Here is a 922,746-nt window from a genome sequence, read left to right as displayed (position 1 = left end):
TGAAGCTCGGGTAGCCTTGCGCGAGATCGACGTCGTCGAGCGAGCGGGCCAATTGCGAGGCTTCGAGCTGAACGATCTTCAGGTGCTTCGGGTTGTCGATGATGTCGAGCGTCGTGGCGCGATAGTCGATGCCCGGCGTCAGCTTGATGAGACCGGCGCGTTGCAGCAACAAAAGACCACGACCGCCGTTGACCGGATCGTTAGCGATGGCGACGGTGGCGCCGTCTTTCAATTCATCGAAGCGTTTGATCTTTTTCGAATACAGGCCGATCTTCATGATCGTGCCCGGGGCGATTGCGACGAAGTTATAACCGCCTTGCTTCTTTGCGTTCTCGAGAAACGGGATGTGCTGGAAATAGTTGACGTCGATATCCTTGTTGGCGAGCGCCGCGTTCGGCGTATTCCAGTCGGTGAACTCGATAATCTTCACGTCCAGCCCTTGCTCCTTCGCTTCGCGCGCGGCGACTTTGAGCGCCTCGATTTGCGGGCTGGTGGCGGTGCCGATTTTCAGCGTGGGCGTGTCTGCCGCGAACGCGGGCGTAGCCGACAACGCCAGCGCGAGGCCAAACGTGCCGAAGAGCGTCAGCGTCCGCGCCTTAAAAAAACGCCGTGCAGCGGTCAGAGAAATGCGCATGGTGAACTCGTTAGGATGGGGGCGTGGTGTGTTTCGAGGCGAGCCGAGCCCACGGCATGCGGCCAGGCGTGCCGGATCGGTCGGACAACGGAAATCTGCAGCGCGGGGTTTAACCGGCGCGCGGCAGCGATAGAACGCGCGAGCGGGTCAGCGCGGACAGTGGCAGGTCGGACAGGTCATCGCCTCTCTCCAGATGAGGTGCGAATCATCATAGACGGCGGGAAACCGGCGGTCTACGAACGGATTTTTGGAAGGAAAGCGGGAAAAACGATTTGGGTTGCCCCATCGAGCTAACGCAACATGTCACCAAAGAAAAAACGCCGGGTCGCGCTTTAGCGCAACCCGGCGTTCTTCATCAGCCAACAAACTAAAAGCAACCCTTAGCGCTTCGCCACCTGATCCGCCGACGCAGAAGCAGAAACGGAGCTAGATGCAGCAACCGGACCCGAAGCCGGCGCAACCGCCCCAACCGCCTCGTCGCCCGCAGGCTTCACATCGCCCCAGCCGCCACCCAGCGCGCGAATCAGATTAACCGTCGCCACCGCCTGCGTGCCCGACAGATGGCTTGCCTGCAGTTGCGATGTCAGCACCTGCCGCTCGCCGTCGATCACATCCAGATAGCTGACCGCGCCTTCTGTGTACTGCGTGCGCGACAGATGCGCCGCCCGTTGCGAGGCCACGACCGCATCGTTCTGCTCGCGCATCTGATCGTCGAGCAAACGCAGATCGGCCAGGTTGTCCTCGACCTCACGGAACGCCACTAGCACCTGTTGACGATACTGCGCCACATCTTCGTCATACTTCGAGCGAGCTTGCGCGAGGTTGGCCTTGCGGCGTCCACCATCGAACAGAGGCACTGTCAGCGCGGTGCCGGCCAATGGCCCAAGGAGGAACGCGCGGCTCGACCACATGAACAGATCGCCGAGCGTCGCCGACTCATACCCAAACGCGCCCGTGATATCGAGCTTCGGGAAAAACGCCGACTTCGCCAGACCGACTCGTGCATTGGCCGCCATCATCGCCCGCTCCGCCGCCGAAATGTCCGGCCGACGTTCGAGCAGCGCCGAAGGCAAACCTGGCGGCACACGCGCCGTCACCGGCGCGAGCGGCGCTTCCGCGAACGAGAAATCCGCCGGCGGCTTGCCAAGCAGAATCGCCAGGCTGTGCTCGGAGGCCGCGCGCTGGCGCGCGACGCCCACTGCATCCGCACGCGCACTCGCCAGTTCGTTACGGGAGCGCGAAACATCCAGCTCGCCGATATCGCCTTCCTTGAAGCGGCGCTCGACCAGCTTCAGCGTGTCCTCGCGCAACGCCACGGTACGGCGGTACAGATCCTGATCCGTGTCGAGCTCGCGCAACTGGAAGTAGTTCTGTGCGACGTCAGCTTGCAAGGACAACTGTACCGACCGGAACAGCGCTTCACTTTGCTGCTCGTCCGCACGCGTCGCATTCACATTCGACCCGACCCGTCCGAAGAGATCGGTCTCGTACGACGCACCCACCTGTGCGCGCCAGATCGTGCCCGTCGTACCACCCACGCTATCCGGCTGCAATTGCGAGGCCGCCGACGCCCGTTCACGCGTCGGGCCGAAGCCCGCGTCGAACTTCGGGAACCAGTCCGACTTTGCCGCCTGCGTCACCGCACGCGCCTGCTGCACGCGCGCCGCGGCCGCCTTCAGGTCCTGATTCGCGGCAGCCGCCTGCTCTTCCAGCGCGTTCAACTGCGGGTCGCCGAAAATCGTCCACCATTCGCCGCGATGCGCGTCGTCGGCGGGCTGAGCCTGTTTCCAAATACCCGCGTCCTGCGGCGATGCGGCGGACGTAGCCGATGCAGCGGATGCACCCGTAGCAGCAGCGGGCGTTTCCTTGAACGCAGCCGGCGCATCCACCTCCGGTCGCTTATACGTGGGCTCCACGGAGCAAGCCGCGAGCAACGCCAGCAGCAAACCGCTGGCAGTCGCTCTGCCCCACCCGCTTAAAGATTCAAAACGCTTCATTATTATTTTCTCCTCAGGCGTCCGTCACCGGCGCCCCAAGGTGCGGCGCGTCTTTCTGCGCGACGTGAATCGTCCCGCCCGCCAACGTACGCAGCACCACATAGAACACAGGGGTCAGCATCAGGCCGAACAGCGTCACGCCGAGCATGCCGAAGAACACCGCAATACCCATCGCATGACGCATCTCCGAACCGGCTCCGCTCGAGAGCACCAGCGGCACCACACCCATGATGAAAGCGATCGACGTCATCAGAATCGGACGCAGACGCAAGCGGCTCGCCTCGATTGCCGCGGCCAGCGGCGTACGCCCGTCGTGTTCGAGTTCGCGAGCGAACTCGACGATCAGAATCGCGTTCTTCGCCGACAGCCCCACCAGCACCATCAAACCGATCTGCGTGAAGATGTTGTTGTCGCCACCCGTGAGCCACACACCGGTCAGCGCGGACAGCACGCTCATCGGTACGATCAGGATCACTGCGAGCGGCAGCGTCAGGCTTTCATACAACGCGGCCAGCACGAGGAACACGAGCAGCACGCTGATCGGGAACACCCACAAGCCCGCATTGCCGGCGATGATCTGCTGATACGTCAGGTCGGTCCATTCGAGCTTCACGCCATGCGGCAACGTTTCCGCGGCCACGCGTTCGGCCGCGGCTTGCGCCTGGCCCGACGAGAAGCCCGGCGCCGGACCACCGTTGATGTCGGCAGCCGTATAGCCGTTGTACCGCACCACCATTTCCGGACCGTACGTAGGCGTCACCGTCACCAGCGACGACAACGGCACCATGTCGCCCGTGGCATTACGCGTCTTCAGTTGCAGGATGTCGTCGGCACGTTGACGGAACGGCGCGTCAGCCTGCACCCGCACCTGATACACGCGGCCGAAGCGGTTGAAGTCGTTCACATACAGCGAACCCAGATAGATCTGCATCGTGTTGAACACGTCCGTGACCGGCACGCCGAGTTGTTTGGCTTTCACGCGATCCAGGTCGACGTTCAATTGCGGCACGTTGATCTGATAGCTCGAGAACGTCGGTCCGAGTTCAGGCGTTTGCGCTGCCTTCTTCACGAAGGCTTCCGCAGCCTTGTTCAACTCCGCATAGCCCACGGCACCGTGATCTTCCAACTGCATCTTGAAGCCGCCCAGCGTACCCAGGCCAAGCACAGGGGGTGGCGGGAAAACCGCAACGAACGAATCTTTGATCGCGCCGTACTGCTGGTTCAACGCACCGGCAATCGCACCGGCGGAGAGCTTCTTGTTGCCACGCTCCTTGAAAGGCTTCAACGTGACGAACACGATGCCCGCGCTGGAACTATTGGTGAAACCGTTCACCGACAAGCCAGGGAACGCCACCGCGCTTTCTACGCCCGGCTGCTTCAAGGCAATCGCGCTCATGTCGCGGATCACCTTTTCCGTGCGATCCAGCGAGGCACCGTTCGGCAATTGCGCAAACGCGATCAGGTATTCCTTGTCCTGCGCCGGCACGAAACCGCCCGGCACGACGCGCGAGATCAGCACCGTTGCACCCAGCAGGATCGCGTAGACCGCGAGCATCGCACCTTTACGGCGCAGCACGCCCTTCACGCCACGACCGTATTCCGTCGAGCCGCGATGGAACACCTTGTTGAAGCCCTTGAAGAAGCGACCCAGCACGCGATTCATCACGCGCGTCAGGAAGTCTTCCTTGGCGCCATGGCCACGCAACAGCATCGCGGACAAAGCCGGCGACAATGTCAGCGAGTTGAACGCCGAGATCACCGTCGAGATCGCGATAGTCATCGCGAACTGCTTGTAGAACTGGCCCGTCAGGCCGGTCATGAAAGCGAGCGGCACGAACACCGCAACCAGCGTCAGTGCGATGGCGATAATCGGCCCGCTCACTTCCTGCATGGCCTTATAAGTCGCATCGCGCGCACTGAGCCCGCTTTCGATGTTCCGTTCGACGTTCTCCACCACCACAATCGCATCGTCCACCACAATCCCGATGGCCAGCACCATCCCGAACAACGACAACGCGTTGATCGAAAAGCCGAACGCCAGCAGTAGCGAGAACGTACCGACAATCGACACCGGCACCGCAATCAACGGAATAATCGACGCACGCCACGTCTGCAGGAACACGATCACCACGATCACCACCAGCGCAATCGCTTCGAGCAGCGTGTGAATCACCGCCTCGATACTCGAACGCACGAACTGCGTCGGGTCATAGACGATCTTGTATTCGACGCCTGCCGGCATGTCTTCCGCCAGCTCCTTCATCGCGGAACGAACCTGGTCGGAAATCGCGAGCGAGTTCGCGCCCGGCGCCTGATTGATAGCAAGCGCCACAGCAGGTTTGTTGTCGAGCAGCGAACGCAGGCCGTATTCCGACGCCGCCAGTTCGACACGTGCGATATCACGCAGGTACGTCACGCCGCCATCCGGCGCCGTTTTGACGATGATGTCGCCGAATTCGCCCTCAGTCTTCAAACGGCCACGCGCATTCACCGACAACTGCAGTTGCGTGCCCGGCACCGAAGGCGATGCGCCGATCACACCGGCTGCCACCTGAATGTTCTGCTCGCGGATTGCGTTGACCACTTCCGTCGCCGTCAAACCGCGCTGTGCGACTTTCTGCGGATCGAGCCAGACGCGCATCGCGTAGTCGCCGGAACCCCACAACTGCACTTCGCCGACGCCCTGAATCCGCGCCAACCGGTCCTTGACGTTGAGCAACGCGTAGTTGCGCAGGTACGTCATGTCGTAGCGATTGTTCGGAGAGATCAGGTGGACCACCATCGTCAGCGTCGGCGAACTCTTGATGGTCGTGATGCCAAGTCGTTGCACGTCTTCCGGCAGGCGCGGCAGCGCCTGGTTGACGCGGTTCTGCACCAGCTGCGTCGCCAGGTCCGGATTGGTGCCGAGCTTGAAGGTCACCGTCAGCGTGAGATTGCCGTCGCTATTGGCTTGCGACTGCATGTACAGCATGTTCTCGACGCCGTTGATCTGCTCTTCAAGCGGTGCCGCAACGGCCTCCGCGATCACTTTCGGATTGGCGCCCGGATATTGCGCATGCACCACCACCGAAGGCGGCACGACTTCCGGGTACTCCGAAATCGGCAGCTTGAAGAGCGAAATAATGCCCCCCAGCAGGATCAATACCGATAGCACACCGGCAAAGATCGGTCGATCGATGAAGAATTTGGATATGTTCATGGGAAGCTCTTAACGTTGGAGCATGCGCCCGCTACGGCCCGTCAACATGACTGGCCGAGCGCGGCGCACGAGGCTCACGAATTCTTGTCCGCTGCTTTTGCTCGCGTCTGCGCAAGCGGCGCGCTGTTCGGATCCTGGTCGGTGGTCATCGGCACCATGTGAGCGCGCACTGCATCGCCCGGACGCACGCGCTGGATACCGTTCACGACGATGCGGTCGGTTGCCTGCAAACCGCCCTTGACCACGCGCAGGTTTCCCTGCATGCCGCCCACTGCGATTTCCCGGTACACGACGTGGTTGCTCTGATCGACCACCAGCACGAACTTCTTGTCCTGATCGGTGCCCACCGCGGCGTCGTCGATTAGCAGTGCCGGATGCGGCTCGCTGCCGCCGACCTTCACGCGCGCATAGAGACCAGGGATCAATGCACCATCCTGGTTATCAAAGCGCGCTCGCACCCGAATCGTGCCGGACGACGTATCCAGCCGGTTGTCGACGGATTCGATCGTGCCGCTGCGCGAGTAGCCGCTTTCATCCGCCAGCCCAAGATCCACCGGCACCTTGCTGCCATCTTTCGCACGGCTCAGGTATTGCAGGTAGGTTTGTTCGTCAACATCAAACGATGCATAGATCGGCGAAACCGACACCAGCGTGGTCAGCGGCGCCGCGCTTGCGCCCGCCGACACGACGTTGCCCACCGTGATTTCCGCACGCGAGACGCGGCCCGACACCGGCGCGACGATCTTCGTGTAGCCGAGATTGATGCGCGCGGTTTCGACGGCGGCTTGCGCGGCCTTCAGGTTGGCGCTCGCTTCGCGCGCGGCGTTCTGCTTCTCGTCGTAGTCGCGCTTGGCGATCGCGTTGTCGGCGATCAGGCGTTGCGCGCGCTCCCAATCGCTTTGCGTATAGCCCGTACGTGCTTGCGCCGCCGCGACCTGTGCTTCGGTGCGATCGACTTCAGCCGCGTACGGACGCGGATCGATCACGAACAGCGTGTCGCCCTTCTTCACGAGGGCGCCGTCCTTGAAATTGACGGAGACGATCGTGCCCGGCACTTGCGAACGGACGTCCACTTTTTCGACCGCTTCGAGGCGGCCCGAATAGCTTTGCCAGTCGGTGATGGTCTTTTGCACCACGGTGGCCACATCGACTTCCGGCACGATGGTCGGCGCAGCAGGCGAGCTCGCGTCGACGCGGATTGCGCCGAACGTGCCCAGCCCGGCCACCACGATGACGGCTAGCACGGCAATCGCCACACGGCGACGGGAAAGAGGAAGGATAGTCATGAGAAGCTCCCGGTATCGTTGATTAAAGTTTTGCTTATTGGTGTCTCAGCGATGGGCGCGTGCATCGAAGCGCCACTGAAAAAATCGCACCGCTTCCTGCAAGGCGGGCGGATGGTCGGCCAACGCGGCGTGCGAGACGCTGGGATAACGGACCACCTGGGTCAGCACACCCGCGTCGATCAGGCCGCTCGCGTATTTCTCCGCTTCCACATGCAGCACGTCGTTTTGCGCCGTCACGATCAGCGTGGCCGGCAGGCCCGCCAGGCGCGACGATTCGAGCGGTGCGGCATACGGATGCATACGTTGCGACGCTTGCGGCAGATACGCGCGATAACACGCTGCGCATTCCTTCGCGGTAATGTCCGAGCCCAGGCGCTTTTCGTCGCCGAGGCGCGTCAGACTCGGATCGAGCATCGGTCCGAACAGTGCTTGCGCCGCAATGCGCACGTCGCCGCGATCCCGCGCGATGAAAGCGAGGCAGTTGGCCAACTGCCCACCGGCATCGTGGCCCGCCACGCCGACCTTCTTGCTGTTCCCGCCGAACGCGCGTGCCCGTGTCTGCACCCACAGCGCCGCGCGATGTGCGTCTTCGGGCGCCGCCGGAAACGGAAACTGCGGCGCCAGCGAATAACCGACCGAGACGACCAGAGCCGGTAAGTGTTCTGCGAAATACCGGGCGGCGAAGTCCGCCTGATCGATCGAGCCCTTGGTAAAACCGCCACCGTGAAAGTAAAGCAATACCGGCAGTGCGGTTTTCTGTGCCTGGCGGTACAAACGCAACGTAATGTCCTGTGTGTGCCCTTCGATCTGCACGTCAGTGACGTCGAGTGCCGTGCTGTCAGCCTGTGCCGGGCCGCTGCCGGCGGGCACAAACGAGTACGGCGGTTTAAATGCATCCATGTCGAGCCGCGCAATGCGCATAGAACTTCAATGGTGCGAATTGTGGGTTCGGCAGAGTCGTAAATAAATGCCTATAATCCGGCAACACAATTCGGCGCCCCTGAACAATCGAACGCGATTGCTCTGCGGATTCGATTCCTGCTCAGTGCGCCCGCCCCTTTCTGGAGGTTTGCAATGGACCGGCTTCAGGCCATGCAAGTGTTCACGCGCGTCGTCGACACCAACAGCTTTACCCGCGCGGCGGAAACGCTCGATCTGCCACGCGCATCAGTTACCACCATCATTCAGAACCTCGAAGCGTTCCTCGGCACGCGTTTGATGCACCGGACCACGCGGCGTTTGTCGCTGACGCCGGACGGCGCGGCGTATTACGAACGCTGCGTGCGCATCCTCGCGGACGTCGAAGAGACCGAGGCAAGCTTCCAGAGCGGCAATAAAAAGCCGCACGGCAAGCTGCGCATCGACATGCCGGGATCGATCGGGCGTTTGCTCGTGATCCCTTCGCTGTGTGAATTCCACACGCGTTACCCGGACATCGACCTGCAGCTCGGATTGACGGACCGGCCCGTCGATCTGTTGCAGGAAGGCGTGGATTGCGTGGTGCGGGTGGGCGCGCTACAGGATTCCTCGCTGGTGGCGCGCCGTATCGGTTTGTTCGAGGGCGTGACATGCGCGGCCCCCAGCTACATCGAGCGAGCGGGCATGCCGACTTCGCTCGAAGACCTCGAGAATCACAAAGCAGTCAATTATTTTTCGAGCCGCACGGGGCGCACGATCGATTGGGCCTTCATGGTTGATGGCAAAGAAGTCGAAGTGAAGATGAAGAGCATTGTGTCGGTGAACGATGCCGATGCTTACGTAACGTGCGGTCTGGAAGGCTTCGGCCTGTTTCAGCCGGCGCTCTTCATGGTGCTGCCGCATCTGCGTTCGGGTCAGCTGGTTGAAGTGCTGCCGGAGCTGAAACCTTTGCCGATGCCGATTTCCGCAGTCTATCCGCACAGTCGGCATCTGTCGCCTAAAGTCCGTGTTTTCGTAGACTGGATTGCCGAGCTATTCGACCGCTGCCCGTTGCTGAGCGGACGCGGCAGTCTCGACGCGATGTGCACGAAGCGTACTTTCGAAGAACGCGAATCTGCTCCGATACTCGACACGCCGGTGATAACGGAGTGGGTTGCCTGATTCGCGTGAGTTGAAGTACAGATTATGGAAAAGTGAATTTCAACCGCGGCTCTAATGCCGCGGTTGCCCCGCAGTAACCGGCTAGCACGCACGTCGTCGCGATTGTTCTAGATTCGCGACAATTCATTTCGCGAAAGTGCGATTTATCCGCATCACCTCGAAGTCTACATTTCACCCTGTCGCAGCGCTGCTCGTGCTGCAAACGAATCGACAGGAGTGAATCATGAAGCGCAATCTCTTAGCAGGTCTGGCTCTTTCGCTGCTTGCCAGCGCACCGGTGTTTGCTCAAAGCAACGGCGGCGGCATTGGCCATGCCGGCACATACCAAACGCTACCGACGCCGACCACCGTCGGCAAAACCCGTGCTGAAGTTAACGCCGAACTGGTCGCGGCGTATCGGGATGGTTCGCTGCCTGCATTGAATCGTACGTCGTATCCGAATAAAGGTCTGATTGGTCAGACGCAGGCCGCGCGCCTTGCTTTGCAGGAAGGGACTAGTGGCGACGTTACGCGCGTCGCCAACGGGCAGTAATGCGAATTCGCCGCGATGATTCGGTTTCCAAAAGAAATTTTCATCGCGGTGGATTGTTTGCACTCTTTACGAAGGAGCATGTTATGACACCGTCTGAACTTGATGATTGGGATATGGATGTGGGGGTTTGGGTGCCTTATCGGGCACCGCAGCGGTGAAGGTTTGGTTTTTTGCCTGTTCGGCGCTTGTTTGTTTGTGTTCTTAGGGCTTTGGCCTTTCCTTGCTTTGTTAGTGGTCTATTAGCGTTGCCCCTGTGCGGGGCGGCACCTACTTTTCTTTGCCGGCTGCAAAGAAAAGTAGGCAAAAGAAAGCAGCTCAAACCGCTACTGCTAAGTGGGCACCGTGGTCTGTTGCGGGTAGTGGTCCATCTGGAATCCGTGTTCTCGCACATTCCGCGCTAGTGACAAAGGATTCATCAGCTCCCACTCCGCACTGCGTGCGTCGCGGACGGGTCTGCATGGGAAACCACCGGCTTCGGTTGAGGTAGCGGGGGCCATCGGCGTCGCCTCGGCGACGCCGATGGCCCCCGCGCGGGAACACCCACTTCAAATGATATGTCGGTGTGCTGAAACACCGCCCCGATCACGATCACAGCCGCGGTTGCAGTCGCGACTGCAGTTGCCGTTCCAATCGCGATTGTGATGGTGCAATGACAAGCCACGATCCGCTGGCGAGACGCGAGCGTCAAAACGTAGCGGGTGGTTTTGTGAAGTACTCTTCGGCGCGCGCAGCGCCGCCGGAAGAATGACTCCCTTGTCACCATCGCATGCAGGGGCACGAACCCAGATTCCAGATGCACCACTACCCCAAGCAAACCACGGTTCCCGCTTAGCATTAGCGGTTTGAGCTGCTTTCTTTTGCCTACTTTTCTTTGCAGCCGGCAAAGAAAAGTAGGTGCCGCCCCGCACAGGGGCAACGCTAATAGACCACTAACAAAGCAAGGAAAGGCCAAAGCCACAAGAACACTGACAATGCCGCCGCAAAAGGCAAAAAAACTACCTCTTAGGCACCCCCTCCCGCCACTCCCCCCAATGAGTAGCAATATCCTGCACAAGCGGATTCCCAGACCTGTACAGGTTCTCAATAGCAATCGTAAAGCCCCCCTGCGCAGCATAGTTAAGCAAATTATCCGCACTAGTTTGCCCATCATATGGCCGATCAAAATCAGACCCAGCCCGCAGCACCGCAACGCGACTCAAATCAACCTTATGCACCGAGGCCGCGCGCTTAAGCGCCTCATACGTCGCGTTATCCTCCTGCTGCGTCGTGCAATACACACCATTGCCATCCGTCAGAATCTTGGTCCAATCCCGCGCCCGCTGCCCAAGCAGCGTCCCCGACCACCAGGTGTCGCCCGCGAGTGTGTCGCATTGAATGACAGCAGGCGGCCGATTCGCTGGCGCATACGAATACTTGGCCCGCGCAGCCTGCGCCTGAGCGTTATCGGACAGCACAACGCTACGCGACAAAGCAAACGCCGTATCGGCTAGCCGGGTATTCAACTGAAACACCTCCGTCCGATAGTCGAGCGGTGGCTTAGCCGTCGGACTCGTGGTGTTGATCCCCAGGTATCCGGTATTCCAGCCTGGCGGAATCTCCCGCCCGTCGATCTCCCACTGAATCCCGAAGTCGACCAGGTACTTCGCCCACGCAGCGGATCCGACCGTGCCCTGCTGCGGATCGATCCCGGCAATCCCCGCCACCATAAAGTACGTATGCCGCAAATCGAAACGCGACGAAAAGGTCAACGCCATGATCGACGCGGCAGCGTTGCTATGCCCCATGCCCGTCGTCATGACACACACGTCCTGCTTATTGCAATGAACCGTCGGGTAGTCGGGCGATAAGCCATCGACCGTAATCTCGCGCCATGGACCAAGCCGATCGAGCCATACCTGCCCTTCCGGCCCGAACATCGAAATGATCATCACCTTGACCGGCCGCCCGTGCGAGCCGCCGTCGCCTTGCGAGAAACCGTCGTTGTCGTCAGCGCTGGCAGGGCCGGATGTGAAGGCGGCGCATGCCGCGAGTGCAATTACGGAGATTGCGCCAAGTGTGCGAGTCAGCATCGTGATCCTTCCTTTTTGCTTGTGATGCAGATTGGGAGAAAGGCCGCTTTCAAGCCGAAAGAAGTATAGATGCGAAGAAATTATTTTCCACTACGTATTGCAGCAATTCGCCCACCGCGACCGAACTCCGCCGACCCGCGCGTCCAGTTGGCCCGTCAGCCCTTCAGCACGTCAACGCGTCCGTTCCTATAATGGGGGGTCGTCAGCACGCACCGCGTTTGTGCACTTCAACACAGGAGCACCTCGATGGACTATGTGAAACTGGGCCGCACCGGCCTCGATGTATCGCGTCTTTGTCTCGGCTGCATGAGTTATGGCGTGCCCGCTCGCGGCACCCACCCCTGGTCGCTCGACGATGAAGCGGCTCGCCCCTTTATCAAGCAGGCGCTCGACCACGGCATCAATTTCTTCGATACCGCCAACGTTTACTCGGACGGCACCAGCGAGGAAATCGTCGGCCGCGCATTGAAGGATTTTGCGAAGCGCGACGAGATCGTGTTGGCCACCAAGGTGAATAGCCGCATGCATCCGGGCCCGAATGGTGCCGGTCTGTCGCGCAAGGCGATCATGGCGGAAATCGACAACAGCCTGCGGCGCCTCGGTACGGATTACGTCGATCTGTATCAGATCCACCGCTGGGACTACGACACGCCGATCGAAGAAACCATGGAGGCGCTGCACGATGTGGTGAAGGCCGGCAAGGCACGCTATATCGGTGCGTCGTCGATGTATGCGTGGCAGTTCGCCAAGGCATTGCATGTGGCCGAACGCCATGGCTGGACGCGCTTCGTGACGATGCAGAACTACGTGAATCTGCTCTATCGCGAGGAAGAGCGGGAAATGCTGCCGCTGTGCGAAAGCGAAGGCATCGGCGTCATTCCATGGAGCCCGCTGGCACGCGGACGCCTGACGCGCGACTGGAACACTGAAAGCGCACGCTCCGAGACCGACGAGTTCGGCCGCACACTGTACGCACATACCGAAGACGCGGACCGCCGGATCGTGGAGCGCGTCAGCCAGATTGCGAAGGACCGCGGTGTGCCGCGTGCGCAAGTCGCGCTAGCCTGGGTGTTGCAGAAGAAGCCGATCACCGCGCCTATCGTCGGCGCGACCAAGCTGCATCATCTCGACGATGCGGTCGCCGCACTGTCATTGAATCTGAGCGCGGAAGAAATCCGTCAATTGGAAGAGCTGTACGTGCCGCATGCGGTGACCGGTTTCAAATAAGCGGCCAATGCACCGGCCAACGGACGCGAAAGTAAGGGCTTTCCTAAGCGGAGACCCTAGCGCGATCCGCTGGCCACCGACGGACCGGATGTACCTGGAGAGCGGGACAAAACATCAAACCCGCGGCACGTCCGGTTCGAAAAACACCCAGCGCACTTGCGGAAACGCCGCCTGCAAGTCCGCTTCGATCACGTTGATCGCATCGACCATCGCGCGGCCGCTCGCGTAGTCGATCATTTCCGCCTGCACCGCCACCACCACGTGGCGGCCCCATTGCAGCGTAATCATGTTGATGATGCTGCGAATCTCGGAGCGGCCGCGCAGATGCGTCTCGATCGCGCGGCGCACTTCAGGACTCGCCGATTCGCCGACAATCATCGACTTCACTTCGCGCGCCACCAGCCACGCAATCACCATCAGCAACACACCAACGCCAATGGAACCCAGTGCGTCGTAGACGGGATTGCCGGTCACCATCGTCAGCAACACGGCGACAAAGGCGATCGCAAGACCCGCCAACGCGGCAATGTCCTCGCCGGCCACCACCAGCAGTTCGGACTCGCGCGTTTCGCGAAACCAGCGCCACAGGTGTTTGTCGGGATGCGACTTGCGGATCTCCTTAACGGCGCCCCACAACGAAAGCGTTTCGAGCACCACCGAAACGCCCAGTACGACGAGCGCCACATAGGCATATTGCAAAGGCTCGCGCGCGAATAGACGATGCACGCCTTCGTACACCGAAAACGCGCCGCCGACAAAAAACAGCAGCAACGCCACCAGCAGCGAATAGAAATTGATCTCGCGGCCACCGCCCATAGGATGCAACGGGCTCGCCGGCTTGCGCGCTTCACGCAAGCCGAATAGCAGCAGCAGCTGGTTACCGCAGTCGGCGGTCGAGTGAATGGCTTCGGCGAACATCGAGCCGGAACCGGTGAATGCGGCAGCAGCGAACTTGCAGATGGCAATGCCGAGGTTGGCGGCGAGCGCATAGAAAATGGCTTTCGGCGATTCTTCTTTCATCGTCGTGGAGAGGGTCCGTGAGTTTGCAGAGCGCTTTCGGTTGGCAATAGTTCGTATTATGGACATGCCAGGTGGCATGCGTCCAACCCCGGCGCTGTTCTGCGCCGGGGTCTGTGACGTATGCAGCACATCTGCCCGCTCTCGCGCTTCGTCGTGCTATGCCCTTTCGAGCGCGGCCATCTCACGCACAATCACCAGCAGCATCGACAAGCTCGCACCGCCCGTGGCCCGCAAGTCGGCAAGCAGGCGCGCATAACGCTCGAGTTGCGCGGTGCGCTTCTCGCGCCATGCCTGAACCAATGCCTCCGGCGTGGATGCCTCGTCGGCGTCGGCCAGTGCGCTCGTGGTCAGCGCGCGTTTCAGGCGTGCGAGTTCCGCTAGCGCCGTGGCGCGCGCCAGCATGTCCCAGTGCGTGGGCGCCGGCAGCGCGGCCGCACGCTCGCTGATCCAGCCGTAGTTCAGCAGCGTGCCGAGCGCGAAGTAGACACCCGCCACGAGTTCGAGACTGCGCCCGCAGGTCGACGCCACCTCGGCGATGTCGAGCAAAGCCGCCGATATCTCCCCGCTGGCGATCCGCACGGCCAGTTCACCATCGACACCCGCGTCCACAAGCACGCGTTGCCGCTCAGACAGCGCTTCGAGATCGGCGCTTGGCAACAGCGCCGGCCATTGCGGCGCGAGGCGTTGCGCCGCGTCGCGGCAGCGTGCGAGCAGGCCGGCGACATCGCCGTCGCTAACCGCCCCCGATTGCAATTGCCGCAGGAACCACAGTGCCGAGCGTTCGACGAGCCGCGCCACTTCGACGAACATGCGCGCCTGCACATCGTCGGCGACACGGTTATCCAGCGCATCGATACTGCGCCATACGTCGTCGAGATCGAACACGTCACGCGCCATGATGCAGGCCCGCACAATGTCGCCAGGCTTCGCGTCGGTCTCTTCCATCAGCCGATGCACGAATTCGCAGCCCACGCGATTCACCAACGCATTGGTCAAATGCGTCGCAAGGATTTCGCGCCGCAACGGGTGACGTTGCATCGGTTCACTAAAGCGCTGCCGCAACGGCTTCGGAAAGTATTCGATCAGCATGTCGCTGACGAGCGCGTCTTCCGGCATCGACGATTCGAGCAGCGCGTCGTACAGCCACATCTTGCTATAGGCAAGCAGCACCGCGCGTTCGGGCGTGGTCAACCCTTGTTTCGCGGCCTGGCGTTCGGCGACTTCTTCATCGGTCGGCAAGAACTCGATCACGCGGTTCAGGCGGCCCGCGCGTTCGAGATAACGCATCAGGCGCGCTTCGGCATCGAGCAATTCGACGCTATAGCGGCCCGCAATCGAAAGCGCCTGGGTCTGGTAATAGTTGTCCTGCAAGACCAGCAAGCCGACTTCATCGGTCATTTCCGCGAGCAATGCATTGCGCTGCTTCTCGGTCATTTCGCCGTCGGAGACGACCAGACCCAGCAGAATCTTGATGTTGACCTCGTGGTCCGAACAGTCGACTCCGGCAGAGTTGTCGATCGCATCCGTATTGATGCGGCCGCCGCGCTGCGCGAATTCAATACGCCCGAGTTGCGTGAGGCCGAGATTGCCGCCTTCCGCGACGACCTTGCAGTGTAGATCGGCGCCATTGACACGGATCGCATCGTTGGCGCGGTCGCCAACCTGCAGATGCGTTTCGCGGCTCGCCTTCACGTAGGTGCCAATGCCGCCGTTGTAGAGCAGGTCGACGGGCGCCTGCAGAATTGCGCGCATCAACTCAGCGGGTGCGAGCGCCGGTGCGCTGATGCCAAGCACCGACTGCACGGCCGGCGACAACGGAATCGTCTTGGCGGCACGCGGAAACACGCCGCCCCCTGCCGAGATCAGCGACGGGTCGTAATCGGCCCAACTCGACCGATCCAGCACGAACAGGCGCCCACGCTCGGCAAGGCTTACCGCCGGATCGGGATTCGGATCGAGAAAGATATGCCGATGATCGAACGCGGCCACCAGCTTGATATGGGGTGACAGCAGCATGCCATTGCCAAATACATCGCCCGACATATCGCCGACGCCCACCACCGTGAAGTCGGTCGCTTGCGTATCGACGCCCATTTCGCGGAAGTGCCGTTTGACCGACTCCCATGCGCCGCGCGCCGTGATCGCCATTTTCTTGTGGTCATAGCCGACCGAACCGCCCGACGCAAAGGCGTCGTCGAGCCAGAAACCGTATTCCTGTGAGATCGCGTTCGCGTAGTCGGAGAAGGTGGCGGTGCCTTTATCAGCGGCGACGACCAGATAGGGATCGTCGGGGTCATGCCGCACCACATCGGGGGGCGGCACCACCGTCGTACCCGTGAGGTTGTCGGTCAAATCGAGCAGGCCGCGCAGGAACGTCTGATAGCAGGCGATGCCTTCCCGCATCCAGGCGTCGCGTTCGGTCTGCGGCGGCGGATTCTTCACGACGAAACCGCCTTTGGAGCCAACCGGCACGATCACCACGTTCTTGACCATCTGCGCCTTCATCAAGCCGAGTACTTCCGTGCGGAAGTCCTCACGCCGATCCGACCAGCGCAGACCACCGCGCGCAACCCGGCCGCCACGCAAATGCACACCTTCCACACGCGGCGAGTACACCCAGATTTCGAACATCGGTTTCGGTTCGGGCAAACCGGGCACCTGAGCGGGATTGAATTTGAACGACAGATACGGTTTCGGATGGCCGTCGGCGTCGAAGCGATAGTAGTTCGTGCGCTGCGTGGCCTTGATGACGCCGAGGAATTGCCGGAGTATCCGGTCCTCGTCGAGATTCGGTACCTGATCGAGCGCGCTGTCGATCGTTTTCAACAAGCTATCGACGCGAGCCTCGCGCGTGTCGCCGAGCACCGGATCGAAACGTGCAATGAACAACTCGACCAGCATGCGGGCAATCGCCGGATTGCCGGTGACCGCGCGTTCGATATAGGCATCGCTGAAGGTCGAACCGACTTGCCTCAGGTACTTGGCGTAAGCACGCAGAATCGTCACCTCACGTGCACTCAATTGTGCGCGCAACACCAGACGATTGAAATCATCGCTTTCGATTCCGCCGGTCCACACCTGTTCAAACGCATCTTCGAAAAGATCTTTTACGCGTTCAATATCGAACTCCGCATCGTCCGCGAGTTCAAGGCCGAAATCGTGAATCCAGGCAGGCGTGGCGTCGAGTGCTTCGATCAGATAAGGCCGCTCTTCATCGACACGCACGCCGAGATGTTCGAGCATCGGCAAGCTACGCGACAACGCAATAGGCAACCCCGCACGATAAACCTTGAAACGGAACGCGCGCGGCCCTGCTTCGATCGGGCGGTACAGGTTCATGGCGAGCCGCTCGCTGCCCTGCACGCGTTCAATCAGCTCGATATCGCGCACTGCGGTACGGGCCGGATAATCGTCGCGATAGCCAGGAGGAAACGAATCCGCATAGTGTTGCAGGAGACGATTACCCTGCTCTTCGCCGAATGCATCGAGCAACGCGTCGGCGAGATCGTCCTGCCAGCGGCGCGTGACATGCACGAGCCGCGCTTCGAGCTCACGTGTGTCGACGCGGGGCATGCCCCCGGGCTTCGCATGCACGACGAAGTGAATGCGCGCGAGTGTCGACTCCGACAACAATGGCGTGAATTCGACACTTTCCCCGTTGAACGCATCGGTCAGCAGATTGGCGATGCGTTGCCGCAGATCGGTGTTGTACTTGTCACGCGGCACGAACACGAGACACGACACGAAGCGGTCGAAGCGGTCGCGCCGGACGAACATACGCGTGCGCTGATGCTCCTGCAAACGCAGCACACCCAGCGCGATATCGTAGAGCTGGTCTTCGTCGGCCTGAAACAGTTCGTCACGTGGATAGGTTTCGAGTACCGTCACCAGTGATTTGGCCAAGTGACCCTTGGGCAGGAAACCAGCCCGCCGTACGATGTTCGCGCATTTGCGCCGTACGATCGGAATCTCCGCGGCCGACACCAGGTACGCGGTGGACGTATACAGGCCGATAAAGCGCCGCTCGCCGGTCACCTTGCCGTCCGCACCGGTCAGCTTGATGCCGACGTAATCCAGATAGCCCGGCCGATGCACCGTCGCACGCGAGTTGGCCTTGGTCAGGAAAATGGGCGACGAGCCGGAGATGATATCGGCGGCCGCCGGTGGCAATGGCGTGACTTCCGCTGCGCCCGCCGGACGCAACTCATCGCGCAGAATGCCGAGACCGGAGCCGGGTATCGCACGCAGGCCAAAGCCGATATCGTGCTGCACCAATTCATAATCGCGCTGGCCGAGAAACGTGAAATGATCGGCCACCATCCATTCGAGGAACGCGCGGGCCTCGACACCTTCCGGCCCCGCCTCGCCGGCCTTCATGCCCTTGACGGTGACGCGCGCGAGTTCGACGATCTTCGGCCAGTCTTCCACCGCGGCGCGCACGTCGCGCAGCACTCTCGCGATCTCGTCACGCAATGCGTCGAGTTTCGCTGCATCGCCGCAACGGTCGACTTCGAAGTGAATGAACGAGGCAAGCTGCGAGCGCGTATCGGCGGCATCTTCAGCGCCCTGACCCACGCGCACAATGCTGCCGTCCGGTCCGCGCCAGATGCGGAACACCGGATGCACGACTGAATGCAGCGCGAGCCCGAGGCGATTGACCGCCATCGATACCGAATCGACCAGAAACGGCATGTCGTCGTTGACGATCTCGATCACCGTGTGATCGGAATGCCATCCATGCTGTTCGAGTATCGGGTTGTAGACGCGCAGCCGTTCGCTGCCTGGCACAAAGCGCTGCGCGGTTTGCCAGTGGGCAAGCGCTGCGCCGTAAAGATCAGCGATGGAGCGGCTTTGAAGGTCGTCGGCGTCGACGAAATCGTAGTAGTGCCGCAGGAAAGGCTCGACGACTTTGTAGGTTGGCTCCGGCAATCGCCCACGCGCAAATTCAAAGACATCGTTCAGCAGGTGCGTGACGGCTTCTTCATTCTTTGCTTGCATGATCAACTCCCCCGGCGGGCGGCAATAGCGAGTATCGCTTGATTCGCATGCATCGTCTGAACGGGGATTATGCGCCTGCCACCCGGAAATCGATGCGCGAGCTCACTTAGGTTATACCCGCTGCCGGTGAACGTGCCGCCTCTGTTTAAAGCGAGGCCTTCAATTCGCCAGCCTCCTGCTTCAGCCATGCCTGAACCTGTTCGCTGGTCCAGGCCGGGTCGTCGTGCGGCAGGTCGTGACCGGCCCATTGATGCTCGCGTTGCGTTGCGCCCCACGCTGCCGCGAGTTTGGCCGAACACACCGGATTGACCAGCTTATCGGCGCGTGAAGAGAGAATCAGCAACGGGCAATGCGGTTTCACCGCAGCCGCACTAAAGCGCGCGGCAGCCCAAAGCTGCCTTAACGCATTGCCGCGGCTCACCGGCGCGCTGCGGCGAATTTCGCTCCATGCATCGAGATCGGCGCCCAGCGTTTCAACGTTGTTGCACGTCAGCCGATGAATGCCGCTTTCCGCGCGCGGCGCATCGCGCCAGTGTGCTGCGACGCCCAGCAGGCCCGGCCATGCCGATGGACGCAAGCGCTCGTGCATGCGGCTGAACGGCCGCATGCTGGTATTGATCAACACGAGCCGCTCGATCTCCCCGGGATGCCGTTGCGACCAGTCGGTCGCCACCATGCCGCCGAGCGACATCGCCAGCACGCGATAGGGAGCTGGCGCACCCGTTTGCAATGCAGCAATCCGCACGAAGCCCACCATATCCTCGACCGTGGCCGGCGCGCGCAAGTGCACGAACTCGCCATTACCGGGCAGATCGAGCAGCAACAGGCGATCCGCGCCGGTCGCCTCGCGCAGCAAGCCGGGCAGACGACCCCAGTGGCGTGTTTCGCGCGTCAGTCCACGCAAAAGAATCCACGTGCTCATGGCGCTTCCGGCGTGGTCCAATGGTCGATCGCGCTTTGCAGGAGTTCCTCGCGACGATTGCCTTGCGGCAGCCAGCGTTGCGACGAGAACGCTGCGCGCGCGAGAAAATCGAGCAGATTCGCGTGACGCCGCAGCACGCGCGCGGTGCGATGCGCCTTCACCGGATTGAACATGCCCTGGCGCGAAAACAGTTGACGCGGATTCTTCTTGATCCACAGCCACGAACCGAGTTCGAGCGTCATCGGCAGGAAGACGTTGGGCGGCGGCGTACGGTCATAAGCGAAGTCCCACAGATCGCCGTGCAACAGATACTGGTGGCTCTGCGGTTCGAACGCGTAGCCATGATGCGGATGCGCGCGCTCGAACATGGTTTTCAGCACATACATTTCCGGCAGATGCGGCATCAGCTTGCGCGTGCGCGCGTAGGGAAACCAGATGCTGTCTCGCCAGCCGTACCCCGAGTGGCAGTCGAGTGCGATGCTCAGGGGCCGCGCGGCCATGTCGGTTTCGACCACCCGCAGGAGTGCCGCGGCCTCAGGCTCCATCGGCTCGCCTTGCCGGCCGCGATACCACGGCAGCCACGCGCCCACCCGCTGGCCGCCGGCGAGCAGCGGCACACGTTCGTCAGCATTCTGCGGCGCATTGCGCATCAGATCGACCCCATTGGGATTGGCTCGCGTGGCGGCCCACATGCCGCCCGGATTGACGATCGGCATAAAAATCAGACGAATCGACTGCAACTGCCGCACCAGCAGTTCGTCCCATTCCAGCCGGGCGAGCAGCGCGCGCATGTAGTCGAGCACGAGTTGCGAGCCGATCCGTTCGAGTCCGTGAATGCCGCCAAAAAAACCGATTGCCGGCGCAAGCGGATCGGTCGAACCGATGCTCGCGGTGTGCACGGCGAATTGCCGGCCCCGCACCGTCGTCTCGCAGACGGTGCGGATCTCAAAGCTGGCGCTGCCCTGGTCGAGGATCGTCTTGAGATCTTCGTACTCCGCAAAACTGTCGGGCAGAAAGCTCAAAGGCTGCATGACGACGTCGAAAGGAACTGCAAGGTTATTGGGGACGGCACACCGAATGACGCAATATAGCCTGGCCGCGAGTGATCATGCGCAGCCGGGCCCGCCCAATGCAAATCATGTCATGCGAGTGTCATTTTCTGTTCGAACGAATGACTTCTGTCTGCCTTCCTGGCGACGCAAAAAAGACACATAGAGATATAGTCGTCTAGACGTTGCGATGCCTTCACTCAACCGTCACAGACGCTTCCTAGAATGAGCCCCACACATGCCGGCAATGGCCGGATGCATGAAAGGGTACTTATGGAAGCAATTCGGGAAGCAATTCGAATCGAACGGTTGAGCAAGACGTTCGGTAACGGCCGAAAGGCGCTGGACGAAATCGATCTGCGCGTCGAGCCGGGCGAAATGGTGGCGTTGATTGGCGCCTCGGGCTCGGGCAAGTCGACACTGCTACGACATATCGCAGGCTTCACGGCCTCGGATGCGCAACCGTCGCAGATCGCGATTCTTGGCCGGCCGATCCAGCAGAACGGCCGCATTGTGCGCGAAGTGCGCAGCATTCGCCGCGATATCGGTTTCGTGTTCCAGCAATTCAATCTGGTGAACCGGCTTTCCGTTGAGAGCAACGTGCTGATCGGCGCGCTCGCGCGGCTGCCTTTGTGGCGCCGCTTGAGCGGGCGCTTTCCGGCTGCGGAACGGGCGTTATCGATGGCCGCGCTCAATGAGGTCGGCATCGGCGACCATGCGCGCGAACGCGCCGCCAACCTCTCCGGCGGCCAGCAGCAACGCGCGGCATTGGCGCGTGCGCTGGTGCAACGCGCGCGCATCGTGCTCGCCGACGAACCGATCGCCTCACTCGATCCCGAATCGTCGCGCCGTGTGATGGAGATGCTGCGCACGCTCAACATCGAACATCAACTGACGGTGCTGGTGTCGCTGCATCAGGTCGACATTGCGATGCAGTACTGCCCACGCACCGTTGCGCTGCGTCGTGGCAAGGTGGTCTACGACGGCCCCTCGGCCGCGCTGAGCCCTGCCCTCCTCAAGAAACTCTACGGCGACGACGCCCGTGAACTGCTCGAAGAGGCAACTGCGGGCGCGGTCAATCATGCGGACAGCAACGCTAACGGCGGCGACACCGCTGCACCGGCGCAAGACACCGAATCCACCTCGACGCGTTACGCGTTCGCCCTCAATCCGGCGCACTCGAACTGAGCGCGCCCACTCATTCTGTTCACTCAACCGGACCTCAAAGCGATGAAATTCCTGCGTTCATTGATTACGCTGACCGTCGGCGCGGCCGCATTCGCCTGCGTCGCCACCGCACAAGCCGAGGACATCAATCTCGGCATCATCTCGACCGATTCGTCCTCCGTGCTGAAACAGCGCTGGGAGCCGCTGATCGCCGACATGAACAAGCAAACCGGCCTGAACGTCAAAGCGTTCTTTGCGACCGACTACGCCGGCATCATCGAAGGCATGCGCTTTAGCAAGGTACAGGTCGGCTATTTCGGCAATGCCTCGGCGATCGAAGCGGTGGATCGCTCGCAAGGCGAAGTGTTCGCGAAGGTCCTGTATGTGAATGGCGACGCGGGTTACAAGTCGGTGCTGATCACCAATGTGAACAGCCGTTTCAAGACGCTCGACGACGTGTTTAAAAACACGAAGGACGTCACACTCGGTTTCGGCGATCCGAACTCCACCTCGGGCACGCTGATCCCCGGCTATTACCTGTTCGCCCAGCACAACACGCCGGTCAACACTTCGTTTAAGGCCGTGCTGCCGTCGAGCCACGAAGCGAATCTGCTGGCTGTGGTGAACAACAAGATCGACATCGCGACCAATAACACCGAGATGCTCGACACGCTGAAGAAGCAGCATCCGGACAAGTTTGCACAAGTACGCGTGTTGTGGACGTCGCCGCTGATTCCTTCGGACCCGCTGGTATGGCGCAAGAATCTGCCGCAAGCCACCAAGGACAAGATCCGCAACTTCTTCGTGAACTATGGCAAGACCGATCCGCATGAAAAAGCGGTGATGGCTGCAATCACGGGTTACGCCGGCTTCGCGCCATCGTCGGATGAACAGTTGCTGCCGATTCGCCAGGTCGCGCTGTTCCAGCAGAAGCAGAAGATCGAGAGCGACACGCATCTTTCCGACGACGACCGCAAGACCCAACTGGCCGCGCTCGACGCCAGGCTGAGCGCACTCAACACCGCCGTAGCCAAGCAATGAACACCGTTGATCTGATCACGTCGCCCACGCGTGCGAGCGAAGCGCTCGCCGCGCAGGCGGCGCGCGCCGCCCCCGCTGCGGGCAAGCGCAGCTGGCTGTCGCTCATCGGCTGGATCGCCGTGCTCGCCGTGTTGGGTGGCGCCTGGCACGGCGCCGATATGCGACCGCTCGACCTGCTCTCCGACTCCGGCAACATGGGCCAGTTCGCCAAGGACTTCTTCCCGCCGGACTTCACCGAATGGCGCAGCTATCTGCACGAGATGGTTGTGACGCTGTCGGTGGCGGTGTGGGGCACGGCCCTCTCGCTGGTGTGCGCGGTGCCGTGCGGGCTGATGTCCGCGCACAACATGGCGCCGATGTGGGTCGTGCAGCCGATGCGCCGCATGATGGACGCGTGCCGCGCGATCAATGAAATGGTCTTCGCGATGCTGTTCATCGTCGCGGTGGGACTCGGTCCGTTCGCCGGCGTGCTGGCGTTGTGGGTGCACACCACCGGCGTGCTCGCCAAGCTCTTCGCCGAAGCGGTCGAGGCAATCGATCCACGTCCGGCCGAAGGCGTACGCGCCACCGGCGCGACCAGTCTCGACGAAATCATTTACGGCGTGCTGCCGCAAGTGTTGCCGTTGTGGATCTCGTACGCGCTATATCGCTTCGAATCGAACGTGCGCTCGGCGATGGTGGTCGGCATGGTCGGCGCGGGCGGAATCGGCGTGGTGCTGTACGAGGCGATCCGCTCGTTCAATTATGCGCAGACGGCCGCGGTCATGATCATGGTGATCGTGGTCGTGACGGTGATCGATCTGGCGTCCGCGTGGCTGCGCGAACGCGTGACGTGACACGGCCGGAGCCGGCCTGACGCGTTCGGAAGCCGTCTATCGGGTTCAAGGTTGGCGAGGCGCCAATGCGCCATTGAGCGCCGCGCGCAGACGCTGCGCCATAGCGGGCAGAGCCGCAGCCTGGGATAACTGTGGGTCACGCATAGTGCGGTGACGCAACAGATTCGCGCGCTCGAAGACTATCTCGGGCAGAAGCTGTTCGAGCGCAACGGGCGCACCCTGCAGATGACGCCGCACGCCAGACACTACCTGGTCGATGTCGCCAGTTGTCTGATCCGTTTGGCCGAAGCTACCGCGCAAATGGGCGGGACCACCGCGCGGCGAACGATCCGTGTGAATACATCGGCGTCATTTGCGCACGGCCGGCTGATTCCACGACTGGCGCGCTTTCACGCGCCGCACCCCGAAATCGACGAATCGCACGACGCGATCATCCGCCGCTACGAACCAAACCTGCGACGCTACGGCTTCGACTCCCGGCCACTGATCGCCAACGTGGCCGTGCCTGTGTGCTCTCCCAATCTGCGCGAACTGGATTCGCTGCGTGCGCCGGCAGATTTGAGGCAAGTGCGGCTGCTGCACTATGCGGGTTTGCCGGAGGCCTGGCAGTACTGGTTCCACTGTGCGGAGGTGCCGGTCGGCGAAACGCTCGGCGGCCCGTTCTATGAGCAGTTCTTTTTACTCGTACAGGCGGCCGCGAGCGGACTCGGCGTGGCGCTCGCGCCTCAGGCGATCGTCGAAGAAGACGTGCAGCGCGGGCGGCTGGTTGCACTCTTTCCCGAAGTCAAACTCGAAGGTCCGCCGTTCCATGCCTGTATCGCGTGGCGCCCCAGGACCGCGAACTCAGCATCTTTCTCGACTGGCTGTTCAGCGATGCAGTTCAGGTGCCGGCGGCCGCGTCCAGAGCTTCCCCAAAGTCCCTGTAGCTAAAGCGTGATTCGTCTATTCTCGCGTTCTGCTGGAATAATCACGTGCTTGCAGCCGGCCCCCTGGCCTTCTTTCTCCTCTCCCTGATCTTCGATGGACACCTTTGTCGTCTTGCTGGTGCTGCTCTCCGCGCTGCTTCACGCTACCTGGAACGCGTTTCTGCATCTATCCGAAGACCGCGTATGGCTGCTCGGCATGATGGCGATTCCGTATGTCGCTGTCAGCGCGATCGGCGTGATCGTGCTGCCTTTGCCTGCACCGGCGGCTTGGCCTTATATCTTCGCGTCGGTAGTACTCGAATTCGGCTACCTGCTGGCACTGATCCGCGCTTACAAGAGTGGCGAGTTTGGGCAAATCTATCCGATTGCACGCGGTCTTTCGCCGATGCTCGTGTTCGCCGGTGCACTGGTATTCGCGCACGAATCGCTTAAGCCGTTGGCGGCCATCGGCGTCGCGCTGGTGTCGCTCGGCATCGTCTCGCTGGCGTTCCGCCGCGGCATGCGATTTTCCGGCGAAAGCGTGCCGTTCGCGTTGCTGACCGGCTTCTTCATCGCGACGTATTCGGTCGTCGACGGAATCGGCGCGCGCGTGGCGGGCAATGGCCTGAGCTACATCATGTGGGTTTACCTGATCTGGAATATCCCGCAGTTTCTGCTCGCCTGGCATTGGCGCGGCGGCGCGAAGGGGTTGTTCATCGGCCGCACGGTGGTGCTCAAGGGTATCGCGTCCGGCGTGCTCGCACTGACCGCCTATTGCCTGATCATCGAGGCCTACCGTTATATGCCGATTGCGATGGTCTCCGCGCTGCGTGAGCTCAGTTCGATCTTCGCGGTGTTGATCGGCTGGCTGTTGATGCAGGAGAAGCTGACCACGCGGCGGATCGTGGCATGCGCACTGGTTACGCTGGGGGCTGTGTTGATTCGGATTTGAGGCGTTGAAGCACGCTCACGCCCGTTTCGTTTATTGCGATTTCGAATATTTCGATTTACGATGCCGAATTCGAAAGGAACCGTGCCATGAACACTTCGATCCACCCTACGCCGCTCCCGTCAGCGCAAGAGGCTGGCTCGCCCGTGTCTCCGGCCGGAATCTGTCGGTCGTGCTTTCAAGCCGCGCCGAAACGCAACAGTTCGACTTCAAGGACAGCAAGGGCGAAACACGCAGCGTGGAGTTGCCGACATCGGTCGTCCGCCTGATCATCGACGTCCTCGCGGAAATCGGCCAAGGTAATGCCGTTTCGATCATCCCTATTCATGCCGAGCTGACCACACAGGAAGCAGCCGACCTGCTTAATGTGTCGCGGCCGTACTTCGTGCAAGTGCTGGAGAAGAAGGATATCCCCTTCAGGAAGGTGAACACGCATCGGCGTGTGCGTTATGAAGACGTGATGGCTTACAAGAATCGAATCGATTCGGAACGCCGCAAGGCGCTGGACGAACTCGCAGCGTTGTCGCAGGAAATGGGTCTGGAATAATCGATGTCGTCACATTTCACAGCGATTTACGACGCTTGCGTTCTGTACTCCCAACCATTACGAAACCTGTTGATGCGTCTGGCGCTAACCGACCTCTATCGTGCGCGCTGGACGCCGGCTATTCATGACGAGTGGACCCGCAATCTGATTGCAAACCGCCCTGACCTCGACCCCGTCAAGATCTATCGCGTCCGAGACCTGATGGGCGTGCACGTGCGGAATGCCTTGGTCGACAACTATGAGCATCTGATGGCGGCTATCGATTTGCCGGACCCTGGTGATGCACATGTGGTCGCCGCCGTGCATTGTGGCGCGGAACTTATCGTCACGTTTAACCTGAAGGATTTTCCAGTTGACGCATTGAGCACATTCAATGTGGCCGCTCAGCATCCTGATGACTTCATCGCTGATCTCTTCGACCTGAACCAGGCCAAAGTTCTCGAAGCGATGGCTGAACACAGGAAATCATTGAAAAATCCGCCCAAGTCAGTCGATGAATACCTCGACACGCTTGCCGGCCTGGGTCTCACGCAAACCGTTTCAATGGTCCGTCCCTACAGCGTCGCTATCTGATAAGCACCCTCGCCCCCGCTCACGCGAACTGCACAAGCGTCGCGTCAATCGCCTCAGCCAACGTATTGAACGCCGGCGCGATCTCCTCGTCCGGCACACACGCATAGCCGATCAGCAAACCCGACGGCGCCAGCGACGGTTGCGCGTAATACCCTGACAACGGCCGTACGACGATATTGCGCTCCAGCGCCTCCGCCGCCACCGCGCGGTCATCGCTGCCTTCAGGCAATTGCATGACCAGATGCAAACCGGCATCGCCGCCCACGGCCGGCAGCGCATCGCCATAACGGTGCGCGGCGGCGTCCAGCAGGGTCTGGCGACGCTGCCCGTAGAGCGTGCGCATTTTGCGGATATGCGACGTGAAATGCCCTTCCGCGATGAACTCCGCGAGCATCGCCTGCTGCAACAACTGCCCTTCCCGATACAACTCCGCGCTCGCGGTCGCAAAGCTCTCGGCCAGCGCTTCCGGCACGACCAGGTAGCCGATGCGCAAACCCGGAAACAGCGTCTTGCCGAAGCTGCCCACGTAAATCACCTGCCCGGACCTGTCCAGACCCTGCAGCGATGCCAGCGGTCGGCTGCCATAGCGATATTCGCTGTCGTAGTCGTCCTCGATGATCCAGCACTGATTCTGCCGCGCGTACTCGAGCAGCATGCGGCGCCGCGCGAGGCTCATCACCATGCCGAGAGGATATTGATGCGACGGCGTGACGAGCATCAGCTTCGGCGGCTGCGCGAGATCGTCGGCGGAGGGATTGATGCCTTCTTCGTCGACGGCGATCGGCCGCGATTGCAGACCGGACACGTGCAGCACGCTGCGCACGCCCCAATAGCAAGGGTCTTCGGTCCAGATCACGTCGCCAGGATCGGATAGCAGGCGTACCGCCAGATCGACCGACTGGTGGATCCCGGTCGTGACGATGATCTGTTCGGGCGTACAACGCACCGAGCGCGACGTGCGCAGATAGTCCGCCAACGCGTGCCGCAACGAGGCCAGCCCGCCGCCCGGCGCGTAGGTCAGCAAATCCGGACGCGGCCGACGCCAATACTTGTTGTGCAGTCGGCTCCACACGCGGGCCGGAAACTTCGTGACATCCGGCACGCCGGGCATGAACGCGCCCCATTGCCGCTTCGACACGCCCGCCCCCGAAATGAGCCTCGTGCCACGCGTCGACAACGCGCGGCTGCCCTGCAAAGGCAGCGGCAGGGGCAATGACTCGAGCGGCGCGGCCAGCGCCTCGGCGTCGGGTACGCCGACGATCTCGTCCGGTGCGCTTTCGGCGACGAACGTGCCGCGGCCGGTTGCCGAGTTCACATAACCTTCGAGCACCAACTGCTCGTACACCTGCGTGACCGTATTGCGCCCGATGCCCAATTCCTGCGCCAGCAGACGCGACGACGGCACCCTGCTGCCCGCCGGCAATTCGCGCGACAGGATTGCCTGCTGCAACAGCCGATGCAGCTGACGATAGATCGGCTGGCCGTTGCCACGGTCGAGGCGCTGCGCCAGCCAGTCGGACAAAACGCTCGCGCGCATGATTGGCTCCTACATTTTTATTGAAATGGCTCTGAAGTTAAGAGCCAAATCTCATTATAGTCGCTGCATGTGCTGCGCTGAGCGTGCGGCGTCCGCAAAAACCGAGGAGCGAAGGAGATAACCATGAAGAATGCTGACCTGAAGAGCCGCAAAGACGCCGCCACGCCGCGTGGCGTCGGAGTGATGTGCGATTTCTACGCCGAGCGCGCGGAAAACGCCGAGTTGTGGGACGTCGAAGGCCGCCGTTTCATCGATTTCGCTGCGGGCATTGCGGTGTGCAACACCGGCCACCGTCACCCGAAGATTCTGGCCGCGATCCGCGACCAGCTCGATCATTTCACGCACACCGCGTATCAGATCGTGCCGTACGCGTCGTACGTCGAGCTGGCTGAGAAGATCAACGCGCGTGCGCCGGGCGACTATCCGAAGAAGACCGCTTTCTTCACGACCGGCGCCGAAGCCGTTGAAAACGCGATCAAGATTGCGCGTGCCGCGACTGGCCGTCCGGGCGTGATCGCGTTCACCGGCGGTTTCCATGGCCGCACGATGATGGGCATGGCGCTCACCGGCAAGGTTGCGCCGTACAAGATCGGCTTTGGTCCGTTCCCGGCGGACGTGTTCCACGCCCCGTTCCCGAATCCGCTGCACGGCGTGACGACGGCTGATTCGCTGAAGGCAATCGAGTTTCTGTTCAAGGCCGACATCGATCCGAAGCGCGTCGCGGCGATTATTTTCGAACCCGTTCAGGGCGAAGGCGGTTTCTACCCCGCGCCGGCCGAGTTCGTTCGCGCACTGCGCAAGCTGTGCAATGAGCATGGCATTTTGCTGATTGCCGACGAAGTGCAGACGGGTTTTGCCCGTACCGGCAAGTTGTTTGCAATGCATCACTATGACGTGGTGCCTGATCTGATGACGATGGCCAAGAGCCTGGCGGGCGGCATGCCGTTGTCGGGTGTGGTTGGACGTGCTGATTTGATGGACGCGGCGGCGCCTGGCGGTTTGGGTGGCACGTATGCGGGTAACCCGCTGGCGGTTGCTTCCGCGCATGCTGTGCTCGATATCATCGATGAAGAGAAGCTCTGCGAGCGGGCTACGGTTCTGGGTGATCGAGTCAAGGCGAAGCTGATCGCGCTGCAGAGCGAAGTTCCGCAGATCGCCGATGTGCGTGGGCCGGGCGGGATGGTTGCTGTTGAGTTCTGCAAGGCAGGTGGCACGGAGCCGGATGCGGAGTTCACCAAGCGGGTGCAGGCTCGGGCGCTGGAGCGCGGGTTGTTGTTACTGGTTTGTGGTGTTTATTCGAACGTTGTTCGGTTCCTGTTCCCGCTCACTATTCAAGACTCCGTCTTTGATGAGGCTATGGGGATTCTTGAAGCGGTGCTTAAGGAGAGTGTTGCTGTAGCTGTTTGATGGTTTTTTTTGCCTGCGCGGCGCTTTTTTGGCTGGATGCGTGCCGCGTTGGGCTTTGCTTTTTTCTTTGCCTGCGCGGCGCTTTTGTCTGTGCTCTTACGGTGTTGGCCTTTCCTTGTTTTGTTAGTGGTCTATTAGCGTTCCCCCTGTGCGGGGGGGCACCTACTTTTCTTTGCATGCCGCAAAGAAAAGTAGGCAAAAGAAAGCGGCTCAAACCGCTAATGCTAAGCGGGGCCCGTGGTTTGCAACGGATAGTGGTGCATCTGGAATCCGTGTTCTCGCACATTCGGCGTTAGTGACAAAGGACTCATCAGCTCCCACTCCGCACTGCGTGCGTCGCGGACGGGTCTGCATGGGAAACCAGGGGCGTCGCTTTTGCGCAGCGGGGGCCGTCGGCTTCGCCTCGGTGAGGTGCTCCTGCACTCACCCCGGAACCCCGGTGGCGAGACGCGAGCATCAAAACGTAGCGGGTGGTTTTGTGAAGTACTCTTCGGCGCGCGCAGCGCCGCCGGAAGTATGATGCCCTTGTCACTGACACATGCAGGGGCACAAACACAGATTCCAGATGCACCACTACCCCTAGCAAACTACGGTGCCCGCTTAGCATTGGCGGTTTGAGCTGCTTTCTTTTGCCTACTTTTCTTTGCAGCCGGCAAAGAAAAGTAGGTGCCGCCCCGCACAGGGGCAACGCCAATAGACCACTAACAAAACAAGGAAAGGCCAACGCCCTAAGAGCACGGACAAAAGTGCCACGAAGGCAAAAAACCTACATTCGAAACCCCTGGAGCAAACCAAAAATGCCGACGCTAGTCCTAAAAGACCCCTCTCTCCTAAAAACAAAAGCCTACATAGCAGGCGAATGGCAACCCGCCGACGACGCCGCAACATTCGAAGTAAAAAACCCCGCCACAGGCGAAACAATCGCCACAGTGCCCCGCATGGGCACACCCGAAACCCGCCGTGCAATCGACACGGCCAACGCCGCATGGCCAGCATGGCGAGCCACCACCGCCAAACAACGCGCCACGATCCTGCGCAAATGGCATGACCTCATGCTGGAAAACGCCGACGATCTGGCAAAGATCCTGACCACCGAACAAGGCAAACCCCTCGCCGAAGCCAAAGGCGAAATCCTTTACGCCGCCTCATTCCTGGAGTGGTTCGCGGAAGAAGGCAAACGCGTCAACGGCGACACCATCCCCACACCGGCAAACGACAAACGCATCGTCGTGACGAAAGAACCGATCGGTGTCTGCGCAGCCATCACGCCGTGGAATTTCCCGGCCGCCATGATCACTCGCAAGGTCGGCCCGGCACTCGCCGCCGGCTGCCCGATCATCGTCAAACCGGCCGAAGCCACGCCGCTCTCCGCACTCGCCCTCGCCGTGCTGGCCGAACGCGCCGGTGTGCCGCGCGGTGTGTTCAACGTCGTCACCGGTGAGCCGAAAGCCATCGGCGCGGAAATGACCGGCAATCCGATCGTGCGCAAACTGTCCTTCACCGGTTCGACGCCGGTAGGCCGTCTTCTGATGGCGCAGTGCGCGCCGACGGTCAAGAAAGTGTCGCTCGAACTCGGTGGCAACGCACCGTTCATCGTCTTCGAAGACGCGGACCTGGATGCGGCCGTTGCCGGCGCCATCGCATCGAAATATCGCAATAGCGGCCAGACCTGCGTTTGCACCAATCGCTTCTACGTGCACGATAAAGTCTATGACGCATTCGCCGAAAAACTGCGCGTCGCCGTCGAACAACTCAAGGTCGGCCGCGGCACCGAAGACGGCGTCACGCAAGGTCCGCTGATCAATGAAGCGGCTGTGCTCAAGGTCGAATCGCATATCGAAGACGCCCTCGCCAAAGGCGCACGCATCGTCACCGGCGGCAAGCGCCATGCGCTCGGTCATGGCTTCTTCGAGCCGACCGTGCTCGCGGATGTCACGCCGGCCATGAAGGTCGCGCGCGACGAAACCTTTGGCCCGCTCGCACCGCTGTTCCGCTTCTCGTCGGATGAAGAAGTGATCCGCCTCGCCAACGATACGGAATTCGGCCTCGCGTCGTACTTCTATAGTCGCGATATCGGCCGTGTGTGGCGTGTCGCGGAAGCGCTCGAATACGGCATGGTGGGTATCAACACCGGTCTGATTTCGAACGAAGTCGCGCCGTTCGGTGGTGTCAAGCAATCCGGTCTCGGCCGCGAAGGCTCGCATTACGGTATCGACGACTACGTCGTCATCAAGTACATGTGCGTCGGCGGGATCTGAGCCTTTACTGCAAAGGCTCGAATACCTCTCTGTTTTGCGCTACCGCCGAGCCGTCTGGCGGTAGCCTATTCAATCTGAAAACTGGTCGCGGACAGTGAGTTACGTCGTAACCCGCGAGCCCCCGCTTGCGCATCATGACATCGCGACACAACTCGTCCCTTAACGTCCAGCGCCGTCAGTCGGTTTGGCGATGGCGTCCAGTTGATAGAGTTCCAGCTTGCGATATAGCGTGCTACGCGAGACACCCAATGCGCGGGCCGCCTGAGCGAGATTGCCGTGAGCATCCTGCACTGCGCGGGCGATGGCCAAACGCTCCGTTTCCTCCAGACTGCCCGATTGTTTGTGCACAGGCAGTACAACGCCGGCGGAGCCGGTTTCGTCGAGCAACTCAGCAGGCAGCTCGTCGAGCGTCACCACCTCTTCGCTGGACGTCAGGAGCAGATTTTCGATGACGTTGCGCATCTCCCTGACATTGCCGGGCCAGGAATAAGCGCGTAGCACGGCCATGATTTCGACGCTTAGTCGTCGCTCGGGAACCGCGTGGCGTTGGGCGAGCCGCCGGTTGAAGAACGCGACGAGGAGATCGATGTCGATGTCCCGTTCGCGGAGCGGCGGAATGCGTATGCGCGTAACGCTAATGCGATAATAAAGATCGCGGCGGAAGTGGCCCGAGTCGACCTCTTCGCGCAGATTGCGATTGGTCATCGCCAGCAGGCGCACGTCGACGCGTCGCGGCTGAGTGTCCCCTAACCGGTAAATAACGCCCTCCTCAAGTGCACGCAGCAGGACCGGTTGAAGTTCGAGCGGCATCTCGCCGATTTCGTCGAGACATAGCGTGCCTCCGTGAGCCAGTTCGAATCGGCCCGCCCGGCCCTCGGTAGTCGCCCCCGTAAATGCACCACGCACGTGGCCGAATAACTCGCTGGCGATCAGTTCTTTGGACGCGGCTCCGCAGTTGTACGCGACGAAAGGCCCGCCTCCCCCTTCTTCGCCATGTATGGCGCGCGCGAACAGTTCTTTGCCGACCCCGGTTTCACCTTCGATCAGAACCGGCACACGCCTGCGGGCAAGCTGACGACCCCGATTGAGGGCGGCCAGCATTGCTGCACTTTGACCCTGGATCTGCGCAAAGCAGTTGCGCTGCGGATCGTCCTCGCCGCTGCGCTCTGCAATCCGGGCATTGATGGGTCGCGATCGCACGGGAACAACGAGCATGGCACCAATCGTGTTGCCTTCGACCACAACCGGGTTGAACCAGTCGGCATGCAAGCCTTTCGGCAGATGTTGCGCCCAGTCTTCGACAGCGGAGCTCTCGTCCATACCGGGGAAGCGTTCTCCGATGTTGACCGGCAATGGCACCCTGCCGGTCGTATGCACAAGCCGCCCAGCCCGATCAATCGCGATCATCCCGGTTGCGTCGGATGACGACAGGCGCTGCAGGCAGAAGGCGAGCAGTCGCATATGCTCGCGAGCCGCCAGCTCGGCCAGCACCATTTCAATCTGACGCGCGGCCGTTACCGCTAACGTAAGGTTATTGATCTGATAGGTGGAAGGCGGCCCGGAAATGTCGAGCACGCCGAGAATCTTGCCGGTGCCGGGTTCGCAAATCGGCGCCGCTGCGCAACTCCACGACTTGATTCCTTCGCAGAAGTGCTCGGAACCGTGGATATAGGTGGGCTGGCCGGTAGCGAGCGTGGTGCCGATGCCGTTGGTGCCGGCCTGGCCTTCACGCCAGTCGCCGCCCATCGTCAAATGGATTTTTTCGCCTGCCGCCAAAGTACGCAAGTCGCCTGCCGCCTTGAGAATCACGCCGTCCTGGTTGGTCAGCAGCAAGATCGAATGCGAATCCGCGAAGAGATCCGCGGTCACGGTGAAAAGACGATCAGATGCCGCCAGCAACTCCCGGTGCCGCCAGCACAACGTCGCAACTGCATCGCCATGGACCGCGAACGGTGCCGATCCAGCAGTGGGACTGACTCCCGATTGCAGACTGCGTTGCCAGGAGTCGATCAGGGCAGAAGGCGCAGACGTCGACGGCTCGCCCGCGAGAAAACGCTCCCATGCGAGCATCGTGACCCTGTCCGAGTGACGGTCGTTCGCACGCTGCGCGTTAACCACTACCCGGCGCATAGCGGCCTGATTGCCAAGACCCGACATGGTACTGAGCTGCTGTCTCGTCACAACTCTCCTCCTATGCGATGGCTCAGCTCGGAACCGGCTCTGCGGCTGGATTCGGCGTGACTCGCAAGTATGTCGCGGCTTGGCTTTTTGCTCGACTGTCAGTCAAACCCAGCGACGCGATCGCTGATTAGTATATGCCTGCATCGCAATCAATTCAGCCTGGCAAGCCAGGAATCTCAACGCCGACCGTCTGCAGTATCAGCACGACATTGAACGATAAGACGACGAATGCCGCCAGCGTGGCGATTACGGCAATGAACGCGCGATTTTTGTATGGGCCCATCACGTCCTCGCGACAGGTGAACCATAGCAACGCTGCCATCGGCAGCGGTAACGCGAGGCTCAATACAACCTGACTGAGGACGAGCGCCTGAGTCGCATTGACCCCAAGCGCCACCACGACAAAACTCGGCACCATCGTGACGGCCCGGCGCAACCATAGTGGAATGCGAAAGCCCACGAACCCTTGCATGATCATCTGACCCGCCATCGTGCCGACCACGGAACTCGATATGCCCGAAGCGATCAGCGACAACAGAAAAATCCCCGCCGCCCCAATGCCCAACAGCGGCGCCAGCGTGTGGTAGGCCGTTTCTATCTCCGCCACCTCAGGATGCCCGTGATGAAATGCCCCCGCGGCCATGATCACCATCGCCATATTGATGAGACCGGCGATGGTCAGTGCGATGACGACCTCGATATTCGAGAATTTCAGCAACTTTGCCCGCTCGCGCTCCGTTCTCGCGGGTGCTCGCCGCTGCGTTAGCCCCGAGTGCAGGAAGAGCGCGTGCGGCATCACCGTCGCACCCACAATACCGACGGCAATCGTAAGCGCATTCGCGTCGGGCAATTGGGCGGAAAACGTATGGACGAAGACACTCGGCCATGCGATCGGCATAATGAACAGTTCGGCAAGGTAGGACAAACCAATGATGCCGACGAGTGCCCCGATCGCCAGTTCAAGGGGACGAAAACCGGCGCTCTCGAACAACAGCAGGCCGTATGTCACCACCGCGGTGACCATCATGCCGCCGAGCAATGGCATGTGAAACAGTAACGACAGTCCGATCGCGCCGCCGAGAAATTCGGCCAGATCGGTTGCCATCGCGGCAATTTCGCTTACCCCCCACATGATCAGCAAGACAGGTTTCGGAAACCATTCGCGACATAGCTCCGCGAGGTTTCGCCCCGTGACGATGCCGAGCTTCGCCGAGAGCGCCTGAAACAGCATCGCCACAAGGTTTGCCAACAGCACCACCCAGAGCAACGCGTAACCGTATCTGGCGCCTGCCTGAATATTCGTCGCGAAGTTGCCCGGATCCATATAGGCAACAGAAACCACCACTGCCGGTCCTGCGAACGGCAGAAGCATCAGCGCGCCGCGGCGGCGGCCTTCCAATACTTCTCTTGCCGCAAGCGTTGTGCGCTCGGTTCTCGTCGCCGGTCTGGCTGCCTTACGAACGCGATCGTCCAAGCTCTGGCTCCTTGCTCATGAAAATGACAGGAGTGCCCGATCTACCGGGCAGGCATGGCATTCACGGCATCGCACTGCTGATTGCACCGAAAATGCCTCGCAACAGCGGAGCGGCCGCCGTGCCCATATCGGACATAATAATCAATGTACCGCAGAGTGTGATTGTCCACCCCGATGCGAGCCTGAGCAGGCGAATCAAGGACATTGCGCCGAGGTACCGAGCCGTCGTCGCGACGGCATTGAATCGGGCAGCCGCGCCAATACCCATCGTTGTCTCCGTCTATTGATGGCCGCCCGAAACACGCCGGCAGCGGCCGTTTTTTAGCTGGTCCTCGAACCGACGACCGGTTGTAGCGTCACTATTTCCGGCCGAGCAATTCGGCGCCGGCGCCAAGCGCCGGGCCAGCGGTCGGATCGATCGTGTCCGGCTTTTTGGCAATCAGTGTCTGGGTAGTCAGGATCAAGCCGGCGACCGAAGCAGCGTTGCGTACCGCGCTATACGTGACCTTTACCGGATCAATGATGCCGGCCTCCATCAGGTTGACGAACTTGCCCGTGCGGGCGTCGAGACCCACGCCCGGTTTCGCACGCACGGCCTCGGACACAATCGCCGCGCCGTCGAGGCCGCAATTGGTCGCGATGTGATAGAGCGGTTTCGCCAGCACGCGCTGCAGCAATCTCGCACCCTGCTGCACACTGCCGTGGGTCCGCGCAATCACGCCTTCGAGTTCCGTGGACACGCGCAGCAGCGCCATTCCGCCGCCTGGCACGATGCCCTCGGCAATCGCCGCGCGTGCCGCATTGATTGCATCCTCGATCAGGTGAAGCCGGCGCTTCTGTTCGACCGGCGTGGCGCCGCCAGCGAGGATCATCGCGGTACCGCCGGACAGCTTGGCGAGACGCACCTGAAATTTGTCGCGTTCGACATTCTCCGGGGCCATCTCATACTGACGCGCGACCTGCTGACGGCGCGCGGCAACGGCAGCCGGATCGCCGCCGCCAGCGGTAATGATGGTCTGGTTCGACGAGATGCGTACCTGCCGCGCGCTGCCAAGATCGCGCAGTTCCGTCGCCTCGAGCTTGCCGCCAAGATCACGGGCAATCACCCGCCCGCCTGTGACGATAGCGATATCCTCGAGCATGGCTTTGCGCCAATGCCCGTACTCCGGCGGATGAATCGCCGCCACCGGCACCCCGCCGTTGTCCCGCCACGCCAGCAGGGTCATGACACAGGCGGGGGCAACCTCCTCCGCAATGATCAGCAGCGGACGTTTGCTGTGAGCCGCGAGCGCCTGTAGCGCCGCCACTTCCTCTGCCGACTGCAGCCGCTGATCGGTCATCAGAATAAGCGGATTGTCGAGCACTACCTGCATTCTTTCGATGTCCGTGACCATATGGTGAGAGAGGTAGCCGCGATCGAACGCCATCCCATCGACCACTTCGAGACGGGTCTCGACCGTCGTGCCGTACTCGACGTCGACGATGCCATCGGGACCCACTCGCTCGAGCGCTTCGGCCACCATCGCGCCAGTGACCTCGTCATTGGCGGCGACCACGGCCACGGCGTGCACCTCTTCGCTCCCGCGCAGCGGTGTCGCTGCGCGCCTGAGCGCCGCGATCACCTCGTCTACCGCGATCTCCAGCCCCTGCACCAGCTCAACGGGGTTGGCGCCGTCCGCGAGACTGGCGAGGCCGTCCTGGACCAATGCATCGGCCAGCACAGTGGCCGTGGTGGTGCCGTCGCCGGCGACTTCATTGGTCTGCTTCGAGACTTCGCGCACCACCTGCGCACCGATGTTTTCGAACGGATCTTCCAGCTCGATCTCATTGGCGATGCTCACACCATCGCGCGAGATGATCGGCGTACCAATCGGCCGGTCGATGATCGCGTTCATCCCGCGAGGGCCGAGCGTGCCTCGTACCGCTTTGGCCAGTTTGGCGACACCGCGGCCGAGGGCCATGCGGGCCTCGTCGTCATGCAGCATGATATTCGGCATGATTCATCTCCTCCTGTTTGAATATTCTGGATTGCTACCTTTCAAACTGATTCCGCCGTGCTGCCCGATTGCGCGAGCCCAATGCCCCTCTTCCAGTCGCTGACCGGCACGAAGTGCACGGGCTTGATCTCGACTTGCGGCGCAGCCGCGTCCGCGTCCGCGTCGCCGTAGCGTGCCGCCAGCAAGCCGCGGCACAACGCGCCGTTGAATTCCGCATTGACGCCGACCCGCCGCAAGGCACGCAGGTAGACGCCAAGCCCGTCCGCATCGAGCAAGGCGCCTTTACTGTCGACGAAAGCTGCTTCGTTGGCCCGCGCCGTACCATCGGCACGGCTTCCGACGACGAAGCGCCGCTCCAGGTAGCGTTCTACGAATCGCCGGTTTGCGGAATCGTCCGGCAAACCGGCGAGTTCCGCCACACTCATACGCACCAGCAGCTCAGGTTCAAGGCCGTGTTCGAGCAGAGACGTCAGGAGCGCTTCCTGTCGCCGCTGAAAAGCCTTGACCATGAAGGTCTGGCGGATGTCCTCGAGTTCGCCGCTGGCCTCAGCGCCAAAGGTGTCCTGGAACGACCGCCCGGCCGCGACGCCGCAGTTGATTTCGTCGGCATACATATGTTCGCCGAGTCCGATCGTTACCTTCGTCACCCACGGTAGGCCGGCGACAGCAACGCGCATGTCGTCGGCCATCAGGAAGGCGAAGTTGGCGGCACACCAGTAAGTCGGCAAGCGGAAGCCGATCTGAACGCGCCCTTCTGCATCCACTTCCACGTGCGTGATGAAACCCAGCTCGGTTACCGATTCGTCGAGTTCGGGATCGGTGACCGACGCGAGCTGAACCCGCACCTCGGCGGTCTGGCGGTCGATGGCGCTCGTTGCGGCCATGGTATTCATGCCCCGGCCGCAGCCGGCTGCCGGACATCCATCAGCAACTTTTTCTGCGCCTCGACGTCGATGCCGTACAACCGCGCCGCGTTGAGCCCGAGAATCTTCTTCTTCGCCGTCAGCGACAGTTGCACACCGGTTTCCTTACTGACTGACTCCGGCAATTCGAAGGCCATGAACTTCTCGATCAGCCACTTGGGCGACCAGATGCCGTAGTCGCTGCCGTACAGGATCTTGTCTTCGCCGATCCAGAACAGCAGCTCCGAGATCACATGCGCGAAGTACTCCGGACGCGAGTGAATGAACGGCAGCACCACCGCAAGACCGCCGTAGACATTCGTCTCCTGGGTCGCGATCCAGCAGAAATCGTCCAGACGCGGCAGGCCGCAGTGCTCGACGATGAAGTTCAGGTTCTGGAAGCTGGTCGCCACGTCGTCGATATCGGCAACGTCAAAAGCGTCGCGATTCAGCGGCAGGATCGTCGGGCCCTTGTGAACGTGGATGTTTTTGATGCCCAGCTTCTCGCATCGCTCCAGGTACTTCTGCACGCTCGGGTCCGACAGCTTGTAGCCCTTGCTGTCACCACGCCATTCCGCCGTGTAGAGCTTGACGCCCTTGATCCCATACGTCTCGGACAGCTCGTCCAGGTAGTCGAGTCCGGCCTCGCCATCGCGCGGATCGAATGCGCCATTGACGATAAAGCGGTTCGGATGCTTTTTCTTTAGCTCGTAATTTTTCTCAGTCGTGTTAAATCCGTTCTTGTAAAAGTCCGTCAGGTAAGTCGGCTGGCAGATCGCCATGTCATCGTAGCCTTTGACAAACAGGTCGTCGTACATGACTTCCGGGCCGTAGTTGTCGAACTTCTCCTTCGGCCACAAATACTCCTTGGGACTCAGGTTCGAGTGATAGGCGTAAAAGCAATCGATGAACTGCTGGCCATGCACGTTCTTCAAGTTGGCCTTGCTGCCGTCCCATAGATGGACGTGTCCGTCGATGATGAAGATGTCTTCACCGTTCGTGGTTCGATACATGACATTGTCTCCGTGGTTGTACGAGCGGCCCGCCGCCCGTCAGGGCAGCCGATCGCCTGATTGGATAGCGGGATGCACGCTCACTCGTAGGCCATCGCGTCGTCCATATTGCCGAACAGCACGACGGTCTCGTCATCGACCATCACCATCCGCCCGTAATGGGTCGATGTGGATATCTCGAACAGATGCGGTGTCATCTCCCGGCCCAGCGCTTCACTGATCTCGCCCATTTTGAATTCGATCTTGCCTTGCCCATCGATTCGGATCATGGCTGGCAGATAGGTCACCGTGATGCCGGGTTTGTGGGTCATCAGTTCGGCGATCGCGCGGGCCTCGACGCTGTCGTTCATCGTGACGCCGCACTGGTGGGAAATGGTCTGCTCGAAGCGAACATCTTTCATCGACTTGAAGATATTGTCGTTATGCACTGACATTGCGTACTCCTCTTCGCGGTTGGGTTGTGCGGTTAGCTTGCGCAGTCAGTTCAACTGGGCAAGGAACCCGTCAGGCCTGGAGTGCCAGCGGAAAGTGGACGCCAATCTCTCTGGCAATCATCTCCGCCCGCTCTATCGAACTGTTCAGGCAGTCATTGAACTGCGCCGTCTTGACATGCGGGATCGACCAGATCGGCTGCAGGTGCTTCGCGGCGGTTGCGGCAAGCGCACCGTGCTTCTCCAGCCACTCGCCGAACAGCTTCCGATTGGCCTCGCCGTGCTTCGGATCGTTGGCCAGCATGTGAAACAGTTCAACTGCATTGGCCAGATTTCGTTCGTAGTCCCCCTCCGCTGCGGAAACGACCGTGGGCGTCAGAAAGTCGTTCTGCGAAGCGGCGACCTGCATGATGAAACCGCTGCGGAACAGATCCGCCACCATCGGCTCGAACACGACATTCACCGCAAAGTACTTTTCGAGGAAGTCGGTTGCGCCGCCGATAGCTTCGACCGCCCGGCGTGTTTCCTGCCAGATGGGATCGTTCAGCCAATGCTCCTTGCCGGCGTCAAGATCCATATTCGACAGGTCCAACGCGATCTCACCCAGGTAGAGCGTCAGGTCCTGAGCGAAGCGCAGCTTGTAGGAGGCGTTGGTCAGGATCGCGCTATTGATCATCTGCGTGTAGCCATAGCGCTGCGCGTGCATGGTGGCGGTGCCGAGACCGAACTCCGCATGCTTGTACGCGCCGAGATGCTGCTCCAGCACCTTGATCCAGGTCTTATCGAAGCGCTTCACCGCGCCCGAGCGCCGCGCGTTGTTGACGGCGCCGGTGATCATGCCGACGATCGTCGACTGACGCTGGTAGTGCGTGCGCTCCCACTCCTCGTCGACTGCGCGAAATTTATGCCAGTCGGTGCTTTTGGCCGCCGTCCACGTTTCCGAATAGGTCGGCGTACCGTCTGCGAACGCGAGGATCCAGTCCTGAAGCAGATAACGCTTCGGGTCCGGCTGGACATCGACGGTCATGTCCTCGTAGTGGGTCGCCTTGCGTCCCTTGGGCTCGAAGTAGTTGTACTTGCGACTCTCCGAGCCCGCGAACTGGGCCGCGCCCGCCGCACCTGACTTCAGCGGTGCGACTTCCTGTAGCGTCGTGCTCATGTTGCTCCTCCTTCCTCTTTCGGTTATCGGACTTTCGATCTGGCGCGATGCCTTGGCTTCCGTCAGCGAATAGCCTGGGTAAATTTGTCGAAATAGAGCCGCTCGGGCGCGACACCCGCCATCTGCAGGACCGGCATCACCGCGTCGATCATCGGCGTCGGACCGCATGTGTACGCATCGATCTCACCGTCCAGCGATTCCTCACGCAATGTGCGGCCAAGCACCTCGTGAATGAAGCCGGTCTCGCCGGTCCAATCATCACCCGGCTCGGCGTTTGAAAGCGCCGGAATGAAGCGAAAATCAGGCAGCCGGTCCTCCAGTTCCGCGAAATCGTCGAGATAGAACAGATCGCGACGGCTGCGAGCACCGTAGAAGAAACGGATTGGCCGTTGTTCGCCGCTTTGCACGTGATCGTTGAGGATCGACCACAGCGGAGACATCCCCGAACCGCCACCCACCAGCACCAGCGGCCCCGGCTCGTCCTCGCGCCGGAAACACGTGCCGTAAGGGCCCTTCGCCACCAGCCTGTCGCCACGCTTCAGACCGCCGTCCAGTTGCGACGAGAACCCGCCGTTGGGATACTTCTTGATGATGAATTCGAGCTTTCTCTGACCGTTTGGCGTGCTCGCCATCGAGAACGATCGCGTAATGCCAAGGCCCGGAATCGTCAGGTCCACATACTGACCCGCCCAGAAGCGCAGCGGCCGGGACAACTCCACTTCCAGCAGCCTGATGTCATGCGTCAGCGCGGTGATCTTCGTCAGCGTTGCGTCGTATTCACTCACGGCTATCGAACGGCGCATGAGGTCTTCGTCGTAGTTCAGCAGTTCGATCGTCAGATCGCTGAAGGCGAGCGCCCGGCACAACAGGATGTGATTGGTCTCGCGCTCGTAGTCAGGCAAAGCGAAGGTCGAGTACTTCTTCATTTCGACATCGCCCTCGACCAGCAAAGACTTGCAACTGCTGCACTGCCCCTCCTTGCACCCGTGCATCACCGAGATACCTTGGCGAAAAGCGGCATCGAGCACGGTCTCGCCTTCCTCAACCGTCATCTCCACGCCGACCGGTTCGAATCGCACGGTATGAAGTACCTTGTCCTCTTCTGCATCCGGCATGTCGGCCCTCTTCTCTTGCGTGTCACTCATGTCGTCCACCTCGCGCTCCTCGTTCGTCCGGGGCAGCCGCACCGCTGCCGCCGGACGACATGGTCACGTCAGTTCACCGGATTGATCTTGAAGCCAGCGCGATACTCAGCGATGTGTTTCTCGCGCTGTTCCGGTGTCATGTTGCGCAGCAGAACGATCGGGCTCTGGATCGTGTGCCCGCGAACATGATCGAGCGTCCACATGTTCCTGTCGTCGAACCGTAGATGCGGTTGCGGCACCAGGGTCTTGCCGTCACTGCGCACAAAACCGAGATCCTTGATGCAATCGGCCAGATCCCAGCCGTGGTAGCACTCTTCCCATTCGCGGCGTCCGCTGAAGCGTCCCATTGCCGGAGTCGGCCGCCCTTCGTATTCCGAGGCGAACGCCACCTTGTGAGTCCAGCGGCACAATTCCGAGCAGTAGGTGTAGAGCTGGCCGTCGACCTCGTCGACCACGAAATCTTCACGGATCAGGCACGGCACCAGACAGCTCCAGCAGCGGTGCGGGTACACATAGCCGTTCTCCTGATCGAACAGCATGTTGGTCTCGCCAGGCACACTCTTCTTCGCATACCACTTCCAGAAGTCGCCGAATTCGGCGTACCAGCCCGGGTACTTGTGCTCGAACCACTCGAAGTCCTTTTCGGTCTGCGCTTCGATACGCCAGAAGTTGACGGGCCAGCCTACGGAAAAGAATTGGGCTACCTTGTGGACATAGTTCTTCTTGACGATGCGATCCCAGGCGGCGGCAACATCGTCGTGATGGATCTTGATGCCGTACTTTTCAAGCGGCAGCATGTAGGTACGGTAGTAATCCTCGTAGATCCACCGGTGCCACAGCTCGGCGTACGATTCCTTGTTCTTGTCGCGATCCGCGGTGCCGTATTCGATGAACGTGCCGATTGCCGCATCGACGATCGCGTGGTTTTGCCAGAAGGCGTAGCGCAGGTCGCGCTCGAGCAGCAGGTGGTTGTCCGGGTCGTTGATGATCGACATCACCAGAGAATGGCCATTGCCGATGTGCCGGCTTTCGTCCGACTGCACCGATAGAAAGACCGTCGGCAACGCATAGTCGCCGTTGCGTGCCGCTTCCGACGGCATGGCGACAAACAGCGTATTGGTGAATGCCGTTTCGGCCACCACCTGCAGAAACACGTTGGCTGCGGTAACTGCATCGCCGGTGAGGAACCCTTCGGCAAACTGGCGGCCGATGGTGGTTGCATAGCACTTACCGAATGCCGCCTCGGTAATATCGAACCCGGCGGGATCGATATAGTTCTCCATGTACCACTTCTTCAGATTCATCTGGATCGTCGAGTGCCGGAACTCGTCGACCATCTGCATCGTGAAGCCGGTTCGCAGCTCTTCACCGGGCGCCAGCCGTCCGAGCATCGCCATCGAACGTGCCGCCGAAATTTCGGGGAACGGGATGATCGCGAGGAATAGCTTCATCCACTCGACCCAGCGCGGCTGGACATTGCGGAACATGTCGCCGCGCAACGCCGCATCGAGCGCGCCATAGACGCGGTTATCCTTTTCCTCCTGCATCGGAAAATACGAGCGCAGCACCTGCTTCATCGGGTCACGCGGTGCCTTGCTGATCTTGTAGTCGGTCGGGAAGGTCATGGCCTCCTGGACGTAACTGGGTGTCCAGCCAAGATCAGCGACGCGGCGAGCCGCCTCACCAATACTGATCCCTCGCTGGGAGGTGATCTTGTTTAGCGTTAATCCATCAGACATTGGGCTCTCCTTGTTCCATTTCGCGATAGCCGCCGTTCGGCGACGCTTCGGGGCAGGGCTGGCCAGTGCCGCGGCCAGAGTCAACAACGCGGGCGTAGTCGCATTCGCTAGCGAAAAGTGGCGGGAGAAATGCTGAAGGACGTATGTCCAGATTCGTTCTTCATGAATGTGTCTCCTGCCATTTTTGTTTTGCGCTTCGGGACTTCAACGCTTTCCTTGTGACGTGAACCAATAGAGCGATAAGCGTGCCAGGCAACTCTGGTTCCGGATTGACAAGGCTGAGGCGTGCAAACAGGTCTGTGTGAAGTCACCAGCGCGAGTTTTCTGTTGTGTTATGCGACATTCGTGTTCGATGGACCTGTCCGATATTGGGACGCACTTTCTTGCCGGATAAATAATCTGGTGTACTGATCGGCTCTAGTAAATGACGGCCGAAGGAGCAAAAAAAAGTTCAGGTACGAACCGCTACTACAGGCCGATCCCCCCATGACTCTCGCCCCTGTAGATCACACTGGGGGCGTTGTCGCCAGGCGGCTTGCCCTCGGCGACAAAGCGCGCGGCGAGGATCATGGCGCCCATGGCGAAATCTTTGCCATAAGCCGCAATCATCGCGTCTGCGAGCGAGCCCAACCGCTCGAAGAACTGGTCCTTGGACGGGTGTTGGTCGTTCATCGTTGTCTCCTTCCTCGCATGTGATGAATCTCGTTGCACTCTCATCGCGGACTTCTGAAGCGGAACAGCAGGTCCGGCAAGAACACCAGCGCAAGCTCGCCAGCCTCTGTACCCAACGCTAACCGTGCGCCATCAGGGGACCATGCAATGGTGCTGACCGGACTGCTACCGGAATGTTTGATGACCAAAACATCGCCGCTGCCTGGCTGGCAAAGCAGCACCGCGCCGCTGTGGTAACCCACCGCAATCAACGGATGAGTGGGATGGCAGGCCACCTGGCTGACCGGTGTCTTGCTGGCCACGCCGCATTCGTGCGGCTGGTCATCGCCGCCGGGCGGATCGAACCGCCAGCAGACGGGGCGCAGACCACCGCTCGTCGCAAGAAACCGACCGTCCGCAGAAAAAGATAGCGATCGAGGTTGGCCGGGGTACCCCCCCATTTCGATGTCGCCACCGTCGGAAAGCCGCCAGCCGTGCAGCGCGTTTTCTTCCATGCCACTCACCAGATAGCGGCCGTCAGGGCTCCACACGACGGTGCGATGATAGCCGGGCCACGCCAGATGGCGTTGTTCATGGGTGTCAGTGGACCATAGCGTGACCCCGCCTTGATGCGAGACCGCCAACTGTGTGCCGGCAGGGTCGAAAGCAAGGGCAGTCGCCGAACCGGGCAGCGTCAGACTGCCGGGCTTCGCCCCCAGCAAGTGGACCCGGCGGCCGGTTGCATAGGCGCGCCCGCCTGCCGGACTCGCGGCGACCAGGTCGATCCACTCGCCGGCCAGGTCCACGAGGACTTCGCTGGCGCCATCGACGTTCAGGTGGACGAGGCGGCCGTCGTCTCCGCCGCTGAGAAATCCTCCTGCGGGGTCGGCTGCAAGTCCAAGGCAGGTGCTCTCGTGGACGCTAAAGCGCGCCAGTGGCGTGGGCGGCGCTTGCGCCTGCACGAACTCGACACCGCCGCTCTCGCGCGGCGTGAGCCTTGGCCCGCCTTCCCATGTGCCGGTCGCGAGCGCCAGCGTGCCGTCACCCAGCGCGAAGCCGGCGTATAGCCCGGAAGCGTCCCAAACGGCCGCAACGACGGGCGCCTCCGCCACCCAACGCGCGCCGAGCAATTCGATCAGAGGCGGGGGCGCATTCATGAGTCGATCTCACAGTGTCTGATGCCCTCGCGCAAGCCGCGTCGATCGAGATTGCGCCCGATGAACACCAGTCGGCTATCGCGATGTTCGTCCACTCGCCAGGGCCGGTCGAAGTCCGTGTCCATCGTCATGTGCACGCCCTGAAAGACGAAGCGGCGCTCCGATCCGGCCAGGTCGACGATGCCTTTCGCCCGCAGCAGATCCTGGCCTTGCTCAACCACAAGTTGCTGCAGCCACGAGAGGAAGCGAGTGCGCTCGAGGGGTTTGTCGACGCGCAGCGACACGCTGTCGATGTCGTGACTGTGCCGTCCACGATGGATGGAAGCGCGAGAATCAATACGTGAATCGACGGGAACATAGCGATAGCTGCGCTCGCCACGCGGCAACGCGCCACCCTCGTCTTGCGACGAGGCGAGATGCAACCGCTTGAGATCGAACGCACCGCGATCGAGCAGCGTTGCGAGTGGCACCGCACATCTGACACTGGGCAGCAGTTCCGCGGTCGGATTGATGCGCCGGATTTCATCCTGTACCGCCGCGAGCCCAGCCATGTCGACCAGGTCAGTCTTGTTGAGCAGCACGATGTCCGCTTGCGCGAGTTGCTCCGCCGCTTCGCGACTGTCGGAGAGGCGCGCTTGCAGGTGGCAGGCATCGGCGACGCAGATCACGCTGTCGAGGCGCGTGTGCTGCCGGATGAGATCGTCGATAAAGAATGTTTGCACCACGGGCGCGGGGTCCGCCAAACCGGATGTTTCGATCAGGATTCCATCGAAACCGCTCTTGCGTCTAACGAGCCCCGACACCACGCGAATCAGGTCGCCCCGCACCTTGCAGCAGACACAGCCGTTATTCAGTTCGATGACTTCGTCTTCAGCGCCCACGACAAGATCGCCGTCGATACCGATTGCGCCGAATTCATTGACGATCACCGCATAGCGCCGCCCGTGCTGCTCACGTAGAATGCGATTGAGCAGCGTGGTCTTACCTGCGCCGAGAAAGCCGGTGAGAACAGTGACCGGAATTCGATTCATTGCCAGCCTCCCTGCTTCTCTCCTGGAAGCATCGCGTCGAGATTGACCAACTCGTCTTCGAGCCGGACGCGCTCGGATTCGATCTCCTGCAACGTGCGTTCAACGTCGCTCAGCCGTTCGCGCAATTGCGCGATGTTGCGCGTCCCATCCGGCGAGATGCCGTCGCGCTTCTCACTTGCCAGCGCGCACGCCAACTCGATCTCCGCACCCGCGCGCCGGCTCTCGCCACGCAAGTGGTGGGAGTTGACCTCGGTCAGTGCAATGACCAGTCGCATGCGCTCGAAGAGCGCCATTGCGTCTTGCTGCGCCACGATGTTCTCCCGCCGGGCCGACCGGCTACGGAATCAGCACCGCACGGCCCTTGATCTTGCCGTGGTGCAGGTCCTTGAGCGCCTGGTTCGCCTCGCTCAAGCGGTATTCCCGGGTCGCCAGATGAACCAGTCCACGGTCGGCCAGGGCCATTAATTCAACCAGCTCGGGATAGGTACCCACCAGATTGCCGACAATCGTTTTCTCACTCGTGATCATATCGATGGTCGGCAACTCGATCTTCCCGCCATAGCCGACGATGTAATAGAACCCGGCGTTGCGCGTCATGGCGAGTCCCTTGGCGATCGCGTCGCCTTCGCCGACAAAATCGATGACTGCCTCCGCGCCGTTGCCACCAGTCAACTCAAGCACGCTCTCGACTTCGTTTCCATCGCCCTTGACGGTGTGGTGCGCGCCGCACTCCTTCGCAAGCTGCAGCGCGGTCTCGGACCGGTCGACCACGATGATTTCCGCCGCGCACAGCGCGTTCAATACCTGGATGCCGATGTGACCCAAGCCGCCGGCGCCGATCACGACCGCAAACTGACCCGGAAGCAGGTGGCGCGACGCTTTTTTTGCAGCGCGATAAGCCGTGAGTCCGGCGTCCGTATAAGGTGCGACGTCCTTGGGCGCGAGCGACTTCGGCAATTGAATCAGCGAGCGTTCGCCGGTCAGCAGGTACTGGGCATAGCCGCCATTCGCATTGATCCCGGGAAACCGGCTGTCTGTCGCATGCATATCATCGCCGCGACGGCATGCAAGACAATGGCCGCTCGTCACCAGCGGATGGCAGATCACCGGATCGCCAACCTTCACGCTTTCAACGCCGCGTCCGACGGCCTCGACCCAACCGGCATTCTCGTGGCCCATGATGTAGGGCAAAGCCACGTCGACCTTGCTGCGCCATATGCCTTCAACGACGTGAAGATCGGTGCGGCAGACACCGGCGCCTCCGATACGGACGATCACGTCGGTGGGGCGTTCGATTTTCGGATCCGCGATCTCCTCGTAGCGCACGAACTCGTCGCGGGTCAATGATTCGTCGTACTGGTGCAGCACTGCGGCTTTCACGTTTCGTCTCCGTCAATCACGTTGTGTTTCGGGTTCGAGCGTGTGGTCGGCCACTGCAAGACCCGTCTGACACGCTTGCGACTTTTTCTAACGCTTTCTGCGCAAGCTCCGTGCCAATAATCCTGAAATCGCCAGGCATGGACGCGGTCTACGTGATGGACAAGGGGAGACTGACTGATACGCACAGAACATAACGCTGGTCGAGCGCGGCCCGTGCTGTCGCAAAATCGGACGTATGATTAAAAGCAGGCCGTCTGACCTGTTTCAAAATGGGACATCCCGCTTTTGCTGACGTGTGGCTGGTCATCGGCGGCACGCCGCCCACTTCGGCCACGCCGCCCGAGGTGTGTCGAATGACCAAAAACTCGAATCTCATCCCGGATCAGCCGACCAGCAGTCGAGCGGCATCGCCGTCGGCGCATGAACGTAAGGGACGCTACCTTATGAGAACCTGAAGGACTTGCTATCAGAGCGGGAAACCGCGTAGGAATGTTTGGCGTCGGACTGTGGATAGACAAAGGGGCCCGCGCTATGAGAGGCTTCGCATCACGACGACCGGCGGCGGGGAGATCCGCGCCCGGCGACATTGACCGCATCGCTCGGCCTCTACTGAAAGTGGCTTGGGAAGACGTCGTTCCAGTACGGCAATCCTTTAAGAAAACGAGAGCTAGAACGTGAGTGAATGGGAAGCCGGCAGCATTGATGGTATTGCGTACACGTACGGCTATTGCGACGAACTCGATCCGCTGCGCCTTAAACTTCCGTTGCTACAGTCGGGACTCGCGCTTCCCGCCCTGCGTACCGCCTGCGAACTGGGATTCGGCCACGGCGTCAGCGTGAATGTCCACGCAGCCGGGTCCGCTACAAGATGGTTCGGTACTGACTTCAACCCGTCTCATGCGAGCTTTGCACGGCAACTGACACAGTGCGCCCGATCGCAGGCAAGCTTGTTCGCTGAAAGCTTCGCAGAATTCTGTAGGCGAGATGATTTGCCGAATTTTGATTTCATCGGCATGCATGGCATCTGGAGCTGGATTTCCGACGAAAACCGTGTGCTCATTGCCGATTTCATACGACGCAAACTCAATGACGGCGGCGTCGTGTATATGAGCTATAACACCCAGCCAGGGTGGGCCACGATGTTGCCGGTGCGCGAATTGATGAACTGTCATTTCCAGGCGAGCGCGCGGTTGAATGCACACGGCGGCGTGTCCGCCGAAACGCAAGTCCAGACGCACATTGCAGCGGCGTTGGACTTCTTGAAGACCGTGGTTGCGACGCAACCCGGCTACGCGGCGGTCAACCCGCTGCTGGCTGAACGTGTCGACGCATTGTGCAAGCAGAACACGCACTACCTCGCACATGAATACTTCAACCGTGACTGGCAGCCCATGACTTTTTCACAGGTCACATCATCACTTGCCGCGAGCGGTCTGACTTATGGCTGCTCTGCAGACTATCGCGATCACGTTGACGAGATCAATCTCAACCCAGCTCAACGCACCTTGTTGACGGGCATTCCAGACACCGCTTTACGTGAGACCGTACGGGACTTTTGCATCAACCGGTCGATGCGGCGAGATTACTGGGTCAAAGGGCGTCGGGCGCTCGGTGAAGAGGCGCAGCAGACGGCGCTGCGTGCGCATCGCGTCATGCTGGCGCTGCCGAGGGTTTCGGTGTTGCTGAAGGTGCGCGGAGCGCTGGGAGAAGCGACGCTACCGGAAAGCTCATATGGTCCGATTCTCGACGCGCTTGCCGACCATCACCCTGCACGCCTCGCCGATATCGAAAACAGCGTCCGCGGACGTGGGATTACGCTCCCCCTCATCGTCAAGGCCGTGACATTGTTAGTGGGGGCCGGCGTGTTGCTGAATGTACAGGACGAGGCGCACATTGACCTCGCTCGTCCGTCATCGGACAGGCTGAACGCCGCCATTTGCGAGCAGGCGCTCCAGCATGGGGACGTACAATTCCTGGTCAGTCCAGTGTCCGGATCGGGTATTTTGATTCCCCGTGTGCCGCAGCTCTTCCTGTTGGCGAGGCAACGTCACTTGATGGAACCGCTACAGTGGGCCCAATTCGCCGAGGCTGCTTTGCGCACGAGTCCCGCACCAGTTCACGTCACGGAGGGCGTTGCCGTGAGCCCGCTCAACACCAGTGGCGATCTGATTGCGAAAGCGACTCGCTTTGCTGAAATACATCTGCCGATATTGCAGGCACTGGGAATCGCTTGAGGAGGCGACACGGTCGGCAAAAGGATGGCGCTACTACCTCCGTGACCGCGTCCTCTCCAGGGGACAACCGCGTGTTCGGCCAACGCAATCGCCGCGGAATTGCTTACGACGATCACGTCATCCGGCAATCAGCGCGCGGGCCGTTACTGCTGGTCGTCTGCCGGCACAAAGGCCATCCCGTGCGGACTGGCCAAATTGGTCACCAAAGGAAGGAGCGCTCCGCTACGCAAATCAAGTTGGCCGACATAAGCCGGCACCGCCGGCGTGCTACTCGTCGCGGCCACGCCCGTTGATGCGGAGAACGCCGCGTCGCGCTGCCAGACATTGGCACTAATCTTGTACACCATGTTCGCCTTCGTATCGGACACGAGCAGGTAGCCCCGTCGCGCAGTGGCGAATACCGTGTCGTCAACCTGCACGTTGCCGAGAAGCGGCAGATATTGCACTCGCGGTTCATCGCCCGACGAGCGCAACAGTACAAGCTGACCGTCTCCCTGATCATCGAGCAGCACATCACCCGACGGCGTCAGCGTCATCGAATCCGGATCGGTCAGGTTGAGGGTTGCCACCGTGCCAAACGGAATGTTGCTGGCGTCCAATGTGCCGCGCATTACCGGAGTGATGTCGATCGTGTAGGTGTTTGCATCAAGGTGCACAACGCGGACAATCGCGGGCCCCGTATTCTTGCCACTAGAATTAAGAGTGGGGTTGGACGCACTGAAATAGGCCTGGCCGTCCTTGAATACGATGTCATCGTAACCGCCGCCGTGCAGTGTCTTGCCGAATGAATACGGTTTGGATGCCTGGCCGGTCGCGGGATTTATGATGACCAGGTTTGGATTCGCATCCTCATTCTGCATCGCCCAGATCTCACGCGTGTACGGATTGACCTTCAGGCCATCGTTGTGTCCCGCGACCTGGTAAGTCTTCATGACACTGCCGTCTGACGAGTATTCAACAATCGCACTCATCGCGCCATTCGAGCCATCCGGGGCGCCGTTGTTTGCATAGCCGACCCAAACGTGACCATCAAGCACAGCCAGTGAGTCCGGTGCGCTGATCACCCCCCCGGAACCCGCCGCGAACACAGCCAGGCTAAAGCCCGGGGTGACTATCGGCTTCGCCGAGGTTTGCGCGTCGGCACTGCCGGCCGAGAAACAGAGGGCGGTGAACGCTAGCGCGGTGCGACTGAAAATGCGGCTTACTGCGTAAACGGATCGAATGCTGGGCATGTTCGTCTCCTGAAACAGGTATGCGGGGTGGGAAGGCAGGGGAACCGAAATTTGCGAGGTAGCCGGCAATGAAACGTAATAGATAGAAACATGCGCGCGTGACTGAATGGTGACGGCTCTCATTGCGATGAGAAACCTTATGCCAGCCTTAAGAAAAGGACGCCTCCATGGCAAGCGGATTTGTCCTGTCAACACGCTTCGTTGGCCTTTTCTTAACTCTCCTTAAGAGATCCTTAAGATGACGGAGATTTAAAAAAAATATACTGCTCAAGCACTCCGAATCGAGGCCGATAGACAGAACGCAGTACACACGTTTTTTCTCTATCGGGAGATTGGGATGTCCATTCAGGCAATCGGTCAAAGCACCGCGCAAGCATCAGCTTCACCCACTGCGGCGACCTCGAGTTCAGCGGCGAGCGCGCCGGCATCGAGCACGAGCGCTTCTTCGGCTACGGGGTCGAGCACCAGCACGTCCGCTTCGTCCGGGTCGTCGTATACGGTCAACATCAGCAGCGCTGCACGTGCCTTGTTGGCCGAAGCAAGCGAGACGTCGGTTCAAACCGCACAGGAAGCAGGAAAGGGCGATCAGCAGGCGCAACGCCTGCTCGCCAAGGAGGCCGCAGCCAAAGTGCATTAACGCACTCAGGACGTTCGGGTGGAAGATATCGACCGCCGCGCCGGATCGGCGGCGGTCCAACAGAATTGGAATGCGTGCCGGGATAACACGCTGGGCATGGTGAGCGCGCCAGCAGTCTAGCACCGGCAGCTACGCTGCCGACCGCGCTCAACCTACCGATTCACGCTCGAACATACCGCCTTTCGCACTCCGTTTCTCCAGCCAATGCGACAGACGGTCGAACCACAGGTGCACCACCGGCGTCGTGAAGAGCGTCAGCATTTGCGACATGATCAGTCCGCCGACAATCGCGATGCCGAGCGGAACACGCAATTCCGCGCCCGTTCCGTGACCGAGCGCGAGCGGCAACGCGCCAAACAGCGCGGCCAGCGTCGTCATCATGATCGGGCGGAAGCGCAGCACGCATGCCTGACGGATCGCTTCACGCGGCGATAAGCCTTGTTCACGCTCGGCCACGAGTGCAAAATCGATCATCATGATCGCGTTTTTCTTCACGATACCGATCAGCAGGATGATGCCGATCATCCCCATGATGGAGAGATCCTGGCCGCACAGCATCAACGCGAGCAATGCCCCCACCCCCGCCGAGGGCAACGTCGAAATGATGGTGAGCGGATGAATTGCGCTTTCGTACAGGATGCCGAGAATCAGATACACCACGACGAGCGCCGCCGCGATCAGATACGGTTCGCTGGCAAGCGAAGCCTGGAACGCCTGCGCCGTGCCCTGGAACGACCCCGTCAAACTGTCGGGTTTGCCTGCCGCGACTTCGGCCTGGTGAATCGCCGTCACGGCATTGCCGAGCGATTGCCCCGGCGCCAGATTGAACGAGATCGTCACAGCCGGGAACAACCCCTGGTGATTCACCGAAATCGGCGACACGTTGTTGTCGATCTTCGCCAGCGTGTTGAGCGGCACCAGTTCATTCGTCAACGGTGAACGCACGTAGAGGTGCGCGAGCGCGTCGGTGGTCAACTGGAAGCCCGGATCGACTTCCTCTACGACGTGGTACTGATTCAGCTGCGTAAACAGCGTGGCGATCTGCCGTTGTCCGAACGCGTCGTAGAGCGTGTCGTCGATGGCTTGCGCGGTAATGCCGAAGCGCGAGGCCGTACTGCGGTCGATCACGAGCGTCGCGCTGGTAGCGGCAGCCTGCTGGTCGGAGGTGACGTCGGCGAGTTGCGGCAGCTTCGACAGCTTGTCGGTCAGCACGCCGGCCCAATGATTCAGTTCGTTGATATCCGGGTCTTGCAGCGTGTACTGATACTGAGCGGCGCTGATGCGGCCACCTACCTGAATATCCTGGCGGACCTGCATCGACAGCGAAATGCCCATCACCTTCGCCAACTGGGGCTTCAGGCGATTGAGCACCTGCGCGGCGCTGTCCTTGCGCTGACCGAACGCCTTCAGGTTGATCATTACGCGACCCTGACTCACGGTCGGATTCGCACCCATCCAGTAGTAGACGTTATCGACAGCGGGATCGGCTTCGATGATATTGCCCAGTTGCTGCATTTTCAAAGACATCGCGCGCGGGGAAATATCCGGCGCGGCCTGCGCGACACCCATGATCAACCCGGAGTCCTCCTGCGGGAAGAAGCCCTTCGGGATCACGACGAACAGCGCGATCGTCGCGACGATCGTTGCAATCGTCACGCCAAGCATCAATTTCGGCCAATTCAACACCCAATCGAGACCACGTTCGTAACGCCGTTCCACCGCGACAAAGCCTCGTTCGAGCCAGGCTTCGAGCTTGCGCATCCGTCCTGCATCATCCGGTTCAGGCAAGCGGATCAGCCAGCCGCATAGCATCGGCGTGACGGTCAGCGAGACCAGCGCCGACATCAGGATCGCAGCGCTCACCGTCACCGCGAATTCGCGGAACAGGCGTCCGACAATGCCGCCCATCAGCAAAATCGGAATGAACACTGCGATCAGCGAGATCGTCATCGAGATAATGGTAAAACGCACTTCCATCACGCCGAGCAACGCGGCTTTCATGCGCGGCACGCCTTCTTCGACATGCCGCATCACGTTTTCGATCACGACAATCGCATCGTCCACCACAAAGCCCACTGCGATGGTCAGCCCCATCAGCGACAGATTGTCGAGGCTATAGCCGAGCAAATACATCACGCCGAACGTAGCGACGAGCGACAAAGGAATCGTCAGGCTCGGAATGATCGTCGCCCACACGTTGCGCAGAAACGAGAAGATAACCATCACGACGAGCGCGACCGTCAGCATCAGCGTGAACTGCACGTCGTGCACCGATGCATTGATGGTCTGCGTGCGATCACCCACTACATTCAGATGCGCGGCGGCGGGCAGCGTCGCTTCGAGTGCGGGCAGCTTCGCCTTGATGTTGGCAATCGTCTGCACGACGTTGTAGCCAGGCTGCTTGTGAATATCGAGGATGATCGCGCGTTCGTGCTGAAGCCATGCGGCCTGCTGATTGTCTTCGGCGGCGTTCAGAACGGTGCCGAGATCGGATAGGCGAATCGGCGCGCCGTTCTTGTACGCGACCACCAGATCGCGATACGCCGAGGCGGTCGTGATCTGGTCGGTCGCGTTGAAAATCACCGAGCGATCCGGGCCGTTCAAGCTGCCCTTCGGCGCATTCACGGTCTGCAAGCCGACGATCGAGCGCACGTCTTCCAGCGTGAGGCCGCGTGCGGTGAGCTTGTCGGGATCGAGTTGAATCCGCACGGCAGGCCGCTGCTGGCCATGGAAATCGACGAGACCTACGCCGGGCAACTGCGAGATCTGCTGCGCCAGATAGTCCTCGGCGTAGCTGTCGAGTTGCGTGAGCGTGAGCGATGGCGACGTCAGCGCGAGTGACAGCAAAGTGAAGTCGGCCGGGTTGACCTTTTCATAGGTCGGCGGATTCGGCAGATTCTTCGGCAGGGTACCGCCGGCCGCGTTGATCGCCGTTTGTACGTCCTGCGCCGCGCCGTTGATATCGCGCGACAGATCGAACTGCACGGCGATGTTGGTGGTGCCCAGCGAGCTCGACGACGTCATCTGCGTGATGCCCGCAATCAACGAGAGTTGCCGCTCGAGTGGCGTCGCTACCGACGTCGCCATGGTCTCCGCACTCGCACCTGGCAACTTCGCCACGACCTGAATGGTCGGGAAATCGACTTGTGGCAAGGGCGCGACCGGCAGCAGAAAATACGCCACTGCGCCCACCAGCAGCACCGCAATGGCAAGAAAACTGGTCGCAATGCGCCGCTTGATGAACAGTTCCATCAGGCTCATGACGGATTGTCCTGGTTAGCCTGACTGTCCGCCGAGTTTGCGTTGGCCGGTGCCTGGGCTACTGTCGGCACCGTGGTGACCGCCACACGCACGCCTGGGTTCAAGCGGCTTTGTCCATCGAATACAACGATATCCGCGGGCGCAACGCCGCTGCGAATTTCCGTCATTCCATCGACCGTCACGCCTGTTTGCACTGGGCGCATCTGCGCCGTGCCATTCGCATTGATCACATACAGCTGTGTGCCGTTCTGCGTGTTCACGACCGCACGGCTCGGCACCGCGATCCGCTGCGTATCGGTGCGCAACAGCACGAGTGCATTCACCAGCTCGCCTGGCCACAGCTTGCGGTCCTTGTTGGTGAAGGAGGCCTTGAGTTTGATCTGACCGGTGGTGGGATCGACCGTACTGTCGATGAACACGAGCGTGCCGTCGGCGAGCGCTGTGCTGCCGGAACGCGTGGTGACGTTCACCGCCAAAGGCGCGGCCGCCTGATTCGCGAGCAGGTCGGGCAGCACGTCTTGCGGCACGGAGAACAATACGGTGATCGGCTCCATCTGCGTGACGGTGACGATGCCGATGGTGTCAGTGGGATGCACGATCGCGCCGATGTCGGCCTCGCGCGCGCCCACACGGCCGGTGAAGGGCGCGAAGAGCGTAGTGAAGCTCAGTTGCAGGCGATCGCTCTGCACCAGTGCTGCATCTGCTGCGACGGTGGCGGCGAGCGCTTCGACTTGCGCCTTCGCGGTATCCACGGCCTGGGTGGTCGCCGCACCGATACCGACCAGCTTCGAGTAACGCGCGAGATCCAGCCTCGCGTTATCGAGCGATGCCTGGTCCTTGCGTTGCGCCGCTTCCGCCTGATGCAATTGCGCGGTAAGCGGGCCCTGGTCGAGTTGCGCGAGCAACTGGCCTGCCTTCACGTCCTGCCCTTCATTGAAGGCGACGCGCTGCAACTGGCCGTCCACACGTACTTTGACGTCCACGGTATTGAGCGCCAGGACCGTACCCACTGCGGCCACGCGAATCGGAAAGTCGCTTTTCACCGGATGGCCGGCGTTGACCGGCACCGCAGCCGCAGGCCTCACGGCCGGATGCCTCGGCCATAACCACGCGACAAGAATCACAGCAAGGACAACGCACGCCACTGCAAGCGGCGCGCGACGGCGTGCGCGAGGCGCCTCGTGGTTCGGAAAATCAGCAGATTTCATGAGCGGGAAGGCATAGGAGTGGAAGCAGTGCTGCTATCGGTCACGCCGAAGCCGCCGCCGAACGCGCGAAACAGGCTCACCGACGCCTGCAGGCGCGCGAGCCGTGCCTGCACCAGCGTGTCTTCTGCCTGATAAAGCGTGCGTTGGGCGTCGAGTACGGTCAGGAAGTCGACGGTGCCGAGCTTGTACTGCGCTTGCGCGAGCGTGGCGGCTTTGCGAGCGGCATCGGCGGCGTTCTGGTCGGCGGTTTCCGCGAGCTGCTGCTGTTGCGCCGCCGACAGCGAGTCCTCCACATCCTGCAGCGCGGTGACCACGGCCTGCCGGTAATCGGCGACGCCCTTCGCTTCGGCTGCCTGGCTTGCGTGCAACTGGCCATGCAGTGCGCCGCCGTCGAACAGCGGCGCCGCCAGCGAAGTGGCAAGGCTGGCAAACGGACTCGACAGGAAATGCGAGAGCGACTTGCTGCTGAGGCCGCCGTCGGCGGTCAGCACGATATTCGGCAGAAAAGCCGCGCGCGCCGCGCCGACGCTTTGATTCGCCGACTGCAACTGCGCTTCTTTCGAACGGATGTCGGGGCGCGTTTCCAGCAGGCTCGCGGGCAGATTCGGGCGCGGTTGCGGAATCACAATGTCTCCGAGCGCGGCTTCGCTCACTGCGAACTGTTCGGGCGCGGTGCCCACCAGCACGGCCAGCGCATGGAGGTTGGTGTCGAGCTGCTGTTGCAGCGCCGGCACCGCAGCCTGGAAAGTGGCGAGCGCGTTGCGCTGCTGCTGCACCTGCAACTCAGTCGCGACACCCGCCTGCTGTTGCGCGAGCAACAATTGCAGAATGTGCCCGGCATCGTCGGAGATGGAGCGCGCGATCGCCAGGCGGTGGCGCAGGCTCTGCACCTGGAAATACGTATCCGCCACCGATGCGGTCAGCGTCAACGCCACCGTATCGCGATCGAACTCGGACGCGCGCGCAAGCAGGTCCGCCGCGCTGGCGTTGGCGGCGTTGAAGCCCCAGAAATCGATCTCGTAACTCGCTTCGGCGAACAGGCTTTGGGTTTTGGTGGTCGAGCCACGCCCCTGGTGACTGCGGGCCAACGTAGCGCCGAGCGTCAGCGACGGATACTGTGGCGCGCCGGCTTTTTCGGCGTTGCCGCGCGCCTGTTCGACGCTCGCAATCGCGGACGCCAGCGTGAAGTTGTTGCGCAGACTGCGATCGACCAGCGCATCGAGCACGGGGTCGTGATATTCGCGCCACCAGCCGCTCTTTACAGGAACGGTATCGGCGAGCGAAGCATTCGACGCGCCGTCGAAACGCTGCGCGAGCGGCGCACTCGGCTGCTGATAGGCCGGCACGAGCGAGCACCCGGCAAGACCCGTGACACCCAGCGCGCAGACTGCGGCAAACACCGCGCATGCAGCAGTGCGCACCGCCAGACGAGGCGCACGAGGACTGACGACGCGCGAGAACGGCGCCGAACGGGACTGCCCTGACATGGGAGAACGCTCCGGCAACATGGGAATGTCGCCAGATTAGTCAGCGGGTCCTGTCGGCGCCTTCGCCCAATGATGAAAAAAATTTAATGCGCCGCAACACGCCGCCGCAGCGGGCATACAGGAGGACATCCACGTCGCCCCCGAAAGTGTCTTCTAAGGTGCCGGGTTCAGCACATAACCCGCACCCACCACGGTATGAATCAGCGCCACCGGAAAATCGCGATCCACCTTCGCCCGCAGCCGATGCATGTGCATATCAATGATATTGCCGCGCGGCTCGAAATCGTAATTCCACGCGGCCTCGAGCAGCATGCTGCGCGTCACGACCTGGCCCGCGCGACGCGCCAGGCATTCGAGCAACAAAAACTCGCGATGCTGCAGGCGCAGATCACGGCCGCCACGCGTCGCGGTTCGCGCCCGGGTGTCGAGCACCAGATCCGCGCATTCGAGGCGCTCGCTCATTCTGCTGCGATCCGCGCGCCGTGCGAGCGCCTCGATCCTCGCCAACACTTCGACGAAGGCATACGGCTTCATGAGGTAATCGTCGCAACCGGCGCGGATGGCCTCCACCCGCTCGTTCAGCCCGCCGACCGCGGACAGCATCAGAACCGGTGTGGTATCCCCGCCAGCGCGCAATTGCTGCACGAGAGCGATGCCGTCGAGCGCCGGCAGGAGCCGATCGGTCACAATCACGTCGTAAATGCCCTCGCGCGCGTAGGCGAGCCCGGTCGCGCCGTCGGCCACCGTGTCCACAATGAGACCGCTCTCGCTCAAGCCGCGCGCCAGAAAGTGGCTGGCGCGCGTATCGTCTTCAACCAGCAGGATTCGCATGCGCTAAACAGGTTGATGGGGACTTACATTAAAATTTTTTAATGTTGGCGCGAAACGCCTGTGCAGCTTCGCGCGGCATACTTCGCGACATCATAGGTACGAGCGTAGTGTATATGGCCGGCTCGCACAGATTCGCCGCGCGCTCACTTCTGGAAAAACGCATGTCAAACGTACTGGTCGTCGAAGACGACGAGCAAACCCTCGCGGAGATCGTTGAGGCGCTCACCGATCACGGCTGCAACGTACAGACCGCGAGCACGGGACGCGACGGTCTGATGCTTGCGGTCGCCAACAGTTATGACGCCATCGTGCTCGATCGCATGTTGCCTGGCGGACTCGAAGGGCTCGGCATGCTGGCGGCCTTGCGCAGCGCCGGCGTGCTCACGCCGGTGTTGATTCTGAGCGCACTCTCCGCGGTCGACGAACGTGTGCGCGGTCTGCGTGCCGGCGGCGACGATTACCTGACCAAACCGTTCGAGTTCATCGAACTGACCGCCCGGCTCGATGCGCTGATGCGCCGGCGCGAAGCGGCGCCCGGTGTACAGGAATATCAGGTCGGCCCGTTGCGTCTCGACCCGCTCAAACGCGAAGTGAGCTGCGCCGGCCGTCCGGTGCCGCTCCTGCCACGCGAATACCGGCTGCTCGAATACCTGATGCAGCATGAAGGCCAGGTGGTGAGCCGCACCATGCTGTTCGAGGCGGTATGGGATTACCGGCTCGACGAGCGGACCAATGTGATCGACGTGCACATCAGCCGCCTGAGAAAGAAGCTCGACCCGGACGGGACGGCTCCGATGATCGATACCGTGCGCGGTTCGGGGTACATGCTCCATGCGCCTGACTGACCTGCACCGCACCACCGGTTTTCGCCTCGCCACGCTGTTCCTGATGCTGTTCGGCGTGATCGCGATACTGTTGTTCGGCTACCTGTATCGAGAGATCACCGGCTTCGAACAGGAGCGCGTCGACGACTGGCTGATTCGTGAACACGCACAGTTGCAACGCGAAGAGCCGGACGAACTGGTCGCGCGATTCGAACATCAAAACCAGTTCGATCCGCGCCGTCAGCGCCCGTTCGGTCTGTTCGACGCGACCGGCAAACATCTTGCCGGCGGCTACGCAGGCGATCAACCCGCTATTCCGGTCTTCGACAAACCGTTCTCCATACGGCTGGCGAATCTGCCCGGTCATCCGCCCGGCCGATGCATCGCCGCGCGCGTGCCGGACAACCGCATCGCGTTGCAATGCCAGAATACCCGCGAGCTCGACCATTTCGACGAAGAACTGCTGCACGCTCTGCTTTCCACCGCCATGATCACGCTCGTGATCGGCCTGGTCGGGGCGAGCCTGATCGGCATTTCCGCAATGCGTCGGCTCGACGCGGTAACCGCCTCGATCGAGGAAATCGTCGCCGGCAATCTCAGCAGGCGTCTGCCGGTGCATTCGAAACGCGACGACGTGGATCGCCTCGTCGGCGTCGTGAACGGCATGCTCGACGAAATCGAACGACTCATGAACGAGGTCAAAGGCGTGTGCGATGCGATTGCACACGATCTGCGTACGCCGCTCACACGGATGCTCGGCGGACTCGAACGTGCGCAGCGCCGCGCCAAAACCGAATCGGAGTATCGCGCGGCAATCGATGAAACCATCGTCGAGACTAGTGGGCTACTGCGCACCTTCAATGCGCTGCTGCGCATTTCGGAAATCGAAAGCGGCGTGCGCCGCGCGGGATTCGCAACGGTCGATCTGGCTGCCGTCGCCGACGACGTATTCGAGTTCTACGATCCGACTGCCGAAGACAAGCAGATCGCCTTCGAACTTCAGCGAACGGTAGCCGGGCCGCTCGAGATCCAGGGTGATCCGAATCTGCTATTCGAGGCACTGGCAAATCTGGTGGAAAACGCCATCAAGTTCGCACCGCACGGCGGCCATGTGCGGATCGCGGTGTTCCGCGACAAGACTGGCGCAGGCATCACCGTTTCGGACGACGGGCCAGGCATCGCGCCCGCCGAACAGCAAGCGGTGCTACGGCGCTTTTATCGCGGCGAGGCAAGCCGTCACACGCCCGGCAGCGGGCTCGGGCTGAGCCTTGTACTCGCGGTGGCCGGCATGCACGGCATGTCGATCGTTTTCAAGGACACGACACCCGGATGTGAAGTCCTGTTGTACAAACCGACAGAGTAGTGTCGCGTGCAGAGTGCGTGCGCCCGGCGTCAAGACCAACTGATCCGGAAGCCGTCTGCTTCGATCAGAACGATTCATGCAGTGCTAGCGGTAAGGAACCGCAATGTACTCGCCAAGTGTCCCGTAAGTGGCCGGTAAGTGTTCCGGTCGCACCATCCATCGACAGTCCTTCGCCACGGCCGCCGCGCTGCATGGCTAGTACCTCTTTTGTCATTCTTGTACCGGGAGTCCCCCGATGAAAAGGCGCGATCTGAATTCACTGGCGCTCGCCACCACGGTGCTTCTTTCATCGGGATGCGCGACGGGGCCCGGGCGCACCGCAGGCGACCCGCTTGAACCGATGAACCGGACCATCTACTCGTTCAACGACAAGATCGACAGATACGCGGTCAAACCAGTAGCAACCGCCTACCAGAAGGTGACGCCGACACCCGTTCAGACGGCAGTCCGGAATTTCTTTTCCAATCTCGGCGATATCGGCAACTTTGCCAATGACCTGCTGCAACTGAAAGCGACAGACGCGAGCGAGGATGTAGTGCGCTTTGCGTTCAACTCCACCTTGGGGATTGGCGGCCTGATCGACTGGGCGACGCCTGCGGGCTTGCCCAGGCACCATCAGGATTTCGGCCTGACGCTTGCGCACTATGGCGTACCGATTGGGCCATATCTGGTGATGCCGTTGTTTGGCCCGAGCAGCGTGCGGGATGTCAGCGACGTCGCGGCAGGCGTTCTGCTCAACCCGTTCGGGGCCGCACCAGTTGCCGTTCAGGTGTCGGTGAGCGGCACTCGTATTGTCAGCAAACGCGCCGATCTTCTAAGCGCCTCGGACCTGCTTTCACAGGCCGCGATCGATCCCTATTCGTTCACTCGCGACCTCTACCTGCAGAGGCGCCGTATTCTTTCGACGAAATCCGGCGACGCCGACAAGTTGCCGGACTACCCGGATCCCTCACCTCAATAGCTGCCGGATCAGTACTGTCGTGTAGATCCACCCATGGAGCGTTACATGGATGCACTATTTCCCGACACCGCCCCACCTCGCTCGATTCTCTTATCTAGATCATCATGAAGCAGAAATAGAAGCGCCCCTATGACAGGTCAGCAATAGCTGACATCCGTGCATCGCTCAAAACGAATGGCGAATGCCGGCCATCACGCCGAGTTGCCCGATGCCCGGCGCCGGCGTTGTTCCTCCACCGCCCTGGCTCACCGTATAAGCGGCATGTGGGCTATTGAAAAGATACGCACCCTGCAGGTAAACCGCGGAACGCTTCGACAACAGATACGTGGTGCGTAGCGCCGCGATTGTGCCGCGAGTATCGTCGGCGCGATTGATGATGCGGTACACGCCGCCGTCCAGGATGAAGGCAGGCGTCACGTTATACGCTGCCGTGACGTAATACAGATTCGAGCGCACGTCCGGCAATGCCGGAGACACAGTCTCGACGTGACGGCCAAGCCAACCCGCCCCGAGTTTTACCGGGCCGATGTGTCCGTAGCCGTTCAATTGCATTCGCACGTCCTTGTCGCCGGATTGTGTCAGCGCAAAAGGTGCCGTGCCGTCATACAGGTTCGCGGCCGCGCCCGGGCCACCGCGTTGTTCGTCGTAGGCGCCCGCCACGCCGTAGCCGTTCATGTCATAACGCAGCATCGTCGACCATTCGCGGCAACTCTGCGAACTGCCCGGAATCGACCCCACACAAGTGCCCTGTCCCGGCGAATTTCCAGTACCTGCTGAATCGCGGCCGAACGAATAGGTCGCACCAAACGTAAAGCCCGAGAACGTGCCTTTATACGCAATCGTGTTGTCACTGCGCGCGCTCGGCATGTACTGATCGAACGATCCCGTGCCGCCATAAATGTCCGGGCCGAGCAGATCGGAATCGAGTATCGCCCAATAGGTCATCGTGTACTGGCGGCCGAAAGTCAACGTACCGTAGGGACTCTCGATACCCACAAAGGCCTGGCGGCCAAACATCCGGCCACCCTGATTGAGCGTGCCGGCTTTGGTGTTAAAGCCGCTTTCCAGTACGAAGACCGCGGACAACCCACCGCCCAATCCCTCCTTGCCGCGAATCCCCCAGCGCGACGGAAATTCGCCGGTAATGCCCGGCATCCGCACGACGCTATCGCCCGCCGCGTTTGCATGCGTGACCAGTTCGATGCCGGTATCGATGATCCCGTACAACGTCACGCTGCTCTGCGCGAACGACGAAGCGCCGATACCGAGCAACATACTGCCCAAAGCGAGTTTGTATTTCATTATCTCCGAGTCTCCTGGACTAGTGCTTTGTGTAAGCGCACACCAAGCCGTATGCGGCCCGCACGCAGCGTTTTTATGTAGCGATACTAATGATAGACGTGACGATACCGACCGCTATTCAAGCCGCCCGATACGCTAAAGATTGACTGCGTCAGATAGCGGCGATCCGCGTGTCACACCCGATCACCGCAATTCAGGATCTTGCGTCCCTCAACCGCCCGGCTTCGGAATATGGCGTTTGACCACCATCAGAGCGACCATCACGATCACCATCGCGATACCGAGCATCCACAGGTATGACGAAGCACCGCCGGCCGTAATCACCACCGCACCCGCGAACGCGCTGGCAATCGCGCCGAGCCGGCCGAACGCCAGCGCCGATGCCGTACCGGTTGCACGCACACGGGTTGGATAGACATAAGCGCACAACGCAAACATCGTCGACTGGACCGCGTTGACAAACAGGCCGTGCACGCCAAGACCGAAGATCAGCAAACCGGTGTGGTCGGAGATATTCACACCGAGCAGCACCAACGCGCTCGCCGCACCACCCGCGCTGCAGAGAATCAACGGCCAGCGCGAACCGGTACGAGCGATCACCACCGCGCACAGCAACGCGCCGACCACACCGCCGAGGTTGTACGCGGTAAGCCCCGCCCCCGCCACCGACACGGACAAACCCTGCGTGCTCAGCATCGTCGGCAGCCAGCTGAAGGCGCTATAGACGGCCAGCAGGCACATGCAGAACGCGCACCAGATCGCCACCGTATCGAGCGCCAGGCCCTCGCGGAACAACGCGGTAAAGCCCGTGTGTTTTTCAACAGCCTGTTCGCGCGAGTCGGTAAACACGCAGCCGCTGGCCACCGGCCGCGACATCCGGCCAAGCAGGCGTTTAAGCTCCGGCCAGCGCTGCGGGTGCCGGGTGAGAAAGCGCGGCGACTCGGGCAACGTGAAGAGCAGCAACACGCCGAGCGCGAGAGGCAGCACGCCGCCGATCATGAACAAGCCGCGCCATCCGTACGTCGGCAGAATTTCATGCGCGAACAATCCCGCCACCATGCCGCCGAGCGGCACGCAGACGATTGTCGCGGTGACCGCCAAGGTGCGACGGCGAGCCGGCGTGAACTCCGCGGTCATGGTCGTCGAACTCGGCAACGCGCCGCCGATGCCGAGGCCGGCGATAAAGCGCAGCAAGGCAATCGTCACAATGTCGGGTGCGAAGCTGATGCCGCAGGTGGCAGCGCCGAACACCAGCACGCTGCCGATCACCGCCCAGCGGCGACCAAAGCGATCGGCCAGCAGCCCGGCACACGCGCTGCCGATACCCATCCCGATCAAACCGGCCGCGACCACCGGCGCAAAAGCCGCGCGTGTGACGCCCCATTCCTTGATCAGCACCGGAATCGCAAAGCCAATCAACTGGCTATCGAAGCCGTCCAGAACGATCGACAAGGCCGCGAGAAACACCACGATCTTCTGCATCGTGGTGTAAGGGCCTTCGTCGAGCGTGCGGCCGATATCGATGGCATAGCGCCCCTCCTCGGCTCCCGCCTGATGGCCGGCAAGTGGCGCATTGGCCTCGCCGGTTGCCGCACTGGCCGAGCCGGCCGGCGGTACATAACTGGTCATGAAGCTGTCTCCTGGTTTGTGTGCGCGATCTGAGCGCCGCGCTTTTGAAGTCACGTTTTTTAGTCAGTATGTGAGCGAGCGAACGGCTTCTGACATTGCCGTTTCGCGCAAAAGCCATGACATGTATGCATGGCTTTCACGGCACTCCGCCCTTCAGAACGGGTAATGACGCGGCGTGGTCTGCACCGTAATCCAGCGCAAATCCGTAAACTCAGCGATCCCCGCCTGCCCACCGAAGCGTCCAAAGCCGCTGCCTTTGACGCCGCCAAACGGCATTTGCGCTTCGTCGTGAACGGTCGGCCCGTTGACGTGGCAGATACCCGATTCGATGCGCCGCGCGACATTCATCGCGCGCGCGATATCGCGGCTGAACACCGCCGACGAAAGCCCATACTCGTTATCGTTCGCACAGGCCACAGCTTCGTCTTCGCCGTTGACACGCACGATGCCCTTCACAGGCCCGAAAGATTCGTCGCCATAGATGCGCATGGCAGGTGTGACGTGGTCGAGCAGCGTGGCGGGCATCAAGGTGCTGTCCGCCTTGCCGCCGCAGACGAGCGCGGCGCCTTTGGCCAGGGCGTCGTCTATCAGCGCATTGCAGCGTTCCACCGTGCTCATGTCGACGACCGATCCCAACACGACCGGCCCTTTACGTGGGTCGCCGAGCGGCAGGCCGCGTGCTTTCTGCGCGAGCTTTGCAACGAACTGATCGGCGATCCTTTCGTCGACGAGGATCCGTTCCGTCGACATGCAGATCTGCCCCGAGTTGGCGAACGCGCCGAATGCAGCGGCGTTGACGGCTGCATCGAGATCCGCGTCGTCGAGCACGATCAATGGCGCTTTTCCGCCGAGTTCCAGCACCGACGGTTTCAGATAGCGCGCACACGTGGCCGCGATAATCTTGCCCACATGCGTGGAGCCGGTGAAATTGACACGCCGGACTTTCGGATGCGCGATCAATGCCTCGACGACCGCCCCTGCATCGGCCGGCGCATTGGTGACGAAGTTCACCACGCCCCTCGGCAAGCCCGCTTCCTGCAGCACTTCGATAATCAGTCCGTGTGTGCCGGGGCAGACTTCCGACCCCTTCAGCACGACCGTATTGCCACATGCGAGCGGCAACGCAATCGCACGCACGGCGAGGATCACCGGGGCGTTCCACGGCGCGATGCCCAGCACGACGCCGGCCGGTTGGCGCACGCCCATCGCAAGACTGCCGGGCACGTCGGACGGGATCAGCTCGCCACCGATCTGCGTAGTGAGCGCCGCCGCTTCCATCAATCCGCCGGCGGCGAGATGCACATTGAACCCCGCCCACATTGCCGACGCGCCCGTCTCCGCTGCCATCACCGCGGCGAACGCCTCGCTGCGCGCTTCCAGCGCATGCGCGGCCTTCATCAGCAGCGCGCGGCGCTCGCTCGGCCCTAGCGCGGACCATGCCGGAAACGCCGCTGCTGCGGCATCGGCAGCGGCTACCGCGTCGGCACCCGTCGCCGCGGGAGCACGCGTCGCGACTTTGCCGTCGAGCGGATTGCGGCGTTCGAAAGTGGCGCCGTTACTCGCTTGCACGGCTGCGCCGTTGATCAGCATCGAAATACTCTGCATCGTCCTGTCTCCTGCGGAAAGTTTTATGAATGCGGGCGCGACGCTCGCCTGAGCTCAAGCCACGATGACTTCGACCAGCATCGGTCCGGATGACGCCAACGCGTCGCGCAGCACGTCATGCAGGCGTTCGGCGTCGGTCACGCGCGTGCCCTGGCAACCCATGCCTGCAGCAAGCACTACGAAATCGAGTCCGGGCAGATCAGTGCCTTGTACGGGATCGCTCGCACCAAAGCCGAATTCCGGGGCAAAATCCTGCAACGCGGCATAGCGTGAATTGTTCAGGATCACGAATGTGATCGGCAATTTCATCTGCACGGCGGTATAGATGGCCTGGATCGAATACATGCTGGAGCCGTCGCCGATCAGGCCAATCACGCGCGTGCCGGGCTTCGCCAACGCCACGCCGACAGCGGCCGGCATGCCATAACCGAGGCCGCCGCTATCCATCGTGTAGAAGGTGCCGCTGCGCGTGAACGGCAAATAGTTCTGCATGACCGGCCGCGAACTCGGCGCCTCCTCGACCACGATATCGTCAGCATGGCGCACCTCGGCGAGGGTCTGCAACGCGAACGCCACCGACATCAATGGAGACGGCTCTGCGCGCGGCGATGCTGCGCGCGGCGCGGGCAAGGGGCGCGTCTGCGGCGCGGGCCGCGTCAGCAGATCGGCCACGCCGAGGCGAATATTGCCGACCACCGCGGTGCCTGTCGGCGCCCACGCCGCAATAGCCGGATCGTCGATCAACTGACACAGCGTTGCGCCGGCAGGCAGATGCGGACCGTGTCCTTCGACGTGATACGTGAAGGCCGGTGCGCCGATCGCGAAGATCAGGTCATGGCCGCCGAGCAGTTCGACGATCTTCTCGCGCATGGCCGGCAAGAAACCGGCGAACAGGCGGTGGTCTTCGGGGAACGCGCAGCGACCTGTCATCGGCGCGACGAACACGCGGGCGTGGTGGCGTTCGGCGAGACGCACGACTTCGTCCCAACCGCCGGCGCGGTCGACAGCGCCGCCCACCACGAAAGCCGGACGGTCGCAGCCATCGAGCGCCGCGCCGATCTGCTCCAGCACGAACGGCTCCGGCCTCGTCTCGGTACTCACTACGCGCGCCGGCACCGGCTCGGCTGCACGGTCCCAATCGTCGACGGGAATCGACACCAGCACCGGCCCGCGCGGCTCCTGCATCGCCACGTGATAGGCTCGCGCGATCGCCAGTGGCACGTCTTCGGCGCGTGCCGGTTCGATGCTCCATTTGACGTACGGCTTCGGCAATTCGGTGGCTTGCGTCGACGCGAGGAACGGGTCGAACGGCAGAATCGAGCGGGCCTGCTGCCCGGCGGTAATCACGATCGGCGTGCGATTGCGGAACGCGGTGAAGATGTTGCCCATCGCATTGCCCACGCCCGCCGCCGAGTGCAGATTGACGAACGACGCGTTGCGGGTGGCCTGCGCATAACCGTCGGCCATGCCAACCACGACTGCTTCCTGCAAACCCAGCACGTAACGGAAATCTTGCGGGAAATCGCGGAACAACGGCAATTCCGTCGACCCCGGATTGGCGAACACCGATGTCATGCCAAGGCGCCGCATGAGATCGATGACGGCGTGGCGCACGGTGAAAGGTACGTGTTGAGAAGATCCCGATGCGTCTGAACGGGGCGCGTTGCTGGTCATCCGTGTCTCCTGTTGATGAGCGCCGTTTCTTGAAGGCTCATTATCGGAAGCTCAAGGTTGATTGAAAATTGCCTTTTTTGAGAAAAGGCATTACTTTTGCGCATGACTTTCAATCTTCAGCAATTGCACGCGTTTGCAACCATCGTCGCGAGCGGCAGCCTGGGCCGTGCCGCGGAAGTGCTGCACGTCACGCAACCCGCGCTGAGCCGCACCATCAAGCGGCTCGAGGATCAGGTTGGCGCACCGCTGTTCGAACGGCACTCGAAGGGTATGCAGCTTACTGCGATCGGCAGCGCGCTGCTGCCGCACGCCACGCTGCTGCAACGCGAAGCCGATCACGCGCGCGAGGAGATCGACGCGATGCGCGGCCTCGCGAAAGGGACGATTCGCGTCGGCGCGGTGGCGAGCATCGCGACGCTCGTCCTGCCGCTCGCAGTGAGCGGCGTGCTCGCGCGCTGGCCGAATCTGCGTGTGGAGATCATGGAGGGGGTATGGGACCGGCTTGCGGACAGTCTGATGAAACACGAGATCGACCTCGCGCTCAGCATGGCGGTGCCCGACACGGATGAGATTGCGGCGATTGCGGATTGCAGATGGGAAGACACGAGCTATGTGGTCGCAGCGCTCGATCACCCGCTGCGAAACAAGACGGACTTATCGCTTGCCGACACGCTCGATCAGCAATGGTGTGTGCCGCCGCGTGGGACGGGTCCGTTCGAGCATATGCAGCACGTGTTCGCCGAGCATGGGCTCGGCATGCCGCAAATAGCCGTCGAGACACGCTCGATCACGGTGCTGAAAAGCCTGGTCACGCGCGCGGGATTTCTGAGCTGGATGGCGACGCCAATGTACGACACCGAAAGCGCGGCCGGCGTGTTCGATACGCTGCCGATTCCTGGTCTCGTCGCACGCCGTACGTTGACGGCGTTTCGACGCCGTCAGGGGATTTTGCCGAGTCCGGCGGTGAAGCTGCTGGAGCAACTCAGGCAGTTGACTGCCGTTCAGGGCTAAATGCCCGCATGAAGCTAAGCGCGCCGACCGCCTCGTTCAACACTCAATAGCACAGCGGCCCCCTTTCACATTGAAGTGAAAGCGGGGCCGCTGTATATCGCTATCAATCAAGCGGGCGCGAGACTACCGCTCGAGCCACCGCCTATTAATGACCGAAGTTGGCAACCGGAGCCGAATACGAGCTCGGCGTCGTTTCGGTATGGCTGCCTGCTTGCGACGAGCCGTTCGTAGCTGAACCATAACCGCTGGTTTGAGCGACGCCGTTTTGTGCCGCAACGCGGGCCTCGGCAGCCTGAATGTTTGCCGGGTAATCATCCGCATTCGACAAAGCCGGGTTGTAGCCGGCTTTTTCCAGCTGCACCAGCTCCGCACGCACCTGGGCGCGGGTCACCGGCTGATTGGATTGAGCAAAAGCAGCGAGCGGCGCAGTAATGAGAGCGGCGATAACAACAGCTTCGATCAGGGATTTCATGACGACTACCTCCAGAGATTGTTTTTTGCCGGGCTGCAAACCTGTTTGTTTGCAGCCAGTGACGACAGTCTAGGAGGTAGCATATATAGGGTAAACCCCTAATAAACGAATTCACTGTTGCTAGAAACGGCACAATTGCCGTGAACGCTTGCTGAAATAGGGGTCGTCAAGCCGGCAATTCAGGCTCCCAATGTTTGAGGTCTCGCGCGCAACGAAGTCAGTTTTCCAACAATACGGGAGCCGATGCCTGGGTTGCCTCGCTCGAAGACAATATCGCGCTGCCATTTCTGCCGCCCATCACCTGCCTGTCACTTCTCGGACTCACGCCGAACCGCGCGCGATACGTCCGCGAAAAATGCGAGGGCGACTCGAAGCCGCAGGCGACGCAAATCGAGGTGATCGACATGTCGGTCTGCTGCAGCAACTCGCGCGCACGGGTAAGCCGCAGTTGCAGATAGAAATGCGTCGGCGTGTCCTTCAGCAACGCGCAGAACAACCGCTCCAGTTGCCGCCGCGTCACGCTGATTTCCTCTGCGAGTTGGTCAGGCGTAAGCGGCTCTTCCATATGCTGCTCCATAGCGCCGATCACCTGAATAAGCTTGCGGTTGTGCACACCGTAACGCGCCGCAATTTCCATCCGCTGATGATCCGAACGCTGCCGGATCCGGCTCACGACGAACTGTTCCGACACCGCCGAGGCCAACGCTGCGCCGTGCTTGCGGCCGATCAGGTCCAGCATCATGTCGATCGACGCCGTGCCGCCCGCACAGGTGATGCGCCGAGCGCCGATCTCGAACAGTTCCTGGCTTGCGTTCAGCGTGGGATAGCGCTCGCTGAACGCCGACAACGCTTCCCAATGCACGGTCACGCTGTCCGTGCTGCTCAGGAGTCCGGCTTCCGCAAGGATAAAGCTGCCCGTGTCGATGCCACCGAGCGTCGCGCCGGCGCGCTCGAGCCGCTTCAGGCAATCGCCGAGCACGCGCGTATAGCAGGCGAGCGGCTCGAAGCCCGCGACGACGAATACCGTTTGCGCCTCATGGACATCGGCGATTGCCGCTTCTGCATTGATCGATATACCGTTACTGGCCGCGACCGGCGCGCCGTCGAGACTCAGAATGCGCCAGCGGTAGAGATCGCCGCGAAAGCGGTTCGCCACGCGCAAAGGCTCGACCGCCGACATGAAGCCGATCGCCGAAAAGCCAGGCAGCAGCAGGAACGACATATCTTCGGGCATCGTGCAGATGACTCGATCAGGGACACAGGGGGACACAAGCCGCAAGCGAACGCGGGGTTCCGGGCGAGCGTAGCAAGCAGCGCGCAAGCCGGCAAGGCACATCAAAATTCGCCGCTGCAAATCGATGCTGCATCGCAATGACGACCGATGCTGGTTTTCCCTCGTTGTCGCGTGGGAGCAAGAACGGGTCGCTGGCGGTCGCTTTGGCGAGAATATGGGGCATTAACGTTACGTCACTCGTGCAGCTCAAGCTCTGCTCAAACATGACGCGAGCCGTATCGCGCAGATCCGGGGGCCGCTCGGTTTTTTTCGCCGCGGCTATTTCGTAACACGCTGTTTAACGTGTCCGAAGGGGGAACATCATGAAGTTACGCGTCAAAGCCCTGCTTGCCCATCTTGCCTGTCTGGCAGCCGTCGTCGCAACGTCGCCGGCACTCGCACAGGATCCCTCCACCTGCCGTGCGGTGCATTTTGCCGACATCGGCTGGACCGACATCACGTCGACCACGGCGCTCGCTTCGACCGTATTCGAGGGACTCGGCTATCAGCCTGTGACGACCGTCGCGTCGGTGCCGATTTCGTTCGCGGGCCTGAAGAGCAAACAGCTCGACGTATCGCTCGGCTACTGGTGGCCCGTGCAGGAGAAAGCGATTACACCGTTCATCGATTCGAAATCGATTCAGGTGTTACAACCGCCTAACCTGACTGGCGCTAAAGCGACCTTCGCCGTACCGGGCTACGAATACGACGCCGGCCTGAAGACGTTCGCCGACATCGCCAAACATCGCGATCAGCTCGACGGCAAAATCTATGGCATCGAACCCGGCAGCAGCGCGAACGCGGCGATTCAGAAAATGATCGCCAGCAATCAGTTCGGCCTCGGCGATTTCAAGCTGATCGAATCGAGTGAAGCGGGCATGCTGGTTTCGGTGGATCGCGCCATTCGCGCGAAGAAATGGGTGGTATTCCTCGGCTGGGAACCGCATCCGATGAATATCCAGATCGACATGAAATACCTCACCGGCAGCGAGGGCGTATTCGGTCCGAACGATGGCGAAGCGCGCGTTTATACGCTGACGTCCCCTGACTTTCTGACGCGTTGCCCAAACGCGGGCAAGCTCGTGAGCAATCTGCGCTTTTCGACGCAACTGGAGAACGTGGTGATGCAATCGGTGATGAACAAGGAGAAGCCCACCGATGCCGCCAAAGCGTATCTGAAGAAGAACCCGCAAGTACTGGATGCGTGGCTCGCAGGCGTGAAGACGTATGACGGTAAAGACGGCTTGCCGGCGGTGAAGGCCTATCTCGGGCTTTGACGGGGCCGCCCAGGCGCTGTCCGGCTTGCATCCATCCAGTCGCGTATTTCAATCCACAGGAACTAGCACGCATGAATCATGAAGTCATCGTGACCTGCGCGGTCACCGGCGCGGGCGATACCGTCGGCAGGCATCCCGCCATCCCCGTGACGCCGAAACAGATCGCCGAAGCTGCTATCGAAGCTGCGAAGGCCGGCGCCACAGTCGCACACTGCCACGTGCGCGATCCGAAAACCGGCCGCGGCAGCCGCGATCTGCAGTTGTATCGCGAGGTTGTCGACCGGATCCGCTCGTCGGGCACCGACGTGATCATCAATCTGACAGCGGGCATGGGCGGCGATCTCGAGATCGGTCCCGGCGAAGACCCGATGCGCTTCGGCGCGGGAACCGACCTCGTCGGCGGATTGACGCGGCTCGCGCACGTCGAGGAACTGCTGCCGGAAATCTGCACGCTCGATTGCGGCACGCTCAATTTCGGCGACGGCGACTACATCTATGTGTCGACGCCCGCCCAATTGCGAGCCGGCGCGCGGCGTATCCAGGAACTCGGCGTGAAGCCGGAGCTGGAGATCTTCGATACCGGGCATCTTTGGTTCGCAAAGCAATTGCTCAAGGAAGGCTTGCTCGATGCGCCGCCGCTGTTTCAGATCTGCCTGGGCATTCCATGGGGCGCGCCCGCCGATACCACGACGATGAAAGCGATGGCGGACAGCCTTCCGCCTGGCGCGCAATGGGCCGGCTTCGGCATCGGCCGCATGCAGATGCCGATGGTCGCGCAGGCGATGCTCCTCGGCGGCCACGTGCGTGTTGGCCTTGAAGACAACATCTGGCTCGACAAAGGCGTGCATGCAACGAACGGTACGCTGGTGCAACGCGCGGTCGAGATCATCGAACGGCTCGGCGGCCGCGCGCTGACACCCGCGGAAGGACGCCGCAAACTCGGCTTGCCCGCGCGTGGCGAGCGGCAGTTGGAGCGGCGTGCGGCTGGACAGTATGCGTGAGTATGTCGCGTGCTTCATATAGCGCGCTGCGAAACCTGAGAACTCATAGGCAAAGGAAACATCAGCAATGGCTGTGATCGTCGATATCAAAACATTTGCGGCAATCGGCGCGGGCGTGATCGGCAGCGGCTGGGTCGCGCGCGCACTCGCGCACGGGCTCGACGTCGTCGCGTGGGACCCCGCTCCTGGCGCGGAGAAACAGTTGCGCGAGAACATCGCGAATGCCTGGCCGGCCTTGGAGCGCGTCGGCCTCGCCGAGGGCGCCACGCCCGACAGATTGCGTTTCGTCGATACGATTGAAGCCTGTGTCGAACGGGCGGACTTCATTCAGGAAAGCGCGCCCGAACGCGAAGAATTGAAGCTCGCGTTGCACGAGCAGATCAGTCGTGCGGCGAAGCCGGATGCGATCATCGCTTCATCCACTTCCGGCCTGCTGCCGAGCGATTTCTACGCGCGGGCGGTGAATCCGCAGCGCTGCATCGTCGGGCATCCGTTCAACCCGGTGTATCTACTGCCGCTCGTCGAAGTGCTCGGCGGCGAACGTACCGCACCGGCAACCATCGACGCCGCGATGCAGATTTATCGCTCACTGTCGATGCGACCGCTTCTCGTACGCAAGGAAGTACCCGGCTTTATCGCCGACCGTTTGCTCGAAGCGCTGTGGCGCGAGGCGTTGCATCTGGTCAACGAAGGCGTGGCAACCACGGGCGAAATCGACGATGCGATCCGCTTCGGCGCGGGCATCCGCTGGTCGTTCATGGGCACGTTCCTGACCTACACCCTGGCGGGCGGCGATGCGGGTATGCGCCACTTCATGCAGCAGTTTGGACCGGCTTTGGAGCTGCCGTGGACTAAACTGGTGGCGCCGCAGCTCACTGACGAATTGATCGACCGGGTGGTGGACGGAACGTCTGAACAAGTCGGGCAGCGCTCGATCAAGCAGCTTGAACGCTATCGGGACGATTGCATTACGAGCGTGCTGGCGGCGATTGGAGCAGCCAAGGCGCGGCACGGCATACTTCCCGCAGAGTGAGACGGTGTGCCGGAAGACGCCGCGCCCCGCTCCGCCAGGATGCGTCGGCGGCACAAGATAGCTGCGGCCAGCACCGTCCATAGGGATAAAGGAAACGATTGCATATGTCTACGCCGCACCACGCGTCACTGCCCTGCTATCGCGACGTCGTGCGCGCCGAGTGGGTCGACTACAACGGCCATTTGCGCGACGCGTTTTACATGCTGATTTTCAGCTTCGCGACGGACGCGTTGATTGATGTGATCGGACTGCCTGATTCGGTGCGCAAGCAACGTGGCCGCTCGATCTATACGCTCGAAGCGCATATCAACTACCTGCATGAAATCAAGGAGGGCGTGCAGGTTCGCGTCGATATACGCCTGCTTGGGCACGATGCGAAGCGGCTGCATCTGTACCTCGAAATGTTCGCTGGCGATGGCGTTGAGCCCGTGGCCGCGGGCGAACAGATGCTGCTGCACGTCGATACCAGCGGGCCGCGCGCTGTTGCCTTCGACCCGGATGTCGAGGCGCACGTGCGGGCGTTGGCAGAAGCGCATACTGTGTTGCCGGCGGCCAGGTTTGCAGGCCGCGTGATCGGCTTGCCTGTCAAGGCGCCGCGTATTGGTAGCGAGGGGAATGAGCGTGCTTGAGCCCGAGATCGCTGCGTTCATCGAACGGACCGCTGCCATCTATGCGGGGCATTCGACTTCATTGCCGCCGAGCGAACAGCGCGCGATTTACGATCGCTATGCCGCGGCACTCACGCCGCCTTTGCCAGCCGATGTGATAACCGAAGACGCTGTGTTTCGCGCGAGCGCCGGGCATCTGATCAGGCTGCGACTTTATCGGAATCGTAGAAAGGCGAGCGGGACACCTGTCGGCACCGTGTTGTACTTTCACGGCGGCGGCTTCGTGCTCGGCTCGTTGGATAGTCATGAGATCGTAACCGCACGAATTGCCGCGGATACCGGACTCGATGTGATTGCGGTCGATTACCGGCTGGCTCCCGAACACCGCGCTCCGGCAGCGCATGAGGATTGTCTGGAGATTACGCTCGCCGCACTGGCCGGCCAGTTGCCGTTCGATTCGCTCTCACATGGCGCACTGCAGTTAGCGGGTGACAGTGCCGGCGCCACGCTCGCTGCCAGCGTCGCGATGCGGTTGCGCGATGACGGTGTTCAAGGCGTGCGCGGACTTGCGCTGGTCTATCCAATGCTTGGCACCGAGCCGCAAATGCCCGCGCGCGAACGCGAAGCGCATGCGCCGATGCTCACGCTTGCCAATGTCCGTGCGTTTCGCGATCTGTATTGGGGCGAACGGCCGCCCTATCCTGCGTGGACGATACCGCTCGATGCGGCACGCTTCGACCGACTCCCGCCGACACTTGCCGTAGGTGTTGAACACGATCCGTTACGGGACGACGCGAGGGTATTTGTCGAACGCGTTAATGCGGCCGACGGACAGGCCCGGTTATGGATTGGGACCGGACTCGTACATGGGTGCTGGCGTGCGCTCGAATCGAGTCCCGGCGTACAGGCAATGCATCACACTGTCTGCCAGTTTCTAGGTGAGCATTCAGGCATGCAGTGATGGCTCCAGCCATGCACGCTTCACGTCTGTGCCGCTGCGCCACTCCGCTTGAATGAACTGGCAAAGAACAGCACCTGGTATTGCACCGCATTCGACCAATACTTCCACGTATGGCCGCCAGGCCGCTCCGCGTAATCATGCGGCACGCCCAACTCGACAAGCCGCGCATGCAGCATCCGGTTCGACTGAACAAGCGAATCGTTCACCCCGCAATCGATCGTCAGCGCAATATGCGCATTTCCGAAATTGCGCGCGTTCTCAACAATCGCTTCGTTGTTCCAGAAGTCGGCGTGACGAGTCGGATCCCCAAATACCTGATCGATCCCGGGTTCATCCTCGCACCCGCGCGGATCGACCGCTCCGCTAATACTTCCTGCGGCGCCGAATTCGTCCGGCCGGTCTAGCGCGATATGCAGCGCCCCGAAGCCGCCCATACTCAATCCCGTAATCGCGCGCGCCTGGCGTGTCGCAATCGTGCGGAAATGCGTGTCGATATATCCGACGACTTCTGTACCTACATAAGTTTCGTAACGGCTGCGCGGATCGACAGGGCTGTCGATATACCAGCTCTCGTGACCGCCGTCCGGCATGACAAGGATCACGTGATAGCGGTCGGCCAGTTTGCCGATGTGCGAATTCGTGGTCCAGTCGGTGTAGTCGCCGCCTGAGCCATGCAGCAAATAGACGACGGGAAAGCGATCGGCCGCTTTGCCATGCGTGTATTGGTCAGGCAGCACCACCGTCGCCTCGAACGACTTGTGCATGGCTGCGCTGGGAATGGTGACGACCCGGGACTGGAACGCCCAGACCGGGTTCGTGAAAAGCAGCGTCAGAATGAGCCAGAACGCACGATTCATTTTCATGGTTTGTCGCTCTCCCCCTTTCTATGTGTCCAAAGAACACTGTCTGGCATCTAGCGGCAAAATTCTGTCAACGACTCTAACAACGGCGACTTACAACCAAATTTCAACGAAGCATACGGTCCCGTCAGCTTGGCGCCATTCCAGGGGGAGCTGGAGCGGCCCAAACCAAACGTCTATTTAACGGTTACGCCCTGCGCACGCATGTGGGGAACGCAACGCATCTATTCAATATGTGCTGAAAAGCCAACCTGATCCGTAGCAACATCAGGTCGCAATGTAAGCGCCGGGATGTCATATGCACCGGCGTTCTGCGGGCGAAACGGTATCGGCGCAGTCTTCCAGAGGTGATCGAGACGTTGACCGAGCGCATCACGCACTTCTGCAAATCGCGCTGCGTCGATGCGGCTTGTCCGATGGATCACGAACGGTGGCAAAACGTCGAAACCGGGGTAATACAGAACGCCGTGCTGGATGGGGAACAGGACATCGTCGATCGGACCGTTGATACCACGCGGGCTGTAATGTGACTCCCAGCCACCTGTTGTCACGACCAGCATCGCCCGCTTGCCCGCCATGCTGCCTTCCCCGTAACGGTCGCCCCAGCGCGCGTCGGAATGTTCCCCGACGCCATACGCGAAGCCATATGCATAGACGCGCTCCACCCAGCCTTTCAGGATCGCAGGCATCGAGAACCACCACAGCGGAAACTGCAGAATCACTGCATCCGCCCACTTCAGCTTCTCCTGTTCGAGTGCGATGTCCTGGCTTTGCCGTCCGTCCTTGAAAGCACGCTTCGAGTCGAGAGAAGGATCGAAACGCGCGCCCGGTTGCCTGTCCAGGCTGTCGTTGGCATCGAGCGATGCTTTCCAGTTCATCGCATACAGATCGGATACCTGGACAACGTGTCCGGCATCCTCGAGACGCTTGACTGAAAAGTCCTTAAGGGACCCGTTCAACGACCGGGGTTCCGGATGTGCATAGACGAGAAGAATATTCATGACCTGACCTCCATTGCAAGAAAGCACCACGATAGGTCTCCTGCCGGTATATTGGAAATGAATAACCAACATGTCAGGTATTGCCATGAATAATCTCAGAAGACTGGATCTCAACCTGCTGGTGACACTCGTGTTCACCCACAAAAAAGTTGGAAAAGAAAAACAATAAAAACCGAAAAGGTAGCCGGTTAAAAGCCCAATAAAAATCGAAATTGGAAAGGCAACTGAAAGACTTGAGGATACGCCCGCCAAAATTCTCACCCAAAGCGGCAACCAAGCTGTGGCGAGGGTCGTTGTGTAGTGGTCAAGCAAGCTCCATCGGCGTGTGCGGTCGGTGACGCCTTCACCGATGAATGACCGCTTCTTTGAATGTCGCTTCATCGGCCATAGCCGACATTGGGACGGACTGGGTGCTACGTGAGCAATGTGGATAACTGCAGTCGGCGGGCCGGTTAGGCTGCCGAATGATCGTTTGCCGAATTGTTGCCCCGAATTGCTCCGACCCATTCAGGGCGTTTTCGCCCGAAATTGTGCGGCGCGTCATACCGTTGAATCTGGTTAAACGCGCGCCCTGCGCTTATTTCCATACCGGCGCCGGATTAGCCCGTAGTATTGCGAACACGAATGTAAAAGCCGTTCCGAAAAGGGCAAGTACTCCTGCGAGAAGTGCCGTTTTGACAGCCGTGTCCAAGCGCTCCCATCTGGTGCGATTAAGCCGGTTTTTCCCGCGATACGCCGCCGTCGCTTGTCCGGTGACGTGGAGTTGACCTACTTCGTCAAAGGAGGCCTGCAAATCAGCTTCAGGAATGTTCAACGCTTCGAGCGGTGCTAACTGCTGTTTAGCATCGTTCACCAACATGCTTTTCACGCCGCTACGTACAATCAAACCGCTGATCCTTCCGCTGTCTGACATATCCAACATGTCGCGAGCCGGCACATTCTCAAGGCGGATGTCACCATGCACGTTGCTGATAATCAGCGGCGCTTTACCGTCACCGTAGTAGACCGTCGACTCTGCTTCGGGTTTCAGCTCAAGGATGATCCCGGACAAGATGCTATCTGCATTCACGCTGACCTTGGTTTCTTCTACGCCTCTGGTCAAAGTTGCAGCCCGACACAATGAATTTTTTCCTTCGCTCATCTTCACAGCCGGCGCAAGTGCGATTGAGAATTTACGGTTATCTGCTGTGAAATTGATATTTCGAACAGATTTATTTATATTTCCATTTTTACCGATATTCAACAAGTAGATATTGATAAATGCATTGAATTTGTTGTGGGCGCTAAAAATTCGAAGAGTCGAATCATCCCCGGCCAGTACGTCCAAGGATTTTTTCCCTTTCTCCTCTGTTAGCCAAAACTGGGTACCATTATTGTTTATAAATTGTGATTGCAAACCATCGTTTTTTTTAATTCAATTGAACTTGCCCCTGCATCGGTAACCAGATCGATTTTTCTGACATCCATTAAATCAAAACGGTTTCCAGCATCACTAATCTTGCTCGCTTGATCGGAGCTGACGCAGCCGGAAAAAAATTTCAAGGAAATATCAAATTTTTCAGGTCTTTCATCTTTACTCCAAGTCAGAGTCTGTGGGGCGTCAATGATCGTTGCCGTGAGATTAGAGTTAAGATTCGCACGATGAGAAAGTACACCAAAAGGTTTGTCCTCTGATTTCTCTGTCGAACCCCGAACGTCATGTGGTTTCGTGTTTTTAATGTAGAAGGTACTCACGTCCTTCGATAGAACTAAGTCAAGGTCACTTGGTGTTAGTTTGAAAAACAATGTGACCACATTGAACAGCACAAAAACAGCAAGCAAGCCGATACCGGGCGGCATTGCGAAGGATAGCAGTTGGGTCGCCCAGCGCGCGCTTTGGCTAAATGTCAGAATCCACTCGTTGAATTTGAGCAGAATGAGTACGATGCCTCCTATGAGCGCTCCACCTACGAGATTAGCAGTAGCGCATTGCCATAAATCTGCTCTTTCTGCATTCGGCGCGGTAAAGAAATATCCCCATACATCAAGCGCGGTCAATGCAATAAAGAAATACCCGAAAGAAAGAAGAAAAATATCTCTTGTTGTTTTTAAGCGATAAGCAATTGCAACAAACACCAGCGCGACAACGCTTAACTCAAGATTTTGAAGATTAAATAACCAATCTTGAAATTTTTGAACTTCAACTAAGTTGTCGCCATAAATAGATGAGTAAACGGAAGGTTCTCCGCTATTCAGAATGGCGAACGAATACATTTGCAATGCTGGACCTAAGCTTAGAATTAGGCCGAGCCCCAGCGAGAAAGAAAGAAGATGTGCTAGCAGAGCCTTACGGTTGTATAGTCCGGTTAATGAAAATGCCGGCTTGAACATAAAAATTTCCCTTACTTATTTTGATATTTACTTCCTCGCACGTCATTCTAATTGAATGCGTTAGGGAAGTCGGTCGCTTAAGCGAAGACGCCCGAATATTTTCGTTGGTTTGATGCAGATCGCATGGATTCACCCGGTCTGTTTCCTCAGGGACGTCACGACCGCATTCGCTTATGGGGGCTATCTTACTTTAATCCGGCTTTCGAACCCTGCCACAACGACTCCGGACGTGCTGATAGATTCTAGCGGATGTCTTCGCGGAGCATCGTCTCTAACGAACGGTGCGCAAACACGGTGTCGGCACGCCGGCGAAGACTGCAGCAGCCCTTATTGCGAAGACCGAAGCGGAAGGTGACATAGAACCCAGTCCACCCGAATGACGGCAATGGCCGAACAAAGGTCACTCATCACATTACTTTCGAACGCGCCTAGATTGCCCATCCCCGCTTGCCACTGCAGTCCACCCGCACGTCGATTGGCGAACACGAGCGGCGCAACCCATATCAAAATAGAAGCGCCACATCCGCACCCATTCCCCCTCAATCACCAACCGCCCCAAGCAGCGCCGGTGCTCCAAACTCCTCAATCGACGCATTCGATCTCTGGAAATAAAGCGTCCAGAACTGCTTCAAAGCACTCATCGTCTGCGGATCACGATAAACATTCTTAACCTTCGCATCCCCAGCCAACAAACCCGCGCCAATCACATAAACCCGCGCCCCGCCGAAATCACCAATCAAACCCGCAGCCGACGCCTTCTTCATCTCCACCTGCGGATCAATCCGTCGAACCGCATTGTGTGAATAGAAACTCGATACCGAACTGTTCTCAAGCATATCCGACGCAAGCAGCACAACCTTATCGGACGCAGGCGAAGCCCGAACCTTGCCGCTGATATCCTTCAACGCCCCCAGAATGTCCGACTTCGCGAGATCATTCGTGGCCACCGACTCGACACGCACGATCGACGTAAGCAACGCCTTTTTCGCATACGCGGACTGCCCCGTCATACACGCATCGAAGCTACGCAACGCGCGTTCACTGATATCGTCCCGCAACTTCTCAGGTATCGGCGACTCGATGACGCCGCGCGTCACGACTTCCGTGTAGTGTCCTTGCGAAAAAGCCGAAAAATCGAACAGCGTATAAGCGCCTGCGGGCCTGATGGCCTTCCCGGCCATCTCCGCAATCTGGGCTTGCAACTTCTCGTCAAAAACCGTCGTCTGGTCAATGGCGATGAAAAGCTCGTGATCGGCGCCGCCTGCTGCCGGCTTGATGTGATTGGCGACGTAGCAGCTCGGAATATCGTTCGTGACGCCGGCTTGTGCCGACACGGCAATCGCGGCCAGACACGCTGCCGCGACTACGTGGGTGAGATGTTTGATCATTTGCGTCGCATCAGGCTTTGAAAAGATCATCGAGTTCGGACTCAAGCACGAGCTTTGCTTTCTCTGCACGCTCTTTACGAAGCTTGATCGCATTAACCACATCAGCTCGCACGGACTCATCGAGGCCGTATATCATTTCCTTCTTGCATGCCACGTCAGACTCGGCCTCGATCTTCGCGACTAGCGCGTCGATGGTCGCGGTCGTCGATACTTCGTCAGACGCTGCTGCCGGTGCCGCGACAACCTTCGCGGGCGTATCGGTCGCGACGCGTGCAGATATGGCTTGCTGTGCCGTCACCTGCGGCTCCGGCGTATCGACAGCCGTCGCCGCGGTTGTCGCGCGAACCAGACCGCTTTCCAGATCCGTGAAATTGCGATGCTCGAGCACGTAGTCCCTGAAGGTCTTCGAGAACGTCTTGCCCGAGATATCTGCGTTCTCAGCCATCCGCTTCTGAAGGTTCTCGAGCTGCGACTGCGCAATGGCCCGGAACGGCGCATAGTAATTGTTGTAGTCCTCGAATGTCTTGAAGCCTTTGGTCGTCTTCCATGCGTCGAGACTTTCACGGCCGCCGAAGCCCCACGCGAATCCACCAAAAATGCCCACGATCTGCGTGACCACAAAAATCACGGCCAGCGTGATGAAGGCCGCAGCACCTTCGCTTCGGGTCGACGACGATTCTTCTGCTTTCGCGCGGTCGTCCGCGGCTTTCTGGCTGGCGACGAGTTCGGCCGGCATCGAGTTGGCCGTCGCAAACGGATTGCCGGCGTCAGCGCCCTGGCTCACGCCCATCGCTTCACGCGTCTGTTCCGCGTTGAGGTTGCTCCAGCGCATCCACGTCGACGTTCCCGCGATCACGATAATGACCGCGACCGTCAATCCCACCATGAAATAGCTGTGACTCGTGCCGACGCGATTTGCAACCTGCGTGTAGTCGGGTTCGCCATCATCGACGGACTGGTCATCGTCGAGTTTGACCTTGCGGCTCGAAAAGCGCTCTTGCGATTTGTCCTGTTTCCATTGCTTCCGGCATCGCGCAACGAGACTCGAACGATAAAGCTGATGCCCCGCCACGTGCGTCAGAAATACCATGATCACGCACAGCACGAACACGATAGCCACCATCAACAAGGTATGCGTATTCGCGCTGCCATCGCGGGCCATCCAGCTACCGAGCAGATACGAAAAACCAAGACCCTCTGCTATCACCAGCACGGTCAGCAGCGTCAGAAGCCATAGTGGCGTCGGCGAGCGTCCGCTGTCGTCGGACTTCGCGAGATATTCGTTGCGTTTGCTGAACTCGGCTTTCGACAGGTAGGAGATGAACTTGTTGTAGTCGCCGCACAGCGTACGCTCGGAATCAGTCCATCCGTCCTTACCGTGAATGCCGTGGCGCGACAGACGCGCAGTCTTTCCGAGAACGGGGAACGTGTACTTCCACTGATTCAGCCAGAACTCGAGCGTCGAGCGAAAAGAAAATGCGCCGACTGCAAGCAGTACCACGACGACGCACCAGATAGCCGGGCCCAGGTTGGCCTGAATAAAATCCATCATGATCGTTATTACCCTCTTGTTAGGTGCGTGCGATGACCGGCACGTAATTCACCGTGAAATACTGACTGCTCTTGCGGCGAACGAGCTCACCGGATGTCGCCTTGCCGTCGGAGAAGATGATGTCGGCGCAGTCGAACACTCCGCTGTTGTTCACGAAGACCCGATACAAAACGCCGCCTTTCACCGCGTAGGCATTCACGTCGGGAGACAACGTCACTTGCGGCGAGCCGTTCGGGCCAGCGTTACGGTCGTAGTCTTTCCATACGAGCAGCGTCGGCTTTGCACCCGCAGTGGCGCCGCTGCGAAGGACAGAGACATCCTTAAGCGCGAGATACTGTCCGTTCAGCGCGGCGCCCCAACTGCTCCCATACAGATTCGGCAAGTGATCGCGCACGGGCACTCCCCGGTCATCGGCAACGGACTTCATCGCTCGCGAAACGCGCGGCCGGTCGTTCACGCAGCTCTTCGCCACCGGCGCCTCGTCGGCTACCGCAGAAGAGAGAAACGAGAGCGTCGAGGACGATGTAGGCGCAGCAGCAAACTGGAGGCCAAGCGTCGCGGGAAGCGCCTCATGCCAGCCGAAATCGATGCCGTCGGACGACGTGGAACGAACGGACGCCCCGGGCGTCGCAGGCGCGGAGTTCGATGCGGCGGCCGCGTTCGCCGAACCGGAGGCTGACGCCGCGGGAGCGGGCAAAGCTCCTGCCACAGCGCTCTCTGTCGCCGGGCGCTTCTTGGAAGCCGTTCGACGCGCCGCTTTGGCGGTCGCGCTGCCAGATGTTGCGGGCACCGTACCCGCCGCTACCTGATCGGACTGAGCGGTCACCGCCCGGTAGTACTGGTATTTCGGTACGCGGCTGCTTGCGTAGCTTTGCAGAATGTCGGGCCTGGCACCGCTGAGATCGACGATCTCGACTCGACGGTTGGCCGAGCGCCCCTGCTCCGTATGATTATCAGCAATCGGCAGCGTCTCCCCTGCGCCCTGGTAGAACACATTCTCCGGCGCAATGCCGTGGTCCGCGAACAGGCGCGCTACGGCTCGAGCACGGCGCTCTGACAGGTCTGCGTTCAGTTCTGAGCTGCCTGTGTCGTCTGTGTGGCCGATGAGCAGGATTTTGGTTTGAGCCGCGGCTGCTTTATCGACCGCGCTCGACGCCTCCGCCACGCGACTGGACGTGCGATATTGTTCGGCAATCTCAGCAAAGTAGATCGCCGCGTCTGGCGTCAATTCGGCCGATGCCGTTTCAAACTGGGTGTGTCGCGCGGTGTCGACGATCGCGAAGGAACTGCCGACCTGCTCGGTCTTGCCTGTATCCGGAGCACGCGCCTCGAGCGCGGTTGCCGTGTAGGTGAGGTTGTGCTTTGCGGCGATTTTGGACAATGCACAGCGTCGACTATCGACCGCATGTCCAATGAGGCCGCCAGCCAAGCCGCCTGCGGCGCCGGCGATGGCCGCGGCTGCAACCTTGTTTTTGTTGGCGATCACTGCACCTAGAACTGCACCAAGCCCCACCCCGACCGCGATACCAATGTTCCGGTTGCTGTTCGCGCATGGGTCAGGGTTTGCAAATGTGCTCTCGAACACATTCAAGTCCCCGGCTTTCTCCGGATCCGCGGGCGCTCCACTAGTCTGCTGGGACCCGCCAGGATTGGCACACCCGGACAATGCGAAAACGGTGATCGTGGCGAGCCAAAGCGGCCTCGCTTTTCCTATTCCTCTCACTGAGAAACCCCTCGGTCAAGTTATTTTTAATTGTGCTAACGCGTGCATCGGCCAAAGAAGCCCCGTGCCGCCGTCGAGACAAGCGCTCACATATCGATAACGGCAGAGGTTTGGTTAACTTTAGAGATATTTCTGGCTAGTTGACCTAGGGCAATTGCCATAGAGTTAGAGTGGTGGAGCCTCCTCCCGCTTCAAGCGTCCGTGGCCGATCCGCTTCCGCTGTTCGGTGTGATACGACCAGCAGTGGGCGGATATATCCGCGTCGATAGACCAATGTCTGCAAAGGCCGACCTGCGGACCTACCAAATCCCATTGGCTATGTCCCGCACGCTGCAAAATCGCACCAACGCAGCTTGGAGTGCCCTGCTCCACAATGCCTTGCCGAAGTTTGCGGCGATAACCGATGTTATCGCGGCTGGCACAGGACATTTGTAAATAGCTGCCGCTACGACATCTTGAAATGGCTATGACACTTCGCGCGAGTGGCAAATTATGTTATGTCAAGTCACAATTGCCAAACATGCGTCCGGCGATCTCCATTCGTTGGTTTGCAGAAAACTGTTCCCGGTTTTTGCAAAATCCAGTTCTGCACTATTACGGTTTCAAGGCCCGAGGGCGAGCTGGTGCACCATCAATATTGCAAAGCCAATTGCAAGCGACCAACGCATCCATTTAAACCCGTTGGCTTCGATTCTTTCACGAATCGCGAAGGCTCGAGCGTCTCGTGCCCCAAGCTGCTTTATTTCAAGAGCTGCCATGCCTATGATCACCCCAAGCCATGCAACCATGCGAAATTCATCAGCGGCTGCATACCAGAGAAAAATGCAGCCTCCCACGATCTGAATTGCATGAAGACCGTACATGAACACTTCTTGTTTTGATTGACGAGTCACTTCTAGGTCTTCTTTTGCGATTTAGTGGAAGTTGCGGTGGCAACTCTATAGCACGGCCGTTTTATCCGGTTGCCAAAGTTTTTATGAGTTTTTTCGATTAAAAGTAACACATTTTTGCATGTCACGCGACAAAGATAGCGGTCTGTAGTGGTCAAGCAATCCTGGACACCGGCAAAGGGTATTTTTAAAAAGTCGAAGCTTCGTACCGCATCGGCGGCATCCTGTCTGTTGCCGAATGGATCCGACGGCAGTTGTAAAAGTCGTCAATATAGGCCTCGATGTCGCGCTCGGCATCGGCGTGATCGAGGTACCCCTTTGGATTGAGCCATTCGCTTTTCAGGCTTCTAAAGAAGCGCTCCACGACCGCGTTATCCCAGCAGTTTCCCTTTCTGCTCATGCTCTGCACCATGCCGTTGGCCTTCAGGTCTTCAACAAAGTACGCACTGGTGTACTGACAGCCCTGGTCGGAATGGAACATCACACCGTGCGATGCCCGCCGTCTGGCCCGAGCCTGCCGGATGGCCCGGATCACCAGCTCCGTGTCGGCCTGCAGCGCAAACGCCCAGCCGATAATGCGGCGCGAATGCAGGTCCATCACGATGGCCAGATACGACCAGCCCTGACGCGTGCTCACGTACGTAATGTCTCCAGCCCAGACCTGATTGGGTCTGTCCTGCTCAAAGTTGCGATCCAGCAGATTCGGTGCAACCAGCGCCTCACCATTGGCCTTGCTGTAACGATGCGTACGCTGCCGCGTTACTTTCAACTGCGCTTCGCGCATCAGCGAACGTGTGCAGTGACGGCCTATGTCGTGGCCGCGCTGGCGCAACGCCTGCGACATCCTGCGGCTGCCGTAGCTGCCGCGGGTTTCCCGATGAATCTCGCGCGCAGCCGTCAGTAGCGCTGTTGGCGAACGACGCGCCACTGGGCGCCGCGCGAGCGCGTAGTAGCTGCTACGGGCAACGCCTGCCACCCTGCACATCACGCTTACCGGCCAGGCCTTCTTCAGCGAATGGATTACTTCGGGAAGCGATCCATTTCCTTGACGAAGAAGGCCGTAGACTTTTTTAGAATGTCGCGTTCCCTCTCAAGATCGGCCACCCGCGCTTCCAGTTCGCGGATGCGACGCGCGTCTCCTTCGAGCTGCAAGGGCGTACGCGCTGGCTTTGCCTGCTCGGCACGCCATTGCGCTACCCAGCGGCGCAGCGCCGTATCGCCCACGCCCATTGCTTCACAGGCCTGGGAAAACGAATAGCCCTTGCTGACCACCAGTTGTACCGCTTCTGCCTTGAATTCTTCGGGTATGTTCCGTCTGCTCATTTCTCACCTCGTTTGGAGAATTATCCCCTTTAGAGGTGTCCATAGTCATTGGACCACTACAGTCGGCATAGTCCGACACCAGAGTGTGTGGAAAGAATACTTAGCGCAATAGCGCCGTTTTTGACCATTGCGGTACTGACGATCGACGACTGTTTGGAGAAACAGTGACTGCCGCAGCAGTGGCCCCCTTCGGACTACGGGCCGAGCGGGAACGGATTTGCCCAAATCAATGTTGCGTAATATTGTTTCTCCGTGCTGCGACGGACCGACAGATTCCGCGACTAGGGTGCCGGCGACCACGGTGCGCCAGTTCACAGGCTTCGGCCTGAAATTGGCGCGGAGGATGGTGCTTGAGGCTGACTCTGTGATGATCGCCCTTTTTCGATCCACCCGCTCCTTTGCATTCACCGATGAGAAAGTAGAATTCGGGAGCCAGTGCATGCCAGTCAGGGTGGCCATAGAGGCACGTTGATCATTCTCGGCGCAACTTCGTAATTTACGCCCTGCCACATGAAAGAGCGAAACCCAACCACGATACAAACTAGGAATACGACTAGAGCAGTTGCAAGAAGAATCTTGGTTGCGCGTCCCATGTTGGTTTTCTCTCATTCGCGTTGCATTTTCGAACTTTGGCATGCAAGTTTCAATTCATCTATATCGGCAGGACTGATTGCCTGCGGCTTTATCGGCGCTGTCGAATGACACAAACTGCGCCAACAGTACGCGCGTAACTTCACCTCGTAAAGCGACCGAGCAAACTCCAACTAGTGACCGTGACCTGCGGCCGACCCCTTGCACCGATCCGCCTAGGGCGGTACATGAACCACTGTTCGGCATCCTGATTTGACGTTGATTGCCAGTACATTTCACATACAGTTAAAATTCTTCCATCTCATCCAATCAGCTTTGGCGTCCAATGAATAAGAAAATCCGCCTACGAGTTGCGTTGATTATTTCGGCCGTTGCGATTTACCGGGCATTCACGTACGTTCAGCACATTCAGACTGGCTGCGTCCCGCTCGGCGATCACCAACGCTGCAGCTTTGAAAACACGGCGAATTTCGAGGGGCTGCTGAACCTCGATCTGCTTTTCACGTGTGGCTGGGTCGCGGCCGCAGCGTTGTGTTGGATCGCCTTCGCAAAACGCGACAAGAAACTTCGCTAGTCCGTCGATACACCACTGCGGTGCACATCGCTCATTACGCCTGCGTCGCGAGTGCCGTCTTGCGACGATACCCGCCGGGCCATCGCCACCCGTGTTACGAATGCCAACTGCTGCTCACGGCCGCCAACACGGTTGGATCCGTGATTGCCGGATTGCCTGTTAGAGTCGGATCGAAGCCCGGATTCGCGCTACTGAAAGTCGCCATCGCCTGCACGAGCTGGCCGATCTGCGCGTTGTCGAGCGTCAGCGCGCCGGCCGATCCTTCGTTGACCGTCAACGCGCTCAACTGGTTGTACGAATTGCTGAACCAGCCCTGGATGGTCGCCTCGGTCATTGAGCCCATGATGTCGACTCGCAGATCGTTGCCGACTTGCTGCAGCCAGATGTTGTCCGGATTCGTGTCGCCTATCGACAGATCGCCGGCCGGCGTGGTGCTGTAACCCTGCAAGCCGTTGACAACCGTAAGCGCGCCGTATCCCGGATCGAGCACGTATGTGTCGGACCCAGCATCGCCGTAGACCGTGTCGGTGCCGCCCTTGGCGTCGATCAGGTCGTTGCCGGTCGATCCATATAGCGTATCCGCCCCGGAAGTGCCGGTCATCGCCATCTGCAGCAACTGCGCGCCGGTCCACGTGGTGCCGTCTGCGAACTGCACCTGCTGAACGCCGTACGCAGGCGACGCCACAGCGTAATCCAGTGTGATCTGATCGCCGGTCACGCCGTCGGTCAGCACCATGCCGTAAGAGGGATTCTCGCTGACCTTGACGTCGGACTCGCTGATGGCCGCCCCCAGTCGCAGCACGTTGGTCGAGGTGCCTGGCTCGGCTTCGATGATCTCCAGATGTCCATACCCCGGGTTGAACACGAAGGTGTCACCGCCGCCACCGCCGGTGACGACGTCGTTGCCGCCGAGTCCGTCGATCAGATCCGCGCCCGAGCCGCGCGTGAGCGTATCATCGCCTGTAGTCGCCGGCGTATTCAGCGTCATCTGCTGCAACTGCGCAGCCGACAGCGTCGTGCCGTCGGCGAACTGCACCTGCTGTACACCGTAGTAGCTGCCGTAGCTCTGATAGTCGAGCAGGATCCGGTCACCTGCAATGCCGTCGGTCAGCGTGTAGCCTCCGCTGCTGTTGAGCGCCACACGCAACGAGGATTCGTCGATCCCCGCGCCGAGCCGCAGCACATCCGTCGCGCCGTAAAACTCGAACTCGGATATCTCCAGTTGCCCGTAACCGGCGTTGAAGATGAACGTGTCACCGCCACCTCCGCCGCTAATGGTGTCGTTGCCGCCCGCGCCGTCGAACAGTTCAGGCGCGGACGTGCCGGTCATCGAGTCGTTGCCGGATGTGCCGAGAAAGCCCGTGGCCTTACTTGCCAGCGTCTGTGCGGACCAGCTTGTGCCGTCCGCGAACTGCACCGTCTGCACGCCATAGTTGGCGCCATTGCGCTGATTGTCGAGCGTAATCCGGTCGCCGCTGATGCCATCGGTCAACACGTACCCGCTGCTGGTCAACGATACGACCAGCGACGACGCACTGATTCCCGCGCCGAGTTGCAGCATCGCCTTCGATCCGGTGTAGTCGTATTCGGAGATCTCCAGCTGGCCGTAACCGGCAGCGAACACAAAGGTATCCGCACCGCCATCGCCGTATTCATAGTCGTTGCCGCCTTTACCGTCGAAGGTGTCCGCGCCGGTCGTGCCGAACAGTGCATCGTCGCCGGCCGACGGCGGCACGGACTCGGCCATCTGCACCAGTTGCGCACCGGTCCACGTCGTGCCGTCGGCGAATTGTACGGAGCCCACGCCGTAAAGGGTGTTCTCCAGCTGCAAATCCACCTGGATCTGGTCGCCCGTCACACCGTCTGTCAGCAGGATATCGCCGGCCCGGTCGGCAGTCACGGTGACCGACAACGCGCTGATCCCGGCGCCGAGTCGAAGGACGTCCTCCCCGAAACCCTCGTTCACTTCGTTGATCTCCAGATGCCCGTAGCCCGTATTGAAGACGAACGTGTCCTGCGGACCCTGCGAGGAGATCGAGTCGTTGCCGCCCTTGCCGTCGAACACCACCGCTTGGGAGCCGCCATAGATCGTATCGTTGCCGGTCGTACCTATGGCGGCGAATTGCAGCAGTTGCTGACGGGTCCACGTCGTGCCGTCAGCGAACGTTACCTCGCCGACACCTTTTTCCCCGAGGTTCACGTTCTGCAGCATCGAATCGAGCTGGATGCGGTCGCCCGTGATGCCGTCGGTCAGCATCAGGTCGCCGTAGATGTCGGTGCTCGCCTTCAGCGAGGCCGCCGTGATGCCGGCACCCAGCTGCAACGTGGCCGCGCCGGTCGAGAAGATCGATTCATTGATTTCGAGGCTGCCGTAGCCGGCATCGAACACGAAGGTATCCGCGCCGCCGTTGCCCAGCTCGAAATCGTCGCCGCCCTTCCCGTCGAACAGTTCCGCGCCCGGGCCGCCGTACAGCGAATCGCTGCCGGTGGTCGAGACGAGCGACGCATTGATCATTTGCTGCAACGACAGTGTCGCGCCGTCGTCGAACTGCACCTGCTGCACGCCGTAGTACCCCGACGGTGACAGTACGTTGTCGAGCGTAATCTGATCACCGCTGATGCCATCCGTCAGAATCAGATTGCCGCCGTCCGGCGCGGCCCGAACCGTCAAAGCGGATGACGTGATGCCGTCGAGCAGCAACACGTTGTCGCGAGCCGGATTCGTGTCCTCTTCCAGGATCTCAAGGTGCCCGTATCCTGCGTCGAACACGAAAGTGTCGTTGCCCCCGCCGCCGGAAATGTAGTCGTTGCCGCCCTTGCCGTCCAACATGTCCGCGCCGCTCGACCCGTACAGCGAGTCGTTGCCGGGAGTACCGGCCACCGTCGCAAGCGCGATCATGTCGGCGCGTGTCCATACCGTACCGTCGGCGAACTGCACCTGCTGGACACCATCGGTGGCGTTGCCAAGTTCGCTCGCTAGCGTGATCTGATCTCCCGTCGCGCCGTCGGCCAGCACCAGGTCATCGCCGTTGCCTCGCACCGTCACCGACGCGGTGCTGATTCCTGCACCCAGCTGCAACACGGTGGTGTCGGTCGCCGCGCCGAACTCGATGATATCCAGCTTCCCGTAGCCGGTGTGATAGATGAACGTGTCGTTTCCGCCCGAGCCAAATACGGTGTCGTTGCCGCCTTTGCCATCAAACAGGTCTGCACCACTGGTGCCCCACAGCATGTCGTTGCCTGCTGTGCCGGTGGTTGCGAGGTGCAGGAGCTGCTGGCGCGTCAGAGTGGTGCCATCGGTGAACTGCACCGTCTGCACGCCGTCATAGGTACTGCCCAGCATGCCGTCGATCTGGATCTGATCACCGTTCACGCCGTCGGTCAGTAGGAGGTTATTACCCGACTCCTGAACCGACATCGAGGCCGCAGTGATGCCGGCGCCGAATTCGAGCAAGTTGGCTGGCGTGCCGGCCTGGGAGTATTCGTGGATTTCCAGATGGCCATAACCGGCGTTAAACACGAACGTATCGTTGTCGCCCGTGCCGGACTCATAGTCGTTACCGCCCTTGCCGTCGAACAGGTTCGCGTCGGAGCTGCCGCCGTACAATGAATCGGCACCCGTGGTCCCGATGGTTTCCATCCGGATCAGTTGCGCACCCGTCCACGTCGTGGCATCGGCGAATTTCACGAGCTGCACGCCGTCGTTCGGCCAGGTCAGGCCCCAGTCCACCGTGATCTCGTCGCCGGCAATGCCGTCGGTGATCTTGAGATTGAAGCCGTCGGACTGCACGCGAATTGCCGATTCGTTGATGCCCGCGCCGAGTTGCAGTACGTCCTGCGGATTGCCGGGGAAGTCGCTTTCTTCGATTTCGAGTGCGCCGTAACCGGCGTTGAATACGAACGTATCGGGGCCGCCAATGCTGATCTCGACATCGTTGCCACCCTTGCCGTCGAACAGGTCCGGGCCGGTAGTACCGTACAGCGTATCCGAGCCGGTGGTGCCGGTGGTTTCCGCCTGGATCAGCTGTGCGCGCGTCCAGACAGTGCCGTCGGCGAATTCGACCGCTTGCACGCCGAAGCTCGGATCATCCAGCGCGCGGTCGATCGTGATCTGATCGCCGCCGACGCCGTCGGTCAGCACTAGGCTGTGCCCTTGCGAGCGCACGACGAGCGATGCTGCGCTGATCCCGGCGCCGAGTTTCAGCACGCTGTCGGCATTGACGTGGAAATACGACTGGTTGATCTCCAGCTCGCCGTAGCCGGCATTGAAGACGAAGGTATCGTTGCCGCCGTTGCCGATCTCGAGGTCGTTGCCGCCCTTGCCGTCGAACACGTCGGCTCCGGTCGAGCCGGTCAGCGTATCCGCCCCCATCGTGCCGGTGGTTTCCGCCCGGATCAGTTGCTGGCTCGTCAACGTCGTGCCGTCGGCGAACTGCACGGATTGCACGCCGAAGTACGAACCGCTCAGCGCCGAATCAACCGTGACCTGGTCGCCAGAGAAGCCATCGGTCAGCACCAGATTATTCCCCTGCGCTTGCACGACAAGCGTCGCTTCGGTGATGCCGGCCCCGAATTCGAGCACACTGCCCGGGCCGGAGCTGAAGTTCGTTTCGGCGATTTCAAGCTTGCCGTAGCCGGCATTGAAAACGAAGGTGTCGCCTCCACCATTGCCGACTTCGAGATCGTTGCCACCCTTGCCGTCGAACAAATCCGCGCCAGGCGTACCGTACAGCGTATCGGCGCCGCTCGTGCCCGTCGTTTCCTGAAGGATCAGTTGCTGGCGTGTCAGGATGGTTCCGTCGGCGAACTGGACAGCTTGCACGCCGTAGCCGGCCCCCTCCATTGTGTTATCGAGCGTAATTTGGTCGCCGCTGACGCCGTCGGTCAGGACGAGTGCATTGCCGGACGTCCGAACCACGAGCGAAGCTGCGTCGATCCCGGCGCCGAGCTGCAGCAGGTTTGCCGCGCTAAAGACAAAGTCCTCTTCTTCGATTTCCAATGCGCCGTAGCCGGCGTTGAAAACGAATGTATCGTTGCCGCCGCCGCCCGACTCGTAATCGCGACCACCCTTTCCGTCGAACAGGTTCGCGGCGGCGGTGCCGTATAGTGAATCCGCCCCGGTTGTCCCCGTTGTCTCGATCTGCATCAACTGGTTGCGTGTCAGGACCGTACCGTCGGCGAACTGGATCTGCTGCACGCCCTGGCTGCCGTTCGTGAACATGCCATCGAGCTGGATGCGGTCGCCAGTGGTGCCGTCGATCAGCACGAGGTCGCCGAGGCTATCGATCTGGACCTTTAACGATGACGCCGTGATACCCGCACCCAGGCTGAGCACGTTCGTCGCGCTGCCCGCTTCGACTTCGTTGATTTCGAGCGCGCCGTAGCCCTGATTGAATACGAACGTGTCGCCCGCGCCGCCGCCCAGCTCGATATCGTTGCCGCCCTTGCCATCGAAATGCTCGGCCGCAGTCGAGCCGTACAGCACATCGGCCCCCGTACTGGCATGCTGCAGTTCCAGAGCGATCAGGTCGTTGACTGTCCACGTCGTCCCGTCAGCGAACACGATCTCCTGCACGCTCTGCGCGGCGCTTGCCAGCATGCCATCCAGCTTAACGTGATCGCCGGATGAACCGATCGTCAGGATTGCGTCGCCAGTTACGTTCGAGGTGACCTCAATCTGGTCGGGCTTTATGCCCGCGCCGAGTTGCAACACGTTGTGAGGATTCGTCGATGTATCGGTTTCGTCGATCTCCAGCGTACCGTAGCCGGCGTCGAACACGAAGGTGTCGTTGCCGCCCAGACCGACCTCATAGACGTTGCCTGCTCCTCCGTTAATCAGGTCGGCACCGGTGGTACCGGCCAGTTGCGTGGCACCCTGCGCAGCCGCCGACAGTGCAATAATTTCGCTACGTGACCATTGCGTACCATCTGCGAACGTGATGATTTCGACACCGCATATGGCGGTGCCCTGCATACCGTCGAGCCTGATCGTCGAACCGTCTGCGAGCGTCAGCACGACGTCGCCGTTTTGCGCGGAGACTTGGACATTGGCTGCGGTAATGCCCGCGTCAAATTGCAGCGTGTTGGTTGCCAAGCGAGCGAACCCGTCGGCTTCGTTGATTTCCAACGACCCGTCGCCGAGCCGGTACACGAACGTATCGTGCTGCGCGGAAGGATCGTTGTAGGTTTCTCCGCCGCCGTTTCCGACCATCAGAGAGACGCCCTGCCCGGCGTAGAACGTGTCATTGATCGTCGTGCCGGTCTCGATTAGGTGGCCATTGGCGTCAACGCTCACGGCCAGGTTGGACGCGATCACATTAGCGAGCGACGCGATCGTATTGCTGCTCTGTTCCGCCACGACCACTTCAAAGTCTGCGATCGACATACCAGTCTCTAGCCGGTACGCGTCAGCGACCCGTAATTCCGTTTCCCACAACGCCGCATTTGCCGCGGTGAGATCGCCGAGCCTTGCAAACGCGGACTGGATCGCATCGAAGCCCTGTGCCGAAACCACGGTGCCTTCCTGATACGAGAACTCCGGCACAAGCGTCGCCAGCGACGGGGATTGGAGCACCAGTTGCGCAAAGACGGACGAATACAGTTCGTTCCATGCAGCTTTGACGTCGGGCCCGGCGTGGTAAATCGGATTCGCGCCGGACGTCGGGTTACTGTATTTCTCGCCGAGATAAGTCTCGACGAATTCGAGTTGCCGCGCGTCGACATTGGGGCCGCGCGCGCTCGACAAGACGTTTTCGTCGCCTGCCCATTCATACATGATCGATTGCACGTCCGCGGTCAGCATTGCCGCGGCGGTCGTCGCGGGCAGCGCGGCGAAACTCTGCACCAGCGCAGCGAGCACCGGATCGCCCATCATCGCGGTCTGCAGAGCTTGCAACGTGCCACTGCCTGCGATCTCCGGCAGTGCGACGATGGCCGGCGAGATGGCGATGCTGGTGTCCGACACAGTGTTCATCGGGTTCTGCGCAAGCGTCACCGACGCGACCTCGCGCGTCGAGCCGTCCGCCAGTGTGTAGCTAGCGGTCGCCGTCACGGTGTCGTCGCCGATCGTCTGGCTGGTTGCGAGCGCGGCCAGGCTGATCGACGTGATGCCGAGCTGGGCCAGTGTCATCAACTGGCCGCTGCCGGCTGCGTTGCCGGTAGCGCCGTCCGCCACCCAGACGCGCAGTTCGCGGTAGAGCGGATTCGACGCGTCGATGGTCTGCACGTTGCCGGCCAACGCCTGCAGTTGTGCGAACGACTCGATCATTTGCGTGCCGTTGGTGATCGCACTGCCGTCTGGGTCGAAACACAGGATGCCGGTGCCCGCACCGACCCACGAAGTTTGCTGCGCGAAGCCGTCGTTGCTGAAATCGAAGTAAGTCGACGAGCCTGACAATGCCGTCAGGTTCAGGCCGTTGCCGCTCAGGTCCAGCAAGACCGGATCGACTTCCCGCCGGGCCAGACCGAGGTCCCGCTCGGCGGTAGCGCCCGCGCTGCCGCCCGGCGGGTCATCATCATCGTCGTTGTGGTGCTTGACCCACTTGTAGATGCTGTTCACAACTCCGGCTAGATTCGGCCAGTCTGGCGATGCGGCGTACGTCATCATCGCGCCGATCGCCGACAAAGGCAGACCGATTTCAGGCGCCCCCGAGAAGGTCAGCACGGCACCCACGAGCGAAATGAGCCGCCCCTCTGACGCGACCATACCGTTGATGTCCGCGGCCGTCGGCGAAGCTGGCGCACCACCCGGGTCTAGCCCGCCATTGGACTCCGTGCTAGTTGTCGTGTAGGCGCTGAAGACGCGAGTCAAAGCCTGGTTTGTCGACCCACTATCGTTCTGATAGTCGTTGTATGCCTGATTCGCCGCCTGAACGTAGACATCGGTGGTGCCAGCGAGACTCGCGGCGGTCGAGCCCGCGTCGAGCGGGACGCTGCCTAAGTCCGACGCAAGCTGCTCGACGTCCTGCAGTTCGGCGCCTAGATCCTGCGGCACGCTGCCTGCAGCCGCGCTCGGGTCAGTCTCGTCCGTCACCATCTTGCCCACGTCTTCGATCAGGGCGCTGACGTCGTTAACCAAAATCTCTTGCATCGCTTCACTGACAGCCATACCACCCCCTCAAGTGATGTTCTGTTCGTGGCACCGATCAAAGAGGGTCCGTGCAACCCTTCAAGCTGCCACGCGCCTGCGGAGCCCAAGCACTTCGATCTGCCGCGGCAGGCACAGATCGCGCAAACTGAACCGCTCACGCACAGTCGCAATCCCTCCGGTGCGCAAACTTGCCGCCCGCAGCGCGTCGTCGCACACGTTCGCGAGCGCATCGACCAGTTCGTCCTGGGAAAAAAAATCGACCAGCAACCCGTTGCGGCCGTGCTCTATCACTTCTTCGACCGGGGCGGTCCGCGAACCGACCACCACTGCGCCCGCAGCCATCGCCTCAAGCATCGACCACGACAACACGAACGGATAGGTCAGGTAAACATGTGCGGTCGACAGTTGGAGTACGCGTAAGTAGTCAACATACGGCAGCCGGCCCAGAAAATGGACACGCGACGCATCCAGTCGCGGGGCGACTTCGGTGAGGTATTGTTCTCGCCACGTCCCCTTCGCGGGTGGCTTACCGTACGACACGCCGTCGGCGCCAACGATCACCACGTGAGCGCGTGGCAGGCGTCGCTGCAGTGTCGGCAATGCGCGCATGAAGCGATGAAAACCACGGTACGGTTCGAGGTTACGCGCCACGTAGGTAATCACCTGATCGTCGCGCGTCAACGTGACGCCGCGTTGCGGCAGGTGCATGCGCACAACAGGATTCGGCTTCACCAGATCGAGGTCGACGCCGTCGTGCACAACCTCGATGCTTGGCTGAAACAGCGTCGGGTAACGCGAGCGCTGCCATTGCGTCGGGCTGATGCCCGCGTCCGCCGCGACCAAGCTGACGAGCTGCGGCATGTTCTCAGTGCGGATGCGCAGGCCTTCAGGATCGACATCGGGAAACTCAGGGTCGAACTGGTAATCCTGCTCGTCGCGATTGAAATAGAACTCGCAGTAATTGACCACGCGGGCATGCGGAAACACGTCCTTCACGTGTAGCATCTCGCCCCAGCCAGGATGGCCGTAGACAAGGTCGGGGCGGAAACCGTCGGCGGCGAGCTGCTTCATGCATGCCGCGACGGTACGGCCACGGCGCAAAGCGTTGTCGGCGGTCCACAGATCGCGTGGTACACGATCGCGCGGCGTCGGCGTGAAGTCGTAGCCGAGGAAACGCACGCCGTCCACCGGCCGCCGGATGTTCTCGCGGACGCGTTTGCGTTCGCCGATCGCGACGACCTCGACGCGCGGATCTTGCGCGCAATGAAACATCAGATGGCGAAATTGCGCCGGCAGGTTCTGATGAATCAGCAGGATCTTCACGATTCGATGTCCGCTCGCGGGCGCGGCGCGGTGTGGGTCCGACAGACCCACGTCAAGCGCCCTCTGTCACCCGGCCCGATGCGTCGGCCGACCGCCGCAATCCAACTTGCTGTCGCTTCGCGTGTGCGCCGCGCAGTCGCAGGCAGGCCCATCCGGATGCGATCCGTCAGTCGATATTCCATCGTCAGTAACTCACTTCTTTGCATACGGGAGCGCGATGCGCAATTGGCAATGTGGCAAACCAGTAACCATCACGATTGAATGTGGCGATTACCGTTAATAAAAAACGAATTGATTAACCGTCCATACGTCGTTATATGCCGAATGGATCGTTATCTAGTCGGCATTACTCGCGCGAATGGTGCACAGTGCCAGCCCTGACGGGTACGCGCGACGTGCTGACACCCGCGCTGACAGGCGTGACCAGTTCGAAGGCGTGCTACAGACGATGCGATGAACGCCACGATGGTGGCGAGTATTGATGAGAAAAAGACTATATCCCCGGATATTTTTTTCATGCGCCCCTCGGTATTTTTCTCTCAATATGCCTGCCTTTCGCAGATTCTTACTTATGGGATATACACTATGCCGCACGTAATCCAATGTCAATCAATTCGTCAGAATAATTTCAATGAAATGATTTTGAAATATAGAGTAATTATTTTGAAATTTTATAATGCCGGTGGGCCGTCGAACGTCCACGCAATCCAAGGTCGGTATGGGCGACAAGTATGAAAGGCATGGCCGGAGCGAGCCCGAGCAGCTTGCCAGGATTCTTGTCTGAGTGCGTGGAGCGCGTTCTTTAACGCTCACCCAAGTGCAGATCCTGTAAATCCAGCCGCCCAAGCTTCGCGGCCAGTTGTAGCCGCGCAGCACGCCAGTCCGTGAGCGCCTGGATCCGTTGCTGATGCGCGTCTGCCAGTTGCGATTGGGCATGCAGCAACTCCAGAATGTTGCCAACCCCCGCCGTATACCGGTGCTTCGCTGCGTCGAAACTGCGCTGCGCGATGTTGAGCAACGCAGCCGTATTCCCGGTGTTCTGCAGATCCGTCTGCAGCGACTGGTAGGTCTTCCACACGTCGAGGCCGACCTGCTGCGTCGCTTCGTCAAGCGTGTATTGCTGCACCTCGACCTGCGCATGCGCCTGACGCGCCTGATAGGTCCGTCCGAACCCTTCAAAGAGCGGAATCTGTACCTGCACACCGAAGTACCAGTCGTGACCGGTCGCCGGAAATTGCGGCTCACCCAGGCCAAGGCTCGCGGGCTGGTTGTTCTGGCTGTACTTCGCCACGAAGTTGAGGGTCGGCCACCCTTGTGCACGCGTCTGCTGCTCCTTCGCGACCGCTGCTTCGAGTTGTGCACGCGCAGCTGCCACGCTTGGATGCTGCTGCTCGGCCTGCTGGATCAGCTCGGTCACCGACTCCGAGAAGTCGAGGTCTGGCGCGACGCCGTCGTTAACCGGAGGCACCGCGATCGGTTCGGACGGGTTCAGGTCCATGTCCGACGCGAGCGTGCCCAGTGCCGTCTTCAGGTCGCCGTCAGCTTTCGCGCGAGCGAAGGTCGCCTGCGCGTACGAGGTCTGCGCTTCGAGCTGGTCGGTGATCGCCGCCACACCGTGAGCGACACGCGCCGACGCCGCAACAAAGCTGTCGTGTGCGGTTTGCTCGGTTTCCTGCGCCGCCGCTAGCTTGCCGGCCGCCGCCTGCGCGGCATAGTAGTCTGTGGCGACCGTAGAGAAGGCGGAGCGTAACGTCGCGTCCTGATTTGCGCGCGCGGCGGCCAGCAGTTGGTCAGCGTTTCGCAGCGCCGCCTCACGCCCACCGAAGTCGTACAACACCCAATTCAGTGATACCGACGCAGTGTGGATCGATGCGCGATCGGCCGAACTCAAAGCCGGGTGACCGGTGATGTCGGTCACCGAGTCGTCGCGCACGTCTTGCCAGTTCGCCGTTACGGTCGGCAGATAGGCCGCACGCGCAACACCGACGTTGGCCGCCTGCACTTTCACATTGGCCCACGCTTCACGTGTCTTCGGATTCTCGCAAAGCGATCGGTCGACTGCCTCCTCAAGGCGCAGCGGAACACCAGGCGCGCCGAACTGGCACGGCCGAATATTGCCGTCGAGGCCCGTCGCAACAAGCGATGCCGCAGCAGTCGGCGGTATCGCACCCTCGGTGCGCAGAACGTCGAAGGCCAGCACCGGCTGCGATACGAAAACCAGCAACGACAGATATAACGTGTACTGTGAACGCCCCCGCATTCTCGACGGACTACCGCTCATGCAGACTCTCCTGCGCAGTCTGCACCAGAGGATCAAGGAAATATCCTGCAACGCTGCGCCGACCTGTCTTGATCTCGGCAGTCACTTCCATTCCCGGCGTCAGATTGATCCACTTGTCGTGGATGAACATCTGCCCGCGCGGCAACCGGATGCGCGCGGTAAAGCTCAAGCCCTGCTTCTTGTCCTTATCCTGCACCGCGTCGTTAGACAATGCCGTCACCGTGCCAGTCAGATAGCCGTATCGGGTGTACGGAAATGCTTCGATTTTCACCACCGCCTGCTGCCCCACGTTGACGAAACCCACGTCCTTGTTCTCGATGGTCGCTTCAACTTCGACCGCGTCGTCGGGGACCACCTCCATCAGGGCCTGCGCGGTCGTCACCACGCCGCCCAGCGTATGCACGTTCAGTTGCTGCACCGTACCTGTAACCGGCGCATGCAGCGTCAGCAGTTGCTGACGCGTGACGGCCTTGGTCTCATCACCGCTGTTTTGCGCAAACTGCTGGTTAGCCTTGTCGAGTGTTTCGAGTTGCTCGCGGTTGAACTGCGACGTCGTCTGTTCGATCGTTGCGCGTTGTTCGGCGATGCCGGCCACGAGCTCCTGCGCGTGGCTCTGCTGCGCGGCAAGTTCGTGTTCCTGCTCAAGTGCGGTCTGCTGCTTCTGCAGATAATCGTGTTCAGCCACGTAGTGATCCACCGCCAGTGACTTATAGTCATTCGCCTGGCTGCGTGCGAGCGGCGCAGTGGCGCGCAGCTTCGCGACTTCCTGCCGGGTCGAGTCGAGTTCGGCTTCACGCTTGAGCAGTTCAGCCTGCGCCGCATTCAACTTGTCAACATACTCACGATAGAGCCCTTGCGCGAAACGTTGCGCTTCGGCCTGCTGGTCGGGCGACGCGCCGTCAACCGGCGCCAACACCGGAGGCTGGCTCTTTGCACGCGCATCAAGCAACGCTCGCGAACGCGCCGCGGACAAGGCGGCCTCCACCCGCGCCGAGCGGGCCTTGTCCGCATCGGCAGCGGCCTGCGTCGCGTCGAGCACGATGATCGGCTGCCCTTCGGTCACGCGCTGGCCGTCGTGCACCAGAATCTGCCGCACTACGCCCGTAATCGCCGGCTGTACGATCTTCACGCGTGCACTAGGAATAAGTTTGCCTTTCGCGACCGCGACGATATCGAGCCGCCCACACACGGCGATCAGCAGCGCGATGACCGCCAGCAGCACGACAATGCGCATCGACCACTTCGGCGCCGGATGCACCGGTGTCTCGGTCAGTTCGAGGTTGGCCGGCAGGAATGCCAGCTCGCTCGCAGTGCGATGTGGCGTATCGAGTTGGGCGCGGATCGACCATGCGGTCCGGAAAATTGTGCTGTAGCGGCGCAACAGGTCGCCCAACGCCTGAAAGCGGATCGGAGTCAGATTCATCGCCGTTACCCGTTTTGCAGCGACACAAGGTGCGCGTAGTAGCCGCCCTTCTCAACGAGTTGTGCATGATTGCCCCGCTCGACGATCCGGCCTCTATCCATTGCAATGATGTGATCGGCGTGACGCACCGCTGTCAGCCGGTGCGCGATGATGATCACGGTGCGCCCCTGGCACATCGAACGCATGTTGTTCTGGATAACCCGCTCGGTTTCGAAGTCGAGCGCGCTGGTCGCTTCGTCGAAGATCAGGATACGTGGGTTCGTAACCAGTGCCCGCGCAATCGCAATACGCTGGCGCTGTCCGCCGGATAGCGTCGAGCCGTGCTCTCCGACCATCGTGTCGTACGCTTGGGGTAGCTCGGTGATAAAGTCGTGCGCGCCCGCCAGTTTCGCGGCGTGCATCACCGTCTCCAGCGTCGCGCCCGGATCGGTGACGGCAATGTTGTCGCGAATCGACCGGTTGAACAGCAGATTCTCCTGCAACACGACGCCGATCTGGCGTCGGAGCCATGCAGGGTCGGCGAGCGCCAGGTCGATACCGTCGATGCGCACGCGGCCGTGTTCGGGAACATACAGACGCTGCAGCAGTTTGGTCAGCGTGCTCTTACCTGAGCCCGAGCGACCGACAACGCCAATCACCTCACCCGCGCGAATCGTCAGGTCGACGCCATCAAGCACCGGCGCACCGTCCGCGCGATAGCGGAAGCGCACCTGTTCGAAGCTAACGTCGCCCTTCAAAGCCGGCAATGCCTGCCGGCTTTGAGGCACTTCGGTGCGCGAGTTAAGGATGTCGCCCAGGCGCATCATCGAAATGCCGACCTGCTGGAAGTCCTGCCACAGCTGCGCGAGGCGAATTACAGGCGCGGCGACCCGCTGTGACATCATGTTGAAGGCGACCAGCTGCCCGACTGTCAGGCGACCGTCAATCACCAGCTTTGCCCCGAAGAACAATGTTGCGAGCGTGACGAACTTCCCGATCACCTGGATGATCTGCTGGCCGACGTTGCTAAGCGCGTTCACCCGAAAGCTCGCCGTCACATAGGCGGCGAGCTGGTTGTCCCAGCGCCGCGTGAACTGCGGCTCGATTGCCATCGACTTGACCGTCTGCACGCCCGATACCGCTTCGACCAGAAACGACTGGTTGTCCGCGCCGCGCGCGAACTTGTTGTTAAGCCGTTCACGCAAGATCGGGTTTAGCGTGATCGACGTGATCGCGTAGAGCGGCAACGACACGGCAACGATCAACGTCAACCACACGCTGTACACACACATCACGCCGAGAAAGATCACGGAGAAGATCATGTCTATCACTGCGGTCAGTGCCTGGCCAGTGAGGAAGCTGCGGATGTTCTCCAGTTCACGCACGCGCGCAACCGTGTCGCCAACGCGGCGCGCTTCAAAGTATGCAAGCGGCAACGTCAGCAGATGGCGGAACAACCGCGCACCGAGTTCGACATCTATCCTGTTGGTCGTGTGCGAGAACACGTAGTTGCGCAAGCCGGTGAGCAGCACCTCGAAGACCGAACTGACCAGTAACGCGACGCAGACCACGTTCAGCGTGCTGTATGCACGGTTGACCAGCACCTTATCCATCACTACCTGGAACATCAGTGGCGAGACGAGTCCGAAGACCTGCAGGATCAGCGAAACCAGTAGCACTTCGAGCAGCAGGCGTCGGTATTTGACGACCGCCGGGATGAACCAGGAAAAATCGAAACGCGCGAGTTCGCCCGCGAGTGACGCACGCGACGCAAAAAATAGCATCTCGCCGCCGGAGCGACTCAGCACGTCAGGCGGCGGAATTACGGTCGGGCTGCCCGCATTCGCTTCCATCACCAACGCCTTCTGTGCATCGCATCCGGCAAGGATGAAGTGTTCGCCCGCTTGGTCTAGCACCAGCGCCGGAAACGAAGCGCGCGCAAGGCGCTCAGCCGTGACCTTGACGCGGCGAGCCTTCAGCCCTATCGAACGGGCAGCCAGCAACAGATCCGAAGCGGTGAAGCTGTTCGACGCAATGCCCGCCGTGTGACGCAACTGCTCCGCATCTGCAGCGATGCCGTGGAAGCGCGCAATGCGCACGAGCGCTGTCAGACCGGCGTCCGCAGCAGGAATGTCTGCATTGCCGGGCGCGGATTGACCGCGGACCGGCGTCTCGATGTCGTCTTGTGTCATTTCTTGTATTGCTGCAGCCTCTCAACTGCACATTGCATTCTGCTGGACTGGGTATCGACGATTGGATAGAAGGTCGATCGGAATAAATTGGTCCATCGCAAGCCGTTTTGCTCCCCCGCATCTCTGGGTAACGACACAAAATACTGCCGACTTGAGCGTTTTTTTGCCACCGACCGACCCGCCGTTGCGGATGACATTCTGCAAGCCATACGAACAACCCGCGGGTCGTGCCAGAGTCATCAGTGACATCAATGCCAGTTCGCCGCAATGACCGGTTGAAGTTGGTTCTGGTAGCTTTCAGGCAGTGTGATCGAGCCAGCCGCAGGAGGACTAAACGCGGCCATCGCGCTGACAAGTGCGTTTACGTCATTGCTTGTCAGTACTTTGCCATCCGCCGCGTCAAATGACTGGACAGCCTGCGAACTTCCGTTGTACCAGCCGGTAATGTCGATTTGCGACGACGTTCCGATGACACTAACGAGAAGGTCGTTGCCTGAACGGGAGAACCAGAGTTGGTCACTACTCGCCGCGCTAAAGGCCAACTCATTCGTCTGGGGCTGCGAGCTGCCACTTTCAGTGATGACCGTACTTGCGACGTTCATGCTATCTCCAGCCAAGGCATTGTCAGTGAGGACGTCGTTGTCCTCGAGGAAAATAGTATCGTTACCACTTCCAAGCGTGACATGGCCAACGCCGTTCCCCAGAGTAACCGTATCTGTTCCGCTGCCAAGGGCCACGTCGGTCGACCCGGTCGTTTGTATGACGGCAGCCATGCCGCTGACTGTAATGGTGCTTTGATCGCCGCTAATGGATACTGTGTCGCCATTGCCGTCGATGTTCACAGTCGAATTGTTGCCGGAAATGGTCAAAGCTTCGCCATTTCCGATCAAGCTAACGTTCGTGTTATCACCGGTTATGGCAAGCCCGTCGTTGGCTCCAGTGGCAGATACGGTATCGCTGTCGCCAGCAATCATCGCCGTTGTGCCTGCCCCTGACAAATCAATGGTTGTGGATCCACTGGTCTGGATGACGTTATTGCCGCCAGTTACCTGCACCTGATTGCCCGAACCCGAGACGCTGACCCCTGCGCTGGTTCCCAGCGTGATCTGATTGTCGCTGCCGGTCAAGTCGAGCGCATCGCCAGCGCCCACCGTGATGGTATTTGAATCGCCCGTGAGCGTATTCGGCGTGGAGCTGCCTGACTGCGCGCCGCTCTTGAGTCCATACCAGTAGTCGACGATGTTCAGGCCGGCCTTTCCTTGAACACTGAAGTCTCCAGCTTCTACCCCAGCAGGATTGGCCTCCCAGTTCCACAAATATGCCCCCTCAAACCAGTTTCCACCGTTCTGACTGAACGTCGAAAAGAACGCCTGGAGCGCGTTGCTTTGTTGCTGGAAGTCCACCCAGTTTGATGTGCCAAAAGCTCCCTCAAGTTCGTTGGTGTCGTTGACGCTTTGATAGCCGATTTCCGTGAACAGAACAGGTTTGTCGTATTCCGTAGAGAGGCTCTTGTAAAAGTCGACGGGAGCCATGTTGTCCATAACCGACGCGTCGTAGCTATTACTCGACATCGTAGTCCATCCGGTTTCGAGTTGCTGAACCGTGGGATCCGTAATGTCGGTCACGGGGATATATGCGTCCGCGCCAATAATATCGAGCTTGTTCCAGAAACTGACATTGGCAGTTTCATTCCATCCGGATGCGTAGGTCAGTTGCCCAGAATAGACCTGGCGCACAGCTGCAATCAGCGTATCCCAATACGGTTCGTAAGCGGTCCCGCTTAAGGATTCCATCTCCGTCCCGATCACTAGCGTCCCGACACCGGTAGCCTGTGCTATCTCGGCATAGTGAACAATCATTGCCTGATAGTTGCTGAAGAACTGAGCGACATTCGACGGGTCGAGGTACGCACGCCATGTCCCGTCCGAAACATCCAGATGGGGCTTCAGTGTGACGCCCAGCCCATCCGCTTGAGCTTCGCTGATCGCCAACTCCAGGCTTGCATCCGACTCGGTGGCGCTGGTCGATTCGATATTCGTGTCCGTGACGTTCTGAACATACTGGGTTACCACCAGCGAGACCGAGTTGGCTCCGGTGTCTGCCAGCGATTGCAACGATTGTGCCCCCGCAGCCGATGAAAACTGCCCTGCGTTATAGGACGTAAAATCGAATCCATTAACGGCGAAACCGCTTGCGCTGCTGCCAGCTTCGGGATCGCTTCCAGTGACCGCGGCGCTATCGGTCAAATTCAATGTAGCACCTGTCATCTGCAGGGAGTTGCCGTTGCCGGTCAGGTCAAGCGTCCCGCCCGCTCCAACGCCTACGGCATTGTTGCTGCCAGTGACGCTGGCTTGAATCCCTGCTCCAACTGTAATCGCGTCGTTGCTAAGGATCGCATACTGCCCATTGCCTTCGAGAACGGCCGTCACGCCTGTTGCGTCGCCGCCAATCCCGTTTCCGGCACCCATCAACGTAACGGAATCGTTCGACGCGGCATTTACCCAGTTGTTGGAACCGTTTACCGTGAACGTGTCGGATGCATCAAGGGTCACCATGTTGCCGTTGCCTGTCAAACCGGCCTGACTTCCGGCGCCAATGCCGATGTTTCCCTGATTGACCGCGAGCGCCTGCTGTACGCCACTCACGGCTAGCGTCGAATCCTGACCAGACACGGTTACGGTATTGAGTGACCCACTGAGATCCACCTGCCCACTGTTTCCGTTAAGTGTCACGGTATTGTGGTTACCACCTACCGTTGCGACGTTGTAGTCACCGTTGGCTACGACACTGCTATTGGTCGCGGTTTCCGTGATCGAAAACCCACTTCCGTTTGCAGTAACGGTATCCCCGTTATAAACGGTGACGCTATCCCCGCCACCTTCGAAGTCGGCAGTACTGTTATCGAGAACAAACGCCGAGGCGCCGCCCGCGTGCAAGGTGTTATTTGTGCCAGCGAACGTTATCTGATTGTTCTGGCCATTGACCGCGAGTACGTTGTCGGTCCCATTGATATATGTGGTCTCATTGTTGCCGTTCAGCGTGACATCGTTGTAGTTACCGTTGGACGAAAACGAATCATTACTGCCATTTCCGGTGATAAGGTTGCTGGAGCCCTCTTCACTAAAGTTGTTTGCATTGCCGTTTGCCGTGATGGTGTTCTGATTGCCATTCACCGCTAACGACATACTCCCGCCGTTAACAGTAAGCTGCGACGTATTGCGCACGTTCACCTGATCCGACACACCATTCACCGTACCACCCGCGTTATCTGATAGCGAGACAATGCCATTACCGATCGATATCGTATTGCCAGCGCCAGACAGCGACGCGGTAATCTGCTGGCCGTTCGCGTTCAGGTTGTTGTTGTTCCCGGTGACTGTCAGATATTCGTTGGTGCCGTTCTCGGTCAGGAGGTTATTGTTGCCAGTCGCCGTGATTGCACCGCCCGTCCCATTGATTGTCACAGTCGTACTGTCTAACTGGCCCTGGACCGCATCGTAGCTGCCGTTGACGGTGACCCGCTCGTCAACGCCGTTTTCGGTCACGTTATTGCTGTCACCGTTGACAAGCACGCTCTCATTGCCGCCATTGTCCGTAATCGCGTTGTTCGATCCTTGTACGCTGACACTTTCGCCATCACCGTTCAGGGTGACCGTGTTTTCTCCCCCGTTTGCGGAGAAATTCATGCTTCCGCCGTTTACCGTCAATTGCGTCGTGTTGTAGACGTTGATCACGTCAGAAACGCCGTTGATTGTCGCGGTGGAACTGTTTTGCAAAATGGCCGTGCCATTTGCAATGCTCACGTTCTCCGAGCTGCCCGAAACGGTCGCCGTAGACTGCTGTCCGTTAGAGACCAACTGGTTGTTACTTCCGGAAACGGTCAGGTAGTTGCCGTTTCCATTAGCTGTCAGCACGTTGTTGCTGCCAGATAGCGAAATTGAATCGCCCGATCCGTTCAACGTGAACTTCCCAGCGTTAGCGGTACCCGTCACTCCCAGCGATGTGCCGTTCAGTACCACCGTATCGCCATTGCCATCTACGTTAACGCCGGAATATTGGCCGTTAAGAGTCAGATTATCCTGGTTGCCGATGGTGACCCCCAGACTCTCGCCATTGACAGACGCTGTGACTTCGTCTGCAAGGGACACTGAACCCGAGCCCAACGTGACATTTTCGTTCGTACCGATGAGGCTGAATTCGTCACCCTGACCATTCCCTGTTACCGTATTTGAGTCGCCGGCCAATTTGAACTGCTCATCATTGCCATTCGCGACAACGGTATTGCTGTCGCCGCCGACATTGACGATCATATTGCCGCCGTTAACCCTCACGGACCCGAGGTTCGAAAGGCTTATGTTTTCAGCGACGCCGTTGATCGTCGCACTGCTACTGTCGCCGACTGTCACAGATCCGTTGGCATTAGTTACAGTGTTGCCCAAGCCTGAAACAACGATACTGGTATACCTACCGTTGACGGTGACGGAATTGCCATTCCCATACATCGAGACGCTATCGGAGTCACCATTGACCGTTGCAGTGCTGCCGTTTCCGTTAGCGACAAAGACATTATTGCTTCCGTTGAAAACGAAAGTCTCAGTGTTTCCAGTGATGCCGATGCGGTTATCGTTGCCGTTGACTGTCATCGGCAACGAGTCGCGAGCCAGCGTGAGGGCAAGATCGGAACCGGAAAGTTCTGCAATATCGTTAGAAAACGCGGAAGTAAGAACCGGGTCCTCAAGTACCTGTTCAAGGTCGTCTGGATACCGATCCTTGGCGGTCACAGTACCCCACTTGAGCGTGTTTGGTGGCCAGGGTTGCTGATTGCTCGCAGCCAGGTCGTTGAGGCCGAGACTAGCTGCCTCTTCCAACTCGATAATCCATCCGGCCGCGAAATTACTTGTCGGATTCTGTGCGATCAATCCATTGATTGCACTGTCGTTCGCAAGATACTTCTCATAGTCCTTGGCAATCTGAATATTTCCGACCAAAGTGTTGACGGAGACATCCGGCTGTCCGTTCTGCGTGCCACTTCCCTCGGCCGCCGATGCAATTGACTGAACCTCCGATGATACCCAGTTGTAAACTGTTTCGTTAATTGCCTTCTCGACATAGACATCGCCACCGACAAATGACAGGTCTGAAAGCTGCTCGAACACCACGGCACTAATATAGCTCGAAGCTTTTGAATCACTGTACGCGCCTACTTTGTAAACGGCATTCGTTATCTGGGAGCCAACAGAAGAATCCGTGCCGATGTTGTTTTCATAATAATCACCATAACCTAGTTGTCCCGATACAGCGTCAACAACCAGGTGCATTTGGCCGCTTGCTTGCTGAGCGTTAGAAATTGTGCCACCGACTTGCGCCAGAATCTCATTCAGCTCCGTTGAAATAACGGTGCCAAGGCTATTGAGGTACGAGACCGGACCGTTGTCTTTAACGCCAGTTAGCTGGTATGAGTATGGACTACTGGAGTTCTGGTTAATTACGAGCGTTCCATAAACGCTGGGGTCCTTAGGGTAGGTGCCACCAAACGCGCTTCCAACAATTCCACCAAGAATATCTCCGATTAGCCCCCCCGCAAAGCTGCCCCAGGGACCCCAGATGGACCCTACTGCGGCGCCGAGAGTTGCGCCGATTTCTGCAGCTTCCTCTTCTTGTGGACTGTCCCACTTGATCGTCAAGGTCGCGAGTTCAACGCCGGCGAATCCTGCGAATGCACCTGTGAAACTGGTCAGGCTGAGACCAGAATCCCATGCCACATTCGTAGCCCCCAAAGCTTCTCTTGTGAGATTCGTAGCGATTGTCGAGACGACAAAACCAGCACCTGTATCTACGACTTCAGCAGGCAGGCCAGTAATTCCCAAGTCCTTAACCAGATCTCCGGTCAGGTACGCTCCGACAGCTCCTACCCCGGCTGTTAAGACATCAGGAAGTGCCGAATCTGCGAGATTCTGAATTGTTCCGCTCATGTCGCCCGCGGTACCGCCGTCGGCGTTTTGCAAGTCGATCGCCTCGCCGAGGTCTTTGCCGATTACACCGAGCACGGACGAAAACCCGATGCTCTCAACGACGTTATTACCGCCGAGAATCTTTCCTATGGCCGATCCGAGAACACTACCGACTTGACCATCCGAAATAGTTCCTTCGGTTGCGGTTGAATAAACCGTACTCTGAACGGAGCCCGTCCCGTCCCATCCCGAATAGGTCGTAGTCACGGCTGTTATACCGTCGGACGACAGGCCACCTTCGTCAGACGTATCAGCCGATGCATACGTCGTCACGATCGACGTGCCGTCCGTAAAGTTGGTTGTGGTGCTTAAAACCTCGCCAGTTCCGTCGAGATCGGAGTAGAGAGTTTTGGTAACCAAAGCCCCCGCTGCAGTGTTATAACTATCGACTTCCGACAATCCATTTATAAAGTCGGTCGTTTTGTTGACAAGCGTTCCCGTGCCATTGATCCCGGAGAAGTTCTCTGTCTGAGTGATGTACCCTGCGGATGGGTCTTCAGGATTGAACGCCTGAATCTGCGACGTTCCGTTTGCGTAGTTGGTCAACAACTGCGTCGTATTGCCATCAGAATCGTACGATTCAACAGTAATGGGCGACGTCTGCGCGCTTGAGTCATCAAACGTGGCGAGGGACGAAACGGAGCCATCCGACGCAAACGAGTACTGTTGTGTGGTACCGCTGCCGGGCGCACTGACATCGATGGTACCTGAGCCAATCGTTACCGATGAACCTTCTTCAACCGTTGCGTCACCCAAGTTGGCTGAACCAAGGGTGGCGGACCCGCCCCATACAGGAACTGTGAAGGTGCCACCCGCCAACGTCTGTATGGAAATGCTTTGGCCCAAATTGATGCTCGCTAGTGAGTTGGTATCCAGCGTCACATTCAGCGTGCCACTTGAATTGCCGAGCACGTAGTTTGATGAACCACTTAGCGGTTGCAACGAATAGGCATTCCCTGATTGGTCAACGATCGAGTAGCTGCCGTCGAGATTCAACGTCATCGATTCGATGCCGGAAACGTCGACGGGGCTGCCGCTTGCTTCGCCGTTCTGCAGTGCAATTTGCGCGGTACCGCTCGGACCTACCGAAATGGTTAGCGCGTCGCTCGATATCAAAGAGGATTGCTGGGCCGACGGACCCAGCAATACCGATCCGCCCGCAAACTCAACGTTGGTTACGTCACCACTACTATCTTCACCCAATGTAATTGCCAGAGGATTGCCATCTGCATCGATCGAGTTGAGCGAGAATGTGGATCCGTCTAGAACTGCCGCTGAATTGTAAGCATCCGTGCTTTGGCTGGTGGTTGCCCCTTCAGAATTAAATGCAGTCACCTGAAGCTGCTGTCCACTGGAATTGTAGGTTGTAACCGAAGAGACAATGCCGCCTGTCGTCCGTGTAAAGGTGGCTGTTCCGTCCAGGTTTACCGTAACCGTCCCGTTCGATCCTGTGACGCTTACGCTCTGGTTAGATCCATCGACCGACACAGAAGTCGCGCCGGAAATATTCCCGAGGAGTGCAGTCCATTGATTTAGTACCGACTGCCGATTCGCAGCGTTCAGGGCCGCGGTCGCTTCGGGGTCTGTGTCGCTATCATCTTGCCCACCAGATGCCGTTTGAGTGCTCGACAACGGTATCTCCAGTTCCGTCAGTACGTTCGACGCACTTGCTATTCCTACCGAATTAGTAAGGTCAAATGTTTCGGATATGGTCGCCACGCCAGGCGCGGGGGACGACGTTGATACTCCGTACTGACTCGCAAGATAGTTCCGAGCGTCCTCGGCGCTTAGGCCTTGGCTAGTCTCTACCTGCTTCAACTGCTGTTGGTAATACGCGTTGGCATCTGAGTAGGCGAGTTGTCCGCTTTGCTGGATTTGCGTGGTTATTGCATCATCTACGAGCTGATCGTGAACATTAGTCCCTCCGATCGCGCTGGGAACAGCGGCGAGGGTTCCGTTGAACGTCGTACTTACGTTAGTGGTGAACGTTGAGCTGCCAAGGAATCCTTGTACACTTGTTGACGATGCATATAAGCCTTGGTGCCATATACCGTACGCGACATCTGCGGTGGGTTGAGAGGCTAGGCCCGAATTTTGTGCCTGCAACGCGACAGCCCGGTTCCACACCGTCTGGAGAGACCCGCCTATGATATCAATCTGGGCCTCCGCACTCGACTGATAGTCTGCCGCTGTAAAATCACCGTCATACGTCTTGTTATAAAGAGTTAGCGCGTCTTGAAGCGAGCCGGTCAAAAACTGACCGAGACCATATCCCGTCGAACCAGGGGCCTGAGCTGAAACGTTGTACCCGGACTCAGTGTTCATCATCGCTATGCCGAAGGCGATGACATTCCCAGGAATCCCCATCGCCTGCCAAGTGCTCACGGCCTTTGCGATGATATTTCCAGCCACGTAGGCCGGCACCGTCGATTGCCCCGGAATTGCCGCGACGGTAATTCCATTCCAGTTCGATCCGCTCATTTCTTCCCCGATTCGTGTTTTTAAATGATGTGTCTAATACTTGTGATTCTTAAAGTTTCGGCACAGGATTCGTGCCACGCTGCAAAATATACTTGCCATTGTCTAGTACGTATTCGGCGACATAGTTTGCTTCGCGAAGCCTCCTTAGATCGGGCTCTGCAAACCGCGCGCGGAAGTGGATACGGAGTGTGGTGCCCCCCCTTGTGAATCGAGGCTCGCCCACAATTCGAAAGCAGCCGTTCGTTTCGCCCGAAAAAGGGGCCGCGCCGGAGTGAGTACTATCCAGACTGCTCGCAAAGTCGTTAAGAGGAGTAACTACCCTCCTTCCTGAGTTGATAGCAGCCTCGCAACCTTGCACGGCAGCGATGTTATTGCCCGCTAAGGGTATCCGGTCGCCGAGCAACATCCCGTCACTCGGAGTTAGCCGAATGACCGAGAGCCATCTCTCACATATACCCTGCGAGCAACTCTGGCTAACAAGCGCTACGCCGACTTCTCCAGACGCGATCCAGCTCAGTGATAATTTTCCTGGCACCCCTCCAAATCCGCTTTCACCAATAATGAGGGGAGGCCTTCTGACCGTCCAGTTTCGGCCGACTCGCGTTAAAAACGCCACGGAAATTTGCGCGTCGGCCGCATAAGTGGAGGGTGCTTGATCTGCCGAAGGCGCAGTAGCAGTACCAATCATCACCGCATCAGATTCGGAGAATTCGACAAGCAACGACGGATGGAAATTGGTGGCTGCGGGCCTTCTTTCGAGTGGCATGCCCAGGTTCGCCGCAGGGCGGCCGGATACCGCGTGATTCCAGAACCTTGCTATGTCTCCCGACGCTTGGGAGAATTTGGGGTACTTGGGCTCGGCGCGACTATCGAGACCGTAAACAGCCAACTGGCCGATGATCAGATAGCCGACGCATAGCCGTGCCAGACCTTTTATCCGCCCCTTATTTCCCATCGATTCTGAACCTTGGCAATTGCGCGCGATATGCGAGGAAGCTGCGCTTACGTTATGAAACAATATTTACCAAAGGTTGCAAGATTACTGCAAATTAATTTGAATGGGTGAACGGTCGGCAAAAGCTTAGGTATTTCGTACCGCGCTTTGTTTTTCCAAAGTTTCTCCTTCTGAGAGACAACTCTGGCGGGCAAGCCCACGTCGTATGCGCAGTGAGTTTTATTACGAATGCCTATCTAAACCTTTCCATTTCCCAATTTACAAATAAGTCGCGTATCGGATGAGGTGGTTATCACCGTGCGCGCCGTTCACCAGGTCTTTGACGGAGGCCGCGTCTGTGATAGAGGATGTGCAGGCAAGGCGATACTACGGCCCGACACGTGCCTGACTATCTGCAGAAATCCCCGTCGCCTTGAAGGCGGCGGGGACGTGATGGCAAAGTTACTGATGCCACGCGGTATTGACAGCTGCGAGGACGATCGGGTCAGTTACGACCGGATTAGCGGCGGACGTCGGATCAAATCCGGGGTTGTTGGCAGAAAAAGTTGCCATCGCCTGCACCAGCTGGCTGACCTGTGAATCGAGCGCATAGGAGCCACCGGGCGTTCCATCAGAAACGTCGATCGCGGCCAGCTGGCTGTAGTTATCGCCGTACCAGTCCGCTATGGTGGCCGAAGTCGACGAGCCCATCAGATCGACCTGCAAAGCATTGCCGACCCGCTGCAGCCAGAGATCCTGCGGCGCAGCTTCCTGGATCGAAAGCTCACCACCGGTCCCCGAGGACCACCAGTGTGCGGAATTGCCGTTCTCGATCGATAACGCACCGTACCCGGGCTTCAGCACATATGTATCATTTCCGCCCCGGCCGATTTCAAGGTCGGTGCCGCCCTGGCCATCGAATGTATCGTCTCCTGTCGACCCGTACAGCGTATCGTTGCCGGCCGTACCGGTAGTCTCCATCTGGACCAGTTCCTGGCGCGACCACGTGGTGCCATCGGCGAACTGCACAGACTGGATGCCGGACGCAGCGTCGGACAACATACTATCGATCGTAATCTGGTCCCCGGCCGTGCCGTCATGCAGGACTAATCCCTGGCCGTTGGCAGTGGCGCTCACTATGACCGCGGACGTAGTGATGCCAGGTCCCAGCTTCAACACGTTGGCGGGATGCGCGCTGTAATCGGCTTCGTCGATCTCGAGCGAACCGTAGCCCTGATTGAAAATGAACGTGTCTCCGCCACCGCCGCCTTCTTCGTAGTCGTTACCTCCATTTCCATCAAGCACATCCGCGCCCATCGAACCGTAGAGGCTATCGTTGCCCGTCGTGCCCGTCGTTGCCATCTGCATGACCTGGTCTCGCGACCAGATCGTGCCGTCGGCAAATTCGAAGCTCTGTACACCGTGCGAGCCGTCCTCGATCATGTAATCGAGCGTGATCTGATCACCGGGCGTGCCGTCCGATATTTGAATGTCGACGGGCGAACTTTCGCTAACCGTAATCGACGATTCGGTGATGCCCGCGCCCAGCTTCAGGACGTTTTGAAGGTTTGGTCCGAAATCCTGTTCGGCAATATCGAGCTGACCGTATCCCTGGTTGAATATGAAGGTGTCGTTCCCGCCGTTACCCTCCTCGAGGTCATTACCCCCCTTCCCATCGAGCAGGTCCGGGCCCGTTGTACCGTACAACGAGTCATTGCCACTCGTGCCGGTCATTTCGAGCTGAAGAAGCTGGGCGGCAGACAACGTCGCACCATCAGCAAACTGTACGACCTGCACTCCATATTCACTTCCAAGAAGCATGCGGTCCAGGGTGATCTGGTCTCCGGATGTGCCGTCCGTCAAGACAAGGTTAGTGCCATAGTCGCCCGCACTGACGGTCAGGTCAGATTCGTTAATTCCCGAACCTAGTTGCAGGACGTTATCGGGATTTATGTCCTGGTCGTCTTCATTGATCTCCAGTTGCCCATAGCCTTGATCAAAGATAAACGTGTCTCCGCCGCCGTTTCCGATTTCGAGATCATCTCCGCCCTTGCCATCGAAGAAATCCGCGCCGTTGCTACCTGCAAGCGTATCGCTGCCCGTTGTTGCACCCGCGAGTTCCACCTGGATTAGCTGACCACGAGACCAGGTCGTTCCGTCCGAAAACTGTACCTCCTGTACTCCACTTCCGCCCGCAAGCATCTGGTCCAGGGTAACCTGGTCGCCGACTGTGCCATCAGTCAAAACTATGCCCGTTCCATCCGAGGTCGCACTGACGGTTGTGGCCGACGCGCTGATGCCGGGACCAAAGACCAACACATTCGCCGGATTCGGCGCTGTATCCGATTCGACGATGTCCAGCTGTCCATATCCCTGATTAAAAATGAACGTATCGCCGCCGCCATTGCCTTGCTCGTAATCATTGCCACCCCTGCCGTCGATCAGGTCCGGTCCGTAGGAGCCGTACAGAGTGTCGTCCCCTGTCGTACCGGTTGTTTCCATCTGGACGAGCTGACTGCGGGACCACGTCGTGCCATCGGCAAACTGCACCTGCTGTACCCCATAGCCATTTGAGTACAACATGTTGTCAAGGGTGATTTTGTCTCCGGCAACACCATCTGTCAGAACCAGGTTGACACCGTCGAAGCTCGTTACCGTTACCGAAGACGCACTAATGCCAGAGCCAAGTTGAAGGACGTTCTCCGGGGTTGCGGAATAGTCCGTCTCATCAACTTCAAGCTGACCATACCCCTGATTAAATACAAATGTGTCCTCGCCACCACCGCCGTGCTCATAGTCCGAACCACCCTTGCCGTCGAATAACTCGGCTCCATCGGTTCCGTATAAAGAATCGTAACCAGTCGTTCCTGTTGCAGCCATCTGCACAAGCTGGCTGCGGGACAAGGCTGTCCCGTCCGCAAATTGCACCTTCTGTACGCCGTACGAAGCACCGGCAAGCATGTCGTCGAGGGTGATCTGGTCGCCATCGACGCCGTCCGCCAGGAAAATGTTTACGCCATCGGACGTGACAATGAGTGACGCGAGGTTAATGCCGGCACCGAGTTGCAACACGTTGTTCGGAGTATCGCTGTCGTCGACCTCGTTGACTTCAAGCTGGCCATACCCCTGATTGAAAATGAATGTATCGCCTCCACCGTTGCCTACTTCAACGTCGTTCCCACCCTGGCCATCCAATAGCTCCGCCCCAGGCGATCCACACAATGTGTCGTCTCCCGACGTCCCGGTCGTTTCCAACTGAATTATCTGGCTGCGTGACCACACAGTCCCGTCGTCAAATTCGAACTGCCCGACTCCTCGGTCCGATCCAGCAAGCATATCGTCGAGGATGATCTGGTCGCCGTCGACCCCATCCGAAACAACGAGCCCGGTGCCATCCGGCGTTGCCGAAATATGAATTGATGCTTCGTTGATGCCTCTCAGTTTGAGCGTGCTAAGGTCGGTCGGGCTCGAAGAGTTTTCCTCGACTTCCAGTTGGCCATAACCTGCCGCGAACACAAAAGTGTCATCGCCACCGCGGCCGATGGCGATATCGTTGCCGCCCTTACCATCCAGCAGATCGGCGCCGCTTGTTCCGACGAGTGTGTCGTTGCCCGTCGTCCCTGTCTGCTCCATCTGCAGCAGGTCTGCCCTCGAAATCACCGAGCCATCGGAAAACTGAACCGACTGAACACCATTGAAGGAACTGGTGAGCATGTTGTCGATAGTAATTGCATCGCCCACGACACCGTCGGTTAAGACGAGGCCCGTACCATCGGCAGTGCGTCCGACCACAAGCGATGCTTCCGTGATTCCGGTACCGAGCAGGAGGACGTTATTTGAATCATCATTCCAGTCAAATTCGGAAATTTCCAGGTTGCCGTACCCGGCTTGATAGGAAAATGTGTCGTTGCCGCCGTTGCCAATCTCGAGATCATTACCCCCTTTACCGTCAAACAGATCCGCGCGATTACTACCGTAGAGCGTGTCCGCTCCGGAAGTTCCGGTGGTCTCCATGCCGATAAGCTGTGCGGCGGTCAGCGATGATCCGTCTGAAAACTGAATCTGCTGCACGCCGTTCGACGCACTTGTAAGCGCGCCGTCGAGCACAACGCTGTCCCCAGAAGTGCCATCCAGGATTACCAACCCAGTTCCGTCCGCCGTTGCTGATACAGTCAGTGATGACTGCGAGATGCCGCCCCCCATCTCCAGTACGTTGCCAGCCGATGCATTCGGGTCTGTTTCCCGGATCTCAAGATGACTATATCCTGCCTGGAAAACAAAGGTGTCGTTTCCTCCCCCGCCTCGAACCAGATCATTGCCCCCGTGCCCATCCAGCACATTGGCACCGGAATTTCCGACCAGGAAGTCGTCGCCGGACGTACCTGTCATTTCCATCTGCCACAGTTGACTTGCCGACAGTGACGTTCCGTCCGACAACGTGAGCGACTGAACACCGCTAGTCGGGTCGATCAGCATTCGATCAAGCACGATTTCATCACCAGCTACCCCATCCTTCAGGACAAGGTCCCGGCCGTCCAACGATGCACTCACAGAAAGCGCCGTAAGCGATACGCCCGTTAGGTGCAATACGATGTCAGGATTTTGGCTACTATCCTGTTCGTCAATCTCAACCGCACCACTTCCTGCGGCAACGGTAAAGATATCGTTGCCTCCGGCGCCCACCAGTTGGCTTGGTCCCGTGGGTGCGACAAGCGTATCCGCGCCTGAGGTACCGACGATTTGCGTTACACCCTGATTTTGATCGGCGGCCATCTGGAGCATATCCGTGATTGACCAAGTAGTGCCGTCCCCGAATGTAACCCCCGTTACCGCAGCTGTATTAGCGGTGCCTAGCTGGATGGTGATGCTGTCATTGGCTCGTCCGTCAGTAAGCTCGAGAGCTCCCCCTCCTGCAATTAAGCGCAAATTGACGCTGGCCTCAGTAATGGTCGGATCCAACAACAGCGCAGCGCTCGCGTTTGTGCCTGTGACATTCGGTGCTAACAAGGTCACAGTGCCATCACCAGCTTTGTACGTCTGGCTATCCAATCCGGCCACGTTCCCTCCTGTCAGATCCGGTGCGATCGCGGGTATCGGAGGTGCAAATGTGGTCGGCAAACCGGGTGGATTGTAAAAATACCAACGTTGGTCGTCATATTTTTGGCGTGAGCCATCTGGCGATACGCCCGGAAAGATCGCAGGATCGTCTGAATAATATCGACGAGAATCAGCGCCGGGCTTAAGATAGAAGCGCTCTCCAAACTCGTCGATGAATCGTGCATCGATTACTTGGCCATCGACAGAAAAATGCTCCACAAATTTATTCGGAGAACCTGCCCACGTCTCGGTCAAGGTGATTCCGCTCTCCGTTTTTTGAATGACCACGAGACCTTTATCACCGCCGGTTGCCATTGCGTCAGTGTTAGGTCCCCATTCCAACGGATTCTCGTCTGGAGGTCCTTGCCCGACAGTATCGGAGTAGACGTTGGATACCAACGTCGCCCAGGCTGGCAGTTTAAAATTCGCCGATGCCTTGGCGAGGTTAGCTCCATTAATCGTTACTGTGTAATCGCCATTTAGGTTTACATGAGCTGATGCAATAATTGCCTTCGATACAGGATCAATTTCGGTCAAATCGTAAGAGCCGTCCTGATTGACTGTAGTGCGCTCACTGTTACTTAGCATTCCATCTCGGTAAATCTGGCTTGGAAATGGGTTCCCACCGCCAACAGACCACCCTCCATTCCAACTGGACCATGTGCTAGCGTTCGGATCTGCAAGCTGTTCCGTTCCGTTACCGGAGGAAAACGAGGTCAGCGCAGCATCAACCGCAATGATATTGGCCCACGGAACTGTCCCTGGTCCGCTCAGTTGCAAATAGGTGGGCTCCACTATTCCAATTTTGGATAACGCGGCCCATACAAATGTTACGCAATTATTATTGATTACATCGTACGTTGACGCATCAAAGCCGTCACCTGCAGGATAACTCCCAAAATCTTGCAGAGCCGCAAGTTGAGCTTGGGAAATTTGAACGGACCTCGTATAATTTACACTTTTGTATGTGCCGCTGTCGTTGTATTCAATGGTGCCTTGACCGTGCGGGGTAAATTCCGATAGAGGAGCGAATCCGTATTGACTGGGAACGCCGGCATCATCTGTAACCACATACCATATATGGCCGCTAACAGAAGTGCCGCCGTTATTAAGTGGAGTGAACGGAGCTGCAATGTTGATTGTTAGTGTTGGCATTTTCGTCCTTTTCTATCAGTGAGCGCTGTGGAATATTTTTATCTGGCGGTCAAATTTCTGAAGATTATTCGGAATTCGGCTTGACTTTACCTCGACCCAGTAGTCGCCCGCCTGCAACTCAGTAGACAAGACCAAAACGGAAACGTACCCGTAGTCTCGTCCTATCGGAGTGGATGAAATCACCTTATTCGCGATGAAATTTGCATCCAAATAGTAAGAATATTTCGCGTTGTGGATTGATATCGATAATATTATCGGGTCCAAAGCAGCAAGATTTTCTATCCCTTGATGAACACGTTGATTCTTTGCCCATTCGAGCAAATTTTTTAACTCGGTGACATTTTTGTAGCTAAAATCCACCGTGAAATCATAGGATTGCTCCTTCTCGTTCTTGAGGTGTGTGCTTCGTTCACCGATCGCCGTTGGCACGCTCATCGGAATGATGGCCGCAACCGGTGGAGATTCCGGGCGCTGTGGGAGACTCTCGGCGCGAATCCCGATAAGAAAGAAGAAAAAAACGGCGCCTATCAAATAAACGCTGGCGGCTTTTAATTTGTTATTTGTCGTTTTCATTTTTTGGCCTCATCGCGCCAGAACGGAATCAAAAAAACTAGCATTAGCCAAAAAACAAATGCGATGCACTGTTCCTTTCATTGACTTCGGGATGCTCGATTTCAAGCACACATCATTCGCATTGAGATCGCCCAATGGCAATTGTCAGCTACTGCGCAAAACTGGTTGAAGTCGCACTGATCGCTGCCCCGGAACGGCGATCAAGCCCGCATACCTACAATCCGCTATCCATTGATTTCGTGGCGGAAGCTCTCAAACTTCTGCAACTAGCATCAGTTATCCGCGGCTTGTAACTGTTAGTTACCTAACGTTACATTGCGTTACGCGTCCGTCTCAGTTAATAGCAACAAATTGAAAATTTCAAGTACTGGTAAACACGTGGTTCCGGCGCGCCCCACAGAATCTATACAAGTTCGCGATTTGACGGCGCTATCATCGATGAATCAATTGTGAGCAGTATGTGTGGGTCCCCACATGTCGAAACGGAACGGCAGCGCCGCTCCGCTGCTATGCCCCCTTTCGCGGCCGTCGTCTCTTCTGCAACAACTGGGTTCATGCCGCTAGCGGCATGAACCCAGTTGTTGTCTATGGGCACGTGTCCGTCGTCGAGATAGCGCGTAAGCGCCTCCCAGCGTTTGAGGCTGCCGGCGCCACTGCCGACTGCACAGTCACATCGTCACGCGAGACGAGAAAGCGCTCGTTCCCTTCGGCCTGTTCTACCCAACGTCGGAGCAGATTTGCGTTCAGCTTGTGGTGCAACGCGATGGCCGCGAGCGATACCCCAGGCCCCTGGCAGGCTGCCACCACCTGGACTTTGAACTCGACGCTATAGCGCCGGCGTCGGCGACGGCCAACTGCCGCTTCTTCTTCGATAGTTTTCACGTGTCCACCTATTTAAGTGGATACGATGCTCCCAAGACCTTCCATGCAACTCAAGATGGGATCGCTAGGCGCTTACGGATGACCGGGCGCTTACCGCGGAGGTGCGGCAGTGACGCGACAATCGATGCCTCCCGCCCGAGACCGCCTCCCGCCGCGCCTCCAAGCCAACCAAAGCTTCCGGCGACTACAGGTATGTGTACAGGTGTGAAAAATATACAGGTCGTCGATGGTGCGGTTAATCGCGTGTGGGACTTGGCCGAAGTGGAAGCGTGGATCGAGGCACTCAAACCGGCCCCTCGCAGCAGGTATCTCGAAGCCGGATGTCCCTGCGAAGAACCCGCCTTGCTCGAACGGGTTCGTCTGAGGAGTGAACCCGGCCACTGTTCTATTCGGGCTCTTGACGCTCAATGAGTACTCGGTAACTATGAGTAGCTGCTATTCATCAATCGTGGGCTCGAGCCGGATGTCGCAACATAGCGGCTCACCACGATCGGTGCAGAGATTGGACGATTAAGCTTTGTAGATGATCGTTACGTTGCCTCGAAGCGAGTCATTTAGCGTCGGCATATCGGCGGATAGAACGTCCCACGTGCCGCGTTCGGACTCGGTTGCTATCTTCCTGATTTTGGGCAGCGGAACAATGACGCGCACAATCGCAACGGCATCGAGTTGCGACGCAATCAGGCACGCGTAGCCATCGCTACTCTGCTCAATATCGCTATAGAGCGTAAAAGTGTCGCGCGTCGCCCATGGCAGGGCACGGAATCCGCAGCATTCGATGACCGACAGTTCCTGGGAAGTAACTGAAAGGAAATATCGCATGCCGGACGGAAACACGTCATCGCGCACACACCTTTCAATCCACCAGTTGTTTGCTTCGGTGGAATATCCCATGAGGTCGCCGAGCATCCTTTCGAATGTCTCGCTCCACCCCCCGACCTTTCCTGCTTCCTTATGCAGAAAATCGTAAGCATCGACCCGCCAGGCGTCGGATGGGGGAGTGTAGTAAACAGCGCCCAGCCGTCCTCCGCCCTCCGGTACAGTGTTGTCCCTCTTGTACAGCAGCCCCTTTTCGACATACGTTTCGAGACAGGAAAGCCGGAATTCATCGAGAGGACTTAGGTTTGGATGAACGTCAATCCAACCCAGTCTTTTTCGCCCGCTCAATAAAAGCGGCAGTTCGTAGCCGGTATGGACGAGATACGGTGCCTTTGATGGCTCTCTTTTTTCTGTCCTAACTATGAGAAATGATGTTTCGGGGTTCACTCCGTCACGAACAAGGTCCTCCCAAATCTCGAGATCGCTAGGAGTTGCGTTCACTCGCCCGAACCGCCGGAAGCGTGCCGAGGCATCGCTCGAATCGCGAAAAATCTGCCCCGCCATATTCAGCGGGTACAAGAACGAAGCGACGGGGAAACATAGGTCCTCGTCTATCGGTTCAACGACAATGACTTCCATCCGACGCAATCTCCGATGCTTCGATCAAGAATCCTGGCGACTCATTCGCCTGATCCGTAGTAAGTGAAGGGGCGCAATATTTCCGCTTGTTCAGCAGCAGGAAGGTCTTCGGCGCCTGTTTTATACAAAGCGCATTTTTGGCACAAAATGCCGCTGCTGAATTGATAATACCCGCTCGTCCCATAATCGCCACCGCTTTGACACCGTCCTCCGCTGCACTGCAAGTCTCCCGGATGGTTGTTCGCACCAGTGACGAAGCTGTCCCCAGTAAAGACACTTGCGAGACCTGTTGGATCGACCGCATTTATCGGATTGTTGCCAACGTAGGCGTACAAATTTTCGTCATCCCGATAGCCGACAGGATCAGTTTGAAGGAACCTGCCGAGCGCCGACGAGTAAAATCGCGCTTTGTAATAGTACAGCCCGGGCGTCGAAAGGAACTGTTGTCCTGTGAATCGAAAACGCACGCCGGTCGTAGCGTTTGGCTCGCCGAATGGGCCGTAAGTAAAGACCGCCGTTCGTGCGCCCGACGCATTCGCAGTTGCAACCACACTTCCCAATTGGTCGGTGTAAAGCCAGCTTTTGCTCGTGGTGCCGCTGCCTTCGTACCAGACCAGGGGATTGTCAACGGCTGGTCCCTGCACATACCGTCTAAGGACAGTATTGCCCGTCGAGTCATACTCAGCGACCAATTTTCCGCCGTCGTTGAGCAAGTTGGTCGTCGTGCTGTTGAACAATCCGACCGTGTCGACAGTCTGCCGCATGCGACCATCGGCATCGTACGAAAAACTGATGTTCGGGATGCCAAGAAGTCCTGTTGATGCCGACTTCAGACGATTGTCGACGTCGTAGCTATATGACCATCCAGCGTAACCCGACATGTTGCCGCTGCTGTCGTAGGAAGGAGTGTTTCCCTGTGCGCTCGTGTAGCGGTTGAGGCCATCCGCTACATAGCTTTGTGTGCCAACTGAGGCGCCGCTCCACTGATAGGCGGCGTTACTCGAAGTGACACTGTTCACATCGAGCAGCTGATTCCGGGCATAAGTGTATTGGACCTGATCGCCAGTCGCTGTAAGTGCGTTCGTCAACGTCGCCAGCCCGCTCTGGTTGTCGTATGTGCGCTGAACCGATGTGCCATTGCCCAGCGTAATTGTCGTGATCCGGCTGAGATCATCGTAGGCGTAGCTGGCCAGGCTGGTGCTGCCGTTCTCCTTGATTACGCCCGTGCGGTTTAGTGCATCATAGCTGGTGGTGGTGTAGAACCCGTCGGGCCATGTCATCTGAATCCGGTTGCCAGCGCCATCGTACTGGAAAGCCAGGTTCTTGCCGCCAGATGACGTGCCGATCAATCGACCGGGGTTGTCCCACGTATATGTGACGGCGTAACTGCCATTCGCATACTGCGCGGAGGTCCGGAGGCCACGGAGATCATAAGAAAACTGAACGTTGTCGCTGCTGCTCGGGTAGGTCCTTGCTGTTAATCGATTGAGCGCGTCCCAGGTCTGGGTGATCGTGCTCCCGCTGCGCCGGCGTATGGATGTGATGTTTCCTTTAGCGTCATAACCATTTTCTTCATAGTCGTTGGTGTTCGCCGAACCAGGCGTGCCCGGCAGGGGGTAGTAAGTGCGCGTGCGGCGATCAAAGCCGTCGTAGGCATAGGCGGTCAGATTATTCTTCGCGTCCGCACTGGAGTTCAGATTTCCATTTGCCGTGTAAGTGAACTGAACGTAGGTTTGCTCCTGCGCTGTCCCGACAGCCTTTTTCACTGCCGCAATGCTGTCATCGTTGTTATAAATGGTCGTGCTAACGCGATTGCCACCATCAGACGTCGCAAGATATTGCGTTGTCTGGTACGCGCGATCCAGATCGTCGTATGCGGTGTCGGTGATCGGTACCGGAGCAGCTTCTGCCGGACAGCTTGTTGCTGATGCCGTCAGGGAAGGACCCCAAGCCCGGACTGGTTTGCCAGTCTCACTGTAGCGCGTGCAACTGGTCAGCCATTGCGACGCCGTTTGTCGGGCGACGGCAATCGGTCGGCCATCGGCGTCGTAAGTGGTCTGCGTTTGTTTCCCGAGCGCATCCGTCACCGCGGTCGGGCGACGCTCACTGTCAAAGCTCGTCGTGACCGTATCGATCACGTCGGTGCGCGGGCCGTCTACCACGGTCAGATCCCCAGTTCCGTCGTAGGTATAGGTGGTCGTAAGATTGAGCGTTCCCGTGCCGGCGTCTACCGTCGTGGTAGCGGGCACCTCATTGTGCGCCCAGTCATAGGTCTTCGTCGTTGCGGTGAGGTTTGATGCGCTTGTCTTTACAGTCGTCTTCGCAAGAAGGTACATCGTGGGAAAGCCGGTCGGCGTCCACGAATAGTAATCATAGGCCGTCCACGGTGCCACCCCGCCAGCATCGACCGGCGATGTCACTGTCGCAATGTCACCCCATGGCGCATAGGTGTATGTGGTGACATTGCCGCGCGCATCAGTTGCCGTTGCGACTTTGTTGTAGGCGCTCTCGTAAGTGAAGCTCTGTACGAGCGGCGACACACCGGAACCTGAGGGTGCAAACTGGCTGGTCGACTTGACGTTCTGGGTGCAACGCTTCTCGGCGCTCGCGCAGGTGGCATCGTCGTAGGTATACGACGTCCCATTGCCCTGCGGCAACGTCTTCGTTACAAGCCGGCCTTGCCCGTCGTAGCTGAAGATCGTCGTGTTGAACAGTGGCGTTGTGTCCTCAAGAACGTTTCCCAGAGCATCGAAATACGTAACCCGTGCCACGCTGCCCGGTCCCACCTCCATTGATCGCGAGCCCGCGAAGAAGTAGTAGTAAGTCTTTCCTCTCGCGTTGGACTGGATCGCCACCCGATTCATATAGTCATAGGTGTTTGTAACCGCGGCAATTGAAGGAAAACTCGGAAGGAACATCTGGGTCAGTTGACCCGGCAGGCCGTACGCATAGGTCGTGCTGGCGTTAAGCGTGTTTGTAAAGCTCGACAGATTGGCGCTTGTATCGTAGCCGTACTTGACTACTCGGGTACCGTCACTGACTTGGGTTATTAGCCCGTTTGTGTAGGTGAACGTCAGTGTCCGTCCGAAGCTGTTCGAAACACCGATCAGTGTGGATCCGGAATAGGCGTACTTCACCTGAACGCCGCTTGTATCGGTGTACGTGTCCGGTTGGCCTGCGGAATTGAACTTGAGCGTTGCATGATGAACGGAGTCGAGGGAATACGTACCGTCGGCGTTCAGCACTAGCTTCTCAGAGCGGCCTGGAGGCGGGTTGTAGGTCCCATCTGGCAGTTTAACGAAGGCCTCGCCATTAAGTCCCTGCGTCACGATGACAGTGTTATTGATGAGCTGGTCGCCAAACCAGCGCTGCCCAAGCGTTGCCGTCACCATTTTTTCGATGGGCGTCGAGCTATCGAGCACAAGGTCGAGTGACGCCTTCATTTCAACCAGAGTGCCCACCGCGTCAAGCGCTGAGTCTTCCCCCATTCCCTGATAGCCATCGGAGTTCACCAACGCTGTTGTATTGAAATTATGTGTCCAGCCTTTCCCTAACGGACCACTCTGGTTCTTTCGGCCTGAACTGTACAGGCGCTGAAAATTCAGGCTCTGCGGGAAGGCGCCAGTGCCTACAACGACGTCGTTGTGGTCATAGTTGAAGTTTCCAGAAGCTCTGTCGATGGGGTCGTTGTAGGTAAAAGCAGACGCGTTGGTCAGGGAGCCATTGCTTGGTTGGGAAATTAGCGCCAACGCTTCATAGAAGGTGAGGGCTTGAGGCTGGCTGCCAAAGCCACCGCCGAGTCCGCCGTTTATCATCGAGCCCACAGTCGATGAACCAATGACAAAATACCCAGCGCCCGTCCATTGGTTTTCAGTGAGGTCGCAGTGCTGCGGCAGAATGAGCCGGTTTCCCGCTCCAAGATAAGCGGCAAAAGTTGAAGCATACGCGCCGCAATTAACCAGATTCGGCTGAACGGCGGTCGAGTAGTTAGAAGAGTTTGCGTTATAGATGGGCTGACCGGCTGCGGCCGCAATGTCGACAAGATTGACGGTCGACGTCGCCGGCACACTGCTTGTTTGCTGTACAGCTGTTGATTCGAGCGAACTGAAATGCATCGCCACGTTAAACAGCGCCGCCTGTTCCTTGGTCGGGTTAGCATCGAGCGTCGCGATTGAGATCGCGCTCCCTTGAAGGTCAACGTACGAGCTGGACGCATACCCAGCGATACCTATGTGGTGCTGATGCAGAATTGTCGTATTAGAAAGAAGCTGCTCCGTCAGATACACGGCCTGGGCACCCTGTCCCAGCCATTGGGCTGCTAGCAACTCGAGGGCAGACCCTGTGACGGGTTCCGTTCCACTGGTCGCACCACTCGCGCGCAGATCGCCTAGCGTTTTCTGATACGAATCGGCGAGGCCGCGAGACGTTGGGCCCCAACCATTAGCGACAACGTAGGTGTTGCCGGGTCCTGCTTTGAGCGTCTGGTTGTAGGTCTGATTGGCAAAGGGCAGTGCGTACGCATTGTGTGTGACGGTGAAAGTGATCGGCGTCGACGTGCCCGGAGTCGCCGCTGTGCCAGGCACTCCGACCATGGACCCGTCCAGTTGGAGGACGGGTTGGTTTGAGCCGTTGTAAGTGATGGTCAAACGATGACCGTAAATCGCGTCCGACGTAAAGGTCTGGTCGATGCCTTGATACTGAACCCGAAGTGTCGGTTTCAGCGAGTTCGGAATATCCGCCAGATCCTGGAGTGGAAAGGCTGTGTCCTGGAGAGGCGGCGATGTATAGTGCGGAATCGCACCGTACACCTGATCGAGAGATTTTCCACCGACAACGTCATCCAGCGTAGCCGCGGGGAGGTTTGAGCGCAAATAGCCGGCCAGGTTACTTGCATAGGTAGTCAGGTTGTTCCGGATGTTGGTCCGGTTAATGTTTTGAACGTAGTTGCCAGTAATCGTTGCTCCGCTCTCCGCCGAGCTAAGATACGTGGCTGCGCTGTATCCAGTGATGCTGGCGTTGCCCAGATCGATGCCTGTTTTGAAAGTGTGGGTTTTGAAACTCGGGTCGAAATAGTAGGTAGTACCATTCAGGACGGTTTTTACCCAGACATGGCCAATCGAGACATCAACGAGAGCCCCTACGTTACCAGGGCAGCTTCCGCCAACAGTCGAATGAACCGTGTAGATGGGGATCTGCCCTTTGCCGAGCAAAGCGACGACGCCACAAGCGTTTGACGTGTCAACGCCGTACCATGCATTAAGCTGGGCGGCGGTAACCTTGATCACGCCTGTAGTGAACGACGCGGTATAGCCGGAAGCGCGAAGCAGATCAACCATCAGCATCGCCTGATCGTACGCGGTGCCCTGATTGTCAAGAATTGCGCCGACCGAACCTTTCTGGGCTCCGAAAATCGGATAAAACTCGACGTTATTCCGAACCCACTGAAAGATCACATCTGGATCGAAGTCGAGCGCCCGCGCGAGGACCGCAATCGACGGCGGCCCCTCGGGGTTTGTATCTCCCGCAATCCGGTTTGCCCGAAGTTGCTTTGTCACATTCGCTTTGCCAATTCCCTGATTGATATTCAGCGGTAGCTGCGCCGACGCGTGCAGTTTGTCCCAGGCTTCGCCTGAGACTGGCGGAAAATTGGCGAAAACGGTACCGGGCGCCGGGGATTTCCCACCGGCTGCCGCTTGCGGGAAGTTACTCATAACAGCAGGCTGGCCACTAACGAATGTGACTGCCTTGCGGGCTACTGTATTCGATGGCGGAACGCCGATATAAGGGCTACCTTGAGATTTTGATGGAATCGGTGTTCCGAGGTATGAGGCTGCGCGGGTGCCTGCAAGCGATACGAGTGCCTTAGTATTCAAAGGATCGGGACTGGCAAATCCTGATGACGCCGCGAAACCGAAAATCCCCAAAATGAATATCTTTATATACTTATTTACACGCAAACGCGCAGGGCTGGACATCGAGTCCTCCATGAGAAGCGCATTAGTATTGAGTACCCGCCCTGCTCGGCATCATCACGATGCGTGCAGTTGACTAGGGTGATGTAGTCGACACTGACGAACGGTTGCCTGCAGCGTCGTAGGAATAGGAGATAGTGGTAGTGCCGGAGCCGTTGTCGTAGATCGCTTGGGCAAGCCGCCCGAGAGAATCGTATGTATATCGGACAGAGACGGCCTCTGCTGAAGTACTTACAAGCAGCAATGCGAGGATAGCTGCGCCAGTAGCGACCCGGGACGCAACGCGTATCCCGAATCGATCCAGCCCGGCGTTCTGATAATCCATACTGCCCCCGAGAGTCTTTGGTATTGAATTTGCGGCGAACGTAAGAAACACATTTCTGCCGAACGCTGACTATCCGTTTAATTTCAGGCAAGCTATTTTTATATGAGGATTACAGCCTGCGCAAGAAATTTCGTAAGAAATTTATGCATCTCGCGATTTTCGGCCGAAAAATTTTTAAACAGGCGTTTGTCCTATGCATTCCGGATAAAACCAACTTCACCCATTTCTCTCATATCAAAGAAACGAGATAATCGATCCCGAATAATTCGTAAATCGTGCGTATTGATCGTCTTCGTAATTCGAAAGTCGGGGTCACGGTAAGACGGAGTGTCGTGCCGCCCGCACGGGCCATGTTCCGCGTCGGCTTCAAAGTGCCGACGCTTGCCGATGCCGTCGGTTAGCCTAAAACTGTTCCCGCTTCTTGCAGAAATGCGTCTCTTGGACGGCGACAATCATGTTGGCTGGTGTAGCGGCGAAGGTTTTGGCCGGTGGTGAGGAGTCGAAGGCGGCGTAGCCGCCGAAGACGACGCATCACCGGCGGCGCCGAGTCGGCCGGGTTCTACGATGTCTGATCGAATAAGAAAGCGATCAGCTACATGTCTGGAACCCGCATTACCGACCAACAGGTTCGCCTCTACATGTCCAAACGCAAACATCACTCGCAGGAGATCGCCGCCGCCAAGGCCGGCATCAGCGTACGCAGCGCCCGCCGCATCGAACGGGACGCCACAATGCCTTCCCAGAAGCCTCGCGGCTACTGGCGCTCACGCCCCGACCCATTCGCCGACGTATGGGACACTGAGGTCGTCCCGATGCTCGCAAACGCGCCACAGCTTCAGGCGATCACGATCCTGCGCAAACTGCAGGACGATCATGCCGGACAGTATCCCGACAGCACACGCCGCACACTCGAACGACGCGTGCGGCAATGGAGGGCCACGTCTGGTCCGCCGAAGGAAGTCTTCTTCCCACAGTTGCATGAGCCCGGCGCTCGCGGTCTGTCCGACTTTACCGACATGGCCGAACTGCGCGTAACGATCGCCGATGTTCAGTTCGATCACCGCCTGTTCCACTTCGTGCTGGCGTTCTCACGCTGGGAATACGTCAATGTCGTCGAAGGAGGCGAGAGTTTCGAGGCCCTGTCGCTGGGATTGCAGAACGCCCTGTGGCAGGCCGGTGGCTGTCCGCGCGAACATCGTACCGACAGCCTGTCAGCGGCGTTCAGAAACCTCGCGGACGAAGACGACTTCACGGTGCGCTATGCGGCGTTGCTTGAGCACTACGGCATGCTCGGCACACGCAACAATCGTGGCCTGGGTCACGAGAATGGCAGCGTTGAGTCGTCGCACCGCTATCTGAAGGAAGCCGTCGATCAGGCGTTGATGTTACGCGGTCATCGGGACTTCGCCGATCGTGCGGCCTACGACGAGTTTCTGCGCGAGATCGTCATGCGTCGTAACCGGCGTAACGGGGCGGCGTTCCGCCTTGAGCGCGAGCAGCTCATGGATCTGCCAGTGAGGCGCACGACCGACTTCGTCGAGGAAGAAGCGCGCGTCACCCGCTGCAGCACATTCACCGTGCGCGGGATTCTGTACAGCGCGCCATCGCGCCTGATTGGTCACCGCCTCAAGGTTCGCGTTTATGGTAGCCGGCTTGACTGCTATCTGTCCGGCGCACTGGTGCATAGCACCCCGCGAAGCTCGCGTGCCGGCGACAACCGTCGTTCACTGGATTACCGACACTTCATTGATAGCCTCAAACGCAAGCCACAGGCCTTCAAGGGCCTTGCGTTTCGCGACGAACTGTTCCCGCGTGAGGCCTATCGCCGGACGTGGGAGCAGCTCGAACTACGACTGACGCAGCGCGAGGCGTGCAAGACGATGGTCGGATTGCTTGAACTCGCCGCTATGGATGGCGTCGAGGCTGTGCTGGCCGCGCGCCTGAACGCGTTGCTGGTTGACGGCAATCTGCCTGATCTGAAGGCGTTGCGCGAGGAATTTGCGCCGCGTCATGCCGCTTGCCCCGTCGTCAATGTCGAGATACCCCCTGCAAGCACCTATGATGATCTGCTGCACAAGGAGGTCGCATGAGCACGCCCGCTTACGATGCCGGCCGTCTGGCGCTGATGCTCAATGAACTGCGCCTGCCGACGATAGCCCGCCTGTGGCCCGAATTTGCGCAACGCTCCGACAAGGAAGGCTGGCAGGCTACGCGGCTGCTCGGCGCACTGCTCGAACACGAGCTAGCCGAACGAGCGAAACGACGCATTGAACGACACCGCGCCGAGTCGCATCTGGACCCGACCAAGACGCTTGCCACCTTCGACTTCAGCATGGTGCCGATGGTCTCGAAGGCGCACGTCATGGCGCTCGCGACCGGCGACTCATGGCTTGAGAAAGGCGCCACGGCACTTCTGTTCGGGCCGCCCGGGGCTGGAAAAAGTCATCTGGGTTCGGCCATCGGTAAGCGCTAAATTGAGCACACATCCGTGCTTAGGCGGCGTAGACGTCGGCGTGGGGCTGCACGAATCGGAATGGCAATAGATCGTTGACGTCGGCGTCCGGTGCACGTTGAGGCAGTTGCGTAAGAACGTGACGCAGGTACGCGTATGGCTCGACGTTGCACGCGCGGCACGTAAGCACGAGACTGTAGATGACGGCGCTGGCTTTCGCTCCCGCGACGGTGTCGCTGAAGAGCCAAACTTTCCTGCTTGTGGCAAACGGGCGGATGTCGCGTTCCGCGATGTTGTTGTCAACCGGGGCTAGTCCGTCGGCAACGTAACGGCTGAGATACTCCCACTGGTTAAGCGTGTAGCTGATGGCGCTGCCCAGCGAGCTTTCGGGCGGCACTTGCGGTGCCTGCTCGTCCAGCCAGGCTTTAAATGCGTCAAGCAGCGGAACGCTGTGCTGTCGTCGCAATCGCAATGTATACGTAGCACGGGTTTCGCCGCCCGGCGGTTTCTCTCGTGCGAGTGCTTCGACGCGATAGAGTCGCTGGAAGAATTCGAGAGCCTGCTGTGCCCGCTTGCCTGGTTTTTTCTGCGTCTTCAGGGCCTCTACGAATCCGCGTCTCGCATGAGCAAGGCAACCGAAGTGAGTCACGTCCTTGATTGTTCGCCACGCGCTGTAGCCGTCGGACATCACCATGCCTTTGTAGTCCGCGAGAAACGTCTGGGGATATTGCTTGCCACGTCCGGGTTGATAGTCGAACAACACCACCGGCTCGGCGCTATCCTGCCCGCTTCGATACAGCCACATATAAGACTGGCTTTGCGCGGTTTTGCCCGGCTCCTTCAGCACCTGAACGGTGGTCTCGTCGCCATGAATCAGTGGCTGCGACAGCAAGGTCTTGCGTAACGACTGATAGAGGCGGTCCAGATGCAATTGCGTTGGCTTGATGACCCAGTGTCCTAATGTACCTCGGCCCACCGGAATGTTCGCGCGCCCGAGCGCGTCCTCCATCCGGTATAGCGGCGTGCCGTCGACATACTTGCCCGTCATTACGGTGGCGATCATCGCGGGGCTGGCCTGACTGCCCGGTAATGGTTGCGCCGGCATCGGCGCGACCAGGATCGGCGTACGCTCGGCGAGACGCTCGCAATGACGGCATGCATATTTAAAGCGAACATGCTGCAAGACTGAGGCCTTCACCTCGATATGCAGTTGCTCGCTGATTTCCTCCCCCATACGATGCATCGCGTTGCTGCAACAGGGACAGTTCTTCTGTTCTTCGGGCAGGTCGTACTCGATGCGCTGGCGGGGAAGAGCCGCTGGCAGAGGCTTGCGACCTCGCTTGCGGCGAGCAGGCTCTGACGCTTCCGGCAAACCCGTGTCAGGCAAGTCGAGTTCGCCCACGTCATCCTCCGGATCTTCGGCTGCGGCCTGCTCGGCTTCGTTGAAGATACGATCCCGAAGCTTCTCGCTGCTCGGTGCGAAGCGCTTGTGTTGCGCAAGCCGGAACTGTTCCTCGAGATGGCGAACTCGCTCACCCAACTGGCGGTTGCGGGCCTCGAGCTCACGGATGTAAGCCTGCGCGGCTGGAGGCAATCGGGAGAATTCGCGTTCGTCCATGCTACCCACAGTAGCGAATCAGAACGCACAATGGGTTTACGGAAATTTGTAACGGCTGTCGACGACGTTGCCTGGCAATGCCCGCAGCATCAGCTTGTATGATGGTACTGTCGTGCGGGATGACGACGCATCGCATCGACGTCAATACCGTCAAGCAACCAGTGCAGCTGCTCGGTCGTCAGCTCGATCACGGCCTGCTTGCGGCGCGGCCACATGAAATGGTCCTTCTCGAGACGTTTTAACATTAGCCAGAAACCTGAGCGCTCATACAGCAACAGCTTGACGCGGTTGCGTTTGCGGTTATGAAACGCGAATACGGCGCGGGCGAAAGGATCGAGCTGCATCGACTGTTCGACCAACGCCGTGAGGCTATTGATGCCAGCCCTGAAGTCGACAGGCTCGCGGTGCAGGTAGACGCGGAGGTCGGAGTCAAGGCGGAACATCAATGCGCTCCCAGTGCGGCGATCAATGCCGTGACAAGTGTCGCATCGTGCCGTGAGCACTCAAGTTCGACTCTTACCCCGTTTGGCAGTTGCGCCGACAGGCGCGCCATGGGTCGCGACACTGTCGCCGATTGCCTGTGACTCGAAGGCACTGGCAGCGCTGACGACTTGGGATCGGAATCCGGATAGCTGTGTTCGACAGAAACCATAGGGATGAACGCCGTCGTTACCGGGTCCACCGTGTCTTCGGCTGCACGAGCAGACTTTGCCCTCTCATGCAGGCGAATCCACTTGTGCAGCTGGTTTGCGTTTACTTGAGCCTTGAGTGCGAGGCCGGCGATTGACGCACCCGGCAGCAAGCACGCCTCGATCAGTCGGCGCTTACCCTCAGGGTCGTACCTTCGCTTGCCGTTGGAGCATTCTCGAATGACTCGCAGTGGCAGAAAGTCAAACTCATCATCGCTCATGGTTTGCGTCCGCAATGTAGGTTGCGGACGCAATCGTCTCTCTCAAATGCCGACAATGATAGGTGCGCCTTTTTTAGCGCTTACGGCCATCGGACACGCGCTGATCGACGCCGGTTACCGGGTGATGTTCACGCGCACCAGCGAACTCGTCCAGAAGTTGCAGGCCGCGCGGCAGAGCCTGCAGTTGCCGTCCGCCCTTGCCAAACTCGATCGGTTCGACCTGATCATCCTGGACGACCTGTCGTACGCCCGGAAGGATCAGGCCGAAACGAGCGTGCTGTTCGAACTGATCGCCGAAAGGTACGAACGCCGTAGCCTTCTGATCACAGCCAACCAGCCGTTCTCGGGCTGGAACGATGTGTTCCCGGACCCCGGCATGACCGTCGCAGCGATTGACCGGCTCGTTCATCATTCGACGATCTTCGAGATGAATGTCGAAAGCTACCGCCGTCGCACCGCCAGCGACAAGCAGAACAGCCGGCGCCGACAATCATCCACCGACAACCACAGTGAAGGAGCGACAAACATGGCCGAATAACCACCGACAATCAACCCGGTCGACCGGCCAAGATGGTTGTCGGTAAACCGGCCGTGCTGCTTGACGCTATCCAGCGTCTCTAGCCTGTAGACGTGAAACGAGCGCCGCGTGATACCGCGGGCCCAGTCTCCTTTGCGCCGCAGGGAGTAGTCTCCAGCGGGAGCACTTTCGTCGGAATTCAAATCGGCCACGTCCGGGAGGCGTCGGCAAACTTACAAAATTGCCTCAAACGTCCGCCGAAAGAACAATTTTCTGCAATGCTTCTTGACGCAAACCTGTTCCCAATGCATCTACAAGCCCCGATTCGACTGGCCATGCGCAGGAACAAAATCACACAAACCAACGGCTAGCGTCGGTTTGCGGAAAACTGTTCTCGTATTCTGCAGAATTTTGTTCCCAATCTCTGTTACGCACCGCGCAGCGTTGTATGGGAATCTCTACACCGCATCGCCGCCCGTTGCGTTGATCGCGAGCCCTGCCCGACAGACGGTCGCGTTTAGGCACTGGGGTCAATCGCGTGCACCGTGCCGCGCGGGAACAATCTCTTGCAAAACGTCTTGCAGCAATTGCGTTCCCCACCGGCCGTTGAGACCTGTCAGACGGACAGATCGGCGGGAACAAACTGGTGCAAACTAACGACATCCACGTTGGTTTGCATAACCTTGTCCCCGTCGAGCATGATGCGACGGACCTTCTCGCGCAGGAACAATTTTGTGCAACGCCGTCTTGCATAAATCTGTTCCTGCCTGCCCGGCGGATCCCAGCCAGTCGTAGGCTGGCAGGAACAAAATTGTGCGAACCGACGAAAACCGTTGGTTTGCAAAAAACTGTTCCTGTCATTGGCTGAAAATTGTTCTTTGCATGTCGGCCAACGGCCAGTCCTACCCGCGGTTCGGCCATAATTGCGGCTTCGTCGGCCGGGGATACACTTTTATGCAACTGCATCTTGCATGAAAATGTTCCCGGCTGACTCACAGCGCCCGGCTGGCCGCTGGTGCGCGCGAACACTTTGCGCAAACCAACGAAAACCGTCGGTTCGTGCGCCGGCGAATGCGGTCATCGCAGACGACTTCGGTTCGATATTGTGACCTTCCGAAGACGACCGACCTGGCTCCTGAAAAACAGCCATTCATAACAGTCTTCAATATCCGGAAGCGTCCATACGAAAACCTCGCTGACACGGCGTGGCCGATCATTCACCGGCAGCGGTGGTGCTCCTCGATCGACTTTCTGCCCAGCTGTTGCTCACGCTTATGGCCGTTCGGCATCCTTGAGCCAGTTGTAAAAGATGTCCCCGCCGGATTGAAGCAAAGTGTCATGAACCGCAACGACGCGTCGGAGGAATTCCCCGCTATCGGATTCTTCCCGCTCTTCCGCTTCTTGAAACAGTGCGCTGAAGATGGACGGTTGAAAGAAGAATGTTCCTTCTTCTGACCAAGTAAAATCATCGAGCATCGTCTCGATGGCCGCAAGCGTTTCGTCGGGAGCATCGACAGCATTTGCTGCCAGCCACTCAAAGAAGGACGTGGCTACGGTCTGTTGCGCCGGGTTGATTCTGCTTCTATACACAAATATAGCTTGTAGCAGCGTCTGGGGCACGTAGCGCGGAGTCGATTCCGCATTGAACAGCCGGTGGTCCACTTCGTTTGCGATAATCGGTGATGATGGCGCATGTTGCAACACCCACTCAATCATCTCAAAACACGCGGCCCGGTGTTCGGCAAGTCCAGCGTTGGTGGCAAATACGCGGGCAGCACCGACCCACGCCGACTCATCTTCGATGCCCTCAAGGGACGTCTTTATATCAGTTGTAGAGACGTGTCCCGAGAGGTGCGCCAAGCATACAATATGCGCCCAGGACTCGTAAGCGCCCGCTTCACACATTACCGCGAGGTATGGATCCACTTTGTCAAAACCATGATGATAAGCATGGTAAAGGCACGATTCGGCCTCAACCCAGATTGACGGGTTGGCACCTTGGGTTGCGAGAGCGAAAAGAAGCCAACCCAAATCTGGATCCGCCTGCTGCAGTTGTGGTAGGTAACGAATGATGGCAAATCGAACACCGGCGCTTGCGTCAGCGGCAAAGCGCTGAAGCGTCGATACAAGCTCAACGGGAACGTGTTGGCCTTCTGCTGCCCATCGAGCCACGGCTTTCGCCGCTGCTTGAGCGGCGATCCCTCTTGTACTGTTTAGCGCCGTCATTGCCAAATCGCTCCCCTCCTCTTCCGGATCCTTAGACAGGGATATGCCCACAAGATGAAAGGCAAACCGGGAGAGATCAAATTCATCTTCGATGACGGCTGCCGACGCCTCAAGAGCCTCGGCAGCAGCCCGAGTACCGCGCCATGAAGCGGGATGGCGGTCGAGCTCATCCAATATCAGCTTCGCGATGACGGAGCCAGAAGGTTCTTCCGCCGGCGTCCATCCGCTGGTATTCCCGTAGTTGCCGAAGCGGTAACCCAGGTGCCGACTCACACCTGCGAGGATGGCAGCGCCGAAGCGATCGTCAATCTGTGGCCAATACCCAGCAAGCAGCGACAGGAATCGCAACGGATTCCTTGACGCGGCCTCTGACAATTGCGTCGCGATAGAATCAGGCCCTCCCATGCTAAGAAAATCGTCTCGGAAGTAACCACAACTGTATTGACGCAAGAGAAGGATGACAGCGGAGGCCGAAAGCTCAACGAAGCGTTTGTACTCAAACGGGGGGGCGACCCATCCGCTCCTGCGTTCTATCCTCGGCTTGCGATCGAAATCGCCAAACCGATCGCGCAACTGGTTTAGGTAGGCGTTAGCCCCGGAAGACCTGAGACAGGCCGGAGTCCAGTCCAGAAGATCGCGTCGCTTTCGTTGAATCCATTCGAGTGCGCTCCCTTCTTCCCCGGAACGGTCCTCGTGAAGCGTCATAATCTGAGCAAGAACCTTGTCTCCGACTTCCGGTGTAAGAAGATGAAATGACGCATTGAGCATCCGCCCGATTTCGTAGTCGGCTCCATATTCAAGCATGGATCTGTCGAAGAGAACGCTCTGGATGCTGGGAATATTCGTTTCCGGTGTTTTCCCAATGGAAAGGATCGCAATGTAGCGCAGGCCGTCGTCCGAACTCTGGAGGAGCGTATTCACATTCGCGCGCCACCATGCAGTGTCAGCCGCTGCGTGATTTAGGCAAGCGTACTCGATCGCGCCCAAAAGTACGGTCCCACCGTCCACGCGTCTCATGTCATCGTGAGCATGCGACAGTGAGTATGACGTCTCGTCTATGAAGCCGCTCCGCCATCGCGACCCACCGAAGTTTTCTGACGCGCGTGCGGTCCAGTCGTCGACGCTCTTAATCGAGAGGTTCAGCAACGTCTCTGACGAGGCCATGCGCCTCTTTAGAAACTCCCGGTCAGGACCAAGGCGATCGGGCCCGCAGCGAAGTTTCGCCCCGATTGCGCGATAGCGTACGTCCTCTGAAGTGATGTCTTGGATGATAAACCGCCAAAGGAACTCGTCGCCGTCCCCCGTTGCCTCGACCCACTTTGCGAGTTGCCGACCAAGCTGCAAACTGATTGCTGAAGGAGAGTCAATCAGCGCGCCGAGGACTTCGCCCAAGCGGGGTGCCGTCCAGTCAGTCCAATGATACATTGAACGGGCGATGATCCCGATTGCATGGTTGCGCGGCAGCCAGTTCAGCCTTAGCAGTTCCAAAAAAACTTCCACGACCTCCCGAGACGATGTCGAAACCCAAGCGCCAAGGTGGTTTCCGTATAAATCAACGCCTTCGACTGCTCTCTTCGCAATGAGATTTGGCCACCAGTTCCGCCTGAAAAAATCGAACCAATCGGCCGAGCGAGTTGAGAAATAGAAAAACTGAAAGAGCTTCGGGTGTCGGGAAATAAGGTAAGAGGCGAGGCGCCAGTCATCGTCGACTGGCGTTGTCTCAGCAAGTGACTCTGCCACGAGTCGCTTCAAATGAAAAGCGATGTCATCGGCATCAATGACAGCTCGAACCTGCGAGCGAAAGGTGCCTACATCTGTTGAGCGTAAATGAAACAGAAAGCTACGGATCGTGGGGCGCAGAAATGGTGTAGCCGCATGGACACGCACAAAGCTTATCAATGAAATGTTCGACCTGATTGCCGCGCGCACCGCGAGCACGTCGAGCAAAGTTTGATGCCCAAACTCGATAGATCTGGCTGCGTTTTCAACGATGACCCCACTACTGAGCAACGACGCTTTCATTTGTTGAGGAACGTTGGCGCTCATGGCCGAAATAGATAATCGGCGCCGCGTGAGCATCTGTTGCCCCAACGCCTCGAGAACTATCAATGCCTGCTCCCCAAGCGCAACATCTTTCGAGACAATGGTCTCGAGATACCGCTCTGTCAGCTCTTGTGACGTGGTTGCCACAGGAATTTGTCCGCCACGAACGACGTCGCTGAAGATAGCGAGCATACGTGGGTTGGTCAGAATGTCACGAAGCCGGTCATCGAGTTCTGACGAGTCGACATTCCATTCCTGCAGAAATGGCACGACATCAGTCTGCAAATCAAGCGCGCCAAGGGTCACCGTTACGTCCCACTCACGACGCTCGAGCCGACGGTCATATTTCAGATCGAAGCTTCGACACGCAACGACTACAGAAACCTTTTCGATTGTTGGCAGCCGATCGACAATTGTAAGAAAGTAATTAAGAGAGGAGTGGTCTCGGGCCAATGACAATACGTCCATTGAGTCCAGCACGACCACAACAGGCCTGTACTCGGCCATACGGGCGACAGAGTCAAGAATGCTGGAGGGCAGTCCCAAAGCGCGACGCTCTGCGTCGCTCGCCGCGTCGGCGAACTCTCGACCCTGGACAAAGATAACAGCGCGGGAGTTGTGAGTCTCGAGCTCATCGACCAGACTAAGCAGCAAACAGGTCTTTCCCGCACCTGGGCCGTCTGATACCAGGACGCGCTTTGCGCCATTGTCGATGTGTCGCAAAAGCTGCTGCAGTGATGCACGCGGTATGCGTCGGGAGCCGATTTCTCTACGCCATGCTCGGCCCACGGCAGACACCTGTTTGAACTCCTGTAGCAGGTCCGCTTCTGCACGCGGTGGCGTATGTACCGCGCCCGCCTTACTAATAAGCTGCGAAAGCGCCTCTTTTGTGAGAGCCGACGCCGCATTGACTGTGGCGGGATCCCCACTCGTCCGACTTTTGAGCCGGCCCAGATGCGCGCACAATGCGTTGTAAACGTGCTCGGCCTGAGTAACACTCATTCCCAGATCACGCCTAATCTGATTGGCAAGAGATAATTGCGAAGGCGTAACCTCGAAGGAAGTACGTCGGAGAAGATTGAAAAGAGTGTTGCTGCCAGTGTCAATCCAATCCGACCATAGCGCGGTAAGTTTGCTGACAATTGGTGCCAGGGATTTGTTACTGGTGAGGCTCTTCTGAAACGCGCTGTTGTCCGAAAAAGAGTTCGAGTGCTCTTTTAGCTTTTGAAGCTGGCCGAACGGCACGGCGGAGAAGAAAACTACCCGTCCTTGATTGTCACGGATAAGCTGCTTCGCCGTTTTCTTCAGGTCGTCAGCAAGGTCTCCGATACCCCATGAATCGAAATCTATTTGATTCTTCTTGCACTGACAGTACGTTTTAGTCCCGTCCTTGTGTGTAATCACAACATCGTCAACAGTGACAAACTCGCCCGACGCATCTAGCTCCGTCGAGTCAATGCCCACGCTCTCAATATCGACGCCAGTCAGCATCTTCAATACCCATTGAGCGGCAATCAGAATCTCATAGCTATCGCCACGGCTTGAGCGAACGCTTGCCAAGCTCATAGAACACCTCGGATATCTCTCGTTATTGGGTGCGGTGCGCACTGGCGCCGCCGTATCTTCATTGCGCGTGAGAGTATGTTATCGCGAGTTACAGGTTCGAAGGTATTCGGCGCTAGATCCGATTGGTAATACTGTGACTGAACCGTCGGCGGGCGCCGCCACGCAACCCTACATGCGCGAAACGTGTGCGTCGAATTGTCCGGTCTCGTTGACCTAATCATGTGTTCGAAGAGCGCGTCGCGCAACGCTGTGGACCTCGGATCGTGCGTCATGCGAACCTTTTCCTACCCGAGATTGCGCAACGCACGCGTCAACTTTTGGTGTGCTGCTTGCAATTGGATAAAGGCGTAAGGCAGGTTTCTGTCAATGATTCTGCGGTCTCGCCCATCTGACGGTCGAGGTCTGGGATGCGAGATGCCATTTCTTCCAGCGCGGCCCTGCGCTCGATCGCAACCTGCAACTCTGACGAAGTTTGTTCAACCTTCCGCTCCGCGTCAGTCAGGTCCTTCTCCAGTTGCACGACTTGCTCAGTTAGAGATCTAACGAGCTGCTGCTTCTGGGCTTCACTAGCCGCGACAACTCTCAGTTCATCCGCACTGCTCCGCACCTGTTCACTCAGCGTCCGAATCTCTGCCTCAAGAACTGGGACTCGTGAAGACCGCTCAGCCAACCTCGCCTGCTCATCGCGAACAGCAAAAAGTTCCTCGCGCAAGGTGTTGGCTTGATGTTCCACCTCATCCCTCGACCCGCGGGCTAACCTCAAGTCGTCCCCCGACGCCCGGAGTCTCTCTTCTAACTGAGCAATTTGAATCTGCGACTCCGATTGGCTACGGACAACCGCTGCCTGCACGTGCATGGCCTCACCGCTCCGTAATAGCACCCATGCCGCCACCGCACCGAGAATCAAACTTACTACCGAAATCGCAAACCCAGCAGCTGTCTCCATCACGCCCCCAGAATCTGTTTTTTGCGAGGAAATTTACCCTGCTACCCATAGCCACGCGCAAGTAAAGGCGGATTGTCATCTGGGTGCGATGCGCGTTTTCACGTCACGCAACGCTGTTCGGGCTCGGCAATCACCTTACCTGCAGAACTGATTCCCTGCTTCCAGAGTATTTCGCGGCAATCGGACACCTCGTCACGTCGCGACGTTCGACGCCAAGACATACAGGTCTAGCCGTCTTTTCGGTACCGAGAGTGAAGATTAGCTATCCGTGCATCAAACGCCTCGGTCAGGCACGTCATGTCCGAACAGCTTTTGGTGACTTGATCGACCCAGTTCTGCTGTTCAATACGCACTCCGATGTCTTTCCCGCCAATGCGGCCCTGCGCCGCCTCGTACTCTTTCAGTTCACGGTCGTAGGCCGCCGCGAGGGTTGCGCTTTTGCATATGTTGGCACCGAAAAACGTCCCATCGTCGGTGCAACTGACGCTCTCCTGACCGGACTGCAGTGAAGCATCTGGTACCTGTGCAATCGAGACCGACTCCGAAGCGAGAGCTGGGGCGACACTTTCGGGAGCGACCACTCGCTCGTTCGAACCGAGCGCAACTCCGCTGTCAGACTTTTTCTCCGCTTGTTGAGGGTCAAGAGCGACAACGGGATTCGACACTTCTGCCTGTGAGGCAGCGACCACCTCAGGCTGCGAGGCAACATTGTCAACCTGAGTAGTGGACAATGTACGCTCAGAAGGCGAACTTAAGCTGACAATGGCTGAAGCTACAATACAAATCCCTATGCCGTACAGAATACGCTTGCCTGCACGACCAAAGTTCCTGTTATCTGGCTCGTTATTTTTATAGCCTGTCTTGAAGCGCCGGTCGACTTTTCGAGTATCGAAAAAGCCTCCAACACCTATCAATCCGGTGAGCACGCCAACAAGAAACAGCCCGACCCCGAAGTTGCTCATTTTTTGTTTGCTTTAGAGAACTGTGACCAAAAAGTCAGAAGTTCCAAAGGTTGTGAATGGCAGATTCAACCGCTCGCTTACCGCCTGACGGGCCGCTTTGGAACGAGCGACTCCTAAAATTCTGCAGCCTCATGGCTCGTCTATCCCGCCATTCGGTTCAGCACCTGGCGATTCGTTGCAACGCCTTCATCCACCCGCGAAAAGGTCCATATTTGCGATATCGCGTGCAGCGTATATTCCGAACAAGTCGGCTCGAAAACGCAAGCGTCTCGAAGTGCAACCGGAGCAAACCTCCGATAGACACCGATTACCGCCTCGCTCGCGCTAATCAGGCTGCCGGAAGGTAACGACATAGTCTGTTGGAGACTGCGCCTTGCGACCAGACAATGCATCAAAGCATCCAGGCTGGACGTCCACTCCAATGCTATCGACGCGATAAAATTCCCATCCATCTCGCGCGTACTCGTTGACAACCCCCTCCGGGTAGGCGGCGGCCTCATTACCTCTATGCTCGCGTGTACGGACCGCAATGTTTGGAGGAACCTGAACCATCTTGTATTCGAACGCCATACATCCTCACAGGACTTAATGCCTGCTTGACGACAGTTGCGTCAAGAACTTTAGGTCTTCGACACAACATTTCTATCGGTGCGAGACAAGCACATCACAGCATCGGTAGGCGATTGGCTGCAAATCCCTCGTAGCACTGGTATCGCTCTTGCGATATAACTGGGTACTTTTCACACTCTGCTGCCGTCGACTGCTCATACGCCTGCTCGGAAGACAGAAGTTCCGGCGCGCCGCCGGGCCCCCCTGCTGCTTTCAGGCGCTTCAGATACAGGTTGTGCTCGACGCCTTGCACACTTCCACGCTTGTATTCAGCAGATGTGTTGAATTTCAGCAAGGAAGAAACAATCTTCTGGGTACCAACCAGCGCATCCTCGTTATTCGCAGTACAGTACAGAACCGTCGTTGGCCTGTTCGCTGCGAGCAGAAACGCGTAGACACACGATTGCGGTTTAGCAGCGGCGAATGCTGAAGGCGCTGCAGCGGAGCCACGGATAGCTACGGCTCCCGACAAGTCGCCGGGCGCGAGAAGCGCAGCGCTGGTAAACCCTGCCTTGGTCACCAGATTGGCTTCATTTCCCAGTTTGCGTGTCAAAACATCGACCGGCATCCCACGCAGTGATTGGATCACACTGTCGAACCAGGTCAAAGGCACGAAGCGGTCGCGTTGGCTGACAATCCGAATTTGCCAGATGGACGTATCAGAGGTTCCCACAACTGGTTGGCACATGCTGACTTCGTCGTCAGCAGGGCTCGGCAACATGCAAGTCGCATTAATCCCGTAAGACGGCAGATTTGCCTTTAGCCGCAAGGGGCCAATTTTTAACGTTTGCAACTTCCATACGGCAGCGGGAACAGACTCAGGCTCGGCCGGTTGCGGCACCGCTGTCGCCGGCGCACTTGCGATATCGAGCGGCGCAGCGACGTCAGATGACGTGTGTTTGTTAGCCCCGGATACGAGCACGCCCGTTGCAACAGCGAAGACCAAACCTAAATAAGCTGGAGCTTTACTTGTGGACATGATTCTTGGATTATTATCTCAGGCTTAAATACTAACGCGCGGTTCCGAGCTTAGCCAGCGCCGCATAGCGAGAAGACCATGACTGAGAACAATGACTTTGCTACGCAGGTAGCATTCGGCACAGACAATTTCGCCGAGAATCCTGAGCAACGCTGTCCCTGCGTGCTTGTCCTCGACCGTTCAGGCTCCATGGGTGGAGAGCCAATCGCTCAACTCAATGCTGGCCTGACGATTTTCAAAGATGAGCTGGCCGCAGACTCTCTCGCGATGAAGCGGGTTGATACGGCAATTGTCACATTCGGCCCAGCCACACTCGAAATGCCGTTCCACACTGCACCGAATTTCTTCCCTCCCACTCTGACGGCCCATAACGATACGCCAATGGGCTCTGCTATCAACCTCGCGCTGGACACGCTCGAGGCGCGAAAAGCTGAATACAAAGCAAACGGTATCTCCTACTACCGCCCATGGGTGTTCCTTATCACCGACGGCGGTCCGACGGATGCCTGGCAATCAGCTGCGGCCCGCGTTCGAGAAGGTGAAGCCTCAAAGAAATTCGCCTTCTTCGCGGTGGGAGTACAGGGCGCGAATATGGATATACTCGCCCAGATTTCGACTCGTCAGCCATTGACGCTTCAAGGATTGAAATTCCGCGAACTTTTTCAGTGGCTGTCCGCATCGATGGCAGCCGTGTCCCGCTCAACGCCGGGCACTGAAGTACCACTCGCAGCTCCCACGGGTTGGGCCTCAGTGTGAGCTGGCGAGTCATTGGCGCTTCCGTTGTCGGCAGTTCGCATGTCCAAACGTCAGCACCGTGCCAGGACAGTTGTTTCTACCATGTTGTGAATGATGCAAGCGGCGCCATTTTTCTGGTCGCTCTCGCGTCTGACGGGGCTGGAAGCGCACAGTTCGGAGAGGTAGGAGCTGAGATTGCTTGCGAAACCAGCGGAAGACTTCTTATAAAAGCGGTCGAGGCTGCAGGCGAAGCGGGTCTGAAGACAGATTTGGTTGCCGAGTTACTTGAGAGTGTACGAGCAGATATCGCCAATGCTGCGACCGCTCGAAACGTAACCACGCGCGCGCTAGCGTGCACGTTGCTCGGCGCAGTCATTGGACCAACACGGGCACTCTATTTTCAGGTCGGTGACGGAGCAATCGTCGTGCGGCATGAAGGTACACTTGCGCCGGTTTTTTGGCCCGAGTCTGGCGAGTACGCAAACATGACCTATTTCGTCACGGATGCCGATGTGCACGACCATTTGCGCGCCGAAGTCAGGTGCACGACCGACGAGGCCGCTCTGTTCAGTGACGGCTTGCAGCGCCTTGCTCTGGTGTTCTCCAGCGAAACAGCGCATGCGCCGTTCTTTGAACCTATGTTCAAGTCTCTACGGACGTCGACAGACGAACAGACCGACTCGCTGTGTGCGGCACTCGAACGTTTTCTGGGTAGCGATGCGATAAACGAAAGAACCGACGACGATAAGACGCTGATTCTTGCCACACGTGCGCTGGGGGCAACCGATGTCCGTGGCGTTTGACGAACAGGGGAACCAGCTCAAGCTCGGCAAGAAGCTGGGGCAAGGCGGTGAAGGTGCTGTCTTCGATGCGATACATAACGGCGAGAACGTGGCCGCCAAGATGTATTCCCACGCTCTCGATGCGGACCGGCAGGCAAAGCTACGCGCGATGGCGCAGGTGGGCGACACCTATCTGAAGCAGATCGCAGCGTGGCCGATTAACGTTCTCCTAGCACATAAGCCAGGGCCGGTAGCCGGGTTCACTATGCCAAAGTTTTCAGGCTACGAACCCGTGCACCAACTGTACGGCGTTGCGAGTAGACGGCAGACATTCCCAAAAGTCGATTTCTCGTTTCTAGTCGGGACAGCGAGGAACATCGCCGCAGCGTTCGATGCAATACACGCGCATGGACACGCGATTGGGGACGTCAATGAAAACAATATCATTGTCAGCCACCAAGGGACCGTCAAGCTACTCGACTGCGACTCGTTTCATGTCAACACGGCTTCAGCCAGCTTCCCATGCACAGTGGGGGTTCCTCACTACACTCCGCCGGAGTTACAGGGGCTGGGCTCATTTCACGGCGTAACCCGTACTGCGAATCACGACAACTTCGGGCTGGCCGTCCTGATTTTCCAGTTGCTATTTATGGCGCGGCATCCCTTCTCCGGGATTCCCAAAATATCCGGCGACCTCCCGTTGGAACGGTCGATTAAGGAGTTCCGCTTCGCGTATGGCGCTGACAGGCTCGCTCGATTGAACGATATGCCGCCGAGAGCGCTAGGGTTGGAATATCTGCCACCAACCATGGGCGACCTCTTCTGGCGCGCCTTTACTGAAGTAGGTGCGAAATACGGCCGCCCCAAGGCGAAAGAATGGGTTGCCGCTCTGGACGGGCTATTGCACTCGTTGCGTTCATGCAGCACAGAGCCTCGTCACAAGTACCCTGGACACCTAAACACCTGCGTCTGGTGTGAGCGGGATAGACTCGGAACACCCTACTTCACACCGGCATCGGCCACCGGTGCAACCATAAACTTTCAGGTTGCGGGCGCGAACATTGCCGCTCTCTGGTCGCAAATTCAGGCCCTAAGTGCGCTACCTTCGCTATCGGCCTACAACCCACCGCCCTTCAACCTGACGGGGCGGCCCCCGCCGACATCCGTAAGCAAAGGCGTTACGAAGACGCGACTGACCTACGCCGCTATCTGTCTCCTCGCGTTTTTGATGTCGCTGGTTGTCCCTAAACTGTGGCCGCTCTGGTTTGTATTGGGGGCATTTGCCATCCATGGTGTAAAACCGGCCACACCAATCGAGCTCATCACGCGAAGGAGCGTTGTCGAGAGTACAAAGCGCGCATACGAGCAGGCACTTTCCGACTACGAAAGCTTGCGCTCTGACCGGCGACTTTCGGATAGGGCGCGGTCAGCAAGCCAAATCAAGGCTCAACTGGATGACCTGCCGCAAGTGCTCGCGCGCGAGATGAAACAACTGCAGGCATCGATAGTCGCCCGGCAGTTGCACGATTTCCTCGATCGTCATCTCATTCATTCTGCAAAGATTGCGGGCGTGGGTGAGCAGCGCAAGCAAACCCTCGTCTCGTTCGGCATCGAATCTGCGGCAGATATTTCAGCAGCCGCTGTCGCTGGCATTCCTGGCTTTGGCACCGGACTTACGGCAAATCTGCTGGCATGGAAGCGCAGTATCGAACAGCGATTTGTTCCCACTGCCGGTGCAGCTCCGACGCAGCAGGACATTAACGCGGTGAATTCCAAAGTCGCGTCGATGCGCAACAACCTCGAACAACAACTCAGAGATGGGGCACGGCAACTGCAGGACCTTCGCAACGAAATAATTGGGCGACAGAACAACGCCAAGGGAGCACTGGAAGCAGCTTCGCATGCACTCGCCCAAGCAGAGGCGGATCTCGCCGTCATGCAGGCGCGCTGATGAAAAGCATACTTAGGCCGAAGTTGTACGCCTCTTTTAGCCTGTCATTGGCCGGCCTGCTGGTTTTAAGTGCAACTTATGGCCAAGCGCAAGAGGCACCCATTCAGATCGACCAGTTTCTAAATGCCTTTCGCGGGAAGCCGGTTGGACCTGTTGCGCCCCCTCCGGCGAATGCATCGCCGATGACGTCGCTGCCACAATCTCCAAGCCAAGCACAATCGTTGCCGACTGCCGCTGGGCAAAACACATCTGCAAGCAGCCAGTCCTTATGCCCACCAGGTGTCGACCGCATTGGGTGCACGAATTCCGTCAATCAACGCGCACGACCGGACTGCCCTGCAGGAATGGCTGCCGGGCCATCGGGATGCGTCCCGATGGCAATGCCCGCCAACGCCCATCGAGTCTCGACAGACGAGCAATGGCAATGCGACGACGGATTTCTGCGATTCGGGGCAGTATGTATGTCGATGCAGAACACGCCGTCCAACGCGCATTTGACCGGTGTTGGCTCGAACTGGGACTGCAATACAGGTTTCAGACGCATGGGTAACACATGTGCTGCCATCAGCTTGCCACCTAACGCCCACCTAGCCAACACATGGAACGGATGGGAGTGTGACTCAGGCTTCAGAATGATTGGCAACTGGTGCGTCGCTCAATAAAAAGGTATCGGGGCGAATTCAATGGGACCGAGCTACAGGAAATCGCTATCCGCTGGACCATTCCGCTTTAATCTATCTGGCGCCGGCATCGGCGTGTCCGTCGGGTCCCGGGCTTTTGCATCGGAACAGGTCCGCGGGGGCAATTACGTGTCGATATCGAAGGGCGGTTTCACCTACCGAGCTAAGGTCGCACAGGATTTGTGCGCTGATCATCGAGATCGGTGGCGAAAAGTTCATACTCGAAACGCCATTCCTCGGCGCGATCAGAACCAGTGAGCTAGGTCCTGCGACCGGAACGCTCAAGCCCGAACAGAGTCGGGTTCTGGCCGCACTCGATCGTCTGTTCGGCGCTTACTGGTCAACCTCGGCCGGAAATTACACCGCTCATGTCAAACGCACATATCAACGGCCGGAATCGAGCTGACGATCACCTGTCGCGTTCGGCTCGTACTCGAGCCTGAACTGCCGTTCGGACGCTTGCTACCGCAACGACTGCTTCCGAAATACAACGGCCGTTCCTTCTTCTGTTTCGTGCGGCGTGTCATCAGCGATTGCCCTCATTCAAGTATCGGCGTTGGTCAGGCGGTTATGGATTGCTTTCCTGACATTCGAAGGTCGACGGTCGTGAATGACCGGCCTGACCGAAACCGGATGCGTACTCTCGACCCGATGCCATCAAGTTCACCGTGGCGCCGATGACCGCCGCTCTCAAAGTTTAGTTGTCGTTTTCATGCACAAGAGCGCTTGCCGCTGGTCGGTGCGAAACGTTTCATTCGCGACTACAGACCCCGGGAGGCACGGCGGAGGATCGTCATGTAAGGCCTTACTGGGAGGGTGAGTGACGGGGCCGCTAGGTAAGGTACGCCCCTCCCCCAAAACCTACGTTTCAGGGAAGACGGCAGGCTATTTCCTCTCTTGGGCCGTCAGAAAGTCGGAACGAGATTCCTATTTTAAAAAATAGACGATTCTAAGTTGTTGATTACATTGATTTTTAAAATCAAAGAATACGATCGGTCAATGCGTCGAAAGATACATAACTCTTTGATTTTAATCAATAAAAAAATACATTGCCGCATCAAATAGATAAGCTATAATAGGCTGAACATTCACCAGCCCCTTGGGAGCAACTATGTCTTTTGATGAACTGCGCGCAGCGACCTCGGCAGAGGCTTCGACTCATGCCGCTTTTGAAGTCGATGTGACGAGACTTTCGAGCGCAGTGCTGGCTCGGCTTGTGAATGAAGTGAAGAACGACGACGTTATGGCGACCCGGTCATACGACCGGGTTCACAATCGTCACAACCGTTAATTCGACTACACGTGCAGATCGACACCGTACTAGTAAAAGTAGCCAGCCGCTGCAATATCAATTGCAGCTACTGTTACGTTTACAATATGGGGGACGACGGCTGGAAGGATATGCCGAGCCTGATGTCCCGCAATACGGTCGGCGCGCTGTCTAAGGCGCTCGGTCAGTTGTCGCAAGATCAGGAGCGGCCGTTTGCCACAGTGTTCCATGGCGGTGAACCGTTAATGCTTGGTCCACGGCGGCTGGAATTTCTCCTCCAGTCGCTTCGGTCGGCTTTGCCGACCAGCTATCCGCTTTGCATGCAAACAAACGGCATGCTCATCACTCGCGAGATACTGGATCTTTGCGCAAAACATGGCGTCTCGATCTCAGTGAGCCTTGATGGACCGAAAGCAATTAACGACCGCTTTCGCCTCGACAAGCGGGGACAAAGCACGCACGCGCGCGTAGTGGCGGGCATTGAGCTTCTAAGAACACATCCTTCTTCGAGCCTGTTATACGCGGGTCTGCTTTGCGTGATAGACCCTGCTTCCAGCGCACGATTGACGTACGACTACTTCAAGAGCTTGAGAGCGCCTTCGGTAGATTTTCTATATCGGGACGGCAATCACTCGGACCTGCCTTTCGGGAAGTCTTCGTTTGAGTCTACCGAATATGCAGACTGGCTTTCCGAGCTCCTCGATGTATATCTGAGCGACGCTAACCCTCCGAAGATCCGATTTCTTGACGACATTATCAAACTTTGCCTCGGCGGTCGGGGCATCAAGGAAGGACTTGGGCAGCAGGAGTACGGAATTGCCATTATTGAAACGGACGGAACAATTACCAAGAACGACACACTCAAGAGCAGCTTCAATGGCGCAGACCGCTTCATCCAAAATTGGTCTGTTCACAATGATCGACTTTCAGAAGTGTTCGAGTCGGCCGAATTCAAAGGCTATCATGCGATTCAGAATCCGACGTCAAGCTCTTGCCAAGCTTGTGAGTATCTGAAAATTTGCGGGGGAGGCATGCCGTTGCACCGCTGGAAGGAAGGAGCGGGCTTCGATAACCCCTCGGTCTACTGCTCCGATCAGAAAGTAATTATCGGAAAAGTTATTGGCCGCCTCAAGGCTGAAGGTTTAGTGCATTGATGCTGAACTCGTTTGCGCAACCGTTACAAACAAAGCCCTTTCCATACTTCGCGTTGGCGGAAGCGCTTTCCCATCAAGCCAGCCTCGATGTGTTGCGTTGGCTGGAAGAAGACGCTCCTTGGCGACTTCGCATCGCTGACTTCTACGAGCAGTATGAGTTCAGTTTTCTGGACGCAGATCTGCCGCCTGATATCAGCAAAGTGTTTGGCCGGTCGGCATTGGAAACATTGAAAGCCGAACTGGAGCAGACGTTCACCGTCAGGCTCGCCGATAAAATCGACATAACCGCACACAAGCTGGTCTCGGGACAGAAGATCAAGGTTCACAATGACTTCATTGCTGGTCAGGAATCACACCGGGTACTGATTCAGCTTAATCGGGGGTGGAGTGAAGAGAACGGTGGTGTACTGATGTTTTTCAACAGTGACGATGCACGCGACATCCACGGTGCATTTCTCCCGGCCCATAACACGTCGGTTACCTTCGAGATCTCCCCACGATCGTTCCATGCAGTATCAGCAATCTCTTCCGGGCATCGTTACACTTTAGTGCTGTCGTTCTACAGAGCGGATCATGACGGTTGACGGTTCGTTCGTCGTTTGCGCTCGCCTTCTAGATAGTCGTGGCGATCTTTGGTGGCCGAGTCTGACGGATTTTTTGGTCAAAACTCGTCTGGATCGACCTGTTTGCGAGCGGTCTCCGTCGTGCACCCAGTACACTACGTCCCGATTCCTAACTGGGGATGCCGACGCGGATTCTGACACGCTCTGGGTCACCCCTGCAGTGCCTTTCCCTGGGCCACGCCTGCGAATCGAATGTCTTTCGAGCAACGCGGCGCTGCACCCCCTAGTTACTGGTCGCGATCTTGCGCGCAGCGACGAAATCAGGCAACCAACCGTACTCGGTGCAGTTTCCAGGGCATCTGCGCTGATCGGGTCGATCCCATCATTGGCCGCAAGCATTGAACGTCTGGCGCTTAGCATTCATATCGTTCGGCAGGATGACCCGGCGTATGACGTGAGCTTCAGCGAGCCTTACATTCCGTTTTCCATATTTGTATCGATACCAGGCGACTCATGGAAGGCGGCCGCGCGCGTCGCTGAAGCAATTATTCATGAGGCTATGCATCTTCAGTTGTCGCTGGTAGAACAGTTGGTCCCGCTTGCCCAAGAGTCAGCCGAGCAGCAGTATTCACCATGGAAACGGGAAGCTCGTCCAGTCTCCGGATTGATCCACGCGTTGTACGTGTTCGCGGTCATCGATGGCTGGCTTGCACTTCTCTCCCCTTCGTGGTCAATTGCCGATTACGTTCGAAGCAGGCGAGAACAGATTGTCCGCGAAGTCGCCGAAATCGACTTTTCGGCGTGCGAAGCCGGAGCGACGCAAGAAGGACAAGCGCTCATCAACACGATTGCGAGGCGCTTCAATCACCGATAAGCCACCGTAGAGGCACCGACAGTACAGGCACTCCAATTGTGACTTGCAAGTCTGTGACGAATGTCGATCATTGCTACTAGGGAGTTTTCGACTTTCGGGCCAACAATGATTTTCGATCCCTGCTCGTGAAACAAAAACGCAGGCGTTTCTACGAAAAGCTTCGAAAATCCGCCATCTACAGCCTGTCGCTGAAGTTTCGGATCGCCTAACGCTCTCGCCTCGATGGCACGAACTTCACATTCGTTGGCGTAATTCCTGTCTTTGTACAGGTAAAGCAGTTCGCTCACAATGAGGGCTGCGATTCTTCGAATCTCGTCCTTCAGGCCAATCCTGTGCTTTTCCAACTTATCCATTTGCTGCCGAAGCCGCTTTAGCGGTTCTCTCAACGTATCTAATGCAGCAGTCGCATCGCGATCCTCGTACAGTACCCTGTACAAGGTAAGCCTTGACGCGACCGCCGCCTCCTTCGTCCAAGGACCCCGTATCATCCCTGCCGCCGAGCTGTCTCCGAATGCAGAGAAGGGAGTTACCACGCCAAACCCCCTGCCGTCCCGGCCATAGAAGCGCCAAAGATCAAGGTTATCGCACTGTCGCGAGAAACAACCTATGAAGACGTGAAACTCCTTTGCTTCCCAACTTATTGGCAAGTACGTTCCGCTCTCTGTTGGAAGAAAGTCTTGCAACGGATCGTCGAGAGTCGATCTAGAAAACGTCTGTAGACGTGTTCCTTCTTTCGGATCATTCACATACGCAGTGCTATACAGTCGAATAAAATTCTTTTTCTCGTTCCGGTCACCAGCCAACATACTTGTCAACGCGACCGCGTCGGTGTAATGGGCAAGACCGTCACGGCAATCATCCTGGTTTAGAACATGCCTCGTTTTTCGTATCGTATCGACGGTCTGCCAGAGTGACTGCAACAAGGTGAGCGTAGACGCGAAGAGTCGCTTCGGAAGATCACAGTTCCCGAGGGCACGCGCTATTAAGCCTTTCATGCTGTTTGCCGCAACTGCCATCTCCAACGATTGAGAGAATCCAAACTGATCCCCGGCGTGGTAACACAGGACCGCGTACTCATAAGCGGCCTCACCGTGTCCTGCTGCGGCAGATTTCTTCAAGTAGTATCGATATTTCGAACGATTTTTCGGAGTGCCGATACCTTCTTTGTACGCAAGTGCGATGCTGTACAACGCGTCGGCGAGCACCTCCGGAACATCATCGTCTGCCAGAAACGCTTCATCAACGGCCGCGTCAATTTTCAACAGCCACTCAAGGTACTGGACCCGTCGATTCGACTTCACATCTCCGCGCTTGTTCTTAAGATTCGGAAGCTTCTCTAGCATGATTTCGGGAAGCTTTTGGCCGCATTCCATTCCGTACTCCCTCGCGAGGTCAATCGCTTCCGCCGCGGCGGCTGCGGCGTCCCTGCTGAATTTAGACGCCTCTCTATGTTGTCCGCGCATACGATATGCTTCTGCAAGCATCGCGAGCGCTTCGGGACGGTCCTCAATCGTCAATTCCTGACTGTAATCGCCCTTCGAACTCACGCGCGCAGCCAGCCACTGTTTCGAAGCAGCGCCTACGGCACGCTGGGACCATTCCAGAACCTTATCGAGGTCTTTTTCAATACCGTTACCGTCGCGATACTGGCGAGCAAGTCGGACCATCGCGGCGGCGGCTCCGGCGTCTGCCATTTTCCGCGTCCATTCGACCGATTTTTCAACCGAGAATTGCCCAAATTCCGGCTTGAGATGCGCCTCGGCTAACTGAAACATTGCTTCAGTTCGCGACGTGGAGTCAGATGTCGAAGCGGCCTTCACCATCCAGTCCCAAAATCCCGCAACGTCACGCTCCGTTCCCGCGCCGTCGCGATATGCCATTGCGAGATCGAAATAAAATTCCGCGTCGTCGCCCTTTGCTGCCTTACGAATCCATTCAAATGCTGCGGACTCGCTGGGCTCAACGCCTTCTCCTTTTTGATAGGCATCGACTACACTATGGACCGCATCCCGAACGCCAAGTAGCGCCGCATTTCTTGCCCACTCGAACCTGTCGACTTCGGTAGCCAATTGATCGATGACGAGGTTGTAAAGATCCGCACGTTCAGTAGCCGCCGCCGCCGCTAGCTCATTCATCCAGTTTTCCATATTCTTGCCGGCCGTCATGTGCACTAACTCGCTCGATTTGCCGCGCGCCAAGCGCCTATACGTGCGCAGATAATAGCGGGTTTTCGATAAGCACCAACTATCTACCTGCGAGATTACCTTTCCTATTCATCTGTTCCCAAACGCCCCCGCAATCTGCTGCGCCCGCTTGACGTCATCGCTATGCAGGTAGATCGAGGTCGTCGAGATCGAGGCGTGGCGCAGGTTGTCGCGCACGACAGTCAGTTCGGCACCGCTTGCGAGTGCATGGGTGGCGTGCGTGTGGCGCATCCAGTGCGGACTTGCCTGCCGCAGTTTTTGTGAAACCGCCGGGCTGTCGCCCTCGACGAGGTCAGCGGTCCTGGCAAAGAACCGCCGCAGCACGGTCCAGAGCCGCACACTCGTGATGCGCGCCGCACCGTCCTCGGCGAGACTCGCGATCAACGGCGTATCCGGGCGCCAGCGGCGGGGCGTCACGGGTAGCCGGCGCTCGACCAGGTGACGATCGAGCGCCGTGCGGGCGAGCGGCGGCAAGGCAACCCTGGCCACCTTGCGTCCTTTCCCGACGACCCTGATCCAATGGTCGCCGCGCGCGTCGGTCTCGATATCGCCGAGCGTCGCGCCAACCAGTTCGCTCGCGCGCAGGCCCGTCGCATACCCGAAGTCGAGGACGAAGCGCAGTCGCTGTGCCGCCTCCGGCGCCCAGCCGTATGGCCACTCGAGACCGTCGGCGATGGCCCGGACCAGGAGCCATTCCCCTTCAGTAAAGACATGCGACGTGTCGAGCACGCCCGTGCGGGCGCTGCCCCGTACCTTCACCCCGGCAAACGGATTCGCGAGCAGGTACCGCTGCTCGATGAGCCACCGGAACAGCGCGCCCAGCACGGACAGGGCATACGCGGCCGAGCGGGCGGACAGGCCGCCCGAGAACGGGCGCCAGTCGGGTGCACTGCGCGGCCGGACCAGTCCCACCCACCGTTCCCGCGGGATCGGTCGGCGCAGGAAGGCGCGATAGGCGACGGCGTCCTCGGTCGTGAGCGACGACAGCGGCCGCCCCCGCTCGACGATCGCCCACAGGATCAGCCGCTCGGCCTCCTTGCGGTACGCGCGCTGCGTCGCAGCAGAGTCGTGCAGCGACAGCCACGCCTGAACGGCCTGGTAATCGTTGTCTGCATCAAGTGTGCAGGTGGCGCGCGGCACGCGATAGGCGCCGGCCGAACCGTCGACCTCGTGCGGTAGCCGCAGTTGCTCCCACGGCACGATGCCGCTGGCTGGCGAGACGACGATGAGCGCCCTCGCCCGCTCCGTCAGTGCCGGATGCGCGGCGAAGAACGCCTCGATACGCCGCGCACTGGCAACGCCGAGCCCGGGAATAAATCTCCACCACTGGCGCCGGCGCGGAATCCGTACCGTCAGGTCTGCCAGCGTCGAGATAGCGTGTGCGCGCAGGGCGGCGACCGCTCGAGCCGGCAGCCAGATGCCGATGTCGTCACTGATCTGCGGAACCGGCATGCGCGCGTGCCGCAGGACCTCGATTGCGTCTGTGACCCCCCTCGCTTCCCGTAAACGCTCACCGTCAGCGTGCTCAAGAACCGTGGCGAGGTCCGACCGGCCGACATGGTGCGCGACCCTCACCAGCCGCCGGCGAATGCCGCCCAGGATGCCACGCGCCGACTGTCCTGCCTCGATGCGGTTCGGCAGGTAGCGTTCCACAGCTTTGCGGACCGGCATGCCGGCGTACCAGGCGCGCAGCATGGCCAGCTCGTCGGCATCGGGAAAACCCACGGGACGAGATTCGGGCGAAGGTGTCGGCGTCAGGCGCGTTTTCATAGGCGCCAGTTTGACATACGAACAGTGCTATTGTGATAAGAATACTTATCTTAATAGAACTGTTGAAATGTGCGTTTGTAGCGGAGATCTCGACGCTGACAAACTCATCGCTCGGTTCGTGAAAGATCTAGTTTCGACAGGCAATCTTCGGCGAACAAGGCCATTAATAAGGTGACAAACAATACGGTCTGCATGCAGGTCGTCTACGATTTGTGCATGGACCTCACCTCCCCTTGCATCGACACCTACTTTGGTCGGTATAGCCCAAACAGAAAAGCGTCCTCTAACGTCCTGGATCCGGGTTACGCTTCTGGACGCCCATCCCGCCGGATCGTGCGTGACCATCTGCCGAAGCGGTCCCAAAGCAAGCCGCGTCAACGCCCCGCGCAGCATGTAACATGCAATGCAGTAAACTGCATCGTCACACTAGCTAGTCCAAGGCTCGCTAGAGATAAACGATGTCCGCGAGGCGAGTTCCGACGAGACGTGTCGGAGGTTTGGAAAACGCGTCGACCATTCAACTTCCGGAAATCTGAAATCCAGCCACGCCAAAGTAACGCAAGTGGAAATGTCGGCGATCGTTGGCGCGCTGCCACAATAGTAGCGATTGCGACCGAGCGCTTGCGATAGCGCCTCGACGCCCGAGTGGATCTTCTTCATCTGCCGCCCGATCCAGACAGGATCTCGCAGCTCATCAGCGCGTTCAACGAGTTCGGAGCGGGCAAGAATGCCTGCATCCAGTACTCCATCGGCCAACGCCTCGATGCGCCGCGCCCTCACTCGCTCTAGCGATCCGGATGGGTACATGCAGGGAGCCGGAGAAAGGAGATCCAGATACTCAACGATTACGCTTGAATCGTAAAACGATTCGCCGCTATCGATATCTCCCGCGATAAGGCATGGAATTTTGCCGAGCGGGTTATATGCGAAGACCGGCGAATCGGAGTTTGAGATCTCCAGCTCCAACAATTCGTATTCCAGATTCTTCTCGGCCAGAACAACGCGAATTTTCCTCACAAACGGACTACGGTGGGAACCCAATAAGACTACACGCATATCGATTTCAGTCTCCTCTATGACCGAACAAAATCACGCACCGTTCACACGCGATCAGTGCGGGCACAGTGTAGGCGCAGCCCTCCGCAATTCCTCTGCGAGCACGTTGACCATTTGCGCAGCCGGCATGTCGCGCGACAGCGCCAATCCCTGCCCCGCCCAATGCACCGAAAATTGCGAGTTGCCGATCGCGGCGGCCGCCGCATGCAATGCTCTGCCCGCGTCATATGCAACCGGATAGTCGGGAATCGCCACTCCGCCGAGCTGCCGTCCGGCCTCCGTAAAACGGTTGGCGATGCACCGCGCGGGACGCCCCGAGATGGCGGCTGTTAGCTCGGTGCGAGCTGATGGGTCGATCAGCGCAGCGCGATACGTAGAATCAGCGGCTGATTCTGGAGTACGAAGGAACGCTGTGCCGAGCTGTGCGGCTTGCGCGCCGGCCGCCAGCGTCGCAGCGATACTGGCGCCATCCATGATGCCACCAGCAGCGACGACTGGCAGCGACGTCCGCCGCACGAGCCGTGATACGAGCGCGAGCGTACTCAATGCTTCGTCTGAATGGGCCGTCGGGTCGAATACGCCGCGATGACCGCCGGCTTCGATACCCTGAGCTACAATCACATCGACGCCCGCGCCTTCGATTGCCTGTGCCTCTTCAACAGACGTGGCGGTGGCAAACAGAATAATGCCAGCCTCCCGTAGTACGGTAATGCGCTCCCTCGAAGGCAGGCCCAAATGGAAGCTGACGACTCGGGGGCGTTCTTCCAGAAGAACTTCCAGCATCGCGTCGTCTGCAACGAAGCTCCTGTAAATTTCCGTCAAGCGGGCGGGCGGTGTGCTGCCTAGTTCCTCGAAAAACGACGCCAGAAACTTGATCCAGCGGGTCTCCCGATCCAGATCGGGCATGGGCGATACGTGAGCGAACACGTTCACGTTGAACGGTTTGCTAGTCAATTCTCGCAACTCACGGATTGCCCGGCGCGCGGCCTCGGGATCCATCGCACCGACCGCGAGCGAACCCAATCCGCCGGCGTTGGACACTGCTGCGGCTAGAGCCGTCGTCCCGGTTCCTGCCATCGGCGCCAGAATGATTGGGATTGCAATTCCCAACCGATGCAACAGACGTTCGGTTCCAGCAAAGGTTGTCACTCTGTTTTCTCCGTACGGCTCTGATTCGAAAATCGTCTCCCGAAAGACGACTTTGTTCGTAGACTTGTGTTCAAGTGCTGATCCGCACATTTCTAGATCCGCCCGTGCTGCAGATTGGACGAAGCTCCCATTGTCCAATGGGTCGGGTGAGATATTGGCGTAGGCTTGCGCTTTCTCAAACATCACAGAACGCCCACGCTTTCCTCACCCGAATGCCTTTTTGACCGTGAATTGCGCCAACTTGTTCAGGCACCTTGCTCCTGCCTTTACACCGACAAGATCTCGCCCTCCTTGAACTCCGTCGGGACACAAAGCGTTCCGTCGCTCACCAAGCCGGCGAAGAACAACGTTAGCCATTCACGACTCAATGGATCGAACCTGTGGTTAAGTCGCTCGAGTTGCGACAGCGTTCGGTCGTGCTTCAGCGTAATCGCACGTTTCTCCCGATTGGCCCAGAAATAGCCAAGGGATATATCCCGGTCGCGTGTCTGGCTGTGTGGCCGGAAGACGTCGGCGAACGTTTCGAACTGGGTCGGCGTGAACCTGGCACCGATTGCTTCGAGCGCGGCCAGAATGTCGACGATTGGGATTTGCCACGGACTGTCAACATGAAACGTGTGTCCCGTCAGCGAAGCATCGACAGACAACCTGACAATGCCTCCGACCACCGTATCGACCGGACTCAGTGCGATGTTCTCGCCTAGATTGAGTGGCCGTTCACCGATTTTCAGAGCCGCGCGCAGAAATTGAACAAAGCGGTTGTCGCCGCCGTTGCGTTGAAAGCGTCCGCTCTGCGAGTGTCCGGATACATTGCCGGTGCGGTAGATGTAACCGTTTCCGCCGTGTGCGATGAACGCGTTGACCAGCTGTTCCGCTTTGAATTTTGAGCGCTCGTAGTCGTTGAGGAAGTCCTGACCTACATCGAGCGATTCTTCATCGAATGTAACCGGATCGTCGCCCGGATTGAATCCGCACACGGCAAGGGTCGACATGTAGTGCAAGTCCTTTTGTCGGCCATTGCGCGCGAGCTCGATCATCCGGCGCGTGCCGTCCACGTTCTGCCGTTTCAAGGTCGATTCGTCGGCGAACAGACGGGTGTCGGCGGCGAAGTGGTAGATCGCTTCGATCTCGCGTTCGAGCTTCGCATAGTCCGATTCCGCGAGTCCCAGATTGTCGCTTTCAAGGTCGCCGGACAGCACCGTATAGCGAGTCGAGAACGCGTTTAGTTCGGCTTGCGGGAAATACCATTTGAACGTTTCCTGCAAGCGCTGCAACGCGCCGACTCCGGCCGTTTCGCGGACCAGGCAGAACACGTGTGCTTGCGTCGTGGTCAGCAGTTCGTGTAACGCGTAGATGCCGAGGTAGCCGGTTGCGCCGGTCAGTAACACACTCGCATAGTCGCGAGTCGTCTTCGGCGCAGACGCAATCCAGCCGAGTGAGGCCGGTGCATAGGCGAGCAGGCCTGAACTGCTGCCTCGTTCGACGACGACCTTTGCTTCGCTACCGGAAAGCCCCGCCGCCTTCAGCAATGCGTCGTGGAGTCGAGCAAGGATATTCTCGATCACATCGCGGCGGCGGGTCGCGCTGTTGAACGACAGATCGACGAGCAACTGGCCGTCCAGAATTCGCGCAGTGAGTTTCAGGTCGTGCGTACGTTCGTTTTCCGGTCCGCGCGCGATGCCGGTCGAGTAGCGCGACGGTTTGAGCGGCAATCCCGGATCGCGCGCGAAATTGAATTCCCCTAGGTAGTTGTAGCAGACCGCCGGCACCGGTTCGCCGCCCCATTCGCCGACCAGTTCGTCACGCAACAAGCCATAAGCAACGCCGAGATTGGGTACAGCCGACAATGCATCGTGGACCTGCACAACGCTTCGCCTGAAATCGGCGTGGGCGCTGTCGAGCACCAGCGGATAGCTGGACGTGAACCAACCGGCCGTGCGTGATACGTCGATGTCGTCGTCGAAGCTGATGCGTCCGTGGCTTTCCACTTCGACAAGCGTTTTACGCGGCAAGCCGTCTTGTGCATCATGCAAAACGTGCAGAAACGCGGCGATCAGCACGTGATGCAATGGCGCGCTGAAAATCGCCGGCAGTTCGAGCGACAACGCTTGCGTCTCTTCACCAGAAAACCGCAGCCAACCGGTTTCAGCTAACTCTTCCGTACCGAGCGCCGACGTCTCCGACACCTGCACGTCGGCCAGTTTGTCGGGCAAACCGCGCCAGAAGCCCGCATCGGCTTCCCACGTCGCGCGGTGCTGCGACAGATGATCGACCCACGCGGGGAACGGCGTATTCGCAGGCTTTGCCGGTATGGCTTGAGCCATCTCGATGACGCGATACAGGCGCGTGAGATCGGCGACGATCACGCGCCACGAAATCACGTCGATAGACAGATGGTGTGCGACCAGCAATAGCTGATGCGAACCGTTGACGCGCGTGAACAGATGCACCGCGAACACGCGTCCGCCATCGAGACTCAGCGTGCTTTGATATACCTGCGCTGCGGTGCGGATCAGCGTGTCAATCGCTTCGTCTTCGTCCAGCGCGTCCACCGACGACGTACCAACTACTGGACGCGTATCCGATGCCTGCATCGCCCATTTGCCGTCGGCCTGCCAGTAACGCGCGCGCAACAACGGATGCCACTCGCGCAACACGCCTACTGCTTTTCGCAAGATATCGATTGAAAGCGGACGACTCGACTCGAGCAGAATCGACTGGTTGTAGTGATCCGGTTGCGCGAAACGCTTCGAGAAAAATGCTTGTTGTGCGGTGGAGAACTGCTCTGCCACGGCGCCGGAAGTCCATACGTGTTTCGCGGCCGCCGGTTTCTTTTCTTCGGCGCCGACCAGCGCGACCAGCGCGTCGACTGTCGGTTTTCGCAGGAATGCATTGGCCGACACGCGATAGCCTTTGCCCTGCAATTCGGCAATCACCTGAATCGCATCCAGCGAATCGCCGCCCAATTCGAAGAAATCGTCCTGGTCGCTGAAATCGCCGTGCCCTAACGTTCCCTGCCAGACCGCACGAATCATGTCGGTGACGGAATCGGATTGCGCGGGCGGCGATTGCGGCATGGATTTCACGGTTGAACCCATCAGACGCTGTTCGATGGTTTTTTTCAATTCGGCGAGATTTGTCTTGCCGTTTGCGTTGCGCGGAAACACGTCGAATGCTTCCAGCCACTTCGGAACCATGTAATGCGGCACGATCTCGCGCAAACGGTCCTTCAGCGTCGGTGTCAGCGCGTCATACGGCGCAATCGCCGCGGCGATACCTGTCTTCCCATAGATGTCGACGAGGAATGCCGATGCGCCTTCGACGCCCGACAGCGAGCGCAGTGCGCTCTCCACGTGCTCCAGTTCCACGCGATAACCATTTACCTTGACCTGCCGGTCGATCCGGCCGAGAAACTCGACTACTCCGTTCTCGTCGATATTGACCAGGTCTCCGGTTTTGTAGAAGCGGTGCGGTCCGTCCACATTCGTGACGAAGCTGTCTTTCGTCGCCGTCGGATTGCGGAGATATCCCGGCGATACCGAAGGTCCACCTACATAGAGCTCACCCGTTGCGCCGGTTTGGTGGAATGCGCCGTCTTCGGAGCGAACCAGCACGCGTGTCTGTCCCAACGGCAGTCCGACAGGAACCGTCTTCGAGGTCAACGCCTGCACGGCGTCGGCATCGCGCATACGGTTCGCCATAACGCCGACCGTAGTTTCGGTCGGCCCGTAATGATTTACCAGATTCTTTACCACGCCGGACCTGAGCGTATCGGCGGCAAGTCCCGGATTGAGTGCCTCGCCTCCCAACACGAGATGTTCGAGCTTCCACGCGCCGCGTGCGCGAGTCGAGAATGCGTTGAAAACTGCACGCCAGTGAGACGGCGTGATCTTCAGAAATCGGATGTCGTGATGCGCGAGATAATCGGCCAATTCGCCCGGATCCTTGCGCATATGATTGCCGATCAGATGCAGCGTGCCGCCCGTATATAACGACAACATTAATGACGTATTGCCTAGATCGGCCGCGAGTGTGCTCACGTGTGCGTATGATAGCGGCGTGTCGATCGTCAAACGCTCGCGAATCGCGGTGACATAATGCTCGACGTTCCGATGAGTAATCATCACGCCTTTCGGTACACCGGTCGATCCGGACGTGAATAGTACGTAAGCGAGGTCGTCGAGTTTGACTTCGGGCAATGGCGACTTTGCATCGACAGCCGACTGCGACGAGGGCAGCCCGGCAATGTTGAAGCCGTGTCCGGCCAGTAGCTGCTCCCCAGCGTCGTCAGTCAGCACGAGTGCCGGAGCAATGGCTTTCAACCGATGAGCGTGTTCTTCGGCGTTGCCTTCGTTTTCGACGACCGTGTATGCCATCCCCGCGTACATTGCGCCGAGTATCGACGCAAGCGCGTCGACGGTTCGCCCCAGAAAAACTGCAACCAGTTGCCCTTGCTCCAATCCGGCATCGATAACCACGGACGCAATCCCGGCACTACGCTCCTTCAGTTCCGAATAACTCAACACTTCAGCGCCTGCTACGACGGCCGCACGATCAGGACTGACGGCAGCATGCAGCAGAATTTGATTGAGTAGCATGTCTCACCTCGGTGAAATCTGGATGGCCCGTTGCGGCCGGCAGCAAGTGCCTCGCTTGATTCGCTTCGAGCGTACGAGCGCGTCCTACGCCTGGCGGAGCACCGCCAGGCAAGGCGCGTCTTTTGAAATGCGTGAACGGGTGATGCAGACTGGCTGTTATGCGGCGAGCAGCCCTTCCTGAACAAAGGCGGCACGGGTCTCGGGATGGGCCAGAATGCCGTTGCGATCGAGCAACTTCACCAGATTGGCGATCGTCACGTCGATATAGCTTTTCGCGCCGGCCGAATAGCGCTCATCCGTGTCCTGCAATACAGTGTCGATCTCGTCGACAGTGAGATCCAGTTGCGACAGCACGTCGCGATCGAATTCGCGTTCGAAATCGGCGGCGAGATAGTCGCGGAGGTAGTTCGGCAGGAAACGGCCGATGAGTTTCTGGTCGTCCGTGCCGACGGTTTTCCAGTAATCCTTCAGCACCCTCGCGAAGTAATTCGCGTGCCGGCCTTCGTCCGAAACGTGATCCGTCATCACTTTCGTGAACGTGATCGTCGCTTCCTTTTCCTTGCCGATACTGAGCAGGTCTTTCGTCAGCGTATGCTCAGCCAGGCACGTCGCCAGCAACTGGAAAGTGCCGTGCAACGACCTCGGCAATGTTTCGTAACCGCGATGGACAGCGTCGAGATTGCCGTTCGTCTGCGGAACGGAAAGCGGTTCGATACCAGTATTCGCCTTCAGCTGGATGATGAAATCGAGCGCGACGTATGCGTGATATCCCTCGTCGATCACGATGGTGATCGCTTCACGCTTATCCTCTTCGGGAATGTCGGTGCCGATTTCGCCGTTGATGATCTTCAGCGAGCAATCGATGACGAAGCGCGTTTCCAGCAGACCGATCTCATACATGTACTTGTACGTGGATTGCGCAAGCACATAAGAGATCGCTTCTTGCCCCAGTTTTTTGACCAGCGGATGAGTCGCGAGCAATTGTCGCGACGGCGGAAAGATATTCTCTTCCGCGATATTTTGCGGAACGTAGATTCGCGGTGCGTTGCGCACGGTGGCGCCGGCATACCAGCGCGAGACGGGATCAACGACGGACCTATCGGTTACCTCGGCGACTGCATTCATGTTTTATCTCGAGCTATGGGTTAGCGATACGGGTTGTTGGTTTCAGGCGGGTACGGACTCGCAGCGCAGCGCATGCAAGGTCTGAACCGCTTCGCGAGCGAACCGCTCAAGATCCTCGTGCGTGTGCGCCGCTGACAAAAAGATCGGCTCTTCGAGCGAAGGCGGCAGAAGGAAGCCCTTCTCGCGCATCTGGATGTGGAACCGCTCGAACAACTTGTAGTCCTGCGTCTTGACGTCCCGATAGCTGAGCAGCGGCTCGGCACTGCCGCGGAACGCGAGGCCCAGCAACGCGCCGTGCCGGCTGACCACAAACGGAATGCCGTGCTCGGCGAAGCCCGCTCGCAGCAGACCCTCGACGAAAGCGCCCTTCTCTTCAAGCGTTTCGTAGAAGCCAGGCTTGCCCAGCAGATCCAGCGCCGCGTTACCGGCTGCGACGGTCAACGGATTCGCGGCAAAGGTGCCGGACTGGAACACGTTCCTACCCAACGCGACGTGATCGAGAAACTCGGCTTTGCCAGCGAACGCGCCAACCGGCGTGCCGCCGCCGATGATCTTGCCGAACGTTACGAGATCCGGCTTCACGCCGAATGCCGTACAGACAGCACCGAACCGGAAGCGGAATCCCGTCACCACTTCGTCGAAAATCAGCAGCGCGCCGTGCCGGTCGCACAGTTCGCGCAGAAGCCGGTGGAATTGCGGTTTCGATTTGACGAAGCCCATATTCGTTGCGTGCGGCTCGACCAGCACGGCGGCAATCGACGCGCCATGCATTTCGAACGCCGCAGCGACTTCCTGCTCGTCGTTGTATTCGACGATCAAAACGTCGCGATTCAGGTGATCGCTGATGCCCTTCGACACCCCTTTGGCATTGCCGGACCCGCTCACCAGGTTGGCCGGATTCGCCAGCAATGCATCCGAATGGCCGTGATACGATCCGCGAAACTTCAGAAGCAGATTGCGGCCCGTATGGCTGCGGGCAATTCGCGCCGCGGTCATGACGGCTTCCGTGCCGCTGCACACGAAACGGATTCGCTCGATCTCAGGCGTGCTCGCGACAATCCGCTCGGCTAGGCGGTATTCGCCCTCGGTGGACAGGCCGTAGACGGGACCGCGTGCAGCCTGTTCCGAGATTGCGCTGACGATCTCGTCGGGCGCGTGTCCGAGCAGCAGCGCACCGAACGCGTTGAGAAAATCAACGTACGAGCGCCCGTCCGCATCGACGATCCGGGATCCTTTGGCCGACACAGCGCAAATCGGATTGCGCCCGACCTGAGCAAATGCTCGCATCGGTGAACTCACGCCATCGGGAATGACCTTGCGTCCACGCTCGAACAGCGCGGCAGAGCGATTCTGACTATCCATTAGACCCTCGGAAAATTTGAGTTGGGATAACGCCCCCACCGTACCTGCCATCAAGAAAACGTCAGTCATATTTGTATTTTCAGGTAGACGGGTCTGTACATAATATTCGTCAATCTTCGGTTGTCAATCCCCCGTGATGGAATTTATTTAGCTGTAAAAAAACTTAGACAGTTTTGTGAAACCTCGTAATTTATGAGTGTTTTCTATTTTTACGAAGTTTATAAGTAGTCACTAAAGAATGTTCCTGTAAGAAAAATAATCTTGCGGACAGGTAGTACGGTCTGTATATTTTGCGACGAAAAGAACGGCCGGTTTGACGATTAAGGATTGCGACGCGGAATGAGACAAACGCACAGCAATAGTGCGGGAGAAGCGTTGATGAAAGTGTTCCACCGCTATGGGAAGTTCAGCATAACGATTCAAATGTGCCGCCCTGAAAGAGCGCGGCGTATTGCGCGGATGCTCGACGCGCCACCATAACCAGGAGTGAAAGCCTTGACGCAGACTGTTCTTACTATTATCGGCATGGGCCCGCGGGGAATCAGCGTACTGGAGCGAATCGCTCATCACGTTCGTTCCGAATCGCTGAATCAGAAGCTCGTTGTGAACCTCGTCGATCCTGGCGAATGCGGACAAGGCACACACTCGGCCCGGCAACCGCATCATCTGCTGACCAATACGCTGGCCAATCAGGTTACGATTTTCCCGCCGGACACCGCGGCCACACACGCCGACGGGCTTTCGTTCGGTGAATGGGCGCGGATGGCCGGCTACCGGAAGTTTGGTAGCGCCTGCTATCCAACCGGCGAAACCGCCGGCGAGGAAATCAGTGACCAGCACTACTTGCCCCGCCATCTCCTTGGGCAATATTTCACATGGGCATTCGACCGGATCGCTGAATCATTGCCCCGCAACGTCGAGCTTGTTCATCTACGTCATCGCGCAGTGGGTATCGAAAGAAGCGCGGACAACCGTCAAGTCGTTCATCTGGACGGTGGCTTAAAGGTGGAATCCGATTTCGTTATTCTGACCACCGGTCACGGAAAACGGAGCAAGGACAAAGACGATCTGCGATTCGAGGATTTTGTCCAGTCTTCGTCATTCAAGAACAGCAATCTTGCGTTTTTCCCACACGCTTACCCAATAGATCAACTGGAACGCGTGTCTCCCGACGCCACCGTTGCAATTCAAGGCTTTGGGTTGACCGCCCACGATGTTTTATCCCATCTGACAACGGGGCGCGGCGGCGCTTTCGTCGAAAATCAGGCGGGACTCGAATACCGCAAGTCAGGCCGCGAACCCAGGATACTGATGTACTCGCGCAAAAGCCTGCCGTTTTCAGGACGCGCGATAAATCAGAAGAGCGTCGACGGTCGATATCAGGCTCGCTTTTTCACGGTGGAGGCGGTTGCAGAACTTCGTAATCGCTCGCTGATGACGCGCGGAACGCCCCAAATAGATTTCGTTGGCGAAATACTGCCGCTCGTCAAGAAGGACATGGCGCGCGCACGCAGAACTGCGTTGGATGGGCAAAGTCCTGGCGACGCCGAATGGAGTCCGGACGCCGCCGACCTCACCGCGATCGACAAGATTCTCGATCCTCTACACGACGCGAGCTTCGACGGCTTCCAGGCGTTCGAGACGTTCTTCCGCGATTTTCTGCTGGACGATCTCGCTGAAATTGACAAGGGCAACGTACACGGCCCGGTGAAGGCCGCGACGGACGTACTTCGCGATCTGCGGGAGACTTTCCGGCTGGCGGCCGAGTACACGGGATTCACCGCCGAATCGCACAAGGTTTTCGCAGGCGAGTTCGTGCAGACATTGAACCGCATCGTGTTCGGTCCTCCGCGGCATCGGAACGCGGAACTCGTCGCGCTGCTGAATGCAGGCGTCGTTGAGCTCGCGGGCGGCCCCTGCGCCACCACCGACGTCGATCCATCCAGCGCGAAGTTCGTGATCGAAACACGCTTTGGCGAAACGATAGAACGCCGGTTAGCCGATGTCCTCGTGCTATCGCGAATTGACGTGTTTAGCCCGCTTACTGACGGATCGGCACTGATGCAAAACCTGCTTCAAAGCGGTTCGATCCGGCCCTACTATAACGGCGAATACCATCCCGGCGGAATCGACATCGACCAGAACAACAACGTACTGGACAGGGGAGGCCACAGCCAGCTGGATTTCTGGGCAATCGGCTATCTTGTCGAGGGGCCGCACTACTACACGCAGGAATTGCCGAGGCCGGGACGCTATTCTCGTCTCACCAAGGACGCCGATGTATGCATCAGCAGGTTGTTCGAATTGCTGTCTTCGCGCGCGGCGTCAAACAACAACGCGTCGACGCAAACGGCCGAAGACGAACAACTCCTTGATGCTGCGTATAAATGAAAGCAGGAAACGTATTTCTGACCTTAGTTCAACGGAGAAGAAAACCGTGAAACTGTATTCGTTTCATCGCTCCACAGCATCTTTCCGGGTGCGCATCGCGTTGCACTTCAAGGGCATTCCATTCGATACGAATGCCGTCCACCTGCTTCGTGGCGACGGGGAACAACACGCGGAGGCGTACCGGCGTCTGAATCCGCAACGGCTGCTTCCGACCCTGGTGGACGGAAAAAACGTGCTAACGCAGTCGCTTGCGATCTGTGAGTACTTGGAGGAGACGCATCCGTCGCCGGCGCTGCTGCCGGCAGGCGCTGCGCCGAGGGCGCGAGTTCGCGGGTTAGCGACCGCGTTAGCGGCAGATATTCATCCTCTGCACACTATTCGCGTGACGCGTCATCTGGCGAACGCGTTCGATATCGGCGAAAACGAAAGACTCGCGTGGACCCGGCACTGGATCCACGACGGATTAAGCGCGATCGAAGAGCAGTTGTCGAGTTCGCCGGCCACCGGTATTTATTCGCACGGCGACTCGATTACACTCGCGGACGTCTTTCTGGTGCCACAAGTCCTGTCGGCCAAAGCCTATGGCGTCGATATCGAGCAGCTCGCCCATATCACGCGAATCACCACGCGTTGCCTCCGACATCCCGCATTCGACGCAGCGCTACCGGTGAATCAACCAGACGCGGCCTAACTCCGGGCACCACAATTTCGCCCAGAGTGGGACGACAGGCTAGTAGGAGCCGAATGCTTCGCCGCTATGCGCGAGCCGCAGCCGGTTTCGGCACCCGGCGTGGGGCGGTTTTCCCGGTGGCTTCGTCGCCCTTCGGCAGCAGCTTGGAGAAAATCTCCCATGCGGTCATTGCACTGTCCGAGCGGCCAGAAACCTGCGTCGCCACCGTTGCGCCGTCGATCAGCATCATCAATTGGCGAGACAGCGGTTCAGCCTCCGTGCTGACGGACTCGCTCAGTATCGCGGTGAAATAGGCTTGCATGCTCGACTTATGCTCGGACGCGGCGCGAAGTATCTCGCCACTGTCCTGACCATACTCGGACACCGCATTAACAAACATACAGCCGTTGAATTCCGCGCATTTTAGTCGGCGGTCAAGCCATTGAAAGATCGCCTGCACGCGATTTCGGGCGCCCTTGCTGCGCGTCACAAACGCTGCGAGAGACTCCCTCGTCCGGCGATCGCGCTCTCTCAGCACTTCAACAACCAGATCGTCTTTAGAGCGGAAATGCTTGTACATTGTCATTTTCGCGACGCCCGACTCAGCAATGATCCGGTCGATGCCGACAGCGCGATATCCATGAAGCTCAAATAGACGCAATGCCGTCTCTATGATGTCCTGCCTTTTCTGTAGCATAAAGCAACCTCCGGCGATGCTGCTCAGTACGTCGAAACCGCGTGCGTACGTGACCGCGACAACAGATGTATCCTATTTCGCATAATATATACGGACCTGTACGTATAAGCAATTCAAAAAAATACCATGCAGGTGCCCGTAGCACCCACAGTGTTCCCGTGAATCGCGACATTCAATTCTTGACTGCCTGTTTGCGCGCACGCGCTCGCAGGTACGCGTTGTTGAAAATCAGCGCCGCACCCGTCAAGCACGCGCCGACAATCTGCATATTCGTCGGAATGACACCTTCGATTGACGACACGATGAACGTCGTAATCGGCACCACGTCCATGAAGAGCACGCCATTCAACGGCGTGAGAATCTTGTTGCCGAGATTCCAGCACAGGATGCCGCCGAAGCCGGCGATGATGCCCATATAGAGAAGGTGCGGAGCAATGGCGACGAGATCCGCGCTTCGCGGAACCGGAATCGTATGTAGCGCGAACAGGACCAGGTTGACCGCGACAATCGTGGTCAGCCCCAGCCACGTCGTTACAGTGGTGTACTTGAACGCCGACCACTTTGGGAAAAACATTGCGCTGAATGTGTAGATCACCCAGCACAGCGCGCCGAGCACGATGAGTGCATTTGCCGAATAGCTTTGCGGTTCGCTTAACAGGCCGCCGATGTCGCCCTTCGTGACGACTAGCGCGACGCCGCAGAACGACATCAGAATGAAAAGAAACGAGTACAGGGGCGGCAAAATGCGGCGCACGATCGAATTGACAAGCAGGCCGAGCATCGGCTGAGTCGCCATCATGATCGATGCGGTAAGCGCGCCGTCACGTCCGGCGAGCTGCTGCCCCAGAAAGACGAAGAAACCAAAACCGGCGAAGCCGATAGAACCGAGAAACCACGCGAACCATACGCGTTCACCCTTCAGATTTAGCGCCTGACGCCCTTCTCTCACGATTAGCAGCACGAGAAAGGCGGTGCCGGCGACGAGATAGCGCAACGAAGTGAATGTGAAAGGATCGATGCGGGTTAGCGCACTCGTCATGACCGGAAACATGATCCCGAAAGACAGTGTCGCAAGCAGGCAGAAGATAACGCCCCGAGAATATGAGGACCAGGCACTGGATTTCACAACAGCGGCCGAGGCGGCTGTCGCGTGATTCGTAGTTGACACGGCGGTGCTCCCATTCAGTTGTGAGATGTTCCTTTCCGCCGCGGCGTGCAGGAACGGATAATGGCCGCTAGTCGATCAGCAGGCCGGACTGTTGCGGTTGCGTGAGGCCAAACTGCGCGAAGACTTCTTCCGTGTGCTGCCCCAACGTCGGCGGATTACGGACAGGCATGCGCGACGACACATCGCGCCATGGCATGCCCGGCACAGCGACGCGATTGCCGCTGCCCGGCGGATACTCGAGGTCGATTAGCGTCTGCCGCTGCGTTAGGTGCGGATCGGCAAGGATTTCGGGAACGGAATTGACCGGCGCCGCGGGCAAGCCAAGCGCAAGAAAGCGCTCGATCCAGTATTCAGCCGGCTGCAAAACGAGAATCCGTTGAAGATCGTCACCCAACAGGGCGCGGTGTTCGTTACGCGACTCCTGGGTTTGATAACGCGTATCCGTACCAAGCGCCGAGAATTCATCGATCGAACACAACTGGCGCCATCGCTTCTGATTGGCGAGCGACACCACGATATCGCGTGTTTGCGTACGGAACGACGTGTACGGCGACATCAACTCATGCGCATTTCCATGCCGCTTCGGCTCAACACCGGACATCTGATAGGCGACGATCGGTTGCGCAAGCATCGTTATCAATACATCCAGCATGCTGATGTCAAGCATCCGGTCGCATTTGATTCCGCGCGCGCGCCCGAGCAAAGCACCCAGTACGCTGAATGCTGCGGTAAACCCCCCCAGCAGGTCCGCAACCGGAACGGCTGCCTTCACCGGGCGACCGTCGGGATCGCCATTGAGCGACATCAGTCCGCTCATCGCCTGGATGATCAGATCCATCGCACCGTGTTTCGCGAGCGGACCGTGCTGCCCGTAACCAGAGATCGCGCAATAGATCAATTCCGGATTGATAGCCTTCAGCACCGACTCGTCGATACCGAAGCGCTTCATCGTCCCGGGCCGGAAGTTTTCGACGACGACGTCGGCGTGAGCCGCGAGTTCGAGTATCTGTTGACGTCCTTCGTCTGCATGCAGATCGATGGCAACGCTGCGTTTATTCCGGTTGAACCCAACGTATGCGGCACCGCACTCCTCGACGAACGGCGGCCCCCAGCGACGCGTTTCGTCGCCGGTTTCCGGCAGTTCGATTTTGATCACATCCGCGCCGAGGTCGCCAAGCACCATCGTACAAAACGGACCGGCTATCGCACGGGACAAGTCGAGTACAACTACTCCTTTGAGCGGTCCATGTTCCATCGCTTCCTTCCCCTGTAAATGATGCGTCCGTTCGTTCGACCGCGCACATCCAGATCGGCGAAATCGATATGCCAATACGCATGAACCAGCCATTGAACGCATCCTAGAATAGACAAGTCTGTCTGTCTAGTTTAATCTTCGGATTTAACGAAGCACCATGCTTTTACGCTGGATCGACGCATTGGCATCACCCGAAGAAGAGGAATGAATGACGGTATCCGTGTTGACTGTTCCAGGTCTGTACAACTCCGGCCCGGATCATTGGCAGTCCAGATGGGAAGTGGAATTCGAAGGTGTCAGACGTGTAAGCCAGAAAAACTGGCACACCCCTGACGTTGCTGAATGGATCGCCGCATTGGATGCGGAGATCGAGCGCACCGGAGACGACATCGTTCTCGCCGCGCATAGCCTTGCGTGTTGCATGACGGTGAAATGGGCTGCTCAGGCAAATCGCTGCATTCGTGGCGCCTTGCTCGTCGCACCGACCGATACAGAAGGACCGGCATTCCCATCAGGCACGCATGGTTTCACACCGATGCCGACCACAAAGCTCCCATTTCCGTCGATCGTCGTGATGGGTTCGGCCGATCGCTTCATTTCCGTCGAGCGAGGCACATTTCTCGCGAAAATGTGGGGTAGCGAATTTGTCGTTTTGCCCGGTGCCGGACATCTGGGGTCGGACAACGATCTCGGCACATGGCCGTACGGAATACAGCTGCTTTCGAAGCTCACCGGTAGTGGCCGCCTGGTTCGAAAGCCGATGCATTCTCGGGAATGAAAAAGACCATTCCGATGACAGGTTTTGGGAGAACACGTTAAGGAAATATCCATACCATCTGCAGATCGCGGGCCCGCATCGGCTTTGTCAACTTACCGAGAGCGGGCTGCACGAGGCCTGTGTGACGACTGGTCGGAAAATGAACGACGGATTTTGGGTGATGTCAGCGAATTGTCGCCAAGCGACGAAGCGGACAGCGAGCTATTTCCGATAAAGTGAAGCGCTCGGCAGATGCCACTTGGGCGCGGAGTGTTGCCGGATGGCCCGAAGCATGAGAGAAATTTCTGTGGGCGTCTCAGATCGCGAAGGCCGCGTATCCAACGCTCGCGTTCGAATGTAGGTTGCCGGCTGTTTTCGCCGGATATTGGGCTGCGCGGTCGCTTTGACGAACGCGTGTTTCCCGTTCGCAAGCTCCGGAAGCAGGCGGACAAGGTTTTCGTTATCCTGACTGGTTGAACCGGTGTTTGTCGCTGCCGAACTGACGAGCCGCGTGTACGATACAACCGGTTGACCTTGAATTTCAGGAGGCGACATGAACGCGGTGTGCCCACTGCACGGGCCAACGACCGTCATCCGCACGAATGCGTACGGGTTTCCGGTCTATGCGTGCTGCTGCGACGACGTGACCTATGTAACGCCCCCAGATGCGTGTACTAGAGCACCGACGCAACGCGGACGTGACCCGCAGCCCGAACAACCGAAGACGAGGAAAGAAGGACACTAACGAGCGCGATGTCGGTCAGGTTCTTCAGATTGCCGTAGTCGGACGCCGCCTGCGTGAGCTACTTTATCGCGTTGATTCTTTCTGTACCGCACCAATCGGCGGAATGCTCTGGGACGATCTGCCGATCACTGACGCGAAGTGACATACTGTTGCGCGGCCTTATGCGAAGCTTTCCATAAGGCCGACCAGTTGTCCTCTGAAATCCTATTAGCCATGCCTTGCACATTGCAAAGTCGCGCCAACGGGCCTTAGGACGCCCTGCTCAACAGCACCTTGCCGAGCTTTGCAGCGATAACGGGTGTTATCGCCGCTGCGTATAGATCCAGCCCAACCTATTAGCCGCGTCTAAACCCATACTTTTTGGTGCGCACACCTCATGGAAAAACGTGGCTTCCCTCCCACTCACGGTCTTTGCATAAAAGAAATTAGCAACAATTGACATGAGCGATCGTGCTTTTATCCGCAATTGCTGACGATGAATCCCGTTCGTAGTCGCGTGGTAAGGATTCAAGTTGCCTGTGTTTCGAGACTGCGCCTGCCTAGCGCCCGGTGACAAAATCACCGCTGGTGAGTCGCACCGAATGGCCGGGTCAAGCCCGCATTTTTCTTTCTGCGAACGCAATAATGCGTTCGCGACCATCTGCAAACGTGTTTAGCATGCGGACTTCGTCGGCGCCTGACCGCCTTGAACTTGCTACCGTCGATTGCGACCAGTGCATCAGAAAACAGGTCAAGGCGCTGGCAGAGCTTGACGAACTGACGGCAGACGCTGCGAATCGCGTTGCCATTGTCCTTGCGGAAGCGGGCGATGGTCTTGAAATCAGGCGCCGGACGGCCGGTGAGCTACATCAATTTAATGTTTCGCCGCGCTTCACGTTCGAATCGGCGGCTGGATTGAATCCGGTTCAGGTAACCGCAGATATAGATATTGAGCATCACTTCGCGATGGTACGAAGGGCGGCCGGTGAGCGCAGGTTCGACACACGCGAACCTCGCCGTAGATCAAGTTCATCTACAACAACATTGACGACTCGCACGGGATTCATATCCATTACGTAGTCGTCGAGTGCCTCAGGAAGGAGAAAACTTTGCGTACGGCTGTCGCCCTGAACGAACCACTTCATCTCTCGCCTCCGATACCGGATACGGAAATCATAGTGGTTCAAAAAGGAGTTTTGACGCAATCTAGGCCAACTCTGGACGTTGACCCGTCTCTGTCAGATCATCGACAATCCAGACCCTGCATACGCTGGGCCGATGGAAAATTGCGGGTGCCATTCAGTGAAGCCGCGCGATCCGCACCGATGCTGTCGATTTGATCGCCGCGAAGTCAGAAAGTCAGGATTGCCACTTGCCACTACAATTCCTCTTCTGTCCCATCGGCGCACGATACCCAATGAAGATCCCGCTCAAAGATAACGATTTCTGCATCGACCTTCGCGACGATTGGCTTTCAGTCGAGACAAGGATTTACAGAACCCATGGCAACTTGGTTGGCACGTCCCCCATCGAAAAGTACTCCGAACTCGAACCGGTTGACGTGTACAAGGTTGCCGACGTGGACAATCTCGTTCCTAGACCTTACTCCGTCAGTTATCAACGGATCTATCCACGCAATGTGGTTCCTAGCAAGCGTGTTCAGGATCTTGCCAGCAATCTGCTGCGCGCGAGTGGAGAAATCGAGATCGGCGCTCTGCTCGGCAGACTCACGGCTGAGCCGCGGTTCAGTAGGCTGCCCGCCGATTTCATTGAGCTGTGCATAAAGGGCAGCCTTGCCATGGGGGCGTTCATCGCGGAGGAAAAGGGCAAGGGCAAGAAGAAGGTCCTGATTTCGCTGAGCAGCGAGCAAGCCGAGCGAGAGAAGGCGAGGCTGTTTGCGGGCAGCCTCGCTGAAGAGCTTTCGAGTTTGAGCGACCGGATCAGGATGCTCATCGGACACACCTCGACAGTCGGAACCTATCGAGAAAATATCCTTCAGAGCCTGTTGCGAAAACACCTTCCGAAGCGATATCACGTAGCCACAGGCTTCATTTATGGCTGTCCACGGCAAATTGACGTAGTGATCTATGACGGACAGGACTACGCGCCAATCTTCAGGGAGGGCGATCTGGTTGTCGTCCCCGCGGAGTCGGTTCGCGCGGCCATCGAGGTTAAGACAAAGCTAACCCACGCCGAACTTAGAAAAAGCCTCGCCTTGCTCGCCGATGTTAGCCAAATGGATGACAACAAGCCGCCGTTCTTTAAGGGATTATTCGCCTTTGAGTCAGCGATGAGCAGCGAAACGCTGGCAAAGAGAGTCATTGACTTTTACAGGAAAACGCCAGGCGAGGTCGAGGAACTCGAAATCGACGACAAGCCGCTATCCGAAGCAGGTTCGGGTTCGGGACAGACTAACGGCGATGACGAAGAATCGGTGTCGGAGGTTCACAAAGGGCCATATCCCATCGTTTCTGCGTTTGGCCATCTTACAAGCATGTGCATCCTGAAACATTCATACCTTGAAGTCGACTACACCAGGGACGACGCGACATCCCCGTTGAATCCCACACTCTTTTCGTACACAAGCGAAACGGCGCTGAATATCCAGCCGACCCTATTCCTGGATCTCCTTCTTAACTATCTGCGCGTGGACACGCTAAAACCCGCGCGGCTCTACGAAATGACGCATCGGTTAGGCACCGACGTCAAATGTTCGAACGTCGGCGATCTTTCTGACGGAGATTGGGGACCGTATTTCGCACTGGCTGACGGGATAGGTGGCGCAGAGGAGCTCATAAAAGCCACGGAAGCGAAGATCGACAAAGCATGGGAGTGGTTAGCCGGACGACATCGCTTTAACTAATGGCTCGGGGCCGCGCCGTGTGCGACGTCACCGGCGAAGCCTCACCTTCATTGCGGCCTCGTGAAAGATACTAAAACCAGCGATCCGGCGTCGTCGTTGGAGCGGCATGCGAGCCGCTCCTCCGTGCCGGCATGGCGGAACGATCACGACATGGCGCTCCTCGTGGTCCTGTGGCACAAAGATGAGTCGCCCCCGGCTAGAGACCTGGCATGCGGCATTACATGCCGCATGCAGAGAGACTCCGGCCAGCCCGCGTCAACTAGCGACTTGCTCTACGCCGTTTCGCCGCAACGCGGCCCCTGGCCAATGAACTGCGCCACCGCGTTCATACTGTCCCGGATACTTTATCTCTTCAAGATCTCCAAGCGCTTCAAGATCTCCAAGCGCTTCGGCGGCATGCCACGGCCAACGCGGGTCGTCGATGAATGCACGTGCCAAGGCCACAAGGTCTGCCTGACCGCTGGTCAGCACGGACTCGGCTTGGTGCGAGTCTGCGATCATGCCCACAGTTCGCGTCACGATTCCGGTGCGCTCCTTTACTTCGGCAGCCAAGTGCACCTGATAGCCCGCTTGCACCGGGATAGACGCTGGAGCAACGCCGCCCGACGCTACGCACACGTAGTCAACACCAACCGACTTGAGCGCATCTGCGAGCACAACCGCTTCGTCGATCGTGATTCCGTCCGGGCGCCAATCCGTCCCGGTAATCCGAAAACCGAATGCAACGTTCGGCGGAAGCGCCTCTCGAACCGCCCGCGCCACCTCCAACGGAAAGCGAGCACGATTCTCCAGGCTGCCGCCATACTCATCTACGCGGTGATTTGCAAGCGGTGAAAGAAACTGATGCAGGAGGTAACCATGCGCTGCGTGAATCTCCACAACATCGAAGCCGGCCCTGGCCGCCCTCAACGCCGCCTCGACAAACGCGTTACGCACACGATCGATATCCTGCTTCGTCATCTCGCGCGGCGTGTGCCAGCCGTCAGCGAAAGAGATTTCCGACGGTGCCTCTGTCTCCCAAGGAGACTCCCGTGCACCGAGTGCACCCCGACCTTCCCAAGACCGTTGCGCTGAAGCCTTCCTGCCAGCATGACCCAGTTGAATACCCCAACGCGTTCCCGCAGGGGAAACGGCACGAGCCGAAGACATCACGCGAACCAGCGCTGCCTCGTTCACGTCGTTATAAAGACCGAGACAGCCGTGAGTGATTCGCGCGTGCCGCTCAACTGCCGTCGCCTCAAGCACAATCAAACCCGCACCGGAAACGGCCAGTTGCATGAGATGCATCAGGTGCCAGTCGTTTGCGCAACCGTCGTTCGCGCTGTACTGACACATCGGCGCCACCACTATCCGGTTTGGCAACTTGACCTGTCCAACCTGAAACGGCGAGAAAAGAAGACTGTTCATAAATACCCATTAAACGAAGTTGGTACATGCCGGGATCGAAGCCCTCCTTCCCTCTCCTGGAAGGCAGCCAGACACCAGACGGACTGAAACGAGAAGTGCGCATGGTCTGCAAGCACGATTGGCTCCGCCCAGATCAACGCGCGTCCGACATCACCCATTCAGCTCGATCATCCGCCTTCACCTCGGGCGGATGAGTACCCCTGCAAGCACCAGGCCCAAAAAGCTTCAGCAGCATGGAACGCGGGGCGTAGTCCAATGGTTCGGGCGATTGGCGTTCAATGTACGTCAAGGAGAGATGCGCGTTAACCCGTAAAAATGTGATCGCCACGTTGCGCGTGGCGCAACGTCTTTGTGTTGACATCTGCACACAAATTTGACTCGCTCCGCGACACCTGCGAAGCGTGACTAATCGACTGGCTGATCGGATGGAGCAGCCAGCGTTGCAAACAATGCAAAGCTGCGTTCGCATGCGTCGGACTGTGTGAAATTTTTTTTTACCAATATGCTGATTCCACTGCACGATTTCCGGTACGAGGCCGCGTCCCGAGAATCCGTGTAGTAAGCGCCGTCCTGGCGGCGAACAATGACGGCCCAATAGTAATCATATGATAAATAAAGTTTTCAGCACGGGAGTTGTATGCGCAAGCTTGAAGAATTTCGACGAGGCTGGGTGCAGCTGGCGGCATGCACAATTGGCTTGGGGGTAGGCGTAATTGGACTTGGTTCATATAACCTCGGTCTTTTTGCCAAGGACCTGGAACAGTCGTTCGGCATGACCAAGACACAGTACGGCGCCGGATACCTCGCCTTCACATTGGGGTTGGCGCTAGGCCTGCAATTCTGGGGGCGCATGCTGTTGCGGTTCGGCGCCAGCCGGACTGTTGCCGCGAGCGCCGTTGCCCTCGCGTTATGTTTCGGCGCGATGGCGACGTTCGTGAGATCGCCGTCGACCTACATCTGCCTCGTCGGTGCCGTCGGTTTCATCGGCGGCGGTACTAGCGGATTGCCGTACACGCGCGTGGTCAGCAACTGGTTCGATAGCGGGCGCGGCTTCGCTTTAGGACTCACACAGGTCGGACTGGGTCTTTGCGGCGCGACTTTCCCGCTGGTGGTCGCCGCCGTTATCCGTCATCAAGGCTGGCCGCTCGGATATGCGGCGTTGGCGGCGATGGCGCTCATCGGGGTACCCGTTGCTCTTTTCGTGCTTCGCGACGGTGCCGACGGCGCTCGACAGACTCCAGAGAATCTCCCTGCTGGCGAGAAGGACGCTCTTCTGGAGCTTGAGTTCGCGCGGGTGAAGCGTAGCCGCACTTTCTGGCTGATGTTCGTGGCCTTCACGCTATCCACGCTAGTGGTCTCCAGCAATGCGCAGCACATGGCACCGATGCTCATGGAGTTCGGCGCCTCCCCTCGAGGCGCAGCAAAGTACATCAGCCTTGTCGGCATTGGGACGATTTGCGTCCGCCTGATTTGTGGATGGCTCTCCGATCAGGTTCAGGCATCGAGCCTGATGGCCGTTTCTTGCGTTGTCGGCGCCTCCGGTCTGCTCCTGCTCCACGTGGGAGGCTTGAAGTACGCAGCACTCTACGCGTTTTCCGTTGGCTGGACGTTCGGAGGCGAAATCGATCTGGTTTCCTATATGTCTACACGTTACTTCGGACTTCGTATGTTCCCTCGCGTTTACGCGTGGCAGTACGGATCGCTTTGCCTCGTCGCGGGACTGGGCCCCTTCGCCTTCGGATGGCTCGCGGACAGGTTCGGCAGCTACCAGCCGGGCATTCTTTTGAGCACCATTCTGGCGGTCGCTGCTGCAGGCGTCTTCACCATGATGCCCAGGTACGGGCAGTCGAACGACTCTATATCCCGTGACACTGAACAGACCCCGACAGTCATCCGTCACGACGTTTAACTCTGCAACTATCAGGAAAGACAAGGAAGATGATTCATTTCGACCATATTTGCCTCGCTGCTCAAAACGTCTATGAAGCAACATTCAGACTCAGTCGCGAGACGGGGATCGGCAATTACGACGGCGGATTCTTTCCGCTTTACGGGATTGGCCACAAGGTCGTCCCATTAGCCGAGGACATCTATATTGAAGTCGAAAGCATCGTGGATCACACGGTTCTGAAGCGTGGCCAACCCTTGGCTCAGTTCTTCGAACAGCAAACACTCTCTGGCGACTGCTTCATCGGATGGTGCCTGCGCGCCGACACGTTGGACGAGTTGGAGGCGTTCGCGCGTCACCATAAGACCGTTGTTGACCCCAACACAACCGGCAAGGAGGCAGGCCGGCAGATGATGAACGGCAACCGTAGCGCTGCGCTGCAAACCCCGAGCGCACTGACGGCCTGGCCGCAAGGAAAGCCTAACCTCTACTTCAAGATGAGCAACGGACCCCATCCGGCAGCTCTGCCCGTCGTACCAGGCACCGGTGCGAATCGCGGCAACGGCCTCAACTGGATCGAGATCGGCGAGGACGAGAATGCACTCTCCGTGTGGCTCGGCGACGTTGCCCGGCCGAAGGATTTCCCGTTTGAGATTCGATACAACAACATGAGTTCGGGCCTCTACGCGATCGGCGTGGAAACAGACGCGGGCGAGAAGCAGGTTCGCCGCCCTCCGGTTCGAATTCAGTCTCTCTAAATAGCCAACACCCCTGTCGATGATCGACGCCGCCGCGCTTTCAGGCGAGGCGGCACGGGCCGACTCGCCCATCGAAGGCATCCACACGCAGGATCGCAGCCGGATTTCTCATGAAACTTAAAACTATCGCTCTTGCAAGCTCGTGCATCATTGGCTTTCATGCCCAGCAATCTTTTGCGCAGAGCTCGGTGACGTTGTACGGGTTGATTTCCGTGGGGTTCGCCTACTCGCCGAACCAGTCAGGTCACCATACGTATCAAGCACTCAGCGGGCAGAACCAGAGCCCTCGCTGGGGATTGCGCGGGACAGAGGACTTGGGCGACGGGAATTCCGCCGTGTTCACGCTCGAGAACGGTTTCAACCCGTACACGGGTGCGGCGAGTCAAAATGGGCGAATATTCGGGCGACAGGCCTACGTAGGACTTTCGAATAACCGATTGGGTACGTTGACTGCGGGTCGTCAGTACGATGCCGTTGTCGACTATCTCGGTCTGAACACCGCATACAGTTGGTTAGGCAGTGTGGGCGACAGCGACAACACGTTCAACAACATTCGCATCCAGAATTCGATCAAGTACGTAACGCCGGATGTGAAAGGGTTTTCGGCAACGGTGCTATATGGCTTTAGTAACGCGGCCGGCCAATTTGCAAACAATAGGGCCATCAGTGTAGGCGCTCGCTACGTCCAAGGAGGATTTAGCTGGAATGTCGCATACGCTGAGTACGACTCGCCCTACAGCGCGACGAATCAGCCTGGCGCAGTCGATAATGACTACTCGGCGAGTTACCTGCTGTTCACACACAGTGCGCTCAATCCAACTGTCTACGCAAGCCGGCAGAAGATTTTTGGCACGGGCGGGTTCTACGTTGCTGGCCCAATGCGGTACGGGGCAATGTTCACCAATGTCAACTATTCGTATCTTGACTCAACGCACCTCACGTTGAACAACTTCAACGTGAGCGTCAACTACAATCTTCGCCCCGACCTGCTGCTAGGCGCAGCCTACATCTTTACTCGCGGAAATTATGACCGTCCAAATGAGATTCCAATGTGGCATGAATTGAATCTTGCGGTTGTGTACTCACTGTCCAAGCTGACGGATATTTCGATGCTGACGTTTGCGCAGCAGGCCGCCGGAGCTGAAGCCCACGCGACAATTCTCGGCTACGTCCCAGCAAGCGGGCGGCGACAACTTGTAGTGACCGTGGGCATCAAGCATCGGTTCTAAGGTGGCGCGGCGCTCGCGTCGTCCTCGGTAACTAACGGCAGGCAATGTCGGCGGGGTGCCCGATTGACGTAAAATCGGGCTGCTCACGAGGGAGTCGAAATGGACAAGCTGTTAGCCCTTCGAACGTTGTTGAAAGTTGCTGACTGCGGAGGGTTTACGGCCGCTGCCCATGAACTTGGCAAAACAACTTCGTCGATCGCAAGAATAATGGATGGGCTCGAGGCATCGCTTGGAACGTCGCTGCTTACGAGAACCACTCGCAACGTGACCCTTACGGATGCCGGTCAGGCCTATGTCGAGCAGGTTCGTCAAGTGCTTTCGGACCTTAACAACGCGGACAATGACGTCATTGACCGAGGGACGGAGTTGACCGGCCATCTGCGGGTCTGCGTTTCCGCAACGTATGGCCGCCTTCATTTGGCACCTCATATCCCCACTTTTCTTCGAGATTACCCGAAGGTCACCATGGACCTCGTGGTATCCGACACACATCTCGATCTCGTCAGCGAACGGCTTGACGTCGCGGTGCGCGTCGGCGTGCCGGATGTGGATGAAAAACTCGTCGTGAAATCGCTGTCGAAAAGCGAGCGGCTTCTTGTGGCCAGTCCAGATTATCTGCAACGCAGCGGGGAACCCACGACCCCTGCAGACCTTGCGAAGCATCAATGCGTACAATTCGCGTATAGACCGGGACGCCGGCAAAGGTGGAAGTTTAGAACCGGCGACGCTACGGAATCAGTCATCGTGACGGGCCAGCTCATCACGAATAATCTGGACATGATCGCTAGCGCTGCAATAGGAGGTCAGGGCGTCGCGCTTCTGCCCAGGTGGCTTGTCGCTCAACCTGTTCGCGATGGCCGGCTCGTTCGCCTGTTCGAAGACGCAGAGATTACCGCCGACGCAGGCGAAGCATTCATCTATGCGACTTATCTGCCCAATCGAAGGCACTCGCGCAAAGTGCGCGCGTTCGTCTCATTCGTTGAAGCGCTTTCGTAAGACCACACATCACAACTGGTACTTCAGATGGCGGCTACAAACAGCACCTTGGCAGTCAACTGCCCCAAACCTCGCGCGCATAGCGGATAAAGTTCTGACCGAATATCTTCTCGATCCGGCCCGCGAGATCCCTGAACCGGCCCGGTCCGGTCAGGTCGACAGCAAATGGCAAAAATCCGCACTTTCCCCTCGCGCGGAACCCCCTTCTGGCGTCGCTCCTCAACTCGTTTCCATATGCCCGCCTTGAACGCGCCCAAATTGTCGATCGTCGTCGACACCCGTCCGTACCGATGCCCACGCCATCCCATGTCAGAGTTCTGAAATCCGTAGATCAATCCGTTCTTGTTCGCCTTCTTCGCACAAAGAATGTCGCCGCTGGAGAATACCTTGACGATATCCGCATCATTCGCCTTGACGATAGCGTCCCATTGCTCCACCTCCCTGAGCGTCATCACGTAAGGACCGAGGTCGCCGAAAACGTAGCCCAAGGTCGTGTGGACAGCAGTCAGACCGGAGGCGCGAGCGTGGTCGATGGCCCGCTTCGGAACCGACGGAAATGTTCTTCCGTCGCCTGAATTGACGCCTGCCCCATTGGGGTCGGCAAGGAAACCGAGGGTATCGAAGACAAACATGTCCCCGAGCGGGTCGTGCGCTGCATCCTCTGAAGCGGAAAACCGAAAGAAGGCTATTGATTGGCGCCTTGACCCAGGCCGGCCTTTTTCTCAGCATTCTGCAAATCGGTCGGATAGTTGGGGTCGTTGCTACCCGGTTTATAACCGGCATCTTCAAGTTTCTTCAGTTCCACATTCTTCTTTGCACGGGCCTTTTTCCGAGCTGCTTTGCGCTCAGCCTTTGATGGTTTTGCGCTCGACGCAGCGTCGGGTTTAACCACAGCGGTCGCATTGACTGCTGCAGTTCCGCCTGCGTCTTGAGCCATGGCAGGCACAAGCGACCCGGCAGTCATGGCGGTGATCGCAAGCCCGACGATGCTCTTTCGTGCAGCAAATAGCTTCATTTCTGAAATTTCCTCTGGATAGTTGGCGACGTCCTTGCCGCCTGCAATGAAATATTCACGGACGCACCGCGGTTCTGCGCCGACTACCGTATCGCGACAACGGATGATGAAGAAAGATTTCGCGCCACCAAATACCGGTCTGTATGCTGGCCCGATGCAATCAGCGCGACAGATTCAATCAACCACCGCTAGCGGCTAGCCACGGGATGCATCAATTGCAGGCCCACACTAAACAATGTTCAGCCCCATCCGTAGCGCGTCAAAAAATCTCGCAGAGCGGGATTGACCGCGTCAGGATGCGTCAGGTTCGGTGTGTGTCCCGCACCGTCGACACAGGTGAAATCCCGACACGCCGGAAGCCCTTGGGCAAGCGCCTTGCCGAAAGCCGGGTCGATCGCGATATCCGCTCCGCCATGGAACACGATCGCGTCGAGCGTGATCTCCGGCAGCCGGGACGTGATGTCGTCGCGATGGACTAGCGCATCCACCGGGTGCTCGAAATGCGGGATACCGATCCTGTGCCACTTGGCCACCCAGTCCGCCGCGTCATAGCCTTCGCCCAGCAACAGACGGGATAACGGCCCAGCAACGTTCGCCGCGCCGCCCGATGCCCATTCCTCTTTGAGTCCTTCGAACGACGCCTTAACCTGCTCGTCATCGGGCGCGCTACGCGTCGAGATAAGCGCAATCGCCCGAAATCGCTCGGGCGCGAGCAGGGCTGCGCGCATCGAGATGAAGCCGCCCTGCGACATACCGACGAGCGACGCCGACGTCACCTCCAGATGATTCAGCAACGCAATCAGATCCCGCGCGGAATCCCAGTAGCTGAACGCGTTAGCAACCGCGCCGGTTTCGCCGAAACCTCGCTGATCCCACGTAATGCACCGGAATGTGTCGCGCAGCGCCGCCACGTTCGGAGAAAACATCTCGTGATCCATCAGGAAACCATGACTGAACACTACCGCGGGCCCATCAGGGACGCCCTCTTCGTGATAAGCGATACGGATGCCATCATGCGTGAAGCTTTTCATGCGTCTCTCCCCGTTTCTTGTACTCCGCACCCGCTCTGCATCGTCAGGCATCGGCCATCACCGGATGTCCCGCCCACATCCCAGCCGATATCCCTGTCAACGCGGGGCCAGCGCCTGGGAAGACTGCCTGCGGGCAAACGTACGTCCTGCTAACCCCAGTGCGCCCAGCGTCACGATGGCAGCCGCCGCCGGCAAGGTAGCCGTCAGCACAATGTCCCGCGCCGGCCAGCCCATCGAGAGCAGCGCACCGCTGATCGACGGGCCGACAAAAGACCCGATCCGCCCGATGGCATGCCCCCAGCCCACGCCGGTGGCACGCATGTCGGTGGGATAGAACGCGACGGCCAGCGCGGTCAGGCCCATGATGCAATTGATCAGGCCTGCACCGATCACACCGATCATCAGCAACACGGCCGGCCCGCTCAACTGCACCCGACCGAGCACGAGAACGCCGACCATGACCAGGACGATACCGATCGTCAGCGCCGACTTCAAGCGTACCCGGCCGGCCAACACCATCGCGGTGACGGCAACGGTCATGATCACATTGCCGCTCAGGCCACCCAGGCTGAATGCAGCAATACCCGAGGATGCCTTGGCGGCCGAAAAGCCAAAGGACGGCAGCAGCGTTGGGATCCAGAACAGCAGCCCGTAGATATCCATGAAGACCAGGAAGGCAAACAGCCACAGCAGCAGCGTGTACCCCGCACGCGCCTCGCAAAACAGCGACCGCAGCTTGCCGCCGGCGCGACTCGCCTGATCCCGCCCGCCAGCCAGTTCCGCGCACAAAGCCGGTGACAACACCCGGAAGAACGGCACCGTCAACACGAACGGCAACAGGCCGCCCACGATGAAGATCGATTGCCAGCCCAGATGCTGCATGAGCGGTCCGCCTGTGATCCCGCCCGTAACCGAACCGACCGACATGCCGGTCGTCACCAGCAGCGAGGCGGCAATCTTGTGCTTTGGACCCATGATGCTGGTCGAAGCCGTAATGGCGATCGGCAGCACGGAACCGAGCCCGATTGATGCGATCAGGCGCAGCACCGAGAGCATCGCAATATTGGTCGAAAACACGCCAAGGAACGTGAAACCGCCAAACAGAACGACACTCGCGACACCGGCCGCGCGATATCCGATCCGCTGGGCAAGCGGGCCGATCACGACATAGCCGATCAATGCCCCTACATTGGTCGCCACGAATACCGGCGTAAAACGCGCCGGAACCAGCCCCCACTCATGCGCGAGACGAGGCACGACGAACGACACCGACGTCGTGTTGAACCCATCCAGCAGAATGACAAGAAAGCATGTCAACAGCGCAAGCGTACGCTGCACGTTGCCGGTCAGATAGACCGTCTCATCAGTCTCCCCGCCCGTATCCATCAGTTTCGCCATCATCCGATCTCCTCCTTCCTGTGCATTCAACGGGCGCAAGCGCCGTCATCCAGCGCTTCCGCCCCGTGCCGAGAGCGTCGCAGGCCTAGTCCTGGTTCTTCCCGGCATGCCCGGCATGCGCGACGGCCTGCTCCTGTTGTACAGGTTCCCCCTGGCGGGCAAACCACTCCTCAGCGCTGTCGATGTTCATCGTGAAAAGATCCGGCCGCCGCGCGTAGGTCATGCCGCCCATACGCGCGACCGGGCGATAGGCCTGTGCGTTGACGTACATCCGCTCCGGGTCAACCAGACCTTCCCGCGCATGAAACCGCACGATTTCCCCGATGACGAGCTCGCCCTTCGAACCCAGGACGAGCGACGCGATGCGCCGGCACTCAAGCGAAAACGGAGCTTCCGCGATACGCGGCACCGGCACATCCACCCCATCGATCAGTGTCAACCCCGCCGCATCGATTTCGCAGTAATCGGGCGGAAAGTCGATCGCTGCGACATTGGCGGCCGCAACCAGATCCTCGTCGACGAGATTGACGACGAAGACCCCGTTGGCGGCGATATTCCGGGCCGTGTCCTTGACCGTTCCGTCGAACCGCTTCTGAACGCCGAGCACAACCACGGGCGGATCAGGCGAGAACACGTTGAAGAAACTGAACGGCGCGGCATTGACCACACCGTCCTCGCTCACGCTCGTCACGAATGCAATCGGGCGAGGCACCACACTAGCGCTCAGGAGCTTGTACCTGTCGCGCGGGTGCAGCGATCCCATGGCGGCCTCGAAGCTCATCGAACGCTCTCCGGAAGCGCCAGCTTCGCGACGAACCAGTCCGCGATCCTGCTCAGCGCCGGCTCGGGGCGGTCCAGCTGGACGTGCGCTGCACCACCTTCCTCACGCGTATAGACACGCAGTTCCTTCGACTTCGATCCGATCGCCGCGTACAGCTTTTCCGCCTCGGGCAGCGGCGTCTGCTTGTCGTCTTCGCCCTGAACTAGCAGGATGTCGCAGCTGATCTGCTTCGCCACGCCTTCCAGCGTGAACTTCTCGAGTTTGGTAAGCGCTTCGTCATAGCTCGACACGCCGAGAATGCGCAGCAGATGGGTGCCCGTTGTGCCGAGCGCGGCGTCCGCGTTGACGCTGACCGGCTCACCCGGACGCACGTTCAGACGGCGGGCCCAGATACCGTGATAGTCGTAGATCGCGCCCCAGGCCACGCAGGCCTTGAGCCGCTTCTCGAACGCGGCCGCGCGCGGCGCGTAATAGCCGCCCATGCTCGCGGCGCAGATGCCGACGCGCTCGGCGTCCACGTTGAAATGGCTGACCAGGTAATCGTAGGCCACGCCTGCGGCCACCTCGGAATCGTAGCGCGCAGTCAGCTTCCCCAGACGCAGCGTCGCCCCTTGCCCCGGGTGGTCGATCGCGAGGCAACTGATGCCCCGGGCAGCAAACGCACGGGCCACGTAGAACATCTCTTCCTTGGTCCCATCGAGACCGTCCGAGAGAATGACTGCAGGCGCCAGCCCTTCCACGCCCTGGGCGGGCACGAAGTACGCGGAAATGAAGCTGCCATCGAACGGGATATCGAACGTGTCGACACGCGGATGCATCAACGCGGCGGCACGCGCGAAGGTGTCCATGTGGCTGGCGAACGTGGCCGGCGCCCGATCGTCGTCCGGCGGCAAAAACGCCTCTGCCCACTGGTAGTACTGGGCAGCCCGGTAGTACGCCTCGCTGGCCGTCACCGTCGTTCCGCCTTCGATCGCTTCGTCCCCGACAGCCTCTACCTGCTCGGCCAGCTTCTTCCAGGCATGATGCCAGGCCAGCCCATCCCCCCACGGGCCGGACTTCGATGCGTCCAGGAGATCCTTGCAGACCCAATGGATTTCGCCAAAGATCCCGCCGCTTGCCAAACAACGGTTCACGGCCAGCGACCACATGTAGTTACCAGGGAAATATTCAAACATCTCAATGCTCCTCATTTTTTATGGCGCGGCCTGCTCCACCGCACCCCTATCGAAATCTGTCTCACCACCTTGATGGGCCACTGGTGACCGGCCGCCGGCCTAGTCCGTCGCGCTCCGGCGGTAACCTGTTTCGCCGCCGAAAAGCGTTGCGCGCTGCGACCAGTCGTGCGTCTTCTCCCAGAGTTCCAGCACGCTCATGGCTTCCGTCCTGAACTGCGCGTCCTGCGCGGCTGTCGACGTGTGCGCGGTGAGTTCGAGACGGTGTCCGGACGGATCGAAGAAGTAAATCGAATACAGGAAGTCGTCGTGGTTAGTGGGTCCCACTACTGGGATGCCGGCCGCCTGGAGTCTCGCCTTCGCCTCGTCCACGGTCGCCTTGTCGGCGACCCGGAACGCGAAGTGCTGCACCCAGTCGGGCGTCTCCGGATCGCGTCCCGATGCCTGCCCCCGATCGCGCGGCAGTTCGAAGAACGCGATACAGCTGCCGTCGTCCATCTCGAAGAAGATATGGATATGCGGGCTGTACGCGCCCGTCGACGGCACATGGTCCTCGCCCATCGCATGGATGAACTTCAGTCCGAGGACGCCCGTGTAGAAGTCCGCCGTCTCGCGCGCATCCCGGCAGCGAAACGCCGCGTGATGCAGTCCCTTGCAAAGCATGATGTCGCTCCTCGAAAATCTCGCCGACGCGCGGGTCAATGCCCGCTCGACACGAATCGCTGATCGATGGCGCCGAAGACGCTATGCCCCGTGCGATCGAAGTGCTCGATCCGGACCCGTTCGCCGAATTTCAGGAACGACGTCGCGGGACTTCCGTTCCGCAGGGTCTGCAGGGCCCGGATTTCACCGATGCAGCCGCAACCGGCCGATTCATTCTCATTCGACACCGTGCCGAGGCCGATCACGGTACCCGGCTCGAAATTCCGGGTCTGCGCAGCATGCGCAATCAGATGGCCGTAATGAAACGGCGTATCAATTCCCGTCTCGATGTTGCCGACCTGTTCGCCCCGCACCCAGCAACGCATCTCGCCGCTCACCAGTCGGCCGTCCCACAACTCGCCGAGCTCGTCCGGCGTCACCGCGATCGGCCCCATGCTCGACGCAGGCTTGCCGGTCAGGAACCCGAACGTCCGCTTCAACTCGGCGGGAATCAGCGCCCGCAGCGAGACGTCGTTGAGCAGCACGAACAGATGAATGTGTTTGCAGGCGTCATCGGCCGACACCCCCATCGGAACGTCGCCGGTGAGCGCCGCGATCTCCGCCTCGAAGTCGATGCCGAGGTCCTCGGACGGCAACCGCACATCCTCGTTCCAGCCCAGAAAACCGTGAGAGACGCCCTGATAAACGAGCGGCCGATCGTACAGATCGTCAGGCAGCGGCTCGCCCCGAGCCGCGCGATTGCGGCGGATGTGACTCAGATAGGCCGCACCATCCAGATACTGGAACGCGCGCGGCAACGGTGCCGCGAGCGCCTCCGGAACCAGATCGAAAGCCCCGGTGGCGATGCCCTCATTGAGCGCGCCGTACAGCCTCCGCAGCCCCGGCGCCCGCTCCGCCCAGTTGTCCAGCGCCTCCTGTAAGGTCGCCGCAACGGAACTTGCACTCACTGCCCGGCTCAGGTCGCGACTTACGACAATCAGTTTGCCGTCGCGCCCGGACTTCAACGATGCCAGTTTCATTCAACCCACTCCTCTCGATTAGCCTGCGCCTTCAATCAATTGCACCTGTCATGTGCCATCGATGGTAGGCTGAATATTCAGGAAGATGCCCCTGTTTCCATTCCGTGGACACAGATGCGCGATGTGTCATTTTCCGTATTTGCCTCGAAATACTGGGATACTCCGCATCGCTAGCACCTCGTCCCGTCGTTGCCGGATTGATCCGATTTCCAATTGATGGAATCAGCAGGCGACAGACGCTGCGGGACCCATGAAGGTCGCGTCAGAACGTGTGACGCACGCCAATGTTGACCGCGATCGTGCTGCCTGGCACCTCGTGAGGCAGGGACGGCCCTGCGATGAAGCCCGTGTTCATCCTGCCGTGGTTGTCCACGAAGCCGAACTGGGTATACAGGGTCGTCTCCCTGGAAACGAAATAGGCCACGCCGGTCGCTACGAGGATGGAGTGATCTCTCGAGTTGTTGCCGTTACGCGTGTACCAGGTTCCCGCGTTGAGATTCCAGGACGGCGTCATCTGGTAATTAAAGCCGGTGCCATACACCTGGCTCGAGAAGCCACCCTTGACCTTGTACAACGCATAGTCCGCGCCGAAATCCAGTTGGCCGAAGTGGAACTTGACGCCCGCCGTTCTGCCCGCAAAAGAGGCCGTGCTGGGTGCAGGCGTGCTGGCCGCTGTCCCGCCACTGTCCCCGTTGTACATGGCGGCGTCTACGTGCACGAACGGCGTGTCGTAGGCCAATCGGAAAGCATATTGGCGACCCGCGGCAAAATCCCCCGGTTCCCCGCCGAGCGCGATCATCGCGCTGCCCTGCAACCCGGCGATCTTCGGACTGTCATAAGTGATCGCATTGGCGTTGAACATTCCGGTCACGAAGACATTGTCAACGTACAGCGTCTCGGCGGAGCCGAAGAAGAACGAGGCGCCTCTCGGGTCGGTCGCGACGACCGAGCGAAAGAACGGGGAAAACTGCACCCCGGCCGTGAGCTTGCCGTAATCGTCGTTGTCCATTGACAGATAGGTCTGGCGACCGAATGCATTCTTGTTCGAATTGCTGAAGGCACCCGTCCCCAAACTGACACCGCTCTCAATCCGGAATTCCATCCGGGTGCCGCCGCCGAGATCCTCCACGCCGCGCAACCCGAATGAACTGGCCCATGTCCCACTGTCGTTGAACGCATAGATATGACCGGCATTGCTTCCGTTTGCCGCGGGATAGTGCGAAGCATAGAGAAGGCCAGCGTCCAGCACACCATAGAGCGTGACACTGGATTGCGCATGAGCGACCCCGCCACAAAGTAATGCGCCCCCCGCCAGCGCGCAAAGATACGGCATCTTCTGGATAGAAAAAGAGCACGGCACGATATTTGTCTCCATTGGTATCTATTTTCGATTGCGAAAAACCGTATCGATTAGTATATCTAACCTCTTACGTGCCAATGATAGGTCTTTCGATCGACTGGACAGGGCATCTTCCAGCCAGTGGACACGAACACTGTCGGGTGCCGCTCCGGGAGAGCCCGTCAGTATTGCCGGGAAAAACTGTGCAGCGCGCTCTGAATCGCGGATGCCGTCGACTGCAGTCTGCGCGATAGCGATTCGATCCGTGCTTCCGTCATTCGGCTATCGACGGCCGCAACGCTGACCGCGGCGATCGGGTTGTCCAGCGTATCGCGGATCGCCACCCCGACAGCCGTCGTGCCGAGCGTCACCTGGCTGCGGATCAGCGAATAGCCGTGCTTGCGACAGGCATCGATGGCCGAGCAAAGCGCCCGGGAGCGCAGCGATTTGTTTTCGCCGTGGCGCTGCACGAGATGCTCGATCGTGACGCGGCGCTCCTCCTCCGGAATCGCGGCGAGAATTGCGAGCCCGCCCGCGCCGAGCCCCAGCGGGCGTCGGCTGCCCACTTCCAGCGTGACGACCCGAATCGTCGACGGCCCCTCATAGCGGTCCGCGCAGACTGATTCATTGCCGCTGCGGACGGTGAGATAGACGGTATCGCCGATGTCCTCTGCCAGCCGACCGAGAATCAGACGACAGGGTTCGCGGATGTCATAGATCTGCGATGCCGCCAGACCCAGTTCCATGCTCAGCGGACCCAGTACGTAGCGTTTGTCCGATTCCCGCTGCACGGCCATGCGTTCGGCAATCAGCCGATGCAGCAAGCGGTGTACGGTCGAATGCGGCAGCCCGGTCGTGCCGGACAGTTGCGTGAGCGCCAATCCATAGCGGCCCGCGGTGGCCAGCAGACGCAGCAATTCCAGCGCACGTTCGATCGTGCCCAGGTCGGTACACCCCATACTGCGGGACTTGACTCGCGCATTCATCGGAAAAGGGCTTGTGTCAGCAAATGATGTCCAAGCCTAAACAGAAATGAAGGCGTGTGTAACTGGTGTTTCTATCAAGATTTCCACCAGATGAACATGCCTGCTACTAACGCCATACGTCGACCGGCCTGCTGCACTCAACAGCGTGCTTCCGCTCGAACCGCAGATCATCGCGTGGTCGCAAGTGTTTCCGTCATCATATTCGCCTCCGCGTGTCGCGCTTCTTTGTCGACGCCTTGAATGCCCGGATTGTCAATCCATCCAAACGTGCCTGTCGAATGTCCATTGATGGCTGATTGTGATTTGAAAAAGTCGCTACGTTTTTTCAGTTCCCTCGCGAGAAAATCGGCCTCTCAGATCACCCTATAAACGTTTCGCGTACACCGGTCAAGGTGCAGGAAGACCCATGAAAACTTCGTCAGATAGTCCGTCACCGACTTTTTCAAATGTGAGAGACTTCCCCGTCCCGGTGTGACGCTGAAGTCGCAGGCATCAAGTGCCATGATTGAGGTGCCATCCATCAATCGGAACAGGAGGGGGAAGTCATGGACCAGCTTACTACCGTCGGCATCGACCTGGCAAAGGACATCTTCGCAGTCTGCGTGCTTGATGCTACCGGTGTCGTGTTGCAGCGACGCTGCTGCGACGTGAAGCACTCATGCGGTGGGTTGAGCAACTGCCTCGCTGCCGCGTCGCAATGGAGGCCTGCGGCTCCTCCCACCACTGGGGACGCTGGTTTTCCGCCCGCAGTCATATCGCACGCCTCATTCCACCCGAATTCGTCAAACCGTTCCGCCCCGACGGCAAGAACGACGCAGCCGATGCTGAAGCAATCGCTGTTGCCGCACGGCAGCCGACCATGCGCTTTGTAGCAATCAAGTCTGTCGACCAGCAGGCCATTCTCGCCTGGCACAGCGTACGTCAGGGCCGGCAGGAGGAACGTACCTCACTGCTTAATCGCACGCGCGGATTGCTGCCTGAATTTGGCGTGGTGATTGCACGTTCAGCCGACCGCTTTCTTGGCGCGTCGCCCACGCTGATCGAAGACGCCAGACTGCCTGACCCGGTGCGTGCCATGTTGCTTGAGGTTCGCGAACAACTGGTCGCGCTGAACCTGAGGCTTGCTCGCTGCGACCAGCAGATCGCCACTCACGCCAGAAACAGCGATGTCGCCAAACGCGCCGGCGAACTACTCGGCGTCGGTCCGGTAACATCGAGTGCACTGGCCGCCACAGTGCCCGATGCGGGGGTCTTCAGAAACGGGCGCCAGTTCGGCGCCTGGCTCGGCCTGACACCACGGCAGCACAGCTCAGGCGGCAAGACCAGGCTGGGACATATCAGCCTGCGCGGCAACGTCTATCTGCGCACGCTGCTTGTTCAGGGCGCCCGAAGTACGTTGCAGTCGGCGTTGCGTGCGGACCCCGCGCACGCAAGCCGGCCACAACGGTGGATCAGACAGCTCCACGAACGCAAGGGCTCCCACAAGACGCTGATTGCGATTGTCAACAAGCATGCCCGGATGTTGTGGGCGATGCTCGCAAAAAATGAACGTTACGATGCCGACGCGTGGCAACGTCATCCGGTACATCCGCCGTTACCACCCGCTACAGCATGACCCGGTTAGCCTGAGACTCAACTACTGCTCGACGCGATAGCAAGACGAGGTCGGACCGAACGGGAGAAGAACCCGACGATTCTGTTGGCGAGTCATCATCGCACGCGGCGTATCACAACGCGCCTGTTCGCCGGTTTTCAAATAGGGTTCTCCTGTGCGGCTCATATCGTGGCCCGCCCGATACGTCTCGGGCAACAAGGCCGTTTGCAAAGACGCAGTCTGTTCCTGGTATTGCTTCGACACGACTTTTATCAGCTGGCGGATAGCCTTTCCGGCAATTAAACAGCAGTCTTGATGTTCGACGACAAGCGTGTGCATACCCACCGCCCTCGTTCTCGAAAAAATTGAAGAAATTCGTGACGAAATCAACCTACGAGTCGCCAACGTAGGCGCACAAACTGCAAGCAGGATTGGGAACAAAGCATCGAGTTTATGTTCGATTTCTCAAACGTAGATGACCAGACGGCTCTGGAGGCGGCAATCATGAAATCGCTCATCAAAGCTATTGCTATTGCACTTTGAAGAGCCGCCCGCATTTACCGCGAGTTCTTACGCTTACCTGCACTACAAACTTAGCCTGTGTGTCCTTGCCGAGATGATGGCTGAGCGGGGTGGGTCACTCCCGCACACGACGATTCTGCCTTGCGCGCAGCGTTATACGCCCGAGTTCGCCAAACGCTGGAACCGGTTTTGCACACCCCGGACAGTCGTGGCGTATCGACGAAACGTACCTCAAGATCCGCGGTAAGTTTGTGTACCTCTATCGCGCGCAGGATCGGACCGGCCACACGGTAGACTTCACGCTACGCGGCCTCGCACCGGGCCGTGCGCGAGATGAAGGCTGACGGCCTGCTTCCGGCCAGGACCGCGGTCAGATCTTCGAAATATCTGCCTTGTGTTTCCGTTGTCTTCATCATACGGCTCGCTCTTTTTGTCGGCAGGTGATCCTATCCTGCGGCTCTATCGCGATAAAACTGAGAGCGGCACATCTTCCTATCCTCAGTGGCTATCGGCGCGATTCTCGAAACGCCAAATATCGACTGTCTTCCAGATTCCCGCCGTGTTGAACGGATCGTCGAGAACGAAGCGCCGGACCGTTTCAATATCGTCCGACTCATAGTGAAAAAAACTCCCGCTAACCGTACCGTCGAGCTCGATCAGTGGCCCCGCGATCAGGGCACGCAGCGTCGAGGCCTGCAATCGTGCCTTATGTTCCTCAAAGTGGGCACGACGACGCTCCGCCATCTGGCTATGATCAAGGCAGTAAACGATGAATTGCATTTGGGATCCTCAGTGAACAGAAAAGACCGGTGGCTGAGCCGCCCGGACCGACCTGATGCAAGACGGCGGACAACCGCCGCTGCCGCGCCATCAAGCTATAAAAAACTCCGATATCCAATCAACCTTGCGTCGAGCGACAGATAGCGCGCCAGCCCTTCATGGACCAGCGCGTTGCCACGCATGCCTACTTTCTCTTAGACGGCACTGTAAGGCTTGCACTGCTCGAATCACTGACCGGAAAATACCTCCTGCTTATCAGATCGTCCGCATTTTGCGATTCGACTTCCTTACTTGAGCGAGGCGACATACGCCTAGACCTATGCGATCTCATCGTCGCGGAGTAAAGGCACGACCTAGCTCATCAGCTTGCCGTTGCCGCCGCCCTGCCCTCTCCTCCATGCGTGCAACTACTCGCTCACATAGGTCTCGCGCTACCCGGTGATTACCTTAGATACTGCCCCGCAAGCCATGGATGAATTGCGGCTGCAATATTGGCGTCAACGCCATGAACAGTGCAGCGAGTCGCGCCAATTGCGCTCACGTATGCCGCGATCTCCTCAGCGTTCCGTTCGCCCCAGCCATACGGCAAACGCCGCGCCGAAGAATGCCCGAGCGACTTTGACGCACCACAACGCGCGTCTCCTCATTGACGTGCGGCCTGCACTTTTGCTAAGTACAGCTTACGACAACGGAAGCAAGCATGGATAAGCTTTCGGCTTGGCTTCAGCTTGGCCAGCGCCGGCTTTGCCTTTCTGATTGTCATCGTGCTGCTGTCCCTCCTCGAAAGCTTTGTTTCCTCCGTCATCTTTTCCGTCTTCTCCGCCGCCTGCCTCAACTATTACTTTACCGAGCCGATTTTCAGTTTTAGCGTAGCGTCCCCTCAGGATCTGATGGGACTGGCTACGTTCGCGATCACCTCGCTCATCATTACGGCACTGGTCAGGCACACGCGCCACTTGGGCGACGCGCGCCGCGAGCAAGCCAGGCTCCTCGATCTCACGCATGACCCCGTTTTTGTTCGCGACATGAACGACGTGATCAGCTACTGGAATCGCGGCGCCGAAGAACTCTACGGATGGAAAAAGACAGAGGCGATTGGCAAGATCAGCCCCCAACTCCTGCAAACGCGCTTTCCGGTCCCGCTCAATGAGATCACAGATACCTTGTTGAGAACCGGACGCTGGGAGGGAGAACTGGTCCGCACCAGGCGGGACGGTCAGCAAGTCGTGGTGGCAAGCCGTCTCTCGCTGCAGAAGAGCGAAAATGGACGGTCACTTGCGAAGCTCGAAACCAACAACGATATTACCGAGCGCAGGCGGGCCGAAGATGCACTACGCCGCAGTCAGGCGGAGTACCTCGCGGAGGCGCAGAGACTAAGCCTCACAGGCAGCTTTGGCTGGAATGTGATCAGCGGAGAAGTCTTCTGGTCCGACCAAAGCTTCAGGATCTTCGAATACGATCCGGCTATTCCACCCACGATCAAGGGAGTGCTCAAGCGTACGCATCCGGACGATGTCGCGCTCGTTCAGAGGGTGGTCAAGCAGTCAATTGACGCCAGGCAGGACTTCGATTTCAAGAATCGACTGCTGATGCCTGACGGTTCGATCAAGCATCTCCATGTGGTCGCACATGCCGTGAAAGAAGACGCCAGCAAACTGCAGTATTACGGTGCGATCAAGGACATCACCGCGACCCGGCTTGCCGAGGAGCAGTTGCATGAGAGCCAGGTGGAGCTCGCACATGTGGCTCGCGTTACCGCCCTCGGAGAACTGAGCGCGTCCATTGCCCACGAAGTCAGCCAGCCGCTTGCGGCAATCGTCACCAACGGCGATGCCTGTTTGAGATGGCTCGACCACGCTACGCCGCAACCGGAGGAGATGCAGGCCTGCGTGCAGCGCATGATCGCCGATGGTAGGCGCGCCAGCGAAATCGTCCGACGCATCCGCGCGCTCACCAAAAGGGATACTCCAGAGAAGACTTGCCTCGATCTCAACGACGTAGTCAACGACGTGGCGTTGCTCGTCCAGCACGAGATTTTCACTCATCGGGTCTCGATGCGCCTTGAACTCGCCCCCGCGTTGCCGCCACTGCTCGCCGGCCGGGTCGAACTTCAACAGGTGATTCTCATCCTGGTGCTCAACGGCATACAGGCGATGGACGGAATCAGCGACGGACCACGCGAACTGTTAATCAGGACACGACAGGACGAAGTAGGTGATTTGGTCCTGACGGCGCAGGACTCCGGTACCGGCATCAAGCCGGAGAGATTCGGTCAGCTATTCGATCCGTTCTTCACCACCAAACCCGATGGCATGGGCATGGGTCTATCGATCTGTCGCTCGATTATCGAGGCCCACGGCGGTCGGGTATGTGCGTTTAATCACATTCGACGCGGCGCGGTCGTTCAATTCAGCGTGCCCCCATCTGCGTGAGCGAAGAGTCACGAGTGGGCGACGGATAGGCTTTTGCGTGCTTTATGAACTCCGCTTCTCTCACGCATTGCAGCTCTGAGCACCGACCTCTCCGAACGCCCCCATCGCCGTCCTTGGCATCATCAAGCAGGCTGCCGCACCGAGGAATCTGGAAACCCACATCACTGGGGAAAGTTTGTTCAATAACGGTGTGAATGCCGTGATCTTCCTGACGATCCTCGACGTTGCTGTTGGGCGGATTGATCAAATCGTTGGTGGCGTATCGCCGTATATTGTCCGGGAAACGCGTGGAGGCATCCCAGTCGCACCTCATCAGCACTGTTAGAAAAATCGCCACGAATGTTGAAGTTGCGCCGATGTAAATGAGACCATCGCTCAACCTAGGGGAAATTTTTAAGATAATTTAAGATATCCTTGAAGAAATTTAACTCCATTCGACTATAGACTGCAATCTTCCCTGATACAGAACGGCGTTCTGCGTCGAGAAAAGACGGATGTTGGTGTAGGACGATCAGTTGCATCCACTGCGCTTTCTGAGTCATTCGGATGTTGCTGGTCTGATCGCAGTTGGCCAGCCTACAGATCGGTAATCGGTGGCGTGAACTCTTTCTTCGTCAACCATCCTCACGGCACGGTAGCGGGTACAGAACCTCAGTGCGTCAGTGAATATTTCATTGCAGGCGGCAAGGTCGTCGCCAATTATTCAGAGGTAAATTCAGAAATGAATCTATTTACCGCAAGAAAGATCATCGTCGCGTTTGCGGTCACCGCCATGGGTGCTGGGTCGTACGCACCAGCCATGGCTAAAAATGCAGGGGGAAGTGCAACGGTCAATGCGACCGCCGACGTTAAACCCGACGCCGCATCGAGCGTAAAGCCATCAAAGGCTGAGCGCAAAGCGACACGGAAAACGGCCCGTGCGAAGAAGAATGCGGAACTGAAAAAGCTTGAGAATGCCGGTTACAAGCCCGGTGCGGACGACCCCAACTATCCGACCGATTTGCAAAACGCCGAGAAAAAGGCCGGCCTTGGCCAAGGCGCCAGTCAATAGCCCCTCCTTCGGCCTTTCGCTTCAGCGAACACGCGGACTAATCACACGGCGACCGCAGGTGAGCTTCTGACGGGGCGCGAAAGATCACAGCATTGCGCCCTGATTGCCGTGCTGTGCTTATTCACATCAGATTATCTTCGATTGGTTGCACACGACTCTGGCGCCACAGCACTAGAAATAGAGAAAGCAGCCTAGCTACCGAGACACAACGTACAGAACAGCGTTTTCTTTTGTATGAGTGAGTGCAAGAAAATTCAATGCATTCTTCGGATGACTCGGAGAACGACGCGTGGAGTTTAGGAGGCGATTTCAAGACTGCTTCGTACGCTGAGCTAGTTCAGCTTCTTGCCCTGCGGCCGGCAGGCCGTGCGCCGCTCAAAGCATGTCGCAGTGCGCATTAATTGCGCTCACAAGATTTAGTTGCCCATAGTGGATGCGAGCGCCGATACTTCAACTCATCGACTCGGCCAGATACCGGTGAACAAACGTGACCGCCATGGCCCCTTCGCCAACCGCCGAGGCGACTCGCTTGACTGACCCGTAGCGGACATCGCCAGCCGCGAAGGAGCCGGGGACACTCGTTTCCAGAAAATAAGGGCGCCGCTCGAGCGGCCAGCAAGTTTCGAACTGGGGAAAGTCGCTCAGGTCGGCGCCTGTCACAAGGTACCCATTCCTGTCCCGGACGATCGTGGTGTCTTTTGCCCACTCGGTGTTCGGTGCGCCACCAATACACACGAATAGGCGATCTGCCGAAACAACCTGGGTTCCGCCCGCCTTGTTCGTGATCTGCAGCGCTTCAAGCTGGGCATCGCCGTAAATTGCTGAGACAGACGACTCAAAGACAACCCGCACGTTGCTCGTGTGGGCAATACGATCCAATAGGTAATGCGAAAGCGTTGCGGCAAGGGACTCGCCGCGAACGATCAATGTGACACTCTTCGCGGTTCGCGCGAAATTCATCGCGGCCTGCCCTGCGGAGTTTCCGCCGCCTACGATGAAAATCTTTTTTCCGGTGCACATTGGCGCTTCGCTCGCGCCCGCGCCGTAGTACAACCCTGCGTTCAACAGCCTTTGCTCATCGGGAATGCCCAGGCTACGGTACTCGATACCCGTCGCGCAAATATTGGCGCGTGCCCTCAGCAGCGTGCCGTCCGCCAGATTAACTTCAATTTTTCCATCCACAAACGTGGCGTGAACACCCTCGCGCATCATAAGCAGTTCGACGCCAAACTTCACTGCCTGCTGACGGGCGCGCTCAGCCAATTCCGCACCGGCGATGCCCTGCGGGAAACCCATATAGTTTTCAATGAGCGAACTCGTTCCCGCTTGCCCGCCCACCGCAGCCCGTTCAATGACGACAGCCCGCAGGCCCTCCGATGCCGCGTAGACCGCGGCGGATAATCCTGCGGGTCCCGCGCCGTATATCGACAGGTCATACTCCTGATAACGTGGACGCGAGACCCACCCAAGCTTGGCTGCGATCTCCGCTAAACTCGGCGCGTCTAACCTGGAGCCATCTGGAAAGACGACAACAGGCCACTTGATATCGCCAAAACCGGAAACGCCTAGTTCCCGGACGCACGCTTCGTTTGATGCGATTTCGCACCATTCATATTCGACCACACCTCGGGCGAGGAAGTCCCGGATCTCGTACGCTTCCTTGCTGTGTGCCGCCCCAAGAACCCTGACCACTCTTGCGCCGTCCATCGAACCTCCACGACTAACCTGCCACGCCCGTCGAGATTGCCTCTTATGGGCGCCACCGCTGCAGTTTCTTAACTGCGCATGCTGGCCCAATGCAGTCTCACAGTCGAGTTAACGTTTCTGAATGTGTAGCGCGAGTAGGGCTGCCGCCCAGCCTTCGAGGTGAAGCAGCCCATAGCCACTGCGGCCCTGCTTACTCAGCGGTGGCGTGGGGTTTCAGGGCACCCTCCAGCGTTGCCCGAAACAGAGCGACAGACTGTGCGCCGCTGATAATTTCATCGCCGATCTTCACCGACGGTACCGAGTTGACGCCATGCCCGATCGCCTGAGCTTCAAGCGCACGCACTTCGTCTACGCCACTGTCCGATGCGAAAAACGCTTCGACCTTGTCTTTCTTGAAGCCCGCAGCGACCGCGATCTCCGTCAACACGGCGACGTCTCCAATATCGCGGCCAGCGGAAAAATACGCATGGAAGATCGCCTCAACCAACGCCGCTACGTCATGTCTTTGTTGCAACACCCATACAAGCCGATGCGCGGCGAGCGTGTTCGGCGTGCGCTTCGCCAGTGCATAGTTGAACTCCAGACCGACCTGACGTCCGGCCTCCGTGACTTGAGCATCCATGACTTGCGAGCGCGCCCAGCTCCCGAACTTCGCCGACCGGTATTCTTTACGGTCAAGACCTTCGGCGGGCATACCCGGATTCAATTCATAAGGTACGAATACGAGTTTCGTTTGCTCCGTGGCGTTCGCTTCGCTAATCGCTTTCTTGAGTTTTTCCTCGCCAATCCAGCACCAGGGGCAAATGAAATCGTATGTGACCTCGATATTGAGCTTGTTCATCGAACATCTCCAAAAGGGATTGTTTGCATAGCAAACGATAGCGTGGCTATCAGCCGATCGGAATGGCAATGCGAAGCAATGTACCTTTGCGTGGCCCGCAACAAGGCGCGGCGAACGGCGAAGTCAGCCTGGAGTCTCTCGCCTCATGCACGAAGCCACTCTTTCCCATGCAGCCCACCGCGCTATTTCTGAAAGACTATTTTTGCCGTTCACGCAAAGGTGGATTGCGTCGCGTCTCGATTCTCTGCTGCTTCCGCAACGGCTAATCTTCCGCTATCGGGCAATAGCAGGAGAACGCGGTGAACGCCATAGCTCAGCAGAAAGATCAGACGCAGAATCATCAGGAACGCCTCATGGGGAATGTCAATCGACCCTCTGCAATCGTTATCGGCGGTTCGCTCAGCGGCCTTTTCACGGCGACCGCGCTACGCGCAGTCGGATGGAACGTCAAACTCTTCGAGCAGTCGCCCAATGAACTCGACAGCCGGGGTGGAGGGATCGTGCTACAGCCCGACGTTCTGGAAGCTTTCCGTTTCGGCGGCGTGAAACTGCCGGCATATCCAGGCGTGGACTCCGGCGATCGCATCTATCTCGACCAGAACGACCGCATCATCGACCAGTTCTACATGCCTCAGACGCAAACTTCATGGAGCCTGATTTACAGCGCCATGAGACGTGCGTTGCCGGTTGAAGTCATTCATCCCGGCGAACGTTTCACTCATCTCGAGCAAACCGGGGAAACAGTCAAGGCTCATTTTGAAAGTGGCCGCGTCGAAGAGGCGGATCTTCTGATCGGCGCCGATGGTGCGCGCTCTACGGTTCGGGCTCAGCTGCTGCCTGATTCGCAGCCCAGCTATGCGGGCTATGTCGCGTGGCGCGGTCTCGTCGAAGAAAATGATCTGCCGGCCGATGCTGCCAATGTTCTACGGGATCGCTTTACTTTCCAGCAAGGTGAAGCACATCTGATTCTGGTCTATCTCGTACCTGGGGAAGACGGTGCAACCGAGGTCGGCAAGCGGCGCTGGAACTGGGTCTGGTACCGCCCGATGTCCGGCGACAGCCTCAGGGCATTGATGCTGGACAGAAACGGGACGCAACGCAGCACGTCGCTGCCCCCGGGAACGACAAAAGACAACGATATCGCCGAACTGCGTTCCGCTGCAGGCCGCTTGCTCGCGCCTACGCTGCAGATCCTCGTTCAGGCGACGGCCGAGCCGTTCGTTCAGGCAATCCAGGACCTCCGGGTTGAAAAAATGGTCTTCGGCCGGACGATTCTGCTTGGCGATTCCGCGTACGTACCACGTCCGCATACCGCAGGCAGCACCGCAAAGGCCGCCGCGAACGCCGTCGCGCTAGCTCACGCGCTCTCGAAGGGCGGTGAGCACCTGCAGTCTGCGCTGTCCGGCTGGGAGTTACAGCAAAGGCAGCTCGGCATCAGCATGTCGGAACTTGGGATTTCTCTGGGTGACCGCATTATGAAGCTTCGCCGCTAATGCCTGACCGGAACCGTGAAGTTCCCCGGCAATGAATCCAGCGGCAGCGCTGCTGGAGGTCGGGGCCTAGAAACGGTGGGCCAATCCTATCGTATCCACAACCTGCTGGTTTCTCGATGACGGTGTCATCCCCGCGATCGACGCAACCGCGCTTTGCCCTAGCGAGTTCGTTCCAGAGGCACGCTGATAGGCGGCGACCATATACACGTCTGTGCGTTTGGAGAAAAAGTAGTGGACGCCGGCAGTCACCTGCTGATAACGAGCACTCTGATCATTGGGACCATCGTCTTTGGTGAACGAATACGCTAGTCCTAATGATACGGGTACCGTGACCTGATATTGCAGGTTCGCTTCAACCGTATTGAAGGTGGAACTACCTGAGTACGACAGCGGATTCGGTCCCGAAGACGAACCCAAGCCGGCGAACCGCGTGTTGGTGTAAACGAGGCCCAGCGTCGCCGGACCAGCGGTGTATGAGCCGCCCATGCCGAAGATCTGCTCCCGGTGCGCCGACGCATAACCCGCGATGATTGGGTTTCGTTGTGCGCTTGTCGCCGAACCGAACGATCCAAAATTGTTCGTGGCGGCACTACCCGCTGTTGGCGTCGATCCATATATCGAGGTATTGGGATCAAACGCGTCCACAAACGCGATGCCCAGACGCACAGGACCTCCGGTATAACCCATCCCCACGGACCAGATCTGATTCTCCGAGAAACTACCGGCGACCCCACCGGCAGAATACAGCGCGTTGGCGGTAATGCCGTTCCACGTGGGGGAGGTGTATTTGAGCGAGTTGTTCTGCCGATTCGTACCGCCGATGTTGTCGAGATCGTCTGGATGGGACCCGAGATAGCCGGCCCACTGGGTGATCACCGCGAGGGGGGACACGAAATCCCAGAGCGACGAATACTGGCGGCCGAGCGTGATACGCCCCGCGGCAGATGACAAGCCGACAAACGCCTGCCTGCCAAACAACAGCCCCCCTTGGCCCAACGCGCCATTCGCCGCATTAAAGCCGTTCTCAAGCGTAAACAGCGCGGTCATACCCCCACCCAGATCCTCGACACCCTTCAGGCCGAAGCGGCTGCCAAAGTACGACGATGTCGTTGCGTCCATCATGGAGTATTGCTGCTTCCCCGTTAATTGGCCGCCCGAACGGCCTGTCTGTGCATTGTTCACAAAAACAATGTCCGGATCGACAACCCCGTACAGCGTAATGCTGCTTTGCGCGTGGGCCGCGGAAACAGACATCATCAACAACACAAATGAAGCCCCTATCTTTTTCACTGAAAGATCCTCTCTCGATGTAGTCGAACTAGATTGAATAAATCCCGATACCCCGCCTGTTTCCATGCATCACCAGGTGGGGCAATTTCTACGTCTCCGCATAGGACTCCGACATAAAAATAATCCAACCTGGACGCGCGGAGGCCGTCCGCGAACGTTGCTTGCGGGTCCGCAAGAGAACGACGCCGTGATCAATGAGTCAGAATATAAATGTTCGAGTGATAAGTTACAATGCATGACGCATCGGGGTTTGCCCGAGGTGCTCCCGAGGTCTTCTCGAGGCGTCGATTAGACTTTAATTATTCAATAGATAATTAAAAGATGACCGATCACGGCCAATGCGACACGCGCGACGCAAATGCAGCCGCTTAACAACCAGGGCAGAATAGCGACCGTACTGTGCGATGCGAAGCGAATCCGCGGTTGGATATCGGAGCAGCCGGCAGTAGGCCTTAGAGGTTAATGAGCCCGCCGCAAACCACTAAACTGTATGGGCCAAGAGTATGGACAAGCTATTGTCGCTTCGAGCGTTCGTGGAAGTCGCTGAGGCAGGCGGTTTTTCGAGTGCGGCACGGCGCCTCGATCTGGCCACATCCTCGGTCATGCGCTCGGTCGATTCGCTTGAGAAGGAGCTGGGCGCGGTACTCCTGCATCGGACCACCCGCCAGGTGACCTTATCCGAAGCGGGAACCTCCTACTACGCCAAAGCGAAAAAGCTGCTCGAAGATCTGGCCGATGCCGACGCATCGGTGTCGGACAGAAGCGGCGAACCGTCGGGCCCACTACGCGTGTCCGTGCCCGTCGCATTCGGATCCCGACGGATCGCACCTGCCCTCGCCGTGTTCCTGAAAAAATATCCCAAGCTGGAGTTGGACGTCAAACTTAGCGATGCCTTTGTCGATCTGGTCAGCGAGCGAATAGACGTCGCTATTCGCCTTGGCGAGGTCGCTGCCATGGCCGACGTCGTCAGCAAGCGCGTCGGCATCTTCGCCCGTTATCTGGTTGCGAGTAGCGAATATCTCGATCGGGCAGGCTATCCCGCATCTCCTGACGAATTGATACGCCATGAATGCCTTCGGTTCACCTATACGACAGAACCTCAAGTCTGGACGTTTTCGCGTGACAAGGAAGAAAGCCGCGTGCCGGTGACGGGCAGACTCAAGGCGAACAATTCCGAAGTATTGCGCGAAGCAGCATTGGACGGCATGGGCATCGCGTTGCTTCCCGACTGGCTGGTGGGGTCGGACGTTCAGTCAGGTGCCCTCACCCGGCTGTTCGCCGAGTTCGAGACGGGACCGAACGACGCACGGGCTGTCGTGAGCGCTCTGTATCTGCCGAATCAGCGAGGATCGCGAAGAGTCAATGCGTTTATCGATTTCGTGTCCGAACTGACGGGCGGCCCTCAGTAACCGCTCTCGCGGCGTGCTGATCGCTGGACCCGCTCTCACGTCAATCATTGGCAACGGGTGTTCGGTCAATACCGGCAAACGCCGGCTACACCCGCTACACCCGCTACACCCGCTACACCTTCCTCGATCTTTGCTCACCACGCAATGCTGTGTAGCGCGCCGTTGGGATTCCGCCCAGGCCCCGTCTCGCCTAACCTTACACACATCAACCAGCCGCACAGACATGCAGCACCGCTGCATGACCGTCAACGACGAACACCACGTCTGATAGGCGCGTTGCGGAAGGATCAGGTAAGGCGTGCTGCACCTGGCCATGCCTTGAAATGCACATGGCGGCGCTGCAAGGCGCGCCTCACATCTTTGACGGAGATACACCATGACAAAGCACCTGTTTAACCCTATCAAGCTGGGCCGCCTCTCCCTCGATCACCGCGTTGCGATGGCCCCGCTTACGCGCTCGCGCGCCGGCCAACCGGGAAACGTGCCGACAGACCTGAACGTCGAATACTATCGGCAACGCGCCGGCGCGGCATTGATCGTGAGCGAAGCGACACAGATCTCACAGCAAGGCCAGGGTTATGCATGGACGCCGGGTATTCACACGGAACAGCAGATTGAAGGCTGGCGTGCTGTTAGCAAGGCTGTTCACGAAGAAGGCGGCCACATGTTTCTCCAGTTGTGGCACGTCGGCCGCGTCTCGCATCCCGTGTTCCAGCCGAATGGCAGCCTGCCTGTTGCCCCTACCGCCATGCCGGTGCCCGGCAAGACGTTCATTCTCGACGAGGCGGGCAACGGCGTGTGGGGTGACGTACCGGTACCGCAGGAACTGAGCGTTGAAGGCATTCGAGAAATCGTCGCCGACTACCGGCGTGCCGCAGGCAATGCGATCGCGGCCGGCATGGACGGCGTTGAAATTCATGCCGGGAACGGCTATCTGCTGGACCAGTTCATCAACAGCAACAGCAACCACCGCCTCGATAGCTATGGCGGCAGCATCGAAAATCGCGCGCGGTTGCTGCTTGAAGTCGTCGCCGCCGTCAGCGACGAAGTGGGTCCGCAAAACGTCGGTGTTCGCCTCACCCCGATGGGACGTTTCATGGGAATGGGCGACCAAACACCTGAGGCGACGTTCGGCTATATCGTCAAAAAACTCAACGACTACGGTCTCGCTTATTTGCATCTCGTCGAACCGGCGATGGTGGGTACGGTGAAGGACGAGAACTTCGACCCGCGGTGGGACGCCATCATCAAACTGCTGCGACACGAATTCAAAGGCGTACTGATGATCGCCGGCGGCTATGACCGTGATACGGCCGAAAAGGCGATCGCCAACGGCCGGGCCGACATCATTGCATTTGGACGGCCCTTCATCGCGAATCCGGACCTGCCGGCCCGTCTGCGCGACGGACACCCGTTGAATGCCGCCGACAGCGCCAGTTTCTTCGGCGGGGATGTGACGGGCTATACCGACTATCCGACCATGAACTAAGCGTCGGCTTTCCCGCTAGCCAGCTTTAAAAGGTTGTATGCGGGGCGGACGATTCCGCCCTGCTGATTTCGCGCAGCGTTGCACCGCTCAGCCCACTGCGTGATTTAAGGACAATTAATTTACGCTCAGGACATCCCGTGCACAATGGGGGGCTGAGCCTCCATACGTCCATGACCTTACCCCGGGAACCTGCAGATCGTGAAATTCGAAAGCAACATCGTCCCGCCGGTCTCGCCGCACGATCAGACATGATGATCGACCGGCTCGCCCGGCCGCGCTATCTCATGGTGCTTTGGCTCTCAGGCTGCATTGCCCTGAGCGGCGCGACCTGGCTGTGCTTCCGGCTTGGGCTTGACTTGAGCGCAACAGGGTTTGTCTTCCTGATTGTGATCGTGTTGCTGTCTCTCATGGACAGCTTGATTTCCTCTATCGTCTTCTCCATTTTCGCCTTAAGTTATCTTAACTATTTCTTTGCAGAACCACTCTTTAGCTTTCAAATTACCTACGCACGGGATCTTCTTGCGCTGGCGGCTTTTCTGATCACGTCGCTAGCGATCACTACACTGGTCAGGCATATACGCCGGCTCGGGAATGCGCAGCGCGAGCAAGCCCGGCTTCTCGACCTTGCTCACGACACAGTTTTTGTTCGCGATATGAGCGACGTGATCACCTACTGGAATCGAGGCGCCGAGGAACTCTATGGGTGGAAAAAGCGCGAGGCGCTTGGCAAAACTTCTCACGATCTCCTGCAAACCCGTTTCCCCACTCCCCTTGATGAGATTAACGAGACGTTATTGCGCACCGGGTCGTGGGAGGGCGAACTCGTCCACACGAAGCGGGACGGCGTGAACGTCATTGTGGGAAGCCGCTGGTCGTTGCAGCAGAGCGAAAGCGGGCGGCCGCTCGCGATACTCGAAACCAATATCGACATGACGGAGCACAAACGTGCCGAAGAGGCGCTACGCCGAAACCAGGCACAGTACCTGGCGGAAGCACATACACTGAGCCTCTCCGGCAGTTTTGGCTGGAACGTCTCTCGTGGAGAAATCTTCTGGTCCGATCAAAGCTTCAGGATCTTCGAGTACGACGGCGAAACCACGCCTACGATCGAAATGGCACTCGCGCGCACGCATCCAGACGACGTTGCGTTCGTCAGGCAGATGATCGATCAGGCAGCACAGACCGGGCAAGATTTCGACTACGAACATCGATTGTTGATGCCTGGCGGCTCGATCAAGCACCTTCACGTCGTGGCACATGCGGTACGGGATGATCACGCCATACGGCGGTTTGTCGGCGCGATCATGGACGTTACCGCGGCCAGGCTCGCGGAGCGGCAATTGCGTGAAGTGCAGGCGGAACTCGCTCATGTGACGCGTTTAACTGCCCTTGGGGAACTCAGCGCATCGATTGCCCACGAAGTCACCCAGCCGCTCGCGGCTATCGTGACGAAGGAGAGGCCTGTCTGCGATGGCTTGGCCACCCGATCCCGTCTCCGGAGGAAGTACAAGCCTGCGTGGAACGTATGATCGTCGACGGCAAGCGCGCGGCCGAAATCGTCCGGCGCGTCCGCCAGCTCACCCGAAAGGGTGTCTCACAGAAGGTGCATCTGGATCTCAACGACGTGATCAGCGACGCTGTGTCCCTGGTCCAGCACGAGCTCCTGAGCCACCGGGTTTCGCTGCGCCTCAAACTCAGCCCCGAGTTGCCGCCCCTATTCGCCGATCGGATCGAGCTTCAGCAAGTGATTCTCAATCTGGTGATAAACGGCATTCAGGCAATGGACGCCCTGAGTGGCAGGCCACGTGAATTACTGATCGAGACGCTGCGGGACGAGCAAGGTTACGCCGTGGTCGCGGTGCATGACGCCGGCAGCGGGATCAAGCCCGAAACCGCCAATCGGCTATTCAAACCGTTTTTCACCACGAAGCCAAACGGCATGGGAATGGGACTGTCGATCTGCCGGTCAATCATTGAAGCCCACGGGGGGCGAGTTTGGGCATCCAACCATGCGAGCCAGGGTGCGGTCTTCCAATTCAGCCTTCCGCCGACCAACGTGAACGAGTCGTGCTGAGTGGGCCGTTGTGGCCTTCGCTGAGACATCCACGGCGCAATCATGACTCAATCATGCTCAGGGCGATCCCAACGCCAAATTGAGCCAATGCGCCATGGCGGCAGCGTCCACGGGTTTGGGGAGAAACGCCATCACACCGTCCTTCTGGATTTTCGCGTGAAGCGCGACCGGAGGGAATGCCGAGATAAACAGGGTTGGCGGCGCGTACCCGAGCTTCAGCAGTTGTTCGTGCATCTCGATCCCCGAGATGCCGGGCATTCGCACGTCAGAGATCAGACACGACGTTTTACCGAGGTCACCGGATTGCAGAAACGCTTCCGCCGAGGCGAATATGCGCGTTTGCCATCCGAACGACCGAACCAGGCTCGCCGTGGCCATCCGGACGGACTCGTCGTCGTCGACGATACAAACAATCTGAGTGGCGTCCACGCAGCAACCCCGGTTTTCAAAAAATGATCTACAAACACGCGGATTTCTAATCGGGCGCATTGAATCATACAAGGATAGTTCACAAGACTCCGACAGGAAACCATACGAATGTATAACAGTCTGGCTAGCCTTGCGCGCGGCGGATCCTCAGCCCCGGCTAAGCACCGATGTCACGCGATTTGCACCAATTCGGATCAGTCGCGAGGCAAGCAGCGCACAAAGCGCCATGGCGCCCGTGTCGGTATCAAAGCGGCAGCAATAGTGCACGAGCGACCAGAACCAGAACGTGAGCGATGAAATAGAACTCAGTTTCATGACGATGGACTCCCCAGTCACGCTGCCATCAGCGAGTCTCGTGCATCCGCCCCGCTGTGCCTGAACTGAGCGAATGACGAAAGACTGTGCGCCGCCAACGATTCCACTTGGGGTATGGCGCTCTCGCTAAAGCCGCTAACGAGGCGATCAACCAGTTTGCGTACACGCAACGGCTGATTACGTCGCACTCGATACAGCAACTGCGTATCGAACGAGGGTGCTCGCCAGTCACTCAGGATGCGCACGAGTTCGCCTCGCGATTCAGGGATGCTTCCAATATGCTCGGGCAAAATCGCCACCCCCGCACCATCAACCGCGGCGGAAACCAGTGCGCTGGGGCAATTGGTGCGAAATGGGCTCTGAGCACTGATTGCCGACTGTTCGCCTGTGGCGCAATGGATAAGCTGCCAGGATGCGTCACGCGGCCCCACCACAACCGCCATGCAATGCGTCGAGTGCACCTCGGACGGATGTTTCGGCATGCCGACACTGCTAATAAAATCGGGGCTCGCGTAGATGCCAAATCGCGTCGCCCCGAGCGGCCGCGCGACCCACGAGGAAGGCACCGACCTGCCGACGACAATGGAAAGATCGGCGAGATCTCCCAAAGTTTCACCGGAGTTGTCGACAAAGCGTGTGTCGACCCGCACCTTGGGATATTCACGCATGAAGTTCGCCAGAATGGGCGCGAGACGACCCATGCCGAACAGGACCGGTACCTCAAAACGAATATCGCCTGACACTTCGAGTGCAATATCCTGGCTGACTCGCGCGAGGCCGTCGTAGCAATCCAGCACTCCTGCTGCGTGTTCAAGCACCGTATGTCCGACCGGGGTCAGCGTGACCTTGCGGGTGGTACGGTGAAACAGTTGAATCCCAAGCAGCGCTTCGAGGTCCTGCACCGCCCGGCTAACGGCGGGAACGCCCACGTTGGTCACGTCGGCCGCCTTCGTGAAGCTTCCGTGATCCGCGACGGCCTTGAATATCTCCAGCGCTTTCAGACGTTCCATGATTTTCTCCGCGTCAAAAGACAGAATGCATGGACTGAATGTTGGGCTGACGGCGCGTGCAAAGCCAGTTACGTGGTGTTAAGAGTTGCTATGCGCAGAACCGGGAGGAGTGTGTCCTGATTCGCTTTCAGATCTTTTAAGTGGGCGCCAGAACGAGGCCAGGCGAACATACGATATTTTTCCCAATATCGAGCGCCATGGAAGCTTTGCGATCCACCGCACCCGCCGTGAGTGACGATACAAGTAAAGGTGGTTTGATGGTCACCCCATACGCCATGACGTTTGGCCCCTTCACCTTGCATTTCCCGCAGCGCAATCTGACAAAAGACGGTGAAGCTATCCGGCTCGGCAGCCGAGCCCTGGATATTCTCGTCGTGCTGGTCGAAAACGCCGGCGTGCTGGTATCGACCAGGGAACTGTGCGAGCGCGTGTGGGCGGACAACGTCGTCGACGAAGGCGCCCTCCGGGTACACCTGTCAGCGGTTCGCAAAGCACTGGGCGACGGTCATGAGGGCATTCGCTACATCGTCAACGAGACAGGCCGGGGATACCGGTTTGCGGTGCCGGTTAGCAGGTCCGTTGCCCACTCCCCTGCGCCGCCGCTCCACAACAGCGGTGCACGCGCATTGCCGGTCACGCTGGCGCGCGTCATTGGTCGCGAGGACGTCATAGCTGGGCTCACCGATCAGTTGCCCGAGCGCCGCTTTCTGACCATCACCGGGCCGGGCGGCATGGGCAAGACTACGGTCGCATTAGCCATCGCCCACCGATTTTCCGGGCAGACGGGCACACGCGCCCTCTTCGTCAACTTCGCCCCGGTATCGGAGACGTCCAGCGCGGCAAGTACGGTGGCTTCCGCCGTTGGCGTCGCGGTTTCCTCCGGCGACCCCATTCCGGATTTGATCGGGATGCTTGGCGACACGCCAGTCCTTCTGGTACTGGATAACTGTGAACACCTGATCGAGGCGGTCGCCGAACTTGCTGAAAAGCTGCTCCAGGCTGTGCCTGGTATACACCTGCTCGTGACAAGCAGAGAGCCGCTGCGAGCAGACGGCGAGTCGGTGCACCGGCTCGCCGCGCTACCGTCTCCGGCATCGGGCACGACCCTCGGAACGAACGAGGCACGTGAATATGCTGCTGTCGCACTCTTCGCCGACCGGGCCAAAGCCGCGAACGATTCATTTGCCTTGACTGAATCCAACGTCACTGCGGTTTGCGATATCTGCCGCAGACTGGACGGCATTCCACTGGCGATCGAATTCGCCGCGGCGCGTGTCGGCTTGATGGACGTGCATGCTATTTCCGCGCGTCTGGACGACCGCTTTGCACTGCTGACACAGGGCCGCCGCACCGCCCTGCCGCGACAGCAAACGCTACGCGCAACATTGGACTGGAGCTACGAGCTGCTCCAGCCGAAGGAACAGCAAGTCCTGCGGCGCCTTTCCGTGATGCGTGGCCCCTTCGACATGAGCGACGCCGCCGCGGTCGCAAGCTGCAGGGAGCTCGACGAACTTGCCGTATTCGACGCCACAACAGGTCTGATCTCCAAATCGCTCATTTCATGTGACATCAGCGGTTCGCCGTTACCCTACCGGCTGCTGGACACGACCCGCCACTATGCCCATTTGCGCCTCGCGGAGGCGAACGAGATCAACGACGTGCGGCGGCGTCATGCGATGCATTGCTGCGAGATATTTGCAGATCCGGCGGCGGCCTGGGAAGGTAAAGCCCCTCGCGAATGGCTCGCCATCCATAGCCGGCGAATCGACGATATCCGGGCCGCGTTCGACTGGGCATCCCGCGAGGAAGGCGACCCGACCATCGCCATCACGCTGGTGATCGTCACTGCGCCGCTATGGTTTCACCTATCGTTGCCCCATGAGTTTCTCGGGCTCGCCGAGCACGCGATCGCCACTGTGGAGAGCTCGGATCTCGCCGGCACCCCCCAGCATATCGAACTGCTTGCGGCATACGGCCATGCCCTGTGGCACACCCGTGGACCGACGCCGGACATGGCGCGAGCTTTCGAACAGGCTTACGACGCGGCCGGGCGCCTCAACAACGAAGGCATGGCGTTACGAACGCTGTGGGGAATCTGGGCGCAGCGCATCCTCGCAGGAAGCTATTCGGAAAGCTTGCAGTTGGCCCGAAACTTCAGCGACCTTGCATCCCGAACCGCAGATTTGTCTGCCATACAGACTGCCGATCACATGAAGGCGCTGTCGCAGCATTTTCTGGGAAATCAGGCTGAAGCACGGTCTCTGATCGAGGACGTCATCGCTCGCGATGAAGATCCGATTCGCGCGAATCACGCGAACCATGCGCAGGTCGACGGTCAGATCGCCTCGATGTCGCTCCTGATGCGCATACTCTGGCTTCAGGGATCGACCGATCGCGCCATGGCGCTCGCCCACGAGTGCGCCGCGCAGGCATTGGCAATCGACCACGATCTATCGATTTGTTATGGCCTCGCCATCGGATCGATCCCAGTCGCAATATGGGAAAACGATTGGGCCACGGTGCGCGAGCTTACCGGCAAATTGCGCGAGCGGACCCGCCAGCGCGGGCTGTCGTACTGGGATAAATGGGCAGAAGGCTTCGAGGCCCTGATTGAAGGACGGCCAGTCATGCCCCGGGGCGCCACCATCATGCAACTGGAGCTTTTCGCCAGCGCCGGGTCCCAGGCTTGCATCGAGGCGCTGATTGCGCACGGCCGTCTCGACGAGCCGGCGTGGTGCCGTGACCGCCTGCTTGAACATCGGGCAAGCCTTGCTGGCGCGGACGCTAACGGTTCTTAGCAAAGCTTAACTGACGCGCCGAGGCCCGTCTCGATGAGAATCAGTGCTGAAGGATGTTCGCATTTCAGGATCGGCCGCCCTGTTCGCGCAGGGCACGGCGCCGATCGCGAGCGATCCATAACGGCCTCTCTCATCGGAACCTGCTCTCATGAATCAACCCATCTCCACTGGCGAATCCCGGCGCTCCCAGTTGAGTCTGGTGACGCCGTCATCGGCACACCCGGTCCTGGACATCGAGACACAACAGTTTCTCGACCTGGTCGCAGAAGCGGGCATGCATCCCGACGATCTTCTATTGCATTGTCAGTCTGCTTCAGGCGGGTCCGCCCAGGAGACGACGCGGCCTGATCGCCTGCCTGTCCAGACAGAAGATCTGACGCTGCCCACGGGGCCAACCGGCTCGATCGAGATTCGAATTGTGCGCCCGCTCGGCGCCCGGACTCCGCTGCCCGTCGTCATGTATTTTCACGGCGGCGGATGGAGCATGGGCGATCGCAACACCCACGACCACCTGATACGCAGGCTTGCGGCAGAAGCCGGCGCTGCAGTCGTCTTCGTCGACTACACGCGGGCACCCGAGGCGCGCTACCCGATGCAGAACGAAGAGGCCTACGCGGCGTTGACGTACGTCGTCGAGCACGCTCATGCTCTTGGGATAGACGGCCGTTCAATCGCGGTTGCCGGTGACGGCGCGGGCGGCAATATGGCGGCCGCGATGACACTCCTGGCCAAATTTCGGCGCGGCCCGCGGATTGCCCTTCAGGTACTGTTCTATCCGATTCTGTCGGCCAACCGGACTTCCCCGTCCTACTTCCGTTACGCCGATGGCCCCGGATTGACCGCCCACGCGGTGGAATCGTTCATTCACACGCAGTTTCCAGACGAGTGCCTGACCGAAACCACGGCGATGCCGCTCAACGCTTCCACCGCCGATCTTGAAGGCCTCCCTCCCGCATTGCTAATCACGGCTGAGAACGATGTAGTACGGGACGACGGTGAGGCCTATGCACGCAAGCTCATGCAAGCAGGGGTTGAGGTCAGTGCAACCCGCTATCTCGGCACGATCCATGATTTTGTCGCGCTCGAGGGTCTTGCCGACACACTGCCCACCAGCACCGCGCTCATGCAAGCGTGCAGCGCGGTGAAGGCTGCGTTCCTCAAAGCCGACAGCTCAGGTTCAGCGTAGCGATAAGTCCCGGTCTATTGTCGGCAAAGTCGAGCGAGCCGCGATGGAGTGTCGCCACCGCTTTCACGAGCGCGAGCCCGAGGCCTACACCCGGCGTTCCGCGACTCGCGTCGCCACGATAGAACCGCTCAGTCACTTTGGACTTTTCCGCGTCCGGAATACCTGGGCCGTCGTCGGCAACCGAGATCGCAATCATGTCATCGTGACGTGTCGCGACGACACTGATTTCACCTCCGTCGCGCGCGAACTTCAATGCGTTGTCGATCAGATTGCCGATCGCCTGGGCAAGTAGAAGCGGATCGGAATTTGCCATGAGGTCACCCGAAACCTGCAGCGAGAGCGTAACGCGGCGCAACTCCGCCACGGGCTGATAAAACTCGACCGCATCCGACACGATCGTTTCCAGGTCGTTTGGCATGAACCCCGAGCGGCGCACGCCTGCGTCAATTTCGGCGAGACGCAGCAGCGCATTGAAGATGCTGATTACGCGATCGACATCGGTCAACGCGACCTCCAGATCCGGCAAGCACTGGTCATTGCGTTGCCGTCTCAACGTGATCGTCAGCACCTCAAGCCGGGAGCGCAATTCGGTGAGCGGTGTGCGCAAATCGTGAGCGATCGCATTCGACACATTGCGCACGCCATTGATGACTTCAATCAGCGCCTCCTCGGCCTGTTTGCGCGTCTTCACTTCCTTTTGCAACTGGATGTTTTGCTCTTCCTGCAGTTTTTGCAGCGCACGTAGTTTCAGGTGCGTATTGACGCGAGCGGCGACTTCCTCCATCTGCAGCGGCTTGGTGATGTAATCCACCGCACCGGCGCGAAAACCCGTGATCTTGTCTTCTGTTCGCGTCAACGAAGTCATGAAGATGACCGGAATATCCCGGGTCTTCTCCATCGCCTTCAATGTCCGGCACGTTTCAAAACCGTCGAGTCCGGGCATCATGACATCGAGCAGGATCAGGTCAGGTTGCACAAGCTCCGCCCGGCGCAACGCCTCCGCCCCGTCACGCGCAACCGCCACCCGCAAATGATTGCCTTCGAGGCATTCGACCACCAGCCCAAGATTGGCTGGCGTGTCGTCGACAACCAGAACAATGGGCGCGCCCGTGTCGAATGGTTCCATTGTGCTCACGAGTCTCGACCCAAATGTTGTTCGATCAGGGATAGCAGGGCCTGCGATTCAAAAGCCGCCGCGAGACGGCGCAATTGCGTTGCGAAGGCCTCGTAACGGACGTCGAGCCCGATAAGATAGTCGGCGTGATGGACGATGGCGCGCATCGAGCCAAGCAGCGCAAACCGATGCAGCGTGGCCATTTCATTGCGCGGTGGGACGATGGATTCGTCAATCACAAGCACGTGACGCGCTTCGCCTTCCTCACCCGCGAGCTGAAGGGTTGGGCCAAAATCCGCCACCTCCGCATAGGACACAGGTGCATCGAGCTCGAACCAGAACGTGCTCCCATGACCGACGCGGCTCGTAACATGGATTTCGCCCCCCATCATGCACACCAACTGACGGCTGATCGCGAGTCCGAGGCCAACGCCGCCTGTGCGCCGTGTGAGATCGCCGGCCTGCTCGAAAGGCTGAAAGATGGTTTCGAGCCTGTCTGGACTCACGCCGACGCCTGTATCCCGCACTTCGAAGCGCAGCCTTCCATCCGAAATCATTCGAACGACAAGCGTGACTTCACCCTGGTCCGTGAACTTGACCGCGTTGGCGAGAAGATTTAACAGCACCTGCCGAAGGCGTTTTTCGTCAACACGAATGACCGTCGACAAATTCGCCGGCGCCTCGTGGTTCAGGACAAGCTTCTTCTGATCGGCGCGCACGCTCACCATCTCGGCGATGACACGTAAGAATGGGCCAAGTGGTACGTCTGTCACGCTCAGTTCGAGCTTGCCCGCTTCGATTCGAGCAAAGTCAAGAATGTCGTTGATCAGCATGAGCAGATGCTCGCCGCTCTGTTCGATCACCCCCAGACTCGACAGTTGCCGCTCGGTCATGGCCGCGTCGCGCCGCAAAATCTGGGCATAACCCAGGATGCCGTTCAACGGCGTGCGCAATTCGTGGCTGATGTTGGCGAGAAACTGGTCTTTGGCGCGATTCGCCGATTCGGCGGCGTCCTTTGCGACACGCACTGTGTCCTCGAGCGCCTTGCGTGCCGAAATATCCTGGAGGATGGCAATGGTGTGAAGCGCCCGGCCATTCGTATCGCACTGAAGCGCCACAGACACACTCACCCAGACACGGGATCCGTCGAGTTTGACCAGAGGCGTCTCCTCCGAGTAGTGCGAGAGCTTACCCTCGGTCAGCAGGCGATACTTTTCCTCGCTCGCGGCCAGAAAATCCGGATCGATGATGTCCTGAAAGCGCATGAGCAACAGACTCTCACGCTGATAGCCCACGATATCGCACGAACGTTGATTCAAGCGCAGAAACTGTCCATCGAGATCGCAGTGCGCGATGCCGACTGCTGCATTTTCAAAGGTGCCTCGAAAGCGTGCCTCACTCGACCGAAGCGCCTGCTCCGTGAGTTTCAGCTCCGTGATGTCCACCAGACTGCCGACGAAGCGAATCGGTTTTCCGCCGGCATCCCACCGCGCCATACCGCGCACGAGGACCCAGCGGACGCCGCCGTCGCGATGGCACAGGCGGTTCTCCACTTCGAACACATCGACGTCCCGTTTGAGGTACCTGACCATCGCCGCCTCGGTCCGCGCACGGTCGTCGGGATGCAGCACCATCATATAGGCATCGTAGTCGAGTAAGGTCGGCGGGCGCGTGTAGCCAAGCCATTCCCAGATGTTCGAGAAACGCGCGTGGCCGTGACGGTAGTCGCCGTCCGGCATATCGATTTCCCACACGCCGACGTTGGATCCGTGCATCGCCATTTCAAGGCGGGCATTCGTCTCGCGCAGTATTTCGGCCTCTTCGGCGCGACGCCGTTGTGTGACGTCGCGAAACACCAGCACCACGCCAAGGATTTCACCACGGTCGTCGACGATCGGCGACCCGCTGTCGTCGATCGCGATCTCCCACCCGTCGCGCGCGAGCAGTATTGTGTGATTTGCAAGTCCGACAAGCGTGCCGGCGCTCAGCACGGCCGTCACAGGATCTTCCGCGGGCGCGCGAGTCGTTTCGTTGATCACGCGAAACACATCCGCCAGCGGGCGCCCCATCGCCTCGTCGCGTGCCCAGCCCGTCAGCATTTCCGCGACCGGGTTGATAAAGTTGATGCGCGAGTCGCGGCCGGTCGCAATCACGGCGTCGCCAATACTCGACAGCGTCACCGCATACCGTTGTTCGCTTTCGCGCAGACGGCGTTCCGCGCCGTGCTTATAGAGCGCCATTTCGACGACCGTGCGCAACTGCATATCGTCAAACGGCTTGAGAACATAGCCGAACGGTTCGGTAACGGTTGCGCGCCGGACGGTTTCCTCGTCGGCATAAGCGGTCAGGAAAACGACCGGCAGGTTGAAATTCTCACGCAGCAGCCGTGCGGTATCGATGCCGTCGAGTTCACCTTCCAGCCGCACGTCCATCAGAATCAGATCCGGCGCGGTGTCGGCCGCGAGCGGCAGCGCGTCTTCGCCGCGAGCGGTGATGCCGACCACCGTGTGGCCCGCGCGGCTCATCTGTTGCGCGATATCTCTGGCGACCACCCGATCGTCTTCGACTACAAGAATGCGTGCGGGCGTCTTCATTTGCGCTTATCCACGTCCGTTTGCGTTGAAAAGAATGCTGCATGTCGTGCCGCCCATGCGGCTCAGTTCCAGCGTTCCGTGCAGTTGATGCGTGAGATCGTGAACCAGCTGCAACCCAAGCGAGTCGGCTTCGTCCAGCGAGAATTCCGGCGCGATGCCAACGCCGTCATCGGCAACAGCCAGCCTGCACCGCCCTTCGCCGACCAAGCCGAGTTCAACGCGCACGCAGCCGCTACGCCCATCCGGAAACGCATGTTTCAAGGCGTTGGAAACCAGTTCGTTGATAATCAGGCCGCAGGATACCGCCCGGTTCATGTCCAGTTGCACATCGTCAACCTCGATCTGCAATTCCACTGCCATCTGACGCATATCGTAGGCGCGCGCAAGATGGCCGCACAGGTTCTTCACGTGCGTCGCCATCACAATGCGCGCGAAGTTGCCCGCTCGATACAGGTTCTCGTGCACCAGCGCCATCGACCGCACGCGGTTGCGGCTATCGGCGAAGAGTTCGGCGACCGACCTGTCGGTTACGCGCGACGCCTGCAGATTGAGCAGGCTGCTGATCAGTTGCAAATTGTTCTTCACTCGATGGTGGACTTCCTGCAGCAACGCCTCCTTCTCTTCGAGCAGCGCTTCTTTCTCTTCCAGCGACGCGTTTTCGAGAGAAATCGCGGCCTGCGACGCCAGAAGGTCGAGCACGGCAATGCGTGGCGGTGTGAACACGCCCGGTGCGAGATCGTTCTCCAGATACAGCACACCGATCAGTTTCGCCTGCTTCATGAGCGGAAGACACAGAACGGCGCGAGAACGGCTTGAGCGCAGGTATTCGTCCGCCGAAAACGGATTGGGCAGCGATGCGTCGTCGAGCAGCACCCGTTCCTGGGTGCGAATGCTGTGATGCAGAATCGATGCAGGCAAATGGCGCGGTGTCACGACTTCGCTTTGAAGATGCACATCCACGCCGTCGCGACCCGCCAGCGCTTCCGCTTCGATCCACAATGTCTCCGCACGCGGCAAAACGAGCAGCGCCCGTCCCGCGCCGGCGTGCTCCAGCACGATGGTCATCAGCGTATGAATCAGCTTTTCGAACGCAATCTCACCCGAAATGGCCTGCGACGCCTTGACGACCGTCTCGACATCAAGTTGTTGCGCGACAAAGCTCCGCGTTGGTGCGTCGTTCACCAGTTCACGGACCAGATTCGGATAACGCCGGTCAAGCGACTGAACCTTGGCCAGCGCACCCCACCGAAGGTAGGAAAGCCGCGCATTGCCGAGATAGACGAACGCGATAGTCGTGAATCCACGCGCCACATAGAACGTTCCGGCAATTTCGTGCGCAAGCGCTTCGATCAGCGAGGACTCGTGCTCACGCGCGAGACGGATTGCGCTTTCGTATTCACGCATCGCCTCGAATTCGCTCCCCTTGATGCGCGCAATCTCGCCGGCGACCAATGCTGCGCGGCTGGCGAAATTACTCGGACAGTGTTCGGCCCAGGTCGCGAGTCTGGCGTGATGCTCGACGAGTTCGCGGAATTGCTCCGCCTGCTCCTCGGGCGTTACATCGTCGTGCCGGCGCGCTCGTGCGAGTGCGGCGTAGAAATGGTACTCGGCAAGCTCGAAGTGCCCGGATGAAGTCCACAACAAGGGGGCCGCCTTCGTCGCGGCCGCCAGCGCCTGCGCTATGTCCCCGGCGAAATAGCGCCCTTGCAGTTTGCGAATCCAGTACCAGCATGTGGCAATCGCCAGGCACGGATCGGCTTCGAGATGTTGCTCAAATGCCGCTTCGTCGAACGCTTCGTCATTGAAGGACCCAAACGTGGTGGTCAGGCCGCGCAAGGTTCGAATCAGTTGCAACTGCGCGCCGATGATATCGACAATCAGCCCAAATTTCGCGGCTTGCACCACACCCAGGCGCTGCTGGGCTTCGCGCTCGACGTCGGGGAGCGGATCGCCCGCAGCCAGTAGGCTGGTCACCAGGCAGCAACTGCTGAAGCCGGTGTACGTGAGGTCCCCGCTCTCACTCGCGGCATCGAACGCACGCCGCAATAGCGGAAGTCCCGCGCGAATATGCCTGGTCCACGGCATCACGTGATAGGCAAAGCACATATACACGCGGGGCTTGAAGCGTTGCAGACCGCGTTCGTCGACAAGGCCCAAGCCAAGCTGGCCAAAGCGGAACCCTGCCTCGTAATCACCGAACACCGGACCGGCCACCATGCCGAGGTAGGCATAGCCGATCGACGATGCATCGCAGTTGCCATGCTCGAGACTCAGATTCGCCATACGGGACAACACGAGACAGACCAGGTTTTCATCGCTGAAGAACGCCGGCGGCAAGACCGCTGTGAGCACGTCCAGGGTCGCGCGCCGGTCGGTATCGGTGAGCAGCGGCAGATCGATCAGCGATTCGATCGGCGACTCGCCGATTTGCAGCAGAAGCCGGTCGTATTCGCTGCGCGCCTGCTCGCGGGTGGGGTGCGGGTCCCAGTCAATCCCGACATCGCGCAGATAGTCCAGGCAGATTTCCACTGCCCGGTCGCTTTGATCGAGCGCGGTGAACAGGGTCACTCGCAGCCACGTCACGGCAGCGCGGTCAGCCAGCGTAACGGCACGCCTCGACAGGTTCGATAGCCGCTCTTTGGCCGAGTCCGTGTCGCCGGTCAGAAACTCGCACTCCGCAAGGCTGCTTTCCAGTGCGAACTTGAGTGAATAGCGGGTAACCCAAGCCTCGGCGCCGAGCATCGCGCTACCCGCCGACAGGTAAGCCGCCGCCGACGCGTAGGCAGACGATGTCTTCGCACGCCGCCCGGCAATCAGATTGAATTCCACGACCCGTTCGCGCTCCGCCGGGTCGTCGATGAGTTCGGCCGCGCGGTTGTACTGGTTGACGATCTCGAAGATATTCTGTTCGAGATCCGCCGCCGTCGCGCTAGTCGCGAACATGCGACCGATGCCCAGATGGGCGGCCGCGCGCTCACCGGCGGGAATCAGCGCGTAGGCCGCTTCCTGCACGCGGTCGTGAAGAAATGCGTAGCCGTACTCACGCCGAAACACGAGGCCGGCTTCCACCGCCTCGGCGAGTGCGCGGTGCACGGCTGTGTCGGATGTACCCCCGACACGCGTGAGCATCGCGGTCGTCGCACTGTTGCCGAAACACGCAAATTGTTTGAGCGCGGCCTGCGTAATATCCGGCACACGTCCGATCTTGCCGACCATCAGGTCGACGACGCTATCCGGGAAGCGCGCCTCGCGAAGGCGCGCGACGTCCCATCCCCATCTGCGCCGCACCGGATCGAACACCAGGTGATGCTCGTCGGCAAGCGTCTTGAGAAACTGCACCGTGAAAAAGGGGTTGCCGCCCGTCTTCTCCAACATGAATTGCGCAAGGCCAAGCACTTCAGCCGTCCCGGCGTGCAGTGCTTCGCCGATCAGGCGCGCCACATCGCCTACTTGCAGCGGCGTCAGCACGATATCGTGAACCGGCACGCCCAACTTGCGGATCGCAGCCAGTGCACGGCTGAGTGGGTGCGCGGGGCCCACTTCGTTGTCGCGATAGGCGCCGACGAGCAGGAGACTCTGCGGCTTCGGCGTAGCAAGAAGACTCTCGAGCAGGCAGATCGTGCCAGCGTCGAGCCATTGGAGATCGTCCAGAAAGAGCACGAGCGGATGATCGGCGTGCGTCAAGGCGCCGATAAAACGTCCGAATACCCCGTGAAATCGAATCTGTGCATCCTGCGCCGGGAGTTCCGGCACTGCCGGCTGCGGACCGATGATTTTTTCCACTTCCGGAATCAGGTTGACGATCAATTGTCCGTTCGAACCGACTGCTTCGCTTAGCCGCTCGCGCCAATACGCGACTTCTGCCTGCCCCCTGTCGAGTATTTGCCGCGCCAGGCTTTGAAACGCCTGCCCGAGCGTCGTATAGGGAATGTCGAGCTTGTACTGCTCGAATTTGCCGGCGGCGAAGTGCCCATGAGAGGGCCCGAGCTTTTTTTTCAGTTCATGCACTAGCGACGATTTGCCGATACCGGAATAGCCCGATACCAGCACGAGTTCGGCCTTGCCTTGCTGCACCACACGGTCAAACGCAGCATTCAATGCGGATGTCTGCGCTTCGCGTCCATACAACCGCTCCGGAATGAGCAAGCGCTCAGGGGCATCCTGTGCGCCGAGCGGAAATGCGTCGATACGTCCCGTTTGCTCCCACGCATCGAGACAGCGGCGCAGATCGCTTTCAAGGCCTTCTGCGGTTTGATACCGGTCCTCGGCGGTTTTCGCGAGCAGGCGCATGACAATCGCGGCGAGCGGGGACGGCACATCGCTCGCGCGTTCGTTTACTGGAATCGGCGGTCTGGCGATATGGCAGTGAATCCATTCGCTGGGCGAGTTCGCGCGATAGGGAAACTCACCAGTCAGCATTTCGTAGAACGTGATACCCAGCGAATAGAGGTCTGCGCGCGAATCGACCGGACGATTCATGCGACCGGTCTGCTCAGGCGCGAGGTAGGCGAGCGCCCTCGCTGTGACGTCAGACAGCGCGCTCGCCGGCGCCTCGCCGGAAGCGCGTGAGGCGACGCCGAAGCCGGTCAGCGCCACGCTCCCCGTTTCAGCGTTGACGAGAATGTTTGCGGGCCTGATGTCCTTGTGGACAAGACCGCGAGCATGCAGCGCGCCGAGCGCCGCCGCGAGACTTCCGGCCATCACGAGGAAGCGGTCGAGTGCTAACGAACCCATCGGTATCGCGGAAAGCGGGACACCCCCCGGGTCTTCGAGTACCAGCGCGGCACTCCCACGGTACTCGATCAGCGCATGCGGCTGGGTGAGGAAGCGGCCGTCGAGCTGGCTGCGCAACTCATAAGCATGTTCAAGACGCGCCTGGCTGTTGGCCGCGGGCTGCAGGGCCGCCAAGGTGACCGTTAGCCATGTCTGGGCGCCGTCGCGCCTGTTGATCCGGGATAGCACGAACTCGCCATCGTCACAGAGCGTCTCGAATCTGAAATCTGACAACTCAATCATGCCATCCCCACCCGCCACTGTCGGACTAATCGTTCGCCGTCAACACATAGCCCGCGTTGCGAACCGTCCTCAGCAAGGACCGCTCGAACCCCGCATCGATCTTGTGACGCAACTTGCTCACATGCACATCGATCACGTTCGTTTGCGGATCAAAGTGATAGTCCCAGATATTTTCGAGCAGCATGGTACGCGTGACGACCTGATCGGCGTGCCGCATCAGGTATTCCAGCAACTTGAATTCGCGCGGCTTCAGCGCGATCGGCTTGCCGGCGCGCGCCGCTTTGCGCGAGAGCAGATCGATCGAGAGATCGCCCACCTTCAGCGCGGTTTCCGCGTAGCTCTCGTCCGAGCGGCGCACCAAGGCTTCGAGTCTCGCCAGCACCTCGCCAAACGCAAACGGCTTGACGACGTAGTCGTCGCCGCCCGCCTTCAACCCGCGAATCCGCTCGTCAACCTCGTCTAGCGCACTCACGATCAGAATGGGTACGCGATTTCCCGCTGCGCGCAAGCTTGCGATGATTCCCAGACCGTCGATACCGCCGGGAAGCATGCGATCCATGATGATGGCGTCATAGGTCTCGCTTTCAGCGAGGAGCATGCCGTCACGGCCGTTGTCCGCGTAATCGGCCACATGCCCCGCGTCCATCAGGCCTTTTTTCAGAAACCCGGCGACCTGTTCGTTATCTTCGACGAGCAAGATTTTCATTTTAATTCGAGAACTCCAAAACCCTCCCCAATCGCCCCGGCGTCCAGGCCCACCCGGGTTCAGTGCGCCCCGCTCTTGCGCCCGATAGCAAGCTCGATCGAATCGAGCAATACCTCTTCCGCAAAGGGTTTGCGCAGGAAACTGACCGCGCCGTGTTCCATCGCCCGCTGCACCGACTCGTCGTCGCCATGTGCGGACATGAACACGACCGGGATACGCCGTTGTTCCGCGTTCAGTTGCCGTTGCACTTCGAGACCCTGCATGCCCTGCATTCTAAGGTCGAGTAAAACACACAGCGCATCGTCGACCATCGGGGAGGCGAGGAATTCCTCTCCCGACGAAAAAGTCATACTCGTATAACCCACTGCCTTAAGCAGGTTTCCGACGCCACTTCGTACCGAGGCGTCATCGTCGACGATGCAAACAAAGCTCATAGCTGCTAATACTCCAATTGCGCCGACGTAGTAACAGAGACAAATATCCGGCGCGACATTTACTGCATCAGGATGCTCACCGCGTCCGACGTATCAATTCCCACATTTTTGCCAGATCAATGAGGGTCTTTGCCCGCATCTTGGTCATCACGCGCCGTTTATGCACCTTCACCGTCACCTCCTGCGTGCCCAGTTCATGCGCGATCTGCTTGATCATCCTGCCTTCCACCGCAAGTTCGAAGACATCCATTTCACGGGGCGTCAGCGACGCGGCACGCTGCAGCACCTCCGCGTTGAATGCGCGCTCCGCGAGATTGGCCTCGTCCTGTGCAAGCGCCCGCCTGACCGCGTCGAGCAGTTCTTCGTCGTCGATCGGTTTGGTGAGGAATTCATGCGCGCCCGCCTTGATCGCACGCACCGACATCGGAATGGACCCGTACCCGGTCAGAAAAATAATCGGCACCTGCACGCCCTTCTGCGCGAGCTGGCTCTGGACGTCGAAGCCAGTTGTGGACTGCAGGTTCATATCCAGCAGGATGCACATCGGCACGCTGGGCAAATCTTTTGACAGTATCTCTGCGGGCGACGCAAAACCCTGCGCATTGAAACCCGCTGAGCGCAGCAGGCGCCATAGCGCGTCGCGCACCATTTCTTCGTCGTCGATCACATACACCATCGACTCGTGCTGCGAAGGACCCGGCATTTCAGATTCCAGAAAGATTGGGATTTGAGTGCCGTCATGGTACATGAGGCCAGGCTCCGAAAGGCCCTCTCCAGGCCTCATTGCCGCCCACTTCACCGCGCTGCGGCGGATTTCGCCGCAAGGCTGCTGCTAAGCGTCGCCGGCCTGAACCCGCGCTCGTAAGGCTGCTGGTAAGACCGAGCCAGATAGGCCGCGTTTCTTGTCAGCACGTCATCTGCCTCGTCCGATTCGTACAGTTTGCGCAGGGCATATTCACGTGTCGATTCGAGCAGGAAATATGCTTTGGCCCTGCTGTCGAAGGTAGTCATGACGACGCACTTGGAGGCAAGGCCGACGATCGCCTCTGTCACTTCGGCGGGCGACAGGCGCTGACAGGCAGCAACGGCACAGGCCGCATCGAGGGAAAACCTTGCCGGCAAAATACCGAGCCGGTGCAGCACGATCCGCTCCGTTGCGCTGAGAAGCTGATAGCTCCAGTCGAGCGTAGCCTCCAGCGTCTGCTGCCGTGGCGGCGCAGTACGACGGCCACCCGTCAGAAACTGGAACCGGTCGTCGAGCTCGGAAACCGTCTTGCGGATGCCGAACACTGCCGCACGGGCCGCTGCCAGTTCGAGAGCAAGCGGCAAGCCGTCGAGCCGGCGGCAGATTGTCGCGACCATCTCGAGGCTGCCAGGGTCGGTGTCAACGCCGGCATTGAGTGCGCGCATCTGCGCCAGAAACATCCGTACCGAACTGCAGTCTGAAATTGCCTCCGAGCCCGCCTCGGCACCCGGCGTGTCAAGCGGCGCGACCCAATAGAATTTCTCGTCCCGAGTTCGCAACGGCTCGCGGCTCGTCGCCAGAATGCGCAGGTCCGCGCTCGCCTGGACGAGCAACTCACACACAATTGCCGCCGATTCGATCACATGCTCGCAATTGTCCAGCACGACCAGCAATTTGCGCCCCTGGACCGCGGCGACGAGCGACTGCAGCGGAACATCGCCATCGGCACGGCCGACGCCCAGCGCTTCGGCGATCATGCTGACAACGCACTGGGCATTCTCCACCGCGGCCAGTGTGATGAAGCACACTTCCCTGTCTGACGCAGCCGCGATCGACCTCGCCACCGCGATGCCGAGTTGCGTCTTGCCGATGCCCCCCGGCCCAAGCAAGGTGACAATCGGCGTCCCATTCAAGGCCCGCGTGATTTCAGCCATTGCGCCGCCGCGCCCAATCAATGGCGCATGGCAAACCGGCAGACCACTCACGCGCGCCGCGCCGGCCTGTCCGCCCTGAACGGCTCCGGCGAGAGCAGCCGGCTCATTGCCTTCGGTTGGAATGGCGAGCCGGTAGCCCCGCCCCGAGATCGTGCGAATCGCCTGTTTGTCAGCACCCAGGATCCTCCTGAGCGCCGACAGTTGCACATGGATATTATTTTCTTCCACCACCGAATTCGGCCACACGCGTCGAAGAATCTCGTCTTTCGTGACAGTCTTGCCCCTCGCCAGGATCAGCAGTTCGAGGATATCGAATGCCCTTGACCCGACCTGGACCAGCCGATCATCCAGGTAGACCTCGCGCATGTCCAGCGACACTGTTACTCGACCGATTTTTATCATGCTGCACTCACGCCTGGTTGATTAGCGGGACGGGCACGTTCGAAGTCTGCACCCTTGGCACTTACGCGGCCGGTGCGGGGCTTGCGTCGTTAGAACCATACTAATCGGGAAAATCATCCGGATCTATTACCCATAGGGATACGTACCCACGGTTGTGGCGGGCCACGGCTCAAACCCGCCAGCAGCGATCCGCGGCACATTAACCACACCAGGCCGCGTCCTCACATCACACCTTGGTATGACTTTCTCATGCGTTCGCAGGATCACGCCTCCTCGGGATAGATGCCTGCGGACACAAGGCAAACGAATGCTGTTGCCTTTAATACGCACTCCACCGAAGACAGCACGAATCCCAGTGGGAACACCCGGTACTCGGCAGGCAGGCCGAATGCGACGGCCATCAATCCAATCGTGCAAAGAAACGCGTAGGCGATGCGCGCCGAACGGCTTCCGGCCAGAACGAAAGACACGAGTGCTAGCCATAGCGCCTTTGCGGCGACGCAGCAGACTGCCTCCTGTGTGGTGCGACTGAACCAGACCTCAAATGGAAGCTCGCAGGCCGACCAGACGGCCGTAGCGATGACCACCCGTCGTGTCCATCCCCCGAGCGCCGGCGCATCAGACGCTGGCAGATCGGACGCAGGCCATTCCTTCATATCGGCCAGATCGGCGTCCGGCAAAAACGCCAGATCGCTCCGATTCACGTCGTCTTGTGTATTGTCCAGATAGCGCATGATGGTTCTCCAGGTTTCTTCTCGGACTCTGACGCGAAGACCGCGGGGACGCTGCCGCCAACGGTCATGCAGCCTCTGCGTGTTGAGAACATTATTCGGCCACCTGATCCGCCGATCTTTCCAGATCGCCTGCGCGGTTTCGAAAATGCACGGCACACAAGGCGCCGCATTCGGCGTGCGTGGCGCGCGTACCGATCGGCGTGCGAATATGAAACGAGCGGGCGTTTGAACAAGCGCCGCGCTCGACAGCGAGCCATGATTTGCACTTCATGTTCCTCAACGAACGTCAAGTCACGCTTCGCACCGCGGGAGTTCATCATGCATCTCACTGGCGTACTCGATCTGTCGCGCGCCCAGTTCGCAATGACAGCCATTTTTCACATCACGTGGCCGATCCTGACCATCAGTCTTTCGGCCTTCCTCGTACTGATCGAAGTATTGTGGCTGCGCACCGATAACATCCATTACTACCGGCAAGCGCGCTTCTGGAGCAAGCTGCTGGTGCTGAACTTTGCGGTGGGCGTGGTCAGCGGCATCCCGATGGAGTTCCAGTTCGGCACCAACTGGGCCGGCTTTTCCCGTTACAGCGGACAGTTCTTCGGCAACATCCTCGGCTTCGAAGGTGCGATGGCCTTCATGCTCGAGGCAGGGTTCATCGGCATAATGCTGCGCGGCTGGGGACGCGTGCCTCCCGGCGTGCACCTCTTCGCCACCTCGATGGTCGCGCTGGGCTCCAGCATCTCCGCGTTCTGGATCATGGTCGCCAATTCGTGGATGCAAACGCCGGCGGGCATTACGGTCCAGAACGGCAAGATCGTCGTGACCGACTACGCTGCCGCGATCTTCAATCCGGATATGGTCTGGGGCGTCACGCACATGTGGGTCGCGGCGATCGAAACCGGCATGTTCGTGATCGCCGGCATTTCTGCATGGAACCTGTTCAAACGCCGCAATCCGGATTTCTTCGCACGCTCATTCAAGATCGCGCTGCTGGTGCTCGTATTCGCCGCGCCGATCCAGATCTGGCTCGGCGATTCGAGCGGCGGCAGCGTATTCAAAACGCAACCGGCAAAGGGCGCGGCGATTGAAGGCAACTGGATGACGAACAAGCCCGGCACCGGTGCGTCATGGTCGTTGCTCGCGTGGCCGAACCAGAAGGCGCAGCGCAACGACTGGTCGGTTGAAGTGCCGGGCATGCTGAGCATTCTCAGCACCCATACGCTGCACGGCCAGGTCAAGGGTCTCACCGACTTCCCGCCCGCCGACCAGCCGCCAATGATTCCGCTGCTGTATTACGCGTTTCGTGTGATGGCCGGCATCGGCTTCGCTTTCATGGCGCTGGCGTTCTGGACTGCATACGTGCTGCGCAAGACGCACGGCGACCTCGAACGCCTGCTCGCTCAACGCAAGCTGCTGCTCGCATGGGTCCTGTGCATTCCCCTGCCCTATGCGGCGGTCGAGGCCGGCTGGATCGTACGCGAGGTAGGCCGCCAACCTTGGGTCGTGTACGGGCTGTTACGCACGAAAGACGCTGTCTCGGGTGTGGCGCCGACGTCGGTGACCCTGAGCATGGCGATGTTCTTCGCCTTCTATGTGGTGCTGCTACTCACCTTCTTCGTGCTCGCGCGCAACTGGCTGCGCACCGGTCCCGATCTCACGTTGATCCCGCCCGCGCCAGTCAAAGCCGAAGCAGCGGCGGCCGTTACCGGGTACTAACCCCTTCCCGTTACGAGGACATCTCATGGACAATTCGATTCACACGACGCTCGCCTTCACCTGGTTCGGCCTGATCGGCCTGATGCTGGCGTTCTACGTGGTCACCGACGGCTTCGACCTCGGCATCGGCATACTCAGCCTGCTACGCAAGCGCCGCGAAGATCGCGACGTGATGGTGCAGACGATCGGCCACGTCTGGGACGCCAACGAAACGTGGCTCGTCGTGCTCGGCGGTGCGCTTTTCGGGGCATTCCCCGAGGCGTATGCGCAGCTTTTGCAGGATCTGTATCTGCCGGTCATGGCGCTCATCGCAGGTCTGATCATGCGCGGCTCCGCGATCGAATTCCGCCATAGCGCAACGCACGGTCCACTGTGGGACAAGGTGTTCGGCATCGGCAGTCTCCTCGCCGCGATCGCTCAGGGCGTGGTGCTCGGCAAGGTCATCACGGGACTCCTGCCGGGCGAACTGAGCAGCGTGTTCGTCACCGTTTCGGCGGTCGGTGTGGTGGCCGGTTATTCATTGCTCGGCTCGACCTACCTCATCAACAAGACGGTGGGGGAACTCGAACAATGGGCGCGCCGTCTCGCGCTGCTGAGCGCGTTCATCACGGTCGCGGCGGCCGCGCTGCTGACCGCCGCGACCTGGTTCATCAGCACGGTCGGCCATGACCGCTGGACCCAGCGCGGCGTGTTTCATCTGCTGATCGGGCTCGGCGCGGCCGCGGCCTTTGCATTCGCCTACGTCGTGGGCTCGCTCTCGATGGGAAGATCGCGCGCGCCATTCCGCGCGTCGGTCGCCCTGTTCGGTGTGTCGTTCATTGGCCTCGCGGTCAGCCTCTTTCCCGACTTCATTCCGGGCAGGCTCGGCATCGTCGAAGCGGCATCCGACTCCTCAACTCTCGTGTTCATGCTGATCGGGATCGGACTCATCTTCCCGGTGATGATCGGCTACAACCTCTACCAGTACTACATCTTCCGCGGCAAGGTAATGGCCGGTTCACACGCGGCTGAGCGACCGTCGCATTAAGCGCCTGAAGTCCAACCCGGGCCCGATGTGCGGCCAGCTGGACGACCGCATGGCAATGCTGGCGGTGGGTAGCAAAGCGCGCCGCCGCAGCCGCAAGCGCCCGCCTGGCGGGGCCGCTAACGGTTCTTAGCAAAGGTTAACTGACGCACCAAGGGGCACGTCCATGAGAATAGATGGTGACGGATCAGGACACCATTAACTTTTCTACATTGGGGCACTCCATCATGAAACTGGGACGTTTCGACATTGATCTGGGAATGCGTCGCTTGCAACTGGATGGCCAGCTCATTCGTCTCGGTTCTCGCGCCTTCGACATTCTTGCGGTGCTCGTAACCGCAGGTGGGCGTCTGGTGACGCGAGACGAGTTGATGAATGCAGTATGGCCAGGCATCATCGTCGAAGAAGGCAATATCGATGTGCACATGTCCGCGCTTCGCAAAGTACTCGGCGCGAATCGGGACCTCATCGTCACGGTGCCCGGCCGCGGATACCAACTTGCACGGCCTCAGATTCAGTCGGCGCCGGAACAGCCCCGGTCGCCGGCAACGGTGAAACCGTCCTTGCCGGCCCGTCGCGCGGCGCTTGTAGGACGGGATGCTGCGACCCGCCAATTGCGCGAAGCATTGGATCGAGCGCCGGTCGTCACGCTGACCGGCACGGGTGGTGTCGGCAAGACCAGTCTCGCGATTGAAGTGGCACACCAGGTGGCTTTCCAGTTCGACGAAATCGTCTCGTTCGTCGAGTTGACTCCGCTGAACACAAAAGAAGCGGTGCTGCGCGCGATCATGGAAAGCTGTGGTCTGCCGGTAGAAAGCGGCAGCGTTACCGTCCCGTCTCTCGCGGCGGCGCTGTCTGAAACGCCACGACTGCTGTTGCTCGACGGCGCGGAGCATATTGTCAGCAGCGTGGCGGAAATCGTCGAGCCGTTGCTCTCGCAAAACGATGCGCTGCGGGTGCTGGTCACGAGTCGGGAACCATTGCGCATCCGCTCGGAGATGCTCTTCAAAGTCGACCCGCTGGACGTGCCGAAAGCCGATTCCAGCGATACAGATATTCTGCGAAGTCCCGCCGTCGACCTGTTCATTCAGCGTGCGAATTCGCTGCAGGCAAACGTCTGCGCCGATAAAGGCGAAGTTCGGCTGATCGGCGAGATTTGCCGCAGACTGGACGGCATCCCGCTTGCGATCGAGCTGGCCGCGGGCCGTGCTGAGGCGCTGGGCGTCGAAGGTGTACGTCGGCGCCTGGATGACCGTTTGGCGATTCTGACCGGCGGCTATCGCACCGCCATGCCACGCCACCGAACGTTGCGCGCAACGTTTGATGCAAGCTTTGCGCTACTGAGCGAAACCGCTCAGTGCCTGTTCCAGCGCCTGTCCCTATTCAACAGTCCATTCACCTTCGACTCGATGCGCGCCGTCGTGTGCGATACGGAACTGCCCGAAGAGGATGTGATCGATGGAATCGGAGAACTGGTGGCGAAATCGCTTGTGAACGTCATTCTCGACGAATCGGAAGCGAAGTATCGGCTGTTCGAATCCACGCGCGCCTATGCCGCCGACAAGCTGCGGGATAAAGCCGACATGCGGCTGGTTGCGTCGCGCTATGCGCAATTTGTTTCGATGAACTTCGCGGCGGGCGCCAACCGTCATCTCGCGGCTGCTGTCACTCCGGCGGATTCGCTGGTCATCGCATAGAGATACGTGCGGCTGCAAGCATGACCAGCGAGTCGTCAATCATCAAGGACGCAACGTTCGACCGCCAGATCGACTAAAGCGTCCCGCTCAGAGTGAGACGGCATTGTCGAGCACGGTGCGCAGAATCATTGCACCGGAGTTGAGCGGCACGGGACGGCAGGGCCGGGGCTTGTAGATCGCGTCGCCCGGCTGGATCCCGCGTCCACTCATGGCGCAAACGCCGGTCACGCGCGCGCGGCTTGCGTGCCAGACCTGATCGCCATAGGAACAGCGGGTCGGGTCGCGCCATATGACCGTCGCGGTCGACTTCGACGGCCGGTCGATCACATGCACCTGGACTTCGAAGCGTTTTCCCATCACCGGCAGGTCGCAATTCTTGCGACCGTTCCGGGAGACCGCCGCGGCCAATTCGTTGACGCCGGCGTCGGTGCCGCCGGACAGGACAGACAGCAAACCGAGGGTTTGCATCCAGGGATCGGTGAAATTCGCATTCGCCAGCATGATTGCACTCCTGTTTCGGATAATCCAGTTGATCATCGAGGCGGCTCCAGAGAGGCTGCCCATCCCGCAGCTCTGGCACGTCCGGTTGCGCTGCTCAGGCACCATCCGCGAGGCGTGCCGGGACGGCGCCGCCGCCGTTACCGCCATTGGCTGAGGTCTTGCGGTTGAGCAGTACGCAGGCCATCAAGGTCCGGGCATCGCAAGCACCTCCCACGCCTTCCAGCGACGACAATCCGTCATTGAATGGCCCATTTCCGGACTGCCGCAGGAATACTTCGCTGACTTCCAGAAACGCGTGAATCTGTTTAGCGATCGGCATTCGCATTCCTCCTCCAGCAAAATGGGGTCTCCCCTACCAGGCGTTTGAATACCGTCGTAAAGTGAGCCTGCGATCGGAAGCCGCAGCTCAACGCAACGTCGAGCACGTTGTGTCTCGACTGGGCTAAAAGATGTTGTGCGTGTTCGATCCGGCGTCGCAACAGGTATTCGTGCGGACGCATGCCAGTCGCGCGACGAAACTGCGAAGCGAAATGCATGCGGGTCAACCCCGCACTGCTGGCAATGTCCGCGAGACCGATCGACTCGGACAAATGCGCGTCGACATAATCAATCGCGCGGCTGAGCCGCCACGGCGGCAATGCACTCGCTTCGCGGGTCTGCCGTTCGGCAACCGTGAAGTGACGTGCAATTACGCGCGATACGATTGCGAGACTGACGCTGTCCGTGAAAACCCGGCCGAGCGCGGCGTCGTCAGACTGCGACACGGCAAGCGCCTGACCGAGACGTTCGAGCGCCGGATCGCGCACGAGCTTCGGATCGTCGATACGAATATCGCCCGCATGCGGGTGGCCGAACATGTCTTCGAAGCATTCGCCAAGCATCAGTTGGGAGACGAATAGATGCAGGACGTCACCCGGCGACTCGAACACGGCGCTGCATGGCACCTCCGGTGCGGTGATCTGCACCGCGCCCGCGGTCACCCATCCACGCACGAGCGTCCTGTCGGCGTGAACGAACGTCAGCGACGTGCACTTCAGATTCATGGCGACACAATGGAGAGCGGCGCTGCCCGGATTGACAACCTCCAGTGGCTGGGCATCGTTCCGGGTCCAGCGCGACACGAGAATATTCCTTCGCTGCCGCGCGCTGGCATCGGCGTCGCCGGGCGTGCGCCATTGATCCTCCACGGCGATCGGGCTACCCCGACTCCGCTGGACGACGTGCGCAGCGGGCGAAGTCAACGAGCTGATCATGATCTGGTCATCCGATTAGTGGTGAGACAGTGCCCAATTGATCAGGCCCTGTGATGGCTCCAAGGTATCGCACCGCAAATACTCCAACTAGCCCTACATACGGTTGCCCGCAATGACCAATGGTAGGGTCGACTCATATCCAGGTTTAGTCGTGTCTCAAAGGATGTGGACAGCACGCCCCCCGTCTGGCCGCCGCGAGCGCCAGAACATGGGGATCAAGACGGGATAGAGGCGCTTTTCTTGCCAGAAACGGTGAGCGGCCTATACACAGGTATGAGATCGATGCCGGTGATGAGCACGTGAACCACGCGCCAACAACGGACCGTCCCGCACGATGCGCTCAGGTACGCGAGTTGCGCGCCGCCGTCATGCCTTGCGGCGCCTTGATGCCGAGCGCCTCCGCCTTCAGCACGAAGTCGGCGAGCGAACGTGCGCCCATCTTGCGCATCGCCTGACCGCGATGAATCTTGACGGTGATTTCGCTCAGATTCAATTCGCCCGCGATCTGCTTATTCATCAGCCCGGCCGCGACGAAGGCCATGACTTCGCGCTCGCGCGCGGTCAACGATTCGTAACAACGCCGCAGATCCGCGACGGACCGGCTGGCCTCGCGCCGCTCCTCGTCGCTCGCCAGCGCATGGGCGACCGCGTCCAGCATGTCTTGGTCACGAAACGGCTTGGCCAGAAAATCCTGCGCGCCGGCCTTCATGGCTTTGACTGTCATCGCGATATCGCCGTGCGCGGTCATGAAGACGATCGGCAAGCCGAGTTGACTGGCCGCGATCTGCTCCTGCACCGCGAGTCCGCTTTGACCTTTGAGGCGAACGTCGAGGATCAGACAACTCGGCACGTCCGGCATGTCGTAGGCGAGGAATTCCTGCGCGGAGCCGAAGGTTTCAACGCCGAGCCCGACCGAACGCAGCAACATGCTGACGGCCTCGCGCATCGACTCGTCGTCGTCCACGACATAGACCATGGTGCGACCCGCGTTACCGCCGGCATTGCTATGCACATCACTGCTCATGACATCTCCCTTCATCAACGGGCAGGATGAACTGCAGCACGGCGCCGCCTGCTGCCGGCGATTCGGCCCAGATACGGCCGCCGTGTGCCTCAACGATCGAACGGCAGATCGACAACCCCATACCCATGCCCTCGGCTTTAGTCGTAAAAAACGCATTGAACAAATGGCCGCTGTTTTCCTCACTGATCCCCGTGCCCGAATCCTGCACGATCACCTGCACATGCTCGCGGTCGAACCAGCGCGTGGCGATCCGGAGCCTGCGCGGCCCGGTCAAATCGGCCATGGCCTGGACGCTGTTCATGATCAGGTTGATGAGCACCTGCTGCAGTTGCACACGATCGCAGCACGCCGTGGGCGGGGGCGCCGCGAGGTCGCTTTTCAGCTCGACACGATGGCGCTCGAGTTCGAGCCGCACCAGTTCGATCGATTCGCCGACGATCCCGTTCAGATCGACCGTAGCCGGAAGACGGTCGCGCTTTTTGGCCATTGAACGGATCCGCTGGATGACCTCGTCCGCGCGCTTCGCATCGCGGATCATCTGCCCGACGGATTGCGCCGCTTCGTCGATCTCCGGTGCGGGACGGTTCAGCCAGCGCAACGCGGCACCGCCGCACGTCACGATAGCCGCGATCGGCTGCGTAACCTCGTGCGCAACCGAAGCAGCCATCTCGCCGAGCATGGTGATGCGCGTGACGTGAGCGAGTTCCGCAGTGGAGCGCGCGAGCGCTTCCTGAGCGAGATTGAGCATTTCTACCTGTTCGTGCAACATCGCCGTCGCGGCCATATTTCTCAATGCCAGTATCGATATGGTGGCGATCGCCAGCAGGCTCACCGCGCACCGCGCAATCGCGCCGCCAGAATAAGCGCCATTGTGCGAGATCATGAAGCCGAGCAACATCAGCGCCACACAGCCCCACGCGGCCGCGATCGTGGCCGGGCGGTTGCCGGCCGAGGCGACCAGCAGCACCACAACCCCATAGAACACGGCTGCCGCGATATCAAGGGAAGTCAGCGCGGCGATCCCGAACACGGCGAGCGCGATCACGGCGGCGAGCGTCGACACGACACGGACGTCGGGACGCACCGTGGGGGAAGCGCCTCGGCAATTTTTCATGGCGGGCGGATCAACAGGCCGCCGGCCGGCAATTGGCCGGAACGGAACAGACAGGCGTGGACATAGGCGTTCGAAACGGCGTTCATTGACGAATACCGGAAGCCTGTCCATCTGGATGACGGCCAGGATGGCTGTCAGGGCGCATGACACTCAGACCTACCGGTGACCGATAGCTTTTAAGCTGAATGTGATCATGCGGGGGCGCACGTCAAGAGCGGTACTTATTTTTCCTTAATCGTTCCAAAATCACGGCTGCGCGGCTACCGCCCCCGGCCGCCGCGCAAGCGCGTCCGTCAGTGCTGACCGTAGTTCTTGCGCGCCACGGGAATGACGCGGACCTTCGCATACTGGAAAGCCGGAATCGACTTGACCGCGTCGCGCGTGGCGCCCGCCCACACGAGCTTGCCGTTCACATAGTCCAGTTGCGACATCGGAATCGCTACGTCGTGCTGCGACACGCCGAGAAACTGATGAGCCGCCACGATCGCGAACGACGCCGCGTTATCAGGCGCGATGATGATGTCGTGGAGTACTCCGACTTTCTCGCCACTGTCGTTATAGATGCTCTTGCCCAGCAGGCTCTTCTTGGTACTCCAGCCTTCGACGATGAGCTGCGACTCTTCCACGCTGACGCCGATGGTCTGCGTGCCCGCGACCTGTGCGCTTGCCGACTGGCACACCGCACCAAACGCCGACGCGGCCAGAAATACAAGTGCCCACTTTGCCTTCATGATAATTTTCTCCAGGAATTGCGTTGGTTTCAAAACGATAAATTGCACCAGGATGGGGGTGCCTGTGGTGTGGCGTGCCCATGTCGCGCTGACCACTACTTTGAACCGGTTGCGCTCGCGGTGTTTTCGAATTCGCACGGTTTCGGTATTCATGCGCTCAAATTGTGGTGCCTTGTGCGCCGCCGTCAGAGCAATGATCAATGGCTGCGCTGCGGCCTCAGCGTCACCGTGCAGGTCATGCCCATCGCTAGCTTGACCCCGGCGGGAATCTGATCCAGATGAATCCGCACCGGCACACGCTGCGCGAGCCGCACCCACGTGAAGATCGGGTTGACGTCCGCCAGCAGGTCCCCGTTGCTGGTCGGGTTGTCCCGATCGGCGATACCGCTCGCCAGGCTGTCGACATGTCCCTGGATGTCCTTGCCGCCTGACATCAGCCGCACAACCGCCTGATCGCCGACATGCACGTGCGGCAGCTTCGTCTCTTCGAAATAGCCGTAGACCCAGAACGAATGAGAGTCGATCAACGCCATACGCGCGACTCCGGCGGTAGCGAAATCGCCGGGATACAGGTTCAGGTTGGTGATGTAGCCATCCGACGGCGCGTGCACTTCGCTGCGCGTCAGGTTGAGCAACGCGGTCTGCCGCTCAACCACGGCTGCTTTGTACAGGGCTTCCGCCGCGCTATAGGCAGCGACGTCGGCGGAATAGGACGAAGCGGACTGCCTCGCGAGCGACGCCGAATCTTGCCGGCTCTCGTCTGAGATCACATCGCCCGCGAGATTGGCGCGGCGCGCCGCCTGAGCGCGCTTCATCGCGAAGCTGGTTTCGCTGGCGGTCATCTGCGCCTTGGCCTGGGCCATCTGTGCCTGGGCCCGCTGCAGATCCGCGTCGGCTTGCGCGACGGCATAGTGGAAGCGAGCCGGATCGAGCACGAACAATACGTCGCCCTGGCGTACCAACTGGTTGTCCTTCACGCGCACTTCGCTGACCAGCCCCGACACATCGGTTGCAACCTGCACGACCTTGGCGCGGACCCGGCCGTCGCGGGTCCACGGCGAAAACATATAGTCCAGCCACAGCATGCGAACCAGCACGATCGCCACCACGAGAAAGGTCAGCGTGAAACCTGCGCGCAGGATGGATTGCGTTTTCATCTTCGTTACCGGGCGTGATCTGTCAGCGAATTCATGGGAACCTGGGGTGTTCAATGTTCAATATTCATTGCAACAGCAGCAGCGAAGCGCCGCTGAACATCGCGGCAAACAGCGCGACCCGGAACAGGCCGGGATGCCACGTATAGTCATAGAAACCGAGTCTGGCCAGCACCAGATCGAGGACGATAAACAGCAGCACACACCCCGCGAGAACCGGCAGCAGACCGGGTACGAGCAAGGAAAACAGATCAATTTCGCCCGGCATCGTCCGCTCCTTGCAACACTTGGCCGGGCGGCACCGACGCGAAACCGCCACCCAGCTCCTTCATCAGGAGCGCCCACGAATCGAGGCGTTTGGCCTGGATCTGCGCGAGGCTTTCCTCCTGCTGCAATTGTTCGTTCTGCGCCGCCAGCACATTCAGGAATTCGGTGATGCCGCTGCGGTAGCCCGTATCGGCGAGCCGGAAGGATGCGCGCGCCGAATCGAGCGTGTTTTCAACCGACGCCTGCTGCTGCTCGAGCGAGCGCAGCGACACGACTTGCATCGCAACCGCCTGCATCGCATTCACCACACTCTGGTTGTACGCATCGACGGCGGCGTCGCGGGACGAGACGGCCACACCGTAAGTGCCGCGCCGGCGCCCACCGTCGAAGATCGGCAGCGAAATCGCAGCGCCCACGCCGTGACCCATGCCGTCGCTGTTCACGAAGTTGAAGAAGCCGCCGAACGTCGCCGCGGAGCCCAGCGACGCGGTCGCCAGCAGGTTGATGTCCGGATAAAAATCCGCGTGCGCGGCATCGATACTCTTATCCGCTGCGAGCACGCGCCAGCGCTCGGCCACCACATCAGGGCGGTGCCCGATCAGTTCGGCCGGCAGCGACGCCGGCAACGCCACCGGCACGTTCAGCGCGAGGCTCGGACGGCGCAGCGAGTCGCCGTAGCCCGGCCCCTTTCCGGCCAGACCGGCGATGCTCATCCGCGTCAACGCAAGTTGCTGCTCCGCCTGCTGCACCCTCGTTGTGCTCATCGCGAACTGGGTTGACGCCTGACTGACTTCGAGTCGGCTGCCGACACCCGCGCGCCAGCGGCGCGTTGCGATATCCAGCGTGCGCTGCTGTTCGTTCTGCACAGCATGGTAGACATCGAGCAACGCGTATTGCAGTTCCAGTTGCACGTAACTGCGCACCACTGCGGTCTGCAATTCGATTTCCGCGAAGCGCGCGTCCGCGGCGACCGCGTGCACGTTGTCGAGCGCGCCTTCGCGGATCGCGCGCGACTTGCCCCACAGATCCAGGTCATAGGACAGGTCGGCCGCGATGTTGTTGCTCCACACCGTCGTGCCGCCGGGCGGCGCCGGCGTCGTGTAACGGGCGTAACGTCTGCGCTCGAACGTGCCACCCGCATTGAGTTGCGGCAACTCGTTGGCGCCGGCGATCTGCGCCTGGAATCTCGCCTCGTCAATGCGCGTATCCACGGCGCGCAGGCCGGGGTTGCCGGCGGTGGCGTCCTGAACCAGCGTGTCCAGTTGCGGGTCGTTCCACTGGCGCCACCAGCCATCGGCCGGCCATTTCGCATCGTGTTGGGTAGCACGCAATGCAGCGCCCGGGTCGAGCGTTGCCGGGTCGATCATCGCCGCTTGCGTGTGGATGCCGCCGCTGTTGATACATCCGCCCAACAGCCACGCACATGCGAGAGCGACGGCCGCCGCTCGACTCGTTGTGGACACACCGAGACAACGCACTTTCATGCCCGCTGCCCTGCTGGTTGCCATAGGGATAACGTGTCGTCCAGCAGTGCGAGCTCGGTGAAATGCAGCAGCGCCCGCATCCGGCAGTGCGTGAGCATCGTCGCATCGACCGCACTATTCTGCGCGAACGGCAGCGTATCCAGCGCCCTTCGCGTCGCGACCAGCGCGGCGTCGGCGGCCTGCGGCGTGACAGCGGCGAACACGTCGGCGAGCGCCGCCAGCCAGGCGGTCTGCGCGTCGAGCCATCCAGCCGGCAGTCTCTCTCCGAGCTGTTCGGTGTCCAGCCGCATCTGGATCATCGCGCGGCCGATCTCCAGCGCCGCGAACGCCCAGCCAATCAGGTGATTGCGGTCCACTCGCGCATCGGCCGGTGCCGACGCGATCTGGATAATGAAATCACGCAGACTCAATTCGAACGTGTGCAGCAGGTCGTCGAGCTCGTCGTCCCGCGCACTATCCGACACCAGTGTGCGAATCTGTTTCAGGTATTGAGCCGAGATCCAGTCGCCCGCGCGCGGCACGATGATCGAAAACGCGGCGGCCGCCGCCGCGATGCCGGCCAGCAAGGCAAAGCCGGTATCGAGGTAAGCGCTTGGGTTGTAGACGGTCGGATTCGATATGCCGACGATGAAGCAGAAATAGATGTTGAAACCGAGCCCGAGGATCGACGTTTTCGCAAACGTATTCACATAGCTGCCGATCATCACGAAAATCGCAATCGATGCGGCCAGCAAGGTGAAACCATCGACGCGCGGCAGCAGAAAAAAGTTGAACGCGAAACCGGCGAGCCAGCCGGCGAGGCAACCACAGAATATCTGCCAGCTAGCAGCAGCAGGGTTGGGCACGAGCGCAAACAGCGCGCTCGTAATCGCCACCGCGACGATCGCGCTCGATCCGCCCACCCATCCCGACGCGAGCCATGCCGAGCCGACCAGCATCACCGCCACGGCCGCACGCGTGCCGGCGATGAGCGCAGCCGTACGGTTGGCCGTGGCACGGGTTCTACCGATGCGGCCGATGGCATGGATCACCGACTGCGACCACGGCAGCCGATCGACCGCGCGTGCATCGACATAGTTTCTGCAATACAGGCGAAGATCGGCAATCGAGAAGAACAGCGCGGAGCCGGTGGTCGCAACGAACTGTCGTTGATGCGGCGACAGATCCGCGAGTGAATGGATCAGCCGGCCCAGTTGCGCGGGCAGTGCCTGCTCGAAAGCATCGAGACGGCTCAACAGTGTCTCGACCTGGTCGAGCGTGATCAGTTCGAGTTGCGCCTCGGCCGGCACGATCGCGAGCAGCGCGTCGATCAGTTCATCGACAGCCGCGATCGCACGCGGATCGGCCTCCACGGCGACGCGCGCCTTCAATTGATGCAAGGCATGAATCCACGCGACCGTGTCGAGAAAACTCCTGTCGAGATCGAGAAAGACATGGTTGAAGAGACGTATCGACGGATCCTCGAATACCGCCCCGCTACGCAAATTTTCTATCCCGGCGCGCTCGCGGATCAGGTCGAGAAACGTGTCGAAACCGACAACAGTCGTCGCGCGCCCAAGCATCTCATGCACTGCGTTCAACAGGTTCGTGAGGTTTCTGCGACTCGACGCGTAGAGCGCCGGTGTGACAGGCTGCGGAAACACCACCGCGCTAACAAGACTTGCACACACTACGCCGATCACCACTTCACTCACGGTAAACACGACGTTATCGAAAACGCCATAGGGATTGGACCAGGCCGGCATCGCCGTGATGGCCGTACCGTAACCCGTCAGGACGAAGCCGTAGGATTGAAAATTGCGGTAGTACGATGCGCCGAATACGCACGCACCGATCCACGCAGCCAGCGCGATAAAGAACAGCAACGGCTGTTGCGGAAACAACGCGATGATCAACAGGCCGGCAATACTGCCGCACACCATGCCGAGGCCGCGATAGAAACCGCGCGCGATCACCATGCCGCTTTGCTGGTGCATCATGACGATCACGACCGAAACCATGGCCGTGGCCGGCGTGCGGAGTTCCAGCCGCATGCACAGTCCCATCGCGAGGCTCACCGCGGCAGCCACCTTCACGATATGCACGAACCGCGGGCCGTCGTCCTTCCAGTACGTCTTCAACTCGTCCAGCCATCGCGGCAAGGCTGGGCTGTCCGTCAGCAAAGTCATAAGCTACTCGTCAGTTCTGCGTGCTGCTGCCGCAAGTGGGTCCGAGCCAGTTCGACGATCTCATCGCCGCTTCCGTGACGATCGCCCGCATCCAATCCGCTCAAGCTATTGGATTGCTGCGAAAATGTCCTGAAATGGATCTGAAAACATCTGAAGGACACGCATTGACGGGCACGGGGAGAGCCGCGCCGCGGGGATCAAACGAGCACGGGTGAATGCCGCCTAGCCGCGCTCTCTGAATTTTGCGCTCGGCGGCGCATCGAAAGCGCCTCCCACTGCAGGCGCGGCGACCGGACCGTTGGTGCCAGCAGCGGCCTGCTCGCTGGCCGCTGCCGCGATCCGTAGCAAATCGACAGCGGCTGTGAAATCGTCCCAGTCGAGGCCCTCGGTAATGATCGAGCAGGCCGACTTCAGGAGCTGCGCGGCCTCCGCGCTTCGGCCTTGCGCGTGCCAAAGCCGGCCGAGGCTGGTCGCGGTCCGCAATTGCAGCGAGCGGCAGCCTTGTATCAGCGATTCCTCCAGAGCCGCGACCAGGCACGCTTCCGCATCCCTTGCCACCACGTTGGACGGGGACGCGCCCGTCTGCTCCATCAGCAGCAGTTCACCGTGGATGCGCCTGAGTTCGCTGGCATACCAATGGTCACCCGTTTCGTCACACTGACGCAGCGCGTGCACTACGGCGGCAATGCCCTCGTCCCGCTGACCGGAGCGTCCGAGCGCGTAGCTGTACTGTCCGGTGAGCATGGCGCGCGGCGCACCGAACTCGAGCGACTCCAGATCGTCCAGCGCCGTGCGGAAAGCCTGCAAACGCTCGGGTGACACGTCGTCCATCGAGCGCAGGTACTCATCGAAACAGCGGCAGCACGCTTGCACCACGCTCAAACCCGCGCGCGCCGACACCTCCTTCAGCAACCCGATCGCGTAGGCTGCCCGGTCCCGCTTGCCCGACAACAGCGCCAGCGGGACGAGCGCCTCGAGCAGCACATAACTCGTGACCATCGCCTGCTGCTGATCGCAAGCAGCGACCACGCTCTCCTCTGCAAGCCGCAGCGCCTGATCGCGGAAACCTTGCAACCACAGAACGCGCGCGAGCGTCGCGCAGCCGACGATCCGTTGATCGACGGACTGGCCCAGCGGCAGGCGCTGATACGGGCCATCGCTTTGCCGCAGGAATTGTTCGAGCGACGCCCGAGCCTGCCGTTGATCGCCTGCGTAATGCGACGCGATGCCGAGCAACCTGCTGCCGAGCACCGCACAGCCCGTGTGGCCCACCTCGGAAGCGAGCAACGCGAAGCGCCCGGCGAACGCCAGCGCATTGCGCGCCGCACCGGACGATTGACTCGCGTTCCACATGCCCCACAATGCGCGGGCTTCAAACGCAGGGTCCCCAAGCGCAATCGCCGAGGCGAGTACCTCGGACCAGATGCCGAAGGTTTCCTGGTTCGGTCCGTTGACGTAGACGAGGGCCGCCCCAAGCGCCGCCTTCAGTTGCATGCGCACACGGAGGTGGCGGGTCGAGCGCGAGCCATAGTGCGTCGCAGCGACGCTATCGAGGGCTCGCCGGGCCCATGCGCAGCACTCGTCGACCAGCGAAAGTTCATAGAGCAGGAACACAACTTTCACGGCCAGCGCTTCGCCCAGCGCTTCGTCGCCCTTCGGCGACAGGGCCCACCCCAGCGCCACGCGCAAGTCGTCGAGCAGCGCGCGCATTTGATGATGCCAACCGTCGGCGAAGGCGCGCGCGGAGTCCGCTCGGCTCAGCGCTTCGCGCTCCAGCAGCGCAACGAAGTAACGCGCGTGATGGAGCGCGACGACGCGTTGCTCGCCGTTATCCTCGAGCTTCTGCATCGCGTACGCACGCGTGGTTTCCAGCAGGCGATAACTCGCCCCGCCGCATGCCGTGCACCTCACCACCAACGATTTTTCAACCAGCCCCGACACCGCCTCGATCACTTCGAGTTCCCGCAATGCGCCGTCGCTCACGACGGCGATCGCCGCGTCCATCGTGAAGCTGCTCGCGAAGATGCCCAGCCGGCGCAACGTCGTGCGCTCGGCATCGTCGAGCAATGCGTGGCTCCAGTCGAGCGTCGCCTTCAAGGTCTGGTGGCGCGGCAACGCGGTGCGATTGCCGCCGGTCAGCATGTTGAAACGGTCGTCGAGATGGCTGGCCAGTGTCGCGATACCGAGTATCGCCGCGCGCGCCGCTGCCAGTTCGATGGCCAATGGTATGCCGTCGAGCCGGCGGCATACCATGCCGGTCAGCTGAATGCTCCTTTCGTCCGATGAGAAGCGCGCATCGATCGCGCGGGCGCGTGACAGGAATAACTCGACCGCGCTGCATTCCAGGACATGCTGACTTTGCTCGTCCTGGGCGGGCACCTCCAGCGAAGCGACCCAATACAGGTGTTCGTCCACGACGCGCAGCGCCTCCCGGCTGGTTGCGAGCACGCGCAACGCGGGACCGGCGCTCAGGAGCGTCTCGGCAAGCTCGGCGGCGTGGCTGAGCACATGCTCGCAGTTGTCGAGCACGAACAGCGCGCTACGCTCGCGGAACTCCTTGCTGATGCGCGCGAGCGTAAGCGGCCCGCTCGCCGGATTCACGCCGATGCTGGTCGCGAACGCCGCGAGGACGCTGCCCGCATCGGAAGCCGAGGCGAGCGCGACCAGATAGACGCCGTCTGGAAAGCGCCCTAGCGAACCGCGCGCGACTTCCACGGCGAGGCGGGTCTTGCCGATGCCGCCCGAGCCGATGAGCGTCACGTGGCGGGCCGAGGCGAGCGCCAGCGAAACATCGTCCAGCGCTCGGTCCCGTCCGATCAGCGCCGACAAATTGACAGGCAGATTGTGGGGGACGCGCGCGCCTTGCATGACGTCGTCGAGCGGGTCGTCATCTTCAGCGTTGCCGGAGACAGCCGTCGAAGAAACCCTCGGAACCAGCCGGTAGCCTCGTCCGGATACGGTCTGTATCAGTCCGCGGCTTTCGCCCAGCATCTTGCGCAGCGCGGACATATGAACCTGAAGATTGTTCTCTTCAACGATCGCGTTCGGCCAGACCTGTTTGAGCATCTCGTTCTTCGGCACCAGCCCGCCGTTCGCGGCGATCAACACGGCCAGCATGTCGAATGCGCGGCTGCCGAGGCGCACAGGCTGCCCGTCGAGAAACACTTCCCGACGCTCAACGTCTACCTGAAGCGGGCCAATGTGAATCATTACCTGAGCATCCCAAACACAGCGGATAAAGGAACAACCGGGGGAAGACCGAGGGGAGAACACTCAGCGGCGGATCCCCCGGAGTCTAGAGCAGCGACGAATTCGCATGCGCGGAAAAATCTGAACGTACCGTTCAAAAAATTTGTACTAAGCGCATCCGACCCGAGCGCGCGCGACATCGCAATCGGCCGTTGCGCGCGCGCCCGACCTGCCCGCGGCACGCTCAGCAGGCGCGGCCGCCGGGCGCCGTCGCCTAGCCAGACCAGGGTAATCTTTGTATGATGCGTTCGAACATCCTGGGTACCGAACACACCATGCCGAGAAAAGTACCAACGGTCGACACTGCATCGAAGAGCGAAGTGCATGAGAACGAGAAGGGCATCACGCGCCGCCTTGCCCCCGAAGTGCGCGAGCGCCAGATCGTGCTGAAGGCCGTCGACCACTTCGCCACACACGGATTCTCCGGCAGCACCCGCGAACTCGCGCGCCAACTCGGCGTGACACAACCGCTTCTCTACCGCTACTTTCCGAGCAAGGAAGCATTGATCGACCGCGTGTACGAAGAGGTCTATCAATGGGACACGAGTTGGGAATGCCTGATCAAGGACCGCTCCGTGCCGATCCAGGAACGGATGGTCAGGTTCTACTCGGCGTACGCCGGCGTGATCCTGCGGCGCGAATGGATCCGGATTTTCATCTTCGCCGGCTTGACGCGCGAAGGCATCAACTCCAAGTATCTGTCGCGGCTGCGCGAACGCGTGTTCCTGCCCGTCATGGCGGAAATCCGCTCGGCTTATGAGCTCCCGGCATCGACCAGCACGAAGCAGCGCGACATCGACCTGGAGCTGATCTGGAGCCTGCACGCCAGCATCTTCTATCTCGGCGTGCGGAAATGGATCTACGGGCTGCCGGTCAGCGACAACGTTGAAGACCACATCGCGCGCCAGGTCGACGCCTTCCTCAATGGCGTGCCTGAAGCGCTCAAGCACGCGCCGAAAGCTCCCAGTAAAACCAAAGCCTGACGCTGGCCGGCACCACAGCCGGCCACTTGCTTCATCGCTCATTGCGCAACGCTCCTTTGCGTTTTCCAGCGAATTTTCCAGGGTAAACACCGTCGTTACGCCGCTTTCTCCTACCGATACATTCGCCTACAATTTATCCATCGATCACTAATCGATCGATAAATAGCATAGTAGGAGTTCCTTATGCCCGTGTCAAAACTTGCGCACTACTCGATCCGCACGATGGATCTCGAGAAATCCTGTCGTTTCTACGAGCGGATTCTCGGCTTCAAGCGGGGCCACCGCCCGCCCTTCGATTTTCCGGGCGCGTGGCTTTACAAGGGCGGTGATGAGGCCGACTTCGGCACCGTCCACATCATTGGCGTCGATCCAGACAATCCCGCCGGGCTCACCGCTTATCTCGGCGACAAGGCACTGCCCGCCAGCGGAACCGGCACGGTCGACCACATCGCGTTTCTCGCGACGGGTGTCGAAGACATGTGGAAAACCTTGCAAGCGGAAGGCGTCGCCTGGCGCGATCGCACGGTGCCGAGCCTCGGTCTGCATCAGGTGTTTATCGAGGACCCGTCCGGCGTGACCATCGAACTGAATTTCCCCGCCGAAGAACTCACCGGTCTGGCCGAAGCCCATCCGGCCATCGATCAGGCACCCATCATCGTAGGAGAGTAAGCATGGCCAATCCTTCCGCACGTTTAAAGGCGATCATCGTCGGTGGCTCGCTGGGCGGCCTGTTTGCGGCCAATCTGCTGGTACGCAACGGCTGGGATGTCGACATCTTCGAGCGCGTTCCTGAAGAACTGGCCGGCCGCGGCGCCGGCATCGTCACCCATCCCGAGTTATTCGACGCCATGACTGCAGCCGGGATCGCAATCGACGACTCGATCGGCGTCAAAGTGCAGTCGCGCGTGACCTTCGCGCAGAGCGGCGCGGTGCTGTCCGAGCGCGAACTGCCGCAGACCCTGACCGCGTGGGGCAAGATGTATCACGTGCTGCGCGCCGCGCTCCCCGATGTCCACTACCATGCCGGCGGAACGGTCGTATCCGTGGAAGACGGAGCCGATCAGGCAAGCGTGTCGCTCAGTGACGGCACCGTGTGGCACGCGGACCTTGTCATTGCGGCGGACGGTTTCAAGTCGGCGATTCGCGAGCGGTTCCTGCCCGACGTGAAGCTTCAGTATGCCGGTTATGTCGCGTGGCGCGGCCTGGTCGACGAAACGTCGCTGTCGCGAGCAACGCGCGAGGCGCTGTTCGACAAGTTCGCCTTCTGCCTGCCACCGCGCGAACAGATTCTCGGTTATCCGGTTGCCGGCCAGGGTAACAGCACGACCCCGGGTGAACGCCGCTACAACTTCGTCTGGTATCGCGCGACGAGCGAAGACGTCCAGTTGCCCAACCTGCTGACCGATGAATCCGGCAAGCGCTGGGTGGGCGGCATTCCGCCAACGCTGATTCGCCGCGAGGTGCTCGCCGACATGGAAGAAGCGGCGCTCACGCTGCTCGCGCCGCAATTCGGCGAGGTGGTGACTAAATCGACGCAACCACTCTTTCAGCCCATCTTCGACCTCGAAGTGCCGCACATGGCGTTCGGCCGGGTGGCCTTGCTGGGTGACGCGGCGTTCGTCGCGCGGCCGCACTGCGGCATGGGCGTCACCAAGGCAGCGAGCGACGCGATGGCGCTCGTCAGCGCGCTGAAGAGCCACGCAGACGTTCAGGAAGCACTTGCGGAGTACAGCCGCGTGCGCACGCAAGTCGGCGCGGCCATCGTCCAGCACGCACGCCATCTCGGCGCTTACATGCAGGCGCAATTGAAAAACGAGGTCGACCGTGAAATGGCCGAGCGCTATCGCACGCCCGATGCGGTGATGCGCGAGACCGCGGTACCCGCACGCTTTTAAATGTTCGTTGTGCCTGCGGCGGGTTCGATCAACTGCGGCGGCACCGATAAGAAGTCGTTTCGAAAGGAGACAAAGTGGAACATGGCGCCCCAACCTATCCGATGAGCGCGCAGCCCGTCGCCAGCGACCCACCGCCCCCCGCAAATCCGCAGCTCGACGATCCGCGTTTTCGCGCACTCGTGCGAACGCGACGCACCTTCTCGTGGACGCTCACGATCCTGATGCTGGCTGTGTATTTTGCCTTCATTCTCACGCTTGCGTTCGCACCGGCGCTGCTCGGCCGGCCAATCGTCGGCGGCTATCCGGCAACGTGGGGGATTCCGGTCGGCTTCGGCATGTTCGTCTTTACGTTCGTACTGGTCGCGGTGTATGTCGCGCGCGCCAATACCACCCAGGACCGCGCCGTGAATGAAATCCGGCAAGGAGCACGAAAATGAAACGCAATCCTCTATGGCATGGCCGGTTGTTGAGCGCGGCACTGATCGGTGCCCTCACCGCCCTGCCCGCCGTCGCCGCCGAAACCGCAGCGCCGGCGCGCTCGCACAATCCGATCGCGATCGGCATGTTCCTGCTGTTCGTCGCCTCGACGCTCTTCATCACCCGCTGGGCGGCAAAAAAGAACCATAGCGTGTCCGACCACTATGCGGCCGGCGGCAAGATCACGGCCCTCCAGAACGGCTGGGCGATCGCCGGCGACTATATGTCCGCCGCTTCGCTGCTCGGCATTTCCGCGCTGGTTTTCACGAGCGGCTATGACGGTCTGATCTATTCGATCGGCTTTCTCGCCAGCTGGCCCATCATTCTCTTCCTGATTGCCGAGCCGCTGCGCAATCTTGGGCGCTATACGCTGGCCGACGTGGTGTCCTATCGACTGCAACAGCGGCCGATCCGCGCCTTCGCCGCCTCGAGCTCGATCGTCATCGTGCTGCTCTATCTCGTCTCCCAGATGGTCGGCGCCGGCAAGCTCGTCGAATTGCTGTTCGGTTTCAACTATACGATCGCGGTCGTCATGGTCGGCGTACTGATGGTGGTGTACGTGTTTTTCGGCGGCATGCTCGCCACGACATGGATTCAGATCATCAAGGCAGCCTTGCTGCTGGCGGGCGCCGCCTTCATGGCGCTCATGGTGCTCAGCCACTTCGGTTTCAGTCTGAATGCCCTCTTCGCGCAGGCGATTCTCGCCCATCCAAAGCATGCCGCGATCATGCGGCCGGGCGGCCTCGTGTCGGACCCGGTTTCCGCCGTCTCGCTCGGCCTGGCGTTGATCTTCGGCACGGCCGGATTGCCGCACATTCTGATGCGCTTTTTCACGGTCGGCGACGCGAAGGCCGCCAGAAAAAGCATTCTGTACGCGACGGGCATTGTCGGCATCGGCTACGCGCTGATCATCATCATCGGCTTCGGCACGATTGCGCTGGTCGCGACCGATCCGCAATACCACACGGCCTCCGGCGCGGTGATTGGCGGCGTGAATATGGTGGCCATCCATCTTGCGCATGCAGTAGGCGGCAACGTGTTTCTCGGCTTCATCTGCGCGGTCGCCTTCTCGACGATTCTCGCCGTCGTCGCGGGTCTGACGCTCGCCGGTTCCTCGGCGGTCTCGCATGATCTGTACGCGAATGTGATTCGCCGCGGCACCGCCACGGACCGCGAAGAACTGCACGTGTCGCGCATCACCACGCTCGTGCTTGGTGTGCTCGCCATTCTGCTGGGCATTGCCTTCGAGAAGCAGAACATCGCGTTCATCGTCAGTCTGACTTTCTCGATTGCGGCCAGCTCGAACTTTCCGGTCCTGCTTCTTTCGATTTACTGGCGCGACCTGACCACGCGCGGCGCGGTGCTCGGCGGCTCGCTCGGGCTGATCACGGCGGTGACCTTGACGGTTCTCAGCCCGACCGTCTGGGTGCAGGTGCTTGGACATGCACATGCGATCTACCCGTACGAATACCCGGCGCTCTTCTCGATGATCGTTGCCTTCGCCGGTGTGTTCTTTTTCTCGATCACCGACCGCTCGCCGCGTGCCGCACGCGAACGTGCGTTGTATGGCAACCAGCTCGTCGACTGCGAGCTCGGCATGGTGAAACAAGGGTAATGCTAAAAGCAGACAAAGGAGACCGATTCATGGATTGTATGTGTTGTGTTTCGCCGAAACGCCGCAAGCTGCTCGGGACGATGGCCGCGCTTGCCGGAGGCCTCGCATCGGCACTGCCGGCGTCAGCCACGGCCACCGGGCCCGCCGCCGGCAGCGTGGTGACCGCAGGCGCAGCGGGCACCGTCAGATCGATCGACATTCACGCTCACTACTATCCGGAGAGCTACTGCGACCTGGTAGGCGGCGAGGGACAGAAATTCGGCGGCAAGTTCATCCGCGACGCCAGCAGCTTCAGCTTCCAGACGCCTGCCGGCGGACTGGGACCGCTGCCGCTCAAGTTCATCAAGATCGACGAGCGGCTCGCGGACATGGATGCATCCGGGGTCGACATGCAGGCGCTGTCTTTAAGCGTACCGATGGCCTACTGGGCAGACCGCGCCTTCAATGCCAGGCTTGCGGCAACGTGGAACACGGCGGCATCCGGCGTGCACCTGCAGTATCCGACTCGCTTCGTGGTGTTGGCGACCCTGCCGATGCTCAACCCGCACGACGCGATCGACGAACTCGAACGCGCGGCGGAGTTGCCGGGTGTCCGCGGTGTCTACATGGGGACCAACATCAACAACCGGGATCTTGACGATCCCTTGTTTGAACCGGTCTTCGCACGCATCGAGCAACTGGATCTGCCGGTGTTTCTGCATCCGCAGCAGACAGTCGGCGGCTCGCGGCTGGGCGACTTCTATCTGAGCAACCTGCTGGGCAATCCGTTCGACACCGCCATCGCCGGTTCGCACCTGATACTCGGCGGCGTGATGGACCGTCATCCGAAGTTGCGCATTACCTTGCCGCACGCCGGTGGCGCGTTGCCGATCCTGATGGGGCGCATCGACGCGGGTTGGACGGTACGTCCGGAAACACGACGGTTGGCGCAAAAGCCGAGCAGCTATCTGCGCCGTTTCAGCTATGACACGGTCTCGCATTCCGGACCGGTGCTGGACTTTCTGATTCAGAACATCGGCATCGACAGACTGGTACTCGGCAGCGACTATTGCTTCGATATGGGTTATGAGCAGCCGGTCAGGTTCCTGGATCGTCTTGAATTGCCGCCGGAGCAAAAGAATCTGATTCTTGGCGGCAATGCGGCGCAACTGCTGAAGATCTGACGCGCATCGCCTTCCACTTCCATGGAGGGCGCTCGCCCGATCCGGCGATCCGGCGGTCCGGCGCTTCCGTAGACATCCTCCCAACCCCTGCTCCACCCTATACATGCGGATGAACGGCGTGAATGCATTGATGAGTGCGACACCCATATGTAGGGATGGCGCGATCTCGTTGCTGATCGTATTGTCTTCACATCAGGCAAGACGTGTTGCCCAGTTCAACCGGATCCAGGCGTCAAGGAGTCAGTGGCTATGGACAGGATTTTCAGCATGCGCGTGTTCTCGCGGGTCGCGGAGACCGGCAACTTCAGCGTGGTTGCCAAACATATGGAATGCAGTGCCGGCAATATTTCTCGCGCGGTGGGGTCGCTCGAGGAGCATCTTCATACACGGTTGCTGCAACGAACGACTCGCCACGTCTCGCTTACCGAATGCGGCGAGCGGTACTACCAGCGCTGCAAGAAGATCCTGGCCGATCTCGACGACGCGGAAGCCGAGGCCAGCGATGCTCACACGCTGCCGCGCGGCAGATTGAGAGTTCACGCCGTGCCCGACATTGGTCTGACGCAGTTGACGTCCACCATCGTCGAATACCGGCAGGCCTTCCCGGCTGTCTCCGTCGATCTGAAACTGCTGCCACGCATGGCGAATCTGGTCGAGGACGAGTTCGATGTGTCGATCGTGTCGGTGTCGGCCTCGGCCCTGCCGGACTCTCGCAATGTGAGCAAGCTCATAGGACGCTGCGAGCGCGCACTGGTCGCGGCTCCGGACTATCTCGCACGGCATCCAATTGCCACGGTGAACGACTTGCCTCAGCACACGCTCATGCACACGAGCTCGAGCTTCGATCCGCCCTCCGGATGGCTCACTGAGATCGCCGGGCATGCCACCGCCGGCGCGGAGCTAGCCGGTCAATTCGTGGTCAACAACATGCAGGCGCTCAGAGTCGCGCTGCTCGCGGGCGCCGGGGTCGGCGCGGTACCCACTTATTCGGTCGTGGACGATATTAAAGAGGGGAAACTCGTTCAGCTATTTCCTGAGTATCCGCTTCAAACAACCAACGTTTTTGTCATGTATCCGTCCCGTCGATTCGTCGACGCGAAGATAAAGACATTCGTTGAATTCCTGACCGTGTCGTTAAAGGAAAAACTCGATCTGCGGATTGAGAATCTGGCGGCCGTCGATGCATCTGATCACTCATCCGAGCAACCCCAAGCAGAGCTGCAAGCCTGATCCTCGCCGCCATCGAAAGCAAGTTGAAGGAAATGAATCATCTGATAGCCGACCCGCCGAACCTGAACGAAAATTAATAAATGACGCCGACATTTCCGAGATAATCGCGCTGCAATGCTGATTATCACCCTCTCCAGCTTTTGGCAAAGCGAACTGGCGCGACTGTAGCGCGACGAACGGAGGTGACGGATCATGTTTAACGGTGCGGAAACGGCCACCGCCACGGTAGCGCGGCAGAAGGACTCGCTCGGTTGTCTTTCGAATCAGTTGCACAAGGACCTGGAACTCAACACGGGTGAATTCACGTTTTATCGCAAATGCAGACGCCAGGAGAAAACCAGTGAAGTGGCAACCCCGGCTTCGGATCGCGGTTTCCTGATCGGCGTTTCGCTGGCGGCGGGCCATCGCAGGCGGATTTTTTCAGGGAACCGGTCTACATCGCACAACTTCGAAAAAGATTCGGTCTACATACGTAATTTTGAAGAAGACTACCGGGCCGACTTGCATGGCGTTTTCGATTTCGTGCTGGTGGAGCTGTCGCGCGCCTTTATCGCCAACGCCTGCCATGAGCGAAACGGCGCGGCCATCGAGGGCTTCTCGTCGCCCGCGGGCCGCAAAGACCCGATCTTCGGCCACCTCGCGCAAGTATTGGCGCTGACACTGGATAGCCAGATTGAGGCAAGCCCACTCTTTGTCGAGCAACTGGGCGTGACGATCGGAACACATCTGCTCGACCAGTATGGCAATGCGCCGGCACCGTCAAACAGGAAAAGCCCGCGGCTCTCGAACCTGCACGAAGCGCGCGCCAAAGACATGCTGCTCGCGAAGACGCAGGGCAACGTTTCGCTGGGTGAGATCGCGAGCGCTTGCAACCTGTCTCGTAGCTACTTCATCCGGGCGTTTCGTGAAACCACGCATCGCACACCGCATCAATGGCTGCTGGAGCGGCGCGTCGATCGCGCGCGCGAGTTGCTCAGGCATTCCGACTCGTCCCTGTCGGACATCGCCATCGCATGCGGTTTCTCCGATCAAAGCCACTTCACGCGAACCTTCTCGCAACTGGTCGGCACACCGCCGGGCACGTGGCGTAGACAGATCGGAATCTGAACCCGCCACCGGCTCTTCGCGGCTCGATCGGAAGGTAGCTCGACCGGGCGAGGGTCACCCCGGCTGCGCCCATAGACTTTCCTACAAAGCATCGCACTAACATGCAAGACACATAAGTCATGGCGCGGTACTTTCGAGCGTGCCAAGCTCCGGCGCCCGCGACTGCCTCCCCCGCGCCGCCAGCACGCAAGATCTTTTCCGTGACTCGCTCACTGCTCCTGAACCTGAAAAAGTCATGATCGAATTAGGCCGCTTTCAGATCGATCTCGAGATGCGCACGCTTCAGCGGGACGGCGAAACCGTTCCGCTCGGGTCCCGCGCTTTCGACATCCTTGCCGCCGTGGCTTCCGCCGATGGTCGTCTCGTCACGAAAGACGAGTTGATGAATATCGTCTGGCCGGACACCATCGTCGAAGAAAACAACATTCAGGTCCATCTGTCCGCACTGCGCAAAGTACTCGGTCAGGACCGGGATCTGATTCTCACCGTGCCCGGGCGCGGGTATCAGCTTCGCCAGCGCCGGAGAAACGTCCTGTCCGACGGAGCCGGCGTACGGGCAGCCGGCATACGGGCAGCCGGCATACGGGCATCCGGCTCGCAGGCGTTGGGTGCTCGCCGTCTGCCGCCACCTAAATCCGGCCTGCTGGGGCGCGACCTCGCGGTCAGGCAAATCCGCGCGCTGCTGGAACAGACACATGTGTTGACGCTGGTGGGCGCCGGCGGCATTGGCAAAACGAGCGTTGCTGTCGAAGCGGCACACCATAGCTCGGCGGACTTTGAGGAGCCCGTCTGTTTTGTCGAACTGGCCCAGTTGACCACCGAGGAGGCCGTACTCCGCGCCATCGTGGAGCGCTGCGGGCTGTCCGTGCCCGATCCGCAAGTCGATGTCGAGCAGGTGGCGGCGGCTCTGGCCCGGCAGCGCAGACTGCTTGTACTCGATAACGCGGAGCATGTGATCGGCATCATGGCGCATATCGTCGAAGCACTGGTTGCCGGCAACGATGCGCTCCGGGTGCTTGTCACAAGCAGAGAACCGCTCCGCATCATGCCCGAGACGGTGTTTCGGATTGAACCGCTGGAAGTGCCGCCGCCTCGCTCCACCGATGCGGACATTCTGCGGTGTTCGGCAGTAGATCTGTTTCTGCGGCGCGCCAATTCATTGCAAGGAAAAGTGGGCAGCGACAGCACGGAACTCCAGCTCGTCGGCGAGATTTGCCGGCGGCTTGACGGCATTCCGCTGGCGATCGAGCTCGCGGCGGCGCGCGTCGTCGCGCTCGGCGTGGAAGGTGTGCATCGCCGGCTGGACGATCGCATGGCGATTCTGGCGGGCGGTTACCGGACCGCGCTGCCGCGCCATCAGACCTTGCGCGCGACGTTCGACTGGAGCTTCGCGATGCTCGATCAGAACGCCCGTTCGCTGTTCCGGCGTCTCGCGGTATTCGGCGACGCCTTTACGTTCGAGGCAATGTGCGCGGTCGTGTGTGATGAGGCGTACACGGTGGCGAACGCGATCGGCAGCATTGGCGAGCTGGTCGCAAAATCACTTGTCGGCGTTGAATTCGAGGGTCCAGTAGCGAAGTACCGCCTGTCCGAATCGACCCGTGCGTATGCGATGGCGAAGCTCCAGGCGGAAGGCGAGCAGGACGACGTCACCGCGCGACATGCGCGCTATCTTCCTGCTACGCGGCAGTCGGCAGCGTGAAAACAAAGATCGTCCCGCGGGGGTAGCCGGGACCGGCGGTCAGCGTCCCGCCGTGCGCTTCAATGATGGATTTGCAAATGGCAAGTCCCATGCCCATGCCGGATTTCTTTGTCGTAAAGAAGGCGTCGAAAATACGCGGCCCGATCTCCTCGCTGATCCCGCCGCCATTGTCCTTCACGGACACGACCACCGATCCCCGATCGTCGACGCGGGATGTGACGCTCAGCAAGCGCTGCTTCGCGTCGAGATGACTCATCGCATCTGCGGCGTTCATGACAAGGTTGAACAGAACCTGCTGCAATTGCACCCGGTCGGCCATCACGGAGCGGCCGGCGGCCAGATCGAGTCGCACGGCAAGACTCCGCTGCTCGACTTCAGCGGCCGCGAGATCGAACACTTCTCGAACCACACCGTCGACCAGGGTAGGAACGAAGCTCGGCTTCGCTTCCTTCGCCAGAGACTGCAGAGCCCTGATGATGTCGCCGGCCCGTTTGCCGTCTTTCACGATATCGCGCAAGCCTCCTAGCGCTTCCGGAATGTCCGGCACGGGACGGTTGAGCCAGCGTACCCCCGCGCTCGCATTCGACACGATCGACGCCAGCGGCTGATTGATTTCGTGTGCGATGGAAGCAGCCAGCTCGCCCATCGTGGTCGCCCGCGACGCTTTCGCCAGCTCGATCTTGGCGTTCTGCAACGCCAGTTCGGTCGTGTGCCGATCCGTGAAATCCGTGACGACGCCAACAAAGTTGCTGACACCCGACGGCTCGCCAAGCACCTCGAGATATTTGACCGCGCCGTCCGGCGTCACGATCCGATACTTCTGCCGGAACGGCGTGCGGTTGTGCGCGGCCCGTGTGACAGCCTCCTGGTAGAGGCCAACGTCTTCCGGATGAATCCGTTCGAGGACCGCCTGGGTGCTCGGGCTCCCCGCCTCGATCGGCAGGCCGAACACGTTATAAAGCTCTTTCGACCAGTAGCGCTCGCCCGTCAATGTGTTCCAGATATAGCTTCCCGAACGACTGATCCGTTGCCCAAGAGAGAGCGCCTCCTCACTCATGCGCAATGCCATTTCCGTTTCCTGGCGCCGCTTGTTTTCCGCCACGAGTTCGGCGTACAGACGGGCTGTTTCAAGTGAAATAGCGGCTTGCGAGGCCAGCATTTCCAGCACCGACGTGCGGCTCGCCGTGAACACGCCCGCGGTCAGGTTATTTTCCAGATAGAGCACGCCAACGACGTTACCCTGTTTGACCAGTGGCAAACAGCACGCGGAACGAACGGAACGGTTCGAAAAGGAAACGTCGAATGAGAACCGCGGATCGCCTTGCGCGTCTTCCACCACGACCGGCTTGCGGGTGCGCAATGCCGTGTGCAACACCGAAGCCGGCACCTCCTCACGCGTCACCTTGTCTTCACCCAGCGTCACCTGAACGCCACCTGGCTCGTCCCGCCCAATCGCCTCGACGACCGGCACATTACCCTTCAACAGGATCAGCATCCCGATTTGCGCACCGGCGTGAACGATGGCGAGCGTGACGAGTGTGTGGATGAGCTTGTCGAGCACGATCTCCTCGGACAGCGCCTGCGACGACTTCAACGCGGACACGAGGTCGAACTGCTGCTGCGCGTCGGGGATTTCGACCGAAGGCCGCGATGTCACAAGCCGTTCGAGCGAAAGCTGGGCAGGACGCTGGGCGCGTTCGAGCTGCCTGACTTTGGCCAGCGCGCCCCAACGCGTGTAACTGTCGATCGCGCGACCGCTGTGATGGCGTGCCGCACTGAACAGACCGTTCGCCTCGGAGCATTCCGACGCGAGTTCGTGAGCCAGCGCGTTGCCGTGGTTGAAGCCGTTTTCCGAGGCCGCCTCGGCAGCCTGCTCGTACAACGACAGCGCCACGAGCGGCGAGCCGCCGAGCCGCGCTTCTTCGGCCTCGACTAACAGGAGCTTGTCCCTGAACGTGGCCGGATTGAGCTGCGCCCAATTGCGCAGTTTCGCCAGATGCGGCTCGATCGCAGCCACCGCGGCGCCTGCATCCTCGCCACCGGACAGCTTCGCCAGAGTCAGCGCCGTGTAGAAGTGATAGTCCAGCAGATGAATATGCGCGGGGGTCGCCCACTTCAGCTCGCCGGCTTCGGCGAGGCAATGCCGTGCGTTCTGATAGTCGCCGTGAAAATAACAGGAGACGCCCTTCAGCAGCCAGATCCAGAAGCGCAGCGTCGCCATCTGGGTATCGAGCACGCCGGCATCGAAGCTCATTCTGCCGTCCGCCACGACGCCGAAATTGCCCGGCAGCCCGGGACCGCCCGTCAAACTATGGACGAAGCGCTTCTGCAGTTCGAGGATCCCTTCTACGTCCTTGAAACGCACACGTCTTGCGAATGACAGCCCAAGGTCGATTTCCTTGTCGACCTGCTCAAGCGGCACCCCAAGAATTAGCAGGTCCGACACGACGTGATTGCACGCGTAGCAGCTCATCGTCAGATCGCCGCTCGGGCCAGCCGACTCGAATGCGGCGCGTGCGCATTCCAGCACATACGAAAGGGGTTGGGTCCAGACCGCAACCTGATCGAGCGCAACCAGCGTGCTGGTGGCCATCGCGTGATAGCCGCGCTCTTCAACCAGCGTTCTTGCCAGGCGGGAGAATTCGAACCCTTGCGCGTACTCGCCGAAAAATTCCGCGACGTACACGCCGAACCACGCGAGGCAATGCGCCGAGGCCGCTGTGATACCGTGGTCAATGGTCAGCTGCACCATATGGCACAGGTTGAGAAAACCAAGCCTTTCGTTCACGAACGATGCGGGCGCGTAGATACTCACCAGCAAATTCAATTCTGATTCGATTGCCGCGTTGCGCAAAGGCGGCAGATCGGCGATCGAGGCGAGGGTTCGCCCTCCAAGCGATTGATTGAGCCGGCGGTAAGCCGCCTCGACATCCGCGGCTTCCGGATAACGCGGCAGATACGTACCGAACAGCTTGATCCCTTCGAGGGCGGTATCGACAGCCGCTTCATAGTCCGACAGATGCTGCTGCATGTCGGCTTTCAGCTTGTAGACCGACGCGCGCGCAATGACCGACAGGTTCTGGTCCAGCAGTTTTTCGATCTGGGTGCCGGCGGCCTCGAAATTCGCATCCAGAATGCGGCATTGCACCCGCAGAATACCGATGTCGTAGCCGAGCGATTGCGAATAGTCTTGTCCACTCGCGTCGAGAAGCTTCCGCCCGACGTCCAGATAGTTCAGCGCGGACTGGATAGCAATCGCTTCTTTGGCGTGACGGGCAGCCTGCAGACAGATTCTGCTGAAGACCGTCGTCTCGTGCGCGTTCAGTTCGCGCAATGCCCCGGCTGCCTGAGCGCGTTCGATATGGTGAGCAATGTCGAACGCCGGCCTCTGCAAGTCGCCGATGTCGAAATCTTCCAGCAGGATGCGCGCGATCCGGGCATGTTCGGCACCGCGCTCCTCCTCGGCAATCAGTGCGTACGCTGCCTCCTGGACCCGGTCGTGCGCAAAGGCGAAGCCCGTGCGGTCCGACACCGTCAGACCCGCCTCCACCGCGGGAAGCAGACGGCGCTCCAATTCCTCGCCGCCGTCAGGATCGATCCGCGCCAGGGTCGCCCTGTCGAGGCGCCGCCCCATTAACGCCAGCAGCCTGAGGACGGCCTGCGCCTCCCCGGGCAGCCTCGTCAAACGCGCAACCATCAGGTCAACGACGTTATCGGAGGACTCGTATTCGCTAATCCGATCGATATCCCATGTCCAGCGGCCGGCCATGCCGTCGTAACAGATCAACTGGTTGTCGGCCAGCGCGAGCAGCAGTTGTTTGATGAAAAAAGGATTGCCGCCCGTCTTCTCGTGAACGACTGCCGCCAACGGATAGACATGCGCGGAGCCGCAATGCAGCGCGTCGGCCAGCAAGGCCGTGACATTCGAGGTATCGAGCGGCGTCACGTCGATCGTGGAGATGCGTGCGCTTGCACTCGGCAACGAATTCAGGAAAGCCTTGAACCTGGGCGACCGGTCGACTTCATTGACGCGATATGCACAGATCAGCAGCACATGCCGGTCCTCGACCGTCGTCAGGAAACAGGCGATGAAATTCAAGGTTGCATCGTCGAACCAGTGAACGTCGTCGAAAAAAAGGATCAGCGGGTGCGCCTCGGTCGCGAAGACGGACAGCAGCCGAGTGATCAGCGCCTGGAAACGGAGCTGCGCTTCCACGGGCGGCAAGTCCGGCACCTCCGGCTGCACGCCGAGCACCAGTTCCAGTTCGGGGATGTAACTGACGAGGAGTTTGCCTTGCGTGCCAACGGCTTCGCGCAGCACGTCCCGCCAGCTGTCCAGCTCGCCATCGCTCTCGCCCAGAATACGCTGGAACAGCGAGCGTATCGCCTGCATCAGCGGCGCGTACGGGGCGTTCTGGCCGTACTGCTCGAACTTTCCCGAGGCGAACAGCGTGGCTGTCTGCGCGGTCGCGCGGTGCACGCTGCGCACGAGTTCGGATTTGCCCGCACCGGAGTATCCGGACACGAAAATCAGTTCCGCCATGGCCTGCCGCGCGTTGCGCCCGAACGCGTCGAGCAGCAGGCTGTATTCATGCGCGCGGCCAAACAGACGATGCGTGACGGCGAGGTTTCTGACGTTGTCCTCCGCGGCCGGTTCGAATGGAACGATATGCTGCATCTCGTTCCAGTCAGCCAGACAACGGCGCAAATCGGCCTCGAGACTCGACGCGCTTTGATAACGTTCCGCGGGGTTTTTGGCCAGCAGTTTCAGGATGATCGAGCCCAGCACAGCGGGAAAGGATCGACGGTGTTGCCGGGGGTTGGCGGGCTGACGCGCTACGTGGTTATAGACCCATTCGACCGCATCCGCCGCCTCGAACGGCAATTGCCCGGTGAGCAGCTCATATAACGTCACACCGAGCGAGTACAGATCGCTTCGCTCGTCGGCATGCCCTTCCGCCCGCCGGGCCTGCTCCGGCGACATATAGGCCAGCGTGCCGTACAAGGTGTCTGGTGATTCGGTCAGCGGATCGCCGACAGGGCTGAAAGCGTCGCGAAAACCCAATAACCGGATCGTGCCGTCACTGCATTCCAGCAGATTGGACGGCTTGAGGTCGCGATGCAGGACACCGCGTGCGTGCGCGAGACGCAGCGCGTGCGCGGCGCCGACCGCAATGCGCAGGAAACGGCCGACCGCAATCATCCCGTTGGCGGGTGGCAGAACCAGCGTGCCGCCGTTGTCTTCGTACACAAGCACCGGCCCCCGCGACAGCCGCACGAGTGCGACCGGCCGCACGGCCCATGTCGACTCGAGCCTGTCGGCCGGTGCGAATTCCTGCTGCAAGCGGCGCAACACCGCGTCCGAGGGCAGATCGGTCGGTACCGCGATCAGCCACGAACGCGCGCCTTCCTGCCACCTCGCGCGATAACGCACGATGTTTCCGTCGACCAGTAGTGCCTCGAGCGCAAGCCGGTCAAACCACGCCTGGTCAAAATGCACGCTTACACCAGAGTCCGGCGACGATCCGCGAACGCCCTCGATGATTGCCGCTGTACTCAATTCTTCTCTCCCGTCCATCCGATCGCCAGCAGTATCTCATCGAGCAGCGCCTTCCGGCGAGAAGGACGTGCCTAAGCGGTTGCCGCCGTCAACTGGCTCAGGTACGCATGGATCTGACCGACCACGGCCGCGCCGTCGCCCACCGCCGCGGCCACCCGTTTCGCGGACTCCGAACGCACATCGCCGACTGCAAACATGCCCGGCATGCTGGTTTCGAGCGGATACCGCTCGCCTGCTTCAGACAGCCCATGTTCACTGCGGGCAAAACCCGTGACGACAAACCCTCTATTGTCGAGCTCCACGCCGCTCGATTCGAGCCAATCGGTTTTCGGGTCCGCACCGACAAAGAGAAACAGATGACGCGTCTCGATCACTTCGTCTACGTCCTCGTCTTCACGCCGGATATGAAGGTGAGTGAGTCCGGCTTCGTCGCCATCGAGCGAACGCAGCGTGCAGCGCGTGCACAGCGTGACGTTAGGCAAGGAGCCAATCCGGTCGATCAGGTATTTCGACATGCTGGCCTCGAGGTCCTTGCCACGAATCAGCACGCGGATGCTGCGCGCGAAATTGGCAAGAAACACCACCGCCTGGCCGGCGGAGTTGCCCCCGCCTATCAACACGATGTCCTGCCCTTTCACCAGCTTGGCTTCGATCGTCGACGCCCAGTAGTACGTGCCACGTCCGTCGAAGCGATCGAAGCCGTCCACCGTCGGCTTCCGATAAGCGGCGCCGCTCGCGACCACGACCGTGCGGGCGCTGATGCGCTGCCCATCGAGCAGCGACAGCAGAAAGATGTCTCCACCACGCCTCACATCCGTGACCTTGCCGGGAATCGCCAGATGCGCGCCGAACTTCAGCGCCTGCTGGAACGCCCGTGCGGCGAGTGCCTGGCCCGAAATGCCGGTGGGAAAGCCCAGATAGTTCTCGATCCGCGAGCTGGCGCCGGCCTGGCCACCCGGCGCGCGCTGATCGAATACGGCAACCGACAAACCTTCCGTGGCGGCGTACACGGAAGCCGCCAGCCCGGCAGGCCCGGCGCCGACGATTGCGACGTCATAGACGTGCGACGGCTCGAAGGTCGGCACGAGTCCAAGGTACGATGCGAGCTGGACCTCGTCCGGCGCGCGCAGCACGTTGCCGTTCGGGCAGAAAACGAGCGGAAAGTCGTCGGGGCCGGTGGTCATGCCGCCCAGCAGCGTGATCGCCTCGGGATCGCTACGCGCGTCGATCACCATCGCCGGGTAGGCATTGCGGCGCAGAAAACCCTGCAACCCGATCAGCCGCGAGCAGTCGCCATCACCCACGATGATCGGCCCGAGTCCCTGCTCGATCAGTCCGAGCCGCCGCAGGATCAGGGCGCGCATGATGTGTTCGCCAAGTTGTGCATCGGCCACGATCAACGCCCGCAGCCTCTCCGGCTCGATCACGAGCGTCTCGACATCGGTCAGTGCGACGCCGTCGATCAATGCCGGTTTGCCGGAGAGCTGCGCCATCTCGGCCATGAAGTGTCCGTCTTCATGTTCCGTGACGAGCGTCGAGCGGCCGAAACTGTCACGCGAATAGATTCTCACGCGCCCACGCAGCAACACGAACAGGCCGAGTGCAACGTGCCCCGTTTCGAAGATCAGTTCGCCGGCCTTGAACGACATCGGCCGGGCAAAACGCCGCAAACTTTGAATCTCCGCGGCTGACAGGCGGGGAAACATCTGGTGCCGACGATACTCCAGCGAGGAGTTCGGTGTATCGAGTTCCGACAGTGTCGTCGCGTCGGCGGATAAATCTGGAGTGCTCATAACATGGCCTCATCTGGCACGGTTGGCAAATAGCGCTTCTACCAGCCGAATTTGAGTTCCGCGCCGACGTAGTCGGAATTGCGGGCGCCCAGGTCGCGCAGCGACGGTCCGACCTGAAAATGCACGGCTTCGAGCGCCGCGGCGAGATTCGCGGCGACGGCCCAGTCAGCGCGAACCTGCGTATAGAACCCCGTCCAGCTACTGCCGTGTCCCGCCGTGCCCGGCACGACTGCCGAGCCTTGCTGGTAGACGGCGTCAGCGGTGGTCTCGCGCCATTGCAACCCCACGCCGGCCAGCAGAGTCAGCTTGCTGTTCGGTTTAAGGACGAGCGATGGCTTGACGTGAACCAGGTTCGAGTAGCCGGTATAGCCGGCCAGCGAGAAGTAGTAACCGTTCGGGAACAGCGGATTGAACGTACCGACGCGGCCGTCGCCCGGATGGCTATCACCCGACGCGGCGTCGACCTGGATGCCGAGCCTGGGTGTCCATGGCACGGATGTCAGCGTGTAGCCGGCGAGCGAGCCCACCGCCCACGCGCCGATCGTCTTGCTGCCAACGTGCCCTGACTGAACCATCCCCTCGACGTCCCAGTCGATATGGTTGACGTTGCCGGAATAACGCGCATCGAATACGTCGCGATGTTCGTCGCCCACCGCGTCGAGAAAGTGCGCGTTGCTGCGGTTGTAGCGCGAGTAGTACGCGGACAGGTCGCCGGGCCCGACGCCCTTGCGCTCCACGCGCACGCCGCTGAATGTCAGATCGCGATTCGAGACGTCGTCGAAATCCGAATTGTCGCGATACTGAACCGGCTGCGTCGCATAGGCGATCCAGCGCCACGGACCGGTCTCATAGTCGGCCCAGAGCGCGTCGAATGCCTGACGCACGTTCGGGCCGTCGCGAACCGAGACGAAGCGCTGCAAGTCGAACGCCATTTCCTGCCGGCCGACGCGGAACTTGAAGGTGCCGGGCCCAAGCGGTTCGGTAATCGCGACAAACGCCTGGCGCAAATCCAGCGGATTCTTGTCGACCGGCGTGACGTTGTCCTTGCCGTAGGGGCGCGCGTCTTCGAATTGCGTGAAGATCTGCACGTGGGGGCCGAGGTGGACATCCGCATGAACGTCCAGACGTTGCAGCAGATACGTGTCGTCATGCCCCGAGCCTAGACCGAACAGCGGCGCGTCGTTCATCTCCAGGCGCTCGCGAAGCACCACGCCGAGTGAGATGTACGCGTCGGGATTGCCGAATAGCGGAATGTATTTCAGCGAATCGAACGGCCGTTTCGGCACGCAAGGATTGGCCAATACTCCCCAGTTTTCCTGCCAGCGGTTGAACATGATTGCAGGCCGCGCACACGACGCGGCCGCGGCGGCGTTGGCCTTGGCGGTATCGTCAGCCCCGCCGAGCGCGGTATCCGCCGCTGAAGCCGGCAGCGCGGCCGCGAGACCCGTGCTGATCAGCAAGGCACGGGCCGCGCGTAGTGCGAAAACACGCGGCGCGCGCTTGCGCGCCTTCGGTGATCTCAACGGCTTCATGACGTTTGCGTCACTTGCCATCGTGCACTTCAGCAATGTACCGGCCCGGGAATTCGAGCATGGCGGTCGTACCTGTTGCGCTGTGGTACTGCGGGTAGAGCACCTTCGCGCCGGCCGCTTGTGCGCGCTCGACCGTCTGGGCGACATCTTCCACCTCATAGCCGGTCGTTTCGGTGCCGAACGGGACCGGCAGCTTGCCGTCCGTGACGAATACGACCATACGGCCGAAGCCCGAGTTGATGCGAATCACACGGATCGTCTCACCCGGCCGGCCGATCACGCCGGCATCAGCACGCGGATTGTCCGACACCACCTTGCCGTGCGAGAAGCGCACCCACCGGCGAACGAAGTTGTCCGCTTCGTAGCGCGACACGTACACGCGGTTGTCCGGCACGAGCTTCAACGGGGCATAGTTCGGCGCCTTGGTATGCCAATAGAGCTGCATCGTCACGCCGCCCGGCCATTGAATGATCGCGTCCTTGCCGATCGGATCGTCGAACGGATCGACAACGATGTCGGCACCGGCCGCACGCGCGGCTTTCACCGCCTTATCGATATCGGTGACCAGATACCCGGTTCGCTCGTTGCCGAACGGATACGGAATCGCCGTTTCGAAGCCGAACACCGAGAGCATGCCGACCGGCGTTTGCACATACTGCGACGCGGTCTTGCTCGGCGTGGGCGTTACCGTAAAAACCGCACGTGGAGATGCCTTGCCGCCGAAGGTCGCGAGAAAGCTGTTGACGAACGCGTCGAGATCGGCCGAAGCCACATAAACGTGAGTCGTGTCGTACTGCGCGCCGACCGATACGTCGGGATATTTGCCGGCGAAGGCGGCTTTTCCGTTGGACACCTCCGGCGGCCCGGCATCGGCGAATGCGGATATGGATGCAACCGATGTCAATCCAATCAGTATCGCCGCGCAGAGAGACGCGAGTGAACGGGGCTGATGAAGCGACTTGAACATAGTGTTATCCAAAGGTGTTAGCAATGTCTGAATGGTCTGCCTCTGGTCGAGGCGGTGTGTGTTGTCTGCCGAGCATTGGCGCAGCCCGCAATCGGCGCTGGGACGGTGTCCTCGTCGATTCACGAACGATCTTCAACCAGCCGGAAGACATACGCCTGTCGCGTCAGCCGCCCTGCTTCGTCGCGCCCGGCGCGGCCGTCTTTTTCGCTTCGGGGCCGGTCGCCGGCCCAGCAACCTGAACCGCCGTCGTCTGCGCAAAAAACTGCGCTTTGACAACCGGGATGGCGTGCTCGCCCAACACCATGCCGAGCAGCCCAGCCAGCGCAATCAGCGGCGGCGCCGGCGACTGCACCTTGAGTAACCAATAGAGAAGTCCGATACCGAAGCCGACTCCCAGAGAAATGATGTAGCCCATGTTATTCGTCCTTTCCAGAAACACGCTTCAATTCGACCATTCGGACCCGAGCACCAGTCCGCAAAAATTCAAGCGGCGATAGTTCGGATCCCACCGGTCCAGTACATCGGCATTCACCGTTCCGAACGTCGTCTCCGGACGATGCTCCATGCCACGCGCATAGGCTTCGATGATCTTCTTCTTGAAACCTGATTCGCGTGGAAAAGCCTGCACGATTTCGTCACACTGCTGGACGGTGAATTCATCGTGGCGGGCGCCCCGAACATCCATCTGCACGCCGGCGCTGACCAGCGCGACCAGTGGCGACATATGCTCGGGAATGCCCGGTGTCGTATGCAACGCGATCGCTGCCCATACTTCGTCGATCAAACGATCGACGACGACGTGCTGCCGCAGAAAATCGCGCGCGGCATTCGCCCCGTCCACCTCGAACCGGTACGGCGAGCGCTGATACTTTACGTTCAGCCCGACGTTGTGAAACATTGCAGCGACATAAAGCAGCTCAGCGTTGAACGTCAGTTTCTCGCGATGTCCGGTCAGCGCACCGAACAGAAATGCTCTGAGCGAATGATGAAACATCAACTCTGACTCCGTGCCGCGGATCCAGTCGGTCGCCGCTTGAGCCATTGCACCGTCGGGAAGCTCAATGCCGGCAATAGTTTTTTTCATCTCAACTCCTCCGTGTCGCCCCCTACGCCCGGCGCGCCTCTACACGTATGCCGGACCGGTACCACAGCCAGGCGACGCTTAGGACCGTTCGACGTCCAGGGAACCCCTGTACATTGCAGCGTATCGAATTAAATCCATTAAGACTTTGGCGAATCCTTAAAAACACTTAATCGACGCGGTACGTCTACGAATCCACTCAAAGCGACAATGCATGGATGCGCCGCACGCCGTCGCGAATCCATTGCAGAAAGCCGCCGGCGTTCTGCTCCACATTACTCGGCGCTGCAAGGACCATTTCTTCGGTTGCATGGTGTTCCGACAGCAACCGGCACATTTCCTTCGCCACCTCGGGGCGCTGCTCGAGAACGGGCGTCAAGGCGCTCTTGTCCAGCCGGAACACGGTGGCGCGAGTCAGCGCACGCACCACGACAGCGGTCCGGATGCCGGCGAGAACGCCCGACTGGCCGATCGAATCGCCCGGCGCGAGCCTTCTCAGTTCAACCTCGCCGCCGTCCTTCGGCACGATCACTTTCGCGACGCCCTGCGCCAGAATATGAAGCTCGTGGCCGCCCTCATCCGCCGCGGCATAGATGATGTCGTCGACATCGAACTCATGCTTCGTCAGTTGCGCTACCAGGTGCGATATCTCGTCACCTTCCAGCGTGTGGAAGATCAGCACGTTGCGCAGCAAGCGATGTTTCTCGTCCGTTGCGTCGAGAATCGGCTCGGGCACCGATAGCGGCCGCAATACGACGCCGCGTGAGAGCAGATGGCGGTGCGCGAGATCGAACAGATCGTTGCGCACGCCGATCTTTTTGCTCAAAGCGTCGACGTAGCAGACGATCTCGTACTCGATCGCGTCGTTCGTAGCGCGGCGCACGCTGACAAGCGGTTTGGGATCGATCAGCACGTCCCCGGAACTGGCGGCGGCATTGACGAGCGCCTCAAGGACGAGCCCAGGCCGGATCGACGGGTTGACCGGCAGCACGATGCTGATCCCATGCGTATGCGACGGCTCATTGGCGTTGACGATATTGGTGCGCGCCGCCACGCTGTTCGGAATCACGACGATATTGCCCTGACCGTTCAGCAGGCTCGTCGCGCGCCAGTTGCTTTCAACGACTTTGCCTTCCACTTCGCCGATCGTCACCCAGTCGCCGATTTGAAACGGCTCCGTTGCGTTCAGGACGACGCCTGAGAACACATCGTTGAGTGTGCTCTGGATCGCAAGGCCGAGCACGATCGCGAGCGCGCCGGACGTGGCGAGCAGTCCTTTCACGGGCAGTTCCAGCACGAACGCGATCGCCCCCACCGCGGCGGCCATAAACACGAGCGCACCGAGCACGTCCTGAAACAGACGCTCCCGGTGCCACGTCTCGGGCAACACCACGCGATCGAGCAGAATGATCACGAGGCGTGCACCTTGCAGCCACCACACCACCTCAAGCAGTTGCGCGAGCAGATGGCGCAGCGGCTCATCCGGCCAGGGCGCTGCGCGTAGCGGATTCATCCCCGAACGGAACAGCACGTAACTCGACAGACCGAACATGAGCGCACGTAAGACGAGGCGCCCCTGATCGCTCTTGCGGTCCATGAAGCGCCAGGCGAGGAAGTCGAGGACCAGAATGCCCAGGCCAAACAGCACACCGTCGGTCAGGGTCGGCATCTTGCTCCTCGCTCGCGTGGTGGCACGAACCCGTGGTTATCAAAAGGCGAAACAGCTACATCCCAAGGCGCCCCAGAACCCGTTCGAGTCGCTGACCGGTACGTTTTTACGCCACGCCCAGCCGTGGGCGTGGGCATGCACGCCGCATAGGTTCACGCAGCCATCCACACAAGCCACCGCTGTCGGCTTGTAACGGCTGTAGCCACCGAATTCCGCCACCGGCGACCACGACGGGCTGACCGGAAGATCGGGCGGTCCGAGCGGCGCGAATTCATCGTCGGCGTACACGACCTTGCCACCCACCACCGTCATCGCCGAGGTCAGGAATTTGATGCGGCTTTCGTCGACAGTGAAGTAGTCCTCGCTGAGTACCGCGAAGTCCGCGAACTGACCGGGCACGAGCGCGCCTTTGCGGTCGTCCTCGTTCGAGAACCAGGCACTGCCTACCGTGTAGCGGCGCAACGCTTCCATCCGGTCCAGACGGTTCTCGCTGGAATACATGGCCGTGCCGCCGACCGTTTTACCCGACACCATCCAGTAAAGCGATACGAACGGGTTGAAGCTCGCGACGCGCGTGGCGTCCGTACCCGCGCCAACGGGCAATCCGGCATCGAGCATATGGCGAATCGGCGGGGTGCGCTTGACGGCCTCTTCACCATATCGCTGGATGAAGTACTCGCCCTGAAAGGCCATCCGGTGCTGGATCGCGATGCCGCCGCCGAGCGCGCGCACCCGCTCGATGTTCTTCTGCGTGATGGTCTCGCAATGGTCGAAGAACCAGCGCAGCCCGTTGAACGGGATCTCGGCGTTCACGCGCTCGAAGACGTTCAGGAACCGCTCGATCGATTCGTTGTACGTGGCGTGAAGCCGGAACGGCCAGCGGTTCGCCACCAGCAGTTTGACGACCGCCTCCAGTTCGTCTTCCAACGTATCCGGCAGGTCCGGGCGCGGCTCGAGAAAATCTTCAAAGTCCGCTGCCGAGAACACCAGCATTTCACCGGCGCCATTGACGCGCAGGAAATCGTCGCCGTCGCCGGGTTGGGTCATCTTCACCCACTTCGCGAAATCTTCGATTTCCTTTTTCGCGTTTTGCGTGAACAGGTTGTACGCGATACGCACGCTCAGTTCGTTGCGCTTCGCAAGATCCATGATGACCGCGTAGTCATCCGGATAGGCCTGGTAGCCGCCGCCCGCGTCGATCGCGCTCGTCACGCCGAGGCGATTCAGTTCTCGCATGAAATGCAGCGTGGAATTGCGCTGATCTTCCGGAGCGAGCTTCGGCCCTTTGGCGAGCGTCGCGTACAGGAGGCCGGCGTTCGGCCGCGCAATCAGCATGCCGGTCGGGTTGCCGCGCTTATCGCGCTGGATCTCGCCGCCGGGGGGATTAGGTGTGTCTTTGGTGTAACCGACCGCGCGCAGCGCCGCTGCGTTCAGGAGCGCGCTGTCGTACAGATGCAAAATGAACACCGGCGTGTCCGGCGCAATCGCGTTGACTTCTTCGAGCGTCGGCCCACGGCGCTCGGCGAACTGGAATTCATTCCAGCCACCCACCACACGCACCCATTGCGGCGCCGGCGTGCGCGCCACCTGCTTCTTCAGCATGTCGAGCGCATCCGCGAGCGACGGCACGCCGTCCCAACGCAACTCCATGTTGAAGTTCAGCCCGCCTCGGATGATGTGCAGGTGGGAATCGTTCAGACCGGGGATGACCGTGCGGCCCTTGAGGTCGATCTGCCGCGTCGTGTCGTTCACGTGACGCATCACGACCTCGCGAGATCCCGACGCGATGACGCGGCCGTTCGCGACGGCAAGCGCATCGGCGAATGAACGCTTGTCGTCTTGCGTAGCGATCTTGCCGTTGAAGAACACGACCTCGGCCGGTGTTGGCTGGGGGGTATTGGAATTCATGGTGATCCTCATAGGGAGCGCTCCGCCCTCAAGATGCGGAGCCTTTCCGGGGAAGCGGGCGCTCGACGCGATTGCTTCCATGAAGCATTCGGAAACGGGCTGCAACCGGCATGCGGAACAGGATACCGATGCACTGCCCTCGAATCCCGCCGCATCCACCGGCACATTCGTGCCGGTGGATGCTCAATAGATCCGGGCCGGGCGCGACCCGCACAGTGTTCGAGTCGCGCCGCCGGAAGACGTAATGCGACTGCTTACTTCTTTGCGGGCACGGGTGCCAGAACCTCGTGCGTCCCCGTCGTGCGTTGGGGAGCCTTGTGCACCATCGTGTAGGCATAGTCCACGCCCATCCCGTACGCACCCGAATGCTCTTTGGCAATCGCCATGACTTCGTTGTAAGTCTCTTTGTGCGCCCAATCGCGTTGCCATTCGAGCAGCACCTGTTGCCAGGTCATCGGGACCACGCCGGCCTGAATCATGCGCTGCATCGCATAATCATGCGCATCCTTCGACGTGCCGCCCGACGCGTCGGCGACCATATAGATTTCATAGTCACCTTCGGCCATGGCGCACAGCGCAAACGTGTTGTTGCAAACCTCGGTCCACAGACCCGCCACCACCACCTTTTTCCGGCCATTGGCAGCCAGCGAGTCACGAACCTTCTGGTCGTCCCACGAATTCATGGACGAGCGTTCGAGCACTTTGTGGTCCGGAAACACGTCCAGCAACTCGGGGTACGTGTATCCCGAGAAACTTTCGGATTCGACTGTCGTAATCGTAGTAGGAATGTTAAACGTCCGCGCTGCCTTCGCGAGTCCTACTACGTTGTTCTTAAGTACCTGACGGTCGATGGACTGAACCCCAAAAGCCATTTGCGGCTGTTGGTCGATGAAGATGATCTGCGAATTTGCAGGCGTCAGGACTTCGAGTTTCGGATTTGCCATGGCTTTGTACGTCCTAAAGAATTTGTGAACACGGGAAGACATGTCGCACTCGCTTCAAGTGCGAGAAAAACTGAAATCCATTCTATCGACGGCTTTCTAAAGAATCCTTCCCGGGAACCTTAATAGTTCTTAAAAAAGACTTTCAACAAGGGAAGCCCCGGCTAATCCCACTTTGGCCCTCGCCGCCGCCCGCTCAGAACATTTCATATTTTCTGCAGGACTTTATGTGCGCTGCATTCCTACACTCCAACCAGTCGTAGTCGTGAACGCACGTTGTACCCATCGATACAGTCAAAGGGACTCGCTATGAAAGAAGCACTTAAAGCAGCAGCGCATCGCGCGGCGCCGTTGACGACACCGCCCCGTCTGACTGAAGAAGCAACACCAGACTGCAGCGCATTCTCCACAACGACGCGGATTTCGTGACTTCAGCCTTCGGGTGAAGTGTGAAGCCGTGCTTCGAGAAACTGAACGAGCGAGCGCACTTTGCTGGAATGACGGCGATTGGGCAGATAGGCGGCATAGATGACTGCATCACCTTGATGAGGAGTCGCATCGAAGTTCTCGAGGAGACGCATCAGGCGTCCCGCGCGAATCTCGGCGCCGACCAGCCATTCGGGCAGCAAGGCGATGCCGCGTCCCGCGATCACTGCCTCGAGCAGGATGTCGAGACTGTTCGACAACAGATGGCCGCGCACCTCGACGCGCTGTTCGACACGCTGTTCGATATTTTCCTGGCGGAAAGTCCAGACCTGGCGAGGGCGGTAGCCGCCGCCGTACGCGACACGAAGGCACTCGTGGGCTTCGAGCGCTTGCGGTGTTTGAGGCGTGCCACTGCGTTCAAGGTAGTCGTGGCTTGCCACGATGTAGCGCGAATTGTTCGCCAGCTTTCTGACGATCAGGTTGGCGTCACGATCGGGCAGGCCGATCCGGATCGCGACGTCGATCCGGTCGAGCGCGAGATCGACAAAGTGATCGGCCACGACGACGTCGAGAAACAGGCGCGGATTGTCGGAAAGGAACGCCGCAAGATGCGGCGCGAGCCGCAAACGGCTGTAGGTGGACGGTACCGAAATTCTGAGCGAGCCGACCGGCGATGCGCCGCTGTCGAAGACGCTCTCGTCCGCCTCGGCCAGGTCGTCGAGCACCTTGCCGACCTGTTCGACGTACGCAATGCCGGCGTCCGTGAGGCTGACCTTTCTCGGCGTGCGGGTCAGCAACGCGGTACCGAGGGAGGCCTCCAGCGAGTCCATCAGACGCGTAACCGACGACGTGGCCACCCCGAGACGTTGTGCGGCCTTCGAAAAGCCGCCGGCGTCAGCCACTTCCAGCAACGTATTCAGGGCGAGGATTTTGTCCATGTACGGTCTCATCGACTGTTTGGTTGCGAACGACGCAACGCCAGGTTGCATTTTAGACCTATTCTATAAATTCAACGCAACACATAAGCTGCATCCGTTACCTAATCAGGGGTGCAACATGCACGCCATTCAGGTCGAGTTCAGCCACGGCTTCACTTGTCCGTGGCGTTCCGCAGGGCAAAGGAACGCAGCATGAGATCGCTTGAGAAACCCCGCGCGGTCGTAATCGGCGGATCACTTGGCGGGCTGCTCTCGGCCACCACCTTGCGGGCGGCCGGCTGGCAGGTTGACGTGTTCGAAACATCGCCGAATGAGCTGGAAAGCCGTGGCGGCGGCGTCGTGCTTCAGCCGGACGTGCTGGATGCGCTCCATTTTGCCGGCGTTCCATTGCCGAACCCTCCTGGCGTGGCATCAGGCGAGCGCATCTATCTGGACCTCGAAGACAACATCGCCGAACGACTGTATATGCCGCAGATGCAAACATCGTGGAGCCTGCTGTACCGCGCCATGAAAAATGCGCTGCCTGCGGCGGCCATCCACGCGGGCGAGACCTTTGTCGACTTCCGCATGGAAGGCGAGCAGATCGTCGCGCAGTTCGAAAGCGGCCGCAGCGAGCAGGCGGATTTACTGATCGGCGCCGACGGCATACGGTCCACCCTCAGGCGGCGCCTGCTTCCCGAGATCCTGCCGGTCTACGCGGGCTACGTGGCATGGCGCGGACTCGTCGAAGAACCCGATCTGCCGCGGCATGCAGCGGACATGCTGCGCGACCGGTTCACGTTTCAGGACGGTAGTGGCCACTCCGCTCTCGCCTACCTGATTCCGGGCGAGGACGATTCGACCGCGGTCGGCGCGCGCCGCTGGAACTGGGTGTGGTACCGCAAATACAGCCGCGAAAAACTCGACGAGCTGCTGGTTGACCGCCTCGGCGTTGCGCGCGCGTTCTCCTTGCCGCCGGGCACGACCAAAAGCGCCGACGTCGCACAACTGCGGGACGACGCCCACGCGCTGCTCGCGCCGACCTTTCGCGCCCTCGCCGACGCCACCGATGATCCGTTCATGCAACCCATCGTCGACCTGCGCTCGCCGAAGATGGTCTTCGGCCGGGCGATATTGCTCGGCGACGCCGCATCGGTTCCGCGTCCACACACGGCGGGCAGCACAGCGAAGGCGGCGGCCAATGCCCATTCTTTGGCGCTTGCGTTGTCATCGACATGGCACAGCGGCGCAACGATCGATGCAGCCCTCCATCGTTGGGAGACCCAACAGTTGCAACGCGGCAGGCTGATGACCGATCTGGGCATTTCGCTCGGCAATCGCGTGATGAACATCGCCCGCTGAGTCCGTATTTTCCGTTCTTTACTTCAAGGAGTTGTCATGTCAACCCAGGCATCCACCACGGCGGGCGGCACAGGCCACGTCAAAATGACGCGTAGTCTGATCGCGTTGTTCGCGTTCTGCTGCGGCACTATCGTCGCGAATCTGTACTACGCGCAACCGATCACCGAACTGATCGCACCGGACATTCACATGTCCGGCAATACCGCCAGCATGATCGTTTCACTCACGCAGATCGGCTACGCATTCGGCCTGTTTTTCCTCGTGCCGCTCGGCGACCTGCTGGAGAACCGCAAGCTGATGATCACCACAGCCCTGGTGTCGATCGTAAGTCTCGGCGCCGCGGCTTTCGCTCATCAACCCGGCTGGTTCCTCGCGATCTCGCTGCTGGTGGGATTCAGCTCCGTGGCCGTGCAGATTCTGATCCCGCTCGCCGCGCATCTCGCGCCGGACGAGTCGCGCGGCAAGGTGGTCGGCACCATCATGAGCGGCCTGCTGCTCGGCATTCTGCTGTCGCGTCCGATCTCCAGCCTGGTGGCCGGGCACTTCGGCTGGCGTGCGGTGTTCGGTTCAGCGGCGGTGCTGATGGCGATCGTCACCACCGTGCTGGCGCTGACTATTCCGCCGCGCCAACCGGACCACAAGGCCACCTACTTTGAACTGATCGGCTCGCTCGGCCACCTGGTCCGCACGATGCCTGTTCTACGTCACCGCTCGTTCTATCAGGGGCTGATGTTCGCTTCGTTCAGTCTCTTCTGGACCGCGATCCCGGTGGAGTTGACGCGGCATTACGGACTCTCGCAAACCGCCATCGCCATCTTCGCGCTAGTCGGTGCGATCGGCGCAACCTCGGCGCCGGTGGCCGGACATCTGGCCGATGCGGGTCACACCGTGCGCGCAACACTGATTGCACTCGTGGTGGGCGCCCTCGCTTACATGCCGGCGTTGATCCATCCGGCATGGGGTGTGTTCGGCCTCGTCGCGACCGGCATCATCCTCGATTTCGCCGTGCAGATGAACATGGTGCTCGGCCAACGCGAAATCTATGCGTTGCATGCGGCAAGCAGAAACCGGCTGAACGCGCTGTATATGACCAGCATCTTCGTCGGTGGTGCTTTCGGTTCGGCGCTCGCGAGCCCGCTCTACGAACACGGTGGCTGGCCGCTGGTCGCCGGTGCCGCCACGGCCTTCCCGCTCATTGCGCTGGCGCACTACCTCGCGATCGGCCGTCCGCACGCCGCCAGCATCGCTTGACTGCCTCCTCGCTCAGACACCCGGACGGCGCGCCGTGTGCGTGTTGTCCGCATGTTGTGCGGTTAACAAGATTTCAGCGCAGCTTCAGGAAATTCCGTGACGTTGACGATACGCTGATCAACATAGTCCTCTATCCGAGTGACGCACGGCTTAACGCTTGTGCATTCCTTGATCCAGAATTTCTCCGACAGGTGCATGAATGACTCGCAAGTCTAGATTGCTGACGTTAGGCGGCGTGGTCATCGTGGCCGCGCTGGTCGTCGTCGCATTGCTGGTGTGGAAACCCGCCATCGCACCGATCAGCCCGCCAGCGGCGGCGTCGTTCGACGCGCAGACAAAGCTCGCCGGCGCGCGCGTCGTGGCGCTCGGCGACTGTATCGTGTGTCACACCGCGAAGGGCGGCAAACCGTTCGCGGGGGGCCTGCCGCTCGCCACCCCGTTCGGCACCATCTACGCGACCAACCTCACGCCGGATGTCGAAACCGGCATCGGCAGCTGGTCGCTCGAAGCATTCACGCGAGCGGTGCGCCACGGCGTCTCGCGCGACGGCCACCTGCTCTATCCCGCGTTTCCTTATATTCACTTCACGCGCATGTCCGATGGCGACATTTCGGCCGCCTACGCGTACCTGATGACGCGCGAGCCGGTCAAAGCGAGTGCGCCTGCGAACGACCTGATCTTCCCGTTGAACTTCCGGCCGTTGCTGGCCTTCTGGAACATCTTGTTCCTGCACCCCGGCGAGCGGGCCGCGGATGCCTCGAAAGATGCCGCGTGGAATCGCGGCAAGCTGCTGGTGGACGGCCTCGGTCACTGCGCCTCGTGTCATTCGCCGCTCAATGCGATTGGCGGTGAAAAGCTGGGACATGCATTCGACGGCGGCATCGTCGACGGCTGGGAAGCCCCTCCGCTGAACGCGCTCAGCGCGGCGCCGAAGCCCTGGACCCAGGAGCAGCTCGTCACGTATCTGCGCAGCGGCCGCGCCAGCGAACACGGCGCCGCGGCCGGCCCGATGCTGCCCGTCACGCGTGACCTCGCTACGGTGCCCGAAGAGGACGTGCAGGCGATTGCCACTTACATCCTGTCGATTCAGAAAGCGCGACCGGCCATCGTGGACGCCGCTGCCGAGGGCGCCGATCACGCCGATGCGTCGCCTGCGGCGCAACGCGGCGCGATCCTGTTCGGCGCATCGTGCGCGCAGTGCCACGGCCCCGCCGCGCCGATGCAGTCGATCGGCGAGCGCCCCACGCTGGCGTTCAGCACCGCCGTCAATGCAACAGCACCACGCAACGCCGCCCAGATGATTCTCAGCGGCAATGGCTGGCACGGCGAGGACAGCATGAACTACATGCCGTCCTTCAGCGAAATCTACAGTGACCAGCAGATCGCCGACCTGGTGTCCTATATCCGCGCGACCTATTCGCAGCGTGGCGAGTGGAAGGACGTCGAGGAAACGGTGGTCAAAGTCAGAAAGGAGAATGACGCGCGATGATCAACCTTACCGTCAATGGCATGCAGCACGCGCTGGATATCGATCCGTCCACGCCACTGCTTTACGCACTGCGCAACGACCTGCACCTGCACGGCGCCAAGTTCGGCTGCGGTCTTGGACAATGCGGCGCGTGCACGGTGATCGTGGGCGACAAGGCCGCATTTTCCTGCCTGATTCCTGTGTCGTCGATCGGCAGCCGCCCCGTGCGCACGATCGAAAGTCTCGGCACCGTCGAGCATCCCGGCCCGCTGCAGAAATCGTTCGTCGAACATCAGGCCGCGCAGTGCGGCTATTGCATCGCCGGCATGATCATGCGCGCCCAGGCCCTGCTCGAGCGCAACCCGCGGCCGACCGAGAATGAACTGCGCGAACACATGGAACCGAATCTTTGTCGTTGCGGCACCCACATGCGCATCCTCGCCGCGATCCGCGAAGTCGCCCACCTACCCGCACCCGACGCCACGCCCACCCCGCCTCAAGGCGCGCTGACCCATGGAGGCACGCAATGAGCGTCAAAGAAGACGATATCAATGAGGGACGCCGCCGCTTCATGATGTCCGGCGCGCTCGTGGTGAGCTTCAGTCTGTTCCCCGGCGTCAAGGTCATGGCGCAGGAGGTGATCGCGGACGAAGGCGCTGCGGTACACGTGGCCAAAGCGACCGAAACGCTCGCGGGCAGTTTGAAGACCAATCCGTTCCTCGATGCATGGATCAAGATCGATCCCGCGGGCAAGGTGACCGTCTACACCGGCAAGGTGGAATTAGGCACCGGCGTGCGCACTGCGCTGCTGCAGATCGCAGCCGAAGAACTGAACATGGCGCCCTCGCTGATCACGTTTTTGACCGCCGATACGGGCGCCTCGCCGGACGAGGGACTCACGGCGGGCAGCCACACCATTGTCGACAGCGGCACTGCCTTGCTGAACGCGTCTGCCCAGGTGCGCGGCCTGCTCGTCGATGCGGCGGCCAAACACTTCGGCGTCGAGAGCAGCGTACTGAAAGTTCAGGACGCGGTCATCAAGGCGCCCGACGGCCGCACGATGACTTACGGTCAGGCGGTCGGCGCGGTGGATCTCCACCGCATGGCTACGCCGGTGTCGCCATTGAAAGACCCAGCCAGGTTCGTGACGATCGGCACATCATTGCCGCGCCTCGACATCCCGGGCAAGGTGACAGGCGGCCCGAGCTATGTGCAGGACATGTCGATGCCGGGCATGCTGCATGCCCGGGTGGTGCTGCCGCCGGTCTATGCTGCGAAGTTGCTGCAGACCAATACGCCCGACATTCTGAAGATGCCGGGCGTTGTCAAGGTGATCAGGGACGGTAGCATGCTGGCGGTGGTCGCCAAAGGCGAATGGCAGGCGGTGCAGGCGCAACGCGCGCTGGCCGCGGGAAGTCGGTGGAGCGCCGGACGCACGTTGCCCAACCCGGCTGCCGTACATCGCGATCTGAAGACGATTTCCACGCAACACATCGAGATTGCGAACACGCACAATGCAGCCGGCGCGCCCGTCAAAACGCTGAGCGCGAAGTACACCAAGCACTACATGCTGCACGGTTCGATCGGGCCATCCTGCTCGGTCGCGCAGTTCAAGGACGGCACCATGACGGTCTGGACGCACTCGCAAGGCGTCTATCCGCTACGCGATGCGCTCGCGGAAATGCTGTCGCTGCCGAAAGAGAATGTGCGCTGCGTTCACGTCGAAGGATCGGGCTGCTATGGGCACAATGGCGCGGACGACGTAGCATCGCACGCCGCCTTGATCGCCCGTGAGATGGTGGGCCAGCCGGTTCGCGTTCAATGGATGCGCGAACAGGAACATACCTGGGATCACTTCACACCCGCGATGGTCACCGAAGTGAGCGCATCGCTCGACGCGAGCGGCGGTATCGTCAATTGGGACTATGCTCTGTGGAGCAGCTCGCACAACGAACGGATCGTCAACGCGGGCCGGCTCCTTCCCGCGCAAATGCTTGAGAAGCCGTTCGTGCCGGCGCCGTCGGTGCCGATGGTGCAGCCCGAAGGCGGCGGCGACCGGAACGCGATTCCGCTGTACGCGTTCCCCAACATGCACGTGATGAACAACTTCTCGCCGACCATGCCGTTGCAAACGTCGGCGATGCGCTCACTCGGCGCGCACATGAACGTCTTCACGATCGAGACGTTCATGGACGAGTTGGCCGCCGCGGCCGGCGCCGACCCCGTCGCGTTCCGGCTCAAGCATATGCAGGATCCGCGCGCGCGCGACGTGATCCGGCTCGCGGCCGAAAAATTCGGCTGGCCGCGTGCGCCACGCAAGGCCAATCACGGTGTCGGCTTTGCGTTCGGCAAGTACAAAAACCTGATGTCGTATGTGGCGATGGCCGTGGAGATATCCGTGGTGCCCGAGACGGGTCAGGTAATTCTCGAACACGCCGAAGTAGCGGTTGACGCGGGGCAGATCGTCAGCCCCGACGGCATCCGCAACCAGATCGAGGGCGGCCTGATTCAATCCACCAGTTGGACACTTTATGAACAATTGCAATTCGACACAGCGAGAATCCGCAGCTTCGACTGGAGCAGCTACCCGATCCTGCGATATTCCGCGGTGCCGCGCAGTTTGAACGTGCATCTGATCAATCGGCCGGGCTTGCCGTTTCTCGGGGCTGCAGAAGCGTCGATGGGTCCGACCGCCGGCGCGCTCGGCAACGCGTTGTTCGATGCGACCGGAAAGCGCTTGCGCGACATGCCCCTGGGTGGCGATAACCTGCGCCGTCTGATCGACGTATAAAGAATCCGCACGGCGCAGCTTGCACAAGGTGGCGCTGCGTCGCGGATATCAGTAACGTTTCTACAAGGAGCAAGCCAGTGATCATCGATCTATCGGGCAAGACCGCCATTGTGAGCGCGTCCACCGCAGGCATCGGCCTCGCGATCGCTACGGGGATCGCGGCGGCAGGCGCGAACACCATTGTCAATGGCCGCAAACAGGAAGCGGTGGACCGCGCCATCGACACTATTCTTAAGACTGTTCCCACGCCTAAGCTACGCGGTTTCGCCGGCGACCTCAGCACGCCCGAGGGCTGCGACGCGTTGTCGAAAGCCGTACCGCAAGCGGACATCCTCGTGAACAACCTGGGCGTGTACGGCCCCGGCGACGTTTTCACCACCACCGACGACGACTGGGCGCGCTATTTCCAGGTCAACGTGATGTCCGGCGTAAGGCTGACGCGCGGCTACCTCAAAGGGATGATGGAACGCAAGTGGGGGCGCGTGGTGTTCATCTCGTCGGAGTCGGCACTGAACATTCCCCCCGATATGCTCGCGTACGGTTTCTCGAAGACCGCGCAATTGAGCATCGCGCGCGGCATCGCCAAACAGGCCGCCGGCACGGGCGTGACGGTGAACGCCGTGCTGCCGGGTCCCACTTTGTCGGACGGCTTTCGGGCGATGGTGGAAGAGACGGCGAAGGCACAAGGCAAAACGATCGAACAGGTCGGCATCGATTTCGTGCGCTCGCACCGCCGCAGTTCGATCATCCAGCGGCCGGCAACCACTGAGGAAATTGCGAACATGGTCGTGTACGTGTGCTCGCCGCAAGCTTCGGCGACCACTGGCGCGGCGCTGCGGGTGGACGGCGGCGTGGTGGATACGATTGCGTGACCGGTTGGCGGGTACGCACTACAGAAGTGGTTCGACGAAAACACTATGACTATGAATAGCAAAAAGAATATTGCCACTGTGTTCGTGGCAGCCCTCTTCACCGGTCAAGGCTTTGCGCAGGGACTCGCTGACAACACCGCACAGAATGGCTCCGATGCGGCTAACCGTCCACCCGTCGCTCACCAGGGTACCGGTGCTTCTGCGTCTGGCACCAGCAGGCCTCGCATGTTGCATGCCAATGCAAAGAAAAAGAGCAACCCCGATACAAAGCCCAAGCCAAAACTTAAACCAGACTATCCGTGCCAAAATCTTCACGTTAAGCCGATGAATTGCCCAACCAGATAGCAAGGCGCACCCTCTTCCTGTTCGAACGGCCTGGCTCGCCGTTAGCCGTTCGCCGAGTTGGCAGAAGTCGTTAGTAGAAGCCCTTCTCCCCTTCCGGTCGGGTCTTGAAGCGCTTGTGCACCCAGTAGTACTGCTCTGGAATATGCGGAATTTCCGCTTCGAGCCACTCGTTCATACGGCGCGCGTCGGCATGGTCATCGCCGCTCGGATAGTTGTCCCATGGCTTGAAAACCTTGACGCGATACCCTCGGTAGCCCGGCAGCACTTCGCCGATAAACGGCACCACTCGCGCATTACCGGTCCGGGCAAGACGGCCGGTCGCCGTTAGTGTGCAGGCCGGCACGCCAAAGAACGATACGAACGTGGAGTTACGCTTGCCGTAGTCCATGTCCGCGCCGAGCATCACGGGCTTGCGGTCTCGCAGCCAGCGCAACACAATCCGCGCGCTGTCGGCACGGCTTGCCATGTGCGAGCCGAAACGCCCGCGCTGCTCAATTGCCACCTTATCCAGCAGCGGATTGGAGATCGGCTGATACAACGCGCCACATTGCCGCTGCAACGCGTAGTTGATAAAAATCGAGCCTGCCTCGATACCGACAAAATGCGCGCCCAACAATAGCGTCGGCGGCATATCGGGGTCGAGCAGGTCGATTTCGCTGTCGATCTGCACCAGCTTTTCGAGCTTTTTCGCCGACCCGAACCATTGAACACTCCGTTCAACGTAGCTGCGAATGACATGGCGGAAATGCAGCCCCGCGACTTCATTGCGACGGACTGCGTCCCATTGCGGAAAGCACAGGCGCAAATTGGTGTGGACGACCCGCTTGCGCCTGCTCGGAATCTGGTACAGGAGCCAGCCAAGGCCGTCGCCAAAGCGGGCAACAAGGCCGTATGGGAGGATTGCCAGGAATTTCAGGAACCCGATAGCAAGCTGGGTGCTCAGACGCGTAAGCATGAGGGTATTCGCAACAAGCCGGTTGATTGCCGTAGCCCACACAAAGTACATGGGTCCTTCGACATCGCAGCCTTGATGTCGGGGATAGATTCGATCGGCTCTCGCTCTCTTCAAGCTGTGACGCTTCCAGAGAGTTATCACGCCGCGTGATGCGGCAACGAAAGACTCGACGGTCAGGTCCGTCAAGCATTGGAAAGCCCGCGATTCGCGTTTTCGATTCAAGTAAGAGCGTAGGCTAACGCTTCTTTAAAGTCCTTTCCCAGAACTAAAACCTTCTTAAAGCGACAGCGCGGTGGAAAGCCAGAACGTCAGTTCTTGCCGGGTGCCGAGCCGGATTGAGCGCGCGGTTAGAAACGGGTGCGAATGCCCGCGGTCACGCGTGTGAAGTCACCGCCGATATCGATGGCATGATCAACTTGTTGTCCATAAAACGAATGATTTGAATGCAATCGTTTAGATCAGGCCACTCAGGGGTATCCGCTAGTCCTCGCCATGACTAGAATAAAAAAGTGCGTTGAACCAACGCTCTTCATCTCAAGCGGAGACGATCATCATGAAGGTCACTGCGTTTTTCACGGTCGTGGTTTCAAGCATTTCCCTTTTTACGCCAGCCTTTGCCAGTGAGCATATGCATGTGAATCACGACCACGAACACACCCGCTATCAACCGGCCCATGCGGACCCAGGAAGTACGGATAAAAATGCACCGGCGCCGGCGCCACAAGACAACAATCAGATCGTGCCGGGCAGCAAGTAAGACCGACCGCTTCGCACTAGCGAGCGTAGCGAAGCAGGAAATCCCGTAGCGGCAGATTCACGATATCCGCATGCGTCAAATTCGGCGTGTGTCCCGCCTGGTCGACCAGCACAAGATCCTTGCAGTTCGGCAACCGGGCGGCGAGCGCCTCTGCGCAGTCAGGGCTGATGGCGGCGTCGTCGCATCCATGGAACACGATCGACGTATGCGTAATCTCGGCAAGACGCGGCGTGATGTCGTCTCTGGAGACAAGGGCATTGACCGGGTGTTCGAAGTGATCCGCGCTGGCATTCATCCATTTCTGGATCCATGCCGATGCCGCGAACTCGGGACCGAACAGAAACACCGACAGATTCTGCGCGACATTTTTCGCGCCATTGCGCGCCCATTCTGCTTTCAGCTCTTCGAAAGACTTCTTGACCGCTTCGGAGTCGGTGTCGCTTCTTGTCGATATCAGGGCGATCGCCCGAAAGCGGTCCGGCTCCAGCAACGCCGCACGCATCGATATGAATCCACCTTGAGACATGCCGACAAGCGATGCCGAGGCAACCTCCAGATGATCGAGCAAGGCGATCAGATCTTGTGCGGAGTCCCAGTAGCTGAACGCCCGGGTTGTGGCTCCGGTTGCACCAAACCCTCGCTGATCCCACACGACGCAACGGAACTCATTGCGGAGCTCCGCGATGTTCGGCTGGAACATGTCGCCGTCCATCAGGAAGCCATGGCTGAAGACAACGACTGGCGCCCCAGAATCGCCGAACTCATCGTATGCGAAGCGTATCCCTTCTCGCTCAAAAAACGGCATGCCTATCCCTACTTTCGAATAACACGGTGGATTCAATATAAGCTGACCTCCGCCGGAACACCTGACCGAAAGAGCCGATTGCTTGTCAAATCGTCCTGACTTTCTCAAGCCTCCATGCATGTCAGAACACGTTTCTACCCATTGACTGCACTCCTGACTTTTGATTAAGTATCGTCTATGCGATCTGTCAATCGACCGGCTTACCGCAGGATCTTGCCGCTTACCGAAGCGTCTTTTTTTGTATTCATGGAACCCGGCAAAGCGTCATGCGCGGCCTCGGTCCAAGTGGAGAAATGTTGGGTATGACGACAGTACCAATTGATGGCGACAAGCCCGTCTGGATTCTGCAAGGAAGTTTCGGGCGAGCAACGGTAAACTTCATTAGCCGTCCGCTTGTCGCTCACGCTCACTCCCAATACCAGTTCCTTTTCAAGCTTGGTGGAAGCAACTGCAATTTCCGCATCGGCACAGACGATTGCACGCTTACAGCGGCGCGGGCAATCTGTCTGAACCCTTGGGTCGAACACTCAAAAAGTTGCAGCGACGACGAGCCTTCCCTGATCCTTTCCCTCGTCGTCGAAGCCCCCTGGTTGCGCCAGCAATTGAAACTCGCCGAAAGCGGTACCGCAAGCATCTTCCCGAAGGCTGAGGTCGTCGTCACGCCGGACGTGCAGCACCATGTGGATCGCATCGCCGCGGCGATCACTAACCATCTGGTCGCTCAGGACGACAATTGCATGCCGATTCTCGCGGATCTGGTGACCGCACTCGGTCGGGACTTTGCCGATCCGGCATTGACGGCAGGCATCATCCCGTCAGGCAGACCGATCGATTTTCGCATTCGTAAAGCGGTGGATTTCATCAAGCACGCGTCGGTCGCGAATCCCACGGTTGCCCAGGTCGCTGCGCAAGTCGGCTTATCCAGGTCGAGATTCTTCCAGCAATTCCGACTATGCATGGGCATTTCACCGCAGCACTATATCGATTGGGTCCGCATGTCCCATGCGATCCAGCTTCTCGGCGCTAGCGATAAACCGCTTTCCGATGTAGCCGAAGAGTTGGGGTTCGAAGAACACAGCCACTTCACCCGTTTCTTCGCACAACACATGGGTGTGCCGCCCAGTGAGTTTCGCAGGCATTCGGTGACGCTGGACAGTCAGCGTGGTTAAACGGGGGTGTGGGGCCCCGAATGATCCCCACACCATCTGAGAACCAGAATGTTTAACCGGAATCAGTCCGCGGACTTCTGCACTGCGTAACCGCTGTCACTGATGGAGGTGTCAGCGGCTACCGGATTGCCAAGCACGCCGAGTCCATCGATTTCAACCTCGACCCAATCTCCCGGTCGCATATGCACCAGACCCGGTGTCGGAAACGGACCGTATTGACGCGAGAGATCGTGACCCTCGACATCATCCCGCTGAGGCTTCAGCGCGCCAGGCGTTCCCATCGCAATCAGGTCGCCTGGCCGCAAACGATAACCCTGACTCAGATAGCTGATCACTTGCGCAACATCCAACAGCATATCGTCGAGCGGTGCGCTCTGACGGACGACACCGTTGATGCGAGTCTTGATCGTGTGCTTCGCAGGATCGCCAAATTCGTCATGAGTCATCAACCACGGACCATAGGACCCGGATGCTTCGAAATTCTTGCCGAGGCCGAATTGACGATTGTGCATCTGGAACTCGCGAACCGATCCTTCATTGAGGCAGGTGTAACCCGCCACATGTTCCAGCGCTCGCTCCACGGGAATATAACGCCCGGGCGTACCGATGATGACCCCGAGTTCGCACTCGTAGTCGAACGCGCGTGCAATGGATTCCGGCGGCGCCAGAATCGGCTCGCCGGCGCCGACATAGGACGCAGCCGTGCGCATGAAAAGGTGGGGAAACTCCTTCGACGTTTGAAGTCCTGTCTCCGCAATATGGCTCTTGAAGTTCAACGCCAATGCCCACATCGCGTTCGGGCGGTCCAGGAAGGGCTTGAGCGTGACGTCAGCGAGCGCCCGATCGCCTTGCCGCCCTTCTGCCGCCAGCCGCAACCGCGTTAACCCATCCTCCCGCTCCAGGATTGAAATAAGGCTGGATGGCAGGTCCGGGGCGATGTCGGAGACAGCAACGAAATGCGTCGGGCTGGTAACTATTCCAAGTGCGGTACGGCCGCCGTCGGAGTAAGCAATAATCTTCATGATCGAAATTCTCTTTGCGTTAGATTGAAGAACTGGATGTGCAAGCTGAATGGAGAAGCGCTGTCCCATGTGCATCGACGGCGCCAGCAGCACGCTGGCGCCTGCGAGTCCAATCGACGACCTGTCAGTGAGCGAAGCGTGACGTGGCGAGTCTCAGTTCTCTGCCACGGCGCTGTCGGGAAACGTTTGAACCGCTCTGCGACCGACCAACGACAGGGCGGCGAGCGCGAGGATTGCCGCGCCCGCAGGCACAACGGAGGTGAGGACGATATCGCGCACCGGCCAACCGAGCGACAGCAAGCCCCCGCCGATCGCCGGCCCCACGAAGGACCCGACTCGCCCGATCGCATGCCCCCAGCCGACCCCGGTCGCGCGAATCGCCGGCGGATAAAAGGCAACTGCGAGCGCGGTTTGACCCATGATGCCGTTGACCAGACCAGCGCCGATCACGCCGATGAACAGCAGCACGATGGCCGGCGTCACCGCCACCTGGCTAAGGCTGCCGACGCTGATAATCACCAGCAACAATCCCACAACCAGCGCCGATTTCACCCTGAGCCTGCCGGCAAGCGTCATCATCGTGACCGCCACCGTCATCAGGACGTTGCCGCTCAGACCACCGATACTGAAGGCCGCCATGCCGACCGACGCATGGTCCGCTGAGAACCCGAAATCCACCAGCAGCGTCGGCACCCAGAACAGCAGTGCGTAGACGTCCATGAAGATCAGGAATGAGAACAGCCACAGCAGGCACGTATAGGCGCCCAGACCATTTTCGAACAGCGCCTTGAGCGGGTTGGACACACGCACTGCGGCGGCATCGGTTATCACCGGGCTGCGCGCCGGGAGGATGCGAAAAAACGCGGGAACCAGCAGGAAAGGAAGGACACCGCCGGTTACGAAGATCGATTGCCAACCGAAATGCCCCATCAGAGATCCACCGGCCACGCCGCCCGTGACGGCGCCGACAGACATGCCGGTCGTAACGAGCAGGGACGCCGCGACCTTATGCTTCGCACCAATGATGCCGGCCGCCGCCGTAATGGCGATCGGCAACGCCGCGCCCAGGCCGATGGCCGCCGTGAGGCGCATGACGGACAAGCTGGCGATATCGTTCGCAAACGCGGTCAGCAGCGTGCTCCCGGCGAATAGCACAACACTCGCGACACCCATGGAACGGTGTCCGAAACGTTGAGCGAGCGGACCGGAGATCATGAAACCGATCGCCGCGCCAATGTTCGTCGCGACAAAAACGGTGGTAAAGAGCGCCGGCGCCAGATGCCATTCATGAGCGAGCCTCGGCACGACAAAGGAGATCGACGTGGTGTTGAATCCATCTAAAACGATCACCAGGAAGCACACCAGCAGGGCCAGCACGGGCCTCACGCGGCGTGTTTTGGCCAGGCCGCCTTCCATGGACGGTTTCGGGTCTTTCGCAATCATCGAATCATCTCCTTTGCAACTCGTGCACGGGTACGCGACCCGGCTGACATGCTGTAGCCAGGCGCGAGCACACACCTGTTGAACTGACGCACCACCATGGACTCAGGCCCGTATAGACGCTGCGATGCGCTGCTGCAGCGCGGGCGTAAAAATGCGCTTGGGAAGCATGCAATGAATACCTTTGGGCGGAATGGTCGAGTAGACCGTTCCGGTCTGATTGGCGTATTGCGTCACACGGAAGCTGCCTGCCACGCTATAGATTCCGTAGCAATCTTCCGGTGCAATGCCGCTGGCGGCAGACAGCCAGCTGATCATCTGGCGCAGACAGGCAACCAGTGAATTCTCGAGAGAGTCGGAAAACCCGAAGCCGATCCAGTGGTCAGGCGTCTCCGCCATGGGCACATTCAGTGCAGCACCTTTGTGCAGGATGTACTGGATGCGCATCTCTTCGAAAGCCGTCTCAATCGAGGTCTGATCGACGTTGCCTTCACCCGAGGCGCCCATGGAGCCGCCCGTCCATACCCGCGCGCCGCTCACCTGCACAGGCAGGAAGATCGATGTGTCCACACCCAGCACGGCACAGTCGAGATTGCCGCCATAATTGCCGGCCAGATTCGCGCTGATGGGTTTCTCGCCGACCGGCTGCGTGGCGATATACGCCTGAAATGGCTTCAGCGGAATATTGACGCCTGGAACATACGCGGCGGCGGTCCTGTCCTTGTCGAATTTCAGATAGCGCAAGTAAGGCTTGAAATCGTGCGGCAAAGCGCCGACGCCGGGAGGCGCAGAGTTCCAGCCCCAGTCGATCGGCCGCATCTTCAACATACGGCATTCGACCAGATCGCCGGCTTCGGCACCGATGATCGAAATGGGCCCGATCAGCGAGAAGGGGCCGTTGGGGTACTTCTTGCGGATCGGCTCGCGCTCCTTGAAGGTCAGCCCATACTTTGCTTCATTGCCCCAATTGGTCCACGTGCCGTCATACCAGACCGTATCGCCCGACTTGATCACGACTGCCGTCGGCGCGCCCGGATCGATTTGCCCGACCTTGACCGTGTCCAGCGACGGCACCAGTTTGATGGTCTGACCTTCGCGCGAGGCTGCCGCGACAGCCGCCTCCTGCGACGTGCCGCTTTGCGCACGAACTGCGCCGGACAAACCTAAAGCGCCCGCCGCAAACGCACCGAAACCGAGCTTCAGGATCGATCGGCGGCAAGCATCGGTAGCATCGCTAGTCGAAGCATGCCTGTCATCCATGGGACCTGTTACGCCCGCTGCATCGCGTTGTTCTGTTTCGCGTTTCATGAAAATTTTCCCAGTATTGTTTCAGTAGGACACGACGTGTCATCGCACAGTCGTTGCACCGATTGCTTCAATTGCACCCTTGATAACCTGATCATCGATCTCAGAGGGCGCACCGCTCGCGCCGACGGCACCTAACAGATGCCCGTCGACAAAGACAGGAAACACACCCCGTGCCGGCAGAAACGGGGCGAAATACCCCGCACCCGCGACATTGCTGTACTCCGAAGGATCGTCCTTGAAGCGCTGCTCCAGCGTCGCACCGGACTGGCCACCGAGCGCAACGGAGGCAAAGGCTTTGCCGCGCGCGAAATCAACGCTTACAAAGGGTGCGCCGTCCATCCGCACGGCCATGACGAGGTGACCTCCTGGGTCGAGCACGGCAAAACTCATCGCGAGATGACGGCTCTGCGCGGTTGCCGTTGCGATTTCAACGAGCTTCAATGCCTGCTTCATGCTCAGCGAATAGCTTGCAAGCCGGGACACTGCCTGTTGCGCTTCAGTCGTCTCGGCAACGCAAACGTTGCTCAGAAAAGCAACGCACGCCGACCCAAGTAATGCGGCCAATACGGCCTTTTTTGACGGAACTGAACGACAGAATCTCACGCTAGTCTCCTCCTCATGACACCTCGAGCAGCGCTCGATAGATGAAGCTTATGCTGGACGGCGCGCGTCGCTATAACCAGAAAGATCGCGCGCTTACCAACACGTCCGATAACTTTTGTTCGAGCTTATCGCTGAGGACGCAGCCCCCAGCGCCACCCTTAAAGCCGAGCGTGTTATTGGCCGGACGCGGATGCGGGCGTAGCGGGCTTCGATGCAGCGGCTTTGCGCTCCGCATCCATCAGATTCTGCGGATAGTTATCCTGATTGCCTGACTCCCGATAGCCGTTCTTTTCGAGTGCCTTCAACTCGACGTTCTTCTTTTCCCGCCGGGCCTTGCGCGCAGCCTTACGCTGAGCTTTGGCGACCTGCTTTGGCGTTGATGCGCTCGTGGATGCGGACGCCTGCTCCCCACCATCCGGTTGTTGAGCCATCGCCATAGGGGCCTCGACAAGCATCAAGCCAAGCGAAGCGACGAGTGCAGCTGAAACTGCACGAAACTGGACCATGATTGAGTCTCTTTGAAAGTTGAATGACTGAAGATAGATGGGTCGTGATGCCGGATACTTTGTCGTCCGGCGCACGCTCTCGCGCCGGACGACTGGCGGATCGCTTACTGGGTCGCGAATACCGCTACGCCGGCACCCGCGAACTGCTCCGAGTGACCTGGGCTGTGCGGCACGAAGACACGATGAGACTCACCGTCCACCGCCACCGAGTGCGCGCCCGCCGTGGTCGGAACAATCGCGACGATGCTGCGCGTAGCGGCGTCGACAATGCCGAGCGCCGGGTCGAACTTCGCCGTCTTGCTGCCAACCTGCGAGACGTTGTCGGCCGAACGGTGACCGGCAGCCAGGAAGTAGCGATTGGACACCGGGTCGTACACGACTTCGTCCGCGCCGCCGAACGGCAATTCGGCGACGGTTTGTCCGTTCGTACGGTTGATGATCACCGTGGTCTGCTTACCACCCTCATCCGGATCACATCCGATCAGCGCATCGTTGCCCGGGCCCATTGCGAGACCGGTCGGGCCCTCACAACCCTTCAGTGCGAATACGTTCGCAACGGCAGGCTTGCCTTCGAGAACCGACGCCAGCGGAATCACATCGACCTCGCCTTTCGGGTTGGCTTTCGTACCATCGTTGTTCAATACGAAGTTCTTGCCCTTCGGGTCGTACGCGCACGCTTCAAGACCGGTCGAGTCCTTCAACGAAAGCTTCCCGATCACCTCCTGAGTCTCGGTATTGATGAAGGTAGCGAACGGCGGCTCCTCTGCGCCACTCGAGAACATCACGACATGATGATCGGGGTCCAGACAGCTCTCGTCGGCGCGAATGCCGGACGTGCTGACCGTAATCGTCTTAACCAGCTTTTTGGTTGCGACGTCGATCACCTTGACCGCGTTAACGTCCCCCACGTACACCAGCGACGTGCCCGGCACCGGGGTGACCCCTGACGGTCCCGATTTGTCATGGCTAGGCCCAATGCCGGCGAAGTTCGCCGAAATCTGATCGAGCAACGTGGCCGTTTTCGCGTCGAACACGTCGAGCGTTGCATTCGCTCCGTCCGCAAGGTAATACTTGCCGTCCGCCGACGCGCTGATATCGAAGCCGAACGGCTTGGCGCTCGTCACCGGAATATTTGCAAGCCATTTGGGCGCGGTCTCAGCCGCGTCGCTAGCCCATGTATAAGCGCCAAGTGCCAAAGTACCCGCTAATGCCACTCCAAGGTATGTGCGTTTCATGTGTTGACTCCTCCAATCAATCGTTAAAATTTCCGGCCGTAGCCGGGGCGGGGAGCACTTCCCCAATTCGGTTATCGCAGTGCAGACAAACCTGCGAAATAAGGGTGCTTAGAAAGCGTGATACATGCCGATTCGCACGTCGGCCTGCTGACCAGCCAGTGAAGGCGCGAAACTCCCGCCGATGACGGCATCCACACCGGATGACGCCTTCAGGTAATCCGAGGAGATATAGACCTGGGTACGTTTCGACAGCGAATAAAGCGCCGCTGCAGTCACCTGATTCCACGTGTGGCCTTCGAAGCCGGTGTGCTGATAGCCCAAGACAAGCTGCGTGGCAGGCGTCACCTGGTAAGTCGCACCGGTTTCATAGACATGCATGACCGAGGTCTGTGCCTGGTACTTCAGGACGGTGTCGCTGAAGTCGCCATAGAGCGTGAAGTCTCCAATCGCGTACGATGCACCGATTCCGAACGTTCCCAGAGAGCTGAGCTGGAACTCGGGCACCAGATCGGTCGCGGCATTGCCCGACACAGTGGCGACAGGCACATTGAAGAACGTGTGGACGCCAATTTGCGCATAAGGATCAAGCGTGGGCTTGGCCTGGTACGTGTAGGCCGCCCCAACGATCAAAGGTCCATTGGCGTATTGCAAACCGGCACTCCAACCGCTTCCGTCATGGAAGCTGCCAGCCGTATTGCTAAAGCCGTACATCGCGCCGAACGTGAAGCCGCCCCATACGGGACTCGTGTACTTGATGGAATTCTTTATGCGGTCATTGTTGGTGTGGTCAAAGTCACCCTGGTGGATCGCGTAGCCGCTGCCGGAGGCTCCCACGTTGAACTGCCCGAAGAAATCCGCGCTGAAATCGAACTGATTGCCCATTGTCAGCGTGCCGTAGTCAGTCTGCAGCCCCACCCAAGCTTGCTGGCCAAATAAGGTGTTCGGCTGATTGAGCTGGCCGTTGTTCAGGTTAAACAGCGTCGACAACTTAAACACGGTCTTGACACCACCGCCCATATCTTCGGTGCCCGTCAATATCCACAGATTCGGAAACAGCACACCACTATCGGCCCTGTAATTATGGCGACCGCCATCGTTGTCGACGAACGTGATACCGTTATCCAGTTTGCCGGCCATCGTAATGCTACTCTGCGCAAAGCTCGCACAGCTCAAACCGGCGCTGCACAGCCCCGCACCAATGACCGCGGCAATCGTCCTTCGTTTCATGTCTTCCTCACTCGCTCTAAGTAATGGATTCACCGCCAGCCGCTTCCGCCTTCACAGCTCGCATTTATATATTCGTTGTACGAATCGTCTAGGCAGGAAAGACAGGCTAAAAGAAACACACGACGCACCTGCAAGACAACCAGATTGCCTCGGTCGTCGCCTTCGCCGGCTTTCCGACCCACCACCACGCCAAATCCTTCCTCAAGCCACATCTATGCATTATTCATGCAATCGATTGCATTCTATTACGCAAACTTTGCTGACCAAAGAGTTTATCGACTCACGTTTTCCCTTGGTATTTCGACTAATCAGACGAGATTTATTAAACAATCAATTGCTTAATAGTCCGTACTAATAGCGGTGCTTTCTGGAGCACCGTGATCGTTGATCGCTCTATTCTCCCGGTGCGTTCTCGACCGCTCTGGCTACCAACTGCGTTTGTGCCGACCGGATCGTTATCCAGATAATACGGAACATCGGGTTAAAGTCCTTGACCTCGCAGTCTCGCCGCTTATCAAAGCGTCCGTTTTCGTGACTAACGTTAACCGGACATAGCGACAATCACGGCAAAGGGCAGGCAAGACGAACAACGCAACGAGCGACAAACAACCTTGAGGTCATTTGTCGCCCGACAGAGTCAGCCGATCCGCTCTTTTCGGCCCCGTCCGAGCACGTCCGCGAGCACGGCAATGAGCAGAACGGCGCCAATGATCAATGGCTGCCAGTTTGCGTTGAGGTTCAGGAGGTTCATCCCGTCGATCACAAGCGCAAGAATGAGACACCCGGACAATGTGCCCACCAAGCTCCCTGCGCCACCGAACAGGGACGTGCCACCAATCAGTATGGCCGCGATAACGGGAAGCAGAAGCGGCTCGCCCATGGCCGAATCTGCGGCATTGACCCGCGCGAGATAGATGAGCGCGGCGATCCCGGACATCAAGCCACTTATCGTATAGACAGCAATTTTGCGCCGGCGCACCGGTATGCCTGAGAGCCTCGCAACCTCGCTATTGGCGCCAATCGCGTAGATTTCCCGGCCGAAATTGAGCCCTCCCGTGACGATCGTCGCGCCAATCAGCACGAATACCATCATGTAGACGGGCAACGGTATGCCGCCGAGGAATCCTGTGCCCAGTGCCCTGAACCCCGTCGGAAAGCCGTAAATTTCGTTGCCGCCCATGTAATGGAACGCGAGCCCCTGAACGACCCAAAGCATCCCGTAGGTGGCGAGAAACGGTGGAAGCCGCAGCAACGTCACGGCCAGACCGTTGAGCAGTCCGATCAGCGTACTGCATGAAAGCGCGGTTGCGGCCGCCAGAATCGGCGACCCGCCTGTCTTCATGACCCCCGCCGCCAGACAGGCCGACAACGTAAGATTGGCCGCAATCGAGAGATCAAAGCCGCCGGACAGGATCACCAGCGTGAGCCCGGAGGCGAGCAGGAACATCAGGCTGGCCTGACGCAGAACGTTGAGCAGATTGGGGGCTGTGGAGAACGCAGACGTCGCGAAAGCAAGTGCCATCGCAATTAGAACGATGAGTACGGCGCGATAGATCAGCGTGGCCGTTTCCTCGCGGACATGATGACGCACATCCAGCTGGCTGACGCGGGACCACACAAAGCGGGAGTTGTTCAGAATACTCATGCTTTCGCTCCATTGACTCTGGATTTGCGCACACTATCGACAACAACGACAAGGAGTACCAGCATCCCGACGGAAACAACCTGAAGAGAAGACTCAACACCGAGCAGATTCAAGGCATTGCGCAAAACGCCGATCGTCAATACGCCCATAACTGTGCCGAACAACCAGCCTTCGCCACGCTCGAAAGACGTGCCACCGAGGACCACGGCCGCAATCGCATCGAACTCCATGCCGATCGCCGAGGCAGGCTCGGCCGAATTCATTCGCCCAACCAGCACCAGCGCCGCCAATCCGACCATCAAGCCGCTGAACACATAGATCGCAATATGAAAGACTTTAGCCTTGATACCTGCAAGAAGCAGCGCATCCCGATTACCGCCGATGGCGAACACATAGGTGCCAAACCGCGTGTGATACAGCAGGAGATGCGTGAGCGCATACGCGAGGAGCGCAAACATCACCGGAAACGGAACGCCGAGAAGGGTCCACGCGTAGAACTGGGCCACGCTGGGGTTCGCGACGACAACCGCGTTGCCGTCCGTCAGCACCAGCGCGACCCCGTGGGCAATACCGAGCGTGCCGAGTGTGACAACAAAGGGAGGAAGCCCCAGCTTCGCGATGAGAACGCCGTTGAAGAGACCGGTCAGCATCCCCACCGCTACTGAAGCACATAACGCCAGCGCGATGCCCCACCCCAACCCCAGAGCCTGGGCGAAAACGACCGCACAGAGACTGAGGAGCGCGCCCACAGAGAGGTCGAGCCCCTCGCTCAAAATGACCAGCGTCATCGGCATGGCAATCATGAGCAGGATCGAGACCTGCAGTCCGATGTTGGTGATGTTGCCACTCGATGCAAACCCGGGCACGCCGAGCATCGCCCCCGCCGCAAGTGCGCCGCTCGCCGCAACAATCGACGGCACGGGCCGTCGCTTTCGTATCACACTGATTTTTTCAACAGTTGCGTCCATCATTTAACTCCCATGCATCGCCAGACGAAGAATGTTCTGTTCGCTCAAGCTTTCTCTGGGCAATTCACCCGAGATCACGCCTTCGCGCATGACGTATGCGCGATCGCAAACGTGAACAATCTCCGTCAATTCAGAACTGATGAGTAGAACGGCGGCACCGTCTTTAATCAGCTTCTCGATCAGGTTGAAAATTTCCGTCTTTGCACCTATGTCAATGCCGCGCGTCGGTTCATCAAATATGAACAGCCGGCAGCCGGCACTGAGCCATTTGCCAATCACGATCTTCTGCTGATTGCCGCCGCTCAGGACACGAGCGCACTTGTTGGGGTCACCCGGCGCGATCCGCAAGGATTCGATGAGCGCTTTAGTCGCACTCTTTGCTTTCTCCGCTCGATACCACCCTTTCGGAAAGAGTTTCCACAGGCTTGAAGTGAGTAGGTTTTCATGCACGGAACGCTTCAGTGCCACCCCCTCCTGCTTCCGGTTCTCAGGAATCAGACCTACGCCCATCGCCGCGACTTTGTGAGGACCGCCGGTCACAGCCTCCCCAAAAACGGTGACCTGGCCGGTTTGAATCGGGTCCGCGCCGAAGACCGCCCGCACGACCTCTGTGCGCCCGGCGCCGACCAGTCCCGAGAGTCCGACGATCTCGCCGCATCGAACCTGCAAATCGACGCCTCGAACGCCGGTTGAGGTGGTCAACTGGCGCACGTCGAGCGCGACCTTGCCCGGTTCGCCGAAATATTGGCGCTTGTACACGGTCCCGACTGACCGACCAACCATCAACGCGATCAGCTCATCGGGTGTCGCCGCGGTGGCCGGCATTGACTGCACCAGACGGCCGTCACGCAGTACCGTGACGCGGTCACCCAGGTCGAACACCTCCTTCATGCGATGGGAGATATAGACAATCGCGGCACCGGACTCGCGCAGCTTCCTGACGACACTGAACAGCGCTTCCGCCTCGCGATCGGAAATCGCTGCCGTGGGCTCGTCCATGACCACCACGCGTGCATGGTGCGAGAGCGCCTTCGCGATCTCCACCATCTGCTGCTGCGCGACGCCGAGATCGGCCGCGTACGCGTGGGTATCGTAGGTAAGTCCAAGCTCGTCGAGCGCGGCTCTCGCGTCGAAATGCATCTTGCGATGATCGATCAGGCCAAAGCGATTTCGCGGTTCGCGCCCCAGGTAGATGTTCTGCGCGATAGTCAGATGCGGTACGAGGGAGAACTCCTGGAAGATCACCGCAATGCCGAGTCGCCTGGCGTCGGCAGGCGACTCGATGGTTATCGGTTGGCCGTTGCTGAAGAACTCGCCTGAGTCGGCTTTGTACGCGCCAAACAATACCTTCATCAAGGACGACTTCCCCGCACCATTTTCGCCGAGAAGCATATGCACTTCACCGGCGTACAGCTGAAGGTCGACGTCAGTCAGGGCGCGCACGCCCGGGAAGCTCTTGCAGATCTTGCGCAGTTCCAGAAGAGGCACGCCATCGCTCGGAATCGTTGTTTCCATGTTTGCCTTCATTTTGTGGCTCGAGCAGTCACTGGCGGTGCCGACGTATCGCTCGAGCGATATCCGGCGTCGCGACAGCGCGAGCTCGTGGCTCGTGGCTCGTGGCTCGTTAGTTACTCACGACATCGCCCCATTTCGGACACTGCCGTTTGTCGCCCGGCACTTCGAATGGTGCATAGTTCGTTTTGTCGATGACGATGCCCTTGATCAGAATGGTCTGCGGAACTGACTCCTTACGCACCGTCCTCACGGCCGCCATCGTGGCAATGCAGCCCATCTTGTAGCCGTTGAACTCGGCGGTCGCCAGCAGCCGGCCGTCCTTGATGGCTTTGACCGACTCCGGCACGCCGCCGATGCCCACCACCTTGACCTGCTTCTGCCCGGCCGCCTCCAATGCCTCAATAGCCCCCATTGCCATCACGTCCGCCGCAGCGAGAACACCGTCGATCTTGGGATTCGACTGAATCAGGTTCTCCATGACCTGAAGCGCCTGCAAACGCTGATAATTCGCAGGCTGGGAGGCGAGCAGCTTGACGTTCGGAAACTCCTCCAGCGCCTTGTGGAAACCGCGCACCCGCTCGTCACTCGTGGTGGAACCCTTCACGCCTTCAAGGATGACGACATTGCCTTTCCCGTCCATGCTCTTCAGCAGATAGCGGCCGACGTCCAACCCAAGGTTGAAATCGTCGGCGACAACGACGGAGGCGAATTTGCCGCCTGCGACCCGATCGTTGTAGTTGATGATCGGGATACCGATCGCATTGACCTTCTCAATCGCCGGAACGACGCCGTGCGGATTGACGCCCATGAACAGCACGACGTTGGGTTTTCTGACACTCACGTCCTCGAGCTCGCTGAGCTGCTCGCCAAGATCATTGGGCCGTGTCGGCGCGTAGTGGGTCACCGAAACGCCGAGATCCTTCGCTGCCGCGTCGACGCCTGCGTGGACGAGGGCGAAATGCGGATCGACCTGATTCTTGTAGAAGGCCGCAACGCTCTCGCCTGTCGCAAATGCGTTTGGCCCTGCTGCAATGCCCAGTGCGAACGCACAGGTGATGAGAATGCGTTTTTTAGCCAGTCGGCTTGTAAGTTTTGTCGTCAGTTCCAAGGTCGTCTCCGTTTAAATGTTTTCCTGGCAGGTTCAAGCGAGTGCCCGGACCCGGTACGCCAGCGCGGTTGCAGGGATGCATCCCGGGCAGCGCCGCCAATCTCACGCACAATTCATGCAATCGTTTGCTTTATAGCAAATCAATTATTAAGCTTTTACTGCGTCGCGAATGCCGTGAACGGCTTTCTGTCATGCGACAATCTTTATGCAAACGTATGCATATACTATCCCGACAAACACCTTTGTCAATTCATTTATGACACGCAGCACATAGGGTTTGTACGTGCAACATTGAGAGCAACCCTTTGCACCTATACAATGACTTCCATGGCCAAAACATCAGAAACCCGGGCAACGAGCCGCGTCACCATTCGAGAAGTCGCGCTGCATGCGTCTGTCAACGCGTCGACGGTCTCGCGCGCCCTCAATCCCGCAACCCGTCACCTGATTGGGGACGAAGTCGTTCGCAGGGTGTTGGCGTCCGCGAAATCGCTGGGCTACCGGCAGAACAAGCTCGCGTCCGCACTTCGCGGCGGCCAGTCAAGGGTGGTCGGGGTGTGCCTGCCCGATATCGAGAACCCGGTTTTCCCGCCGATTGTCTGTGGCATCGAAGAAGAACTCGCAGCCGTTGGCTATGGCGTCCTCATCGCCAACACCGTTGGCACCTTGAAAGACCAGGAGCGCATGCTCGAGCAGATGCTTGAGCGCCAGGTCGACGGCCTGGTCCTCGCCACCGCTGCCCGCCACGACCCATTAGTACGCCGTTGCATTCTCGATGGCATACCCGTCGTGCTGGTGAATCGCGCGGAGGAAGGCGGACAGGTGCCGGAAGTGATCAACGATGATTTCCTTTCCATGAGGCTTGCGGTCGATCATCTGGTGGGGCTGGGGCACAAGCGGATCGCGCATCTCGCCGGCCCTGAGCGCCTGGCAACCGGGCTCTCGCGAATCCAGGGCTTCCAGATGGCGACACAGCAGCATTGCCTGACCGGGACGGTCATCCTCGAAGCCGCCGAATTCACGCGCGAAGCAGGCCGGGTGGCATGCAACCAGTTGCTGAAGGAGCACAGAAGCGTGACTGCGATCATTGCCGCTAATGACCTGATTGCGCTGGGGTGCTATGACGTGTTTGCGGAACAGCATCTGACGTGCCCGAAAGATATTTCGCTCATCGGTCACAACGACATGCCGCTTCTCGACATGCTCCATCCGCCCTTAACCACGCTGCGCATCCAGCACCGGGAAATGGGCCGCCAGGCCGCAAGACTGCTGCTCGGAATGATCGCGACACCGGGCGCGGCCCCGCACCGCATTACGCTCCCCCCCGAACTGATGGTCCGCGGCTCGACCGCTGTGCCACGCAACACGCCGCTACGAGCAAGAGCACCGAAAACCGCGCCCGCTTCTGCTGAGTGAGCACAGAAGCGCTCAGGTTTTACCCGAAGCGCTTCGTCCAGATGGCCCGATGTGCTGACGCGTGAGCCATTCGCGTGGTGAATTGCCGATCCGTGATTTAAAGAACGTCGAAAACGCGCTCGATGTGAATCCAAGAACACGAGCCGTCTCCGCCACGGAGATCCCATGTACAAGTGCGCACATCGCCGCCCCTACCTGCACCTCCCGGCGCCATCGGCCGACACTGGCGCCCAGTTCTTTGGCAAAAATCCGGCTCAAGGTACGGCAGCTCACGCCCGCCCGGCTTGCTGCGTCCTTGATCGCCATATCTTTGCCAGGATGCACGAGCAGCGCCTCGCATAGCGCCGCGACACGGCTTCCCGATGACGGCATTCGGACAGCAAAATTCCCGGCGGTTTCAGGCCCCGCACACAACTCATCGGCTATCAGCGCCACGACCGCTGCATATGAGCGTTCGATAGTCGATCGTTGCGTCGCCGAGAAGATCGCGATCAATACGGCGGAGCAATTCAGAACGCGCGCCGTCGGCACAAAATCTGCACTCGGGCCCGCGTCGATTCGAAGCGCGCAAATATCGGCTTCGTACATCGCGGAGACGCTATGGGCGACGGCCGACGGAAGCCAGATGCCATTGCCTTGTGTCACACAGTACGCGCGTCGCCCCGCCGTTATCCACACGCCGCCTTGCCGCACATAGAGAAAGCAGCCGACAGCGGCGGCTTGGGCATGCCGCTGCTCACCGGCGCCAAGCCGCATATCCGTCGCAACACCGCTGGAATGCATCATGCGCAACCCTTGCGGGTCGTCGTGGGAAGCACGCGGCGGCTTATCACTGCCGTCGTCTCATCAGCAATGCTCAGGCCGCACAAACGGCATCGCCAGCAGAATCTTCGCCGGACTGCGGGAACGATTTTGCAATGCTCGCCGTTCTCCCGGCGCAATGCGGCACGAATCGAAGGCCGCGAGCACGACCTCGCCTTCATCGGTTTCGACGGTAACCTCACCTTCCAGCACCACATAATGTTTTTCAACGGGCGACGCATCCAACGTGGTGTAGCCGCCCGGCTCGATCGCCGAAACGCCTAGCCACAGCGACTCTGCCGGTCCGGCTTCATGGCCTTGAAGCCGGACACATCGCATCGAAAAGTGGTTGGGCGGAAAATATTCCGGCGCCTCCACGAAGCGGGTCACGTTCATGGCTTGAGCAGAACCCGGCTAGCCGCGCCGCGGAAAACAGCCTGATACGCAAGCGCCGCGTCGGAGAGATCGAAGACAAAATTCTCAACGATGGGAAACGGCTTTAACGTGCCGCGTTCGAATGCCGGCAGCAATGCGTCGAGAATGAGCGCGCCTTCCGTGCTGTCGAGTGCGAGCGTATCGATGCCGACATAGGTATGCTGCCCCCGATAGAACGTAAAGATGTCAAATGGCACCGGACGTTCGATGGTAGAGATGAAAATCTGCGTCCCTCGCACGGCCATGGCCTTGTTGGCCTTTTCAAAATATGGACTGCCAACTGTGTTGTACACGATGTCCGCGCCGTGGCCATTTGTCAATTGAAGGACCACCTCGTCGAGGTTTTGCGACGAGGCGTCGATCATGGTGACGTCTGCGTTCGCATGGCCAATGTACGGTTGATTCGTGCGTTCGACACCCAACACCTTCGCCCCAGCCTGGGTCGCAAGCTGTATCGCTGCCTGCCCCACCTTCCCGTTCGCCCCCAGCACGAGGACGACGTCGCCTTGCTCCACGCCCCCGGCTCGTTGCATTCCTTCGAAGGCCGTCACGAAGGGAACGCCGACCGCGCCCGCCTCTTCCATGGTCAGATTTGCCGGCTTGGCGCGCACACTGCGCACGGGCACAGCGAGATAGCCGGCATGCGTGCCGTCGCGCCGGATACCCAGTTCGCCGCCGCTGCCCCACACTTCCTTGCCGAGCATCTCCTGCGGCCCCTCGACAACAATGCCGGCGTAATCCCGTCCCGGCGTGCGCGGCCACACCGCATGCGGCATGAAGCCCAGCACAGCTTTCACGTCGCTCGGATTCACCGCGGCACTCACCACGCGCACGAGACACTCGGCAAACTCGACGTCCGGCGCGTCTTGCACGCCAATGTGCAGATCAAGCGAGTCGATATCGACGCTCTTTTCCAATACACGAACTGTTTTCATTTTTTTATTTCCTAAAAGGTCAAGATGACAGGTCGGGCGGTTCTGTAACGCTCGGAAAGCGCCACGTAGCGGACAGCGGACGCCGCCATTCCTTCGAATTCTTCGTCATTCAGCGTGCGCAACAGGCGCGCCGGATTTCCCGCCCACAACTCACCCGCGCCCACCACCTTGCGCGGCGTGAGGACCGCCCCTGCGGCCAGCATGCCGCCTGACCTGACGACGGCCCCATCGAGTACGCGTGCACCGAACCCGACAAACCCCGTGTTTTCTATAGTGCAAGCGTGCAGAATCGCGCCATGGCCAACGGTCACGTCATCCCCGATGATGACGGGCAGACCGTTGGTCGTGCCGTGGATGACCGTGCCGTCCTGGATGTTCGTGCGCATGCCGATCGCAATTTTCTGGACGTCGCCGCGCAGCACGCAGTTGTACCAAACGGACGACTGACGGCCGATGGTCACGTCGCCGACAAGCGTCGTGCCCTGTCCGATGTAGACGCTCGGATCCACGTTTGGCGTACCGAATACCGACGCGTCGTGAAGCGCGCTCATCGCCTCAGCCCTAAAAGCTCGCGCGCCTCCTGGCTGGTCGCCAGTTCGCCGCCCAGCGAATGCACGATGTCGCGTGCGCGCGTGACCAGCGCCGCATTGCTCTCGGCGAGCACGCCTTTGGCAATGTAAATGTTGTCTTCAAGTCCGACCCGGACATGGCCACCCGCCAACCATGATTGGGCGACGATCGGAAATTCGAAACGGCCAACACCGAAGGCCGACCAGACGGCCTGACGGGGTAGCAGGTTACGCGCGTAGAGAAGCGTTTCCGGACTGGCCGAGAAGCCATATTTGACGCCCATCACCAGGGTCCAAAGCCCCGGCCCGTCAAGAACGCCCTCCTTGATCAGGTCCAACGCAAGGTGCAAATCGCCGGAGTCGAAGATCTCAAGCTCAGGTTTGACACCCGCCTCGCGGATGACGTTGGCCATGCGCGTGACATTCTTAGGTGTATTGATGACAACGTCGCCGCCGGAGTTCATCGTATTCAGGTCGAGGCTGCAGATGTCCGGCTTGAGTTCGAGAATATGCTCGACGCGCCTTTCCGGCGGTAGCAACGTGGTGCCTGGCGCCGCGACTCGAGGGTTGTCGTCGCTCGGGATAAAACGGCCGCCCGGGCCAGTCGTGAGATTGATGATGAGGTCGACATTCACCGCACGGATGCGCTCGATGACTTCCCGGTAAAGCACCACGTCCATCGAGGGCCGCCCCGTCTCCGGATCACGCACATGGATGTGAACGGCGGCCGCGCCGGCGGATGCCGCTTCGAGCGAGGCGGTCGCGATCTGCGCGGGGGTGATCGGCAAACCTGGATGTTGCTCCGGTCTGGTGATATTGCCTGTTACAGCGCAGGTGATGATGGTCTTGCGGGAATGCATGTTATGCCTCGCTGCAACTAGTTCAGGCGACGGCCACCGTCCACGACGATGGTCACCCCGGTGCTGAATTTCAGATGAGTGGCGCAGGCCTCGACGGCCGCGGCGATATCGTCCGGCGTCCCGATGCGGCCTAGCGGCGTGGTGGCCGCGACCTTGTCGTTGAAGTCAACGCCACGGCCGGGAACGAACGACGTGTCGACCACCCCCGGGGACACGTTCAGGACGCGAATGCGAGGTGCAAGCGCACGGCCAAGCGACGCCGCCATCACGTCAAGCCCGGCTTTGGCCGCGCAGTAGGCGATGTTGCTGCCAACGCCCGTCGTGCCGGAAATTGATGAAACGTTGACAACCAGGCCGTCCCCAGAAGCATCGAGCAACTCGCGGAAAGCGCGGATGGCCGCGAATTGCCCGCGCCAGTTGACCTTCAGAATCTCATCGATCAATTCGTCGGTGAGCGCATTCAGGTCGGAATGCTTGACGGGCTGCGTGAAGCCGGCCGTGTTCACAAGAATATCCGCGCGGCCATAGCGCTCGCGCACCAGCCCGGCCAGCGCGTTCAGACTCTCGCTCGCGGTAATGGATGCAAGCGCCGCGGTGTGGCCCTCGCCCGGCAGATCGTCGACCACGCGCTGCGCTCGGGCCAGGTCGTTCTGACCCACCACTACGACACGTGCGCCAGCTTGCCCAAGACGATGGGCTGCAGCAGCGCCGATACCTCCGGTTCCGCCCAGGATGACCGCAACCTTCCCTGAAAGTGTGTTTGACACGTGAGACCTCTGCTTTACTTGATGGGGGGGGTCGGGTAGGTAGGCGTTCCTTCGGCCAGAACGAAGTCGTAGTCGAGTGTGTAGTACAGCCTGTCTACGTCCTGCCTCGGACCCGTGCCGAAATCGTGGCGCTGGAACGTGCCGACGAGACGGCGGTTGACACCGAACACGACGTCGGAATTCAGGTGCTCCGAGTCGTCGGCGAACACTTGTGAAACCAGGGTTGCATAGCCCTCCGCGATGATCACGAAGTGCAGATGCGCGGGCCGGAATGGGTGGCGATTCTGCTTTTCAAGCAGCACACCTACCGGCCCGTCAGTGGGCACAGGGTAGCCGGAAGGACGCACGCTCTTGCAGGTAAACCGCCCCTGGCTGTCAGTGTAGAAGTGACCGCGCAGGTTCTTGTCGGGCTGGCTCGAGTCCTGGTTTTCGTACAAGCCGACTGGCGAGGCCTGCCAGACGTCGACTTTGGCGTTGGCAACAGGCTCGCCCCTGGTGTTGAGCACGCGTCCGTTCACAAAGAGCGGGGAGCCGGGTGAGTTCTCGCATGCGATGCATTCGCCATTCGCATACTGCGGCGAGTCACCCCGGTAGAACGGTCCCAACAGGGCGCCCGGCGTGCGACCGCTTGCGTCCGAGTTGTTCAGCAACGTAACCAGGGTCGAGAAACCCAGCACGTCGGCGAGCAGAACGACCTCATTGTGCTTGTCGTTGCAAGCCAGACCGACCGCCCTCACGAAATCAAGGCCCTTCTCGAATTCCTCGTCAGTCAGCTTCACCTGCTTCAGGAACGCGTGGCCATGCTCCACTAGCGCGTCGAGGAGCTCCTTGAGCCGAGGATTGTCAGTCCGGCTCATTGCCGCCTTGACAACCGCGGTGATCGAAGCGGCGTCATCGACGATGTTCTTCAGATGGTTTGAATCTTCCACAGGGCTTCTCCATCAGTGCAATCGTTTGCATAATAAATTGCAAAAACGCTGATGTCAAAGCCTATAGATGCCATAGTTAACCCTGATTACTCGGGTAGACAGGCGACGCAAAAATACGCGGATCGCACAACCGATTGCAATAGTCAGTATTTTGCCGGGCGCGATCTCGTCTTGTGAATGCGCGCTATCTTTTTACTAAAGACTCCTGGAGGGCGCATGTGCCCCGCCATCACCCTCCACTCAGTGCGACAATCGCGCTATCGGACCACGCGCCAGGACAGGCGCAATCTGGCAACTACCGCAGGAATCTTTGATGAAGCTGTCATTTGAGGTATTGGAAGCACTCGATGCAATCGATCGCACCGGCACGTTCGCGGAGGCGGCTGAACTTCTGCATCGTGTGCCGTCGTCGCTGAGCTATCTGGTACAGAAACTCGAAAGCGACCTCGAAGTCACTCTGTTCGACCGAAGCGGCCGGAGGGCGAAATTCACACACGCGGGACGAGTGGTGGTCGAGGAAGGCAGGCGTCTGCTGCAAGGCGCCGAAGAACTCGAGCTCAAGGCAAAACGCGTGCAACACGGCTGGGAAGCGGACCTGCGCATCTGTATCGACGAGATCCTGCCTTTCGACGCAATCTGGCCGCACGTCCATGCGTTTTACGACATGAACATGGAGACTCGCCTGCGCCTGTCCCGGGAAGTGTTGGGCGGCACGTGGGACGCATTGATCACGCGGCGTGCCGACCTCGTGGTCGGCGCCGCAGGCGATCCGCCGAACCTACCCCATCTCGTCACCCGCCCGATCGGTTCGATGCGCCATATTTTCGTGGTAGCGCCCACTCATCCGCTCGCGGAGTTTCCTGAGCCGCTGAGCATGGAAACAGTCGCACGCCATCGCGGCGCGGTCATCGGCGATACCTCGCGCGAATTGGTGCCGCGCACCGTCGGCGCCGCCGCTACGCAGAATTGCCTGACGCTACCCACGCTCGCCGGCAAACTCGCCGCGCAACTCGAAGGGCTCGCTGTCGGCACCATTCCCGAGTGCCTCGCGACCGCGCCTATCGCCCGCGGCGAACTCGTCGCCAAACAGGTCTTCGGCATGCGGGACGTGACCCACTTTTATATGGCCTGGCGCGAAGACGAAACCGGAAAGGCGATGCGCTGGTGGATCGATCGTCTCGATGTACCCGATCTCGTGGAACGTTTCGTCAGCCATCAGTACATATGACGGCGGCCGGTACGTGTCAGGAGCCGATACAGGCCGGCCGGAAATCCTTGTTGTCGACGGCGGCGATTTTTATCTCCAGCTCGGCCAGCAAGGCCCGGCCATCCCGGACATCCGGATCGGCCGGGTAATTGCTCAGGCGAGCCAGCGCTCGCGATAGCAAGGTGCGCGCCTCGCCCAGGCGACCCTGCTCGATCCAGAGCCGCGCAAGACTACTCGCTGCGCGCACCGCGAGAACAGCCGCGCTCTGCCGGCGTGCGGACTCCAACGCGGTCGTGAACCACGCTGCGGCATCCGCGTCCCGTTGCAACGCGCGCATCACATCTCCCTTCGCACGGCACAGCTCGGCGTAGTACCACTGCTCCCCCGTCTCTTCGCAATGCTGCAAGGCTTCGTCGATTGCGGTCAACGCTTCTGTGTACTGCTCCGCGCGCATCAGTGTACGTGCGAACTGACATAGCAACATCGTCAGTTGCGCCAGAAAGTCGATGTCACGAAGTTCGTCCAGCGCGCTGCGAAATTGCGCTAGCCTGTGCGGATACTCGCCGGACAGCGAAAACAGATACTCGTCATAGCACGCACAGCAGGTGTGCCAGATCGACAGCGACACGCGCGATGCAATGCCCTTCAGCATCGTAAGTCCGCGTTCCGCCGCCGCGCGATCGCCCGCGAGCAGCGCAAGCGGCACAAAAACGTCGCCGAGCACGTAACAGGTCACGAGCTCGAAATCGTGTTGAACGGCTTCCTTCAGCGCCTCCGCCGCAAGCCTCATCGCCCCTGCCGTGTCCCCCAGCGCCCACGTCACGCGCGCGAGCAGCGCCCGCGCGACGATCGCCTGGTTGAACCTGAAGCCGATCGTGTTCCACCGATGAGCCGCGGGTACCCAGGCACTCAACATCTCTTCGAGTCTCTGGCGAGCCATGCGCTGCTCGCCGACGTAATGCAGCGCGGCGCCTTCCATGCGGCGGCCGATCAGACTGTGCGTCGCGTCTGTGGACTGACCGGCCAGCACTTCGAAGCGCCGCGCCACGACCAGCGCCCGACGCGCCTCGCCGCCCGCCTGATACGAGTGCCGTAGCCCGCACAACGCGCGCGATTCGAAGCCGGCATGGCCCACTGCAACGGCAAGCGCCAACACTTCGGACCATGCCTCCAGCGTCTGCGTAGTCGGACCCTGCGTATAGACAAGCGCAGCCGCCCAGCTCGTCGTCAGCCTCAAGCGCGCTTCAGCCGGGAAGTTTGAAGCGTTTGCATCACGCGCGGCATCGAGCGCGACGCGCGCGCGGCTATGGCATTCGTCGACTAGTGAAAGATCGAACAGATACGGTACGACGACCGAGGCAAGCTCGACGCCGACCAAACGATCGCCCGTTGCCGAAAAAGCCCAGTCGAGCGCAGCTCGCACATTGCCGATCTCACGCGTGAAATCCGCCAGATCGTCTTGCAGCGACGTCACCGCCAGATCGTGCGGCGCGCGTTTGAAGCGCTCACAGAACAACTTGGCGTGGACCACTGTGGCGGCGCTACGCTCGCCGTTGTCGTCGAGTCGCTGCAGCGCATAGGCACGTGTCGTTTCCAGCAGACGATACCTCGGTGAGGCGCTGCCGTCGACGCGAATCACCAGCGACTTCGACACGAGGCCACCCAGCGCATTCACCACTTCCACGTGCGTGAGGCCGAGTTGCGCGCCGACGTAGCAGGCCGAATCGAACGTGAACGCGTCGATGAACATGCCGAGCCAGCGCAAGATGGTGCGTTCGTTGTTGTCGAGGAGACGGTAGCTCCAGTCGAGTGTCGCCTTCAACGTCTGATGGCGCGGCAACGCCGTCCGGTAACCGCCCGACAGCATCCGCAAGCAGTCATCGAGCCGCGCCGCCAGCACCTCAAGACCGAGGACAGCGGCACGCGCGGCGGCTAGTTCGATTGCGAGTGGAATGCCGTCCAGATGCCGGCAGATCTCGCCGGTCAGAAAGACGCTGCGCTCGTCGGATGAAAATTGTGGATCGGCGGCACGGGCGCGAGCGAGAAACAATTGGACCGCACTCGCCTGCAACACGTCATCGCTTGGGTTTCCAGGGCCGGGCACGTCGAGCGACAGAACCGGATAGACGATTTCGTCACGCGAGCGCAGCGCTTCGCGACTCGTCGCCAACACCCGCATGCCCTCGCCGGCTGCCGCCAGCGCCTCCGCCATCGCGGCAGCCGCATCGATCACGTGCTCGCAATTGTCCAGCACAATCAACCGGCGCTTGTCCCTCATCTCATGCGCGATCTGCGCAAGCGAAAGTCCATACGACGAAATCTTCATGCCGAGCGCCATCGCGAGTGCATCCAGCGCAAAACGCGAGTCCGATATCGGCGCAAGCGACACGAACGCCACACCGTCGGGAAAGCACGGCAGCATCTGTCTCGCCGCTTCGATAGCGAGGCGCGTCTTGCCGATGCCGCCCGAGCCGACGAGCGTCACGATTTGCGTGGATTCGATGGCAGCCAGTACGTCGGCGACGGCGCACTGCCGCCCCACCAGCGCAGACACATGAAGAGGAAGATTGTGCGCATTTGACCTGTGTGTCGCGAGGGTGCCCTCGCCCACACCTGCTATCGCAGCGCCTAACCCTTTCTTCACGCCGGCCATACGGTAGCCGCGGCCCGGCACCGTCACGACGCGGTCGCGATCCGCGCCGAGCGCCTTGCGTATCGCCGCAATGTGCACCTGAAGGTTGTTTTCCTCTACGATCGTGTCGGGCCAGACGTGCCGCATGATCTCGTCCTTGGAGACCAGCGCCCCTTCCGCGGCAATCAGCAATTCAAGGATGTCGAAGGCGCGGCTGCCAAGACGTACTGATTCGCCATGCGAGTGTATTTCCCGATGCTCGAGCAAAATATGATGTTGTCCGACTTGTATCATCGCGAGCTTGCGAATCCGGAAGAGTGAATTGACTGAGCGACAGCCTTGCGTATGTCACAATCGTCTGCTCTATGGGTTGCCAGGTCAGGACGGACGCTTGGGCAACCAGAACCCGAAAAGCTTGGTGAGGAAGTCTATCTCGATATTCGGTTCGGAGGAAGATTGCGGCAGTTCGAACCCGCGAACAAAGCAGAATTTTGATTGATCGTGCGGGATCGGGACGCCGGCGACAATGTCAGGCGGGTTTGCACGGATTGGCTTCATGGAACAGGCTCGGTGCGGTAGACCAGAACCGTTCCTGAATCGGCTCATGCGCGCCGGCTAGCCGGCGTTCGCGAAAACAATGCAACACGGTAGCGTCCCGCACCACCGATCGCGATCGTGCCGAACAGGATCAGCAGCATCCAGGCGAACTGCGCCTGATCGAGCGTCCACTCGGGATGCACCAGCGTGAGCGCGATCAGGGTAATCACCATGATCGGCAACGCGGCAAGCCGCGTTGCGATGCCGACGATCATTAGCACGGGGCACAAAACCTCGGCGAAGATCGCAAAGCAGAGCGACAACGTCTTACCGAGGTGCAGCGGATCTTCGATCGCCGCCAGTTGACTTGAGTAATGCATGGCCTTCGGCAAGCCGTGCACGATCAGCACGAGCACGCTGGCCGCGACGCGCAGGAACAGCAACGCGGCGTCGGCCGTGCATGACAGCACCGGTGCGGACGCCTGTTCGGAATCGAGGTGGTTCATCGAGGTTGCTCTATCGCTCAAAACGCGAAGCAGTTGAAACCGAGCGCGTCTGGGACCGCGTTCGAGTCGCGCGCATGCTCGCCGGGAATCGACTTGGCGTAAAGCACGTCGATGCGGACGGCGCATGAGTCGGGCGTAAGCAGTTCGTATGCCATGATGAACTCCATTTACCAGCAGATTAGGCCAAGGGTGCGCTAAACGTCCGCATGAGTTTCCTTAAACGTTCTTAAACGTAGCCGCGCACACTATGTGCGTGAGCGTGGAAGAATGAGGCGAGACGGTGATTTTCGATGCCTTGGCGGCCGGTGCATTTAGCATGCATTCACGACCGGCTCAGGATTTTTAAGGTTGCCATGCGGCATCATCGCGGAACCATGATCCGAACTGTGCGATTTCCTGACGCCGCCTCGAGACGCACGTAATTCTGAAGGAATCTCCTATGCCTCACGACCCGTTTTCACCCGACACCTATGGGGTCTCGGCCGCAGGATCGAATTGCCGAGGCGATGCACGCCGTCCTGCGGCTCGACACGTGATCGTCGCCCGCCGAATACGGGTTCACCCCTGGCATGAGTGACACTGCCTTGCCGACGGGAATGCCCGCTTCGCCTCCACCTCCGCCGGCGCTCATGATGTCGCCGGCGCATACGCGCCTGCTGCTCGTGGGCCTTGGCCTCGCCACCGGAATGGAGTTCTACACGTTCGACAGCATGAACCTGGTGCTGGTGGACCTGACCGGCACGTTGGGCGTGTCCGCGGACGAAGCGAGCTGGCTGCTGACCGTCTATAGCTGCGCACTGTTTCTCGGCGTACCGGTCTCGATCTGGATGGCCGGGCACTACGGCTACAAGCGCTTCCTGATTTCTACCATCGTCGTGTTCGCGATCGCCTCGATGGGTTGCGCGATCTCTCCCGATCTCAGTTCGATGCTGATCTGGCGCGCCATCCAGGGCCTGGCCGGGGCCGGCCTGGTCGTATGGTGGCGCGCGAGCATCTACGTGCTGATGCCCAAACCCCAGCGCAGCTCCTCGCTAATGAAGGCTTCCACGCTGCTCTATCTATCGAGCGCGGCAGGGCTTCTGGTCAGCGGCTATATCACGGACCATTTCAACTGGCGGCTGATCTTCCTGCCGAATCTGCTTTATGCAGCCGCCGCAATATGGCTGCTGGCCCGCTACTTCCCGACGCTGCCGCCGCCCGCCTCCGAGCGCGTAGTCGGCACAGACTGGCTCGGCATTGTTCTTCTCGCGACGGCGCTGATTTCACTACAGATCGTCCTCAATCGCGGTGAAATCGACGACTGGTTCGGATCGCTGCATATTCGCGTGCTCGCCTCTACAGGCGGCGCGGCCCTGCTGCTTTTCGTTGTCTGGCAGGCGAGTCCGGCGAATCGAACGCCCCTGCTGTGGCTCGGCCTGCTGCGTGACCGCTACGTGTTATCGTCGGCACTGATCGGCGTCTTCACCGGCATGATCCTGTCGGGCAGCCTGTTCGTTCTGCCCGAGTTTCTGCGCAATCTTTCAACCCATACCCATAGCGCGACCCAGACCGGTCAGATCATATGCGTCTATGCGTTGACCGCAGCGGCCATCCGGCCGCTCATGGTCGGTCTTATCGCGCGAATCGGCCAACGCAAAACGATCGTGATCGCGCTCGTCATGCTGATCGCGTCGATGGTCATGTTCAATCGCCTGTTGACGACGGACACACCCGGCTACTACTACATTGCTCCGTTGATTCTTTACGCCTGCTGCCTGTCGCCATTGTTACCCGCCGTGGGCAGCGGCACGGTAGCGAGGATCGAGCAGAACAAGCTGCTTGACGGTGTCTCCCTTTACATGACCTTCCGCCAGTTCGGCGCGTCGCTCGGGGTCGCGCTGCTGACCATTCTTATTGGCCACCGCGAGACGCTGCATTCATCGCGCCTGTTCGAACACCTTCGCCACGACAATCCGGTGACGCGAGACTGGCTCTCCTCGGTGAGCGCAACGCTGGTCGCGCGCGATGGCTATACCCCGTTCGAGAGCCAACGCGCGGCGCTACGCGTTCTCGCTGAAGCAGGCGCACACCAGGCTGCCACGCTCGCGTACGCGGACGCGTTCGCCTTCATGGCGGTCGTCGGCGTGATCGCGCTGTGCCTCGTTCCCATCATTCCGCCGACCCCGGTGTCCAAAAAATAAGCAATGTGGCCATGAAAACTGTGTCTCTTCCAACCCTTATCCATTCGCACGGCCGGAGGCAAAGATGAGCGAGGTAACACCGGGGCAGAAACCGGCGACTACGCCGCCGCCCGTCATTGCACCTCCAGCGGCCCCGCCGCCTGACAATCGACGCGGTGTGATCTTCGGCATACTCGCTCTGATCCTGCTGCTGGCGATCGCCGCATATTTCCTGGTGCCGGACCTGTACGAGAAGCAGACGGACGACGCCTATATCGACGCGCATCTGGTCTCGATCATTCCCAAGGTCCCCGCTTACGTACAGACACTTCACGTCAACGACAACAGCAAGGTGACGGCCGGCGATCTCCTCGTCGAACTCGATCCACGCGACTACGTCGTTCAGGTGAATCAGGCGCGCGCCAATGTCGCAGCGGCGGTTGGCAAGCTGGAAGAGGCGCGCAATCAGATCGCGGTGGCGGACGCCAATATTGGCCAGCAAAAGGCAGAACTCGACGTTGCCCGCGCCAATGCCAAACTGGCCGTCGCCAATCTGGCGCGGCTGCAATCCGTCTCAGATGTGCGCGCCGTGTCATCGGAGCGCGTCGATGAGGGGAAGGCGGCCGCTGACGGGACGCGGGCTTCCGTGACGGCGGCCCAGGTCAAGGTCGACGCGTCTCAAGCGCAGGCGACGCTGGCGCGCTCTCAGGTCAAAACGGCCGAGGCCGCCGTTGCCCAGGCTCACGCCATGCTGGAGCAGGCGACGCTCAACCTGTCGTACACGAAAATCTACGCAATCGAGTCCGGCAGTGTCGCGAACAAGAGCGTCGAACAGGGCAACTTTGTTCAGCCCGGGCAGACGCTATTGTCGGTCGTCCCGGACAAGCTCTATGTGACCGCGAACTACAAGGAGACGCAGTTGACCCACGTCAGACCGGGCCAGAAAGTCACTGTCCTCGTGGATGCATTTCCGGATCTGCGGCTTCGTGGTCACGTCGACAGCATTCAACGCGGGACCGGCTCGCACTTCGCGCTCCTGCCGCCGGAGAATGCAACGGGCAATTTCGTGAAGGTGGTGCAGCGGGTGCCGGTGAAAATCGAACTCGACAACCCTGGGGAAGCACTTAAATTGATCTCGCCGGGCATGTCGGTCGAGACGGAAATTTTCGTCAGGGAGCGCCCGGCATGGCTTGGTTTCTGGAACTAGCGGCGGCGCGGCCGGCGCAGCGTCCTCCTTGCCGACGACGGCGTACCGCCGCTATCGTCGCGGCATGGGCCGGACTCCTCGCGGGTTGCACCGTCGGTCCCGACTATGTATCGCCGAAACCGGCCATGCCGGCGAGTTTTACGGAACATACGGGTCCGGCGGCGAGCGCCGCGCAAGCGTCGCCCACATCGAATGATGCGTGGTGGCAAAGCTTTGGCGACGTGACGCTCAACTCGCTCATCGCAGACGCACTGCGGTCCGCGCCCGACCTGGCTGTTGCCGAAGCACGCATACGCGAAGCACGGGCCTTGCGCGGTATCGCAGGAGCAGATCAATACCCGAGCGCTAACGTCGGCGCCCAATACGATCGGACCCATGGCAGCGCCAATGTGCCGGTCGGCGTGCCGCCCGGCGGTCTCGGTCCGGGCGCCAACGGCAATTTATGGCAGACCGGCTTCGACGCATCGTGGGAAATCGACGTGTTCGGCGGCACGCGGCGCGGCATCGAGGCCGCTGACGCGTCGTATCAGGCCACCGTGGCGGACCGAGGGGATGTCGAGCTGACGCTGCTCGCGGAAGTCGCCCGCAACTACATCGAATTGCGCGGTGTACAGAGGCAACTCGCCGTTGCCCGCAACAATCTGTCGATCCAGCAGGATTCGCTAGCGCTGACCCGCTCGCAATTCGATGCAGGGCTGGCCTCGCGTCTCGATGTGCTGCGTGCACAGGCGCAAGTCTCGGATACCGAAGCCGCCATTCCAACATTCGAGGCGAATGAACGCGCGTCCATTTATCGAATCGGTGCGCTGATCGGTCAACCGCCGGAACAATTGATTTCGCGCCTGGATACCCCACAAGCGATTCCCTCGGCGATCGCGGACGTGCCGGTGGGGCTGCCCTCCGACCTTCTGCGCCGCCGCCCGGATATCCGCGCTGCCGAACGCCGGATCGCCGCTGCAAACGCTCGCATTGGCGTCGCTCAAGCGGATCTTTATCCTCACTTCGCGCTGACCGGGGTTGCGGGTCTCGAGAGCCTGAATGCGTCGACTTTTCTGACCGCGCCGAGCCGCTATTTCTCGATCGGACCGAGCATCAACTGGCTAATCTTCGATGCCGGCAAGGTTCGCTTCGAAATGCGCGCTGAAGAAGCGCGAACCGATCAGGCCGCCGCCGCGTACCAGCGAACGGTTCTCGGTGCGCTGCGGGATGTCGAGACCGCGCTCGTATCCTATGCGCAATCACAAGTGCGGCATGAGAGGCTTGCGGCCGAGGTCACCGCCGACCGGGAAGCCGTGACCATCGCAACGCGTCTTTATCGCCAAGGCCTCAATGACTTTCTCTCCGTGCTCGATGCCGAACGCTCGCTATACGCCGCCGACGACAAACTGGCGCAGAGCGAGCGTGACACGGCACTCGAACTCGTTGCGCTTTACAAAGCGCTGGGCGGTGGTTGGCAGACAGAAGGCGATGCTGCAAACAAGCAGGGAATATAGCCATGCTGGCGGATCAGAACGCCGGCAGCATCACTCTGTGCTTAGCCTTGATCGACTTCGCCAAGCATCAAGCTTACGACTGGAGGAATGCAAGAAGATCGGCGTTGACGCGATCCGCTTCCGTCGTGCACATGCCGTGAGGTGCGCCCGGATAGACCTTGAGCGTGACGTTCCTGATGATCTCCGCGGACTTACGCCCGGAGTCATCCAACGGCACGATCTGATCGTCATCGCCATGCAGGATCAGCGTCGGAACATCGATCTTCTTGAGATCCGGCGTGTAGTCGACCTCGGAGAACTGCTTGATGCACTCGTATTGACCGAGTACCGACCCCATCATCCCTTCGCGCCAGAACTCGTCGATCACACCTTGCTGGACTTTTGCATTGGGCCGGTTATAGCCGTAGAAAGGCACCGCAAGGTCTTTGAAGAACTGCGACCGATTGCTCGCGGTATTGGCGCGAATACCGTCGAAGACCGACATGGGCAGCCCCGTCGGATTAGCCTCGGTCTTCAGCATAATAGGCGGCACCGCACCGATCAGGACCATTTTGGCAACACGTTTTGTTCCATGTCGGCCAACATAGTGCGAGATTTCTCCACCACCCGTGGAGTGGCCGACGAGCGTGACGCCCTTCAGATCGAGTGCCTCGATGACGGCAGCAAGGTCGTCCGCGTAGGTGTCCATGTCGTTGCCGTGCGCGGTTTGACTCGAGCGGCCGTGCCCCCGGCGATCGTGAGCGATCACGCGATAGCCCTTCTGCACCAGAAACAACATTTGCGAGTCCCAGGCATCGGCATCGAGCGGCCAGCCATGGGAGAACACGACTGGGTGGCCCGAGCCCCAATCCTTGTAGAAAATCTGTGTGCCGTCCCTGGTGGTAACGAAGTTCATGGATCGTGCTCCTGTATGTGCAAGATGATTGCCGGTTTTGCTGCCCGATGCAGTGCCTGCGGCGTTGGCAACAGCAGGGATGACCGCCGCCGCAACCGCGCCGGCTCCTGCCATCAACATGTTGCGACGTGACGCGGAAGGGATTTCTTTATCGGTTCCAGTGGTCATTTTGATTTCCTTATCGTTTACGACGACATTGGCGAGTTATTTTTCGCGTACACGACGTGGCGCACCGGCCTCATACCGACGCGGCATCACGACTGATCAGCAGATTAGGGGGATGAAGAGCTAAAAGTCCTGACAGTGGACTTAAACATTCTTAAATGTCTTGCCACGCCGATTTACGTGCCGGAGGATGTACTGCTGACCCGGCCTGGTGCCGCGTAACGGCTTTGGGCGTTCTCAGGCGGGCGCTTGCCCTCTTTGATACCTGGATATAACCGGGTCAGACGAATGGCAAAAACAAACACCTGTTTGTAGGTCTGGTGCGAAGGCCGTGCATGCGATACCGTGGGCTTTTCGGGGTCGTTCTCACGGCTGACGTTGCGCGACCCGGATTCAGTGTTCTGTCCGACATGCCGGAATGGGTTTCGTGCACCAACGCGCGACAATTCCACCCGCAAAAGGTGTGCTCTGTATGGAAACGATCGGCCGTACCAGTGTCTCGCTTGAAACACGAGAGGCCTTTCAGGATGGCCACCGGCTTCAAATCGGCGAGCGTGCATTCGATATCCTTGAACTGTTGATTCAGGCGCAAGGCAAAATCGTCACAAAACACAAAATAATGTCGCATGTGTGGCCGAACGTCATCGTTGAGGAAGGCAACATCCACGTCCATTTGTCCGCGCTCAGAAAACAGCTCGGCACGGACGGCCGTGCAATCCAGACTGTTCCGCGGCGAGGTTACCGTCTAGTCCCGCTGGACACCGAAGCTGTCGTTCATCGGGGCAAGAAGTCAGCAATGACCGCCAGGCTGCCGTCAACCAGGTTTGAGCCACTCCCCGTTTGCTATACGCCATTAATCGGCCGGGAAATTGAACTCGACGAGATCGCCAGAAAGTTGCAGGACACGCCGGTCGTGACCCTGCTCGGACCCGGCGGTGCAGGTAAGACGCACCTCGCGATCGAAGCGGCTCGATCAATGGCCGCAGACAGTCACGTCGACGTCTGTTTCGTGTCTCTTGCCCCCGTGCTTCACCCTGACCAGGTGCTGAACGCCGCTGCGGAAGCACTTGGCATCGAGCCCATCGACGATCTGCTCATGCTGCCGAAGCTGCTCAGTACTGTCGCTAATCACCGGATACTTTTGGTACTGGACAATTGTGAGCACATGCTTGAAGAGGCGGCGAGGCTGACCGAACGATTGATTCAGGCAAGCGCAAATCTCCGGGTTTTGTCCACCAGTCGCGAACCGCTCCGGAGTCGCAACGAGACTCTGTGTTGGGTGGCGCCACTCGCTACACCAGATGTCAATGCCACTCACAAAGAGATACTGGCCTCCCCGTCGGTCGAAACGTTTCTCGCATTTGCCGAGTCGTGGACGAGCGACCTTACCGAAGAGCCGGAGAATGTCGAAATGATCGCATCGATCTGTCGCCGACTCGATGGCCTGCCGTTGGCCCTCGAACTGGCGGCAGCAAGAGCAAGAGTTTTTGGCATGCGACACCTGGAGCGTGAAGTGGCGAATGACCCTTTCCGGACCCTTGTGGGAGGCCGTCGGACCGCACCTGTACGTCAGCGGACTCTCCTCGGCATGCTCGACTGGAGCTACCAACTACTCGGCGAACTCGAGAGAGTCGTGCTGCACAGACTCGCGGAAATCTCAGTGCACTTTTACCTTGGCGATGCGCAAACTATCGCTGCGATCGATAGGGTGTCGAATGAAGACGTTACCGAAGCAATAGCAGGCCTGGTATCGAAGTGCCTTGTGATCAGGGCGCGCGGTCGTGAGAAAGACGACTACTACCTGTTGGGAACGACCCGCGAATACGCATTGCGGAAGTTCGACCGTCCGCAAAGAAATGGCGAGGGCCTATCGGAAAGGACACGTCACAGGGATCATGCGCCGGAAGCTCGAAGTGCGGTGCGCGCTTCCCGCAGTGGCAGCCGCGCGGACAAGGGGGTGTCGGGTCTGGAGTCTACGAAGAATCCACGCGGAGTGCGGTAGGTCCTCACCGGTCAATTTAGCGGTGATTTTCCCGCGCAGTTACTACAGCAAAGCGACTCGACCTGAGTCAGGTGTTTTTAGTATTCCGGCGCGAAGCGTCTTAACCCGAAAAGGTGGATATATGGATCAGAGTAGTGTCACACGTGGGTTCTTGAGAGTTAAGGAAATACTCGATGGGGCAATTTCCGCATGGGCAAATGCTCCGGCAAACGGAGGCCCTCCCGACCTGTCAGGACACGGTCCGTTATTTTCGTGGACGACAAAGGCCGCCCTTCTAGCAGCGGTTGGGCACGGCAATCAACTCATTCAGCCGGACGTGATCGGAAATGGGAAGGGAGATATGGCGCATCTCGTCATTGTCCTTCGAACGGGTCTCAAGGGTCCTGCGACACGAATGCCTGAAGGTGGTCCTTATGTTCCTGATGATCAGATACAGGAAATTGAAAATTGGATTAATGACGGCTGCCCGCACTAAAGCCGCAACGGTACGCAATCCAACTTGGCTGAGCGCTCGCTCCGTAGTGGGAGCAGTTCAAAGATCTAACGCTTGCGGGCACAGCGAGCGCGTCGGCATTAATCGGACTCAGTGGTAAATGAGCGGGCTTTCTGGTCATAGCGCTCGGACGATACGGACGTACGCTTCGATTTGAGACGAGTCGCGCAGTAACGAGGAGAAGACCCGTGTGAATTGAATACTCCTCTCCTGGCTGCCGTCGGCACATTCCAGTCAATATCAGGCTCGTAGCAACAAGACGCCATGGCTGCTGAGATCCGCTTCGCGGTGCGCAGTGTAAGGGACGCGAACCGGCAGTTCGAGCAGGCGTCCCTTAACCAGAATGCGAGGAGACGCGTAAATGGGTAGAAACAGGTTCGAGCGACGCTTGGCGAGTCCGGCAACACGGGCCATGCTGGTTGCCGGAGTCCTGCTGTGCGCCGCGATAGCCGCACGCGCCGACGATCTGACTGCACGAATAGGCGAACTGACGACACAGCGCTGTGCAGCCTGTCACGGTGTCGACGGAAACAGCACGGTAGGTTCCTATCCGCGCCTTGCAGGCCAGTATCCGGAGTATCTGTACAAACAGCTCACGCAGTTCAAGGGCGGTCCGGGTGTGCCGCCGTTACGGCATAACGAAATCATGCAGGCGATGGTCAAAGACCTGTCGCCTGACGATATGAAAGCACTCGCGGCCTTCTATGCGGCGCAAAAGCCTACGCCGGGTGCGACTTCAAACGCAGCGCTCGTCAACGCCGGCGAGCTTGTCTATACACACGGCGGTACGAACGGCGCGCCAGCGTGCATTTCATGTCACCGTGCAACGGGAGGCGGTATCGAGCCTGATTTTCCCCGCATCACCGGTCAGCATGAAGAGTATGTCGAAACACAACTCCATGCATGGAAGAGCGGAACGCGCGGGGGCAAGGGGAAGTTGATGAGTCTGATCGTTCCGCTGTTGAGCGATGACGAGATTGCGTCTGTTTCCGCTTATGTGGCGGCGCTGAAGCAATGAAACCCCGGACGGCCTGTCACGCTGGCACGCCATTCGGCCAGGTCCATTGATGGCATCATGATGCGGCCGCCGATTGACTCAGAACTCATGTTCCGCTTGTTAATGCATGAGCTTCTTCTGCCGAACTCAACACCATTGCCGCATCACTATCGCACTGATCAGCGTACTCATTCCCGGTCAGGTCATCGGTGACGACCTCGACACGCTCCGTGCGCTCTCCTCATGAGCATTGCACGACCGTCATGTCAGCGTCGCCCCGATTTCTGGGGATTCTCCGGAGCGCAGCCGTAGCAACGATTTCTGCCTCGTTTCGTTCGCCGGCGGTCAACGCCTGCTGGTCGTTTAGAGACGATGGTGTTGATGCCGGTTCATTGACGGAGCATGTCACGCGCTTGCCGTCGTTCAGTTGAACGGTCGTTACGTAACCAGGCTGCGGCGCCGCTGCCAACGCGGCACCGACTGAGGTAACGAGCAAAGTAAAGATAGTAGCAATCTGATAAGCCCTACGCATGAAAATCCTCCAATATCGAATTTGACGCCGAAACGTTGTACGGATTCTGAACGAATCCGGCTTAACGCAACCTTAACGTCGCGCTCGAACGCATGAGCGCACTTTCGAGTTCGATCAAGCTGCACCATACTTGAGTATGGTGCAGTCAAACTACCATTCATATCTCCTGTACACCTGCACGATTCACTCGACATCCGCCATTCGTTATATTCAATTAAATACATCGAAATTCAGAAAACCTGAACGCAACCCGCGTTCATCTGAAACCGCAAAAGGAGTTCAATCATGGTTACTGTAGCTGAACGACTAGTCGAGACACTCGAGGCAGCAGGCGTCAGAAGAATTTACGGACTGGTGGGTGATTCTCTTAACGGCATCACCGAATCGCTGCGCACGCGCGAGGAAATCGAGTGGATAGCAGTGCGCCACGAAGAGGTGGCGGCATTCGCCGCTGGAGCGGATGCCCAACTCACAGACGAACTGGCGGTTTGCGCAGGCAGCTGCGGACCCGGCAATCTCCACCTGATCAACGGGCTGTTCGACTGCCATCGCAACCGGGTGCCGGTCGTCGCGATCGCCGCACACATTCCGAGCACCGAGACAGGCTCGGGGTATTTTCAGGAGACCCACCCGCAAATCCTGTTCAAGGAATGCAGCCACTATGTCGAACTGGTCACGGATGCAGCGCATGTGCCGCGCATTGTCGAAACAGCGATCCGTGAGGCGGTGACAAAGCGGGGTGTCGCGGTCATCGTCATTTCCGGGGACATTGCACTGCGCGAAGCGGGCGCACAACAACCCTCAGCGAATCTGATTCCTCGCATGCCGAAGTGTGTGGCTCAAGATGGCGACATCCAGGCACTGGCCGATCTGCTCAACGACAGCAACCGTGTGACGCTGTTCTGCGGAGCGGGCTGCGCCGGTGCGCACGACGAGGTCGTCGCGCTGGCCGCCAGGCTTAAGGCACCCGTTGTGCATGCGCTTCGAGGCAAAGAACACGTTGAATGGGATAACCCCTATGACGTTGGGATGACCGGCCTGATCGGTTTCTCATCTGGCTATCATGCCATGGGCGCATGCGACACGCTGCTGATGCTCGGCACCGACTTCCCTTACCGGCAATTCTATCCGGAGCATGCGCGAATCGCTCAGGTGGACATCCGGGGCGAAAATCTCGGCAGGCGCTGCCGTCTTGAGCTTGGCGTGATCGGAGAGGTCAAGGACACCGTAACCCGGTTGCTTGAGCAGCTAGACGAGAAAACGGATGACTCGCACCTGAAGGTTGCGCTCGATCACTACAAGGAGGCGCGTGCGGGTCTTGATGCGCTTGCACTCGGCACCTCCAGGCATCGTCGCATCCATCCTCAACTTGTCGCGAAGATCATCAGCGACACGGCCGCCGAGGACGCGATTGTGACCTGCGACGTCGGCGAGCCTACGGTCTGGGCGGCGCGCTATCTCCGCGTCAACGGCAAGCGCAGGCTGCTTGGCTCGTTCCTTCACGGTTCGATGGCCAATGCGATGCCTCAGGCGATTGGCGCGCAGACCGCGTTCCCTGATCGCCAGGTGATATCGATGTCGGGCGACGGTGGTTTCACGATGCTCATGGGCGACCTGCTGACCCTGCGCCAGTCGAAACTGCCCATCAAGATCGTCGTTTTCAATAATGGTCTGCTCGGATTTGTCGATATTGAAATGAAGGCCGGGGGGTTTCTGCCGGTCGGCACGCATCTGGACAATCCGGACTTCGCCAAAGTCGCGCAGGCGATGGGCATCCATGGCGTTCGCGTTGAGGACCCGGCCCTGCTTGGCGATGCAATCAAGGAGGCGTTTGCGCACGACGGCCCCGCTTTGATCGACGTCGTCACCGATCCGCTTGAACTGGTCATGCCACCGAAGATCACGGTCGAACAGGCCAAGGGATTCAGCGTCTGGATGATGAAGGCCGTGTTGAATGCTCAGGCCAGTGAAATCGTGGAACTCGCACGAACAGCATTCAATCGCTGATCCCTGCCGCCGCGCCGGCCTCCTGATCTGAGGGAACTGTCATGTCCATTTCGCTATCGTCACTCGATGCCACAAAGAGAACGTCCCGGGCCTTCGCGGTTGCCTGGGCGTGCGCCACGATTTTTTATTTCCTGGAGTACGCCGGGCGCTCCGCACCTGCGGTGATGATTCCGGAGCTCTCGCACGCGTTCGGCGTCAGCGCGCTTGGTTTGAGCTCCATTCTTGGCGTTTATTACTACACGTACTCCGGTGCTAGCCTGGTCGCGGGCGTGCTGCTCGACCGCTTTGGCGCAAAACATGTCGTACCCGCCGGCATGATCATTCTGGGGCTGGGCTGTCTGTTGTTCGCCGTGCCCAGTGAACTCGTGGGGACGATCGGCAGACTGTGCCAGGGCGCGGGGTCGGCGTTCGCCTTTACTGGGGCGGTCTACCTGGCCGCACATGGCTTTTCGGCCCAGCGGCTGGCAACCGCAATCGGTGTGACGCAATGCGTCGGCATGCTGGGTGGCTCGCTCGGGCAACTCACCGTGGGTCCGATGATCCATAGCGTGTTATCGGTTAGCGGATTCTGGATCCTGTTAGGTGCTCTGGTGATCGCAACCGGCGCGGCACTCGTGGTGCTTGCGCCTAAAGAGCAGGGACATGCTCCCGAAACGAGTGGTATCAGCGGCATACTCGCACCCTATAAGGTCGTGTTTTCCAATCCGCAATCGTATTTGTGCGGTCTGGCGGCGGGGCTGTTGTTTGCGCCCACGACCATTGGCGACATGGTATGGGGTGTCCGTCTCTTCCAGGAGGACAGGGGGTTCGGCTATCAAAGCGCCGTGTTGGCGGCCTCGATGGTGCCCTTGGGCTGGGTGATCGGTTGCCCGCTTCTCGGTTGGATTGCGGACGCACTGAAGCGTCGCAAGCCGGCATTGATCGGTGGCGCGGCCCTGATGCTTGTGTGTGGCATCCAGCTTTCGTTCGCGCCGGCACTTGTACCCGCCTGGCTCACCCTGCTGGTATTGGGCATCGCATCAGGGGCGGCGATGATCCCTTATACGATCATCAAGGAGGTCAATCCCGATCACGTCAAGGGGAGCGCCACAGGTGGCATCAATTTCATCACGTTCCTCGTAACGGCAGTGCTTGGACCGGTGTTTGCCTTCAGTATCGGCAAGTCGCTCGGGTTGACGGGGACCGACGTGGTCGCGCATTTCCGTGACTCCGGCTTGTTCTGGGTGGGAACCATTGCTCTCGCACTGCTGGTCTCGCTCATGCTGAGTGAGACGGGGCACGCTGTCAAATAGCCCGGTGCACTGGCAAGCAGCGCAGGATCTAGCGGAGACAGCAACCGTTTCCACGACTGCCGGGAAGTGAGCGATTGTCCCGAAAGTAAACGGAGAATTCATGGACAGCGTGGATCTTGAAGTTCTGAAGTCCAGTGCACGCTGGCTCGAGCAGGGACATAGCGCGCTGCTCGTCACCGTGGTGAAAACGTGGGGCTCGTCGCCGCGTCCGGAAGGCGCAATGCTCGCCGTGCGCGACGACGGTCTCGTGGTGGGATCGGTATCGGGGGGTTGTATTGAAGACGATCTGATCGAGCGCGTGCGCCAACGAGGCATCGATCAGACCCGGCCGGAAGTCGTCAAGTACGGCATCACAGCCGATGAGGCACATCGCTTTGGCTTGCCCTGCGGCGGCACCATTCAGTTGGCACTCGAACCGCTGAGCCGGGCGAGCGGCACGTTGACTGAACTATCTACATTGTTCGATGCCACAAGCAAGCATCCCTGCAGTATTCCGTGGGTAGGGACCCGCCTATTTCAGATCCTTTAACCTATGAAAATCGTCATCGCTGGTGGATCAATTGCAGGTCTTTCGAGCGCGCTCACGCTCAGTTGTATCGGACACGACGTGCATGTGTACGAACGCTCCGACGTCCCGCTGCGCGGGAGGGGCGGCGGTGTTGCTGTGCTGCGTCACATGATGAAATTCCTTGAACAGCATGGCCACTACACTCAGCAAATGATCAGCGTTCCAACGATCATGCGGCGGCGTATAGACATTCATGGAAATGTCCTAACCGAGGAGCCTGAGAAACTGCCCTTCTCCTCCTGGGACACCGTATATCGGTCGCTCTGCGCCATGCTCTCGAAAGACAGGATTTCGTACGGACGGGAAGTCGTCGGGTTTACTGAGCATGACGAAACGATTGAGGTTAACTTTGATCGTGGAGAAAGCGTAAGCGCAGACATTCTCGTCGCCGCAGACGGAATCGGCTCTCGCACGCGGGCGAAGCTTTTCCCAAACTACGAATCAAGCTTCGCGGGGTACGTCGCCTGGCGAGGGATTGTTGATGAATCAGCCTTCTCGCCACTGGAAGTTGACGCGCTCGTGAATAACTTCACCATGTTCCGTGATCCCGGACATATGTTTATGGCATTCCTGATTCCCGGTCTCGACGGATCACTGGAACCGGGTAGACGGCGTCTCAACTGGCTCTGGTATCGAAATGAAAGCAATGTTGAGGTGATGCACCGCCATCTAACAGACAATCATGGACACCAGCATCACGCCTCCATTAGTCCCGGCCATCTGTCAACCGAGTCATTCGAGGAACTGTGCGGACTGGCCGCCCAACACCTCCCCGTTATATTCCAGCAACTTGTTCGCGAGACGCGGGCACCGTTCTTCCAATCGATACGCGATGCATTAAGCCCTAGCTTTTCTGTCGGACGGGTTGCGTTAATTGGGGATGCCGCCTGCACAGTCCGTCCCCATACCGCCTCCGGCACCTCGAAAGCCGCGGATGACGCCGTTGCATTGGCCGAAGCCCTATCGGGTGACACCGAATTGCATGTCAAGGAAGTACTCGCATCATGGGCCGCACGCCGACGCGACGCAGTCGGACGCTTACTCGCGAAAGGGCCGGAACTCGCCGCGTCCTTCGGGTTGGGAAGCGCCGATAGGTGAAATCGACCGGCGCAAAAACTGTAGTGGTCGTATTGCCCTGCAGCAGGTCCTGGACCACAGGATAAAGAACTTTTAATTAATGCATGACTTGGTGTGCGTGTACAGTCTTCTGAACACTGGAAATTAACCAGACCCGCCAAACTACGAAATAGCGGGAAATCCCGGTTCGCATCCGTATTCAGGATTGGATCAATCTCGTCAAGGCAGACGAGCACGCTAAATTTGCCTGGACGCGAGAACTCCTCGGATATCTGTTGCTGAGCAGACGTCTTGTGGGGATTTCGCGTCATGACGCCGCGCTGGATAAGCCGCTCCAGGATGAGCGCAAAGACCCTCTCAGTGATGTCTCCGCCTTCCCGATGTTCCGCGAGTTCCAGGCCACCGTCCATACGGATAAAGAACGCGACGTGGTTGGGCGACAGATTTTCGAATTCCTTTGCCGCAGAATGCAGCAGCGTCGTCTTTCCAAGTTGGCACCCCCATACACAAGAGCCGGCCCCCGGGTGCTAGCGAGTTCGACCGCATCCCCTTCTCTTCCGAAGCGCATTTCAGGCGGTGCCGGCAGGCGGGTATCCCCTGCGTGATAGGGCATGTAGTAAGTCCACGGAGCCGCCACCCGCAAAAAGGTCTCAAGAATACGGTGTTCCGATACGGACGACGCCCAACCCATCATCAATGCGGCACTGCGTCAGCTACGCTAGCAGCACCCTACGTGTGTACTCGACCGACCGCCTTCCGCCCGCGAGATCGGGCGAGACGATGATGCAGGAAGCCGCGGTCCCGAGACTCAATCCCGTGAACATCTGCAACCCGCCGTATTGCTGACGAAGAAGATAGCCTCGTCGAACGTCCGCAAAGGCCGAATAGCGGCCCCTGGCAATCTGGGCAGTAATACTCCATCGTTTGAAAAAATGGTCCGGCTATGAACGATCCCGGTCCGCTCCAAATGAGCTTTGCCGCGATAACCTGACGACTCGGACCTGCCTCCTCCCATCCATTGAGGTCGCAGATTGGCCCATTGCCGCCGGTCGTGATGTCAGGGATTCACGGCGGTAAACCGAGTGGTCCGGCCACTCAGGCTGATCTCTCGCAGACAGCAGTTCGGCCGAAGCGGCCGCTCCGTTGGCGCAATGGGAATGTCACCACCTAAAAAGCACGAAGCGGCCAAGGCCGTTGTCACGGCATCGCAAGGTTCGTAGTTGCTCCAGTGCAGAATGCCGGAGTGGTATCAGACAAGGTTGCTTCTGTTCAGGGCCTCATGCTTCGGTCTCGTAAAGCAGGCCGTAGCTCCCGCTCGTTCGCTTTATTCGCGCGAAGCCGAGTTCTCCCAAATGCATACCGGCGATCAAAAGTCCCTCCGAACTGACCAGGTCCAGAAGCCGTGATCGTGTGGTGGCTGCGAGAGATGAGTCTTGATCGAATGCCATCGATACGTCTGGCCGTTCAATCTGGATGTGAGGAAAATGAACAATATCTCCCCAGACAAGCAGGCCTTGATCGCGGGATTCGAGCAGATATCCGGAGTGTCCATCTGTGTGTCCCGGTAGTGGCATCGCTCTGATACCAGGAAGCACTTCCCCCTCATCGAAAGTACGGAGCTTGTCGCGGTAGCCGTCGAACACTTGACGCGCTATCAGGAAGTTACCGCGGGCACGCTCGCTGGCACGACTTAGATTTCCGTCATCCTGCCAGAATGCGACCTCTCGATGATGAGCAACAAGCTCCGCATTCGGAAAGGCAATTTGCCCGGCCACGTCCACTAGCCCTCCGACATGGTCGGGATGGGCGTGCGTAAGCAGGATTGTGTCGATCTCGGATAGTTCGACGCCAGCAAGCGATAAATTGGTTCTCAGGCGACCGCCCCATTGCTTGATGCCTCCAGCGCCAGCGTCGATGAGAACTGTGCGGCCCGCTCCGCGTACCACGTAGCAGTTGATATGCACGGCGTCAGGCTCCTTCTGACCTGCATCACTTTGCATTCTGGAGGCTTCGGACGGGTCGATATTCGAGAGGAAGTCCAGGCTAGCGGTGAGGTAGCGGTCGCTAATTGCGGTGATCGTGAAATCCCCGGCTCGCTGACTGGGAAAGGTAATGGTGGACACAATTCTTCTCCAGAAGACTTCCTAATTTCGGGCGTGAATGTTCGACGCGGCGTAACCAAAACAACGGATGCGCGCTGTGAGACCCGTGCAGCGCTCGATGGCGTCGTCCAGAGCTTCCATGAACCGGTTCATTAGCCGGGGCGTGCGAAACGTCTCAAAGCGATATTGGACTTCCGCAAAGACGGGATGTCCGTGCCCATGCCGAACTTCGACATAGATGACATGAACGTTTTCGAGTGCCGCTTCAAGGACACTCGTACAGAGTTTGACGCAGTCGCTGGAAAGCTCTGCAAGCCTCTCATCGGACGGCATGTGCCCCGCTGGAATATAGATAGTGACATTGGGCATCGCGGACCTATTTTTCCTGTCCGGTCGAAACGGTGCGGGAACTCGTCAGTTGTTCCGTCATCGGCGAATAAACGTGGACGCCTTCCGACATGCTTCCAACAAGCTGAGCGTTTCGCCGAGGCATTCTTGCGAGCCAACGGCGTTCCGGAAACTTTTCCAGCGCAACTGCTCGCATCGCCAACGGTGTGAGGCCCATCTGGATCAGAGGTTCGGGGCCGTTTGCACAAAGCACCAGGAGTTCGTCTGCATTTACCGCCGGCGCAAGGCCGATATCGCTGTAGAGATTTCGGTGCCAGTCGGTGATGTGTTGCTGCCACCTTGCAAAATTGCCGCCGCCTTTTCGGCGATATTCCTCTCCCTTCAGAACATCGAGACCGTCGATCGTATGGACGGCAAGGTAGACCGGGCAACCGTCGCTTAACGACTTGAAACGCTGTGACGTGTGAAAGCCGGTAACCGAGATGAGGGCGGGCAGTTTCTCAAAGCTGTAGAAGTCGTTCCATTCGGCTTCGCTGCTTGGATCGGCGAAGCTGCATTCCACCGTGTAGATCATCAGATTGTCCTTCGTGGCGCGTAAGCAGATTGCTGCAAACGATCCATGTTCGTTGCGGTAACGTAATGCTAATCTGAGATTTTCAGCGTATATAACGATTTAAAGTCAGCCTTCAGTGACGTTTTCTCAAGCTGGCGTCGAACGCATATCAATCGGCGAGACCCCAATGCGACGTAAGATCCCAAGCAATTCCGCGCTCCAGGCTTTTGAGGCCGCGGCTCGACATGGCAGCTTCGCCCGCGCGGCCGAAGAACTAGCGCTGACCGAGGGCGCCGTCAGTCGTCAGATCGGTCGGCTGGAGGCATTTTTGGGTGTCGCGCTGTTCGAGCGCGTTGGAAATCGGGTACGGCTTGCGCCCAACGGCACGCGATACGCGGTGCAGGTTCGCGAGATTCTGGATCGGCTGGAACGGGACAGCCTATATCTGATGGGGCAGCCTATCGAAGGCGCGAGCATTGATATCGCCGCGATTCCGACCTTCGCCACCCGTTGGCTCATCCCTCGGCTGAAACGCTTTCAAAATAAGCATCCGAACATCACCGTGCATATCGCCGAACGTATGGAACCCTTCGTCCTTGCGGGTAGCGGTTTTGACGCAGCAATCCATTTTGAGCATCCGGCATGGGCGGGTATGCGTCTACATCGCCTGCTAGAAGAGGTACTTGTGCCCGTCTGTAGTCCTGCGCTCCTCGCAGACGCCGATGCGAACATATCGCTAGACGAACTCCCACGCCTTCACAGGCGACAAAACCCGGACGCGTGGCAGGTTTATGCACAAGAGGCTGGCATCGTGCTGACCAATTCAGTGGTTGGCGCACGTTACGATCTCCATTCCATGCTGATCGAGGCGGCGCTAGCGGGCTTGGGTGTAGCATTGGTGCCGCGTCTTTACATCGGGGCAGAGCTTGAACAAGGTCGCTTGGTCGCGCCCTGGCCGGACGGCAAAGCGATTACCAAAAACTTCTGCCTCGTTCTTCCTGAGCCAATCGAGTTGAGTGAAGGGCCACTGCAGGCATTTGCGAAATGGATTCTTCACGAAGCCCAGGGCTTAGCGCCTTAAAGCAGCGCCTGACCTCATCACAAACTAGCCATCCTGCAGAGTTGCCATCGCCCAGCGGACGCCTCGCTTCGAACTGACCGCCGCGAGTCGACGAACGGCCGTTGTACCTTGAGAGCCGCCGTAGATGTCGCGCTGGGTCGACGGGCCGCTCCGGGTCGCATTGGGCCGGTCGAGATGGAGCTGACATACCGGGTTTGCTACCAAGACATCGCCGACAGCTTCCGAGGAACGTAGTAGACACTTCCGAGCCGTCGCCGCCGTGTGGAGCGCCGGATGAACAGGCCGCTCATGCCAGAGCGCACTGGGCCGCTCAGTCCGTCGAAGCGCCAAAGCAGCGGCCGCACGAACGCACCTTGCCCAGTCGCAGGCGCCCGGCACTTACTGTCGCCTCAACACCGCAGCCGCACCGGCAAACCCACAAACCATCGCCAGCGTACCGATCGGTCGTCAACTGGCCGAACACCTCACCGCCCCGCAGCGCAGGTGAACCCACTCGGGACCGCCACACACGACGACGCTCACGGCAGCCGCAATCTCGCGTTCGGCCGCCCTCTACCGCATCCAGTTCGGCAGTCACGTGACCGCCGCACCGGCACCTCCAGAGCCACACGTCGGCACCGCGATATTGAAGCGCGACAAGATCGCCGAAGGTGCGACCGGCGACATCGCGACTCGGCGGAAAAGGCCATTCAAGCGGCAACGGGGGGCGGATATGCTAGTTCACGAAAGGTAAATGGGATTCGGCATCCCACTGTAAAGGGTAACCGCTCAACCCGCCTTCGATTCGCAGAGCGCGGCTCGGCAAAGAGGTGGCGGGTCAGCACAGCCCCATGTGGTCGGTGAGTCGCCGCCCCGTAACGGGAGTGCGTACGCATTGTGGCAGCTCGCGCGCACCGCGAATGATAGTTCGTGAACTTCCTCTTGGGTGAGTGATGAACTGCTGAGACGGCGCCATGAACATTGGCCCCAACGGACACGTGTCGGCCAACAGCGGTCAATCCCGAATTGCTTCAGAATACTGACTGTTGAAGCGGCTTCCTGGCTCTGTACAACCACACTCCACGGAGGGAACAAATGATCGATTCGTCTGCCGTTGCGACGGTTTTTTTCTGTCTATGCGGCAGGTGTCGTCATACCTGGCCCGAACTTCGTCGCAGTCGTTCACAAGGCAGTTTCCGGTAGATGCTCCGATACGCTCGCGCTTGTCGCTGGAATCGTGACCGTCAATCTGTTCTGGGCGACTTGCGCCATCTTCGGTATCGGAATGGTGTTCGCCATTTTCCCGTGGCTCGCTGTGGGCGTTAGGCTCGCCGGCGCTGCCTATCTGATCTGGTTTGGCCTGCGGCTCGTTGTGTCGGCACGGGCAAGCGTTGTAGCCGCACCTCACCCTCCGAAGTCGCGGCTATTTCGTGCCGCATTCCTGCAGGGCGTCGCGACAAATATCGCGAACCCGAAGTCCATCGCCTTTTATGCGGCCGTGTTTTCCTCGGCAGCGCCCGCTCACGTCTCCACGCCGACCTTCTTTGCCATGCTTGCTACTGTCGGTGCAACCGCGACATGCTGGTACGGAGCAGTCGCGCTTGTTCTATCGCACGCGGCGATTGCGACGGCGTATCGTCGCGTGAAGGCCTGGATCGACCGTGCTTGTGGATGCCTCATTATCGCGCAGGGTATTCGGCAGGCATTTCGTTAGCAAAGCGCCCGATGGAGCCTATCTGAACGGCTGCTTTGCGCACGGGCGACCGTCCCTTTCGGGTCGAAAGTACGCATTCGTTGATGTTACGATCATGTTCGCGATTGCCGTTGTCGGACGACTGCTATGACGCAATTAGCGGGCAGGCCAGCGTTGACATGCGAGCGGCGCCTAAGGCCGAATTGTGCACGTAGCTGGCCCGTCAGGTAATGGAGTAATGCAGCCGTTCAAACGGCGGGTTCGCCCGATCGCTGAACGGCAGGTTGTGGCCGGTTAGTAGCTCTGGCATCAGCGTTGGCCGTTGAGAAAGTCGAACCAGTCGTGCGCGTAAGCGCAGCCGTGATCAGGAATGCCCGAACCGGCCAGAGTCCGGTCGAAGAATGTTCTGGCAGGCTCGGGAATCTCGTCCAGCCGTACGTAACGGAAGCCTGCGTCGTTCATGCGAACCGGCACCTCTGGTTTCGCAGGTCTCAACGGTAACTCTTCACGCCCCTGATTCAGTGCCGTAGCAGGACAGCGCGCAACAAGGTCCCACACGCTGCCTGCCCATCGCGGATAACTACGCAGCACGGTGGGCTCACCCACCTCGCCGAGAACCTCATCTTCCAGAGCCACCCTGTAATCCGCGAGTGCCCCGCCACTCACTCGCGCGATATCCGCCGTCGCGATGACACGTTTTCCGCTTTCCCGTCCACCCGGCAGCAACTCAATGGTGACTCGAAGCATCCACATCTCCTTTTGATGACTCTCTCATTCGGTACAGCAGTCCTGCAAATGCATATCTGATCGAGGATTCGTACCCGCACCACGATCGCCTGCGAGTTAAACGGAAAATTCGCCGCTTACTTCGGGATGCTGGTGCAGGTCATCGCCATACTGGTATCAGCGCTGGCGATTCGCCGGGACAATATCTCGCCGGTGAATGCCTCAGCGCGTTCCATAGACAGCGACGGCCCGAGAAAATCGCGCATACGGCGATCGGCGACAGCGGTCGTCGACCGAAGGCCTGCCGCGCTGGCGTCCAGCACCACGATGTCAAACTCGAACTGTGCCGCCCTCACGATCATTCCGGCAATGGTCTGGTGCGCGTGCGAGAGCGTGATGCCGCACGCGACGGCGATGTCGATCAGTGGCCAGCGACGCGTGCCAATCCCGTAGCGGTGCGCAAGCAGGTCGGCATTCCGGACGGCTTTTGCATCCAGCGGCTGCTCCGGCCTGACGAGGTTGCGTCCGCGGGTGGCCAGACATTCCGCGACACGGCGGATTGCGGTTTCGAGCGTTTCAGCCTCGACGACCACGCGCCATCTGCCATCGCGCAACCCTGGATGTGCCGCCGGAGGCGCCAGCAGTTGATCCGGCGCAAGCAGGAGTGCACGCTCCCACGCGCGAAGACGCGCCGCGGTAAGCGCCTTCGGAAACGTCCCCTGCTCCCACTGCAACAGCGTGGGATTTGATACGGCACAGGCGCGCGCCACTTCCGCAACCGAAAGGCCTAGCTCCTCGCGCAACCGCCTGGCGTGAGGCCCGATTTCCCGGCACCGGGCCTGGGGAATTCGCGTCTGGAGATCCCCCCCTCCCTCTCGGGCCGCTGCACCTCCGGCATTGAACCCGGGATCCGGCAACGGCTCCATGTCGCGACTGAGCAGCCATCCTTGCGGCACCTGCAGGGCTGCTTCCAGCGTTTTCACAGTAGCTGTTGCAACGGTGTCGGGCCACCTCCCCCTCTCCCAGTGCACCAGGGTCGATTGCGCCACAGCCGCCATGGTGGCGAGTTCAGCCTGGGTCAATCCCAGCGCCCTGCGACGCTCACGCAGTCGCTGCGCGATCCGCCGTGCGTCGGATCGCGGAATCCATTCACGGCCTCCGGTCATCCTGGTCTCCTGCCTGGCATCTGCAATTTTTCATCGATCGGATGTTTTCGTCCGCCCCGGAAGCGTGCTCCTCCAGCGGCCGAGTCTCGTCCGCCGTATTCAGCCAGTAAAAGCGTGCGCATTGGCCCGCGCGTCATGCAGCGCATGGTGTTCGCCGCCATGCCGGGCGAAGTATTCAGCGCGCCGCTCCCGGTCGCGATGGCCCGCGATATTCTCGACCCGCCAGCCGCGTGGCAGGGGGCCACCCAGCAGGAACCGGAACAGGTTCAGGTCCGTCTCGCAGTCGTAGCAGAGTATCGGGCCGGAGTCGCCGGGTACGTTGCCGAGCCATGCGCGCAGTGCCTCGCGCAGCCGGTCAAACGGCATCGCGCGCCCCTCAAACTGGCCGAGCTGCGGCAGCACCACCTTGCGGACAAAGTCACTGCACCGTGCCAGATCGAAGTCGGTACGCTCGCCGTAGAACTCATCCCCGTTCTCGCCAGCGATGGCGAGACTGACCAGTTGGCAATGCCGGAAGTCGGTGAATTCCGTGTCAATGAAATAGCGGTTAATCGAGCCACCTTGCCGTTCGGCCGGCAGCGGCCAGAGCAGCGCGCCGTGGAAGGATGTATCCGTCATGTCCTGTTCTTCTTTCTGTTGCGGGCCCGCAGCGTGCGGCCCCGATCGCATCCCGTCCCGCAGCGGCATTCCCGGAGCCTTGGCCCGGTGATGCGGCCGGATGCTCCGTGTGCATCCAGATCACCCCAAGCGCCCGCGCCGTCAAAACCCGGCCGCCCGATGCTGCTCAGGGCGCACTCCCTTCTTCCGTCGGACCGTCTGCGGTTGCAGGCGCTTCCGGCTGCCCGGCGATCGCGTCCCGGCACAAGCGGCGCTTCCGCAGCCGCGGCCCGGCGAGTACGCTCACGTGCTCGGGAAACGGAATCGTGGCGGCCCCGGTAGCATCGTGGCGGGTAGCAAGCGCGAAGCGCCGCAGCCACGCGCGTAGCTGCGCGGACGTCTCGTCGGGAGGCTGTACCGGCGGTTTCCTGCGTCTGCTCATGTCATCTCCAGAGGATGCGCCCAGGATGAGGGCGAACTCACGTTGGCCGTGATAAGGCGGATTATCACGGCCCGCCTTCTTCCAGACGGTGCATTGCTGCGAGCCGCGTCTGCAACTCCATCAGGACCGCTGGCGCGCTGATGCCAAGCACCGGATCAGTTCGCACCAGGTTACCCCGGCACACCGACGGCCAGCCCGCATCATCATCGTCGAGCGCAACCCACGCTTCGGGCTGACGCCGGCACACATCGCCCCAGACCTGCACGCCACGCGGGATGGAACGGAACCACACCGGATCCATCCGGCCGTGGAAAGTCGCGCCGACCACGCGCCGGCGCAGTGCCGGCGGCAAACGGCGCGCAACTTTGCGGACGCTGCGAAACACCAGAACCCAGCTCGTTGACAGCACGATGCGCAATTCGGGATAGGACTCGAGGCAGCGCTCGAGTAGCGCCGCGTGTTCAAACACCACATGCCCTGGCGGGCTCGCGACATATGGTCCGGTACCAGGGCGACGCCACACGTCTTCCGGGTGGAGGACCCCATCGAAATCGAGGTACAGTACGAGGCCACCTCGCCACCGCGGCAGCACGTCCATCGACTGCCTGGGCAAGCGTGGTCCCACGCCCCTATGCGCGTCCATTGCCAGCGCCGCTCAGCGACTGGCCGGCTTGCCGGACGCTTTTGCGCGCCAGAGTCGCCTTCCGCGCGCAGGGCGTGTTGCAAGGGCACACGGTACCGAAAACGTGCGCCCCGCCGCTGTCGTGAACCGGGTTACCGTCACCAGCCGCTCGCCCTGACTGTACTGTTCTGGCTCGGTTACCCCCACCCGGATCTCGCTCAACGGATCGAGCGTCCACCGGTCGACCTCGTGTGCCAGTTGTGTGCTCAGCACAGCGGCCCCTCGTAGCACGACATCCCCGCCGACGAACCGCTCAAGATGCGGTGCCATCGCGGACAGGTCCAGTAGCATGATTGTCGGAATGACACGCGAGCGTGCCGGCGACACCCGCAGGATCAACATGTCCCGCGGAATCAGCTGCTCGATTGCCGACCACGTGCTGGCGCCCGGTAGCTCGTCGAAAAAAGGCATTGCATACGGAGGCTTCCTGTTCTTTTCACTCGTCACAAACATACTGCCTACTACCTCGAACGCTATCGTAATGAATCAATTACCTGATGACGACGCGCGCCTTCGCCAGGAAACAACCACAGCATCGAGCAAATCTCGCCGACATCAAAAAAAATTGCAAACCCTTACTGCATAAGGATCGCACACACATACCGTCCACTTAATTCCCAGTTCACTGGGAAGACAAATTATAGCGTCAACTGGACAGTTCTCCCATTTCACTGGGAGAGAATTTTGGAATTGGCCGTAGTCTTTGGCGCGGTCTTGCGCGAGCATCGTCTTCGTGCGGAGCTTACCCAGGAACAGCTCGCCTTCGAGGCTGATATCCGGCGCAACTACGTCAGCATGCTCGAGCTGGGTCAAAATCAACCCACGCTGACGATGTTGTTTGCGCTTGCGGCCGCCTTGAGGTGTGCGCCAAGCGATCTGCTCGCTGACGTCGAACGAAAGGTGCAGCGGATGCGGAGGTCGAAGAAGGCCGTGCTGAAGAAGGCAACACCCAGGCGCGTCACAGCGGCCGTCGAGAAAGTGCAGACAGATTCCCCGACAGGAAAGCGTAGTCGGCGCGTCCGTACCGACACGTAAGCCAGCCACGCCCTGCCCTAACCCTCACCTCGTGGCGTGCCGTAGTCTCTGACTAAAACAAAGAGAGCTGAACTGGCACGACATCTATGCTTGGGGCAGAACACTCTCCTACAGATAGGAGCATTGCCGGAGGAGCGTCCACCGGCCTCTCAGGCCAGCCTTTCGAACGGCGCTTGACCACATGCTGGCCATTTTTTATGCAAACCGCCGTTGTTTTCATGATTCGTGACGCTCCCCGATGCCCGATGGAAGGAAGTCGGCCATAGCAGGCATTTACTTATTGGCGCCAAGCGGCGCCTGTAGGTTGAACATCCATCCATTCCGTGGCCGTTCTGAACGACGGCTTACGCTTTCAGCAAACGCGTACTTTCGCCCCCAAACGGACGCACAACCAAAGCAGCTGACTGTCCGTTGCTCACGCTATACCCGTCAGTCTCCGGTCGAATACAGAGAGATTTGAAGCGTTGATCGGTAGTGGTGCGCCGCGACGTCGTCGGCCAACTCGCTCCTAACGTGCGGCCGGTACAGTGCCGCCCGGCAAATCGTCACATTGGGAACAGCATCCACTTCCCGGCTGAGTATTGGCACCGGCCACAAACCTGTGACCGGAACCTGTCCGCTCGCTGAGTCGGCTAGTCGTCGCAATGCAGAAGTTAGCGAGTCAGAGAGTCGGCGCTGAAACCGGCAACCTGCTTATAACGCAGTTGCCACTGTTTGCGTTCTTCATGCGAAATCACTTCGTCGATATCGTTGAACGGTTTGCCGCCGGTGCGTTCGTCGACCACCAGCAGGATCGCGTCCGGCGCAATTTCCCGGTTCGCGAGCACTACGTCCGAGGTCGCCTTCAGCCGGCGTCGTTCGTATTCAACCAATGCCTGCGGCCAGTCGTTCGAGTCGGTGAGGAGACCCGCAAGCGTCGTCGCATCGATGATCGCCTGCGCTGCCCCGTTCGAACCGCGCGGCATCATCGGATGCGCTGCGTCGCCGAGTAGCGTCGCGCGCCCCCTCGTCCAGAAGGACAGCGGATCCTGATCGACCATTGGATACTCGTATACCGCGTCTGCTGCCCGAAGCATCGCCGGAACGTCGAGCCAGTCGAACCGGCAATGCTCGAACAGATGCACGAAATCTTCGAGACGGCCCGCACGATTCCAATCCCGTTGCTGTTCCTCGGGCCGGGCGAATTCGATCACCCAGTTCATCAGTTGATGCCCCTCGCTGTCGATGTCGTCGCGAATGGGGTAAGTAATCAGCTTGCCGGTACGGAACGTGCCGATATAACACATGCTGGCGCCGGACTGGAACGGCTTCCAGCGCGTGACCCCGCGCCATTGCGTCGAGCCTTGATAGCGCGGCGTCGCTTCCTTCGGATGAAATTGCTCGCGAACCGCCGAGTGCACGCCGTCGCAGGCAATCAGCACTTTTCCGGACACGTCCGGCAAGCGGCTGCCGTCCACTGCGTCCTCGAAGTGCGCGGTGACCCCGTCGGCATGCTGATCGAAGCCGATGCATCGTTGACCCAGGACTACGGCGTCTGCCCCAAGACGCTCGCACACCGCGTCGTAAAGCGTCATGTGCAGATCGCCGCGATGAATCGACACCTGCGGCCAGTCCAGTCCGGCGAATTGCCCACGGGGTTCGTGGTCGACCAGTTGTCCGTGGTTCGTGTAGAAACTATATTCGCGCGTGAGAATGCCTTTTGCGCAAAGCGCCTCCTTCAGACCGAGCGAATCCATTTCGCGCATCGCATGCGGCAGCAGATTGAGGCCAACGCCGAGCGGTTTGAGTTGCGGGACCGCTTCAAAGACCCGGCACTGCACACCTGCCTTGTGCAGCGCGAGGGCGAGCGTCAAGCCGCCGATCCCGCCACCCACGATGATTACCTCTTCCATCCTGTTGTTCATACATCACTCCACTTGATCGTTAATCGCGCGCCGGCACTGCTCGTGTCGACGAGGCAGGTCAGACGTGCGGGGTCATACGGACATGCTGTGTACCGCAGCTGGATGCGTCGTCGCTACGACGCTTCGCGATGCGATAAGGCTGACTGCTGCCGCGCCACAATCGGCCGCGGCTCAATGTCCAACCGCCTCGGCAACCGGTGCGCGCGCCGTCCTGCGCCACATGTTGTGAATGGTCAGCGCGGAAATGACGACCGGCAGACCGGCCAGCACGAAAATCAATGGCGTCGAAAAGCCACGCGCCAGCATCAGGCCGCCCACCAACGGACCGCCGATCGAAGCGAGCCGCCCGGCGCCCAGTGCCCAACTGATGCCCGTTGAGCGCATCGAAGTCGGATAGAACGCAGTGAGCATCCCGTCGGCGCCGCCTTGCCCCCCGTTCACGAAGAGGCCGATCATGAAGGCCGCGGCGTACATGGCGCCGACGTTGCCCATCGCTAATCCCATCGAGGCGACCGCCGCCGCGCCGGCAAGATGCACGGGCACGAGAATCGAAAAGCTACCCAACCGGTCGACGATCCGTCCAATCAGCACAGAACCGATCGTCGCCCCGATTAACATCGCCGACGTGACATGGCTGGGTACGGCGCCGTCGAGGCCCGAGCGCAGGATCAACGACGGCAGCCAGACGCCGAGGAACGTGATCTCGAGCAGGTTCATCGCCATGATCAGCCACAGCGAAACGGTGCCAAGCGCACGCCCTTTTTCGAACAACCGTCCGACTGGATTGCGTGCAAGCCCTTCTTCCTGTACGTAGAAAATCGCGGCCGGCGGCGCCTGCCATTGCGGATTTATCTTGGTTAGGAGCACCCGGATACGAGCTTGCGACATCGCTGTTTTGCGCAGTGCGAGCATCCGGATTGATTCCGGCAATAGCCCAATCAACAGCAACGCCGTGACGCACGGTGCAACCCCGCCAACGATATAGAGCGAGCGCCACCCGTGGTGTGGCAACAGTTGCGCCGAGACGAAACCTGCCAGCGCCGCGCCGAACGGGACCGCGCAGATCAGCATGACCACGACGGTCGAACGCGTACGTTTCGGTGCAAGCTCGGCGCACAGCGCGATCGCGTTCGGCACAGCGGCGCCGAGCCCGAGGCCAGTCAACACGCGCCAGAAAAAGAACTGCCCGGCGTCGGTCGCGGTGCAACTCAACAACGTGAACAGACCAAACGCCGCGGTCGATCCAATTACGAGCCAACGGCGGCCGATGCGATCGGCCAGCGGCCCCCCGAGCACGCCGGCGACGCTTGCAAGAACGCTCGCCGTGAAGAGATAGGACAGCTGTTGCGGACTCAGTTGCCATTCAGACTTGATCGCCGGGGCGACGAAGCCAAGCGAGAACTGGTCAAACCCATCGAGCAGCGTGACCAGCATGCATAGCGCGATGATCACGATCTGCCACGATCTCACTCCCCACGCGTCGATCAATCCGCCGACGTCCACCTTTTCCGAATTCATCTCGTCTCCTCCATCTACACGGTTATTAGATCTTGACGCTATCCAGCGTGGTCGCGGCAAACAGATCGGCCGGCGTCATGCGGCGTGCCGAAAGCCCCTGTTCATGGTGATAGCGCGTGAACGCGTCGAGTGTTCCCTCGTTTCCCGCGACGCCGTACGACCACCAGCTCTCACCCATCCGGGCGACCGTCTCCTCGTATTCGCTGACGAGCCACGGCAACATGACCTTCAGCGCAGCCTGTTGTCGCAATTCGCCTTGGGCAATCTGCTTCGCCTGCGCGAACGCCTTGTAGACACTCGACGGAAGCCATGGGTACTGCTCGACGAGCGACTCGCGTATGCCGATCACGTGCATGATTGGAAAGATCCCCGTATCCGCATAATAGTCACGCTCCACGGCGGCAAAGTTCGGGAACAGCCGTCCGATATTCGGCTCGCGATTGACGAAGCACTTGGGCTCGCGTGGCGCGATGAATGCATGGATGCGTCCATCTCTCAACCACTCGGTGAGCGTTTGCGTATCGGGAATGCGCTTCACGTGGATGTCTGCCCGCGCGGTAAAGGAAACTTTCTCGTGGCGGCCGGGATCGTCGACGCCGCCGGTCCACCATTCGATCGCCTCCGCTGGGACGCCGTACTGATCCTGCAGCAGGCCGCGCTGCCAGACGCCTGCGGTCAACTGATATTCCGGTGTGCCGACCGGCCGGCCGGCGAGATCTTCGGGACGTTCGATACCGAGATCGGTCCGCACGTAAATCCCCGAATGGCGAAACGACCTCGAGAGGAAGACGGGAATAGCAACATACGGACACGCGCCGCGCGAGCGCAACATCGTGTAGCTGCTGAACGACAGTTCCGTGACGTCGAACTCCGCGCCGTTCAAGGCACGGAAAAATGTCTCTTCTACCGGCAGATTCAGCAGATTGGCATCGCAGCCCTCGATCGCAACGCGACCGTCGAACAGCGCCCGGGTTCGGTCGTAATCCCAGCATGCGACCGTAAGCGGAACTTTCATGTCTGATCCTTCAGATGAGTGCGTTAAAACTTATGACGAATACCGGCCACAATCGCTGTCTGGCTACTGTTGCTCGACGGCGAGAACAGATAGATGTCCGCCTTGGCGCCGGCCGCTTTTTGGTAGTTGCCGAACACGTACACGTCCGTACGCTTCGACAGGAAGTAATCGATGCACAACTGACCCATGTTCCAGTGCGGCGCATGGTCATAACCGCCGTATTTGCCGCTCGTGTAGATATAAGCGGCCGACAGCATCAACGCCGGGGTGAGGAAATACGATGCGTTGACGTCGACGTTATCCAGATGCAGGCTGGTGCGATCCAGATAATCGTAGCGCACGTCCGTCACCATGCCCGCCATGCGCAACGCTCCCACCGTGTACTGCCCACCCACGCCGAATTCCCGCTGACGCCGCACGCCAGCATTGGAGTTCAGCGGGCTCGAGTGGAACAGCACAAACGGTGCGCCTGCGTAGTCGTCAGTAACTGCCCCGTTCGCGTTGCCGCCAATACCGGGGTTGTCGGTGTTGAGAAACACCGCGGCGAGTTTCAGACCGCCGTTTTCATAGGCAGCACCGGCGCTGACCGAGCGGTTCATCGCCCATTGGCCAGCCGCATTGCTCATCGCATACATCACCTCGCCGCGCAGTCCCGCAAAAATCGGCGTCTGATACTTCAACGCGTTGTTGTAGCGATAGCTGCCGAATACGTTGTCGTTGTCGCCGATGTGCGCGCCGAGCCCTTCCGCAGCCACGGGCGCCTCGAAGCCGGTCAGATAATCGAACGGCACGTCGTACTGACGGCCGGCCGTCAGGGTTCCCCATGTGGCACTGCTCAATCCGACGTAGGCCTGGCGACCAAACATGCGGCCACCCTGCTGAAACTTGCCGTTCGTGATATCGAACCCGTTCTCGAGTGTAAAGACGGCGCGTAGCCCGCCGCCCAGGTCTTCCGCGCCGCGCAGGCCGACGCGGTTGTTTTGCATCGTGCCGGGAATAAGCTTCACGTTCGACTTGCCGCCTTCGTTGCTGACGTATCCGATCCCTTCTGAAAGAAGCCCATACAACGTCACCGTGCTTTGTGCGTGAGCGGCGGGTGCATGCGTCCCGAGCATTGCCGCCGCTGCGATGCAGCCCGTTACGAGGCGCAACCCTCCCTGTGTTTTCGTCGTTTGCATCAAAGTCTCCAAGATTGTTTTATCGCCGTCGTTGCGGCTTTTACTGCGCGGTTGGGAAAGAGAGGCCTGGCAGCTACTCGGTCTGCTCGATCAGCAGATGCAGCTTCGCGAGCAGGTCCCGATCGGTCATGATGAACAGCCGGGCGTTGACGTCGGTGGAAGTGGACTGATGGCTGGTCCAGTGCCAATGGGGAATCGTGAAGACGTCGTTCCTGCTCCACTCGATCGTCGTGCTGCCGATCGTCGAACGTCCTTCACCCTCGACCACGAGACAAATGGCGTTCGACGTGCTGCGCGACGCGCGCGTCTGCGCGTGCCTGGCGAGTTCGAGCATGTAGCAGTCGAGGGTTGGCATGATTGCGCCGCCGGTCAGGGGATTCACGTAGCGCATCCGCTTCGAGCCGTCCGGCGCCGACGGCATCGCGGCTAACGCATTCAGCGTGTGTTTTCCCGAGTATCGATAGAGCGGCGAGAAAGGCACCGGCGCATGCGGCGGATCGGGCACGAAGCCGCCGCCCAGCAACGACGCGTCCGCGAGCGCCGACGCGTCCTTCGGGTAGCTCAGATCGTCCGGCGCTTCCTCGAAGAAAAATCCGTCGAGATACTGTACGAGCGGCACGTCGAGGCCGTCGAACCAGACGATGCGCTCATCCGTGTCGTTCACATGCTCATGCCAGCACCACGCGGGGTTCGTGATCAGGTCACCCGGTGCCATCGGGCACTCCTGCCCGTTGACGAACGTCGCGCCGCCTTTGCTCGACATGATGAAGCGCAGCGCCGACGCGCTATGTCGATGCGGACGCGCGGACTCGCCGGCCTCGAGAATCTGAATGCCGGCTTGCAGATTGGTGGTCGTCACGACTCTCGGCGCGAAAGCGGGATTGGCGAACAGCACCACGCGGCGCTCCGCGGTTTCGAGCGACACTTCGCGCGCCGCGGTGTCGACCAGGCCGGCGAGATCGGCCCATGACCAGTGCATCGGCTTGTCGGCGCAGCGCGGCTCACGGCTCGCGATTTTCATGTACAGCTCCCACAGCGGGGCCGTATCGAGTTCGTCCATCCGCGTGAGCAACTTGTCGTATTCGTTCATGATCAGTTTCCGATATGGGCGCGCCGACTAGATCGCATTGACCGCCACGCGCATCGAGCCGATGCCGGCGATCCGGGCCTCGATCGTGTCGCCGGGGACTACCGGCCCGACACCGGCCGGCGTGCCGGTCAGAATGATGTCGCCGGGATGAAGCGTGTAGAAACGCGACGCCATTTCGATGAGGCCCGGGACGTCCACGATCAGGTTTCGGGTATTGTTCTTCTGACGCGGCTCGCCGTTCACGGTCAGTTCGATATCGAGCTGGGACGGATCGCTCAAGTCGTCGGCGGTGACCAGCCACGGGCCTACCACGGCAAAGCTGTCCACCGACTTTCGAAATGACCGCTCTTCCGGGCCGCGAACGGTCATGTCCAACCCGATTGCATAGCCCGCGACGTGCGACAACGCATGCTCACGGCTCACGCGATTCGCCGCTTGACCGATCACGACAGCCAGTTCCAGTTCGTGATCGTTGCGCCGGTCGAGATGGCGCAGCCGCACGCCTTCCGTCGGCCCGACAAGAGCACTAGCAGACTTGAGGAAAAGTCCAGCCTCCTGGATCTTGTTCAGGTGCTGATAGAAATTGGCCGGATCGGCATCGGCCTCGTTCTTGTGGTCGAGATAGTTGACGGGCGCGCAGACGATCTTGCTCGGCGTGGCCACCGGTGCGTAAAAATCGACCGACGTAACCGACTGCGCCGCCGCACCTGGCCGCACGTCGCGAACGGCCTGCAGCACGAGGTTCCAATGCCTGAATAGCGCATCGCCGAATGGCTGAGGCCAACGTTCTTGCGGCAGCACATCGAGCGCGGAAGTCACGTCGAATACAAGCTTGTCTTCGACGACGCCGAGACGATTCTGGTTGAAACGGCACAAACGCATTGCATGCTCCTCCGTTGGTATGACGTGAGCCTTAGCTTGCGCCGCTCACTGATCTCTCATATAGTACGTACACAGATTATCACAGTACTTTTCATTGTCAAGACAGAACGCGGCAAACGCCTGAATGCAGCGGCTGCTGAAGAACCGGTCTGGAAGGAAACGGTGCGGAAACGGAGAGGCACCTCCTTGCCTGCCGTTCAAGGGCGCCGCAGCGAAAATCGACCAATCGTTTGCCGGCGCGTCAACGCCGGCTAAGTGAGCGTGGCAGGACACTCGTCAGCGATGAGGTTCTGTGACACGATATTGAAGAGGAGACTTAAGAGATGACTATCCGGATCGCCGCGCTAGGCGTGAGCCACTGGCATTCCATCTATGACGCGGCCTACTTGCGGCATCTCGCGCGGATGCCCGACGTCGAACTGATTGGCGTTCAGGACAGCAACCCAGCTGTCGCTGCGCAGCGTGCCGCGGAAGTGGGCCACCCGGCCGTGTTCGCGAGCGCCGCCCAGATGCTCGATACGCTGCGCCCCGATTTTGTGGTGGCGTTGGGGCGGCATGACACCATGGCGGGGGTCGCGCACGATCTGCTCGAACGGCGGCTGCCGTTCCTGATGGAAAAGCCCATGGGACTGAATGCGAAGGAAGTCGCGACAATCGCCGAAAGAGTTCGTGCGCAAGGTTCGTATGTTGCAGTCCCGATGCCGCAGCGCGACTCCGCTTTCGTACGGCACGCGCGCAGGATGCTCGCCGAAGGGGTCTTCGGACCGCTATCGCATCTGTACATCCGGACCAACCGATTTACGTCGGCCCGCTATCCCGCCTGGAATTGCGAGTGGATGCTGGATCTGCAAGCGTCGGGGGGCGGCTGTCTGCGCAATCTCGGCATGCACGGACTCGACATCTTTCTCACTCTGACGGGTGAAACTGCACGCGTTACCGGCGCACAATTCGGCCATCATGCATTGAGAACCCGCGTGGAAGACTATGCGAGCGTACTTTTACGAACGCCCACCGGGGTATGCGGCACCCTCGAAGTGGGCAATACCTACCCCCGCCGGACAACGGAAGGCGTCCAACCTGGAGCGGGGCGCGACAAGCTGCTCGATGGCGCGGATGGCGAGTGGAAAATCGTCGGGCGCGACGCATTGCTGATGGCCAAGGACGGCAACATCCGTATCGTGACTGCCGACGGAGAACAGAATTTTTCTGACCTGCCGACGGAAAATCCGGCGTACCACTGCCTCGCCAGCATCCTGGCAGCGTGGCGGGATGGATTACCCCCGCCCGTCGGCGTCGAAGATTGCCTGAACGCTGTTCGTCTGATCGATGAAGCCTATGTGTTGGGCAACGCAACAGCCGTGTGACAGGTGAATTGACGCACCCGCCGGACCGCCCGCGCAGCAGCGCCGACCCTCGGCCTGCTGCTTGCAACGCAAGCTTGAAGGACGCCGGGGACGTGCAGTTTCTGCGCGTCCCGGTGAATCGTCACAGGACGGAGTATCGTGCGCCGCGTGCTATGATCTGACGATCAAATTTCATGCGGCGCAACTCGATCCCGTGGTTCAGAAAACTCTTTCCGAAGTCCTTTACAAGAAGCCCGGCCACCTGATTCGCCGGCTACAGACGCTCGCCGTTACGCTGTTTCTCGAGGAAGCGGACGGTCTCGACACGACCTTCGATCAGTTTTGCGTGCTTGCCGCAGTGATGGCTTCCCCCGATGCCGATCAGTTGCGCATTGCGCAGGCCACCGGCTTCGACCGATCCACAGTGTCGGGTGTCCTGACCCGACTCGAAGGTAAATCGCTGATCACACGCGAGACCGACGCCGAAGATCGTCGGGCGAAAGTCATTCGGGCAACGAAAAGCGGACAGGCGATGTACCGCAAGCTTGGCGAGTCTGCAGATCGAGCGGACGCGCGCCTGCTGGAGGCATTGACGGCCCGCGACCGAAAGCGTTTCTCACGCATGCTGGCGGCCCTGGTTCGCGATACCAACGAAGTCTCGCGCGTGCCAATGGGAAGCCCGGAAGACAACGCATCACTTGGCCGCTCCCTGTATAGCCGGCCGACCTACCAGATGCGTCGCCTGCAACAGTTTGCTGTCACTGTGTTTCTCGAAGAGACCGCCGGCTACGACATTACGCCGGTGCAGTTCGGCGCGCTGGTATCGGTGCTCGCCCGACCGGGCATTGATCAGATCCGGCTGTCCCAAACAGTAGGCTTCGATCGCAACACCCTTTCCGGTGTGCTCGAACGGCTAGAAACCAAGGGCTTGATCACACGGGAGCCGAGTGCTACGGACCGTCGAGCGAAAGTCCTGTTTTTGACCGCTGCCGGCCATCAACTGTACGAGACGCTTTTTGAGGGGACTGAACGGTCGAACATTCGAATGCTGCACGGGCTCGATGAGGCCGAGCGTAATGTGTTTCTCGCGATGATGGAGCGCATCGTGTGGGCTCACAACGAAACCAGCAGGGCTCCGGTAGATGAATCTCATGCTGGCGGTGCGACCGGTCAGCTTCGTGCCGACGCCTGAGCGGCAGCACGACGATGAGCGTGCGTCATATAGGATGAACTGAAGCCTTTCAATCGATTCATGAATTACGACGGACAGTTTGCGTGAAGACGGTGAAGACTGCGGCTATCATCGCGAACGCTCAGAGCCGGTCCACAGACGAGTTGAGCACAGCAAAGCGAGCTTCAGGGCGTTGCACGTCGCTGCACAGTTCATTGTCGAACTGCTTGGAATCGAAAGCGAGATGGGTAACCTCCCGTAAGCCGTTGATCCAAAATTGGAGCATCTTTATCCTGCGCAGCGGACAGTTCTAGATTTCGCTCACGCTCTCCGGGCTCTCTTAAGCGGTCAATCCCTCACGATAGGCCGCAGCGCTCAATGCACTGGCGTGACTGGACGGAAGAACCTTGAACAACATTTGTGCGAACGTCGGTTGTCAGCGCAACAGCAGGCGCACCGTCGACACCGAGCTATGTCGCTTCCTGGCCGATTGCGGTAGTTCGAAAATCTTCGCCCGATTAACTTGAGCGGCCCGTTTCTGCTGAAGTGGAAACGAACCGCCTTCAGATATGTGAAGCCTCCCACTTTGCAAGGACCTCTACCTGTAGTTCACACCGCAGCGAGCTATTTTTCCAAAGCCTGCACGTCGGATTCCGTTCAGCGCCGCCTGCGATACGCAGCCTGAGTGGCAGGCGCATACGGCAATTTCATCCGCCGCTTCGGTGCAGTCGCTGTCTCCGAAGCTGATACAAGGTGCCCAAGTGTCGCGGCGGCGCCCGGAGTGTGTGACTGTAGCCACGCTGTGACGACGTCATCACGCATCCAGCCCCTGACGAAGCTCGCGGTCAAGGCGAGACAGTAGAGGTCATCGTGATAGCCCGGCGTCAGGGACTGCATTGTCTTCTGCATGTGCGTAAGACCCTTTTCCATCCCGGAAAGCAGCCTTGCGCGATGGCAGTCAGACTGCCGGCCGCGCGGATCGTCGGCGCGTTGCGATGCAGGAGTGGCCACGAGTAATGCGCGCGCAAGATCGCCCGAACAGTTGTCCGCCCCAACCATCACCAGCGCTGCGGTCAGCTGACGCGATGTGACCATCCGCCTGAGCGCAGCCAAGGTGCGGTCCGGCAGTCGGTATCCAGCCAGCAGTGTGAGTGCCTCCGGACAGATGCCTGCGGGACCTGCCTGCCCTGTGGAGGTTTCCATGGCCCGGGCGACGAATCTGGCAGGACGGGCGGTGGTCATGAACTCCTTCCGCTCAGGCGAGTTCGAAGCAGTCGTGGCATCGTAACGAACCCCTGACGTCTTAGCAGCGCCACAAACGCGGGATCGGACAATAGCTCCCGCAGCACACTTTCCAGAATGGCCATCTCCGCCCGGACGGATTTCATCCGTCTAAGAAGAGTCTGCTGCCGCGCGCGTTGGAGCATCAAAACCTTTCGCGCCCTGGCTTCGGGCGTTGATTTCCGGTTCGCGGGACACCGGTCGTCGCGCAACGAGGCCTGGCCCTGGTCGTCCGCCGGGACAGCCAGATCCGAACTGACTGGAATCGCCCGTGCCATGGCATCTAACTCGCGGCCGAACTGGAGACTACTGGCAGCACTTCGAGCGAAACAGTGTCCGCTAGCGCAAGGAGTGCTTTCAGATCGAGACGTCGGTACGGTTCAAAATGGGACTGGCCATGACGGAACACCACGGTGTATTCGCCTGCACGGAGACTGCCGCGCGGCAGAATATGGAAATCAAGCAGTTCTGTGCCCGTGCGTTCGATACGACCATAAACCAGAAAGTCGATCGCGAAGCAGTCCGGCCAACGTGCGGTCCAGTACGGCAGATGCCCCTGGATCATCCACGGACGGCGCACGACCAGTTGCATCCGTAGTGCGCCATCGACGCACAGCGTGGCGGTGTGCTTTTCATATCGAACGTCGTGTCCGAGTTCGCACAGCATTGCAGAAACACTGTCCGCGACGTGTCGTTCCATACGACGTTCGACACATCGGTTTTCGGAGCGCTCGGGATCGAGGTTCGGCGCATAGCCGATGGCTTTATACGCTTCGTTGAGACTGCCAAACTCGTGCGCCACCTGCTCCGCCGACGGTCCGCTTCGGTAGTGTCTCAGTAACTTCTGATTGATTTTGCCTGCCCGGCTTATGATCTTGCGCATGCCATCAATGATCTCTTCACGCGTCGGTCCGCGCCGGCTATGTGCGAGCCTGGCCTGAACCGCTGCAAAGAGCCGCCTGTCAACCACAGCGGCGAACGCGCCCGGTACCCTTATCCACTCGTCATGGGGGACCTGTCGCCAGGGACTATCGAGTTTGGACGTCGTGCGACTGTACACATTGGTGCCGATGTACTTTTCGTTGCACAGGATTCGCATGATGTGCTGACCCTGCCAGGGGCGCCCGCCCCCGTTGACGATCCCAAAGTCGTTCAGGCGTTGCGCTATGCCAGTCGCCGTGACCGGCTGCGTCGCATACCACTCGAACATCTTACGGACGATGGCCGCTTCGCCCGAGGAATCCGGGACAACGATGACACGATCGGTCTGCACGTTCTTGTATTCATGGCGGCCAAGTGGTTGCCGGATCTCCCTGCGGGCGTTGACGAGCACGCGGCGCAGACCATAACCCACAGGCCCCGCAGTGTGAAATCCGCGCTGGACGTTCAGACAGTGGCCTAGGAATATCTTGCGCGACATCTCCCGACTGAATTCACCGGCCATCGCTCGCTTCATCGCTTTCAACACCGACGAGAGTGGACTGCCGTCGTTCTCAAAGGGCTCCGCGATATAAATAATGTTCACGCCAGCGCGGCGGCATGTGTACTCATAGAAGGCACTCTCATCGACATCCTGGAAACGTCCCCAGCGGCTGACGTCGTACACCAGAACGCTGGAAAACCTGCGAGCGGGATTTTCCACATCGAGCAGCAGCTGGATCAGTGCTGGCCGGTCGCGCAATGTGAGACCGCTGATGCCCGCGTCTTCGTAGTCCCGCACGATCCGTATGTTGTGTGTGGCTGCATACCGGGCAATCGCTTCGCGCTGAAAGAACGGAGAGTATTCCTGGTGATCGGTGGACATGCGAATGTACTGCGCGGCCCGGGGCGGCGCAGCCGGGTGAGTAGAAGTCGTCCGGGCGGGGGACATGGAAGCTCGACTGACGGTAAGCTTCAGTGCTAGTGTTTTTCGCCACGAAGTCAAGATCGGCGATGACGGTTGCCGCGAGAGGCGACCGGCATTATTGCCCTGCGCCCGCTCCAGCCCGCCATCAGAAACATTCGCGGCGACGCTATGCGTGGAATTACTTGGGGCCGACAATTCGCAGGGCTACGAACGCTTAAAGCCCGGTCGCAGCTCCAATCCTGCACGGAGGTTCCAGTGAACGAAACCCAGGCGAACAAATGCACTGAAGTTCGCCTTCATGCGGCGATTATTGAGGACGGCTGTCAACGTGCGATCATCGTCTGTGCCGACATGCTGGACGTCACCTAGACAAACGGCGCTTACGAGCAACTATGCGAGGTTCGGGACGCTTCGCCAGGTCCTCACGTTTCAGCTAAGGCAGCACAACACAATGCTGACCGGATACGGTACAACTGATGATCGAATCTACCGGATTGGACGAGGAAGCACGCGCCGAACTGCTCTGCTATCTTGCAACAGCGCAGCTTGTCTCCAGGGCGCGCGGCGGTGATTGGCTACGCACAGACCACCTCGTCGAGTCGACCCGCATCTGGCTGGCCGGAAACGGCGCGAAGGCCAACTGGTCAGAGCGGGTGCAACTTGGCACTCTCTCAGAAAAGATCGCGCTCGACCTGACAGGTCTGCCGGGTTTCGGCGATCCGGAATACCTGGCAAGACTGTTCACCGACGGCTGGAGACTGGACTATCGATCGCCTGTTGTGCGTGGAATCTACTCAGCTTGCGTGGCCGAGTTGAGCGGGGAGGCATGACCTGGTCGTCACTCTGCCTTCGACCGTGTAGCTATCGATGTTGACGAGGGTGTCGCGCTCGTCGAATGAGAATGGCGGACGTTGCGTCGGGCCGAAGTCGACGTGGGATAGCTGGACTAAACACAACGGAAAATATGGCGAAACTCTACGTGCACACGACTGCTAACCCCGTGATGAGACAAAATAAAGTTGTATAGCGCTACCGCTGATTCATAAGCGCTTTTCCGTCGAGCGGCGGACGCCGTGGGAGTGAGTTGTATAGTGGTTGCGTTGATTTTTAAGGGAAAACCGTCGAAAAACGGAGTGCGATTTGCGTGGCGGCTGTTCGAAGTTGCGGAGCACGAAGCGCGAGCCGACCGGTTTGACGCCCGCGGAGCCGCCGGTAGCTGAACGATGCTAAGCACCATTCTCACACCCATTTACGCCCGTTTTGCCCTGCCATAAATGGGTGTAAATGGGTGTATCATTGGTTCATGTTCAGAACCGAAACCCTTCAAATCACGCCGGAGGTCTTGGGCCTGGTTGCCCGGATCGACGAATTCAAAGGCGCTTGGCGTGCCTTGGGCACGCTTGCGCCAGACCGGTTGTCGTCCCTGCGACGGGTAGCGACCATCGAGAGCATCGGCTCATCAACCCGCATCGAAGGTAGCAAGCTATCTGACCGCGAAGTCGAACGATTGCTGTCGAACTTGGCCATCCAGAAGTTCGAAACGAGAGACGAACAGGAAGTGGCGGGATATGCCGAGCTCATGGACTTGATGTTCAGTTCATGGCACGAAATTCCGTTCAACGAGAATCACATCAAGCAACTTCATCAAGTCCTTCTCCAGCACAGCCAGAAGGACGAATGGCACCGGGGCAACTACAAGACGAGTTCCAACAGCGTTGCTGCTTTCGACGAAAACGGCAGGCAGATCGGCGTCGTTTTTGAAACGGCTACGCCCTTTAATACGCCCCGCCTGATGAGCGAACTCGTGTCGTGGGTTAGCGATGAGCGCGAAAAAGCGCAGCTGCACCCGTTGCTGATCGTTGCTATTTTTGTGGTCGTGTTTTTAGAAATCCATCCATTCCAGGATGGGAATGGGCGGCTTAGTCGCGTGCTGACGACCTTGCTGCTGCTTCAGGCCGGATACGCCTATGTGCCGTATAGCTCGCTGGAAAGCGTGATCGAGGCGAACAAGGAAGGCTACTATCTGGCCTTGCGCCAGACACAGGGGACAATTCGCAGCGATGAGCCGAACTGGCAGCCGTGGCTGATGTTCTTCCTTCGCTCGCTTGCCGAACAGGTGCGACGACTTGAGAAGAAAGTCGAACGCGAAAGAATCGTGCTGGCGTCTCTGCCCGAGTTGTCTTTACAAATCGTTGAGTTCGCCCGCGAGCATGGACGAATCACAATGGCCGAGGCTATGAGGCTCACCGGTAGCAGTCGCAACACCTTGAAGCAACACTTCCGTGATCTGGTCGAAAGAGGGCACCTGGAGTCGTACGGAAGTGGGCGCGGCGCGTGGTACGGCATGAAATGACGCGGCTCGTGGCGCTATACAACTTTATTTTTGCCACTATACAACTTTGTTTTTACTCAACACCCCGCGGTCCATCGGACTCTGCGCGAAAAGCTGCGAATCACCGACGACTTCTACATTAGCCAGCACGGAGCGCGTCCTTGAAAGCAGAAATCAGGACTGCGGTCCGTGAGTTTTTTAGCGCCGCTGAAAAACTCCGCAAACTGGGCGTCATCCGATCGGACCGATATTTAGGGGATCTCGGTGAGTACATCTGCCAGCACTTCTACAAGCTAGAGCTGGCGGAAAGTGGGCGCCAGCCGGGGCACGACGGTACCGACCCAGAGGGTTTGGTACAGGTTAAGTACCACGGTTCTTGTACTCGCACGAACGTTGATCTCGGTAATCCTTCCTCCTACGACCATATAGTCGTGGTGCTGGGGCCGAACAGCCGACTCCGGCAAAAGGGAGTCTCTGGGGACTTTTTGGTCTATCGAATGACCGCCCGGGCTGTCCAGAAGCACGCAAACTTGGAAAAGGGCACCTACTCCTGCGGTCGGGGTCCATTCGAACGCCCCCCGGACCAAGTGTTGAACTTGGAAGACCTCCCCGAGGCGCCCGAAGCCAAACATGCCGGCTAACAGCCCGTTCGACACGGACACGCAGCGGCAGCACGCCGCGCGGCATGCCGGTGGGCCTACGCCTCGCTGCGCACTACTACTCTGCGTGCCGATCGAATTCGTTGTTGAGTATCCGCTTTTTAATCCCTGGAATGGCTGCTATTGGCCGGTTCCTGAAGTACTTCGTCAGCAAGCAAGTCCTCACCCGTCCTGCTGTACCGGACATCAGTAGCCAATTCGAAACGATCAGTTATTCGACTCGAGTATTAGGTTTATCTTGCGGAAAACAATGCGTCGTCACAATCGTCATTCCGTCTTGGGTCAGTGCCCCGAAAGTCTGTGACCGACAGCGGATTTCGCGATTCCCCACCTTGCGGCGGTTTGCCGCGATAAGGGCAGTTATCGCGGCAAGCGGCGCCGTTCCCGGCCGGAAAACCGGTTTTCTGGCGTCAGGCGTGTGCGTAATCTAAAGTGGAATTTGCTGCCGCGTCGCGCCCACGTGCCCTGCCCGCCCCTCCGGGCCCGCACCCCTGGCCGGCGCACTGGAGATCCGTCATGCCGCGCCCCGCCGCCGTCACCCGTGACGACATCCGTTCTGCCGTGCTCGCGATGCTCGCCGAGGCCGGCGACCCCGACCCGCCCTCCGGCACGCGTTTCCGCAAGGTCGTGTCAGTGCGCAAACTGCGCGCACGCCTGGGCGCCGGCGACCCCACCACCCTGTCGCGCGTACTCAACGACATCGAGGCCGAGGTGGTCCGTGCCGGTCTGGCCGGCGTCGCCCTTCCCGGCCTGCCCGACCCGATTGCCGAGCAGATGCGAGCGCTCTGGCAGGCCGCCGTGACGGTGCAGCTCACCGAGGTCGTCGCACTGAAAAATGAGGCGACGCAGGCCAAGGAAGCGGCGGAGACAGCCCGACATGACGCCGATCTGCGAGTCGAACTGCTGAGGGTTGAACTCGCTGCGCTGCGTGACCATATCTCGCAACGCGATACTGATCTGGCCACCGCCCGGGCGGACCGGCGGGCGGCGTCGGAACAGATGAAAGCCATGGAAACGGCCTCTGTGGAATTGCGCACAACGCTGGCATCCGCCAATGCCGCCATCGAAAGTGCGCGCACCGACCACGCGGCAGCGGTTGCCGCTGTTCACGCCCGTTACGAAGGCCTCTCCAGGCAGCTACTCCTGGAGACTGAACATCAGCGCCACGCGCTGCAGGCCGAACGCGAACGGCTGACGGCGCAGATCGCCCAGGCGCAGGAACGGACAGCAGCGCTCGAGGGGCTGCGCGATCGCCTGCTGACAGAACTGGCCGCCGAGCGTGACGGACGCCTGCGGGCGGCCGCAGAGGCGGCAGCGCTCACCACGCTTGTCGCGGAACAGCGTGCGCTGCTGCGGATCCCGGACAGTCGCGCCGGCACCACCGGGCCATCCCGGCACAGGAAGGCAACCAGCGGGTCGCCGGCACCTAGCGCAAGCAACCGGCGGCGCTCCAAATGAACAGGTCAGCCGGTTTCGCCGGCTGGGTCGATACCGCCACGGCGCCCCCGCAGCGCCTGCCTGACGGTATCGACGCCGCACTTGCATACATGGCCGATGCCACCGGCCACCCGGTCTATACGCGCTGGACGCTCACGTTACTCAAGCGCGGTTGTCCGTCGCTCGCCGACGCAAAACGTGACCATCCTGTGGTGTTCGCGCTGCTGCTCGATCACGATGCGGCCATCGAGTACTGGGAGCGCGGACGGCTCAGGGTGGTCGCCCCTGATCGCGCACCGGCGCCCGCCACAGTGCTGCTGCGTCTGCTGAAGCAGCACCGGCGCTTCAGGTTTGCCCCGGACCAGCCGGCCACACAACCAGCGATGCCGGCGGTGAACGCAGACGCGCCCATGACCGCCATCGCCATACCGGAAACCGCCAGCCCGGCGGCCGCTCCCGCCGTCTGGCTGGCGGCGCTTGCGCCCGGAACGGACGCATCCGGCCGCGCCTGGCTGGCGCGCGCGGGCCGCTTTGCCAATGCGTCGCCCGTCACCAATACGCTGGGCGTGGCGGACGACGCCCAGGCCGTCGCCCTCTTCCTGCGCGAGCGCGCGAGCCGCTCGCCCCACACGTTGCGCGCCTATCTGGCGGAACTGAGGCGCCTGATCCTGTGGTGCGACCGCCATCAACTAGGACCGTTGTCCGACCTGACCCGGGATAACCTGCTCGCGTACCGGACGGCCCTCGAACGCACCCGCCGCACCACGCCTGCCGCGGGCACTAACGTGAGTACGACCAGGACCCCGCCGGCCGGTCTGCAGGCCACCACCCGTGCGCGGGCGCTCGCCGTTGTGTCGAGCCTGTTCCGCTACTGGCTGCGGACCGGCTACCTGATCGCCAATCCCGCCGCCGAGCTGTCCGGCGGCGCAGCCACCCGTGACAGCTGGACGCCGTCCAGGGTCATGCCGGCCAGCGTGCTGGCACTGTGCGACGCAGTGGTCAACGGCACCACGCCGGACACGATGTCGGCGCTGGTCTGGGCGCGTCGTGGCGCGATCTGGTCGCTGTACCGCTTCGCCGGTGTGCGTCTGGCGGAACTGGTGTGGTCTGAAGCGGAGAGCCTGCCCAGGCTCGAGGTTGATCCGCAGTCTCAATGGACACTCCACGTGCTGGGAAAAGGCAGCAAGCGCCGCTCGATTCCACTGCCGTCCGTCTGCATGCCGGCGCTGCGCGCCTACCGTCTTGCACGGGCCCTGCCGGAGCGGCCGTCACCATTTGAACGGGTGCCCCTCATTCACAGTGAGAAGCGCGACGCGCTGGGTCACAGCGGCCTGTACGACGAGGTCAAGGCCGTGCTTCTGGCCGCCGAAGCGCAGGTGTCATCCGGAGATCTGGCGACGCTCACGCTGCTGCGCGCAGCATCGACCCACTGGCTACGGCATGGCTACGCGCGCGCACTGGTGGTGGATCACGCGGTGCCTCTGCCGGTCGCGCAGACGCTGCTCGGTCACGCGTCGGTGCAGACGACAGCCGCCTATGCGAAGACCGATCTGGCGCAGACGCGTGCGTTTGTGGAGGGAAGTTTTCCAGGTCCTCAGCATTGTGTTCATATCCGATGAGCTCCTGTGTATGCCAGACGTTAATCGAGTAAGCGGCAAAAAAACTGGCAGACTGCACCACCTGACAGCTCCGGAGGTCTGTTGCAATGTGGGAAGAGCGCCCTGACCCGGCGGGAAAATGGCCCGTGCGCGACGGGACGAGGCACGGACATTTGTCGACGGGAGTTTTCGCCAGGAGCGGCGAGTATGCGCCCCTTGAGATACCCCCGTTGCCGCCGCGGTGGAAGCTGCCAGGCGCCCCGCCGGTTGAAATCTTCGACGTCGGTTGCTAGATTTTGATGAGATCGCCGCTCATTGTGTTCTGCGAGATCAGGTGTGCAGAATGCTTGACCAGATTGGCAGTCCGCGACCGCGTTACGCCCAGGCAGGTGCGACGCGGACGGCTCGCCCAATTCGTATGACATATACGACGGACAGGGCTTTCCTTCTCACGACTGCGGTCCTGCCTCTTTGGAGGAACCTTCCGGCCAGCTGCTCGCTGCGGGGGAAATTTATGAGATGGAATACATTTGACAGGTTGATCAGGCAGGGCAGCGGCCAAGGCCATCTTGATGCCTACATACCGTTCCGCCAGAACACCCGCCGCAATATTTCAATGTGCAATAACCAGGCTATTGCGACCATGCCCGGATATCGACGCTCATCACATTTTGAAAACCGTCATCAGCGCAGCGTGGGGCTGCTCGCGTTATGGGCCGGTGCGCGTGACGTTCGTGAAAAGTACCCGCTCTGGCCTTTTACCCACCCTCATCCGCTCTCCGACTGGCCGATGAATTTTGAAGACCGGCCTTGCTGTGTGGGGTCCGCAGAAGCGTTAGGCAGCCTCACCGGTTGCTCTTTCAAGGACCTGTTCGACTCAGCCGGCCTGTCTATCCCGCTCACTGACCTGATGCTTACGGTGGGCGATCCACATTGTCCTCGCTGCGTCATGGTTGCGTGCTTCCCGATCCAACGCACCTTGAAAGCACCGCCCCGCCGGGACAACTTGCCCAGCCTCGAAATTGGTCTCCAATACGCGGCGGCCAATGGCTTTGCTCACCGCATCATCGATACCGCAATGATCGGAAAAACGCTGCTCAGAAATCTGAAAGCATTTTCCTTCTCGGTAAACGTGGTGAGAGAAACCGAGAAAGAGCACGACGTCACCCCGCTTGTTGAGTCACTGAAAGAAGCACTCGAGAGGGGTGAATCCATTTCTGAAGCGGTAAAGGTTGTGTCCAGTCGACAACGCATTCCGGAATGCGTGGTCTGGCCAGTATTCGACTTCATGGCCTGGACACAGGTGATCGACATCGATCTGTCGGCGCAGGTTCGACACTCTGAACCCATTGTCCCGGGGGGGCACCAGCTCAGAAGCGCGGTCCAGGATCTCCTTTTTTCGGACCGAACATGAACGCGCTCCATCTTGACACCATATTGCGGCCCACCTCGGACGAAGCCGGCTTTGACGATACCATGCGGGTCCTCGTGCCACCGTCCGACGGATGGGTGTGGATGATCGCCGTGAATTTCGAAAAAGCGCGCCCCTACGCTTCGGGGCCAATTCGCTTCAGATCCGATATCGTTGACGAATGGCTCACAAGAGGTCTGATCGAGGTGTCCGAGTTTGTCATTCCGCCGCACTGGCTCATGTCGGACGAAGAACTCAATCAGAAATATTCGGGGGACGCCTCAACTGACTGCGCGATGGTACTCCGTCAAAAACGCGCCTGGAACGCGATCGAACCGTATGTGACTGAAAACTCAGTCGACATGGCCATACAGACACAAAATATTCACCATTGGATCACCCAACGACAGGCCGAACTCATCGACCTCGGAAACAAATATGGAGGCAAGTGTGTCAGGTGTTCGAAGACGTGGCTGTATGACTGTGTACACTGTTTCTGGGCAAGCGGATGCAACCAGTATGCGCTTCGGGGTAATCGCCTGCACTGCGGCGCACCCGACGGAGTCCATCAACAGCACACTATCAAACTGGGGCGACCTGATGCAGCCGTCCGGGGAACTGTTGGACCGCTGGAGCGCCTTCCTCTTTCGCAGCAGGACATTGCCAATCTGCAGGTAGGTTGGGAAAATTTCCGCTATGGAAGAACTGTTGGAGCGGCCTATCTGGAAACGATGGCAGTCTTCTATCGCGCTGGGATAGAGGTCAAAAATGGAATTCCCCAACCGATTCTGACGAGGGCCGAGAGCCGGCCCACGCTACGTCAGTTCGAATACTGGGGCAAGAAATTCGACAGCCAGCACTATCGCCGTCGCTGGGAAGAGTCTGCCGGCCGCCGGCCGATGCCTGGAATGGCTAATGAAGACGTTATACGGGTGGGCCAACGCGGATGGCTGGATTCCTCAAGCGGCGATGTGCACCTCGTGTCTGTTTTGAGCCGCGTCGTTCCCGTTGGCCCTGCAAACTGTTTCGAAGTGATGGACGCCAAATCAACGGCCATATGCGGGCTGCACTGCGATTTCGATCCTCCATCAGCCCGCCTGGCACTTCTGACTCTCGCCCACGCTGCGATGCCGAAAGGAGAGTGGTGTGCACGCTATGGATTTCCTGATGTAACCGACAAACAATTTCCCGCCGTCCCCTTTGCCGAAACGTTCACTGACAATGGCGAATTGCGCAATGCATTATCAGAGCGCATTTACGTGCGAGGCTGGCATGGCTCCATAGAATACGCCCCTGCCGGAAGGGGCGAGGCGAAAGGCCCGATCGAAGGGGATCATCACGTCCGCCATTCACAGGTAGATCACCAATGCCCGGGAACCACACATGGTCGCCAGACGCAATACGGCGAGCAGCCTCCCGCGGCACTAGCAGCGCTCAACTACTTTGAGTACGTCCGCCAACACATCAGGCGAGTCCTTTTCTACAACACACAAGAACCAGTTCCGCACCTTCTGACAGCGGAAATGCGCAACGATCTCGACGCCAATGCCTCACGAATGGATATTTTCAACTGGCTTGTCGATCACGGCTATAAGACAGAATTGCCCGTATCGGCAGACATGATACGTGCCCATATGCTTCCCTCGTACGATGCCACAATGACCGGGCGCGGTGTCTTTCTGCATCGGCGAGATACTGGTGAAAAAATTGAATTCATTCCAGGTTGTCGCTTTGTCAGCGACTACCTTATTGAGTCTGGCATGCTTGCTAAAGCCGCACGTGACCATAAGCGTGTGACGGTCACAATGGACGCACCTTGTATCAACGTCGCGTGGATCGCAACTAAAGATGGCCTTCAGCGCCTGGAGAACGTTGACCCTGACCAATTCACATTGAAGCGCGCAACGGTCCACGACCTGCAAGTAATCAGGAATTTTGACATGGTCGCATTGCTTCACGGAAGAACGCCGCGTGAGCAGGCAAAAGTCGAGTTTATCAATGCTCGCGACACTGAAAACGATGCTGCTGTCAATGCCAAAAAACAGGAGATCAGAAAAGGTGGTAATACGAAGAAAAAAAGCACAACTAACACATCTTCCCGTCAAAGTATCAATAAAAACCGGGCGGCAGAAAGGCGACTTCTATCTGAAAATGGGGACCCGCCGCACCCACCGACAACGGCCGACAATGCCGATCAATCAACCTCCGGCTCGTCGGGCCAACAACACATTCCGGCACGGAATCCAGGTCGGGCTACCAACCCGCAACCTCGAACGATTCGGCCGGTCGTCCTTGCATCCCTGAGAAAATTTATGAAGGAGATAAAAAAATGACCATGCACTACCTTTTTTCCGACGAAACGATTGCACTTCCCGCTACGCTTCGTGTCATATATGAGATAAAGGCTGCGATCCGAAGCGCTGACTTGAGAACAATAGATATAAGTCCGATGACAGGTGTGGGCAAAACGAAGGTGAGTATATCGCCCTGTTTTCTGCAAGGCACTGCGCGTAGCAAGGAGGCAGAGGACGACTGACGATGGACGTCTTCCCTCGTTTTCTGTGTGCTGCCCACCCCCTCTTGCTTCCCATTTCAAGAAGACCCGCCGAGGGAAAACAAAAATGACAAAGAGAGGTCTTTCCGCTCAGCAGGCGCTTGCCGCAGCTTTCGGTCGCAATCCTTTGCTTGAAGCGCTTGGGGCACCAATTTCGGTGGACGAATTTCCTCGAAGTCTCCATCGCAACCCACTTGACCTCATCAAATGGCAAGCGGTCCCCCGGCACCAACGTACAGATCTGGTGCCCCTTCTCGAACAATTCTTTGTGTCAACTCCAACTGCAATCGACATTGCTTGTGCGATTCAGCAAGTCATTCGATCCAGCTACATCGCGAGGAACCCAACGCTGATCCAGAATCAGAAAAAACTTTACCAAGTAGCCTCGTTCCAGGCTACGGAGTTCCGCAAGATCCCCTGGTTCTCCGCAAATGCCAAAGGGCTGGTTATCAGTGGGATAACAGGTATGGGAAAAACGACGCTTTATGAGCAAGTATTGGGACTTTATCCGAAAAGCAGGGTGCACGGGATCGACGAAGAGTCCGGATGGACAGAACTAAAACAAATTGTATATCTTGTGGTTCCCATGAGCGCCGGCAAATCCCGTATGGGCTTTCTCGAGAACATACTGGCGGCCATTGACGAGGCGATTGGCACGCGTTTCCACGCAACCTACGCAGGTAAATTCCGATCGGTTGAGCAAGCAATGGTTGTCGTCTCAATTATTCTCCACACTCACCGGTGCGGCGCGCTCGTCATCGAAGAAATACAGGACAGGAATTTCGCGCCGGGAGAGCAAAGAGGGCTTATGCTGCTGTTCTTTCTCAGGCTTCTCAACTTTGGGATCCCCGTCATTCTGGTGGGAAATCCACTCGGTTTCGTAGGCTTCGACCGATTCACACAAGATGTAAGGCGCCTCTACAAAGGTGGTAATTTTGAGTTATGGCCTGCAGATTCATGCGACGATATCGGATGGTACGAATGCTATGTGAGGCAAAAAGCGACATTCAATCTAACGGGCAGAGAACTCCCCGATACATCTCAAATTCGTCAGGCAATTTTTGAATGCACTGCCGCCGTTCCTGACTACTTCGATACCTTGTGGCAGGCCATGCAGATAGAGGCGCTTCATTCATCTCGCCGCGGGCCGTTCACCGAAAACGACATTAAAGCGGTGTACAACAGTTATGCGATGCAACACCTTCACCCGCTGATTGACGCTCTGGTCGCCAGAAACCATGCAGGTCTGACACAGTTCGAAGACATACCAGCGGATCTGTTTAGAAAGCATTGGGCTCGCCTGGATCCGAGCGACGAATCCCCACGCGAGGCGCAGACAGCGAAGGTTCCTTCCCCTGCCACTGCACGGGCTCCAGTTAAGCAAGCAAGGTTCCAGCGGAATGAAGCTAAATCTCGAACAGAGTCGGGAACGACTCCGACGTACATACCTGAAACAGCGGACGAGAAGGCGCTCCGAAAAAAGACCCTTGAAGCCCTGAAAAAGGAGTCAGATTTTTTGAGAGAAGCACTAAGTAATGCTAAGCCATGAAATGATCCGTCACTGCCTCTTCTGACCGTCTGCTCAAGTCTCTTCCGGATAAGCGAGGTCTCGGAACAATGGCGATAAAGTCTTCAATAATCAATTATGCAGCCAGACCTCAACTACTCCTTGAACAGGGCACTTCAGAAAGACGACATGATTGTCACCGTCTTTAGTGAAGCGATATTTCATCGGATCAGTTCAATCGCAGACATGGCAAATGCAGTCGTCTATGCAATGATTATGTTTATCCGAACTTTACTTACCTGAACTTCGCTTCGTCGGTACAGTTTTATCAAGCCACCCTTTGTCATGTGTAATCAACCACTGCATGGAAGTTTGATACCGTCGCCAGAGTTCGGAACGCGATCGCGCGACACCACGGTCCACTGCATCCTTGATCTGACCTCTCGCCACGCGCCGGGCGACCGGATAGGGTTTACCTGCGAGTACTCGTGGCATGGGACGGCCTGGCGCTATCTTTCCGAGCCATTCCTTGTCATGCGCAGCTGCCCACTTCATTGCTGTTTGACGTTGTCGCCATAGTTCAGTACGGGATCGTACAACGCCACGATCTACGGCATCCTTGATCTCATGTCTCATCTCGCGACGAACTACTGAATAGGGTTTATCTGCAACTTCCTCTTTGGCACGAACCGGCATTATCTTTCGAAGCCATTCTGTATCTTGCTTGCTCGCCCACAGAAGCTCGCGTTTATGTGTCGACCAGAGCTTCGTACGAGACCAGCCGGGATTGCCGTTGACTGCACGTCCAATTTTTTCTCTCATCATGTTCCGGACCTGAAAAAAGTCTTTATTCGCAAACTCCGACTGCTGCCGCGGTGCCACTCTGTCAAACCATTCTCTGTCGTTCTCGATCGCCCACTTCATAGCAGATCTGCACTTCGACCAAAGTTTCGAACGGGAGATTGTTCTTGCTCCGTTCATTACCCGCTTGATCTCCCGTCTCGCATTGCGCCGGGCCTCCGAATATGGGATTTCACGCTTCTTATTTCCCAGAAAACGCTCAAGCAAAGGAGAAAATTCAAATATTTTTGATCTATTTAAATGACACTGCTCTTTTATCTTACGCCATAGCCCCGGTTTTTCTGACTCATCGATAATCGCGTCCGGCACCCCAAAAAACCGCAAGGTTTCTAATAACTCCTTCGCCAGACAGCTTGGAATCTTGACCCCGTCTACAACTGAATTTCTGGCACTTTCATTAATCGTCCTGATCCGCACCGCTGTCGTCGTTCTTTCCCAGCGACGTCCCCTAGAGCTTCTGAACGCTTCCAAAAGAAGCAGATGTAGCATTGGGTCACAATCGCTATCGGCACTGGACAACGCACGGTTGATGGAATCAATACTAACCATGGCCCCACTTGTCTCACACAACTCTTTCAGACAGAAGACTTGCCAAGTATCTTTAAGGTATTCGGCGATATATGCGATCTTTTCCTCGTCGCATATTCCTTCTAATCCCATAAAATTTTTCTTGTAACATTCCAACCTCGACTCAGGACTAAGCAGTTCCCAACCCCCTCGAAATAGATCAGCGAGCATCGCCAGCACATTCCAATACGGCCGTACGCGTTCTGACTTGTCAATGGTGACTAGTCTTGCCCCACAAGCGTTACAAAACAGAGACGGAAGGGGGTGCACCCATGTCGTGGAGAAGAATGCGCCACAACTGCTACAGTGATCAAGAGTTGCTTCACGGTGATATGGACAATGATCGATACATGGTATTTGATGAAAAACGCGCCAATACGCCACGCCCAGTTTTCTAATATCCGCTGCGACGCAGCTTAGACAAAGATGCGGTGCCGGTCTGGCGAGGGGACGTGTGGATCTCGCTTTTAAGTAATGTCTTAAACGTGCGCCTTTCCCGGGGCTTGGCTCCATCGACCAAGCCTCACGTATCGTTTCCGGTAAGACGTATGCATAAAAAGGCCAGAGCGTAAAATTTTGCAAGATCGATCTTGGATCCTTAAACGGCTCGTTGCCTATCGCCAGCGCAAACTCGCGAACATTCGTACCCATATAGGTGCAGGGATTGGGAGGACTGATTCCCAGAAGGGCCTTCGCGGCTCGGGAGTAACTGCGGTATGTGTTGCTTAGGCCTGTCGCTACAATCACCGACCCCAATGTCGCTCCGGACGGGATAAAAGGGATGAAGCCGAACCTGCTGCCAGACAGCTTTTCGAGCATATAGTACTGTCCTACATTTAGAGGCGAGTGCCATTGGATGAATCCGCATGTCGGTGGCCTGGCCTTTGCGATGGCTATTGGAACCGGCTGCGATACATTCCAAAATTCTTGGAGATCGGCGCCGTGCCACCTCAAACCAAAAAGGAACACTGTTCGGTCGCCCTTCTTCCCAGTTGGCTTCCTAACGAAACGATTCATTCATTGGCATGTCGCTATCACCTCCTGGCGGCATATCAAGACCCGACTGTCACGGCACTCCAACTCTTCCGACACGTGGGAGCAGGGAACAATCCTCTATTCATGACCGGCATTGATCACCTTTCTGCAATTTCACAAGGAATGCTGGGAACCTGCAAATCTATGGTGCTCGACCATTCCTCTGTTCCCTTCTTCATTTCTTTCTTAAAACCTGCCCGTCGTGAACCCTTTCTGTCTGGATTCGGCCGACCTGGATGGAAATATTGGCAAACCATGCTCCGCGGCTTTTATTGGCCGACCTGGATAACTGCGAAGTTGCGCTATTGTCCGCTATGCCTGAAGCACGACAATGCAAATTTCGGCATCGGATACTGGCATACCGAACACATGCTACCAGTAGCACAAATCTGTTTATTGCATGACTGCCTGCTGGTTGCGCCGCCTTTGCTGCATCGCTGGTCTCTACCAACGGAAGGCGCTTCTTCCTCGAGCAGGCTTGACATAAACATTCCTGCGGCGAGCGCTAGATCTCTCTTAAAAAAAGCAGCGCAAATTTGCAATGTGATCGCGGCTATCGTGCCCGACTGCTCTAACGCTTCGGCCATATGCGACGTTTTCTCTTCTGCACTGGGAGGATTGCACGTCACAGGGGGGCCACTGAATTTGCAATTCCATGAACACGTGGCGCGATTGTTTCTCGCTTATTATGCCCCTATCTTGGACATGCGGGCATCTGTGGAGCTAAGTTTAAGTAGCGAAGACCTCCAGGTGGCCATCCATAGAGTATTCAGCGCAGGGCCATCCTACAGCCCACATATTTTCTGTCTGCTGGTCGCGTGGCTTTTTGAAAGCTGGGAATCGTTCTATTACCAGTATAAGCAGTGCGAACAAGATCATGCTGCCCGCCGAAGGAGAGGTTGTCCGCTACATTCGCTGTTTTCGGATGAACCACATGGCACCCTCGAAGAGCAGTCGGGTTCTGGACAAATCGCATTTGACAGAAGCCGCGACAGTGATAACAGAATAGGAAACCGCCGTTGAAAGCGATGAGCGTCGTCCACGAACCTGCAAGCGCACAAAGCCAGCGTATTGGAGCGAAATTGGTTGGACGCGACCACGAAGCCGCCACCGGAATGTTCACCAACATTTCATAGAAGATCTGGCCGCCCGCTTTCAAATCTTACAGTTTTTATTTTTCAATTTTTTTGTGGACGAACAACTCGATGTGCTGTTGTCGGAGCACAATGTGACCCGTGCAGCCGAACGCCTGCACTTCTCCCAGCCCTCGGTGAGCGTGCATCTCGCCAAGCTGCGGGATATCTTTGGCGACCCTCTGTTGCTGCCGGGTCCCCGAGGCATGCGCCCCACCGCGAGAGCCGAAGAATTGCGCGAACCTTTGCGCCAGGCGCTCGATGCACTTGAGCACGCGGTGTCGCCGGCCAGCCCGTTTAATCCAGCCGAAGCGAGTCACACGTGGCGGGTTGCCGCGACCGACTATGCCGAATCGACGATCCTGCTGCCCGTCCTGTTCAGGTTGCGTGCGGCGGCGCCCGGCACGCGGCTCGCGATCGTGGAAGCTGTTCCGCCCCGCATCGCGAAGCAGGCGGAACAGGGAGACATCGATCTGGCATTCCATACCAGCGAAGGCGCGCCGCCCGGATTGCGCGGGCGGCTACTTTTCAAGGAGCGGTATGTGCTGGCAGGCCGCGTGGATCACCCGCGCCTGAAGCGCCGGCCAACGCTTGCGCAGTTCTGCAAACTGGAGCACGTGATCGTGTCGCCGGATGGTGGCGGGTTTAGCGGCGTCACGGATGAGGCACTGGCTGAGGTGGGTCTCACGCGCAGGGTTGTGCTTTCGGTTCCGCACTTCCTGTTCGTGATGTCAGTCCTGGCGAGCACGGACCTCGTGGCGATGGTGCCGGCGCGATTGGTGCGCGGCAATGGCGCGCTTAGGGTCGTCGAGGCGCCGGTTGAAGTGCCGGGCTATGAAATGGCGATGCTCTGGCACGAGCGCTCTCATCGAGATCCGGCGCACCAATGGTTGCGGGAATGCATCGTGGACGCGGTGGCGACTTGAACGCCGGTGCATGTGCGGTGGCCTAGGTCGGCGCCAACGCAGTGAGCGGTTGAAAATCTCGAGGCCTGAATCGACCGCCCTTCAACCCGGTATCCACGATCGGCTTAGCCCGCGTCAGAAGCGTGGGCAGTTACAACGAAGCTTTTCAAATCACAGACTGTCCCGGTTCGCCATTGGGAACCCGCGTCGTCATGTCCGCAAAGCGTGCCTTGATACGCTTGCGCATAGGCTCTTCGTAGAATTTGAAGCAGAACAGGCTTACCAGCACGCTAAAGACAATCACAATCCATCCATTCGATCGTCCGAATCCGATCATCAATGACCAGAGTGCGATGGGCATATGCGTGAGATAAAGCGAATAGCTCGCCTCGCCTAACCGCACCAGGGGGCGCCAGTTCAAGATGCCCACGACAGGCCGCTCCAGTAGCGCGAGGCCAAGTATCAATGCCGCAAAAAACGGAGCGTCGAGCAAGAACGAAGGTGACACGGGCCTCCACGCGCTCAGTCCCACGAGACCCGTCAGAGCCAGGGCCACGAGCGCCTTCCCCCTGACATGCTGCGATCCAGCGCCTGTCTGAAGGCGTTGATAGAAAAGAGCCGAACAGATGCCCATGACAAACTCCGCGAGCCGCGTCACCGGCATCGCGTAGATCATGGCGCCGCTGCGTGAGACCGGCAGATAGGCATCCAGCAGCGCAATCCACATTCCGGTGGTGAGCCACAACGCAACGCCAAAAAATGCGAGCCGTGCGGGCTTCAACCCGGTCATCCTGCGCACCAGAAACGGGAACAGCAGATAAAAGAATGCCTCGCAGGAGACGCTGTCAGACGGTCCGTTCCAGGGTTGATTGATAGCCGAAAAAGGAAACCATGCATTGAGTAGAAGCAGCTGGCAAATCAGGCTAATGGCCAACGCCGGGTAGATTGCACCCTTGAGGGCATACCACTTCAGCATCAGCGAAGCGTCGCCAGCATGCACGAGGTAGATCATCACTGGAACGCACATCAGGAGGCCGAGCAGGATCACCGGATAGATCCGTGCGATACGTGCCTCGTAAAAAGTACGAACGCCTCCGCGGACAAGTTTGTCGTGATAGGTGAAGGTAAGGATAAAACCGGAAAGAACGAAGAACAGCGATACAGCGGAACGGCCGCCATCCAGGAAGTTAAAGACGGAGGCCGGCAACGGCAGAAGTTGATTTTCTGAGTAGTGCGAGATGACGACCGCCAATGCGGCAATGAACCGGATACTGGTCAACGCGGGCAACGCACCGCCAGACTGGTTCAGGCTCACCGCCATCAGCATCGCCTCCCGATTACGCGGTGCCCAATCTACCATCGCAATCCGGCGAAACCTGCATGCGATGCGGCCATTCCTGCTGTGATGGCGGAACGTTTGGGTAGTTTGGCGCGAATTACCTGTGCGATTCGCCAATTGCATCCAGTTCAGCGCGCACCTCGTCGGTCAATCTCAGGTGTGCTGCCTGCATGTTCTCCCGCAGATGCCCGAGCGACGAAGTACCCGGAATCAGCAGGATGTTGGGCGCGCGATGCAGGAGCCAGGCGAGCGCCACCTGCATCGGTGTCGCGTCGATCTTTTGCGCGATCGTGGAAAGCGCTGACGACTGGATCGGCGTGAATCCGCCAAGCGGGAAGAACGGTACGTATGCGATGCCCTTCGCTGCCAGTTCGTCGACCAGCGCATCGTCTTCCCGGTGAACCAGGTTGTAGTGATTCTGTACGCAGACAATCTCCGCGATTCCCTGTGCCTCGGCAACCTGGGCCGCGGTCGCGTTACTTAAACCGATATGGCGAACCAGCCCTCGCCGTTGAAGTTCGGCAAGCGCCACGACCTGCTTTTCGATCGAACCTTCGGCAGGGGCATGCACGTCGCCCATGATTCGCATATTGACGACGTCGAGTGCATCGACACCGAGATTGCGAAGGTTGTCGTGAACACCGCGCTCGATATCTTCCGGCTCGAGCGCCGGCAACCAGGAGCCATCGTCGCCACGGACCGCGCCAACCTTGGTGACGATCACGAGGTCATCCGGATAAGGATGCAGTGCTTCGCGAATCAGCTGGTTGGTGATGTGCGGTCCGTAGAAGTCGCTCGTATCGATGTGATTGACGCCCGACGCCAACGCTTCGCGCAGCACGGCGATCGCCGCGTCGCGATCTTTCGGCGGCCCGAATACGCCTGGGCCGGCCAATTGCATGGCGCCATAGCCCATCCGTTGCACGGGGTGGCCAGCCAGCGGGAATGTGACCACAGGGGTGAAGTTCGACATAGCGCGCTCCTTAAGGTGAGGGGTTGAGCAGCAGTATGACGAGGATTGCGTTGTTCGATAATCCGGCTTAAATTGCACGGGTTGTTAAACATTTTGAACAATGGCCATGGAATTCAACGATCTTGCCGCCTTCGTATCGGTCGCGCGCGCCGGCGGTTTTCGCGACGCCGCGCGCATCAGCGGCGTCTCCGCCTCCAGTCTAAGCATTGCTGTGCGCCGTCTCGAATCGAAGCTGGGTATGCGCCTGCTCAACCGAACCACACGCAGCGTGGCCCCGACCGAAGCTGGACTGCGTCTGATCGAAAAGCTGACGCCATTGTTCAGCGAGATGGAAGCCGCGCTGGATGTCCTGAACCGGTTCAGGGACAAGCCGAGCGGCACGCTCAAACTCAATGTGCCGTCGAGCGCCGCACGCATCGTGTTGCCGACCGTCATTCCCCAGTTCCTGAAGGTCTATCCCGACATACGCGTGGAGGTGGTGGTGGAGGATGGCTTCGTCGACGTGCTGTCGATCGGTTGCGATGCCGGCATTCGCTACGACGAGCGGCTCGAGCAGGACATGATCGCGATGCCAATCGGTCCGCGTGTGCAGCGCTTCGCTACCGCCGCGACGCCGGGCTATCTCGACACGCATGGCAGACCCGAGCATCCGCGCGATCTGCTGGCTCATGCGTGCTTGCGTGGCCAGTTTGCCGGCGGCGCTACGCCGACCTGGTATTTCGAGCGTGACGGCGAGGTGGTGCAGTTGAATCCGTCGGGACCGCTTCTCGTCAGACCCGGCGCGGCAATCGACCTTGCAGTCAGTACTGCTGTTGCAGGCGTGGGGGTGATTCACCTGTTCGAGGACATGCTGCGCCCGCATCTCGATAGCGGGGAACTGGAGCCGATCCTGGAGCCCTGGTGGCAGCGCTTTTCGGGGCCATTTCTGTACTATCCGGGCCGGCGTCACTTGCCGGCGCCGTTGCGCGCATTTGTCGATTTCCTGAAGGCAGGGGCTTAACGTGAGCCTTTTAACTGCGCCGTATACCGGTTCGACTGCTGAGATGCTGTGAAGACCGCCCTACTCGTGAAACTCTCAGTGTCGACGGATGCCCGCCAAAGTGCAGGCATCCGTCATAACGGGTCGCGTGAAGCGAGGCCGATCAGAATGCGTGACGCATCCCCACCGTGACAGCCACTTGCGTATTCGACGACGAAGGCGAGAGCGTGTTGATCATGGCATGCGAGAGCACGGAATCAGCCGGTGCGCCGTGCACGTTCTGATAGACGCCTTCAAGATAGAAGTCAGTGCGCTTGCTGATCGAATAATCGGCCTGAAGCATCCCCGTATTCCATCCCGGCGACGAGCCGTTATAAGCGCCATGCGTGTAGGTATACGCGCCCGATAAAGTCAACGCAGGCGTGAGCGCGTACTTGACGTTCGCTTCGTAGTTGTCGAGGCGCAGCGAGCCACTCAGGGTTCCGGCGGAAGCATCGTTCGCACCGAGGTAAGTGCCGGTTCCGAACGAGAAGACGCCCGACGCGTTGTCCATCTGCGTATGGCTCCAGACCAGGCCAACGGTAGCCGGTCCGAACGTGTAGTTGCCACCAAGCGACCAGATACGCTGGCGTTGCGCAAGGAAGTTCGCGCTGGTGTCGCCCGTGGTAACGGCGCCGCCTGCGCTGCCTGCGTTGTTCAATTGCAGGTATCCGGCAGCAAGATTGACGGGCCCTTGCGCATAAGACACACCGAAGCCGTATGAGCGGTTGTTCGCGAAGCTGCCGGCCTTATTGCTGAAGGCATACATCGTTTCGAATGTGACGCCGCTGAACGTCGGACTCGTATACTTGACCGTATTGTTGAAAACGACCGAATTGGCGGCAAGGTTGTCGTTTTCGAACGGATGCGCAGCCATGTTGCCGCCCCACGTGTTGAACTCCGCCGTGAGCGGTCCGACCAGATCGTTCATCACATCAAACTGGCGGCCGAACGTCACCGTGCCGTATGGATCGCTTTGCAAACCGACCCACGCCTGAGAGCCGAAACCATCGCCGGAGAAAGCCTGGGCGCCGTTATTCAAAAGGAATCCCTGCTCCAGCTTGAAGACTGCATGCAAGCCGCCACCGAGATCTTCCGACCCCTTGAGGCCGAAGACCGTGTTCTGCGTCGAGCTGCTCACTTCCTGCCAGTTGCTATGTCCGCCCTGATTGTTCGTGTAGATCAATCCTGCATCAATGAGACCATAGAGCGTCACGCTGCTTTGCGCATGCGCCGAAATAGCAAAGGCGCCGGAAAGCGCGACCACGAGTAAAGACTTTTTCATAACTGTTGGCTCCGTGATTGAGCAATGATGAACGTAGTTAATTGTGTGCGTTCGACTCCCACTGGCGAGCGCGTTGGCCGCCAACGGGATCTACGAACGCATAGGCAACGGATAGGCAACGCGTTCGCAGGCCGGTGCCATGCGAATTGCGAAAACATCCGATATTGTTTGTTGATTATTGCGTGTGGCGCATTCAATAACGTGTGGATAGCGCGTGCTGACTACGGCATGGTTTTCAATTGAATTACGCGGGCGCATCTTGCGAGGCGCTGTCGAAAACGAACAGTGCAATCATATGACGTCGAAAATAAATTCCGCGTCAAAAATAAAAATGGCGTGGTGCGAAAAGAACACGCAAATGGCATGTTCAGACAACGTGCCGCGTCAAGCGTAAAAGATGCGCATCCTTATCGCCACGCTTGAGTAAACTCCCCCACCACGCGGGACAGATGCGACTGCATTGCCTCTCGCGCCGCGACTGGATCGCGGCCCATGATGGCAGCAAAGATGCGCTGGTGATCTTCCTGCGACGCCGCACGCATTGCCGGCGTATGAAAGTGTTCCTCGATCTTGGCCCACAGCGGATCACTTCGCGCACAGTCCCACATCGCGGTGACCATATGCAACAGGACCGCATTGCCGGTAGCTTCGGCAATGCGCATATGAAACTGACGATCAGCCGCGTCGTTAGCCTGCTTGTCATGCATCTGCTCGCGCATCGTGGTGAGCGCGGAGAAGATACGGTCGAGGTCGCTGTCCTTGCGCTCGGTTGCCGCGAGCGCCGCCACCTCGGACTCGATTAACGCGCGCGCTCGCAGCGTTTCGATCGGACCAGGGCCGCGTGGCAACTCGAAGGTCACCGGCCTGGCGCCGATGCCTGCCGACACATAGATGCCCGACCCGCCGCGCACTTCAACCACGCCCTGCACCTCCAGCGCGATGATCGCCTCGCGAACCTGCGTGCGGCTCACGCCGAATTTGTCGGCCAAGGTGCGCTCCGACGGCAATCTCGAGCCCGCTTCGAACTCTCCGGACGCCGCGATCAACGCGTGAATCTGTTTCGCGAGGCCGATGTACGAACGGTCTGCGGCTTCCGCGTCCTGTCTGTGGGCGAATGGCTGGGTGGAGAAATCGGTCATCAAGTGCTCGTGGATAGGCATAGCGAGGCGCCACCTGCGGCCCTCGCGCAAAAAATGGTACACCAATTTGATCCGCCAACGGCTTTCCCTTCATTTATACCAACGTCAACCGCTCGCTCATCACGCCGGGACAAGGCTCAGCACAGACATAGACTGGTAAACCACTATCGCCTCAAATTGGTCAACCAATCATAATCCACCTGAATCGGGAGACCGGACAACGCGATCCCGTCCCGAGCCAGCAAGGTCTGTGCAATCAATCCAAGGAGTGAAGTCGTGAAGATGTCTTTCCGGTGGTACGGCGAGTCCGATCCCGTCACGCTGCAGTACATTCGCCAGATTCCCGGCATGACGGATATCGTGTCCGCCATCTACGACGAGCCAGTGGGCGAAGTGTGGCCCGCGCACAAGATCGCCGCCCTGAAGTCGACGATCGAAGGGGCCGGTCTTCGGTTCGAAGTCGTCGAATCGGTGCCCGTGCATGAAGACATCAAACTCGGCAAGCCCAGCCGTGACCGTCTCATCGCCAACTATCAGCAGACCATCCGGAACCTCGCGGCGGCAGGCATCAAGGTCATCTGCTACAACTTCATGCCGGTGTTCGACTGGACCCGCACGGAGCTGTCGAAAACACTCGAAGACGGTTCGACGTGCCTCGCGTTCAGCACGAAGGAAATCGACGAGATCGATCCGAACAATGGCATTGCGCTGCCCGGCTGGGATTCGAGCTACAAGCCCGAACAATTGAAAGCGCTGCTCGCCGAGTACCGCGAAGTCGACGAAGCCAGGCTTTGGCAGCATCTGGAATATTTCCTGAAAGCGATCATTCCCGTCGCCGAAGAATGCGGCATGAAAATGGCCATTCATCCGGACGACCCGCCGCGTCCTATCTTCGGATTGCCCCGTATCGTGAAGAACCGTGACGACCTCGCGCGCATCGTGGGGATCGCGGACTCGCCGGCGAACGGCCTCACCCTTTGTTCCGGTTCGCTCGGCGCCGGACCGCAGAACAACGTGGAAGCACTCGTGCGCGAATTCGGCGGCATGGGGCGCATCCACTTCGCGCACATTCGCAATGTGAAGATCACGCCCGAGGGCGATTTCGAAGAATCGGCACACCTGTCCAGTTGCGGTTCGCTGGATATCGCCGCGATCGTGAAGGCGTATCACGACACCGGATTCACCGGCTATTTCCGTCCGGATCACGGCCGCATGATCTGGGGCGAAACCGGCAAGCCTGGCTATGGTTTGTACGATCGCGCACTCGGTGCCGTGTATATCAACGGTTTGTGGGAAGCGATGGACAAGCTTTCCTGAAGCCCGAATAAAACGATCCAGACAAAAGGCGCCGGCGCAGCGCACTGCCAGCCGGCGCCGCCATAACGCTATAAAAAAAGGAGACTCCAATGCCACGCATCCGATGGACCATGATCTTCATGTGTTTCCTCGCCAACGTCATCAACTTCGTCGATCGGGCCAACCTGGCAATCGCGGCGCCAAGCATTCGCGCGGAGTTGGGTCTGGACGCCGTCGGCATGGGGCTCGTGCTCAGCGCGTTCTTCTGGACCTACGCGTTCCTGCAACTGCCGGCCGGCTGGTTCATCGACAAGGTCGGCGTGCGTGTGAGTCTGGCGCTGGCGGTCGGCTGGTGGTCGGCCTTCACGATCGCTACCGGCGCGGCTCGCGGTCTCGCGCAACTTGTGGGCGTGCGACTGATGCTCGGCGTCGGCGAAGCCGCGGCGATTCCATCGTTCGCCAAGGTTGCGTTCAACTGGTTTCCGCGCAGCGAGCGCGGGCTCGCGAGCAGCATCTTCGATAGCGGCTCGCGGGTCGGCTCGGCGCTCTCGCTGCCCCTGGTTGCGTGGTTGATATCCCTTGTCGGCTGGCGTGGCTCATTCGTGATCACCGGGGGCCTCGGCGTTGTGTGGGCACTCGCGTGGTGGTTCATCTATCGTGACCCGGAGCGCTACAGAGCCATTGCCCCCGCGGCCGTCGACGCCTTGCTGGCACAGCGCGCCGCCCCTGCCGCAGCCGTTACCTCAGACGAAAACGCCGGCACCGTGTCGTGGCTCGATCTATTTCGCTATCGTACGGTGTGGGGCATGATGATCGGGCTGTTCTGCCTCAACTTCGCGATTTATTTTTTCATCACGTGGTTCCCGAGTTATCTGCTGCAGTCACGTGGATTCTCGCTTGCGTCACTCGGGACGTGGGGCATGCTGCCGGCGCTGCTGGCCATTCCTGGCGGCTGGCTTGGCGGCCTGGTGTCGGACAGTCTGTTCAAACGCGGATGGAGCGCAACCGCGGCTCGTAAGACATGCCTTGTGATCGGCATGCTTCTCTCGTCGTCGATCGCGTTGTCCGTAATGGTTCAAAGCACGTGGGCGTGCCTGGCACTGTTCGCGCTGGCCTATGCCAGTTTGTCGTTCGCCGGCGCCAATGTATGGACTCTGGTTGGCGAAGTGGCGCCGACACCCGCTCATGTGGCATCGCTCGGCGGCATCCAGAACTTTGCAGGGAATCTCGCCGGCATTTTCATCACCACGTTTACCGGGGTCATGCTGGCGATCACAAAGGGTTCGTTCGTGATTCCCCTGATGGTTGCGGGCTCGCTATGCGTGGTCGGCGCCCTGTCGTATCTGTTCGTTGTCGGTAAGGTCGAGCCGTTGCCTGTACTTCCACGCGCCCGAACGGCAAAGATTGCCGGACACGAAGCCGCTTGAACAACAATATCGGAGCCGCCGGGTTGAACGTCGTGTTCATCTGGCTCGGGTTACGCAAGAGGTGTTCCACAATCAGCAATTGCGGCCATAATGGGGCAGAAACTTCTATTAGAAACTCCACCCCGATGTACCCAATATGACCGAAACACGCGTTAGCCCGCTGCGCAAATTTGCCGATTTCGTTCGCGAGCAGCGGACGCGCCTGACCGCGCAATGGATGAAAACCGTTTTCGGCGACGTCGACCTCGTCGAAGCGGACAAGCTCACCTACCAACAGCTCGCCGATCACCTGCCGGAAATTCTCGAAGGACTATGCCTTGCGCTCGATGTCGAAGATCTAGAACGCGTCGAGCCGGCGATCGAATGCGATGCGAGAAAACACGGCCTGGTCCGCTGGCGTCAAGGCTACCGGATCGAGGAACTCGTGCGCGAGCTCGATCTGTTCCATCAGGTGCTCGCTGACGCGCTGGAAGAATTCTCCGACCTGGACAGCACGTTCACACGCCGTCATGAAGGACGGGCGCGGCGCCTGATCGCGGAAACGCTCAGCATGGTGACGCTCACGTCGATCAGGGAAGTGGTCAGCGAACGGGACCGCAAGATCGATGAGTACACTGGCAGGCTCGAGCGCGCCAATCACGAACTGACGCTCAAGCAGCAGCTGGTTGGCGATCTTTACGAGTCGCGCATGCAGATCACCCGCAGCGTGGTCCACGATCTGCGCAATTTCCTGAACGCGTTTTCGATTGCGCTGCAACTGATCGAACGGGCGCCTTCAAAGGCCGATATGGCGTTGACGCTGGCCAACCGGCAAGCCTCGGATATGAAGCAACTCGTCGACCAGATGGTCGAGTACTCCGTTGTGCTCGGCGACGGCACGCCGAACACGTTCGAGCCGGTTGATCTGCATGCGCTTTACGATGAACTCGTTGCCTCCTCGCGCCCGGCCATCGAAGTCAAAGGACTGAAGTTGCGCACAGCGTTCGACCCGGCGCTATCCGTAGTCACGTCCAATCGCCTCAAGCTTAAGCAGATTGCGGTCAATCTGCTCTCCAACGCGACGAAGTACACGAAGTCCGGCGAGATCCAACTTGCCTTCGCAATGGCCGATGCGGAGCACTGGTCGATTCGCGTGTCAGATACCGGCGTGGGCATCGCACCTGTGGACGCGAACCGCGTTTTCGACGAATTCGAGCGCGCTGCAGGCGATGATATTCCCGGCACGGGCCTCGGCCTCGCGATCGTCAAGGAGCTTTGCCGCGTGTTAAACGGTCAGATCGATTTTGTCTCACGCGAAGGCGTTGGGACGACGTTCGAAATCCGGTTCCCGCTCGTGCTGGCAGAAGCCGAGTAATCCCTGCCGGCATCCAGCGTCAGAACTGGATGTTCAGTACATTTTAATTATTACGATTAACAAACAAATACATTTAACTTCGTAATAAATAATCGATTAACTCATACGGGCTCCGCGCCCCGACTGGCCGGCTCTTACGCGACTTCAAGCACAATTTCCCGAAGTCGCAATTACGGAAATCCGGTACATCCTTGACAAAGGCCGGTGGCGTCACCTATTTTTCATCTGCCGCCAATATACGAATATTCGATTGCGGAAAAATTCCCCGAAAAGAACCGGAATATCCAAACCAGATATTTAGTTATTCTACGCATACTGCATAGAGATCTTAATCTATGCGCTTTGAAGTAAGTTGGTCTCACCGCTGCATGCCGACGATGCATCACCAATATTTCGAACTCCGATATATTTTCATCGGCGATAGCGGCCTTTGTGAAACGGTATCTGAAGCCACCACCAAGGATAGAGATGAAACGAGACGAGCGTCTTTCCGGCAATAGCCAACATCGCCAAAACGGGCTGCCGGGCCTGGGAATGAGTCTGGGAACATTAACGGTCACGATCCTGCTTCTCGGCGGATGCGGCGGAGGGGACGGCGGTTCGTCCTCCGGCACGGCTGTGAGCATGCAGCAGACTGCAGCGAATCAGCAGCTCAGCGCGCAAGCCGCCGCGCAGTCGCAATCGCCAACGGCCAATCAAACCTATATCGACCCGGTCGCCTATTCGGGCAATGCCACAGATGGCCTCGCGCCGGCTCAGGCCTCCGAGAAGGCTGCGGTCATGCACTACCAGTGGACCCAGGGCAAAACACCGATCAACTACATCACCACGACCGGCCACTTGACGGCCACCGATTCGAGCGGCAACCCCGAAGCCACGATGTCCTATGTTGCGTACACCGTGCCGAGTACGAACGGCTCGCCGCGACCTGTCACGTTCGTCTACAACGGCGGCCCGGGGTCCTCTTCCATCTGGCTGCGGCTCGGATCGTTCGCGCCGACGCGGGTCGCCACGCCCGACCCGGTGTTCGGGAACTGGCCGAATTATCCGCTCGTCGACAATAAGGAGAGCCTGATCGACACCACGGACATGGTCTTCATCGACCCGCCCGGAACAGGTCTTTCCGAGGCGATTCTGCCGAATACGAACCAGAAGTACTGGACGACCGACGCGGACGTCAACATCATGCGCGACTTTATCCAGCGCTATCTGACAGTCAATAGTCGCAGCAGCTCGCCGATTTATCTGTATGGCGAGTCGTATGGCACGCCGCGCACCGACATGCTCGCGTTGGCGCTCGAATCGGCCGGCGTGCACCTGACCGGAATCGTCCTTCAGTCTGCAATCCTGAACTATTTTGCAGATGCGATCGAGGCCGTCGCCATCACGAACTCGACCAGCGCGCTGGCATTGGATACGGATACGCTGGCCGGCTATTTCCCTGGCTACGCGGAAGTCGCGGCTTACTACAACCAGGTGTCACCAGCACCGCTTAATCAGGACCTGTACGCGTACCAGGCAAGCCTGTTCGTCACGGCCGAATACGACAAGTTCAGGCGGTATTCGCAGTCGTGGGTGCTCAGTCAGCTCGGCGTACCGGACGCTCTGGGCACGCCGGTGTTTCCCAATGCGAAAACACTTCAGTCGTGGGCCTTGCCATCCAGTTTGACCCTGCAGGCGCTACAAGGCTACTTCGGCGCCAACCCGTTCTCGACGAGCCTCATACCAGGCACGACGATCGGCCGGTACGACGGACGAGTGTCATTGCCGAACTCGGATCCGCGTCTGCAAAACGACGGTGACCCGTCCGACATCCTGATCTCCCAGCCGTTCACCACGGCTCTGGCAACGCAGATGCCTGACTACCTGGGATACACGGCGCCGAACGCGACCTACTTGCCGCTGAACGACAATATCATCAACGTATGGGACTTCTCGCATGACGGAAAGCCTTTGCCCGATACGATCCCGGATCTGCTGGGCGCGCTGACGCTCAACCCGCAGCTCAAGGTACTCTCGGAAAACGGCTTTCATGATCTGGCCACACCGTTCTTCAATACCGAGAAGCAACTGGCACGGCTGCAGACGGTACCCGGTCTGAATCCGGACTTGCAGGTCAACTTTTTCCAGGGCGGACATATGATCTATCTGGATGATGTTGCCCGTCCGCTGATGAAACGGGATCTGGTGCGCTTCTACCGCGGCACGCCACTGCCGGATGCGCTCGCCCTCTGGACTCTGCCTCCGCCGTGGCGCGACGAAAGCCCCGCCGGTCAGCCGACCACTACTGCCACGGCGCAAGCTACGGCACCCTGACTGAACTGACGCGATGTGCCTCGTTCGCGATACTCTATTCACTCAATCAATGCGAGTCATCATGTCCCTTTTCGATATGTTGCGGCGTGTCTCCCCGTTGATCGTCCTCGGCTGCTTTATTGGCAGCGCGCATGCGTTACCGCCACAAGCGGTAGCGCCGGCGACGCCGCCAAACGGGGCCAGGGGAGTCGACGGTCCGTTCTTTCCTCAAAACCGTGCTACTCCCGTCACGCCGTCGACCGGCACAGCACTGCAGCAGGAAGCCCAGCAGCGGCTTGAAGCACGACTGGGAGCGAACACGGCTCTCAGCAATGGCGCCGCGGTCACGAAAACGCAGGCTCAGACTGCGGGGCTCGGCTACGTTGCCAGGCACTTCGATCAGATCGACACGAGCCACAAAGGAAGCGTGACCATGAGCGACGTCAGACAGTATCTGCAGCAGCAGGGCCGGTAGCGACCGGCCATTGGTCAAAGGCATGTCTTTCTAAAGGACCGCATTTGACAATGCGCGAATGGCCGCTCCGGCCATTCGCGCGTTTCGGCGTTTCGTTTACCTCGTCCCGGCGTTCCCGCCAGTCGGCAAACAGTCGCCCATTGCCCCGCCGCGGTCGCTCAGTCCCCGCATCACTACTTCGGACGACTTGCCATCGCGTCTCGCCAATTCGGCGAGGTCGAGCAACGCTGCGTATTTCGCCGAACAGTCCGGTTCGGATTCAATCGCTCGGTGCACAGCAGGCATTTCAGTGCTTGCTATGCCCTCACCGACTGCAATCGCTATCCCCGTTGCAACTATCATCGTTGCCAACGCGCCGACTTTGCATAGCGTTCGTGTGCGTGCCGCGTTGAAACGTGGCCGCAGCGTCTGAGCACTTCCCTGCTCGCTCATCCACTGCGGACCGGTCCGGCCGGCCTCCTCGCCGGTCCTCACTCGCACGTTTTCGCTCATGACCAGTGCGCCGGCACCCAGACATTCCCCACCCAGTGCCCCGGCACCCACACGACAGGGCGCGGCGCAGGAGCCACATACACAACACGCGGTGCGACATACACAGCCGGCGGCGGGGGCGGCGGAACGTAGACAACCGGAGGCGGCGGCACATACACAACCGGCAGCGGAACAACGACTGGAGGCGGCACGACAACAACCGGCTTCGCTGCAACCACTACCGTCGTGCTGCCTGTCGTGACGACGCCGGTAGTCGTGACCGTTCCGCTCGTCGTCACGGTGTTGCCGTGCGTGCCCGTCGTGCTCGTCGATGTCGTCACGACGCCCGGTGCTACACGCGTTGCCGTGCCGGAATGATTGACGGTTCCGCCATCAGACCCGGTCACCGTGCCGGAACGTGAGCACGACGCGCCCGCGCAGTTGGTCGATGCCGAGTGGTTGACCGTGTTGCCGTTCGAGCCCGTGACCGACCCGGACGACGAATACTGGCCGGGCGCGGTTTTGGTCACATCGCCTGAGGTCGTGGCTGTTTTACCGTCCGGTCCGGTGAGGGTGCCGGTATGGGCACACGTGCCGCCCGCACAGTTGGTGTCGCCGGCGTGCTGGACCTGGTTGCCGTAGCGGCCGGTCGCAGTGCCCGAATTCGAAAACTGGCCCGGCGCGTTGCGGGTCACCGTGCCCGTGTTGGTCGCCACGCCGCCGTAAGGGCCAGCCACGCCGCCAGCATGCGAACAACTACCGCCGCCACACGAGCCGTAACGCGCGCCGTTATAGGTGCCACGCGAAGTGTAGGCGGTGCCATGCTGCGACCAGGCGGAAGCGGAAGCGCTGCTGAGCGCGAGCACGGTAACGGTTGCGGTGAGCGCGAGCTTGCGCAGCGCGCCACGTACGGATGCAGCGGGCGTCACGGAGGCAGGGGAAGCGGCGGTGGCTGCGACGACGAACGAACAGTTTTTCACGGTATGTCCTTCTTGATTTCGGGCCACTTCTGCGCACTGCGGCGTGGCGACAAACGGACTATAGAAGAACGCCTGGATTTAATCAGCAGCGAAGATATGTCACCCTGTTTCACCATGACAGAGGCCCGCTGGGCAACGCTTTCCGGGCGATTCGGAGGCGTCGTGACACAAGCTGACATAAATTGTTTCGGGTCGGGTTCCGCCCGTCAGGCAGGCGGCGTCAATTCAGATACCGCGCTCACGCGCCGGAAGTCGCATACCGCCGCGATGCCGGATAAAAAGCCTCAGGACTACGTTTTTCCGCAAACGCGCGTTTGCACCCAATCACCTGTTTTTACCGGGGCAAAACCATGTAATCTCTCGGTTTTCTTCCGGCATCAAAACAGATGAGTCGAGCGTTGACGAGCGAACAACTTCAACAAACGGCGGCGCACGCGCATCGCCGGCCCATCGTTCTTCGTTTTCGCTGCACTGTGGTGCTGCTGGCGTGTGGGGTCGCCTCCTTCGCACGCCCCGCTCTCGCCGCCGAATCCGCGTGCAGCGCAGAAGCCGGTCCCGCCGGCCGCCCTTCCGTCGGTCTCGTGCTGTCGGGCGGCGGCGCGCGCGGCTATGCACACCTCGGCGTACTGAAGGTGCTCGAGGAAAACCGCATCCCGGTCGATTGCATCGCCGCCACCAGCATGGGCTCCGTGGTCGGTGGCCTGTACGCGAGCGGTATGACGGCGCAGGACATGCAAAACCGCCTCGCGGGCATCAATCTCGCGGACATCGCGTTCGACGTCACCGACCGTGCCGATCTACCGCAATCGCGTCGTGAAGACGAGCGGCTGTATGTGAACAGCCTTTCGCTCGGCTTCGGCGCCAATGGCTTTCGCTTGCCCGTCGGGCTCGTCCAGGGCAATCGTTTGCAAGCGCTGCTGCAGGACTGGACATCCGCCGTGCCGGGCAACGTTTCGTTCGACCGGCTGCCGATCCCCTATCGCGCGATCGCAACCGATCTGCGCACCGGCCAGAAGGTGGTGCTCGATCGCGGTTCGCTGCCGCAGGCGATTCGCGCCAGCATGGCATTGCCCGGCCTGTTCGCGCCAGCCGATATCGACGGGCGCACGCTGGTGGACGGCGGCATCGTCAGTAATCTGCCTATCGAAACGGCGCGCGACATGGGCGCAAAAGTCGTGATCGCGGTCGATATCGGCTCGCCGCTGCGGCCGCTGGATGCATTGGCTTCCCCTGCCGACGTGATGCAGCAGATGATCGGCATCCTGATTCACCAGAACGTTGCGCGGCAACGTGAACAGTTGCAGGCGGGTGATGTACTGATCGAACCGGCGCTCGGCTCGCTGAGCTTCACCGATTTCGCCAACGCGAGCCAGGCCATCGCCGCCGGCGCCGCTGCCACGCGTGCGGCTATGCCGCAGCTTCAGCATCTGGCTCTTTCGCCTGCCGACTATGCCGCGTGGCGCGCCCGGCACGGTACGCCCGCGATGCATCCCGTGCGGATCACGCAGATCGAGATCGCCTCGCAAGGCGTGGTGCCCGAGGCACGGATTCGCGCCGCTTTGCACGCCAAACCCGGCGATGTCTACGATCCGGTCGCGCTCAACAAGGACTTGCTGGCGCTCACCACCGCGGGTGACTTCGACAGCGTGAGCCAGCAACTCGTCGACGACGGCGACGCGCACACGCTCATTGTCTCCGCGCAGCAGAAGCTGTGGGGGCCGAACTTCCTGCTGTTCGGGCTGGGTTTGTCGAGCAGCTCGACAGATGAAGGCGGCTTCCGGCTGCATCTCGGTTATCGCCGGCCGTGGCTCACGTCGTCAGGGCTCGAAGGGCGAGTGGACGGGACCGTCGGCAGCGATCTGATCAACCTGCATGCGGAGCTGCGGCAGCCACTGTCGAGTTCTTTCGGCTATTACGTGGCGCCTTATCTCGAGTTTCAACGTCGCTATGCCAACCTCTACGACGATTCCGGCAACGTCAAGGTCACGCAATACAGTTTGCAAACGGAGCGCGCCGGGCTTGATTTCGGCGTACCGCTCGCCCGTCTCGGCGACTTCCGTATCGGCGTGGCATACGCGCATGGCTACGCGTCGCCGCAATACAACTTGCCGCTCGAGGATGCGTTTAACTCGCCGCTGCTGTTCCCCGATATCTACGGGCGGCAGCTCAGCGCGCGCGCACGTCTCGTGATCGATCAGCTGGACGATCCGCTGTTTGCCCGCAAAGGTTATTTCGGCGAACTACGCGTGGAACGTTCGTTGTTCGCGGGCAGCGACAGCTTCACCGAGGTATACGGAAAGAGCCTTGTCGCGGCAAGCTATGGACGGCATAGCATCAACGCGAGCATCGAAGCGGGCAACGACTTCGGCGGCACCAATCTGACGAATCCGTTCGGCTTCACGCTGGGCGGTTTCCAGCATTTGTCGGCCTACGCCGCCGACCAGCTGTCCGGCAATTCGATGGTGTACGGCCAGATCACCTATATGAATCAGCTTGCCACGTTCAACGCGTCGCCGATTCGCGGTTTGTTTGCGGGGCTGAGCATTGAAGCCGGCAACGTCTGGAACCGCGATTCGACGTTCGGCAGCGGACCGCTGAAGCGCAGCGTGACGGTCTTCACCGCGATGACCAGTTCATTCGGACCGATCTATCTGGGTGTAGCGTTCGCACCGGGCGGCCGCCATAACTTTTACTTCCAGCTGGGACATACCTATTGAGGCTGCGCGGGTACGGTATGTTTCACGCGACCGTGCCCACCGGCCAGCTCATTTCGAAGCGTGCTCCGCCTAGCGTCAACGGGTCAGTCACGGCGATCCGGCCATGGTGGGCGCGCAGCACCTGTTGCGTAATCGCGAGACCCAACCCGTACCCGCCAGTCTGACGATCGAGCCGCACGAAGGCATTGAAAATGCGTTCACGCTGCTCAGGCGGCACGCCTGCGCCATCGTCTTCCACGCAGATTTCCACATTGCCGTGCTTGACGCTCAATCCGACCATGATCCGCGAATGTGCGTATTTGCTGGCGTTGCGCAACAAATTTCGCATTGCGTAGGACATGAGACGCTTGTCCATCACCACGCGTAGCGATGTGTCGACGTCTGCCTGCGGGACGAGTTGCTTGTCCGCGTAAAGCAGCGTGGCGTCGGTGATCTGGCTGTCGAACCATGCCGTGAGCAACGTGGATTCGAGGTTCGATTGCAGGGAACTGTATTCGAGGCGCGCGTAGGTCAGGCTCATGTCGATGAGCTCGTCGAGCTCGGTGACGTCCTGGTCGATGCTCGCCAATGCGCTGTTGTATTCGACTGCGGACGCGGGCTCGCGGAGGTTTTCCAGCGCGAAGCGCACGCGGGCCAAGGGGGTGCGCAATTCATGGGAGATGCCGTTGGTGAGTTCGCGCTGCGCGGCGATCAGGCGTTCCATGCGCTCGGCCAGAGCGTTGAGCGTGCGGGCCAGTGGGCCGATTATGACGCTGTGCGATTCACGGGCGCGGGTGTTGAAGCGGCCGCCTGTGAAGTCTATTGCGCGTTCGCGGACCATGACCAGGTCCAGCCAGACTGGGCGCATCCAGCGGTATGCGGTTACTGCTGGTAGCAGTAGGGTTACCAATGCGATTGGTATTGACGCTTTTGCTGTTGTTAGTGTTTGCCAGATTGATGGTGAGGTTTTTAGTGTCAGGTTTAAGGTTGCTATTGATGCTGCTAGTACTAACAGCGTTAGTGTCAGCAGGCGTGTGTAGACACGCAGGTATAGCCGCGACCAACTCGGAATTCTGTCCGCCCTTGTGTCCGTCCATGAGCGGCGGAAACGAAGCAAGCGCCATTTTCCATAGCGGTAGGGGGTTAGTTTTTTTTGCTCCGCTGGGGGTGGCATTTTTTTCTCTTCGATTTCTTTAATGCGTTTGTGGTCTATTAGCGTTGCCCCTGTGCGGGGCGGCACCTACTTTTCTTTGCTTGCCGCAAAGAAAAGTAGGCAAAAGAAAGCGGCTCAAACCACTCCTGCTAAGTGGGGCCCGTGGTTTGCAGCGGGTAGTGGTGCATCTGGAATCTGGGTTCGTGCACCTGCATACGCTTGTGACAAGGGTGTCATTCTTCCGGCGGCGCTGCGCGCGCCGAAGCGTATTTCTTGAAACCAATCGGCAGTTTAGCTCGGTTCCTTTGGTGTGACACCGGTGGTTTGCTTTGCTCTGGACTACGTTTTTTGCTTGCTCTTCCGCTCGTCTCTTACGCCCTCTGCACGAATGCCAGGGTTTGCTCCGCTACTGTGTCTCGTTCGTTGTCCAGTGTGATCATGTGGTAGCTGTCGGTCAAGCGTACGAAGGTCACCGCGCGGCTTCCCAGGTGTTCACACACGAATTCAGCGGAGCGGATGCTCGTCACTTCGTCTTCCTCGGAATGCATGACAAGGGTCTCGCATGTCACGCGGCTTAGTGCCCGCTTCACCGCGAAACGCATCCAGTCGACCTGCTCGATCGCCGCCAACGGCACATACGGATAGTGGACGCCACTCCCCTTCTGCAGATGGCGGCGGATCAGGTTGCGTATGCGCGCGTTCTTGATACCGAATGGCTCGCCCTCCGGGACGCGAATCAATCGGCGCAGGCCCGGTACGCAATACATCAGATAGCGCAATGGGCGCAGGCGTGAACCGCCCCAGCCGTCGAGGAATAACGGCGGCGATAGCAGAATCAGGCGCCCCGTCGTCATGCGCTCCCGCGCACTCAGCATCAATGCAAGCAACGCCCCCATCGAAATGCCCGCCACGTCGACTCGCTCATAACGTTTGGCCAGTTCGCGGTATGTGCGGCTCAACAACTGCATGTAGTCGCTCAACGTCACACGGCTCAACGCGTCAGGGTTCGAACCGTGGCCCGGCAGCGACGGCAAATGCACGTCGCAACCGATCTGCTCAAACTTGCGGTCGAGCGCGCCGAAATCATGGCGTGTGCCACCCAGGCCGTGAATCATCAACACGGCATGGCGGGAAAGTGGGGAAACGCGAGCGGACATCGATAAGCCTGTCATTACACAAGCTTGCGATGCTAATCATCCCCGCCTCGCATGACTGTCAACTTGCTACCGCGTTTGTGGAGTTTTGTCGGCCGATATTTCGACCTATTACTCAATAGAAACTCAATGCCGACTCTGTCGAACTGCAACTCAACTGCAACCACCTCAAGCGTCTTCAATCCCACGCCAGCTTGCTGAACTGGTAGCCCTTACCGCGTATCGTCTTGATGCGCTGCGGGGTGCCGGCGTCGTCATGCAGCTTGCGGCGCAGCTTGGAAATGCCGCCGTCGATCGTGCGGTCGAGGCCGTCGAATTCGATGCCGCGCAGTTGCCGCATCAGCTCGTCGCGGCTCACCACCTCGCCCGCGCAACTCACCAACGCCCACAACAAATCGAATTCGGCCGATGTCAGATCGGGCAGGCTGCCGTCCGGCAGCTTGACCGTGCGGCTTGCCCGGCTGATCTCGAACTTGCCGAACGTATAGCTCTCCGGCCGCCCGGCCTCCGGCGCGCGTGCGCTCACGCGGCGCAGTTGCGCCTTGATGCGCGCCAGCAGCACGCGTGGTTCGACAGGCTTGTGCACGTAGTCGTCCGCACCGAATTCGAGGCCCAGCACTTCGTCGAACTGCTCATCGCGCGCGGTCACCATGATGATCACGCCGTCGAATTGCTCGCGCGCCTCGCGGCAAATCTGGAACCCGTCCTTGCCGGGAAGGTTCACGTCGAGAATCACCAGATCCGGGCGGCGTTTGAGAATCGCCGGCACGGCGTCGTTGCCGTGCAGCACGGTCTCGACTTCGTATTCGTGTTTGCGCAGATAACCGGCGACCAGCGCGGACAAGCGGTCATCGTCTTCGACAAGCAGGATCCGGAATGGCATGGGACGAATCGTTCAGGGCTAACTCATTTAATAGCGGCGGCCAACGGTACGATGCGCTGCAGGGCCAGCAAGCGACGGCGCCGCTCGGCATACGCATCCGCACGGCGCGGACCCGGCCGGCAACGAACCGGACGAGCCGGCTCGACGCACAGCATAGCGGATGCGCCGCACATCATGCGACACGCGCGACAAAACTCGACAAACGCTCAAGCAATTCGACACGGAAGCGCGATCCCCGCCACTAGCATCGCCTCGTTGAAATAGCCAAGGGATCTGCCATGACGACCGTTTCAAACCAGGGGGCTCGAGCCCGCTCGCCGTGGTTCGCGAGAACCACTGCGTCCTTTGCGGTCATTCAGCAAGCCGCTCATGCCCTCTATCCCGGCACCAGCGTGTTTCATCGCTGGCGCCGCCTGCGCTTATGGCTGCGCTCGCTGATGTCGTGGCGTTCGACGCAAGTATGGCTCAAAGGCTGCGCCATTTCACCCTTGCAAGATCTGGTGCGACGTCATCCCACCGCGCTCGAACGCATGCATCGGCCGTTCCTCCATACCCGCTTCAGTCCGCGCGAACGCCTCACGGCGAGCCTCGATCATCACGCGCTGACCCAGCAGCGCGTACCGCAACTCGCCGCGCGCATCGCCGCAGCCGGCTCGGCGCCGATCGCATCGTTCGAGGTAGGCGCGGAGCGCTGGCACGTGTCGCTCGAGTCGATCGAACAGTTTCAGAAGGAAGGCGACTGGACGTTGTGCATCCGCGATGCGCGGGACCGGCGCATTGTCTCCTGCACCTTCAGCCTCGCCTATCTCGGCGGCAAAGTGCGGCGCCCACGTCTTTGCATCGGCTCCGTCCAGGGTCCGGACACTTCGGTCAACGGCCGCGAGCTGTTTCGCGCGCTCACCAAACGTTGGTACGGACTACGGCCGAAAGTGCTGGTGATTTACCTCGCGCAATGTGTCGCCGCGGCGCTCGATGCAGGCGGCACCTTCATCGTCTCGAAGCAGGCGCACATCTACGCGAACTGGCGCTATTGCCTGAGAAAGCGTCGCGTGGCCGCGGACTACGATCGGCTGTCGATCGAGTGCGGGGCGCTCGCGCGCTGGAATGGCTGGTTCGTTCTCGCGCCGCCGGCGCGCTATCTGGCCGAACGTCAGGGCGACGATACCGGCAGCGCAACCCGTCGCAAGCGTTACGCATTGCGAAGCGCACTCGCCGCGCAAATCCGTGTCAGCGTCTCAGCAAGCAAAGCGAGCCGACTCTGCGTGCCTCGCATTGTCGCTTGAATTCATTGCGATTTTTTCATTGACAAGACATGCGGCAAAACGGCACACTCATTCGCATGTTGACGCACACCTCCATCGCAGTCGCGATTAAAAACCGAACAATGCATGCCATCATCGGCAGGCGTTTGGGAGCATGTGCGCGTTAGCAGTCTGAATCTGCAAACAGAACCCAAAGGCCCCGCCGGTAACGGAAGGGGCCTTTTGTTTTGTAGGTGCCTCCGTCCGCCGGCTCGATGACGGAGAGCAAGATGGATCAGGCAAGCCCGCAGTGCATGGATGACGACTCAAGTCTGTCCGCATATCAACCGGACGAGCGTCTGCCGAAGGTAGTCGTACATTTTTCCGTAGTGCGAGGCGCAACGCTGACGTGGCGTGTCGATGCCGACAGCACGCTCAGTGTTCAAGGCGCGCGTCTATGGCTCACGCGCGTCAACTCGCCTTACGATCATTGGCTCGAACCCGGCAACGAGTTCCGGCTGCAACGCGGCGAACGCGTGTGGCTCAGCACGGATAGCGAACGCACCGCGCGCGTGTCGTTGAGTTGCGCGCTGCCTGCCAGACACGGGTTTGTCAGGCGATGGCTGCGGCTCGCATGGTCGGGCCTGGGGCCACCGGCGGCTCGATAGCGCGCCTTCTCGCGACTCGATGGTCAAACTTTCGTACCGTAGAAAAGCAAACACCCCTGCGATGAGGGGTGTTTGCTGACGTGGCATTAACTGCGCGACTTATTGCGGTGCCACCTATTGCGGCGTCACCTGCACGGCCGCTGCCGAGACGAATACCGCGTGAATCGTATCGCCGACCTTGACGCCCTTCAGATCGACGTCCGGTCCGACTTCGAGAGTTTGTGTCTGATACGCGCCGCGTAGCGTGACGAGGCGCTTCTTGTGATCGATCTTCTGCACGGTAGCGAGCACTTCGACCTGACGCGCGGATGCAAAGCCACCCGAGGCCGGGGCATACACCTGTGTATCGACGCGCGCGCGAATGCCCTTGTCCGCGCCGGTGACCTTGTCTGCCTTCACCAGCAACGCATTCTTGTACAGCACGTCGACCCGATCGCCGATCTTCAGTTGATCGAAACCCGCGACTTCCTGGCTCACCAGCACGACCACCACGTTGCCGCCCGGCCCCTTGAGCGTGAGCGTGCGGCTGCCCGGATCGATACCGACGATCTGCGCCTTCACATGCACCGGTTGCACTGCGCTGACGATGCCCTGCGCGGCGCTGGCCATCGCATCTTGCGCCCACGCCGGTTGCGCCGCGGCGAAAGCCGCTACCATCAACGCTGCTCCAATCGTCGCTGCCTTCATTTACTCTCTCCTCGATAAATTGTTCGATCTGGCGTTACGGCGATCTGAAACCGCAGGATGCCGATTAACGCCACGAATGCATACAGTTTCGGGGGTGACAATTACTAAAAGGGTACGGCGCAACGATTGTACATGCCTTACAAAGAAGCTACGACTGTTATATCCCGATTTTAAAATCAGCGAGCGGTATGCTGCGAAATGCTGCAACGTGGTGCCGCAGCGGCATCTAGCGGGTTGACAGCATTGCCTTAACCTGCCAGAGCATCTATATACGGCGACAATACGCTCTATGCATAAAGCATTAAACACATACTGCATGACAGCCAATGGCTTCGTTATTCTTTTTATCGACGAAATTCGCCGCAGCGCAATAGGAAACCGCATTAACGCCGGTTAAACATCAATTCAATAGCCGGTGAATCCATCCACCGCGCAAAATAGAACAGCCCCGTCGCCTGAGCGAAGGGGCTGTTCGTTATGCGGCTACGGGACTGCTATACGCGAAGCATCGACACGCAAGATGCTACGGCGCGTCCCTGCAAAAACGCCAAACCGTTATACACGTTCGATCGCGATCGCGATGCCTTGACCGACGCCGATACACATCGTGCACAGCGCAAAACGGCCTTGCGTGCGGTGCAGCTGATACATCGCCGTGGTCACCAGACGCGCGCCGCTCATGCCAAGCGGGTGGCCGAGCGCGATCGCTCCGCCGTTCGGATTCACGCGTGCGTCGTCGTCCGCGACGCCGAGCGTGCGCAGCACAGCAATACCTTGCGAGGCGAATGCTTCGTTCAGTTCAATCACATCGAATTGATCAATGGTCATGTTCAGACGCGCCAGCAACTTCTGTGTGGCCGGCGCCGGTCCGATGCCCATCACGCGCGGCGCGACACCGGCCGTTGCGATACCCAGCACGCGGGCGCGCGGCGTGAGGCCGAAGCGCTTAGCGGTCTCTTCATTCGCGAGCAGCAAAGCCGCCGCGCCGTCGTTCACGCCCGACGCGTTCCCCGCCGTGACCGTGCCGTCCGGACGCACCACGCCCTTGAGCTTGGCGAGCGTTTCGAGGCTCGTCTCACGCGGGTGTTCGTCTTGCAGCACCGTGATCGGATCGCCCTTCTTCTGCGCGATGGTCACACCGACGATTTCCTGCGCGAGCGTGCCGTCGCGTTGTGCGCGTGCCGCTTTCTGCTGACTGCGCAGCGCAAACGCGTCCTGATCGGCACGGCTGATCTTGTAGTCGGTCGCGACGTTTTCGCCGGTCTCAGGCATCGAATCGACGCCGTACATCTGCTTCATCAGCGGGTTCACGAAACGCCAGCCGATCGTCGTGTCGAAGATGTCGGCCTGGCGCGAAAACGCGCTGGTGGCCTTGCCCATCACAAACGGCGCACGGCTCATGCTTTCGACACCACCGGCCAGCATCAACGCAGCCTCGCCCGACTTGATCGCGCGTGCGGCAATGCCGACGGCGTCCATGCCCGAGCCGCACAGGCGGTTCACCGTGGAGCCCGGCACGCCTTGCGGCAAACCGGCCAGCAATAGCGACATGCGCGCGACGTTGCGGTTGTCTTCGCCAGCCTGATTCGCGCAGCCGTAGATCACGTCGTCAATCGCGTTCCAGTCGACGTCCTTGTTGCGCTCCATCAGCGCTTTGAGCGGTACCGCGCCCAGATCGTCGGCGCGAACCGACGACAGCGAACCCGCATAGCGGCCGATGGGGGTGCGAATCGCGTCGCACAGGAATGCTTCGGTCATGTGGTGTCTCCAGTTGGTGTGCTGCATGCGCTGCGCCGCTAGCGGATATCGGTTCGTGACGCCGGCCGCTTGCGCATGACGCGCGCTGGATACCGTGCGGTATCGACCCGGCGGACGCAACGGGAACGGTCACATGGCAGCCGTCGCGACTGATCAGCTTAGCGCAGGATGATGAACGATGGGCCCAGGATTGCAGCCATTTGTTCTATACACGAACACACGGTCATATATCGAACAACTTAGGCTCGATAATAGGCGTGTGCCCGAAACCATGTCAAGCGAAGCCGGCCTCGGACCAGGGAATATCTGCAGGCCGGTTGCGTTTAACCATGACCAGCCAAAAGGTCTGAAGATTGACGCGCTCGTGCCGGCAAGCGTGTTCTTATGCCTGCCGGCACGAGGCTTTGGATCGTTCCGCTGTCCGGGATGCCGTTGAAATACCCGCCCCAGCACATGCGTTATCAGTGGATCTGAATACCCTCGTCGGCGATATAGGCGCGAATCACATCGGCGAAGCTGTGGTCGCCGGTCAAGCCGAGCCGTTTGGCACGCGAGGGATCCCACTGCCCCGGCCAGCTGCCGACGATCTTCTCCACCCGCGCATCCGGCTGCCACACGATCCGCTTCGCGGTCTCTTCCCCCGCCACTTCACGCAGCGCCGCCACCATCTCGTCGACGCTCACCGAAATCCCCGGCAGATTCAGCACGCGCTGGTTGCCGAGCGCTGCGGAATCGATTTCGAGTCCGGCGATCAGGCTTTCTATGGCCTTGCGCGGCGACAGCAGCCACAAACGCGTCGTGCCCGCGACTGGGCACACCGCCGCTTCACCGTTCAGCGGCTCGCGAATGATGCCGCTCGCAAACGACGAGGCCGCTGCATTCGGCTTGCCCGGGCGCACGCTAATAGTGGGCAGGCGCAACACCCGGCCGTCGACGAAACCCCGCCGCGTGTAGTCGTTGAGCAACAACTCCGCGATCGCCTTCTGCGCGCCGTACGACGATTGCGGATTCAGCGCGGTGCCGTCCTGTACGACTTCGGGAAGATCGCCGCCATACACGGCCACTGAACTCGTGAACACCACGCGCGGGGTGTGCCCACGCTGCCGGCACGTTTCCAGCAGCAGGCGTGACGCGTCCAGATTGATGCGCATGCCAAGATCGAAATCCGCCTCGGCCTGCCCGCTCACGATCGCGGCAAGATGGAAGATGGCCGACGTCCTGTCGTCGATCACGTGCTCGAGTACGCTGCGCTCGGCGATATCGCCGACTTCCGTGCGTACACGCGGGTCGCCGAAATCGCTTCCGTGCACCACGTCTAGCAGCACCAGTTCGGTAATCGCTTGCGGCTTGCCGTGCTTATCCTTCACTGAACCGCGCGCCAACAGTTCGCGTACGAGACGCTGGCCGAGAAAACCCGCACCGCCGGTAATCAGTATTTTCATGATGTGCTTTGTCCTTGCTCTATCGGCTGCTCTGTCGCTCGCTAGCGCGCGGCATTCAGATACGGCTTAAGCCAATCAAGCCCAGCCGACGTGGCGGCCCGCGGCCGGTACTCACAACCGATGTAGCCGTCATAGCCCAGCGTATCGATCAGATCGAACAGGTAGGGATAATTCAGTTCGCCGATATTGGGCTCATGGCGTTCCGGCACGCCGGCGACCTGAATGTGACCAATACCCGCCATATCGCGTTTAAGCTTCACCGCAAGGTCGCCCTCGACGATCTGGCAGTGATAGCAGTCGAACTGCACCTTGAGATTCGGTGCGCCCACTTCCGCGCAAATCGCCTGCGCGTCATCCTGGCGGTTCAGAAAGAAGCCCGGCATATCGCGCGTATTGATTGGCTCGATCACGACGGTGATGCCATCCTCTAGTGCGGCCTTGGCGGCATAGGCGAGATTCTTCAGATACACCTCGCGATGCTTCGCCCGCGGCTGATCCGCGCCGATCAAACCGGCCATCACATGCAGTTTGCGATTGCCGAGCACGCGCGTGTAGTCGAGCGCGGTTTCGATGCCGCGGCGAAATTCGTCCTCGCGCCCCGGCAGCGAAGCAATGCCGCGCTCGCCTGCGGCCCAGTCGCCAGGCGGCGCATTGAAGAGCGCCTGAGTCAGGTCGCTCGCTTCGAGCCGCGCCTTGATTTCTCCGGCACGGAAATCGTAGGGAAACAGAAACTCCACAGCCTTGAAGCCGTCTTTAGCCGCAGCGGCGAAACGGTCGAGGAAAGCGTGCTCGTTGTACATCATGGTCAGGTTCGCAGCAAAGCGAGGCATGGCAGCAACTCCTTTAAAACAGTTTCGTTCAGCGTGCGCAGGCAGCAATGAATGCGTCCCCCGCACACAAAATCTCGCGATGGGGCGCGCGTCTACCAGCGCGCACCAAACACAGTCCGCAGTTCTTCGAGCGCGACGGCGTCGAGCGGTGCGGGCCGCGGATTCGTCATCAGCCACAGGCGGGCAGTCTCTTCGAGCTCCTCAAGCGCATACGACGCCTGCGCCACCGAGCGCTCCCACACCACCGGGCCGAGGCGCTCGAGCAAAACCGCACGAACGGTGCCCGCGAGTTCGGCGATCTGCTCGGCCACTTGCGGGTCGCCGGGGCGCCTGTAACGAATCAGGGGGACGTGCCCCACTTTCATCACGTAGTACGGCGTGATCGGCGGCAGAACATCGTCGTCGTGCCATACGCCGGCGAGCGTCAATGCAACCAGATGCGTCGAATGTGTATGGACGATGCCGCGTGCCTCGCCATTGCGTGCATAGATGCCCCGATGCAGCGCCAGGGTTTTCGACGGTTTGCCGCCCGACACCGCATTGCCGGCGAAATCGACCTTGGCGATATCGGCGGGATCGAGCCGGCCAAGACAGGCGTCGGTCGGCGTGATCAGCCAGCCGTCGTCAAGGCGCGCGCTGATGTTGCCCGCGCTGCCCACCGTATAGCCGCGTTGATAGAGACTCGCACCGGTCACGCAGATTTCTTCGCGTACACGTGCTTCGTTCGTCGTGTGGAGTGCGGGTGCACCGGTCATCGCAGGCCTCCATCGAGGTGACGCAGTGCCTTTTCGAAAAAGTCGGTCGTGCCGAAGTTGCCGGATTTCAATGCGAGTGCGAGCGGGTCAGCGTCCGTCGTTGCGGTAGCGGGCACGCCGGGATCGATCTGCGCGCCGATTCGCAGCGTGCGCACGTCAAGCGCCTGAACTACGGCGCCCGAGGTTTCACCGCCCGCCACCACGAACTTGCGCACGCCGCGCTCGAGCAAACCGCGTGCGATCGACGCCAGCGTGGATTCGACCAGGTGTCCCGCTTCGTTGACGCCGAGCTCGCGCTGCACCGCTTTGACTTCGTCGGGCGTCGCGGTGGCGTAGATCAACACCGGCTCGGCTTTATCCAGGTACTGCTGCGCAAAAGCCAGCGCCTGCTCGACCACCGGCTCGCCGCGCGCCGCCGCCAGCGGATCGATGCGGAACGCAGGCCGTGTTTCGCGCCATTCCGCCACTTGCGCGTTGGTCGCTTTCGAAGCGCTGCCGGCCAGCACCGCCGACAATCCTTCTACACGCGGCAATTGCGCGGCATTGTTGCCTTCCGCAAGCAAACCAGCGCGACGGAAATTGGCGGGCAGACCTAGCGCGATGCCGGAGCCACCCGTGATTAGCGTGAGGTCGGCACACGCCTCGCCGAGCACGTAAAGATCCGCGTCCGATACTGCGTCGGCGATCGATATTCGCACGCCGTCGCCGCGTAGTGCAGCAAGGGAATCGCGTACTGCCGACACGCCTTTCGCCACCGTGTCGTAACGCACGAGGCCGACTTTCGATCCGCTCTGCCGCTGCAGCACGCGCACGAGGTTCGCATCGCGCATCGGCGTCAGCGGATGGTTTTCCATGCCCGATTCGTTCAGCAAGGTATCGCCGACGAACAGATAGCCGCGATAAATCGTGCGGCCGTTCTCGGGAAACGCGGGGCAGGCAATCGTGAAAGCTGTTGCTCCGGCCTCAGCGGACAATGCGTCGAGCAAGGCATCCGTGACCGGACCGATGTTACCGGCGTCGGTCGAATCGAACGTCGAACAGTATTTGAAAAAGAACTGGCGACATCCTTGCGCGCGCAACCAGTCGAGCGCGGCGAGGGACTGCGCGACTGCGTCGGCGGCGGGAATCGTGCGCGATTTCAGCGCGACGACCAGCGCATCGGCGTCAACGGCTTCGTTCGACGCGGGCACGCCGATGGTCTGCACCGTGCGCATACCGCCGCGCACCAGCATGTTGGCGAGATCGGTAGCGCCGGTGAAATCGTCGGCGATGCAGCCGAGTAGCGCGCGTCTGGACAGAGTGGTCATGGCAAACTCCGCGCTTACTTCGCCGCCGGCAAGTTAATGCCGGGGAAAATCTTGATCACCGCGGAATCGTCCTCGCCCCCATGCCCCGCGGTCGACGCCATCATGAACATCTGATGCGCCGCCGCCGACAAGGGCAATGGGAATTTCGAGCGGCGTGCGGTATCGAGCACCAGGCCGAGATCCTTCACGAAGATATCGACCGCCGAGAGCGGCGTGTAATCGCCGCTCAGAATATGGGGCACGCGGTTCTCGAACATCCACGAATTGCCTGCGCTATGCGTGATGACCTCGTACAGCGCATCGGGATCGACACCTTCGCGCAAACCGAGCGCCATCGCCTCGGCGGCCACGGCGATATGCACGCCGGCCAGCAACTGATTGATGATCTTCACCTTAGAACCCGCGCCGTGCGCCGAGCCCAGCCGATACACCTTGCCCGCCATCGCGGCCAGCACGTCCTCGCACGCGGCATAGGCGGTGTCCGGGCCGGACGTCATCATCGTCATTTCGCCGGACGCGGCGCGCGCAGCGCCACCGGACACCGGCGCGTCGAGCATGTGCAAACCGGCCGCTTCGATGCGCTTGCCGAGTTCGATCGCGAAGTCCGGTGCGACGGTAGCGCTTGCAATCACCACGCCGCCGGGTTTCATCGCGGCGACCGCGCCTTGCGCGCCGAATAGCACCGCTTCGGTTTGGGCGGCATTCACGACCAGCGTGACGACTACTTCGCATTGCGCGCCGAGCTCGGCAGGCGACGCACAGCCGACACCACCTGCCGCCACGAACGCTTGCAGGATTTCGCTGCGCAGATCACACGCGTGGACCTGAAAGCCCACGCTCAGCAGCGAGCGCGCGACGCCCATGCCCATCGCCCCCAGACCGATTACGCCGACATTTCTGGACATGCCTGACCTCTATATTGGTTAGCCGCGAGCGCCCGATGAAACCCAACCTGGCAACCCGCTCGGGCTAGGTTCAAATCAACAAATGCCCGCGTCGGCGAGCCGCCGTGCCGCATTGTTCATATGCGTACTCGCCGCATTGCGCGCCGCCATCGGATCGCCGGCCCGGATCGCCGCGACGATGGCCGCATGCTCTTCACGCACCTGACGTGAGAAATCATCGCGCAGCGCTTCGTTGCGACGGGTAACCAGGGTGCCGGCCTCGAGGTACTGATTCAGGAAGGTGAGTGTTTTGAGGAAATACGGATTGCCGGTGGCCGCGGCGATTGCGCGATGAAAAGCGACATCTTCGGCGACGCCGTTCTCGCCTTCGGCCACCGCTTTGTCAATTTTCGCGAGGGCGATGTCGATCGACACTATGTCCGCGTCGCTGCGGCGCATGGCGGCTTCCGAGGCGACTTCCGCCTCGATCGCCCGACGCAGCGCGAGGATTTGCAGCACCGAGCCCGTTTCGACCGCTTCCGCATAGTCGATGCGCAGCGGCCGGATCGCGCCGTGCGCGGCGATGAACACACCGCTGCCCTGACGCGGCTCGACCACGCCTTCGTTCTTCAGCCGCGAAATCGCCTCGCGGATCACCGTGCGGCTCACGCCGAACTGCTGCGCCAGCACCGCTTCGGTCGGCAGCTTGCCGACGCGCGCAAAGGTGCCTTTGTCGATCTGCTTGAGCAACTGCTGCGCGACGGTATCGCTCAACGCTCGGGCAGGAATCTTGTCGAACATGGGGACCCCGATGAATCAGGTTGTCGGGTCATCATACAAATTTGAGGCATTGGCTGCATCCATGCAAACCCTGATTTTTTGGGTAGTTCTTTGCTCTGGTTGCGCACATGCGCTTGTGCATACGCATGCGCGCCATCGCCGTCCGGGCGGCTGCACGCTCTGAACGAACTAGAACTTCACGCGCATGCTGATGCCGAGCGGATGAAGTGCCTATCCCGGCTGCACAGAATCGAATATCTGCCCATGGTCATAGATAAACAGAAACACGCATCCCGTTTCGCTCCTGAACCCGCGATCGACGGTTCCCGCGCTGGCAATGCCAACCCATCCCGCTGACAGAATCTCGCCGTTCTGAACAGCCTGCCCCTCGAGCATGTAGATGAATTCCGGCCCAGTATGGTAATGGTCCGGAAAGGTCGTGCCCGGAGCGAACTTCACTAACTGAATTGCACGGCCATCCGCGATGCCGAGGTTTTTGACTTCAACACCAGGAGCGATGGCTGATCGCACCCACGGGACCGCTTCGCTGTCGCGGTGGCTAAAGGATGGAATCGAAGCGATCTCTTTCATCTGGATGTCCCGGCGACGTCAACACCTGGTTCAAATGCTTTCATCACAAAAGGCCGGCTGGAGCACACCTGGACGAAGACCACCCATGCGCCCGCCGGAGAAAAAAGTAACGCCTCAATCGGCCCTTCGCCGCGATGAAATCGCAGAGGCCGTGGAGATCACCAGATCGGCAAAGCGGCGCTCATCGCGATCCGCCTGCCACCGCGGCCGCGCCACGGCGATATTGACCGCCCCCACCCCACGTCCCCTCGCATTGGTAATCGCTGCGGCGGTCGAGATGTCGCTGACGAAGTACTCGTCTTCCGTATGCGCATAGCCTTGCTTGCGAATCTGGGCGATACGCTCCTTGATTTTGCGAGGCTGATAAATCGTAGCAGCCGTGTATGCGACGAGATTCGTACGGGAAAGAATATCGTCGACCTCGCCATCGTCGAAGGTCGCGAGAATGGCGAGCCCAGGCGCCGTGCAATAAGCCGGCAAACGCGAGCCGGTGATGACATGCGCATTGAATACGTTGCGGCTGACAATACGCAACACGAAGATAATATCGGTATCGTCCAGGACAGTGAGGTTGGTTGCCTCCTCGGTCTCGGATCCGAGTTGCTGCAAATAGGGCGTGGCGCGGCTAACCAGATCGTTCGAGGTCAGATAGTGGTACGTGAAATCGAGCAGCTTCGGCGACAACTCATACTTGCGGCTCTCGGGGTCCTTGAACAGATAGCCAAGCGCCGCAAGCGTGAACGTAAAGCGCTGAGTCGCACTCATGTCGAAGCCAGTGAGGGCCGCGATCTCCGAGAGCGACAACTGCCGCTTGCTGCCGTCGAAAGCAGTGAGCACGGTCATCGCTTTCTCAACCGACTGAACGTACAGCGACGACGCTGTCGGATCGGCGGCCACGTCCGGCGCGGCAGTCGAGTCGCTCTTTTTCTTACGAGGGGTTTTGGGCGGCGCAGTGGTCACGATGAAAACCTGTTGTTCTAACAGGCTCCAATTATCGCATGAAGATATTAGTCTATCTATACGCAATAATCTTCATCACGCCGCCACGCTAGTCGAGCGGTCCCAGGCATCGCTGACGTCACGCTTGAGCAGATGCTTTTTAATCCGCTCGCTGGGTGTCAACTCGAAGTGCGTCACCGCCCGATAGTAACGCGGCAACTGGAAGCTCGCGAGACGCTCCGCCGCCCATGCATGTACCGCCTCCCAGTCAACGGCGGCATCCTTGAACTGCACGTTCAGCAGAATGTCCTGCTCGCCGACCGCCGAGGCCACGCCGATTGCCGCGCTCGCCCGGATGGCCGGATGCTGCGCGAACACGCGTTCGATCTCCCACGCCGAGACATTCTCGCCGCGCACTCGCATGCTGTCGGTGCGCCTGCCGACGAAGAACAGATCGCCATCGGCATCACGCCGCGCACTATCGCCGGTGTGCAGCTTGCCGTTGCGCAGAGCGGAGCGGGTCGCGTCTTCGTTCTTCAGATAGGCCGGCAAGAATGTGCCTTCCACGCGGCTCGAGAGTACGATTTCGCCCGCTTCGCCGTCCGCGACCGGCTTGCCGTTTTCGTCGAGCAATGCCACGTCGATCCACGGCAGCGGCTTGCCGATCGAGCCGGGCTTGCCACTTGTATTCAGCGTCGCGAAACTCGAGCACTCCGTCATGCCGTAGCACTCGCGCAGCCGAACCTGCAGGCGCGACTCGATAGCCGTCCAGGCCGAAGCGCTGACACCCGCGCCCCATGCCACGCGAATCGTGTGCGTATTCGGCTGTGCGTCGTCGGGGAGTTGCATCAGGATGTCGAGCACGCCGCCGAGATAGTGCAATTGCGTCGCTCGTGAGCGGGCAATCTGCGCCCAGAACTGCGTCGCGGAAAAGCGTGGCACGACGTGCAACTCGACCGTCTCCAGAAACGGTAGCAATAGCATCTGCGCGCCGCCGATATGGCACAACGGCTCCCACAAGAACAGTTTGTCGCCCGGACGGACATCCGCGACCTGCAGGGCCGCTTCGCTGGCGATTCGCATCATCCGGTGCGTGAAGACAACCCCCTTCGGCGCGCCCGTCGTACCGGACGTATAGATCACGCACAACGGATCGAACGGATCGATGCAAGGGGTGGAAACCGTTGCATCGGTATCGTCGGGATCGAAGGCAGGCAGTTCGACTCTGCGCGCGTTGCCGCATTCGACACCGTCGATCACGTCGTCGAACGCGGGTTCCGAGACGAACAGTTTCGGCTCCGCATGTTCGAGCAGATATTCGAGTCCTGCGTGGCGCAGCTTCGTATTGACTGGCACCCATACCAGTCCGCTGAGAATCAGCGAATAGATGAGATGAATATGTTCGGCGCTGTTGCCGAGCATCACGGCGACACGGTCGCCCGCCACCAGTTTCTGGTCCGCGAACCAGCGCTGCAGTTGGGCGATGCGTTGCGCGGTTTCGGCGCGTGTCACGGTGTGTTCGTCGAAATGGAGAACGGCGCCCGGCGCGTTGTCGCGCAAACCGGCGACGATCAGCGGCGCGCAGTCCAGCGCGTCTTGCGGATGACGTTGAGCGAAGAAGTCGGAATAGCTGTGCATGGTCGAATAAGTTGGAAGCCGTACGGTTAGCGCGTTGCGTGCCGCAGCCGGGAGGAAATGAAAACGACCAGCGCGATCAGGACGATGAGTGTCGTAGATACCGCTGCGAGCGTCGGCGTGATGGCCAACTGGATGTCGTCCCACATCTGTTTGGGCAGCGTGGTGTTGATGCCGCCGCTAACGAAGATCGCGATCGTCAGATCGTCGAATGAAACGATGAAGGCGAACAGGAAGGCGGCGGTCACGCTTGCCATCAACAATGGCAGCACGATCGTCGCAATGCGTCTCGCGGGCGACGCACCCATGACCCTGGCGGCATCGTCGAGACGCCAGTCGAACTGGCGAAAACCGGCCGCAAGCGTCACGACGACGTAAGGAATCGCCAGCACGGTATGTCCGATCACCAGGCCGGTATTGGTGCCCGTCAGGCCAAGATTGGCGAACAGATACAGGAGGCCGACCGCGACCACGATACGCGGGACGATCAGCGGCGCGACGAGCAGCGCGAAGAGCGGCTTGCTCGCGCGCTGCGACATGCGGGTCAGCGCAAGCGTCGCGCCGAAGCCCAGTGCAAGCGAGAGCACCGCGGTGCCGAGGCCCACTTCGAACGAACGAAGAAGCGCGCTCTGCCACACCGGCGACTGCAGGAACGTGCCGAACCATCTGAAGCTGAACAGCTTCGGCGGAAACGCAATGAAGTCGCTGCGCGTGAAGGCATACGGAATGACCGACAACACCGGCGCAACCAGCACCATCAGCACCGCGGCGCTATAGAGACGCAGCGGCCCCACACCCTCACCTGCGCTCGACGGACGCACCATGCGCCGTCTGACGAGCGGCGCCGTCAAACGCCCCGCCGTCATCAGCAGCGCCAGCTTCACGCCTTGTGCACGCGAGCCGCGGCGCTTGTCCTGCACCTCGCCCGTCAGCGAGGACAGCCCAACCAGCCTGTCGTAGATGAGGAAGATCACAATCGAACACAGCAGCAGCACTGTGGACAAGGCGCCCGCAAAGCGCATATCGAACAGTTCGAGCACCGACGAAATCACCAGTTGGGCGATCATCGTTTCCTTCGGCGATCCGAGCAGCGCGGGGACAATGAAGAAGCCGAGGCTCGAAATGAACACAAGCAAACCCGCCGCGGCGACACCCGGCGAAGAAAGTGGCAAAAATACGGTGAAGAAGCTCGTGCTGCGTTCCGCGCCGAGTGTCTCGGCAGCTTGTGCGAGACGATCGTCGATGCCGCGCATGACGGGCAACATCGTCATCACCGCGAGTGGCAGCATGGCATGGACCATGCCGATCAGGACGCCGGTCAGCGACGGAATGGTGCCGCTGGTTTCGCTGACGAGTCCCAGCGCGAGCGCGATAGTGGACAGCACGCCGGTTTTCGACAGCAACAGCATCCAGGCGTAGGTTTTCACCAGGTAACTTGTCCAGAACGGCAGCATGATCCAAAGCAACCATCGCTCGCGTGCACGTGGCGACAGACGGCTCAGCAGGTACGCGACCGGATAGCCGAGCAACACGGAAATAGCCGCCGTGAGGAACGAGATGGAAAACGTGATCCACAGCACCTTCGCATAGACCGGCGTGCGTGCAATCCGCTCGAACTGCCCGAGGCCAAACGTGCCGTCCGCATTGAAGAGGCCGCCTTGCAGGATCTCGCCGACCGGCACGATGAAAAAGAACAGCAGGAACAGCAAGGTCGGAACGATCGGCAGGAAGCGGACCGCGTACGCAAGCCATCTGAAGCGACGCGGACGCGCGGCATCATGTGAAGGCTGCGCCTCGAGGGCAATAGTCATGATCTGTCCTTGGCGTTCGTCACGCGCGCAGTAGCGTGGTGCGATGGGGGTCCCACACCAGACCGACCGTATCGCCGACGCACGGCGACAGACTGCGCTCGCATCGCACGGTCAGGTGGCTGCCGTCGGTCAGGGTCAGGTGTACGCGGGTATCGCTGCCGAAAAACACGATGTCGGAGATCGTGCCGTCGAGGAAGCCACTTTTCGGCTCGACCAGGCGCGGCGCTTCAGGGCGCAGCAGCAGACAGTGTTTTGCACCCGGCGAGCCTGCCGCAGCCGCGCCGCTTTGCGGCAGCGGCACGCGGCCGCCTGCAGTCAGCAGAATCGGTTCGCCTCTGGGACCGCGCTCGTGATCGACCGCGCCTTCGAGCAGATTCGAATGCCCGATGAAGCCGGCCGCGAAGCGCGTGGCCGGCCGGTCGTACAGATCGACAGGCGTACCCACCTGTTCGATGCGAGCCTGATTCATCAGGCAGATGCGATCGGAGAGCGTCAACGCTTCATCCTGATCGTGTGTCACGTAGACGAAGGTCGCGCCGAGCTCCTTGTGCAAGCGGCGAATCTCGGACTGCATGTGCTCGCGCAATTTCTTGTCGAGCGCGCCGAGCGGCTCATCGAGCAGAATCACGGAAGGCCGGTAGGCGAAGCAGCGCGCCAGCGCGATGCGCTGCTGCTGGCCGCCCGACAGCTCTTTCGGATAGCGCTTCGCATAATCGTTCATGCATACCATCGTCAACGCGTCGTCGACGGCCCGCCTGACATCTTCGCGCGATTTGCGGCGCATCCGCAAGCCGTAAGCCACGTTGTCCCAGACGCTCATATGCGGAAACAGCGCGTAGCTCTGAAACACCATGCCGATGCCGCGCTTGCCGGGTTCCACGTGCGTCACATCGAGGCCGTCGATTTCGATGCGCCCTGCCGTCGGCGCGACGAGCCCGGAGATCATCTGCAGCAGCGTGGTCTTGCCGGATCCGGAAGGACCCAGCAAGGTGAGAAATTCGCCGGCCTGCACGGTCAGATCGGTAGGTTGCAGCGCGGCGGTTTCGCCGTAGTTCTTCGCAATCCCGATCGTTTCAAGCTTCGCACTCATCGCGCTGCTCCTCAGGAAATAATCCAGGTGTTAAAGCGCTCCGTCACTTTCTGGCGGTTGTCGGCCCACCATTGCGGACTCGGCAGGCGCATGTCCCGCAGATTGTCCGGCGCGGTCGGCAGAATTGCGGCGCGGGCAGCCGGGATCGAGTCGAACGCCTTGCGGTTGGTCGGACCGTAGGCGAGCGTGCCGGTGAGCATGGCCTGGCGCTGCGCATCGCCGCAGAAGCGCACGAACTGCCGGGCGAAGTCGGCGCGCGGCGTGCCTTTGGGAATGCCCCACCCTTCGATCGAATAGAGTCCCTGGTTCCATACGATCGTGACCGGAGCGCCGCCGTCGCGCGCGGCCTGGGCACGGCCGTTCCACGCCGAGATCATGTCGACGTCGCCGCTTTGGATCGCCTGCATGGCCTGCGCGCCGGAGGTCCACCAGATGTTCACGTGCGGCTTGATCCGATCGAGACTGCGGAAGGCGCGATCGACGTCGAGCGGATAAAGCTTGTCGAGCGACACCCCATCTGCCAGCAACGCCTGCTCGAGCGTGTCCAGCGGACTGCGGCGCAGACAGCGCCGGCCCGGAAAGCGTTTGACGTCCCAGAAGTCCGCCCACGATTTCGGACCGTTCTGCCCGAATTTGTCCTGCCGGTACGCGAGCACAGTGGCATAGACGTCGACGCCGAGCCAGTTCGGCGCCACCGCTTCGGCCATCAGGTCCGGGAAGTCGCTGCCCTTCAGGCCGATCGGCTCGAGAAAGCCTTTTGACTCCAGGTACGGGATGTCCGCGGAAAGCGTGAGCGTGGTGACGTCCCAGACATAATTTTTTGTCTGCACCATCGCCGCCAGTTGCGCAACCGGTTGGGATTCACGCGCAACGCTCACCACCTTGATGCCGGTGGCTTTTTCGAACGGGTCGTAAAACGCCTGGCGATACGCGGTGGTGTACGGACCGCCGGGATCGGATACAACGATCTGTTTCGACTGCGCGCCGGCCAGCACCGGCATGGCGCTGGCGAGTGCAGCGCTACCGACGCTTTGCAGAAAGCGGCGCCGGATCAGGTTGAAGTCTTGCGTCATGCTCGGGTCTCCCGCACAGGATGAAAAGAAATGGCCGTGGTTTGCTTTACTTCGCGCGTTCGCGGAAGAACGCTTCCATCATTCGCGCCGGCTCACCGGAGTCGTAGGCTTCGCGCTGGATGCGCGCGCCCGCCTCGATGGCGTCACGGAAGCTCGGCTCCGTCATCTCGCGGAAACGCTGCTTGTCGAGACGCATCGCGATGGGCGGCTTCGCGGCCAGTTCAGTGGCGATTTCGAGGGCCTTGGCGAACACCTGATCCGCTGGGACGAGGTGATGAATCAGCCCGATGCGGTGACATTCTTCGGCCTCCATCAGACGGCCGGTCAGCGTCAATTCGATAGTGCGGGACATCCCGAGCATCCCGCTCATGATCCACGGGCCGGTTGTGCTGGCGATCCCCGCGTTGATCTCTGGCTGACCCATGCGCACGCCCGGATGGCCGACGCGGATGTCGCCGAGCAATGCGACCTGAAACGCGGAGCCGGCTGCCGTACCGTTCAGCGCCATGACGAGCGGTTTCTTCAAGCCACGCAGGACCGTGTAATAGCGCTCCCACTCCTTGACCCATGCGACTGCGCGTTCGCCGTCGAAGTCATGCGCCTCCGACAGATCTTGCCCGGCGGAAAACGCACGATCGCCCGCGCCCGTCATGACGATCGCGGCAACGCCGTCATCCGCGTCGAAACCCTCCAGGGCGTCGATGATCATTTCGCGCATTGCGGTCGTCCACGCATTCAGGCGCGCGGGGCGGTTCAACGTGATGACGGCGACGCGCCCATGGTTTGAAACAAGGATGTCTTCGTTCATTTGTTATCTCATAGAGATAGTTGATGGTGTATTGCAATATACTTTTGCCAAAATACACATGCAAGGTGAAACTTTCTGGGGTTTACGCGAGGGGGTCGCACCATAGATCGGCGTGCAGTGGCGAAACAGATGAGGAGGTAAAGGGGGGAAGAAACTGCCGGGATCGCAGGGATCGAGGTGGCGTCGCTCTGCTTTTCAGGGAGCGAATCGTTTCTGCCGGCGACGTGTACGACCGGCGGCCGCCGCGCACCGGTTGCAATGCAGGTGGGTGTCTGAAAGACCGTACAGCGCCCTGACTACGTGATCTCGTGCGCAAGCACAGCGATCGGCCATGCTAGGCTACGCGTAGAAATGTCCCGCATGGTATAAATTGCGGCGTCGGGAAAAGAAACATCGAAAGTTCAAGTTGCCTGAATATCCGCGTCCGCTCCGTCGTTTAGGTTAAACGCAGGCGATATAAGGTGGATCGATGATCGACGTTATCCAGCGTATTGTCCGGCAGCGGCGCCTGTGCGTCGCGCTATGCGGCTGCGCCGCAGTCGCCGGCTGCATGGTCGGTCCCGATTACCGTACTCCCCCCGCGCCCGCTACCGATACCTACACCGCCTCGCCGCTGCCCGACCAGACGGCCTCTTCTCCAGGGGCCGCAGGCTTGCCGCAGCGCTTTGTGCCGGGACAGGACATTCCCGCCGCCTGGTGGGCGCTCTTTCATTGCGAACCGCTCGATGCGCTGATCCGTCAAGCCCTCGTCAACAGTCCAAACATCACCGCGGCGCAAGCCGCATTGCGGCAGGCACGCGAAAACTTCTCGGCGCAAGCCGGCGGCACCCTCCTGCCGAGCGTCGACGCGCAGCTTGGCGCCACGCGCGAAAAATTGAACGGCATCTCGTTCGGCGAGCCCGGAGTGGTCGATGAGTTCAATCTGTACAACGCATCAGTGAACGTGTCGTACAAACTCGACGTGTTCGGCGGCTCACGGCGCGAGCTCGAAGCGCTGCACGCGCAAATCGATTACCAGCGTTTCCAGTTGCAGGCCGCCTATCTCGCGATGTCCGCCAACATCGTGACCGCGGCCGTCAAGGAAGCCTCACTGCGCGCGCAGATCGAGGCAACCGAGCGGATCGCCGCGGAGGAAGACGAGCAACTGGGCGTGCTCAGCAAGCAGTTCGAACTGGGGGGCGTGGGCCGCACGGCGGTGCTCGCGCAGCAAACCCTCCTCGCGCAGACCCGCGCCACGCTGCCGCCGCTGCAACAACAGCTCGACCAGACACGCCACCAGCTCGCCGTGCTGGCCGGCAAATTGCCCAGCGACGCCACATTGCCTGAATTCAGGCTCGAGATGTTTTCGTTGCCCGAGGCGCTGCCTGTAAGCCTGCCGTCGGCACTGGTGCAGCAACGGCCCGACATCCTCGCCGCCGACGCCGTACTGCATCAGGCCAGCGCGCAAGTCGGCGTGGCGACCGCGGCGATGTATCCGCAGATCACGCTGTCCGCCAGCTACGGCGCCGAGGCCCTGACGCCGGCTCAGGTGTTCAAGGCCGGCAGCACGATCTGGAGCCTGGGCGCCGGCCTGTTGCAACCGGTCTTCCACGGCGGGCAACTGAGCGCGCAAAAGCGCGCGGCCGAGGCGGCCTACGAACAAGCCGACGCGCAATATCGTGAAACGGTGCTGCTGGCGTTCCAGAACGTCGCGGATTCGCTGCGCGCGCTCGATCACGACGCGACCGGCCTGAACGCGCAGACGGACGCCTGGCGCTCCGCCAGCGACTCGCTGGAACTCACGCGCGGGCAGTATCGCGTCGGCGGCGTGAGCTACCTGGCGCTTCTCGATGCCCAACGCCAGTACCAGCAAACGATGGTGAGCCTCGCGCAGGCACAGGCCTCCCGCTACGCCGACACCGCAGCTCTCTTCCAGGCGCTCGGTGGCGGCTGGTGGAACGCCGCCGCGCCGGCCACCGCCGCAACAACGCATTGACTGACGATTGACATAGCCAGACAGAACGCTCGCCGTACCGCTCTTTGCAACACGCGCAGTCAGACACGAAGGCATGCAAAGTCCGGCGCTTCGCCCAATGCCGTGCAAGGACATCACGATGACCGAAAGAAAACCGATGACGAAGCGGATGGTGATCATGCTGATCTGTGTCGGCCTGCTGCTGGCCGCACTCGTCGGCTTCAACCAGTTCCGCTCGTACATGTTCGCCAAATTCATGGCAGGCAACGCCGCACCGCCCGCCACCGTTTCGGCGGCCGTCGCCGGCTATCAGTCGTGGCAACCGCAGCTGGCGGCGGTCGGCAGCCTGCGCGCCGTGCGCGGCGTCGACGTCACCACCGAAGTCGCGGGCCTCGTGCGTGAGGTGGCGTTCAGCTCGGGGCAGGAAGTGAAAGCCAGGCAGGTTCTCGTCCAGCTCAACGACGACACCGACGTGGCGCTGCTCCATTCGTTAGAGGCAGCGGCTGAACTCGCGCAGACCGTCTACAGGCGCGATCAGGCGCAGTACGATATCAAGGCGATTGCCAAGGCGCAACTCGACGCGGACGCCGCAGACTTGAAGGGCAAGCAGGCACAAGTCGCGGGACAGGCCGCGTTGGTCGAAAAGAAAACCATCCGCGCACCGTTTGCAGGGCGACTCGGCATCACCACGATCAATCCGGGCCAATACATCAATCCGGGAGATGCGATCGTCACGCTGCAGGCGATCGATCCGATCTACGCCGATTTCTACCTGCCGCAACAGCAGCTTGGCCAGCTCGCGATCGGCCAGACCATCGTGGTCGACACCAACGCGTTTAGCGGGCAAACGTTCGTGGGCAAGATCCAGTCGCTCAGCCCGAAAGTCGACAGTACCACGCGCAATGTGCAGATCGAAGCGAGCGTGGACAATCACGAGCGCAAGCTGCTGCCGGGCATGTATGCGAACGTGAAGATCGACGCGGGCGCCGGACAGCGCTACCTGACGCTGCCGCAAACGGCCATCACCTACAACCCCTATGGAGCGACTGTGTTCGTCGTCAAGCCGGGCACACAAGCCAATGCGCAAGGCAAGACGCTGCCCATTGCGCAGCAGGTGTTCGTCACGCCGGGGCCGACGCGCGGCGATCAGGTTGCGATCCTCAAAGGTGTGGACGCCGGCACGCAGGTCGTAACGAGCGGGCAGCTCAAGCTCAAGAACGGCACGCCGCTCGTCATCAACAATAGCGTGCAGCCCTCGGACAGTCCGAACCCGACGCCGCAGGAACAATAGAGAGACCGCGAGATGACATTCACCGATCTCTTTATCCGGCGGCCCGTGCTTGCATCGGTCGTCAGCCTGCTGATTCTCGTGCTCGGGCTGCGCTCGCTGGCCACCCTGAAAGTCAGCCAGTATCCGCAAACCGAAAACGCCGTCGTGACGATCAGCACGGCCTACTATGGGGCGAACGCCGACACCATCGCCGGTTTCATCACGCAGCCGCTCGAGGCGGCAATCGCTCAGGCGCAAGGTATCGACTACATGTCGTCGACGAGCAGCACCGGCGTGTCGACCATTACCGCGACACTGCGCCTGAACTATGACGCGAATCGCGCGCTGACCGAAATCAATACGCAGATCGGCTCGGTGCGGAACCAGTTGCCGCCGCAGGCACAACAACCGGTGCTGACGGTACAGACCGGGCAGACCACCGACGCGATGTACATGGGGTTCTACAGCGACGTGCTGCCGAGCAACAACGTCACGGATTATCTGCTGCGCGTCATCAAGCCCAAGCTCGATTCGATCGAAGGCGTGCAGACGGCGGAAATCCTCGGCGGACGGCAGTTCGCGTTACGCGCGTGGCTTGATTCGACGCGACTCGCCGCGCACGGCGTGACGGCAAGTGACGTCTTCACGGCACTCGGCAACAACAACTATCTCGCGACACTCGGCACGACGAAGGGGCAAATGGTCAGCGTCGACCTGAACGCGGGCACGGACCTGCATACCGTCGACGACTTCAAGCAACTCGTCATCAAGCAGAAAAACGGCGCGATCGTGCGCCTCGAAGACGTCGCGAACGTCGTGCTCGGTGCCGATAGCTACGACTTCAACGTCGCGTTCAGCGGCAAGCGTTCGGTGTTCATCGGCATCAAGGTGGCGCCGGACGCCAACATCCTCGATGTCGCCAAACGCGTGAAGGCCGTGTTTCCCGGGCTGCAGAAGCAGTTTCCGACCGGCATGACGGGGGAGATCGTTTATGACGCGACCGATTTCGTCAACACGGCGATCGTTGAGGTGATCAAGACGCTGGTCGAGGCGCTGCTGATCGTCACGGCGGTGATTTTCCTGTTCCTCGGCAGCTTCCGCGCAGTCATCGTGCCGCTGATCGCGATGCCGCTGTCGCTCATCGGCACGTTCTTCGTGATGCAGTTGCTCGGCTATTCGATCAATCTGCTGACACTGCTCGCGCTCGTGCTCGCGATCGGGCTCGTCGTGGACGACGCGATCATCGTCGTCGAAAACGTCGATCGCCACATGAAGGAGGAAGGCAAGGCGCCGTTCGATGCCGCGCTGATCGCCGCGCGCGAACTCGGCGGACCGATCCTCGCGATGACTGTCGTGCTGATCGCCGTGTATGTGCCGATCGGTTTTCAGGGCGGCCTGACGGGTGCGCTCTTCACCGAGTTCGCCTTTTCGCTTGCCGGCGCGGTGACGGTCTCCGGTGTGATCGCGCTGACGTTGTCGCCGATGATGTGCTCGCGCTTCTTCCGTGCGGACCAGGAGTCCGGGCGCTTCGCGCGTTTCGTCGACCGCCAGTTCGAACGCGTCCATCGTGGCTATAGTCGCCTGTTGCGCTCGACGCTCGACACCTGGCCCGTGTTCACCATAATGGGCGCGCTGCTGCTCTGCGGCACGGTCTATCTGTTCATGACGTCGAAAGCCGAGCTCGCGCCGCAGGAGGATCAGGGGATCGTCCTGTCGCAGATCCAGGGGCCGCCGAACGCGACCATCCAGCAGATGCAGATGTACGCGGACCAGGTGTTCGATATCTCCAAGGCGCTGCCTGAATACGCGCAGATGTTCCAGCTCACAGGCGCGCCGACACTCAACCAGGGGATCGGCGGTGTGCTGTTCAAGACATGGGACCAGCGCAGCAAGGGCGCGACCGCCTTGCAGCAGGAACTGCAGCAGAAATGGAATCAGATTTCAGGTGCGCGCGTCGCGGCATTCCAGTTTCCACCGCTGCCGGGCTCGCAGGGCTTGCCGGTGCAGTTCGTCATCAGCACGACCGAGCCGTTCGAGAACCTCAACGAAGTTTCACAGGCGGTCCTGCAAAAAGCCCGTGAGAGTGGGATGTTTTTCTTCGTCGACAGCGATCTCAAGCTCGACAAGCCGGAAGCCACGCTCGTGGTCGACCGCGACAAGGTCGCCTCCCTCGGGCTCTCGCAGAGCGACGTCGGCCAAGCGCTCGGCTCAGCGCTCGGGGGCGGCTATGTCAACTACTTCTCGATCGCCGGGCGCTCGTACAAGGTGATTCCGCAGGTTCTGCAGACCGACCGCCTGAACCCTTCGCAGGTACTCGATTACTACCTGCGCACGCCGGACGGCAGCGTCATGCCGGCTTCGACGATTGCGCATCTCGAACACAACGTCGTGCCGGAATCGATCAACCACTTCCAGCAACTCAACTCGGCGACGATCTCAGGCGTGATCGTGCCGGGGGTGTCGCAAGGCGAGGTGCTCGATTTTCTGCGCAAGGCGACCACCCAGGTCGCACCGGCAGGCTATGCGGCAGATTATTCGGGCCAGTCGCGGCAGTTCGTGCAGGAATCGGGTGGCTTCGTCATCACGCTGCTGCTCGCCACGATCATCGTGTTCCTTGCGCTCGCGGCGCAATTCGAAAGTTTCCGTGACCCGATCGTGATCCTGGTTTCAGTGCCGATGGCGCTGTTCGGTGCGCTCATCTTCATCAATATCGGCTTGACGACGCTGAACATCTACACGCAGGTCGGGCTCGTCACGCTGATGGGGCTCGTGAGCAAACACGGCATCCTGATCGTCCAGTTCGCCAACGAGCTACAACACGCCGGCAAGTCGAAGCGCGAAGCCCTGGAAGAAGCGGCGGCCGTGCGGCTACGCCCAATTCTGATGACGACCGCGGCGATGGTGCTCGGCGTCGTGCCACTCGTGTTCGCCTCGGGAGCCGGCGCCGCGGGCCGCAATGCGATGGGCCTCGTGATCTTCACGGGGCTGTCGATCGGCACCCTTTTTACCTTGTTCGTGGTGCCTGCAATGTATATGTTCCTCGCCGCCGATCATCATCGGGACGCTGCCGCGCAGGAGGCGGGTTAGCGCTTAACCCACCTTCTACGCGCCGTTCGGGGGCATCCGGGCGACGTGGCTCGGTCAGGCCACATTTTTTCGCAACGGGGCAACGCCCTCTTAGCCAACGAATTATTTATAATCAATGGCTTAGTCACTTTGCGCAAGGCAGGTTTCACTCGCGGCGAACGATGGGCGAAAGCGGGCAAAGTTGGCGAAACAGAAGGCTTACGCTATCGTCACGCCTTTGCACCGCATCGCGCCGGCTGAAACGCGCGAACGCTACGCGCCCTTCTTCGAACGCATCTTTCAAGGTCCATGAGCAAAGCCCTGCCACCGCCTTCTGCCGTTCCTGCCAGCGCCGAACCGGCCGCGGACAAACCGGGCGACTCGTATGTGCAGTCGTTCGCGCGAGGCCTCTCGGTGATTCGCGCCTTCAATGCCACCCGCCCCGAACAGACGCTCACTGACGTCGCTGCGGCCACCGGCCTGACACGCGCCGGCGCACGCCGCATTCTGCTGACCCTGCAGACGCTCGGCTACGTGGAGGCCGAAGGCCGCCTGTTCCGGCTCACGCCGAAGATTCTCGACCTGGGTTTCGCGTATCTGACCTCGATGCCGTTCTGGAATCTCGCCGAACCGGTGATGGAAAATCTGTCGTCACAGGTTCACGAGAGTTGCTCGGCGGCCGTGCTCGACCGCACCGAGATCGTCTACGTGCTGCGCGTACCGACGCACAAGATCATGACCATCAACCTGTCGATCGGCAGCCGCCTGCCGGCGTATTGCACGTCGATGGGCCGCGTGCTGCTGTCCGCGCTCGACGACGAAGCGCTCGAAGCGACCCTGAGTTCGACGCCGCTCTATGCGCATACGCCGCGCACGGTGACCGACAAGGAAGAGCTGAAAAAGCTGATCGCGCAGGTGCGCCGCCAGGGATGGGCGATCGTCGACCAGGAGCTGGAGGGCGGTCTGATTTCGCTGTCCGCGCCGATTCGCAACCGCCAGGGGCGCGTGATCGCGGCGATGAACATCAGCGGCAATGCTCAGCGCAATTCGGCCAAGCAGATGGTGAAGGCGTTTCTGGAGCCGCTGCAGCAGGCCGCGCAGACGGTCTCGGAGATGGTGGCGCGGCGCGGTTGATTGTGCGCAGTCATCTGCATGCGGGTGATTGAGCTTCCATGCTACGCCGTGACGCTTTCCTCCGCGTTCATCTCAAGCTCTCACAGCTCAATGATGCCACCCGGAGCATCGAGTCCGACCGTTGCGCCTGCATCGATCTGCAAATCGTGGATCAATGTCCTTGTCGACGAAGACGCGAATCGGATGTTCCCCTTCGTTATAGATCGTCCGCATGTCAGTACCTATGGCGAAGGGGCATCGCGCCACTCCTCCAGCGCTTCCTGCACTTCTTCGACAACCGAATCCCATTCCATGAGTTCGCTCTGACGAAACAGCCGCATCGACGGATACCAAGGGCTATCCGTTCTATCGACCAACCACCGCCACTCGGAATAGGCGGGCTGAAGCACCCATACGGGTAGGTCAGCAGCACCTGCAAGGTGTGCAACGGACGAGTCAACTGTGATAAGAAGATCGAGCGTTTCAAGTATCGCGAGCGTGTCACTAAAGTCTTCAATCAGCGGTCCCAAGGTATGCACGTCAAAGTCGTCAGCCAGCAATTTGCTGCCTTCCTCGTCGTCACCTTTCTGAACCGAGAACCAGGTTATAGAGTGCACGTGAAACAATGGTCGCAGCGTATGCAAACTGATAGACCGGAAGCGATCATTGTTCGTATTCGGACTTCCCTTCCAGACGAATCCGACGCGCCGCATTTTCGCACATGCCGGGCGCGGAGCGGTCGCTTCGATGTAGGTGCGCCAATGGTCGCGCCGCTTCTGCGTGGTCGTGAGATATGGCGTGGCAACCGGGAGCATTGATATTTTCAAATTCATATACGCCGCTATCCGCATCATATAAGACCAGTACTCGTATGGTCCGCCTGGCACGGTGGGATATGTGTAGACCGCGCGCACGCCGGTCATGCTGGCAGCAATTTCGGCGAGCGGTGTGTCGACGAGCACATCGACCGTCGCGCCTTGTCGGTGTAACCACTCGGCGAATCTCAGGAACTGTATCTGGTCGCCGAATCCCTGGTGGAGTACGTACAAAAACCGGCATCCCGCCACCGGTTCTCCGTTCCACTCAGGGAATTCCGGGTGAACCAATTGACGGCTTATCGACGGATATGTATAGAAAGTTTTATGTTGCTTCCATCCTTCATCGAAATTGCCCAGAACAAGCTGAACACACGAGACAAAGTACTGCACGCTCGCCACCTCGTTTTCCGGCCAAAAACGTAACGCTTGCATTGCGTATGGAAAACATTCCCTCGCCTGTCCGCACATCCATAACGCCCTCGCTGCGTTGTAGTACAGAAAATGGTTATCAGGATCGATCGATAGTCCCTGCTTGGCGAGCCTCAATCCATCGGCGTAACGGTGCTTCTCGTTCAACACGCCAGAGATCAGTCTCAGCGCATCTGCGTTGTTTGCATAGAGGCTGCTCAATTGCTCTACCACGCCGCCAATCTTGTCCTCACGCCCCGCGTTGACGAGTGCGATGATCAGGTCGAGCCCATCCTGCAAGCTCGCAGGGTCCAGCATCCAGGCGCGAAAAAGGTTGTCGGCAGCATCATCGGTTTCTGCCAGTTCTGCGCTGATCCTGCCAATGGCTCGAATTGCGTGATGCAGTTCCGGCTCCATTTCAAGGGCCTTTCCGTAGTGAGCTTTAGCCTCCGGAAGTCGGCCCGATTGTCGAAGACAGTCGGCAAGATTCCGGTGCAGCGTCGCTGTACTTCCGCCGATAGCCATGGCGCGCCGATAATACGTTTCAGCTTTGACACGCTCGCCGTTCATCGCCGCTATCAGCCCCCCATGCTCCCACAGGTCTGCATGGCCAGGGGCCGCCAGCACTGCGAGTTCCATGTACGTCGAAGCCCCGTCAATTTCATCCATATGGACAAGGGCGAGCGCCATGCGATGCAGTGCATGCGCGTCACGCGGGCGGACGGCTAGTACCCTCTGGTAACCGTTCGCTGCGTCGCTCATACGACGCGCAAAGAAATCAGCATCGGCGCGCACAAGAAAAGCATCGACGCTCGCGGCGTCGATATTTGCATCGTGAATTTTTGACATTCTGACGGGCTTTTTTATCGACTAGATTTCAACTTCGATTTCGCAAGAAGTCGCGCACCTACGATCCTTGGCTGCGGTCTAGGGGCGTACTTGTCATCCAACCGGATTATTTTGCGTAATTAGCCAGAATGGTGACATCCGTGAGGTTCGAATTAGGGTTCACCGTTCCGTAGTAAGTCCCTGGTGCCGGGTTGGAGACGGTACAGGTAGCGGCTCCACTTCTCACGAAGACGGACTGGCAATCTGCATTGCGCGTGGTAGGTGAATCGGCTCTGAGATACAGCGTGCCAACGTCGCTGTAAGACGCAGGTGACAGGGTAAATGTCAGGGTCTTTACACCAACAGGAACGTCCAGCGAGAAAAATTTCCGGACAAGGTAATTCGCCGAAAACTTCACCGGAACATTGGAACTCAGTTCGGTTACGGCGGGTGCAACGACCGTGAAAGACCGCGTCAGGCTGCTAACAGCGCCCGTGCTATCCGTAACCGTCAATGCAACGTTGTAAATGCCTGGAAATTCGTAGTCATAGTACGGGTTCACTGATTGCGTGCGTACCATATCATTGGGATCACCAAAGCCCAGGTTCCATGCCCATGTCTTGATGGGCGCGCCCCTTGCGGTAGACAGGTCCGTGCATGTCACTAGCATTCCTCCGCTTTGCGAACACTTGAAATCCGCCACAGCCGGAATTTTTCCCGACCGGGCAGCAACAACCGTTGCGTTAGCGTCAAGTACGCCTTTGCCAATCGGGAAGTCAGGTCGTTCCGGACCAAACGCATGGACGTTCTGCATAAGCAAGGCGCGCATTTCTAACGGCGTGAGGGGCTTCGGTGCTACGGATTGGGCGAGCGCGATGACGCCTGACACGAACGGAGCCGCCAGTGAAGTACCGTTGTAGTAGCCGTAACTCTCTGGTCCCGGCGCGGAAGTACCGTTATTGGAAGTAGTCCAGATACTCATCCCTGGCGCAGCGATATCCACCAGTGAACCGTAGTCTGACAGGTAACCTCGCATTCCGTTTTGTCTCACGTTGCCGACGACTATAACGTTTTTGCAATTGCCAGGCTGAATTGCTGAAGCATCTCGCTCATAGTTGCCGGCAATAGCAACGACTGACGCGCCGCGAGCCGTTGCACCGTCGATTGCCTGTTGAAGCGTCGCACTGCACGAACCGAAGCCCTGAATACTCACATTCACGATTTTCGCCGGATTTTTATTATCCGGAATTCCTGGAACGCTTCCACCAGCGGCCCAAGTGATTCCATCCGCGACATCCGATAGAACCCCGCTAGCGCATGCGCCGAGCGCGCGCACGGGGACGATCTTCGCGCCGCCCGCAGTTCCTGCAATACCACTCCCGTTATTCGTCACTGCTGCAAGAACCCCGGCAACGGTAGTGCCGTGCCACTCAACGGGGCAAGTCTCCGTTGTGATTCCGGGATTGAAGCCGTCGCCATTTCCCCGATGGCCCATCCTCACGTCTATGCCGGGCAGGAGATTTGCATCCAGGTCGCTGTGGTGTGTTACACCGTTATCCACCATCGCTATTACAACGCCGGACCCGTCAACTATGTCCCATGCTCCCTCCGCATTGATTCCGCCTTGGTTGGAAAACCCCCACTGTCTGGAATAGTACGGATCATTGGGGATCATACCGCCGTGCATTTCAACGTCGGGTTCAATGTATTCCACGTCGGGGTCCGATGCGATGGCCCGCATGAACTTCTTGGCATCGCTGACGTTCAGTTTGCGCTCCGTAGTAACCACGTCAGACCCGACACCTGTGCGACGTATATGGTGCGGCTTCGAGGGAAAGGCGCCGACGAGTCGGTCTAGCCTCGACTGCACTGCTGCCGCTGACCCACTTTCGGGAGTGCCTGACTTGTACTTAATAATAAAGCGATCCACAGAAGCGTCCGATGACAGACTGCTCGCGTTCATCTTCAACGACATAGCTAAAGGAACGACTGTCGATTTCGCCGCCAATTCCGCTGTCGCTTCCAGGCTCCGAGGCGCTGCCGCAGGTGTTGACGGTGTCGCGCGCGAAGTCGGATCACTACCATTTTCGCCACATGCCGCAAGTGCAAGCGAAATGCATGCGGTACTCGCAATTGCTCGACATGTGTCTGCCTTCCACCATCGCGGACTGATGCCGCTGACTGCTTCACGGGAATATTCCCGTCCGCCTTTTTGCCTCTTGTCTTGCATATTTCTGTATGGCCCGAAAATGAAATTGCCCCAGTTTTTCTCCGATGCTGCGGCCTTAGTCCTGACCGCGCTCCAACCTTTTTCGTCACCTTCGACGCAGGTCATGTTTTCTCACTGAAAACTCCTAACGAAAGAGCAGCAACGACGCATATGTGTCAGGACGTTTCATGGCCTGTAATCAGAGCGTTAGTGTTGCAATCGTTCGCAATGCAGGAGGCTAAATAACGGAGGTAATCGGGTCCATCGGGAATGACTAAAATTCGAGCGGAAAAATCATCAAGGCGTGTACGACTGTTGGTAGGTTTTTGAGGCAATAAAAAGGCGCAATTGCTCGCGCTTTTTTCTTTGCTGCGGCGCGGTGGCCGCTAGTGCCGGTTCTTGCCGCGCGGCCGCCAGCTGCGCGCCCGCCGCCATGCGTTTCACGGGCAATGGTTTGCTGGCATCAACGCGGCATGGGGCGAGGAGGAATGTCTCGACCCGGCTGAGTGGCAAAGACTCGCGCTTTTTAGGAGGTCCGACGATGAATGCACCCCGGGAAGCCACAGAGAAACGGGCACAAGCCAACGACGTACCGCTTACCATCACGCAGTTTTGTGAGCGCTATGGCACTAGCAAACACACTTACTATCGTATGCGAGCGAAAGGGCGGATGCCGCGCGAGACACAAGTGAGTCCGCGTCGTTGCGTGATCCTAGCCGCATCGCTACGCGAGTGGGAGCGCCGGCGGCTGGAGGCCAGCGGCAAGCAGCAATACGACCTGCACTGATCGGGATAGGGGACGATCGTTTGATCGTGCCCTATCCCACACAGCCCGCCATGCGAGTCCGCACCCTCCGATTGGAACAGTCGAGGTCGTCGGGCTTGTGTCGCTCCCGAGACCCGATGCCCGGGTGGCCGGCATCTTGTTCTGCGTCGTTCGTTTCTCTCTGCCAGGGGTCTGCCGGACTTCACTCTATCCACCATGTCGGCGAGCTTCGCTAGAAATGCCCTGCGTAAGCGGCGACCTAACCGATAGGTCAATCAATCGGCTTATCCGCCGTCTCCTTCAACAGCGACACCGCGACCAACGACACGACCACGCACGTCGCCACGTACCCGGCCGGTGCCAGCTTGCTGCCGGTCAGTTTGATCAGCCACGTCGTGACCAGTTGCGCGGTGCCGCCGAATACGCACACACTCAGCGCGTAGGCGATCGAAATATCAGTAGCACGCACACGCCGCGGAAACGACTCGCACATCAAGGCGAATTCCGACGCCGATTACCCCAGATACCGCTCCACCAGCCGCGTCCAGAATGCCGCACCAACCGGCAGATTGCGGTCGTTGAAGTCGTAATGGGGGTTATGCACCATGCAGCCGTCTTCACCCGCCCCATTGCCGAGCCGCAGGAACGTGCCGGGCCGTTTTTGCAGCATGAAGGCGAAATCTTCACTGCCCATCAGAATATCGGTCTGCTCGACCACTTTGTCGTCGCCAACCAGCTCACGCGCCACCTGCACCGCGAAGTCCGTTTCGGCATCCGAATTGATCACCACCGGATAGCCTTCGATATACTCCACCACCGCCTTGCCGCCATAGCTCGCGGCCTGGCTTTCGGCGAGTTCGGTAATGCGTTTTTTCAGCAGCGTGCGCACTTCGGGGCTGAAAGAACGCACGCTCAATTCCAGCTTCGCGCTGCTCGAAATCACATTGTTCGCGGTGCCCGCATGCATCGAGCCGACTGTGACCACCGCCGGCTGCGACGGGTCGACGTTACGCGCGACGATCGTCTGCAACGCCATCACGATGCTCGCCGCCACCACCACCGGATCGACCGTCAGATGCGGACGCGCCGCATGGCCGCCGACGCCTTCGATCGTGATGATCGCCTTGTCGCCCGCCGACATGAACGGCCCCTTGCGGAACAGCATCACGCCCGGTTCCGCGCCCGGATGGTTGTGCAGACCGAACACGGCGTCGCACGGAAAGCGCTCGAACAGGCCGTCGTTGATCATCTTCATCGCGCCGCTGTCGATACCGCTTTCTTCAGCCGGCTGGAAGTACAGATGCACGGTGCCCGAGAAATTGCGCGTGGCGGCAAGGTGTTGCGCGGCGCCAAGCAGCATCGTCGTGTGGCCGTCGTGGCCGCAGGCGTGCATCTTGCCGTGCGTGCCGCTCGCATACGGCAGACCGGTTTGCTCGATGATCGGCAACGCGTCCATGTCGGCGCGAATGCCAATGCTGCGCGTGCCTTTGCCCACCTTCAGCGTGCCCACCACGCCGGTTTGACCGACCCCGCGCGTGACCTGCCAGCCCCACTGTTCGAGCTTCTCCGCCACCAATGCGCCGGTTTGCACTTCCTCGTAGGCCAATTCCGGATGGTGATGGATGTGATGGCGGATCTCGCGCAGGCTCTCGGTTGCAGGCGCCAGGTCGGACACTTCGGTAAAACGCGCGGCTTCGCTCATCTATCGCTCCGTGGAATTCACGCCGCATTACGCGGCAAACAGACGAGCACTATAGCCACGCCATCTTGTTCGAACAAGATACTGTTCTTTTTAGCATCATCTCGCGGCGCGATTTGCTGCCCACGCCGACGGTGCTGCAGTTGGTATCGTGTTGGCAGGAAGCGAAGCGGGAGCGCATGGCGGCGGCCGGGCCAGTCGAGCTTAGCGAACGTGGGGAGCGTGGGAAACGTGGGGAATATCGGCCTCCGCCTGCAAAAAAGCGATCAGGGCATGACCCGCGTCCTCCAGTGCCCCGGAGTTATCGATGGTTGTGCACCGAAGCCCTTCCGGCAATGAAAACGGTGCCCGCCGCGCAAGCCTGGCCGCAACCTGTTCCGCAGACTCACGCGCCCGCGCGCCGAGCCGTGCTTCAAGAATATGCGGCGCCGCGTCCACATGCACAACTTCCGTGTACGGATAACGCGCCAGCGTATGCTGCAAATGCTGACGTGACCCGTTGACGACGACCGTGCAACCGCGCGCAAGCCATGCATCGATCTCGATGCCGATGCCATAACGCAGTGAATGGCTCGACCATTCGAGCGCGAACAGACCGAGCACCGAACGCGCCGCGAATTCTTCGACGCTCAACGCAACGTGCTCTTCACCATTGCCGCTCGACCGCGTGATATAGCGATGCGCAAACAGAATCGGCTCGCCCATCAGACGGCTACGCGCAAAACTCAGCAATGAATCCTTGCCCGCGCCGGACGGCCCCATTACATAGATCAGACGACCTGCCATGGTTATTTCACCTCGCGGGTCTGAAACGGCACGCGCTGCCACAGGACGAACGGTTCACCGGGGGCAGGCTCGACAAAGAGCGCCGCGTGATCGATAGCGAGCGGCCCGAGCGCGGGCGTTTGCGCCTGCCACCACGCAACCAGCGTTGCGCGCTCATCGGCATTGACGAGAGAACTGGATAGCGTCATGTGAAAACGGAATTCGTCGAAGACGTACGGATAACCCCATTCGATCAGCAGTGCACGTTGCCGTTCAGTCAACGGCGCGGCGAGACGGCGCGCGAGATCGGCCGCGGACGGTCTGGCGCGCAGCGCATCGAGCGAGCGCAAGGCACTTGCGGCAACGGCGCCAATGTTCGCTTCACCGTTCTGATCCGCGGGACGCAGTGCGACGAAATCGCCGAGCGTTGCGGCTTCGACCGGCAACGCGAATGGGCTTTGCGTCCGTGCCCATTGACGCGTCGTTTCCAGCACGTCCTGTTGGGTCACGCCTTCAGCGAGGCGAAACGGCGCGACCAGCGTACCGTGCCAACCATAGCGACGCGGTGCGTCGGTTAGATCCGCCAGCGGACGCGTCAAACCTTCCGGTTGCGGCGATACACATCGCTCGCCGCTTTCCGCGTCACGCCCCAACCACGCCGAACCCGCGGGCCACCATGCCGACTCGCGCGACGGTGCGTAATAGATCGCGAAACGTGCGTGGGGGCTCCATTCGACCTGATCGCCGGCGTTCCCCGCCACGGCGCTCATATTTCGTGCTCCACCAGCAACTGCACACGGTCCGCCGCAAAATGCGTGAAACCGTATTTAATCGGTGTGCCTTCCAGATCGACGTCGACGTTTTCGACCCACAACACCGGCTGCTGGCGGTTGATATTCAAACGCCGCGCCACTTCCGGCTCCGGCAACACGCTGCCGATACGGCTCCACTTACGCAGATAGTCGGTCACGCCCAATTCGGCCATTGCCCTGGTAACGCCGCCCGTGCGCTCCAGCACTTCCGGCAAGTCCGGAAAACGCGCCGCCGGATACCAGCTGCGCGCAAACGTGAGCGGCACGCCATCCGATTCGTGCAGCGTCTCGATCCGGTAAACCGACGCGCCCGCCCGCACGCTGAGCGCCTTCGCGACATTCGGCTCGGCCTTCACGCGCGCGGACGACAGCATCATGCCCGCCGCCGCGTGATGCTGCTGCCGCAAGTTTTCTGTAAACCGCGTGCGCCGGCCGATCGTATAGTCGATTGCGCCGGGCTGCACGAACGTGCCACGCCCCTGCTCGACGCTCACGAGGCCCAATGCGGCGAGACCGAGCATGGCGCGGCGCACGGTATGCCGGTTCACGTCGAAGCGTTTGGCCAGTTCGCCCTCGCTCGGCAAACGGCCGTCTTCGCCAAAGCCGCTCGCGGCAATTTCCGCCGCCAGAATCTGCTCGATCTGCCGCCAGACGGCAACGCCCGCGCCGCGTTCGAGCAGCGTGCCCGGCGTCGCGTTGTCGTTCGATGTCATGGTGCTGTCATTCCCCTGGGTTCAAATATTCGCTATGCCATGCATTGTAGTGCGCAAGCCGTGATGGAAATGTGAAACGGCGACCATGCACGACAACGCTCCGCAAGCATACCCTCAAACGTCTAGACGTTTAGATGAATAGATGCTTAAATGTTCACTCGCTGGATCAACAGGAATTTCGATGAGTGCCACTTCCGCCTCGCCTTCCTCCGCCATGCGGCGCGCATGGATGGCCGTGCTGGCCCGCACCCCGCGCGCCGATCTCGAAGCCGCGCTGGAACGCGCGCTGCAAGGCGTTCCACCCCCTGCTTACGACTGGCTGCGGCCGCCCGAAATCGGTCTCGCGATGGTGCGCGGCCGCGTTGGCGGCAGCGGCGACCCGTTCAATCTCGGCGAAGCCACCGTCACGCGCGCCACGTTGCGTTTGCGCGTCACGGGTGAAACAGCGGCAGCCGTCGGCGTGGCGTGCCATCTGGGCCGCGACCGCCGCCGCGCCGAACTGGCAGCGCTTGCCGATGCGTTGCTGCAAATGCCAGAGCATCACAGCGCCTTGCACCAGCAACTGATCGCGCCGTTTGCCGAACAACAAGCCGCACAACGCGCCGAACGCAGACAGGACGCCGCAGCCACGCGCGTCGAATTCTTCACGATGGTCAGAGGCGACTGATGGAAAACTCGCAGATTGCATTGTCTACCTTGACGCCCGGTTTCGCAGACCCGGTCCACGACACCCAGGCGGTATTCCGCACGCTGCTCGACGCACTGTCGCGTCCGGGCACGGTGGGCGTCGTCGAAAAAGGCTTGCCGGAAGTGCGGGCCACTCGCGCCGCGCTCGCCGCCTTCGCCGCGCTGCTGACCCTGTGCGACTACGCCACGCCCGTATGGCTCGCGCAACCCGATACGGCGCTGGGTTCGGCGTTGCGCTTTCATACCGGCGCACCGCTCGTCGACGAACCGGGACTCGCGGCCTTCGCCTATATCCACGACGCAGGCGCAATGCCGGCGCTGGAAAGCTTTGCGCTCGGCGAAGCGGAATCACCTGAGCACTCGGTGACCTTGCTGATCCGCGTCGAAGCGTTGACAGGTGGCGCACCGATCGTGCTCAGTGGTCCCGGCATTCAGCACACCACGACGATCGCGCCGATTGGCCTGCCCGAGCACTTCTGGCGCGAACGCGCCGCCCTCGCGCCGCTCTTTCCGTGCGGCATCGATTGTTATCTCGTCTGCGACAGCACGTTGATCGGCCTGCCGCGCACAACTCAAGCGAAGGTGAACTGATGTACGTTGCCGTCAAGGGTGGAGAACGCGCAATCGAAGCTTCGTGGCGTCTGCTCGACAAGTCGCGCCGTGGCGATACGCGGCTGGCCGAACTCAGCGTCGCGCAGATTCGCGAGCAATTGCGCCTCGCCGTCGCGCGAGTGATGACCGAAGGTTCGGTCTACGACGAAGAACTCGCCGCGCTCGCGATCAAGCAGGCCGCGGGCGATCTGGTCGAAGCGATCTTTCTGCTGCGTGCGTATCGCACCACGTTGCCGCGTTTCGGTTATACGCAGGCGATCGACACGGAAGCCATGCAAGTAGAGCGCCGTATTTCGGCAACGTTCAAGGACGTGCCCGGCGGGCAATTGCTCGGCGCGACTTACGATTACACGCAACGTCTGCTGGATTTCGCGCTGCTTGCCGAAGGCGATGCCGGAACCAATACGACTGCAATCCCGGCTTCCATTCAAGCCGCTCAGTCCGCAGCTGAAGCCATGCCGCGCGTGGTCACGCTGCTCGACAAGGAAGGCCTGATCGAACAGGAACACCCCACGCCGGACGCGCCGGAACCCGGTGACCTCTCGCGCGAGCCGCTCGCGTTTCCCGCGAGCCGCGCCACGCGTTTGCAGAATCTCGCACGCGGCGACGAAGGCTTCCTGCTCGCCATGGGCTACGCCACCCAACGGGGCTACGCACACACGCATCCGTTTGCCGGCGAAATCCGCTTCGGCACGATCGCCGTTGAAATGGAACTCGATGAACTGGGCGAAACCGTTGAAATCGGCGACATCGATGTCACCGAATGCCAGATGATCAACCAGTTCGCCGGCAGCGGCGAGGTGCCGCCTACTTTCACGCAAGGCTATGGTCTCGCGTTTGGACACTCGGAACGCAAAGCGATGTCCATGGCACTCGTGGATCGCGCGTTGCGCGCTGAAGAGCTGGGCGAAACGCTCGCCTCGCCGACGCAGGACATCGAATTCATGCTCTCGCATAGCGATAACGTCGAAGCGTCCGGCTTCGTTCAGCATCTGAAGTTGCCTCACTACGTCGACTTTCAGTCCGAACTCGAACTCGTGCGGCGACTGCGGGCGCAACACAGCGCAGAGGGCCAGGATCAGGGCAAGGATCACGATCAGCAGGAGCAAGCCGCATGAACGCGCCGGCCACATCTCACACCACCGCGTCGTACGACAGCGCCGCGGACGGCTACAACTTCGCCTACCTCGACGAACAGACCAAGCGCATGCTACGCCGCGCGTTGCTCAAGGCGGTCGCCGTGCCGGGCTATCAGGTGCCGTTCGGCTCGCGGGAAATGCCCCTGCCGTACGGTTGGGGCACGGGCGGCATTCAGGTGACCGCGGCGATCATCGGCAGCAACGATACGCTGAAGGTCATCGATCAAGGTTCCGACGAAACCACCAACGCGGTCAACATCCGCCGCTTCTTCGCGCGCACCACCGGCGTGGCGACCACGCGCCGCACGACGGAAGCGACGATCATCCAGACACGTCACCGGATTCCGGAAGCGCCGCTCACCGACAAGCAGATTCTGGTCTATCAGGTGCCGATGCCCGAACCGCTATTTCGTCTGGAGCCGCGTGTCGCCGAATGCAAGAAGCTGCACGCACTGGCTGATTACGGGCTGATCAGCGTGAAGCTGTACGAGGACATCGTGCATCACGGCAGCATCGCCACCACGTACGACTACCCGGTGATCGTCAACAACCGCTATCTGAGTTCGCCGTCGCCGATTCCGAAGTTCGACAACCCGAAGATGCATATGAACCCCGCGCTGCAATTGTTCGGCGCCGGCCGCGAACGGCGCATTCACGCGATCCCGCCGTACACCTCCGTGCGCAGTCTCGACTTCGACGATCACCCGTTCGAAGTGCAGAAGTGGCAGCACGCGTGCGCGCTGTGCGGATCGACGGAAAGCTTCCTCGACGAAATGATCGTCGACGACGCCGGCAAGCGCATGTTCGTTTGCTCGGATAGCGACTTCTGCCACGAACGCCGCGGCGATCAGGATCTCGAGCTGCCGGCATACGAAGCGCGCAAAGGAGAAACCGCATGACGCCGCTGTTGAGCGCCCGCTCGCTCACCAAACAATATGGCGGCCGCAACGGCTGCAGGAACGTCAGCTTCGATCTGTATCCGGGCGAAGTGCTGTGCCTCGTCGGCGAATCCGGCTCGGGCAAGACGACGCTGCTCAATGCGCTCGCCCTGAAAACCGAAACCGATAGCGGCTCGCTCCACTACACGGCCACCCATGGCGAAAAGCTCGATCTGCTCGCCCTGTCTGAACCGCGCCGGCGCCTGTTGATGCGCACCGAGTGGGGCTTCGTGCAGCAGAATCCGCGCGATGGCCTGCGCAGCGGCGTCTCCGCCGGTGCGAATATCGGAGAACCTTTGATGGCCGTCGGCGCCCGCCACTACGGCGACATCCGCCACACCGCAACGCAGTGGATGGAACGCGTCGAACTCGATGCCACCCGTATCGACGAATTTCCCGCGGCGTTTTCCGGCGGCATGCAGCAGCGTTTGCAGATCGCGCGCAATCTCGTCACTGGCCCGCGCCTCGTCTTCATGGACGAGCCGACCGCCGGTCTCGACGTCTCGGTGCAGGCGCGTCTGCTCGATTTGCTGCGCACGTTGACGTCCACGCTGCATCTGTCGGTGCTGATCGTGACGCACGATATCGGCGTGGCGCGGCTGCTCGCGCATCGTTTGATGGTCATGCAAGGCGGCGAAGTGGTCGAGTCGGGCCTGACGGACCAGGTGCTCGACGATCCGCAGCATCCGTACACGCAAACGCTGGTTTCCTCGGTTCTGCCGGTTTGAGGCTCACAATGCGATCCATTGAAACAAGCAAGGAATTCCGCGCCACCGAACGCGCGTTCATCGAGAACAATGCACTGATGCTGCGCGCGGTCGGCATCGGCAAGACCTTCACGCTGCACGGCCAGGGCGGCGTGCAGATCGAAGCGCTCGCGGGCGTGTCGCTCGATGTCGAGCGCGGCGAGTGCGTCGTGCTGATCGGACCTTCAGGCGCGGGCAAGAGTACGCTGCTGCGCTGTCTGTACGGCAACTACCTGGCCAGCGCGGGCTCGATTGCCATTCGCGATGCGGCGGCGGATGACGGGGCGCCCGTGTCGATCATCGGCGCCGAACCGCACGACGTGTTACGCCTGCGCCGCGGCGTGGTCGGCTACGTCAGCCAGTTTCTGCGCGTGATTCCGCGCGTGCCGACGCTGACGCTCGTCTCCGAACCGCTGCTGTCGCGCGGTGTGGCCGAAGACGAAGCCCGTGCGCGTGCTGCTGCCCTGCTGGCGAGATTGAACGTGCCCGAGCGACTGTGGTCGCTCGCGCCCGCCACCTTCTCCGGCGGCGAACAGCAGCGCGTGAACATCGCCCGCGGCCTGATTGCCGGACATCCGCTGCTTCTGCTCGACGAGCCCACAGCCTCGCTCGATGCGGAGAACCGCGACGTGGTCGCCGATCTGATCGTCGAAGCGCGCGAGCGTGGCGCCGCGATCGTCGGCATCTTTCACGACGAAGATACCCGCAACAAGGTGGCCACACGCCGTCTTGAACTCCAGCCGCCGTTGCGTCCGCCTTTGTGTCACTAACTGACACGAAACGGCACTAAACTGAACCACTGAGCTGAAACATTGAGTCAAGCACTGGGTCGAAACACTGCGTGCAAGATTCCGGACAGACCACGGAGCAAGTCGATGTTGATCAAGAACGCTCGCGTCGTGACGCGAGACGATGTATTTACCGGCGTAGTACGCATCGAGGACGGCGTGATTCGCGACGTCGAGCGTGGCACGACCTCGGCGCGCGAAGCGGAAGATTGGGACGGCGACTATCTGTTGCCGGGTCTGATCGAACTGCATACGGACAACCTCGAGAAGCATCTGGCACCGCGTCCGGGCGTGCAATGGAATACCGATGCCGCCTTCGTGATCCACGACGCGCAAGTGGCGGCGGCCGGCATCACCACGGTGTTCGATGCCCTCGCGATCGGTTCGCGCTCGAACGTAGGGCTGCGCGGCCGCGATCTGCAAACCCAATGCGCCGAATCCCTCACGCGTTTCTCCGAGCGCAAGCTGCTGCGCGCCGAACACTTTCTGCATCTGCGCTGCGAAATCGCCACCGCCGACGTGGTCGAGGTATTCGATTCGTTGTGTGCGCATCCGCTGCTGCGGCTTGCTTCAGTGATGGATCACACGCCCGGCCAGCGTCAATGGCACGACCGCGAGCAATGGCGCCGTTTTCAGGAGCGCAACGGCAAGCTGACTGACGAACACGTGGCGACCGCGCTGGCCGAACTATCCGTCGAACAGGAACGTTACGCCGACGCGCACCGCCACGAGATCGTCGCGCGCTGCAAGCGGCTCGGCATTCCCGTGGCGAGCCATGACGACACGCTGATCGAGCACATCGAACAGGCCAAGGCTGAAGGCATCGTGCTGGCCGAATTTCCGACTACCCGCATCGCTGCCGAGGCGGCACGCGAGCACGGCATTTCGACCATCATGGGGGCACCGAATATCGTGCGTGGCGGCTCGCACTCGGGCAATGTATCGGCCCTCGAACTGGCGAAGGCGGACTTGCTCGATATCCTGTCCTCGGATTACGTGCCGTCCAGTTTGATGACGGCCGTGTTCGATCTGGTGAGCAAGGCTGGCTGGACTCTGCCGCGCGCCATGGCGACGGTTTCCGCCGAGCCGGCCCGCACGGCGGGCCTGCATGACCGCGGGGCGATTGAAGCGGGTTTGCGCGCGGACTTCGTGCGCGTCACGATGCTCGACACGCTGCCGGTGCCGCGCGCGACGTATCGCGCCGGGGCGCGGATCGTCTGACGATGTTGTTAGGCCTCGCTGGTGACGGGCAGCAGCGGTTCAACCGCGGCCCAGCGCGTCCAGCGGGGTGTCTGGTCAGGTGCTTCGACGCGCAGGGTGCGCGAGCCGTCGACGAAAACCAGGGATTCGATATTGAATGCGCTCCCCTCTTCAATGCCGGCGTCGCGCACGTGACCGGATTGGTAAGTGAAACTGAGATTGCCTTCGCGCAACAACTCGAGGTAGACGTCGAAGTCAGTCGTTGACGAACGTGTGGCCCAACGATTCAGGAGGGTGGCGGCGATTTCGGCGTCGTACATTCTGTACCTCTCTGGACATAAGCCGTGCCCTGACTATAGCTGAAAAACAAGCATTGTGCTGCAGCGCACCATTGTTGATCTCTACTGCCCTTTACATGACCGCTCGCGCCCCGCTCAGACCGCCTCCACGAATCTCCTGCGTCATTTGCGCTTACAACGAGGCACCTCGCATCGGCACGGTGCTGGCGGTGGCCTGCGCGCATCCTTTGCTCGGTGAAGTCATCGTGGTGGACGATGGTTCAACCGATGGCACCGCGGACGTGGTCGAACGTTTCGTGTCGGCGCGGCTGATCCGGTGCGCCGAGAACCGCGGTAAAAGCGCCGCCATGGCAGCCGGGATCGCCGCCGCGCGTGGCGACCTGCTGATGCTGCTCGATGCCGACCTGAAGGGTCTGACGGCCGAAAGCATCAGCACGCTCGCCCTGCCCGTCCTGCAAGGCAGCGTGCAAGTGAGCATGAGTCTGCGCCAGAACAGCCTGCTGGCATTCCGCGCCATCGGCCTCGATTTCGTCTCCGGCGAGCGCGTGGTCAAAAAAGCGCTGCTCAGCGAAGTCCTGCAGGAGGTTCACGGCTTGCCGCGCTTCGGGGTCGAAGTATTCATGAACCGCCGCATCATCGCGCGCCGTCTGCCGATTGCGGTGACTCACTGGCCACACGTCACGCAGGCCCGCAAAACCGAGAAACTCGGTTACTGGAAGGGCATGCGCGCGGAATGGCGCATGATCGCGGACCTGCTGAAGGCGGTCTATCCGCTCGCGCTGATTTCACAGACCTTTCAAATGCTTCGCTTACGTAGTGAGCAGGACTCACGCGCAAGTTTTGCGGCACGCATGCGCAAAGTGCCCGATACCGACAGTCCACGCTGAAGCGCTTACCGAAGCTGGCGGAGCCCGTCAGCCGCACCGTGCCGTTCAAGCCCGGCCCTCAAGGTTTCATTCAGCGGCCGATAGCGGGTTGCGCCCCCTCGTTGCAAGCGCAACGAAACCTGCCGCGCCCAGCGCCAGGGGGCTGTAAAGCGTCGCGAAACGCCACAACACCAGCGCCGTCGCGATGCCCGCACGGGGCACCCAACTCGCGAATGCGGCAGCGAGAGCGATATCGCCGGTGCCACCACCCGCAGGCACGCCAGTCCACAACGCGGCATGCAGCACGACTGCCTGCACGGCCAGAACGAAACCCAACGGCAGGCGGTAGCCGAGCTCGCGCAAGATAAACCAGAGGGCGCCATAACGCAGCAACCACTGCAGCGTCGTGAGCAGACACAACGCGGCAAGCCGCCACTTGGACCCGGCGACCAGTTCCAGCCATTGCCGGCGAACACTATGGAAAAACCGGCTCAATCTCGCGCGACGCTCGTTGAGCCAATGAACGCGCCGGCCGGCGGCGTCCAGTGCCACCGCCACGCGCCGGCGGTTCATCCAGCAGACGCCCATCAGGCATGCGGCGCCGGCCAGCCCGCCGAACACGAGCGGCGCGCCCGCGCGCGGAATCACTTGCGTCAGCGGCCCGAAGGCAAACAGCAGGGAAACCGGTACGGCGGTCGTGAAGAACGCGAGATCGAGCGCCTGATCCGCGCCGACGACCGTCGTCGCAAGCGACCAGGATGCGCCGGCGCGCTGCAGCAGGCCGATGTTGACGCCGTAGCCCGCCGCGCCCAACGGGGAAGCCAGGAACGCGAAATCGGTAGCCAGCGTGATGGCAAACGTGCGCAGAAAACTGACCCGGAAGCCGAGCGCGGTCTGCATCAGATGCAGCTTGCCCGCTTTTGCCATCGCGCTGATCGCCGCACTCGCGGCAAGCGCGGCGAATACGTAGAGAGAGACGTTACGTAGCCCGGCGAACGCCGCGTGCGAATTGAGAACGAAAGGCGCGCCGACGGCGAGGCCGATACCGGCAAGCGCCACCAACACTGCCGCTTTACGCGTATGGGATCTGATCAACGAAGGCCTCAGCTAGTACAGCCTGGCCCTGCTTTCTCCGCACGATGCAGCATGCATGAGGCTGCGCCGTGCGTGAAATCGAGGCCGTCCGGGGGCCTCATGGTAACCACGCGAAGCTGCGTTTTCGTGACTAGCGATCGGCGAGTAGCGATTGGCGGGCGGACGGCAACTGCCCCCATCCGACCAGCACCTGCTGGATGCTGCGGGCGTAGGCGTCACGCTGCTTCGGGGTTTCCGAGTGGTACGCGCCGATCGCGCGCCAGGTATTGCCGTATTTGACCATCTTCTGCTTCAGCAGCCATGCGGCCACGTAGACGTTCACACACGGATCGGTCAACGCGCGGTGCGGTACGCCCTCGCGCGCGAGGTCGCCGAAATGAATCGAATTGATCTGCAACTGGCCGACATCGATCGAACCGTTCGCATTCTGATGTATCGCGTCCGGGTCCCCCTTCGATTCGTACCACGCAACCGCGCGCAATACCCAGGGATTGACGCCCTGATAGGCCGCGGCCTCATTGAAGCAATCGTCGGCCGCGTGGGCCGCGCCGCACATCGACAGCCACGCTAGCGCGGCACAGAAGAGTTTCAAGGACATGAATCATCCTTCCGCTTGATAGCGGCAAAAGTGGTGAGCTCGACGCCGCGGGCGAATTACCTGGCCAACGCCAGATCGATTTGCCGTTGCACGGAGTCGAGGTACGTATGCGAAGCATCGGACACGACGAGCCGGACTGCCGGCATCGGCGCTCCCCTGCGTTCCTGCGTCTGGATCGGCGCACGCGACTTCTTTCGATGCGTCGCCGGCTTCACCGGCAAGTCATCATCGCTGCCGCTCGACGGCGGCAGCATCGCAAGCGTTGGCAACGGTGGATAGACCTTGTCAGCCGCCGGAGGAAACGTGGCAGGAAACCCGCCTGCCGACTGCAGGTCTGTTCCCGGCGGGGCCGCAAAGGCCGGCGCGGCGAGCAGCGTGGCCGCCGTCAGCAAGGTGATTCGAAGCATCACGATGGCCTCCTTCATTGCACCGTCCTGATCGACACGCTATACGGCTGACCGAGGCCAGCGGTTCGATTCTCGAAGCTCACCTTCGACATGCGTTGCGCAGGCACACCCTTCCATACTGCCTGGTTCAGGTACGCGAAATCCTGACCCAGCGCGGTGACCAGCACGACCGTGGACTGCTGTTGCGCGGCAGCCAGGGCGCCTGCCTTGGTCAGCACGGCGGTGAGTTGCGGGTCATGCGCCCCGAGTGCATCCGGCGGAATCTCGAAGCTGATGACTTCGTTGGATGCCTTGTCCGGATGCGCGGCATTCTGCGCAGGCATCTGTGCGCACCCGGCCAGCGCGAGAACGGCTACCAAAAACCACACCTGTCGCTTCACACCCGTCTCCAGTCAATCCCGTTGCCATAGAGATGTTTTCGGCAGACGGGCGGGAAAAGTTGATAGGTCGAAAACGCGCCCGCGAAAATCAAAAAGAGTTCCCTCAAGATCGGCGCAAACGATTGCTTCGGCGCTCGATGAAGCGTCGAACGAGGCGAAGTTGCCTCGCGTTTTGCGGGGATTATTTGTATGAGGATTGTGGGCTGGGGAGGCCGCGAGACGGGGCTCGGCGGGTCATGCGTATGTGAATTGGGCTGGCGCAGCGGGGGGGCTGCGCTCATGGCAGTATGCGAGCAAGCAGGCGGCCCACCCGCACATCGGCCTAAGTCGACAGCGGCACGCGCTCCGGTTCGTCCGCATCGAACCACGCCGGATTGCGCTCCGCGATCGGACCAAGCGACATCAGAATCTCGCGCAGGTGACTGCGCATCGCTTCTTCAGCCGCGCCCGGATCGTGCGCGCGAAGGCCAGCCAGAATCTTCGCGTGCTGCTTGATCAGCAGATCGAGCGGCGATACTTCCGGCAAGCTCAGGTAGCGCACCCGGTCCATCTGCGCCTTGATGTCCTGAATCGTTTCCCATGCCGCCGTGCAATCGATCGCCTGGGCGATCCCGTAATGAAACGCCTCGTCAAGCGCGAGGAAGGCGGCGGTGTCGTTCGATTTCGCCGCAAGCTTCTGGTCGCGAAGGTTGTCGGTCAGGGCCTGCAACTGCTCGTCCGTGATCGACACGGCTGCCTTCTTCACCACCGCTGTCTCGATCGCTTCGCGAATGAAACGCCCTTCCCGCACCTGGCGCGGCGAAATGCGCTTCACGAAGGTGCCGCGCTGCGGCAACACCTGAAGCACACCGGCTTCGACCAACTTGATAAACGCCTCCCGCACCGGTTGCCGCGACACCTGAAACATGTCGGACACTTCCTTCTCCGAGAGCGGCGTGCCCGGCACCAGTTGACCGGCGAAAATTGCCTGACGCAGCGCACGGAAAATCTGCTTGCCGATCGGCTCATGCGAGTCGAACGAGACGCTGGCAGTCAGATCCGGCAGTTCGACACGCGCGCCGGCATACACGCTCGCGCGACGCCTTGTGCGGGGTGCAAGCGTGGTATCGGAGGAGAAAGAAGACGCGTTGGCGTGGAGGTTCTTGGTCGGCATCGGGTAAAGCAGCGGATAGCAACGAATGAATAGCGACAGAGACGGCACGCACCATGAATACCCGCCAGGATATCCACTAAAGTGTGCCGCACCATACTACCATGCACGTTTCATGTTTAATGCACTCGCTCGCGGCTCGCGAATCCACACGAGCGAGCACACCGCGCCCAGCACGGCAATCGCCCCCGCCAGCACGAACGCGCTCGCGTAATTACCGTGCGTCGCTTCGACGATGAAGCCCGTCACCGCCGGGCCGATCACGCCGGCCAGATTTGCCAGCAAGTGCACAAAACCGCCCGCGCCGCCGACGTGTTCGCGCGGCACGGTGTCCTGAATCACGGCCCAATACACCGCGCCCGTCACATAGAGGAAGAAGATCGACACCGACATCAGCGCGACCGCCCCCTGAGTACTGGCAACACGCCCGGCCAACGCGACACACACTGCCGCCGCGCCCAGACAACTACTCAGCACGATCTTGCGCGATAGCAGCGGCTTACCGGTCAGGCGCAAGATAAAGTCCGAGATGAAGCCGCCCGCCGCGAGGCCGACACTACCGAGCAGCCACGGAATCACCGTGGCGAAACTCATGTCGCGCAGACTCAGGTGATGCGCTTCGGTCAGGTAAGTCGGGAACCACGACAGGAAGAAAAACAGCACGTAGTTGTATGAGAAGAATGCAAAGGCGGTCGCGAGAATGATCGGCTGCTTCAGGAAGTGCCGCAGGCCGAGCCGCTCGCCGTTGGCCGAATGCGCGATCGCATGTTCGTCCGCCTGTCCGGCGCGAATGAGTTCGATCTCGTCAGGCGTGACACGCGAATTTTCGTGCGGGTGTTCGGTGGTCGTTGCCGCCCACAAGACGAGCCACAAGAGTCCCAGCAGCATGATCGCGACAAAGGCACAGCGCCAGCCGAACTGCACCGCCATGAAACCAACCACCGGCCCTGCCAGCGCACCGCCGAGCGGTGTGCCCGAACTGATCACGCCGATCGCGCTCGCGACTTCCTTGCGCGGGAACCAGTTATTGACCATCTTGCTGTTCGACGAACTGAACGGACCTTCGCCCATACCGAACAGCACACGCAGCACGATCAGCGAGCCAATGCCGCTGGCCAACGCGGTCGCGCCGCAGAACACCGACCACACGCCCATCGCGGTGCCGAACACACGTTTCGCGCCGACCTTGTCCGACAGCACGCCACCGACAAAATTGAACAGCGCATAGCCGATGAAAAAGCTGCTGAACACGATGCCCATCTGCGCATGCGAGAAGTGCAGGTCTTTCTGGATCAACGGTGCGGCAATCGACAGCGCCGCGCGGTCGAGATAGTTAATGACGCCGGCCAGAAACAGTAGCGCGACAACAAACCAGCGTTGACTCTTGATCATCAGGTGTCTCCTTCGGGTCGCCTCTTGGTGGGCGTTTTGAATAGCTTAAGTAGCTTGATTGGCCTGGCAAGGCGCTGCGGTCAGATGCAACGCCTCATGCCACGGGCGATGTTCAATCGAAGTTCAGATGCACCTTCATCGACTGCGAGCGGTCGAGCGCCACTTCGAACGCACGGTTCGCTTCGCTCATCGCGAATGCATGCGTCATGAGCGGTCGCAAGTCGACTTTGCCGGAGGCGATTTCTTCGGCAGCGATGGCGTATTCGCCGGTGAAGCGGAACGAGCCTTGATAGCGGAGTTCCTTCGACATTACCAGGTTCGCCGCCACAGGCGATTGGCCGGCCGGCAGATTGCCCACCTGAATCACCGTGCCACCAGCGCGCGCCGCACGCAGCGCTGTATCGAGTCCGGCAGGACTGCCCGATGCCTCGATGACCACGTCGAACGTGCCGCGTTGCGCGGACCATTGATCGATCGTGGCGCTGTCCGTCGCGTTCACGATCTGATCCGCGCCGAGTTGCAGCGCGACCTGCAACGCCCGATCCGAAAGATCCAGCGCGACCACGCGATGAGCACCGGCACGGCGCGCCACGCTCAACAGAATGCAACCGATCGGCCCGCAACCCACCAGCAAGACACTCGCGCCGACGAGCGAACCCGCCTGCTTCACCGCATGCAATGCAACGGCAAGCGGCTCGGCCATCGACGCCTGCGCAAAATCGACGCCATCCGGCACAGGTACGCATTGCCGCGCCGCGACGACGATGTACTGACGGAACATGCCCTGCGTGTGCGGGAACGTCGATGCACTGCCCATGAAGCGCATGTTCAGACAATGATTCGGCATCCCGCCGACGCAAAAGCGGCACGTCCCGCAGGCTAGTCCCGGATTGACGGCAACACGCTGCCCGGGTGTGAGACGACTTTCCGCGCTCACGCCCTCGCCGAGCGAATCGATCTCGCCGGCCACTTCATGCCCGAGCACGAACGGCTCACGCACCGCGAAATCACCGCTCTTGCCTTTGAAGTAGTACGACAGATCGGACCCGCAAATGCCGCCGGCGCGCACGCGCACTCGCACCTGGCCGGGGCCGGGTACAGGCGGCTCGACTTCGTCGATGCGGATCAGTTTGGGTTCGTGAAGCACGGCTGCGAGCATGAAGGACTCCAGTATGGCAAAGGTCTCGCGCTCAGTGCCGCGCGAAAGAAGACGAAGATGAGGATGCGAGGGCGTGCGCTGCCGTATGTGCTTCTACCGGCTCGCCGCCGCCCCAATCGTGGAGATCGCCGCCACGGCGCAGAGGCGCGGTTTCCGGCAATGCAAAAAGCGATACAGCCGACACAATGCCGAGCACGGCCACGTAGACGATCAACGCGAGCGAATTGCCATGCGTGGCCTGAATCAGTTTGACAGCCAGCAGTCCGAGCACGCCACTGCCGAGCAAAGAGCCGATCTGCCAGATCAGCGCGATACCGCTGCACCGCACGCGCGCGGGGAACAGTTCGGGGAAAAGCGCCGCTTGCGGTGCATAGCAAAGGCTGTGGCCCACGCTAATGGCCAGAATCATCACGAGTTGGATCGCCGCGCGATTGCCGCTATCGATCGCCATGAAGAACGGCACCACCAGCGCCACGTGCAATAACGCACCGGCAATGAAGGTCGGCCGCCGTCCGATGCGATCGGACAGCGCACCGGCGAGCGGAATCGTTACGAGCTCGAGCGCGACCGCGACGATCACCGTTTCGAGCAGCATGCTTTGTGCGATGCCGTGTGCTTTGCCGTAGGCAAGCACGATCATCGTGTACATCGCAAAGGCGCAAGCCTCGATCAATTTGGCGCCGACACCTTTTACGATCGTCGGGCCGAACTGCCGCACCACTTCCACCACTGGGCGCGAAGCCACCGCCTTGGTGCGCTGGATCGTCGCGAAGATCGGCGACTCTTCGGTGCGCAAGCGGATATACAGGCCCACGGCGACCAGCAACGCGCTCGCGAGAAACGGAATGCGCCAGCCCCAGTCGAGCAGTTGCGCCTGAGTCAACGTCGCGCTGAGCAGCGCGAACAGACCCGACGGAATCAGGAAGCCGGCCGGTGCGCCCAGTTGCACGAGACTCGCGAAGAAGCCGCGCCGCGCAGGCGGGGCGTATTCCGCCGTAAGCAACACGGCGCCCGCCTGCTCGCCACCCACGCCGAAGCCTTGCAACACGCGAATCACGATCAGCGCGATCGGCGCCCAGATGCCGATCGACTGATAGTCCGGCAGCAGGCCGATCGCGAACGTCCCCAACCCGACAATCAGGATCGTCACGATCAAGGCCTTCTTCCGGCCGACGCGATCGCCGAAATGCCCGAACACGATGCCGCCCAACGGCCGCGCAAGAAAGCCGACTGCATAGGTGGCGAAAGCGGCGAGCGTGCCGATCAGCGGGTCAGCGGAGGGGAAAAACTTTTGACCGAACACCAGCACGGCAGCCGTGCCGTAGACGAAGAAGTCGTAGTACTCGGCTGCGGTGCCGATGGTCGAGGCGAAGGCCACGCGACGCAGCATGGCAGTGCTGGCCGGCGCGGGGGCTTGCGGACGTGCTGGGTTCACGCGTGTCTCCATGATTTTGTAGTTGGGCTCAGTCGAGCGAAATCAGATCACCAGTTCCACAGCGTTCCGTCTTCGAGACGCGCGACCGGCAGATAGGCGGGATCGTAGGGATACCGCGCGGCCGCTGCTTCATCGATATCGACGCCGTGGCCCGGAGCCTCGCCGGGATGCATCATGCCGCGCTCGAAGCGCCATGCATGCGGGAATACGTCGAGCGCTTCTGGCGGAAAACCCATGTATTCCTGCACACCGAAATTCGGTACCCACAGATCGAAGTGCAGCGCCGCGCCCATGCACACCGGCGACAGATCCGACGGCCCGTGGCAACCGGTTCGCACCTGGTACAGCGACGCAAAATCCGCAATACGCCGCAGATGCGTAATACCGCCTGCATGCGTCAAGGTCGCGCGGACATAGTCGATCAACTGCTCCTCGATCAACTGCTTGCAATCCCAGATGCTGTTGAAGACTTCGCCGACGGCGATCGGCGTGACCGTATGCTCGCGAATCAGCCGGAAGCCGGCCTGGTTTTCCGCGGGCGTTGGGTCTTCCATCCAGAACAGACGATACGGCTCGACCGATTTGCCGAGACGCGCGGCTTCGATCGGTGTCAAACGGTGGTGGACGTCGTGCAGCAAATGCGTATCGAAGCCGAATTTGTCGCGCACGGCTTCAAAGAGCTTGGGCACAAAGTCGAGATACTTTTCCGACGACCAGCTCTGCTCCTCGACCGCGCCCTTGGTGGCCGGCTCGTACATGCCGCTACCTTTCGACACGCCGTACACCGAGCGCATATTCGGCACGCCGCATTGAATGCGAATGGCCTGATAGCCGGCTTCGATGTGTTCCGCGTAACGGTCGAGCGCTTCGGGAATATCGCGGCCGGTGGCGTGGCCGTACACCATCACCCCTTCTCGCGAGGCGCCGCCGAGCAGCTTGTACAGCGGCATGCCCGTCACTTTGCCGAGAATGTCCCACAGCGCCATATCCACAGCGGCGATCGCCGACATCGTGACAGGGCCGCGGCGCCAGTACGCGCCCTTGTAGAGGTATTGCCAGGTGTCTTCGATACGGCCGGGATCGCGCCCGATCAGCAACGGGCACACGTGATCTTTCAGATACGAAGCGACCGCCAGTTCGCGGCCGTTCAGCGTTGCATCGCCGATGCCGTATACGCCTTCGTCCGTGACGATTTTCAATGTGACGAAATTGCGGCCCGGGCACGTGACGATCACGTCGGCGCGAACGATCTTCATGACATCTTCCTTGCAGAGGCCAGTCGCGAACCGTCCACAACGGCGGCATGCGACTGGCTGTTTTTTCATGTCGATTTTGAGCGGTGGTTGAAGTGAAAAATCGCACTCGTCAACCTGTCTCAAACCGTTTTAACGATGCTACCATACAAGTATAGCGACACGTCAAATCAGGGTTTTCCCGTTGAACGGCGTCGGTCCGAAGCCTTTCCGCAATCTGGAATTCGTCATATGATTTCTGTAGCCACCTTGCCTCGTCTCGCCCGCCAAGCACTGCCTACGCTGCAAACGCATCTGTTGTCACCGCAATGGAAAGAGCCGCGCATCGGCATCGTTCATCTGGGGATTGGCAACTTCCATCGCGCACATCAGGCCATCTATACAGAGGAGGCCATGCTTGCCGCGGGCGGCGATTGGGGCATTTGCGGCGTCACGCTGCAAGGCGATGTCGGCAAGCGCGATGCGTTGATGGCGCAGCAAGGTTTGTATAGCGTGGTTGAACGCGGACCGCTTGGCGCCAAGGTGACGGTCGTGCGTGCGCTGCGCGAAGTGCTGGCCATGCCGCACGATCGCGCCGCCCTGTTCGCGCGCCTTGCGGATCCGCTGGTACAGATCGTCTCGCTGACCGTCACGGAAAAAGGCTACTGCCGCGACCCGAAAACCGGCGAGGTCGCGCTGGACGATCCCGCCGTTGCACACGATCTGGCCAACCCGCTCGAACCGCGCACGGTGCCGGGCATCCTCGTCGCGGCGTTGCGCGAGCGGCGCGACGGTGCGAACGGCAAACCGTTCACGGTCCTCTCGTGCGACAACCTTTCCCATAACGGCGCCGCGCTGCGCCAGGTGGTCTGTTCGTTCGCGCGGCAAGGCGATCCCGAGCTGGCCGACTGGATCACCGCCCACGTTGCGTTTCCATCGACGATGGTCGATCGTATCGTGCCGGCCACCACGGATGCCGAGCGCATCACCGTGGCCCACGCGATCGTTTATGAGGACGCCGCACCGGTGCCCTGCGAGCCGTTCCGGCAGTGGGTTATTGAAGATCGTTTTGCCGGGGGACGTCCCGCATGGGAAGCAGTTGGCGCGCAACTCGTCGAGGACGTCACGCCGTTCGAACTGGCGAAGCTGCGCATGCTGAACGGCACGCACTCGACGCTGGCCTATCTGTCGATGCTCGGCGGCTTCGAGACGATCGATGCAGCGATCTCTCACCCCGCCATGCGCAATCTCATTCACGCGATGATGACGGAAGAAATCGCTCCGACGCTAACCATGCCTGCATCGTTCGACCTGGCCGCCTATCGGGACGCACTGCTCGAGCGCTACGCGAATCCGGCGCTGAAACATCGCTGCGCGCAGATCGCGATGGATGGCAGCCAGAAGATTCCACCGCGTCTCGTCGCCACGATTGCAGCGCGGATCGGCGCGGGTCAACCGTTCACGCGTCTCGCACTGGCGATAGCGGCATGGATGATGTTTTTGCGCGGCCACACGGACAACGGCACGCGTTACGAAATCAGCGATCCGCTGGCCACCAGATTGAAGGCGCTCGCGGCATCCGCGCAAGGCGAGCCGCAGGCGCTGATGGACGCATTATTGTCTGTGCGTGAAGTGTTTCCGGCAGATCTGGCCGCCCTTCCCGAGTTCAGAAAAACACTTCGACACGCATTGCAGTTGCTTCACGAAAACGGTGCACGGGGAGCCATTGCAGCATTGCAATGAAATTCGCCACTTCAGGCGGTCGGCTCCGCCTCACGGCCTTCCGTTGCCCCTTCGCTCGCCTGTTCCTGCTCCTGTTCTCGCTTGCGCGCCGCCAGCACATCCTCGTAGCGCAGATAGCCACACCGTCCACCGGCTTTTGCTGCATACATCGCCGCATCGGCGTGGAGCAGCAACTCCTCCACCGTGGCGCTATCGTCCGGAAACTGGCTGATGCCGATGCTCGCGCCCACCGTCATGCTTTGTCCGTCGATCACTAGTTCTTCGTTCAATGCCCCCATGATGCGCGAAGCAATGCCCGGCGCGGCCTCCGCGGAGCGCGGCCCCTCGATCAACACGATGAACTCATCGCCGCCGAGGCGCGCGGCAACATCCGCCGTGCAAAGCACCTTCTTCAGCCGCTTCGCCACCGCGGCGAGCACCTTGTCACCAATCGAATGACCGAACTGATCATTGATCTGCTTGAAGCGGTCGAGGTCGACGAACAGCACGGCAAGCCCTTCCTGACGCCGTGTCGCTTCCTCGATCGCCGTCTCGAGCTTCTGCATGAACAACATGCGGTTCGGCAGGCCGGTCAGCCCGTCGTGCGTGGCGAGATGCACGAGCTCGCGTTGCTTGTTATGCAGCACATCCATTTGCGACTTGATTTCCCGGCGCAGACGATCGAAGCAACGCGCGAGTATGCCGATCTCGTCGGTACGTTTAAGCGGCAGCGTTTCCATCGTGTGTTCGGCGAACAGGTGTGTCGCCGCATACGCGAGGATGTGCAAAGGCTTCGTCAGGGCGCGCGCAAACAGAATCGCGAGGAACAGCGCCAGCACGCTGAAGATCAACACCATGCGAATGATTCTGTTACCCAGCTGGGTGGCGCCGGACAATACATCCTCGAGCGGCTTGGCAAGGCCAATCACGATAAAACGGTTGCCTTCGGATGCGCCGAACGGTCTGCGCACGAAAGCAAGCACCCGGCCGGCCGCCTGCCCCGGCCGCACGAGCCCGTTCAGCAGAACTTCGCTTTTTGACTGATCGAAGAGCGGCCTGGTAGCGGAAAAGCTGTCCTGCATCAGAACGCGGCGACCCTTGTCGAAGCCGAACGTTTTCGAGGCATCCGGATGGACCAGGAAATCGCCCCATTCGTTGGCGAGATAGACCTGATAGTCGCTCGGCAAATCGCTCTGCAAACGGTTGAGCAGTCCGGCCAGATCGATATCGATAATCACGACGCCCACCACTGCGCCACTCGCGTTCGCCACAGGTGTGCCGAGCCGCAGTGTCGGTTTGCCCTCGGCCGCATGCGCGCCGTACTCGTGGTTCACCGCGATCGGCGAGGTGTAAATGCGTCCGGGCGAGAATGCCAGCGTGTCGAACACATACGCAAATTGGCCTTTTTCCTGCAGGTTGTTCCCCTCGACCCGCACCAGGCCATCCGCATCGCGGTCGAAACGGATCAGCTCGAGTCCGTAGTGCTTGCGGGTAATGAAACGAATCTGCAAGTACTCGGAGTGATGAACCATGAAGCTGGCATACACCTGCGCCAGTTGTTCGCGCTGCGCATTCGCGCCGACGCCGTTGTCGGTCTGCGCGACGTCCGCCAAAGACGGCAAGCTCGCGAGCACGAGCGCGTCTGCGGCAACATCGTCGATCGCCACGGAAAAGCGCTGTCCCAACAGCTCCGTTGAGGTCAGCAGGCTGTGTTCGGCTTCGTTCACGAGCATCGTACGGTTAGCACGATACGTGTAATAACCGGTCGCACCGGACGCGAGCACGCCAATGCACGCAAGCAGAATCGATAACTTGAATGTCAAGCCGGGGCGCATCATCAGAAACGCTCCGACCGGTCGCCGGACACGATTCTGCTCCACAGGTCTTCGCGCCGCTGAATGTCTTCCACCGGGCCGATCCAGAGGATATGCGCCTTGTCGCTGTTCTCCGCCGGCGCCGTCAACGTGTTGGCGAGTCCCTGGCGTTGCGTCAGCAACGCGCTGACATCCGGTTCGAGCATGTAGTTGATCCACGCAAGCGCGAGCGGGCGATCCTTGGCGGAACGCGTCATCGACCAGCAGTCCAGCCAGGCGAGCACCCCTTCGTCGGGAATCACGTAGCCCACGTCGGCGCCGGCGCGGCGCAACGATTCAACCTGCTGGGTGCCGTAGTTGCCGAACATCAAGGCAGCTTTGTGCTGGATGAAGAACGCGGTCGCTTCTTCAGGCAGCGTGTAATAGGTCAGCAGGTTGCGGCGCAGATCGACGAGCTTGTGAGCGATCACGCGCATCTGCGTGGCGTCGAGCTGGAAGGGATGGGGATAGCCCAGCGCCAACGCGGTGAACGAGAAATTATGCTGCGCGCTGTTGAAGTCGAGAACCTTGCCGCGGTAGCGCGGGTTCCACAATTCGCGCATCGAGCGCGGCGCAACGGCGATCTGCTTGCGGTCATAGATCAGCCCCATCGACGAGTACGTGAATGGAATGGCGTACACATTGCCTGCCGAGGTCAGCCCTTCGATCGCCGACAGCGCCTGAAACCGCGGCAACTGTTTTTTCGTATTCGGCAAACTGGCCAGATCGAGCGGCGCCAGCAGATTCGCGCGGGTGTAGCGCTCGATTTCAGCAGTATTCGCGGCGAGCACATCGAACTGCGGCGTACCCTGAGCATGCATCTGCGCCCATAGCGCCTCGTCGGAATCGACCAGCGTGACTTCGACCTTCGCGTTGTAGCGCGCCTCGAAAGTCTTGACGACGTCGGCGTCCGCATAACCGGGCCATGCCAGCACACGCAGAACGTTGTCGGCGGCCACAACGGGTGCTGAAGGCAAAAGGCTACAGCAGAAAGCGGCGTTTATCAGTAATGTCAAAAAACCGGAAAACCCGCGGCCGCGCAGCGACTTCGCGCGTACCGCTGCGACTGCAGTTCGGCTCCGGCGCGATGGTTTGAAACAGCGCATTTCGTCTGCCATCGAAATCATGTGCATATACAACCGCTTAGCAGAAGGTCATTAAGACGAACGCAAACAGACGCGCGGTATTTAATCGCGGGCGTAGTGCTCGATGACTTTGTTCAGACAGATACCGATACAATCGTACGCTGCAAAGGCAGCCATGCGGAGCGTTGATCATAGCGCCAAGCAATGCATTTTTGGTTCCGGCCCCGCCTCAATCGGAAAAAACAATTGGTCAGGTGTCATTTAACAAATATGCTCATCTGTATTTAACGGTTGTTCTGGCGAAATCTTTAACTCGGCGACAGTCAATTGAAACAACCGCGGTCGCGTAATAGTCTGCAATAACTGGTGGTAATAGCGCCATTCTGAATACTGGTTTTGACGGCACAGCGCATGGCGCAAAGCACGCCGGCAAAGCGCCGCGGTTAGCCAACTTCATTACGGCTTCTTTACGCGAGCACAGGTAGCATCCCAAGGCCATGCAAGACGCATCGCGGCGCCGTCGAATCTCCACCACGTTCAGGCTTTAGAAGCTATTCCCGTGCGCTATCCGGTGTTTCACTAGCTACCCAATCTTTTTGAACTGATAAGCTTGGCGCGCGCTGCTGGCCGCCCCGGCCGGCAGCTTCAACCCAAGCCCGGTCGTGAGTCGCGCCGGGCGTCCCGCAGCGGCACAACCGCATACGGGAGTATTCGAACTACACCGAGGAGTTAAACAGTGAAAAAACTGCTAGCGGCTTTGACGGTTGCTCTGCTTGCAACCGTCTCGATTGGCGCACACGCTAAAGATTGGTCGACAATCCGTTTCGGCGTTGACGCCAGCTACCCCCCGTTTGAGTCCAAGGGCTCGGACGGCAAGCTCGCGGGCTTCGACATCGACCTCGGCAATGAAATCTGCGCGCGCCTGAAGGCCAAGTGCGTGTGGGTCGAAAACGACTTCGACGGCATGATCCCGGCCCTGAAGGCGAAGAAGTTCGACGGCGTGCTGTCGTCGATGTCCATGACGCCGCAACGCGCTGAGCAGATCGCCTTCTCGTCGAAGCTGTTCAACACGCCGACGCGCCTCGTCGCGAAGAAGGGTTCGGGCATCCTGCCGACCGCCGATTCGCTCAAGGGCAAGACGGTTGGTGTCGAGCAAGGCACCATCCAGGAAACCTACGCGAAGACGTACTGGGAAGCGAAGGGCACGAAGGTTGTGCCGTATCAGAACCAGGACCAGGTCTATGCCGACTTGCTGTCGGGCCGTCTGGACGCAGCGCTGCAAGACGCGGTGCAAGCTGAGATCGGCTTCCTGAAGACGCCGCGCGGCGCGGGCTTCGACTTCGTCGGCAAGGATCTCGACGATCCGAAGATCCTCGGCAACGGCGCAGGCATCGGCATGCGCAAGGAAGACACCGATCTGAAGGCGAAGGTCGACAAGGCGATTGCCGACATCATCAAGGACGGTACGTACAAGAAGCTCGAGAAGAAGTACTTCGACTTCGACGTGTACGGCGGCTAAGCCAGCCACGCGCGCCTGACGGCGCGCTTGCCGGTTTGCAGAAAACGGGCTCCGCATCACGCGGAGCCCGTTTCGTTTGTGGGGCCGCTTTGCGGCGCCACCCGGGTCGCGATCGAACCGGACAGCCCTGCCCGCATGCCGCGCGCGCCGGGCCGCGCCGCATAAGACCACGCGCCGCGTCATATCGGCTAAGATCGTGCGCTAGAGGCGCTGCGACCCCGCCCGCCAATGACCGACCTTTAAACACCCTTTCCCCTTGTAATCAACGACATAGCGCGGCACGCCCCAGGTGCCCGCGGATTTGAAAACCATGCAAACCCAAACCCATCCGCTGATTGCCCCGACGCTCGGCACCGCCCGTAATCTGACGAGTTTTCACTATGGTCCCGGCGGCGGGCAGAAGATTTACATCCAGTCGTCGCTGCATGCCGACGAGTTGCCTGGCATGCTGGTTTCGTGGGCGTTGCGCCGCAAGCTCGCCGCACTGGAAGCCGTCGGCAAGATGCGCGGCGAAGTCGTGATCGTGCCGGTGGCCAATCCGATCGGCCTGAATCAGCACTTTCTCGGCCATCTGACGGGCCGCTTCGAGACCAACAGCGCGCAGAACTTCAACCGCAATTTCTACGAGCTATCGGCGCTGATTCAGCCCGGCATCGAAGCGCGCCTCACCGACAGCATCGACGCCAATCGCACGGCGATCCGCGCGGCGATGCGTGAAGCGCTCGATGCGCAAGAGCCGGTAACCGAACTCGAATCGCAACGTCTGGCGCTGCAAAAGCTCTCGTATGACGCCGATGTCGTGCTCGATCTGCACTGCGACTGGGAAGCCGCGATGCACCTCTACACGAACCCGGACCTGTGGCCGGAAGTCGAGCCGCTCGCCTGCTATCTGGACGCCAAGGCGTCGCTGCTGGCGCTGAATTCGGTGGGTAATCCGTTCGACGAAATCCACAGCTTCTGCTGGTCGGATCTGCGCGGCCGTTACGGCGACCGTTTCCCGATTCCGAACGGCTCGGTCTCGGTCACGATCGAGCTGCGCGGTCAACGCGAAGTGTCGTACGAGTACGCGGAGCACGACGCTCAGGCGATCATCGAGTACCTGACCTCGCGTGGCGTGATCGACGGCACGGCCGCACCGCTGCCGGCGCTCGAATTCGCCGCCACGCCTCTGGCCGGCGCCGAGCCGATCGTCGCGCCGATCAGCGGCGTGCTCGTGTATCGCAGCGAAGTCGGTACCTGGGTCGATATCGGCCATGAGATCGCCGATATCGTCGATCCGTTGACCGATCGCGTCGTCACGCTAAAGAGCACCGTAGCCGGTGTGCTGTATGCGCGGCATTTGACGCGCTTCGCGACGGCCGGGCTGGAATTCGCTCGCATTGCCGGTGCGAAGGCGTTCAGAAGCGGGTCGTTGTTGAGCAACTAAGGAACACCTGAAGCCGCGCTTTCCTGGATTCATCTGCGAAAGCCGTGCTTGCAAAGCAGAACGCCCACTATTTCAGCGGGCGCTCTGCGTTTACAGATCTGTTGCGAAAAACCGGATTGCTCAAAGGCGGCCGGAAAGCCGCCTATCAATCCGCTCAGAAAGCCGGAATGATCGCGCCTTTGAACTGCGTGTCGATGTACTTGCGCACCTCATCCGACTCGTACGCCGCGACCAGTTTCTTGACCCACGGCTTGTCGCGATCCTGCGCACGCACGGCTATCAGATTCGCGTACGGACCTTTGAGGTCCTCGATCGCGATCGCGTCTTTCGTCGGCTGCAAGCCGGCCTTCACCGCGTAGTCCGTGTTGATCGACGCCGCGTCGAGGTCGTCGAGCGAGCGCGGCAATTGCGCGGCGTCGAGTTCCACCAGCTTGATCTTCTTCGGATTTTCGGCGACGTCGAGCGGTGTTGCATTGATGCCGTTCGCGCCGACGCCCGGCTTCAGTTTGATCACGCCGTACTTCTGCAACAGCAGCAGCGCGCGGTTGCCATTCGACGGATCGTTCTGGATGCCGACCTTCGCGCCTTCAGGCAAGTCCTTGAGTGATTTGAGCTTTTTTGAATAGAAGCCCATCGGCGAAACGTAGGTCAGGCCGACGTTGACGATCTTGTAGCCACGCTGCTTGATCTGGCTATCGAGAAACGGCTGGTGCTGGAAGCCGTTGGCGTCGAGGTCGCCCGAATCGAGTGCCGCGTTCGGCTGCACGTAGTCGTTGAATTCGATGACCTTCACATTCAGCCCTTCGCGCGCCGCCACTTTGGTCACGACCGACCTGATTTGTGCGTCCGGGCCGCTCATCGTACCGATCTTCAGTTGTTTGTCGTCGGCGTGCGCAAACGTTGCCGTAAGCGAAACGGCGGCGATAGCGAGCAGATTCTGGATGATTTTCCGACGTTGCATGCGTTTCCCCACAAGCGATTTTGATTGGTAGGTGCGGATCCTCGCATGCAGCGGATACCCCCGAAAACCAATCGTTTTTCACACGCTTATATGCACGATCTGGAAAAAGCTTATGCGCGACGTGCCTTGCTTGATTTCAACTGGTAATGCTATGTGAGTGTCGCGCTGGCGCGACAGATTACAAAAATAAGCAAACCTGTCACATACCTTACTCTGCATTCCCTTAAATTTCGGGCCATCGCACGACCTTACCAAAGAGCTCGGCGTCGCGATCGCTTAATTTTTAATCGGAGAAAGTCTTGAACAAGAAAGTATTGACCGCCGCTACTCTCGCCGTCTTCGCCACCGCAGCCCACGCACAAAGCAGCGTCACGCTGTACGGTTTGATCGATGCCGGTATCAGCTATGCAAACAACTCGAAGACCACTACCGGTCACGACAACATCTTCAAGTACGACGACGGCGTTGCTCAAGGCAGCCGTTGGGGCCTGCGCGGCACCGAAGACCTCGGTGGCGGCCTGAAGGCACTGTTCGTGTTGGAAAGCGGCTTTAACAGCGGCAACGGCACGCTCGGCCAGGGCGGCGCGCTGTTCGGCCGTCAAGCGTATGTCGGTCTGTCGCAGAACAACGTCGGTTCGCTGACGTTCGGCCGCCAGTATTCGTTTTCGACGGATTACCTGGGCGGCAACTACTCGACGGGTGGCCAAACCGTCGCGGGTAACTACGCTTACCACATCAACGACGTCGACCAGTTGACGTCGAGCCGCATCAACAACGCGGTCAAGTTCAGCAGCGCGAATTTCGCGGGCCTGACCTTCGGCGCGATGTATGGCTTCTCGAACCAGGCGGGCGCATTCGCCGGCTCACCGGCAACCGGCACGACCGCAGCACCGGTCGCAGGTTCGTCGCGTGCATACAGCTTTGGCGTGAACTACGCGAACGGCCCGTTTGGCGTCGGCGCAGCGTACACGGACATCCGTTACCCGAGCCAGTCTACCCCGGCATTCTCGACGGCCATCGCCAACGTGACGACGGGCAACGTGCGTGATCTGCGCACGTTCGGCGTCGGCGGCCGTTACTCGATCGGCGCGGCTACGCTGTGGGCGTTGTACACGAACACGCGCTTCCAACCGATCTCGGGCAGCTCGACCACGTTCGCGGCATACGAAGCGGGCGCGAAGTACGCGTTCACGCCGGCACTGACGGCAGGCGCAGGCTACACGTACATGCACCTGAGCGATGCGAATCGCGGCCACTGGAACCAGGCCGACCTGAGCGTCGACTACGCATTGAGCAAGCGCACGGACGTCTACGCACTGGGCATCTATCAGATCGCTGCTGGCCGCAACGGCACGCAAGATCTGCAAGCGCAGATCGGTTCGAGCACGAGCTACTTCAACACGTCGGGCACGGGTGCGGACAACCAACTGGCCTTCCGCGTCGGTATCCGTCACAAGTTCTAAGCGAGTTTTGCCTTGTCGGCGAGGAGCGCGAGTTCCTCGCTGTCCCGAGGTTCTGGAAAACGCCCTGCGGGGCGTTTTTCTTTTGGGGAAGCAGTTTTCAGGCCTCTGCGTGGATGTAAAGATGTCTTCCTCACCCCGCCACTTCCAGCGCTGCCGCCGCATCTGGTACGCTGCGCCCTTTGCTACCGCTTGCATTGGACTCGATGGAAACCCCTTTCAACGATCGCGGCGTGTCGGTCACGCGTAACGCACTCTCGTCGGCCGGCCAGGTCTTTCCGCTGCGTGACATCGTCGACGTGCAAGTCGTCACCGTGCAGAAGAACAAAGTCCTGCCCCGTGCGATCTCGCTGCTTGGGCTCGTGGGCGCTATTGTCGGCGGGATATTGCGCTCGCCGGTCGGCATGGTGTGCGGCACGATGCTGATCGTCGTAGGCTGGCTGACGTGGGCGACCCAGGACATCACGCATCGTCTGATGGTGCAGACCGCGAATGGCCTGCGTGAAGCGCTCATGAGCACCGATCGCGAGTTCGTCGAGCGCGTCGCCGCGGCCGTGCACGAGGCGAAGGCAGCCCCTGCGGCGCCCAAGGCCTGAACGGCCGGCCACCGTCCGCAACACGCCAGGCGTGGCGCGTTAACACAAAATTGATTCGCGACGCGGCAGCTTTTGCACCTCGTTGAGGCGCGCGTCGTTAGAGTGGTTGGGTGTCAACAACGCGCGCCGCCTCGCCGAATCGGCGCAATCATGATGCTCACGTCAGTTGCAACGTCTGAAGTCTCCATCCCGCGCGCAGCGCGCGAATCACGCCTTCCCCGCCGCACGCATGTCGTCGTTCCGCTTGTGATTATCGACGTTACCGTGCCCGGCACGTCATCGGCACAAGGGCGGCGCGCGTTGCATACCGCTCTCGGCGACGATCTGCGCCTCTACGTTGTTACCGTCGACCAGCAACACGAGCGCGTAACCTTTCGTGTCGAAGTCACCTCGCGCACCCTCGAGGACGTGATCAGCCTGCTGACTAGCGCTCTCGACCGCGCCACGCTTGGCCGCGCGCAAACCACCGTGATCCGCCGTCCGCGCGACTATTGACATAGATCAACGCTTGCACGGGCAACTTGCTGGCCGCCTCCCAAACCTTTACACATCTTTGCAATTGCCCGCGGGTGGCCGTGTAGAGTCGCCGCTCCTGTTATCGCGTGTTCCCTCCCGCAGGCCCCCGCAAGCGTCCCGGTTTCCCCGCCCACGCCGCGGCAATCCAGTGAGATTGCCGCCAGTGCTGTTCGAGTTGTCCAACCCGCAGCCCACATGCATCGCCTTCGCCAGGGACCCGCCTTTTTGCAAAGCGTGATCCTATGTTCCTGTCGTCTCTCGATGCCGCGCGCCGGCATGTCGGTCCTGATTTTCGTTCTCAATTTCGTCGCTCAGCCGCAGCGGCACTGCTTGCAGCCGGCGCGCTCGCCGCGCTGACCGGCTGCTCCGTCACCTTCCCCACGCCCACGCCGCCGGCCCCCAATGCCGCGCTGATCAATGGCGGCAACGACGGCCTGCTGATTCCACTGCACGTGGAGCGTGCTGACGAAGATCACGCACGCCTCGGTCTGCCGGTCCAGATCGACGGCAAGTCGGTATACATGGCGCTCGACACGGGTACGCAAGGCACGCGGGTGTTGAAGTCGGTGCTGCCCGGTTCGGGCTATGCAAGCGCCGGCGGCGTGACGTCGTTGTCGTTTGCGAACGGCGTGGAGATTCTCGGCTCGGCCGTGAAGGTGCCGTTCAGCCTCGCCGGCACCACGCCAACGCCGATCGCCGCGCAAGCAGTGGACGTCATACGTTGCCTGCCAAACGCGCGCAAGTGCGTCGGGATGGACGGCTACACCGGCGAATTCGGCTGGGCGTTTTCCGGCATCGTCGGCGTCGGCGCCGCGCAACCGGACGATAGCTGCTGCACCCAACCGTTGCGCGCATTACCCGGCAACATCGGCCAACGTTATCTGGTGCATGCGAACTTCGCGAAGCCGTACATGGTGTTGAGCCCCTCGAGCACCCTTACCAGGAACTACACGATGGTGCCGATGCAAATGTCGAAAGACGGCACGGCGCAATGGCCGCGAGGCTGTGTGAACGTGGGCGACAAAATGACCTTCTGTGCCCCGCTGGTGTTCGCAACCGGCAGCACCGGCATGATCCGCCTCGAAATGGACAAAGCGCCTAACTGGACCGGCGATGGCGATGTCGGCAATGTGCTCGATCAGGGCAACTACGAGACGGCCATCGGCACTGGATCGTGGGTGCACCGTTACGAGCAGGCACAAGTCACGATCGTCAAGGCGAAGCCGGACGCTAACCGCATCGTGGTCGGTTTGATGGCCATGCAGAACATCGACGTGCTGTTCGATTTCCCGCGCGGGCAGTTCGGTTTGTATGCCACGAAAGAGAGCGAACGATTCGCCCCTTGATAGTCATTGATCAATAAAGAAAGGCCGTGCAAAAAATTTCGCACGGCCTTTTTCTTTTGAGCAAGCGCCATACACAAACGTGCTTGTCTCACTCCACCCCGTCACTCCACCCCGTCACTCCATACTGAGCGGATTCACGTGCCAGATGTTGCGCGCATATTCGCCGATGGTGCGGTCTGACGAAAACTGTCCCATGCCCGCGACGTTCTCAATCGCGCTCTCGGTCCACGCGCGCCTGTCGACAAAACGCGCATCCACTTCGTCCTGCGCTTTCGCAAACGCGGCGAAATCGGCAAGCACCATATAGTGATCGCCCCAATCCACCAGCGTGTGGAAAATGTCCGAAAAGCGCAGCGGATCATCCGGTGAGAAGTAACCCGTGCGAATCTGGTCGAGCGCCATGCGCAGTTCCGGATTCTCCTCGTACACTTGCCGCGGCCGGTAGCCGGTGGCGCGCAGGTTGTCCACTTCATCAGCGGTATGGCCGAAAATGAAAATGTTCTCGCGCCCCACTGCGTCGCAGATCTCGATGTTCGCGCCGTCCATCGTGCCGATCGTCAACGCGCCATTCAACGCGAGCTTCATGTTGCCTGTGCCTGACGCTTCGGTGCCGGCCATTGAAATCTGCTCGGAGAGGTCGGCCGCCGGAATGATCAACTCGGCAACGCTCACACCGTAGTTCGGCACGAACACCACCTTGAGGCGATCGCCGATCAACGGATCGTGATTGACTTTCTCGCTGACATCGCCAATCAGCTTGATGATCGTCTTCGCCATGCGATACGCGGACGCAGCCTTGCCGGCGAACATCACCACGCGCGGCACCCAATCGCGCTCCGGATTCGCGCGAATCTGGTTGTAGCGCACGATCACGTGCAACACGTTCAGCAACTGCCGCTTGTATTCGTGAATGCGCTTGACCTGAAGGTCGAACAACGCGTCAGGGTCGAAGTGCAGTTTGGTGTGATGCGCAAGCCGCTGCACGAGCCGCAGTTTGTTCTGCCGCTTCGCTTCATGAAAGGCGTCGACGAACGCGCTGTCGTTGCGCAGATTGCGCAGTTGCTCCAGCTCGAACAGATTCCTGCGCCATTGCTTGCCGATCTGCTGATCGATCAGCGACGACAGCGACGGACTCGCCTGCGCCAGCCAGCGCCGCGGCGTGATGCCGTTGGTGACGTTAGTAAAACGGTCTGGATAGATGCGCGCAAAGTCGGCGAAAATATCGCGCGTCATCAGTTGCGAATGCAGCTTCGATACACCATTCACCTTATGACTCGCGACGATCGCCAGGTACGCCATCCGCACACGCCGCTGGCCATATTCGTCGACTAGCGAAATGCGGCGGATCATTTCGCCGTCATGTCCCGATTGTTCGCTGACATGCTTGAGAAAGCCCGCATTGATCTCGAAGATGATCTCCAGATGCCGCGGCAAGAGGCGCGCGAGCATCTCGACGTCCCACGTTTCGAGCGCTTCGGGCATCAAGGTGTGGTTCGTGTACGAGAAAATCTTCGTGACGTGATGCCACGCCTTGTCCCACGGCTGATGATGAACATCCACCAGCAAGCGCATCAGCTCCGGAATCGCCAGAACCGGGTGCGTGTCGTTCAGATGCACCGCCACCTTTTCGGAGAAGCGACCAAACGTGCTGTGCGTGCGCTGATAGCGGCGAATCAGATCCTGCATGGTCGCCGAGACGAAGAAGTATTCCTGCCGCAGCCGCAGTTCGCGGCCGGCCGGCGTCGAGTCGTCCGGATACAGCAGGCGCGAGACGTTCTCCGACATGTTCTTCGTATCGACCGCGTTGCGGTAGTCGCCACGATTGAACGCGCCGAGATCGAGTTCTTCGGTGGCGCGCGCCGACCATAGACGCAGCGTATTGGTCGCGTCCGTCGCGTAGCCCGGAATGACGGTGTCATACGCGGTGGCGTTCACATGCTCGGTGTCGATCCACTCCACATGCTCGCCGCGCTGCACCGTGCGCCCGCCGAAATGCACCATGTACTTGATTTCGGGCCGCGGAAACTCCCACGGATTACCCGCGCGCAGCCAGTAGTCCGGCGCTTCGACCTGTTCGCCGTCGACGATCTCCTGACGGAACATGCCGTATTCGTAACGGATACCGTAGCCGAAACCTGGAATGCCGAGCGTCGCCATCGAATCGAGAAAACAGGCCGCGAGCCGCCCAAGGCCACCGTTGCCGAGGGCCGCGTCCGGCTCGATATTGACCAGCATGTCCATGTCGACGCCGAGATCCGCGAGCGCTTCCTTCATCTGATCGTGGATGCCGAGCGCCAGCAACGCGTTCGTAAACGTGCGGCCGATCAGGAATTCCATCGACAGGTAGTAGACGCGTTTGACGTCCTGTTCATACTGCAGGCGCGTGGTCTTCATCCAGCGCGCGACCAGCCGGTCGCGCACGGCGAGCGCTGCGGCGTGCAGCCAGTCATGTGGATGAGCGGTGACGGCGTCCTTGCCGACGCCGTACATCATGCGATTGGAAATTGAGCGCCGTAGCGCGTCGACGGTACTGTTGAGCTGGTCGAATTCCAGATCGACGGCTGTCATCGAGGCCTCCGGGGAAAAAACGACGCGACATACGCGAACCGCATAGATGACGGACGGGAGGCGCGTGTCGGTCAGGCGGGTTAACAAACAGAGTACGACATTTTACGGCGCGCGGACACCGGCGAGCGCGAGCGGGTGCTCATGCACATGCCATGCCCGCCGGCATACGGGGCTTCACACGTTTCGCACGCATTCCCCGCACGCACGCGGTGCAGAGGCAGCCTGTGCGCAGCACTGGGCGCGTGCATCAGCCCGCAAAACAGGCAAACGATGGCGGGCAATGCAAGCCGACTGCATGGGAGAGGCAGCACGATTATCTTTTTCGACGTGTGACGTGCCGATGAATGCGTTGATCGGTTCAATACGTGGTCAAATCGCCGCCTCGTCTGCTGAACCGTTATGCCGAAGCGATATGTGGCAACGCGGCGCCGTGCCGATTCGAAGACGCCGGACGGCCTTGACCGTTAGTTGCATTATAGACATCCAGGTGAGTGCCCCACCCTGCCGGCCTCCCAGCACGATTTCCACGTCTCTGTAACAATCACTTCATTCGCCGCGCGCCGCCTTGACCGCTGGACACGGGCGCCGCGCTTCACGCCACGCAACCCTGCCGCCGGCACGCCGCCGCGCTGTCCCTCCGACGCGCCCGGCGCTGCGGCATGCATAACCCGACGAGCCACGCCTTGTCCGACAAACCCAGCGCCACCCGCGGCGTCACGCTCGACCAGACCCTTCCAGCGGACGGCCCGATGAGCGCCGCCAACCGCCGCGCGATGGCCGCGATCATGCTTGCCGTCGCGCTCGCCACACTCGACACCGCGATCGCCAACACCGCCCTGCCCGCCATCGCCGCGGATCTGCACGCTGCGCCCGCGGCCTCCGTGTGGATCATCAACGCCTACCAGCTCGCAATGGTCGCGACACTACTGCCGCTCGCCGCACTCGGCGATATCGTCGGGCATCGCAGGATCTATATCGGCGGCATTGCGCTGTTCACGCTGGCGTCGCTGGCGTGCTCGCTCGCCTCGACACTGCCGATGCTGGCCGCCGCGCGCGTGCTGCAAGGTCTCGGGGCGAGCGCGATCATGAGCGTCAACACGGCGCTGATCCGTTATCTGTATCCGCCGCATCGGCTCGGGCGCGGCCTCGGCACTAACGCGTTGATCGTCGGGGTGTCGTTCGCGGTCGGACCGACGGTGGCCTCGCTGATTCTGTCCGTTGCCGCGTGGCCGTGGCTGTTCGCGGTCAACGTGCCGTTGGGTCTGCTGGCGCTGGCTTTCGCATGGCCCGCGCTGCCGCACACCGAGCGCGGCAAGCACAACTTCGACCCAATCGCGGCGCTCCTCAACGTGATCACCTTCGCCGCGCTGATCTTCGCGCTCGGCGAAGCGGCCCAGCGCGCCTCGACGCAACTGGTGCTGAGTGCGGCCGCGATCGCTGTGGTGTTCGGCGTGTTACTGATTCGCCGTGAAGCCGGTCACCCCGCACCGATGCTGCCGGTCGATCTGTTCAAGCGGCCTGTGTTTGCGTTGTCGGCCGTGACTGCGGTGTGCTCGTTCGCCGCGCAAGGGCTGGCGTTCGTGTCGCTGCCTTTCTACTTCGAAGACGTGCTGCATCGCAGCCAGGTCGAGACCGGCTTTCTGATGACGCCGTGGCCCGTGGTGGTCGCACTGGCCGCGCCGCTGGCAGGCAGTCTGTCCGACCGCTATCCACCGGGCCTGCTTGGCGCGATCGGCCTTGCGGTGATGTCGGCGGGGATGGCGTCGCTGGCATTGTTGCCGGTGCATCCGCATGTGCTCGACATCGGCATCCGCATGGCGATTTGCGGCGCGGGCTTCGGCTTCTTCCAGTCGCCCAACCTGAAGGCATTGATGGCGAGCGCGCCGCCCGAGCGCAGCGGCGGCGCCAGCGGCATCGTCGCGACTGCCCGGCTGCTTGGGCAGACCACCGGCGCTGCGCTGGTCGCGCTGAGCTTCGGTATCGCCGGCCGGCATGGCCCCACACTCGCGCTCAGCGCCGGCGCCTTCTTTGCCGGCGCGGCGAGCCTTGCGAGCGGACTGCGGCTGTTCGCGCCTTCGCATCGCTCAGGCGTGCACGCGAAAGCGTCGGCGAAATAAACAAAGCGGGCGCACTGCTGTGGCAGTGCGCCCGTCTCTTCTTCCTGCATTTCGATTAATGCGCGGCGAAATACCCTTTCACCGCGGCGATAAACGTATCGATATCCGCACGCGACACATCCTTATGCGTGACGAAGCGCGACGCGTAGAGCATCTGAGTGAGGATGCCGCGCTCCTTGAGCCACGCTTCGAGCGGTACGCAATGCTGCTGCGGAAAATGCGCGAACACCATGTTGGTCGCGATCGACTGCACCTTGACCTGGTCGATCGATTCCAGACCGGCCGCCAGATGTGCGGCGTTCGCGTGATCGTCGGCGAGACGCTCGACGTTGTGATCCAGCGCGTACAGGCATGCCGCTGCCAGCATGCCGGCCTGCCGCATCCCGCCGCCCAGCACCTTGCGCCAGCGATGCGCCACATCGATCAGCGCCTGACTGCCGACCAATACCGAGCCGACCGGCGCGCCCAGGCCCTTTGAAAAACAGATCGAGATCGAATCGAACGGTTCGCATAGCGCTGCGACCGGCTTGCCCGATGCGACCGCCGCGTTGTAGACCCGTGCGCCGTCGAGGTGAGCCGACAAGCCATGCTTACGCGCCAACTGCACAGTCTCCTCGACATAACCCGCCGGCAGCACCTTGCCGCCGATGGTGTTTTCCAGCGCCAGTAGCCGCGTGCGCGCGAAGTGGTTGTCGATCGGTTTGATCGCGGCAGCGATCTTCTCGAGCGGAATCGAACCGTCGGCGGCATTCTCAAGCGGCTGCGGCTGGATGCTGCCGAGCACCGCCGCGCCGCCGCCTTCGTACTTGTAGGTATGCGCCAACTGGCCGACGATGTATTCGTCGCCGCGCGCGCAATGCGCCATCAACGCCGCCAGATTGCTTTGCGTGCCGCTCGGAAAGAACAGGCCGGCTTCCTTGCCGGCACGTTCCGCGACCGTTGCCTGCAGACGCAGCACGGTTGGGTCGTCCCCCCAGACATCGTCGCCCACTTCGGCGGCCGACATGGCCGCGAGCATGGCCGCGGTCGGACGGGTTACGGTATCGCTGCGCAAATCGATCATGGTGAGAGCCTTGTGTGTCCCTGTTTGTGTCAATGCATGACAGCCTGTGACAGCCGGCACGGGCGCCACCTCTCATCTGGGTCGATGGACGGCCGCGGTTCCGGCTGTGGAGCCACACAGTGTATTCAATTAACGCGGCGCTGAAAACCGTGCGAATGAGCGCAGCTCACCCACCCGACTTCGGCAGCCACGCAAGCGGGTCGACCGGCTGGCCATTCTGGCGAACTTCGAACTGGATCGACGCCACGCCCCGGCTATCCACGCCGACTTCGCCGATGGTTTGCCCTTGCGCGACAGCGTCGCCTTCCTTGACCAGCAGCGTGCTGTTCTGCCCGTAGGCGGTAATCAGCGAGTCGTCGTGCTTGATAATGATGAGCGGACCGTACGCTTCGATGCCCGTGCCGGCGTAAACCACCCGCCCGGTCGCGGCGGCCTTGACCGGATCGCCTGCGTGGCCGCCGATCACGATACCGTTCGACTTGCCCGGCGCAAAGGCTTTCAGCACGGGCCCCCGTAACGGCCACAGCAGCACGCCTTGCTGCGCAACACCGGGCGCGCCTGGCGTGGTGGCAGCGCCATTCTGACCGGCAACACCGACCGGCGGTGTCACGACGCTACCCGACGCCATTGGCGGCGCCACCCGCAGCACCTGCCCCGGATTGACCGCCGAATTCGCTGCGAGGCCGTTCCATGCCGCAATCTCCTGCGGCTTGCGACCGTACGCCGACGCGATGGCCGCCAGCGTGTCACCCGGATTGGTGCGGTAGTAACCGGCCGGCACAGGGACCGTGCTAAGGGTAGTCGGGTGGGAGGGCGCGCTGCTGTAGAACGGCGTGCTTTCCCACGGCATCGACGTACAACCGCTGATCATCACGCCGAGTGTCGCCGAGATCAACAACCGGGTTGCCGTGAATTGCCATTGTCTTGTCATATGATTTTCCTCGACACTTAGATTCAATCGGATTCAATCAGCCCCAAGCATTCGCCGTGCCGCTCGCTACGGGCGCCACGGCGCGTATCCATTATGCCGCCGTGTACGCTGGCAACGGCTTCAGCACGGACATGGGCCAAGGAACCGTCAAACACTGCCCTCTGCCTCGACCACCAGAATGCGCGCCACGCCGATCGGATGCGCAACATGTTCGGTGCCCACCGACGCGTAGAACACATCGCCCGTTTCCAGAATCGCCGACTGTTCAACACCCGCTTCGCGATAGCGCATCTCCACGCGGCCGTCGAGCACGGCGAACACTTCCTCGCCGTCGTTGACATGCCACTTGTACGGCTGATCGGTCCAATGCAGGCGCGTCGTGATGCCGCCCATGTTGGCGATATCGAGCGCGCCCCACGGACGCGTCGCGGTGAAGCTCTTGCTGCGAATGATCTTCATGGTGAATAGTGGGTTGAGAAGCAGACGCTGTCGACGCGTTATCCGTGCCGCATACCGAGCCGCCCGGCCCGGCGGGATCACGCGTTTCGACCGACCCCATTATAGGTGTTACAGCAGGCACGACCGCCGCCACACGGCCACGCGAACGCATTCGTGTGATTATTGAATCCTTTCAAGCCTCGCCTATACTCAGTCATGCTGCCGCAACGCACCGTACGCAAACGCCTGGATCCTGCGAGGAGTTGAGGATGAACAAAGCCACCTTTCTGGCCGTGCAACTCAACGTCGACGATATTGCGGCGTCGCCCGGTTTGGTCGAGTTGCTGAACACCCATCTGGTTTTCGCGGCAGACGTAGCCGAAGCCGCCGACGCGCTGGTCCAGCTGGCCAGCATCGCGGGATTGTCGAGCGGCGTCGAAGCCAGCGTCGAAATTCCAGCGCTAGCAATCGAACGGCTGCGCGAGGCGCTCGACAATCTCAGCGGTTACGACGAATCCTGGTTGCTTGCCCTCGAACCCAGCCGCGCGTTGTTCGATGAAATAGGCCGCCGGCATCGCACCTTGCATTAAAGCTGCGCTCACGGAAAACACATCCGCACTGCCGCGCACCCCGGTGCTCATCTGCTAGTACCGCCGGTCCGCCACTTTTCGCTCACCGCTCGAACCGCCAGATTGTCCGGCATGCTTGACTGTCGACGCCGTCTGAAGGTTTCGGGCGAGTCAACCGGAGGAACCGCCGTGAAAAGTCTCCTGAACCGCCGCAGCGTGCTGGCAGGCCCATCGCATCTCGTGCAGGTCGCGCGAGAGAACGCCGCCGATCCCGTATCGCCTGACGATAGAGAGGAAGCGGCGCTGGCCGCGGCGGCCGGCGTCACGCCCGCTGCCGCTGGTGCACAGCCCGCCCCAGTCGCCGAGCCGGCGCGGCCGGTGACGACGTTACGGCCGGTGCCAGTGGTGCCTTCGCAGGTTAGCGCGCGCGGCGTGCAGATGGCCGACACCGCCGAAATCGAATGGCTCGCCGAAGAAGAAGCGCTAACGCCGTTCCGCGTGTTCCGCAGCTTCGCCTATTCGGTCAGTCTGCTGTTCCACGCGAAGGAGCTGGCGTACTACGTCGCGCTGTATCAGGACGGCTCGCTGTGGCGCGCGCTCAAAGCCGCCGACCTCGAAGCCGCAGAAGCGGCCTTCCATCACTTCGAGGAACAGGCCACGCGGCTCTCGGAAGGCGAAACGCGCCGCGCACAACTCGAGGCGCAAAACGAACAGCTCGCGCGCATGATCGCGCGCTCCGAGGCGCAGGCCGAACGGCTGCGCACGGACCTGCAACGGCGCGGCGCGCAGGAACAGACGGTGTCGAACCGGCAGCATCAAATGCGCAAGGAGGTGTCGCAACTGGAAGCGCAACGCGTCGCCGCGCAGGCGCATCTGAACAAGGCGCATCGGCAGATTCATCAGCTCAATCTGACCAGCAACGAAGGGATCCCGCATTTGCCGAACCGTTGAAGCGCGTCTTGGAACTGATCTGACGACCAAGCAGAGCCGTAAACGACAAAACGCCGCCCGGCAATCCGGTCGGCGTTTTTTTCATTACCCGCCGCCTGTCAGCCAGGCGGCGTTCACATCAGCTTCGGCGAATTAGTTGCCGAAGTAGACCGAGTTACGGTCATTGCCGGTCACCGGACGGCCGGCTTGCGAGGCGCCAGCGATCGGTGCGCCGTAGCCGCTGTTCACAGCTTGAGCGGTGCCGTTCTGTGCATCGACGCGTGCTTGCGCAGCCTGCAGGTTAGCCGGGTAGTCGACATGATCGCCAACCGGGTTGTAACCGGCCTTTTCCAGCTGCACCAGTTGAGCGCGCACTTCAGCGCGGGTAACCGGCTGGTTCGATTGAGCAAACGAAGCAACAGGAGCAACCAGAGCGGCGGCGACGACAACTGCAGAGATAAGGGTCTTCATGATGTAAACCTCCAGAACTTGTATTTAATGTGCTTTGGGCTCGTTGTCCCGTAGCGCTTAAGTAGAAGTTTAGGAGCGGTGACATCTAGGGGAAACCCCTAAAACGACGAAACTCTATTCCGAAATTCGCAATAGTAGAGGGTCCAGTGTGCCGCCACGCTATCTGCACGATAGCTATCAGCAATAATTGCCCATCTCGACTTCAATCGCTCGCGCGACCCGACGCGCCTTGCTGCAAGCACGCGCCGGGTCACGATTCAAACGCTCAGCTCCAGTTCGCGTGGAAGCTGCCCGGCTTGTCGATACGCTCGAACGTATGCGCGCCGAAGAAATCGCGCTGAGCCTGCACCAGGTTCGCCGGCAGGCGTTCCGACCGATACGCGTCGAAATAGGCAACGGCCGATGCGAATGCCGGCACCGGCACGCCCGCATTGATGGCCGCGATCACAACTTCGCGCAACGCCGACTGATAGTTCTTCGCGATGTCGCGGAAGTACGGATCGAGCAACAGATTGGCGATTGCCTTGTCTTTCGTATAGGCGTCGGTGATTTTCTGCAGGAAGCGGGCGCGAATGATACAGCCGGCGCGGAAAATCTTCGCGATCGTGCCGTAGTCCAGATCCCACTTGTACTCTTCCGATGCCGCGCGCAGTTGCGCGAAGCCTTGCGCGTACGAAATCACTTTGCTGAAGTACAGCGCACGGCGCACCGATTCGATGAACGCGTCACGCTCGGCGCCGAGCGGCTTGGCTGCCGGCCCTTCCAGCACCTTGCTCGCCGCCACGCGCTGAACCTTCAGCGACGACAGCACCCGCGCGAACACGGCTTCCGTAATCAGCGGCAGCGGTGCGCCGAGGTCGAGCGCGTTCTGGCTGGTCCACTTGCCGGTGCCCTTCTGCGCCGCGCGATCGAGGATCACGTCGACCAGATCCTTGCCGGTTTCTTCGTCTTTCTTCTTGAAGATCTTCGAGGTGATTTCGATCAGGTAGCTGTCGAGCTCGCCCTCGTTCCATTCGGTGTAGACCTTGGCCAGCTCATCGTTCGACAGACCGACGACCTGCTTGAGCACCGCATAGCTCTCGGCGATCAGCTGCATGTCGCCGTATTCGATGCCGTTGTGCACCATTTTCACGAAGTGGCCCGCGCCGTCCGGACCCATATACGCGACGCACGGCTCACCGTCCGGCGCCTTGGCGGCGATTTCGGTGAGGATCGGGGCGACCAGGTCATAGGCGTCGCGCTGGCCGCCCGGCATGATCGACGGACCTTTCAATGCGCCCTCTTCGCCGCCCGACACGCCCGTGCCGATGAAATGCAGGCCGGCTTTCGCCAGTTCCTGATTGCGGCGGATGGTGTCGGTGAAATGCGTATTGCCGCCGTCGATCAGGATGTCGCCCTTGTCCAGCAGCGGCTTGAGCGACGCGATGGTGGCGTCGGTCGGCTCGCCTGCCTTGACCATCAGCAGAATGCGGCGCGGTTTTTCCAGCGACTCCACGAAATCTTCCAGCGTGAAGGCCGGCACCAGCTTCTTGTCCGGATATTCGGCGATGAGTTCGTCGGTTTTCTCGCGGCTACGGTTGTACACCGACACCGCGTGGCCGCGGCTTTCGATGTTGAGCGCCAGATTGCGGCCCATGACCGCTAGCCCCACCACGCCGATTGCCTGTTTGCCCATGTGAATTCTCCAGAGTCCAAAAAATGTCGAGACGCTGCGCCGGAAAGAACGTCGGCGGAACGTCGAGGGTGAAAGGATAAAAGAAATGCCGGCTTGCCGCTCGCTGACGCGCATTAGCACTTAGCGAGCGGGCTTTCCACTGCGTGCGGGTTTCAACTTTATGCGGCGCCCGGTGATGCACTTTATGACGCACCGCTTACACACCGCATTACGCAACGTCTGTCAGACCCGCGCCGCGTCCAGGCGTTTCCTGAAAACCAGACTGAAATTGTTCGCCGGCATCGCGATCGGCTCGTCGCACACGAGTCCGACCGATGCGCCCAACGCTACCACCGCTTCCATGTCGCGCACGCCCCACGCGGGGTCGCGGCTGCGCAATTGCTGATCGAACGCATCGTTGCTCGGCGAGGTTTGCGCGCCACCGCGTTTGTAAGGGCCGTACAGATACAGTACACCGCCGTCGACCAGTCGGCGACTCGCGCCGGTGAATAGCGCTTGCGTTGCACTCCACGGCGAGATGTGAATCATGTTGATACAGACCACGGCGTCGAACGTATCGACCGTATTCACGCCCCACTCCGCCTGATGCACATCGAGGGCGAGCGGTACGCGCACGTTCGCCAACCCTGCGTGCGCGATCCACGCCGCAATCGACGCGCGCGCATCCGCATCGAGATCGCTCGGTTGCCAGTCGAGCCCAGGCAATGCGCCGGCGAAGCAGATAGCGTGCTGGCCCGTGCCGCTAGCGATTTCCAGCACGCGGCCGGTGGGCGGCAGCACCTCGCGCAATACGGCAAGGATCGGTTCGCGATTGCGTTCTGCGGAGGGCGAGTGTTGCCGCAGCGCCGGATGGGAATCAGTCATGTTCAGATTGTTTCAGTACAGGGTCGTGCGCACGCGTTCGGCGAGTTCACGGTCATAGGTCGCGGCATCGAAACTCACGCCGTTGATGCGCCGGTGGATCTCGCCGGCACTCGGCAGGCGCGAACGTTCGACATGACGCGCGGGATCCCACAGTTTCGAGCGCACCAGCGCCTTCGAGCAATGAAAGTACACCGCTTCGACGTCGATCAGCAGCACGGTGCGCGGGAGTTTACCTTCGACGGCGAAACCGTCCAGCAATTCCGGATCGTTGGAAATGCGGCCGCGACCGTTCACGCGCAAACTTTCGCCGACGCCCGGAATGATAAATAGCAGCGCCAGGTGCGGCTCGGCGATGATATTGCGCAGGCTGTCGACGCGATTGTTGCCGATGCGATCCGGCAGCGCGAGCGTGCGTTGGTCGATCACGCGCACGAAGCCCGGCGCGTCGCCACGCGGCGAACAGTCGAGGCCTTCCGGACCGGCGGTGGCGAGCACGACGAAAGGCGCGATTTCGATGAACGCGCGATAGTCTTCGTTGACGTACGGAATCTCTTTCTTCACTGCGCGTTCGTGGGGCTGACCGTAGATTGCTTCGAGCTGTTCGATCGTCGTCAACATCGGCGTTCCTTTCGCGGGACGGTTGTTTTTCGTGAGAGCGGTGCTGCGTGGGATTGGGATTATCGACGATTTATGCGGGCCGCGCGCTGATCGGGAAGCTCGGGCAGTCCGCTCAATCCAATGCCAGACGGCCCGCCAGCGCGGTCAGCGTGTCGGCACAGGGCGCGGCGATTTTCAGCGACAGCAGCGGATCGGCGCGCGTGCGCCCCAGATTGATCGCGACAATCGGCTTGCCCTGCTTCTGCGCCCACACGCAGAAGCGGTAGCCCGAATAGACCATCAGCGACGAGCCGACCACCAGCACTGCGTCCGCCGCGTCGAGCGCATGCGACGCCGCTTCGACACGCTCGCGCGGCACGCTTTCGCCGAAGAACACCACGGCGGGCTTCAACAAACCGCCGCAGTTCGTGCACGCCGGAATGCGGAAAGCGTCGAGATCGTGCCACTCCAGATGCGCATCGCCGTCGGCGGCGGTTTCGGCGGTGACGTTCAGCAACGCGGGATTGTCGGCTTCGAGCGTCTGCTGGATCGACGCGCGTGAATGCTGCATCCCGCAATCCAGACACGTCACGCCGTCGATGCCGCCATGCAGTTCGATCACCTCGCGGCTACCCGCCCGCTGATGCAAACCGTCAACGTTCTGCGTGACGAGCGTCGGCACATGGCCCGCTGCCTCGAGCCGGGCCAGGGCGGTATGCGCGGCATTCGGCTGCGCGTCGGCCACCACCGGCCAGCCAGCCATGCTGCGTGCCCAATAGCGCCGGCGCATGGCTGCCGTGCCGAGAAATTCCTGCAGCGTGATCGGCGGCGAACGTTTCCATTCACCGTTGTCGTCGCGATAGCCTGGAATGCCGGAATCGGTGCTGATGCCCGCGCCGGTCAGCACGAACAGACGCGGATGACGCTGCACGAAGGTATGCAGGTCGTCCAGCGTGTGCGTTTCGTTGAAGGGTTCGATGGGCGCGGGCTGAAGGTCGGACATGACGGGGACGGGGTATGGCTGCGGCCTTGGCGTAAAACCTGAAACACCGTTTAGCGGCGCGTACGCGGTTTGCTGTGACGCGCTTGAACCGTTTGTACCTTTTGCACCTTCAGCGCCGCCTGCCGCGCTTGCCATTCGGCGAGCGCAGACTGATAGCGCTCCAGAGCTTCATCGTAGAGATCGAAGACACACGGATTGCAGCCACTATGACAACAATCGTCGAGGTCGGGCTGCACGGGCGGCACCGGCTGCGGGTCGTCCTTGGGTGTGGCGCGGGGCACGGCGAATCGCTTTTTCCAAAGGGCGGGAAGCGCCCAGTATAAGTTGATCTCCTGCGATGCGTGCGGAAGCGCCCCGCTCAGCCCCGGCCGACGAACGGCATCTTGCTCGCCATGATGGTCATGAACTGCACATTCGCCGACAGCGGCAATTCGGCCATATGCAGCACCGCGTCGGCAACGTGCTGCACGTCCATCAACGGCTCGACCGCGATTTCGCCGTTCGCCTGCGGCACGCCGCGCGCCATCCGCTCAGCCATTTCCGTCGCTGCATTGCCGATATCGATCTGCCCGCACACGATGTCGTATTTGCGGCCGTCGAGCGAAACCGCTTTGGTGATGCCGGTAATCGCGTGCTTGGTCGCCGTGTAGGCGATGCTGTTCGGCCGCGGCGCATGCGCGGAAATCGAGCCATTGTTGATGATGCGGCCGCCCCGCGGCGTCTGCGTTTTCATCAGACCGAAGGCGGCGCGTGTGCAAAGAAACACGCCCGTGAGATTAGTGTCGACCACCGAGCGCCATTCGTCGACATCGAGTTCGTCGATATCCACCGGCGTGCCGTTGCGGCCCGCGTTATTGAATAGCACATCGAGACGGCCGCGCCGCGAGCGGATCGTGTCGAACAGCGCAGCGACGCTGTCGGCGTCCGTCACATCGCAGGCCACGGCAAGCGCGTCGCCGCCCAGTTGCTGCGCTTCTTCGACCACGGCGTCGAGCGGTGCCTGGCGACGGCCTGCGAGTACGACGCTATAACCGTGTTCCAGCATCTTGAGCGCGCAGGCCCGGCCGATGCCGCTGCCCGCGCCCGTCACCAGCGCAACCTTCTTGATTCCCGTTCCTGTCACAGCACTTCTCCCGCTCGGTTTCTTTGGCTTTAGCACCATACAACAGCGGATCGCCCTTCACAAATGCAACGGGCAACGGCGCGGCCGTCGCGAAGCACGATGTCTTTCAGCTTTCTTTCATTACTTATCGTTACCTTCCGCAACAGCGTCGCGTTGCGCATCAATGGTATCGTTGGCTGTTGCGCGTCACGCGCGCGATTCATGGCCTTCCCAGGACGGAGGAAGGAAGACAGGAAGCACGCTTTATGAACGAACTTTTCACCCCGCATCGCAATGAGCCCGCGCCGCAGCACCGCTGGCCGCGCACCGGCTATCCCGCGATGCTCACCGCCACCGCCGCATGGCACGTATTCGTGCTGGCCGGCTGGCTGCTGACACCTGCCGCATGGCCATGGTGGCTCGCCGCGATCTTCGCGAATCACGCTATTTTCACGGTAGCGGGCCTGTTGCCGCGCACCTCGCTGCTGGGCCCGAACTGGACTCGCCTGCCCGCCGACGCACGCAACGCTGACGCGATTGCATTGACCATCGACGACGGTCCCGATCCCGTCGTCACCCCGCAAGTGCTGGATCTGCTCGACGCTTTCAACGTGCGCGCCACCTTCTTCTGTATCGGCGCGAAAGCGCAACGCTACCCGGAGCTCGCACGCGAGATCGTCGCACGCGGCCATGCGCTGGAAAACCATTCGCAGGTTCACGTGCACACGTTTTCGATCACGTTTCCGGGCGCACTCACGCGCGAGATCGAAGCGGCGCAGCGCACCTTCCAAGCATTGAGCGGCGAGCGGCCGATGTTCTTCCGTGCTCCGGCCGGCTTACGAAACATCTTTCTCGAGCCCGTGCTACGTAAACTCGATTTGCGGCTCGCGGCATGGACGCGGCGCGGCTACGATACGCGCGAGCGCGATCCCCACGTGGTCACGCACCGGCTGCTCCACGGCCTTGCCCCGCGCGACATCCTGCTACTGCACGATGGAAATGCCGCGCTCACCATCGAGGGCAAACCGCTGATACTCGCTGTGCTGCCTTGCGTGATCGACGCGGCGCGCCACCAGCACCTTCGCTTCGTTACGCTGCGTGAAGCACGCATCGACGACTGAACTGCGAGCAATCCTTCCGCGTGGCCCCGCCACCAATATGCGGCGAGCCACGCAAACATTGCTCACGCGGCGCAAGCACAACTCAAGCGCGATCGACTGTTACACCCGGAAATCCGCCGCCATGTCTTCGTCCGTGCGCGCCTCGAGCTCGCCGCTGCGGCAGGCCTTCAGAAACACGTCGTAATCACGTTCCACCTGGTCCGCGTAGCTGGCGGCATAAGCTGCGAGCGATTCCGCAAACTGATCACCACGGCCGATATACGCGCTGACTTCGATCGCCTGGCCACTCGCCTTGGCATGCGCGCGCGCCATGATCCAGCCGCACAGTTTCGCGTAACCTTCCAGCAGGTCGGTGTCGAACAGTTCGATGTTCGCCGACAGTTTCATGTCGCGCAGTTGCCGGAAGTAGAAATGGCGCCCTAACGGCCCGTTCGCCCAGCCGAGAAAGATGTCGCTCGCGGCCTGCAGCATGCGCTGCCCTTGCACGACGCGTTCGCCCTCGTGCTTGACGGGAGCCGACTTGTAGTACTGGGCGACCACCGACGGCCGCGCCTCCTTGAGCTGCAGGAACAACGGCTTGCCCATGTGATCCGTGTTCAACACGACCATGCAGCGCGTGCCGACGCTGCCAACGCCCACCACTTTGAATACGATGTCCTGCACGGTGAAATGGCTGAGCAGCTCGCGCCGGTCATGCGACATCGTCTTCAGGTACTCGCCCCACATGCGTTCGAGCATCTTGCGCCAGTTGTGGCCCCTGAATGCTTCGGTTTCTTCAGGTGTGAACAGCGTGTTCGCGCCTAGCACGTGGAACAGCGCCGGCGGCGCATCGCGGATCGTCCAGTGGTCGCCGTCGTGCTCGGCCATTTTCTCCAGCAGATTTTCGTGGGTACGGTTCGCGGCTTTTTCCATGCCGCGCCGCACGATGCGGCGGCGCTCGGGGGTCAGCGCGGTTTCCGCCATGCGGTCGAAGGTGATGCGGTCGTACCAGAGTTCGAGCGCGCCGCACTGCGCATATTGCGTCATGCGGTCGCGGTATTCGGTGACGGCGGTCATCACCAGATGCTCGGCCGTGCCTCGGCTCAAACGCATATGACGCGCGGCGACCACGAGGCTCGCGGTCAGGCGTTTCAGATCCCATTCGAAGGGACCCGTCGCTACCTCGTCGAAGTCGTTCAGATCGAATACGAGTTGACGCTCTGGTGTCGCGAACCCGCCGAAATTCATCAGATGACCATCGCCGCAAATCGGCATGGTGAGGCCGGTGTCGGGGACACGGCTCAGGTCGTGCGCCTGAATGATCGCGGTGCCGCGAAAGAAGGTGAACGGCGACACTGACATGCGCCCGTAGCGTAACGGCACGAGCCTTTCGACTCGCCCCTCGCTGCTTTGCTTGAGCAACTCGATCGGGTTGCGATGCAACTCGCCTACCGTGCGATGACTCGACCGCTTCGAGTGCTCACGGGCGGCACGGCCACGGGCCTCCCGTTCGGCGATGGTGCTGGCTTTCATGCTCTTCTCCGGTTTTTTTGTGTGAATCTATACCATCGGTTCTAGAAGACTGCTTCTGCTGGCACGGTGAGCCATCACCAACGGTAGCCCACACCGCCGAAAATCACATCCGAGTCGCGATCATAGCGTGTCACGACACGATTCCATTCGATCCGCGCATTCCAGTGATCGGTCACGCGATACGAGCCGGCGATCGTGACGAGGCCGGAAAACTTCCCGGCGCCCGGCCCCGGCGTCAGGCTGTTCTCGTTTTCGTTGATCGCATAGTAGGCGCCGACGCCGAGCCCGAGCGATACCTTATCGTTGAGGAAGGCACGCGTCGCCCACAGTTGGCTGGTCAAGCCGTCGCGGCGCGCCGCCTTGCTGCTGCCCTCGTGAAGATAACCGACCGTCACGTCGAGGTATTTCGCGAGGCCGCGACGGTACTCGATCGCGCCCCCCAGTGCAGTCGGCGAGCTGGTCGAATTGATGATCGTCTCGCCGAGGTACACCGCCACTTCGTTGTTAGTGACCTTGTGCGGACTGCCGCTCGCCCAGTCGCGCGGACCCGGGGTACCTGGGGCATCGAGCTGATAGCCGACGCCGAACATCACGCTTGTCGCATCCGGCCCGCGTTGCACGTGCACGCGATTCAACTGCAGTTGCGTGATCCACCGGCTCGACGCGTAGTACGCCGCGCGCACGCTATACACGACACCCCAGCCGTGAGTGTCCGAATAGCTTCCGCCTTGCACGGAAGTGGTGGTGTCGAAGTAACGGTATGGACCGACGCCTGCCTGCAGGACGAACTGCGGGCTCCCGACGGGAATACGGCCCCATAACTGGATCATCTGGCCGTCGCGATGATGATCGGGAATGTGTCCTTCATTCAGCCACGTGAAGCTCGCGGCGAAGTATTGCCCGAGCCCTTCCTGATAGTTGAACGCCCACGTGTAGGTGTTCGTGCTGCCTGCGCGCGAGCCGCCGCCGAATAGGGAAAACTCCTGGGCGTGAGCGGCGTTGGACGCGAACAGAAGCCCGAGACCGGCAATGCAGGAGGCCGCTTTGGCTGCCAGCTTGATGTTCTCGGCAGAATTCAGATTCCGCATGCTTTTCGCACCTCCGGATGGGCTGCTGTCGCTGCCGGCATTCGTGAGCCGACCAGAAGCCGAGTGGCGGCTTTGAGCGCCGGGACTGGCTGTCGTTACAAACTGTTTACCATGCTAGCAGACCGCCCGGTAAAAATGTCGCGCCATGCGTTTTGAATAATCCAGTCATGCAACCACGTCCTCAATCATCCGGCCTGCGAAGGCCCACAATTGGTTGCGACCGCAACGACTGGTCACAACACGGCGGACAAAATTACCGGAAACCGAACCGATGATTAACTAGTTGGTGAATATTTTCTTTTTCCCTGATGCGCACACTTCAGACATCGCGAATCTGGCCGTTTACCGGTACATACGGAATATTAGTGGCGCACTCGAAAAGCCCTTGAGATGGGGCCTGTTCCACCGAACGTGCGTCGCGCAAGATAACGGAGAGAGCATGTTTGTCGCAATCGGCTGGGTAGTGGTAATTGCTTCTGTGATCGGTAGTTTTGTCGGGGTAGGCGGGCATCTTCCGGCGCTCGTTCAACCGTTCGAATTGCTATGTATTTTCGGCGCGGCGATCGGTGCGTTTGTCGTGAGCAATCCGACCTCCACGCTGAAGAAAACGATCAAGGCGATTCCTTCGTGTTTTAAAAGCGGTGGATATACGAAGGAAAAATATCTTGAACTGATCGCGCTGCTTTACGAGTTGCTTCAGAAGGCACGCAAGGAAGGCATGATGTCGCTCGAAGCCGACGTCATGGCGCCGGAAGAAAGCGTGCTGTTCCAGAAGTATTCGCACGTCTTGAAGGACCATCATCTGCTCGACTTTATCGTCGACTATTTGCGCATGATGTCCGGCGGCAACGTGAACGTGCTCGAAGTGCAGGACCTGATGGACGAAGAACTGGCCACGCATCATGCGGAAGCGTCGGTCGCGGCCAACGCGATTCAGAAAATGGCCGACGGCTTACCTGCATTTGGCATTGTCGCCGCCGTGATGGGTGTGGTTCATACGATGGGTTCGGTCGGCGCGCCGCCCGCCGTGCTCGGCGAAATGATCGCCGGCGCACTGGTCGGCACCTTCCTCGGCATTCTTCTCGCCTATGGCTTTATCGGTCCGGTCGCCGATCTGCTCAATGCCAAAGGCCGCGCCGAAGCCAAACCTTACCAGTGCGTGAAGGCCGTGTTGCTCGCCTCGCTCTCCGGATATGCACCGCCGATCGCCGTCGAATTCGGCCGCAAGGTACTGTTCACTGCCGACCGTCCGAGCTTCCAGGAGCTCGACGACGCCGTGCGCGCCACCAAGATGCCGAAGTCGGCCTGACGCGGAGCGGCATCATGAGTGAAGGAAGATCGCGCGCGTCCCAGCAGGACGAGACAACCGCTCCCGTGATCGTGCGCCGCTCGAAGAAGGGTGGCGATCATGGCGCCCATCACGGCGGCGCATGGAAAATCGCCTACGCCGACTTCGTCACCGCGATGATGGCGTTTTTCCTGCTGATGTGGCTGCTCGGTTCGACGTCGAAGTACGACAAGCAGGGCATCGAAGACTACTTCAACACCCCGCTGTCGAGCCTGCTCGGCGGCAACGAGGGCACGGCAGCAGCACGTCCAAGTGTCATCCAGGGCGGCGGCCGTGACATTTCCGACACTCGTCCCGGCGACGGCAAGAAAACCCAGACCGAACCGACACCACCGGCGAAGGTCCCACCGATCGCGGCGCCTGCGGACGCAGCACGGCTTCAGCAGTTGAAACAGAAGCTCACCGCTTTGATCGAACAGAGCCCGGCGTTGAAGGCATTCAAGGATCAGATCCGCATTTCGATCACGAACGAAGGTTTGCGCATCGAGATTGTCGATTCGCAGAATCGTCCGATGTTTCCGTCCGGCAGTTCGAAGTTGCAGCCTTACGCCGTGACGCTCCTGACGCAGATCGGCGCCGCGCTCAACGACGTGGAGAACCGCATTTCGATTGCCGGCCACACCGACGCAGTGCCTTACACGGCTGGGCCGGAGGGCTACTCAAACTGGGAGCTATCGTCCGAACGGGCCAACGCCGCACGCCGGGCCTTGGTAGCCGGCGGCATGCACGGCGAGAAGCTGCTGCAGGTGCGCGGGCTCGCCGATGTATTGCCGCTGAACAGCAACGTCGCGGACGAACCGACCAATCGGCGCATCAGTATCCTCGTGCTGAATAAGGCCGCGGAACTCGCGTTCTTCCACGACGGCGGCCGCACTGCAATTGACGAAACGTCGCCCGCGAGTTCGACCATTCCCGAGGTAGTGAACCGTTTGCAGCCGGTCAGTGTTTCGCGTAGCACGCCGTAGAATTTTTTGAGCAGAGGTTGAGTTCGGATCGACTTCGACTCGCGCGGTTTTTCGCGCCTGCTGCAAAGCGAATACAGTGTGTATAGAATCGTTCGCATGCGCCCTGCCCCACATCGTCATCGTGAGCCCGAGCTTCCGCTCCACACGCCCAGCGTCTCGTCTGTGACGCTGGCGGCGATCATTGCCGTCATCGCGTGGATTTCCATCGTTGCACAAGCCGACCTGACGATTGATCGCACGCTTGCCCGCGGGCTCGGCGTGCTCGATGGGGTTGCGCGAATGAGCAGTTACCTCACCAATCTGACAGCATTGGCTTGCGCGGTCTGTTTTACCTGCGTAGCGCTACGTGGGCACAGTTCGGCGGTCGTGCGGTTCTTTCGACAGCCAACCGTCGTGACCGCGGTCGTTGTCTACATGGCATTTGTGGGGATCGCCTACAACTTGCTTCTACGCGGAATGTGGTCGCCTAGAGCGTACAGGCTGCTGCTCAACGAATCGATGCACAGCCTTTTACCAATGCTGGCCGTACTTTACTGGGTGTTATTCGTACCGCGATTTCATTTGTGGTTGCGGCATTGCCTGTTGTGGCTGATCTATCCCGTCGCGTACCTCGCCGTTACCTTCTGGCGCGGCAGTTTGTCAGACTTTTATCCCTATCCCTTCATCAACGTTGACGTGCTCGGCGTCAGACACGTTGTCGTGAATTCCGCCCTACTGTTTGGCGGATTTTTGATGTTGATGGCCGTGTTCGTGGGGATTAACTTCCGGCGTAGACGCTGACAAAAAGTACACCGTTGCATCCCCGTCGCAGCTCGACGGAGATAGGCGCGAGATGACCCACCGGTTTTTGAACTACGCTTCGGCGCGCGAAGCGTCGCAGGAAGAATGACACCCTTGTCACAAGCGTATGCAGGTGCACGAACCCAGATTCCAGATGCACCACTACCCTGTGCAAACCACGGTCCCCGCTTGGCAGGAGTGGTTTGAGCCGCTTTCTTTTGCCTACTTTTCTTTGCGGCAAGCAAAGAAAAGTAGGTGCCGCCCCGCACAGGGGCAACACTAATAGACCACAAACAAAACAAGGAAAGGCCAACGCCGCCTGAGCAACCACCCCAGCGGCGCCAGCCACCCGAACAACAACATCAAACCGCCGCAACAACCCTCCGCGGCGACAAAACCGACACAACAAAACTAACAACAACATTAGCAGCCAGCGCAATCAACCCGATATAAACCGGATAAACAGCATCCCCAATATGCAAAGCAAACACCGGCTTTAGCCCTTGAGAAACAGCGAGCCCGGTGCCAAGCACGATCCCAACCAGCCACCCAAGAAACAACCCCGGCGTATTCAGCCGCCGCGTGTACAAAGAAAACACAATAGCCGGAAAGATCTGCAAAATCCAAACCCCACCCAGCAACTGCAGATCAATCGCGTACTGCGTCGGCAAGAACACAATAAACAACAGCGCCCCAAACTTCACAACCAGCGAAACGATCTTCGCCGTAGAAGCCTCCGCCTGAGGCGTGATATTCGGCGAGACGAGAGGACGCCACAAATTCCGCGTGAACAGATTAGCCGCACCAATCGACATGATCGCGGCAGGCACCAACGCGCTAATCGCAATAGCCGCCGCTGCAAAGCCGACGAACCACGACGGGAACAGCGTGTTAAACAGCGCCGGCACCATATCGGACGCCGACTTCACATGCACCCCAGCCGCAATCGCCATGTATCCAAGCAACGCAATCAACCCCAGCAACAACGTATAAGCGGGCAGGAAAATCGCATTCTTGCGCACCGTATTAGCCGACGAGGACGACAACACCGCCGTCATCGTATGCGGATACATGAATGCCGCCAGTGCCGAACCCAAAGCCAGCGATGCATAAGCAGTAAACTGCGCCGGCTTCAGAATGATCCCGGTTGCGCCGCCCTTGGCCTTGAAATACGTATCGGCCGCATCGAACACATGCGCATAGCCGCCGAGCTTCGCCGGAATCAGCCAAATGGCCGCAATCACGACGATGTAGATCATGATGTCCTTGACGAACGCGATCATCGCCGGCGCCCGCAAGCCGCTTGCGTACGTGTACAGCGCAAGAATCACGAAGGCGACGATCAGCGGCATTTCGCCGGTCACGCCGAGCCCCTTGATCACGACCTGCATGCCCACCAGCTGCAGCGCGATATAAGGCATCGTCGCGACGATACCCGTGATCGCAACCGCAGCAGGGAACCACTTGCCGCCGTATTCACCCTGAACATAGTCCGCTGCCGTGATGTGATCCTTCGCCTTCGCGATCTTCCACAACTTCGGCATCACCGCGAACACGAACGGATAGACGATGATCGTGTACGGCAGCGCAAAGAAGCCATACGCGCCCACCGAATACACCAGTGCGGGCACCGCGATCACGGTATAGGCGGTATAGAAGTCGCCACCCACGAGGAACCACGAAATCAACGTGCCGAACTGGCGGCCACCCAGGCCCCACTCATGCAGTTGCGTCAGATCACCCCGCTTCCAGCGCGCGGCAAAAAAACCAATGACAGTGACGAGAACAAAGAATGCGATAAAGACGGTCATCGCGACCGGGTTGACAGGATTGACATCGCTCATTTGACACCTCGGTACACGACGTAAATCAGTAGCGAGGTCAACGGAACCCACAAGAACTGATACCAGTAGAAGAACGGAAAGCCGGCGAACGAGGGACGCGTGTCGTTATAGAACGGCAACCACAACAACGCGATGTACGGGATCAGCAGGATTAGCCATAGCCATGAACGGCCGGCAGGTTGGGAGGTCTCCACAAACTTCTCCTAGGTCTATTATTGAAACCGCGCGTCATGACTTGTGGCCGGACACGCGGAAAACCGGTTACCTGATATTAGACGGCAAAACCGGGTTCTGCTTTTGCACTGTGCGCCGCACCATCGCGCGCCGGAAGGCGCGGTGCGTCGTGGGGATGTAGTATTCGCCTTCGTGAGCGCTCTCACAAGCGCGCAACTACGTAAGCCGGCTACGTAATACTACGTAGCCCGTCGGCCGTCCTGTCTACGATGAAACTCAAAGTAAAGATTGTCCTGCTGGCGATCGTGCCCTTTCTGGCGGCCATCGCCAGCATTGAAACTGGCGTGCGCCAGGAAGCCACGGCGCTCGCCGAAACGCAGCACGCGACCACTCAGGCCGCGTACATGGCCAGCAAGGAAATCGAACTCAAGCACTACGTCGAGCTCGCGACCACGGCGGTCGCCCCGCTCTACAACGCCGACCAGGACAACGCGCGCGACGACGCAATGCGGCGTACCCGCGCGCTCGACATCCTTCAAAAAATGGATTTCGGCAAGGACGGCTACTTCTTCGTCTACGACATGCACGGCCGTTCGCTGATGCATCCGCGCGAACCCGACCTCGTCGGACGTGATCTCTGGGCGCTGCGCGATCCGCAAGGCACGCTGACGATCCAGCAGCTGCTCGCCGCGGCCTCGCGCGGCGGCGGCTATGTGCGCTACGTGTGGCATCGTCCGTCGACGGGCAAGCTCGCATCGAAACTGGGGTACGTGGTGCCGCTCGAACGTTGGGGCTGGATGATCGGCACCGGCATCTATCTCGACGACGTCGACGCCACGCTCGCGGACATCGATCAGCGCGCGGCGGCCAACATCGACCGCACGATGCAGTGGATCGATGCCATCGCACTCGCCGGGCTCGCCGTGATCGCGTTGTGTGCGCTGGTGCTCAACGTCACCGAATATCGCAGTGCCGATGCAAAACTGAAGCGGCTCGCGCAACAGGTGGTCGACTCGCAGGAACATGAACGGGCGCGCCTGTCGCGTGAGTTGCACGACGGCATTAGTCAGATGATGGTTTCCGTGAAGCTGCTGCTCGAATCAGCGTTGGCGCGCTTCGAACGCAGCGATGTACGCGTGCCTGCGGCGGAAGCCGCGCTATCGACCAGCGTGGCCCGCATCGGCGATACCTTGCGTGAAGTGCGCCGTATTTCCCACGCGCTGCGTCCGTCAATGCTCGATGACCTGGGTGTTGCAGCCGCGCTGGAGCAACTCACGCGCGAGTTGAGCGACGAATCCGGCATCGAGATCGGCTTCACGCAGATCGCCCACACTCACGCAGCGGCTTTGCCGGAAGCGGTGAACACGGTCCTGTTCCGTATCGCCCAGGAAGCGCTGACGAATATCGTGCGGCACGCACAGGCATCCAGCGCGGCGTTATCGCTGGAGATATCGAGAGACGCCGTCACGCTGACGATTGCGGACAACGGGCGCGGTTTCGACGTAGCGCACGCGCTTGTCAGTCCACGCGCGGGCGTGGGTCTGCGCAATATGCGCGAGCGGCTGGACGCACTGGGCGGCAAGCTCTCGCTCAGCTCGCAAGCCGGCCATACGATCGTGACCGCGCGCGTGCCGGTCGTTGCGTCCGCGCTTCAAACGTCGGCCTTGCAGGAAACCTCACTATGAACGACATGTCACTCGCCATCGCACGTCTGATTCTGATCGACGACCACCCGCTGGTACGCGACGGCTTGCGCGCGAGGCTCGAAGCCGTGCGTAACATCGAAATCGTCGGCGAAGCGGGTAATGCGCAGGAAGCACTTGCGCTCGCCGCCAGCCAGGAACCGCATCTGGTGCTGATGGATGTCGGCATGAACGGAATGAACGGCATCGCGCTAGCCGGCATGTTTCATGAGCGCTTCCCAGCAATACGCGTGCTGATGCTCTCCATGCACGACAACCTCGAGTACGTGACCCAGGCGGTGCGCGCGGGGGCCAGCGGTTATGTGCTCAAGGACTCGCCCGCCACCGAAATCATTCAGGCGATCGGCGCGGTGCTGGAAGGCAAGACGTTTTTCAGCGCTGGGCTGGGCGCGCGATTGATTCAGGCATCGGCGACACAATCGCCCATTGAAAGGCTCACGCCGCGCGAGCGCGATATTCTCGATGCGCTCGCGGAAGGTCTCTCGAGCAAGCAGATTGCTCAACGCAACGACCTCTCGGTGCGCACGGTGGAAACGCATCGGCTGAATCTGAAGCGCAAGCTCGATATCGAAGGCCAGGCTGAGTTGATCAAGTTCGCCGTTGAAAATCGTCGCAAGAGTCAATGAGGTTCCGAGCCGCCGCTGCATAATCTCGACTGGGTAGAGTCGAGAATCAAAACCATCGATCCGTCTGCCCCACGCTCAAAATCCCGGAGCCCAAGACGATGAAACGCCTGATCCAACAGCACCTGGCGAGTCTGCTGATCTGCATGGCCGCGATGCATGCCCAGGCGCAAGCGCAACGCGTCAATCGCGGCCACGATCCGTTCTTTCAGATATCCAAAGCAATCAGCGACTGCCCGGTTCCCTTAGGCCCACTCGAGACCGAACAGGAATGGCTCGACGATAGTCATTACCGGATCGAGCGCGGCAATAGCTGCTGGGTGGAAGGCCGTTGCCGTCTGTCGAACGCGTATCTCTACGACGCGGAGATTGCCGACGCCGTCCAGCGGCGTCTCACCAACATCAATTACGCCACGCACTGGCGCGAACAGTCGACGCTCTGGCTCACGCTGCAACGTCGTTTCATTTACGTACAAGGCTGCGTTGCATCAGGCTTCGACAAACAGTCATTCCTCGCGGAACTCGCGAAAACCGCGGACGTCGATCGCGTGGTCGACGACACCACAACCAACCCGCACGCGGCGTCGCTACCCTATAAAACGCTGGCAGATCCTGACAAGCCCGTGATCGATCCGGGCAACTAGCCACAGCAGCCGAGAGGCGCCAATCTAGTCGGTAGCGCCACCACGGTCACTATTGTCCCGAATGATTTGTGCGATCAACGCATCCGCGTCGCGCGAGACGTTATCGTGAACGCGCGTACTCTGCGTGGCCGCCGGCGTATCGCTGCCGATCAGATGACCGCTACGCACATGCGTATCCACCGACACCTGCATCGACAGGCCGAGGCGCAACGGATGCGCTGCAAGTTCGGCCGGGTCGAGCGAAATCACGATCGGCACGCGCTGTACGACCTTGATCCAGTTGCCGGCCGCATTCTGCGAGGGCAGCATTGAAAACGCGCTACCCGTACCGGCCGAAAAGCCCTCCACGTGCCCCCGATACACCACTTGCGAGCCGTACACATCCGATACGATGCGCACCGGCTGCCCCACGCGCATGCTGCGAATCTGGCCTTCCTTGAAATTCGCCTCGACCCACAGACGCTCGAGCGGAATGATCGACATGAGCGCGAGCCCCGGCCCGACCTGCTGGCCGATCTGCACTGAACGCTGTCCGACCGTGCCGTCGACGGGAGAAACGACGGTGGTGCGTTGCAAATTCCGGTAAGCGAGCCGCAATTGCGCCGCGGCTTGCAGAACCGGCGGGCTGGCCTCGACCGGGAATTTGCCGCCTAGCGCGCGGGCAGCATCGAGCTGGACTTGCGCCGAAGCGAGATTCGCCTGTGCGACGGTTACCGCTTCGCGAGCGCGCGCCAATTCTTCCGGCGACACGACTTCCACCGACGCATGATCGCGCGCCGCCAGTGCACGTTGCGCCAACGCGAGTTCGGCGCGGCGCGCGTCGATCGATTGAACGTAGAGCTTGCGCGAGATCCTCGCGTTTGCCACCTGTCGCACGGCGAGCGTCAGCTGCGCTTTGGCCTGCGCGAACGCGGCGGCCGCCTCGGCGTCGTCGAGTTTGACGAGCGGCTGGCCTGCGCGCACCTGCCGTGTGTTCTCCACCAGAATATCGGTGACCGTGCCGGGTATCTGCGCCGCGATCTGCACGATGTTGCCCGCCACGTAGGCGTCGTCGGTCTCTTCGAAGAAACGCGCGCTTAAGCCCCAATACGTCAGCCACGCCACACCGGCGAGCGCCACCACGCCGAAGAAAACGGCAAAACGGCGCCGGCGCGCCGCCCGTTTCGCATCATGCGCGTCGCCCGTTATGTCTGCCGCGTTTGCCGGGTTTGCCTGCTCCTCGGTCCAGCCCGCGGCATGTTGTGCCTGTTTATCGTTGTGCATTCAATCGAAGTGCGTATCCGTGATGCGTGCGTGGGAGGGAAAGGTGGTCTGATAGTGAGAAATCGGTGCGCCGGCCACCTTGCGCACGTCGAAGCCACCACCGAGCGCGCCGACGAGCGCAACCTGCAGCATTCTGCGGCGGCCCTGCAAATCCACCTGCTGCGCGCGTTCGTCGAGCAAGGACAGGTCGGCCAGCGTCACGTCCTTCTGCATGCCGATACCGCGGCGATGCCGCTCTTCAGCGATCGCGACGATATGCGAGGCCGCTTCTACCGCGCGCGTCTGCTCGGTCGCGAGCGTATCGACCGTGCGCAAGGAAGTCAGCTGACGCGCGACCTCGCCGAGCGCCTCGTCGACGGTCTTGTTGTAGAGACCGATCGCGGCGTCGACATTCGCGTAATCGCCGCCTAATTGCGCGTGCAAACGAGTCCGGTCGAAAATCGGCAAGGAGATCGCCGGCCCCACCGAGCCCGTTAACGCCGCGCGTGAGAAAAGCGCGCCGGGCGTCAGTGCTGTCAAGCCGGCAAAGGCCACCAGATTCACGTCTGGATAGAACTGGGCCCGCGTGGCGTCCGTGTTGGCGAGCGCTGCTTCGGCCCGCAAACGCGCCGCCACGATGTCGGGCCGGCGGCCCAGCAGGTCGACCGGCAATTGCGCAGGCATCGGCGCATCGGCAGCCGCGGCCAGTTGCGGACGATGCAGCGACAAACCCCGCTCCGCTCCGCGCCCCGTCAACACACCGATCTGCAACTCAGTCAGCTTGATGCGCTCGTCGTTGAGCGCCTGCTGTGAGGCGAGCCGGCTTCGCTTGAGTGTGGCGTCGGCCGAGTCGTACGCGTTATCGATGCCACGCGCGCCACGCTCGCGCAACACCGCATCGACCCTATCCGCGGCCTGCTGCTTCTGCAGCAGAATGTCCTGCATCGCAAAGGCGCGGTCGAGCTCGCAGTAGAGCGTCACGAGCGCGACCGTCAGCGTGAGCCGCGCCTGCTCGGCATCGATTCGTGCGGCGTCGCGCGTGGACAGCAGGCTGCCGGTTAGCGCGGCATTTTTGCCCCACAGGTCGAGTTGGTAGCTGAGGCCTGCGAACAACGCGGCCGGCGACACCACCGGATCGTTGAACAACTGCACCGGAATCTGCTGGCCGCCGACGGATACGTTAGCCACATCGTCCGGCTGCGGTAAGCGGGCCTTGCTCACGGTCGCGCCCGCCGTGCCGGTGAGGCCTGTCAGCGAGGCAAACTGTTCGAGTTGCGCCTGCGCGGCGCCCACTCTCGCCTTGGCGATCTGCAGGTCGGGACTGTTTTGCAAGGCTTCAGCGGTCAGCTCATCCAGTTGCGGATCGCGGTACCGCTTGACCCAATCAGGCGCGGGCCATGCGCCGTTCGCGCCTGGTCCAATGGTCTGCGAAAGTGCATCGGCGGACGGCTTGATCGGTTTGACGTTCGCTTGCAGACCCGCATCGCTCACGCAACCGCTCAGCGCTGCCGCAATCAGCAGCAGTGGCAGCAGCAACGGCAAGGTGCGTGGCGTAGAGAATTGCATAGACCGTCTCATGAGTGCCGGGTAAGAGGCATTGCACGTTCTCCCACTATCGGCGTACTCGTCTCGCCAGGCCTCGTCGAGTTAGCGGCATTAACCGCATTCGTGGTCCTCGCCACACTGGCCGCGAGTCGTGGACGCGTCCGCTCGAGCGGCCCCATTCGTCCGAAGAATCCATCGAATAGACCGAGCGCAATCGCATTGAGCTTCGCCAGCTTGCCCTTTTCTATCAGCACGATCTGCACGATTTGCCAGAGCGTCAGCACGTTCGGCACGATTGCGACCGGCAGGCGCATTCCATATTGCAGCGCCAGCTGCATCGCATTTCGCGCGCTGTAATAGCGGCGGAAACCGGGGTGATTCATCGTCGTCATTTCCAGAGAACCCAGTTTGTGACGGCGCCGCGAGCCGATCCGATGCAGCAGTACGAGTGACGGCACCACGTACACGGGCACATTACGCAGCAGCGCACGCAAGCAGTACTCGGTGTCGACATGGTCGATAAAAAGCGTTTCGTCGAAGCGGCCGAGCCGTGCGAACGCCTCGCGTGAAATCACACAGCCGGACGAAATCAGAAATGCGCAGCGCTGCATCGCGGCGTCGGCGTGTATCGACAGCCGCTCCACCGCCAAACCACTCGTCGCGAGTTCGGGCAGGAAGCGTTGATCGTTTTCATCGAAGATGCGCGGGCCCACTAAAAATGCCCGGCCATTCATCGACGTGCATCGGTCGCGCATCACAGCGAAGTAAGCGTCCGGCGCCTCGGAATCCTGGTCGAACAGCGCGACCGCATCCGCGCCTGCGTCGAACAGCGCGCCCAGGCCGCAATTGAAGGCGCCGGCAATGCCGTTGCGATTACCGTGATGCAGCAACGCAACGCCCGCCTCGCCCAGCATCATCGCGGCGCGCGCGTCCGGCAACGGCGAGTTGTCGACCACCAGCAAGCGGTCGCACGCCAAACGCATCGCCACCGCGCGCACGACTTGCTCTTCACTCGGATGAAACAGGATGATCAATGCGCCCAGGATCGTCATTCGAAGTCCCTCAGTGACCTAAAGCCATCGCCGCGCCGCGCTTCGGACGCGTGAGCCACATCATGGCGGCGAGCACGAGGCAGGTGATGCTTGCCATGTAGAACATATCGCCGGTCGCCATCATGTAGGCCTGTTGCTGCACGACGTGATGCAAGGTGGTGAGTTCGCGTGCGCCGTCGATGCCCATGCCGTGCAGACTCTGGACGAAGCGCTGCGTATTGCCGGACGATTTCGTCACGGACTGCGCAACGACGTCGTAGTGATACAGCGCGCGGTTATCCCATAGCGTGACACTCATCGCCGTGCCGAACGCCGCCGACAGCGTGCGCAAAAAATTCGACAGACTCGAGGCCGCGGCAAGCTTGTCGTCGGACACGCGCGAGAGCGTCGCCGCCGTCAACGGAATGAAGAAGCACGGCAAGCCGATGCCCTGAATCAGACCCGGCGTGATGATCTGCGTGAAGCTCATGGTCAGCGTGAAATGCGCATCCCACCACAGCACGACCGCGAACACGAGAAAGCCGAAAGTCGCAAGCACACGCGCGTCGAAACGGGCCGCGTAAATGCCGACCAGTATCGAGAACACCAGCGCGAGCACGCCAAGCGGCGCGGTGGCGAGTCCGGCCTGGTACGCGGTGTAGCCCATCACGGCCTGCAGCCAGAGCGGAAAGATCACGCCGACCACTGAGAAGCTCATCATGCCAAGCGAAATGATCAGCACGCAAAACGAAAACGTGCGATCCCGGAACAGGCTCAGATCGATCACCGGATGCCGTTCGCCCGCCTCCCAGATCAACAGCGACACGATCGCCAGGCCGGCGATGATCGCGAGCGTCAGGATCAACGGCGAATCGAACCAGCCTCGGTCGTGACCGAGATCCAGCACCGTCTGCAGCGAGCCCACGCCGACGACCAGCAAGATAATGCCAGGCAGATCGATCGGCACTGCCTTGCCAACGGGTGCATCGCGGCGCAGCAGCGTCATGCACACCGCGAACGAAAAAATGCCGATCGGCAGATTGATCAGGAAGATCCACGGCCAGGAAAAATTATCGATGATCCAGCCGCCGACCACCGGGCCGAAGATCGGCGCGAGCAGCACCGTCATCGCCCACAGCGCAAGTGCCACAACGCGCTTATCCGGCGGAAAGGTCCGCAGTAGGATGGTTTGGGAAAGTGGCACCATCGGCCCGGAGAAGAGCCCCTGCAATGCCCGGCATACCACCAGAAGATGAAAGTCGCCGGCCACGCCGCATAGCAGCGACGTCAACGTGAAAAGGATCACCGCGCCGAGGAACAGGCGCGTTTCGCCGACCCGCCGCGAGAGCCAGCCCGTCAAAGGTACGGCGATGGCGGCGGCCACGGAGTACGAGCTGATCACCCACGTGCCCTGGCTATTGGACACGCCGAGGCCGCCGGAAATCGCGGGTACCGCGACGTTGGTTACCGTCGAATCCAGAACTTCGATGAACGTGGCCAGCGACAGCGCGAACGTCAGCAAGGCGAGCCTCGCACCACGCATGCCGGGTACGCTGCGCTCGCCGGCAGGGCCAGGGCCGACGCCGTGTGCCTCGTCAGCCGAGGCGGCGTGCTTCGGCAATGGCGTGGCGGCGCTCATGCGCTATGCCCGCTGTCTGCGAATGCCGGCACAGAAATGCGGCCGCCGGTTTGCGGGCGCACGCCGGCGGGCATGAAACCTTCGATGTACCGTGCGGCCGTCTCGCAACCATCCGGCGACGGCGCAAGTCGATCCCGCACGCGTCCGCACTGCGTCGCAATCGACGGGCTGCCGAGCAAATGCTTCAACGCACGCGCAAGCGCCTGCGGCTCCAGTGGCTTATCGAGCCGAACGCCACAACCGCTCACGACGACACGCTGCGCGTTATCGAACTGATCGTGCGCGAACGGCGTCACTACTTGCGGAATGCCGGCAGCATACGCAAGCGCCGCCGTGCCGATGCCGCCGTGATGCACCAGCGCCCGGCAGCGCGGCAACAGCTTCTGTAGCGGCACGTAACGCCGCTTGAGCAGCGCGCCCTGTGCATCTGCTTTGACGGCTGGCGCATCCGGCGTCAAAAGAATCCCGCGCAGCCCGCTTTCCGCCAGCGCCGCGCTCACTGCCTCCGTATAACGCGCCTGATCGATCAAGGTCGAACCCGCGGTGAAAACCACCGGCCGCTCGCCCGCGGCGAGAAAGGCGTCGAGTTGCGGATCGGGCGCGTGCACGCCCGTGTCGTTGAACAGCGGAAAACCGCTGAGGCAACGCGGCGTCGGCCAATCCAGTTGAGCTTGCGCGAACCAGTCAGGAAAGAGACACAGCACACCGTCGGTCGAATGCAGCCACTTGCCGAAAATGCGGCGCGCCGGTGCGAGCGCAAGTTCCGCGCGCAACGCATTCAATGCGGGGCCGCAGATCTTGTCGAGCACCTGGCGCTCGATCAACCGCAGCAGCGCCGTTTTCACAGCCAGCGGCAAGCCACGCGGAATCGTCAGCCGTGGGTGTGTAGGCGGCGCATGCGCGGAGAGCAGCGTCGACGGCGAGACCTGCACCGACACGAACGGCACCCGATACAGCTCCTGCATCAACCGCGCGGAAAAAGCCCACAACGTGCCGACCAGCACAGTGTCGCTATCGGTCAACGCAGCCAGCGTGTCGAAATGCGGACGCAGCGTCGGCGCAATCACCGCCCACAGCGTGCGGAATGAGGTACGCGGATGCCATAGCGCCGGGTTCGCCATCGCCGCTTCATATTCGGCGGCGGTGCCGATCGGCACGAATGCAAAACCCTGGCGCGAGGCAACCTCCGCAAACGGCGGATGCGTGCAGAAGACGATCTCGTGACCGCGCGCAGCCAACGTTGCGCCGATCCCGAGCAAAGGATGCACGTCGCCCGCCGAGCCGATCGCGGTAATAATGACTTTCGCCATTCAGGTCGCTCAGAAGAGACCGGGAATCAGCGCCGCGACGTCGCGACGATACTGCGAATACGCACGGCCGAAGTGACCGGTCAGCCAGCTCTCCTCGACCCGGACCTTGTACGCCAGCGACGCGAAAATCAGCACTAGCCCAGCCACGCCACGCCATTGCGCGCCGATCAGCACAGCGCCGAGAAGCCCCAGCAGACAACCGGTATAGATCGGATGACGAACCAGTCCGTAAGGTCCGCTGCGCACCAGCTCATGGTCTTCCTTCAGCGTGACCGAGACGCTCCAGTTGGTGCCGAGATGCAACCGCGCCCACACGGAAAACGCAAGTCCAGCCAGTAGCACGGCGAGGCCGGCCAGCTGCAGCGGTCCGATCGCATGCGAATCGAAGGACAACGCCGCTGTGTTGAAGTCCGGCAGGACAATCAGCGCGCCTCCGCCGATCAACGGAATCGACTGCAACGTGCGCGAGAGAGACGCCTCCTTGCGCGCGGTTTCTTTGACGCGGTTCGACGTCGCGATCCAATACAGCAGCCACAGCGTCCACGGTACGACGATAGCGATGCTCTGAGCGATATTCACGGTAGTTCGACCTGTTGGAACGAGTGATCGGCGGAAGCTTGCAACGCGACATTCGCGACGTTCGCGATGGCGGGTTGTTGCACCGGCATGATGGGCGTGCGGGCGGCGAACGTGTCGAAACAATCGAGCCCACCGCCTGGCGCCTGCACCCGCGCGGCGCCGAAGTAATCGAAAATGGCGGTCCGAACCTGGCGCAGTGCAGCCCGCCCTTCGAGATCGAGGAAATGCCCGGCCTGGTCGATCGTGAGAAACTCGGCGCGCTTCAGATGTGCGCTAAGCGAGCGGGCGTCCTCAGGCGTGGTGTAGTCGTCGAGCTCGCCGTTGAGGAATTTCAGGCCGCACTCGATGTTGCGGAACTCGTGCAGATAGTCCTCTGGACGGATGGCCAGAATCTGGTCGACGTGAAAGGCCACCTGGTCCTGCTCATCGCGCGGCAGCGTAGAGAGGTAGCGGTAGTTATAGAGCTTCATGATGCGCGGCAGATGCTGGCCAACGGTATCGTTGAGCAGCTGCGCGGCCTTCAGATTTTCGCCGGCGGCGATATGGTCGCGTGCCGCGGTCACGTACGCGGTCATCGCTGCGTTGAGCCGCGGCGAGAACGACGCAATCACCGCGCGCCTCACGCTGGTGCGCGCCCGCGAGAGCGCCAGCAGCGACGCCACCCCGCCCCACGACACCGACAACAGGAAGCTCGGCTCGAATAAGCCTATTAGATGCAGCAGAATGTCGACTTCATCGTCTTTTGTCAGAACGAAGTCGCACACGTTATGCGTTTTCGATTGACCCGCATAAGGTAAATCGAAACAAATTGGGTTATAGCGTTCGCCGAGGTATTTGATTGTCTGTCCGAACGACGCCGTGGTGGCCAGCGCGCCGTTGATCAGAATGACACTCTCGAAGGCCGGATCGAATACGTGACGTTCAACGTAGACTTTCAGGCCCGCCGGTAGCGGAACAAGGAGTTTTTCGATGGGCATGGCGTATTCGCATGCACTTGCGCAACGCAAATGCGTACCGATACCGCGCCCGCGCTCGCGGACGCCTTGCGGCCGTACTACCGGGGATCAGGCCCATGCGATTTGCCTTTACGTACCATTACGTACCTTTACGCCGGCAAATCCGATCCGCGACGACCGCTGCTGCACCGAAAACATGTACCACTCGACGTGATACCTGCCGGCTCTTCGCGACGCGCGCCTGAACTCAGGTGCGCTTCAATCGAGCGTTCGATGCCTCGTAATATATTTATATGTAATTTCGAATGCGTTGCTTCAATCTCTGCGGCACGCCATTCGTTGCTGCCACTCTGCCCTCACTGCGTGAAGACTTCATGTCAATATACGATGACGGAAAGCTTTTTAACATGTTTCAAAAATAAAAGCTAAAAAAAGTCATTGAGCATATGTTCGAAATGGGCGGAAAAATGTTATTGAAAGGAAACTGCGGCGCGTTGCGCAGTCATTGCATCACAGTTGCGTATCCAGCAGCGACGCGAACTTCTCGATCAGCTTCTCCGGGAATGGCCGTCGCAGCCACGCGTCGAACGTGACCTGGTGCGACTGCCTGATGTCGTCTGCGAAGGTTGCGGTTTGCTGCTTCGCGAAGTCGCGGTCGTAGATATTCAGGTTCGCTTCGTCGTTCAGTTTGAACGAGCGGCTATCGAAATTGGTGGAGCCGACCGAGACCAGGTACTCGTCCACCACCAGCAACTTGCAATGAAACATGGTCGGCTGATACTCGAACATCTCGACACCCGCTCGCAGCAAGTCGCCCCAACAGGCACGCGACGCTTCACGCACGGTATGGGTGTCGATACGTTTTCCGGGCGTGATGATCTGTACTTTCACACCGCGCTTCGCTGCCTCGACGATCGCATTGATCGTCAGCTTGTCCGGTACAAAGTAGGCACTCGCCAGATGAATGGAGCGAGTCGCCGCGGTGATCGCCATCAGATACATCAACTGCATATCGTCGCTGCCGCCTGAAGGCGAGCTGCTGAACATATGCGCGAGGCCGTCACCGACACCTTCGACTTCTGGAAAATAGTCAGGCCCATGCAGCACATTGCCGGTCGCTTTAACCCAGTTGTCCATGAACACGGCCTGCATGTGGCCAACCACCGGGCCAGCCACACGAAAATGGGTGTCGCGCCAATGCTTTTCGTCTTGTGCGTGGCCGGTCCACTCCGGCGCAATGCCCACGCCGCCGGTAAAGCCGATATGCCCGTCGATCACCAGCAGCTTGCGGTGAGTGCGATCGTTCATCCTCCCGAGACCGGTCCAGTGCGGCTTGTGATACTGGATCACTTCCGCGCCCGCATCGCGCAGCATGTTCAGATAACGCTTGTCCATTTTCGACGAGCCCACCCAATCGAGCAATACATGCACGGCGACGCCTTCGCGTGCTTTGTCCGCCAGTGCGCGGGCGATCTGCTCGCCTATCTCGCCGGACCAGTAGATGAAGGTTTCAAACGTGATGGTCTTACTAGCCGAACGGATACCTTCGAGCATCGACGGAAAAATATGCTCGCCGTTCAGCAACATCTCGAAGCGGTTTCCGGACACTACGGGTGGCCCGAGCAGCAGGCCCATCGAACGAAGGAACTGCGGGTCGTCACTCGCATAAAGCCGTTCGATCTTGTGTTCGATCTTCTTTTCGCCACTCGACAGATTGGCAATCGCCAATACGATGACGAGCGTGACAAAGACGGTAATTGGAATCATCAGCATGCGTGGCCTCGATGCTAATCGGCAGGACGCACCGGCTGGGCACCCTGCGGTTTGTAGTTTGCCATTTGATGGGCACGCCGGGACCTTCAGCCCGGGCTCTTACTACCTGGGCAGGACGCATTGCGCGTGCCCGTTGTCAGGACCGCGTTTTGCTACGCAGCGTGCCGATTGACTGAGGAGGGAAGCATCGAAGAGCCCGAAACGCTGTGCAAGGCGCAGCATTCAGGCGTTGGGACCGACTGGAAAGAGGCTACGTCACCCAGCGGGAATAACCGCCAGGAAGTTTAACGCACCAGCGAGAAAGCTTCCCGGCAGGCGATCTCACCCGCGCCATACACGCCGACCACCGTATAGTCGGACGCCACGCATTCGAACGTCGCGTCCTGAAACGTGATGACGAAATGGCGTTGTACGGGACCGGGCGACGTGACGGCCGAAATCTCAGCGGCCAGCGACGAATTCATAACTTCGTGAACCGAGTGCCCACTGAGACCTTGTGACGCAAGTGGATGGATCTCGAGATCGACATCGCCAGGCGGCCCGAGCCGATGAAACACGACCTCGGGAAATAGCACCGTGCAAAATGGATCGTCGTCGGAATCGAATGGTCCGAACCGTTCGAAGTCGGATTCAGCTATCGGATAAGCCAGAATCACCCGGCGGTCGCTGGCGACAATGAATGGTTCGGCGGCGTCGGCTGCCGGATGAGGAACGGAGTCCAGCAGGACGACATGGTCCTCCTGCTGGGGTACTTCAAGCATGCTAGTCATCTACTTCGCGACTCCGTTGCGCTCACGCGCCGGCTTGCACTGTCGAGGTTTGCGGCGCTGCGGCAGCGCTCGTCGCGCCGGCTTTGCCTCTACCACCTGCCTTGCGGCCCGGCGCTTTCCTGGCCGTTGCGGTTTTCTTCACAGCAATCTTTTTTAGCGCGGCTTTCTTCGCCGTGGGCTTGGCCGCGCTTTTCTTAGCCGCAGCTTTTTTAGTCGCCGCAGTACCTTTCTTCGCCACTGCCTTTTTTGCCGTCACGACTTTTTTGGCAGCGACATTGCTGGTAGCCGCAGCGCCATCGATCAGGAATTTGGTGCGATCCTTGACCGTGGCGAGCCATGCCGGCGCCGGGCCGCGTCCGCTCCAGGTCGCACCGGTTTTCGGGTTGAGGTACTTGGGCGGCTGTGCGCCTTTAGGCTGACCTTTACTTTTGCCTTTGGCGTGAGTGACCGCTGCCTTTGCCGCGGACTTCAGTTCGCTTGCGCCTTCAATCAGGAATTGAGTCCGGTCTTTCACGGCGGCAATCCAGGCCGGTGCACGCCCGTGACCCGTCCATGTCGCGCCGGTTTTATGGTCGCGGTACTTCGGCAGCGACTTACCTGCGCCGGCGGCTTTTGCTTTGCCACCTGCAGCATGACCATTCAAGGCGCGCGCGGCGCGTCTCGCCTTTGCCTTTGCTTCGATATCTGCGGTAGTGAGGCCGTGCTTGAGCATCAGGTCGCGAATCTGGTCGACCGCAACTTGTGCTTTCCTGGCAATAAGGACGTCAGCTTGCGCCTGGAGCTTCTTAAGCTTCGCCTGGATTTGCTCTAACGTGGGCATTTGATTGCTCCTTATGTGGTAATCGATCGCACTATGCCATGAATAGCGCGAGAAAGGCAGATCTACACGCCTATAACGGCATCGAGTTTACGCGGGAATGCATCCCGTGGAGTACGAACCTTTCGAGCTCACTACTCGATAGCCGCATTGCTTAACCTTTCCAATTGCCGGCCAGTCACTCAAATAGGAGTAAAAACGACAACCTGGCGGTCCGCGATATACCTCACACTGCGCATGAACCGATACTGCTGATCGTCGGCAGTTATCCGGTTGAGTCCCAACTGCGTCAATGCGAGCATCTCGTCGGCCTGGAAGGCGGCCACTACGCCGTGATCCGTCAAGTCCTCCAGCGTGCCGGACGGGTTGCCCACATAAATACTGCGCACCTGCGTGCCGATCCGCATCAGAACCACGCTTTCTCCCTCGTCGAGTGCCAGTTCGAGATAGGTGGCAAGCGTTCGTAATGAATCCGGCGTGCAAGCCTGGGCTTGATAGATCGCAGCATTCGATGGCGTCATTTGTGTTTCCCCGTCACGCATGTCAAGAGAAGCCGGCCGCCGTGCAATGCGGCAATAGTCGCTTCTACTATAGGCAAGCATCCGGAGATTCAAAGGGCGGCAGTTCATTTTTTTGCCGGTAACCCCACGTTACCAATCTCGCAGCGCTGTTTCACCTATGACTGGCGCGCACGCGAGTGGCGCGAACACGAATAGCATGAGTGCGGCCGCTGGGGCGGCGATTGAAATGACGCGCAAAAGCGCCCTCTTTTCAGGCGATCCGTAGTCCGCAGGCCGGCAGAATCTCCTGCGTAATCACAAAACGGTGCTCTTTGACGGCGTCGTGAAAGCGCCGGTAATCGCTTTTCTCAAAGATGTCGCTCCACCCGGGGCGGTCCCCGCTGTCGTCGTCGGACTGCAAACCGGTGGCCTTATATTTCCAGGAGCCGAGCCCCTTGGCCACATAGTCAGGAACCGACTCTGACAGGCCTGGAATGACGTCGGTTTTCACCGCTTCGCAAATGGTCTGCAGGCGCTTGTTGTCGTCCAGGTTCCGATTGGTGTCGAGAAGCTTCGTGAGTGCGGTTTTGACATCTTCCGGCAGTCCGGGCTGGGATTCAAAATCTTCCCGTCCCGCGACATAGCCGCGCACCGCACGGCAAGTCATCTCGGCCGCCTGCATAAACTCCGGCAGATTGTGCCTGTCGACGCGCTCATTTCTGCCGTCGGTGTAATGCCATTTCGCCCACGGCTGATCGGGATAGTGCAAAGCGGCCCCATGACCGACGGGCAGTGCAAGCGTCAGCACATCTTCCTCGACGTGTTCGATCAGATGCCGGGTGGCGCGGGTAAGGCGGGCAAGCCAGCTTTCCTTCGTGCAATCTTCCGCCTCCAGCATATGAACGCGATTCATCGGGCTTTCGATACCGGCGAAACCCTGGTGGGCCCATGTATCGACGTACGCGTGAAGCGTGACACCCAGGCGGTGCAATGCCGTCTCGGTGCCTCGCTGTCGGATCGCCCGGCGAACCACCTCGCGAGCCACGGCGCTATCCGGCCGGCACACCGCCTTTTCTTCAAGCGTTTCCCCCTCACCGGCAGGCAGAAAATGAAATGGCGTCCACACCAGGCGGTTCTGGTCGTCTTCCGTGTTGGTGTAGTCGAATAGCTTGTGCGCCGTGGCAAAGCGCTCGAAAGTTTCGCCGCCGGCGAAACGCAGTATTCCTGCAGTGGTCGCGTCGTCGACATACTGGCAGGCATGCGCCACCGTGAGCGCCTCAGCGGGCGCCATCCCGCCGATACGGGCGACGATATAGACCACCCCGTAGTGAAAGTCGATATTCATGGAGAACGCTCCTGACGCGCGACGAATGACGGCTAGATCTTCCGGAATGCGCAAAGCGGCGATTGCAGTGTCGCCGCACGCGCAGAGGGTAAACGACCGAGTGCAACAGGACTTTAAAAAGAACGCCACTACTTCTGGCGGAACGCGTACGCCACGCCTACCCCATACGTAATCTGATTGAGCGTGCCGCGCTGCGTGACGGTCGGACTTTCGGCGGCCGAGCCCGTCAATCTTTGATAGTAGATCATCGCTCCGCCGAACCAGTTTTTGTTGAACTGGTAGATCGCAGCGCTCAGCTCTGCGCCGAAAAACACGCTCAGCAAACCAGATGCTGAATTTTCAGGTTTGTTGTTTGCACAGTGTGGCGGCTCATATATGCTTTGTCTAATTGGAAAACCAGCCTCAGTGCAAAACGGCATGCTTTGTCGCATTGTCTCTCATGCGAATCTTCGAGCTACTTGAACACCGGTGAAAAAGGATACTGCAATGAAACTCAAGGAGTGGAGAGAAGGTGCAAGTCCGGAGCGGCGTAGCCTGATACGCAGCAAGGTTCATGTATTGCTGGCCACTATCGGTACGCTTTCTTCTGTCGCCGGCATTGGCGTGGCCATCAACGGCGGCCTTGAATTCAATCGTACCAAAGTCTTCGTCGGCGTCGGCATTATCGTCGTGTCCACCATTCTGTATGTGTCGATGCTATTCACGCCAGCCGAGTGAGACGAGAACTTCGTTTCTTTTAGAAAATCCCGTCGATCAACAAGTCGTCCGGTTCGATCACCGTGAGCGTGGCTCGATTTTTATCGCGGCTAGATTTCGGTGGGCAAATGCAGTGCCCTGAAAAAAGAAAAACCCCGCTTCGATCTCCGGAGCGGGGTTCAGTCTCAGCGCACTTCGCGCGGTATTACTTGACGATACCTACGAGTTCGACTTCAAACGTCAGGTCGCTATTCGGCGGAATCGGGCCTACTCCGCGCTCGCCATAGGCCGTGGCCGACGGGCAGGTCAGCTTGGCCTTCTCGCCGACCTTCATTTTTTGCACGCCTTGCGTCCAGCACGGAATCACGCGATTGAGCGGGAAGGTTGCCGGACCGCCATGCTTCGCCGAGCTATCGAACTCGGTGCCGTTAGCGAGCGTGCCGCGATAGTTGACCTTTACCACATCGTCAGCGGCCGGTTGGGCACCCGTGCCCTGCGTAAGATGTTCAACGATTACGCCGGAAGGCAGTTTCTCAGTGGTGGAAGCGGCCATCGCCGTCGAAGAAAGAACAGCCGCGGCGACCAAAGCAACGATAGATTTCAAAGCAAGTCTCCAGGTGGGTAGTGCGTGTCATTGTAGCGGATGACATGTTGCATGCCTCCGAACGCAAAGACAGTTGAGCGGCAGGGCCCGTGGCACAGAGAATGCTACTTCCTGACGAGCGACACGTAGGGTCGCCACCCGGCGCGCACGCGCGCTATACAAGCGACCTAATACGGTTCCTTTCGCAGGCGGACGACGATGACCACTGAAAACCTCGAACCGGAACTTGTCGTTGAAGATACCGCCGAACGTTCCTGGATGAAGCGGCTAGGCCCCGGCCTGATCACCGGCGCCGCGGACGACGACCCGAGCGGCATCGCCACCTATTCGCAGGCCGGCGCGCAATTCGGCTTCGGATTGTTGTGGACGTTGCTGATCACCTACCCGCTGATGGTGTCGATACAGCTGGTCAGTGCACGCATGGGACGGGTGACGGGCAGTGGACTCGCAACCAATTTGCGCCGCCACTACCCCGCTCCGCTTTTGTATCTCGCAGTACTGGTGCTGCTCGCGGCCAACACCATCAATATCGCAGCCGATCTCGCGGCAATGGGCGCCGCCGCCAAACTGGTGATCGGCGGCCCGCTTCAACTCTATGTCGCGTTATTCGGCACGGCGTCGCTGCTGATGCAGGTATTCATTCCATACGAACGCTACGCGGGTATTCTGAAATGGCTGACGCTCGTGCTGTTCGCCTACGTCGCCATCATCTTCGTGATTCCGATTGATTGGAAAGCAGTCGGCCTGAGCATCGTGAAACCGCCCGTCCAACTGTCCGGCGACTATCTGACGACCGTGGTCGCGGTGCTCGGGACGACGATCAGCCCATATCTCTTCTTCTGGCAGGCGTCGCAGGAAGTCGAGGAGATCCGCTCAAATCCAGCGCAGCGATCGCTTTTGCGCGCGCCGATGCAGGCGGCCGCACAACTGAAGCGAATCAACATGGACACCTGGGTCGGCATGGCCGTTTCGAACGGCGTGGCGTTTTTCATCATGCTCACTGCCGCCGCCACGCTGCACGCGCATCACATCGAAGTGAAAACCACCGCCGATGCCGCCAGTGCGCTCAAGCCGATTGCCGGCAACCTGGCGTTTGCGCTGTTCAGTCTCGGCATTATCGGCACGGGTCTGCTGGCGTTGCCGGTGCTGGCGGGTTCGGCCGCCTACGCGGCTGCGGGCACGATGAAATGGCGCAACAGTCTGGCGTTGCAGGTGAATCTGGCGAAGCAATTTTATGCTGTGATCGCGGTGGCGATTCTCGGCGGCATTGCGCTCACGTTCATGCGGCTCGATCCGATCAAAGCGCTGTATTGGAGCGCGGTGATCAACGGCGTCGCGGCCGTGCCGATCATGGCGCTCGTGATGGTGATGGCGGCCAGCCCCAAGGTGATGGGCGAGTTCGTCGTGACTGGCTGGTTGCGCTGGCTCGGCTGGATCGCCACCGCCGCAATGGCGCTCGCCGCGGCCGGCATGTTCTGGCCGACATGATTGCGGATGTGGTTTATTCGACGTCTTCGTTGATTAGCGATATCGGCCCGCTTCTGGCGATCTCGCGTTGCGTCAGCACCGCGGCCTGTTGCTCCATCCGCTTGAGCAAGCCGTCGAGTAAATGCGCTTCGTCATCGCTCAGGCAGGACGCGAACTCGGTGTTATAGCGTTGACCGCTTACGCGTGCCTGTTCATAGGCGATTCGTCCGGCTTCGGTGAGCGCGAGCACGGTCACCCGCTTGTTCTCCGGCAGGCGCGTTTTCGCAATCAAACCCTTCTTCACCATATTGGCGACGCAGCGGCTCGCCACCACCATATCGAGCGCGGCCAATTCGGCGAGCTGGGTCAGACTCGCGTCAGGGTACTTGCCGACGAACGCGAGAATGCGCCAGTCGCGCCGGCTAATGCCCAGTTCCCGCCGGAACATCAGACCGACGCCCTGGGTCGCCACGCGCGTCAGGTTGTGAAGCCTGTAGAGCAGAAATTCGTCGATGTGCGCGGGATGCTTCAGCACGGGTATCGATTGAGGGTCGGTCGCGGGCACGGGGAGCGTACGTCCAATAAGGGGTTGGCGATCATTATGACGCGCTTTGGCAGCAATGGTCCCAGCGCATTGTGCGTCCGCACATATATTTGATTAGGTCAATCGTCGGGTTCGTTTCTAGCATCGAAGCCTCTCCCCGGTTTCTCTTACTTCAGGCCGCAAGGCCGCAGACGGTGCTTATAGATGGCGGACACCCGCAACGTTCTCTTCATCATGTGCGACCAGCTTCGCCGCGATCATCTCGGCTGCTATGGACATCCCTACCTTCGAACCCGTCATATCGATGCGCTGGCCGCGCGCGGCGTGCGTTTCGACAATGCTTTCGTCAGTTCCGGCGTGTGCGGCCCGTCGCGCATGTCGTATTACACCGGCCGCACGATGAGCAGTCACGGCGCTAACTGGAACCGCGTGCCGCTCTCGATCGGCGAAATGACGCTCGGCGAATACCTGCGCCTGAATGGCCGCTCGCTCGCGCTGGCCGGCAAGACGCACGTGATGGCCGACGGCAACGGCATGCAGCGGCTCGACATCGCACGCCAAAGTCCGCTCGGGCAGCGCCTCTCGACCGGCTCGTTCGACGAACTCGACCGCTACGACGGGCACCACGAACCCGGCAAGGAAAGCGGCTATCCCGCCTTTTTGCGCGAACACGGCTATGTCAGCGACAAACCGTGGAGCGACTTCGCGATCAGTGTGGAAGACGACAGCGGCGCAGTGCATTCCGGCTGGAAAATGCGCAACGTGCGCTGGCCGGCGCGAGTGGCCGAGCCGCATTCCGAAACGGCTTACATGACGAATCAGGCGATCCGCTACATCGAAGAGCAAGGCGACACGCCGTGGGCCTTGCATTTGTCGTACGTAAAGCCGCATTGGCCCTATGTCGCGCCGCGCCCCTATCACAACCTGTATTCGCTCGATCAGTGCCTGCCGCTCGCGCGCCAACCCGCCGAACTCGACAATGCTCATCCGGTTGTTGCCGCGTATCGCACGCAGGAAGAGTGCGTCAATTTCGCGCGTGAAGAAGTGTCGAACACCGTGCGGCCGGTTTATCAAGGCTTGATCCAGCAAATCGACGACCATCTCGGCCAACTGTGGGACACGCTCGAACGACTCGGCCGCTGGCAAGACACCTTGATCGTATTCACCGCCGACCACGGCGACTTTCTCGGCGATCATTGGCTCGGCGAGAAGGAACTGTTCTACGACACCGTGCAGCGCGTGCCGATGATCGTCTACGATCCGTCGACGCGAGCCGACGCCACGCGCGGCAGTGCCGAAACGCGCTTCGTGTCGGGCATCGACGTGGTGCCGACAGTGCTCGATGCGCTTGGTTTGCCCGCCCACGAAGAGCGTATCGAAGGAAGCTCAATCCTCGCGCTCACGCGCGACGAAACGGACCGCGCCGAGGGTTGGCGCGACTACGTGGTCTCCGAGCTCGACTACAGTTTCCGCGGCGCGCGTCTCGCATTGGAGCGCAAGCCCGACGAATGCCGTGGCTGGATGGTGCGCGATACGCGTTGGAAATACATACACTGGCAGGGCTACCGTCCGCAACTCTTCGATCTGGCGAACGATCCGGACGAATATGTCGATCTCGGCGCCGATGCGAGTTACGCCATCATCCACGCGCAAATGCATGCAAAACTCGCCGACTGGTACGGCTCGTTGAAGCAGCGCGTGACAATCGATAACCCGACGGTCGAAAGCAAGACCGACACACACAAGGACTGGGGAGTCTTTTTCGGCGAATGGTAATACAAGGCAATTAGCGGCAAAGGCGCGGACGCAGTCTTAAGCAGAGTCTCAAGCAAAGACGCATGCAGGGCCTGACTTAGCGCCGCATAAAACCATTACATGCGCCTGGTGCAACGTGCCGGGCCGCCAGGAGACACCATGCAGAGCCAGTCAGCCCTTACGCCCGATGACGCGATCTATCGCAAGATCGCGCGGCGCATCGTGCCGTTTCTGTTCATCTGCTACGTGGTCAATTTCATCGACCGCGTTAATATCGGCTTTGCAAAGCTGCAATTCCTGCAGGATCTGAAGCTCGACGACGCCGTGTTCGGTCTCGCGGCGGGGATGTTCTTCGTCGGCTACCTGGTGTTCGAGTTGCCGAGCAATCTGCTGCTGGAGCGCATCGGCGTGCGCAAGACGCTCTTGCGAATCATGGTGCTGTGGGGCGGTTTGACGGTGCTGCTGATGTTCGTCAAGAGCGCGAGCATGCTGTATCTGCTGCGTTTTCTGCTGGGCGCTGCCGAAGCCGGCTTCTTTCCCGGCATCATTCTTTATCTAACCTACTGGTTTCCCGATCGGCAACGCGGACGCATCACAAGTCTGTTCATCATGGCCGTGCCGTTGGCGGGCATCATCGGCGGGCCGCTGTCCGGCTGGATCATGGTGCATTTCCACGACATGCTTGGCTTGCACGGCTGGCAGTGGCTATTTCTGGTCGAAGGCGTACCGGCCATCGTGCTCGGCATCATGGCGATGCTCTATCTGGACGATCGTCCCCAGCATGCAAAATGGTTGAGCGATGTGGAAAAAGCCCACGTCACCGCCGCGCTCGAAGCGGATCGAAAACAGCGCGGCGCGCACCATGCACCACCCGCGCGACTCTCCGATGTATTGCGCAACCCGCGGATCTATCTTCTGTCGGCGATCTATTTCTGCGTATTCATGGGACTCAATGCCGTCGGCTTCTGGATTCCGACGCTGCTGCGGCACGTTGGCGTGCAGCAGATCGGCAATATCGGCTGGTTGAGCGGCGCGATTTCGGTTTGCACAGCGATCGGCATCGTGGCGATCGGGCGCCGTTCGGATCGCCATGCCGAACGGCGCTGGCATGTGGCGGGATGCGGCTTCGCGGTGGCCGGCAGTTTTCTGCTGCTCCCGCTCGCCGCGCATAGCGTGCCATTCACCGTCGCCCTGCTGGTGATCGCGTCGATCTGCATCTACGCGACCCTGAGCATCTTCTGGACGATCCCCACTGCTTATCTGGACGGTGGCGCCGCGGCGGCCGGTATCGCGACAATTACCGCGATCGGAGCGATTGGCGGCGCGGTGAGCCCTTCGCTCGTCGGGATGCTGAAAGCCGAAACCGGTAGCGTCTATGCGGGCTTCGCGGTGATCGCGGCGCTCCTGATCGTAGGCATGATTGCGCTGTTGTGGGCCGTGCCTGCGCCGCACCGCGATGCGGTGGGTGCGGTGCGGCCCGCTGCGTTGAAATAAGTAGCCGCACGTGCGGCTAATCCAGACGATGCACCACGTACTCACCCGCCGTCTCGACGGCGTGCGCCTTGAAGTCCGCGAGCACCGTTTCGCGCTCGCGGACATCGGCTAGCACAGCCGGATCGAGTAGCGCGGTAATCACTTCCTCACGATCGCGGCTGGCTTCCGTCACCACGTCGCCATAGGGGCCCCAGACCGCGCTCGCACCGCATGTTTCCCAGCCGCCGGTGGTGCCGACGTGATTCGACAACAGCACGTACAGGGTGTTGTCGAACGCACGCGCGGGAAACCAGATACGCGACTGGTGATAGCCAGTCTTCACGCTGAAGAGCGCACTCACCAGATAAGCGTGTGCGCCGTTCACAGCGGCATTGCGCGCGTGCTCCGGAAAACCGGAGTCATAGCACACGCCGAGCGCGAGCCGCCATCCGTCGATCTCCAGCACGCAGCCTCGCGTGCCGGGCCGGTAAATCTTCGTCTCGCTGCTGTAGAGATGCTGCTTGTGATACGGCTCGATCAGCTCGCCGGAGCGGTTGAAGATCAGCGACGAAATATGAAGGCCGTCCACGCTGCCTATGCCACGTGTTGCCGCACCGACGATTACGGCGATCTCGCGCTCGCGGCAAACTTCCCGAATCGGTTCGAGCCGCGCATCGTGTTCGTTGAAGGTGTACTTCGCGGGGTCGCCGGCAATCAGGTCAGGCTCGTAGCCGCTTAGGAATTTCTCGGGAAAGACCACCAGTTTCGCGCCGCGATCGGCGGCGATGCCGGTCAGTTCGACCGTTCTGGCAATGTTTAACGTGACGTCGCCGGAAACCGGTTGCGCTTGCGCTGCCGCAATTCGCAATGGCATTTGCGGCAGCGGGGCCTGTTTGTTGTTCAACGCAGACTCCTTTGTGAGTGGACTGGTGCGGTGTGCCCGCTGGGGCTGGATTTGGCGTTTTACGCGGTAAGCGAGACCCGGCATTTAATCATGGACCGCACTCTATCAGGCGGACGCTGTTTGCGCGGCATCGTTATCCTGGCGCCCCCAAAGCGAGCGAGAAAACCGAATCAGGCGACAATAGAGCGATAGCAACCTCATCAACAACAGGAAGAGAAATGCTTTTATCCGAACAATGGGTGCTGGTAACGGGCGGCGCTCGCGGACTCGGCGCCGCGATCACACGCGCACTGGTACGCGAAGGCGCCGGCGTCGTGGTGAATTACCGTAAGAGCGAAACGCTGGCTCACGCGCTGAGAGACGAGTTCGGCGATCGCGTCCTGCCGATCCAGGCAGACGTGACCGATGCGGCCGCCATCGCACGCCTGTTCGAAACAGCGCAGGCACAAACCGGGCAGCCTATCGTGTCGGTGGTCAACAACGCGCTGGCCGACTTTCAGTTCGACGGCGACGCCCGCCCGAAAATCGATTCAATCGACTGGGCGCGTTTCCAGCAGCAACTGGACGGCTCACTCAAGGGCGCGCTCAATACGATGCAAGCGGCCGCTGCGGGCATGCGCTCGCGCGGGTTCGGCCGTATCGTCAACGTCGGCACCAATCTGTTCCAGAACCCCGTGGTCCCCTATCACGACTACACGGCAGCCAAAGCAGCCCTCTTGTCGCTCACGCGCACCGCCGCTCACGATCTCGGCCCGGATGGCATAACGGTAAATATGGTATCGGGCGGCCTGCTGCGCACCACGGACGCAAGCGCGGCCACACCGGAATTCGTCTTCGACCTGATCGCCAGTTCGACACCGGTGCGGCGTGTCACGACGCCTGAAGAGTTCGCCGACGCCGTGCTGTTCTTCCTGTCGCCGTGGGCGCGCGCAGTCACGGGTCAGAATCTGATCGTGGACGGCGGCCTCGTGAAGGGTTAATCCAAAGGCACGCAGCAACGCTGCGCTCAGCTTACCTCGACCACAACTTTGCCCTGTGCGCTACCGTCGGCCACTGCTTCATAAGCAAGCTGCGCGGTGCCCAGACCAAAGCGCCGCGCGTCGAGGCGGGGCGCGAGCCTGTTTTCTTCTGCAAGCCGCGCCGCCACACGTAACATCTCACCGTGATGCGCGCGGCCTTTCCCTGAAAGCAACGCATGCAGCGTGAACACGCCCGAGTAGGTGGCTTCGCGGAACGACAGCGGCGCTAGCGCATGCGTGCCCCACCCGAGCGCGCTCACCACATGGCCGAAATGCCGCACGGCGGCAAACGACGCGTCGAGCGTGGTCCCGCCGACTGTATCGACGACCAGATCGAAACCCACGCCATCCGTCGCAGACTGGACATATTGCTCGACCGACTGTGCACGGTAATTGATCGGCCTGGCACCGAGCACCTCCACCACACTGCGATCGCGCTCGCTCACGGTCGTAAAGACCTTCGCACCCAGCGCGAGCGCCAACTGCACGGAGACGTATCCGACACCCCCTGCCCCGCCATGCACGAGCACCGTTTGCCCCGCCTGCAGATGCGCGCGATCAACAATGCCCGAGTACGCAGTGATGAAAGCAAGCGGCAGCGCAGCGGCTTCGCGCATCGAGAGATTTGACGGTTTCAAGGCCAGCAGATCCGCATCGACCGATGCGTATTGCGCCAGCGAGCCTTGCAGCCCGCCTACGCCCCCCGTCATTCCGTACACCTGATCACCCGCCTTGAACTTATCGACACCTGCGCCCACTGCCTCGACGACGCCGGCCATGTCGATCCCCAGCACCGCCGGCAATGGATGTTTCGCGTGCCCGGCGGCGCCGGCGCGGATTTTTGTGTCGAGCGGATTCAGGCCGCTGGCGGCGATTCGCACCAGCACCTCACCGCGCGCAGGCTCGGGGCGCGGTAGTTCGGTCAGTTCGAGCGGGCCGTTGTGCTGCTTGAGAACAAGAGCTTGCATGGACATCACGCCTCCCCAGCGATTGGTCGTGAACGAGTCGATACGAGCATATTCCTCCGTGCGAAACCGCGTGTAAATCGACACGTTCGCACGGTACGCAAACAAAAACGCCGCCGTTCGGCCGCAAAAGTGTCGCCGCGCAGCCACCATCGCGGCGCTCAACCAACACTTCCTCCCGCGATCTTTTCCGGAAGTATTTCCACCATACACAGCGGCTGTGACAGCCATGACTCGCGCCGCAGCGCACGGACGCTTGTCGCACGTGCTTTCGCGCGGCGTCGATCGTGGACGCGGGTTTACCTTCGTTTGACTTACAGAAGCAGGGCCGTTTACTGGACGCAACTCGAACCTGTCCAGACGCTTTCAATTTGCTTTGTTCAGCTGATTGATGTCCCGAGAGCGTCTCCCATTATGTCTGGAGGTGTGTCATGGTAAGCGTGTCCAGCAGCGCCGCTGAAGAACTCAAAGCCGCGATCCGAGGCGAACTGTTGTGGCCCGGCGATGCGGGTTTCGACGAGGCCCGCAGCATCTGGAATGCAATGATTGACCGGCATCCGGCGCTGATTCTGCGCTGCGCCGGCGTGGCCGACGTGCGCCGCGGCGTAGCATTCGCGCGCGACAACAATCTGCCTCTGGCGGTGCATGGCGGCGGCCATAACATCGCCGGCACCGCGCTATGCGACGACGGCCTCGTGATCGATCTGTCGCCGATGAAATCCGTATTCATCGATCCGGTCGCGCAGCGCGCGTATGTCGAGCCTGGCGCTACGCTCGCCGATTTCGACCACGAAGCGCAAGCGTTCGGACTCGCCACGCCGCTTGGCATCAACTCGACCACCGGCGTGGCAGGTCTGACGCTAGGTGGCGGGTTCGGCTGGCTGAGCCGCAGATACGGCATGACGGTCGACAATCTGATTTCAGCAGACGTGGTCACCGCCGACGGGGAGTTGCTGCACGCAAGCGCGGACTCGCACGACGATCTGTTCTGGGCGATTCGCGGCGGCGGCGGCAATTTCGGCGTCGTGACGCGCTTCGAGTTCGCGCTGCATCCGGTCGGGCCGCTCGTGTACGGCGGCCTCGTCGTGCTGCCGATCGATCAGGCGAAAAATGCCCTGCTCCAGTACCGCACGGCTGCAGAACAGATGCCGGAGGAGCTGAGCGTATGGGCCGTTCTACGGCTTGCGCCACCGCTGCCGTTCCTGCCGCCCGAAGTGCACGGAAAACCGGTCATCGTATTCGCGATGTGCTACTCGGGCCCCATCGAAAACGGGCCGTCCGTGGTGGCGGCCGTACGCGGCTTCGGCACGCCGGTCGGCGAACATCTTGGGCCGATGCCATATGCCGCGTGGCAACAGGCGTTCGATCCACTGCTCACGCCGGGTGCTCGTAACTACTGGAAGTCGCACAATCTCGACAAAATACCGGACGGTCTCATCGATGCGCTGCTCGATGCGATCGGCAAGCTGCCGTCACCGCAATGCGAAATCTTCTTCGGGCAGATCGGCGCGCAGACGAGCCGGGTACCGGTCGAAGCCACGGCCTATTCGAGCCGCGACACGCAATATGCAATGAACGTGCACGGCCGTTGGGACGACGCGAGCGATGACGAGCGCTGCATTGCCTGGGCCCGCGCTTTCTTCGACGCAGCCGCACCGTTCGCGCTAGGCAGCGTGTACGTCAACTTCATGACGCAGGAGGAAGGCGGACGGGTAGCCGACGCGTATGGGCCGAATTACGCGCGTCTCGTCGCCGTGAAGAACCGCTACGACCCGCACAACCTGTTCCGCCACAATCAGAATATCCGCCCGGCGGCCTAAGGAACGAGGAGATCGAGGGGGAAGCGGCGTTGAACGCCGTGAATCCCCCGTGAACGTCAGCGCATGACAGCTGTCTATACACAGTCCGCGGCGTCAGGCACGCTAAATGCTGGCTAGCAGGCATACGGGCTGCCGACGTACGCATGTGCCAAAGTCGCGGCACTCACTGTCACACAAGAAAACGCAATCTTCACCACGCACAAGGAGAACAATCATGCGCAGACGACAATTCATCATGACCTCGAGCGCCGCTTTGGCTACGGCGGGTCTTGGCCTCGCCGGCTGCACGACCACGTCGCCATCCTCGAGCGCGTCTGAGTCGGCGAACGCCGGCAAGCGCGACACGATCAACGCTGGCGTCGATTCCACCTTGTCGCGTCTCTACGCGAACGTCACCGGCTCGCGCGAACTGGTCGCCAAGGCGCGCGGCGTGCTCGTGTTCCCGTCGGTGATTTCGGCGGGCTTCTGGGTTGGCGGGCAATACGGCGAAGGGTCGTTGCGCGTGGCCGGCCGCACGACGGGCTACTACAGCACCGTCGCCGGTTCGTTCGGTTTGCAGATCGGCGCGCAGTCCAAAGCGCTGGTCTTCCTGTTCATGACGCAAGAGGCGCTGGACAAATTCCTCAGCAGCCAGGGTTGGGCCGCAGGCGCCGATGCAACGGTCGCCGTCCTGAAGGTCGGTGCGAACGGCGCTGTCGATACGTCGACCGCCACCAGCCCGGTCGAGGCGTTTGTGCTGACGAACGGCGGCTTGATGGCCGGTGTGTCGCTCGAAGGCACCAAGGTCTCACGTCTGATCATCTGAGCGAGCGCTCGCTAGCTCAGAGTCAGGCGTTGTCATGCAGCCGGTTGCGTGGCGCCTCCATCAGGTGGCGTCACGCGCACCACGATCACGGCGCTGTGGATATCTCCAGTCAGCATCACCGGTCACATTGACCAAATTGCGGTAGAACTCACCCGTTTTACAATTCCGCGTAGCCACTGCACCACCTCGGCTACGGCATTCAGTCTGTCCGACGCCTCGCGTGCCCCCACGCTGTTCACGCCGCTTCCGGCAGCGTGAACACGGCAATCGCAGCCGCCAGTTGCCCGGTCTGTGCTTTCAGGACGTCGGCCGACGCGCTGGCCTCCTCCACCAATGCAGCGTTCTGCTGGGTCGTTTGATCCATGCTCGCCACCGCAATGTTGACCTGCTCGATGCCCGAGCTTTGCTCGACCGACGCGGCGCTGATCTCGCCCATGATGTCGGTCACGCGGCGCACCGCGTGCACCACTTCCTGCATCGTTTCACCGGCCCGGCCCACGTACTGCGAGCCGCCTTCGATCTGCGCGGCCGACTCTTCGATCAGCGTCTTGATCTCCTTGGCCGCCGCCGCGCTGCGCTGCGCGAGGCTGCGCACTTCGCCCGCCACCACCGCAAAGCCACGCCCTTCCTCACCGGCGCGCGCCGCTTCGACGGCCGCGTTCAGGGCAAGGATGTTGGTCTGAAATGCAATCCCCTCGATCACACCAATGATGTCGCCGATCCGGTGCGACGACTGCGAGATGCCACGCATCGTCTCGACCACCTGGCCGACCACTTCACCGCCGCGCGCCGCCGTCTCCGAGGCGTTGTGCGCCAGTTGACTGGCCTGCCTGGCGTTGTCGGCGTTCTGCTTCACGGTCGCGGTGATCTGCTCCATGCTGGAAGCGGTTTCGCCGAGCGCGGTCGCCTGCTGTTCCGTGCGGCGCGACAGGTCCGCGTTGCCGGCGGCGATCTCGTTGGATACCGTCGAGATCAGCGTTGCGCCGCTGCGAATCTGCGTGATCGCTTGCGCAAGTCGATGCTGCATACGCTGCATCGCGGCGAGCAGGCTGACGTTGTCGCCGGCTTTCGTCTCGACGACCACATCGAGGTCGCCATCGGCGATACGTGAAGCAATCTGCGCCGCGTAAGCCGGTTCACCGCCGAGTTGCCGCAAGATGCTGCGCAGGATCACGCCGATCACGACTCCCACCACCAGACACAGAATCAGCGCGGCGCCGACGTACTGCACGAGCGTGGTGTAAAACGCGGCGTCGATATCGTCAGTGAACACGCCGGTGACGATCGTCCAGTCCCATGGCTTGTAGAGCCGCACGTAGTTGATCTTCGGCGCCATCTGATTGGAGCCCGGCTTCAGGAACTGCAGGTGGATGAAGCCTTCGCCTTCGCGCTGGGCGAGATCCGAGCCGTCCTTGAATACGTGACGGCCTTGCGGGTCCGTGAAGCCGCTCATATCCTTGCCTTCGAGATCGGCCCGCACGCCGTGCATCAGCACTCTTGCATGCGGGTCCTCGATGACGAGGTAGCCGCCGGCGCCGTCGTAGCGCATCGCGCGCAGGTCGGCCATGGCCGTGCGTTGCGCGTCGGCGAGCGGCATCGTGCCGGCCGCGACGAGGCCGTTATAGCGATCCAGCACGCTGTAGGCCACGCTCACTACGCTTTTCAGCTCGGCCTGACGGTCGGCGATCATCGTGTCGCGCGTTTTGAACGCGCCCCACAGGCCGATGGCCAGAATTCCCATGCACATTACTGCTAGCGCGAGCCAAAGCCGCACCTTCAGGCGAAAGCGTTCCATCTCCGTATTCCTTTGTACTTATAGCCGGCGCCGCACGGGCGGGCACCGTAACTGTTCATGTCAATCTTCGGAATAACGGCGGAGCGGGGGGAAACTTCAGCGTTTGTTTGATGCGTTTGTTCGATGCCTCTGTTCGATGCCTCGGTGCGCTGACCTATAGGGCTGAGCTTGACAGGTGCTGCTTGCCGGGGCGGCGGCGCCCCAACCCTTTACTCGGCCGGCAGCGCAAGCGAGGCAACTTCACAGCGCGGCCACTGCTTCAGCACCTCGGGCGCCAACAGCAACTTGGCCGCCCGCACCCCTGCCCCCATCACGATCTGAGCACGCTCCATGACTGCGGCGTCGACGAGAATGCGCCAGTCTTCCGGCAAGCCGAAGGCCGTAATTCCGCCGAACTCCATCCCGCTATGCTCCACGGCGGCTTCCCTTTTCGCGAACGAAAGGCGCTGCGCGCCCAGCGCCACCTTCACCGCGCCATTGATGTCCAGACGCAGCGAACCCAGCGAGACCAGCGCCGCGTAATGCTCGGCGCCCTCCTTCTTGTAGCGGACCACGATCGTGTTGGCGCAGTCAGCGAGGCCAAAGCCGTAGCGCGCGCTGAATTCGACGGTGTCCGAAGCGTCGTCGCTGACGGCAAATACGGTCACGCCCTGGGCCGGCAGATTCTCGACGACATGCGCGGGCAAATGCGCGCTCAGTTGTTCCGCGGGGATGACATCCAGCTGCTTGATGAGTTCGTGCGAGTGCATAGTGATAAAAGTGTGAAGGTCCAGCGGCATTCTAACGGCACACATGCTGGCGGCATATCCCGCGCCTGTGCATGAAGCGCTTGTTATAGTGACGGGCACAAGGTTTGCGAAAGGCGTCGATGCGAAGTCTGCAAATGCTGCATTGAGGCCACCTCAACGGCACGCACGCGGCGCTTCCGGCGCCAGTATCCCCTTGAGAAACACGACCATGGACATCGACACGCTCTCCGCCGAGAACCTCCAGCTGGTAGCGCGCAGGCAGGCCAATTGGGCAATCGGCGCATTCAAACAGTTTGCCGACGACCGCTGCGCGGCCATGGCCGCCAGCATCGCCTTCTATGCGGCCTTCTCGCTCGCGCCCACGCTGGTCATGGTAATCGCCGTGGCGGGCTGGTTCTTCGGCGCCGCAGCCGCGCGCGGCGAACTGTTCAACCACATTCACGGCCTGCTCGGCGACCAGGCCGCCGCGGGCGTGCAAACGATCGTCGAGAACGCTCATCACAGCGGCAGCGCCGGCGGCATCGCGGCGATCATTTCGTTCTCGATGCTGGCGATCGGCGCCTCGGCTACCTTCTCATCGCTCAATAGCGCACTCAATATGGTGTGGCCGTATACCGGACCGCGCTCGTCGAGCGTGATTGCGATGGTGCGCGTGCGCCTGATTTCGTTCGGCCTCGTGCTCGGTGTCGCCTTCCTGCTGATCGTCTCGCTGGTGCTCGATACGGTCATCACATTTATCGGCAAATGGCTGTGGGGCAACTCGCCCTACGTGGTGATCGGCAACCTGCTGCAACTCGGTGTCGGCCTGCTGGTACTGGCTTTCGCCTTCGCCGGCCTGCTGAAGTTTCTGCCGGACGCCAAGGTGCAGTGGCGCGATGCGTTCGTCGGTGGGATCGTCGCGGCTGTGCTGTTCTCGGCGGGCAAGAAACTGTTCGCGCTGTATATCGCGCATGCCGGGATGGCGAGTTCGTTCGGCGCGGCCGGTTCGCTGGCCGTGCTGCTGATGTGGCTGTACTTCTCGGCCGCCGTGCTACTGCTCGGCGCGGAGTTTTCGGCAGCGCGCGGGCGCATGCACGATCCGCGCGGCGGCTGGGGCATGCAGGAAAACTCGCCGCCCGGCAGCCGTGCCATGCTTGCTTCGGTGCTGGCGGCATCGACGGTATCGGCCGATGCGCAGCCTCGCGTGGAAAATCGCGAAACCCCTGCTGCCGGGCTCGCCCCAGCAACCGGAGCGGTTGCCGCCATGGCGCGTGCCGCAGCAACCCCAGCGTCAGCTTCACCGCTGCCGGAACCGCGCAAAAAGACTTCAGCGCGAGCGACCGCGGTCAAAATCGGCCGCACTGTCGTCCTTGCCGAAGCGCAAGCAACACGTGTCGCCGCGGTCACGCTGGTTGAAGCAGGCCGCACGGCCGTCGCCGCCGATCGCTATGTCAGGCGGCATCCGTGGACTTCGGTGTTGTTTGCAGCAGCAGCTGGACTGGCCGCCGCTGCCGTGGCGCGCCGCAACGCCGGCGATAGCGGGCCCGGCGCGTGAAGACTGAAGCGGGCCGCGGTTCCCACTGACACAGCCAGAAGAGACCGCCCGACGTAAAGACCATGGCGGCGGCTCAGGACTACACAACACAGCATCAAATCTGAACCAGGGGTTGCAGCCGTAGCGGTTGCGTCTGCTCATAGCGCATAAATTCTGTCCAGTGCGTCCGTCAAGCGATACCCGGCTCCAATTTTATATGGACGCTGCAAAACGGCGAGAACAGCTAGACGACTAAATTACAAAGGCCATTCAAACAAGTGTCCAAATTGAGGTCAGCGAGGCCTTCACTGTCAACAAAACAACAATAATGCGCAGTCAACGAACCAATATTGCGGAAATAGCAATAATCGTTAACAGGCTTTAAATACAAGGCTTTGCGTCCTTTGTCGGTTTTTGGAGACACTCTTTTTTTTCCGGTTCTTGCCGGTTGAGGCAGTGAGCTATTCTCCTTTCCGCAACAACAAACTAATCATCTGCGTGGAGAAATGGATGAAACGAGTCGCACTGTCTACCCTCTCGCTGGCGCTTCTGGGCGTCACCGGTATGGCGCATGCTCAAAGCAGCGTCACCCTTTACGGTTTGATCGACGAGTCGATCCAGTACGTTCATAACACGACAGCCTCTGCTGGCGGTCCGAACAAAAACCTGGTCGCGATGGTCGCCGGCAACCTGCAAGGCGATCGTTTTGGCCTGAAGGGCACGGAAGACCTCGGCGGTGGCCTGAAGGCAATCTTCCAATTGGAAAACGGCTTTGACGTGAACAGCGGCAAGCTGGGTCAAGGCAACCGTATGTTCGGTCGTCAAGCCTACGTCGGCCTGACGGGCGACCAGTGGGGCACGGTCACGCTGGGTCGTCAGTACGATCCGGTGGTCGACCTGGTTCAACCGCTGACGGGTGACAACTACTTCGGCTCCACCTTCGCAACGCCGGGCGACGTCGACAACAACGACAACTCCTCGCGCACGAACAGCGCCATCAAGTACACCTCGCCGGTGTGGGGCGGCTTCCAGTTCGAAGGCATGTACGCTCTGGGCGGCGTGGCTGGCTCGACGGGTTCGGGTCAAACGTGGTCGGGCGCTGCAACGTACGCAACGGGTCCGTTCAGCGTGGCTGCAGGCTACTTCCGTGCTGACAACGGCAACACGCTGGCTAGCCGCACTTCGGCCGGTTCGGTAGGCTGGAACGGCAGCACGTCGGACGGTACGTTCGACGGCCAGGTCAACGCCTTCTACGCAGCAGCGAAGTCTATCGGCATCGCTCAAGTCGCGGCGCAATACGTGACAGGCCCGTTCACGGTCAACCTGCGCTACAGCAACGCGCAATACAAGCCGGACGCACTGTCGGGTTTCGGTTCGACCGAGAAGTACAACGTCGGCGGCGTGTACCTTGGCTACCAGGTAACGCCGGCTATGCTGGTGGGCGTGGGCTACGTCTATACGAAGGGTACGGGCGACACGAGCGCAACGTATAACCAGGTTTCCCTGGGCGGCGACTACAACCTGTCGAAGCGCACGGACATCTACCTGGTCGGCGCATGGCAACACGCAAGCGGCGAACAGCGCACTTCGGCCACCACGGTGGGCGCGGCTGGCGCATCGATCGGTTCGTACGGCTACAACTCGGCTTCCAACTCGCAAGAAATGGTTAGCCTGGGCATCCGCCACAAGTTCTAATCGAACTTTGACGGACTGCTGAAGCAACACGCAGTTTAAGACCAGCCACAGGCGCAAGCCTGTGGCTGGTTTTTTTTCGTCTGCTGGTTCTGGCGCATGCGCGCGAACCCTCACACGTGCAAAACACGGAGCGAATCGATGGGCCGTCCCGCGCGCATCGCGCCTCCCACATGATCAACGCGATCGGCGAAGCAAAAGAAAAAGGCCGCCGGCAAGCCCTTAACAGGCTCGCGACGACCTTGGTGTGATGCTCCCGGCCCGCGTGTAGGGCCTGTAATCTCGCCGACCACCCTAGCGCCGCTGGGCCTTGCCCTTCTCCGCCTGCGCCAATGTCTGTGCCGGCTTCGCATCGAGCTCATGCTCCACGCCGTCCGCCCCCACCGGCGCACGATGCAGCACCAATGCGCGCTCACGCTGCAGCAGCGGCACATCAGGCGATTCCTGCCAGTCCGGATCGGGAATCTCGCCGAATACCTGACGCAGCCGCTCGCCCCACGTACGGTGAATCATCTCGAAGTACGCGTTGTCGTGATCGATCGAGACGAAGCGCGTGACGTGCAGCGAATCTTTCTCGTACACCAGCAGATCCAGGGGTAGCCCAACCGAAAGATTCGAACGCAGCGTCGAGTCCATCGAAATCAGCGCGCACTTGGCCGCTTCGTCGAGTGGGGTAGACGGCGTCAGCACGCGATCGATGATCGGCTTGCCGTACTTGGCCTCGCCGATCTGGAAATACGGGTTCACGGCCGACGCTTCGATGAAATTGCCCGCCGCGTAGATCATGAACAGGCGCGGCCGGTTGCCGGCGATCTGACCGCCAAGAATGAAGCTGCAATTGAACTCGACGCCGAATTCCTGCAGCGCCTCGGCTTCGCGCTGATGCACGCGGCGTACCGCGTGGCCAATCACGCGGGCCGCGTCGGCCATGGTGGGCGCGCTCCAGAGCGTGGGCTGCGAAGGATCGACGGGCTCGGACAGCTCGTGCAACACCGCTTGTGTGAGCGACAGATTACCGGCGCCCAGCAGCACAAGCATACGTTCGCCCGGCTGCTCGAACACCGACATTTTGCGCGCGGTGCTGATGTGATCGACGCCCGCATTGGTGCGCGTGTCCGACAGGAACACGAGCCCGTCGTCGACGGACATCGCTACACAGTAAGTCATAAGGAAAAGTACCCGCAAAAAAACGACAGAACGGCGCTATTGTAATGCGGCGCGCATGCGCCTTACCCCGTTTTACGGCCGCCGCGCGCCGAATCTGAATGGCTATACGGGCTGACGCTCACTTAAACGCCTCGCCAGCCCTCCCGGCGAGCTGTCCTGTGATGGCGGCTACCGAGGCGGCCGCGGGCGGCCTGTCATGCAGCCCTGACGTCCTTTTGAGTTGGCCGCCAGCCTCCACCCGCCATGCTATTGCGGCATTTGCCCGCTGACCGTGACGGACACCTTCAGCTGCTCCTCCAGCCCACCAATCCGCCGGCCTCGCACCGGTGCCGCGGCTTCGTAATCGCGCGCCACGGCGAGGCGGCAGTAGATCTCGCTGGCAAACGCGGCGTGCGTGACGTCGACGGAAATCCAGCCCTTGCCGTCCAGCCACACATCGACCCATGCGTGGCTCGCGCCGTGCTCCGCCCCAAGGGGACTTGCTCCCGAGCTCACGTCGCCGGGTTCGATGTAGCCGCTCACGTAACGCGCCGGGATGCCGCGCGCGCGGCAGCAGGCCAGCATCAGATGCGCATGGTCCTGGCACACGCCGTTGCCGAGCGCGAGCGCCTGGGCGGCCGTGCTGGTGACTTCGGTGATGCCGGTGTTGTACTTCACGCGCTGCACGATCTGTTCGGCCAGCTCGATCAGATTGCTGGATGTCGCAAGACTCGGCACCGATCCGGCCAGCTCGCGGATTGCCGCATCCGCTTCGGTGAGACGCGTCGAGCAGGTGAAATGCTCAAGCGGAATCGGGCCGACCGCGTCGGGCAATTGACCATCTTTCAGTGCAATCGTGTCCACCTCGCCCGCTACGTGCAGACGAATCTCGCCGTGCGGCTTGTTGATGACGAGCGTATGCAGCACATTGCCGTAGGCGTCGAAGGTCGCGTCGAGCTTGCCGGGCGCATCGATGCTCCAGCGTCGCACTACCTGCGAGGCGCCGCTTGCCGGCGTCAGACGCAGTTGCTGGATCGAATAATGGACAGTCGCTTCGTAGCGATAGGACGTGTCGTGGCGGATCGTCAGGTACATAAAAAGAACTCCGTCAGGCGACTGGCAACATCAGATAGGTACGCGCAACCAGATTACCGAGCTCGAACACGCGAGCAAGGAACTGCGTCAGATAGGCGTGCAGGCCGGCTTCGAAAATCTGCCGGATGTCGGAATACACCAGCTCGGCGCGCAGCTTACCGGCAAACCGTTCGCACTGGTTCGAGCCCGGCGTGCGCAGCATCGCCAGATTCGTGCAGACGCCTTCGAGCGAAGCGAGCAGCGAGCGTGGCATCTGCTGGTTCAGGATCATCAATTCGACCACCCGCGCCGGCGTAACGACATCGCGATATACCTTGCGATAAATCTCCAGCGCCGACACCGAACTGAGAATCGAGGTCCAGTAGTAAAAGTCTTCGAGCTGGCGCGCGGCATCGCGTGAATTCGGCTCGACGTCGGCAAAGCGCACGTCGAGAATCCGCGCGGTGTTGTCGGCGCGTTCGAGGAAGGTGCCGAGCTGCGTGAAGAAAAACGCGTCGTCCTGCAACGCAGTGCCGATCGTCACGCCGCGTGACAGGTGCGAGCGGAACTTCACCCACTCGAATAGTGCGCCTGGATTGCTTACAGCCTGACCGGACTGGCTCCGTTCGTTGAATTCGAGCCAGGTGTCGTTGATGGTTTCCCACCACTCAGTGGTCAAGGTGCCGCGCACGGCGCGGGCATTTTCGCGCGCGGCCTGCAAACACGAGTGAATGCTCGACGGATTGTTCGCGTCGGCCACCATGAAATCGAGCACATGTTCGCGGGTCGGTTCATCGTAGCGCTGCGCGAACGCGCTTTCGAGCTCGGAAATGCGCAGCACCGAGCGTTGCGCGCGCGCCTCCTGTTCGGGCGTTTGCGGCAACAGTAGCGCCTTCAGGTTGATGTCGAGCATGCGGGCGGTGTTCTCCGCGCGCTCCATGTAGCGGGCCATCCAGAAGAGGTGATCGGCGGTTCGGCTTAGCATGACGGCGTTCCGTATCTGATGACGCGAGACCCTGTTAAAAGTAAAAAGGCTCGCGCTGGTTATCCGTGTGCACCGGCGGCGGTTCGACTAGTTCGCCGGCACGTTGGGTTGCGGGTGCGGTTGCATGAATTGCTGCACCGACTCCAGCATGAGCAACCGCATTGGCAACCGCGTCAGTCGACCATCCACGTATCTTTGGTCCCGCCTCCCTGCGACGAATTGACGACGAGGGAGCCCTCCTGCAACGCCACACGCGTGAGACCGCCTGCGCACATCGTTACGCCCTTGCCGGACAGCACGAACGGCCGCAAGTCGATATGGCGCGGCGCGATGCCGGATTCGACGAACGTCGGGCATGCCGACAACGCAAGCGTAGGCTGCGCGATATAACCCGCGGGCCGCGCAATCAGGCGCTCACGGAACGATTCGATCTCGGCCTTTGTCGACGCCGGTCCCACCAGCATCCCGTAGCCGCCCGCACCGTGGACTTCCTTCACGACCAGCTCGGGCAGATGCGCGAGCGTGTACGCGAGATCGTCAGGCTTGCGGCACTGGAACGTGGGTACGTTGTTAAGGATCGGCTTCTCGCCGAGGTAAAACTCGATCATCTCCGGCACGTACGGGTAGATCGATTTATCGTCGGCGATACCGGTGCCCATGGCGTTCGCCAGCGCCACACGTCCGGCTCGATAAGCGGTCAACAAACCCGGCACGCCAAGCGCCGAATCGTTGCGGAAAGCGAGCGGATCGAGAAAATCGTCGTCGACGCGGCGATAGATCACGTCGACGCGCTTCGGTCCCTGCGTGGTGCGCATGAACACATAGTTGTCGTCGACGAACAGATCCTTGCCTTCCACCAGTTCGACACCCATCTGCTGCGCGAGGAAGGTGTGCTCGAAATACGCGGAGTTGTACATGCCCGGCGTGAGCACCACTACGACCGGATCGTCGACGCCTTCGGGCGCAACCGAGCGCAGTGTGTCGAGCAGCAGATCGGGATAATGCGCGACCGGCGCAATGCGGTTCTGCACGAACAGTTCGGGGAAAAGCCGCATCATCATCTTGCGGTTTTCCAACATATAGGACACGCCTGACGGCACCCGCAGGTTGTCTTCGAGTACGTAGAACTCGCCCTCGTCGCCTGCGCGCACCACGTCGACGCCGGCGATATGCGCGTAAACACCGAGCGGCACGTTGACGCCCTGCATTTCAGGCCGGTATTGCGCGTTGGTATAGACCTGTTCGGCCGGCACGATACCGGCACGCACGATGTTGCGATCGTGATAGACGTCGTGGATAAACAGATTGAGTGCCTGCACCCGCTGGCGTAAACCGGCCTCCAGCGTCTGCCATTCGCTGCGCGGAATGATGCGCGGAATCAGATCGAAGGGGATCAGCCGCTCGGTGCCGGACAAATCGCCGTTCACCGCGAAGGTGATACCGACCCGGCGGAACAGCAGGTCGGCTTCCGCACGCTTGCGTGCGATCGCTTCATTGCCCTGCTTTACCAGCCACCGCTCAAAGCGCGCGTAGTGTGGCCGCACGGCATCGTCATGATGACGCATCTCGTCATAGCATCGCATGTCACGCCCCGCTCTTGTTGTCGGATAGAAGGCGAATGCGCTGCGCATTCGGTGTTCGACAATCGTTCAAGCAAGCGCTATGCCATTGAGCTTTTCGCGTGCCAAAGACAGTGCATGCACGCCAAGAGCGCATCCCGACCGGCATGGCTTCGCTGCCATCGTACTGCGGCGGCTCATGATGCGCTAGTACGGTGCATAAGCGGCACCCTGGCGGGCAGCGGCGAGTTCGCCAAACCATGGCAGACGCGCATAAAAAATCCCCGCGGATTCGCATCCACGGGGACTCGGACAACTCGCACTGCGGGTCGGCTCAAACGTTAACCGAAGTTAAAAGCGCAAAGTTAAAAGCGCACGGTTAAAAACGCACCGTTAAACAGCCACGCTCAAAAACCGCGGCAACGCATGAAGCACGATCAGCCTGCTGCTGCGTCTTTCAGCTTCTTCAGCGGACGTGCCTTGATGCGCACGCTAGCCGGCTTAGCCGGGAACCAACGCTCTTCGCCCGAGAACGGGTCTTTGCCGAAGCGCTTCTTCTTCGCCGGCACAGCTTGCACGACGATCTTCAGAAGACCCGACAGCGTGAATTCGCCAGCGCCCTTCTTGTGCACAGCGCCGAGGATCGTGTCTTCGAGCGCGGCAAGCACAGCCTTGGCAGCCTTCGGTTCAACAGCAGCGCGTTCAGCGACGTGAGCAGCCAGCGAGGCCTTCGTGAAGGTGTCCTTGATCGGCGACGGAGCGCTGGACGCCTTCACGGCGACCTTCTTAGCTGCGACGGCTTTCTTCGCAGGGACTTTCTTTGCAGCAACCTTCTTGGTCGGTACCGGGGCAGCAGCCTTCTTGGCCACCTTTTTTGCGGAAGTCGGCATGTTTCTCCTACCTGTAGTGGTCAGTGAATTGCACGAAGCGCATACGGTATGTGCACGCTCCAACGCCGGATTCTACAAGCGCTAATACGATTTGCGCGACTCTTTTGTGTATAACAGCGAAGGTTTGTTGCGCGGCGCAGACTGCGCAACACATTTTGATCCTTGTTTTAGCGGGTAAACGTGCCTCGGCGACACCTCGGACTGGTCTGCAACACGAACACGTAACGTGCGTTACAAGTCATTTCGATGCCTGAATAGAGGCACTTTCGGCGCCGGGCAATCGTCGACGGATCGCGATTCAATGCCGAAACCGCAGCTCGCCGACCCGTTCGCCACGCCGATTCACGCGACGGAAAAAACACGCCCCCTGCAGCGAAAGTCTCTGCAGGGGGCGGCTAACGTTGCTCTGCGACAGAAAATCGCAGGCGGTGTCAAGGATAGGCTTAAGTAATATTCGAGCGTGCTTTGGGTCGTCAGCGGGCGAGGCGCGGCAGAATGTCGGCGAGCCTGGTAAGCGCCGCATCGATATGTTCGACAGCGATGCTGCCGTAACCCAACATCAAGCCGGGCTGCGGCTTCGCACGCTGATAAAACGGCGCGAGTCCATACAAACCGATCGACGCTTCACGCGCGGCGCTCACCAACGCCTCTTCGGTAAACGGCGCCTTCAGCCACGTCGCCATATGGATGCCGGCGGTCGGCACGATCGGTTCGAACCATGGCGCGAGGTCGCCGCGCAAATGCTTCAGCAGCATCGCGCGGCGCGCCGCATAGGTCTTGTGCATGCGCCGCAGATGCTTGGCGAAGTCGCCGTTGAGCATGAAGGTCGCGAGCGCGGTTTGCGTGAGGGTGCAGCCGTGACAGTCGGCAATCTGGCGGGCCTTGAGAAGCGGAGCATAGAGGGAGGCTGGCGGCACCACATAGCCGACCCGCAGCTCCGGAAAAATCGTCTTCGAAAACGTGCCCACGTAAGCGACCAGACCGGCGCGGTCGAGACTTTTCAGCGGCTCCATCGGCCGGCCTTCGAAACGGTACTCGCAGTCGTAGTCGTCCTCGATGATCACGGCGCCGCGTTTCTGCGCCCATTCAAGCAACTCGACGCGCCGTTCCAGACTCATCGGCATGCCGAGCGGGAATTGATGCGAGGGCGTCACGTAGACGATCCGCGCCTTGTCCGGAAGCTTGCTCACAATCAGGCCTTCGGCGTCCACCGGCACCGGCACCACGCGCGCGCCCGTGGCCGTGAAGCACGCCTGAACCGGCGGATAGCCAGGGTCTTCGAGCGCCGCGATCTCGCCGGGTCGCAATGTGATGCGCGCGATCAGATCGAGCGCGTGCTGCGCGCCTTGCGTGACGATCACGTCATCCCAGTTGCTCGCGACCGCCCGGTTGAACGCCAGGTAGCGCGAGATCGCAAGGCGCAATTCCTGCTCGCCGGCCACGTCGCGATACGTGCCGGGGCCACGCGCCTGCACGCGCAATGCGTGGTTCACGCAGCGGCGCCAGACGTCGAAGGGGAACAGCGATTTGTCAGTCGCGCCGCCGACGAAATCCTGCGGCGGGGCCACCGTAGGCCGCGGCAATGGCAGAGTCTCGGGCATCTGCTCCCACAGCGGCTGGGCGCGCGCCGCGGTTTTCTGTTTCGCCTTCGCCCGCTCGCGCGCCGACTCGGCCGCCCGTGCATGCGACGAACGCCCCACCGGCAGACGCTCCAGACCGTCGGAGACGAAGGTGCCCGAACCGGCGCGGGCGCTCAGATAGCCTTCGGAGAGCAAGCGTTCGAATACGTCGAGCGTCGTCTTGCGCGAGACACCCAGTTGCGTGGCGAGATCGCGCGTGGAAGGCAAACGCGTGCCGCCGGCGAGGCGCCCTTCGAGTATGCCGGCACGCAACTGCCGGTAGATCTGTCCGGACAGATCGTGACGCCCGTCGACCGCGATATGGATGTCCATCCGAGTGGCTACCTTAAATATCCGAGAAATGCTTTTTTCGAAAGACCAATGCCGACCGTAAGCTTACCCCGCAGGCGCCATCGGAGCAGAAACGTACCGGACATTTACGACAAGGAACCGCGCATAAAACGCAAAATGGCGCGCCTCGGTAATACGAGGCGCGCCATTTCTGTTGCACTACCGGGAGCGATTACTCCGCGACGGCCCCATTCAACGCAGCCGTTTGCCGCGCGTTCTCACGCGCTTCATCGCCGCAACGCTGATGCTCACGCGAGAGCTTGCGCATCAGCGGCAACAGCAGCACGGCGATCAGCGCGCCCAACGCCGCAAGCCAACCCAGGCCGTTAAACAACTTGGTGTACAGGGGCAGCGATTCGAGCGGATCGAGGTTGCCCGCCGGCATCTGCGCGAAATTCGCGACCACGCTGCCCAGATACTGCGACACACCCGTCGCCACGAAGTAAGCGCCCATCATGAAGCCGCTCATCCGCGCCGGCACGTAGCGCGCGATCATCGCGAGACCGAGGCCGCTCACCAGCAGTTCGCCGAGCGAATACAAACCGTAGCCGCCCACCATGAACCACGAAGACACGCGGCCGTTCACCGCATAGTTACCGCTCGCCGCATAGACGAAGAAGCCGGCCGCCACCACCGCGAAGCCGAACGCATACTTCACTGCCACCGGCACGTCCTTGCCGCTCTTCGCGAGCTTCGTATAGAGCAGCGCGAGCACCGGGCTCAGCAACATGATCCAGATCGGATTGAGCGCCTGGAACTGCGCGGCGCTCCACGTGAACCACGTCTGGCCGAACAGAATGAAACGCGGATCGACGTTGCGCAGCGCGAACAGCGTGAGCGAGGTCGACATCTGCACGTAGAACACGAAGAACAGAATCACCTGCGCGGTCAGGATCAGCGCCGCAACCAGACCCGAGCGCTCCGAGCGTTCGCACTTCATCAGCATGTAGCCGAAGATCGCCAGAATCGCGACGCCCGCCGTGTACACGCAGGCCACCGCAATCGCCTTGTGCTGCAGCACGAACATGGTGACCGTGCCGAGCACGATACCGCCCAGCGCAACCGCGCCGACGCGCTTCCAGCGGATCGGTTCGGCGTCCGGCGTGGAGCCGATATGTGCAAGCGTGCGGAACATGATGAAGTAGTTCAGCACCGACAGCAGCATTCCGGCGCAGCAGACCGCGAATGCCGTATGCCAGCCCCAATGGTCCTTGATCCACGGCGTCGCGAGCATCGACGCCGTCGAGCCGATATTGACCGCCATGTAATAGATCGTGAACGCGCTGTCGATGCGCGCGTCGTCGCCTTCGTAGATGCGACGCACGAGGTTCGCGGCGTTCGCCTTGAACAGCCCGTTGCCCACCACGATCACGCCGAGCGACGCGTACATGTAGCTCAATTGCTCGTTGGGCAGCGCCAGCATCAAATAACCGGCTGCCAGCACGCCGGCGCCGAAGATCATCGTGCGGCGCGCGCCGAGAATCTTGTCGCCGATCCAGCCCCCGATCGACGGCGATGCGTACACCAGTGCCGTAAACGCGCCCCATGTTAGGGTGGCATGGCTGTCGGTGAAGTTCAGCTTGTCGATCATGAACAGGACCAGCAGCGCGGCCATTCCGTAGTAGCCAAAGCGCTCCCACATCTCAATCAGAAAGACCGTCGAGAACGAACGGGTCTGTGAGACCGGCGCGCTGGCGAGATTGGACGAATTCATCATGTACCTCTTGTTCTTACGGTTGCAGCGGCGCGCGGACTGGCCACGCGGCGCGAAAAACTGGATCTGGGGAAACGGTCGGCGGAGCCCGCGCGATGCGGCACACGCATTTTCATAGGCATGTGCGCAGTCAGCGGCACGCTCATCTGCAAACCAAGCCGCAAAGTGAGGCGCCTGTACCAGCTGAACCAGCAGAAAAACCAGGGAATGGGATGGAGGCCCGCCACGCGGGACGTCCCGAAGGAAGTGCCTTCGGGGGACGCTGCGCCACATCGGGCTCGGGTTCCGGCAAGCGGAACGGGCTCAATGATAAAGCATTGTGGGGAACGGCTATCCGGCGGGCAGCAGATGGCGGCCGCGCCGGGCGGCGGGCACACAGCCCGCGGCAGGAAAAATCGGCAGTGATAGTCATGTCCTCATGCCGGTGAGCGTTCTGATGGAACGTGCCGGACAATGCTCCGCCGCGCAGGATCGCTGCGCGCGGAATAAAAAACAGCGGCCGGCGTCGCGTCTGATACAAACACGTGCGCCCCTCCGCCAAGCGGGCCTGATTCTGCAAATAGAAACACCGTTCGTCACTCAGGGAATTCACTGATGCCACGCCAATTACCGGTTCTTACAGGCCATATTCGATCGTTCCCCAATCGGGCGTGGCTGAAAATAGTCTTTGATGTCATGCCTTTAACGTCTCCTGATACTCAATCTGCATCAATACCGCCACTCATTGCATACAGCAGTCTTTACCGCGTCCGCTTTCAGTTTCTCGTTGATTACCGGTCAAAACGGCTGGCGCGGATTTCGGTTCTGGCAACATAGAGCGTTGTCTCGAAATTGCGGCCCCTTGCACGACCGGGCGCTGAACGGCCCGCCACCCCGGCCTGGACCGCAATCAAACCATATTTACTTATATCAAACAAATTTTGACGGGCTAATTTCCTCCTGCTATGGTCACGACAATTCAAAAGAAGAATCCGGCACTCGAACTCGGCAGTAAGATCCGCGCGCTGCGGCAACGGCTCAAGCGCACGCTGGATGACACGGCAACAGCGGCAGGTATTTCCAAACCGTTTTTGTCACAAGTCGAACGGGGTCTGGCGTCACCGTCCATCACTTCGCTGGCCGGGATTGCCCACGCACTCGGGGTGACGGTGCAGTATTTCGTCGACACGCCAAGCGAAGAACGCTCGGTGTGCCGCGGCGATCAGTTGAAGTTTTTCGGTTTTGCGGACTCGGCCAATCTGTTTGCACGGCTGACCAATCTGACGGGCGGCCGTCAGCTCGAAGCGATCCTCGTGAGGATGCCGCCCGGGCAGAAACGCTCCGAAGTCACCACGCATGCCGGGGAAGAGTTTGTTTATGTGATCGACGGCGAAGTGTCGTTGACGCTGGAAGGCAAGACGTTCGTGTTGCACGCGGGAGACAGCGCGCATTACGAATCGACGGTGCCGCACAGCTGGGTGAATACCGCACGCAAAGAGTCGGTAGTCGTCTGGGTGGGCACACCAAGACTGTTCTAAGAGGCAGGCACCTTTTCCGGTTGATCCGGCCAGGGTTTGCCTGCATTACGAAATGTAAGGAATCCTGCATGTCGCGCAACCAGCACGGGCAACAAGGGCCTCCCCGGCCCGAGCACCGCAGATAACCGGGCGCCCTGGCGCCAGCGCGTTCTTCTCTCGACCTTTCCTGCGACCTCAACCGATGAAAACCCCGTTTGCCTACGCGACGGCGCTGACTGCGCTCGTCCTTACGTTTCAGCCCTCCGCCTTCGCCGTCAACGTACCCGCGGGTGTCACCCTCGCCGCCAGCCAGGAAATGACCCGTCAGGTGCCGGCCGAAACAGAATCGCTCGACCCCGCGCATATCGAATCCTGGACCGGCGACACGATCGCGCTCGACATGTTCGAAGGTCTGACGCGCATCGACGCGGCCGGCTCGATCGTGCCGGGCGTCGCGCAATCGTGGACTCGCACCGGGCCGACTACGTGGGTTTTCAAGCTGCGCCACGACGCGCGCTGGAGCAATGGCCAGCCGGTCACCGCCGCTGACTTCATCTATGCATGGCAACGCGTGCTCGATCCGAAAACCGGTTCGAAATACACCGTGCTAGTCGAATTCGTGAAGAACGCCAAGGCAATTCTCGCCGGCAAAGCGCCGCTGACGAGTCTCGCCGCACGTGCCGTCGATCCGTACACGCTCGAAGTCACCACCGAAGTTCCCGCCGCCTTCTTCCCGCAACTGACCGCCATGCCGGCCATGGCGCCGGTCAATCGTGAGACCGTGAGCAAATTCGGCGGCGACTGGACCCGTCCGGGCAACTTCGTCGGTAACGGCCCGTATGTGCTGACCGACTGGCAGCCGAGCAACCGGCTGGTGGCGTCCAAAAGCAGCACCTACTGGAACGCCAACAAGGTCGTAATTACGAAAGTGACCTATCTGCCGATCGAAAACGACGAAACGGCGATGCGCATGTATCAGGCCGGCCAGTTCGACTACACGTACTCGATTCCGTCGGGCATTTATGCGCAGGTGAGCAAGCAGTTCGGCTCCGAACTGAAAACCGGCCTGCAAATCGCCACCTACTACTACAGCCTGAACAACGAAGACCCGGCATTCAAGGACAAGCGCGTGCGCCAGGCGCTGGCGATGGTGCTGGATCGCGACCTGCTGACCAGGCGTCTAACGGCCGACGGCGAGGTGCCGATGTACGGCCTGATCGCCAAGGGTACGGAAGGCGCGAACGTCTTCACGCCTGACTGGGCAAGCTGGCCGATGCCCAAGCGTGTCGATTACGCGCGCAACCTGCTGAAGGCCGCCGGCTATTCGGACGCGAAGCCGCTGACGTTCACCCTCACTTACAACACGAATGACCTGCACAAGAAGGTCGCGCTGTTTGCCACCTCGGAATGGCGCACCAAGCTCGGCGTGACCGCCAGGCTCGAAAACGTCGAATACAAGGTGCTGCTCAAGCAACGCCACGACGGCAAGGTACAGGCCTCGCGCGACGGCTGGTTTGTCGATTACAACGACGCCAACTCGTTTTTCGATCTGATACGCTGCAACAGCGTGCAGAATGATCAACGCTACTGCAACCCGCAGGTCGACAAACTGGTCGATGAAGGCAACCAGCAGCTCGACGATGCGAAGCGCACCGCCCTGCTCACGCAGGCGCATGATCTGGCCATGAACGACTACCCGCTGGTATCGCTCTTCCAGTACTCGGCGGACCGGCTCGTCAAGTCGTATGTCGGCGGCTACACGTCGACCAATTACGTCGACCAGCGCGCCACGCAAGACATGTATCTGATCAAGCACTAAGCGCGGGAGCACCGTCATGCTGGCTTACACGCTGCGCCGCACGCTCTGGGCGATCCCGACGATTCTCGCCGTGATCACCGCGTGCTATCTGCTGCTGCATCTCACCCCCGGCGGGCCGTTCGACACGGAGAAACACCTGTCGGCGGCCGTGCTCGCGAACCTCAACGCCAAGTATCACCTCGACGAACCGTTGTGGCTGCAGTACCTCCACTACCTCGGCTCGTTGCTGCACGGCGACCTCGGCCCGTCGTTCCGCTACGCCGACTGGAGCGTCAACGATCTGGTGTGGAAGGCGTTGCCGGTGAGTCTCGGCGTCGGCGGCGTGTCGGTACCGATCGCACTGGTGATCGGCGTCGCGCTCGGCACGCTGGCCGCGGTGCGGCGTGACCGCTTCGTCGATCACTTCGTGATGGTGCTCGGCAATATCGGCAATGTGGTGCCGCCGTTCGTGCTCGGACCGGTGCTGGTGTGGATCTTCGCTATCCTGCTGAAGACTTCCGAAGGCCACGGCTGGCTGCCGGCCGGCGGCTGGGGTGAAGGCGAGTGGCGCTATCGCGTGCTGCCGATCGTGCTGCTCGTCATCATCAACGTCGCCGGGATCGCGCGCGTGATGCGCGGCAGCATGATCGAAGTGCTGTCGGGCAACTTCATCCGCACGGCGCGCGCCAAAGGTCTGCCGGGCCGTACGATCGTGTTGCGCCATGCGATGAAGCCCGCGCTGATGCCGGTCGTGTCGCTGCTCGGCTCGATCTGCATCTCGTCGATCACCGCGGCCGTGGTCACCGAATCGGTGTTCGCGCTGCCGGGTCTCGGCCAGCTGGTCGTCAACGGCGCGATCAATCGCGACTACACCCTCGTGCTCGGTCTCGTCGTGCTGACGACCGCCGTCGCCGTGCTGTTCAATCTGCTGGTCGACCTCGCGTATGCATGGCTCGATCCGCGCATCCGGTACTGATCCATGGCCCGCTCATTTCAAACGACTGCCGCGGCGCTCGATCCGCTCGCGGCCATTGCCAACGCGCCGCGTTCGCGCGGCCCGCTCGCCACCGCTGCCGCGCGCTTCGTGCGCAACCGCGCGGCGTTCGCCGGCTTTGTCGTCTTGCTGCTGATCGTGATTGCCTGCGTGGCCGGCCCGTGGTTCCTGCCGAACAATCCGATCGATAGCGACTGGAGCGCGATCAGCCTCGCGCCCACGCTGCAAAACATGCACTGGTTCGGCACCGATGAGCTCGGCCGCGACCTGCTCGCGCGCACGCTGCAGGGCGGGCGCGTGTCGCTCGAAGTCGGCCTGCTCGGCACGCTGGTGTCGGGGCTGATCGGCGTGGCGTATGGCGCGACCGCCGGTTATCTGGGTGGCCGCGTCGACGCGGTGATGATGCGTATCGTCGACATGATGTACGCGATCCCCTACATGCTGATCGCCATCCTGATGATGACGCTGTTCGGCCGCGCGTTCTATCTGGTCGTGCTCACCATCAGCGCGTTCTCGTGGCTCGACATGGCGCGCGTGGTGCGCGGTCAGACGCTGTCGCTGCGCTCGCGCGAGTTCATCGACGCCGCCCGTGCAATCGGCGTGAGCTCGCGTTCAATCATCGCGCGCCACATCGTGCCGAATCTGTTCGGCGTGGTGGTGGTGTACGCGAGCGTGACGGTGCCGAATATCGTGCTGACCGAATCGGTGCTGTCGTTCCTCGGCCTCGGGGTGCAGGAACCCATGACGAGCTGGGGCGTGCTGATCCAGGACGGCGCGCAGAAACTCGATTCGATGCCCTGGCTGCTGTTGTGCCCGGCCGTGATGCTGTGCATCACCCTGTATTCCGTGAACTTCGTCGGCGATGGTCTGCGCGACGCGTTCGACCCGAAGGACCGTTGACATGCCGCTACTCGAAGTCAAAGACCTGAGCGTGCGCTTCACGCGCCGCGAGGGCGCACCCGTCGACGCGGTGCAGCGCGTATCGTTTTCGCTCGAAGCGGGCCGCACGCTTGGCATCGTCGGTGAGTCGGGTTCGGGTAAAAGCCAGACGGTGATGGCGCTACTCGGCCTGCTGGCCGGCAACGGCAAGGTGTCGGGCGCCGCGACCTATCGTGGCGAGAACCTGCTGACGATGAGCGAAGCCGCGTTGAACAGAATTCGCGGCGACCGCATCGGCATGATCTTCCAGGACCCGATGACCTCGCTCAACCCGTTCCTGACGATCGAACGGCAGATGACCGAGACGCTGCAACTGCATCGCAAGATGTCGCGCCGCGAAGCGCGCCGCCGCGCCATCGAAACGCTCGAAACGGTGCGTATTCCCGATGCTGCACGGCGCATCAATATGTATCCGCACGAGTTCTCCGGCGGCATGCGGCAACGCGTGATGATCGCGATGGCTCTCCTCTCCGAGCCGGAAATCCTGATTGCCGACGAGCCGACCACCGCGCTCGATGTGACCGTGCAGGCGCAGATCATCGAGCTGCTGCGCGAACTGAACCGCGAACGCGGCACCGCGATCATTCTGATCACGCACGACATGGGCGTCGTGGCCGGTTTGTGCGACGACGTGATGGTGATGTATGCCGGCCAAACCGTCGAGCAGGCGAACGCCGCCACGCTGTTCGCCGCACCGACCCATCCGTACACGATCGGTCTCCTGAACGCGCTGCCGCGCCTCACCGACGACGATGACCGTCCGCTACAAACTATTCCCGGCAACCCGCCCTTGCCCGGCGAAATCGGCGAGGGCTGCGCATTCGCGCCGCGCTGCACGTATTGCTCCGACCGGTGCCGCGAGTCGCGGCCTGCGCTTATCGCGTCGCCTACGGCTGCCGATGCGTTGCGCGCGTGCCACCGGCCGGTGCAGGAAATCATGGAGGTACAACACGTATGAACGCCACTTCCATTGCAAACCAGGGCCAAGACCAGGTTCCGGCAACGCTGTTGTCGGTCGACAATCTCAAGGTGCAATTCGGCGTGCCGCGCGGCGGCTTTCCGTGGTCCGGCAAAGCGACGCTGCGCGCGGTGGACGGCGTGTCATTCAGCGTGCGGCGCGGCGAAACCGTGGGCCTGGTCGGCGAATCGGGCTGCGGCAAGTCCACGCTGGCGCGTGCGATCATCGGCCTCGCACCGGTGGCGAGCGGCAGCGTGCGCTGGCTCGACAAGGAAACCGTACTGACGGGCGCTCAACGCGATACCTCGCGCTTGCGCCGCGACGTGCAGATGATTTTCCAGGACCCGCTCGCCTCGCTCGATCCGCGCATGACGATCGAACAGATCGTCGCTGAACCCTTGCGCACGCATGGCCAGGATATTGCCCGCGCCGACGTGCAACGGCGCGTTCTGACGATGCTCGAACGCGTCGGTCTCAATGCGCAGCATCTGCGCCGCTATCCGCATGAGTTTTCCGGCGGCCAGTGTCAGCGCGTCGGAATTGCGCGAGCGTTGATCGGCGAACCGCAACTGGTGATCTGCGACGAGCCGGTGTCGGCGCTCGACGTCTCGATCCAGGCGCAAATCGTCAACCTGCTGCGCGATCTGCAGCGCGAGTTGTCGCTGTCTCTGCTGTTCGTCGCGCACGATCTCGCGGTCGTCAAGGCGATCAGCCACCGCGTGCTGGTGATGTATCTGGGACGCGTGATGGAGTTCGGCGACAAGCGCGACGTATATGGCACGCCGCGTCATCCGTACACGCGCGCGTTGCTGTCGGCCGTGCCGGTGCCCGATCCGGTGGTTGAACGCGCCCGCCGCCATCTGCTGTTGCGCGGCGAGATTGCCTCGCCGCTCAGCCCCCCCTCCGGTTGCGCGTTTCGCACGCGCTGCCCGGATGCGATCGAGGCCTGCGCCAGCGAGATTCCGCAGGCTGTCACGCATGGTGCGAGCGCGACACGCGTCGCGTGCATTCGCGTGGCGGACGCCCTGTAGGACGTCCGCTTGAGGGATCGCTAAAGAAACAAGTCTGAAAACTTAAAACCGTATTCCCCGGCGCGGCGGGCCGTCGCGCCGATGGATTCGTTCGTCCTGCCATCAGCGAGACGAGCGATAAGCGTGGACTGGCTAACCGCCAGCCAAAGATTCACCAAAATAACAGAGACGTACACCATGAAAGATAGCCGAACAAAAAAGTGGTCAAAAAAAACCAATGCAGCCACCTTCTTTTACTGTGCATTCACGCTGCCCGCGCTGACAATCGGCGCGAGTGCCTATGCCGATGACGCCGTATTGGAGTCCACCTCCGATACGGCGAAAACTCAAACACTCGCGCAAACGTTTTCCTCTCCTACGCAACGGTCGCAAGCAACGCCCTCTTCGCAAACTCCGCAAACTCCGCAAACTTCGCAAGCCAACACGTCCGGCAAGCGCAGAGGCGAACAGGGCGGCCAGGTGCGCAACGATCAACCTGACACGACCAACGCCATCGTCAACGCGGAAGCCAATCAGGCGGTCACGCCTCCCACGCCGCCGTCGAGCCAGGCAGCGAGCAAGGGCTTTATCGCCGATAGCCATCTGAACCTGCAGTTCCGCAACTATTCCGACTACTTCCAGGCGCCCAACTCGATCTATCGTCACGCGTGGGTTCAGGGTGCGCAAGTCAACTATGAATCGGGCTTCACACAGGGTCTGGTAGGCTTCGGTGTCGACGCGTCACTGTTCGCCGCGCTCAAGCTCGACGGCGGCAACGGCGCCAGCAACATGGTGCACGTCGGCAAGGACGGCGGCGGTTCGCAGCAGCTCGCGTGGGCTTACCCCGGCATGTACGACATCAAGGGACGCATTTCGGAAACGGTCGTGAAGTATGGTCTGCAAACCGTCACCAACCCGTTCCTCGAACCGCATGACAACCGCGCATTGCCGCCGACTTTCCTCGGTGTGTCGATGATCAGCAACGATCTGGTTCACACAACGCTCGAGGCCGGCAGTTTCACCAAGGTCGATGCACGCGGGCACACGAACCTGACTAACCTGACCACCTCGTACGGCGGCACGCGCATTGACCGCCTGACTTACGTGGGCGGTACGTGGCACTACGCGAAGAACGGCGAAATGGCGCTGTATGTCGACCAGGCGGACGACGTCTGGCGTCAGTACTACGGCTCGGTCGCGCAATCGTTCGGCGACCCGACCACGATCAAATGGAGCGGTCTCGCGAATATCTACTCGACGCACGATACCGGCGCATCACGCCAGGGGCATATCAACAGCAACGCGTACAGCCTGTCTGTTTCGGCACAGCACGGCCCGCATGCGCTGCTGGTCGGTTACCAGCAGGTGCTCGGCGACCAGTTCTTCGACTACGTCAACGAGACCAACGGCATCTACCTGACCAACTCGATGGACGTCGACTACAACGCACCGCATGAGCAATCGCTGCAATTGCGCTACACGTTCGACGGCAAATACGCCGGCGTGCCGGGGCTCAAGGCGATGTTCTGGGGCGAGTATGGCTGGGGCGCGGATGCGTCGGCGGGTGCCGCTGATAATGCTTCGGCGTCGGCACCGCTGCATAACCTGTACTGGAAAAACGGTGAACCGGTGCACGGCCACCATCACGAGTTCGGCTTCATTCCGAGCTATACGCTGCAAAGCGGCCGCTTCAAGGACACGAAGGTCACGTTCATCGCGATGTGGCACAACGCCTCGCGCTATTACTCCGATGGCAACAATATGGAGTACCGGCTGGTGGTGAATGTGCCGGTGAAGGTGTTCTGAGTGGGGTGGTTTACAGGCCCTGTGCTTACGCGCATAGAAACCGTTTTTCTTTGTGTGCAGGTGTGACGGCGGCGCGAACCGACAGCCGGATAAGTTCGGACCCGCGCCGCCCTTTTCGTCTCCGCTCACCCCGCAATCCGCTCCGTAGTCATAGCCCGCGACAAACCATGCATCGGCCGGCGCAGCGCGACATCGAAGGGATTGGTTTGCGGGCCGATCGCATCCGCCTGGCGGCGCAGCAATTCGACCACCATCGGCAGACGATCGTCGCCTAGACGCGCCGCCAGCGTGCCCACGCTCAGCGCCGCCACCGCCACACCGGTGCGATCCAGAATCGGCACCGCCACACCCGCCATGCCGTCGAGTACCCCGCTATTGCGGCCCGCATAACCGAGTTGGCGCACGCGCTCGATCTCGGTGCGCAAATACACTTCGTCGAGCACGCCATAGCCGCGAATTCGCGGTACGTTAAACCGAATGATCTCTTCACGCTCCGCTTCGGGCAGGAACGCGAGAATCGCCAGGCTTCCCTGGCCGACACCTAGGGCCACGCGCCCGCCAATATCGCCGGTGAACGAGCGAATCGGAAACGGCCCTTCGCAGATGTCGAGACACACCGCATCAAAACTACTTTTGACCAACAGAAAAATCGTGTCGCCAAGACTCGCGCACAGCCGTAGCAATGCGGGGCGGCACAGCGTGCGCATGCCGCTCGGATTGCCGGCCTGCGCGGCAAGCGCGAAGAAATCGACACTCAGCCGATACAGCTTCGAATTTTCGTCCTGTTCGACGATGCCTTCCGCGATCAGCGCGTGAAGAATGCGGTGCACCGTGCCTTGCGTGAGACCCACCGCCTTCGCGAGACGCGTGACGCGACCGCCGTCGGGTTGCGCTTCGGATAACGCACGGATCACCGCGAAGGCGCGCTCCAGCATCCCCGGGCCGGGTGGACTGCCCGTATCGGTCAGTGCGGGATCGGCATCTCGTTTGGTGGCAGCATTCATCTCAGGTGCTCCGAATTATTTCATTGACCGGAACACTATAGAGGGAATTATCCGTGAATGGAATGTTCCCGGCACGCCCGTTCCATTCGCACTTCGTTCTGATTCATAGGGATTTTCCGGAGATCATGGAACGGAAGAGTTGGTGCCAGTCTTGTCGAATATATTCCGTTCATCGGAATTTTTTCTAAACTTATACCGGCAAACGGAATTTGAAATTGACGCCATGCAATTTGGCTGGATAGAGTCGGCTCCATCGAGGCAGTAGCCGATTGAACCGGTGTCGATCCATCCAAAGGCCAGATCATGTCGTTCCTCACACTCACGGACGTAGCGAAATCGTTCGGCGATCTGCAGGCAGTCGCCGACGTGAACCTGTCGGTTGAAAAAGGCGAGTTCGTTTCGCTGCTCGGACCGTCGGGTTGCGGCAAGACCACCACGTTGCAGATGATCGCGGGCTTCGTCGAAACCACGCGAGGCCGCATCACGCTCGACGGCCGCGACATCACGCACATGAAGCCGAACAAACGCGGCCTCGGCATCGTGTTCCAGAGCTACGCGCTGTTTCCGCATATGAGCGTCGCGGACAACGTCGGCTTCGGTCTGGAAATGCGCAACATCGACAAGGCCGAGCGCAAGGAGCGTGTGCGCGAAGCGCTGGCGCTGGTGCGGCTCGATACGCTCGCGCACCGCTTTCCGCGCGAGTTGTCCGGCGGTCAGCGGCAGCGTGTGGCGCTTGCCCGAGCGATTGTGATCGCGCCGCCCGTGCTGCTGCTCGACGAACCGATGTCGAACCTCGACGCCAAATTGCGCGAAGACATGCAGTTCGAACTGCGCGCCATTCAACGCAAGATCGGCACGACCACCATCATGGTTACACACGACCAGTCGGAAGCGCTATCGATCAGCGACCGCGTGGTGGTGATGGAAGCCGGCCGCATTACGCAGATCGACACACCGTACGAAGCGTACGAACGGCCTGAAAACAGATTCGTCTCGCAGTTCATCGGCAAGGCGAACATGCTGGCAGGCACCGTGGTGGCGCGCGACGGCGACGCGATCCGCATCGACCTTGGACATGATCTCGCGGAGACCGGCCACACCGCGCAACTGCCCGTGCGCGAACGCGTGATCGGCGTCGGCGACGCGGTCACGTTGTGCATTCGTCCGGAAAAGCTGCGCCTGTGCGCGCCGAACACGGGACGTCTGGCGGCCACCGTGACGAGCCGCTTCTTCCTCGGCAGCCAATGGCTGTACCGCGTGGATAGCCGGCTCGGCGAAGTGCTGGTGTGCTGTCAGAACGAAGGCACCGAACCGCTGCCGGAAGGCACGGCGGTCGGCGTCGACTGGAACAGCGAGGCGATCCGCTTCATCCAACGGGATGCGCATCATGGCTAGTACGTTGCCCGCTTCGAACAACGACAGCGTGAAGACTGGCAATGCGCGCCGCGCGCCGTGGCAGGCGTTCCTGCCGCTGTGGCTGATGTGCACGCCGGCTTTCCTGCTGTTTGCGACGCTGGTGCTGGTGCCGCTCGTGATGACACTGGTGCTGACTTTTTACCGCTTCGATCCGGCGAGCGGCCCACTCGCCGCATTCCAGTTCGGCAACTATGCGGAAGTGCTGCAATCGTCGTATTTCCATACGATCTTCCTGCGCACCTTCGGCATCGCCTTTCTGACCACCCTGCTGTGCATCGTGATCGGCACGCCCGAAGCCTACGTGCTGTCGCGCATGCGCGATCCATATCGCTCCATGTTCCTGCTGATCATTCTCGCGCCGCTGCTGGTTTCGGTCGTAGTGCGCGCATTCGGCTGGAGCATGTTGCTCAATAGCAACGGCCTCGTGAATCAGGCCTTCGGTCTTATCGGGCTCGGACCGTACAAGCTCGAATACACCACTTTCGCGATCGTCATCGCACTGGTGCACGTGATGCTGCCGTTTATGGTGATTCCGATTTGGACCGCGTTGCAGAAGCTCGACCCGCAAACGGAAAATGCCGCGCTTTCGCTGATGGCTTCGCCCGCCACGACCTTGCGCCGCATCGTGTTGCCGCAACTCACACCTGGCATTCTGTCGGGCAGCCTGATGGTGTTCGGCCTGTCGGCGAGCGCCTTTGCGATTCCCGGCCTGCTCGGCGGACGGCGCCTGAAAGTGGCCGCCACCGCCGTCTATGACGAATTCCTCGGTTCGCTGAACTGGCCGCTCGGCGCGACCATCGCGCTCCTGCTGCTGGTCGCGAACCTGATCGTGATGCTCACTTACTACCGGGTTCTGGAACGCAAGTACACCAGAAGCCTCGGTTGACCCTCGCGAGATCATCATGAGAAAAAATGGCCCCATCGCGCTGATTTTCCACACGCTCGTCATTGCGTTCGTGCTCGCGCCGCTCGTGATCGTGGTGCTGGTCGCCTTCACGCCCGATGAAACGCTCACGCTGCCCACGCACGGCGTATCGCTGCGCTGGTTCCGCGCGATCCTCAACTACCCGGACTTCATCTCGGCATTCTTCAACAGCCTGAAGCTGGCGTTCGCCTCGGCGACGTTGTCATTGATCGTCGCATTGCCTGCCGCGTTGGCCATCGGCCGTGCGCGCTTTCCGGGCCGCGGTTTTCTTAACGGCTTATTGCTGTCACCGTTGGTGATTCCCGGCCTTGTGCTCGGCATCGCACTGCTGCGCTTCTTCGCGCTGATCGGCGCGACCGGTTCGTTCGCGTGGCTCGTACTCGCGCACATGATCATCATCACGCCATTCGTGATGCGGCTCGTGCTGGCCTCGGTCAGCGGTCTCGACCGCAGCGTCGAACATGCCGCGCATTCACTCGGCGCCGACGCATGGACTACGTTTCGCCGCATCACCTTCCCGATGATTCTGCCGGGCATTACCGGCGGCTGGTTGCTCGCGTTCATCAACAGTTTCGACGAATTGACCATGTCGATCTTCGTCACCTCGCCGCAAACCGTCACGTTGCCGGTACGCATGTACATGTACGCGACTGAATCGATCGACCCGATGATGGCGTCCGTCTCCGCGCTGGTGATCTTCATCACGGCCGGCGCGATGCTGCTGCTCGACCGCGTGTATGGGCTCAACCGGATTCTGATCGGCCAGCACTGATGTCTTCTACTGCCCTCTCTCACATGCCGTCGAATTTGCTGTCCTCCGAACCCGCCGCGCCGAAACGCGATGCGCAATTTGTTCGCGTTGCGGAGACGCAGCGTGAACCACTTAGCTTTTTTATCGACGGTTATGAAGTCACCGCGTTGCAAGGCGATACGCTGCTCACCGCCGTGCTGATGCAACAACGTCGCGTGCGCGAAAGCGAATTCAGTGGCGCGCCACGTGCCGGCTTCTGCCTGATCGGCGCTTGCCAGGATTGCTGGATGCGCACCGAAGAGGGTCTGCGTTTGCGCGCGTGCTCGACACTGGTGACGCAAGGCATGCGGGTGGTCACGCGGCTCGCTGAAGTTGCTTCCGTCGTTGTCCCTGCTGCCACTGCGTCGACTGTCGCTGCCCCTCCCGTCTCTGCTTCGGCTGCTGCTAGCTCTGCCGCGGCGACAAATGGGGACACGCAATGAGCAACGAACACCGCGTGGTTATCGTCGGTGCAGGACCGGCGGGCGTGCGCGCCGCCGAAACGCTGGTGGCGGCCGGCATCAAGCCCATCGTGCTGGATGAAAACGCCCGCTGGGGCGGACAGATCTATCGTCAACCGCCCGCGAGCGGCGCGTTCCAGCGCTCGAAGAAAACGCTCTACGGTTTTGAAGCGCACAAAGCCGAGGCGTTACATACGACGATGGCCGCGCTGCTTCCGCATCTCGACTATCGCCCCGACACACTTGCCTGGGCTTGTGCGCAGGGCCGGCTCGATACGCTGTACGCAGGACGGGAAATCAGCGTGCCGTTTTCGCATCTGATCATCGCGAGCGGCGCCGCCGATCGCGTGCTACCGGCGCCGGGCTGGACCCTACCCGGCGTCTACACGCTGGGCGCGGCGCAGGTCGCCTTGAAGGCGCAAGGCTGTGCGATCGGCCAGCGCGTGGTGCTCGCTGGTACCGGGCCGTTGCTCTATCTCGTGGCCTATCAGTACGCGAAAGCCGGCGCACAGGTGGTGGCCGTGCTCGACACGAGTCCGCTGTCGCAGCAGATTGCCGCGGCGCCGAAACTCGCGCGGCAGCCTGCTACGTTCGCCAAAGGGCTTTACTACGTCGGCTGGCTAAAGATGCACGGCGTGCGGATCGAGCGCGATGTGAACCTGATCGGCATTCACGGTAAGCACGGCGTGAGTGCCATGGAATGGCGTTCCTCAACCGGCCACTCGAAGAAGAGCGAAATCATCCCTTGCGACGCCGTCGGCATCAGTTTCGGCCTGAAACCCGAAACTCAACTCGCCGATCTCGCCGGGTGCCGCTTCCGTTTCGATGCCCACAACCGTTGCTGGCTACCCGAACTCGACTCCGCTGGCCGCAGCTCCGTGCGCGGCATCTATCTGGCGGGCGACGGTGCGGGCATCGCGGGCGCTGACGCGGCCGAACTCGCCGGCCGCCGCACGGCATTGGCGCTACTCGACGACCTCGGCATCGCTCATCCACGTGGCCTCGGCATGCGCGACGCAGCTTCACTCGAGCGCAGCCTGCAACGTATCGCGGTATTTCGCCAAGGTATCGAAGCGGCATTCGCACCACCCGCAAAATGCGCCGCGCAATGGCCCGACGACATGACCGTGTGCCGCTGCGAAGAAATCGATGCAGGCACCTTGCGGCGCTGCATCCGCGCTGGCGAAGCAAACGAGATCAATCGACTGAAAGCGCTCACGCGCGTCGGCATGGGCCGCTGCCAGGGCCGCATGTGTGGCGAAGCGGCATTGACGTTACTTGCGGAAGAAACCGGCAAACCCCTCGAAGCCGTAGGCCGTTTGCGTAGCCAACCACCTGTCAAACCGATTCCGCTATCGCCCGCGATGTATGCCGATGACATCGCCGAGATTCTCGAGGAGGCGCGCGATGAGTGACACCCTGCACTACGACGTCGCGATTGCGGGCGGCGGCCTGGTCGGCTCATCGGCAGCGTTGGCGCTCGCGCGACGCGGCTTGCGCGTGGGCTTGTTCGAGCGGCGCTATTGCGGCGCGCAGGCAAGCGGCGTGAACTACGGCGGCGTGCGCGTCCAGGGACGGCCGGCCGAACAGATGTCGCTCGCGATGCGTGCACGGCGCATCTGGGACGGCTTGCCAGAACTGATCGGCATCGATGGCGAATTCACCGTGTCGGGACATTTGCGGCTCGCGCGCAGCGAAGCCGATCTTGCTGCGCTCGAAGCATGGGCGGGCATGGCGCGCGACCATGGACTGCAAGCGCAGGTCATCAGCGGCGCCACGTTCCGGCAACGTTATCCATGGCTGGGCGCGGCAGCGGTCGGTGGCTCGCTTTGTGCAACCGATGGCCATGCGAATCCGCGTCTGGTTTCACCCGCGTTCGCACATGCTGCGCGCGCCGCGGGCGCGGACGTGCGTGAGCAAACCGAACTGACCGACATCCATCACGACGGTACGCGCTTCCAGTTACAAGCAGGCGACACGCGCATCAGCGCCGACTGGCTGATCAATTCGGCCGGCGCGTGGGCCAATACGGTTGCAGGCTACTTCGGCGAAACCGCGCCGATGAAACCGATCTACCCGAACATGTGGGTCACCGAGCCGCTGCCGCATTTCATCACGCACAACCTCGGCGTGTATGGCGGCGGCATCTACGCTCGGCAAGTGGCGCGCGGCAATTGCGTGATCGGCGGCGGGCGTGGACATGGCGACGGCGAATACGGTCAACCGTCGACGGAAACCACCCGCGCCGTGATGCGCGATGCGTGCGCCCTGCTGCCCCCGCTGCGCGAGGCGCTGCTGATCCGCACATGGAGCGGCGTGGAAGGCGAAACGCCCGACAGCAATCCGATCATCGGTGCGAGCCGCACGATACCTCGTTTGTTGCACGCATTCGGCTTTTCGGGCGGTGGGTTTTTGCTGGCGCCAGGGGTCGGCGAAATACTCGCGGATCTTGTGATCGACGGCGCCACGGCCACACCGCTCGACGCTTTTTCGATCAATCGCTTCGCTGCTGTTGCTGCGCCATCCATCGCCTAGTTATCGCTTGTTGCTTATTGCCTATCGCTTTGCTATCGCCCAGTCATCGCCTCGTTATCGTTTAATGAAACTCAGGAGCCCCCAATGAAACTGTTCAAGACGATCGCGGCGCTGGCCGCGTTGTGCGCATTCGGTGCAGCCGCGCCGGCATGGTCGGAGACCAGGACCATTTACATCGGCATGAATGGCGGTCCGATGGAAAAGGCCTATACGAGCCAGGTCCTGCCCGACTTCGAGAAAGCCAACAACGTCAAAGTGGTCGTGGTACCCGGCACCTCGTCGGACATTCTCGCCAAGCTGCTCGCCAACAAGGCCAATCCGCAAATCCACGTGGTGTTTCTCGACGACGGCGTGATGGCGCGCGCGGTCAGCATGGGTGTGTGCAAGAAGCTCGACGACTCGCCGGTGCTCAAGGAGCTCTACCCGTTCGCGCGCATGAAGGACGACATGGGCGCAGGTGTGCAACTCGGCATGACCGGCATCGCGTACAACAAGAAGCTGTTTGCAGAAAAAGGCTGGGCGCCGCCGACCTCATGGATGGACTTTGCCGATCCGAAGTACAAGGGCAAGGTGGTGTTCCAGTCCGCGTCGAGCAGCACCTTCGGCCTGCACGGCTTTCTGGCGATCAACCGTTTGATGGGCGGCAGCGAGCAGAACGTCGAACCGGGCTTCACGAAATGGGCCACGACGGTTGGCCCGAACGTGGTGGAGTACGTGCCGAACTCAGCGAAGATTTCCGAAATGGTCCAGACCGGCGAAGCGGGCCTGTTCCCGTTGACGCCGACGGCCGTAAGCGACCTGCAGGACAAGGGCATTCCGGTCGGCTATGTGAGTCCGAAGGAAGGTCCGGTGTTGCTGCTGGTCGATCTGTGCGTGGTCAACAACAACCCAGACCCGCAATTGGCGCAGAAACTCGCGCAGTTCCTGCTGTCCGCGCCGGCCCAGACCAAAGCCGCCGAGGCCGGCAAGCAGATTCCGACCAATCGTCTCGCGAAGATGACGCCGCCAATGCAGCAAAGCCTGGGTAACGTCGACGATCTGGTGAAGAAGGTCACCGTGGTGGATTGGGACACGATCAATGCGCATCGGGCGCAGTGGGATACGCGCTGGAACAGGCAGATCGAGCGTTAAGGCTCCTTGCGCATTTCGGTGCGCCGGTAATCGGCACGACCGCGATGCGCTTCTCCGCATCAATAAAAACGCGCGCCTTGTTCGAGGCGCGCGTTTTTTATTTGGGGCAGTGCATCAGAAGATCACCGAAATCGCCACGCCTAGCCAGATCGACAGGACGCCGACGAGGAACATGTGCCGCGCAATGCGGATGCGGGAATCGCTTGTTTCCGGCTCGACCGGACTGGTCGCCATCCAGGGCACGAGGCCGAGGCAGCCAAAGCCGATCATCGCAAACACGAAGACAAAGACGTCGGACACGTGCCATTTCGACTGATCGTACAAGCCCCAGTAGCCGAGAAAGACGATACCGATCGAGAAGATCGTCGCCGAGGCGGCACTGAGCGCGGGTACGGATCCGGTTGGACTCGGCATTGCTTCACCTCCGAAACGTTAGGCTGCTGTGGCCGTCCCCGTCGCCCGCGTTCCCGTCATTCAGGATGTACGGGTCTGCCTCGCTTCATACGTCTTCAGATGACTATAGGCGATACGCAGCAGCGACAAGCCGTGCTCACCCTTCTGCGCATCGCCGCCGCGTGAGATCAGATCGCCGAGGATGTGATCCGCCTCGGTATGCGAGTGGTTTTCGACGTCGCGCAACATCGAAGCTGTTAACGGCGACGGAGTGAAGAGCGTTTGGGTAGCCCGGGCGTCGAAGTCCGGGCCCATCGTAAAGCCGTTGTGCTCCGCGACGCCACGGCACTCGCCAAGCAGGTTTTCGATGATGCGCTTGCCATCCGGCGCAGCCAGAATATCGCCGACCGAACCGCGCATCAAGCACGTACTGGCCGCCAGTGTGGCCAGGAACACCCACTTTTCCCACATGCGCAGCAAGATGTTGTCGCTAACCACCGCATCGAAATTCGCGCCGGCCATCGCATCCGCAATCGCCTCGACGCGCTCGGACGTGCCGCCTTCCAGTTCACCGAAGGTGATCGCGTGCGTTTCGTTCAGATGCATGATGTGCTGCTCGGGGCTGAGCGTTGCCGCGATCACGCACTGACCGCCCAGTACGCGCGACGCACCAAACTTTTCCTTGAGCACGTCGATATGACGCATGCCGTTAAGCATCGGCAGAATCAGCGTGGATTCGCCGACCAGCGGTGCGAACGAATCGATCGCGTCGTCGAGACTGTAGGCTTTGCAACTGAGCAGCACCAGATCGAACGGCTCCGCGCCGACACCGGCGAGTATCGTCTTGACGTCGCGCAAGGTGAGATTACCGCGCGCGCTGTTAATGACGAGGCCGTCACGCGCAAGCTTTTCCGCGCGGCCGGGGCGCACGAGGAAGGTCACGTCCTGGCCCGCCGCTGCGAGACGTCCGCCGAAGTAGCCGCCCACGGCGCCCGCCCCTACTACTAGAATTCGCATCTTTTGCCTCTTGATAGATTTGGGTCACGCCCGCGGCGCCGGTATGCAAAGGCTTCGAGGACCGCGTGCACAGCACGTCTGCAGGAATGTAGCAAAGATTGACGATACGCATCGGCCACAATGGCGGGCCGGTTTGCTGCATTGCACCGCGGCCTCGGTGTTTCCCACGCCGTTTCCGCGTTGTTTCCGCATTGCTCCTTATGTCAGATCAATCGCGTCAGATCAATCGCCGCGCCGCGAGCCGTCTGCTACGCGCCGGGCTGCGTGGAGAGCGGCACTTAAAGAGGCGACGCCCTTAGCAAACGGCGGCAGCGTGACAAGATCGCCCTACAGCGTGCCGCAGATGGTGCGCTCGTAAAGCGCGAGCATCCCAGGCACATCCACGTCCAGGCAGACCGTGCTGTCGGGCCGGCTGTCCCAGTCCGGCGCAGGCACCGGCATCGTAGAAGGCTTCTGGATGGTTTGGCCCACGGCGATGCCGTCCGTCAGCACACGTACGGGACCACGGCGAGTCGTATAAAGATGCGGCGCCAGCACATAAGTGACTGCCGACGAGTCGTGCACGTAAATGCCTTCAAGTTGCGCGCTTTGCTCATGAAAGGCTTCGTAGTGCCGCGACACGTCCCACACGAACTGCCCTGCTGCACCGCCGCGCTCGCGCAGCGACGCCAGATAATCCTGGCTCATGATGGTGCGCTGCGTGACGTCGAGCCCGACGATCGCAACCGGCCACGGTGCGCCGAACACGATGTCGGCGGCATCGGGGTCGCCGAGGATGTTCGCTTCGGCCGCCGGCGTCACGTTGCCGAGTACGCCGTCCGTGCCGAACGCGCCGCCCATGATGACCACCTGTTTGACGAGCGGTGCGATCTGCGGATCGTCGGCCAGCGCCAATGCCAGGTTCGTGAGCGGGCCCACCGCGACCAACGTGACTTCGCCAGGATGCGCGCGCACCGTGTCGATGATGAAGCGGTGCGCGGGACGTGCGTCGAGCGCGGCTTCAGCACCGGTTTCGATCGCGATGTTGCCAAGCCCGTTGTCGCCGTGAATCCAGGCGAGCGGTTCGGGTGCTGCACGCTTGAGCGGTGCCGCGGCGCCCTGCGCAACCGGCACGCCCGGCGCGAACCGTCCGGCCAGGAAACGCGCATTACGCGTGGTGGTGTCGATCGTGGCGTTGCCGAATACGCTCGTCAGACCCAGCAATTCGATGTCCGGATGCAGCGCCTGAAAAACGAGCGCCATCGCATCGTCCACACCGGGATCGGTGTCGTAGATAACCTTGTGCTCGCTCATAGATAAAACGCGTCCGGCAATTGCTCACGCGCAGTGGTGTCGCGAGTGGCGCCATGCAGATTGCCGAGCCGAATCGGCAATTCGGGGCCGCCCAGTTCGATGATCACCTGGCGGCACGCGCCGCACGGTGCAATCGGTCCATCCGTATCGCCGATTACGGCAAGCGCGGCAAACTGGTCGCGTTGATAGCCCGCGGCGATCGCGCTAAAAAACGCCGTACGCTCAGCGCAATTGCATAGTCCGTACGAGGCATTCTCGACATTGCAGCCGTCGAATACGGTGCCGTCGTTGGTCAGGAGCGCAGCGCCGACCTTGAATTTCGAATAAGGCGCATAGGCCTTTTCTCGCGCAATGCCCGCGCGTTCCAGCAGTTGTTCCATGTTCATGCAACGATCCTCAATTCGATTCAATTCAGCGTCAGGAACATGCCCGCAATCGTGGCGCTCATCAGGTTCGAGAGCGTCGCGGCGAGCACGACACGCAGGCCGTAGCGCGCGACTTCGGCGCGGCGTTCCGGTGCGACGGCGCTAAAGCCGCCCGTCAGCACCGCGATCGACGCAAAGTTTGCGAAGCCGCACAACGCAAACGACAGAATAGCAAGGGTTCGCGGATCGAGCGCCTGCAGGCCGGCTGCGCTCACGCTGGCGGCATCTTTCAGATACGGCGACAGCGACGCATACGCGACGAATTCATTGAGAATGATCTTCTGACCGAGGAAATTGCCGGCAATTGCGGCTTCGCTCCACGGCACACCGATCAGATACGCGAGCGGCGCGAACACCGTGCCGAGCACCGATTGCATCGACAGTTGCGGATGCCCGAACCAGCCGCCTATGCCGCCCACAATGCCGTTGAGCAATGCGATCAGGCTGACGAACGCGATCAGCATCGCGCCGACCATCACGGCGATTTTCAGGCCCACGGTCGCGCCGGAACTCGCGGCTTCAATCACATTCGCGGGGCGTTTTTCATCGAAGCTGAGGTTCTCGAGATGCACACGGCTCGGTTCGGTGGTGGGGTGAATGATCTTGGCGAACAGCAAGCCACCCGGCACCGCCATGAACGACGCGGCCAGCAGATATTCAACCCGCACGCCAAGGCCCGCATAACCCGCCAGCACCGAACCGGCAACCGCCGCCATGCCGCTCGACATCACCGCGAACAGTTCGGCGCCGGTCATGTCGCGCGTGAACGGTTTGACCACGGCAGGCATTTCGCTTTGCCCCAGGAAGATCGTGGTAACGGCCGAGAAGGATTCGAGCTTCGATACGCCGAGCAGTTTCTGGAATATCGTGCCGAGCACGATCACGATCCAGCGCATCACGCCGAGGTAGTAAAGCACGGAAATAAGCGCGGTAACAAAGATGATGGCCGGCAACACCCGTACGGCGAATACGAAGCCGCCGTCGCCGAAGACCTGGAACATCTTCGCCTGCACGAGGCCGCCGAACAGGAACTCGATGCCCGCGTTGCCATAGCCGAGTACGTGATTGACGCCGGACGCAGCGGCAGCCAGGACCGTCTTGCCGATCGGCACGAAGAGAATGAAAGCGCCAATCCCGATCTGCGCAAGCAGCGCCGCGCTTACGGTCCGTAAGCGGATGGCGCGCCGGTTGGTCGAAAAGATGAAAGCGATGAGTAGCAATACGGCAATACCGAGAATGTTTCGTGCGATCAGTGCCATGTCTCTTGGTGTTCTTGTGAAAGTGCGAATGATGCTAAACGAAACCGATGCTGGAGAAAACTTTAAATATGGTCTTACTCCGGTATCGACGGCCGGGCGGTCCGCGCCGGTGCGCCTCGCTGCCATCGTTGTTGGATCACTGCCGTTCAGGTACCCTCACGCCACAGGCGTTTCCCGCTCGCTCCTTTGCCGCTCCACGCGCCGTCGGACGCCTCGTACCGCTATGACCATCACTCATGCTCAACGAGGTCGCCTATGAACGTCGGTATCTACGGAACGCTCGTCACGGCTTCACTGGTTCTGCTGCTCGGTAACCGGCTAGTCGGATGGATCCCCCTGCTGCGCAGCTATACGATTCCCGAGCCCGTCGCCGGCGGGCTCCTTGTGGCAATCGTCCTGTTGATCCTGCGCACGACCAGTCACATCGAAGTACGTTTCGATACCGCGCTGCAAACGCCGCTGATGCTCGCCTTCTTCGCGACCATTGGCCTCAACGCCAACCTCGCCAGCCTCAAATCAGGTGGCCCCCTGTTGCTGCGTTTTCTCGGTCTCGTGATCGGCCTGCTGATCCTGCAAAATGCAGTAGGCATCGCTCTCGCTTATCTATTGGGCATCGATCCGCTGTACGGTTTGCTGGTCGGCTCGATCACATTGTCCGGCGGTCATGGCACCGGCGCTGCATGGAGCAAGGTGTTCGCCGAACACCACGGGCTCCAGTCCGCCACGGAAGCCGCGATCGCCTGCGCGACTTTCGGCCTCGTGATGGGCGGCATTCTCGGTGGCCCGGTCGCGCGGGTGCTGATGCGGCAAGTCGCCAGGAAGGACGTCGCACGCGCCGAAAACGACGCGGAGAATCACGGCGACAACCCCGCCGAGCCGCCGCTCGCCTTCGAAGAACCGAAGGCGGAACAAGCCACCACACCGGCCGCCTTCATCGAGACGCTGGCGCTGATCGCGATCAGCCTCGCGGCCGGCGAGGTGCTCGCACAAGTATTGGCCGGTACGGCGATCGAGCTGCCGACGTTTGTCTGCGTGCTATTCGTCGGCGTAGTGCTAAGCAATGTACTAGGACTCGCGGGCAAACCCGTTATCGATCACGCCGTCGCCCTGCTCGGCAACGTGAGCCTCGCGCTATTCCTCGCCATGGCGCTGATGACGCTCAAGCTCTGGGACCTCGCCTCGCTAGCGCTGCCGGTCGTTTCGATTCTCGTCGCGCAGACCGTTTTGATGGCGCTCTATGCGATCTTCGTCACGTTCCGCGTGATGGGCCGCAATTACGACGCTGTCGTGCTCGCATCCGGTCATTGCGGCTTCGGGCTCGGCGCCACGCCCACGGCCATTGCCAATATGCAGGCCGTCACGGCCCGCTTCGGCCATTCGCACCTCGCCTTTCTGGTGGTGCCGATGGTCGGTGCCTTCTTTATCGACATTGCTAACGCGATCGTCATCAAGGGATATCTGGCCTTGCCGATCTTTCATTAGCCGATGCGGCTACGGCACGATCGCGGTTCGTGGCAACGCGATCGCGCCGCAGCAGCCGATCTCAGATCATTTCCAATGCCAGCGCGATCCCCTGTCCGCCGCCGATACACAACGTGACGATGCCGCGTTTCAGGCCGTCGCGGCGCATCGAATGCAGCAGACGCGTCGTCAATACCGCACCGGTCGCACCGATCGGATGACCGTGCGCGATCGCGCCGCCCTGCACGTTGATCAGTTCATCCGCGATACCGAGTCTGCGCGCCACCGCGATCGGCACGGCGGCGAAAGCTTCATTGATCTCGAAGCGTTCGACGTCCTCGAGTTGCCAACCTGCGCGAGCCAGGGCCATTTGCACGGCCGGCACCGGACCGAGGCCGAACATGCCCGGCTCGACGGCCGCGATGCCAAATGCCACCAGCCGCGCGATTGGCTCGATACCACGCGCCTCGGCAAACCCACGTTCAGCAACTAGCATAGCTGCCGCGCCGCTATTCAAGCCCGGCGCATTGCCTGCGGTAATCGTGCCGTCCGGACGGAATGCCGGACGCAGTCTGGCGAGCGTTTCGACCGTGGTATCCGGACGCGGCTGTTCATCGCTCGTAAAATGCTGCGGACCTTTGCGCGCCGGAATTTCGACGGCGACCAGTTCAGCGTCGAAATCGCCGCGTGCCTGCGCTTCGGCAAAACGCTGTTGCGAACGCGCGGCCCAACGGTCCTGCGTTTCGCGCGTGAGGTCGAACTGCGCGACGAGGTCTTCCGTATGCCAGCCGGAATGCTCGCCGGAAAACGCATCGTTCAGGCCATCACGCAGCAGGCTGTCGTGGATTTGCGCGTTGCCCATCCGGTAACCCCAGCGGCCACCATCGAGAAGATAGGGCGCGCGGTCCATGTTTTCCATGCCGCCGGCCACGGCCGCATCGCCGAGACCAAGCCAGATTTCCTGGGCTGCGGACGCAATCGCCTGCGCGCCCGAGCCACACACACGATTGACCGTCAACGCGGGCACTGCCACCGGTACGCCGCCGCCAATCGACGCCTGACGCGCCGGATTCATCCGGTTGCCGGCCTGAATCACGTTGCCTAGCACCACCGAGGCCAACGCGGCCGGATCGAGGCCGCTGCGCCGCAGCGTTTCACGCACCGCGACCGCGCCGAGTTCAGTTGCGGGCACCTCTTTCAGCGATCCGCCGAATGCGCCGATCGGCGTTCTCACCGGATTGCAGATCACTACTTCTCGCGTACTCATCATTCATCTCCAGTTGGACTACTACGTTCACCGCCACATCCACACGCATCAATTCGCCGATGCGGCCGTGACCGTTTCGGGGACATCCCAGCCGCCGCCGAGCGAGCGGTATAGCGCGACCGCTGCGAGTGCATGCTCGCGTTTGGCCTGATTCAACGATTCCGCGTCACGCAGATACGCCTCCTGCGCGGCGAGCACATCGAGGAAATCCGTCGCGCCGCCCTTGTAAAGCTCACTCGACAGACGCAACGCGTGGTTCGATGCATCGAGCGCGCCGCCCAGACGTTGCACCTGCACCGCACCACTCACCAGGTCGCTGCGGTTGTCCTCGATCTCCTTGAGCGCCTGAAGCATGGTTTGCTGCAGGCCGAGTTGCGATTCGCGCATCCGGCTTTCGCTCGCGTCGATATTTGCGGTGATGCGGCCGGCGTTGAAGATCGGACTTGTTGCGTTCAATGCGGCGCTGAAGAGGTTATCGGTCAGTGTCGGCAGGCCGAGATACGACGAGGCCAGCAATCCGTCGGCGAGATTGAGTCTGAACTGCGGATAGCGCTGCGCTTTGGACACGCCCACTTCCGCCGCGCGCTGCTCGACCGTGGCGTAGGCATTGCGCACGTCCGGGCGCTGCAACAGCGCTTCCGACGGCAACATCTGCGGCACGCTTTGCGCGGGCACTGGAATGTCGCGTGCGTTAGCGAGCAGCAAGCCGTCGACGCTCTCCGGCGTACGCCCCGAATACACCGCGATCAGACTCAGTTGATGCTGCACCGCCGATTGGATGCGCGGGATCTGTGCCTGCAAATCCTCCAACTGATTCTGTGCACGCGCGACGTCGAGTTGCGTCGACAGTCCGTAATGCAAACGCTCCTGCGTGAGTTTCAGGGCGCGGGCGCGGATCTGTTCGTTGTCGCTGAGAATCTGCAATTGCGATTGCGCCCAGCGCAGATCGATGTACGCCGCCGCGGTGTTCGCCGCAAGTGCGAGGCGCAGTTGATTCAAGGACGCCTGCCGACCCGACACTTGCGCCTCGGTTGCGAGAACAGCAAGACGTTCGCCGCCGAAAACGTCCGGCGTCCAGCTCGCCGTCACGCCGACGCCGGCCTGACGCACATAGCCGAGCGGTGGCGGCGTGTTCTGGCGGGAGTCGGATGCAGTCGCGCTGGCGTTCAATTCCGGCAGCAAGGCCGCGCGATTCTGCTTCGCGAGATCCTGCGCCTGCTTGACGCGTTCCACCGCGGCTTGTACGTCAAGATTGCCGGTCAATACCGATTCCACCAGCTGATGCATGACGGGATCGCCGAATTGCGCCCACCATGTATTGGCGTTGATGCTGTCTTGAGGAGCATCGACATTCCACGCGGTCGGTGCGACGGTCTGAACCGTGTGCTGCAGATCCGCATGCGTTTCAGGTTGCACAGCGCATGCCGCAAGTGTCAGCAGCGCCGCGCTCGCGAGTACTTTCATAACGATGGGTTTCATGCTGGGTTCCTCAATGAGCATCGGGCGGCGGTGCGGAATTGCCAAACGGGCGCGAAAACAGCACGCTCAGCAAACCGACGACGAAACAGAGCGACAGCGCAAAGAACGTGTCGGAGAACGTAAGCACGAGCGCTTCGCGCATCAGCAGCGAATGCAACGTCCCGAGGCCCGCATTGGCCGCATTCAGCGCATCGCCGCCGACTGCCGCGAAGTGCGCGCTTTGCTGCTGCAAGATCGACTCGATCACCGGACGGCCCGCGCTCGCATGCTCGTCGAGCCGCTCGTAGTGGAGATTCAATCGATCGTTGAGCATGGTGCTGCTCACGGCAATGCCAATCGCGCCGCCGAGATTACGCATCAGATTGAAGAGACCGCTGGCGGATCGAAGCCTCGACATCGGCAATGAACCGAGCGCCATCGTGACGATGGGCGGAATACAGAACTGCTGGCCAACGCCGCGCAACGCCTGCGGGATCAGCAATTCCTGCCAGCCCCACTGATTGGTCAGCGGCACATACAGATAACAGCCGACGCCGAACAGCACCAGGCCGAACACCAGCAGGATCCGCATGTCGACAAAACGCGCGACTATCGAATACGCAACCATCGCGACCAATTGAAAACATCCCACTGACAACAACGCCACGCCGATCTGCAACGAATCGAAGCCGCGCACACGCGACAGGAACACCGGTGTCAGGAACACCGCGCAGAAAATCCCGATCCCGGTGATGAAGGACAGCAGACTGCCAATGCCGAAGTTGCGGATCGCCAGTGCGCGCAAATCGACGATCGGCTCTTTCGCGGTGAACGCGTGCACGATGAACAGGAATCCGCAGATCGCCGCCACCCAGGTACACGTCAGGATCACGTCGTCGCCGAACCAGTTCTTGCGTGGCCCTTCCTCCAGCACGTATTCAAGGCAACCGAGAAAACCGGACATCAACAGGATGCCGAGATAGTCGCCCTTTTTCAGCAGTGAGAGATCGACGTTGTCGAAGTGCACGTACTTCGGCACCATCAGAGTCACGGCGAGACCCGGCACGAGGTTCAGATAGAACAGCCAGTGCCACGACCATTGCGATGTGATCCAGCCGCCGATCACCGGGCCGACCGTCGGTGCGAGCGTGGCGAGCGCGCTGATGGTGGTGGACGCAATCAGGCGCTGCTTGCCGGGGAACAGCACGAATGCCGTCGTGAACACGGTCGGAATCATCGCGGCGCCGAGCGCGCCCTGCAAACCGCGAAACAGGATCATCGAGTTGATGTCCCATGCAAGGCCGCATAGCATACTGGTGACCGTAAAGCCCAGCGCGGAAAATGCGAACACCCAGCGCGTCGAGAACACACGCGTGAGCCAACCGGACATCGGGATCACGAGAATCTCCGCGATCAGATACGCGGTCTGCACCCACGAGAGCTCATCCTGACTCGCGGACAAGCCGCCCCCGATATCCTTGAGTGAAGACGCCACGATCTGGATATCGAGTGTCGCCATGAAAAAACCGAGGCACATCAGCACGAACGCGAACACTTTGGTGCGCGTCGGCAGGTCGGCGGGATTGGCAAGGACCTGAGTCATGATCGTTTAACCGTGAGCAGCGTCGAGGTGCACTTTCACCGTCGCCGACAGGCCCGGGCGCAGCACGCCCTCCATATCCTTCGGCACCTCGAGACGCACGCGAACCGGCACGCGCTGCACGATCTTCGTAAAGTTACCGGTCGCGTTTTCCGCCGGCAGCACGCTGAAGGTCGCGCCGGTCGCCGGCGCGAGACTCTCAACCACGCCGTGAATCCGCTTGCTCGACGCATCGAGATCGACGTCGACACCGTCGCCGACATGCATCTTCTTCAACTGGTCTTCCTTGAAGTTGGCGTCGATCCACAGTCCGCTCGACGGCACCACAGTCAGCAGCGACACGCCAATGTTCGCCAGCAAGCCGACGCGCGCGGTGCGATTGCCGACGTAGCCGTCGATCGGCGAGCGGATCGTGGTGTACTCCACATTCAATGCCGCGACCCGTTGCGCCGCCTGCGCAGTGGCGATGCGCGCCTGCGCGTCACCGATCTGCGCGTCGAGCACGGCGATCTGCCTTTGCGCCGCAATCAGGGCCGCGCTGCTGCGGTCGACCGCGGCATGCGCTTTGGTCAGATCGGCGTCCGCCCGTTCCACGACCTGGTTCGATACCGCATCGTCCTTTACCAGTTCGCGATAGCGCGTCTGGTCGGCGGTGCTGCGCGTCAACTCGGCGCCTGACGCCCGAACTTCGGCGGCCTGCTCGTTGATGGTGGCAAGCTGCAGGGACTTCTTCGCCTGCAACTCGGTGACAGCCGCCTGCGCACTCTCGACTTCCGCACTGGCCTGCGCGAGACGAGCGTCGTAATCGCGTGCATCGAGCCGGATCAGCACCTGATTCGCATGGACGAACTGGTTGTCCCGCACCAGCACGTCCGTGACGAAGCCGTTCACCTTCGGCGACATCACGGTCACATCACCGCCGACGTAGGCATCGTCCGTCGTTTCGACAAAGCGGCCGACGAAGAACCAGTACGACGCCGCAAGTGCCAGCACCGCGAGCACGGTGATGACCGCGAGCAGCATCCACGGAATGCGCCGTGCCGGTTTGGCGGCGTTCGCCACGCTGGGCGGTGCGATAGTCGAGGGTGTAGTGGACATGATGGCTGTATGTGTGTATGCACTCGTTGAGCTTAAAAAAAAGCGCGTTACGCTGCGCCGGCTTGACCCGCTTCACGCGGGGCAGATTCAAACGGGGTCTTTTGTAATGGCGAACAACTCAGTACGCAAAGCCGCCGCGCGCTGCTCGCCGAAACGATCTTCGAATTCGGCTTGCGCCGCATACCAATGCTTGCGCCCGGCTTGCAAACGTTCTTCGCCGGCGGCCGTCAGCGCAATCGACAGCGCCCGCACATCCGCCCCAAGCGTCTCGCTCGACACCAGTCCGTTACGCCGCAGCGGCTGGATCGTGCGGACCAGCGTGGTGCGCTCCATGCGCATGGCTTCCGCCAGTTGTTTCATGGTCATCGGACCCACGCGCTTCAGGCGCCCCATCAGCGAAAACTGCGTGATGGTGAGGCCGACATTTTCCAGGTGACGGTCGTAAATCTGCGACACATAACGCGCGGCCTGGCGGATCGCAAAGCAGTCGTCGTCGAAAAGCCCGTCCATCGCTGCGCTTCCTTTTTGTGAGTGCGTATGCACATAATCAGGCGTAAAAAAAGCTCGTTGAAACGAGCTCGTACGCTTTGTCTATCCGGTGATGCCGAAGAGCTCGGAGCGCAGCGCCTTGGCACGTGCGTGGCCAAACTTTTCCTCGAACTCGTCCTGCGCGGCACGCCATGCGATTGCGGCCCGATCGAAGGTCGTTTCGCCCTTCTCCGTGAGACTGAACAGAAACGTACGACCGTCATGCTCCGCCGATTCGGCGACCACCAGCCCATCACGCTGCAACGGTTTCATGGCGCGGACCAGCGTGGTGCGCTCCATGACCATGGCATCCGCGAGGTCCACCATCGGCAGGTTCGGCGTGCGCGCGAGCTTGGCGAGAATCGTGAACTGCGCAGCCGTCAGCCCTACCTCGCCGAGATGGCGCTCGTAGATTTGCGTGACGTGCCGGGCCGCCTGGCGCAGCGCGAAACAGTTGCATTCGTCGTAGGAGAGAGGACGGGTCATGTTGCGCAGTGTATATGTGCATACGCACTATGTCAAGATCACTTTCGCTCGGCAGATACCTCGTAGGGTTCGACCGGCCGGCTTATGGTCTGCTTCTGAAAGGGACTAATCAGCCGGCCATGACCTACGATCCGGCGAACTATGCCGGCAACGTGCATCCGTTCCTGTCGATTGGAGGGTTCGTGTAGTAACGGTGCGCTAAAGCAGCCGATACGCCAACCTCGCCGCCGCCCTCGCCGTGCGCTTATCCTGATCGAGCGACGGGTTGTACTCCGCAATATCCGCGGCGCGCAGCTTGCCCGACGCACGCACGCTCTGCACCATCGCTTCGACCACCGACAAGGGCACGCCCAAAGCGGCAGGCGCCGATACACCCGGCGCGGTAGCGGCTGGAAGCACGTCAAGATCGATGGTCAGATAGACGTCGTCCGCTGAATCCAGCAACTGCTGGAGGTCGTCCAGACGCTGCGGCAATTGCGGTTCCTGCATGTCGACGTCGAGCACGTAGCGCACGCCGAGTTCCCCTGCATGCGCGAACAGCGAAGCGGTGTTGCCCAGATCGCTGATGCCGAAACAGGCGTAGTTGAACGGCGCGCCCCGCTCGGCGCAGTCGTTCGCAATCTGATCGAACGGCGTGCCTGAATTAGCCGGCCGCTTCTGACGCAGATCGAAATGAGCGTCGAAATTGATGATGAGTAGCTTGCGGGTTGCGGCTGAAGTTGCCCCATCCACGCGATCCTGATGCAAGCGCAAACCGCTATACGTTCCCCACGCAACCTCGTGACCGCCGCCGAACACCAACGGCCGGCCGCCGCTCGCGAGCACGTCGCTCACTACGTTCGCGAGTTCCGCCTGCGCGCCTTCGAGGTCGCCGTCGTCGCACACCACATCGCCCGCATCGGCGAGCGCCGCCATCGACGTTTTCGCCGGCAGACCGGCCAGCACACGGCGCAATTCTTTTGGCGCATGCGCCGCGCCAACGCGCCCCTGATTGCGCCGCACGCCTTCGTCGGAACCAAAGCCGACGATCACCGTCGCATCGCTTTCAACGCACGGGGCGGCGCGTAAAACATCCTCATTCCGCCGCGCGCCGCCGAACGGCACTACCTGATTGAAAATACGCCGGGTATCGCCGGGCTCACCCTCGTCGGAACGGCCGCTCCACACCTTGTTGTCGAATGGAACTCTCATGCGCGCGACAACACCGCCTGCAGGAAAGCCCGCGTGCGCGGCTGTGACGGCGCCGAGAAAATCTCAGCAGGCGGTCCGGCCTCGACAATCACGCCGCCGTCCATCACCACCACCACGTCGGCGACTTCCTTCGCGAAACCCATTTCGTGCGTGACGACCACCATCGTCATGCCTTCGCTCGCGAGCAGCTTCATCACCTGCAGCACTTCGCCGACCAATTCGGGATCGAGCGCGGACGTCGGCTCGTCGAACAACATCACGCGCGGTTGCATCGCCAACGCGCGAGCAATGGCAACGCGCTGCTTCTGACCACCCGACAAGCTCGCCGGCATCCCATGCGCCTTGTGGGCCAGACCGACTTTTTCCAGCAACGCCATTGCAGTTGCTTCGGCTTCGGCCTTGCTAGCGCCACGCAACATCCGCGGACCGACCGTGATGTTATGCAGCACCGACAGATGCGGAAACAGGTTGAACGACTGAAACACCATACCCACTTCGGTGCGCAGCGCATTCAGCGAGCGCTCCTTGAGCATCGCCCCGTGATCGACCAGCCGATGCCCGCAGATATCGATCGTGCCGCCTTCGGCCTCTTCAAGCCCATTGCAGCACCGCAGGAAAGTACTCTTGCCCGAGCCGCTCGGCCCAATCACGACCACCACTTGCTGCGGCTGAATGTCGAAGTCGATGCCGTTAAGCACGGTATGCGAACCGAACGATTTGGTCAGCCCACGAATGCTGACGATAGGTTCATCTACTTTTACGGTGTTCATTGCACCATCCCTCCTGCACGCAAGCGGCGCTCCACACGATGCAGCGCGTAATTCGTCACCTGTGTCAACACCAGATACACCAGCGCGATAGCCAGATACACTTCGAGCGAACGGTACGACACGCTGATGATCTTCTGGCCTTCATGCATCAGATCGTCGATCGTCAGCAGCGACACCAGCGCCGAGTTCTTGATCAACGCGATGAACTCATTGCCCAGCGGCGGAATCATCCGCACGATCGCCTGCGGCAGAATAATTGCGCGCATCGCCTGCCCCGACGACATGCCGATCGAACGCGCCGCTTCCATCTGCCCGCGATCCACCGATTGAATCGCGCCGCGCACGATCTCCGACACATAAGCCGCCGAATACAGGCCGAGCCCCAGCATCCCGCACACGAAAGCCGGCAACAGAATGCCGAATTGCGGCAAACCGAAGAACAGCAGGAAAAGTTGCACAAGCAACGGCGTGCCGCGGAAAAACGTGAGGTACGCCGTACAGAAGGCGTACACGATGCGCCGCTTCGGCGTGAGCCGGCCAATACCGATCAGCAGGCCCAGCACACAGCTCAGCGCGAGCGCGGCGGCGGTCACTTCGACCGTCACCAGGGCGCCATGCATGATGTCCGGAAAGCCGGCAATCACCGGAGAAAAATCGAGTTCCATTATCTCTGCCCAGCCGGTTATTGCGCGGTGGCGCCGAACCACTTGTGGACGATCGCCGCATACGTGCCGTCTGCCTTGATCTTCGCCAGCGCGGTGTTGAAGGCGGCCTTCAGTTGCGGTTCGTCCTTGCGCACGGCGATGCCGTAGGCTTCGGTCGTCAGCGGCTTGTCGAGCACGTGGAAGCCACCACGGGTCTTCGCAAACTGATAGGCAGCGGGCTTACCGGTCACCGCGGCATCGGCGCGGCCAATACCCACCAGGTCGAACATTTCCTGATTCTTTTCGACTTCGACGCGATTGATTTGCGGGAAGTTGTCGCGCAGGAAGTTGACCGATTTCGTGCCGACCTGGACCGAGACTTTCTTGCCGTTCAGATCCGCCGCCGATTTGATCGGCGAACCGTCTTTCACCAGCACGACGAGGCCGCCGGCGTAATACGAATTGGTGAAATCGATCACTTTCGCGCGTTCGTCGGTGATGTAGATGCCGGAGATCGCCGCATCGAAACGATGCGCGATCAGGCCCGGAACCAGGCCCTTGAAGTCGATGTCGGTCCATTGCACGCGTTTGCCCATGGCTTTCGCGAGCGCATTCATCATGTCGACGTCGAAGCCGGTGCGCGCACCATTTTCGGTGTATTCCATCGGCGGGAAGGTCGCGTCGGTGGCGACGTTCAGCACGTCCGGCGTTTGTGCGGACGCCGCGCCGGAAAAGCTGGCGAACGTCACCGCAAACGTGACGCATGCGAGGGACAACAGTCGATTCAGTTTCATGGGAGGGCTCCTTGTGGTTCGTTCAGTTCGTTCAGTTCGTTCAGTTCGTTCGGTATCCAGATCGAATGCGGCCGCGAGCGGCCCTGCCCGATCAATCGGTTTGCATATGCTCGGAAATAGCGCGGGCCGTACGTAGCGTCCCGTCGATGAATTGGCTTTCCCGGCTGATGGCGCGCGTGGACGGCGCCATCAGCGTGATCGACGCGCTGCTTCCGGCGCCGCGTCCGCTGCGATGAAATATCGGGGCGCTCACGCCCCACACGCCCGGATCGACTTCGCTGTCGCTGACAGCGTAGCCCTGAGCGCGAATCTGTTCGAGTTCGGCTTCGATCGCGGCGCGGCCGGCGGGATCGTTGTCGAACAGGTTGTCGAGCACTTCTGTGCGCGCCTTGTCGGCCATGAACGCCAGCAGCGATTTCGCCGAGGCGCCGGCTTTCAGCGGCACGGCGCGGCCTTTTTCGAACGAGCAGCGCAACGAGTGCTGGCTGTCGACCATTTCCAGGCACATCACCTGATGCTTGACCGCGACCACCAACCCGATGCTTTCCTGCGACGCGCGCGCCAGTTGCTGCATCTCCGTGCGGCTCGCTTCGACGAGCAGCGAATTGACGTCGAAGCCGAGCGCGAGTTGCAGGCTGATCGGACCCGGCGCGTAATGGCCCGCGTTTTCAGCGACGAAACCCCAGCGCTTGAGCAGCGCGATTTGCCGGTACAGCGTGCTTTGCGCGAGACCGGTAACAGCGAGCAGATCCTTGACCGACATGGCCTTGCCGTGACTGGCGAGTGCCGCCAGCACCAGCAGCACCCGTTCAGCTCCTGTCACACCCTGTTCCGCGTTCACGATGAAAACTACCCACAATGAATAACGGAATCAGAATGCCAGAACATTCTCGGATTTCAAAAATTGGATTCCCGGTGAGTGGGAATAGAGAGCGAGGGTTTTCCCCGAAAGCGGGATAAAAGAGCGTGCCGCAGCGGACGCGCGGCACGTCGAGTGAATTCGTCTGCCCGGAAAGCGGCTTGCTGAAGGGGTAAAGCGAGTAGACGCATCCGGCAAAAGCGGGTGCTTAAAGCGCGAGCACCGTCACACCTACCTCAACCCGATGCGCCCCGCCCCCCAGGATCATCCCGCGCAGCAAGGACACGTCGCTGTAATCGCGCCCAATTGCGAGCGTCACGTGGTCCATATCGGCGAGCACGTCATTGGTGGGGTCGAGATCGATCCAGCCACTGCCAAAAACCCGATAGTCTTGACTCTTTCGTAAGACGCGTTCCTGCTGCGCGCAAACAGATGGATGAATCCATCTGAGTCTTAGTCCCGCTCAATTTGATTGAGAGGAATCTTAGAAATTAGTCTTCCACGCAAGACTTTATCGGAATTCTGGAGGTCATCCCGAAATGTTTGCAAAAAATGACACCACGGTTCTGCTTTTTATAATATTTTTCTCATAGCGCTACGGTTGATTGCAAAATATAGGTACGCGGCATCGACTTGCGGATCCAAATTTCACGATCATGCTTCGCATGACATGATTCGAATATTTATCCTCGTCTCTACGTTTAAGTTTTTTAATATCTGATCGTCATTTTTTAGGCTGAAATAAATATATGTCCGCCGTGAGTTTGCCTAAGGCTTTCCTGATTCTGCTAAACGGGACAGACTATCAGATTGGGGAGGGTCATAGCTGGAAAAGAGGTGTCCTGAGTGCGGCTGTCGCTCTAGCGGCGACATTCCCGCTCTTCAATTTATTACATAGTCAATTTTACACGGGGGCGGTGCCACCGGAAGCGCCGGTTATTCGAAGCGTCGGAAATTTTACAAGTGGAATTTATAATCGACGATCAATTAATCGACAATATTCCATCGATTTTCATGCGAACGACGGAAAAATTTACAATTTAATAGATAGCGATTTGGATGTTGTGAGAATTGGAAAGGCTAATTCAGGACTAAATTTTTACGTGGAAGGTTTCCTGCTCCAAGACGGTCGCGGTTTTTTTTGGCCCACGCTCATAAGTGAACTAGACGGACATGTACTGCTTAGCCGGGAGACGTCTAATCTCAGCCTTAAGAAAAACAGGGATCCATTCGGAAAAATATTGTTGTGGGAATACGGATTGATTCTGCCCCTATGGTTTATCTCCCTTTCGAACGCAATCAAGCTCAGAAAAAAACTTTCCAGAGATAGTTAAATGAAAACGCAAAGCTTTATTGAATATATCGGCGATGTCGTCGCCTATATTACCGGCTCGTCCGTCAGCGTGGCCGATGCGGCTAATTCCGCTCAGCAAGCTGTGGTCGAGCAGGCTACGTCAAAAAAAGTCATCACTACGGCCGGAGCTGCGAATGATCTGCTCGGCGTGGTCGCTGGAGGAATGCAGCAAATCTTGCAGACGTTTTCGCAGGGCGCTGAGAAAGCCACCCAGCTGTTAGGTGAAGCTGTAGCCGCAACGTCAGTGTGCGGCCCAAACACGGGGCCCTTCCAATATGACCTTGTTTAAAGCTTTCTTGATCTTGCTGCGGGGCCCAACCGAGACGATTGGGCCGGAATATAAATGGAAACAGTCTATTTTGACTGGAGCTATCATTTTTACCCTGATATCGCCATTTCTTGCTTTCGTGCACTCCATACCTTATCGGGGTGCCATACCTCCTGAAGCACCTATTTTAAAAAGGCGCGGCGTATTTGTTTTTGGCAATGATCGACACGGACCCAAAAAATATCCATTTATCGATTTTAAAACTGAAAACGGACAAATTTACCGACTTCAGGATTACGTAGGTTACAACTCGATTTTGAAATTTAACGAAGCCAATCCTGACCATCAGGAGGTCCGAGCAGAAGGTTTTTTCTTGCGAGATGGCCTAGGTCGGTTCTGGCCAACTCAGGTGACGACCGTCGACGGTAAGGTTCTGCTGGACAAGGATAGGCAGAATGTGGCGTTGATGCGCGCCAGAGATCCGCTCGGGACGATTTTTTATATGTACCTTATCGCTGGATTTCTTTGGATTTTATCTGCCTTTAACGCTATTAAGATTAAGAAAAGAGCACTTCAGGATTAAATATGTCAACGATTACCACTGAACAAGGAATTGCTTCTCTCGTGAATTTTCTAGTAGGCGGAACGGTCAGTTCAGCCGATGCCGTCAACGCGGCGGAACAAGCTCGTACCGAAACTGACCCAACGCTCCAACTGCTTGCCCGATTTACTGCTGCTGCAGACCTTGCGGGCATCAGCGGCAGCACTGGCCAGATGTTGCAGCAGTTTGCGTCGGATTCAGCCGAGGCAGGAAAATTACTGGGCTCCGTCGCGAAGAAGGCGGGTTGGGTCGGACTCGCGGCGGCTACTCTAACAGCGATTAAAGTAGCGCACGAAACAGGTCCAGCAAATGTGCCAGTTGGCAACCTAGCATCAATTGTCGGAGCGGGCCTTGGCATTCGTGCTGCTGCCGTTGCTGCACCTGAAGTCGCAATCGCATTGGGCTTTCTTGCGGCTGGCATGACGGTGATCGGATGGGTAACTCAAGATTCCAGGTACTCGATTTCGAACGTGCTGCAAGAACTGCAAGGTGTCGTTCAGTCATATTACGGCCAGCTCTCCGCTTCGGATCAGGCTGTATTCACAAGCACTCTGTCAGACACCATGCAGTTAACGCTATCCGGCGGCATGATGGTGCCGCAGGTAGATGATTCAGGCTGGATCTCCGGATACAAGGTCGAAATTCCGTCGCGCGTGGCTCAGCAAGGCGACGGCAGCACGCTCTATACCTTCGAATCTGGCGTCACCTATATCGTGGGAACAGTATCCGACGACGGTCCGTTGACAGACCCGACAGCCAGCGCCGGCAAAAGCGTCTGGACCGTTCCCGAGACAGGTACGAACAAGCCGCTCACGCTCAACATCTACCAGGACGGCTGCTACACAACCCACTTCACAGACTCGGACGGCAAGCTCATTACGGAGGTGTATATCACCGGTTCCTCGGCAACGTACGCCGTGGCACCCATGAGCACTCCTTCAGGCGGTGGCGAGTATCAGTTTGTTTACGTCACAGGAACCGACAATCAGGTCACCATCCACGGCGACAACAACCTGGTGTCCCTCGCCGACGGCAATCACGTCATCATCGATGGCGCTAACAACATTGTCCACGCTGGCGCTGGTACGACTGTTCAGTTCGGCTCAGCCGACGGCAACACCATTTACAACGCCATCACCGGCGAAACACTCACCGTCGCCGACGGCGGTATCAACGTAACAGGCGCTCTGAACGGTGGGTGCGGTGGCGAAGATGTCTTACTCGGATCATTTAATCGACTCTCGATCAACGCCGACGGCTCGAAGACGCTCACCCTACAATACGACGGTGATGACCGCTTGATCCACCGTACCTATAACGCCGCAGGCGTGCAAATCGAAGTGCTGTCCATTCGCCCGGATGGCTCATATGCAGACATTCTCTACGACTCGGTAACCGGTTTGATAACAAGGCAGACGACTGCAGGTAGCGACGGAACGGGCCTTGTTTTAAAGTTTAATGCTGCCCAGCAGTTGATCGAACAGGACTACATTCGGGCAGGCGGGTCGGGCACCCAGTTTCTCAAGGACCCGGCAACCGGGCAAACCACAGGTATCAATACGATCAGCGGCGCACTGCTGGACGCCCCGCATTACGATCCAGCCACAGACGCTGTCACCTGGACTTCGCGCACCTTCGCTTCGGTGCGCTCGACAGCCACCGCTTATGCCGAGGCTGATCATCAAGCGGTCCAACTGGTTCAGGCGATGGCCGCATACGCGCCGGAGCCGTCGGTGTCGACAAGCCTTACTGCCGTCCCACCCGAAAACTCTCAACTCTTGCTGGCTGTGTCCGCCCATTAACACTCTGACATAACGATTCAGGTGCTGCCGCTTCCACGCGCAAAGGGAAAGTGGCGGCCCGGAATGCATCAATCGTCCGCTGGTCGGGAACGTTCGAAAGCATGACAAGGGTTCGGTTAGCCGCCGGACGCATTCACACGTTTCAGATATCCACCGCATCACTGCACGTTCATCCGCGCTTTATAAAGTTAAACGATGGGATTCGAAGAGCAATCTGCTCACCTTGAAGACGCCGGCCTGGCGGCACTGGTCGTCATTGCACGCCTTCACGGTATTGCCACCGACGCGTCTCAACTAAAACATGCAGCCGCAACGAACGGACACGCATTTTCCGAAGCGCAGTTGGTGCTGTCCGCCCGCGAAATCGGTTTGAAAGCCAGCGCCGTGAAGCTTGTGCCGGAACGGCTGGCAAAAACACCGTTTCCCGCGCTCGCGTTGGACCGCACCGGCCGCCACTTCATTCTCGCGGGCTCGGACGGTGGAACTGCGTTGGTGCTGGAACCCGGCATGCAGGCGCCGCACACGAAACCTGTGAGCGAAGTTCTGGAGCGCTCCACCGGTCGCATGTTGCTGTTCACGTCCCGTGCATCTCTCGCCGGCAACCTGGCCCGCTTCGACTTCTCGTGGTTCATTCCTGCCGTCGTAAAGTACCGCCGACTGCTTCTCGAAGTCTTAATGGTTTCGGTGGTACTGCAGATCTTCGGGTTGGTCTCACCGCTGATGTTCCAGGTGGTGATGGACAAAGTACTTGTCAATCGGGCCTACAGCACGCTTAACGTGGTTTGCGTGGCGTTGCTTGTCAGCTCGGTTTTCGAAGTGCTGCTCACGGGTTTACGAAACTACGTCTTCTCACACACAACCAATCGGATCGACGTCGAACTCGGCGCGCGACTCTTCCGCCATCTACTGGCATTGCCACTCGCGTATTTCGAAGCGAGACGCGTGGGCGACACCGTCGCACGCGTGCGCGAGCTTGAAAGCATCCGGAACTTTCTCACGGGCCAGGCCTTAACGGCTTTCATCGACCTGATCTTCTCGGTGATTTTTCTTGGCGTGATGTGTATCTACAGCGTCTGGCTGACGCTGATTGTCGCGATCTCGCTCCCCGTTTATGCCGCTATCTCCATGACGCTGAATCCGCTTCTACGGGAGCGACTGAATCACAAATTCGCACGTGGAGCCGATAACCAGTCGTTTCTAGTCGAGGCCGTGTCCGGCGTGCAGACAGTCAAGGCAATGGCGATAGAGCCGCAGTTCACCCGCCGCTGGGACAATCAGCTCGCGGCCTATGTCACGGCGAGTTTCCGCGTCAACGCGCTAGGGAACGTCGGGCAACAGCTCATTCAACTGGTGGGCAAACTGGTCACGCTTGCGACCTTGTTCTTTGGTGCGAAGCTCGTAATCGACGGCAAGCTGACCGTTGGCCAACTAATTGCGTTCAACATGATGTCCCAACGCGTCAGCGCGCCGGTATTGAGACTGGCCCAGCTTTGGCAGGATTTTCAGCAGGTCGGCATTTCGATGCAGCGCCTGGGTGACATCCTCAACACGCGCACGGAACTGCCGCCCAGCCGCCAGGCGCTGCCCGATGTGAAAGGGGAAGTCAGTTTCGAGGACGTGCGCTTCCGTTACCGCGTGGACAGTCTGCCGGTCCTCAATGGGGTCAACCTGACGATTCAGCCTGGAGAAATTGTCGGCATCGTCGGCCGATCAGGATCGGGGAAAAGTACGCTAACCAAACTCATGCAGCGCCTCTACACGCCCGAGAGCGGACGCGTGCGCATCGACGGAATCGATCTCGCGCTGGCCGATCCGGCGTGGTTACGGCGGCAGATCGGTGTGGTGCTGCAGGAGAACCTGCTTTTCAATCGCTCGATTCGCGAGAACATCGCCGTGACAGATCCGGGCGCATCGCTCGACGTGGTGATCCATGCCGCAACGCTAGCTGGCGCTCACGACTTCATTTCGGAGCTGCCTGAGGGCTACGACACGGTAGTAGGCGAACATGGCTCCTCGCTGTCGGGCGGACAGCGACAGCGTATCGCTATCGCGCGTGCACTCGTGACGAACCCGCGCATCCTGATTTTCGACGAAGCAACCAGCGCGCTCGACTTCGAGACCGAACGGGTGATCCAGAACAACATGCGTGCGATGTGTCACGGTCGCACGGTCATCACCATTGCGCACCGATTGAGCGCCGTGCGTCATGCTGATCAGATCATCGCGATGGACAAAGGTCAGATTGTCGAGCGCGGCAGCCACGACCAGTTATTGGAGAAGAACGGCTATTACGCGCACCTCGTCTCTTTGCAAAACACCTGATGACCACGCATTTCCTGAAATTGCGCGCCATTGCTGATCTATGCAGGCGCTACGGCGCGACGTTCCGTTCGGTATGGGCGATCCGCGATCAACTCGATACGCCGGAGCGTACAGCACAGGAACTGCAATTCCTGCCCGCGAATCTCGAACTGATCGAAACGCCATCGCACCCTGCGCCACGGTGGACGATGCGTGTCATTGTCGCCCTTGGCGTCCTTATCTTGCTGATTGTTGTATTCGGCAAGCTGGATATTGTTGCAACCGCAAAAGGCAAACTGATTCCTGGCGAACGCGTGAAAACCGTTCAGCCGGCTATCACGGGAGTCGTGCGACAGATTCTGATTCGTGACGGTGAGCGCGTAACGCAAGGACAGGCGCTGCTGGTTCTCGACACGACCCAGGCCGCTGCCGATGCACATAAGGCACGCTCAGCACGAATTGACGCCGCCCTATCGGCAGAACGTGCACGGGCGCTGCTGGCCGCGATCAAAACGGGGCGAGGCTCGATCTTGCCGCGAAGTTGGGACGTCTGAACGCCGGGGACATACAAATGGGAAGCCGCTAAATTGCAGATAGTCGCGGGGCATCAGCAACTTTCCGAGGGAAGTTTCGAGCAGAGCAGGCGAAAAACTTAGAGCGCAAGCACCGTCACACCCACTTCCACCCGATGCGCCCCGCCTCCGAGGATCATTCCGCGCAGCAAGGACACGTCACTGTAGTCCCGCCCGATCGCGAGCGTCACATGGTCCATATCGGCAAGCACGTCATTGGTGGGGTCGAGATCGATCCAGCCACTCTCCGGGCAATAAACGGACACCCACGCATGCGAGGCATCCGCACCGATCAAGCGCGGCTGCCCAGGCGGTGGATCGTTGCGCAAATAACCGCTCACGTAGCGCGCCGGCAAACCCAGCGAGCGCAAACAGCCGATCATCACCTGCGCGAAGTCCTGGCATACCCCGCTCTTCAATTCGAAGGCGCGCTCGGCGGGCGTGTCAAACATCGTCGCCGAAGGTTTGTACGCGAAGTCTTTGTGAATCCGGTGCATCAGATCGATCGCACCCGCCACGATCGGCATGCCGGGAGGAAAGCTCGGCAGCGCATAAGCGCGCAACGACGGCCGCGGCACGATGTTCGGCGATGCAAAGCAGAACTCCACCTCAGGCCGGAACTCGCCGCCGACCCAGAAACGCAACTCGTCCGCCACGTCTTCCCATTCGGGTGTTTCCTCGGGATCGAGGTCGGTCCAGCGCGGCATAAGCGCGACGGTGGTTTCGCTGACGAGTTGCAGGCGCTCGTGCGGAGCGTCGAGCGCGAAGTACAGGACGTCGTTGCCGAATGCATCGATACGACTGGTTTGATACGACGGCTCCGGTTCGATCTTTTCGCTGTGCGAGACCACGCGCTGCCACGCACAGGCGATCGGCCGGATCGTCGCCAGATGCTGGGCGGTCTCCACATACGTGGAGTAGTGGTAGGTCGTGCGATGGGAGACGGACAAGACAGTCGGCGTGTTCTTCATGACCACACCTGCGATGCCACCGTACTGGCATGACTGAAATAGCGCGCGCTGATCTCATGCGCCGCCGCGCCGACATAGCCACCAATCTGATCGCACACCGCAATCAGGTCGGCGTATGAATCGTCTTCGTCGATGGCGCACAGGGCCGCGAGCGCCGGCAACGATGCGGCAGGCGGCATCATTTCCGCAAACGGCCGATGCCGCATGCCGCCCGCGGCCACGGCGATCTCTTCGAGTTTTTTGCGCAGGCGCTCATAGACGCCATAGACGCCGCGCGGATTGGTAGGCTCGATCACCAGCAGGTCGAGCAAGGCCGGTACTTCGAAACGGCCCGGATACAGCGAGCGGTACGTCAGCGTGCTGTCGAACAATTGCAGCAGCAGATCGAACCCGGCTGGCGTCGAGAGTTGGCCGTTATCGGCGACAACACGCAAGATGGACGACATCGCCGACACGCGTTCGATGTGCCGTCCAACGAATAGCAGACGCCACGCTTCGTCGCGTGTCATGCGATCGCCTTGCGCGCCGCTGATCGCCGACAGCTGCACCGACAGGCGTTCGAGCGCGTTCATCAGCGTCACGCGGTCATAACGGTCGTAGCGTTCGCTGCGCTCGGCGCGCCCGTTGCCATTCGCGCCGCCCTGCGATGAGCCGCTACCGCTGCCACCACCATTACCATTGCCATTGAGACCCGCAGCCGGCATCAAGGTCTGCAATGCATCGCGGAAGTCGTTGCGCGCCGCGAGAATCGTGCGCCAGTGATCGTTCGACAAACGCCCCCGCACCTCGCCGTTCGCACGCGCCTGATAGTTGAGGTTCTGGCCGATGCTCGCAGCGCCGGTGCTCTCGCTCAGATTCGCAACCAGCGCGCGCTCGAATGCCTGTGGCGAATGCGGCGTGGACATATCGCCGGATTGCACGAGACCGCAATGCATGGCGAGTTCGACCAGCGTGGGGAACATCGCGTCGGCGTCGTTGCCTTCCAGCGAGCCAAGAATCAGGCGCAACAGCCGCACATTGTTTTCGGCGCGTTCGCCATAACGTCCGGCCCAGAACAGGTTTTCCGCCGCGCGGCTCGACACGGTGCGATGCTTGCGCGCGAGATCGGCGGGTTGCATCGGCGAAGGCAACAGCGTGAAAGTCGACGTCGGCTGACTCGACAGCACCCACGTGTCGACACTACTGCCGCCGTACTGCATCGACACCGTCGCCTGGCGCTCGGCGGCCATCCGCGTGAAGCCGCCTGGCATCACATGCCAGCCGCCGTTGACGTCGGCAATCGCATAGACACGCAGTACCGACGGACGACGGCCAATGGTGCCGTCCTCGTAACGCGGCGTGCAGGAAAAGCGCTGCGGCTGCTGGATCGTATAGGCGTCCGGCATCGCCTCGATGCGCTCGCGCCATGTCGACAGCCGTTGCCTGCCCTGTTCGATTCCGGGTGGCGCATCGCGTGCCGCGACCGGCCACGTCGGTACGATGAACGCTTCGTCCAGACGCCCGAATGCGTGGACGCGCGCCGCCTTTTCGCCACACCACCAGGTGGCCACGCTCGGCAGCACAAGGTCTTCGTCGAGTAAAACTTCGGCGATACCCGGCAGAAAGCCATGCAAGGCAGGCGATTCGACAAAGCCCGAACCCGGCACGTTCGACACGATCACATTGCCCGCGCGCATCACCTGCAACAGGCCCGGCACACCGATGCTCGAATCCGCGCGCAGTTCGACCGGATCGCAGAAAGCATCGTCCAGACGCCGCAGCACGACGTGCACACGTTCGAGACCGGCGAGCGTCTTCAGATACAGCATGTCGTCACGCACGGTCAGGTCTTTGCCTTCGACCAGCGTAACGCCGAGATAACGCGCGAGAAACACGTGCTCGAAGTAGGTTTCGCTAAATGGACCAGGCGTGAGCAGCGCGATATGGGGCAAACCATCGGCGCCCGAACTGTCGTGCGCCATGGTGGCCTGGGCGGCCTGCGCGAGCGTCGCGATCAGTTGCGAATAGGTCGGGGCGAGGCGGCTCACGCGCATCGCGCGGAACGGTTCGGCGAACAGCGTCGAGACGATCAGCCGGTTTTCCAGCGCATAACCCAGCCCGGATGGCGCCTCGGTGCGATGTGCCATGACGGTCCAGTTGCCGGCAGGCGTACGCGCCAGATCGACGGCAACCACCTGCAGATACTGCCCGCCAGGCGGCGTGAAGCCCTTCACAGAACGCAGATACCCCGGATGCCCGAACACCAGCGCGGGTGGCAACTGCCCACGCTCGAGCAAAGTCTGCGGCCCATAAATATCGGCGACGATGGCATTGAGCAGATGCGCGCGCTGCGTCACGCCACGCTCGATATGCGCCCACTCGGCCTCGCTGATCAGGAACGGCAGCAGGTCGAGCGCCCACGGCCGCGGCTCGCCGTTATCCGCGTAGACGTTGTAGCTGATGTCGTTGTCGCGGATCTGCTGCGCGATCGACGCGCGGTGATCTTCCAATCGCGCGATGCCGTCTTCGCCGAGCCGCTCGAAGAATTGCCGCCACGGCTCGCGCAACACGCCTGAGGCGTCGCGTAACTCGTCCCAATGTCCTTCGTAAGCCGGCAACAGCCGCAATAAGGACGAAGCGTCCGCGCGCGCCGCGGACGTTTCGAAAGGAAAAGTCGATTGAAAGGCCAAGGTCGTGTCGTTCTTAAAAGTATGCTGCCGCTTTCAGTCTACCAGGTTACCAGTAGCGCAGGTCCAACGTGAACGGAAACTCGAGGCTGCGCTGCGGTACACCGACCGTGAGCGGCCCCGGCGTATGACCGGATGCGAAGAAGCGTGCGCGCCGCCGGCTTTCGGCCTCGTAGGCGTTGACCGGGAAGGTCTGATAGTTGCGCCCGCCCGGATGTGCGACATGATACTGGCATCCGCCGACCGAGCGGCCAGTCCATGTGTCGACCAGGTCGAAGGTGAGCGGCGCATCCACCCCGATGGTCGGATGCAGCGCCGACGGTTGCGACCAGGCGCGAAAGCGCACGCCGGCCACATATTCGCTGACGCGGCCCGTCGGCTGAAGCGGCACCGGCACACCGTTGACCGTCACCACATGGCGGTTGTCGTTCAAACCGAGCGCGCGTACCTCAAGCCTTTCCACCGACGAATCCACGTAACGCACCGTGCCGCCAGGTGAGCCCTCCTCGCCCATCACGTGCCACGGTTCGAGCGCGTTGCGGATCGTCAGCGAGACGCCGTTCACCGTGGTCTCGCCGACCAGCGGGAAGCGGAATTCGAAGTGCGGCGCGAACCAGCTGCTCTCGAAGGCAAAGCCCGCCTGGTTGAGTTCGCCGAGCACGTCGTCGAAATCCATCTTGGCGAAGGTGCCGAGCAGGAAACGGTCATGCAGTTCCGTGCCCCAGCGCGTGAGCCGCTGCGTGTACGGCGTGTGCCAGAAGCGCGCCACCAGCGCGCGCAACAGCAACTGCTGCACGAGGCTCATGCGTGCATGCGGCGGCATTTCGAAGCCGCGCAATTCGAGCAGGCCGAGGCGGCCAGTCGGACCATCGGGCGAATAGAGTTTGTCGATGCAGAACTCGGCGCGGTGCGTATTGCCCGTCACGTCGATCAGGATGTTGCGCAACGAGCGGTCGATCATCCACGCCGGCAGGTTCGCGCTGTCGCGGCCGCCGAGCAGATCGATCTGCCGCTGCAACTCGCGGAACGCCACCTCCAACTCATACACCTGGTCGTTGCGTGCTTCGTCGACGCGCGGCGCCTGGCTCGTCGGCCCGATAAAGAGCCCGGAAAACAGATACGACAGCGACGGATGGTTGTGCCAATACGCGATCAGACTCGCGAGCAGATCGGGACGGCGCAAGAACGGACTATCAGCAGGCGTCGCGCCGCCGAGCACGAAATGATTGCCGCCGCCGGTCCCCGTGTGCCGGCCGTCGGTCATGAACTTCTCGCTGCTCAGATAGCTCTCGGCCGCGGACTGATACAGGTATTCCGTGTTGTCGACCAATTGCTCCCAGCTCGAAGCCGGATGAATGTTCACCTCGATCACACCCGGGTCCGGCGTTACCTGCAGGATCTTCAGGCGCGCATCGCGCGGCGGCGGATAGCCTTCGAGCACCACCTGCATCTGCAACTCGCCGGCCGTCGCCTCAATCGCCGCGAGCAGGTCGAGATAGTCGTCCAGTTCGGTGAGCGGCGGCATGAACACATGCAGCAGCGAGCGGCCGCTGCCGAACGCTTCGGTTTCCGCCTTCGGACCGGCGGCCCGTTTCGGGTCGCGCGCTTCGACGCAGATCGCCGTACGCAGCGTTTCCTTCGACGACTGCCCATGCTCCGGCGGCTGCTGGTCGTCTGACTGAGGCGCAAAGGCCAGAACGCCGCTGCCCGGCATGCCGCTCAACAAATCCGCCGCTGACGACGACAACGCTGCCGCACGCCGCGCATCGGCGGCAGTCAAGGTGCGCTGTTCGCCGTCGTATTGCATGCGCAATTGTGCGGCCGGGCGCAACGGCACCGGCGGCGCAAAGGGATCGTGCGCGTGCTGATACGGATAGTCGGTCTTCGACACCCATGGCAGCGAATCGAGCGGCAAGCGATAACCCATTGGCGAGTCGCCGGGAATCAGGAACATGCGCTCGTCGCGGAAGAACCAACGGCCGCTGACCCACTTCGGCGCCTCGTTCGGCACGTCGCGTTCACGCCCGAGCGGCAAGACAAAGCCAGTCGCGCCGCCCAACCCTGCATCGAACACGCGCCGCAGACGCACACGCTCCAGTTCGTCATCCAGACGCGCATCGAGCGGATCGACGTTGACCGGCAGACGGCGCTCGCGCCACAGGTAGTACCAGACGTCTTCGAAGCCGGGCTGGATGCAGTCCGTGTCGAGCGCCAGCTTCGTCGCCAGATGAGCGAGGAAACGCTGGGCGTCGGCGGCCGTGTAGGTGCCCGGCTCGCGTTCGTCGGCGAAGAGCGCGGGGTCTTGCCAGCACGGCTCGCCGTCGGCGCGCCAGTAGAGCGACATCGCCCAGCGCGGCAACTGTTCGCCGGGATACCATTTGCCCTGACCGATATGCAGAAAGCCGTTTGCGCCGTAACGCGAGCGCAGCTTGTCCATCAGTGCGACCGCGTAGCCGCGTTTGGTGGGGCCGAGCGCGTCGGTGTTCCATTCGTCGGCGTCGCGATCGCGCACCGACACGAAGGTCGGTTCGCCGCCCATCGTCAGGCGCACGTCCATCTCGGTGAGGCGCTGGTCGACCTGCTCGCCCATTTTAACGACGTCGTTCCACACTTCTTCGGTGAAGGGCTTGGTGACGCGCGGCGTCTCCAGTACCCGTTCAATCGACATGGTGTGCTCGAACTCGACTTCGGATTCGTCGACCGCGCCGGAGATCGGCGCCGCGCTGCCCGGTTCGGGCGTGCAGGCGACCGGAATATGCCCCTCCCCGGCGAGCAGGCCGGAGGTCGGGTCGAAGCCGATCCAGCCCGCGCCCGGCAGGTAGACCTCGCACCATGCGTGCAGGTCGGTAAAGTCGACTTCGGTGCCGCTCGGGCCGTCGATGGATTTCACGTCGGGCGCAAGTTGCAGCAGATAGCCAGAGACAAAGCGCGCCGCCAACCCCAGTTGCCGGAGCGTCTCGACCAGCAGCCAGCCCGAATCACGGCAGGAACCCGCGGCGCTGACCAGTGTTTCCTCGGGCGTCTGCACGCCGGGTTCCATGCGGATCAGGTAGCGGATCTCGCGTTGCAGCCGCTGATTCAATGCGACGAGGAAGTCGGCGGTGACCATCGGCTTGCGGTCGATACTCGCGACGAACTCGGCGAAGCGCGGCGTCATCGGCCGCTTGACGAGGTACGGGGCGAGCTCCAGCGCGAGGCCGGGCGCATACTCGAACGGAAACTGTTCCGCCGACGGTTCGAGAAAGAAGTCGAACGGGTTGTAGACCGCCATCTCGGCGACCAGATCCACGGTCACCTTGAATTCGCGCGTCTTCTCGGGGAAGACGAGGCGCGCCTGATAGTTGGCAAACGCGTCCTGCTGCCAGTTGATGAAGTGTTCAGCCGGTTCGACCCGCATCGAATAAGACAGAATGGGGGTCCGGCAATGCGGCGCAGGCCTGAGACGCACGACCTGGGGCGACAGCGCAACCAGCCTGTCGTAGCGGTAATGTGTGACATGATTCAACGCGACGCGTATGGACACACCGGACTCCTGGACATTGGATGGCAGCCCGCCAAAAAGCAAGCTTCGTGCCGTTTATAGAACAAGCGCGAAAAACCGCGTGAACTGCCTGTACCGCCCGGATTACAGCCTACTGCGAAGTTTGCCGCATCTGTCGACCGTCCGGTCGATCGATCAGCGCGCCTTTCCCTTACTTTTTCAGCAGCCGCGCACCAAAGCGGCGCAGCGGCGATGCACGATCATGCACGTAATGTGCGTTAAACCAGTGACGTCTGGCAAATGCGGCATGAAGATTGCGCGTTGGCTTCGCCCCACGACTGCCCCCACCACCCAGGCCCGATCGATGAAAACCTTCCACTGCAATCGCTGCTCGCACCTTGTGTTCTATGAAAACGTTCGTTGCGAACGCTGCGAGGCATTGCTCGGATATGTGCCTGAACTGGCCGAAATCAGCGCCTTCGAAGACGCCGGTGAAGGCCGCTGGCGCAGTCTGCATCCGCGTGGCGAGGGTGCATTGTTCCGGCAATGTCACAACTACGCGGTCGAAAATGTCTGCAACTGGATGATCCCCGCCGACTCGCCCGACACGCTGTGCCGCGCCTGCCAGCTCACGCGCACGATTCCGAATCTGAGCGCGCCGGACAACCGGCTCTACTGGTACCGGCTGGAGATGGCGAAGCGGCGCCTGCTGTATACGCTGGCCGCGCTCGGCCTCGACGTGCCTTCGCGCAAGGACGATCCCGAATACGGCCTGGCATTCGAATTTCTCGAGGACGGCGGCGACGGTGAGCGCGTCATGACCGGCCACGACAACGGCCTGATCACGCTGAACATCGCCGAAGCCGAAGACGCCTACCGCGAAAAGGTGCGCAGCGCGATGGGCGAGCCCTACCGCACGCTGCTCGGCCACTTCCGCCACGAGACGGGCCACTACTATTTCAGCCAGCTGGTCGAGAACGACCCGCGCTGGCTCGAGCCCTACCGCAAGCTGTTCGGCGACGAGCGCGCCGACTACGGCGAAGCGCTGACGACCTACTATCGCGACGGCGCGCCGAAAGACTGGCAGGGCTCGTATATCAGCGCCTATGCGACGATGCATCCCTGGGAAGATTGGGCCGAAACGTGGGCGCACTACATGCTGATCGTCGACGTGCTGGATACGTCGACCTCGTATGGCCTTGCCTTACTGCCCGACGACCCGAGCGAGCCGACGCTGACCGACCGCACGCCCGTCGAAGACGCGAGCTTCGAGAATCTGATGAAACGCTGGTTTCCGCTCACATATGCGCTGAACAGCCTGAACCGGAGTCTTGGCATGCCCGACGGGTATCCGTTCACGCTCGCCTCGCCGGTGGTGGATAAGCTGCGGTTCGTGCATCGGGTGATTGCGGCAGCCGGCGATAAAACGCAACCGCGTGAAGCGGCGAAGCCGGCAAGTAAAGCCGGCTCGGCGCAGGCTGGGGCGTTGCAACCGGTGGCGGCACAGCCAGTCGCGCAACCGGCGCCGCTGTCTGCACCACAACCCATCGCTCAACCTGTCGTGTCGCAGGAACCCGTGCAGGTGCCCGTCATGGAAACAGCCGCGCCGTCAGCACCGCCCTTGCAATCCGGACCCGCCGCCGCCAAAGCAGCCCCCGCCAAGCGGGCCGCGCGCCGGCGTTAGCCCAGTCGCAATACCTGCACGTGGGACGCTTCGAGAATCCATAAAAAAGCCCGCTGCAGTATCAACCGGCAGCGGGCTTTTTCCTATCGAAGCCAAACCGAGCCTATCGCTCAATACGCGACGTAAGGCCCCGTCCCGCCAGGCGTCGTCTGCTGCTCGACGGCGGCGTACACGTTACGCCCGTAGAAGAACGGCAGGCCCCAGTCGAAAATCGACGACGTCACAAAGGCCGGCCCAGCCAGCAGCGGCAAGGCTGAATCGCCGCTGTACGTCTGCGAGATCGTCGTGGCATTGCCAACACTGAAGTTCACCGAACTAGTCGTGCCATTCCCCCCCTGGATCATCGCACTCAGCGATTGGGTCGACACCGGGCAGTAGTACGCGCTATTGGGGCTCGCGCATGTCGGCAACGCACTGGTCTGGAAGAACAAGCCAGTCGAGCCGCTGTCCAGAATACTGCTCGAATACGTCGTGCCGTTCTGCACCGTCGTAAAGGTGCCGTTCGACGCACTCACGCCGATCACCTGCGCGCTGCCCAGCGCATTGTTGGCCTGCGTGCCGATGCCAAATACCAGTTGCCCGCTGACCGACTGCGCGCCGCCCGACACCGTCGGCAAGCTCAACATCGAACCGTTGTTGTCGGTCGTGAAGTACGGAATCGGATTGGCGACCTGCAGCGCTTCAGCAAGCGGAATCGATGTGCAGGTCGTGCTGCCGCAGCCGTAATACGTGCCGGCTATCGCCTGTTGCACACAGTTCGCGCCGCAGTCGTGCTTGAACACGCCGATGCCCAGAATGCCGTTGGCCTGCAACGTACCCGGCGTGTTGCGCGACGCGCCGACGCTCGCGCAATCCGACGGCACCGAAGCGTAGCTCGGGTCGATCACCTGGATCGGCAGCGAGGCCGCTTTTTCACCAGCGATCTGCAGGTCCGCGAGCTTCACCGAACCCCATGTGTAGCCGTCGAAGAACTGCATGCATTCGGCAACCAGATGGTCCGAGGCGTCCTTCTGTTGCGGCAGCGCCATCGAAGCGGGCAATTGCGAGGCGAACACGCGCACACCCCACGAACCGGTATCCACCAGGACGTGATCGATGGTTTGACACTGGCTGGTGCCGGGCGCGCAAATCGTAATGCTGACGAACGGCATGTTCGGCACATTGCTCACGCCGGAGTCGACCGTCACGCGCACCGCATTGGCGGCTACCACTTGCGGCGAAGGCGACGTATTGGTGACTGTGGGACCGGCCGAAAGGCTCGTCGTGCCGGAACTCGACGAGGAGCCGGAACCGCCGGAGCCACCGCCCCCGCCGCAGGCACTGACAAGCAACGCGAGCAGCGCCGCGCACAGGAGGGTAACGAACGAAGACGTATGACGCATGATTCGCTCCGTTATTGAATGACGCCGACATCGACGCCCGCAGGCACCGCTTGCGGCAGGTAGGCGTAGCCGGCAAACGCGCGCAGGTGCCCGCCGGAGAACACAACCAGATCGCTGCCGGACACCGCCAGCGGCGTACCACGCCGGGTTGCGGTGGCAGCGACGTATTGGTCGAACGACGTGCCCAGCATGGTTTTCAGATCCGGCAGCGTCGGGCCCTGCCACGCGACACCGAAGACGATGCCGTTGGGCGCGACGTACTCGCGCACCAGCGTGCCGGACGGCATTGTCATCAGGCGCACCGAATACGCGCTTTGCGTAGTGACCGTCTGAGCCGCTGCGTGAAGGCTCGTCTGATCGCTGTCGACAGAACTGACGTTCTGGCCGAGCGTGGCGTGCGCGGCAAACGACAGCGCGCAGCCTGCCCCGAGCATTGCGCGAGCAATGCTTGTAGAAAGCATCGGTTTCAAGAGATTTCCTTCGAGGTGAAACGCTCGTGGCCGGCGGGTGAGCCGATCACAAACGGGGAATCCAGGGGCGCACTCCTGACCGGCGGTGCCGGTTCTGCATTCACACCGGTTGGGTTGCGTGAATGCGTCTACGGAGTGGCAGCGCGAAACTTTAGCTATCGCGCAGGGGCGCAGCAATCGTTTGCGGGACGATTTAAACCTTCTGCATGCTCGGCGTCGTTTTAACCTGTTTGATATTTGAGGACAGGATCACCAAGGGGCGTCGCTTGAGCGCAGATTTTGCCGACACGTCCTGTTTAAAGCGAACACACGCATTAAATAACGGGGCCACAGTAGAAAAATATTAACGCGAGTCGCATGTCGCGAGCAATGTAAGCGTCCGCTGAATAATTCGCATCTACCGGCCCATTTCATCTGATCATTGCGGCACGTGCGGACGGCTTTTGTTTGAAGAGAAAATCGCTTACGTGCGCACTTCAAAGCGGCAAAAAAATGCCGCGGATAACCTGGTGGTCATCCGCGGCATCGGGTACGTCGCTGCTAATTCATTGCGGCTTCAGCAAGCCGCGTCCGTTACTTTTTCTGCTGCTGTTGCAAGAGCGATTTAAGCTCCTGCACATTTTCTTCTACGCGTTTTGCGATCACCGCATACGACTCAGCCTGCGTCTGATATGCGGCTTGCGCCAACTGCTGCATGTCGGCGAGCGACTTATGCAGGCTTTGCTGGATCAGTTCGGCGGCTTTCGCCGGAGGCGCGGCGCCGCCGGCCGACAATTGCCCGGTGAGCGACTGCAATTCGCCCAACGTGGTCCGCAGCATTTCAGTCTGCTTCTGCGCAAGTGACTGTATACCCTGGAATGCCGTCTGATTCGCCTGAACCAGTGCTTCCACATCCTTGCGTCGCGCTTCCATGATGGCGGGTACGTCGAAGCCGGGAAGCTTGAACTGCTCCAGCATTTTGGTGAAGTCGCCAAACGGATTGGTGGCGTCAGGTTGGCTCATGCGAAATCCTCCTTAACGATTGAATACTCGCCCGTAGTGCATCGCCGCAATGGGTTTCTCCGGCATAGGCACCAGTGGCGTCGCGTGCGCCGCGCCTCCCGCAAAGGCGTGCTGCTTCTGGGGTCGGACGGCACATTGCGTCAATCATGCGCCATCCGGCCACATTGCGCCAGCGGGCACACCCTGGCGTCGGGCGTCTCATTGCCGGAACGTTTAACGGCTTCGGCCGCGAAGGATGCAAGGCCCTGTAAGTTACAAGATAGCTTCAGTAACCCGACAAAACGCCATGTCGACTATCGTTTCCAATGTACCGGCGCACGTTGCGCCGGTGCTGTCTCAATGGGAGCGACATCATGAAAAAAGGAATGCTGGGCGCGGCACTGGCCGCCGTTTTAACCGTGGCCGCCACTGGCGCGCTGGCACAGGAAGCGGCAGCGCCGCCGCCCGCATCGGCCCCCGCGCACGGCGAGCCGCATCACGGCGACGGGCCATCTTTTCCGCATGGGCCAATAGGTCCGGGTTTTGCGGTGGTCAACGACCTGGAACAGTTGCGCCGCCTGTATGCAATGAGCGGGCGTGAAGGCGAGATCGTCGCCGTGTATCACGAGGTGTTGAGCAAGACGCAAGATCCGATGCTGCGTCATTACGTGTACGACTCGCTGGCCCGTGAGCAGTTGAAGCCGGCCAATCCTGACCAGGCGATTGCTACGCTGCGCACCAGTCTGTCGGAAGATCTCGTTGCGACGAACAGGCAGCCGCATGGCATGCCGGCAGAGATGCAACCGCCTGCCGCGCAATAAAGCGCGGCCTCGATCATCACGCAGTCGAACGACCAGTAATTCCAACCCGAAGCGAGGGACACGGCAATTCGTCCCGATACAAAATCGGTTGGAAGCGCTCCCGTCGAAAAGCAGCGCACCCGTTCGGCGCGCTGCGTTAGCTTTCGCACATAGCCGCCTCACTGCCCACTTTTCATCTTCCCTCAGGTGATTAGGATGAGAGCACCGTAATGCTAGTGCCTGGTGAACAATGCGCTATCCGCTCAATATGGCCGTCGCCGCGGCCCTGCTCGTCTTCGTTCTTTGCTGCATCGTCAAACTTGCCTTGAGTTGACACCCTGCCGTCGCATTCACCCCATGCCAAACCCGCTCCGCGGCTGCATGTTTCGCCGTGACATTGCGCGAAATAATTGTTGAATGGAGTTCGGGAAGTGACTCGCCCATACTTCGTTTCGCTGCCGGTGCGTACGAAAAAAGACGCATGAGATCAAGGGTGCTTTGCGTGAAAACGCGCGTGCGAATGCGACTCCGATGATCAACGATCCCACGGTTGCCCGATCATCGGAAGATGCGTTCGAAGCTAACGGCACCGCGTGCCGACGACAGGATGAACATGTTCACTTCAGTGAGTTTCCTCAAAAAGAATGCCGCCCGTTTTGCATGCGTTGCAATGGTCTGCGGCAGCGCGCTCCTGACCGGTTGCGCCGGCGGCAGCATCAACAACGCGACCCAGACCAGCGCACAGCCGCAAGTGCGCCCGGACAATATTTATGTCTACACCTTCGACAGCAATCCGGATCAGGTGAAACTGGACAACGGCGGCATGCTGAAGAAATTGAAGTCGCAACTCGACGGCTCGTCCGCTGCAGAAAAGCAATCGGCCGACGCGATCGCCGTGCGTGAGCAGGTGGCCAACGAAATCGTGCATCAATTGCAATCGATGGGGCTGCGCGCGATTCGCTCGGACATCCCCGCCCCCGCCGACCAGAACGTCCTGCTCGTGCAAGGCAGCTTCGACACGATCGACGCGGGCAATCGCCGCCGCCGCGTGCTGATTGGACTCGGCGCCGGCAAGAGCGAGGTGAGCAGCTCCGTGCAGATTCTCTACAAACCGGCGGGCGGCACCGCGCGGCTGGTGCAAAGTTTCAATGCCACCGGCGACAGCGGCAAAGCTCCCGGCATCGCCGAAACAGCCGGCGTGGGCGCCGCAGCCGGAAGCATCGCGACTTCGGCAGCCGTGGGCGGCGGCTTGCACGCCGTGTCCGAAACAAAGAAGGCCGGTGTTTCGGCGGATGCAAAGCGCCTCGCCGACGCGGTGGCAAAACAGGTGGCGCAGATCGGTGTAAGCGGGGGCTGGCTCTCGACGGAGCACGTCAAAGGATAAGTAATCCGCAGCAGGCCCGAACGACAAAAAGCGCGTGGCAGAGTGAATGGAATTCACACCCTGCCACGCGCTTTTTTACGTTTTCAGAGCCGTTGCGTAGCGTACGCCTAAGTGTGCTGCGCTCAAGCGACGGCGTAACGTTCGAGCCAATGCGCGTACGGCGCCGGCAGCGTCCACGACGGACGTTCAATCCCCAGCTTGCGCGCCGCATGGTACGGCCAGTGCGGATCGGCCAGATGCGCGCGGCCGACCATCACCAGGTCCAGTTGCTCGTTCTTGACGGAGCGGTCGGCCAGTTCCGGCGTATCGATGCCCCACGCCGACGAAACGGCGATACCGGCTTCGCGGCGCACACGCTCAGCGATCGGCGCGAGAAACGCCGGCGCCCATGGAATACGTGCGGCAGGCGTGGAGAAGCCCACGCTGACGCTCAGCATATCCAGCCCTTCGCGCTTGAAGTTCTTCGCCAGCTCGATCGACTCGGCGAGCGTCTCCTCGTCGCGTCCGTCGTACTCGATCACGCCAAAACGCGCCGTCAACGGCAGATGCTCAGGCCATACCTTGCGCACCGCGGCCAAGGTTTCCAGCAGGAAGCGGCTGCGGTTTTCGAGGCTGCCGCCGTACGCGTCGTCGCGTTGATTGGAGTGCGTCGAGAAAAAGCTTTGGCCGAGGTAGCCGTGTGCGAAATGCAGTTCGAGCCATTCGAAGCCCGCATCACGGGCCCGTTTGGCGGCGGAGACGAAATCTTCGCGCACGCGGGCGATGTCGTCGAGTGTCATCGCTTTCGGTACTTTCGGCAGACCGCCGCCGAAGGCGATCGCCGACGGCGCAATGGTCTGCCAGCCGCGCGGATCGTTGTCGGCGATGTGGTCGTCGCCTTCCCAAGGACGGTTGGCGCTGGCTTTGCGGCCCGCGTGGCCGATCTGGATGCCCGGCACGGCGCCCGCTGCCTTGATCGACGCGACCACCGGCACGAAAGCCTGCGCCTGCTCGTCGGTCCAGATGCCCGCGCAACCCGGCGTGATACGTCCCTCGGGCGACACCGCCGTCGCCTCGACGATCACCAGCCCCGCACCGCCACGCGCCAGACCGGCGAGGTGCACACGGTGCCAGTCGTTGATCAGGCCGTCTTCGGCCGTGTACTGGCACATCGGCGGAATGGCGATACGGTTGCGCAAGGAAACGTCCTTGAGCTTATAGGGCTGAAATAATGCTGACATCGGGCTAAACTCCTGTGAACATGCTTGTACGGTAGTTCGACAAACATCGAACTATGGAGTATCGCAGAAACCTTTATCATTTGCACAATGCGCACCTATACCCATCCTGCCGCTGAGGATTTCACGCTCGGACGGCTCTTTCATGCACTTAGCGACCCGGTGCGCCTCGAGATCGTCCGTCAGCTTTCAACGGTCGACGAGGCCACCTGCGGCGACCTCGACGGCGGCCGCCCCAAGTCGAGCGTATCCCATCACTTCCGGATCCTGCGTGAAGCCGGACTGGTGCGCACGCGCGTTGCCGGCACCGTGCATCAGAATTCGCTGCGGCGTGACGAGTTGGACGCCCGGTTTCCGGGCTTGATGGAGGCGATCGTCAAACAGATCGTCAACGAACCGGTGTTGAGCGAACCGGCTTGATGGTCGGTTGAAAATCGACTGAAGAGCGATACAAGCGCAACGGGCCCGGCGCTACGAGAACCACACTGCGAAACGCGTGCCCGATACCAGACTGCTCACAGTCAGGCGCCATTCGTGAGCCGTGGCGATCTCCTTGCAGATCGCGAGGCCGAGTCCGGCGCCATCATGCCGGGCATCCGGCGCACGCCAGAACCGCTTGAAGAGAAACGGCAGGTACTCCTGCCTGATGCCCGGCCCTTCGTCCTGAACCTGCACCGAGACGGCATCGACGATCAAAACGACCGCGCCATGCGCCGGCGAGGCGTTGATCGCGTTCTCAACGATGTTCTTGAGCAGAATGAACAACGCGCTTCGATCCGCCCAGATCGCCGACGACGCGACCGTGGTTTCGAGCCGGAGCGTCACCTCCTTGCGATCGGCCTTGCGCGCAAGATAAGTCACCACGTCCTGCGCCACGTCGACGATATTCACCTCGCCGAAGCTGAAGTTCTGTGACTCGCTGACTTCGGCGAGATGCAACAGTTGCCGAACCTGACGCGCCATCAGATCGATTTCACGAAACAGCAGGTCCTTGTCATCGATCCCGGGCTGCAGTTCGATCTGGCCGCGGATCAAGGTGAGCGGTGTCTGCAACTCGTGCGCGGCAGACGCGAGAAACTGCTGCTGCACGGCGAAGCCGTTTTCGAGTCTGTTGAGTGCTTCGTTGAAGGCATTGATCAGTGGCTTGATTTCACTCGGAACGCCCTCGATGGAAAGACGCGTAGTGAGGTTGCGCGGTGTGATACGCGCAGCCGCGCGCGATGCCTCTCTTAGAGGCTTCAGCACCCGATGCACGGTAAACGGGAAAGTCAGACCAAAGATGATCGTGGCAATGACAATGATCGTCTTGATGATCGCCGGCATCGGCTTGACCTTGCTGTCCACAAGCGCGTCGACGAAACGCTCGGCCGTTGCGGTCTGGATATAGAAGACCGCCGGGCCACGCGCAACCCGCATCGTCAAGACTTCGAATGGCTTGGCGCCTATCTCTGTCCGCTGAACGTTATCAACGAATCCGGATAGATCGCCCGCAATCCATGCTTCATCCCCTTGAGCGCCTTTCGAAGCGAGTAACACGTTGCCGCGTTCGTCGAGTACCCGGTACTTCAGCTCCGTCGGCGCCACCTCGAACAGCCAGGCCTTCTCCGAAGGAAGCGCCACGGAAACCGGATGGCCGGCACCGTCGAACCGGAGTCCACTCGCAATTGCCGCAGCACCTTCCATTTCCTCATGCTGCCCGAGCATCTGCTGAGGGAAATGATTGAACGCATAGGTGGCGGCCGTCGCCAGCACGGTCAGGCTGATCGCGAGTGCAACAATGCTGGTCACCCAAAGCCGTGCAGACAAACTGCGAATCCAGTGATTGAGCATGGTGAGCAATGACCGTTGATTTAGTGCTGCGCGGTGGACCCGGCGGCAACCTGGAGCGCGAAGCCCGCGCCGCGAATATTGGCGAGCCGCGTCGTCGCGCCGACCGCGTTCAGCTTTTTACGCAGACGATGCAGCGTGACTTCGAGCGCATTGGGCGTGACAGCTTCGCCGAGTCCCCACGCGGCATGTTCGAGCGCCGCGTGCCGTACGGTGGCGCCCGCCGCCTTCACGAGGCACAGCACGATCTGCAACTCGGCAGGCGCCAGCAGAACAGACTGCGCGCCGCAGCGCATGGCGCGTTGCTGCGGATCGACCGTGATGTCACCGAACGAGATCACCAGATCCGTCAGCGCCACCGGTCGGCGCATCAGCGTACGCACCCGCGCGACCAGTTCACTCATGGCGAAGGGCTTGGTCACGTAGTCGTCCGCACCGTTTTCCAGTCCGTCGACGCGGTCATGCAGCGCGTCGCGCGCGGTCAGCATGAGCGACGGCGTCATCTGCCCTGCCGCACGTAACGTCCGCAGCAAGGTCAGGCCGTCGCCATCCGGCAAACCGCGATCGATGATGAGCACCGCGTAGTCGGCCCGGCTCACGCCATAATGCGCCTCCGAAATGGTGCCGAATACATCGGTCTCGATGCCTGCAGCGGAAAGCGCCTGACGGATCATGCCGGCCAGGCGCTCGTGGTCTTCGATCAGTGCGACACGCGACATGCGCTGGTGCTCAGTTGAATTCGTAAAGGTAGCCGACCCTGGCTTGCGGAATATAGCGCTTGCCTACCAGCGGACTGTCGGTGATGCCGCTGCCCAGGTGCGCGACGCCGACGTCGAGAATCAGGATCTGATGACGCGTGAACTTGTAGTCGATACGCGTGCCCACCGAGATGTCATAGGTCGCCTTGCCGGCATATTCAGGGCGCCCGGCACGCGCTTCGGATGAGCGCACGCCGTAATAGTAATCGACATATTTGCTGCTCAACCAATCCACGCCGGCGTGCGGTTCGAACTCGAATTTGCCGTACTCGAAAGACTTGCTGAAATCGATAGTGGCTTTCTGCCCCTTGTTGCCGCCTTCCAGAAAATCGCCCGAGAGCGTGCCGTATGCGGTGTGCCATGCAAGCGCCGGGCCGTACCAGAACGCACCGTTGCGGTTCTGCATACCGCTCAGAATCGGCGCATCCGACGCTTTATAGCCGTCGCCGACGGCGTACTGTCCACGCAGCGCGAGGCTCACGTTGCTCCACTTGCCGATCTTCAGATCGACTGCCGTACCAAACGCATGCACCCATTTGTTATCGAACGAAATCAGCGGAATCGGCGTGTATTTCGTGCCGTAGCCTTTGTAGGGCGCCTGCTCGATGCCCGCACCCACGCCCAAACCCCAATGCGTCACGTTAGTGGAATTGTTCAGCACGGTGAAGCCTGTGTCGTCTGCCGTGGGCGGCTCCGGACTCTGGCCGTCGGCCCAGGCTGGGCCCCAATATGCGCAGAATGATGCGAACGATGCAATAGCCAGTAACAACCTGCGCTCACGGCGAAGAGTTTTTTTCACGTCGAGTCCTGAGTTGATGGATGAGGCAGCATCGACTCTAGGAGCACTGGACTTACTCGTTACTTACTCGAAGCGAGTGGGAACAGGCGTATTGGGTTACAGCACACGGGATAGGGGACGATCGCGGCAGCAGATGCTTCGGAAAGGGCCGCCGGCCGTAAGTATCAGGTAAGTCATGCGAGTTCAGTATCGAGGCCGCTATCCGATCGCGGGATCTCACTCGATGAAACTCACCACTACGACCGCACTGCGTGCAAACGCCGTGCTCCTCTGCCTCTCGACGTGCGTCGCCATCATACCGAGCCTGATCCTTTCAGTGCTGTTCGGCCTGTTCGACGACAACCCGCCCTTGCTGCCCTACCACGGGGCCACGATCGTACTCGCACTGCTCGTCATGCTTTCGTTGCGATGGGCCGCACGCCGTGCGTTCGACGCCGCTTTAGCGGCACACCAGGTCAGATTGCTCGAAGAGCCCGCCGACCAGGCATCGATCGATGCGTATTGCGCGCGTGCATGGCTCGTCCAGTTGCATGTGGAACTGCAGGGGCGTCACTGCATCGATTGATCGATCTGGAACTGCGCCGGGAGAGCGGCGGCGCAGCAGCAGCACCCGGTCGCTTACGCGCCGCCCTTCTCCAACGCACGCTGGTACGCGGGGCGCGCCTCGATGCGATCGACAAACGCCGTGATATTCGGGAACGCGTCGCGTCCGCAAAACTTCAGGCACGTCTGCGCGACGAACGAGAACTGGATATCGGCACCCGTTAATTCATCGCCCATCAGGTAATCGCGGCCGGCCAATTCCTGATTCAGAAAACCAAGGTGATTCTGCAATTCACTTTCGATTCTCGGTTGCAACGGAGCCGCACCGTCGCCTAGACGCGCTGTGTACACCTTCAGCATCAGCGGCAGCATGGCGGAGCCTTCTGCATAGTGCAGAAACTGCGCGTAACGGTCGTACTCGTCGGTTCCGTATGCCGGAGCCAGGCGGCCGTTGCCATGGCGGCGAATCAGATAATCCACGATCGCACCCGACTCGAAAATCACTTTCTCGCCGTCGCGAATCACGGGGGCCTTGCCCAGCGGATGGATCGCCATCAGTTCCGGCGGAGCGAGACGGGTCTGCGAATTCCGCTGGTATCGAACGAGCTTGTAGTCGAGGCCGAGCTCTTCCAGCAACCAGGTAATGCGGCGCGAACGGGATTCGTTGAGGTGATGGACTTCGATCATGGAGTAGGTTGTTGAGTCGGTGAGAGAAAATGCGGCCAACGCCTGCCCCGAAACCACTCGACGATTCACGTGGGCAGGCATTGGGAGGATCTTGCCAAGGGGAATCAGCGGGACACTGCACGGCACACCTTCGTGCACCGACGCAGGAACACGCTGCTCGTTAGAACCGCAACAGCACCTTGCCCTTGCGCGCGCTCTTCCCACTCGCCGCTGCCGCTTGCGCCACGTCCTCGACATCGAAGACGGCTTCCACCGGCAGCTTCAGTTCACCCGACGCAGCGAGCCTCAGCAATTCGCCGATCATTCGTGCTTTATCCGCGCCCGAAGTGACCTCGAAAATCTTGCTCGCCCAGAAACCCTTGACGGTTGCCTGTTTGAAGATCGCATCGCCGGAGCTGAGGCGCATCGGCTCATTGGACATCGCGCCGAACGACACCAGGGTGCCGTTTTCTCCAAGCAGACCGAAGATGTCACCGCTGGCATCGCCACCCACTGAATCGACACCCGCCAGAATCGGTGCATCGCCGACGATCTCACGAACCAACTTCTTCCAGCCCTCGCTTTCGGTCGACACCGCATTGCCGATGCCAACCTCCGCCAATTCCGCAATGCCCGCCTCGCGCCGGACCAGATTGACCCCGTTGATGCCACGTGCGTTGGCCAGCATCGCCAGAGTCTTCCCGACCGCACCGTTCGCCGTGTTCTGGATAAACCACTGACCGGGTTCGAGGTGCAGATATTCGAGCAACATGACCGCGCTCAATGGCATGGCGATCAGTTGGCAACCCACTTCGTCGCTGATCGCGTCAGGCAGCGGGACCACCGCTGCCGCGGGCGCCAGAACGTAATCGGCCCAGCCCTCGTAGATGCCGGCCACCACCACGCGTTGACCGGGCTTCAGGTGTTCGACACCTTCGCCGATCGCGTCGATCACGCCGGCAACTTCAGTACCGCCCACGGCCGGCAGTTTCGGCTTGTAGCCGTACTGACCGCGAATCGTCCACAGGTCGTGATTGTGAATCGGCGACAAGGTCGATTTGATGCGCACTTGCCCCGCGCCGGGATTCGGCGTGGGACGTTCCGCGACCTGCAGCACCTCGGCAGGATTGCCGAAAGAGGAATAGATAACGCTACGCACAGTCGATCTCCTGGAATGTGCAACGATGAGGACTCCGTTCTGCGCGGAGCGAGGGGTTCTGCGGGTGCGTCTGCAAATGGTTCCCTGAGTGCTTCGGCTGCTGCTTCTGTTCGAGAAATTCCAACAGCACCAGAGCCTCGGCCACAGCAATGTCATGCCGCGCGCAGGACGCTCTGCGTGACCGCCATGGCTTGCGTCATTGCGCTTCCATCCTGTCGCAGCTTGGTGATGAGCGCCGCGCCGAGCCACATGTGGTACAGGAGTTCGGCCGCTTCCCTGGATCTGATCTCCGGCGAAAGCGAGCCGTCTGCCTGGCCTTCTTCGATCACGGACGCAAGACGAACCATCAAGCGGTCGACGCCATCGCGCAGCACCACGCGCATCTCATCGGACAGGTCGCCGACTTCCGCGCTCAGCTTCACCACGAGACATTTTTCGTCGCCGTCCTGATCGAGTTGCTCCTGGTGCCAGGCAGCCCAATAGCTCAGCAGCTTGTCACGGCCGTTGACACCGGGCCGACCGAACAGCTCGTCGAGACGGACCGCGTAGTCGGCAACGTATTGCTGCAGCAACTCGCTGCCGAACGATTCCTTCGAGCCGAAGTAGTGATAGAACGACCCCTTTGGGATCTCGGCGGTCGTCAGAATCTCGTTCAGCCCGACCGCGACAAAGCCCTTGCGGGCGATCAGCGCGCGCCCGGCGTCGAGAATGTGTCGGCGAATGTGGGGATGGCTAGCTCTCATAGGAAGCGGATTATGGCTTCAAATAGACCAGTCGTCTAGAGCGCATTTGGGCGACTCGATCGTGGCCGCTTTGCGGGACGGACACACTGCTGTCATGGCCACGCCACAACAACGCGTCACGCTGGGCATGAGCTGTTCCGTCCTCACTCAGGAGACATGCCATGTTGACTGCCTGCGTTGGAATCGTGTCGCAATCCGCCGCCGTACCTTACACCGATGTCGTCCGTGTCGCGCAGGCACTCAACCTGCAGATCAGCCGCGATCTCGCCCCGATCTGGAACGTGTCGGGCACCGTCGTCGCGCTCGAATCCACCGACCATCTCGACCCAGGCGTCTGGCCGGTTTACGTGGTGGACGAGGTTCAAGCGGGCGCCGCCGGCTTTCACCTGACTGGGCACAACCAGCCGTTCGCGGTTGTCCTGGCCGGCAATACGTGGTCGCTGTCGGCGAGTCACGAGATACTCGAAATGCTGGTCGATCCGGGCGGCAACCGCCTCACCGCGGCCAATGCGGTGACGGTCGTCGACAACGAAGTGCAGGACGGTGACGGCAAAGTCGAATATCTGGTCGAGATATGCGATCCGCCCGAAGACGCAACCTGCGCCTATCTGATCGACGACGTGCTGGTTTCGGACTTCTACACGCCCAATTATTTCGACCCTGCCGGCACGTCAGGGGCACGCTACAGTTTCAGCGGCAAGATCACGCGGCCTCGTCAGGTGCTGCCTAATGGCTACCTCACCTGGTTCAACCCGCAGAACAACAAGTTGCAGCAGGTCAGGCATTTCGGCGCACCCGAAATTATCGATCTCGCATCCGGGCAACCCGGTGGCGGATCGCTGACGGGCGGACGGTCGTTGCGCAGCTTCGTCGACGGACTCACGCAGTTGCCACAGCCGCTCTCGCAATTGAAAGCCAGCGCGCCGGCGGTAGAACGGCGAGACGCGCGCCGCATGATATTCGCCAGTGCGTTGCCAACCGGCGCGGCCCTTTTCTCGGCGGCGCTCGCCCGCCTCAAGACGGACTCTGCCGACACCAACGGTTCAGCACGGGAAACCCAGGCAATCGACATCAGGACCATGCTCGACACGCACGCCGAGTCGTTCCGGCAAGAGGGCGTGCTGTCCGTGCGTAGCGGCTTGCAATGGCCGGCGCCTGGACGCGCTGTCACGCGTGCCATTGTCGTCACCGTGGCGGCGGACAGGCTCACAGCGCTGCAAGCCGCGCTGCCGAAACAGATCGACGGTGTACCCGTCGATGTACGCGCGGCCGACACCATGGAATCGATGCAGGTGCTGGACCCCCCGCGATACTGCGCACTGGCTGAAGCACGCCATGAACTGCGGCAACCCGATTTCGCGGATCAGGTGTTCTTCGATAAACAAGGCAACCCACTCGCGAGTCCGCCTGCGCCGCTCCAGGCGTTTGCCGCTGCCCGTGCGCGCAAGGTGGAGATTCCGTACACACCGGCGCCCGACGCGAGTCTCGATGCGGTGACGGAGCAAGTCTCCCTGGTACTGCATGCGAGTCCCGATGCCGGATGGGCGGAGCTATCGAATTTCATCGCCGGCGTTCGCGAAGAACTGGTGGTGGGAATGTACGACTTCACGTCCGAGCACATTCTCACCGCCGTCGAGTCCGCGTTTGCCGAAGGCCAGAAACTGACGCTCACGCTCGACCATCCCGCGAAGAATCCCACGGCCGACCAGACCGACGAGCAAACCCAGACCGCTCTCTCAGCCAAGCTCGGCGAGCGCTTCGCCGGCACCTGGGCGCTTACCAATGCCGACCCGAAGGCACCCGTCTGGATCTATCCGAACGCGTATCACATCAAGGTCGCTGTGCGCGAAGACGATACCTTCTGGCTCTCTTCGGGCAACTGGAACAACAGCAATCAGCCGGAGATAGATCTGTCGGACGTGGCAGCCGCTCGCAAGCTCGCCGAGAAAAGCGATCGGGACTGGCATGTGATAGTCACGAGCAAGGCGTTGGCAAGCACGTTCCGCGCGTTCCTGCAGCACGACTATGCGGTCTCTCAAGACGCGATAACTGACGCCAAGGCACAGAGGATGGATATTCCGGGAGCCGGGAACGCCGCTCTCGACGTTCCAATCGAAGCGTTTGCAGCCGGCAAGGCCCCGCGCCAGTTCTTCGCGCCCAGGACGTTGAGCGATACCGTACAAATCCAGCCGCTACTTACACCCGATAACTATCAGCCGCATGTTCAGGCGCTCATCGAGTCCACCCAGCAGCGCTTCTACATGCAGACCCAATATATCCATCCGAGCGGACGCCCGGACGATGCAGAACATGACGCGTTGATTGCGGCGGTGAAGGCACTCATCGACCGCAAACTCGACGTGCGCCTGATCACCAGTCAGTTTCAGAACGACGCATGGGTCGAAAAGCTGGTCGCGGCGGGCGTGCCGTCGTCCGTGCTGCGCCGGCAGGCGAACGTTCACAACAAAGGAATCGTGGTCGACGGAAATGTCGTCATGGTCAGCAGTCAGAACTGGTCGGCGGATGGCACGCTGCGTAATCGCGATGCGGGCCTGATCATTCATAGCGCCGATGCCGCGGCTTACTTCGAGCAGATTTTCCTGCACGACTGGAATTATCTGGCTTCGCCGGTGGGGAGCTGAGGAGACTGGCGAAGCGCGCCTGTGCGGTTCTGGAAACCGGCTTTGCAAAACGGAAGCGGCGCAACGTGCCAGGCGGATCCGGTGGGAAACGGCCAGCGATTCGGCGTAATTTGTCCGTCACCTACCAGCAATATGGCGATGTCATGATGATGTTTCGTACCCGCCCCTGCGGCTCGAGAACTTGCAGCCGGATGTGCTGCAGTCCGACACCGCCCGGGCGGGCACGCCTTCCTTTAAACCCTGCATCGGCCGGGTTTAACCCTTCGCGGGACGCCCCGTCTTCACTGTCTCGAGCGACGACACTGCGGCAAGCAGACGTTGCGGCGCTACCGACTCCAGCATAATCAGGCCGGCTCGCAACAGCTCGCTCTTCTTGACCGGCACGCCGGCGTCGAGACATTTCTGCTTAAGGGACGCGATCTTGTCGTAGTCCGATTTCGGCATCGTGAAGCTGTCGCGCACGACTTTCTCTTTCTTCGGTTGCTTGGCTTTCCTGGCTTCCGGAGCGCTGGCGGGCGCTGCTTCCGCAGTTGCGGAACGCTTCGGCTTGGCTGCTTTCTTAACGGCTTGCGCCGCTTCGGCAGCGGCTTCCGCCGGTGCCGCGGGCTTGGCTTTGGCTGCCTTCTTCACGACAGGCGTTGCTTCCGCGGCGGCCGCGCGCTTCGCTTTGGGCGCCTTCTCGACGGCAGGCGCCGGCTGCTCCGCCGCGACTACCGGCTCGGCGCCATCTACTGCATGCTTGGGCAAGCTCTTGGGGAAGCGGAACGCCTTCTTGGTGTGCTCTTTCGTAACGGGTGTTGTCAAGTGGTCTCTCCGTGTTGATAACCGTATAAACAGTATATACCGTTTATTTTGCTATCGGACACGGAGCGGCATAGGCTGCCGTTTCAGCAATCGACTTACATGCGGTGGGAAATAACGCTGGCCACCGCGGCACGGTGCTGTCATGCAACGCGCCGCGGTCAAGGCAGCACCGCTTACTTAAGACGCGCTTGCAACTCGTTGGCAAGCTGTCTCGTTGCAGCCTTGGTCGGCGCGTCGTTGGCGAGCGCGTTAAGCAAGCCAAAGTCGTGGATCGTGCCGTCGTAGCGAACCGTCGTGACTTCGTCGCCCGCTGCATCTAGCTTGCGGCCGTAAGCCTGACCCTCGTCGCTCAGTACGTCGAACTGCGCGACCTGAATGAGCGCCGGCGGCAGCCCCTTCAACTGCTCCACTGACGCGCGCAGCGGCGACGCGTAGATCTCATTGCGCTGCTTCGGATCTTTTGTGTACGCGTCCCAGAACCACTTCATCATCGGCCGGGTCAGGAAGTGGCCTTCCGGATAGGCGTTATACGAGCCGTCGTTGAAATTGTTGTCCGTCACCGGCCACATCAGGCCTTGAAAGCGGATCGCGGGACCCTGCTTGTTCTTCGCCATCAGGGATACAACCGCGGCCATGTTGCCGCCGACGCTGTTGCCCACTACTGCGAGGCGGCTGCCGTCCACACCGATTTCATTGCCATGTTCCGCGACCCATCTGGTGGCCGCGTACGCCTGATTGATCGCCACCGGGTAACGCGCTTCGGGTGACGGCGTGTAATTGACAAACACCGCCACAGCCCCGGATTGCACGACGAGGTCGCGCACCAGCCTCTCGTGCGTCTGGAAGTCCCCAAGGATCCAACCGCCGCCGTGGAAGAACATGAACACTGGCAACGTGCCCGCTGCGCCTTGCGGCCGTACGATCGTGATCGGCACGCTGATTCCGTCCTGCTCGATGGTCTTGTTCGACACATCGATGCCGGACAGATCTACCTTCACGCTGTTCTGCGCGCCGACTAGCACCTGACGCGCCTCTGCCGGTGTCAACGTGTTGATTGCCGGTCCTTTGCCGCTGTTCAGCGCGTGCAGGAACTGGCTGGTCACCAGATCGGGCGAGGCGGGAGTTGCCGGGCTTGCGGCGATGGCGAGAGTGGCGCTGGTTGCAAGTACAGTGGCCAGCAGCAAAGGCTTGAGGGTCTTCATGATGTTTTCCAGGTTCGTGACGGTGAGAGGCTGAGGCTTAGGCGATCGTCAGGGTGACGTCGATGTTGCCGCGGGTCGCGTTCGAGTACGGGCAAACGATGTGCGCCTTGTCGACCAGCGTTTGCGCCGCTTCGCGTGGCATGCCGGGCAGCGAGATCTTCAGTTCCACTTCAATGCCAAAGCCATTCGGGATCAGGCCGATGCCGACGCTGCCGTCAATTGAAACGTCTGCGGGGATGGCGATCTTGTCGCGGGCGGCGACGAATTTCATCGCACCGAGGAAACAGGCGCTATAGCCGGCCGCGAAGAGCTGTTCCGGATTGGCGCCCTCGCCGCCCGCGCCGCCCAGTTCTTTCGGCGTGGTCAGCTTGAAATCGAGGTTGCCTGCGGGCACCACGGCGCGGCCATCGCGGCCACCGGTGGCATGAGCTTGAGCACGGTAGAGGACTTTTTCGAGTGACATGGTGAAGCTCCTTACAAGAGTGAGTGATCGAACTTGCTATCTACTACTAGATAGATTAATCGGCAAAATTAAACAGACAAACCAGGCTTTTCCTGGCTACTTCATATTCCCCATTTATCTATCTACTTGAAGATAGATAAATGGGCCAAACAAAGAGGCGGCGCACCGCCTCATACCTGACTACCTCGATGCGAGCTTCACTTCGCGATCCGCACCGTCGCCTCGACGTCTTCGAGCCGGGCCTTGGTGTGGAACAGACGGCTTGCGAGCACACTGCCCTGAAAAGCCGCGTACAGCGCCCGCGCAGCGTTTTCCGGTTTGCCGTTCACCGCCAGCGTCCCTTCCTGCACGCCTTGCGCGAGGACCTTGGCGAGCCAGCTTTCGTTCGCTTTAAAAAACGCCTGCACAGCCTGCCGGATGTTGTCGGGCAGTGATTCAATGTCTGCAGCCAGCATGCCGCACAGGCAGATCTGATTGCCGTCACCGAGGGTCCTGCCGAACAGCTTCGCATACTTGCTCAGCTTTGTGTCCGCGGTCAATGAAGCGTTAATTCCATGGAGCGCGCCCAATACCTCGTTGCTGTACGCATTCACCGCTTCCAGAACCAGATCGTCTTTCGACGGAAAGTAGTAATGGATGCTCGAGGTTTTTACGCCGACCAGACTGGACAGATCACGGTAACTGAACCCGTTGTAACCGCGCAGCATGATGAGCGTGATTGCGTGGTCGAGGATCTGTTCGCGCACTGTCGTTGTCGGTTCCATGGAGTGAACTATATCTACTCATAGATAGACTGTCAAGCGACTTCGCAATTTTTCAAACGACGCGACGTGGTTATCGGACACGAAGGCGGAGCCGCTGTGGCATAGACTGTTTTCTGACATCGGCCCAACAGTTACCTATCCTGCGAAATACCGTGGGAGACAGGGTCCGCAACTGGCACCTCCGGTGGCGCTGAAAACGGCATTCCGTCCATCCCTTGTTCCAGTTGGTCGACGAGATCTCATCATGGAATATATCGAAAGCCTACGCATTTTCCGGTCGGTGGTCGAACTGAAGAGTTTCACCCGCGCAGCGGATATTCATGGGCTGGCCCGGCCGGCAGTGTCGCGAGCAATCGCGGGGCTAGAAGAGCGGATCGGATGCCGGCTGTTAAACCGGACGACCCGGCAGGTCTCACTCACCGAAGCCGCGGAACGATTCTATGAAGGCTGCGTGCGTATCCTGGACGATCTCGATGTGCTCGAAGCGGATGTAGCCAACCAGACACGCGAAGCGGGTGGCGTCTTACGCCTTGTCGCCCATACGACGGCAACGGTAAGCCGGCTGGTTCCCCTGATCGCCGGATTCAAGCGGGCCCATCCGAAGGTCACGCTCGACGTGACGCTGACGGAGCGGCCCGTCGATCTGGTCGGCGACGGGTTCGACCTCGGCCTCATTCTTCCGTACATGCTGACGAGCGAAACGACGGTCGTGCGTCTGCTCGAACGCATTCCGGTTGTCATGGTCGCGACGCCGCAGTATCTGCAGTCGTCGTCAACACCGCAAGATCCATCAGAACTGGCCAACCATCTTTTCGTGTCGATGTCGCCGTCCATTCGCCGCCCCGTCATCGGCTTCCGGATTGGCGAGGACGAGCTGAGCGTTCCGCTTCGTTTCGATGTTTCGTCGAACAGCCCCGCCTTCAACCTGGAAATGGTGCTGCAGGGTTTCGGAATCGGTGTCGTGCCGGCAGCCCTTGTAGAGAACGAATTGGCCTCGGGGAAGCTCGTCCAGCTGCTCACCGGTTCACAGCTTGTCGACGACAGCGTCGAAATCCAGCTCGCTTACAGCAACCGGACCCTGCTGCCTGCCAAGGTGCGTGCGTTTATCGACTATGCAGCTGCCTTTTTCGAAACGCTGACGGCATCGCGCTAGTCCAGCAAAGACGATCTGCGAAGCGCGCCGGAAACATAAAAGGGCGGCATGATTCGTCACTTTCGGTGTTCGGTGACGAGGCCGACTGGATTCGGCCCTCGCTGCGCGCACCCGGTCGGCGCCCAGCCCCATTCCCAGTTGTTCCCCGGGCGATTGGTACACGAAACGACAACAAACTGATAATCCGGCCAGCATCGCTTTCAGGAAGGTGCCGCATTAATCTGTGCGTATGCACTTAAACGATCTTCCGGACGACGACTGTTTTGCTCTCCGTCAGGCTTCCCGACATATTTCAAAGCTTTACGAGCGTCATTTGTCTGAGGCCGGCATCACGCCCACGCAGTTCAGCGTCCTCAGAACGCTGAGTCGTTGTACGAACCTGACGATGGCTGAGTTGGCCAAAGCGATGGTGATGGACAGAACGACCCTCGTTCGCGCGCTTAAACCCCTGCTCCGGCGTGGCCTCGTGGTTGCTCCTGCCGAACCGCAAAGCAATCGCCGACTGCGAGTCGTACTAACCAGAAAAGGGCTAACGAAGCTCGACGAAGCAGCCGCTCATTGGGCAATGGCGCAGGCCAGTTTCGAACGTAGCTTTGGCCAGCAACAGGCAGCGCATCTACGAAGCGAACTGTTTCGTATGACGAGCTACCTGTCCGAAAGATAACCACAATGCAACAGACTGATTCACTGCGGTAGATCGATCAGTGAAAAATTAAACGCTAATGTGTGCATATGCACTCAAAGAGAAACAAAGCCAACCAACCCAGATGAGCCAAAGGAAACGGAAACCATCATGAATCACGACCGACCCCAGCTCCGAGCGAGCGCATGGGCTGCCACGATAGCCGCGGCGGTGGCGGCGCTTGGTCTCGCCGGATGCGTCAACTACGCCGGCATCAAAAGCGATAAGCAGATTGTCTCGCCCACCCAGTATGAGACGAAGGAGAGCTTGCCTGCCGAGGGTGGACAGTGGCCTGCAATGGATTGGGCCAGGCAGTTCGGCGATGCGCAGTTGCCAAGGCTGATCGACGAGGCGCTGGCCGGCAATCCGACGATCGATCAGGCACGTGCACGCATTGAGAAAGCCTCTGCCTCTGTCGGCACGGCCCATTCCGCACTCTATCCAAACGTGACGGGAAGCTATTCCTGGACGCGCGAGCGCTATAGCGACAATGGGTCCGCTCCACCGCCGGTCAACGGCACCTGGCAGAGCGAGAACAACGTACTCGCCAGTGCTTCGTTTGATCTCGACCTGTGGGGCAAGAATCGCGAACGGCTTCGTCAGTCCGTCTCGCAGGAGAAGGTCGCCGAAGCCGAAGCCGAAGAGGTGCGCATCTCTTTGGCCGCTTCGGTGGCCAGCACCTACAACCATCTTGCGCAACTCTATGCGTTGCGTGATATCGAGGCCCGCGAAGTGAAGAATCGCGAGGATATCGGGCGAATCACGGATGGGCGCGTGGGTGCGGGGCTCGATACCAACGTGGAGCGGCAGACCGCATACGGTGAGACCGCGACGAGCCGTTCGAGCGTCAGCGACCTCGACGGACAGATCACGACCGTACGTTACCAATTGGGCGCCCTGCTTGGTGAAGGCCCGGATGGCGGCCTCAAGATCGCCAATCCATCGCTTGGAGAGGGCGCCAGCGTCGCGCTTCCCGACAACCTGCCCGCGGATCTGATTTCGCGGCGCCCGGACATCGTTGCGGCCTATTGGCAGGTGGATGCAGCAATCCACGATGTGAAGGAAAAAAAGGCCGAGTTCTTTCCGGACGTCAATCTTTCCGCATCAGCTGCGCTGGACGCGTTTGGCTGGGGGCGATTCCTGACGGCTGGAAGCGGCCAACTTCAGGCAGGTCCCGCGATTCATCTTCCTATCTTCGACGCCGGTGCGCTACGCGCCCAACTGAAGGGCCGCTACGCGGACTTCGACTACGACGTCGCAACGTACAACCAGACGTTGATCAGCGCTTTATCCGATGTTGCCACGCAGGTCACGCAGATTCACTCGGCCGATCGTCAACTGGTCGATGCGCAGCAGGCCCTGGATGCACAGACCAAAGCCTATCAACTGGCGCTCGTTCGATACAAGGCGGGTTTGAACCAGCAACTGCAGGTGTTGAACGCGGATGACAACCGGCTCGCAGCCGAAACGGCCGTCGTGAACCTCGAAATGAATCGCCGCGGCATGCAGATCGGGCTGATCAAGGCACTAGGTGGCGGATTCGATGCTTCGCACGCCGGCCTTGCTGCGAACACGGAGACACCGATTCCCGCGCCGTCCGGTAGCACGGCGGCTCACTGAACGACCAGATCTGCGCTCAGGCGTAACGGCCTGAGCGTGACCATCAAACTTTTTATTGGAGCTACCCATGAACGCACCTCAGTCACCGTCGGATAAAGAGCCGGAAAAGAAGCCCGGCAAACGCAAACTTCTGCTCTCACTGCTTGTCGCTTCGCTCGCGATCGCAGGCGCTGCGTATGGCGCTTTCTATTTCGTCGACGCCCGTCATCACGTGGATACGGACGACGCATACGTCAACGGCAACGTCGTGCAAATTACGCCGCAGGTCACGGGAACCGTCATCGGGGTCAATGCGGATAACACGCAAATCGTCAGGAAGGGCGAACCGATCGTCCAGATCGATCCAGCGGACGCCAGGATTGCGTTGCAACAGGCCGAGGCGAATCTGGGCCAAACCGTTCGCAGAGTCCATGGCCTGTATGCCGACGACGACAGATACCGTGCGGATATCGCTGAACGCCAATCGGATCTTTCGAAGGCACAGGACGATCTGAAGCGCCGGCTTGCCACTGGCATGACGGGGGCGGTGTCGGACGAGGAAATCTCACATGCACGTGACGCGGTCCGGTCGGCTCAGGCTTCGCTCGAGGCGGCCCGGCAGCAGCTTGGCGCCAATCGTGCGCTGACGGCCAACACGTCGGTCGACAAGCATCCGGACGTACTGGCAAGCGCCGCCCACGTTCGCGACGCCTACCTGGCTTATGCGCGCACCACGTTGCCGGCCCCCGTGACCGGATACATCGCGCAGCGCTCGGTTCAGGTCGGGCAGCGCGTGTCACCCGGCGCAGCGCTGATGTCGGTGGTGCCGCTCGAGCAGGTTTGGGTCGATGCGAACTTCAAGGAGTGGCAGCTTCGTCACATCCGGGTTGGACAACCCGTTGAGCTGACCGCCGACGTCTACGGCTCCGCCGTCGTCTATCACGGCAGGGTGGTGGGCTTTACGCCAGGCACTGGTTCGGCGCTGGCGCTGCTGCCGGCGCAGAACGCAACGGGCAACTGGATCAAGGTGGTGCAGCGGCTACCGGTGCGCATCGAGATTCCACCTGCGGAACTGGAAAAGCATCCACTACGCGTGGGTCTGTCAATGAACGTGGATGTCAACGTCAAGGACCCAGCCGGCGCCCAACTCGGTACGCAGTCTACGTCCGCCTATAGGACCGACGTTTTCGCAAAGTACGGCGACGAGGCCGATGCCGCGATCGCCCGGATCATCGCCGAAAACGAATGACAGCCGCTCATTGGACCGCGGCACCTGAAAGATGCCGCGCATTTCTTGCCAGACACAGGACAGCCGTATCACCATGAACCCGAACCATCCAAATCACCCGCCGCTGACCGGGGCGACGCTCGCCCTGGGCTCCCTGAGCGTTGGTCTCGCGGGCTTTATGACCGTGCTCGATTCGTCGATCGCCAACGTCGCCATTCCAACCATTTCCGGCAACCTCGGCGTATCGGTCGACGAAGGCACGTGGGTCATCACCGTCTTTGCCGCTGCGAATGCAATCGCGATTCCGTTGACTGGCTGGCTGACGCAGAGGCTGGGTCAGGTCCGGCTGTTCGTCGGCTCGATATTGTTGTTCGTGTTCGCATCCTGGCTGTGCGGCATCGCGCCGACGTTGCCGATTCTGTTGCTTGCGCGCGCGCTGCAGGGAGCCGTTGCCGGACCGCTCATCCCGATGTCGCAGGCATTGCTGCTCAGTTCGTGGCCGAAAGCGAAATCCTCGCTGGCACTCGCACTGTTTTCGATGATCGTGGTGACCGGACCGATTGTCGGGCCGTCGCTCGGCGGCTGGGTGACGGACAGCTATAGCTGGTCGTGGATCTTCTATATCAACATCCCAGTCGGGCTGTTCGCTGCCGCGATGGTCTGGCTGCTCTATCGCAAGCGCGATACGCAGGCCAGAAAGCTGCCAATCGACGTTGTCGGGCTAGTGCTGCTAATCATTTGGGTCGCGTCGCTTCAAGTGATGCTGGACAAGGGCAAGGATCTCGACTGGTTCTCGTCGAGCACGATCGTCGTGCTGGCTATCGTTGCCGCAGTCGGACTCGCGGCATTCATTATCTGGGAGCTGACGGAAAAGAATCCGATCGTCGACTTGACGCTGTTCAAGCAGCGCAACTTTCTCGGCGGCACCGTTTCGATTGCCGTCGCGTATGGCATCTTCTTCGGAACGCTGGTGCTGCTTCCGCAGTGGATGCAGGAATACCTGGGATATCGGGCTGTCGACGCAGGCCTTGCTACGGCGCCGCTGGGCATTTTCGCCGTGATCGGCGCTCCCATCATGGGCAAGATTCTGCCGCGTTCCGATGCGCGCATTATCGGCACGTTCGCGTTTATCGGATTCGCGATTGTCTACTTCATGCGCACGTATTTCTATACCGACATCAGCGAGGGATACATCATCCTGCCGACCCTGCTGCAGGGTATTCCGATGGCGCTGTTCTTCGCTCCGCTCACTGTGATCATCCTGTCGGGACAGCCGCCCGAAAAGGTGCCGGCCGCGGCCGGGCTGTCCACCTTTGGACGCGTGTTCTTTGGTGGTATTGGTACATCGCTGGCGAACGTCGTGTGGAACAACCGGACGATCATGCATCATGAGATTCTGACGCAGCAGTCCAGCCCGACCAATCCGCTCTTCAATGCACAAATGGATACCTACCATTCGCTGCTTGGTTTGGGGCAAGGCGCTTCGTATGCGTTGTTCGACCATACAGTGCAGTCGCAGGCTGCCATGTTGGGGCTGAACGACGTGTTCTATGGAGCCGCGATCATCATGATCATCATCATCCCGCTCATCTGGATCACCAAGCCTGGCAAGGCCGGCGGTTCGAGCGACGCCGCCGCGGCTGCGCACTGAAAAACGGCCGGGTACCGTCACCCGTACCGGGCACCATCCCACAAACCGTATAGGTACTGTACCGGCATGGTTCGCTAGAATGCTCCAAAGGTCCTATTGACCGACACCGGAGCCACCATGTCCATGTCCTACCTCAGCCTCAGCGCGCTGCCCGCCGGCATTCTCTTCGCGCTCGTCACCACGATCACGCCCGGTCCGAACAACACGATGTTGCTCGCCTCGGGCGTCAATTTCGGCTTTCGCCGCACGCTGCCGCATCTTTCGGGGATCAGTGCCGGGGTCGTGCTGTTGATGCTGTCGGTAGGGATTGGTCTGGGCGAAGCCTTCGTGCACTTCCCGGTGCTGTACACCGTGCTGGAAGTCGCGAGCGTCGCGTACCTGCTGTACCTCGCGTGGAAAATCGGCACGTCGGGCGAGTTGAAGGTCAGGAAAGGCGATCGCCGGCCCATGAAGTTTCATGAAGCCATTGCGTTCCAGTGGGTCAATCCGAAGGCGTGGATGATGGTGCTGACCGCCGCCACGACGATCCACCTTAGCGAGAGCGCCAGCGTGAACGCCATCGCGATGGCGGTGATCTTCTACGTGATCGGCTTTCCGTGCATCTGTCTGTGGGCGGGCTTCGGCACCGCGATGCGCAAAGTGCTGTCGGACCCGAAGCGGCTGCGCATCTTCAATGTGGCGATGGCGCTGCTGCTGGTGCTCTCGCTCTATCCGATCGCGCTCAAGCTGCTCGGCCAGTCCGTTTAAGATCGGGCACGGCTAGATCGCGCCCTGCCCGACTCGCTCGATGAAGCGCCACAACGCGTCGTCGGTCGAGTACGGCGCGTTGAAACGGAACCACGTGCTCGGGGCGTCGTCGGGGCGGAAATAGGAGCCAGGCGCGAGCCAGATGCCGTGCTGGAGCGCGGCGGTCGCCACCTCGCCCGCGCGCTCCGCTTCGATCGGCAGGCGAGCCCACAGAAACAGACCGGCTCGCGGCCGGTGAAACAGTTCCAGGCCGAGCGAATCGAGCCGCTCCTCGACGGTCGCATGCGCGAGCTTGAGCCGCTCGTTCACGGCTTCGACGTGACGCGCATAGCGCCCTTCGAGCAACACCTTGTCGACGATCCGTTCGATCGCTTCCGACGAGGTCAATCCCACCGCCATCTTCGTGCGCGCCAGTTCGCGCAGGACTGCACGCTCGGCGACCACGTAGCCGCACCGCAGCCCCGGCGTCACCGTTTTCGAAAAACCGCCCACGTAGAGCACGCGCTGCAAGCCTTCCATGGCGGCAAACAAAGGCGCGCCGGACGGCGCCAGTTCGCGGCTGACGTCGTCTTCGATCACCCACATGCGCTGACGCTCCGCGATCTGCAACAGACGGAACGCCGCCGACATGCCGAAGGTCGCGCCGGTCGGATTCTGCAGCGTGGTGTTGACGAAAATCGCCTTCGGCTTGTGCTGCGCGACCAGCGCCTCGAGCACGTCCGTATCGACACCGGCCGGGGTGCGCGGCACCCCATGCACCACCAGCCCCGCCAGCTTGAGAATCTGCAGCAGATTGCAGTAACCGGGATCTTCGACGATCACGGCGTCGCCCGCGCGCAGCAGCGTGCGAACGATCAGATCCAGCCCTTGCGTCGCGCCCTGCGTGAGCAGCACGTTGGAGACGTCCACCGGCAAACCGCGCCGGTCGAGTTGCTCGGCGATCCGTTCGCGCAGCGGCGCGAAGCCGTACGGATGCCCGTAGTCTCCGAGCCGCGCCGCCGGCACGCGGCTCATTGCACGCAGCGCATGCTGCAAACCCGTCTCGTTGATCCACTCATTCGGCAGCCAGCCGCCGCCCGCCTTGATCGGCACCGAATGGTCTGCGAACACGTCGGACAGCAGCCAGGTCGCGGTCAGGCTCGGCGGCTGCCAGTCGGTCGGGGCCACCCGCGCGGACTGCGCGCGCGCCGCCACGCGATAACCGGAACCGCGCCGCGCCACCACGAGACCCATCGAAACGAGGCGGTTGTAGGCCTCGGTGACCGTGAAGGTGCTCAGTTCGTGGCTTTGCGCCAGCTGCCGCACCGACGGCAACAGCGCGCCGGCGCGCAGCGACTGCGCCTCGATGGCGCGCGCGAAGCCCTGCACGACCTGCTCGACGAGCGTGGGTGCGGCGCGTCGGTCGCGCTCAAGTTGTAGTTCGATCATGGTTCGGACTGAAAGACCGGTTGCGACGGCCGGCTACGTTGCCAGAAAGATGGCCCGGAAGGCGCCAGATAAAGCGTCGAATTGCATCATCGCGCAATCGACACAGTTAGCGCAATTCCACCAACACAGTTAGCACCACACTGCGTCAACTGTTTATGCCGCCATTAAACCGCGGACGCTACAGTTTCGCTACCACTTCGAGGAGAAAACCATGACTTCGCGCCCCGTCATCGACGACCTGTCGTCTTTCTGGATGCCCTTCACCGCCAACCGCCAGTTCAAGGCTGCGCCGCGCCTGCTGGAATCGGCCAAGGGTATGTACTACCGCACCACGGACGGGCGTGAAGTGCTCGACGGCTGCGCGGGTCTCTGGTGCGTGAACGCCGGCCACGGCCGCGACGAAATCGTCGCCGCAATCACCGAGCAACTGTCCACGCTCGATTTCGCGCCGACCTTCCAGATGGGCCACCCGTTGGCGTTCGAAGCGGCCACCAAAGTCGCCGAACTGATGCCGAATGGCCTCGACCGCATCTTCTTCACGAACTCCGGCTCGGAATCGGTCGACACCGCCCTGAAAATCGCACTGGCGTATCATCGTTCGCGCGGCGAAGGCCAGCGCACGCGTCTGATCGGCCGCGAGCGCGGCTATCACGGCGTGGGCTTCGGCGGCATTTCGGTGGGCGGCATCGCACCGAACCGCAAGACCTTCTCCGGCGCGCTGCTGCCGGCGGTCGACCATTTGCCGCACACGCATAACCTCGAACACAACGCATTTTCGAAGGGCCAGCCCGCCTGGGGCGCGCATCTCGCCGACGAACTCGAGCGCATCGTCACGTTGCACGATGCATCGACGATCGCCGCCGTGATCGTCGAACCGGTCGCCGGTTCGACGGGCGTGCTGATTCCGCCGCAAGGCTATCTGCAGAAGCTGCGCGAGATCTGCACGAAGCACGGCATCCTGCTGATTTTCGACGAAGTGATTACCGCTTTCGGCCGCGTCGGCAAGGCGACCGCGAGCGAATACTTCGGCGTGACGCCGGACCTGATCACGATGGCCAAGGCGATCAACAACGCCGCGATCCCGATGGGTGCAGTGGCCGCGAGCCGCACAATCCACGACACGATTGTCAACGGCGGCGCACAGGGCGCGATCGAACTGTTCCACGGCTACACGTATTCGGCCCACCCGGCTGCGGCCGCGGCCGCCGTTGCGACGCTCGACCTGTATCGCCGCGAAGGCCTGTTCGAGCGCGCCGCGACGATGGCGCCGAAGTTCGAAGCAGCCGCTCACTCGCTGCGCAATGCGAAGCATGTGAAGGACGTTCGCAACCTCGGCATGATCGCGGGCGTCGAACTCGAGTCGCGCGACGGTGCGCCGGGCGCGCGTGCTTACGAAGCGTTCGTGAAGTGCTTCGAGGCGGGCGTGCTAGTGCGCTTTACCGGCGATATCCTCGCGTTCTCGCCGCCGCTCATCATCGATGAAGAGCAGATCGCGCACATCTTCAAGACGGTGGGTGACGTGCTGGCGACGGTGCAGTAAGACTGAGAGATGTGGCGCGCGTGGACTGCGCGCGCCGCGTATTGCAACCGGCTCGAGGGGGATGGCAGCGCCGCCTTCGCGCGTCACTTCCCCTTAGCGCCAGCGTCAGTGGTGCGTGCGCGAAGCCCTCGTGTGCGCGGCCTTTTTGGCTGCGGCCGAGCGGCCTGACGCACCTTTGGTCGCTGCGGCTTTCTTCGCCGCGGCCGAACGACTGGCCGCCGGCCGCTTGGCCGCTGCCGATTTTGTCTGCTTCGACAAAGCCTTGCGCGATGCGCCGGCGGTGCTTTCACGCTTCAATGCATTGGTCGCCGCACGTGAACGCTTAGCTGTCGACTCGCTGCTCGCGCTCTTCTTCGCCACGCCCTTGTGCTGGCCCGCGGCGTTATCCTTTTGCGCTTTCTTGCGGGTCGCCTCACTCGTGGCGCCCTTTTTCGGCGACTTCACGGCAACGCCTGCGCGACGTGCTTCCGACAGGCCGATTGCAATCGCCTGCCTGGCCGACCTGACGCCGTGCTTGCCGGCGCGCACCTTATCGATCTGTTCCTTGACGAATTCCCCGGCCTGGGTACTTGATGCCTTGCCGGTACGCTTGTCGGCTTGGGCACGTTTGATGGTTTTCTGTTCGGGCATGACAGTCCTCCGGTTAGCTGTTGGCTTTGTGCATGCAGCAACGCGTGTGCCGGGGGGCGTTCGCCGCGGCGGCGGATGCGGGTGGAGGGCCGTCTGACGGGGATATTGGCGTTTTTTGCGCAGCGCGGACGTTCGCAGGGACATTGCCGCTGGCGTGGTGAAAGGACAGGGAAGCTCGTTGCGGCGCAGCGAAACTTCAGGAAATTGGGCGACAAGGCTCGCGCCCGGCAACTGGACGGCGTATGGTGACAGCAAGGGTTGGCGCCGTGGTCCGACCTGACGGGAGACGCCCATGAAGATACCTACCGTTCGCGCAGGCGCGCATATCGAAGGCGTGCATTGGGTTGCCGAGTACGCTGAAGACGTTCACGAAATTCGTGTGTTCCGCGAAGGCCAGGAAGTGGATGTGCATAATGCGCCGTCCTCATTGTTTGGCGATGAGGAAAACGCAGGGTCGAAGAGCACCGCCGATCATCGGGGGGTGGAAGCCGCTGTGCTGGCTTATTTGAGGCGGTTTGTGATTGAGCATGATGCGGAGGAGTAGGGGTTTTTGCCTTTTGCGGCGGCATTGGAAGTGTTCTTGGGGCTTTGGGCTTTCCTTGTTCTGACTTTGGTGCCTTTCCTTGAATTGTTAGTGGTCTATTAGCGTTGCCCCTGTGCGGGGCGGCACCTACTTTTCTTTGCCGGCCGCAAAGAAAAGTAGGCAAAAGAAAGCGGCTCAAACCGCCAATGCTAAGTGGGTCCCGTGGTTTGCTGCGGGTAGTGGTGCATCTGGAATCTGGGTTCGTGCACCTGCATACGCCAGTGACAAGGGCGTCATACTTCCGGCGGCGCTCCGCGCGCCGAAGAGCAGTTCATAAAACCACCCGCTATGTTTTGACGCCCACGCCTCGCCACCGAGCCGTGGCTCTTCATTGCACCGCCACCGCGATTGTGATTGGAACGACAACTGCAACCGCCTGCCGCAGCCGCGACTGTGATTGCAGCACACCGACATATCATTTGAAGGGAGGGTTCCCCGCTGAGTGCAGAGGCGCATCGCCGAGGCGAAGCCGATGGCTTCCACGGACCTTAAGGCGAAGCCCGTGGTTTCCCATGCAAACCCGTCCGCGACGCACGTAGTGCGAAGTGGGAGCTGATGAGTCCTTTGTCACTAACGCCGAATGTACGAGAACACGGATTCCAGATGCACCACTACCCGCAGCAGACCGCGGGCCCACTTAGCATTCGCGGTTTGAGCCGCTTTCTTTGCTTATCTTTCTTTGCGGCGGCAAAGAAAGTAAGTGCCGCCCCGCACAGGGGCAACACTAATAGACCACTAACAATGCAAGGAAAGGCCAAAGCCGTAAGAACACGGCCAATGCCGCCGCAAAAGGCAAAAAAGAAACCTTATTCAGCCGGCCGCAACTTCTTAACTTCAGCATCCGAAGGCTGCACACTAGCCCCATCGATGTAACGATATGACGTCATAACGCCCTTACCGTCCTTAAGACCGGTAACCCCAACAAAAGCCCCCATCGTCGACTGATTATCCTGCCCCCGATAAGTAATCGGCCCAAATGGCGTCTCCACCCCTAACCCCTTGAACGCAGCAGCCAACTTATCCGGATCCGTCGACCCAGCCTTCTTGATCCCCGCCGCGATCGACATCAACGCCGAATACCCAACGACTGACCCCAGTCGCGGATAATCGTGATACTTCGCCTGATACGCATCGACAAACTTCTTGTTCGCCGCCGTATCGATCGAATACCACGGGTAGCCCGTCACGATCCAGCCCGTCGGCGCCTCCGCCCCCAACGGATCGAGATAGTCCGGCTCGCCCGTCAACAACGACACCACGCTGCGGTCCTTGAACAGCCCGCGCGTATTGCCCTCACGCACAAACTTGCCGAGATCGGCACCAAACAGCACGTTGAAAATCGCGTCCGGCTTCGCATCGGCGATCGCCTGCGACACCGCGCCTGCATCGACATTGCCCAGCGGCGTCGCCTGTTCGGCGACAAACTCCACGTCGGGCTGCGCCGCCGTCATCAGCTTCTTGAACGTCGCCACCGCCGATTGCCCGTACTCGTAATTCGGATACACAAGCGCCCAACGCTTCTTCTTCAGCTTCACCGCCTCCGGCACCAGCATCGCCACCTGCATATACGTCGAAGGACGCAGACGGTATGTGTATTTGTTGCCGTCGGCCCAAACGATCTTGTCAGTCAACGGCTCGGCAGCGAGGAAGAAAATCTTCTTCTGCTTCGCAAAGTCGGTCAACGCGAGACCGGTGTTCGACAGGAATCCGCCGAACAGCAATTGCACCTGCTCGCGTGCAATCAGCTCCTGCGCGACGCGAATGGTGTCGCCTGGATTGCCGTTGTCGTCGCGCGACACCACTTCAAGCTGTTTGCCGAGTACGCCACCCGCTGCGTTCACCTGCTCGAGCGCGAGATTCCAGCCGTTCTTGTAAGGCCCGAGAAAGGCGGGCTGCGCCTTGTAGCTGTTGATTTCACCGATCTTGATGGTCTGCTGTGCACTCGCGCCAATGGCCGCGAGCGATAGAACCGTTGAAACCGTGAAGCGAGAGATCCATCCTGCGCGCGTGGTCATGCGTTTCTCCGTTATCAAAAGGATTGCGGGAATGCGGTCGTTTTTATCAAGCGTTGAAGCGTTTGGCGATTCGTTCGGCGAACCGTATTGCGAATTGTGCTGCCAGTGGTGCTACGAGCGATGCTGCGAGTGATGCTTCAATACGTTTAACGATTTCACTCTGCCCGCGGCATCGCGCGAATTCTCGCAACGCTCGCCGTGACGTCCTGCCATGCCGGCTTGCCACCGGCGAATTGCTGACGCAGGTAGGTCACCAGTTCCGCGACCTGGGCGTCGTTGAAACTGTCGCGGTAAGCCGGCATCGTACCGAGTTCGGGCCGGGCAGGCGAGCCGATACCATCGAGAATCACGCGAATCAGATTATCAGGCGTCGTGCTATGCAGATTCGTGTTAAGCGCCAGCGAAGGATGCGCACCGAACAATTGCGGTCCACTGCCAGTGTGATGACAGGCTGCACACGCGCCATCGAAGAGACGTGCGCCAAGACCTGTTGCCGTGCCCGTAATCGTGCTGGCCTGCTCGTATTGACGCGCCATCGCCACAGGATCCGCATTGGGCTCCAGCGGACTCAACGACGCCAGATACGTGGCCATCGCGCGAATATCGCTGTCGGGCAAAGCCGCCAGATCGTTGACGACCGGCGCCATCGGCCCGGCTGCGACACCATGCAGCGGCGCATGACCGTAGCGCAGATAGCTGAACAGTTCGTCTTCGCTCCAGGGTACGGGCGCGTTGGAAAGCGTCGATAGCGCGGGCGCTTCCCACCCTTCCACCATGCCGCCGCCCATGAAGGTCGCGCCGGTTTTCTCGGCGCCGAATGCATTGCGCGGGGTATGGCATGCGCTGCAATGGCCGAGGCCGTTCACGAGATACGCCCCGCGATTCCATTGCGCACTTTGCGTCGCACTGGCGGCAAACGTATTGCGTCCGAGGAAGAGCCCGTTCCATGCGGCCATCATCGGACGCACGCTGAACGGAAAGGCCAGCTTCGTTTCCGGCGGCCTGGAACGCACCGGCGTTTGCGCCATCAGATACGCGTAGAGCGCTTTCAGATCGTCGTCGGACGTGTTCCTGAACGACGTGTACGGGAACGCGGGATACAGATGATGTCCGTCGCGACTGATACCTTGCCGCATCGCCCGCACGAATGCGTCGAGCGACCATGTACCGATCCCGGTCTGTCCGTCAGGCGTGATGTTAGTGCTGTAGATGGTGCCGAATGGCGTGTCGAGCGGTTTGCCGCCGGCATTGGGCACGCCGTTGTGTGCGGTATGGCAAACCGCGCAATTGCCCAGCGCCGCGAGCAGTTTGCCGCGCGCCACCAGCTCCGGCGCAAACGCGCTCGCGAGCGGTGGCGCGATCGGCGCAATGGCTTGTGGCGTCAAAGCCAATGCTCCTAGCCAGCCGGCAGCGCCCGCGGCAACTACGCCGAGAAAGCCGAGCCGCCAGCGCTTCTTTTTGCGCGCCGCCGCTTCTTCCGCTTGCGCATCGGCGAGTGCAGCGCGGATCGTCTCCGGCGTGAACGGTGGTCTGCGAAAACGCACACCTGTCGCGTCGTACAGCGCGTTGGCGATCGCCGCGGCGCCAGGCAGCGACGCCGATTCGCCCGTGCCCATCGGCGGCTCGCCGTGGCGCGGCATCATCACGACTTCGATCACCGGCACTTCGCGGAACGTCAGAATCGGATACGCGCCCCATTCCTGGCTCATGACCGCGTTATCGCCGAACGTCACGCGTTCTTTCAGTGCACGGCTGGTCGCCTGAATCACATTGCCGTGTATCTGATGACGAACGCCGTCAGGATTCACCATGGTGCCGGTGTCCTGACCGACCACCACGCGCGTCACGGCGAGCTCACCGCTCTTGCGATTGACTTCGACGTCAGCGACCCACGCGGACCATGCCGCGCCGAAACCGGGGAATTTGCTGTGCACGTAGCGGGCGTAGGCAAAACCTCGGCCGCGCGCAATGTCGCCCTCTTCCTGATCATCTTTCAAGGCAATTTTGCGAGGCTGCCAGCCAGCTTTCTCGGCCACAGCCTTCACGAGATCGATCGCACGCGGATCGGTCAGGTGCTTCAAACGAAACTCGACCGGATCTGCGCCCGCCTCAGCCGCGAGTTCGTCAATAAAAGATTCATGCGCGAAGGTGTTAGGCAAGGCCGACACGCCCCGCAACCAGGACGCGCGCACGATCGGCGGCGTGTCGTCGCAGACAATGCGCATGGTCCGGTAGTCGTATGGCGGCACGGACGTGCGGTCGCCCATTTCGAATACCTGCGGCTGAGCGGAAACGGTTCCGGTCAGCAGCAACGCCAACGTAGGGGCGTCGTTCGACGGATAGCGCGTCGCGAAGTCGTACGCAGCGAGCTCGCCTTCGGCATCTAAAGCGCCGCGCACGTCCATCAATTGCGCAGCGCCCTTCGGCTCCCACGCATGCTCGTCTTCGCGCGACAGTTGCACGCGCACCGGACTGCCGGTTGCGCGCGATAGCAGCGCGGCGTCGGCGGCGACATCGTCCGCGCAATTGCGGCCATAACAACCCGCCGCATCCATACGCACGATTTCGATGTGCGCTTCATCCAGGGCCATCAGCAAGGCAAGATCGGCACGCAACGAATGAGGGTTCTGCGTGCCCGACCAGACTTTCAGCTTCCCATCCCGGTAGTCGGCCACCGCACACGACGGTCCAATCGATGCGTGCATCTGAAACGGCCATACGTAGGTGCGTTCCAGCGTTCGAGCAGGATCTTGCGCGAGTGCTGCGTCAACGTCGCCTTCGATCACCAGATCGCGCCGCTTGGCCGGATTCGCTCTCAGCGCAGCTTCCACTTCCTCGCTGGTTTCGAGCGCAGGCAAACCCTCTACGGCTTTCCACTGCACATGCAAGCGCTTCACTGCCTGCTGCGCGACCTCTTCGCGCTCAGCCACGATGCCGACAAAATCGCGGATCACCACGACCTTGACGATGCCGGGCAAATCGCTGACCGAAGCTTCATCGACATGCAGCAGACTGTTGCCCATGAAGTCGCCCTGCGCGACACCGGCATAGGGTGGACGGACAACGCGCCCGTGCAGCATGCCAGGCACACGCACATCATGCACAAAACTCAATTCACCGGTTGCCTTCGCCTGAATATCGACACGCGGCGTGCTCTTGCCGACGATCTTGTACGCGTCCGGCGATTTCAAAGGCGCATCGGTGGCAAGGTCCAATTCGATGCGCCGCCCGGTGATCAGTTCGCCGTAGTCAATGCTTTTTTCCGTCCCACCGTCACGCGTGAAAACCACACCGTCTCGCACGTCGAGTTGCTCTGCGCTTACGTCCAAGCGCGCGGCTGCTTCCTTCAACAGAAATTGCCTCGCTTGCGCCGCTGCATGCCGCAACGGCACCGCCGATATCTGGATCGTCGCGCTTGCAATCGTCGGCCCCTGATTCGGCGCCTCGCTGGTGTGGCCGAGTACCACCGACACACGCGTCAACGGCACATCCAGTTCTTCCGCGACGATCTGCGCGAGCGCGGTGCCGATGCCGGTACCGAGATCAACGTGACCGTTGAACGCCACCACGCTGCCGTCGTCGCGCACCACGAGAAACATGTCCGTCTCGGTCGGCACGAACGACGAGCGCGACCCCGGCTGACCGATCGCAGGCTTCACGGGTGCCTGCGGCGGCCGCGTAATGATGAGCACACTCTGCGCGTCATGGAGCTGTCGTCGTGACAGCGGCACGGAACGCCGATCGACGCTGAAATCCGGCCCCGTCATGCGCGCACTCCTTGCCGCACGGAGGATTGCGCAGCGAGCAGGTCGGCTGCGCGCTGCACCGCGCGCACGATCTCGACATGCGTGCCGCACCGGCAGAGGTTGCGCGACAGTTCCCGCCGGATCGTCTCGACGCTCGGATGCGGATCGCGATCGAGCAACGCTTTGGCGGTCATGATCATGCCATTCAGGCAATAGCCGCACTGCGCGGCCTGTTCTTCGATAAACGCCTGCTGCACCGGATGCAGTGCGACGCGCGTGCCCAGTCCTTCGAGCGTGGTGATCTCTCGCCCTAAGGCAACCTTCGCGGTCGTCACGCACGAACGCGTCGGCATGCCGTCAAGCAGAACCGTACACGCGCCACATTCGCCAAGTCCGCAGCCGAATTTCGGACCATTCAACGCGAGGTCGTTACGCAGCAGATAAAGCAGCGGCGTGTCCACAGCGGCGCTGACGAGATGCGTCGCGCCGTTGACATTCAGCGTAAGAGGCGCCGGGCGGTTCATGACGATGCCGGCCTCGCCGTACAGCGCGCGTTCAAAGCACCACCGGCACTTCGGTCGCCGGTGGCGTATTGCGGCTGCGCCGGCAGCGGATCAGGCCGTCGATCATCACCATGCCGACGCCGGGAATATCGCCGAGTTGCACGCTCTCAAGCAGCGTGTCGGCGGCCGTGTGCTGCGCGCGGTCCATGAAGACGAGGTCGGCGGGACGGCCCACTTCGATCAGCCCTTGCCGCAGATTGCGTTGCCGGGCGGTATTCCCGGTCGCGAAGCAGAAGGCAATTTCCGCGGGGACGTCGGCGAGACTCGAGATCAGCGCGATCATCCGTAGAATGCCAAGCGGCTGGACGCCGGAACCCGCCGGACTATCGGTGCCAAGAATGATTCGATGCGGACACTTCAACTCGATCGCATGACGTGCCGTGAGCAGCGCGATCCGTTCGTTGCCGTTGTGAACGATCTCCAGCGCGCGGCTCGATTGCTCGCACAGATCGCATACGTGCCGATAGGAAAGCGACGTATGGCCGCCGTTGATGTGGCCGATCACGTCCGCGTCGGCGGCGAGCACCACGTCCCGATCGATCAGGCCCGAGCCCGGAATCGACGGACCGCCCGTGTGAATCGTGCTTTGAATACCGTACTTGCGTGCCCACGCGACCATCTGTGCCGCTTCCTCGCCGCCTTTCACACTGCCGAGTCCCACCTCGCCGAGCAGCTTCACGCCCGCTTCCGACAGCTCCTTGAAGTCCTCCTCGACCATGCCCTTCTCGATCACCGGCGCGCCCGCCATGACTTTCACGCCGCCACCGACACCCGCACCACGCATCCCTTCGAACGATCGTTGAGCCGTGATGGCAAGCGCCTTTACGCCGACCACGTCTTTCGGACGGCCAGGTAAATGCACTTCGCCGGCGGAAATCATCGTCGTCACGCCGCCGTTCAGATTTGATTCGATCCAGCCCATCTGATTCTGGCGCGGCGTCCAGTCGCCGAACACCGGGTGCACGTGCGAATCGATCAGGCCTGGAGCAACCGTGGTGCCCTTACAGTCGATGGTGGTCCGCGCGCCTTCGAGGTCGCAATCTTTCTCGCGGCCGATCGCGACGATCACGCCGTCGTCGATCACCAGTGTGTTCGCGTCGAGAATCGGCTGGTCGATATCGCCGGATAACAGCAGACCGATGTTCGTTACCGCGACCTTGCCCGACAAGCCTGTCAACGTCTCTGCTGCCATCTGCTTCTCCTTTCGCACCGACTGCCCGGCGTCGCATACGTGCACACCCTGCACGCATGCGACGCCAATGGAATCACACGCTCAGATAAGCGCGCCTGACCGTTTCGTTCTTTGCGAGTTCGCCGATCGTGCCGCTGAAGCGGATCTGTCCTTTTTCGAGGACGTATGCGCGGTCGCTGACCAGCTCGGCGAAGTGCAGATTCTGCTCAGACAACAGAATCGACAGCCCTTCGCGCTTGAGTTCGAGAATCATGTTGGCCATCTGCTCGACGATCACGGGCGCGACGCCTTCGGACGGCTCGTCGAGCAGCACCAGATACGGATTGCCCATCAGCGTGCGAGAGACGGTAAGCATCTGCTGCTCACCGCCACTCATCTGTCCGCCGGGCCGTTTCGGCATTTCACCAAGATTGGGGAAAAGGCGGAACAGCTTTTCCGGCGTCCATTGCGGCGCGCCTTCGCGTGGCGGCTGACGGCCTGTATCGAGGTTCTCCATCACGGTCAGATCGGAAAACACGCGGCGATCTTCAGGGACGAAACCCATGCCCATGCGTGCGATCCGGTACGGCGGCAATGCCGTGATGTTTTGCCCGCGAAAACGGACCTCGCCCTGACGGCGCGGCAGCAGACCCATCACCGCTTTCATCGTCGTCGATTTGCCGGCGCCGTTGCGGCCCATCAAGGCGACCACTTCGCCGCGGCCGACTTCGAGGCCGACATCGAACAGAATGTGCGCGCGGCCATAGAACGCGTTGAGGCCGGCGACTTTCAGCATCGGCTCGCTCATTGAAGCGCTCCTTGTCCTTGATGGCCGCCTGCCGCTTCATGCAGCGGCGCGCGTGGCTGGAAAGTCTTGCCGGTGCCGAAATAGACTTCCTGAACGCGTGCGTCGTTGCGGATCGTTTCGGCGTCGCCTTCGGCGATCAACTTGCCGCGCGCGAGTACGATCATGCGATCGGCGTACGCGAATACAACGTCCATGCTGTGCTCGGTAAACAGCACGCCGATTTTGTGCTCGGAGACGAGTCGCTTGGTCAACGCCATCAGTTCGTTACGCTCTTTTGGCGCCATGCCGGCGGTGGGTTCGTCCATCAGTAGCAGCTTCGGGCGGTTTGCCAACGCGATAGCGAGTTCAACGCGTTTGACATCGCCATATGCGAGCACGCCGCAGGCGCGGTTCGCATCGGCGCCCATGCCGACCTGTTCGAGCAGCGTCATGGCCTCATCGGCGTAGCGCGAGCCCGCGGGTTTCCAGAGGCCGAATGTCTTTCGTTCACGCGAGACCAGCGCCATCTGCACATTCTCGAGCACGGTCATCGAATTGAAGGTCGCGGCAATCTGAAACGTGCGGCCGACGCCCAGACGCCAGATATCACGTGGCCGCATGCCGACCAGTTCATGATCGTCGAGGCGAATCGAACCGGACGACGGCTGCAGTTGCCCGTTGACCATGTTGAAGCAGGTCGACTTGCCCGCGCCGTTCGGACCCAGCAGCGCCAACAGTTGACCGGCTTCGAGATCGAAAGAAACATCGTCGACCGCTTTCAGGCCGCCGAACGATTTGGAGAGACCGGAGACGCGCAGCAAGCTCATAGCCCCTCCTTGATCGCCGTACCCTGTGATGGCGATGGAGCACGCTCTTCCGCCTTATCCACCGTATCGTCGCCGAAACGCTCGCGAATGAAACCGACGATGCCCTGCGGAAACGCGATCACAAGCAGCAGGATCGTGAAGCCCAGCAACGCCTGCCAATAATCGGTTTGCCGCGCGACGGTGTCCTGCAGCCACGTGAACACGGCTGCGCCGACGATCGGGCCAGTCAACGTCTGCAAGCCACCGAGCAGCACCATCACGAGGCCATCTACTGAACGGCTGACGCTGATCACCTCCGGCGAAATCGTCCCCTTGGAAAAGGCATAAAGCGATCCGGCGAGGCCGCAAAACAGCGACGCGACGACGAACGCCGCCCATTGCACGCGCTTCACGTCGATGCCGATCGCTTCGGCGCGCAACACGGAATCGCGCGACGCCCGCATCGCGTAGCCAAGCGGCGAGAACAGCGTCTTGCGCAACAGCCACACGCCGATCACCGCGCAGGCGAGTGTCAGATAGTAAAAGGCGACCGGCGACGCCAGCCAGTTCGACGGCCACAAGCCGAGAATGCCGTTACTGCCGCCCGTCACGTCGTCCCACTGGAACACGACCGACCAGACGATCTGCGCAAACGCCAGCGTCAGCATCGCGAGGTAGACGCCTGAGAGGCGTACGCAAAACCAGCCGAACACGAGCGCGCCGGCCACTGCGAGCAAGGGGCCGAGCAGCAATGCCGCTTCCATCGGCAGATTCAAAACTTTGAGAAACAGCGCGGCGCCGTATGCGCCCAGGCCGAAATACGCTGCGTGGCCGAAAGAATGCATGCCGCCGGGGCCCATGATGAAATGCAGACTCGTCGCGAACAACACGGCAATCAGGATCTCAACCAGCAGCACCGGCATGTAGGGAAATGCATTGGCTGCAAGCGGCGCGAGCACCAGCACCAGCAAAGCGATTGCCGCCAGCCACTTCAGGCGCTTGCCTGCGGGCCTTAATGGCGCTTCAGGGGCGGCCATGCCACGCACCGCGGCGCTCGCCTTCCCTAGCAGGCCCCAAGGCCGCACCACCAGCACCACCGCCATCACAACAAATTCCGCAACGAGCGTAAAGCGGCTCAACGACAGATCGATACCGAACACCGACACATGGCCGATGCCGATGCATAGCGCCTTGATCTCCGCGATCAGCAACGCCGCGACGAACGCGCCCGGAATCGATCCCATGCCGCCGACCACCACCACGACGAACGCATTGCCGATAGTCTCCAGATCCAGCGACAGATTCGCCGACATCCGCGGCCCTTGCAGCGCGCCGCCCAGGCCAGCGAGAAACGCGCCGACGAAAAACACGCCGGTGAACAGCCACGCCTGATTGATGCCGAGCGCGCCGAGCATCTCGCGATCCTGCGTTGCGGCGCGCACCAGCGTGCCCCACCGCGTACGCGTCAACGCATACCAGAGCAGCAGCAACACCACCGGCCCGATCACGATCAGCGCGATATCGTAGGTCGGCAGCGGATGGCCGAGAAAATTAACTGCGCCTGCCAGATGCGGCGCACGCGGTCCGAAGAGGTCTTCCGGGCCCCACAGCCACAGCGCGGCATCGCGAAAGATCAGCACCAGCGCGAACGTCGCCAGCAAATGGAACAACTCCGGGGCCTGGTAAATGCGCCGTAACACGATCATTTCGACCAGCGCGCCGAGCACCGCAACCACCAGCGCGGCGGCCAGTACCGACAACCAGAACCCGCCCGCCGTATGACCGAAACGGCTCGCGATGCTATACGCGACATAGATGCCGAACATATAGAACGAGCCGTGCGCGAAGTTGACGATGCGCGTCACGCCGAAGATCAGCGACAAACCGGCGGCGACGAGAAACAGCGTCGACGCGTCGGCGAGTCCGTTGACCAGCTGTACCAGCAAATTCGAAAGCATCGCGACCCTTAAAGTAACTCAGCGCAAACCGTCTTCGCCTTTGATCTCACTCACCTGCAACCCGCCGATACGCGGTAAAGGCCGGCCCGAGGCCGTCACCGCGACCGCCACAACAATTTCGTTGGCGCGCGGCGCGTCCGACACGCGCGCTTCGATTGCATCGAAATGGCTGCGCACGAAGGCGGCGTCCTTGTGACCGAGCGGCACGTCTATCGCGGTGCCAAGCGTACCCATTTTTTTCGCAGACGGCACCAGCGCCGCGCCCTTTTCGACCGCTACCCGCAGCGGGGCACCGAGCTTGGGGTGCAGAATCGCCGCCGCATGCTCGAGTTCGCCCGCCTCGCCGACGATCGCCGCCTTGCCGTAGCTTTGCGCGTCGCCCGGCTTGATGCCGAGTGCTTCCACACACTTGTTGCCGAGCAAGGCGCCCAGTTCCTCGCCGGCTTCGATCAGCGCGTCCAGCCTGGCCTCGTAGCGGCCCGCGTAGGGATTATCGATCACCGCAATCGCGACTGCACGGCGTGTCGGCGGCTCGATGGCCTGCCCCATTTCAATGCGTGTTTCATCGACCTGCACGACCAGCTTGCGAAGCTTGATTGCCATTTCGATCTCCGGGTTTCGATGCGTGTTCTGCTTAGTGTTCTACTTACTCGTCTCAGCGCGTTGCTTCAGCTCCGCGCTTCGACTCCTTGTTTCATTGCAATGCTTCAGCGCATTGCGTGGATCAGGCGCCGCTCAGCGCAAGCCGTCCTTGCCCACAATTGCCTCTTTCGCCAGGCCGCCGACGCGCGCATGCACGCGCTGGCCTGTGCTCATCACGAGGATATACACCAGTTCATCCGCGGCGGGCGCACCGGGCACACGCACCTCGATCGCATCGAAATGGCTGCGCACGTAGCTCGCATTGACATGCGTCAGCGGCACGTCAAGCGCGGTGGAAGGCGCGCCGACTTTCTTGGTCGACGGCACGATCGCGTTGGTCGGCACGCCATTCTTCTCCAGCAACTCGCGCATCGCATAGCCGCCGGGAACGTGCCACAACGCGCCATGCTCGAGTTCACCGCGCGAGCCGATGATTGCACCCTTGCCGTAGCTTTCGATCGCCGCGTGCGGCACGGCCATCGCCGCCAGCAGCCGTTGCGCCATGTCGAAGCCGATCGGCTTGAGCGCTTCCATGGCGTGTTCGATTCTGGCTTCGTAGCGGCCAGCGAACGGATTCGTCATCACCGCGGCAATTGCACCGCGCCTGAGCGGCTGTGCGGGCGCGGGACCAAACTCGTGAAAAATGTCTTCGACGTGCGTCAGCACGCGGCGTATTTCGAACACGGAGCCTCCGTTGTTATCCGGGCGCGTTGCGCAAACAACTCGCCATTCTGATAGGTGCCACCGGTCACACGCGCCCGCCCTTGCAGGAACAGTGCGGCGCCTTCAATCAAACCTTGTTCGTGCAAGCGCTGCGCGGCGTCGACACCGCGTGCCAGCGCGAAATCGATCAACGGTTGCGGCAAGGACGGCACGTCGACAGTCACGAGCAGGTCACCGAGATCGCTATCGTCCTTCAACGAGGAAGCCGGCCTGCGCACGATGCCCGCATAGTCAAGGTTGACGGCGTTGGCAATCATCGTGGCGGCGGCATCGGCGGTGGCAGCGTTGCGGGCGAGCACGGTCACGCTGTCGGCGATCCCCAGGCTGAAGCTGCGGCCGCGCCAGCCGCTTGTCGCGACGCCGCGAATCGGCGTGACGGCGTCCAGCGTCAGGTTTGCGTCCAAAGCCAGATCGCCTGAGGCCTTCTCACCTGAGAACGCCGCCAGATCGGCGAACACGCCCACGCGGTACTGCTGCCCTTCGGTCAAATAGAGTGCGATGTCGCCGCCGTTGTTGATGAAGGCGCGCGAGATGCCTTCGCGTGCAAACGCCGTGATCAATTCGTCCGCGACGCTGCCTGCAACGGCCGCCATCGGCGTGATATAGCGAGCGCGGTGCGGATGACATGCGCTCCACATGCGCCGGGCCACGGCGCCTTTCAACGCGCAATCGCTATGCGCCGCGTCGCCCGGCACCGGCTGACGAAGCAGCTTCAACTCACCGACCAACTCGGGCAATACATCCACAAAGCGCACCCAGCACGCCTCGTAAGCAGCCTGCACTGCCGAGGGCTCGCCGTCCGCGCTAAGGATCAGATCGATCGGACCGTGCTGCCAATGCCAGCGGGCCGCGTCGAGCCGGGTTCGGGTTGCGTTCATCGTGTGCGTCGCGTTCGTCGTGTCGATTGTGCCGGTGGTGGCGCCACCGTTAGCCCGGCAATGGCGGCATGGCCGCCGGCCACGGGTTGTCGGGATGGCGAGCGAGCGTCCTGCGCGCGAGCGGCGCCCCCTCCGAATGCTCCGGTCCATTCGCCAGCACGCTTTCCAGTGAACGCACCGCGTCGAGATGGCCGCCGAGATCGCGATACGCGTCATATGTCATGGTGAATTCGATCGGTGCGACGATCGCGGGCGTCGGCACAGTACCGAACGATCGATCGGGCATGCGCGAGACATCCACCATCACGGTGATGCCGCCACCCGGCCACACATAGGTTGGCGCGCCACCACATGTTACGTTCACCAGTCTCTGTTTGATCGCGCGGGTGAGCAGGACCGGGTTCTCCGTTGCCCCCGCTCGCAGGCTGCCACCCGCGCCACCCAGAAACAGCACCGTAGCAAGCGACGGCTCGCAGTTCTCGCCAATTCGTTCGACCGTACTGCGCACGGCATCCGGCATGGCTGCGATACGCGGCACGAGGTTCTGATCGAGTTCGTACCACTGTGCGTGTTCGCCGGTGGTCGACACCATCAGCAAACGCATGCCCGGTTTCGCCACCGCCGGATCGAAGCTTTCGACAATCGCCAGTGGGTCCTGAATGTCAGTGCCGCCCCAACCGGTGCCCGGATTCGCGACCTGAAAATAGCGGCCCGGTGTCGATTTGCGGCCGCGAATCTTCAGACCTGACGGCGTCATGCCGAGGCAGCGGCCCGCCTGGTGTTCAGTGAGCACACCGGTGATGTGATCGTCGACGACCACCACTTCGTCGGTGTGACCGAACCATTGCTTCGCAAAGATGCCGATGGTGGCCGACCCACAGCCCACCCGCATACGCTGTTCTTCAACGCCGTCGACAATCGGCGCAGCGCCCGCGCGAATCACGAGACTCGCACCGCCATCGATGGTCAACTCCACCGCTTCCTTGTTGCCGAGCGCGAGCATCATGTCGCACGTCACACGGCCTTCTTTCTTGCTGCCGCCCGTCAGATGGTGAACACCGCCGAGGCTCAACATCTGCGAACCGTACTCCGCTGTGGTCACATGGCCGACGATCTCGCCATGGCAACGCACGTTCGATTGCTCCGGCCCGAGAAAACGGTCGGTGTCGATCTTCACCTTGAAACTGCAATAGCTGAAAATGCCCTCGGTGACGACCGTGACCATGTCGACGTCGTCCAACTTCGAGGAAACGATGAAAGGCGCGGGCTTGTAGTCGGGATACGTGGACGATGCGCCAACGCCGGTAACGAACAGCGCCTGTTCCGCGGCGGGATCGTGCACCTCGGACGATGCACCAAATTCGACCGTGGTATCCGCATTGCTTGTGATCGCTTCAGGCGAACCCGCCGCGCGCGAAAGAAACACCACAGGGTCGACGCGAATCAACCGTCCGTCCGCATTCGCATAGCGATCGCAAGCGCCGGTGCGGCCTTCCGAAATCTGGCACAACACCGGGCATGCATTGCATTCGATCTTGTTCGACGCCATCCGCTCGCTGCGCGGCGCCGCTTTCTCGAGCACGGTCGGACCCGGCGTCGAGGCGGTTTCGCCGTCGACGCGCTCCGCACCGAAATCGACCTTCGTATGTTCTGTCATGGCGGGGTTCCATACGACGACATTACAATCGGTCCTGCCCGGCTGACAAATAGTCCCTGTTTAAAGGGATTTTTGCGTGACCCGCATTTTTTCCATGTTGCGGTCACTCACCGTTCGTGTAGCATCCACTACACCAAACTTGCTTGAAATCTACTCGATCAAAATAGACTGCGCAACGAGTTTCCCGGTAGTTTCCCAGTATCCGTCTGAATGCTGCGGCGCGGCATCCCCGCAGGGATTACGAATCAATCTACGCCGAAGCACATGACCTTGCAGGGCATTTCGTCGCGCGTGATATGGGTTGTATGATGAAGACGCGCCATACCTGAGCGCACCAAGCGGCTGCGGCGCATGCCGTTCAACCTGACGCTAACAAAGAGATCCGAGACCGCCATGAGTCCCACTGCTGCCCGCAAGCCGGGCGCTATCGGCATCCGAGCGAAGCAGGCGCAAGACACGCGCGCCAAGATTCTCAAAGCGGCAATCAAGGTCTTTGCAAAGCAAGGCTATGCAAGTGGCCGGGTCGAAAGCATTTCGAAGGCCGCGCGTTCGCACGACCGGATGATCTATTACTACTTCGGCAGCAAGGAACAGTTGTTTGTCGAAGTCCTGGAGACGATCTACACGCAGTTCAACGAGGCCGAAAGCAAGCTCGATCTCGATCTGGACGACCCCGTGCACGGCCTCGAGCAGATGGTCGAATTCGTCTGGCAGTATTACCTCGATCACCCTGAATTTGTCACCCTGCTGTCGAGCGAGAATCTGCATCAGGGCAAGCACGCAAAGAAATCGTCAAAGCTGAAGGAGATTTCGGGCTATGCGATTTCTGTCGTGCAGAAGTTGCTGGACGCGGGCAAGGCGCAAAACGTCTTTCGTGCCGACGTCAAAGCGCGTGATGTGTATCTGATAATCGCGTCCCTCGGCTATTTCTATAACGCGAATCAGTACACGCTAGGGGCGTTTCTCGGTGAACCGCTGATGGACAAGGCCGCACTCGCGCATTGGCGCGAGGTCATCAAGGATACGGTATTGCGCGCCGTGAGCTTGCAGTTGCCGGTGGACGCGGCAGTGATGGATGTAAGCAGAACGGCCTGAAGCGCGTTTTGTCCGACGTACGCTTCAGACTGCGCATTGCTTTTTGAGCTGTTTCATTCCTGCCGGAGACAGGACTCGCGGGACGGCGTGGTTACACGCCGCACCCGTGTTCGAACGCCGTTACGGCTTTGCCGCTGCGGCGTCGTCTTCGCGGAACAGTTTATCGGCCAGATGGAACGCCGAATTGGCCGCCGGCACGCCGCAGTAGATTGCGGATTGCAGCAGCACTTCCTTGATCTGTTCGCGCGTCACGCCGTTATTCTTCGCGGCGCGCAGGTGCAGTGCGAGTTCTTCGCTGCGATTGAGCGCAACCATCATCGCGATGGTCAGCAAGCTGCGCGTGTGACGCGGCAAGCCTTCACGCGTCCAGATTTCGCCCCACGCATAGCGGGTAATAAAGTTCTGGAACTCCTCCGTCAAGTCGGTGCGGTTCGCAAGCGACCGGTCGACGTGCGCGCTACCCAGCACCTCGCGGCGCACCCCGAGTCCGGCTTCGTAACGGTCTTCGTCGTTCATTTCTGCTCCGTCAGGAAGTCGAGCACAGTCTTCGTGAAGGCTTCGACCTTCTCGATGTTGGAAATATGTGAGGCGTCCAGTTCGACGTAACGCGCGCCCGGAATCGCTTGCGCCAGCTCGCGGCCTTGCGCCGGCGTTGCAGCCAGATCGTGCGTACCGCTGATCACCAGCGCAGGCACCTTGATGCCGGGGGCTTCAGGGCGCAGATCTGCTGCGTCGATGGCGTCGCAATTCGATGCGTAGCCTTCCTTGTCCGTATGCACGAACACGTCGCGAATCATTGCCAGAACCACCGGCTCACGTTCGATGTAATCGGCGGTGAACCAGCGCGGCAATACCGCATCGGCCAGCGCGAGCATGCCTTCCGTGCGGGCCTTCGCAGCGCGCGGCACCCACACTTCCGGCGAACCGATGCGCGCCGCCGTATTGCACAGCACTACGCGTTCGAGGCGATTCGCGTGACGCGCGGCCAACGCGACGCCGGTGAGGCCGCCCATCGACAGACCACAGAAATTCGCCCGCGCGATCTTCAGCGTATCCATCAGGCCGAGCACGTCGCCGGTCAGTTGTTCGAGCGTGTACGGACCCTTCGGCGCTTCCGAGTGACCATGACCGCGCGTGTCGTAGCGCAGCACGCGGAAATGTTTAGACAGCGCCGCGACTTGCGGCGTCCACATCGACAGATCGCTGCCGAGCGAATTCGACAACACGATCCACGGTGCATTACCGTGACGGTCACCATCGATTCGATAATGCAGCTCGGTACCGTTGACTGCGGCGTAGGGCATACCGGTTACTCCTTGGAGGTGGCGCGCCTGGCGCGCGAGTGATGAAGTGCCAGCGCGGCATCCACATAAGCGTGTGCCTGGCCGACGTATTGAGCGGGATCGAGCAGTTGCGTGAGGCGCTCGAGCGAAAGATGTTCGGTCACGGCGGGGTCTGCCGAGAGCACGTCGAAGAGCGTCTTGCGCCCGGCGATTGCGGCTTTCGATGCGCGCTCGACCAGATGATGCGCATCGAGCCGGCCGATGCTGTCGCCGAGCGCAAGCATCACGGCCTCGCCGAGAATCAATCCGTGCGTGACGTCGAGATTGGCGGCAAGGCGCGGGACATTCACGTTGAGACCCGCGGCGATCTGCTCGATGTTGGCGAGCGCTCCGCCTGCAAGGCGCGCGAGGTCCGGCAACGCGTCCCACTCGGCTTGCCACCCGCCAAGCGCGCGCTCGTGCTCCTGCACCATGCCGGCGAACACCGTTGCCACCAAGCCCGGCGCGCGTGTCGCCGCCGTCAGTACCGCGGCGCAGCCGACCGGGTTGCGCTTGTGCGGCATCGTCGACGAACCGCCCTTGCCTGCCGCGGCGGGCTCGGCCAGTTCGTCGATTTCGGTTTGCATCTGCAGCGAGATATCGCGCGCGATCTTGCCGAGCGTGCCGATCAACATGCCGAACAGTGCCGCGGTTTCAGCAATGCGATCGCGCTGTGTGTGCCACGGCAAGGTGGGCACAGCAAGCTTGAGTTCTTGCGCCAATGATTGCGTGACTTGCGCCGCCGCGTCACGCAGGCTCGCCAGCGTGCCCGCCGCGCCACCGAACTGCAGCACCAGCACACGCCCGCGCAACGCATCGAGCCGCTCACGATGACGCAGCAACGCGTCGAGCCATTGTGCGAATTTCAGGCCGAGCGTGATGGGTAGCGCCTGCTGCAACCAGGTGCGGCCGATCATCGGCGTCGCGCGATGGGCGGCCGCGAGTTTCGCCACTGCATCGCATGTGGCTTGCAAGCCGCTGTCGAGCAGATCGAAGGTGTCGCGCAGTTGCAGCACCGTTGCCGTATCGATGATGTCCTGGCTTGTCGCGCCCCAATGGACGTACTTCGATGCTTCAGTGTCCGCCGCTTTGACACGCGCGGTGAGTTGTTTGACGAGGGGAATCGCGAGGTTGCCGCCAAGCGCCGCGTCGCGCGCCAGTGCGTCGGCGTCGAGTTGATCGGCCTGGCAGGCGCCCTCGATCGCGGCCACAGCGCTGTGCGGAATCACGTTATGGGCAGCCGAAGCGCGCGCGAGCGCTGCTTCGACATCGAGCATCCGTTGCAGCGTGGCACGCGGCGCCCAGATGTCGTTCATCGGCTGTGTGCCGCAAAGAAGGCCGGTCAGACGGGCGCTGGAGTCGAGCATGATGGCGTCGATGAGGGTGTCGGATGTGAAGGTTTCGCCGCGGCGATCTGGCGTGCTGCAAGGCGCGCCCCTGGCGCTTTCTGTCGAGAGCGTACCGCACACGGCGTTGCGGCGCATTCTGCTTCGAATGCTGACGCGCCGGTACACCGTAATGCCAGGACATCGGGTCACGCGCATGAAGCTTGCCTCATGCGCGCCCCGGGCATGAGGCGGCACGCTGGCGTGACGTAGAGGCACGTCAGCGTTGCCCGTTGCGTCGCCAGCGTTGCGGCTGCCGCTTAGGCGCTGCGGTTGCCTCGCAAGCGTCGCCGTCGCCTGCCAGCATCTCGGCTTCGCGGCGGCCTCTGTATTGACGGCGGCCGCGCCGTGCTTAGGCCGCGCGAGCCGCCTGAGTGCCGTCGATCAGCGGCACGCCGGTCAGTTTGTGCAGCGCATCGAAGTCGATGTCCGAGAAGATCTCGCGCACGACGAGGCCCTTGTCGGTGACGTCGATCATTGCAAGGTCCGTATAGATGCGGTCGACGCAGTTCACGCCCGTGACCGGGTACGTGCATTCCACCGCAATCTTGCTTTCGCCTTGCTTGGTCAGGTGTTCCATCATCACGTAGACCTGTTTCGCGCCGATTGCGAGGTCCATGGCGCCGCCGACTGCCGGAATCGCGTCGGGCGCGCCGGTGTGCCAGTTCGCCAGATCGCCCTTCGCCGACACCTGGAATGCGCCGAGCACGCAGAAATCCAGATGGCCGCCGCGCATCATCGCGAACGAATCCGAGTGATGGAAGTAGGCGCCGCCCGTAAGCAGCGTGACGTGCTGCTTGCCGGCGTTGATCAGTTCGTCGTCTTCCTCGCCCTTCGCGGGGGCCGGGCCCATGCCGAGCAGGCCGTTTTCGCTGTGCAGGAAGATTTCCTTGTCGGCACCAAGGTGATTGGCCACCAGCGTCGGCACGCCGATGCCGAGGTTCACGTAAGCGCCTTCAGGGATATCCTGGGCAACGCGCTTGGCCATTTCATCGCGGGTCAGTTTTTTCATGTCGGTCTCCTCAGGCGGCGTTCGCGGATGCAAGTTCGGCTTGATGCGCAGCTTGCGGCACTTCGATCACGCGTTGCACGAAGATGCCTGGCGTGACGATGTTTTCCGGATCGAGTTCGCCGAGCGGCACCACTTTCGACACCTGCACGATGGCCGTTTTCGCGGCGCTCGCCATGATCGGGCCGAAATTGCGCGCAGTCTTGCGATAAACGAGATTGCCCCAGCGGTCGCCCTTGAACGCTTTGATCAGCGCGAAGTCCGCATGCAGCGGCGACTCAAGCACGTAGTGCTTGCCGTCGATCAGACGGGTTTCCTTGCCTTCGGCGAGTTTGGTGCCATAGCCAGTGGGCGTAAAGAATCCGCCGATACCCGCGCCTGCTGCGCGAATACGTTCCGCGAGGTTGCCTTGCGGCACCAGTTCGAGCTCGATTTCGCCGGCGCGATAGAGTGCGTCGAACACATACGAGTCGCTTTGGCGCGGGAACGAGCAGATGATCTTGCGCACGCGTTTGGCGTTGAGTAGCGCCGCGAGGCCGATATCGCCGTTACCGGCGTTGTTGTTGACGATGGTGAGTTCGCGCGAGCCCTGTTCGATGAGCGCGTCGATCAGCTCGGACGGCATGCCGGCCGTGCCGAAGCCGCCGATCATGACGGTCGCGCCGTCGTGGACATCGGCGACCGCCGATTGAAGTGACTCGAAAATCTTGTTGATCATGTCGAATTTCCTTTTGGGGCGCTGCGTATCGCCAGGCTTTTTGCCTTTGCAGGCAGGGGCTTGTGCGGGACGGTCTCCGGGCCGGGGCTGGCGGCGGCTCGCCGGGTGGAGATGCGGGCTGGCGCCTTTGGTTTGTTCGCTGGTAATTTGTTCGATATATGAACATGGATTCGGTTAGCGAACGTTCAGGGCGATTATGGTTGCGCTTTGGGTTGGTTGTCAAGGCAGGGGATTCCCCTTAATCATAGGGTTTGGCCTGCCCGGCGGGGTCGCTTTTGCTTTTTTGGGGAAGTGGCTGTTTGTTGGACTGTTTGCCTGCGCGGCGCTTTTTGTCAGTGTTCCTTGGGCTTTGGCCTTTCCTTGATCTGGCTTTGGTGCCTCTCCTTGTATTGTTAGTGGTCTATTAGCGTTGCCCCTGTGCGGGGCGGCACCTACTTTTCTTTGCCGGCCGCAAAGAAAAGTAGGCAAAAGAAAGCGGCTCAAACCGCTAATACTAAGTGGGTCCCGTGGTCTGCCACGGGTAGTGGTGCATCTGGAATCCGTGTTCTCGCACATTCGGCATTAGTGACAAAGGAGTCATCAGCTCCCACTCCGCACTGCGTGCGTCGCGGACGGGTCTGCATGGGAAACCACGGGCTTCGGTTGGCGTAGCGGGGCCGTCGGCTTCGCCTCGGCGAGGCGCCCCTGCACTCACCCCGGAAACCCGGTGGCGAGATGCGAGCATCAAAACGTAGCGGGTGGTTTTAAGAAGTACGCTTCGGCGCGCGCAGCGCCGCCGGAAGTATGACGCCCTTGTCACTGGCGTATGCAGGGGCACGAACCCAGATTCCAGATGCACCACTACCCGTGGCAGACCACGGGCCCCACTTAGCATGAGCGGTTTGAGCCGCTTTCTTTGCTTATCTTTCTTTGCGGCGGCAAAGAAAGTAAGTGCCGCCCCGCACAGGGGCAACGCTAATAGACCACTAACAATACAAGGAAAGGCACCAAAAATTCAAGGACAGGCACAAAGCCAGATCAAGGAAAGCCCTAAGAACACTGACACTGAATGCCGCCGCAAAAGGCAAAAACCACTATCCAAAACCAAGATTATTAAACTACCCTCTATCTAAATTTCAAATGCCCCCCAGCGCCGCAGGCAAAAAAGCCCACCATGCCCGACACCCTCCTGGACCTAAACCTGATCCCCTACCTGGTAGCAATGGAAGACACCCGCAACGTCAGCCGCGCAGCGGAGCAATTAGGCGTCAGCCAACCCCGCGTCAGCACCGCGTTAGGCCGCCTGCGCGAATACTTCGACGATCCGCTCTTCGTGCGAACCTCGAAAGGCATGGAACCCACACCTCGCGCGCTCGCCATCCTCCCCGCCGCCCGCGACGCGCTTCTGCGTATCGAAAAAGGCATGCTCGACGTGCAGGACTTCGATCCGGCCACCAGCACCCATACCTTCTCCCTCGCGCTTTCCGACGTCGGCGAAATCGTCTTCCTGCCCCGGCTCCTGCAACTCTTCGCCGAACGCGCGCCGCACGCGAATCTGCGCTCGGTGTCGCTCTCGCCCTCGCACGTGGAACGTGGACTCGAATCGGGCGACGTCGATCTCGCCGTAGGCTATTTCCCCGATCTGTCAGGCAATAACTTCTTCCAGCAACGGCTCTTCACCCATCGGTTCATCTGTCTGATGCGCACGGGGCATCCCCTTGCAAAGGCGCCGCTCACACTGGCTCAGTACGTGGCGTCGGGCCACGCCGTCGTGCGTGCCGAAGGACGCAGCCAGGAAGTCCTCGAACATTACCTGGAAAAGAAGCGCATCAAGCGCCGCGCCGTACTCGAAACGCCGCACTTCATGAGTCTGCCGTTCATCCTCGCGCGCACCGATCTGCTCGCCACAGTGCCACACGCCATCGGCTTCGCGTACGTGTCGGAGCATGCATCGATCACGCTGGTCGAGCCGCCGCTGCCGTTGCCGCGCTTCGATCTGCGGCAGCACTGGCATCGCAAGTTTCATAACGATCCGCGGGCGAGTTGGCTGCGCGGTATCGTCGCCGAACTCTTCAACGACGACATGGATGAGTGGCCAAAGTAAGCACACGCCCCGACCGCGAGAGGGGGCATCGACACGATGCGACCTAAAACATGGAACAATGGCCGCACTCATTGAACCCGCGCGCTCCGTTTAGCGTCGACGCGCAATCCCAGAGGAGCGACGGATGGCCAGCAGCAAAGCGAAGAAAACCAAACCCGCGGCCGCAGTAGACCGCCCCAGCCGCGAAGAAGCTGAAGCAGCGGTACGCGTGCTGCTGCGTTGGGCCGGCGACAATCCCGAGCGCGAAGGCCTGATCGATACGCCATCTCGCGTAGTGCGCTCTTATGAGGAGTTCTACGCGGGTTATCAGATCGATCCGCGTGAGATCCTCGCCCGCACCTTTTCCGAAGTGGACGGCTACGACGAAATGATCGTGCTGAAAGATATCCGCTTCGAAAGCTACTGCGAACACCACATGGTGCCAATCATCGGGCGGGCGCACGTTGCCTATCTTCCCGAGCATCGGGTGGTCGGCATTTCGAAGCTGGCGCGTCTCGTCGATGCGTTCGCCAAGCGTCTGCAGATCCAGGAAAAGATGACGGTGCAAATCGCCGATACGTTGAACGAAGTGCTGCAACCCGCGGGCGTCGGCGTGATTCTCGAAGCCGCGCATCAGTGCATGTCGACCCGGGGCGTGCACAAGGCGGGTGTCACGATGGTCACCTCGCGCATGCTGGGCACGTTCCGTACCGATCCGTCGACGCGTCGCGAGTTTTTGTCGATCGTGGGCAATCCGGGCGTGGTGGCCGTCGCCAATACCTGATAGCGGTCGGGCCGCAGCGCGAATCAGGCTGCAGCATTGGCCGCTGCCTCACGCCCTGCTGTGCGCGGTACGCATCTGGCCGAAGGTGGCCAGCAAGACCGCGCCAAGCACGCATGCAACTCCCGCAAGTTGCGCCGCACTCACAGGCTCCCGCAACACGACCGCGGCCAACGCCACCGCGCTCACCGGCACGAGCGCGGTCATGAGCCCCGCTTCCGCGCCGCTGATGCGCGCCGCCCCCGCATACCAGAGAACAAAGCCAGCCACGGTCGGCACGAGCGCGTAGTAGAGCACACCGTTCAGGGCGCTCGCATTGAACGGCATACTCCAGGGCCTTTCGAAGCATGCCGGCACGAACGCCACCGCGAAACCGATGCCGCACATCAACGCCGATAGCGGCAGCGGCGCGACCGGTGTGTGCAACTTGCGATTGAGCAGGATAAAGAGCGCCTCGCACACGATCGCTGCAAACACCAGCGCGTTACCTGTCAGCGAACTGGCGGCATGCGACGTGGTGAAATCGTCGATACGCACGGTACACACCAGCACGCCCAGGGTGGCGAGCCCAATCGCACCGATCAGCGCGGGCGCGGGACGCTCACCCAGCGCGAGCATGGCGACCACGGCCGACACCGCCGGCAGGGTGCCGGCAATCACGCCGGCATCGGCGGCCGAGGCGAGCTTCATGCCACTGATGAGCAACACCGTATAACCGACGCTGCCCGCCCCCGCCTGGGCGATCACGAGCAACGCATCGTGGCGATCGAGACGTGGCCAGCGTACGCCACGCCAGCGCATCACCAGCACAAACAGGGGAAACGCGATGGCAAAACGCAGCGCGGTTGCGCTGAACGGTGGCAGTCCGCTTGCGATCGATTTGCTGACGACCACCGTGCTGCCGACGCCGATCATCGCCAGCGCGCAAAACAGGTATCCGACGTACCGTGAGCTCATGCTACTGTCCTGTTCCGTTGAACGAGCAGACACATTAGCGGCGGCGGACACGCGCGGTCTTGAACGAAATTGCAGAGAAGGCGCCCACCGAAGCGACAAAGAGCGCCGTCAGATCGAACAGGCGTCCAGGTCACGACATACCGGCTCGAATCCGGCTTGCGATCAGGTAGGACAGCCCGGCGCTGTACCTGGGCTCATCGAGTATCCTGATCGAAATAGAATCCCACCTTGAACTCGGACCGAACGCGCGCGTAGATAAACGCGTCCAGGAACACACTTTGCAACCCGGCAAAACAGGCTCCCGCCGCAGCGCGGCCCAACCGTCACAACAGGAGTGCCGCAATTGGTAGAGTTTCCGTCGTCGGCGGTGTCAACCTGGGGCGGCGTGTTCGTTTTTGTGAACGTCCTGTTGACACGGCTCGGCCTGCCGATCCCCGCGGTCCCCGTGCTGCTCTTCGCGGGCTCGGCGATTGCCGCCGGCACGCTGTCTTTCTGGCCGATCCTGTTCGCCGCCGTACTTGGCGCGCTCATCGGCGACGGTGCGTGGTTCGCCGCCGGCCGCATCTACGGCCGCAAACTGATCGCCGCCCTGGGCCGGATCTCTCCGGCGATCGATTCCAGGGTCGACAAGGCCCGCTCGCTATTCGAACGCTTCGGCGTGGCGCTCGTGTCGATCTCGAAGTTCGTCCCCGGACTAGGACTCATCACGCCGCCGCTCATGGGCACGACAGCGGTCGACAGCCGCATCTATGCTTTGTGGGATCTCGCCGGCGCTCTGGTGTGGGCCACCTTCTGGCTACTCGGCGGCGCCGCGGCGGAAAGACAGTTGCATATGCTGCTCGCGTTCGTCAGAGCACGTGGCGGCACGGTACTCGACATCCTGCTGGCCGCCGCGTTGGCCTATCTGGTGTATCGCCTGCAGCAGCGGCGCCGCGAACGACGCCGTCTCGCGGACGAAGCCTCCGCGGCTGCGTCGCAAGCGACACTCGCCGGATGGCGCCGCATCACGCCGCCCAAGGTCCTGGATGCCCGCCCAGCCGCCTCATCTGGTGAAGCGCTGCACAACATCCCCGGCGTGTTGGCGCTCGACCCGCGCTCGCCTGAGCAGATCGACGGCGCGCTGCTCGTCTATGACATGGTGATTTATTGCATTTGCCCGGACAGCGCGACCGCCGTCGAAATTACGCAACGGATGCGCCTGAACGGCTACACGCGGATCCGCGCACTGAGGGGCGGCCTCGACGCCTGGCAAAGGCGCGGGTTTCCCGTCGAACCTGTCCCGCCGACGGACGAATCGACCACCCGCAAACGCAAGCTGGAGCCCTACGGTGAAGTTCGCGGCGCGGTAACGCTGCGCGGGTTCGCCCCCCGACGCAGCTGAAACGTCAGCGCAAGTCACAGAGTGACAGCCCGGTCGGGTGCCGGAACGGCGTCACACGCAAGCCGTTGCCATCACGCGGCACCCTTCACGACGACGCATCCTGCGCCATCGACCGCCCCGCCCACGTCGCCGAGCTGACCCGATTGCGCCCCGCCGCCTTGGCGGCATACAGCTGCCGGTCGGCAGCGGCCAGCAGTTCGAGCGCGTTCGCCCCTTCCGCTGGCACACACGTCGCGCAACCGATGCTCACCGTGATAGTGATCGCTTCACCATCGCGATGCACGACGCGCAGACTCTGCACCTTGCGGCGAATCTTTTCCGCGAGATTGAGCGCGCCCTCCGCCGTGGTGTCCGGCAAGATCGCGGCAAACTCCTCACCACCGTATCGCGCCACCAGATCGACCGCGCGCAGCACCGTCGCGGAGATGCATTCGGCCACGGCGGTCAACGCCTCGTCGCCGCTCGCGTGGCCGTAGACGTCGTTGAATCGCTTGAAATGATCGATGTCGATGAACAATGCCGATAGCGGTTGCCCGGAGCGCCGCGCGCGCCGCCATTCTTCGTCGAGCCGGTTATCGAGCACGCGGCGATTGCTGAGGCCGGTAAGCGGGTCCGTCGCGGCGAGACGCACCAGCGCGGCTTGCGCGCGCAGCTTGTCGCGTAAAACGAAAGCAAGCATCCACGAAACCATCACGAATACCGCGCCGAAAGCGAGCGTCAGCGAGCCGGCAATCCTGCTGCGATGCCGCCACGGCGCGAGCACTTCATCCTCGGACGGTGCAACCACCGCGATCAGCGGCGTACCCGGCACGCGCGCATAGGTGAACATCCGGCGCACGCCGTCCACCGTCGAATTCGCCACATACGAGCCCGAGTTGTGCGCGGCCATCACTTCGAAGGTCGGCGACTTCGCGATGCTCGTGCCGATATCACGTGAGGAAAACGGCTTGCGGGCGAGCAAGGTGCCGTCGTCCATCACGATGAATACGGAGCCCAGTTCGCCTGTGTTGATCCGATCCAGCAAATGCTGAAAGTATTCGATACGAATCGCCAGAAGCGCGATGCCGCCAAACGTGCCATCGGCCTCGTTGATGCGCCGCGTGAGGCCGATCGACAACTTCCCGTCACGCAGTCGCGACCGATATGGGTGGGAGAAATAAAGCCCGACGGCCGGGCTGCGTTGATGCACCAGAAAGTAGTCACGGTCTGCGAGCCGGACGGCGGCATTGATCTCGCCGTTCTGCGAAGCGATCACCCGCCCGTCCGCAGCGATCACATAGGCGCCGCCGAGGTAGGCTGCCGTGGTTGCGCGATCGAATAGCACGGCTTGCTGCAAGTCCTCAGGCAGGGTCCACGTGGCACGATCCCGCGCGCCATCCACCATGGCCTCAAGGGACAAATCGTAGATCTCGACATTTCGTTCGAGATCGGAGGAAATGATCGAGACGAGATTTTGCGCGGTTTCGCGCGCGTGGTTGAGCGCGTCGGCGCGGCCGCTACTCAGCGTCAGCAAGGTCAAACCGGCCATCGCTACGGCGACCAGCGTGCCGGCAAGGCCAGCGAAATACGGGTGGTTGCCCATATAACGCGACACGCCCATCCCACCGGCACGCGACATGAAGCGCAACCGTCGACGCAGCGAAAGCGTTTGATGTGCCACGTGCGCATCGCCTCCTTCGCAAAAGCCCGCCTGACCGATCAGGTGCGGATGCACAGCCAATGTCGTTATTCGGTCCGGGCCGGTCCGCTCGAGCGTGCGACCGCCCTTCAAGCCGCATCACAGTTTGCGCAACAGTCCCGCCGCCGCGCGCATCCGGCGTTTGCGCTCCTTCTTCAGCCAGTCAAGCGCTGCATTGGTGTCGCCGGACCCAGCCAGCAAGTCCGTATTTTCGCGCAGCAGCATCTCGCTTGCGACGATATCGTTCAGCGTGCCGAAACGCTTCTGGATCCGCTTTAACCGCTTCAGGGTGCGTTTGTGGCTCACGCTCAGAACCGGTTCGAAAAACTCGAGCAGATAGCGCACTTTCTTACCCGCCTTTCTGACGTCGTGAAATGCGGTGTAGTTGGAGCCCTTCGCTTGAGACGCACGTTTTATACGCTTCTTAAGCGAACGTTCGGAAGCGCTCACGCGCTTGTCGGCGAATTTTTGCAGCGGCACGCGCTCACGGGCGGTGTTCAATTCCTTATTGGCACTGGTCAAGGCGTCTTGCAGCAAATGTTTGACGTCCGCGTTCGAAAGCGTTTCACGGCTCATCGCCAACGCGCCGCCGCGTGCAGCCTGGAGCGTGGGTGTCATCTCATGCGCAACGCGCTCGTCCTGCGCAATCAGTTCGATCAGGATGTCCCAATCCCGCGTCTTGCCGGCGGCAGTCGCCAGATACTTATACAGCGCCCGTTGGCGCGTATTTTCGCCTTTGTCCAACAAGGGTTCGAACGCCCACCACAACGAACGCAACCGCCGCAGCGACACACGCAGTTTGTGCAGCGCTTCCGGCGACGCGTCTTCGCGCACCGCATTAGCGAGTTCGATCGCGTCATCAACAAGGGGCGCCGCGTACGACGAAAAGGCTACCTCCGCTGAGAGTTCCACGCCGGCCGGCTTGCTGTCCGCAGCCTGTTTGTCGATTTTCCGGCTCGCCCGCTTCATCGGATGTCCTTCAGAAGGCCCTTTGATGTCAGCCTAGCAAAAAAAGGTCCTGGTGGATATCCGTCAACGCGTCGCCTAAACTGCCCGAGCACAGCCGCAAGACAAATGCGCGTTGCATGGACTGCAATCCGTTGCAAGTCGTGGCGACCGCCTGGATCGCGCGAGTTCATATGCGACCCTGGCGGCAGCTGAACCGGACACTCCGTTCCGCTGCAGAGGCGCAGTTCGCGCATAGTTCTTTTCGGACCGCTTATCGTACTACTGCGCCGCGCAGACGGCAGCCTTTCCTGTAACGCCAATCTCTACGCACCTTTCCGCGAACGCCGTCCCGCATAACGGTCACGCCATTGTCATCATTACGACACACAGGCACCCCAGGATCGGCAGTTCCCCGCGACAAACTTTAGGGCTCATGCCATGCCGGAACTTTCGTACCCGCAACCGGGCGCTGCAAGTGGAAAAGGGCGTCATCTCGGCCTCATCATTTTCCTCGTCGTGATTGCGGTCGGCGCTATTTATTGCGCCATGCATCTGGCAACCGATCTGGAGCCGGTTCGCGAAGGCTCAGTCCTCCCCTATTTCCTGCTCGGCGTTGCGCTTCTGATTGCGCTCGGCTTCGAATTCGTCAACGGCTTTCATGACACCGCCAACGCGGTCGCCACCGTGATTTACACGCATTCACTCGCGCCGAACATTGCGGTGGTCTGGTCCGGTGGATGGAATTTCCTCGGTGTGCTGACTTCAACGGGCGCGGTGGCATTCGGCATCCTGCAGTTGCTGCCCGTCGAACTGATTCTGCAAGTGGGTAGCAGTGCGGGCTTCGCGATGGTCTTCGCGCTGCTGATCGCGGCGATCATCTGGAATCTGGGCACGTGGTATTTCGGACTGCCGTCGTCCAGCTCGCATACGCTGATCGGCTCGATCATCGGCGTTGGCTTGATGAATCAGCTGATGCACGGCGCCAGCGGCACGAGCGGCGTGGACTGGAATCAGGCGCTCGGCGTCGGCAAGTCGCTGCTGTTTTCGCCGCTGATCGGCTTTCTCGCCGCCGGTTTGCTGCTGCTGATCCTGAAGGCGGTGGTGCGGATCCCGGCGTTGTATGCCGAGCCTAAAGGCAAGGAGCCGCCCCCGTTCTGGATTCGCAGCCTGCTGATTCTGACCTGTACGGGTGTTTCGTTCGCGCACGGTTCGAACGACGGGCAGAAAGGCATGGGCCTCATCATGCTGATCCTGATCGGCACGGTGCCGACGGCGTACGCACTGAACAAGGCAGTCACGCCGGCGGAAACGCAGACCTATCTCGCGGTCGCACACCAGGCTTCGGCCACGCTCGGCAAGTACACCCAAGGCGCGGCGCCCTCCACCGATCCGCGTGGCGATGTCGAAGCGTACGTGCGCACGCGCCAGTTGACGCCGGCCACGGTGCCCGCCTTGCGGCAACTGACCGAGCTGATCGGCCAGCAGGTCAGCGAGTCGGGATCGATGGCAGCCGTGCCGCAAAACATCGTCGATAACGTGCGCAACAACATGTATGTCGCGTCCGAAGCCATTCGTCTGATGGAGAAAAGCAAGCAGCCGGCTTTCTCACCGGCAGACGTCAAGGCTATCGACAACTTCAAGGCGCAAACCGATCACGCCACCAAATTCATTCCGACGTGGGTGAAGGTCGCCGTGGCCATCGCGCTCGGTCTCGGCACGATGGTCGGCTGGAAGCGCATCGTCGTCACCGTTGGCGAGAAGATCGGCAAGCAGCATCTGACCTACGGACAGGGCGCTTCAGCTGAATTAGTGGCGATGCTGACGATCGGCGCGGCCGACATGTACGGCTTGCCGGTCTCGACGACGCACGTGCTGTCGTCAGGCGTGGCCGGGACCATGGCCGCCAACGGCTCTGGCTTGCAGTGGGGCACTGTGCGCAGCCTGATCCTCGCGTGGGTGCTGACGCTGCCGGTCTCAATCGCGCTGGCCGGAGCCTTGTACTGGCTGTTCCGGATGGTGTTCTGAAACTGCTGAAATCGCTGGTGCCGGGTGCAAGTCCGGCAGCAGCAAAGTAAAAAAAAGCGCGGCTCTTGCCGCGCTTTTTCATTCAACCGAGCCGAAGATCGATCAATAAATTTCAGGCACGATCATCGACGACGCCACCGGCTGGCGGCTGTATTCGTCGTGATAGACCCGCGCCGGCAACTCGACGCGCGAATGCTCGATCTCGTGATACGGCACCTGGCTCAGCAGATGGTGAATGCAATTCAGGCGCGCGCGTTTCTTGTCGACCGCCTGCACGACCCACCACGGCGCCTCGGGAATATGCGAGCGCTGCAGCATGACTTCTTTTGCCTGCGTATAGGCTTCCCAGCGGCGCCGGCTTTCCAGATCCATCGGACTTAGCTTCCACTGCTTCAACGGGTCGTGGATGCGGTTCTGAAAGCGGATTTCCTGTTCTTCGTCCGTGATCGAAAACCAGTATTTGAGAATCTGCACGCCGCTTCGCGCCAGCATCTTTTCGAATTCCGGCACCGAGCGGAAAAACTCTTCGTACTCGTCGTCGCTGCAAAAATTCATCACGCGTTCGACGCCCGCGCGGTTGTACCAGCTGCGGTCGAACAGCACCATTTCGCCGCCGGCCGGCAGATGCGACACGTAACGCTGGAAATACCACTGCGTACGTTCACGGTTATTCGGCGCCGGCAATGCCGCCACACGGCACACACGCGGATTGAGCCGCTGCGTGATGCGTTTGATCGCGCCGCCCTTGCCGGCCGCGTCGCGCCCTTCGAAAATCACCACCAGCCGATGGCCGGTCTGCACGATCCAATCCTGCAGTTTGACAAGCTCGCCCTGCAAACGGAATAGCTCGCGGAAGTACACCTTGCGCGCCTCGCGATGCTCGGGCGTGAAGCCATCCGCGCCGTCGATGATACGGTCGTCGACCTCCATTTCGAGTTCCTCGTCGTAGGCATCGATGAGGTCCTCCTCGAAACGGCGCTGCCGTTCTGCCATGACTTCGGCCTCGGGTCTCGGATCCAGCTCTTTCATTGCGACTCTCCTGGCAACGGAAATGGTTAGGCGCGCGGCGCATACGCATCGCGAACGGGTTCGATTATCGAAGCACGAGGTGTCAGCCGTGTTACCAGCGCGGCCGTCGCATCTTGGGGCGATGGGTGCCCGCCGGCGGCTTGCGCACCTTATAGCCGATCCATGATAGCGAGTTTAGCGCGGCCGCCCGGCGCTAACGCAACGGCTTCGCGAAGCTGAGTTCGTGGCCATCGGGATCGGTGATGTGGAAATAACGCTCGCCCCACGGCGCATCGGACGGTTCGAGCGACGGCTTCAAACCCGCTGCCAGCGCCTTCCTGTACAGGGCGTCGACGTCCGAGACATAAATGATCACGCGGCCCCACCAGTTGACTGGCGCGCGCGTATCGACAATCAGGTTCAGATACGCACCGCCGAATGCAAACGAGGTAAACGCTTCCTGCGAACCACCGAACTTGATCGGAAAACCGAGCGCTTCGTAAAACAGCACTGCGCGAGGCATATTGCCGGTGGCGAGCGTGATGGCGCTGAGGGACTCGATGCGCGGTTCGGTTGGGTCTGTCGAGTCTGTCGGCGCGCTCGAGGCGCTCGACGAGGCAGAGGCTGCGGCGGAAGTGGCGGACGAACTCATGGTAGCTATCTCCTTGGTGCAGCGACGCCTGACGGGCTTGCACGGCGCGTGCCCGGGCGTTGGAGGCCTTGGCGCGGGCGTTGGTCCGGGGCGCTTCAGCCTGCACAACGCCCCCCGCATTGGCGTGGGCCGACACTAGAAAGTGTCTCACAAGCAGCCTCGAGCGCATCGCATCGCTCGCACTTGAAAAACCCGCCCGCCGCCCCGCATCTGGATTCCCGTTTATCCGGAGCATCGCCATGGGAAGCCGCCCACGCTTCATCGATGACCTGTCGCGCGCCGCATCCGACGCCCCCGGGTCCGATCCACTCACCGCTTTATCCGACGACGCCTTGCTCGACGACTATTCCCGCACTGTGATCGGCGCGCTGGAACGCGTTCAGCAGGCGGTCGCCTTCATATCCGTCGAACGCCAGCTACCCGGCGCGCCGTCCGGGCGCGACAGCCGCGGCGCGCGCGGCGGCACCGGTTCGGGTTTTCTGTTCACGCCAGACGGCTATCTGCTCACCAATAGCCACGTCGTACACGGTGCCACGCACATCACGGTGGCGCTCGCTGACGGCGCGAAATTCGATGCCGATCTGGTCGGCGACGATCCCGGCAGCGATCTGGCCGTGCTGCGCATCGGCTCGCCAGAGCCATTAGCGCACGTCGAACTCGGCGAATCGTCGAAGCTGCGTGTCGGCCAGATCGCGATCGCGGTCGGCAATCCGCTCGGTCTCGCGCAAACCGTGACGACCGGCGTGGTCTCGGCGCTCGGCCGCTCGCTGCGTTCGAATTCGGGCCGCATGATCTACGACGTGATCCAGACGGATGCCGCGCTCAATCCCGGCAATTCGGGCGGCCCGCTGATCAATTCGGCCGGTCAGGTGATCGGCGTGAACACCGCGATCATTCCCGGCGCGCAGGCGATCTGCTTCGCCACCGCAATCGATACGGCCAAGTGGGTCATCATGCAGATCTTCACGCACGGCCGCGTGCGGCGCGCTTACATCGGCGTGGCCGGCACCACGAGGCCGCTGTCGCGCCGCGTGCAGCGCTATTTCAGCCTGAGCTCGGAGAGCGGCGTGCACGTCATGGAAATCGTGAAGGGCAGCCCGGCCGCGCTCGGCGGTCTGCGCACCGACGACACGATTGTCGCGATCGATACGCTCGCGGTGCAAGACGTCGATAGCCTGCAACGCACGCTCGATGTGTCGCGTATCGACAAGCCGGTCAACGTGACCGTGTTACGTGGCGCGCAACGGCTTGAATTGGCATTGACGCCGGTCGAGCAGATGAGCTGACTGGCCGGCAGCATAACGGCTCGAAGAACCTCACGCTCGTTCAATCTAACGGATGAAAAAAGCCTCGCGCTCAATTGAGCGCGAGGCTTTTTTCTGCATGCGGCGCATCCGCAAAGATACGCCGCCCAGATGCACTTAAACGATTGAAGTCAACCGCTTACTGGATCACCCGCGTCACACCACGGCCGCGCGGATCGGCTGCGGCTTCTGGCGTATCGCCATTGACCTTGATCGCCTGAATGTCGCCGCTGAAATCCTGCCCCTTCAGCGTATAGCCCTTGGCTTCGATCTGCTTGGCGAGCTCGCCGTCGATCGGCTTGTACGGCTCCCAGAAAATCGTGTTCGGCGGCAACAGCTGGTGATGGAAGCGCATCGCGCCCACGGCTTCCGGCAACGGCATGTTGAAGTCGTAGATGTTGTTGATCACCTGGAAGATCGACGTGAAGATACGCGAGCCGCCCGGCGTGCCGATCACAAGCGACACCTTGCCGTCCCTGGTCAGAATCGTCGGGCTCATCGACGACAACGGGCGCTTCTTCGGTGCAATCGAATTCGCGTCGCTGCCCACCACACCGAACATGTTCGCGACACCCGGCTTCGCGGAGAAGTCATCCATCTCGTCGTTCAGCACGATGCCCGTGCGATCCGCCACCACACCCGAGCCAAAGTAGCCGTTAATGGTGTACGTGTTCGATACCGCATTACCCCACTTGTCGATCACGGAGAAGTGCGTGGTTTCCGCTTTCTCCGGCATCGTCGTGCCCAGACCCGGTTGCACGCTCTTCGTGTCCGACGGCGTATTCGGGTTCACTTCCGCGGCACGTTTCGCGATATACGCGTCGTCGGTCAGTTGCGCGACCGGCACCTTGTAGAAGTCCGGATCGCCGAGATACTGCGCGCGATCGGCGAACACGCGCTTTTCGATCTCAGCGATCAGGTGCACGTATTGCGCGGAGTTAAGCGTGACGTCCTTGAAGTCGGGCGCAATGTCGGCCTTCATCTTCAGCAACTGCACGAGACCGATACCGCCCGAGCTCGGAGGCGGCGCGGTAATCACGCGATAGCCGTTCCAGTCCGCCTGGATCGGCTGACGCCACACCGCCTTGTACTGCTGCAGGTCGGCCTTCGTAATCAGACCGTGACCGCGCATGGACGCCGCGATCAGATCAGCCGTCTTGCCCTGGTAGAAGTCTTTCGCACCTTGATCCGAAATGCGCTGCAGCACGGCGGCGAGATCCGGTTGTTTGAAGTTGACGCCCTGTTTCAGGTTGCCGAAGTAGGTATCGAAGTTGGTCTTGCCGGCAAAGTCTTTCGCGGCGTCGTCGCGGCGTTGCTGCAATTGCTCACTGACCTCGAAGCCGTCGCGTGCGTAATGAATTGCCGGTGCGAGCACCTGCTTCCATTTGAGCTTGCCGAAGCGGCGCTGCGCTTGCCACATGCCGTCGACGGTGCCCGGCACGCCCACCGCGCGATAACCGAACAGGCTCATGTCCTTGATGACCTCGCCCTTGTCGTCGAGGTACATGTTCTTCGTCGCGGCCAGCGGCGCGCGTTCGCGATAGTCGAGGAAGTACGGCTTGCCATCGACATACAGCGTCATGAAACCGCCGCCGCCGATATTGCCCGCTTCCGGATACGTCACGGCAAGCGTGAAGGCGATAGCGACTGCCGCGTCGACGGCGTTGCCGCCTTCCTTGAAGATCTGTTCCGCGGCGTCGGCGCTGTACTTGTCGGCGACCGCAATGGCGGACGCCGTGAGAACTGCCGGCTGCGCTTTCGCGGGCGCTTTGGCAAAGGCTGGAGTAGCTTCGAGAAAACCGCTCGAAACAGAAATGAGTGCGACCAGCGCAAGTCCGCTAACGGACGGCTTGGCGTTGTGAAACAACTTCATTGGATATATCCCCCAAGACGACTTTTTCATCTGACGATAACGAAAAGCTGCCTTGGGCTTATAACATGCCGGTCCGTCAATTGCGAAGCTGTTGCACGCATATGGTGCATGTTGCAGCACACAAAAAACGCCCCATTCAACAACGCTAATGGCCGCGAATAGCCATGCTCGAATCGGCATCGGACGCAGTCAGTGCGCCGCACCACGAAGCACGGCGCACCGTGAGTTGAACACTCAGGCGCTACCGCGGCTGCCGCGTGCGATTTCGTCACCGGCGCCTTGCGGCAAGCGCGCGGTCACCGGAATCGACAGGAACGAGAACAGACCGACCACGAGGAACGCCGGCCAGAAGTCGGAGAACACGATAGTGGAATGACCCTGCACGTTATGCGAGATTTGCAGCACGATGCCGGCAATCGTCACGCCGAGCCCCAATGAAATCTGCTGGATCACGCTCGCGACACTCGTCGCGCGGCCAACGTCGCGGCTTGGAATATCCGCATACGCCAAAGTATTCAACGAGGTGAATTGCAAGGACGGGAAGAAGCCACCGAACAGCACCACACACCAGATCAACCAATGCGGCGTGCCCGGAAAGAACAGACCGTAGACGGCAATCGCCAGGCCCGCGCAACCGGCATTGAACATCAGCACCGTGCGAAAACCGAACCGTTCGAGAATGCGCGACGCAGCCGCCTTCATGAAGATCGAGCCGAATGCGGACGCGCAGGTAATCGACCCCGACTTGAACGCGGTCATGCCCAGACCTTCCTGCAAGGCGAGCGGCAACAGAAACGGCACCGCCCCGAGGCCAATGCGAAACAGCGAACCACCCACCACGCTCGCGTGAAAACTCGGAATGCGCAACAGCCGCAAATCGAGCACCGGCAATTCGACGCGGTTCGCATACAGCACGTACACCACCAGCAGCAGCACGCCGATCACACACATGCTTACCGATACCGTGTTGGACACCAGTTCGCCGCCTACCAGCGAGAGCCCCAGCATGAACAGCGACGCCCCGCTCGCCGACAATACGAAGCCGGTCCAATCGAGCCGGCCGGGATGCGCTTCGCGCACGTTGGCGATGTGCTTGTTGGCGAGCCAGATACCCAGCAGGCCGATTGGAATGTTGATGAAGAAAATCAGGCGCCAGTGCAGATAGGTCGTGATGAAGCCGCCCAGCGGCGGCCCAACTACCGGCCCGAGCAACGCGGGCACCGTCAGATAGTTGACCGCGCGAATGAAGTCCGACTTCGGCACCGAGCGGAAAATGATAATGCGCCCCACCGGCACCATCATCGCGCCGCCGATGCCTTGCACGAAGCGCGCGACCACGAAGGTGCCAAGCGACGTGGACGCCGCGCACATCAGCGAGCCCGCCATGAAGACGCCGATGGCGGTGCGAAAGACGGTCCGGGAACCAAAGCGGTCAGCAACCCAGCCGCAGATCGGAATGAAGACGCCGAGGCCGATGACATAAGCCGTCACGGCGAGCTTGAGGGTGATGGGGTCCTGGCCGAGATCGCGCGCCAGAACGGGCAGCGACGTCACGATGACCGTGCCGTCCACGTTTTCCATGAACATCGCACACGCGACGATCAGCGGAACGATGAAAGTGCCTAAAGCGAGAGGCATTGGCATGACGACGGGTTGCAAGGCCGTCGGTGTAAAGCTGCGATTATCGCATCGCATCGACAACAGATGTTGTTAAGCGAAGCCTTTTCGTGCTCGCGCGGATGACGCGTCGCTATCCGGCGCCCAATAGTTGAGCGCACAACGAAGCTGAGCTGCTTACGAAAAAACAGAAGTGGAAAGGAAGAGAAAAACGACGCGATGGTGAGCCGGCATACAGCCGGTTCACCATGCAATACAGCGGCAATTCAGGAACGGGACTTAACGCGATGCACTGACCAGCGGTTGCAGCTGCGGCAGAATCTCGGTGCTTGCGCGAGCGACGTCGTTCGGGAAGTCGATCTCGATCCACGGCGCGCCGGTCACGTCGGCCGTGTCGAATACCTGGCTGCGCTCCAGCAGGAGGTCGCGTACCGCTTCTTCGTGCGGCATGTTGGCCCGGTCGCTATCCACGTAGCCCGCAACGATCTGCGCGAAACGTTGCGCGGTTTCCTGGCGGAAGCGGAAGAAGCCCACCGATTCGCCGATGGTGTCGTAGTCGAGATTGACGGCGAGTTGCTTGCGCAATTCGACCGGTACGCCGTCTTTCAGGCACAGCTTGACGGGTTCGTCGCCGGCTTCGAAATCGCGGTCGATCAACAGGCGGTTGACCGTCTCGCCCTTCACCAGCGCGCTCAGAATGCGCTCGTCGTAGAGCACGTCGGCATCCATCAGCAGCACGTCGCCGCCGCGCGTCAGCGGCTCGGCCACGGTGTGCACCGTCAGCACGCTGCCCAGGTCGTAACGCGGGTTCAGCACCGTTTCCACTTTATGCGGCCAGTTGATCCGCTCCAGTTCCGCCTGCACCGATTCAGGCTGAAAACCGAGCGCCAGCACGACGTCGGTCACGCCGGCGGTTTCCAGCATTTGCAGATGCCGTTCGAGCAGGCTCATGCCGTCGAACTGCAACAGGCACTTCGGGAACTGTGCCTGCGGCGGTTGCTGGAGACGCAGGCCGAGGCCCGCTGCGAGGATGATGGCACGCATGCACAGTCCTTTAAAAAATTCGGAGATTAATCGACAGCCGGAACGCGCCCTGTGGCGCGCCGCCGTTGCCAGCTTCGTTCGCTGAAGTGCAACACCAGTAGTCCAGGCAAACCGAGCAGGATTTCACGTGCACGCTTGGCGAGCGACAACGCCAGCGCGGCGTCCGGCGGCAAGCCCACGAGCGGCGCGAGCAACAGATAGCCGCCTTCCTGCACGCCGAGCGAGCCTGGGATCATGAACGCCGCGCCACGAATCGCCTGGCCGAGACTTTCGAGCAGGAGTGCGTCGACCCAGTCGACCGGATGACCGAGAAAGCGCAGGGCGAGCCACACCTCGACCGTGCCGACGATCCAGCCCGCCAGACTCAGGGCGAAGCTTGCCGCGACGCGGCCGCGCTCGCGGTAGATCGCCTGCACGGCGCCGTCGACGGCTTCGGCGCGCGTCATCAGCGACGACCAGTCGCGCTTGCCGAACAGCTTCGAGACTACGCCCAGCAAACGGCCGAACAGGCCGCGCCGCTGCGCGTAGTAGAAGCCTGCGATCATCGCACCCAGCACGCCGGTGGCAATCAGCGTGGCGGTTCGCAAATCGTGAAGCGCACCGTGCGCGGCGTAGGCGCCGAACAGCAGCAGCCCGAGCAACGCGAAGACGATTTGCGCGACCGCCTGCGCCGTGGTGCTGACGGTAACGGCGGCGGCCGCGTCACGCATGCGCATGCCGCGCTGGGACAGTTGCCGCACCATCACCACCGGGCCGCCAATCTGTCCGGCCGGCAACAGGCTATTCACCGATTCGCCGATCCAGCGTGCGAACAATGCTTCGCGCACCGTCGCGTCGTGATGCACGCCGTCGCGCTGACGCTGGAACAGCACCGAGATTGCGCCGGCGTCGAGCACCAGCGGCACGAGGTGAAACGCCGCGACAAGCACGAGCCCCCAGCCGGCCGCGGCCAGCGCCGAGGCCACGGAGCCGAAACCCTGCCACGCGAGCAGGCCGACAAAGAGCGCCGTCCCGATCGACAGCAGAATCAGGGCCGCGCGTGTCATGCGGGGTCCTTGCGGCGCTTCGTCATCTGACGGAAAACCTGGCGGAAACCGAAGTACGCGATCGCGTCCTTCATGTTCGAGATGAAACGGCGCCACGGCCGCATGTTCGGGTCGGTGACGTATTCGAAGGTGAGCGAGACGCGCATTTCGTTTGCGCCGGCCGGCGTGATGCGATGACGCAGCTTGTCGCCGTCGAAGAACACCAGGCCACCCGGCGGAATCTGCACCGAGCCGGGTTGATCCGGCACGTCCGGATTGCGCGTATGCAATTCGTAATCGAGCCGGCACGACGATTCGTCGATCACACCGAGCAGCAACGTATAACGGCGGCCGTCATAGTACGAAGTATCGTAGTGCCAGCCGATGTGGTCGCCCGCCCGCGTGTAGTAGTACAGCGCATAGGCGTGCGGATCGTCCGTGGGCGACACTTGTAACTTGTCACCGCTGAGTTGCTCGAGCCAGCCGATCAGTTCCTTCGAGCGATACAGTTCGGCGATAAACGGCGCGAGACGGTCGATCGTATGACGGCTGACGCTGCCGCCCTGCTTGTGGCCCGGCAGATAGTTGCGGTTCACTTCGTCGAGGAGACCGCGCGCGCTCTGCACGAGCTGGGCGGTGACTTCGGGCGCGAGGAAATCTTCCTGGTACAGGAACGCGCCCTGATCGGTGAAATCCTTTGAGAGACGTCGTGTGTCGAACGTGCGCGTGCGGCTCGCTACGGCGCGATCGGCATTCGGCGCAGACACGGCCGACGATGCCAACGAAGATGCCGGCGAACGTTCAACTGAATTTGGTGCGATCACGTCGTCTTCGGCGTGCATACTCATTCACTGGCCCACATTTGACTGGTTTCAGACGCCTTGACGGGGGCGAGCGCCGAGCGTGCGGCGCGGCGCGCGACGCGCCAGTAATCGACCACCACCCAGACGGCAAAAAGCGGCGCACCGATCGACGCGACCACAACGAACGGCATGACGACGCTCGTCAGCGTGACGATAGGTAGCAGGTACAACACGTCTTCAGTTTCGAAACCGCCGACCGATGCCTGCTTTGTTCCTGCCTTGCCCGCCATATCCTCGATACGCATGCGCAGAAAGAAAATCAGCGCGACGGCAACGCCCGCGACGGCGCCCAGCCAGCCGGGTGAAACATTCAATGAGCCGACATGTGTCGAACCGACACCCATGCCGACGAACAACATGACGGTCACGAGCGCGTCGCAAGCCAAATCGTAAAAATGACCGATCCGGCTCGACTTTCCGCCGATGCGCGCGAGTTCGCCGTCGGTGTGGTCAACAAAGTTCGACAGCACGATCAGAAAGGCGCCCGCATTGGCCCAGGCGAATCCGCCGTGGGCGAGACAGAGCGCGCCGGCAAGCCCGATCAACAGGCGCAGCGTGGTCAGATGGTTCGGCGTGACCCACGTGTTGACGAGCGGCGTGACTAGTCGGCGGGCGAGCCTCGCATCCCATGTTCGGGGGGCCGGAACGTTAATTGGAATTGGTGGTCGCGAATTCATAACCCGGAAATATATACGGGATCGTAAAAGCTTGCTTCCTTCCTTAACGTTTTCTTAAGCGCCCATTGTTGCCGATACGTGTCAGACGCCGGGCAAGATATGCCGAATCACGTTAAAGTGCGAATCCAGTTGCGCCTGTCACGCCCGATTACTTCGATGCGCAATGTCTTTTCGGGGTGCGGCGCATCGCCGCCGCCCGTTGCGAACTCACTACATCGAACGCGGGTCGCCATTCACGTATATGAAACGCTTCTTTTCGTCCGTACTCCTTGCGCTGGCTGCCGCCGCGCTGCCGCTCAGCAGTCATGCTGCCGCTCTCGACACACCGCTCACCTGCAATGAGAGCGGTCATCAGTTCATTGCCGATCTCGCTCAGCAGCAGTTGATCGATCCGAAACCAATGCGAGTCGAAAGCAACTCCATCAATGCGTTTTCACCGGCGCAGGGCGCCGACCTGACCGCATTCGGATTTCACGTTTTCGCGGTGGTCGGCTACGAAAAAGACGACCCGATGTTCCACGTCGGCGACGGTGAACCCGTGGCCCGCTCCGCCTATGGCGTCGTGGTGTTCGGCGGCGAATCCAAGGTCCAGGCCGCGCTCACCGAGGCCGGCAGCACAGCGATCGTGCATCGGGTGGCGCCGCTCGTGACGGCGATTTTCTGCAAGCGGAGTTGAGGCGGCGGGTCGCGCCGCCCTGCTCGCCCTCCCTACAACTTGATCCCCGCCGGGTCCGCCGTCAGATACCCCACCGTCGCGCCAAAGCGGTCCTTATAGTTCGCCCGTACGAGCGGATCGAGCGTCGATTGGACCTTGTCGTGCAACGGACTTTCCCAATCGCCGACATGCTGGAAGTTGCTCATCACGTACGTCCAGCCGTTGATTTCGTCGACCGCGTGCAGGCCTGTCGACTCCGCGCCCGCGGGGCACGACAACACACGTGCGAGCGCCTTCGTGTCGACGTTGTAAGCCCACAGAAAATTGTTGACGTGCATGCCGCTGTCTTCGCCGATAAAGAGCGTGCGCAGTTTCTCCGAGAACTTGAGGTTGTCCGGATTCGCGATGCGCTCCGGGTTCGCCGTGTTGCCAAGCACGTCAGCGGACGACAGATCCTCGCCGACCAGCGCCACGGGCGCGGCCATGTCCACCGGCACCCAGTCGCTGTTGATCGCGCCGCCGCTGCGGTCGCGCTGGCCGCCTTTCATGTTCAGCGCGTAAACCGCACCGGCGTTGATCGCCTTGTCGACAGCGACATCGGTCGATGCGGCGTGAGCTCGTACCATCGATTTCTCGATGCGTGACATCGCCGAATACAGCACCTTGTCCTTGATATTGACCGTCGTGCCTTCGAGCTTCGTGAAGCCCATGCTGCCGCCCGCCAACGCTGCGTAGCGATGCGTTTCGAGGAAGGTTGCCGCCTTCGTCATACCCGGCTTGACGCGCACCCAGTTGAAGGTGCCGTTGTAGTTGATCTTCGTGTAGGTCGAATCGGCCGGGTCCCTGGTCGCGACGTCCATGATGTCGCTCGCGCTCAGCTGGTTGGCGAGCGCCTCGATTTCGTCGCTGGTCGCGTGGCCCAGATTGATCCAGGAAAGCGTTGCCGCCCCCGCCCCGCTCGACGACACCTGCATCCACTTCGCGACGTACAGCGTGCCCGCCGACAGATCGGCCTCGCGATCGGCGATGAACATGAAGAGGCCGCCGTTGGTCGCGTCGTCGCCCATCAATACGGTGCGCTTATCCGGCATCACCTGAATCAGTTCATGCGAGATGCGGCCGAGGCAGTAGTGTTTCCTGATCGTGCCGGTGCCGTCGGGATTAACGGTCACTTCCGGCAGATGGCCATAGTGATAGGGATTGGCGGCGGTTTCGTCACCGTAAAGGCTGCGGCTGAAGCCCTTGAACTGACTGTTGCTTGCGATCGTCGCGGCGTCCGGCTCGTACTCTTCGCTCGACAGATGCGTGTTCCAAGGCGACAGGCTCGCGCCGCAAGTGATCCACAAACCATGCGCCTTCGACGTATCGACGTTGTGGTAGCCCACCAGCGTGAGCTTGCCCGTGGTCGGGTCCTGATCGAGTGTGAGCACGGCGATCGGCGACGGCAACTGGCCATACATCGACTTCAGACTCTGATCGCGGGTCGCGTATTCGAACTGCACGACAGCGAATACCGCATTGCCCTTGAGGCCCTTCACCGTGGGCTTGTCGAGACGAATCAGCGAACTGCCGTCCGGGCAGTCCGAATAGAACTGGCGCTCTTTGCCCGCTACCGATTTATCGACGATCGGCTGATTGTTGATATCGAAGTAGCCGCCGGCCAGGATCGTCCCGCCCTTGATGTTCGGCACCGTGTCGCCAGTCACGAAGAACGGCTGGTACGCGAGCTTGAACGTGCGGCTGCTGCCGTCGCTCAGTTGTACCGACAGCGTCGAGCCGACCGTGGTTTTCGCCATCGCGGCGGGGTCAGCCAGCGTCGGCGCGGCCATGCCGCCGAATGCCGCCGAGACGAAGTTGGCCACCGGCTTGACCGGCGTCGCAGCCAGCCCGTCGCCTCCGCCGCCGCACGCGGTCAGCATCGACGCCGTTGCAAGGCCGCCTAACGGCAGCATCGGCGCACCAGCGAGGAGTTTCAGGGCCTTGCGGCGGGAAAGGTCGAACGGCTCTGCCATGTTGTCGTGATCCAGGGTTTGGGTAGCGTGGGTAAATGCACAGCCGGCACGCACTCAGACCCAAAACCGCATGGTTCACGCTCGCGCCGCTATGACGCGAGGATTCTATGAAGTGAATATGAAAGTATGTTGACAGGCCTTAGTAATATTAAATTCAGCTGTTGTTAGCTGAAACCCGTCACCGCCGATCTAGCCCGGACGGCGGAATTCGTTTTCGACCCACGCAGCAGCACTCGCCTTGCTCAGCTTGAAGTTCGGCGCCACCTGCACTTGCGCGAGCTGTTCGCCGAATGTATCGAGGGCGGTCAGCAGCGCATACGGTTCGTCTTCGTCGGGAACGATGTCGAGCGTGATGTCGAGTTCGTCATTGCCGTCCGCGCTGGCCACGCGCACTTCTTTATGCAACTGGGCGCGCAGTTGCTGTTCATGGCGGCGCAACACTTCAGACGCGGTTTTCACCAGCGTGTTGAACGCCGACGTGTCGAGCGGCTTCGGATCTTTCTTGTTGCGACCCATCGTCCACGGGCCGACGAGCGCCGGCTCCGCTTCGCCGTCCTTGATCATTGCGACGGCCCAGCCTTCGTCGTCTTCGTTCTTGATGACACGCGCGGTCCAGCCATCATCGCGCCACAGACGCGCTTCGTGCTGGGTTTCGGGCACTGCTTCTTCCAGATGCTCGAGCGGGGTTTCGTGGATTTCGGACACGCCTTCCGTCGGGGAGTCAGCAGCGGTGTCGGACGATGGAAGGGGGGAATTGGTCATTACAGGTTTACTCACGTTCGCGGGGCGGAAACACAACTCAAGCCTGCGATTCTACCCGCCCCACACCCGCCGAACGCGGCCCTCTGACGAACGGACAAGCCAGGCACGCTCTTCGCCAATCGAAATAGTGCATTTCGTTATTCGCGGGAACTTATAAACCGATAATAAAACATTCGAAAAAAACGCGGCCCGAAAGCCGCGTATAAAGAGATGAAAAAGACACCCCTGGTCAGGGGGTGAAACGAATTGTAGAACCGTAATTCGCCGGGATAGAGCACACGAATTGGAAGAGTCCATTGCAGAAATCAGAATGATTCTAAAATCAGGCAACGACGCGCTCAAATCCTTACTGAATATGACATAGATGGAGCGTCGCGATCCAGCAACACCGACAATTTGACGAATAGTTACAGCGGCATCGCGCACGAATATTTTTTTCTTTATTTACCCGCACTTACACAGCTCCCAATCCGCTATTCCGAATTAGAAAATGCATTGTTGCGCCATACGCGCTTAAAGATATAAATGGCAGGCATACACTTCGCAACGGATCGTCAGGCAGCCGGCGCAATCGGCTGTTAGCACTGGAATGCGATTCTCTACGCACTGTCCCGGAGTTATCTAAACATGAAAAAAACCCTCATCGCAGCAGGCCTCATGGGCGCGTTCGCCATCACCGCTCACGCACAAAGCAGCGTTACGTTGTACGGCACGCTGGACGCCGGTCTCGTCTATTCGAACAACCAGGGCGGCCACAGCAATTGGCAACAAGGCAGCGGTTCGGTGTCGAACACCTACTTCGGCCTGCGCGGCAGCGAAGACCTTGGCGGCGGTCTGCACGCCATCTTCACGTTGGAAAACGGCTTCAACCTGAACAATGGCCTGGACTCGGAAAACGGCACGATGTTCAATCGTCAGGCGTTCGTCGGTCTGAAGAGCGATCAATACGGTGCGCTGACACTCGGCCGTCAGTACGACTCCGTGGTCGATTACCTCGCGCCGCTGTCCGAAGCGGGCGCAGGCTTCGGCAACAATCTCGCCGCCCATCCGTTCGATAACGACAATCTGGACAACTCGTTCTCGATCAAGAACGCCGTGAAGTACACGAGCGCGAACTACGCCGGCCTGAAATTCGGCGGCCTGTATGGCTTCAGCAATTCAGCCGGCCAGTTCTCGAACAACCGCGCATGGAGCGCCGGCGCTTCGTACGACAACGGCCCGCTGAGCATAGCCGCCGCTTACCTGCAACTGAACAACTCGGGTAGCTCGAACCTGAGCGGCGCAGTCTCGCAAGGCGACGGCACCGCGGCTGTCGCGGCGAACCTGCAACGCACGTTCGGTGCGGGCATCAACTACACGTACGGCCCGGCAACGGCTGGCTTCGTGTACACGCATACGCAACTGGACGGCATCACGGGCGTGGACGTCGGCGGCACGACGCTGCCGGGTGTGGCGGGCACGAACCTGCATCTGGACAACTACGAGTTGAACGGCAAGTACGCACTGACGCCGGCACTGAGCCTCGCCGCTTCGTACACGTTCACCGACGGCAAGATGTCGGGTTCGAACGGCTCGGGCGATCCGAAGTGGCACACGGTGTCGCTGCAAGGCGACTACTCGCTGAGCAAGCGTACCGACGTGTACGTGGAAGGCGTATATCAGCACGCAACGGGCGAACTCGGCAACTTCGGTGCGAACGTGGCGGCGATCAACACCCTGGCGCCGTCGTCGACGGGCAACCAGGTTGCTGCGGCTGTCGGCCTGCGTCACCGCTTCTAAGTTCTTCCGGTGGCACGTGCAGAACGGTGTACCAGGCCGCTCTGCAACTGAACCCGCGCATGGCACGATCACGCGCGGGTTTTTTTCACGGTGCTTACGTTCTTACGTTTCGACGTAGCGATAGTGACGGCGCAAGCATGCCGTGGGTATACTGACGTCGGCGGCCTTCCTTGCCGTAACGTCGTTGCGGTTGAACGGCTGCTTCGTCGCGAAGCATGACGTTGTGTTCAATCGCGTTGCGCTTCGCCCGCGCCCCAAGTTCCCGTGCACGATCGGGGACGCCGACGATCGGACCATGAAAAGACTTCTCCTGCTTGCTCCCGCTGCTGCCCTCACTGCTCTTCTCGCTGCCTGCGGTTCCAGCGGCCCCGCCCGCGACGCGTCCCAGCCGATGATGTACGTGTCTTCGCAGCGCGCCCCTGCTTATATCGCCGATTGCCTCGAAAGCAAGCTGTCACGCGTGCGAATGTCTCGCGTAGGCGACGCGACCGAGATCGCTGTCGGCTCCGATTCGAACAACTCGTATTTGGTCACGCTGAGGCCGTACAACGCCGGCTCGGTCATCAAGGTGATGCATCCCGCGAATGCGCCGGACGATCCTCCTGAACCGGAAATGCGCGTCGATATTGCGCGCTGTGCGACCTGAGGTTTGGGTCACGCGGCTGCGTTGTTAAGGACGACACCGAAGACCACGCCGATGCGCGATTTTTTATCTCGCGTGTCGGCTATTTTTTTATCCGCTCATCTGCGAACATAGCCGCCCCTTGGCTTTTATCCGGCGCGCTGCGTCGTGAGGTTCGATGGCATCCAACAAAGCACATCACGCGACTGGGTTTGCGGCCGGCGTTATCGCGGCGGCTGTTGTCGCGCGCGTCGGCGGCGGTGGTTCGTTTCATATCGGCGTGTTGCTGAGTTTCATCGCCGGAGTGGCGGGGAGTACGGCGCCGGACTGGCTGGAGGTGGCGTGGTGGTCACGCGCGCGAAGGCTGTGGATTACGCATCGTACGTTGACGCATTGGGGTGTGGGGTGGGTCGCGTTGCTAGTGGGTTCTTATCATTGGCTTGGGCATTCGGTTTATGCTGCGCCGGTGTTTGGGTTTGCTTGTGGGGGATTGATGCATCTGTTGGCCGATTGGCCGAATCCTTTGGGTGTGCCCTGGGTCGCCGGGCGGCACTCTTTGAATCTTTGGAATAGTGGGCATTGTGATTTGATCGTTGTTGCGGCTTCGTGGGTCGCCGCGTGGTTTGTTAGTGAGCATTTCTGGTTGCATGGGGGATCGGTTTTGAGGTTTTTTAGAGTTGGGTAGACGTTGGCGTTTTTTGCCTGCGCGGCGCTTTTGTCAGTGTTCTTAAGGCTTTGGCCTTTCCTTGTTTTGTTAGTGGTCTATTAGCGTTGCCCCTGTGCGGGGCGGCACCTACTTTTCTTTGCTTGCCGCAAAGAAAAGTAGGCAAAAGAAAGCGGCTCAAACCACTCCTGCTAAGTGGGGGCCGTAGGTCGCGTAGGGTAGTGGTGCATCTGGAATCTGGGGTCGTGCACCTGCTTGCGCTTGTGACAAGGGTGTCATTCTTCCGGCGACGCTGCGCGCGCCGAAGCGTTGTTCTTAACCCCGTTGGTGTGCTTTATCGCCGCTTCGCGGCGGCGTAGTTGGCAGGGGTCATGCCCATCAATCGCACGAATGCTCGGGTCATGTGGCTCTGGTCCGCAAACCCCGCTGTGGTGGCCGCGTCTGCCAATGTCGCGCCGCGTGCGATCAGTTGCCTCGCAAGTATTACCCTGCGCTGCATCCTGTATGCGTGCGGTGGCAACCCCATCTCGTGCGCGAAGCCCCGTAGCAGCTGGAAGCGGCTCATGCCGGCGTCCGTAGCAAGGTCGGTTAGCGTGAGCGGTGACGACGGGTCGTCGTCGATGCGTGCCCTCGCTCGTTCAATCGGGCCAAATGGCTGTGCTAACCGCGGACGTGCATGCGTAGTCGCGTGAGTTCGAAGTAGATACCCAAGCAACTCGAGCATCGTCTCCTCCCGGATCAGATCGTCCGGCACGGATTGCGCTTCCACCGATACTGCGAACAGGCGCTCAAAGAGTATCTTCAGCAGTGGGTCGTGTACCACCGGTTGAGTTAGTTCGATCTCGTGCGTGGCCATACCGCTTAACTCGATCGCGGCATCGCTCAGCATCGATGGCTCGAAATACAGCATGCGCCATGCACGTCCGCGCTCGTCAAGCGGGCTGCCGTCGTGTACTTCTCCCGGATTCACCATGATCGCGTCGTTCGCCCGCGCTTCTACTACGCCGCGACCGCTCGATGATCGATGTCCGCCTGTGACGATCACGCCCACGCCGAAGCGGTCATGCGAGTGGCGCGGAAACGAATGCGCCGTTTCGGCCACCGTCGCTTCGACGCCAGCAAGCGCACAGCGAGGCATGTGAACGCGGCCGCGTGACATGGTGCGCCTTTCAGAAGTTAACTAGCGTTCCGCGCAGCACAACACGCGGCGGTCTGCACGCTGAATCACGCAGCGAGCCGTATGCAGATCGCCAGAGCACCCCGCGCACCAGTCCTCGCGGCAAAGTGCGAGATGACGCATGAGCCAACACGCTCATCGACCGCCCCCTTCGTCCGTGCCCGTGCGCTCGCCCTCGCGGATCTTGCCTTGCGATACGCTGCTGCCCGGTGGCACGCTGTGCGTCAGCCACACATTGCCGCCGATCACCGAGCCGCGCCCGATCGTCACGCGGCCAAGAATCGTCGCGCCGGCATAAATCACGACATCGTCTTCAACGATCGGATGGCGCGCGTTGCCCTTGACCAGCGTGCCGTCAACGTCCGCCGCGAAGCTCTTCGCGCCGAGCGTCACGGCCTGGTAGACACGCACGCGCTCGCCGATGATCGCGGTCTCGCCGATCACAACGCCCGTGCCGTGGTCGATAAAGAAACTCGGGCCGATGGTCGCGCCCGGGTGAATGTCGATGCCGGTCGCCGAGTGCGCGATCTCGTTGATGAAGCGCGCGAGCAAGGGCACGCCGAGGCGATGCAGCGCGTGCGCAAGACGATGGTGCGTCATGGCCCACACGCCTGGATAACACAGCAGAATTTCAGTGATGTGCTGCGCGGCCGGGTCGCCGGTGAACGCGGCCTGAATATCGCTGACCAACAACGCGCGAATACCGGGCAACTGCGTGCCGAACTCGCGCGCGACGTTGAACGCGCGCTCCTTCAGATCCGCATCGGGCGTTTCGCCGAACTCGGGCAGAAAGCGCAAGGCGCGGCGAATCTGTTCGGCAAGCAATCGCAGAGTGCTTTCGAGCGTGTGGCCGACGTAGTAGTCGACGGTTTCGTCAGTTAGATCGGGAGCGCCGTAGTGCGTGGGGAACAGCGCCGCACGCAAGCCGGTGACAATCCCGATCACCGCCTCGCGCGACGGCAGCTCGCGAATGCCGAGCGGATGCCGCGTGCGATGCAATTCTTCACGCGAGGCGCGCAGGTCCGCGACGATCTGTTCGAGACCCCAGTTGTGGGCAGGCACGTTTGGCATAAAAGGACGGCGCCGCGCGATAGGCGCGGTTCAGAGTGATTGTCCCAAGAGATTACCGCGTTTTGCCGCGGCTCGCGCAACGTCGCGCGGCTGCCCGGTATGCCGGTCCGCGCGTGGCGAACGCGCTTCAGATAGTCACGCTGCTCGCATCGATCCAGCGCACGGCCCAGTCGCGTGCGTGCGCGATAGCGGTGGCTTCATCAGGAAAACGCAAGTCGGTGGGGAAAAAACGGTTGGCGACCAGTTCGCCGTCGCTCGAGCGGGAGATGACCACATAAGGTTGCCAGCTGCCGTCGCCCACGCGCGCCGGCGCGCAATTCAGCAAGTAGCCGCGATGTGTGAATGCAGCATCGAAATGCATGTGTCACCCGCCCTGACGGCCCCGTAAGATGTTTTGAGTAGCGCGCGTCTGTTCGGCGTGTGTTCGCTGTCAGGCTATGTAAAAAACAGCCGGACGCATGTCGTCGATTTAACCGCGCTTCGCTCGTCGGAGTAAGATCATACTCTGTAGAAAATAGGCGTCCATTAAAAAAAACGAAAAGAATCGCAGACGCAATCGTCACGTGAAATGCCCGCATATGTCATTGCACATAAACTGCGAGGCAACCGCGGTACAACTCACACGCACAAAGAGGTTGTGCGAGGCGGAACAGGTTTTGCTGCACTTCAACCATGTCCTCTTCAATGGAGAATGCATGATGAACAGCGATATCAACAAGCCGGCAGACGCCGGCAAGCAACCGCGCACCACCGGCCCGAGCACAACGGAACTGCATAACGACCGCACTCACGACAGCACGGTCGACACCGACGGCAAGAATCTCGAGGCCGCCCGCATAGCCGGCCACAGCCCGATCTCGCCGGACGAGATCACGACGTCCAACGCAACCCTCATCAATAGCGTGCCAGAGGCGCAGGACGGCATGGCCGGCTTCGACAGCCGGGTTGGCGGCAATCATCTGCTGCTGGCGCTCGAGCCGGGCTGCACGGTCATCGACAAAGGCATGGTCGAGCCGCAAGGCGTCGATTCAGAAGATGATCTGTTCGATGACCCGCGCCCGATCCGCAGCCGCCGCGAACGTGGCCGCGTTCATTTCGCCCTTAATCACCTGCGGCCCACTCGTGTGATTGAATTGCATCGGGCGAAATAACTATTCGCGCGGCGCGTATTCGTTTGAATTGCGCCGCGCGCACCGATTAATCAGTCCATTCCAAAGTTCGCACCGTTTGAATGACGGTGCGCGTTTCGTTACGGATTAGAAACTCAGGGTTGCAGGACCTGCAAGCCGAACGGGCTTTTTCCGCCGATCGTTGGCCGACACAATTGACTGCACGTCCAACACCAAACGGAGCAGCAGATGAAAAAGATTGTCGTAATAGGCGCAACCGGCATGGTCGGCCAGGCAGTGAGCACGGCATTGAAAGCACGTCATGAAGTCATCGAAGTGGGTGCGACGCGTGGCCAGTATCGCGTGGACAGCACCGACCCGGCCAGCATCGAGCGGCTCTTTAGCGAAATTGGTAGAGTCGACGGCATCGTCACCACCACCGGCAAGCTGCATTTCGGCCCGCTGCCGGAAATGAGCGTCGAGCAGTTCTGGGTCGGTCTGCGCGACAAGCTGATGGGTCAGATCAATGTGGTGCTGGGCGCCCAGCGGTACGTGAATGACGGCGGCTCGTTCACGCTGACGAGTGGCATTGTCGGCGACGAACCGATTCGCGAAGGCGCGAATGCAACCACGGTCAATCTGGCCCTCGAAGGTTTCGTGCGCGGCGCCGCGATCGAATTGCCGCGCGGCATCCGCATCAATGTGGTGAGCCCGACCGTACTCACCGAAGCGCTCGGTGCTTATGCGCCCTACTTCCGCGGCTTCGAACCGGTCACCGCCGAACGTGCCGCACAGGCCTATCTGCGCAGCGTGGAAGGCGCGCAAACGGGCCGGGTGTATCGCGTGGGGTATTGAAGTCCTCCGTAAGCTCAGTGAATCTCCGGCTCGCCGGTTGCATCCGTCTGCGCGCCGCCGCGCTGCAGGAAATCGAAGTCGCAGCCTTTATTCGCCTGCAGCACGTGCGCCTGATGCAAGGCGCCGTAGCCGCGCGTAAACCGCGGCTCGGGTCTGACCCAGGCGGCCTTGCGGCGCGCCAGTTCTTCCTCCGGTACGAGCATGTTGAGCTTGCGCCCCGGCACGTCCAGCTCGATCAGATCACCGCTCTGCACCAGCGCAAGCGGGCCGCCGACAAACGACTCCGGCGCGACGTGCAATACGCACGCGCCGTAACTCGTCCCGCTCATCCGCGCATCCGAGATACGCACCATATCGCGCACGCCCTTTTGCAGCAGTTTCCGCGGGATCGGTAATTGCCCCCATTCGGGCATGCCTGGCGCCCCCACCGGCCCCGCATGCTGCAGCACGATCACGCAGGTTTCGTCGATGTCGAGTGCTTCGTCGTCGATGCGCGCGGCCATGTCGTTGTAGTCCTTGAACACCACGGCGCGGCCGGTGTGCACAAGCAAGCGCGACTCGGCGGCGCCGGGTTTGATCACGGCGCCGTCGGGCGCGAGATTGCCGCGCAGCACCGCGAGGCCGTTATTGGGCAGAAGCGGCGCGCTGCGGCGGCGGATCACCTCGTCGTTGAAAATCGTCGCGCCTTCGAGGTTTTCGCCGAGCGTGCGGCCGTTCACCGTTTTCTGTGAGCGGTCGATCAGGTCGCCCAGTTCGGCGAGCATGGCTGGCAATCCGCCCGCGTAGAAGAAGTCCTCCATCAGATACGCGCCGGTCGGACGAACATTCGCCAGCACCGGCGTGCGGCGCGAGATGTCGTCATAGCGATCGAGCGTCAGTTCGATACCGGCGCGGCGTGCGAGCGCAATCATATGTACGATCGCGTTGGTCGAACCAGAGAGCGCGAGGCAGGTGGTCACGGCGTTATCGATTGAACCGGCGGTGATCAGGTCAGACGGCTTCAGGTCCTCCCACACCATCTCGACGATACGCATGCCGGTTTTCGCCGCCATCTGCGCGTGCCGCGAATCCACTGCGGGAATGGAGGCAAATCCGGGCAACGTGAAGCCGAGCGCTTCGGCGGCGCTGGTCATCGTCGACGCGGTGCCCATTGTCATGCAATGCCCCGGCGAGCGCGCGATACCGCCTTCGATACCTTGCCAGTCCGCTTCGGTGATCGTGCCCGCACGCAATTCGGCCCAATACTTCCAACTGTCCGATCCGGAGCCCAGCGTCACGCCGTTCCAGTTGCCACGCAGCATCGGACCGGCCGGCAGAAAAATCGCCGGCAGATCCATCGAGATCGCACCCATCAGCAAGGCGGGCGTGGTCTTGTCGCAACCGCCCATCAGCACGACGCCATCGGCGGGATACGAGCGCAGCGTCTCCTCGGCTTCCATTGCGAGGAAGTTGCGATAGAGCATCGTGGTGGGCTTCTGGAACGGCTCGGCGAGTGTCTGCACGGGCAGTTCGACCGGAAAGCCGCCGGCCTGCCAGATGCCGCGTTTCACTTCCTCGACACGTTGCTTGAAATGCGTGTGGCAAGTATTGATCTCGCTCCACGTGTTGAGGATCGCGATCACCGGTTTGCCCGCGTACTCCTCGCGGCTATAGCCCATTTGCGCGGTACGCGAGCGATGGCCGAACGAGCGCAGATCGTTTAAGCCGTACCAGCGGTGGCTGCGCAGTTCTTCGGGGTTCTTTCTCTTCGTCAACGTCTGTGCTCCTTCACGCGCGACACGATCTGCGTCGGGCTGACGAATTGCAGCGCGATCAGCACCCAGATCAACGTGATCGCCATGTAGATCATCGCCATCGCGTCGATTGATTGCGGCGCTCGCACGCCGGTTGAAAATACAGCGTAGTACAAGGCGACCACGAGCGTTTGCGTCGCGGGGCCCGCTGTAAAGAATGTCAGTTCGAACATGCCGATCGTGCGCACCAGCACGAGCAGCCCGGCCGCCAGCATGCCGGGCACCAGCAGGGGCAGCAGCACGTAGCGAAAATAGCGAAACGTGTTCGCGCCGAAAATGCGCGCCGCCGCTTCGAGATTGGGATCGATCTGCTCGATGAACGGCGTCATCACCAGAATGACGAATGGCAGCGCCGGCACGAGATTCGCGAGAATCACGCCGCCCAATGTGCCCGCGAGGCCGACTTTGTACATTACCGTTGCCATCGGAATTCCGTATGTCACGGGCGGCACCATCAGTGGCAACAGGAAAATCAGCATCGCCATGCGCTTGCCGCGAAACTGCACGCGGGCGAGCGCATACGCCGCGGGCACGCCGAGTACAACCGACAACACCACCACCGCGCCGACCACTTCGACGGTGACCCACAATACGCCCGCCAGTTGAAAATCGCTCCATGCCTGCGCGTACCAATGCAGCGTAAAGCCTTGCGGCAACAAGGTGCCGAACCAGCGGGTCGCCAGCGAATTCACCGCGACGGTCGCAATCAGCAACACCACGTTGACGAGAAAGAACACCATCGCGCCCCACACCAGCACCTGCCAGATGCGTCCCGGCACGCTGGCGCGCTGCTTCACGCGCTTACTGGGTTGCTCGGCGCCGTCGTTGTTTTCCTTCGACGCAGACCACGAAGGATCCGCGGCGTGGTGATCGCTAGCCATCAGCCTTTGCCTCCCGTCACCGGACCGCTGTAAAAGAAGCGGCGCGCACCGAGCATCGCGGCGACCACCAGCAGTTGTACGAAGCCCATCACCATCGCGATCGCCGAAGCAAGCGAATAGTCGTAGCTTTCGAACGCGGCTTCGGCTGCGGCGATCGACATCACGCGCGTCGGACCCGCGGGGGCGCCCAGCAGCACCGCCGACGGAAACACCGAGAACGCCTGCACGAACGACAAACAGGCGGCCATCGTTAATCCAGGGACCAGCAGCGGCAAATAGATCCGACGGAACTGCTGCCACGGACTCGCGCCGAGCGTGGCGGCAGCGCTCGCGAGCGTCGGATCGATGCCGGTCACGTAGGACAGCGTCAACAGAAACGCAAACGGAAAGCCCGACACGATCAGCGAGATCAGCACACCCCAGAAGTTATGCGTCAGACGCACTTCATTGGTGTAAAGATGCAGCCCTTGTAACGCCTGCGGAAACCAGCCGTTCGGGCCGAAGTACGTGAGCATGCCGTCGGCGATCAGCACGGTGCCGAGCGTGACAGGAATCACCAGCAGCGTCGTGACGAGTTTCTGATAGGGTGAGTTGCGGCGCAGCGCGAACGCCACCGGAACCGACACGCCAACATTAATCAACGTCGCCGGCACGGCGAGCTTAAGCGTGACGAGAATGGTCGGCCACATCGACGTGTCGGTGAAGAACGTCAGATAGTTGGCCCACAGGCCGCCGCCGTTCATCGGCCGGAACGACAGCACTAAACCATACGCAAACGGATAGATGAACAACGCCACGATGAAAATCAAAGCCGGCGCGACCAGCCACGCCTTGGCGTCGCGCGGCGCGAGCGGCGGCGACAACGTGGGCGTGTTCAAGCAGCCTCTGCGTCATAGACGAGCGTACGTGACGGCGGCACGCGCAGACTGATGCGTTCGCCCTCTTCGAATTCGCCCGCGATGCGCGCCCACAAATCGCCGAAGGCGGTCTTCACCCGCAGCAGTGAATCGTGGCCACCGTATTCCACGGTGGCCACCAACGCGTCGAAGGCGTTTTCCACGCCAGGTGCTGCGCGCTCCATATCCTCAGGGCGCAGCGCAACGCTCACGCGCTTGCTGTTGAAACCGGCCATCGGTGTGCCGATCAGACGCACACCATTCACGCTCACTGCAACGCCATCGCCTTGCGTGCCTTCGAGCGTGAATTCGGCTACGTTTCGATAGCCCATGAAACGCGCGACGTGCAAATTTTGCGGCCGCGTGTAGACCTCTTTCGGCGTGCCGACCTGCTGCACTACGCCCTCTTTCATCACGACGATGCGATCAGCCATGGAAAGCGCTTCGTCCTGATCGTGCGTCACGTAGAGCGTTGCGCGTTCGAGCTGACTGTGGATGCGGCGAATCTCAGCACGCATTTCGATGCGCAGCTTCGTATCGAGATTCGACAGCGGTTCGTCCATCAGAATCAGTGGCGGTTCGATCACGATCGCCCGCGCAATCGCCACGCGCTGCTGCTGACCGCCCGACAGTTGCCCGGGCAGCTTACGTTCATGACCGACCAGTTGTACGAGCTGCAATGCTTCGCGCGCCCGGCGCATGGCTTCGCTCTTCGCGACGCCACGCATCTTCAAGCCGAAGCCGACGTTATCCAGCACGCTCATATGCGGAAACAGCGCGTAGTTCTGGAACACCATGCCAAAGCCGCGCTTTTCCGGCGGCAGCACGTCGATGCGTTTATCGTCGAGCCAGATGCCGCCGCCGCTCAAGGGCTGCAATCCGGCGATGCAATTGAGTGCCGTCGATTTGCCGCAACCCGAAGGTCCGAGCAACGCAATGAACTCGCCACGCTGGATATTCAGATCGAGACCTTGCAGCGCCGCGACCGCCTGGCCCTCCGCATTCGTGAAACTGCGGCTCACCGAATCGAGCCGCAACTGCTCAAAGTGATGCTTCATGGCGGTTTCCTGATACGCGGCTATTTGGTCTTCTGCGCGCCGACGTCGCTGTCCCACTTCTTGAAAGCCGCGACCATCGCGGTGGCATTCAGCGGCAAAACATGCGGACGTTCCGCCAGCAGCTTCGCGTACTCCGGACGGCCGTATTTCTTCAGCACATCCTGGCTGTGCGCGGGCGCCTGCTCGATGCTCACGCCCTTGATCGCCGGCCCGGGGTAGAAATAGCCGTCGTCATAGGTCATGGCCTGTTGCGCCGGTTCGAGCATGAAGTTCATCAGCTTGTAGATCACGTCGAGCTTTTCCTTCGGCACGCCCTTCGGAATCACCATGTAGTGCGCGTCGTTCACCCACGTCATGTTGTCGAATGCCTGCACGCGGAATTCCGCCGGCACGATGCCGAGCGCGCGCGGGTTGATGTCCCAGCCGGTCACCGTCACGGTCATGTCGCGCGTACCCTCGCCGAGCTCTTTCATCACCGCCGAGGTGCCGCCGGGATAGTAAGGAATGCAATCGTTCAGCTGCTTGAGGAAAGCCCACGTCTTGTCCCAGCCGTGAATCGGATCTTGCGGATCCTTGTCGCCGAGCACATAAGGCAGGCCCATCAGGAAGGTGCGGCCGGGACCGGAGTTCGCCGGCCTCGCATAGATCAGCTTGTCCGGATGCGCCTTGCACCATTGCAGGAGTTGCTCAGGCGTTCTGGGCGGATCGCTGACTTTCGCGGGGTTGTATTCGAGCAACGGACCGGCCGGCATATAGGCGACCTCGAGACCGAAGCCTTGCGCGAGGTCCTGCATCTTGCGCGGACCGGGCGCGTATTTGTCGAGCACACCGGGGAAGGCCGCGGCATTGTCCGGCAATAGCTTCATCCAGAGATTCTGTTCAATGCCGGCGGCCAGTGCGTCGGTGCCCGTCAGGACGAGATCGATGTCGGAACGGCCAGCGGCCTGCATCGCCTTGATCTTGCCGGGCAACTGCGGCGCGGGCGCGTTGGTGAACGTGAGATTGGCGACGAGATTCGGATACTTTGCCTTGAAGGCTTCGAAACCCTTCTGCGTGAGTTGAAGGTCGCCGGCCACATCGACGATATTGAGCGTTACCGGATCGGCCGCATGAGCGGTGGATCCCAAGGCGGCGCTTGCCACGAGACATACGGACACCAGCCTGAGCGCCAACCTGCCTGAAACAGTCATTGCGTCTCCTCGCTTCTTGGTATGGAAGTCCGCCGGCCAGATGTGCTGCTGGCGGTGTCTCTCTACCAATGGAACATAGCGAAGCGGAACTGCCGATGTCAAGCAAATACTCGCCACCCAGTTTTGCTCAGAAAATCGGCTTTTTTTGCGGGAAATCCTTGTGATTGAATGGTTTGCACGCGTTATCCAAGGGCAAACCCGGAGTTCGCAAGCGAGTCGTTCAGCTAGTTGCCAGGCAACCTGAACTTGCACTGCTCATTCAACACGCCTTGCGCCCTCACCCGCCCTGGACGCCCTGCGTATTCACATACAACGAATACAAGCCGTGACTCGCCGCCATGAACAACCGGTTGCGATGACGTCCGCCGAAGCACACGTTCGCGCAGCGCTCGGGCAACGCGATGTGGCCGATCGGCTCGCCTTGCGGCGTGAAGACGCGCACGCCATCGAGTTCGTCGGTGCCCATGCCCCACCCGCACCAGAGATTGCCGTGTGTATCGACGCGAAAGCCGTCGGGCGTGCCCGGGCCGGCGTCGATCAGCACGCGGTTGTTCGACAGCACGACGCCCTTGCTGCTGATGTCGACGTCGAACGCGCGAATCTTGCGCGGCACGCCACGCGATTCGACGATGTACAACACCGACTCGTCCGGCGAAAACGCGAGGCCGTTCGGGCCCAGTACGTCGTCCGCGACCATCGTCACCTCGCCGGATTGGCCGTCGATTCGGTACACACACGCGGGCAATTCCGACTCCTGCCGCTCGCCCTCATAAAAGCTGTCGATGCCGAAGGTCGGATCGCTAAACCAGATCGAACCGTCCGACTTCACGATCACGTCATTCGGCGAGTTGAAACGCTTGCCGAGATAACGGTCGGCGAGCAGGGTAATCGAGCCGTCGTACTCGGTTCGCGTGACGCGCCGCGTCAGGTGCTCACAGGTCACGAGGCGGCCCTGGCGATCGCGCGTGTGACCGTTTGCATTGTTCGAAGACTGGCGAAACGTGGTCACCGCGCCGCTGGTTTCGTCCCAGCGCAGGATGCGGTCATTGGGGATGTCGCTCCACAGCAGATAACGGCCGTCGCCGAACCAGACCGGCCCTTCAGACCAGCGCGCGCCCTGATATAGACACTCGACGGAAGCAGAAGCCAGGATCAGCGACCTGAAGCGCGGATCGAGAACGCGAATGGAGGGATCGGGATAGCGTCGGCTGGTGTCGGTCATGCGTAGGCTTTGGACAATGGAAGTTGAGGGGGAAAATGGGTCGAAGCACGCTGCGTCCTCCACGCCGGCGCGCCGCGCACGCACCTGTAATCGCGGCCGCTACGAGGTCAATGCGACGCCGGCTTCTGCGCGAACTGACGCTCCAACGCGAGCAGGATCTGCGTCGCATGATCGATCTTCGCATGATGTTCGGACGGCGTCGAACTGCGTAGCGGCAGGATCGGCCCCATGTCGGCAATCTTCGAGAACGTGACCGCGTCATGTAACACGCGGATCAACGAGATTTCATCATGCAGGGTTTCCAGCGGCGGGAAAGCGTCGTGGAGACGCTGCGCTCGATCAATCGCGCGAGCGTGTCGAGCTCCACGTAGTTTTCGCTCTTGATGTACAGCGTGAGCGGCCTACCCGCCGCGTCGGCGACACGCGTGAGCCCCGCCTCCACGCCTTCGGACGTCGTAAATCCACTCAGCGGCAACACCATCGCCGTACGGTAGCGGGTTCAAGTTAGCATTGGGTTCGCAACGTTGTCAAACAACCCGAGTACGGTGTCATCGGGCGATCTCGAGTCGAAGTCGATGCGAAGAAGCCGAAGCTGGCAAAGCGCGGTGCGTCGCTTTCGTATGACAATAGACGGTGACGGGCGGGTGTTAGAGAATGGCGAAGGGTCAGATGGAAATCGTCAATCTGGTAATTAGCGTGGTTTTGTCCAGAATTTCGACACGCACGGCCATTCAAAGTGGTTTGACAATAATGTTGCAAATCAAAAGCATCAAAAAGCCGCTACGAGAAAATTACCCACTTTATCGACCCGTGAATGTTAATCAGGTCGAAGAAATCCGATATAAGGAGTAATTCGTTCGCCTGGTTGCAGAACCCGCGCTGGCGGCGTTTCTTTTAGAAATCGCCCTCGGCTTGCGAAATAAATTTTAGTGATAGATTGTGAAGATAAAAACGGCCGGACGGATCGCCGTACCGCAATTAACCGCAACGGGACGTTTGCGAGTCTGAGAGAACCAAATTGTCGCTACATTTTATCGAGGAAATGGCACCGCTACTGAACGCCGCAGATGAAGCGGAATGGTTCGGCGCGATCGCGGGCATGGCCGACACATGGGGCTTCGACAGGCTTCTGATTGCCATGCTGCCGCGCCCGACCATTCGCCTTGAAGACGCCTATGTGCGGAGCACCTACGCACCGGCCTGGCGACGCACCTACGACGAGCAGGGGCTCGTCCATATCGACCCGACTGTCTCGCATTGCGCGACACGCGCCACGCCGCTGATCTGGTCGCCGGACATTTTTACGACCGCACCGCAGCAATCGATGTATGAGGAAGCCCGCGCGCACGGCCTGCGCGCCGGTGTGACGTTGCCGATCCATGGACCGAACCAGGAAGCCGGCATGATGTGCTTCGTCAATGACAGCAATCCGAGCGACGCGTTCTGGCGTCACGTCAACGTTGCGTTGCCGAATCTGGTGTTATTGCGCGATCTGGTGATCGATACCAGCCAGCGCCATTTGAATACGCACACTCAGACTTTATTGCCCAAGCTCACGCCGCGCGAACGCGAATGTCTGAAATGGACCGCGCGCGGCAAATCCACCTGGGAAATCTCCCATATCCTGAGCTGTTCGGAAGCCGTTGTGAACTTCCACATGAAGAACATCAGGACGAAATTCGGTGTGAATTCGCGGCGCGCGGCGGCCGTGATCGCCGCGCAGTTGGGGCTTATTGACCCGGGTTGAGGAAGGCGGCGGCGTCGCGGCTGTACAGCACCCGTTCGGCCCGCCCCAGATCGGCGTCAGAAACGGTTTTGGTGAAGTAGAGGCCCAGCAGGATCGACACCGGCGCCGGAATTTCGGCACCCGATTCGAACCGGCTGCCACGCGACTGCGTCACGCCAAAGCGTGCCCAGAAGCGGCGCTGGCTCTCCTTCTTCTTCTTGCGGTAGGCAATGATCAGAACACGATCCACCGCCGATGACGGCTCTGCCGGGCGGGTTTGGACCGAGGGTTGCGCTTGCCAGTGGTTTTCGAGAAGTTCCATTTTGTGTCCCGTCGGTTGAGGGCTGAGGCTTGTCTCGAATTCTGCGTTATCCGATAAGCATGCACACCTATCCAGGTAGGTAGGTGGCGGAAAGATTCAAAATGCATAAGTTTTCTTGCGTATTGGGTACCCCAACACGTTCAGGAGAACGTCATGCAAACAGCAATCCGGATTGGAATGCGGCAGGAATTCGACAACGCAGACATCAACGAGATGTACCGACTGCGGGCTCGGGTGTTTCACGGGCGGCTCGGGTGGGACATCCCGACCATCGCGGGCATGGAAATCGACGGTTACGACGCTCTCGGGCCGCACTACATGCTGATTCAGGGCGACGATCGGCACGTGCGGGGCTGTTGGCGCCTGATGCCAACGGAAGGGCCGAACATGCTGAAGGACACCTTCCCGCAATTGCTCCATGGTGCGGATGCGCCGGTTGGGCGGCATATCTGGGAACTGAGCCGGTTTGCGATCGAAACCAGCGGTGAGGAACAGTCATTCGGCTTTGCCGACCTGACCATGCAGGCGATTCACGAACTCGTGACGTTCGCCGACCGAATGGGCATCACCCGCTACGTCACGGTGACCACCACGCCGATCGAACGGCTGCTGCGCAAGACCGGGATCGACATCAGCCGGCTCGGGTCGCCCCTGCAGATCGGCGTAGAACGGGCCGTGGCGCTGGATATCGCGGTCAGTCCGAAGACCCGCACCGCCCTGTTCGGGCCGATGGCCGCCGCCGCCTGACGCCTGGACACGACTGGGGCCGCAGTTGCGGTGACCCGGTTGCGGGCGGTCAGGATGCAATGGGCTAGTTGCAGTGGACTGGTCACGGTGGGCTTAGTCGCGGTTGCCCCGTCGAAGCAGACCGACAGCCCGGTTACCTGGTATTTGCGACCCGCGGGGGAGGCACGCGGGATATCAGCAACCGAACATCCGCTCGAGCGCATTCTCGAGATGCGCGCGCATCGCCTGCCCCGCTGCAGGGCCGTCCTTACGGCGGATCGCCTCGAGCACGGCCATATGTTCGGCCTGCACGAGCCGCTGCCGCTCCACCGTCTTCACGAGCGAAAGATTGCGCGACAGATTCATGCTGAACAGAATCTGTTCTTCGATGAACGACATGACCGTGATAAAAAACGGGTTCTTCGAGGCGCGCGCCACCGCCAGGTGGAACATGAAATCGTCCTGCGCGCCGATGCCCCGGGTTTCGATGATGCGTTCCAGCTGGTCCCATGCATGCTGGATCGCGGCGATGTCGTCCGCATCGGCTTTGAGCGCTGCCTGTTCGGCCGCGCCCGCCTCGGTCACGATGCGAAATTCGTAACAGCGGCGGATGTCCGACAGCGTTTCGAGTGGCGCAAACCGCCGCACGTCCGGGTCCGGCCGCCGCGCGACCGTGGTGCCCGAACCATGCCGCGTCATGATGATCCCGTCCGCCCGCAGACGCGCCAAGGCCTCGCGCACTGTGGGCCGCGACGTCGCAAAGCGTTCGGCCAGCGCATGCTCGGTAGGCAGCCGCTCGCCTTCCTTGTACTCGCCTTCAAGAATGCGATTGAGGATGTCGCCGTAGATCTTGTCGGGCAAGCCCGTCGTTTTGCGCTCGTTCATCAGCGGTGCTGAAGCAGCTTGTCTGAGTAGATCCTGATTGTAAGGCAAACCTGACCCTATCTTGATTTGATACATGCGCCCCGGCTTAGCAGGAATACCGCAAACGCTTGCTGCACGGTGCTTGTCCCATGGAGCGCCGCTATCGCAAAATTTGACAAGTATTTGATTTACATCCTGCCAGGATGCACCTTTTTCAGCGATCATTTAAGCTGGCATCGGTAATAAATCGTCAATGAGCCAGGCCGCGCGCAATGGCCGCGGCATCCCAATCCTTCAGACGCGGAGTCGATATGTACACACGCATCCTCGTAGCGGTCGACGGCAGCCACACCTCGCGCCGCGCATTCGAAGCGGCGGTCGCGCTAGCGAAATCCACCGGTGCTGTCATGCAGCCGCTCTACGTCGTCGAAAACACACCCATGTATTTCGAAGCGCCCGGTTATGACCCATCCATTCTGCGCAACCGCCTCGTCGAAGAGGGCAAGGAACTCTGCGCGGAATTCGCCCTGGCCATGGCGGCGCAAGGCGTCAAGGGGGAGCTCATCGTGGGCGAAGCCTCCTCGCTCGACGACGTTTCGGTGGTCGTGCTAAAAGCTGCCGCCGACTTCAACGCCGATCTGCTGGTGATGGGCACGCATGGCCGGCGCGGTTTTCAGCGCCTGATTCTCGGCAGCGTCGCAGAGCGCTGCGTGCGTCAGGCAACCTTGCCTGTACTGCTGATCCCCTCCGCGGCCGGCAAGGTTAGTGAATACGCCTGAACGCGTCGCGACACACATTGCAAAGCGTGTGCTTGCCGCATCGAGCGGCACGCGCAGCGCTATATCTCCAGAATCAGCGCAGAACATGCTCGCCACGATACATAGCAGTCCATAACCACAAACAGCAATGCGAGCGTGACATCGCTCAAGATGCCTAACTGCGAGAACGCGTCATTTTGTCGCTAAACGGGGAGCATGGGCGGTGGGACAATCAGTTGTTACTCTGACAAATGGCTGCAGAACATGCTTACTCCTACCGCTGTGACTCGCACCGCCGGCGCCGCCGAATCCACTCCAAAGTCGCCGCCGGCGCGTCGCGGCCGCCGTGCCGCGCCGGTGAGGGCAACGGCGCGCACCGCCGCTCGTTGTTCGAGTTGTTCGATGCGGGCGCTCTGCATGCCGCAAGGCTTGTCGCCCGGCGAACTAACGAAACTCGAAGCGCTCATTTGCAGCGCGCGCTCGGTGCAGCGCGGCGAAGCGCTATACCGCAGCGGCGACCGCTTCGACAATATTTACGCCGTGCGTTCCGGCTCCATGAAAACCGTCATGGCCCACCGTGACGGCCGCGAACAGGTCACAGGGCTGCGCCTCGCCGGCGAAGCGCTCGGCCTCGACGGTATCAGCGAAGACGTTCATGCATGCAGCGCCGTCGCGCTTGAAGACAGCACCGTGTGTATCGTTCCCTACCCGGCCCTCAAGTCCCTGTGCCGTGAAATCAGTTCGATGCAGGACCGCCTGCACAAACTACTGGGCGAACAGATCGTCCGCGAAGCCGGCCAGATGATGGTGCTCGGCTCCCTTTCAGCAGACGAACGCGTGGCGGCATTTCTGCTCGACGTGTCGGAGCGCAACGCGCAACGCGGCTATTCGTCGGCGGAATTCAATCTGCGCATGACGCGCGAGGACATGGGCAGCTACCTCGGCATGACGCTCGAAACCGTGAGCCGCACCCTGTCAAGATTTCAAAAACGCGGCCTGATCGACATACAAGGCAAACACATCCGGATCGTCGATCTGGAGGGCTTGCAGAAGGTGTAAGCCGCACGCCCAGGACCTGGCCCGCGTCGCCCCGTCCCCGGCCACCTGCTTTTTAGCGCGCATTCGTCTTGGCATGGCTCCTGCGAGCGGGTAAAGTCTTTAGTCCGTCCCCCGCAAGGAGACTTGGCGAAATGAATCGCGACCCCGCCCCGCATCACCCGCTAGTCCAGCGTCTGATCGACGCGCGTCAAGTTACCGACGCACTGTTTTCTATCGTCAAACCCGAATTTCTGTACGAACGGCCGATCCGTGAGCGCCACCGGATCGTGTTTTACGTCGGCCATCTGGAAGCTTTCGATCGTAATCTTTTCGATCAGCGCCTGTGCGACCTGCCGGCATTCGATCCGCACCTCGACCAGCTCTTCGCTTTCGGCATCGATCCTGTCGACGGCGGCTTTCCGACCGATCAACCCAGCGACTGGCCCTCGCTCGACGCCGTGCGCACCTATGCGTTGCGCGCCCGCGAGCAGATCGACCGCGAACTCGACGCACTGAGTGACTCCGCACGCGTCGGCCGCGAGGGCGCCCCTGCCAACGCGTCCGAGCAGTTGCTGAACGTCGCGATCGAGCATCGGCTGATGCATGCTGAAACGCTTGCGTACATGCTGCATCAGTTGCCGCTTGCGCAGAAGGTCGCCGGCTTGCGGGAGCCGGCGCTCACGCGTCCTGAACCGCGGCAGGCGTTGTCGTCGATGGTCAGCGTGTCGTCTGGCGCAACGGTGCTCGGCATGTCGCGCGAGAGTGGCCATTTCGGCTGGGACAACGAGTTCGGCGAGAAGCGTGTCGACGTGCCCGCGTTCGAGATCGACCGCCATATGGTGACGAACGGCGCGTTCCGGGAGTTTATCGAGGCGGGTGGCTATCGCGAACCGAAGTGGTGGACAGACACGGATTGGGCGTGGAAAGAAGCCGAACATATCGACCATCCCGCCTGCTGGTCGCAGCAAACCGGGAGCGATCAGAACAGCGTGTGGATGCTGCGCACGATGTTCGACGACGTGCCGCTGCCGCTCGACTGGCCCGCTTACGTAAGCCATGCCGAAGCCAGCGCCTACGCGCGCTGGGCCGGCAAGACGCTACCCAGCGAAGCGCAATGGCAACGCGCGGCACATGGCGCACCGCACGCCGCATCGGGCAATTTCGATTTTCGCAGCTGGGACCCGCAGCCGGTCGACGCATATCCGGACAACGTCAGCGCGTTCGGCGTGGAAGGTCAATTCGGCAATGGCTGGGAGTGGACCTCCACGGTATTCGACGCACTGCCAGGCTTTGAAGCGTTTCCGTTTTATCCGGGCTACTCCGCCAACTTTTTCGACGGGCAGCATTACGTGATCAAAGGCGGTTCAGCACGCACCGCGCAATGCATGTTGCGGCCGGCTTTCCGGAACTGGTTTCAACCGCATTACCAATACGTGTATGCGGGGTTTCGGTGTGTGACGGTAACGAATCAGCCATAAGCAGATGACTTGAAATGCCGCGAATATTGAAGTGCCGAAGTCAGTGCGCGACGCCGAAAAATGCTTCCGCACCTTCGGCCGGCGTGAGTCCCACTCTGAAATAGCCCTCAAGCCGTTCAGCCATGACGTCGTTCATGATGAACGGCGGACAGAGGAAGCCGACCGAAACGGCATGGTCGTACCATGCCAACATCCATGCGCGCAGACCTGCTTCGTCCGGCGAAAATCCATTCGACAAGTCTTCAGCCATGCGCGGCCTCCTTCGCCATTGTCTCGCCGTTCTGTGGCAACACGGCGGTGCTCATCGCAGGACGAGCGTCTCCGGGCGGAAACACATGCCAGATTCCGTCGCTGTGGCGAAAGAAAAACAGCGCGAGCGAACCACCCGGCCGTTGCACTTCGACGCACACACGACGAGTCCGGCCAGATCGTGAGCGACGTATCGACAGCACGCGGACCGACTGGCGGCATTCCGTGCCAAGCAGTTTTCCAACGATCCCACGCAACGATTTTTCAGCCACGATGTCTGCACTCCATGATGCAAGTGAAGTCATCGTAAGGTGCTGGAAGCGGCGGTTCCGTCGGGAGCACCGGATAGTTCATTAAGGAACAGCTGATTCGTATGTCAGGATTCCCCTAATCCAACCGCTGCGCCGATTAATACAGCTTCATTTTTTCGTCGGCGAGGCGGTGTCTGATCGCATGGCGGTCAGTTCACACTACCGTTGCGCCGAATCGACAGAGAAAACACAGGCAACGTATAGGGATTTCCTGACATGAAGTTCAGCATTGACCGGCCCTTCTTTCTTGATGTCCTGACAGCGCTGCGATAACTATCCACATAGGATGAAGACTCGTCAATCGTCCTGTTCCTGAGTGTGGCCATGGTTCCGTATCTGTCTGAGCGAGAAAACGCGGTTGAGCACATCAACGCGAAGTGCATCCACCTGTTCGATCTGTGGTGCGAAAGCAGAAGCGTCGTACCGCTGACGTATCTGTTAAAAGGCTGGCCACTGACGAACAGCGATCCCGAGGCCATCCGGCGCCTCGGCAACGCGCTACGCGATCTCAGGCGACACCATTTGCTTGACACCAACGGCGCGCCATTTCAGGAACTCTGCGAGTTATCGGATTGCGTCGAAGACCTGCTTGTTCTGTCCGCCATGACAACGTGGGCGACGAACAGCGGGTAGCGTGAACGGGGATATCGAACCCGCGTAACGCGACTGGTATGGGGGAAATAGCGTGCAGTTAAACGAAATCAGTGACGAAGAGTGGCTTCTGCTGGCGCCCGTTCTGTCGGATGACGCCATCGTTCATGGGCAACGCGGCCGGCCTCGCGCGCAAGTTCGCCTCGTGGCGAATGCCGTGCTGTGGGTACTGGTGACCGGCGAACCCTGGTCCAAGCTGCCGAACATCTATCCGTCGGTGCCGACGTGCCGGTCACGCTTCGAAAAGTGGCGTAGGACCGGCGCCCTTGCGGAAATGCACGAGCTTCTTTCGAACCGCGGTCGTACCTTCCGTTGCGGTCCGGATGGCCTGTTGGAACCGCAGCATATCCAGCCCCGCTCCATCGACCGTCAATCCAGGGACGAGGGCCTTCGAAAGGTGTTCTGGACAAGTCAGGCGTCGTGGCAAACACCGCATGGCGCACGCCAGCCACCCCATACCGTGGACACGTTCACTCAAGTCGCGCAGCAACTCCAGGATTCTTCGCGTGTAGCGCCTGATCGCGTCGAATCCCTTGCCCCGATGAACACCCCTCACTCCATCCATCGGCCCGCCTCGCCATGGATGGGCCTCGCCTCGCAAGGCAAGCGCGAATCCGACCTGCGTGGCTACGTCATCTACGTTGCGGCCGATCGGGTAGCGAACGCCCGGTTCCGTGGATGGGCCGAGGTCGTGCGGGACGCGCAGCGGGTCGCCCGTTCCGGGCTTATCGGTCCGAGCTTCACGAGTTTCGAGGCTGCGCAGCAGTACGCGCTCGAATGGGCACGGCAGTGGATCGACGAGGAAAGCGACGTCGAAAGAGATGATGTCAACGCCGTGAAGTGCGATTCATGGCAACGGAAAGTCCGATCAGGGTGAGCAACGCGTCGGCGGCGTGCCCGTGAGATTCGCAGCACAGGCACCATGGGTTGCATGCAAGGGACCTTTCACCTCAGTGACTTACGCCAGTCACCAGTTGCAGCGGCGTTTCAATGACCCGCGACAAATCGCTCTGCTTTCTATGTTCAGTGACCGCCTTCAATGCCACGTCGACGCCGAACACAGCTTGCCGATCGGCAAACTGGTTCATCGTCGCGAGCACGCGGCCGTCGAGGAGCAGCGGCTTGAGCGCTTCGCTGTCGTTATACCCGGTGACATAGACCCCGCCGGTTCTCCCCGCATCGCGAATGGCATCCACTGCCCCCATCGCCATATTGTCGTTGCCGCACATCAACGCGCGGATCTGCGGATAGTCTCCCAGCATCTTCGATGCAATATCCCGTCCTTTCCCATAGTCCCAGTCGCCTGCCTGGATGGCGACGATCTTCATGCCGGCCGCGTTCATTGCGTCCTTGCTGCCGGCCGTGCGTTGCTGCGCATTGCGGTCGACGGAAATTCCTTCGATGATCCCGACCTGATCGCCCGCCTTGAGCCGCCCCCCAAGATAATCGCCCACCTGCTTCGCGCCGTTGCGATTGTTCGGACCGACGAACGGCACGGAGATATGCGCGGCATCCTGTGACGCGTCGTCGAGCGGGTTATCGATCGTGACCATGATGATGCCGGCCTTGATCCCCCGCGCCACGACCGCTGTCAACGCCTTCGAGTCAGTCGGCGCGATGACGATCGCATTCATCCTCGCTCTGATCAATTCGTCCACCATCCGGATCTGCGCGGCAGTGTCGTGCTCCGTTGCCGTGCCGCGAATGGTCAAGTCGAACTGCGACGCAAAGTGTTTCTGATAGTTCTGCGCAGCGTTCGCCATAGCTACGGTGAACGGATCAGTCATCGACTTCAACACAAGGGCGATCTTCAGTTTGCCGCCCTGCATGGCATCGACATGAGCCGCACCTGTCAGGCCTGCCGCAGCAAGCGTGCCGGCAACCAGCACGCGGCGGCGCATCCTCTGCGTCATTGATTTTCTCTCCTGGGACCACGCGGACGAAAAGCTTGCATTGCGTTCACACAGACGACGGCTCAAACCGCCGCGAACGCTGCAGTGTCCCGATCGCCGGCACCTGTTAGCTGCCGCAAAACGGCAGCGATTTCGTCGAACGACGGCCGGCTGCCGATATTCTCGCTCAGGCAATTTTCTTTCAACGCTACCAGCTTCGCTGCAATGTCCGCTTCAGCGGCCAGCCAGTCGCATCGGTCGATCAACTCCTCGAGCAGACAACCATACGCCCTGACTTCCAGCCGCTGCAGCGCCGAGCGGAAGTCTTGATCATCAGTCGCGTAGAAAGACGCCGCGCCAAAATCGCCCAGCAACGCGCGACCCCGCCCTCCGTATAGAATATTGTGTGCGTACAGATCGCCATGCATCACACCTTGCTGATGCAGATGACACGCTGCCGACGCCATGCCGTATGCGACGCGTAACACCGAGGCCAACTCGAAGCGCGTGCCGGCATCGTAGACGTCGCGCGTGCATGACTCGAGGCTCGGTGGGCCCGCAAGATTCGTGAATTGCGGGTCGATCAGTTCCATCACCAGACCATGTGTGCCCGCCGGATGGTCTTTTATCTTGCCCACCACCGGAATCAGATTCGGATGATCGCCGGCACGAATGCAGGCCGCCATCTCGCAGTCCGGCAGTCCGTCGCTCGTCACCGCACCCTTGAACAACTTGACGGCCACCGGCCTACTCGCATGTGCATGACGAGCAAGAAGCGCCGCGCGATAAATGACACCGGAGGCGCCCTCGCCTAACTGCTGTTCGAGTTTCAACTCATCCCACCGAATATCGGCACTCGGCGTATCGGTGAATGCCGCCGTCTCCAGCGCTTCGCTGAATGGATTGCCGGCGAAAGCCAGCCAGGAAAGCCGTGGCAAGCGCAACAGCCACGCAGGCAACTCGCTGAGTTGATTCGCCGCGAGACGCAGCAGTTCGAGCCGCGAGCAGGCGGCCAATTCCTCGGGCAGTGCGCGCAACCGGTTACCGGCAAGCATCAACTTCTGAAGTTGCCTGCAGGCGCCAAGTTCCGCAGGCAGTGTGTCGATCTCGTTGTCGGTGAGGATCAGCCAGCGCAGCAGCGGCGGCAGCGATTGACCCGACACCGTGCGAATGCGGTTTGCCTTGAAGCCGACCATGCTCAGTTGCGAACACTGCCCGAGGACCTCCGGCAATTCAGTGAAGGGATTGTCAGACGCAAAAATGATGCGCAGCTTGCTCAGCCGCGGCAAGTCATCGGGCAGCCTCGAGAGCGCATTGCCCGATAAATCGAGAACTTCCAGCGTATCGGCCAGATCGAAAATCTCGCGTGGAAATTCGCTCAGCCCGCACGCCAGTTTGAGTCGGCGAGTACCCGCCAGTTGTCCGGCCCGCAGTTGTTCGAGGGTGGTTGTCACAGTCGTAGAGAAGAGTTCCGGTTGCCAGTGAGCGATATGCCGAGGGTATCAATTCTACTGAGTCGCGAGCCGCGCGCGGAATTGGATAGCAAGATCCGGCGTGACCTCGGCGAGGACGAAGGTTAAGCTGTCAGGTATCGGAGCCATGGCAGAGCGAGTTCGCAGCCTCGCATGAAGCCATCTCAGTCTCCAGCCAGTCAGGAATCCAGCAAAATGACATACGCATACAAGTTAATGAATTCGCCCGTCGGCGAACTGAAGCTCGTGGCAAACGGCAACCGGCTCGCCGCTATTTTGTGGGAAAACGACAAGCCGAACCGGGTGCGCCTGCCGGAAATGGTCGAGGCGGATGACCGCTCGATCCTGATCGAAACCGAGCGGCAATTGAACGAATATTTCGCAGGGACGAGAGACCGGTTCGACCTCGAACTCGACTTCCAGGGGACGGACTTTCAGAAGAAAGTTTGGGCGGCGCTCCTGACGATCCCGTTCGGCGAGACGCGCAGCTACTCGGACATCGCTACGCAAATCGGAAACATCAACGCGGTGCGGGCCGTGGGCGCAGCGAACGGCAGAAATCCGATCTCCATCGTGGCGCCTTGTCATCGCGTGATCGGCGCGTCCGGCGATCTGACCGGCTTTGCCGGCGGACTGGCGAACAAGATGTTTCTTCTGTCACTCGAAGCTGGGCAGACTTCGCTGGAAGCGGCAGCGGATTCAAACGACGCGGCGACTGCCACAGCGGCTGCGGCTTCAACCGCGACTCCGGGAATGGTCGTCCGGGAAACGCCTGTGAAACCGGCACGCCCGGCGCCAAGCCGCGGGACGCAGCACTCGTTGTTCGGCAACTGAGCGGATTGGATGCAACAGTCGTGACATCACGAGGTGGCGTTCAACGCCGCCTGATGCACCACATCACCAATGCAACCAGGTCCCGCTCACATATACGCTTATCGGTCACATCATTTCAACAATACTTGAAATATTAAAACGATCAGCGTATCGTTCGGCTATGGACTCGAACCTTGTTGTACGTGCCCTTGGCGCGCTCGCTCATGAATCGCGGCTGGCGATCTTCCGTTTGCTGGTCATCGCTGGGCCGGATGGCATGGCCGCCGGTGAAATCGCGCAGCAGCTAGAACTTTCCCCATCCAGCCTCTCCTTCCACCTCAAAGACCTGTCACATGCCGAGTTGGTGACACCCCGGCAGGACGGGCGCTTCATCATCTATTCGGCGAATTTCGAAGCGATGACAGGCCTGATCGGCTTCCTGACCGAAAACTGCTGCGCCGGTGCACCATGCGCCGCGAGCGACGTCCCCGGCTGTCGCAAAAAATGAGCACCGCCAACACAATGACGCGCGGCACACGGCCGGCGATCGGATTCTTCGAGCGTTACCTGACTGTCTGGGTAGCACTGTGTATCGTAGGCGGCATCCTGGTCGGGAAACTGCTTCCGCAACTCTTCCAGGCGATCGGCCGCATGGAAGTTGCGCAGGTCAATCTTCCAGTTGGCGTGCTGATCTGGGCGATGATCATTCCGATGCTGGTCAAGATCGATTTTGCCGCGATGACGCAGGTGAAAAGCCAGTGGCGTGGTATCGGCGTGACCTTGTTTGTAAACTGGTTCGTCAAACCGTTTTCGATGGCGTTGCTCGGCTGGATTTTCATTCGGCACGTATTCGCACGATGGCTTCCTGCGGATCAGCTTGACAGCTATATCGCCGGTCTCATTCTGCTTGCCGCCGCGCCCTGCACGGCGATGGTGTTCGTCTGGTCGCAACTCTGCAAGGGCGACCCGTATTTCACGCTATCGCAAGTGGCGCTCAACGACTCCATCATGATCGTGGCATTCGCCCCGCTCGTCGCCCTCCTGCTGGGTTTGTCGGCGATTTCGGTGCCATGGGACACGCTGATCGTTTCGGTCGGCTTGTACATCGTCATCCCCGTCATCCTCGCCCAATTTCTACGCCGCCATCTGCTCGCCAAGGGCGACGCCCATTTCCAGCAGGCAGTTGCACATCTCGCGCCCTATTCGATCAGCGCTTTACTGGCAACCCTCGTATTGCTGTTCGCCTTCCAGGGGCAGGCAATAGTCAAGGAACCACTGGTCATCGCGATGCTCGCGGTGCCGATTCTGATTCAGGTGTTCTTCAATTCCGGCCTCGCCTATCTGCTCAATCGCCGGCTTGGCGTTGCGCATTGTGTCGCAGGTCCGTCGAGTCTGATCGGCGCAAGCAATTTCTTCGAGCTTGCGGTGGCCACGGCGATCAGCCTGTTTGGATTTCATTCGGGTGCGGCGCTTGCCACGGTGGTCGGTGTGCTAATCGAAGTGCCGGTGATGCTGTTAGTGGTCGGCGTCGTCAATCGTTCGCAGCACTGGTACGAGGCAAAAACACAGCGTTAAAGGACAACGTGTATGAGCGTTACGATCTATCACAACCCGGATTGCGGCACGTCGCGCAATACGCTCGCAATGATTCGCAATGCCGGCATCGAGCCGGAGGTCATCGAGTATCTGAAGAACCCGCCTGAGCGGGCCACGCTGAAAGACCTGATCGAACGTGCCGGCCTCACCGTGCGCGCCACGCTGCGCGAGAAAGGCACACTGTATGCCGAACTCGGCCTCGCGAAGGCGTCCTTGAGCGATGAACAATTGCTCGATGCGATGCTGGCGCATCCGATCCTCATCAATCGCCCCATTGTGGTCACCCCGCTCGGCGTGCGCTTATGCAGACCGTCCGAGGTTGTTCTCGATATCCTGCCCGCAGCGCAACAGGGGACGTTTATCAAAGAGGACGGCGAGCACGTGATCGACAGTGCGGGACGGAGGGTCCGTTGATGTCCGGGAATCTGCCTAACGTCAGCGCCCCACATTTCCACGCGCCGGATCTGCAAAAACTCGAACCGCACGCGATTTCGCAGCACGCCCCGCGAATTTTGCTGCTGTACGGGTCGTTGCGTCCCACTTCGTTCAGCAAACTGCTCACTCTCGAAGCCGAACGCATCCTGCGCCAATTCGGCGCTGAAACACGCATCTTCGATCCGCACGGCCTGCCGATTACGGACAGCGTAGCGGCCGATCATCCGAAGGTCGTCGAACTACGTAAATTGTCGGAATGGTCGGAGGGACAGGTGTGGTGCAGCCCGGAGCGTCACGGTACGCTCACGGCGGTGTTCAAGAATCAGATCGACTGGCTGCCGCTCGAAAGCGGTGGCGTGCGGCCCACCCAAGGACGCACGCTCGCGGTGATGCAGGTATGCGGCGGTTCGCAATCGTTCAACGCCGTCAACGCGTTGCGCGTGTTGGGCCGGTGGATGCGGATGGTGACGATCCCCAATCAGTCGTCGGTGCCCAAGGCGTATCAGGAATTCGCCGCCGACGGCAGGATGAAACCCTCAGCCTACTACGATCGCGTCGTTGACGTAATGGAGGAGCTGTACAAGTTCACGTTGCTGGTGCGCGACCGTTCGGATTACCTGACCGATCGCTACAGCGAACGCAAGGAAGCGTATCCGGAACTGGCGAGCGCGTTGGCGGCCAACGCGATGGTTCATGAAGCAGCGAGCGCCAATGCCGACACCGACACCGACGACAGCGAAACAGAATGACGGCAGCGGCACTCGGCAGTGCTAACCCTGGCGCTCGCAGCGCATAAAGCTCCTATCCTTAAGATGCCCTTTGGGCATCACAACCAGGAGGATGACATGCGCATGCTACTCAACGTACGTATTCCGCACGAACCGTTCAACACGCTAGTGCGCGATGGCACTGCCGGCGAAGTGATAGGGCGAATACTTGAAGACATAAAACCGGAAGCGGCCTACTTCACCGAGCAGAACGGAACGCGTGGCGCGGTACTCATCGTGAACCTCGACGATCCATCGGGAATTCCCGCACTGGTAGAACCATTCTTTCTGAAGTTCAACGCGGACAGCGAGCTACGCGTCGTCATGTTGCCGCAGGACCTCATGAAAGCCGGCCTCGAGAATCTCGGCTCAAAATGGAAGTAGCGCATACGTTCGTATCAAACGATGGACTTGCCGTCTGCGGTTCACAAGACGCACCCCAGACGGCAATGCACGCAAAGACGCCGACGTGTGCTCCGATCACCCGAGTTCGAATGACGTCACGCCAAATACGCGTTCGATTTGAATAGCAGGCGGGTCCTGCGTATACATCCGCGCGGTTTCAAAGACGCTTTTCATGCCATGCCGCTCCGCCAGTGCGACGGCAGCGGGATTAGTCTCCGGAGCATCGAGGACGATGACCTCGCCTGGCATGCGCGCCACCAACGCCTCGAACAGATCGCTCGCGATCTCGTCGCTATCGGCGAAGAGCGGACCGATCTTGCATCCCGTTCTGCAACGACGCAGTACCCCGTAGCCGGCAACCTGACCGTCACGAACTGCGGCCAGCGCCGTGGCGTAGCGCTGGCCGAGCCATGTCGCGAGAAAACGCTCACGCATGGCGGGAAAGCACTGACGATCGTAGCCAAGCAGTTGCTCGAACGGCAGCGCCGACGCATTCAAAATGTTCGAACGGATGTTCGAACCTGTCGTGCTTTGGGCAACGGCCTGAACGACACCCTGAAATCGAATGTTGCGATACGCCAGCCGAAAGCCGGACTTTCTGTAATTTGCCTGCTGAGCGACGACGCCGTCTAACCCGACATTGCGGTTACCCAGATAGTCCATGCCGTGCTGCCAGACGCGCATGCCGAAGCCTCTGCCGCGAAACGCCGGCTTCACGATATATAGACCGATAAAGCCGAAGTGCGCGCTGTAGGCGATCGCGGAAATACAGGCAACCGGTTCGCCGCGCCACTCCCCGATGAAAAACCCGTTAGCGTCCCCGGCGCGGAAGCATTCGGCATCTTGCAGGCCGGGGTTCCATCCCTCCACCGCAGCCCATTCCACTGCCAGCGCCACGTCGTCGGCCGCCATGGTGCGCACGATAAAATCACGGTGCTCGTCCGGGTTCGTCACGATCGCCTCGCCCACTGCGCCTGCAGCATAGCGGCCGCCGCAGTGGCCGCCACCTGACAGCCGAGCACGATATGCTCCTCGGCCGTATCCTCGATAAAGTCATGGCTTACGCCGCCGATGCTCGGCACGAACATCATGCAGGCCGGCATGCAGCGGGCGATGACCTGAGCGTCGTGTGCGGCGCCGCTCGGCATCCGCAGCCATTGTAGAGGCGCCACGGCTTCGGCGGCACTCGCGAGATGTTCCGCGAGCGCCGAATCCATCGTTACCGGCTCCATGGGTTCATCGAAGGTCGTCAACTCCACGCCCACAAGACCTTGCGCATTGAAGTCCCGCACCAGCGCCGCGACTTTGCCTTCCATCGCCTGCAGGCGCGCAGCGTTCGCATCGCGGAATTGCAGATACATGTCGGCTCGCCCCGGCACGACGCTGAGGGAGCCGGGATCGAGATCGATGCGTCCCACAGTCCACACGGTGTCGGCATCCGCGAGTTCCGCGAACGCGTCGTTCATCCGTGCGATAAACGCGACCAGTGCCGCGCCGGCGTCACGCCGGATCGACATGGGCGTAGTGCCTGCATGATTGCGCTGTCCCGTGAAACTCAGCCGCAGCTCGCGAAGCCCGACGATCGTGGTGACGACGCCAATGGACTTCCCGATCGCTTCCAACCGGCCACCCTGCTCGATATGCGGCTCGAGGTACGCGACATGCCGGCCTGGCTCGAAGCGGGCGCGTGGCAACCCGGCAAGACCGGCGGCTTCGAGCACGTCCTGAAGGCGCTGCCCTTCCCGGTTCGTTGCGCTACGGATCGACTCCTCGACGGGATCGCCGACGAAGCTGCGGCTGCCGAGCAAACCGGAAAAAGTCCCCTCTTCGTCGATCCACGACGCCACGTCCACCGCGAGATGACTCGTCGCGTCGGTTTCAGCCAGCGCGCGTGCGATCTCCAATCCATAGATGACGCCCATCGCGCCGTCGAGCCAGCCACCGGTGGGTTGTGTGTCGGTATGCGAGCCGATCACGAGTGCGGGCCCACTGTTGCGCGAACGGCCGAACACAGTCCCTACGCCATCGATAACAGCATCGAGCCCGGCCTCCGTCATGCGCCCAACCAGCCAGCGGCGTGACGCGAGATCCACCGGAGAAAGCGCCAGTCGCACCACGCCAGGGTCTCTGGCGCCAAAGCTGCGCAGCTGTTTGAGATCGGTCAGCAACCGGTCCGGATCAATCTTCACCACGGCCTGATCTCCTTTGATGTTTGCCCATGCCGCTGGCATTTTTCCCGATAAGCATCGACAGATTACACGGCCCGGCACTGGAAGATTCAGTCAATCGCTTCCGCCTGCACCTAAGCCTCCCCTAAGCTTGACCCGCTATGATCGGGGGGCGCGATTCATCACACGTCCCTCGAAAAACTTACCGCATGAATACACTCGAAGCGTTCAATCAGGCGCTCTTTCTGATGATCAACGCAACGCCGTCGACGCCGGCCTGGCAAACCGATATGGCGCGAATGATTGCTGATTACGTCATTTATCTCATACCGCTGTCGCTGATCGCAATATGGCTCTTTGGCGACGAGCGTCAGCGTGAAATCGCGGTGCACGCGTTTTGCCTGACCCTGCTCGCCCTCGGGCTTAGTCAGATCATCGGTCTGGTTTGGCCACATCCCAGGCCATTCGTGATCGGAATCGGCCATACGTTTCTGGAGCACGCGCCCGACTCGTCGTTCCCAAGCGACCATGGGACCGTATTCGCCAGCGTTGCGCTGACCTTGTTGCTCGGCGGCGCGAGACGTTACGGCGTGGCGATCCTGCTGTCCGGACTCGCAGTAGCCTGGGCGCGCGTGTTTGTCGGCGTCCACTTCCCGCTCGACATGATTGGCGCCGTCGCCGTGGCATGCGCGGCGTTCCTGCTGATCGCGCCGCTGTGGCGGGTGGGCGGAGCCATGCTGACACGCAGCCTTGTCACGGTGTACCGCAAGCTGCTGGCGTGGCCGATAGAGCGCGGCTGGTTGTCCTCATAGAGCTTTGTGAGTACGCGGTCCGCTACTTCGAGGCTTTGTTGTCGGCCTATGCTTCCGGTTTTTTTCAGTCGCAGCTTTCGGCCACTATTCCCGGCCTTCGTGTTTGCTTTCTCGCCGACCTTCGTCGTCGGTTCAAGTTTCTGCCACTTCTACCGGGTCAGCGCCCGAAAATCGCTCGGCGACATCTCATAGGCACGACGAAATGCGCGCGACGGATCGCGCCTGCGAAACCGGGTCCGTGCGGCAATCCATGAATGTCAGATCGGCGGCCTTGTAGCTGTCGATCGTGCCGCTAAAGCCATCGGCCAGTTGCCAGTTGCCAGCGCGAGATCGGCACGTCGAGAAAGTGGCCGAGCCGGTCCCGCCATGCGGGCAGCTGCTCGCGTGGCGCTTCGCGGTGCGTATCAAAGTGGCTGTGAATGCACGCCGAGGGCGCCGCGTCCCTGGCCACGGAATCGGTCGTCAAAGCTTTCCCCTGCGCAGTCTTGTTGTCTACGCATGATAGCCGCAGACGGCAGCGCTCAAAAGTTCGTGAAGAAGGCTCGGGCGGCGACCATGCAGAACGACGCGACCAGTTCACCGTGATAGGCCTGAAGCACAGCCGAGGCGCCACCGTCAGTCGCACCACCCGCTACGGCCTGATTCGCGAGCGTCGCCTTCGCACTCGCGAAACCTTGCTTGATGGGCGCGTACGGATCGTTGGGCCCGGAGATCGGAGAGTCCACGTCCAGCACGGACGTGAGCCCTGCCGGCACTTTGGCGTTCTGCCAGTAGGCCTGCTCAATGCGTGCGTTGAAGAAAAACACGGTGGGATCCGAGCCGCCGCCGCACAGCAGAACCGGCGCGCGCGGCAGCCAGTTGCGCAAGTCATTGCGCTTGAACGCCTGGCGCAGCGGATGCATAGGATTGGCCGCCGGCGTCAAGGCCACCGTGGTGTTGGGAAACGCGCCATCGGGATTGGCCGCGGCATCTTCCAGAAGACTCAGGCGATAGGCGTTCCGCACGAGATTGGCGTTGCCGAATCCTGCAGCAAACACCGGCGTCAGCGAGGGCGGAGTAAGGGGCGGCGAAGTCGGCGGTGTCATCGAAGCATATTGCGGCGCGGGCGGAACGCTGCTGAAAAGTTGCGTCGGGGGCAGTTTCCCTTTCGAAAATAGCGTAGCGAGCGGCTGCAGGCTCGGCAGGAGGTTCTCGATGCCCGGGGCATAGGCCGCTTCATAGAAGTCCCCGGGCTTGCGGTAGATGTTCTCGTAAGCATGCTGGTAGCCCGTCACGATCAAGGTCGTGAACAGCGTCGACCCCAGGTTCACCTCGCCTTCGATGAGCGCGTCCGCAGTGGCGGCAAGCGCATACGGACCCGATCCCGGCGCGGATGCTGTGACCTTGACACCGGCTGCCTGCAAAGCACGATGTGTCGCGAGAGCCACGAAGCCGCCTTGCGAATAGCCGGTGACGAAGAGCTTGCCGTTCTCGCGCGTCTTTCGCTCCGGCTTCACTGCACTCAGTGCGGTCCGCGCCGCCCGCAGCGAATCGATCACATCGGCGGATTGCTGATCGGCGTTCAGATAGGGGTGGTACGTGAGGTCGGAGCCGGCATAGCCCGCGTAGTTAGTCGCCACCACGATATAACCCTGGGCCGCGTACATGGCGGCCACGCTGATGCCCTCCCCGGCGCCGTCGCCGTTGCCCGGGTCGGTTTGGGTGATATCGGCGATGTTGTAGTTGCGGTACGCGGTCGTGCCGTGTGCGTAGAGCATCAGCGGACGCGGCCCGCTACATGCCGCTGACCGTCCGCCCGGAATCATCAGCGCACCACTGGCGGTGGTCGGCTCGCCCGCGCCGCCGATGGTGCGGTAGCGGAAAGTCACGATCTCCACCCCGCAAGCGGGCGCTCCGGCGATCTGCGCGAGTTGCTGAGCGGATGCGTTCGATGCAAGCACTTTCGAAAACGCCGCGGCGCTGAGCCGTAGCGTGACGCGCTGTTCGAGTAACTGGCCGCGGGCCTTGCATCCCTCATCGCAACCGGAGCCGGCTTGCACATAAGCACTGCCGCCCAACGTGAAACATGTCAGCAGCACCAAGGCCGCGTTCCGCATCGCTACAGGCATGTGAGGCTCCGTCTTGTTGGCTTTTGTTTGCGCTTGTTGGTATTGCGGCGATTGGGCTGCCTTACATACAGAGTGAGGGGAGTATAGGTAAACAGATCGGCGCGCCGCCAGCCTCATCCTTCGCGAATTTTGCAATGGAATGCTTCATGAGGTATCCGGTAGCCTGGCCCGGTCGGCATAAGAAACGCCGACCGGGCTCGCTGCTGGCTGAGGGGATCAGGGCGCGGCTTGCGTCCACCTTTCAATGTGGGTCCGCGCTTGCCGCTTACTTCCAGAGCGTGCGGCCGAAGAAGGTCAGCGTGCGATCCCAGGCCTGCTGCGACCAGACCGGATCGAACTGGGTCCTGGAGATGCGGCCCGGCCCGACTGCCGTTTCGTTCGCGAACGCGTGGTACGCAAGATAGCGATGGAACTCGACGTCGACATTGGCCGCCCCGAGCTTGGCCTCCAACGCGTCGACCGTTTCAGCCGGGAAGAATTCGTCTTGCGTCGCCCAGTGACCGAGAACCGGAACCTTGATTTTCGATGCGTCGATGTACTCGAGCGGAGGGAAGCCGTACCACACCACACCGGCCGAAACTTCAGGGATATTGCATAGCGCGAGCAAAGTCAGCGCGCCGCCCATGCAATAGCCGGTCACGCCGACGTTCGCCGAGTGCTGCTTCAGATACTGGACGGCGCCCCGCACGTCCTGAGTCGCGGCGTCGCCGAAGTCGAGTGCGCTCAGCAAATGGTTCGCCTCCGCCTCTTCAACCGTCGACTTGCCGCGGAAGAGATCGGGCACCAGCGCCAGATAGCCGGCCTGCGCGAGCCGGTCCGCCACGCCGCGAATCTGGTCGTTCAAGCCCCACCATTCCTGAATCACGACGATGGCAGGCGCGCCCTCCAGCTTCTGTGGCCTGGCCAGATAACCCTGAACGTCTTTGCCGTCAGGGCGGTTAAACGTGATCATCGATCCTGCAGTCCGTTGCATCAGTTGCTCCTCGAAGTAGCCGAAGCCGCTAGCATAGCGCCGGAGTGGCACGTTCTGCTGGGCCGCCGGCAAGCTGATCAATACCACCTGTACGTCCTGACTTTGCGGCGATGATCCTCTTCGTCACTTCATTGCGATCCATGGTCCAGTTCGTTGTTGAATTTGGCCAAAGCCGCCCCCGAACCCATACTGCGGCTTACCCGTCGTTTCCGGTTCAGGCTACTCATGTTCGTCCTCGATCACCTTGATGGAATCCGCCTGGCCAGATTCCGCGGACGCTTCAAACCGTCAGTGGTGCTCTCCCTCATTGCCTGCGCCCTATTGAGCCCGGCCTTCGGCAGCGCCGGCGCGCCCGGCCCGTCGACGGTCCCCGTTACTCATGTGCGAATTCTTCGCCTATCCGGAGACGTGGTGAGAGAGGGCCGCTGGGCCTTTCTTATCTCCGCGCTGAACCACACCGTAGCGGCCTACGGCCCGTACGTCATCGACGCCTATTTTTCACCGATGTCAGCCCAGCGCGAAATCGACGAGGTGATATCCGGCCGCCTGATCAACGTCCTCGCGAGCGAGCCCGGACACACGGAGCTCGACGCCGCGGCGATTCCGGTACCGATTCCCATCGACCGTGGGCTGCTCGGCTATCGCGTGGCGCTGATCAATGAGGGCGAGCAGGCGAAGCTCGATAGCGTCCACGACCTTCAGGGTCTTCGCACACTCAGCGTTGGCCAGGGCCAGGGTTGGGGCGATGTCCCCATCTACCGCGCGGCCGGCGTTCCACTCGTCACCGCCAGCCGTTACGATCTGCTTTTCCCGATGCTGGCTGACCACCGCTTCGACATGTTCCCGCGCGGTGTAGTCGAGATCACGCGTGAAATCAAGGCCTTCCAGCCGACCTACCCTAATATGAGGATCGACTCCCACCTGCTCATCCGATACCCATACGCGCAGTTCTTCTATGTCAGCCAAAGCGAGCCGCTGCTGGCGAAGCGCATTCGAGACGGCCTCGAAGCCATGCTGAAGGACGGGAGTTTCGAGGCGCTATTCCGCGAACACTTCGCGCAAGGCATCGCCGATCTGCACCTCGAGCGCCGCGTACTGATCGATTTGCAGAATCCCCAGCTCCCGTCATGGGTGCCTCTGGATCGCAAAGAACTCTGGCTCGATCCGTTCGACGGGAAGAAACGGAATTGATGTGCGGGACGATAGGCGTTAAGGATTTCCTGACCCAAAAATCAGGAAACCACCAGCCTATAGTCCGGACTACCTGACGGCAACACTCAAGCGCTGAGTTTAAAGTGTTCATTACATACCATCGCCGGATCACCGTTATGACCGACTACTTTTTACCGCGCGAAAAAACAGTCGAACGCATCGACAAGCTGTGCGTACGTCTATTCGAGCTTTGGTGTGAAGAAAGAAAACTGGTGCCGCTCGCCTATCTTTTGCACTGCTGGCCGTTGACCGGTCACGATACGGTTGTGGTCAAGCGTCTGGCTGACGCCATGTCGGATCTGTGCCAGTTCCAGACGGCGAAACTCAGTCCTCGTGAGTCGACCCTGGTCCGCGAAATAATCGGCAACGCCCGCGAAATCATCGGCGAGCCATTGCCGCGTGGCGCCTCTGCGGCGAACGGTGCCGGCATTATGTGGGCGCGAGTCCGGCTCGCGAAGGCAGCGGGTCAGGTGCCGGCGTTTGCCGCAGCGGACTTCCTCGACGGCCCCTTATAGACCGCAATTCGGCGACGAGTGCAGAATACACAAACAAGAATCACAGCACTCGCGGGGAAATATGCTGGCGAATAGCGTTGGTTCACTCTTTGTCTCGCCCGGCCGATTCAGGCACAGCGTGGTTTTCCGGTTGCTGGCCACCGTGCTGCTGTTCAGTTGCGCGGTCACGTTATTGCTGACCGCACTACAGCTTTATCGCGACTATAGCCGCGGCGTCGAACTGATCGAAACACGTTTATCAGACATTGACCGAAGCAATCGCGACAGCCTCGGCGAAGGTCTGTGGCAGCTCAACCGCACTGAACTTCAGCTTCAACTGAACGGCATCCTGAGGCTCGCCGACATGTGCGCCGCCGAGGTGCGCGAGACCGGCGCGAGCGCGACGCCACTGGTGGTAACCGCTGGCGAGCGCAGGACAGGCGCCGTGATATCCCGCGAATTTCCGATCTTTTATCGCATCCACGGCGCCCAGCAGAAGATCGGCACACTGTATGTACAAGCGACGCTTGCCAACCTCTATCAGGCGCTGGCGCAAACCGCGCTGGTCATTCTGATCAGTCAGGCCACCTATACGTTCATCGTTGCGCTCTTCACCATCTACATCTTCTCGCGCCTCGTTACGCGGCATCTCGCCACGATTGCCCGGCTGGTCGGCGAATACGACTTCCGTGCGGCGCCGAAGCCGTTCGTCCTGCCGCGCCGCCAGCCTCGCTGGCCAGACGAGCTCGATCGCGTGGTCACCGCGTTCAACAGCATGGGCGCGCGGCTGCATGACGCCTATCTGGCCGAGCGCGACGCCACTGCGCAGCGCGAAGCGCGGCACCTTGCCGAAGCCGCCAACCGGGCCAAGAGCGAGTTCCTCGCGAACATGAGCCACGAACTGCGCACGCCGCTGAATGGCATCCTCGGCTATACGCAGATTTTGTTGCGCGACGGCAGCCAGAGCGAGCGCCAACGCAACGCGGTCGAGGTGATCCACCGTAGCGGCGAGCATCTGCTGACGCTGATCGACGACACGCTCGATTTCGCGCGCATCGAAGCCGGCAAAATGCGCATCGAAATGGCTGACGTATCGCTGCCGGGCGTCCTCGATACGATCCGCGACATCATCAGTGTGAAGGCGGAGCAAAAACGCCTGCGATTCTTGTGCGAGCTGGCCCCCGACCTGGGCTGCGCCGTGCGCGCAGACGAGCGCCGCTTACGGCAGGTGCTGCTTAATCTGCTGGCGAATGCGGTCAGGTTCACGGACACAGGCTGTGTCAGCCTGCAAGTCAGCCGTGTGCCCTCCGGCGCAGTGCGGTTCTGCGTGCGTGACTCGGGAATCGGCATCGCGGCCGACAAGCTCGGCGCGATTTTCGAGCCTTTCGAGCAGGCCGGCGGCCCTGAACGACGCGCCGGCGGCGCCGGGCTCGGTCTTGCGATCAGCCAGCAGTTCGTGCGCGCTATGGGTAGCGAAATCCACGCGGAAAGCACGCTCGCGCATGGGAGCGTCTTCTGGTTCGATCTCGCGTCGGCCCTCGCCGATGCGTCCGCCGCGCGCACCGCCCCGGCAACGCCGGCCGCGCCGCGTGTGACGGGCTACATCGGTCCGCGCCGCAAAGTGCTGGTGATCGACGACGAGCCCGTCAATCGCGCGGTCCTGGTCGAGCTTCTGGATCACCTGGGCTTCGACACCATCGAGGCCGCGAGCGGGCATGAGGGGCTCGCGAAGGCGCGCAGCGAGGCGCCGTCGCTCATCATGACCGACATCCTGATGCCGGAAATGGACGGGCTCGAAACAACGCGGAGATTGCGCCGGTTGCCGGGACATGGCGATATTCCGATCATCGCCGTGTCGGCGAATCCTTCCTGGAGCGACGAGAAGCGAAGCACCGACGCAGGCGCGAACGCCTTCCTGCCCAAGCCGGTCGACTTCGACCGGCTGCAGGCCCATCTGGCGGATTTGCTGGCGCTCAAGTGGACTGACTCGCCGGCGATTCACTCGCCGCATCCTGACGCATCGCGCACGCACTCTCCCGTGTTGCCCGATGACGAACTCGACAAGCTGCATCGTCTCGCCCGTCTCGGCGACATGCGTGCCATCGCCGAATGGGCCGACAGGATGGCGGCCCTCGACGGGCGCAATCTGGTATTCACAACCGAGTTGCGTGCACTCGTGAAAGGCTATCAGTCAAAGGCCATCCTGCTGCTCGCGGAGGAATATCTCGAGAGGAAGCCCAAGCCATGAATGACATAACGAGCGCGGCAGAGCCGGCCACCATTCTGGTTGTGGACGACGCGCCGATCAACATCGGTGTCGTAGCCGACAGTCTCGAGGACAAGGGCTTTCGCGTGTTCGTTGCGCTCGACGGCGAGGAGGCGCTCGAACGGGCGCAATTTTCGCAGCCTGACCTGATCCTGCTCGACGTGAAAATGCCGGGCATAGACGGCTTCGAAACCTGCCGCCGGCTCAAGCGCAATGAGCAGACCCGCGAAATTCCGGTGATTTTCATGACGTCGCTCGCCGATCCCGACGACCTCGTCGAAGGATTCTCGGCGGGGGGAATCGACTATGTCACCAAACCGTTCCAGATCGCCGAAATGTTGGCGCGCATTCGCACCCACCTCGCGCTGCGCGCCATGCACAAGGCACTTCGTTCGCAAAACGAAAGTCTCTCGAGCGAGGTGGCGGTTCGCCAGCAGGCGCAAGAAGCCCTCTCTCGCGTGCGCGACGAACTCGAAGACCGCGTCGCCGAACGGACCGGCCAGCTCGCGCGCGCGAATGCGAGCCTGCTGGTCGAGATCGACGAACGCATACGGACCGAAACGAAACTCGTGGCGAGCGAAGCGCGTTTTCGCACGATCGTCGAGACGAGTCCGGTGCCGTTGTGCATTACGTCCATGGACGATGGACAGGTCCTCTACATGAATGGGCCGTTCCGCTGGCTGTTCGGTTTCGGCGTAGACGATTGCGCCACCACCTACATGAGCGACTTCTATGTCGACCCGACGGAGCGCGACAAAGCGGTCGAACTTCTGCGCCATGAAGGCGGATTCACCAACAACGAAATCCAGTTCAAGAATTCGGAAGGCGAGCACTTCTGGGCAGTGGCGACCGCTCGCATTGCGACGTTCGCCGACGCCCCGGCAATCTATGTCGGTCTCAACGACGTCACCGCGCGCAAACAGGCAGAAGAGAAATTGCGCGCCAGCGAAGCCAGTCTGGCGAACGCCCAGCGGCTGGCCAAACTTGGTGACTGGGAATGGACTGCGGCCGCCGGCGTGACGCACTGGTCGTATGAGATGTACCGGATCCTCGGTTTAGAGCCAACCCGCGTGCAGCCCAGCTATCGAACACTGCGCGCGGCGATTCACCCTGAAGACCGGGCCGCTGTACGACAGGCCGTGCGTGCGGTGATCGCCGACCGGCAGCCGCATTTTCTCGATTGCCGCCTGACCGGTGCGGACGGCGAGCCACGCATCGTACAGCTTCACGCCGAAGCGGCGCACGACGGGCCCGGCCATCCGCTCAAGCTGGTCGGTACGATTCAGGACATGACGGAACGCAAACGGGTCGAACAGGAACTGCTCGAGTCGCGCGAGCGCTTGCGCGAATTGTCCGCATACATGGAGGCGGTTCGCGAAGAAGAGCGAAAGTGGATCGCCATGGAAATTCACGACGAACTCGGGCAATTGCTGACCGCGCTGAAAATGGACGTGTCGTTATTGCGGATGCGGCTCGACAGCGATTCGGAAGCAGCCAGAAAAACCGAGGACATGCGTGAGCTGGTCGAGAAGACCATCTGGATGGTCCGCAATGTGGCCAGCCACCTCAGACCGGCTGCGCTAAACTTTGGCATCCTGTCGGCACTCGAGTGGCTCGTGGACGACTTCGTTCGACGTAATCGCATGCCGTGCCAGTTGTCGATCCATGGCAGCGAACCGGTTCTGCCGGATGCGCATGCAACGGCCGTGTTCCGTATCGCGCAGGCCTCGTTGACCAATGTTGCGCGCCACGCCGACGCTTCACGCGTCGACGTCACGCTCGCCGCAAACAACGGCGCGCTGACACTCCATATCAGCGACAACGGATGCGGCTTCGATCTGCCCGCGGCGCGCCGGCGCTACTCCTATGGATTACTCGGCATGAGCGAACGCGCGCGGCTGATTGGCGGCACGTTGCAGATCGAAAGCACGCCCGGCGCGGGCACAACCGTCTCTATTCACATCCCGCTCAGGACCGAGAAAAGCACATGATAAAGATCCTCATTGCAGACGACCATGCGATCGTGCGAGGTGGCCTGAAGCAGATCATCGCGACCACCAGCGACATGATCGTCGCCGACGAGGCGGCTGAAGGCGCCGAAGTACTCGAGAAACTACGCGCCCGGTGTCCCGACCTGTTGCTGCTCGACATGACCATGCCGGGCATTAGCGGCATCGACCTGATCCGGCGCATCAGGGCTGAGTACACCGCCCTGCCCGTCCTCGTGCTGAGCATTCACAACGAGGCTCAGGTCGTCTCGCGCGCGCTGCGCGCCGGCGCAACCGGCTACCTCACCAAAGACAGCGACCCGGAGATCCTGCTTGCCGCGATTCGCAAGCTGGCCGAAGGCGGCAGATTCATCGATCCAAAACTGGTGGACTCGATGATTTTCGGCACTCACTCCGGCGACACCCCGCCGCACGACATGCTGTCAGACCGCGAATTCCAGGTGTTGCAAGCTTTGGCCGCGGGAAAGAGCATCAACGATATCGCTGAAGCGTTCGCGCTCAGTGCGAAGACCATCAGCACACATAAAATGCGCCTCATGCAGAAACTGGGGATCACTAATAATTCAGAATTGATTCGCTATGCGATCAGGCATCACATTAGTACGGAATAAATTCAATTAAGGAAATCCCTACGCGAACATCAGCATTCCCCGATGTCGAATTCGGCGACGACCGATCGACAAATTTTTTTGACGTCCTTATGCTTGGCCGAAGCTTTTCGTTTATGACCACTCCGCAGTGAAGTTGGTACTCTAAAAATAACCCTGTTCTGAGAAAGCACGCCGCCAAATTGTCAGATCCTGGTATGTGGCAATAATGCCCGTACCCAGTACCGCGATCCGTAATGTTGACTGATTAACGTCTCTCAGGTTCTGGCATGCAATCCTCGGACGCCAGAGTCTTTCCGGCCGACACAATGTGTCGGCCTTTTTTTGCCGATTACTTATTGAAATAGAAATCCGGCTGATTCCCAAGTCATTAATTCAATAGAGAAATTAATTCTTCCGCAAACCTTTGCCGAATTAAACCGTTTGCGAAAAATTGCCGCTAGACAGACCAGATAGCTGACGCTGCCACGACAGACAGAACGAAGCGCCGGAATTGGGAGAAAGGATCATTAACTCTTTCGTATAAGATATCCGAAATCTATTTGTATGAACAATAGACGGATGTCGACAGAACAGCATGCGAGGCGGCCATCGCGCTGCCGGTGCCCGGCGGTATCCAAAAGGAACTAGCCGCACGTTGCACAGGCCATCGCTATACTGATCCAGTCCCCAGGAAATCCCGTTGCCCGATCGATTCGATACGATTTCGCCCTCGTTCTTTCGCGCGATATAACGCTCGATCCGCCGCCTCAACGATCTGGTGCACGGAACCCGTACCGGCCGATCCGAAAACAGCAATCCCGATACTCACCGTCACGAACTCGCCAGGCGACATCTCATTCCTGATATGCATCGAGCTGACGGCAGCCAGCATTTTCGCTGCCACCAGATGTGCTCCGTCTTCGTCCGTCGCAGGCAGGATCGCGGCGAACTCTTCGCCACCATAGCGTGCAAGCAGATCGCCACTTCGCGGCAGAGCCGTTTGCAAAGCGCTTGCAACCGCAACGAGACACTTGTCCCCCGTTGGGTGACCGTAGCGGTCGTTTAACTTCTTGAAGTGGTCGATATCGATAAGCAGCAAGCCAAGCGGAAGCTGGTTGCGAGCGGCCCGGTTCCATTCAAGTGCGAGCGTTTGGTCGAAGCAACGACGATTCGCCGCATTGGTCAACGCATCCGTGAGTGCAATCTTTTCGAGGCGGTCTCTTGCGTCGCGCAATTCCTGTTGAGTCCGCACCAATCGGCTTTGCAAAGCTGCCGTCCGTATAGTGTGGACGACTAACGCAGTGACTATGCCAACCGTTCCGACATAAAAATGTTCACGCATCAGCGGAATGCTCAACGCGAGCAATGCCAACGTATAAAAAATTGGACTACCGTTCTCGATGACAACGGCGAGGGGCCGCGTCTCCTCATCGACATTGGCTTCACTCTCTTGCGGCGAGCGCATCATGCACGCTATGCCCAACAGAAGAAACGGAACGTCGATTATCACGTCGATCACAGCATGACCGTCTGAAGAGGCGGCCCAATTGTTGTACACGCCGGCCACGATTGCGTAGATCCACAAGTAGCCGCACAGGAGTTTGTAAAATCCGCGGTCTTTTTCTCGTGGCAAAAGACGAAGACGCAGCGTCGCCGCCACAGCAAGAACAATGTTCTCGACGTTGTAGGTCAGTAGTAGGACCGAAGCCGAGATTGGCTCGAGCGCGGTGTCGGAAAACGGCACGACGGTAAATATGGTGATGTAGGCAAGATAGGCGGTCAATACTGCCTGGATTCCATCCATCCACATGAAGAGCGGGATCCGTTGCCTGCTTGAAACGGACGAGATGGCGAGGAGTATCGGCACGCCATAGAGAAAAAAGCCGAAGTCGGAGAACCACGCAATGCCCCCCGGCATCTGTTGGAACAGATCTTCCCAGGCGCTGAGACCAATGCCGCAGGTCCACAGAAACAGGCCGGCACCGAGCAGAATCCACGGCGTGCGCGATTGCCGCTCCGCGGCGCGGGCGCGCCAGCAGGTGGCCGCAAGCGCGAACGACGGAGCAAGGATGAGAAACGGATAGGTGACCAGCGTTGCCCGGGATCGAAACAGCATCAGGCAAATTGCATGCGCGCCCAGAAAAGACAGGGCGAACAATGCGAGATGTATCGATTTTGGCGAGCGGTCCAAGATTTCACCCCGAACTTAAGGAAGCCAGGTGAAAGCCATCGCGAAGCCGATGGCGGTTCAGCTTCTCTTTTGTAAGCCGACAATAGCGATAATCTTAGCTGATGGCATGTCGGGCGAACACCCGAAAGTGATCAGGGTTCGCCCCCCTTCACCAAGCGCGGCAAGTGGGCAGCAAATTCAGGCGCTTGCTTGAGCCGCAGTCGCGACGGTGGTTTGCTCAATCGCGGACCAACTGAGGTATGTTGGAGCGCGTCGGGAATTGCGGTTCCCTGCGCCACTGGGTCGCCTGCTCGAACGCATAACCCAATGCCAATAACCGCGCTTCGCTCCAGGCGGGTCCCACAAAGGACAAACCGACCGGCAAACCACGCACTTGCCCGGCCGGCACCGTCAGATGCGGATACCCGGCCACTGCGGCTGGCGTTGAAAAGCCGCCATTACTGCTGTCGCCGTTGATAAAGTCGGTTAGCCATGCGGTCCCGCCCGTCGGTGCGACGATCGCATCCAGACCATGCTGAACGAGTACGCGGTCCAATCCTTCGTCGCGAGATTGCGTACGGCACGTTGCCAACGCACGCTTATAGGCATCACTATCGAGATCACCCAGCGCTTGAGCTTGAGTGAAGAGTTCCTGGCCAAAGTAAGGCTGCTCAAGATTGCGATGCGCGTTGTTGAAAGCCATCAAGTCGGCAAGATTGCGAACCTGTGCATGCGGGGCGAACGTATCGAGCCACAGCGGCAGATCGTGTTTGAATTCATGCAGCAATACGGAGAGCTCTTCCCTGTCATAACTGACTCGCGGCAAATCGACCGGATCAATCACGTCGGCGCCGAGCAGCCGCAGTTGCGCGATAGCCAGTTCGATCTGCCGGTCGACTTCGTCGTGACCCGTGAAAAACTCTCGCGCGACACCAATCCGGGCGCCTTTCAACGCGTCTTTGTTCAACGCTCGCAGGTAGTCGTCCGGTGTGGGCGCTGCGGACGTTTGCGGATCGCGCGAGTCCATTCCGGCAATCGCCGAAAGCAGCAACGCCGCGTCGTGGACCGATCGGGTAATAGGACCTGGCGTGTCCTGCGTGTGTGAAATCGGAATGACGCCGTCACGGCTTACCCGTCCGACAGTCGGCTTGAGTCCAACCACCCCGCAGATCGATGCAGGAGACACGATCGACCCGTCTGTCTCAGTGCCGATCGCCATAGCCACCAAGCCCGCGGCGACCGCTGCTGCGGAGCCGGAGCTCGATCCGCTCGTGTTCCGGTCCAACGCATAGGGGTTGCGCGTCAGGCCGCCGCACGCGCTCCAGCCGCTAGTCGCGCGCGTGGAGCGGATGTTCGCCCATTCGCTCAAATTCGTCTTGCCGATGACGACCGCGCCCGCTTCACGCAGGCGGCGCACGAGGTCGGCGTCGCGGATTGCGCGCACGCCGTCGAGGGCAAGCGAACCTGCCGTTGTTGCCATCCTGTCGCCGGTCGCGATGTTGTCCTTGATAACGACGGGCACGCCATGCAACAGGCCGCGACGCTTGCCCTCGCGGCGCTCGGCGTCCAGGGCGGCCGCGATCTGCATGGCGCCGGGATTCAGTTCGATCATGCTGCGCAACCGCGGGCCGCGTCGATCGATCGCTTCGATGCGGTCTAGAGCGTGACGCACGGCCTGCGCGGCGCTTGTCTCGCCGTCCGGTATGAACGGCGAGTGTCCTGTAGGCACCGATGTCGGCGAAGCGGCGCTGGCGCCTTTTGACAATAGCCCGGCGGCTAATAAGCCAACTGATTCAAAGAATCTGCGTCGTCGCATGGAGAAGTTTGAATTGTCGTTTGTTGTAGCGTTCCGCGAGGCATGAGACGTTGGCGAGGCGGTCCGAAGCTGGCGAGATTATCCCGCCAAAATTCATCCAACCGCCACCACTTCGGCCTGATCGACGCGCCGCCGCTCCCACCGGCGGCGCGTCGATACGACTCGGACCTTATTGGCCCGTATACCCGACCGGAACAGTCGCATTGGCCTTGGCGACCGTTGCGTTGTTCGAGACGATGTACTGCGGCACCTCGGTGAGGGTCAGCGTGACTTTGCCGTTAGTATAGGCAAGCGTGCTGGCATTGCCGTAACCATCGATCTTCGTCACATTGCCCGACGCACCGGCGCTGTCGACCTGAAGCGAATAGCTCGTCGCGTAGGTCTGGCTATAAAGGCCGCTGCTCGCAGGCCACTGCGCGTTGCTGTGCGCCCACGCAGCAGTCACCACCTTGCCGTTGCCAAGCTGCTGGAATGCATACGCAAAGGTTCCAGACGGCGCACCCGTAACCCGGCCCAACGTGTTCGTGCCGTCCAGCACACGTGTCATCGTCGCGAAGGCCATCGCTTCAGGTTTCGGCGAGAGGTTCGTTGCACCGTAAGCGCCTTGCGCGTCATTCAGGTCAAAGAACGAGCCGTATCCCACTTCGCCCGGATAGTCGGGACCATAGAAAAGCGTCGTCAACTGCGCGCCACCGCCAAGCACAATGATGTGCGACCGCACGCCAACCGCAGCGTGGGCGAACAGCTGGTTCTGCGACGGCACCGTGGGGCCGTAATTGAGACCCGGATCGTAGCTCGTGCCTGCTTCGGTGAAGAAGAGCTTCATGTTCGGCTTGCCCGCCTGCATCACCGAACGCAACTGCGTCATCTGGTTGTCGAGCGCGTTCGCCTGGTTCGCCGGATCCGGATCGGAGTCCTGCAGTTCAGGCGGATGGGCCGGATAGGTGCCCGCATTCCAGTAGCCATGCGTCGAGACTGCATCGATGTAATTCCACAGACCGAGCGCACCGAACTTCTGCAGATAGCCGGTGGTGCAGGTGTCGCAATTCGCAGGGAACGGGTTGCCGGTACCCATCACGACGGCATTCGGATCGGTCGAGTGAATTCCCTGATACGCGGCTTTGTACATCGCGACGAAGTTCGCGTCGCTATCCGCCCAGCCGAGGCTCGGCTCCCACGTCACCTGGTAATAGTTGCTTTGCTGGTTCGGGTAGTTGGCAGCGCGAATCAGGCTCGTATCGGTACCGACCTTGGCCATGAAGCTCTGGAACTCAGGCATGTTCGACGGCGCATAGTAGCTGTCGTTGAATTGGCCCGTCTTCGAATCCCATGCAGGCAGTCCGTCGAGACGCACGATGCGCATCTGATCAGGGTTGGCCTTGTAGAACGGATCGAGGTCGTTCACGTTCGGCGTGTACGTGTTGGGGCCATTGGGTTCCATGGCCGATACCTCACGGTCGTCAATGGTCCACGAGATGCCCAGATCGTGCAGCGCGGCGATGTTGCCGTTGAAGCCCTGCATGCCGAAGCGGTGCTGATCCTGATGGGCGTACGTTACGCTGCCCAATACCGACGTGAGGTTCGGCAACACGCCGAACGTCGCAATACCCACCGGACGCGTTCCCGTGTTCGGCAACGTGCCGCCGCTCGAGCGCAGCGTCGCGGTAAGCGCGCCATAGCCTGACCACGTCGACGTACACGGAATCGAGTTGGTTTGCACGCCAGTGCTAACCGCAAAACTACCCTGCGCCTTGATCGCGCCGGTCGAGTCCGCCACGGACCAGACGACCGTATCCGCGCTCGGTGCGTTCGTCGTAATCGCGAGCTTGAACGCTGCGTTGTTCTGGAAGATGCGCATGCCGTCGGTGGTGGGCGTGTCGGCGCTGATCACGCCATTGGCGGTTCCGCCGGCTGTGTGCGTGGGCGTGCCGCATGAGAGGGTCGAGCCGGCCGGTGACGGAGTTGGTGCTGGCGTCGGAGTTGGTGCTGGTGCCGGTGCCGGTGCTGGTGCTGGTGTCGGCGTCGGCGTCGGCGTCGGCGTCGGCGTCGGCGTTGGCGTTGGCGTTGGCGTTGGCGTTGGCGTTGGCGTTGGCGTTGGCGTTGGCGTCGGAGCCGGCGTCGGGCTCGCGGCAACCGCTCTCACCCAACATGATTTGCCGTAGCCGTATGCGGGATCTGTCTGCGAGACCGCACCGACATAGCATCCGACGCCGTTGCTAAAGGTCGCGGGGGCCGTCAGCATGACCGACGACGAGGTGGGCGGAACCGCACCGAACACCACCGAGCCTGTTCCGAGGAATTTGCAGGTGCCGTTCTCTTGTGCGCACAACTTGTATTGCAGTCCCGCGACGGTGATGGTGCTCGTAGCAGCCAGCGCGTTCTCTGCACCAAACCATGCAAACACTGTTGCCGCCGCAACTCCCAAAAGTTTGAAGTTTCTCGTCATTGTCCGTATGTATCACTAAAAAGCAGGTTGTCCCCGAGGATTGAGCAAGATCGATCTAAGCCGTCCCGCTTTGGCGTTCTTTGAGACTAAGAGAGTTGAAGCGGCGAACGCGATGATCGCGTTCATTGCTGATGAAACTGACGCTTCCGATGTGCGGGTATCCGCTGGCAGATACCGTTACTCATTCGAACGCACACCGAGCGCCGCCTGGCGGCAGTGCGCCCAGCATCTTGATCTGTCACCCTTCAACAGAAAATAATTACGTCATCCTTACTATTAACCAGGAATGTTTGCGTGATGAAGTTCTATCAGTGATTGACGGAGAATCCGGCGTCCTCGATGTCAGTCGAGTCAGATTCAGGGCGCGACAAGGCCCGTCCGCAACCTAAAACTAATTAGGTTTCGAGCCCAATTCCCGAAAAGGAAAAGCTGTGAAAACCGCTGACAGGTAGCGTTAAAGTCGCTCGACTCGTTCGCAACCCATTCGTATGAGAGACGCTGGTCCAGCGCCGCGAAACCGCCTACCCACGCAAGCTTTACTTGATCGATGCCATCTCCGGCACGTGCCCGGCATTACTTACAGCCAGTGTTTTGGCAGACGAATTATAAACGTTTCATCTGTGTAACGTGGGCGCGACCATGGACGATAAGTAGTAGTTCAAAGAATCTTATGGGAAACGCCCCCGACGGTTTTCCAAAGCAGAGGAAACGGAAAATCTCTGCCTCACCGGGGGCGGAAAACGCAGGTCTTTGACTTTCCATCGAAGAAAAATAAATCGACGAAGGCAAAGAGTGACGCGGCTTGTTTTTATATTATTAATATCAATACAGTCGCGTACCAAATGCACAGACAGAGAGAACTGAACGATGTGAATTCAACGAGACGTGGAACGCGCATCGCATCTTTTCTCGTCTGATCATAGCCTCGAAGTAAGCCGATCAGGGCGTCCAACGATAAATAACAATACTGGAGCCGTTGTAGTTGTCTTTCGTGATCACGTACTCGCCAGCCGATCTTAGGTATGCCCTCAGGCCATACATCGAATCCACGTCGTTGCCCACATCTACCGTACCTGCACTCGAGTTGATCAAGGTCGTATCGAGGTTACCCGTGGTGAGATTGAAGGCGTCGATGTTGGGCACCGTATGCACGTAGCCGACGAAAAGATAATTGCCCACGGCCGTGATTGACTTCGGGTTGGCGCTAGTGAGATTGATCACCGGATTGGGCTTCGTGGTATTGCCCGCGCTCCAGCCGTGATACACCTCGATCCTCGATTGAATCGCCGTCCAGTCCCAGCTCCCGGCAATGCCTTGAGCGAGAATCATGGTGTCGCTCTCCGGCAGATAGATGATGCGTGTCAACGGCCGGATGCTCTGCGGAATGGAGATGGCGATGCCGGGTCCCCATGTCGGTTTGCCGCTGCCATCAAAGCTGACCAGCGGGTAGTGATAGATGTGATTCGTTCTGTCCAGCCCGGCCCATATGTCGCCCCTGCTATCGATGCAAAATCCGCCCGTGATCTGTAGCGTCGTATTGAACGCAGTGCCTGGAATCGACGCATCCGGAATCGCGATATAGCCGCTCGCCGCATTGAAATGGTAGAAGTAAAAGATACCCGGGTTCTGACCGGACGCGACGAGAATCCGATTTCCACCCACACTAACGAGCTGACCGAAATGCTCGTCGCGCTGCGTATCGTTCATGTTGAGACGTGGATCGGACGGGTAAGTGAACGGGTCGACGGTATTCGCGACGAAGGTGCCGCCCGCGGTGCCGGTGTAAATGTTGGTGCCACCATAGAAGTAGGCGGCGTCCGTAACCGGGTCCGGTGCGGCGACCGCCTCGAAGTTGAGGGACTGAAGCTTCCATTGCAGATTGCCGGCACTGTCATACGCATGAATGTCGGTGCCGCCGTTGCGGCCGAGGTCCCAGCCGCCGCCCCACGGATTGTTGAGCACATACAGGGTACCGGCTGCATCTTTGCCGATGCCGACAACACGGGTGAAGCGTTTGTCGCCAACCTGGCCTTTGATGCCTGCGGTGCTGTCGAGATAGCCGCCCTGAATGCCGAATGTGCCGACCAGAGTCGGCGTGCCCGAGATGTTGTAGAGCTTGATATTCATGTCGGGACCCTGGTCGCCGACCATGAGCTGTCCTGAAGATGCGTCGAAATACAGTGCGGACGGTCGTGACGTCGCGGGCATCTGGATAGTATTCAGCGGAGCGCCGGCCGGACTGAACTCGAGGATCGTGCCCGCGCTTTGCTGAGCTACCCAGAGATTTCCCGTGCCATCCAAAGCGAGTGCGCCGGGACCTGAGACGGTGATGTCCTGCTGCCACACGCCGTCGGTCGTGTAGACCCTGACACGATTGCCCTGGAAATCGCTCGCATAAAGAAGCGAGCCGGTTGTTGCGAGTCCGGTGATGACATCGGCCTGCTTGACGGCGTTCCAGGCGCTCACGCGGATAAGGAGATCGCGTTTCTGAGTCGCGCGGTTGTATCGTCCCACCGCCCCGCTGCCGTACGCGGTGCTGTACTGCAAGGCGGCGAAAATCGATGTGGCATTCCCCGTGATGGCCCCACCCTGAAACTCGCTGTTGATTCCAATAGAACCGATGCTCTTGCCGTTCTGGTAGATCGCGACGCCACCCTCGTTTTCATCCCATAGGGATGCCGTATAGATCACGCCTTCAGGCGCGACCCACATCGAGCGTGCACCGTTGCCCACATGCGCGGCAAGCGTTCCGAATGTGTTCGCCAGCCAGTCGGTGGTGTATTGCGCCTGACACGCCGGCGCAATCGCGATGATCAGTGCGCCAAGCAGTGCAGCACGTATTCGTTTTTTAAACATGGGTGATGCTCTCCTGACGGTTATCCCTCGTTAACATAAATCACCGTAAATCACCCTAAATCATCGAATAAAATTTAATAAATTCAGCAAGCATATTTATTGCCGGCCATTCGCAGATTCGCGAGTATCGCTCAAGTTGTTGTCATTAAGGATCGCATACGCATAAGACCAGCAAGCATGACTAAGACAGGAGAAAAATGTGCGTGGCGCCGGCGTGCTTCGTGAGCTTCTGCGCGCCTGCCCTGTTCAAGGAGCAGCCATCAGAACCTGACTGAGTCGGGTTTCAGCATGTCCATAAACGCGCGCACCTTCGCGCTCAACAAACGGCGCGAACTATAGAGCGCCCAGATTTCCACGGGCGGCCCTGCCTCTGCGCCCCAACAGACGAGCCGTCCCGTCGACACATCCTGTTCAACCAGCAGGCGAGGCAGGAGCGCAGCACCCACACCCTGCAGCACAGCCTCGCGCACCATCAGCAGCGATGACATCCGCAGCACCGGCATTGGCTTGATGACCCTCACGCCGCCTTCCGTGCGCATGTTCCAGAGCAAGTCGGCATGGGCCGCTATCGACACGACCGCCGGCACCTGCAGCTCGTCGGCTTCGCTTGCGGGCATCGACGGTATCGACAAAGTCGGCGACGCGACCACGAGGCGCTCGTCACCGAGAATGCGCCGCCCGACGAGCTGCTCGTCATGCGGTGGATTGATACGGATCACCAGGTCGTAACCGTCCTCTACCGGATCCGCGACGCGGTCTTCCGCGATGACTTCGAGCTCGACCTGCGGATAGGCCAACGCAAAGCGCGCAGCGATCTGACATAGCAAGACATGTGCGAACACGACCGGCGCGCTGATGCGCAAGCGCCCGCGCGGCACCGGCGCACGCGACGCGACCGCTTCGCCCGCCTCCTGAATCTCCGTCATGAGCCCCCGCGTGCGCTCGTGGAGTGCGAGACCTTCCTCGGTCAAACGCAGCCTGCGTGCGCCCCGCTCGATCAGCCGCACGCCGAGATCTTCTTCCAGTTCGGCCACGCGCCGCGACAGCGTCGCCTTGGGACGGTCGAGCGCGCGACTGGCCGGCCCGAAGCCACCATGCAGTGCAACGGCGTTGAAATCCGCCAGCGAGGTCAAATCCATGATCGTTCCATACACGAGACGAGATGTCTCAATTCTGGCACTTTCGGTCGCTTAATGGAACGACTATTGTTCGTCTCACGGACTCACACAGTCCATTCAACCTCTGGAGAAAATCATGGCAATCCTCGTAACTGGCAGCACAGGCGTAGTCGGCAAGCAGGTTATCGACCATCTGAACGGCAGCGGCGTCGACGTGCGGGCACTGACCCGCTCGCCGGAAAAGGCCCAATTCCCTGCTGGCGTCACTGCGGTCAAGGGCGACCTGTCCGACATCGACGCAGTGCGTCGCGCACTGAGCGGCGTCAGCACGGTGTTCCTGCTGGCCCCCAACGCCGCGGACGAACTGACACAGGCTCTGCAGACGCTGAGCATCGCGCGGGAGGCCGGTGTGAAAGGCATTGTTTATCTGTCGGTTTTCAAGGGCGCGGAGTATGTCGACGTGCCGCACTTCACCGGCAAGCACACGGTCGAGCGCATGATTGAACACTGCGATTTGCCGGCGACGGTGCTGCGCCCCGCCTATTTCATCCAGAACGACGTCAGGCAGAAAGACCCGCTGCTGACGCACGGTGTCTACGGCATGCCGATTGGTAGCAAAGGAATCTCAATGGTCGACGTCCGCGATATCGGCGAAGCCGCGGCACGCGAACTCCTGCGCCGCGAGCGCGCCGCCAATCCGCTGCCGCGCGAAACGTACGAACTCGTCGGTCCTGACGCGCTGACTTCGGAAAGCATCGCTGCGATCTGGGCCGAAGCGCTGGGACGTGCCGTCCGCTACGGCGGCGATGATCTCGACACCCTCGAACAGCGTCTCAAGGCGGTCGCGCCTGGCTGGCTTGCCTACGATATGCGCCTGATGATGCGCCGGTATCAGCAGGACGGCGCAGTCGCTTCGAAGGCTGAAGTCGATCGCCTGGCTGTGCTGCTCGGGCGGCAGCCGCGATCCTATCGGGACTTCGCGGTTGCCACGGCCGCCGCGTGGCTCAAAAGCTGATTGATCAGGAGGGACGATAAACGCAGTCGAATGACCGACGCACGAACGACGGGCGGGGCTGACAAGTCCCGTCCGTTTGCACGCATGGTTCGGTCACGCCTCGCCCGGTCAAGCCGTCCCGTCTTTGGACCAATAGCTCTCTCTGCCGTAATACTCGTGAAGCGCCGCTTCGTAGTCCCGATTGACAGGAATCGCATCGTCGTACGCTGGACTGTGTTTGATTGTTTCGCGTGCCAGCGTGGTCGAAACGGTTGAGCCGAACCAGTCGATCATCTCGATCCATTCTGTCGCCAGCAACACTTCCTTGCCGCCGGGCCACCAGTTGCGTGTATCGACGGTCAGGTAGCGTATGACCCACGCTTCATCGTCGTAGACGAAGCCCGAAACGTGGCCGATGGTGCCGTCAATCGTTTCGATGTGGTAACCCTTAACTTCCTCTGTGCTGCGCAGATGGACGTCTGCCGGCGGTTCGTTGGAGTCCGGCTCGATCGGCGGGGAATTACCCAATGCGCCCAATGGGAGCTCCGCCGTCGCAGAAGGGCTGTCGAAGGCCGGATAGGCGCCCATTCCCCATACATTGGCGCCGCCCCAGTACGTCGGATAGCCGTAGTACCGCAGATACTCGGTTTCATGCTGGCGCGACACAGGCTCGTGCGCGTCGATATTCGGACTGTCACGCACCTGTTGCCGCGTGAGTTTCACGTGCACGGCGCTTGAACCTGGATCGGTGTGAGAAACGGCATACGGCGAAATCAGCACCTGCCGGTCTCTGAGCCAGTCGCCGGTTTCGACGACCAGATAGCGAACGCCCCACTTTTCGTCATCAAAATAGACTTGCGTGACCGTCCCGACGTCGCCGTCGCGCGCCGTAACGGTGGATCCCTGCAAAAACTCTATGTTTCGCAACATGGTCGATACTCCGATTCTGCTTCGCAACACCCTGTTCGGCGCCTCGTCTTCCCGCTGAAAGACCTGCGTTCAACGAATGTGGCTTCCGAAAAGCCCCAGCAGTCCAATCACGATCAGATAGATCGCTACGATGTAATTCAGCAGGCGCGGCACGACAAGAATCAGGATGCCGGCGATCAGAGAAGCCAGCGGACCGGCACTTGTGAGCATATGCATGATCGTCTCCTCCACCCCAGATGACGACTCTGACACTACGCCGGATCGAATCGGCAAACGGTACGTCAGCGTACAAACCGCCGGCTGCACTTGCTTGTCAACCACGCCCGCCCCCGACCAATGCCTGCGCCGCTGGACAAGCCTTCCATTTGTCTCCGGCGTCTTACCAGCCGTCTGTGTTCAAGATCCGAGCGCGGCTTTGATTGCACGCGCCGCCGCGTCCAATGCTTTGGCCGTTGCAAGTGGAGCGCGAGGGATGGCGTTGCCTGCGGCGGCGCTCGTCGGGCGCGCGGCTTGATCCGGATACGAAGAGAACTTGACGATCGTGATGCCGGCTTTGGGATTCACGAGAATCGACTGGCCAAATCGTCCGCCGGCCGCGAATGACCTGTCAGCGTCGTTCACCTGGTACCAGTAGTTGTGGTACGAATACCCAGGATGCCCCGCAGCAAGATTGCCCTTCGCGAATGCGCCAGCGTTGTCAGTGGGTTTCAAGGCAAGGCGAATCGACGAAACCGGGAAGAATGTAGAAGCACCGGCCGCCCCCTTGCGCATCAATTCGCCGAAGCGTGCGGCGTCGCGCAGCGTTGTATTGAAACCGCCGCTTGCCATTTCCGCCCCCGTGCGATCCACGACGACGTCACCGTCGTTTTCAGCGATTTTTTGCCATACCGAACGCGATACCATCTCGCTCCACGATAAGCCGGTAATTCGCCTGAGCGCCCAGGCGACCGCTTCCGGCGAGCCATTCTGGTAATACCACATCGCCCCCGCTGTCGCATTCGGCGTTGGGTGCGTCACCTTCAGAAAATCGTAGATGCTGTCTGGTGCATCGCTGCGCCGCGGAATGAATCCTACGGCGCCAAAGAGACCCAGATCCGGGGGTAATTCGGCCGGATAACTGACCGGCACCTCCATATCGAGGTTCTGCTGCACGGTGGCATCGCCAAATGGGGTGCCCGCCAATTCAGGTACGTACGCGGACAGTTTCGTTTCCGGCTTGAGCTTCCCCTCGTCGATCAATTGCGCGGCAATCAGTCCGGTCACCGATTTGGTCATGGAGGCCCACGCGTGAGTCTGATGCGGCGTATAGGAGTTGAAATAGCCCTCGTAGACGATCTTTCCATCGTGAATGACGATGAAACCATCGGTATAGGTTCGCCGCAGATAATCGCTCAGACTCAACGTCGTTCCATCGACGGTGAACTGCACTTTCTCAGGATCGAGCGTGGACGCTGCTGGCAAAGGCATCGGCACACGCGCATGCTCGACATTGGCCGTCGGCATCATCATTCGCGTGTTGCGCAGCGCCCAGCCAAGGTTGGGAAAGCGCAGGGAATTCGCTTTGGTTACCAGCTTGTCCGCCGGCGGAGGAAAACCTTGCATGACGCCGAGTTCAACGGGATCCGTGATGGGCGCAGCCATCTGCGAATGCGCGGCCGTGGGCAATACTGTGCCGATGAGCATAGCGGACATGGCAACGCGCAAGCGGATTGTCGAAGCCGCCGAAAGTGTGCTGATGTTCATACGTTTTCTCTTGGTGAACGGTTTTGCAGATTCATCATTGTCATCGTCGCCTTAGCAGCAGCAAGGCCCGACGCGGCACGATACGAAGTGTCTCAACGCCACTAGAGCGACGGCCCGGAAACGCGGACGAAATTCTCCACAGTCTTGACGCCATCGACTTGCCTTGCGGCATCGGCAGCCAACGAGACCTGCTCGTTATCGGTTACCGAACCGTTTAGCGTGACATGCCCGTCGCGAACCTTGACGAGAACGCGGGCTGCGTTCAGTCCGCGGGTCCTTTCGAGCGCGGTAGCCACGCGGTGGGCAAGTTTCCTGTCCGCAGCCTTCGACGCCTTCGTGGTGGCGACGGCAGAGGCGCTGGAGAACGACGTCCCTTCTGCCGGAGCGGACGTGGGTTGCGCCATGGCATTGCCAGCGAATGCGATAAGCGCCGCGGCGAACAGGGCTTGCAGGCTTGGGTGCGAGTTAATCATGCCAATCCTTCGGTCAATATAAACAGGTAGAGAATTTGAACGCTCATCAGGTCGCCACGAATACCTAGAAGCGGGTCATCAGGCCGACTGAAACCCCGGTCAATCCGTGGCTGCCAGGGTTGAGACCAAGGGCCGTGATGTTGGCAGGGTCATAGCGATAGGCACCCGAGAAGCCATTGCGATCCACCTCCGCATACAGCTCGGTCTGCTTCGAAAGGAAATATTCGGCGATCGCAAAAGTCGTGATCTTGTGGCCGCTGGCAGACTGAACATTGCCGAGATCGCTGGCGATGTCGTCGAAGAAAGCCGCCGTGACCTGGAATGACGGCGTGACCACCCACACCGCGCCGCCGCCTGGAATCTTGTCGCGACGCCGGGGCGCACTCGAAGCCGTGCCGGTGACCGTGAGGTCGGCATAGTTCAGGTAAAGTCGCGCCGGCCCGATCTGCAGCGTACCGCCTGTCTGGAACGTTTGCGCCCACTGCGTCGCGGCGGCGTTGTAGGTCTTCTGATAGGACACGCCGCCAAGCGCCGGTCCCCATTGGTACATGGCGGCACCGGAGAAGTTCGTACCGGCGCGCGAATTGCCGGCCATGCCACCTGGCGAATAGCTGGCGCCGAAGCGGAATCCGCCGACCTGCCCGAGGTACTTGATGGTGTTATTGAAGCGAGAATCGAGCGTGAAATAGTTTGCGCTGTACACCACGCCGGGTTCGATGGCGATGGACTGCCCTCGCCCGCCGGCAGGATCGATGAGAATGCCAAAGTCTTCGTTGACGTTTAGTTGCCTGCCGAATGTCAGGCGCCCGAAATCGCCGGTCAACCCGACAAAGGCCGCCTGAGAAAACAGCGTACCCGCGGTTTTCACCGCGCCCGTGCCGCTATTGAATGCGCCCTCGAGCTTAAAGATCGCCTTGAGACCATTGCCCAGGTCCTCTTTTCCGGTGAAGCCAAACTGGTTGCCGGCAATAATATTGTTGTTGAAGCCGACTGCGCTACCGCCCTTGGCACCGTTCGTCCATCGGAGACCGCCACCGATGTCGCCGTACAGCGTGACGCTCGATTGCGCATAGGCTGCACCGGAAAGCATGCTCATCAGTGTCGCATACAATATCTTCTTCATACGTCTCCTTGATTGTTTTATGTCTACTCATATGGATAACTAATAAATAAGAAAAACTGTCACGTATCCCGGGGTACGCGACAAAAAACAGTCTTTCTGGTGCCGTTAGCCCCGCTCGGCCAGATTGAGATCCGCCGGTACGTGTGTCGTGCCGAGGGCGAGGCGGCGTTGCGAGCGTTGCGGGTCGAGGCAGAAAGCGCAGAGCACCCCACATCCCAGCAGCACCACGCCGCTCGCGACGCTTGCCTGTTCGAACCCGACAGCAGTCGACCGGCCGGCACCTTCGATCAACAAGCCTGTAACGATCGGCGCGGCGAGTCCGGCGAGTGACGAAAAACCGTTGCTCAGCGCGAGAATGCCGCCCCGCTGTGAATCAGGCGTCACTTCGCCGAGCATGGCCGGCCCAATCGAATACGTCACGAGCGTCATGCCGCTGCCGAGCGTCAGCAAGACGAACCTGAGCATCGGCGGGAGACCTGGCCATACCTGTGACGCAAGCAGGGCCCCCGCCACGACGAGCGTCACGGTCAGGAAGCCGCCCCGCCCAATCCGCGAAGGCACGCCGCGCGCCAGCAGGCGTTGCGACAGCCAGGCCAGGCCCAGACTAAGCGGCGCGGTGATCGCCACAAACAACGCAAACATTCGGCCCGCCACCTGCGGTGGGTAGCCCATCCCAAGTTGCAGCCAGGTCGGCGTCCAGGTGAGCGTCATCGCGAGAATCCAGTTTGCAGCGAAATGCCCCGCGAAAATGCCCAGAACCGTTCGGTCCGTCAGCAGCAACCCATAAGGAACCCGAGCGATATGGCCTGACCGCACCGGACTCGATAGTTTCCCCTCGGCGCCGAACACCAGCCACGCGATGCACCAGAGGCTGCCGAGTACGGACAGCACGAGAAAATTGGCTCGCCAGCCCCAATGGGCGGTAATAGCCGGAATCGTCAGGCCGGCCACCAGCAGGCCGAGCGCGCTGCCCTGGTGAAGTACCGCGACAGGCAGATTGCGCTTTGCGTCGGGAAACCACTTGTAGAGCGCATGCACGGCAACCGGCGACGCGGGCCCTTCGCCCGCGCCGAGCAGGACACGGCACGCAATAACGCTCCAGATCGAGCCAGCGACGAGCATCGGCAATTGCAGCGCGGTCCATGCGCCGGCCATCAGCAGCAACAGCCATTTTGTCGACGCGCGATTCGCCGCGAGGCCGCCGAGCACCGCAGAGATCGAGAACAGCCAGTTAAGGCTGCCGCCGATTAGCCCGAACTGCGTGGGCGACAGGTGAAGCTCGCGCATCATCGGTACGGATACGAGGCCAAGCACGACCTTATCCAGAAAGTTCACGAGCATCATCAAAGCCAGCATGATCGCAATGGACCACGCCCGCCAGGGCCGATACCGGCTTTGTTCGATTGCCATTCGGTTTGTCTCCTTGATTGTCGGAACGTCTTTGCGTTCCTGGTATTGAGTGGCCTCAGCCGTCGTGCTGTCCGAGCAGCGGGACAGTGTCGCCTGCGTCAGGCAAACCTGCGGAGAACTTCACGGGAAAGCGCACCGCCATCGCGCCGTCATGAGCGAACTCGCGGACCATACCGCGTGCATGCACATGCGGGTCGAGAAACAGCTCGTGTGCGTCAAGCAGCGGCGAAACCGGCAGATCGAAAGCCCTCAGCGTTTCGAGCCATTCTGCAAGCGAGCGTGCCAGGAACATGTACGCGAGCAACGCGTTGACCTCGCGCTTGAACTGCTGCCTGCCAAGGCGCGACGCGAACCGATCATCCATCAGCGCGGGGTAGTCGGCACCGAGTGCTTCGCGCAGGGTCAGCCAGAATTTGTTTTCCAGAATGCCCAGCGCGAGATGCCGGCCGTCCCGGGTTTCGAAAATGTCGTTCTCGGGCATGACCGTCGGCGATGCCAGGGGCTCCTCCGCATAATCACGCGACGTCCACGCGGCGGGTGCCGTCCAGGCCATCACGCAGTCGTGAATCGACACGTCGAGATGCTGTCCACGACCATTCTGACGTGCGCTGAGAACTGCCACGGCCAGCGCGAGCGCGGCATGACTTGACGCGGCGTAGTCCGCGAGGCGAACCCGTGGACGTGCGACACGGTCGTTGACCTGAACCGGTATCGACCAGAAGCCGCCAAGCGCCAGATAGTTGAGATCGTGACCGGGCAGCGCCGAATACGGTCCGGTCTGCCCGAACCCGGATATCGAGCACATGACGATGCGCGGGTTCACTTCGGCGAGCGTGGCGTAGTCGAGTCCGAGCCGCTGCATGACGCCAGGCCGGAAGCCTTCGACGACCGCATCCGCGTCCCGGATCAGATCGAGAAACGCCACCTTGCCGGCGGCACTCTTCAGATCGAGTGCGACCGAGCGCTTGCCGCGGTTGAGCTGCGCGAAAACCGCGCTTCCAAGTTGCCGCGCCGGATCGCCCGTGCCCGGCGGTTCGACCTTGACGACGTCCGCACCCAATTGCATCAGCATTGAAGTGGCGTGCGGCCCGGGCAACAACTGACTGAGATCGACAATCTTGACGCCGTTCAGGCATGACCAGTCCGGTTTCATCTGCATCGTTTCCTTGCAATAGGTGCGGCGTGTATCACGCGTACTGTGTTGGCCTGTCATGCCGCTGTGCCGGCAGGATCGAGAATCGCGCGGGCGATCGTATTGCGCTGAATCTCGCTCGTGCCGGTGAAGACTCGAAACATGCGCAGTTTGCGGAACGTCTGCTCGATCGGATGGTGGCGCGTGACCCCGACGTTGCCGTGAATCTGCACGGCCTTGTCCGCGATTTCGAAGCAGCGTTCCGACACGAACAGCTTGCAGGCTGCAGCCTTCATGCGCAAATCGGCGCCTGCATCGGCGAGCGCAGCCGTTTGCGCAATCATGCTTTCGCATGCCCATAGCGCCGCGGCCATATCGGCGAGCATGTGCTGAATCGCCTGAAATCGTGCGATCGGGCCGCCGAACTGCCGCCGCGTGCGGGCGTAATCGAGCGACGCGTCATAGGCCGCGGTGGCGAGGCCGAGCATCGTCGGACAGTGCAACAGCCGGTTGACGTTGATGCGCGACATGCCGAGCTTGAACCCGTTGCCCTCGCCGCCGAATACGTTCGCACGCGGCACGCGCACGTCGGCAAAGCGGATGTCCGCGTCGATGTGCTGTCCCGACATCGGCACGTATTGCTGTTCCACCGTCACACCTGGCAGATCGAGATCAATGAGCACTGCCGTGATGGCAGGCGGCGTGGTCGTGGCGTCGGTCACGCACATGACGATTGCGAAGTCAGCGAACGGTGCGCCGCTGATGTAGTGCTTGACGCCATTGATTACCAGTTCGTCGCCGTCCACGACCGCCGTGGTGGCAATGCTCTGCGCGTCCGAACCGGAGTGCGGTTCGGTCAGCGCGAAGCAGGTCGACTTCGCGCCGCGAATCACCGGGTCGAAATAGCGCGCGAGCTGATCCGCGCTCGCGTACTTGAGCATGTTGCCGACACGCGGCGGACCACCCAGGTCGCCGAGCACATGCGGTGCGAGCGCGGAACCCGATGCGGCAAGGTCCGCCTTGAGCGCACACTGCTCGAGAATCGAGAGCCCCTTGCCGCCCAGCTGGACGGGCAGGCATGCCGCGTAGAAACCGAGTGCGGCGGAGCGGCGCCATACGCGGCGCAGCGTCTCGCGCGGCCAGACGTCTTCACTGCCGAGGCCAAGCTCCTGCTCCATCGGCTGCAGTTCTTCCGAGACGAAGCGGCGAATGCCCTCGCGGGTTTCGACGAACGCCGGATTATTCAGGTAATCGAACATAAGCTTCCTCTTCAATTGACTCGACGCGAGACGCCCTGCCAGTACTGCTCGCGAACCAGCTTGCGGGCGATCTTTCCGCTCGCGTTCTTGGGCAGATCGGCAACGAAGTTCACGGTACGGGGGAGCTTGTAGTCAGCGAGCCGCGCGCGGCAATGGGCGATGATCTCGTCAGCAATCGTGTTGCGTCCGCTCTTCAACACGACGACGGCCTTCACGCTTTCTCCCCACTTCTCATCGGGAACGCCAATCACGCACGCTTCCATGATGTCCGGATGCTGATAGAGCGAGGCCTCGACTTCGGTCGGATAAACGTTGAAGCCGCCGGAAATGATCATGTCTTTCTGACGATCGACGAGATAGATGTACCCTTCTTCGTCGACGCGCGCGAGATCGCCGGTCCGCAGCCAGCCGTCGACGAGCACTTCGCGCGTGAGCTCCGGCGCGCCCCAGTAGCCTTGAAACACGTCTGCGCCGCGAATGACGATTTCGCCCATCGCATCCGCGGTGACCTCGCGGCCGTGTTCGTCAACCACGAGCACTTCGGTCTCGCCTGTGGGCCGGCCGCACGACGCGAGCCGCTCAAGGCGATGTGCAATCGCGTCGGCATGATCGGCGATGGAAAGACGCGTGACGCCCGAGGTCGACTCGCTCGCGCCATAGCCTTGCGACAGCACCGGACCGATCCGCGCCCACGCTTCCTGAATACGCGCCGGCGCCATCGGCGCCGCACCGTAGCCGAGCATCTTCAGGCTCTTCAGATCGGCGGCGTCCAGTGCGGGATCGTTGAGAAGCATATTGATCATCGCGGGCACCATGAACACGTGCGTGATCCGCAGCCGCTCGATTTCCCGCAGAAAGTGCGCGGGCTCGAACGTGTCGAACAAGACGAGCGTGGCGCCCGAATACAGGTACGGCTGCATCAACATGCCGGACGCGTGGGTGACCGGACCGATCAGCGCGAGCCGGTCGCCGGGTTTCGCAGGGCAATCCATGCCCTGCAGAATCTTGCGCAGTGACGCGAGGCGGTTGCCGTAGGTCTGCATGGCTGCCTTGATCTTGCCGGTCGAGCCGGAGGAAAAGTGCAGCACGGCAAGATCGTCGGACGACAACGCGACCTCGGGCAAATTCGGGCTGGCGCGCGAGATCAGTGTTTCGTATTCGGTGTATCCGTTCGCGGGAACGCCGAGCGAAATGAACGACTCCACCGAACCGAACCCAGGCGACGCACGATCGTAAGCCGTGAATCCCTCGCCTGCGATCATGACGCGCGGCGCGCAATTCTCGACGACGTCAGCCGCTTCATGCGCCGTGAAGCGCGGATTGAGCGCGGCCTTGACGAGCCCTGCCTTGTATAGCGCGCATTCGATTTCCACCAGCTCCGTGCAGTTGCGGGCCTGAACCGCAACCCGGTCGCCTTTCGCGAGCCCTAAACCGAGCAGTGCATTCGCCAGCAAGGTCGAGCGCTTGTCGAGTTGACGGTACGTCAACTCGCGGCTGCGATGAATGACCGCAACGTTGTCGCCCCAATAACGCGCGGCGCGGCGCAGAAAGTAAGCAAAGCCCAATCGGTGTCTCCTTTATCAATGCTGGCGCTAGTCTGTAAGATGCATGCCATCACCACAATGCGGCGTTGGCTATAAAGCCATAGCCAATAGGAATGACCATGGAGACGCGGGATCTGGATTACCTGCTTGCGGTAGAAGAGCACGGCGGCATCGGCAAGGCCGCGGAGGCGCTGGGCATGAGCCAGCCGGCGCTCACGAAAGCCATCCAGCGTGTCGAGGCGCAGACCGGCCTCGCGTTGTTCCAACGCACTTCAAACGGGGTCGCGCCCACTCAGGCGGGTTCGCTATTCCTCGCGCGTGCGCGCCGGATTGCACTGGAATACGAGGATGCGCTGAAGGAAATGCACGCGATCCGCAGCGGTGAACAGGGCGTGCTGAGTCTGGGCTATTCGCCGACTGTGCCGGCGGCGCTCGTTCTGGGCGCATGTCGCCAGTTGCTGAAGGAACGGCCGGCTGCACGCCTGCGACTGCGGCGCCGGCTTGCGCGCGACCTTGTCGATTTGCTCGTTGCGGGGGAACTCGACCTGATCGTGGCGCCCGAGCCAAACCGGGATGCGGATGAACTATCTTTCGCCGAACTCTTTCGCGACAGTCTTTCCGTTCTTGCCGATGACTCGCATCCGCTGCACCGCAAGCGCAATCTGCGCCTCGTCGATCTGGCTGAGCAGGAATGGTTACTACCGGGGCCGACCATCGTGGTCCGGCAGCAAGTGGACGCAGCCTTCATCAGGCAAGGTCTCGCCGCGCCAAAGCTGCGCGTAGAAACCGACTTCGGCAGCACCTCGCTACTGCATCTGCTGCGCGGCACCGCAATGCTCTGCGTTGCAGGCACTGAATCGTTCGATGCGCTCGAAGGACTGCGCGCGCTCAACCTCGACACGAATGAACTCGACTTGCGCCGACACATCGGCGTGGTCTTCCGGAAGGGGGCTTACCTTTCTCCGCTCGCACAGCGTGCGATGGCGCTTCTAAAGGAATGGACGAACTGAAGGACGCGTGAGTCGTCGGCCTTAATGCCCGTTGCAGAAAACGGCCGTAAGAAAAAGTGGCACGACGTCGCGAATGGCCGCATCGCTGCCGGCCCGTCGTACGCTTGCCTCAACCGACGCCGCAGAGCCGGTCACCACCACGCCGTATGTTGGGGGCGTAACGGGTTGGCCGGTGCCTTGTTTGAAGATGGGATCGTTTTGCTCATACCCGAAAACGGCATAGACATGAAAGCCGAATGCCGTCAGGTTGCTGCCACTCGTGGGACGGAATGCGTTGACCGAGTTCGCTTCAATGCGCATTGGTTTTGCATCGATCGACTGCTCGTCCAGAAGCGGAGCAATGAAATCATGCGGGCTCGACTGGCAGTCCAGTTTTGCATCGAGCGCATAGGCATTGCACACGGCTGCAGAGAATCCCACGCCCAGCGACGGAATGGCGATCAGCATGCGGAGAACGGACAGTTTCATCGTAGTAGCGCGATCGTTCTGCTGGATTGCCCGCAAAGCCCGAGGACATGAGGCAGCAGATCGTTGAGATCCCAGAATCGTACGGCTGACCCGGCAAGTCTGTACGGTGACACTCAGATCAGTCAAAGCAGAAACGCACTGCACACGGTGTCCCGTATGCCCCGACGCCACATGGCGTTCACTGGAGCAGATAATAAATCACAACGAAGATCCGCATACGCCTGCACGACAATTGTGCATGTCCAAATTCGCGCGGGTAACGGTTGTCTCGCCAATTAAATCCGCTGCGAAGCAGCCTCCAGTATTGCAACGTCCAGCACCGTCCAGACCGGCAGCGTTCCACTCCCTGCTATGCTTCACACGAAGTCAGCCCGTCACGCCGGGCCAGGACCCGACGCGCAGAGCTTCGACTTCCAGCGCGCTAAACGCCATACACCCATGACCAGCTCTTCTCACTATGACCTGCAATCGCTGCGCCTTTTCATCGTCGTGGCAGAACTCGGCAGCCTGACGAAAGCGGCTGAGCGCACCTGCATGACGTTGTCAGCGGTCAGCAAGCGCATGGCCGACCTGGAGCGCAGCATCGATTGCACGCTCATGCTGCGGCAGCCGCGCGGCATCGAGCTGACTGCCGCCGGCAAGGGTCTGCTCGCGCATGCCCGGCAAGTCGCCGACCGCGTGAACCGCATGGCCAACGAGATGAGCGACTACGCCGCCGGCGTGCGCGGCCACGTGCGAGTCTGGGCCAACACGTCATCGATTATCCAGTTCCTGCCGCACGACGTGCAGGCTTTTCTCTCCGATAACCCCAGCGTGAAGATATCGCTCGAGGAGCGCTTGAGCGACGAAATCGTCGCGGCGATCCGCAGCGGCACCGCCGACATCGGCATCTTTGCGGACAACGTGCTGGCGCCTGGTATCGAGAAGACCGCCTATCGTCAGGACAAGCTCGTGCTGCTGGTGCCGAAAGACCATCCCCTCGCGTCTCTCGAAGAAGTCGCCTTCGCGGATACGCTCGACTTCGAGTACGTCGGCCTGAACGAAGGCAGTTCACTGCTCGCGCGGCTGCTCGATGCCGCATTCAGCGCGGACCGGGCCCTCAAGCTACGCATCCAGGTGCACAGCTTCGACGGCATCTGCCGGATGATCGAGCACGGGCTTGGCATCGGCATATTGCCCGAGGGCGCCGTACGCACCGAAATTCTCGCTACAGGCCTGCGCGCCGTGAAACTCACCGACGCGTGGGCGCATCGCACCTTGTGGATCGGCACGCTGTCGCGCGAAACACTGTCGCCCGAAGCGCTGCGTCTCCTCGACTTCATGTCCGGCCGCATAGACGGCACACACGGTTAAGCTCGCCGACCCTTTCCAGATCGGAAAGGGTCGTTGAGAATCCATTGATTTTCAGCACGCGCGGGTTGTCGCAAAGTGAGCGTCAAGAGAACGACGTTTGCAAGGAGACAACCGTGACGAAGCCACTAGAAGGCGTTCGCGTGCTTGAAATGGGCCAGCTCATCGCCGGTCCCTTCGCTGGAAAAATGCTCGCCGAGTTCGGTGCGCACGTCATCAAGATCGAACCACCCGGCACAGGCGACCCGCTGCGCAAATGGCGTCTGCTGCATGAAGGCACGTCCGTCTGGTGGGCGGCGCAATCGCGCAACAAGGAATCCGTCACGCTCGATCTTCGCTCGTCCGAGGGCCAGGACGTGGTTCGCCAACTGGTCGCGCAAAGCGATGTGCTGATCGAAAACTTTCGTCCCGGCACGCTCGAAAAATGGGGCCTCGGCTGGGAAGAACTGCATGCCTTAAATCCGGGCCTCGTGATGCTGCGCGTGTCCGGCTATGGGCAGACCGGCCCCTACCGCGACCGGCCCGGCTTCGGCGTCATCGGCGAAGCGATGGGCGGCTTGCGGCATCTGAGCGGCGAAACCGACCGCACACCCGTGCGCGTGGGCATCTCCATCGGCGATTCTCTCTCGGCTTTGCACGGCGTGATCGGCATCCTGCTCGCGCTGCGCCATCGCGATCAGAACGGCGGTGCGGGCCAGATGATCGACGTCGCGCTCTACGAGTCGGTCTTCAACATGATGGAAAGCCTGCTGCCCGAATACTCGGCGTTCGGCGCCGTGCGTCAACCAGCGGGCAGCAGCTTGCCCGGGATCGCGCCGTCGAATGCGTATCGCTGCAGCGACGGCAAATATGCCCTGATCGCGGGCAATGGCGACAGCATCTTCCGGCGTCTGATGGAACTGATCGGCCGTCAGGATCTGGCCGACGATCCCGCACTCGCTCAAAACGATGGCCGCGTAAAGAACGTCGAGCGGCTGGACGCCGCGATCGCCGAATGGACCCTCCGCCGCACGCTCAATGAAGTGCTCGCTGCGCTAAACGAAGCGCGCATTCCCGCCGGAAAAATCTACGACGTCGCCGACATTGCGAGCGACCCGCACTACCACGCACGCGACATGATTCTCGACGCCCAGCTCCCCGATGGCACGCCGGTGCAACTGCCCGGCATCGTCCCGAAGCTGAGCGCGACGCCAGGCACGGTGAACACCCACGCGCCCACGCTCGGCCAGCACACCGACGAGGTGCTGGAAAACCTCGGCATCGACACGACGACCCGCGACGCCTGGCGCGCACGCGGCATCATCTGAACAGGAGCACGGCATGAGCAGTAAGCGTCTGTATATCCAGGAAGTCGCCACCCGCGACGGCTTCCAGAACGAGGCCCGGTTCGTCGACACCGACGCCAAGATCGAACTGATCGATCGCCTGAGCGCGTGTGGTTACGCCAAAATCGAAGTGACCTCGTTCACTTCACCGAAAGCGATTCCCGCCTTACGTGACGCCGAAGCCGTGATGCAACGGATCGCTCGACGTGAAGGCGTCGTCTACACCGTACTCGTTCCGAACCTGCGCGGCGCGGAGCGTGCGCTGTCGTGCGGCGTCGATGAAGTCAATCTCGTGATGTCGGTCAGCGAGAGCCACAACCGCGCGAACTTGCGCATGAGCCGCGAGCAGTCGTTCGCCCAGTTACGCGACGTGATCGGCGTGGTCAGGCAAACGAAGGTGGCAATCAACGTGTCGCTGTCCACGGCGATGGGCTGCCCCATGGAAGGCGATATCGACCAGGCTGAAGTGCTGGACTGGATGCAGCGCTTCGCCGATCTCGGTGTACACGGCGTGACGTTGTGCGACACCACTGGCATGGCTTACCCATCGCAGGTTGGCGCGCTGTGCGCCGCCGCGCGCGAGCGCTTCGCCGCGCTCGAACTCACGCTGCATTTTCATAACACACGTGGCATGGCGCTCGCCAACACGCTAGCCGCGCTGGATGCCGACATCGACCGCTTCGACGCGTCGCTCGGCGGTCTCGGCGGATGCCCCTACGCGCCAGGTGCTACGGGCAACGTCTGCACTGAGGAACTGGTGCACATGCTCGAGCTCGACGGCTACGACACCGGCGTGGATCTTACCGCCGTGCTGTCCGCCTCCGCCCTGCTTCCTGGACTGATCGGCCACGACGTGCCGAGCCAGCTGCTCAAAGCCGGACGGCGCCTGGACCTGCACTCGATGCCTTGCAGCGCGGCTGACGGCTTGCCGGAACAACATGCATTTTCATAAGGAGCAGGACGTGGCACTCATCGACCACCTTGATCACCTCGTACTTACCTGCGTCAACTTCGCTGCAACGAAGCGGTTCTACACCGAAGTCATGCAGATGCAACTCGAGACGTTTGGCGAAGGACGTATTGCATTTCGCTTCGGTAATCAGAAGATCAATGTCCACGTGCGTGGCGCGGAATTCGAGCCGAAGGCCCACGTTCCCGTACCGGGCGCGCTCGACCTGTGCTTCATCGCCACCGTGCCGCTCGACGAAGTGATTGCGCATCTGGCCCGTTGCGAATGGCCGATTGTCGAAGGTCCGGTGGCACGCACCGGCGCTACGCAGAAGATTCGTTCCGTGTATGTGCGAGATCCCGATCTGAATCTGATCGAGATATCCGAACTGATGGGCTGATGGAATGACACCCTGCCATCCACGATCCGGCGATTTTCACGTGCCGTTCAGCAAACTGAACAGTGTGTCTTTGCGGCCCGCGCTAACCTGGGCGAGGGTTCAATGAACATCGTTCTGCTCGACAGCGGCACATTGCCCACGCCGCTCACCGCGCCGGCCTGGGCGAGCGAATGGTCCATTCGTCCGGCCACGCGCGCCGCCGACGTGGTCCATGCGCTAGAAGATGCCGCCATTGCGATCACAAACAAAGTGCCCATCCGCGCGGCCGATCTGCGACGTCTGCCAAAACTGCGCTTTATCTGCGTCGCCGCGACGGGCTTCGATTGCATCGATATCGATGCTTGCCGCGAATCCGGCGTGATCGTGTCCAATGTGCCGGGCTATTCGGCACAGAGCGTCTCCGAGTGGGCGCTCGCGTCGATCTTCGCGTTGCGGCGCAACCTGTTCGCTTATCGTGAGGCCGCTCGCATCGCCTGGCCGGGGTCGCCGCATTTCTGCGTGCAGGGTGCACCGATTCTCGACATCGCCGGTTCGACGCTCGGCATTGTCGGGCGCGGCGCGATCGGCAATGCGCTCGCACGGCTGGCTCGCGCGGTCGGCATGAACGTGATGTTTGCGGAGCATCGCGGACGGTCGACGATTCGCGAAGGCTTCACACCATTCGACGACGTAGTGCGGTCCGCCGACGTTCTCTCGCTCCACTGCCCGCTTACGGAATCGACTCGCAATCTCATCGACGCGCCCACGCTTCGCGCCATGAAACGCGGCGCGCTGCTCGTGAACAGCGCCCGCGGAGGTCTTGTCGATTCGGCGGCGCTCATCAAGGCGCTCGAGAGCGGCCACCTCGGCGGCGCCGCACTCGATGTACTCCCGCAGGAACCACCCGATCCGCACGAGCCCCTGCTCGCCTGTGCGCATCCCAACCTTATCGTCACCCCGCATATCAGCTGGGCGGCAACGCATGCCGCGAACCGGCTCAATGCCGGCATCGATGCCAATCTCGCTGCGTTCCATACGGGCGCCCCGATCAACGTGGTGAACGGCGCATAAGCCGACCCGAAAGCAAAGAAACGGAGACAAACATGAACACCAGAAATCTGGACGTGGGCGGCAGTGCGGCCGCCCATTCGCGCATTGCTTCACCCGAACCGAGCGCAGCCGACGATACGCACGCCCTTCATGCCAAAGCCACCACCGTGGGCGGCTGGATGGATAACATGCCCGCGGGCTCGCTACATCGATTTGTGGTGTGGGTGATCGGCATAGGCTTGTTCTTCGACATGTTCGAGATTTTCCTTGTCAGCTCGATCGGCACTGCGTTGCAGGGGGAATACGGCATCGACAGACACAGCACGGACTTCAAGTTGCTGCTGGCCTCGGCATTTATCGGCATGTTCTTCGGTGCATTTTTTCTGGGCAGCATGGCCGACCGCATCGGCCGTCGCAAGGCCTTCTTGTTCAACCTGATCTGGTACAGCGGCTTTTCGCTGATCGGCGCATTCTCGGTCAACGCCGAGATGCTGGTGATCTGCCGCTTCCTCACCGGCATTGGTGTAGGCGCAATCTATCCCGTTGCCGATAGCTTTCTGTCCGAGATTCTGCCCAAGGAGCGTCGCGGGCGAATGGCCGCATGGGCGTACACCACGTCGTATATCGCCGTGCCTCTGGTTGGATTCCTGGCGCTTTGGCTCAATCCTCTGCACTTCGGTGCCGTCGCAGGCTGGCGCGTTATTCTGGTTATCGGCAGCCTGGGCGCAATACTGGTTCTGCTTGTGCAACATAAGTTTCCCGAAAGCCCGCGTTGGCTACTGGCGCAGGGTCGCGTCGAGGAGGCTCATGCCATGCTTCGGCGCTTTGCCGCCAGTGCCGGCGTGACCGTGTCGGTGATCTCACCTGAAACCACCGTCAAGCGGAATCCAATGACGTTGGGCGAACGCATTGCCTTGCTGCGCGGTGCTCCCTATAACAAGCGCTACCTGATGTTGACCATCTTCCATCTGCTTCAGGGATTTGGTTACTATGGTTTCGGCACACTCGCCAGTACCGTGGTGAAAAGCCGTGGCTTTGACGTGACGGACGGTACGCTTTTTATCGCCCTGTCGTTTCTCGGCTACCCAGTCGGATCGTTGCTTTCGATTCCGCTGCTCAACTGGATAGAACGCCGCACGCTGGTTATCGGCGCCATATTGTCCATTGCAGTCTTTGGCCTGGGTTTTGCCTATTCCAACAACTCGGCGCTGATCGTTCTCTTTGGTGTGTTGACAACATGTGCATCGAACGTATTCAGCAACGCGTATCACGTCTACCAGTCCGAGATCTTTCCGGCCAGCGTGCGCTCAACTGCCATCGGCAGTACTTACTCGTTGTCCCGCATTGTTAGCGGCATGCTGCCTTTCGTATTGCTCCCCGTATTGAACCAGCAAGGAGCAGGCGCTATGTTCGGCATCATCGCCGCTGCGCTGATAGTCGTGGCCATCACGGTGCGAGTCTTTGGACCACGCACGACACGACGCAGCCAGGATGAAATCAATCCGGGTTAAGCCGCTCGTCGTGTTTCGCACGTGCTCGGCGCGTACTGCTTTGTTTCGGAAGGCGGCGCGCCGCTCAACGCCAATGGCAAAGGTATTGCGTCGATGCGCGTCACCCCCTATCCGGCCGTCTTAACACAGGACCGTAAGGAGCGCGCGCATCAACCACACATCGAAGTCAGGAAAGGTGATGCACTTCCTGCAGGCCATAAACCGGCGTCGCAATACCCTCCATGCGCGCCTTCAATTGCAGCGATAAATACTGGGAGTAGTGGCGCGACTGATGCAGGTTTCCGCCATGAAACCACAAGGCGGGCTGCTGCGTGGGCTTCCACATGTTGCGTTGTTCGCCTTCCCACGGCCCCGGATCTTTCGTCGTATTCGAACCCAGCCCCCACACCTTGCCCACTTTATCCGCCACTTCACGCGAGATGAGGTCGGCGGCCCAGCCATTCATCGATCCGTAACCGGTTGCATAGACGACGAGATCCGCCTCCAGCTCAGTGCCGTCGCTTAGCAGGACAGAGTGCTCCTTCAGTTCGACCACGTCTACACCGCTCTTCAGCTTGATCTTGCCGTCCGCTACAAGGTCGGCGGCGCCCACATCAATGTAGTAACCCGACCCGCGCCGCAGATACTTCATGAAGAGCCCCGAGTCGTCATCCCCGAAGTCGAGCATGAAACCGCGTTTTTCCAGACGGTCGTAGAACGCGGCATCGCGCTCCCTGATCGCATCGCATACGGGCTTTTGAAACGTGTGCAGGATCTTGTACGGGATCGATGCAAACGTCAGGTCGGCTTTCGATGTCGTCATGCCAGACGCTACCGCGCGCTCGGAATAGAGATCACCAAGAGCAAGTTCCATTAGCGAATCAGACTTCACAATATGCGTGGACGACCGCTGAACCATCGTGACGTCGACGCCCGCTTCCCACAGCGCCGCGCAAATATCATGCGACGAATTGTTCGCGCCGATCACGACCACTTTCTTGCCCTTGTACGCGTCGGGTCCAGGATGTTTCGACGAGTGATGCTGCTCGCCCTTGAACACATCCATGCCTTTGAACGAGGGGATATTCGGCTTACCCGACATGCCCGTGGCAAGCACAAGCTGCTTGGGCCGCAGGGTCAACGTCTCGCCGTCGTGCTCGACCTGGACCACCCATTCCGCCTTCGCTTCGTCATAGCGCGCGGACTTGCAAACAGTCGATCCCCAATAGTTCAACTCCATGACCTTGGTGTACATCTCGAGCCAGTCGCCGATCTTGTCCTTGGGCGTGAAAACCGGCCAGTTATCCGGGAACGGCAAATAAGGCATATGGTCGTACCAGACCGGATCATGCAAACACAGTGACTTGTAGCGGTTACGCCACTGGTCGCCAGGACGGGGATTCTTATCGACGATGATCGTCGGCACACCCAGTTGCCGCAGACGCGCGCCCAGTCCAATCCCACCCTGCCCGCCGCCCACGATCAAACAGTAAGGTTGTTCCGCTCGACCCAACGCCTGCGCTTCGGCTTCGCGACGTTCCTTCCAGCTCGTTCGGTCCATGCGCGCGCCATGTTCCGCACCCATCGGACGGCGGTTGCCTTTGGGTTCCTCATGGCCTTTCAATTCGCCCATGGTGGTCAGCAAAGTCCAGATCAGGCCATCCTTCACGCGGATAAAACCGCTGCCGCGGGCAACTTCCGTTTCGAAGGTGATCCACGCCTGGGCCACACCGCCGGCTTCAGTCGGTACTTCATTTTCGGCGATCCGCAGCCTGATCGGCTTGATGGCGTCGAGTTGTGCGTCGAGCATGGCGCCGATCTGGTCCCGGCCCTCCATGGTTTTGATATTCCAGGTGAACGCAACCAGATCGCGCCAATAGCACTCGGGTTGAAACAGCGCGACGGCCGCAGCGGTATCACCGCGTTTAAGCGCCGACTCCAGGGATTCCAGAACATTTTCAATAATCTGGTTTGCATTATTTTCAGGCATGGTTGCTCCTCCATTCGATACGGATTAGTGAAACGTCGAAGTAACGCGCGGGTTCTTTGCCCGCTGGATAACCGTGGACCGCTATCGCCGGTGAGGCGGGACAATGCCGAACTTCGCGATCCGTCTGTAAAGCGTCGCCCGCGAGATGCCCAAGGTTTTGGCTGTCTCGTCCGGATGCCATTTCGCATCCGTCAGGGCGGTGACGATGCGCTCACGCTCAAGGGCGTCGATATCGGTGAGTGTGGGTTGCGCCTGAGGCGCGGGATTCCGGGGCTTCGATGCAGGTTGCCGTTGCGCGCGAATAACGGGCGGACGAACGCGGGCATAGAGCGGCGAGCCGTTGCCCGCGAATTTGATCGAAACCATGTCGCGGCCCGGCCTGACATCCAGAAGACGCTCGGCGCGGACATCGAAAAGCTCGGAGACCGGTCGCGGCAGCCGATCGAGTCCAGGCACGCACTCTTTTGCCCGGCGATTCGCCGCGACTGCGTTTCCGTGCGCATCGAAGGCAATCAGAATCTCCGGCTGGGCCTCTACGTAGTGGCGGTTCCGGTGCGCCAGCAAAACCCAGTAATGCGTGGTCGCGTTGAGAAAGAAACTGTCTTCGATCAACACGGCGCTATGACGCACGATGTGGTTAATCAGACGCTGACTTTCGCGTTCGTCAGGCGAGCGAATCGCCGATGCATCCAGCACGCCGATCAGTTCGCCCTCCAGCCCGAAGATAGGCGAGGCGCTGCAGGTCAACGTGGTAAAGGCGGCCCGAAAATGATCGGTCTTATGAACGGTGATCGGCTGGGAATCGAGCAACACTGTCGCAACGCCGCAGGTTCCCTCTTCCTGCTCGGACCAGCAGGAGCCCAGATACAATCCCGCTCGTTTGAAGTCGTGCCGCCGATCCCGGTCAACGCGATAATCGATCGTCACGCCCTGTGCATCGGTGAGCATCACGCAGTAGTCCGCCTCGCGAACCGTCTCATGCAGACGCGAAAGGCATTCGCCCGACGCCCGCAGAACCGATTCTTCCCGATGTTGTACGTCGCGCAGTTCCGGCGCGCTCAGAATCCGCGGCCCCTTTGTCAGGCCGGGATCGAGATGATATTGCTCGAGCGAGCGCCAATACGATGAGGTCAGCCGCGTAGCATCGCCGCCGCGATCAGGCATTCGGCCTTCGATCAACCTGCGGATCCGATCGATGTGTCTCACTTGCGGAACATAGGGCATGAATGTCTCCGGTCGGCTCGGCGCGCATCGTCATTCAGTGGCACGCTTAGGATGACTTTTAACATGCGGGTTCCGGAACAGCACATTGCAGTGCACCATCATTTCCGGATGAGACTTTTGTCTCAGCCTTTCTGTTGTTGTGGGGCCTGAGCGCAACTCGATTTCCTAAGCAAGGAAAACGCGGATGCGTTACGCCCACTGCTAGAATACTTGCCTTTTTCCTTGGAGACGCACATGTCCTGGTTCATCTATGAAGTGCCCGAATACAACGAAGACGGGGCGCGCATCGAACCGTTCAGCGACCTGCGTAGCCGCGTCCTGAAAGTAAGTGGTCAGGCAATGGTCGACGAACTGGAAAGCGTCCGCGAAAACGCCGCGACGACGGCGAACACGCCCGCCCACCCGCTGCGCACCGCGGAAAATCCTCATGTATTCCCAATCCCGTATGCCGACTCCATGATCCTGGTCGGGTTCATCTTCGAACTGAAACGGGAAGCCCGGCATCTGGTGGTGTCACCCGTGGAGATGCCCTGGCTGAAAGACGCGTAAGACGGGCTATTGAGGCGAGAAGCGGGATAAGAAGCCGGATGAAAAACCGGCGCGATCAGGTACGTTTAGCCAGATAGGCGTCGACCAACTCAAGCAGCCGTTCTCGCCCGAAGCTCCCGTCGTGCCCGGCGTGAACCACTTGCACGGGCAATTCACGCAGCCGTTTCATGGTGCGCACATAGGTCGGAATATCCGCGCCGCCTATCTCATCCAGTAGCGGGCCATCGTAGATCGCATCGCCCGAGAACAGCGTGCCCGATGCCGCTTCCCATAGGCCAATGCTGCCCGGCGAGTGGCCGGGCAGATGCAGCACCTCAAAATGCCGGTTGCCGAGATCGACGATGTTCCCTTCCTTGACGATCTCTGTGACCGTTGCGGCCCGCACGTGATAGTCGGACATTGAGTAATCGGCGCTGGGTAGCGCCGTGATCAAATCGCCGTCGAACGGATAGCCGACTTCACGATACCGGCGAATGGCCGCCTCGCCCATTACCGATGCCAGAAGCGTGCCTCGCTCGCGCGGCGCGCGCAGGTTGTCTGCCTCCAGTTCGTGAACCAGCGTGTGTTCGAACTCGTGATGTCCGCCGATATGGTCCGAGTGCGTATGCGTCGCAACGGCGGTGACGCTCTTCTGCAGCAGGTGCTTCGCGGCATCCTGAAGACTGGCGATACCCATCCCTGTGTCGATCATCAGATCCCGGTCACGACCGCGCACATGCCAGATATTGCAACGCATCAGCGGGACGACATGAGGTTCCCAAAGCAGCGTGATGTCGTCGCTGATGCGTTTGAGTTCGAACCATCGGTCGGCAATGGGTAATCCGGTCATGCGGGGTCGCTCCACGAGTGAGAGACGTTACTCTGACACACTCCGCGTCAATGAGCGACGGCGTTCGCATCCATCCACATCACTTCCCAGATATGGCCGTCCGGGTCTTCAAAACTGCGGCCGTACATGACGCCGAAATCCTGCGTCGGGGTCGGATCGATCACCGTGCCAAAAGCCTTCGCCTTGCCGACCATGTCGTCGACTTCAGCGCGGCTGTCAGCCGTGATGCAGATCAGCACCTCACTCGTCGTGCGTGCGTCGGGAATCGCCTTGGTCGTGAACTGCCGGTATTTATCGTGGGTCAGCAGCATCGCGTGGATGGTGTCGCTCAACACCATGCAGGCAGCCGTGTCGTCGGTGAATTGCGGGTTGTTGGTGAAGCCGACCGCCTCATAGAAGCGCTTCGACGCGGCCAGATCATGCACCGGGAGGTTCACGAAAATCATCTTGCTCATCACTGTCTCCTTCAAGGAAGGTGCGAGTCGCGATTTGGCTCGCCACCGTGCTAGTATCTTAGTCAAATATATCTTAATGTAAAGATATATTTCATCGAGAGGAATTGACGATGGACCGTGCTGAGATTGCCGTTGAACAATGGGCCCGCGAACGCCCCGATCTTCCGGCCCTGCCAATGGCCGTGTTCGGCCGGCTGTCCGATGCCGCTGAACGCGTGATGACCGATCACATGAATCCGCTGTTCGCCGAAGCGGGGTTGCAGTCGGGCGAGTTCGATGTGCTCGCAACGCTCAGGCGCTCGGGCGAACCCTACATGCTCTCACCAACCCAGCTTTACGAAGCCGCGATGATCTCGTCGGGCGGCATGACCAATCGCCTCGACCGCCTCGAACGTGCCGGCTTGGTCGAGCGTCTTCCCGATCCCAATGACCGTCGCGGCAAGCTGATCGCGCTCACCGATGCCGGCAAACACGTGATCGACGAGACGATCGGCCGCCATGTCGCGAACGAGGAGCGGCTGCTTTCCGTGCTGACCCCGGCCGAGCAGGAAAAGCTCAACGCGTTGCTCAAAAAACTGATCGCTGGGCTCTAGGTCGCCGTGTCAGATCGGCAACAGGTGAATTCATGACCACAATGAAATTCGATACCGTCGTGCTCGGCGCGGGCATTGTCGGCGTGTGCGTTGCCGTGCATCTGCAGAAACGCGGCCGTAGTGTCGCACTGGTCGACCGCAAGCAGCCCGGCAACGAAACGTCGTTCGGCAACGCCGGGCTGATCCAGCGCGAAGGCGTGTACCCCCATGCCTTTCCACGCGACCTCGGCACCTTGCTTCGGTACGCGCGCAACCAGTCGCCGGACGTTCGCTACCATGCCGACGCCATACTCAAGACCGCACCGTTCCTGTGGCAATACTGGCGCAATTCTCATCCGGCCAAACATGCGGCCATCGCGAAGTCGTACGCGACGCTGATCGAGCATTGCCTGGACGAGCACCGCGCGCTGGCCGCCGCGGCCGGCGCGAGCGCGTTATTCCGCCCCACCGGCTGGATCAAGGTGTTTCGCAGCGAAAAAGCATGGGACGCGGAAACCCGGCTCGCTGAACGGTGGCATCGTGAATATGGCATCGAGTTCGAATCGCTGGATGCGGGCCGCCTGCAACAGAAGGAGCCCGATCTCGACAAAGCACTGCCAGGCGGCTTGCGCTACCTGGCATCCAATTCCGTAAGCGATCCCAACGCACTCGTCACCGCCTACGCGAAATATTTCGAAGCGCTCGGCGGACGGTTTTTCATCGGCGATGCGGACTCGTTTCGTGAAGGGTGGGCGGTCGATACGCAAGCGGGAACGATCACGGCTTCGTCAGCGGTAGTTGCGTTAGGGCCGTGGTCGGATCGCGTAACTTCGCGGCTCGGTTATCGCTTGCCGCTCGCCGTGAAACGCGGGTACCACATGCACTACGCGCCAGAGGCAGGGGCTCGCCTGAATCATCCGATTCTGGACGTCGAGAAGGGCTACGTGCTGGCTCCCATGGCAAAGGGCATCCGCTTGACCACGGGAGCGGAGATCGCGCACTGCGACGCGCCCAAAACGCCCACGCAGCTCGCCGCGGTCGAGCCGATTGCGCGTACGCTATTTCCATTGGGCAAGCGTCTTGACGATGAACCCTGGATGGGACGACGCCCCTGCACACCCGACATGATGCCGATCATCGGGCCCGCGACACGCCACCAAGACTTGTGGTTCGCTTTTGGTCACGCGCACCACGGGCTGACACTAGGCCCGGTGACGGGCCGGCTGATCGCCGAGATGATGACCCATGAGGAAACGCTCGTGGACACCCAGCCGTTCAGGGTGGAGCGGTTCTAGGACCTGGCCGCGCAGCGAACGGCCGATATCACCGGCTTCGGACCGAACACCCGCGCCACCGGCGTAGCAACGCTATTTTTTCCGGCGCCGACAATATTCCTGATCGTGAACCGTCTACAGACGTATGGAACCGCCGCGCACCCCGAAATCGATGATCGAACGAGATACCGACATCACTGCAACTGTGTTGCGTGAGCGTACAAAACTCGGGAATTTCATCCGGCGTCGTGTGCACGATCAGGGCGACGCTGAAGACATCTTGCAGGATGTCTTTCACGAGTTCGTGCAAGCCTACCGCCTCCCTGCGCCGATCGAACAGGTTAGCGCGTGGCTGTTCCGCGTGGCGCGAAACCGCATCATCGACCGCTTTCGCAAGCGCCGTGAGCAACCGCTGGCTGAAATGGTCGACGACTCGGATGACGCCGAGTATCGACTGGATCTCGCCCTGCCGGCAACCGACGCCGGCCCTGAAGCCCTCTATGCAAGGTCGGTGCTGCTGGAGGCCCTGCAAGACGCGCTCAACGAATTGCCGGCGGATCAGCGCGACGTGTTCGTCGCTCATGAACTGGAAGGGCGCAGCTTCAAGGAGCTCGCATCCGAAAGCGGTGTCGGCGTGAACACACTATTGGCACGCAAGCGTTACGCGGTCCTGCATCTGCGCGTTCGCTTGCAAGCCGTGTATGACGAACTGAATATCTAAAGGAGCAGATAGATGAGTTTCAAACTGAGGTGTTTCGGCAAGGCACTGCTGATTCTGGTGGGCATTGCCGTGCTGGGATGGATGGTGATGGCGCTATGGAATTGGGTTATCCCGGCGCTGTTCATCGGTGGCCGTGCGATCGATTTTCCGCACGCAATGGGCCTGCTGATTCTGAGCCGGATTCTGTTTGGCGGCTTTCGAGGACGCGGCGGTTGCCACGGACGCAGGCATTGGCGCCGGTGGGAACGGATGACGCCCGAGGAGCGCGAAAATTTTCAGAAGAACCTGTCGTCCGCTGACGGCAAGCGCCCGGAGGATCGCGCATGAGCACCGCTTCGACATCCGCATGCAAACAGGCCCCGGGCGTCATTGCTCCCGTGGTCAATCTGAAACGGTGCGAAGGCAAGGGCGATTGCGCGGTAGTCTGTCCCGAGAACGTTTTCGACATCCGCCGGATCGATACGGCCGACTACCAGCAATTGGGCGCACTGAACAGATTCAAGCTGCGCGTACACGGAATGAAAGTCGCGTACACGCCAAACGCCGATGCGTGTCGGGCATGCGGTTTGTGCGTGACTGCATGCCCCGAACGTGCTATTACGTTAGCCCGGATCGGGGCGCAATAAAGTCTCGCATATTGCTTCGCGTCGATCAGACAGACGCACAACGTTTTCGCCCATGTTGCCCATGGGCTAACGTTGTGTGTCATACAGCCGGTCTGGAACAAAAACCGCGGTGACGCCGCTTAGAAAGAAAACTCCACCGACCACCAGAAATCCAATACCGATAGAGAATTGGGTGGCAATGTAGCCAATAATAATGGGGGCCGCGCCCGAGCAAAAACGACCGATGTTATAGGAGCCGCCCACGGCTGTCCCACGGATGGCGGTAGCGAAACTCTCAGACATGAAGGTGCCGATCGTCCCCAGCGGCACACCATACAAAAACCCGAAAACAAGCATCAGGTACGCAATGTTGTCGCGCGTATGCCAGAAAATGATCACCGGCAGAAAGAGCGCGGCGCCCACACAGCCAAGCACATAAACACCTCGCCGACTCCAGCGGTCACCCAGCCATCCCGCAAAGATCTTGCCGATGAAGGCGACCACGTAAGCGCCAATCATGTACCCGGCCATTGCGCCGAATTTGATGTGCAGTTCCTTTTCCAGGTAAGTCGGCAACCAGTTGTTCAAACCGTAGAATCCGGACAGTGCGAATAACGAGGCTAAGGTCCACAGAATGAATAAGGTTCGCGACTGCCGGTTACTGAAAATCTGATAGTAACGGTTGGTGCGATGCCCACGTTCGCCCTTGCGGCTGGCTGCGCGGCTCGCCTGCCATGCTGCCGGCTCCGGCACGGCAAATTTTATCGCCAGCGCCAGCAGTACAGGAATTGCCGACACGTAGTAGAGCGTACGCCAGCCGTAGTGCGGCAAAATCCAGTTGCTGAGCGAGATGACAACAATGTAGCCCGCGGAAATGCCGGTTTGCAACACGCCAAGAATCAGCGAACGCCGCTCCGTGGGTACGTATTCGGCAACCAGCGTGGTGACCAGCACCATGCAGCCGATGCCCAACGAACTGATAAACCGCACGACCGCAAATTCCAGAAAACTGTGGGTAAAACCCAGCAGCCCTGCGCCGAGCGAAAAGAGCGCCAATGCCCAGACCACGACCCGCACCCGCCCCAGGCGATCACTGGCCCAGCCGCCGAAAATGCCGCCAATGGCCATACCAACCAGGGTCAAGCTGCCCAACGCCCCCGCCTCGACATTGCTCAAACCGAATTCGTCCTTGATTCGCGTGAGCGTCAGGCCGTACATCATCACGTCCGCGCCATCGGCTAGTAATGCGAGGTAGCCCAGGACGAAGACAAGCACCCAGGTGTTTTGGGACTCGGCGGATCGGGTCAAGGTTGTTCTTGTATGCATTTGATCGTAGTGACCTCAGAGACGCGTGACGCTATCAGCGTGCATCATGTTGCACCTGATTAGTGCGGGTGCGAGAAAGGAGCCAATCAGCACGCCCATTTCCTCGTGCCGGCCCGTGTACCACCCTTCCTTGTGTGTCATGTTCAGCGTGCCGACGCACACCCCGTCGTACGCAACCGGAATGTTCAGTATCGATCCGAGTCCCATGCCGGTCATCACCGCGTGGTCGTCGAACGCCTCCCGGATGCCTTGCGTCGTTTCCGCGCGAAATGGCTTGAGATCCTGCAATACCTGGTTCGCCCACGCGGTGCCGCGTTTTTTCTTACGGCCTCCAATTGGGTACACGTCCGGCATGTTTGTATAAACGCGCTCGACCTCCTCGCGCTGCGCGTCATATGACATGATCGTTAAAAGGCCGAAGCCTATCGCGCTCGCAGCCAACGCGTGAACCGCACGGAAAATCTCGGTGGGTTGGTTTCTCAGCCGCATGACTATTGCTAGTCGTTCGAGGTCTGAAATATCCAGCGTTTTTGGGGCTGGTGAGACTGAATCAATCGGATTGCCTGGCATTATCTGTCTGTGTAGTTGGGACATCACGCACACTCAGCCGCGCAATTCGGTCGAGCTGAGCGGGACGTGCAAATCCTGGGGCTGGCCGGTGCCGCTCTCTTCGATATCTTCGAGCGACCGGTTGCGGGTCTCGATACCGAGAAAGAACACCACGCAGGCCCCTACCAGCAAGACCGTGGTGGTCATTGCGAACACGCCCAGGAATCCGAGCACCGGATAAACAAGGCCGACCAGAATGGGAGCGCTTACCGAGCCAATCCGGCCGAAAGATGAGGACGATCCGGTACCGGTTGCTCGCACAGCGGTCGGAAAAACTTCAGGGGTGTACGCGTACACCCCTGCGAATGCGCCGTTCATGAAGAACGACAGGCAAATACCTGCGGCCATGATCTGTAAGCCGGTATGGGAAAACGCGAGCGTGATCGCCGCAATTCCGCCCAACAACATGTACGACGCCACCACGCCCTTTCGGCCGAGCCGTTCATTAAGCCATGCCGCAGTGAAGTATCCGGGGATCTGCGCTCCGTAAATCGCGATCGAATAACCAAAGCTTTTCGTCATGGTGAGCCCCTCCTTGAGGAGCAGGCTCGGAATCCAGGAGAAAAACGAGTAATACGCAAACGCGACCGAGAACCACATCAGCCAGCTCACCGCGGTCGTACGCGCCAATCGCGGCGACCACAGCGTCAGCACATTCTGTAGCGCGTTGCCCTTCGCAGGCGCCGATGCAGGCATGGTGCCGCCGAGGGACGCAACGGGCGCCAGACTGATACCTTTGCCTGCAAACCACGACTCGATTGCGCTCACAATGCCATCCGCCTCAGCGACCCGCCCCTGGCTCTCAAGCCAGCGTGGCGATTCGGGCAAAGTTCTTCGCCACCAGAGGAGCATGACAACGGGCAACGAAGTCGCCACCGCCAGATATCGCCAGCCTTCGGCAAAGTTACGCACGACGGTGAAGCCGAGAATCGACGAACCCAGATAGCCGAACGACATGAAGCCGACGAGCGCGCCGCAAAAGATGCCCCGGTAACGCCGTGGCACAAACTCGGCCAGAAACGGTGCGATCACCACGGTCTCGGCGCCAGATCCAAAACCCGCGACGATACGCAATGCGAAAAAGGTGTGCCAGTCGGTGGCGGTTGCGCTCGCGAGCGACGCACAACAATAGATTGCAAGCGCGCTCATCATGATGCGACGACGCCCGATCACATCGGCGAGCACACCCGACAGAAAGGCCCCAAAAAAATAACCGATGTAGGTACTGCTCGCGACGAGGCCCGTCTCGGCACTCGTCAGGTGCCATAGCTTGCTCACGACGGGTAGCAGGAACGCAAGCGATGACGAATCGAGTCCGTCGAACATGTACCCCAACCCGCCGATCAGCAGGAGCTTGCGATGAAAACCTGATAAAGGCAGTCGCTCGAGTCGGGCGGCAATAGCAGACACGGCATGTTCTCCCTGACGAAAATGGATACGATTTCTGGGCCGCGAAACTTATCGCCCGATTGCGTATGCCTGCATTTGACGAGGTGTTGCTGCGCCACGCATCAGACCATTTCTGATCCCGACCGCGCAGACACGGCCCAGCGACCAGGGCTCGGCCACGGTCAAGTCATGTCCACGCGCACGTAACGCGGCAAGCGTGTGTTCCGGAAAATTGGACTCGGCGGACATCTTGCCCAGTTGCATCGAACGCGGATAAAACGAGCCGGGGAAATGCGCCGTCTGGAACGAGGGCGAATCCACCGCAGCCTGGAAGTTCATGCCGGCATGCACGTGCCGGAGAAACAGCTGGATCGACCACTGATCCTGCTGGTCGCCACCCGGCGTGCCGAATGCCGCGTAGGGCCTGCCCTCGCGGGTAACGAGCGTGGGCGAGAGCGTCGTGCGAGGGCGGCGCCCCGGGCCAAGCGAGGACGGCAGACCCTCTTCCATCCAGAACATCTGCGCGCGCGTGGTCACGTTAAAGCCGAGACCGGGCACGGCCGGCGAGGCCTGCAGCCAGCCACCCGACGGTGTTGCCGAAACCATGTTGCCCCAGCGATCGACCACGTCGAGATGAACCGTATCGCCGCGCAGTTCAGGCAGCGGCGCAAAGGTCGGTTCGCCCTGGCCGAAGCCGCCGGACTGTTGCCTTCCCGCATTGGCCATGATCAGCGCGGCACGCTGTTCACTGTCGCCCAACTTGCCGGGGCGGAATTCGAACGACGCATGGCCGGGATCGATCAAGCGGCGGCGCTCGTCGTTGTAGGCGTCGCTCAGAAGCACATCCATGGGCACATGCGCAAACGCGGGGTCGCCGTAAAACACCTCACGATCGGCGAACGCGAGCTTTGAGCATTCGATTATCGTGTGCACGAAATCAGGGCCTATCGGATCCATCGCACTGAGATCGAAGCCCTTAAGGAGCGCGAGTTGCTGCAGGAACATCGGCCCCTGGCCCCAGGGGCCCGTCTTGTGAACGCGGAAGCCCTCATAGTCGTATGAAACCGGGTCTTCGTAGGACGGCTCCCAACGCGCGAGATCATCCGCGTTGAGCAGACCGTAGTTGCGCTGACCGGAAGTATCGAGAACGGCAGTTGACCGGAAGTAGTGATCAATAGCTTCGGCCACGAATCCGCGATAAAAAACCTTGCGGGCAACTTCGCACTGCTCCGCACGATCACTGCGGGTATTCGCCTCCGCGAGAATGCGCCTGTACGACTGCGCAATCGCCGGATTGGCGAACAGTTGGTTCGGCATCGGCGCGTCGCCGTTGCACAGCCATTGCTCAGCCGAAGTAGGCCATTCAGTCTGGAAGAAATCCTTGATTGCCAGGATCGACGACGTCATGCGCGGGAGAACCGGATAGCCGTTCTCCGCATAGCCGATCGCATAGCTCAGGACGTCTTCGAGCGGCAGTTGACCATAGTCGCGCAGCATCGCCATCCAGGCGCCAAATGCGCCAGGTACTACGGCCGGCAGCAACCCCGTACCGGGAACGACTTCGAGACCCAGCTCACGCATGCGCGCTATCGTCATTCCTGCCGGCGTCACGCCCTGCCCGCACAGAACGCGAACACGTTCCTCGCGCGCACTGTAGAACACAACCGGCAACTCGCCGCCGGGACCATTCAGATGCGGCTCAACGATCTGCAGGACAAAGCCGGCAGCGGCTGCCGCATCGAACGCATTTCCCCCCTTCTCCAGAACGGCCATCGCTGACGCGCTCGCCAGCCAGTGCGTGGAGGCCACCATACCGAATGTGCCAATCAGCTCCGGGCGGGTTGTAAACGACATGCGCGACTCCTTTTGCGATGACCAACGACTGGTTATTTGTGAACCAATCAGTATTGGTACGAATCCGATAAGCTAAGAGATTACGGCGAAGGATGTCCGGTTTCACCAAGCGTTAACCCGGAATTTCGCACACAATACCAGATCAAAAAAATCGGCGGATCTCGCCTCAGTTGGTTTGACTGTGGTAAATTTTGAACCAATGAATATTGGTTCAAACAAAGCGCAATGGAAAATTCCATACTGGACAGGCTGCTGGACTATATTGCCGACCATCAACTCAAGGACGGCGACGCGCTGCCGCCTGAAAGAACACTCGCCGAAGCCCTCAATGTCAGCCGGAGGGAACTGCGTTCGTCGCTTGCTTCGCTGGAGGCATCAGGGCGTGTATGGCGCGGCGTCGGTCGCGGCACCTATCTGGGTGCGAGACCGTTGAAGTTCGCCCCGACGCTGCGCGGACTTCGGGCAGGCGCCAGTCCGGCGGACATCGCAGAAATGCGCCTGTTGTTCGAGCCGGCACTCGCGCAGCTAGCCGCGACGAAAGCCAGTCGGGACGATTTGCTGGAACTTGAAAAATGCGCGCGGAAAAACGCCGCGGCAAAAAATGACGAAGAGTGGCAACAATGGGATCATCGATTCCATTTGCTGATCGGACAGGCCACACGCAATCCCGCGCTCATCTCCTTGATGGAAGTGATCAACGGGATGCGCGTCAAACCCGACGTGCGCGAGAAGACGTCAGCGCAGGAAACACGCAGCTATTTCGCCGCGCAGCACCAGGAGATCGTCAGTGCCATGAAGGCGCGTGACGGCGAAGCCGCGGCTCGATGCATGCGTGAGCACCTGCTCAGCGTTCAGTGGCGCGCGTCCGCCAAAAGCGACGAAGCGGCCCTTCGCCACGAGTGAGGGGCACACACGTCATGCACGTCTGCCTTCGATACCGATTGATCAGGTTACGGTACCCGAACCGACGTTTCTCTCCTCACTCCCCGTCGATCGAACATCCCTCCGGCTCCGGGAGCTGAACAGGCTCACAAACTGTTCAAAACCCTGAATCGGCAGCGGCTTGCAAAAGAGGAACCCTTGATAGGCGTGGCACCCTGCGACTGCCAGAAAATCTCTTTGCGCTTCAGTTTCGACGCCCTCGGCGATGACACCCAGGTTAAAACTTCGGGCAAGCGCCACGATCGTTCTCGCGATGTCAGCGTCGTTGGAGTCGACCAGGATGTCGCGCACAAATGACCGGTCAATCTTTAACTGGTCCAACGGCAATCGCTTCAGATAAGACAGCGAAGAGTAGCCAGTCCCGAAGTCATCCAGCGAGAAAGTCACGCCTCGAGCGCGAAGGGCGGTCATCTTTTCGATAATGTCCTGCACGTTCTCAACGAGAACACTCTCGGTCAGCTCGAGCTTCAACCTGTCCGCCCTCGCCCCAGTCCGGTTGATGACGTCGAGCACAGTGTCTACGAAGTCCGGCTCGCGAAATTGCCGGGCGCTGACGTTCACTGCCATAGACAGATGCGCCATCGATGGCCGCGTCGCCCATACGGCCAGTTGGGAGCATGCGGACGCCAATACCGTTCGGCCCATCTCGAGAATCAGCCCAGACTCCTCAGCGAGCGGGATAAACTCGCCCGGCGGTATCAGGCCGCGCTCAGGATGCTCCCAGCGCACCAGCGCTTCCGCACCGGTTATGTAATTCCCGTCGACGACCTGCGCCTGATAGTGAAGAACAAACCGGTTCTCCTCGATGGCGTTGCGCAGCCCCACCTCCAGCTCGGCTCGCTTTAGCACTGCCGTCTGCATGGCAGGGTCGAAGAAGCACATGGCATTGCGCCCGCGCTCCTTCGATTTATACATGGCGAGATCGGCCTGTTTGAAAAGCTCGTCGGTGGACGTCTGCTCCCCGTTGAATACGGTGACCCCGATGCTGGCGGTGCTTCGAAACTGAACACCGTTGAGCTCGTAGGCGCACCCCAGCACGGCGAGAATTTTTTCTCCCACCGCCACGGTTTCCATGGTCGCCTCAGCCTCGTCCAGACTCAGATTGCCCAGCACCACAACGAACTCGTCGCCGCCGACCCGGGCAACCGTATCGCCCTCATTGACACTACTCGACAGGCGATACGCGACCTGTCGCAGGAGCAGATCGCCCTTGTCGTGCCCAAGCGTATCGTTCAGCGTTTTGAAGTGGTCAAGATCGATGAACATGAGGGCGGCGCAGACCTTGTTCTGCCGGCTGGCTGTCATCGACTGCCTCAGCCGATCCAGAAGAAGCGCTCGATTGGGCAGGCGCGTCAGCGTGTCGTAAAAGGCAAGTTCCCGGATTTTCTCCTCCGACTTCTTGCGCTCTGTGATATCGCGGCCGCTGGTCCGAAAACCAATGAAGTCGCCCCTCTGATTGCTAATCGGCACCCAGGAGACCGACAGCCAAAGGAGCGATCCATCCTTGCGCACACAACGAAACTCGAGATCGTCGCCGCGGGAACCCTGAAGCCCCTTTTTAAATTCCGGCGCAACGCGCGGGATGTCCTCGGGATGGATGAGCGTGCGGGCGAAATCGGGCATTGCCATACATTCGGCAACCGTATAGCCCGTGTAGTACTCAACCGAGGGATTGATCCAGCGCGGTTGGCCGTCCGGTCCCCACCAGATTTCCAGGTTCACCGTGCAGTCGGCAATGGCGCGAAATTTCTCTTCGTTCTCGCGCAACTCCCGCGTCATCGCTGAGGCGAGGCGCATGGCACGCTCCCGCCCTGTCATCATGAGCCAGGTCAAAAGCGCCAGCAGGAGACTCAACCCGGTGCCAGTTCCTGCGATTAACACCTCTGCATTGCGTCCCATCCGGGATCGAAACTCGTCGGAGGCGCTCATCGACAGCATCCAGTCGTGTCCGTCCACAACCAGATATTCGTTTGCGGAGATGAGCGCGGGCGCATGTTGGTTGTGTGCATCTGACGTGCGATGCAGCAGCGCGGCCTCCAACGGCTCCACGCCATCGTAAATGGCTAGCGAAATACCGGGGGGCTGTTCGCCGTAGAGACTGGCCATCACATCGTGCATACGGAACGATGCGTAGACCCAACCGACAATGTTCGCCCGACGCTGCGCAACATTGTCCTGCGGTTTGCCGGAAGCGTAGATCGGAAGATACAGGATGAAGCCTGGCCGGGGGTCCGCGTCCATATCGACCGAAAGGCGCACCTTTCCCGAGAGAACCGCCAGGCCGGAGTCGCGGGCTTTCTCCAACGCCGACCGACGCACCGGCTCGTTCCAGGCGTCAAAACCGGGCGAGCTCCGTGCAAGGCCAACAAAAGGCTCGCGCTGAACGATCGGGGCATAGTCCTCGCGCAGCCCGTCGGGATGAATCGTGTAGCCTGGAACGCCGCCTTCGCGCATGTCCGCTATATGGGTCGCTTTCCGCGCCGCGGGCACCCATTCGACCACACCCACGGCGTGGACCCCGGAAAAGTTCGCGTCAAGATTGAGCGCGCTCACGTAGCGCCGGAACCTGTCACGATCGAACTCTCCGTTCGCGGCGAACATGCTCTGCACGCCTCGCAGCATCAGCTCGTAGGTCGCCATCCGCTGTTCGATGCGGCCTACCGCATCACTCAGGGTGTAATCGAATTGCGTCTGAAACTCTTTGCGCGTCGCCTGACGTTCGTGATCCCACACTACCCACGTCACGCCAAGCGACGCGGATAAGACCAGCAACGGCAGCAGGACGGAGCGCAGCCGGATCACGGTGACGCCTTGAAGTTGACCATGGCATTGGCCAGATCCGGCCTGAAATACTTTTCGAAGATACGGCGCACCGTTCCGTCGGCACGCATTTCATCCACCAGCGCCCGCCACTTCTCCCGCTCGGCGGCCGGGAGGGCTTTCTTCGACATGATCAGACCATGCGGCACGGAAGGATCATTAAACTCAACGATCGTCGTCACGTCACGGATCTTTTTCTCATCCAGCGCGGGGTAATCGAAGGGCTCGATAATCATGCCCTGAATCTGTCGAAGAATAAGCGCCTGATAGAGTGGCTCGAGGCCGCCCGCGAGGCTCACCCGGTTTTCCGACGTCAGTCTGTCGACCAGTTCGTTGGCCGAGGTGCTGTAGCGGAAACTGCGGATCACGCCGAGCTGCGCGCGTTTATTGTTTTCGAAGTCCGCGACGTTCTGGATGCCGGCATCCTTGCGCACGAGCAGATAGTATTTATTGCTGAAGTACCACGCAAACGAAGCATATTGATTGCGCTCGTCATTCGCGATTCCAGAAAGACTGAAGTCGAGTGCGCCTGATTCGATCAGTTTCCAGATACGCGCGCGTGACATCAGACTGACCTTGATCTGGCAACCGCTACGCCGGATCAACTCGTCGGCGAAGTCCTTGTCGATACCGCTATCGGTATCGAGCGAATAGAGCAGCCCGTGGTCGTGCAATCCAAGCGTAAACGGCCGGGAACAATCAGGTCCACCTGCGAACGCATTGCTGACGAAACACACTGCAAACAGCACCCCGGCAAGCCAGTTTCGAATCACAACGCCTCCGTAGCGGAACGACGCTCAGTTAAATTCTTATCAGTGATCACAATCTGACGGCCTGTTCAGACAGGCTTTTTTTAAGTATCAGACTTTTATCACATATTTCGGGAAATTTTCCCGCTCCGAAGCGTCGCCGATGTGCCGCGAGTGTGCAAGATTTTCTTTCGCAAAACTTTCGTACGCATTGTCGACACTTTGTGGTCGTTTTTGAATGCCCTGCCGACTTCTTGCCGTCGGGAATATTTTTTCGTAAGGGAAAACCCGTATAATCGTCGAATGAGAGGTCAGACAACTATAGGACACAATAGTGGTCAAGACCCTGGCCGCGCCCTGCCGCGCAGCGCCTACCCTGACAAGCCCTTCTTTCCCAGCCCCGTGAATCCGACTGCGACTGCCCTGCCTTTCCGAAACGCCCTGCTCGCGATGCTCGGCATCGGCCTCGTCAACATGCTGGTCGCGCTCGACCAGACCGTCGTCAGCACCGCGTTGCCCTCGATTGTCGCCGAACTGCATGGCTTCGAGTACTACGCATGGATCGCCAGCGCGTACCTGTTGGCGTCGGTGGTGACGGTCCCCGTGTTTGGCCGTCTCGGCGACTATTTCGGCCGCAAGCGTTTCGTGATCGCCGCAGTCATCACGTTCACGGTGGCGTCGGTGCTCTGCGGCGTGGCGAACGACATGCTGTTCCTCGTCATTGCGCGCGGCTTGCAAGGGGTCGGCGGAGGGATGATGGTGGGCACGGCCTTCGCGTCGATCCCGGATCTTTTCCCCGATCCGCGCGCACGGGTGCGCTGGCAGGTGGTGATGGCGGCCGCCTACGGCATCGGCACCGCGGCGGGTCCGTCGCTGGGTGGCTGGATGAGCGAGCATTGGGGCTGGCGCTCGACCTTCCTGATCAACCTGCCGGTCGGCGCCGCGGCGCTCTATTTCATCTGGGCGCATCTGCCCAACTTCCAGCGTCCGCACGAGGGCGAGGTCAAGATCGACTGGCTCGGCGCGGCGCTGGTCGCCGCCGTGTTGGGCGGCCTGCAGGCTTTCATCGAAGCCGTGCCGAAAGACGGTCTGACAGCCGGCAACCTGGCGCTGGCGGCCTTCGTGATCGTGGGCGCCATTGCGTTGCTGGTGTGCGAGAAACGCGCCACGCATCCCATCATTCCGCTCGACCTGTTCAAGGACGCGCAACTCGTCACGCTGTTCGTACTCGGCTTCCTGTCCGGCTTTGTGATGTTCTCGCTGATCTTCTTCGCGCCGCTGCTGTTGCAAGGCGGTTTCGGACTGTCGCCGCAACAGGCCGGCCTGCTCGCGACGCCGATTGCCGCCTGCATCGCACTCGGCAGCCTGCTGAATACGCGCATCGTCATTCACATGAAGAAGCCCACGCGGATTCTGTCGATCGGTTTCGCGCTGCTGCTGTTCGCGTCGATCGCATTGGCGTTTGCCAATCCGGAGACACCGCACGTGTGGATTGAATTGCCGATGGCTGCCGTCGGCATCGGTCTGGGTTTCATCCTGAACAATCTGAATGTGTTCGGCCAGGAGATTGCCGGTCGTGAACGCTTCGGCATCACGACGGCGCTGCTGCAGTCCACGCGGATGGTGGGTGGGATGCTCGGCACCAGCATTGTGGCAACCGTGGTGCAGCACCACTACCGCAACGTGGTCACACGCACGATGAGCGTGCTCGGCGAGCCGGCCGTATCGCAATGGCAGCCGCGTTTTGTCGATCTACGCATCCTGATCGATGAAACGGTGCGCCTGAAACTGATTGCGGATATGAAGACGTCGGGTCTCAATACGCTGGCGTTGATCGACACGGCACGCGATGCACTTGTGCAGTCGATTCATATCGGCGTATGGCTGACGGCGGTGGCGGCACTTGCGGCCGCGTTGCTCGTGCAGCGCATCTCGCACGTTGTGTTTCGCCGGAGTTGAGGGTGGCGAAACCGCCGCCACTGCCTGCGCCGCTTATTGCGCCACTTATTGCACAGCTTACTGCGCGCCGAGCTTCCTGATCAGCACGTCGAGTTGCGCCATTTCTTCTTCGGTCAGATCGGTCAGCGGTGCGCGCACCGGACCGGCGCTGCGGCCGACGAGCTTCGCGCCGGCCTTCACGATACTCACCGCATAACCCTGCCTGCGGTTTCGGATCGCCAGATACGGCAGGAAGAATTCGTCGATCAGCTTGCCGACGGTCGCGTGATCATCCGCAGCAATCGCGCGATAGAAATCCATCGCCGTCTTCGGAATGAAGTTGAACACGGCTGACGAATACACCGGCACGCCCAGCGCCTTATACGCCGCGGCATAAACTTCAGCGGTCGGCAGGCCGCCGAGATACGAGAAACGGTCGCCGAGGCGACGGCGAATCGTCACCATTGCTTCGATTTCACCCACGCCGTCCTTGAAGCCGATCAGGTTCGGGCAACTGTCCGCGAGACGTTCGAGCATGTCCGCATTCAGCTTCGAATTCGCGCGGTTATAAACGATCACGCCGATGTTCTTCACGGCCTTGCAGACCTGCTCGACGTGCGCGGCAATCCCTTCCTGCGACGCCTCGGTCAGATAGTGCGGCATCAGCAGCACACCGCTCGCGCCGAGACGCTCGGCTTCCTGCGCGTAATCGATCGCCACGCGCGTCGGGCCACCCGCGCCGGCGAGAATCGGCACCTTGCCTCTGCAGGTTTCAGTCGCCGTGCGAACCACGTTCGTGTAGTCGCTTTTGGTCAGCGAGAAAAATTCGCCCGTGCCGCCGGCGGCAAACAGCGCGGTCGCGCCATAGGGCGCGAGCCATTCGAGGCGCGCAGCATAGGTATCGGCGCGGAAATCGCCTTGTTCGTCGAAGTCGGTCACCGGAAAGGACAGCAGGCCTTCAGAAACGATCGCTTTGAGTTCTTGAGGTGAGGTCATAGCGTAAATAGTCGGTAAAAGCGGGCGGCCGCACGAAGCGCCGCTCAGATCGTGGGGAAACTCAGCGCACCAGACACGGGCGCTTGTTATCGAACTTCCAGTTCGGAATCAGATACTGCATGGCCACGCCGTCGTCGCGTGCGCCGAGGCCATGCTGCAGATACAGCGCGTGCGCTTTCTCGATCTCGTCCATATCCAGCTCGACACCGAGGCCGGCGGCCTGAGGCACCTTGACCTTGCCGCCGACGATCTGCAGCGGCTCGCGCGTCAGGCGCTGACCGTCCTGCCAGATCCAGTGCGTGTCGATCGCCGTGATCTTGCCAGGCGCCGCAGCCGCGACATGCGTAAACATCGCAAGCGAAATGTCGAAGTGATTGTTCGAATGCGAGCCCCAGGTCAGCCCCCACTCGTTGCACATCTGCGCCACGCGCACCGAGCCCTGCATGGTCCAGAAGTGCGGATCGGCAAGCGGAATATCCACGGACTGCAACTGGATTGCGTGACCCATCTGGCGCCAGTCGGTAGCGATCATGTTGGTCGCCGTCGGCAAACCGGTCGCACGGCGGAATTCGGCCATCACCTCGCGTCCCGAGTAGCCGTTTTCGGCGCCGCACGGATCTTCCGCGTAGGCCAGCACGTCGTGTTGATCGCGGCACAGGCGCACCGCTTCCGCGAGCGACCATGCGCCGTTCGGGTCGAGCGTGACGCGGGCATTCGGGAAGCGTTCAGCGAGCGCCGTCACCGCTTCGATTTCGGCGTCGCCAGGCAGCACGCCGCCCTTGAGCTTGAAATCGTTGAAGCCATAGCGCGCTTGCGCTGCCTCGGCAAGCCGCACCACCGCCTCGGGCGTCATGGCTTCTTCGGTACGCACGCGCTCCCAGTCGTCGCGCCCTTCCGCACCACTGTCGTACGGCAGATCGGTTTTCTTGCGGTCGCCGATATAGAACAGGTAGCCGAGCATCTCCACTTCGTCGCGTTGCTGGCCTTCGCCGAGCAGTGCCGCGACGGGCACGCCCAAATGCTGACCGAGCAGATCGAGCAGCGCGGCTTCGAGCGCGGTCACTGCGTGAATGGTGGTGCGCAGATCGAAAGTCTGAAGACCACGCCCGCCGGCGTCGCGGTCGGCGAACTGCGTACGCGCCTTGTTCAGGATAGCTTGAAGATTGCCGATCGACTGACCGACAACCAGCGGACGCGCGTCGTCGATGGTCTTGCGGATGCTCTCGCCGCCCGGCACTTCGCCGACGCCCGTATGGCCGGCGCTGTCGCGCAGAATGACGATATTGCGCGTGAAGAACGGGCCATGTGCGCCGCTCAGATTCATCAGCATGCTGTCACGGCCGGCAACGGGCACGACGCGCAGCTCGGTCACGATCGGCGTGGCGTTCGATTGGGATGAGTTCGTGGACATGATAGTGGGACCAGGTAAGTAAATAAGCCGACTGGCGGCGGTCGATCGGCAATTCAATGTGCTTTGCTATGAAGCGGCTCAGGCAATGCGTCGCGGTTCACACGGCGATTGCGGGTCAGGAAGCCGGCCGCCGCCGCGATCAGCGAAGCCACGCCCAGGGCGTACAGACCACCGGTAATCGAGCCGGTGTGTTGCTGCAGATAACCGAAAGCAGCCGGTGCGAAGAACCCGCCAAGGTTGCCGATCGAATTGATCAGCGCGATGACGGCGGCGGCAACGCGTGCGTCCAGATAACCCTGCGGGATCGGCCAGAAGAGCGAAGACGCAGCCTTGAAACCGATCGCTGAGAAGCAGATTGCCACAAACGACAGCACCGGATTACCCGACGTCGAAGCGAACAACCCGCACGCTGCGATAACGAGCGCTACCGCCAGCCACGCCTGCTGGAAACGCCATTTCGCGGACAACACCGCGAAGCAGTACATCGCGACCATGGCGATGAGCCACGGGATCGTATTGAACATGCCGACTTCGAAGTCGGAGAGTCCGCCCATCTTGCGGATGATCGTCGGCAGCCAGAAAGTGGCCGCGTAAATGGTCAATTGAATCGCGAAGTACAGGAAGCAGAACAGCAGGATCTGCGGATCCTTCAGCAGCTTCATGGCCGGCAGATGCGCGCCGCCGTGCGCCTCTCGCTCGGCCTGTTCCGCGGCGATCGCGCTTTCGAGAACGGTCTGTTCCTGAGCTGTCAGCCAGGAGGCATCGCGAATGCGTGACTTCAGCAGCAACCAGCTCACACCGCACAGCAGGATCGAGAAGCCGCCCTCAATGAGAAACATCCATTGCCAGCCGTGCAGGCCAAGACCGCGAATCGACAACAGACTGCCTGTGATCGGACCGGACAGCACCGACGCAAGCGCGGAGCCCGAGAGAAAAACCGCCACGGCCTTGCCGCGCTCTTTCTGCGGCAGCCATTGGGTGAAGTAAAACACCACACCCGGGAAGAAGCCGGCTTCGGCGATGCCGAGCAGGAATCGCAGCACGTAGAAGGACGTATCGTTCCAGACGAACGCCATGGCGGCCGCGACCAGCCCCCACGTGCCCATGATGCGGGTCAGCCAGGCACGCGCGCCGTACTTCTGCATCAACACGTTCGACGGCACTTCGAACAGCGCGTAGCCGACAAAGAACAAACCGCTCCCCAGACCGTAGGCGGCAGCGCCGATGCCGAGGTCCGTCTGCATGTGGGAATTGACGAAGCCGATGTTCACGCGATCGATGTAGTTCGCGATGAACATGATCAGAAAAAGCGGCAGCACGTGCCGCTTGACCTTCGAGACCGCAGACTCGAGCGGGTCAGCGGCGGCGGTGAGGGCAGATGTCAAGGTTGTCTCCAGTTCCGGCCATTCCGACGGCCTGATCGAACGCACCGCCGCACATTCGAGCAGGCTAGGCGATTCGGTCCCAAAACGCGTGATACGTTGTCTGATGACAGTCTACCCCGTTCCATTCATCGATACCAATGGGGTGTTTACCCTGCCATGCAGGCTATGTGTGCCGGGCTGTAGCTGTCGCAGCACCACTGCAGCCATTGGCATTGTAGAATCGAATTAAGACGTCTGATGACATAACGAAAGACTGGCCTGGTGTGCCGGCCAGGTCCAGTCAACGAGTCGTCACCGCCGGCATCGGGAGCACGAGATTCAAATCGGCATCTTTCGGACAGACGCTATGATGGCTATGTCGAGACGACACACGACGTCACTCGCCCACGCAATGTTTGAATTTCCAGCCGATTAGTCAATAAGCAACAGAGATGAGCAGCCTAACTGAGAAGGTGGTGGCCACCCTTTCCGATGAAATTCGCCGCGGCAGCCTGCGGCCCGGAGACCGTATCCCGACTGAAGTCGCGATGATGAAGCAGCTCTCGGTGAGCCGCTCCGTGGTCCGCGAGGCAATCTCGCGCCTGCAGGCGGCCAAAGTGGTCGAGACGCGTCACGGCATCGGCACATTCGTTCTGGAACCGGCCACGGAACAGTCCATGCAGTTGCCCGCCGCCGACCTCTCCAGCATGCTGGACGTCATGGCGATCATCGAATTCCGCATCGACGTCGAAGCGGCCTCGGCCGCGCTCGCGGCAGCGCGACGCACCGAGCAGAATCTCAAGCAGATTCGTGCCGCACTGGAACGCTTCGAGTCCGAACTCGAGCGGGGAAGTACCGACACGTTGGCGCACGACATCGAGTTTCATCTGCAGATCGCGCGCGCCAGCGGCAACCGCTACTTCTTCGATGTGCTCAGCCAGCTCGGCCGCGCGGTGAGCCCGCGCACGCGGCTCGGCACCGCCGAGATCGCGGAGCTCGACCATATCGAGCACCTGCGCAACGTGCTCAGCGAGCATCAGATGATCTATCGGGCCATCGAACGCCAGGACGCGGATGATGCGCGCGCCGCGATGCGCATGCATCTGAGCAACAGCCGCGAGAGACTTCGGCGCGCGCACGAGTTGAGCAAGGCGAGCGGCTGAGCCGACTGCCCGGCGACCTCTCTATCCGCTTCGCGCTTCAGCCTATCCGGCAGCGCCAGCTAACTAAGGGCCGGCGCGTCGCCAACCGCAGCCGGGTCCTCTACCTCCAGCCCCATCAAGGCCGAACTCAACGATTTGCCGTGCGCGTCGAGCGCAAGCGAGCGCGTCACGCCCCCACCGAGCGCATGGCCGAGTACGAAGTTAAATGCGGCGATGCCAGGCAGTTCATAACGCACGACTTCGCCGCGCACCACGTCCTTCAGATGCGCCTTGACCCGTTCCACGGTCAACACCGCACGCAGATGCTCATAGTGCTTCGCGTCATAACAGATGACGGAGATATTCAGCGTATTGCCTTTGTCGCCGGTCCGCGAATGGGCAAGCTCACGTAGTTTCATATCACGCCTCCACCAGCGAGAATGTCGGCTTGACATGCTCGCGCGGCAACAATACCGATTGCACCGCGACGACTTCGCGCGCTGACTTCGTCACGCCGCCACCGCCCGCCGGGCCGTTCGTGTAAAGCGTCTCGACCTCGTTGCCGATCCGTACCGCTTGCGCCAGCGATTCAGCGCGCCCCGCGACCCGTGCTCGCACTTCATAAGGCTCGGCGTGACCGGCAGCCACCGTGTCGCCATGCAATGCGTTCACACCGATCAGATCGAAGCGTAATTCACGCGTTTCGACGCCCGTCAGGGCAAGCCTTTCCCGCACGATATCGAGTGCAAGCCGGGCACGCGCCAGCGCGCCGGGACCGCCGTATGAAATCTGCCCTTCGCCGATATAGCCGTCGAAGTAAGCGACCGACACCTTCAACGTATCGGTACGCGGCGTGCCACGTCCGCCGCTCACCCGAATGCGATCCGGCGCTTCCTGCATGACACGCACCTGCGTGAAATCGGCGACCACGTCCGGTTGAAGATAACGCTGCGGATTGTGAATCTCATACATCAGTTGCTCTTTGCAGGTTGCCTCGGTTACCCGCCCACCAGCCTGCGGGAGCTTGGTGATGACCACCGTGCCGTCCGGCGCGACCTCGGCGATCGGAAAGCCAAGCCTCGCGAGATTGGGCACGTCCTTGAAACCCGGATCGGCAAAATACCCGCCGGTGATCTGTCCCGCGCATTCGAGCAGATGGCCGGTCACCGTCGCCTGGCCGAGAGTCTGCCAGTCGTCCATCTGCCAGCCGAACTCGTGGATCAGTGGCGCGACGAACAACGACGGATCGGCAACACGTCCGGTCAGGACGATTTGCGCGCCAGCCGCAAGCGCCTTGACAATCGCCGCCGCGCCGAGATAGGCGTTCGCGGACACGAGGCGATCACGGTACGAAGCGACGCTTTCCCCTGACTCCTCAAAACGAAAATTGCCCTGCCGCACGACGTCGAGTACATCGTCGCCGGTGACGGCGGCAATTTTCACACCGCCGAGGCCGAGCGAGCGCGCGATCTCGGCAGTCTTTCGCGCCGCCGCAAGCGGATTGGCCGCGCCCATGTTCGAAATGATCCGCACGCCGTTGCCCGAACCACGCATGGCTGCGGGAAGCACGGCCGCCATACGCGCTTCGAGCAACGGATCGTAGCCCCGTTCAGGATCTTTGCTGCGCGCCTGCTGCGCGATCGCAATGGTGCGTTCGGCGAGGCACTCGAACACCAGGTAGTCGAGCGCGCCGAGTTCCGCCAGTTCGACCGCGGGTTCAATACGGTCGCCGGAATACCCCGCGCCCGCGCCGATTCGGACCGGCCGTCTATGTGGAATGGCTATCATGGTGGTCACATCCGTTCAGTCAAGCGGTGCAGTTCACAGTGAGAATATCCCCAGCACGACGCAGGCAATCGTCATCACGATCGACGCGCCGAACAGCAGGGGGAACGTGAATTTCTGATGGTCGGCGAGATCGATACCGCACAGGCCGACCACGAGGAAAGTCGCCGGCGTCAGGGGGCTGACCGGGAAGCCGGTGGTCATCTGACCAAGCAGCGCTGCCTGGCCGACATGCACGGCGGGCACGCCGAGTTGGCCGGCCACTTCGGCAATCACCGGCAGCACGCCGAAGTAAAACGAGTCCGGATCGAACAGCATGCTCAGCGGCATGGACACCAATCCGAGCGCGACAGGGATGTGGCCCGCCATGGCGGGCGGCACGAAGCCTACTGCCGCCTGTGCCATTGCCTTCAGCATGCCGCTGCCCTGCATCACGCCGGTGAACACGCCGGCCGCAAGCAGAATGCCGGCCATCATCAACGCGGCGCGCGCGTGAGCGTCGATCCGCTTACGCTGCATGTCGACGTTCGGATAGTTCACCATCAACGCGATGCATAGTCCGACCATGAACATGATGGCCGGCGGAATCTTCTCGCCCATCACGACCATCGTGCCGAGTACGACGAGCGTCAGGACGATGTTGAACCAGAAGTTTTTCGGCCGGCGCAAGGCTTGCTCTTCGGGCGTCAACTCGCGTTCTGGCATCGGCGCGGAACCGTTCGCGGCTGTGAGGCCGAGCCGCTTTTCCTCGCGCCGCCCAAGCCAGAACGCCACGCTGAAGACGAACACCAAGCCGATCAACTGCACGGGGATCAGCGGGTTGAACAATGCCGAAATCGGCAGATGCAGCGAGGCCGACGCGCGAATCATCGGCCCCGTCCACGGCAGAAAGTTGATGCCGGCGGCCATTGAAACGGCCGCGGCCAGCACGCGCCGGTCCATCTTCAATCGGTCATAGAGCGGCAGCATCGCGGGAATCGTGACGAGAAAGCACACCGCGCCGGAACCGTCGAGGTGAATCAGCAGCGCAAGCAGCGTGGTGCCCATCACGATCCGTGTGGGCCGCGTGCCGACAGCGCGCAGAATGCGGTCGATGATCGGATCGAGCGTGCCGGCATCGGTGATGGTGCCGAAGTAGAGAATCGCAAACACGAACATGCCGACGACGGGCGCGAGACTCTTGAGCCCGTCGATCACGAATTTGCTTGTCTGAAAACCGAATCCGCCGATCAGCGACGCGGCGAGCGGCACGATGATGAGCGCCACCAGGGGCGACATCCGTTTCGACAGAATCGCGCCGAGTAGCACGACGATGGTGGCTAGCCCCAGCAGTGGCAGCATGTCCTTGTCTCCGATGTTGTTTTTTACTGTGATCCAGCGTAAGTTCGAGGCGGCGATAAATCAATTGAAATGAATTGATCGCAGCTATTACAAATCATCATGGATCTGAACCTTCGAGACATTCGCGCATTTATCGCCGTGGCGCAAACAGGCAGTTTCACGCGCGCGGCCACGCGCCTGCATCTCTCTCAACCGGCCTTGACGGTGCAAATACGCCGCCTCGAGGAGACGGTCGGCCTGCGCCTGTTCGATCGCAACAGCCGCAATGTCGCGCTCACGCCGACCGGCCGCGAACTGCTGCCGCTGCTGCAAAAGTCCCTGCATGACATGGAGCACGTGCTGATCGACGCGCGTGCGCTTGGCGAGGGATCGAGCGGCACGGTGCGGATCGCGTGCTTGCCCACTTTCGCGGCGAGCGTATTGCCGGAACTCGTGCAGGACCTGAAGAAGACCGTTCCGCGCGTGAGTTTTCATGTGCGCGACGTGGTCGCCAGCATGGTCAACACGCTGGTGCGCAACGAAGAAGTGGATATCGGCCTGACCGGCGGCGAACTGGGTGACGCCAGCTTCGAGGTGCTGCATGCGGGCATCGACCGGCTGGTGGCGGTGTTTCCGAAGCGCCATGCGCTGGCGCGCCGCAAGCGCATCACGCTGGCCGACCTTGCCGGTGTCCCGCTCGTGCTCACCGCGCAGGGCACGAGCGTTCGGGCGGTAGTCGACAGCGCGTTTGCCGACGCGCAGGCCATGCCGGAGATCGCGTGCGAGCCGACCTACATGATGAGCGCGGTCGCGATGGTGCGCGCGGGGCTTGGCGTGACCATCTTGCCCGCGTCGGCCCGCGAGGTCAGAGCGGAACCTGAACTGATCGTCCGCCCCATCGACGATCCCGCGTTCACCCGCCCTATCGCCCTTATCAAGAAGCGCGGCAGGACCCTTCCGCCTGTCACGGGAACCTTCGTTGCGGTGTTGATCGAAAAGCTCGGCAGGATTTCAACGGGCAGGCACGCTTGAGATCGAGAAGTGCGCAGACTCGCCAGTTCGACGTGTTGCGCATTATCTATCCCACATCATCTGAAAGGGCCGCAGTGAATACCGGGGATTCCCAATGGCGGCCCTTACTCCATGCGCAATGCATCGTTCAGTTTCCACCGGCTTACCTTTCAATTTCAAATAGAACCCGAATCGCCTCGCTATTCGTCTGAATTAATCAAATAGAAGCACGCTAGTATTTACATCGCGCGGGCGCGAGGAAACGTTCGCGCGTATTTTCCAAAAAACGCCGAAAACCAAAAAATGATAATCAGCCAATTTCGAATGCTCGTGGTGGCCGCGGCCTCGTTCGCCACGGTCGCTCCGGCGTATGCAGGGTTAGGCGGCGCACCGACCTACCCCGTGACCGCCAGCAGTACCAGCGCAGGGGCGGCCAGCCAGGGCGGCAGCGCGGTGGCCCGCTTTGCCGCCAGTGGCAATGCGGCTTCGTCCACTTACACCGTGAGTCAGACCACGCTTACGTCGGGCACGGTCGTGAACGAGTACATCACGGCAGGCAACACCGTGTTCGCGTTGAGCTGGGAAGGCCCAACCATGCCGCCGCTCAACACGCTGCTCGCCACTTACTTCCCGTCTTATGTGCAGGGACTCACCGACGCGCACACAGCGCAAGGCGGCGGCTATGGCTCAGCGGTCGTGCGTCAGCCGGCTCTGGTCGTTGAAACGGGCGGCCATATGGGCGCCTTCGTGGGTCGAGCCTATCTGCCGCAAGCGTTGCCGCAAGGCGTGAGCGCTGACGACATCAAGTAAGTCTATTAAAAATCAATCGAGAGAATAAAAGTGCGCAAAATCGCATGGATCATTGCCGCGGCGCTCGGCCTGAGTCTGGCTGGCTGCGGTGGGGGCGGTAGCGGGGGTAGCAACAGTGGAACCAACAGCAACACATCGATAAACGCACCGGGCGGCGGTTCGCCGGTGACGCCGAGCGGAACGGGTTCTTCGTCCAACGTCCTCGCGGTGGACGCGTCAGCAGTGCCTACTGCGGTCGGTCCCGGCAATACGACAGCGGTGACGGTCAGCAAAACGGGCATCCACAATCAGCCCATGGTCAGCGTCACGATCTGCGCCCCAGGATCCAGCGCCGGCACCAGCTGCGCGACGATCCCGAACGTGATCGTCGATACCGAATCATTCGGGCTGCGTCTGGTTCGCTCAGCGATTCCGGCCGCCACCTTCAGCGCGCTGACAGCCGAAACCGCCCAGCCGAGCGGTCTCCCGCTCGCCGAATGCGCATTGTTCGGCAGCGGCTATGCATGGGGTTCTGTCCATCTTGCGGACCTTAAGCTTTCGGGTGAGATTGCATCGAGCGTGCCGATCCACGTGATCGGCGATTCGGACCTGACCGTGGCCGCGCCGACCGAGTGCCAGGTTGGCCGCTCATTGACCACCACGACCGATCTCGGCGCAAACGGCATTCTCGGCATCGGTGTGAGCCCGAACGACTGCGGCTCGGCATGCGCGAATGCAGCGGTGTCGACGTTCTACTACACCAACGCCGGCGCGGCCACCTCAGTGGCCGTAAGCGGACAGATCACCAATCCGGTCACAAAGTTCGCGCTGGATAACAACGGTGTGATTCTGGAGATGGCACAGGTTTCCGACAGCGGCAGCGCGACGGCTCAGGGTACGCTGGTGTTCGGGATCGACACGCAGACCAACAATACGTTGTCAGGCGCGGGCGCCACGCTGATCAGGACGGACGGGAACGGCGACTTCGCGTCGATCTACGGTGGCTCCACGCTGACGAAGACGTTCTTCGATTCCGGATCGACGGTGCTGTTCTTCCCTGACTTGACGATCCCGGTTGATAGCGCGTCCGGATACTACATCCCGACAACGACGGTGGGACGGACGTCGACGCTGGTGGCAACCAGTCCGGCGAGTGTCTCACTCGGCTTCAATATCGCGAACGGGGCGACACTGAATGCGTCGGGGAATTCCGCGTTCAATAACCTCGGCATTTATATGTCGCGGCAGTTCGACTTCGGCATGCCGTTCTTCTACGGCCGGCACGTGTACTACGGCATTTCGGGTAAGACGTCCACGGGTGGCGGTACGGGGCCTTATGTGGCGTACGTCTCGAGTTGAGAGGTAGTGATTCTGCAAACAAACCCGGCCTGAGCGCCGGGTTTGTTTTTAGTGGCGTCGAATCTGCGCAAGCGCCCTCCCCTAATAAATCCCCATCGCCCCTTCAATACTCCGCACCATCGAAACCAGCCGCGGCCCGATATCCCCTTCCAGCTGATTCTCCTTCAGCAAATAAGAAGGCACGCCGCAATTGAACACTAGAATCTCGCCATCGGCCGAAGGTTTCATCGGCACGGCGACGGCGTGGACTTCGCGTCGCAAGTCTCCGTATGAGACGCAGAACCCCCGCTCATAGAAATAATCGATGCTGCTCATCACGCGCTCGCGAAACGTATTCCATTCATTCGGCGCCTTCACCGCGATCTCGTTGCAGAGCGCCTCGCGCCGCTCGGCCGGCAGCGCGGCGAGCAGCGCGCGGCCCATCGCGGTTCGCACGATCGGATAGCTCAGGCCGATATCGGCCGGCAACCCCAAAGGCGTCGTGCTGCGGCTGCTTTCCAGGTACACGACATTGAGCCGGTCGCGCATGCCAAGCGAGACCGAACCGCGAATCTGATCGGCCAGGTCCTTCATCGAAGGCCGCGCGATCTGCCGAACACTCAAACTCGCGAGCAACGGATAGCTCAACGACAGCACAGCCGAGCCGAGCTGAAACTTGTTGTTCATACGATTGACGCGCAGGTAGCCGAGCCGCGTCAACGTGTAGGTGAAACGCGAGATGGTGGCCTTGGTCATGCCGGTGCGCGCCGCCAGTTCCGCATTGCCGAGTTGCGACTCGCGCGGCGTGAAGCAATGCAGGATGTCGAGGCCGCGCGCCAAGGTGGTGGCGAACTGCCGGTCGCCGTCGAATTCGTCAGGCACGTAGCGCGCCTTCGAATCCAGATAGTCGCTTGCCAGCGCCGTGGCCTCGGAAAGCTTGTTGTTGGCTGCCATGGTCGTCTCCCTTCAGATAGCCAATTTTGCGCCTCCCGTTCAGCATATCCAAACTCTGTTCTGCAGAGTCGAACAAATCACGCCGACGACCTGTAAATCTTCGATAGTGCAGTCATAAATCGACTCACATGACGGAGACAAGCATGACCAGCAACCCCTCGCATTTCGACTCGATGCTCGCCGACGTCGCGCGTTTCGTTCGTGAAGAAGCAATTCCGCGCGAAAACGAAATTGAGCAGGCGGATGCCGTGCCGGCGGATCTCGTCGAACGCATGCGCGAGCTCGGCTATTTCGGCTGGAGCATTCCACGCGACTTCGGCGGCGCAGGACTGTCGACGGAGCAACTCGTGCGCGGCGCGTTCGCGCTTTCGCAAGCCTCGGTGGCATTTCGCGCGCGGGTCGGCACCAATACCGGCATCGGTTCGGAAGCGCTCGTCGCAGATGGCACCGACGACCAGAAGCAGCGCTATCTGCCGCGTCTCGCCTCGGGCGAATTGACAGGCGCTTTCGCACTGACCGAAGCGGACGCCGGCTCGGACGCCACCGCATTGCGCACCACCGCACGTCGCGACGGCGATCACTACGTCCTCGATGGCAGCAAGTGCTTTATCACCCACGCGCCGATCGCGGACCTGTTCACGGTGATGGCCCGCACAGATCCGGCCACGCCCGGCGCCGGGGGCATCTCTGCGTTTCTCGTCGAACGCGGCATGCCAGGTCTCTCCACCAGCGCGCCTTACGACAAGATGGGCCAGGCGGGCTCGCCGGTCGGTGATGTGGTGTTCAATGCCTGCCGCGTGCCCGCGGCCAATCTGATCGGCGGTGTCGAAGGTCAGGGCTTCCGGACCGCGATGAAGGTATTGAACAAACAACGTATTCACCTGGCCGCGCTGTGCACGGGCCCGGCAATGCGGATGCTTGACGAAGCCGTTGCGTACACATCGAAACGCGAGCAGTTCGGCAAACCCATCGCCGAGTTCCAGCTCGTGCAGGCACTGATCGCCGAATGTCAGACCGAGATTTTCGCCGCTCGCTCGATGATTCTCGAAACCGCCCGCAAACGCGATGCAGGCGAAGACGTCGCGCTGGAAGCGTCGATGTGCAAGATGTTCGCCTCGGAAATGTGCGGACGCGTTGCGGACCGCGCGGTCCAGATGCTCGGCGGACGCGGCTATCTCGCGGGCAATGCGGTCGAGCGGTTCTACCGCGACGTGCGCGCGTTCCGCATCTATGAAGGCACCACGCAGATTCATCAGCTGAACATCGCGAAGATCACGCTGCGGCGCGCGGCGGAACGGGATCAGGTGAAACAGAAGGACAGCGTTCACGCCGACGCTGCGCGTGCCGCATGAGCGCCGCTATGAACTCCGTCACGAACTCCACCGGGCACGCTGCCAACACGCTCGACATTCAACGGCTCGTCGATCCGCGCTCGATTGCAATCATCGGCGCCTCGAACGATCCGAAGTCGATCAGCGGCCAGCCGATGCGCTTTCTCATGCAGCACGGGTATCAGGGCGCGCTGTATCCGGTGAATCCGAAATACGCCGAGATTGCCGGCGTGGCGTGCCATGACAGCATCGCCGCATTGCCCGCTACACCCGATCTCGCGCTCATCCTCGTCGCGGCGCGTCGCGTTCCCGACATGCTGCGCCAGTGTGGCGAAAAAGGTATCGGCTTCGCGATCATCTACAGCTCCGGATTCGCGGAAGCGGGTGAAGCCGGCGCCGCGCTACAGCGCGAATGCGCGGAAGTCGCAAAGGCGTTCGGCATCCGTGTGATCGGCCCGAACTGCCAGGGATTCGTCAGCACGGGCGCCGGCATCTACGCAGGATTCGGCGCACCGTTCGGCGTCGATTACCGGCGCGGCGGCCTGTCGTTGATTTCGCAAAGCGGGGGGTTTGGCTGCGCGCTGCTGCTGATGGCCGACGAACTCGGCATCGGCTTGCGCCATTTCATCACCACCGGCAATGAGGCCGACGTCAGCCTGCTCGATCTCGTCGATGCCTGTATCGCGGACCCGCAAACGTCGTTGATTGCCGCGTATATCGAAGGTTTGAAGGATGCGCGGCGTCTCGTCGACGTCGCCAACCGCGCGCTCGACGCCGGCAAACCGCTGCTCGCGTGGAAAGTCGGCAACACCGCCGACGGCGCCAAAGCAGCCGCGTCGCACACAGCGAATCTGGGCGGCGCATCCGCGCTCTATCGCACGGCTTTCCGTCAGACCGGCGTGGTCGAAGTCACCGATGTCGCGGACCTCGGCGATTACGCCAAGGCATTCGAAGCCAAACGCCTGCCGCGCGGCAATCGGATCGCGGTCGTCACACTCTCGGGCGGCGCCGGCATTCTGATCACCGATGCCTGTGCTGAACGTGGCATGTCCGTGCCCGCGTTGTCGGCAGATACGCTCGAACGGCTCAAGCCGATCGTGCCCGCGTTCGCCTCGCTGAACAATCCGATCGATCTCACCGCGGGCATCCTCGCCGAGCCGAAGATCTTCGCCGACGCACTGCAGATCATTGCCGACGATCCGAACATCGACGCGATCGCGATCATGGCCGCGGCAGCGAGCGGAGAAGTCGCGCGCGTGATGGCGGAGGCAATCGTGCGCGTCTACGACGCCACAACCAAGCCGATGATGCTCGCCTGGAACGCTCGCCGCGACATGGCTGTCGGCGCATACGAAATGATCGAAACGCATGGCGTGCCGCTGTATGCGACGCCCGTGCGTTGCGGACGCGCATTCGCGGCGTTGTCGGACTATGCGCAGGCGCGACGCAAGCGTGCAGCGATGTGTAGTGCAGAACCGCTTGTACGTCCGCAATACGATGCCGAGCACGCTCGCGCGCTGCTGGCTATCAGTCAGGGCGACCTGACCGAACATGCCTCGCAGTCGTTGCTGCGCGACTATGGGATCGAAACACCCAGGAGCGCGCTCGTGCACAACAGCGACGAAGCACGCGTCATCGCCCGCTCGATCGGCTTTCCGCTCGTACTCAAAGTGCAATCGCCCGACATTCCGCACAAGACGGAAGCCGGCGCTGTGCGCGTCGGCATCCGCGATGAAGTGGCGCTCGCCGATGCCTTCGACGAAATTATTGCGAATGCGCGCCGCCACGTGCCTCACGCGCGAATCGAAGGTGTGCTGGTGCAGGAAGAAATCCGCGATGCGATCGAAATGATCGTTGGCATCGAGAACGATGCGACGTTCGGACCGGCTGTGATGTGCGGTCTAGGCGGGATCTATGCCGAGGTGCTGAAGGACGTGACGTTCCGGCTGGCCCCGGTCACACACGCCGACGCTCACGCGATGATCCGCGAACTGCGCGCCTTCGCGATGCTCGACGGTGCGCGCGGCAAACCGCGTGGTGATATCGAGGCCCTCGTCGAGGCGCTCGTCGCACTCTCCACCATGGCGCTCGACCAGCAAGCGGGTCTGAAGGAACTGGACATCAATCCGCTTTTTGTGCTGCCCGCGGGCAAGGGCGTGCGGGCCGGCGACGCGCTGGCCCGCTGCCTGCCGCGCGCCGCCAATGCCGCCGGCTCCGTCAACGCCACCAATGCCATGCACGAAAGCGAGCATTGCGCTCGAGATGTCGTGGACGGATAGTGACGCGGTGCCAGGCCGCTTTGAGATCGGACGTCGCTGATTTGCCGCGCGATATACAGCGCTAAAACCGCACCACGCGCGGCAACACGCATCGCAACATGCGCAGCGACACCCACCGCAGTTGGCATTCTTCGCGAGACCATCATGCACGGCTATTCGCATTCAGACACATCGCCCCCAGACGGCCTCACGCCCGTCGAAGTCGAACGCACTTACCGCAAGATCTTTTTCCGGCTGATTCCGTTGCTGTTTCTCTGCTACGTGATCAGCTATATCGACCGCGTCAACATCAGCTTCGCCAAGCTGCAGTTCATGCACGATCTCGGCTTCTCGGAGTCGACTTACGGCTTGGGCGCGGGGCTTTTCTTCATCGGCTACGTGCTGTTCGAAGTCCCGAGCAATCTGTGGATGCAGCGCGTCGGCGCACGCCGCACGCTGTTGCGCATCATGTTCGCATGGGGGCTGGTGTCGAGTCTGATGATGTTCGTGCGCACGCCGACGCAGTTCTACGCGATGCGCTTCCTGCTCGGCGTGACCGAAGCGGGCTTCTTCCCCGGCATCATCTTCTATCTGAGCTGCTGGTTTCCCGGCGCGCGGCGCGCACGCGTGACCGCGTTTCTGATGATGGCGACCGCGGTGGCAGGGATCATCGGCGGGCCGATGTCCGGGTTCATCATGACGCGGCTCGCGGGCGTCGGCGGCTTGCCGGGCTGGCAGTGGCTCTTTCTTCTGGAAGGCGTGCCGGCCGTCACACTCGGCATCATTGCGTTCCTCATGCTCGGCGACAAGCCGGAAGACGTGAGCTGGCTCGACGCGCGCGAAAAAGCACTGGTGTCGCATGAACTCGCCGCCGACGAAAAGACCAAGCAAACCGGTCATCTCGACGGACTGCGCGGCGCCCTCGCGAACCCACGCGTGTACTTCGCGGCACTCGTCTATTTCGCGGTGATGATGCCATTCAACGCGATCGGCTTCTGGGCCCCGACGATCATCCGCGACATGGGCGTCGCCAACGTGTTGGACATAGGGCTGTTATCGGCGCTTGTTTTCATCGCGGCTGCGCTCGGCACCTATGTGGTGGGCGCGAGTTCCGATCGGACCATGGAACGGCGCTGGCACGTCGCGGCCAGCGCCTGCGTGACCGCGCTGGCGTTCGCGCTGCTGCCTGCCGCCGGCCATAACGTCGCGCTCGGTGTTGGCTTGCTGGCGCTGGCGGCGGCTGCGTCGTACGGCTCGTTTGTCGTCTTCTGGACGATTCCGCAGACCTTCCTGCCGCGCTCGTCAGCCGCGGGCGGCATCGCGATGATCACCAGTCTCGGCGGCACGGGTGGGTTCGTGAGTCCGGCGTTTGTCGGCTGGGTCAAGACGCAGACCGGCAGTGCACAATATGGGTTGATTGGCTTGGCGGTGGTGCTGCTGGCCGGGGTCGTGTTGATGCTGGTGGTGTTTCCGGCGCCGGGGAGAATAGTCGCGGCGTCCATAACCAGTGGCAATGCAAACGCGCCAGCGCAACATGGGCTCGGTCAGACGCATCAGTGAGCAGGTGGCACCGCTGCTAAAAGACGCCGCCATCCTCCGTCCGGGCGCGAAAATTCGTAGCTTTGTTGATTTTCTGGTGGCGGCGCTGGCAACCTGGTGGATCCTTGCGTTACTGAGCTCACCAGGAAGGCACCCTCATGCAATCCCACGACGACGACCTCACCCATTTCGAAGCCCACGGCGCAGCCCCGCTGCCGGTCCCGAACGACCACGGCTACGTCGAGCACGATGGCGCGCGAATCTGGTACGCGTCATATGGAACAGGCAAACCGGTGATCCTGCTGCATGGCGGTCTGGGGCACAGCGGCAACTGGGGCTATCAGGTCCCGGCGCTGGTCGGCTCGGGGCATCGCGTGGTAGTCGTCGACAGCCGTGGCCATGGCCGTAGCACCCGCGATGCGCGCCCCTATATGTATGAGCTGATGGCCTCCGATGTGCTGGCCGTGATGGACACGCTGCAGCTCGACCGCGCCACGATAGCCGGTTGGAGCGACGGCGCCTGCGTCGCCCTGGTGCTGGGCCGCCAGGCACCCGAGCGGGTTGCAGGCGTGTTTTTCTTCGGCTGCAACATGGATCCGAGCGGGACGAAGGAATTCGTGCCGACGCCGATCATCGATCGCTGCTTCGGACGGCATGCCAAAGACTACGCGCAACTCTCGGCGACGCCGGACGACTTCGACGCATTTGTCGGCGCGGTCAGCGAAATGATGAGAACCCAGCCCAACTACTCCGCGAGCGATCTTGCCGGGATTCGCGTGCCGGTTGCGATCGTCCAGAGCGAGCACGACGAATTCATCAAGCCGGAACACGCCGACTATCTCGCCCGCACCATTCCCGGCGCGAAGCTGATTCTTTTGCCTGGCGTGAGCCATTTCGCACCCCTGCAACGGCCGGACGAATTCAACCGCGTGCTATTGGCGTTTCTAGGCCAGGTTCTTTCCTGAACATAACGATCACGGACGAAGCCTCGCTCTACCCCGAATGTGCCCTGCCCCACTATTTGGCCGATCCGCCAAAATTTCACGATGTGGCATCAGCCCTTGCTTCGTAAAAAATCGTGTTGCGTGGCACAAATCCGGCATTTCGCAATGCCGCCCCACGTTGCACATCGTAAAATGACGTACACAAGTATTTATTTTTAAACGATATTTTTTGATAGAACGAACTGTCTAACAGCCCCTTGCGCCGAGACCCGCTGACGTAGACTCTTTTACAAGAGCCGGCGCTTCATGTGGTGCAGCGAAATAGACGGGACGAAAACGCAGTCGCAGTGTGTCCCCGCTCCATGCATGAAGCCGCCGCGGCACAGCGGTTTTTAAATGGCAATTGGGAGACTAAAAATGAAAGGCTTTCGCTTTGGATCGACCCAGGGAGCGTTCTACATTTTGCCGGGCCAAGATGGTTGGGAGGCAACCTACGGCAACGAGACGCTCGGTGAATTTTCCAGCCCGCAACAGGCAGCCGATGAAGTCGCACGCGGCCTGACCTGCCCGCAGTTGACCGAAGTCGACACGTCGACGCTCGAAATTCCAGAGAAACTTAGCGATTGGGAAATCGTTCACGTGTGAGGGCAGGCATGACCGCCACCCACGTACGCGTAGAAACGACGATGGCGCTCCTCGGGAGCGCCATCGTCTTGTTTGCTGCTTACTTCAGTGCCTGCTTCGGTACTTTGAGCAACGGCTTCAGTACTTCATTCCGACCATTAAGCGATCGCGTCCACGATCTTGTTCAGCGTGGCGCTCGGGCGCATGGCCTTGCTCGTCAGTTCGACATTCGGACGGTAGTAACCGCCGATATCCACCGGCTTGCCTTGCGCTGCACCCAATTCTTCGATGATCTTCGCTTCGTTGTCGGCCATCGCCTTCGCCACGCCGGCGAACTGCGCCTGCAAGGCAGCATCTTCGGTTTGCGCGGCCAGAGCTTCCGCCCAGTACATCGCCAGGTAGAAGTGGCTGCCGCGGTTATCGATACCGCCAATCTTGCGCGCCGGCGACTTGTCGTTGTCGAGGAACTTGCCCGTTGCCTGATCCAGCGTCTTGGCCAGAACCTGTGCCTTCGGATTGTGATACGCGCCGCTCAGATGTTCGAGCGAAGCCGCCAACGCCAGGAATTCGCCGAGCGAATCCCAACGCAGGAAACCTTCTTCGACCAGTTGCTGAACGTGCTTCGGCGCCGAACCGCCAGCGCCCGTTTCGAACATGCCGCCACCAGCCATCAGCGGAACGATCGACAGCATCTTCGCGCTGGTGCCCAGTTCCATGATCGGGAACAGGTCGGTCAGGTAGTCGCGCAGCACGTTGCCGGTGACCGAGATCGTGTCCTTGCCGGCGCGGATGCGCTCGATCGAGAACTTCGTCGCCTCAACCGGCGTCATGACGCGGATATCCAGACCGCTGGTGTCGTGGTCCTTCAGGTATTGCTCGACCTTTTTGATGATCTGGGCGTCGTGCGCGCGCGCCGCGTCCAGCCAGAAAATAGCCGGCGTGCCGGTGGCGCGTGCGCGGTTCACCGCGAGCTTGACCCAATCCTGGACCGGCGCGTCTTTGGTCTGGCACATGCGCCAGATGTCGCCCGCTTCGACCGCCTGCTCGATCAGCACCGTACCGGCTGCGTCCGTCACGCGGACCACGCCGTTCGCCGGAATCTGGAACGTCTTGTCGTGTGAGCCGTATTCTTCAGCGGCTTGTGCCATCAGGCCGACGTTCGGCACCGTGCCCATGGTGACCGGGTCGAATGCGCCGTTCTTCTTGCAGTCTTCGATCACAGCCTGGTAGACGCCGGCGTAGCAACGATCCGGAATCACAGCCTTGGCGTCGTGCAGTGCGCCGTCCGCGCCCCACATCTTGCCCGACTCGCGAATCATGGCCGGCATGGAAGCGTCGACGATCACGTCGCTCGGCACGTGCAGGCTGGTGATGCCCTTGTCCGAGTTGACCATGGCCAGTTGCGGGCGTTGCGCGTATTGAGCCTTGATGTCGGCTTCGATCGCTTCACGCGTTTCAGTCGGCAAATCCTTCAGGCGCGCGTACAGGTCGCCGATACCGTTGTTCGGATTGAAGCCGGCTTGCGCCAGCGCGTCAGCGTGCTTGGTCAGCACATCTTTGTAGAACACCGACACCACGTGACCGAAGATGATCGGATCCGACACCTTCATCATGGTGGCTTTCAGGTGCACCGAGAACAGCACGCCCTTGCTCTTCGCATCGGCGATTTCCGCTTCGATGAAGCTGCGCAGCGCGTTCTTGCTCAGCACCGAAGCATCGATGATCTCGCCCGCTTGCACAGCCGTCTTTTCTTTCAGGACCTTCGTCGAGCCGTCGGCGGCGATCAGTTCGATCTTCACGGCGCCGGCTGCTGCGATCAGCGCCGATTTTTCGCTGCCGTAGAAATCGCCGCCGCTCATGTGCGCCACGTGCGACTTCGAATCCGCGCTCCACGCGCCCATCTTGTGCGGGTGCTTGCGTGCGTAGTTCTTCACCGACAACGGCGCGCGGCGATCCGAATTGCCTTCGCGTAGCACCGGGTTCACCGCGCTGCCCTTGATCTTGTCGTAACGGGCCTTGACGTCTTTTTCAGTGTCGGTATTCGCCACGTCCGGATACGGCGGCAGCTTGAAGCCCTGATCGCGCAGTTCGGTAATCGCGGCCTTCAGTTGCGGCACCGATGCGCTGATGTTCGGCAGCTTGACGATGTTCGCTTCCGGACGCGTGGTGAGTCCACCCAGTTCCGCCAGATCGTCGGAACCCTTCTGTTCCGCGGTCAGGTAGTCCGGAAATGCAGCGATGATCCGGCCGGCGAGCGAGATATCGCGCGTTTCAACGATCACGTCGGACGAGCGCGTGAACGCCTTGACGATCGGCAGCAGCGAATAGGTCGCCAGAGCAGGCGCTTCGTCGGTCAGGGTGTAGATGATCTTCGGCGATGTGGACATGTTTGATGCTTTGCTAGGTGAAGTGTTAGACAGAGCGTTGGTGGCGCTGAGCCGCGAAGTGGCGACAAAGCAGCAAGAACGCAGCGCGACCCACGGCACTACTTTTTACGGCACGGACGTGAGTATATGCGTGTTTTCCAGTACTCGCTGCTAAACAAACATGCCGCCGTCACACCCCGCACAGGGTGAAGCCCCGCCAGATAAGGCTCTTAGCCGAATGGCCTATGTCTTAAGACAGATGTCTTATAGATGACTTGCCGTTTGAAATTATAGATTGTGAATGCGAATCAGATGCATTAACATCTGTAAGCTTTATAGCTTGAACCGTCCGCTTAATCACCAATCGCTCGATCGACGCCATCCCGCACATTTCTGGCGCGCGGCGTCGTGCTGCCTAATTCAAACAACATGCAGAATTCATTTGTCGCGGGACGCCCAGCGCGCCCAACCTTTTTGCGCGGCCACCGCCGTACTCCGTCGTTACTCAGTGCGGGGCTCCTTGTTAGCGTCGGTTTGTCGTTGTCTACGTTGTCATCCTCGGGATGGGCGCAGGTCGCGGCAAGCGACACGGCCGCCACCCTGCCCGCCGTGAGTGTGTCGGCAACGAAAGACACGACCGTGACGCAGGCCGACACCGTCAGCGCCGGCGCGCTGGGTTCGCGCAAGCAGGTGGACACGCCGTTTTCGACGCGCGTGGTGACGAGCGACGAGGCGCAGGACCTGATGGCGGCAACCGCCAACGATCTGTTCAAGTACGACCCGGCGGTATCGGCCATCAGCGAAAACGGGATCAGCGAAAACTCCATGTTCACCGTGCGCGGCATGCCGATCGACACGCTGAACAGCATCAAGGTGGATGGCCAGACCTTCCCCTCGTGGGACACCGATCTCTCGCTCGAACCGTTCGAGCAGGTCGAATTGCTCAAGGGTCTGTCCGGTTTCATGTACGGCTTCGGTTCGCCGGGCGGCATCGTCAACTACGTGCTGAAGCGCCCGACCGACGATCCCTACCGCAGCGTCTCGATCGGCTACAAGTCGGCTGGCGTGTTCAGCGAGGCAGTCGATCTGGGTGGCCGCTTTGGCAATGACAACCGTTTCGGCTATCGCCTGAACCTCGTCAACGAAGACGGCAACACCGCTGAAGATCATGGCCACATCCGCCGCCAGGTGGCCTCGCTTGCGTTCGACTTCCGCATTACCCCGGACCTGACCTTTACCGCCGACGCTTTTTATCAGAAGCGCAAATCCAACGGCACGCTATTCGGCCTGATGTTCGGCAGCGGACTCAGCATTCCCGACGCAAGCACCGTCACCCACGCGCTGACCCAGCCGCAGAATTACTACCAGACCGAAATGGCCTCGTTCGGTTCGGGCCTGGATTACCGCCTCTCCGAGAACTGGCATGCGAGCGTGAAGTACCGCTTCGCCAAGGAAAACCGCACCAATTCGGACAGCTTTCTGTATGTCACCGATAGCGCGGGCAACTACTCGAACACGCTTTATGCAGCGATGACGCGCTACTTCTATCAGAACGTCGACGCGATGGTGCAGGGCAAATTCAACACCGGCAGCATCAAGCACGACGTCGTGGCCGGTGCGGGTTTCCAGACGCAAACCAGCGAGTACAGCAACAGCGAAGGCTGGAATAACGGCTACTTCCTCGGCAACGGCAATCTGTACAACAGCACGCTGTTGACCAACGACGAAGTCAGCATCGGCTCGGATCTCTATCGTCAGCAGCGCACCACGCAGGCTGCCGTGTACGCGAGCGATACGGTGCAGTTCACGTCGCGTCTGTCCGCCCTGGTCGGCGTGCGTTACACGCAATACCGCGAGCACGTGTACGACACGAGCGGCGCCGTATCGTCGCAATACAGCGCGGATCCGGTCACGCCGACCTTCGCGTTGATGTTCAAGACCGACCCGTACTCGACGGTGTACGCGAGTTATGTCGAATCGTTGGAACAGGGTGGCGCGGCATCGAACACCAACCTCAATTACCCGGACACGTTCGGCCCGCTGAAGAGCAAGCAGTATGAAGTCGGCTTCAAGACGGACCACAGCAAGTGGGGCGCCAATCTTGCGCTGTTCCGTGTCGATCAGGGCTACAACTATACGAACTCGGCCAACATCTTCGTGCAGAACGGCACGAAGCGCTATACCGGTGTCGACGCAAGCGGCTGGCTTGCGCTGACGAGCGAATGGCGTGTGATGGGTGGCGTGATGTGGCTCGACACGAAGGCGGTCGATGTGGACGACGCCAGCGTCGAAGGCAAGCGTGTGTATGGCGCGCCGAGATTCACCGTGACCGGCCGGATCGAATACAACCCGTCGTATCTGCGTCCGCTGACGTTGGCGTTCGGCGGCAAGTACGTCGGCAACCAGGCGGTCGATGCGGCCAACACGCAGTTCGTCCCGGCTTATGTCACGTACGATTTGAGCGGCCGATACGAGACGAAAATCGCCGGCAAGGATGTGACGTTCCGTGCGGGGATCAACAATCTGTTCAATCGCCGCTACTGGACCACGGCGTGGGGCTATTACGTGGCGCCTTCGCCGACACGAACTGCCGTGGCTAGCGCCACGTTGCAATTCTAAGCATTACGTACGAACGGAGGCGCGCCCGCAGCGGCAGCGTGGGTGCGCCTCCTCGTCAGTTCGCCGGGGGCGCTCCAAGCATCGCGGGAATCTCGGCAACGAGCGCATCAATCGCGCAGCGCGTCTTCAACGCGAGATACCGGCTCTTCGGCCACACAACGTGGATCTCCTGTGAAGGTCGAAAACAATTCTCCATCACGGTCTGCAACTGGCCTGTTGCCTCAAAACGCGCGAGCAGCCAGCTCGGTAGCCACGCCAGCCCGAAGCCCGCAATCGCGGCATCCACGATCCCCTGCATGTCGTCAAAGCTGAGCTGCGGCACGACATCCGCGCGACGGATTTGCCCATCGACATCGAGCACATTCCAGGGCTCAATAACCCCGTTGCGTGAGTAAGCAATGATCGTGTGCCCGTGGAATTCAGCCACACGGCCCGGCGTGCCGCAGCGCGCCAGATACGCCGGCGCGGCGCCAATACTTGCATACTGAACACCGAGCCGCCGCGCCGCAAGACTCACGCTATCGACCAGTGGACCAATCCGCACGACGAGATCGAAGCCCTCTTCCACGACATCCACAAAGCGGTCCGTGACCGAAATGTCGATCTTCAATTGCGGATGCCTGCGCGCAAGTCCAAGCAGCACCGGCGCCACGCAATGATGACCGAAGGCCTGCGGCACGCTCACCCGCAAACGTCCTTTCGGTTCGCGACGCCCCGAGTCCAGATCGGCTTCGGCGGCCTCGAGTTCAGCCAGCGCTCGCACGCAGCGGTCGTAATACGCTTGCCCGGCCTCGGTGAGACTCTGGCTGCGCGTCGTGCGATTGAGCAGACGCACGCCGAGACGCTTTTCGAGCCGCACGATCACCTTGCCGACTGCCGAGCGTGTCACGTCCATGCGTTCGGCAGTCAACGCGAAACTACCTGTCTCAACCACACGCACGAACGTTGTCACGCCGTCGAGAATGTCACTCATACCTAACCTTATTGGTTCCGCGCAGGACGCATTTATGGGATTTATTCTCGTCAATAGGGACTTAAATTCCCTCTATATTACACGGTCCATGGTGGCCAAAGCCATCGACTATCGAGGTGAATTCCTATGTCAAGGTCCAGGTCCAGAAACGCGCCGCCGTCCTACGACGAACGTCCCCAGGCGGTCAACGCGGCAGAACATCCATCAAGCTTGTCGGACACGCGGGCAACAGACAGGCCTTCGAGCGACGCCGCGCAATCGACCACTCGCTTCTCCATCAGCAAGAACACCTTGGCGTTGGGCGCCGTGTGCCTCGCTTCGCTGATGTTCGGCCTCGAAATCTCCAGCGTGCCGGTGATCCTGCCGACGCTCGAGCGCGTACTACACGGCGACTTCAAGGGCATGCAGTGGATCATGAATGCATACACACTCGGGGTGACGACGGTGCTGATGGCAACAGGCGCACTGGCGGACCGATTCGGCCGCAGACGTATTTTCGTTATCGGGATCGCGCTGTTTGGCCTCACCTCGCTGATCTGCGGTTTCGCGCAGAGCGTGCCGACGTTGATCGTCGCGCGCTTGCTGCAAGGTGCGAGTGGCGGCGCGATGCTGATATGCCAGGTTGCCGTGCTCTCGCATCAATTTAGCGAGGGACCTGAGCGCGTCCGGGCCTTCAGCGCGTGGGGCATTATTCTCGGCATCGGGCTCGGTTTTGGACCGATCATCGGCGGGATGATCGTTGCGGTATCGGGATGGCAATGGGTTTTCTGGATTCACGCGCTGCTTGCCGCCGTCACGTTGACACTCGTTTTCGGCGGCGTCCAGGAGTCGCGCGATCCGCACGCGCACACGCTCGATGTGGCCGGCATCGTCACGCTTTCGCTGGCGGTGTTCGGACTCACGTACTACATCACACAGGGCTCGGATCCTGGGTTCGCTAGTCTTCGCGCGATCCTGATTCTGGTGGCCACGGCCGTCGCCTTCATTGCTTTTCTATGCGCTGAGCGACTCAGTGCTCGCCCGATGTTCGACTTCTCCGTATTCAGAATCCGGAAATTTTCCGGCGCGCTGATGGGCTCTGCGGGGATGAACTTCAGCTTCTGGCCGTTCATGATCTATCTGCCGATCTACTTCCAGATCGGCCTCGGCTACGACAGCGTGCACGCTGGTCTTGCGCTGCTCGCGTACACGCTGCCGACACTGTTGTTTCCGCCACTCGGTGAACGTCTTGCGCTGCGTTATGGATCAGGAATCGCGATACCTGCAGGCCTGTTTACGATCGGCCTCGGCTTCATGCTGATGAAATACGGCAATAACGTCCCGCATCCCGGCGTATGGACCATGTTGCCGGGTTGCATCCTCGCCGGCGCCGGTCTCGGCCTCACCAACACGCCTGTTACCAATACGACGACCGGTGCGGTTCCGGCGGAGCGGGCGGGCATGGCATCCGGGATCGATATGAGCGCGCGCATGATTACGCTTGCGATCAACATCGCGTTGATGGGGGCGATCCTGGTTGGCGGCATCCTGGTCAATCTGAGGGCGAGACTTCCTGCGACGCTCGACACCGCCCCACTCGGACGACTGGCGGAGAAGATTGCCGCAGGAGACGTCGAAGCGGTCAGACGTGGGATCCCGGCACTCGCCACACTCGACCCATCCGGAACCGCCGTTCACGCCGCGTTAATAGACGGCTTTGGCTGGATGATGCTCTATGGCGGCGCTGGAGTCTGGGTACTCGCCGCGCTAAGTTTTGTGATTTCGGGAAGTGCTTCGAGAAGGCTAAGAAAAATAGAAACGGTCCCGACGCGGCAGTCCGTTCGATGCGACTCCTGCTAAATGGCAGCGGTCAATTGACGTTCGATGCGCCTTTCTTTACCGCCGGCAATCGTGGCGTGGCGGCCGCTGCGGAACATGGCGCAAGCCACGCCACGATTGCCGGCGTCGAGGCAGGCGGCGCAATGTTTCTCGGCGTCGCGCACCATGAAATGCACCTGCGTCTGCGACACATCGAGCGCGCGTGCTGTGCTTTGCAAGGTTTCCTCGCGCAAGCGAACCATCTCGAACGCTGCACGGCTGCGCGGCGGCAGTTGTTCGAGCGCGTTGTAGACGTGCTGCAGCGTGTCGCGTGCGAGTAATGCCGCTTCGGGCGACGGTTCCGGCGAAGGCACGTGCAGGCCGTCGTCTTCGTCGGCGTGATACGTGCTCTCCAGGCTCTGGCGGCGGAACACATCGATCGACGCGTTGCGCACCATGCGCGTCACGTAGGCCACGGGTTGCCGCACGGCATCCTGATTCGGGAAGTCGACGAGTTTGATAAAGACGTCGTGAACCACGTCTTCCGCAAGACTCGCGCAACCCACGATGCCGCGCGCCAGATCGACGAGCATCGGCCGGTTGGCGATCAGCAGGTCGAGCAGCGTGCCCTTCTCCCAATCGACAGAGCGAGGCTGGCTGCGCGCGCGCCGCGAAGCGGGAGGGCGCGCAACGCCGGCGCTGAGAACGGACATCGCCATTGTTGTGGAAGGCTCGCCCCGCATAACCGCCTCAGCCATAGATTTGCTCCGCATTTCTCAAGGAAGAGCATCAATCTAACGCAAACGCGAATCGTTCTCAATAAAGAATTGTAGTGCCGTGCCTCTCGCAACGCTCAGCGCAACCGCAAAGCGGTTTTGCATTTCCACAAGGCCACAAGACTCAGTGCACCGAGAAATGCCAGGTACAACGCGGGTGAAAGCTTGTTGCCGGTGAGTTGAATGAGAGAATCAACTATCAAGGGCGCGAACCCGCCGAAGACGGTTACACCGATGTTGTAGCTGACTGCCATGCCGGTAGCGCGTGTTTCTTTCGGAAAGGCGTCTGCCATTAACGCGGGCAGCGCGCCAAAATACACGGCTTTCAGCAAACCGATCCACGCCATCATTGCCATTAACGCGCCCAGGTTCGGATGACGGATCAATGCGGCAAACACCGGGTAGATCGACAACGTGAAGATCACGCCAGAAGCCGCCATCAAGCGAATTCGGCCCACCCGATCGGAGAGGAGACCCACGAACGGTGGTACGAACATCAGAATTGCACCCGTCAACACGGTCGCGGTGAATCCGAAGGTCGCCGGCATATGGAGCTGCTTGACCGCATAGGTCGGGATATAAAGAATCACGTAGCTCGTGCCGGTCGACACGGCCAACACGCCGATCGAGAGCAGCATGCGCAGCTTCTGTTGCGCTAGAACCGTCCTGACAGGCGTACGCGCGCCAGGCGATTTGTCCAGGTTATGAAGGTTATGCTCCTCCTTCATCTGTCTGCGAAGGTACAGTCCGATCGGACCGATCAGAATTCCAAAGAAAAACGGAACGCGCCAGCCCCATGATTCCATGGATGCCGTGTCCAGCGTGCTGGTCAGCACCGCGCCGAACCCCGCGGCCAGCAGATAACTGAGTCCTTGACTCGCGAACTGGAAGCTCGCCATAAAGCCGCTTCTGTGCGGCGCCTGCTCAACCAGAAACGCGGTCGTGCTTCCAAACTCGCCGCCTGCGGAAAAGCCCTGCAGCAACCGGGCAGCAAGCACGGCGATAGGTGCAGCCATGCCGATTGACGCGTATCCCGGCATGACGGCGATCGTGAGTGTGCCGACCATCATCATCATGATTGATACCAGCATCGACGCTTTCCGGCCGTGCCGGTCGGCGTAGGAGCCCAGTGCCAGAGCACCAATTGGTCGCACAAGATAGGAAATACCGAAAGTGCCAAGCGTGACCAACAGCGATACCGCAGGACTGGATGCCGGAAAGAACGTCTTCGCAATGGTCGTGGCAAAGAATCCATAAATCAGGATATCAAACCATTCCAAAGCGTTTCCGATAGTCGCGGCAAATATGGTTAGATAGAAGCTGGTCCTTTTCGGCTGAGAAAGAAGGCTGGTGCTCACGCTTGCGGATGTATCCATGACATGCTCCATAAGGGCCTGGCAGTGAACCTGCTGGCCATACACCCGATGTGGTCAATAACCAGTCGCCACGTTGCACAGGACGACTGCGCGGAGAACAGCAAAGACTCGCTCGATCCCGATCCGAATTGCCGACACCTCGTCCGTATCGATTCGATAGCGCATGTGCAAGACGGACTGCCCGTGAACACCGCCGAGCCAATCCAGCTCCTCTGGCACACTGGACCACAGCAACAGCTGTACGGCCCGGGATAACTGTCGCATCGATTTGGCGGCATCCCCCGTCACCGTAGCTCCGGAGAACGTCTCGCGCTCGCTGGATTCGATCCATTCCCGATGCAGAGATACAGGCTCGGGAATTCGCAGCATGGAGACCTGAGATACGGCGGCGAAACGCTGCGCCAGCGCGTGTGCAACCGAAGTCGGAATGCTCCCGTCGACGACGATGCACAGTTGCGTGAATTCCGATGCCCGCAGTATCCAATCCCAATCCGCGCTCGACATACCATGCGAATCCAGGCTACCCATTGCACCCTCCGGAAAGGTCAACGTCGCTTCAGAACACCTGACAAGCCAGACCCGCGCGCTGATTCAAATTCTAAAGAACTTGATCCGGAATCAGATTGCGAAAAAAAATTCCCATACTTACTTTAAGAAATATCATCCCCCTATTTATGCATGATAATTTTGTATAGATGGGTATTGGCGCAATAAAAAAACGCGGATCAACTGGACCTGCGCCACAGAGGACAGGCGCGCAAGCCCTATGACGATGCTGATCGTCGACATGATCAACACCAGAACAAAGCCCGCCCCCAGTCGCTTGGCGATGGGCAGATTGGAAATAAACGTTGGCATAGTCAGTTTCTTCAATAACCAAAGGGAAAAAATACCCGCTGACAATACGGACTATCAGAGTTCGCTCACTGCAGGTATATGGCTGCAAACGCCGAATGCTGAAGACTCTATTCGGTGAGCCATTCCTGAAATGGAGGTCAGGGTTTCCTTATAAGATGTCTGCCTATCCACCCGCGATAGCGAATGGTGGAATCTGAACGTTTTGAAGTACCCATCTTGCTGGCGTAATCAATGGCCAGTGCTGACCTGCAGGTGAAATGATGAACGCATTCCGGTTTCAAACCGTGCCGACGATGGTCGTCGAATTTGGCGCAGCGCGCCGTCTCGGCGCCTTGCTGCGCGCGCAATTTCCGTCGCTCACACGCCTGTGTGTGGTGACGGATGGGTTTCTTCACCAGAGTGGGCTGCTGAATCCGGCGCTCGCCGATCTCGCGGCACACGGCTGGAATGCCACCGTGATCGACGACGTGATCGCCGATCCGCCCGAGCACATCGTGCTCGAGGCGACGTCGCGCGCGCGTGAGGCCGGCGCTGAGATCGTGCTGGGACTCGGCGGCGGTTCGTCGATGGACGTGGCGAAGTTGATCGCCGTACTGGCGCCGCAGGATCAACAAGCGCTCAGCGAGATGTACGGCGTCAACAAAGTGACCGTGTCGCGCCTGCCGCTCGTGCAGATGCCGACCACGGCAGGCACCGGCTCCGAAGTCACGGCCGTGTCGATCGTGACGGTGGGCGAGGCGAAGAAGATGGGCGTGGTTGCGCCGCAACTGGTCGCCGATCTGGCGATTCTCGACGCGGAACTCACGCTCGGACTGCCGGTTGCCGCGACGGCTGCAACCGGCGTCGACGCGATGGTGCACGCGATCGAGGCGTACACGTCCGCGCATTTGAAAAACCCGGTGTCCGACATGCTGGCGCTGAAGGCACTCGAACTTCTGTCGCGCAATCTGTTGCCCGCGTGTCAGAACGGCCAGAACCGCGCGGCGCGCGAAGCGATGTTGCTCGGCGCGGCGTTCGCCGGCCAGGCGTTCGCCAATTCACCGGTGGCCGCGGTGCATGCGCTCGCGTATCCGATCGGTGGCATTTATCACGTCCCGCACGGTCTTTCGAATGCGCTCGTGCTGCCACACGTATTGCGGTTCAACGCCGAGGCGGCGGCGCATCTGTACGCGGAACTGGCGGACGTGATCGTGCCGGGTATCACCGGCAGCGCCGAAAGCAGGACGCTGGCATTGATCGAACGGCTCGAACAGATGATTGCCGCAACTGCGATTCCGGCCCGGTTGCGCGATGTCGGCATCGAACGTAGCGGACTCGAGCGGATGGCGAGCGACGCGATGCTGCAAACGCGGCTTCTGGTGAACAACCCCCGGCCTGTTACTGAGGCCGACGCGCTGGCGATCTATACCGCTGCGTTTTAATCGGCGAGGGGCGTAATTGAGGGCGAGAGTCGCCGCGGCGTTCGGCGACGGCTCCGTGCCGTTACGCCCTGCGGACACGTTACGTAGCATGCTAGTGGAACACGGCGTCACTCCTTTAGGCAGAATCGTGTTTATGACGCGATAAATTCTTCATATCATAAGTTCTTCAACCACATATGCATCGAATCATTGAGATGAAGATATAAATCGCATTTGGCGCGCAACTTGCAGTGTTGGCCCCATCAATAATCGTTCAACGGGGACCATCATGCAAAAATTCGTCGGTCGGACAGCCATCGCTGTTGCGACATCTGCATTACTCGCGCTCTACGGTTGTGGAACCAGTAATATCGGCACTCCCAAAACCGGGCTTGGCGGCGGTGGGGCAGGCGGCACTTCGGGTTCTAGCTCGGGTAGCTCGGGTACCTCCGGTTCCAGCAGCTCCGGCACCAGCAGCTCCGGCACCAGCAGCTCCGGTACGAGCAGCTCCGGTACGAGCAGCTCCGGTACGAGCAGCTCTGGTACGAGCTCTGGTACGAGCTCTGGTACCAGCTCTGGTACCAGCTCCGGTACGAGCTCTGGTACCAGCTCCGGTACGAGCTCTGGTACCAGCTCCGGTACGAGCTCTGGTACCAGCTCCGGTACGAGCTCTGGTACCAGCTCCGGCACCAGCTCCGGTACCAGCTCCGGTACGAGCTCCGGTACCAGCTCCGGTACGAGCTCTGGTACCAGCTCCGGTACGAGCTCTGGTACCAGCTCCGGCACCAGCTCCGGCACCAGCTCCGGCACCAGCTCCGGTACCAGCTCCGGTACCAGCTCCGGTACCAGCTCCGGAACCAGCTCCGGAACCAGCTCCGGAACCTCAGGCACCTCCTCCACCCCTATCGGCAACGTTGTCACTCAAGGCGGCAACCTCATCACCGCCGTGGGCATAACGGTCGCCGATACAGGTTCCAAGATCACCGGCACCTCAGTCCCTGGCGTCAACGGCGCAACGACTGCGAATCTCGGCGCCGCGATCACCGATCTCGGCAACGGCGTCAAGGTACTCGGCAACGGCACGGCCGCCGGCCTCGGCACGCTGGGCAGTTCGACCAATCCGCTTGGCCCGACCCTGACCTCCACATCGGGTCTCGTTACCAACGCAGGCGCGGCCGTTACAGCGGTCGGCGGTGTGGTGACGAGCCTCGGAACCGGGCCGCTTGCGCCGCTCGCACCGGTCACGTCGACGGTGGGTACCGTGGTCGCCGGTGTGGGCGCCGGCGTCGTCAAAGTTGGCGCGGGCTTGAACTCCGCGCTGACCAGCTCGCCGGTTCAACAGGTCGAGACCCAGCTGAGCACGGTCATCAACCCGATCACCCTCGTCGTCTCGAATACGACGCAGACTATCGGCAACACCACAGGTCTCGGCGCGCCGCTCAACGGCTTGCTGAGCACCATCGGCAACGGACTCGATTCGGCCGGCCAGAAAGTGTCCGGCGCGACGGGTGATCAGGTGGGCAAAGATGTCGGCGGCGTGGTGAGCCAGTTGGGTAAGACAGTCACGAGCACCGGCGGACTGCTGACAGGCGCGACGACCAACCCGTTGGCGCCGATCGCCGGCCTGCTGGGCCCGCTCGGTGGATTGGGCGGATCGGGTGGATCGGGTGGCGGCCTCAGCATCCCGCCGCTGACCGGCCTGATCGGCAACCTGGGTTCGCTTGGTGGGACCGGTAGCAGCGGTAACCCGCTCGCGCCGATCACCGGACTCCTCGGCGGCCTCGGCTCGCTCGGCGGCACTTCCGGCGCAGGCAGTCCGCTCGCTCCAGTCACCGGACTTCTCGGTAACCTGGGTTCGCTCGGCGGCACCTCCGGCGCAGGCGGTCCGCTCGCACCGGTCACGGGTCTCGTCACGACGCTGACCTCCACGCTGGGCGGCGGCGCGGGCCAAAACTCTCCGCTCGCACCCATCACCGGTCTCGTCACTACGCTGACTTCGACACTGAGTGGCGCATCATCCGGTAAGGCTTCGCCGCTCGCGCCGGTCACTGGGCTCGTGACCGGCCTGACCGGCGGCGCGGGCAGTGCGGGAAGCGGTTCGACCAGCACGAATCCGCTAGCGCCAGTGACGAACCTTGTCACCGGATTGCTGGGTGGCGTCGCCGGTAAATAAGCGGTAACTCGGCAAAGCGGCCGGGACTTAAAAAATCAAAAGCCCGGCCGCTATCAATGTCATGACTACGAGGATGACATGAACTCCACTCTGGATAACGTAGCGCACGTGCAGGAGCAGCGGCCGCGTTCGGCGACGCCGTTTTCCGTCGGCCTGCTTGGCATCGCTGTCGGACTTCTGACGCTCTGGCTGCTACGCGACAGTACCGCGCTGGATGGCGCGCGCCGCAGCACGGCCGCCTGCCTCGCGATCATCGCGACGATCGCTCTATACGAACTGTTCGTCGCACGCGTGTATCTACGCCCAAGCGCTGGACTTACCGGTCAGGTGGTTCGGCCGTTCAGCGCCGCGCGCGTGGGTTTGCGTCTCGCCGCGCTGGCTTCCGTGTATGTCGGCATAGGTGTGCTCTACTGGCTCCTGCCCGAGTATCACGGCACGTTCTATAACCCCTTCTGGTCTCTGATCCGCACGCTCGCACCGTATCTGATCGTGGCCGCGCCGTTTTACTTTGCGTGGATGGATAGACGTCAGCGCGAAGTCGATGATGCCTATATGTTGTGGGGCCGCCTCGTATTCCTCGGGCAGCGCCCAGGCAACTGGAAGCCCGTGCGTGAAATGCTCGCCGGATGGATGGTGAAAGCGTTCTTCCTGCCGCTGATGATCACCTATCTTTCCACCGATGCGGACCATATCGGCGCATCGCTTGCGACCGCCATGAACGCGCCGTTCTCGCTTGCGACGTTCAGGTTCATGTACGACCTGTCCTTCACGATGGACCTGATGTTCGGCACGGTAGGTTATCTGTGCACGCTGCGCATTCTCGATACCCACGTACGCAGCGCGGAGCCGACTACGCTCGGCTGGCTGGTTGCACTTCTCTGTTATCAGCCGTTCTGGTCGGTGATCTCGGCCCAGTACATGCACTACCAGGGCGCGATGTTCTGGGACAGCTGGCTGATATCCGCGCCCGTTGTTCGAATCATCTGGGGCACCGTGATTACCGCGCTGGTCTTCTGCTACGCGCTTTCCACCATCGCATTCGGATTGCGGTTTTCGAACCTGACCAATCGCGGCATCATCACGTCAGGCCCTTATCGCTTCACGAAGCATCCCGCCTACATCACGAAGAATCTTTCGTTCTGGATGGTCTCGGTGCCGTTCATCGAACCCATGGGCTGGCAAGTCGCGCTCACGCACTGCTTCGCGCTGGGGTGCGTCAATCTGTTGTATTTCATGCGCGCCAAAACCGAAGAGCGGCATCTGATGAACGATCCCGACTATCGTGCCTACGCAGAATGGATCGCGAGGAACGGACTGTTCGCCAGGATCACACGTGCGTTTCAATGAGATGTTTATGCTACGAACGCAGTCGAGGGCATTTTTTGCAACGCACCATTTTTCAACGGCGTGAGGATGGTGATGAGTATCTTTGACCGCCTGTGAGGGTTCGCCGGTGGAAGCAGACGATAGCGCCCGCTGCCAATTTTCCGCGAGCAGTGGGTGCTCGCCTCAACGACATCGCACGCAGGACGTTACGTAACGTCCTCCGCCGTGGTCACGATTCGAGGCTTGGCGCCAGGACATTGGCCAGCCCGGCCTTCGGGCGAGAGAACAGAAAGCCTTGCACCAACGCTTGCGGCCATGACGCGCTCAACCATTGCAACTGTGCTTTGGTCTCGACGCCGTTCACCACGACCTGCACGTCAAGCGCATGAAGCAGACCCAGCAACGCCGACATCACGACGCAGGCACGACGATCGCGTGGGACCGCTGCCATCAACTCAGGCGTGATCGTGACAGTGTCCACGTCGAGTGCGCCGAGCAGTGCGAGCGAAGACGCCCCGTTGCCCCACTTGCCCAGCGAGATGCCGGTTCCCGCAGACCGAAGGCCGTCCGTCAAGGTACGCAAAGACAGCAGACGTGCTGCGTCTGCGCTATCGGGTACTTCGATTTCAAGCAGGTTGCCCGGCACGCCATACGATCGCGCGATGCGCGTGAGGTCGTCGGCAAACGATTCGAGCACCGCCACTTGCGCCGGCACCGTGATCGCGACCGGCAGCAATGCCATCTTCGACGAGAGGCAATCACGCAGCTCACGGCACACGCCATCGATGACGAACAAGGCCATCTCGCGCGCGACCTGCGGGTGCTCCAGCGGCATCATGAAAATACCGGGAAGCAGCAGCCCGTAGTCAGGATGCGTCCAGCGGACTTGCGCTTCGAGGCGCGCCAGCGCGCCGCCTGCAGCGCGATAAGCCCCCTGAAACACGAGATGAAATTCACCCGCGTGCAGACCCTGGCGGACGCGGCTTTCGAGTTCGCTCAGCGCAATGGGATCGTCGCGCGAGTCGTCCCAATTGGTCTGTTCGATGCAAGCGTTACGCGTGCCGAACGTCGTCGCGAGCGATACAGGCTTTTCATAGTCGAGCGATAGCATGGCGTGGGCGCAATTTTTTTAACCTGGCCAACGCACGCACATGTCGTGCCAAGCGGTACGTTCACTGCGCAACCTATCAGCGACCATAGCCGGCAAGCCGTACAGGTCAACGGTTTACGACCATCCGATCAAACCTGTCGAAGCGTAATGTCTATCGCCAAACGTTTGTATGAACGCGGACGTTACGTAGCGTTTCGCATCGACGTTACGGGACCACGGCACAGAACGTTGATCGCGCCGATTACCACAAGTCCATCGTTTCAAACGGGAAACCGAATCATGCACCGTGAATAAGATCGCTAAACAACAAGCGATGAATGAAGGCATCGCACCGCAACAATAAAATTTGACCGAGAAAAAAAGATTTACTAGTATCGGCACCAAACGCAGCATGTAACGACTGCGCATTCCCCACACAGTCATTCAAGGCGGCAAATGCTTCAGATTCCCCTCACCGACGCCGATTGGGCGTGTGTTCAGAGTCTCTTTCCCGTGGTTTCGTCAGGTCGCGGGCGACCCCGTCGCAGCGATCGCGAGATCCTCAACGCGATACTCTGGGTGCAGCAGACGAAAGAAAAGTGGCACAGGCTGCCGGCGACTTTTCCGCCGCAACAGACTTGTTATCTTCGGTATATGGCCTGGAAAAAAGCCGGCGTTCTTGACCAGGTGAATGAGCGCCTGCCACTGTGCGACCATGAGCTTTCAACGTGCTGAATCAGCGGTAATAATCGTTTTGCATACCGTACCGACTCAAAGGTGAACCGATGTTTCACGGATGGCCTTTGTGATCGCTCGCGACCATCAGTGCGTCACACCTTGCCGCTCATTCGATCCATCACCGCCAGCAGATCAGCGAGCGACTGCTTGCATTCTGCTGCGTTCGGCGTGCCGGCACGTAACGCGCTCAGCGCGCGGTCGATCGCTTTGTCGACGGCATGCCAGTCAGTTGCGGCACGAGGCTTCAGCGAAGGCTCGGCGTCGTCCCACGCCAGTTCCAGATCTTTGATACGCATCTTACCGCCCGCGAGATTGCCTTTGTCGACGAGTACCGCGGTGTCGGCGGCGATCTTGCGGAACGGCGAGAGGTCACCGAGCTTCGACGCCTGGACAGGCTCTGCCGCCTCGGCCGACGGAAAACCGATCCTGCCAGCCTCAAGATGCCCGAAGCTGATGGCGGAGATGGCAATGAAAGAAACGATGACGGCTTTGTTGAGCGTGCGTTGATTCATGATTGTTCTCTTCCGTTTGAACCGCTATACGATTGAAAAAAAAGCTACGTCTACGACCTGTCGAGCGACACGCGCTCAAGGTTCACGTGCGGCGATCGCGCGCGTGGACCGCTGTTCGACGGCACTCGCGAAGACGACCAGCACGACGATGGCACTCAGAAAGAGCACGCTCGTATTGATCGTGCCGAGGCCGAGACCACCGTATGCGCGCGACTGCGAAAGCAGATCGCCGAACGAGGCGCCCAACGGCCGCGTCAGAATGTAGGCAAGCCAGAACGTCAGCACCGGATTTCCGCCGACGTAGTAGGTGGCGCACACCAATGCGATTAGCGCGCCGAATGCCACCACACCGATCATGAAGCCGAGCCCCAGCGCTTCTGTCGCGAGATCACCGGCCGCGGTGCCCAGCGCGAAGGTGAACAACACTGCGGCCCAATAGAAAAGCTCGCGCCGCGTCGTGTAGATGGTGTGAATCGACAGTGTCCGCTCACTGCGGTACCAGAGCGCGAACACCACGGCCAGCGCGAGGGCAAACGCGATCGTGCTGGCATAGAGACTGATGCCGAGCTTGTCGGTCAATGCATCAGTAATCTGCGTGCCGACCACACTGACCAGCACCACCGTCAGCCAGTAGATCCACGGTACGTACTTGCGCATGCGAAGCTGCACGGCCAATGCGGCAATCAGCAACGTGAGCATCATCCCGCCGGTGAGCGCGGTGCCGAGCCCCACGTGCACGGCGAGATAGTCCGCGCCGGTTTCGCCGACGGTGGTCGCCATGATCTTGATCGCCCAGAAGACAAGTGTTGCCTCGGGCACTTTGTTGCGCATTGCGGCAACACGATAAGTCGAGGTCTCTAGCAAGCGGGTTCTCCCATCAATCGGCATTCAATTCGACGTTGCGAGCAGGCGCGCTTGCGCTCGCTCAATGCGGCGAATAGTGCAATGGGGAACCTTAGGAAAACCTTACGGAAGATGCAGACGAAACGGCCGAATCGCCGCAGCGAAACAGGTGGTCAAGAGGCGTCTTGCACGAGCCCTTCAGAAATCCTTAAGGCTTGATCTGGTGCGCTATAGCGATTCGACAAACGCTTCGCACGGCACTTCTTCGCGCAGGATGTAGCCAAGCCCGCGCAAGGTCATGATCTTCGCGCTGGAACTCACCAGATGCTTGCGCAAGCGGTGGATGTAAATGTCGATGGCATCGGCGCTGGGTTCGTCGTCGAGCGTAAAGACCTTGTCCATCAGGGTGGACTTCGAGACGGTCTTGCCCTGCTTCAGCATCAGCGTTTCGAGGATGGCGTGTTCGCGCCGCCGTAACGGCAAGGGCTCGTTTTGTAGTACGAATTCACGGGAATCGAACAGATAGCGCAGATCGCCGCAGTCGATCGACTGGCCCTTGTCGCCGGCCGCCTGGCGGCGGATCAGCGCCTTGATGCGCGCCACCAGCTCGCGCGCGTCGAAAGGTTTGACGACGTAGTCGTCCGCGCCGGCCGAGAAGCAGGCTACTTTGTCGTCGGTCGAGCCGTTCGCGGTGAGCATCAGCACCGGCACGTTGTCGCGTTTGCGCCGTAGACGCGCCAGCACGTCCTTGCCGCCGATGCCCGGCAAGCGCAGATCGAGCAGTACCGCGTCGTAGCACTGCATGCCGAGCAGCGTCTCCGCCCGCTCACCGTCCTGCGCCCAGTCAACCACGAAATTCTCGACCTGCATCAGGTTCATCACCCAGCGCGCAAGGTCAGCGTCGTCTTCAACGAGCAGCAGTTTCATTGGTTTCCCCTGATTTGGCGGCGCATCACACCGCCGCCGACCATAGTCGCATCTCAACGGTGGCGACCAGGCCGACACCGCCCTCTCCCGGCTCGAGCGTAACCGTGCCGCCTTGCCGGCGGGCGATCTCGCGCACGATCGGCAAACCGAGGCCGGTTCCGTCAGCGTGGCTCGACGCACGATAGAAACGCTCGAACACGCGCACCCTCGCTTCGGCTTTGATACCCGGCCCATTGTCGATCACCCGCACGATCGCCCTGTTATTACCGCGCTGCGTGTGCACGGTGACGCGGCCACCGGGTTGCGTATAGCGCAGCGCGTTGTCGACGAGATTGGTCACCAGCGCCGCGGTCAGTGCCTCGTCGCCGGTCACGTACAGACCGTCTTCCAGCTCAGCGCCCAGATCGATTTCACGCGCCTGTGCGAATGCAATCAGTTCCTCCAGCACGCCCGCGATCAACGCGCTCAGATCGACCCGTTCGCGCGTACTGGAGGGCGCGGCGGACTCGGCCTGAGCGAGCAGCAACAGTTTGTTGGTCAAGGTGGTCAGCTTGCGGCTGCTTTTATGCATGCCGGCCAGTGCTTCGCTGAGCGGCGCGTCCCGATTCTCACGTTGCCGTGCGAACTGGATCTGTGCCACCAGCAGCGCGAGCGGCGTGCGCAACTGATGCGCGGCATCGGAGATGAATTGCCGCTGCGTCGCCGCCTGCTGGCCCATGCGCGCGATGCACTGGTTGATCGCTTCGACAATGGGTCTTAATTCCACATGCAAGCGCGCCACGCGTATCGGTTCAAGTTGCGACGCGTTACGATCGGCGACGTCGTCTTTCACCTTCATCAACGGCCGCAATTCGAAAGTGAGCCCGAGATAGACGAACAACATCGCGAGCACCAGCGTGAGCACCTCGCCGAACAGTTGCGGCCGCAACAGGCGCCATACCATGGCGTCGCGCGAACCTTCCGTTTTCGCGACCGCGACGACAACTTCTTCGGTGCGGCCCGAGTCGTATAACTGCCGCACGTACGTAGCGGCGCGCACGGCACGGCCGTCCTCGAGATGGGTGGAGTACAGCATGGGAACGTCGCCGGCACCGGGCGGCACCGGCAAGTCGGGACTGCCGGCTAGCAGGCGATGGCCGCTCGCTTCGACGCGATAGAACACGCTGTCCTGTTCCGGCGACTCAAACAGTTCGAGCGCGGCCGGCGGAATCTGGATCGACACATTGCCGTTATCCCAGTCGATGTCCTCGCCGATGATGCGCATCGACGACAACAACGCGTTGTCCTGAACCAGGTCGGCCGTGGTCTGCGCGTTGCGATACGAAATCATGCCGGAAATGGAAACGAACGCCGCCAGCGGCAGCAAGAGCCACCACAGCAAGCGTCCGCGCAAACTGCCTGAAAACACGATTCGTCGTTCCTCTGTGCTGGATGTCTCCGTTATATCCCGCGTGCGCGGGTGGGCGTTCGATGAATCGCCTGCTTCAAATTCTAGGGGTACAAATCCTTCTCAAAGCTTTCGAACACGCGTTTCCTGTGCCGATTGCGGGTTTGTCCCGAGTACTTTTGAAGCCTCCGATTTGCAGCGACCGATTTAACCAGCTTGAGGTCCTTCCGTCGGTGCACGTGGAAACGAGACGGCCACGTGCACGCCTTTGCCGCCCTCACCCGGTTTGAGCGTGATCTCCCCGTGATGCGCGTCCGCGATTTCACGCACGATGGCGAGGCCCAGCCCGGTCCCTTCAGTATCTGTCGACGCCCGAAAGAACGGCTCGAACACGCGACTGCGCGACTCGGCGGGAATGCCGGGACCATCGTCCAGCACAGCCACGGCGACTGTATCGGCTGCAGCACTGACCGCCACGGTGACGTGGCCGCCTCTGCCGGTATAGCGGATCGCGTTCTCCGCGAGGTTGGCGATCAGCGCCTGAAGCAGGCCGCGATGCCCTGCCACTGGCGCGGGACCGTTCAGTTCCGCGCCCAGATCGATGTCCCGGGCCTGCGCCAGCAACGCCAGATCCTCCACCACTTCCATTGCCAGCGGCACCAGATCAACCGTTTCCACCGCCAGTTGCTTGTTGTCGGAAGCTTCAGCCTGCGCGAGCAACAGTAGCTTGTTAGTGAGTCCGACCATCGAACGATTACTGCGGTGCATCGCGGCGAGCGCCTCGTCGAGCGCGGGATTCAGGCCATCCTGCTGGCGCGCGAACTGCAACTGCGTGCCGAGCAGCGTGAGCGGCGTGCGCAACTGGTGCGCGGCGTCGGCGATAAAACGCCGCTGTGCGGCCACCTGTACGCCGAGGCGCGCGATACATTGATTGATCGCTTCAACGATCGGCCGCAGTTCCGTGTGTAGGCGCTCGACGCGAATCGGTTCGAGTTGCATGGGGTCGCGGTCGGCGACCTCTTCCTTCACTTTCATCAACGGCCGCAATTCGAAGGTGAGGCCGATGCAAGCCAGCGCGACCGCCAGCACGATCATCTCGATCTGCCGCACGAGTTGCGGTTGCCACAATTGCTGCGCCATCGCATCGCGCGAGCGCACCGTCTTGCCCACCGTTACACGTACGCGGCGCGTCGCACCGTTGTCGTACATCTGACGCACGAGGCCGACCGCGCGTACGGGCTGGCCATGGAGTTCAGTGTCGTAGTGATCGGCCATGTCGGGCGAGCGCGCCGCGCGCTGCGGAAAATCCGGCGTGCCCGCCAGCAGTCGGCCATCGTCCACCCGCACGCTGTAGAACACCTGATCGCGATAGGGCGACACGAAGACTTCAAGCGCGGCGGGCGGCACGTCCACGCGCAGAAAACCGTCCACCCACTCCACTTCACCGGCGATCATCCGCGCCGATGAGATAAGTTGGTTGTCCTGCACCAGATCCGCCGTGCGCCGCGCGTTGTCGTACTCGGCCTTGCCGGTGACGAACACGTATAACGCGAGTGGCACCAGCAGCCACCACAGCAGGCGCATGCGCAGGCTATTGGTCATCTTCTTTCTTGCGCAGCAGATAACCCAGTCCGCGCAGCGTGACGATCGCCGCCGAGCTGCCGTCGAGTTTCTTGCGCAGCCGCGATATGTAGATTTCGACTGCATCCTCGCTCGGCTCGTCCGCGAGCGTGAAGATCGCGTCGACCAGTGCGGGCTTGGTTACTGTTTTGCCCAAACGCAGGATCAGCGTTTCGAGCACCGAGCGCTCGCGCGGCGTCACGTTCAGCGGCGCGCCCTTCAAGGTGAACTGGCGTGTGTCGATGTCGAACGCGAGATCGCCGCACACCACCTCGCTCGCCTTCGAGGGCGACTGGCGGCGGATCGCCACCTTGATGCGCGCGATCAGCTCGCGCACTTCGAAAGGCTTGACCAGGTAATCGTCCGCGCCGGCACCGAGCAGTTCCACTTTTTCGTCGATCGAACCGCTCGCGGTCAGGATCAACACGGGCGTGGCGTCACCGCGCTGGCGCAAACGGCGCAGCACGTTCTTGCCCGACAGCTTCGGCAGATTCAGGTCGAGCAGGATCACGTCGTAGTGATTGGTGCGCAGCAAGCGGTCGGCGGTGTCGCCGTCCTGCACCGCGTCGAGCGCGAACGCCTCCTGCTCCAGCATCTTCGCGAGCCAGTGCGCCAGCGTGGGGTTGTCTTCGATGAGCAGCAGCTTCATGGGGAGAACGGCGAAATAGGCAACTCAATGCGCGGCAAAAGTCAGGACGCCGATTGTGCCGTAAAACAAGGGCTTTGCGCGCGGCTTGGGTGGTTTGTGGCCCACGTTATGGGGTTTGCCAGGGGGCAGCCGCAAGATTGCAGTGGATTTTCGGGTTAACACCCATGATTTGCTCGCAGCCCCGAAAGCTGCCAGAAGGTTTCAGATTTCTATAATCGCCGTCATTCATCCAGAAAGCGCCGCATCCGCACAGGGCGGCGAATAAACCTCAGGAGACTGCTTCATGCGTACCTTGCGCCAGATTGCCGCCGTGTCAGGTGTTGCGTTTACCCTTGCCGCCGCTTCGGCCGCGGCTCATGCGGAGAAGCTGACGATCATGGTCGGCGGCGCCACCAAGATCATCTATCTGCCGGCCAAGCTCACGGAGCAGCTCGGCTACTTCAAGGACGAAGGCCTCGACGTAGAAATCCTCTCGCAACCGGCCGGCGTGGACGCGGAAAACGAACTGCTCGCGGGCGCGGTGCAAGGCGTGGTGGGCTTCTACGATCACACCATCGACCTGCAAAGCAAGGGCAAGGAAGTCCAGGCGCTGGTGATTTTCGGCCAGGTGCCGGGTGAAGTGGAAATGGTCGCCACCAAGGCGTCCGAAACGCTCAAGAGCATGGCGGACGTGAAGGGGAAAACGCTCGGCGTGACCGGCCTCGGCTCGTCGACCAGCTTCCTCACGCAATACCTCGCGCAGCGCGCGGGCGTGCCGTCGACGCAATACACGCTGCTGCCGGTTGGCGCGGACAACAGCTTTATCGCCGCCATCAAGCAGAACCGTATCGACGCGGGCATGACCACCGAGCCGACCGTCTCGCAACTGCTGAAGACCGGCGACGCCAAGGTGCTGGTCGATATGCGCACGCTGGAAGGCACCCGCGCCGCGCTCGGCGGCACGTATCCGGCTTCGAGCTTCTACGTGCAGCGTGCATGGGCCGAGTCGCACAAGGACGACGCCACGAAGCTCTCGCACGCATTCGCGAAGACGCTGAACTTCATCGCGACGCATAGCGCAGAAGATATCGCCGCGAAGATGCCGAAGGACTACTACGGCAACAACAAGGACCTGTACGTGGGCGCGCTGAAGGCATCGCTGCCGATGTTCACGAAGGACGGCAAGATGCCCGCCGACGGTCCGGACACTGTCCTGAAGGTGCTGTCGGCGTTCAATCCTTCGGTGAAGGGCAAGCATATCGACCTCGCCAAGACCTACAGCAACGACTACCTGTCGGCAGCGGTCAAGACCGCGGCGAAGTAACGCTCCCTCGAAGTAAAGCCCTATCAACATCAAGAGAACTGCGAGGCACCAGCCGATGAATCAACCTCTGTCACGCGATACGCCCGCCATCGAGATGCGCAACGTATCGTGCCGTTTCATCTCGCCGGATGGCAAGGCGACGATCGCGTTGCGCGACTTCAGCATGTCGGTGGCGCGTGGCGAATTCGTCGCGGTTGTCGGCCCGACGGGTTGCGGCAAGTCGACCACGCTCAGCATGATCACCGGCTTGCTGAAGCCCACCACCGGCGAAGTGCGCGTGATGGGCGCACCGGTGGACGGCATCGACCCGCGCATCGGCTTCGTGTTTCAGGCGGACGCCGTGTTTCCGTGGCGCTCGGTCATCGACAACGTGGCGGCCGGCCCGCTGTATCGCGGACGCTCGAAATCCGCCGCGTACGACGAAGCCAACGAATGGCTGCGCCGCGTGGGCCTCGACAAGTTCGGCAAGCACTATCCGCATCAACTGTCCGGCGGTATGAGAAAGCGCGTGGCGCTGGCGCAAACCTTCATCAACAAGCCGGAAATCCTGCTGATGGACGAGCCCTTCTCGGCGCTCGACATGCAGACGCGCACGCTGATGCAGGACGAACTGCTGCAACTGTGGGGTGGCGCCGGCTCGGTGGTGTTCGTCACGCACGATCTGGAAGAAGCGATTGCGCTTGCGGATCGCGTGTTCGTGCTGACCGCGCGCCCGGCAACGCTGAAGAAGGTGTACGAAATCGATCTGCCGCGTCCGCGCGTCACGTCGGAAGTTCGCTACGACCCACGCTTTATCGAAATCTCGCGCGACATCTGGCACGACCTGCGCGAAGAAGTACAGATCGGTTAATCAAGGAACGGCAAACATGTCTACTACCCCTCAACAGACGATGCCTTCGGGTATCGATCCCGCGACGCTCGCGCAGGTCGAACGTGTCGCGCAAAAACGCATCCGGCAACGCCATGCGCTGGTGATCTCGCTGCGCATCATCGTGCTGGTGCTTGTGCTCGGCGGATGGGAATTGTCCGCCCGACTGAAGTGGATCGATCCGTTCTTCTTCTCGATGCCGAGCGCGATCTTCGATCAGATCATCGACTGGTTCGTGAACGGCACGTCGCAAGGTCCGCTGCTCACCCAGGTTTGGGTCACACTGGAAGAAACCGGTCTCGGCTTCATCATCGGTTCAGTGGCGGGCGTGGTTTGCGGCATCGTGCTCGGCCGCAACAAGCTGCTGTCCGACGTATTCAGCCTGTACATCAAGATCGCCAATTCGATTCCGCGCGTGGTGCTGGGCTCGATCTTCGTGATTTCGCTCGGTCTTGGCATGGCTTCGAAGGTGGCGCTGGCGGTGGTGATGGTGTTCTTTGTCGTGTTCGCCAATGCGTTTCAGGGTGTGCGCGAAGCGGATCGCTACATGATCGCGAACGCGCAGATTCTGGGTGCGTCGCGCCGTCAGGTGACGACCTCGGTGGTGATTCCGTCGGCGTTGAGCTGGATTCTCGCCAGCTTGCACGTGAGCTTCGGCTTTGCGCTGGTCGGTGCGGTGGTGGGCGAATTCCTCGGCTCGAAGCAAGGTATCGGCCTGCTGATCTCGACCGCGCAAGGTGCGTTTAACGCGAGCGGCGTGTTCGCGGCGATGATCGTGCTGGCTGTGGTCGCGCTGGCTGCGGACTATCTGTTGACTGCGGTCGAACAGCGGCTGTTGAAGTGGCGGCCCGCAGCAGTTTAAGTTTACTGTCAGGTCGTAAAGGAAGAAAGGGCGCCGTCGGCGCCCTTTTTTTCGCGATGCGCACAAGAGCGTATTAACCAAAGCACTCTTCTTTTGTTGCAAATATCGCAACAAACATTAGCTGAATTGATGATTACTCCGGCCAGATCGCAAAACTACAATGCAATCACTGACTACGAACAACGCCGCTCGTAGCAAGATAAAGACCGAACTGGAGGTAGTTCATCATGAAATCGCTCATTCAAGCCGTTGTTGTCGCTGCTGTGCTGGCCGCTCCTGTTGCCTCGTTTGCGCAGTCCAACCAGCCCGTGACCCGCGCCGAGGTCCGCGCGCAACTGATTCAACTCGAAAAAGCCGGCTACCAGCCGGGCCGTGCCGACCCGTACTATCCGGCTGACATCCAGGCTGCACAAGCCCGCGTCGCCCAGCAAAACGGCACCGCAGAAAGCAGTTACGGCGGTGTGGCGAATGGCTCATCGCAGTCGAGCCACCCGGTTCCGGTGAACGGTCCGAAGTCGGTTTATTTCGGTAACTAAGCTGACAACTGAGTTGCCAACTCAGCTAGCAACAAGGCCGGCGACCGAGCCGTCCAACGGATCGAAGCAGAGGCGACGCCGTTTGCCCTGATCGACCGCCAAGCGACACAGCCGCACGCTCTGATTCAAACGAACTGGCCCGCGACCGAGTATCCCCGATCGCGGGCCAGTTCTGTATTCGATACCTCCGTCATCGGGCTCCCGATGACTTCGCCTGGACCTTCACGGTCTGGGCGCTTTTTGTTTATGTCGTGCCAAGTCTGGTCTGAGCCTCAGCGGCGCCAGCCTGCTTGCGTTATTCGCGAGCGATCAGATCGCCTACCTGGCCACGACCCGTGACGAGACAGCTCGACAGGAAGTTTTCACCCTGGCTGCTGGCCCCGGCATCACCGAAGCCTTTCTTCAACGCATTCGACTTGACCAGCTCCGCGCCCTGGTGGCACGTAATTGTTCCCATCTCTCCGGCGTGCGCGCGCATCAGCGCCCTATCCGCCATCAAATAGCCAAGCAACAACACCACTGCAATATTGAACGCTTGCCTCATGAATCGTCTCCTCTTTTGAAGAGACTAACGCGAACCATCGATGCAGGATGCTAGGGGTTTCCCGATTGGTGGCTATTCACCGATGCAGATTAAGTCGAAAGGCCATGCCGCGTGAATGGGCTATGCGGCATGGCTGAATCCACATTAAATACATCGCAACCCACTCTCAGATTCGAGCTTCGATTTGCTTGATCCGCTTTTCAACCGACGCCCGCACCAGGCCATTCGAAGGCACCAGCAGCAGTGAAGACGCAATGATCTGATACACCTGATTGCGCCGGACTTTAGAGACCTTGGCCGGGTCGAGCCAGTCATTGTTATCCACCAGCAACAGCAGCGTGTCCAGGCCAATCAGGATCGGCCACAAACAGGCGAGGCGCAAACGCACCGAAAACGCGGGGATCGCCAGCGTGTAGTCCAACGCCTCGCGAAAATGATCGAGCGACTTGCGCACAAGTTCGACCATCAGCGGCCGGGCGCGAACAGAATTTGCCGGCTGCAGGAGGTCTTGTGCGCTCAGACCATATTGATCGAGCATCGTCTGTGGCAGGTAGCAGCGGCCGATCCGCAAATCCTTGCCGCAATCGCGCAGCACGTTGGTCATCTGCAGCGCTTTGCCGAAACGCACGCCGCGGCGCGCCATGATCTCGGGCCGCTCTTTCAGCGTGCCGGGCATGTGCGCGTAGGTCATGGTGGTCCAGAATTCACCGACGCAGCCGGCCACCAGGTAGGTATAGCGGTCGAGTTCTTCGTACTCGCGCAGCGCGGCGATCTGGCCGGAACGTTCGTCGGGGAACGTGCGAAGGTCGAATTCCATGCCCTCGGTCAGCGTCGACACGATCTCGCGCACGGCCTTGCGGTCGGACTCGCTCAGTTGCGACAGCACCTCGAGTGCAGGACCTAGCGATTCGAGCAGGACCTTTTCATCGGACTGGACCTGTTGGCCCGCCACTTCAGTGGCCATGCGCTGGAGCAGCGCGCCGTCGTTCGGGGCGCCGTTGACCTGGTCGCGCAGCGACAGCAGCATTGCAAGGCGTTGTTCGGGCGAGATCAGTGAGGTATCCGCAATCGTATCGGCCGCGCGCGCGAGCAGGTACGCGAGGCCGATCGGATCGCGCATCCCGGCGGGCAGCACGCGCAGAGTGAGATAGAAGGAGCGTGAAACGCCTTTCAGGAGCGGGCCGAGAAGAAAGGCCCGGGTCGGATTCGGCATGGGTGGGATCAGGTCAGTATTGGGCAAAAATCAGGCGCTGCCGAATTGTATACGGCGAAGCGCCTTTGCCGTGCGACGAGGGACCCGGAGTCAGCGAACGGCGCGTGCCTTACGTCGCGCCGCAAGCGGCCGCGTAAATCACGGCGGGGTCGCGCTGTGCCGCGTCGTACATCGCTTCGACGAGCGCCGCCCGATGCGCCAGCACCGCGCGCTGATTGATCGACCCTTTATCGGTGATCTCGCCGAGATCGAGCGAAGGGGCAACGTCCATAAGCCGGATACGGGCGATCGTGGTTGCGCCGCCGGTCGCACTGCGATTGAGCGTCGCCAATAAGGCCGCAAAATGCGCGCGCACGACGGGTGCTTCGATCACCTCACGCGCAGTAGCTGATAAAGGCAAACCAGCCAGCCGCCGGCAATCGTCGAGCCGCGGAAACACCAGCAAACCCATGTCGTCCCGATTCATCCCGGCGACCACCACGTCATGCACATACGGCGCACCGTCGGAGATCACGCGAGCCCGCATCGGGCCCACGCTAACGAAGGTGCCCGAACTCAGCTTGAAGTCTTCAGCGATGCGCCCGTCGAACAGCAGCCCGAGTTCCGGCCGTTCGACATCGACAAAGCGCAACGCGTCGCCGCTGCAAAAGTAACCTTCTTCGTCGAAGGCGTTGTCCAACTCTGCGGAATTCGCGCGCCAATAGCCGGCCATCACATGCGGTCCGCGATAACGCGCTTCGAGTTTGTCGCCGACCGGTGCGAGTTTGACCTCGCAACCAGGCGCCGGTGAGCCGACATAGCCGGCTCGCATGATCGGGCCCGTGGTGAACAGGCAGGACGGCGAGGTCTCGGTCATGCCGAGTCCGGCCATGATGCGAATGCGTTCGCCGCAATATTGCTCGGTGACGCGTTCGAGCCGATCCCACGCCGCTTGCGAGAGCCCCGCACCCGCGAAGAAATACACCTTCACGCGCGAGAAAAACGTCTCACGCAACTGAGCGTCCTGCTCCAGCGCGATGGCCAGCTCTTCCCACCCCTTCGGCACGTTGAAGTAGATCGTCGGCGCGATTTCACGCAGGTTGCGCAGCGTTTCCTCGAACTTGCCGTTGACCGGCTTGCCATCGTCGATATAGAGCGTGCCGCCGTTGTAGAGTGCGATGCCCGCGTTATGACTGCCGCCGAAGGTGTGATTCCACGGCAACCAGTCGACCAGCACCGGTGGCACGTTCGCGAACTCAGGAAACGTTTCGAGCAGCATCTGCTGGTTGCTGCACAGCATGCGGTGCGTGGTCGGCACGGCCTTGGGCAGTTTGGTCGAGCCCGACGTGAACAGAAACTTGGCGATGGCGTCCGGGCTCACCGCGGCCTGAATGGAATCGACCGTGACGGGCGTTGTATTCAGCAGGTCGCTGAATAAAGTCACGCTGCGCGCCGCCTGTGGCTCTTTGGGTCCTGTTGCAGCTACGACTTCGACGTCAGCTGGCACCGCTGCATCGATCGCCTTGGCGAACATGTCGTAGCCGTTTGCGAAAACCAGGCCCGGTGTCAGCAGATCGATCGTATGGCGCAGCTTGCCGAAGTCGCCGGAAGCGAGCGCATATGCCGGGGAAATCGCCGCGTACGGAATGCCGGCCCACATCGCGCCGAGTGCCAGTTGCAGGTGTTCGAGATCGTTGCCCGAGAGAATCACGACCGGACGCTCAACGGAAAGATCGCGCGCGAGCAACGCTTGCCCAATGGCCCGCGCACTTTGCAGCGCCTTCGCGTAGCTCAGCCCGATCCATTGACCATCACTGCCGCGTCGCGCCGCCAGCCAGCGCTCCGGATGTTCGCACGCCCCGCTTGCGAGCCGGTCGGTCATACGTTGTGGGTGTTCGCCGAGCGGCTCGGCGGCGCGCAAATACCACGTGTCGCCGTGCCGTTGCGCGTGCAACGATGACGCGCCGATCGTCGTCGCGCGGTAATGCGTCGGCGCGTTGTCGTGCGCGACGGGGGTGTTCGGTTGTCTCGGCTCGGAATGCAACGCCTGTCTCCTTGGGAAGCTCCGCTTTCTGCGGCGGAACGACCTTCTTTTAATGCTCCAACGCGGCTATTCGATCGCGGACGATCAAATCGGATAGTGACGCGGGCCGGTCTGAATCGTGATCCAGCGCAAGTCCGTGAACTCGGCGATCGATGCCTTGCTGCCAAACCGCCCATAGCCGCTCTTCTTCACGCCGCCGAACGGCATCTGCGCTTCGTCGTGCACGGTCGGCCCGTTGATATGGCAGATACCCGATTCGATGCGTTTCGCCACATTCAACGCGCGCGATATATCGCGGCTGAATACCGCTGCGGAAAGACCGTATTCGCTATCGTTGGCAACCTGAATCGCTTCCTCGTCACTGTCCACGCGCTGCACCGTCACCACCGGGCCGAAGGATTCCTCGGCATAGAGCAACATGTCCCGCGTCACGCCGTCGACAATCACCGGCTGCATCACCGCGCCTTCAACCGAGCAGCCGACCGGCAGCTTCGCGCCCTTCTCATGCGCGTCTTCAACGAGCGCTTTGATGCGCCGCGCGGCCGCCACACTTTCGAGCACGCCGAGCACGGAATCGGCCGCAGCCGGGTCGCCCGCCTTCAGGGTTCGCGCTTTGGCCGCGAGCTTCTCGACCAGCACGTCGGCAATTTTGCGGTCAACGATCAGCCGCTCCGTCGACATGCAGATCTGCCCCTGGTTGAAGAACGCGCCGAACGCGATGCCGTCCACCGCCGCATCCAGATCGGCGTCATCGAGCACGACCACAGGCGCCTTGCCGCCGAGCTCGAGCAAGGCCGGCTTCAGATGCTGCGCGGCATGTTGCGCGACGATGCGTCCAACCCGCGTCGAGCCCGTGAAATTGACCCGCCGCACCGCCGGATGAGCGATCAACCTTTCGACGATCGCGGGCGCATCTTCAGCCGAATGCGTGATGACGTTCACCACGCCGTCGCCGAGCCCGGCCTCCTGCAACACACTGCCGATCAGCCGATGCACACCGGGACAGCCTTCGGAAGCCTTGAGCACGACCGTATTGCCGCACGCGAGCGGCATGGCAATTGCCCGTGTGCCGAGAATCACCGGCGCATTCCACGGCGCCATGCCGAGCACCACACCGCACGGCCATCGCGAGACTGCCCGGCACGTCCGACGGAATCACATCGCCGTCGATCTGCGTGGTCATCGCCGCGGCTTCGCGCAGCATGTTGGCGGCCAGCATCACATTGAAACCGTACCAGTTCGGCATCGCGCCCGTTTCGGCCACACCGGTTTCGATGAACTGCGCGGTGCGGGCATCCATCAGATCCGCTGCGGCCAATAGACGTTTGCGACGTTCCGTCGGCGCCAATGCCGACCATGCTGGGAACGCGCGTGCCGCGGCAACGACAGCCGCGTCGGCATCGGCCAACGTAGCGGCAGCCGCGCGCGAGGCCGTCGCGCCGCTCGCGGGATTGATCCGCTCGAAAGTTCTGCCGTCCGTTGCACCGCGGCTCTCGCCGCCGATCAACAATGTCACTTCATGCATGTGTCTCGTCTCCTCGCTATGTCACTCGTCCCGCCAGTCTTCCTACGCGTGTATCTGCCTGACCCTACCTTAGCGTCTGCAATAGCTCAGCGCTTGTAGGTTTGCAGACCCGGCTTGATCGCCTTCTCATCGAGGAACTGCTTGAGGCCCTCCTCGCGGCCGCCTTCGGGATCGCGCAGTTGCGCCTGATCCAGCTTGGCATACAGGTAGTCTTCGTTCTGATCCCACGTCAGTTCACGGCAACGCTTGAAGCCGTGCTTGGCCGCGCGCAGCACCACCGGATTCTTCTGCAACAGCTTGCCTGCGAGAACACGCGTCGCCTCGCGCAGTTCGGCACGCGGCACGCTGTTGTTGACGAGACCCATCTGCGCGGCTTCCTGACCCGTGAACGTCTCACCGGTCATGATGTAGTAAAGCGCCTGACGATGTCCTACGGTGTCGGCCATCGCCTTGCTCACCAGGTTGCCCGGCGGAATGCCCCAGTTAATTTCGGAGAGGCCGAACACGGCTTCGTCCGCGGCGATCGCGAGATCGCACGCCACCAGCGGCGAGAAGCCGCCGCCGAAGCACCAGCCGTTGACCATCGCGATGGTCGGCTTCGCGTACATGCGCAGCAGTTGCCATTGCCAGCGGCATGCATCGCGGCGAATCTTTTCCTGGAGGATTTCCGGGCCGGCGTCGACCTCGCGGAAATATTCCTTCAGGTCCATGCCGGCGGTCCACGCGTCGCCCTCGCCCGTCAGCACGAGAACCTGTGCTTCGGCGTCCAGTTCGACTGCCTCGAGGACCTCGATCATTTCCTTATTCAATGTCGGGCTCATCGCGTTGCGCTTCTCTGGGCGATTGAACGTGACCCATGCAATGCCCTCTGCCACATCGACCTTGACGGTTTTCCAACGACCTTCGTAACTCATCTACTTTCTCCGTGAATGTTGACCCCAGCAGCGGCCCGATGACTGCATTTAATATCAGGTTACCTGATATGTAAAGCGTAATTTTGCAGACTCGGTGCAAACCCCTATCGGCCGATTTCACGCAGAGGCGCGCTAAGATGCAGGCTAGACCGGACCTCCAGCCCACACCATGAGCAAAAATCCAGCTTCGCCCGCCGAACCCACCGCCACGCGTGCCCGTCGCCCGCACTTGCGGTTGGCCTATGTGATCGGAAGTCTCGACCGCATCCTGCGGCGCCGCATGACCGAAGCACTCGCGCCACTCGGCCTGACGCTCTCGCAATTCACCGCGCTATCGGTGCTCGACGCAAAGGGACAGGCATCCAATGCGCAAGTGGCCGAGCGCTCCTTCATCACGCCGCAATCGGCCAATGAAGTGATGAACGCCATGGCGAGCCGGAACTGGGTCAGCCGCGAGCCGGACCCGACGCACGGCCGCATCGTGCTGCTGCAACTGACCGATGAAGGTCGGGCCGTGCTGCGCGAATGCGAGCAGGCGGTGAAGACGATCGAGAAACAGATGATGGAAGGTCTCGAGCTCGACACGGCCGGCGTCGTGCAAACCCACCTCGAAACTTTCGTGCGCAACCTGCGCGACTAACTTTCCCGTCTCTGCAAATTGCTAGGTGTTTTCACCGAAGCATTTGCACTTGTATTATCAGTCTACCTGATATTAAATCCTATCCACGATGCAGCGTTTGGAGACGCGTCGCATCGCGTCGAAGCAAACGGACAGTAACGCAGGCATCGAACCGATGTGCTGTGCGCTGCGGCTTTCGCCGGGCGGTTCTTAAGCATCCCACAGTGATCTCGACGGCGGTCTGAATCCCGTTTCACCGAGGCGCCTGGAACACCGGACCGCCCCGGCGCTGAGCAAACGCAACCGTTTCTGCGCCTGGCCGGCGCACCAGACGGCGACTCCGCACCTGCCGCTCTTCATCGACACCGGAAAACCACGCATTTTAATAAGGATCACTAACGTGAAAAGAGCCGGAATACTACCCTCGACAGAAAGCGTTGCCGGACCGGCGACGTCCAGCCGGACAAGCGCCTTTGTCACACTCGGATTGTGTTTTGCCGTCGCGTTGCTCGAAGGGCTCGACCTGCAGTCGGTCGGCATCGCCGCGCCAAGGATGGCGCGCGAGTTCGGTCTGTCGGTCGGTCAGATGGGTCTCGCGTTTAGCGCCGGGACTTTCGGCCTTCTGCCGGGTGCGATGTTCGGCGGACGGCTTGCCGACCGGATCGGCCGCAAGCGCGTGCTGGTGATTTCCGCATGCCTGTTCGGCTTGCTGTCGATCGCAACCGCGCTAGTAAGCGACTTTCACACACTGGTGATCGTGCGGGTGCTCACGGGCATTGGCCTCGGCGGTGCACTGCCTAACCTGATCGCATTGTCGTCGGAAGCGGTCGAACCGCGCTCGCGCAGCACCGCGGTGAGCGTGATGTATTGCGGCATTCCGTTCGGCGGCGTGATCGCTTCGGTGATCGGCGTGTTGAGTGCGGGCGACACCGAGTGGCGGCACATCTTCTACGTCGGCGGCGCAGGGCCGCTAGTGCTGGTGCCGCTGTTGCTCGTGTTTCTCGCGGATTCGAAGGCATTCACCCAAGCCTCGCGAGACGGCCATGCGAAACCCGCGCCGGTCGGCGAGATCCTGTTCGGCGGCACACGCGGCCTCTCGACTGTGCAGATCTGGGTCAGCTATTTCTGCACGCTGATCGTCCTCTACTTCCTGCTCAACTGGCTGCCTTCGCTGATGGCCGCCAGCGGCCTGTCGCGCGCACAAGTGGGCTACGTGCAGATTTTCTTCAACATCGGCGGCGGCATCGGCGCGTTGTGCATCGGCATGTTGATGGACCGGATGCGTTCGGGCGTCGTGGTGGCGGGCATGTATGTCGGGATCATCGCGTCGCTCGCGGCGCTCTCGATGGCGCCCGGCTTCGGCGCACTCGCAACCTCAGCGTTCTTCGCGGGGATGTTCGTGATCGGCGGGCAATCGGTGCTGTACGCGCTCTCGGCTGCGTTCTATCCGACTGCGATGCGTGGCACCGGCGTCGGCGCGGCAGTGGCCGTGGGCCGTATCGGCTCGGTGGTCGGACCGCTGGCGGCAGGTCAATTGCTGGCGATGGGGCGCAGTTCGTCGACGGTGATCGGCGCGAGCATTCCCGTCACGCTGATTGCCGCCGCGGCTGCGCTGCTGTTGCTGCGCCGTCCGCGTGCTGACGACTGACCGGCCATACAAGAATACTCAAGAAAACTCAACAACAAACACATTCGATCAACGGTTTGGAGACACCCTGTATGCCAGCATCCACACGTATTCTTCTTTGCGGCGCATTGTGCGCCGTCAGCGGCGCCGCGGCGGCTCAATCGAGCGTAACGCTCTACGGCATTATCGACTCCGGCATCGAATACGTATCGCACGCGAACGCTGCGGGCAAAAGCGTCTTTCGCATGCCGTCGGTCACCGGCGAACTGCCTTCGCGTTGGGGCCTGCGCGGCAATGAAGATCTGGGCGGCGGCTATAGCGCGGTATTCACGCTGGAAAGCGGTTTCAACGTGCGCGCCGGCGATCTCGGCCAGGGCGGCCGGCTGTTCGGGCGTCAGGCATTCGTCGGCATCAAGAGTCCATACGGCACCGTGTCGTTCGGACGACAGTACACGATGACGTATCTCGCGCTGATGGGCGCGGACCTGATCGGCCCGGACATCTACGGCCTGGGCTCGCTCGACGCCTACGTGCCGAACGCCCGCGCCGACAATTCGATGAGCTACCTCGGCACTTACGCGGGCGTGACGCTCGGCGCGAACTATTCATTCGGCCGCGACGCGGCGGGCACCGGCAACTCGCCGGGCCAAGGCACCTGCACCGGTTCTGTCGCCGGGCATGCAACGGAATGCCGCGAGTGGTCAGTGATGTTGAAGTACGACGCGCCGCTATTTGGCGTTGCGGCGTCGTATGAAGAGCAGCGCGGCGGAAGCACTGCTGCGGCGAACTTCTTCGACGGCGTTGCGCCCATTCCACTCACCAATGCCAGCGACAAAGACATCCGCACCCACGTCAGCGCCTACGCGAATATCGGCAAAGCAAAGATCGGCGCGGGCTGGCTCAATCGCCGGGTCGAGCCATCGGCCGTCACGATTGCAGCCGTGCGCTCGAATCTGTTCTTCGTCGGCGCCTCGTACTTCGTGACGCCAGCCTTCATCGTCGACGGCGAGGTCTATCACATCACCAATAGCGAGCACGACACGCGCGCCACGATGGGCACGCTGCGCACCACCTATCTGCTGTCGAAACGCACCGCCGTCTATGCGCAGGGCTCGTATCTCGCCAACAGCGCGAAGGCGCGCTACTCGGTCAGCGCCGGTGGCGGCGGCACGACTCCCACGGCAGGCACCGGCCAGGCCGGCGTGATGCTCGGCATTCGTCACTCGTTCTAAGGGACACCGCATGAAGCCCCCATTGCACCGGCTGCTACGGCGACATCAACGCCGCGAGCAGTTTCGTGTGTAGCCAAGGTGTATGCCGGACCATTGCTGAGCCTGCGTAAAACGCCTCATCCTCGCGCATGACGGGTACTTTGCATGCGCGAGGGACATGCCCGTCTCCCCTCCCGCCGTGCCCCCTTCATTGCATCGATTTGAAAAAAACGCCGCCATACGCTCTCTGCACCGCCCTGTAAGCCCCCTCTCCCGCTCCCCTTGCGCACGCTCCGCGCTGGCCTGTCCCTTGCTGTTCACCAAGCGGGGGGCGGCCCCAGCCAGGATCCCCTCATCGAATGCCGACACGCGCAGCGCCGTCCACAACCAGGAACGCGAATTGCTGACGTGGTTAGGTTGAGCGATGCACATCCGCTTGATTTCATTTGCAAGCTGTCGCTCCTCCGTACTTTGAACGACATATCGACAATGACTATCCACGAATCTCAGACATCCTCCCGCTCCAACATGGAAACAGGTGTCCCCGGTTTCGATGAGATCCTGGGCGGAGGTCTGGTCAGCGGCGGCGTCTATCTGCTGGAAGGCATGGCCGGTGCGGGCAAAACAATCCTGTCGAGCCAGATCGGCTTTCATCGTGTCAGCAAGGGCGAAAAGGTGCTCTACGTGACCTTGATCGCCGAGTCGCACGACAAACTGCTGGCGCACCTCAAAGGCCTGAGCTTCTTCGACGAAACCGCCGTCGCACAGCAAATGCTGTTCGTGTCCGGCTATCACGAGCTGATGCAGGACGGTCTCGATGGCTTCCTCAAGCTGATTGCGTCAAGCATTTACGACCATCGGCCGAGCCTCATGATCATCGACGGCTTTCGCAGCGCACGCGAATTCAGCGAAACCGAATTGTCGCTGTCGAAGTTCATCCACGAACTGAACGCGCTGGCCGCGGCAATGGATTGCACCACGCTGTTGCTCGCGCCGCTCTCCGGCAACGAACCCCACCCCGAGCACACGCTGGTCGACGGCCTGATCGAACTGAACCGCTACAGCGACGGCATGCGCCGTGGACGCGAAATCGAAGTGCACAAAATGCGGGCGCGCAACCATCTGATGGGCAAGCATTTCTTTCGCATCGCCGAAAGCGGGCTTCTGATGTTCCCGCGTCTGGAATCGCAATGCGCTGCGCAACCAGGCCCGGTCGATCTGAAAACACGGCTCGGCTTCGGTCTCCCGCATCTCGACAATCTGCTCGGCGGCGGCTTCGCGCAAGGTTCCACGACCACGCTGATCGGGCCGTCAGGTGTCGGCAAGACCCTGCTCTGCCTGCAATTTCTCGCGGCCGGCGTGGCGCGCGGCGAACGCTGCGTGTATCTGGGCTTTTACGAAGGGCCGCAGCGGCTGGTCGGCAAAGCCGAGGCTGTCTCGATCGATCTCGCCGACGCGTACAACGACGGCCGCCTCATGATTCAATGGCAACCCGCCATAGAACTGGCGATCGACGAACTCGCGGCGGTTGCGCTTGCCACGGTCAAGAAGAGTGGTGCGAAGCGGATCGTGATCGACGGCGTGGAAGGCTTTCGCGATTCCGCGTTGCGGACCGAACGCTTCGGCTTGTTCCTGAATGCCCTGCTTCATCAACTGAGGGAAGCCTGCGTCACCACGATACTGACGGAGGAGCTGCCGCTTTACGCCGACCCCGGCCATGCGAAAAGCGTGCGGGTCTCCGCATTGACCGAAAACCTCGTCCTGCTGCGCTACGCCGAAACGGAAACGGGTTTGCGGCGCATGATTTCGGTGGTCAAGCAGCGCGAAAGCGCGCACGACACGTCGCTGCGCGAACTTGTCATTTCGTCTGAGGGCCTCGACGTGATCGAAAGCCCGGTCAACGCCGCCGGCGGGGTTTCAGCGCAAGGCCTGTCGGCCACGCTGACGCCGCGACGAAAAACGTAGCCGCCCATGAAAACCATTCTGGTCGTGGACGACGAGTTCGACATCCTCACGGTCTGGCGACTGTTGCTGGAGCGGCATGGCTATACCGTACTGACAGCATCCAACGGGGCGGCCGCGCTTGAACAGATCAGCAACACCCGGCCCGACATCATCGTGTCGGACTGCATGATGCCGGTCATGTCGGGGCTGCAACTGTGCGCCGCACTGTACAACGACCCCAATCTGCGCGCGATTCCCATCATCCTGTGCAGCGCGGCCGCGGATATCCCCGCGCAACCGAATCCGACCATCGCCTACGCGCGCAAGCCGCTTTCATTCGACGCCCTTCTCGCGATGCTGCAGCGAATGGGGGTTTGACGGCTAGGTAAAACCCCGAATTCCTGGCAGACGCCACACGGACTAATCTCGGCACACCCATTAAATAGAACGTCATTCTGTTAGACAGAACGACGTGACAAGAGTATCAAAGGAGGATTTCATGGCAAGCCTGCCGATCGAAGCACCCGGCGCGTCGCCCGATTCAAGCGCCGGTGCGCAGGGACTCACGACTGGCATCAACGCGCGCATCGACCGTCTGCCGGCGACGCGCACGGTATGGATGCTGGTGTTCCTGCTGTCGATCGGCGGCTGGTTCGAGTTCTACGATCTGTTTTTTACGGCCTATGTCGGCCCGGGCCTCGTCAAAAGCGGGCTCTACGCGACAACCACCGCGTCGTTCTTCGGCGTGTCCGGGCTGGGCGCCTTCGTGGCGGCGTCGTTCGCGGGGCTCTTCATCGGCACGTTCTTTTTTGCGGGCATGGCGGACCGCTATGGCCGCAGAACCGTGTTTACCGTTTCGCTCCTGTGGTATTCCGCGGCCACCCTGATCATGGCGCTGCAAACCAGTGCGCCGGCCATCAATCTGTGGCGCCTGATCGCGGGCATCGGCGTGGGCGTCGAACTGGTGACGATCGACACTTACGTCAGCGAACTCGTGCCGAAACATCTGCGTGGCCGCGCGTTCGCTTTCGTTCATCTGGTGCAGTACACCGCTGTGCCGTCGGTCGCCCTGCTTGCGTGGTGGCTGGTGCCGCAAACGCCATACGGCGTCGACGGCTGGCGCTGGGTTGTGATCATCGGCGCGCTCGGCGCGGTCGTGGTGTGGGCCATTCGCCGGCGTGTGCCGGAAAGCCCGCGTTGGCTCGCGCAGCAAGGCCGCGCCGCCGAAGCGGAACAGGTCCTGCAGGCGATCGAAGCGAAAGTCGCGAAGCAATACGGGAAGCCATTGCCCGCCCCTGTCCCGACAGTCGAGCCCGCCACCACCAAGGCGGCCTTCCGCGAAATCTGGCAGTCGCCGTATCGCAAACGCGCGATCACGATGCTCGTGTTCAACCTGTTCCAGGCGATCGGCTTCTACGGTTTCGCGTCATGGGTGCCGACCCTGCTAGTTTCGAAAGGCATAACGATCACGCACAGCCTGATGTACTCGTTCGTTATTGCGGCCTCGAATCCGTTCGGACCGCTGATCGGCATGGCGATCGCGGACCGCATCGAACGTAAGACCTTGATCGTGCTGTCGGCACTCGGTATCGCCGTGTTCGGCAGCCTGTTCGCGACGCAAACCTCGCCCGCCATGCTGATGACGCTCGGTGTGCTGATCACCCTTAGCGGCACGCTGCTCTCGGTCGGCTATCACGCGTACCAGACTGAATTGTTCCCCACGCGCTTGCGGGCGCGCGCTGTTGGCTTCGTCTATTCGATGTCGCGTTTGTCCGCGATGTTTTCCGGCTTCATGATCGCCTTCGCGCTGCGCCACTTCCAGGTGCCAGGCGTGTTCGCGTTGATCACTGTGTCGATGGTAATGGTGATGGGCGCGATCGGTATCTTCGGACCCCGCACCAACAATCGCAACCTCGACGAAATTTCGCATTGAACGCATTGAACAAGAGGCTTCAAAGATGACGCTGCCGTTGGCTGGAGTGCGGGTACTGGATTTATCGAATGTGTTGGCGGGACCGTTTTGCGCATATCAACTCGCGCTGCTCGGCGCCGACGTAATCAAGGTCGAACACCCCGAAGGCGGCGATCTTGCGCGACGCTTAGGCGCCGACAAGGAAGCGTCCATGCGCAACATGGGCGCCTCCTTCGTCGCGGTGAATGCGGGTAAGCAGTCCATCACGCTCAATCTTAAAGACGCGCGCGGCAAGACCATTTTGCGCGAGCTCGTCAAAACCGCCGACGTACTGGTCGAAAACTTCCGGCCGGGTGTGATGACGCGGCTCGGCCTCGATTTCGACGCCCTGCGTGAAGTGAATCCCAAGCTCGTGTATTGCGCGATCTCGGGTTTCGGCATGGACGGCGAGTTTTCGAAACGACCGGCCTACGATCAGATCATTCAGGGCATCTCAGGCGTGATGAGCGTGACCGGCGATGCCGACAGCGCGCCGTTGCGCGTCGGCTATCCGGTATCGGATACCGTAGGCGGTCTCACCGCGGCGTTCGGCATCTGCGCCGCATTAGTCGATGCCCGCGCGAGCGGACACGGCCGCATGCTCGACGTCTCGATGCTGGAAGCCACGCTGGCGACGATGGGCTGGGTCGTATCGAACTATCTGAACGCCGGGGTCACGCCCGAGCCGATGGGCAACGAGAACTTCACCGCCGCACCTTCGGGCACCTTCAAAACCGGCGACGGCCCCCTCAATATCGCCGCGAACGAGAACAAGCAGTTCGCAAGCCTCTGCGATCTGATCGGCCGTGCGGATCTGCTCGACGACGCGCGTTTCTCCGAGCGCAACGCACGCAAAGTGAATCGCGCGGCACTGAAAGCCGAAATCGAAGCGGCACTGGCAAGCGACAGCGCGACGAACTGGGAAGCCAAATTCTTCGAAGCAGGCGTGCCGGCCGGGCGTGTGATGTCGGTGCCGGAGATTCTCGCGCATCCGCATCTGGAATCACGCGAGTTCATCCGCGAATTTGCCGGCGACGGCACCACTGAGCGGCAACGCGTCACCCGTGCGGGTTTCAGGCTATCCGATGCCGACACGGCGCCTACCGTACCCGCGCCGGTTCTATCGGCTCACACACGTGAGCATCTCGCCTCGCTCGGTTACGACGACGCGCAAATCGACCATCTACGCTCCGAAGGAGTGATCTGACTATGACGCAAGCATTCGACGCCGCCAAGCTCGCCGCCGAGTACTGGAGCACCTCGATCATCGATATTCATCCAGGCTCGATCAAGGTGCGCGGGTTCCCGATTCAGGAGTTGATCGGCAACGTCAGTTTTCCGCAAATGATCTGGCTGATGTTGCGCGGCGAATTGCCTGATGCCGCGCAAGCGCGTTTGTTCGAAGCGGCGTTGGTGGCATCGGTCGACCATGGCCCGCACGCACCGTCGATTGCAATCTCGCGGATGGCGACCAGTTGCGGTTTGCCGTTGAACGGCGCGATGGCCTCGGCGATCAATGCACTGGATGATGTGCATGGCGGCGCAGGCCAGCAGGCGGTCGAACTGTACGACTCGATTGCCGAACGCATGCAAGCAGGTGCCACGTTGGAAGATGCGGTCGAACAAGGCGTCGATGCTTTCACCGCCGAACACGGCAAGTATTTGCCCGGCTTCGGGCACCGCTTTCACCCGGTCGATCCGCGGGCAATCCGGCTTCTCTCACTCGTGGATGAAAGCGTCGAACAGAAAAGTATCAGCGGACGATACGCCGCTATCGCGCGCGGCATTGAAACCTTGCTCAAGCAGCGCAAGAACAAACCCGTGCCGATGAATATCGACGGCGCAACCGCCGTGATCTACGCGGAACTCGGCTTTGCGCCGGAGCTGGCACGCGGGGTGTTCTGCCTGTCACGCGCGGTCGGCATTCTGTCGCACGCATGGGAGCAACGCGGACGCAACGAGCGCAATAAAGGCCCGATGCCGCGCCAGATGAGCTACACCTACACGGGCAAGCCCGAGCGTCACCTGTCCTGAACTTCGGCCGCGCGCCGCTGCGCGTTGCGCATCGCGCGCGAATCGCCGCCTAACGCATCCGTAGCGCGCGCGGCGCAATCGAACAGCGCGCCGAGATTGCTCTCGAGGAAAACCTGATCGATGCGCGAGCTCGGGCCCGCAAGCGTCAGCACGCCACGCAAACTCTGGCGCACACCGAATACCGGCATCGAAACCCCCGCTGTCTCGCGATCGCGCTCGCCGATCGACACACAGTAGAAGTCCTCGCGAATCTTCTCGTACGGCTCGCCCGGCTTGCCGCCGAACGCCAGCAAAGCGAGGCCGCCCGAGCCGCTTTCCAGCGGCAGCACGTCACCTTCGCGCACGTGAAATCGCACCGCATGCGTCGAGTCCACACGATGCAAACACACACGCACCGCCTCGTCGCGCACATAGAAGGACACGCTTTCTCCGCTCGTTTCCGCGAGTTCGCGCATCAGCGGCACCACAATGTCGCCGACATTCAGACTGCGCTGATACAGCGCGCCGAGCATGAAGGTGGCGGAGCCGAGTTGATAGCGGCCGTCGTCCAGACGCAGCAGCAGGCGGTGCTGGATCAGCGAGCCCGCGAGCCGCAACAGCGTGCTCTTGTAAAGCCCCGTGCGGGCTGCGAGCTCAGCGAGCGTGAGCGCGACGTCGTCCGGCCTGAAGGCGAACAGAATCGCGCAAGCACGATCGATGACGGCAACGCCCTCGCTTTCCTTTGAGTTTGATTTGTCTGCAGGCGTTGGCATGAGTTAGCGTAAATGACGTTGCTTCATATCGAAGCTGAAATTTTACGCCATGACGCGGGACTGTCATACCCGCGGATAGCCGACCGTCGGTTGCCAGTCAGGTATTTGTTGTGGCCGTTGGGCGAAAAAATTGTGCGCGATGACGGATGGTTGGTCAACGCACACCTCGCCGACCTCAACGCAACGCCATCACAATCAACACAGCACCAATGATCGCCGCCGCGTCTTCGATCAACGCGGCCGGCAAATCGCGGCCGAATGTGCGCGCCAACGCACCTCTCACCTTCGCGCCACCCAAGGTGCCTATCACCGCACCCACCACCCCGGCAATCAAACCACCCACCAAGCCGCCATGTGCCGCCCCGATCGCCGCGCCACTCAACCCACCCAGAACGATACGCGCACCGAATTGCATCGGCACGGTACGGCTAGGTGTCTTGGGCAATTGGTCGGTAATCAGTTCGACGATCGCCAGCACAGTGAAGATGTACGGTGTGGCAGCAAAGCCGAGAAATGCCAGCGGCGTATCCTGCAGCGGCAACCATCCCAGATGCGCGGCCCAACTGACGGCCGCAGGCGCGGTCATCGCGCGAAGGCCGGCCACTACACCGATTAGCAATGCCAGGATATAGACAGACATAGGAGCCCCCTTTGGTGTGGCCCTAGTGTCGCACGATTCGGATTTCAATCGTAGGCGAAAGAAGTAGGCCTACTTCTCCCATAGTCGGCCCATTTCTCCCGTGGTCGGTCCACATTTTCCAGTGGTCAGCGCGTTTGCACCACGAATCGGTTCATGCACTGAACGTGCTCACACCATCAAACCGAAGCCACTATCAACGCCCCGACGTTTGCGATCGCCGCATTGCTGCGCGCCGCATCGCCGCTCGTCTCGGTGAGGTAAACCGTCACAAGAATCGGCCCGCGTCCCGGCGGCCACAGAATCGCGACGTCATTTGCCGTGCCGTGATCGCCCGTGCCCGTTTTGTCGCCGACGCCCCAATCCTTCGGCAGCTTCGCGCGAATCCGTTCGTCGCCAGTCTGATTCGCGGCGAGCCAGGCCAGCAGTTGTGCACGCGACGACGAGGACAAACGCTCGCCCAGCAGCAGCTCGCGCAGATTCCCGAGCATTGCATTGGGCGTGGTGGTATCGCGCGGATCGCCGGGCGTCGCTTCGTTCAGCGTCGGCTCATTGCGGTCCAGACGTGTGATGCCGTCGCCGATACTGCGCGCGAATGCGGTCAAAGCGGCGGGTCCGCCAAAACTCGCCAGCAGCAGGTTTGCCGCGGTGTTGTCGCTGAGCGTGATGGCCGCCTTGCACAAGTCGGCGACGCTCATCCCCGTGTCGCCGGTGCGCTCGCGGGTGTGCTGGCTGGTGGCGGGCGAGTACGGCACAAGATCGCTTTTGGAAAACACAATGCGCCGTTCCAGGTCTTCTTGTCCGCGATCCACGCGCGTCAGCACGAAACCCGCCGCCAGTAGTTTGAATGTGCTGCACATCGGAAAACGCTCGTCCGTCCGCAAACCGGCGTGCAATCCGGAGGTCGTGTCGACGATCGACACGCCGAGCCGGCCGCCGCTTTCCGCTTCGATCTGAGCGAGCCGTTGACGAATGGTGTCCGCCTTCGCCACGCTGCCGCCCTGCTTTGCTGTGCCCGCCTTCACCGCTTTCCCGAGGGCGCCGCCACTGCCAACCGCAACCCCAGCTATCGAAACGCCGAGCATCGCGCCCGCGAATTTCCGTCTTGTGATCATCGCCGCTCCTTATGTGAAGCCGCAACTATCGGTTTTTCGGCGCCCGCTGGCAAACGATGATAAGTTAGTCGATACCCTAGAAAATCTTATGCTTCCACCATGAGACCGTATCTCCCGTTGAACGCGCTGCGCGCCTTCGAATCGTCCGCGCGGCATCTGAGCTTTACGCGTGCCGCGCTCGAATTGAACGTCACCCAGGCGGCCGTGAGCCAGCAGGTGAGAACGCTGGAAGAGCGGCTGGGCACCGCGCTCTTCAAACGTCTGCCCCGCGGACTGGCCATGACCGACGAAGGCCTCGCGCTACGCCCTGTCCTCACGGATGCGTTCGATCGCATCGAAGCCGTGCTCAAACAGTTCGACGGCGGCCACTTCCACGAGGTGCTAACGGTCGGCGTGGTGGGCACTTTCGCGGTGGGCTGGCTGATGTCGCGGCTCAAGTCGTTTCGCGACGCGCATCCGTTTGTCGAGTTGCGGCTGCTGACGAACAACAATCTGGTCGATCTCGCCACCGAAGGCCTCGACGTCGCGATCCGTTTCGGCGACGGCACCTGGCCGGGCTCGCTCGCCACCCGGCTGCTCGACGCACCGCTCGCCATTCTGTGCGCGCCCGAGATTGCCAAGCGTCTGTCCGAGCCAACGGATCTCGCCAACGAAACTTTACTGCGGTCCTATCGCGTCGACGACTGGATGAGCTGGTTCACGGCCGCCGGCATCCCGCCGCGACCGATTCGCGGCCCGGTGTTCGATTCATCGCGGCTCATGGTGGAGGCGGCCATGCAGGGTGCGGGTATCGCGCTGGCGCCGGCGCTGATGTTCGATCACGAGATCAACACGGGCCGGCTGGTGCGGCCGTTCGAGGTGGAAGTTCACGCCGGCAGCTACTGGCTGACGTGGTTGAAGGGCAAACCGATGACGTCGGCGATGCTGCTGTTCAGTCAGTGGATCGTCAAGGAAGCAGCCTCGCACACACAAAGCTAGCAAACTGCCGCGCGTCGATGGCCGTTCATGGCGGGCCGCTCGGCTTGCGGCGGGAACACGTTCCACGAGCCGTCGTCATGACGGAAGAAGAAGATCGACAGCAAGCCGCCCGGCCGCAGGGCTTCCACGCAAACGTAGCGCTGATGCTGCGACGCGCTGTGGCAAAACCGCACGACACGTGCGGGCATCGACGGGGTTGGTGCGAGCCATTTATCGACGGCCCAGTGCAAGGTCTTTTCTGCGGCAACCATGATGCTCTCCTCGATCCTTGAATCCCTGAATTGCTGAACTCGTTCCTGCTCGCTTAGGCGAATTGGGCGGCAACCTGACCATTCTTCGCGGTGCGTTCGACAAACGCCTTCACCAGACACACCAGCGTGAGCACGCCGGCACGGGGATGCGTCAAGCAGCAATGCACCTGTTCGCTGCGGCTTTCGCCAAGCAGGCACCACGCGCAGAAGTGCTCGCAGTTATTCGTCAACAGGCGGTAATGGTTTTCGCCGAGGCGGGAGCGGGCGCGGCGCACGGCTTCATCGCCGACGTAACGGGCGCTCGGGGTCGCGCGGATCGTCAAGGGATGACCGGCGGCGAAGCTGGTTAATTCCACTTCTTCCACCGGACCGCGATGCGCCGAGCTCGCAAAGCCGGCGTAGTGAACCACGCGGCCATTGCCCACATAAATGCCGTGGTGTTCGTAGCCGCGCCGTTGCGTAACGAGATGCGCGCCGATCGGCAGGTCGATGGTCGACGTTTCATTGCAGCGTTCGTCTTGGTCTTCGCTGCTCGTCGGGAGGTGGTTCGTGTTCATGGCTGGTCTCGGTTCAATATCCAACACTGTTGCGAGATCTTTTGCATCATCCGGGCCATGTGGCGAAAAGCCTTTGTTTAAAGGGCTGGCAGGAATTGGGAGGCATTTTGAGTGCAGCGTGTGTCCGTCATGATCCGACACAAATCGAGCCGATCTGTTGGCAAACGTCGATCATTTGGCGTGTTGGCTAAGCCGTAGCGAGTGTGTTCGCCAGGGGTTCGGAGGTCCGGTCAATGTGTTGGGTTCTGCACCGGTGTGAGCGCCCGGATGTTGGCTGCATCCCGACGTCTTCAGCGCCGCACGAACAAGCGCTGACAACCAGGCGCGCGGAATCGCCCACCAATCAACGCGTTACGAGAAAGCGCCCGCTCGAGCCGCAAATTGGCATGGCACTTGCACCATCACGTTCAATTCCTTTTCAACCGCGCGCCCGACGCACGCGGCCACCCGGAGAACGACATGGCTTCCATCACAGTAAACGACCTCTCGCTTAACCTCGCGCTCGACCGTAAAGCGATGGCGGCGATCCGCGGCGGCGGCGGTGCGCCGTGGGTGTACGGCTGGATTCAGCCCTATGTGCGGGAAACGCCGAGCATCGGTCCGGTCGTGAACCTGTACGACATCTCGAACAACTTCTATGCTAACCAGATGATCAACACGTTCCAGTCGGTCGATGTACGCAACACCGGCGCGAATTCGAACATCAACGTCTCACCTGACGCACGCAGTAGAAACGATACGGTGTAGCCCTTGTGACCTGTCCGAGCCAATTTCGATGGACGTCGTCCGCGCGCTCCGACGCCGGATGCGTCCGTGAAATCAACGAAGATGCCTGCCTCGCCCAGCCCGAACCCGGACGCTGGGCCGTCGCCGATGGCATGGGTGGGCACGCGGTCGGCGATCTGGCGAGCCGACTGGTAATCGATGCGCTGAGCCGTCTCGCGCCACCGCTCGCCATGAAAACCTGTATCGCCGACGCGCGAGCACGGCTGCAAAAGGCCAACCGCCAACTGAGGGACGAAGCCGCGCGCCGCCAGGTGCAACGGATCGGCAGTACCGTCATCGTGCTGCTCGCGTGCGACCGTTTCTGCGGCTACCTATGGGCCGGCGACAGTCGTCTCTATCTGTATCGCGAAGGGCAATTGCGGCAACTCACGCGCGATCATAGTCAGGTGGAAGAACTCAAGTCTCTCGGCGTGATTACCGACGAGGAGGCGCGGCATCATCCGGCGCAGCACATGATCACGCGCGCGGTCGGCGCAATGGACGTGCTCGAACTCGACGACGATGCGATCGAAGTCGCGGACGGCGACGTTTTCCTTCTTTGCAGCGACGGCTTGAGCAACGAAATCAGCGACGAGGAAATACTGGGGGTGCTGACCACGGTGACGTGTGAGCGCGCGTCTGATGAACTGGTCGACCTGGCCATTGCGCGCGGCGGACGCGACAATGTCACCGCCGTAGTGGTGCACGCTGAAGATCCGTATGCGTCCGACAAAACCCTGCTGAACCCGGCGCCTTGAAAACACCGGTTTGATTGCTGCCGCGTCCGCTGGATGGTCTAGTCGAATCGCAGATTCTTGGCTCTATCGACCAGGCCGTTCGCCAGGTATCGTGAGCGTCGTTCCTTATGGAGGCGCACATGCCCGCCTCGCTTCGCTTCGTTCACCTCGACACGCCCGATTCGTTGCAGCCCGCATTCGACGTCATGCTTCAGTTGCGCCCGCATCTGACGGACGCGCACTCGTTCGCCGCGCAGGTGGCCAGACAGCATGTTGAAGGCTATCGCCTGCTCGCTGCGTCCGACGCGGGCAGCGTCGTCGGCCTCGCCGGTTATCGCACGCTGACTAATCTGCTCTATGGCCGCTTCGTCTATGTCGACGATCTGGTTGTAGATGACCGGTTGCAGCGTGGCGGCATTGGCGCGCAACTGCTCGACGCGGTACGGCAGATCGCGCGCGAAGCCGGCTGCGTGCACTTCGTGCTCGACACGGGTCTGCACATGCCACTTGCGCAACGCTTCTATTTCCGCAATGGGCTGCTCGCTCGCGGCATGCATTTCGTCGAACCACTGGCCCCTCTTTCCCATCCCGCGACGTTCAAGTCATGAAAATTCTATTGATCAACGCCAGCCCACACGGCGAGGCGAGCCACGGCTATCGTTTTGCCGGCGAGATCGCCGGCATGCTGCACGAGCACACCGCACCCGCTGCAGCGGCCATCAAAGTGATCGAACGCGATCTGGCAGCCACGCCGCTGCCGCCGGTTGCCCGCGACTATGCGCGCGCCGTCACATCGCGCACGCCGGATAAAGCGCAGTTCGATGTCTCCGAACAACTGATCGATGAAATCGAAACGACGGATGCGCTCATTATCAACACGCCGATGCACAACTTCACGGTGCCGGCAGCGCTCAAGCTATGGATCGATTACACATTGCGCATTCATCGGACGTTTGCCTCGACACCGGAAGGCAAGGTTGGACTGATGCGTGACCGGCCGACCATCGTGATCGTCGGTTCAGGTGGTGTCCATAGCGGCGAACGCGCGCGGCAGCCGGACTTCCTCACGCCGTATCTGCGCTATGCACTCGGAACGATCGGCATCCACAGCGTACAGTTTCTCCTCCTGCAGGGGCTTGTGATGGGCGAAGCGGCTGTAGCCGAGGCGCTCGATGCGGCACGTGCGCAACTTACCGGCGATGCGGTGTTCGCTTCGCTCGCAACGCAGGCGGCCCGCAGCGCTAGCATGGCTGCGTCTACGGCTTCGCAAAGCGCATAAAGCGCGTCAACCATCCAGACACGCGCGCAACGTTCGAGCGAGACGGCCGGCCTCACGCGCATCGGTGACGTTCGCGAAGCCCATCACGAGGCCGCGCAGCGTGCGCCGCGCGCGGCCATTCGCGTACCAGATCGAAAGCGGCAGCACCCCGAGCCCCGCCTCGCGGGCGCGCGCGGCGACGGCGACGTCGTCGACCGGGCCATCGGGGCCTTCGGCGAACTGCGCCGCGAACTGAATTCCACCTGGCGGCAAATCGACAATCAGCCGTTCGCCAAACGCCTGCTCTAGCGCGTTCACGATCAGTACGCGCCGCTCGCCGTACAACGCACGCATCCGCTTCAGATGCCGCGCAAAATGCCCCAGCCCAATGAAATCCGCCACGGCCGCCTGCAATAGCGTCGGCGATCCGGCGTTCATGCTGTGCGCCACCCGCCCGACGCGCTCAACGGCCCGCTCCGGCACCACCACATACGCGAGCCGCAAACCGGGAAACATCACCTTGCTGAACGTGCCGGAATAGATCACGCGATCGCGCCGGTCGAGGCTCTTTAAAGCCGGCAATGGCCGGCCCAGATAGCGAAACTCGCTGTCGTAGTCGTCTTCGATGATCCAGCGGGACGCTTTCTCCGCCGAGTCTAGCAGCGCCATGCGTCGTGCGAGCGACAGCGTTTGCCCGAGCGGACTCTGATGCGACGGCGTAACCACCGCGAAGCGTGCCTCTGCATCCAGCAGTGTGCCGCGCTCGACGTCGATCCCTTCACTATCCACTGGCACCGGCACGAGCTGCACGCCGGTTTCGGCCAGATAACCGCGCGCGAGCAGATAGCCGGGATCTTCGAACCACATGCGATCGTTCGGACGCGCGAGACTACGCAACACGAGTTCGAGCGTCGCACGGTAGCCGCCGGTCACGAACACCTGTTCCGGCAGGCAGTTCACACCGCGCGACAGCCCGAGATACGTGGCGATATGTTCGCGCAGCGGCCGGTAACCGGCCGGATCCGGGTACGCGAGCATCGCGCGGTCGCCGCTGCGCGCGTGGCGCGAAACGAGCCGGTTCCATAGCTTGCCCGGAAATGCGTCGAGCGCGGGCAGCCCTGGCTGCAACGGCCGCGGCGCGCCGCTCATGGCGACGGCAATGGCCTGCTGGCGCGGCGCCGCTTGACCACTGCTCGATTCGCCCGGCGTCTGCGGCGTGCCCGTTCCTCCAGTGCTCTGCCTGCCGCGCGCCTCCTGAACGCCTTGCGCACGCGACGAGCGCATCACCGATGCCGGCAGCGACGACGATACGAACGTGCCCGCCGCGCCGCGCATCTGCAGATAGCCCTCGTCGACGAGGATCGTATAGGCGAGTTCGACCGTGCCGCGCGCCGTGCTCAGTTGCGTGGCGAGGCCGCGCAGCGCAGGCACGCGATCGCCGGGACGCAGATGCCCCGCGGCGATCGCGGTCCTGAAACGCTCGCAGATTTGCAGATAGATCGGCAACTGCTGCTGTCGATCGATTTCGATGGTTAATGCGGGCGTTGCTACGGTCATGACGGTCTCGCGGGCAAGGGAAGCGGCAACTGACATGGACTAGTCGGATCGACAATTCTTGTCACTTTTCGATAGAGCATGATTCTTCCACAATAGCCTCACGCAATGCGACGGCGGCGAACACTTTCACGCAATACGACACCCGTCCGGCGCCCCGTGCGTCCATTTACTCTCATCTGGAGAATCTGCCATGAAAATCGTCGTAATCGGTGGTTCCGGCCTGATCGGATCGCGTGTCGTCACGCTGCTCAATAACGCGGGTCATGAGACGCTTGCCGCGTCGCCGCGCACCGGCGTAAATGCCGTTACAGGCGAAGGCCTGAGCAATGCGCTCATGGGCGCGGACGTCGTAGTGGATGTGACGAACGCACCGTCTTGGGAGCCGCAGGCGGTACTCGATTTTTTCCGCACCTCGGCGCGCAACCTCGGCAAAGCCGAAGTGGCCGCAGGGGTACGCCATCACGTCGCGCTATCAATCGTCGGCTGTGATCGCACGCCGGAGAACGCGTATTTCGTTGCCAAGGTTGCGCAGGAAGAGGTGATCGAAGCGGCGGGCGTGCCGTACACGATCGTGCGCGCGACGCAGTTCATGGAGTTCATCGGTGGTATCGCGGATTACAGCGCGGACGGCGGCACGGTGCGCATCAGCGACGGCCTGTTTCAACCGATCGCCGCGGACGATGTCGCGGCGATCCTCGCGCAGATCGCGCTCGCCGCACCGCTGAATGGCACCGTCGATATCGCCGGGCCTGACCGCGCGCCCTTCGCGGAGATCGTCACCCGCTATCTGAAATCGGTAGGCGACGCACGCCCGGTGGTGACGGATCGCGATGCGCCGTACTACGGCGGCCGTGTCGAGGAACAATCGCTCGTGCCGCTCGGCGATGCGCGGATCGGCCGCGTCGGTCTCGACCAGTGGCTGGCGCAGGCTAATAAGGGTTGATTGCAGTACGAACTGCGGCCAGCCTCAACTATCGCTGTCTTCTTCGTCGTGCTCGTCAGCGCCGTTTCTGCCCGTCGATGGTGCATTGCGATTGCGAAAATCCTTCGAATGCAGGCCATGCTTCTTCAGGAGCATTTGCAGATGCGAGCGGTTCATATCGATGCGCCGCGCCAGTTCCGCAACCGTACCGCTCACTTCGCGCAGGCCACGCTCCAGAAAGGCCTTTTCCGCATCATCGCTCGCGGCGCGCTTCGCGTCGCTCAGCGACATCAGATTCGCCACGCTGATTGGCTCCTGTCCTGTCGCAGTGGCTACATTGGACACAGCCGCGGCTGACCCGGGCGCGGTCGGCCGCATATCCACCGGCAGATGATCGACATCCGCCATCTCGCCTGCGAGGCAAGACACGCGATACATCACGTTACGCAGTTCACGAATATTGCCGGGGTACGCATAGTTCAGCAGAAAGTCCCGCAGACGCGGCGTCAATCTGACAGGCCGGCGTTTTAGCGTACCAGCGGCTTCATCGCCGAACCAGGCGATCAGCAGCGGAATCTCATCGCGCCTCTCGCGCAGCGGCGGCAACGTGACGTGAATCACGCTGAGACGGTAGAACAAATCCTCGCGGAACTTGCCCTCTTCGCTGAGTTGCCGAAGATTGCGATTGGTCGCCGCGACAATGCGCGTATCGACGGCAATCGTTTCATCGGAACCCACGCGCTGAATCTCGTGCGCTTCCAGCACGCGCAGCAGCTTCACCTGGCCGGCCAGCGGCAACTCGCCGATTTCGTCGAGAAAGATCGTGCCGGTATGCGCGCTTTCGAATTTTCCCTTGCGGTCATTCGAAGCGCCCGTGAATGCACCCTTGCGATGACCGAACAATTCCGACTCCAGCAGATTGTCCGGAATCGCGCCGCAATTCACGGAAATAAAAGGCTTGTCCGGGCGCGAACCATTCGCGTGAATCACCTTCGCCATCAGCTCCTTGCCGGTGCCGCTTTCGCCGTCGATCAACACCGGCAAATCAGTCGGCGCCGCCTTCTCGGCGATTTCAAGCGATTCGAGCAAACGCGGATTGTCGCCGAACGTCCCTTCGAAAATGAAACTGCGCTCGATCAACGCCTTTCTGCGCGCACCCCGCGATTGATCGGTGGGCGCAGTGGACTCAGCGGCCGTTGCGGCCTGTACGAAGCGCTCCTTGTGCGAGAGCTGCATGACCTCGTCGCGCAACGAAGTAGCTTGCCGAAGCAGCTTGTCGATGTCGGCGCGCTCGAGCCGGGACGACCAGCGCAGCGTCGAGCGCAGTATCTCGATGCGTTCAATCAAGCCCGCGTATGAAATCGCCGGGCTGAGCTCTTCTACCTGGTCGAGTATCTTCATCACGCACTCAACTGTTTCTGGACCAGCTGGTAGTACATGCCGCCGCGCTGGATCAGTTCATCGTGACGGCCCTGTTCGACAATCGCCCCTTCATACAGCACCAGAATCTTGTCTGCACGCATGATGGTGCTGAGCCGATGCGCAATGATCACCGCCGTTCGGCCCTTCAGAATGTCGTGCATATTGCCGAGGATGTTGCTTTCCGATTGCGAGTCCAATGCTGAAGTCGCCTCGTCGAAAACCAGCAGACGCGGATCGTGATACAGCGCACGCGCGATGCATAGCCGCTGAATCTGCCCACCGGATAGGCCGATGCCTCGTTCGCCGACAATCTGCTCGTAGCCGAGCGGCATCTTGCTGATGAACGCGTGCGCATCGGCCATTTTCGCAACTTCCTCGATGCGGCGCCGTTCGGGTGCGTCGTCGCCACTGGCAATGTTCTCAGCGATCGTGCCGGAAAACAGCAGATTGCTCTGCATCACATAGCCGATCTGCGCGCGGTAATAGGCTTTATCGACCACGCCGAGGTCGTAGCCGTCGATGGTCATCTTGCCCTCGGTCGGCGCATAGAAGCCAACCAGCAACTTGGCGAGTGTCGTTTTTCCGGAACCGCTGCGGCCCACAATCGCCACCAGTTCCCCGGGCTTAATGTCGAAGCTGATATTTTCCAGTACATACGACGAGTCGTCCTCGCCATAGCGGAAATAAACGCCGCTAAAATTGATCTCGCCTTGAAGTTCCGGCAGCATCACGCGCGAAGGCAAATCCTGCGGCTTCTGTTCCGGCTCGATATCGAGCACGTCGCCGAGGCGCTCCATCGCCACGCCCGCGTCGTTCAACATGCTCCATAAGCCGACCAGTCCCATTAGCGGACCCAGCACGCTGCCCATGAATGCATTGAACGCAATCAACTGGCCGATGGTCATTTCACGCGCCAGCACCAGATTCGCGCCGACCCAAAGGATGGCAATCGTCGTCGCCGCGTTCAGCAACTGGCTGCCAAGCCCAATGAGAATGTTGAAGGCATGCGCCCGGTACTGCACTTCGAGCGCCTTCGCGTACTTCTTCTCCCAGCGCAACCGCACCGGCCGTTCGATGCCCATACCCTTGATAGTCTCGACACCGGCGAGCGCTTCCATCAGAAATGACTTCGACTCGGTCGACGCTGTGAACACCTCACGCGCGTAGTTCTTGATCTTCGGCGTGGCCAGCGCGGTCAACGCCATGATGGGTATTACAAACGCGATCAGTACCAGTGTCATCTTCACGTTGTAGACGAACATGATCGTGAAGTAGATGAACACCATCAGCAGATTCAATGCTGTGGTCACCGTGGATTCGGTGAGGAAGGCGCGGATCGTCTGATTCTCCTGGAAGCGCGCGAAGATGTCGCCGGTTTTGCGTTTGGCGAAAAACGAAAACGGCAGCGACATGGTGTGCTTGAAGAACTGCGACATCATCGCGAAGTCCATGTTGCGCACCATGAAATTCGCCAGATACGCGCGAATCGACGACATCAATTGCGAAAACACATTGGCGATAATCAAACCACCGATCAGCAGATGCAGCAGGCTGACGTTCTGATGCACGATCACGCCGTCGAGAATGTTCTGGATGATTAGCGGCGGAATCACGCCGAGCACCTGAATCACGAACGTGGCAAGAAACAGATGGCCGAGAATTTTCTTGTACGGCCTGAGATAGCCAACAAAGCGTATCCATGGCGAACGCGCGGCCGACATCTGCAGGAGATTCGGACCGCCGGTAAAGAGCAGACACGTGCCACTCCAGCCGCGTTCGAAATCCTCAACCGTCATTTTGCGGAAGCCGAGTGCCGGGTCCGCAACCCACACGTAGTCCTTCGAAAGCCCGTACACCACTACATAGTGGTAGCCCTCCCAATGCACGATGAAGGGCAGATCGAAACCGCGCAATGAATCGAACGTGCATTGCACGCCACGTGCGGTGAAGCCGAGCGATTCGCCCGCGCGCGCGAGACTGTCGAGCGTGGCGCCTTGTGTCGTGACGTTGGCGAGTTCGCGCAGTTTGCCGAGCGTCATCGGGATGCTGTAATGGCGGCAGACCATGGCGAGACACGCGGCGCCGCAGTCCATTTCTTCAGCCTGTTCGACCAGCGCAAAGCGCTTGATGACCTTTTCGCCGAACTCGGGTTTGGTCTGCAAGTCGAGCATCAAAGGCAATTTGCGCCGCTGCTCGAGGCGCTTTTGCCGTTGCAATTCACGGTCGCCGTAACGAATCCGCTCATCCAGGACTTCGCGCAGCTTCGGATTGCGCTCCAGAATGAAATGGACGGTTCGCTCCGGGATCACCAGCAGCCGCGTATCGGTCGTCGCCACTACCGACGCCATTTGCTCCTGCCGCATCAAACACGCTTTTTCGCCGAAGATTTCGCCTTCACCTAAAGTAGCAAGCGTGTAGTCGTGGCCTTCCTCATGACGGACAATGCGCACGCCACCTTGCCGCACCACATAGAGCCGCCGGTCGTCGCGCCCATCCTGCTTGAGAATCTCCTTGCCCTCGGCCACCCGCTTCACGCCGACGCTGCGTACATATTCTTCGAGTTCTGCCTTGTTGAGCTTGCCGCGCAGATCGAACAACTGCGCGACGAAACCGCCGGCCGAATTGATCGCCACATAGCTCGCGACAAATGCCAACGCGGCCTGATTGCCGGCGATCACCGGCTCGATCGCGGCGCGGGGAATGAACAGCAGTTCGGTTTTGGCGGACGCCCGGACTGACGCCTCATGCACGTACGCGCGCAACATCGCAATGTCGGCGAAAATCTCGCCGGTTTTGCGCACGCCCATACTGGTTTCCTTGCCGTGCTCCTCGGTGAAGATACGTACCGAACCCGAGCGAACCACGTAAAGACCGTCAGCCGTCTCGCCCGCCGCGCACACCGTTTCACCGAACGAATAGAAGCGTGTCTGCGCATATTCGGCAAGACGCTCGATTTCGTCGCGCGAAAACGGCGAGAGAATTTCCACCGAGGTGAGAAACTCGGCGGCGGAGGGCGCGGTCTGGGGTGCATCCATGGGCTTGCGGACCTCGGTTCGGCTAGCGGGCTTCGATCACATGTTCCTGCGAGCGGGCAATCAGCCAGCTCTCTCGCAGCAGACGTCTCACTTCAGAGGCGACATCCGCATCGAGCACCGCCGGGTATTTCGCGGTCACAGCGAAAATCTCGAAGCATGAGCGGTCCGCCGACGGAAACGGTCCAAGCAGATCGCCCACCGCCGCGTTGAAAATCTTCGCCTCGATGTCCGCCTTCAACGATCCGCGCAACACTTTGCCGATCACACCGCCGGCTTCACGCGTATCCGCGATCGAATGCTCGCGCGCCATGTCGGCAAAACTGTCGGGATCGTCATGCAGGTACGAGATCATTTCCTTCGCCTTGCCTTCGCTGTCGAGCACGATGTGGCTCACCTCGATCGCGTCGAATTTGGGCGAATTCAGCGCGAAATAATCCTTGATCGCCGCGTCGTTGCCGACCACGTCTAGCATCTTCTCCTGATAGAGCCCGTCCGTAATGAAGGACTCGAACTCGTCGAGACTCACGCCGAGCGCATCGAGGTACTGATTCATGTCCGTCGCGCGATGCAAGCCGCGCACACGGCGGAACTGATCGGCGCGCTGCTGGATTTCGTCGGCCGTGACGGCAAGGCCCTGCTTCCTGGCCGCATGCACCGTGAGCTTGTCGCGCACGATCTGCTCGATCAGGCTATCGAACTGGCCGGTCAGTTTCAGAAGACGAATGAACTCGGAAACGTCCACGACTTCGTCATCGATTCGCACTATCGCGGTCATGTCATCCGCTCCTTTAATTGACGTGTGATCGGCGCGCTCATCCCGCCACCTGTCTGAATGGATCGAGCCCCAGATCGATCAGGCGCCGTTCGCGCACCACGATCTCCGCGCTCGCCGTCATGCCGTAGCGCAGCGGATAGCGGGTGTCGGCGATCTGGTAGTAGTTCTTGTCGAGCGTGACGCGGCCTTCGTACACCGGCTGCTTGTCCTGCAAGGACGGCTTGGTGGCCGGCGAAATATAGACGAGCGTGCCGTTGATCAGCCCGTAACGCTGATACGGAAAGGCGTTGAATTTCAGCTTCACGGGCTGGCCCTCGTGCAGAAAAGCACGATCGTGTTCGGCGATTTCGATCTTCAGCACGGGCTTCGCATCTTTTGGCGCGATGCCGCCGAGCGGCGCGTTCGCCTGGATCTTGTCGCCCCGCTGCGTGGAGGTCACGTCGGTGATGACGCCGGAGACCGGCGCGAGGATCAGCAGGAAGTTGTCTTTGTCGATGTTCTCGAAACGAATCCGCGCGGCGGCTTCGGACACGAGGCGCGCGGTCTGAAGTTGCAGACGCAGTTTGTCTTCGGCGTCGGTGATGTCGCGGACTGCCGAGTCGTACTGGAGTTGCAGGTCAGTGGTCTGCTGGCCGCTGGTTGCGAGTTGCGCATTGGCCTGCGCGTATTCGTGACTCAGGCGGAAATCCAGCTCCGCGAGTTTCGATTGTGCGACGCGGTAGGCGTTATCCGCTTCCATCGCGGCGGTTCGCTTCTGCTCCACTTGCAGTTCGGCGATGCCACCGCCGCCCGGCTGCGCGAACAGCCGCGAGTAACGATCCAGCTCCTGACGCGCCGCCTCACGCGTGCGGCGCGCGTTGTCGAGTACGCTGCGCGCTTCGTCGAGTTCGGCCTTCTGGCCCTCCGCGAGCTTGGATGTGCCTTCGGAGATGCGATTTTCGTGCTGATGAGCTTCCACTTCCATCTGCGCCTTCAACGCGGCCGCCTTGCGCTCCATCAGCGCCTTCTTCTCAGGGAACTGCTTCCAGTCGCGCTCGGCGTCTTCGAGTTTGAGCTGCGCCTGCAGCGCGTTACTCGCTGCCTCGATCGCGCCGCGCGCATTCAGCCGCGCCAGCACGTCGCCCTTCGATACCGGCTGACCCTCGGCGATGTACAGATCGGCGAGCTCGCCGTCGATCGGCGCATAGATGCGACGTACCTCCGATTCCGGCGAGAGCGTACCTTGCGCGCTGACGATCACGTCCGCGCGCCCCACGAACGACCACAGCAAGCCGACCACCACCAGCGCGACCATCGCCCAGATCAGCGCGCGAGCAAGCCGCACCGGTTCGGCGGTTAGAATCGCGATGCCTTCGACGCTGTGATCTTCCAGCGCCTCCGACAGCGGCCTAGGGTGATTGTCGCGCTTCACTTTGCTCGCCTCCGATCAACGCCAGCTTCGCCTTCAGGAGCCCCGGGTCCAGCACCATGCGCAACTCGGTCAGCGAGCGGCGCTGCAAGTCCGCCTCCGCCTGGATATCCGTGAGCAGGCGGTCGAAGTCGGCGGGATGATCCGCCCTCAGTTGCGTGTAGATGCGCATGCCTTGTTGCGCGGCGGACTGTGCATCGGAAAGCAGACGCGCCTCGCTGCGAAAGCCGGGCGAAATTCCCGCTTCCAGCCGTTGCGTGCCGCCGATCGGACCGCTCGCCCGATATTGTTTCCACAGGCTCTGCGCACGCAGCATCAGGTCCTGGGCGCGCGCCAGTGCTTTGTCGTGCAACGCGGCGACGTCTTTCTGGATCGATTGCACGAACCACACATCCGCCACCGGATCGAGACTGGCGTAGAACGACAGCAGGCGCTCGTCATAATCCTTGCCGCCGCGCGTCTTCTGCAAGTCGGCGAACTGGTCCAGTTGCGCTTTCTTGCGCGCCAGTTCGGCGGCGATCACGTCGGACCATGGCCCGGCAGGCATGGACTGCAAATCCGCCAGCGCCTGCTGGCTGTCGCCGCGCTGCCAGGCAGCGGTCGCCGCGTCATGACGCTGGATAACGTCCGCGGACGGCAGGCGGCTTGCGGACAGTTGCTGAAACTGCGCCTGAAACGGCGGCGTGTTGAAACGCACCGTCTTCAGCAGGGCGAGCAATGGCGTCAATTGCCGGCTGAGCGCCGCGTTCAGCACATCGGTATAGTGGCGCAAATCTTCCCGCACACGATCGAGGCCGGCGAGACGCGGATAGCGCTGCGCGTAATCGTCCAGGACAGCGGGCAGCGCATCGGGTTTGTCGCGCGCCAGTTCGGTACGGATGGTGCCGTTCAGGCGATCGATGGCGGCGAGATAGACCGAGTCGTCGCTCTCCAGTTTGCGTAGATGGCTCAGCGCCTGCGCATACGGCTCCGCAAAAATGGGCACATACGAGGCAATGCGGTCGAGTGCGCGCTGATGGCTCCTGGCGTCGTCGTCCCAGCGTTGCAGCAGGCCGCTGATCGTCGCCTCGTCGGCGTACATGCGAATCGGTGCGTCCACCCCACCGCGTCCTGCCACGAAGCGCTCCAGGTCGCCCACCCATTGCAATTCGCCGACCAGAGAAGTGGCGTCCGCATTGTTCGCACTCAACGCTCTCATCTCCTTGAGCAGTGTGTCGGCCTGGTCGAACTGCGTCATTTGCAGCGTATTCAGCCATCCGGGGAGTTTCGCCTTCAGTAGCGCCTCGCTCGCCAACGCGCTGACTTTCGTGTCGGCGGGGTGCTTCTCCAGGTAGCCGTTTGCCGCCGTCACCGCGCTGGTATAGTCGCCACTCGCCAGCAGGTTTCTCAATTCGCGCTCCGACGAACCGCGCATGTAAAGGGTCAACGCAATGGCCACCAGAATGACGAAGGCCGCGCCACTCCACCACACGGCGCGACGCGACAGGGTGTGATCGCCACCCGCAAAGGCCTTGCTGAGTTCTCCCGCGAGCAGGCGCCAACGCTGCGGCCGGCTCTTTGCTGCTTTCGTGCCATGTGCGCCGTTTGCGCTTTGCCTGTCATGCGTGCCGTTTGCTCTGTTCGTGCCGCTCGTGCCGTTTGCACCGCCTGTCGGCGTATCGCGCTTCGCGTGCGCGGATGCGGCCTGCGCCGCTTCGTTGACTTCGTCTTCGCGTTGTAGCCCCGGGTCCACGCAAAAGATATCGAGGAACGAATGTGCGGCGCCAACGAACGTGGTCTTGTCGGTATCGGCAGCCTCGTCGGTAGCTGGATTGAGGAATAGCTGGGTCACGGTCGGCTCGACTTCAGGGGGTTTCTGCAGCGTCACCCTGTAGACGAAGTGGTCGCCGCCAAATGCAAGGAGGTCCCCCTCCACAAGCGGCACCGCGGTTTCGTCGAGCCGGTTTCCGCCGACGAATGTGCCGTTGGTGCTGCCGAGATCTTCGAGGTAGAGCTCACCGCCTTTCAGAAAGATGTGTGCATGACGCCGCGAGATGTAGTTGACCTGATGCGGATAGCGATCCTTGTAGCGCGAGAAAACCTCGTCCGCTTTGCTGATGAGAAAGGGGAACGCCTGCACGTCGATCGGCTGAAGTTCGAGGTCGTCCCGTTGCGGCACCAGCAACAGGACGGGTGCGGGCGTCGCACGCGCGGTGACGATCCGCGCGCGCGGTTCGATACTCACGCGGTAGCAAAGCTCGCCGCCGAAGCACAATTCGTCGCCGGCACGCAGCCGCGCGGGGGCTTGCCGCACCGCATTGCCATTGAGCGTCGTGCCGTTCTTGCTGCCCAGGTCGGCGACATAGACGGCGCCGTGCTCCGTGAAAACCCGCGCATGACGGCGCGACAGGCGGGTAATGCGTTCGGCGGGATAGTCGGAGAATGGCGCTTCGCTGCGGCCGATCGCGAACAGGTTGTCGACGATCCGGATCGCGTCGAGTGCGGGACGCTGCGCGGACGCAACCGGCGACAGCACCACGTCGAAAGTGGATTCCTGTGTCGCACGCATCTCAGCAATCGGAGCTTCGCCGGTGGTCATTTTATCTGGATCACTAATCGTTTACCCGCTGCAGCGAGAGCGCAACGGGAACGGAAAGAAGAACTACGGCGAATTTCGAATGTTTTAGTGAGCCGGGCAGAACCTGGCCCCTTACAAATTTTAAGTCACGCATGGCAAGTGTCAATTTTCTGATCGTCGGTGAAAAGGCCATTCATGCGTCATATGCAGCCGAATTGCGCCGCGCCGCGCGTCATGCCTCGGATTAGCTCAGTGTTCCTTTACTTCCGCTTGCACATCCACGCTCGGCCAACCGCCGCCCAGCGCCTTATAAAGCAACACCGTGTCGGACAGAATCAGTTGATGGTTAGCGAGGAGGTCCTGCTGCGCTTCCAGCAAAGTCCGTTCAGTTTCGAAAACTTCCAGTTGCGACACCACGCCGAGGCGCAATTGCGACTGGATCTGATCGGCGACGATTTGCAAGCGCGATACCTGCTGCTGCAATTCCACCCGCTGTTCCTTGTGCGAATTCAGATTGACCAGCGCGTTCTCCACCTCCTCGAACGCGCCCATGACGGCCACGCGGTACTGTTGTTCAGCAACAGTAGATTGCGCTTTCGTGACCTTCACGTGAGCCCGTACGCCGGGATCGAGCAGTGGAATGTTGATGCTGGGCATGAATCCGTAGGTGAACGACTTCAGCAAATCGGTCAGCGCGAAACTCGCAGTGCCGCCGTGGCCGGTGAGGTTGATAGTGGGCAATTGCGCGAGCTTGGCCTGGCCGACCAGGTCGTAGGCTTCCAGCACTCTGAACTCAGCAGCCACCACGTCAGGCCGACGGGCAAGGAGTTGCGCGGGCAGTCCGTCCGGCACCACGGGCAGTTGTACACGTTGCTGCAAATGCCCTTTGGGCAACTGGAACTCGCCCGCAGGCACGCCGAGCAGCGTGCACAAAGCGTTGTTCGCGACAGCGCGCGAGCGGCGCAGTTCGAGCAACTGATTGGTTAGACGGTTGATCTCGGCCTGTTGGCGTAACACCTGGGTTTGCGGCACGAGACCGTTGCGGCGTTGGCCGTCGTAGATCGTGAGAATCTGCCGGTTCGTGGCCAGCGTTTGTTGCTGCTGGTCGATCTGATCGTCGAACTGGAGGATCTGGAAGTAGGTGCTCGAGACGTTCGCCACGAGTTCCAGATAACCGGCGCGCCAGTCTGCTTCGCTGGCGTGGAACTCGGCCTTTTGCGCCTGCACGCCCTTCTCCACTTTGCCCCAGATATCGATGTCCCAGCTTACCTGCGTCGCGACGTTGTACTGTTTGGCAAACGTCTGACCGGTAGTCTTTTCGAAATCGGCGCCGCCGCCGAGATCCATGGTCGGCAATGCGCCGGCTTTGGCCTCGCCGATCTGCGTGCCGGCCACGTCGATACGTGCGGCCAGCACCTTGATATCGAAGTTGTTCGCGATCGCTTTAGCGATCAGCGTGTCCAGATAGGGATCGTGGAAGCCTTTCCACCAGTCCGGCTCGATGGTCGCGGCCGCCGATACCGGTGAGCCTTTCTGATCGGACCACGAGGCCTTGGCGGGCGTATCCGGCCGCTTGTAGTCCGGCATGCTGACATCGATACACGCACTCAGCGCCAGTGCGCAGACCGTTGCGGCGCAGAGTCCGCGCAGCGCCACAACCATGCGGCTCGCACGCGCCGGCCGGCGGCCAGGACAGCACCGCGCCGTGGCGTTGAAAAAGCGCTGACGAACCATTGAATCAAGCAACGCTGACACGATTGTCTCCGATGACACCCGCTACGCTGCACGAGATAAACGCGCTATTTAAGTAAAGCATGTCCTGCCCGGCTTCACCATCGAAGCGGTGCAAGAAGGTCGGCGCGGGGATCGAGCGGTGACGCTGGGGTCGTGTGGAAAGAACGATTGGATGCGAATTCTTTTTGACGCGACGGGGGGCTGCCCGAGCTTGCGCGTCCCGCGGAGGCCTGAGAGCCTCCGCGGCGGCCAGCGCCGTTCAGTACACGTTGATGTTGTTGCTCGAGCTCACATGCGGGTCGATCGTGGTGGTGACGCCGGCGACGAATGCTGCGTTGTTGCCGTTGGCGTTCTGGATGTTCATTTCGTTGCTGATCAACTGCGTGGCGCTGACGCTCTTGCTGTTGTTCGGTGCATACACGGGCGAGTAGTTGAAGAACGACGACGACGGATAGCCGAAGCCGAGGCCGCCACGCACGGCGCTCATGGCCTTGCTGTCGAGTTGAGTGGTGATGGACAGGTCTTTGATCATCAGCGTGTTCATGGTAAATCTCCTGGAAGGGAAACAGCACAGTCTTGCGATTGGGTTCGAGCATCTTGTCTGCTCGAGTGTCACTAAGGCATGGGCTGTGCCAGCTTTGCTTTCCGATCCTAAGAAATCTTGCGAATGGCCGTAGATAAAGGGTTTCGGGGATGGTATGCCGCTGGTGGCGGTGCGACCACGACGATGCGGCCGGTTGATGCTGGTGGATCACAACCAACAACGCCCGCAACTGTGTTGGTTGTGACGTGACACTGAAGCAAAGCGCCGTGTCAGCGCGCAATCACGGTGATCTTCTTCGAGTACACCGGCGGGTTGTGCGGTATATGCATGTCGTCGCCCATCAGCAGTTGCAACGTGTGCTTGCCGGGCGGCAGTTGAATCATCGTTTCCGTTTCACCCGCACCGAAATGCAGATGGTTGCGGTCAGATGGAATTTCCTGGTCCATCGGTGGCAGGTCGGTATCGATCAGCAGGTGGTGGTGCCCAGTGTTCGGATACTTGACGCCTTTCGGCGCCACGCCCATATAGCGCAGGCCGAACCACACCCGAAACGGTTTGTTGGCCTGCACCACCTGGCCATCGTTCGGATAGCCGATATAGGCATGCGCGCCGGCCGGCGACGGCGTCGTGCCGGCCGTGGCGAGATTCGGCAAGGCCATTGACGCCAATGTCGCAAGTGCCACGAACGCCGTGAGCGCGATGATCTTGTACATGTTGGTCTCTCCGTCCTGACGGACCCGCTTCGAATGAACGGGACGCGCTAGTCTTTTAGCACGGTGATGGTGATCTTCTTCGAATACACGGGCGGCACATGCGGCACGTGGTTCTGGTCGCCGAGAATGAGTTGCAGGGTGTGCTTGCCCGGCGGCAACTCGATGCGCGCGTCGGTCTCTCCCGCACCGAAATGCAGGTGGTTGCGGTCCGATGGAATTTCCTGGTCGAGCGCCGGCAGATCCGTGTCGATCAGCAGATGGTGATGACCGGTGTTCGGAACCGCTACACCCTTCGGGCACACGCCCATGTTGCGCAGCCCCATGCGCACCCACAGCTTGCCGCCGTGAATCACGGTGCCATCCGATGGCCAGATGATGTATTCCTCGGCGCCCGGTGGCGAAGGCGTTTGTTCGGCACGCGCGGACTCAGACGTGAGCGCGATACCGAGCATCAGCGAAAAGGCAGCGCACGAAGCCGTGCAGAGCGTTACAAGGCTCGCCTTCGTTCCACGACGTATGTCGAGCACGCCAGGTGTGAGGGTTCTTCGCATTGCGCACTCTCCCGAAGAATAGTCGTCTCCACCCCGGCTGCGCGACGCGCAGGCCGGAGGCTCCGACTGGATGTCGCGGGCGCTCGCGTAGTTGCACGTGGGTTCACGTGACGGGTCGATGTCGATGTCGATGAGCAGCCGCTCTATTAAAACGGCCGTACAGCGCTACTTTGTGAATTAGCTTAGGACGTAACTTGCCAAAAAGATACGCCATACTCGTTAACCGTATAACGCACTAACGATGCGCGGACCATTGTCACGCGCAAACCGCGTGCTATCGTTGTTCATAGGTTGTCGATGGAGAGTCGATCACGGCATCGATGCTGCGATCGATTCGCGCCAAAGCCTGATGCGGGCGTCGCGGCCGTCGGAACTCTATGTTCTGTCCGGAACAAACAGGATACGAATATGTGGCGAACATTCCTGCTGGTGTGCATGGTCGGGGCGATTCAGGCGTACGGGGGCAGTGTTTATGCGGCGGCGCAGCGTGACGGCGCGGAGCATGACGCTGCCGCTATACGTACGGCGACTACATCCAGCGTGCCGCTCACACTGCAACAGGACAATCCGCGACCGGCACGTATCGCGCTGGTGATCGGCAACGGCGCGTACGGCGATCATGCAGACCCGCTTCGTGGCAATGCGCCGCACGATGCTGAAGCCATGCGCGACACACTGCGTGCGCACGGCTTCGACGTCATCATGCGCACCGATGCGACGCCGCAGCAAATGCAGCAAGCCATAGGCGAATTCCGCCAACGTCTGCGTAAAGGCGGAATCGGACTGTTCTATTTCGCGGGACACGGCATGCAAATCGGACGGCAGACGCTGCTCGTGCCCGCCGGTCTCGACGCATCCGCGCCGGCGGCTCGGCTGGTCAACGAAGGCGTCGATTTGAATACCGTATTGCAGGCGATGCGCGCACCGCGTGACGGCGCGCTCAATCTCGTGATTCTCGATACGTGCCTGAACAACCCGTTCTCATCTGACGTGTCAGTCGATAAAGCCACGTTGCCCGCCAATACCCTCGTCGCCTACGCAACGGTGCCGGGCGGCTTTGCAGCGGACGGCATGCGGCACGGCGTCTATACGGGTGCATTGCTGCGCGCGTTCAACGAGGCTTCTTCGTCACAAGAACTTGCGGGCATGTTTCGCCGTGTCGCGGCGAGAGTTAGCGCGATTACTGGCGGTGAGCAAACACCTTGGATTGCCTCTTCGCTTGCCAATGACGCGAGCCTAAGCGAGCCGGTATCTCGCGGCGCCAGTGCAGCGCTCCTCTCCACTGCCAGCGACGACGCAATTGTCGCGCTGCACAGTAGAGGCATTCTGCCGAAGGACAGCAGCGAGCAATACGAGATCACCTTCTGGGACTCCATCAAGGACAGTAACTACCCGAGCGATTACGAGGCCTATTTGAAGGCCTATCCGAACGGCCGCTTCGCCGCGCTCGCCCACGCGCGCATCGACCGGCTGCGCGCCGCCGCAGCGGCGAGTGCGCCATCTGCTGCACCACCGGTTGCACCATCTCCACAAGCCGCGCGGCCAGCCGCACCGGCCAGCGTCGCGCCGCAGGACCACCCGCGCGCCGCCACGCCAACGCCACCCGCGGCACCTGCCGCGCAAGCAGCCGCACAAAAGCCGGCGACGCATCCGCCAAGCGCCGGCGAAAGCCGCGATTGCGCCACCTGCCCGATCATGATCGCTTTGCCTGCGGGCTCGTTTTCGATGGGCAGCAGCACTGACGACCCGTCCGAGAAGCCCGTCCATCACGTGACCATCGGCGCGCCGTTCGCGATCGGCAAGTACGAAGTGACCGTCGAGCAATGGAATGCGTGCGCCGCAGCAAACGCCTGTCCAAAGCTGACGCCCGAAAGCAATACAAACAAAGCTGCGCCGGCGCGTGACCTCAGTTGGGAAGACGCACAACTGTACGTGAAGTGGTTGAGCAAAACGACCGGCAAACCGTATCGTTTGCCCTCCGAGGCCGAATGGGAATACGCGGACCGTGGCGGCACCACGACGGCATACTGGTGGGGCGATCAGATGCGCAAAGGCAACGCCAATTGCAAGGACTGCGGCGATCCGTGGCACAAGGAAGGACCCGAAGTCGCCGGCTCGTTCGCGCCGAATCCGGTCGGCCTGTATGACATGAACGGTAGCGTTTGGGAGTGGGTCGCCGATTGCTGGCACAACTCCTACCAGGGTGCGCCCGCCGACGGCCATGCATGGGACAGTCCCACCTGTGACATGCGGGTGATTCGCGGCGGTTCGTGGCGCGAAGGCGGGAGCTACATGCTGAGCGCGACACGCTTCAAATACAGTGCAAGCGTGCGACAGTCGCAGGATGGCTTCAGGGTGGTTAAGGATCTTAAGTAAAGCGGCGGCGGGAGCGCTTCTGTCGGGCAGCGGGCGCTTCGTTATGGGCGCTTCGTTATGGGCGCTTCGTTATGGGCGATCCTAACGCATCGCTTAGGGCGTGCGCGGCTTTGTCGTGATTGGCGCGAAGTCCGCGACGATATGATCCTGACCGTATTTGCCGGCGATCTGCGCGAGTCGCGTCTCCAGTGCGCGCAGATAGTCTGCACGTGACTCGCTTTCGGGCCGCGGCTTGTCAAATAGCTGCGCCGGCGTAATCAACAGCACCACCATCTCCGATCCGAATGGCTTCGAAATGATCCAGTCACCCGCGCCGCCAATAGTGGCTGCGTAGTGCGGGGGCGCCTGATTGTCTTTCGCGCGCGGACTCGGCACCATGTGCACAACGCTACCGTCGAGCTGGTAGTAATCGAGGTTCACGTACGAGTCGTAAGCGGGCGTGGTGACGTCGACGATCAGCGGATCACCTTCGCTCAACAAACCACCGGGTGGCCGCACATGCAGCGACGCAACGTGGCCCGCTTGCCAGTTGCGGGTCCAATAGGGTGCGAGCGCTTTGATCGTGTCGCATTTGTCGTCGGCGATTGGCTCGACCTGGAGTGCGAGCGTATCGACGCCCGGCAATGCCGTCAGCGTGTCCTTCAGATGCGCTGCGCCGTAGTGTTGCGAGACGTAGCCGCGCACCGTCAACGAATGGTCTTGCGCAGAAGCGGACAGCGCCGAACACGGCACATGCGCCAAAACCGGCGCGACGGCGGCTAAGGTTAACGCGGGTTTTGGCGCAGGCGGCGCAATAGCCTGTGCTGGTGGTGATGCCGCGGACGCTGCCGCGGTTGGCGCTGTGGTTATCCTGGCAGAGGAGCCTGCTGCCGACCTTGGGGCGCCTCCGGTGGCTGGTCCGGCAGTCGCGGATGACTCAGGCGCATTCGTCGCCGCCGAAGCCGCTTGATCCGCCGAAGCCTCCGAAGCCGGCGCAGCCGGCTGCTGGCCATCGTGACGATCCGGCGCCGAGCGGAAAGCAAACACGCCGACAACCGCAGCACATACCACCGCGAAACCCGCGAATCCCGCCTTGACCAACGTCCCGGACTTCTCCGCGCGCGCTTCGTTGTCGAACTCCGCGATGAAACGCACGACACTCGGCATGCGCGTGTTGCGATCGAACGAAAGCGTGGCCCGCAACGCGCGCCACTGCTTCGCATCGAGATTGGGCGGACGCTGCGGCTTGAAGTCCGAATTACGAGCCTGCGTCGCCGACAATCGATCGAACGGATGATGGCCCGTCAACAGCTCGTAGGTAATGCAGCCGAGCGCGTAGATATCGTCGCGCGGGTCCGGCTCGCGATGCTCGATCATTTCCGGACTCGCATACGCGGGCGTCAACGCGCCGAGACTGCCGGGGTCGAAGACGGTTGCATCGCTCTCCTCCTCCGGCCGCTGGAACACGCGGGCAATGCCGAAGTCGATCACCTTCACTTCGGCATTCGTCGTGAGAAAGACGTTGGCGGGTTTGAAATCGCAATGCACGAAGCCGTGCTCATGCGCATAGGCGAGCGCATTGCACATGCCGCGCACAATCGGCAGCGCGGCGCGAACCGGCATGCCCTTATAGCCCGGCGTGCGCAATAGCTGGCTCAGCGGCTTGCCGGTCAGGTACTCCATCGTCAGGTAGACAATCGGTCCGTCCCGGTCGAAGTCGTACACAGCGATAATGTTGCGGTGCGCGAGCACCTGAGCCTTGCGCGCCTCGCGTTGCAGCGCGACGAGCGAATTCGGGTTGCCGCGAAACTGGACGTTCAGCACCTTGACCGCGAGATACGGCTTGCGATCCGACGCTTCGAGCTTGCGCAAATCGAGCGCCTTGTACACCGTGCCCATCCCACCGACGCCCAGACATTCCTCGAGAACGAAGCGGTTGTTCAGCGTGTCGCCGGTACCTTTGATCTGATCATGTCCCGGCGCATTGGCGGCGCTCGGTGCGCCTGTCGAGTTTGCGGCGTTGGCCGCACTGGGAGAGCGTACCGACGGTATCTCCACGGTGGTCCGCATGCCGGTTTCCTCGCCGCCCGCCGCCACGTTCGAGACGCGCATCTGCTCGATGCGCCGCCGCACTTCGGCGTAGAGATCGTCGGGGAGAGCGGCTTTGCGATGCGCTGCGCCGAGCATTTCCAGCAGCTGCGTGCGATCGAGTCCATCGGTCGTCAACGTGCTGTCGAGCTGAGCCACGAACTCGTCGCGTGACAGCTCGCCGCTCTGATAGTCGCGAATCACATGCGCAAGGCTAGCCATTTGTGCGAAGCGCCCCCGCTGCCGTTGGGCCGGATCGCATGCGACCGGAGCCTTTCGGGCTGATAGAAGACCTGTCGTAATCAGTTACATGTGCCGCTTCGATACTAGCTCCCGACCCGGTCTTTCGCAAACCAGGATTGCCCCGCTGCGTGCACGGCCGGCGAGTGTCTTGCGACATCCAACAGAATCCGATGCGTTGTTGGGTACGCGCCATCAGCCGCAAGTCGTCCTCTAGCGGCCTTGTTGCCGCCTCGATGCGGCGACATGGCATGAAAGCCTTATGCATCAGGCGTTCGTCAACTTTCTTAGGAGACGAGAGTAAAACTGGCACAGCCCATGCGTTAGTGACACTCGAGCAGACAAGATGCTCGAACCCAACCGCAACACTGTGATGTTCCCTTCCAGGAGATTTACCATGAACACGCTGATGATCAAAGACCTGTCCATCACCACTCAACTCGACAGCAAGGCCATGAGCGCCGTGCGTGGCGGCCTCGGCTTCGGCTTTGGCTACCCCAGCACGTCGTACACCAACATCAGCCCGGTGTTCGCGCCGAACAACAGCAAGCAGGTTAGCGCCACGCAGTTGATCAGCAACGAAATGAACATCCAGAACGCCAACGGCAACAACGTCGCGTTCGCTGCGGGCCTCACTTCGTCGATCAATCCCTGCGTCACGTCGAGCAACAACATCAACGTCTGACGCCTGATTCGGCGAAGCGGAGAGGCCCTCGGCAATTTCCGCTTCGCTCCGATCACGCCCGTCTTCCGCGCACCTTTGGAGAATCACCATGTCATCCCTCATGATTCGCGATCTATCCGGCACCCGCGAGCTCGACCGCCGCGCAATGTCGGCGGTGGCCGGCGGCACTGGCAGCAGCGTGCCCGGCCTGCCCTCGATAGCCGGCCTTGGCGGCATCGCCAATGTCAACGTCTCGGTGAACCAGAATCTCAGCCAGATTCAAACCGTCAATGTTGCCGCCCTCAACAACATCGGCGTGATCGGTGCCGGTTTCGTGCCGTTGAATCTGAATGTCAGCCCGTCGCTGTGGGCCGCCAATTACGCCAACGTTTAACGGCATGCAGTAGCGAAGGACCGGGGGCTTCCCTACTGCTGCCTGCTCATATCCGGCAGGCGAGCTGTAAGCAGATTTCCTATACTGATAGTGCGACGAGACCTCAGCACACTTAAAGACACTCCCGAGCGACGGCTGCACAATCGCAACAGCCGCCGACTCGACCGCTTCCCTGGAGCCATCATGGCAAAGCTCGTTATCAAAGACCTCACAGATAGCGTCGAACTCGACCGCCAGGCGATGGCCGCCATTGTTGGCGGCGCACGCATCGGCGCACGTGCGAGCATCGCCGTGCAGGTGGTGCCAGGATCCGCACGCGTCGTCGACTATCCGCCGGGTTTCCCCGCGGCGCATCAGGCCATTGTCGATGTGCACGTTGATACGGTGCCGCGCAATTCGTCGCGCAGCTAGGCCTTTGATCAGACATTCGCAGCAACGGCACGCGCTTAACGCGCGTGCCGTTTGCGTTTGATGCATCAGCGGTTGTTCGGCGCGCCACTCGCATGCGTGCCGGTCGTGCCGGAACGCTGCGTGGCGCGCTTCGAAACAGATCGATACCGACATCTTCGAAAGCCGTTTTAAAAGGTCCTTCTTATAGGACGCACGAGATGCCCGCAATTGGAAACGAGCGCGCCCGCCAGGCTATTCCGGCGATGGATGAATTTGTTCGATTAACCTGGTGAATGTCCGCACGCGACGACATTAGCGATCGCGCACTCACCTATGATGCTTAGGATGCCACGTGGTTTTATGCGGTTCGCTGATAGCACGGGCTATCCGGACAGCATCCAGGCTCAGAAGCGCTGGTGGCGCGAGGCATGCAAAAGCGTCGCATAGCACGAACGGCGATCACGACCTGCCACGAGCCGGCATCGCCAAAACCATATTGGAGACGCGCAATGAAATTCATCGTGCAATGGAATGGCCTGCCGACTGCTGAAAATTCCGTGGTCGAGCGTTTCATGAAAACTGGTGGCCGAGCGCCTGAAGGTGTCAAATTGCTGGGCCGCTGGCACGCGATCGGCGGATTGCATGGCTTTGCTGTCGTCGAGGCGGACGATTCGCGCGGACTGTCGGCGCTGGCGCTCGAATGGGGCGATTTGCTGACCATGAGCATCTTCCCCGCGATGACGGACGAAGACCTCGGCGCGGCGTTGGGCGCTCATCAGGCCACGCGAAAATAAGTGCGCAAGTAAGACAGTCATGACGCCCAGCCTCGACACATCGCTAACCACTGGACAACTGCTGCCGTTTCGCGAGTCGCTGCTGGCGATGCTTGGCGTTGCATTCGTCTCGATGCTGGTCGCGCTCGATCAAACCATTGTCGGCACCGCACTGCCGCGTATCGTCGCCGATCTGAAGGGCTTCGATCTCTACGCATGGGTCGCGACTGCGTACATGCTGGCTTCGGTGATCACCATTCCGATCTTTGGGCGGCTGGGTGATCTGTTCGGCCGCAAGCCGTTTCTGGTCGCCGCGATTCTGTTGTTTACCGGCGCGTCGGTACTGTGCGGGTTCGCTACCAGCATGCTGTTTCTGGTGATTTCGCGCGGTCTGCAGGGGATAGGCGGCGGCATTCTGATCGGCACGGTGTTCGCCACCGTCGCCGATCTGTTCCCCAATCCGAAACTGCGGCTGCGCTGGCTCGTGTTTGTCACGTCTGCGTTCGGGGTCGCGAATATGGTCGGGCCGACGCTTGGGGGCATGCTCACACAGTACGGCGGCTGGCGGCTGGTGTTTTTCGTCAACGTGCCGGTTGGGCTCGTTTCGTTGCTGTTCGTGCTGCGTTTTTTGCCGCCCCTACGTCACCTGCGACACAAAGGCCCCGTGCGGCTCGACTGGCTCGGCGCGTTCGTGGTCGCAGTCACGTTCGGTTCCCTGCAATTGCTGATCGAATTGTTTCCGAAGTACGGCGTCGACACGATAACGATCGTGCTGGCCGTCGTTGCGGTGAGTTTTGCAATGACGTTGTGGCTATGGGAGCGAAGGATGAAGTATCCGATCATTCCAGTGGACATGCTGATGGACCGTAAGCTATCCGCGCTCTTCGCAATGTCTGTGCTTGGCGGTTTCGCCTTGTTTTCGCTGGTGTTCTATGTGCCGCTGCTGTTTCAGGGTGGTTATGCGATGTCAGCGCACGATTCCGGCATGCTGATCACGCCGCTGCTGCTCGGCACGACGGTTGGCAGCGTGGTGAACAATCGTATCGTCACACGGATCCGTCGCGCGAACGGCATTATGTATGTCGGGTTCGCGCTGTCCGCGTTGGCGTGTCTGGGCGTGATCGTACTCAGAGGTACCGAGCCGCACCTGGTGTGGATGTCGTGCATGGGCATCAGCGGTCTCGGACTCGGTCTGGTGGCGACCAGTCTGACGGTCTGTTCGCAGCAGATCGTCGCGCGTGACCAGCTTGGCGCGGCAACGGCATTGCTGCAATCGCTGCGTACTTTTGGTGGGATGCTGGGCACGGTGATGACCGGTGCGCTGCTCGGGCATCTTTATACGCAAGGAGTGCATCGTTCGCTTGCTTCGTATCAGGCGACGCAGTGGTTCAAATCGTTTGCGAGTCCCGAACTGCTGGTGGACCGCGCGGAGCAGGCGGCTTTGATCAATCGTCTCGTGAGCGCCGGGCATGCGGGCGATGCGATGATGAATTCTGCGCGGGATGCGCTCGTACAGTCGATTCATATCGGCATTCTGGTGGCGGGTGCGGCGGCGTTGATTGGGTTGTGTCTTGCGTGGTTTGTGCCGCCGGTGAGGATTAGTTATTCGGAGGGGGAGTTGGTGGTGGGCGGACCGGCGCAAGCGGATGCGATTCCGCCGCGGGGGAATGCGCTTTAGGTGGTGGTGGGGTTGGGCTCTGGGTCTGATTTTATCTGCTTGCCTGCACTCTCTCTTCACCCTAATAGTGGTGTGTGCAACAAATGGCCTAACGCTGCCGAGCCACCCTGCTTCCAACGAAACCGCTCTCTGTTTTTCTGCCTGCGTCTTGGGGTTTGGAGGCACTAACTTGGGCCGTTTGACATGCGTCACATCGAAGCAAAACCGCGAGTAAACGCCCCCATATTTAAGGCCCGGCAAGTACCTCTTGAAATCCCTCGTAATCGAAATAGCCCTCAAATAAAGGGCAATTCGGCGTACTGCCGCACGAATGGTCGTAGGAATGCTTGACCGAACGATTGTGATTTCTTACCATGGACGTCGCCGCTTGCAAACCTAAGACCAACTCGTTTCCAATCAAGCGCGCGCATAGAACAAGGCCAAAACTAAACAACGAGGTCTTCCGGGGTTCTTGCATGACAATGGATGAAGACATCGCGCACGTGGCGCGTGTGATGGCGCCGTCTTTGCGCGCCTTTCGTGGTGAACCTGTGCTGCCACCAGCGTATTGGCGAAAACGACTACAGCGCATACAGGATGAATTCCCCCTGACCGAATTGCAAACGTTTCAAATCGAGCGTTTGCTTGGGGAGTTGGATCGGTTTGAGGCGGAGCGATGTCAGGGATTTCGTGGATGAGTGTCAGGACACAGATTTCCGGCGGCCGGGTCCTGAACGCCAGGAACCGACGCTAAAGATATGTACCTGATGTCAGCATTGGAGTTTGCGATTGTACAGGGATTGGGAGTACGATATTCGCACTCGCCCAGAGAGGTACTCGCTCCGCCATTAATTCAAGCATGATCAAGCCGGTACCTCTGTGAAGCGTCCACGGGTCGGCGGGAGATACCTTTCACTTGAAAAGTCCACCATCTGCCGGTCAGTTGCATCAGAGTCATCAGATACCGGCGATCCGTTTTCTCACACGGGCCAAGCCGCCGGCATGCTCGAAAATAGAAAGCCCCTAGCTGACAAAACACTCAAGGACGCGGCCGGGGTGCAGGCTTGTACCGCGAGTCACGTTGTGTCGCGATGAATAATTCCTCTGTCGGCAGACTACGCCTAGAGATGACTATGCAGGTAACAGACCGTAACGCGGCTGCGTGTTGCGGGGAACATTTCAGTCGTTCGGCCATGCGCTACGTGCCGAAGCAGCGCCGCGCCAAACTTTGCCGCATGGCATGAAACTCGCTTATTCGCCGTGCGCAAAACATATTGAGCTAGCGCATAGCTGGCCAACCAAAACGATCACGCTCGGTTAGTCGAGCAACACACGCGCTACGGAACTTTATGATGCTCACTCTCAAGAGCCTTTCACGGCTCTGCTTTGCTTGGTGCATCTTCTACATGATATTTAGTTGTCGCACTGCTCTATGGGTCGGACGCCGACACAACGGGAGGAGATTTCTGCTTGAGTTCCAGCCACAGAGGGCCCGAGGATCCAAAGAAGCAATGCGGGCAAAGTTACTAAGGCGGATCGGGCTCAGTGCTGCAGTTGCGCTTCCGCTTGGTCTCTGTACCTTCGTTGTTTCTGTGATTGGAAATCTGTAGATCTCGCGTGTCATGGGCAGCAAGCGGCGGCACGTGATATGCCTGCCTAGAAGCAGTAGCCATGCCGCTCGCTACTTGCCTAGATGAACAAGTCAACAGGCGCCACCACCTCAACAACACGATGAAGAAAAAAACCTGCTGGGCATTCAAGTTCTGAGGGGCATTGCAGCGCTTCTCGTCGTGATGCTTCACGCCGTCATCGCGGCACGCGGCTATCACTGGAATGTAACTGATCTTGAACAGACCGGGCTATTTGGACAAGTCGGGGTCGACATCTTCTTTGCTATCTCCGGCTTTGTCATGGTACTCACTACATACGACAAGGCACCGGGTTGGACGTCAACCAGAAAGTTCATCGCCGACCGACTTGTGCGCATCGTTCCTTTGTATTGGATACTGACCTCAGTCATGGTCGGATTGCTCGTCTGTGCACCCCATTTGTTCAACAGCCAGCACCTTACGACAAATCGCCTCGCCTCATCATTCTTCTTCCCATATCAAGAGCCCGATGTTGCCCATGCCTAGGTTAGCGGCCCGAGACCCACGTCCTCGCGTTGCGCTTCACGCAGATCCACGACAAGCTGACACTACTGGCATTCGCTGAAGACAAAACCAACAACAGCGCCGTTGACCGCTAGCTCCAAGTAAATGTCACGGCAGTACCGTCTATCGGGTGCTTCGGGAGAGCCATTCTGGTTCCCACCAAAATGTGATGGGAACCAGATGCACAGGTGTTCATGCTGGGCTCTTTGGGGAGTTCGGTAGGGACTAGGACAAATGGGGTACGACGGCCCACGGCAACAGTTCGTTGAGCGGTTCGGTGGGATGGGTCGTGGATCTGCCTCTTAACGAATCAGGCGAACTTGACGTGTGTAACGAAACCGTCAAACGGCAGTTTCGTGATGGAATCATCGACGGCATCTACAAAGCAGCCCGCGATGCAATCCAGCACCCTGAAGCATTGCGCGAGCGGGGACAACGATGCATTGAACGCGTGGCCTCCGAGCATGGCCAGGTTGCCTATGCCGATCAACTGAGTCAGCTCTACGCCTCGTGATCCTCGCTGCCGGTGAAAACCATCACCTTCAACTAATCCGATAGCGCCGCATTTCAGCCTCGGACACGACAATCCGCGCGTTCGCCGCGTCAAGTGCGGCCATTACTTCTTCTGATCGCGTCAACGTGCCGGGTGCGCCCGCTGCATCACATCTGCGTGGTAAATACCGTTCTGACCTCCGCGCTATTCCGATGGCTCGTGGCACTTGCGAGGGAACGTTTGTCTGAAAACTAGGTCAGTGATCGTCAGCGAACATACGCACGGTTCGTCAATCTGTACACTCTGGAAACGTCTGTAAAAGCCCGTCTGGTAAAACGGCAAGCATTTTGAAATACATGGAGTTCGCATGCCCCTACGCTGGATTATCAATATCATGCTAATGCCGTTTCTACTAATTGCAGTGGTCTGTGCTGCTTTGGTTGCACTATCCATAGCCAGCTATGACGAACTGCTTGAACGCGCGCGCCGTTTCAGGCAGTCCTAGAGTTCTCGACTCGTAAAGACAAACTTCCAAATACCGAAAAGCGACGCTCTGCCGGGTCCGCCGCTATCGCCAACCACGCGCGGATTCTGCCTGAACAATGCCTATCGACCCAAATTAGAAAAACCCTGACTGCCCGCTACGTTACTCCCCGGTGTACTTCCACCGAGATCGGATTGTAGTAGCTCATCCGATACGTCCGTACTGCCCGTACTGCTAGACATCTTGTCTTGCATAACTCTCCCCGTGGCTCCACTTTCCATCCCGACGCCGGCAACTGTCGCCATACCGGTCCCCTTAGGCATACTCAGGCCGCCGGTCGCGCCGATCCCGATTCGCGCGCTGGAGCCCGCCCCCGTCCGCCCACTCGCACCCGTGCCGCCACTCATACCGGCTATTAAACAGGAAGAGTTTCGTCTTTGCCCCATCCCCAACTTCTGCCCGATGCCGCCTGCCAGCATACCCAAAGCTTGTTGAGTCTTTCCGCTCGAAACCACGGAAGGGTCAAGCGTATTCTCTGCGAATGAGTCTGGCTCGGTATAGGACTGTTCCTGATATTCGGACTCTTCCTTTTCGGCCGCAATCCGGTTTTTTCGTCCCGTGTATCTAATACGATAGTGTCCCCTCAGGGCATCGGCTTCTGCTTTGCGTGCCGACAAATTCGATACCGTAAAGGTGCCTTCTCTGTAGCCGGCTTGATCTAAAGGCGCCATGGAAAGTACATCGCCTTGAACCTGAGCACGCGCGCAAGTAGCCAAAACCATGTAGATTATCAAAGAAGCGATTTTTAATTTCATACACCAACCCCGACAGTCGAATACCTTCAAGATCCTTTACAGTCTGGACACAACGACTCCAGTCAATCACATCTCATCGCCCTCGGGCATCACCCCTTCTGCTCTGCCTGGTTGCACGGCGTATTTCGGATAACGCCGAGCATATTTCTCCAACAACCTCTCATAATCAACGAGTATCTTGCTCCACTGAAACTCTTCCTCGAACCGCTTTAAGCTCGCGGCACTTAAACGATCGACAAGCTCGTCGTCGGCCAACAGTTCGGAGATACAAGCGTTGCATTCTTCGACCGTCGAGAAAAATCTCGCGCTATCTCCAGCCACCCAGCGGTTGAACCGATTGTTATGCGCGATCACCGCGCACCCGGCACCCAACGCTTCTACAAGAGATGGGTTCGTGCCGCCCACCTGATGCCCGTGAAGATAGAAGCGCGCATTTGCGCGAAGCGCGCTAACAGCGGCATGGTCATAGATTGCGCCTGGGAAAATTACTTCCTCGCTTGCGGCGTCCAGAACCCTCCGGTGATACGCATTCTGCTGTCCGTTATAACTTCCCAACACCATCAATTTGGCCTGCCGGCGGCGTTGTGAGAATGCGGTGACGATCTCCAGGATCGAGTTCTCGGCTTCCGGTCTCGCTATGAGGATGCCGTACGGCACGCCTGCAAGATCGTATTTGCTCAACACGGAATGCTGACGATCACGCGTTGCCCGGTCAGCGCCGTAGACAATCGTTGTGATCTTTTTTCTGGACACCCGTGTTGCCAGGTGATCGGCAATCGACGGATGGTCGGCTATCAAATGGTTGCCAACGAGGCAACCAATCCGCTCGTTCAGCCATAGCCAAACTTTCGCCGGCGCGCTCCACTTTATTCGCTGCCACTCAAGTCCGTCCATGTTGAAAATATTGTTTATCCCAGACAGACGAAGACAGCTTGAGAAAACCGCTGTGTTGTAACCGAGTGTCAACACTACATCAGGCCTCGCCTCGATTACATGACGCACGGCCTTAAAATCGAACGCCATCGTGCCCCACGCGCCAGGCGCATTCGTGGAAATCGTAACGCGCCGCACGCCTTTCCATTCGTCTATCTCGCAAAGGTTCTCGGCAGTGTCCGCCTGGCAGTAAACGGTCACTCGCCACCCTTGCTTCACCAGATAAAGTGCCAAACGCTCCGCAAAAGTTTCAAAGCCACCATGCCGCGCGGGAATCCCGCGCGTCCCCAGAATAGCAAGGTCCTTTTTCATTATTTGATTAAACCATTTAATTTTTAAAAATCTTAACGGAATCAATTTCCCCGAGCCCGCCCCAAAAGGCCTCGCAAATCAATTCTGCCCAATGCCTAGATGTCTCGAAAAATTCTCCTGTATCCATTCAAAAACCCGCACATGGAAAAAAATATCGAACGAAACAAGGAGAATCGCCCCATCAAATAATTTAAGTAATCTTCGATAAGCTTATTACGATCTTTGAAACTCTGGTTTATCAGCAAAGCCCTTTCAGCTTCAATGCTGCTCCCGGCATGCTGAGCCGGATGCGAGAGCACGTCGCAAAAAAGCACTTCGCCTTTTGAGCATTTCAAGAGGGAGGCCCAATCGTCCGCCTTGTGCAACACAGCGGATTGCCTAGCAAGCAAATCAGCCGCCATGCCTCTAGACAATACGTAACAGGCCGTTCGCCACATTTGCCGATAGGAATGCTCGTTGACTGTGAAAACACCGGGCTCGCTCGAATTTCGCTGCTTGCCGAAAAGCCACCTGCGTGAGCGCAGCCCATCCTGCGCGCCACAGCAAAGCAAAAAGTCGTTATCCAGTTGCCCCGCAACGCGCACAATTCGGCTGATGTCTTCGTCGCACCCCTCGACATCATCCTCAAGGATTAAAGCCATCTTTTCGCCAGTATTAAGAAACTGCCGATACGCTTCAAGATGGCTCAGCGCACAACCTACTTCCGCCGGGCTCAGCAATTCGCCTTTCGAACGGTAAAGCGGAGCGGCAAGCTGGAAATACTCTCGCGCGCTTATCGAACGCCCATCGACCGCGCTAACAATTTCAAATGCTTCTGACGCTTGGGGAAATCTGCCTTTTAGCAGCTTCCTCCGGGCTTCATCCTGCGGCAGTGAAATCAAAAATGTTTTCATCATATATGCTATTCGCACTCAATTCGCACGGCACACGGGAATCTATTTGTTTTTTAAAGCACCAATAATTGTGTTCATTCTGACGGCTCTCCCATTCGAAGCCACGCGTAAAGTCGTTTGCTGGGGATTCCAAACCGGATTTTCCTTAAATGCGTGGAAGGCCCAGCCAAACGAAAACTGATCCATGACATCAAGCAGGTCGGCGAGATAACGATCCCCATCATCGCCCGATATGACGCTTGCACTAAACTCCCCAATGAAAATCGGAACATGATTAGCGTCACCATACTGCCTCGCGACGACGAGGGTGGTCCGGATCTTATTCGCATCCCACTGCTCTCCCGCAATTTTCCCGGGGTAATGAACCGCTGCGGAGAACTGCGGCAGTACGCCTTCATGTGTCAATTCCATTGGCGTGTACATATGGGGACTTACAACAATCCGATCCGTACGTGGAAGCTTGAGACGGCTCAGTGCGGAAAAGAAACTGTCGTAGCCCCCCTGCGCGTTAAGCTGCCTCGCCGGCTCGATAACGATGTATGCCGTTTTATTGTTAGCTCGGATTACCGTGACTAACGATTCGACAAACTTGTTCCAATCAAAATAGTTATTGTCGGCCGAGGGTACCGCTGTTACAGGTTCGTTCAACAGGTCCAATCCCAACACTGCCTGATCGTCGCTTCGATAGCGCTGCGCAATCTGAGCCCAAAGTGACTTCAATCTGTTCTGAAGCAAATCGGATGACCAGAAAACATCATGTGGCGACGTCGTGTATCGATTCTTAAATCCCGGTAGCGCATGGGGATCAATAACAACGGCTAGATGATTCTTCTTCGCGACCTCGATTATGTGGTCAAGTTCCTTAAACGTGGCCTCATTGCTCTTATACGAGCCAGTCAGGCTTAACAGCGGCGAGTCACCGAATGAAACGCGAACCACACTACATCCGATGCTCGCGATATATTCGATATCCGCATCGGACACATTTGGAGTCACATTAAAACCTCGAGCTGTTGCCCAATCGAATGCAACAGCCGGCATCGAGGTGAGCGCCAGCAAGCACAAAAAAACACCTGCAATTGATTTTTTTGAAATCATTTCACCAGCGCTCCTCTCACGCCGTAAAACGCCGTCTTGCATGAATTTATGATCTTTCGCCCAACAACAATTCTGGCGAAATCTGCGACGAACTTTCTGACTTTTACCGCGCGAAGGAAAAGTGCGGCGATCAATATCCCAGCCGCCTTGATACGCTCAGAAAACGGACCATTCGCCAATTCCGGTGCAATTATGATTGCCATGAATCCTAAAATTGCACCTTTCGACAAATGATCCCCGTGTCGCCCAATCCACTCTTTCGAACCATCGTTATCTACGAGTGAAGAAACACGATTCGTTTTCGAATCCTGATACCAGATCGTCTCAGCGCTTTCAACAAACACAAATTCAGCACCAATCAACTGCAACCGAATCGCCAGATCCCAATCCTGATGCTTTAGCAGTCTCGAATCGAATAGACAGCTTTCGAAAAGCTCTTTCGACATGAACAGCGAACTTGTCTGAATGTGCCCTGAATTCTTGAACAGGTAGTCGCCGACCTGTTCTCCACGCCCAATTCCACGAGCAGGTTCCATAAACTCTTTGCCGTCTCGCCTCACCAGCAGCCTTGTATAACAAACCACAGCCTTTGGGTTCCCGCGCTCCAAAACGGTTTTCATTTGAGTTGCCAATTTCCCTGCCAGCCACTCGTCATCTGAATCAAGAAATGCTATGTATTCGCCACGCGCCAAGGTACCGCCTTTATTCCGCGAGGCGCCTCCCTTGAGGTTCCTGTCATTCCTTAAGTATCGGACGCGAGGATCATTTATCGTCCTGACGACTTCTTGCGTGCCGTCAGTTGAACCGTCGTCTATGACTATTACTTCAATATTCGTCCAGGTTTGTTTAAGCGCACTTTCTACCGCGCGAGCGATAGTAGCCTCGCGGTTGTAGGTAGGAATGACAACACTGATAAGCGTATTGCTGTTCATCACTCCGCCTAGGCACGTTTCTCGGCAAATGTAAAAACTGTCTTTTTTATCCACCCAAAACCCATCAGCCCATAAACTGCCGCTCCTACGGCAGATACCAATATCGCGAGCGGCAACGCGCTCATTCGGATATCGATTAATTTAATCCGCAGCACAGTCATGCAAACCATCATCACGGCGCAAATCGCAAGCGGCCTCGAAATTCTCGCCAGCAAGTACGAGATACCTGAGTCCAGATGTTTCATGGTTGCGGTCATAGCCACGAAGAAATTGATCATGTTTGCAACGGCATACATTGCAGCGACATGATTGACATCCCAGAAGGCGCCAATAATGAACCCACCAACCTGCAGAACCGTCGCAATCAACCCGAGCTTCATCAATGATTTCGTGTTCCCGGTTGCCATAAAAACAGTGCCGGTGGTACTAACTACTGACTGTATAAATCCAACCGGCGCAAGCCAAGCTAAAACTGGAACCACCGCGCTCCATTTCGCGCCGAATACGACGTGCACGAACTCAGACCTCAGGATCCAGATTCCGCACATCAGCGGGCCCGTGATCGTTACGACCATCATGACGGTATTCAGGTACAGGTTCCGCAGGACAAGTGGTTCATTCTGATGCCGGCTTAGCAACGGGAAGAGTGCCCGGGTGGCTACGAACGTCATGTTTTGTAAGGGAAACAACATGACACGATAGGCTTGGGAATAAACACCCAATTGCATCGCGCCAAGCAGCTTGCCGACGACAATGCTGTCGGCATTTCTCGCGAGATAATTGATCAGATTGAACGCCGTTAAATTTCCGCTATATGAAAATAAGGATTTGAAGGAATCGACGTTGAATTTCCTTACTGGACGCCATCGGCTCAATATCCAGAGTTGAGTCGACGACAGCGCAGCCGCAGTGAGTATCTGCGCCGGCAGGCAGAACACCCCGAACCCAAAATGGGCCAGGAGAACGGCCACAAACAGGCCTGTTCCCGAAGATAGAATTTCAACCCTTGCAAGCAACTTGAACTGCGATTGACGCTCAAGCAAAGCCTGATGGACAGCGGAGCTAGCGGTGATAGGGAAGCTGAGGGCGAGCAACCACAATACCTTCGGAAGATTTTGTGACACAAAGATGTATCCGATCAGTGTGGCCAAACCCGCGACCAGTGCTGAAAGTGTCAGCCCGACTCCGAAATTCAGCCAGAAGACCGTGGCTTTTGCATTCTCATCCAGCTCATCTCTCTGAACAACAGCCGCCGAGGTTCCCAGGTCTCGCAGAAGATTCGCGAGATTGACGACTATCATCGCCATCGCCATTACGCCGTAATCCGCGGGCCCAAGAAGCCTCGCAAGAAATAGCATACCTAATAGCTGCAATCCCACGCGAGAAAATTGGGAAACGGCAACCCATTTCGTGTTGTTAATAAGTGTCATGGGCCGCCCATAAATCCATATTCTTTAATCATCGCCGCAATCTGCACGTCGTTCTCGTCGCTTCCGAGATTTGACTTCCACAGTGCGACCTCCTGGGAGCCGAGCCAGAATTTGACGGTTCCGCTTGATGGGACTTTTCTGACCAGAATGCCTCTGGCTCTCGCCATCCAGTAAAACCAGACGTCGTCAGCTTGCGGGCAAAGGCTTTTCATTCTGTCAACGTTTGTTGCTTCGCCGTCGAAGACGTTGGGTGGGTAAAGAACGCCACCCACTCCCGTAGCAAAATTCAATGGATTCTTTTGCAAAGACTCCGAGCACCAATGCCAACTTCTGTACGTATCGGGTAGACCGTCTGAGTTGGTTTTTACGACATGCATTCGATGACAGAGGATCTCCGGTGAGTTCTCGTTGTAATGCTCAAGCAGATCTGCAAGCCATGTCCGCCAATAGACGACGTCATCATCGGCGGTAACCACCGCCATGTCCTCATAGGCAGAGAGCGCTGGTACCAGCTTCTTATATGACCTCAGGTTTTCGCAGAAGTGAATTTCCAACCCCCAGCTCTGCAGCGCTAGTACGTTGCCTGGCAAGTGCTCCGCATCCTCCTCTGCGATCCAAAGGGCTACCGTGGCCGGTTGCACACTCTGCAAGAGAATCGTCTTGAGCGTTAAATGCAGGGTCCGGAACCTCGGAGGATATGAGGTAAGACTGACGACAACTCTTCGGTCGAGTTTCGTGGTTCGGCGCGTTGCACGGCAGAGAATCCACGTTATTTCAGTCGCCAAATGATCCACCAAAGCTCTCACGACAGAGAGAGCCAACTTGGCGTCTTGCTTTGCAGTTCGCAATCTGTCTTTCATGACATTACCGAGCGATACAGTGCCGACAACTTCTCATAATGCGCGGGTCTGTTAAATTTTCTTTCGACGTTCTTCCTGCCCGCACGCCCCATTTTTTCCAGATCGAGTTTTCCATATGCCATTTCTTCGACTGCCGTAATGAGCTCGTCGACATTGCCTGCCTCGACAAGCGTGGAGTCGTCCCCGGCGCTCAATACCTCAGGCAATCCCCCGATATCGGCGGCAATTACCGGCTTTCCATACGCCAGAGATTCAGCGGCCGACAATCCAAAAGTTTCGTACCAAACAGATGGAACTATGCTTGCCATCGCGCCCCTGACCAAATCGCCCATTTGGTCTCGAGTTGCAAATCCGAAGAATGTCACGTTCGACATGACATTTTTTCGGCAATATTCCTTTGCATCTTCATAGGCACTGCCAACGCCCACAATCAACAGGTTGATATTTTTAATCTTCTTAAAGGCCGCAAGGAGTACCCATATCCCCTTCTCCGTCTCTACGCGCCCAAAATATATGAAATACCGACCCACACCGTACTCAGGAACTATTTCACCAATATCCACAAAATTGTGGATGGTAGAGACTTTGTGTTCCGGAACGCCCATACCTATAACCTTGCCTCGTTGAAAGTCGCTTACAGCTATAAATCTATCTATTTTCTCAATCGATCCAAAAATATAACTAACGTAACTTTCGACCATAGATGCGGCGGATCGCATGACGGATCCCTTATTGCATCGATGCGTGAGGACATTGTGAAATTTAAAATTCGCACACTTTTCACAAACAGAACCATTAGAACTGAGCTGATATGTTGGACATACAACTTTGTATTCGTGTATTGTTTGCACCAGAGGTATAGCGTGACTTTTCACTTCGGACAAAATCGAAGATGAAAGTTTCCCGTAGTAAATATGACAATGAAATACATCGGGACCAAATTCCTTAATGAACCTTCGGACAGCCTTCTTCGCATCGAAGTTGTACACGTATCGAAAAACATCGCCCAAGCGTGGAGAAGAAATTGACACTTCCTTTTTGGGAAAAAACTCTCGCCATTCGCTTTCCTGATTGTCCTTATCTGCACCACAAAACGGTGCAACTTCATGGCCGTAGGCACGAAGCATTTTTTCTGTTTCTATAAGAACCCTGTCAGATCCACCTCGTACGAAGTAGTTCTGCCCAGCCATGGCGATTTTCATGATGCTCTCAGGTAAACCGGTGCACTTGTTTTCGTTAGTGATCGCTGAACCACTTCCCCACTCATTGCCGCAGATATCTCGAACAAATATAAAAAGACGACAAAATGAGAATTGAAGCTAACCATCCTTGACTCAAAAGTATTCTCGAGAATAAAAATAAACATGTAGCCAAAAAATAGCGGAAATGTTTTGTTATTTTTGAGATTCTTAGCAAATATAAAAATCAACAGAAAAACAATTACCTCTCCACACAATCCCAAAGAGTAAAGTGTCTCGATGAATCCGTTGTGCGCGGAGGCCACCAGAAACCCGACCTGCGACGTAAAGTCTGAACCATCAAGACTATTCGTCACGCTCAGTTGATCAAGTCCATAACCCCAGATTGGAGAGGCTGCAACTTTCGCGAAGATATAAAGCCAGATTACATTCCGGTTTGAAAATGTTGCATATTTTTCATCGGGAGAATCCATCCCCAAGGCTATTGCAGCATAGACCGCGAAGGCACTGAGCAATAACAAACCAAGAAGAATTACTAGCCGATAGCGATGGATGAGTTTTCTTATAAATTTGAATGTACATGCCGAGTTGAACAGAAACAGCACGACCACAATCCCGATCGCGGTCGTCGACTGACTTCCAATAGCCAATACAACGGCAAGAACTGCGCTCAAGGCAGCCAATTTATTCGTCGAAATCAACCAGTACCAGAAAGAAATCGAAAATGCGAGCGCCGAGAACGATCCAAGAGAATTTTTGTGAGTAAAAATACCCTGCCATTTCCCCAGATGCTCACCAACCGCTACCCCGTAGTGGGGAATCAGAAATATGTATATAAAACTTGACAACTCGAATATAAGAAATCCCTTTATCGCAGCACGGATCGTCCCGTCCCAGCCAGCCAGCCTAATATGTGTGGCGACTAACAGATATGCTGCCAACAACAGCAATGTCGCACCCAAAGATGCCTTCGGCACCTCTGCCCACAATGCGGAGCAGATCGATAACGCGCCGAGACAGAGCAAGGTCCAATGAGGTCTAATTTTGAATCTGCAGACAATCCACACAAAAAATACGACGGCCAGCGTCACGCCTCCCCAAACAATGGGCAAAGCGTTGAGGGGGCCGCTATAGGGGATAGCATTGTCTAAGCCCTGATCGCGCGCCCCGCCATCTTTGATCAAACCTATGTATGCGCCGAACGACAGTATCGTCATTGCAAATGCCAAGAATCCAACTATTTTCTTAAGCATGTTTTATCTCGAGGGTCACGCCGCCGTTTCCCGGCAGAATCCGATTTGATGTCAAAAGCCTTCGCTGCATACGCACCTCCGGTTCGCCGCAACTACTTTTTGATACGACCGTATTGGTACGTGTAGTACCCGCCGTAATATCTGCCGTAGCCAATAACCCTGCGCGGAATTCCGTTGAAGATGGCCCCCTTAAGCACGGCGCCCCCTTGCCGCAGCCGTCTTACCGCTTCTGCAATTTCGGGCAACGGATGCTGTCCGTGACGTAGCGCCAGGAGCGTCGTACCAGCTAATTTCGCCACAATTGCCGCGTCCGTCACCGCAAGCACAGGTGGCGTGTCGACGAGGACAATGTCATAAGAAGAAGCCAGTTGTTGAAGTAACTTGGCAAACCGGTCAGCGAGAAGTAATTCGGCAGGATTCGGCGGAACAGTTCCTGTTGTTATCAAGTCAAGGTTCTTCAATACCTGCCGCCGAGTCGCCTGTTCCACGGTATGGGTGCCCAAGATCAACTCCGACAATCCATCCTCCCGGGGCGTGCCGAAGAATTGATGGAGGTGGCCTCGCCGCATGTCCGCGTCGACCAACAGAACACGCTTACCTGATGTTGCCAGCACTGCCGCTAGGTTAGACCCGATGAACGACTTTCCTACTCCTGGGCTCGGACCAGTAACGACGACAATATTGTTCGTGCTATTTAGCATGGCGAATTGCAACGATGTCCGAAGGCTGCGGACGCTCTCTATGGTTGGATCGTCCGGTCGAACATTGGCAAGAGCAAATATCCCCTCTTCGCCTTTGCGCATTGCGTTTTCCAATGCTGACTGCTGTTCGCTTTGCGGAATTGCTGCGAAGATGCTCACGCCCGTTGCACGCTCAATGACGTCGCCGTCCTCTACACCGCGGACAATCGCCCGGTTGATAAAGGCCGCAACGGTACCAAGAATCAAACCCAGGACGACGCCAAGCGCGACAACCAAAGGCCTCTTTGGTCTGATAGGTTTTTCCGGCTGGACGGCACGATCCACGATCCGAACGTTGCCGACTTTTCCTGCCTTAAGAACCTTGAGTTGCTGCGCGCTATTCAGTAATCCGGTGTACAAGTCAGTATTGACGGTAACGTCCCGCATGAGTCGCAAGGCGGATTGTTCAAGATCTGGCAGTGCCGTGATGCGGTGCGAGAGCACCCCGACTTGGTCTTGCGCTGCGCTAATCTGGCTGTCGATAGTCGCGACGTTATGACTTGCGGGATTGAATCGCTGCAGGAGTTCCATGCGTTTCTGCTTCAACTCAAGCAGCGTAGCGTTGGCATCCACCGATTGTTGCAGAACTAGTTTCGCCTCTTCGCTCAAACTAACTGTCCCGCTGCGGTTTCGAAAATTGTTATATCGCTCCTCTGACGACTCCAACTCCTTCTTAAGCGCAGGAAGTTGCTGGTCCAGAAAGACCAGTGTTTTCTCAGTCTCGGCGGTATTCAGTTGAACGTTTTGATACACGTACTCGTCGGCAATCGCGTTTAACGTGTCCGTGGTCTCTTCAGCATCGGTCCCGTCCAGGGTCGTCTCAAGAATGCCAGACTGCTTACCCTGCTCTGCGATAACCAGTTTGTCCTGGAGATCTTCAATGCGTTCCGATTCCGAATAGCGCAGGAGGTTAAACTTCGTGTTCTGGCGGGCATTGAGTGCACTCACCATAAACGTAACGGGACCATCATCCACCCGGCCATGAGCCTCATGGCCAACCACGCCATTTAGCACAACGTCGTTATCGCTGTCCAGCAGATGATATTTGTCTCCGCCGTCTGAAACCAACGTGAATTTGCTTTCGACATAGGTTTTCGGAACGTCGAAGCGTTCCACTTTTATTTTCTCGCCACCCCACGCGAAGCTTTCGAGACCAAGGAGGGGTTTGGCTAGAGAACCCACCGGCAAATTTGCCAAATCGTGATCTTCAGCGCGGCGTGCAAGCCAGCGACCGATGACCGGAAAGTATTTCGGCTTTGAATAGATGTACAACTTCAGTTTTGAGACCGTCTGCGCAAGTACCAGCCGTGACTGGAGGATCTCAATTTCCGCCGTCGTTTCAGACTTGGCACCAAGCAGCGGCGCCAGGTCTCCTAATAGCGCCGCGGAGGTATCCGAGTCCTCAACCTGAACAACCATGTTTGCACGGTAAACAGGCTTCGCAATGATCGCGTACGCTACGCTCAGCACCGTTACAACAAGTGTGACAATTAATATCAGCTTCCTGTTGTTCTGAAGCACAGCGATATACTCGCCGATGCTCAGATCATCGTCTGTCTTTTCCTCGAGGAGCCGAATGTCTTTTAAATTGGTCATTTTCACATTACCGTTGCGTTCATTTCGCGCAGCGCCACATACCAGTCGTCGAGCGCAGTGTCGATAGTAGACAAGACACGTTCGAAAACTAAACGGCCTTTACGATAGGGGTCGATCACATCAATCCCGCGATGATGTCCAAGTCGAAAAACCCGTCCAGTGGAGAAGGAGTAACGAGACTCAAAGAATCGCTTCTGGACTTCAGTCATTACAAATATCACCGTCGCATCCGTGACCATACTCAGGGTTACCTGGCGAGCAATATGTCCATCGATGTTGATGCCCCGTTCAATTAGAAGCTCTCTCGCGAGAGGGTCGGCGCGGTGGCCTACTACCGCGCTAATGCCGGCTGATCTGATACTCAGCTCCGGCAGGCGGTGCGAAAGAATTCCAACGGCCATTGGGCTACGGCACAAGTTTCCATCGCAAAGGACAAGTACTGATGTGCTCATTTTTGCCTGCAGCATTTCGTTAGGTTTCGCAAACTTCTCAGTCACGCGACTATTTAGTCGCAATCGCGGCGGTCAGACCTGCATTGATGGCCGGAATGAGCAAGCTCAGAACACGGCTAAATCGCACCAATCCATTGCCGTCGACGTAGACAACGTCATTGGTCTGCAGATTGAACTGATTGGCGAGAAGCATGGAAACCGGCGATTTTGCGTCGAGGTGGAACACCTTAAAATTCTTATCGGCGGATCCACGAATGACGTAGACCTGCGACGGGTCGGAACTCGATGTGTTCAGACTACCCGCCTGCGCCAAGGCGTCGCTCAATGTCAGCCTGCCGTCGCGTAAGGGCACAGCAACTGTCGGCTTATTAACTTCGCCCATTACGAATACCCCGCTATCCTCGCGTGACAGAACGCGCAGGAGGTCCCCTTGACGAAGGACGAGCTTGGCCGGGTTGTATCCTTCCTGAAGGATTTTCGACAAGTTAATACGAAACGACTCCCCGTTTCGAACGAGCATCAGTCTGCTCTGATCTGCGGTCGGGCTAAATCCGCCCGCTCGGTTAATCGCTTCGTACAAGTTCATTGGTACGTCATTCAGAACCTGAACACCCGGCGCCCGGACCTCGCCGTCTATGTACACCTGTTTCGAGCGATACGACGACACACGCACCGTCACCTGCGGATCGTTGAAGGTTTTGGCCAACTCGGCAGTCAGCTTTGACTGAATCTCCTGCGGTTGTAGCCCTTCGACGTGCAGACGACCCGCAAACGGAAATTGCAGATTGCCCGACTGATCAACTACGAAGCCGGTCCCGGGATCCGCTGCCTTTTGCGTCGTAGATGGCGGCTGCGCTCCCTGCGCAAGAGCTAGCTCGGGGTGGTCCCATACAGTGATTTGAAGCACGTCCCCACGGCCGACTGTATAGAGATCTGCCGCGCCACTCGAGTTTTCCAACCGCAAGAACGCCGGGTTATCTTCGGCTTCGCGCGCCGCCTGGATCGTCGAAAGATCGATGTCGGTGATCGGAATCTTGAGATCGGTAGTCGGTGTTTGAGCGTCACTGCCGTCTTTGATCGCGACTACGGCCGGGGTGGACATCTTCATCCCCGGGGCAACACTACACGCGGACAACATAGTGAAGACCGGCAGTACTATCAGGCCGAGACGCACGAATAGTCGTTGAAATCCTCTTTGGCTTTGCACAAAGCATATGGAACGCATGGACATACGATGTTTCCCCGTGTATCCCGCACTTGCGGGACAATTTATTTTTCGGATGAGGCTTAAGCCGCGCTACATGGTGGCGATGGGGCAAACAGGTCCCGCTGGTCAATCAGCCGTCACCTCACTGAACTGCCTCTTCCGAACTGATCGACACACTCGGAAGGCGTCGTCTATCAATTCTGTTGTGCCCACAACTACTACCGATCACGACATAGCCTGTTGAATCATCTCTCGCGGAAGACAACCTGCCGGCGCCGCTATGGTGTGGAAGCTTCGCGTACAGTTCATCGTCACATTGCGTGGGGCCACATTTCCCTACCCCTGCGGTACTTCACGATGACCGACTTCATTGAGCATTAACTGTGCCAATCAATTCATCCGCTTTCCCCATCGCTTCCGAGAACGTTTACGCGGGTAAGGACCGCTATAAGCGGGTCCTATTCCTATAGCGTGTCAAATTTGATTCGACAGGAAGTAGGACCCCGACCGGCGTTACGTAACGTCTTACCGTAACGCGTGAATACGATCGAATGTCTTGCATCTCAACCAGTGACGCGCCGCACTCATTTGGTCGTAGTGCCCGTACCGCCAGTGCCGCCCGTACCCCCCGTTGATCCATTGCCACCGCTTCCGGTGGAAATCGGTGCTGCAGCACCCGCTGCCGTTGCGGCGCTCGAGAGCGACGCAGCAGGTTGACCGTTGCTAGTAATCGCTCCAGCCGTCAACAACGTATCGAGGTCCGCATCCGCGCCCGGAGCGCCCGGCGTAAACGTGACCGTCAAGAACGACGAAGAGGAAAGCGTGATCCCATACGTGTTCTTAATCAGCGTCACAACTGCCGCCTGAGCGTTCGCAATCACCGTGCTATTCGACAGCGCGCTCTGATACGACGAGTTGGAATTAATCCCCGCGAGCAACCCGCTAACCGTCGTACCCAACTGCCCCGCGAGGTAGTCCAACAACAACTCTGTCAGCGGCGTCACGTTGTACGTACCCGCACCGGCCGCGAACGAATGGATCGTGACCGCGCCGCCGGTCGCCGTAATCGTGCAAGGACCATCAAACGCGAACGTCGCCGTATAAGCGCCGCTGGCATTAGCGGTCGCACTACCCGAACCGTTCTTGCAAGTCAGCGTGATGCTCGCGTTAGCCAGTGCCGCGCCGACAGCGGCCGTACCACCCACCGTCCCGACCGGCGAGCCGCCGCTACTAGTTCCACCACCGCATGCAACCAGCGCACTGGTCGCAAGCACTATCGATCCGAACTGCAGCGTGCGCAGCGTGGCGCCGTTTAGAAGCTTCATCGCCTATCTCCAAAGAAATCATTCACAATTGACCGGCACCAGCGCCCGTCCGTCGCTTACACCCTGCAAACCGTTTCCGCAGACGCCATGTGAAAGCCCGGCGCCCGTCGATACAGCAGGCACACTCACTTGCGGCTTCGGCTTCGTACCATCACTACCAGGCCGCCCGTAACGCAGATACGCATCACGCATCCGGTAGAGCTGAGTTGAGAAGTACTCGCCGCTAAAGCGGCCCTGATTCAGCAAGTACTGCTGCGTGCTATACGGGAAAGTCATGTTTTGGTCCGCATTGGTCGACAGGTAATTCGTCGATCCCACCCGCGTGCGGAAATCAAGTCCGAACTGTTCAGAGCCGTACACCTGGCTGATCCCCGGCTTCATCCCCTGGCGCAACGTCAGCGGGAAGCTAATTGCAGCGCCCACAAACGTGCCCTGTCCGCTATGCTCGCCATGCACGCTCACCGATACGTCGTCGAACCATCGCGTCAGCGTTGCGACCGGCCCCTTGTCTCCACCGACAAAGCGCGCCACGCCCGCTTCGATCCACAACTTCCAGGACGGCTGCACCCAGCGATAAGTCAGCTCGGCATTCTTCTCACTCGGCAATTCGTCATGGCCCGGCTCATGGTGCAAATAGGCAAGCCGCAAGCGAATCAGATCAGGACGGCCCGGCACGAACACCGTTGTTTCGTTTTGCACGCCCACATACGAGTAATCGAACTTGCCGACCGATGCCACGTTGAACACTTGCGGCACGATCCAGAAGCTTTGTGCCAATGCGACCGCATTCAAACCGCCGCGCAATCGGTAATTGCTGAACACGCGGCCTTCGTCCATGTTTTTCGTGTTGTAGATCGGTGCGATATAACTCGCATACAATTCGGCGCCACGCCACAGCGGTACGAATCCTTCAATGTTTGCGCCAAGCGAGACGTCGAAGACGCCGTATTCGGTGCCGTACAGGTAACTGACGATCGGTTCGATCTGAATCCGCGTCAGTCCATGCGTGTGCTCGTTGCCATGCCATGCGATCGAATCCGCGTCATATGTCGGACGCGTGCGCATCGTCATTGACGCGCTTGCGGCCGTCGGCGCGCCGCCATCAACGAACTGCGCAAATGCATCGCGATCGACAATGACTTCGCCTAATGGCTCATTGGCCTTCTTGATGACCACATGAATCTTGTCCGTGCCGTGCGGCGCATTCACGCTCGCCACACCAAGCACAATGCCGAGCGCGTCGGCTTCGTTCTGGTTGTATCGGTGGTTCTCGTACTCGACCACCAGATCGCGGCCGCTCATCCCGACACGCACGCGCTCGAGACCAGCGGCAAACAATTGCGCGGCGATTTCGTCGAGCGCAGAAGTGTCCAGCGCTTCCGGGATGGCGGGAGACTGCGCATCAGACGATTTGGCCGCCGTCACGTCACTCAGCATCACAGACGCGTACGACTGCAGCGGCGGTACATACGTAATCGGCGCTGCGGCCAGCGGGTTGTTGTTAGCGGTAGCAGCACGCATGTCCACCGGCTGCAGGCTGGCGAGGCGGATGGGGCCGTCATCGTCGGCGTCCGCAGTCTGGGCTACCGGCACTTGCGGGCCCTCGCACAAGCCGTCTGCACAACGCGCACTGCCAAAGCGTTTGCCCAACGGAATCTGAATGCCCACCGAGAACGACGTCCGAGGCGACACGCCATCCGTCGAGCGGATCGAACGCATGAACGTACCAATCACGTTCGCATCGGCTAGCCAGCTAATCTGCGGAGACTGATAGCGCACGCCGGCATAAGGCGTCTTCGAATCGTCTTCTGCAAGCAGCGACAATCCCGTGTTCCACAGCGAGACCTGCGCGCCGCCGAACAAACCATCGAGGCGATCGCCCTGGCCATAACCGGCGGTCAACGTCACCGGTCCAAATGCTTGCGACACCACGCCGTATTTCGAACGGAAGAAGTGAGTCTGGCCGCCAATGTCGCTAATGCCGAATGCGATGCTCGGTTGATACTTAAAGAACTTCGGTACTTCGAGCTTGACATTGGCCATCAAATGGCGGAACAGGAAATGTTCCTCGCCGGAGAATTGAACTGCCTTCACCGTCGGATAGTTGGCCAGCCCTCCGGAAACCTCAACGTAAGGCAGCAGCCCGAAAGCGCCCCAGTAAACTTGAGAACCTGTCGCCTGTTTTCCGTACCTCGGGTCAATGTAGTTGTTGTATTGAGCCTCCCCAGTCCCCTCGGGCAGTGCACACGCATACGGAATCACCAAACCACCCGCCTGCCCGAGCGCACTGAGCGCAGGGTCGGCCGCGTGCGCCGAAGCGGAAAACGCGAAGGCTGCCGCAAGCCCCAGCGCGTGCGGCGCCGATCGGGGTTGTTGTCCGCGTAATTTCATGGCCATGTATTTTTTTTGTGTGCAGGTGTCAGTACGCGTTGCTATGAACCAGACCCTTCGCTATCGTCGCTCCGACAATCCGCATGTCGAGCCCGAACGACCAATTGCGCAGGTAATACAGATCGTGTTCGACGCGTCCTTGCATCTTCTCGATCTGGTCTGTCTCTCCTCTGAATCCGTTGATCTGTGCCCACCCTGTGATCCCCGGCTTTATCCGGTACCGATGGATGTAGCCGTTCACCACTTTCTGATAAAGCTCGTCATGTTCAATCGCATGGGGCCGAGGCCCCACTACCGACATATCGCCGCGCAGTACATTGAAGAACTGCGGCAACTCATCCAGGCTGGTACGTCTGAGAAACGCACCCACTCGCGTAATACGCGGATCCCCTCGCGTGGCCTGTTTCACCACGCCCGTTTCCACGGCGTGAGGACGCATCGAGCGAAACTTGTAGATCTTGAAGATGCGTCCGTCCGCGCCCTTGCGTTTCTGCGTGAATAACACCGGTCCACGCGAAGACAGCTTGACGGCGAACGCAATCGCGATCATCACCGGGGCAAGCGCAACCAGCGCACAAGCCGCAAACGCACGATCGAAAATCTCTTTCTTCACCAAAGCGCGAGCCGGCACCGGCGACGCAACCAGGTTGATCGCAGGCATACCGATCAAATCGATCATGCCGCTATCAAACAACGCAACGCTGCGCATATCAGGTACAAAGCGCACGTTCACGAGGTCGTCGCGAAACTCAGCCACAAAGCGCGACAGCGTACGTTCTTCAGAGAGCGGCAACGCAAGCCACAACTCCTGCACGTCGTGAGATCTCACGTATGCGGCGAACTTGACGATGTCGTCGTACACCGGCACGCCTGAACCTATCGTTCCCATCACCGGCCGCACATCGAAGGCCGCCACTGCGCGAAATCCGCTAGTCGTCGAGCCCTCGATATTGCGCACGACCTGATGGCAATGCGACCCACATCCCACCACCGCAACCCGGCGGAGATTCATCCCTGCGTGCCGGACCCGTGCGAGCACGGCGTGCACAGTCAAACGCGACGCAATCAGCGCACCGCCTGTCATTGCCATCCAATAGGCAAACCAGAGACGCGAGATGAAATCCGTGCGATGCAGCGAGAACATCAGCGCGAGACCACAGCCTTGAACCACGAACCACGCTAGCGACACCTGACCGGCCATGCGCAGCATTGCCCGCCCACGCCATGAGCCGTACACACCGAATGCAGGGAACAGAACCAGCGTAAAAGCGGCTGCAAATGCAACGAAGGCAGTATCGATACGGCTTTGCGTGAGATCTTCAAATCGCACTTGCGAAGCGGCCACCGCCCCGAGGACGACGAGCATCACATCGAGCAAGCGCGCGATCAGGCTTTGCAACCCCGGTATGGTTCTTCTTTGCTGCGCAAAATTCGCCGTATCCATTCTTATCCCCCGCGCTGGTCTCTCGCGCCAAACGTTCTTGTCGAGCTGCTCAACTTGTGTTCGCTTCAACAGCTCATGTCTCTCGTACTTCCACCACCACGCTCTTCGCGACAACAACACCGCCCCGGCCCGCGAAGAAGCGCGCAATGCAACACAACCTGGATTTCATCCATCCAGCGCGAAGCAAAACGACTGGACGTTCCTGGAACAACGATGGGGGATTGACTACAAGCCGCTCGCACCCGTCCAACCTGGGTACTCAGGCAAAACGCCGCCGCGACGAATCCGAACAAAAGATCACACCGCTTGTGCGTTGAGGAGACTGACCTGATAACCCCCGACCAGGCCAGTCGTTGATTCGAACTTCACAAACACTTACTACTTGTCTTGTCTGTCTTGTGCACCGCGCTACCCATAAAGCAGCAAGCATGCCAATCTTCAGATTTCTTTCACAATTGGCCGGCGGACATCGGGCAAACCCTTGTTAGATATAAGTTTTTATCCGAACCGGTCACTCGGGAAGCCGGCGGAAAGAGACGCGAAATCGTGTGCAGTAACGCTCCCGTTACGTAACACCGCCCGTAACGGACTCGAACGATAGGGGGACGTTCGTGGGACGTCGCGAGGCGCGCCAAATGTCTGAAGAAAAGGGGCGTGGAGAGTTTTTTGTGCAGCGCGAGCAGCGCTCCAGACATGAATCGAATCGCCTCGGCGATCGATTCATCAGACCAGCACGTGTCAGTACGGACGCAAGTAAACGACGATCGTTTTAAACAATTCGCTGCCGAACTTCTGCTTTGGGCACATGGCTTGCTGAACCCCAAGGCATCGATACGGCCTTTTCCCAAGCTCGCCTAAACCGCGTGCTCCATGGCTGTCGTGACAGGCGGGTCCTGTGAACCTAAGCGGAGGTCATTAATATGTTGGGAACTATTCTTCTGATTGTGCTGATTCTTATCCTCATCGGTGCGTTTCCGACGTGGCCGCATAGCCGTTCATGGGGTTACGCACCGACCGGTGGTATCGGCGTCGTGTTGATCGTTGTGATTGTGTTGCTCGTTGCCGGCGTGATATAGCCGAATTGACGTAATCAGATCAGCAGTAAAACCAAACCGGCCGCCGGACATCGATGCAGTTGCTGCACGGATATCCGGCGGCCTTCCTATGTCAATTGTCGATACGCGTTCACGTTGTCACGCCGCCGAGTGCAATGGAAAAGCTACCCGGCATCACGTTGTTTTGATCACAGGCGCGAGTTCCGGCATCGGGTACGGTTGCTTGCCGATAACGGTTAGCCGCTGGCTGCCTCGTTGCCGGCATAGCCGTTCAGCAGTTGCTCGAACAGATCGGCATCGCCCATCTGACCGCCCTTGAGCATGATCTCCATGCCGTCGAGTTCGCTCCTGTCGGCATGCAGCCGGCACACCGTGACACCTGCCGACAAGGGCGCGAGATACGACAGCCCCCATGCCTCGAGTGCGCGGACGGCGATGCTCGACGTATCTCCGCCTGCAATCCCGATGCGATGCAATTTCACGTTGCCGAGTACCGCTTGCAGCAGCGCGGCACACACGTGGGCAAGTTGCGGCAACGCGCTGCGTGCGTCATCGGCTGCGTGCGCCGCGCGGCGCGTTGTGAAAGCGAGCACATTGCGCCCAACACGCAGCGGCCCGACGATCGCTGCGACGCGCGCGGCCACATAGTCCGGCGCGGCATCGCCAGTCATTTGCAGCGGGTCCAGTTCCACACGCAGATAAGAATGCGCGGCGGCGATCTGCATTTCGGTCAAGGGCGAAAGACTGCCGGCCAGCACGAACACGGGCCCGCATGCGCGAGCCAGCGGCGTGGGTGCCGCACTTCGTTCTCCTTGTTCAGCCGCATCATTGAGCGCACACACATAAGCCTGCGCCACGCTGCTCGCCCCAACCGCAAGCAATGGCGCTTGCGTCGTGGCATGACGAGTGATCAAGCCGCCAATCATCCGCAAATGAGATTGGTCGAGTACGTCGAATAGCACTGCATCAGGCTTCGATTTGAGCCGGTCATCCAGCTCTGTTTGCAGCGCCGCGTCGCCGCGTGCGTAGTAACGCCAATCGATCGATTGCACATTTTCCAGCCCTTGACGCCGCAGATGGACGCGCAAGTCTGCTTCATTCATCGGCGTGACGGGGTGACGGCTCATTGTCGGGTGACGGTCGATCCTGTAGATCGACTGCCGATGATCGTCCGCACCAGCTGCCGCAAACAGTTCACCGAACACGCAATAGCGACGCAGATTCGGTTGACCGCCAACCACCGCAACCAACGGACTCGCGCAGTACGCTTTCAACGTACGAATCGCCACGCCGATGCTGCCGGTCTGCGGCGCGCTATCGAAGGTCGAGCACACTTTGTAGTGCATCACGCGCACGCCAAGCGCAGCGAACGCGGCCCCCACGCGCGCAAGCTCCGGCTGCTGCTCGTGCGGCGGCATTGTCCGCGCCGCACCTGCAATGCCGATTGCGTCAAGCCAGCCTAACATTGAAAGACGCGCGGCATCCGGCGGGGCGAACAACAGCATAGTGCGCAAGCCGGCGCGGGCGAGATGAGCAAGCGTGTCGGTCGCGCCCGTAAAGTCGTCGCCGTAGAAGCCATAGGCAGGGCCACCGCCGCTGATGTTACTCATACCGCTCGCCTCTCGTGTCTCGCTTAAGTACGGCCACCGAAGAATTCCAATGCTCGCCGCAGTTCCGGCGAGTGTTCGGCGTAAATCTCCAGCGGCGTACGCGCCTGCACGGCGTCCCATGCCTGTCGGACACTCGTGACGCCAGCCGCTGGACCGTCCGGATGCGCGAGAATGCCACCGCCGGACATGAACAGTAAGTCAGTGGAACGCACGGCGTCGTACGTCGCCGGCACGGTGCCCGCCCATTGTCCCGACGAAAACGCAGGCAGCACGATATCGTCACGATCCGGCACGAGCGGCGTAGCGCAATCGCGCGCGGACTCGATCACTTCAGTGTCACTCTGCGCGAATTTACCGGCGAGACCATGCACGTGCATATGGTCGACACCGGTCAAACGCCAGAGCGTCTGATACGCCTGAAACGACATGCCAAGCGCCGGATCGCGCGACATCATGCCGTAGCCGTTGCGATGCGCATGCAGCACGAGCGGCGTTGCGCGGCGCAATGTCTGGATCGCGGAAAAGCCGCACCAGTTGATGCTCGCCATCACGCAACTGCCGCCTTCCTGCTCGACGAGTTCAGCGTGGCGGCACATGGCGTCGAGGTCGTCGGTGATATTGAACGCGACCATGACGGGGCGGCCGCTGCGCTCGCGGTAGTTGCGCACTTCTTTCATCACCGCACGCACGCGCTCGGCGAGCGGAGCATGTGCGGGATTCGCGCACACCTCGTCATCCTTGATGAAGTCGACGCCCGCCTCGCATAACTCGCGGACGAGCGCCGCAGTTTCTTCGGCACTCAAGCCGACGTTCGGCTTGATGATAGTGCCGATAATTGGCCTGCCCGCGACGTGCGTCAGCGCCCGTGTACCGGCTACGCCATGACGCGGCAGTTCGAAGCGCGCGCGATATGACGCCGGCAAGCGCAGCGACAACAGCCGCATGCCGGTGACTTCGCCGAGGTCATACAGATTGCCGGCGACGGTCGCGGCGAGTGTCGGCAGATTCGCGTCGATGTTGGCCAGCGGAAACGACAGCGTGACGCGCGCGCGCCGCCACGGTCCCGGCGTACCCTGACACGCGAGCCATGCGCTCGGCAAGCTGGGCTGCGCGGCGGACTCGAGTTCGTCGATGCGCACCACGCTCGCGCGGCTGCGCGCGCGCAGCGCGTCGGACTCGTTGGCAACGCGCACAAAGGTACCGCTCGACTGCTCGCCGGCCATCACGTCGGCGACGCGCGCGGGATCGAGCGGTGTCTCGATCAGATACTCGGCTTCGACGTAATCGTCGTTGACGATCTGCCCTTGCAACGTCGCATTCATAGCGCGCCCAGATCGGGAAACCGGCGTACTGGATCACGGCCGTCCCAATCGCGGGAGGCCGCATAGATCATGTCGAACAGTTTGCCTTTCGGCCCGGCGATTTCTGATAACTCGATCACCGTGCCCGGATGATTTTCAGTGTCGAAGTAAACGAAGCGTCCGTTGCGTCCCACCTCGCCACTCATCGCGACCTTGAAGCCCTGCGCCTGCAAACGGGCGAGGTCGGCGTCGAATGTAGTGGTCCAATAAGCGTTGTGCTGCAAACCGGTATGGCCCGCGGCAAGAAAGTCGCGATACATAGACGGCGCATCGTTGCGTGTCTGGATCAGTTCGACCTGCAGCGATCCCGAGTTCGCCAGTGCCACCGAGTTGTGCACGTCGTACGATTGCCCGCGATACGTGTAGTTCTCGATTGGCACACGTTCGTTGTAGAACCACGGACCCACGCCGAGTACACGGCTCCAGTAGTCCATCGCGGCCTCGATATCACGCACGACATACCCGGCCTGACGGATCTCGCCAAAGAAACGACTCATGAAACTCTCCCGATGCTGCCAGTTTTTAAAGACGAGCGACGCCCCGGCGCAGCGGAAACGCAGCGTCCGAATGTCGAACCTGTAACGAGACTTAAAAGAGACCTTAGAGAAAACCGATAGAAATCCAGGGAATCGCCGCGACCAGGATCAGCCCGACGATCAAAGCACCCATATAGCCGACAATCGGACGAATGCCCGCATCGGGATTGACCTTGCTGATCGCGCACGCCGAGTAGTAGCCGACGCCGAACGGCGGCGAGAACAGACCGACGCCCATCGAGAGAATCACAACGATCGCGTAGTGCACTTCATTGACGCCCGCGAGTCGCGCGATCGGAAACAGCAGCGGTCCGAACAGCACGATGGCGGGGATTCCTTCGAGCACACTGCCGAGCATCACGAACACAATGATCGACACCGCCAGAAAACCATACGCGCCGCCAGGCATCGAGCCCATCAGTTGCGCGAGATCCTGCGAGAAGCCGGACTGCGTCAGCGCCCATGCCATTGCCGTCGCACAACCGATAATGAACAGGATCGCGCCCGACAAGGTCGCCGCGTCCACCAGCATGCGGCCAAGGCGCGTCCATTCGAACCGCCGGTAGACGAGCAGCCCGATCACCATTGAATACGCAATGCCGATGGTCGATACTTCAGTCGCTGTCGCCACGCCTTCAACCACCGCCATTCTGATCACGAACGGCAACGCCAGCGCGGGCAGCGACACGACGAACAGACGCCCGATCTGCCGCTTGCTGAAACGCTGCGCGCCGCTCAGGTCCTCCTTGCGGTAGCGCCACCACACCACCACGCACAGAATCAACGCCAGTACCGCGCCCGGAAGCATCCCTGCGGTAAAGAGCGCGGAGATCGACAGGCCGGTCACCGAACCGATCGTAATCAACACAATGCTCGGCGGGATCGTTTCGCTTTGCGCGCCGGTGGTAGCAAGCAGCGCGACCAGATCACCTTCTGAGGCGCCGCGTTTTTTCATTTCCGGGAACAGCACCGGCGCGATTGCCGCCATGTCCGCGACTTTCGAACCGGAGATGCCCGACACCAGATACATCGCCCCGATCAGCACGAACGACAAACCGCCATGCACGTGGCCGACGAGACTCGCGAGAAACTCGATCATCGCGCGGGCCATGCCGGTCATTTCGATCAGCAAGCCGAGAAACACGAACAGCGGGACTGCCAGCAACACCAGATGAGACATCCCCTCGTCCATGCGACCGACTACAACCTCGAGCGGCGTGAAGGTCGAGAGCCCGAGATAGCCGAATGTGGCGAGCGCGAAAGAAAAACCAATGGGTACGCCTGAAAAAATACCGATCGCGACCACGCCGACAAAGAAGATCACCAGATTGGCCTTGCCGAGTGTCTGGAACCACGGGCCGCCGAACACAGCCACTACGCCTAAGAGTGCGGCAATCATTAGCACGATCAGCACGTCGCGCATGCGACTCACCTGCGCGAGACGAATCAAGCCGACGATCAGCATGAGTACGGCACCGATCGGCAACGCGAGCGCGCGCCATGCATTGCTGATCTCCAGAGCGGGGGTGACGATCGCCGCCTCGCCGGACGCGTAGTCGTATGCGGGTCCGATCAACAGCGCGAGCAATGCGATCGATGCGACGATCGCCAGCGTATCGACGAATGCGCGCCGCTCCGGTGAAAGACGGCTGACAAAAGCTGTCATCCGCATGTGCTCGCCGCGTCGCAACGCGAGTACGGCGCCGAGCATGGCGAGCCAAAGGAACAGAATCCCGGCGAGTTCGTCCGACCACACCAGCGGTTGGTGCAGCGCATAGCGGCAGATCACGCCCGCCAGCATCACGACAATCTCCACCGCCAGCAGCGCCGCCGCACAGACTTCAACGAGCGCAATCAGACCGCGATCGAAGGCGCTCAGCCAGCGACGCGGCAGGCTCGCTGCGTGCAACGCGACGGCCGCCTCGGCAGGATTCAATGCGTGATTCGCCATACGGATGCCTCCTCGCGACCGCTCGCCGCGTTTCGTCTCATGCTCGCCCATGTGCCGCACGGTCGGGGCTCAGCGCTCACGGCGTACCGTTAAGCCAACTTGCCGACCGACTGTTCGAGCAGGTCCCACGCCTGCGTGCCGAACTTGGTCTTCCATTCGGCGTAAAAACCCGCTTGACGCAGCGCGGCGCGGAAGGAATCCGGCGTCGGACGGTTGATCGCCAGTCCTTTGCTTTGCAGATCCGCGACAGCAGCGTCGTTGAGCTTGCGAACGTCTTCGCGTTGTTTCAACGCGCCCTGATTGAACGCATCGCTGGCGATGCCTTGCAAGTCCTTCGGCAAGCGTTGCCACGCGCGCGGGTTCAACACGAACCAGTAGCCATCCCACATGTGGTTGGTAAGCGAACAGTACTTCTGCACTTCGTAGAGCTTCGCGACCTGCACGATCGGCAGCGGGTTTTCCTGAGCATCGACGATATGCGTTTGCAGCGACGAATAGACTTCGCTGAATTGCAGGCTGGTCGGTGCCGCGCCGAGGCCCTTGAACATGTCGATGCTAAGCGGGCTGACCGGCACGCGGATCTTCAGACCACGCATGTTTTGCGCGCTGGTAATCGGGCCGTTGCTGGTGGTGGTCTGACGAAAACCGTTGTCCCACATCTTCTCGAACGACTCGAGCCCGGCCTTCTGCATCGCAGCTCGCACGTAAGCGCCGAGCTTGCCGTCCATCGCACTCCACACCTGGTTGTAGTCGCTGAAGGCGAAGCCGACTGCATTGATCGCCACCGATGGTGCGAGTGTCGAGACCACCAGCGCTGACGGCGTGAACATCTCAATGCCGCCGCTGCGCACTTGCGCGAGCATGTCGGTATCGCCGCCAAGCTGGTTGTTAGGGAATATCCGGATCTCCATGCGCCCCTTCGACGCCTCTTTGATCTGATTGGCCGCTTCCTGCGAGCGCACGTTCAGCGGATGCGTGAGCGGCAGATTGTTGCCGTACTTGAACACGAATTCCGGACCGGACGCTGCGCGCACGATCGCCGGAAAGCCCAGCGCGCCGACAACGGGCACGGCGGCAGCGGCACGCAGCAACGTGCGTCTCGCGAGGTTGGTCATTTGGGTGTCTCCTTGCTTATAATTGATGTGACTGTTGAACCCATCAAAAACCATCAACACCCACTGACACCGGCTTGATTTCCGGTCACTGCGTATCAGTTGTCGTGCGATAGCTGCAAGACTAGGCTTGCGTGGCAACCGCTGTCAAACCGCGAATCTGATGGTTTTTGATGGACTTTCACTCTGCGAAGGACGGCTATGTCCGAACCGCTTCTCCTCACCGCCGCTGCACGGGCGCGTATTCCCGACATTGCGCGCGCCGCCGGCGTCTCGACCGCCACGGTGGATCGCGTACTCAATGGCCGCGAAGGCGTGCGCGCCGTCACTGCGCAACGTGTCCTTCAAGCGGCGGCGCAACTCGGCTATCTGCTGACGCCGGAAGCGCCCGCAGCGCCTGCGTCAAGACCCATGCGCATTGCGTTTCTTCTACCCGCCGGCACCAATCGCTATTTGCACATGCTCGGCGACTACATCGACTTCGCGCACGATCAGTGGAACGCGTTGGACATGAAATGCCGCGTCCATTACGTCGAGAGTTTCAACCCGATAGAACTCGCCGACCGTCTACTGCATTACGGACAACGTTCGGACGGCGTGGTGTTCATGGCGCTCGAGCATCCCGTCGTGCGCGATGCAGTGAATACGCTGGCCGATCAGGGCGTGCCGGCGATTACGCTGATTTCCGATTTGTCGAATGCGCGGCGGCTGGCGTATGTGGGCATCGACAATCGCTCTGCGGGGCGCACAGCCGCGCTGCTGCTGGGACGCTTCATGGGGCCGCGGCCGAGTGGGAAGATTGCGATGCTGGCAGGCAGCCTCAACTATCGTGGGCATGAGGAACGTGAGATCGGTTTTCTGCACCTGGTCGAATCGACGTTTCCTTTGGTCAGAGTAATAGGCTTACGCGAAGGGCACGACGACAGCGAGCGGAACTATGTTCAGACGCGCAGGTTGCTGGATCAGCATCCCGATCTCGCGGGGATCTACAACAGCGGTGGCGGATCGGACGGCGTCGCTCGCGCGATTGTGGAAGCGCGTTCCGAACAGAAGATCCTGTTTGTCGGGCACGGATTGACGCCTGACACGAGAGCACTGCTGATCGACGGGACGATGGATGCGTTGATCACACAAACACCGCAGGCAATGGTGGGGAATTGTTTGCGGATTTTCCGCAACGTGCGTGAGAAGCGCGATGCGATGAGTGACGTTAAGCCGGTGCAGTTCAGTATTGTGCTGAGGGAGAATTTGCCTTGATTAGTGGGGGATTCTGGCCTCTTCCGCAGGCCCGTGTCGGCAGACGAATCCAGTCGGGCACGCCGGATGCTGAGTCACCATCGTATTCAAACGTTGATACGAAAGGAGATCACATCATGCCTTACCTTCTTGGCTGGCTTCTTGGCGTCCCGCTGATCGTACTGGTTATCCTGTACCTCATTTTCCATTAATCCTTTGCAACGGACGCAGTTCACCTGAAGGTCATTCCGCGCGGCCCTGCCTATCCCGGCGGCCGCGCGCCCCGATATCTTCGAACCCCTCGGCGTCACCCTCCTCGCCGTCAGCGCGAAGTCACGCGTCGACGCATCTGCCTTTTCGCTTGCGCTGTACAAAAACTGTGCGTAAAAGTAGGCCTATTAGCCCGCGCAAAATGCCATATCTGCACACGCACGCACAAACTGCGTACGAGCAAGGAGGGACCGATGGCACACGACGAATACACGCTGTCACATCAGGACGTGGTGAAGGCAGTGATCATCCATCAGAACATTCACGAGGGCTTCTGGACGCTGAACATCAATTTCAACGTCGCCGCCACTCACGGTCCGCTCGTGCCGGACCCCTGCCTCGCCGTAACGATCAAGGGCATCGGCATCATGCGAGCCTCGCCGACCGATCCACTTGCCGTGGACGCCGCCCTCATCAATCCACCGGTGCCTGAACCTGTTGAAAGTGCTGTGCATGCTGTGCATATAGCTGCCACCGTCAATGGCGCGCATGAGGGCAGCATGCAATTCTGTCGCGACGTGTATCGCAATGTTGCGGTTCAAAGCGCAACCAGAGCGCCGACCAAGACAAGCTGAACACGATCAGCGCACCGCCGCCATCAACGCGCCCATGCCGACCAGCAAACTGCCCATCAATCGATTGACCGCTCGCAGCCGCTTCGGTCGTTGCAACACCGTGCGCAAGCGGTGCGAAAACACCGCTGTCGATGCCACGCCTAGCGCAAACACCAGCGTAAACGTCGCGGAGAGCAGGAGATATTGCTGATTCGCGGACCAGTGCACCTCATCCGAAGGCGCGCTAATGAACTGCGGGAAAAACGACGGGAAGAACAACAGCGTCTTCGGATTGAGCCCGGACGTAGCGAACCCGCGCCAGAACAGACTGCTGTGCTGATCCGTGCCAGCGGACGCCGCCAGGCTGCCGCTGCGCCATTGCTTGCAACCGAGATACACGAGATAGATCGCGCCGGCCCAGCGCAGCGCGATCAGAGCGCGCGCGTCGATCAGCAGCAACGAGTTCAAACAGAGCGCGGTGAACGCCAACTGCAATAACACTGCGCAGGTGCCGCCCCACACGCAGGGCAACGCGGCGCGCCAGCCGGCGCTGAGCGCCTGACTCATCGTCAGTACATTGACCGGACCAGGGGAATAAACGAGAACGAGGGAAGCGAGGAGAAATGAAACGTACAGCTGAATCGACATCGGTGGGCCAGTTTGCGGCTTCGCCAGCATTGCGCGCCGCCGCCGCGCTCGAAGATCGTTCAAGGACGGCGTACGGACGGTTGGTGCCGGCAAGCATTCGGTTAAGAAAATGCACCATGCCCGGCGAGCGCGTCTTCCGGCGCTGGTAACGCCGGAATTCGCCCGCGTGCTGTCTTCCTGTGAAGGCAGCGAGACACCGGATGGCAGCTTGTGGCCGCACAAGACCGCAGGCCCGAGGCCGGCGGCCCGGACGGTTGTCCCGGGCATGAATGCACCCTGAAAATATACCCGGACGCAGGCTGGATATGCTTCCTAAAGCAATGCGTCTACCCAACTACTGCAGGATGTTCTTCCGCTAGAATGGCATTTAACCGAACAAACTTCCGAGAATGCCATGACCACCCGAAATCGCCCACTGGACAATCAGGATCGGAAGATCATGCGCGAGTTGCAGAAGAACGCGCGCCTGAGCAATGCCGAGCTCGCTGAGCTGGTCGGCATGTCGACCACGGCATGCTGGAATCGCACACGTCAGTTGGAGACGGAGGGGTACATCCGCGGCTACGTCGCGTTGCTCGATCAGCAGAAGCTCGGCTTCGCCGACGTGGTGCTGCTCGAAGTCACGCTCGACCGTCACGACGACGACGCCCTCGCCCGCTTCGGCGCCGAACTGGCGACGTTGAGCGAGGTGCTGGAAGCGTACCTGGTGTCAGGCGATTACGACTACCTGGTCAAAGTGGCCGTCGACGGAACGGCGGGCTACGAGCGGTTTCTGCGCGAGAAGCTCTATAAAATCGCGGGCATTCGTCATAGCCGCTCGATGTTTGCCCTCCGCTGCATGAAGAGCATTCCGTCGATTGCGATATAGCAAACATCACGTTGCGCCATTCAATGCCTATGGTGCAGCCAATCCTTGATCGGATGTGCGTGCAGCCAGCGGGCGACCGGTTGGTCGTTGTGCTCCCGCCTGTAACGTATCGCGGTAAATATCACGATGCATAGCACCACCGCGATTCCCACTACAAAACTCGTCATCGACTCGGTCATGGCAACCTCCTTTGAGGTCAGAACCATGCCTATATTTTAGGTGACCAGAGAAATAGCGACTGCCGTTCTCATTCATCTGCGCAGACCGCGACTCGTCGCAGCACAGTCATCGGACCGAGCCTCTTGATGACGTCCATCTGCGCTGCGTCCCGCACGAAGAGCGATCCCGCAAATCCCAGCGCATTCACCGAAACTCGCTCGACACGTTCCGAAGACCTCGGCACCAGCAGCATCCATCGAGGCGCGACAAGCAGGTTATACGGTGCTGAAGGGTGCAGCTCGCCATTCACCTCAATCGCTTGCACGCCAACCGCTTCGAGCAACGCGTGGTAGCAATCGAACGCAGCGTGTGCGGCGTGCTTTGAGGCAGCAGGCGCCAGTTCCAGATGGGCGCACGCGTGCCTGAAAGGCAGACCGGGCACCGTGCCAATCGGACCCTCCATGCACGCGGACTCGAGAACGGACTCCATAGGGACCGACGGACCTGATTCGCCAAGCGGCAGCGGCACGATCTGCAGATGCTTGTGGGGTTGACTCGCGCCGGCCTCCACGCCGCCGTTGTAGAAACCCAGACCATCGAACTCAGCCATGCACGTGACCAACGCAGCAAAGTCCGTCAGGTCGAGCAGCGTTTCCTGCGATTTGAAGCTGCGGGTGACGATCAGAAGATGATGATCGATGACGTTGAACTTGTTGAGCAAGGCGACGTGAGTGTCCGAGATATCGGCCACAAAAAGGTCCGGGTCATAGGGAAGGAACGGATTGAACGTCCCGGCGTCGAGCTTAGGCGTCTGTCGGGCTTCATCCTTGAGAGCGAGGCTTGAGACCTGGCGGATAAGGAAGCTCACGCCACCTTCTTCGATCTGCGCCTGGGTTGTCTCGATCGGTCGCAGCGCGCCACAACGCAGCGCATGCTCAGTCTGGCGCAGGATGGCCGGCCACAGGGTGCCGGACTGGATTTGCATATCAGATCTCGCTCTGTGGCGTGAGGAACACCAGCGGGAGGCTGCTTGCGTCAGCCGATCTCGATTCATCAAGTTTCGCCAGCCGGCGACCGGCTTTCACAATCAAGCGTAGTACGAACCCGTCGTCAGCGGAAGCGCGGGTGGCGGGTCGCGTCGTAGTCGCCAGCGCGCACTGGCTGCGATGAGACGCATGACTGCCCACTTGCTGCACTAGAATTAATTTTCAGACTACCGGAAAGCGCTGGCGAGCCGTATCTGGCCAACGCAGATGGGATTCGTGTTGGAGAAGCGCAATGCCGACGTACCAATATCGTTGCGAGAAATGCGGCGAGTTGTTCGAACACGCTGAACATCTCGCGGAGCATGAGGTCGCCCATCCGCGTTGCCCGAAATGCGGAAGCGAGACGTGTCAGCACGTACCGACACCATTTGTCGCCAAGACGTCGAGAAAGAGCTGAGATCTGCTCCGCTTCAATTTACTCGTGAAGCGAATGATGAACTGAGGGCGCAACCTCCTCGCGTCCGGACGATGCATGCCCGTTTGATCGGCTACCGCCAGGTATGCTCGCAAACCCTGTGAATCCTGATTCGCCTGTCGACGCGCAGAAAGCGCAGTCGTAAGCATATGCTGAGGACATAGTAAACTGCGTCTATCAGGAAGTGATCCTTGTCCGGCACGGCTGCCCGCGCCGGATATCGCAAAGTGGAAGCAACAACACAAGGACCTCATGAGTCGTCTCGTCGTCGTTTCAAATCGCACTGCCGATCCTCGCAAGCCTGCAGCCGGCGGACTCGCCGTAGCTGTACGAGAAAGCCTGCAACAAACTGGCGGCCTCTGGTTCGGCTGGAGCGGCAAAATCCGGGAAGCCGCGGATGGCACGCAATCCGGCCAGGGCGAAGTTCATGTCCAAACGGCCGGCAACGTCACGCTCGCCACGCTCGATCTGAGCCGCGAGGATCACGACACGTATTACCTCGGTTACTCCAACGATGTCCTGTGGCCGGTATTCCACTACCGGCTGGACCTGGCCAATTTCGACACGCGATTCGCCGCCGGCTATCGCAGGGTCAACCAGTTATTCGCGCAAAAGCTGCTACCGCTCCTGAAGCCGGACGACCTCATCTGGGTTCACGATTACCAGCTGATCCCGCTCGCGGCAGAGTTGCGCGCCATGGGATGCACCAACCGCATTGGCTTCTTCCTGCATATTCCGATGCCGCCGCCGCTGATCATGGCAGCGATTCCGGAACACGAATGGTTGATGCGCTCGCTCTTCGCATATGACCTTGTGGGCTTCCAGAGCGAAGCCGACCTGACGCATTTTTCTCACTACGTCGAATCGGAAGCGCACGCGCAACGCTTGAGTCCGGATCGCCTTCGGGCATTCAATCGAACGCTGCGGGTCGGCGCCTATCCCATCGGCATCGACGTCGACGATTTCAAGCGTCTTGCCGATTCGAAGGAAGGGCGCGACATGTTCATCCGCATGCGCGACGAGTATTCGCGGCGGCGTTTGCTGGTGGGCGTCGACCGGCTGGACTACTCGAAGGGGCTGCCGCAACGCGTCCATGCTTTCCGCGAACTGTTGACCTACTACCCGGAAAACCGCGATAGCGCGACGCTGATCCAGATCGCTTCCCCTAGCCGCGAGGACGTCGGTGCCTACGACAATCTGCGGCGTCAGATGGATAGCCTGTGCGGCGCGATCAATGGCGACTTTGGTGAACTGGACTGGATGCCGGTGCGCTACATTCATCGGAACGTGGCCCGCAAGCGCCTGCCGGGTCTTTATCGCGCGAGTCGGGTGGCGCTCGTTACACCCTTGCGGGACGGCATGAATCTGGTCGCCAAGGAATTCATCGCCGCGCAGGATGCTGCCGACCCGGGCATGCTGGTGCTCTCGCGTTTTGCCGGAGCCTCCGAGCAATTGAAGGAAGCGCTGCTGGTCAATCCCTACGACACGCAAGGGACCGCGCAGGCCATTCAGCGAGCGCTAACCATGTCGCTTGACGAACGGATCAACCGGCATGAAGCGCTGCTTAACCGGATCCGCAAGTTCGATGTGCACTGGTGGAGTTCGACGTTTCTGCAAGCGTTGGAAGACTGCGAGCCGAATGAAGTGGCGGCGAACGGCACGAGCCGAACATCTGGCTGAACACCGCCAACCGCCCGCCGCCAGGCGTCGCGCCTGGCGTCTGTCTTCACCGCCTGTCAGGCAGCAGGATCCGCTCGTCCACCTGACGGATGTCGGTGTGGCCGCAAAAGGCCATGGTGATGTCCAGTTCCTTCTGGATGATCTTCAGGCACTGGGTAACACCTTCCTCTCCCATTGCACCCAACCCATAGAGGAAGCTCCGGCCGATCAGCGTGCCTTTCGCGCCGAGCGCAACGGCCTTCAGCACGTCCTGTCCGCTGCGGATGCCGCCATCCATCCACACGTCAATGCGCGAGCCGACCTCGCGTGCGATCTCGGGGAGTGCCGAGATCGAAGAAGGCGCGCCGTCGAGTTGTCGGCCGCCGTGGTTGGAGACGATCAGCGCGTCAGCGCCGCTGTCGGCGGCAAGGCGCGCATCTTCGACATCCATGATGCCTTTCAGAATGAGTTTGCCACCCCACATCTTCTTGACCCACTCGACGTCTGCCCAGCTCAGCGCCGGATCGAACTGCTCGGCTGTCCACGAGCTCAGGGACGACAGGTCGCCCACGCCCTTCGCATGGCCGACGATGTTGCCGAAGGTGCGCCGCCGGGTGCCGAGCATGCCGAGGCACCAACGCGGTTTGGTCGCGAGGTTGATGAGGTTCGCCGGGGTCAATTTGGGCGGCGCCGACAGGCCGTTCTTGATGTCCTTGTGGCGTTGGCCGAGGATCTGCAGATCCAGCGTCAGCATCAAGGCGCTGCACCGTGCCGCACGAGCGCGCTCGATCAGCCGCATGATGAAATCGCGGTCGCGCATCATGTAAAGCTGGAACCAGAACGGTTGGGTGGTGTGGGCGGCCACGTCCTCGATCGAGCAGATGCTCATGGTGGACAAGGTGAACGGGACGCCGAATTTCTCCGCCGCGCGCGCCGCCAGAATTTCACCGTCGGCATGCTGCATACCGGTCAACCCCGTCGGCGCGAGCGCCACGGGCATGGCGGCCGCCTGACCGATCATTTCCGTGTGCGTGCTGCGGCCCGCCATATTGACCGCCACGCGCTGGCGCAGCTTGAGGCGCTGGAAGTCGCTTTCATTGGCGCGGTAGGTACTTTCGGTCCACGAGCCACTGTCGGCATAGTCGTAGAACATGCGCGGCACACGCCGCTCGGCAAGCACGCGTAAATCTTCGATGCAGGTAATGGCAGGCACGGTTTCTCTCAACGCAGGGAACAAGCGATGAGTGTACGTGCTTAAGACAGTCGTCCGGTACTCCGGGAATACCTGGGGATCGTTCAGTCAGGCGCTGCGTAACGGCTTCTGGCAAGCCGCCAGCACCGCGCCGGCCGCGAGCAGCAACGCGGAATAGACCAGCCCACGTGCGAGACCCGCGCCGTCCGAGACCCAGCCGATGATCATCGGCCCGACGATCTGTCCGAACGCGAACACGATCGTGAATGCGCTAATACCCTTGCCCCAGTGGCTCACCGGTAGATTGTGGCGCACGAAAGCCGTGGTCGACGCCACGGCCGAGAGAAACGTCGCGCCGAACAGCACGCCGGAGACAAACGCCACCCACGGTTGCGTGAACAACGCGGGCAACAGCGTCGCCACTGCGAGCAACGCATTGAGTATGGCGAGCGCGTGGCCGCCGCGCATGCGGTCGAGCAAACTGGACCACAGGCGCGCCGAAACAACCGTCGCCACGCCGAGCAACAGGTAGAAGCCCGTCACCACCACCGCGCTCATGCCTGCGTTGCGCAGCAGCGCGACGATGAACGTCATGTAGCCGATATAGCCGACGCCGAACAGTCCATAGCCCGCCAGGGCGGGGCTGAAACGCGGCCAACGTGGCGCGTCGGCGGCATCGGAAGCGTCTGCGGTCGAGGATCCGACCGTGTGCACGCTTTCGATTTTTCTAGCGGCGCCGATGGCGATCGCGGAGAACGCCGCGCACGCAACGGCCAGTGCGAACCACGCAAACTGCCAGCCATGCACGACGTTGAAAATCGTCAACGGCACCAGCACCGACGAAGCGACGATGCCCCACCCCGTCCCGCCGTAATACAAGCCGAGCACGAGGCCCGCGTCGTGCGGTCTCGCCGACGCCAGCCGCGCCGCCAGTACGCCGCCACTGACGAAAACCGCCGCACTGCTCACTCCAGTGATCACCCGCAGCACGAGTAGCGAATGCGTGTCGTCCAGCAAACCGCTGATGGCCATCAGCACCGCAGTGGCCACGCAGCCCGCGCCGAACAATGCACCGGCCGACCAGCGGCGTGCGAGCCGCGGATAAGCCAGCGCGCCCAGCAAATAACCCAGCGCGTTGGCGGTATTCATCGCGCCGGCTTGAGCGAAGCTCCAGCCGAGGTCGAGTTTCATCGACGGCAACAGCAACGCGTAAGCGAAGCGCGCAAGGCCCAGCGCGATCGCGCTGCCTAACGACAGGCCGGCGGCCAGCATCAAGGTGGGGAGGCGCTGCGCCGCTTCGGTGGGCGTGGCGGTCGATGCGGCGTCGAGAGATTTTGTTGGCATTGGCTAGCGTGGGTAGACAAGGATGCGGCAGGCTTGCTGCCGCATTTCGCCATCATATCTGGGGGCGCCCCATTCGGCTGACGGTTAGTTGCGGATCAAACGCCCGACGCTTGGCTGCAAGGCCTTCTGGCCGCGCGCAGCCAGCGCCGAGCCGTGATTCAGCGCTCTGTCAAATTCATTTTCTAAATGAGAATGATTTGCATTTACCGAGAAATTGGCTCATCATTCAGTCCATGCCATCAGACGAATACCGAAATCATGATCACAGCCGACCTCAGCCGCCCCGAAACCGAAAGCAAACGCACAGCCGCCGCGACGCCTGACACCGCCGCCGGGTCGAAGGCCACGGCCGCGCTCGAAGTGCTGCTGTCGCGTCAGTCCCACTGGCCGCTCACCGAGCCGGCCCCGGCCGACGTCGAGCTCGATCTGATCTTCGATGCCGCCTTGCGCGCGCCCGATCACGGCAATCTGCGGCCGTGGCGCTTCGTCACGATCCGCGGCGACGCGCGCGGCCCGCTCGGCGACGTGCTGGTCGACCTCGCCTGCGGCCGTTCGCCGGGCGAGCCGCGCTCCGCGCATGCGCATCGGCGGCAGAAGGCCTACGCAGCGCCGATCGTGATCGCGCTCGGCGCGGCAGTCTCGTCCCAATCAACCGTGCCCGAGACCGAGCAATTGCTGGCGGTCGGTGCGGCGACGATGAACATGCTGAATGCGATTCACGCGCTCGGCTACGGCGGTTTCTGGGCCACGGGCGCCGACAGCTATGAAGCGCAATTGCATGACGCGCTGGGTTTCGCGCCGAACGAGAGATTGCTCGGCTTCCTCTTTGTCGGCACACCGAAAAACCCGGGGCAAGCAACGGCACGTCCGGCACGTAGTGAACATGTGCGCGAATGGCTGCCGCCTCAGCCGGCTAAAAATTGAAGCAAGCACCTGGCGCAAGCACTGCGTCACCGCCTATCCGTCGCGAGCGACAAGCGCTGGCCTGCGACGTGGCCTCCTCCGATCAGGCCGGCGCGACTCATTGGACCGTGTCCATTCAGGAGCCTCGATGAACTTCCGCTCTCAATACAGCAGCCGTCCCGAACTGGTCGACGATCACGTCACGGATTCCACCGACGCGCCCGATCGCACCGTCCTCAGCGCCGTGCGCACCTGGCTGCGGCCGGCGTGCGAAACCGTGCGCGGCGGGGTGCACTGGCGCGACATCCTGATCGGCGTGGGCTTGCGGCAAGACGGCATCGAACATTTCGATCTGCTGATGCGGTCGCTGATGCACGTGTCCTATCGTCCGCTCGACATGCGATGCCGCTGCGCCAGCGACCTCGGCAAGGACGAAGCCGTGATCCTGCAAACCATCGCGCTGCTGCAAAAGACCCACAGCGGCGCTGCATTGCGCATGCTGAGCGAATGGCTGCCGGGGCCGGCCGTGAGTGGCGTGTTGAAGCTGATCCGCTGGTTCGCCATCGATCTGCTCGACGCCGGTGTCGAACTCGACGTGCAAGCGCGCCGCGTCACCTATATGCATTGAGGACCCGAGCGTATGCCGTCGGAACTCGCTTATCTCACGCCCTCGCGTGTGCGTGACAGCATCGACTCGCAGGCGACGAATAGCGCTAACGCCTTGCAAGATAATCAACCTGCCCGGCCGGTTCAAGCTGTGCGAACCGCACACGCGATCGTCAGCGCGGCCGCGCCGCAATTCGTCTCGTATCCGCTGACACGCCGCTATCCGCACCGCGTCGCCGCGCCACGCGCGGGTGAGTTGCATCTGTGGCGGTTCCGCTGCGAATGGCTGCCGGTGCCGGTGCAGGAAGGCGAAACGTGGATTTCGAAGGGAGAGCGCGAACGCGCACGGCTTCACCCGAACTCGGCGCTACGCAAACGCTTTATCAGCGCACGCGTGGTGACGCGCTGGATCGTCGCGCATCTGTTCGACTGCGAACCGCATGCCGTGGATCTGCAGGACGACGGCAACGAGAAGCTGCGCGCGCGACATCCGCACGACGGTCGCGGCATCACGATTGATATCGCGTACGCCGGCATCTGGATCGTGATCGGCATTGCGTCGACTGCGCTCGGTCTGAGCGTCGTTGTACCCTCGCCTGGCGCCGCGCTTGACGAGGCGCAGGAAGTCTCACGCGAACGCGCGCGTTACGGCAGCTTGTGCAATGCGTTGCGTTATGCGCCTGTTGATATCGATCTGGATCTGCTGTCGAGCGATGCCGTGTCCTGTGCGTTCGATCTTGCCGAACATGGCCGCTGGCATGTCCTCGATCTGCCGATGTCGGGCAAGATTCGTGCGGCGGTTGCAATCGCCCAGCCGGTCACGCACGTGCATGCGGTTGGATGGCCGAAGGCGTTGGTGTTTGGCGAACAAACCGTTTAGCGGGCGAGCGTTTTCGTCGACCACGCCACACATGCCGCATAGGCCTCAGGCGCTGCGATCCAACGCGCGGCAATCTCGCCCATGTCATCCGGAATCACATTGCGTAGCGTCACCTCGGCGCTGTCACGCGGCAGCACCGTGAGATGCTGCAAGCCGCGCGTGATGCCCACGCCCGTCGTTTTGACGAGTGCTTCTTTAGCAACCCACGCATCGTAAAACGCGGCGCGCTGTTCCTCAACGTCGAGGCGGTCGATCCACGCCGCTTCGCTTGCGTCGAGCGTCAATGTCACGATCGAATGCCAATCGAAGCTGTCGCTGCGATGTTCGATATCGACGCCGACACGCCGCTCAGGCGACATCGCGATGAGCCCATGCGAGCCTGCGTGCGATACGTTGAAGTCGAGCGCATTGGAACCGGCCAGATGCGGGCGACGGTTTGCATCTTGCGTGAATCGGACGGCGTGTGCCGCAATGCCGAGCCATCGCGCGAGTTGCTCCCGCAGCACCACACGCACGGACGCGAAACGAAGCGCATCGTCGTGGCGGCGAAATTTGCCGGCTCTCACGCGTTCGTCGTCGCTGAGCGCGGCGAAGGCGGCATCCTCCAACGACGCCTCGAAAGCGAAATCAACCCGCCACAACGAAACGTCGGACGGGCCGTCATGCGGCAAGAGAACAGGTTCGATTGAAGACATCGCAAAGGTTCGAACGCAAGTGGTAAGGTCGCAAGGAAATATTCGCGACTCTACCCGATATGACGATCGAAGCGGCTCTAACTCCTGCCCTGCCGATGTGTATAGTCAATTTTTTACAAGCGCGTTCGGATGGGAAGGTTCAGAGTATTGGTCACATTACGCTGAGAAGCTCGGCTGGGACACGCCGGTTTGCGGACGCTCTTCACTAAACCAGTCTGGAGGTTGCAAGATATGAAGGCCGCGCACTATTCCTCAAAAGGCTCCGCTCAAGACGTTCTGGTGGTTGACGAGCAGCCTGATCCGGCCCCTGAAGCGGGCGAAGTCCTGGTGCGCATCGCGCACTCAGGCGTGAACCCTTCAGACGTTAAATCGCGGTCGGGCGTCACAAGCCCCGCAATGGAGTTTCAGCGTGTTATTCCGCACAGCGATGGCGCCGGTGTCGTCGAGGCAGTTGGGGAAGGCGTGTCGAAACAGTGGATCGGACAGCGAGTCTGGACAATCAACGGCCAGTGGCAGCGGTCATTCGGTACCGCATCCGAACTGATCGCATTGCCCGAAAGCCAGGTTGCGCCGCTCCCCGACAATGTGTCGACCGAGACGGGCGCCTCACTTGGGATTCCGCTTTTGACGGCCTGGTACGCGGTGCATGTTTGCGGAGGACTTCTCGGCAAGACGGTTCTTGTCTACGGCGCCACGGGCGCGGTAGGCGGCTACGCGGTGCAATTGGCCGCGCTTTCCGGCGCAAGAGTCATTGGCGTGGCGGGCAGTCGGGAGAAGTGCGAACTCGCTTCTCGCCTGGGTGCTGAGTGGGTCATCAATCGCAACGAGCAGGATGCGGTGGCTTCGGTACGCGAGATCACCGCGGGCAAAGGTGTGGACGCAATCATCGAAGTCGACGCAGCAGCCAATGCCGGCAAATATGGCGAACTGTTGAAGTTTGGCGGCGACGTGATCATCTATGGTTCGGGGGCCGCATTGATCGAGGTCCCCTTCAGATCGATGATTGTCGGCTTCGCGAATCTGCGATTCTTTATCGTGTACAAACTGCCCCTTGAGGTAAGGAAAGCCGCCATCGAAGTGCTCACCCCGTTGCTGGAACGAGGGGCGCTGCAACATCCTCAGGTCGAGGTTTTTCCTCTGTCGGAAATCGCGAAGGCCCACGAACGCGTCGAGTCGGGCGCAACTGCAAAGATCCTCGTCGATACGCGCAGATAGGCGAACCCTGCAGGAGGCCCTGATGAAGGATCGCGTCGAGTACAAACGCAGCAAGGAGATTCCGGGTCTCGTGCTGAGCGAGGCGCGCTTCTCTGAGTTCCGCTTCGATCGTCACTACCATCTGGACTACCACATCGCGCTGGTGAGAACATCCGATCCGAAACGGCCTCGTGACTGACGTTGAGGCGATTCAAGGCAGCGTGACGCTGCTCGAAGAGCATCGCCTTCTGACCGAGCTGGCCTGCGGCGCATCGGTGGCCGCACTCGCCCGGATTCCCGAGTATTTCCCGGACGCGCAGCGCTTTCGAGCGGTACTGAGTGACGCGCGTTCAGGCAGCCAGCGAACGCGTCAGTGCGCCTTGCCCCGAAACATCGGTCACGCCTTCACGTGCGTGCCGCATCGCTTCGAGCAGCGTTGCGTGATCGCCGATATGGTTGGCGAGTAACAGAATCAGTTGCGCGTTGGCTGACTGACTCTGCGCATCGTCCAGATCACGATGCATGTCGATCAGCGCCTCGTAGAAATCGTCGGGGCGGGCGAGATTGGGTTGCGTGTTTAATTCCATCACTGTCTCCTGCTATTTTCTTTTGCCGATGTGCTGCGTTTGCCCTGCCTTCAGGCCGTACCCTCAACGCATAACGCTCGCTTCAACGCCCGCTCCACAAAGCTCGCGTCGAGTTGCCGACTACGCGCACACACATGCTGGTCCGGCCGGATCAAATAGAACGTGCCGGGTTTGCCGTCGTAACGAGCGGCGGCAAGACCGTCGACGTCGTGCACCACCTTCGCATCTGAAGGCACAGCGACCTGCGCATCGTTACTCGTCACCACGATGACGAGGTTCAACGGAATCGGCCCGCTACGCAACGCATCCAGCGCAACTTGCGTCGCCTGATCGATACCTTGCGAGCCGCAGAACAACACGCCCGTGAATTGCTGGCCGAGTTGCTGTAACAGCCATGCCGGTTGCCCCGCGGCATGAACCGGCGCATCGACACACGATGCCCCCGGCACCATCAGACCTTCAAAGCTGTCACTGTCCGCCGTATTCAGCGGAGAATCACGCAACACCGCCGGCACCGACAGGCGACCGCTGTTCGTCAACTGCCGTGCAAACGGGTGATGCCGCGCGAGCTTCAGCACAGCATCGCGGAACACGCGGCTAACCGGACTCTTCGGCGTGATGAAATCGGTCGAACGCGTGGAGTTGCGGATGTTTTCGTCAGCGGCGAATTCGCGCTCGCTTGCATACGTATCGAGCAAGGCATCGGAGGCTTTGCCTTCGAGCACCATCGCCAGTTTCCATGCGAGGTTTTCCGCGTCCTGCACGCCGCTATTCGCGCCACGCGCGCCGAACGGCGATACGCCATGCGCGGAATCGCCCGCGAACAACACGTTGCCGTGCCGGAAACGGTCCATACGCAAACACGAAAACGTATAGACGCTGACCCATTCCAGCTCGAACTTCGCATCCGGTCCGAGCAACGCGCGCACGCGCGGGATCACACGTTCCGGTGTTTTTTCCAGCACCGGATCGGCGTCCCAGCCCAACTGGAAATCGATCCGCCACACGTTGTCCGGCTGACGATGCAACAGCACCGATTGATTCGGATGGAACGGCGGATCGAACCAGAACCAACGCTCGGTTGGAAACTCCGCTTCCATCTTGACGTCCGCAATCAGGAAGCGATCTTTGAACGTGACGCCGTGGCTGTCGAGTCCCATCAGATTGCGCATTGGACTGCGCGAGCCATCGGCGGCCACCACATAGCGGCCGCGCAACGGGTACTGACCGTTGGGCGTATCGATCGTCAGCGTCACACTGGCTTGAGCAGTGCCAGCCGTGCCGTTCTGCTGCACGCCGACCACTTTGCTCTTCCAGCGGATCTCGAGATTCGGTGTCGCCTGCGCGCGTTCGAGCAGAAAGCCTTCGACGTAGTACTGCTGCAGGTTGATGAAGGCGGGCCGGTTGTGGCCCGCTTCCGGCTGCAGATTGAACGTGTACACCAGTTCATCTTTCAGGAACACCTTGCCGACATTCCAGCTGATGCCCTTCTCTACCATGCGCTGCCCGCAACCGAGCCGGTCGAAGATATCGAGCGAGCGCTTCGAGAAGCAGATCGCCCGCGAACCGGTGGATAACGAACAATCGTCGTCAACCAATACGACCGGCACGCCCTGTTGCGCGATATCGATCGCAGTAGCGAGACCCACTGGCCCCGCGCCGACCACGATCACGGGATAGGCCACCTGTTCCGCATCGCCCTGCCCGGCCTGCTCGCGGCACGGCTTATAGTCGAACGACAGCGTCTGGTAGTTGATGCTCATCTTGTGTCTCCGTCCATCTCTGCTCTGCTTTGCTTGATGCTTTCCAGCACTTCCATGCAGTTACTTCGACGCAGTTATCAGGCTTGCAACGCGTCCCACATGTCCTTGTCGCGTTGCGCGGTCCAGATGCGCGGATGTGTGATGCCGCTCGCTTCGTCGAAGGCACGCGAGACGTCGAACGGCAGGCAGTGTTCGTAGATGAACACGTGGCCGAACTTCGGATCCATTGCCTTGCGCGTGTGCGCCATCGCGGCCTTCAGGTCGAGCTTCTGTTCGACGGCTTCGCGGCCTTGCTGCAGTAGCGTGGTGACGAAGTCTTTCGTGTAATCGAGACCCTTGTTGACGTCTTCCGGCGTAGTCAATGCAGGACCGCGGCCCGGCACCAGCTTGTCGGCTTTCAGCGCGCGCAGCGCTTCGAGCGTGGCCGGCCATTGTTCGAGTTGAGCATCGCCGCAATAGCAGGCTGCGTCGTATTCGACCAGGTCGCCGGAGAACAGCACCTTCTGCGACGGCAGCCACACCACCGTATCGCCCTTCGTATGGCCTGCGCCCAGATGCGCGATGCGCACTTCGAGCTTGCCGAGGAACAGCGTCATTTCTTTTTCAAACACGAGCGTCGGCCACGTCAGGCCCGGCACCGTTTCGACACCGGCGAAGAGACGCGGGAAGCGCTCGATTTCCGACTTCATGTCCGCTTCGCCGCGCTCGACGATCATCTCGTACGTGCCGCGGCTTGCGATCACCTGTTGCGCGCCTTCTTCAAAATACGCCGACGCGCCGAGCACGCGCACTGCGTGGTAGTGCGACAGCACGACGTATTTGATCGGTTTATCGGTGACGCTGCGAATCTTCGCGATGAGGTCTTGCGCCATGGCCGGCGTGGCGGTGGTGTCGACGATCAGCACGCCGTCGTCGCCGATGATCACACCCGAGTTCGGATCGCCTTCAGCGGTGTACGCGTAGGCGTTCTCGGACAGCTTGGTCCATGTGACTTTCTTGACTTCCAGGTCGGCCTGGGATGCGAATGCCTTTGCCATGCTTGTCTCCCTCAAAAGTTGGACGTGAGGCGAGACGGCCGGCTGCGCGTTCAGATTTCAGAGGCGCGGGCTGACGGTATTGGAGGATTGTCTCGCCCCGTTTTGACTCTGTGACTGCACCGGTATGTCGGGGTGAATGCATCTTATGGCCGCACCAGTTTATTTGTCAATAGCGAAATGTATCGCTATACACAAATCTTAAAGCGCCTAAGATAAGGACAGGAAGGCGCGGTTTTGCGCAGGGCTTCGGCTAACATGGACCCTTTTTACGGATGAGCGTGGGTGTGAGCAAAGCAGCGAAATCGGCCACCGGCAAAGGCGCGGGCGGCAGCGAGACGGCGGATGGCGGCAAGACGCAGCGCGGGATTCAGAGCGTTGAAGTGGGCGGCCGCGTGTTGCTGGCGCTTGCGCAGGCGCGCAGCCCGCTGGCTTTGTCCGATCTCGCCACCGCCGCGCAGATCGCGCCAGGGCAAGCGCATGCTTATCTGGTGAGCTTGAGCCGCTTAGGACTGATCAAACGTGACGAGCTGTCGGGCCGTTATGAACCCGGTCCGCTGTCGTTGCGGCTGGGTTTGATGCATCTGGAGAACCAGCCGGCGTTTCGCGCCGCCGTGCCGCGCGTCGCGGCTTTGGCCGAAGCGATCGGGTTCAGCGTCGCGATCTGTATTGCCGGGCCGCAAGGGCCGACCATCGTCCGCTATGAGCATGCGGGCTTTCCATTGCATGTGAATCTGCATGTGGGCACGGTGATGTCGCTGCCGGCGACGTCGACGGGTCGCGTGTTTTGCGCTTATCTGCCACGCGAGGTGTTGGCGGGGATGTGGGCGAATCAGTCGGGCTCGATGGGTAGTGCGATGACGCCGCCTGATGAACGTGCTGCGTTCGAAGCAGCTTTAGAGGCTATCCGCGCACGCAGGTTGGAATGCAGCGTCGATGCGCCGAGTCCAGGCATCAGCAGTTTGAGCGCGCCGGTGCTCGATGCGGACGGCCGCTTGTGCCTCGCGCTGACAGTGATCGGCTCGACGGGCGCAATCGACGTTGCCGCCGATGGTCCGACGGCTCGCGCCCTGCTTGCCGCGGCTCATGACATTAGCGCCGAACTTGCGGCGACGCCTTCCTTGTTAGCTTCTTCCGCATCGTGACCGACTCTCTCGACCCCTCTTACGCTGCCTCCGGCGCGTCCGCTACGTCCGCCGCTTCTGCCGATGCGAAACCGCAGCGCGGTATCCAGTCGCTCGATAGCACGGGCGACTTGCTTGGCGCGCTGGTTGCGGCTGCGCGGCCGTTGAGCTTGCGCGATCTTGCGGCCGCTGCGGGCATGCCGCCGGCCAAAGCGTTTCCGCATCTGGTGAGTCTGCTTAAGATCGGTTTGCTGAACCGCGATGGCGCTGGCTGCTTCGAAGCTGGGCCTTTAGCGCTCGAGCTTGGGCTGATCGGCTTGCAGCGTTTATCGCCGACGCGGGAGGCTGAGCCGGAAGTGGTCGAGCTGGCGGTATCGACGGGAATGAGTGTGGCGATGGCAGTGCTTGGGCCGCTCGGGCCGACCGTCGTGCGGCTGGAGGAGTCGGCGCGGCCGCTGCATGTGAGCTTGCGGGTCGGCACGGTGATGTCGCTGGTGAATACGGCGATCGGGCGGGTGTTTGCTGCGTTTGTTGCGGACGATGTGCGTCATGGTCTGCTGGCGCAGGATCATTTGCGGTTGGCGGGGGCTGAGGCGGGGGAGACGAAGGCCTATGCGCAGCGGCTCGCGCAAATCCGTGCGGATGGCATCGATACCGCGTTGAGCCGGCCGGTGCCAGGTATCAATACCTTGGCCGCGCCGGTGCTGGACCATACCGGCAGCATCTGTCTGGTGCTCGCAGTGATGGGACCGAGCGGCAGCTTCGATAGCGAGCTCACGGGCGGCCCCGCTCAGACTTTGCGCGCGGCGACGCTGAGGTTGTCGCGGCGGTTTGGGTGGATGGCGGCGGCGGACGAGACCTGAAAAAGCGGCCTCAACAAGGGATAAGTAATCGTTTTTCCATAAAACTGGCACTTTGTAATCGTTTTACGCGCCCAGTAATCGAAATACCGCGAAGACGCCGTATAATCGTTTTTCCAGAAAACATGCGTTTTGTAATCGTTTTGCGAGCCGAGTAATCGAAACTACGCAAAACTCAGCGAAACAACGTGTCCTCGCGCGCGTCCCCGCCACCCCGGATCGAAAATCATGCCGCAGATCGGTTATCAATGGCTATCCAACACGTACGGCGTCGTACCGGTCCACCCGTTCGCCGTTCAAAGTGAAATCGGCCGGATTCGCTCAACGTCCACCGACGGTGACATCCGCCGCGAGGTGTACCCCGAACGTTATCGTCCGGTCGCCAGCCTGACCGACAACCTGACTTTCGCCTTCCGGCACGAGGGCATTCACCTGGAATTCCTCGCGCGACTCTATGCGCTGCAACCGGTGCGCCACGAGCTGGAGGCATGGATCGCCCGCGAACCCACTGGCGCGTATGCCCGCCGCGCCTGCTTCTTTTATGAGTGGTTGATGCCGGAGCCGTTAAACGCGCCGAGCATCTCCCGGGGAAACTATGTCGATGCACTGAATCCCGCAGACTTCATCGTAGGTACCCCGGTCAACAACGCGCGTTGGCGTGTGCGCGACAACCTGCCGGGCAATCGGGATTTTTGCCCGGTGATTCGACGTGTCGAAGCGGTTCAGCGCGCCGAAGCTTATGACCTTGCCGCACCGCTTGCCGAACTGGAAGCGGACTATGGCATCGATCTAATCTTGCGCAGCGCCGTCTGGCTGACGGTCAAAGAGAGCCGCGCGAGCTTTCTGATCGAACATGAGCAGGACAAAGAGGATCGAATCCGCCGCTTTGCCGCGGTCATGGAAAGCGAATGCGGACAGCATGCGAATCCGTTCGATGCCGAAACGCTCGACGTCTTGCAGCGCGGCATCCTCGGGCAGTCAGCCCTGCGTTACGGCATCCGCCGCTCCCCTGTGTATGTGGGACACATCGCACGCTATCAACCGGTGGTCGACTACATCGCGCCGCATTGGGAACACATCGAAACGATGCTCGCAGGGCTTAGCCGCTTTCTGGAACGGACCGAAGGGGAAGCGTCGATCGTGCGTGCTGCCGCGGCATCGTTCGGTTTCGTCTATGTGCACCCTATGGCTGACGGTAACGGCCGCATTTCGCGCTTCCTGATCAACGACATTCTGCGTCGCGACGGCGCGGTGCCTGCGCCAATTATCTTGCCGGTATCCGCCACGATCACCCACAGCACGCGCGATCGTGCCGCTTACGACAAAGTGCTCGAACGCTTTTCGCGCCCGTTGATGAATCACTATGCCGATCAGTACACGTTCGGCAAGACCGAGATCGCGGACGACGGTGTCGAATACAACCTGCACTTCCGCGCCTATGACGACGCACTGCCCGCGTGGCGTTATCCGGATCTGACCGCACACGTCATCTATCTTGCTGACGTGATCGACATGACACTAACGCATGAAATGCGCACCGAAGCGCGCTTTCTGCACGCCAACGACTCAGCACGGCGCGCCATCAAGGAATTTCTCGAAGCGCCAGACAACGACCTGGACGGCATCATTCGAAGCGTCCGGCAGAACGGCAACAGCGTGTCGAACACCCTGCGCAAGCGCTATCCGCTGTTTGACGAGCGGCCTGAGTTGAGTGTGCAAATCGTGCAGGCGATTACCGAAGCATTTTCAGACGAGAACAACCGTTAGTCATCACCGGCGCACGGCTGACGCGAAACAAACGCGAAAGCGATACCGCACCGTAAATATCTTGTTGACTCGGCCCCAAGGGCCAACTCCAAGATGTGAGTGATCAGCAAACGAAGAGGTGACTCATGCGTTGTTCCACTCCATTTTTAAGTGCTTCCGAAGCGGCGAGACAGCTCGGCGTCTCGACCAAGGCCCTGCGACTCTACGAACAGCGAGGCCTGGTGACACCGGCACGCACAGTCTCCGGGTATCGCACCTACGGTCCCGAAGAGATGAATCGTGCGGCGGAGATCGTGGCCCTGCGCGCACTTGGCCTCAGCCTCGCCCAAGTAGCACAAGTGTTGAAAGGCGACCCTCAGAGTCTGGAACCCGCATTGGCTGCCCACGAGGCGACGCTTGAAGCGGAAATTCGTCAGCTCTTGGGCACGATAGCCAAGGTTAGGGGGCTTCGGTCCGATCTCGCCCGAGGTCAGGCGCCTGCCGACGGAGAGCTGGCACGCTTGCTCAACCCTTCCTCACAATTCGCCACTGCCTTTGATCTCCCGTGGCCGTGGGGTGGCGAACGGTTCGAACTTCGCGACATCCGGCCGCTGAACTACATCATCGGTCCGTTAGGAAGTGGCAAGACACGGCTGGCGAAATGCCTGGCTGAGAACATACCGAATGCCGTTTTCCTGGGTCTTGAACGGCTGCAGGATGAAAATGCCGTGACCGCAGCTCGCCTTGAAACGGATGCGGCGCTCAAATCGCGAGTGGATCAGACTCTGGCGTGGCTTATCGGAGAAGGCGCGGCAGAATCGGAAGCGTTAATTGCTCTACTCGTCGGACTGGAATCTGGCGGGGCAGCCGCCCTCGTCGTCGACATGGTGGAGCAAGGATTAGATCAGGCCACGCAGGAAGCATTGATCATCCATCTTCGCCAACGCGCCAAAGTGGGTGGACGTCCGCTGTTTCTGATGACGCGCTCGTCGGCGATCCTGGATCTGACTGCAAGCGGCCCCGACGAATCAATTATTCTGTGCCCTGCAAATCACAGCCCGCCCACTCTCGTCGCTCCCTATCCGGGAACACCGGGATATGAGGCCGTTGCGACCTGTTTAGCCTCGCCGGAGGTTCGAGCACGGACGGCTGGAATGATCGCCTGGCGTCCCCAAGCAGCGTGACTGTTCACGCGTTCGTCGCAGGGCTGAAGAAGCGGACCATCCTTCCCGCTCAATCCCCCGCCGCTTCCGGCTCATGCGACGACAACCGCGCCTTCGCGTTCCGCATCTTTTCAAGCGTCTTGGGCCGCGCCTTCAACGCGACGCCGATTGCCAGCGCATCCATGATGCACAAATGCACGAGTCGGGACACGCCTGGCGTATTCGGATCGATCGGACTCGGCACGCGCAGCAGCAGCGGAATATCGACCAACCACGCTAACCGCGAGCCGACATTCGTCAGCGCAATCGTAGTAGCGCCACGCTCCTTGGCGATCTGAATGCTTTCATTCACTTCGACGCTACGACCAGAATGCGAAATCGAAAACGCCACGTCGCCCGGCTCCATGAGACCCGCGTAAAGCCGCTGCAAATGACCATCGGTAAACGCAGTCGCCGCAATATCAAGCCGCAAAAACCTCAAAGCCGCATCTTGCGCGACAAGCCCCGAACCCGAGCCCACGCCAAAGAAGAAAACGCGCCCCGCGCTCGACAACGCCGCAATCGCACTCTCAACCACCGCCGGATCCAACGCAGCACACGCATGCGTGATCCCATCGACAGCGGCCTCACCCACCTTGTCCATCAACGTCTGCACGTCATCGTCACGCGCAACCGCCGTCGACGCATACGGCACCCCGCCCGCCACGCTCTGCGCCAATTGCATCTTGAAGTCGCGCAGACCATGCGCGCCGATCGCGCGGCAAAAGCGCGTGACGGAAGGCTCGGACACGTCCGCACGCTGGGCGAGCTCGGTGATGCTCGCGCGCATCGCAAAGTCGACGTCGCTCAGCACCATCTCGGCGACTTTGCGCTCGGCGGGCCGCAGATTGGCCAGCGCGCCGCGGATGTGGGGAATCAAGTTCGGTGCGGACACCCGGTGTTCCTTAAGGGTTAAATGAATCCGCGTCGCGTCGCAGCTTCAATCAGCTTGAATCAGCCTCAAGCGGCAACACGCGGTTCAGACCAGCCTGCGTCCACTCTCCGTATCGAACAGATGAATATGCTCGGCCGGCAGACGCAGCGTAACGCGCTGGCCGGGCTCGACTTTCGAGCGCTGGCGAGTCGTCACGCACCACGTGCTACCGCCTATTTTCCCGTACAAATGGGTCTCGGCGCCAGTCGGCTCGACCACTTCGACTTCCATGGTGGTGTCCGGCTTGTCAGCCATCGTTTCAATGTGTTCGGGACGCACACCAAGCGTGATTTTTGCGCCGACCACCGCCGAGGCCGGTGTGCCTTCGAGCACGATCTCGCCACCGTCTGTGAGTTTTAACGCGAAACCCTGCCCATCCGTGCGATTGGCCAACACGCCTTCCGCAAAATTCATCGACGGCGAACCGAGGAAACTCGCGACGAACAGATTCGCCGGACGGTCGTACAGATCGAGCGGACGGCCGACCTGCTCGATCCGGCCCGCGTTCATCACGACGATGCGGTCGGCCATGGTCATCGCCTCGATCTGATCGTGCGTGACGTAGATCACCGTATTCTTCAGACGCTGATGCAGCGCCTTGATTTCCGTGCGCATCTGCACGCGCAATTTGGCGTCGAGATTGGACAGCGGTTCGTCGAAGAGGAACAGCGAAGGCTCGCGCACCACCGCGCGGCCCATTGCCACCCGCTGACGTTGACCACCCGACAGCGCGCGCGGCAAGCGATCCAGATAACCGCCGAGGTTCAGCATCTTCGCCGCGGCTTCGATCCGCGGCTTGAAACTCGCCGACGATTCCTTGCGAATCCGCGGCCCGAACGCAATGTTTTCGTAGACCGACAGATGCGGATAAAGCGCGTAGCTCTGGAACACCATCGAAATATTGCGCTGCTGCGGGGCCAGCGTATTCGCGCGCGTGCCGCCAATCATCAGATCGCCGCCGCTGATTTCTTCCAGCCCCGCCACCATGCGCATCAGCGTGCTCTTGCCGCAACCCGACGGACCGACCAGCACGACGAACTCGCCGTCGTCGATGTTGAGATCGATGCCGTGCACCACTTGCGTGTCGCCATAGCGTTTGAAGATGCCGCTTAGTTGCACTGCTGCCATGCTGTCCTCATCGTCGTGCTGTCATGCGAACGTGTTGCCTTGCTTCATCGAGCAAAGAACACGCCGCGCTATCGGGTCAAAGCAGTTCAAAGCGAATCCAATCCATTCAAAGCGATTCGAGCGTCAACTCTTCCGCCATCAAACGGTTGCCGGCCATCAGTCCACCATCGACAGGCAACGCGACGCCGGTAATCACGCGCGCCATCGGCGATGCGAGGAACAGCACCGCATCGCCGATGTCGTCCGGTGTCGCAAAGTCGCGCAACGGGTACCACTTCTTCAGATCCTCGAAGACCTGCGGATTCTTGTCGACGCGCGCCTGCCACGCCTGCGTCTTCACCGTGCCCGGACAGACGATGTTCGCGCGAATGCCATAGCGACCGAGTTCGATCGCCAGCGCTTTCGTGTAGCTGATGAGACCCGCTTTCGCCGCGCTATACGCCGGATGCCCGAGCGCGGCCATGCCGTTCACCGAGCCGATCAGCACCAGCACGCCCTTCTGCCGTTCGATCATCGACGCGCGCACCGCTTCCACCGAGTGATACGTGCCGTTCAGATTCAGATGGATATCGCGCTGCCAACTGGCGGCATCCGTCGTGGCGAGCGTCAAACCTTTGGCGGCACCCGCGTTGGCGACCAGCACGTCCACCGGACCGCGCGTTTTCACCGCGTCGGCAACCGCTTGCTGCACTGCGGCAGCGTCACCCAGGTCGACCGCGATCGGCGTGACGTGCGCGTCGCCGAGTTGCGCAACCAATCCGTGCAGCGCGACCGCGTCGACATCGAGCGCCAGCACGGTGTCGCCCTGCTCCACGAAACGCTTGCACAACACGCTGCCGATCCCGCCGCAAGCGCCCGTCACCAACACCACACGATTCATGTCTGCCCTCGCCCTTCAACCTCGTTGCAGCGCCGGTTTAGCGTGTAAGTTTCCTACAAAACCGGCATCGAACAGTTGTCTAGTCATCCCGAAGATTGGGTATCCGTGACTTCGCGTTATGCAGAATACCCCTGCTTTACAGCATCTTATGCACAAAACTGACTGAGAAAAAATATGGCAGACCCTACGTGACAAGCTATTTTGCGTCATGTAGGATTTTTTCAAACAATTTAACCCAAAGCGGCCGGTGACGGCAGCAGACCACCCCACCATCATCGGATGGGACCGGAGCAAGCGCCAAAACGCTAACTCCGATCGACACAGGAGAGAGAAAAATGTCGTTGCATGCCCGTGCTTCCCTCGCGCTAGGCAAAGTTGCCGTGGCGCTCGCGTTTGCAGGTATCGCCGTCGCGGCTCACGCCGACACGGTCCGCGTGACGGTCGCGCATTACAGCGATGCGACCGCACCGTACTTCGAAAAGATGGCCCGTAACTTCGAGAAGGCCAATCCCGGCACCACGATCAAGATCGAAGACGTGAACTGGGACACGCTGCAACAGAAACTGCAAACGGACATCTCCGGCGGCGCCAACGCCGACCTGGCGATCGTCGGTACGCGCTGGCTACTCGACTTCGTGAAGGACGACGTTGCCGAGCCGCTCGACGGCTACATGGACGCCAGCTTCAAGGGCCGCTTCATCGGCCCGTTCCTCGCACCGGGCGAAATCAACGGCAAGGTGTACGGCCTGCCGATCGCCGCTTCCGCACGCGGGCTCTACTACAACAAGGATCTGCTCGCGAAGGTCGGTTATCCCGACGGCCCGAAAACGTGGAATGACGTGATCGATGCGTCGAAGAAACTGAAGGCGCAGGGCATTGCCGGCTTCGGCCTGCAAGGCAAGGAAATCGAAACGGACGTCTACTATTACTACGCCCTGTGGACCAACGGCGGCGACGTCGTCGGCAAGGACGGCAAGGCGGCGTTCAATTCGCCGGCCGGCATCAAGGCGGCCACGCTGTACAAGACGTTGATCGACGACGGCCTGACGCAGCCTGGCGTGACCGGCTACAGCCGTGAAGACGTGCAGAACCTGTTCAAGCAGGGCCGCGTTGCGATGATGATCTCCGCGCCGTTCCTCGCCAAGCAGATCAAAAAGGAAGCGCCGAACCTGAAGTACGGCATCGATCCGATCCCGATGGGCACGACGCACGCCACCTATGCGGTGACCGACTCGATCGTGATGTTCAAGAACTCCAAGGTGAAGAAGTCGGCCTGGAAGTTCCTGGACTATCTGTTCACGAAGGAACCGCGCGTCGAGTTCACGACGACCGAAGGCTTCCTGCCGACCACCAAGGCTGAGGCGACCGATCCGGCTTTCAACGATCCGGATACCAAAGCTTTCGTCGCGCTGCTGCCGACGGCTCACTTCGCGCCGACTGTGACCGGTTGGGAAGACACCGCGAAGGCTGTGACCGATGCAATGCAATCGATCTACCTGGGTAAGGCGAAGCCGGCGGACGCGTTGAATGCCGCAGCGACGCAAGCGAACAAGTCGCTCGGTAAGTGATCGCGTAGTCTCGTAGTGATTTGCTGAATACGGAACGCGGGCCCCCCCGCCCCGCGCGGCGGGGGGGGTGGGGGGGTTTTTGGGGAATAAAAAAAAACCGCCCCCCCCCCCGGGGGGGGGTTTTTTTTCTTTAGCCCTTAAAAAAAATATGGGGGGGGGGGGGGGGGGGGGGGGGGGGGCCCCCCCCGCTTCTTCGCGCCTCCAGGCGCCCTGGTTGCTGATTGCGCCGAGTCTGGTGTTGGCGCTTTTCATCATCAGCTATCCGATTTTCAACATCGTGTGGCAATCGCTTCACGAGGTCTCGCGCTTCGGCGCGATCCGCGATTTCACCGGTCTGCAGAACTTCTATACGATTTTCACGGACCCCTCGTTTCTCGCTGCGGCTAAGCGGACGATTGTCTGGACCGTGTGCGTGGTGGGCGGCACGGTGCTAATTTCGGTGCCGGTTGCGCTGATACTGAATCAGGATTTCTATGGACGCGGCGTGGCGCGCACGATTGTGATGCTGCCGTGGTCCGTCTCGCTGACGATGACCGCCGTGGTGTGGCGCTGGGCCTTCAACGATGACTACGGCATGGTCAACGTCACGTTGCAGCGGCTTGGCTTGATCAACGGTCCGATTCATTGGCTCGCGACGCCGGAGCTCGCGTTTCCGGTGGAGATCGCCGTCGGTATTCTCGTGTCGATTCCATTTACGGTGACGATTCTGCTGGGCGGGTTGTCGTCGGTGCCGGGTGATATCTATGAAGCGGCGCGGATGGATGGCGCCAGCGCGTGGCAACAGTTTCGCAAGCTGACGATGCCGCTCTTGCGGCCGTTCATCAACATGACGATTCTGTTGAACGTGATCTATGTGTTCAATTCTTTCCCGATCATCTGGGTGATGACGCAAGGCGGGCCGGATAACGGCACGCATATTCTCGTTACGTATCTCTATGAGCTTGGGTTCCGGCTGGGACGTCCCGGCGAAGCCGCGGCGGTGTCGCTGATCATGCTCGTCATGCTGTTCGTTTTCTCGATCGCCTATCTGCGCCTGCAGCCCGCGAAAGAAGGAGAGACGTCATGAGTCTCAGCGTCAAGATGAAGCGCTCGCTGTGGTGCTGGTTGGCACTTTCGCCGCTGATTGTGGCCGTGCTGTTTCCGTTTGCTGTGATGTTGTTTACTGCTTTGAAGCCGGCTACGGAGATTTTTGTTTATCCGGCGCGCTGGTTGCCGGTGCATTGGCAGTGGAGCAATTTTTCGGATATGTGGGTTGCGGCTAACTTCGGCGTGGCGCTGAGGAATAGTTGCGTGATTAGCTTTTTGTCGACTGCGTTGGCGTTGGCTGTGAGCTTGCCGGCGGCTTATGCGTTGGCCAGGTTTCCGTTTCGTGGGAAAGGGTTGTATTCGCAGTTTCTGCTGGTGACGCAGATGTTGTCGCCGATCTTGCTGGTTGTTGGGTTGTTCCGGCTGGCTGCGATGATTCCTTATGGGGATGGGAATCTGGTTGACTCCAAGATTGGCGTCATCGTTTCTTATGCTGCGTTCAATATCGCGTTTGCGGTTTGGATGTTGTCTTCTTACTTTCAGACGGTGCCGCGGGATCTTGAGGAGTCGGCCTGGTTGGAGGGGTGTGGGAGGACTCGGGCTGTTTTTAAGGTTTTTCTACCGCTTGCGGTGCCTGCGATTGTTGTTACTGCGATCTTTACTTTTATCAATGCCTGGAATGAATTTGCGGTTGTTTATACGTTGATTCGGTCGCCGGAGAATAAGACTTTGACCGTGCAGGTTACGGATATGGTGGCTGGGAAGTATGTTGTTGAGTGGCATCTGGTGATGGCTGCTACCCTTTGTGCGACGTTGCCGGTTTCTATTGTGTTTGCTTGGTTGCAGAGGTTCTTGGTTAAGGGGTTGGCGTTGGGGGCGGTGAAGTAGGGGTTGGAACGGCGCAGGGAGGGTGTCCGGAATTTTGTGTAAACGGGTATTGATTTAACCCGGTAACAGGCGGTCTTCGAACTGGATAGTGAAGCGGTTCAGGGCTGCCTTCCAGTCCCGGATCGGCATCGACCACTTCTTGCTGATGTTGTTAAGTGCCAGGTAAAACAGCTTGGTCACGGCCTCGTCGGTCGGGAACGAACTGCGGGTTTTGATCACCTTGCGCAGGCTCATGTTGATCGATTCGATGGCGTTGGTGGTGTAGATCACCTTCCGGATTTCCGGCGGATAGTCGAAGAACGGAATGACGCGTGCCCAGTTGCGCCGCCAGCTCTGCCCGATGGACGGATAGTCCTTGTCCCACGTGGCTTCGAAGGCACTCAGCTTCTGCTCGGCCAGCTCGACCGTCGATGAAGTGTAGATCGTCTTCAGGTCGGCGGCGACCTCGCGCTGCACCTTCCAGGACACGAAGTTCAGACTGTTGCGCACCATATGCACGATGCACAGTTGAACTGCTGCCTTCGGATAGACTGCTTCGATGGCTTCGGGGAAGCCCTTGAGCCCATCGACACAGGCAATAAAAATGTCCTGCACGCCGCGCGTTTTCAGCTCGGTCACCACCTGCAGCCAGAACTTCGCGCCCTCGGTCTGGGCGATCCACAGCCCCAGGACTTCCTTGTGGCCGTCCATGTTCACGCCGATGGCGAGGTAGACCGCCTTGGTCCGTACAGCACCGCTGTCGCGCACCTTGACGTGGATGCAGTCGAGATAAACGATGGGGTAAAGCGCGTCGAGCGGGCGGGCTTGCCAGGCCTTCACATCCTCGCTCACCGCGTCTGTTACGGCCGAGATGAGCGTGGGCGACACCTCGGTACCGTACATTTCTTCCAGATGCCCCTGAATCTCCCGCACGCTCAGGCCGCGGGCATATAGCGAGATGATCTTGTCGTCAAAGCCCGACCAGCGCGTCTGATGACGACTCACCAGCTTCGGCTCGAACGCACCCTGACGGTCACGCGGGATATCGAGCGGCAACTCGCCAAACTCCCCTGCAACGTCTTGGCGCTATGGCCGTTGCGGGTGTTGCCCGTGGCATTGGTGACCGCTTCGCTCTTGCCGTGGCCCAGGTGTTCGGACATCTCCGTCTCTAGCGCCCGTTCAACCAGCATCTTCGTGAGCTGCTTGAGCAGGCCGTTCTCGCCAATCAGGTCCTCTGGTTTCTGGTAGTTCGCCAGCAGGCTGTCGGCCAGCTTGACGAGCTCAGGGTCGGGTTTCACGCGTTTGTTGCGTTTCGCTACGGTCATCGTCGCTCCTGATTACTGGCAGTCTCCTGCCAAATGACCGTTTACACAAAACTAATTACACCCTCGGCGCAGGGTTGGTCTGCCACCGCGAAACCATTTTGGCGAACCAGCTTCGCCGTCCGGCATTATCCGTGACATAGCCTGTCAGGTAGTTCCATTCGAGGTTTGCAAACGGCTGATATTCGGCCTTTGCGGACATTGATGTAATTGCGCAGGAAAGACTGCTAACAAACGCAAAACAGCTATGCTGTCGCAACATGTCTCGTCTGCTAGGTGAACGGATGCGTACTATCGATCCGAAGCAGACCCTAGAATCTCGCTGGGATGGCATCAACGGAATGGTCTTCTGCTTCCATCGCTAACGATCCCTTCATCCTCACTCGATTCTGGATCTCGGTCTCTCGCAGTCGGACCAACGTAAAATACGCGCGACGATGCCTTAAGAACCGGAATAGAAACACAATAACGGGTGAGAAAGAACATGAAGCTAGATGACCTGGGGGTCAACGCGCCCGCGGAGACTAACCTCGCACGCCAAGGCGGGGTGTGCGTGATCGAGCGTGATCTCATGACGGCCGAGGCCGTGGAGTACTACCGAAAAGAAATACGGGAGCTTCGGAAATACCCTTTCTGGAAGGCCGCCGATATGCAGCAACAGTATCGGCCGGTGGGCGGCCTGTGGGCGCCGCAGCGCCGTGCCGTTGCGACCTGCGTAGCCTACCTTGGCGCGTGCTCGGCGGGGCTCGAGTCCGAGTCGGCGCTGGTGAAAATGCCAACCGGAACGGGCAAGACGGCGGTGATCGCGACGCTCGCATGCGCTCTCACACAAGTGAGGCGCGTACTCATCGTCACACCGCAGCGCGCTCTTGTCGACCAACTGATTGACGACGTGCACTGGCGTTTCTGGCAGAACTTTGGCCTGATGTACAGTCGCGGAACGTTCACTGGACTGACGTCGGGAGTTGCCTCCGGGGCGACTGCGAAATCCGTGAAGGCTGCGAGATCAAGAGGATCCACGGCGTCAACCGCGCCTGCGGCAAGCGAGCCACCGTCAACTCTTCCGGCGATTGTTGCGCGGCACGCGCACGATGCCGGAATCGTTCGCCTGCTGCCCAGCACTGCGGCGAAAATTGCATCGATACCTCCTGAAGAACGGCTCGTCGTGGTGAGCACGTTCAAGGCGCTCGAGCAGGTAGTACGCCCTGCTCGTCCCGCGCATCGGCTTGCCGGTGCACGCGGAGCCAATGCCGAGCTGCCACCCGACCGATCGTCCGAGGGACCCATCGAAGAAGCGTTGGCCTCTAAGCTGCTCCCCGTGCTGAAGGACTTTGATCTCGTGATTGTTGACGAAGGGCACTATGAGCCCGCTTTCGTGTGGTCGCAATGCATCCGCGAGTTGGGTTGCCCCACTGTGCTTTTTAGCGCCACACCGTATCGCAACGACTTCAAGTATTTCGCCGTGCACGGGCGCTTCGCCTTCAACCTGTCTCTGGAGGAGGCGGTCAGTCGTACCCTGATCCGCCCCGTACGATTTGCAGACGCGAAATGGCTACCCGCTGATGACAGGCCGCAGGAATTCGCCCAGGCGGCGCTTAAGTTCTACGACAACGTGGTCCGGCGCCACCCATGGCCTGATCCGGACAGAGCTCCCCGCGTCGTCGTGCGTGCCCATGACTTCGATTCGCTGCGGGCGTTGCAGGCGGGATTTAGCGCTGTGAGGCAGCGCACCGTGCTCATTCACGACAAGGTCAGAAAAGACGACCCTTCGACGCTCGTATTCAACAGCGCAAGTGCTGCACTCAGATCTCCAGCCACGCGTGGCATCACGTTCTGGCTACACCAATGGAAGCTGCTCGAAGGCGTGGACGAAAAAACGTTCGCTTGCGTCGCCATCTATCAGGGCTTCAGCAACTCACGGGCTGCCATCCAGCAGATTGGACGCATCCTGCGCTTTCTCGATCATGCGAAGTCTCCCGGTGAGACGGCTTGTGTCTTCGCAAGCGAAACGGTGCTCACCGACATCGAACAACGTTTCCGGCGCTACGAACGGTTCGAACGCTATTTCGACCGCAATCCGAAACGTGCTCTCATGCAGGAAGCCCGTCTGCCTAGCGTGATGCTCAAAGATGCGCCGGAGTATCAGTATCTCTTCGGTGATTTCTGTGAGCGGCTGGGGCTCGACGACGACGCACCGGCCCCATCATTTGACGACTTCAAGCTGCCGTTCCGGACGACCGTGCTGCAACGGCGCGAAAAGATAGATCTCGACGAGCTGGTAAAACGCTGTCAGATGGCGATGGGGCTGGAAGATCGCTACGACATGCGGATCATTGCGCCACGCCGAGACGATCCGGCAAACGCGCGGCTCATCGTGTATCTTACCTGGCAGAATTCCGAGATTCTGGTGCGGCACTCGTTTCCAGTTTGGAATCTGGGAATCATGGCGATCGTCGAAGTGGACAACCGGATTTTCCTGTTCGACACGGACGGTCTTGTGATTGACGTCGATCGGCTCGGACTTGAGACAGAGGCGCCTGAGGCATTGCGCCGCCTCGTTCCCGCGGGCGCCGGTCAAAAGCACTGGCGCGTCGGACAGACATCGGCCGTAGGGCTTGATCTGACGGATGGTGCGGTACGTTCAGCCACGGCGCGCATGCATGATTTCAGTACCGGCTTTTACGATCTTGCCCAGAACAGCCAGGCCCTCAACGCGCTGCGCGCTCACGGCCGCAACGCGCGACGCGCCGTCTCGCGGTATCTGTCGCTTGAGCGCTCGACAATCTCCGACACGCTAGGCCAGGTCAGGGCTAAAACACATGGCATAAGCGCGTACGTCAAGTGGGCGGAAGCAGTTGCAACGGTGCTGGACAATACACGGGTAGCGGCCAGTCCGGTGTTCGACCGCTTCGCGAAATCCGTTCCCGCGCCTCACCCAGATGATGCGGTGCCCCTCAACATCCTCTTCGACCTGCAGGAGGTGCTCGACAACGAATCTCCCGAAGGATGGGACGACGCAAAGGTTGAAGCACTGCTGGAGGCCGAGCTGAGCGTAGACGTAGACGAGAATCGTGAATTCAGGCTTCACGTCGGAGAAAAGACACTGGAGGGTACGGTCGAGTACGAAATCACGGGTACCGTCCACAGGCGCGGCAGGTACGTGATCAACAGTCCCCAGATGGATGCATTCGTTGCAGAGACGGGCAGCGATCAGCCCACGTCTTTTTCCCGGGCAACGACTCGCAGGCAGGCGTTCCGGATCGTTCCCGCTGCCGTAGGTCTGACTTACGCCAGACGAACGTTTTATCGAACCGGCATCGACTTCGCGGCGATTAGGGAAGGCAAGGAAGCCGGGACGCCGCTTGAGGCGTTGCGCCCGTCCGTGTGGATGGCAAACGTCATCTCCGAGAAAGGCAAAGGGGCAATGAGCGAGTGGGTGTCCGGCTCGATTTTTGGAGGGATGTATGCGCGCTACGGTTTCGCCCGTCACGGCGGGCGCTCGCCCTCGAACAGGCGATTTCCAATCGCCCAGCATGATCCTGAACTCGAGAAGGAGTTGGAAGAATTCGACATCGTAGTTTGCGACGATGGCTCGAACGAGATGGTCGACTTCTTCTTGATAAGCAGTTCGACAAGACGCGTGGTGTTCGTTCACGCGAAGGTCAATGACTCAAAAATGAGCCTGAACGCCATGCAGGTGGTCGGGCGGCAGGCTCAGGCGGGAATTCCATTCATGCTCAAGAGCACTGTCGTCGACAGCCGCGAAGCCTGGTGGGCGACTGCGTGGTCCACCGACGACAACCGCCAGATATCACATCGCACGCTCCGCTCGAGCGTTGCGCCCGGCGCGGCAACCTGGCAGGCCATTGATGCCGCGCTCAAATCAGCCGCCTACAGCAAGGAGGTCTGGATCTGGGCAGGCAAATCACTCAGCAAGTCCGATCTCATCGACAAGCTGAGCAGGAACCGCCCCACTGCGCATGGGCTTCAGATGCTTTACTACCTTGCCGCACTGCAGACGTCGGTCGCAAGAGCGAACATCAGTCTGCGCATCTACTGCTCGCCCTGATCGGTTCGCTGTGGTGAAGTAATGCGTGCTTCGTCCTGGTCAATTCGCGGGTGTCGAGCGCTTGCTGATGAAGCAGAACACCGCATACCTAACGAAGAAGCTTGAATACACGATGCCGAACTGCGCGGGAACAAAGCCGAGGGCACTCGTGATCACCGACGCAGTCATCGAATAGGGAGCGCAGTCGAGATAGCTGATCAATCCACCGACGAACAGCAGCACGAGCGTCCAGCGTGAGCGCGTCTCTTTGGTGTCTTCCCAATCGAACTGGCCTTACGAGAGCGCTCGCAGAATCCGCGGATGAACTTGAGTTGCTTTCGCCACTGCGAGAGGACCCGTTACAGTACCCAAATGAAGGGCAGCTAGACTCGCGCCATGTCCGCGTTGCCCGATGAAGGAGCGACGTGCGCCGCGCGACTATCGCCGTATTCGACGGCGGGAGCACGAAGGCATACTGGAGGCTATGCAGCGCCGGTTCGAACGGAAGCCTGCCTGCGAGCCATTCTCGTACCAAACGGCTGAGGCTACAGTTTTCCCTCATGCCGAGGTATATGACGGAACGATCGGAAAATCTCGACGCGACGGACATCGGAAATCGTGTTGTCATAGGGAACTCAGCTTCGATTCAGTAGCACTGAGTGCTATAATGGAAAGTCGCGTGGTTTTATTTTTTACGTGCCGACAAGGGGATAAGGCGAGGTTTGAATGTACAAGACGAAGTCACCCGATCGCGAAACCGTGCGTGAAACAGCCAAAAGGCTGCGCAAGGCGGATGTAGTTGATCAGGTCACGCTACGCGAATTCGATCCGCTCGAGCTACCACCGGTCGAGCCCTTGGGGCCGGCCGAAATCAAGCGTATCCGTGAAGGTGCGCATGTCAGTCAAGCGGTTTTCGCGCACCTACTCAATACAAGTGTATCGACAGTTCAGAAGTGGGAGATCGGTCAGAAGAAGCCAACGGGCACAGCGCTCAAGTTGCTGCATCTGGTTCAAAAGCACGGCCTAGAGGTCATCGCGTGACTGCGGTGCTCCGGCAACACCAGGTCAGGGCGCAAACGTACAATCCGGCCTGTAGCCATCGAGTGCAGCCTGTTGATGTGTTAGCAATTGTCCGACGGCTCGCAAGAAAGGGTGAAATCGCATGAATGCCGATATTCTGAAGAGAGTGGTACGAGCCATCGCCGATGGCTCGCAAACGGACCTAGACCGACTCGCCGGCAAGATCGTCGAAGCGGAACGCAAGACCGGGCACGTCCGGCTTGCCGAACAGCTTGAGGCTATCCTGAAACAGCCCAAGCCCAAGCGGCCTGCCGCGCCGCTGTCGACGCCTGACATTGACCGCACGCTTAAAGAGCTTCCATTAAGCCGGCGCCATGGCGAGACTCTGGCCACACTGATACCGCACGATCAGCTTGAACATCACATGGTGCTGCCTGAAGTGGTCGAGCAACGCTTCGCGCGCATCGAAGCGGAGTACGCTGCTCGCGATCGGCTTCGCACCTTCGGGCTCAGCCCTCGCAAGACTGTATTGCTCTACGGCCCTCCGGGCTGCGGCAAATCCCTAGGGGCCAAGCGGCTCGCCTGGAACACGGGCTTGCCGCTGATGAAGGTGCGCTTCGACGTTCTGATCTCTTCGTTCTTCGGGGAGTCGGCTCAGAATCTGCGATCGATCTTCAGCAGTGCCCGAGAGAAGCCATGCGTGCTGCTGCTCGACGAATGCGACTTCATCGCACGATCGCGCACGGCCTCTAAGGACATCGGCGAGGTTTCACGCATCGTCAACTCGCTGCTGCAATTGATGGAGGAGTACGACGCACCTGGCTTGCTCGTGGCCACAACGAACTTGGAGTCAGCTTTGGACCCTGCGCTTTTCAGGCGCTTCGACGATGTCTTCTCCATCCCGTTGCCAGGTGCAGCCGAGATTGAAAAGCTCCTGAAACTGACGTTATCCAGTGTGTGGCTGGACAGGCCCATCGCCTGGGAGCCGTTGGTAGCCAAGCTCGAAGGTTCATCGGCCGCGATGGTCGTGAAGGCGGCGCAGGACGCCGCGAAGGCCGCCGTGCTCGCCGGCCGTAAAACCTTGTCGCAAGACAAGCTCCTGAAGGCCGTCGAAGAACTGCAACGGCACGACACGGCGCCGAGGGCGTAATCCATGCCGGGAGCGCACAACTTTGAACACCTTCCGCTGCTCCTTCGCTACCAAGGCAGGGCGCGCCTGCGCGGGAGCGGTGATCCCTCGCCGCAAACGCTAGCCAACAAAGGTGTGCAGCGCCAGGCGCACAGCGTCGCGCTTGACACGGCGGCCCAAGCGCTCAGCGCGAATTGGCAGGCGCGCAAGGTGCAACGCCAGGCAGCCGGGCATACCTTGCCGGACATCCCAGCAGGCATTCCCATCCTACTGCAGATTGACACCGGCCTCGACCTCGACGCCCTGCGGGCCAAGTTTGAATTTGAGATCGTTGCGGAGCAGGAAGAGGGCTATGTGATCGTGGCGTCTGAAGACATTCAGCTCGCCGCATTCCGGGCCATGGTCCAAGGCTTCGCCGTCACAGTACACGGCTCGGCGACCATCGCCCAAGTCCACACGCTGTTCGACGATCCCAACCAAACAGACAGGCTGGGCCGCATCCTCTCCGAACATCTCATGGCGTCATGGGGCAATATCAACGACGACCAGTTCTACATCGTCGATATCGGCATCGCCTGCGCCGGCACCCAGGAGATTCCGCCTCGCCCCACCCGCGGCAAGCGCGCGACGGACGCGCAATGGGCGGCCAAAGAGTTCGAGTGGTCGGAAAAGCGTACCAGCGCCTATAACGAGTGGGACGACATCAAGATCGAACGCGAGACTTCCATCCAGAAGTTCACGGAGTTCTACCAAGCGGAAATTCTGCATCTTACCGACAGCGCCGACTTCGATGCAGGCGTTCTCCCTGACAGCTTCACGGTCCGGCTGAAGATCTCGGGGAAGGGGCTCAAGGACTTCGTTCTCAACTACCCCTACATCTTCGAGGTCGTCGAGCCGGAAGACATCGCTCTTCCCCAGAACCAGGGCCAGCAGGGCGCACAAGCGGCACCGGCAGTGACGCCGGTCGCCCCCAATGCGGACGCGCCCGCCGTCTGCGTCATCGACAGCGGCATTCAAGAAGCCCACGTCCTGCTTCAGCCCGGCATCGACCAAGCCACTTCCCATTGCTTTCTGCCGGGCGAGGCCCCGATGGCCGTCGCGGATGAAGTCGCGCCGGGCGGACATGGCACACGCATCGCAGGCGCGGTGCTGTACGGCGAGGACGTGCCAGCCGAAGGTGCGCCTCAGTTACCGTTTTGGATTCAAAACGCCCGCGTGCTGGACGCACAGAACGCGATGCCCGTCGAGTTGTTCCCTCCGGAGGCGCTGCGCAAGGCAATAGAGCGCTTCAACGACAGCCCTCGCCAGACCCGCATCTTCAACCACTCGATCAATGCGCGTGGCTACTGCCGCACGCGCTATATGTCCTCCTGGGCCGCAGAGATTGACCAGTTGTGCAACGAGCGGGACATTCTCGTCGTGCAAAGCGCCGGCAATCTGCCGCTGCAGGGCACGGCACCCTTTCTGGGGATCGCCGACCACCTGAGTGCAGGCCGGGACTATCCCGGGTATCTCGAAGAAAACGCGGCCCGCATTGCCAATCCCGGCCAGAGCCTGCAGGCGCTGACCGTCGGATCAATCGCCTACGACACCGCCGAGATGGGCGCATGGCGGACTTTCGCCACGCAGCCCGCAGGCCCCTCGGCGTTTTCACGGTCTGGTCCAGGCATCTGGAACGTCATCAAGCCCGAAGTCGTCGAGTACGGCGGCGACGCCGTTCGGACGAACAACGCGCCGCCAGACATCCAGGCCGGCGGCCGCATCCCCACGGCTTGTCCCAACCTCGTCCGGTCAACGCTGCATGGGCCCGGGCCTGCAGCGGATCGCGACGCCGCCGGCACGTCCTACGCGACGCCCAAGGTGGCGCGCATTGCGGCCCAGATCCAGCGCGTATTGCCCGCGGAACCTGCGCTGCTGTATCGCGCCCTCGTCGTGCAATCGGCACAATGGCCGGCTTGGGCTGAAGACCTCTTGTCGCGTCTGCGCAATCCAGCGCCGAACATGCCCCAGGCGGAAAAGCAGGCCTTGTTCGCCGCAGCGTCAAGCGCCTTCCGATGCCTGGGCTTTGGCATACCGGACGAAGCGCGGGCCACCACGAACACGGATCATCGAACGACGCTCATCACGAGCAGCGACACCGAGATTCACACTGGCGAATGCCACATTTATCAGGTGCCGGTTCCGGCCGAGTTGCGCCAGCAGGCCGACGAATTCGACATCCGCATCGATGTGACGCTGTCCTACGTCGCGCAGCCGCGTCGCACGAGACGCAATCTGCGCCGCTATCTCTCGACATGGGTCGATTGGAAGGCCAGCAAGCTGGGCGAGGGGCTGCACGACTTCCGGGTGCGCGCGATGAAGAACGCGACAAACGGCGAAGTACCGCTGCCTGGCTCGACGCTGCCTTGGGTGCTGCACGACAAGCCGCAGGACGGCCTAATTAGGGACTTTAAGCGAAACAGTGGGACAGTGCAGAAGGACTGGGCCGTCGTTCGCTCGAACAGCTTGCCTGACCACTTCTGCATCGCTGTGGTCGGCCATCAAGGTTGGAGCCATGATCCGGACTCAACTGCCCGCTATGTGCTCGCCGTGACGTTTGAAATCTTGGGAGGCGAAATCACGATCTACGAACCGCTGCGTGCGGCGATTGCTGAATTGCAAGCTCAAACCGAGGCCGAGATCGAGGCCGACGAAGTAGAAGTGGAAATCGACGCGACTGAATGATGCACGAGCACAGCACTAAATCTGCGGGTAGAGTTGGTTGACGTCAAAAACATCTATCTGACAAAAAGACTGAGCGTCTTGACCATCTGGTCAGGCTCTATGACATCTTAGACCGCGCGCATAACAGCGTTAAACAAGCCGATCACTGGCTAAGTTAATTGCATGACCCAACGACGCATGTGTTTTGCAAGCGGTCATTCTATTAACGTTGACTCAAACGGCTGCTTTGGGTCAGCAGAGCGCTTTCGTTGATATCGACAACGCCGTTCATCCCCAGCCCTCGTCGCGCGGCGGGTCTGCGGCGGTTAGCAGCCGCATTTGTCGAACTACACGAACGTCCGCAATGGCCGATGAACCGCCATCCATCGCAAAGTTCGAACATTGGCGAAGCCCAGATACACCTGCGCGCTGACTGTCGGCGTAGAGACGACTAACCGCGCGCCCTCTGCGGCCTCTGAATTCGCGACAGCACGCCAATCCCCATCGATGCCTTATCCAATCAGCCAAACGCAAAGACTTAGCCTGCTTGGTTGACCGCTACCCCGCTCCCTTGATTTATAATCACCAAGCCGTCGGGAAACACCCGGCGGTCAGGTTTGGAAGCCTGCCATCTGTACCCGCACACCCGCTCACGCGGGTCGTGCGTCTACCTCTGCACGTCTATATTCCAATGGGCGGGCCGTGGTGGGGGAGCCGCGAGGCTCGCCGGTATGGTACAGAGCCGGTCTTCCAAACCCGCCACGTGCCCGCTCACCCACTTCCCCAAGCGAGTGTCGGGCGATCCAAGAAGTACCAGGGAGGTCGCACCATGAGCAACAAACCTACAAAACAATCTCAACCCGCTTCACGCCCGCCTGTCGACGCGCTCCAGTACGAAAAGCTTGCGCTCTCCACCTTCGATCTATGCAACCGGCAGTTGAGCCAGCTCAACACATTGATCACACTTGCGTCCTCAATGTGTAGGAATCCTGCCATCACGAGCGACGAAAGACGACGTCAACAGACCATGCTTGAATTGCTTGTCGACACCGCAGAGCAATATCAGCGAGAGCTCGAGTGTGACCGTGAGCTGTATCAGGTGATCGCGCTCGATGCGAAGGGCATCCCGCAGAGCCGCATCACCGCGAGCCGTGCAGCGCGCCTTCTCGCAGAGGCATCGCAAATAGCGACGACGGAAACACCAGCAGCCACGAAGCCGAGCCCGAGCAAGCAAACGTCAGCCGAATCCGCGACAAACGAAGAAGCAGACGCCGCCCAACAGCCGGCTCCCACGCAGCACTAACCATCGCGAAGGTGAGCGACTTCAGTCGCTCAGATTTGTAGGATGCCTGCCCTCAATCACGAGCATGGGCGAGCGCCACAAGCAGATGTGGGCAGGCGTCGTATAAACCTAAACACTTTCAGACGTTCGACATCGGTGCGCAGATCGCCGACACCCGCCACAATCGCCGGCTAAGGCCGTATCACGGTCATTCTGAATGGACCTCCGTTCGCAGCCGCATGGGATACCGCATCGTTGGCATCGACGAGCGGGAATGTCTTGATGTCGAAATGTCCAGGATCCAGCAAGCCGGAGCGGATCAGACCCGCCATGAGCGTCACAGCTTCCGTCGGATACATCCATTTGCCGCGTATTGTGATGTCGTTGCGCATGATCCATGGATACGGCAGGTCGAGCCCTGCGCCGCCCAGCATTCCCACGCCACCCATCAAAACGACTCGACCGTACGGGCGCACGGCCATCAGAGCGGCACGCACGGCCGCGGTGGGTGCCGAGGGCGGCAACAGATCGATTACGCAATCGATCGGACAAGGAGCCGCCTGTTGCATCCGTTCTCGGTCCGCCTGCTCATCGCCTGAAAGTTTGACCGGTCGCACACGTTCGCCGAACCGCTGTTTCAGATCGTCGAGCGCTTGTGCATTGCGACCCGGGGCAACCACGCAACGCGCCCCCATAGCGAGCGCGACGGCCACGCAGGCACTGCCGAAGTTGCCGGTAGCACCGCTCACGAGCAGCGTCTCGCCCGCCCGCAGCGCGGCCGAAAGCAGCCCCCCATAGGGCACGAGCATGACGTTGAGCGCACACCACTGCCCCGCCTCGTCCGAATCGATCTCACCGATTCGAATCGCGTTCTCGGTCGGCACACGCACCTGTTCAGCGAACGGGCCATCATGAAAGTACCGTTGCAGACGCAGGCCGCCCTCGCCACGTGAGCTCCAGCCCTGTAGCGCAATATCGGGCATCAAGACGTCGTCGCGCGAGCGCACAGTCGGATCGCAGAATACCCAGTCACCAGCCTTCAGATGCGTAGCGTCAGGGCCGATTGCGCTCACGCGGCCGATCGCGCCGCAGCCGGGCACTATGGGCAGCTCGATCGGATAACGACGCTGACCATTGAACACTTCGTTGGCGTAGGGCAGCACCGGCGCGGCGGCGACATCCACGATCACCTCGCCCGTCCCGATTTCCGGATTCGGTATCTGCGCAATCTCGAGCGGTCGGTCAAGCGAATGCAGGACTGCAGCTTTCATCGTCGTTCTCCTCAAAGATGGTTTGACGAGGTCATTCTGACGAGCCCAGAATAGACAACAAGGCCTGGTACTATCCTAGGATTCATGCGTCCCCCCTTGCGAGACGAACATGCCAGCAGCGAGACTTAGTGAGTTTGGTGATTTCCTGCGCTCGCGCCGGGAGAAACTGGTCCCGGATGCGGGCGTGCTTAGAAGCGGCCGGCGCCGTCGCACGCCAGGTCTGCGGCGGGAAGAAGTTGCCGAACTGGCGGGCATTGGCGTTGACTGGTATGTGCGGCTCGAGCAGGGGCGAACGGTCAGTCCCTCCGATGCCACCCTCGACGCACTTGCTCGTGCCCTGCGCCTTGGAAAAGCAGAGGCCACACATCTGCGGATGCTCGCCCGCTCCAATGATCAAGGTACATTTGCGCCGGAGATCGTTCCGCCGGCGATCGCGCGCATCGTTTCAAACCTGCCCCTGCCGGCATACGTGACCGGCCGGCGGTGGGACATCCTGACGTGGAACCAGGCGGCTGCGGATCTGTTCGGATTCGATCGCCTGGCGGAGGCGGACCACAACATCCTCGTTTTCATGTTCATCGAACCGGAAGCGCGGCGGCTGTTCGGATCCGCCTGGGTGAACGAAGCGCGCCGCATGATCGCCCTCTTTCGCACGACGCATGATCTGTTTGCCGCCGACTCGTCGTTCGTAGAGCTGGTGGAACGCCTGCGTTCGCATAGTCCGGAGTTTGCGAGGTGGTGGAGCGCGCACGATGTCCGTGGTGGCGCATCCGGGCAGAAGGTACTCGCGCATCCTCAGCGTGGCACTCAACGTTACGAATATGCTACGTTTCAGGCGAACGACGACCCGTCGCTGAAACTCTCGATCTACACCCCCGTCTGAAGCTGCACTGCTTCCAGGACTGGCTCTTTGCTCAGCTCGACGCATGAGCGGCAGAGCATGAAAGTTGCTGAACGGTAAGAACGCTGACAAACCGTAATTGCGCCGACAGTCGGGTGCAATTCGAACGCCACCAGGCTTGTCAAAGCAATGTGGCCCTGCTATCGAGGCGCCGTTATGGCCGGGACGAAACGAATAGCGCACCTCATGCATGGACCGCTCTTTCCGAGGGAGGAATCGTGCAAAAGAAAATCGTCATTCAAGCCATCGCGGGAGGCATTTGCCTGATGGCGCTGTCCGGCGCTGCGTTCGCTCAATCGCCGGCGTATACGAATCAGCCCGTGGACGTTTATGCGGGTCCGTCCGGGGAGTATCCGGTGGTCGCGCAAGTGCCGCCGAGCGCGCAGCTTACGGTGTACGGCTGCGTTTCCGATTACAGCTGGTGTGACGTCGAAGCGCCCGGACTGCGCGGCTGGGTCTACGGCGAATATCTCGACTATCCGTATCAGGGTACCGAGGTGCCGATCATGACTTACGGCTTGCAGATCGGGCTGCCGATCGTGGCGTTCTCGTTCGGAACTTACTGGGATCACTACTATCGCGGCCAACCTTGGTATCACGACCGGGACCGGTGGGCGAATCATCCGCCGCCGATGCGGGGCGGTCCGCCGCCGCATAGTGGCCAGCCGGCGGCGGGCGGTCCGGCTATGAACCCGAGGCCGGTCGTGCACGGCGGCCCGCAGCCGCAGCCCCAGCCGGGGTACGCTCATGGGCCGACGCAGCCGCAGCCGGGATATACGCACGGGCCTGCGCAGCCGCCCGGGCAAATGACGGGTGGTCCTCACGGACAGGCTGCCGTGCACCCGGGCGGTCCGTCCGGTGAACACGGCGGCGAGGCACGCGGCGGCAATGAAGACCGCAATCATCCGCAGGATAACCATTAGCGATTGTGAAAGTTCAGCACACCGGACTACCCTTCGATATCGACGGGCGCTGCCTCGCATCGCCCGCGGACGAATTATTCGTCTACAACCAGACCGCGGATCTGACGCAGGTAGCGTTTCGGCTGCTGAAAGGCTAATGGCGCACAAGGCGCGATGTGGGTCGTCGCGCCCCCGTTGCGGCGCGAACGTCAGGAGGCTCCCTAGTTCCACTGAAATTTGAAATGACTGCCGCTGTACCGTCTTTAAGATTACGAAGGCAGAAGACTGAAGGGAGAATGAAGGTGTCGAACTACCATGCCAGAATTACCGGAAGCGACTATGCGGCGATGGCCGACCTCGTGACAAAGTATAAAGTCACGGTCGCCAGGCATACTGTCGAGAAAGTCGCACAAGGCTACCGCGTCGACGCGCACGCTAGCGACGAACAAATTCGTGCGCTTGAAGCTGCGGGTTACAAGGTTGAACGTCTTGAGGATGCGCAAATCCAGGGTGTAGCGCGACAGAAGGAGAAACGCACAAGCACAGTTGGCGCATTGACGCGTGAAGCGTTGTCGGTCGCCGCCGGCACCGGATACCTCGACGTCACGCATATTGAAGCGGCCCTGGCTGCCGAATCAGAGGCGCCGAATGACGCGTTCACCACGTTGATCAAGCTGCCGAACGAGACGTGGGAGAAGCGTGTTTGTCACGCGCTCAAGATTGGCAAAGGCAGCGGCGCGGGCCGCATCGGAATCTATTTCCTTGGCGGCGTTCACGCGCGCGAATGGGGCAGCCCCGACATTCTCGTCAACTTTGTGCAACTGCTCGCCAACGCATACCGGACAAATACGGAAATCACAATAGGCAGCAGGACCTTTACCGCAGCGCAGATCAAATCCGTGGTGGAGAAGAAGGACATTTACGTCTTTCCGCAAGCCAATCCTGACGGACGCAACTACAGCATGCTGACCGAACCGATGTGGCGCAAGAATCGTCGACCTGCGCCGGCGGGACATACGCAATCCCAATGCGTCGGTGTCGACGTCAATCGCAATTACGATTTTCTCTGGGACTTTCCAAAGTACTTCGACCCGAAGTCGCCGATTGCAAACTCCACGGATCCGTGCGATCACGATGTCTACATTGGCCCCGCGGCAACCTCCGAGCCGGAGACAAAGAACGCTGTCTGGATGTTCGACAACTTTCCGCACATTCGCTATTTTGTCGACCTGCATAGCTACTCGGAAGACATTCTGTACAACTGGGGTGACGATGTCGATCAAAGCGCCGATCCAGCGATGAATTTCCAGAACCCCTCGTATGACGGCAAGCGCGGCATCGCTAACGACAAGGCATATAGAGAGTACATCGCGGCCGAGGACAAGAAGATCGCAGTCGATCTGGCGAATGAGATGCGTGATGCGATCAAGGCATCGCGTGGACGAATCTACAAGACGGAACAGTCGATGAGCCTTTATCCGACTGCCGGCACGTCGGATGACTATGCGTTTAGCCGTCACCTGGTCGACGCAAAAAAAGCGAAGGTGTTTTCGTACACGATCGAGTGGGGCAGTCCGCAAAATCCAACCCCATTCCATCCCCCGTATCCGGAAATGAAGCAGATCATCGACGAGGTCACGTCGGGACTGTTGGCATTTTGCATCTCGGCGCAGTGACTATCGCGCCTCCAGCGCATGGCAGTCACGAACTGATCCTCGCCTGCCACTTAAGAAAAGGTTTCAGCAGTAACGAATAAAGTACGTCGCGGACGATACTCGTCGTAAAGGCTATACTGGCACACCATAGGTATCAAGAATTCGCTGACGCGCAACCGAATCAGGCAGCGCTGCCTTTTTCGGCGGACAAATGGTCCGTGGGTCAGAATAAGGGACATGTGCGATGGCCAATCAGGTAATTTTCAGTGGCGCTCCGTCGCAGGCATGCAACCTTGCCGCGATCCTGAAGGGGAGCGCTGTCATGGCAATGATTGGCGCTATACATGTCTACGCGTCTAACTCTTTCCCGCTTCAGTGGCATGTGCTGCTTGCACAAGCTGGTGCGGTTTTGATCGGTGTCGGCTTGCCGTTCGCCAAGACCGCGTTCACCCGAATCGTCATCGATACCGCGCGGATTACCTGGACGCAAGGTATTCTGCATCGCCGTGTATCGATTCTCGAGATTTCCCGGATTCAGTGCGTCACGTCGATCCACCCATGGTGGCAGCGCCTGTTCGGCGCCGGCACGATCATTCTAACGACCAACGATGCAACTCGTCCCGTGAGGCGTTTGCCGGGCATCAGGGGCGCTGACCAGGTCGGTAGGAGGCTTGCCGAGGCCGTTGCCATGCATCAGGAGCGGGGCATTCCCGCACACACCTATGATCCGAACCCCGCTGGTTACTCTCAGGCGCAGAGTGTTTGAACAGGCGGCATCGGTTCGCAACTGACAGGTCTTGTTGACGTCCCATACTGGCCGCGTGCCGCCTCGTGCAATGTGCATGCCCTGCGGGAACGTCGCTCCAGCGCCATTGACGGCACGCGGTCCTGAGCCGTCTTTCGAGCCAACGCGAAGTCAACCACGCTTTCTGACACGAGACAGCCTCTCGCAACTCTGGAAACCAGAAGGCTTCTTTCGAGGTACGTCAGTCAGTCACTGTAATGGCCAGCTAGCTTATCGTCAGCACTTCTCCGGCTGCCGGCGAGGTCGGACTTACTCCTATGACGCCCAGTTGGATCAATTCAGCAGCTTCGCTCGCGGCTGGGGGCAGCGCGGTACTCGGGGCAGAGGATCTCGAACCCTTCGCTTGGCGCGGGCGGGACGAAATGACGGGTGATCAACTCATACTGCGCTTCGGACGTCTGGAACGGATGCTCACCTGACGCGTTCCTCGTCCTCAGACGAGCTCTGCAAATTTCATCGCTCACATCCAGATAGTGAAGCCGATGATCGCACCCGGCGGTCCGAAATAAAGATTGCCCCCATGCACGGGTGTCGGTTGAATTAAACGGGAAATCCAGAACCACCGACGCTCCTGCTGAAAGGAGTGATTGAATGTGGTCGGCAAGAGTTGCGCTGAATAATCCAATCACCTGGGAATGACCAAAACAAAGTGAACGTCGTGGCTAAAGTCTGCCATAGAAAAGCCGATATCAAATAATGGAAGCGAGCAGACGGTTGACGCGCGCGTGAAATAAGCGCGATTTAATGCTTATTGCTTAACGCGAAACGTATCCGGGCGACACGACGGACTGCTGGGTGCATGAAGCATTGATCCAAACCCCATGCCGATTGGCCCTGATGTTTAAGCGCCAGCCCGCTAAAGACTCAGATTCCACAACAGAAAAAGGAAAAAAAAGAAATGCAGTTGAAGAAATTGATTCCGCTCGGTGTCTCGTTGCTGGTTATGGCAGGTTGCGCATCCGTACCGATGGGCGATCCGCAGAAGGACGCGGCACTGAAGACCTTCAGTGCCCCGCAGAACAAAGCAGCGATCTATGTGTATCGGAACGAGAGCATGGGCGCTGCAGTGAAGATGCCGGTAACGATTGATGGCCAGGTTCTCGGCGAGACGTTATCCAAAACCTATCTGTATACAGAAGTCGAACCGGGTCCGCATCAACTGGTGTCCAAAGCGGAGAACGATTCGACTCTTCAAGTTGACACCGAGGCCGGCAAGAACTACTACGTCTGGCAAGAGGTCAAGATGGGTATTCTGTATGCGCGCAACAAGCTGCAATTGGTCGACGATAAAACCGGTCAGGATGGCGTGAAGGAATCGAAGTTGACAGTTGCGCCGACGGCTCAAGCCACCGCGGCCAAGTGATGCTGATTTGTTGAGTATCGCAGCGGATTCCGACTAGCAACGCCCGCATAGCGCGGGCGTTGCTATGTCGAAGTGAACGGTTATGGCGAGAGCGGGAATCGTGCAACCGGCGACCGGAGCTGCAGGAATTTGCGGAGTCTCATTTCCTGCGAATCGGTGCGGACGTGCGCAATACCTTGAGCACGGCTATCGGCAACGGCCGGTTGGCGCAGCGAGGAAGGTCGTCGATGTTGTGCAAACTCTCGCGGACAAAGAGACCGCGATTCTCGAAAACGACAATCACCGGAGTAACTCGTATGAGCTTTCACACGCTAGTTTGGGTCCATCCATTCGACGGCGAAGCGCTGGCTATATCGAGCGCCCGGGAAGTGATTACGAAGTTTCTTGACGAAGGTGCTCTGAGCCATGATGTCTTGAAGAATTTGTTCGAAGCGTGTGGTTCAGCGCTGCCGGCGGCGTCTCCCACTTTATTCTTTCTTGACAGTTGGTCGGTTGCCGATCTGTTCGGCAAAGTTGCTCAATGTCTACCGCACACTTCGTTTGCGGTAAAGGGAGTCGGGGAAGAAGCTCGTGACATATGGGTGCGAGAGTATGCCGATGGGGTTGCGACGTTCGAGGCCGGGCCGTTCCATGAATAAGGTAGACGTTGGCAAAACACGTTCGAACATGCGACGCGGTGTCGAACGTCTGCTCTCGAATTGATCCGGTGTACGCAGTGAGTAGCGTGCAGCAGATCGCAGTCGTGCAACGCACGCGGTAACTATCTGCGCCTTGCGCGAGGCGACACGCGGTCAACTTCAGACGCTCGACCTCTGCCCCAAGATCATCAACAATCAATGGGGCCGACACACTACAGCCTATGCACTGTCCCTACTGTTCCGCACAGCTCGTTGAAGCCATCGGGGGAGAACTCCGGTGCTCATTGTCGGGCTCATTGTTTAGCACCTCCGTTCGGGAGCAATTCGAGACGCTCACGTTGAAGGCCCCTCCTCCATCCAACAAGTTGACACAGTTCAATCTGGGCAGATGGTTTTGCCCTTGCTGCGGCCAGGCAACCAACAACGGAATTTGCGCAAAATGCGGCTCGGCGATCACCAGTCGGCTAGCACGCCAACTGCTGGAATTAAATCCGCACGGGCACAACTAGATTTCTCGACAAAAATGACGATAAACAGTTCGGACTGGCGTCAAAATCGCTGACAACATTTCAAGGCGTCGTTGAACACACGAGACTTTGATTCGGGACGTATTTTGGATCGGAGCAAACACATGGGGCGTGGAACCAAGATTCTCATTTCAGCTTCAGTTGTTGCCTTCCTTGTTCTCATCGGGGTTGGAATTGCCTGCTTCAGGTGGCAGGGTGTGAACTACGAATTCGCGCCGAGATCGGTCGGCTTGCCGACGTGGCCGCCCTAATCGGCATTTAGCTTGATCGACCCGACCGGCAACCTCGCCCTCAGCAGCGAAAATGGAGTTTCCACACGGCCTCGGTCGTACTGAGCCGACCATGTCAGGCAGCGATCGGCCAATTTCGGCCAAAAGCGGACCGTCGACTTCGAGGCGAGCATCGTTGACAAACGGGCGCTCGACCACCAGCACGGAAGTTGCATGTGCGCAGGCTAACAGACTGCAGATCCATTGGCTTTTTCCGACGCTTCTATAGCTCTTCCCAAATTGACCAGGTAGCGCTTTGCAGTTTTGAAGTCTCCGCGCCATAACCACTTCAAGCAAGTGAAGAGTTCCCATGCCAGGAATCGGTCGCCATAATGATAGGCCGTCACATCGTGCTCAGTCGGAGCGAGCCTGGACGATGCCCTCGACTCAAGGCAACGATCCCGGTTAACTATTTCAACAAATGGCTGCTCTAGGATGAGTTCAGTATCGGGTGAGATGACATGAAACTCGATTGAAGTTAAGTCTTCGAAGATTAGCTTTTGGAACGGACTTTTCGGATCATGCACGCCATCAAACTTGATGAATATTTCCGACGGGGCGATCTGCTGCTCTATCGCACGTAATAGCGAACTCCCAGTGCCATCCGAGCAAAAGGCGACTAGGTCGATGTCAGAAACGCGATCTGCGCTCCCTTTTGCAAATGAACCAACGACCGCCGCACCGGTGCAGTCAGGAGAAGCCTGGAGCGCGGCCGAGACCCGCTTAAGAAGTGTGATTTGGCGTGTTGTGGAAGGGTTGCCCCTCAACCTCGTGAGAATGTCTTCAAGGCGCATCGAGCAGTCCTAGATGGAGTTTGGAGATGGGCGTGCGTAAGACAATATACGTTGGAATGGCTGCTTTCGGGAAAGCTCGGGGACCGTTGTGGGTCGGCTACGGCCGACCAAATCGGTCGACCGTCGGCCAAATTCTGCCGTTCAGCGAGCGGAGAACTCTGCCGTTGGAACGGCTGCAATTCCGGAACCTGTCGAACGAGCTGCGCGAATAATTCGGCCAACGCGGCCGTTTGCGCTGGGACGTTCGTTGCCCACTTGTCGCCATAGATCGATCGCTCGTGGAGCGGCAACGACAAACCGCCGCTACCGGGAAACTGCGAAACACTGATTCAGGCGGCGGTGCCCGCGCACGTCATCGACGAGGGTATCCAAACCACGGGAATGCTGGCGTCGGTGCTGGTTGCCAAGTACGCTGACCACCTTCCCCTGTTGTCAGGAGCAGATCTTTGCACGGGCGGGTCTCGCGATACGGGATCGACATTGGGCGCATGGGTCGGTAGGTGCGGCATGCAACTACAGCCGCTGGTCGACGCACTGCATCATGAAATCCTGCAGCAGGGTCTGCTGCATGTCATCGAGGACTACATACGCAAGCAACTCGACGATGGCCGCCTCGTGCGCGTAGTCGACGCATGTTGTCCCGGCTTCCCCGTTTTCTATCTCTAGACGGCGAGCCGCGCGCAGATGCCGCTCAAACTGCGCGCGCTAATCGATTTCCTGAAAGAGAAGCGCGGCGCTCGCTAGCGCACACGCTTCCTTTGCCTTCACGCTGCGAGTTGCTGCCGCAGATACTCGGCGGTGCGGCTTTCCTTCACGCGCACGATCTCGGCCGGTGTGCCGCTCGCCACGATCTTGCCGCCAGCGTCGCCGGCGCCGGGGCCGACGTCGACGACCCAGTCGCTTTGCGCGGCCACCCGCATGTCGTGTTCGACCACCACGACGGTATTGCCGGCATCCACGAGTCCCTGGAGTTGGACCATGAGCCGGTCGACGTCGGCGGGATGCAGGCCGGTGGTCGGTTCGTCGAGGATATACAGTGTGTCGCCGCGTTGCGCGCGTTGCAGTTCGGTGGCGAGTTTGATGCGCTGGGCTTCGCCGCCGGACAATTCGGTGGCCGGCTGACCGAGCCGCAGATAGCCGAGCCCGATGTCGCGCAGCACTTTCAGCGCGCGCATCACGCTGGCTTCATCGGCGAAGAAATCGCAGGCGGCGTCGACGGTCAGGCCGAGCACCTCGGCGATGTTTTTATCGCGCCATGTGACTTCCAGCGTCTGCGTGTTGTAGCGCGTGCCGTGACACGTCGAGCAGGGCGCATAGACGCTCGGCAGAAACAACAGTTCGACGCTGACGAAGCCTTCGCCTTCGCACGTCGGGCAACGGCCTTGCGCCACGTTGAACGAGAAGCGGCCCGCGCCGTAGCGGCGCTTGCGGGCGAGCGGCGTGTCGGCGAACAGCTTGCGCACGTGGTCGAAGAGGCCCGTGTAGGTGGCGAGGTTGGAGCGTGGCGTGCGGCCGATCGGTTTCTGATCGACGCGCACCAGCCGCCGCAGCGCGTCCATGCCTTCGACGATATGGCCGCCGGTCGGCGCGGTGTCAGTTGCGAGCAACGGGTCTTGCTCGTCGTCGTCCGGATTTTCGAAGACGCGGCCAAGGTGGCTTGCGACCAGTTCCGGCAGCGCCTGGCTCACGAGGCTCGACTTCCCCGAGCCCGACACGCCCGTGACGGCAGTCAGGCAGCCGAGCGGAAACGCGGCGTCCAGACCGTGCAAATTATTGCGCGTGATGTCCGCAAGCCGCAGCCAGCCGGCGGGTTCACGCGACGCGCGCTCGACAGGCGCTGGCGGCGCGAACAGGTGCCGGCGCGTTTGCGACGCTTCGACCTTCACGAGTCCGGCGGGCGGCCCGCTATAGACCACATAGCCACCTGCTTCGCCGGCCGCAGGGCCGACGTCGACCAGCCAGTCGGCGCGCCGCATCATCTGCAAATCGTGTTCGACGACGAAAAGCGAATTGCCCGCGGCCTTCAATCCCTGCAGCGCGCTGAAGAGCGCTTCGCCGTCGGCGGGATGCAGGCCGGCCGATGGCTCGTCAAGCACATACACGACGCCGAATAACTGCGACGACAACTGCGTGGCAAGCCGCAAGCGCTGCAATTCGCCGGATGACAGCGTTGGCGTGCTGCGCTCCAGCGCGAGATAGCCGAGACCCAGATCGACCAGCGTCGTCAGGCGTTCGAGCAGTTCGGCTGATATACGTTGCGCGGCGACGCGTTTTTCCTCGGACAGGTTGGGCGTGCGCCGCACGTCGGGCGAGGCTTTGTGCGCGGAACCACCGGCGGCGATCCGTTTGTCGACGGCATCGCGCATGGCGCTCTTGCTGAGCACGCTGCCTTTGCCGGCGTCTTTGCCCGAATGTGTCACATCCGACTCCGGCCATTCGCCGCGCGCGATCGGTTCGAGCATCTCGGCAAGTCTGGCAAGCGGCAACTGGGCGAACTCGCCGATATCGAGTCCGGCGAATTTCACCGACAGCGCTTCTTTCTTGAGCCGCTTGCCATGACACGTCGGACAGACGCTGCCAACCATGAATTGCGACACGCGTTTTTTCATCAGCGCGCTTTGGGTATTCGCGAACGTGTGCAGCACGTAGCGGCGCGCGCCGGTGAAGGTGCCCTGATAGCTCGGCTCGTCACGGCGCTTGAGCGCGGCGCGGGTTTCCTTCGGCGTGAGGCCCGCGTAGACGGGCGCGGTCGGCTGTTCGTCGGTGAAAAGAATCCAGTCGCGGTCTTTCTTTGGCAAGTCGCGCCACGGCTTATCGATGTCGTAGCCGAGCGTCACCAGAATGTCGCGCAGATTCTGTCCGTGCCAGGCCGGCGGCCATGCAGCGATCGCGCGCTCGCGAATGGTCAGCGAGTCGTCGGGCACCATCGATTTTTCGGTGACTTCGTAGACACGGCCGAGTCCGTGGCAAGTCGGGCACGCGCCTTGCACGGTGTTCGGCGAGAAATCTTCGGCGAACAGCATGGGTTGCTTCGGCGGATAGTCGCCGGTGCGCGAATACAGCATGCGCACGAGACTCGACAGCGTGGTCACGCTGCCCACCGACGAGCGCGCGCTCGGCGTGCCGCGCTGCTGCTGCAAGGCGACCGCGGGCGGCAGGCCTTCGATGGCGTCCACTTCGGGCACGCCGACCTGCTCGATCAGGCGTCGGGCATACGGCGCGACCGATTCGAAATAGCGCCGCTGCGCCTCGGCGTACAAAGTGCCGAATGCCAGCGACGATTTGCCCGAGCCGGACACGCCGGTAAAGACGACCAGCGCGTCACGTGGAATCTGCACGTCGACGTTTTTCAGATTGTGTTCGCGAGCGCCGCGCACCCGCACGAAGCCGGTGAAGGCGGATTCCTCGGACGGCGGCGGCGTCGAGCGAGCTTTGTTGTGGATGGCGTCCATATCGATGAGTAGCGAATACGCATGGCCCTGCGGGCGAACGCTAGTGAAGTTGCACGGAGCATGCCCGACGGTAATGTGGCGATGATGCCAGTGAAGGCAGGGCGCACGCACTCCCCGCCCATCCAGAAATGACCGCCTATCATTGAAGCGCCTATGCGCGCGCAGAGTGCGGTGGCTAACGGACGCGCCACGGGCGGTGCGGAAGATGGCAGTCTTCTCCCCTCAGAGAGTTCGCAATGGAAAAGGCTGTGTACTGGGGATGGCCGTTAAACACATCAAAGCAGCCGTAGCGGTCAGCCCGGGTTGAAGGTCCGGAGAGAGTCGTTCTGCGCCGGTCATCATCGGGCTGAGTTCGGCCGAGGCTGTGTGAAAACGCAAAAGTACTCGGTTTTCGGGTGTCATTTTACCCTTCCCAAGTCGCCGGCAAGCCAATACAGCGCGATCTGAAAGGCCGATTTCTTTGACAACCTCATTCAACATGCGTTTCACACGGCCTCGGCCAGTTTCGGTCATTAGACACTACCCATCAGATCGTATGACAATCGTCGGACCTGCGTGTTGCACGAACACTTAACTGGTTGCTGAGGTACTGCGTGGCAAATTATCGACTTACGCTCTCACGATCACAAATCCTGAGTTTCAGGCGGCGCGCCGGGTCGCTCGATGAACGCCTGCCGATGGGGACAACATCACTGCACCGGGCTGCGTGGTGCGGATTGCAAGATTCCATGCCGCGCGCGGCGCTGTTGTCGATCCATGCACGGATTGCCGGCGCTGGTCCGACGACGTGGGAGCACCCGTTCCTTGTGCAGCTCTGGGGCCCGCGGTTCAGCGCTTACGTCGTGACGACAGAGGACATACCTGTGTTTTCGCTCGGGCGGCTGCCGGAGGACACACGTGGGCGAGAGAGGGCACAAGATACTGCGTCCCGGCTCCACGCTTTCCTTGAAGGCCGGAGGATGGAGTTCGGGCAGGCCGGTCATGCAATGGGTGTAACGCCAAACAGCCTCCGCTACGCCGCCCCAACGGGCAGAGCGGACAATCGCAGCCTACATCAGTGACAGTCCGGCAGCCTCTGATACGGCGCTGAATCGGCAGGCCTCCGACTGGGCGCCGAAGGCCAAGCGGAACAGATCATCGCGCTGTGCCCGCACTTTTCATAGAGATGCCGCCAGGGTGCGGATTCGCGTCGCTCGTGTCCTCGGGCAGCAAGTTACCGTCAGCAAGACTTTCGTCTGCCTGCGCGGTGGCCGGGTAGCGCTCCGGATAAAAATGACGCTGGGCGACCTGCGCGTCGAACGTATGCGACCACTTTGCAATCACGACCGTAGCGAGGCTGTTGCCGATCGTGTTGCAGGTGGCGATCGCCATTGACATGAAGCGGTACACACCGAATATCACCGCGACCCCTTCAACGGGCAGGATGCCGGTCGACGTCACCGTCGCCGCAAACACCACAAATGATCCGCCTGACACCGTGGCCGCACCCTTGGAGGTCAACAGCATCAACAGGAGTAGGCCGACCTGATGCTGCAGCGTAATTGGCACGCCATACGCATGAGCGATGAACAGCACGCCCATCGACATGAAGAGCGATGTGCCGTCGAGATTGAACGCATAGCCGGTAGGCAACACGAGACCGACCGTCTGCTTCGCGCAGCCGAGCCGTTCAAGCTTGATCAAAAGGCGCGGCAGCGCGCTCTCGGACGACGCCGTACCCAGCACGATAAAGATTTCGTCCTTGATATAGCGCAGGAAGCGCCACAGACTAAAACCTGCCAGCTTCGCGATGATTCCCATAACCACGACGATGAACAGGATCACAACCGCATAGAAACTGAAAACGAGCTGGGCAAGCGCAATCAGCACAGCAGTACCGTTGCTACCCACCGAATAAGCGACGGCGCCGAAGGTGCCGAGCGGCGCCAGCTTCATCACCAGGTTGATGAACGAGAACAGGACTTCGGAAACCAGATCGAGTCCCTCATTGATCCTGACGCGACGGCGTTCAGGAATCGCAAGTATCCCGATACCGACCATCACAGCCAGCACCACCACCTGCAGCAGTTCTCCCTTCACGAACGCGCCGATGAAGTTGTCCGGCACGATGTGCATGACAAACGCGACGAAGCCTTGTGACTCCATCTTTGCAACCACCGGCGGTGCCGCTCCGACGGCGACGGCCGTCATGCCTTTTCCGGTTTGCAGCAAATTGCCCGCCAGCAGGCCGACTATCAAGGCAATGGTCGACACCACTTCGAAATAGACGATCGAGCGCCATCCCACGCGGCCCGCGCTCTTGACGTCACCCGCCGACGCGATGCCGTGCACGATGGTGAGAAACACCAGCGGCGCAACACCGGCCTTGATAAGCGACAGGAAGATGTCCCCCAGTACCTTAAGCTGCCCACCCATCTTCGGGAAAATCAGACCGACGGCAATCCCGAGGATCAGCCCGACCAGAACCTGCATGCCCAGCTTGCGGTACCACGGCAGCCTTCCGGGCGGCGGAACGTCCGGCGTTTCGTTTGATGCGCTATCGTTGTTCATGATGTGTGCTCCTCCACGTCTTTCACTCAGATGCCGCTGGACAATTCGACGGCGCGATCAACCATTTGCGGCGCGAGGCCGAGATAGTTGGCTGGATCGGTCATCCGATCGATCGCCGCGCGGTCGAAGTGCGTGGTGACTTCGGGCAGCGCCGCTAGCGCTTCGGCGAGCGTGCCGCCTTTCTCGTTCACGGTACGGCAGGCGTCGTAGACGATATCGTGAGCCTGCTGGCGGCCGGTGAACGGCGCCATCCCCATCATGACCGCCTCCGCGACGATCAACCCCCTGGTGATGCCCAGGTTGTGTTTCATGCGTTCGGTGTCGACGATCAATCCCCCGAGCGCGAACTTCGCCTGATGCAGCGCACCAGCCGAAAGGATGAAGCTCTCGGGAATCGCAATCCATTCCGCGTGCCATGGGCCCGTGGCACGCTCGAAATCCTGGATCATTGCGTCGACCATCAGACCCGCGTGCTGACGCACCGCTTTTGCCGCGGCCAGCATCAGTTCGCTGGAAATCGGATTGCGCTTTTGGGGCATGGTGCTGCTTGCACCGCGCCCCTTGACGAACGGCTCGTACACTTCGGCGAACTCCGTCGACGCCATGATCATGATGTCGAGCGCGATCTTGCCGAGCGAGCCGGTCACGAGCGCGAGCAGGTTGACCGCTTCGGCGAAACCATCGCGCGCCACGTGCCACGTGGTTGTGGGTACGCCGAGCTTCAGTTCATCGGCGAGCGCCTTCTGAACCTCGAAACCTTTGTCGCCAAGCGAGGCCAGTGTGCCCGCGGCCCCTGCGAATTCGACGACGGCCACCCTCGGACGCAGCTCGGCGAGGCGTTGTTGATGCCGGTCGAACATCGCGAGCCAGATCGCGACCTTGTAGCCAAACGTGACGGGCAGCGCCTGCTGCAAATGTGTGCGGCCCGCCATCGGCGTATCGCGGTGTTTCTTTGCAAGATCGACCAGAATCGCGCGCAGTTCGCGTATGTCGCTGTCGATCACATCGAGCGCATCGCGCACCTGCAGCGAGACCGCCGTATCCATGATGTCTTGTGTCGTCGCGCCCCAATGGACGTAGCGGCCCGCTTCGCCGCACATGCCGACGAGCTGGTGAACGAGCGGCAGAATCGGATAACCCACAATGTCTGTCTCCTCACGCATGTGATCGAAATCGATCCGCTCGATCGTCGACTCACGGGCGATCACTTCCGCCGCGTCGGCCGGAATCACGCCGACGCGCGCTTCAGCCTTGGCCAGCGCGACTTCCACGTCGATATAGCGCTGCACGAGCGCGTAGTCGGAGAACAGCGCACGCATCTTCGCCGTGCCGAAGGCGTCGCGAAACAGGATTGAATCGACCACAGTGCTGGCCATAGGGATAGTGCGACTTGTCATGACGACCTCTTGGAAGTGCAGGAAACCGGTTTAAAAAGGGCTGGGGCAATTCGCGAAAATCGACGATATGTCCGGACATATCAAATTAATATGTTCGGACATGTTGAGCAAGCTATGATTTACCCTAGCCCTGATAAATTGACTGCATCGCCACCCAAAAATGAACAGACCGCACTTCGCCGACATCGCTCGCGACTTGACTGAGGGCATTGCGTCCGGCCGCTATCCGGTCGGTTCGTACCTGCCCACCGAACTTGAACTGCGCGACCACTATCAGACGAGCCGGCATACGGTTCGCGCAGCGCTGCATGAATTGCAGCAGTTGGGGTTCGTGTCGCGGCGCAAGAACGCGGGAACGCGCGTCGAATCGGCGCAGCCGAAGAACGAGTTTCGGCCGTCGCTCGCATCGGTGGACGATCTCGTTCAGTTCGGCTCCGAGCACCTGCGTCTGGTGCAATCGACGAAGGAGATCTTCGCAAGCGGCAAGCTCGCCAAAACGCTGAAATGTGCAGATGGTGCGCGATGGCTGCGTGTTTCGAGCCTGCGCATCGACGGCGACAGAGAGAGTCCGCCGGTCGGTTGGACCGACGTATATATCGACCCGGCTTACGCGGAAGTCGCAGATGCAGCGCGAGCTCAACCGGACGCGCTTATCAGTTCGTTAATCGAAGCGCGTTATGGTCGTTGCATCGCGGAGATCCAGCAGGACGTGCACGCCGCGCTGATTTCGCAAGAGATGGCGGAAAGGCTGAAAGTCGATAAGGGGACTGCGGCGCTTGAGATTGTGCGGCGCTACCTCGACTCCGCGGGGGAAACCTTTGAGGTGTCGATAAGCGTCCATCCGGCTGAGCGCTTCTCGGTTTCGATGCGACTGAAGCGCTCCGACGCTTAGCTGTTGCAGGGGTTACAGGCGGACCAATCGACCGCAACGCTTAAGGCAATCGCCACTCGGTGACCGCTATGAATGCCATTGCTGACCGTGGAGACGTCTTCATAAAGGGCTGTTCAGGGTCGAACTGGGCCGCATGCCTTCAAACGGCATGTGCAGTTTCCGATGCTCGCGTGTCCTGTTCAGCCACGACATGGTGACGCGTCATGGCGTAACTGCTCCCTTGCACTCAGCTCAATCAGAGCGGTGAAGGCAGAACGCTCGACCAGTCAGGTAAGGCATCAAGATCCGGCCGCATCGTGACGCTCTCCTGTTCGTTGGAATCGGTTCGGGCGATTACCGCGACGCAAGGCTCATCCGCGCTCGCGTTGTACGGAACATGCGGCATCCCTGCGGGGATGTAGAAGAAATCTCCGGCCCGAACCATCGCATGGCACTCCAATCGTTCGCCATACCAGCACCCCGAGATGCCGCTCAGCTGATAGATGGCCGTCTCATGCTCCGCATGGAGATGCGCTTTTGCGCGGGCAGCCGGCGGAATTGTTGCCAGCTGAAGATGCACATGCTTCGATCCCACGCTTTCAGCTGAGATACCTACCGCATAGGTCAGCCCCTGCTTCCCCTCGAACTGTGGGCCAGCTTGCACCAGTTGACAGGTTGGAGTGCCAGGATTGTGTGCGCTGATGTTCATCGCTTCTCCAAACAATGAGCGCCGACGTCGGCGAAATGGCGTGCATACGACCGCAGAATACACCCGCCCACTGTTTAAAAACGGCCATCCTTTATCGGCAGAGGTCAGCCATCTACGGCCGGTAGGCTGCGCTTCAAGCGCTGACGTTCCGATGTCGTCTGTGTCTTGGGGAACGGACGTTCGGAGCGCCAGATCCGCTGTCCCTCCGCTGCAAAATCCGCTCGCGGTACCCGTCTTATCTCCAGGAGTGCATCTCGCCACTCGTTTCGGCGCTCCAATCTCAACAACGGCAGAAAGGAGCACAGTAATGGCCACCACCACGATCGATCAGTATGAGGTTATGTATTCATCAAACACCTTTCCGCCTCGAATCTGGCTGAAGAGCGGCGGGAAGTTTGTCGGCCAACTCATCTTCGAAGCAGATGGAAAAACATTGCCCGCTGACGGAATGAGCGTGGGAAGCGTCAATCTGTACTACCACCTGGAAGATTTCCAAAACACGCTGAATCTTCTCAGCGGGGACAAGCCAATCTATCTGCTCTATAACGGATCCGGAAGCGGATTTGAGAACGGTATCATGACGACCGCCGAGCCGGTCGGCACGTGAGGCGTCCGAAGCACCCAGGAAACCGCCATTGACTCCCGCCAGCCCGACAGGCCGCTCGGGGTCGCCCTGAGTCGGTCGTCGGGACAGACGGGAAAACGTTCGTGAGAGGCGGCGACCTTCGTCTTGCCCAGTTGGCCGCCACGGTTGCTCGCTCAGGAGATGACTGCCTTCTTGAGTTAATCGGCAGACCAATGTCCGCATTAGCATCTGTCCAGATATTTCCCACATTTAAGCGCCGAAACGTAGTGCCACGCGGCCAAAGCCGAATATTTTCAATGCTTGCATATACGGCTAGGACTTCATTTGCGAGCTATGACCTATCCTCTACAAGAGCGTTCTTCACGCCCATTGTCTTCGCGCGGTGGCATGCGAAGCGGAGGAAGATATGTCGGAGCTTCGACTCGGCGCGAACGAGATTCTTCGAACAGGGGGTAATTCAGGAACAGCTTGCCCTGATACCGCCGGCACTGATGAGGCGCGTCACCGCCCTCTTTCCCTACTGGCATTACATCACGCTTCCCCAGGACCGACGACTCGCGCTGGCAATGACGGAGGTCCATAGCTACATTCACAAAAATGATTGAACGGGCACGTGAACGATGATGCACGCGCCGATGTCGCGTGACGTTAGAGCGTAGTACTCTTTACTTCGCAGTCTCTGGCGCAGGTAGCTGCTTTGTCCCCGTGGTTTCAGGGCCAGTGGCGTGCTGGTTTGGCATTGCTCCACCCGCATGGTTGTCCACCCGGATTTCGGCATTCTTGGCGTTCATGGGGCCGACGACCAGTTTCTGGGCTGCGACTTCGCTATCTGTCGGCGCAAAGACATTGACCTCTTCTTGCGAGTAGGCGTTCGCAAGCGTGCTATACATGAATGCCGCGGCCACTATCGGCAACGCAATGACGAGTTGCATATCACCTCCACTCCACGTACATCGCCATAGCCTCCGTTGTTACATTGAGGCCACCAGTAGAAAAATAGCGCGGGGGGGTACCGGGCGATGCAGGACGGTGCGCAATAGATGCGTCGGCGACAAGGACGGTAGGTCCGTTATCCAGGACCGTGCTACAGCTATGTTATAGGTCTCCCGGTCGGCGATTGACAGCACAATCGCCAGGGATAATCTGGCCTCGGCGCGTGATCACGCAGCTACTGTTCTAATTGGATGAGGAGGTGGAAAGCATAGCTTCCAACGGCCGCCTTGGAGAAAGCTGAACGTTGGCAGAGAGATGCTATGTGGGACTACCCGAGTCAGATCCGTTTAGCTAAAACGGAATTTCCAACCTGCGCAAAGGAATCGACATTCAGGCCGCTACGCCGCGGCCGCCCCGCGCCCTGCGTGTGCCAACGCCAGTGCCAGCCTTGCCCCCACCTCGGCATTGTGTTTCACGAGCGCGATGTTTGTTGCCAGGCTGCGTCCACTCGTCAGTGCCTTGATGCGAGCTAGCAGGAAGGGTGTCACGGCCTTGCCGGTGATTCCTTTCGCAGTGGCCTCGGCGAGCGCCTGCTGAGTCAGCGCGTCGATCTCTTCGAAGCTCATCGCTGCCGCTTCTGGCACCGGCGTGCTCAACACCACGCCGCCCACCAGGCCCAAGTCCCATTTGGTGCGGATGAAGCGTGCCTGCTGTGGCGCGTCGTCCAGCCTGAAGTCCGCGCGAAAACCGCTGTCGCGCGTGTAAAACGCAGCGAAATTGTCTTGCTCGCAACTGAGCACCGGCACGCCGTGTGTTTCCAGGTATTCCAACGTGAGCCCGATGTCCAGGATGGACTTCGCACCGGCACAGACCACCGCCACCGAGGTCTTTGCCAGTTCCTGCAGGTCGGCCGAAATGTCGAAGGTTTCGGGCGCGCCCCGGTGCACACCGCCAATGCCTCCGGTAACGAAGACCTCGATACCGGCGAGAGCGGCACATATCATCGTGCCAGCCACTGTCGTGGCGCCAAGCCCGCCGTCGGCCAGCACTGCCGGCAAGTCGCGGCGGCTGACCTTGTGTACCTGGCCCGAGCGGCCGAGCAGTTCCAGTTCGTCGTCCGAAAGGCCGATGCGGATTCGCCCGCCGATCAGTGCAATAGTCGCGGGCTCAGCGCCCAGGTCACGGATCAAGGCCTCCACTTCGCGCGCAGTGCGAACGTTCTCTGGATAGGGCATGCCGTGAGCGATGATGGTCGATTCCAGCGCCACAAGCGGGCGGCCGGCGGCCTGCGCAGCGGCCACAGGTGCGCTGCAGGTCAACCACGAGTGTGCAAGGTCCGCAACCATGTCGATGTATCCGGTGATGTGATTCACTTAAGTATGCAACACAAGCCTGGTCCACGGGTCGCGCGAAGCGCGACGTTGCCTGGGCGGAACGCGCCCCGCTCTTCGTGTATAAAGGAGGAAGCCTGTACTACGTGAGCCCGCCGTGCCCGAAACCCCGCCGTCAACCACGAACTCAAGCGCTGAAGGTCCGAATCCGTCCTTGCCGCGAATCATCAAACCATGGGCCATCGGCGGCGCAATTGTGCTGTTGCTCGGCATTTTGCTGCTGATCTTCAACCCGTTCCGCAAGAGCCCGGACGAACGGGCGCTGAGCGAACTGGGATTCATCAAAGGCACCTGCAACGACAGCAACACGTCGACAGCCACACCCGACTCGGAATGCCTGGCGTTGCGGGCGAAACCGACAATGACGGCGTCTCAGGTCGCGGCCGCTTTGCCACATCTAAAGAATTCCGACCGCAAGATTGAACTGAATCTGGGAGGCACCCAGATCGATAACCTCGATTCGCTGAAGGGACTGGACGATCTTGAATCGCTTGACCTGACGGACACGCCCGTCTGGAACATCGACGCCCTGAAGGAAATGCATTCGCTGAAAAGGCTCGTACTCCATCGCACCGAAGTCGAAAACATCGCCGCGCTAAAAGGGCTGACCGGTCTGCAATCGCTGAACCTCTGGGATACCCGCGTCTCGAATCTCGACGCGCTCAAGAACCTGCGCGATCTGCGAGAACTCGACCTGCGGGATACACAGGTTCGCGATCTCAATCCGCTCGAAGATTTGCCTCATCTGGAAACGCTCAAACTCGGGGGTGCGAGGAACGTCCGGAACGTCGACGCGCTCAGCCAGCTCGCCGCCTTGCAGACACTCGACCTCAACGAAACCCAGGTCGACAGCATCAGTGCGTTGAAAAAGCTCCCCGGTCTTCAAGCGCTCTATCTAGCAAACACGCCGCTACGAGACATCGACGCACTAAAAGGAATGTCCTCGCTCAGGACGCTCGTGCTGGACGGCTCGAAGGTCGATGATATCGACGCGGCGCAGGGCATGCTCCAGCTGAACACGCTGGTGCTCGCTCGCACGCAAGTGACGAACATCGATGCATTGAAGGGGCTCACCCGTCTGCAAAGGCTCAATCTCGCCGACACCCGGGTCGAGAACATCGAGGCGCTGACAGACCTGAAAAGCCTGCGAATGCTCAATCTCTTTCGTACCAGGGTTCGAAACATCGATCCACTGCGAGGTTTGACCGGTTTGCAGGAACTCTACCTTGCGAACACCCCTGTCGAAGACGTCGACGCGCTGAAGGGACTCACTGGCCTGCGAGAACTCGTTCTGTATGGCACCCAGGCCAGGAACGTCGACGATCTCAAGGCGGCACTTCCAAAAACGCGAATCGTGTGGTGATCATTCGACAGTTTTTCAACAGGTGCGCGAGGCTGACATCAGCCATCGTGGCCGCCGTGCCGCATCAAACCAGTAAGGAAAGGGAAGCAAATCGACATCGATATCTTCGCCATCATCCTTGCGTATAACGTTTCTTCTACTGTTAAATAAACCCACCTCAGCGTGTTAATTTTAATGCGCTGAGGCACAGTGCATTTCTTCCAAAAAGGCAACCGGAGGCCCGCTCTAACCAGCGGGCTTTTGGCTTTCTTACGCCCGCTAAAAGTAGTCACACGTACTCAATATCTGAATCGACCGCGCGCTAAATCCTTACCAAATTTCAGAGGTCACATTCGACAGAACAGATCGCAAATAGCACGGACGTACGCATAGAATCAGCACTGCCTATCAGCAAAAACAGTAAAGACAGAGGAGATAAGATGAAGCAGATAAAGGCATTCGGCGTGGCTGCCGCATTGTTAGTGAGTACGGCCGCCCACGCGCAGAGCGCCGGCGATATCGTTGCAGGCTTCGGCTGGTTTCATCTCGCGCCGCAGGACTCGAGCAAACCGCTGACGGTAAACGCGCTTGGCACGAGCGTAACCGAGACCGGCACGGGCGCGACAGTAGATGATTCGGACACCTTCGGTCTCACGGCCACCTATTTCATCACCGATCACATTGCCACGACCGCCGTGCTCGGCATACCACCGAAGTTCCATTTAACCGGCACCGGGTCGCTCTCCGCGCTTGGGCAGATCGGCTCCGCTTACGAATGGAGCCCGACGCTGCTCCTGAAGTATTACTTCAACGATGCAAAGAGTCGCTTCCGTCCTTACGTTGGCGCGGGCGCATCGTACGTGTGGTATAGCGGAGTTAAATTGAGTTCAGCGGTATCGAGCGGCAGTTTTTTGTATTCGCAAACCTATGGCACCGCGCTGGAGGGGACGACAACCGCGAAGTTGAGCAACTCGTTTGCACCGGTCATCAATGCCGGCTTTGCCTATAACATCGACAAGCACTGGTCGGTCGATGTCTCGCTGTCGTATATGCAGTTGTCGACGCGTGCCACGCTGACTACCAAGTCCCAGGTAGGAACGGTGACCAGTAGCACGAAGCTCAAGCTGAACCCGATCATTTCTTATGTTTCCATCGGGTATCGTTTCTAACCGTGCTCCGCATTGCGCCAATGCAATGCGGAACCCAGTGTGATAAGTGCCTTCAACCAGCCGTTAGTCAATGACGTTCACTTCAACAGCTTTTGGATCGGTCAGTTCGAATGTACGAATCCGGCCCGCGCGAACGTCGAGCACCAGCCGATCTATCAATTCGATTTCGAGCATTTCGCTTTCGACGTTGTCGCTCGCGGCGGTCGCAATCTTTCCATGCCAGCCGCGGCGGTGATATAGCAACATAATCACGGCGCTGGCGCGCCGCATAAAGAACCGTTCCATTCCCCGCGTCCGTCAGTATTGAATGCCCGTTTCTCAATTCCGGACAGACCATAGCACGCAGGTATCGCCGGCAGCCGAGCCGCAAAGAACGTGAAAGAAACGCCCAGTCGAGGCTACACAGCCATGACCGAAACCGACTTGGTGACCAGATAGCCCTCCATGGCTTCCGGACCCCCTTCCGACCCATAGCCCGAATCCTTCACGCCGCCAAACGGCATTTCCGGCCAGGGCGTGGCGGGCTGGTTGATCCACAGCATGCCGACTTCCATCTGTTGCGACAGCAGATGCACGTTGCGGAATGACTTCGTGAACGCGTAACCCGCGAGACCAAACGGCAGACGGTTCGCCTCGGCGATCGCTTCTTCGAGCGTGTCGAAACCGCGGATCGCGGCGATCGGGCCGAACGGCTCGTTGTTGAACACGTCCGAGTCGAGCGACACGTTGGTCAGCACGGTCGGCGCGAAGAAGTTGCCCTCCGAGCCCACGCGTTCGCCGCCCGTCTCGACCTTCGCGCCGGTTTTGCGCGCGTCGTCGAGCACCTTGCTCATCGCGGTCAGACGGCGCGCATTGGCGAGCGGTCCGATCGTTGTGCCTTCCGCCAGACCGTCGCCGAGCTTGAGGCCTTCAGCATGCTTGACGAGCGCCGCGGCGAACTCCTCGCGGACGCTGTTGTGCACCAGAAAGCGCGTCGGCGAGATGCAGACCTGGCCCGCGTTGCGGAACTTCGCGGCGCCCGCGGCCTTGATGGCCAGCGCCACGTCGGCGTCTTCCGCCACGATCACAGGCGCATGACCGCCCAGTTCCATCGTCGCGCGCTTCATGTGCGTGCCGGCCAGCGCGGCCAGCTGCTTGCCGACCGGCGTCGAGCCGGTGAACGTGACCTTGCGGATCACCGGATGCGCAATCAGGTAGCTGGAAATCTCCGCCGGATCGCCGAACACGAGGCCGACCGTACCGGCCGGCACGCCGGCCTCAACGAACGCCTGCAGCAGCGCCGCCGGCGACGCCGGGGTTTCTTCCGGTGCCTTGACGAGGAATGAGCAGCCGCACGCGAGCGCCGCGCTCAGCTTGCGCACAACCTGATTGACCGGGAAATTCCACGGCGTGAAGGCCGCCACCGGGCCGATCGGCTCCTTGAGCACCGTTTGCTGCACCGCCAGATTGCGCGGCGGGACGACCCGACCGTAGACGCGGCGGCCTTCGTCGGCGAACCATTCGATGATGTCTGCCGCGGACAGCACTTCGACGCGCGCCTCGGCGAACGGCTTGCCCTGTTCCTGCGTCATCAGGCGGGCGATGTCGGAGGCCCGTTCGCGCACCAGCGCGGCGGCCTTGCGCATGGTGGTGGCGCGTTCGTTGGCCGGAATCTTGCGCCAGGCTTCGAAACCGCGTTGTGCGGCGGCCAGCGCGCGATCCAGATCAGGGATACCGGCGTGAGCCACCTTGCCGATGGGCTTGCCAGTGGCGGGATTGATGACGTCGAGGGTTTTGCCGCTGGCGGCGTCGCACCACTCGCCGTTGATCAGAAGACGGGTATCGGTATAGCCTGATGTGACCACGTTGTGTTCCTGTTAGTTGAAAATCACGCGTCGCGCAACGCCAATTCGACATGCCTCAGGCGCCGCACAATGCGTTCGACGAACTCCAGCGTCACGTGAGGTAACGCACGCTGGTTGGGTGTGATGATGCCGACGGTGAGCGCATTGACGTTCACGTCGTCGAGCGGTCTCCATACCACGTCACCGCGCGCCAGTTCGTCGAGGAAAGCCAGTTTGGAAAAAAACGAAATGCCCCGCCCTGACGCAATTAGCCGCTTGAGCAGCGTCGTCGAGTTGCAGGTGACGCTCGGCTGCAGCGACTCCCAATACTCTGGAAAGTCGGTCGTCACAACGCCCTGAATCGGCGATCGTCCTTCGAGCCGCAGAAACGCGTGATTGCGGCATTCGTCGAAGCTGATGCGCTCCGTCTTCGCTAGCGGATGCGACGATGCCATCACCACACCCGGCGGCAACGATACCTCCGTCACAACATCGAGTCCGGCGGGCAGCTTTGTGATGTATGTAATGCCGACGTCATACTCGCCACTCACGAGCCGCGTCGGTACGTCGTGAGGCGGCACCGCCGCGATCGAATAAGTGACGGCCGGATAAGCGTCCGAAAACTCTTCGACGGTCGCCGGCAGAAAGTCGACGAAAAGCGAATCCATTGCCACGACCGAGACGTGCCCCTTGCGTTCGCCCTTCAGGTCGTCAAGTTCGCTGCGCATCAAGTGGAAGTCGTTCAGCGTCGCGCGAATGTGTTGCAGCATCCGCTCACCGGCCGCGTTCAGGCGGATGCCGTTCGGCAACCGGTCGAACAGTTCGGTCCCCATCTCGGCTTCGAGCTTCAGGATCTGCCGGTTGACCGCGCTCGACGCGACATAGAGGTTCTGCGCGGCCTTGCGGATCGAACTGCACCGAGCCACTTCGACAAAATACTTCAGGACATTCGCATGCATCGTGTTTTCTCAGTTCATCGGCCGCACCGTCCAGGCGGCGACCACGGGATGATCGCAGGCTACCTTGCCGACGTCACATGCGCCACCCGGGGAACCGAGCGCACTCGCTTCCGGCCCGAAGAAATCCCGGTTCACGGCGGCGAAGATGGCCTCCGATTGCGGGAGTTCTTCATCGTGAAAGATCGCTTCGGTCGGGCACACCGATACACACACCCCGCAGTTGATGCACTCCTCAGGGTGGATGTAGAGCGTGCGCCCGCCTTCGTAGATACAGTCAACCGGGCAACATTGCACACACGCCCCATCTTTGACGTCGATGCAGGGCGACGTGATGACGTAGGCCATCAGTGTCCACTCCAGACCGGCTTGCGCTTCTCCTGGAACGCGCGCACGCCTTCATTCGCGTCCTCGGATTCCAGCGCGGCCACCAGGGCGGGCAGTCGCAGTGCCTGTGCGTCCGCTGGCGAGAGTGTGGAGGTGCGCTTGACCACCTGCTTGATCGCCTGCAGCGACAGCGGCGCGCACGCGAGCAGCGCCTGAACCCAACGCTCGACGGCAGCGTCCAGTTCAGCACGCGGCACGACTTCGTTGACGAGGCCCATCTCGAGTCCCTCGCGTGCCGAGACGCGGCGGCCGGTCATCAGCATCGCCATCGCCTGGCGGTACGGGATCTGGCGTTGCAGCAGGGTCATGCCGCCGTCAAGCGGCATGCGCCCGACGAGCGCCTCGGGCAGCCCGAAGCTCGCTTCATCGCAGGCAACCACAAGATCGCACCCCAGCACCATTTCGAAGCCGCCACCCAGTGCATAACCGTTGACCCGCGCGATAACCGGCACGTTCAGCGTCTCGCGAAGCGCAATGCCACCAAAGCCGCCTGGGCGCGGCGCCGCCCAGTACTCGAGACCGCTCACCGACGGATTTTTCAGGTCCGCGCCGACGCAGAACGCACGCTCGCCCTCGCCCGTCAGGACCACGACCCGCACATCGCGGTTCCGCTCGAGCTCGCTCCACACGCGTTGCAGTTCCGCTTCGGTGGCAAGGTCCACGGCGTTGAGTGCTTCCGGCCGCGCCAGCGTCACCGTGGCAACGTGCCGGTCGATGACAAGACGTACGCTCATACAGCCTCCGTCGCGACCTTGCCGCGCAATTGTTGCAGGACCTCTTCGGTATGCTGGCCGAGGCGCGGCGGTCCGCGCCGCAAGCCAACCGGCGCCAGCGAAAGCTCGATCGGGCTGCCGATGAAACGGACCGGCTGGCCTTCGCCCTCGCCTTCCAGAATCAGCTGGTTATGCAGCGTCTGAGGGTCGACGAGCGCTTCACGCAGATCGCGCACCGGTGCACACAGCAGGTCTTGCTCTTCGAGGCGGGCGAGCCAGAAATCGCGCGTGTTGCTCGCAAAGCGTTCCCGGAAAATCCGCTGCAATTCGGTCTTGTGAACGAACTGCTGATTGAGATTGCAAAAGCGCGCATCGAGCGACAGGTCGTCGATCTGCAGCGCGGTACAGATGTCGCGCAGCGGATTCGCCTTGAACGCACCGACGAGTACCAGTGCGCCATCCTGGGTATCGAAGACACCCGAGAGCGGCATCGCGGCCCAGTTCACTTCCGAATCGGCCATCATGATCATGGCGGCTTCCTGCATCTGCATCGCGAGCATCGAGTTGTACAGCGACACGTTGACCTTCTGCCCCTCGCCCGTGCGTTCACGATGCAGCAACGCGAGCAGGATGCCCTGCACCATGTGCATGCCCGCCGAATAGTCGGCGAGCGCTGTCGGGTACACGGAAATCGGCAGCGACTCATCCGCGCGGCGCGCCATCACACCGCTCATCGCCTGGGCGAGTACGTCCTGGCCACCCTTGTGCGCATACGGTCCGGTTTCGCCGAAGCCCGTGCCGACCGCGTAAATGATCCGCGGATTCAATCGGCGGCAGTCTTCGTAGCCGACGCCCATACGGTCCATCACGCCTGCGCGGAAATTGCTGACGACCACGTCTGCGTCCGCGATCAGCGCCTTCAGATCAGCCAGTTGCTGCGCGTCGCGCAGGTCGAGCGCCACGCTGCGCTTGTTGCGATTAAGACTGCAGAAGATCGGATTGTCCGCGCCGGCCACCGGCTCGAACGTCGAGCGGCTCAAGTCGCCCGCCCCCTTTCTCTCGACCTTGATCACGTCGGCGCCGTAATCGGCGAGCATCTGTGTGCAGACCGGCCCCATCATCACCTGCGTGAGATCGACTACGCGCACGCCGGCAAGCGGCAGGTCAGGTGTCTTTGCAACGTGGTTGGCGACGTTCATGCGGCCTCCCGCTTCTCGATGTGTGCGGCGAGCGACGGGACATCGGCATTGCGGCCGGTCTGGTCGCCCGGATCGGCGCCTTGTGTGCGCAAGGTCTTCTGCAGCGCATGCACGTCGACGTCACGCACTCGCACGCCCGCATCCAGCGCGAGCGCGGCAGCCACACCGGCGGCTTCGCCCATCGCCATGCAAGGCGGAATTTCACGCGACATCTTCTGCGCCTGCGAGGTCGCCGAATAGTGGCGACCGGCAACCAGCAGGTTGTCGATCTGCTTCGGCAGCAACACGCGATACGGCATGTAGTAGTCACGGCCACGCGCGATGCTGTCGTCGAAACGGGTACGCTGGGCGAGATCATCCTTCGTCATCACATACTCGCCTTCGAGCAGGCGCGTCTGGCGCACGCCGGTTTGCGGCGCGACATCGATCACGTAACACTGCTCGAACCCAGGCAGCTTCTCGCGCACGAAATCGACCACCGCGTGAATGTGCTTCCGGCCCTGCACTTCCGCACGTGTCAGGTCTTCGGGCTTGAGGCCATCGAGACCGGCCATGTGCGGGCAGTTGCACCACACCACGCCGGGCAACGGTGTCTTCAGCCACCAGTAGCCCCACGAGCCACCGAGAATGCGCTTGATCTGACGATCCAGTGCCGCGAATGCCTCGGGTTCTTCGGCTTCGAAACGCTCGGCCGCCTCTGTATCGACGCCGCCCAGTCGAAACACAGTCGTCGTGATATAGGTGCCGCCGACATGCGGCACGCCCGCCGACGCCGCGACATCGAGATCCCCCGTCGCGTCGATCACCACGTCGGCAAGGATCGCTTCACGACCGCTCTTCGACTCGCAGATCACGCCCTTCACCTGACCGTCTTCGACCAGCGTGCGCGAGAACCATGAATGCAGACGCAACTTGATGCCGAGCGATTCCACCATCTCCAGCGCGACGCGCTTCATCCCGTCCGGATCGAACGCTGCGGCGAAGCACACGGGGTGAGGCGTCTTCTGGCTGTGAAAGTCGAAGGTGCCCCAGCGTCCCCACTTGCGATACGCGGCGGGATCCTCGCCCCACTCGTCCGAGCGCGGGAACGCCGCCAGCTTGCGCGCCGCCATCCGTTCGATGAAGGTCATGCAAACGCCGCGCACCGAAATTTCCTGTAAGTGGTTGTCCCACATGTCGTCGAGTACCAGCACCATGCCGCCGGAAGCGAGGCCGCCCAGATGGTTGTAGCGCTCCAGCAGAATTACCTCGGCGCCGTTGCGCGCCGCTCCGATCGCTGCCGACAGGCCTGCGGGACCGCCGCCCACCACCACGACGTTTGCCTTGGCCGCAACGCGCACATCGCGTGCATTTTCCTGAATCAAATCGCTGATCATGTTCACTTGTCTCCTCTGAGAATTCGGGTATTTCGTATTCGGTTCAATGCGTGTTTTCGGGCTGCCATCTGACCACCAGGCGTTCGATAATCGCGATCACCAGGAAGAACATGCCGGACAGCACTGCGCTCATGATGATTGCCGTGTACAGCAGGGCTGAATCGAAGCTGTACGTCGCCTGGATGATCATGGCGCCGATACCTTGCGTGGCGCCGATCCATTCGCCGACCACCGCGCCAATCACCGACATCGATGCAGCGATGCGCAAGGCGGAGAAGAGATAGGGCAGCGAAGCGTAGAGGCGCAACTTGAAGAAAATTTCGCGCTTGCTTGCCGACAGGATCTGCATCAGTTCCATCGCCTGCGGGTTCACCGCTTGCAGCCCGCGGACCATGTTCACGAGCGTCGGGAAGAAACAGACGATCGCCGCGATCGTGATCTTCGGCTCAAGACCATTGCCCATGATGAGGACGAGAATCGGCGCCTTCGCGACCACCGGAATCGAGTTGATCATCACCGCGACCGGATAGAAGATGTCCTGCAGCGTCTTGTTGTGCACGAAGACGGTGGCGATCAGGATCGCCGCCAGGTTGCCGAGCAGGAAGCCTCCCACTGCCTCAATCGCCGTCGGCACCAGGTTCTGCAGCAGCACATCGCTCTTGTTGAACAGCGTCTCCAGAACCAGGAATGGCGACGGCGCGATAAACGGCTTCACATGAAAGCCCGCCACCACTGCCCACCACGCGAACAGCAAACCCACGACGCCGAGTACCGGCAGGAGGCGCGCGCGCCACAGGCGCTGGCGGCGTTGCGCAAGCCACGCTTGCGCTTCAGGGTCCGCCGCTTGAGACGACAGGTTCAATTGCATTTCGGACGTGGTCATCAGCAGGTCTCCAGTACGCGCCGCAGATAGGCAGCGAGTTCGACGAATTCACGGGTCTCGCGGATATCGAGCGTGCGGTCTTCCGGCAGTCCAACCGGGACAATCTCCTTCACACGTCCAGGATTGGCGGCCAGCATCAGCACGCGCTGGCCGAGAAAGGCCGCTTCATAGATGCTGTGGGTGACGAAGAGCGTCGTGAGACCCATCTCTTTCCAGACGCGGCGCAGTTCTTCGTTCAGACGGTCACGCGTGATTTCATCGAGCGCGCCAAAAGGCTCGTCCATCAGCAGGACTTTCGGGTCGCTCACGAGCGCTCGCGCAATCGCGACACGCTGGCGCATCCCGCCGGACATTTCGTGCGGGTAGGCGTCCTCGCGCCCTTTGAGGCCGACAAGTTCGAGCAGTTCGCGCGGTGTCGCCCGGCCCGCACGTGCCTTGCCACCCGCGACTTCGAGCGGCAACTGCACGTTCTGGATCGCCGTGCGCCACGGCAGCAACGCCGCGTCCTGAAACACGAAGCCGATGTCCCGATGCTCACGCGCGACACGGGGCGCCGCGCCGAGCACGCTGATCTCGCCGCGGCTCGGCTTGATGAGGTCCGCGACGACTCGCAGGAACGTCGACTTCCCACAGCCAGAGGGACCGAGGAGCGTGAGAAATTCCCCGGCGGCGACGTCAAGGCTCAAGCCTTCAATCGCCGTGACGCTGCGCCGGTCGGTGAAAAAGCGCACATTGATATTGCGGCAACTGATAGACAGATTCGTGTCTCGCAGCGCGTCGGCAGACGAGCCGGACCCTTCCGCGCGCGGCGGATTCATAGTGGCAGCATGCATGGATTACACCTTGAGGCGAGAGGAACGGGTAGCGTTGAGAACGTCCATCGTCATCACGTCATCGACCTTGGGCTGACCTTTCTGGAACTGGCCCAGCTGACCGTACATCGTGATCTGCTCTTCCCAGACCTTCGCCTCCATCGTGCCCCAGCCCTGGGTCTGCGTGGTCTGATCGAACGCGTAGCCCATCAGCGAATCGATCGCGACGCGCTCATCGGCGCGGTTCAGATTCGGATATTCCTTGATGAGCAGATCGACAGCCTGGTCGCGATGCGCATTCGCGTAGAGCCAGCCACGCGCGGTTGCGCGCAGGAAACGCGCAACGGTGTCGGGATGGTCCTTGAGTGTTGCGGTGTTCGCGTAGTACGGCAGCGCGTAGAGGCGCACGCCGGTGTCCCACAGGCGCAGGTCGACGCGATCTGCCCCGAGCGCCTTGAGCGCCGTGGTGTTGGTTTGCCAACCGGTCACAGCATCGACCTGGCCACTCAGAAGCGGCATCATGTCGGCGCCGATCGGCACGATGTTGACCTGGCTTTCCGGGATCTTGTTCTTCGCAAGCAGCGCCTTGAGCAGCACCATACCCGTCGACTGGATACCGATACGCTTGCCAATCATGTCGTGCGGCGTGCGCACGGGATTCTTCTTGAGCGAAAAGAAACTGTAAGGATGCTGCTGCAGCCCGACCGCAATGCATTTGATCGGCAAGCCTTCTGAGACCGCGAGCATGATCGACGGGCTCGACGAAATCTCGCCGGCCTCGGATCGGCCCGAGGCGACAATCGCGACGCCGTCAATGTTCGGGCCGCCCGGCTGGATGTGAAAATCGATTCCTTCCTGATCGTAATAGCCGAGCCGCTTCGCCGTCACCTCACCGACCTGGTTGCCGCCCGGAACCCAGCCCAGTTGCATGTTGACGGTTGCCCTGTCGCCCGCAAAGGCCCGCACAGAAAGCAGTGCGCCCGTTGCAGCCATGCCGCCCGCCGCGAGTGTCATCCGCAGCAAACGCCGACGTCCGGCATTTTTGATTACTGACATCATCTCCTCCGTTGGTCCTTCCTGGGATACAAGGGGCCGGTCCTCTAACGCTCAGTGCTGCCGGTCCAAACGATTATTAAGAGCCAAAAGTGTCCCCGCAAGCATCAATTTTGAAGATGAGTGATGCCGAAATTAGCTCACCCATTCTGCGCAAAACATCAGACAAATTACGTGCGAGCGTGCGCGATTTGCGCACCTCCAAGCCTTGGATGCGCTAAAAATTCGATCACTGGTGGTCAAATTCGGTGCTAGCTGTCGCGAATTTTGTTCCGCAAGAATCGCCAGCAATCGCACCAGATTCGTATCGCCGTACAGGTCGATTACCGAAAGCCAGTGGTAGTGACAGACCTTCGCGGCGCGGGAACGCCTTGCTGATCTGGCCATTCACCCGAGAAAGTTGAGACGGTCATCGGAGACACAAAGCCTTCGCTGCGCAATGGCTTTGTTTCGTCATCCTAAAAACAATTCAGATTCAAGTATTTGCTTTTACTTTCCCAAAACAAGCCATTCAAAGGAAATCATGAATCGACGCATCTTTGTTCTCGCTTCAATGGCCCTGTTCTGTCAGGCGGCATCCGCCCAAAGCAGCGTGACCCTGTACGGGCTGATCTCGACCGGCATCGTCTATGCGAACAACCAGAAAGGGGCCGACAAGCAAGGCCACGCGACGTGGCAATTCGCGAGCGGCCCGATGCAGACGCCACGCTGGGGGATGAAGGGCGTAGAGGATCTGGGTGGAGGTCTGAAGGCCATCTTCACGCTGGAAGGCGGCTACAGCGTGGCGACTGGCGCACTGTCTCAGGGAGGCCGTGAGTTTGGCCGGCAGGCGTTTGTCGGCTTATCGTCGGATACCCTCGGAACGGTGACGCTAGGCCGTCAATACGACGAGGCGGTAACGCTGTGTGTATTCTCGTCGGCCTGTCAGTTCGCGGCGTACGGCGCGCACATTGGCGACAGTGATAACGTGTTCGACACGTTCCGGATCAACAACGCGGTCCAGTACAAGAGCATCGACTACAAAGGTCTACAGTTCGAAGGGCTCTACGGCTTCTCGAATAAGGCGGGTGGCTTCTCTGACAACAACGCCTATAGCGCCGGCGTGCAGTATCGCAACGGCCCGCTGTCAGCCGGCCTGGCGTTCCTTCAGGTCAATACGCCGAACGACGCAAATAACACGAATGGCGCGGTGGTGAACGACTATGGCTTCACGTCACCGTTCATCACGAATCCGGCGACCAACGCGGGCGTCAGCAAGCAGAGGATGTTTGGAGCCGGCGGCGCTTACACGTTCGGGCCGGCGAACCTGTCGCTGCTTTATACCAACGCGCGATTCGACTATCTCGACACGTCGCGCCTGACGCTGCAGAATTTTGAGGTCTCGTTGACCGATTACGTGACGCCGCAGCTCATTCTGGGCGCCGCGTATATCTTCACCACCGGGCAATATCACCCGCAGGACAACAGTCCGAAATGGCATCAGGTGAATACCGGCGTGGACTATCTGCTTAGCAAGCGCACCGATCTATTTCTAGTCGGCATTTATCAGAAAGCGGCGGGTGATGCGCAGTACGCGCAGATCTATTCGCTCTCGCCGTCCACCACCAAGTCGCAAGTCTCAGCGGTGGTTGGACTCCGGCATAAGTGGTAAGCAGTATGACTTGCCTGCACGACGGTGCGGAACGCCGGATCAAAGGATCCGGCGGGCTTTAGTGGGCTTCGGTGGGTTGGCTGACTGTATCGATAGTCTGCAGAAGATCAGCGCTCTACCTTCGACATAACCGCCGTCGTCGGGTCATACCGATAACCCTTCTGCGAAAGCCGCTCGGCCATCGTCGCGCCGATCAGCTTTTGCTGCGTGTCCCGGGATACCAACTCACTATCGGGCTTAAGCCGTTCAAGTTCAGACGAGAGCTTCCGGATGAGCGCCACTTCTCCTGTGCTGCGCGAGTCGATGAACAATAGCTTCTCGTTTGCCGACGCGAGTCGTTCTTTCAGGTCCTTAGCATGCTCGACCCACTGCTCGGCAATCGTGCGTAGCTCGTTAAAGGCCTTCTCATGCGCTTTCGCCTGAGCCGATATCTGCCGTTGTAACTCGGCGACGTCTTCCGCCTTCGCAGAGTCGCCCGCTTGAAGGGCAAATTGATGGCTGCGTCGCGCTTCTTCCGCGCGCGCCTTCTCGGCTTCTCCGACGCGCTGCGCCAATGTCGCCGCATGTTGTTCAGCGGCCTCTGCGCGCTCCTTCGCGGTAGACGCATCCTGCGAAACCTGAGCCAGTTCAGCGATCGCAGCCGCTTTCGCCTTAGTCATGGCGCTGACCTGCTCGCGCGCCGCCTCGAGTTCTCGGGTGACGCTTTGCAGTTCGTCGTGCTGAATCGACGCTGCCCCGCTCCGCGCTGCGTTTGTCCGCCGCTCTGCTTCGAGCGCGATCCGCGCTTCCTCAAGTTCTCGGTTGACGCGCTGCAGT

General features: G+C 60.3%; 752 protein-coding genes and 23 pseudogenes (2 of these 775 only partly in view). 311 read left to right on the top strand and 464 right to left on the bottom strand.

The features are described 5' to 3' along the window. The 5 genes from PQQ86_RS26330 to PQQ86_RS26310 form a co-directional block, all read right to left on the bottom strand. Nucleotides 1-634 carry the 5' portion of a MetQ/NlpA family ABC transporter substrate-binding protein gene (locus tag PQQ86_RS26330; RefSeq protein WP_408273552.1) on the bottom strand. It extends 206 nt beyond the left edge of the window, so the window shows 634 of its 840 coding nt (coding positions 1-634); the start codon lies at nucleotides 632-634; the stop codon falls past the left edge of the window. A 380-nt stretch (nucleotides 635-1,014) separates the two neighbouring features. Beyond that, on the bottom strand, nucleotides 1,015-2,631 hold the full coding sequence (locus PQQ86_RS26325; RefSeq protein ID WP_408273550.1) for an efflux transporter outer membrane subunit: 1,617 nt from the start codon (nucleotides 2,629-2,631) through the stop codon (nucleotides 1,015-1,017). Nucleotides 2,632-2,644: 13 nt separating this feature from the next. Further along, on the bottom strand, nucleotides 2,645-5,830 hold the full coding sequence (locus PQQ86_RS26320) for an efflux RND transporter permease subunit (protein ID WP_408273548.1): 3,186 nt from the start codon (nucleotides 5,828-5,830) through the stop codon (nucleotides 2,645-2,647). Nucleotides 5,831-5,904: 74 nt separating this feature from the next. Beyond that, nucleotides 5,905-7,116, bottom strand: coding sequence for an efflux RND transporter periplasmic adaptor subunit (locus tag PQQ86_RS26315; protein WP_408273546.1), 1,212 nt, complete (start codon nucleotides 7,114-7,116; stop codon nucleotides 5,905-5,907). A gap of 45 nt (nucleotides 7,117-7,161) precedes the next feature. Next, nucleotides 7,162-8,016 (bottom strand): alpha/beta hydrolase, encoded by an 855-nt coding sequence (locus tag PQQ86_RS26310; RefSeq protein ID WP_408273543.1) that lies wholly within the window; start codon nucleotides 8,014-8,016, stop codon nucleotides 7,162-7,164. Nucleotides 8,017-8,190: 174 nt separating this feature from the next. Here PQQ86_RS26310 and PQQ86_RS26305 point away from each other — a divergent pair, with 174 nt between their 5' ends. Together PQQ86_RS26305 and PQQ86_RS26300 are read left to right on the top strand one after the other, a co-directional pair. Beyond that, complete coding sequence (locus PQQ86_RS26305) at nucleotides 8,191-9,195, top strand: LysR family transcriptional regulator (protein WP_154566782.1); 1,005 nt, start codon at nucleotides 8,191-8,193, stop codon at nucleotides 9,193-9,195. Nucleotides 9,196-9,418: 223 nt separating this feature from the next. Next, a complete protein-coding gene (locus PQQ86_RS26300) occupies nucleotides 9,419-9,727 on the top strand; it encodes a DUF4148 domain-containing protein (RefSeq protein WP_408273539.1) in 309 nt (102 codons plus the stop codon). A 995-nt stretch (nucleotides 9,728-10,722) separates the two neighbouring features. On the opposite strand, the gene PQQ86_RS26295 is transcribed toward PQQ86_RS26300, so the two are convergent. Further along, the gene (locus PQQ86_RS26295) at nucleotides 10,723-11,796 is read right to left on the bottom strand and encodes a purine-nucleoside phosphorylase (RefSeq protein WP_408273536.1); all 1,074 of its coding nucleotides are present in this window, start codon (nucleotides 11,794-11,796) and stop codon (nucleotides 10,723-10,725) included. Between the two features lie 246 nt (nucleotides 11,797-12,042). Here PQQ86_RS26295 and PQQ86_RS26290 point away from each other — a divergent pair, with 246 nt between their 5' ends. Further along, the gene (locus tag PQQ86_RS26290; RefSeq protein ID WP_408273533.1) at nucleotides 12,043-13,023 is read left to right on the top strand and encodes an aldo/keto reductase; all 981 of its coding nucleotides are present in this window, start codon (nucleotides 12,043-12,045) and stop codon (nucleotides 13,021-13,023) included. A gap of 114 nt (nucleotides 13,024-13,137) precedes the next feature. On the opposite strand, the gene PQQ86_RS26285 is transcribed toward PQQ86_RS26290, so the two are convergent. From PQQ86_RS26285 to PQQ86_RS26270, 4 genes are all read right to left on the bottom strand, one after another. Beyond that, complete coding sequence (locus tag PQQ86_RS26285) at nucleotides 13,138-14,043, bottom strand: cation diffusion facilitator family transporter (RefSeq protein ID WP_408273530.1); 906 nt, start codon at nucleotides 14,041-14,043, stop codon at nucleotides 13,138-13,140. Nucleotides 14,044-14,199: 156 nt separating this feature from the next. Further along, on the bottom strand, nucleotides 14,200-19,041 hold the full coding sequence (locus tag PQQ86_RS26280; RefSeq protein ID WP_408273526.1) for an NAD-glutamate dehydrogenase: 4,842 nt from the start codon (nucleotides 19,039-19,041) through the stop codon (nucleotides 14,200-14,202). A gap of 145 nt (nucleotides 19,042-19,186) precedes the next feature. Continuing rightward, nucleotides 19,187-19,963, bottom strand: coding sequence for an alpha/beta fold hydrolase (locus PQQ86_RS26275; protein WP_408273523.1), 777 nt, complete (start codon nucleotides 19,961-19,963; stop codon nucleotides 19,187-19,189). Next, nucleotides 19,960-20,994 (bottom strand): M14 family zinc carboxypeptidase, encoded by a 1,035-nt coding sequence (locus PQQ86_RS26270; protein ID WP_408273520.1) that lies wholly within the window; start codon nucleotides 20,992-20,994, stop codon nucleotides 19,960-19,962. Before PQQ86_RS26270 ends, PQQ86_RS26275 begins: the two co-directional genes overlap by 4 nt. 291 nt (nucleotides 20,995-21,285) lie before the next feature. On the opposite strand from PQQ86_RS26270, the gene phnC reads away from it, so the two are divergent. The 7 genes and pseudogenes from phnC to PQQ86_RS26235 all read left to right on the top strand — a co-directional run bounded on the left by phnC (nucleotide 21,286) and on the right by PQQ86_RS26235 (nucleotide 27,030). Next, nucleotides 21,286-22,200, top strand: coding sequence for a phosphonate ABC transporter ATP-binding protein (gene phnC, locus PQQ86_RS26265; RefSeq protein ID WP_408273517.1), 915 nt, complete (start codon nucleotides 21,286-21,288; stop codon nucleotides 22,198-22,200). 42 nt (nucleotides 22,201-22,242) lie between these two features. Continuing rightward, nucleotides 22,243-23,220: a phosphonate ABC transporter substrate-binding protein gene (phnD, locus tag PQQ86_RS26260; protein ID WP_408273514.1), complete on the top strand. Its 978-nt coding sequence runs from the start codon at nucleotides 22,243-22,245 to the stop codon at nucleotides 23,218-23,220. Then, entirely contained in the window at nucleotides 23,217-24,056 is an 840-nt protein-coding gene (gene phnE, locus PQQ86_RS26255; protein WP_408273511.1) for a phosphonate ABC transporter, permease protein PhnE, read from the top strand. The genes phnD and phnE overlap by 4 nt, the downstream gene beginning before the upstream one ends. 150 nt (nucleotides 24,057-24,206) lie before the next feature. Further along, nucleotides 24,207-24,986: a LysR substrate-binding domain-containing protein gene (locus tag PQQ86_RS26250; RefSeq protein WP_408273508.1), complete on the top strand. Its 780-nt coding sequence runs from the start codon at nucleotides 24,207-24,209 to the stop codon at nucleotides 24,984-24,986. Between the two features lie 90 nt (nucleotides 24,987-25,076). Beyond that, on the top strand, nucleotides 25,077-25,913 hold the full coding sequence (locus PQQ86_RS26245) for an EamA family transporter (RefSeq protein WP_408273505.1): 837 nt from the start codon (nucleotides 25,077-25,079) through the stop codon (nucleotides 25,911-25,913). An 86-nt stretch (nucleotides 25,914-25,999) separates the two neighbouring features. Further along, nucleotides 26,000-26,457: pseudogene (locus PQQ86_RS26240) on the top strand (helix-turn-helix domain-containing protein). Nucleotides 26,458-26,460: 3 nt separating this feature from the next. Further along, entirely contained in the window at nucleotides 26,461-27,030 is a 570-nt protein-coding gene (locus tag PQQ86_RS26235; RefSeq protein ID WP_408273502.1) for a VapC50 family PIN domain-containing toxin, read from the top strand. Nucleotides 27,031-27,049: 19 nt separating this feature from the next. Here the strand turns inward: PQQ86_RS26235 and pdxR (PQQ86_RS26230) are convergent, their stop codons facing one another. Continuing rightward, the gene (gene pdxR, locus PQQ86_RS26230) at nucleotides 27,050-28,567 is read right to left on the bottom strand and encodes a MocR-like pyridoxine biosynthesis transcription factor PdxR (protein WP_408273497.1); all 1,518 of its coding nucleotides are present in this window, start codon (nucleotides 28,565-28,567) and stop codon (nucleotides 27,050-27,052) included. 123 nt (nucleotides 28,568-28,690) lie between these two features. Here pdxR (PQQ86_RS26230) and PQQ86_RS26225 point away from each other — a divergent pair, with 123 nt between their 5' ends. Both PQQ86_RS26225 and PQQ86_RS26220 read left to right on the top strand, forming a co-directional pair. Continuing rightward, nucleotides 28,691-29,974, top strand: coding sequence for a 4-aminobutyrate--2-oxoglutarate transaminase (locus tag PQQ86_RS26225; protein ID WP_093634728.1), 1,284 nt, complete (start codon nucleotides 28,691-28,693; stop codon nucleotides 29,972-29,974). A gap of 797 nt (nucleotides 29,975-30,771) precedes the next feature. Then, a complete protein-coding gene (locus PQQ86_RS26220; RefSeq protein ID WP_408273494.1) occupies nucleotides 30,772-32,232 on the top strand; it encodes an NAD-dependent succinate-semialdehyde dehydrogenase in 1,461 nt (486 codons plus the stop codon). A gap of 159 nt (nucleotides 32,233-32,391) precedes the next feature. Here the strand turns inward: PQQ86_RS26220 and PQQ86_RS26215 are convergent, their stop codons facing one another. The 15 genes from PQQ86_RS26215 to PQQ86_RS26145 form a co-directional block, all read right to left on the bottom strand. Beyond that, nucleotides 32,392-34,413 (bottom strand): sigma-54-dependent Fis family transcriptional regulator, encoded by a 2,022-nt coding sequence (locus tag PQQ86_RS26215; protein WP_408273492.1) that lies wholly within the window; start codon nucleotides 34,411-34,413, stop codon nucleotides 32,392-32,394. Between the two features lie 154 nt (nucleotides 34,414-34,567). Beyond that, a complete protein-coding gene (locus PQQ86_RS26210; RefSeq protein ID WP_408273489.1) occupies nucleotides 34,568-35,887 on the bottom strand; it encodes an Nramp family divalent metal transporter in 1,320 nt (439 codons plus the stop codon). 61 nt (nucleotides 35,888-35,948) lie between these two features. Then, the gene (locus PQQ86_RS26205) at nucleotides 35,949-36,155 is read right to left on the bottom strand and encodes a hypothetical protein (RefSeq protein ID WP_408273486.1); all 207 of its coding nucleotides are present in this window, start codon (nucleotides 36,153-36,155) and stop codon (nucleotides 35,949-35,951) included. 91 nt (nucleotides 36,156-36,246) lie between these two features. After that, nucleotides 36,247-37,884: a molecular chaperone GroEL gene (locus PQQ86_RS26200; protein WP_408273483.1), complete on the bottom strand. Its 1,638-nt coding sequence runs from the start codon at nucleotides 37,882-37,884 to the stop codon at nucleotides 36,247-36,249. A gap of 41 nt (nucleotides 37,885-37,925) precedes the next feature. Beyond that, a complete protein-coding gene (locus tag PQQ86_RS26195; RefSeq protein WP_408273480.1) occupies nucleotides 37,926-38,777 on the bottom strand; it encodes a metal-sulfur cluster assembly factor in 852 nt (283 codons plus the stop codon). Next, nucleotides 38,774-39,799: an amidohydrolase family protein gene (locus PQQ86_RS26190; protein ID WP_408273478.1), complete on the bottom strand. Its 1,026-nt coding sequence runs from the start codon at nucleotides 39,797-39,799 to the stop codon at nucleotides 38,774-38,776. The genes PQQ86_RS26195 and PQQ86_RS26190 overlap by 4 nt, the downstream gene beginning before the upstream one ends. 80 nt (nucleotides 39,800-39,879) lie before the next feature. After that, nucleotides 39,880-40,233 carry an MmoB/DmpM family protein gene (locus PQQ86_RS26185; protein WP_093632508.1) on the bottom strand — a complete coding sequence of 118 codons (354 nt, stop codon included), beginning with the start codon at nucleotides 40,231-40,233 and terminating at the stop codon, nucleotides 39,880-39,882. A gap of 70 nt (nucleotides 40,234-40,303) precedes the next feature. Then, the gene (locus tag PQQ86_RS26180; RefSeq protein WP_408273475.1) at nucleotides 40,304-41,389 is read right to left on the bottom strand and encodes a ferritin family protein; all 1,086 of its coding nucleotides are present in this window, start codon (nucleotides 41,387-41,389) and stop codon (nucleotides 40,304-40,306) included. Nucleotides 41,390-41,451: 62 nt separating this feature from the next. Then, nucleotides 41,452-42,534 carry an NADH:ubiquinone reductase (Na(+)-transporting) subunit F gene (locus PQQ86_RS26175; RefSeq protein ID WP_408273473.1) on the bottom strand — a complete coding sequence of 361 codons (1,083 nt, stop codon included), beginning with the start codon at nucleotides 42,532-42,534 and terminating at the stop codon, nucleotides 41,452-41,454. Between the two features lie 68 nt (nucleotides 42,535-42,602). Then, nucleotides 42,603-44,273 (bottom strand): aromatic/alkene/methane monooxygenase hydroxylase/oxygenase subunit alpha, encoded by a 1,671-nt coding sequence (locus PQQ86_RS26170; RefSeq protein ID WP_408273471.1) that lies wholly within the window; start codon nucleotides 44,271-44,273, stop codon nucleotides 42,603-42,605. A 468-nt stretch (nucleotides 44,274-44,741) separates the two neighbouring features. Beyond that, nucleotides 44,742-44,945 carry a hypothetical protein gene (locus PQQ86_RS26165; protein ID WP_408273469.1) on the bottom strand — a complete coding sequence of 68 codons (204 nt, stop codon included), beginning with the start codon at nucleotides 44,943-44,945 and terminating at the stop codon, nucleotides 44,742-44,744. A 41-nt stretch (nucleotides 44,946-44,986) separates the two neighbouring features. Next, a complete protein-coding gene (locus PQQ86_RS26160; protein WP_408273467.1) occupies nucleotides 44,987-46,081 on the bottom strand; it encodes a WD40 repeat domain-containing protein in 1,095 nt (364 codons plus the stop codon). Next, the gene (locus PQQ86_RS26155) at nucleotides 46,078-47,112 is read right to left on the bottom strand and encodes a CobW family GTP-binding protein (RefSeq protein WP_408273465.1); all 1,035 of its coding nucleotides are present in this window, start codon (nucleotides 47,110-47,112) and stop codon (nucleotides 46,078-46,080) included. Before PQQ86_RS26155 ends, PQQ86_RS26160 begins: the two co-directional genes overlap by 4 nt. Continuing rightward, nucleotides 47,109-47,423, bottom strand: a complete 315-nt coding sequence (locus tag PQQ86_RS26150) for a hypothetical protein (RefSeq protein WP_408273462.1) — start codon at nucleotides 47,421-47,423, stop codon at nucleotides 47,109-47,111. Before PQQ86_RS26150 ends, PQQ86_RS26155 begins: the two co-directional genes overlap by 4 nt. Before the next feature lie 25 nt (nucleotides 47,424-47,448). Then, nucleotides 47,449-48,492, bottom strand: a complete 1,044-nt coding sequence (locus PQQ86_RS26145) for an NAD(P)-dependent alcohol dehydrogenase (protein WP_408273459.1) — start codon at nucleotides 48,490-48,492, stop codon at nucleotides 47,449-47,451. Between the two features lie 674 nt (nucleotides 48,493-49,166). On the opposite strand from PQQ86_RS26145, the gene PQQ86_RS26140 reads away from it, so the two are divergent. Then, complete coding sequence (locus PQQ86_RS26140; RefSeq protein ID WP_408273456.1) at nucleotides 49,167-50,726, top strand: methyltransferase regulatory domain-containing protein; 1,560 nt, start codon at nucleotides 49,167-49,169, stop codon at nucleotides 50,724-50,726. Between the two features lie 143 nt (nucleotides 50,727-50,869). Here PQQ86_RS26140 and PQQ86_RS26135 read toward each other — a convergent pair whose 3' ends face one another. The 6 genes from PQQ86_RS26135 to PQQ86_RS26110 all read right to left on the bottom strand — a co-directional run bounded on the left by PQQ86_RS26135 (nucleotide 50,870) and on the right by PQQ86_RS26110 (nucleotide 59,382). Further along, nucleotides 50,870-52,081 (bottom strand): hypothetical protein, encoded by a 1,212-nt coding sequence (locus PQQ86_RS26135; protein WP_408273453.1) that lies wholly within the window; start codon nucleotides 52,079-52,081, stop codon nucleotides 50,870-50,872. Between the two features lie 234 nt (nucleotides 52,082-52,315). Continuing rightward, nucleotides 52,316-52,465 (bottom strand): hypothetical protein, encoded by a 150-nt coding sequence (locus tag PQQ86_RS26130; protein ID WP_408273451.1) that lies wholly within the window; start codon nucleotides 52,463-52,465, stop codon nucleotides 52,316-52,318. A 277-nt stretch (nucleotides 52,466-52,742) separates the two neighbouring features. Next, entirely contained in the window at nucleotides 52,743-55,856 is a 3,114-nt protein-coding gene (locus PQQ86_RS26125) for an efflux RND transporter permease subunit (protein ID WP_408273448.1), read from the bottom strand. Beyond that, nucleotides 55,853-57,064 (bottom strand): efflux RND transporter periplasmic adaptor subunit, encoded by a 1,212-nt coding sequence (locus PQQ86_RS26120; protein ID WP_408273445.1) that lies wholly within the window; start codon nucleotides 57,062-57,064, stop codon nucleotides 55,853-55,855. Before PQQ86_RS26120 ends, PQQ86_RS26125 begins: the two co-directional genes overlap by 4 nt. Then, nucleotides 57,061-58,551, bottom strand: a complete 1,491-nt coding sequence (locus PQQ86_RS26115) for an efflux transporter outer membrane subunit (protein WP_408273443.1) — start codon at nucleotides 58,549-58,551, stop codon at nucleotides 57,061-57,063. The genes PQQ86_RS26120 and PQQ86_RS26115 overlap by 4 nt, the downstream gene beginning before the upstream one ends. A gap of 153 nt (nucleotides 58,552-58,704) precedes the next feature. Further along, nucleotides 58,705-59,382, bottom strand: coding sequence for a response regulator transcription factor (locus tag PQQ86_RS26110; protein ID WP_408273441.1), 678 nt, complete (start codon nucleotides 59,380-59,382; stop codon nucleotides 58,705-58,707). A gap of 161 nt (nucleotides 59,383-59,543) precedes the next feature. On the opposite strand from PQQ86_RS26110, the gene PQQ86_RS26105 reads away from it, so the two are divergent. From PQQ86_RS26105 to PQQ86_RS26095, 3 genes are all read left to right on the top strand, one after another. After that, on the top strand, nucleotides 59,544-60,227 hold the full coding sequence (locus PQQ86_RS26105; RefSeq protein WP_408273438.1) for a response regulator transcription factor: 684 nt from the start codon (nucleotides 59,544-59,546) through the stop codon (nucleotides 60,225-60,227). Beyond that, nucleotides 60,214-61,569: a sensor histidine kinase gene (locus tag PQQ86_RS26100; protein ID WP_408273436.1), complete on the top strand. Its 1,356-nt coding sequence runs from the start codon at nucleotides 60,214-60,216 to the stop codon at nucleotides 61,567-61,569. The genes PQQ86_RS26105 and PQQ86_RS26100 overlap by 14 nt, the downstream gene beginning before the upstream one ends. Nucleotides 61,570-61,804: 235 nt before the next feature. Beyond that, a complete protein-coding gene (locus PQQ86_RS26095; protein WP_408273433.1) occupies nucleotides 61,805-62,530 on the top strand; it encodes an MlaA family lipoprotein in 726 nt (241 codons plus the stop codon). 165 nt (nucleotides 62,531-62,695) lie between these two features. On the opposite strand, the gene PQQ86_RS26090 is transcribed toward PQQ86_RS26095, so the two are convergent. The 4 genes from PQQ86_RS26090 to mdlC all read right to left on the bottom strand — a co-directional run bounded on the left by PQQ86_RS26090 (nucleotide 62,696) and on the right by mdlC (nucleotide 68,740). After that, nucleotides 62,696-63,832, bottom strand: a complete 1,137-nt coding sequence (locus tag PQQ86_RS26090) for a porin (RefSeq protein ID WP_408273430.1) — start codon at nucleotides 63,830-63,832, stop codon at nucleotides 62,696-62,698. Nucleotides 63,833-64,042: 210 nt separating this feature from the next. Then, nucleotides 64,043-65,314, bottom strand: a complete 1,272-nt coding sequence (locus tag PQQ86_RS26085; protein ID WP_408279365.1) for an MFS transporter — start codon at nucleotides 65,312-65,314, stop codon at nucleotides 64,043-64,045. Between the two features lie 300 nt (nucleotides 65,315-65,614). Continuing rightward, nucleotides 65,615-67,066, bottom strand: coding sequence for an aldehyde dehydrogenase (locus PQQ86_RS26080; protein ID WP_408273428.1), 1,452 nt, complete (start codon nucleotides 67,064-67,066; stop codon nucleotides 65,615-65,617). Nucleotides 67,067-67,120: 54 nt separating this feature from the next. Further along, the gene (mdlC, locus tag PQQ86_RS26075; RefSeq protein WP_408273426.1) at nucleotides 67,121-68,740 is read right to left on the bottom strand and encodes a benzoylformate decarboxylase; all 1,620 of its coding nucleotides are present in this window, start codon (nucleotides 68,738-68,740) and stop codon (nucleotides 67,121-67,123) included. 102 nt (nucleotides 68,741-68,842) lie between these two features. On the opposite strand from mdlC, the gene PQQ86_RS26070 reads away from it, so the two are divergent. Then, complete coding sequence (locus PQQ86_RS26070) at nucleotides 68,843-69,751, top strand: LysR family transcriptional regulator (RefSeq protein WP_408273423.1); 909 nt, start codon at nucleotides 68,843-68,845, stop codon at nucleotides 69,749-69,751. 145 nt (nucleotides 69,752-69,896) lie between these two features. On the opposite strand, the gene PQQ86_RS26065 is transcribed toward PQQ86_RS26070, so the two are convergent. Further along, entirely contained in the window at nucleotides 69,897-70,223 is a 327-nt protein-coding gene (locus PQQ86_RS26065; RefSeq protein ID WP_408273420.1) for a DUF4148 domain-containing protein, read from the bottom strand. 217 nt (nucleotides 70,224-70,440) lie between these two features. Beyond that, on the bottom strand, nucleotides 70,441-71,457 hold the full coding sequence (locus PQQ86_RS26060; RefSeq protein ID WP_408273417.1) for a GlxA family transcriptional regulator: 1,017 nt from the start codon (nucleotides 71,455-71,457) through the stop codon (nucleotides 70,441-70,443). A 362-nt stretch (nucleotides 71,458-71,819) separates the two neighbouring features. Here PQQ86_RS26060 and PQQ86_RS26055 point away from each other — a divergent pair, with 362 nt between their 5' ends. The 5 genes from PQQ86_RS26055 (at nucleotide 71,820) to PQQ86_RS26035 (ending at nucleotide 76,376) form a co-directional block, all read left to right on the top strand. Next, the gene (locus tag PQQ86_RS26055) at nucleotides 71,820-72,773 is read left to right on the top strand and encodes a choline ABC transporter substrate-binding protein (RefSeq protein WP_408273414.1); all 954 of its coding nucleotides are present in this window, start codon (nucleotides 71,820-71,822) and stop codon (nucleotides 72,771-72,773) included. Between the two features lie 71 nt (nucleotides 72,774-72,844). Continuing rightward, nucleotides 72,845-73,774: a 3-dehydrocarnitine:acetyl-CoA trimethylamine transferase CdhC gene (gene cdhC, locus PQQ86_RS26050; RefSeq protein WP_408273411.1), complete on the top strand. Its 930-nt coding sequence runs from the start codon at nucleotides 72,845-72,847 to the stop codon at nucleotides 73,772-73,774. A gap of 67 nt (nucleotides 73,775-73,841) precedes the next feature. Next, the gene (locus PQQ86_RS26045) at nucleotides 73,842-74,807 is read left to right on the top strand and encodes an L-carnitine dehydrogenase (RefSeq protein WP_408273408.1); all 966 of its coding nucleotides are present in this window, start codon (nucleotides 73,842-73,844) and stop codon (nucleotides 74,805-74,807) included. Nucleotides 74,808-74,911: 104 nt separating this feature from the next. Further along, on the top strand, nucleotides 74,912-75,436 hold the full coding sequence (locus PQQ86_RS26040; protein ID WP_408273405.1) for a thioesterase family protein: 525 nt from the start codon (nucleotides 74,912-74,914) through the stop codon (nucleotides 75,434-75,436). Next, complete coding sequence (locus tag PQQ86_RS26035) at nucleotides 75,429-76,376, top strand: alpha/beta hydrolase (RefSeq protein WP_408279364.1); 948 nt, start codon at nucleotides 75,429-75,431, stop codon at nucleotides 76,374-76,376. Before PQQ86_RS26040 ends, PQQ86_RS26035 begins: the two co-directional genes overlap by 8 nt. A gap of 20 nt (nucleotides 76,377-76,396) precedes the next feature. On the opposite strand, the gene PQQ86_RS26030 is transcribed toward PQQ86_RS26035, so the two are convergent. The 17 genes from PQQ86_RS26030 to PQQ86_RS25950 all read right to left on the bottom strand — a co-directional run bounded on the left by PQQ86_RS26030 (nucleotide 76,397) and on the right by PQQ86_RS25950 (nucleotide 120,186). After that, on the bottom strand, nucleotides 76,397-77,239 hold the full coding sequence (locus PQQ86_RS26030; protein ID WP_408273400.1) for an alpha/beta hydrolase: 843 nt from the start codon (nucleotides 77,237-77,239) through the stop codon (nucleotides 76,397-76,399). 221 nt (nucleotides 77,240-77,460) lie between these two features. Next, nucleotides 77,461-78,237, bottom strand: coding sequence for an NAD(P)H-dependent oxidoreductase (locus PQQ86_RS26025; protein WP_408279363.1), 777 nt, complete (start codon nucleotides 78,235-78,237; stop codon nucleotides 77,461-77,463). Nucleotides 78,238-78,814: 577 nt separating this feature from the next. Continuing rightward, nucleotides 78,815-79,564 carry a hypothetical protein gene (locus PQQ86_RS26020; RefSeq protein WP_408273398.1) on the bottom strand — a complete coding sequence of 250 codons (750 nt, stop codon included), beginning with the start codon at nucleotides 79,562-79,564 and terminating at the stop codon, nucleotides 78,815-78,817. Between the two features lie 50 nt (nucleotides 79,565-79,614). Next, nucleotides 79,615-80,607 carry a hypothetical protein gene (locus tag PQQ86_RS26015; RefSeq protein WP_408273396.1) on the bottom strand — a complete coding sequence of 331 codons (993 nt, stop codon included), beginning with the start codon at nucleotides 80,605-80,607 and terminating at the stop codon, nucleotides 79,615-79,617. 539 nt (nucleotides 80,608-81,146) lie between these two features. After that, complete coding sequence (locus tag PQQ86_RS26010; RefSeq protein ID WP_408273393.1) at nucleotides 81,147-81,995, bottom strand: hypothetical protein; 849 nt, start codon at nucleotides 81,993-81,995, stop codon at nucleotides 81,147-81,149. A gap of 10 nt (nucleotides 81,996-82,005) precedes the next feature. After that, nucleotides 82,006-83,547, bottom strand: coding sequence for a hypothetical protein (locus tag PQQ86_RS26005; protein ID WP_408273391.1), 1,542 nt, complete (start codon nucleotides 83,545-83,547; stop codon nucleotides 82,006-82,008). Nucleotides 83,548-83,566: 19 nt separating this feature from the next. Then, entirely contained in the window at nucleotides 83,567-85,033 is a 1,467-nt protein-coding gene (locus PQQ86_RS26000; RefSeq protein WP_408273389.1) for an OmpA family protein, read from the bottom strand. Between the two features lie 839 nt (nucleotides 85,034-85,872). Then, nucleotides 85,873-86,163, bottom strand: a complete 291-nt coding sequence (locus tag PQQ86_RS25995; RefSeq protein ID WP_408273386.1) for a hypothetical protein — start codon at nucleotides 86,161-86,163, stop codon at nucleotides 85,873-85,875. 184 nt (nucleotides 86,164-86,347) lie between these two features. Next, nucleotides 86,348-87,483 (bottom strand): IS3 family transposase gene (locus tag PQQ86_RS25990; RefSeq protein WP_200621592.1). Its coding sequence is split into 2 segments (ribosomal slippage): nucleotides 86,348-87,225 and nucleotides 87,225-87,483, totalling 1,137 coding nucleotides; the frame shifts between segments, so codons are not numbered across the junction. A gap of 1,259 nt (nucleotides 87,484-88,742) precedes the next feature. Then, nucleotides 88,743-96,737: a beta strand repeat-containing protein gene (locus tag PQQ86_RS25985; protein WP_408273383.1), complete on the bottom strand. Its 7,995-nt coding sequence runs from the start codon at nucleotides 96,735-96,737 to the stop codon at nucleotides 88,743-88,745. Between the two features lie 78 nt (nucleotides 96,738-96,815). After that, nucleotides 96,816-98,060 (bottom strand): glycosyltransferase, encoded by a 1,245-nt coding sequence (locus tag PQQ86_RS25980; protein WP_408273382.1) that lies wholly within the window; start codon nucleotides 98,058-98,060, stop codon nucleotides 96,816-96,818. Between the two features lie 802 nt (nucleotides 98,061-98,862). After that, on the bottom strand, nucleotides 98,863-100,341 hold the full coding sequence (locus tag PQQ86_RS25975; protein WP_408273379.1) for a TolC family protein: 1,479 nt from the start codon (nucleotides 100,339-100,341) through the stop codon (nucleotides 98,863-98,865). Further along, nucleotides 100,331-101,764: an HlyD family type I secretion periplasmic adaptor subunit gene (locus PQQ86_RS25970; RefSeq protein ID WP_408273376.1), complete on the bottom strand. Its 1,434-nt coding sequence runs from the start codon at nucleotides 101,762-101,764 to the stop codon at nucleotides 100,331-100,333. The genes PQQ86_RS25975 and PQQ86_RS25970 overlap by 11 nt, the downstream gene beginning before the upstream one ends. Nucleotides 101,765-101,769: 5 nt before the next feature. Continuing rightward, complete coding sequence (locus PQQ86_RS25965; RefSeq protein ID WP_408273374.1) at nucleotides 101,770-103,935, bottom strand: type I secretion system permease/ATPase; 2,166 nt, start codon at nucleotides 103,933-103,935, stop codon at nucleotides 101,770-101,772. A gap of 248 nt (nucleotides 103,936-104,183) precedes the next feature. Continuing rightward, nucleotides 104,184-112,427, bottom strand: a complete 8,244-nt coding sequence (locus PQQ86_RS25960) for a glycoside hydrolase family 113 (RefSeq protein ID WP_408273371.1) — start codon at nucleotides 112,425-112,427, stop codon at nucleotides 104,184-104,186. Between the two features lie 1,396 nt (nucleotides 112,428-113,823). After that, entirely contained in the window at nucleotides 113,824-119,613 is a 5,790-nt protein-coding gene (locus tag PQQ86_RS25955; RefSeq protein WP_408273368.1) for a beta strand repeat-containing protein, read from the bottom strand. Between the two features lie 15 nt (nucleotides 119,614-119,628). After that, on the bottom strand, nucleotides 119,629-120,186 hold the full coding sequence (locus PQQ86_RS25950; RefSeq protein ID WP_408273367.1) for a hypothetical protein: 558 nt from the start codon (nucleotides 120,184-120,186) through the stop codon (nucleotides 119,629-119,631). A gap of 134 nt (nucleotides 120,187-120,320) precedes the next feature. Between PQQ86_RS25950 and PQQ86_RS25945 the strand changes: the two genes are divergently transcribed. Next, nucleotides 120,321-120,479 carry a hypothetical protein gene (locus PQQ86_RS25945; RefSeq protein ID WP_408273365.1) on the top strand — a complete coding sequence of 53 codons (159 nt, stop codon included), beginning with the start codon at nucleotides 120,321-120,323 and terminating at the stop codon, nucleotides 120,477-120,479. A gap of 278 nt (nucleotides 120,480-120,757) precedes the next feature. Here the strand turns inward: PQQ86_RS25945 and PQQ86_RS25940 are convergent. The 4 genes and pseudogenes from PQQ86_RS25940 to PQQ86_RS25925 all read right to left on the bottom strand — a co-directional run. Beyond that, a pseudogene (locus tag PQQ86_RS25940) lies at nucleotides 120,758-120,829 on the bottom strand (IS66 family transposase); the annotation flags it as partial. Nucleotides 120,830-120,879: 50 nt separating this feature from the next. Continuing rightward, a pseudogene (locus PQQ86_RS25935) lies at nucleotides 120,880-121,068 on the bottom strand (transposase); the annotation flags it as partial. A gap of 510 nt (nucleotides 121,069-121,578) precedes the next feature. After that, complete coding sequence (locus tag PQQ86_RS25930) at nucleotides 121,579-122,526, bottom strand: hypothetical protein (RefSeq protein ID WP_408273364.1); 948 nt, start codon at nucleotides 122,524-122,526, stop codon at nucleotides 121,579-121,581. Between the two features lie 41 nt (nucleotides 122,527-122,567). After that, complete coding sequence (locus PQQ86_RS25925) at nucleotides 122,568-128,501, bottom strand: RHS repeat-associated core domain-containing protein (RefSeq protein ID WP_408273361.1); 5,934 nt, start codon at nucleotides 128,499-128,501, stop codon at nucleotides 122,568-122,570. 918 nt (nucleotides 128,502-129,419) lie between these two features. Between PQQ86_RS25925 and istA the strand changes: the two genes are divergently transcribed. Beyond that, nucleotides 129,420-130,913, top strand: coding sequence for an IS21 family transposase (istA, locus tag PQQ86_RS25920; RefSeq protein WP_459252433.1), 1,494 nt, complete (start codon nucleotides 129,420-129,422; stop codon nucleotides 130,911-130,913). Further along, nucleotides 130,910-131,287, top strand: a pseudogene (locus PQQ86_RS25915) (ATP-binding protein); the annotation flags it as partial. The gene istA and the pseudogene PQQ86_RS25915, both read left to right, overlap by 4 nt. 28 nt (nucleotides 131,288-131,315) lie before the next feature. Here PQQ86_RS25915 and tnpC read toward each other — a convergent pair. From tnpC to tnpA, 3 genes are all read right to left on the bottom strand, one after another. Next, nucleotides 131,316-132,893, bottom strand: coding sequence for an IS66 family transposase (gene tnpC / locus PQQ86_RS25910; protein ID WP_408273354.1), 1,578 nt, complete (start codon nucleotides 132,891-132,893; stop codon nucleotides 131,316-131,318). 89 nt (nucleotides 132,894-132,982) lie between these two features. Then, nucleotides 132,983-133,336, bottom strand: a complete 354-nt coding sequence (gene tnpB, locus PQQ86_RS25905) for an IS66 family insertion sequence element accessory protein TnpB (RefSeq protein WP_116121444.1) — start codon at nucleotides 133,334-133,336, stop codon at nucleotides 132,983-132,985. Continuing rightward, a complete protein-coding gene (tnpA, locus tag PQQ86_RS25900) occupies nucleotides 133,336-133,803 on the bottom strand; it encodes an IS66-like element accessory protein TnpA (RefSeq protein ID WP_408273352.1) in 468 nt (155 codons plus the stop codon). The genes tnpB and tnpA overlap by 1 nt, the downstream gene beginning before the upstream one ends. 25 nt (nucleotides 133,804-133,828) lie before the next feature. Here tnpA and PQQ86_RS25895 point away from each other — a divergent pair. Next, nucleotides 133,829-134,341 (top strand): annotated as a pseudogene (locus tag PQQ86_RS25895) (ATP-binding protein); the annotation flags it as partial. Between the two features lie 1,251 nt (nucleotides 134,342-135,592). Here the strand turns inward: PQQ86_RS25895 and PQQ86_RS25890 are convergent. The 5 genes from PQQ86_RS25890 to PQQ86_RS25870 form a co-directional block, all read right to left on the bottom strand. Next, nucleotides 135,593-140,155 (bottom strand): NACHT domain-containing protein, encoded by a 4,563-nt coding sequence (locus PQQ86_RS25890; RefSeq protein ID WP_408273351.1) that lies wholly within the window; start codon nucleotides 140,153-140,155, stop codon nucleotides 135,593-135,595. A 310-nt stretch (nucleotides 140,156-140,465) separates the two neighbouring features. Next, nucleotides 140,466-140,888 (bottom strand): hypothetical protein, encoded by a 423-nt coding sequence (locus PQQ86_RS25885; RefSeq protein ID WP_408273348.1) that lies wholly within the window; start codon nucleotides 140,886-140,888, stop codon nucleotides 140,466-140,468. A 440-nt stretch (nucleotides 140,889-141,328) separates the two neighbouring features. Beyond that, nucleotides 141,329-142,063 (bottom strand): lysozyme inhibitor LprI family protein, encoded by a 735-nt coding sequence (locus tag PQQ86_RS25880; RefSeq protein WP_408273347.1) that lies wholly within the window; start codon nucleotides 142,061-142,063, stop codon nucleotides 141,329-141,331. 140 nt (nucleotides 142,064-142,203) lie between these two features. Continuing rightward, on the bottom strand, nucleotides 142,204-142,416 hold the full coding sequence (gene yidD, locus PQQ86_RS25875) for a membrane protein insertion efficiency factor YidD (RefSeq protein WP_408279362.1): 213 nt from the start codon (nucleotides 142,414-142,416) through the stop codon (nucleotides 142,204-142,206). Nucleotides 142,417-142,727: 311 nt separating this feature from the next. Then, nucleotides 142,728-143,651: a hypothetical protein gene (locus PQQ86_RS25870; RefSeq protein ID WP_408273345.1), complete on the bottom strand. Its 924-nt coding sequence runs from the start codon at nucleotides 143,649-143,651 to the stop codon at nucleotides 142,728-142,730. A gap of 78 nt (nucleotides 143,652-143,729) precedes the next feature. Between PQQ86_RS25870 and PQQ86_RS25865 the strand changes: the two genes are divergently transcribed. The 8 genes from PQQ86_RS25865 (at nucleotide 143,730) to PQQ86_RS25830 (ending at nucleotide 151,660) form a co-directional block, all read left to right on the top strand. Further along, the gene (locus PQQ86_RS25865) at nucleotides 143,730-144,407 is read left to right on the top strand and encodes a vWA domain-containing protein (protein ID WP_408273343.1); all 678 of its coding nucleotides are present in this window, start codon (nucleotides 143,730-143,732) and stop codon (nucleotides 144,405-144,407) included. 86 nt (nucleotides 144,408-144,493) lie between these two features. Then, entirely contained in the window at nucleotides 144,494-145,189 is a 696-nt protein-coding gene (locus PQQ86_RS25860; protein WP_408273340.1) for a PP2C family serine/threonine-protein phosphatase, read from the top strand. Beyond that, the gene (locus tag PQQ86_RS25855) at nucleotides 145,173-147,119 is read left to right on the top strand and encodes a hypothetical protein (RefSeq protein ID WP_408273338.1); all 1,947 of its coding nucleotides are present in this window, start codon (nucleotides 145,173-145,175) and stop codon (nucleotides 147,117-147,119) included. The genes PQQ86_RS25860 and PQQ86_RS25855 overlap by 17 nt, the downstream gene beginning before the upstream one ends. Before the next feature lie 683 nt (nucleotides 147,120-147,802). Next, a complete protein-coding gene (locus tag PQQ86_RS25850) occupies nucleotides 147,803-148,057 on the top strand; it encodes a DUF4236 domain-containing protein (RefSeq protein ID WP_408273335.1) in 255 nt (84 codons plus the stop codon). 853 nt (nucleotides 148,058-148,910) lie between these two features. Beyond that, complete coding sequence (gene yhhA, locus PQQ86_RS25845) at nucleotides 148,911-149,090, top strand: YhhA family cyclophane-containing RiPP (protein WP_408273332.1); 180 nt, start codon at nucleotides 148,911-148,913, stop codon at nucleotides 149,088-149,090. Nucleotides 149,091-149,101: 11 nt separating this feature from the next. Beyond that, on the top strand, nucleotides 149,102-150,223 hold the full coding sequence (gene yhhB, locus PQQ86_RS25840; protein ID WP_408273330.1) for a cyclophane-forming radical SAM/SPASM peptide maturase YhhB: 1,122 nt from the start codon (nucleotides 149,102-149,104) through the stop codon (nucleotides 150,221-150,223). Then, nucleotides 150,223-150,807 (top strand): cyclophane-containing peptide 2OG-Fe(II) oxygenase YhhC, encoded by a 585-nt coding sequence (gene yhhC / locus PQQ86_RS25835; protein WP_408279361.1) that lies wholly within the window; start codon nucleotides 150,223-150,225, stop codon nucleotides 150,805-150,807. Before yhhB ends, yhhC begins: the two co-directional genes overlap by 1 nt. After that, nucleotides 150,797-151,660, top strand: coding sequence for an aKG-HExxH-type peptide beta-hydroxylase (locus tag PQQ86_RS25830; RefSeq protein ID WP_408273327.1), 864 nt, complete (start codon nucleotides 150,797-150,799; stop codon nucleotides 151,658-151,660). Before yhhC ends, PQQ86_RS25830 begins: the two co-directional genes overlap by 11 nt. Here the strand turns inward: PQQ86_RS25830 and PQQ86_RS25825 are convergent. The 8 genes from PQQ86_RS25825 to PQQ86_RS25790 form a co-directional block, all read right to left on the bottom strand. Beyond that, nucleotides 151,651-153,825 carry an SEL1-like repeat protein gene (locus PQQ86_RS25825; protein ID WP_408273325.1) on the bottom strand — a complete coding sequence of 725 codons (2,175 nt, stop codon included), beginning with the start codon at nucleotides 153,823-153,825 and terminating at the stop codon, nucleotides 151,651-151,653. The genes PQQ86_RS25830 and PQQ86_RS25825 overlap by 10 nt on opposite strands. A gap of 108 nt (nucleotides 153,826-153,933) precedes the next feature. Further along, complete coding sequence (locus PQQ86_RS25820) at nucleotides 153,934-155,634, bottom strand: site-specific integrase (protein WP_408273322.1); 1,701 nt, start codon at nucleotides 155,632-155,634, stop codon at nucleotides 153,934-153,936. Between the two features lie 426 nt (nucleotides 155,635-156,060). Then, nucleotides 156,061-156,690 (bottom strand): glutathione S-transferase N-terminal domain-containing protein, encoded by a 630-nt coding sequence (locus tag PQQ86_RS25815; RefSeq protein WP_408273319.1) that lies wholly within the window; start codon nucleotides 156,688-156,690, stop codon nucleotides 156,061-156,063. A gap of 54 nt (nucleotides 156,691-156,744) precedes the next feature. Continuing rightward, a complete protein-coding gene (locus tag PQQ86_RS25810; protein WP_408273316.1) occupies nucleotides 156,745-158,022 on the bottom strand; it encodes an NAD(P)H-dependent flavin oxidoreductase in 1,278 nt (425 codons plus the stop codon). Nucleotides 158,023-158,105: 83 nt separating this feature from the next. Then, the gene (locus PQQ86_RS25805; RefSeq protein ID WP_408273314.1) at nucleotides 158,106-162,437 is read right to left on the bottom strand and encodes a non-ribosomal peptide synthetase; all 4,332 of its coding nucleotides are present in this window, start codon (nucleotides 162,435-162,437) and stop codon (nucleotides 158,106-158,108) included. A gap of 156 nt (nucleotides 162,438-162,593) precedes the next feature. Continuing rightward, nucleotides 162,594-163,562 carry a diiron oxygenase gene (locus PQQ86_RS25800; RefSeq protein ID WP_408273311.1) on the bottom strand — a complete coding sequence of 323 codons (969 nt, stop codon included), beginning with the start codon at nucleotides 163,560-163,562 and terminating at the stop codon, nucleotides 162,594-162,596. A gap of 42 nt (nucleotides 163,563-163,604) precedes the next feature. After that, nucleotides 163,605-164,924, bottom strand: coding sequence for an aspartate aminotransferase family protein (locus PQQ86_RS25795; RefSeq protein ID WP_408273308.1), 1,320 nt, complete (start codon nucleotides 164,922-164,924; stop codon nucleotides 163,605-163,607). A 231-nt stretch (nucleotides 164,925-165,155) separates the two neighbouring features. Then, nucleotides 165,156-165,491, bottom strand: a complete 336-nt coding sequence (locus PQQ86_RS25790; protein WP_408279460.1) for a hypothetical protein — start codon at nucleotides 165,489-165,491, stop codon at nucleotides 165,156-165,158. Here PQQ86_RS25790 and PQQ86_RS25785 point away from each other — a divergent pair. Then, on the top strand, nucleotides 165,450-167,315 hold the full coding sequence (locus PQQ86_RS25785; protein ID WP_408279360.1) for an FAD/NAD(P)-binding protein: 1,866 nt from the start codon (nucleotides 165,450-165,452) through the stop codon (nucleotides 167,313-167,315). The two genes, PQQ86_RS25790 and PQQ86_RS25785, sit on opposite strands and share 42 nt — an antisense overlap. Nucleotides 167,316-167,361: 46 nt before the next feature. Next, nucleotides 167,362-168,006: a maleylacetoacetate isomerase gene (gene maiA / locus PQQ86_RS25780; RefSeq protein WP_408273306.1), complete on the top strand. Its 645-nt coding sequence runs from the start codon at nucleotides 167,362-167,364 to the stop codon at nucleotides 168,004-168,006. A 64-nt stretch (nucleotides 168,007-168,070) separates the two neighbouring features. Here the strand turns inward: maiA and PQQ86_RS25775 are convergent, their stop codons facing one another. The 3 genes from PQQ86_RS25775 to PQQ86_RS25765 form a co-directional block, all read right to left on the bottom strand. After that, on the bottom strand, nucleotides 168,071-168,682 hold the full coding sequence (locus PQQ86_RS25775) for a TetR/AcrR family transcriptional regulator (RefSeq protein WP_408273304.1): 612 nt from the start codon (nucleotides 168,680-168,682) through the stop codon (nucleotides 168,071-168,073). 172 nt (nucleotides 168,683-168,854) lie between these two features. Further along, nucleotides 168,855-169,808, bottom strand: a complete 954-nt coding sequence (locus PQQ86_RS25770; protein ID WP_408279359.1) for a DMT family transporter — start codon at nucleotides 169,806-169,808, stop codon at nucleotides 168,855-168,857. A gap of 109 nt (nucleotides 169,809-169,917) precedes the next feature. Then, nucleotides 169,918-171,105, bottom strand: coding sequence for a CaiB/BaiF CoA transferase family protein (locus PQQ86_RS25765; protein WP_408273302.1), 1,188 nt, complete (start codon nucleotides 171,103-171,105; stop codon nucleotides 169,918-169,920). Between the two features lie 208 nt (nucleotides 171,106-171,313). On the opposite strand from PQQ86_RS25765, the gene PQQ86_RS25760 reads away from it, so the two are divergent. Beyond that, nucleotides 171,314-171,883, top strand: coding sequence for an RBBP9/YdeN family alpha/beta hydrolase (locus PQQ86_RS25760; RefSeq protein WP_408273300.1), 570 nt, complete (start codon nucleotides 171,314-171,316; stop codon nucleotides 171,881-171,883). Nucleotides 171,884-172,087: 204 nt separating this feature from the next. Here the strand turns inward: PQQ86_RS25760 and PQQ86_RS39755 are convergent. Further along, nucleotides 172,088-172,303 (bottom strand): annotated as a pseudogene (locus PQQ86_RS39755) (IS6 family transposase); the annotation flags it as partial. Between the two features lie 973 nt (nucleotides 172,304-173,276). After that, nucleotides 173,277-173,731, bottom strand: a pseudogene (locus PQQ86_RS25755) (transposase); the annotation flags it as partial. Nucleotides 173,732-174,003: 272 nt separating this feature from the next. Between PQQ86_RS25755 and PQQ86_RS25750 the strand changes: the two are divergent. Further along, nucleotides 174,004-175,449 carry a DUF6602 domain-containing protein gene (locus PQQ86_RS25750; protein WP_408273298.1) on the top strand — a complete coding sequence of 482 codons (1,446 nt, stop codon included), beginning with the start codon at nucleotides 174,004-174,006 and terminating at the stop codon, nucleotides 175,447-175,449. Between the two features lie 255 nt (nucleotides 175,450-175,704). Here the strand turns inward: PQQ86_RS25750 and PQQ86_RS25745 are convergent, their stop codons facing one another. Further along, complete coding sequence (locus PQQ86_RS25745; protein WP_408273295.1) at nucleotides 175,705-176,856, bottom strand: NADH:flavin oxidoreductase/NADH oxidase; 1,152 nt, start codon at nucleotides 176,854-176,856, stop codon at nucleotides 175,705-175,707. Nucleotides 176,857-177,493: 637 nt separating this feature from the next. Between PQQ86_RS25745 and PQQ86_RS25740 the strand changes: the two genes are divergently transcribed. The 4 genes from PQQ86_RS25740 (at nucleotide 177,494) to PQQ86_RS25725 (ending at nucleotide 181,727) form a co-directional block, all read left to right on the top strand. After that, nucleotides 177,494-178,765, top strand: coding sequence for an MFS transporter (locus PQQ86_RS25740; protein ID WP_408273292.1), 1,272 nt, complete (start codon nucleotides 177,494-177,496; stop codon nucleotides 178,763-178,765). A gap of 29 nt (nucleotides 178,766-178,794) precedes the next feature. After that, entirely contained in the window at nucleotides 178,795-179,502 is a 708-nt protein-coding gene (locus tag PQQ86_RS25735) for a VOC family protein (protein WP_408233407.1), read from the top strand. Nucleotides 179,503-179,612: 110 nt separating this feature from the next. Continuing rightward, nucleotides 179,613-180,731, top strand: coding sequence for a porin (locus PQQ86_RS25730; RefSeq protein WP_408273289.1), 1,119 nt, complete (start codon nucleotides 179,613-179,615; stop codon nucleotides 180,729-180,731). A gap of 99 nt (nucleotides 180,732-180,830) precedes the next feature. Beyond that, a complete protein-coding gene (locus tag PQQ86_RS25725) occupies nucleotides 180,831-181,727 on the top strand; it encodes a LysR family transcriptional regulator (protein ID WP_408273286.1) in 897 nt (298 codons plus the stop codon). A gap of 23 nt (nucleotides 181,728-181,750) precedes the next feature. On the opposite strand, the gene PQQ86_RS25720 is transcribed toward PQQ86_RS25725, so the two are convergent. The 10 genes from PQQ86_RS25720 to PQQ86_RS25675 form a co-directional block, all read right to left on the bottom strand. Beyond that, a complete protein-coding gene (locus PQQ86_RS25720) occupies nucleotides 181,751-182,359 on the bottom strand; it encodes a hypothetical protein (protein ID WP_408233416.1) in 609 nt (202 codons plus the stop codon). Between the two features lie 53 nt (nucleotides 182,360-182,412). Then, nucleotides 182,413-182,742, bottom strand: a complete 330-nt coding sequence (locus PQQ86_RS25715; protein ID WP_408233419.1) for a hypothetical protein — start codon at nucleotides 182,740-182,742, stop codon at nucleotides 182,413-182,415. 239 nt (nucleotides 182,743-182,981) lie between these two features. Then, nucleotides 182,982-183,773 (bottom strand): alpha/beta fold hydrolase, encoded by a 792-nt coding sequence (locus PQQ86_RS25710; RefSeq protein WP_408233422.1) that lies wholly within the window; start codon nucleotides 183,771-183,773, stop codon nucleotides 182,982-182,984. A 96-nt stretch (nucleotides 183,774-183,869) separates the two neighbouring features. Beyond that, entirely contained in the window at nucleotides 183,870-185,174 is a 1,305-nt protein-coding gene (locus tag PQQ86_RS25705; protein WP_408233425.1) for an MFS transporter, read from the bottom strand. Nucleotides 185,175-185,256: 82 nt separating this feature from the next. Continuing rightward, nucleotides 185,257-185,952 carry a flavin reductase family protein gene (locus PQQ86_RS25700; RefSeq protein ID WP_408273281.1) on the bottom strand — a complete coding sequence of 232 codons (696 nt, stop codon included), beginning with the start codon at nucleotides 185,950-185,952 and terminating at the stop codon, nucleotides 185,257-185,259. Then, the gene (locus PQQ86_RS25695) at nucleotides 185,949-187,127 is read right to left on the bottom strand and encodes an alpha/beta hydrolase family protein (protein ID WP_408233431.1); all 1,179 of its coding nucleotides are present in this window, start codon (nucleotides 187,125-187,127) and stop codon (nucleotides 185,949-185,951) included. The genes PQQ86_RS25700 and PQQ86_RS25695 overlap by 4 nt, the downstream gene beginning before the upstream one ends. 99 nt (nucleotides 187,128-187,226) lie before the next feature. Next, complete coding sequence (locus PQQ86_RS25690) at nucleotides 187,227-187,787, bottom strand: VOC family protein (RefSeq protein WP_408233434.1); 561 nt, start codon at nucleotides 187,785-187,787, stop codon at nucleotides 187,227-187,229. 35 nt (nucleotides 187,788-187,822) lie between these two features. Next, nucleotides 187,823-188,806, bottom strand: a complete 984-nt coding sequence (locus PQQ86_RS25685) for a fumarylacetoacetate hydrolase family protein (RefSeq protein WP_408233437.1) — start codon at nucleotides 188,804-188,806, stop codon at nucleotides 187,823-187,825. 262 nt (nucleotides 188,807-189,068) lie between these two features. Beyond that, nucleotides 189,069-190,181: a porin gene (locus PQQ86_RS25680; protein ID WP_408233441.1), complete on the bottom strand. Its 1,113-nt coding sequence runs from the start codon at nucleotides 190,179-190,181 to the stop codon at nucleotides 189,069-189,071. 146 nt (nucleotides 190,182-190,327) lie between these two features. Further along, a complete protein-coding gene (locus PQQ86_RS25675) occupies nucleotides 190,328-191,104 on the bottom strand; it encodes an IclR family transcriptional regulator (RefSeq protein ID WP_408273276.1) in 777 nt (258 codons plus the stop codon). Between the two features lie 572 nt (nucleotides 191,105-191,676). On the opposite strand from PQQ86_RS25675, the pseudogene PQQ86_RS25670 reads away from it, so the two are divergent. Beyond that, nucleotides 191,677-192,746, top strand: a pseudogene (locus PQQ86_RS25670) (IS110 family RNA-guided transposase). A 21-nt stretch (nucleotides 192,747-192,767) separates the two neighbouring features. Here the strand turns inward: PQQ86_RS25670 and PQQ86_RS25665 are convergent. After that, nucleotides 192,768-193,064: a hypothetical protein gene (locus PQQ86_RS25665; protein WP_408233447.1), complete on the bottom strand. Its 297-nt coding sequence runs from the start codon at nucleotides 193,062-193,064 to the stop codon at nucleotides 192,768-192,770. A 379-nt stretch (nucleotides 193,065-193,443) separates the two neighbouring features. Between PQQ86_RS25665 and PQQ86_RS25660 the strand changes: the two are divergent. Further along, nucleotides 193,444-193,555: pseudogene (locus PQQ86_RS25660) on the top strand (DDE-type integrase/transposase/recombinase); the annotation flags it as partial. A 190-nt stretch (nucleotides 193,556-193,745) separates the two neighbouring features. Here the strand turns inward: PQQ86_RS25660 and PQQ86_RS25655 are convergent. Beyond that, nucleotides 193,746-194,027, bottom strand: coding sequence for a YciI family protein (locus PQQ86_RS25655; protein WP_408233450.1), 282 nt, complete (start codon nucleotides 194,025-194,027; stop codon nucleotides 193,746-193,748). Between the two features lie 728 nt (nucleotides 194,028-194,755). Between PQQ86_RS25655 and PQQ86_RS25650 the strand changes: the two genes are divergently transcribed. Further along, complete coding sequence (locus PQQ86_RS25650; protein ID WP_408273272.1) at nucleotides 194,756-196,459, top strand: PAS domain S-box protein; 1,704 nt, start codon at nucleotides 194,756-194,758, stop codon at nucleotides 196,457-196,459. On the opposite strand, the gene PQQ86_RS25645 is transcribed toward PQQ86_RS25650, so the two are convergent. Then, nucleotides 196,437-196,838 (bottom strand): hypothetical protein, encoded by a 402-nt coding sequence (locus PQQ86_RS25645; RefSeq protein ID WP_408233456.1) that lies wholly within the window; start codon nucleotides 196,836-196,838, stop codon nucleotides 196,437-196,439. The genes PQQ86_RS25650 and PQQ86_RS25645 overlap by 23 nt on opposite strands. A 342-nt stretch (nucleotides 196,839-197,180) precedes the next feature. Here PQQ86_RS25645 and PQQ86_RS25640 point away from each other — a divergent pair, with 342 nt between their 5' ends. Further along, complete coding sequence (locus tag PQQ86_RS25640; protein WP_408233732.1) at nucleotides 197,181-197,510, top strand: hypothetical protein; 330 nt, start codon at nucleotides 197,181-197,183, stop codon at nucleotides 197,508-197,510. A gap of 450 nt (nucleotides 197,511-197,960) precedes the next feature. Here the strand turns inward: PQQ86_RS25640 and PQQ86_RS25635 are convergent, their stop codons facing one another. Next, the gene (locus PQQ86_RS25635; RefSeq protein WP_408233459.1) at nucleotides 197,961-199,217 is read right to left on the bottom strand and encodes an NAD(P)/FAD-dependent oxidoreductase; all 1,257 of its coding nucleotides are present in this window, start codon (nucleotides 199,215-199,217) and stop codon (nucleotides 197,961-197,963) included. A 190-nt stretch (nucleotides 199,218-199,407) separates the two neighbouring features. Continuing rightward, nucleotides 199,408-200,058, bottom strand: coding sequence for a DsbA family oxidoreductase (locus PQQ86_RS25630; protein WP_408273269.1), 651 nt, complete (start codon nucleotides 200,056-200,058; stop codon nucleotides 199,408-199,410). Between the two features lie 353 nt (nucleotides 200,059-200,411). Between PQQ86_RS25630 and PQQ86_RS25625 the strand changes: the two genes are divergently transcribed. Beyond that, nucleotides 200,412-201,551: an FAD binding domain-containing protein gene (locus tag PQQ86_RS25625; RefSeq protein WP_408233735.1), complete on the top strand. Its 1,140-nt coding sequence runs from the start codon at nucleotides 200,412-200,414 to the stop codon at nucleotides 201,549-201,551. 66 nt (nucleotides 201,552-201,617) lie between these two features. Here PQQ86_RS25625 and PQQ86_RS25620 read toward each other — a convergent pair whose 3' ends face one another. Beyond that, entirely contained in the window at nucleotides 201,618-202,841 is a 1,224-nt protein-coding gene (locus tag PQQ86_RS25620; protein ID WP_408273266.1) for a porin, read from the bottom strand. 503 nt (nucleotides 202,842-203,344) lie between these two features. Here PQQ86_RS25620 and PQQ86_RS25615 point away from each other — a divergent pair. The 4 genes from PQQ86_RS25615 (at nucleotide 203,345) to PQQ86_RS25600 (ending at nucleotide 207,813) form a co-directional block, all read left to right on the top strand. Further along, nucleotides 203,345-204,250: a LysR family transcriptional regulator gene (locus tag PQQ86_RS25615; RefSeq protein WP_408273264.1), complete on the top strand. Its 906-nt coding sequence runs from the start codon at nucleotides 203,345-203,347 to the stop codon at nucleotides 204,248-204,250. Between the two features lie 376 nt (nucleotides 204,251-204,626). Continuing rightward, nucleotides 204,627-205,739, top strand: a complete 1,113-nt coding sequence (locus tag PQQ86_RS25610) for an alkene reductase (protein ID WP_408273262.1) — start codon at nucleotides 204,627-204,629, stop codon at nucleotides 205,737-205,739. Nucleotides 205,740-205,987: 248 nt separating this feature from the next. Further along, the gene (locus tag PQQ86_RS25605) at nucleotides 205,988-207,268 is read left to right on the top strand and encodes a PAS domain S-box protein (protein WP_408273260.1); all 1,281 of its coding nucleotides are present in this window, start codon (nucleotides 205,988-205,990) and stop codon (nucleotides 207,266-207,268) included. Then, the gene (locus PQQ86_RS25600; protein ID WP_408279358.1) at nucleotides 207,265-207,813 is read left to right on the top strand and encodes a sensor histidine kinase; all 549 of its coding nucleotides are present in this window, start codon (nucleotides 207,265-207,267) and stop codon (nucleotides 207,811-207,813) included. Before PQQ86_RS25605 ends, PQQ86_RS25600 begins: the two co-directional genes overlap by 4 nt. A 57-nt stretch (nucleotides 207,814-207,870) precedes the next feature. Here PQQ86_RS25600 and PQQ86_RS25595 read toward each other — a convergent pair whose 3' ends face one another. The 3 genes from PQQ86_RS25595 to PQQ86_RS25585 all read right to left on the bottom strand — a co-directional run bounded on the left by PQQ86_RS25595 (nucleotide 207,871) and on the right by PQQ86_RS25585 (nucleotide 209,567). Further along, nucleotides 207,871-208,242 (bottom strand): response regulator transcription factor, encoded by a 372-nt coding sequence (locus PQQ86_RS25595; protein WP_408233477.1) that lies wholly within the window; start codon nucleotides 208,240-208,242, stop codon nucleotides 207,871-207,873. Nucleotides 208,243-208,389: 147 nt separating this feature from the next. Next, on the bottom strand, nucleotides 208,390-208,557 hold the full coding sequence (locus PQQ86_RS25590) for a hypothetical protein (protein WP_408233480.1): 168 nt from the start codon (nucleotides 208,555-208,557) through the stop codon (nucleotides 208,390-208,392). 17 nt (nucleotides 208,558-208,574) lie between these two features. Continuing rightward, nucleotides 208,575-209,567, bottom strand: coding sequence for a LysR family transcriptional regulator (locus tag PQQ86_RS25585; RefSeq protein ID WP_408273255.1), 993 nt, complete (start codon nucleotides 209,565-209,567; stop codon nucleotides 208,575-208,577). A gap of 257 nt (nucleotides 209,568-209,824) precedes the next feature. Here PQQ86_RS25585 and PQQ86_RS25580 point away from each other — a divergent pair, with 257 nt between their 5' ends. Then, nucleotides 209,825-212,365, top strand: coding sequence for an ATP-binding protein (locus PQQ86_RS25580; protein WP_408273252.1), 2,541 nt, complete (start codon nucleotides 209,825-209,827; stop codon nucleotides 212,363-212,365). 148 nt (nucleotides 212,366-212,513) lie between these two features. Beyond that, a complete protein-coding gene (locus PQQ86_RS25575; protein WP_408233488.1) occupies nucleotides 212,514-213,551 on the top strand; it encodes an alpha/beta hydrolase fold domain-containing protein in 1,038 nt (345 codons plus the stop codon). Here PQQ86_RS25575 and PQQ86_RS25570 read toward each other — a convergent pair. The 8 genes from PQQ86_RS25570 to PQQ86_RS25535 all read right to left on the bottom strand — a co-directional run bounded on the left by PQQ86_RS25570 (nucleotide 213,523) and on the right by PQQ86_RS25535 (nucleotide 226,450). After that, nucleotides 213,523-214,677: a hybrid sensor histidine kinase/response regulator gene (locus PQQ86_RS25570; RefSeq protein ID WP_408273250.1), complete on the bottom strand. Its 1,155-nt coding sequence runs from the start codon at nucleotides 214,675-214,677 to the stop codon at nucleotides 213,523-213,525. The genes PQQ86_RS25575 and PQQ86_RS25570 overlap by 29 nt on opposite strands. A 5-nt stretch (nucleotides 214,678-214,682) precedes the next feature. Continuing rightward, on the bottom strand, nucleotides 214,683-217,259 hold the full coding sequence (locus PQQ86_RS25565; protein ID WP_408273247.1) for a hybrid sensor histidine kinase/response regulator: 2,577 nt from the start codon (nucleotides 217,257-217,259) through the stop codon (nucleotides 214,683-214,685). A gap of 6 nt (nucleotides 217,260-217,265) precedes the next feature. After that, nucleotides 217,266-222,275, bottom strand: coding sequence for an AAA family ATPase (locus PQQ86_RS25560; protein WP_408273244.1), 5,010 nt, complete (start codon nucleotides 222,273-222,275; stop codon nucleotides 217,266-217,268). Nucleotides 222,276-222,300: 25 nt separating this feature from the next. Next, complete coding sequence (locus PQQ86_RS25555; protein ID WP_408233497.1) at nucleotides 222,301-222,981, bottom strand: winged helix-turn-helix domain-containing protein; 681 nt, start codon at nucleotides 222,979-222,981, stop codon at nucleotides 222,301-222,303. A 59-nt stretch (nucleotides 222,982-223,040) separates the two neighbouring features. Continuing rightward, nucleotides 223,041-223,415, bottom strand: a complete 375-nt coding sequence (locus PQQ86_RS25550) for a response regulator transcription factor (RefSeq protein ID WP_154558256.1) — start codon at nucleotides 223,413-223,415, stop codon at nucleotides 223,041-223,043. 76 nt (nucleotides 223,416-223,491) lie between these two features. After that, nucleotides 223,492-224,214 carry a response regulator transcription factor gene (locus PQQ86_RS25545; RefSeq protein ID WP_408273240.1) on the bottom strand — a complete coding sequence of 241 codons (723 nt, stop codon included), beginning with the start codon at nucleotides 224,212-224,214 and terminating at the stop codon, nucleotides 223,492-223,494. Then, nucleotides 224,211-225,692: an ATP-binding protein gene (locus tag PQQ86_RS25540; RefSeq protein ID WP_408273238.1), complete on the bottom strand. Its 1,482-nt coding sequence runs from the start codon at nucleotides 225,690-225,692 to the stop codon at nucleotides 224,211-224,213. Before PQQ86_RS25540 ends, PQQ86_RS25545 begins: the two co-directional genes overlap by 4 nt. Nucleotides 225,693-225,979: 287 nt before the next feature. After that, entirely contained in the window at nucleotides 225,980-226,450 is a 471-nt protein-coding gene (locus PQQ86_RS25535) for a hypothetical protein (RefSeq protein ID WP_408233507.1), read from the bottom strand. Between the two features lie 318 nt (nucleotides 226,451-226,768). On the opposite strand from PQQ86_RS25535, the gene PQQ86_RS25530 reads away from it, so the two are divergent. The 3 genes from PQQ86_RS25530 to PQQ86_RS25520 all read left to right on the top strand — a co-directional run bounded on the left by PQQ86_RS25530 (nucleotide 226,769) and on the right by PQQ86_RS25520 (nucleotide 230,887). Next, the gene (locus PQQ86_RS25530; protein ID WP_408233510.1) at nucleotides 226,769-228,166 is read left to right on the top strand and encodes a cytochrome ubiquinol oxidase subunit I; all 1,398 of its coding nucleotides are present in this window, start codon (nucleotides 226,769-226,771) and stop codon (nucleotides 228,164-228,166) included. 25 nt (nucleotides 228,167-228,191) lie between these two features. Further along, nucleotides 228,192-229,193: a cytochrome d ubiquinol oxidase subunit II gene (locus tag PQQ86_RS25525; protein WP_408273235.1), complete on the top strand. Its 1,002-nt coding sequence runs from the start codon at nucleotides 228,192-228,194 to the stop codon at nucleotides 229,191-229,193. A gap of 224 nt (nucleotides 229,194-229,417) precedes the next feature. Beyond that, a complete protein-coding gene (locus PQQ86_RS25520; RefSeq protein WP_408273233.1) occupies nucleotides 229,418-230,887 on the top strand; it encodes an ATP-binding protein in 1,470 nt (489 codons plus the stop codon). A gap of 87 nt (nucleotides 230,888-230,974) precedes the next feature. On the opposite strand, the gene PQQ86_RS25515 is transcribed toward PQQ86_RS25520, so the two are convergent. From PQQ86_RS25515 to PQQ86_RS25465, 11 genes are all read right to left on the bottom strand, one after another. Beyond that, complete coding sequence (locus PQQ86_RS25515; RefSeq protein ID WP_408273231.1) at nucleotides 230,975-231,388, bottom strand: DUF3331 domain-containing protein; 414 nt, start codon at nucleotides 231,386-231,388, stop codon at nucleotides 230,975-230,977. A gap of 94 nt (nucleotides 231,389-231,482) precedes the next feature. Further along, a complete protein-coding gene (locus tag PQQ86_RS25510; RefSeq protein WP_408233522.1) occupies nucleotides 231,483-231,707 on the bottom strand; it encodes a hypothetical protein in 225 nt (74 codons plus the stop codon). After that, entirely contained in the window at nucleotides 231,694-232,641 is a 948-nt protein-coding gene (locus PQQ86_RS25505) for a helix-turn-helix domain-containing protein (RefSeq protein ID WP_408273227.1), read from the bottom strand. Before PQQ86_RS25505 ends, PQQ86_RS25510 begins: the two co-directional genes overlap by 14 nt. Before the next feature lie 340 nt (nucleotides 232,642-232,981). Continuing rightward, on the bottom strand, nucleotides 232,982-233,665 hold the full coding sequence (locus PQQ86_RS25500) for a response regulator transcription factor (RefSeq protein WP_408273225.1): 684 nt from the start codon (nucleotides 233,663-233,665) through the stop codon (nucleotides 232,982-232,984). After that, nucleotides 233,655-234,779 (bottom strand): sensor histidine kinase, encoded by a 1,125-nt coding sequence (locus PQQ86_RS25495; RefSeq protein ID WP_408273222.1) that lies wholly within the window; start codon nucleotides 234,777-234,779, stop codon nucleotides 233,655-233,657. The genes PQQ86_RS25500 and PQQ86_RS25495 overlap by 11 nt, the downstream gene beginning before the upstream one ends. Nucleotides 234,780-235,072: 293 nt before the next feature. Continuing rightward, entirely contained in the window at nucleotides 235,073-235,510 is a 438-nt protein-coding gene (locus PQQ86_RS25490) for a PRC-barrel domain-containing protein (RefSeq protein ID WP_408233534.1), read from the bottom strand. A gap of 197 nt (nucleotides 235,511-235,707) precedes the next feature. Continuing rightward, nucleotides 235,708-236,667: an HlyD family secretion protein gene (locus PQQ86_RS25485; protein ID WP_408233537.1), complete on the bottom strand. Its 960-nt coding sequence runs from the start codon at nucleotides 236,665-236,667 to the stop codon at nucleotides 235,708-235,710. Between the two features lie 64 nt (nucleotides 236,668-236,731). Then, nucleotides 236,732-236,932 carry a DUF1656 domain-containing protein gene (locus PQQ86_RS25480; protein WP_408233540.1) on the bottom strand — a complete coding sequence of 67 codons (201 nt, stop codon included), beginning with the start codon at nucleotides 236,930-236,932 and terminating at the stop codon, nucleotides 236,732-236,734. Continuing rightward, on the bottom strand, nucleotides 236,916-238,439 hold the full coding sequence (locus PQQ86_RS25475; RefSeq protein ID WP_408273217.1) for an efflux transporter outer membrane subunit: 1,524 nt from the start codon (nucleotides 238,437-238,439) through the stop codon (nucleotides 236,916-236,918). Before PQQ86_RS25475 ends, PQQ86_RS25480 begins: the two co-directional genes overlap by 17 nt. Then, nucleotides 238,412-240,583, bottom strand: a complete 2,172-nt coding sequence (locus tag PQQ86_RS25470) for an FUSC family protein (protein ID WP_408233546.1) — start codon at nucleotides 240,581-240,583, stop codon at nucleotides 238,412-238,414. Before PQQ86_RS25470 ends, PQQ86_RS25475 begins: the two co-directional genes overlap by 28 nt. A 222-nt stretch (nucleotides 240,584-240,805) precedes the next feature. Beyond that, nucleotides 240,806-243,793 carry an ATP-binding protein gene (locus PQQ86_RS25465; RefSeq protein ID WP_408273210.1) on the bottom strand — a complete coding sequence of 996 codons (2,988 nt, stop codon included), beginning with the start codon at nucleotides 243,791-243,793 and terminating at the stop codon, nucleotides 240,806-240,808. Between the two features lie 314 nt (nucleotides 243,794-244,107). Between PQQ86_RS25465 and PQQ86_RS25460 the strand changes: the two genes are divergently transcribed. The 9 genes and pseudogenes from PQQ86_RS25460 to PQQ86_RS25420 all read left to right on the top strand — a co-directional run. Further along, nucleotides 244,108-244,815 carry a TetR/AcrR family transcriptional regulator gene (locus PQQ86_RS25460; protein ID WP_408273208.1) on the top strand — a complete coding sequence of 236 codons (708 nt, stop codon included), beginning with the start codon at nucleotides 244,108-244,110 and terminating at the stop codon, nucleotides 244,813-244,815. Nucleotides 244,816-244,998: 183 nt separating this feature from the next. Next, nucleotides 244,999-245,484, top strand: coding sequence for a VOC family protein (locus PQQ86_RS25455; protein ID WP_408233555.1), 486 nt, complete (start codon nucleotides 244,999-245,001; stop codon nucleotides 245,482-245,484). A gap of 2 nt (nucleotides 245,485-245,486) precedes the next feature. Then, nucleotides 245,487-246,710 (top strand): FAD binding domain-containing protein, encoded by a 1,224-nt coding sequence (locus PQQ86_RS25450; RefSeq protein ID WP_408233558.1) that lies wholly within the window; start codon nucleotides 245,487-245,489, stop codon nucleotides 246,708-246,710. A gap of 74 nt (nucleotides 246,711-246,784) precedes the next feature. Continuing rightward, nucleotides 246,785-247,147 carry a DUF485 domain-containing protein gene (locus PQQ86_RS25445; protein WP_408233561.1) on the top strand — a complete coding sequence of 121 codons (363 nt, stop codon included), beginning with the start codon at nucleotides 246,785-246,787 and terminating at the stop codon, nucleotides 247,145-247,147. Then, nucleotides 247,144-248,802, top strand: coding sequence for a cation/acetate symporter ActP (gene actP, locus PQQ86_RS25440; RefSeq protein WP_408273205.1), 1,659 nt, complete (start codon nucleotides 247,144-247,146; stop codon nucleotides 248,800-248,802). The genes PQQ86_RS25445 and actP overlap by 4 nt, the downstream gene beginning before the upstream one ends. Before the next feature lie 29 nt (nucleotides 248,803-248,831). Next, nucleotides 248,832-249,965, top strand: a complete 1,134-nt coding sequence (locus PQQ86_RS25435; protein ID WP_408273203.1) for an amidohydrolase family protein — start codon at nucleotides 248,832-248,834, stop codon at nucleotides 249,963-249,965. A gap of 267 nt (nucleotides 249,966-250,232) precedes the next feature. After that, nucleotides 250,233-251,195: a LysR family transcriptional regulator gene (locus tag PQQ86_RS25430; protein ID WP_408273201.1), complete on the top strand. Its 963-nt coding sequence runs from the start codon at nucleotides 250,233-250,235 to the stop codon at nucleotides 251,193-251,195. A gap of 192 nt (nucleotides 251,196-251,387) precedes the next feature. Further along, nucleotides 251,388-252,302, top strand: coding sequence for a helix-turn-helix domain-containing protein (locus PQQ86_RS25425; protein ID WP_408273199.1), 915 nt, complete (start codon nucleotides 251,388-251,390; stop codon nucleotides 252,300-252,302). Between the two features lie 235 nt (nucleotides 252,303-252,537). After that, nucleotides 252,538-253,977, top strand: a pseudogene (locus PQQ86_RS25420) (ATP-binding protein); the annotation flags it as partial. Nucleotides 253,978-253,981: 4 nt separating this feature from the next. Here the strand turns inward: PQQ86_RS25420 and PQQ86_RS25415 are convergent. From PQQ86_RS25415 to PQQ86_RS25370, 10 genes are all read right to left on the bottom strand, one after another. Next, on the bottom strand, nucleotides 253,982-259,564 hold the full coding sequence (locus PQQ86_RS25415; RefSeq protein ID WP_408273197.1) for an AAA family ATPase: 5,583 nt from the start codon (nucleotides 259,562-259,564) through the stop codon (nucleotides 253,982-253,984). Nucleotides 259,565-259,635: 71 nt separating this feature from the next. Then, complete coding sequence (locus PQQ86_RS25410; RefSeq protein ID WP_408273195.1) at nucleotides 259,636-261,357, bottom strand: FAD-dependent oxidoreductase; 1,722 nt, start codon at nucleotides 261,355-261,357, stop codon at nucleotides 259,636-259,638. A 38-nt stretch (nucleotides 261,358-261,395) separates the two neighbouring features. Next, the gene (locus tag PQQ86_RS25405; protein ID WP_408273192.1) at nucleotides 261,396-262,889 is read right to left on the bottom strand and encodes an alginate export family protein; all 1,494 of its coding nucleotides are present in this window, start codon (nucleotides 262,887-262,889) and stop codon (nucleotides 261,396-261,398) included. A 10-nt stretch (nucleotides 262,890-262,899) separates the two neighbouring features. Beyond that, the gene (locus PQQ86_RS25400) at nucleotides 262,900-263,856 is read right to left on the bottom strand and encodes a glyoxalase (RefSeq protein WP_408273190.1); all 957 of its coding nucleotides are present in this window, start codon (nucleotides 263,854-263,856) and stop codon (nucleotides 262,900-262,902) included. A gap of 163 nt (nucleotides 263,857-264,019) precedes the next feature. Then, nucleotides 264,020-264,271 carry a DUF1427 family protein gene (locus PQQ86_RS25395; RefSeq protein ID WP_408233588.1) on the bottom strand — a complete coding sequence of 84 codons (252 nt, stop codon included), beginning with the start codon at nucleotides 264,269-264,271 and terminating at the stop codon, nucleotides 264,020-264,022. A gap of 27 nt (nucleotides 264,272-264,298) precedes the next feature. Beyond that, nucleotides 264,299-264,940, bottom strand: coding sequence for an HD domain-containing protein (locus PQQ86_RS25390; protein ID WP_408233591.1), 642 nt, complete (start codon nucleotides 264,938-264,940; stop codon nucleotides 264,299-264,301). A 196-nt stretch (nucleotides 264,941-265,136) separates the two neighbouring features. Next, nucleotides 265,137-266,606, bottom strand: a complete 1,470-nt coding sequence (locus PQQ86_RS25385) for a mechanosensitive ion channel domain-containing protein (protein WP_408233594.1) — start codon at nucleotides 266,604-266,606, stop codon at nucleotides 265,137-265,139. A gap of 39 nt (nucleotides 266,607-266,645) precedes the next feature. Continuing rightward, complete coding sequence (locus PQQ86_RS25380; protein WP_408233597.1) at nucleotides 266,646-268,514, bottom strand: amidohydrolase; 1,869 nt, start codon at nucleotides 268,512-268,514, stop codon at nucleotides 266,646-266,648. A gap of 254 nt (nucleotides 268,515-268,768) precedes the next feature. Continuing rightward, nucleotides 268,769-269,458 carry a hydrolase gene (locus PQQ86_RS25375; RefSeq protein ID WP_408233600.1) on the bottom strand — a complete coding sequence of 230 codons (690 nt, stop codon included), beginning with the start codon at nucleotides 269,456-269,458 and terminating at the stop codon, nucleotides 268,769-268,771. A 428-nt stretch (nucleotides 269,459-269,886) separates the two neighbouring features. After that, nucleotides 269,887-270,819: a LysR family transcriptional regulator gene (locus tag PQQ86_RS25370; RefSeq protein ID WP_408273184.1), complete on the bottom strand. Its 933-nt coding sequence runs from the start codon at nucleotides 270,817-270,819 to the stop codon at nucleotides 269,887-269,889. A gap of 192 nt (nucleotides 270,820-271,011) precedes the next feature. Here PQQ86_RS25370 and PQQ86_RS25365 point away from each other — a divergent pair, with 192 nt between their 5' ends. From PQQ86_RS25365 to PQQ86_RS25340, 6 genes are all read left to right on the top strand, one after another. Continuing rightward, nucleotides 271,012-272,160, top strand: a complete 1,149-nt coding sequence (locus PQQ86_RS25365) for an FAD binding domain-containing protein (protein ID WP_408273181.1) — start codon at nucleotides 271,012-271,014, stop codon at nucleotides 272,158-272,160. 36 nt (nucleotides 272,161-272,196) lie between these two features. Next, nucleotides 272,197-273,411 carry an MFS transporter gene (locus PQQ86_RS25360; protein ID WP_408233609.1) on the top strand — a complete coding sequence of 405 codons (1,215 nt, stop codon included), beginning with the start codon at nucleotides 272,197-272,199 and terminating at the stop codon, nucleotides 273,409-273,411. A 199-nt stretch (nucleotides 273,412-273,610) separates the two neighbouring features. Further along, complete coding sequence (locus tag PQQ86_RS25355) at nucleotides 273,611-274,900, top strand: c-type cytochrome (protein WP_408273178.1); 1,290 nt, start codon at nucleotides 273,611-273,613, stop codon at nucleotides 274,898-274,900. Continuing rightward, entirely contained in the window at nucleotides 274,897-275,409 is a 513-nt protein-coding gene (locus tag PQQ86_RS25350) for a (2Fe-2S)-binding protein (protein WP_408233615.1), read from the top strand. The genes PQQ86_RS25355 and PQQ86_RS25350 overlap by 4 nt, the downstream gene beginning before the upstream one ends. Then, nucleotides 275,406-277,670 carry a xanthine dehydrogenase family protein molybdopterin-binding subunit gene (locus PQQ86_RS25345; protein WP_408273175.1) on the top strand — a complete coding sequence of 755 codons (2,265 nt, stop codon included), beginning with the start codon at nucleotides 275,406-275,408 and terminating at the stop codon, nucleotides 277,668-277,670. Before PQQ86_RS25350 ends, PQQ86_RS25345 begins: the two co-directional genes overlap by 4 nt. Nucleotides 277,671-277,747: 77 nt before the next feature. Beyond that, complete coding sequence (locus PQQ86_RS25340) at nucleotides 277,748-278,542, top strand: SDR family NAD(P)-dependent oxidoreductase (protein WP_408233621.1); 795 nt, start codon at nucleotides 277,748-277,750, stop codon at nucleotides 278,540-278,542. Nucleotides 278,543-278,957: 415 nt separating this feature from the next. Here PQQ86_RS25340 and PQQ86_RS25335 read toward each other — a convergent pair whose 3' ends face one another. After that, the gene (locus tag PQQ86_RS25335; protein WP_408233624.1) at nucleotides 278,958-279,842 is read right to left on the bottom strand and encodes a lipid A biosynthesis lauroyl acyltransferase; all 885 of its coding nucleotides are present in this window, start codon (nucleotides 279,840-279,842) and stop codon (nucleotides 278,958-278,960) included. Between the two features lie 553 nt (nucleotides 279,843-280,395). On the opposite strand from PQQ86_RS25335, the gene PQQ86_RS25330 reads away from it, so the two are divergent. Continuing rightward, nucleotides 280,396-280,599, top strand: a complete 204-nt coding sequence (locus tag PQQ86_RS25330; protein WP_408233627.1) for a hypothetical protein — start codon at nucleotides 280,396-280,398, stop codon at nucleotides 280,597-280,599. Nucleotides 280,600-280,615: 16 nt separating this feature from the next. On the opposite strand, the gene PQQ86_RS25325 is transcribed toward PQQ86_RS25330, so the two are convergent. After that, complete coding sequence (locus PQQ86_RS25325; protein ID WP_408273172.1) at nucleotides 280,616-281,512, bottom strand: alpha/beta fold hydrolase; 897 nt, start codon at nucleotides 281,510-281,512, stop codon at nucleotides 280,616-280,618. 185 nt (nucleotides 281,513-281,697) lie between these two features. On the opposite strand from PQQ86_RS25325, the gene PQQ86_RS25320 reads away from it, so the two are divergent. Continuing rightward, entirely contained in the window at nucleotides 281,698-282,573 is an 876-nt protein-coding gene (locus PQQ86_RS25320; protein WP_408273170.1) for a helix-turn-helix domain-containing protein, read from the top strand. 62 nt (nucleotides 282,574-282,635) lie between these two features. Here PQQ86_RS25320 and PQQ86_RS25315 read toward each other — a convergent pair whose 3' ends face one another. The 11 genes from PQQ86_RS25315 to PQQ86_RS25265 all read right to left on the bottom strand — a co-directional run bounded on the left by PQQ86_RS25315 (nucleotide 282,636) and on the right by PQQ86_RS25265 (nucleotide 295,150). Further along, entirely contained in the window at nucleotides 282,636-283,688 is a 1,053-nt protein-coding gene (locus PQQ86_RS25315) for a fumarylacetoacetate hydrolase family protein (protein ID WP_408273168.1), read from the bottom strand. Nucleotides 283,689-283,748: 60 nt separating this feature from the next. Then, nucleotides 283,749-285,038, bottom strand: a complete 1,290-nt coding sequence (locus PQQ86_RS25310; RefSeq protein WP_408273165.1) for an MFS transporter — start codon at nucleotides 285,036-285,038, stop codon at nucleotides 283,749-283,751. 102 nt (nucleotides 285,039-285,140) lie between these two features. Continuing rightward, entirely contained in the window at nucleotides 285,141-286,343 is a 1,203-nt protein-coding gene (locus tag PQQ86_RS25305; RefSeq protein ID WP_408233642.1) for an acetamidase/formamidase family protein, read from the bottom strand. Nucleotides 286,344-286,382: 39 nt separating this feature from the next. Then, nucleotides 286,383-286,826, bottom strand: coding sequence for a GlcG/HbpS family heme-binding protein (locus PQQ86_RS25300; protein WP_408273161.1), 444 nt, complete (start codon nucleotides 286,824-286,826; stop codon nucleotides 286,383-286,385). Nucleotides 286,827-287,119: 293 nt separating this feature from the next. Next, nucleotides 287,120-287,452 (bottom strand): hypothetical protein, encoded by a 333-nt coding sequence (locus tag PQQ86_RS25295; protein WP_408273158.1) that lies wholly within the window; start codon nucleotides 287,450-287,452, stop codon nucleotides 287,120-287,122. Nucleotides 287,453-287,556: 104 nt separating this feature from the next. Next, nucleotides 287,557-288,687, bottom strand: a complete 1,131-nt coding sequence (locus tag PQQ86_RS25290; RefSeq protein ID WP_408273155.1) for a YncE family protein — start codon at nucleotides 288,685-288,687, stop codon at nucleotides 287,557-287,559. Nucleotides 288,688-288,795: 108 nt separating this feature from the next. After that, a complete protein-coding gene (locus tag PQQ86_RS25285) occupies nucleotides 288,796-289,914 on the bottom strand; it encodes a porin (RefSeq protein ID WP_408273153.1) in 1,119 nt (372 codons plus the stop codon). A gap of 637 nt (nucleotides 289,915-290,551) precedes the next feature. Continuing rightward, nucleotides 290,552-291,559, bottom strand: coding sequence for an ABC transporter permease (locus tag PQQ86_RS25280; protein ID WP_408233659.1), 1,008 nt, complete (start codon nucleotides 291,557-291,559; stop codon nucleotides 290,552-290,554). After that, the gene (locus PQQ86_RS25275) at nucleotides 291,556-292,530 is read right to left on the bottom strand and encodes an ABC transporter permease (RefSeq protein WP_408233662.1); all 975 of its coding nucleotides are present in this window, start codon (nucleotides 292,528-292,530) and stop codon (nucleotides 291,556-291,558) included. Before PQQ86_RS25275 ends, PQQ86_RS25280 begins: the two co-directional genes overlap by 4 nt. Further along, complete coding sequence (locus tag PQQ86_RS25270) at nucleotides 292,531-294,042, bottom strand: sugar ABC transporter ATP-binding protein (protein WP_408273150.1); 1,512 nt, start codon at nucleotides 294,040-294,042, stop codon at nucleotides 292,531-292,533. It lies immediately after the preceding gene. 109 nt (nucleotides 294,043-294,151) lie between these two features. Continuing rightward, on the bottom strand, nucleotides 294,152-295,150 hold the full coding sequence (locus PQQ86_RS25265; RefSeq protein WP_408233668.1) for a sugar ABC transporter substrate-binding protein: 999 nt from the start codon (nucleotides 295,148-295,150) through the stop codon (nucleotides 294,152-294,154). Nucleotides 295,151-295,468: 318 nt separating this feature from the next. Between PQQ86_RS25265 and PQQ86_RS25260 the strand changes: the two genes are divergently transcribed. Then, a complete protein-coding gene (locus PQQ86_RS25260; RefSeq protein ID WP_408273148.1) occupies nucleotides 295,469-296,566 on the top strand; it encodes a LacI family DNA-binding transcriptional regulator in 1,098 nt (365 codons plus the stop codon). Between the two features lie 12 nt (nucleotides 296,567-296,578). Here PQQ86_RS25260 and PQQ86_RS25255 read toward each other — a convergent pair whose 3' ends face one another. The 7 genes from PQQ86_RS25255 to PQQ86_RS25225 form a co-directional block, all read right to left on the bottom strand. After that, nucleotides 296,579-297,154, bottom strand: coding sequence for an AraC family transcriptional regulator (locus tag PQQ86_RS25255; protein ID WP_408273145.1), 576 nt, complete (start codon nucleotides 297,152-297,154; stop codon nucleotides 296,579-296,581). 258 nt (nucleotides 297,155-297,412) lie between these two features. After that, on the bottom strand, nucleotides 297,413-297,763 hold the full coding sequence (locus PQQ86_RS25250; protein ID WP_408233677.1) for a cupin domain-containing protein: 351 nt from the start codon (nucleotides 297,761-297,763) through the stop codon (nucleotides 297,413-297,415). After that, entirely contained in the window at nucleotides 297,760-298,737 is a 978-nt protein-coding gene (locus PQQ86_RS25245) for a quinone oxidoreductase family protein (RefSeq protein WP_408273141.1), read from the bottom strand. The genes PQQ86_RS25250 and PQQ86_RS25245 overlap by 4 nt, the downstream gene beginning before the upstream one ends. Nucleotides 298,738-298,748: 11 nt before the next feature. Further along, on the bottom strand, nucleotides 298,749-299,288 hold the full coding sequence (locus tag PQQ86_RS25240) for a gamma carbonic anhydrase family protein (RefSeq protein ID WP_408233683.1): 540 nt from the start codon (nucleotides 299,286-299,288) through the stop codon (nucleotides 298,749-298,751). After that, nucleotides 299,285-300,166, bottom strand: coding sequence for a beta-keto acid cleavage family enzyme (locus PQQ86_RS25235; RefSeq protein ID WP_408273138.1), 882 nt, complete (start codon nucleotides 300,164-300,166; stop codon nucleotides 299,285-299,287). Before PQQ86_RS25235 ends, PQQ86_RS25240 begins: the two co-directional genes overlap by 4 nt. Before the next feature lie 17 nt (nucleotides 300,167-300,183). Beyond that, complete coding sequence (locus PQQ86_RS25230) at nucleotides 300,184-300,933, bottom strand: SDR family NAD(P)-dependent oxidoreductase (protein ID WP_408273136.1); 750 nt, start codon at nucleotides 300,931-300,933, stop codon at nucleotides 300,184-300,186. A 14-nt stretch (nucleotides 300,934-300,947) separates the two neighbouring features. Beyond that, complete coding sequence (locus tag PQQ86_RS25225; protein WP_408279357.1) at nucleotides 300,948-301,790, bottom strand: dioxygenase family protein; 843 nt, start codon at nucleotides 301,788-301,790, stop codon at nucleotides 300,948-300,950. Nucleotides 301,791-302,175: 385 nt separating this feature from the next. Here PQQ86_RS25225 and PQQ86_RS25220 point away from each other — a divergent pair, with 385 nt between their 5' ends. Beyond that, on the top strand, nucleotides 302,176-303,090 hold the full coding sequence (locus tag PQQ86_RS25220) for a LysR family transcriptional regulator (protein WP_408233691.1): 915 nt from the start codon (nucleotides 302,176-302,178) through the stop codon (nucleotides 303,088-303,090). A gap of 16 nt (nucleotides 303,091-303,106) precedes the next feature. On the opposite strand, the gene PQQ86_RS25215 is transcribed toward PQQ86_RS25220, so the two are convergent. From PQQ86_RS25215 to PQQ86_RS25200, 4 genes are all read right to left on the bottom strand, one after another. Continuing rightward, on the bottom strand, nucleotides 303,107-305,995 hold the full coding sequence (locus PQQ86_RS25215) for an ATP-binding protein (RefSeq protein WP_408273133.1): 2,889 nt from the start codon (nucleotides 305,993-305,995) through the stop codon (nucleotides 303,107-303,109). 84 nt (nucleotides 305,996-306,079) lie between these two features. Beyond that, on the bottom strand, nucleotides 306,080-306,259 hold the full coding sequence (locus PQQ86_RS25210) for a hypothetical protein (RefSeq protein ID WP_408273130.1): 180 nt from the start codon (nucleotides 306,257-306,259) through the stop codon (nucleotides 306,080-306,082). A 44-nt stretch (nucleotides 306,260-306,303) separates the two neighbouring features. After that, nucleotides 306,304-306,744 carry a DoxX family protein gene (locus PQQ86_RS25205; protein WP_408273128.1) on the bottom strand — a complete coding sequence of 147 codons (441 nt, stop codon included), beginning with the start codon at nucleotides 306,742-306,744 and terminating at the stop codon, nucleotides 306,304-306,306. A 17-nt stretch (nucleotides 306,745-306,761) separates the two neighbouring features. Further along, nucleotides 306,762-306,899: a hypothetical protein gene (locus PQQ86_RS25200; RefSeq protein WP_408233700.1), complete on the bottom strand. Its 138-nt coding sequence runs from the start codon at nucleotides 306,897-306,899 to the stop codon at nucleotides 306,762-306,764. A gap of 441 nt (nucleotides 306,900-307,340) precedes the next feature. On the opposite strand from PQQ86_RS25200, the gene PQQ86_RS25195 reads away from it, so the two are divergent. The 3 genes from PQQ86_RS25195 (at nucleotide 307,341) to PQQ86_RS25185 (ending at nucleotide 311,603) form a co-directional block, all read left to right on the top strand. Continuing rightward, nucleotides 307,341-308,924, top strand: a complete 1,584-nt coding sequence (locus PQQ86_RS25195; protein WP_408273125.1) for an MFS transporter — start codon at nucleotides 307,341-307,343, stop codon at nucleotides 308,922-308,924. A 64-nt stretch (nucleotides 308,925-308,988) separates the two neighbouring features. After that, entirely contained in the window at nucleotides 308,989-310,110 is a 1,122-nt protein-coding gene (locus tag PQQ86_RS25190; protein WP_408273122.1) for an HlyD family secretion protein, read from the top strand. Continuing rightward, a complete protein-coding gene (locus tag PQQ86_RS25185; RefSeq protein WP_408273119.1) occupies nucleotides 310,089-311,603 on the top strand; it encodes an efflux transporter outer membrane subunit in 1,515 nt (504 codons plus the stop codon). The genes PQQ86_RS25190 and PQQ86_RS25185 overlap by 22 nt, the downstream gene beginning before the upstream one ends. Before the next feature lie 73 nt (nucleotides 311,604-311,676). Here the strand turns inward: PQQ86_RS25185 and PQQ86_RS25180 are convergent, their stop codons facing one another. After that, on the bottom strand, nucleotides 311,677-312,498 hold the full coding sequence (locus PQQ86_RS25180) for an alpha/beta fold hydrolase (RefSeq protein ID WP_408273117.1): 822 nt from the start codon (nucleotides 312,496-312,498) through the stop codon (nucleotides 311,677-311,679). 637 nt (nucleotides 312,499-313,135) lie between these two features. Between PQQ86_RS25180 and PQQ86_RS25175 the strand changes: the two genes are divergently transcribed. The 6 genes and pseudogenes from PQQ86_RS25175 (at nucleotide 313,136) to PQQ86_RS25150 (ending at nucleotide 321,652) form a co-directional block, all read left to right on the top strand. Next, the gene (locus PQQ86_RS25175; protein ID WP_408273114.1) at nucleotides 313,136-314,665 is read left to right on the top strand and encodes an ATP-binding protein; all 1,530 of its coding nucleotides are present in this window, start codon (nucleotides 313,136-313,138) and stop codon (nucleotides 314,663-314,665) included. Nucleotides 314,666-315,519: 854 nt separating this feature from the next. Continuing rightward, the gene (locus PQQ86_RS25170) at nucleotides 315,520-316,176 is read left to right on the top strand and encodes a c-type cytochrome (RefSeq protein ID WP_408273112.1); all 657 of its coding nucleotides are present in this window, start codon (nucleotides 315,520-315,522) and stop codon (nucleotides 316,174-316,176) included. 796 nt (nucleotides 316,177-316,972) lie between these two features. Beyond that, nucleotides 316,973-318,694 (top strand): ubiquinone-dependent pyruvate dehydrogenase, encoded by a 1,722-nt coding sequence (poxB, locus tag PQQ86_RS25165; RefSeq protein ID WP_408273109.1) that lies wholly within the window; start codon nucleotides 316,973-316,975, stop codon nucleotides 318,692-318,694. Nucleotides 318,695-318,735: 41 nt separating this feature from the next. Further along, nucleotides 318,736-319,986: an MFS transporter gene (locus tag PQQ86_RS25160; protein WP_408273108.1), complete on the top strand. Its 1,251-nt coding sequence runs from the start codon at nucleotides 318,736-318,738 to the stop codon at nucleotides 319,984-319,986. Between the two features lie 100 nt (nucleotides 319,987-320,086). Next, a pseudogene (locus tag PQQ86_RS25155) lies at nucleotides 320,087-320,422 on the top strand (XdhC family protein); the annotation flags it as partial. A 96-nt stretch (nucleotides 320,423-320,518) separates the two neighbouring features. Beyond that, nucleotides 320,519-321,652 (top strand): FAD binding domain-containing protein, encoded by a 1,134-nt coding sequence (locus tag PQQ86_RS25150; protein WP_408273105.1) that lies wholly within the window; start codon nucleotides 320,519-320,521, stop codon nucleotides 321,650-321,652. A gap of 1,256 nt (nucleotides 321,653-322,908) precedes the next feature. On the opposite strand, the gene PQQ86_RS25145 is transcribed toward PQQ86_RS25150, so the two are convergent. From PQQ86_RS25145 to PQQ86_RS25135, 3 genes are read right to left on the bottom strand one after another with little or no spacing between them, the layout of a single operon-like run. After that, nucleotides 322,909-323,754: an MBL fold metallo-hydrolase gene (locus PQQ86_RS25145; protein ID WP_408273103.1), complete on the bottom strand. Its 846-nt coding sequence runs from the start codon at nucleotides 323,752-323,754 to the stop codon at nucleotides 322,909-322,911. Nucleotides 323,755-323,775: 21 nt separating this feature from the next. Continuing rightward, nucleotides 323,776-324,102 (bottom strand): tautomerase family protein, encoded by a 327-nt coding sequence (locus tag PQQ86_RS25140; RefSeq protein ID WP_408273101.1) that lies wholly within the window; start codon nucleotides 324,100-324,102, stop codon nucleotides 323,776-323,778. Nucleotides 324,103-324,109: 7 nt separating this feature from the next. Further along, the gene (locus tag PQQ86_RS25135; protein WP_408273099.1) at nucleotides 324,110-324,655 is read right to left on the bottom strand and encodes a sugar ABC transporter; all 546 of its coding nucleotides are present in this window, start codon (nucleotides 324,653-324,655) and stop codon (nucleotides 324,110-324,112) included. A gap of 166 nt (nucleotides 324,656-324,821) precedes the next feature. On the opposite strand from PQQ86_RS25135, the gene PQQ86_RS25130 reads away from it, so the two are divergent. After that, nucleotides 324,822-325,715, top strand: a complete 894-nt coding sequence (locus PQQ86_RS25130) for a LysR substrate-binding domain-containing protein (RefSeq protein ID WP_408273097.1) — start codon at nucleotides 324,822-324,824, stop codon at nucleotides 325,713-325,715. Between the two features lie 1,074 nt (nucleotides 325,716-326,789). After that, nucleotides 326,790-327,408, top strand: a pseudogene (locus PQQ86_RS25125) (LysE family translocator). Between the two features lie 288 nt (nucleotides 327,409-327,696). Here the strand turns inward: PQQ86_RS25125 and PQQ86_RS25120 are convergent. The 6 genes from PQQ86_RS25120 to PQQ86_RS25095 form a co-directional block, all read right to left on the bottom strand. Continuing rightward, the gene (locus PQQ86_RS25120) at nucleotides 327,697-328,134 is read right to left on the bottom strand and encodes a hypothetical protein (RefSeq protein WP_408273094.1); all 438 of its coding nucleotides are present in this window, start codon (nucleotides 328,132-328,134) and stop codon (nucleotides 327,697-327,699) included. A 116-nt stretch (nucleotides 328,135-328,250) separates the two neighbouring features. Further along, nucleotides 328,251-329,279, bottom strand: coding sequence for a helix-turn-helix domain-containing protein (locus PQQ86_RS25115; RefSeq protein WP_408273092.1), 1,029 nt, complete (start codon nucleotides 329,277-329,279; stop codon nucleotides 328,251-328,253). A 99-nt stretch (nucleotides 329,280-329,378) separates the two neighbouring features. Beyond that, nucleotides 329,379-329,897: a 3'-5' exonuclease family protein gene (locus tag PQQ86_RS25110; protein ID WP_408273089.1), complete on the bottom strand. Its 519-nt coding sequence runs from the start codon at nucleotides 329,895-329,897 to the stop codon at nucleotides 329,379-329,381. Nucleotides 329,898-330,063: 166 nt separating this feature from the next. Continuing rightward, a complete protein-coding gene (locus PQQ86_RS25105) occupies nucleotides 330,064-330,318 on the bottom strand; it encodes a hypothetical protein (protein ID WP_408273086.1) in 255 nt (84 codons plus the stop codon). 64 nt (nucleotides 330,319-330,382) lie between these two features. Further along, the gene (locus PQQ86_RS25100) at nucleotides 330,383-330,961 is read right to left on the bottom strand and encodes an HAD domain-containing protein (RefSeq protein ID WP_408273084.1); all 579 of its coding nucleotides are present in this window, start codon (nucleotides 330,959-330,961) and stop codon (nucleotides 330,383-330,385) included. Between the two features lie 12 nt (nucleotides 330,962-330,973). Further along, nucleotides 330,974-331,411, bottom strand: coding sequence for a hypothetical protein (locus PQQ86_RS25095; RefSeq protein WP_408273081.1), 438 nt, complete (start codon nucleotides 331,409-331,411; stop codon nucleotides 330,974-330,976). A 303-nt stretch (nucleotides 331,412-331,714) separates the two neighbouring features. On the opposite strand from PQQ86_RS25095, the gene PQQ86_RS25090 reads away from it, so the two are divergent. Continuing rightward, nucleotides 331,715-332,035 (top strand): helix-turn-helix domain-containing protein, encoded by a 321-nt coding sequence (locus PQQ86_RS25090; protein ID WP_408273078.1) that lies wholly within the window; start codon nucleotides 331,715-331,717, stop codon nucleotides 332,033-332,035. 653 nt (nucleotides 332,036-332,688) lie between these two features. Here PQQ86_RS25090 and PQQ86_RS25085 read toward each other — a convergent pair. The 6 genes from PQQ86_RS25085 to PQQ86_RS25060 form a co-directional block, all read right to left on the bottom strand. Then, nucleotides 332,689-333,939 carry a flavin-dependent oxidoreductase gene (locus PQQ86_RS25085; RefSeq protein WP_408273075.1) on the bottom strand — a complete coding sequence of 417 codons (1,251 nt, stop codon included), beginning with the start codon at nucleotides 333,937-333,939 and terminating at the stop codon, nucleotides 332,689-332,691. A 171-nt stretch (nucleotides 333,940-334,110) separates the two neighbouring features. Further along, nucleotides 334,111-335,457 (bottom strand): MFS transporter, encoded by a 1,347-nt coding sequence (locus tag PQQ86_RS25080; RefSeq protein ID WP_408273071.1) that lies wholly within the window; start codon nucleotides 335,455-335,457, stop codon nucleotides 334,111-334,113. Between the two features lie 25 nt (nucleotides 335,458-335,482). Continuing rightward, nucleotides 335,483-336,472, bottom strand: a complete 990-nt coding sequence (locus PQQ86_RS25075; RefSeq protein WP_408273066.1) for a substrate-binding domain-containing protein — start codon at nucleotides 336,470-336,472, stop codon at nucleotides 335,483-335,485. Between the two features lie 23 nt (nucleotides 336,473-336,495). After that, nucleotides 336,496-337,587 carry a porin gene (locus tag PQQ86_RS25070; RefSeq protein WP_408279356.1) on the bottom strand — a complete coding sequence of 364 codons (1,092 nt, stop codon included), beginning with the start codon at nucleotides 337,585-337,587 and terminating at the stop codon, nucleotides 336,496-336,498. 136 nt (nucleotides 337,588-337,723) lie between these two features. Further along, nucleotides 337,724-338,740, bottom strand: coding sequence for a cupin domain-containing protein (locus tag PQQ86_RS25065; RefSeq protein WP_408273064.1), 1,017 nt, complete (start codon nucleotides 338,738-338,740; stop codon nucleotides 337,724-337,726). 27 nt (nucleotides 338,741-338,767) lie between these two features. Continuing rightward, complete coding sequence (locus PQQ86_RS25060; RefSeq protein WP_408273061.1) at nucleotides 338,768-339,622, bottom strand: fumarylacetoacetate hydrolase family protein; 855 nt, start codon at nucleotides 339,620-339,622, stop codon at nucleotides 338,768-338,770. A gap of 323 nt (nucleotides 339,623-339,945) precedes the next feature. Here PQQ86_RS25060 and PQQ86_RS25055 point away from each other — a divergent pair, with 323 nt between their 5' ends. Both PQQ86_RS25055 and PQQ86_RS25050 read left to right on the top strand, forming a co-directional pair. Beyond that, a complete protein-coding gene (locus PQQ86_RS25055; RefSeq protein WP_408273058.1) occupies nucleotides 339,946-340,986 on the top strand; it encodes a Gfo/Idh/MocA family protein in 1,041 nt (346 codons plus the stop codon). A gap of 193 nt (nucleotides 340,987-341,179) precedes the next feature. Next, nucleotides 341,180-342,157: a MarR family winged helix-turn-helix transcriptional regulator gene (locus tag PQQ86_RS25050; protein ID WP_408273056.1), complete on the top strand. Its 978-nt coding sequence runs from the start codon at nucleotides 341,180-341,182 to the stop codon at nucleotides 342,155-342,157. 636 nt (nucleotides 342,158-342,793) lie between these two features. Here the strand turns inward: PQQ86_RS25050 and PQQ86_RS25045 are convergent. Beyond that, nucleotides 342,794-343,378 (bottom strand): hypothetical protein, encoded by a 585-nt coding sequence (locus tag PQQ86_RS25045; RefSeq protein ID WP_408273054.1) that lies wholly within the window; start codon nucleotides 343,376-343,378, stop codon nucleotides 342,794-342,796. Between the two features lie 322 nt (nucleotides 343,379-343,700). Continuing rightward, complete coding sequence (locus PQQ86_RS25040) at nucleotides 343,701-345,458, bottom strand: recombinase family protein (RefSeq protein ID WP_408273051.1); 1,758 nt, start codon at nucleotides 345,456-345,458, stop codon at nucleotides 343,701-343,703. A gap of 281 nt (nucleotides 345,459-345,739) precedes the next feature. Here PQQ86_RS25040 and PQQ86_RS25035 point away from each other — a divergent pair, with 281 nt between their 5' ends. The 8 genes from PQQ86_RS25035 to PQQ86_RS25000 all read left to right on the top strand — a co-directional run bounded on the left by PQQ86_RS25035 (nucleotide 345,740) and on the right by PQQ86_RS25000 (nucleotide 356,803). Further along, complete coding sequence (locus PQQ86_RS25035) at nucleotides 345,740-346,093, top strand: hypothetical protein (protein ID WP_408273049.1); 354 nt, start codon at nucleotides 345,740-345,742, stop codon at nucleotides 346,091-346,093. Between the two features lie 473 nt (nucleotides 346,094-346,566). Continuing rightward, entirely contained in the window at nucleotides 346,567-347,616 is a 1,050-nt protein-coding gene (locus PQQ86_RS25030; RefSeq protein ID WP_095423858.1) for a Fic family protein, read from the top strand. 140 nt (nucleotides 347,617-347,756) lie between these two features. Next, nucleotides 347,757-348,236 carry a hypothetical protein gene (locus tag PQQ86_RS25025; RefSeq protein ID WP_408273045.1) on the top strand — a complete coding sequence of 160 codons (480 nt, stop codon included), beginning with the start codon at nucleotides 347,757-347,759 and terminating at the stop codon, nucleotides 348,234-348,236. 534 nt (nucleotides 348,237-348,770) lie between these two features. Continuing rightward, entirely contained in the window at nucleotides 348,771-349,712 is a 942-nt protein-coding gene (locus PQQ86_RS25020) for a DNA-binding protein (RefSeq protein WP_408273043.1), read from the top strand. Further along, complete coding sequence (locus PQQ86_RS25015) at nucleotides 349,709-351,310, top strand: tyrosine-type recombinase/integrase (RefSeq protein ID WP_408273041.1); 1,602 nt, start codon at nucleotides 349,709-349,711, stop codon at nucleotides 351,308-351,310. Before PQQ86_RS25020 ends, PQQ86_RS25015 begins: the two co-directional genes overlap by 4 nt. Before the next feature lie 493 nt (nucleotides 351,311-351,803). Next, nucleotides 351,804-352,703 (top strand): PDDEXK family nuclease, encoded by a 900-nt coding sequence (locus PQQ86_RS25010; protein ID WP_408273038.1) that lies wholly within the window; start codon nucleotides 351,804-351,806, stop codon nucleotides 352,701-352,703. Next, entirely contained in the window at nucleotides 352,700-355,033 is a 2,334-nt protein-coding gene (locus PQQ86_RS25005; RefSeq protein ID WP_408273036.1) for a TnsB C-terminal domain-containing protein, read from the top strand. The genes PQQ86_RS25010 and PQQ86_RS25005 overlap by 4 nt, the downstream gene beginning before the upstream one ends. A 288-nt stretch (nucleotides 355,034-355,321) precedes the next feature. Continuing rightward, nucleotides 355,322-356,803 carry an ATP-binding protein gene (locus PQQ86_RS25000; RefSeq protein WP_408273033.1) on the top strand — a complete coding sequence of 494 codons (1,482 nt, stop codon included), beginning with the start codon at nucleotides 355,322-355,324 and terminating at the stop codon, nucleotides 356,801-356,803. A 249-nt stretch (nucleotides 356,804-357,052) separates the two neighbouring features. Here PQQ86_RS25000 and PQQ86_RS24995 read toward each other — a convergent pair whose 3' ends face one another. Continuing rightward, complete coding sequence (locus PQQ86_RS24995) at nucleotides 357,053-358,306, bottom strand: hypothetical protein (protein ID WP_408279459.1); 1,254 nt, start codon at nucleotides 358,304-358,306, stop codon at nucleotides 357,053-357,055. Between the two features lie 219 nt (nucleotides 358,307-358,525). Next, nucleotides 358,526-358,840 (bottom strand): annotated as a pseudogene (locus PQQ86_RS24990) (hypothetical protein); the annotation flags it as partial. Between the two features lie 201 nt (nucleotides 358,841-359,041). Here PQQ86_RS24990 and PQQ86_RS24985 point away from each other — a divergent pair. Both PQQ86_RS24985 and PQQ86_RS24980 read left to right on the top strand, forming a co-directional pair. After that, nucleotides 359,042-360,247, top strand: coding sequence for a TniQ family protein (locus PQQ86_RS24985; protein WP_408273030.1), 1,206 nt, complete (start codon nucleotides 359,042-359,044; stop codon nucleotides 360,245-360,247). Nucleotides 360,248-360,413: 166 nt separating this feature from the next. Then, a complete protein-coding gene (locus tag PQQ86_RS24980) occupies nucleotides 360,414-361,283 on the top strand; it encodes a LysR family transcriptional regulator (RefSeq protein WP_408273027.1) in 870 nt (289 codons plus the stop codon). A gap of 145 nt (nucleotides 361,284-361,428) precedes the next feature. On the opposite strand, the gene PQQ86_RS24975 is transcribed toward PQQ86_RS24980, so the two are convergent. Both PQQ86_RS24975 and PQQ86_RS24970 read right to left on the bottom strand, forming a co-directional pair. Next, the gene (locus PQQ86_RS24975) at nucleotides 361,429-362,583 is read right to left on the bottom strand and encodes an acyltransferase family protein (protein WP_408273024.1); all 1,155 of its coding nucleotides are present in this window, start codon (nucleotides 362,581-362,583) and stop codon (nucleotides 361,429-361,431) included. 115 nt (nucleotides 362,584-362,698) lie between these two features. Continuing rightward, the gene (locus tag PQQ86_RS24970) at nucleotides 362,699-363,574 is read right to left on the bottom strand and encodes an aldo/keto reductase family oxidoreductase (RefSeq protein WP_408273022.1); all 876 of its coding nucleotides are present in this window, start codon (nucleotides 363,572-363,574) and stop codon (nucleotides 362,699-362,701) included. 106 nt (nucleotides 363,575-363,680) lie between these two features. On the opposite strand from PQQ86_RS24970, the gene PQQ86_RS24965 reads away from it, so the two are divergent. Continuing rightward, complete coding sequence (locus tag PQQ86_RS24965) at nucleotides 363,681-364,574, top strand: LysR family transcriptional regulator (protein WP_408273019.1); 894 nt, start codon at nucleotides 363,681-363,683, stop codon at nucleotides 364,572-364,574. Nucleotides 364,575-364,716: 142 nt separating this feature from the next. Here PQQ86_RS24965 and PQQ86_RS24960 read toward each other — a convergent pair whose 3' ends face one another. Then, entirely contained in the window at nucleotides 364,717-365,877 is a 1,161-nt protein-coding gene (locus PQQ86_RS24960; protein WP_408273016.1) for a porin, read from the bottom strand. 407 nt (nucleotides 365,878-366,284) lie between these two features. Next, nucleotides 366,285-367,016: a FadR/GntR family transcriptional regulator gene (locus tag PQQ86_RS24955; protein WP_408273013.1), complete on the bottom strand. Its 732-nt coding sequence runs from the start codon at nucleotides 367,014-367,016 to the stop codon at nucleotides 366,285-366,287. A 276-nt stretch (nucleotides 367,017-367,292) separates the two neighbouring features. Here PQQ86_RS24955 and uxuA point away from each other — a divergent pair, with 276 nt between their 5' ends. The 5 genes from uxuA to PQQ86_RS24930 all read left to right on the top strand — a co-directional run bounded on the left by uxuA (nucleotide 367,293) and on the right by PQQ86_RS24930 (nucleotide 373,863). Further along, nucleotides 367,293-368,333, top strand: coding sequence for a mannonate dehydratase (gene uxuA / locus PQQ86_RS24950; protein WP_408273010.1), 1,041 nt, complete (start codon nucleotides 367,293-367,295; stop codon nucleotides 368,331-368,333). A gap of 89 nt (nucleotides 368,334-368,422) precedes the next feature. Further along, nucleotides 368,423-369,739 carry an MFS transporter gene (locus PQQ86_RS24945; protein ID WP_408273008.1) on the top strand — a complete coding sequence of 439 codons (1,317 nt, stop codon included), beginning with the start codon at nucleotides 368,423-368,425 and terminating at the stop codon, nucleotides 369,737-369,739. A gap of 136 nt (nucleotides 369,740-369,875) precedes the next feature. Continuing rightward, nucleotides 369,876-371,093, top strand: coding sequence for a sensor histidine kinase (locus PQQ86_RS24940; protein WP_408273005.1), 1,218 nt, complete (start codon nucleotides 369,876-369,878; stop codon nucleotides 371,091-371,093). A gap of 468 nt (nucleotides 371,094-371,561) precedes the next feature. Next, entirely contained in the window at nucleotides 371,562-373,409 is a 1,848-nt protein-coding gene (locus tag PQQ86_RS24935; protein ID WP_408273002.1) for a S10 family serine carboxypeptidase-like protein, read from the top strand. A 61-nt stretch (nucleotides 373,410-373,470) separates the two neighbouring features. After that, on the top strand, nucleotides 373,471-373,863 hold the full coding sequence (locus tag PQQ86_RS24930; RefSeq protein WP_408272998.1) for a 2-oxoglutarate dehydrogenase: 393 nt from the start codon (nucleotides 373,471-373,473) through the stop codon (nucleotides 373,861-373,863). A 488-nt stretch (nucleotides 373,864-374,351) separates the two neighbouring features. Here PQQ86_RS24930 and PQQ86_RS24925 read toward each other — a convergent pair whose 3' ends face one another. Next, nucleotides 374,352-375,314, bottom strand: coding sequence for a hypothetical protein (locus PQQ86_RS24925; RefSeq protein WP_408272997.1), 963 nt, complete (start codon nucleotides 375,312-375,314; stop codon nucleotides 374,352-374,354). A gap of 398 nt (nucleotides 375,315-375,712) precedes the next feature. On the opposite strand from PQQ86_RS24925, the gene PQQ86_RS24920 reads away from it, so the two are divergent. Then, nucleotides 375,713-378,031: a patatin-like phospholipase family protein gene (locus tag PQQ86_RS24920; protein ID WP_408272994.1), complete on the top strand. Its 2,319-nt coding sequence runs from the start codon at nucleotides 375,713-375,715 to the stop codon at nucleotides 378,029-378,031. A gap of 22 nt (nucleotides 378,032-378,053) precedes the next feature. Here the strand turns inward: PQQ86_RS24920 and PQQ86_RS24915 are convergent, their stop codons facing one another. From PQQ86_RS24915 to PQQ86_RS24905, 3 genes are all read right to left on the bottom strand, one after another. Then, entirely contained in the window at nucleotides 378,054-379,184 is a 1,131-nt protein-coding gene (locus tag PQQ86_RS24915) for an ATP-binding protein (RefSeq protein ID WP_408272991.1), read from the bottom strand. Nucleotides 379,185-379,534: 350 nt separating this feature from the next. Next, on the bottom strand, nucleotides 379,535-380,320 hold the full coding sequence (locus tag PQQ86_RS24910; protein ID WP_200566449.1) for an alpha/beta hydrolase: 786 nt from the start codon (nucleotides 380,318-380,320) through the stop codon (nucleotides 379,535-379,537). 175 nt (nucleotides 380,321-380,495) lie between these two features. Further along, complete coding sequence (locus PQQ86_RS24905; protein ID WP_408272988.1) at nucleotides 380,496-381,200, bottom strand: response regulator; 705 nt, start codon at nucleotides 381,198-381,200, stop codon at nucleotides 380,496-380,498. 278 nt (nucleotides 381,201-381,478) lie between these two features. Here PQQ86_RS24905 and PQQ86_RS24900 point away from each other — a divergent pair, with 278 nt between their 5' ends. After that, nucleotides 381,479-382,483 (top strand): DUF535 family protein, encoded by a 1,005-nt coding sequence (locus PQQ86_RS24900; protein WP_408272985.1) that lies wholly within the window; start codon nucleotides 381,479-381,481, stop codon nucleotides 382,481-382,483. A gap of 248 nt (nucleotides 382,484-382,731) precedes the next feature. Beyond that, the gene (locus PQQ86_RS24895; RefSeq protein WP_408272982.1) at nucleotides 382,732-383,109 is read left to right on the top strand and encodes a DUF2917 domain-containing protein; all 378 of its coding nucleotides are present in this window, start codon (nucleotides 382,732-382,734) and stop codon (nucleotides 383,107-383,109) included. Nucleotides 383,110-383,223: 114 nt separating this feature from the next. On the opposite strand, the gene PQQ86_RS24890 is transcribed toward PQQ86_RS24895, so the two are convergent. From PQQ86_RS24890 to PQQ86_RS24820, 15 genes are all read right to left on the bottom strand, one after another. Beyond that, on the bottom strand, nucleotides 383,224-383,796 hold the full coding sequence (locus tag PQQ86_RS24890) for a hypothetical protein (RefSeq protein ID WP_408272979.1): 573 nt from the start codon (nucleotides 383,794-383,796) through the stop codon (nucleotides 383,224-383,226). 555 nt (nucleotides 383,797-384,351) lie between these two features. Next, nucleotides 384,352-385,554, bottom strand: coding sequence for a 3-oxoadipyl-CoA thiolase (pcaF, locus tag PQQ86_RS24885; protein WP_408272977.1), 1,203 nt, complete (start codon nucleotides 385,552-385,554; stop codon nucleotides 384,352-384,354). Nucleotides 385,555-386,015: 461 nt separating this feature from the next. Next, nucleotides 386,016-386,996, bottom strand: coding sequence for a D-erythronate dehydrogenase (denD, locus tag PQQ86_RS24880; protein WP_408272972.1), 981 nt, complete (start codon nucleotides 386,994-386,996; stop codon nucleotides 386,016-386,018). A 41-nt stretch (nucleotides 386,997-387,037) separates the two neighbouring features. After that, nucleotides 387,038-387,826, bottom strand: coding sequence for a 2-oxo-tetronate isomerase (otnI, locus tag PQQ86_RS24875; protein WP_408272967.1), 789 nt, complete (start codon nucleotides 387,824-387,826; stop codon nucleotides 387,038-387,040). 92 nt (nucleotides 387,827-387,918) lie between these two features. Further along, nucleotides 387,919-388,581 (bottom strand): 3-oxo-tetronate 4-phosphate decarboxylase, encoded by a 663-nt coding sequence (gene otnC / locus PQQ86_RS24870; RefSeq protein ID WP_408272964.1) that lies wholly within the window; start codon nucleotides 388,579-388,581, stop codon nucleotides 387,919-387,921. Then, complete coding sequence (gene otnK, locus PQQ86_RS24865; RefSeq protein ID WP_408272961.1) at nucleotides 388,578-389,888, bottom strand: 3-oxo-tetronate kinase; 1,311 nt, start codon at nucleotides 389,886-389,888, stop codon at nucleotides 388,578-388,580. The genes otnC and otnK overlap by 4 nt, the downstream gene beginning before the upstream one ends. 14 nt (nucleotides 389,889-389,902) lie before the next feature. Then, nucleotides 389,903-390,793, bottom strand: a complete 891-nt coding sequence (gene ltnD / locus PQQ86_RS24860) for an L-threonate dehydrogenase (RefSeq protein WP_408272958.1) — start codon at nucleotides 390,791-390,793, stop codon at nucleotides 389,903-389,905. A 75-nt stretch (nucleotides 390,794-390,868) separates the two neighbouring features. Next, nucleotides 390,869-391,573, bottom strand: coding sequence for a FadR/GntR family transcriptional regulator (locus PQQ86_RS24855; RefSeq protein ID WP_408272955.1), 705 nt, complete (start codon nucleotides 391,571-391,573; stop codon nucleotides 390,869-390,871). Nucleotides 391,574-391,783: 210 nt separating this feature from the next. Then, the gene (locus tag PQQ86_RS24850) at nucleotides 391,784-392,143 is read right to left on the bottom strand and encodes a cupin domain-containing protein (RefSeq protein ID WP_408272953.1); all 360 of its coding nucleotides are present in this window, start codon (nucleotides 392,141-392,143) and stop codon (nucleotides 391,784-391,786) included. Between the two features lie 114 nt (nucleotides 392,144-392,257). Beyond that, nucleotides 392,258-393,103 (bottom strand): IclR family transcriptional regulator, encoded by an 846-nt coding sequence (locus PQQ86_RS24845; protein WP_408272950.1) that lies wholly within the window; start codon nucleotides 393,101-393,103, stop codon nucleotides 392,258-392,260. Nucleotides 393,104-393,178: 75 nt separating this feature from the next. After that, nucleotides 393,179-394,720: an AMP-binding protein gene (locus tag PQQ86_RS24840; protein ID WP_408272948.1), complete on the bottom strand. Its 1,542-nt coding sequence runs from the start codon at nucleotides 394,718-394,720 to the stop codon at nucleotides 393,179-393,181. Between the two features lie 26 nt (nucleotides 394,721-394,746). Further along, on the bottom strand, nucleotides 394,747-396,528 hold the full coding sequence (locus PQQ86_RS24835) for an ABC transporter permease subunit (RefSeq protein WP_408272945.1): 1,782 nt from the start codon (nucleotides 396,526-396,528) through the stop codon (nucleotides 394,747-394,749). Between the two features lie 19 nt (nucleotides 396,529-396,547). Beyond that, entirely contained in the window at nucleotides 396,548-397,618 is a 1,071-nt protein-coding gene (locus PQQ86_RS24830; RefSeq protein ID WP_408272942.1) for an ABC transporter ATP-binding protein, read from the bottom strand. An 11-nt stretch (nucleotides 397,619-397,629) separates the two neighbouring features. Next, the gene (locus tag PQQ86_RS24825; protein ID WP_408272939.1) at nucleotides 397,630-398,691 is read right to left on the bottom strand and encodes an ABC transporter substrate-binding protein; all 1,062 of its coding nucleotides are present in this window, start codon (nucleotides 398,689-398,691) and stop codon (nucleotides 397,630-397,632) included. 46 nt (nucleotides 398,692-398,737) lie between these two features. Continuing rightward, nucleotides 398,738-399,499 carry an enoyl-CoA hydratase/isomerase family protein gene (locus PQQ86_RS24820; protein ID WP_408272937.1) on the bottom strand — a complete coding sequence of 254 codons (762 nt, stop codon included), beginning with the start codon at nucleotides 399,497-399,499 and terminating at the stop codon, nucleotides 398,738-398,740. Nucleotides 399,500-399,968: 469 nt separating this feature from the next. Between PQQ86_RS24820 and PQQ86_RS24815 the strand changes: the two genes are divergently transcribed. The 4 genes from PQQ86_RS24815 (at nucleotide 399,969) to PQQ86_RS24800 (ending at nucleotide 406,923) form a co-directional block, all read left to right on the top strand. Further along, the gene (locus PQQ86_RS24815) at nucleotides 399,969-401,474 is read left to right on the top strand and encodes an efflux transporter outer membrane subunit (protein WP_408272934.1); all 1,506 of its coding nucleotides are present in this window, start codon (nucleotides 399,969-399,971) and stop codon (nucleotides 401,472-401,474) included. A gap of 118 nt (nucleotides 401,475-401,592) precedes the next feature. Beyond that, the gene (locus PQQ86_RS24810) at nucleotides 401,593-402,744 is read left to right on the top strand and encodes an efflux RND transporter periplasmic adaptor subunit (RefSeq protein WP_408272931.1); all 1,152 of its coding nucleotides are present in this window, start codon (nucleotides 401,593-401,595) and stop codon (nucleotides 402,742-402,744) included. A 12-nt stretch (nucleotides 402,745-402,756) separates the two neighbouring features. After that, entirely contained in the window at nucleotides 402,757-405,810 is a 3,054-nt protein-coding gene (locus PQQ86_RS24805) for an efflux RND transporter permease subunit (protein WP_408272928.1), read from the top strand. Between the two features lie 288 nt (nucleotides 405,811-406,098). Then, nucleotides 406,099-406,923: an IclR family transcriptional regulator gene (locus PQQ86_RS24800; protein ID WP_408200532.1), complete on the top strand. Its 825-nt coding sequence runs from the start codon at nucleotides 406,099-406,101 to the stop codon at nucleotides 406,921-406,923. A gap of 221 nt (nucleotides 406,924-407,144) precedes the next feature. Here PQQ86_RS24800 and PQQ86_RS24795 read toward each other — a convergent pair whose 3' ends face one another. The 3 genes from PQQ86_RS24795 to PQQ86_RS24785 all read right to left on the bottom strand — a co-directional run bounded on the left by PQQ86_RS24795 (nucleotide 407,145) and on the right by PQQ86_RS24785 (nucleotide 411,609). Then, nucleotides 407,145-408,977, bottom strand: coding sequence for a tetratricopeptide repeat protein (locus PQQ86_RS24795; RefSeq protein WP_408272925.1), 1,833 nt, complete (start codon nucleotides 408,975-408,977; stop codon nucleotides 407,145-407,147). 106 nt (nucleotides 408,978-409,083) lie between these two features. Continuing rightward, nucleotides 409,084-411,291, bottom strand: a complete 2,208-nt coding sequence (locus PQQ86_RS24790) for a S8 family serine peptidase (protein ID WP_408272921.1) — start codon at nucleotides 411,289-411,291, stop codon at nucleotides 409,084-409,086. A 171-nt stretch (nucleotides 411,292-411,462) separates the two neighbouring features. Next, nucleotides 411,463-411,609 carry a hypothetical protein gene (locus tag PQQ86_RS24785; RefSeq protein ID WP_408272917.1) on the bottom strand — a complete coding sequence of 49 codons (147 nt, stop codon included), beginning with the start codon at nucleotides 411,607-411,609 and terminating at the stop codon, nucleotides 411,463-411,465. Nucleotides 411,610-411,706: 97 nt separating this feature from the next. Between PQQ86_RS24785 and PQQ86_RS24780 the strand changes: the two genes are divergently transcribed. After that, a complete protein-coding gene (locus PQQ86_RS24780) occupies nucleotides 411,707-411,952 on the top strand; it encodes a helix-turn-helix transcriptional regulator (protein WP_408272914.1) in 246 nt (81 codons plus the stop codon). Between the two features lie 250 nt (nucleotides 411,953-412,202). Here the strand turns inward: PQQ86_RS24780 and PQQ86_RS24775 are convergent. From PQQ86_RS24775 to phnF, 5 genes and pseudogenes are all read right to left on the bottom strand, one after another. Further along, nucleotides 412,203-412,445, bottom strand: a pseudogene (locus PQQ86_RS24775) (MFS transporter); the annotation flags it as partial. Beyond that, nucleotides 412,446-413,633, bottom strand: a complete 1,188-nt coding sequence (locus PQQ86_RS24770) for a M20 aminoacylase family protein (protein ID WP_408272910.1) — start codon at nucleotides 413,631-413,633, stop codon at nucleotides 412,446-412,448. It lies immediately after the preceding pseudogene. Between the two features lie 201 nt (nucleotides 413,634-413,834). Continuing rightward, nucleotides 413,835-414,416, bottom strand: coding sequence for a phosphonate metabolism protein/1,5-bisphosphokinase (PRPP-forming) PhnN (phnN, locus tag PQQ86_RS24765; RefSeq protein WP_408272908.1), 582 nt, complete (start codon nucleotides 414,414-414,416; stop codon nucleotides 413,835-413,837). A gap of 2 nt (nucleotides 414,417-414,418) precedes the next feature. Next, nucleotides 414,419-415,165 carry a DUF1045 domain-containing protein gene (locus tag PQQ86_RS24760; RefSeq protein ID WP_408272907.1) on the bottom strand — a complete coding sequence of 249 codons (747 nt, stop codon included), beginning with the start codon at nucleotides 415,163-415,165 and terminating at the stop codon, nucleotides 414,419-414,421. Next, nucleotides 415,162-415,920 carry a phosphonate metabolism transcriptional regulator PhnF gene (phnF, locus tag PQQ86_RS24755; protein WP_408272904.1) on the bottom strand — a complete coding sequence of 253 codons (759 nt, stop codon included), beginning with the start codon at nucleotides 415,918-415,920 and terminating at the stop codon, nucleotides 415,162-415,164. Before phnF ends, PQQ86_RS24760 begins: the two co-directional genes overlap by 4 nt. 181 nt (nucleotides 415,921-416,101) lie before the next feature. On the opposite strand from phnF, the gene phnG reads away from it, so the two are divergent. The 7 genes from phnG (at nucleotide 416,102) to PQQ86_RS24720 (ending at nucleotide 422,051) form a co-directional block, all read left to right on the top strand. Beyond that, nucleotides 416,102-416,587, top strand: a complete 486-nt coding sequence (gene phnG, locus PQQ86_RS24750) for a phosphonate C-P lyase system protein PhnG (RefSeq protein ID WP_408272901.1) — start codon at nucleotides 416,102-416,104, stop codon at nucleotides 416,585-416,587. Further along, nucleotides 416,587-417,198, top strand: a complete 612-nt coding sequence (gene phnH, locus PQQ86_RS24745; protein ID WP_408272898.1) for a phosphonate C-P lyase system protein PhnH — start codon at nucleotides 416,587-416,589, stop codon at nucleotides 417,196-417,198. The genes phnG and phnH overlap by 1 nt, the downstream gene beginning before the upstream one ends. After that, the gene (locus tag PQQ86_RS24740) at nucleotides 417,198-418,337 is read left to right on the top strand and encodes a carbon-phosphorus lyase complex subunit (protein WP_408272895.1); all 1,140 of its coding nucleotides are present in this window, start codon (nucleotides 417,198-417,200) and stop codon (nucleotides 418,335-418,337) included. Before phnH ends, PQQ86_RS24740 begins: the two co-directional genes overlap by 1 nt. Then, the gene (locus PQQ86_RS24735) at nucleotides 418,334-419,257 is read left to right on the top strand and encodes an alpha-D-ribose 1-methylphosphonate 5-phosphate C-P-lyase PhnJ (protein ID WP_408272893.1); all 924 of its coding nucleotides are present in this window, start codon (nucleotides 418,334-418,336) and stop codon (nucleotides 419,255-419,257) included. The genes PQQ86_RS24740 and PQQ86_RS24735 overlap by 4 nt, the downstream gene beginning before the upstream one ends. Continuing rightward, nucleotides 419,254-420,024, top strand: coding sequence for a phosphonate C-P lyase system protein PhnK (gene phnK, locus PQQ86_RS24730; RefSeq protein ID WP_408272890.1), 771 nt, complete (start codon nucleotides 419,254-419,256; stop codon nucleotides 420,022-420,024). The genes PQQ86_RS24735 and phnK overlap by 4 nt, the downstream gene beginning before the upstream one ends. Before the next feature lie 8 nt (nucleotides 420,025-420,032). Then, the gene (phnL, locus tag PQQ86_RS24725; protein WP_408272887.1) at nucleotides 420,033-420,812 is read left to right on the top strand and encodes a phosphonate C-P lyase system protein PhnL; all 780 of its coding nucleotides are present in this window, start codon (nucleotides 420,033-420,035) and stop codon (nucleotides 420,810-420,812) included. Nucleotides 420,813-420,917: 105 nt separating this feature from the next. Beyond that, nucleotides 420,918-422,051: an alpha-D-ribose 1-methylphosphonate 5-triphosphate diphosphatase gene (locus PQQ86_RS24720; protein ID WP_408272884.1), complete on the top strand. Its 1,134-nt coding sequence runs from the start codon at nucleotides 420,918-420,920 to the stop codon at nucleotides 422,049-422,051. An 8-nt stretch (nucleotides 422,052-422,059) separates the two neighbouring features. On the opposite strand, the gene PQQ86_RS24715 is transcribed toward PQQ86_RS24720, so the two are convergent. Next, nucleotides 422,060-422,350 carry a hypothetical protein gene (locus PQQ86_RS24715; RefSeq protein ID WP_408272881.1) on the bottom strand — a complete coding sequence of 97 codons (291 nt, stop codon included), beginning with the start codon at nucleotides 422,348-422,350 and terminating at the stop codon, nucleotides 422,060-422,062. A 95-nt stretch (nucleotides 422,351-422,445) separates the two neighbouring features. On the opposite strand from PQQ86_RS24715, the gene PQQ86_RS24710 reads away from it, so the two are divergent. After that, complete coding sequence (locus PQQ86_RS24710) at nucleotides 422,446-423,216, top strand: glycosyltransferase (RefSeq protein WP_408272878.1); 771 nt, start codon at nucleotides 422,446-422,448, stop codon at nucleotides 423,214-423,216. 66 nt (nucleotides 423,217-423,282) lie between these two features. Here PQQ86_RS24710 and PQQ86_RS24705 read toward each other — a convergent pair whose 3' ends face one another. The 9 genes from PQQ86_RS24705 to manD all read right to left on the bottom strand — a co-directional run bounded on the left by PQQ86_RS24705 (nucleotide 423,283) and on the right by manD (nucleotide 432,067). Further along, nucleotides 423,283-424,290 carry a lysylphosphatidylglycerol synthase transmembrane domain-containing protein gene (locus tag PQQ86_RS24705; protein ID WP_408272876.1) on the bottom strand — a complete coding sequence of 336 codons (1,008 nt, stop codon included), beginning with the start codon at nucleotides 424,288-424,290 and terminating at the stop codon, nucleotides 423,283-423,285. A gap of 130 nt (nucleotides 424,291-424,420) precedes the next feature. Beyond that, nucleotides 424,421-424,888, bottom strand: coding sequence for a lytic transglycosylase domain-containing protein (locus tag PQQ86_RS24700; RefSeq protein ID WP_408272873.1), 468 nt, complete (start codon nucleotides 424,886-424,888; stop codon nucleotides 424,421-424,423). A gap of 56 nt (nucleotides 424,889-424,944) precedes the next feature. Next, nucleotides 424,945-425,295, bottom strand: a complete 351-nt coding sequence (locus PQQ86_RS24695; RefSeq protein WP_408279355.1) for a hypothetical protein — start codon at nucleotides 425,293-425,295, stop codon at nucleotides 424,945-424,947. Nucleotides 425,296-425,309: 14 nt separating this feature from the next. Beyond that, nucleotides 425,310-425,618: a hypothetical protein gene (locus PQQ86_RS24690; protein ID WP_408279354.1), complete on the bottom strand. Its 309-nt coding sequence runs from the start codon at nucleotides 425,616-425,618 to the stop codon at nucleotides 425,310-425,312. Nucleotides 425,619-425,997: 379 nt separating this feature from the next. After that, on the bottom strand, nucleotides 425,998-426,828 hold the full coding sequence (locus PQQ86_RS24685) for a GntR family transcriptional regulator (RefSeq protein ID WP_408272870.1): 831 nt from the start codon (nucleotides 426,826-426,828) through the stop codon (nucleotides 425,998-426,000). A 96-nt stretch (nucleotides 426,829-426,924) separates the two neighbouring features. After that, nucleotides 426,925-428,217, bottom strand: a complete 1,293-nt coding sequence (locus PQQ86_RS24680) for an MFS transporter (protein WP_408272868.1) — start codon at nucleotides 428,215-428,217, stop codon at nucleotides 426,925-426,927. 112 nt (nucleotides 428,218-428,329) lie between these two features. Further along, on the bottom strand, nucleotides 428,330-429,376 hold the full coding sequence (locus PQQ86_RS24675) for an L-idonate 5-dehydrogenase (RefSeq protein WP_408272866.1): 1,047 nt from the start codon (nucleotides 429,374-429,376) through the stop codon (nucleotides 428,330-428,332). 31 nt (nucleotides 429,377-429,407) lie between these two features. Next, the gene (locus PQQ86_RS24670) at nucleotides 429,408-430,811 is read right to left on the bottom strand and encodes an MFS transporter (protein WP_408272863.1); all 1,404 of its coding nucleotides are present in this window, start codon (nucleotides 430,809-430,811) and stop codon (nucleotides 429,408-429,410) included. Between the two features lie 47 nt (nucleotides 430,812-430,858). Beyond that, on the bottom strand, nucleotides 430,859-432,067 hold the full coding sequence (manD, locus tag PQQ86_RS24665) for a D-mannonate dehydratase ManD (RefSeq protein ID WP_408272861.1): 1,209 nt from the start codon (nucleotides 432,065-432,067) through the stop codon (nucleotides 430,859-430,861). A 228-nt stretch (nucleotides 432,068-432,295) separates the two neighbouring features. Between manD and PQQ86_RS24660 the strand changes: the two genes are divergently transcribed. Next, nucleotides 432,296-433,786, top strand: a complete 1,491-nt coding sequence (locus PQQ86_RS24660; protein ID WP_408272858.1) for a mannitol dehydrogenase family protein — start codon at nucleotides 432,296-432,298, stop codon at nucleotides 433,784-433,786. An 11-nt stretch (nucleotides 433,787-433,797) separates the two neighbouring features. Here PQQ86_RS24660 and PQQ86_RS24655 read toward each other — a convergent pair whose 3' ends face one another. Both PQQ86_RS24655 and PQQ86_RS24650 read right to left on the bottom strand, forming a co-directional pair. Further along, nucleotides 433,798-435,603, bottom strand: a complete 1,806-nt coding sequence (locus tag PQQ86_RS24655; protein WP_408272855.1) for a diguanylate cyclase domain-containing protein — start codon at nucleotides 435,601-435,603, stop codon at nucleotides 433,798-433,800. After that, complete coding sequence (locus PQQ86_RS24650) at nucleotides 435,603-436,751, bottom strand: ABC transporter substrate-binding protein (protein ID WP_408272852.1); 1,149 nt, start codon at nucleotides 436,749-436,751, stop codon at nucleotides 435,603-435,605. The genes PQQ86_RS24655 and PQQ86_RS24650 overlap by 1 nt, the downstream gene beginning before the upstream one ends. A gap of 688 nt (nucleotides 436,752-437,439) precedes the next feature. Here PQQ86_RS24650 and PQQ86_RS24645 point away from each other — a divergent pair. Beyond that, on the top strand, nucleotides 437,440-438,222 hold the full coding sequence (locus PQQ86_RS24645; protein ID WP_097395929.1) for an ABC transporter substrate-binding protein: 783 nt from the start codon (nucleotides 437,440-437,442) through the stop codon (nucleotides 438,220-438,222). Nucleotides 438,223-438,532: 310 nt separating this feature from the next. Further along, nucleotides 438,533-439,648: a succinylglutamate desuccinylase/aspartoacylase family protein gene (locus PQQ86_RS24640; protein ID WP_408272848.1), complete on the top strand. Its 1,116-nt coding sequence runs from the start codon at nucleotides 438,533-438,535 to the stop codon at nucleotides 439,646-439,648. A 154-nt stretch (nucleotides 439,649-439,802) separates the two neighbouring features. Here PQQ86_RS24640 and PQQ86_RS24635 read toward each other — a convergent pair whose 3' ends face one another. Next, the gene (locus PQQ86_RS24635) at nucleotides 439,803-440,609 is read right to left on the bottom strand and encodes a MetQ/NlpA family ABC transporter substrate-binding protein (RefSeq protein ID WP_408272845.1); all 807 of its coding nucleotides are present in this window, start codon (nucleotides 440,607-440,609) and stop codon (nucleotides 439,803-439,805) included. A gap of 299 nt (nucleotides 440,610-440,908) precedes the next feature. Here PQQ86_RS24635 and PQQ86_RS24630 point away from each other — a divergent pair, with 299 nt between their 5' ends. From PQQ86_RS24630 to PQQ86_RS24615, 4 genes are all read left to right on the top strand, one after another. Beyond that, entirely contained in the window at nucleotides 440,909-442,072 is a 1,164-nt protein-coding gene (locus PQQ86_RS24630; RefSeq protein ID WP_408272842.1) for a porin, read from the top strand. A gap of 203 nt (nucleotides 442,073-442,275) precedes the next feature. Continuing rightward, nucleotides 442,276-442,665, top strand: coding sequence for a DUF6232 family protein (locus PQQ86_RS24625; protein ID WP_408272839.1), 390 nt, complete (start codon nucleotides 442,276-442,278; stop codon nucleotides 442,663-442,665). A gap of 150 nt (nucleotides 442,666-442,815) precedes the next feature. Beyond that, the gene (locus tag PQQ86_RS24620; RefSeq protein WP_408272836.1) at nucleotides 442,816-443,160 is read left to right on the top strand and encodes a hypothetical protein; all 345 of its coding nucleotides are present in this window, start codon (nucleotides 442,816-442,818) and stop codon (nucleotides 443,158-443,160) included. A gap of 263 nt (nucleotides 443,161-443,423) precedes the next feature. Then, entirely contained in the window at nucleotides 443,424-444,527 is a 1,104-nt protein-coding gene (locus PQQ86_RS24615) for a hypothetical protein (protein ID WP_408272833.1), read from the top strand. Nucleotides 444,528-444,641: 114 nt separating this feature from the next. Here PQQ86_RS24615 and PQQ86_RS24610 read toward each other — a convergent pair whose 3' ends face one another. After that, nucleotides 444,642-447,095, bottom strand: coding sequence for a glycogen/starch/alpha-glucan phosphorylase (locus tag PQQ86_RS24610; protein WP_408272830.1), 2,454 nt, complete (start codon nucleotides 447,093-447,095; stop codon nucleotides 444,642-444,644). Nucleotides 447,096-447,844: 749 nt separating this feature from the next. Between PQQ86_RS24610 and PQQ86_RS24605 the strand changes: the two genes are divergently transcribed. Then, nucleotides 447,845-449,212, top strand: a complete 1,368-nt coding sequence (locus tag PQQ86_RS24605; protein WP_208620658.1) for an MFS transporter — start codon at nucleotides 447,845-447,847, stop codon at nucleotides 449,210-449,212. Nucleotides 449,213-449,267: 55 nt separating this feature from the next. Here the strand turns inward: PQQ86_RS24605 and ltaE are convergent, their stop codons facing one another. The 3 genes from ltaE to PQQ86_RS24590 form a co-directional block, all read right to left on the bottom strand. Next, nucleotides 449,268-450,275: a low-specificity L-threonine aldolase gene (gene ltaE / locus PQQ86_RS24600; protein WP_408272828.1), complete on the bottom strand. Its 1,008-nt coding sequence runs from the start codon at nucleotides 450,273-450,275 to the stop codon at nucleotides 449,268-449,270. A gap of 166 nt (nucleotides 450,276-450,441) precedes the next feature. Then, the gene (locus tag PQQ86_RS24595; protein WP_408272825.1) at nucleotides 450,442-451,206 is read right to left on the bottom strand and encodes a peptidoglycan DD-metalloendopeptidase family protein; all 765 of its coding nucleotides are present in this window, start codon (nucleotides 451,204-451,206) and stop codon (nucleotides 450,442-450,444) included. Nucleotides 451,207-451,353: 147 nt separating this feature from the next. Beyond that, nucleotides 451,354-451,665, bottom strand: coding sequence for a cupin domain-containing protein (locus PQQ86_RS24590; protein ID WP_408272821.1), 312 nt, complete (start codon nucleotides 451,663-451,665; stop codon nucleotides 451,354-451,356). A 248-nt stretch (nucleotides 451,666-451,913) separates the two neighbouring features. Here PQQ86_RS24590 and PQQ86_RS24585 point away from each other — a divergent pair, with 248 nt between their 5' ends. Then, entirely contained in the window at nucleotides 451,914-452,234 is a 321-nt protein-coding gene (locus PQQ86_RS24585; RefSeq protein WP_028198298.1) for a hypothetical protein, read from the top strand. A 168-nt stretch (nucleotides 452,235-452,402) separates the two neighbouring features. Beyond that, entirely contained in the window at nucleotides 452,403-453,164 is a 762-nt protein-coding gene (locus PQQ86_RS24580) for a DUF2968 domain-containing protein (RefSeq protein WP_408272814.1), read from the top strand. A gap of 132 nt (nucleotides 453,165-453,296) precedes the next feature. Here PQQ86_RS24580 and PQQ86_RS24575 read toward each other — a convergent pair whose 3' ends face one another. The 7 genes from PQQ86_RS24575 to PQQ86_RS24545 all read right to left on the bottom strand — a co-directional run bounded on the left by PQQ86_RS24575 (nucleotide 453,297) and on the right by PQQ86_RS24545 (nucleotide 458,876). Then, nucleotides 453,297-453,614, bottom strand: coding sequence for a DUF4148 domain-containing protein (locus tag PQQ86_RS24575; RefSeq protein WP_408272811.1), 318 nt, complete (start codon nucleotides 453,612-453,614; stop codon nucleotides 453,297-453,299). Between the two features lie 265 nt (nucleotides 453,615-453,879). Then, nucleotides 453,880-455,289, bottom strand: coding sequence for an NADP-dependent phosphogluconate dehydrogenase (gnd, locus tag PQQ86_RS24570; protein ID WP_408272808.1), 1,410 nt, complete (start codon nucleotides 455,287-455,289; stop codon nucleotides 453,880-453,882). A 222-nt stretch (nucleotides 455,290-455,511) separates the two neighbouring features. Next, nucleotides 455,512-456,153 carry a DUF938 domain-containing protein gene (locus PQQ86_RS24565; RefSeq protein ID WP_408272805.1) on the bottom strand — a complete coding sequence of 214 codons (642 nt, stop codon included), beginning with the start codon at nucleotides 456,151-456,153 and terminating at the stop codon, nucleotides 455,512-455,514. 12 nt (nucleotides 456,154-456,165) lie between these two features. Then, nucleotides 456,166-456,771: a pyridoxamine 5'-phosphate oxidase family protein gene (locus PQQ86_RS24560; protein WP_408272803.1), complete on the bottom strand. Its 606-nt coding sequence runs from the start codon at nucleotides 456,769-456,771 to the stop codon at nucleotides 456,166-456,168. A 112-nt stretch (nucleotides 456,772-456,883) separates the two neighbouring features. Further along, nucleotides 456,884-457,753, bottom strand: a complete 870-nt coding sequence (locus PQQ86_RS24555) for an NAD-dependent protein deacetylase (protein ID WP_408272800.1) — start codon at nucleotides 457,751-457,753, stop codon at nucleotides 456,884-456,886. Nucleotides 457,754-457,803: 50 nt separating this feature from the next. Next, complete coding sequence (locus tag PQQ86_RS24550; protein ID WP_408272797.1) at nucleotides 457,804-458,034, bottom strand: oxidoreductase-like domain-containing protein; 231 nt, start codon at nucleotides 458,032-458,034, stop codon at nucleotides 457,804-457,806. Nucleotides 458,035-458,111: 77 nt separating this feature from the next. Beyond that, a complete protein-coding gene (locus tag PQQ86_RS24545; protein WP_408272794.1) occupies nucleotides 458,112-458,876 on the bottom strand; it encodes an SDR family oxidoreductase in 765 nt (254 codons plus the stop codon). 245 nt (nucleotides 458,877-459,121) lie between these two features. On the opposite strand from PQQ86_RS24545, the gene PQQ86_RS24540 reads away from it, so the two are divergent. Then, nucleotides 459,122-459,976, top strand: coding sequence for a polysaccharide deacetylase family protein (locus PQQ86_RS24540; protein WP_408272791.1), 855 nt, complete (start codon nucleotides 459,122-459,124; stop codon nucleotides 459,974-459,976). 99 nt (nucleotides 459,977-460,075) lie between these two features. On the opposite strand, the gene PQQ86_RS24535 is transcribed toward PQQ86_RS24540, so the two are convergent. Next, a complete protein-coding gene (locus tag PQQ86_RS24535) occupies nucleotides 460,076-461,488 on the bottom strand; it encodes a DUF2252 domain-containing protein (protein WP_408272788.1) in 1,413 nt (470 codons plus the stop codon). Nucleotides 461,489-461,562: 74 nt separating this feature from the next. Continuing rightward, a complete protein-coding gene (locus PQQ86_RS24530) occupies nucleotides 461,563-462,576 on the bottom strand; it encodes a hypothetical protein (protein ID WP_408272786.1) in 1,014 nt (337 codons plus the stop codon). A 439-nt stretch (nucleotides 462,577-463,015) separates the two neighbouring features. On the opposite strand from PQQ86_RS24530, the gene motA reads away from it, so the two are divergent. From motA to PQQ86_RS24515, 3 genes are all read left to right on the top strand, one after another. After that, nucleotides 463,016-463,885 carry a flagellar motor stator protein MotA gene (gene motA / locus PQQ86_RS24525; RefSeq protein ID WP_408272783.1) on the top strand — a complete coding sequence of 290 codons (870 nt, stop codon included), beginning with the start codon at nucleotides 463,016-463,018 and terminating at the stop codon, nucleotides 463,883-463,885. Nucleotides 463,886-463,899: 14 nt separating this feature from the next. Next, a complete protein-coding gene (gene motB / locus PQQ86_RS24520) occupies nucleotides 463,900-464,889 on the top strand; it encodes a flagellar motor protein MotB (RefSeq protein WP_408272780.1) in 990 nt (329 codons plus the stop codon). Between the two features lie 96 nt (nucleotides 464,890-464,985). Further along, the gene (locus PQQ86_RS24515) at nucleotides 464,986-465,669 is read left to right on the top strand and encodes a Pr6Pr family membrane protein (RefSeq protein ID WP_408272777.1); all 684 of its coding nucleotides are present in this window, start codon (nucleotides 464,986-464,988) and stop codon (nucleotides 465,667-465,669) included. A gap of 362 nt (nucleotides 465,670-466,031) precedes the next feature. Here the strand turns inward: PQQ86_RS24515 and mctP are convergent, their stop codons facing one another. Both mctP and PQQ86_RS24505 read right to left on the bottom strand, forming a co-directional pair. Then, entirely contained in the window at nucleotides 466,032-467,513 is a 1,482-nt protein-coding gene (gene mctP / locus PQQ86_RS24510; protein WP_408272774.1) for a monocarboxylate uptake permease MctP, read from the bottom strand. Further along, a complete protein-coding gene (locus PQQ86_RS24505) occupies nucleotides 467,510-467,707 on the bottom strand; it encodes a DUF3311 domain-containing protein (RefSeq protein WP_007177944.1) in 198 nt (65 codons plus the stop codon). Before PQQ86_RS24505 ends, mctP begins: the two co-directional genes overlap by 4 nt. Nucleotides 467,708-467,956: 249 nt before the next feature. Here PQQ86_RS24505 and PQQ86_RS24500 point away from each other — a divergent pair, with 249 nt between their 5' ends. The 3 genes from PQQ86_RS24500 to PQQ86_RS24490 all read left to right on the top strand — a co-directional run bounded on the left by PQQ86_RS24500 (nucleotide 467,957) and on the right by PQQ86_RS24490 (nucleotide 470,657). After that, entirely contained in the window at nucleotides 467,957-469,372 is a 1,416-nt protein-coding gene (locus PQQ86_RS24500; protein ID WP_408272771.1) for a cache domain-containing protein, read from the top strand. Next, nucleotides 469,369-470,016 carry a response regulator gene (locus tag PQQ86_RS24495; protein ID WP_171928246.1) on the top strand — a complete coding sequence of 216 codons (648 nt, stop codon included), beginning with the start codon at nucleotides 469,369-469,371 and terminating at the stop codon, nucleotides 470,014-470,016. The genes PQQ86_RS24500 and PQQ86_RS24495 overlap by 4 nt, the downstream gene beginning before the upstream one ends. A gap of 98 nt (nucleotides 470,017-470,114) precedes the next feature. Continuing rightward, complete coding sequence (locus PQQ86_RS24490) at nucleotides 470,115-470,657, top strand: hypothetical protein (RefSeq protein WP_408272767.1); 543 nt, start codon at nucleotides 470,115-470,117, stop codon at nucleotides 470,655-470,657. Between the two features lie 24 nt (nucleotides 470,658-470,681). On the opposite strand, the gene PQQ86_RS24485 is transcribed toward PQQ86_RS24490, so the two are convergent. The 13 genes and pseudogenes from PQQ86_RS24485 to PQQ86_RS24425 all read right to left on the bottom strand — a co-directional run bounded on the left by PQQ86_RS24485 (nucleotide 470,682) and on the right by PQQ86_RS24425 (nucleotide 484,478). Continuing rightward, a complete protein-coding gene (locus tag PQQ86_RS24485) occupies nucleotides 470,682-471,920 on the bottom strand; it encodes an HlyD family secretion protein (protein WP_408272764.1) in 1,239 nt (412 codons plus the stop codon). Continuing rightward, nucleotides 471,921-473,465 (bottom strand): efflux transporter outer membrane subunit, encoded by a 1,545-nt coding sequence (locus PQQ86_RS24480; RefSeq protein ID WP_408272761.1) that lies wholly within the window; start codon nucleotides 473,463-473,465, stop codon nucleotides 471,921-471,923. Nucleotides 473,466-473,599: 134 nt separating this feature from the next. After that, nucleotides 473,600-474,496, bottom strand: a pseudogene (locus PQQ86_RS24475) (glycosyltransferase family 2 protein); the annotation flags it as partial. A 10-nt stretch (nucleotides 474,497-474,506) separates the two neighbouring features. Further along, nucleotides 474,507-476,114, bottom strand: coding sequence for a DHA2 family efflux MFS transporter permease subunit (locus tag PQQ86_RS24470; RefSeq protein WP_408272755.1), 1,608 nt, complete (start codon nucleotides 476,112-476,114; stop codon nucleotides 474,507-474,509). Beyond that, nucleotides 476,111-477,424, bottom strand: coding sequence for a glycosyltransferase (locus tag PQQ86_RS24465; RefSeq protein ID WP_408272752.1), 1,314 nt, complete (start codon nucleotides 477,422-477,424; stop codon nucleotides 476,111-476,113). The genes PQQ86_RS24470 and PQQ86_RS24465 overlap by 4 nt, the downstream gene beginning before the upstream one ends. Nucleotides 477,425-477,433: 9 nt before the next feature. Then, nucleotides 477,434-478,003 carry a methyltransferase family protein gene (locus PQQ86_RS24460; protein ID WP_408272749.1) on the bottom strand — a complete coding sequence of 190 codons (570 nt, stop codon included), beginning with the start codon at nucleotides 478,001-478,003 and terminating at the stop codon, nucleotides 477,434-477,436. A gap of 140 nt (nucleotides 478,004-478,143) precedes the next feature. After that, a pseudogene (locus PQQ86_RS24455) lies at nucleotides 478,144-478,980 on the bottom strand (alpha/beta fold hydrolase); the annotation flags it as partial. A 489-nt stretch (nucleotides 478,981-479,469) separates the two neighbouring features. Continuing rightward, nucleotides 479,470-480,732 carry a cardiolipin synthase gene (gene cls, locus PQQ86_RS24450; RefSeq protein ID WP_408272746.1) on the bottom strand — a complete coding sequence of 421 codons (1,263 nt, stop codon included), beginning with the start codon at nucleotides 480,730-480,732 and terminating at the stop codon, nucleotides 479,470-479,472. A gap of 284 nt (nucleotides 480,733-481,016) precedes the next feature. Beyond that, on the bottom strand, nucleotides 481,017-481,502 hold the full coding sequence (locus tag PQQ86_RS24445; protein WP_408272744.1) for a hypothetical protein: 486 nt from the start codon (nucleotides 481,500-481,502) through the stop codon (nucleotides 481,017-481,019). A 22-nt stretch (nucleotides 481,503-481,524) separates the two neighbouring features. Next, nucleotides 481,525-482,322, bottom strand: a complete 798-nt coding sequence (locus PQQ86_RS24440) for an H-NS family nucleoid-associated regulatory protein (protein ID WP_408272741.1) — start codon at nucleotides 482,320-482,322, stop codon at nucleotides 481,525-481,527. Between the two features lie 179 nt (nucleotides 482,323-482,501). Continuing rightward, on the bottom strand, nucleotides 482,502-482,840 hold the full coding sequence (locus PQQ86_RS24435; protein ID WP_093634831.1) for a hypothetical protein: 339 nt from the start codon (nucleotides 482,838-482,840) through the stop codon (nucleotides 482,502-482,504). A 250-nt stretch (nucleotides 482,841-483,090) separates the two neighbouring features. Then, entirely contained in the window at nucleotides 483,091-484,164 is a 1,074-nt protein-coding gene (locus PQQ86_RS24430) for a DUF6765 family protein (RefSeq protein WP_408272738.1), read from the bottom strand. Between the two features lie 128 nt (nucleotides 484,165-484,292). Beyond that, a complete protein-coding gene (locus PQQ86_RS24425; RefSeq protein WP_408279353.1) occupies nucleotides 484,293-484,478 on the bottom strand; it encodes a MipA/OmpV family protein in 186 nt (61 codons plus the stop codon). Nucleotides 484,479-484,650: 172 nt separating this feature from the next. On the opposite strand from PQQ86_RS24425, the gene PQQ86_RS24420 reads away from it, so the two are divergent. Next, entirely contained in the window at nucleotides 484,651-484,881 is a 231-nt protein-coding gene (locus PQQ86_RS24420) for a DUF2964 family protein (protein ID WP_408272735.1), read from the top strand. A gap of 184 nt (nucleotides 484,882-485,065) precedes the next feature. On the opposite strand, the gene PQQ86_RS24415 is transcribed toward PQQ86_RS24420, so the two are convergent. Beyond that, nucleotides 485,066-485,413 (bottom strand): FKBP-type peptidyl-prolyl cis-trans isomerase, encoded by a 348-nt coding sequence (locus PQQ86_RS24415; RefSeq protein ID WP_233465191.1) that lies wholly within the window; start codon nucleotides 485,411-485,413, stop codon nucleotides 485,066-485,068. A gap of 249 nt (nucleotides 485,414-485,662) precedes the next feature. Between PQQ86_RS24415 and PQQ86_RS24410 the strand changes: the two genes are divergently transcribed. Further along, nucleotides 485,663-486,952: an NRAMP family divalent metal transporter gene (locus PQQ86_RS24410; RefSeq protein ID WP_408272733.1), complete on the top strand. Its 1,290-nt coding sequence runs from the start codon at nucleotides 485,663-485,665 to the stop codon at nucleotides 486,950-486,952. Nucleotides 486,953-486,965: 13 nt separating this feature from the next. On the opposite strand, the gene PQQ86_RS24405 is transcribed toward PQQ86_RS24410, so the two are convergent. Further along, nucleotides 486,966-487,466: a MarR family winged helix-turn-helix transcriptional regulator gene (locus PQQ86_RS24405; RefSeq protein ID WP_408272729.1), complete on the bottom strand. Its 501-nt coding sequence runs from the start codon at nucleotides 487,464-487,466 to the stop codon at nucleotides 486,966-486,968. Nucleotides 487,467-487,679: 213 nt separating this feature from the next. On the opposite strand from PQQ86_RS24405, the gene PQQ86_RS24400 reads away from it, so the two are divergent. Next, complete coding sequence (locus PQQ86_RS24400; protein WP_408272726.1) at nucleotides 487,680-489,251, top strand: sulfatase-like hydrolase/transferase; 1,572 nt, start codon at nucleotides 487,680-487,682, stop codon at nucleotides 489,249-489,251. A 138-nt stretch (nucleotides 489,252-489,389) separates the two neighbouring features. After that, nucleotides 489,390-490,724 carry an MFS transporter gene (locus tag PQQ86_RS24395; protein WP_408272724.1) on the top strand — a complete coding sequence of 445 codons (1,335 nt, stop codon included), beginning with the start codon at nucleotides 489,390-489,392 and terminating at the stop codon, nucleotides 490,722-490,724. 16 nt (nucleotides 490,725-490,740) lie between these two features. Here the strand turns inward: PQQ86_RS24395 and PQQ86_RS24390 are convergent, their stop codons facing one another. Continuing rightward, nucleotides 490,741-491,607 carry a carbon-nitrogen hydrolase family protein gene (locus PQQ86_RS24390; RefSeq protein WP_408272721.1) on the bottom strand — a complete coding sequence of 289 codons (867 nt, stop codon included), beginning with the start codon at nucleotides 491,605-491,607 and terminating at the stop codon, nucleotides 490,741-490,743. 218 nt (nucleotides 491,608-491,825) lie between these two features. On the opposite strand from PQQ86_RS24390, the gene PQQ86_RS24385 reads away from it, so the two are divergent. Continuing rightward, entirely contained in the window at nucleotides 491,826-492,587 is a 762-nt protein-coding gene (locus PQQ86_RS24385) for a 3-oxoacyl-ACP reductase (protein WP_408272719.1), read from the top strand. Between the two features lie 26 nt (nucleotides 492,588-492,613). Here the strand turns inward: PQQ86_RS24385 and PQQ86_RS24380 are convergent, their stop codons facing one another. Then, nucleotides 492,614-493,600: a zinc-dependent alcohol dehydrogenase family protein gene (locus PQQ86_RS24380; protein WP_408272717.1), complete on the bottom strand. Its 987-nt coding sequence runs from the start codon at nucleotides 493,598-493,600 to the stop codon at nucleotides 492,614-492,616. 422 nt (nucleotides 493,601-494,022) lie between these two features. Here PQQ86_RS24380 and PQQ86_RS24375 point away from each other — a divergent pair, with 422 nt between their 5' ends. Further along, the gene (locus tag PQQ86_RS24375) at nucleotides 494,023-495,411 is read left to right on the top strand and encodes an FAD-binding oxidoreductase (protein WP_408272714.1); all 1,389 of its coding nucleotides are present in this window, start codon (nucleotides 494,023-494,025) and stop codon (nucleotides 495,409-495,411) included. Between the two features lie 214 nt (nucleotides 495,412-495,625). Beyond that, complete coding sequence (locus PQQ86_RS24370; RefSeq protein WP_408272712.1) at nucleotides 495,626-496,216, top strand: BPSL1445 family SYLF domain-containing lipoprotein; 591 nt, start codon at nucleotides 495,626-495,628, stop codon at nucleotides 496,214-496,216. 235 nt (nucleotides 496,217-496,451) lie between these two features. Here PQQ86_RS24370 and PQQ86_RS24365 read toward each other — a convergent pair whose 3' ends face one another. Together PQQ86_RS24365 and PQQ86_RS24360 are read right to left on the bottom strand one after the other, a co-directional pair. Continuing rightward, nucleotides 496,452-498,011, bottom strand: coding sequence for a methyl-accepting chemotaxis protein (locus PQQ86_RS24365; RefSeq protein ID WP_408272709.1), 1,560 nt, complete (start codon nucleotides 498,009-498,011; stop codon nucleotides 496,452-496,454). Nucleotides 498,012-498,220: 209 nt separating this feature from the next. Next, nucleotides 498,221-498,760 carry a YbaK/EbsC family protein gene (locus tag PQQ86_RS24360; RefSeq protein WP_408279351.1) on the bottom strand — a complete coding sequence of 180 codons (540 nt, stop codon included), beginning with the start codon at nucleotides 498,758-498,760 and terminating at the stop codon, nucleotides 498,221-498,223. A 208-nt stretch (nucleotides 498,761-498,968) separates the two neighbouring features. Here PQQ86_RS24360 and PQQ86_RS24355 point away from each other — a divergent pair, with 208 nt between their 5' ends. Both PQQ86_RS24355 and PQQ86_RS24350 read left to right on the top strand, forming a co-directional pair. Further along, nucleotides 498,969-500,294, top strand: coding sequence for a YihY/virulence factor BrkB family protein (locus tag PQQ86_RS24355; protein WP_408272706.1), 1,326 nt, complete (start codon nucleotides 498,969-498,971; stop codon nucleotides 500,292-500,294). A 489-nt stretch (nucleotides 500,295-500,783) separates the two neighbouring features. Beyond that, nucleotides 500,784-501,968 (top strand): porin, encoded by a 1,185-nt coding sequence (locus PQQ86_RS24350; RefSeq protein ID WP_408272703.1) that lies wholly within the window; start codon nucleotides 500,784-500,786, stop codon nucleotides 501,966-501,968. A gap of 291 nt (nucleotides 501,969-502,259) precedes the next feature. Here the strand turns inward: PQQ86_RS24350 and PQQ86_RS24345 are convergent, their stop codons facing one another. The 7 genes from PQQ86_RS24345 to PQQ86_RS24315 all read right to left on the bottom strand — a co-directional run bounded on the left by PQQ86_RS24345 (nucleotide 502,260) and on the right by PQQ86_RS24315 (nucleotide 511,303). Then, nucleotides 502,260-503,132: a proteasome-type protease gene (locus PQQ86_RS24345; protein ID WP_266239919.1), complete on the bottom strand. Its 873-nt coding sequence runs from the start codon at nucleotides 503,130-503,132 to the stop codon at nucleotides 502,260-502,262. Nucleotides 503,133-503,378: 246 nt separating this feature from the next. Then, a complete protein-coding gene (locus PQQ86_RS24340) occupies nucleotides 503,379-504,206 on the bottom strand; it encodes a transglutaminase family protein (protein ID WP_408272700.1) in 828 nt (275 codons plus the stop codon). A 13-nt stretch (nucleotides 504,207-504,219) separates the two neighbouring features. Then, complete coding sequence (locus PQQ86_RS24335; RefSeq protein WP_054040396.1) at nucleotides 504,220-505,170, bottom strand: alpha-E domain-containing protein; 951 nt, start codon at nucleotides 505,168-505,170, stop codon at nucleotides 504,220-504,222. A 173-nt stretch (nucleotides 505,171-505,343) separates the two neighbouring features. After that, nucleotides 505,344-506,753: a circularly permuted type 2 ATP-grasp protein gene (locus PQQ86_RS24330; protein ID WP_408272697.1), complete on the bottom strand. Its 1,410-nt coding sequence runs from the start codon at nucleotides 506,751-506,753 to the stop codon at nucleotides 505,344-505,346. Between the two features lie 413 nt (nucleotides 506,754-507,166). Next, nucleotides 507,167-507,619: an HU family DNA-binding protein gene (locus tag PQQ86_RS24325; protein WP_028198339.1), complete on the bottom strand. Its 453-nt coding sequence runs from the start codon at nucleotides 507,617-507,619 to the stop codon at nucleotides 507,167-507,169. A gap of 473 nt (nucleotides 507,620-508,092) precedes the next feature. Next, nucleotides 508,093-509,571 (bottom strand): MocR-like pyridoxine biosynthesis transcription factor PdxR, encoded by a 1,479-nt coding sequence (pdxR, locus tag PQQ86_RS24320; RefSeq protein ID WP_408272694.1) that lies wholly within the window; start codon nucleotides 509,569-509,571, stop codon nucleotides 508,093-508,095. A gap of 190 nt (nucleotides 509,572-509,761) precedes the next feature. Beyond that, the gene (locus tag PQQ86_RS24315) at nucleotides 509,762-511,303 is read right to left on the bottom strand and encodes a peptide MFS transporter (protein WP_408279349.1); all 1,542 of its coding nucleotides are present in this window, start codon (nucleotides 511,301-511,303) and stop codon (nucleotides 509,762-509,764) included. A gap of 944 nt (nucleotides 511,304-512,247) precedes the next feature. Here PQQ86_RS24315 and PQQ86_RS24310 point away from each other — a divergent pair. From PQQ86_RS24310 to PQQ86_RS24280, 7 genes are all read left to right on the top strand, one after another. Next, nucleotides 512,248-512,820, top strand: a complete 573-nt coding sequence (locus PQQ86_RS24310; protein WP_054040392.1) for a cupin domain-containing protein — start codon at nucleotides 512,248-512,250, stop codon at nucleotides 512,818-512,820. A 181-nt stretch (nucleotides 512,821-513,001) separates the two neighbouring features. Continuing rightward, nucleotides 513,002-514,618 (top strand): peptide ABC transporter substrate-binding protein, encoded by a 1,617-nt coding sequence (locus tag PQQ86_RS24305; protein ID WP_408272690.1) that lies wholly within the window; start codon nucleotides 513,002-513,004, stop codon nucleotides 514,616-514,618. Nucleotides 514,619-514,634: 16 nt separating this feature from the next. Then, on the top strand, nucleotides 514,635-515,573 hold the full coding sequence (locus PQQ86_RS24300; RefSeq protein WP_054040391.1) for an ABC transporter permease subunit: 939 nt from the start codon (nucleotides 514,635-514,637) through the stop codon (nucleotides 515,571-515,573). Nucleotides 515,574-515,576: 3 nt separating this feature from the next. After that, nucleotides 515,577-516,491 (top strand): ABC transporter permease, encoded by a 915-nt coding sequence (locus tag PQQ86_RS24295; RefSeq protein WP_154562902.1) that lies wholly within the window; start codon nucleotides 515,577-515,579, stop codon nucleotides 516,489-516,491. A gap of 1 nt (nucleotide 516,492) precedes the next feature. After that, nucleotides 516,493-517,488: an ABC transporter ATP-binding protein gene (locus PQQ86_RS24290; RefSeq protein WP_408272686.1), complete on the top strand. Its 996-nt coding sequence runs from the start codon at nucleotides 516,493-516,495 to the stop codon at nucleotides 517,486-517,488. Next, entirely contained in the window at nucleotides 517,485-518,519 is a 1,035-nt protein-coding gene (locus PQQ86_RS24285) for an ABC transporter ATP-binding protein (RefSeq protein ID WP_408272683.1), read from the top strand. Before PQQ86_RS24290 ends, PQQ86_RS24285 begins: the two co-directional genes overlap by 4 nt. Nucleotides 518,520-518,696: 177 nt before the next feature. Then, nucleotides 518,697-520,304, top strand: a complete 1,608-nt coding sequence (locus PQQ86_RS24280) for an OprD family outer membrane porin (RefSeq protein WP_408272680.1) — start codon at nucleotides 518,697-518,699, stop codon at nucleotides 520,302-520,304. A 125-nt stretch (nucleotides 520,305-520,429) separates the two neighbouring features. Here PQQ86_RS24280 and PQQ86_RS24275 read toward each other — a convergent pair whose 3' ends face one another. Continuing rightward, nucleotides 520,430-521,308, bottom strand: a complete 879-nt coding sequence (locus tag PQQ86_RS24275) for an IclR family transcriptional regulator (RefSeq protein WP_408272677.1) — start codon at nucleotides 521,306-521,308, stop codon at nucleotides 520,430-520,432. Between the two features lie 303 nt (nucleotides 521,309-521,611). On the opposite strand from PQQ86_RS24275, the gene PQQ86_RS24270 reads away from it, so the two are divergent. The 7 genes from PQQ86_RS24270 (at nucleotide 521,612) to PQQ86_RS24240 (ending at nucleotide 528,566) form a co-directional block, all read left to right on the top strand. Continuing rightward, a complete protein-coding gene (locus PQQ86_RS24270) occupies nucleotides 521,612-522,703 on the top strand; it encodes an ABC transporter ATP-binding protein (protein ID WP_408272674.1) in 1,092 nt (363 codons plus the stop codon). Beyond that, the gene (locus PQQ86_RS24265; RefSeq protein WP_408272672.1) at nucleotides 522,696-523,610 is read left to right on the top strand and encodes an ABC transporter permease; all 915 of its coding nucleotides are present in this window, start codon (nucleotides 522,696-522,698) and stop codon (nucleotides 523,608-523,610) included. Before PQQ86_RS24270 ends, PQQ86_RS24265 begins: the two co-directional genes overlap by 8 nt. Before the next feature lie 16 nt (nucleotides 523,611-523,626). After that, nucleotides 523,627-524,421: an ABC transporter permease gene (locus PQQ86_RS24260; protein ID WP_054040373.1), complete on the top strand. Its 795-nt coding sequence runs from the start codon at nucleotides 523,627-523,629 to the stop codon at nucleotides 524,419-524,421. A 23-nt stretch (nucleotides 524,422-524,444) separates the two neighbouring features. Continuing rightward, nucleotides 524,445-524,882, top strand: coding sequence for a (2Fe-2S)-binding protein (locus tag PQQ86_RS24255; protein WP_408279347.1), 438 nt, complete (start codon nucleotides 524,445-524,447; stop codon nucleotides 524,880-524,882). Further along, nucleotides 524,879-526,315 carry an FAD/NAD(P)-dependent oxidoreductase gene (locus PQQ86_RS24250; RefSeq protein WP_408272669.1) on the top strand — a complete coding sequence of 479 codons (1,437 nt, stop codon included), beginning with the start codon at nucleotides 524,879-524,881 and terminating at the stop codon, nucleotides 526,313-526,315. Before PQQ86_RS24255 ends, PQQ86_RS24250 begins: the two co-directional genes overlap by 4 nt. Continuing rightward, complete coding sequence (locus PQQ86_RS24245; RefSeq protein WP_408272666.1) at nucleotides 526,308-527,435, top strand: NAD(P)/FAD-dependent oxidoreductase; 1,128 nt, start codon at nucleotides 526,308-526,310, stop codon at nucleotides 527,433-527,435. Before PQQ86_RS24250 ends, PQQ86_RS24245 begins: the two co-directional genes overlap by 8 nt. A gap of 84 nt (nucleotides 527,436-527,519) precedes the next feature. Continuing rightward, on the top strand, nucleotides 527,520-528,566 hold the full coding sequence (locus tag PQQ86_RS24240; protein ID WP_408272663.1) for an ABC transporter substrate-binding protein: 1,047 nt from the start codon (nucleotides 527,520-527,522) through the stop codon (nucleotides 528,564-528,566). 114 nt (nucleotides 528,567-528,680) lie between these two features. Here PQQ86_RS24240 and PQQ86_RS24235 read toward each other — a convergent pair whose 3' ends face one another. From PQQ86_RS24235 to PQQ86_RS24215, 5 genes are all read right to left on the bottom strand, one after another. Next, the gene (locus tag PQQ86_RS24235) at nucleotides 528,681-528,980 is read right to left on the bottom strand and encodes a hypothetical protein (protein WP_408272661.1); all 300 of its coding nucleotides are present in this window, start codon (nucleotides 528,978-528,980) and stop codon (nucleotides 528,681-528,683) included. A 60-nt stretch (nucleotides 528,981-529,040) separates the two neighbouring features. After that, entirely contained in the window at nucleotides 529,041-529,976 is a 936-nt protein-coding gene (panE, locus tag PQQ86_RS24230) for a 2-dehydropantoate 2-reductase (RefSeq protein ID WP_408272658.1), read from the bottom strand. A 327-nt stretch (nucleotides 529,977-530,303) separates the two neighbouring features. After that, complete coding sequence (locus PQQ86_RS24225) at nucleotides 530,304-531,269, bottom strand: nucleoside hydrolase (RefSeq protein ID WP_408272655.1); 966 nt, start codon at nucleotides 531,267-531,269, stop codon at nucleotides 530,304-530,306. Then, the gene (locus PQQ86_RS24220) at nucleotides 531,266-531,655 is read right to left on the bottom strand and encodes a cytidine deaminase (protein WP_121108035.1); all 390 of its coding nucleotides are present in this window, start codon (nucleotides 531,653-531,655) and stop codon (nucleotides 531,266-531,268) included. Before PQQ86_RS24220 ends, PQQ86_RS24225 begins: the two co-directional genes overlap by 4 nt. A 20-nt stretch (nucleotides 531,656-531,675) precedes the next feature. After that, on the bottom strand, nucleotides 531,676-532,953 hold the full coding sequence (locus tag PQQ86_RS24215; RefSeq protein WP_408272652.1) for a NupC/NupG family nucleoside CNT transporter: 1,278 nt from the start codon (nucleotides 532,951-532,953) through the stop codon (nucleotides 531,676-531,678). Between the two features lie 255 nt (nucleotides 532,954-533,208). Here PQQ86_RS24215 and gltS point away from each other — a divergent pair, with 255 nt between their 5' ends. After that, entirely contained in the window at nucleotides 533,209-534,435 is a 1,227-nt protein-coding gene (gltS, locus tag PQQ86_RS24210) for a sodium/glutamate symporter (RefSeq protein WP_408272649.1), read from the top strand. 61 nt (nucleotides 534,436-534,496) lie between these two features. On the opposite strand, the gene PQQ86_RS24205 is transcribed toward gltS, so the two are convergent. The 6 genes from PQQ86_RS24205 to PQQ86_RS24180 all read right to left on the bottom strand — a co-directional run bounded on the left by PQQ86_RS24205 (nucleotide 534,497) and on the right by PQQ86_RS24180 (nucleotide 540,851). Further along, nucleotides 534,497-535,681: a thiolase family protein gene (locus tag PQQ86_RS24205; protein ID WP_408272644.1), complete on the bottom strand. Its 1,185-nt coding sequence runs from the start codon at nucleotides 535,679-535,681 to the stop codon at nucleotides 534,497-534,499. A gap of 48 nt (nucleotides 535,682-535,729) precedes the next feature. Then, a complete protein-coding gene (locus PQQ86_RS24200) occupies nucleotides 535,730-537,160 on the bottom strand; it encodes an efflux transporter outer membrane subunit (RefSeq protein WP_408272640.1) in 1,431 nt (476 codons plus the stop codon). Between the two features lie 10 nt (nucleotides 537,161-537,170). Next, entirely contained in the window at nucleotides 537,171-538,742 is a 1,572-nt protein-coding gene (locus PQQ86_RS24195; RefSeq protein ID WP_408272638.1) for a DHA2 family efflux MFS transporter permease subunit, read from the bottom strand. A gap of 6 nt (nucleotides 538,743-538,748) precedes the next feature. Beyond that, entirely contained in the window at nucleotides 538,749-539,837 is a 1,089-nt protein-coding gene (locus tag PQQ86_RS24190; RefSeq protein WP_408272635.1) for an HlyD family secretion protein, read from the bottom strand. 87 nt (nucleotides 539,838-539,924) lie between these two features. Further along, nucleotides 539,925-540,347, bottom strand: a complete 423-nt coding sequence (locus tag PQQ86_RS24185; RefSeq protein ID WP_408272632.1) for a MarR family winged helix-turn-helix transcriptional regulator — start codon at nucleotides 540,345-540,347, stop codon at nucleotides 539,925-539,927. Between the two features lie 81 nt (nucleotides 540,348-540,428). After that, on the bottom strand, nucleotides 540,429-540,851 hold the full coding sequence (locus tag PQQ86_RS24180; protein WP_408272629.1) for a MarR family winged helix-turn-helix transcriptional regulator: 423 nt from the start codon (nucleotides 540,849-540,851) through the stop codon (nucleotides 540,429-540,431). Between the two features lie 29 nt (nucleotides 540,852-540,880). Between PQQ86_RS24180 and PQQ86_RS24175 the strand changes: the two genes are divergently transcribed. After that, entirely contained in the window at nucleotides 540,881-541,039 is a 159-nt protein-coding gene (locus tag PQQ86_RS24175) for a hypothetical protein (RefSeq protein WP_408272626.1), read from the top strand. 10 nt (nucleotides 541,040-541,049) lie between these two features. On the opposite strand, the gene hutG is transcribed toward PQQ86_RS24175, so the two are convergent. From hutG to PQQ86_RS24145, 6 genes and pseudogenes are all read right to left on the bottom strand, one after another. Next, nucleotides 541,050-542,042 (bottom strand): formimidoylglutamase, encoded by a 993-nt coding sequence (hutG, locus tag PQQ86_RS24170; protein WP_408272624.1) that lies wholly within the window; start codon nucleotides 542,040-542,042, stop codon nucleotides 541,050-541,052. Continuing rightward, nucleotides 542,039-542,812 carry an amino acid ABC transporter ATP-binding protein gene (locus PQQ86_RS24165; RefSeq protein WP_408272621.1) on the bottom strand — a complete coding sequence of 258 codons (774 nt, stop codon included), beginning with the start codon at nucleotides 542,810-542,812 and terminating at the stop codon, nucleotides 542,039-542,041. The genes hutG and PQQ86_RS24165 overlap by 4 nt, the downstream gene beginning before the upstream one ends. Further along, on the bottom strand, nucleotides 542,809-543,477 hold the full coding sequence (locus PQQ86_RS24160; protein WP_408272618.1) for an amino acid ABC transporter permease: 669 nt from the start codon (nucleotides 543,475-543,477) through the stop codon (nucleotides 542,809-542,811). The genes PQQ86_RS24165 and PQQ86_RS24160 overlap by 4 nt, the downstream gene beginning before the upstream one ends. Before the next feature lie 17 nt (nucleotides 543,478-543,494). After that, nucleotides 543,495-544,250, bottom strand: coding sequence for a transporter substrate-binding domain-containing protein (locus PQQ86_RS24155; protein ID WP_408272615.1), 756 nt, complete (start codon nucleotides 544,248-544,250; stop codon nucleotides 543,495-543,497). Between the two features lie 91 nt (nucleotides 544,251-544,341). Beyond that, entirely contained in the window at nucleotides 544,342-545,091 is a 750-nt protein-coding gene (locus PQQ86_RS24150) for an IclR family transcriptional regulator (RefSeq protein WP_408272613.1), read from the bottom strand. 226 nt (nucleotides 545,092-545,317) lie between these two features. Continuing rightward, nucleotides 545,318-545,485: pseudogene (locus tag PQQ86_RS24145) on the bottom strand (transglutaminase family protein); the annotation flags it as partial. A gap of 373 nt (nucleotides 545,486-545,858) precedes the next feature. Between PQQ86_RS24145 and PQQ86_RS24140 the strand changes: the two are divergent. The 6 genes from PQQ86_RS24140 to PQQ86_RS24115 all read left to right on the top strand — a co-directional run bounded on the left by PQQ86_RS24140 (nucleotide 545,859) and on the right by PQQ86_RS24115 (nucleotide 551,989). Then, nucleotides 545,859-546,443, top strand: a complete 585-nt coding sequence (locus PQQ86_RS24140) for a hypothetical protein (RefSeq protein ID WP_408272610.1) — start codon at nucleotides 545,859-545,861, stop codon at nucleotides 546,441-546,443. Continuing rightward, complete coding sequence (locus PQQ86_RS24135; RefSeq protein WP_408272608.1) at nucleotides 546,444-546,752, top strand: hypothetical protein; 309 nt, start codon at nucleotides 546,444-546,446, stop codon at nucleotides 546,750-546,752. Beyond that, entirely contained in the window at nucleotides 546,739-547,314 is a 576-nt protein-coding gene (locus PQQ86_RS24130) for a hypothetical protein (protein ID WP_408272605.1), read from the top strand. Before PQQ86_RS24135 ends, PQQ86_RS24130 begins: the two co-directional genes overlap by 14 nt. Before the next feature lie 2 nt (nucleotides 547,315-547,316). Further along, the gene (locus PQQ86_RS24125) at nucleotides 547,317-549,134 is read left to right on the top strand and encodes a hypothetical protein (protein ID WP_408272602.1); all 1,818 of its coding nucleotides are present in this window, start codon (nucleotides 547,317-547,319) and stop codon (nucleotides 549,132-549,134) included. A 195-nt stretch (nucleotides 549,135-549,329) separates the two neighbouring features. Continuing rightward, on the top strand, nucleotides 549,330-551,456 hold the full coding sequence (locus PQQ86_RS24120) for a type I secretion system permease/ATPase (RefSeq protein WP_408272599.1): 2,127 nt from the start codon (nucleotides 549,330-549,332) through the stop codon (nucleotides 551,454-551,456). Continuing rightward, nucleotides 551,456-551,989 (top strand): biotin/lipoyl-binding protein, encoded by a 534-nt coding sequence (locus PQQ86_RS24115; protein WP_408272595.1) that lies wholly within the window; start codon nucleotides 551,456-551,458, stop codon nucleotides 551,987-551,989. Before PQQ86_RS24120 ends, PQQ86_RS24115 begins: the two co-directional genes overlap by 1 nt. Nucleotides 551,990-552,087: 98 nt before the next feature. Here the strand turns inward: PQQ86_RS24115 and PQQ86_RS24110 are convergent, their stop codons facing one another. From PQQ86_RS24110 to PQQ86_RS24100, 3 genes are read right to left on the bottom strand one after another with little or no spacing between them, the layout of a single operon-like run. Beyond that, complete coding sequence (locus PQQ86_RS24110; RefSeq protein WP_408272593.1) at nucleotides 552,088-552,978, bottom strand: transglutaminase family protein; 891 nt, start codon at nucleotides 552,976-552,978, stop codon at nucleotides 552,088-552,090. Then, complete coding sequence (locus PQQ86_RS24105) at nucleotides 552,975-555,647, bottom strand: circularly permuted type 2 ATP-grasp protein (RefSeq protein ID WP_408272591.1); 2,673 nt, start codon at nucleotides 555,645-555,647, stop codon at nucleotides 552,975-552,977. The genes PQQ86_RS24110 and PQQ86_RS24105 overlap by 4 nt, the downstream gene beginning before the upstream one ends. A gap of 46 nt (nucleotides 555,648-555,693) precedes the next feature. After that, nucleotides 555,694-559,167 carry a transglutaminase family protein gene (locus tag PQQ86_RS24100; protein ID WP_408272588.1) on the bottom strand — a complete coding sequence of 1,158 codons (3,474 nt, stop codon included), beginning with the start codon at nucleotides 559,165-559,167 and terminating at the stop codon, nucleotides 555,694-555,696. A gap of 322 nt (nucleotides 559,168-559,489) precedes the next feature. Between PQQ86_RS24100 and PQQ86_RS24095 the strand changes: the two are divergent. Beyond that, nucleotides 559,490-560,554, top strand: a pseudogene (locus PQQ86_RS24095) (zinc-binding metallopeptidase family protein); the annotation flags it as partial. Between the two features lie 365 nt (nucleotides 560,555-560,919). Here PQQ86_RS24095 and PQQ86_RS24090 read toward each other — a convergent pair. The 3 genes from PQQ86_RS24090 to phaP all read right to left on the bottom strand — a co-directional run bounded on the left by PQQ86_RS24090 (nucleotide 560,920) and on the right by phaP (nucleotide 563,663). Beyond that, nucleotides 560,920-562,191, bottom strand: a complete 1,272-nt coding sequence (locus tag PQQ86_RS24090) for a DUF3443 domain-containing protein (RefSeq protein WP_408272585.1) — start codon at nucleotides 562,189-562,191, stop codon at nucleotides 560,920-560,922. Nucleotides 562,192-562,202: 11 nt separating this feature from the next. Further along, nucleotides 562,203-562,652, bottom strand: a complete 450-nt coding sequence (locus PQQ86_RS24085) for a DUF2844 domain-containing protein (RefSeq protein ID WP_408279345.1) — start codon at nucleotides 562,650-562,652, stop codon at nucleotides 562,203-562,205. 582 nt (nucleotides 562,653-563,234) lie between these two features. Then, nucleotides 563,235-563,663, bottom strand: a complete 429-nt coding sequence (gene phaP / locus PQQ86_RS24080; RefSeq protein ID WP_408272583.1) for a TIGR01841 family phasin — start codon at nucleotides 563,661-563,663, stop codon at nucleotides 563,235-563,237. A 353-nt stretch (nucleotides 563,664-564,016) separates the two neighbouring features. Here phaP and PQQ86_RS24075 point away from each other — a divergent pair, with 353 nt between their 5' ends. Together PQQ86_RS24075 and PQQ86_RS24070 are read left to right on the top strand one after the other, a co-directional pair. After that, nucleotides 564,017-564,463 (top strand): tetratricopeptide repeat protein, encoded by a 447-nt coding sequence (locus PQQ86_RS24075; RefSeq protein ID WP_408272581.1) that lies wholly within the window; start codon nucleotides 564,017-564,019, stop codon nucleotides 564,461-564,463. A 592-nt stretch (nucleotides 564,464-565,055) separates the two neighbouring features. Further along, entirely contained in the window at nucleotides 565,056-565,826 is a 771-nt protein-coding gene (locus PQQ86_RS24070; RefSeq protein WP_408272578.1) for a DUF4410 domain-containing protein, read from the top strand. A 122-nt stretch (nucleotides 565,827-565,948) separates the two neighbouring features. Here PQQ86_RS24070 and PQQ86_RS24065 read toward each other — a convergent pair whose 3' ends face one another. Continuing rightward, a complete protein-coding gene (locus PQQ86_RS24065) occupies nucleotides 565,949-567,046 on the bottom strand; it encodes an NADH:flavin oxidoreductase/NADH oxidase (RefSeq protein ID WP_408272575.1) in 1,098 nt (365 codons plus the stop codon). Nucleotides 567,047-567,133: 87 nt separating this feature from the next. On the opposite strand from PQQ86_RS24065, the gene PQQ86_RS24060 reads away from it, so the two are divergent. Continuing rightward, nucleotides 567,134-567,463: an ArsR/SmtB family transcription factor gene (locus PQQ86_RS24060; RefSeq protein ID WP_408272572.1), complete on the top strand. Its 330-nt coding sequence runs from the start codon at nucleotides 567,134-567,136 to the stop codon at nucleotides 567,461-567,463. A gap of 51 nt (nucleotides 567,464-567,514) precedes the next feature. Here the strand turns inward: PQQ86_RS24060 and PQQ86_RS24055 are convergent, their stop codons facing one another. From PQQ86_RS24055 to PQQ86_RS24045, 3 genes are read right to left on the bottom strand one after another with little or no spacing between them, the layout of a single operon-like run. Continuing rightward, on the bottom strand, nucleotides 567,515-568,849 hold the full coding sequence (locus tag PQQ86_RS24055) for a sensor histidine kinase (RefSeq protein WP_408272570.1): 1,335 nt from the start codon (nucleotides 568,847-568,849) through the stop codon (nucleotides 567,515-567,517). A gap of 44 nt (nucleotides 568,850-568,893) precedes the next feature. After that, nucleotides 568,894-569,589, bottom strand: coding sequence for a response regulator transcription factor (locus tag PQQ86_RS24050; protein WP_408272564.1), 696 nt, complete (start codon nucleotides 569,587-569,589; stop codon nucleotides 568,894-568,896). Between the two features lie 10 nt (nucleotides 569,590-569,599). Continuing rightward, entirely contained in the window at nucleotides 569,600-570,427 is an 828-nt protein-coding gene (locus PQQ86_RS24045) for a MipA/OmpV family protein (protein ID WP_408272562.1), read from the bottom strand. 223 nt (nucleotides 570,428-570,650) lie between these two features. Here PQQ86_RS24045 and PQQ86_RS24040 point away from each other — a divergent pair, with 223 nt between their 5' ends. Next, on the top strand, nucleotides 570,651-570,992 hold the full coding sequence (locus PQQ86_RS24040; protein ID WP_408272559.1) for a hypothetical protein: 342 nt from the start codon (nucleotides 570,651-570,653) through the stop codon (nucleotides 570,990-570,992). A gap of 53 nt (nucleotides 570,993-571,045) precedes the next feature. On the opposite strand, the gene PQQ86_RS24035 is transcribed toward PQQ86_RS24040, so the two are convergent. From PQQ86_RS24035 to PQQ86_RS24025, 3 genes are all read right to left on the bottom strand, one after another. After that, on the bottom strand, nucleotides 571,046-571,657 hold the full coding sequence (locus tag PQQ86_RS24035) for a glutathione S-transferase family protein (RefSeq protein ID WP_408272557.1): 612 nt from the start codon (nucleotides 571,655-571,657) through the stop codon (nucleotides 571,046-571,048). A gap of 160 nt (nucleotides 571,658-571,817) precedes the next feature. Further along, nucleotides 571,818-572,795, bottom strand: coding sequence for a zinc-binding dehydrogenase (locus PQQ86_RS24030; protein WP_408272555.1), 978 nt, complete (start codon nucleotides 572,793-572,795; stop codon nucleotides 571,818-571,820). A 152-nt stretch (nucleotides 572,796-572,947) separates the two neighbouring features. After that, entirely contained in the window at nucleotides 572,948-573,538 is a 591-nt protein-coding gene (locus PQQ86_RS24025; protein ID WP_408272553.1) for a TetR/AcrR family transcriptional regulator, read from the bottom strand. Nucleotides 573,539-573,699: 161 nt separating this feature from the next. Between PQQ86_RS24025 and PQQ86_RS24020 the strand changes: the two genes are divergently transcribed. Then, nucleotides 573,700-576,180 carry a phospholipase D-like domain-containing protein gene (locus PQQ86_RS24020; RefSeq protein ID WP_408272550.1) on the top strand — a complete coding sequence of 827 codons (2,481 nt, stop codon included), beginning with the start codon at nucleotides 573,700-573,702 and terminating at the stop codon, nucleotides 576,178-576,180. 255 nt (nucleotides 576,181-576,435) lie between these two features. Here the strand turns inward: PQQ86_RS24020 and PQQ86_RS24015 are convergent, their stop codons facing one another. From PQQ86_RS24015 to PQQ86_RS24000, 4 genes are all read right to left on the bottom strand, one after another. Beyond that, complete coding sequence (locus PQQ86_RS24015) at nucleotides 576,436-576,984, bottom strand: hypothetical protein (protein ID WP_408272547.1); 549 nt, start codon at nucleotides 576,982-576,984, stop codon at nucleotides 576,436-576,438. A gap of 173 nt (nucleotides 576,985-577,157) precedes the next feature. After that, nucleotides 577,158-578,186 carry an alpha/beta hydrolase gene (locus PQQ86_RS24010; protein WP_408272544.1) on the bottom strand — a complete coding sequence of 343 codons (1,029 nt, stop codon included), beginning with the start codon at nucleotides 578,184-578,186 and terminating at the stop codon, nucleotides 577,158-577,160. A 37-nt stretch (nucleotides 578,187-578,223) separates the two neighbouring features. Further along, entirely contained in the window at nucleotides 578,224-578,649 is a 426-nt protein-coding gene (locus PQQ86_RS24005; RefSeq protein ID WP_408272541.1) for an organic hydroperoxide resistance protein, read from the bottom strand. 197 nt (nucleotides 578,650-578,846) lie between these two features. Next, entirely contained in the window at nucleotides 578,847-579,413 is a 567-nt protein-coding gene (locus PQQ86_RS24000) for a TetR/AcrR family transcriptional regulator (RefSeq protein ID WP_408272538.1), read from the bottom strand. Between the two features lie 244 nt (nucleotides 579,414-579,657). On the opposite strand from PQQ86_RS24000, the gene PQQ86_RS23995 reads away from it, so the two are divergent. The 6 genes from PQQ86_RS23995 to PQQ86_RS23970 all read left to right on the top strand — a co-directional run bounded on the left by PQQ86_RS23995 (nucleotide 579,658) and on the right by PQQ86_RS23970 (nucleotide 586,473). Continuing rightward, nucleotides 579,658-580,566: a LysR family transcriptional regulator gene (locus tag PQQ86_RS23995; RefSeq protein ID WP_408279343.1), complete on the top strand. Its 909-nt coding sequence runs from the start codon at nucleotides 579,658-579,660 to the stop codon at nucleotides 580,564-580,566. Nucleotides 580,567-580,795: 229 nt separating this feature from the next. Next, nucleotides 580,796-581,230 (top strand): MarR family winged helix-turn-helix transcriptional regulator, encoded by a 435-nt coding sequence (locus PQQ86_RS23990; protein ID WP_408272535.1) that lies wholly within the window; start codon nucleotides 580,796-580,798, stop codon nucleotides 581,228-581,230. 129 nt (nucleotides 581,231-581,359) lie between these two features. Next, nucleotides 581,360-582,868 (top strand): efflux transporter outer membrane subunit, encoded by a 1,509-nt coding sequence (locus PQQ86_RS23985; protein ID WP_408272532.1) that lies wholly within the window; start codon nucleotides 581,360-581,362, stop codon nucleotides 582,866-582,868. A 67-nt stretch (nucleotides 582,869-582,935) separates the two neighbouring features. Further along, a complete protein-coding gene (locus PQQ86_RS23980; protein WP_408272530.1) occupies nucleotides 582,936-584,096 on the top strand; it encodes an HlyD family secretion protein in 1,161 nt (386 codons plus the stop codon). Between the two features lie 73 nt (nucleotides 584,097-584,169). Continuing rightward, the gene (locus PQQ86_RS23975) at nucleotides 584,170-585,726 is read left to right on the top strand and encodes a DHA2 family efflux MFS transporter permease subunit (RefSeq protein ID WP_408272527.1); all 1,557 of its coding nucleotides are present in this window, start codon (nucleotides 584,170-584,172) and stop codon (nucleotides 585,724-585,726) included. A gap of 123 nt (nucleotides 585,727-585,849) precedes the next feature. Continuing rightward, nucleotides 585,850-586,473, top strand: coding sequence for a LysE family translocator (locus tag PQQ86_RS23970; protein ID WP_408279341.1), 624 nt, complete (start codon nucleotides 585,850-585,852; stop codon nucleotides 586,471-586,473). Between the two features lie 12 nt (nucleotides 586,474-586,485). Here the strand turns inward: PQQ86_RS23970 and PQQ86_RS23965 are convergent, their stop codons facing one another. Beyond that, nucleotides 586,486-587,901, bottom strand: coding sequence for an aminotransferase-like domain-containing protein (locus PQQ86_RS23965; protein ID WP_408272524.1), 1,416 nt, complete (start codon nucleotides 587,899-587,901; stop codon nucleotides 586,486-586,488). Nucleotides 587,902-588,112: 211 nt separating this feature from the next. On the opposite strand from PQQ86_RS23965, the gene aptA reads away from it, so the two are divergent. Further along, complete coding sequence (gene aptA, locus PQQ86_RS23960; protein WP_408272521.1) at nucleotides 588,113-589,441, top strand: omega-aminotransferase AptA; 1,329 nt, start codon at nucleotides 588,113-588,115, stop codon at nucleotides 589,439-589,441. Between the two features lie 105 nt (nucleotides 589,442-589,546). Here aptA and PQQ86_RS23955 read toward each other — a convergent pair whose 3' ends face one another. Next, nucleotides 589,547-590,071, bottom strand: coding sequence for a DUF6496 domain-containing protein (locus PQQ86_RS23955; RefSeq protein ID WP_408272518.1), 525 nt, complete (start codon nucleotides 590,069-590,071; stop codon nucleotides 589,547-589,549). Between the two features lie 292 nt (nucleotides 590,072-590,363). On the opposite strand from PQQ86_RS23955, the gene PQQ86_RS23950 reads away from it, so the two are divergent. Then, nucleotides 590,364-590,615 carry a hypothetical protein gene (locus PQQ86_RS23950; RefSeq protein WP_074286510.1) on the top strand — a complete coding sequence of 84 codons (252 nt, stop codon included), beginning with the start codon at nucleotides 590,364-590,366 and terminating at the stop codon, nucleotides 590,613-590,615. An 845-nt stretch (nucleotides 590,616-591,460) separates the two neighbouring features. Here the strand turns inward: PQQ86_RS23950 and PQQ86_RS23945 are convergent. The 11 genes from PQQ86_RS23945 to PQQ86_RS23895 all read right to left on the bottom strand — a co-directional run bounded on the left by PQQ86_RS23945 (nucleotide 591,461) and on the right by PQQ86_RS23895 (nucleotide 605,600). Then, the gene (locus PQQ86_RS23945; protein ID WP_408272516.1) at nucleotides 591,461-592,669 is read right to left on the bottom strand and encodes an ABC transporter substrate-binding protein; all 1,209 of its coding nucleotides are present in this window, start codon (nucleotides 592,667-592,669) and stop codon (nucleotides 591,461-591,463) included. Nucleotides 592,670-592,824: 155 nt separating this feature from the next. Further along, entirely contained in the window at nucleotides 592,825-596,436 is a 3,612-nt protein-coding gene (locus tag PQQ86_RS23940) for a molybdopterin cofactor-binding domain-containing protein (protein ID WP_408272513.1), read from the bottom strand. After that, complete coding sequence (locus PQQ86_RS23935) at nucleotides 596,433-596,939, bottom strand: (2Fe-2S)-binding protein (RefSeq protein ID WP_408272510.1); 507 nt, start codon at nucleotides 596,937-596,939, stop codon at nucleotides 596,433-596,435. The genes PQQ86_RS23940 and PQQ86_RS23935 overlap by 4 nt, the downstream gene beginning before the upstream one ends. Nucleotides 596,940-596,970: 31 nt before the next feature. Further along, nucleotides 596,971-598,170 carry an amidohydrolase family protein gene (locus PQQ86_RS23930; RefSeq protein WP_408272507.1) on the bottom strand — a complete coding sequence of 400 codons (1,200 nt, stop codon included), beginning with the start codon at nucleotides 598,168-598,170 and terminating at the stop codon, nucleotides 596,971-596,973. A 73-nt stretch (nucleotides 598,171-598,243) separates the two neighbouring features. Next, entirely contained in the window at nucleotides 598,244-598,957 is a 714-nt protein-coding gene (locus tag PQQ86_RS23925) for an ABC transporter ATP-binding protein (RefSeq protein WP_408192924.1), read from the bottom strand. Next, nucleotides 598,954-599,763 carry an ABC transporter ATP-binding protein gene (locus tag PQQ86_RS23920; protein WP_408272503.1) on the bottom strand — a complete coding sequence of 270 codons (810 nt, stop codon included), beginning with the start codon at nucleotides 599,761-599,763 and terminating at the stop codon, nucleotides 598,954-598,956. Before PQQ86_RS23920 ends, PQQ86_RS23925 begins: the two co-directional genes overlap by 4 nt. Further along, nucleotides 599,760-601,700 carry an ABC transporter permease gene (locus PQQ86_RS23915; protein ID WP_408272500.1) on the bottom strand — a complete coding sequence of 647 codons (1,941 nt, stop codon included), beginning with the start codon at nucleotides 601,698-601,700 and terminating at the stop codon, nucleotides 599,760-599,762. The genes PQQ86_RS23920 and PQQ86_RS23915 overlap by 4 nt, the downstream gene beginning before the upstream one ends. Nucleotides 601,701-601,718: 18 nt before the next feature. After that, entirely contained in the window at nucleotides 601,719-602,303 is a 585-nt protein-coding gene (locus PQQ86_RS23910; protein ID WP_175048924.1) for an amino acid synthesis family protein, read from the bottom strand. A 132-nt stretch (nucleotides 602,304-602,435) separates the two neighbouring features. Further along, nucleotides 602,436-603,026, bottom strand: a complete 591-nt coding sequence (locus PQQ86_RS23905; protein ID WP_093647603.1) for an amino acid synthesis family protein — start codon at nucleotides 603,024-603,026, stop codon at nucleotides 602,436-602,438. Continuing rightward, the gene (locus PQQ86_RS23900; protein ID WP_408272496.1) at nucleotides 603,002-603,943 is read right to left on the bottom strand and encodes a UPF0280 family protein; all 942 of its coding nucleotides are present in this window, start codon (nucleotides 603,941-603,943) and stop codon (nucleotides 603,002-603,004) included. Before PQQ86_RS23900 ends, PQQ86_RS23905 begins: the two co-directional genes overlap by 25 nt. A gap of 49 nt (nucleotides 603,944-603,992) precedes the next feature. Continuing rightward, nucleotides 603,993-605,600: a 6-hydroxynicotinate reductase gene (locus tag PQQ86_RS23895; RefSeq protein WP_408272494.1), complete on the bottom strand. Its 1,608-nt coding sequence runs from the start codon at nucleotides 605,598-605,600 to the stop codon at nucleotides 603,993-603,995. Between the two features lie 393 nt (nucleotides 605,601-605,993). On the opposite strand from PQQ86_RS23895, the gene PQQ86_RS23890 reads away from it, so the two are divergent. Then, nucleotides 605,994-606,695, top strand: coding sequence for a TetR family transcriptional regulator (locus PQQ86_RS23890; RefSeq protein ID WP_408272492.1), 702 nt, complete (start codon nucleotides 605,994-605,996; stop codon nucleotides 606,693-606,695). Nucleotides 606,696-606,815: 120 nt separating this feature from the next. Here the strand turns inward: PQQ86_RS23890 and pcaC are convergent, their stop codons facing one another. The 5 genes from pcaC to PQQ86_RS23865 form a co-directional block, all read right to left on the bottom strand. Beyond that, nucleotides 606,816-607,211: a 4-carboxymuconolactone decarboxylase gene (gene pcaC / locus PQQ86_RS23885; RefSeq protein ID WP_408272489.1), complete on the bottom strand. Its 396-nt coding sequence runs from the start codon at nucleotides 607,209-607,211 to the stop codon at nucleotides 606,816-606,818. Continuing rightward, nucleotides 607,208-607,999, bottom strand: a complete 792-nt coding sequence (gene pcaD / locus PQQ86_RS23880) for a 3-oxoadipate enol-lactonase (protein ID WP_408272487.1) — start codon at nucleotides 607,997-607,999, stop codon at nucleotides 607,208-607,210. The genes pcaC and pcaD overlap by 4 nt, the downstream gene beginning before the upstream one ends. A 5-nt stretch (nucleotides 608,000-608,004) precedes the next feature. Next, nucleotides 608,005-609,384 carry a 3-carboxy-cis,cis-muconate cycloisomerase gene (locus PQQ86_RS23875; RefSeq protein ID WP_408272484.1) on the bottom strand — a complete coding sequence of 460 codons (1,380 nt, stop codon included), beginning with the start codon at nucleotides 609,382-609,384 and terminating at the stop codon, nucleotides 608,005-608,007. A 370-nt stretch (nucleotides 609,385-609,754) separates the two neighbouring features. Then, entirely contained in the window at nucleotides 609,755-610,414 is a 660-nt protein-coding gene (locus tag PQQ86_RS23870) for a 3-oxoacid CoA-transferase subunit B (protein ID WP_408272482.1), read from the bottom strand. A gap of 10 nt (nucleotides 610,415-610,424) precedes the next feature. Next, the gene (locus tag PQQ86_RS23865) at nucleotides 610,425-611,129 is read right to left on the bottom strand and encodes a 3-oxoacid CoA-transferase subunit A (RefSeq protein WP_408272479.1); all 705 of its coding nucleotides are present in this window, start codon (nucleotides 611,127-611,129) and stop codon (nucleotides 610,425-610,427) included. A gap of 1,153 nt (nucleotides 611,130-612,282) precedes the next feature. Here PQQ86_RS23865 and PQQ86_RS23860 point away from each other — a divergent pair. Together PQQ86_RS23860 and folE are read left to right on the top strand one after the other, a co-directional pair. Next, nucleotides 612,283-613,212, top strand: coding sequence for a LysR family transcriptional regulator (locus tag PQQ86_RS23860; RefSeq protein WP_408272477.1), 930 nt, complete (start codon nucleotides 612,283-612,285; stop codon nucleotides 613,210-613,212). Nucleotides 613,213-613,336: 124 nt separating this feature from the next. Next, nucleotides 613,337-613,975 (top strand): GTP cyclohydrolase I FolE, encoded by a 639-nt coding sequence (gene folE / locus PQQ86_RS23855; protein ID WP_054040621.1) that lies wholly within the window; start codon nucleotides 613,337-613,339, stop codon nucleotides 613,973-613,975. Between the two features lie 48 nt (nucleotides 613,976-614,023). Here the strand turns inward: folE and PQQ86_RS23850 are convergent, their stop codons facing one another. Further along, on the bottom strand, nucleotides 614,024-614,929 hold the full coding sequence (locus PQQ86_RS23850) for a DMT family transporter (RefSeq protein ID WP_408272473.1): 906 nt from the start codon (nucleotides 614,927-614,929) through the stop codon (nucleotides 614,024-614,026). 343 nt (nucleotides 614,930-615,272) lie between these two features. Between PQQ86_RS23850 and PQQ86_RS23845 the strand changes: the two genes are divergently transcribed. After that, nucleotides 615,273-616,310, top strand: coding sequence for a VTT domain-containing protein (locus PQQ86_RS23845; protein ID WP_408272471.1), 1,038 nt, complete (start codon nucleotides 615,273-615,275; stop codon nucleotides 616,308-616,310). 85 nt (nucleotides 616,311-616,395) lie between these two features. Here the strand turns inward: PQQ86_RS23845 and PQQ86_RS23840 are convergent, their stop codons facing one another. Continuing rightward, nucleotides 616,396-617,970 carry a sensor domain-containing diguanylate cyclase gene (locus tag PQQ86_RS23840; protein WP_408272468.1) on the bottom strand — a complete coding sequence of 525 codons (1,575 nt, stop codon included), beginning with the start codon at nucleotides 617,968-617,970 and terminating at the stop codon, nucleotides 616,396-616,398. A 117-nt stretch (nucleotides 617,971-618,087) separates the two neighbouring features. After that, a complete protein-coding gene (locus PQQ86_RS23835; protein WP_408272465.1) occupies nucleotides 618,088-618,957 on the bottom strand; it encodes a CHAD domain-containing protein in 870 nt (289 codons plus the stop codon). A gap of 417 nt (nucleotides 618,958-619,374) precedes the next feature. Here PQQ86_RS23835 and PQQ86_RS23830 point away from each other — a divergent pair, with 417 nt between their 5' ends. Beyond that, a complete protein-coding gene (locus PQQ86_RS23830) occupies nucleotides 619,375-620,961 on the top strand; it encodes an inorganic phosphate transporter (RefSeq protein ID WP_408272459.1) in 1,587 nt (528 codons plus the stop codon). 102 nt (nucleotides 620,962-621,063) lie between these two features. On the opposite strand, the gene ppk2 is transcribed toward PQQ86_RS23830, so the two are convergent. Together ppk2 and PQQ86_RS23820 are read right to left on the bottom strand one after the other, a co-directional pair. Further along, complete coding sequence (ppk2, locus tag PQQ86_RS23825) at nucleotides 621,064-621,990, bottom strand: polyphosphate kinase 2 (RefSeq protein ID WP_408272456.1); 927 nt, start codon at nucleotides 621,988-621,990, stop codon at nucleotides 621,064-621,066. Nucleotides 621,991-622,183: 193 nt separating this feature from the next. Then, a complete protein-coding gene (locus tag PQQ86_RS23820) occupies nucleotides 622,184-622,621 on the bottom strand; it encodes a VOC family protein (RefSeq protein ID WP_408272453.1) in 438 nt (145 codons plus the stop codon). Nucleotides 622,622-622,860: 239 nt separating this feature from the next. Here PQQ86_RS23820 and PQQ86_RS23815 point away from each other — a divergent pair, with 239 nt between their 5' ends. After that, nucleotides 622,861-623,907: a S1C family serine protease gene (locus tag PQQ86_RS23815; RefSeq protein ID WP_408272450.1), complete on the top strand. Its 1,047-nt coding sequence runs from the start codon at nucleotides 622,861-622,863 to the stop codon at nucleotides 623,905-623,907. 157 nt (nucleotides 623,908-624,064) lie between these two features. Here PQQ86_RS23815 and ggt read toward each other — a convergent pair whose 3' ends face one another. From ggt to PQQ86_RS23785, 6 genes are all read right to left on the bottom strand, one after another. Further along, nucleotides 624,065-625,798, bottom strand: coding sequence for a gamma-glutamyltransferase (gene ggt, locus PQQ86_RS23810; protein ID WP_408272448.1), 1,734 nt, complete (start codon nucleotides 625,796-625,798; stop codon nucleotides 624,065-624,067). A gap of 234 nt (nucleotides 625,799-626,032) precedes the next feature. Beyond that, the gene (locus tag PQQ86_RS23805; RefSeq protein WP_200573016.1) at nucleotides 626,033-627,436 is read right to left on the bottom strand and encodes an MFS transporter; all 1,404 of its coding nucleotides are present in this window, start codon (nucleotides 627,434-627,436) and stop codon (nucleotides 626,033-626,035) included. Nucleotides 627,437-627,694: 258 nt separating this feature from the next. After that, nucleotides 627,695-628,459, bottom strand: a complete 765-nt coding sequence (locus tag PQQ86_RS23800) for a phosphocholine cytidylyltransferase family protein (RefSeq protein ID WP_408272446.1) — start codon at nucleotides 628,457-628,459, stop codon at nucleotides 627,695-627,697. Nucleotides 628,460-628,485: 26 nt separating this feature from the next. Next, on the bottom strand, nucleotides 628,486-629,505 hold the full coding sequence (locus tag PQQ86_RS23795; protein WP_408272443.1) for a flippase-like domain-containing protein: 1,020 nt from the start codon (nucleotides 629,503-629,505) through the stop codon (nucleotides 628,486-628,488). Then, a complete protein-coding gene (locus PQQ86_RS23790) occupies nucleotides 629,502-630,332 on the bottom strand; it encodes a HalD/BesD family halogenase (RefSeq protein WP_408272441.1) in 831 nt (276 codons plus the stop codon). The genes PQQ86_RS23795 and PQQ86_RS23790 overlap by 4 nt, the downstream gene beginning before the upstream one ends. Next, entirely contained in the window at nucleotides 630,329-631,024 is a 696-nt protein-coding gene (locus tag PQQ86_RS23785; protein WP_408272438.1) for a CDP-alcohol phosphatidyltransferase family protein, read from the bottom strand. Before PQQ86_RS23785 ends, PQQ86_RS23790 begins: the two co-directional genes overlap by 4 nt. A 241-nt stretch (nucleotides 631,025-631,265) precedes the next feature. Between PQQ86_RS23785 and PQQ86_RS23780 the strand changes: the two genes are divergently transcribed. Continuing rightward, nucleotides 631,266-631,700, top strand: coding sequence for a hypothetical protein (locus tag PQQ86_RS23780; protein WP_408279339.1), 435 nt, complete (start codon nucleotides 631,266-631,268; stop codon nucleotides 631,698-631,700). A gap of 32 nt (nucleotides 631,701-631,732) precedes the next feature. Here the strand turns inward: PQQ86_RS23780 and PQQ86_RS23775 are convergent, their stop codons facing one another. Next, entirely contained in the window at nucleotides 631,733-633,691 is a 1,959-nt protein-coding gene (locus PQQ86_RS23775) for a PhoX family protein (protein ID WP_408272435.1), read from the bottom strand. A 189-nt stretch (nucleotides 633,692-633,880) separates the two neighbouring features. Then, nucleotides 633,881-634,453, bottom strand: a complete 573-nt coding sequence (locus tag PQQ86_RS23770) for a hypothetical protein (RefSeq protein ID WP_408272432.1) — start codon at nucleotides 634,451-634,453, stop codon at nucleotides 633,881-633,883. Nucleotides 634,454-635,080: 627 nt separating this feature from the next. On the opposite strand from PQQ86_RS23770, the gene PQQ86_RS23765 reads away from it, so the two are divergent. The 3 genes from PQQ86_RS23765 to PQQ86_RS23755 all read left to right on the top strand — a co-directional run bounded on the left by PQQ86_RS23765 (nucleotide 635,081) and on the right by PQQ86_RS23755 (nucleotide 637,539). Continuing rightward, nucleotides 635,081-636,232 carry a porin gene (locus PQQ86_RS23765; RefSeq protein ID WP_408272429.1) on the top strand — a complete coding sequence of 384 codons (1,152 nt, stop codon included), beginning with the start codon at nucleotides 635,081-635,083 and terminating at the stop codon, nucleotides 636,230-636,232. Between the two features lie 295 nt (nucleotides 636,233-636,527). Next, nucleotides 636,528-636,878, top strand: a complete 351-nt coding sequence (locus PQQ86_RS23760; RefSeq protein ID WP_408272426.1) for a sugar ABC transporter ATPase — start codon at nucleotides 636,528-636,530, stop codon at nucleotides 636,876-636,878. A gap of 154 nt (nucleotides 636,879-637,032) precedes the next feature. Then, nucleotides 637,033-637,539, top strand: a complete 507-nt coding sequence (locus PQQ86_RS23755; RefSeq protein ID WP_408272423.1) for a metal-dependent hydrolase — start codon at nucleotides 637,033-637,035, stop codon at nucleotides 637,537-637,539. 313 nt (nucleotides 637,540-637,852) lie between these two features. On the opposite strand, the gene PQQ86_RS23750 is transcribed toward PQQ86_RS23755, so the two are convergent. From PQQ86_RS23750 to PQQ86_RS23740, 3 genes are all read right to left on the bottom strand, one after another. Next, complete coding sequence (locus tag PQQ86_RS23750; RefSeq protein WP_408272420.1) at nucleotides 637,853-638,656, bottom strand: AraC family transcriptional regulator; 804 nt, start codon at nucleotides 638,654-638,656, stop codon at nucleotides 637,853-637,855. Between the two features lie 174 nt (nucleotides 638,657-638,830). Beyond that, nucleotides 638,831-639,766, bottom strand: a complete 936-nt coding sequence (gene epsC / locus PQQ86_RS23745; RefSeq protein ID WP_266223469.1) for a serine O-acetyltransferase EpsC — start codon at nucleotides 639,764-639,766, stop codon at nucleotides 638,831-638,833. Nucleotides 639,767-639,893: 127 nt separating this feature from the next. Continuing rightward, on the bottom strand, nucleotides 639,894-640,127 hold the full coding sequence (locus tag PQQ86_RS23740) for a hypothetical protein (RefSeq protein WP_408272417.1): 234 nt from the start codon (nucleotides 640,125-640,127) through the stop codon (nucleotides 639,894-639,896). Between the two features lie 337 nt (nucleotides 640,128-640,464). Between PQQ86_RS23740 and PQQ86_RS23735 the strand changes: the two genes are divergently transcribed. Together PQQ86_RS23735 and PQQ86_RS23730 are read left to right on the top strand one after the other, a co-directional pair. Continuing rightward, on the top strand, nucleotides 640,465-640,917 hold the full coding sequence (locus PQQ86_RS23735; RefSeq protein WP_408279337.1) for a DUF3005 domain-containing protein: 453 nt from the start codon (nucleotides 640,465-640,467) through the stop codon (nucleotides 640,915-640,917). A 207-nt stretch (nucleotides 640,918-641,124) separates the two neighbouring features. Next, nucleotides 641,125-641,730: a short chain dehydrogenase gene (locus PQQ86_RS23730; RefSeq protein ID WP_408272414.1), complete on the top strand. Its 606-nt coding sequence runs from the start codon at nucleotides 641,125-641,127 to the stop codon at nucleotides 641,728-641,730. Nucleotides 641,731-641,744: 14 nt separating this feature from the next. On the opposite strand, the gene araD is transcribed toward PQQ86_RS23730, so the two are convergent. The 7 genes and pseudogenes from araD to PQQ86_RS23695 all read right to left on the bottom strand — a co-directional run. Beyond that, the gene (araD, locus tag PQQ86_RS23725; RefSeq protein ID WP_408272412.1) at nucleotides 641,745-643,484 is read right to left on the bottom strand and encodes an L-arabinonate dehydratase; all 1,740 of its coding nucleotides are present in this window, start codon (nucleotides 643,482-643,484) and stop codon (nucleotides 641,745-641,747) included. Further along, nucleotides 643,481-644,263, bottom strand: coding sequence for an ABC transporter permease (locus tag PQQ86_RS23720; RefSeq protein ID WP_408279335.1), 783 nt, complete (start codon nucleotides 644,261-644,263; stop codon nucleotides 643,481-643,483). Before PQQ86_RS23720 ends, araD begins: the two co-directional genes overlap by 4 nt. A 140-nt stretch (nucleotides 644,264-644,403) precedes the next feature. Beyond that, entirely contained in the window at nucleotides 644,404-645,282 is an 879-nt protein-coding gene (locus PQQ86_RS23715) for an ABC transporter permease (protein ID WP_175048955.1), read from the bottom strand. Further along, the gene (locus PQQ86_RS23710) at nucleotides 645,279-646,358 is read right to left on the bottom strand and encodes an ABC transporter ATP-binding protein (protein ID WP_408272408.1); all 1,080 of its coding nucleotides are present in this window, start codon (nucleotides 646,356-646,358) and stop codon (nucleotides 645,279-645,281) included. Before PQQ86_RS23710 ends, PQQ86_RS23715 begins: the two co-directional genes overlap by 4 nt. 20 nt (nucleotides 646,359-646,378) lie before the next feature. After that, the gene (locus PQQ86_RS23705) at nucleotides 646,379-647,548 is read right to left on the bottom strand and encodes an extracellular solute-binding protein (RefSeq protein WP_408272405.1); all 1,170 of its coding nucleotides are present in this window, start codon (nucleotides 647,546-647,548) and stop codon (nucleotides 646,379-646,381) included. Nucleotides 647,549-647,825: 277 nt separating this feature from the next. Continuing rightward, nucleotides 647,826-648,770, bottom strand: coding sequence for an SMP-30/gluconolactonase/LRE family protein (locus PQQ86_RS23700; RefSeq protein ID WP_408272402.1), 945 nt, complete (start codon nucleotides 648,768-648,770; stop codon nucleotides 647,826-647,828). A 107-nt stretch (nucleotides 648,771-648,877) separates the two neighbouring features. Next, nucleotides 648,878-649,269: pseudogene (locus PQQ86_RS23695) on the bottom strand (dihydrodipicolinate synthase family protein); the annotation flags it as partial. Nucleotides 649,270-649,812: 543 nt separating this feature from the next. On the opposite strand from PQQ86_RS23695, the gene PQQ86_RS23690 reads away from it, so the two are divergent. Continuing rightward, on the top strand, nucleotides 649,813-650,517 hold the full coding sequence (locus tag PQQ86_RS23690) for a helix-turn-helix transcriptional regulator (RefSeq protein WP_408279333.1): 705 nt from the start codon (nucleotides 649,813-649,815) through the stop codon (nucleotides 650,515-650,517). Here the strand turns inward: PQQ86_RS23690 and PQQ86_RS23685 are convergent. Next, on the bottom strand, nucleotides 650,501-650,818 hold the full coding sequence (locus PQQ86_RS23685; protein ID WP_408272399.1) for a helix-turn-helix domain-containing protein: 318 nt from the start codon (nucleotides 650,816-650,818) through the stop codon (nucleotides 650,501-650,503). The genes PQQ86_RS23690 and PQQ86_RS23685 overlap by 17 nt on opposite strands. A gap of 153 nt (nucleotides 650,819-650,971) precedes the next feature. Between PQQ86_RS23685 and PQQ86_RS23680 the strand changes: the two genes are divergently transcribed. After that, nucleotides 650,972-651,565 carry an acyl-homoserine-lactone synthase gene (locus PQQ86_RS23680; protein ID WP_093637295.1) on the top strand — a complete coding sequence of 198 codons (594 nt, stop codon included), beginning with the start codon at nucleotides 650,972-650,974 and terminating at the stop codon, nucleotides 651,563-651,565. A 174-nt stretch (nucleotides 651,566-651,739) separates the two neighbouring features. Here PQQ86_RS23680 and PQQ86_RS23675 read toward each other — a convergent pair whose 3' ends face one another. After that, nucleotides 651,740-652,429, bottom strand: a complete 690-nt coding sequence (locus PQQ86_RS23675) for a FadR/GntR family transcriptional regulator (RefSeq protein ID WP_408272396.1) — start codon at nucleotides 652,427-652,429, stop codon at nucleotides 651,740-651,742. Nucleotides 652,430-652,719: 290 nt separating this feature from the next. Here PQQ86_RS23675 and PQQ86_RS23670 point away from each other — a divergent pair, with 290 nt between their 5' ends. From PQQ86_RS23670 to PQQ86_RS23660, 3 genes are all read left to right on the top strand, one after another. Further along, complete coding sequence (locus PQQ86_RS23670) at nucleotides 652,720-653,187, top strand: universal stress protein (RefSeq protein ID WP_408272393.1); 468 nt, start codon at nucleotides 652,720-652,722, stop codon at nucleotides 653,185-653,187. 381 nt (nucleotides 653,188-653,568) lie between these two features. Beyond that, nucleotides 653,569-654,225, top strand: a complete 657-nt coding sequence (locus PQQ86_RS23665) for a helix-turn-helix domain-containing protein (RefSeq protein WP_408279331.1) — start codon at nucleotides 653,569-653,571, stop codon at nucleotides 654,223-654,225. Between the two features lie 131 nt (nucleotides 654,226-654,356). Then, nucleotides 654,357-655,682 (top strand): SUMF1/EgtB/PvdO family nonheme iron enzyme, encoded by a 1,326-nt coding sequence (locus PQQ86_RS23660; protein ID WP_408272390.1) that lies wholly within the window; start codon nucleotides 654,357-654,359, stop codon nucleotides 655,680-655,682. A 40-nt stretch (nucleotides 655,683-655,722) separates the two neighbouring features. Here the strand turns inward: PQQ86_RS23660 and PQQ86_RS23655 are convergent, their stop codons facing one another. Beyond that, entirely contained in the window at nucleotides 655,723-655,932 is a 210-nt protein-coding gene (locus PQQ86_RS23655) for a hypothetical protein (RefSeq protein ID WP_408272385.1), read from the bottom strand. Next, on the bottom strand, nucleotides 655,925-656,236 hold the full coding sequence (locus PQQ86_RS23650) for a hypothetical protein (protein ID WP_408272380.1): 312 nt from the start codon (nucleotides 656,234-656,236) through the stop codon (nucleotides 655,925-655,927). Before PQQ86_RS23650 ends, PQQ86_RS23655 begins: the two co-directional genes overlap by 8 nt. Nucleotides 656,237-656,566: 330 nt before the next feature. On the opposite strand from PQQ86_RS23650, the gene PQQ86_RS23645 reads away from it, so the two are divergent. Both PQQ86_RS23645 and PQQ86_RS23640 read left to right on the top strand, forming a co-directional pair. Beyond that, complete coding sequence (locus PQQ86_RS23645) at nucleotides 656,567-656,875, top strand: hypothetical protein (RefSeq protein ID WP_408272377.1); 309 nt, start codon at nucleotides 656,567-656,569, stop codon at nucleotides 656,873-656,875. Nucleotides 656,876-656,927: 52 nt separating this feature from the next. Next, a complete protein-coding gene (locus PQQ86_RS23640) occupies nucleotides 656,928-657,770 on the top strand; it encodes a DUF6566 family protein (protein ID WP_408272374.1) in 843 nt (280 codons plus the stop codon). Between the two features lie 73 nt (nucleotides 657,771-657,843). On the opposite strand, the gene PQQ86_RS23635 is transcribed toward PQQ86_RS23640, so the two are convergent. Both PQQ86_RS23635 and PQQ86_RS23630 read right to left on the bottom strand, forming a co-directional pair. Then, nucleotides 657,844-658,806: a substrate-binding domain-containing protein gene (locus tag PQQ86_RS23635; protein ID WP_408272371.1), complete on the bottom strand. Its 963-nt coding sequence runs from the start codon at nucleotides 658,804-658,806 to the stop codon at nucleotides 657,844-657,846. 62 nt (nucleotides 658,807-658,868) lie between these two features. Then, the gene (locus PQQ86_RS23630) at nucleotides 658,869-660,239 is read right to left on the bottom strand and encodes a leucine-rich repeat-containing protein kinase family protein (RefSeq protein WP_408272368.1); all 1,371 of its coding nucleotides are present in this window, start codon (nucleotides 660,237-660,239) and stop codon (nucleotides 658,869-658,871) included. 213 nt (nucleotides 660,240-660,452) lie between these two features. Between PQQ86_RS23630 and PQQ86_RS23625 the strand changes: the two genes are divergently transcribed. The 6 genes from PQQ86_RS23625 to PQQ86_RS23600 all read left to right on the top strand — a co-directional run bounded on the left by PQQ86_RS23625 (nucleotide 660,453) and on the right by PQQ86_RS23600 (nucleotide 664,252). Continuing rightward, nucleotides 660,453-661,091, top strand: coding sequence for a methylated-DNA--[protein]-cysteine S-methyltransferase (locus PQQ86_RS23625; RefSeq protein ID WP_408272366.1), 639 nt, complete (start codon nucleotides 660,453-660,455; stop codon nucleotides 661,089-661,091). Nucleotides 661,092-661,251: 160 nt separating this feature from the next. Beyond that, nucleotides 661,252-661,578 carry an ArsR/SmtB family transcription factor gene (locus tag PQQ86_RS23620; RefSeq protein WP_408272363.1) on the top strand — a complete coding sequence of 109 codons (327 nt, stop codon included), beginning with the start codon at nucleotides 661,252-661,254 and terminating at the stop codon, nucleotides 661,576-661,578. Beyond that, on the top strand, nucleotides 661,575-662,645 hold the full coding sequence (arsB, locus tag PQQ86_RS23615; protein ID WP_408272362.1) for an ACR3 family arsenite efflux transporter: 1,071 nt from the start codon (nucleotides 661,575-661,577) through the stop codon (nucleotides 662,643-662,645). The genes PQQ86_RS23620 and arsB overlap by 4 nt, the downstream gene beginning before the upstream one ends. Nucleotides 662,646-662,657: 12 nt before the next feature. Continuing rightward, the gene (arsC, locus tag PQQ86_RS23610; protein WP_408272360.1) at nucleotides 662,658-663,080 is read left to right on the top strand and encodes an arsenate reductase (glutaredoxin); all 423 of its coding nucleotides are present in this window, start codon (nucleotides 662,658-662,660) and stop codon (nucleotides 663,078-663,080) included. Continuing rightward, nucleotides 663,080-663,850 carry an arsenical resistance protein ArsH gene (gene arsH / locus PQQ86_RS23605; protein WP_408272357.1) on the top strand — a complete coding sequence of 257 codons (771 nt, stop codon included), beginning with the start codon at nucleotides 663,080-663,082 and terminating at the stop codon, nucleotides 663,848-663,850. The genes arsC and arsH overlap by 1 nt, the downstream gene beginning before the upstream one ends. Nucleotides 663,851-663,946: 96 nt before the next feature. Continuing rightward, the gene (locus PQQ86_RS23600; protein WP_408272355.1) at nucleotides 663,947-664,252 is read left to right on the top strand and encodes a panthothenate synthetase; all 306 of its coding nucleotides are present in this window, start codon (nucleotides 663,947-663,949) and stop codon (nucleotides 664,250-664,252) included. A 96-nt stretch (nucleotides 664,253-664,348) separates the two neighbouring features. On the opposite strand, the gene PQQ86_RS23595 is transcribed toward PQQ86_RS23600, so the two are convergent. Beyond that, nucleotides 664,349-665,185, bottom strand: a complete 837-nt coding sequence (locus PQQ86_RS23595; RefSeq protein WP_408279328.1) for a GNAT family N-acetyltransferase — start codon at nucleotides 665,183-665,185, stop codon at nucleotides 664,349-664,351. A gap of 38 nt (nucleotides 665,186-665,223) precedes the next feature. Beyond that, on the bottom strand, nucleotides 665,224-666,465 hold the full coding sequence (locus PQQ86_RS23590) for a Zn-dependent hydrolase (protein WP_408272352.1): 1,242 nt from the start codon (nucleotides 666,463-666,465) through the stop codon (nucleotides 665,224-665,226). Nucleotides 666,466-666,650: 185 nt separating this feature from the next. Here PQQ86_RS23590 and PQQ86_RS23585 point away from each other — a divergent pair, with 185 nt between their 5' ends. Beyond that, nucleotides 666,651-667,253: a phosphatase PAP2 family protein gene (locus tag PQQ86_RS23585; RefSeq protein WP_408272349.1), complete on the top strand. Its 603-nt coding sequence runs from the start codon at nucleotides 666,651-666,653 to the stop codon at nucleotides 667,251-667,253. A gap of 521 nt (nucleotides 667,254-667,774) precedes the next feature. Here the strand turns inward: PQQ86_RS23585 and PQQ86_RS23580 are convergent. Continuing rightward, a complete protein-coding gene (locus PQQ86_RS23580) occupies nucleotides 667,775-669,361 on the bottom strand; it encodes an alpha/beta hydrolase family protein (protein ID WP_408272346.1) in 1,587 nt (528 codons plus the stop codon). Between the two features lie 265 nt (nucleotides 669,362-669,626). Next, complete coding sequence (locus tag PQQ86_RS23575) at nucleotides 669,627-670,334, bottom strand: dienelactone hydrolase family protein (RefSeq protein WP_408279325.1); 708 nt, start codon at nucleotides 670,332-670,334, stop codon at nucleotides 669,627-669,629. Nucleotides 670,335-670,559: 225 nt separating this feature from the next. Between PQQ86_RS23575 and PQQ86_RS23570 the strand changes: the two genes are divergently transcribed. The 5 genes from PQQ86_RS23570 (at nucleotide 670,560) to PQQ86_RS23550 (ending at nucleotide 676,926) form a co-directional block, all read left to right on the top strand. Beyond that, a complete protein-coding gene (locus tag PQQ86_RS23570; protein WP_408272343.1) occupies nucleotides 670,560-671,525 on the top strand; it encodes a transporter substrate-binding domain-containing protein in 966 nt (321 codons plus the stop codon). 137 nt (nucleotides 671,526-671,662) lie between these two features. After that, complete coding sequence (locus PQQ86_RS23565; protein WP_408272340.1) at nucleotides 671,663-672,061, top strand: hypothetical protein; 399 nt, start codon at nucleotides 671,663-671,665, stop codon at nucleotides 672,059-672,061. 118 nt (nucleotides 672,062-672,179) lie between these two features. Continuing rightward, the gene (locus PQQ86_RS23560; protein WP_408272337.1) at nucleotides 672,180-674,288 is read left to right on the top strand and encodes a response regulator; all 2,109 of its coding nucleotides are present in this window, start codon (nucleotides 672,180-672,182) and stop codon (nucleotides 674,286-674,288) included. Next, on the top strand, nucleotides 674,285-676,297 hold the full coding sequence (locus PQQ86_RS23555; protein ID WP_408272334.1) for a hybrid sensor histidine kinase/response regulator: 2,013 nt from the start codon (nucleotides 674,285-674,287) through the stop codon (nucleotides 676,295-676,297). Before PQQ86_RS23560 ends, PQQ86_RS23555 begins: the two co-directional genes overlap by 4 nt. Continuing rightward, complete coding sequence (locus tag PQQ86_RS23550; RefSeq protein WP_408272331.1) at nucleotides 676,294-676,926, top strand: response regulator; 633 nt, start codon at nucleotides 676,294-676,296, stop codon at nucleotides 676,924-676,926. The genes PQQ86_RS23555 and PQQ86_RS23550 overlap by 4 nt, the downstream gene beginning before the upstream one ends. 649 nt (nucleotides 676,927-677,575) lie before the next feature. Here PQQ86_RS23550 and PQQ86_RS23545 read toward each other — a convergent pair. From PQQ86_RS23545 to PQQ86_RS23535, 3 genes are all read right to left on the bottom strand, one after another. Next, nucleotides 677,576-679,096: a GGDEF domain-containing protein gene (locus tag PQQ86_RS23545; RefSeq protein WP_408272328.1), complete on the bottom strand. Its 1,521-nt coding sequence runs from the start codon at nucleotides 679,094-679,096 to the stop codon at nucleotides 677,576-677,578. A 217-nt stretch (nucleotides 679,097-679,313) separates the two neighbouring features. Next, nucleotides 679,314-680,891, bottom strand: a complete 1,578-nt coding sequence (locus tag PQQ86_RS23540; RefSeq protein ID WP_408272325.1) for an amidase — start codon at nucleotides 680,889-680,891, stop codon at nucleotides 679,314-679,316. A gap of 169 nt (nucleotides 680,892-681,060) precedes the next feature. Continuing rightward, complete coding sequence (locus PQQ86_RS23535) at nucleotides 681,061-682,782, bottom strand: hypothetical protein (RefSeq protein WP_408272322.1); 1,722 nt, start codon at nucleotides 682,780-682,782, stop codon at nucleotides 681,061-681,063. A 41-nt stretch (nucleotides 682,783-682,823) separates the two neighbouring features. On the opposite strand from PQQ86_RS23535, the gene PQQ86_RS23530 reads away from it, so the two are divergent. Further along, nucleotides 682,824-683,111 (top strand): hypothetical protein, encoded by a 288-nt coding sequence (locus PQQ86_RS23530; protein WP_408272320.1) that lies wholly within the window; start codon nucleotides 682,824-682,826, stop codon nucleotides 683,109-683,111. 20 nt (nucleotides 683,112-683,131) lie between these two features. After that, nucleotides 683,132-683,356, top strand: a complete 225-nt coding sequence (locus PQQ86_RS23525) for a hypothetical protein (RefSeq protein ID WP_408272317.1) — start codon at nucleotides 683,132-683,134, stop codon at nucleotides 683,354-683,356. 920 nt (nucleotides 683,357-684,276) lie between these two features. Here the strand turns inward: PQQ86_RS23525 and PQQ86_RS23520 are convergent. Next, the gene (locus PQQ86_RS23520; RefSeq protein WP_408272314.1) at nucleotides 684,277-686,193 is read right to left on the bottom strand and encodes an SMP-30/gluconolactonase/LRE family protein; all 1,917 of its coding nucleotides are present in this window, start codon (nucleotides 686,191-686,193) and stop codon (nucleotides 684,277-684,279) included. A 260-nt stretch (nucleotides 686,194-686,453) separates the two neighbouring features. Then, nucleotides 686,454-687,332 (bottom strand): LysR family transcriptional regulator, encoded by an 879-nt coding sequence (locus tag PQQ86_RS23515; RefSeq protein ID WP_408272311.1) that lies wholly within the window; start codon nucleotides 687,330-687,332, stop codon nucleotides 686,454-686,456. A 115-nt stretch (nucleotides 687,333-687,447) separates the two neighbouring features. Here PQQ86_RS23515 and PQQ86_RS23510 point away from each other — a divergent pair, with 115 nt between their 5' ends. Further along, the gene (locus tag PQQ86_RS23510) at nucleotides 687,448-688,326 is read left to right on the top strand and encodes an NmrA/HSCARG family protein (RefSeq protein ID WP_408272309.1); all 879 of its coding nucleotides are present in this window, start codon (nucleotides 687,448-687,450) and stop codon (nucleotides 688,324-688,326) included. A 108-nt stretch (nucleotides 688,327-688,434) separates the two neighbouring features. Here the strand turns inward: PQQ86_RS23510 and PQQ86_RS23505 are convergent, their stop codons facing one another. The 9 genes from PQQ86_RS23505 to PQQ86_RS23465 form a co-directional block, all read right to left on the bottom strand. Next, nucleotides 688,435-689,235: a PRC-barrel domain-containing protein gene (locus PQQ86_RS23505; protein ID WP_408272306.1), complete on the bottom strand. Its 801-nt coding sequence runs from the start codon at nucleotides 689,233-689,235 to the stop codon at nucleotides 688,435-688,437. Nucleotides 689,236-689,304: 69 nt separating this feature from the next. Beyond that, nucleotides 689,305-689,451, bottom strand: coding sequence for a DUF3096 domain-containing protein (locus PQQ86_RS23500; protein ID WP_097397201.1), 147 nt, complete (start codon nucleotides 689,449-689,451; stop codon nucleotides 689,305-689,307). Between the two features lie 180 nt (nucleotides 689,452-689,631). Next, a complete protein-coding gene (locus PQQ86_RS23495) occupies nucleotides 689,632-690,978 on the bottom strand; it encodes a serine hydrolase domain-containing protein (protein ID WP_408272302.1) in 1,347 nt (448 codons plus the stop codon). Between the two features lie 101 nt (nucleotides 690,979-691,079). After that, complete coding sequence (locus tag PQQ86_RS23490) at nucleotides 691,080-691,451, bottom strand: BON domain-containing protein (RefSeq protein WP_408272298.1); 372 nt, start codon at nucleotides 691,449-691,451, stop codon at nucleotides 691,080-691,082. 64 nt (nucleotides 691,452-691,515) lie between these two features. Continuing rightward, a complete protein-coding gene (locus tag PQQ86_RS23485) occupies nucleotides 691,516-692,574 on the bottom strand; it encodes a porin (protein WP_408272295.1) in 1,059 nt (352 codons plus the stop codon). Nucleotides 692,575-692,679: 105 nt separating this feature from the next. After that, the gene (locus PQQ86_RS23480; protein ID WP_408272292.1) at nucleotides 692,680-693,984 is read right to left on the bottom strand and encodes an MFS transporter; all 1,305 of its coding nucleotides are present in this window, start codon (nucleotides 693,982-693,984) and stop codon (nucleotides 692,680-692,682) included. A 55-nt stretch (nucleotides 693,985-694,039) separates the two neighbouring features. Then, the gene (locus tag PQQ86_RS23475) at nucleotides 694,040-695,137 is read right to left on the bottom strand and encodes a CaiB/BaiF CoA transferase family protein (RefSeq protein ID WP_408272289.1); all 1,098 of its coding nucleotides are present in this window, start codon (nucleotides 695,135-695,137) and stop codon (nucleotides 694,040-694,042) included. A 56-nt stretch (nucleotides 695,138-695,193) separates the two neighbouring features. Next, the gene (locus PQQ86_RS23470) at nucleotides 695,194-696,375 is read right to left on the bottom strand and encodes an acyl-CoA dehydrogenase family protein (RefSeq protein ID WP_408272286.1); all 1,182 of its coding nucleotides are present in this window, start codon (nucleotides 696,373-696,375) and stop codon (nucleotides 695,194-695,196) included. A gap of 11 nt (nucleotides 696,376-696,386) precedes the next feature. Further along, nucleotides 696,387-697,940 (bottom strand): AMP-binding protein, encoded by a 1,554-nt coding sequence (locus PQQ86_RS23465; protein ID WP_408272284.1) that lies wholly within the window; start codon nucleotides 697,938-697,940, stop codon nucleotides 696,387-696,389. A 98-nt stretch (nucleotides 697,941-698,038) separates the two neighbouring features. Here PQQ86_RS23465 and PQQ86_RS23460 point away from each other — a divergent pair, with 98 nt between their 5' ends. Further along, nucleotides 698,039-698,929, top strand: coding sequence for a LysR family transcriptional regulator (locus PQQ86_RS23460; protein ID WP_408272281.1), 891 nt, complete (start codon nucleotides 698,039-698,041; stop codon nucleotides 698,927-698,929). A 21-nt stretch (nucleotides 698,930-698,950) separates the two neighbouring features. Here PQQ86_RS23460 and PQQ86_RS23455 read toward each other — a convergent pair whose 3' ends face one another. Next, nucleotides 698,951-699,397: a hypothetical protein gene (locus PQQ86_RS23455; RefSeq protein WP_408193058.1), complete on the bottom strand. Its 447-nt coding sequence runs from the start codon at nucleotides 699,395-699,397 to the stop codon at nucleotides 698,951-698,953. A 438-nt stretch (nucleotides 699,398-699,835) separates the two neighbouring features. Between PQQ86_RS23455 and PQQ86_RS23450 the strand changes: the two genes are divergently transcribed. The 6 genes from PQQ86_RS23450 (at nucleotide 699,836) to PQQ86_RS23425 (ending at nucleotide 705,961) form a co-directional block, all read left to right on the top strand. Continuing rightward, nucleotides 699,836-700,750 carry a LysR family transcriptional regulator gene (locus PQQ86_RS23450; RefSeq protein WP_408272278.1) on the top strand — a complete coding sequence of 305 codons (915 nt, stop codon included), beginning with the start codon at nucleotides 699,836-699,838 and terminating at the stop codon, nucleotides 700,748-700,750. Between the two features lie 113 nt (nucleotides 700,751-700,863). Beyond that, on the top strand, nucleotides 700,864-702,054 hold the full coding sequence (locus PQQ86_RS23445) for a CaiB/BaiF CoA transferase family protein (protein WP_408272275.1): 1,191 nt from the start codon (nucleotides 700,864-700,866) through the stop codon (nucleotides 702,052-702,054). A gap of 13 nt (nucleotides 702,055-702,067) precedes the next feature. Next, the gene (locus PQQ86_RS23440) at nucleotides 702,068-703,024 is read left to right on the top strand and encodes a hydroxymethylglutaryl-CoA lyase (RefSeq protein ID WP_408272272.1); all 957 of its coding nucleotides are present in this window, start codon (nucleotides 702,068-702,070) and stop codon (nucleotides 703,022-703,024) included. Nucleotides 703,025-703,034: 10 nt separating this feature from the next. Continuing rightward, nucleotides 703,035-703,421 (top strand): VOC family protein, encoded by a 387-nt coding sequence (locus tag PQQ86_RS23435; protein WP_408272270.1) that lies wholly within the window; start codon nucleotides 703,035-703,037, stop codon nucleotides 703,419-703,421. Between the two features lie 102 nt (nucleotides 703,422-703,523). Beyond that, a complete protein-coding gene (locus tag PQQ86_RS23430) occupies nucleotides 703,524-704,471 on the top strand; it encodes a D-2-hydroxyacid dehydrogenase (protein ID WP_408272266.1) in 948 nt (315 codons plus the stop codon). Between the two features lie 32 nt (nucleotides 704,472-704,503). Beyond that, nucleotides 704,504-705,961, top strand: a complete 1,458-nt coding sequence (locus PQQ86_RS23425; protein ID WP_408272263.1) for an MFS transporter — start codon at nucleotides 704,504-704,506, stop codon at nucleotides 705,959-705,961. 166 nt (nucleotides 705,962-706,127) lie between these two features. Here PQQ86_RS23425 and PQQ86_RS23420 read toward each other — a convergent pair whose 3' ends face one another. Together PQQ86_RS23420 and PQQ86_RS23415 are read right to left on the bottom strand one after the other, a co-directional pair. Next, the gene (locus PQQ86_RS23420) at nucleotides 706,128-707,930 is read right to left on the bottom strand and encodes an NAD(P)-binding domain-containing protein (protein ID WP_408272260.1); all 1,803 of its coding nucleotides are present in this window, start codon (nucleotides 707,928-707,930) and stop codon (nucleotides 706,128-706,130) included. 81 nt (nucleotides 707,931-708,011) lie between these two features. Beyond that, entirely contained in the window at nucleotides 708,012-709,154 is a 1,143-nt protein-coding gene (locus PQQ86_RS23415; RefSeq protein WP_408272257.1) for a sigma-54-dependent Fis family transcriptional regulator, read from the bottom strand. A gap of 234 nt (nucleotides 709,155-709,388) precedes the next feature. Here PQQ86_RS23415 and PQQ86_RS23410 point away from each other — a divergent pair, with 234 nt between their 5' ends. After that, the gene (locus PQQ86_RS23410; protein ID WP_408272254.1) at nucleotides 709,389-709,703 is read left to right on the top strand and encodes a helicase; all 315 of its coding nucleotides are present in this window, start codon (nucleotides 709,389-709,391) and stop codon (nucleotides 709,701-709,703) included. Between the two features lie 55 nt (nucleotides 709,704-709,758). Here the strand turns inward: PQQ86_RS23410 and PQQ86_RS23405 are convergent, their stop codons facing one another. Beyond that, nucleotides 709,759-710,532 carry an MBL fold metallo-hydrolase gene (locus tag PQQ86_RS23405; protein ID WP_408272252.1) on the bottom strand — a complete coding sequence of 258 codons (774 nt, stop codon included), beginning with the start codon at nucleotides 710,530-710,532 and terminating at the stop codon, nucleotides 709,759-709,761. Nucleotides 710,533-710,579: 47 nt separating this feature from the next. Next, on the bottom strand, nucleotides 710,580-710,987 hold the full coding sequence (locus PQQ86_RS23400; protein ID WP_408272248.1) for a VOC family protein: 408 nt from the start codon (nucleotides 710,985-710,987) through the stop codon (nucleotides 710,580-710,582). Between the two features lie 110 nt (nucleotides 710,988-711,097). On the opposite strand from PQQ86_RS23400, the gene PQQ86_RS23395 reads away from it, so the two are divergent. From PQQ86_RS23395 to PQQ86_RS23375, 5 genes are all read left to right on the top strand, one after another. Beyond that, nucleotides 711,098-711,580, top strand: a complete 483-nt coding sequence (locus PQQ86_RS23395; RefSeq protein WP_408272244.1) for a MarR family winged helix-turn-helix transcriptional regulator — start codon at nucleotides 711,098-711,100, stop codon at nucleotides 711,578-711,580. Nucleotides 711,581-711,621: 41 nt separating this feature from the next. Further along, on the top strand, nucleotides 711,622-712,854 hold the full coding sequence (locus PQQ86_RS23390) for an NAD(P)/FAD-dependent oxidoreductase (RefSeq protein ID WP_408279323.1): 1,233 nt from the start codon (nucleotides 711,622-711,624) through the stop codon (nucleotides 712,852-712,854). 124 nt (nucleotides 712,855-712,978) lie between these two features. Then, nucleotides 712,979-713,554 (top strand): RNA polymerase sigma factor, encoded by a 576-nt coding sequence (locus tag PQQ86_RS23385; RefSeq protein WP_408272242.1) that lies wholly within the window; start codon nucleotides 712,979-712,981, stop codon nucleotides 713,552-713,554. 12 nt (nucleotides 713,555-713,566) lie between these two features. Continuing rightward, the gene (locus PQQ86_RS23380; protein WP_408272240.1) at nucleotides 713,567-713,881 is read left to right on the top strand and encodes a hypothetical protein; all 315 of its coding nucleotides are present in this window, start codon (nucleotides 713,567-713,569) and stop codon (nucleotides 713,879-713,881) included. Beyond that, nucleotides 713,878-714,180 (top strand): 4Fe-4S dicluster domain-containing protein, encoded by a 303-nt coding sequence (locus tag PQQ86_RS23375; RefSeq protein ID WP_408272238.1) that lies wholly within the window; start codon nucleotides 713,878-713,880, stop codon nucleotides 714,178-714,180. Before PQQ86_RS23380 ends, PQQ86_RS23375 begins: the two co-directional genes overlap by 4 nt. A gap of 66 nt (nucleotides 714,181-714,246) precedes the next feature. Here PQQ86_RS23375 and PQQ86_RS23370 read toward each other — a convergent pair whose 3' ends face one another. From PQQ86_RS23370 to PQQ86_RS23355, 4 genes are read right to left on the bottom strand one after another with little or no spacing between them, the layout of a single operon-like run. Next, complete coding sequence (locus PQQ86_RS23370; RefSeq protein WP_408272236.1) at nucleotides 714,247-715,485, bottom strand: MFS transporter; 1,239 nt, start codon at nucleotides 715,483-715,485, stop codon at nucleotides 714,247-714,249. Nucleotides 715,486-715,500: 15 nt separating this feature from the next. After that, nucleotides 715,501-716,055 carry a GAF domain-containing protein gene (locus PQQ86_RS23365; protein WP_408279321.1) on the bottom strand — a complete coding sequence of 185 codons (555 nt, stop codon included), beginning with the start codon at nucleotides 716,053-716,055 and terminating at the stop codon, nucleotides 715,501-715,503. Between the two features lie 33 nt (nucleotides 716,056-716,088). After that, nucleotides 716,089-717,504, bottom strand: coding sequence for an MFS transporter (locus tag PQQ86_RS23360; protein WP_408272233.1), 1,416 nt, complete (start codon nucleotides 717,502-717,504; stop codon nucleotides 716,089-716,091). A 48-nt stretch (nucleotides 717,505-717,552) separates the two neighbouring features. Then, entirely contained in the window at nucleotides 717,553-719,337 is a 1,785-nt protein-coding gene (locus tag PQQ86_RS23355) for a gamma-glutamyltransferase family protein (protein ID WP_408272230.1), read from the bottom strand. A gap of 225 nt (nucleotides 719,338-719,562) precedes the next feature. On the opposite strand from PQQ86_RS23355, the pseudogene PQQ86_RS23350 reads away from it, so the two are divergent. Together PQQ86_RS23350 and PQQ86_RS23345 are read left to right on the top strand one after the other, a co-directional pair. Further along, nucleotides 719,563-719,739, top strand: a pseudogene (locus tag PQQ86_RS23350) (GntR family transcriptional regulator); the annotation flags it as partial. 27 nt (nucleotides 719,740-719,766) lie between these two features. Further along, on the top strand, nucleotides 719,767-720,240 hold the full coding sequence (locus PQQ86_RS23345) for a FadR/GntR family transcriptional regulator (protein WP_408279319.1): 474 nt from the start codon (nucleotides 719,767-719,769) through the stop codon (nucleotides 720,238-720,240). A 42-nt stretch (nucleotides 720,241-720,282) separates the two neighbouring features. Here the strand turns inward: PQQ86_RS23345 and PQQ86_RS23340 are convergent, their stop codons facing one another. Together PQQ86_RS23340 and PQQ86_RS23335 are read right to left on the bottom strand one after the other, a co-directional pair. Next, nucleotides 720,283-723,081 carry a bifunctional diguanylate cyclase/phosphodiesterase gene (locus PQQ86_RS23340; RefSeq protein ID WP_408272228.1) on the bottom strand — a complete coding sequence of 933 codons (2,799 nt, stop codon included), beginning with the start codon at nucleotides 723,079-723,081 and terminating at the stop codon, nucleotides 720,283-720,285. Further along, on the bottom strand, nucleotides 723,078-723,872 hold the full coding sequence (locus tag PQQ86_RS23335; protein ID WP_408272225.1) for a substrate-binding periplasmic protein: 795 nt from the start codon (nucleotides 723,870-723,872) through the stop codon (nucleotides 723,078-723,080). The genes PQQ86_RS23340 and PQQ86_RS23335 overlap by 4 nt, the downstream gene beginning before the upstream one ends. Before the next feature lie 426 nt (nucleotides 723,873-724,298). Here PQQ86_RS23335 and PQQ86_RS23330 point away from each other — a divergent pair, with 426 nt between their 5' ends. Beyond that, nucleotides 724,299-725,807 carry an MFS transporter gene (locus PQQ86_RS23330; protein WP_408279317.1) on the top strand — a complete coding sequence of 503 codons (1,509 nt, stop codon included), beginning with the start codon at nucleotides 724,299-724,301 and terminating at the stop codon, nucleotides 725,805-725,807. Between the two features lie 57 nt (nucleotides 725,808-725,864). Here the strand turns inward: PQQ86_RS23330 and kdgD are convergent, their stop codons facing one another. The 3 genes from kdgD to PQQ86_RS23315 all read right to left on the bottom strand — a co-directional run bounded on the left by kdgD (nucleotide 725,865) and on the right by PQQ86_RS23315 (nucleotide 729,578). Continuing rightward, nucleotides 725,865-726,782 (bottom strand): 5-dehydro-4-deoxyglucarate dehydratase, encoded by a 918-nt coding sequence (kdgD, locus tag PQQ86_RS23325; RefSeq protein ID WP_408272223.1) that lies wholly within the window; start codon nucleotides 726,780-726,782, stop codon nucleotides 725,865-725,867. A gap of 61 nt (nucleotides 726,783-726,843) precedes the next feature. Beyond that, a complete protein-coding gene (gene gudD, locus PQQ86_RS23320; protein ID WP_154559212.1) occupies nucleotides 726,844-728,193 on the bottom strand; it encodes a glucarate dehydratase in 1,350 nt (449 codons plus the stop codon). 53 nt (nucleotides 728,194-728,246) lie between these two features. Next, the gene (locus PQQ86_RS23315) at nucleotides 728,247-729,578 is read right to left on the bottom strand and encodes an MFS transporter (RefSeq protein ID WP_408272221.1); all 1,332 of its coding nucleotides are present in this window, start codon (nucleotides 729,576-729,578) and stop codon (nucleotides 728,247-728,249) included. A 431-nt stretch (nucleotides 729,579-730,009) separates the two neighbouring features. On the opposite strand from PQQ86_RS23315, the gene PQQ86_RS23310 reads away from it, so the two are divergent. Continuing rightward, on the top strand, nucleotides 730,010-730,720 hold the full coding sequence (locus PQQ86_RS23310) for a FadR/GntR family transcriptional regulator (RefSeq protein ID WP_408272218.1): 711 nt from the start codon (nucleotides 730,010-730,012) through the stop codon (nucleotides 730,718-730,720). 59 nt (nucleotides 730,721-730,779) lie between these two features. On the opposite strand, the gene PQQ86_RS23305 is transcribed toward PQQ86_RS23310, so the two are convergent. From PQQ86_RS23305 to PQQ86_RS23295, 3 genes are read right to left on the bottom strand one after another with little or no spacing between them, the layout of a single operon-like run. Then, the gene (locus tag PQQ86_RS23305) at nucleotides 730,780-731,118 is read right to left on the bottom strand and encodes an AtuA-related protein (protein ID WP_408272215.1); all 339 of its coding nucleotides are present in this window, start codon (nucleotides 731,116-731,118) and stop codon (nucleotides 730,780-730,782) included. Nucleotide 731,119: 1 nt separating this feature from the next. Next, nucleotides 731,120-732,487 carry an acyclic terpene utilization AtuA family protein gene (locus PQQ86_RS23300; RefSeq protein WP_408272212.1) on the bottom strand — a complete coding sequence of 456 codons (1,368 nt, stop codon included), beginning with the start codon at nucleotides 732,485-732,487 and terminating at the stop codon, nucleotides 731,120-731,122. A gap of 33 nt (nucleotides 732,488-732,520) precedes the next feature. Continuing rightward, complete coding sequence (locus tag PQQ86_RS23295) at nucleotides 732,521-733,825, bottom strand: CitMHS family transporter (protein ID WP_408272210.1); 1,305 nt, start codon at nucleotides 733,823-733,825, stop codon at nucleotides 732,521-732,523. 99 nt (nucleotides 733,826-733,924) lie between these two features. On the opposite strand from PQQ86_RS23295, the gene PQQ86_RS23290 reads away from it, so the two are divergent. The 3 genes from PQQ86_RS23290 to PQQ86_RS23280 all read left to right on the top strand — a co-directional run bounded on the left by PQQ86_RS23290 (nucleotide 733,925) and on the right by PQQ86_RS23280 (nucleotide 736,963). Then, on the top strand, nucleotides 733,925-734,836 hold the full coding sequence (locus PQQ86_RS23290) for a LysR family transcriptional regulator (RefSeq protein ID WP_408272207.1): 912 nt from the start codon (nucleotides 733,925-733,927) through the stop codon (nucleotides 734,834-734,836). A 282-nt stretch (nucleotides 734,837-735,118) separates the two neighbouring features. Continuing rightward, nucleotides 735,119-735,625 (top strand): DUF2844 domain-containing protein, encoded by a 507-nt coding sequence (locus tag PQQ86_RS23285; RefSeq protein ID WP_408272204.1) that lies wholly within the window; start codon nucleotides 735,119-735,121, stop codon nucleotides 735,623-735,625. A 30-nt stretch (nucleotides 735,626-735,655) separates the two neighbouring features. Further along, nucleotides 735,656-736,963 carry a DUF3443 family protein gene (locus PQQ86_RS23280; RefSeq protein ID WP_408272201.1) on the top strand — a complete coding sequence of 436 codons (1,308 nt, stop codon included), beginning with the start codon at nucleotides 735,656-735,658 and terminating at the stop codon, nucleotides 736,961-736,963. A gap of 81 nt (nucleotides 736,964-737,044) precedes the next feature. On the opposite strand, the gene PQQ86_RS23275 is transcribed toward PQQ86_RS23280, so the two are convergent. Then, nucleotides 737,045-737,896, bottom strand: coding sequence for an IclR family transcriptional regulator (locus PQQ86_RS23275; RefSeq protein WP_408193119.1), 852 nt, complete (start codon nucleotides 737,894-737,896; stop codon nucleotides 737,045-737,047). A gap of 143 nt (nucleotides 737,897-738,039) precedes the next feature. Between PQQ86_RS23275 and PQQ86_RS23270 the strand changes: the two genes are divergently transcribed. From PQQ86_RS23270 to PQQ86_RS23250, 5 genes are all read left to right on the top strand, one after another. After that, a complete protein-coding gene (locus tag PQQ86_RS23270; RefSeq protein WP_408272198.1) occupies nucleotides 738,040-739,248 on the top strand; it encodes an acyl-CoA dehydrogenase family protein in 1,209 nt (402 codons plus the stop codon). Between the two features lie 8 nt (nucleotides 739,249-739,256). Next, a complete protein-coding gene (locus PQQ86_RS23265) occupies nucleotides 739,257-741,506 on the top strand; it encodes an acetate--CoA ligase family protein (protein ID WP_408272195.1) in 2,250 nt (749 codons plus the stop codon). Nucleotides 741,507-741,650: 144 nt separating this feature from the next. Then, nucleotides 741,651-743,045 carry an MFS transporter gene (locus PQQ86_RS23260; protein ID WP_408272192.1) on the top strand — a complete coding sequence of 465 codons (1,395 nt, stop codon included), beginning with the start codon at nucleotides 741,651-741,653 and terminating at the stop codon, nucleotides 743,043-743,045. Between the two features lie 137 nt (nucleotides 743,046-743,182). Further along, entirely contained in the window at nucleotides 743,183-743,989 is an 807-nt protein-coding gene (locus PQQ86_RS23255) for an alpha/beta fold hydrolase (RefSeq protein WP_408272189.1), read from the top strand. Nucleotides 743,990-744,385: 396 nt separating this feature from the next. Then, nucleotides 744,386-744,613, top strand: coding sequence for a hypothetical protein (locus tag PQQ86_RS23250; RefSeq protein WP_408193129.1), 228 nt, complete (start codon nucleotides 744,386-744,388; stop codon nucleotides 744,611-744,613). 137 nt (nucleotides 744,614-744,750) lie between these two features. On the opposite strand, the gene PQQ86_RS23245 is transcribed toward PQQ86_RS23250, so the two are convergent. Next, entirely contained in the window at nucleotides 744,751-746,979 is a 2,229-nt protein-coding gene (locus PQQ86_RS23245) for an NADP-dependent isocitrate dehydrogenase (protein WP_408272186.1), read from the bottom strand. Nucleotides 746,980-747,387: 408 nt separating this feature from the next. Between PQQ86_RS23245 and PQQ86_RS23240 the strand changes: the two genes are divergently transcribed. Next, nucleotides 747,388-749,577: a TonB-dependent siderophore receptor gene (locus PQQ86_RS23240; RefSeq protein WP_408272183.1), complete on the top strand. Its 2,190-nt coding sequence runs from the start codon at nucleotides 747,388-747,390 to the stop codon at nucleotides 749,575-749,577. Nucleotides 749,578-749,632: 55 nt separating this feature from the next. Here the strand turns inward: PQQ86_RS23240 and PQQ86_RS23235 are convergent, their stop codons facing one another. Further along, nucleotides 749,633-750,550, bottom strand: coding sequence for a LysR family transcriptional regulator (locus PQQ86_RS23235; protein WP_408272180.1), 918 nt, complete (start codon nucleotides 750,548-750,550; stop codon nucleotides 749,633-749,635). 126 nt (nucleotides 750,551-750,676) lie between these two features. On the opposite strand from PQQ86_RS23235, the gene PQQ86_RS23230 reads away from it, so the two are divergent. Further along, a complete protein-coding gene (locus PQQ86_RS23230) occupies nucleotides 750,677-752,389 on the top strand; it encodes an MFS transporter (protein WP_408272178.1) in 1,713 nt (570 codons plus the stop codon). Here the strand turns inward: PQQ86_RS23230 and PQQ86_RS23225 are convergent. From PQQ86_RS23225 to PQQ86_RS23210, 4 genes are all read right to left on the bottom strand, one after another. After that, nucleotides 752,386-753,105 (bottom strand): RNA polymerase factor sigma-70, encoded by a 720-nt coding sequence (locus PQQ86_RS23225; RefSeq protein ID WP_408272176.1) that lies wholly within the window; start codon nucleotides 753,103-753,105, stop codon nucleotides 752,386-752,388. The genes PQQ86_RS23230 and PQQ86_RS23225 overlap by 4 nt on opposite strands. A gap of 95 nt (nucleotides 753,106-753,200) precedes the next feature. Beyond that, a complete protein-coding gene (locus tag PQQ86_RS23220; RefSeq protein ID WP_408272173.1) occupies nucleotides 753,201-754,499 on the bottom strand; it encodes an MFS transporter in 1,299 nt (432 codons plus the stop codon). A 54-nt stretch (nucleotides 754,500-754,553) separates the two neighbouring features. Further along, nucleotides 754,554-755,027, bottom strand: a complete 474-nt coding sequence (locus PQQ86_RS23215; RefSeq protein ID WP_408272171.1) for a hypothetical protein — start codon at nucleotides 755,025-755,027, stop codon at nucleotides 754,554-754,556. 144 nt (nucleotides 755,028-755,171) lie between these two features. After that, a complete protein-coding gene (locus PQQ86_RS23210; protein ID WP_408272168.1) occupies nucleotides 755,172-755,357 on the bottom strand; it encodes a hypothetical protein in 186 nt (61 codons plus the stop codon). Nucleotides 755,358-755,617: 260 nt separating this feature from the next. Between PQQ86_RS23210 and PQQ86_RS23205 the strand changes: the two genes are divergently transcribed. From PQQ86_RS23205 to PQQ86_RS23195, 3 genes are all read left to right on the top strand, one after another. After that, nucleotides 755,618-756,778: an iron-containing alcohol dehydrogenase gene (locus PQQ86_RS23205; RefSeq protein WP_408279315.1), complete on the top strand. Its 1,161-nt coding sequence runs from the start codon at nucleotides 755,618-755,620 to the stop codon at nucleotides 756,776-756,778. A gap of 268 nt (nucleotides 756,779-757,046) precedes the next feature. Further along, nucleotides 757,047-758,930 (top strand): collagen-like triple helix repeat-containing protein, encoded by a 1,884-nt coding sequence (locus tag PQQ86_RS23200; RefSeq protein WP_408272165.1) that lies wholly within the window; start codon nucleotides 757,047-757,049, stop codon nucleotides 758,928-758,930. Nucleotides 758,931-759,008: 78 nt separating this feature from the next. Beyond that, nucleotides 759,009-760,277 (top strand): isoprenylcysteine carboxylmethyltransferase family protein, encoded by a 1,269-nt coding sequence (locus tag PQQ86_RS23195; protein ID WP_408272162.1) that lies wholly within the window; start codon nucleotides 759,009-759,011, stop codon nucleotides 760,275-760,277. 208 nt (nucleotides 760,278-760,485) lie between these two features. On the opposite strand, the gene PQQ86_RS23190 is transcribed toward PQQ86_RS23195, so the two are convergent. After that, nucleotides 760,486-761,367 (bottom strand): EAL domain-containing protein, encoded by an 882-nt coding sequence (locus tag PQQ86_RS23190; protein ID WP_408272157.1) that lies wholly within the window; start codon nucleotides 761,365-761,367, stop codon nucleotides 760,486-760,488. A 435-nt stretch (nucleotides 761,368-761,802) separates the two neighbouring features. Between PQQ86_RS23190 and PQQ86_RS23185 the strand changes: the two genes are divergently transcribed. After that, the gene (locus PQQ86_RS23185; protein ID WP_408272154.1) at nucleotides 761,803-762,081 is read left to right on the top strand and encodes a transposase; all 279 of its coding nucleotides are present in this window, start codon (nucleotides 761,803-761,805) and stop codon (nucleotides 762,079-762,081) included. Nucleotides 762,082-762,176: 95 nt separating this feature from the next. Here the strand turns inward: PQQ86_RS23185 and PQQ86_RS23180 are convergent, their stop codons facing one another. The 6 genes from PQQ86_RS23180 to PQQ86_RS23155 all read right to left on the bottom strand — a co-directional run bounded on the left by PQQ86_RS23180 (nucleotide 762,177) and on the right by PQQ86_RS23155 (nucleotide 768,022). Further along, complete coding sequence (locus tag PQQ86_RS23180) at nucleotides 762,177-762,596, bottom strand: histidine kinase (RefSeq protein WP_408272151.1); 420 nt, start codon at nucleotides 762,594-762,596, stop codon at nucleotides 762,177-762,179. Between the two features lie 75 nt (nucleotides 762,597-762,671). Then, on the bottom strand, nucleotides 762,672-763,427 hold the full coding sequence (locus PQQ86_RS23175; protein ID WP_408272148.1) for a COG4705 family protein: 756 nt from the start codon (nucleotides 763,425-763,427) through the stop codon (nucleotides 762,672-762,674). Nucleotides 763,428-763,667: 240 nt separating this feature from the next. Then, entirely contained in the window at nucleotides 763,668-764,366 is a 699-nt protein-coding gene (locus PQQ86_RS23170) for a response regulator (protein WP_408272145.1), read from the bottom strand. 25 nt (nucleotides 764,367-764,391) lie between these two features. Beyond that, nucleotides 764,392-765,774, bottom strand: coding sequence for a sensor histidine kinase (locus PQQ86_RS23165; protein ID WP_408272142.1), 1,383 nt, complete (start codon nucleotides 765,772-765,774; stop codon nucleotides 764,392-764,394). A 186-nt stretch (nucleotides 765,775-765,960) separates the two neighbouring features. Then, nucleotides 765,961-767,355 carry a sensor histidine kinase gene (locus PQQ86_RS23160; RefSeq protein WP_408272139.1) on the bottom strand — a complete coding sequence of 465 codons (1,395 nt, stop codon included), beginning with the start codon at nucleotides 767,353-767,355 and terminating at the stop codon, nucleotides 765,961-765,963. After that, on the bottom strand, nucleotides 767,345-768,022 hold the full coding sequence (locus PQQ86_RS23155) for a response regulator (RefSeq protein WP_408272136.1): 678 nt from the start codon (nucleotides 768,020-768,022) through the stop codon (nucleotides 767,345-767,347). The genes PQQ86_RS23160 and PQQ86_RS23155 overlap by 11 nt, the downstream gene beginning before the upstream one ends. 283 nt (nucleotides 768,023-768,305) lie before the next feature. Between PQQ86_RS23155 and PQQ86_RS23150 the strand changes: the two genes are divergently transcribed. The 4 genes from PQQ86_RS23150 to PQQ86_RS23135 all read left to right on the top strand — a co-directional run bounded on the left by PQQ86_RS23150 (nucleotide 768,306) and on the right by PQQ86_RS23135 (nucleotide 771,591). Continuing rightward, entirely contained in the window at nucleotides 768,306-769,325 is a 1,020-nt protein-coding gene (locus tag PQQ86_RS23150; RefSeq protein WP_408272133.1) for an ABC transporter substrate-binding protein, read from the top strand. A gap of 55 nt (nucleotides 769,326-769,380) precedes the next feature. Beyond that, the gene (locus PQQ86_RS23145; protein WP_054035532.1) at nucleotides 769,381-770,175 is read left to right on the top strand and encodes an ABC transporter ATP-binding protein; all 795 of its coding nucleotides are present in this window, start codon (nucleotides 769,381-769,383) and stop codon (nucleotides 770,173-770,175) included. 16 nt (nucleotides 770,176-770,191) lie between these two features. Beyond that, the gene (locus tag PQQ86_RS23140) at nucleotides 770,192-771,055 is read left to right on the top strand and encodes an ABC transporter permease (RefSeq protein ID WP_408272130.1); all 864 of its coding nucleotides are present in this window, start codon (nucleotides 770,192-770,194) and stop codon (nucleotides 771,053-771,055) included. A gap of 227 nt (nucleotides 771,056-771,282) precedes the next feature. Continuing rightward, nucleotides 771,283-771,591, top strand: coding sequence for a DUF4148 domain-containing protein (locus tag PQQ86_RS23135; protein WP_408272127.1), 309 nt, complete (start codon nucleotides 771,283-771,285; stop codon nucleotides 771,589-771,591). A 295-nt stretch (nucleotides 771,592-771,886) separates the two neighbouring features. On the opposite strand, the gene PQQ86_RS23130 is transcribed toward PQQ86_RS23135, so the two are convergent. The 5 genes and pseudogenes from PQQ86_RS23130 to PQQ86_RS23110 all read right to left on the bottom strand — a co-directional run bounded on the left by PQQ86_RS23130 (nucleotide 771,887) and on the right by PQQ86_RS23110 (nucleotide 777,810). Then, a complete protein-coding gene (locus tag PQQ86_RS23130; RefSeq protein WP_408272124.1) occupies nucleotides 771,887-772,135 on the bottom strand; it encodes a hypothetical protein in 249 nt (82 codons plus the stop codon). A gap of 166 nt (nucleotides 772,136-772,301) precedes the next feature. After that, the gene (locus PQQ86_RS23125) at nucleotides 772,302-773,348 is read right to left on the bottom strand and encodes a phytoene/squalene synthase family protein (protein ID WP_408272122.1); all 1,047 of its coding nucleotides are present in this window, start codon (nucleotides 773,346-773,348) and stop codon (nucleotides 772,302-772,304) included. A 109-nt stretch (nucleotides 773,349-773,457) separates the two neighbouring features. After that, on the bottom strand, nucleotides 773,458-775,371 hold the full coding sequence (locus tag PQQ86_RS23120; protein WP_408272119.1) for a feruloyl-CoA synthase: 1,914 nt from the start codon (nucleotides 775,369-775,371) through the stop codon (nucleotides 773,458-773,460). A gap of 84 nt (nucleotides 775,372-775,455) precedes the next feature. After that, nucleotides 775,456-776,896, bottom strand: a pseudogene (locus PQQ86_RS23115) (aldehyde dehydrogenase). Between the two features lie 86 nt (nucleotides 776,897-776,982). After that, on the bottom strand, nucleotides 776,983-777,810 hold the full coding sequence (locus PQQ86_RS23110) for a p-hydroxycinnamoyl CoA hydratase/lyase (RefSeq protein ID WP_408272117.1): 828 nt from the start codon (nucleotides 777,808-777,810) through the stop codon (nucleotides 776,983-776,985). 169 nt (nucleotides 777,811-777,979) lie between these two features. Here PQQ86_RS23110 and PQQ86_RS23105 point away from each other — a divergent pair, with 169 nt between their 5' ends. The 8 genes from PQQ86_RS23105 to PQQ86_RS23070 all read left to right on the top strand — a co-directional run bounded on the left by PQQ86_RS23105 (nucleotide 777,980) and on the right by PQQ86_RS23070 (nucleotide 787,196). Beyond that, nucleotides 777,980-778,450, top strand: a complete 471-nt coding sequence (locus PQQ86_RS23105; protein WP_408272114.1) for a MarR family winged helix-turn-helix transcriptional regulator — start codon at nucleotides 777,980-777,982, stop codon at nucleotides 778,448-778,450. A gap of 394 nt (nucleotides 778,451-778,844) precedes the next feature. Further along, a complete protein-coding gene (gene mhpT / locus PQQ86_RS23100; RefSeq protein WP_408279313.1) occupies nucleotides 778,845-780,077 on the top strand; it encodes a 3-(3-hydroxy-phenyl)propionate transporter MhpT in 1,233 nt (410 codons plus the stop codon). 71 nt (nucleotides 780,078-780,148) lie between these two features. Further along, a complete protein-coding gene (locus PQQ86_RS23095) occupies nucleotides 780,149-781,288 on the top strand; it encodes a porin (protein WP_408272111.1) in 1,140 nt (379 codons plus the stop codon). Between the two features lie 468 nt (nucleotides 781,289-781,756). Then, nucleotides 781,757-783,232 carry an ATPase domain-containing protein gene (locus PQQ86_RS23090; RefSeq protein ID WP_408272109.1) on the top strand — a complete coding sequence of 492 codons (1,476 nt, stop codon included), beginning with the start codon at nucleotides 781,757-781,759 and terminating at the stop codon, nucleotides 783,230-783,232. Between the two features lie 6 nt (nucleotides 783,233-783,238). Beyond that, nucleotides 783,239-783,589 carry a response regulator gene (locus PQQ86_RS23085; RefSeq protein ID WP_408272106.1) on the top strand — a complete coding sequence of 117 codons (351 nt, stop codon included), beginning with the start codon at nucleotides 783,239-783,241 and terminating at the stop codon, nucleotides 783,587-783,589. A 121-nt stretch (nucleotides 783,590-783,710) separates the two neighbouring features. Further along, a complete protein-coding gene (locus tag PQQ86_RS23080) occupies nucleotides 783,711-785,144 on the top strand; it encodes an MFS transporter (protein ID WP_408272103.1) in 1,434 nt (477 codons plus the stop codon). A 25-nt stretch (nucleotides 785,145-785,169) separates the two neighbouring features. Continuing rightward, complete coding sequence (locus PQQ86_RS23075; protein ID WP_408272101.1) at nucleotides 785,170-786,369, top strand: CaiB/BaiF CoA transferase family protein; 1,200 nt, start codon at nucleotides 785,170-785,172, stop codon at nucleotides 786,367-786,369. Nucleotides 786,370-786,371: 2 nt separating this feature from the next. Continuing rightward, nucleotides 786,372-787,196 carry a citryl-CoA lyase gene (locus tag PQQ86_RS23070; protein ID WP_408272098.1) on the top strand — a complete coding sequence of 275 codons (825 nt, stop codon included), beginning with the start codon at nucleotides 786,372-786,374 and terminating at the stop codon, nucleotides 787,194-787,196. On the opposite strand, the gene PQQ86_RS23065 is transcribed toward PQQ86_RS23070, so the two are convergent. From PQQ86_RS23065 to bla, 3 genes are all read right to left on the bottom strand, one after another. Then, nucleotides 787,184-787,948 carry an IclR family transcriptional regulator gene (locus PQQ86_RS23065; protein ID WP_408272096.1) on the bottom strand — a complete coding sequence of 255 codons (765 nt, stop codon included), beginning with the start codon at nucleotides 787,946-787,948 and terminating at the stop codon, nucleotides 787,184-787,186. The genes PQQ86_RS23070 and PQQ86_RS23065 overlap by 13 nt on opposite strands. A gap of 175 nt (nucleotides 787,949-788,123) precedes the next feature. Continuing rightward, on the bottom strand, nucleotides 788,124-788,588 hold the full coding sequence (locus PQQ86_RS23060; protein WP_408272093.1) for a DUF4126 domain-containing protein: 465 nt from the start codon (nucleotides 788,586-788,588) through the stop codon (nucleotides 788,124-788,126). A gap of 176 nt (nucleotides 788,589-788,764) precedes the next feature. Continuing rightward, nucleotides 788,765-789,700, bottom strand: a complete 936-nt coding sequence (gene bla / locus PQQ86_RS23055) for a class A beta-lactamase (protein ID WP_408272091.1) — start codon at nucleotides 789,698-789,700, stop codon at nucleotides 788,765-788,767. A 99-nt stretch (nucleotides 789,701-789,799) separates the two neighbouring features. Here bla and PQQ86_RS23050 point away from each other — a divergent pair, with 99 nt between their 5' ends. Then, entirely contained in the window at nucleotides 789,800-790,678 is an 879-nt protein-coding gene (locus PQQ86_RS23050; protein WP_408272088.1) for a LysR family transcriptional regulator, read from the top strand. Here the strand turns inward: PQQ86_RS23050 and PQQ86_RS23045 are convergent. Together PQQ86_RS23045 and PQQ86_RS23040 are read right to left on the bottom strand one after the other, a co-directional pair. Continuing rightward, entirely contained in the window at nucleotides 790,675-790,929 is a 255-nt protein-coding gene (locus PQQ86_RS23045) for a hypothetical protein (RefSeq protein ID WP_097395623.1), read from the bottom strand. The two genes, PQQ86_RS23050 and PQQ86_RS23045, sit on opposite strands and share 4 nt — an antisense overlap. 53 nt (nucleotides 790,930-790,982) lie before the next feature. Continuing rightward, the gene (locus tag PQQ86_RS23040; RefSeq protein WP_408272085.1) at nucleotides 790,983-791,486 is read right to left on the bottom strand and encodes a lecithin retinol acyltransferase family protein; all 504 of its coding nucleotides are present in this window, start codon (nucleotides 791,484-791,486) and stop codon (nucleotides 790,983-790,985) included. Between the two features lie 459 nt (nucleotides 791,487-791,945). On the opposite strand from PQQ86_RS23040, the gene PQQ86_RS23035 reads away from it, so the two are divergent. The 4 genes from PQQ86_RS23035 (at nucleotide 791,946) to PQQ86_RS23020 (ending at nucleotide 794,267) form a co-directional block, all read left to right on the top strand. Then, nucleotides 791,946-792,233, top strand: coding sequence for a hypothetical protein (locus tag PQQ86_RS23035; RefSeq protein ID WP_054035641.1), 288 nt, complete (start codon nucleotides 791,946-791,948; stop codon nucleotides 792,231-792,233). Between the two features lie 5 nt (nucleotides 792,234-792,238). Next, nucleotides 792,239-793,009: a PP2C family protein-serine/threonine phosphatase gene (locus PQQ86_RS23030; RefSeq protein ID WP_408272081.1), complete on the top strand. Its 771-nt coding sequence runs from the start codon at nucleotides 792,239-792,241 to the stop codon at nucleotides 793,007-793,009. Between the two features lie 119 nt (nucleotides 793,010-793,128). Then, nucleotides 793,129-793,596, top strand: a complete 468-nt coding sequence (locus PQQ86_RS23025) for a GNAT family N-acetyltransferase (RefSeq protein WP_408272078.1) — start codon at nucleotides 793,129-793,131, stop codon at nucleotides 793,594-793,596. Further along, on the top strand, nucleotides 793,593-794,267 hold the full coding sequence (locus PQQ86_RS23020) for an FMN-dependent NADH-azoreductase (RefSeq protein ID WP_408272076.1): 675 nt from the start codon (nucleotides 793,593-793,595) through the stop codon (nucleotides 794,265-794,267). The genes PQQ86_RS23025 and PQQ86_RS23020 overlap by 4 nt, the downstream gene beginning before the upstream one ends. 6 nt (nucleotides 794,268-794,273) lie before the next feature. On the opposite strand, the gene pdxR (PQQ86_RS23015) is transcribed toward PQQ86_RS23020, so the two are convergent. After that, complete coding sequence (pdxR, locus tag PQQ86_RS23015; RefSeq protein WP_408272073.1) at nucleotides 794,274-795,803, bottom strand: MocR-like pyridoxine biosynthesis transcription factor PdxR; 1,530 nt, start codon at nucleotides 795,801-795,803, stop codon at nucleotides 794,274-794,276. 190 nt (nucleotides 795,804-795,993) lie between these two features. On the opposite strand from pdxR (PQQ86_RS23015), the gene PQQ86_RS23010 reads away from it, so the two are divergent. Further along, on the top strand, nucleotides 795,994-796,746 hold the full coding sequence (locus tag PQQ86_RS23010; RefSeq protein ID WP_408272071.1) for an SDR family oxidoreductase: 753 nt from the start codon (nucleotides 795,994-795,996) through the stop codon (nucleotides 796,744-796,746). Between the two features lie 24 nt (nucleotides 796,747-796,770). On the opposite strand, the gene PQQ86_RS23005 is transcribed toward PQQ86_RS23010, so the two are convergent. The 9 genes from PQQ86_RS23005 to PQQ86_RS22965 all read right to left on the bottom strand — a co-directional run bounded on the left by PQQ86_RS23005 (nucleotide 796,771) and on the right by PQQ86_RS22965 (nucleotide 809,365). Then, complete coding sequence (locus tag PQQ86_RS23005) at nucleotides 796,771-798,129, bottom strand: sigma-54 interaction domain-containing protein (protein ID WP_408272069.1); 1,359 nt, start codon at nucleotides 798,127-798,129, stop codon at nucleotides 796,771-796,773. Further along, on the bottom strand, nucleotides 798,126-801,182 hold the full coding sequence (locus tag PQQ86_RS23000) for a peptidase domain-containing ABC transporter (RefSeq protein ID WP_408272066.1): 3,057 nt from the start codon (nucleotides 801,180-801,182) through the stop codon (nucleotides 798,126-798,128). Before PQQ86_RS23000 ends, PQQ86_RS23005 begins: the two co-directional genes overlap by 4 nt. A 22-nt stretch (nucleotides 801,183-801,204) precedes the next feature. After that, a complete protein-coding gene (locus tag PQQ86_RS22995; protein ID WP_408272061.1) occupies nucleotides 801,205-801,957 on the bottom strand; it encodes a peptidylprolyl isomerase in 753 nt (250 codons plus the stop codon). A 37-nt stretch (nucleotides 801,958-801,994) separates the two neighbouring features. Next, nucleotides 801,995-803,368: a beta-barrel domain-containing protein gene (locus PQQ86_RS22990; protein ID WP_408272057.1), complete on the bottom strand. Its 1,374-nt coding sequence runs from the start codon at nucleotides 803,366-803,368 to the stop codon at nucleotides 801,995-801,997. Beyond that, nucleotides 803,346-805,943, bottom strand: a complete 2,598-nt coding sequence (locus PQQ86_RS22985) for an FHA domain-containing protein (RefSeq protein WP_408272054.1) — start codon at nucleotides 805,941-805,943, stop codon at nucleotides 803,346-803,348. The genes PQQ86_RS22990 and PQQ86_RS22985 overlap by 23 nt, the downstream gene beginning before the upstream one ends. Before the next feature lie 228 nt (nucleotides 805,944-806,171). After that, nucleotides 806,172-807,656, bottom strand: a complete 1,485-nt coding sequence (locus PQQ86_RS22980; protein WP_408279311.1) for an efflux transporter outer membrane subunit — start codon at nucleotides 807,654-807,656, stop codon at nucleotides 806,172-806,174. Between the two features lie 259 nt (nucleotides 807,657-807,915). Continuing rightward, a complete protein-coding gene (locus PQQ86_RS22975; RefSeq protein ID WP_408272051.1) occupies nucleotides 807,916-808,200 on the bottom strand; it encodes a hypothetical protein in 285 nt (94 codons plus the stop codon). A gap of 269 nt (nucleotides 808,201-808,469) precedes the next feature. Continuing rightward, nucleotides 808,470-808,913, bottom strand: coding sequence for a DUF4399 domain-containing protein (locus tag PQQ86_RS22970; protein WP_408272048.1), 444 nt, complete (start codon nucleotides 808,911-808,913; stop codon nucleotides 808,470-808,472). Between the two features lie 47 nt (nucleotides 808,914-808,960). Next, nucleotides 808,961-809,365, bottom strand: coding sequence for a DUF4399 domain-containing protein (locus PQQ86_RS22965; protein WP_256458252.1), 405 nt, complete (start codon nucleotides 809,363-809,365; stop codon nucleotides 808,961-808,963). A 396-nt stretch (nucleotides 809,366-809,761) separates the two neighbouring features. On the opposite strand from PQQ86_RS22965, the pseudogene PQQ86_RS22960 reads away from it, so the two are divergent. Both PQQ86_RS22960 and PQQ86_RS22955 read left to right on the top strand, forming a co-directional pair. Then, nucleotides 809,762-810,631 (top strand): annotated as a pseudogene (locus PQQ86_RS22960) (caspase family protein); the annotation flags it as partial. Continuing rightward, nucleotides 810,611-811,840 (top strand): formylglycine-generating enzyme family protein, encoded by a 1,230-nt coding sequence (locus PQQ86_RS22955; RefSeq protein WP_408279309.1) that lies wholly within the window; start codon nucleotides 810,611-810,613, stop codon nucleotides 811,838-811,840. The pseudogene PQQ86_RS22960 and the gene PQQ86_RS22955, both read left to right, overlap by 21 nt. Before the next feature lie 93 nt (nucleotides 811,841-811,933). On the opposite strand, the gene PQQ86_RS22950 is transcribed toward PQQ86_RS22955, so the two are convergent. Then, nucleotides 811,934-814,129, bottom strand: a complete 2,196-nt coding sequence (locus PQQ86_RS22950) for a serine/threonine protein kinase (RefSeq protein ID WP_408272046.1) — start codon at nucleotides 814,127-814,129, stop codon at nucleotides 811,934-811,936. Nucleotides 814,130-814,544: 415 nt separating this feature from the next. Between PQQ86_RS22950 and PQQ86_RS22945 the strand changes: the two genes are divergently transcribed. The 8 genes from PQQ86_RS22945 to PQQ86_RS22910 all read left to right on the top strand — a co-directional run bounded on the left by PQQ86_RS22945 (nucleotide 814,545) and on the right by PQQ86_RS22910 (nucleotide 820,692). Further along, nucleotides 814,545-814,832, top strand: a complete 288-nt coding sequence (locus PQQ86_RS22945) for a hypothetical protein (protein WP_408272044.1) — start codon at nucleotides 814,545-814,547, stop codon at nucleotides 814,830-814,832. A gap of 88 nt (nucleotides 814,833-814,920) precedes the next feature. Next, the gene (locus PQQ86_RS22940; RefSeq protein ID WP_408272041.1) at nucleotides 814,921-815,205 is read left to right on the top strand and encodes a hypothetical protein; all 285 of its coding nucleotides are present in this window, start codon (nucleotides 814,921-814,923) and stop codon (nucleotides 815,203-815,205) included. 183 nt (nucleotides 815,206-815,388) lie between these two features. Continuing rightward, complete coding sequence (locus PQQ86_RS22935) at nucleotides 815,389-815,616, top strand: hypothetical protein (protein WP_408272039.1); 228 nt, start codon at nucleotides 815,389-815,391, stop codon at nucleotides 815,614-815,616. 488 nt (nucleotides 815,617-816,104) lie between these two features. Next, nucleotides 816,105-816,389 carry a DUF3303 domain-containing protein gene (locus tag PQQ86_RS22930; RefSeq protein ID WP_408272036.1) on the top strand — a complete coding sequence of 95 codons (285 nt, stop codon included), beginning with the start codon at nucleotides 816,105-816,107 and terminating at the stop codon, nucleotides 816,387-816,389. A gap of 19 nt (nucleotides 816,390-816,408) precedes the next feature. After that, nucleotides 816,409-818,046: an MFS transporter gene (locus PQQ86_RS22925; protein ID WP_408272033.1), complete on the top strand. Its 1,638-nt coding sequence runs from the start codon at nucleotides 816,409-816,411 to the stop codon at nucleotides 818,044-818,046. A gap of 455 nt (nucleotides 818,047-818,501) precedes the next feature. After that, complete coding sequence (locus PQQ86_RS22920; RefSeq protein ID WP_408272030.1) at nucleotides 818,502-818,723, top strand: hypothetical protein; 222 nt, start codon at nucleotides 818,502-818,504, stop codon at nucleotides 818,721-818,723. Nucleotides 818,724-819,770: 1,047 nt separating this feature from the next. Further along, nucleotides 819,771-820,160, top strand: a complete 390-nt coding sequence (locus PQQ86_RS22915) for an acyltransferase family protein (RefSeq protein WP_408279307.1) — start codon at nucleotides 819,771-819,773, stop codon at nucleotides 820,158-820,160. Between the two features lie 283 nt (nucleotides 820,161-820,443). Next, nucleotides 820,444-820,692, top strand: a complete 249-nt coding sequence (locus PQQ86_RS22910) for a hypothetical protein (protein ID WP_408272027.1) — start codon at nucleotides 820,444-820,446, stop codon at nucleotides 820,690-820,692. 585 nt (nucleotides 820,693-821,277) lie between these two features. On the opposite strand, the gene PQQ86_RS22905 is transcribed toward PQQ86_RS22910, so the two are convergent. The 15 genes from PQQ86_RS22905 to PQQ86_RS22835 all read right to left on the bottom strand — a co-directional run bounded on the left by PQQ86_RS22905 (nucleotide 821,278) and on the right by PQQ86_RS22835 (nucleotide 840,035). Then, nucleotides 821,278-821,970 (bottom strand): hypothetical protein, encoded by a 693-nt coding sequence (locus PQQ86_RS22905; RefSeq protein ID WP_408272024.1) that lies wholly within the window; start codon nucleotides 821,968-821,970, stop codon nucleotides 821,278-821,280. Between the two features lie 66 nt (nucleotides 821,971-822,036). After that, nucleotides 822,037-823,215 (bottom strand): DUF1972 domain-containing protein, encoded by a 1,179-nt coding sequence (locus PQQ86_RS22900; protein ID WP_408272022.1) that lies wholly within the window; start codon nucleotides 823,213-823,215, stop codon nucleotides 822,037-822,039. Nucleotides 823,216-823,310: 95 nt separating this feature from the next. Beyond that, nucleotides 823,311-824,111 carry a glycosyltransferase family 25 protein gene (locus PQQ86_RS22895; protein ID WP_408272019.1) on the bottom strand — a complete coding sequence of 267 codons (801 nt, stop codon included), beginning with the start codon at nucleotides 824,109-824,111 and terminating at the stop codon, nucleotides 823,311-823,313. Nucleotides 824,112-824,150: 39 nt separating this feature from the next. Then, the gene (locus PQQ86_RS22890; protein ID WP_408272016.1) at nucleotides 824,151-825,206 is read right to left on the bottom strand and encodes a glycoside hydrolase family 5 protein; all 1,056 of its coding nucleotides are present in this window, start codon (nucleotides 825,204-825,206) and stop codon (nucleotides 824,151-824,153) included. Beyond that, a complete protein-coding gene (locus PQQ86_RS22885) occupies nucleotides 825,203-826,138 on the bottom strand; it encodes a glycosyltransferase family 2 protein (protein ID WP_408272013.1) in 936 nt (311 codons plus the stop codon). The genes PQQ86_RS22890 and PQQ86_RS22885 overlap by 4 nt, the downstream gene beginning before the upstream one ends. An 8-nt stretch (nucleotides 826,139-826,146) precedes the next feature. Then, nucleotides 826,147-827,568 carry a lipopolysaccharide biosynthesis protein gene (locus PQQ86_RS22880; protein ID WP_408272010.1) on the bottom strand — a complete coding sequence of 474 codons (1,422 nt, stop codon included), beginning with the start codon at nucleotides 827,566-827,568 and terminating at the stop codon, nucleotides 826,147-826,149. Then, entirely contained in the window at nucleotides 827,565-828,428 is an 864-nt protein-coding gene (locus PQQ86_RS22875) for a hypothetical protein (RefSeq protein WP_408272007.1), read from the bottom strand. Before PQQ86_RS22875 ends, PQQ86_RS22880 begins: the two co-directional genes overlap by 4 nt. After that, nucleotides 828,425-829,630 (bottom strand): glycosyltransferase family 4 protein, encoded by a 1,206-nt coding sequence (locus PQQ86_RS22870; protein WP_408272004.1) that lies wholly within the window; start codon nucleotides 829,628-829,630, stop codon nucleotides 828,425-828,427. Before PQQ86_RS22870 ends, PQQ86_RS22875 begins: the two co-directional genes overlap by 4 nt. Further along, nucleotides 829,627-830,880 carry an O-antigen ligase family protein gene (locus tag PQQ86_RS22865; RefSeq protein WP_408272001.1) on the bottom strand — a complete coding sequence of 418 codons (1,254 nt, stop codon included), beginning with the start codon at nucleotides 830,878-830,880 and terminating at the stop codon, nucleotides 829,627-829,629. The genes PQQ86_RS22870 and PQQ86_RS22865 overlap by 4 nt, the downstream gene beginning before the upstream one ends. Before the next feature lie 92 nt (nucleotides 830,881-830,972). Then, nucleotides 830,973-833,216, bottom strand: coding sequence for a polysaccharide biosynthesis tyrosine autokinase (locus PQQ86_RS22860; RefSeq protein WP_408271998.1), 2,244 nt, complete (start codon nucleotides 833,214-833,216; stop codon nucleotides 830,973-830,975). A 2-nt stretch (nucleotides 833,217-833,218) separates the two neighbouring features. After that, complete coding sequence (locus tag PQQ86_RS22855; RefSeq protein ID WP_408271996.1) at nucleotides 833,219-833,668, bottom strand: low molecular weight protein-tyrosine-phosphatase; 450 nt, start codon at nucleotides 833,666-833,668, stop codon at nucleotides 833,219-833,221. A 49-nt stretch (nucleotides 833,669-833,717) separates the two neighbouring features. Further along, complete coding sequence (locus tag PQQ86_RS22850) at nucleotides 833,718-834,770, bottom strand: polysaccharide biosynthesis/export family protein (protein ID WP_459252432.1); 1,053 nt, start codon at nucleotides 834,768-834,770, stop codon at nucleotides 833,718-833,720. A gap of 689 nt (nucleotides 834,771-835,459) precedes the next feature. Continuing rightward, nucleotides 835,460-836,200, bottom strand: coding sequence for a carboxypeptidase regulatory-like domain-containing protein (locus PQQ86_RS22845; protein WP_408271993.1), 741 nt, complete (start codon nucleotides 836,198-836,200; stop codon nucleotides 835,460-835,462). An 18-nt stretch (nucleotides 836,201-836,218) separates the two neighbouring features. Continuing rightward, nucleotides 836,219-838,597 carry a YjbH domain-containing protein gene (locus PQQ86_RS22840; protein ID WP_408271990.1) on the bottom strand — a complete coding sequence of 793 codons (2,379 nt, stop codon included), beginning with the start codon at nucleotides 838,595-838,597 and terminating at the stop codon, nucleotides 836,219-836,221. Between the two features lie 22 nt (nucleotides 838,598-838,619). Further along, entirely contained in the window at nucleotides 838,620-840,035 is a 1,416-nt protein-coding gene (locus PQQ86_RS22835; RefSeq protein WP_408271987.1) for an undecaprenyl-phosphate glucose phosphotransferase, read from the bottom strand. Nucleotides 840,036-840,955: 920 nt separating this feature from the next. Here PQQ86_RS22835 and PQQ86_RS22830 point away from each other — a divergent pair. Further along, nucleotides 840,956-841,111 carry a DUF3309 family protein gene (locus PQQ86_RS22830; protein ID WP_175049097.1) on the top strand — a complete coding sequence of 52 codons (156 nt, stop codon included), beginning with the start codon at nucleotides 840,956-840,958 and terminating at the stop codon, nucleotides 841,109-841,111. A 215-nt stretch (nucleotides 841,112-841,326) separates the two neighbouring features. Here PQQ86_RS22830 and PQQ86_RS22825 read toward each other — a convergent pair whose 3' ends face one another. The 5 genes from PQQ86_RS22825 to PQQ86_RS22805 all read right to left on the bottom strand — a co-directional run bounded on the left by PQQ86_RS22825 (nucleotide 841,327) and on the right by PQQ86_RS22805 (nucleotide 847,663). Continuing rightward, nucleotides 841,327-842,700: a four-carbon acid sugar kinase family protein gene (locus PQQ86_RS22825; protein ID WP_408271983.1), complete on the bottom strand. Its 1,374-nt coding sequence runs from the start codon at nucleotides 842,698-842,700 to the stop codon at nucleotides 841,327-841,329. Nucleotides 842,701-842,723: 23 nt separating this feature from the next. After that, nucleotides 842,724-844,022, bottom strand: a complete 1,299-nt coding sequence (locus tag PQQ86_RS22820) for a ribulose-bisphosphate carboxylase large subunit family protein (protein WP_408271980.1) — start codon at nucleotides 844,020-844,022, stop codon at nucleotides 842,724-842,726. Continuing rightward, nucleotides 844,019-844,558, bottom strand: a complete 540-nt coding sequence (locus PQQ86_RS22815; RefSeq protein ID WP_408271977.1) for a VOC family protein — start codon at nucleotides 844,556-844,558, stop codon at nucleotides 844,019-844,021. Before PQQ86_RS22815 ends, PQQ86_RS22820 begins: the two co-directional genes overlap by 4 nt. 103 nt (nucleotides 844,559-844,661) lie before the next feature. Beyond that, nucleotides 844,662-846,548, bottom strand: coding sequence for a TRAP transporter large permease (locus tag PQQ86_RS22810; RefSeq protein WP_408271974.1), 1,887 nt, complete (start codon nucleotides 846,546-846,548; stop codon nucleotides 844,662-844,664). A gap of 89 nt (nucleotides 846,549-846,637) precedes the next feature. Continuing rightward, nucleotides 846,638-847,663: a TRAP transporter substrate-binding protein gene (locus tag PQQ86_RS22805; protein WP_408271972.1), complete on the bottom strand. Its 1,026-nt coding sequence runs from the start codon at nucleotides 847,661-847,663 to the stop codon at nucleotides 846,638-846,640. Nucleotides 847,664-847,861: 198 nt separating this feature from the next. On the opposite strand from PQQ86_RS22805, the gene PQQ86_RS22800 reads away from it, so the two are divergent. Both PQQ86_RS22800 and PQQ86_RS22795 read left to right on the top strand, forming a co-directional pair. Next, the gene (locus PQQ86_RS22800; RefSeq protein ID WP_408271970.1) at nucleotides 847,862-848,917 is read left to right on the top strand and encodes a LacI family DNA-binding transcriptional regulator; all 1,056 of its coding nucleotides are present in this window, start codon (nucleotides 847,862-847,864) and stop codon (nucleotides 848,915-848,917) included. A 443-nt stretch (nucleotides 848,918-849,360) separates the two neighbouring features. After that, on the top strand, nucleotides 849,361-849,741 hold the full coding sequence (locus tag PQQ86_RS22795) for a hypothetical protein (RefSeq protein ID WP_408271967.1): 381 nt from the start codon (nucleotides 849,361-849,363) through the stop codon (nucleotides 849,739-849,741). 6 nt (nucleotides 849,742-849,747) lie between these two features. Here PQQ86_RS22795 and PQQ86_RS22790 read toward each other — a convergent pair whose 3' ends face one another. Next, nucleotides 849,748-850,368 (bottom strand): LysE family translocator, encoded by a 621-nt coding sequence (locus PQQ86_RS22790; RefSeq protein WP_408271965.1) that lies wholly within the window; start codon nucleotides 850,366-850,368, stop codon nucleotides 849,748-849,750. A gap of 394 nt (nucleotides 850,369-850,762) precedes the next feature. On the opposite strand from PQQ86_RS22790, the gene PQQ86_RS22785 reads away from it, so the two are divergent. Then, the gene (locus tag PQQ86_RS22785) at nucleotides 850,763-851,236 is read left to right on the top strand and encodes an Lrp/AsnC family transcriptional regulator (RefSeq protein WP_054035587.1); all 474 of its coding nucleotides are present in this window, start codon (nucleotides 850,763-850,765) and stop codon (nucleotides 851,234-851,236) included. Between the two features lie 20 nt (nucleotides 851,237-851,256). Here the strand turns inward: PQQ86_RS22785 and PQQ86_RS22780 are convergent, their stop codons facing one another. Both PQQ86_RS22780 and PQQ86_RS22775 read right to left on the bottom strand, forming a co-directional pair. Then, nucleotides 851,257-851,415, bottom strand: a complete 159-nt coding sequence (locus PQQ86_RS22780; RefSeq protein WP_408271960.1) for a hypothetical protein — start codon at nucleotides 851,413-851,415, stop codon at nucleotides 851,257-851,259. A gap of 68 nt (nucleotides 851,416-851,483) precedes the next feature. Continuing rightward, nucleotides 851,484-852,380 carry an ATP adenylyltransferase family protein gene (locus PQQ86_RS22775; protein WP_408271957.1) on the bottom strand — a complete coding sequence of 299 codons (897 nt, stop codon included), beginning with the start codon at nucleotides 852,378-852,380 and terminating at the stop codon, nucleotides 851,484-851,486. 293 nt (nucleotides 852,381-852,673) lie between these two features. Between PQQ86_RS22775 and PQQ86_RS22770 the strand changes: the two genes are divergently transcribed. Together PQQ86_RS22770 and otsA are read left to right on the top strand one after the other, a co-directional pair. Then, entirely contained in the window at nucleotides 852,674-852,838 is a 165-nt protein-coding gene (locus tag PQQ86_RS22770; RefSeq protein WP_093642035.1) for an FmdB family zinc ribbon protein, read from the top strand. A gap of 270 nt (nucleotides 852,839-853,108) precedes the next feature. Further along, a complete protein-coding gene (gene otsA, locus PQQ86_RS22765) occupies nucleotides 853,109-854,536 on the top strand; it encodes an alpha,alpha-trehalose-phosphate synthase (UDP-forming) (RefSeq protein ID WP_408271953.1) in 1,428 nt (475 codons plus the stop codon). Nucleotides 854,537-854,582: 46 nt separating this feature from the next. Here the strand turns inward: otsA and PQQ86_RS22760 are convergent, their stop codons facing one another. Both PQQ86_RS22760 and PQQ86_RS22755 read right to left on the bottom strand, forming a co-directional pair. Further along, the gene (locus tag PQQ86_RS22760) at nucleotides 854,583-855,728 is read right to left on the bottom strand and encodes an alpha-hydroxy acid oxidase (protein WP_408271950.1); all 1,146 of its coding nucleotides are present in this window, start codon (nucleotides 855,726-855,728) and stop codon (nucleotides 854,583-854,585) included. An 87-nt stretch (nucleotides 855,729-855,815) separates the two neighbouring features. Further along, nucleotides 855,816-857,051: a YbfB/YjiJ family MFS transporter gene (locus PQQ86_RS22755; RefSeq protein WP_408271947.1), complete on the bottom strand. Its 1,236-nt coding sequence runs from the start codon at nucleotides 857,049-857,051 to the stop codon at nucleotides 855,816-855,818. 258 nt (nucleotides 857,052-857,309) lie between these two features. Here PQQ86_RS22755 and PQQ86_RS22750 point away from each other — a divergent pair, with 258 nt between their 5' ends. The 3 genes from PQQ86_RS22750 to PQQ86_RS22740 all read left to right on the top strand — a co-directional run bounded on the left by PQQ86_RS22750 (nucleotide 857,310) and on the right by PQQ86_RS22740 (nucleotide 859,440). Beyond that, on the top strand, nucleotides 857,310-857,975 hold the full coding sequence (locus PQQ86_RS22750) for a nitroreductase family protein (RefSeq protein ID WP_408271945.1): 666 nt from the start codon (nucleotides 857,310-857,312) through the stop codon (nucleotides 857,973-857,975). 127 nt (nucleotides 857,976-858,102) lie between these two features. Continuing rightward, nucleotides 858,103-858,582 carry a hypothetical protein gene (locus PQQ86_RS22745; RefSeq protein ID WP_408271943.1) on the top strand — a complete coding sequence of 160 codons (480 nt, stop codon included), beginning with the start codon at nucleotides 858,103-858,105 and terminating at the stop codon, nucleotides 858,580-858,582. 12 nt (nucleotides 858,583-858,594) lie between these two features. Then, on the top strand, nucleotides 858,595-859,440 hold the full coding sequence (locus PQQ86_RS22740) for a 4'-phosphopantetheinyl transferase family protein (protein ID WP_408271940.1): 846 nt from the start codon (nucleotides 858,595-858,597) through the stop codon (nucleotides 859,438-859,440). Here PQQ86_RS22740 and PQQ86_RS22735 read toward each other — a convergent pair. Continuing rightward, the gene (locus PQQ86_RS22735) at nucleotides 859,437-860,135 is read right to left on the bottom strand and encodes a 4'-phosphopantetheinyl transferase family protein (protein ID WP_408271938.1); all 699 of its coding nucleotides are present in this window, start codon (nucleotides 860,133-860,135) and stop codon (nucleotides 859,437-859,439) included. The genes PQQ86_RS22740 and PQQ86_RS22735 overlap by 4 nt on opposite strands. Before the next feature lie 231 nt (nucleotides 860,136-860,366). Between PQQ86_RS22735 and PQQ86_RS22730 the strand changes: the two genes are divergently transcribed. Then, complete coding sequence (locus PQQ86_RS22730) at nucleotides 860,367-861,350, top strand: NADPH:quinone reductase (RefSeq protein WP_408271935.1); 984 nt, start codon at nucleotides 860,367-860,369, stop codon at nucleotides 861,348-861,350. Between the two features lie 22 nt (nucleotides 861,351-861,372). Beyond that, nucleotides 861,373-861,528, top strand: a complete 156-nt coding sequence (locus PQQ86_RS22725; protein ID WP_408271932.1) for a cupin domain-containing protein — start codon at nucleotides 861,373-861,375, stop codon at nucleotides 861,526-861,528. Between the two features lie 151 nt (nucleotides 861,529-861,679). On the opposite strand, the gene PQQ86_RS22720 is transcribed toward PQQ86_RS22725, so the two are convergent. The 3 genes from PQQ86_RS22720 to PQQ86_RS22710 all read right to left on the bottom strand — a co-directional run bounded on the left by PQQ86_RS22720 (nucleotide 861,680) and on the right by PQQ86_RS22710 (nucleotide 864,716). Beyond that, complete coding sequence (locus PQQ86_RS22720) at nucleotides 861,680-861,916, bottom strand: DUF2783 domain-containing protein (protein ID WP_408271930.1); 237 nt, start codon at nucleotides 861,914-861,916, stop codon at nucleotides 861,680-861,682. A gap of 50 nt (nucleotides 861,917-861,966) precedes the next feature. Continuing rightward, on the bottom strand, nucleotides 861,967-863,679 hold the full coding sequence (locus PQQ86_RS22715; protein ID WP_408271927.1) for an FAD-dependent oxidoreductase: 1,713 nt from the start codon (nucleotides 863,677-863,679) through the stop codon (nucleotides 861,967-861,969). Nucleotides 863,680-863,756: 77 nt separating this feature from the next. Continuing rightward, nucleotides 863,757-864,716 carry an MBL fold metallo-hydrolase gene (locus tag PQQ86_RS22710; RefSeq protein ID WP_408271924.1) on the bottom strand — a complete coding sequence of 320 codons (960 nt, stop codon included), beginning with the start codon at nucleotides 864,714-864,716 and terminating at the stop codon, nucleotides 863,757-863,759. A gap of 272 nt (nucleotides 864,717-864,988) precedes the next feature. On the opposite strand from PQQ86_RS22710, the gene PQQ86_RS22705 reads away from it, so the two are divergent. From PQQ86_RS22705 to PQQ86_RS22690, 4 genes are all read left to right on the top strand, one after another. Beyond that, nucleotides 864,989-865,858: an IclR family transcriptional regulator gene (locus PQQ86_RS22705; RefSeq protein ID WP_408271922.1), complete on the top strand. Its 870-nt coding sequence runs from the start codon at nucleotides 864,989-864,991 to the stop codon at nucleotides 865,856-865,858. Further along, nucleotides 865,855-866,700 carry an IclR family transcriptional regulator gene (locus PQQ86_RS22700; RefSeq protein ID WP_408271919.1) on the top strand — a complete coding sequence of 282 codons (846 nt, stop codon included), beginning with the start codon at nucleotides 865,855-865,857 and terminating at the stop codon, nucleotides 866,698-866,700. Before PQQ86_RS22705 ends, PQQ86_RS22700 begins: the two co-directional genes overlap by 4 nt. A gap of 225 nt (nucleotides 866,701-866,925) precedes the next feature. Further along, nucleotides 866,926-868,464, top strand: a complete 1,539-nt coding sequence (locus tag PQQ86_RS22695) for a Fic family protein (RefSeq protein ID WP_408271916.1) — start codon at nucleotides 866,926-866,928, stop codon at nucleotides 868,462-868,464. Between the two features lie 125 nt (nucleotides 868,465-868,589). Further along, nucleotides 868,590-869,627: a MerR family transcriptional regulator gene (locus PQQ86_RS22690; RefSeq protein ID WP_408271913.1), complete on the top strand. Its 1,038-nt coding sequence runs from the start codon at nucleotides 868,590-868,592 to the stop codon at nucleotides 869,625-869,627. Nucleotides 869,628-869,676: 49 nt separating this feature from the next. Here PQQ86_RS22690 and PQQ86_RS22685 read toward each other — a convergent pair whose 3' ends face one another. From PQQ86_RS22685 to PQQ86_RS22675, 3 genes are all read right to left on the bottom strand, one after another. Beyond that, a complete protein-coding gene (locus PQQ86_RS22685) occupies nucleotides 869,677-870,540 on the bottom strand; it encodes a MurR/RpiR family transcriptional regulator (protein ID WP_408271911.1) in 864 nt (287 codons plus the stop codon). A gap of 84 nt (nucleotides 870,541-870,624) precedes the next feature. Then, on the bottom strand, nucleotides 870,625-871,707 hold the full coding sequence (locus PQQ86_RS22680) for an ABC transporter ATP-binding protein (protein ID WP_408271908.1): 1,083 nt from the start codon (nucleotides 871,705-871,707) through the stop codon (nucleotides 870,625-870,627). Nucleotides 871,708-871,813: 106 nt separating this feature from the next. After that, on the bottom strand, nucleotides 871,814-872,587 hold the full coding sequence (locus PQQ86_RS22675) for an SDR family oxidoreductase (protein ID WP_408271905.1): 774 nt from the start codon (nucleotides 872,585-872,587) through the stop codon (nucleotides 871,814-871,816). 335 nt (nucleotides 872,588-872,922) lie between these two features. Between PQQ86_RS22675 and PQQ86_RS22670 the strand changes: the two genes are divergently transcribed. The 3 genes from PQQ86_RS22670 (at nucleotide 872,923) to PQQ86_RS22660 (ending at nucleotide 876,069) form a co-directional block, all read left to right on the top strand. Beyond that, on the top strand, nucleotides 872,923-874,155 hold the full coding sequence (locus tag PQQ86_RS22670; protein WP_408193289.1) for an ABC transporter substrate-binding protein: 1,233 nt from the start codon (nucleotides 872,923-872,925) through the stop codon (nucleotides 874,153-874,155). Nucleotides 874,156-874,303: 148 nt separating this feature from the next. Beyond that, entirely contained in the window at nucleotides 874,304-875,221 is a 918-nt protein-coding gene (locus PQQ86_RS22665; protein WP_408271902.1) for a carbohydrate ABC transporter permease, read from the top strand. Continuing rightward, nucleotides 875,218-876,069, top strand: coding sequence for a carbohydrate ABC transporter permease (locus PQQ86_RS22660; RefSeq protein ID WP_097395558.1), 852 nt, complete (start codon nucleotides 875,218-875,220; stop codon nucleotides 876,067-876,069). The genes PQQ86_RS22665 and PQQ86_RS22660 overlap by 4 nt, the downstream gene beginning before the upstream one ends. Nucleotides 876,070-876,123: 54 nt before the next feature. Here the strand turns inward: PQQ86_RS22660 and PQQ86_RS22655 are convergent. Then, nucleotides 876,124-877,373: pseudogene (locus PQQ86_RS22655) on the bottom strand (IS256 family transposase). Nucleotides 877,374-877,854: 481 nt separating this feature from the next. Here PQQ86_RS22655 and PQQ86_RS22650 point away from each other — a divergent pair. Further along, entirely contained in the window at nucleotides 877,855-881,439 is a 3,585-nt protein-coding gene (locus PQQ86_RS22650; protein ID WP_408271898.1) for a DEAD/DEAH box helicase, read from the top strand. A gap of 39 nt (nucleotides 881,440-881,478) precedes the next feature. On the opposite strand, the gene PQQ86_RS22645 is transcribed toward PQQ86_RS22650, so the two are convergent. Beyond that, nucleotides 881,479-881,661, bottom strand: coding sequence for a hypothetical protein (locus PQQ86_RS22645; RefSeq protein ID WP_408271895.1), 183 nt, complete (start codon nucleotides 881,659-881,661; stop codon nucleotides 881,479-881,481). 483 nt (nucleotides 881,662-882,144) lie between these two features. Between PQQ86_RS22645 and PQQ86_RS22640 the strand changes: the two genes are divergently transcribed. The 4 genes from PQQ86_RS22640 (at nucleotide 882,145) to PQQ86_RS22625 (ending at nucleotide 887,573) form a co-directional block, all read left to right on the top strand. Beyond that, complete coding sequence (locus PQQ86_RS22640; protein WP_408271892.1) at nucleotides 882,145-882,459, top strand: helix-turn-helix domain-containing protein; 315 nt, start codon at nucleotides 882,145-882,147, stop codon at nucleotides 882,457-882,459. A gap of 121 nt (nucleotides 882,460-882,580) precedes the next feature. Further along, entirely contained in the window at nucleotides 882,581-883,588 is a 1,008-nt protein-coding gene (locus PQQ86_RS22635) for an AAA family ATPase (RefSeq protein ID WP_408271889.1), read from the top strand. Nucleotides 883,589-883,591: 3 nt separating this feature from the next. Then, nucleotides 883,592-886,291, top strand: coding sequence for a S8 family peptidase (locus PQQ86_RS22630; RefSeq protein WP_408271886.1), 2,700 nt, complete (start codon nucleotides 883,592-883,594; stop codon nucleotides 886,289-886,291). Between the two features lie 808 nt (nucleotides 886,292-887,099). Further along, entirely contained in the window at nucleotides 887,100-887,573 is a 474-nt protein-coding gene (locus PQQ86_RS22625; RefSeq protein WP_408271883.1) for a hypothetical protein, read from the top strand. 170 nt (nucleotides 887,574-887,743) lie between these two features. On the opposite strand, the gene PQQ86_RS22620 is transcribed toward PQQ86_RS22625, so the two are convergent. Continuing rightward, a complete protein-coding gene (locus PQQ86_RS22620) occupies nucleotides 887,744-888,823 on the bottom strand; it encodes an alcohol dehydrogenase catalytic domain-containing protein (protein WP_408271880.1) in 1,080 nt (359 codons plus the stop codon). 109 nt (nucleotides 888,824-888,932) lie between these two features. On the opposite strand from PQQ86_RS22620, the gene PQQ86_RS22615 reads away from it, so the two are divergent. From PQQ86_RS22615 to PQQ86_RS22600, 4 genes are all read left to right on the top strand, one after another. Next, complete coding sequence (locus PQQ86_RS22615; RefSeq protein ID WP_408271877.1) at nucleotides 888,933-889,706, top strand: helix-turn-helix transcriptional regulator; 774 nt, start codon at nucleotides 888,933-888,935, stop codon at nucleotides 889,704-889,706. Nucleotides 889,707-889,942: 236 nt separating this feature from the next. Beyond that, complete coding sequence (locus PQQ86_RS22610) at nucleotides 889,943-890,647, top strand: SH3 domain-containing protein (RefSeq protein ID WP_408271875.1); 705 nt, start codon at nucleotides 889,943-889,945, stop codon at nucleotides 890,645-890,647. 281 nt (nucleotides 890,648-890,928) lie between these two features. Beyond that, nucleotides 890,929-892,302: a M14 family metallopeptidase gene (locus tag PQQ86_RS22605; protein ID WP_408271873.1), complete on the top strand. Its 1,374-nt coding sequence runs from the start codon at nucleotides 890,929-890,931 to the stop codon at nucleotides 892,300-892,302. A gap of 223 nt (nucleotides 892,303-892,525) precedes the next feature. After that, nucleotides 892,526-893,047 carry a PH domain-containing protein gene (locus PQQ86_RS22600; RefSeq protein ID WP_408271869.1) on the top strand — a complete coding sequence of 174 codons (522 nt, stop codon included), beginning with the start codon at nucleotides 892,526-892,528 and terminating at the stop codon, nucleotides 893,045-893,047. A gap of 317 nt (nucleotides 893,048-893,364) precedes the next feature. Here the strand turns inward: PQQ86_RS22600 and PQQ86_RS22595 are convergent, their stop codons facing one another. Then, entirely contained in the window at nucleotides 893,365-893,715 is a 351-nt protein-coding gene (locus PQQ86_RS22595) for a P-loop nucleotide/nucleoside kinase family protein (RefSeq protein ID WP_408271865.1), read from the bottom strand. A gap of 269 nt (nucleotides 893,716-893,984) precedes the next feature. Here PQQ86_RS22595 and PQQ86_RS22590 point away from each other — a divergent pair, with 269 nt between their 5' ends. Continuing rightward, complete coding sequence (locus tag PQQ86_RS22590; protein WP_408271862.1) at nucleotides 893,985-894,449, top strand: DUF2846 domain-containing protein; 465 nt, start codon at nucleotides 893,985-893,987, stop codon at nucleotides 894,447-894,449. A gap of 296 nt (nucleotides 894,450-894,745) precedes the next feature. Continuing rightward, the gene (locus PQQ86_RS22585) at nucleotides 894,746-895,087 is read left to right on the top strand and encodes a hypothetical protein (RefSeq protein ID WP_408271859.1); all 342 of its coding nucleotides are present in this window, start codon (nucleotides 894,746-894,748) and stop codon (nucleotides 895,085-895,087) included. Nucleotides 895,088-896,068: 981 nt separating this feature from the next. Here PQQ86_RS22585 and PQQ86_RS22580 read toward each other — a convergent pair. Then, entirely contained in the window at nucleotides 896,069-896,677 is a 609-nt protein-coding gene (locus PQQ86_RS22580; RefSeq protein ID WP_408271857.1) for a nucleotidyltransferase domain-containing protein, read from the bottom strand. A gap of 339 nt (nucleotides 896,678-897,016) precedes the next feature. Between PQQ86_RS22580 and PQQ86_RS22575 the strand changes: the two genes are divergently transcribed. After that, nucleotides 897,017-897,343: an IS66 family transposase gene (locus PQQ86_RS22575; RefSeq protein ID WP_408271854.1), complete on the top strand. Its 327-nt coding sequence runs from the start codon at nucleotides 897,017-897,019 to the stop codon at nucleotides 897,341-897,343. 98 nt (nucleotides 897,344-897,441) lie between these two features. Here PQQ86_RS22575 and PQQ86_RS22570 read toward each other — a convergent pair whose 3' ends face one another. The 3 genes from PQQ86_RS22570 to PQQ86_RS22560 form a co-directional block, all read right to left on the bottom strand. Beyond that, nucleotides 897,442-900,129, bottom strand: a complete 2,688-nt coding sequence (locus PQQ86_RS22570; protein WP_408271852.1) for an excinuclease ABC subunit UvrA — start codon at nucleotides 900,127-900,129, stop codon at nucleotides 897,442-897,444. 1,134 nt (nucleotides 900,130-901,263) lie between these two features. Next, a complete protein-coding gene (locus PQQ86_RS22565) occupies nucleotides 901,264-902,679 on the bottom strand; it encodes a cation:dicarboxylate symporter family transporter (protein WP_408271849.1) in 1,416 nt (471 codons plus the stop codon). Nucleotides 902,680-902,705: 26 nt separating this feature from the next. After that, entirely contained in the window at nucleotides 902,706-904,076 is a 1,371-nt protein-coding gene (locus tag PQQ86_RS22560) for a class-II fumarase/aspartase family protein (protein ID WP_408271846.1), read from the bottom strand. Nucleotides 904,077-904,236: 160 nt separating this feature from the next. On the opposite strand from PQQ86_RS22560, the gene PQQ86_RS22555 reads away from it, so the two are divergent. After that, nucleotides 904,237-904,968, top strand: a complete 732-nt coding sequence (locus PQQ86_RS22555) for a GntR family transcriptional regulator (protein ID WP_408271843.1) — start codon at nucleotides 904,237-904,239, stop codon at nucleotides 904,966-904,968. Between the two features lie 235 nt (nucleotides 904,969-905,203). On the opposite strand, the gene PQQ86_RS22550 is transcribed toward PQQ86_RS22555, so the two are convergent. Next, a complete protein-coding gene (locus tag PQQ86_RS22550) occupies nucleotides 905,204-905,656 on the bottom strand; it encodes a cupin domain-containing protein (protein WP_408271840.1) in 453 nt (150 codons plus the stop codon). A gap of 307 nt (nucleotides 905,657-905,963) precedes the next feature. Here PQQ86_RS22550 and PQQ86_RS22545 point away from each other — a divergent pair, with 307 nt between their 5' ends. Further along, nucleotides 905,964-906,263 (top strand): hypothetical protein, encoded by a 300-nt coding sequence (locus tag PQQ86_RS22545; RefSeq protein WP_408271838.1) that lies wholly within the window; start codon nucleotides 905,964-905,966, stop codon nucleotides 906,261-906,263. Between the two features lie 644 nt (nucleotides 906,264-906,907). Here PQQ86_RS22545 and PQQ86_RS22540 read toward each other — a convergent pair. Beyond that, nucleotides 906,908-907,174 carry a hypothetical protein gene (locus tag PQQ86_RS22540; RefSeq protein WP_408271835.1) on the bottom strand — a complete coding sequence of 89 codons (267 nt, stop codon included), beginning with the start codon at nucleotides 907,172-907,174 and terminating at the stop codon, nucleotides 906,908-906,910. A 399-nt stretch (nucleotides 907,175-907,573) separates the two neighbouring features. Continuing rightward, the gene (locus PQQ86_RS22535; protein ID WP_408279303.1) at nucleotides 907,574-908,521 is read right to left on the bottom strand and encodes a pseudouridine-5'-phosphate glycosidase; all 948 of its coding nucleotides are present in this window, start codon (nucleotides 908,519-908,521) and stop codon (nucleotides 907,574-907,576) included. A 142-nt stretch (nucleotides 908,522-908,663) separates the two neighbouring features. On the opposite strand from PQQ86_RS22535, the gene PQQ86_RS22530 reads away from it, so the two are divergent. Beyond that, entirely contained in the window at nucleotides 908,664-909,929 is a 1,266-nt protein-coding gene (locus tag PQQ86_RS22530; RefSeq protein ID WP_408271832.1) for a leucine-rich repeat domain-containing protein, read from the top strand. Nucleotides 909,930-910,348: 419 nt separating this feature from the next. After that, nucleotides 910,349-911,077 carry an OmpW/AlkL family protein gene (locus PQQ86_RS22525; protein ID WP_408271830.1) on the top strand — a complete coding sequence of 243 codons (729 nt, stop codon included), beginning with the start codon at nucleotides 910,349-910,351 and terminating at the stop codon, nucleotides 911,075-911,077. Nucleotides 911,078-911,140: 63 nt separating this feature from the next. Here the strand turns inward: PQQ86_RS22525 and PQQ86_RS22520 are convergent, their stop codons facing one another. The 10 genes from PQQ86_RS22520 to PQQ86_RS22475 form a co-directional block, all read right to left on the bottom strand. Then, nucleotides 911,141-911,347, bottom strand: a complete 207-nt coding sequence (locus tag PQQ86_RS22520) for a hypothetical protein (RefSeq protein WP_408271828.1) — start codon at nucleotides 911,345-911,347, stop codon at nucleotides 911,141-911,143. Nucleotides 911,348-911,475: 128 nt separating this feature from the next. Further along, complete coding sequence (locus PQQ86_RS22515) at nucleotides 911,476-912,921, bottom strand: NAD-dependent succinate-semialdehyde dehydrogenase (protein ID WP_408271826.1); 1,446 nt, start codon at nucleotides 912,919-912,921, stop codon at nucleotides 911,476-911,478. 23 nt (nucleotides 912,922-912,944) lie between these two features. Further along, nucleotides 912,945-913,859, bottom strand: a complete 915-nt coding sequence (locus PQQ86_RS22510; RefSeq protein WP_408271823.1) for a LysR family transcriptional regulator — start codon at nucleotides 913,857-913,859, stop codon at nucleotides 912,945-912,947. Nucleotides 913,860-913,868: 9 nt separating this feature from the next. Continuing rightward, nucleotides 913,869-914,204 carry a ferredoxin gene (gene fdxA / locus PQQ86_RS22505; protein WP_097395489.1) on the bottom strand — a complete coding sequence of 112 codons (336 nt, stop codon included), beginning with the start codon at nucleotides 914,202-914,204 and terminating at the stop codon, nucleotides 913,869-913,871. Further along, nucleotides 914,204-914,977, bottom strand: a complete 774-nt coding sequence (locus PQQ86_RS22500; protein WP_408271819.1) for an enoyl-CoA hydratase-related protein — start codon at nucleotides 914,975-914,977, stop codon at nucleotides 914,204-914,206. Before PQQ86_RS22500 ends, fdxA begins: the two co-directional genes overlap by 1 nt. Beyond that, the gene (locus tag PQQ86_RS22495; protein ID WP_408271816.1) at nucleotides 914,974-916,155 is read right to left on the bottom strand and encodes a CaiB/BaiF CoA transferase family protein; all 1,182 of its coding nucleotides are present in this window, start codon (nucleotides 916,153-916,155) and stop codon (nucleotides 914,974-914,976) included. Before PQQ86_RS22495 ends, PQQ86_RS22500 begins: the two co-directional genes overlap by 4 nt. Further along, nucleotides 916,152-917,537, bottom strand: coding sequence for an FAD-dependent oxidoreductase (locus tag PQQ86_RS22490; RefSeq protein WP_408271813.1), 1,386 nt, complete (start codon nucleotides 917,535-917,537; stop codon nucleotides 916,152-916,154). The genes PQQ86_RS22495 and PQQ86_RS22490 overlap by 4 nt, the downstream gene beginning before the upstream one ends. 37 nt (nucleotides 917,538-917,574) lie before the next feature. Continuing rightward, complete coding sequence (locus PQQ86_RS22485) at nucleotides 917,575-918,414, bottom strand: ABC transporter permease (RefSeq protein WP_408271810.1); 840 nt, start codon at nucleotides 918,412-918,414, stop codon at nucleotides 917,575-917,577. Further along, the gene (locus PQQ86_RS22480) at nucleotides 918,414-919,247 is read right to left on the bottom strand and encodes an ABC transporter ATP-binding protein (RefSeq protein WP_408271807.1); all 834 of its coding nucleotides are present in this window, start codon (nucleotides 919,245-919,247) and stop codon (nucleotides 918,414-918,416) included. The genes PQQ86_RS22485 and PQQ86_RS22480 overlap by 1 nt, the downstream gene beginning before the upstream one ends. A 3-nt stretch (nucleotides 919,248-919,250) precedes the next feature. After that, nucleotides 919,251-920,282 (bottom strand): ABC transporter substrate-binding protein, encoded by a 1,032-nt coding sequence (locus PQQ86_RS22475; RefSeq protein WP_408271804.1) that lies wholly within the window; start codon nucleotides 920,280-920,282, stop codon nucleotides 919,251-919,253. A gap of 520 nt (nucleotides 920,283-920,802) precedes the next feature. On the opposite strand from PQQ86_RS22475, the gene PQQ86_RS22470 reads away from it, so the two are divergent. Continuing rightward, on the top strand, nucleotides 920,803-921,930 hold the full coding sequence (locus tag PQQ86_RS22470) for a porin (RefSeq protein ID WP_408271801.1): 1,128 nt from the start codon (nucleotides 920,803-920,805) through the stop codon (nucleotides 921,928-921,930). 107 nt (nucleotides 921,931-922,037) lie between these two features. Here the strand turns inward: PQQ86_RS22470 and PQQ86_RS22465 are convergent, their stop codons facing one another. Next, nucleotides 922,038-922,746: the 3' portion of a DNA-binding protein gene (locus PQQ86_RS22465; RefSeq protein ID WP_408271798.1), read on the bottom strand. It continues 1,829 nt past the right edge of the window; the window shows 709 of its 2,538 coding nt (coding positions 1,830-2,538); the start codon falls outside the window, past its right edge — the gene reads right to left on this strand; it ends in the stop codon at nucleotides 922,038-922,040.

Origin of the sequence: Paraburkholderia sediminicola (assembly GCF_046026675.1) — a bacterium.
In the GTDB taxonomy this organism is placed as follows: Bacteria; Pseudomonadota; Gammaproteobacteria; order Burkholderiales; family Burkholderiaceae; genus Paraburkholderia; species Paraburkholderia sediminicola_F.
Note: the sequence above shows the minus strand (reverse complement) of the source record. Positions and strands in the feature narration are given on the sequence as shown.

Excerpts from the sequence above, each read along its gene's own strand:
- PQQ86_RS23080 (WP_408272103.1), top strand. The coding sequence starts at position 783,711 with ATGGCAAGCCTGCCGATCGAAGCACCCGGCGCGTCGCCCGATTCAAGC.
- PQQ86_RS23940 (WP_408272513.1), bottom strand. The coding sequence starts at position 596,436 with ATGACGGGGCCGGATTTCAGCGTCGATCGGCGTTCCGTGCCGCTGTCA.
- PQQ86_RS22865 (WP_408272001.1), bottom strand. The coding sequence starts at position 830,880 with ATGCTTAAGAAAATAGTTGGATTCTTGGCATTTGCAATGACGATACTG.
- PQQ86_RS25745 (WP_408273295.1), bottom strand. The coding sequence starts at position 176,856 with ATGAACAGTCTTCTTTTCTCGCCGTTTCAGGTTGGACAGGTCAAGTTG.
- PQQ86_RS25510 (WP_408233522.1), bottom strand. The coding sequence starts at position 231,707 with ATGCCGATCGCTAAACAGATTCACGCGTTTCTGGAAGTCAGCGAAGTA.
- PQQ86_RS22930 (WP_408272036.1), top strand. The coding sequence starts at position 816,105 with ATGAAATTCATCGTGCAATGGAATGGCCTGCCGACTGCTGAAAATTCC.
- PQQ86_RS25070 (WP_408279356.1), bottom strand. The coding sequence starts at position 337,587 with ATGCTCGGGACGCATGCACCCGCCGCTCACGCACAAAGCACGGTGACG.
- PQQ86_RS23925 (WP_408192924.1), bottom strand. The coding sequence starts at position 598,957 with ATGAGCGAGCCGATGCTGAAAGTCGCCGGCCTCAACGCGTTCTATGGC.
- PQQ86_RS24365 (WP_408272709.1), bottom strand. The coding sequence starts at position 498,011 with ATGGAACGCTTTCGCCTGAAGGTGCGGCTTTGGCTCGCGCTAGCAGTA.
- PQQ86_RS25550 (WP_154558256.1), bottom strand. The coding sequence starts at position 223,415 with ATGAGCTTTGTTTGCATCGTCGACGATGACGCCTCGGTACGAAGTGGC.
- tnpC (WP_408273354.1), bottom strand. The coding sequence starts at position 132,893 with ATGGACGAACGCGAATTCTCCCGATTGCCTCCAGCCGCGCAGGCTTAC.
- PQQ86_RS26300 (WP_408273539.1), top strand. The coding sequence starts at position 9,419 with ATGAAGCGCAATCTCTTAGCAGGTCTGGCTCTTTCGCTGCTTGCCAGC.
- PQQ86_RS23505 (WP_408272306.1), bottom strand. The coding sequence starts at position 689,235 with ATGTTGCGAAACATAGAGTTTTTGCAGGGATCCACCGTTACGGCGCGC.
- PQQ86_RS22895 (WP_408272019.1), bottom strand. The coding sequence starts at position 824,111 with ATGATGAAAACATTTTTGATTTCACTGCCGCAGGATGAAGCCCGGAGG.
- PQQ86_RS22540 (WP_408271835.1), bottom strand. The coding sequence starts at position 907,174 with ATGCAACTCGTCATTGCGTTGCCGATAGTGGCCGCGGCATTCATGTAT.
- pdxR (WP_408273497.1), bottom strand. The coding sequence starts at position 28,567 with ATGCGCGCGAGCGTTTTGTCCGACTGGCTGGCGCAGCGCCTCGACCGT.
- PQQ86_RS22775 (WP_408271957.1), bottom strand. The coding sequence starts at position 852,380 with ATGCAAATCCAGTCCGGCACCCTGTGGCCGGCCATCCTGCGCCAGACT.
- PQQ86_RS23530 (WP_408272320.1), top strand. The coding sequence starts at position 682,824 with ATGAGAGGGTCGAGCCGGCCGGTGACGGAGTTGGTGCTGGCGTCGGAG.
- PQQ86_RS25290 (WP_408273155.1), bottom strand. The coding sequence starts at position 288,687 with ATGAAACGCACATACCTTGGAGTGGCATTAGCGGGTACTTTGGCACTT.
- PQQ86_RS25080 (WP_408273071.1), bottom strand. The coding sequence starts at position 335,457 with ATGAATTCGGAAAAGGTGGACGTCGGCGGATTGATCGACGCGTGGGGA.
- PQQ86_RS24200 (WP_408272640.1), bottom strand. The coding sequence starts at position 537,160 with ATGAAACCCATCGTTATGAAAGTACTCGCGAGCGCGGCGCTGCTGACA.
- PQQ86_RS25180 (WP_408273117.1), bottom strand. The coding sequence starts at position 312,498 with ATGAACTTCGTTACCACCAGGGACGGCACACAGATTTTCTACAAGGAT.
- PQQ86_RS23740 (WP_408272417.1), bottom strand. The coding sequence starts at position 640,127 with ATGCATTTCGATGCTGCATTCACACATCGCGGCTACTTGCTGAATTGC.
- PQQ86_RS26275 (WP_408273523.1), bottom strand. The coding sequence starts at position 19,963 with ATGAGCACGTGGATTCTTTTGCGTGGACTGACGCGCGAAACACGCCAC.
- PQQ86_RS24540 (WP_408272791.1), top strand. The coding sequence starts at position 459,122 with ATGAACGAACTTTTCACCCCGCATCGCAATGAGCCCGCGCCGCAGCAC.
- PQQ86_RS24535 (WP_408272788.1), bottom strand. The coding sequence starts at position 461,488 with ATGAAAGCCAGCACCATCGCCGAACGGGAGGCCCGTGGCCGTGCCGCC.
- PQQ86_RS25385 (WP_408233594.1), bottom strand. The coding sequence starts at position 266,606 with ATGCCGACCCTGACCGACGGTGTGCTGTTTGGCCTGGGCATTCTGGTC.
- PQQ86_RS25245 (WP_408273141.1), bottom strand. The coding sequence starts at position 298,737 with ATGAAAACAGTTCGTGTATTGGAAAAGAGCGTCGATATCGACTCGCTT.
- PQQ86_RS25565 (WP_408273247.1), bottom strand. The coding sequence starts at position 217,259 with ATGAAGACGCCCGCACGCATTCTTGTAGTCGAAGACGATCGGGTGGTC.
- PQQ86_RS23065 (WP_408272096.1), bottom strand. The coding sequence starts at position 787,948 with ATGCCAACGCCTGCAGACAAATCAAACTCAAAGGAAAGCGAGGGCGTT.
- otnK (WP_408272961.1), bottom strand. The coding sequence starts at position 389,888 with ATGACCACTCTGTCCAGACGCGCGCTACTCGGCTGCATCGCCGACGAT.
- PQQ86_RS24420 (WP_408272735.1), top strand. The coding sequence starts at position 484,651 with ATGAAACTCAAGGAGTGGAGAGAAGGTGCAAGTCCGGAGCGGCGTAGC.
- PQQ86_RS24500 (WP_408272771.1), top strand. The coding sequence starts at position 467,957 with ATGAAACTCAAAGTAAAGATTGTCCTGCTGGCGATCGTGCCCTTTCTG.
- PQQ86_RS23305 (WP_408272215.1), bottom strand. The coding sequence starts at position 731,118 with ATGAAACTACGTGAGCTTGCCCATTCGCGGACCGGCGACAAAGGCAAT.
- PQQ86_RS24810 (WP_408272931.1), top strand. The coding sequence starts at position 401,593 with ATGACCGAAAGAAAACCGATGACGAAGCGGATGGTGATCATGCTGATC.
- PQQ86_RS23760 (WP_408272426.1), top strand. The coding sequence starts at position 636,528 with ATGAAAAGACTTCTCCTGCTTGCTCCCGCTGCTGCCCTCACTGCTCTT.
- PQQ86_RS25505 (WP_408273227.1), bottom strand. The coding sequence starts at position 232,641 with ATGATCAGCTCGTTGACTTCGCCCGCTGCGCACGTCGTCCAGCGGAGT.
- PQQ86_RS24635 (WP_408272845.1), bottom strand. The coding sequence starts at position 440,609 with ATGCAACGTCGGAAAATCATCCAGAATCTGCTCGCTATCGCCGCCGTT.
- PQQ86_RS24375 (WP_408272714.1), top strand. The coding sequence starts at position 494,023 with ATGGTAAGCGTGTCCAGCAGCGCCGCTGAAGAACTCAAAGCCGCGATC.
- PQQ86_RS26115 (WP_408273443.1), bottom strand. The coding sequence starts at position 58,551 with ATGTCAGGGCAGTCCCGTTCGGCGCCGTTCTCGCGCGTCGTCAGTCCT.
- PQQ86_RS26305 (WP_154566782.1), top strand. The coding sequence starts at position 8,191 with ATGGACCGGCTTCAGGCCATGCAAGTGTTCACGCGCGTCGTCGACACC.
- PQQ86_RS24430 (WP_408272738.1), bottom strand. The coding sequence starts at position 484,164 with ATGAATATCGACTTTCACTACGGGGTGGTCTATATCGTCGCCCGTATC.
- PQQ86_RS22805 (WP_408271972.1), bottom strand. The coding sequence starts at position 847,663 with ATGACCAACCTCGCGAGACGCACGTTGCTGCGTGCCGCTGCCGCCGTG.
- PQQ86_RS23375 (WP_408272238.1), top strand. The coding sequence starts at position 713,878 with ATGAGCACCGCTTCGACATCCGCATGCAAACAGGCCCCGGGCGTCATT.
- PQQ86_RS23135 (WP_408272127.1), top strand. The coding sequence starts at position 771,283 with ATGAAATCGCTCATTCAAGCCGTTGTTGTCGCTGCTGTGCTGGCCGCT.
- phnC (WP_408273517.1), top strand. The coding sequence starts at position 21,286 with ATGGAAGCAATTCGGGAAGCAATTCGAATCGAACGGTTGAGCAAGACG.
- PQQ86_RS24590 (WP_408272821.1), bottom strand. The coding sequence starts at position 451,665 with ATGAAGATCATTCGCAGCAAGAGCTTCACCGCGACGCGTCCGTGGGGC.
- PQQ86_RS23515 (WP_408272311.1), bottom strand. The coding sequence starts at position 687,332 with ATGGATTTGACCTCGCTGGCGGATTTCAACGCCGTTGCACTGCATGGT.
- PQQ86_RS22630 (WP_408271886.1), top strand. The coding sequence starts at position 883,592 with ATGCCGGGAGCGCACAACTTTGAACACCTTCCGCTGCTCCTTCGCTAC.
- PQQ86_RS23355 (WP_408272230.1), bottom strand. The coding sequence starts at position 719,337 with ATGTCGTTTACAACCCGCCCGGAGCTGATTGGCACATTCGGTATGGTG.
- PQQ86_RS24815 (WP_408272934.1), top strand. The coding sequence starts at position 399,969 with ATGATCGACGTTATCCAGCGTATTGTCCGGCAGCGGCGCCTGTGCGTC.
- PQQ86_RS25815 (WP_408273319.1), bottom strand. The coding sequence starts at position 156,690 with ATGCGTGTAGTCTTATTGGGTTCCCACCGTAGTCCGTTTGTGAGGAAA.
- PQQ86_RS25575 (WP_408233488.1), top strand. The coding sequence starts at position 212,514 with ATGAATCAACCCATCTCCACTGGCGAATCCCGGCGCTCCCAGTTGAGT.
- PQQ86_RS22625 (WP_408271883.1), top strand. The coding sequence starts at position 887,100 with ATGAGCAACAAACCTACAAAACAATCTCAACCCGCTTCACGCCCGCCT.
- PQQ86_RS24395 (WP_408272724.1), top strand. The coding sequence starts at position 489,390 with ATGCAGAGCCAGTCAGCCCTTACGCCCGATGACGCGATCTATCGCAAG.
- PQQ86_RS23555 (WP_408272334.1), top strand. The coding sequence starts at position 674,285 with ATGAATGACATAACGAGCGCGGCAGAGCCGGCCACCATTCTGGTTGTG.
- PQQ86_RS22800 (WP_408271970.1), top strand. The coding sequence starts at position 847,862 with ATGTCCGAACCGCTTCTCCTCACCGCCGCTGCACGGGCGCGTATTCCC.
- PQQ86_RS25635 (WP_408233459.1), bottom strand. The coding sequence starts at position 199,217 with ATGGACGGCGCAAGAGTGGTCAGGGTTCTTGGGGCGGCACACAGCAAG.
- PQQ86_RS26105 (WP_408273438.1), top strand. The coding sequence starts at position 59,544 with ATGTCAAACGTACTGGTCGTCGAAGACGACGAGCAAACCCTCGCGGAG.
- PQQ86_RS24615 (WP_408272833.1), top strand. The coding sequence starts at position 443,424 with ATGTTCCTGTCGTCTCTCGATGCCGCGCGCCGGCATGTCGGTCCTGAT.
- PQQ86_RS23775 (WP_408272435.1), bottom strand. The coding sequence starts at position 633,691 with ATGGCAGAGCCGTTCGACCTTTCCCGCCGCAAGGCCCTGAAACTCCTC.
- fdxA (WP_097395489.1), bottom strand. The coding sequence starts at position 914,204 with ATGGCCTACGTCATCACGTCGCCCTGCATCGACGTCAAAGATGGGGCG.
- PQQ86_RS25175 (WP_408273114.1), top strand. The coding sequence starts at position 313,136 with ATGGAAACGATCGGCCGTACCAGTGTCTCGCTTGAAACACGAGAGGCC.
- PQQ86_RS24490 (WP_408272767.1), top strand. The coding sequence starts at position 470,115 with ATGAAACGCCTGATCCAACAGCACCTGGCGAGTCTGCTGATCTGCATG.
- PQQ86_RS24180 (WP_408272629.1), bottom strand. The coding sequence starts at position 540,851 with ATGACCCGTCCTCTCTCCTACGACGAATGCAACTGTTTCGCGCTGCGC.
- PQQ86_RS22825 (WP_408271983.1), bottom strand. The coding sequence starts at position 842,700 with ATGAGTAACATCAGCGGCGGTGGCCCTGCCTATGGCTTCTACGGCGAC.
- PQQ86_RS24135 (WP_408272608.1), top strand. The coding sequence starts at position 546,444 with ATGAAAACGCAAAGCTTTATTGAATATATCGGCGATGTCGTCGCCTAT.
- PQQ86_RS24285 (WP_408272683.1), top strand. The coding sequence starts at position 517,485 with ATGAACGCCACTTCCATTGCAAACCAGGGCCAAGACCAGGTTCCGGCA.
- PQQ86_RS23860 (WP_408272477.1), top strand. The coding sequence starts at position 612,283 with ATGCCCGACACCCTCCTGGACCTAAACCTGATCCCCTACCTGGTAGCA.
- phnN (WP_408272908.1), bottom strand. The coding sequence starts at position 414,416 with ATGGCAGGTCGTCTGATCTATGTAATGGGGCCGTCCGGCGCGGGCAAG.
- ltnD (WP_408272958.1), bottom strand. The coding sequence starts at position 390,793 with ATGTCCAGAAATGTCGGCGTAATCGGTCTGGGGGCGATGGGCATGGGC.
- PQQ86_RS23950 (WP_074286510.1), top strand. The coding sequence starts at position 590,364 with ATGAAGATACCTACCGTTCGCGCAGGCGCGCATATCGAAGGCGTGCAT.
- PQQ86_RS24370 (WP_408272712.1), top strand. The coding sequence starts at position 495,626 with ATGCGCAGACGACAATTCATCATGACCTCGAGCGCCGCTTTGGCTACG.
- cdhC (WP_408273411.1), top strand. The coding sequence starts at position 72,845 with ATGAATCATGAAGTCATCGTGACCTGCGCGGTCACCGGCGCGGGCGAT.
- hutG (WP_408272624.1), bottom strand. The coding sequence starts at position 542,042 with ATGAGAGTTCCATTCGACAACAAGGTGTGGAGCGGCCGTTCCGACGAG.
- PQQ86_RS26175 (WP_408273473.1), bottom strand. The coding sequence starts at position 42,534 with ATGAGTGACACGCAAGAGAAGAGGGCCGACATGCCGGATGCAGAAGAG.
- PQQ86_RS25260 (WP_408273148.1), top strand. The coding sequence starts at position 295,469 with ATGACTTCCATGGCCAAAACATCAGAAACCCGGGCAACGAGCCGCGTC.
- PQQ86_RS23710 (WP_408272408.1), bottom strand. The coding sequence starts at position 646,358 with ATGAAGCATCACTTTGAGCAGTTGCGGCTCGATTCGGTGAGCCGCAGT.
- PQQ86_RS24360 (WP_408279351.1), bottom strand. The coding sequence starts at position 498,760 with ATGCACTCGCACGAACTCATCAAGCAGCTGGATGTCATCCCCGCGGAA.
- PQQ86_RS22720 (WP_408271930.1), bottom strand. The coding sequence starts at position 861,916 with ATGGAATTAAACACGCAACCCAATCTCGCCCGCCCCGACGATTTCTAC.
- PQQ86_RS25560 (WP_408273244.1), bottom strand. The coding sequence starts at position 222,275 with ATGATTGAGTTGTCAGATTTCAGATTCGAGACGCTCTGTGACGATGGC.
- PQQ86_RS23510 (WP_408272309.1), top strand. The coding sequence starts at position 687,448 with ATGGCAATCCTCGTAACTGGCAGCACAGGCGTAGTCGGCAAGCAGGTT.
- poxB (WP_408273109.1), top strand. The coding sequence starts at position 316,973 with ATGGTTACTGTAGCTGAACGACTAGTCGAGACACTCGAGGCAGCAGGC.
- PQQ86_RS25615 (WP_408273264.1), top strand. The coding sequence starts at position 203,345 with ATGGACAAGCTATTGTCGCTTCGAGCGTTCGTGGAAGTCGCTGAGGCA.
- PQQ86_RS24915 (WP_408272991.1), bottom strand. The coding sequence starts at position 379,184 with ATGCCACCCCCAGCGGAGCAAAAAAAACTAACCCCCTACCGCTATGGA.
- PQQ86_RS25185 (WP_408273119.1), top strand. The coding sequence starts at position 310,089 with ATGGCTTGGTTTCTGGAACTAGCGGCGGCGCGGCCGGCGCAGCGTCCT.
- PQQ86_RS22860 (WP_408271998.1), bottom strand. The coding sequence starts at position 833,216 with ATGACCAATTTAAAAGACATTCGGCTCCTCGAGGAAAAGACAGACGAT.
- PQQ86_RS26085 (WP_408279365.1), bottom strand. The coding sequence starts at position 65,314 with ATGCAGAAGATCGTGGTGTTTCTCGCGGCCTTGTCGATCGTTCTGGAC.
- PQQ86_RS26125 (WP_408273448.1), bottom strand. The coding sequence starts at position 55,856 with ATGAGCCTGATGGAACTGTTCATCAAGCGGCGCATTGCGACCAGTTTT.
- PQQ86_RS23645 (WP_408272377.1), top strand. The coding sequence starts at position 656,567 with ATGGTTCCGTATCTGTCTGAGCGAGAAAACGCGGTTGAGCACATCAAC.
- PQQ86_RS24945 (WP_408273008.1), top strand. The coding sequence starts at position 368,423 with ATGCCACGCATCCGATGGACCATGATCTTCATGTGTTTCCTCGCCAAC.
- PQQ86_RS23405 (WP_408272252.1), bottom strand. The coding sequence starts at position 710,532 with ATGACCGGATTACCCATTGCCGACCGATGGTTCGAACTCAAACGCATC.
- PQQ86_RS24830 (WP_408272942.1), bottom strand. The coding sequence starts at position 397,618 with ATGAGTGCGAAGCTTGAAACGATCGGGATTGCGAAGAACTACGGCGAA.
- PQQ86_RS23215 (WP_408272171.1), bottom strand. The coding sequence starts at position 755,027 with ATGGGTAGCCTGGATTCGCATGGTATGTCGAGCGCGGATTGGGATTGG.
- PQQ86_RS23070 (WP_408272098.1), top strand. The coding sequence starts at position 786,372 with ATGACGCAAGCATTCGACGCCGCCAAGCTCGCCGCCGAGTACTGGAGC.
- PQQ86_RS23525 (WP_408272317.1), top strand. The coding sequence starts at position 683,132 with ATGACCGACGACGAGGTGGGCGGAACCGCACCGAACACCACCGAGCCT.
- PQQ86_RS23150 (WP_408272133.1), top strand. The coding sequence starts at position 768,306 with ATGCGTACCTTGCGCCAGATTGCCGCCGTGTCAGGTGTTGCGTTTACC.
- PQQ86_RS23865 (WP_408272479.1), bottom strand. The coding sequence starts at position 611,129 with ATGATCAACAAGATTTTCGAGTCACTTCAATCGGCGGTCGCCGATGTC.
- PQQ86_RS25055 (WP_408273058.1), top strand. The coding sequence starts at position 339,946 with ATGACTATCCGGATCGCCGCGCTAGGCGTGAGCCACTGGCATTCCATC.
- PQQ86_RS24650 (WP_408272852.1), bottom strand. The coding sequence starts at position 436,751 with ATGCACATGATTTCGATGGCAGACGAAATGCGCTGTTTCAAACCATCG.
- PQQ86_RS23145 (WP_054035532.1), top strand. The coding sequence starts at position 769,381 with ATGAATCAACCTCTGTCACGCGATACGCCCGCCATCGAGATGCGCAAC.
- PQQ86_RS22985 (WP_408272054.1), bottom strand. The coding sequence starts at position 805,943 with ATGACCACCGGCGAAGCTCCGATTGCTGAGATGCGTGCGACACAGGAA.
- PQQ86_RS23370 (WP_408272236.1), bottom strand. The coding sequence starts at position 715,485 with ATGCATACAAGAACAACCTTGACCCGATCCGCCGAGTCCCAAAACACC.
- PQQ86_RS23780 (WP_408279339.1), top strand. The coding sequence starts at position 631,266 with ATGAAACGCTTCTTTTCGTCCGTACTCCTTGCGCTGGCTGCCGCCGCG.
- PQQ86_RS25685 (WP_408233437.1), bottom strand. The coding sequence starts at position 188,806 with ATGAAACTGGCATCGTTGAAGTCCGGGCGCGACGGCAAACTGATTGTC.
- PQQ86_RS25800 (WP_408273311.1), bottom strand. The coding sequence starts at position 163,562 with ATGAATGCAGTCGCCGAGGTAACCGATAGGTCCGTCGTTGATCCCGTC.
- PQQ86_RS24605 (WP_208620658.1), top strand. The coding sequence starts at position 447,845 with ATGAGCGCCGCCAACCGCCGCGCGATGGCCGCGATCATGCTTGCCGTC.
- PQQ86_RS23160 (WP_408272139.1), bottom strand. The coding sequence starts at position 767,355 with ATGACCAATAGCCTGCGCATGCGCCTGCTGTGGTGGCTGCTGGTGCCA.
- PQQ86_RS24310 (WP_054040392.1), top strand. The coding sequence starts at position 512,248 with ATGGTCACGACAATTCAAAAGAAGAATCCGGCACTCGAACTCGGCAGT.
- PQQ86_RS23140 (WP_408272130.1), top strand. The coding sequence starts at position 770,192 with ATGTCTACTACCCCTCAACAGACGATGCCTTCGGGTATCGATCCCGCG.
- PQQ86_RS25130 (WP_408273097.1), top strand. The coding sequence starts at position 324,822 with ATGCGACGTAAGATCCCAAGCAATTCCGCGCTCCAGGCTTTTGAGGCC.
- motA (WP_408272783.1), top strand. The coding sequence starts at position 463,016 with ATGTTTGTCGCAATCGGCTGGGTAGTGGTAATTGCTTCTGTGATCGGT.
- PQQ86_RS23660 (WP_408272390.1), top strand. The coding sequence starts at position 654,357 with ATGAATCGCGACCCCGCCCCGCATCACCCGCTAGTCCAGCGTCTGATC.
- PQQ86_RS25665 (WP_408233447.1), bottom strand. The coding sequence starts at position 193,064 with ATGCACACGCTTGTCGTCGAACATCAAGACTGCTGTTTAATTGCCGGA.
- yhhC (WP_408279361.1), top strand. The coding sequence starts at position 150,223 with ATGCTGAACTCGTTTGCGCAACCGTTACAAACAAAGCCCTTTCCATAC.
- PQQ86_RS26060 (WP_408273417.1), bottom strand. The coding sequence starts at position 71,457 with ATGCCCGAAGATATGTCGTTCCTGCTGCTGCCTGGCTTTTCGGCGATC.
- PQQ86_RS24825 (WP_408272939.1), bottom strand. The coding sequence starts at position 398,691 with ATGACGCAAGACTTCAACCTGATCCGGCGCCGCTTTCTGCAAAGCGTC.
- PQQ86_RS24975 (WP_408273024.1), bottom strand. The coding sequence starts at position 362,583 with ATGGCGGTGAGCCTGAACCAGTCTGGCGGTGCGTTGCCCGCGTTGACC.
- PQQ86_RS24935 (WP_408273002.1), top strand. The coding sequence starts at position 371,562 with ATGAAACGAGACGAGCGTCTTTCCGGCAATAGCCAACATCGCCAAAAC.
- PQQ86_RS23480 (WP_408272292.1), bottom strand. The coding sequence starts at position 693,984 with ATGGCAATCGAACAAAGCCGGTATCGGCCCTGGCGGGCGTGGTCCATT.
- PQQ86_RS24610 (WP_408272830.1), bottom strand. The coding sequence starts at position 447,095 with ATGACAGCCGTCGATCTGGAATTCGACCAGCTCAACAGTACCGTCGAC.
- PQQ86_RS22560 (WP_408271846.1), bottom strand. The coding sequence starts at position 904,076 with ATGACAAGTCGCACTATCCCTATGGCCAGCACTGTGGTCGATTCAATC.
- PQQ86_RS25495 (WP_408273222.1), bottom strand. The coding sequence starts at position 234,779 with ATGAAAAATTGCCGAGGCGCTTCCCCCACGGTGCGTCCCGACGTCCGT.
- PQQ86_RS25380 (WP_408233597.1), bottom strand. The coding sequence starts at position 268,514 with ATGAATTCCAATACCCCCCAGCCAACACCGGCCGAGGTCGTGTTCTTC.
- PQQ86_RS26170 (WP_408273471.1), bottom strand. The coding sequence starts at position 44,273 with ATGTCTGATGGATTAACGCTAAACAAGATCACCTCCCAGCGAGGGATC.
- PQQ86_RS23455 (WP_408193058.1), bottom strand. The coding sequence starts at position 699,397 with ATGAAACTGTCCGTTCTCCGCATGCTGATCGCCATTCCGTCGCTGGGC.
- PQQ86_RS25170 (WP_408273112.1), top strand. The coding sequence starts at position 315,520 with ATGGGTAGAAACAGGTTCGAGCGACGCTTGGCGAGTCCGGCAACACGG.
- PQQ86_RS22520 (WP_408271828.1), bottom strand. The coding sequence starts at position 911,347 with ATGCGGCGCGCCAGCGCCGTGATTATGTTGCTATATCACCGCCGCGGC.
- PQQ86_RS23700 (WP_408272402.1), bottom strand. The coding sequence starts at position 648,770 with ATGACCGACACCAGCCGACGCTATCCCGATCCCTCCATTCGCGTTCTC.
- PQQ86_RS25400 (WP_408273190.1), bottom strand. The coding sequence starts at position 263,856 with ATGTTCAAGTCGCTTCATCAGCCCCGTTCACTCGCGTCTCTCTGCGCG.
- PQQ86_RS24155 (WP_408272615.1), bottom strand. The coding sequence starts at position 544,250 with ATGAAACTGAATCGACTGTTGTCCCTCGCATGCGTCACGTTTGCGGTG.
- PQQ86_RS24740 (WP_408272895.1), top strand. The coding sequence starts at position 417,198 with ATGTACGTTGCCGTCAAGGGTGGAGAACGCGCAATCGAAGCTTCGTGG.
- PQQ86_RS25870 (WP_408273345.1), bottom strand. The coding sequence starts at position 143,651 with ATGTCCACAAGTAAAGCTCCAGCTTATTTAGGTTTGGTCTTCGCTGTT.
- PQQ86_RS24010 (WP_408272544.1), bottom strand. The coding sequence starts at position 578,186 with ATGAAGACCCTCAAGCCTTTGCTGCTGGCCACTGTACTTGCAACCAGC.
- gnd (WP_408272808.1), bottom strand. The coding sequence starts at position 455,289 with ATGGGCAAACAGGCAATCGGCGTGGTGGGGCTAGCGGTCATGGGCCGC.
- PQQ86_RS23625 (WP_408272366.1), top strand. The coding sequence starts at position 660,453 with ATGACATACGCATACAAGTTAATGAATTCGCCCGTCGGCGAACTGAAG.
- PQQ86_RS25850 (WP_408273335.1), top strand. The coding sequence starts at position 147,803 with ATGGGACCGAGCTACAGGAAATCGCTATCCGCTGGACCATTCCGCTTT.
- PQQ86_RS23010 (WP_408272071.1), top strand. The coding sequence starts at position 795,994 with ATGAAAATCGTCGTAATCGGTGGTTCCGGCCTGATCGGATCGCGTGTC.
- PQQ86_RS22870 (WP_408272004.1), bottom strand. The coding sequence starts at position 829,630 with ATGAAAATCGCCATGGCTGGGCAGAACTACTTCGTACGAGGTGGATCT.
- mdlC (WP_408273426.1), bottom strand. The coding sequence starts at position 68,740 with ATGACCAGCAACGCGCCCCGTTCAGACGCATCGGGATCTTCTCAACAC.
- actP (WP_408273205.1), top strand. The coding sequence starts at position 247,144 with ATGAAACGCAATCCTCTATGGCATGGCCGGTTGTTGAGCGCGGCACTG.
- PQQ86_RS24850 (WP_408272953.1), bottom strand. The coding sequence starts at position 392,143 with ATGAAAGAGATCGCTTCGATTCCATCCTTTAGCCACCGCGACAGCGAA.
- PQQ86_RS25655 (WP_408233450.1), bottom strand. The coding sequence starts at position 194,027 with ATGCAATTCATCGTTTACTGCCTTGATCATAGCCAGATGGCGGAGCGT.
- PQQ86_RS25610 (WP_408273262.1), top strand. The coding sequence starts at position 204,627 with ATGACAAAGCACCTGTTTAACCCTATCAAGCTGGGCCGCCTCTCCCTC.
- PQQ86_RS22815 (WP_408271977.1), bottom strand. The coding sequence starts at position 844,558 with ATGAGTCGTTTCTTTGGCGAGATCCGTCAGGCCGGGTATGTCGTGCGT.
- PQQ86_RS23430 (WP_408272266.1), top strand. The coding sequence starts at position 703,524 with ATGAACATCGTTCTGCTCGACAGCGGCACATTGCCCACGCCGCTCACC.
- PQQ86_RS25015 (WP_408273041.1), top strand. The coding sequence starts at position 349,709 with ATGAACAGGTCAGCCGGTTTCGCCGGCTGGGTCGATACCGCCACGGCG.
- PQQ86_RS23265 (WP_408272195.1), top strand. The coding sequence starts at position 739,257 with ATGAACTCCGTCACGAACTCCACCGGGCACGCTGCCAACACGCTCGAC.
- PQQ86_RS23125 (WP_408272122.1), bottom strand. The coding sequence starts at position 773,348 with ATGCCGAATCCGACCCGGGCCTTTCTTCTCGGCCCGCTCCTGAAAGGC.
- PQQ86_RS23195 (WP_408272162.1), top strand. The coding sequence starts at position 759,009 with ATGAACTCCACTCTGGATAACGTAGCGCACGTGCAGGAGCAGCGGCCG.
- PQQ86_RS26290 (WP_408273533.1), top strand. The coding sequence starts at position 12,043 with ATGGACTATGTGAAACTGGGCCGCACCGGCCTCGATGTATCGCGTCTT.
- PQQ86_RS25865 (WP_408273343.1), top strand. The coding sequence starts at position 143,730 with ATGACTGAGAACAATGACTTTGCTACGCAGGTAGCATTCGGCACAGAC.
- PQQ86_RS24270 (WP_408272674.1), top strand. The coding sequence starts at position 521,612 with ATGTCGTTCCTCACACTCACGGACGTAGCGAAATCGTTCGGCGATCTG.
- PQQ86_RS25240 (WP_408233683.1), bottom strand. The coding sequence starts at position 299,288 with ATGAGCGCGCTTCACGACGCGTCGGTATTCGGTACGCCAAACGTGGAT.
- PQQ86_RS23270 (WP_408272198.1), top strand. The coding sequence starts at position 738,040 with ATGACCAGCAACCCCTCGCATTTCGACTCGATGCTCGCCGACGTCGCG.
- PQQ86_RS25305 (WP_408233642.1), bottom strand. The coding sequence starts at position 286,343 with ATGAAACGCGAAACAGAACAACGCGATGCAGCGGGCGTAACAGGTCCC.
- PQQ86_RS26200 (WP_408273483.1), bottom strand. The coding sequence starts at position 37,884 with ATGCCGAATATCATGCTGCATGACGACGAGGCCCGCATGGCCCTCGGC.
- PQQ86_RS26100 (WP_408273436.1), top strand. The coding sequence starts at position 60,214 with ATGCGCCTGACTGACCTGCACCGCACCACCGGTTTTCGCCTCGCCACG.
- PQQ86_RS26270 (WP_408273520.1), bottom strand. The coding sequence starts at position 20,994 with ATGCAGCCTTTGAGCTTTCTGCCCGACAGTTTTGCGGAGTACGAAGAT.
- PQQ86_RS22495 (WP_408271816.1), bottom strand. The coding sequence starts at position 916,155 with ATGAACGTCGCCAACCACGTTGCAAAGACACCTGACCTGCCGCTTGCC.
- PQQ86_RS23870 (WP_408272482.1), bottom strand. The coding sequence starts at position 610,414 with ATGAAAAAACTGACCCGCGATGAAATGGCCAAGCGCGTTGCCCAGGAT.
- PQQ86_RS25795 (WP_408273308.1), bottom strand. The coding sequence starts at position 164,924 with ATGGATAGTCAGAATCGCTCTGCCGCGCTGTTCGAGCGTGGACGCAAG.
- PQQ86_RS24110 (WP_408272593.1), bottom strand. The coding sequence starts at position 552,978 with ATGAAGAACACGCCGACTGTCTTGTCCGTCTCCCATCGCACGACCTAC.
- PQQ86_RS25955 (WP_408273368.1), bottom strand. The coding sequence starts at position 119,613 with ATGCCAACACTAACAATCAACATTGCAGCTCCGTTCACTCCACTTAAT.
- PQQ86_RS23295 (WP_408272210.1), bottom strand. The coding sequence starts at position 733,825 with ATGCTGCCACTGCTGGGGCTAGCCACCATCGTCGTGCTACTCGGCGCG.
- PQQ86_RS22940 (WP_408272041.1), top strand. The coding sequence starts at position 814,921 with ATGTCATCCCTCATGATTCGCGATCTATCCGGCACCCGCGAGCTCGAC.
- PQQ86_RS23380 (WP_408272240.1), top strand. The coding sequence starts at position 713,567 with ATGAGTTTCAAACTGAGGTGTTTCGGCAAGGCACTGCTGATTCTGGTG.
- PQQ86_RS22795 (WP_408271967.1), top strand. The coding sequence starts at position 849,361 with ATGGCACACGACGAATACACGCTGTCACATCAGGACGTGGTGAAGGCA.
- PQQ86_RS26030 (WP_408273400.1), bottom strand. The coding sequence starts at position 77,239 with ATGAAAATGAATCGTGCGTTCTGGCTCATTCTGACGCTGCTTTTCACG.
- PQQ86_RS26205 (WP_408273486.1), bottom strand. The coding sequence starts at position 36,155 with ATGGGTATTGGCGCGGCTGCCCGATTCAATGCCGTCGCGACGACGGCT.
- PQQ86_RS23460 (WP_408272281.1), top strand. The coding sequence starts at position 698,039 with ATGGAGACGCGGGATCTGGATTACCTGCTTGCGGTAGAAGAGCACGGC.
- PQQ86_RS24175 (WP_408272626.1), top strand. The coding sequence starts at position 540,881 with ATGTCAAGATCACTTTCGCTCGGCAGATACCTCGTAGGGTTCGACCGG.
- PQQ86_RS24835 (WP_408272945.1), bottom strand. The coding sequence starts at position 396,528 with ATGACTATTGCCCTCGAGGCGCAGCCTTCACATGATGCCGCGCGTCCG.
- yidD (WP_408279362.1), bottom strand. The coding sequence starts at position 142,416 with ATGTCGTTACCTTCCGGCAGCCTGATTAGCGCGAGCGAGGCGGTAATC.
- PQQ86_RS26245 (WP_408273505.1), top strand. The coding sequence starts at position 25,077 with ATGGACACCTTTGTCGTCTTGCTGGTGCTGCTCTCCGCGCTGCTTCAC.
- PQQ86_RS25205 (WP_408273128.1), bottom strand. The coding sequence starts at position 306,744 with ATGAACCACCTCGATTCCGAACAGGCGTCCGCACCGGTGCTGTCATGC.
- PQQ86_RS22475 (WP_408271804.1), bottom strand. The coding sequence starts at position 920,282 with ATGTCAGTAATCAAAAATGCCGGACGTCGGCGTTTGCTGCGGATGACA.
- PQQ86_RS22690 (WP_408271913.1), top strand. The coding sequence starts at position 868,590 with ATGCGTTGTTCCACTCCATTTTTAAGTGCTTCCGAAGCGGCGAGACAG.
- PQQ86_RS25275 (WP_408233662.1), bottom strand. The coding sequence starts at position 292,530 with ATGATGGACGCAACTGTTGAAAAAATCAGTGTGATACGAAAGCGACGG.
- PQQ86_RS25530 (WP_408233510.1), top strand. The coding sequence starts at position 226,769 with ATGCATCTCACTGGCGTACTCGATCTGTCGCGCGCCCAGTTCGCAATG.
- PQQ86_RS22970 (WP_408272048.1), bottom strand. The coding sequence starts at position 808,913 with ATGTACAAGATCATCGCGCTCACGGCGTTCGTGGCACTTGCGACATTG.
- PQQ86_RS23800 (WP_408272446.1), bottom strand. The coding sequence starts at position 628,459 with ATGCGTGCCATCATCCTCGCAGCGGGCCTCGGCCTGCGTCTCCAGCAA.
- PQQ86_RS22665 (WP_408271902.1), top strand. The coding sequence starts at position 874,304 with ATGGGGGGGGGGGGGGGGGGGGGGGGGGGGGCCCCCCCCGCTTCTTCG.
- PQQ86_RS24400 (WP_408272726.1), top strand. The coding sequence starts at position 487,680 with ATGGCGGACACCCGCAACGTTCTCTTCATCATGTGCGACCAGCTTCGC.
- PQQ86_RS24655 (WP_408272855.1), bottom strand. The coding sequence starts at position 435,603 with ATGATGCGCCCCGGCTTGACATTCAAGTTATCGATTCTGCTTGCGTGC.
- PQQ86_RS24060 (WP_408272572.1), top strand. The coding sequence starts at position 567,134 with ATGCGCACCTATACCCATCCTGCCGCTGAGGATTTCACGCTCGGACGG.
- PQQ86_RS23390 (WP_408279323.1), top strand. The coding sequence starts at position 711,622 with ATGAAATTCGATACCGTCGTGCTCGGCGCGGGCATTGTCGGCGTGTGC.
- PQQ86_RS23550 (WP_408272331.1), top strand. The coding sequence starts at position 676,294 with ATGATAAAGATCCTCATTGCAGACGACCATGCGATCGTGCGAGGTGGC.
- PQQ86_RS25455 (WP_408233555.1), top strand. The coding sequence starts at position 244,999 with ATGCCCGTGTCAAAACTTGCGCACTACTCGATCCGCACGATGGATCTC.
- PQQ86_RS22480 (WP_408271807.1), bottom strand. The coding sequence starts at position 919,247 with ATGCATGCTGCCACTATGAATCCGCCGCGCGCGGAAGGGTCCGGCTCG.
- PQQ86_RS24005 (WP_408272541.1), bottom strand. The coding sequence starts at position 578,649 with ATGTCACTCGAAAAAGTCCTCTACCGTGCTCAAGCTCATGCCACCGGT.
- PQQ86_RS23470 (WP_408272286.1), bottom strand. The coding sequence starts at position 696,375 with ATGTTCGATTACCTGAATAATCCGGCGTTCGTCGAAACCCGCGAGGGC.
- PQQ86_RS24465 (WP_408272752.1), bottom strand. The coding sequence starts at position 477,424 with ATGGCGAAAGTCATTATTACCGCGATCGGCTCGGCGGGCGACGTGCAT.
- aptA (WP_408272521.1), top strand. The coding sequence starts at position 588,113 with ATGACTTCGCGCCCCGTCATCGACGACCTGTCGTCTTTCTGGATGCCC.
- PQQ86_RS25195 (WP_408273125.1), top strand. The coding sequence starts at position 307,341 with ATGCCCGCTTCGCCTCCACCTCCGCCGGCGCTCATGATGTCGCCGGCG.
- PQQ86_RS25335 (WP_408233624.1), bottom strand. The coding sequence starts at position 279,842 with ATGCTTACGCGTCTGAGCACCCAGCTTGCTATCGGGTTCCTGAAATTC.
- PQQ86_RS24185 (WP_408272632.1), bottom strand. The coding sequence starts at position 540,347 with ATGGACGGGCTTTTCGACGACGACTGCTTTGCGATCCGCCAGGCCGCG.
- PQQ86_RS24130 (WP_408272605.1), top strand. The coding sequence starts at position 546,739 with ATGACCTTGTTTAAAGCTTTCTTGATCTTGCTGCGGGGCCCAACCGAG.
- PQQ86_RS24910 (WP_200566449.1), bottom strand. The coding sequence starts at position 380,320 with ATGTCCGCTCGCGTTTCCCCACTTTCCCGCCATGCCGTGTTGATGATT.
- PQQ86_RS23750 (WP_408272420.1), bottom strand. The coding sequence starts at position 638,656 with ATGCCTCGCTGTGCGCTTGCTGGCGTCGAAGCGACGGTGGCCGAAACG.
- PQQ86_RS25065 (WP_408273064.1), bottom strand. The coding sequence starts at position 338,740 with ATGAACGAATACGACAAGTTGCTCACGCGGATGGACGAACTCGATACG.
- PQQ86_RS25590 (WP_408233480.1), bottom strand. The coding sequence starts at position 208,557 with ATGAAACTGAGTTCTATTTCATCGCTCACGTTCTGGTTCTGGTCGCTC.
- PQQ86_RS24215 (WP_408272652.1), bottom strand. The coding sequence starts at position 532,953 with ATGGCACTGATCGCACGAAACATTCTCGGTATTGCCGTATTGCTACTC.
- PQQ86_RS24305 (WP_408272690.1), top strand. The coding sequence starts at position 513,002 with ATGAAAACCCCGTTTGCCTACGCGACGGCGCTGACTGCGCTCGTCCTT.
- PQQ86_RS25350 (WP_408233615.1), top strand. The coding sequence starts at position 274,897 with ATGATCAACCTTACCGTCAATGGCATGCAGCACGCGCTGGATATCGAT.
- PQQ86_RS24090 (WP_408272585.1), bottom strand. The coding sequence starts at position 562,191 with ATGCGTCATACGTCTTCGTTCGTTACCCTCCTGTGCGCGGCGCTGCTC.
- PQQ86_RS23060 (WP_408272093.1), bottom strand. The coding sequence starts at position 788,588 with ATGTCTGTCTATATCCTGGCATTGCTAATCGGTGTAGTGGCCGGCCTT.
- PQQ86_RS25705 (WP_408233425.1), bottom strand. The coding sequence starts at position 185,174 with ATGATGGCGAAACTGATGGATACGGGCGGGGAGACTGATGAGACGGTC.
- PQQ86_RS24235 (WP_408272661.1), bottom strand. The coding sequence starts at position 528,980 with ATGCCGAGTCCAACCGGATCCGTACCCGCGCTCAGTGCCGCCTCGGCG.
- PQQ86_RS25360 (WP_408233609.1), top strand. The coding sequence starts at position 272,197 with ATGTCAACCCAGGCATCCACCACGGCGGGCGGCACAGGCCACGTCAAA.
- PQQ86_RS23820 (WP_408272453.1), bottom strand. The coding sequence starts at position 622,621 with ATGAGTTCGTCCGCCACTTCCGCCGCAGCCTCTGCCTCGTCGAGCGCC.
- PQQ86_RS25285 (WP_408273153.1), bottom strand. The coding sequence starts at position 289,914 with ATGAAACGAAGGACGATTGCCGCGGTCATTGGTGCGGGGCTGTGCAGC.
- manD (WP_408272861.1), bottom strand. The coding sequence starts at position 432,067 with ATGAAGATCGTTCGCGCCGACGTGATCGTCACGTGCCCGGGCCGCAAT.
- PQQ86_RS23955 (WP_408272518.1), bottom strand. The coding sequence starts at position 590,071 with ATGCCCGAACAGAAAACCATCAAACGTGCCCAAGCCGACAAGCGTACC.
- PQQ86_RS25520 (WP_408273233.1), top strand. The coding sequence starts at position 229,418 with ATGAAACTGGGACGTTTCGACATTGATCTGGGAATGCGTCGCTTGCAA.
- PQQ86_RS26315 (WP_408273546.1), bottom strand. The coding sequence starts at position 7,116 with ATGACTATCCTTCCTCTTTCCCGTCGCCGTGTGGCGATTGCCGTGCTA.
- PQQ86_RS23240 (WP_408272183.1), top strand. The coding sequence starts at position 747,388 with ATGCAGAATTCATTTGTCGCGGGACGCCCAGCGCGCCCAACCTTTTTG.
- PQQ86_RS22840 (WP_408271990.1), bottom strand. The coding sequence starts at position 838,597 with ATGGCCATGAAATTACGCGGACAACAACCCCGATCGGCGCCGCACGCG.
- PQQ86_RS23260 (WP_408272192.1), top strand. The coding sequence starts at position 741,651 with ATGCACGGCTATTCGCATTCAGACACATCGCCCCCAGACGGCCTCACG.
- PQQ86_RS23795 (WP_408272443.1), bottom strand. The coding sequence starts at position 629,505 with ATGACACGCGCGGCCCTGATTCTGCTGTCGATCGGGACGGCGCTCTTT.
- PQQ86_RS23155 (WP_408272136.1), bottom strand. The coding sequence starts at position 768,022 with ATGAAGCTGCTGCTCATCGAAGACAACCCCACGCTGGCGCACTGGCTC.
- arsB (WP_408272362.1), top strand. The coding sequence starts at position 661,575 with ATGAGCACCGCCAACACAATGACGCGCGGCACACGGCCGGCGATCGGA.
- PQQ86_RS22950 (WP_408272046.1), bottom strand. The coding sequence starts at position 814,129 with ATGGCTAGCCTTGCGCATGTGATTCGCGACTATCAGAGCGGCGAGCTG.
- PQQ86_RS25030 (WP_095423858.1), top strand. The coding sequence starts at position 346,567 with ATGTTCAGAACCGAAACCCTTCAAATCACGCCGGAGGTCTTGGGCCTG.
- PQQ86_RS22995 (WP_408272061.1), bottom strand. The coding sequence starts at position 801,957 with ATGACCGCGATAGTGCGAATCGATGACGAAGTCGTGGACGTTTCCGAG.
- PQQ86_RS25500 (WP_408273225.1), bottom strand. The coding sequence starts at position 233,665 with ATGAGCAGTGATGTGCATAGCAATGCCGGCGGTAACGCGGGTCGCACC.
- PQQ86_RS26025 (WP_408279363.1), bottom strand. The coding sequence starts at position 78,237 with ATGAATATTCTTCTCGTCTATGCACATCCGGAACCCCGGTCGTTGAAC.
- PQQ86_RS25680 (WP_408233441.1), bottom strand. The coding sequence starts at position 190,181 with ATGGAGACAAATATCGTGCCGTGCTCTTTTTCTATCCAGAAGATGCCG.
- PQQ86_RS22855 (WP_408271996.1), bottom strand. The coding sequence starts at position 833,668 with ATGAGCACATCAGTACTTGTCCTTTGCGATGGAAACTTGTGCCGTAGC.
- PQQ86_RS24800 (WP_408200532.1), top strand. The coding sequence starts at position 406,099 with ATGAGCAAAGCCCTGCCACCGCCTTCTGCCGTTCCTGCCAGCGCCGAA.
- PQQ86_RS26130 (WP_408273451.1), bottom strand. The coding sequence starts at position 52,465 with ATGTTGACCGTATACGACGACCCGGACGAAGCGGACGTGCTGGTGCTC.
- PQQ86_RS22470 (WP_408271801.1), top strand. The coding sequence starts at position 920,803 with ATGAATCGACGCATCTTTGTTCTCGCTTCAATGGCCCTGTTCTGTCAG.
- PQQ86_RS24190 (WP_408272635.1), bottom strand. The coding sequence starts at position 539,837 with ATGTCCACTACACCCTCGACTATCGCACCGCCCAGCGTGGCGAACGCC.
- PQQ86_RS23580 (WP_408272346.1), bottom strand. The coding sequence starts at position 669,361 with ATGCCTGTAGCGATGCGGAACGCGGCCTTGGTGCTGCTGACATGTTTC.
- PQQ86_RS22790 (WP_408271965.1), bottom strand. The coding sequence starts at position 850,368 with ATGTCGATTCAGCTGTACGTTTCATTTCTCCTCGCTTCCCTCGTTCTC.
- PQQ86_RS25035 (WP_408273049.1), top strand. The coding sequence starts at position 345,740 with ATGATCGAATCTACCGGATTGGACGAGGAAGCACGCGCCGAACTGCTC.
- PQQ86_RS22740 (WP_408271940.1), top strand. The coding sequence starts at position 858,595 with ATGCCGTCGGAACTCGCTTATCTCACGCCCTCGCGTGTGCGTGACAGC.
- PQQ86_RS24625 (WP_408272839.1), top strand. The coding sequence starts at position 442,276 with ATGGAAACCCCTTTCAACGATCGCGGCGTGTCGGTCACGCGTAACGCA.
- PQQ86_RS23130 (WP_408272124.1), bottom strand. The coding sequence starts at position 772,135 with ATGAGGCAAGCGTTCAATATTGCAGTGGTGTTGTTGCTTGGCTATTTG.
- phaP (WP_408272583.1), bottom strand. The coding sequence starts at position 563,663 with ATGAGCCAACCTGACGCCACCAATCCGTTTGGCGACTTCACCAAAATG.
- PQQ86_RS24280 (WP_408272680.1), top strand. The coding sequence starts at position 518,697 with ATGAAAGATAGCCGAACAAAAAAGTGGTCAAAAAAAACCAATGCAGCC.
- gltS (WP_408272649.1), top strand. The coding sequence starts at position 533,209 with ATGAACGTCGGTATCTACGGAACGCTCGTCACGGCTTCACTGGTTCTG.
- PQQ86_RS24250 (WP_408272669.1), top strand. The coding sequence starts at position 524,879 with ATGAGCAACGAACACCGCGTGGTTATCGTCGGTGCAGGACCGGCGGGC.
- PQQ86_RS24720 (WP_408272884.1), top strand. The coding sequence starts at position 420,918 with ATGTTGATCAAGAACGCTCGCGTCGTGACGCGAGACGATGTATTTACC.
- PQQ86_RS23875 (WP_408272484.1), bottom strand. The coding sequence starts at position 609,384 with ATGCTCGACTCCAGCGCCCGTCTGACCGGCCTTCTTTGCGGCACACAG.
- PQQ86_RS25765 (WP_408273302.1), bottom strand. The coding sequence starts at position 171,105 with ATGGAACATGGACCGCTCAAAGGAGTAGTTGTACTCGACTTGTCCCGT.
- PQQ86_RS24335 (WP_054040396.1), bottom strand. The coding sequence starts at position 505,170 with ATGCTAAGCCGAACCGCCGATCACCTCTTCTGGATGGCCCGCTACATG.
- arsC (WP_408272360.1), top strand. The coding sequence starts at position 662,658 with ATGAGCGTTACGATCTATCACAACCCGGATTGCGGCACGTCGCGCAAT.
- pdxR (WP_408272073.1), bottom strand. The coding sequence starts at position 795,803 with ATGACCGTAGCAACGCCCGCATTAACCATCGAAATCGATCGACAGCAG.
- PQQ86_RS26055 (WP_408273414.1), top strand. The coding sequence starts at position 71,820 with ATGAAGTTACGCGTCAAAGCCCTGCTTGCCCATCTTGCCTGTCTGGCA.
- PQQ86_RS25160 (WP_408273108.1), top strand. The coding sequence starts at position 318,736 with ATGTCCATTTCGCTATCGTCACTCGATGCCACAAAGAGAACGTCCCGG.
- PQQ86_RS22975 (WP_408272051.1), bottom strand. The coding sequence starts at position 808,200 with ATGAACACGCTGATGATCAAAGACCTGTCCATCACCACTCAACTCGAC.
- PQQ86_RS25110 (WP_408273089.1), bottom strand. The coding sequence starts at position 329,897 with ATGACGGATACATCCTTCCACGGCGCGCTGCTCTGGCCGCTGCCGGCC.
- PQQ86_RS24295 (WP_154562902.1), top strand. The coding sequence starts at position 515,577 with ATGGCCCGCTCATTTCAAACGACTGCCGCGGCGCTCGATCCGCTCGCG.
- PQQ86_RS24340 (WP_408272700.1), bottom strand. The coding sequence starts at position 504,206 with ATGTACCTGACGATCCGCCACGACACGTCCTATCGCTACGAAGCGACT.
- PQQ86_RS23595 (WP_408279328.1), bottom strand. The coding sequence starts at position 665,185 with ATGGCGGCCGACGACGTGGCGCTGGCAGTGGAATGGGCTGCGGTGGAG.
- PQQ86_RS25135 (WP_408273099.1), bottom strand. The coding sequence starts at position 324,655 with ATGATCTACACGGTGGAATGCAGCTTCGCCGATCCAAGCAGCGAAGCC.
- arsH (WP_408272357.1), top strand. The coding sequence starts at position 663,080 with ATGTCCGGGAATCTGCCTAACGTCAGCGCCCCACATTTCCACGCGCCG.
- PQQ86_RS23180 (WP_408272151.1), bottom strand. The coding sequence starts at position 762,596 with ATGAATCAACGCACGCTCAACAAAGCCGTCATCGTTTCTTTCATTGCC.
- PQQ86_RS26195 (WP_408273480.1), bottom strand. The coding sequence starts at position 38,777 with ATGAATACCATGGCCGCAACGAGCGCCATCGACCGCCAGACCGCCGAG.
- PQQ86_RS26320 (WP_408273548.1), bottom strand. The coding sequence starts at position 5,830 with ATGAACATATCCAAATTCTTCATCGATCGACCGATCTTTGCCGGTGTG.
- PQQ86_RS22680 (WP_408271908.1), bottom strand. The coding sequence starts at position 871,707 with ATGGCAGCAGTGCAACTAAGCGGCATCTTCAAACGCTATGGCGACACG.
- PQQ86_RS25570 (WP_408273250.1), bottom strand. The coding sequence starts at position 214,677 with ATGGAACCATTCGACACGGGCGCGCCCATTGTTCTGGTTGTCGACGAC.
- PQQ86_RS23970 (WP_408279341.1), top strand. The coding sequence starts at position 585,850 with ATGTCCTACCTCAGCCTCAGCGCGCTGCCCGCCGGCATTCTCTTCGCG.
- PQQ86_RS23425 (WP_408272263.1), top strand. The coding sequence starts at position 704,504 with ATGAACACCAGAAATCTGGACGTGGGCGGCAGTGCGGCCGCCCATTCG.
- PQQ86_RS22745 (WP_408271943.1), top strand. The coding sequence starts at position 858,103 with ATGAACTTCCGCTCTCAATACAGCAGCCGTCCCGAACTGGTCGACGAT.
- PQQ86_RS22660 (WP_097395558.1), top strand. The coding sequence starts at position 875,218 with ATGAGTCTCAGCGTCAAGATGAAGCGCTCGCTGTGGTGCTGGTTGGCA.
- mctP (WP_408272774.1), bottom strand. The coding sequence starts at position 467,513 with ATGAGCGATGTCAATCCTGTCAACCCGGTCGCGATGACCGTCTTTATC.
- PQQ86_RS24560 (WP_408272803.1), bottom strand. The coding sequence starts at position 456,771 with ATGTTGACGACGATCGAACAGCTCGAAGCAATCTACGGTCAGCCCCAC.
- PQQ86_RS24965 (WP_408273019.1), top strand. The coding sequence starts at position 363,681 with ATGGAATTCAACGATCTTGCCGCCTTCGTATCGGTCGCGCGCGCCGGC.
- PQQ86_RS25220 (WP_408233691.1), top strand. The coding sequence starts at position 302,176 with ATGAAGCTGTCATTTGAGGTATTGGAAGCACTCGATGCAATCGATCGC.
- PQQ86_RS25190 (WP_408273122.1), top strand. The coding sequence starts at position 308,989 with ATGAGCGAGGTAACACCGGGGCAGAAACCGGCGACTACGCCGCCGCCC.
- PQQ86_RS22485 (WP_408271810.1), bottom strand. The coding sequence starts at position 918,414 with ATGACCACGTCCGAAATGCAATTGAACCTGTCGTCTCAAGCGGCGGAC.
- PQQ86_RS26160 (WP_408273467.1), bottom strand. The coding sequence starts at position 46,081 with ATGAATGCGCCCCCGCCTCTGATCGAATTGCTCGGCGCGCGTTGGGTG.
- motB (WP_408272780.1), top strand. The coding sequence starts at position 463,900 with ATGAGTGAAGGAAGATCGCGCGCGTCCCAGCAGGACGAGACAACCGCT.
- phnF (WP_408272904.1), bottom strand. The coding sequence starts at position 415,920 with ATGACATCGAACGACAACGCGACGCCGGGCACGCTGCTCGAACGCGGC.
- PQQ86_RS25475 (WP_408273217.1), bottom strand. The coding sequence starts at position 238,439 with ATGGCAACCAGCAGGGCAGCGGGCATGAAAGTGCGTTGTCTCGGTGTG.
- PQQ86_RS23045 (WP_097395623.1), bottom strand. The coding sequence starts at position 790,929 with ATGGTTGCCGCAGAAAAGACCTTGCACTGGGCCGTCGATAAATGGCTC.
- PQQ86_RS24585 (WP_028198298.1), top strand. The coding sequence starts at position 451,914 with ATGAACAAAGCCACCTTTCTGGCCGTGCAACTCAACGTCGACGATATT.
- PQQ86_RS25085 (WP_408273075.1), bottom strand. The coding sequence starts at position 333,939 with ATGAACAACAGGATGGAAGAGGTAATCATCGTGGGTGGCGGGATCGGC.
- PQQ86_RS22710 (WP_408271924.1), bottom strand. The coding sequence starts at position 864,716 with ATGGCAAAGGCATTCGCATCCCAGGCCGACCTGGAAGTCAAGAAAGTC.
- pcaF (WP_408272977.1), bottom strand. The coding sequence starts at position 385,554 with ATGACCGAAGCATTCCTGTGCGACGCGATTCGCACCCCCATCGGCCGC.
- PQQ86_RS24140 (WP_408272610.1), top strand. The coding sequence starts at position 545,859 with ATGTCCGCCGTGAGTTTGCCTAAGGCTTTCCTGATTCTGCTAAACGGG.
- PQQ86_RS22850 (WP_459252432.1), bottom strand. The coding sequence starts at position 834,770 with ATGTCCACCCCGGCCGTAGTCGCGATCAAAGACGGCAGTGACGCTCAA.
- PQQ86_RS24620 (WP_408272836.1), top strand. The coding sequence starts at position 442,816 with ATGATGCTCACGTCAGTTGCAACGTCTGAAGTCTCCATCCCGCGCGCA.
- PQQ86_RS23690 (WP_408279333.1), top strand. The coding sequence starts at position 649,813 with ATGGCACCGCTACTGAACGCCGCAGATGAAGCGGAATGGTTCGGCGCG.
- PQQ86_RS23910 (WP_175048924.1), bottom strand. The coding sequence starts at position 602,303 with ATGGCAATCAAGCTTCGCAAGCTGGTCGTGCAGGTCGATGAAACACGC.
- PQQ86_RS25345 (WP_408273175.1), top strand. The coding sequence starts at position 275,406 with ATGAGCGTCAAAGAAGACGATATCAATGAGGGACGCCGCCGCTTCATG.
- PQQ86_RS23670 (WP_408272393.1), top strand. The coding sequence starts at position 652,720 with ATGTACACACGCATCCTCGTAGCGGTCGACGGCAGCCACACCTCGCGC.
- PQQ86_RS25785 (WP_408279360.1), top strand. The coding sequence starts at position 165,450 with ATGGGCCCGCGGGGAATCAGCGTACTGGAGCGAATCGCTCATCACGTT.
- PQQ86_RS25740 (WP_408273292.1), top strand. The coding sequence starts at position 177,494 with ATGCGCAAGCTTGAAGAATTTCGACGAGGCTGGGTGCAGCTGGCGGCA.
- PQQ86_RS24115 (WP_408272595.1), top strand. The coding sequence starts at position 551,456 with ATGACCACGCATTTCCTGAAATTGCGCGCCATTGCTGATCTATGCAGG.
- PQQ86_RS25515 (WP_408273231.1), bottom strand. The coding sequence starts at position 231,388 with ATGCTGGCGAATGCGAATTTCACCGATCCCTGGATGCAAACCCTCGGT.
- PQQ86_RS25000 (WP_408273033.1), top strand. The coding sequence starts at position 355,322 with ATGACAAAGAGAGGTCTTTCCGCTCAGCAGGCGCTTGCCGCAGCTTTC.
- PQQ86_RS25120 (WP_408273094.1), bottom strand. The coding sequence starts at position 328,134 with ATGCTTCGAGTCACCATTGAGTTGCTGCCGGGTGGACGGGAAAGCGGA.
- ggt (WP_408272448.1), bottom strand. The coding sequence starts at position 625,798 with ATGAAGTTGTTTCACAACGCCAAGCCGTCCGTTAGCGGACTTGCGCTG.
- tnpB (WP_116121444.1), bottom strand. The coding sequence starts at position 133,336 with ATGTTCCGCCTTGACTCCGACCTCCGCGTCTACCTGCACCGCGAGCCT.
- PQQ86_RS23720 (WP_408279335.1), bottom strand. The coding sequence starts at position 644,263 with ATGGTGTTCTTTCTCGTCAACGTGGTGTTGCTGATTGCGACCGTCGCG.
- PQQ86_RS23600 (WP_408272355.1), top strand. The coding sequence starts at position 663,947 with ATGCGCATGCTACTCAACGTACGTATTCCGCACGAACCGTTCAACACG.
- otnI (WP_408272967.1), bottom strand. The coding sequence starts at position 387,826 with ATGCCTCGCTTTGCTGCGAACCTGACCATGATGTACAACGAGCACGCT.
- PQQ86_RS24070 (WP_408272578.1), top strand. The coding sequence starts at position 565,056 with ATGTTCACTTCAGTGAGTTTCCTCAAAAAGAATGCCGCCCGTTTTGCA.
- PQQ86_RS24690 (WP_408279354.1), bottom strand. The coding sequence starts at position 425,618 with ATGCCTGCGCAGAATGCCGCGCATCCGGACAAGGCATCCAACGAAGTC.
- PQQ86_RS23945 (WP_408272516.1), bottom strand. The coding sequence starts at position 592,669 with ATGACCACGCGCGCAGGATGGATCTCTCGCTTCACGGTTTCAACGGTT.
- PQQ86_RS22545 (WP_408271838.1), top strand. The coding sequence starts at position 905,964 with ATGGCCACCACCACGATCGATCAGTATGAGGTTATGTATTCATCAAAC.
- PQQ86_RS22900 (WP_408272022.1), bottom strand. The coding sequence starts at position 823,215 with ATGAAAAAGGACCTTGCTATTCTGGGGACGCGCGGGATTCCCGCGCGG.
- PQQ86_RS24890 (WP_408272979.1), bottom strand. The coding sequence starts at position 383,796 with ATGAAGGCAGCGACGATTGGAGCAGCGTTGATGGTAGCGGCTTTCGCC.
- PQQ86_RS22820 (WP_408271980.1), bottom strand. The coding sequence starts at position 844,022 with ATGAATGCGACGTTGCAAGGGCAGATCGTCAACGACGATTACGTCGAA.
- PQQ86_RS22525 (WP_408271830.1), top strand. The coding sequence starts at position 910,349 with ATGAAGCAGATAAAGGCATTCGGCGTGGCTGCCGCATTGTTAGTGAGT.
- PQQ86_RS25805 (WP_408273314.1), bottom strand. The coding sequence starts at position 162,437 with ATGCTACTCAATCAAATTCTGCTGCATGCTGCCGTCAGTCCTGATCGT.
- PQQ86_RS25725 (WP_408273286.1), top strand. The coding sequence starts at position 180,831 with ATGGACAAGCTGTTAGCCCTTCGAACGTTGTTGAAAGTTGCTGACTGC.
- PQQ86_RS25095 (WP_408273081.1), bottom strand. The coding sequence starts at position 331,411 with ATGCCTTTTTTCGACGAGCTACCGGGCGCCAGCACGTGGTCGGCAATC.
- PQQ86_RS23735 (WP_408279337.1), top strand. The coding sequence starts at position 640,465 with ATGAACAGCGATATCAACAAGCCGGCAGACGCCGGCAAGCAACCGCGC.
- PQQ86_RS24275 (WP_408272677.1), bottom strand. The coding sequence starts at position 521,308 with ATGAATGCTGCCACCAAACGAGATGCCGATCCCGCACTGACCGATACG.
- PQQ86_RS26220 (WP_408273494.1), top strand. The coding sequence starts at position 30,772 with ATGCCGACGCTAGTCCTAAAAGACCCCTCTCTCCTAAAAACAAAAGCC.
- phnH (WP_408272898.1), top strand. The coding sequence starts at position 416,587 with ATGGAAAACTCGCAGATTGCATTGTCTACCTTGACGCCCGGTTTCGCA.
- PQQ86_RS24495 (WP_171928246.1), top strand. The coding sequence starts at position 469,369 with ATGAACGACATGTCACTCGCCATCGCACGTCTGATTCTGATCGACGAC.
- PQQ86_RS24345 (WP_266239919.1), bottom strand. The coding sequence starts at position 503,132 with ATGACTTACTGTGTAGCGATGTCCGTCGACGACGGGCTCGTGTTCCTG.
- PQQ86_RS22635 (WP_408271889.1), top strand. The coding sequence starts at position 882,581 with ATGAATGCCGATATTCTGAAGAGAGTGGTACGAGCCATCGCCGATGGC.
- PQQ86_RS26080 (WP_408273428.1), bottom strand. The coding sequence starts at position 67,066 with ATGCAGAGTATTTCGATGCTGATCAACGGCGCAGCCGTGCAAGCGAGT.
- PQQ86_RS22980 (WP_408279311.1), bottom strand. The coding sequence starts at position 807,656 with ATGGTTCGTCAGCGCTTTTTCAACGCCACGGCGCGGTGCTGTCCTGGC.
- PQQ86_RS23020 (WP_408272076.1), top strand. The coding sequence starts at position 793,593 with ATGAAAATTCTATTGATCAACGCCAGCCCACACGGCGAGGCGAGCCAC.
- PQQ86_RS23035 (WP_054035641.1), top strand. The coding sequence starts at position 791,946 with ATGGCTTCCATCACAGTAAACGACCTCTCGCTTAACCTCGCGCTCGAC.
- PQQ86_RS23250 (WP_408193129.1), top strand. The coding sequence starts at position 744,386 with ATGAAAGGCTTTCGCTTTGGATCGACCCAGGGAGCGTTCTACATTTTG.
- PQQ86_RS23495 (WP_408272302.1), bottom strand. The coding sequence starts at position 690,978 with ATGAACATCAGCACACTTTCGGCGGCTTCGACAATCCGCTTGCGCGTT.
- PQQ86_RS24240 (WP_408272663.1), top strand. The coding sequence starts at position 527,520 with ATGAAACTGTTCAAGACGATCGCGGCGCTGGCCGCGTTGTGCGCATTC.
- PQQ86_RS23415 (WP_408272257.1), bottom strand. The coding sequence starts at position 709,154 with ATGCCCTATGTTCCGCAAGTGAGACACATCGATCGGATCCGCAGGTTG.
- PQQ86_RS22535 (WP_408279303.1), bottom strand. The coding sequence starts at position 908,521 with ATGGTTGCGGACCTTGCACACTCGTGGTTGACCTGCAGCGCACCTGTG.
- PQQ86_RS22500 (WP_408271819.1), bottom strand. The coding sequence starts at position 914,977 with ATGAGCGTACGTCTTGTCATCGACCGGCACGTTGCCACGGTGACGCTG.
- PQQ86_RS24260 (WP_054040373.1), top strand. The coding sequence starts at position 523,627 with ATGAGAAAAAATGGCCCCATCGCGCTGATTTTCCACACGCTCGTCATT.
- PQQ86_RS26280 (WP_408273526.1), bottom strand. The coding sequence starts at position 19,041 with ATGCAAGCAAAGAATGAAGAAGCCGTCACGCACCTGCTGAACGATGTC.
- PQQ86_RS25580 (WP_408273252.1), top strand. The coding sequence starts at position 209,825 with ATGGTCACCCCATACGCCATGACGTTTGGCCCCTTCACCTTGCATTTC.
- PQQ86_RS23565 (WP_408272340.1), top strand. The coding sequence starts at position 671,663 with ATGACCGACTACTTTTTACCGCGCGAAAAAACAGTCGAACGCATCGAC.
- PQQ86_RS25480 (WP_408233540.1), bottom strand. The coding sequence starts at position 236,932 with ATGCCGGGCGAAATTGATCTGTTTTCCTTGCTCGTACCCGGTCTGCTG.
- PQQ86_RS23235 (WP_408272180.1), bottom strand. The coding sequence starts at position 750,550 with ATGAGTGACATTCTCGACGGCGTGACAACGTTCGTGCGTGTGGTTGAG.
- denD (WP_408272972.1), bottom strand. The coding sequence starts at position 386,996 with ATGAAAATACTGATTACCGGCGGTGCGGGTTTTCTCGGCCAGCGTCTC.
- PQQ86_RS25390 (WP_408233591.1), bottom strand. The coding sequence starts at position 264,940 with ATGAAAAAAACTATTGCCGGCATTGAGCTTCCCGACGGTGCAATGGCT.
- PQQ86_RS25270 (WP_408273150.1), bottom strand. The coding sequence starts at position 294,042 with ATGGAAACAACGATTCCGAGCGATGGCGTGCCTCTTCTGGAACTGCGC.
- PQQ86_RS25075 (WP_408273066.1), bottom strand. The coding sequence starts at position 336,472 with ATGAAAGTTCCGCTTACGGTCGCATGCTGGGATTACGACCGAACCCGG.
- PQQ86_RS24255 (WP_408279347.1), top strand. The coding sequence starts at position 524,445 with ATGCCGTCGAATTTGCTGTCCTCCGAACCCGCCGCGCCGAAACGCGAT.
- otsA (WP_408271953.1), top strand. The coding sequence starts at position 853,109 with ATGAGTCGTCTCGTCGTCGTTTCAAATCGCACTGCCGATCCTCGCAAG.
- PQQ86_RS25405 (WP_408273192.1), bottom strand. The coding sequence starts at position 262,889 with ATGAAGCCGTTGAGATCACCGAAGGCGCGCAAGCGCGCGCCGCGTGTT.
- PQQ86_RS23170 (WP_408272145.1), bottom strand. The coding sequence starts at position 764,366 with ATGAAACTGCTGCTCGTTGAAGACGACGCTGACCTTGCGCGCTGGGTG.
- PQQ86_RS23890 (WP_408272492.1), top strand. The coding sequence starts at position 605,994 with ATGAGTCCCACTGCTGCCCGCAAGCCGGGCGCTATCGGCATCCGAGCG.
- PQQ86_RS23675 (WP_408272396.1), bottom strand. The coding sequence starts at position 652,429 with ATGAACGAGCGCAAAACGACGGGCTTGCCCGACAAGATCTACGGCGAC.
- ppk2 (WP_408272456.1), bottom strand. The coding sequence starts at position 621,990 with ATGAAAGAGCTGGATCCGAGACCCGAGGCCGAAGTCATGGCAGAACGG.
- PQQ86_RS23930 (WP_408272507.1), bottom strand. The coding sequence starts at position 598,170 with ATGGCAGCAGAGACGTTGACAGGCTTGTCGGGCAAGGTCGCGGTAACG.
- PQQ86_RS23040 (WP_408272085.1), bottom strand. The coding sequence starts at position 791,486 with ATGAACACGAACCACCTCCCGACGAGCAGCGAAGACCAAGACGAACGC.
- PQQ86_RS24020 (WP_408272550.1), top strand. The coding sequence starts at position 573,700 with ATGTTGACTGCCTGCGTTGGAATCGTGTCGCAATCCGCCGCCGTACCT.
- PQQ86_RS25005 (WP_408273036.1), top strand. The coding sequence starts at position 352,700 with ATGAACGCGCTCCATCTTGACACCATATTGCGGCCCACCTCGGACGAA.
- PQQ86_RS22510 (WP_408271823.1), bottom strand. The coding sequence starts at position 913,859 with ATGCATGCGAATGTCCTGAAGTATTTTGTCGAAGTGGCTCGGTGCAGT.
- PQQ86_RS24440 (WP_408272741.1), bottom strand. The coding sequence starts at position 482,322 with ATGCCCACGTTAGAGCAAATCCAGGCGAAGCTTAAGAAGCTCCAGGCG.
- PQQ86_RS22550 (WP_408271840.1), bottom strand. The coding sequence starts at position 905,656 with ATGAACATCAGCGCACACAATCCTGGCACTCCAACCTGTCAACTGGTG.
- PQQ86_RS25150 (WP_408273105.1), top strand. The coding sequence starts at position 320,519 with ATGAAAATCGTCATCGCTGGTGGATCAATTGCAGGTCTTTCGAGCGCG.
- ltaE (WP_408272828.1), bottom strand. The coding sequence starts at position 450,275 with ATGATCGATTTGCGCAGCGATACCGTAACCCGTCCGACCGCGGCCATG.
- PQQ86_RS22600 (WP_408271869.1), top strand. The coding sequence starts at position 892,526 with ATGGCCAATCAGGTAATTTTCAGTGGCGCTCCGTCGCAGGCATGCAAC.
- PQQ86_RS24410 (WP_408272733.1), top strand. The coding sequence starts at position 485,663 with ATGACCACTGAAAACCTCGAACCGGAACTTGTCGTTGAAGATACCGCC.
- PQQ86_RS22935 (WP_408272039.1), top strand. The coding sequence starts at position 815,389 with ATGGCAAAGCTCGTTATCAAAGACCTCACAGATAGCGTCGAACTCGAC.
- PQQ86_RS23785 (WP_408272438.1), bottom strand. The coding sequence starts at position 631,024 with ATGAATTCGCGACCACCAATTCCAATTAACGTTCCGGCCCCCCGAACA.
- pcaD (WP_408272487.1), bottom strand. The coding sequence starts at position 607,999 with ATGCCCTACGCCGCAGTCAACGGTACCGAGCTGCATTATCGAATCGAT.
- PQQ86_RS23990 (WP_408272535.1), top strand. The coding sequence starts at position 580,796 with ATGCACTTAAACGATCTTCCGGACGACGACTGTTTTGCTCTCCGTCAG.
- PQQ86_RS24265 (WP_408272672.1), top strand. The coding sequence starts at position 522,696 with ATGGCTAGTACGTTGCCCGCTTCGAACAACGACAGCGTGAAGACTGGC.
- PQQ86_RS25310 (WP_408273165.1), bottom strand. The coding sequence starts at position 285,038 with ATGATTGCGAAAGACCCGAAACCGTCCATGGAAGGCGGCCTGGCCAAA.
- PQQ86_RS25675 (WP_408273276.1), bottom strand. The coding sequence starts at position 191,104 with ATGGGGTGTACCGACCTGGGCACGATCGAACGTGCGCTGGAATTGCTG.
- PQQ86_RS23665 (WP_408279331.1), top strand. The coding sequence starts at position 653,569 with ATGCGGGCGCTCTGCATGCCGCAAGGCTTGTCGCCCGGCGAACTAACG.
- PQQ86_RS25970 (WP_408273376.1), bottom strand. The coding sequence starts at position 101,764 with ATGAATCTGACTCCGATCCGCTTTCAGGCGTTGGGCGACCTGTTGCGC.
- PQQ86_RS24330 (WP_408272697.1), bottom strand. The coding sequence starts at position 506,753 with ATGCGATGCTATGACGAGATGCGTCATCATGACGATGCCGTGCGGCCA.
- PQQ86_RS22725 (WP_408271932.1), top strand. The coding sequence starts at position 861,373 with ATGAAGGATCGCGTCGAGTACAAACGCAGCAAGGAGATTCCGGGTCTC.
- PQQ86_RS25790 (WP_408279460.1), bottom strand. The coding sequence starts at position 165,491 with ATGAGCGATTCGCTCCAGTACGCTGATTCCCCGCGGGCCCATGCCGAT.
- PQQ86_RS26225 (WP_093634728.1), top strand. The coding sequence starts at position 28,691 with ATGAAGAATGCTGACCTGAAGAGCCGCAAAGACGCCGCCACGCCGCGT.
- PQQ86_RS25760 (WP_408273300.1), top strand. The coding sequence starts at position 171,314 with ATGACGGTATCCGTGTTGACTGTTCCAGGTCTGTACAACTCCGGCCCG.
- PQQ86_RS23090 (WP_408272109.1), top strand. The coding sequence starts at position 781,757 with ATGACTATCCACGAATCTCAGACATCCTCCCGCTCCAACATGGAAACA.
- PQQ86_RS23075 (WP_408272101.1), top strand. The coding sequence starts at position 785,170 with ATGACGCTGCCGTTGGCTGGAGTGCGGGTACTGGATTTATCGAATGTG.
- PQQ86_RS23190 (WP_408272157.1), bottom strand. The coding sequence starts at position 761,367 with ATGCTATCGCTCGACTATGAAAAGCCTGTATCGCTCGCGACGACGTTC.
- PQQ86_RS23490 (WP_408272298.1), bottom strand. The coding sequence starts at position 691,451 with ATGATTAACTCGCACCCAAGCCTGCAAGCCCTGTTCGCCGCGGCGCTT.
- PQQ86_RS25375 (WP_408233600.1), bottom strand. The coding sequence starts at position 269,458 with ATGGCAAATCCGAAACTCGAAGTCCTGACGCCTGCAAATTCGCAGATC.
- PQQ86_RS22835 (WP_408271987.1), bottom strand. The coding sequence starts at position 840,035 with ATGGATACGGCGAATTTTGCGCAGCAAAGAAGAACCATACCGGGGTTG.
- istA (WP_459252433.1), top strand. The coding sequence starts at position 129,420 with ATGTCTGGAACCCGCATTACCGACCAACAGGTTCGCCTCTACATGTCC.
- PQQ86_RS23650 (WP_408272380.1), bottom strand. The coding sequence starts at position 656,236 with ATGACTTCACTTGCATCATGGAGTGCAGACATCGTGGCTGAAAAATCG.
- PQQ86_RS25890 (WP_408273351.1), bottom strand. The coding sequence starts at position 140,155 with ATGAGCTTGGCAAGCGTTCGCTCAAGCCGTGGCGATAGCTATGAGATT.
- PQQ86_RS23485 (WP_408272295.1), bottom strand. The coding sequence starts at position 692,574 with ATGAAGAAGATATTGTATGCGACACTGATGAGCATGCTTTCCGGTGCA.
- PQQ86_RS24325 (WP_028198339.1), bottom strand. The coding sequence starts at position 507,619 with ATGCCGACTTCCGCAAAAAAGGTGGCCAAGAAGGCTGCTGCCCCGGTA.
- PQQ86_RS23085 (WP_408272106.1), top strand. The coding sequence starts at position 783,239 with ATGAAAACCATTCTGGTCGTGGACGACGAGTTCGACATCCTCACGGTC.
- PQQ86_RS22555 (WP_408271843.1), top strand. The coding sequence starts at position 904,237 with ATGAACAGACCGCACTTCGCCGACATCGCTCGCGACTTGACTGAGGGC.
- PQQ86_RS23635 (WP_408272371.1), bottom strand. The coding sequence starts at position 658,806 with ATGACGCAGAGGATGCGCCGCCGCGTGCTGGTTGCCGGCACGCTTGCT.
- PQQ86_RS24225 (WP_408272655.1), bottom strand. The coding sequence starts at position 531,269 with ATGAGCGAGCACAAGGTTATCTACGACACCGATCCCGGTGTGGACGAT.
- PQQ86_RS24065 (WP_408272575.1), bottom strand. The coding sequence starts at position 567,046 with ATGTCAGCATTATTTCAGCCCTATAAGCTCAAGGACGTTTCCTTGCGC.
- PQQ86_RS26285 (WP_408273530.1), bottom strand. The coding sequence starts at position 14,043 with ATGAAAGAAGAATCGCCGAAAGCCATTTTCTATGCGCTCGCCGCCAAC.
- PQQ86_RS24760 (WP_408272907.1), bottom strand. The coding sequence starts at position 415,165 with ATGAGCGCCGTGGCGGGGAACGCCGGCGATCAGGTCGAATGGAGCCCC.
- PQQ86_RS25430 (WP_408273201.1), top strand. The coding sequence starts at position 250,233 with ATGCGCGTGTTCTCGCGGGTCGCGGAGACCGGCAACTTCAGCGTGGTT.
- PQQ86_RS23620 (WP_408272363.1), top strand. The coding sequence starts at position 661,252 with ATGGACTCGAACCTTGTTGTACGTGCCCTTGGCGCGCTCGCTCATGAA.
- pdxR (WP_408272694.1), bottom strand. The coding sequence starts at position 509,571 with ATGGACATCCATATCGCGGTCGACGGGCGTCACGATCTGTCCGGACAG.
- PQQ86_RS24700 (WP_408272873.1), bottom strand. The coding sequence starts at position 424,888 with ATGTCCTTGAAACTCTTCTGTGCCGCGCTAGCGTGGCTGTCGATGTGC.
- PQQ86_RS22650 (WP_408271898.1), top strand. The coding sequence starts at position 877,855 with ATGAAGCTAGATGACCTGGGGGTCAACGCGCCCGCGGAGACTAACCTC.
- PQQ86_RS23900 (WP_408272496.1), bottom strand. The coding sequence starts at position 603,943 with ATGAACGCAACCCGAACCCGGCTCGACGCGGCCCGCTGGCATTGGCAG.
- PQQ86_RS22590 (WP_408271862.1), top strand. The coding sequence starts at position 893,985 with ATGCAGTTGAAGAAATTGATTCCGCTCGGTGTCTCGTTGCTGGTTATG.
- PQQ86_RS25525 (WP_408273235.1), top strand. The coding sequence starts at position 228,192 with ATGGACAATTCGATTCACACGACGCTCGCCTTCACCTGGTTCGGCCTG.
- PQQ86_RS25600 (WP_408279358.1), top strand. The coding sequence starts at position 207,265 with ATGATCGTCGACGGCAAGCGCGCGGCCGAAATCGTCCGGCGCGTCCGC.
- tnpA (WP_408273352.1), bottom strand. The coding sequence starts at position 133,803 with ATGAGCGATGATGAGTTTGACTTTCTGCCACTGCGAGTCATTCGAGAA.
- PQQ86_RS23730 (WP_408272414.1), top strand. The coding sequence starts at position 641,125 with ATGAAAAAGATTGTCGTAATAGGCGCAACCGGCATGGTCGGCCAGGCA.
- PQQ86_RS23395 (WP_408272244.1), top strand. The coding sequence starts at position 711,098 with ATGGACCGTGCTGAGATTGCCGTTGAACAATGGGCCCGCGAACGCCCC.
- PQQ86_RS25855 (WP_408273338.1), top strand. The coding sequence starts at position 145,173 with ATGTCCGTGGCGTTTGACGAACAGGGGAACCAGCTCAAGCTCGGCAAG.
- PQQ86_RS24435 (WP_093634831.1), bottom strand. The coding sequence starts at position 482,840 with ATGACGCCATCGAATGCTGCGATCTATCAAGCCCAGGCTTGCACGCCG.
- PQQ86_RS23330 (WP_408279317.1), top strand. The coding sequence starts at position 724,299 with ATGCTCGGCATCGGCCTCGTCAACATGCTGGTCGCGCTCGACCAGACC.
- PQQ86_RS25255 (WP_408273145.1), bottom strand. The coding sequence starts at position 297,154 with ATGTACGAAGCCGATATTTGCGCGCTTCGAATCGACGCGGGCCCGAGT.
- PQQ86_RS23175 (WP_408272148.1), bottom strand. The coding sequence starts at position 763,427 with ATGCGCAACAAAGTGCCCGAGGCAACACTTGTCTTCTGGGCGATCAAG.
- PQQ86_RS25215 (WP_408273133.1), bottom strand. The coding sequence starts at position 305,995 with ATGATACAAGTCGGACAACATCATATTTTGCTCGAGCATCGGGAAATA.
- PQQ86_RS23185 (WP_408272154.1), top strand. The coding sequence starts at position 761,803 with ATGCTTCAGATTCCCCTCACCGACGCCGATTGGGCGTGTGTTCAGAGT.
- PQQ86_RS24355 (WP_408272706.1), top strand. The coding sequence starts at position 498,969 with ATGGACATCGACACGCTCTCCGCCGAGAACCTCCAGCTGGTAGCGCGC.
- PQQ86_RS22620 (WP_408271880.1), bottom strand. The coding sequence starts at position 888,823 with ATGAAAGCTGCAGTCCTGCATTCGCTTGACCGACCGCTCGAGATTGCG.
- PQQ86_RS25435 (WP_408273203.1), top strand. The coding sequence starts at position 248,832 with ATGGATTGTATGTGTTGTGTTTCGCCGAAACGCCGCAAGCTGCTCGGG.
- PQQ86_RS25320 (WP_408273170.1), top strand. The coding sequence starts at position 281,698 with ATGTTGGGTATGACGACAGTACCAATTGATGGCGACAAGCCCGTCTGG.
- PQQ86_RS22730 (WP_408271935.1), top strand. The coding sequence starts at position 860,367 with ATGAAGGCCGCGCACTATTCCTCAAAAGGCTCCGCTCAAGACGTTCTG.
- PQQ86_RS22965 (WP_256458252.1), bottom strand. The coding sequence starts at position 809,365 with ATGCTCGGTATCGCGCTCACGTCTGAGTCCGCGCGTGCCGAACAAACG.
- PQQ86_RS23705 (WP_408272405.1), bottom strand. The coding sequence starts at position 647,548 with ATGACTGTTTCAGGCAGGTTGGCGCTCAGGCTGGTGTCCGTATGTCTC.
- PQQ86_RS25965 (WP_408273374.1), bottom strand. The coding sequence starts at position 103,935 with ATGACACAAGACGACATCGAGACGCCGGTCCGCGGTCAATCCGCGCCC.
- PQQ86_RS24895 (WP_408272982.1), top strand. The coding sequence starts at position 382,732 with ATGGATCAGGCAAGCCCGCAGTGCATGGATGACGACTCAAGTCTGTCC.
- PQQ86_RS24290 (WP_408272686.1), top strand. The coding sequence starts at position 516,493 with ATGCCGCTACTCGAAGTCAAAGACCTGAGCGTGCGCTTCACGCGCCGC.
- PQQ86_RS23210 (WP_408272168.1), bottom strand. The coding sequence starts at position 755,357 with ATGCCAACGTTTATTTCCAATCTGCCCATCGCCAAGCGACTGGGGGCG.
- PQQ86_RS25235 (WP_408273138.1), bottom strand. The coding sequence starts at position 300,166 with ATGCATTCCCGCAAGACCATCATCACCTGCGCTGTAACAGGCAATATC.
- PQQ86_RS25695 (WP_408233431.1), bottom strand. The coding sequence starts at position 187,127 with ATGTTTGAATATTTCCCTGGTAACTACATGTGGTCGCTGGCCGTGAAC.
- PQQ86_RS24380 (WP_408272717.1), bottom strand. The coding sequence starts at position 493,600 with ATGTCCATGCAAGCTCTTGTTCTCAAGCAGCACAACGGCCCGCTCGAA.
- PQQ86_RS22755 (WP_408271947.1), bottom strand. The coding sequence starts at position 857,051 with ATGCCAACAAAATCTCTCGACGCCGCATCGACCGCCACGCCCACCGAA.
- PQQ86_RS25585 (WP_408273255.1), bottom strand. The coding sequence starts at position 209,567 with ATGGAACGTCTGAAAGCGCTGGAGATATTCAAGGCCGTCGCGGATCAC.
- PQQ86_RS24350 (WP_408272703.1), top strand. The coding sequence starts at position 500,784 with ATGAAACGAGTCGCACTGTCTACCCTCTCGCTGGCGCTTCTGGGCGTC.
- PQQ86_RS25060 (WP_408273061.1), bottom strand. The coding sequence starts at position 339,622 with ATGCGTTTGTGCCGTTTCAACCAGAATCGTCTCGGCGTCGTCGAAGAC.
- PQQ86_RS25775 (WP_408273304.1), bottom strand. The coding sequence starts at position 168,682 with ATGCTACAGAAAAGGCAGGACATCATAGAGACGGCATTGCGTCTATTT.
- PQQ86_RS23300 (WP_408272212.1), bottom strand. The coding sequence starts at position 732,487 with ATGATAGCCATTCCACATAGACGGCCGGTCCGAATCGGCGCGGGCGCG.
- PQQ86_RS24685 (WP_408272870.1), bottom strand. The coding sequence starts at position 426,828 with ATGCCGACCAAGAACCTCCACGCCAACGCGTCTTCTTTCTCCTCCGAT.
- PQQ86_RS26180 (WP_408273475.1), bottom strand. The coding sequence starts at position 41,389 with ATGAGCACGACGCTACAGGAAGTCGCACCGCTGAAGTCAGGTGCGGCG.
- PQQ86_RS25490 (WP_408233534.1), bottom strand. The coding sequence starts at position 235,510 with ATGAAGGCAAAGTGGGCACTTGTATTTCTGGCCGCGTCGGCGTTTGGT.
- PQQ86_RS24770 (WP_408272910.1), bottom strand. The coding sequence starts at position 413,633 with ATGAGCGAAGCCGCGCGTTTTACCGAAGTGTCCGACCTGGCGCCTGCA.
- PQQ86_RS25630 (WP_408273269.1), bottom strand. The coding sequence starts at position 200,058 with ATGAACAAGCTCAATATCGAGGTCACATACGATTTCATTTGCCCCTGG.
- PQQ86_RS23500 (WP_097397201.1), bottom strand. The coding sequence starts at position 689,451 with ATGCATATGCTCACAAGTGCCGGTCCGCTGGCTTCTCTGATCGCCGGC.
- PQQ86_RS25045 (WP_408273054.1), bottom strand. The coding sequence starts at position 343,378 with ATGACCACCGCCCGTCCTGCCAGATTCGTCGCCCGGGCCATGGAAACC.
- yhhA (WP_408273332.1), top strand. The coding sequence starts at position 148,911 with ATGTCTTTTGATGAACTGCGCGCAGCGACCTCGGCAGAGGCTTCGACT.
- PQQ86_RS24695 (WP_408279355.1), bottom strand. The coding sequence starts at position 425,295 with ATGCTTCGAATCACCTTGCTGACGGCGGCCACGCTGCTCGCCGCGCCG.
- PQQ86_RS23225 (WP_408272176.1), bottom strand. The coding sequence starts at position 753,105 with ATGGCTGAGGCGGTTATGCGGGGCGAGCCTTCCACAACAATGGCGATG.
- PQQ86_RS25945 (WP_408273365.1), top strand. The coding sequence starts at position 120,321 with ATGGCAATTGTCAGCTACTGCGCAAAACTGGTTGAAGTCGCACTGATC.
- PQQ86_RS26310 (WP_408273543.1), bottom strand. The coding sequence starts at position 8,016 with ATGGATGCATTTAAACCGCCGTACTCGTTTGTGCCCGCCGGCAGCGGC.
- PQQ86_RS24480 (WP_408272761.1), bottom strand. The coding sequence starts at position 473,465 with ATGCAATTCTCTACGCCACGCACCTTGCCGTTGCTGCTGCCACTGCTG.
- PQQ86_RS23815 (WP_408272450.1), top strand. The coding sequence starts at position 622,861 with ATGGGAAGCCGCCCACGCTTCATCGATGACCTGTCGCGCGCCGCATCC.
- phnL (WP_408272887.1), top strand. The coding sequence starts at position 420,033 with ATGCGATCCATTGAAACAAGCAAGGAATTCCGCGCCACCGAACGCGCG.
- PQQ86_RS23245 (WP_408272186.1), bottom strand. The coding sequence starts at position 746,979 with ATGTCCACATCGCCGAAGATCATCTACACCCTGACCGACGAAGCGCCT.
- PQQ86_RS22565 (WP_408271849.1), bottom strand. The coding sequence starts at position 902,679 with ATGAACAACGATAGCGCATCAAACGAAACGCCGGACGTTCCGCCGCCC.
- PQQ86_RS22875 (WP_408272007.1), bottom strand. The coding sequence starts at position 828,428 with ATGAAAGACAGATTGCGAACTGCAAAGCAAGACGCCAAGTTGGCTCTC.
- PQQ86_RS24795 (WP_408272925.1), bottom strand. The coding sequence starts at position 408,977 with ATGTCAAAAATTCACGATGCAAATATCGACGCCGCGAGCGTCGATGCT.
- PQQ86_RS25330 (WP_408233627.1), top strand. The coding sequence starts at position 280,396 with ATGAAGGTCACTGCGTTTTTCACGGTCGTGGTTTCAAGCATTTCCCTT.
- PQQ86_RS24930 (WP_408272998.1), top strand. The coding sequence starts at position 373,471 with ATGTCCCTTTTCGATATGTTGCGGCGTGTCTCCCCGTTGATCGTCCTC.
- PQQ86_RS25710 (WP_408233422.1), bottom strand. The coding sequence starts at position 183,773 with ATGAAAAGCTTCACGCATGATGGCATCCGTATCGCTTATCACGAAGAG.
- PQQ86_RS25370 (WP_408273184.1), bottom strand. The coding sequence starts at position 270,819 with ATGGACAAAATCCTCGCCCTGAATACGTTGCTGGAAGTGGCTGACGCC.
- PQQ86_RS24940 (WP_408273005.1), top strand. The coding sequence starts at position 369,876 with ATGACCGAAACACGCGTTAGCCCGCTGCGCAAATTTGCCGATTTCGTT.
- PQQ86_RS25250 (WP_408233677.1), bottom strand. The coding sequence starts at position 297,763 with ATGAACGTGACCCGCTTCGTGGAGGCGCCGGAATATTTTCCGCCCAAC.
- PQQ86_RS23220 (WP_408272173.1), bottom strand. The coding sequence starts at position 754,499 with ATGGATACATCCGCAAGCGTGAGCACCAGCCTTCTTTCTCAGCCGAAA.
- PQQ86_RS26165 (WP_408273469.1), bottom strand. The coding sequence starts at position 44,945 with ATGAACGACCAACACCCGTCCAAGGACCAGTTCTTCGAGCGGTTGGGC.
- PQQ86_RS25950 (WP_408273367.1), bottom strand. The coding sequence starts at position 120,186 with ATGAAAACGACAAATAACAAATTAAAAGCCGCCAGCGTTTATTTGATA.
- PQQ86_RS26185 (WP_093632508.1), bottom strand. The coding sequence starts at position 40,233 with ATGTCAGTGCATAACGACAATATCTTCAAGTCGATGAAAGATGTTCGC.
- PQQ86_RS24000 (WP_408272538.1), bottom strand. The coding sequence starts at position 579,413 with ATGGAACCGACAACGACAGTGCGCGAACAGATCCTCGACCACGCAATC.
- PQQ86_RS22570 (WP_408271852.1), bottom strand. The coding sequence starts at position 900,129 with ATGGACGCCATCCACAACAAAGCTCGCTCGACGCCGCCGCCGTCCGAG.
- PQQ86_RS23995 (WP_408279343.1), top strand. The coding sequence starts at position 579,658 with ATGGAATATATCGAAAGCCTACGCATTTTCCGGTCGGTGGTCGAACTG.
- PQQ86_RS26015 (WP_408273396.1), bottom strand. The coding sequence starts at position 80,607 with ATGTTCAAGCCGGCATTTTCATTAACCGGACTATACAACCGTAAGGCT.
- PQQ86_RS24675 (WP_408272866.1), bottom strand. The coding sequence starts at position 429,376 with ATGCTCGCAGCCGTGCTTCACGAACCCAAACTGATCCGCATCGACGAA.
- PQQ86_RS25960 (WP_408273371.1), bottom strand. The coding sequence starts at position 112,427 with ATGAGCGGATCGAACTGGAATGGAATTACCGTCGCGGCAATTCCGGGG.
- PQQ86_RS24040 (WP_408272559.1), top strand. The coding sequence starts at position 570,651 with ATGAAACTCACCACTACGACCGCACTGCGTGCAAACGCCGTGCTCCTC.
- PQQ86_RS23935 (WP_408272510.1), bottom strand. The coding sequence starts at position 596,939 with ATGAACCGCCCGGCGCCTCTTACGCTGAATGTCAACGGCGCGACGCAT.
- gudD (WP_154559212.1), bottom strand. The coding sequence starts at position 728,193 with ATGTCCACGAACTCATCCCAATCGAACGCCACGCCGATCGTGACCGAG.
- PQQ86_RS22675 (WP_408271905.1), bottom strand. The coding sequence starts at position 872,587 with ATGAATCGTGTGGTGTTGGTGACGGGCGCTTGCGGCGGGATCGGCAGC.
- PQQ86_RS23685 (WP_408272399.1), bottom strand. The coding sequence starts at position 650,818 with ATGGAACTTCTCGAAAACCACTGGCAAGCGCAACCCTCGGTCCAAACC.
- PQQ86_RS22640 (WP_408271892.1), top strand. The coding sequence starts at position 882,145 with ATGTACAAGACGAAGTCACCCGATCGCGAAACCGTGCGTGAAACAGCC.
- PQQ86_RS24415 (WP_233465191.1), bottom strand. The coding sequence starts at position 485,413 with ATGGCCGCTTCCACCACTGAGAAACTGCCTTCCGGCGTAATCGTTGAA.
- PQQ86_RS23440 (WP_408272272.1), top strand. The coding sequence starts at position 702,068 with ATGAGCAGTAAGCGTCTGTATATCCAGGAAGTCGCCACCCGCGACGGC.
- PQQ86_RS23475 (WP_408272289.1), bottom strand. The coding sequence starts at position 695,137 with ATGAAACCGGACTGGTCATGCCTGAACGGCGTCAAGATTGTCGATCTC.
- PQQ86_RS23915 (WP_408272500.1), bottom strand. The coding sequence starts at position 601,700 with ATGCTTTCGAATTTGCTGGTACAGCTGGTCAACGGACTCGCCGACGCG.
- PQQ86_RS23290 (WP_408272207.1), top strand. The coding sequence starts at position 733,925 with ATGGATCTGAACCTTCGAGACATTCGCGCATTTATCGCCGTGGCGCAA.
- PQQ86_RS24595 (WP_408272825.1), bottom strand. The coding sequence starts at position 451,206 with ATGACAAGACAATGGCAATTCACGGCAACCCGGTTGTTGATCTCGGCG.
- PQQ86_RS22945 (WP_408272044.1), top strand. The coding sequence starts at position 814,545 with ATGAACACGCTGATGATCAAAGACCTGTCCATCACCACTCAACTCGAC.
- PQQ86_RS22845 (WP_408271993.1), bottom strand. The coding sequence starts at position 836,200 with ATGAAGCTTCTAAACGGCGCCACGCTGCGCACGCTGCAGTTCGGATCG.
- PQQ86_RS24840 (WP_408272948.1), bottom strand. The coding sequence starts at position 394,720 with ATGCACAGCTATTCCGACTTCTTCGCTCAACGTCATCCGCAAGACGCG.
- PQQ86_RS25465 (WP_408273210.1), bottom strand. The coding sequence starts at position 243,793 with ATGATTCACATTGGCCCGCTTCAGGTAGACGTTGAGCGTCGGGAAGTG.
- PQQ86_RS25295 (WP_408273158.1), bottom strand. The coding sequence starts at position 287,452 with ATGGTCCAGTTTCGTGCAGTTTCAGCTGCACTCGTCGCTTCGCTTGGC.
- PQQ86_RS26110 (WP_408273441.1), bottom strand. The coding sequence starts at position 59,382 with ATGCGAATCCTGCTGGTTGAAGACGATACGCGCGCCAGCCACTTTCTG.
- PQQ86_RS24710 (WP_408272878.1), top strand. The coding sequence starts at position 422,446 with ATGACCGCTCGCGCCCCGCTCAGACCGCCTCCACGAATCTCCTGCGTC.
- PQQ86_RS23980 (WP_408272530.1), top strand. The coding sequence starts at position 582,936 with ATGAACGCACCTCAGTCACCGTCGGATAAAGAGCCGGAAAAGAAGCCC.
- PQQ86_RS24970 (WP_408273022.1), bottom strand. The coding sequence starts at position 363,574 with ATGTCGAACTTCACCCCTGTGGTCACATTCCCGCTGGCTGGCCACCCC.
- PQQ86_RS24485 (WP_408272764.1), bottom strand. The coding sequence starts at position 471,920 with ATGCACAACGATAAACAGGCACAACATGCCGCGGGCTGGACCGAGGAG.
- PQQ86_RS24035 (WP_408272557.1), bottom strand. The coding sequence starts at position 571,657 with ATGATCGAAGTCCATCACCTCAACGAATCCCGTTCGCGCCGCATTACC.
- PQQ86_RS23585 (WP_408272349.1), top strand. The coding sequence starts at position 666,651 with ATGAATACACTCGAAGCGTTCAATCAGGCGCTCTTTCTGATGATCAAC.
- PQQ86_RS25200 (WP_408233700.1), bottom strand. The coding sequence starts at position 306,899 with ATGGCATACGAACTGCTTACGCCCGACTCATGCGCCGTCCGCATCGAC.
- PQQ86_RS26010 (WP_408273393.1), bottom strand. The coding sequence starts at position 81,995 with ATGATCAAACATCTCACCCACGTAGTCGCGGCAGCGTGTCTGGCCGCG.
- PQQ86_RS25625 (WP_408233735.1), top strand. The coding sequence starts at position 200,412 with ATGGGGAATGTCAATCGACCCTCTGCAATCGTTATCGGCGGTTCGCTC.
- PQQ86_RS22955 (WP_408279309.1), top strand. The coding sequence starts at position 810,611 with ATGTTTCGCCGTGTCGCGGCGAGAGTTAGCGCGATTACTGGCGGTGAG.
- PQQ86_RS25535 (WP_408233507.1), bottom strand. The coding sequence starts at position 226,450 with ATGCGCTATCTGGACAATACACAAGACGACGTGAATCGGAGCGATCTG.
- PQQ86_RS23050 (WP_408272088.1), top strand. The coding sequence starts at position 789,800 with ATGAGACCGTATCTCCCGTTGAACGCGCTGCGCGCCTTCGAATCGTCC.
- PQQ86_RS23255 (WP_408272189.1), top strand. The coding sequence starts at position 743,183 with ATGCAATCCCACGACGACGACCTCACCCATTTCGAAGCCCACGGCGCA.
- PQQ86_RS23765 (WP_408272429.1), top strand. The coding sequence starts at position 635,081 with ATGAAAAAAACCCTCATCGCAGCAGGCCTCATGGGCGCGTTCGCCATC.
- PQQ86_RS24905 (WP_408272988.1), bottom strand. The coding sequence starts at position 381,200 with ATGCCATTCCGGATCCTGCTTGTCGAAGACGATGACCGCTTGTCCGCG.
- phnG (WP_408272901.1), top strand. The coding sequence starts at position 416,102 with ATGAGTGCCACTTCCGCCTCGCCTTCCTCCGCCATGCGGCGCGCATGG.
- PQQ86_RS24470 (WP_408272755.1), bottom strand. The coding sequence starts at position 476,114 with ATGAGCGCCGCCACGCCATTGCCGAAGCACGCCGCCTCGGCTGACGAG.
- PQQ86_RS25730 (WP_408273289.1), top strand. The coding sequence starts at position 179,613 with ATGAAACTTAAAACTATCGCTCTTGCAAGCTCGTGCATCATTGGCTTT.
- PQQ86_RS23410 (WP_408272254.1), top strand. The coding sequence starts at position 709,389 with ATGTCCTGGTTCATCTATGAAGTGCCCGAATACAACGAAGACGGGGCG.
- PQQ86_RS23200 (WP_408272165.1), top strand. The coding sequence starts at position 757,047 with ATGCAAAAATTCGTCGGTCGGACAGCCATCGCTGTTGCGACATCTGCA.
- PQQ86_RS25020 (WP_408273043.1), top strand. The coding sequence starts at position 348,771 with ATGCCGCGCCCCGCCGCCGTCACCCGTGACGACATCCGTTCTGCCGTG.
- PQQ86_RS25975 (WP_408273379.1), bottom strand. The coding sequence starts at position 100,341 with ATGAGCGGTAGTCCGTCGAGAATGCGGGGGCGTTCACAGTACACGTTA.
- PQQ86_RS25925 (WP_408273361.1), bottom strand. The coding sequence starts at position 128,501 with ATGTCCAGCCCTGCGCGTTTGCGTGTAAATAAGTATATAAAGATATTC.
- PQQ86_RS24205 (WP_408272644.1), bottom strand. The coding sequence starts at position 535,681 with ATGAGTACGCGAGAAGTAGTGATCTGCAATCCGGTGAGAACGCCGATC.
- PQQ86_RS24300 (WP_054040391.1), top strand. The coding sequence starts at position 514,635 with ATGCTGGCTTACACGCTGCGCCGCACGCTCTGGGCGATCCCGACGATT.
- PQQ86_RS23205 (WP_408279315.1), top strand. The coding sequence starts at position 755,618 with ATGAACGCATTCCGGTTTCAAACCGTGCCGACGATGGTCGTCGAATTT.
- PQQ86_RS23365 (WP_408279321.1), bottom strand. The coding sequence starts at position 716,055 with ATGCCAGGCAATCCGATTGATTCAGTCTCACCAGCCCCAAAAACGCTG.
- PQQ86_RS24445 (WP_408272744.1), bottom strand. The coding sequence starts at position 481,502 with ATGACTAGCATGCTTGAAGTACCCCAGCAGGAGGACCATGTCGTCCTG.
- epsC (WP_266223469.1), bottom strand. The coding sequence starts at position 639,766 with ATGCCAAACGTGCCTGCCCACAACTGGGGTCTCGAACAGATCGTCGCG.
- PQQ86_RS26070 (WP_408273423.1), top strand. The coding sequence starts at position 68,843 with ATGACTTTCAATCTTCAGCAATTGCACGCGTTTGCAACCATCGTCGCG.
- PQQ86_RS23385 (WP_408272242.1), top strand. The coding sequence starts at position 712,979 with ATGGAACCGCCGCGCACCCCGAAATCGATGATCGAACGAGATACCGAC.
- PQQ86_RS24960 (WP_408273016.1), bottom strand. The coding sequence starts at position 365,877 with ATGAAAAAGTCTTTACTCGTGGTCGCGCTTTCCGGCGCCTTTGCTATT.
- PQQ86_RS22585 (WP_408271859.1), top strand. The coding sequence starts at position 894,746 with ATGAGCTTTCACACGCTAGTTTGGGTCCATCCATTCGACGGCGAAGCG.
- PQQ86_RS22695 (WP_408271916.1), top strand. The coding sequence starts at position 866,926 with ATGCCGCAGATCGGTTATCAATGGCTATCCAACACGTACGGCGTCGTA.
- PQQ86_RS24160 (WP_408272618.1), bottom strand. The coding sequence starts at position 543,477 with ATGGAACTCGATTTTTCTCCGGTGATTGCCGGCTTTCCGGACATCATG.
- PQQ86_RS25355 (WP_408273178.1), top strand. The coding sequence starts at position 273,611 with ATGACTCGCAAGTCTAGATTGCTGACGTTAGGCGGCGTGGTCATCGTG.
- PQQ86_RS22890 (WP_408272016.1), bottom strand. The coding sequence starts at position 825,206 with ATGATTTCAAAAAAATCAATTGCAGGTGTTTTTTTGTGCTTGCTGGCG.
- PQQ86_RS25105 (WP_408273086.1), bottom strand. The coding sequence starts at position 330,318 with ATGAGCAGACGCAGGAAACCGCCGGTACAGCCTCCCGACGAGACGTCC.
- PQQ86_RS26135 (WP_408273453.1), bottom strand. The coding sequence starts at position 52,081 with ATGAGAGCCGTCACCATTCAGTCACGCGCGCATGTTTCTATCTATTAC.
- PQQ86_RS23770 (WP_408272432.1), bottom strand. The coding sequence starts at position 634,453 with ATGACCAATTCCCCCCTTCCATCGTCCGACACCGCTGCTGACTCCCCG.
- PQQ86_RS23835 (WP_408272465.1), bottom strand. The coding sequence starts at position 618,957 with ATGAAGCGGGCGAGCCGGAAAATCGACAAACAGGCTGCGGACAGCAAG.
- PQQ86_RS22715 (WP_408271927.1), bottom strand. The coding sequence starts at position 863,679 with ATGAGCATCAACTACCAGACGCTGTCGTTCGACTATAAGCCGTGCCGC.
- PQQ86_RS25425 (WP_408273199.1), top strand. The coding sequence starts at position 251,388 with ATGTTTAACGGTGCGGAAACGGCCACCGCCACGGTAGCGCGGCAGAAG.
- PQQ86_RS25395 (WP_408233588.1), bottom strand. The coding sequence starts at position 264,271 with ATGGGCTACATCATTTCTCTGGGAGTCGGCTTCGGTATCGGACTTCTC.
- PQQ86_RS24245 (WP_408272666.1), top strand. The coding sequence starts at position 526,308 with ATGAGTGACACCCTGCACTACGACGTCGCGATTGCGGGCGGCGGCCTG.
- PQQ86_RS22830 (WP_175049097.1), top strand. The coding sequence starts at position 840,956 with ATGTTGGGAACTATTCTTCTGATTGTGCTGATTCTTATCCTCATCGGT.
- PQQ86_RS25750 (WP_408273298.1), top strand. The coding sequence starts at position 174,004 with ATGAAGATCCCGCTCAAAGATAACGATTTCTGCATCGACCTTCGCGAC.
- PQQ86_RS23400 (WP_408272248.1), bottom strand. The coding sequence starts at position 710,987 with ATGAGCAAGATGATTTTCGTGAACCTCCCGGTGCATGATCTGGCCGCG.
- PQQ86_RS25715 (WP_408233419.1), bottom strand. The coding sequence starts at position 182,742 with ATGAAGCTATTTGCTGCACGAAAGAGCATCGTCGGGCTTGCGATCACC.
- PQQ86_RS25460 (WP_408273208.1), top strand. The coding sequence starts at position 244,108 with ATGCCGAGAAAAGTACCAACGGTCGACACTGCATCGAAGAGCGAAGTG.
- PQQ86_RS25365 (WP_408273181.1), top strand. The coding sequence starts at position 271,012 with ATGAGATCGCTTGAGAAACCCCGCGCGGTCGTAATCGGCGGATCACTT.
- PQQ86_RS23540 (WP_408272325.1), bottom strand. The coding sequence starts at position 680,891 with ATGCGACGACGCAGATTCTTTGAATCAGTTGGCTTATTAGCCGCCGGG.
- PQQ86_RS25485 (WP_408233537.1), bottom strand. The coding sequence starts at position 236,667 with ATGAAAACGCAATCCATCCTGCGCGCAGGTTTCACGCTGACCTTTCTC.
- PQQ86_RS23310 (WP_408272218.1), top strand. The coding sequence starts at position 730,010 with ATGAGCAGCCTAACTGAGAAGGTGGTGGCCACCCTTTCCGATGAAATT.
- PQQ86_RS25450 (WP_408233558.1), top strand. The coding sequence starts at position 245,487 with ATGGCCAATCCTTCCGCACGTTTAAAGGCGATCATCGTCGGTGGCTCG.
- PQQ86_RS23680 (WP_093637295.1), top strand. The coding sequence starts at position 650,972 with ATGCAAACAGCAATCCGGATTGGAATGCGGCAGGAATTCGACAACGCA.
- PQQ86_RS22670 (WP_408193289.1), top strand. The coding sequence starts at position 872,923 with ATGTCGTTGCATGCCCGTGCTTCCCTCGCGCTAGGCAAAGTTGCCGTG.
- PQQ86_RS23000 (WP_408272066.1), bottom strand. The coding sequence starts at position 801,182 with ATGGATGCACCCCAGACCGCGCCCTCCGCCGCCGAGTTTCTCACCTCG.
- cls (WP_408272746.1), bottom strand. The coding sequence starts at position 480,732 with ATGCTGATGATTCCAATTACCGTCTTTGTCACGCTCGTCATCGTATTG.
- PQQ86_RS24315 (WP_408279349.1), bottom strand. The coding sequence starts at position 511,303 with ATGAATTCGTCCAATCTCGCCAGCGCGCCGGTCTCACAGACCCGTTCG.
- PQQ86_RS24025 (WP_408272553.1), bottom strand. The coding sequence starts at position 573,538 with ATGAGAGCTAGCCATCCCCACATTCGCCGACACATTCTCGACGCCGGG.
- PQQ86_RS23850 (WP_408272473.1), bottom strand. The coding sequence starts at position 614,929 with ATGAGCTCACGGTACGTCGGATACCTGTTTTGCGCGCTGGCGATGATC.
- PQQ86_RS26040 (WP_408273405.1), top strand. The coding sequence starts at position 74,912 with ATGTCTACGCCGCACCACGCGTCACTGCCCTGCTATCGCGACGTCGTG.
- PQQ86_RS25115 (WP_408273092.1), bottom strand. The coding sequence starts at position 329,279 with ATGACCGGAGGCCGTGAATGGATTCCGCGATCCGACGCACGGCGGATC.
- PQQ86_RS22920 (WP_408272030.1), top strand. The coding sequence starts at position 818,502 with ATGACAATGGATGAAGACATCGCGCACGTGGCGCGTGTGATGGCGCCG.
- PQQ86_RS24855 (WP_408272955.1), bottom strand. The coding sequence starts at position 391,573 with ATGTTCGACAAGATTCCTGCCCGAGCGTTGAGCGATACCGTCGCGCAG.
- PQQ86_RS24780 (WP_408272914.1), top strand. The coding sequence starts at position 411,707 with ATGAATGCACCCCGGGAAGCCACAGAGAAACGGGCACAAGCCAACGAC.
- PQQ86_RS25225 (WP_408279357.1), bottom strand. The coding sequence starts at position 301,790 with ATGAGCCGGACTGACAATCCTCGGCTCAAGGAGCTCCTCGACGCGCTA.
- PQQ86_RS23450 (WP_408272278.1), top strand. The coding sequence starts at position 699,836 with ATGACCAGCTCTTCTCACTATGACCTGCAATCGCTGCGCCTTTTCATC.
- PQQ86_RS24900 (WP_408272985.1), top strand. The coding sequence starts at position 381,479 with ATGACGACCGTTTCAAACCAGGGGGCTCGAGCCCGCTCGCCGTGGTTC.
- PQQ86_RS26090 (WP_408273430.1), bottom strand. The coding sequence starts at position 63,832 with ATGAAATACAAACTCGCTTTGGGCAGTATGTTGCTCGGTATCGGCGCT.
- PQQ86_RS24640 (WP_408272848.1), top strand. The coding sequence starts at position 438,533 with ATGCAAACCCAAACCCATCCGCTGATTGCCCCGACGCTCGGCACCGCC.
- PQQ86_RS24565 (WP_408272805.1), bottom strand. The coding sequence starts at position 456,153 with ATGACTGATTCCCATCCGGCGCTGCGGCAACACTCGCCCTCCGCAGAA.
- PQQ86_RS24680 (WP_408272868.1), bottom strand. The coding sequence starts at position 428,217 with ATGATCAAGAGTCAACGCTGGTTTGTTGTCGCGCTACTGTTTCTGGCC.
- PQQ86_RS24660 (WP_408272858.1), top strand. The coding sequence starts at position 432,296 with ATGATTTCTGTAGCCACCTTGCCTCGTCTCGCCCGCCAAGCACTGCCT.
- PQQ86_RS26295 (WP_408273536.1), bottom strand. The coding sequence starts at position 11,796 with ATGCTGACTCGCACACTTGGCGCAATCTCCGTAATTGCACTCGCGGCA.
- PQQ86_RS24125 (WP_408272602.1), top strand. The coding sequence starts at position 547,317 with ATGTCAACGATTACCACTGAACAAGGAATTGCTTCTCTCGTGAATTTT.
- PQQ86_RS25825 (WP_408273325.1), bottom strand. The coding sequence starts at position 153,825 with ATGACGGCCGGCAAGAATATGGAAAACTGGATGAATGAGCTAGCGGCG.
- PQQ86_RS25985 (WP_408273383.1), bottom strand. The coding sequence starts at position 96,737 with ATGCAAGAGATTTTGGTTAACGACGTCAGCGCCCTGATCGAAGACGTG.
- PQQ86_RS26095 (WP_408273433.1), top strand. The coding sequence starts at position 61,805 with ATGAAAAGGCGCGATCTGAATTCACTGGCGCTCGCCACCACGGTGCTT.
- PQQ86_RS25640 (WP_408233732.1), top strand. The coding sequence starts at position 197,181 with ATGAATCTATTTACCGCAAGAAAGATCATCGTCGCGTTTGCGGTCACC.
- PQQ86_RS23520 (WP_408272314.1), bottom strand. The coding sequence starts at position 686,193 with ATGTTTAAAAAACGAATACGTGCTGCACTGCTTGGCGCACTGATCATC.
- PQQ86_RS23790 (WP_408272441.1), bottom strand. The coding sequence starts at position 630,332 with ATGAGTATGCACGCCGAAGACGACGTGATCGCACCAAATTCAGTTGAA.
- PQQ86_RS22735 (WP_408271938.1), bottom strand. The coding sequence starts at position 860,135 with ATGTCTTCAATCGAACCTGTTCTCTTGCCGCATGACGGCCCGTCCGAC.
- PQQ86_RS22615 (WP_408271877.1), top strand. The coding sequence starts at position 888,933 with ATGCCAGCAGCGAGACTTAGTGAGTTTGGTGATTTCCTGCGCTCGCGC.
- phnK (WP_408272890.1), top strand. The coding sequence starts at position 419,254 with ATGACGCCGCTGTTGAGCGCCCGCTCGCTCACCAAACAATATGGCGGC.
- PQQ86_RS25470 (WP_408233546.1), bottom strand. The coding sequence starts at position 240,583 with ATGACTTTGCTGACGGACAGCCCAGCCTTGCCGCGATGGCTGGACGAG.
- PQQ86_RS25410 (WP_408273195.1), bottom strand. The coding sequence starts at position 261,357 with ATGAGCACTCCAGATTTATCCGCCGACGCGACGACACTGTCGGAACTC.
- PQQ86_RS26005 (WP_408273391.1), bottom strand. The coding sequence starts at position 83,547 with ATGATGGATTTTATTCAGGCCAACCTGGGCCCGGCTATCTGGTGCGTC.
- PQQ86_RS24790 (WP_408272921.1), bottom strand. The coding sequence starts at position 411,291 with ATGACCTGCGTCGAAGGTGACGAAAAAGGTTGGAGCGCGGTCAGGACT.
- PQQ86_RS24555 (WP_408272800.1), bottom strand. The coding sequence starts at position 457,753 with ATGTCCGACCTTCAGCCCGCGCCCATCGAACCCTTCAACGAAACGCAC.
- PQQ86_RS25930 (WP_408273364.1), bottom strand. The coding sequence starts at position 122,526 with ATGGAAGTCATTGTCGTTGAACCGATAGACGAGGACCTATGTTTCCCC.
- PQQ86_RS23420 (WP_408272260.1), bottom strand. The coding sequence starts at position 707,930 with ATGCCTGAAAATAATGCAAACCAGATTATTGAAAATGTTCTGGAATCC.
- PQQ86_RS23575 (WP_408279325.1), bottom strand. The coding sequence starts at position 670,334 with ATGCAACGGACTGCAGGATCGATGATCACGTTTAACCGCCCTGACGGC.
- PQQ86_RS25605 (WP_408273260.1), top strand. The coding sequence starts at position 205,988 with ATGATGATCGACCGGCTCGCCCGGCCGCGCTATCTCATGGTGCTTTGG.
- PQQ86_RS25140 (WP_408273101.1), bottom strand. The coding sequence starts at position 324,102 with ATGCCCAATGTCACTATCTATATTCCAGCGGGGCACATGCCGTCCGAT.
- PQQ86_RS24195 (WP_408272638.1), bottom strand. The coding sequence starts at position 538,742 with ATGACTCAGGTCCTTGCCAATCCCGCCGACCTGCCGACGCGCACCAAA.
- PQQ86_RS23830 (WP_408272459.1), top strand. The coding sequence starts at position 619,375 with ATGCCGGAACTTTCGTACCCGCAACCGGGCGCTGCAAGTGGAAAAGGG.
- PQQ86_RS24955 (WP_408273013.1), bottom strand. The coding sequence starts at position 367,016 with ATGACCGATTTCTCCACCCAGCCATTCGCCCACAGACAGGACGCGGAA.
- PQQ86_RS24735 (WP_408272893.1), top strand. The coding sequence starts at position 418,334 with ATGAACGCGCCGGCCACATCTCACACCACCGCGTCGTACGACAGCGCC.
- PQQ86_RS23095 (WP_408272111.1), top strand. The coding sequence starts at position 780,149 with ATGCCAGCATCCACACGTATTCTTCTTTGCGGCGCATTGTGCGCCGTC.
- PQQ86_RS22885 (WP_408272013.1), bottom strand. The coding sequence starts at position 826,138 with ATGAACAGCAATACGCTTATCAGTGTTGTCATTCCTACCTACAACCGC.
- PQQ86_RS24220 (WP_121108035.1), bottom strand. The coding sequence starts at position 531,655 with ATGAACATGGAACAACTGCTGGAACGCGCGGGCATTGCGCGAGAAAAG.
- PQQ86_RS22905 (WP_408272024.1), bottom strand. The coding sequence starts at position 821,970 with ATGAAATTAAAAATCGCTTCTTTGATAATCTACATGGTTTTGGCTACT.
- PQQ86_RS26235 (WP_408273502.1), top strand. The coding sequence starts at position 26,461 with ATGTCGTCACATTTCACAGCGATTTACGACGCTTGCGTTCTGTACTCC.
- PQQ86_RS25555 (WP_408233497.1), bottom strand. The coding sequence starts at position 222,981 with ATGAAAATCTTGCTCGTCGAAGATAACGAACAGGTCGCCGGGTTTCTG.
- PQQ86_RS23895 (WP_408272494.1), bottom strand. The coding sequence starts at position 605,600 with ATGACAGAACATACGAAGGTCGATTTCGGTGCGGAGCGCGTCGACGGC.
- PQQ86_RS24385 (WP_408272719.1), top strand. The coding sequence starts at position 491,826 with ATGCTTTTATCCGAACAATGGGTGCTGGTAACGGGCGGCGCTCGCGGA.
- PQQ86_RS25100 (WP_408273084.1), bottom strand. The coding sequence starts at position 330,961 with ATGGACGCGCATAGGGGCGTGGGACCACGCTTGCCCAGGCAGTCGATG.
- PQQ86_RS22780 (WP_408271960.1), bottom strand. The coding sequence starts at position 851,415 with ATGACCGAGTCGATGACGAGTTTTGTAGTGGGAATCGCGGTGGTGCTA.
- PQQ86_RS23285 (WP_408272204.1), top strand. The coding sequence starts at position 735,119 with ATGATAATCAGCCAATTTCGAATGCTCGTGGTGGCCGCGGCCTCGTTC.
- PQQ86_RS26325 (WP_408273550.1), bottom strand. The coding sequence starts at position 2,631 with ATGAAGCGTTTTGAATCTTTAAGCGGGTGGGGCAGAGCGACTGCCAGC.
- PQQ86_RS22770 (WP_093642035.1), top strand. The coding sequence starts at position 852,674 with ATGCCGACGTACCAATATCGTTGCGAGAAATGCGGCGAGTTGTTCGAA.
- PQQ86_RS25690 (WP_408233434.1), bottom strand. The coding sequence starts at position 187,787 with ATGCTTTGCAAGGGACTGCATCACGCGGCGTTTCGCTGCCGGGATGCG.
- PQQ86_RS22925 (WP_408272033.1), top strand. The coding sequence starts at position 816,409 with ATGACGCCCAGCCTCGACACATCGCTAACCACTGGACAACTGCTGCCG.
- PQQ86_RS23920 (WP_408272503.1), bottom strand. The coding sequence starts at position 599,763 with ATGAGCTTGCTGCGCGTCTCCGGTCTCTCCAAATCGTTCGGCGGCCTG.
- PQQ86_RS22810 (WP_408271974.1), bottom strand. The coding sequence starts at position 846,548 with ATGGCGAATCACGCATTGAATCCTGCCGAGGCGGCCGTCGCGTTGCAC.
- PQQ86_RS26190 (WP_408273478.1), bottom strand. The coding sequence starts at position 39,799 with ATGTATCGAACCACGAACGGTGAAGACATCTTCATCATCGACGGACAC.
- PQQ86_RS25735 (WP_408233407.1), top strand. The coding sequence starts at position 178,795 with ATGATTCATTTCGACCATATTTGCCTCGCTGCTCAAAACGTCTATGAA.
- PQQ86_RS25010 (WP_408273038.1), top strand. The coding sequence starts at position 351,804 with ATGAGATGGAATACATTTGACAGGTTGATCAGGCAGGGCAGCGGCCAA.
- PQQ86_RS25880 (WP_408273347.1), bottom strand. The coding sequence starts at position 142,063 with ATGAGCAACTTCGGGGTCGGGCTGTTTCTTGTTGGCGTGCTCACCGGA.
- PQQ86_RS23965 (WP_408272524.1), bottom strand. The coding sequence starts at position 587,901 with ATGATCGAACTACAACTTGAGCGCGACCGACGCGCCGCACCCACGCTC.
- PQQ86_RS23805 (WP_200573016.1), bottom strand. The coding sequence starts at position 627,436 with ATGCCTCTCGCTTTAGGCACTTTCATCGTTCCGCTGATCGTCGCGTGT.
- PQQ86_RS25720 (WP_408233416.1), bottom strand. The coding sequence starts at position 182,359 with ATGTTTGTCTTCGATACCCTCGGTTTCCTTGCCGACCCCAATGGGGCA.
- PQQ86_RS26155 (WP_408273465.1), bottom strand. The coding sequence starts at position 47,112 with ATGAATCGAATTCCGGTCACTGTTCTCACCGGCTTTCTCGGCGCAGGT.
- PQQ86_RS25830 (WP_408273327.1), top strand. The coding sequence starts at position 150,797 with ATGACGGTTGACGGTTCGTTCGTCGTTTGCGCTCGCCTTCTAGATAGT.
- PQQ86_RS23755 (WP_408272423.1), top strand. The coding sequence starts at position 637,033 with ATGGCATCCAACAAAGCACATCACGCGACTGGGTTTGCGGCCGGCGTT.
- PQQ86_RS23110 (WP_408272117.1), bottom strand. The coding sequence starts at position 777,810 with ATGAGTTACGAAGGTCGTTGGAAAACCGTCAAGGTCGATGTGGCAGAG.
- PQQ86_RS26065 (WP_408273420.1), bottom strand. The coding sequence starts at position 70,223 with ATGAAATCCCTGATCGAAGCTGTTGTTATCGCCGCTCTCATTACTGCG.
- phnE (WP_408273511.1), top strand. The coding sequence starts at position 23,217 with ATGAACACCGTTGATCTGATCACGTCGCCCACGCGTGCGAGCGAAGCG.
- PQQ86_RS23655 (WP_408272385.1), bottom strand. The coding sequence starts at position 655,932 with ATGGCTGAAGACTTGTCGAATGGATTTTCGCCGGACGAAGCAGGTCTG.
- folE (WP_054040621.1), top strand. The coding sequence starts at position 613,337 with ATGGCCAGCAGCAAAGCGAAGAAAACCAAACCCGCGGCCGCAGTAGAC.
- panE (WP_408272658.1), bottom strand. The coding sequence starts at position 529,976 with ATGCGAATTCTAGTAGTAGGGGCGGGCGCCGTGGGCGGCTACTTCGGC.
- otnC (WP_408272964.1), bottom strand. The coding sequence starts at position 388,581 with ATGACCGGTGCACCCGCACTCCACACGACGAACGAAGCACGTGTACGC.
- PQQ86_RS25820 (WP_408273322.1), bottom strand. The coding sequence starts at position 155,634 with ATGAAAACGCGCCTGACGCCGACACCTTCGCCCGAATCTCGTCCCGTG.
- PQQ86_RS22705 (WP_408271922.1), top strand. The coding sequence starts at position 864,989 with ATGAGCGTGGGTGTGAGCAAAGCAGCGAAATCGGCCACCGGCAAAGGC.
- PQQ86_RS24120 (WP_408272599.1), top strand. The coding sequence starts at position 549,330 with ATGGGATTCGAAGAGCAATCTGCTCACCTTGAAGACGCCGGCCTGGCG.
- bla (WP_408272091.1), bottom strand. The coding sequence starts at position 789,700 with ATGATCACAAGACGGAAATTCGCGGGCGCGATGCTCGGCGTTTCGATA.
- PQQ86_RS25210 (WP_408273130.1), bottom strand. The coding sequence starts at position 306,259 with ATGAAGCCAATCCGTGCAAACCCGCCTGACATTGTCGCCGGCGTCCCG.
- PQQ86_RS22750 (WP_408271945.1), top strand. The coding sequence starts at position 857,310 with ATGATCACAGCCGACCTCAGCCGCCCCGAAACCGAAAGCAAACGCACA.
- PQQ86_RS23985 (WP_408272532.1), top strand. The coding sequence starts at position 581,360 with ATGAATCACGACCGACCCCAGCTCCGAGCGAGCGCATGGGCTGCCACG.
- PQQ86_RS25280 (WP_408233659.1), bottom strand. The coding sequence starts at position 291,559 with ATGAGTATTCTGAACAACTCCCGCTTTGTGTGGTCCCGCGTCAGCCAG.
- PQQ86_RS24075 (WP_408272581.1), top strand. The coding sequence starts at position 564,017 with ATGAAAAAAGGAATGCTGGGCGCGGCACTGGCCGCCGTTTTAACCGTG.
- PQQ86_RS23105 (WP_408272114.1), top strand. The coding sequence starts at position 777,980 with ATGAGCAAAAATCCAGCTTCGCCCGCCGAACCCACCGCCACGCGTGCC.
- PQQ86_RS24085 (WP_408279345.1), bottom strand. The coding sequence starts at position 562,652 with ATGCTTTCTACAAGCATTGCTCGCGCAATGCTCGGGGCAGGCTGCGCG.
- PQQ86_RS24575 (WP_408272811.1), bottom strand. The coding sequence starts at position 453,614 with ATGAAGACCCTTATCTCTGCAGTTGTCGTCGCCGCCGCTCTGGTTGCT.
- PQQ86_RS26120 (WP_408273445.1), bottom strand. The coding sequence starts at position 57,064 with ATGAAATCTGCTGATTTTCCGAACCACGAGGCGCCTCGCGCACGCCGT.
- kdgD (WP_408272223.1), bottom strand. The coding sequence starts at position 726,782 with ATGACCTCACCTCAAGAACTCAAAGCGATCGTTTCTGAAGGCCTGCTG.
- PQQ86_RS22785 (WP_054035587.1), top strand. The coding sequence starts at position 850,763 with ATGACCACCCGAAATCGCCCACTGGACAATCAGGATCGGAAGATCATG.
- PQQ86_RS23275 (WP_408193119.1), bottom strand. The coding sequence starts at position 737,896 with ATGGCAGCCAACAACAAGCTTTCCGAGGCCACGGCGCTGGCAAGCGAC.
- PQQ86_RS24050 (WP_408272564.1), bottom strand. The coding sequence starts at position 569,589 with ATGTCGCGTGTCGCACTGATCGAAGACCACGAGCGCCTGGCCGGCATG.
- PQQ86_RS24715 (WP_408272881.1), bottom strand. The coding sequence starts at position 422,350 with ATGTACGACGCCGAAATCGCCGCCACCCTCCTGAATCGTTGGGCCACA.
- PQQ86_RS23025 (WP_408272078.1), top strand. The coding sequence starts at position 793,129 with ATGCCCGCCTCGCTTCGCTTCGTTCACCTCGACACGCCCGATTCGTTG.
- PQQ86_RS24805 (WP_408272928.1), top strand. The coding sequence starts at position 402,757 with ATGACATTCACCGATCTCTTTATCCGGCGGCCCGTGCTTGCATCGGTC.
- PQQ86_RS25700 (WP_408273281.1), bottom strand. The coding sequence starts at position 185,952 with ATGAGCTTCGAGGCCGCCATGGGATCGCTGCACCCGCGCGACAGGTAC.
- PQQ86_RS22880 (WP_408272010.1), bottom strand. The coding sequence starts at position 827,568 with ATGACACTTATTAACAACACGAAATGGGTTGCCGTTTCCCAATTTTCT.
- PQQ86_RS26045 (WP_408273408.1), top strand. The coding sequence starts at position 73,842 with ATGGCTGTGATCGTCGATATCAAAACATTTGCGGCAATCGGCGCGGGC.
- pcaC (WP_408272489.1), bottom strand. The coding sequence starts at position 607,211 with ATGAACGACGAAGACCGTTACGAAGCCGGACTCGGGGTGCGCCGCGAG.
- PQQ86_RS23230 (WP_408272178.1), top strand. The coding sequence starts at position 750,677 with ATGTCAAGGTCCAGGTCCAGAAACGCGCCGCCGTCCTACGACGAACGT.
- PQQ86_RS24515 (WP_408272777.1), top strand. The coding sequence starts at position 464,986 with ATGCGCCCTGCCCCACATCGTCATCGTGAGCCCGAGCTTCCGCTCCAC.
- PQQ86_RS24820 (WP_408272937.1), bottom strand. The coding sequence starts at position 399,499 with ATGAACGAAGACATCCTTGTTTCAAACCATGGGCGCGTCGCCGTCATC.
- phnD (WP_408273514.1), top strand. The coding sequence starts at position 22,243 with ATGAAATTCCTGCGTTCATTGATTACGCTGACCGTCGGCGCGGCCGCA.
- PQQ86_RS22580 (WP_408271857.1), bottom strand. The coding sequence starts at position 896,677 with ATGCGCCTTGAAGACATTCTCACGAGGTTGAGGGGCAACCCTTCCACA.
- PQQ86_RS25810 (WP_408273316.1), bottom strand. The coding sequence starts at position 158,022 with ATGTTTGAGAAAGCGCAAGCCTACGCCAATATCTCACCCGACCCATTG.
- PQQ86_RS23570 (WP_408272343.1), top strand. The coding sequence starts at position 670,560 with ATGTTCGTCCTCGATCACCTTGATGGAATCCGCCTGGCCAGATTCCGC.
- PQQ86_RS24530 (WP_408272786.1), bottom strand. The coding sequence starts at position 462,576 with ATGCGGAATCTGAATTCTGCCGAGAACATCAAGCTGGCAGCCAAAGCG.
- PQQ86_RS24165 (WP_408272621.1), bottom strand. The coding sequence starts at position 542,812 with ATGAACACCGTAAAAGTAGATGAACCTATCGTCAGCATTCGTGGGCTG.
- PQQ86_RS23975 (WP_408272527.1), top strand. The coding sequence starts at position 584,170 with ATGAACCCGAACCATCCAAATCACCCGCCGCTGACCGGGGCGACGCTC.